This window comes from Pseudomonas sp. E1MeOHC2, assembly GCF_058745025.1.
This window is the reverse complement of sequence record NZ_CP196675.1, coordinates 4,738,390-5,645,298: the sequence shown is the minus strand read 5'-3', so window position 1 is coordinate 5,645,298 and position 906,909 is coordinate 4,738,390. Positions and strand designations below refer to the sequence as shown.

Here is a 906,909-nt window from a genome sequence, read left to right as displayed (position 1 = left end):
CTTCTACGGTTGCCAGTGAAATACGCTCGAAGCGTGGTGACGTAAGCGTGGCAGCTGAAGCCGCTGAGAGCACGAATGTCTTCGGCTTGCTGATTAACGCCAGTACACTGTTTGCGGGTAATCAGTTGCAGTTCAGGGCGGCCATAGACAGTCCGGGGCCGTCTGCTTTGGTTATTTCCGACAGCACCCTTGAAGGGCAGGGCTCGATAAACTTTCGTCCCGGCGGTGTGAGCGACTTAGGTGAATTGACAGACTATGTATCGACGCTGATACAAATCGGCGGTGGCGTTGATGGGGAAGCCCCCCTCAGCAGTTTTCAAATCGGTCAGGATATTCTCGATCAAGTTACAACGCCGTTGTTGATTCTTGGCAGCGATATCCAGACCGGGCAGATTATCGTGACCGGTGATACCTCGGTGGCTAACGGTATTCAGCTCACATTGCAAGCTGAAGGCAGTGGCGGGTCAATTGACGTGCGCGCACCGTTGCGTGTGGGTGATCGGGCGCTTGCCTTGCTGGCAGAGGGTGCAATCCGCCAGAGCCAGACAGGCGTTATCACTGCGCAACAGTTGGTGGCGAGTTCGCGTCGTGATAGCGTTCTGCTCGGTTCCAGCAATGACATTGGCCGCTTCGCGGCGAGTGCTGCCACGGACCTTCGCCTCACCGATCATACTGGCGATTTGTTGCTCAGTAATCTTTCCTTTGGTGCCATGGGCTCGGACACTACGAGCGTGCGTCAACTAGCAGGCACCAGCGCAAGCGCGACGACGGTGCTGACGGTCGATGAAGGCAGCCTGTTGCAGGCGCCCGATGCCAATGTCAAAACGGGCAACTTGCTGGCCGTCAGCGGCAACGCAAGCGTGCAATTGAACAATCCCAGCAACTCGGCCCCCCTGTTGGCGGGGCGGGCCGCACAGGCCTTCAGTTTCACCAACAGCAATGGCCTGGGCTTGGGAACCGTGGAAGGCACGTCAGGTGTTCGTGCAAACCAAGTGACACTGCGTGCAGCCAGCGGTGATGTCACCTAGGTCGCGGGCGCTGATATCGTCTCGGAAAGTGTATTGGTGGAAGCCCTCGCAGGTAGCGTAAGGCTCGATAACGTGGACAACGCGCCACACATTCTGGCTGGGCGCGCCGCTGAGGCATTTTCCTTCACGAACCTGGACAACCTCAGCATAGGCACCGTCAATGGCGTTTCCGGCGTACAGGCCGCAAGCGTGTTCATTCGCAATCTGCAAGGTGATCTCACGCTCGATCAACCGGTTACGGCAACAGCGGGCAGTGCTGTGCTGGTGACGGGGGGACGGCTGCAGAACCCGTCTGGGCAGACGCTTTCGGCGAGCAGTTTCTGGCAAATATGGGCAGACAGCTGGGTAGGCGAGAGCCGCGGCGGCCTGGTTGGCTCGGGCAGTCTCCCGAACCTCTACGGTTGCGCTTTTGGCGGCGCTTGCGTCAGCGCTGCCGGCCTGGCGCAAACGTCCGGCGATAATCACTTCATTTACCGGGCGCAGCCCACCGCTCAGGTGACCATCGGCTCTGGGGGCAGCCCGGCGGGTATTTTGCGCATGGTGCCCATATCCATCAGCGGGTTGATCCTGGGAGACAACGGCAATGGCATCATCGGCACGTCCGACAGCGGTTTCATTGTCGGTGGCCGGCCTGGTACGTACCCGGTCAATGGCACATTCACCTCCGCCGAAGGTTATCTGTTGACCGTTACGCCTGGTGTCTGGACCAACTACCTGACTACCGCAGTTGAGACTCGGCCGGACTGGACCCGCGAACGCCCGGATACATGGCTGTACGACCACAACATGGGGGGCGCGGCGATGTGTGCCGCGCCAGGGGTGACCGTGGCCGACACCGTGCAGGATGGCGATGTACTGGCGCGTGAATGGTCGCTGGTCAAGTCGCGACCTAAACTCAGTTCCTGTGTCGCGAGCGACAAGCAGGGCGGGTGTTCCGATTTCTAGTGGCGCCCCATGCAGCTGTACTGGGCGGTCTGGCAAACAGGTGTAGCCTTGGACCGTTACAAGTGGATTACAGTGGGCGCATCGAGGGGGGGACGAACGCGCAATCCCTCACCTAGTCGCCTCCATTATCAGGTGGCTCAATGCTCGGAACAGCTTGACGTTCATGAGCGTTCTCCCGGATGTGTTGAATGAGTGGTAAGGATTACATCGACTAGAGACTCTCAGGATCCCCAAAAAACATCTGTATCCGCGACCGCAACCACCGCTCTGCCGGATCATTATCCTGCGCCCCCCGCCACGCCATGTGCAGCTCGAAACTGCGCACCTCCATCGGCAGGTCCTCGGCCCGCAGCCCCCCGGCCGCCGTCAGTACATCCGCCGTGTAATCCGGCACCGTGGCAACGATATCGGTACCGGCTAGCAAACTCCCCAGACCATTGAACTGCGGCACCGCGAGCACCACGTGGCGCTTGCGGCCAATTTCTTCGAGCGCTTCGTCGATGAAACCGGACAGATCACCGGCGAACGACACCAGGGCGTGTGGCCGGGCGCAGAAATCGTCCAGGGTGATGCTGCCGGGCACGGTGTCGGCACGCAGCAGTTTCGGCTTGCTGCGGCGCAGCACCTTGCGCTTGGCATTGGCAGGCAGCTCGCTGGTGTAGCTGACCCCCACCGATATTTCGCCAGAGGCCAGCAGCGTCGGCATCAGCAGGTAGTTGACCCGGCGCACCACCAGCACGATACCCGGTGCCTCGGCGCGGATGCGTTTGAGCAGCTGCGGCAGCAAGGCGAATTCGGCATCGTCCGACAGGCCGATGCGAAACACCGCGTTGCTGGTCGCTGGGTCGAATTCGGCGGCGCGGCTGACGGCGGTGGAAATCGAGTCCAGCGCCGGGGAGAGCAGGGCGAAGATCTCGTGCGCTCGCGCCGAAGGCTCCATGCTGCGGCCGGTGCGCACGAACAGCGGGTCGTCGAACAGGTTGCGCAGGCGCGACAGTGCTGCGCTGATGGCCGGCTGGCCGAGGAACAGTTTCTCGGCAGCACGGGTCACGCTGCGTTCGTGCATCAGCGTTTCGAACACGATCAGCAGGTTGAGGTCTACACGACGCAGGTCGTTTCGATTCATCGGTGCGCTTCGCCTAAAGTGGGGCAGGGGTGAATCTTAAGGCCAAAGGCTGTTACCCTGCACCGATTTCCGGGGGCCAATTCATATGAATGTCAGGTGCCCAATCAATGACAAGCATGTCGACTATTAATGACCACTGATGGTCTAACGGCCAAAGCCCGGATAAAGTCCGTGGTAATAGAGGTTCACAAGGCGAGGTATGCGATGTCCCGCATGATCCGTTTCCACAAGTTCGGTGCAGCCGATGTGCTCCGTTGCGAGGAGCAGGCCGAACCGTCGCCCGCCGCCGACGAGGTGCAGATCCGCGTCGAGGCGATCGGCGTCAGCTGGTATGACGTGCTCTGGCGTCAGAACCTGGCACCGTCCCAGGCCCGCCTGCCGGCGGGGATCGGCCACGAAATGGCCGGGGTGGTAATGGCTGTCGGCGAAGGGGTCGAGGACATTGCGGTGGGCGACCGGGTCGCCAGTTTCCCGGCCACCAGTGCCAATGATCACCCGGTGTACGGTGATGTGATCGTGCTGCCACGTACAGCGATCACCCGCTACCCGGATATTCTCACGCCGATCGAGGCCAGCGTGCACTACACGCCGCTGCTGATCGCCTATTTCGCTTATGTCGACCTGGCCCGTGCCAAGGCCGGGCAGACCGCACTGGTTACCGATGCCAGCCATTGCGCGGGGCCTGCGTTCGTGCAACTGGGCAAGGCCTTGGGGCTCAAAGTATTTGCTGCCACCAAGGAGCCTGAGCAACGGGAATACCTGTTGGGCCTGGGGGCGGACAAGGTGATCGTCACCGAGGAACAGGACCTGCTGCTGCAGGTCGGCAAGTACACCGACGGTCGCGGCGTGGACATGGTCCTCGATGGCATGGGGGGGCCGCAGATGTCGCTGCTCGGCGATGTCCTCGCACCCCGTGGCAGCCTGGTGCTGTACGGCCTGCAAGGGGGCAACCAGACGCCATTCCCGGCATGTGCGGCGTTTCAGAAGAACATCCAGTTCTATGTGCACTGCATCGGTAACTTTACCGGCAAGCCGGAACTGGGCATCAGCCAGGACCAGGTCGCGCTGCAGCGCGCCCTGCGGGACATCAACCAGTTCACCGCCGACCAGTTGCTGACCCCGCTGATCATCAAGGTGTATCCGTTCGATCAGGTGGTCGAGGCGCATCGCTACATGGATGGATGCCCCTGTGGCGGGCGGGTGGTGCTGGATATGGCGCAAGCATCTTGATGTAGCCTTTGAAGACAACAGGAACCCGGGCAGTGTCCCGGGTTTTTTGTGTGTGCGATTTAGAAGATTCAGATGCTTCCTACAATGAAAGGATACATGGACTACATATTTTAATAGTTTGCCGATTGTTGCGGTAATATCTCGGAAGATAATTAAAGTTGAATGCTAGGAGCGCTCTGTTAATTGTGTATTCACACAGTGGCTGAATGGTTTTTTTACCCTTATCTGTATCTTCTATTCGATGTTCAACGCTCGATAATGGCCAGGTGATAGTTTGCGCAAGGAGCGTGGAATGAGCATGGCTATGCCCGAGCTAGGGCAGCATATGGCCGCAGCCGATGGTCGGTGTGGGGCGTTCTTTTCGATGGCTTGGCGACAGGGCATGGCACGTCGTTACTTCCCAAGGTTTGTAAGAAAATTCTTCAGGGTCGACGCGTTGCGCAATGTGCAGTTGGCCGTGTAATGAATGCATGAAGTTGATGAGGTGATTACGTGAGTACTATTCACGACCAGGCGATGCACTATATCTACCAACAAGTGCTTGAGCGTTTGTTGAGCCATATGTCCCAGGCGCAGCGCGCTTCGTTGCAGTTGTTGATTCAGCGGTTGCTGGTTGCTGCCGGTGGCCCCGAATACATCGGGACATTCCGTTTGCTGGTAGTGCAAGGCAATGACCGCCGCAGTGCCCACCTGCTGGCCATCCTGCGTGCGGCCCAGTTGAGTATCGCCTTGCGCGCGCCTGTGACCTTTCAGTTGCGGGTACTGGTCGTCAGCCTGCCAGCCGCTGGCGGCACCGCGCTGGACAACCATGAGCGCAGCTTCAATGCCTTGTTCATGCAGGATGACCCGCGGGTGCAACTGCAGATGACCGAAGGTTGCGAGGTCGTGCCTTTCAGCCGGCGGCCTTCGGCTGCCACCGAGCGCTGGGCACTGGCACGCAATGCCATGCTGATGTTCGGGCATGTGGTCGATGCCAGGCCCGAAGCCCTGTTGGGCAGCCGGCTGCACCTGGAACTGGCGGGTGCCGTGGGCCTTGCGCTGCAGGCGCAGTCGCGTGCGGATGTGCTGATTACCGCCGTACCTGCACGCCAGCGTCGGCGTTACCTTGCCTGGGCCCGACGTAGCCTGTGCCAGGCAGGGGAGCGCGGCCCCCATGTCCTGCACCAGTGCCTGGCGACACTGGCCAACGGGCTGGGCAGGTTGCATGGGGTTGCCGGGTCCCCACTGGAGCCTGTGGACGTTACGAGTAACGTGGAGGCCGAGGGGGCTCCGTTGCGGGTCATCGCGATCGATGACTTGCTGCCGCACCTGCTTGAGGAAGAGCAGCTCGATCTCATGCTGGGCTGTCGCTTTGACGCGGCCTTGGACGCCTGGCCATTGGCGGCATTTGTCGACCCGCGGGCGCTGGCACAACTAGACGAATTGCGTAGGCGTTGCAGCCAGCCAATGGTCCATCGACAAGCATTGCGCTTGGCCAGCCCTTGCGATGGAGGCGGGCAGCGCGAACCAGGCTCGGTGCCTCTGGGTAAAGCCTACGGCATGAGCCAGACGCAACTGGTGTGCCTGCTGTTCAGCCCCTTTACCAGGCAGGGCAAAGGCCTTGAGCGCTTTCTGAAGTGCCGCCATTCCGACATGCTGGTGGCGTTGCCTTACCTGCATCGGGCCTTGCAAGGTAAACCTTGCCCCGATGCGGTGCAGGACTGGTTGGTGAATACCAGTGGCTTGCCGCTTGTTCAACTGCGGGCGATTTATGAGGGGCGTCTGCAACCCGCGTCCAGGCGCTTGATGGCCAACCTGGCCCGGCGTGATGTGCACCTGAAACTGTTGCCGCCCGCGTCCGTGACTGGAAAACCTGGCCTAGGGGGCTTGCCCTGATGGGCCGATCGGTACTTGGCGACTACGCCTATCGGAAGGTGTATCACTACCTCGAAGCGCTGATCGACGAGGCGCAAGGGCCAGCGCCATGGCGCTTGCCTTCGTTGCGCATGCTGTCCCGGCGCTTGCGCGTCTCGTTGGCCACGGTACAGAGCGCCTACAGTTTGCTAGAGGACGAGGGGCGTGTGCATTGCGTACCGAGGTCAGGGTACTTCGTGCGCGTTGATATACCTGCCGGGGGTCAGCTTCTGCCGGCGCCGGGGCCAATGAACGTATCGCCTTACCCCATGCTGGAGCGTTCATTGTTCAGCCACGAGCGGCGCCTGGCACGCCAGCGGGCGCGTGGCGCTGCCCCGCTGGAAGAGGTCGCCAGTGCCCGGCTGCGCAATGCGTTGGCCGAACGCTATACCCGCTCATCCAGCCATTACTGGCGTGCCGAAGAGGTTCATCTCGCACCCGACGTGCAGGCGTTGCTGGAAGTGCTGCTGGCGGCCCTGGCCCTGCGCGGGGGTACCGTGCTGGTGCACTCACCGTGCTGCTGGCAGGTGCTGCGCGCCCTGCAGCGTTGCGGCATGCGCGTGCTGGAGGTACCGCTGAACGCGTGTGGCGCGGCGGACCTGCAGGCGCTGGCACGGGTGCTCAGTGCCGAGCCTGTGGGCATGCTGGTCATGCCGTCATGCCTGAGCACGCCCCAGGGCCGTCTGATGTCGCCGCAAGACCAGCAGCAGATTGGCCAACTGCTGGGCGATTACCCGGTGTGGTTGCTGGAAAACGACCTGGATAGCGAGCTGTGTTTCAGCGGGCCGCCGACTGCGCGTTTACGCGATTGCGTCGACCCGCGCTGGCTCTTGGTGATGGGTTCGTTTGATGCAACGGTGGGGGGTGAAGCGCCTTACGCCTATGTGATGGGGCATCATGCCGCGCTGGCCGAAGCCTTCGCCCAGCGCGCGTTTCAGCTTGCACCCTTGCGACTGCAGGCGCTGGCCGTGATGCTCGGCAAAGGTGAAATCGAAAGGCAGTCGGGTAGGCTGCGCGCGGAACTGCAGTGGCGCATGGAGTTCCTCTGCCGACAACTCAAGTTGCAACTGGGCGAACAAGTGGCTTTCGAACTGCCTGATGGTGGCTGGACCCTGTGGCTGCGGCCTCACCGACCAGTAGCCTTGGAGGGCGTGGTGGCAGCGTTGTCAGGCACCGCCTTGCGTGTGGTCCCTGGCGGGCAACACAGCACGCAGGTGCGTCATCAGCAATACCTGGCGCTGACGTGGGTGGGTGAGGAACCCGATGCGCTGCAACAGGCACTGGAGAAGCTTGCCCAGGCGCTGGAGCTGCGCTGCGGTCGGCCGGTGGGGCAGGATGGCTGAGTGGCTGCCCCACAAGCAACGCGTCCAACCTCAAACGCGTGCCCTACTGCTCCTGTCCCTGGCGCAAACGGGTGCTGATCAACGCCGCCACTACCAGCATCGAAGCAATGATCCACAAGCCATTGCGGGTACTGCCGGTGGCCTGTTCGATCACGCCCATCACCGACGGCCCGACAAACCCGCCAAACAGCCCGCAGGTGGTGACGAAGGCCAGGCCGGCGGCCAGTGCGTTACCGCTCAGGCGGCTGGAAGGGAAGACGAAGATGATCGACTGCACCACGAACAGCATCAGCGCGGTCAGCGAAAAACCGATCAGGCCGATGAAGGAGCTGGACAGCGAAGCGAGCAGTAGCCCGGCCGACATGGTCAGCAAACCGAAAAACAGCAGGGTGCGGCAACGGCTGGGCGAGGTCGCCAGGCGTGGGAATGTCGCGGCGCCAATTGCGGCGGCAATCCAGGGCACAGAGGTCAGCAACCCGACCTGGAAGGGCGACAGCGCGGCATAGGTGCCGATGATGCCTGGCAGGAAGAAGATCACCGTGTAGATGGTGATCTGGTGCACGAAGTACACCGCAATCGCCAACCAGATCTGCTTGTCGCGAAACATCTGCCCCAGCTTGCTCTGTTGCGGCGCCGCAGCCCTTTCGGCAGCCAGACGCCGCTCGATGTCCTGGGCATCGGCAGCTGACAACCACGGCGCCGAAGCGGGGCCGTCGGGTAGCTTCTTCCACACCACATAGGCCAGGGCCACGGCGGGCAGGCCTTCGAGCACGAACAGCCATTGCCAGCCGTGCCAGCCCAGCACGCCGTCCATTTCCAGCAGGGCGCCGCCCAACGGCCCGCTGAGAGTGTTGGCCAGGCACACGCCCAGCAGGAAGTAGCCAGTAGCACGGGCGCGCTGTTCGCGGTCGAACCAGTACGTCAGGTACAGCATGACCCCAGGGAACAGGCCGGCCTCGGCCACCCCAAGTAGCAGGCGCATGATGTAGAACGAGGTTTCCCCCTGGACGAACGCCATGCCCGCCGAGAGCAGGCCCCAGGTAATCATGATGCGGGTGATCCAGAAGCGCGCGCCCACCCGGTGCATGATCAGGTTGCTCGGCACTTCGGCCAGGGCATAGGTCAGGAAGAACAGGCCGGCACCCAGACCGTAGGCCGCCGCCGACAGGCCCAGGTCGATACCCATGCTGGCCTTGGCCAGGGCGATGTTGGTGCGGTCGAGAAAGCTCATCACGTAGACGACGATGAGCAGTGGCATCAATTTGCGCAGCAACAGGCCGTTCAGGCGCTGTTCGGTGGCGACGGCAGGCGCGGTGGCCGCTGTCGCGCCGGTGAGGATTGTCATTGTTTTTTCCCCGTGAAAAGTGCTGGCGGTGCGCCGCGCAAGCCGCGGCACACCGAGTTGGTCAGTCAGGAACGGTTGATGTCGAGCCACACTGCGCCGTTGGGGTACTGGTAGCGCTCCAGGGTATCGGCGTGCATTTCGATGCTGTAGCCCGGGCGCTGCGGCGGCATGTAGCGACCGCGACGGATCACCACCGGGTCGAGGAAGTGTTCGTGCAGGTGATCGACGTATTCCAGCACCCGGTTGTGCAGCGATGCCGAGACGGCGATGTAGTCGAACAAGGCGATGTTCTGCACATATTCGCACAGCCCGACCCCGCCGCCATGCGGGCAGACCGGTACATCGTACTTGGCGGCCATCAGCAGCACGATCAGCACCTCGTTCAGGCCACCTAGGCGGGCGGCGTCCAGTTGGCAGAAATCCAGTGCGCCGGCCTGGAACATCTGCTTGAACATCACCCGGTTGTGGCAGTGCTCGCCGGTGGCCACGCCGATGGGGGCGATGCGCTGGCGAATGGCGGCGTGGCCGAGGATGTCGTCGGGGCTGGTGGGCTCTTCGATCCACAGGGGCTCGAAGGCGGCCAGGCGGCGCATGTTGGCCACCGATTCATCGACGCTCCAGACCTGGTTGGCGTCCATCATCAGGGTACGTTCCCAGCCGATCTCGTCACGCAGGATGCTGGCGCGGCGAATGTCTTCTTCAAGGTCAGCGCCGATTTTCTGTTTGATGTGGGTCCAACCGTCCGCGACGGCTTCACGCGCCAACTGGCGCATTTTTTCTTCGCTGTAGCCCAGCCAGCCGGGTGCGGTGGTGTAGCCGGGGTAGCCTTCGCGCAGCATCTGCGCTTCGCGCTGGGCCTTGCCTGGCGCCTGGCGGCGGAGCAGGGCGATGGCTTCTTCGGGGGTGAGCACGTCGGTGACGTAGCTGAAGTCCAGGCAGCGCACCAGTTGCTCTGGGGTCATGTCGGCCAACAGCTTCCACACCGGTTTGCCTTCGTGCTTGGCCCACAGGTCCCACACGGCGTTGATGATGGCGGCGGTGGCCAGGTGGATCACGCCTTTTTCTGGGCCAAGCCAGCGCAGCTGGCTGTCGCCGACCGTGAAGCGGTGCCAGAACGCGCCCATGTCGGCGGTGATTTCTTCCAGGGTCAGGCCAACGATCATCGGTGCCAGCGATTGCACCGCCGCCGCGCAAATCTCGTTGCCACGGCCGATGGTGAAGGTCAGGCCGTGGCCTTCGAGGGCAGCAGCGTCGGTGTGCAACACGACGTAGGCGGCCGAGTAGTCGGGGGCGCTGTTCATGGCGTCGGAGCCGTCCAGCGACAGCGAAGTCGGGAAGCGAATGTCACGAACGCTCAGGTGGGTAATGCGTATGCTCATGGCGGACTCTTGTTCTGGTCAGGCAGTGGGAGAACCGACTGTAGGTTGTCGAGCGATATAGGCATAATCGCCAATTCCTAAGTAGGGATATCGGAATTGATATGTCTAAGATGCCCGCAGACAGCCCAGCACTGGCGCAAAACCTAGGCACCTTGAAAATTTCCAGCCGCCAGATCACCTTGCTCAACGCCTTGGGCGAGTTCGGCAACCTGCGCCGCGCCGCCGCTGCCATGCACACCACGCAACCGGCGGCCAGTTTGCTCTTGCAGCAGCTGGAAGAGCGCCTGGGCGTGCGCCTGTTCGAGCGCCTGCCGCGTGGCATGCAGCCGACGCTGTATGGCGAGGTGATGATCCGCTATGCCCAGAACGCGCTGCATGAATTCGAGCATGCCCAGGCACAGATCGCCGAGCTGGCGCGCGGCGCCATGGGCCTGGTACGGGTGGGCAGTGTCATGGGGCCGGTGCCCGGTTTGCTGACCAAGGCGGTGTTGGCCTACAAGCGCGACCACCCCAAGGTGCGTATCTCGCTTGAAGTCGGCACCAGCGACACCTTGTTGCCCGCCCTGTTGCGCGGTGATTTCGACATGGTGGTTGGGCGTTTGCCGGACCAGAGCGACAGCCAGGACCTGAACATCGAACTGTTCGAAGGCGGTGAGCAGATGCGCGTGATCGCCCGCGCCGGTCACCCCCTGGCCAACGCCAAGGCGTTGCAACTGGCAGACCTGGTGGCCCTGACCTGGATCCTGCACCCCATCGGCAGCCCCATGCGCCGTCGAGTCGAAAGTGCCTTGCAGGCGGGCGGCATGGTGCAATCGCTGGACATCGTCGAAACCGCCTCGATCCTGGCCACCACCGCGATGCTGGAAGCCTCCGAAATGATTGCGGTGGTGCCCAATGATGTGGCCGAGCATTATGCGCGCTACGCCATGGTGGCGATCCTGCCGGTGGAGCTGCCGATCACGATGGCCAACCTGGGCTTGCTGACCCTGCGCTCGCGGCCCCACTCCGTGGCCCTGGACCGGCTGCTGCACTACCTGCGCACACAATAGCCATGCCTTTGGACCTTTTCGAGGTTGCCCTCTGATGCCGTCGGACATTACCCATTCCAGCTTCTGCAACTGGGTCCGTTTCAAGCACCTGGTGCTGATCGACACCCTGGCACGTACCCGCAACATGCACGCCACCGCCACCCGGATGAACCTAAGCCAGCCGGCCCTGAGCAAGATGCTGCGCGACCTCGAAGAGCAGTTCGGCTTCGCCTTGTTCGAGCGCCTGCCTCGCAGCATGCCGCCTACCGAGCTTGGCGAGTATGTGGTGCGCTACGCCCAGGGGGTGTTGGGTGACTCGCAGCAGTTTGTCGACCAGGTCAACCGGCTGCGCAAGGGCGGCCACGGGTTTATCCGGGTGGGCGGTATTTTTGCGGCCACCCCTGTGGTGCTGCCTCAGGCCATTGCCGCCATCAAGGCGCGCAGCCCGCTGCTGTCGATCGAGGTGGTGGAGCACTCCAGTGATCATCTGCTGGCCATGCTGGAGCAGAACAAGCTCGACATCATGATCGGCCGCTTCACCGAAGAGCGCTTCAGCCAGTTGTTCGACTACCAGCCGCTGGAACCCGAACCTTTCAGCCTGGTGGTCAACAGCCGCCACCCGCTCAATGACCTCGCCAGCACTCCACTGGAAGCACTGGGCGATTGGCCGTGGGTGCTGTACCCGGTGGGCACGCCGATCCGCAACCGCCTGGAACAGGCCTTCAGGGTTGCCGGCATTGCCACACCCGCCGACAGCGTCGAGACCATCTCGATGCCGATGTTCCTGCAGTTGCTGCAATCAGGCCCGATGATCGCCATGTTGCCCAGGTCCATGGTTGCCGCCCAACTGAACAGCGGCCAGTTCAAGGAGCTGCAGAGCCCCTTGCACCTGCCTGCGCTGGAGTACGGCATCGTCACCCGCAAGGATGAGCCATTGACCCCTTCGGCGCGTGAGTTCGTCGATATTCTGCTCGACTTCGCGCAGCAACGACGTGCCGCACAGGGCATAACAAGCGATTGATAAATCGTAGCCGATAGGCGGTATTGATAACCCTGGGTTATCGCGTGATCGGATCATCTCATTGGGAATGTTGCGCAAGGCTTCTTACAGTGGTCGCAGATTCGCCCGGCATCGAACGGGCGTCGCCATAACAAGAAGTCAGCCGCACCGCCCTGAGAGGTCCCATGCAACTGATTGCCCGATCCGGTGACCTTGCCGTCATCCGCCTCAACCCGCTGGACAACGTACTTATCGCCCGCCAGGCCCTGCCTGAAGGCCTGCGCCTGGACGCTGAGGCGATCACCGTGCGCCAGGCGATCCCGTCGGGCCATAAAGTCGCCACGCAGCGCGTGGAGCAGGGCCAGCCGCTGCGCCGCTATGGCCAGATCATCGGTTTTGCTTCGCAGGCCATCGACGCTGGCGACCATGTACACGTGCACAACGTGCAGATGGGTGATTTTGCCCGTGACTATGCCTTTGGCGTCGATGTTCGTAGTACGCCGGGCGCCGAGGCGGTGTTCCAAGGTATTGTGCGTGCCGATGGCCGGGTAGCCACCCGCAACTACATTGGCATCCTCACCTCGGTGAACTGCTCGGCGACCGTGGCCCGTGCCGTGGCCGACCATTTTCGCCGCGATATTCACCCCGAAGCGCTGGCTGACTACCCGAACATCGATGGCGTGGTGGCCTTGACCCACGGCGCCGGCTGCGCGGTGGACCCCGCCGGTGAGGCCCTGGGCCTGTTGCGCCGCACCCTGGCGGGGTACGCCGTACACCCCAATTTCGCCGCCGTGCTGATCATCGGCCTGGGCTGCGAAACCAACCAGATCGAAAGCCTGCTGGAGACCCAGGGGCTGACCACCAGCACACAACTGCGCGCCTTCACCATTCAAGGGATTGGCGGTACCTCGAAGACCATCGCCGCCGGCATCGAGCAGGTCAAGGCGCTGCTGGCCCAGGCCAACCAGGTCGAACGCGAGCCGGTCAGTGCGCGCCACCTGATCGTAGGCCTGCAATGTGGCGGCTCCGATGGCTACTCGGGGATCACTGCCAACCCGGCCTTGGGCAATGCCGTCGACCGCCTGGTGGCGGCCGGTGGCACCGCGATTCTTTCCGAAACGCCAGAAATCTATGGCGCCGAGCACCTACTGACCCGCCGCGCCGTGAGCCGCGAAGTCGGCGAGAAGCTGGTGGCGCGCATCCACTGGTGGGAAGACTACTGCCAGCGCATGAACGCTGAACTGAACAACAACCCCTCGGCCGGCAACAAGGCGGGTGGCCTGACCACCATCCTCGAGAAGTCGTTGGGTGCGGTGGCCAAGGCCGGTTCCAGCAACCTGGTCGACGTCTACCAGTACGCCGAAGCGGTACGGGCCCACGGCCTGGTGTTCATGGACACGCCGGGCTACGACCCGGTCTCGGCCACCGGCCAGGTCGCGGGCGGTGCCAACCTGATCGCCTTCACCACTGGCCGCGGCTCGGCCTATGGCTGCGCGCCGGCACCGTCCATCAAATTGGCGACCAACAACCGGGTGTTCGAGCACCAGGAAGAAGACATGGACGTCAACTGCGGTGGCATCGCCGACGGCTCTACCAGCATCGAAGAGCGCGGCGCGTACATCTTCGAACACATGCTGCGCATCGCGTCCGGCGCGCGCAGCAAAAGCGAACAGCACGGCTACGGGCAGAACGAGTTCGTACCCTGGCAGATCGGTGCCGTGACCTGATCGACAGCCCATTCCTGAATGTGAGGCAACCCTTTATGCACGTTAGCGGATACAACTTCATCGCCGGTCAGCGCAGCGCGTTGGGCCAGGCCCTGGTCTACAGCGTTGACGCCCACACCGGCGAGCGCCTGCCAGGCGGCTTCCATCAGGCCACCCTGGCCGAAGTCGACAACGCCGTGGGCGCGGCCACCGCGGCCTTCCCGCTGTTTCGTAACCTGCCAGCGGTGCGCCGCGCCGAGTTCCTGGAGGCCATTGCCGACGAGCTCGACGCCCTCGGCGAAGACTTCATTGCCTTGACCTGCCAGGAAACGGCCCTGCCCACTGCCCGTATTCAGGGTGAGCGCGGGCGCACCAGCGGGCAGATGCGCCTGTTTGCCCAGGTGCTGCGCCGTGGCGACTTCTACGGCGCCCGAATCGACCAGGCGCTGCCTGCCCGTACGCCTTTGCCACGCCCGGACTTGCGCCAGTACCGCATAGGCGTAGGCCCGGTGGCGGTGTTCGGTGCCAGCAACTTCCCGCTGGCGTTCTCCACGGCCGGTGGCGACACCGCAGCGGCCCTGGCGGCCGGTTGCCCGGTGGTCTTCAAGGCCCACAGCGGCCACATGGCCACCGCCGAGCGGGTGGCCGAAGCACTGATCCGTGCCGCTGAGCGCACGGGCATGCCGGCCGGCGTGTTCAACATGATCTTCGGTGGCGGGGTTGGCGAGGCGCTGGTCAAGCACCCCGGCATCCAGGCAGTGGGTTTCACCGGTTCGCTCAAGGGTGGGCGTGCGCTGTGCGACATGGCGGCGGCAAGGCCGCAGCCGATTCCGGTGTTCGCCGAAATGTCGAGCATCAACCCGGTGCTGGTACTGCCACAGGCCTTGGCCTCTCGCGGCGCACAACTGGCCAAGGAACTCACCGCTTCGGTGGTGCAGGGCTGTGGTCAGTTCTGCACCAACCCGGGCTTGGTCCTGGGCATTCGCTCGCCGGCGTTCAGTGCCTTTGTCGAGCAGTTGGCCGGGCACATGGCCGAGCAAGCGCCGCAGACGATGCTCAACGCCGGCACCTTGGGCAGCTATGGCAAGGGCCTTCAGGCCTTGATTGCCCACCCTGGGGTCAAGCTGTTGAGTGGCCAGGCGCAACAGGGTAACCAGGCCCAGCCGCACCTGTTCGAGGCCGATGTCAGCCTGCTGCTGGCGCATGACGAGCTGCTTCAGGAAGAAGTCTTCGGCCCGTGCACGGTGGTGGTCCAGGTGGCCGATGAAGCCGAGCTGTCACGCGCAGTCTCGGCCTTGCGCGGCCAACTGACTGCCACCTTGCTGGCGGACGACGCCGACCTTGCGGCCTACGGCTACTTGCTGGGTGAGTTGGAAGTGAAGGTCGGCCGCGTGCTGCTTAATGGCTACCCCACGGGTGTCGAGGTGTGTGACGCCATGGTCCACGGTGGCCCGTACCCGGCCACCTCGGACGCGCGCGGCACCTCGGTCGGCACCCTGGCCATCGACCGCTTCCTACGCCCGGTGTGCTACCAGAACGTACCGGACGCGTTGCTGCCCGCGGCCTTGCAGAACGCCAACCCGCTGGGCATCCAGCGCCTGGTGGACGGCAAGCCAAGCACCGCTGCCCTGAACTGACCGCGGAGTGACAGGCATGACGCAAACCAGACGCTTTGATGTGCAGGCGCTCACTGCGTTCGTCGAGCAACTGTTTGAAAACGCCGGTGCCGATGCCGAGGTCGCCCAGGTGGTGACCCAGGTGTTGCTCGAAGGTGAACTGTTGGGCCATCGCACCCACGGCCTGAACCTGGTCAGCCGCTATATCGGCGGCATGCTCAGCGGCCAGGTCAAGGCGCAGGCCCAGGCGCTGGAGCACGTGTCGGACAGTGGCGTTTCCAGCCTGTTCGACGGCCACTACGTGCTTGGCCCGTACTGCGTCAGCCGTGCCCTCGACTGCGCGGCCAAAGGCGCCGGTGAACAGGGCATCGGTATCGCGGCAGTACGCCGGGCTGCGCACATCGGCTGCCTGGCGGCTTACCTCAAGCCCTACACCGACCGTGGCCTGGTGGCGATGGTGTACTCCTCCGACCCATCGGTGGGGCTGGTCTGTGCCCATGGCGGCGTGGACCCGGTGTTCACGCCCAATCCGATTGCCGCTGGCATACCGACCCAGGGGGAGCCGATTCTGCTGGATGTGAGCATGTCCACGGTCACCCTCGGCCTGGTGGGGCAGTGCCGTGATGCTGGCAGCCGGCTGCCGCACCCGGTGCTGATGAGCAACGATGGGCACCTGAGCGACGACCCGAGCGACTTCTTCACCAGCCCCCAGGGCAGCATCCTGCCACTGGGCGGCCAGGCCTTTGGCCACAAGGGCTTTGCCTTGGCGATTCTGGTCGAGGCGCTGACTTCGGGCCTGGCCGGGCATGGCCGCAAGGACGCGCCAGAGCAGTGGGGCGCCTCGGCCACTGCTGTGGTCATCGACCCGCGCTTTTTCGGCGGCCTGCAAGCGTTCACGGACGAAACCAGCTTCCTTGGCCGGCTGATCCTCGCCAGCCGCCCGGTAGACCCCGCGCGCCCGGTGCGCCTGCCTGGGCAGGCCGGCCTAGCCTGGCGCCGGCAAGCCTTGGAGGAGGGGGTGAGCTTGTCGGCGCACGTGGTCGCTGACCTTGACCAGCTGGCTGGGCAGTTGCAGCTGACGGCACTTTCGCAAGCGCTTTCCCAATGAATGACAATGACAACAAGGGTGCACACATGACAGACCAATCGAACGCCAACCCACCGCTGCAACTGAGCCACGACCTCGCCGTGTTCGACACCGGCAGTTGGGTCGGGCGGGTCTGGCTGCCGGATCAAGGCCCAGCCGTGGTACTGGTCAAGGCCGGCGCCGTGCACGATATCAGCGCCCATGTGGCGACCGTTTCAGCGTTGCTCGAAGTGGCCGATCCGGTGGCTTACCTGCGCTCGCTGCCGTTGGCCGAGGCGTTGATCGAGTTACCGGCCCTGCTCGGCAACAGCGACCCCAGCCAACGTGACGCACGCTTGCCCTGGCTGCTGGCTCCGATCGACCTGCAAGCAGTCAAGGCCGCCGGCGTCACCTTCGCCGCCAGCCTGCTGGAGCGGGTCGTGGAAGAGCAGGCCAAAGGCGACCCGGCCAAGGCCGATGCCATCCGCGATACCCTGGCCAGCCGCATCGGTGCGGACCTCTCGCAGATCATCCCAGGTTCTGCCCAGGCCGAAGCGCTGCGCAAGGTTTTGGTGGAGCAGGGCTTGTGGTCGCAATACCTGGAAGTGGGCATCGGCCCAGACGCCGAAGTGTTCACCAAGGCGCAGCCACTGTCGGCGGTCGGGCATGGCGCCGACATCGGTATCCACCCCAAGTCGAGCTGGAACAACCCAGAGCCGGAAGTGGTACTGGCGGTATCGAGCGACGGCAGCATCAAGGGCGCCATGCTTGGCAACGATGTCAACCTGCGCGACTTCGAGGGGCGCAGTGCCTTGCTGCTGTCCAAGGCCAAGGACAACAACGCCTCCACCTCGCTGGGGCCATTGCTGCGCCTGTTCGACGAAAGCTTCAGCCTGGACGATGTGCGTAACGCCGAAGTGGACCTGCGTGTCGAAGGGCAGGATGGCTTCATCCTTTCTGGCCGCAGCTCCATGCGCCAGATCAGCCGCGACCCACAGGACCTGGTGCAGCAAACCCTCAACGAAAACCACCAGTACCCCGACGGGCTGGTGCTGTTTCTCGGTACCTTGTTCGCGCCCAAGCAGGACCGCGACCAACCAGGCAATGGCTTTACCCACAAGCAAGGCGACCTGGTCGCCATCAGCAACGCGCAACTGGGCACCCTGTGCAACCGCGTGACCACCAGCGACCAGGCGCCGCAGTGGGGCTTCGGCCTGCGTGCGCTGATTGACAGCCTGAGCCGGCGCGGCCTGCTGGAGGCGGCGGTGACGGCGCGGCAACCTTGAGGGTTGTCGCACTCCAGGGATGAACGCAACAGGATCGACGGATCGCCAAGGCGCTGACCGCGCTGCAACAATAATAATAAAGGCCATCAAATGAACCCTATGAAGAAGTATCAGCGCCTCACCGTTGTCTTCCTGCTGTTGATCGGCATCGTCAACTACCTGGACCGTAGTGCGCTGTCGATTGCCAACACCTCGATCCAGAAAGACATGATGATCAGCCCCTCGCAGATGGGCATTTTGTTGTCGGCCTTCTCCATCGCCTATGCCTTTGCCCAGTTGCCGATGGGCATGATCATCGACCGCCTGGGCAGCAAGATCGCCCTGGGCGCCTCGTTGCTGGCCTGGTCGGTGGCCCAGGCCACCTTCGGCATGGTCAACAGTTTTGCCGGCTTCATGGGATTGCGTGTGTTGCTGGGGATTGGCGAGGCGCCGATGTTCCCTTCGGCGGCCAAGGCCTTGTCCGAATGGTTCGACGCCAACGAGCGGGGTACCCCGACCGGTATCGTCTGGTCCTCGACGTGCCTGGGCCCCTGCCTGGCGCCACCTTTGTTGACCCTGTTCATGGTCAATTTCGGCTGGCGCGGCATGTTCATCATCACCGGCCTGATCGGTGTGGTGCTGGCGGTGTGCTGGCTGACCTTCTACAAGAGCAAGGCGCAGTACCTGGCCGAGCTCGCCGCTGAAGGCAAACCGCTGCCGAACGAGCACCAGCAACCGATACTCGCGGCAAACCCGCAGGCACCCAAGGCCTCGTACTTTGCTGGCTGGCTCGACCTGTTCAAGCATCGCAGCACCTGGGGTGCGGTACTGGGCTTCATGGGCGTGATCTACATGCTCTGGCTGCACCTGACCTGGCTGCCCGGCTACTTCGAGCGTGAACACGGGCTAGACCTGTACAAGACCGCCTGGGTGGTATCGCTGGCCTACGGCTTTGGCGCGGCGGGCACAATCGTCGCCGGACGCTTCTGCGACCTCTTGGTCAAACGCGGCATGAGCATCCTTGGCAGTCGCAAGTTCAGCGTCATCACCGGCCTGGTGCTGGCGGCGTTGTTCACCTTGCCGCTGTCCTACGTCAGCGGCCTGACCGGCTGTGTGATCCTGCTGTGCCTGGCGCTGTTCAGCATCAACATGGCCAGTGCCACCGCATGGATGATCGTCAACACCATCGTCGACAGCCCACGGGTGGCGTCGTTTGGCTCGATCCAGAACTTCGGCGGCTACATCGCAGGCTCCGTGGCACCGATTGTCACCGGCTTCAGCATCCAGTACTCGGGCTCGTTCAACACGGCCTTCATGATCAGTGCGATCGTGGCACTGTGTTCGGCGGTGGCGTACTTCCTGCTGCTGAAGGCGCCAATTGGCAGTACCAAGGCCGAGGCGGGGGCGATGGTCGGAGTTACCGAATAGCCCTGGATTAGCCCTTGTAGGAGCGGCCTGGCAGCGCAACTGGACCTACGGCACTTGTCAGTTGCGGCTGTCTGTATGTATAACCAGTACCCACATTCACTGCCCGACTTCGCCTCGTGATCGCCCATTCCGTCGACGACCCGCTCTACTACCTGCACAACTTCCGCCAGGTGCTGCTCTGGGTCGAGCAGCGCTATGACGACCTGCTCGACGAACAGGAGCTGGCGTTCATCCAGGCGTTTGCGCAATTGGACGCGCGGGCGCAGGCCTTGATGGTGCGCATGGTCATGCGCAAGGGCGAGTTGTTTCGCAGTGACAAGCTTACGTATGCCGAGGTCGGTGATACCGCGCAGGCCTTGCAGCCGTTGCAGGCGCTGGGTTGGGTCCGGGAGCCTGCGCAACTGCAACTGGAGCAGCTGTTCGCCCTGCTGCGCAAGGACGAGCTTGCGCAGTGCTTCGCCGGGCAGTTGAGCCGGCCACGCGCCAGCAAACATGACCTGCTCGCGCAACTTCAACCCTTGGGGCTGACGGCCAGGCCGTTGGCGCAGTGGTTTCCCGGTAGCGACGTGCGCATTCTCCAGTGGTGCCTGCAACCGCTGTGTGACCGCATGCGCCTGTTGTTCTTCGGCAACCTGTACCAGGACTGGTCGGACTTCGTGCTCGCCGACCTTGGCTTGCTGCGCTACGAACACGTGCCTTTCAGCACCGATTCGCGGGCCCTGCGCCAGCGCGCCGAGGTCGACTTGGCCATGGCCTTGCACCAGTGCGCCGAGCGGTTGGAGCAGGGCGATGACCCGCTGTCGATCCTGGATGCCATGGCGGGGCTGCACAGTGACAACCCCTGGCTGGCCCGTCGCCATGCGCGCCTGCTGTTCGCCCTGGGCCAGCAATGCGAGCGCCAGGGCGACTGGGACCAGGCCATGGCCGTTTATAGCCAGTGCAGCCACGCCCAGGCGCGCATCCGCCAGGTGCGTGTACTGGAACGCAGCGAACAGTGGCCTCAGGCCCATGCGCTCGCGCTGCAACTGGCGGCGGCCCCGGCCAACGCGCTGGAGGTGCAGGCGCTCGAACGCATGTTGCCGCGCCTGGCGCGCAAGCTCGGTGGCCCGCCGCAACGGCGCCAGCGTGCCGAGCACGTGCAATTGATCGAGCTTGAACTGCCGCGCGAACAGGCTGCCCTGGGCGTGGAAGAGGCGGTGCGCCAGCACTTGGCCGAGGCCGGAGGGCAGGCCCATTACGTGGAAAACACGCTGTTCAACAGCCTGTTCGGTCTGTTGTGCTGGGAGGCGATTTTCGCACCGGTACCGGGCGCCTTTTTCAACCCGTTCCAGGCTGCGCCCCAGGACCTGCACGACAGCGACTTCCAGCAACGGCGCAGCGCACTGTTCGAGCGCTGCCTGGGGCGGCTCGACGATGGCAGCCACCGCCAGGCCATTCTCGACTGCTATGCCGCCAAGCAAGGCCTGCAGTCGCCGTTCGTGTTCTGGCCCATGCTTAGCGACACCTTGCTCGAACAGGCACTGGCCTGCTTGCCGCCCGCGCATCTGAAACAGTGCTTCCTGCGCCTGTTGCAGGACATCCGCAACAACCGCGCCGGGATGCCCGACCTGATCCAGTTCTGGCCCGAGCAGGGCGGCTACCGCATGGTCGAGGTAAAGGGGCCGGGCGACCGCCTGCAAGACAATCAGCTGCGCTGGCTGGAATTCTGCCGCGCGCAGGGTTTGCCCGTGGCGGTGTGCCATGTGCGTTGGAGCGAGGCGGCGTGAGCTACAGCGTGGCCGTGCGCGCCCTGTGCGAGTTCAGTGCCAAGGTCGGCGACCTGGACCTACGCTTTACCCCGTCGCCCACGGCCCAGGAAGGCATCGAGGGGCATCAGCGGGTGGTGGCCAAGCGCGCGGCTGGCTATGAGTCGGAAATTGCCCTCGAAGGCCAGTTCGAAAGCCTCAGGGTGCGTGGCCGCGCCGACGGCTACGACCCCACTTGCAATCGCCTGGAAGAGATCAAGACCTACCGTGGCGACCTCTCGCGCCAGCCCGCCAACCATCGTCAGTTGCACTGGGCGCAGGCCAAGGTCTACGCCTGGCTGATGTGCCAGACGCGGCAATTGCCCGCCATCGAGGTGGCCCTGGTGTACCTGGACGTGGACAGCGACGGCCAGACGCTGATCAGCGAGCGCCACAGTGCCGCCGAGCTGCAAGCCTTCTTTGCAACCCAGTGCCGCTGCTTTCTGCTCTGGGCCCAGCGTCAGCAAGGGCGTCTGGCCGAGCGTGACCGCACTTTGCAGGCGCTGGGGTTCCCCTATGCACAGTTTCGCCAGGGCCAGCGGCAGTTGGCCGAGACCGTGTACAAGGCCGTGAGCACCGGCCGCTGCCTGATGGCCCAGGCCAGTACCGGTATCGGCAAGACCTTGGGTACCTTGTTCCCGCTGCTCAAGGCGATGGTGCCGCAGCAGCTCGACCAAGTGTTCTTCCTGACGGCCAAGACGCCAGGCCGGGCGCTGGCCCTCGATGCCATGCGCCAGATCACCGATGCCACGCCGCAACCGGCCTTGCGCACCTTGGAGCTGATTGCCCGCGACAAAGCGTGCGAACACCCCGACAAGGCCTGCCATGGTGAGTCCTGCCCCTTGGCGCAAGGCTTCTACGACCGCCTGCCCGCCGCGCGCGAGGCGGCAGCGGGGCTGCCTTTGCTGGACCGCGCCAGCCTGCGCGAGGTGGCCTTGGCGCATCAGGTATGCCCCTATTACCTGGGCCAGGAAATGGCCCGCTGGGTGGACCTGGTGGTGGCCGATTACAACTATTACTTCGACGCCCATGCCTTGCTGTTCAGCCTGGCCCAGGCCAACCAATGGCGGGTGGCGGTACTGGTGGACGAAGCGCACAACCTGGTCGAGCGCGGTCGCGGCATGTACAGCGCCAGCCTCGATCAAGGCCAGTTGCTTGCCTTGCGCCAGCGCAAACCGCAGGGGCTGGTCAGTGCGCTGGACCGCCTCAATCGGCAGTGGAACGCGTTGTACAAAGAGCAGCGCGCGCCGTATCAGGCTAGCGAACAGTTGCCGGATGCCTTCATACGCGCCTTGCAGCAGTGCATCGGGCTGATCCAGGAACGTTTGAACCAGGCACCTGCCGAGGTGGATGCGCACGTGCTGCAGTTCTTCTACCAGGCGCTGCAGTTCAGCCGGGTGGCTGAGCTGTTCGACGAGCATTTCATGTTCGACATCAGCCAGCGCGAAGGCCTGCGCAAGCGGCGGCTGGCGACCCTGTGCCTGCGCAACGTCAACCCGGCGCGGCTGCTGGCGCCGCGCATGCAGGCGGCGCGCAGCGTGACGCTGTTTTCCGCCACGCTGAGCCCTCGGCATTTCTACAGTGACCTGCTCGGCATGCCGGCTGACACGGCCTGGCTGGAAGTGGCGGCGCCGTTTCGCGCCGAACAGCTTGAGGTGCGTATCGCTAGCCAGGTTTCCACCCGTTACCGAGAGCGCCAGGCCTCGCTGGCGCCGATCGTCGAGCTGATCGCCGAGCAGTATCAACGCATGCCCGGTAATTACCTGGCGTTCTTCAGCAGCTTTGAATACCTGCAACAGGTGGCCGGCTTGCTGGCTGAGCGGCATGGCCACATTCCCCTTTGGGCCCAGGCAGCTGGCATGGACGAAGCGGCGCGTCAGGCGTTTCTCGACCGTTTCGTGGCCCACGGCCGCGGGGTTGGCTTCGCGGTGCTGGGTGGCGCCTTCGGAGAAGGCGTGGATTTGCCCGGCACCCGTTTGATCGGAGCGTTTGTCGCTACCCTCGGGTTGCCCCAGGTCAACCCCGTCAACGAGCAGTTCAAGCAGCGCCTGGGGCGTCAGTTTGGCGCAGGTTTTGACTACGCCTACCTCTATCCGGGTGTGCGAAAGGTCATTCAGGCCGCAGGCCGGGTCATTCGTGGTGATCAAGACCAAGGCGTGCTGGTGCTGATCGACGAACGCTTCGCCGAACCGCGAGTGCAGCAGATGTTCCCCGGTTGGTGGCGGACGGCGCTGGATTAACCCGGCATCCCGTCCACCCTTGGCCGAAGCAGGATCGGCAGGTAATGCCAGAGAAACAGCAGCAGTGCCAGGCTCCAGCAGAGGACGGAAAGGCTGACCCCCAGTGGCGTGAACAGCGTCAACACGACGCGCGCCAACGCCGCCAGTTGCAGCAGTACAAAGGCCCCGACAACGCGGTTCGGCACCTTGAGCGGCCGGCCAGTGTGCCCGAGGCTGACCCGCGCCATCATCGCCACGATCAAACCGGTCATGGCGCCGATGGTCAAGGCATGGGTCACCAGGCTCAAATTGACAGCTACCCCGGCATGCCACAGTGCCATGCCCAGGCAAGCCGCTGCCATCCAGGCGTAGGCCAGGTGCAGCGACCACAGCAGTGGTACGCGCCACAGCCCTCGGTCATGCCAGAGCACGAGGCGGGTAGCGTGCAGGGCGAACAGGCCGGCGAACAGCATGCCGAGGCCGGCATGTGGTGTGTCGGCGGCCCCAGTGGCAAAGGCCAGGGGTACCGCCACGCTCAATAGCAGGCAAGCGCGATCCAGCCACGGACGGGCAGGGGTGGGGCTGGTGTGGCCCAGCCCTCGAAGCGTGAAGAAGGGAATGACCCGTCCCCCGAGCATGGTCATCATCGCCGCCACCAGCCATAACCCGGCAAACACCCCTCGGCGTTGCCACAGCTCGTCCTGACGCAGCCAGCCTGCCAGCGTCAGCCATTGGCAGGCGGCAATCAGCAAGACCAGGCCGATGATGGGGTAATTGTTGCGCAAGCGGCGTTGCACGATCGGGCGGGCCAGGGCCAAGCCCACCAGGGGCAGGAAGCTGCCCTGGACCAGCACCAGCACACTGCCTGGCAGTGGCAGGAACCAACTCGCCCGGCCCAGCAGCCAGAGCAGGAACACGCCCTGCAACGCTCGCCCACTCACGCCGGGGATGCCGCTCCAGTTCTGTACGGCGGTCAGCAGAAAGCCTGCGACGATGGCGGCGGCAAAGCCGTACAGCATTTCATGCCGGTGCCAGGCAAGCATGCCGCCGGGCGGGCTTGGGGCCAGCACACCGGCCAGTACGCCGGCCCACAGCAGCAAGGCGACCAGCGCAAACAATGTGCCGCCCAGGAAGAATGGGCGAAAACCCAGGCCCCAGACGGCCTGGCGCGGGCGAGCATCGATCGGTTGCACGAGCATGGGCGGTCCTTCTTTCGTTCAGTGGGCTTCAATTGGGGTAAGATCACGATTCGTGCCATCTTCAAACCCCTTGAATATCAAGGTGATGGCACTGCGCCTAGTCCGAATGACCTCGCTTTGCTGTTGTCATTTGCACTTGTTTGTATGTCGTATTGACTCGCTTTGCGCTTTGCCTGTCCCCGTACCGGTCCAAGCGTCGTTACAGGATTCACGTTGTGACCGATCTCTCAAAAAATCCCCTGCTGCAGTACATGGCCCGTCTGGCCCCCTCCAGCCAGCAAACCATGCGCTACATCCTTCAGGACGCCGCCGACCGGCTGGGCTTTGCCGACTGCAATATCGTCGATGTGCCTTGGCACCGGCTCGACCCCGGCCACGTGATCGCCCTGGTCGCAGCGCTGCGCGAAGACGGCTATGCCCCCAACAGCTCATCGCTGTACGTCAATGCCATCCGTGGGGTGATGAACGAGGCGTGGCGCCAGGGCCTGATCGACCACGAGCAGTTGCTGAGAATTCGCGAGGTCAAGCCGGCCACCGGCAGCCGCCTGCCTCCGGGGCGCAACCTGCGGCGCAGCCTGATCCGCGAGTTGATGGATGTGTGCGCCGCCGACCCCCGGCCGCAAGGCGTTCGCGACGCGGCGATTATTGCCTTGCTGTATGGCACCGGTATGCGCAAGTCGGAGTCGGTCGACATCGACCTGGACCAGGTGGACTTCGAAGCCCGCAGCCTGCAGGTGTTGGGCAAGGGCAACCGGCAACTGATCAAGTACGCGCCGCCGTGGGCGTTCGAGAAGCTGCAGGCGTGGCTGGACCTGCGCCGCGAGGATTTGCCGGAGGGGGCATCCGACGATGCGTTTCTGTTCAACCGTATTCGCCGCGGCAACCACATCACCCGCGCACGCATCACCAAACATGCGATCTACTACATTGCCCGACAGCGCGGTGCTCAGGTGGGCGTGAAGATCATGCCCCATGATTTTCGCCGCGCGTTCATCACCCGGGTTATCGAAGAGCACGACCTGTCGATTGCCCAGAAGCTTGCGCACCACGCCAATATCCAGACCACCGCCAGTTACGACCGCCGGGATGACAACGAGCGGCGGCGGGCGGTAGACCGCTTCGATTATTGAAACTGGCTTTTGACCCGGCACCGAAACAGGGCCTTCGCGCGCCCTCGCTTTGTGCGCCATAGCCCCGTGTGCCTGATGCCAGAGCGGCTGCGCTGACGATTTCATCTTCGTTCACCAGCGTAGTTGGCCCGCAACCTGCTTTGTCCAGCCTGCGAATTTGATCGAGTGGTCAGGCTGGCAGCCCTTGAGCGCCGCCTGCCTGACCCTCTAAACGGCCAGCAGGCCACGGATATCAGGGGCCGCAGGATGTCGCTCGCGGAGCAGATCGAACAACAACAAGACGATGCAGGCTGGAGTGCCCACCTGCAGTTGCGTTTTATCCAACGCGACCGTGTGACCCGCCTTGGTGCGCGGCGGCATTTCGGACCTCTTTTGGTGCAGCGCCCTTTCTATCCTGAGGGCGCGCCGTGCCATGTCTATGTGCTGCATCCGCCCGGTGGCATCGTCGCGGGTGACCGGCTGGAGCTCGACATCCACCTTGAACCTGGCAGCCATGCGTTGCTGACCATGCCCGGCGCCAGCAAGTTCTACCGCAGCATTGGCCCGACCGCGCGGCTGGCCCAACGCTTTCACCTCGCCGCCGACAGCACCCTGGAATGGCTGCCCCAGGACAGCATTTTTTTCGCAGGTGCCCGCGCCAGCCTCGACAGCCGTTTCACCCTGGCGCCGGGCGCCCGCTTGCTGGCCTGGGAAACCCTGTGCCTGGGGCGTCCGGTCATGAACGAGCGTTTCGATCAGGGTGCCCTCGACAGCCGCTTGCACATCGAACTGCCCGACGACCCCGGCCTGTACGAGCGCCTGCGCATCGAAGGCGGGCAATTGGCCAAGCTCGCCGGGCACCCGCTGGTGGCCACCTTCTGCGCCACACCTGCCGACGCGGCGTTGCTGGATGACATCCGGGGGTTGCTCGATGAGCTGGACAACCCCGCCGGCGCGACCCTGATCGGGTCGCTGCTGGTGATCCGTCTGCTCGACCACGACAACCAACACCTGCAACACACCTTGCAACGCCTCTGGCATGTACTGCGCCCGGCCGTCCTCGGCCTGCCTGCATGCCCGCCGCGTATCTGGGCTACCTGAGAGAAGCGCCATGGAGCTGACCCCGAGAGAGAAAGACAAACTGCTGCTGTTCACCACCGCGCTACTGGCGGAGCGGCGACTGGCCCGCGGGCTGCAACTCAACTACCCGGAAGCGGTAGCGTTGATCAGTGCCGCAGTGCTGGAAGGCGCCCGCGATGGCCGCACGGTGGCCGAGCTGATGAGCCTGGGCCGTGAAGTGCTAAGCCGCGAGCAGGTCATGCCGGGCATCGCCGAAATGATCCCCGACGTGCAAGTCGAGGCGACCTTCCCGGATGGCACCAAGCTGGTGACCGTGCATGACCCCATCGTCTGAAACCGGCCAGGAGCCCCGCATGATCCCAGGTGAAATCCAGGTCGCCGCCGGCGACATCGAACTCAACAGCGGCCGCACGACGGTGAGCGTCAGCGTGGCCAACCACGGCGACCGTCCGGTTCAGGTCGGCTCGCACTATCACTTCTACGAAGTCAACGACGCACTGGTGTTCGACCGTGCGCCCACCTTGGGCTATCGGCTGGACATTCCGGCCGGCACCGCCGTGCGCTTCGAACCGGGCCAGGCACGCACCGTGCAACTGGTGGCCTATGCCGGCAAGCGCGAAGTCTATGGCTTCCAGGGCAAGGTGATGGGCGCATTGGAGGGCAGGGCATGAGCCGTATTTCCCGCCAGGCCTATGCCGACATGTTCGGCCCTACCGTTGGTGACCGCGTGCGCCTGGCCGATACCGCGCTGTGGGTGGCGGTCGAGAAGGACTTCACGGTGTATGGCGAAGAGGTCAAGTTCGGCGGCGGCAAGGTCATCCGTGACGGCATGGGGCAGGGCCAGATGCTGGCGGCCGAGGCCATGGACCTGGTACTGACCAATGCGTTGATCATCGATCACTGGGGTATCGTCAAGGCAGACATCGGCGTCAAGCACGGGCGTATTGCCGCGATTGGCAAGGCCGGTAACCCCGACGTGCAGCCTGGCGTCACGGTGCCGGTCGGCCCTGGCACCGAAGTGATCGCCGCAGAAGGCAAGATCGTCACCGCCGGCGGTATCGACTCGCACATCCATTTCATCTGCCCGCAACAGGTGGAAGAAGCGCTCACCAGCGGCGTCACCACGTTCATTGGCGGCGGCACGGGGCCGGCCACCGGCACCAACGCCACCACCTGCACGCCTGGGCCATGGTACCTGGCGCGCATGCTCCAGGCCGCCGACAGCCTGCCGATCAACATCGGCCTGCTGGGCAAGGGTAATGCTTCACGCCCCGAGGCCTTGCGCGAGCAGATCACGGCGGGTGCCGTGGGCCTGAAACTGCACGAGGACTGGGGCTCGACCCCGGCGGCCATCGACTGCTGCCTGGGCGTGGCCGAGGAAATGGACATCCAGGTGGCCATCCACACCGACACCCTCAATGAGTCCGGTTGCATCGAAGACACCCTGGCAGCCATCGGCGACCGCACCATCCATACCTTCCATACCGAGGGGGCGGGCGGTGGCCATGCGCCGGACATCATCCGCGCCGCAGGGCAGGCCAACGTGCTGCCGTCCTCGACCAACCCGACCTTGCCGTACACCGTCAACACGGTCGACGAGCACCTGGACATGCTCATGGTCTGCCACCACCTGGACCCGAGCATCGCCGAGGACGTGGCGTTTGCCGAGTCGCGCATCCGCCGCGAAACCATCGCGGCCGAAGACATCCTCCACGACATGGGCGCCTTCGCCATGACCTCGTCCGACTCGCAGGCCATGGGCCGGGTCGGAGAGGTGGTGCTGCGTACCTGGCAGGTCGCCCACCAGATGAAACTGCGCCGTGGGCCACTGGCGCCGGACAACAGCTACAGCGACAACTTCCGGGTCAAGCGCTACATCGCCAAATACACCCTCAACCCGGCGCTGACCCACGGTATCGCCCACGAAGTGGGCTCGGTCGAGGTGAGTAAGCTGGCCGACCTCGTGCTTTGGGCACCGGCCTTCTTTGCGGTCAAGCCCGCGCTGGTGATCAAGGGCGGGATGATCGTCACCGCACCCATGGGCGATATCAACGGCTCGATCCCCACGCCACAACCGGTGCACTACCGGCCGATGTTCGGCGCCCTGGGTGCAGCGCGGCATGCCACGCGGATGACCTTCCTGCCCCAGGCCGCCATGGACCGCGGCCTGGCCGAGCAACTGAACCTGCGCAGCTTGATCGGCGTGGCCCATGGCTGTCGGCGAGTGCGCAAAGCCGACATGGTCCACAACACCTTGCAGCCTGTCATCGAGGTGGATGCGCAGACCTACCAGGTACGTGCCGATGGCGAGCTGCTGGTGTGCGAACCGGCCCGCGAACTGCCGCTGGCCCAGCGTTACTTCCTGTTCTGAAGGAGCACAGATGATAGTCCTGACTCGCCGGGTTACCGAACCCGGCTCGTGTGCCGAAACCGGCACCGTCACCCTGGCTGTGGACAGCCGCATCAAGAGCCGTTTGCGGGTAACCCTCGACGATGGCCGCGACGCCGGCCTGATGCTCGCACGTGGCCACCTGCTGCGTGGCGGTGAACTGCTGGCCGATGCCGATGGCGGCCAGGTCATCCGTGTAGTGGCCGCGCCCGAGACGGTCTCGACGGTGCGCTGCGCTGACCCGCACTTGCTCGCGCGGGCGGCCTACCACCTGGGCAATCGCCATGTGCCGCTGCAGATCGAGCCCGGCCTGTTGCGCTACCAGCATGACTACGTGCTTGACGACATGCTGCGTGGCCTGGGCCTGACGGTGGACACCGAACAGGCACCGTTCGAGCCCGAGGCGGGCGCCTACCAGAGCGCGCCGCATAGCCACAGCCATGGCCACGACCACCCGTTCGTGCGCCTGCCTGCCCATTCCTGAACTGCCTTGGAGCAACCGATGAAAAAGACTTTCGCCCTGTTTCTGCTGATGCTGGCCCTGCCGGCCTTCGCCCACCCTGGCCACGATAACAACCCCTTGCAGGACGGCCTGTTGCACCCGCTGACCGGCCTTGATCACCTGCTGATGCTGCTGGGTACCGGCGTGCTCGCTGCGCTGACCCGACGTAACCTGACATTGCCCTTGGCGACCCTGGCGGCGATGTTTGCCGGCGCCGTGTGCGGCCATCTGTTTGGCGATGTGCTGGGCATGGAGACGATGATCGCCGTGTCGTTGCTGGTGGCTGCCGCAGGCATATTGCTGCCCAGCCGTCAGTTGATGCTGGCACTGGCGATGCCGGTGTTCGCCCTGTTCCACGGTTGGGCGCATGGCGTAGAGGCCACGCCTAGCGCGTTCTGGCAGTTTAGTGCGGGCTTTGTAACCGTCAGTGGCCTGCTGCTGCTGGCCGGGTTCGCGGTGGGTTGCCTGCTGCGCCGTCACAGCGGCTTGCAAAAGGCCTTTGGTGGTGGCCTGTTGGCCGGCGCCGCACTGGTACTGGCCGGTTGATGGACAGCGACCTGGCGCTGCTGCGCCTGCTGCAATTGGCCAGCCCCGGGTTGCCCGTAGGTGGGTTCACCTACTCGCAAGGCCTCGAGTGGGCGGTCGAAGCGGGCTGGGTACGGGATATCGCTAGCTTTAGCGCCTGGCAGCGCGAGCAGTTGCACGACACCCTGGGCGGGGTCGATTGGCCGGTGCTGGCGCGCCTGTATCGTGCCTGCCAGGCGGCAGATGCTGAAGCCTTCAGCCATTGGAGCCGCTTTCTGCTGGCCAACCGCGAAACCGCCGAGTTGCGCCTGGAAGAACAACAGCGTGGCGCGGCGCTGGCACGTCTGCTCGATGGCTGGCAGCTGGGGCAGGACCCCGCCTGGCGTGCCAGCCTCGAACTTAGCCAGTTGGGCGGCATGGCCTGGCTCGGCACCTACTGGTCGATCCCGTTGCGTCAGCTGGCGCTGGGCCTTGGTTTTGCCTGGCTTGAGGGTGCGGTCATGGCCGGGGTCAAGCTGGTGCCGTTCGGCCAGCAGGCGGCGCAAACCTTGCTGCGTGACCTTGGCCAGGCGCTGCCCGCCGTACTTGACCACGCACTGGCCCTGGGCGACGACCAACTTGGTGGTGGCCTGCCCTTGCTGGCCATCGCGTCATCGCGTCATGAAACCCAATACACCCGTTTGTTCCGATCTTGAGGACTGCCTTCATGCAAAGCTATCAACAACCCCTGCGCGTCGGTGTCGGCGGCCCGGTGGGCTCTGGCAAGACCGCGCTGCTCGAAGCCCTGTGCAAGGCCATGCGCGACCACTACCAGATCGCTGTGGTGACCAACGATATCTACACCAAGGAAGACCAGCGCATCCTCACCGAAGCGGGCGCCCTTGAGCCCGAGCGCATTGTCGGCGTCGAGACCGGTGGCTGCCCGCACACGGCGATCCGCGAAGATGCCTCGATGAACCTGGCGGCGGTAGAAGCCCTGGCGCGTAAGTTTGGCAACCTTGAAGTGATTTTCGTCGAGAGCGGTGGCGACAACCTCAGTGCCACCTTCAGCCCGGAGCTGGCCGACCTGACCATCTACGTTATCGATGTCGCCGAGGGTGAAAAGATCCCGCGCAAGGGCGGGCCCGGCATTACCAAGTCCGACTTCCTGGTGATCAACAAGACCGACCTGGCACCTTATGTCGGCGCGTCGCTGGAGGTGATGGAACGCGATACCCAGCGCATGCGCCCACAGCGGCCCTGGACGTTCAGCAACCTGAAGAAGGGCGAAGGGCTGCAGGCGGTGATCGATTTTATCGTCGAACGCGGGATGCTTGGCGTACGGGGTTAAAAAAAACTGGGGCTGCATAGAGCAGCCCCAAGGCAGGCAAAACCTTCTCAGTCATGGCAGCAATGCGCTTTACCGGGCTGCCCTTCATAACGGTCATGGTGCCGTACCCAGTCCATGGTTCCGGCTTCGTTACGCCCCAAGGGCGCAATGTCGAGGAAGTTGTAGGTATTGACCAGGATGTCCAGCCCCCGGGCATAGGTCGAGTAGGTGTGGAACACGCTGCCGTCTTCGTCCCGATAGAACGCACTCAGCCCAGGCAGCTCGCTTTCGTTGCCCTCATAGGGTTCATAGTTGTACTGCCGAAGGCCCTCGGTGCCCACGCTGACGCCAAAGTCTTCGTTGAACCCACTGCCTGCGGACGAGTACCACGGGAACTGCCAACCCATGCGTTGGCGAAACGCCTGGAACTCGGCGTACGGCGCCCGTGATACCGCCACCAGTGACACGTCGTGGTGTGCCAGGTGCAGGTTCGCGCCGTCAAAATGGTCGGCCAGGAACGAACAGCCCGGGCACCCTTCGCTCCAACCTTCGGCAAACATGAAGTGGTAGAGCAGCAGCTGGCTGCGCCCGGCAAACAGCTGGGCCAGGCTCAGCGTGCCCTCCGGCCCTTGGAAGCGATAAGGGTGTTCAACCTTGACCCAGGGCAGGGCACGACGGGCTGCGGCCAGTTCGTCGCGTTGATGGGTAAAGGCTTTTTCATGCAGCCACAGTTGCCGGCGTGCGGCCAGCCACTGGCTGCGGGGTACCACCTCATGCCTGTTTTCACGCGTGCTCATGGTGCTGACTCCACCTAAGGGATTCAGCACTAGTCGAGCAGGGCTCGGCCGGATCGACAGGCAGCGATGGCCGAGCGATGAACGGTGGGCTTGCCGTCAGCCCGAATGAGCAATATGCCCTTCGGCCAACTCATCCGACGCTTCGTTATCCCCTGGCAACGCGGTAATCACACTGAAGTCACTGACCTCGACCGCACCGCCGCCGTACCCCAGCAAATGGAAGGAAAACGCCTTGCGCTCGGTCGGGTTATCGAAGCCGAACTCCATCTCCAGCGGTTGGTCCGCAGTCACCCGGATCTCTTCAGGCAGCCCCAGCGGTACGTCCTGCTCTAGTTGCTTGGCCTTGAGCTTGATATAGGCCGCGCGCCGGGGATCCAGTGAACGCACCTTGACCCGTACCCGGGTATGCGAACCCTCGGGCATTTCCAGGTACTGTGCGCCGATCAGGTTGTCGGCCCAGTCATCGTGAATGCGCTTGCGCAGTTGTATCGGCGAAGGGCCGCCGAACTGGTAGCGCAGGTTCAGCGGCGTCTGCAACAGCGACTGGTCGAGTACACCGGCGAGGCTGACGATTTGCTGGCCGAGCATGTTTGCACCGGGGCCGAGGTAGCGTGCCTGGTCGGCGATGAACCCCTCGCTGGCATAACGCCGGCAGCGTTGCTGGAAATCGCATTCGGTGAACACCCCCTGGCCGTCGTGGTAGCGCAGCATACCGTTGGTGTACGAGATCATCTCGCGGCCACTGTCGTAATCGCGGTACAGCGAGCGACCGCCGAGCGCGACCGGGATCGGCAAGGCGAAGTAGTCGAGCAGGGAGGTGGTCAGGTCGATATGGCCATAGGTGCCACGCTTGATGTGCGGCAGTTGCGCCTGCTCCGGCGCCAGGGTGAGGTTGAAGCCCCAGGAAGACGCCAGGCGTACACCGTCGATGCCATGGGACTCATCGGAGGTTACCACCACCAGGGTGTCCTTGAGCACACCCTGGCGTTCGAGGTTGTCCAGAAACGCGCCGATGGCGTCGTCCAGGTAGGCTACCGCCGCCTGCTTGGGTGTGTCATAGCGCTCAAGGTACTCCGCCGGTGCCGAATAGGGCTGGTGGGTGCCCACGGTGAGCAGGGTCAGCATCCAGGGTTTGTCCTGTTTGCGAAGCTGCCCGACATAATCCAGGGCACCTTCGAAGAAGGCGCGGTCGTCCTTGCCCCACGGGAAGTCCAGGTAGTTCTTGTTGCGGAACCATTCCAGGCCATGCACCGAGTCGAAACCGATGTGCGGCATGATGCGGTCCTTGGCCATGAAGCGCAGGCCGGCACCTTGCAGGTAGTGGGTGGTGAAACCGGCCTGGCGCAACTGCGCCGGCAGGCAGGCCTGGTTGCGTTCGTTCTGGGTCAGCAGTTCGACGCCCTTGGGGGTGCCGTTGGCCAGCTTGTCGTAGTCGCCGCAGAGCATCGCGTACAGCCCACGGATGGTCTGGTGGGTATGCAGCACGTAGTCCGGGGTGTTCATGCCACGTTCGGCCCAATGGCTGAGCTTTGGCATCAGGTCTTCGTCGAAACGGCTGTGCAGTGCCTGGCGGTTGGGGCGAATGTAGGCGCCTGGGATGCCTTCGACGGTGATGACCAACAGGTTACGGGCGCTGCCCGGTGCCTTGAGCAGCTTCTGGCCGTGCAGGTCGGATTGCGTCAGGCCGCTGCTGGACAGCGGCGGTATCACTTGCTCCTGGCCCGACCAGCCCTGCACCTGGCGTTGCAGGTTGCCGACACCGGCAGACAGCAGCTGATGGGAGAGGTTGTATTGTCGCCACTGGTCGGCGTCGGAGGGCGCCAGGTGCTGGCTGCCCCAGTGCACGCCAAACAGCAGCAGCGGGATCGCCCAGGCCTTGCGCGGCAGGGCAGAGGCAGGTTGGCCGCGGCTGCGCCAGACACTGAGCAACCAGGCCAGCAGGCCAACCGCCAGGGCACCGGGCAACCAGCCGTGGGCCAGGCCGCCGCCGGTCGAATTCTCCATGAATTGTGGGTCGGCGAGGTAGCCGAGGTCGGCACTGGTGGGCAACCTGCCCACCGCGCTCACCAGCTCGGCCGAGGCCACCCAGAGTGCGGCCCAGGCCAGCAAGACCGGTAAAGCCAGCCACCACGGCCGGCGGTGCAGCAGCAAGACCAGCAGGCTGCCGAGGGCGAGGTCGGACAGATAACCGAGCGGGTTGGACCAACCCAGCATGGCGCGCGTACCCAGTGGGATCACCAGCACCAAGCCCGCCAAAGCGGCGAGCCGGGTACGTGGGTGGTCGAACAGGTTCTTCACAGAAAACTTCCCTTTTGCCATTAAATCGTCATGCATCTGTGCGCAATGATAACAGGCTGAGGCGGGGAACGCGGTCGGCTACAAGGCTGGTAACCAAAAGCCGGGCTTGCTTGCGCAAGCCCGGCTGAAGGGTACGGGTCAGAAGTAGTAAGGGAATTTGAGGCTGAAGGAGAAGTCTGGCGCATCGTCGGTGAGACCAATGGCAAGGTTGGGGACAATGGTCAGGTTGTCGCTCGCCGCGAAGGTCATGCCGATGTTGAAGTTGGCTGCGTTGTAGTCGCTGTTGCTGATCGACTGCCAGTCGCCGCCATCGGGCTTGATCTTGCTTTTGCGGGCGAACTGGTCGGAGAAGGAGAACGACATGCTCATCTTCTCGTTCAAGGCAAAGGCGATACCAGCGCCAATTTGCCAGGAATCACCCAGTTTCACGTCACCCGGCACTTTGCTGTTGACCTGGGGGCTGATGTCGCTGAACGAGTCCTCCATGTTGTAGGTGTAGGACAGGCTGCCGAAGAGCACGGCGGGGTCGAAGGTCTTGACCAGCGAGATGCCCGGCGTGATCGCCCACACGCCGTTGCCTGTCGGCAGGCTTTCTGGCACCGACAAGTTGTCGTTGCCCGGTACCTCGCGCAGCTTGATGCCATATGGGTCCTTGCCGGTTGGCGCCTTGATCCGCAGTGTCGCCACCGCATCGGGCCAGTTCTCCGACTCATCCATGAATTTGTAGGCGACGCCCACGTTGATATCGCCGATTTCTGGGTCACGGGTGACGGTTTCGTCAGTGGTAACCGGAGCCGCACCGCCTGCACCGCCCGATGAGTAGGTCGATTCGCGGTAGACCACCGGGACGTTGATATCGAACTGCCAGCGTTGCGCCAGGTTGTAACGGGCGGTCAGGTCCAGGGTCCAGTTGTCCGCCTTGATACGGTCGAGATTGATGTTGCCGAGGAATATCGAGTCCAGCGCAAGGAAGCCATTGAGCACCAGTGCGCGGGTGTCGTAGTGGGTGTAGGTGACGCCGGTTTCGAAACTGAATTTGCCGCCGCCGAAAAAGCCGCTGGCCTCGTCATACAGGTTGGACACGCTTTGCGCGGGCTCTGAGCCGTCCTTGAGCGATTGGCCATAGGAGCTGCCGGTGGTGCCTGGCGCCCCTGCAGCGACGGTCTGGCCGCCCTGGACCGTTTCGGCCGGGGACCTGGTGAGGCGTTTGGGAGCAGGCGCCGCAGGTGTCTCCTCGACCTGGCGAACGCGTTGTTCAAGCACCATCAAGGCTTGTTGCTGTGCCTCATAGCGCTGTTTCAACGCCATCAGTTCTTGTTTGAGTGCTTCGACCTGCGGGTCGACAGCTGCATAGAGGGATGTGGCTGGGGCCAAGGTAGTCAAACAGACAAAAGCTCTGAACGTTAACGATCGGTGCATGGATTTGCCGTCCCTTCCGACTACTTTTGATGAGACTGAGCGTAGATCAGTATCCGAGAGTGCGAAGACCTTTGAGCTGGTCGAGGCTACCGTTCAGCGATGCGGCCGTAGGCACGTTTTCACGCATGACAACATTGAGGGAAGTGAGGTTGCTGACCTGGTTGCCATTGCCGAGCAACGTTGCGTTCTGCATCAGGCCCCCCTGGGCCAGGCGTTGCACGGTACTGCCCTGGTTGTTGGCGGCCGTGATGTTGAGCTGCACACCCACGCCGGTCGACGAAACGCTCAACGCGCCCGCGCCGTTTTCGCCGACCAAGGTCGAGCCTGCGGTCAGGGCCTGGCCCTGCGGCTGCGCTGCTGGCGCCTGGTTGGCCTTGGTGACGTTGATATCGACATTGTTGTAGGCGGTATTGTTGTCACCTGCTGCGCGCACAACCTGGGTCACGCCCTCGGTGCTGCTGAGCCCGCTACCGCCGGTGACCGTCCCGGTGCCGGCCACGCTGCTGGCGCTTTGCGATTGCGCGGCGCCCGTGCCTTTTTCGTCAATCATCGACACATAGAACTGTGGTTTGACGGTGTTCTGCTGCACTTGCAGCGTGGAAGACGCCCCGATCACGTCACCCTTGGCATTTTGCCAGGTGCTGGTCATGACGATGCCAAAGCTCACGATCCGTCCCGGCATCACATAACGACCGCGCAGGTTCGCCAACTCTTGATCCTTCAGCTCGATGGGCTTGAACGTCTCTGCATGGGTTGGCAGGCTGGCGGCCAGGCATGCCACGGCTAGCCAGAATGGAGTCTTCATTGGATGCTCCCGGAGCGTCGTGCTCCCAAATCGTTAGAAGAGTCGTTAGAAAAAGTCACTTTTAATGAAGCCGAAGTCCATCAGCTCTGCATCCTGCACCGGGGCGAAATTGTTGACGCGGCCCTTGGCAGTCAGTGGCAGAGGCGGGTCGAGCAAGGCGTTGTTCTTGTCATAACCCTGGCCGATCACGGCGAAGATGATGCCGTTCCAGCCTTTGAGAAAGTCCTCGACCTTGAAGCGCTTGTGGCCCAGTACCGGGTCACCGATATACACCCAGCCTTTGTCGACCTTTTGCATGACCACGAAATGCTTGTAGCCACGGATGTCCATCAGGACCACGACCGGAATGCGGATGCTGTTCAAGGTATCCGGCGCCACCCGGTAGCCACGGGCGCGCATCCCCAGGCTTTCTACGTAGCGTTTCATGTCGAGCATGGAGAAGCCTTGGGTGCGTACCAGGTCCTGGTCCGCGTGCGCCAGCATGCCTTCGATGATCTGTTGTTCGTCCACGTCCAGCCAGTAGGCTTGACGCAGGATGGTTGCCAGCGAGGCTGCGCCACAGCTGAAGTCGGTTTTCTGTTGCACCAGGTCGGCGAACTTGCGCTCGCGTACGCTCTGGATGGGTTTGAACACCACCGCGCCGCCCGGCAGCACGGACAGTGGCATTTGTGCAGCTTCGCTCACGCTGGCCAGGCACAGCAAAAACGCCAAGGCGAAAATACGCATGATCGGGTGCCTTCTTGTTCTGGTTGAAAAAGGCCCCCCGCAGGGGGCCTCCAGGTTACAGCCGTTAGAACGAGGTGTTGGAGATGGCCAGCGAGTTGCTTTGCTGGTTGCCCACACCGGCAGCCACGTTGACGCCCAGGTTGCCGCTGCCACCGTTCACCGAACCGCTCAGGGTTGCAGTGTTGGTCACAGGGTTGGCCCAGCCGGTTGGGGTCAGCACTTGGAAGGAAACCGTGTTGCTGAGGTCGTAAGAGCTGCTTTCGCTGTAGCTTTTCACGACATCTTTGGACGATTCCTTGGATTTGCTGCCCGATTTTTCGAACGAGGAGTCGAAGGCTTTTTCGAACGAAGAGTCATAGGACTTCTCGAACGAAGAGCTGGACGATTTCTCGTGCGATTTGTCGATGGTTGCGTCGAGCGAAGCGTTGAGCGAAGCATCGACAGTTTCACTGCGAGTGCGCTCACGACGGCCATCATCAGTGGTGACGGTGTGCGAAGCATTAGCCGCAGCGTCCAGGGTTGCGGTCAGAGAAGCGGTGTAGCTCGAGCTCGAATCCTTGCTACGAGATCCGCTGGCGTTGGCGCTTTTTGAGCCGCTGGCATCCCAGCTGTTAGAGCCGCTGACGTTGAAGCTCGAAGAAGAGCTCTTGTCGACGCTCAGGTTCGAATTTTTTTCGCGAGAGGCGTTACCGCTGGCCGTAGTGGTAAACGTCAGCGTATCCACACGGTAGGTGCGGTCGGCGCTGTTGTTCACGATCAGGCCTGGGCCGTTCTGCTCGGCAGAGGCGGTGGCGGTGGCGTTGCCCAATGGCGCATTGGTGTTGGCGATCGCCATGGTGTTTTTCTGTTGGTTGAGGTCGCCGCCCGCAATGTTGACGCCGACGTTGCCGGAGGCGCCATCACCCGAACCGCTCATCACCGCAGAGGATTGGGTAGACCAGTTGTCCACCCGGTTGCCATCGCTGAACTGGCGGACATCGGCAGTTGCTTCGGCAGTCCCGAACACGAAGCTGTTATCCAGGCTCGACTCGGAAGATGCGTTGGCAATGGCTGCAGCGTTGTCCTGTTGGTTGCCATTACCGGCTGCCACGTTGACCCCAACGTTGCCGCTGGCACCGGTCGCCGAGCTGCTCATTTCGGCTTCATTGATGGTGCCTTGGTTGGTGATGGTGTTGTCGGTGCTGCTCTGGCTATCGAGGGCATTGGCCGTTGCATACACAGGGATCTTGGTGGGTGGAGGCGTGTGATGACCGTTGTTATGGTGGCCATTGTGATGGTCATTGCGCCGATCGTTTTGCCCAGCTTGTACAGCAACAGCCATGACCGCAGCAATTGCGAAAACCAGAGGCTTTATTGCCATCGAGGGTTTCATGGTGATTCTCCGTACTTTATTTAGGTTAAGTGTTGTTCTTAACTGTTTGGGTCAATCCGCGACCCGTATGCTCAAGGTGTTGGCCATTCGGTTTCCCACCCCGGCACTCTGATTCAACTGAATCACCCCACGGCTACCGGTGAATGCCTGGTCACTGGTGGTGACCTGGCGATGGCCGGGTGCAGCGTCAGTTGGATCGGAGTTGTTGAGCAGCGCCACGTTCTGTTGCATGAGGACGCTGTCGTCGATGCTTTGCGGTTGAGTACTGAGGCTGATGCGCAGTGCGTTGGCTTGCTGGGTGCCGGCACCCGCGCTCTGGTTGACCCCCAGAGCGCCGCTGCCTTGGCTGAAAGCGTTACCCTGGATGCTGGAGGTGGCATCCATGGCGCGGTCGACAGGGGTGCCGAGCCGTTGGCGTATCTGTGTGGTGGCGCTGGCCTCATGGCCCACGGCGATGGCCCGGGCGTTGGCTTGCTGCTGCAGGTCGCCGGCCGCCTGGTTGACCGTGAGGTTGCCCTGGTAACGGCTGCCCGAGCTGTCGATGTCGGCGTTGTTGATCACGGGGGATTGAGCGAAGGCTGGCGCACTGCAGAGCGTGGCCAAAAGCAGCAGGGTGTGCCTCATCTCACTTGCCTCCGGTCAGGATTTGCAGTGGGGCCAGGCCGCGCTGGACGCTTGAGTTGACCATGTTGGAGATGCCGTTGCCTGAACCTGAACCACGTCCACCGGCGAGGTTGGGCAGCTGCGTCTGATGGGTCAGATTGCCGCCCAGGTTGTTGGTCTGCTGATTGACCAGGGCGCTGATGCCGGCACCGCTGCTGATGCTGGCAAAGTCACCATCGCTCAATTCATGGGTCTGCCTGAGGATCTGCGCGGAGGGGTTGGCATTGACGGTGGTCGGGCTTGGGTCGGGAATCATCGGCGGGATGGTCGCGTTGCGCGTCTGCACATCGCGGGTAATGATGATGATGCCGTTTTCGGCCTGAACAGGCTGGGTCAGCCCTGACCCTAGAACGCAACCGAGTAGCAAGAGGCGATAGACGCGTTTATCAAGTATCCCCACGACGGCAATTCCTTCTTTGGCGTGCTGGTCCGATTCAGCGATGCGAAGAAGAGAGCAGAAGCTGTGCCGTGTTTGGCTTTTGTTTTTAAATCAAATGGTTATGCGAATGCACTGGCCGTGTGCCGCGTTTTCTGTATCAAGGCTGATACAGATCATCGAGCGCTGAGGGGCCGAAGCCTGTGTGGGCCCAGCCTGGAGGGTTTTTTGCAAGGGTGTTTCACTGACTTGACACTGCCCCCGAAATGGGGGGAACCCCCGCATTTGCGGGGGCTATCACCCACCTGAGTGTGTCAGTGAATTAACACTCAGTCGGGCAGGCTGGCGTATCGCTATCAAGCAGCGTAGCGACTGTTTGCAGCGCCTGCAACTGGCGTTGCGGCCAATTGCCATTAATCACCTGAACCCTTTGCTGGTGCCGCTGCAACCAGCGCAGGCTGTCGTCGAAAAAGCGCTGTCTATCGCTGATATCAGGGTGGCAACGCTGGCCATCGGCAACCCAGTCCACGTCTTGCGGGCTCAGTAATAGATGCAGGTCGTAGTGCCGGGCAAGCAAAGCCTGTTCCAGCCAGGCGGGGCAGTCGTCGAACAGGGCGCGACTCCACAGCATGTTGCTGAGCAGGTGAGTGTCGAGGATCAACAGCTCAGGCGCTTGCGCGCGAGCGCGGTCTTCCCACTCAAGCTGGCCGCGGGCGATGGTTGGGATGTCGGCGTAACACGTATCGCGGCCTTCCTGATCAATGAAATGACGCACGTATTCGGCGACCACCACCCCACCGAAGTGCGCCTGCAGCACACCGCTGAGCCAGCTCTTGCCGCTGGATTCCGGCCCGCACAGCACCAGCACCTTCATGCGTGCACCAGCGCGGGGTCACGGCGCCATTCCAACCAGCCGCGCACCGCGATCAGGGTGAGGACTGCAAAGAAGCCGGCGGTGAAATACAGCTGCTGATGCAGGTACTGGCCGACATAGACGATGTCCACCACAAACCACAACGGCCAGCATTGCAGGCGCTTCTGTGCCATCCATAGTTGCGCGACCAGGCTGAAGCCGGTCAGGGTGGCGTCCAGCCAGGGCAGGGCGGCATCGGTCCAGTTGGCCATGGCCGCACCCAGGGTCAGGCTGAGCAGTGCGCCCAGTGCGAGTCCGGTGCACAGCGCGCGTGCTTGCAGGCGTGTCACCTGACGGGCATCGTGCGCACGGCCTGGGCGCTTCCATTGCCACCAGCCATACAACTGCAACAGGGCGTAGGCCACTTGCAGCAACATGCCCGAGTACAGCTTCACCTCGAAGAACAGCCAGCCATAAATCGATACCATGACCAGCCCGATCGGCCAGCACCAGGCGTTCTGCTTGACGGTGAGCCAGACAGCGGTGACGCCGAGTACGGCGGCGATGAGTTCAAGGCCGGACATCGGCGATCCTTGGAGAGGCGAGAAGAGGGGCGCGATTGTAGCTTGTCGATAATCGAAGGAGTAGTACGGGTGTAGGAGCGGCCTTGCGTCGCGAAAGGCCGCTCCTACAGGGGATTACACCCGGAACTGGCGCAACAGTTGCTCCAGCTCTTCGCTCAACCGGCCCAGTGCCACCCCTGCATCACTCGACTGGCGCGCTGCCTCGGCGGTCTGCTGGGACAAGCCTGCGGTGTCCAGCACATTGCGGTTGATCTCTTCGACCACATGCGACTGTTGCAAGGTAGCACTGGCGATGGACGCATTGAGCGCCGTGAGGTTGTGCAGCGCCTGGCTGATGGCATCCAGGCTGGCGCCGGCCTCGCGGGCCTGCTCGACGGTCTGGCGCGAGGCCTCGCTGCTGGTGTCGATCGCCCGCACTGCCGCATCCGACTGGCCTTGCAGGTGCTCGATCATGGTGTGGATCTCGGCCGTGGACTGGGCGGTGCGCTGGGCCAACAGGCGTACCTCGTCGGCGACCACGGCAAAGCCACGGCCTTGCTCGCCGGCGCGGGCTGCTTCGATTGCCGCGTTGAGGGCGAGCAAATTGGTCTGCTCGGCAATGGAGCGGATCACGTCGAGCACGCCACCAATGCGCGTGCTGTGCCCGGCCAGGTCACGAATCACCTGGACTGCCTGGTCGATGGTCAGTGACAGGCGATCGATCTGTTCGAGGCTGCCGTGAATGGCCTGTTGGCCATGCTGCACCTGTTCTTGTGCCGCGCGCATTTCCCCCGCCGCCTGCTCGGCAGTCTTGGCCACGTCCTGTACGGCATAGGTCACTTCGTTGACGGCGGTGGCGACCTGGTCCATCTGCTGCGACTGCTGGGCGCTGTGCTGCTGTGCGGCGCCGGCGTTGTCGCCGACATGCCCGGCGGACCGGGCCAGGTCGTGGGCGGCGCCCTGCAGTTGGCCGACCACCCCTTGGAGCTTGCCGTTGAAGCGGTTGAAGTGCTCGCCCAGGTGGGTGATTTCATCGCGGCCGTGGGTGTCCAGACGCCGGGTCAGGTCGCTTTCGCCGCTGGCGATGTTCCCCATGGCCTGCACGGCCTCCTGCAAGGGGCGGGCGATACTGCGGGCAATCAGCATGACCACCAGGGCCATCAGCAGGGCGATGCCCAGGCCAACCAGCGAGGCGTCGCGCAACTGCCGGGCAAATTCGGCTTGCACATCATCGATGTACACACCTGAGCCGATGACCCAGCCCCACGGCTTGAACAGCTGTATATAAGAGGTCTTGGCCACCGGTTCGCTGGCACCGGGTTTGGGCCAGCGATAGTTGACCGGCCCAGCGCCCTGGCTGCGGGCGAGGCTGACCATTTCGTTGAACACGGCAAAGCCGTCGGGGTCGCGGATGGCTGACAGGTCCTGGCCGTCGAGCTTGGGGTTGGCCGGATGCATGATCATCTTCGGCCCCAGGTCGTTGATCCAGAAGTAGTCGTCGTGGTCGTAACGCAGCGCGCGCACCACCTGCAGCGCCTGTTGCTGGGCGGCATCGCGGCTCAGCGTGCCGGCAGCCTCCAGGCCCTGGTAATAGGCCAGTACTCCGGCGGCGGTCTGCACCACATGGCGGGTTTTTTCCGCCTTGGCCTGGTACAGGTCGCCGTGGATCTGGCGCAGCATCAGCAGGCCCAGAACCACCAGCATCGCGACTGCCACCAGCAGGATCAGCCACAGACGGCGGCTGATCGACATCGATCTCAGGGTTTTCATCCAGGCACTCCCGCCTTGTTCTTGTTATTCAGGTGCATCCAAGCATGCTTTGCGACAGGGCCCCACTCGACTAATGGCTAAGTGCTAGTCTAGTCGTACTCTGCAGCAGCCGGCGCAAGCCATTGCAAAGCGGCTCTGATAGGATTTCGGCCGCGCAAGATGAAACCTTTAGGCGGCGTGAACTTTTCCACTGGCATTGCGCCCAACAGTCGCTGTAAAACAGCCGGGCCGCGTGCGGTAACTTCAAGCAAATCAAGAACAAGGGGCCTGCAAGCAGCAGCGCTCCATCGGGGGAATGATGGATTTTTGGACTGCCTTCCAGGCAATCATCTTAGGCGTGGTCGAAGGGCTGACGGAATTCTTGCCGATCTCCAGTACCGGCCACCAGATCATCGTGGCCGACCTGATCGGCTTTGATGGCGAACGGGCCATCGCGTTCAACATCATCATCCAGCTTGCCGCGATCCTGGCGGTGGTGTGGGAGTTTCGCCGCAAAATTTTCGACGTGGTCTTCGGCCTTACCAGCCAGCCTGCGGCGCGGCGCTTCACCGGCAACCTGCTGTTGGCATTCATGCCGGCGGTGGTGCTGGGCGTGCTGTTCGCCGACTTGATCCACCACTACCTGTTCAACCCGATCACCGTGGCTGCGGCATTGGTAGTGGGGGGGGTGATCATGCTCTGGGCAGAGCGCCGCGAGCACCGCGTGGAAGTCGACCATGTTGACGAGATGCGCTGGAGCCATGCCCTGAAAATCGGCTTTGTCCAATGCCTGGCCATGATCCCGGGCACCTCGCGCTCCGGCTCGACCATCATCGGCGGCCTGCTGTTCGGCCTGTCGCGCAAGGCGGCCACCGAGTTCTCGTTCTTCCTGGCGATGCCGACCATGGTCGGCGCGGCGGTGTACTCGGGCTACAAGTACCGTGACCTGTTCCAGCCAAGCGACTTGCCGGTGTTCGCCGTCGGCTTTGTGACTTCGTTCATCTTCGCCATGATCGCCGTGCGTGCGTTGCTCAAGTTCATTGCCAACCACAGCTACGCGGTGTTCGCCTGGTACCGGATTGCCTTTGGCCTGCTGATTCTGGCGACCTGGCAGTTCGGCTGGGTCGACTGGTCGACGGCGAACGGCTGACATGGCTAAAGCGCAAAGCGAGGAGGGCGTACGCAATGTGCGCCTGAAACTGCTGGTGTTGGGCGTGCTGTGCCTGCTACCGGGCTTGGGCGCCGCGCAGATGGCCTGGAACGACCAGTCCTGGTTGCCGTTGGCGCTCTACCCGGCGGTGAGCCTGATCAGCCTGCTGTTGTACTGGCAGGATAAGCAGCAGGCACGCACCCAGGCCTGGCGCACGCCTGAGAAAGTGCTGCATGCCAGCGAGCTGTGTGGCGGCTGGCCCGGTGCCCTGGTTGCCCAGCAGCTGTTTCGGCACAAGACGCGCAAGGTGTCGTATCAGCTGGTGTTCTGGGGGATTGTGCTGCTGCACCAGGTGTTCTGGGCTGATTACCTGTTTCTGGGACGCCACCTGCTGTCCGTGATCTGACACAACGATCAGGTCAACAAGCCCACCTGCAACCGCTTCGGCAGCTTTCGCACCACCAACTGGTGCGAGCGCTGCAGCAGGTCGCACAGTTCATCGCGACCCATCGGGTAAGGGGGCGCCATGCTGATCCACCGGGCCCGCGCCAGATACGGCGCAGGCCGCACGCCAGGGCGGTCGCAGTAACCCAGAAACAGCTCATCGGCGACCTTGAACGATAACCCTGCACCCGCCAGGTCGAGCACCGCGAACATCTTGTTGCCCGCCACCGAAAACACCCGGATGCCACCCCACTTATAGTCTTCCCGCGCACCTGGCAGGTTCAGGCAGAAGTCCGCCACCTGTGCTTCGGTCATTTTCTGCTTAGACATAGCGCTCCCCACAGGCCTCGAATGACGCCGCCAGATGATCAATCCATACCCGTACTGCCGGCAACACACCGCGCCGGTGGGGGTACACCGCTTGCAGATACCCACCCGGCAATGACCAGTCCGGCAGCAGCCGTACCAGCTCGCCGCGTTCCAGCTCCTCTTCGCAGAACATGCTAGGCAGCGCGGTGAAACCCAGGCCGGCGCGCACTGCGGCATTGCGCACCACGAAATCATCGATGGCCAAGCGCGGCTCCAGGGCGATTTCCTGTTGCCGGCCATCGGGCCCCAGCAGGCGGAAGTGCACCAGGCGGTCAGCCTCCGCGGCGCCCAGCACTGGTAACGAGGCCAGTTCGCCTGGCTCGCGAATGTGGTCGGCAAAGCCCGGCGCGGCAACCAGCTGCATCTGCGCCTGGCGCAGCCGACGTGTGACCAGGGCCGGGTCTTCATCGCCGAGGTCGCGCACGCGCAGGGCAACATCGATGCCCTCGGAAATCAGGTCGACTCGGCGGTTGAGCAGCACCATGTCCAGTTGCACCAGCGGGTACTGTGCGAGAAAACGGGTGATCACGTCTGGCAAGAAGGCATGCGCCAGTGCCACCGGGCAGGATACCCGCAACCGCCCGCGCGGCTCACTGCTCATGCTGGCCACAGCCTCATCGGCGGCTTCCGCCTCCAGCAGCATGGCCTGGCAATGGTGCAGGTAGCGCTCGCCCACGGCGGTCAGCTTCAGTTGCCGCGTGGTGCGTTGCAACAGGCGGGTTCCCAGGCGCTCTTCGAGCTCGGCGATACGCCGTGACAGGCGGGATTTGGGGATGCCCAGTAGGCGCCCGGCAGCGGCGAATCCGCCGGCTTCGACGACGCGGGCAAAATAGAAGAGGTCGTTAAGGTCTTGCATGGGAATGTCTCACTGTTCCATCAGTGGGACAAACTAACGCATTTTTGCCTGCTTATCAGCTATTCGTCATCCCGGTAGGATTCTCCCCATCGTGATCGCCCACCGCTGCGGTCTTCATTACAGGAGAGTCCCATGAAACTGTTGCATATCGATTCGAGCATCCTGGGCGACAATTCCGCCTCCCGCCAACTGAGCCGCGAAGTGGTCGAAGCCTGGAAAGCCACCGAGCCGAGCCTGGAAGTGGTTTACCGTGACCTGGCTGCCGACGCCATCGCGCACTTCTCTGCTGCCACCCTGGTAGCCGCCGGTACCCCCGAAGACATGCGCGACGCGGCCCAGGCCTTCGAAGCCAAGCTGAGCGCCGAAACCTTGGAAGAATTCCTCGCCGCCGACGCCGTGGTGATCGGTGCGCCGATGTACAACTTCACCGTGCCGACCCAGCTCAAGGCCTGGATTGACCGCGTTGCCGTCGCTGGCAAGACCTTCCGCTACACCGAAGCCGGCCCTGAAGGCCTGTGCGGCGACAAGAAGGTGATCCTGGTATCCACCGCCGGTGGCCTGCACGTTGGCCAACCGACCGGTGCCGGCCATGAGGACTTCCTCAAGGTGTTCCTGGGCTTCATCGGTGTCACCGACCTGGAAATCGTTCGCGCTCACGGCCTGGCTTACGGCCCAGAGCACCGCAGCCAGGCCATCGACGCCGCACAGGCACAGATCGCCAACGAGCTGTTTGCCGCTGCCTGATTGCGGTAAGCGGGGCTTGTCTCGTTCAATGTTCTTCTGTGGGAGCGGGCTTGCCCCGCGAACACCGGCGCAGCCGGTGCCATGCACCGCGTCGCATCATTCGCGGGGCAAGCCCACAATTGAGCACTGGCCTCTGCGTATTTGGCCGTATCAGGCTACGGGTATTGTCGGGTCAGCCGCCGCCAGCGCCGCCGAGCGATCGTTCGCGGCAGGCGGATAGATCCACACCGTGTTGATCTGCGATTTGAGCACCTTGGCCTCGGCCTTGTCCTCCGGTGGCGACACCTTGCGCTCCCACCCTTCGGTGTACACCGCGCCCCAGGCGCCCAGGTCGAGGCAGGTCACGTACTTGGGCTGGCTGTAGGTCATCGGCGCCACGCCGATCAACTCGGCAACCGCATTGTTGCCGGCGTAGCGGCCCAACGGAATCGCATGCTGGCAGGACATCACCGCATGGTTGCCCACCTCGTCGCAGGCGGCATAAGCAACGTCGCCTGCCGCGTAGACCGCGTCGTTACCCTTGACCTTGAGGTTGCCGTCCACATGCAGCCGACCTTGGCGGTCACGTTCGCCGCTGATCTGCTCGGTCAATGGGTTAGCCTTGAAGCCCACGGTCCAGATCACAGTGCTGGCATCGATGCGCTGGCCGTTATCCAGCAGTACGCCGTCGGGGTCCACCGAGGCCACCGTCGCGCCGCAGATCCATTCCACCCCCAAGGCCTCGGATGCCTGCTCGATTGCGGGGCGAATGCCCTCTCCCAGGGCCGCACCGATCCGGGCACCACGGTCGATGACCACCACGCGCAGGGCTGCCTGCTCACCGAGGATACTGCGCAAACGCGCTGGCAATTCGGTGGCGGTTTCGATGCCGGTGAAGCCACCGCCGGCTACCACCACGGTGTTACGGGCAGGCGTGTCCGGCAGGCTGGCGAGGGACTTCAGGTGCGCCTCCAGGCGCGCAGCGCTGTCGATCTTGTCGACATCGAAAACATGCTCGATACCAACCATGTCCGGCCGGTTGAGCACACTGCCGCAGGCCATGATCAGCCTGTCATAGCCGAGCTCGCACTCGGTACCACTTTGCGTGCGATAGCGCACGCGCCTGGTGGTTTCGTCGATGTGAAAGGCCGTGCCTTGCACGAAGCGCACGCTCACCGCATCGAACAGCGCCTGTAGCGGCGCGGCCATGGTGTGCACGTCCGGTTCGTAGAAGCGCGGGCGCACATGCAGTTCGGCCTGGGGCGCAAGCAGTGTCACCTCGATCGCATTGTTGCGACCGTTCAGCTCCAGCTGGCGTACGGCGCTCAGCGCACTCCAAAGGCCGGCAAAACCCGCGCCAATGATCAGGATGTTTTTCATCGTTGTGCTCCTGGAAGGTCCGGGTAATCAAGGTAGCCCGTGTTTGCGCACACCGATGCCACGGGCGACGAAGTGCCCGTTTTCTAACCAGACAAGGTATTGCGGACAATCAGCTTCAGAAGGTCGGCGGGGTAATCACCCAGATCACCACCGCATCTACCTCACCCGGGTTGCCATAGCGATGTGGCTCCTGGCTGGAGAAGCTGAAGCTGTCGCCTTCGCCCAGCTGAAAGTACCGTTCGCCAACCCACAGCTCGAAACTGCCGCTGAGCAGGTAGCCTGCCTCTTCACCGTCATGGCTGTAGCTTTGCTGGCTGTAAGTGCCCGGTGGAAAGCGCGAGTGAAGCATCTCCAGCTGGCGGTTGGGCTGGGGCGTGAGCAGTTGGTCGACGATGCCGTCTTCATAGTGCACGCTGAGGCGGCTGTTACGGCGCACCACGTAACCCTGGTCCTCGGGTGCGGTCGTGGCCTCACTGGCAAAGAACCACTGAATGGTGACCCCCAGGCTGCGGGCGATGTTGAACAGTGCCGGGATCGACGGGTAGGACAGGTTGCGCTCCAGCTGGCTGATGTAGCCGGCAGTCAGTTCGCTCTGTGCGGCCAACTCCGCCAAGGTCATGCCGCGGCGCTTGCGCAGGCCGCGGATGCGGGTACCCAGGAACTGCGGCGCGGCGCCACCGTCGTCGGTGGCGGAAGGGGGCTGGAGGGGTTGGCTCATGCGCGTCGGTCCGTCGGGAAAGCGGCAGTATGTACAGCCTCAGAGCGCCCAGGCAACCGTCAGGCCATCGTGAATCGCCTCTTCCGCAGTACGCGGTGCCAGGCAATCGCCGATGCGTCGCACTTGCACCAGGCCGTCCAGTTCCGCCGCCAGCGTGTCGTTGGGCTGGTGGCCCAGGCACAGCACCAGGGTGTCGATGCCTTCGAAGATCATCGGTTCGCCACTGGCCGTGTGCTGCAGGTACACGGTGTTGTCGTCGCAGCCATAGAGGCGGGCATAAGGGGTAATGGGAATGCCCAGGCGATGCAGCTCGCCGGCCAGTTGATCGCGCACGTACAGCGGCAGGTTTTCGCCACAGTGGGTGCCGTTGACCGCCAATTGCACCTGATGCCCCTCGCGCGTCAGGCGCTCGGCGATGCCGGGGCCTATCCAGTCGCAGCGCCAGTCGATGACCAGTACCGAGCGACCGGGTTTTACCTCGTTGCGCAGCACTTGCCAGGCATCCACCACATGCAGGTCACCGGCACGCTCGAAGGCCGGCCAGTAGGGCGTGGCACCGGTGGCGGCAATCACCAGGTCGGGGCGCTCGCGCTCGACCAGTGCGCGATCGACCCGCGTGTTGCGCACCACCTCCACGCCTGCCAGGGCCATTTCCCGCTGCAGGTTGGTGCTGGCGCCGCCGAATTCGCTGCGCCGGGGCAGCAGTTGCGCCAGCAGCACCTGGCCACCCAGTTGTGGGCCAGCTTCATAAAGGGTGACCTGGTGGCCGCGCGCGGCTGCGATGGAGGCCGCCTTCATGCCCGCTGGGCCGCCGCCTGCGACCAGGATGCGTTTGCGGGTGGTGGCTGGCGTCATCTGGCCGTACTGCAATTCGCGGCCGGTTTCTGGCCGCTGTATGCAGGAAATCGCCAGCCCCCGATGGAAATGGCCGATACACGCCTGGTTGCAGGCAATGCAGGCGCGCACGTCTTCGACCTGGCCATGCTCGGTCTTGGTCGGCATCAGGGGGTCGCAGATCAGCGCACGGGTCATGCCACACACGTCGGCCTGGCCGCGTGCAAGGATCAGCTCTGCCTCCTGGGGCTGGTTGATGCGCCCGGTGACGAACAGCGGAATGTTCAGCCGCTGCTTGAACGTGCCAGCCTCCCGCGCCAGGTACGCAGGCTCGATGGCCATGGGAGGGACGATATGCACTGCGCCGCCCAGAGAGGCCGAGGTGCCGGCGACGATGTGCAGGTAGTCGAGCTGGCCTTGCAGCGCTTCGGCGGCGGCCAGCGACTCATCTTCACTCAGCCCTTCGCTGTCACGCTCGTCGGCGCTGATGCGCAGGCCGACGATGAACTGCTCGTCGGTGGCTGCGCGTACTGCTGCCAGCACTTCACGCACAAACCTCAGGCGCTGTTCCAGTGCGCCGTTGTAGCCATCGGTACGCAGGTTGACCCGCGGGTTGAGAAATTGCGCGGGCAGGTAGCCGTGGCTGGCCACCACTTCGACGCCATCGAGCCCCGCCTGGTGCAGGCGCCGGGCCGCGCTGGCATAGCCCTGGATGATTTCATCGATCATCGGCTGGTCCAGCGCACGTGGCATCACCCGGAAGCGTTCATTGGGCACCGCCGACGCCGAATAGGCCACCGCCAGCAAGCCATCGGCAGACTCCATGATCTCCCGCCCAGGGTGGAACAGTTGCGACAAGACCACCGTGCCGTGCTCATGGCAGGCTTGCGCCAGGCGCCGGTAGCCTTCGATGCAGGCATCGTCGGTGGCCATCAGCACGTGGGAGGTGTAGCGGGCGCTGTCGTGTACACCGGCCACCTGCAGCACGATCAGACCGACCCCGCCAGCGGCCCGGGCACGCTGGTAGGCAATGAGCTTGTCATTGACCAGGTTGTCGGTGGGCAGGCAGGTATCGTGGCCCGTGGACATGATGCGGTTCTTCAGGCGTTTGCCGCGAATCTGCAAGGCTTCGAACAGGTGGGGGAAGGCGGTTTGCATACAGGCGGCTCCGGTGTGGTGTTGTTCTTGTTTTGGTTATGAAAGTGTACCCATAGTAAAAAATCAACTTGTTTTTTTACTTTTGCAGGGCTAGGTTTTCCTCACCCTCGCTGACGAGGGCGTGACCTCACAACAACAAGAAATCGGGCCCGACGGGCACCGGCAGGAGGAAACCTCGATGCATGCATTCCCTCGCAGAACCAGCCTTTGCGCAGCGCTTCTGGCGCTCGGGTTAGGCAGTGCGCAAGCCGCCCCGCAGATGGTCGTGGTCGGCTATGGCGGCGCCGGTCAGAAAGCCCAGGATGAGGCGATCTTCAAGCCTTTCAGCGCCCAGGACGGCAGCAGGTTGATCCAGAGCGAGTACAACGGCGAAATGGCCCGTATCCAGGTGATGGCCGATACCGGTAACGTCGATTGGGACGTGGTGCAGATCGAGGGGCCCGACCTGATGCGCGGTTGCGATGAGGGCATCTACGAGCATCTGGACTGGCAACGCCTGGGCCATGCCACCGAACTGATCCCGGATGCCGCCCAGGACTGTGGTTCTGCCGCGCTGGTGTGGAGCGTTGCTATCGCCTATGACCGCAACAAGCTGGCCCAGGCACCGGCTTCGTGGGCCGACTTCTGGGACGTCAGCAAGTACCCGGGCAAGCGCGGCCTGCGCAAACGTGCGGTGTACAACCTGGAGTTCGCCTTGCTGGCCGACGGGGTCAAGGTGGAGGACGTCTACCAGGTGCTGTCAACGCCCGCAGGGGTCGATCGGGCGTTTGCCAAACTCAGCGAACTCAAGCCTTTTATCCAGTGGTGGGACGCGGGCGCCCAGCCGGCCCAGTGGTTGACGGCTGGCGATGTGGTAATGACGTCCACCTACAGCGGGCGTATCGCCGTGGCGGCCCAGCAGGGCAGCCCACTGGCGCTGGTCTGGCCGGGCAGCCTGTATGGCATGGACTATTGGGCGATCATCAAGGGCTCGCGGCACGTCGACCAGGCCAAACGGCTGATCGCTTATGCCAACCAGCCTGATACCCAGGTGCGTTACGTCGAGCAGATTCCCTATGGGCCGACCAATACCCAGGCAGCGGCCAAGCTCGCCCCGTCGCTGGCCAGTTGGGTGCCCACCTCGCCGCAAAACCTGCAGGGGGCGCTGGCGATGAACGTGGAATTCTGGGTTGACCATGGCGAAGAGCTGGAGCAGCGCTTCAATGCCTGGGCCACCAAATAGCCTACGTTCAATGCTGTCTTTCTAACGGGACGAACGATCAATGACCCTTACCGAACAGACTTTGCGTCAGGAACTGGCCGCCTGCTACCGCCTGGTCGCGCACTTTCGCATGAGCGACCTGATCTTCACGCACATATCCCTGCGTGTGCCTGGGCCGGACCACCATTTTCTGATCAACCCCTACGGTTTGCTGTTCGACGAGATCACAGCCTCCAGCCTGGTGAAGATCGACCTGCATGGGCAGCCAGTAGAGGCAACGCCGCACCCGGTCAACCCGGCCGGGTTCGTCATTCACAGCGCTATCCATGCGGCCCGCGAAGACGCCCATTGCGTGCTGCACACCCACACCCGGGCCGGGTGTGCGGTGGCCGCGCTGGCGTGTGGCCTGTTGCCGGTCAACCAGATGTCCATGGAGTTTCATGGCAAGGTTGCCTATCACGATTACGAAGGCATTGCCCTGGACCTGGATGAGCAGCAGCGTTTGGTGGCCGACCTGGGTGACAGGCCGGTGATGATCCTGCGCAATCATGGGCTGCTGACGACCGGGCGTTCCGTCGCCGAAGCATTCCTGCGCATGTACTACTTGGAGAAGGCCTGCGAGGTCCAACTGGCGGCGCAGAGTGCCGGGCCGTTGATACTGCCGCCGGCCGCTGTGTGTGAGCGTACCGAGCGGCAGTTCAACGCGCCAATGAAGGGCTTGAAACAGGGCGAACTGTCGGACCCGGATGCCGTGGCGCTGGCGTGGGCGGCGTTGTTGCGGATGCTGGAACGGGTGGCGCCGGATTACCGGGATTGAAGCCCGCCTGTCACCCGTAGGGAGACTGGAACAGTGGCACTGTTGCGCAACCCTGAGCCGTAACTGTGCTGGTCCGTCGAAAAGGAATAGCCTTATGCTGTAACGAAATATGTCGAAAAGCCTGAAGAAGGATGTCGCAATGCCGCTCAAGGACCTGCTGATCGCCCTGGTGGTGATCGTTGCGTGGGGAGTCAACTTTGTGGTCATCAAGGTCGGCCTCGATGGCCTGCCACCGATGCTGCTGGGGGCGTTGCGTTTCTTGTTGGTGGCCTTCCCGGCGGTGTTGCTGGTTAAACGCCCGAAGCTGCCGTGGCGCTGGCTGATCGCCTATGGCGCGACGATCTCCCTGGGGCAGTTCGCCTTTCTTTTTCAGGCGATGTACAGCGGCATGCCGCCAGGGCTGGCGTCGTTGATCCTGCAATCCCAGGCATTTTTCACCCTGGGTTTCGCCGCGCTGTTCCTGGGCGAACGACTGCGCGTTGCCAGCGTGCTGGGGTTGCTGGTGGCCGCCAGCGGGTTGGCGCTGATCGGCAGTGAGGACGGCGGCCATGTGCCGATGCTGGCGCTGGTGCTGACCCTGTGCGCGGGTGCGATGTGGGGCGTGGGCAACATCATCACGCGTCGTTTCGGCTCGGTCGACCTGGTGGCGCTGGTGATCTGGGGCGGGCTGATTCCACCGTTGCCGTTCCTGGCCTTGTCGTGGTGGCTGGAAGGGCCTGAGCGCATCGGGCACGCCCTGGCCAACATCGGCTGGAGTTCGGTACTGGCCTTGGCGTACCTGGCGTTCGTCGCCACCATGCTCGGCTACAGCCTGTGGAGCACGCTGCTGTCGCGCCACCCGGCGGGCAAGGTCGCGCCATTCTCGCTGCTGGTACCGGTGATTGGGCTAAGTTCCTCGGCCTGGTTGCTCGGCGAGCGCCTGACCGAGTTGCAGGGCTGGGGGGCGTTGCTGGTGATGGTCGGGCTGTTGGTAAATGTGTTTGGCGCTAAGCTCGGACAGCGGTTGCGCACGGCCAGCGTATACTGACGCGGGGTTCCCTGTGCTCTGTTAGAATCGGTGCTTTTCGCCAGGCCAACGGAGCACTTCCATGATCATCTCCACCACCAGCCAGCTCGAAGGCCGTCCTATTGCTGACTACCTGGGCGTCGTCAGCTCTGAATCGGTGCAGGGCATCAACTTTGTGCGCGATTTCTTCGCGCGTTTTCGTGACTTCTTCGGGGGCCGTTCACAGAGCCTGGAGAGCGCGCTGCGCGAGGCCCGCGAACAGGCCACCGAGGAGTTGAAGGCACGGGCACGGCAGTTGCACGCCGATGCCGTGGTCGGTGTGGACTTTGAAATCAGCATGCCCTCGGTACAGGGTGGCATGGTCGTGGTGTTCGCCACGGGCACGGCGGTCAAATTGAAGTAAGGCCATGTGCCACTGGTCAGTTCCGGGTCTTTTGTCCGCTCGGTCCGCAAATGACCAGCTAGTCTCACTTTTACCGGGCGCGTTCACCTAGGCAACCCCCATCTGCTTGCCGGCGCGACCGCCACTGGAGGGAGACAGGGCATGAGCGAATCCTTTTTCGAAGACCTGAACGACGCATTCCCGATCAACAGCCAAGTGCGTTGCGGCCAGTCGGCATTCCGTCTGGGCTTCGCCAACATGACGCTGGATGATTCGGAACAGCTTCAGCCTGCACATTTGCAGCGCACCAAGAAGGGCCGCTTCATGCCGCGGGTTCCGCTGAAGAAGTGATCCCGCTCCAGCAACCCCGCCGAACGGCGGGGTTTTTGTTGCTATTCGTTGACGCTGCTCATGGCATCGCTGGGTTGCGCTCGCCGGACGGCTGCGGATGTGGTTTTCTGGCGCGGCATTTCAGCAAAGGGAGATTGAATGCTCATGCGAGTCAGGGAAGGGACCTATTGGCAGTGGGCCGACGCTCAACTGCACAGCCGCAGCCACGATGAAGCACTCAGTGACGGCACCACGCTCGACGTGCAGGTGCGTCTGTCGCGCCTCGGCGCCACCCAGTTGTTTCTCGGCGTGTACGCAGGCAATGGCCGGGCATTGCTGGAAGAGTACTACCCGACGCGCCCTGGCGAGACCATGACCCGTGCGTTGGTCTGGGGCGTCGAGCGGGCCCGGGCACTGGCCACTGGCGCCTTGCCATTGCCGGCCATGTCGCGGCCCCGTCGGCGGGCATGAAAAAGCCCGGCCTTTGCGGGCCGGGCTCAATGTTAGGTGAGGCCACTCAGTTGAGCGGTTCGATCACCTTGACTGCCTGCCGCTCACGGGCGGCTGGCCATTCTTGTTGCAGGGTCTGCAGCACGCGGCCAACGAACTCGGTGTCGGCGGCGGCCTTCTTGCCGACGTAGCCTTGGCCACGGCGGTAGACCTTGAAGCGGGCACGCATGCTCGGCAGGTGCTCTTCGAATTCAGCTTCGATGGAGTTTGGTGGCAGGCGGTCGAGACGCACTTCACCGGTTTGGCTAACCCACAGCAGATGGTCGTCGAGGCTGTCCTTGCGCACGGCGAACAGCTGGGCCAATTGGTCGATTGTGGGATTGTTGTTCAAGTTCATCATAAAGCCCCCATTACCCATTCGTAGGTGATTTTCACAGTTGGCGCTACCACGGTGTAGCGCACTACCAAGGCTGCTACAGCAGCATCGCAACAGGGGCTTTCACACGCTGCCTTTTGGACAGTTCCCTCTCCACGGACGGCCTGCGTTACCGCGCAGGCCGTCTGGAACACCCTTGCCACCGCTCCCGATCAGGGAGACGGCTTCATCATGCCCAAGGGCGATGAACGGCGTCAACAGTTTTGTAGTGAATATTTTTAGGCACTACATTTTTGTCATTTTGTTCGACAATCCAGCGTGCACGCCGTGCAGAATCTGCCCATGCCTTCACAGGCCATCAAGAATCCGGTAGGCCGCACGCACGCGGTCTTCGTTCGGATAATTACGGTTGGCCAGCAACACGACGGCCATTTTTTCGGCAGGAATAAAAGCGGCATACGCGCCAAAACCATTGGTTGCGCCGGTCTTGTTGTACCAGGCCTCGCGCAGGGCCGGGCGGGCAGGGACCAGGCGAGTGGTTGCCTGGGGCTCACGGATCAGGCGTGGGCTGTTGCCATCGACCAGGGTGTTCAGCTCGACCGGATACGGGTAACGCTCCCAACCTAGGCCCTGGGTCATGGCGCCGACCTGGAAGTAGCCCATTTGGGTAATGTCGATGGCTTGGGTCAGAGCAGGGGGCAGGCCCTCTGGCTGCATGTGCAGACGCACATAGCGCAGCAGGTCGCTGGCGCTGGTCTTGATGCCATAGGCCTCATCGGCGTAGGGCCCAGCGCTTACGCGTACAGGCCGGTCCTCTGCATCGTAGCCCTGGGCATAGAGCCCTTGGGCACTGGCTGGGACATGCAAGTAGGTATGTTTCAGGCCCATTTGCGCCAGCAGGCCCTGGTTCATCAGGGCAGCAAAGGGACGTTGCTGCGCGCGTGCAGCCAAGTCGCCGAACAGGCCCAGGCTCGGGTTGGAATAGCAACGCTGGGTGCCACGCTGGGCGCGAGGCTGCCAGTTGCGGAAGAAATCCACGACCTGTTGCGGCGTCTGTACTTCATCCGGGAACTGCAACGGCAGGCAGTCGGCGCTGTAGGCACCCAACTCCAGCACGCTGGCGTCCCCCAATGGCGCCCCGGCCAGCGCAGGCAGGTAGCGCTTTGCGGGGGCGTTCAGGTCCAGCTTGCCTTCGGCGCTGGCCAGGGCGGCGAGGGTGGCCGTGTAGGTCTTGCTCAGCGAGCCGACCTCGAACAGCGTGTCGCGGGTCACAGGCGTGCCTTCGGCCTTGCTGGCCACGCCATAGTTGAAATAGTGGGCCTGGCCATGGGCATACACGGCCACGGCCATGCCGGCAATGCCTTGCTCGTGCATCAGCGGGCCAATGATTTGATCGACGCGGGCTTGCAGCGTGTCGTCGGCCTGTGCGGCTGTGTGGCCCAGGGCAAGTGTGATGGCCGCAGCGAGCGAAGCCAAGCGGAGGCGGGGCATGGGCAGGTCCTTTGTTGGAAAGTGTCCGTTCAGCGACACCGGTGGGGGTTCCGGCGTTAGCGAAGAAAAGCCGCAGACCTTATCGTCTGCCCTTGCACAATGACAAGACGGAACCTGTGATGAAATATTTGCGCATGCTATTCGACAATTTCACCCTGGCCTTGCTCGGGGTGGTGCTCATCGCCACTGTGCTGCCCTGCTCGGGTGACGGTGCGGTGTATTTCGGCTGGCTGACCAATCTTGCCATCGGCCTGCTGTTCTTCCTGCACGGTGCCAAGTTGTCGCGCGAAGCGATCATCGCCGGGGCCGGGCACTGGCGCCTGCACGCGTTAGTGTTCTCCTGCACGTTTGTACTGTTCCCGTTGCTGGGGTTGGCGTTCAAGCCGCTGTTTGTGCCGCTGGTGGGCACCGAGCTGTACCTGGGCGTGCTGTATCTGTGCGCGTTGCCGGCCACGGTGCAGTCGGCCATTGCGTTCACCTCCCTGGCCCGCGGCAACGTGCCAGCCGCCATTTGCAGTGCTGCGGCCTCCAGCCTGCTGGGTATCTTCCTCACGCCATTGCTGGTGATGATGTTGCTGGGCGCCAGCGGTGACACTGGCTCTGGCCTGGATGCAGTGCTGAAGATCACCCTGCAGCTGCTGGTGCCCTTCGTTGCCGGGCAGATCGCCCGCCGCTGGATTGGCGCATGGGTCAAGCGCAACGCGCGCTGGCTCAAGGTCGTGGACCAGGGATCGATCCTGCTGGTGGTCTACACCGCGTTCAGTGAGGCGGTGGTGACTGGCCTGTGGCACACGGTATCGCCACAACACCTGGCAGGGCTGTTTGTTGTCTGCGGGATCTTGCTGGCGGTGGTGCTGTATGGCACCCGTCTGCTCGGCAAGCTGCTTGGCTTTGACCTGGAAGACCGCATTACCATTCTGTTCGCCGGCTCGAAGAAAAGCCTGGCCACTGGGGTGCCAATGGCCCAGGTGCTGTTCGTGGGCAGTGGTATTGGCGCGATGATCCTGCCGCTGATGCTGTTCCATCAGATCCAGCTGATGGTCTGCGCGGTGCTGGCACAGCGTTACGCCAGCCGCGAGGAGGTGGGCGAGAAGGCCTCGGCGGCGTCCTGAAACGCCACCTCCATTGATTTAGCCGGGGAAGTTCACCTGGCCTGGCCTGAACTCCGCGCTCGCAGCGCCTTGGCAACGTCGGCCTCGATCTTGTAGGCCGGCCCTTCAAGGTCATTGAAATCACGTGTGTAGCGCCGGGCGAATTCCTCGACCCCCAGTGCCTGGTACTGCTGCACATGCTTGAGCTCGTGCGCCCACAGGGCCACGTTGTCTTCGGCATCGCTGGCATGGCGGAAGATGATCGTGTCGATCAGTGTCACGGCGTTTACATCGGGGTTCTGCAGCATGGCATTGGCCGCGCTCATCTGCTGCTCGTTGCCCACCCTGAAGCGTGCGGCATCGAGCACGGCGAAGTCATACCAGGGTTCGAGCTGGGCGCGGATGTGCAGTGGGATCGGTTCACTGCCGCTGGTGCTGGCCTCGTCGCGGGCTTGACGCAATGCGTAGGCCAGGCTGGTCGACGCCATGGTTTCCACGTCCTTTAGAATCTGCCCCGCCTGCCCAGGGTCGACCGGGGCGCAGAAACACCCCATCAGGCAGACCTGGTACTGCCCCGGCGGGCAGGCCTGTTCAGCAACTACCGGCAGGCTCAGGAGCAGCCCAAACAACAGGCTAAGGGCTTTCATTCAAGGCCTTTTCGACGAAGTTGCGGCTGGCATCCAGTACCTGCGACTGCACCGCCTCGCTGGCCAGCATGCGCCCGACCAGCAAGGCGCCGACGCATTGGCTGATCAACACCCAGGCCAGTTCCTCATCCTCAAGGGTTGCCCCCCAGGCCTTGTGCAACTCGACCAGCCAATGCTCGGCCACCTCGCGCACCGGTTGTTCGGCACGTGCGATTTCTACCCCCAGCGGCGGCAATGGGCAGCCACCTTCGGCATTGTGCAGGTGGGCCAGGCTCAGGTACTGCTGCAGGCAACGGCCAAGGCGCTCGCGGCTGGCACCTTGGCTGGCCAGGCGTGCCAGCGGGCTGTTGCACAGTTCTTGGCGAACCACTTCGGTGAACAGATCGTCCTTGGACGGGAAGTGATTGTAAAAAGCGCCGCCGGTCAAGCCGATGGCTTTCATCAGCCCGGCTACGCCGGTGCTGGTGAAACCGCCGCGTTTGGCCAGCGCACCGCTGGTGGCCAACAGCTTCTCGCGGGTTTGTTGTTTGTGTTCGGGGGTATAGCGCATTCATGAACCTCTGCGCGCTGGCTTGACGATAGGGGCGATCATAACATAGCGTTCGTTTACTAAACGATCATTCACCCAAGAGGCGCATATGACTCGACAACAAAAAGTAGTGCTGGTGATCGGCGCAGGGGATGCCACCGGTGGCGAGATCGCCAAGCGATTTGCCCGGGAGGGCTACGTCGCCTGTGTTACCCGCCGACAGGCAGACAAACTGCAACCGTTGCTGGAGGAAATCCGTGTAGCGGGTGGCCAGGCCCATGGTTTTGGCTCCGATGCGCGCAACGAAGAAGAGGTGGCGGCGCTGGTCGAGACCATTGAGCGTGATATTGGCCCGATCGAGGCGTTTGTCTTCAATATTGGCGCTAATGTGCCGTGCAGTATTCTGGATGAAACCCCGCGCAAGTACTTCAAGATCTGGGAAATGGCCTGTTTTGCCGGGTTCTTGACTGCGCAGGCAGTGGCTCGGCGCATGGTGCTGCGTGAGCGCGGCACGATTCTGTTCACAGGCGCTACCGCAGGCACCCGGGGCGCCGCCGGCTTTGCCGCATTTGCCGGCGCCAAGCACGGCTTGCGGGCCTTGGCCCAGAGCATGGCGCGGGAGCTGGGGCCGCGTAATATCCATGTGGCCCACGTGGTGGTGGATGGGGCCATCGATACCGCGTTCATTCGCGACAGCTTCCCCGAGCGCTACGCCCTCAAGGACCAGGATGGCATCCTCGGCCCGGCCCACATCGCCGATAACTACTGGTTCCTTCACGCCCAGCCGCGCGACGCCTGGACATTCGAGCTGGACCTGCGCCCCTGGATGGAACGCTGGTAAACCCTCTCATCGATCAAGGACCGTACCTATGAGCAAGACTGTCGAATTCTTCTTTGACCTGGGCAGCCCGGCCAGTTACCTGGCGTGGACCCAACTGCCTGGCCTGTGTGCTCGCCAAGGCGCAACGCTGCTCTACCGGCCTATGCTCCTGGGCGGGGTGTTTCAGGCCACCGGCAATGCCTCGCCGGCAATGATCCCGGCCAAGGGCCGCTACCTGTTCACCGACCTGGCACGCTTTGCCGAGCGCTACGGCGTACCGTTCGGGCTACCGCCGGGGTTCCCGCTCAATACGTTGATGCTGATGCGGGGTGTCATGGGCACGCAATTACAACACCCGGAGCGCTTCGAGGCGCTGTTGACGGCACTGTTCAACGGGCTGTGGGGGGAGCGGCGTAATCTTGGTGACGCGGCAGTGTTGCAGCAGACATTGGAGCAGGCCGGCTTCGACTTGGCTGCGTTCAGTGCACTGGCAGGTGATGCGCAGGTGAAGGCTGCGCTCAAGCAAGCGACAGAGGACGCGGTGGCACGCGGGGTGTTTGGTGCACCGACCTGCTTCGTCGGTGAGCAGATGTTCTTCGGGCAAGACCGCCTGGACTTTGTCGAGGACGCGCTGCGTCAGCCCGCCAGGCGTGTTTCCAGCTGAGTGCGTTCCCACAGGCTGAGCAGGTCGGCCGGGTTGGTGCCGTAGCGGTGCCAGTCATCAAGCCCGGCCTGGTCGCCGTTGGGCGCCTGGCAGTGGACGCAATGGGCAAGGCCTTCGGCGTCCAGGGCCAGGGTCATCTGCCAGCCTTCGATCACCACATCGACCAGGCCCTCACCGTGCTGGGCCCTGATTTGCAGGGGCTGAACACCGAGGGCCGCGTCGCGCAAGCGCTGATAGGCTTCTCGGGTGCTCACTGCACCGCTCCGATTCACAATCAGAAGTTCGCCGGGGTATTGGCGCTGATGATCTCAGCCTCATCCTGGCCGATGTTCTTGAAACTGTGTGGCAGGGTGGTGGGGATGTAGTAGCCATCGCCCGAGTTGAGCACGCTGACCTGGCCATCGACCCACAGCTCGACAGTGCCCCGGGTGACCAGGCCGCACTCTTCGCCCTCTGCATGCACGATAGGCTCGCCCGAGTCGGCACCCGGTGCGTACAGCTCACGCAGCATGCGCATTTGCCGGGCCTCGACACTGGCGCCGACCAGCAGCATGCGCAGGCCGTTACGGCCCAGGTCTGGCTGCTCGCTGGCGCGGAACACGAAGCGCTCTTCCCGCACCGGCTCGTCGAAGCTGAAGAACTCCGCCAGGCTCATCGGGATCCCTTCGAGCAGTTTTTTCAGGGAGCTGACCGAAGGGCTGACGCGGTTCTGTTCGATCTGCGAGATCGTCGAGTTGGTCAGCCCGCTGCGGCGGGCCAGTTCCCGTTGGGAGAGGTTGTTGCGTTCACGCACCAGTTTGAGTCGCGTCCCCGTGTCCATAGCCGCCTTGTAATTAGAGGTGTCAAAAATAATGAGCGAGGCATTAAAACACACTCTTGAGGCTTGCGCGCTGTGCTTATCAGGCGCGTGGCTCGCGTGGCATTGGCCATAGCCCTACCAGCAGCAACAGCGCCGCCACTGCCAGGAACGGCAAGCGCGGATCAAGGGCATACACCAGGGTGCCGGCCAGTGGCCCGATCACCGCGCCCATGCCCTGAGCGGCGCCGATCGAGCCGGCTGTGGCGCCTTGTTCCGAGGCGTGCATGGCATTGGCCGCCAGCGCCGAAAAGGCCGGGAAGACAAAGCCCATGCCGGCGGCGGCGACGAAAAAACAGCCCCACAGCCAGGGCGCCGTGGTCGCCAGCGCGCCGCAGGCAAAGCCCACTGCCGAAACACTGGCGCCTACCCGGATCATCTTCAACGGCGGCCACTCCAGTTGGCGCAGCAGGACCTGCGCCAGCATCAGTGCCACACCCACCGTGGTCAGGGCGATACCGGCGGCCTGGGCGGCTTCGGTCGGGCCCAGATGCAGGCGGTCAAGGGCGAAGAAGCCGACGATAATCTGTGACACCGTCACACTGAGCATGGCACTGAAGGCCACCAGCAAAGGCCGGCGCAGCCGTGGGTCGTTCAGTCGCACCGGGCTGGGCGCATGGCTGCGGGCCAGTGCCTGCGGCTTAAGTGTGAACAGCAGCACGAAGAACGCGCACACTGGCAGCAGCGACATGATGTGGAACGGCAGGCTCAGGCTATGCCGTGCCAGCAGTGCAGCCAGTGCCGGCCCAAGCACCAGGCCGACCGCATTCGCCGCCCCCAGCGAGGCCATGGCCCGCGCCCGGCGCTGTGGTTCGACATGGTCGGCGATCAGTGCGTTGCAGGCCACCGGGATAGCGGCGTAGAAGGCCCCGATGCAACCGCGCGCGAGCATCAGGCCGATGAAGGCCAGGGTTGCGCCTGGCAGCCAGCGCAGCGCGCCTTCGACGAACAGGCACAACAGCCAGTAGGCGAGGGTGAAACCTGCGCTGCCGAGCAGCAGCACGCGCCGGCGTCCTAACCGGTCGGCCGCGCGGCCCCACGGGCGAGCCAGCAGCACCCAGACCACGCCCGCCACGGTCACGGCGGCGCCGGCCTGCCAGGTGGCCATGCCGAGTTGTCGGGCGATCGGGCCGATCAGCGCGACGAAGGCCATCATCGACATGGTGCAGGCCATGTTGGCCAGCAGCAGTGGGCGTAAGTCCAGGGTGCTTGCAGGAACGAGAGTGGCAGAATCCTTTGCGACGTTCATAGGGCAGTCCAGAGAGGTTCAGCGATAAGTACGCTGATCTTAATAAGAATAATTATTGAATGTCGAACTCCCTGGGCTGCCATGACTCAGTTGCTGCGACGCAGGGGGCCAGGCCACATGCTACGCAAGACGCCGTCGCGGCGCACCAGGGCATGCATCAGCGCTGCGCCCAGGTGCAGCACAATCGTCGCGAAAAGCAGGTAGCCTGCCCAGCCGTGGGCTTGGCGTAGCACGGCATACAGCTGCAGGTCATGCGGGGTGATGGCAGGTAGCTGCAGGGGCCGTGGATAGCCGCCAGCCGACAGCATGGCCCAGCCCAACAGTGGCATGGCCAGCATCAGACCATAGAGCAGCGCATGCGAGGCCCCGGCGGCGAACCGTTGCAGCGGTGGCAGGTCGCGTGGCAAGGGTGGGTGGGGCAGGGCCAGGCGCAGGCCGATACGCACAACCACCAGCACCAGCAAAGCCAGGCCCGTTGCCTTGTGCAGGCTGATCAGCACGGGGTGGCGCAGTGATAAGTCACTGACCATGCTCACACCGATGAACAGCATGGCAAGGATCAACACGGCCATCAGCCAGTGCAATAAGCGGGCGAGGGGGTGGAAGGCTTCGGGTTTCATGGGCGGGCTCCAGTGCCGAGCGATTCACGGCTGCGACGGTTGAACGATTCCGAATACGCGGCCGACCGTGCGGCAAGAATCGGGTCGGCGGACGCTTCGATGCCGTGGGGCAGGATCAGCGGGTCGAAGTTAAGGTCGCGGCAAGCGCCTTGCTCAGGCGCGTCGACCTGTTCGAGCACGAGGGTGCCGGCATCCACGCTGGGCCGTTGCGCAGGCCAGGGGCTGGCCGGGTTGTCCACGGCATCGCCAGGCTCGGCCAGGACCAGGCGCAGGGTCCAGCGCAGCGGCCCTTGGGCAAGGCGCTGTTGCAGGTCATGCTGCAAGAACTGTTTGTCGTCCACTTGCCCAGGCAGCGCGGTAAAAGGGCTTTGCGGCTCCAGTTGCCAGCGTACCGGCTGGGCCGCCCCGGCGGCGTCGATCAGGCGAAAGGCATTGATGCTGTGGTACTGGGTGCTGGCGAAGCTGTTGCTTGGCTTGTAGCTCGCAGCCCACTGGCGGAACGCCGCACTTTCGGGGTGGGCGGCAAAGAAGGCCTGCTGCCTGGCCGGGTCCGGCTTGCCGGTGGCTGGGTCCGGTGTGCTGGCCAGGACTTGTTCGTAGAACGCTTGGGGGGTACTTACCGCCAGCACCGGCGGGTTGTTCATGCCGGTACGCCAGACCTGCCCGTCGTCGGTGGTTAGCTGAAGCGCCAGGCTGCGCACCGGGATTGCCGTGTCGGGTGCGAACGGGTTGGCGCCACCGATGGCGAAACGGCCGATCACGGGCACCCGTGCCTGGCTGAAAACCCGCGCCGTGGACAGGCTGGCGGCCTGCCCGCTGGCCTGGAAGTAGCCGCTGACGCACAGGCCTTTGGCGTGGTTTTTGCGGTAGCCCGGGTAGTGCCCTGCTTGGGCCTCGAAGGTGTCGATGATGCGCTTTGGCGTCAGGGCAGGTGCGCCGATCCAGCCTGCGGCATAGGCAAAACCTGCGCCTGCGGCCAGCATGACAGCGCCGATGGCCGCCAGGCGCAGCGCCTTGGCGGGGCCGTGCAAAGGTGAGTTCATGGTCAGCGTCCAGTTCTGTGAAGGTGCCGGTACGACGGCGCAGGGGAAAACTTATTCCCTCGGCGGGAATAGATTTTGTTGCCGGGCGTCTGCCTCATACACTGACAACCCCAGAGGCCGGGACATTGCCATGCACGATCTGGACGAACACCAGTGGCGCGAGCTGCTAGCGCGTCTGCGCCGCTTTGCCTTGTGGTTGACGCGTGAACCGGGCAGCGCCGACGACCTGGTGCAAGCCACTGTCGAGCGGGCTTTGAGCCGTCATGGCCAGCAACGTGAGGCTGAGGCGCTGCGCGCCTGGTTGTTCACCATCCTTTACCGGTTGTTTCTTGACGGCAAGCGCCGCGACCGCCTGCATGCCCGTTGGCTCTCCTGGTTCGGCCGTGCCGAGGTGGAAAGCGAGCCGGTTGGCGGCAACATTGAGGATATCGTCCTGGCCCAGGCCGACCTGCGTGCCTTCGCCCGGCTGTCGGCGGAGCAGCGTGCCTTGCTGCTGCTGGTGAGCATCGAAGGTTTGAGCTACAAGGAGGCCGCCCAGGCCTTGGGCATCCCCATTGGTACTGTGATGTCGCGCCTGTCGCGCGCCCGCAGTGCCTTGCGCGAACTGACCGAGGGCAACCCCCAACCCCCGGCCTTGCGGAGACTGAAATGACGCGCCTGATCCCCAGTGAAGACGAGCTGCATGCCTATATCGATGAGCGTCTAGCGCCTGCTCGCCGGGCTGAGGTCAAGGCCTGGCTGGCGGCCAACCCGCAGGAAGCGGCAAGGGTCGAGGGCTGGCGCAGCGATGCTCGGCGGCTGCGCGCGGCATTGGCCGGCCTGGGTGAGCAGCCGGGCGCCATGCACCTGGATCTGGGCCAATTAAAGCAGCGGCTGCGCCAGCGCCGTCAACGGCGCTGGGCGTCGGCGGCGGTTTTAGTGCTGGCACTTGGCGTTGGCGGTGTGGGCGGTTGGCAGGCACGCGAGGCCCTGTTGGCCAGCGTGGACCTGCCCATGGCCGACGCCGTCCAGGCTCATCGGTTGTTTGCCGGTAGTGAGGCTTTGGACATCCAGGCCAGCGACCCGACCCAATTGCGTGATTGGCTGGGGCGTCACTTCAACCGGGTGGGACAGTTGCCGGACCTGGCGGGGTATGGCTTCAGGCCGGTGGGCGCGCGGTTGCTCAGCAACGAGCAAGGGCCGGCGGCGCTCTTGGTGTTTCAGGATGGCAAGGGGGAACGTATCAGCCTGTTTTTGCGCTCGCCCGGTGAGCGTTATGAACGCATGCCGGATGGGCAGCGGGTGGATGGCCAACTGGAGGCGCGGTACTGGTCGCATGGGGCGTACAACTTTGCGTTGGTCAGTGCGGCGGACGATGCGCGTGGGGCGGGGGTAGGGGAGGCGTTGCGGTTGGGGTTGTAATGACCCATAACTGTAAGCGTCCGGCGAATTCTAAGGAGGAAGTCATGAAAGCTTTATCAATTGTCCGACCTAATGGTAGTCGGATTGCTTCAGGTGAGAAAACCCTTGAAGTACGTCGCTGGTATGCAAACCTCGACCCTACGGAAGATCTGCTAATTGTTGAGAACGGGCGGTTCCTGCATGTTGATGGTGAAGAAGATGCCGATGGCACCTCTGTGGCGATAGTACGTGTCAAAGCTATTCGGCCATTCGTATTCGCGGACATGCAAGCCGCCTGTGCAAGCCGCTTTGAAGAAGGCTGGTTGGCGTGGGAATTAGACGACGTGCGACCGATCGAAAGCGCTTTACCTACCCGCGCTGCCCGAGGCATTTACGAGGTAGATTTCCCCTGAACGACGGGTGGTGACCATCAACATCGCGCTGGAATGTTCGATCAAACCCTAGACTGTCTCTTGAGTTGATTGATGCGAGCCATATTTATCCGTTCGATGGTATGGCTAGGAGAGTTGAGTTCGAGTAGCTCAACACCAGTCGGCATGCCAACGGTGGTGCTTGGGTTGTTGAACCTGAAAAAAATTTCCTTATCGCTTGGCACGTTGGTATGGCTGGCCATATGGCTTAGTACGTCTCTGCCGATGCGGTCATTGGAATCAAACATAAAGTCGAGCGGAACACCAGCTTCGTTAACAGTCGTGCCTGAGTCTGTGCTTGAACTTGAGTCGCGACGCGACCATGTCTGTAAAGGGGCTGTGGCGGTTGACGCATTCGATCCTACTGAGGAGCGCCGTTGCATTGAGGTTTCATGAGGGTTGCGTTCTCTATTAAGAGGCGACCTGGATCTGGAGCGCGAAGATGCATTTGAGTTTAGGCTTTCGCTTGATGAAACTGTGGAGGACGCAGTCGATCCGCGACGCCGATTAAGAGGTGCGTTACCGATTAATTGAATACCCGCAGGTTGCCGCCCTCGAGCATTGTGGATAATTCCACTTTGCCACCTGTACATGTGCCCAGAGGGGTCGGTTCTATTTATAGGGTCGCCACCGCAATAGGCATAAGCGTTGCACCCACCATTACCAAATGGGCTCCAGCTATCAGGTGAACAGAAACGGTTGAGGTGGGGGGAGTAGAGTCTGTAGCCATTACCGAGAATATAATGGCCTGTCACAATGGATCGGCGTTGCCCATTGAATCCAAGAAGTTGACGAGCTTCAGGTTCAGGGGAATGTCCATACGGCGTATACGTGACAGCGACAGGCTCCTCCTCGAACGTGCGTAGGATGGAATTATACGGGTCGGCAATCAGTGGCATCGCTTGGCTACTTACCTCATTTTTAAGCGCTTGCGCTAAGGGAATGTCTTGGTGCCGTAGGAAGGTGTGAGTGGTAGTGTCGCTTATCTCAAGAACGAGATAGCCGTTTTGATAAAAAAATAGCCCTGGCGGGTTGTTGGAACTCATGATGAATTCAAGGTTGGCCACTGTTGGGGGCATATTGCTAGGGCGGGCCTGAGGGCGCAACTGGTAATTATGATAGGTGATCTATTAAGCGTGAAGTGTACAAGCATCAGGGGCTCCAGAGCATCTAAAGCACCGACAAAGCCAGTGCTCTGGATGCTATAAATCAGCTCAGTTCCAACCAGATCGGCGCATGGTCGGAAGGCTTTTCCATGCCGCGCAATTCATAGTCCACACCCGCCGCCTTGATCCGTGGCACCAAGTGCTGCGAAGCCATGATCAGGTCGATGCGCAGGCCGCGCTTGGGCTCATCCTCAAAACCGCGGCTGCGGTAATCGAACCAGCTGAAGCGGTCGGCCACTTCCGGGTGCAGGTGGCGGAAGCTGTCGACCAAGCCCCAGCCTTTAAGGCGCTCCAGCCACTCACGCTCTTCGGGCAGGAAGCTGCATTTACCGGTCTTGAGCCAGCGCTTGGCGTTGTCCGGGCCGATGCCGATGTCGCAGTCCTGGGGCGAGATATTCATGTCGCCCATCACCAGCACCGGTTGGTCGTTGCGGAACTGGCTTTCGAGCAGGGCCTGCAGGTCGCTGTAGAAGCGCTGCTTGGCTGGGAACTTGGTGGGGTGGTCGCGGCTTTCACCCTGGGGGAAGTAGCCGTTCATGATGGTGATCGGGTTGCCATTGTCATCGGCGAAGGTACCCCAGATGAAGCGGCGCTGAGCGTCTTCCTCATCGGTGGCGAAGCCCTTGTGCAGGCTGAGCGGGGGCTGGCGCGACAGCAGTGCGACGCCGTAGTGACCTTTCTGGCCGTGGTAGTGCACGTGATAACCCAGTGCCTGGACATCGGCCAGTGGGAACTGATCGTCGCTGACCTTGGTTTCCTGCAGGCCGATCACGTCAGGCTGGTGCTTGTCGATCAGTGCCGCCAGCTGATGCGGGCGGGCCCGCAGGCCGTTGATGTTGAAACAGACGATCTTCATGGAAAGACAATCCCGGTAAAAGCCGCGATGCTAGCCGACATCGCGCGTCATCACCAGCGTGGCGGGTTCGGGGGGCTGCTGCTAACGTGCTGTAGGGGTGAACGATGCCCGGTCGAGCCTATCCAAGGCACTGTAAGCCCATTCCAGGAGGACTGCCCGCAATGCCCGACACCACTGCCACCCCGGCCCGTATCTGCCAGCTCGACGATGGTTATAGCCGGGAGGCGCGTTCGCTGCTGTACAACGCCTACCGCCACGAGCCTACCTTCGCTTACATTTTCGAGGCGCAGCGCCCAGGTTACGAGCGCCGCCTGCGCGTCATGGTGCGTGAATGGGTACGCCAGCATTTCTATTTGCAACTGCCGGCCATTGGCCTGCTGGTGGATGACCGCCTGATCGCCCTGGCGCTGATCGTACCGCCGCTGCGCAGGCTGGGGGTGGCCGACAGCTGGGCCTGGCGTTTGCGCATGATGCTGGGTACCGGCCTGCGCTGCACGCGGCGCTACATGGACTATCAGGCGGCATTGGCCAGCTGCCTGCCTACGGACCAGGTGCACGTATTGCCGCTGCTGGGCGTGCATCCGCAATTTCAGGGGCGCCATTACGGCGAGCAATTGTTACAAGCTGTACATGACTGGTGCGCCGAAGACCCCAGTACCCAGGGCGTGGTACTGGACACCGGCAATGAGCACTACCTGGCGTTCTACCAGCGCCAGGGCTATGAAGAAATTGGCGAGGTCGCTGTAGGGCCAGTCCGAGAAAGGGTGTTCTTCCATCCCAACCCGGTCTCTTCAAATTCCGCTTTTGCCTGACAGGCCGCCAGACGGCTCCCTTGAGCGCCCGGCTCTGGTAGCATGCGCCGTATGACGTATTCAGGAAGATTGACCTGGGGCCTGGTTTTCTGGGTCGCCAGTTTTACAGCATGGGGCCAGAGCGAGTTGCTGGTGAAGGTAAAACCGGCCAACAAGGCGCTCAAGGCCAATGTCGAAGGCTATATCGGCAACCTTGGCGACCGTGACGAAGAAGCGCTGCTGCGTTTCAGTCGCGGGGCCGAGGAGCAGGCGCGCAAAGCCGCGCAGGCACTTGGCTATTATCAGGCCCAGATCGACACCGAGGTCAAGCCGCCGACAAAGGCCGACCAAGCCCCGCAATTGATAATCCAGATCGCCCCGGGCGAGCCTGTAAGGCTGCGCAACGTGACGGTACGCATCGAAGGCCCCGCCAGTGAAATGAAGGCGTTTCGAGTGCCTGACAGCAAGGCGTTGCGCGCTGGCGAGCAGCTCAACCACGGGCTTTACGAAGACGCCAAGCGGCTGATCCAGAACCAGGCCTCGCGCTATGGCTTCTTCGCCGGCCGCTTCAGCCGCCAGCGCCTGGCGGTCGACCCCCAGGCCGGTGTGGCCGACATCGAGCTGGTTTACCAGAGCGGCCCTCGCTACCGCCTCGGCGCAGTCAGGTTCGGCGGTGATACCCCACTGGATGAAGACCTGCTGCAGCGCATGGTCTCGTTCAAACCGGGCACACCCTATGACTCCGAACTGATCGCCGAGCTCAACAACGACCTGCAATCGAGTGGCTACTTCGAAGGCGTGCGGGTAGATGCCGCGCCGACCGCCGCTGTGGGCGAGGACATTCCGGTGGATGTCCGCCTGGAAACCCGAAAACCACGCACCATGGGGCTGGGCCTGGGCTTCTCGACCGACGTCGGCCCCCGCGGCAAGGCCAACTGGACGCGGCACTGGGTCAACCCACAAGGCCACAGCTATGGTTGGGAAACCGAGCTGTCGGCACCCCGGCAGAACGTTGGTCTGTGGTATGACGTGCCGCTCGACCCGCCGTTGACCGACAAACTGCGCTTTGCCGGGGGTTATCAGAACGAAGAGCTTGCGGGTACCGACACCCTCAGCAAGCTGCTCACCGTAGGGCCTGAATGGCACAGCAAGTTGCCCAGTGGCTGGCAGCGGGTCATCTCGCTCAAGTACCAGCGTGAAGAGTATCGCCTGGGCGATGACTCGGGGCTGAGCAATCTGCTGTTGCCGGGCGTCAGCTTTTCGTACCTGCGCAGCGACAACCGCATCGATCCGCACAATGGCTACCGCCTGCAGTTCGATACCCAGGTGGCCAAGGAAGGGCTGGTGTCCGACACCAACCTGCTGCATGCCAACGTGCTGCTCAAAGGCCTGACCACGCTCGGCCACAACCATCGCTTCCTCGGCCGGGTGCAGTTTGGCGGCAGTGCCACCAACGGTTACAAGCACAACATTCCGCCTTCGCTGCGCTTTTTCGCCGGTGGTGACCAGAGCGTGCGTGGCTACGACTACCAGACCCTGTCGCCGAAAAACAGCGATGGCGACCGCATCGGTGGGCGCTACCTGGTGGCTGGCAGCGTCGAGTATCAATATTCACTGACTGAAAAGTGGCGAGTGGCAACCTTCGTCGATCAAGGTAATTCGTTCAACACGCTTGAACTGCCCAGCCTCAAAACTGGCGTGGGTATTGGCGTGCGTTGGGTTTCACCGGTCGGGCCGCTGCGCCTGGACCTGGCCAAGGCACTCGATGACGAGGGCGGTATTCGCCTGCACTTCTCCATGGGGCCTGAGCTGTGACACGTGTGTTCAAATTCATACTGCTGGGCGTGCTCGGCGTGGTGGTGGCCGCAGGCCTTGTGCTGGGTGTGCTGGTGGGGACCGAACGCGGTAGCCGCTGGGCGTTGGCAAGGGTGCCGGGGTTGGAGGTCGCCGATTTCCAGGGGCGCCTGGCGGGCAGTTGGCAAGCCAGCCGGCTGAGCTGGGTCGAGGGCGGCAACCGGGTAGAGGTGCAGGCCCCGCTGTTGACGTGGTCCCCCGGCTGCCTGCTGCGCGCCACCTTGTGCATCGAGCAGTTGCATTCGCAACGCATCGACATGGCCTTTGCGCCGAGTGATGCGCCTGCCGACAGCGGCCCGCTGCAACTGCCGGCCCTGCGTTTGCCGGTTGCCATCGAGCTGGGCGAGGTCAAGATCGGCCAGCTGCGCCTGGACGGCAGCGACTTGCTCGGTGACTTGCAACTGGCAGCCCACTGGACCCGAACGGGGATGCGTATCGACCACCTGCAGCTGCAACGCGATGACCTGCGTCTGGACCTGCAAGGTGACCTGCAGCCTGAAGGTGACTGGCCAGTGCAATTGCAGGGGCAGGTTCAACTGCCTTCGGTGGAGGGTAAAAGCTGGCAGCTGGCAGTGACAGTGCAAGGCGAGTTGCAGAAAACCCTAAAGCTCGAAGGCACCACCTCGGGGTATCTCGATGCCAAGCTCAACGGTGAGCTGCAGCCATTGGCCGAGCACTTGCCGGCAACGCTGCAGATCCGTTCCGAGGCGTTCAAGCCGACCGCTTCGCTGCCCGATACCCTGCAGTTCAACCAGCTTGAGCTCAACGCCAAAGGCGATTTGCTCAAAGGCTATAAATTGTCGGGCTCGGCCAGCTTACCCGCTGAACAGTCGCCGATTGCCTTGGCGCTGACCGGGTGGGTCGATAGCAAGGGGGCCAAGGTCGATGCTCTTGACCTTAACGCCAGCGATAGCCAGCGGCTAAAGCTGCAGGCCAGCGCCGATTGGCAACAAGGCCTGAGCGCCGATGCCCAGCTTGAATGGCTGGATTTCCCGTGGCTGTGTCTGTACCCGCTGGAAACCCCGCCTGACGTCACGCTCAAGCGTTTCAATGCCCAGGTTCACTACCGCGATGGTAATTACCAAGGCACCTTCAATGGCGCTCTGGACGGCCCGGCGGGTGCTTTCACGCTGGCCAGCCCATTCGAAGGTGATCTGACCCAGGTGAAGCTGCCGCAGCTGGCGCTCACCGCAGGGCAAGGCAAGGCCGCCGGCAGTGTTGCCGTGCGCTTTGCTGACACGCTGGCGTGGGATGTCGATGTGCAACTCTCGGCGCTCGACCCTGCGTACTGGCTTGCCGAGTTGCCCGGTACACTGGCCGGACCACTGCGCAGCAAAGGTGAAATGAAAGGCGATGAGCTCAAACTCGATGCCCAGCTCGACCTGAAAGGCCGCCTGCGCGGTCAGCCCGCGGTGCTCAAGGTCGAAGCCCAAGGGGCAGGGGAGAGCTGGACCTTGGGTGCCTTGGCGATCCAGTTGGGTGACAACCGCATCAACGGCAGTGGCAGCCTGCAACAGCGGCTGGCCGGACGCGTGGATCTCGATCTGCCGCGCCTTGGGCAGCTTTGGCCCAGGCTACAAGGTCAGGTCAAGGGCCGGCTGGACGTGACCGGGACCTTGAAAGCGCCACAAGGCACGCTGACCCTGCAGGGCCAGCAGCTGGCGCAGGCCGAAAACCGTATTCAGCGGCTGGACCTCGACGCGCGCCTTGATAACGCCCAGCGTGGCGTGATCGACCTCAAGGCCAGTGGCATACACCTCGGTGACACGGCGCTGGGTACCTTGCAGGCCAATGGCAAAGGCGACATTCGCCAGCAGGCCCTGACCCTGGCACTCGACGGCCCGCAGCTCAAGCTGGACCTTGGCCTGGACGGCCAGTTGAACAAGGGCGACTGGCGGGGTCGTCTGGCCAGTGGGCGCATCCAGGCCGGTGGCCAGGACTGGCAGTTGCAGGCACCAGCACGCTTGCAGCGGTTGGCCAGCGGCACGCTGGATTTTGGCGCCCATTGCTGGCGCTCTGGTCAGGCCAGCCTGTGCGGTGAAGACCAGCGCCTGGCACCTGATCCGCGCCTGCGCTACCACCTCAAGCAGTTCCCCCTGGACAGCCTAGCCCAGTGGCTGCCAAAGGACTTTGCCTGGCAAGGCCTGCTGAACGCTGACGTCAACCTGGACATCCCGGCCAGTGGCCCCAAGGGCAGCATCCTCGTAGACGCCAGTGGCGGCACCCTGCGGGTGCGTGACAAGGGGCGCTGGATCGACTTCCCCTATCAGACCTTGCGCCTGGACAGCACGTTGGCGCCACGACGTATCGACGCCCGCCTGGATTTTCGCGGCGAGCGCCTGGGTGAACTGAGTTTGAACACCCACCTCGACCCATTGGGCAAAAACAAGCCGCTGTCGGGGGATTTCCGCCTGGCGGGCCTGGACCTGTCGGTCGCCCGCCCGTTCGTGCCCATGGTCGAGCGCCTGGCCGGGCAGTTGAATGGCAGCGGTCGTTTGTCGGGTACCTTGCTTGCACCACAGGTCAACGGCAACCTGGTGCTGAGCCATGGCGAAGTCAGTGGCGCCGAGTTGCCGGTAAGCCTGGAAGACCTGTCGTTGCAGGCATCGATCGCGGGTGAGCAGGTTCAGCTCAATGGCGGTTGGCGCAGTGGCGAAGCGGGGCGCGGCCAGTTGACCGGCAATCTGACCTGGGGCCAGGCCCTGGGCATGGACCTGCGTTTGCAAGGGCAGCAACTACCGGTGACGGTGGAGCCTTACGCCACGCTGGAGGTTGCCCCCGACCTGACCCTGCGCCTGATTGATGACAAGCTGGCGATAACCGGCAAGGTACAGGTGCCAAAAGGCAAGATCACGGTACGTGAGCTGCCGCCATCGACTGTGAAGGTTTCCGATGACACGGTGATCGTCGGCCATCAGACCGAAGAGGGTAACCCCCCCATGGCAATGGCCATGGACATCGATGTCGAAGTCGGGCGTGACAAGCTGTCATTCAGTGGCTTTGGCCTCACGGCCAACCTGCTCGGTCACGTGCACATCGGCGACAACCTCGATACCCGGGGTGAGCTCAGCCTGGCTGACGGCCGTTACCGCGCTTACGGGCAGCGCCTGACTATTCGCCGGGCGCGGCTGCTGTTCGCCGGCCCGCTCGATCAGCCGTACCTGGACATCGAGGCGATTCGCAAAGTAGATGACGTAATTGCCGGTATTCGCTTGAGCGGCAGTGCTGAGCAGCCCACCACAAAGGTGTTTTCCGAACCTGCCATGAGCCAGGAGCAGGCCCTGTCGTACCTGGTGCTGGGGCGCCCCTTGGGCACGACGGGTGAAGACAACAACATGCTTGCCGAGGCAGCGTTGGGCTTGGGGCTGGCAGGTAGTGCCGGCATCACCGGGAGCCTGGCATCGAGCCTGGGTATCGACGACTTCCAGCTGGATACCGAAGGCTCAGGCAATACCACCAGTGTGGTTGCCAGCGGCAACCTGACCGAGAAGCTGAGCTTGCGTTACGGGGTGGGGGTGTTCGAACCGGCCAACACCATCGCGTTGCGCTACAAGTTGAGCCGCATGGTGTACCTGGAGGCGGCCAGCGGGTTGGCAAGCTCGCTGGATATCTTCTACAAACGGGACTTCTGACCGCCGCGGTCAACGGACCGTGGCAGCCTCGATGAATTCATTGGTATCGGGCGTGGGCGGGGGCGTGAATTTGGGCATGCGCACCGGTGTGATCAGGCTGGTGTATTCCTCGATCAGCCTGTTGAGCGCTTCAGGCGGCTCGCTGGCCTGGAACTGCATGCGGATCTGCACCTCGTCAGGGTCTCGACTATCGCCCTGACGGCCCTGGCCGCCAATGGTCACCTTGAAGCTGGCGGCGTTGTTCTCACTGGCGGTCAGCAACGCCTGTTGCGCCTCGGTCCCTTTGACCCTAACCGACAGGTCCACCTGCATGCGCTCCAGCGCCAGGCCCTTGGGTGACACCAGTGCAAACAAGGGCACGCGCATGATGTGCTGCTCATCCATGGCCACCTCGACCATCTTGGCTTTCATCGGGGCGCCCAGTGCGTCGGTATCACAGTCGAAGAATTGATCGAACAGGTTGATGTACTGTTGCGCAATCAGGCTGTTGGTGGCGCTCGCGGCTTCTTGCAGGCCGCGCGTGATCTCGCGCAAATCGATCGATGTCATGGGGGCGAGGGACTTTTCCAATCATCAGGCTCCTGGGTCCAGGTGGTGCCCCCTGCTGCAAGGGGGCGATTGTTACCGACATCAGTTCGCAGGAGGGGTGGCGGGCTTCGCCTTGCTGCCACCTTCTTTTTGGCTGACAGGTTCCGGGTTGCTGCTTTTGGCCGGGGCGTTCAGGGTATCGGCCTGTGAGATTTTGTCCGTGCTATCGAGCGTCGCGCTCTTGACGATGGTGGGTTTGGTGGCGGCATCGGTGAGGAAATCGATGACCCTCATCATCGCTTCGGGCGGGTCTTGGCGCTTCAGGGTCGTGTTGAATGCGTAGCGGGCGCGGGTATCGGTCTTGCGGGTCTGCGTGGACTTGTGGCTGATGCTGCCCTTGACGTTCAGTTTGAACGGCCCCCACCCAAGAGACCCACCGGCCTCGGCGGCCATGCTCTTGTCGGTTACATCTTCCGACATCTGATTGATGGTCAGTTCGAACTCGACATGGCCTTCCTCGATGGCGATGTTCGGGTGGGTAATCGCCGCCACCAGCGGTACTTTCATCGTCTTGCTGACGACACCTTGGTATTCGCCCTGTTCGTCAACGATGGTTTCGTCATAGTCGAACTGGATGGCGACGGCCTTGCCTTCCTGGACGCAGACTTGCATCAGGAAGTCGGCATAGGACTTGCTGGCGGTGACCTGCGCCTGCACCATGGCTTGCAGGGGGCCTGCGATCATGCGGTCCATCGGCAAGGCATTGACGACGGATCCGATGAGGCTGTTGTCTATGGGCATAGCTGGATTCTCTTTTTAGGGGGCGGTGGGCGTCAGTGGCGACCACAATGCTCATGGCTAGCGAACGCAAGGTTCCTGGCGGCGGATATTGCCGATCTGGCGCAGGCTAAGGCCGTATTTGTCGGCCAACAGGCTGCGCGACAAACCATCGGCGCTTTCTTTTTGGATTTGCAGGTTGCGCAGCTGGCGCGTGAAGTGGTCGGCCTTGGGGATTTCCAGGGCCACGCCGGCGAAGCGCTTGATCAGCGCGTCGAGCGCTTCGGCTGGCAGCACATCGGCAAGCTTGGTGCGCTCGCGGTGCTTGGGGATGTATTTGGGCCTGCCGCCATAGGCGCAGGTCAGTTGAAAAGCATTGTCGATACCGATGCACTCGATCAGCGCTTGCAGTGAGTGCGGCAACTGGCTGACATCTATGCAGGTGAGGTCTGGTAACTCCATGCGACGCTCCTTCGTTCGGGGTTGCGATGCGGGACGCGATCACCAGCGGCGTTATGTCGAAGGTGTGACTGGATTCTCAGGTAGAGCCAAGGCGCGTCGCTAGGCGGCATATAAGCTGGGGGTTGTAGCCTCGGTGAACAGGGTTTGCAGGCAGTGATTTAGCTTGCTGTAGGACATCGCTTCATCTTTTCGCTACAGGTGTTGATTTCCCGTTGGCGTGGTACCTGACATGGCTGCTGGGGGCTATAACCCTCAGTCACACGGGTAGCTGCTCAGCAGGCTGGCGCTTTTCAAGTAGGCCCGGGGGGTTGTGGTCATGCCCTGGGGCAGGGCACGCCAGTCGACCAGCAGGCACAGCGCACTGAACGCGTGCTCGCCGCGCTTTCCTACAATGCGATCAGAAAAGTTTCGGCGATAAAGTGCTCGTGTCTGCTGCACGGAGTACACCTGATCGGCCTGCGCCAACGTCTGGCGGGCCAGGCCCGGCAACTGCGATGCTGGCAAGGTGAAGTGAACCTGGCTGGCATGAGGGTGCAGATAGCCGGCTTCGCGAACGCTGTGCCAGAGTTGTTGCCATTGGCTGGAGCCAGCGCTGGCGGCCAGCTCGCTGCCTAGTTCGAGCAGCTGTTCGGCAGGCGTCTGGCGAGTGTCCAGCGCATAAAGAGGGAAGGAAGTCAGAGCAAAGGATGCGAACAGCATGGATTTGTACATGGTGCCTCCGGCACGGGCGATGAGGGCCCAATGCTTTCAGGCGGACGGCACCACGCTAAGCAGGAAATGCAGCGCCGGTGCGGGTGGGCGTTGTATCATGGCCGCCGCTCGTTGCGAGCCATTTGCCCCTGATGTTGCAAGGAACTATCAATGACACACGTGCAGCGCCTCAAATATTCACTTCTGATCATCCTGGTGGTACTGGGCCTCATGCTGGGCCTGTCCCACCTGCAAAAGCAGGGCACGATCAGTGAGCAGACCTTCCAGTTGGTGGCGATCGCCATTGCCGTGGTCGTGGTTGTGATCAATGGCATTCTGCGGCGCAAGGTCAAACCCTGACCTGTGCGGGCCGGCCAGGTGTGGCCGGCCATACGCTCAGCGTGGCGAGGCTTGGTCCAGCACCGCGCGGGCCTGGGGGTTGAGGCTGTAGCATTTGTCGCTGCCCAGGTTGATGACGCCTTCGGCACACAGCCGCTTGAGTACTTCGCGCACGCTCAGAAATGACAGCGGAATATCCAGTTGCTCCAGCTGTGCATGCACGCCGCGCACGCCAATGCTGCGGCCATTGCGGTCTGCCGCGTGCAAGGCATCGATCACCTTGAGGCGAATGAGGCTGGTGCGCAGGCCAAAGGTGCGCAACAGCTCGCGAATGTGTTCGTTCCCGACACGCTCGTCGGCGAAAGCGTCCTGTCCTTTGGGCGCCTTGCCTGGGATGTGCCCAGCCTGCATTGAGGGTTGCGGGTTGTACATGTGAATGCTCCTTTTCGTGGACTACCCGAAATGTGGTTGCCTCACTTACTAGGACGAATGAGAACGGAAAATCTGCAGCCCGCCCGAAAAAAAATTGCCTGCTCCTGTTTCAAGACGTTCTATCGCCTTGTAATACGTAAAATTTTCACGCAGCCATTCGTCTGATCGGGATGACCCCTGAATCCGAGGTGTGCCCGTGTTTTCGATTTCGCGTCCCATGACCCGTGCCAGCCTGGCCGCTGCCCTGGTCGCCTTCAGCATTGCCGCGCAAGCACAGCCTGCCAGCGCTGATGCCAGCGCACAGATTCGCCGTACCAGCTTTGGGGTGCCGCACATCGTGGCCAAGGATGAGCGCGGCCTGGGGTACGGCATCGGTTATGCCTACGCACAGGACAACGTGTGCCTGTTGGCCAACGAAGTGCTGACGGTGAACGGCGAGCGGTCGCGCTACTTCGGTGCCAAGGGTAAAACCATCGAGCAACGGGACAACCTTGCCAGCGACCTGTTTTTCACCTGGCTCAACACGCCGGCTGCCGTGGGTGCGTTTCTCCAGGCTCAACCGGCGCCAGTGCGTGATCTGCTGGAGGGCTATGCGGGTGGTTTCAACCGTGCCCTGGCCGAGCGCCGTAGCCAAGGTTTGCCTGCAGAGTGCGCAAAGGGGGACTGGGTGCGGCCGATCACTAGCCAGGACCTGGTCAAGCTGACCCGTCGTCTGCTGGCTGAAGGGGGTGTCGGTCAGTTCGTCGAGGCGCTGGCAGGGGCGCAGCCGCCCGCGCTGTCCAGTCAGCACGGGGCACCGGATTTTGCCTCGGCACTGGCCCGCCAGGCGCGCTTTGCATCGGAGCGAGGCAGCAACGCGGTGGCAGTCGGGTCGCAGCGCTCGGCCAACGGCCGTGGCCTGTTGCTGGCCAACCCGCACTTCCCCTGGATGGGCGGCATGCGCTTTTATCAAATGCAGCTGACCATACCGGGCCAATTGGATGTGATGGGGGCTGCATTACCGGGCCTGCCCGTGGTGAACATCGGCTTCAACCGGCATCTGGCCTGGACGCACACGGTTGATACGTCAAACCATTTCACGCTCTATCGCCTTGAGCTTGATCCAAAAGACCCGACCCGCTACTTGCTCGACGGCAAGTCGCTGCCGTTGTCGCGGCAGACTGTCAGCGTCACGGTCAAGGCAGAAGATGGCCCCTTGAGCCAGGTTGAACGCCAGGTCTACAGCTCGAAGTTCGGGCCAGTGGTGCAGTGGCCAGGGCGCCTGGACTGGGACGCACGGGCAGCTTACAGCTTGCGCGACGCCAACCTGGAGAACACGCGGGTGCTGCAGCAGTGGTATCGCATCAACCATGCCGACAGCCTGGACGCGCTGAAGGGCTCGGTGGAGCAGTTGCAAGGCATTCCCTGGGTCAACACGCTTGCTGTGGATGAAGGCGGCCGAGCGCTGTACCTCAATCAGTCGGTGGTCCCGTACGTCGATCAGCAACTGCTCAGTGCATGCAGCAACCCCAAGGCATCGGGGCGCCTGGTGGTATTGGATGGCTCGCGCAGCGCCTGCCAGTGGAAGGTCGATGCGCAAGCTGCGCAGCCCGGCATCTTCCCGGCGCGATTACTGCCGAGCCTGGAACGCAAGGACTTTGTACAGAATTCCAACGACCCCGCCTGGATGGCCAACCCCGCGCAGCCTTTGACCGGCTATTCGCCGCTGGTCAGCCGCAATGACCAGCCGCTGGGCATGCGTGGTCGTTTTGCCCTGCACCGCCTGCAAGGCACAGCCAAGCTGGGTATCGACGACCTGCAGCACATGGTCACGGATGATGAAGTCTACCTCGCCAGCCTGCTGTTGCCGGACCTGTTAGCGTGGTGCAAGGGGGCCGCAGCAGACCTGCAGCCCGTGTGTGCCAGCCTGGTCGCCTGGAACGGCAAAGCTGACCTGGACAGCGGCATCGGGCTGGTGCATTTCCAGAACATGTTCGAGGCCCTGGCGGCTCATCCTGAGAGCTGGCGGGTGGCATTCGACCCGGCTGACCCGCAGCATACGCCGCGCGGCCTGGCAGTTGAGCAGGCTGCGGTGCGCAAGCTGCTGCGCGAGGCGGCCTTGGCGTCGTTGCAGCAGGTGAGTGAAAGCGGGGTAGGGCGCGACAGCCAATGGGGGCAGGTGCAGCAAGCTATCGATGGCACGCCGGTGCCGGGTGGCCCGCAGGGGCTTGGGGTCTACAACGCGATTCACAGCGTGCCGCATGGGCCGGGCAAGCGCCTGGTGCTCAGTGGCACCAGCTACCTGCAACTGGTCAGCTTCACCGATCAGGGGCCTCAGGCCCGGGGGCTGCTGGCGTTTTCCCAGTCGAGCGAGGCGGGTTCGGCCCATGCCCATGACCAGACCAAGGCATTCTCGGCCAAGCAACTGGCAGTGATTCCGTTTACCGAGGCGCAGATAAAGGCGGACCCCGAGTATCGGGAGTATGTGATCAGTGAGCGGGACAAAGGGGCAGTGGCTCAGCATTAAAGGAATCTGGGGCTGCGAAGCGGCCCCAAATTTTCGGCTGTTCAGGAAAACTCGAACGGCGCCAGCTGAAAGCCCTGTTCGTCAACCTGCAAGGTCCAGCCCCGACGGTCCCAGTCCCCCAGCACGATGCGTCGTGCCGGTTGGCCGTCTACCACCAGCTTGTGAATCGCCGGCCGGTGGGTGTGGCCATGGACCAACGTCCTGACCCCGTGCGCCGCCATCACCTTTGGCACTTCCTCCGGTGTGACGTCGACGATCTCCGTGGCCTTCATGCGCGTTTGCGTGCGGCTTTCGCTGCGCAGCTTGCGCGCCAGTTTGTGCCTGGAGGACAGCGGCAGGTGCCGCAAAATCCACAGGCTCAATGGGTTGCGCAGGTAACGACGCAGCTTCATGTAGGCCAGGTCCCGCGTGCACAGTGTGTCACCGTGCATCAGCAGTACCTGCTCACCGCCCAGTTCGATCACGCTCGGGTCGGCCAGCAAGGTACAGCCGGCGGCCTCGCAGAAGTCCTGACCGATCAGGAAATCACGGTTGCCGTGCATCAGGTAGATCGCCGTACCGCTGTCGCTCAACTGGCGCATGGCCTGGCAAATCGATTGCTGGAACGGCGTCATGGCATCGTCGCCGATCCACGCCTCGAAGAAATCGCCAAGGATGTACAGCGCCTTGGCATGCCGCGCACGGCCATCGAGCAGATCAAGAAACGCCCGGGTGATATCCGGGCGTTCTTCTTGCAGGTGCAGATCAGAGATCAGCAATATCACCCAACGATCTCGGCTTTCTCGATGATCACGTCATCTTTCGGCACGTCCTGGTGGCCGGATTTGGAGCCGGTGGCAACGGCTTCGATCTTGTCGACGACGTCCTGGCCTTCGGTCACTTTACCGAATACGGCATAGCCCCAGCCCTGCACGTTCTTGCCGCTGTGGTTGAGGAAGTCGTTGTCGGAGGCGTTGATGAAGAACTGCGCCGAGGCGGAGTGCGGCTCCATGGTGCGGGCCATGGCGATGGTGTACTTGTCGTTTTTCAGGCCGTTGTCGGCTTCGTTCTGGATGCTGGCACGCTTGTCACGCTTTTCGTTCATGCCTGGCTCGAAACCGCCGCCCTGGATCATGAAGCCTTTGATCACACGGTGGAACACGGTGTTCGAGTAGTGGCCGGCTTCAACGTAGGCCAGGAAGTTGGCAACGGTCAGAGGGGCTTTTTCGGCGTCCAGTTGCAGGACGATGTCGCCGTGGTTGGTGCTCAGTTTGACTTTGGACATGCTGAAATTCGCTCTTTCAAGGCAATCAAAAATTAGGGTGCGCAGTGCGCGGGTTATCACCTGACGCAGGATCAGGCGATCGCGACACAATGGCGCGCACGGGCCATTTTGCCAGGCTGCGGCAAAAAAGCCGTGATAAATCGCGCCAGTTTGTCCGAGCCCGGCTGTCAGCAGCTTGACTGCTTCGGCTATGATAGGCCCTTTGATTCAATCGGCCTACCCAGGCCGGACACGTGCATTCAAGGATCCTATGAGCAAGCCCACTGCCGACAACGCGCCCAACGCCGCTGCCAAAGGCGCCCCCGCTGTCCCTGCGAACTTCCTGCGGCCGATCATCCAGGCCGACCTGGACTCGGGCAAGCACAGCAGCATCGTCACCCGTTTCCCGCCGGAGCCCAACGGTTACCTGCACATCGGTCACGCCAAGTCGATCTGCGTGAACTTTGGCCTGGCCAAGGAATTCGGTGGCGTCTGCCACCTGCGTTTCGACGATACCAACCCGGCCAAGGAAGACCAGGAGTACATCGACGCCATCCAGAGCGACGTCAAGTGGCTGGGCTTCGACTGGGCCGGCGACGTGCGCTACGCCTCCAATTACTTCGACCAGTTGCACGACTGGGCCGTCGAGCTGATCAAGCGTGGCAAGGCCTATGTCTGCGACCTGACCCCTGATCAAGCCAAGGAATACCGCGGCAACCTCAAGGAGCCGGGCAAGAACAGCCCGTTCCGCGAGCGCAGCGTCGAAGAAAACCTCGACCTGTTCGCCCGCATGAAGGCCGGCGAGTTCAAGGACGGTGAACGCGTACTGCGAGCCAAGATCGACATGGCGTCGCCGAACATGAACCTGCGCGACCCTATTCTTTACCGCATCCGCCATGCCCACCACCACCAGACCGGTGATAAGTGGTGCATCTACCCCAACTATGACTTTACCCACGGCCAGTCGGACGCCATCGAGGGCATCACCCACTCGATCTGCACCCTGGAGTTCGAAGGGCACCGTCCGCTGTACGACTGGTTCCTCGACAACCTGCCGGTACCGGCGCACCCGCGTCAGTACGAGTTCAGCCGCCTGAACCTGAACTACACCATCACCTCCAAGCGCAAGCTCAAGCAATTGGTCGACGAAAAGCACGTCGATGCCTGGGACGACCCGCGCATGTCGACCCTGTCGGGCTTCCGCCGTCGCGGTTATACGCCAGCGTCGATTCGCAACTTCTGCGAAATGATCGGCACCAACCGTTCTGACGGCGTGGTCGATATGTCGATGCTTGAATTCAGCATCCGTGACGACCTCGACCGCACTGCACCACGCGCCATGTGCGTGCTGCGCCCACTGAAAGTGGTCATCACCAACTACCCGGAAGGCCAGGTCGAGCAGCTCGAACTGCCGCGTCACCCTAAAGAAGACATGGGTGTGCGTGTGCTGCCGTTCGCGCGTGAGCTGTACATCGACCGCGACGACTTCATGGAAGAGCCGCCAAAGGGCTACAAGCGCCTGGAGCCGGCCGGTGAAGTGCGCCTGCGTGGCAGCTATGTCATCCGCGCTGATGAAGCCATCAAGGATGCCGACGGCAACATCGTCGAGCTGCGTTGCTCGTACGACCCGGACACCCTGGGCAAGAACCCGGAAGGCCGCAAGGTCAAGGGCGTGATCCACTGGGTGCCGGCCGCAAGCAGCGTCGAGTGCGAAGTGCGCCTGTACGACCGCCTGTTCCGCTCGGCGAACCCGGAAAAGACCGAAGACGGCGGCACCTTCCTGGACAACATCAACCCGGATTCGCTGCAAGTGCTGACCGGCTGCCGTGCCGAGCCGTCGCTGGGTCAGGCGCAGCCTGAAGACCGCTTCCAGTTCGAGCGCGAAGGTTACTTCTGCGCCGACCTCAAGGACAGCCAGCCGGGTCGCCCGGTGTTCAACCGCACCGTCACCCTGCGTGACTCCTGGGGCAGTTAAGGAACCGTCGTGCTTAACATCTACAACACCCTGAGCAAAACCAAGGAAGCCTTCAAGCCGCTCGATGGCAACAAGGTGCGCATGTACGTCTGCGGCATGACCGTGTACGACTACTGCCACCTTGGCCATGGTCGCAGCATGGTGGCCTTCGACCTGGTCACCCGTTGGCTGCGCAAGAGCGGCTATGAGCTGACCTACGTGCGCAACATCACCGACATCGACGACAAGATCATCAACCGGGCCAACGAGAACGGCGAGACCTTCGACGCGCTGACCGCCCGCATGATCGACGCGATGCACGAGGATGAGCGCCGCCTCAACATCCTGCCGCCGGACCAGGAGCCGCGTGCCACCGACCACATCGCCGGCATGCACGCGATGATCCAGACGCTGATCGACAAGGGCTACGCCTACGCGCCAGGTAACGGCGACGTGTACTACCGGGTAGGCAAGTTCGTCGGTTACGGCAAGCTGTCGCGCAAGAAGATCGAAGACCTGCGCATCGGTGCCCGCATCGAGGTCGACGAGGCCAAACAGGACCCGCTGGACTTCGTGCTGTGGAAAGGCGTCAAGCCGGGCGAGCCGAGCTGGGAGTCACCCTGGGGCCCCGGTCGTCCGGGCTGGCACATCGAGTGCTCGGTGATGTCCACCTGCTGCCTGGGTGAAAGCTTCGACATCCACGGTGGCGGTAGCGACCTGGAGTTCCCGCACCACGAGAACGAGATCGCCCAGAGCGAGGCCGCTACCGGCAAGCAGTACGCCAATGCCTGGATGCACTGCGGCATGATCCGTATCAACGGCGAGAAGATGTCCAAGTCGTTGAACAACTTCTTCACCATCCGCGATGTGCTGGAGAAGTACCACCCGGAGGTGGTGCGTTACCTGCTGGTGGCCAGCCACTACCGTAGCGCCATCAACTACTCCGAAGACAGCCTGCGCGATGCCAAGGGCGCTCTGGAGCGCTTCTACCACGCACTGCGCGGCCTGCCACGGGTGGCGGCCAAGGGTGGCGAAGCGTTTGTCGAGCGTTTCAGCGTGGCGATGAACGACGACTTCGGCACCCCGGAAGCCTGCGCCGTGCTGTTCGACCTGGTGCGCGAGATCAACCGCCTGCGCGACAGCGACCTGGAGGCTGCTGCTGGCCTGGCTGCGCGCCTGCGTGAGCTGGGGGATGTGCTGGGTGTGCTGCAACTGGAGGCCGATGACTTCCTGCGTGCGGGGGCGGAGGGCAAGGTCGATGCTGCTGAAGTCGAAGCCTTGATCCAGGCGCGCCTGCAGGCGCGTGCAGACAAGAACTGGGCGGAATCCGACCGTATCCGTGACCAACTGACCGCCCTGGGCGTGGTGCTGGAAGACAGCAAGGGCGCAACTACCTGGCGCTTGGCTGACTGATCAGTGAAGCGAGGGGGCTGCCAGGCAGCCCTTTCGCGACACACTGCTAAACAGCAGGCAGCGTTTTTCTCCCCAACACCGCTCGCCCTTTCTTCATGCCGACCGCCAGGGCCGACAAGATCAGGGCAATACACAGCCAGTCCCATCCGCTTGGCACCTCTTGGACGATCAACGCTGAGCTGACGATGCCGAATACCGGAATCAGCAGCGACAGCGGCGCCACCGTGGACACCGGATATTCGCGCAACAGGTAGTTCCATCCCCAATAGCAGAAATGCGTCGCGGCATACACCTGGAACGCCAGGGAAAAGACCACGACGGCATGCGTCTGCGATGCCAGTGCCACGAACGGCCTTGCGCCGTGCAGCCACCAGGTCAGCGAAAGCAAGGGTATCGGTGCAAAAAGGCTGGCCCATACGACGAAGGCAAAGATCGCCTTCACCTTTGACAGCTTGATGATGACGTTGCCGATGCTCCAGGCCAGCGCGCTGATCAAGACCAGCGTCAAACCTGTTGTCGTGGTTTTGCCGGGGCTTGCTGCCAGGATGCCAACCAAGCCGGCTGCCGCCAGCACGATGCCGATCAGCTGGGGGCCGGTAAGGGGTTCGCGAAACAGTAAACAGCCCCAGGCCAAGGTAAAGAACGCACTGAACTGAATCAGCAGCGAGGCGCTGCCGGGCGGCACGCCCATGGCAATCCCCAGATTGATCAAGGCCCACATGGCAACGCCAAAAATCAGGCCGTATGCAGCTATCCAGTAGACGGCAACCTTCGGGCGCTTCACGAAGAACACCCACGGCAATGCGCACAGCGCGAAGCGGATGCCGGTGAGCAGCAGGGGATCGACCTGGGCCAAACCCAGTTTGGTGATCGGGAAATTGATACCCCACAGGGCAGTAACCAGGACGGCAAGGATCAGGTGTTTTTTGTGCATGGCATGGCAATCTTCTGAGGTCGCGGCAGTGCGCCTTGACGCGTGAGGAATATGCCGAATCACGATTTGGCCCGCTTTCAATTCAAGGTCAAATCTAATTAAAATCGGGCCATGATATACACCGACGACACGCTATACGACGACACACATTGCGATGTGGTGGTGACGAGGAAGGCATTCGCCGACGGCGAACTGTTCCCGATGCACAGCCACCGTCGGGGTCAGTTTGCCTACGCAGCATGCGGCGTGATCACGGTTGCAACCGAATCAGGTAACTGGGCCGTGCCACCCTTGCGGGCCGTCTGGGTGCCCGCGCAACTGGCCCATGCCATGCAGATGCGTGGCCCCGTTACCATGCTCAATGCCTACATTCGCCCGCAGGCAGCCCAGCAGGTCGGCCTGCCTCGGCATTGCCAGGTATTTGCGGTTTCCCCGTTGGTGCAGCAGCTGCTTGAGAAGGCTGTCGAAGTGCCTGCCCATTACCCCCAGCAGGGGCGGGATGCCTGCTTGATGGGGTTGTTGTTGCATGAGATTGCCGACATGCCGGGGTTGTCGTTGAATGCGCCTATCCCCACAGAGCCGCGCCTTGCGCGTGCGTGCAAAGCGTTTCTGGCTGCGCCCTCACTGCAAACAGGCATCGACGGCATGGCGCGGCTGGCCAGCATGAGCCGGCGCACATTCACACGCCAGTTTCGCCTGCACACCGGGATCAGCTTTATCGAATGGCGCCAGCAGGCCTGCTTGCTGGACGGCGTGGTTCGGCTGGGCAAGGGTGAGCCGGTTACGCGCGTTGCGATGGCGCTTGGGTACAGCAGCCCGAGCGCCTTTGCGACAGTGTTCAAGCGCGTGCTGGGCGAGGCGCCCAGCCGCTACTTCGACACCCCAACCCATGGGCAATGCAGCAGCAGCTTCGCGCCGCCCAGCTCGCTGGCACCCACCTGAAGGCCAAACCCATGCAGATCAACGATCGCGGCAACGATCGACAAACCCAGCCCGAAGCCCGGATGGCGGTGGCCTTCCTCGCTGCGATAGAACCGCTTCAGTACCGCAGTGCGTTCCTCTTCAGGGATCCCCGGGCCGCTGTCCTCGATTGCGATATGCAGGCCCTGGTCGTCCTGCGTCGCCAAAACGCGCACGCGGCCACCTTCTGGGGTGAACTTGATGGCGTTGCCCACCAGGTTGGCCAGCGCCTCGAACAGCAGTTCGCGGTCACCGTGCAGCGCCGGTAGCTGCGCGGGCTGGTCAAGCTCCAGGCGAATACCGCCATCCTCGGCCAGGGGCAGATAGAAGTCGTGCAGCTCCACCAGCAGCTCATGAGGGTCGAGTTGCACGAAGCCTGCACGGCGCTGACGGTCTTCCAGTTCACTGATGCGCAACAGGCCGCGAAAGCGCGCCATCAAGGTGTCGGTTTCGCCAATCGCCTGGTCCAGCGCCTCGGCCTGCGCCGAATCGGCGTCACTCTGCTGGCGAATGCGGTACAGCTGGGCGCGCAGGCGGGTCAGCGGCGTACGCAGGTCGTGGGCAATGTTGTCGCACACCCCTTTGACCTCGTGCATCAACCGCTCGATACGATCCAGCATGGCATTGACGATGGCGGCCAGCATGTCCAGCTCGTCGCGACGGGCCGACAGTGGCAGGCGGTGGGTGAGGTCGCCCGCGACGATCAGCTCGGCCTGGGCCTGAATGGCGTGGATACGCTTGAGTGGCCTGCGCCGTAGCAGGTACCAGCCGGCAAACCCGGGGATCAGGGTCAGGGAAATGCCCCACAGCAACGCATCCAGGATGATGCGGGTAACGACGAACAGTGAGCCATTGTCGCGGAACAGCACCAGCCAGCGGCCGTCCTGCACCTTGATCGCCACCGCATCGCAGCTGTCACGCGGCATGTGCGGGTCGTCCGCATCCAGGCAGCGCTTGAGTTCATGCACCTTTCCGTCCATGCCAAGCTCCGGCGGAATGGCACGGATACGCCCGCCGATCGGGTTGAGCTGAGCGTCGAACAGGCCGTAGGCGTCGAAGGCGCGCTCTTCGAAGGCCTGGCTGGCAATCAGCGCGTCGTCCAGTTGCTTGCCGCTCATGTGCGCGAACAGGTGCTGGCGCTGCAGCATGGAGTGGCGGGTGAGTTTGTTCAGGTAGCTGGAAACCTCGAAGTACAGCACGCCCATGAGGATGCTACTCCAGGCCACGAACAGAAAGCTGTACAGCGCCAACAGGCGGCTGGTCGAGGAACTCCAGCCCTTAGACGGGTTCAGCAATGGCATAGCCGGAGCCCCGTACCGTACGGATCAGCGGCGATTGGCCGGGTGAGTCGATCTTCTTGCGCAGGCGGCCGATGTGGACGTCGATCAGGTTGGTGCCCGGGTCGAAGTGATAGCCCCAGACCTCTTCGAAGATCATCATCCGCGTGATGACCTGGCCGCTGTGGCGCATCAGGTATTCCAGCAGCTTGTATTCGGTGGGCAGCAGGTTGAGCGTGTGCTCGCCGCGCCGCGCCTCGTGGCTGATCAAGTCCAGTTGCAGATCGGCGACTTGCAGGCGGGTCTGGGTCATGGGCACGCTGTTGCGGCGCAACAGCACTTCCACCCGGGCGGCCATCTCGTCCGAGGCGAATGGCTTGGTCAGGTAGTCGTCACCCCCGGCACGCAGGCCGCGCACCCGCTCGTCGACGTCGGACAGGGCGCTGATCATCAGGATTGGCGTGGCGATCTTGAGGCTGCGCAGGGTGGTGACGATAGTCAGGCCATCGACTTCGGGCAGCATACGGTCCAGGGTAATCAGGTCGTAGCCACCGGCAATCGCCTTGGCCAGGCCTTCCCGGCCATTGTCGGCCCAATCCACGTCCAGGCCGTGGCTGGTGAGTTCGGCGACGATTTCCTGGCCGGTGACGGCGTCGTCTTCGATGGTCAGTACGCGTGGCATGCTGGTTCCTGGGCGGCGAGTAGAGACTTGATTGTGCCAAAGAATAGACAAACGGCGATTTAAGAAAAATTCATCTGGCGGGTCGCAGCCGAGCAAACGGCCAAAAAAAGGGGCATGCCATCGTCTGGCATGCCCCTTTTTCAGGCTGTCGCAGTGCCTCAGGCGACTTTGACGATCCAGCCTGCCGGTGCTTCGACGTCGCCGCTCTGGATGCCGGTCAGCTCGTTGTAGAGCTTCTGGGTGACCGGGCCGACTTTTTCCAGGTCATGGAACACGTGCAGCTTGCCGTTGAACTCGATACCACCGATCGGGGTGATCACTGCAGCGGTGCCGCACGCACCGGCTTCGATGAAGCGGTCGAGGTTGTTGATCTCGACATCGCCTTCGATCACTTTCAGGCCCAGGCGCGAGGACGCCAGTTCCATCAGCGACAGGCGGGTGATGCCTGGCAGCACGGAGGCCGATTTCGGCGTGACGAACTCGTTGTTGGCGGTGATGCCGAAGAAGTTGGCCGAACCGACTTCCTCGATCTTGGTGTGGGTCAACGGGTCGAGGTAGATGGCATCGGCGAAGTTCGCCTTCTTGGCTTCGGCGCCCGGCTGCAGGCTGGCGGCATAGTTGCCACCGACCTTGGCCGCGCCGGTGCCTTGCGGGGCGGCACGGTCGAAGCTGGAGATCTGGAAGTTGTGCGGCTTCATGCCGCCCTTGAAGTACGAGCCAACCGGGATGGCGAAGATCGAGAAGATGAACTCGGGGGCGGTGCGCACGCCGATGTTGTCACCGGTGCCGATCACGAACGGGCGCAGGTACAGGGCGCCTTTGCCATGCGGTGGCACGAAGTGCTCGTTGGCCTTGACCACTTGCTTGCAGGCCTCGATGAACACATCGGTCGGCACGTGCGGCATCAGCAGGCGGGCGCAGCTGCGCTGCATGCGTGCGGCGTTCTGGTCCGGGCGGAACAGGTTGATCGAGCCGTCCTTGCAGCGGTAGGCCTTGAGGCCTTCGAAGCACTGCTGGCCGTAGTGCAGGGCAGTGGAGCCTTCACTGATGTGCAGTACGTTGTCGTCGGTCAGGGTGCCTTTGTCCCATTCGCCATTGCGCCATACGGACAGGTAGCGTTTGTCGGTCTTGATGTAGTCGAAACCCAGCTTGTCCCAGTTAATGCTCTCGTTACTCATGACACCCTCGATTGTCTTGCAGATGCCCGATCGCTCGGGCTGCTGTTATATGCGCACGACGCCACGATAATACATCCGTCGCGGATCGGGAACGGCCAGTCACGAATTGCTGGGCGCTGATGCACTCAAAGATGCCAGTAATCATCCAGCGCGAGCCTTTCGAGCAGCACCGCATCATGGGAAACCACCACCAGCGCCCCCCGAAAATGCCCAAGCATGCATTCCAGCGCGGCTAGTGACGGCAAGTCCAGATGGTTACCGGGTTCATCCAGCAGCAACAGGTCCAGCGGCCGTTCGCGGTACAGCACGGCAGCCAGTGCGGCCTTGAGCCGTTCACCGCCACTGAGCAGGGCGCTGGGCAGCTCAACACGCACCGCATCAAGGCCCAACTGCGCCAGCCGGCTGCGCAATTCACTCTGTGCCAAGGTCGGGTTGGCCTGGCGCAGGTGGTCGAGCACGGTGGTTTGCCCCGATAGCACGCTGCAATGCTGATCGAGCAAGGCCACTTCGCCGCTCAGGCGGACGATGTCGGACGGCACGGTCAAATCGCCATTCAGCACGCGCAGCAAGGTGGACTTGCCACTGCCGTTGGCGCCGACCAGGCCCACACGCTGGCCCACGCACAGCCGCAGGTTCAAGGGTTTGCTGTTGCCATGCGGCAGACGCAGTTGTTGCAGAGCCAGTACTTCCCTCCCAGGGTGACGTTGAGGGGTCGGTGCATGCAGGATGATGGTACTGCTCTGTTCAACTTCACGGGCTGCATCACGGACGTGAACTTGCAGGGCCTGTAAGGCTTCGCGATGGTCGCGGCGCTGTTTGCCAGCCGTGGCCTGGCTGCGCTCCTGCTGACGATCCAGCAGAATCTTCGCCTGGTTTGCGTGCTTGGCCTGGCGCCCGGCGCGCGCCTGGTGGCGCTCAAGGTCTTCGCGCTGGCGCTGAAGTTCGTGGGCGTGACGTTGGCGCTCGTGTTTGAGTCGAGCAAGTTGCTGCTGTGCCAATTCCGTTTGTTTGGCTTTTTGCGTGGCATAGAGGCTGAAGTTGCCCCCGAACGCCTGCAAACCGAGGCTGGACAGCTCGACGATACGCGACATGTGTTCAAGCAGGCTGCGGTCGTGGCTGATAACCAGCAAGCCTCGGTCCCAGGCCTGGATCATGGTCAGCAACTGCGCGCGGGCCTCGGCATCCAGATGATTGCTCGGTTCGTCCAGAATCAAATAGTCGGCGTCGCTGAGCCAGGCACCGATCAAGGCCACGCGCATGGCTTGGCCACCGCTGAGGCTGCGGGTCGGCTGGTGCCAGTCGAGCTGGCCGAGGCCCTGTCGGTCAAGTTGCAACTGGAGTTGCTCGCGTATATCCCAGCGCTCACCTACTGTGTCGTAATCGACTGGATCGACGCTGCCCTGTTCAATGCGCTTCAACGCCGCGATCACCGTACCTGCCTGGGCAAGGTCGGCTACCGTGGCGCTTTGCTGGATGACCTGTTGATTCAGGTGATGGATGCGACCATGCCGAAGGCAGCGCCCGCTGCTGGGCTCGCGCTGGCCGGCCAGGATCTGTCCGAGCAGGCTTTTACCCACGCCATTGCGCCCGACCATGCCCGTACGGCGCTGATCGAACGATTCGCTGAGATCGGAAAACAACAGCTTGCCGTCAGGCAAAGCCAAAGAGACGCTGTCCAGCGTCAGGATCGACGTATTCGTCATGCACAACTCCACTCATGCCGCGACATCTCCGGAGCGAACCGGAGGCTGAAGACTGGCCGTCGAAGGGACGGCGGCATCAATGGCGCATTGGACGAATACCTCGTAGGAGTGGAAGCAGGATCGTATCGGACCGGCGAAGGCAGGTAAAGCGCCGCCCGCCGCTAGGCCTCAGCGCCCCCGCAGCCGTTTGCTCCAATCCCCGCCGTGGCTGCGGCTGCACGCCTCTTCACTGTCAAAACGCACGTGCCAGGCCAGGTGGTCCAGGCGAACCCCTACGTCATCAAGCGCCTGGCCGGTCAGCGCCAGCATGCGCGCCTTGGCATCCCCAGCCAGTGCGGTGGATTTATCCGCCTCGCGCTCGAACACCCAGGTGATGCGCAAGCTGGCGGGGAAGCTGTCGGGGTCGAGGTGGTGGGTGAGCCAGCTGAACCCGACGATTTCTGCCTTGGCTGTTTCGCAGGCCTCCGTCAGGCAAAGCACCAGCTCACGTTCCACGCGCGCTATCTCGCGCTTGCCCATGGCCTTCACTGGGTGGCCTCGTCGTCGATCTGCTGACAAAAGCGCAGGCGGTTGCCGAACGGGTCGTAAACCTGCATCTGCAGGCCCCAGTCCAGGCGCTCGGCCTCGGGGCGGGCGTAGCCATAGCGCTTGGCCTGCAGCTCGCGTTCGAGGGCGCGCAGGTCGTCGATGCGGGCGAACACGGTCGAGCCGGGGGTGGCATCGCCATGGTGTTCGCTAAGGTGCAGGATCAGCCCGTCGCGGTGTATTTGCGCGTACAGGGGCAGTTCCGGGCTGAAGCGGTGCTCCCAGTCCAGGCTGAAACCGAGAAAGTCGAGGTAGAACTCTTTGGCCTTGTCGACCGAAAAAATACGCAGTACCGGGATGGCGGGGGCGAGCGGCATAAGGCGTCCTTGGCCGTTGGCGAAGGTGCAACTGTAGCGCAGTTGTGCCGTTGCTTGCGCATCTCTGGCCGCTTGGCGGGCGGCAATGGTTGACCACCTGCCAGCCACTGCGTAGCCTTGCCACTTCGAGGTTCTTCGGCCAGGCCGAAGCTAAGACGGGAACGCGGTACAAGCCGCGGCTGCCCCCGCAACTGTAAGCACCGACAACGGGTCGACACAGCCACTGCGCAATCACGCGGGAAGGCGTCGTGCCCTCCAGCCCTGCTATTTATCGCGCGGCGGGTACGGTGCGAGCCAGGAGACCTGCCTCGAAGCGATTTCGACTTTCAACCGGGCGGGGTGATCCGGTGGCGAACAAGCCCGGCCGACCTGGCCCGTGGCTTTCGTCCTGCATGCCCGCGCCATCTTGCCAAGGGCATCGCGACATGAAAACACTGGCCAAACTCCCCGTCACCATCGTTACCGGCTTCCTCGGTTCGGGCAAGACCACCTTGCTCCGCCACATGCTCGACAACGCCCAGGGCCGCCGTATTGCGGTAATCGTCAACGAATTCGGCGAATTGGGCATCGATGGCGAAATCCTCAAGCAGTGCAGCATCGGCTGCACCGAGGAAGAAGCCAGCGGCCGCGTTTACGAGCTGGCCAATGGCTGCCTGTGCTGCACCGTGCAGGAAGAGTTCTTCCCGGTGATGCGCGAGCTGGTGGCCCGCCGTGGCGACCTCGACCACATCCTCATCGAAACCAGTGGCCTGGCGCTGCCAAAACCGTTGGTACAGGCCTTCCAGTGGCCGGAAATCCGTAACGCCTGCACCGTCGACGCGGTCATCACCGTAGTCGACAGCCCGGCTGTGGCGGCTGGTACCTTTGCCGCCTACCCGGACCAGGTGGACGCACAGCGCAAGCTCGACCCCAACCTGGACCACGAGTCGCCGCTGCATGAACTGTTCGCCGACCAGTTGGCCAGTGCCGACCTGGTGGTCCTGAACAAGGCCGACCTGATTGACGCCGAAGGCCTGGCCAAGGTGCGCGCCGAGGTGGCCGAAGAGCTGCCGCCTGCCGTCAAGGTGGTCGAGGCCAGCAGTGGTCGCCTGCCACTGGAGGTGCTGCTGGGTGTTGGCGCCGAGTCCGAGGCGCATATCGATGGCCGTCGTACCCACCACGACTCGCACCACGATGGCGATGATCATGACGATCATGACCACGACGCCTTCGATTCGATCTCCATCGACCTGCCCGAGGCGGACGAAAGCCTGTTGCTCGATGCCCTGACCCAGTTGGTGGTCGAGTTCGGTATCCTGCGCGCCAAAGGCTTCGCGGCCATTCCGGGCAAGCCGATGCGCCTGCTGGTGCAAGGTGTGGGTACCCGCTTCGACAAGCACTTCGACCGCGCCTGGCGCGCCGACGAGCCGCGTATCACACGCCTGGTGCTGATCGGTCGGGAGCTGGACGCCGTGCAACTCGAAGCGCGCCTGCGCCAAGCCCTGGGCGCCTGACCCATGCACCTGCTGCGGACCCAGCCCGGCGGCTTCGTGCCGGATGACAGCATCGCCGACCTCGGCCAGACCCCCGCCGACCTGGTGATCCTCTGCAGCGGTGATTCACACCTGGCATTGCTCGCCGACACCGCCGAGCAACTGCCTGAGGACTACCCCAGCCTGCGCCTGGCCAACCCGATGCAGGTGCAGAACCATGCCTCGGTCGACCTGTATGTGGACGAGGTACTGCGCCATGCCAAGGTCATCCTGGTGTCGTTGCACGGTGGCGTTGGCTACTGGCGCTATGGCGTCGAGCAGTTGGTTGCCCTGGCGGCCCGTGGCGTGCAGCTTATTCTGGTGCCGGGCGACGACCGCCCGGACCCGGAGCTGACCGGCCTGGGCACGGTGACCGGCGATCAGGCCGAACGCCTCTGGCACTACCTGCGCCAGGGCGGCAAGGCCAATGCCCTCAACCTGTTCAACTGCCTGGCCAGCCAATGGCTGGGCCGTGACTATGGCTGGGACGAACCGCAGCCATTGCCCCGCACCTCGGTGTATCACCCGGCCAAAGGCAGTGCACTGCTTGAGGACTGGTACGCGCAGTGGCACCCGGAGCACCCGGTGGCGCCGCTGCTGTTCTACCGGTCACACCTGCAGGCGGCCAACACCGCGTTCATCGACGTCTTCTGCGAACGCTTGCTGGCGGCGGGGCTCAACCCCTTGCCGATTGCCGTGGCCAGCCTCAAGGAAAGCGCTTGCCTGGAACAGGTCGAGGCCTGGCTGGATGAGGTCGGCGCCGAGATCCTGATCAATACCACAGGGTTTGCCCTGTCCAGCCCCGAACGCCCCAACCTGCGCCCGTTTCGCCGCGACATCCCGGTGTTGCAGGCTATTTGCGCGCAAGACAATCAAACCGGCTGGGAGGCCAGTGAGCAGGGCCTGGGCGCGCGTGACCTGGCCATGCACATTGCCTTGCCGGAGCTGGACGGGCGCATCATCACGCGCCCGGTCAGCTTCAAGGACATGGCCTGGCGCAGCGAGCGCAGTCAGTCCGACGTGGTCTGCTACCGCGCCCACCCCGAACGCATGGATTTCGTTGCTGAACTGGCCCGGCGCTGGGTAGCGCTGGCCCGCCTGCCCAATGGGCAGAAGCGCGTAGCGCTGGTGCTGGCCAACTACCCGACCCGCGACGGCCGGATTGGTAATGGGGTGGGGCTGGACACACCGGCGGCCGCCTTGAACATCCTCCAGGCACTGCAGGCCGAAGGTTATCCGTTGGCTGACCTGCCCGGCACTGGCACGCAGTTGATCCACCAGTTGCTTGGCGGCGTGACCAATGACCTCGACCATCTGGATCAGCGCCCCTGCGCGCAGAGCCTGAGCCTGGATGACTATCAGGCCGCTTTTTCGCGCCTGCCTGAGGCCAATCGCCAGGCGGTGCTGGAGCGTTGGGGGCCACCCGAGCAAGACCCGATGTACCGCAGTGGTCGGTTGATGGTCGCGGGCCTGCGCTTCGGCCTGACCTTCGTCGGCATCCAGCCGGCGCGGGGCTACCAGGTCGATCAGAGCGCGGTGTATCACGACCCTGACCTAGTACCGCCACACGCTTACCTAGCGTTTCATTTCTGGCTGCGTCATGCCTTTGCTGCCGATGCGGTCATCCATGTTGGCAAGCATGGCAATCTGGAATGGCTGCCCGGCAAGGGCGTGGGCCTGTCTGCGCAATGCTGGCCGGACGCATTGCTCGGCCCGCTGCCGAACATCTACCCGTTCATCGTCAACGACCCGGGTGAGGGCGCCCAGGCCAAGCGCCGGACTCAGGCGGTGATCATCGATCACCTGATGCCACCACTGACCCGCGCCGAAACCTACGGCCCGCTGCGTCACCTGGAGCAATTGGCCGACGAATTCTATGAGGCGCAGCTGCTTGACCCGCGGCGAGCCCGCGAGCTGCAGCGCGACATTCTCGAACTGGTCAAGGCCAACCACATCGACCGCGAGTTGCAACTGGAAGGGCAGCTGGACGATGCCGCCGTGTGGCTGCCGCGTCTGGACACCTACCTGTGCGACCTGAAGGAATCGCAGATCCGCGATGGCTTGCATGTGTTTGGCCAGTCGCCCGAGGGGCGGCTGCGGCTGGACACCTTGCTGGCCTTGCTGCGCGTGCCGCGCGGCGACGGCCGGGGCGGCAATGCCAGCCTGTTGCGCGCACTGGCCAAGGCCCTGGTGCCGGGCTTTGACCCGCTCGATTGCGACCTCGGTCAGCCTTGGCAGGGGCAGCGCCCAGAGCCTTTGCAGGCGGTGAACGACGCGCCCTGGCGCACCTGTGGGGATACCCGCGAGCGCCTTGAACTGCTGGCCCTGCAGGTGATCGAGCAGGCGTTGGGCGGCACGTCGGCACTGCCCGCCGTGAGCGAATGGCAAACGGTGCATGAGGTGGTGCAGGCGCTGTGTGAAACGGTGGCGCCGAGCCTGGACGCCTGTGGCGCGGCCGAAATCAACGGCCTGCTGGCGGCCCTGGCTGGCCGCTTCGTCCCGGCGGGCCCCAGTGGCGCACCCAGCCGCGGGCGCCTGGATGTGCTGCCCACCGGTCGCAACTTCTATACCGTGGATGTGCGCAACCTGCCCACCACCACGGCCTGGCGCCTGGGGTTCGCCTCGGCGAACCTGATTCTTGAGCGCCACTTGCAGGACCACGGCGACCACCTGCGCCAGCTCGGCTTGTCGGTCTGGGGGACCGCGACCATGCGCACCGGCGGTGACGATATTGCCCAGGCGATGGCTTTGATGGGCGTGCGCCCGGTGTGGGCTACCGGCAGCCAGCGGGTCGACGATTTCGAAATCCTCCCGCTGAGCCTGCTGGACCGCCCACGGGTCGATGTGACCTTGCGCGTTTCGGGGTTCTTCCGCGATGCCTTCGGCAACCTGATTCGCCTGTTCGATGCCGCAGTGCAGGCCGTGGCGGCGCTGGATGAGCCCGATGACCTCAACCCGCTGGCAGTACGGGTGCGCAACGAGCGCGAAGCGTTGCAGGCGCAGGGCATCGACGCCGAGCAGGCCGCTCGCCAGGCTGGCTGGCGGGTGTTCGGGGCCAAGCCCGGTGCTTATGGCGCGGGCGTACAAAACGCCATCGATGGCCGTTTGTGGCACAGCCGCGACGACCTGGCCGAGGTCTATCTCAACCACGGCGGCTATGCTTACGGCGCCAGTGACGAGGGCACCCCGGCTCGCGCCCAGTTCGCCCACCGCCTTGGGCAAGTCCAGGCCGTGCTGCAGAACCAGGACAACCACGAGCACGACCTGCTCGACTCCAACGACTATTACCAGTTCCAGGGCGGCATGCTGGCCGCTTCGGAAACCTTGTCTGGCACGCCGGTGGCCAGTTATCACGGTGACCACAGCCAGGTCGATCGGCCGCGTATCCGCACCCTCAAGGAAGAGCTGAACCGGGTCATCCGTGCCCGTGCGCTAAACCCCAAGTGGATCGACGGGGTGAAGCGTCACGGCTACAAGGGGGCCTTCGAGATGGCCGCGACGGTCGACAACCTGTTCGCCTTCGACGCCACCACGCACCTGATCGACGACCATCATTACCAGTCCCTGGCCGACGCCTACGTGCTCGACCCGGCGACCCGCGACTTCATGCGCGAGCACAACCCCGAGGCCCTGCGCGACCTTACCGAGCGCCTGCTGGAGGCCCAGCAGCGCGGCCTTTGGGAGGCGCCTGGCGACTACCGCGAAGCCCTTGAGGCACAGTTGCTCGACGGCGAGGAACAGGCTTGAAATGAGTGAACCCGTACAATTTCCGCTGGCCGCCGTGGTCGGTGCCGATGAGCTGAAACTGGCCCTGTGCCTGACTGCTATCGACCCGAAAATCGGCGGCGTGCTGATCGAAGGCCCGCGCGGCATGGCCAAGAGTACCCTGGCTCGTGGCCTCGCCGACGTGCTCGGCGAAGGCCCGTTCGTCACCCTGCCACTGGGCGCGAGCGAGGAGCGCCTGGTCGGCACCCTCGACCTGGACGCTGCGCTGGGGCAGGGCAAGGCACAGTTTTCGCCGGGCGTGTTGGCCCAGGCTGATGGCGGCGTGCTGTACGTGGATGAGGTCAACTTGTTGCCCGACACCCTCGTCGACCTGTTGCTCGACGTGGCTGCCAGCGGCACTAACCGTATCGAGCGCGACGGCATCTCGCACCGGCACAGCGCCCGTTTTGTACTGATTGGCACCATGAACCCGGAAGAAGGCGAATTGCGGCCGCAGTTGCTCGACCGTTTCGGCTTGAACGTGGCCCTGGAAGGTTTGCCAGAGCCGCAGGCGCGCCAGCAGATCATTCGTCGTCGCCTGGCGTTCGACAGCGACCCGCAGGCCTTCTGCGCGCAATGGGCCGCTGCCCAGGCGCAGTTGCGTGAGCGCTGCCAGCAGGCGCGTCACGGCCTTGCCCAGATAGCCCTGGACGACCAGGCCCTAGCCTGGATCACCGAGCGCTGCTATGCCGCAGGGGTCGATGGCTTGCGTGCGGACCTGGTGTGGCTGCGCGCTGCCCGCGCACACTGCGCCTGGCGTGGGGGCGTGGCCATTGAAGAAGCCGATGTCGACGCGGTGGCCGAGTTCGCCCTGCGCCATCGCCGTCGGGTCACGCCTGCGCAGCAGCCGTCTTCGCCGCCCCCGCAGGCAAGCGAGCAGGGCGCAAATAACCAGGGCGGGCAGGGTGACTGGGGTGCGCTGCCACCTCAGCCGGTGGCCACTGGCGCACGCCGCGAGGTGCCGAACTGGGCAAAAAAGCCCTGAGCATCCGCCAGCGACCTGCCCAAGGGACGGATGCCAGACCACGCACGGGGAAGCTGCCAGGCGCCAGCCGTGGCCGCGCGCACAGCGCCGCCACGGGCCGGGTTGCCTGGTTGCCGACTTTGCTCAAGGGGCGGCCACGGCTGCGCGACGACCTCTGCTGGCAACAGCGTAAGGCCCAGGCTAACGAGCTTTGGCTGGTAATCGTCGATGCGTCTGCCTCAACCCGCCGCCACCAGGCGCTGGCCCAGACCAAAGGCTTGCTGGCGGCGTTGTTCGACCAGGCATACCGCCAACGGGCCCGTCTGGCCTTGCTGACTGCCAGCGGGCAGACGCCACAGTGGCAGCGTCACGGCCTGAAGGCCTCGGCAGCCCTGCAGCCATGGTTGCAAGCGCTGGGCGCCGGTGGCGGTACGCCGTTGATCGCTGCACTGGAGCAGGCACGGCAATGGCTGCAGACGCGGCAGCAGGCGCACCCCAACGAGGCGCTGCGCTGCCTGGTGTTCACTGATGGCCGACTGCAGCACTGGGATGCCGTGCAACCCATGCCGTGTGCGACGCTCTTGGTCGACATGGAACTGGCGCCCGTTCGCCTGGGGCGTGCGCAACGATTGGCAGAACAGCTGCAGGCTGATTACCAGCACCTTGAGCATTTCAAGGTCGTGGATTGAATAACGGCGGAGTGTGATACTGCGACACGATGTCGCAATAAAGAGTGTCGCAATAAAAAGTTGCCAGGACAGCAACCGGGAAGTTGTACAAGTGCGTGACAGGGCACGCACTTGGAGGGGCAATCGATATTACTTTGGCATCGACCAGGGTTGCAGGTCATAACCTTTTTCGCACAATTCGGCGCGCACTTCCTCGATCAGGCTGGCCCACTGCGCAGGGTCGGAATAAATGCGCGAGGACACTTGTTTGCTGCCGATGCGGGTGCTGGTCCGGTCGATCACTGCCAGGCTTAGCTCACCAGTACCATTGGGTGCATCCCAGGCTACGCACTGGAAAGGTTCGAAGGCGTGGTCGGCAATCAGCAGTGCTTCGTTGACACGGAGCGGGGCATTCATGGTTCGGTCTCTCTATGGTCCCAAACATCGAAGTGAGTCCGCGTTGCTTTTAAGTCGCCTCAATTATCGCGAAGTGCAGCGCGGGGTTATGTGTACTGATGCTCGTTGTCCGGGGGCAAGTCACACTTTGGATGTAAAAAAATTTGTCAGGGTCGAATCCGTGCTTGCCTGCGCCGCCATGTGATGTCGATAAAGTGCGAAAATTCCCGTCACACATTGTAAAAAAATGAGTCGGCAGACAGACGGTACTGGGCACCGTCAAGTTCGTTGCTACTGTTAATTGGGCGCCACAACTTGCTGTTTTACTTCATAAAACCAAACACTGGCGCCAAGGATCGGTCATGCAGCAACCCGCTTGCCAACGCCGTTTGCTCATCGTCGACCCCTGCGACGACTGCCACCGCCTACTGCCGGGCCTGCGCAGTGCCGGCTGGGATGTGGACAGTTGTGTCCTCGGCGCCGCGCTGGAGCACACCTGCGATGTTGGCCTGCTGCGCTTGCAGGCATCGCACCTGCGCCATCCTGACGCCGTGAAGGACATGATCAAGCGCAGCAATACCGAATGGATAGCCGTGCTCAGCGCCGAGCAATTGCGCATGCAGAACGTGGGTGACTTCGTTTGCGAATGGTTTTTCGACTTCCATACCTTGCCGTTTGATGTTTCCCGCGTGCAGGTTACCCTCGGGCGGGCGTTTGGCATGGCGCGCTTGCGCGGCAAGGGGGCGGCGCGGGTCGATGAGGCCACCCATGAGCTGCTGGGTGAAAGCCGACCGATTCGCGAATTGCGCAAACTGTTGGGTAAGCTGGCGCCCACCGAGTCACCCGTACTGATCCGCGGTGAGAGTGGCACGGGCAAGGAGTTGGTGGCGCGTACCCTGCATCAGCAGTCACAGCGGCGCGATCAACCGTTTATCGCAATCAACTGTGGGGCGATCCCCGAGCACCTGATTCAGTCCGAGCTGTTCGGGCATGAAAAGGGCGCGTTCACCGGCGCTCATCAGCGCAAGGCAGGGCGTATCGAGGCCGCCCATGGCGGTACCCTGTTTCTGGACGAGGTCGGTGATTTGCCGTTGGAGCTACAGGCCAACCTGCTGCGCTTTCTGCAGGAAAAGCACATTGAGCGGGTCGGCGGCAGCCAACCGATCCCGGTGGATGTGAGGGTGCTGGCGGCAACCCACGTGGACCTGGAAAAAGCCATCGAACAGGGGCGCTTTCGCGAAGACCTGTATTACCGGCTCAATGTGTTGCAGGTGGTGACCGCGCCGTTGCGTGACAGGCATGGTGACCTGTCGATGCTGGCCAGCCATTTTGCGCATTTCTATAGCCTGGAGACCGGGCGCAGGCCGCGCTCGTTCAGTGACCATGCCTTGGCGGCCATGGGCCGGCATGACTGGCCCGGCAACGTGCGCGAGTTGGCCAACCGGGTGCGGCGCGGGCTGGTGCTGGCTGAAGGGCGGCAGATCGAAGCGCAGGACCTGGGTTTGCAGACCGAGCAGGAACAGCCGCCGCTGGGGACGCTGGAGGAATACAAGCACCGGGCAGAGCGCCAAGCCCTGTGTGATGTGCTGAACCGCCACAGTGACAACCTGAGCATCGCGGCGAAGGTGCTGGGGATCTCACGGCCAACATTCTATCGGCTGTTGCACAAGCACCAGATTCGCTGAGCTGAGTGACCAGCGATCGCCGCAGGGCAGCCCACCCTGTGGGAGTGGGCTACCTCATGCGCCGCCCGATCAATGCGGTGCGCGCGGGATGGTCTTGAGCAGGTCTTCCGGGCTGATGTGCCCCACCACTTGAGCCACCGCGCTGCCGGGTGTCGGCAGGTCGATGATGTGGCTCTTCATCTTGCCGACCACGTGCATTTCACACGGCTTGCAGTCGAACTTCAGGGTCAGTACTTCATCGCCCTGAATCAACTGCATCGGCGCGACTTTGGTGCGCACGCCGGTGACGCCCTTGGCCTGCTTGGGGCACAGGTTGAACGAGAAGCGCAGGCAGTGCTTGGTGATCATTACCGGCACTTCGCCGTGCTCTTCATGGGCCTCGTAGGCCGCGTCGATCAATTGCACGCCATGACGGTGGTAGAAGTCGCGGGCCTTCTGGTTGTACACGTTGGCCAGGAACGACAGGTGCGACTCTGGGTAGACCGGCGGCGGCGTGGTTTCGGCCTTGCGCCCGCCACGCGGGTGCGCCTTGACCCGTGCAGCGGTCAGCGCTTCGATGGCTTCGCGGCGCAGGGCTTTGAGTTGCGAGTTGGGGATGAAGTACGCCTGCGGTGCATCCAGCTCGATGGCGTTGGCGTGGTACTGGGTGGTGCCCAGCTGGCCTAGCAGGTCGTGCAGTTGCTCCAGTGCCTGTTGCGGCTTGTTGGCTGCGCCGAACGGGCCGTCCAGGGCTACCTGCACACTGACACCTTCCTCACTGCTGACCGTCAGCATCAGGCGCTGCTCGCGCAGTACCGCGTGCCACTCGACACCCACCCGGCGCTCGGCCGAAGTGCGCTGCAAGGCTTGCTGCCAGTTGTGGTCGAGGTTGCGCGACAAAGGATGGTTGGGCCGTAGCTTGTACAGGCCATCGGGCATTTCGTTGGGCTCGACGCGGTAGCGGTAGCGCTTCTGGCCGTCTTCCTCGAACTCGCCACGTGGCTCGGCGATATTGGCGCGGAAACCCACCACTTCACGCTTGACCTGCACGTTGAGGCCATCGCCATTGCTCAGCGGCACCTCGGTGGTAACCAACATGTCACGCTTGTTGACCTTTTCCACCACGCCCACCGGCAAGCCGGTGAAAGTAGGCGAGTCGAAGGCACCGATGTCGATCTTGCGGTCGCTGACGAAGTAGTCAGTGCTGCCGCGGTGGAAGGTTTTGTCCGGGTCGGGGACGAAGAAGTGCTCGGTACGGCCGCTCGACGCGCGGGCCTGGTGCGGGCGGTCTTCGAGAATGGCGTCGAGCTCTTTGCGGTAGTGGGCGGTGATGTTCTTCACATAGCCCATGTCCTTGTAGCGGCCCTCGATCTTGAACGAGCGCACGCCGGCATCGACCAGGTCGCGCAGGTTGGCGGTCTGGTTGTTGTCCTTCATCGACAGCAGGTGCTTCTCGAAGGCAACCACGCGGCCCTGGTCATCCTTGAGGGTGTAGGGCAGGCGGCAGGCTTGCGAGCAGTCGCCACGGTTGGCGCTGCGCCCGGTCTGGGCGTGGGAGATGTTGCACTGGCCGGAGAAAGCCACGCACAGCGCGCCGTGGATGAAGAATTCGATGGCGGCGTCGGTTTCGGCGGCGATGGCGCGAATCTGCTGCAGATTCAGCTCGCGGGCCAGTACCAGCTGCGAGAAGCCGGCCTGGTCGAGGAACTTGGCCCGTTCCAGGGTACGGATGTCGGTCTGGGTGCTGGCGTGCAGCTCGATCGGCGGAATATCCAGCTCCATCACCCCCAGGTCCTGCACGATCAGGGCATCGACGCCGGCGTCGTAGAGCTGATGGATCAGCTTGCGCGCAGGCTCCAGCTCGTTGTCGTGGAGGATGGTGTTGATGGTGGTGAACACGCGTGCATGGTAGCGACGTGCGAACTCGACCAGTTCGGCGATTTCGCTGACTTCGTTGCAGGCGTTATGGCGCGCGCCGAAGCTCGGGCCGCCAATATAGATGGCATCAGCGCCGTGCAGGATCGCTTCGCGAGCGATGGCCACGTCACGGGCAGGGCTGAGCAGTTCCAGGTGATTCTTTGGAAGGGACATGTCGTTATATTTTCGGGCGGTCACGGTTTAGGCGGGCATTGTAGCGGTGAAACGGGTTGGTGGCATCCCTACGCTGCTTAGAGGTGGTATGCCAGGTTGTAGGAGCGGCCTTGCGTGGCGAATGGGACGCAAGGCCGCTCCTACGAGGCTGGGCGCAATCTGCTGGGGTCAGCGCTTGGCAGCCATCGCAGTGACTTCCACGCGCATGCCTTCAACAGCCAGCGAGGCCACGCCAACGGCGGCGCGTACTGGCCACGGCTTGCTGAAGAAACGCTGGTACACCTCGTTGAACGCTGCACGTTCAGCCATGTCGGTGAGGTAGATGGTCAGGTGCAGCACGCGGTCCATGCCGCTGCCGGCTTTTTCCAGGGCCACTTTCAGCGCCTGCAAGGTGCATTCGCTCTGCGCAACGATGTCGCCCAGTTCGAGGCTGCCATCGGCGCGCGTGGGGATTTGGGTGGAAACCAGCACGCCGTTGTATTCGGCGACGTCGGACGAAATGGAGTCGGCGTCCGGGTCGGGGGTGTAGGTGATGTCTGTGTTTGCCATGGGAGCGTTTGCCTTGCTACGGAAGGAAAGCGGCAAGCGTACGCGAGCAGGCGGCAGGGGTCGAGCCGTTCGGGCATTGCCACGTGTACCGCTGGCAGATGCACAAAAAACAGGGCGCCTGATAGGCGCCCTGCGGGGTGTTGCTTAGGCTTCAGCGTCCCACGGACGATCACCTTTTTCATCTTTGACGCGGGTCGGCAGGCCCATCACGTCCAGCGCCTTGAGGAACGGCTCGGCTGGCAGTTCTTCAACGTTGACCATGCGCTTGGCATCCCACTCGCCACGGGCGACCAGCAGGGCGGCAGCCACTGGCGGTACACCGGCAGTGTAGGAAATACCCTGGCTGTCGGTCTCGGCAAAGGCTTCTTCGTGATCCGCTACGTTGTAGATGAACACTTCGCGCGGCTGGCCGTTTTTGGTGCCCTTGACCAGGTCACCGATGCAGGTCTTACCGGTGTAGCCCGGGGCCAGGGAGGACGGGTCAGGCAGCACGGCCTTGACCACTTTCAAAGGCACCACTTCCAGGCCTTCGGCAGTCTTGACCGGCTGCTCGGAAAGCAGGCCCAGGTTTTTCAGCACCGTGAACACGTTGATGTAGTGCTCGCCGAAGCTCATCCAGAAACGCACGTTCGGCACGTTGAGGTTCTTCGAGATCGAGTGGACCTCGTCGTGACCGGTCAGGTACAGGTTTTGCGAGCCTACGACCGGCAGGTCGTCGGTACGCTTGACCTCGAACATGGTGTTGCTGGTCCACTGGCTGTTCTGCCAGCTCCATACTTGCCCGGTGAACTCGCGGAAGTTGATTTCCGGGTCGAAGTTGGTGGCGAAATACTTGCCATGCGAGCCGGCATTGACGTCGAGGATGTCGATCGAATCAATGCGGTCGAAGTATTGCTGCTGCGCAAGTTTTGCGTAGCTGTTCACCACACCCGGGTCGAAACCGACGCCGAGAATGGCTGTAATGTTCTTTTCTTGGCACTCTTCGAGGTGTTTCCACTCGTAGTTGCCGTACCAGGGCGGCGTTTCGCAGATTTTGCCTGGTTCTTCGTGAATCGCGGTGTCCAGGTAGGCAACACCGGTATCGATGCAGGCACGCAGCACCGACATGTTGAGGAAGGCAGAGCCCACGTTGATCACGATCTGCGATTCGGTCTCGCGGATCAGTGCTTTGGTCGCCTCGACATCGAGCGCGTTGAGCGAGAAGGCCTGGATGTCGGCGGGTACCTTGAGGCTACCCTTGGCCTTGACGCTGTCGATGATGGCCTGGCATTTGGAGATGTTCCGCGACGCAATGGCAATACGACCGAGTTCGTCGTTATGCTGCGCGCACTTGTGGGCCACCACCTTGGCGACACCTCCTGCACCAATGATAAGAACGTTCTTCTTCAATTTATCCCTTGCTCCTTACTGAAAGCCGGTCTTACGACAGGCTGGAAACGTAGTCTTCGAAACCGAACTCGCGCACCACCTCGACACTGCCGTCGAGCTGCTTGACCACGATGGATGGCATTTTCAGACCGTTGAACCAGTTTTTCTTGACCATGGTGTAGCCCGCCGTGTCGATGAACGACAGGCGATCGCCGATGGCCAACGGACGATCGAATTGGTACTCGCCGAAGATGTCACCGGCCAGGCACGATTTGCCGCAGACCATGTAGGTGTGCTCGCCATCGTTGGGGGCCATCTTGGCGTTGAGGCGGTAGATCAGCAGGTCGAGCAGGTGTGCTTCGATCGAACTGTCGACCACGGCCAGGTGCTTGCCGTTGTACAGGGTGTCGAGCACGGTCACTTCCAGCGAGGCGCTGTTGGTGATGGCGGCTTCGCCTGGCTCCAGGTAAACCTGTACGCCGTAAGTTTGCGAGAAGGCTTTAAGGCGCGCGCAGAACGCATCGACGGCATAGTCTTCGCCGGTGAAGTGGATGCCGCCACCGAGGCTGACCCACTCGACCTTGTGCAGCAAGTGGCCGAAGCGTTCTTCGATGTGGGTGAGCATCTTGTCGAACAGGCCGAAGTCGCCGTTCTCGCAGTTGTTGTGGAACATGAAGCCCGAGATCTGCTCGATGACCTTCTCGATCTTCTCCGGGTCCCACTCACCCAGGCGGCTGAACGGGCGCGCCGGGTCGGCCAGCAGGTAGTCGGAGCTGCTGACTTGCGGGTTGACGCGCAGGCCGCGGACTTTGCCTTCGGACTGTTCGGCAAAGCGCTGCAGCTGGCCGATCGAGTTGAAGATGATCTTGTCGCAGTTCTCGAGCATTTCCTCGACTTCATCGTCGGCCCAGGCAACGCTGTAGGCGTGGGTCTCGCCGGCAAACTTCTGGCGGCCAAGCTTGAGCTCGAAAAGCGACGAAGAGGTGGTGCCGTCCATGTATTGCTGCATCAGGTCGAACACCGACCAGGTGGCGAAACATTTGAGGGCGAGCAGCGCCTTGGCACCGGAGTGTTCACGCACGTAGGCGATCTTCTCCATGTTGCTCAGCAGCTTGGTTTTATCGATGAGGTAGTACGGCGTCTTGATCATTTAAAGGCCCCCGGCAAGGCCGGCCAAAAAAAGGACACGCATTGTGCCTTCACTCGCTACAGATCGAAAGGGCGAGATGCGCTTTTCGTCAGGCTCGCTGGAAATTTCCCAGGTGCGTGAGGCTCATTAGAACAGGCCTGTGTGACTATCCTGATCTCAGGGGCGTTTTTTTATCCCATCCCATTGGAACAGTTTGTTGCGCCCAGAGGCTTACTCGATTGACTGCGCTGGCCCCTTCGCGGGCAAGCCCGCTCCCACAGGTTCTCCACTAACCTTAAGAGCAGTGGGGTAACGGTGGGAGCAACTGTCTTCTTGTGGAAGCTGGCCTTGCCGGTGATGGGGCGCGTAGCGCCCCAGGCCCGGCTGTGCCGGGCATCGCCAGCAAGGCTTGCTCCTACGAATGAGCTATTTGCTCCTTCCAGGGCGTTCCGGTCTTGAGCATCGCATTTAGCCTCACTATCAATACTCGCATACACGCCACCACCGATACTTTCGCGCACTTCCCCTGGGCTCGCAGTGCTTTGTAGCGCTCGCAGAAGTCCTTGTTGTGCCGTATCACCACCCAGCAGGCCATATAGAGCGCCCGCCTGACTTGTGAGCGTCCCCCCCCAGATTGAACGCTTGCCCGACTGCTTGCCGCTGTCCTGATTGAACGGCGCAACACCGACCAAGGCGGCAATTTCCTTCTTATCCACCTGGCCCAGCTCTGGCAGCAAGGCCATCAGCTTTCCGGCAGTAATCAGACCAATTCCTTTGACTTGAGTGAGCTGTTTAACCCGATCATCAGGCAAAGCTGCTGCCTGCTGTGCGATCTCTTGTTCCAGCGCTTGAATTTCACCCTTCAGATAGGCGATGTGTTGTTCCAACCGCAAACAAACACTGGGAGCCCGCGCCTGCTTCAGGCGCCGCTTGTCATCGTCGCGCTGTTGGACGAAGCGATCCCGCTGCATAAGCAGTTCGCGCAGCAAGGCCCGCTCGGGTGTCATCACCTGGCAAGGCCGTGGGGGCATAACTTCAGCCAGGTGAGCCAAAACCGCTGCGTCAATGGGATCGGTCTTGGCGCGTTTACCCATCGACTTGGCAAAGTCCCGGGCACGACTGGGATTGATCCGGCAAACCGGAAAATCGGCATCCTGCAGCGCTTTGAGGACATTGCACTCGTAGCCACCGGTAGCTTCGAGCAAGACCATTGAAACTGCATACCCGCCAAGCTTTTCGACGAGCAGTTGGAATCCCTTCAAGTCATTGGAAACACTGAAGTTCACCCCCTCAGGGCGGATGTGAACAGCAAGTGTGGCACTGGAAACATCGATGCCGACAGAGGAAGACATGGCCAAACCCTCTTAAACTCAAGGAGTGAGAGCGCTTTGGCTTGGCCCACGCTTGTGATTCGAGATTACGCCCCTCATCCAACTGTTCGGGCTCTCGCCAAAGTGGAACGGTGAATGGCAGCTTTTGCTCCCACACGTGCTCTGGGCACCTCGGGCTATCAGCTTGCCATTCACCGCTCTCACTTCAGATTCTATTCCCTCTCCAAGACACAAGCGGGCTTGCCCGCGAAAAGGCCGGAACAGGCAACCTCAATCGACTTGCTGCAACCAATCCTGAATCTGCGCCAGTGTCGCCGTGGCGCCCCCGCAAACCACTATCAGCACATTGTTGTAATTGGCCAACTTCTCGGCTTCGTAAGCGACCGCCAATGCAGCACCACACGCGGGCTCCACCAATACCCGATGATCGAGCAAGAAGCGCTCGCAGGCTTCCAGTGCGGCACGGTCGCTCACCAGATGGCTGTGCAGCGGATGGTTACGCGCGCATTCCAATGCCTGATCGGCAACCCGCTTCGCGCCCAGGGAGGTCGCCACCGAGGCGATGCGCTCCAGTTCGACCGGGTGGCCCGCCTGCATGGCGGCGTGCAGCGAGGCGGCGCCGGTGGTTTCTACCGCCAGTACGGGGACGTCACCCCAGCCATTGCGCTTGAGGCCCTCGACCACGCCGCTGAGCAAGCCACCGCCGCCGACCGATAGCACCACCGCATCGGGTTTGAGCCCGCTTGCGGCCACTTCGTCGATCAGGCTGGCATGCCCGGTCCACAGCAGTGGGTCGTCGAAGGGATGAATAAAGGCATCGCCACTGCCGAGCAGGGTCTGAGCCAGTTCATTGGCCTCCTGCCAGGAGCTGCCGTGCACCACCACCTTGGCGTCCTCCAGGCGCAACAGTTCCTTGGCCCGTTCGGTAGTGGTTTCAGGTACCACCACGGTCACCGGCACACCTAGTTTGCGCCCGGCATAAGCCACCGCCAGCCCGGCGTTACCCCCGGACGACGAGACAAAATGGCGCGCCCCCCGGGCATGGTGGACTTCACAGGCATGGCCCACCCCGCGCAGTTTGAACGAGCCACAGGGCTGCAGGGCATCGAGTTTGAGCCAGACCGTACGGCCAGCGGCCAGTGACAGGGGGCGGGATTCGATCAGGGGCGTCTGGATATGCAAGGTCATGGCGTGCTCCACAGGTCAGTCTTCACGGGCAACCGAGGGGCTCTCGCCACGCAGTTGCTCCAGGTAGTTGTAAACGGTGTATCGGGTCACGCCGAGGGCGCTGGCGGCCTTTTCCACGCCGCCCTTGACGATGAACAGGCCACGCTCCTGCATGACCCGCACGGCCTCGACCTTGGCTCGCTTGTTCATGCGGCCCTGGCCACTGCGCAGCAGCGAGTCGTGGATGATTTCGCTCATCAACAGTTCCATGTCCGCCGGTTCGCTGGTGGTGGTCGATGCCGGTGAGGCGCCCAGTGGCTGGAGTTGCTGCAAAAAGCTCAAGGCGGCGTCCAGCCCGGTGACGTCGGTGTTGACGCAGAGGCTGGCAAACGGGTGGCCGGTGCTGTCGCGGAAGATGGCCGTGGCGCTGCGCAGGGTGCGGCCCTTGAGCGTGGTGGGGTAGTCGGGCAATACCACAGGGTTGCAGCCGCGCTGTTCGACGGTGGCCTGCATCAGGGCCTTGAAGCCTTGGTCCTGTTCCGGTGCGGCGAGGATCGGGCTGCCGACCACGCGACCGGAGAGGTGGCCGTTGACGACCGCCACAACGGAGTGTTCCGGGTGGTCGAGATCGTGCAGGAGGATTTCCATGTTGCGCGCGGCAACACTGCCCAGCGCCTCGATGGCGGCCTTGAGAACGGTGAGGGTGAGCGTGCGTTCTTCAGGTGGGGAGAGCGGCATGGAAATATCGCCAATTTCAACGGTTTGTGCATTTTTGCACATAAAGTTGAAATTGGCGATGCGGTGGCGCGTTTATGCGCCCAGTGCTGGGGTGCGCGGCGGGATCATGCGGCGCGAACCGGTTGCCTCGAAGGCTGCGCCAAAGCTCAACAGGGCATTGTCGCTATAGGCGCGGCCAGCGAAGGTCAGCCCCACTGGCATGCCGATATCGGCCATCACGCCCATCGGTACAGTGACGGTTGGCACGCCCAGATGACGGATGGCAAGGTTGCCGTTGGCCACCCAGATGCCGTTGCTCCAGGCGATGTCCGCCGAAGCCGGGTTGATGTCGGCATCCGCCGGCCCTACGTCGGCCACGGTCGGGAACAGCACCGCGTCCAGGCCCAGGTTGTCCATCCAGTCTTCCAGGTCCAGTTTGCGGGTATGTTCCAGCCCGCGCAGGCCGTCGGGCACGGTCTCGATCTGGTCCCAGGTCTTCAGGCCGCGCTTGGCCATGTTGACGTACTCGTCCATGCCCGCTGCCAGGTCATCCTCACGGTTGGGCAGGGTGCCGGGGTCGTGCGGGAAGATCTTCGGCCCATCGACATCGGCCAGGCGGTTGAGCTTGGGGTCGTCGTTGGCCCGCAGGAAGTCATCAAAGGCCCAGCCCGACAGCTCCCACAGTTCGTCATGGAGGAATTGCGAGCTGACGATGCCGCGGTTGTACACGGTCGGGGCGCCAGGGCGGTCGCCCTCGCAGTTGGAGACCAGCGGGAAGTCCACTTCGAGCACTTCGGCACCGGCCGCTTCCAGGGCCTGGCGCGCCTGCTGCCACAGGTCGATGACGCTGTCGCGGGTGTTGATGCGCTGGCCGGTCGGGCCGCCAATACCCGGTTTTTCGGAGGTGCCGGCCTCTGGGTCGGCATTGATGTACATGCGCGGCACGCCAAAGCGTTTGCCCTTGAGTGCGCTGGCGTCCACGGCGAGGTCCAGGTACGAAGCCGGGCGCACGGTAGAGGCGGCCGGGATCGGCACCCACGGCTGCAGGCGCCACAGGTCGCCGCGCTTGTCGGCGTCATCGGCAACCACGACGTCGAGAATTTCCAGCAGGTCGGCCATGGTGCGGGCATAAGGCACCACCACGTCCATGGTCGGGGTCAGCGGCCAGTTGCCACGTACCGAGATCACCCCGCGCGAGGGGGTGTAGGCGCACAGGCCGTTGTTCGACGCAGGGCCACGGCCGCTCGACCAGGTTTCCTCGGCCAGGCCGAAGGCGCTGAAGCTGGCGGCCGTCGCGGTACCGGCACCGTTGGACGAGCCGGAGGCGAAGGGCGCAGTCAGGTAGCTGGCGTTATACGGGCTTTCGGCGCGGCCATAGACGCCACGCTGCATGCCCCCGTTGGCCATGGGCGGCATGTTGGTCTTGCCCAGGCACACGGCGCCGGCTGCACGCAGACGCTCGATGGTGAAGGCGTCGCGCTGGGCTACCAGGTCCTTGAAGGCCGGGCTGCCAGAGGCGGCGGTGAGGCCTTTGACCAGGTAGCTGTCCTTGGCCGTATAGGGGATGCCGTCGAGCGGGCTCAGGGGCTGGCCCTTGGCGCGGCGCGCATCGGAAGCTTCGGCCTCCTTGAGTGCGTCTGGGTTGCGGACCACCACGGCGTTCAGTGCGGTAGCGGTGTCGGCTCCATCGTAGGCGTCGATGCGCGCCTGGTAGGCCTTGACCAGCTCGACCGCTGTCGTGCGGCCCGACTCGAGCGCGTCGCGCAGCTCGGCAATGGAAACCTCGGTTACCTCGATCATGCGTTCACCAAAAAAGAGTTTTGCAGGTGGGGGCTAGTGCGAGGAGTGTACAAGAAGGCATTGACGGACGCAGGTTTGCGCAGGGGCAAATGGTTTTATGCAGGCGGGCATTGTCGGGGCCGCCAGGCGGCCCCGAACGGTCAATCCAGGTCTGCCGCGCAGTGTCGCTCCGGCACCTGGCTGGCTTCATCGCCCCACGTTCGGTTGACCCGCGTGCCGCGCTGTACGGCGGGGCGCTGGGCGATTTCTTCGGCCCAACGCTGCACGTGGGTGTATTCGTGCACCGCAAGAAACGCTGCCGCGCTATAAAGGTTGCCGCGCACCAGTTCGCCATACCAGGGCCACACGGCGATATCGGCGATGCTGTACTCACTGCCACCCAGGTAGCGGCTTTCGGCCAGGCGGCGGTCGAGCACATCCAGTTGGCGCTTGGCTTCCATGGTGAAGCGGTTGATCGCGTACTCGAACTTTTCCGGCGCGTACACATAAAAGTGGCCAAAGCCGCCGCCCAAATAAGGCGCCGCACCCATCTGCCAGAACAGCCAGTTCAGGCATTCGATACGCGCAGCCGCTGACTTGGGCAACAATTCGCCGAACTTTTCCGCCAGGTACAGCAGGATCGAACCCGACTCGAAGACCCGCACCGGCGGCTCTACGCTACGGTCAAGCAGGGCGGGGATCTTCGAGTTGGGGTTGACCTGTACGAAGCCGCTGGAGAACTGGTCGCCTTCGCCGATGCGGATTAGCCAGGCGTCGTACTCGGCGCCGCTGTGGCCCAGAGCGAGCAGCTCTTCAAGGGCGATGTTGACCTTGACGCCATTGGGCGTGGCCAGGGAGTATAGCTGCAAGGGGTGCTTGCCTACCGGCAGCGCCTTGTCGTGGGTCGGGCCGGCAACCGGCCGGTTGATGCTGGCAAACTGGCCGCCGGAGGCCGCGTCATTGCGCCAGACATTGGGTGGGGCGTACGGGGGCTTGCTCATGCTGGGTTCTCCTTGAATGCCGCGAAAGCGTCAGCTAAAGACGTTGACCTGCATCTATGCCACGGGTTCTTGGAAAAGCGCAAATGCATTGGGCGCAGGCGTTGGCTGCATGGAGAGTTTCATCCAGTTTTCATCTGCCATTGCCTGCAGCGGTTCTATGCTGGCGCAATCTCTTCGCCCTGCACGGAGCAACCGGCCGATGAACATCCCTCGCTGCTTGCTGGCGCTGGTCCTGCTCGGCGGCCTGTTGGCCCATGCCGACGCCGCGCCTTGGGTCGCCGGCCTGCACCACATGACCATGGCCGACCCTGTCGATGACCGTCCCATGCAGGCCCTGGCGTTCTACCCGGCCGTTGGTACACCCCGCAAGAGCCGTATCGACGGTTACCCGATCGAGGTCGCCGAGGAAGCCCCGGTGGCCCTCGGGCAGTTTCCGTTGCTGGTGCTGTCCCACGGCAACACGGGTAGCCCGCTGGCCTTGCATTACCTGGCGACCTCCCTGGCACGCCAGGGGTTTGTGGTCGTGGCGGTCGTGCACCCGGGTGACAACGCCCGCGATCATAGTCGGCTGGGTACCTTGAGCAACCTGTATGGCCGGCCGCTGCAAGTCAGCGCCGCGATCACGGCTGCCCGGGACGACGCGCTGCTGGGGCCTTACTTGAACGATGGCAAGGTCGGTGTGATCGGCTATTCGGCAGGGGGCGAAACGGCGCTGATCGTGTCCGGGGCGCAGCCCGACCTGGACCGTCTGCGCCAGTACTGCCTTGAGCGCCCTGGTGATGCCGACGCCTGCAAGACCCATGGCGTGCTGATTGCCGACCGCAGCGAGCTGGCGCCCGAGGCCGACGCGCGGGTGGGGGCGGTGATGCTGATGGCACCGCTGAGCCTGCTGTTTGGTCGCCATGCACTGGCCGGGGTACAGATCCCGGCATTGATCTACAGCGGTGACAGTGACCAGCTGGTGGCCGTGGACCGCAACGCCAAAGCCTTGGCCCGCAAGCTACCCATCACACCGGACTACCGCTTGCTGGCTGGCGCGGGGCATTTTGTGTTCATGGCGCGGTGTGACGAAGAACAGCGCACACGCATGCCGGCTCTGTGCAAGGACGCCGAAGGGGTTGACCGCCGCCATATTCACCACTCGCTGCAGCGCGACACCGCAGCTTTTTTCAGCCAGGCCCTCGGCGCGCCGGCGTCGGGCGAGCGCTCAGCCGCGTCGGCCGCGCCGCGCCAGCAGCAGCGTTAAACCGACGCCCGCCAGGGCGAGCAGAGCTGCGACGCAAAAGATCGAGGCATAGCCCAAATGCACCGCCACCGCCCCCATCACCGGGCCGGCGATGGCCAAGGCCATGTCGAAGAACACTGCATAAGCGCCCAACCCGGCGCCGCGGCTGCTGCTGGGCACCTGCTTGATTGCCTCGACGCCTAGCGCCGGGTACACCAGCGATAGCCCGAAGCCGGTAAGCCCGGCACCTGCCAAAGCCCAAGGCGGCGAGGGGGCCAGCCACAGCAGGCCCAGGCCGACCACCTCGGTAGCCATGCAAACCACCGCCACGTTGTAGCCGCCAAACCGGTTGACCGCATTGACGAACAACAGCCGCGAAATGATGAAACACACGCCAAAGGCGCTCAGGCACCAGGCCGCGCCGGCCCAGCCACGCTCCAGGTAATAAAGGGTGACGAACGTAGTCAGGGTGCCATAGCCGATCGATGCCAGGGTCAGCCCCAGGCCACAGGGCGCAACCCGGCCAAATGCCGACCAGAATGCCAGCCGTTCGCCACGTACCACCACGACGTCCGGCCGTTTGCGCAGCACCAGCAGGGCAAACAGCGCCAGTACCAGCAAGGTTGGCCCCAGCACGCTGAAATCCAGGCCATCCACGGCCAGTACGCCTACTGGAGCACCAATGGCAATGGCGCCATAGGACGCGATACCGTTCCAGGAGATCACCCGAGCTGTGTGCTCCGGGCCGACTTGGCTGATGCCCCAGCTCAAAGTAGCCACACCGATCAGGCCCTGGGCGATACCCAGCAGCAAACGCCCACCCAGCAGCAGCGCAAGGCTCAGCAATGGCACGCTCAGTGTCCAGGCAGACAACAGGGTCAACACCCCGCAGCTGGCAATCCCCAGCAAGCCGAAACGGATCGCCTGCTTACCGCCCAGCGTATCCGCCACCCGCCCAGCGAAGGGGCGGCTGAGCATGGTGGCGAGGTATTGCAGGCCAATCGTCACCCCCGCGATCACCGCGCCAAAGCCCAGCTGGTCATGCACATAGCTGGGCAGCACCGCGATCGGCAGGCCGATGCAGAGGAAGGCAATGAACGTGTAGAAGACGATCGACAGGATCTGCAGGGTGATGTTGACGGTGTTGCTGGCGGGGGCGGGTTGTTGCGCGGTCATGGGCTCTTTCGCGGGCAGGCGGTTGGGCGTTGTTTCATCATGGCCGTTGCGCGAAGGAAATGAAAGCAGGCTAACGAATTAATCATTGGCCTCATCGCGGGCTTGCCCCGCGAAGAGGGGTGGCCCAGCCCCCTCAAAGGGGCCAGGCTACATCAGCTACATCAGACCACGACGCCCTGGCTGCGCAGGTAATCGTCATAGGTGCCGCTGAAGTCCACGACACCGTCCGGCGACAGCTCGATGATGCGGGTGGCCAGCGACGACACGAACTCGCGGTCGTGGCTGACGAACAGCAGCGTGCCCGGGTAGTTTTCCAGCGCCAGGTTCAGCGCTTCGATCGATTCCATGTCCAGGTGGTTGGTCGGTTCGTCCATCACCAGCACGTTCGGCTTTTGCAGGATCAGCTTGCCGAACAGCATGCGACCTTGCTCACCGCCGGAAATCACCTTCACCGACTTGAGGATCTCGTCGTTGGAGAACAGCATGCGCCCGAGGGTGCCGCGAATCACCTGTTCACCGGAGGTCCACTGGCCCATCCAGTCGAACAGGCTCAGGTCGTCTTCGAAGTCGTGGGCGTGGTCCTGGGCGTAGTAGCCCACTTCGGCGCTGTCGGTCCATTTCACCGAGCCCGCATCCGGCTTCATCTCGCCTACCAGGGTGCGCAGCAGGGTGGTCTTGCCGATACCGTTGGGGCCGATGATCGCAACGCGCTCGCCGGCTTCGACAGTGATGTCGAAGTTCTTGAACAGCACCTTGTCGTCGAAGGCCTTGGCCATCTTCTCGACCACAACGGCCTGGCGGTGCAGCTTTTTGGTTTGCTCGAAGCGGATGAACGGGCTGACCCGGCTCGACGGCTTGACCTCGGCCAGCTGGATCTTGTCGATCTGCTTGGCGCGCGAGGTGGCCTGCTTGGCCTTCGAGGCGTTGGCCGAGAAGCGGCTGACGAAGGTTTGCAGCTCGGCGATCTGGGCTTTCTTCTTGGCGTTGTCCGACAGCAACTGCTCGCGCGACTGGGTCGCGGCGGTCATGTATTCGTCGTAGTTGCCTGGGAACAGACGCAGCTCACCGTAATCCAGGTCGGCCATGTGGGTGCAGACGCTGTTGAGGAAGTGGCGGTCGTGGGAAATGATGATCATGGTGCTGTTACGCGCCGTGAGGATCGTTTCGAGCCAGCGGATGGTGTTGATGTCCAGGTGGTTGGTCGGTTCGTCGAGCAGCAGCACGTCCGGGTCCGAGAACAGCGCCTGGGCCAACAGTACGCGCAGCTTCCAGCCCGGTGCCACTTCGCTCATCGGGCCGAAGTGCTGTTCCAGTGGGATACCCAGGCCCAGCAGCAGTTCGCCGGCGCGCGATTCTGCGGTGTAGCCGTCCATCTCGGCAAATTCGGTTTCCAGCTCAGCAACGGCCATGCCGTCTTCTTCGGTCATTTCCGGCAGCGAGTAGATGCGATCGCGCTCAGCTTTGACCTTCCACAGCTGGCCGTGGCCCATGATCACGGTGTCGATCACGGTGAAGTTCTCGTAGGCGAACTGGTCCTGGCGCAGCTTACCCAGGCGGGTGTTCGGCTCGAGCATGACCTGGCCACCGGACGGCTCCAGGTCGCCGCCGAGGATCTTCATGAAGGTCGACTTGCCGCAACCGTTGGCGCCGATCAGGCCGTAGCGGTTGCCATTGTTGAATTTGACGGAAACGTTTTCAAACAGCGGCTTGGAGCCGAACTGCATGGTGATGTTAGCGGTGGAGATCAAAGGGCTTACCTATCAGTAACTTACGACGCTGGGCTTTCAGCTGATACCGATTTGATACCAATCTTGAGTTTTTCCAGCTCGCTCCAGTCGGAGCTTGAGTTAAGCCAACGGGCATACGTCGACAGCAGCATCTGCACGCTGTGACCCAGCTGTTGGGCGATAAATGCGGGGTTGAGGCCGGACATTAAGCATATTGTCGCATAGGTGTGACGGCAGTTGTATGGGGGGCGACGCCGGATTCCCAATTCATTCAGCACCGGCACCCACTGTTTGTGCAGATCGGAGCTCTGTTTCACGTACTCGGCGTTCTTCGACGGCGGGAACAGGAACGGAGTTTCGGTCACTGCCCCCTTGCCATCCCTACGACGATCCGCGTACTGCCTGGCAAACTGGATCGCCCGCAAGGCCCGATCGTTCAGCAGAACGAAACGGTCCCGGCCGGTTTTTGTCCTTTCCTCAACCTCGCCCAGGGCGACGGTCCTCTTTACGTGCACGGTCTTCCTTTCCATATCGATCACATCCCACCGCACCGCCAAGGCCTCCGACAGGCGGAGGCCGGTGAAGAACATGAACTCGAACAGTGCTGCGTAGATCAGGCTCGGCCAGTGCTTATGCTGATACAGCTTGTCGATGATGGTGTTGGCTTCTACCAGCGTGAACGGATCGATCTCCTTCCTTGACCGCTTGGGTAGCTCAATGATTTCAGCGGGGTTCTTGGGCAACAGGCCCTCTCGGGTGGCCGCGGCCAGGATCGTTGATAACCTGGTGAGCGCATTGCGCTTCACATTGGCTGAGCTCCACTCAGTTTCTGTAATGACGCGGCGGAGGAGGGAGGTAGTTATCAGGTCCACTCGGACCAAGGCTAGGCGCGGTATCCAGTAAAGGTTCAGCGCGCTTTTGTAGTTGTTGTGCGTGCCCTGGGTGATCTCGCGACTGTCCAGCCAGAGTTGGGCGTACTCGCCGAAGGTTGGCTTACCACCGACCGCAGGTTGGGAGCTGGGGAACAGCTCGGCGTACTTGTCCGCGTCAAGCAGCCCGAGCTTATTGAGACTGCTTACCTGATCACGAAGGTTGGATGCAGCCTTGATCCCTTTTTGTGTCGGGGGATAGGGGAGCGTTTCACATCGACGGATACCGTCCCATGTGAAACGAATGCGGAGGGAGTTGCGGAAGATTTCGACCCCTCGGGGTAAATCCATTGGCTTTCCAGCCATTCGTCATACCTCTTTTTGCTGTAAATGATCCGGCCGCCGTGCTTCATCCAGACGCCCGCAGGAATCTTCCCATCCAGGCGTCGGTGTTCCAGGGAGCGTTTAGTGCAGCCGATCAATTCGGCCAGTCGCTGTTCGGTGACCTTGTCTACGTCACCGGTGCTTTCGTTATCCATGAGATGGTCTCCACGCCGCCGGTGGCGGCAGGTTGGTGGTCAGGCCGGAATCTTTTCGAGCACCGCGTCAGCCACCTTGATAGCGGCTTGGGCGTCGTTGACGTAGGCAGGGTCGAAGCCACCGGCGTAATGAATAACGCGCTGGCAGGCGTCCAGCCCTTTGCGAGCCAGGCGCAGCGCACCTGCCAGTTCCTCCTGCAGGGCGCCTTCGGCCCGGCCGATGTCCCAGAACTCCTGCCCCCAATGGCGTTCCGGGGGAGGGTTGCTGTTCTGCTTACCGCATGCCATGGCGCCAACGACTGCATCGCAAATGAGTCGTTTGTAGGTGTTCTCGCCGTCCAGGCTCAGCCCGCCGCGGCGCCGTAGGGTGCTCACGACCTCGTCGACGTTCAGGCCGCTGTCCTTGAGGACGATATCGAGCTCGGGTTTGTCCGGGGTGTAGATGACCAGGGCCAGCTTGGCGTCTGGCCAGAGTGCATCAGCCAGCCGTTCCAGGCAGTCGTTCGCGGTGTGGTGAAAGCGTTCTGTTGCGGACATAGGGAATCCTCGCCCGCGCATGTCGGCGGGCTTGAAAGGTTGGGGGAGGTGGGTTAACGCTGGCGGTCGAAGAAGTTGCCTGCCCGGCGCTGGAAAGTCAGGTGAGCCCATTGGCGGGCAGCGTTCCCGGCCTGGACGAGTGAGGTAGCGTCAGTTGAGTAGCCGGCATGCAGAACCTCGTCACCGGTTGCGCTGCTAAGCACGATCATGGCTGCCAGCGGCGCACGTTCCACCTCGTTGCCCTCGATGTGCTGCGCAACTTCCCGGAACCAATCGGCCAGCTTCCTGCGCTCGGCTTGATTGGCCACCACCTGGTTGTTGTGCACCCGGTGCTTGGCCGGGAACTGAAAGAGCTCTGCTGTCATCGCTGCCCCCTGTAGATCAGGTAGGCCATGTAGGCGAGGGCGATCATGGCATCAGCTCCGTGGGCACCTGGACGATATGGTCGAGCCGATGACGAACCAGCCCGCGACAGAACGCCGTCAGTGCATTAGGCCCGTACAGCCAAACGACAGCTGCCGCAGGTCCTCCGCTGTAGCAGACGGCTTCCTCCAAGTCGCGGCAGTGCTTGGCGCCGCCCTGGTGCTTGTCGATCAGCGGGCCGCCGACGGCCCAGTCTTCCCAGGGGTTGAAGCGCTTGACGTGCTCGATGGCCTTGCCCTGGTAACGGGCGAACACCCGCCACGGGTTGCCGTACTCTGGCGGCGCCAGGAACACGTCCAGGCCTTCCGCCTTTCCCACAGCCCAGCCCAGCGCCTCACCGGAAAGGTTGGATACCCTCACTTCGATCAGGTCGGTCATGGCATTTGCTCTCCACGCTGGGCCGCGACGCTGACGATTGCGGACCGCGCAGCCTTCCGGCGGTCGCCTTGGGCGTACTCGCTCTTCACCCAGATCATGGTGTCGTCAGCCCAGACGGCCTCACCTTCGCCAGAGCCTTGAACGCTTATCTGCATGCCCAAACCAATCGCAAGCTTGAATGCATCGCCGTCGTTGATGTAGGGGTTCCAATGCGCCCTGGTGCCGGAATTGCCCTTGATGCGCAGCGGCCATTTCGGATCGCGGCAGGTGCACGGTTCAACCTCAATTCCGGCAGCCTTGGCGGCGAGCAGCAGTTCTTCGAGTTCAGTCACAGCTGATACCTCTCATCAATCCAGCGTCCAGGCGCCAGAGCGGGTGTAGGTTCGGGTTGGGTTTCGTGCGGGGAGAGCTGGCGCTCGTTGCCGGCCTGTAGCTGGCTGTCGGGGATGCAGCTGATGCCCACCCCATTGAGCAGGTAGCAGGTGACCCCGCGCTGGCTGTCGTGCTGCACGTCGTTGAAGTTCTCGGTTGCGCTGGCGCCGGTGGCCAGCAGCAGGAGGCAGAGGGCGAGGCGGGTCATGGCTGGACCTCGCCGCTGTAGTGCTCGTAGCCGTCGCCGTACTCGTGGCAGTAGGTTGCCGGCCAGCACCCGCGAGTGCCCTCAGGAACCAGGTTGTACATCTGGTCGTAGGTGCCGTGCCCCGGGGTGGTCTTGACCCAAACGTGGACGGGACCACCCAGGGCCCAACCGGGATACCGCTTGATTGCGGCGGCCATGAACTGATCAAGGTCGTGATGGCCCTTGCACATGACGATGTACGTGTCTTCGCCAACGCTCTGCACGTCGAGCGGGTGGTGTTTTTTCGTCATGGCTGAACCTCGCGGCGTGCCCACCAGCACACCGGGCCGTCGTCAGTGTCGTGGATGGCCAGGCAGAACCAGTAATCGCCCTCAGGCTTGCTTGGCTCCCAGTAGCCGCAATGCGGCTCATCGGATGCGTAGTACCGATCAGCGATCTCGTCAGGCGCATCGGTCTCCAGATGGACCATGACGAGCTTCAGGCCCTGTTGAGCAATCCAGGCCTTGCACTTCTCGCCATCACCCTCGTCGAAGTCAGGTAGGTCAGGGTGCTGGAACATTCCGTACTCGTCGCGCACGACCGGCGCCGCTTGGATCAGCTTGATTTCTTCAGGCATGACGATTCCTTGGCCGCCATATCGCGGCAGTGAATAGAGGGGAGAGGGGTTACAGCTGAGGAGTACGGATGTGCTCCTGTCAGGAATTCAGAACTTTCAGCTCGGTCTTTGCGCCGCAAGCATCGCAAGGTCGATCAGTCGGTTGGCTGGCGCGCTGCGCAATAGCCATAAGCAGCGTCGACAAGGGCGAGCCTTGGCCGATTACGGTGCCCGGCGGCAGCTTCACTTCGCAAGAAAGAGCCTGAGGTACCTCTGCCTGCGCAACTGCGTCGGTTATTGTCTGCCAGGCGGCAGGGCCGAGGCGCATTTCTTCCTTGATGCGGTCGATGGCCCACATCGGCAGGATGACCAGTTTATTAGCAGCGCCAAGTTGGTATTCTAGGGGCATGGTAGCTTCCTCGCATTGGGATAAGCTAAAGCAGCTGAGAAATTTGAGGGGTTTACAAGAAAGTATGGATAGAAATGATGTGACGATTTTGACTGCTATTGTTGTAGGCTCATTTGTCACAGGTCTTGTTTGGGCGCCTGTCATTGGTGATGAAAAAAAGCTCAATGCTGCTTTAGAGGCATCCAGTTATGTGGCGACGATTTTGGCGTGTATTGTTGCAGCCACTGCTCTTACATCTTGGAAGAAACAGTTTCGGTTTTCCGAAAGATTTTCGAGGCTTTCAAACCTGAAAGACGCTGCTACCGATCTTCATGTTTATCGTGGATATCTGCAGTTTGTATTTGTAGATTGTGACGCAAAGCTAGAAGGCGAAAGCGTTTCAGAAGCATTGGTTGAGGAAATTTCGGCCAGGCGAGCGAAGGCATTGCAAGTCTTTACCGACTACAAGAAGGCTTGGACATCTTCGGTTGCTTTTTTGAATCCAGCCGAAGAAGCATCTATTGTCGGTCGTCCGGAGCTATATGTTGATATGTTCACGCATTACTCGAGAGAGTTGTATATTGCGGCCGAAATCGGTTCCTATACCGGCGAAAGTGCCGAGTATTTAGCCCTTAAGGCGGAAGCTATGGAGAAGGCGAAGTTTATTTATGCTGAGACAACTAGTTCTCTTGATTATCTTCTAAGCAAAAAAATATGACAGCAGTGGAGATCCGGTGGCTGGTAGCGCCGGAAGATCAAATTGCGGCGCGAACCTTGAAGCTCAACATGGCGGTGGCGTCGTCATTGAAGCACTCGAACAGCTCTTGGTAGGCCCGGTACTTGGCCTGGCTGCGTGTAGCTGCCCATACGCGTTGTACGTAATGGCGGGCATCGCCAAGCATGTACCTGACGTCATCCCAGTCGTACATGCCGTTGGTGAGGACTTCCCACTGCTTGAGCGGCAGCTTCTCGGCCATCTCGCCGTACTGCATTTCCCAGGTGGGGTGGTAGTTGCGGATGCGTTTCTTCGGGTCGCTGTCGAGGATCACGCCGATGTAGTGTCCACGGTCGGCCATGATCACGCCAGGCTCGCCGTTGGCGATCACGCGGCGCCCGATCTCGGCCGGCACGTCGTAGTGGCGGCGAACGTATTGACAGTTGTAGTTGCTCATGGATTTCTCCAAGCATGCGCCGCCCTCCGTGGCCGGACGGCATGGTGGCAATTTGGATTGGGATGGGGTATTACGGTTGACCGGCATCGAGCCGGGTCAAAAGGAATTTGATATGCATTACACCGCCATAGGGCCGTTCGACATCACGCTCAGTCCGGAAACTTTGAGCAGCGTCGCTGAGCAATCTGGCCTCGGTCGATTGTCTTTGGACAAGCAGTTTCAGGGGGATCTAGAAGCCACCAGCCAAGGTGAGATGTTGTCTTTCCGCAGCAGCGTTCAAGGGTCGGCCGGCTACGTTGCCATGGAAGTTGTGCATGGAGCCTTGCACGGTCGCAGCGGGAGCTTCGTACTTCAACACAGTTCTTCTATGGATCGTGGAACACCCGTTCAGTCCATCACCGTGGTACCTGATTCGGGAACTGACGCGCTTTCGGGGCTGACCGGTAGCATGGTCATCACGATCACCGATGGGCAGCACTCATATAAATTTGAGTATGCGCTACCAGATCAAACCTGATTGTTGGCCGCTGGCTGGGCGAGCAGCGCCTGGGGCTCAGCCCCAGCGAACCATGAAGTCGAACAAGCACCAGATGGGCTCTCCCACTCAGCGTCCACGGGGCAATGGTTTGCCGCCCAACGAACCTGGACGCCTGCGGCGCGCGCTGGTACTCCATCCGCCGAGGCCGGCGAACAGCTCGATTGCTGTGGTCATGTTATCCTCATGCTCTGGCCAGTTGGAGCTGGGCTTCCCCGCCTGTAGCCAGGCCGGGATTCAGTTCAACGCGCTGACCGGCCAGCAGGCCGGCGATTTGTGCATTCAGATCGAGGTCAAGTTCTCTAACCTTTCGGGCTTTTCCGATCTCGCAATCTGCCAAGAACTGCTCGATCAACGCTTTGTCATGCGATTCAACTGCTACCAGATCCCGCCCGTTGGAGTGCTGGCTGATTGCAGGATCCTCTTCACCCCGCGAGACCAGCTCGTGAATCTTGCCGTGCACTGCCGAAACCCAGGCCAGCGCAAAGTGATCACCAGCGGTATCCGGTGAGTAGGAGCTCCGACGCTTGCCGGTGCGAACCTGCGATACATAGGCGCGCCGTGCAATGGTCAACTGGTTCAGCAGTGTTTCGTAGGCGTACATCGCGATCTGTGGTGCCGGGGTTACACCAACGAACATTGCACGTTCGACTACACGGCTAGTGGCGTCGCACCAGTGCCTACGGGACAGCGGCCTTACCCCGAAGGCCTCAGCGATAATGGCGCCGAGGTGACGGTCCCATGTCGGTCTCCGGTTGGCCCTGCTCTTTTCCGACTCCACCTCTCCAACACCACTGAGTCGCACGTCCATTTCAGTGAGGCGATACTCGCGCATCAGCGACTGGGCTTGGCGCATGGCCGTAGCTGCCTCGTTCTCATTCGAGCTTTTGGAGAGGGCCAGGCAGCGCTTGATCTTGCGGATGACCCGCTCGAGCTTGCTTTTGTCGTGCTGTTGTTCGGTCATGTCGTTGTCCTTGCGTGCAGGCCCCGCCCTCGCCGGGGCGCGTGATACGTTGAAGTAGAAATAGTGTATTCGTGGAGTGGGGGCATTAGCCCAAGGGGTGCCAAGCCTCGGTCGATCCTTCAGTGCCGCTGCGGAAGCTTCCACATGGCATGGGCATGTGGTATATCGTCGGGAAAAGTAGAAAGATGAAGATATGAAACTGCCAGAGAATTTCGAACTTGACGTACGTGATATCAAATATGATGGGGACGGCTTGTACAAAAGGGTAGCGACTGAACAGCAGTTAGGGACCAAAATAACTCCGTTGCATGTACATCTTGAGACTGACACTGACTGGGCGACGGTGGTGCCTTCAGCAGCCGGGGTCATAGTGGCGTTGTTAGTCGCTTGGCTTAGCGTCGGCGTGCAGCGAAATCAAATTAAAGGGAATATAAGTAATTTTCGACATCATTGGATGGCAGAACTTAGGGATGCATCAGCGGAGCTGATTTCACTTCTAACTTATTTGGTTAACATGAATTCCAAGGAGAAGGAATTTAAGAACTCTGAAAATTACTATTCGACATGTGCGCGAGTCTCTCAGCTTCGTGCAAAGGTTGAACTCTTGATGAGTAGAGATGATGAAAATTCTCGAGAGCTAATAGTTTGTGGATCTGACGCAACTAAAATTTCTATACAGGTAAAACATCGTGATTCTGTTACTGAGCCTCTGAAGAAAGTCAAGGATTACCGGGATTTACTTCGTAGAGAGCTTGAGCAAGCCTGGATAGATACCAAAAATGATTTAGGCCTTGATCGAAAGTTGATTTTCCCCGATTTCTGGGGGCGTATGAGGTCCAGCAATAATTCCAAACAATGAGCAGCCTTCGACGCATTTGCGGACTGTGAGGCTTAAGATAATCCATGTTCGATTATGTTGATGCTGGCGCCGCCCTCTCCCGGGGAGGCGTTATCGTTGAATAGGGGAAGGCGCTGGCTGATGGCACGGCGCCACGTTTTGCGGGAGGGGTGGATGTTTGATATAACGCCCGGCCATTTCACAGGAAGGAACCTCATGAAACGCACCGTTTTTGGAGCAATTGTTGTTGCTGTTGCCTCGCTATCCCTCAGTGGCTGCTTCGAAGCAGAGGCCGAACAGAAGCCGAAGGAACAGCAAGAAGCCATCAATCACGACCCTGCTGCGTACGAGCCGAACACCTTTCACTGCCAGCCCGAGTATCTGAAAACGCTTCCGGATAACAAGGCTCGCGAAGACCTGGTCGAGAAGTGCATGACCGGTGGGTCGTACAAGAAGTCAGAGCCGAAGACCTGGTAACACATGCTCTTGGTCATACAGCGCCGCCTATCAGGGCGGCGTTTTCGTTTCCGGGGAAGGCGCTGGCGGGCAGCGCCGGAGAGTTAGGCTGCGAGGCGCTTCTTATCGGCGCGGCCCTTGGTCTGGTGCAGCCGAAGCGCTTCTTTGTAGCTGGCCTTGGCCGCTTTCATGGTGTGAGCCCAGTCACCGGCAACCTCAAGAGTCTCGTAGGGCGAGCAGTGCGCGAAACGAGTAGGCCGGCGATGCTCGCAGTAGCCACTTCCGCGCGGGTAGCGGACCATCCGGTATTCGTAGTTCCGCCAGTTGCCGCGCTGCTGGATCTGCGGCTGGTTGATCCCGAGGAAGTGGGCGAAGCCGTCGTAGCACTCGCACTCGTCGAGATAGGCATAGAACCTGGTGTACTTTCGTGGTGGCGGCGGCGGAGGCAGCTTGGACAGCGCAAACTGCTTGCCTTCACGCGTTGCCCGGTACACCACGTCATCAGCATCACAGAAGGCTGGCGCCTTCCGGCGCGTCATCAGGCCCGCCTCTAACAGCACATCCAAGTTGTTGGCGTCGTCATAGCCTGGGCTGGTGAGGAAGTGGTTTCTGTTGCCGGTACGGCATCCCGGGTTCAGGCCCAGGGTGTGCCAGAGCAGGCCGAGCTGCTTCTCGGTGGCTTCGATCATGGCTTTCTCCATGCATGCGCCGCCCTCCGTGGCCGGATGCGGCATGGTAGCAATCTTGGTTGAGGTAATGTTGAATACCCACTCTGTTTCGCTGCGAGGGGTTTATGAACACAGTTTTGGCATCAATTGGGGTGTCGCTGTCTGCGATTTACGCTTACTTTATTTGGGTCTTAGTAGGTGGCAGATTTGCATTGCTCGAAACAATGGATTTAAACAATTTAGGTGATTTTCTTGCTGGAGTATTTGGTCCTATAGCAATTCTTTGGCTTGTGCTAGGCTTTTTTCAGCAAGGGTATGAGCTAAGGCAAAACAATAAAGCACTCAAGCTACAAGCCGACGAGTTGGAGAAGTCGGTCGCGCAGCAAAGCGAGATGGCTCGGCTGCAAGCGCTAGCGCTAGCTAATCAGAGTCGGCTGGTTCAGCCGCTCTTCGAGATGAAGCATGTTGAACAGTATGTTTGGGAGGGCGATAATTTTGACAGCTTTGAGCTGATAAATAGCGGTGGTTATTGTGATTGTGTAGATATCCGGCTGTTGGTTAATGGTGTAGAAGAATTTCAGTATGATTTGGAACCTTTGAGTAATGGCACAAAGCGCCAGTTTTCATTGGCTGACTTTGGAGAGCAATATGAAATTCATGTATCCTACCGCTCTATCGATGATGTGCTTGGTACGCGGATATTTGAAGTGTATAAGTGGTTCGGCGAGGATGGAAAGAAATATCCCATTCCCCGCCAGCGGCCAAATACAGGCTGAAGCAGAAACATTGCAAAAATGAAATTTGCAAAAAAATTTCAGAAATTAGGCCCAATCGGGTGCTTGTATCTCATGCCCCGGATCCTGCTGAAATCAGCATGCTCCTTAGGTTGAAACCCTGCGCCACAGGTGACAGCTTTCAGGCTGTGGCGCTGAATCTAGTCACTTAGCGTCGAAGGTGCCCAAGGATAGCTTCGCGGCGGTACCGACGTTATCGTCGAGAACGGCCTTAAATTCCTGAGCGATGGACTCGCGCTGGGCCTCTTCGCCGATCCAGCGCAGTTTCAGCACCGGTTGAGCGCCGCCGGTGATGACCGATACGCGCAGGCGAATCACTTGCTCGCCCAGCCACTGCAGCATTCGGCTTCTCGATGATTGCACAGGGAGTCATTGGAGCCCTGAGCCCGCAGGCGCAGGGGCTGTCTCAAAGTGCAGCACCAGAAAATAGGCCTTCCTATGCTTTCGGCAGCGCCCGAAACACCACCGCCAGCGGTAACCCTGTCCCGATCTGCATCGGAGAGCGCCGCTGGGGAGGAGCGATCATCTCCTTCGGGATCTATCCGCAGGAAAAGGTATAAAGTGAGCGGGGCCCCTACATACCCAGAATCCCGGGTATGTAGGGGGTCCTCAGTTGTGAGGACACCCCCGAAGGCCGGTGCCCATCGCTGATGCAATCAGGCATCCGGCCTCTGAGCGTTTCAGTTAGTGGCCTATTTCTCGTTCAATCGATTTGCAACACTTGGTTAGTGCAATGGCCGATCAGCTGCCAGAGCCCGCAGCGGGCCTGGCCCTGGCATTCAGTTGCACTAACCACGGTCATTGCACTGTTTTACGGCGGAAAGCGCGTCGGTGGGAGGGGGATAAGTGATTTTCTCGCCAGATTTTTCCCCGATGGCGTTTTCCGCCGGTGTTACGTTCAACGCTGGCGGTGCGATCAAAGTTGCAGCTATGCTGCTCGGAATTCAATCGGCTTGGGCCAGAGGAAAACATGGAGGGGATATGGAAGTGATTACAGTGGAATCAATGTCCGGTTACTTGAATGCCTGCAAAGCTCACTGGAGATTCAACAATCGCAGGAATGTTTTCTTCAGAGGTCAATCCAACGAGCAATGGCCGCTGGTGCCAGGGTGCGCGCGGGAACCTCACAATATTCACAATGACGAAGCCCTGTTCCATGAATGGCTAAGTATGAGTGGGGAAAGGTTGGGGATTAGTGAATATTATGCAAAGCGCCCGCTATTGCTTTTGACCATGGCGCAGCACTATGGACTTCCTACAAGACTTTTGGATTGGAGCTTCAGCCCATTGGTAGCTCTGTACTTTGCGTGTAGGACCGGGCATGACACAGATGCTGCAGTCTATTTATATAAGCGTGATAAGCACATCCCCTTCAACGTCAACGGCATGAAGAGTCACAATGACAGTGTCGAGGTCGACGGGGTGGAGTACGACATGGTCTTTATGTTGTCACCAAGAACAAGTGATCGCATGGAATCACAACTTGGATTATTCAGTCTCCATGCTAAGCCAGGAAAGCCGTTTGAAAAGTGCATGCAGCCGAACGACAAGCTAATCAAAATAGTCATACCTGCAAACCTCAAGACATTCATTTTGATTGAGCTAGATTTTATGGGTATCCGTGCATCTACAATCTTTGCTGGTGATGATGGTGCGGCTCAGGAAATAAAGGAAACCAATGAGCTAATAGGGCGCATCGAGAAAATGGACCATAGTCTCTTTGATTTCTAGATTTAGCTAAAAATCAGGCATGATTAACTTCCAAAATAAAAAGCCCGCAGCTGCGGGCTTTTTTATATTTTCACTGATTAAACAACAATTTTGAATTTTCTAACCATGTAGGCTCGGTGGTCTTCAACCGTCTCGTGAATCTCTTCCTTATCGAGTAAAACACTGTGGCCCTGGAGCACTTCAACGTCGCAGAGGCCAAGCAGGTTGTTGGCCACTGCCAAGCCGGATCTTTCCGGTCGACAGCCGACGCGGGGTAGATGCGTTGGTGGTCTGGACCAGGTTAGAGGTGAAGTCGCGCATGTTGACGCCTGCCGAACTGACCTGCTGGGTTAGGTGATGGGAAGGATTCAGGCCGCGCTATGGTGGATGAGGTTTGCGGCGATACGGTGGCCAACGATGTCGAGGCGTGCGTCAGCCACATGCAGGAGCAAACCTTGAAGCAGCTTCCTTCGAAAATGGTCCGAGCTGCGCAATCAGTTTGATTCTGACGGCAGATGGTGAAGGGTGTCCTCAGATCTGAGGGCACCCTAGCTTCGAGAGTCGCGATTGCTTGAGTGTTTGATTAAGCCCCGAAGGGTTTAAAAGATGGTTTTTATAACTTTGTCAGCACCATCAAGCAAATCCGTTACCTCTCCTGCAGTTGGTTCAGTGCTGTTTTTATGGCCGCACTTATTCCGTATATCACCGAGAAACTGAATATGCCTTGACTGTGCTAGATCAATCACTCCTGCAGCTCTAAGCGATTCATTTAGAACAGAAATAGTACCTGATTTCTTGGGGATGCTATGATTGTCACATACTTGCTTCAAGTGTCCCTCCAGCACCACCCCAGCCATTGCTCCGGCTGCTCGCGAAAAGCCTGAACTCAGAAGGCTTCGAGCTGCGCTTAGTTCGGTATCGTAGAGATCGGCTTGCACTAGTTGCTTTATCTCGAACAATGAGCTTTCGAAGCGGCGTCGTATTGCTTCTACAATGGCAATTTGTTGGTTAAGCAAAACAGTTGCATTCTTTGAGCTTGCCAGTACAACTCCCATGTTCATTCTGCGTAGTCCGTGACATGCATCTTCAAGGCGGTAGTTATCTATCGCGAGCTCTTTTCTGTTTGCTGGTCTTTCGTAAAGTCGTACAAAATCGGATAGCCGATCCGGTAATAACTGCTTCACAAGTGGCAGTGCTTCTGAGTACCAATGCTGGTAGGCAAACTCGAATGGCTGAAGTTTTTTAATGAATTCATCTGCCTTCTCTTTGCTCCCGAATCTATTAAGCATTGCTTCATATAAGGCTTCATCCCCGTAGGCTTGCGAGTGTAAGGAACTTGCTACTAAGTTGGCTTCCTCTAACAGGCGGTCAATGTCGTCCTTATATTTTTTGATGTTTGAAGCAGTCATTCAACTTCCCTCTAGATGTACTCAGGCTTCAAGGTCGGTGATTATTCTAGAGCCTAATAAGCGATTAGGCATCGATATGCGCATTCGCGGTATGATGCAGGGCAACCTTAAGTTAGGTTGCTCTCTGCTTCGCATATGAAGAGAAGGGTGGCGGCCGTCATATTAAGCATATGTGAGACTATATGCTTTGGTACCTCGGTCGGAGCTACGCCTTGACCATGACCAGAATTTTTGTTTCGCCCAGTTGGCACACCGCTTTCTAATAGAGACTTCAGTGACGAGAAGTGTGACTGCCAATAGCTAGGGATGAGCTCTTTGTCTAGACAGACTTGGATAAGATTGCTAGCAGTGGCTCGATCGCTAACTTCCCACCTGTGTTTATGGCAGACGGATTTCATTAGGCTTTCAAAGGATTTTAGGCACTCATTGAGTGCCTCTTTGTAGTGTCCGTGGCGATAGTGCTCATGTGCTTTGTAGAACTCGTCTTCGGCGCCTGCGCACCATTCTTGCCGCAGAAGGACTAAAGCAGACTTGGTCACTTCGCTGTGGAAAAACTCCGAATCAACTCTCAATATTCTATTGTTCTCGAAGCGATAGCCAATGCCGTGCTCAAGAAATCGGTCGTTCGCTTCCTTTATTAGAGGTTCAATAATCGGTGCGGCTTCATACCTACCCATAAACCATTGTTTTTTTGCTGTTGTGTTCATGGTTGTGAGTGTGAGTTCGATTGCGTCGAGCAATCTTTCGATTCGTCTTTCAGTGAACATGAACCAGTAGAATTCATCATACTGGTTTGATCTTCTGTCATACGAAAATCCAGCAAGCGTGAAAGAGCCATACTCTCTGTTAAGTATAGATGTGATCCCTTCCCACGCGTTTCTGGAATCATTGTTGGTATTGCAGTCGCTCTGCGACCCCAAGGCTTCGTCAAATATGTGTATTAGTTGGACTATGAGTTCTTTTGGTATTGACTCATACTCAAAGAACTCAGGTGTCTCTCCATTCTCTCGTTTCAGTCGCTTGGAATACAGATCATAAATTGCCATTTGAGTCGTCCTTAATCAATGTCAGCGTCGGGGGCTTTCCAGTCAGCCATGACGGTCCAATAATGAGTCTTTATGCTCAAGAAACGGACTCACCCTTGAGTAGTCTGTCTCAGTTTATCAGCGCCGACCATTTGGGGGTATGCCTGGGGGTATATGTGCTTCCAAAAAAACGCGACCCATGGCAGTTTGTGGCCTCCCCCAATCTGTTGACATCCCGAAGAAGAACAGTAAATCTACGATCGCTGCAGGGATCATGCTGACAGCGCTGATCCGCAACTGGCGTCTTTCGGCTGAGTTCATCATCTTGGCGCCGACCAAGGAGATTGCCGATAACTCGTTCATCCCGGCCAAGGACATGGTCAACAATGACGATGAGCTGAAAGCGCTGCTGCATGTCCAGCCGCACCTGCGGCTGATCACTCATCGCGAGACCGGCGCCACCTTGAAGGTGGTGGCTGCGGATAGCGACGTGGTGGGCGGCAAGAAGGCGGTCGGCGTCCTGATCGATGAGGCCTGGCTATTCGGCAAGAACCCCAAAGCCGCTGACATGATCCGCGAGGCCACTGGCGGTCTGCTGTCGCGACCTGAAGGCTTCATCATCTGGTTGACGACCCAGTCGAACGAGCCGCCGGCTGGCGTGTTCCGCTCCAAGCTCAACTATGCGCGCGGCGTGCGTGATGGCCGGATCGACGACAACCGGTTCCTGCCGATCATCTATGAGTTCTCTCAAGAGATGATCAAGAGCGGCGAGGCGAGGAAGCCTGAGAACTTCCACCTGGTCAATCCGAACATCGATTACTCAGTCGACCGACCTACGCTTGAGCGCCTGTTTATGCAGGCGGAGCTGGACGGCGAGGCTGAGTTGCGCGGCTTCTTGGCCAAGCACCTCAACATCGAGATCGGCCTTGCGCTGATGTCCGACGCTTGGGTTGGGGCTGAGTTTTGGGAGCCGCAGGCTTCAGCGTGGCTCAGCCTCGACGAAATCCTCACGCGGTGCGAGGTCATTGATGTCGGCGGGGATGGCGGCGGTCTTGATGATCTGCTCGGTCTTGCCGTGATGGGCCGGGAGACGGGAAGCCGCAGGTGGTTCCACTGGGCTCACGCCTGGGCGCACCCTTCGGTTCTGGAGCGCCGCAAGTCAGAGGCGCCACGCTTGAGAGACCTAGAGAAGGCTGGCGACATCACCATTGTGGAGCGCATCGGTGATGACGTTGAGCAATTCGCGGCCATCGTGGCCCGTGTCAATGACACCGGGCTACTCGATAAGGTCGGCCTCGATCCGGCAGGCATCGGCGCAGTACTCGACGCGCTTGCAGATGCTGGCGTTGAGGAAGACAAGATAGTGGGTATCTCTCAAGGCTGGAAACTTACCGGCGCAATCAAAACGACGGAACGCAAGCTTGCCGAGGGCACGCTGCTCCATTGTGGTCAGCCGCTCATGGCTTGGTCCTGCGGAAATGCCAAGGGCGTGCCTTCAGCCAACGCCTTCTTGATCACCAAGCAAGCATCGGGCACCGCAAAGATTGACCCGCTGATGGCTACATTCAACGCCGTTTCGCTGCTGAGCCTGAATCCAGAGGGCAGGGGGGGAATGGACAATTTCATGGCAGGCATTCGGGACCCACTGATCGCATGAACGCATTTCATATTTTCATCGCCTGCGCAGTGGTCGCTTTCTGCTTGGCATGCAGCGGGGTATGGATGCTGGCTGGTACCGGCTGGGCTTTGCTGGCCGGATCGCTGAGCTTCTTCTGCATCGCTGGCTTCATCCGCAGAGGACTTGTCAGTGATTAAAACCCTATCCCAGGCACTGGGCGCTGCTGCCACCAAGCCTTCAGCCAGTATGAGTGAATGGCTGGGTAAGACTATCAAGCTGTCGGATGGAGGTTTCTGGAGTGCTTTTAACGGCGCCCAGTCCAGTAGTGGTAAGTCAGTCAGCGTCGACAAGGCCATGCGCCTGTCCACGGTGTGGGCAGGCGTTTCGCGACCTGTTCGTTGATCTGGAAATCTTCGGGGCCGAGGCAGGGAAGCTCTATCGGGTGTCATATGTGGTGGCCAGTGAGGTGGTGCCGGATGACCCGGGAACTCCAGTAGATCCAAACAAGGCTTCACTGGGATTCCGTATCGAAGAGTTTGAGCGCGCTGCTTATGAGGCTGCCGGAAACGCCACTACCATCCACGAATATGTAATCAACGTAGGCGTAGTAAGCCGAATTGGGGGCTTTCAAACGCTGACCTTTGAGTGCTCCAAGAAGTCTGCGGTGGTAGTCAAGATCACTCTCGACGGCGCGAAAATCCCCGCCAATGGAGCATTTTTCGCTGCGGTCAACCCCAACTTCCCAGCCCGCAACTGGATCATCGACGAAAGCCGGTACAAACGAGCCCCCGCTGCAACGCCTTCGGGCGAAATCGTTAAGACCGGCGTCTATTTCACATGGGATCCCTTTGTTAAGAAATTGACCTACGCCTACAACTCCAGAAACAACGCCTACCGTGTCACGGTGAAGCCCGCTGCGATCAACCAGTTGCCAGATATCAACACTGTGGAAATCGCGGCGAAGGTTGCAGACCTGTCGAAAGCGGTATGGGGGCCGATCACTGGGGCGACCGACATTGCGACGGACTACCTGCCGCCGATGCAGATCGAGGCGGTAAACAACGGCGACGGTCATGCGCAGATGTACACCGGGGGTGCGCACGGCAATGACGGCAACGCAGCGGGCTCGCCAACGGCAAGAAACGCTTCGTTCACTCTGTTCGCTGACGGCCAGATCATTGAATCCCCATCGTCAGGTTTCGCCAACGTTCTGCAAGGCATGATCTGGAACGAGCTCATGGCCTACAACACCACTACCGAAGGAAGGTATGTGGCCGACCAGGTGTTCTCCCTTGATTTTTCCGGCAGCGGGGCGAGGGTCCACGCCGACATCATCGCCAAGGAAGACATCATCGTCCACACAGATAACGGCCCGCAGCACTACTTCGGTGGGTTCGACGTGTCGCAAATGATGCCTGACTCCCAGACGCCAGCGAGGATTGCGAAGGATACAACGGTAAGCAGTGGGGCGAGGACCAGCTACCCGAGAGCGTGGATTCTGCTCACCAAGTCCACATACGGGACAATGGCGAGCTGGATGGATAGATCGTATGGCGTAGGCAATGGCGAATTCGTTCACCCTACCGCGTCCTTCATCCGCGGGCCTGGCCCGGGTCGAGCCAAGTTCTATCACGCTGCAGTGGCTTCGATCGCGGTCCCCCTTGCACCAGGGGTCGGCTACAGGTGGCGCGGCGGGTTCCACTTCTTCTCCGATACGGCTTTCGCGGAGTTCGACTCGCGGCTCTCAATCAAGATGCCGACGGAGAAGGTCGTGGCAGTCAAGACCAGTGGCGCGAGCCTCGTCAGCTAACAGCGCCCTGGCACGGGGCGTCCTTCTGGAGAAAGGAGTGCCAATCACAGAGCAGCAACTGCTGCAGATCCTTCCCAATGCCCGCCCAGTGCGGGCTTTTTTGTGCATGGAGAAAACATGGCCACACCACGCGGAGTTCGCAAGACATTCCTGCCGAGGTCGTAGTGCGCCAGGTCTGCACTATCCGAAACACCTTCACCGGCGAAGTAATGGCCGAGGGTGCTGGGCCGCCAGTCCCGGAGCCAGCCATCGAATGGGTGCGCACCCATGGAATTGAGGAGATTGTGCCCCCAGCACGTCTACGATCGAAGGTCCGCTAGCCATAGGTAGAACCGTGTATTGCTTGATGGTAATATGGAAATTTTAATATTGCCTTGGTATACAATGGAACTGTTTGCTGATTTGGTGTATGGAAATGCCTCAGGCTTAAATCATTTTGTTGTTGATTGGCAGCGCTACCATAAAGGATGCAGCGCTGAGTTCCTGCTTTCTGGAGTAATTACACTTCGGAATAACGTTAAGGTTGAGTGTAAATCTTTACATGACATCGAATGGGGTCTAGAGTTTTCATCAAATAGGAATGCCAATTATTTATGGCTCTATTCTCTTGACTACGTGGGTACGCTTGTAGATGCATATTCTGGAGGTTTTGGCGAAATATATCTTGACTGCGCCATTAGCATAGTTGAGTCATTTTGTCGCTTTTACCATGAGTCAGAAGGCAACAAAACAAAAGTTGCTTACTTGAATAAGTCTGGAGGGAGCTACGATCATGCTACCTCAACGAGGGCAAATGTTCTTGTAAGATACCTATGCGCGATTGTTAAATCTGACCGCAAGGTTGACCTTCATCCGGTAATTTCGTGTATCCATGATGCTGCAATTTTTATGTATGACGATCGCAATCATAGCGAATCAAATCATGGGGTCATGACCGACATCGCATTGTCTCAAATCGGTGTTCTTGCAGGGCTTTCAAACGAGCTGGGTAGAGTATTTTTTGAGAAAGCAAATGATAGGCTGATCGATAGCGTGTTGCGTACTTTCGATTCCGATGGGTATGCCAATGAAAATACGGTTGGGTATCATCGGTTTAACGTGCAATTATTTAAGTCGGTGATGAATAATTTCACCGGCTGGGGGGTCGAAAGCAGGTTTGGTGATATTGCGCCCCCAATTATCGATAAAGCTTTGCGCGCCTTTCAGATATGTGTTTGGCAAGACGGATCTATCCCCCCTATAGGCGACTCCGCCGTATATGAGAAAGCGGCAGAATCTTTAAATGTCAGCAAGGTTTTTTCCGAAAGCGGAATGGCTGTCATTAAAGATGATGATCTGTATGTTTCTTTGATATGTGGCAGGCGAGGTGATGCTCACAAGCAAGTTGATGATACATCAATAACTGTAAGGTACAAAAACACGGATATCGTTATTGATGGTGGGCATTTGAGCTATGACAGGCTGGATCCTCATCGCCTATCTCTCGAGTCTAGTCTTGGGCATTCTGGTATTTTTCCTGAGTTCATTGAGGGTGTGCCGCCTCACTCATACCTAAGACTTAAGCAAGCCGCATCAATAACAAATATATCTAAAAGCGATGCATCAGTCGATTTTTCAGCTCGGCTCAGCTTTCCAGATCACGGCTATGCAGTTAACCGAACAGTTAGTGTAATTTTCCCTAGGCTTATTATCATTAGGGATGAGATCGACTCTGAAGATTGCGAGATGCCAACAACTCAGAGGTTCTTGTTTGGCAAGAGCTTAAATGGAATTGAATTTAATCAGCCTGGCGTGCTGACGCTTCACGATAAAAATTTTAGGGTCATAGTTACCATGAAGGAAGTTAGCTCCGGTCTAGCGCTTTGTAGAGGGTTTGTGGGGGAGCGTCCTCGTGGCTGGTCTTCGCAAAAGTCTGGGATAAAAGATCCCTGTTACGAGTTGACCCAAAAAGCCATTGGCGGGAAATTGTTGTTCGAAACTTGTATAGAAATTATTGACGCGCAGCTTTAAAAGCTTTCGCTGTAAATGTCCGGACCTGGCTTGATTTAAAGCTCTGTATTGCTTCCATTATATCGATATTAAGGCCCGCTCAGCGCGGGCTTTTTTTTGCCTGGAGAAAACCCAATGCGTACATCGCAACGCGGCTTGAGCCTCATCAAGTCGTTCGAGGGCCTGCGCCTGCAGGCTTATCAGGATTCCGTCGGCGTCTGGACCATCGGCTACGGCGCGACTCGAGGTGTGAAAGCCGGCATGAAGATCAGCAAGGAGCAGGCCGAGCGCATGCTGCTGAATGATGTGCAGCGCTTCGAGCCGGAGATCGAGCGCCTGGTCAACGCCAAGCTGAACCAGAACCAGTGGGACGCGCTGATCAGCTTCACCTACAACCTGGGAGCGGCCAACCTTGAGTCGTCCACACTCCGCCGACTGCTCAATGCTGGCAACTACCCAGCCGCTGCCGACCAGTTCCCTCGCTGGAACAAGGCGGGAGGCAAGATGCTGCCTGGGCTGGTCCGTCGACGCGCAGCCGAGCGCGAGCTGTTCTTGGAGACGGCGTGAACTGGCTCGGCGCGGTACCGGCTTGGTGCTGGTGGTTGACCGGGCTGGTGCTGGTGGCGGGAGGCCAGGAGATTCGCGTGGGAGCGGGAAAAGCGGAGGCCTCGGCCGCAAGGCTTGAGTTGTCCGACTACCGGCTGGAGGTGGTTGAGCGCGATCGGCGCGCAGCCGCCCAGGCCCGCACCGAAGAACAGCGCCGCCAAGCCGTGGCGGACGAGGAGGGTGAGAGTGCACGACAACAACTGGAACTGGCCCAAGGCCGCGCCGCTGCTGCTGAGTCTGCTGCTGGCGGGCTGCGCGGGGAAATCGCCCGATTGCGGGCAGGCCGATCAGCAACCTGCGGTGCCATCGCTGCCCAGCAGCGCCAGGCAGGAGCCTCTGCCGTCGTGGTGCTCGGGGGATTGCTTGAAGACGCTGACCGAATGGCGGGAAACCTCGCGACAGCGCTTGAGCGAAGCCGAATAGCTGGACTGTCCTGTGAGGCGGTTGTAGACGGAATGAAGCCCCTGTAATGAGCGCCTATACTGTGCCATCTACCGACACGGAGCATGGCATTGGACAAGCGCACTTTCATCGGAATGGTCGAGGCAGGCGAGCCGCTGATTCAGCAGGCCGTAGATGCATTCCGCTCCTTTCACGAGGCGCAGGATTGTGGCGCACCGCCAGAAGAGGTTGAGCGACTCCGCCTGTTGGCCGAATCTCTGTTCCAGGCGGTCTCCGACTACCAGTTCCGGGTCATAGCCAAGGCTCGTGGAAAGGATCTGCCACCACTGCACTGACCCGCTGATCGGTAATTCCCCGCGATCAGGTCCACCTATACGATGCTGTATTTTTATACAGTATTGGTGCCCCATGTACTTCCTCCTCGTTCGACGCCGCGAGCATGGCGTGGCCTTGCCCTCAGACCGCCTACGGAAAGTCCAGCCCCTCCGCGCGGACGTCCACATCGGTGACCACCACAGCGAGCCTCTGGGTCGAGTGTCGACCCAGGCCTGGGTGTTCAACCCGACACCTGGGCCCGACATCATTCCGCGGCTGCACGATGCCAAGGTCAATGGCATGGCCCAGCTTGGCATCAACATCAATGGCGTGGAGGAGGTCGACGGCGTGCTTTATGCGCAGTCCTGGTGGTGCAGGGCAGAATGATGACGGGGATACCGCAGGCTTGGCTGGATGAACTGAACGACCAATTCGCTCTGGTCACCGATCCCGAGAGGCGTGCTGCCGTGCTCGATGCGGTGGCGTATGCCGCCCATCGGCGGCGAGAGGTCAGCGACGAGAACCTGGTGGACATGCTGGAGCTGTCCGAGGCTGCCAAGGCTTGGGGGTTGGTGGAAATTGATGAGGCGTACCACATCGGCCTGTTCAGTTACGATATTTCGAATAGCTGGGATGGGGACGATCCAGGACGGATCGTCGTCGGCAGAACGCCTGAATGGGGGTGTTGAGGGTGTCTAAATTGCCCGAAATCAGTTCCGCAACTGACGGACACCCCCTTGGTTTTAAAGGGCTGCAAGGCAGGTGGAATCATATCAGTGCGGAATTGATATCGCTGTAAGTCACTGAAAATAAATAAAATGTAGCTCGGATTGCAAATCCGTAGGGCGGACTGAGTAGCTGGGCACACCTGGCTGGGCGGCAGGTCATTAGGAAGGCCATGCCAGCTCGATGCCGGTCTCTTGCGACTGGCTGCTCTCGACCCATGGTGGACATTTGTAGCCGGGGCCGCTTTGCGGCCCATCGCGGGCAAGCCCGGATCCAACAGGTACAGCGCATGCCTGCACTCTGGTGATGATCCTGTATGGGCAGGCACTGACAGCATTGCTTGGACGGTCTCTAGCTGGTCGGGGCAATCGGCGCCAACGATATCCGGACCGCAACTCTCAGTTCAGTGAGGTCTTAGATAGGTCGGCGCCTGAGCACGGACTTACGATCTGGCCGACATTCATGCCCGCCGTTCCGCTTGGCATAGTCGTGTAAAATTTGACGCCCGACGCTACGATCATGGGCGCAACCTCACGTGTCACGTAAGGCTGGCCATTACTCAGCAGCATTTTGATCGCCTCTTCCCGATACTTGGCATTGTTCACCATCGGGGATCCAGGTACGTCGGTCAATGGCATGACCTGCACGGCCACTTGATCGGTGAAGACGTAGAAAATCTCACCGTCTCCCTGATGAATGCACCTCACATTTTCCGGTTTGATAATGTCCTTCTTGACGTATTTCCCCCATTGGTAGTCGACCAGAAGAAGACTATCCGGCGTGAGGACGCTGATACCTGGTGTGGCGTGGCAGCCCGCTGGTCCGCCGATGCGCATCCAGCAAAAACTCGTGAACGACGTGTCGGTGATCTCGGCCAGCTTGAGGTCTTCCTTGATGTGCTGCCTGGCCTCTGTCGTATTGTGCTGGATACTGCCGCAGGCGCTGAGAAGTGTGGCGACGAGAGCAATGGCGGTGCGCAAAAACATGGTCAGTCCTTTGATCGGGCGTAAAAGTTGGTGGCATTTTCATGATCCTGACGACAACTGACAACCACTTGTACTTCCCTCCCGACTCGTAGCTGATCACCACGTTGGGCAGGCGATTGCTGCCGGTCGCGAATGACCGCAATGGGTCGAAAGCGGTCGGTCAGCACTGACCGCTTTCATGCACGTGGGCGAAATGACTCAATATTTGCCGCGAATCGTCAGCATGAAGTTGCGCGGGTCGCCGTAGAAGTTGTTGTACTGCGACGTACCTACCGTCGAGTAGTACTTCTTGTCGAACAGGTTGTTGCCATTCAGGGTGGCCGACCAGTTCTCGTCGATCTTGTAGTCCAGGCTCGCGCTCCAGATCGTGTAGCCGGACTGCATGAATTTGTACGCAACCGAGGGCTCACCCCAGGTGCCGGTGCCAGGATCGAAGGTTGACACCGAGCCCGACTTCGACGTGGCGCTCTGGCTGATAGCCCCCAGCCCGACCTTCCAGTCCTCCAGCCCGCCCGGCAACTGCCAAGTGCCCCAGACCTTGAGCAGGTGCTTGGGCGTAACCCCTTCGAAGGCACTGCGGCCCTCTTCGGCGTCCTTGGCCTCGAGGCTGCTGTAGGTGTATCCGGCCATCAACTGCAGGCCCTTGGCAACCTCACCGCTGACCTCTGCATCGAATCCCTTGCTGACCACCTCACCGGCGTTGAAGTAGCAACAGGTGGCCTCGCTGCCCACCGGCCCAGCCCCTTCCTCGTCATACACCGCCGAGCCCTGCTGCTCGATGCGGTAGACGGCGAACGAGGTATTCACACGTCCGTCGAACAGCTGGCTCTTCAAGCCGATCTCATAGTTCTTCGAGGTGGCCGGGTCAATCTGCGTACCGCTGGTGTCGGTGAAACCCGCTTGCGGCGTGAAGGTTTCGGCGTAGCTGGTATAGGCGGTCCACTGATCATTCAGGTCGTAGGTCAGGCCGGCGTAGGGCGTGGTCACACCGCGTTTGTGCTCGGTCGGTGGCCGCGACTGCGTGTCGTTGCTGTAGAAGTCCTGCTTGTTCTGGTAGCTGTAGTCGGAAAGGCGCCCCCCGAGGATCAGCTTGAGTTCATCGGTCAGCGCCAGCCGGGTCATGCCATAGACAGAGCGGCGGATCTCCGGCAATTCCTGTTTCTTGACCGCTACGCTGCCATGGTCGTCCGGTGGTGTGCGACCGCCCAGGTCCAGTGGTACGCCGAGCAGGCCGCGACGCTGGATCACGCTGCCGATGGTATCGGTGTAGTCCACCCCTACGAGCAGGTCATGGTGCCTGTTGAAGGCGTCGAAACCACCCTTTAGGTAGCTGTTGACCGACTTGCGCACGCTGCCACTCTTGTTCGGAAAGTTGTTCCAGGTAGGCCCGGTTCCACTGATCGGGTCCACGGCGCCGAAAAAGTAGAGGCCTGCTGAGTCGCGATCGATGTCCACGTAGGAAAGGTCGGTGGTCAGTGCCCAGTCATCGTTGAAGGCGTGCTCTGCCTTGGCATAGAGCTGGGTGGTTTTTTCGCGCACGGTGTTCCAGCTGGCGGTGTACGCGGTGTGCCGTGGCAGCCCCAGGTCATCGCCATTGGAGTAGCGCGGCAGCCCGGCGAAATAGGGGACGCCGTCATTGTCCTGGTAGCTGCCGCCAAAGGTCAGCGTGGTGGCGGGGTTGAGGTCGACCTCCAGCGAGCCGTAGGTCAGCGAATTCTGGGTGTCGACATAGTCCAGAAACGACTTGCTGTCCTGGTACGCCATGCCCAGCCTGCCGCGGATGGCGCCGCTCTCCACGAGTGGGCCGGTCACGTCGAACTCGCTGCGGTAGTTGTCCCAGCTGCCGGCCGAGGCGGAGAAGGCCAGCTGGCTGTCGTGCAGGGCGCGCTTGCGCACCATGTTGATGGTACCGCCAGGGTCGCCGGTGCTCGAGTACAGGCCGTCGACCCCGCGCAGAAATTCCACGCGCTCGTACTGGGCCATGTCCAGCTGGCTGAGCGAACCGTAACCGGCGATCGACGTGGTCAAGGGTGCGCCGCCGTCGATGGTGGTATTGGACACCGCGAAACCACGGGAAAAGAAATTGCTTTCATTGCCCATGGCCGCCTGGGAGATGCCACCTTTCTGCAGGCTGACGCCGGTCATTTTGCTCATCACCTCGGTCAGGTTGTTGAGGTTCTGGTCCTCGATACGCTGGCGGGTGATGACCGACACCGAATGCGGCACCTCGCGCAGTGAGGTCGTCACCTTGCTGCCGACGGCCGCGGAACCTGCGCTGTAGCTGTTGGCGTCCGGCTCGAGGCCCTGGCCGATCACGGCGGTCGGCGTCAGCATTACGCCTTGTCCGGCACCGGCTTCGAGCAGGGAATAGCTGCCATCACCGTTCAACACCGCGCTCAGCGGGCTGCCTTGCAATAGCCGGGCGAAGCCTTGCTCGACACTGAAACTGCCCTCCAGGCCCTGGCTCATGCGGCCTGCGGTCAGGCGGGTGTCATACGACAGCGCCACGCCAGCTTCACCGGCAAAGTGGGTGACTGCCGTTTCCATCGGGCCTGCGGCAATGGCATAGCGCTTTTGCACCGTGGCCGCACGCGCCTGGCTGGCATCGCTGAGCAGCGGGTCCAGCACGGTGTATTGCAAAGCAAGTGTCGACGAGAACACCGCAAGGGCCATGGCGGAGGGGCGGGGGTATCGTACGGGTTGAACGGCGCGGCGTTGTTGCTTGGATTGCATGCTGACTCCTGGTCCTTCGCAGAGGTGTTGAAGAGATTCAGGAATAGGTCGAGCGGGAAATCGGAATTCGACAGTGACGGTGAATCTATTTTATTCAGGCCTTGGCAACCACCCGGGTCCAGAAGCGGGTGCGGCGTACGATAAGTACCGGCAGGGCGCGGGCCACCGAGGCCAGGGCCTTGTCGATGTCATCGAGGGGAAAGGCGCCGGAGAGTTGCAATGCCGCCACGTCGTCAGCGCAGCCCAGGAACCCGTTGCGGTAGCGCGACAGTTCCGCCAGCAGGCGTTGCAGCGGCCAGCCACTAACCACCAGGTGCCCGCTTACCCAAGCGTCGGCGGCCGGCGTCACGGCGTATGGCGTATGGAATCGATCACCACTGAAGTCCATGGCCATACCTGTCGGCACCACCTGCTCAGCATCAAGCTGCACAGGGCGCACGGCTACCGCATGTTCCAGCACCTTCACCTGGGTGACCCCGTCAAGCTGTCGGACATTGAAGCGGGTGCCCAGCGCCCGCAGGCGGCCCTGGGCGCTGATGACGCTCAGGGGGCGCGGGTCGTTGCCGGTCTGCAGCAGTATCTCTCCGGCGCGCAGGTGGATCAGCCTTTCACCGGTGGTGAATTCGATGTCCACTGCACTGGCGGTGTTCAGCGCTAGGAGGGTGCCGTCGGCCAGCGTCAGCGAGCGGCGTTCGCCGGTGACCGTGTGGTGCGCCGCCAGCCAGATCGGCGCCTGACGGTAGCCCGACCAGCCCAGAGCGCCGCTGCCCGCGAGCAACAGCAGGCCCTTGAGCACGGCGCGGCGGCTGGGCGAGGTTGAAGGTGTGTCTAGTACCTGGCAAGCGAGGCTGGCCGGTAAACGGCGCAGGCTCGACTGCATCGATTCGACTCGCTGCCAGGCCCACAGATTGGCCGGCCTCTGGCTGTGCCAGTGCTGCCAGGCCTGGTGCACCTGCGGGTCTTGTGGCGCTTCGGCCAGGCGAGCCAGCCAGCCGGCGGCGTCGCGCAGGGCCTGGCGTTGTTCGTCGCGCGTCATAGGTCGTTGTCGAGGGCGAACAGCAGGCAGTGTTCGGTAGCCTTGGCCACGTACTTGGTGACGGCGCTCACCGATACCCCGAGGTCAGTGGCGATTTCCTTGTATCCCAGGTCCTGCAACTGTGACAGCAGGAAGGCCCGTTTCACCTTGCGACCCAGGCCGTCGAGCATGCGGTCGACAGCCTGGAGCAGGTCGATGATCAGCAGCTTGTCTTCCTCCGAAATGGCCAACGTCTGCGCCTGTTCGGCCAGTGCGTCGAGGTAGCGCTGTTCCAGGGCTTTGCGGCGCAAGCTATCGATCAGCACGCGACGCGCGACGGTGGCGAGAAATGGCCGGGGACTATGCAACTGAAGCTTCTTCGGGTGGGTTTTCTCGTTGAGTAACAGTCGGACGAACGTGTCTTGAGCGAGATCCGCGGCCTCATGCGAACATCCCAGCCGACTACGTAGCCAGCATACCAACCAGCTGTGATGAACATCGTAGAGATCGGTTAACGCGCTGGGGGCTGCGGCCGAAGGAGTGCGGCGGGACATGGATGAATATCTTGCGATTGAGAATTACTCGCAATGTAATCAATGCTTGAGTCGATGGCAACCAGTCTAAGTTGCCGGACGCCGCTGAGGTAGCCCGAACCACAGCGACATAAACTACGCGCTTGTGAGTGTGTGCTCAGGGTAGATAGCAGCCGGTCATGGATGACCGCTTTCGACCCGAAGCAGGCACTGAATGGGTACAGGCCGCCAACAAGCCAACCGCTATCTGTAGGCGCGGGTTTGCCCAGCGAACACGGGCGTAGCTCGTGCCAGGCGGGTTTATTTCCAGGGCTGTTCTCTTAGCGGGACAAGCCCGCTCCCACAAAGGCTCAGTTCTATGCGCGACCGCGCAGCCATGAGGTAGAGGGCTGTTGTGGCCTGCCGAAGAGCATTCGAGCGCCGCCAGCAGACAAGCATGCAAGCTGTCCTTGCGCTGCGCTCGATGAAACGCGACCCCGTGCCTAGTTCGCGGGCAAGAGGATCACGAAGTTCTTTTTCATGTCTTCCAGCACCGTCCATTTGCCCTTGGCGCCCGGTTCGATAATGAACGTGTCGCCAGCGGCCAGTGTGATGGGGGCGCAACCCTCAAGCTCGATGACGCAGCATCCACTCAGGACATGGCAAAACTCCCAAACTTTGTAGTCGATGCGCCACGCTCCGGTGCTGGCTTCCCATTCTCCGGAAATGCGACCTTGCTGTTCATCGTGATAGTACTTGGACGTCAGCGTATGAGGGGTGCCTTCCACGACCTCTTCAAAAAAGGGAAGGTCGCGCACCGGTTGGATATCCAGTTCGCGGAACACGGTCAGTTTCTTGTTCATGGTTTTTTCTCGAGCACGTTGTGGGTAGGGCGATACATCAAATAGGCTTCACCGGTTACCGCCAGCAGTTGCCGGAGGTGGTGAGGCGAGAAGCGGGGCGACGTGTACTTCCATGGCGGGATGGCCGGAATCAGGGCAGGGTGCCTCCGATATGGGGTCGTATGTCACGAAAGGCAGCTACCGACCCTTAGCAGCCTACGACTGCAGTCTCACCTGCCCTGTTAGTCCAACGACTGGAGTCCTTTTTACTGAGGTAGCTTTGTGGATTGGTCTCGCGACTAATCACTCAGAGCCCGTTTCAATACTTCGTAGATTTTGGCGTCACCAGATTGAGCAACGTTGAAACGGAGGAAATCTCCCGCAGTCATGGATTGGCTAAAAACATTTCCGGGTGCTAGCACTACACCTTCATTCAAGCAAGCTCTAGCCAGCGTTGCTGCATCCTTACCTTGAGGGAGCTGGCACCAGACGTACATGCCTGCCCGGGGAATCATCCAAGGCTTGATACCAATGGCCTGAAGCCTCGCTACCGTTCTGTCCATTTCCTCGGCTAACCTAAGGCGAACACTTTCCATGTGTTTTCGGTAGCCGCTATCAGTAATGGCTTGATGGATTATGTCGGCGGCCAAGCGTCCACCCCCGAATGTAGTCGCAATTTTGAGGTCTACCAGGCTCTCGATCCATTCACTACGAGCAGCGATGTAGCCGCATCGAATTGAAGCGGAGATGGTCTTGGAAAAGCTGCCTATCTGGATGACACGAGAGAGGCCATCGAAGGCAGACAGTCGTGGCGCGGGAGTATTCTCGAAATCCCCGAAGATGTCGTCCTCTACAATCACTAGGCTCGATATGTCGGCTAGCTTTAGCAGCCTGTGTGCTTTGACCGGAGACAGGGTGGCCCCGGTTGGGTTGTGGATGCCGGAATTTGTTATGTACAACCGGGGAGAGTGCTTGAGTAGGGCAGCGCCGAACGCATCGATGTCTGGGCCCGTCTTCGTGTAGGGCACACCTACAATGCTCACCCTATGTGCTTTCAGTAGTGCATGAAAATTGAAATAGCAGGGGTCGTCGACCAGGACAGTATCGCCCGGTTCCAGAAGAAATCGGCAAATCAGGTCGATGGCGTGAGTGCCGGATTCAGTGAGCATGATCTGTTCCGGAGGGGCTTCGATCCCGACTCCCGCCAGTCGCCGCGATAAGAATTGCCTGAGAGGCGGATGTCCAAGCGGTGAAGCGTACTCAGTCAGTTTCGAAGTGTCTGAGCGGGCAACGATTCGAAGAGCTTTCCGCATGCCAGCTTCGTACATCCAGGATGGAGGTAGCCACCCGCACCCTGGTTTCAATGCATCGCTGGAGTCTTCAAGAGACTGGCGCGAGATCCACAGCGGGTCGACGTCACGATCAAGTTTGGGACCAAGTTCGGTTAGTGCCAGTGGCGCCACCGGCCCGGCCACGTAAAAGCCGGAGCCAGGACGAGAACTAAGTACACCCTCTGCCATTAACCGTTCATATGCCTCAAGGACAGTAGAAACCGATACTTGCATGGTCTGAGCCATTGCGCGGACTGAAGGAATTCTCGCACCTTGTGTGTAGGTTCGAGAGGCTATCCTGGACTGGATATCTCCCATTACAGCTCGAATTCGCGTTCCGTCCCGTTTCATCGCACCCCCAACTGTGCTGGATTCATATGCCTAACAGTTCGGTTAAATTGTACTGTATTGTGCGTGGCCTTGGTGAGCCTGTCAGTGTTGTACTGAACCCAGACTTATCGAGGACTTACCGATGGAAAAATCAACAAGCGGGTGGATCAACGGCTTCATAGGCGTCGCAATCTTTGCGGGCTCGTTGCCGGCAACCCGTGTGGCAGTGGCGGCCTTCGAGCCTACGTTTCTGACATGTGCTAGGGCAACAATTGCCGCCCTATTGGGTGCGCTTTTTTTGATCGTGCTACGGCAGCCGCGACCTAAACGTGGTGATTTGTCGTCATTGGCTGTAACAGCGCTTGGAGTAGTTATTGGCTTCCCTCTGCTGACGGCGCTGGCCCTCCAGCACGTCACCTCTGCTCATTCCATCGTTTTTGTCGGACTGCTGCCACTCTGTACCGCAGGATTTGCCGTTCTGCGGGGCGGTGAGCGACCTCGGCCACTGTTCTGGTTGTTCTCGTTGATTGGTGCTGGGCTAGTCGTTGGCTATGCGTTGATGAATGGAGGAGAGGCGTCGGCGGTGGGAGATGTGCTGATGATGGCTGCGGTAGTTGTTTGTGGGTTGGGTTATGCGGAAGGGGCGCGTCTCTCGCGGACATTGGGTGGTTGGCAGGTGATCAGTTGGTCATTACTTGTAGCGTTGCCGTTAATGCTGTTGCTGACTATTGTTAATCTTCCAGCGCCTGATGCCTTCGCCAAGGTAAGCGCCCCTGCGTGGTTTAGCTTCGGCTACGTTTCACTGTTCAGCATGCTGATTGGGTTTGTGTTTTGGTACCGAGGACTCGTCCAGGGTGGGATTGCGGCAGTGGGCCAACTGCAACTCTTTCAGCCGTTCATGGGGCTTGGACTAGCAGCGTTGCTTCTGAACGAGCAAGTCAGTTGGATGATGCTTGTCGTGACGCTGGGTGCTGTCCTCTGTGTTGCCGGGGCCAAAAAATACGCCCAGTAGATGAAGAGTCAAAACAAAGGTAGTTAATCGTGGCCGGTGACCGTCCGCTTCTGGCCGTCAGTCTCCCTCAGCTAAAGGCAGCTATGGGTCGATAGCGGACAATCAATGTCTGCTAGCAGGCGATACCAATTTTGATACCACTGGTGGGGAAGAGAGGGGTGAGTAGGGGCGTTTCGCCCAGTAAAGTCAGCCCTCCAATACCGCCAAACACCACGAAAAAACTGCATGGTGATGTTAGCGGTAGAAATCAAGTGCTTGTCCTGCGGGGGTTCCAGAGGTGTATTTAGGCCCTCTCGTCAGTCTTGGGCCAATTTTGGGCCAATTCGACTCGGGGCGGCAGCTTCTCCAGCTCCCTCCAGTCCGAGGAGGAGCTGATCCATTTCGCGTAGGTAGAAAGCAACATCTCACGCTGTGGCCGAGCTGGTTCGCAATGAACGCGGGGTTCATACCAGACATCAGGCACATGGTCGCATAGGTGTGGCGGGTGTCGTACTGCCGACGTTCACGGATGTTCAGCGCCTTGAGCGCCGATTTGAAGTGGCGGATTGTAACACTTGGTTCGTTGATCCACAGCCCACCTTTGCTCGGTTGGAACACAAATGGGCTGACTGGGTGCGCGGATTGGGACGCCATACGCCGGAGTGTGGCCATTCACCGGGCCTGGTTGATGGCGTTCAGTGCGCGCTCGTTTAACAGGACCTCCCTATGATGCTTGGTTTTCGTGCGTTCCTGGGGCTCACGGTTGACGATGATCCGGCGAATCGTCGCGCAGCGCTGCTCAAGGTCGACGTCCTCCCACTTCAGACCCATGGCTTCGCCAGGTCTTCACGCCGGTGAAGAAGCAGAACTTGAAGAATGCTGCATATTCATAACGAAGAACACCTCGCTATTAGCCGTTCCGGGCCTTACACCCAAGTCACTTTTTGTCTCCGTTCCGGTCATTCATTCCCTGCATGGGAGCTCCCATAAGCCGCCGCTCGATAATTGAGAGCGGGGACTTGTGGAGGGCACGATGATAGTGTGGCAGCGGGAACAAGCCTGTTCGCAATGGGGGAAAGAATGATTGAAACAGACCGGTTGAAGCTCAGGGATTGGCGAGAGGCGGATAAGCCCCTGCTGAGCGTAATCCATGCTGATCCTGAGGTAATGCAGTTCCTCGGGGGCACGAAGACTGCGTCTGAGACCTGCGATGTAGTTGACCAGCTGACGCGGCTTTCTAAAGGCGGCGAGCCAACTTTCTGGGCTGCCGAACGTATCGATGATGGCTCGTTGATCGGCGCAGTTGGCCTGCATTGGCTCGGAGATGATTTTCCATTCGGTCCGGCGTTAGAGGTGGGCTGGCGGCTTGGTCGCGACTATTGGGGCAAGGGTTATGCGACCGAAGCCGCTCGCGCGGCTCTCGATTATGCGTTTAGCACCTTGGATGTGCCCCGCGTTTACGCTTTTACCTCATTGGCGAACAAGCGTTCTGAAATTGTAATGCAGCGGCTGGGGATGACGAGAGTTGAGGGCGGCGAATTCCTTCATCCCGATTATCCTCCGACCGACGCGAGCGCGATGCACATGCTATATGTTGCCGAAAAGACGTTGTGGATGTCGAATAGCTAGCATCACGGTGAGCGCAATGGAAAGCCTCGCGGACAAGATTCAGCAGGCAGAGGCGTTCATGTGCGAGGTACGAGGTCAGCGCCGAGAACCTGATCGACATGCTGGAGCTGTCCGAGGCTGCCAGGGCCTGGGGCTTGATGGAGATCGATGAGGCATTTCACATCGGCCTGTTCAGTTCCGAGATTGCTGAGAGATGGGATGGTGACGAGCCAGGACGAATCGTCGTCGGCAGAACGCCGGGATGGGGGGTAAGGCTGTCTAAAACTGCCTGAAAGCGTCTCGGTTTTACTGGGCGAAAGTCGCTGAAACAGGCCGAACTGTATTAGACCGGTTCGATGACGCCGATGTCTGTTTGGCGCACAGATTTCGATCTACGGGCGGACCTTTATGACTGGCTGCTATCGACCCATACCGACCGTTGGCCGAGGTTGGCTAAAAGCCAGAAGCCGCCCCTTAGACAGTATCTGCCAAACGGGGGCGACTCAAAGCGCTCATCCGGCTCGCGACTAGTTCTCGTAGCGTAGAGTGACGGCAAAGTTGCGGGGTTCACCGTAATAGTTTCCGGTGTTTTGACTGAAAATCGCGGTGTAGTACTTCTCATCGAAAATGTTATTGAGGTTCAATTGTACGCTCAGGTTCTGATCAATTCGGAAGTTAGCGTTCAGGTCCACAAGGTTGTAGGCACTCTGCGAAATGTCGTTCAGGTACAGCTTGCTCTGATGGTACAAGCTGGTCCCGACTCGCCATTGATCCAACTTCCCTGGCAACTGATAGGTGGTAGCGGCCTTGAATAGTCGCTGTGGCGAATTTTCTGTGCCATAGGTGGCACCCTTGTTGGCGCCCGCGATGTATTTAGGATGGCTGTAGGTGTAGCCCACGGAGGCATTCCACCCGGGCATCAACTCGCCTGAGACCTCTGCATCGAACCCGCGGTTTCGCACTTTGGCACCCTCGGTGTAGCACCGCGCATCGCGCGCCGGTCCACAGACTTGCCCAGCCTCGGGAACGACCTGAGGAAGGCCTGACTGATCGACCTGGAAGAGCGCCAGGGAAGCATTCAACCGGCCATCGAACAGTTCGTTTTTTACTCCGACTTCGTAGTTACTGCCCGTGGTGGGTTCCAGTAATTTGTTGTCGACGCTGTAGTTGCTCTGCATCTTGTAAATCTCGGTATAGCTCGCGTACACCGAGGTACTGTCATTGAGGTCGTAGACAATGCCGCCGTAAGGAATGACCTTGCGGTTTTCCTTGAAGCGGTCGGTCTCCCATGGGCCTTGGGTGTCGTAGTCGACCCAACTCAAACGGCTGCCGAGAATGACGTGCAGGTCATCGAACGGATTGAGGCGAGTGGCGGCGTAGATCCCCTTGTCCTTGCGCACATGTCGACTGGGCGTCAGGTTGCCAACTATCTGCGGTTTAGGGAATTGCGAGGTATCGAAGTCCAGAATGTCGACGGTAGGGTTCACGCTGGCCGAGCCTGTGACGTATTGCAGCCTGTCGCGCCTCATGTTGGTGCCAATCACCACCTCATGCTGGCGCCCCAGCAGGGTGAATGCGCCGTTGAGCGCTGCGTCGAGATTTATTTGCTCGTCATCGTAACGGGCGCTGTTCGGCCAGTACCGCATCATCGAATCGGTATCCTTGGTGTGATACCCAACCTGAGCGAGAAAATCTGAATTGGACCAGATCAAATTGGTGGCGACGGTGAGGTTCCAGTCCTCGTTGAAACTGTGCTTGATATCGGCAAAGACGTTGCGGTTGATCTTGTCCAGGTAGGCCCACTTCCCGGCGAGCGACTTTGAACGTGAGAAGTTGTAAGAACTGCCATCCAGGTGGGTAGGCAAACCGCCCCAATCGTAGCCGCCGTTATTATCCTGCTGGAAGGACGCACCCACCGCGACCGTTGTCGAGTCACTCAGGTCGACTTCGCCGATGGCGTAGAAAAGCTGGTTGTCCTTGTCAGCGTAGTCCTGGTAGCTATTTCGATTGTTGTACATCAGGACAGTACGACCACGCAGGGTGCCCTCTGCGTTCAAGGGGCCGCCAACATCGAGTTGCGTGCGGTAGCTGTCCCACGAACCAGCACCTATCTCCGCCTTGAGTTGGTATTCACGCGTCGGTCGCTTGCGAACCATGTTGATTGCCGCAGAAGGATTGCCTGCACCTTGCATCAGGCCGTTTGCGCCTCGGACAATTTCCACCCGGTCATACATCGCCATGTTGTTCACCGACATGACGTCCATCGAGAAACTTTCCGTGACGCTGCTCGGCAGGCCATCGAATTGCAAGTCGTCGACTTGGAACCCTCGCGAATAGTAAAGCGGACGCTCTGTGCCGAACCCTTTGACTGTGCTGATGCCCGTCGCTGCCCTCGCAACGTCTTCCAAGGACTGCATGTTCTGGTCGTCCATCTGTTGCCGAGTGACCACACTGATGGACTGAGGCGTTTCACGCGGCGAAAGCCCTAACCGTGTTGCTGTGTTGGTAAGGCCAGTGGTGTAGGAGCCGGTCCCTTCAGTAGTTGAGGCCAAGGCGTCAGTGACCTTGGTCTGAGCATTGACCGGTCCCATTAGCCCGAGCAAGGACGCAAGTGCCACTGCTTGGCGCAACGAATGAGCGTGGGTACGTGAGGAGACATGGAACATGAAAGCAACCTTTCCCTAGAGTTGGCTGCGCGATTTTGATGTGAATGATTCGCGCTTCGTATCTACGACGAAGCGACGTAGAGAACCTTGCCAAAGAATTTTCATTTTTTTGCAAGGTGCTCTCAGGAGGAGGATGCCGGCCTTACATCAGCTCTTGGGCCGCACTACGGTGAGTAACGGTAATCGGGTAATACGAAGTGGTTGCGTCTGCTCCAGCGCTTTGAGCGCCGCTTGTGGATCATCCACGTCGAATATCCCGCTGATACGCTTTGCCGCCAGCGTTTCATCGGTCAGGTACAGGACGCCAGGGATGTACCGGTCAAGCTCAGCGAGAACATCGCCCAGCGGCCGCGCATTGAAAATCAATTTGCCTCGCTGCCAGGTGGCGACACTCTGCACATCGACGTTCACCGCCATCTGCGGCGCCAGCCCTTGGCGATAGGCTGAGGATTGCCCTGCGGGCAGACGCAGGGTCTCCCCGCCCGAACTGAGCTGAACTATCCCTTCGCTTACCTGGACGGTGACCTTGTCGCCGCGCTGATCCACATCGAAACGTGTACCAACCGCCTGTACTTCACCTTGAGCGGCGTGAACGATAAAAGGCCGCGATGGATCCTTGGCTACTTCGAACAGCGCTTCCCCTTGATAGAGCGTGATGCCGCGTTGGCCAGGGCTGTAATTCACCGACAGCACGGTGTCACCATTCATCCACAGCAGGCTGCCATCTTGAAGTCGCAACTCCCGCCGCTCCCCAGCGTCAGTCACATGATCGGCAGAAAGCGATGACCAATTGCGTGACAGTGCCCCACTGAACACCACCCATGCAAAACAAGCAGCCATGCCGGCTACCCACAGGGCGCGTACGGGTTTGCGATGCTTCTCGGGGGGCGGATTAACAAACTGTTGGGCTGTTTTTGTGCGTGGGAATGCGCCCCACAATGCCTCGGCGCTTCTTGCGGCGTGAGCATGGATTGCAGAACGCTGGCACCAGTTTTCATAGGCCAGATGATCGGCCGTAGTAGCCCGGCCAGAGTCCAGATGTACCAGCATCTCTAGGGCCTGGTCTTCCAGATCGGAAGGATCAACAGTGTCAGTCATTGGCTCTGCAAGCTGAGAAGTGTGAAGAGGCGTCAGAGTTTGGGGGGACACGTTCGTATGAGGCAAGCGGTTCATCTTCACTCCGACCGCCTCAATGTGTCGCGACAATGCCGTACAGCTTGAACAATGTACTTCCCCACAGTGCTTTCGGAAACGCCGAGTCTTATGGCGATCTGCGCATGTGTCAGCCCCTCTAGGCGGTTGAGCAACAGCGCCAGACGTGCGTTATTCGGCAACTTCTCCATGGCAATATCGAGCTGCGCCAAGGCCTCATCCGTGATCAAAGCAGTCTCTGGTGAAGGGCGTGGATCGCAGATCTCCAAGGCCTGTGACTCATCGGCTTGCAAGGCAGTCAGTCTCCCCTCCCGACGCATGCGATCAATGGCCAGGTTGCCGGCAATGCGGAACAGGAACGCGCGAGGCTCCTGTATCGGTTCGCCCGCTGGCAGGTTGACCAAACGCAAATAGGTATCTTGGGCCACATCGGCAGCTTGATCTACGTTACCCAGCCGCCGAGCCAAGAACGCCATCAGTTCCGCGTAGTGCTCGTGGAAGTTGGTTAGCAAATCAGAGGTGCCAATGCGTGACATGCTCAGCCCTAAGTCAGTGAACCGGCCCCGCCGGAGAGCCGCGGATCTTACACTAACTGAGAAGCATTATTAAATGGACTTTGCACGGTCTTGAGCATTTCGAGCAAATCGCGCGGAAGTGGTGGCAGGCTACCTGATCTGGCATCGTTCGGGCGCACACTTTTGGCCGCCGATAGCCATCCGTGAAGGGCAGCTATGGGTCGAAAGCGGACAGTCAGCGACAGCCACCAGGTGATACCAATTTTGATACCACTGATGAGGAATTGAGGGGGATGGAGGGTGTCTGGCCCAATGAAATCAACCCTTTGCCACCGCTATACACCACTAAGAAACTGCGTCATTGTCAGTAGGTGAAAAGACCAACCCCCAAGCCCAGGCCATCGCAAATACCGTATTGCTAATATGGAATCGTTCGATAATGATGCCGTATTGGCATCTAGGTGAATGAGATATGAGCAGGGTAGTCAGTTTCGCTGCGTTGTCGTTGGTTATGGTCAATCTTTCTGGATGTGTTGACCAAATGGTCCTCAATAGCATGGCGCAAGCGTCTCTAGATAGCGAAACGCCAGAAAGTGTGAGCCTTGCGCCCGCTAACTTTCGCGGTAAAACCTGTCTCGAGCTTGCCGTTGATCGACAAAATGCGGGTATCTTGCTTTCAAACACAGGTGAACACGCTGATTATGTGCAAAAACATGGCCGTTGGACGCACGCCTCGGTAGAACAGGTTGAGCAAGAGCAAGGCTGCATGCCGGGCACGACCGTCAACCAGGCAGGGGCTATCGACTATATCCTCCAACATCCTGAGTCCTTGAAAGAGCTTCAGGCAGACTTGCCGCCTGGCGGTCTTGAGTACATCAAGGCGGGCGGCAAGCTTCCCGCAGGCGCGTACGCTGCGGCGCCAACTGCTACAGCGTCAGTGCCTGCTAGTGCTCCTCAGCCGACTGCACATTTTCAAGGATCAACTTCGGAACGCGGTTCTTCGCAAACTTCGCTGGCTCAATGGGTAGCGAAAGAAACCCCAGAGGCCTATCACGGGAAGTCCTGCGACTACCTGAATGTGGCGCTGATCCGGAGTGCACAGTTGGGGCCTGAATTCAGGGATCTTGCTGATAGCAAAAAGAAGGCTATCGATCATGCTCTTTCAGGTCGCGATTGCCCGGCACCAAGCCCCTTCCTACCGGGGAGGGTTGGCGCGGCAATTTCTTCCATGGACCCTATCAAGGCTGCCCGGCTAGGTATGCCGCTGGAGGGAGCATCCATTGAGAAGATTTCTCCGGGCGGGCCGGCAGAGCGAGCGGGTCTGCAGTTTGCCGATGTCATTGTGAAGGTTGATGGGGTGCCGGTCAGAGATGATATTGATTTTCTGGTCGGCATTAACAAGGTTCCGACAGGGTCGGCCACCTTGCTCCAGATTTTTCGAAAGGGCGCCTATGCCAATGTTTCTCTAGTGCTTGGGCCGCCAGTGGTTGTTCAGCATTGAAGTTGTTGCTGATGACAGAGCCCCGCCAAGAGCGACATGCTGTTCACTTAAGAATGCCGGGGCCGCAAAGCGGCCCCAATGCAGGCGATGCAGAGCTTAAGTGAACAGCATTACCCGCCAGCGAAAATCATCACTGCAGCCAGCGCAACCTCCGGGAGTCCTGGACACTGCTAGCCAATAGTGTGGTGATGTCTTCGACGGACAGGTGGGATCTGCGAGGCTCGGCCACTCACGGTGTGCTCCAGACTGAGCCGGGCGAGATCAGCAAGTCATTCGAGATGTATGAGCTCAAGCGTCGCGGGATGTCATTCAGCGCGCGCCACAAAATCAAAGTGCGCCGTTCCGTGGCGCGACGATGATACGGCGAGGAAATGCAGTAAGTTCTAGTTCGCGTTTGAAAGCTCTACCCGAAACAGCGGGAAGAGTTCGTCGGGGTTACGGCACTCGCTGTTCAGCTTCACACGTGCAGATTCGGCTTGCGTTCTTGTCGCGTAGCTCGGTCGCAGTCGTGCCTTCTCTTGGTTGTCGTAAATGTCAAAACCACCCGAAACGGTAGCGGCATAGTAACGAGATCCAGATCTGAACGACTCTTTTTCCAAGGGTACAGCTGGAACGATAACGAATCGCGGTTGCATTTTTCATACCTCCCCAGGTTGAGACTTAAGTATTAGCCTGAGAGTTGGAAGGCATCAATATGACTCATCGAGACGAAACAGTGACGTGTCGTGTCACTCGAATCCGGCACGAGCTGCCGGTGTGTTCGGCGGCGGAACCCGCGTCGATTTGGAGAGCTTACCTTGCAAGAAAAGAGGGCGAACCTACACGCTATCGAATGACAAAAAGGACCCGGCCATTGCGCCGGGTTTTTGCATTCACAGAGTTGCGCATCCCTGCGCGTGCCCGCTAAGCAGCTGATGTAGACCTTGGCGAATTCATTAGCGTTTTGGCCAAGCGGTTGCTAAGCCTGATCGAGGGTTCATCGATCATGATCGTAAACAGATAGGCTGATGCAATTACGACGGGAAGTAGAATGCCCAAGGTTATGAAAAGTGAGGTGCCATAGCCGAGGCTTGCCATGTTGACGATGAGAGATGACCCAAGGAACCCAATAACGGTGAAATGAATCAGGTACATGGAGTATGAGATTCTTCCCAGGAAGGCACAGGGGCGAGTCGTCAAAAGGCGCTGGAGCGATGGAAGGCCCGCAAGCGCAATGATGCACAGGAAAGCGCCAGCAAGGTGTGAAACTATAAAGATATTTTTAAGTGGAATGGCGGTGATCGGTCGCCATATCAACAGGTCTTGGCCGACATAGGGGAATGCGCCTAAATACAGGCCAAGCACAAAAAGGGTCAGTGACGCGGCTCGATTGATGCTGACGCGAAGCCCGAATGCCAGATCGGCCGCCAGGGCGCCGAGTACAAAGCCCAGCAAGAACGAGTCTTTAAGGATGAGTACAAGGGCGGCATAGGCGATGAACCGCGCTGGGTACCTGCCCAGTAGTGGCAGCATGACAAAGATTCCGAACGAGCCAATTAGCTCGGTGCGGATCGTCCAAAGCACTCGGTTATAGTCCTGTTCGGCGAATAGGAAAGACCCTATCAGGCCTTGCCATACAGCGGTTGTAATACTATCAAACCCGGAGAAGTACTCGGTTTTCGTATAACCCGACAGTGGGGTTGTAGCTGAAAAGTTTGAGCCGAAGGTGAGGTAGATCAGGCAGGGAATTAGCGTGGATGCCAAGGCTGGCAGTGCCAGTCTAGGGTATCTCTTGATGGCTGCTTTGATGTACCACCTTGAAGATTGGCCATTGAAGAAAGGGGCGGCAAGCACAAAGCCGCTTAACACGAAGAAAATCGCCACCGCGAAATTGCCATTGAATACCAAGTTTAGCGGTGATGCCGATATCTTCGACTCACCGAAATGGTCGGGAGCAGTGCGAAGGAATGCAGCGGGTAGGTAAAGCTGTACAAAATGACAGAAAACAACCGCCAGTGCAGCCAGCCCGCGGAGCCCATCGAGGTGTGAATAACGTTCGGTCATTGACATGCCTTCCTGAAGAGGGCGCGATTGTAGTCGTGCCCTCAAGGTTTTCCTACCCACTTCTTGCCCATTCGCCGTGGCTTGGGCGACCAGAAACTGGCGAGTGCTTCGAGGTGCTACGAAGTGAGAAAGGTAGGCAATGCTCCGGCTTCTCGCCGTCCGAGGAGGCCATCTTTGCTCGGTTGGCGCACGAAGGGGCTGGCGGAGTGAGGACCAAGCTTCACCTCCAGGCGCAGCATCAGGCGCTGGAGATGAAGCTGGCTGAACGGGTTGACGAAGGCGGTGTTACCCGCGGATTACCTTAAGGCGTGCCCGCCCAGCGTCCGTGATGGCGTTCTCTCCTTCATCGCTGATGCGGTAGCGACCGGACATGGATTTCGCAATTGAGAACCTCACCAACCCGCTCTTGGACAAGGCTTCCCCTACTTCAAAGCTCATTGCACGCTCCAGGTCGAAAATTTTAGTTTCTCCGATTTTGTAGCGGGCAAACGCAATCAGCGCCGAATCCAGCGCTGCCTGGTCTATTACCTGAACACCTTGCATGTGACCTCCTGGTCAGAATCGCTCAAGTCCGTCGGCCTAGTGACGGACCTGCAAGTTCGTTGAATGCGCAACGCTACTATGGAGGAGGGCGTGTGGGTTACTGGCTTTGCGTCCATGCTGGATGGGTGGCCAGTCACGATCGTTTTCGCCGTGGGGGGGCTAGGACTAAGCTGGAGACGTTTCGGGCTTTCGTTCAGCCGACATGCAGGCAATTGCGGCCCGCTTCCTTCGCGATATAGAGCGCCTGGTCTGCGCGCTCCAGCAGCGCCGGCCAGCTGTCGAGGGTGGGCTCGGTAGCACATGCGATACCGATACTGACGGTCACATGTGCAAAAGGACTGGTCGGGTGAGCGATACGTTCAGACGTCAACCGATCAAGCATCAACTGCGCAACGATGGCCGCACCGGCGCTGCCGGTGTCGGGCAGAATCACAGCCATCTCTTCGCCCCCGTAGCGCGCCAGCAGGTCTGAGGGGCGGCGGATGCAGGCCGAGAGCAGACGGGCAACCTGCTGCAGGCAAGCGTCGCCAGCCGGATGCCCGTAGGTGTCGTTGTAGCGTTTGAAATGATCGATATCAATCATCAGCAACGCCAGCGGTGTGCCATTTCGACGGGCTCTGAGGTGCTCCTCGGCCAGCGTTTGGTCAAAGCAGCGTCGGTTGGCAAGCCCGGTCAGCGCATCGTGCATCGCTAGGCGTTCGAGCTTCTGATTGCTGTCAAGCAACTGCTGTTGGGCCACTCTCAGTTCGCTTTCCACCGTGATACGTCGCCCCATGGCACGAATGAGCAAGCCGCCAATGGCACCGATGAGCGCGAGCAATCCGCAGACCACCAGCAATGACAGCAACGCCTCCAGCTGCCAGGCGGCAAGGGCCTCGCGTTTGCCCAGCGCGACCGTCGTCACTAACGGTAGCTTGTCACTCTTGCGAAACGCATATAGTCGCTCCACGCCGTCCAGGCTCGAGGTGAACGAGGCGGTGCCCACCGACTGGTCGACCAGGTACTTGGCGTAGATTGGCGACTTCGAGAAATTGCGCCCCATGTCCTGTTCCCGAAACGGGTAGCGCACCAGCATGGAGCCGTCGGTGTATGACAGGCCGATGGCGCCGTCATGGCCCACCTCGAGCTTGCCGAAGAGACGCAGGAAGTTCTTCACGCCAAGGGTCACAGCCACGACGCCGGCAAACTCGCCGCGGCTGTCGTTGAAGCGTCGGCTGATGGTGATCACCCATTCGTGGTTGGTGCGGCTGCGAATGGGCAGGCCGATGAAGGGCTCGCGGGAAGGGTCGTCGCGGTGGTGGATGAAGTAGGCCCGGTCGCTGCTGTTGGCGCCGGCGGGGATCGGACGGTTGGACGACATCAGCCAGTGTCCGTCCTTGGCGTAAAGGGTGACGCCGCTCAACTGCGGCATCAGGGGCTGCTGACGGCTGACCAGTTGGCTCAGGCGCTCGATCTGGGCTGGCCCGCTGCCTTCGGTTTCCAGGCGCTCGACCAGGCCGAGCAGTAGCAGTGAGCTTTGCCTTACGATGCCTTCTGAATAGGTGGATAGCGCCTGGGTCAGGTTCAGGCTGTGGATGTTGATGTCTTCCAGGGCTCGTTCGCGGGAGGCCATGACCTTCCACAGCGTCAATGAGGCGAGTGAACAACCAATGACCGACAGCAGAAGAACAACGAGGTGGATGTCACGCTTCACGGCAATACCTGAGGGGAGTCCGAATTCCGGGGCTGGCGATCAATGTTTGAATGCCATAGCAAAAAGCCATGCCTGGCTGGGGGCAATGATATAGAGAGTCGGCGGAGAAGGCATTAACCAGTTGGTACGTGGCTGTCCCGCGCTAACGCTAATGCCATGACCCGGGGCTTTGGTAGGGTAGAATGAGCGCTGCTAACCAGCGCATCCCCATTGAAGAAATTCTCTGGCACGTATTTCGAAGCCACGGGCGGCGCTGCGAACTATCAGAGCAAGACGGAGTGATAATGACCTGCTGCGGATCTGCAAGCCGACACAATGGACATGAGTGCGGAAATAGGGCGTGTGAAAATGGCTTGGCGTAAAAAACTGGAAACCTTTCAAAAGCGTTTTTCCCCTCGACAGCGGCGTGTTGTCGGCGGAGTTCTAATGGCGTTCTGGGCCTTTGGCGTGGTGGTTCACCCCGGCCAGTACCTGCTGGCGCTTTCCATACCTGGGGTCATCATTTTCATGAGCGCATGGCCACCGGAACTAGACGGTAAACACTGAAGCATCATCTCCTGTCACCGAGCAGTTGCCTGCTTGAAGTAGCGGGCAGAGGGGCCAGTAGTTGAGCAATGTGCTGAGCGCGGTCATGCATCATCTTTGATTCTTGCTGCAACGGACCTCAACTCTTCGGCAACCCCATCGATGGACTTGATGTGAGCGCGTACATCGATCTTGGTCTCGGAGGTGGCTCTGGCTTCCATGAACCTGGCATGCCCGGTCATGGCCTTGCTGAGTTCATCGAGGTGATCGGCTGTAGTGACGAGGTCTGATTTGATGGTTTGAAGTGTTTCCATGATCGTGAGTGTGTTCCTTGAAGTCTGCTTCTACACCCCCCATTGGGCGTTACTGCATCGGTTGGGTGTCGTTCAGCGAAGTACCCGCGACATCAGCCATTGCGCCTTGCCCCAGGCTTCGAACTGTTCAATGACCGCCCAGCCACGCTTGGCATAGTAAGCGTGTTTGTCACTGGTGTGCAGGTACAAGGTTTCAAGGCCGGTACTGCGGGCGTGCGAGCATATGCCCTCGATCAGCTGTTCGGCGATTCCGCCCCCTCTGGCTGCCGGGTCAACGAACACGCAGGCAAGCCAAGGGCCGAGGTCCGGGCGTGAGGGCAGGTCTTCAGCTGCCAGGGCTGCACCGCCCAGAAGCTGACCTTGATCCAGGGCAATCAGGCATTTCCATTGACCATTGCCCTGGCCGTCAGCGAAGGCCTGCTGCCAGAGGGCGAGGTCAACGCCCTCGAATTCGTACTTGAATTGCTGATGAATCCATTGAGCGAAGGTGTCGCAATGGTTCATATGATTAGCTAGCCAGTCAAAATGCGGCATGGGCGTCCTGCGCTGCAAAGCCTGTTGGGCGGGCAATGACACCGCATTAAGAGGGGCATGGCAAGTGAAGCCTCAAACGCTAGGCCTGATCAGCGCATGGCTTTTCGACTGCACTACCCTGTACCTGAAGCACCGAGCCTTTATCGTCTGTTGCCAACAAGCCATTGTTTTGCGCGTTGTCAGCCCCTTGTTCCGCAAGTGGCATGTCTGGAGTGCGGAAGATAACGCGGCCCTCATCGCCTGTTTTCAGCGTGTGAAGAAGGCCGTTCTGGTAGAAAAAACGTGTGATCTTGGCGGGCATGCGTAGAGGCTCCTTTCGAAAGACAGCTGATGAACATCCGTATGCCCACTATCGGCGCGCCTGGCTGTTATCGCCACTAGCAGAATTGACAGGTAGGAGGTGGCGTAGGTCGAAGCAGATTCAATCGTTCATTGAGAAGGCGGCCGGCATGGCCACGACCTTGGTTGATTGGAACCGCCGCGCAACCCCCGGTAGAATGCTCCGTACCCCTATTGGCCAATTGCAAATGCCTACATTTCGTATCTTCTGCTGCGCCTTCGTGGCGGCCAGCGTTGCCGGTTGCGCAACGCCTGGTAAACCCACAGCCAGTAAGCTGACCCACAAGACACCCGTGCAATATGCCGCCTGTGTAATGCCTAAGTGGCAAGCACTGGCGCCACTTGCCACGCAAAAGTCCATCGCTCACGGCTATCGATTGACAGCACCCAGCGCAGTGGCATCTGACGATGTCCTGGAGGTGGTCGACGCCCGCGATGGTAGCCGGGCGACGTTCTACAAGGGCAGTTTCCTGTCGGGCGACAAGCTGCGCCAGGCGGCCAGAGAGTGCCTGGACTGAGGTCAGTAACCCGCGCCGCCCATGCCGCCCATGTTGGTCGCCGGCTGCCTGGCCTTGTGCTGGGCATTGCTCCACTCGGCACACGTCATGAAGCCGGTTCTGTCGACCTTGTCTGCGCTGTTGAAGCTGACGCTGTAAGGTTGCCTTTTGCCTGCTTTGACAAGCATGTAGTCAAAGCAGGTACCCGGCACCACGTCTCGTTCGGACTCGGCGTCAGGTTTGCCGCCCACCTGCAGGACGTGCTCTTTGCTCATGCCGGTTTCGACTTTCGCGACCACGGGTTGGTCGTGGTAGAGCGATGAAGGGGTCGAGCAGCCGGCGAGGGCTGCCAGCGCGAACAGCAACGTTGAAGTGGGCGTGTTCATGGCTGTGCTCCTGGTAGAGAAAGCCTTGTGCTCTGCGCAAATCATCTTACCTCGGGCTTCTGTTCATCCGCTGACACTGTACCTCCGCATCGGTCTTGCTTGGGTAGCTGGGTTTGAGCCGCTCCTTCGCCAGGTTGTCATAGATGTCGAACCCACCGCATACGGTAGCGGCGTAGTAACGGCTACCGACACGGAACGACTCCTTTTCGATGGGCACCGCCGGAACGATAACGAATCTTGGTTGCATGTTTCGTGCCTCCCCAGGCAGAGACCTAAGTATTAGTCCGGTTGTGGATTACCATCAAGGAGGCTCATGAAGAAACGACGAATGAACGAGTACTGACTTTGCGGGTCTGTAGATGCACAGCACCTGTCTGGAAAACGGTGTTAGCTCATTTAATTTTTGGACATATCTAGACCCATCAGTCGCTTTGTGTAAGGTTTATGTAAAAGCGCTCGATGTGCGTACAAGGACCGGTATCGTGTTTTGTACTGTCCAGTCCAAAGTGGCAAATGATGAACACACTTCCGTCGCAGCCAAGCGCTGAACGCGGGGCGTTCTCCAGTTTTGAGGCGTGTCGCAATACCCAACAAGGCCCCGTGGTGATTCTGGCCTCGGGCGCATCAGCAAAACATTTCCCACTGGGCGACTTTGCCCATTTGCCAATCATCGCCATGAACGGTTCGGTTTCCATGACTGCCGAGCATGGTGTGAGGCCGTTCTTTTACGTGTGCACCGACAAGAGTTTTGGGCAACAGCAACCTGAGCTGTTTGCTACCGCCCTGCGTGACAGTCAACGCCTGGCGTTGTGGCCAGAGCAGTTTCAGGGCGCCGATATTCCAGCCTCCAGCGAATGTTATGCCTTGCACAAGGCACACACGCCAGGCTTGCTCGACGGCATGCGCGGGCATGGAGACAGTTGCGTCTGCAAGCGTGCGTTGTGGAGCAAACGGTCCCGCTCGATCGCCTTCAGCAAGGACCTGTCGCAGGGCTTCTTCGATGCTCGCACAGTCGCTTATGTGGCCCTGCAACTGGCGTATCACCTGGGTTTCGAAGAGGTGCTGCTGGTGGGGGTGGACCTTGACCAGACGGTGGGGCGCTTCTACGAAACCGCGGACGGTGAACACTCGCCCTGTGGCCTGGACCAGCATTGGGACAGCCGTATCCTGCCGTCACTGACGCTGATGGCGCGGCACGTGGTGAATGAGCATTTTCACGTTTACAACCTGTCGGCGGCTTCGCGTATTCCGGCCGAGTTGATTCCCAAGGTCGATCTCAGCGAGGCGAGGCGCATTGCCGGCTGTGGGATTGGTTGAGCAAGAAAGCGGGTGCGCACAGCCTTGGGCATGCGTAGAGTGCGCTGACTGTCTAGTACCCTGCAGGAGCCCCCCTGATGTCCAGCGCCTTCACCTTCATGCAATCCCCCGTCGGCACGCTGACGCTGGTGGCCCGTGGCGAGCGGCTGGCAGCGGTGTTGTGGGAGGAGGAGCGAGAGAACCGCGTGCGCCTCGGTGAGCTCCACCGCGACGATCACTGCCCGGTTCTGCTGGACACCGCCCGCCAGTTGGGCGAGTACTTTGCCGGCACGCGGCGGCGCTTTGACCTGGCGTTGGACTTTGTCGGGACGCCGTTTCAGCGCCAGGTGTGGGATGCCTTGCTGACCATCCCTTTTGGGGAAACCCGCAGCTACGGCGACATCGCCCGGCAGATCGGCAACCCTAGCGCGGTCCGTGCGGTGGGCGCGGCCAATGGTCGTAACCCGATCTCCATCATTGCGCCTTGCCATCGGGTGATCGGCGCTTCGGGCAGCCTCACCGGTTTTGCCGGAGGGCTTCAGGCGAAGCAGTATCTGCTGGCGCTGGAGGGGCGGGAAAGCCTGGCATTGGCGCTTTGAACAGGGCAATGCGGCGCTTGCTCGCGTCAGTCAGCCGACCCAGCTGGCGATCAGGCAGGCCACCAGCGCCAGCGCTGACCCGGCCATCAAGGTGTACTGCCGGTGGGCCCGTCGCGCATGGGGCCTGACTTCGCGCAGGTACTCGCCAGGCGTCGGGGCATCGGGCCGATGGCGCAGGCCCTCGGCGATATCGGCCAACTGACCCTGGATCAACAGCCCGACCAGATAATGAATGGACGCGTAGCTCGCCAGCGTCAACAACAGATACTTCACGCAGGGAACGTCCCCAACGCTACGGCAGTCGCGCTGTCGTTGGTGGTATCCAGCACAATCAGGCCTTCGCAGCTGTCATCCAGGCTGGCCAACAGCCGCCCCTGGCTATCCCATGCCGCAGACCCGCCTGCGCCAACGAATGTATCGGCTGGCCCGACGCAGTTGGCCAGCAGTACGCTCAAGCCCAGCGTGCGAGCGACCTCGCGGTAGTGTTCGTAGCCTTCACCAATGCCCTTGGCGGTTTTCGCCACACTCACCAGGTACACCTGCGCACCCTGTGCGCGCGCCTCTGCCGCATGGTCGATGAACATCGACTCGTAACAGATGGCAGGCGCCACCCGAAGCTCGTCCAGCTCGAATACCAAGGGTTGATCGCCTGCGACGAAGTAGGGCAGTTCATCGCTGTGCAGGCGCTGTTTGGCATAGGCCTGACGGGGCGCACGCGGGCTCAGGATTGGCATGCCGATGCGAATGCCGTCAGGGGTTGGCAACGGCAGACCCACGGCAACCGAGAGGCCATGTCGATCGCACAGCGCCTGCAGCGGGTCGAGCCGCGACGATGACAGGGGCAAAGCAGCTTGGCGGGCCAGGGTCGGTTCGTAGCCGGTCAATGAAAGTTCAGGAAACACCACCAGCTCGGCACCCAGCGCCGCCGCCTGCTCGATGCAATGGAGGTGGCGTTCGAGGTTGCCCTGGACGTCGCCCTTGAGCGACGCCAGTTGCACGGCGCAGAGTTTCATCAACACATCCTTCCCTGGTACAGGTCCAAAGGCCGAGCTTACTATCGGCGGCAACACCTGTACTAGTGAAGGATTGTTAAGGACGCCGGATGCGGCGCGAAGCGCTGGCGGAACCAGTCGTTGAGCATGGCCTTTTCGGCATACAGGCGGTCGCTGCTGCTGGTCACGCGCCCTGGGCGGCTGAGGTACATCTTGTCGCTGACTCGCTCCTGGGCGTGCTGGGCGGGTTTGCCGGGTTGGTTGAGGGTGTAGCTGAGGTCGATGGTCGGCCAGGTGATTTCGCGCATGAAGCGCACGTCGTAGGCACGACTGTGCCAAGGCTCGAAACGCCCGGCCAGGTCGATGTCGCGGATGTCGATCACCAGTTGCTGGTCGGCTTGCAAGTAGCGCTTGCCCAGTTTCTGCAGGTACTCGGTCAGGGTCTTCATGACATAGGCATCGGCACCGCGCTCATACCCGGCACTGTCGAGGCTGGCATCGCGGAATTTTTCGGGATGGTCGAAACGCACCTCGACCTGCGCGGCCGGGGCGCCTTGTGCCATGCTGTCCAATGACAGCGCCATGAGCACGGCACACACGAGGGCGGTACGCATGATGCACCTCCGGGGCGGTTTGCGTGTACCCCCATTCTACGCCTGCCATGGGCGCCCCAGCAGAGGGAGATTGTAATGAGCCGGTTTCGACGGATAGCCGCCAATACCCAGGGGCGCGATCTGGCAGTAGGGGATATCCACGGGCACTTCGGGCGCCTCGTCCGGTGCCTGGAAGCGGTCGGGTTCAACCCAGCGGTGGACCGGCTGTTCAGCGTCGGCGACCTGGTCGACCGCGGCCCGCTCAGCCAAGCGGCGCTGGCGTGGCTGGACTGCCCTTGGTTCCATGCGGTGCAAGGTAACCATGAGGCGCTGGCGATTACCTACCTGCGTGGCGGCCGGCTCGACCTTCAGATGTACTACGCGGCCGGTGGAGGCTGGTTTCTCGAACTGCCCAGTAGGGAGCAGGCGCGCTTCGTCGAACGCTTCGAGCAGTTGCCGATCGGCATGGAGGTCGAAAGTGCATCGGGCCTGATCGGCCTGTTGCATGCCGACAGCCCGTTTGCCGATTGGTCCGTGTTGCGTACCTGGCTGGAACGGGATGACGACCCCGAGGTGCGTGAGGTCTGCCAATGGTCGCGGCGCCGGCTGAAGGTGGGCGACACCCAGCCCGTGCAAGGCATCCGTGCCTTGCTGGTCGGGCACACGCCCGTGCTTGAGGTCAAGCAGCTGGGCAATGTCTGGCACCTGGACACCGGTGGCTGGGCCAGTGGCCATTTCAGCCTGATCGACCTGGCAACCCTTGAACTGGTCAGCCCCGAGCAAGGTGCACGATCAATGCGCCGGCCAACAGCATCAACATGACGCCCGAGGCCCGTTCCAGCCAGGGCAGGGTCCGGGCGAAACGCTGCAACACGCGCTGATTGCCGATGGCCACGGCTACCAGCAAGTCCCAGAGCAGCACGATGCTGAACATCCAGCTCGCATAGGCCACCTTCCAGCCGACGCTGCTGCTGCTGACCATGCTGGCGAGGCTGGCGTAGAACAGTGCGTTCTTGGGGTTGAGAATGCCCGACACAAAGCCCATCGCACCGCTGTGCCACCAACCCTGCATGGCCCCGTTGCCAGCGACCGCAGCCAGGCTGGAGTGGCCCGCATGCCGCAAGAACTGGCTGCCGATATACAGCAGGTAGGCCGCGCCGGCCAGTTGCAAGGCGATAAACAACGTGCTGCCTTCGCGCAGTATCGACAACCCGGTAAACGCCATGGCAATGAAGGCGCCATTGGCCACAGCGATACCCAGGCACGCGCCGCTGGCGGTGCGCCAACCGCTACTGATCGAGGTGCGTGCAACCAGGAAAAAGTCCGGCCCGGGTGAAAGCAGGGCAAGGAAGTGGGCGAGGGCGATGATCAGGAACTGCTCCATGGGCGCGACGACTCTGGCAGGGGAAAGCCGCAGTCTGGCGTCGGGCATGGGGCGCGTATTGAAGATTATTGCGCAGGGCTTGAACCGCCACGGTACTGCCCGGGCGTTACCCCCACGTGGGCCTTGAACACCCGCTGAAAGTGGCTTTGGTCGGCAAACCCGAGCTGGTAGGCAACCTGGGCCAACGCCTGGCCCTGGTTCAGCAGTTGGCGCCCGCGATTGACCTTGGCATTGATCAGGTAAGCATGGGGTGTCAGCCCGGTCGCGGTGCGAAACGCTCGGATCAACTGATAACGCCCCAGGCCTGTATCACGGGCCAGCAACGCAAGGCTCAATTGTGCAGGGTCCTCTGCCTCGATCTGGTCGACCAGGCCACTGAGCATGGAGGGCCCCAGTGCGGGTTCCGCCTCCAGCATCGGATACATGCAGAAGTCCTGATCCCCCAGGAAGGCAATCAGCGCCGCCTCTTTCTCGCCAGGGCTGGCACTGGAAAACAGCAGCGCGTTCAGCACGCAAAATTGACGGTACAGCTCGGGAGCGCGGCTGATACGGGCCGGCTCGCCAGGTTGTGCACCCCGCAGCCCGGACTCTATGCGCAGCTGCGCCAACCAGTCGGCATCCACATGCAGCATCTGGTAGCTCCAGGCCTGGCCAGGCTCTGGGTTGCAGGCGTGCACACGCCTTGCCGGGACCATCACCAGGGTGCCGGGTGTCAGGCGTTGCGGGCCACTGCTTGCGCCGGTAAACAGGCTGAAGCCAGCATCCACCGCGCCCATGGAAAAGGTCGGATGGCTATGGGCCTTGTAGCAGGCGCGGCTGTGGCACGCGCGGCGGCTTTCGACGAAGGGCAGGGCAGCATCGCGCCAAACAGCGGCTTGTGAGCGGGGCATGAAGGGGTCCTCGGCAAGGGCAAAAGCTTAACAGTTGCAGGTGACCCATACAGTTTTTTCGCCTGGCTGTAGCTTGACCCCGTGTGCGTCTGCAGTCGAAATAGGCGCCTGATGTCAGAGGAAAACAATAATGGATCTTGCCAGCCTGCTGCTGTTCATCCCCGCCTGCTTCGCCCTGAACATGGCGCCCGGGCCCAACAACCTGCTGTCGTTGCACAATGCCAGCCGCTATGGCCTGCGCACGGCCTGCGTGGCCGGTGGCGGGCGCATTGTCGCCTTCAGCGGCATGATCGCCTTGGCGGCCATGGGCCTGGCGGTGGTGCTGCATACCAGTGAATACCTGTTCCTCGCCATCAAGGTGATTGGCGCTGCGTACCTGTTCTACATTGCCTGGCAGCTGTGGCGTGCACCCGTGGGCGAGGCGGTGGTGGCGGATGATCACCCACGCGGCACCTGGCGCCTGGCGCGGCAGGAGTTTTGGGTGGCGGCGGGCAACCCCAAGGCCATCCTGATCTTTACCGCTTTCCTGCCGCAGTTCATCTCAGTCGGCAGCGCCACCCCGGTGAGCGAGCAGTTCCTCTGGTTGGGCGTTTTGTTCCTGCTGCTTGAGTGGGCGGCCATTGCCATTTATTCAGGCTTGGGCGCTTACATGCAGCGCTGGTTCAGCCAACCAGGGCCGCGCCGGATGTTCAACCGGGTCAGCGCCTCCTTGCTTGGCTGCGCTGGCCTTGGCCTGTTGGCGGCCCGCCGCTAGAACTGCCAGCGAACTCCCAGGTTGACGCCGCTGGCTTCCTGCTGGCGGCTGTCCAGGTTGGTGCTGTACTGCACCCCGCCATGCAGGCTCAGCGCTTCACTGACTTGCGCGACCACGCCGCTTTCGAGTTGCACCGAGGTGTAGCGGTAGTCGGTCTTGATTCTGTCTATGCCATCGAAGGTCAAGGTGTCGCGGCCACCGTCGCCATGCCACAGATTGACCTGCGCATACGGCTGCAGCAGACGCCCGCTGGTGCCAGTGAAGGTGCCTGCAAGGCGTGCACCCAGGCGCCCGGTGAGTTCCACCTGGGCGTCGTGGCTGATGCGCGAGACGCTGTCGCTGGCGGTGTCCAGCGAGACTTTCTGGGCGATCAACTGGGCTTGCGGCTCCAAGGTCCAGCGTTGCGACAAGGCGATGGGGTAGCCGGTTTCCAGCGAAGCGGTCCAGGCATGGCCATTGAGGTTCAACTTGTCGCCACGGTTGGAGCGCGCCCGGCCATCGAGGTCGGTGTACTGCAGCACAGCATCCAGGTACCCACGCTGTGGCTCAACCAGCGTCCAGTAAACGCCGACGCTATCGCCATCGAGTTTCAGGTCACCGACACTGCGGTTTTCCACCGCCAGGGCAAAACCTTTGACGTCGGCTTCCAGGCGACTGTGGCTGACGTACAGGCCCACATGCTGGCGATAGTCGTTGTCATTGACCTTTGCATACAGGTCCTGACCTACCTTGAAACCGCCATAGGCCTGGCCCCAACTGGCGGGCAACCCCCTTGGCCGGCCAGCAATTGTAAATCATCGAAACCTTGCCCCTGGTTCAATGACTGGAGCGTGCCGCCGGTCATGGTGAAGGTATCGATTTGCTGGGTTTGTACGACCGCACCCAGGGTTTCGCCGGGCAAGACGGTCAATGAGGCTGGGTAGCCAAGCGAGGGCAGGACAAGCAGTGGCAGCGCGGCAGGTGAAAGCAAACGGTGATAACGCATCGGCAGGTCTCCGGGTCCTCTGGAAGGGGACCACTACCTGGAACGGCACTTGCACGTGCCGCCTCGGTCCTGCCGGAGTTGTAGGGAAATGCCGGGCGTTGAACAACTGGCAATAATGCTAGGTGGCTGGTGGCCACCTGGGGTTTCAGTCGCGGTAGAAGGTCTGCACCAAGTGGTAGCCGAACTTGCTCTTGATCGGCCCATGCACCACGCGCAGCGGTTTTTTGAAAATGACTTGGTCGATGGCGCCGACCATCTGGCCGGGGCGCACCTCACCCAGATCACCACCGCGCTTGCCCGACGGGCAGGTGGAGAACTTCTTCGCCAGCACGTCGAAAGCCTCGCCATTGGCGATGCGCTGCTTGAGCTTTTCGGCTTCGTCAGCGGTCTTGACCAGGATGTGGCGGGCTTGAGCTTTCATGGGGCACCTGTGCTTCGGGGTAAAAAAAGGGCGCTATTATGCCTGATCGCGCAGCTCTTTGCGGTCGCGGAACTGCTCCAGCGCCTCGGGGTTGGCCAGTGCGTCGGTGTTTTTCACCGGTAAACCGTGCACCACATCGCGAATCGCCAGCTCCACCAGCTTGCCGCTGATGGTACGCGGGATGTCGCTCACCTGGGCAATCACCGCAGGTACATGGCGCGGCGTGGTGTACTGGCGTATCACCTGGCGGATGCGTTGGCGCAAGGCGTCGTCTAGCTGCAGGCCATCTTGCAGACGCACGAACAGCACCACGCGCACATCGCCTTTCCAGTCCTGACCGATGGCGACGCTTTCCAGCACCTGCTCGACCTTTTCCACCTGGCGGTAGATCTCTGCGGTACCGATGCGCACCCCGCCAGGGTTGAGCACGGCATCGGAGCGGCCGTGGATGACCATGCCGCCGCTGGCGCGTTGCTCGGCATAGTCGCCCTGGGCCCAGACGCCTGGAAACTGGCTGAAGTAAGCTTCATGGTAACGGCTGCCGTCGGGGTCATGCCAGAAGCCCAGCGGCATGGACGGAAAAGGCTGCAGGCATACCAGTTCGCCTTTTTCGTCGTACACGCTCTGGCGCTGCGCATTCCAGACCTCCACCGCCATGCCCAGCCCTTTGCACTGGATTTCGCCGCGATGCACGGGCAGGGTCGGGTTACCCAGCACGAAGCAGGACACGATATCGGTGCCGCCGGACATGGACGCCAGGCACACATCGGTCTTGACCTTGCGGTAAACGTAGTCGTAGCTGTGCGGCGACAGTGGCGAACCGGTCGAGAGGATCAGCCGCAGGCTGTCCAGCCGATGACTGCTTGCAGGCTCAAGGCCTGCCTGTTCGAGTGCGGCCAGGTACTTGGCGCTGGTACCGAAGGCGTGGATGCCCTCGGCGTCGATCAGGTCCAGCAGCCGCTCTGGCCCAGGGTGGAAAGGCGAGCCGTCATACAGCACCAGTGTGGCGCCTACGGCCAGGCCGCTGGCCAGCCAGTTCCACATCATCCAGCCGCAGGTGGTGTAGTAGAACAGCACATCATCGGCCTTGAGTTCATTGTGTAGGCTATGTTCCTTGAGGTGCTGCAGCAGCACGCCACCGGCGCGGTGGACGATGCACTTGGGCACGCCGGTGGTGCCGCTGGAGTAGAGGATGCACAGTGGGTGATCGAACGGCAGCGCGGTGAACCGGGGCACGCCACCGGGCTGGAAAAAGCCCTCCCACAGGTCGACACGGGCCGCGTGGAATTCGTCGGCGCGTGTCGCGCTGCGGGTATGGGGCACCACGATCAGTTGCTCAAGGCCTGGCAACTGGGCGCACACCTGGTTGACCTTGTCGACCTGATCGATGGCCTTGCCGGCATAGTGGTAACCGGCGCAAACAATCAGCAGCTTGGGGGTGATCTGACCGAAACGGTCGATGATGCCGTGCACACCGAATTCGGGTGAAGCGCTGGACCAGACCGCGCCGAGGCTGGTGCAAGCCAGCATGGCGACCAGGGTTTCCCAGGTATTGGGCATTACGGCGGCGATGCGGTCGCCCGGTTTGACACCGGCGGCCTCGAACGCCCGTTGCAGCCCCGCGACCTGGGCGGCCAATTGCGCATGGGTCAGCACCCGGCGCTGGCCGTCTTCGCGCACGGCGATCACTGCCGGGCGGTCGTCGCGCCGGCGCAGCAGGTGTTCGGCGTAGTTGAGGGTGGCCTCGACGAACCACTGGGCATCGGCCATCTGCGGCCCTTCGCGCAACACGTGGGTCGGCGGGTGTTGCCAGATGACATGAAAGTATTCGGCAAGGCTCTGCCAGAAGCTTGCCCGCTGCTCGATGCTCCAGCGGTGCAGTGCCTGATAGTCGTTCAATTCGAGGTTGTAGCGCAGATTGACCCAGCGGCGGAACGCAACCATCCGGCTGGCTTCGATCTGTGCGGTGGAGGGGCTCCAGAGTACGTCGTTCATGGCGAACCTCCCGTTGTTGGGAGTAAGAGCAGCACAAGGCTGCTCCACCGCCGGTGTTAAGTGGCCTTGTTATTCCACTTTAGCCTTTTGCACCTCTGCCGAGGCCGACCATACGCGGTATCGCACCTCGACATCATTGGGCACATACACCACCACCGGCAACTTGCTGTTGTAGCGCAGCATGAAACCTTCACCCACCACGGGTACAAAGGCGTCGGTCTTCTTGCCATCCGGGCAGGCCATCAGTGTGCTGGCAGGGCCGCCGACCTTGTCCAGGCGGTAGTAGTTGTAGCCCCAGCCTTCGAGGGTACGTTCCTCAAGGCTGCCGGCCAGGCGCTGGCGGTTGCAGTCGACCTTGAGCGTTTTGCCCGCGAGAATTTCCAGTTTGTAGGCCGATTCATCGGCCTGGGCTGGTAGGTGGATGACCTGCCGGGTGTAGCCTTTTTCCGCCTCGGGATAGGGCGCGACGTCCTTCAGGCTGGCGGCCATTGCCGGAGCGGCAGCAGCCAGGGTCAAGGTCAGGATCGCGGACAGTGGGGTTGGGCGCATGAAGGCCTCCTTGCAGTTGAATAGGTGCGAGACTCGTGCCAGATCTACGCCGGCCCTCACTGGGCCAGCCAGCCGCCGTCGACATTCCAGGCGGCACCGCGAACCTGGCTTGCGGCCTCGCTGCACAGAAATAGTACCAGCTCGCCCAAGTGCTCGGGGGTGACGAAGGCCAAGGAAGGCTGCTTCTCGGCCAGCAACGCCTGCTGTGCCTGCAACGGTTCGACACCCTGTGCGGCGCGATCGTCGATCTGCTTTTGCACCAGCGGGGTCAGCACCCAGCCAGGGCAGATGGCATTGCAGGTGACATTGCTGGTGGCGGTTTCCAGGCCCACGACCTTGGTCAGGCCGACCACGCCATGCTTGGCCGCCACGTAGGCGGCCTTGCCGGTCGAGCCCACCAGCCCGTGCACCGACGCGATATTGATGATCCGCCCCCAGTTGCGTGCGCGCATGCCGGGCAGGGCCAGGCGGGTGCCGTGGAACACTGCCGAAAGATTCAGGGCGATGATCTTGTCCCAGCTTTCGACCGGAAACTGCTCCACCGGCGCCACGTGCTGGATACCGGCGTTGTTGACGAGGATGTCGACGCCGCCGAACTCACGTTCGGCCATGGCGAACAGCGCTTCGATCTGTGCCACGTCGGACAGGTCGGCGGGGTGATGGGCGACCTTTACGCCGTGGCGGGCAATTTCGGCCATCGCCGGTGCCGGGTCGCCAAAACCGTTGAGCAGGATGTCGGCTCCGGCACGGGCCAGCACCTGGGCGATGCCCAGGCCGATACCGCTGGTGGAACCGGTGACGAGTGCAGTCTTGCCTTTGAGGGTCATGCGGGTGCTCCTACAGGGATAGTGCATTAACCACGCGGGTCAAACGCCTCGCGCAGCGCATCGCCGATAAACACCAGCAGCGACAGAATCACCGCCAGCGCGAAAAACGCGGTAAATCCAAGCCAGGGGGCCTCCAGGTGCTGCTTGCCCTGGGTCACCAGTTCACCCAGAGAAGCACTCCCCGCCGGCATGCCGAAACCCAGAAAGTCCAGTGCGGTCAAGGTGGTGATTGCCCCGGTCAACATGAACGGCACATAGGTCAGGGTGGCATTCATGGCATTGGGCAGGATGTGCCGCAGCATCACCTGGCTGTCTGGCAACCCCAGCGCCCGCGCAGCTTTCACGTACTCCAGGTTGCGCCCCCGCAAGAACTCGGCACGCACCACGTCTACCAGGGCCAGCCACGAGAACAGCGCCATGATCCCCAGCAACCACCAGAAATCAGGCTCGACAAAGCCGCTGAGGATGATCAACAGGTACAGCACCGGCAACCCCGACCAGACCTCCAGCAAGCGCTGCCCGAGCAGGTCGACCCAACCGCCGTGGTAGCCCTGCAAGGCCCCGGCGGTTACGCCGATCAGCACGCTGACCACGGTCAAGGCAAAGGCGAACAGCAGCGACACCCGGGTGCCGTACAGCACCCGGGCCAGCACATCGCGGCCCTGGTCGTCGGTGCCGAGCCAGTTGCTCGCGCTGGGCGGGCTGGGGGTTGGCACTTGCAGGTCGTAGTTCGGTGTGTCGGCACTGAATGGGATCGGTGCAAACAGCATCCAGCCGCCTTGGCCCTCGATCAACTGGCGCACGTAGGCACTGCGGTAGTCCGGCTGGAACGGCAACTGGCCGCCGAATTGCTGCTCGGTGTAACGCTTGAGGGCCGGGGTGTACAGCTCACCCTTGTAGCCCAGCAGCAAGGGTTTGTCGTTGGCTACCAGCTCCGCGCCCAGGCTCAGCAGCAAAAGCGCGGCGAACAGCCACAGCGAAACCCAGCCGCGGCGGTTGCGACGAAAGCGTTGCAGGCGGCGGCGCGAAACGGGCGAGAGCATCAGTTGGCCCTCGTGTCGAAGTCGATGCGTGGGTCGAGCAGGGTGTAGCACACATCGCCGATCAGGCGGATCAACAAACCCGTCAGGGTGAAGATGAACAGTGTGCCGAACACCACCGGGTAGTCACGCGACACGGCCGCCTCGTAGCTCATCCGCCCAAGCCCATCGAGGGAGAAGATCACTTCGATCAACAGCGACCCCGCGAAGAACACCGTGATCAGCGCCTGAGGCAGCCCGGCCACCACCAACAGCATGGCATTGCGCAGCACGTGGCCGTAGAGCACGCGCCGTTCGCTCAGCCCCTTGGCCCGGGCCGTGACCACGTATTGGCGGGAGATCTCATCGAGAAAAGCATTCTTGGTCAGCAGCGTCAGGGTGGCGAAGCCGCCGATCACCAGTGCGCCGACCGGCAGCACCAAGTGCCAGAAATAGTCGGCGACCTTGCCCAGCAGGCTGAGCTGGTCGAAGTTTTCCGACACCAGGCCACGCACGGGGAACCAGTTGAGCGACGTGCCACCGGCGAACAACACGATCAGCAACAAGGCGAACAGAAACGAGGGCAGGGCATAGCCGATCACGATCAGCGCGCTGCTCCAGGCATCGAAGCGGCTGCCATGGCGCACGGCCTTGCGGATGCCCAGCGGGATCGAGACCAGGTAGGTGATGAGTGTGGCCCAGAAACCCAGCGACAAGGTGACCGGCAGTTTGTCGAGGATCAGGTCAGTGACCTTGGCCCCGCGAAAAAAGCTCTGGCCGAAGTCAAGGCGGGCGTACTGGCTGAGCATCAGCCAGAGGCGCTCGGGGGCTGATTTGTCGAAGCCGTACTGGTGCTTGATCGCTTCGATCAGTTTTGGGTCCAGGCCACGGGTAGCCCGCGACTCGCCATGCGCCACCTCGGCACGGGCGCCGGGTGCGCCGCCGCCGATACCCTGCAAGCGCGCCACCGCTTGCTCCACCGGCCCCCCCGGCGCGGCCTGGACGATTGCGAAATTGACCAGCAAAATCGCCAGCAGCGTGGGGATGATCAGCAACAGGCGACGCACAATGTAGGCCGTCATGGTGAGGCCTTCAGGCGCTCGGCCATCTGCGTGTTGGTCAAGGGGGTAGGGCTGACTTCCCACCAGGTGTCCAGGCCTTCGTCATAGGCGGCCTGCACCTTGGGCAGGCCAAAGCGGTTCCACCAGGCCGTGGAGCTGCCGGGTGGGTAGTAGTTGGGGATCCAGTAGTAGTTCCACTGCAGCACGCGGTCCAGGGCATGGGCGTGGCGCAGCATGTCGGCTTGAGTGCTGGCGCGCACCAGGCCATCGATCAGGCTGTCCACGGCGGGGTCCTGGAGCACCATCAGGTTGTTCGAGCCAGGGTCATGGGCCGCTGCCGAGCCGAAGTAGTTGTACAGCTCGGCACCCGGCGACAGCGTGACCGGGTAGCCGGTCACGATCATGTCGTAGTCACGTGCCATCAGGCGGTTGACGTACTGGGCCGAGTCGACATTGCGGATGTTCAGGGTGACACCGATCTGCGCCAAGTTGCGCTTCCATGGCAGCAGCAGGCGTTCCAGGCCAGCCTGGCCGTTAAGGAAGGTGAATTCCAGCGGCTCACCCTGGGCGTTCACCAGGCGGTCGCCCTCGGGGTGCCAGCCGGCTTGCTGCAACAAGGCCAGCGCTTGCAGCTGTTGCGCGCGGATAATGCCAGTGCCATCGGTGACCGGGGCCGTGAATACTTGATCGAAGACCTCATCCGGCACTTGGCCGCGCAAGGGCTCCAGCAGTTCAAGCTCGCTCGCGTCCGGCCGTTCGCGGGCAGCCAGCGCGGTGTTGGAGAACACGCTCTGTTGACGGATGTAGAGGTTGCGCATCATCTGCCGGTTGCTCCACTCGTAGTCCCAGAGCATGCCCAGCGCCTGGCGCACGCGGCGGTCGTGAAACGGCGGCTTGTCCAGGTTGAACACGTACCCCTGCGCAACTTGCGGCTTGGCCGGGCCCAGGTGAGCGCGCTGCAGGCGGCCGTCGTCCAGCTGCGCGCCGTTGTAGCCGAGGGTGTAGGCCGTGGCGGAAAACTCGCGGTTATAGTCGTAGCCGCCCCCTTTGAGCACTTGCCGCGCCACTTCGGTGTCGCCGAAGTATTCGATACGCAGCGTGTCGAAATTGTAGCGGCCGCGGCTGACTGGGAGGTCTTTGGCCCACCAGGTCGGGTTACGTTCAAAGGTGATGCTGCGGCCATTGTCGATCCGGCCGATGCGATACGGGCCGCTGCCGACCGGTTTGTCGAAGCCGGCCCCGTTGGCGAAATCGCGCTGCTGCCAGTCATGCTCGGGCAGCACCGGCAGGCCTGCCAGGTCCAGCGGCAGGGTGCGGCCGTGGGGCTGCTTGAAGTCGAAGCGCACGCGGTGGGGGCCTTCGACAGTCACCCCAGTGACATCGGCGAACTGGGTGCGGTATTTGAGGCTGCCTTTGCTCATCAGCAGCTCAAAGGTGAAACGCACGTCTTCGGCGCGCACCGGTTTGCCGTCGGCGAAGGTGGCGCGTGGGTCGATTTCGAAACGTAGCCAGGCATCGTCGGGGCCACGCTCCATGCGCCGGGCAATCAGACCGTAGACGGTGTAGGGTTCATCGAACGCGCGCACGGCCAATGGCGCGTAAAGCCAGCCATCGACTTCGTTGACGCCGATGCCTTTGTCGATGTACGGCAGAATATGGTCGAACTGGCCGATCTCGAGGGCCGAGCGGCGCAGCATGCCGCCCTTGGGGGCGTTGGGGTTGGTGTAGTCGAAATGGCGGAAGGTTTCGTTGTAGCGAGGGGCTTCGCCGTAGACGGTCAAGGCGTGGGTAGGTGCGGCGTGGGCGTTAGGGGGAAGGCACAGGATCAATGCCAGCCAGCCCAGGCGATACAAACCCCGGCAGCAGCACCAGGGTGCTGCTGCAGAGGTTGAGTCGTTCCTGAGGAACAACCTGGTATCAGTCCTGACGGCTGGTCACTTCCAGCAGGTGATAACCGAACTGGGTTTTCACCGGGCCCTGGACAACGTTCAGCGGCGCGCTGAAGACCACGGTATCGAACTCACGCACCATCTGGCCCGGGCCGAACGAGCCCAGGTCGCCGCCTTGGCGGCTGGATGGGCAGGTGGAGTTGGCCTTGGCGACTTCAGCGAAATCGGCACCCGCTTCGATCTGGGTTTTGAGTTCGTTGCATTTGTCTTCGCTGCTGACCAGGATGTGGCGGGCGGTGGCACGTGCCATGGGTACTGCTCCTTAGGGTAAAAACGCAAGCCTAGCGCACTTGTTCGGGAAATGTCTCGCAAGGCATGTTGGCGACTGCCTACAGTTTTTGTGCCGCCTCGCGCAACAGTGTTTCAGTCGATGCCCAACCCAGGCAGCCATCGGTGATCGACACGCCGTACTTGAGTGCGCCTTTGCCCAAGGCCTGGCAGCCATCGAACAGGTGCCCTTCGATCATCACGCCAACAATCGAGCGGTCACCGGCCACGCGCTGGGCCAGCACGTCCTCGAACACTGCGGGTTGACGGGCCGGGTCCTTGCCGCTGTTGGCATGGCTGCAATCGACCATGATCCGCGCCTGCAAGCCCACCTTGGCCAAGCCCTGGCGAGCCTGGGCGATGCTTGCCGCATCGTAGTTCGGGCCTTGGTGGCCGCCCCGCAAGACCAGGTGGGTATCGGGGTTGCCCAGGGTCTCGATGATTGCCGGATGGCCCTGCGCATCCATGCCGAAGTGGCGGTGCGGGTGGGCGGCGCTGCGCATGGCGTCGCAGGCGATGCCGATACCGCCGTCTGTGCCGTTTTTGAAGCCCACCGGCAATGCAAGGCCGCTGACCATTTCGCGGTGCACTTGCGACTCGGTGGTGCGTGCGCCGATGGCGGCCCAGCCCAGCAGGTCATCGAAGTAGCCCGCGGCCATCGGTTGCAGCAGTTCGGTGGCTATCGGCAGGCCGCGCTCGATCATGTTCAGCATCAAGCCACGGGACAGGGCGATGCCGGCATGCATGTCGTCGCTGCCATCGAGGTGCGGGTCGTAGGCCAGGCCTTTCCAGCCCACCGTGGTACGGGGCTTTTCGACGTAGGCGCGCATCACCAGCAGCAGCTTGTCATCCACCTCGCGGCTCAGCGCGGCCAGGCGATCGGCGTATTCCAGGGCCGAGCGCGGGTCGTGGATCGAGCAAGGGCCGACCACCACCAGCAGGCGTTCGTCGCGGCCTTCGAGGATGGCGCGGATGGCCTGACGATGGGCATGGACTTGCTGGGTGAGCTCGGTGGACAGCGGCATTTGCTGCTTGAGCAGATGGGGGCTGGGCAGACGCTGGCTGACAGTGGTGTTGGCGGCTTGCGGTTGGGTCAGGGGCAGGGCGAGGTTCGAGGCGTGCATGGCGTTTTTCCCTGGGCGGACGGCGGGTTCTGGCCCGCGCGGTCGGCCCTATCGAGGTGTTCGACAGATCGTTGAATGTGTGTTGTCTGCAGCGTTGCCACCCTTGAAGGACGACCGAACGGAGGCGGCAGGCTGGCCCGAACGGGATTGGCTAAATCGCCAGGCATAGGTGCTTGCGTCGTAATAAGTGGCGTAGTTCATGAATGTGTCCTCAACGTAAATCGGTAATGTTCAAAGGCCTGAAAAGCAAAACCCCCGGTCGGGGAGCCGACCGGGGGTTTGAGTATTCTCATGTTCGGCGGCCCTCGAAAGTGGGCGCCGTGTGGGTATCAGCGGCGCCTAGTGGCTAAACCAATACCCAAAGTAATAGCTGGCAGGGGCCATGCTACCGGCAACAGCCAGCACAGGGCGCAGGGTGCGACCGGTGTGGTTGGCGTGATTGCAGGTGTGTTTCGGCATGTTGCTCTCCAGTGAATGAGCCCGAGCTTACTTCAGATCAGGCGCGGCGTTCAATGGGTAAATGCTATGGGGGCGATCATTGTGGCTAATGTCAGTGGCCATAGCGCCCTACAAGGGTTTGCCCGCCCAAGGCATGGCCTTGCAGCAATTCCAGCAGCCCATTGCGGTCGAGCTCCGCTGGCAGGATGCCGGGTGCCAGGTCGGTGGCGATCAACGTCAGTGTGTAGTGATGTGGGTTGTCCCCAGCGGGCGGGCAGGGGCCTCGGTAGCTGGCGGTCCCACGGGAATTGCGCCCCACCGTGACGGCGGGGGTGGTTTGCCCGGCTACGCCTTCTTTCAAGCCGTCCAGGGCCGGGTCGATGTTGTAGGCGACCCAGTGCACCACCCCAAGGCCCTTGCCGCCGTCGGGGTCGAGCATCACCAGCGCCAATGACTGGGTGCCTGCTGGCAGGTTGTCCCAGCTCAACTGCGGGGTGCGGGCTTCGCCGGCACCACAGGCCGGGTCAGGCCCCACCTGTTGCAGGGCAATCACCCCGCCGTCGGTGAACGAGGATGAACTGATCGACAAGGCGCCAGAGCCCGGCCCTGCGGCCAGTGCGCTGAATGGCAGCAGGGCTGCGAGCAGCCAGGGTTTGACGTTCATGGCAATTCCTTGGCAGGGCGATGGGGCGCAGTGTAGCCCAGGCCGGCCTCAACGGCTGTCCTGGTCCTCGGCGGTGCCGCCGTCGTAGCCAGCACCGGAGCCTGTGGCTTCGCCCGTGCTGTTGCTGCCGCCACTGGCGCCGTCTGCGGCATCGGTATCGCTGCCGGTATTGCTGCTGTCGTTATCCTGGCCGCTGCCGGGGCTGTTGACGCTGCTGCCGTCACCGGCCGTCTTGCCGCCGGATTGGTCGGTTTGTGGGCGGCTGTCGGTGTTGGTGGGTTCGGTGGCAGCGAAGCTGGTGCCGGAGATGGCACCCATGGCCAGGGCCAGGCACAGCGAGAGGGGGCGAATGCGGATCATGGTGAATCTCCAGTGCGGATGATCTGTCATTCGTTTGGCTGGAGTGGGACGGCGCGGTGCCCTCTGGGCGACGGGTGGTCAAGAAAAGGGGCTGCACAGCAGCCCCAGGGGTTCAGCTGTGCTCTGGGCGTGGCACTTTATGCTCCGCAGGCTCCAGCGGCGGGTGTTCTTGCGCTGCATGCATCAGGTCTTCGGTTACCCGCAGCTCGGCGCCGGTGGGCGAGAAGGTGGTCGAGGCGGTGAAGGGGGCCGGGTGCTCCGCCGCCGGGCGCTTGCCACGGCGCCACAGGAAGAAGCTCACCATGCCCAGGTTAACCACTGCGAAGGCCCAGAACAGCCCCGCCTCGCCAAACGAAGTCATCATCGGCGAAATCGCCAGTGGCGCCAGTGCCGAGCCCAGCGAGTTGATCAACAGCAAGCCCTGGATCATGGGTACCAGGGCGTCGGACGGTGCACGGTCGGCAGCGTGGCTGACCGCCACCGGGTACAGGGCGAACACACCGCCCCCCAGCAGGAACAGCATCGCGGGCAGCAATGAAGACTCAGAAGGCAGGAACACGGTGATCAACGACAGCACCACGCACAGCCCGGCCAGGGCAATCAGCACGTCCTGGCGGTCTTTGCGGTCAGACCAACGACCCACCGGGTATTGGAGCAGCATGGCGCCCAGGATCACCCAGGCCATCATGTTGCCGACTTCCCCCACGTCTAGGCCGATGCGCTGCAGATACAGCGGCAGCAGGGCATAAATGCCGGCAATCGCCACGCCCGAACCGAAGCAGCCGACCAGGCCCGACGGTGCCACACCCAGCAGTTGGCGCGGTTTCAGTGGCTCGACCTGATCCAGCAGCGGTGATACCCGTGGCAGGATCACGATCGGCAGCACCGACAGTGCCGCAAGCATGCCGGCGAGCATGAACGGCGCGGTATCGCCCAGGCCGGTGATTTCGCCAAGGCCTGCCTGGGCGATAACGCCAGCACCGTAGAAGCTAATCATGTACAGCGCCAGCAGGCGACCACGGATCTTCGCGTCGCCGGCCAGCAACAGCCAGCTCTCGATCACCAGGAACACGCCGACCGCAGCCCAGCCATTGATCAGGCGCAAGATCGACCACCAGGTTGTGTCGTAAAACAGACCCTGCAGCAAAATGGTCGCAGCGATCAGCGAGGCGAAGCTGGTGTAGGCGCGGATATGGCCGATGCGCAGAATAAGCCGGTCATTGAAGATCGCGCCAAGGGTCAGGCCAATGAAGTAACTCGACGACACGATACCGATGGTGGTTGCCGATTCACCGGCAGCGCCCAGGCGCAGGGTGGTCAGGGAAGACATGAAGCCGTTGCCCAGGGCAATGATGAACAGCCCGAGCAGGGGCGCCAGCGCCATGGCCAGCAAACGCGGAGACATACGTACCTCAAGGTGGATGAGCGGAATGAGCGCCTCTTCGGACGCGCACGCCGAATCGGCCCGACAAGGGGCCAAGAGGCTGCACGGATGTGCCTGGGATGGATGCGACCTGGGCAAGACTCAACCGCTGGGCCGTGAGGGAACTGGGCCGGGCGGGGTGGGTTGAGCCTATTTCACATGTGCGGTCATGTGTTCAGGCACGGACTCTGTCGTTGCTGCCGGTTGCCACCGTTCAAGGCGACGGGCGAAAAGGAAGCGCGATTCTACGTGCTTGCAACGATTTGCCCAAGGGGCATCGCCCTGCGACGAGACGCCGCAGGGCGTGGCTGCCTGCAGCCTCAATGGACCCTGCCAATAATAATTTGTAAGAAAAAATAACTTTAGTCGTATTGATTCATTGTTTTATCGGCATGCAGCGGCCGTTTATTGACCTGGATCAATACAGAAGTGCAATTAATGGCCATAGCAGTTTGTTGATCGATAAAACTGATCAAGCGATCAACCCGGTCAATTGGTCCCTGCGTCATCCTGCCACTACAATGGCGGGCGCGGCCTGCAAGGGCCGCCTTTGATTAACGTGTGATACCACGGTCAATTTAGTGTTTGCCAAGAAGTTGCGTTCTTATTAACGCGCTGCAGATTTCTATTGCCCCTGATTTGTGCCTGTCACCGAATTAGAACGACTTGCCGATAACACCCGTTGATAAGTAACGCCTGTTCGCCTGGTACTGAACCGGGCCTAGATGAGGAGATGCCCATGGCACTTGGCAGACGACAATTTTTTAAACTTTGCACGGCCGGCGCGGCGGCAGCGACCACCGTGTCGCTGGGCTTTGCCCCGGCGGTGGCCAATGCCAGCCAGTCACGCCAATACAAGCTGTTGCGTGCCAAAGAGACACGCAACAACTGCACCTACTGTTCGGTAGGCTGCGGCATCCTCATGTACAGCCTCGGCGACGGCGCGAAAAACGCCAAAGCGCGCATCTTCCATATCGAAGGCGACCCGGACCACCCGGTCAGCCGCGGTTCGCTGTGCCCGAAAGGGGCGGGGCTGGTGGACTACATCCACAGCGAGCAACGCCTGATGTACCCGGAGTATCGGGCGCCAGGCTCGGACACGTGGCAGCGCATCACCTGGGACCACGCCATTGAGCGCATCGCCCGGCTGATGAAGGCCGACCGCGATGCGAACTTCATCGAGAAAAACGCCAAGGGCGTTACCGTCAACCGTTGGCTGTCCACCGGCATGCTCTGCTCGTCTGCGGCCAGCAGCGAAACCGGCTCGCTCGACCAGCGCTTCACGCGCGCCCTGGGCATCCTCGGCACCGACAGCCAGGCCCGGGTCTGCCACGCCCCGACCGTGTCGGCGCTGGCACCGACCTTCGGCCGGGGGGCGATGACCAACAACTGGGTGGACATCAAGAACGCCAACGTCGTGCTGATCATGGGTGGTAACCCCGCCGAGGCGCACCCGGTGGGTTTCAAATGGGTGATCGAGGCGAAGATCCGCAACGGCGCCAAGGTGATCGTGGTCGATCCACGCTTCAACCGCAGCGCCTCGGTGGCCGACCTGTATTCGCCCATCCGCGCAGGTTCCGACATCACCTTTCTCATGGGGGTGGTCAACTACCTGATCAGCCATGACCGTATTCAGCATGAGTACGTGCGCGCCTACACCAATGCCAGCCTGATCGTGCGCAGCGACTACAGCTTCGACGACGGGCTGTTCAGCGGCTACGACAGCGAGACCCGGCGCTACGATCGCAGCTCCTGGGCTTATGAACTCGACGAGCAGGGCTTCGCCAAGCGCGACATGACGCTCAGCCACCCGCGTTGCGTGTACAACCTGCTCAAAGAGCACGTTAGCCGTTACACACCAGAGCGGGTCAGCGAGTTGTGCGGTACGCCAAAGGGCGATTTCCTGCAGATTTGCGAGATCCTTGCCAGCACCAGCGCACCGGACAAGACCGCCACCTTCCTCTATGCCCTGGGCTGGACCCACCACACCACGGGCGCCCAGATGATCCGTGGCTCGGGCATGATCCAGCTGCTGCTGGGCAATATCGGCATGGCCGGTGGCGGCGTCAACGCCCTGCGCGGGCACTCCAACATCCAGGGCTATACCGACCTGGGCCTGCTGTCGCAACGCCTGCCGGGTTACATGAACCTGCCGTCCGACAACCAGACCACGGTCGAAGCCTACCTGAAGGAAACCACGCCCAGCGCCCAGCTGCCCGGGCAGGTCAACTACTACCAGCACACGCCCAAGTTTTTCATCAGCCTGATGAAGAGCCTGTGGGGCGACAAAGCCACCCAGGAAAACAACTGGGGCTTCGACTGGTTGCCCAAATGGGACGACAGCTACGACGTACTCAACTATTCCAACCGCATGTACGAAGGCAAGGTCAACGGCTACATTGCCCAAGGCTTCAACCCGATCGCGGCGTTCCCGGACAAGAACAAGGCCGCCGAGGCCTTGGCCAAGCTCAAGTTCCTGGTGATCATCGACCCGCTGGCGACCGAGACTTCGAGCTTTTGGCAAAACCACGGCGAGTCCAACGACGTTGACCCGGCGGCGATCCAGACCGAAGTCTTCCGCCTGCCGTCAAGCTGCTTCGCCGAAGAGAACGGCTCGATCGTCAACTCCAGCCGCTGGCTGCAATGGCACTGGGCCGGCGCGGCGCCGCCGGGTGAAGCCTGGCACGACGGCAAGATTCTCGGCCACCTGTTCATGAAGCTGCGCGAGCTGTACCGCAACGAGGGTGGCGTATGCCCGGAGCCTGTGTTGAACATGGCCTGGGACTACAAGAACCCCTACGATCCGGAGCCTGAGGAAGTCGCCAAGGAGTCCAACGGCTACGCCCTGGCGGACCTGCACGACGACGCTGGCAACCTGGTGCTGCGCAAGGGCCAGTTGCTGGACAACTTCGCCCAGTTGCGCGACGACGGCAGCACGGCGTGCTTCAACTGGGTATTCGCCGGTTCCTGGACCGAAGCCGGTAACCAGATGGCCCGCCGCGACAACGCCGACAGTGGCCTGGGCTGCACGCCGGGCTGGGCTTGGGCCTGGCCGCAGAATCGGCGGATTCTCTACAACCGCGCCTCGGCCGACCCCCAAGGCAAGGCCTGGGACCCCAAGCGCCAGATCATTGCCTGGGATGGCAGCCGCTGGAGTGGCAGCGATGTACCGGACTTCCCGGTCACCGCCGCGCCGGGCAGCAACGTCAACCCGTTCATCATGCTGCCTGAAGGGGTCGGCCGGCTGTTCTCGGTCGGGGCCATGAACGACGGGCCGTTCCCTGAGCACTACGAACCGATCGAAAGCCCGCTGGCGTCCAACCCGCTGCACCCCAATGTCAGCAAGAGCCCGACCGCACGCTTGTATGAAAGCGACCGCGCGCGCATGGGCAGCCGTGAGGAGTTCCCTTACGTGGCCACCACCTATTCGATCACCGAGCTGTTCCGCCACTGGACCAAGCACTCGCGGCTCAACGCGATCATCCAGCCCGAACAGTTCATCGAGATCGGCGAAGTGCTGGCCAAGGAGAAAGGCATCGCCCAGGGCGACCTGGTGCGGGTGAGTACCAAGCGCGGCTACATCAAAGCCAAGGCGGTGGTCACCAAGCGGGTCCAGCGCCTGGAGGTCGCCGGGCAGATGGTCGATACCATCGGCATCCCGTGCCACTGGGGCTTTGAGGGTGCTACCCGCAAGGGCTTTTTGGCCAACACGCTGACCCCGGGGGTGGGTGATTCCAACACCAACACCCCGGAATACAAGGCGTTCCTGGTGAACGTGGAAAAGGCCTGACGGAGCGACGCACATGTCCCTGCAATCCCAAGACATCATTCGCCGTTCGGCGACTAACGCCTTCACCCCGGCGCCGCGTGCCCGTGACCACCAGGCCGAGGTGGCCAAGCTGATCGACGTCAGCATCTGTATCGGCTGCAAGGCCTGCCAGGTGGCCTGCAACGAATGGAACGACCTGCGTGACGAGGTCGGCCACAACGTCGGTGTGTACGACAACCCGGCCGACCTCACGCCCGACACCTGGACGCTGATGCGTTTCGACGAGCACCAGGACGAGAACGGCAAACTGGAGTGGCTGATCCGCAAGGATGGCTGCATGCACTGTGCCGACCCGGGCTGCCTGAAGGCCTGCCCGCAACCAGGGGCGATCATTCAGTACGCCAACGGTATCGTCGATTTCCAGTCCGAGCACTGCATCGGTTGCGGCTACTGTGTAGCCGGCTGCCCGTTCGATGTGCCGCGCATCAGCAAGAAGGACAACAAGGCCTACAAGTGCACGCTGTGCGTTGACCGAGTCAGTGTCGGCCAGGAGCCGGCCTGCGTGAAAACCTGCCCGACCGGCGCGATCAACTTCGGCAGCAAGGCCGACATGCTGGTGCAGGCCGAGGAGCGCGTGAGCGAGCTGCAAGGCCGAGGCTTTGCCGGTGCCGGCATCTACGACCCGCAGGCCGTGGGCGGCACCCATGTGTTCTATGTGCTGCAGCACGCCGACAAACCTCAGCTGTACCACAAGCTCAACCCGGACCCACGCATCAGCAGCGCGATCGAGGGCTGGAAAGGCTGGCTCAAGCCGGTGGCCGCCGTGGCGTTCTTCGCCACCCTGGCGGGCACGGTGTTCCACTACATCGGCGTTGGCCCCAACGAAGTCGAGGAAGACGAGAAGGAGACCCAGGTATGAACAAGGATCGACTGATTCTGCGTACGCGCTTCATCGACCGGGCCAGCCACTGGTTCATGGTCATCTGTTTCTTCCTGGTGGCGATGTCGGGGTTGTCGTGGTTTTTCCCGTCGCTGAACTGGCTCAACGGCGTGTTCGGCACACCGCAGCTGGCGCGTATCCTTCACCCGTTTTTCGGGGTGGTGGTGTTCGTGGTGCTGATGTTCCTGTTCGTGCGTTTCGTCAAGTACAACCTGCCCGAACGTGAAGACGGCATCTGGTTTCGCAACGTCAAGCGCGTGCTGGCGGGCGATCACAGCCAGCCGCTGCGCATCGGTAAGTACAACGCCGGCCAGAAGATCCTGTTCTGGGGGATCATGGGCCTGATCACCTTGCTCATGCTCAGTGGCGTGATCATCTGGCGGCCGTGGTTTGCCCACTACTTCAGCATCCCGCTGATCCGCATTGCCCTGTTTACCCATGCACTGGCGGGCATTTCGCTGATCTTGCTGATCATCGGCCACGCTTACCTGGCGTTCTGGGTGAAGGGCTCGATCCGCGGCATGATCACCGGCTACGTCTCGCGTACCTGGGCCAAGTCGCACCATGACCGCTGGTACCAGCAGATCAGCAGCAAGAGTGAGAAGAAATGAGCAGCATCAAACTGACGGCGGTCGAGCAGCCAAGCGGTGGCGTGGGCGCCATCAGCGCCTTGTTGCTGCCGCAACCAGGCCAGCACTTTGCCAAGCGCGCTGCGCGTTTGCGCCAGTTGGCCCAGGGGCATGAACAGGCCGACTACCTGGCGTTTGCCGCCACCGTCGCACAGGCCCAGCAGCGGTTGCTGGAGCGCTTCCCAGTGCCTGCTGAAGAGCTGCAGGCGCTGGTCGAGCGGTTAGATGTCGCTGCGCCGTTGTCGGCGCAACAGCTGCCGCGCTCACGTTACTGGCAGCAAGCGCTTGAGCATCTGCTGGAGGATCTGCGCGCAGACGCCAGCGACCCGGTATGTGCTGCCCTGGACAGGCTCGCAGCGCTGAGCGCGGAGCAGCGTGAAGCCTGCGCCGAGGACTTGCTGCAGGGTCGCTATGGCGAGGTGGACAGCGGCGAGGCGGTGTTTTTGTGGGCGGCCCTGGGGCTGTACTTCGTGCAGCTGGCCGCGGCATTGCCTGCCCATGCGCATGCGGCGGTGGGGGAGCATCGCCAGTTCTGCCCAGTGTGCGCCAGCGCGCCGGTGGCCAGCGTCATCCTCACCGGCAAGCGTGCCGGGCTGCGTTACCTGCATTGCGGGCTGTGCGAGAGTCGTTGGCACATGGTGCGGGTCAAGTGCAGCAACTGTGAGCACACCGGCAAACTGGACTACTGGTCGCTGGAGCGTCAGGACAGCGCGGTCAAGGCGGAAAGCTGCGGCGACTGCGAAAGCTACCTGAAGGCTTTCTATTACGAGCACGACCCGGCGCTGGAGCCCATCGCCGACGACCTGGCTTCGTTGCGCCTGGATGCCGAGCTTGAAGGGCAAGGCTTTGCCCGTAGCAGCATCAACCCCTTTCTGTTTCCGGGTTGAGGTGAACTGCGCCGGCGTTGTAGCGAACGCCTTGCCCAGGTCGGTGTGGTGAGCGATTTACTGCGCCTCACGGGTGTCGATACTCACCACAACCGACATGCCTGGCCGTAACCGTTTTGCCGCTGGCTGGTCGGCATCCACGGTGATGCGCACCGGGATCCGTTGGGCAATCTTGACGAAATTGCCGGTGGCGTTGTCTGCCTGCAGCAGCGCGAAGGCGCTTGTGACGCGCCCCGCTTCAAGAAGCCAGGGCGCGGTCACTTGGCGGTTTTGGTGCAACCCCTAGAGGGCTCTGGCCAGAAACGCGGCAGTTCGGCTTTCAGCACACCCAGCCACAGCCTCAGGCGTACCACTCACTACCACCGTCCCCCCCGCATCCCCAGCCCCCGGTCCGATATCGATCACCCAGTCGCTCTGCGCCACCACGCGCATGTCGTGCTCGACCACCACCACGCTATGCCCGGCATCGACCAGGCGGTTGAGTTGCACCAGCAGCCGGTCGATATCCTGCGGGTGCAGCCCGTTGGTGGGCTCGTCCAGCACATACAACGTCGCCCCGCGCGCCGTACGCTGCAACTCGGTGGCCAGCTTGATGCGCTGCGCCTCGCCGCCAGACAGCTCCGTAGCCGGCTGGCCCAGGCGCAGGTAGCCCAGGCCGATATCCTGCAGCACTTGCAGGCTGCGCCGTATTGGCGGTTGTTCTGTGAACACCGCCAGGGCCTGTTCAACGGTCAGTTGCAGCACCTGCGCAATGTTCATGCCCTGCCAGGTGACCGCCAGTGTTTCGAGGTTGTAGCGGGCTCCATGGCAGGTCGGGCAGGGCGCATAGACACTGGGCATGAACAACAGCTCGACGCTGACAAAGCCTTCGCCCTCGCAGGTAACGCAGCGGCCCTTGGTGACGTTGAACGAGAAGCGCCCGGCATCGAAGCCTTGCGCCTTGGCCTGCTCGGTGGCGGCAAACAGTTTGCGCACGGCGTCGAACAGGCCGGTGTAGGTGGCCAGGTTGGAGCGGGGGGTACGGCCGATGGGTTTCTGATCGACCTGGACCAGGCGCTTGATGCCGCCAAGGCCTGCCTTTACCCGGCCACTGCTGGTTTGTTCGGGGGCGTCCTCCAGGCTGTGTTCTTCGGGCTCAGAACGCTGCTCGGCATGGCCCAGGTGCTCGCCCACCAGCTCCAGCAGCGCTTGGCTGACCAGGCTGGATTTGCCCGAGCCGGAAATACCGGTTACGGCAGTGAAGCAACCCAAGGGGAACTGGGCGTTGAGGTTGACGAGGTTGTTGCGGGTGATGCCTTCCAGCTCTAGCCAGCCCTGTGGCTCGCGCGGCGTGCGGGTGGCCTGGATGCGTTCGCCGAACAGGTAGGCGCGTGTGCACGATTGCTCGACTTGGGCGAGCCCATTGGGTGGGCCGCTGTAAAGGATGGTGCCGCCGTGTTCACCGGCGGCCGGCCCAACATCCACCAGCCAGTCGGCGCGGCGCATGGTGTCGAGGTCGTGCTCCACCACATAAACCGAGTTGCCGGCCTGTTTCAGGCGCTGCAAGGCTTCGAACAAGGCTTCGCTGTCGGCCGGATGCAAGCCGGCCGAGGGCTCGTCGAGCACATAGATCACGCCGAACAGTTGTGAGTTGAGCTGGGTGGCCAGGCGCAAGCGTTGCAACTCACCCGAGGAAAGGCTCGGGGTGCTGCGTTCCAGGGCCAGGTAACCCAGCCCCAGGTCGAGCAAGGTGTCGATGCGTTCGAGCAGTTCATGGGCAATCCGCTGCGCCGCCAGGCGTTTTTCCAGGGTCAGGTCGTCTTGGGTCTGTTCCAGGTAAGCCGGCGCCGCCACCGTGCGGAACACCTCGGCCAGTGCCTGCAATGAAAGGTGCGACAGCTCGGCGATGTCCAGGCCCGCGAAGGTCACGCTCAGCGCCTCGCGCTTGAGCCGTTTGCCTGCACACAGTGGGCAAGGGCTTGGGCGCATGAACTGGGCCACGCGCTTGCGCATCTGCGCGCTCTGCGAATGCATGAAGGTGTGCAGTACGTAGCGCCGGGCGCCACTGAAGGTGCCCTGGTAGCTGGGCTCCTGCTTGCGTTCGAGGGCGGCGCGGGTTTGCGCCGGGGTCAGGCCGGCATACACCGGGGCCGTGGGGGTTTCTTCGGTGAACAGAATCCAGTCGCGCTGCGCGTGTGGCAAGTCGCGCCAGGGAACGTCCACGTCATAGCCCAGGGTGACCAGGATGTCGCGCAGGTTCTGGCCCTGCCAGGCCATGGGCCAGGCCGCCACCGCGCGCTCGCGAATGGTCAGCGAAGGGTCGGGGACCAGGGTTGCCTCAGTGACTTCATAGACGCGGCCCAGGCCGTGGCATTCGGGGCAGGCACCCTGTGGGGTGTTGGGCGAGAAGTCTTCGGCGTACAGCATCGCCTGCCCAGCCGGGTAATGGCCGGCGCGCGAGTAGAGCATGCGTATTGAGCTGGACAGCGTGGTGACGCTGCCCACCGAGGACCGCGCGCTGGGGGTGCCACGCTGCTGTTGCAGGGCGACCGCCGGCGGCAGGCCTTCGATGGCGTCCACGTCGGGTACGCCAACCTGGTCGATCAGGCGCCGGGCATAGGGGGCGACTGATTCGAAGTAGCGGCGCTGGGCTTCGGCATACAGGGTGGAGAAGGCCAGCGAAGACTTGCCCGAGCCCGACACACCGGTAAACACCACCAGCGCGTCGCGGGGGATATCGACATCGATGTTCTTGAGGTTGTGCTCACGGGCGCCACGGACGCGGACGAAACCGGCAGGGTTTGGGTGACGGTGTGGCATTAGGCACTCCTTGGCTGGGGAGTGGGGCACGGTAGCAGCATTTGCGGAGCTGTGCGTAGATTGGGGGTGGGTTGGCAGGTGCTTGCCTTGAGGTTTTTAGCGCCTGGGAGATCGAGCGCCGAACCTCTCAACCCCTTCACCTGGCAGCCCCCATCCAATCCCCAAAACCAAGTTCCACCCTGCGGAACCACATTCGATTGTGCTCTCCCGCCACTCGCGTTTATCTGTCAGCCAACACGACCTGCCTTCCCCCGTCGTGATCTCAACGCGAACAACAAGAACGGGAACATACCCGCGCAAGGAGATTCCGCATGTCCCGACATCAGCACATCCTGGCCTGGCTCGACGATGTGGCCAGTGACCTGCACGCGATCCGTCACGATATCCACGCCCACCCGGAACTGGGTTTTGAAGAAAGCCGCACCTCGGCGCTGGTTGCCCGCCTGCTTGAGGAGTGGGGCTATGAAGTGCATACCGGCATCGGCAAGACCGGCGTAGTCGGCGTGTTGCGCAATGGCAGCAGCACACGCCGCCTGGGCCTGCGTGCCGACATGGACGCGCTGCCCATTCATGAAGCGACCGGCGCCGCCTACAGCAGCCAGCACCAGGGCTGCATGCACGCCTGCGGCCATGACGGTCACACCACCATGCTGCTGGGGGCCGCCCGCTACCTGGCGGCAACCCGGCAGTTCGACGGTACGCTGACGCTGATCTTCCAGCCGGCCGAGGAGGGCCAGGGTGGCGCCGAGGCGATGCTGGCCGACGGGCTGCTGGAACGCTTCCCCTGCGATGCACTGTTCGGCATGCACAACATGCCTGGGCTGCCGGCCGGGCACCTGGGCTTTCGCGAGGGGCCGATGATGGCCTCGCAAGACCTGCTGACGGTGACCCTCGACGGGGTTGGCGGGCATGGTTCGATGCCGCACCTGACCGTCGACCCGCTGGTGGCGGCGGCCAGTGTGGTGATGGCGCTGCAAACCGTGGTGGCGCGCAACATCGATGCACAGGAAGCTGCGGTGGTTACCGTCGGCGCCTTGCAGGCCGGTGAAGCGGCCAACGTGATCCCACAACAGGCACTGTTGCGGCTGAGCCTGCGCGCGCTCAACGCCGAGGTACGGGCGCAGACCCTGGAGCGGGTGCGGGCGATCATCGTCAGCCAGGCCGAAAGCTTTGGCTGCCGCGCCAGCATCGAACACCGCCCGGCCTACCCGGTGCTGGTCAACCATGCTGCGGAAAACGCCTTCGCCACACAGGTGGGGGTCGAGTTGGTGGGTGCCGAGGCGGTGGATGGCAATACCCGCAAACTGATGGGCAGCGAAGACTTCGCCTGGATGCTGCAACGCTGCCCGGGCGCCTACCTGTTCATCGGCAATGGTGTATCGCGGCCGATGGTGCACAACCCGGCCTACGACTTCAACGACGACATCCTGCTGACCGGCGCCGCCTACTGGGGCGCGCTGGCAGAGCGCTGGCTCGCGCCCGCCTGACCTTTCCTTTTTGACGACTGCCGCTGGAACCCGGGCGCGACCGCGCCTGGGCGATCACCCAATCATTGTGTGGAGTGTTCCCTATGCAGACTTCGAGCACCGGCGTGTCGCGTACCCGGCAAGTGGTCGCTGCCGTTATCGGCAACGCCCTGGAGTGGTACGACTTTATTGTTTACGGCTTTCTGGCCAGCATCATTGCCCGGCAGTTTTTCCCGTCGGATGACGAGTACGCCTCGCTGTTAATGGCCCTGGCCACCTTTGGTGTCGGCTTTTTCATGCGCCCGGTGGGCGGGGTGCTGCTGGGCATGTATGCCGACCGCAAGGGCCGCAAGGCTGCCATGCAGATGATCATCCGGTTGATGACGGTGTCCATCGCCATGATCGCCTTTGCGCCCAACTACCTCGCCATCGGCATGGGCGCACCCTTGCTGATCGTGGTGGCGCGCATGCTCCAGGGCTTTGCCACGGGTGGCGAATATGCCAGTGCCACGGCGTTTCTGGTGGAAAGTGCACCGGCCCATCGCAAGGGCCTGTACGGCTCATGGCAGTTGGTGGGGCAGTGCCTGGCGGTGTTTTCTGGGGCCGCGATGGTGGCCTTGGTGACGCACCTGTGCACGCCTGAGGCCCTGGACAGCTGGGGTTGGCGGGTCCCGTTCGTGCTCGGCCTGCTGATTGGCCCGGTGGGGCTGTGGATTCGCAAGCACATGGAAGAACCCGAGGAGTTTTTGGCGGCGCGCAAACAGGCCAAGGGCCAGGCGCCGAGCTTGTGGCAGATACTGCGTGAGCACCGCCGCAGCCTGTTGGTGTCGATGGGCCTGGCCTGTGGCGCAACCGTATCGTTCTACGTGGTGCTGGTGAACATGCCGACCTTCGCCCACAAAAACCTCGGGTTGCCGCTGGACCAGGTGTTGCTGGTGCAGATGCTTGCGGTGGGGCTGATGACCGTGGTCATCCCGCTGGCGGGGGCCTTGTCTGACCGGCTTGGCCGGCGCCCGGTGCTGATGGCCTTCACCCTGGCCTTCTTCGTGATGGTCTATCCGCTGTACGTGTGGGTGGCCGCAGCGCCGTCGATCGAGCGCCTGCTGGTCATGCAGATGCTGCTGTGCACCGCCATCGGCGGGTTCTTCGGGCCGGCACCCACGGCCCTGGCCGAGCAGTTCCCGGTCGAGGTGCGTTCGACCGGCGTGTCGGTGGCGTACAACGTTGCAGTGATGGTGTTCGGCGGCTTTGCCCCGCTGATCGTCACCTGGTTGAGCAAGGCCCTGAATACCCCGGTGGCGCCGTCGTTCTACGTACTGTTCGCTTGCCTGCTGACGCTGTTGGGCACCTACTGCCTGAAAGAAGCGCCGCGGGCAGGCAAAGCGGTTGCTTTCAACCTTGGAGTGAAACCGTGAAGCCATTAGCCATCGATCCGATCGTTGCCCTCGATGCCGAGGCCTTGTCCAAGGCTATTCATGCCCGTCAGGTGTCGTGCCACGAAGTGATGCAGGCATACCTCGCCCATATCGAGCGCTTCAACCCACAGGTCAATGCGCTGGTGTCGATGCGTGCGGCCGAGGCGGTGTTGGCCGAAGCCGATGAGCGCGACAGTGAGCTGACGCGGGGGCTCTCAAGGGGGTGGATGCATGGCATGCCTCAGGCGATCAAGGACCTGGCCGCCACCGCCGGGCTGCGCACCACCCTGGGCTCGCCGCTGTTCGCCGAGCATGTGCCCGAGCAGGATGCAGTCAGTGTGGCGCGGGTGCGCGCCAGCGGGGCGATCATCGTCGGCAAGAGCAATGTGCCGGAGTTCGGCCTGGGTTCGCAAAGCTACAACACCCTGTTCGGCACCACCCTCAATGCCTACGACCCCAGCCGGGTGGCCGGTGGCAGCAGTGGCGGGGCGGCTGCGGCGCTGGCGCTGCGGTTGCTGCCGGTGGCCGATGGCAGCGACATGATGGGCTCGTTGCGCAACCCGGCGGCGTTCAACAACGTGTTCGGCCTGCGCCCGTCCCAGGGGCGGGTGCCACACGGGCCGGCGCCGGAGGTGTTCATGCAGCAGTTGGCCACCGAAGGGCCGATGGGGCGCAGCGTGGTCGATGTGGCGCGGCTGTTGTCGACCCAGGCCGGTTTCGATGCACGCGTGCCGTTGTCGCTGAGCGGCGGCCAGGGTGATTTTGCCGAAGGGTTGCAGCGCGACTTCAAGGGCGTGCGGCTGGGCTGGCTGGGTGACTATGACGGCTACTTGCCGATGGAGGATGGCGTGCTGAGCCTGTGTGAGTCGGCCCTGGCGGATTTCGCCGAGCTGGGCTGCCAGGTCGAAGCCTGCCAGCCGGCATTTGACCTGGCGCGCCTCTGGCAATGCTGGCTCACCCACCGCCACTTCCTGGTGCACGGCAACCTCGGCGCGGCCTATGCCGACCCCGGCAAACGTGCGTTGCTCAAGCCTGAGGCGCAGTGGGAAGTCGAGGGTGGCCTGCAGTTGAGTGCGGCGCAGCTGTACCAGGCTTCGGTGGACCGCAGCGCGTGGTACCAGGCCCTCGGCCGTTTGTTCGAACGTTACGATTTCCTGCTGCTGCCTTCGGCCCAAGTGTTCCCTTTCGATGCACGGCAGGCGTGGCCGAAGGGGGTCGCAGGACGGACGATGGACACCTATCACCGCTGGATGGAGGTGGTGATCGGGCCGACCCTGGCAGGGCTGCCGAGCATCAGTGTACCGGTGGGCTTCAGTGCCCTGGGGTTGCCGATGGGCCTGCAGCTCATTGGCCCGGCCCAGGCGGATCATGCCGTGTTGCAACTGGCCTATGCGCATGAGCAGCTGACCCGCTGGGTCGAGCGGCGGCCACCGCAGTGCTTGCAAATACCGTAAAGGCCCTGGGCAGGCGCGGTTTTTGCTGTGCATGATGACCAACCCGCTAGAAGCCAGGGAGGTCGGAGACATGGGCAACATGACAGACAGTGGTGGCGTACGTTCGGTAGAGCGAGCATTGGCCATCGTCGACTTGCTCGGCGAGCATCAGGCGCTGGGGCTTGAAGAGTTGCACTACCTGACGTCGTTGCCCAAGGCCACGGTCTCGCGCATGCTCGCTACCTTGCAGGAGCAAGGGTGGGTCTACCGGGGCTTGAGCGATCGACGCTATCGCCTGTGTGCCCGGCGCCTGTTCGGTGACCGCCAGCTGCGTTTCAAGCGGCGCCTGGTGGAACACGCCGCGCCCTGGCTGTTGGAACTGAGCGAGCGCACCGGGCTGGTGGCGGACCTTTCGTGCTTCGATGGCGAGCAGCTCGAAGTAATGGAAAGCGCCATCCCCCAGGTGTTGCGCAAGCGCTATCCGAACAACTGCCAGATCGTCGGCCACCATGCCAGCCTGTTTCACTCGGCGATGGGGCGCGCGTGCCTGGGGGAATTGCACAGCGACGAAGTGCAGCGCCTGGCCAGCCACCAGCGGTTGCGCGATGAAACGCTGTTGCGCGAAATCGAAGAGGACGCGCACAAGGGCTTTGGTCAGCGCACCGAGGGGCACTGGGAGTATCCGGTGCGGTTGCCGTTTCTGATCCGGGCGATCGCGTTGCCGGTGCGGGTTGAGGGGCAGCTGGCCGGTAGCATTGCCTTGCACTGGCCGGTGGATCAGGCGCCGGTAGAGCGGGTGTTGAGCCTGCACCTGGACCGTTTGGCGGCGACAGTGGGGCAGGTGCAGCATGCGCTGGAGGCTTGAGGGATGCCTGTGCTGGCCTCTTCGCGGGCAAGCCCGCTCCCACAGGTCCCCTGCTAATTCAACAGGCTATGTGTAGGGCTGTGGGAGCGGGTTTGCCCGCGAAGAGGCCAACGCAGTTTCGCGAAACCCGCTCGGGCTCACCCCTGAATGCTTACGGAAAAACCGGCTGAAATACCCCACATCGACAAACCCCAGTTCATGGGCGATCTCTTTTACACTGAGGCTCGAATGCCCCAGCGCCCGTTTGGCTTCCAACACCAACCGGGCATTGATGACATTCATCGGCGTCATGCCCAGGTGCTCCTGGCACAGCCGCCCCAGCGTGGCCAAGGTCAGCCCCATTTCACCGGCGTAGTCACCGAGCGACCAATGCTCGCGAAAGTGCATGTCTACCAGCTCACGGAACCCGGTCAGCTGCTGGCTGCGTCTGGAGGGCAGACGCTGCTCGCTACCGCTGGCCGACGGCTCGTGGCGCACCACTTGGATCAGCAGCGCCAGCAACAGCGACATGCTGCTGGCCACATGCTCGCGGGCGCGGTGGTGGTATTCCTCGCGCAGGGCACGGCACAGCGGTAGCAAGGGGTCTTCATCGGCGTCCCAGGGCGGCAGGGCGATCACCAGGGGCTTGCGGATCTGTGCCAGCAGGTTCGGCGCCAGTACCTGGGCGATGCTTTCCAGCGGATGCTGCGCCGCGGTGATCACCTGGCCCTCCACGGCGCCGGCCCAATGAAAACCATGGACCACCTGCGCCGGCACGTAAACCACGCAGGGTGCCTGAGCCTGCACGCGGTCGCTGTCGAACAGCACTTCACCCGCACCGCTTTGCAGGTACAACAACTGCAGCAGGCCTTCGTGACGGTGCGCCGCGATCTCCCAGTTGTGGGCGCCGGAGCGTTGCGAGATCGACTCCACATGCAGAGACTCGTGCCACACTGGCTGCGCGGTCTCGCCGTACAGGGCGTAGTTGGGGATCTTGTTCATGGTGTTGTAATTGTTGTGATCGATACCCGGCTACTGTGCCACAGCAGCCTGCAGGGTTCAGGGGCCAATGCCGAAATTGTCGGGAATGTGGGGCTGGTTGCAGGTTTTGTCCATTCTGCCAGGGTAGCTGCCGGCCCTAGGCTGTTCGCCAGATGAAGCGACACTCTGGAGAGCAGCATGCATAACAACAAGATTCACGATCACTGGCTGGGCCTGGGTTCAGCCGTTTGCGTGGTGACCGGCGCGGCCGGCGGCATTGGTGCGGCGCTGGCCGCAGCGTTGGTCGAGCAGCAGGCCCATGTGGTGTTGCTGGACCGCGATCTGGACAAGTGCCGTGAGCTGGCAGCCACCTTGGGCGAGCACAGTGTCGGGGAGGTCAGCGCGCTGGGCTGCGACATCGCCGACCCAGGCAGTGTCAACCAGGTTGCCGCTCAGGTGCAGGCGCTGCACGGGCGTTGCGATGTACTGATCAACAACGCCAGCGTATTGCGCCCGGGGTCGCTTGAAACGCTGACCCTGGAGCAATGGAACCAGGTGTTGGCGGTCAACCTCAGCGGCTATCTGCTGTGCTCCCAGGCCTTCGGCCACGCGATGCTTGCCCGTGGTCAGGGGCGTATCGTGCATGTTGCGTCCATCGCCGCCCATTACCCGCAACCCAACAGTGGCGCCTACAGCGCGGCCAAGGCCGGTGTCAGCATGCTGTCCCGGCAGATTGCCGTGGAGTGGGGGCCGCGTGGTGTACGCAGCAACGCGGTGTGCCCTGGGTTGATCCGCACGCCGTTGTCGGCCGCGTTCTACGCGGACCCGCAGATCGAACGCCAGCGCAGCGCCATGACTGCCAACCAGCGAATCGGGGAGCCGCAAGACATCGCCGAAGCGGTGCTGTTTCTCGCCAGCCCGCGCGCCGACTACATCAATGGCGCGGAGCTGACCGTCGATGGTGGGCTGGAGAGCATGCCCATGGCATTGATCCCGCGCCCCGGTTTCGAGGGCGTACGCACATGAAGACGCGCAGCTGCGACGTACTGGTGGTGGGCGCGGGCGCCGGTGGCTTGGCGACGGCGATCACCGCAAAAATGCACGGCCTGGAGGTGATCGTCATCGAAAAGGATGACTGCTTCGGCGGCACAACGGCGTTTTCCGGTGGCGTGTTGTGGGTGCCGGGCAACCGGCATGGGGTAAACGACAGCGAGGCGGCGGCGCTCACCTACCTGCGTAACGAAGCCGGCGACTGTTTCGACGAAGTGGCGGTCAAGGCGTTTCTGCGTCATGGGCCAGACATGGTCGAATTCTTCGAACGCAATACCGCGGTCAAATTCATCCCCACGCTGTACCCCGACTATCACCCGCACGTGGAGGGTGGCGTCGATATCGGGCGTTCGATACTGGCGGCGCCCTACGATATCCGAGGTCTGGGGCCAGACATGGCACGCCTGCGGCCACCGCTCAAGACCATCACTTTCATCGGCATGATGTTCAACTCGTCGAATGCCGACCTCAAGCATTTCTTCAATGTCACGCGCTCGCTGACCTCCTTCGTTTATGTGGCCAAGCGCTTGCTGACCCACCTCAAGGAGCTGGCGTTGTACCGGCGCGGCACCCAGGTCACCAGTGGCAATGCCCTGGCGGCGCGGTTGGTGAGGTCGGCGCTGGACCTGGGTATTCCGATTCTGACCGGGACGCCGGCCAGGCAGCTGTTGCGTGAAGGCCATCGGGTCACTGGGGTGCTGGCCAAGCATGGCGACGGCGAGCTGCGCATCGAGGCACGGCGCGGTGTGGTGCTGGCCTGTGGTGGTTTTTCCCATGACGTGCAACGGTTGAAGCAGGCCTACCCGCATGTGCGTCGAGGCGGCGAACACTTTTCGCCGGTGCCCGCGAGCAACACCGGGGATGGTGCGCGCATGGCCGAGGCGTTGGGCGCCCAGGTCGATATCCGATTGCAGGCTGCGGCGGCGTGGATGCCAGTGTCCAAGGTACCAATGGGGGCAGGGCGCTACGTTGCGTTTCCGCACCTGCTCGACCGTTACAAGCCTGGTGTGATCGGGGTTCTGCGCTCGGGTAAACGCTTTACCAACGAGTCGAATTCTTACCACGACGTGGGGGCGGCCTTGATCGAGGCGTGTGCCGAACAAACGGAAACCGCCATGTGGCTGGTCTGTGACCGTCGCACCCTGGCCAAGTACGGCCTGGGTTTTGCCAAGCCCGCGCCAATGCCGTTGGGGCCGCTGTTGCGCAATGGCTACCTGCTCAAGGGCAACAGCCTCGCCGAGCTGGCCCGCAAGGCCGGGATCGATGCCGCCGGGCTGGAGCAGACCGTGCGCGACTACAACCTGGGCGCCGTTCAGGGGGAGGACCGCCAGTTCGGGCGGGGTACCACGAGCTTCAACCGTTACCTGGCCGACCCGCAACATAAGCCCAACCCGTGCGTGGCACCGCTGGGCGAGGGGCCTTACTTTGCCGTGAAGGTGATCATGGGCGATTTGGGCACCTTCGACGGCATCCGCACCAGCGTGGTCGGCGAAGTGCTGGGCGCCGATCAGCAGGCCATCGACGGCCTGTACGCCGTCGGCAACGACCGCGCCAGCATCATGGGGGGCAATTACCCCGGTGCGGGCATCACCCTGGGGCCGATCATGACTTTTGGCTACATCACCGGTCGCCATCTGGCGGGCGTCGAACAAGGCCTGGCTACAGCGGGCAATGCGCAGGAGGTGGCGTGATGGACAAGCCCGTCGTCGATCACCGGGTCTACACCATTCGTCCACGTGGCATGGCGGCCTTTCTTGAAGCGTTCGACCAGTTGGCGATGCCGATTCTGCTGCGCCATCTCGGTGCACCGCTGGCGTTCTATACCAGCAGCATCGGCCCGCTCAACCAGGTGGTGCATCTGTGGGGCTACGACAGCCTCGATGACTTCGAAAAACGCAGCGCTGCCCGCGATGCCGACCCGGACTTCGCCGCCTACCTGCACGCCACCCGCGACCTGGTGCTGGCCCAGGAAACCCGGATCATCAGGCCTGTGCGGTTGCGTAGCCTCATTAACCGGTAACGCGGCCCAACCCCGATGCACCTTCATAAAAACAACAACAGGTGATACCCATGAACAACGCCATCGATGTGCGCCAACTGATCGACCAGCAACCTATCGGCCGCTACCAGAAATGGGTGGTCTTCCTGGGTTTTCTGATCATTGCCCTGGACGGGCTGGACGTCGCCATCATCGGTTTCATCGCACCCCAATTGAAAAGCGACTGGGGCCTGGACGCGCAAAGCCTGGGCCCGGTGCTGAGCGCCGCCCTTATCGGCCTGGCACTCGGTGCATTGATCGCCGGCCCCCTGGCTGATCGCTACGGGCGCAAGGCGGTCTTGCTGGGGAGTGTCCTGCTGTTTGGTGTCTGGACCCTGGCCTCGGCGTTCTCGCCCAATCTGGAGACCCTGGTTGCCTTGCGTTTTCTCACCGGCCTGGGCTTGGGCGCTGCCATGCCCAATGCCAGCACTCTGGTCAGTGAATACGCGCCGGCGCGCAGCCGCTCGCTGCTGATCACCCTGGCCTTCTGCGGCTTTTCCCTGGGCGCGGCGGCAGGCGGCTTTGTCAGTGCCTGGATGATCCCCAATCTGGGCTGGCGCAGCGTGCTGGTGCTGGGCGGTGTGCTGCCGCTGCTGACATTGCCGTTGCTGTGCTGGCGGTTGCCCGAGTCGGTCACCTTCCTGGTCAGCAAGGGCGCGGATGCACGGCGCATCCACGCTATCGTCAGCCGCCTGGCGCCGGGGCGCGTCAACGCCGACAGCACCTTCGTCGTGCCTGCCCGCGCGCCGGGCAGCGGCGGGGCGATTGGCACCATCCTTTCGCCTCGCTATCGCTTCGGCACCTTGATGCTCTGGACCGGCTACGTGCTGGCGCTGTTTTTGGTCTACCTGTTCAGCGGCTGGTTGCCCACCTTGGTGAAAGAGGGTGGCGGCTTCTCGGTAGCCGAAGCGGCCATCGTCACCGCCTGTTTCCAGATCGGCGGGCCGCTGGGGGCGATCTCCGTGGGCTGGGCCATGGACCGCTGCAACCCGCAACGGGTACTGATGCTGACCTTCCTGTTCAGCGGCGCGGTGATCTTCGCCATTGGCCAGGTCGCTGGGGATTTCACCTGGCTGTGCACGATTGCCTGGGCCGTGGGCTTCGGCCTCAATGGCGCCAGTGTGGGCATGAATGCCTTGGCCGCGGCGTTCTACCCCACTGAGGCGCGGGCGACCGGCGCCAGCTGGATGAGTGGCATCGGGCGCTTTGGGGCGATTCTCAGTGCGTTTGCCGGTGCCCAGATGTTGGCAATGGGCTGGAGTTTTGCGCAGGTGTTCGCCTCGTTGCTGATCCCGGCGTTATTGGCCGCGCTGGCTGTGCTGATGCAAGGGCGCCATGCTGGTTCAGGCCGAGACGCTGCCCGGCAACCGGTCTGAAGACGGCGGGAGTACAAATGTACTCCCGCTACTTTTTTAAATAAATGAGAGGCGTTATCAATAGTATTTAATTTACATTCCCTTTACATCAGACTCCGCCCCGCCAGCGCCAAAGTGCGTGCATGCATACAGAAAAAAAACAGCAATCTGTCGAAGGAGCGGGGCGTGAATTTGATGAAAAGTACTCTGGCGCTGGCGGTGGGCTCAGCCCTGTGCCTGGCGAACAATGCCTGGGCGGCGGCGCAAGAGGGGGCCGTCCAGCTGGATGCGATCACGGTGACCGGGGAGAAGATCAACCGCACCTTGGAGCAGACCCAGTCGAGTGTCGTGGTGATCACCGACAAGCAGCTGCGGGAAAAAGAAGACCACAGCCTGGTCGATGTGCTTGCCCGTACCCCCGGTGTCTACAACCAGTCCGGCAATGAAAACTGGGGTATCCGCGGGGTGCCAGTGTCGGGCTTCGACGATCAGGGCCCGGCCACGCTGAACGGGGCGGTGTCAGTGTTCGTCGACGGTGCCGTGCAGCCGAACCGTTCACTGACCCTCAGCCCCATGCCGCTCTGGGATGTCGAACAGGTCGAAGTGTTCCTTGGCCCGCAGTCCACCACCCAGGGCCGTAACTCCCTGGCCGGTGCGGTGGTCATCCAGACCCGCAACCCGACCTTCGAGCCGAGCCTTTCGGCGCAGACCAACGTAGGGAACTACGGCGAACAGGGTGCGGCGGTAGCCGGTGGTGGCGCACTGGTCGACAACAAGATCGCCGGGCGCATCGCCGTGGACTACCAGGAAGGTGACGGCTACATCGACAACAGCACCCTGCACGACGATGCCAACCCTACCCGCACGGCCAATGCCCGGGGCAAGTTGCTGATCCTGCCCAGTGACGACCTCGACATCCTGTTGACCTATGCTCACGGCGAAAGCCGCAAGGGCGATAACACGGTCATGCGTGAAAACGGCAAGGTCCGTTATTACAAGATGACCTCCAACACCAAGGCCTTCGATAAGCTCGAACAGGACACGGTCAGCGCCAAGGTCGACTACCGCCTCGACGACTACTGGTCGCTGACCAGCCTCACGGCCAACACGCGCTCGGACTACGACGCCCGCCTGGACTTCGACCAATCGGCGGACGCCAACGAGGTAGTGCTGCGGCAACAGGACGGCAACCTGTTCAGCCAGGAGCTGCGCCTGAACTACACCGGCGATACGCTCAAGAGCTTCGTGGGTGCCTACTACGGGCACAACACTAACGATTTCCATGACCGACTGCTGTTCGACGAGCGTTTGTTCGGTACGGCCAAAGGCAATACCACCATCAAGAACACCGCGCTGTTCGGCGAGATCAACTGGACGTTCGTGCCGCGCTGGACGCTGATTACCGGATTGCGTTACGACCATGAGACCAACGACACGGACATCGACCAGGACGATTTCTCCAGCCCTGGCAAGGTCAGCAAATCGTTCAATACGGTGCTGCCCAAGCTTGGCCTGGACTATGAGCTGGCCGAAGGGCAGTACCTGGGCTTCATGGTGCAAAAAGGCTATCGCGGCGGTGGCGTGAACATGCGTGCCGGGGGTGGGCATCAGGCCTACGACCCGGAATACACCACCAACTACGAACTGTCGTACCGTGGCAGCTTCCTCGACGGCTCCCTGCGTACCCGGGCCAACCTGTACTACACCGACTGGAAGGACCAGCAGGTCAGTGTGCTGGACCCGAATACCGAGTTCCTGCATGTATTCAACGCCGGCAGTAGCGACATCAAGGGCCTGGAAGTGTCTGTCGAGAAAGACTTCGGCGCACAGTTGACCCTGAACGCCGCCGCCTCGGTCACCGACGGCACCTACAAAGATTTCGTCACCGGCGATGGCCGCGACATGAGCGGTGAAGACTTCCTCTATTCGCCCAAGTACAAGCTGTCGCTGGGTGCGACCTACCGATGGAACGAGCGCCTGACCCTCAACACCGACCTTGTGTACCAGAGCACATCGCCTTCGGAATACGAATTCGATGACGCAGGCCACGTCACGGGCGAGCGCCGCAGTGACAACTACTGGCTGGTCAATTTCAACACCGAGTACAAGATCACCCGCAATATCGCGTTGTCCGGCTTCGTGAAGAATGCCTTCGACAAGGAGTACATCACCAACAACCGCAGCGGCGACATTCTCGATGTCGGGGCTCCGCGTACCGTGGGCCTGGCGTTGCGTTACGACCTCTAGGTCAGGTAGCTGAGTGCCTGCAGTGGCCTGCCAGCCCTGCAGGCCTAGTTTTCGCGGCTGTACATCCTGCATTCCGCCAGCAACGCCAGCAGGTTCGGTTCCCGTTCCCGGGCCTTCAGAAACACCACGCCGATATGCTGCTGCAGGCGATAGCGCGGCTGCAGGGCAATCAGCTTCACCCGGTTCTCGTAGACCGCCGCGATCCGCCCTGGCAGCAGGGCAAAGCCCACGCCCGAGCTGACCATGCTCAGCAGGGTGAAGATATCGTTCACCTGCATGGCCACCTTCGGCTCGAACCCGGCCTGCTGGAATACCCGCGCCCCATCACGGTGGGTGGCAAAGCCTTGGGTCAGGGTGATGAACGTGGAGTCGGCCAGGTCTGCAAGGTCCACCTCGGCGTGTTCGGCAAAGGGCGAGTCGGTGGGCACGGCGAGGAAGATGTCGTCGGAGAACAGCGGCAATTGCTCGCAGGCGGGGTCACTGACGCTTTCGTCGAGCGATACCAGAACTGCTTCCAGTTCGTGGTTTTTCAGGCGCTGTAGCAGGTCGACGTTCGAGCCCAGGGTCAGGTCGATGTTGAGCTCGCTGCGGCGCAATTTGAGGCCCATGACCAGTTTTGGCACGGTCTTCACCGTCAGCGAATAGAGGGCGCCCAGGCGGAAACGTTCGGCATAGAACCCGGCGGCTTCACGGGTCTGGCGGACCATCTGCTCGGCGTCCTGGATTAGCTGACGGGCTTTTTTCTCCAGTACGTAGGCGCTCTCAAGTGGGATCAGCTGGCGGCCTTCGTGCTTGAACAGGGGGCAGCGCAGGGCGCTTTCCAGCGAGTGGATGGCGCGGTGCACGCTGACGGCGCTGGTGGACAGTTCGGCGGCGGCGCGGCCGAGGTTGCCAGTGCGCATGAAGGCGAGGAAGGTTTGCAGTTTCTTGAGGGTCAGTTCTTCGTCGATGAGCATGGGCGGCCTGGTAGGTGGGGCTGCAGTTGGGGGTTATAGCATCAAGGTGCAGGGGTTGAGTTTTTTGGCGCCTGGGAGATCAAGCGCCGCCCGCGCGGCGCTCGATCTCACAGGCGCCATAGAACTCAATTCATACACCAGCGCTTCCAGCGCCAATCACCCCATCGATTCAATCAACGCCCACAACCGCAGATCATCAAAGTCATTGATCACCAGCCCAGCCCCCGCAGCCATCAGGCGTTCGGCAGTCTGTGTGGTGGCAATCCCAACCGTAAAGATCCCCGCCCCGCTGGCAGCCCTGACCCCAGGCAACGAGTCCTCGAAGGCCAGCGCCTGCCCGGCCTGGGCCCCAAGCCGCTGCAGCCCGGTGAGGTAGGGCAGAGGGTCCGGCTTGGCCCGTTCTAGCTCCTCGGCCACCAACACATGCTCGAAGCGCGCCCCCAGCCCCATGGCCTGCAGCATGTGCTCGGCATTGAGCCGGGGTGCGTTGGTCACCACGCACATCCCCAGGCCACAGGCCTGGCCGTGCTCCAGCAAGCGCAAAAGGCCCGGCATGGGCTCAAGCGACGGCGCCAGAGAGCGGAACAGCGCCTCCTTGCGATCAGCCAGGGCCAGGCATTGCTGCGGGCTGGCATCGGCAAACAGCTCGGCGAACAGTTCGCCATTGGCCCGGCCACTGACCTGCGCATCGAACTGGGCCTGGGTCAGTTCACGGCCATCATGCTCATGCAGCAACTGGCGGAAAGCCTGCAGGTGCAGGGTATCGGTATCGGTGAGGGTTCCGTCGAGGTCGAACAGCAGGGCAGTCAGCATCAGGTATCCAGGTATGAAAAACACAAGCCCGACGATCATAACCAAAGCTGACGACGAAGGGGGCTGGTCAGTGCGTCGCGAAAAGAGTACAAATGTGCTCCATGGACAATCTGACCCCCAAACGCCGCGCCATTCTCGAATTCATTCGTGAGCGCATCGCCGACCACGGCCAGCCCCCGAGCCTCGCCGATATCGCCACGCGCTTCGGCTTTGCCTCGCGCAGCGTCGCGCGCAAACACATCACCGCCCTGTGCCAGGCCGGTTATATCGACGTTACGCCCAACCAGGCGCGGGGCATTCGCCTGGCCCAACCGTTGCGCCGCCCGGAAATCCTCGAAGTGCCGGTGCTGGGCCAGGTCGCCGCGGGTGCCCCGATCGGCCCGGACCTCGGCATCCACGAGCAGTTGCTGCTCGACCCCAGCCTGTTCCGGCGCACGCCTGATTACCTGCTGAAGGTACGCGGCGACTCGATGGTCGACGACGGCATCTTCGACGGCGACCTGGTCGGTATTCGTCAACAGGGCGAGGCCCGTGACGGGCAAGTCGTGGTCGCCCGCCTGGACGGCGAAGTGACCATCAAGCGCTTGCAGCGCCAACCTGGCGGTTACCGGCTGTTGCCGCGCAACCCGGCCTATGCGCCGATCGATGTGGGCCCTGAGCAGGAGTTCTTCATTGAAGGCGTGTTCTGCGGCCTGCTGAGGCGCGACTGATGGGCGCGGTGGTCGATCTCGACAGGCTGCTCGACCAGCGCCAGGTCTGGCGCGGGCGGCAGGTTCAGGCCCGGCCCCAGGGGGTGCAGCCGACCGGCCATGCCGCGCTCGACCAACGCCTGCCCGAGGGGGGATGGCCGGCCGCAGCGCTCAGCGAACTGCTGCTGGCCAGCCCCGGTTGCGGTGAGCTGCAGCTGCTGTGGCCTTCGCTGGCCCGCATTACAGCCGAAGGCGGGCGGGTGGTGCTGGTCGCGCCACCGTTCATTCCCTTCGCCCCGGCCTGGCAAGCAGCGGGGGTGGATTTACGTTGGCTGGTCCAAATTGCCGCCGAGCCGGTCGATGCACTTTGGGCGGCTGAGCAGTGCCTGCGTTCCGGTAGTTGTGCAGCCGTGCTGTGCTGGCCAGAACGCGCCGACGATCGGGCACTGCGGCGTCTGCAAGTGGCCGCTGAAACCGGCCAGGCGCTGGCTTTCGCCTGCCGCCCACAGCAGGCGGCACACAACCCGTCACCGGCTGCCCTGCGCATTGCCATCGATACCCGACCGGCACAGTGGCGTGTGCTCAAGAGCCGGGGTGGCATGCCGCCCGCGCAACCCATCGCGCTACCTGGTTGAGGGTGATGCATCATGCTCTGGGCTTGCATTCTGCTGCCACAGCTGGCGCTGGACACCGTCCTGCGCGAGCGTGACAACCCTGATACGCCACTGGTGCTGATTGGCGGCCCAACGCAGCGCCGTGTCGTGCAGGCGGTCAACCCCGCTGCCGCTGCACTTGGCCTGCGTGCCGGGCAAACCCTGACCACGGCGCGCGCCTTGGCCGATGGTTTCACGTGCACAGAGGCCGATGCTAACCGCATCGAACAGTTGCAACAGCTACTGGCGGCCTGGGCCTACCGCTTCAGCGCGCAGGTGAGCCTGCATTACCCAAGGGCGCTGCTGCTGGAAGTAGGCTCCAGCCTGCAATTGTTTGGCCCCTGGCCGCTGTTCGAGGCACGCTTGCGTCAGGAACTCAGCGAGCTGGGCTTGCGTCAGCGCATCGTGCTGGCCAGTAACCCAGTGGCGGCACGCATGCTCGCCAACGGCCACGATGGCTTGGCAGTGACCTGTGCCGAACAGACGCGCGCGGTGCTGGCGCGCATGCCCATCGACCGTGTCGGGCTGCCTCAGGAGGCCGCCGAGGCCTTTGCCCGGATGGGGTTGCGCCAGCTTGGCCAGGTCATGGCGTTGCCTCGTGATGCCCTGGCCAAACGCTTTTCTGCCCAGGTCCAGCTGCACCTGGACCAATTGCTCGGCCTGCGCAGCCTGGGGCTGGATTTCTACCAGCCACCGGACCGCTTCGAAGCACGCCTGGAGTTGAACTTCGACGTTGAGTCGCACCAGGCCCTGCTGTTTCCGCTGCGCAGAATGCTCAACGACCTGGGCGCGTTCCTGGCCGGGCGCGATTGTGGCGTGCAACGTTTTTGTCTGCACCTGGAGCATGCCGAGGGGGCGGACACGCTGCTCAAGGTTGGCCTGCTGGCGGCAGAGCGTGACCTAGCCATGCTCTTCGAGTTGGCAAAAGGGCGCATGGAACCGCTGCAGATTCGCGCCCCCGTGCGCAATCTGCGGTTGGTCGCCGATGACCTGCCACCCTTCGTGCCCCAGCACCAGGCGCTGTTCGACCCCCGTGCTCAGCAAGCGCAGCCCTGGGAACAGTTGCGTGAACGGTTGCGCGCGCGGTTGGGCGATGAAGCGGTAAAGGGGCTGAGCGCCGAGGGCGACCATCGCCCCGAGTGCGCCTGGCAAACGGCGGAGCAGGGCGCACAAGGCAGCCTGCCGGTGATGCCGGGTAGCCGTCCCGGCTGGCTGCTGCCGGCTCCCCTGGCGCTGGAGGAGGCTGGCCACCGCTTGTTGGGGCAGGCCGAGCGCATCGAGTCCGGGTGGTGGGACGGTGGCGACGTGCGCCGCGACTATTACCGCATCGAAACCCGCGAGGGCCTGCGCGGCTGGGCCTATCGCGACCTCAGCCAGCCAGGCCCCCTGTGGCTGCAAGGCTGGTTCGCATGATTACGCCCGGGTATGCCGAGTTGCATTGCCTGTCGAACTTCAGCTTCCAGCGCGGTGCATCGAGTGCCGATGAGCTGTTCCGGCGTGCCCGCGAGCAGGGTTATCAAGCCTTGGCGATCACCGATGAATGCACCTTGGCCGGTATCGTCCGCGCCTGGCAGGCCGCCAAGGCGCATCAACTGCAACTGATCGTCGGCAGCGAAATACGCTTGCAGGATGGCCCCAGGCTCGTTCTGCTGGTGGAAAACCTCACGGGCTACCAGAGCCTGTGCGCACTGGTTACCCGCGCCCGTCGGCGGGCGGAAAAGGGCGAGTACCACGTGTTCGCCGATGACCTGCATCAGCATCATCAAGGGTTGCTGGCGCTGTGGGTCGCCGAGGACACCGACGACCCTGCGCCAGGCCGGTGGCTGCACTCCGTGTTCGCCGAGCGGTTGTGGCTGGCGGTGCACCTGCACCGTGGCAGTGACGACGACGTGCGCCTTGGCAAGCTTCGCGAGCTGGCGGGCAAGGTGGGTATTCGCGCCGTGGCCTGCGGCGACGTGCACATGCATGTACGCGGTCGTCGCGCCCTGCAGGATTGCATGACCGCGATCCGCCAGCATTGTCAGGTGGCTCAGGCCGGGCGCTACCTGTTCGCCAATGGCGAGCGTCACCTGCGTACCCAGGAGCAGTTGCAGGCGCTCTACCCGGACGACCTGCTGGCCGAGACGTTAATCATCGCCCAGCGCTGCCGTTTCGATTTGAGCGAACTGAAATACCAGTACCCGCGCGAACTGGTGCCTGAAAACCACACGCCCGCGAGCTGGCTGCGTGAGCTGTGCGAGCGCGGCTTGCCGATGCGTTGGCCGGGGGGGCCGAGCGACAAGGTGCGCGAGGTGCTGGCAAGGGAGCTGGCGCTGATCGAGGAGCTGGCCTACGAAAGCTACTTCCTGACCGTACACGATATTGTCGCTTATGCTCGCAGCCAGCAGATTCTCTGCCAGGGGCGGGGCTCGGCAGCCAACTCGGTGGTGTGCTTCGTGCTGGGGATCACCGAACTTGACCCCATGGAGCATCGCTTGCTGTTCGAGCGCTTCCTGTCACGCGAGCGCAACGAGCCGCCCGACATCGATGTGGATTTCGAGCACGACCGCCGCGAGGAGGTCATTCAGTATGTGTTTCGTCGTTACGGTCGGCATCGGGCCGCACTCACTGCCGTGGTCAACACCTACCATGCTGCCGGTGCGGTGCGTGATGTGGCGCGGGTACTGGGGCTGCCGGCCGATCAGGTGGATGCACTGGCCAAGTGCTGTGGCCGCTGGAGTGACCGTATCCCCGATGCGCAACGCCTGGCCGAGGCCGGTTTCGAGGCCAGCAGCCCGTCATTGCGGCGGGTGCTGATTCTGGCCGGTGAGCTGATCGGCTTTCCCCGGCACCTGTCGCAACACCCCGGCGGCTTCGTCATTTCGCAGCAACCGCTGGATCAACTGGTGCCGGTGGAAAACGCCGCGATGCAAGACCGCACCGTGATCCAGTGGGACAAGGACGACCTGGACATGGTCGGGCTGCTCAAGGTCGATGTGCTGGCCCTGGGCATGCTCAGCGCCTTGCGCCGCTGCTTCGACCTGCTGCAGCGCCACCGAGGCAGGCACCTGACGTTGGCGAGCATTCCGGCCGAGGACCCGGCCACCTACGCGATGATCAGCCGTGCCGAGACCATGGGTGTGTTCCAGATCGAATCACGGGCGCAGATGGCCATGTTGCCTCGGCTCAAGCCCAACACGTTCTACGACCTGGTCATCGAGGTGGCCATCGTACGCCCCGGGCCGATCCAGGGCGACATGGTGCACCCGTATTTGCGCCGGCGTCTGAAGCAGGAACCGGTCACGTACCCTTCGCCTAAATTGCAGGACGTATTCGAGCGTACCCTGGGTGTGCCGCTGTTTCAGGAGCAGGTGATGGAACTGGCCATGGTGGCTGCAGACTACAGCCCAGGCGAGGCCGACCAGCTACGCCGCAGCATGGCCGCCTGGAAACGCCATGGTGGGTTGGAGCCGCACCGTGAACGGCTGATACAGGGCATGCTGCGCAATGGTTACGAATTGGCGTTCGCCGAGCGCATCTTCGAACAGATCAAGGGCTTTGGCAGCTATGGCTTCCCGGAATCCCATGCGGCCAGTTTCGCCTTGCTGTGCTATGCGAGCAGTTGGCTCAAATGCCATGAGCCGGCCATTTTTACCTGCGCGTTGGTCAACAGTTGGCCCATGGGCTTCTACAGCCCGGACCAACTGCTGCAAGAGGCCAGGCGCCAGGGTGTCGAGGTACGGCCGGTGGACGTGTTTCACAGTGAATGGGATTGCACACTTGAGCCGGTAGCTGAACGTGACCTGGCCATACGCCTGGGGTTGCGGCAGATCCGTGGCTTTGCCGAAGTCGATGCCCGGCGCCTGGAGCAGGCGAGGGCGCAACGGCCGTGGCGCGATGTCGAGGATTTGTGCCTGCGAGCAGGGCTCGACCACCGCGCCCGAGCACGTCTGGCCGATGCCGGGGCACTGAAGGCCCTGGCGCGTGACCGCCACCAGGCGCGCTGGCAGGTGGCGGCCGTACAACCGCAACTGCCCTTGTTCGCGGAAGTAGAAGCGTTACCGGAGGCGGCGGTGGATCTACCCGCGCCGACCGTGGGTGAAGACCTTGTCACCGATTATCAGACCTTGGGGACCACGCTTGGGCCACACCCGTTGACACTGCTACGCCCACGCTTGCGCGCGTTGGGCTGTCGCAGTTCGCACGAGCTCTCGGCTGTCGAGCATAGCGACAGCATTGCCGTGGCGGGGCTGGTAGTGGGCAGGCAACGCCCGCAGACCGCCAGTGGAGTCACGTTCGTGACCTTGGAGGATGAGTACGGCATGGTCAATGTGGTGGTGTGGCGTGACTTGGCCGAACGGCAGCGGCGGGCGTTGGTGGGGGCGCAATTGCTCAAGGTGAGTGGGCGGCTGGAGCAGGAGAATGGCGTGCGCCACCTGATTGCGCGGCGGTTGGAAGATGTCAGCCCCTTGCTACAGGGGCTGGATGTGCGGAGCCGGGATTTTCACTAACCCCACCGGGGCAGATTCAGACCATCGCCAACCGCTGCTTGCGGGTGGGCGCCGGGAACACCCGGTCGATGGCCCGTAGGTCCTCGCTGCTCAGGGTCAACAAGCCTGACGCCGCATTCAGCCGCACATGCTCCGGCGCTACCGCCTTGGGAATGGCAATCACGCCATCGTCACGGGTTACCCATGCCAGGCTCACCTGGGCCGGTGTGGCGCCATGGCGCTCGGCGATTTCAGCCAGCACCGGATGCTGCAGCAACCGCCCGGCCTGGGCCAATGGGCAATACGCCATGGTCGGCAAGGCGCGCTTCTGGCTCCACGGCAGCAGGTCGAATTCGATGCCGCGTTGCGCCGGGTTGTACAGCACCTGATTGGTGGCGCAATCGGGGTTGTGCAGCTCGCGCAAATCATCGACGTCGAAGTTGGACACTCCCCAGCGCTTGATCTTGCCTTGCTCGCGCAGGCGCTCGAATGCCTCGACCGTTTCCTCCAGTGGGTACTGGCCACGCCAGTGCAGCAGGTACAGGTCGATGCAGTCGGTGTCCAGGCGCTTGAGGCTACGCTCGCAGGCCGCAGGTATGCCTCGCGTGCTGGCATTGTGCGGGTAGACCTTGCTGACCAAAAATACCTGATCGCGGCGCCCGGCGATGGCCTGGCCAACCACTTCCTCCGCGCCGCCCTCGGCATACATTTCAGCGGTATCAATCAGGCTCAAGCCCAGCTCGATACCCTGTTGCAGGGCAGAAACCTCAGCCGCCCGGCGGCCGGGGTCTTCACCCATGTACCAGGTGCCCTGGCCAATGGTCGGAACGCTTGAACCTGCCAGTTTCACGTATCGCATGTCACCTCCGGGATCTGGGTATGGGCAAGCAGTACCTCAAGCAGCGCTTGCGCTGCGGTGGACAGCTTGTGTTCGCTGAGGGCAATCACACCCATGCGCCGCTCGACCGCTGGCTCGACCAGGGGCACGCAGCGGGCGCCGAGCTCCTGCATCTGGTTGATGCACAGTGCCGGTACCGCGCTGACGCCCAGGCCACTGGCGACCATACGGCCGACGGTCGACAATTGATGGCTCTCGAACGCCACCGCAAGCTTGCCATGGCTGGCCGCGACGTTCTGTTCCATCAACAGGCGAACCGCCGACGGGCGCTGCAAGGCGATGAAGTCTTCGGCCAGCAATTGCGCCCAACTGACCTGAGGCAACACGGCCAGTGGCGAGTCGGCGGGTACCACGGCGACGAAGCGGTCCATGTAGAGCGGGTAGAAGTCCAGGCCATCGGTGTTGTCCGGTTCGAAGCCGATGCCCAGTTCGACGCGACGGTGGCGCACCAGTTCCTGTACCTGCTCGTTGATCACGTCGTGCACGGTGACGTTGACCTTCGGGTAGCGTTGGCGAAACACCTTGAGCGAGTGCGGCAGCAGGTTGCCTGCAAAGGCCGGTATGGCCGCCACCGAAACGCGGCCAAGTTGCAGGGTGAAACGCTGGCGCAGCATTTCTTCGGTGTCGTCCCAGTCGGCCAGCAGGCGCCGAGCCAGTGGCAGCAGCACTTCACCTTCGGCAGTCAAGCTGACGCTGCGGGTGGTGCGGCTGAGCAGGGCGCCGCCAAGGTTTTCTTCCAGGGCCTTGATGGTCAGGCTCAACGCCGGTTGTGAGACGTGCAGATGCTCGCCGGCCTGGGCGAAGCTCTGGTACTTGGCCACGGCGACGAAGGCGCGCAGTTGCTTGACGTTCATGACAGGCTCGACAGTTGTTTTAAAAAAGTTATCAATCGATGATGAAAACAAAATTAACAAATCAGTCGTCTAAGGTGAAGATGTGCCCACACGCTCACCGACAGCCTCGTCGGTTCAACAACTACAAAAGGCGGATCAACATGGCCGGACTGGACAAGCGCGTAGCAACGTATGAAGAGGCCCTCGACGGCCTGACCGATGATATGACGGTACTGGCCGGTGGCTTTGGCCTGTGCGGCATTCCAGAGAACCTCATCAGCGAGATCAAGCGTCGTGGCGTCAAAGGCCTGACCGTGGTCTCCAACAACTGCGGTGTCGATGGTTTCGGCCTGGGTGTACTGCTGGAAGACCGGCAGATTCGCAAGATGATCGCCTCCTACGTTGGCGAGAACGCCGAATTCGAACGTCAGTTGCTCAGCGGCGAACTGGAAGTCGAACTCACGCCCCAAGGTACCCTCGCCGAGAAAATGCGCGCTGGCGGCGCCGGCATCCCGGCCTTCTACACAGCTACCGGCTACGGCACCCCGGTCGCCGATGGCAAGGAGGTGCGTGAATTCAAGGGCCGCCACTACATTCTCGAAGAATCCATCACCGGTGACTTCGCCATCGTCAAGGGCTGGAAGGCCGACCACTACGGCAACGTGGTGTACCGCAACACTGCGCAAAACTTCAACCCGCTGGCGGCCACTGCCGGCAAGATCACCGTGGTCGAAGTGGAAGAGATCGTCGAACCGGGCGTGCTGCTGCCCAGCGAGATCCACACCCCCGGTATTTTCGTTGACCGCGTGATTGTCGGTACCTTCGAAAAGCGTATCGAAAAGCGCACCGTCAAGGCCTGAGCGCCATCCTTCAGAACAACAAAGAGATCCTGACCATGGCACTGACCCGCGAACAGATGGCGCAACGCGTCGCCCGTGAACTGAAGGACGGCTACTACGTCAACCTGGGTATTGGTATTCCGACCCTGGTGGCCAACTACGTACCTGCCGACATGGATGTGATGTTGCAGTCGGAGAACGGCTTGCTCGGCATGGGCGAATTCCCTACTGAGAGCACGATCGATGCCGACATGATCAACGCCGGCAAGCAGACTGTCACCGCCCGCCGTGGCGCCTCGATCTTCGATTCGGCGCAGTCGTTCGCCATGATCCGAGGCGGCCACGTCGACCTCACGGTGCTCGGCGCCTTTGAAGTGGATGTGCACGGCAACATCGCCTCGTGGATGATCCCCGGCAAGCTGGTCAAGGGCATGGGCGGCGCCATGGACCTGGTGGCCGGAGCCGACAACATCATTGTCACCATGACCCACGCGTCCAAGGACGGCGAGTCCAAACTGCTGCCGCGCTGCAGCCTGCCGCTGACCGGTGCCGGCTGCATCCGCAAGGTGCTGACTGACCTTGCCTACCTGGAAATCGACGATGGCGCGTTCATCCTGCGCGAGACAGCGCCGGGGGTGAGCGTTGAAGAAATCATCGAGAAGACCGCTGGCAAGCTGATCGTGCCGGATGATGTGAAAGAAATGACCTTCTAACCCCTGCTGTGATCACCGACCCTGTGGAAGCGGGCTTGCCCGCGAATGCCGACGCATTCGCGGGCAAGCCCGCTTCCACAGGGTTTTGCTGTTGCTTCAAGATCCGTCCGATAAAACCAATAAAAGGAAGTTGACTGTGGCCGCTGAAATCCAAGACAGCCGCTCCGCCCGCTTTGCCCTGCGCTGCTCCAACTGGGCCGAACGCTGGTTCCCTGATTCCTGGGTATTCGCCGCCCTTGCTGTGGTGCTGGTGTGCGTGGGTGCGCTGGCCATGGGGGCCAAGCCGACCGACACCGCCAAGGCGTTCGGCGATGGCTTCTGGAGCCTGATCCCGTTCACCATGCAGATGGCGTTTGTGGTCATCGGCGGCTATGTGGTGGCCAGTTCGCCGCCTGCCGCGCGGCTGATCGACCGCTTGGCACGCATCCCCAAAAACGGCCGCTCGGCCGTGTGCTGGGTGGCGCTGATCTCGATGCTGGCTTCGTTGCTCAACTGGGGCCTGTCGCTGGTGTTCGGTGGCCTGCTGGTGCGCGCCCTGGCACGGCGCACGGACCTGAAAATGGACTACCGCGCTGCCGGCGCTGCCGCATACCTGGGCCTTGGCGCGGTATGGGCGCTGGGCCTTTCGTCTTCAGCGGCGCAACTGCAGGCCAACCCGGCCAGCTTGCCACCGTCGATCCTGTCGATCACGGGGGTGATTCCGTTCACCGAGACCATCTTCCTCTGGCAGTCCGGCGTCATGCTGGCGGCGCTGGTGATCGTATCGCTGGTGGTTGCCTATGCCACCGCGCCTGGCCCGAACAGCGCGCGTACCGCGCAACAATGCGGTGTTGACCCAAGCTTTACCGCGCCAACACCTGCCCAGCGCAGCCGGCCCGGCGAGTGGCTGGAGTACAGCCCGATCCTGACCTTGCTGCTGGTGGCCCTGGCCGGTGGCTGGCTGTACCAGGAGTTCGCCACCAAGCCTGCTATCACCGCCATCTCCGGGCTGAACACTTACAACTTCCTGTTCATCATGCTGGGTGCCTTGCTGCACTGGCGCCCGCGCAGCTTCCTGGATGCCGTGACCCGTGCCGTGCCGACCACTACCGGGGTGCTGATCCAGTTCCCTTTGTATGGCTCGATCGCGGCGATCCTTACCCAGGTCAAGGGCGTGGATGAGCAGACATTGGCCCATCACATTTCCACCTTCTTCGTGCAGATTGCCTCCCACGACACCTATGCGGTGCTGATGGGCGTGTATTCGGCAGTACTGGGCTTCTTCATCCCCTCGGGCGGTGGCAAGTGGATCATCGAGGCGCCGTATGTGATGCTGGTGGCCAATGACTTGCAATACCACCTGGGCTGGGCGGTGCAGATCTACAACGCCGCCGAGGCGCTGCCGAACCTGATCAACCCGTTCTACATGTTGCCATTGCTGGGCGTGCTGGGGCTCAAGGCGCGCGACCTGATCGGCTTCTCGTTCGTGCAGTTGCTGGTGCATGCGCCGTTGGTGCTGGTGTTGCTGTGGGCGTTGGGTACCACCTTGCAGTATGTGCCGCCCGTGATGCCTTGAGAATTTGCCAGGTCTCGGCCAGCATTTCGCGTGCAGTCCACGTATCATCGGCGTGCGCGAACCTTGCACCTGCCTTCGCCTGGGAAACCTGCGTCACATGTCTATCCGATTGAAACTGTTAAGAAAGAAACTGGGGCTCACCCTGGAAGTGCTGGCCGAAAAAACCGGTATGACCAAAAGCTACCTGTCCAAGGTCGAGCGCGGCCTGAACACGCCGTCGATCGCTGCGGCGCTGAAGTTGGCGCGCGCGCTGAACGTGAACGTCGAAGAACTGTTCGCAGAGGAGCACACCGCGCAGAGCCGTTACAGCCTGGTGCGTCAGGGTGAGCGCCAGGCCCTGGTGGGCGACGGCCAAGGGCCGGGGTATGCGGCGCTCACCAGCCAGGTGGGGCAGCGCAGCCTGTTGCCGTTCCTGATCCAGCCGCCTACCGAGTTCAGCGACCCGACGTTCAAGGAACACCAGGGCGAGGAGTTTTTGTTCGTTCATGCAGGGCTGGTGGAGGTGGATTTCATGAACGAGCGGGTGCTGCTGGAGCAGGGTGACGCCTTGCACTTCAACGCCCAGACCCCGCACCGGCTACGTTCGGTCGGTCCGCAGCCGGCGCAGTTGCTGGTTGTGGTGCACGACGACGGCGAGTGAGGGCAGGGCGATGATCGAAGTGTCGCGGTTCTGGCGTGATCCGGCATTGCCCTTCGTCGAGGCCCGGCGCGTAGGGGACGGGCGCCAGGTGTGCTACGCCGCCCATTCCCATGAGAGCTTTTCCATCGGCGTCATCACCGGTGGGCGCAGCACCTACCTGAGCGGCGGCAGCCGTGTCGACGTCAGCGCTGGCACCACGGTGCTGATGAACCCTGGGGTGGTGCACACCTGCAACCCCATCGAGGGGCAAGCGTGGTCCTACCTGATGATGTTCGTCGACCTGCCGTGGTTGCAGGCGCTGGGTTTTCAGTTGCCGGCGCAGACATGCAGCACCTCGCCGGTACTCTACAAGCGCTTGCTTCAGGTATTTGCAGACCTGTTCGACGACGACCTGCCTGATCGCGAAGGCAGGCTTGCAGCCTTCTATGCCTCACTGCCCGGTTTGCTGGAGGATGCGCCGAGTGTGGCCGTGCCGGACCACGCGGGGCTGGAGGCTGCCGCAGCCTTCATCCGTGCGCACCGTACCGACCCGTTAAGCCTTGAAGACATCTGCGGCGCCTGCGGTTTATCCCGCTCCTACCTGATTCGCGTGTTTCGCCAGCGTTTTGGTTTGACGCCCCACGACTACTTGCTTGACCAGCGTGTGCAGCATGCCCGTACGCAATTGCGTCAGGGCCGGTCGATTGCCGAGGCGGCGCAGGACGCGGGGTTCGCCGACCAGGCGCACCTGCAACGTGCCTTCAAGCGGCACTTGGCAGCGACGCCGGGGCATTATCGCAACAGATAAACCGCGCTACCCACCAGCAAGACGGCCAGCCCCCGGTTCAACAAGCGCATATGCCCAGGGTTGCCAAGGTACTGACGAATCACGCTGCCTGCCCAGGCCCAGCTGGCCACCGAAACAAAACAGATCGGCCCATAGATCCAGGTGAACAGCCACAGCAGTTGCTGTTCGCCGCCGGTATAGGCACCGACACCCGCCACCGCCGCCAACCACGCCTTGGGGTTGAGCCATTGCATCGCCGCGCCGTGCCAGGCCGAGGGCGCATTCTGTTGATCCTCGCTACTTAGCCGGCCATCGTCGCTGGCCAGTTTCCAGGCCATGTACAGCAAAAAAGCCACCCCACCCCAGTGCAGCAGCACGCCCAGCAGCGGCCAGCGCAACAACAGTTCATGCAGGCCCAGCCCGACCAGTACCAGCAGCAGGCAGAAACCAAGGGTTGCACCGGTTACATGCCACAGGCTGGCGCGCAGGCCATGGCGGGCACCGCTGCCCAGGGCGACGATGTTGACCGGGCCAGGGGAGATCGAGGCCGCCAGGGCGAAAGCGGCCATGGAAAGAGACAGACTCATGAGGGCAATCCAGGTGGTGGAAGTTGACGCTAATCTTCAGGCGCAGGGCGTCAGCCGTATTGAATGAAAGTCCCCTGTTACAGGTTTTGCAATAGTTTCTCGCTGTCCGAAAAACCTGCTGTGATTGTAGGATCTCTTACCCAATTTCTATTCAGGTAACTATGAGCAGCTTCGCGGAGCCCCCCAGTTTCTGGCCTTCCTGGCCATCCTTCACCTGTCCTCGTGACGCTTCCCTTGTGAGTACCCGCTAATGGAATGGCTAGCCGACCCCACGGCCTGGCTAGGCCTGTTGACGCTTATCGTCCTCGAGCTGGTGCTGGGTATCGACAACCTGGTGTTCATCGCCATCCTGGCCGACAAGTTGCCGCCCCATCAGCGCGACCGCGCGCGGATCATCGGCTTGAGCTTGGCGCTGATCATGCGCTTGGGCCTGTTGGCGAGTATCTCGTGGATGGTGACACTCACCGCGCCGCTGATTGAGGTGTTCGGCAAGAGCTTCTCGGGCCGTGACCTGATCATGCTGTTCGGTGGTGTCTTCCTGCTGTTCAAGGCCACCATGGAGCTGCACGAGCGGCTTGAAGGGCATGTCACCCAGGCCAGCGGTGCGGTACGCCACGCGGCGTTCTGGCCAATCGTTGCGCAGATCGTCGTGCTCGATGCGGTGTTCTCGCTGGACGCCGTGATCACGGCGGTGGGCATGGTCGAGCAGCTGTCGATCATGATGATCGCGGTGATCTTCTCGATCGGCATCATGATTGTCGCCAGCAAGCCGCTGACCCGCTTCGTCAACGCCCACCCGACCGTGATCATGCTGTGCCTGGGCTTCTTGATGATGATCGGTTTCAGCTTGACTGCCGAAGGTCTGGGTTTCCATATTCCGAAAGGCTACCTATACGCGGCCATCGGCTTCTCGATTCTGATCGAGGTGTTCAACCAGCTGGCCCGCGCGCGCCGCAAGCGCAGCCTGCAGCAGCACCGGCCACTGCGTGAGCGCACTGCCCATGCGGTGCTACGCCTGCTGGGTGGCCGTCGGGTCGAGGCCGACGAGGTGGGCGAGGAAATCGCCGACCTGGTCGAAGGTGGGGGTGAAGAGGTGCTGTTCGACCGCCGTGAGCGGGTGATGATCAGTGGCGTGCTTAACCTTGCCGAGCGCCCGATCCGTACGGTGATGACCGCGCGTGCCGAAGTCGATGTGATCGACCTTGCGCAACCGGCCGCGGCCATTTCCGAGGCCTTGGCCAACTCGCCTTACTCGCGCCTGCCGCTGATCCGCGATGGCCGCATCGATGAGCCACTGGGTTTCGTGCACAAGAAGGAGCTGCTCAAGGAGTTGCTGTCGGGTAGCCAGCCAGATCTGGAGCGCATGGCGCGGACCCCGTTGAATCTGCTGGAAAGCTTCAGCATCCTCAACGCGCTTGAACAGATGCGCGGTCAATCGACCCATATCGCCTTCGTGGTCAACGAATTCGGTGATTTCACCGGCCTTTTGACCATGACCGATATCCTTGAGTCGATTGCCGGCGAACTGCCGGATGCAAGCGAGGTAGAGGGCCCAGGGATCGTTGAAGAAGGTAATGGTTTTGTCGTCAGCGGCGCCCTGAACCTCAGCCAGCTCCAGGCGCGTACCGGCTTCAGCGCCCGCGCCACCGAGGACTACCAGACCCTCGCGGGCCTGGTGATGAGCTTGCTGGATCGCCTGCCGGTGGTAGGGGATCGCCTGGCCTGGAATGGCTGGATCATGACCGTGGAGGCTGTCGAAGAACGGCGGGTGCGCCAGGTACGGCTTATACCGAACGGCGACGCTGACGCAGCAGGTGCTTGAAACCTTCGACCACCAACACCAGCACTGCGGCCCAGATCGGCAGGTAGGTCAGCCACTGATCCGGGCCGATGCTTTCACCCAGCAACAGGGCCACGCCCACCAGCAATACCGGCTCGACGTAGCTGAGCAGGCCAAACAGGCTGAACGGCAACAGACGGCTGGCCAGCACGTAGGCGATCAGGGCAGAAGCACTGATCGCCCCCAGTACTGGGATCAAGGCGTAAAGGCCAGGGTGGGCCTGCAGGTCAGCAGGTGACAACGGCCCCTGGATCACGAAGTACAGGGCCCACGGCAACAGCAGGCACATGTCGCACCACAGGCCACCCAGATGGTCGGTGCGGCAGCGTCGGCGCAGCACGAAGTAGATTGGGTAACCGATCATCACCACCAGGGTTTCCCAGGCGAAGCTGCCATGCTGGTAGAGCTCGTGCCCGACGCCCAGCGCGGCGCAGCACACGGCCACCTTCTGCAGGTGGGACAGGCGCTCACCGTAGACCAGGCGCCCGGTCAATACCATGGTCAGCGGCAGCAGGAAGTAACCCATCGACACCTCCAGGCTGCGCCCGTGCAGCGGCGCCCACAGGAACAGCCACAGTTGCACCCCCATCAGCCAGGACGTACCGACCATCCCCAGCAGCAGCGCCGGGGTGCGTCGTACCCGCGCCAGCAGCTCGCCGACCCGTTTCCAGTCCTTCGAGGCAAGCATGAACAGGGTGAGGCAGGGCAGCGTCAACAGCGTGCGCCAGCCAAAGATCTCTTCGCCATCGAGCGGCGTGAGCAGGGAGGTATAGAAGTACATCACGGCAAACAAGCAGGACGCCATGACCGATGAAAGGATACCTTTTGACACGAGTGCCTCGATTAGGGGAGTTGAGCGGCTGGATCAGCCGCGCATGATCTCAGGGGGCGCGTCCTGCGGCAACCGCGAGACACCAGGGCGAGCGGCCAACGCTTCGAGAAAGGCGTCCGGCGGCATGGGCTTGGCGAACAGGTAGCCTTGTTGAAAGTCCACACCGTGCCGGGCCAGGTAGTCGCGTTGGGTCTCGGTTTCGACGCCTTCGGCGACGATGCCCAGGCCCAGTTTGCCCGACAGCTCGATGATGGTGTCGAGGATGTGCAGCGACAGTGCGTCGCCGCCGATCATGGCGACGAAACTCTGGTCGATCTTCAGGTAGTCGACCTTGAATTGACGCAAGTAGTTGAGGCTCGACTGGCCAGTGCCGAAATCGTCGAGGGCAATCATCACGCCCATCTCATGCAGTTTTTCAAACAGCTCCAGGGTTACCGGGGTGGCTTCTATCAGCTTGCGCTCGGTCAACTCCAGGGTCAGCGCCACCCGGCCTGGCGGGAAATGCTGAAGAAAGGTCCGGCAGTCGTCGAGCAGGCTCAGGTCGCGGCAATGGTCAGCGGTGATGTTGATGCCAATATGGAAACCGTCCTCGAGCAGCGCGGCATACGGCGCCAGGCTCTGCGCGGTATGCAGCATCAGCGCGCGGGTCATGGCGACGATCTGGCCGCTGTGTTCGGCGTAGGGGATGAACAGGTCGGGGCGCACCAGGCCTTCACGGGGGTGGTTCCAGCGCATCAGCACTTCGGCACCGGCCCAGTGGTAATCACCCTTGCGTACCACGGGCTGGAAGTACGGTAGAAACTCGTCGGCCTCCAGGGCCCGCTGCAGTTCGGCGCGTGGCGAGGTGGCACGGCGGACCTGCCAATGGCACGCAACCCCGGCCACCGCACCGAGTATCAGCAGCAGGCTGAGCAGGGCAGGGTAGTGGTTGAGCAGCAGTTGGCCTTGCTTGTCGGCGCCATAGCCGCCGTACACGCTGAACGGGTAACGCGTCGAGCTCAGCATCACCGCGGCAGTCGCCGCCGTGGGCGGTGAGCCTTCGTGGACGACACCGTCCTTGCCCATCCAGTTGTTGCCAACGCGGATCTGCAGTGTTTCATCCGGGCCGATAAGCCGCAGCGCCGTGAGCAAGTGGTCGCCATCCACGGTGCTGATCGCACCGCGATCGCCGTCGCTGGCCCGATACACCAGCAGGGCATGGCCCGGCGTTACCGAGTTACCATCCATCAACCACAGCGTGCCGCTGGCGTAGTCGCCGGCGTCGACGGCCTCATCGAACTCACCGAACAGCGAGGAACAATACAGCGTGTTGTGCTGGAACAGGTTGGTGGACCGCACGAACGCGTTACGTGTGACCTGGCCGCGCAGGGCCAGTTGCACCTGCTCGCATGGGCTGCCCGCCAACGGCAGCAGTGCTTGTGCGGTATTGGACGCTGTGTCGAGTATGCGTTCGACATGGGCGATCACCTGAGCGGTGGTGGCATGGCTGTCGGCACGCAGCTCACGGTCGATCTGCCAATTCATGACCCCCAGGCCGCAGGCCACCGGGAGTACCCCGATCGCCAAAGGGAGCAGGTTGCGCCAACTCCAGCCGGCGCGGCGTTTACGGGTAAGGGGCATACTGGCCTAATCTGATGAAGATAACGTGCAGAGAATAGCCGCTTGTCGGGGAGGGTGGCGAACTAAAGCGCGACAAAGCAATTTACGCAATGTAGAATCCGGTTACGAATACAACAATAAGGTTCTCCACATCCGGAGAATCAAGCCCGCCGAGAATGGGTCCATATGACAAACCATGGGTTCAAACTGATCATTGGTGACTTCCTCGCTCGTAGCGTGCGCGGCATCCCGTGCTCACCGCCTTTTGTGTTCTGCATCCCCGGAAATCACTAATTTTTCGCTGTAGATGAGGACATGAACATGGCAGATATTTTCGAAAATCCAATGGGCCTGATGGGCTTCGAGTTCATCGAGCTGGCATCGCCGACACCGGGCGTGCTCGAACCGGTCTTCCAGATACTCGGTTTTACCAAGGTCGCCACCCATCGCTCCAAAGACGTGCACTTGTATCGTCAGGGCGGCATCAACCTGATTCTGAACAACGAACCCAAGAGCATTGCCTCGTACTTTGCCGCCGAACACGGCCCGTCGGTGTGTGGCATGGCGTTTCGCGTACGCAATGCCCATGAGGCCTATGCCCGTGCCCTGGAGCTCGGCGCACAGCCGGTAGAGATCGAAACCGGGCCGATGGAGCTGCGCCTGCCAGCGATCAAGGGTATCGGTGGCGCGCCGCTGTACCTGATCGACCGCTTCGAGGAAGGCAGCTCGATCTACGACATCGATTTCAACTTCATCGAAGGCGTGGATCGCAACCCCGTCGGTGCAGGCCTCAAGATCATCGATCACCTGACCCATAACGTTTACCGTGGGCGCATGTCCTACTGGGCTGGTTTCTACGAGAAGCTGTTCAACTTCCGCGAAATCCGCTACTTCGACATCAAGGGGGAATACACCGGCCTGACCTCGCGTGCCATGACCGCACCCGACGGTATGATTCGCATCCCGCTCAACGAAGAGTCGTCCAAGGGCGCCGGGCAGATCGAAGAGTTCCTCATGCAGTTCAACGGCGAGGGCATCCAGCACGTGGCCTTCCTGACCGATGACCTGCTCAAGACCTGGGACGCCCTGAAGGGCATCGGCATGCGCTTCATGACCCCGCCGCCGCAAACCTACTACGAAATGCTCGAAGAGCGCCTGCCCGGTCACGGTGAGCCGGTCGACCAGTTGCAAGCGCGCGGCATCCTGCTCGACGGCGCTTCAGAGCAGGGCGACAAGCGCTTGCTGCTGCAGATCTTCTCGGAGACCTTGCTCGGGCCGGTGTTCTTCGAGTTCATCCAGCGCAAGGGCGATGATGGCTTTGGCGAAGGTAACTTCAAGGCGCTGTTCGAATCCATCGAACGGGACCAGGTTCGTCGGGGCGTGTTGAGCACCGATTGATGTGTTCGGGTACCGCCGTCATGCCTTGTTGGCGGCGGTGCCACGCCTGTTGCCCCGGGCCCGGAACAAGCCCCAGTAGATGATCGAGCCGGTCGCGATCCCTACCAGCACCAGAGAAGGAAGAATCTGCAGCGCCGACTGGCGGATTTCCTGTGCGGTGTAGCCTTGACCGTAGCCGCCCCTGACGACGTACCCATACTTGGCGGAGACCGCCCTTTGCGCATACTCGGACTGTGAAGGCCGCTGTGGGTCGCGACTGTCTCCATGGCTCCAGATGTACTGGTCGCCGAACTCCAGAAGCAGCATCAAGCCATCCTGAAACGCACGCAACTCATTGCGAAGCTCCGTGGCATAGCCCGTCACAATCACTCCTGGATTGCTGTCCGGGTCTTGAAAGTGGGTAACCAGCGCGTTGGGAAGCACGGGCGAGTCGAATGCCAGTTCAACATCCTGCCGGGATTGGGCAAAGGATGACAAGTGCTCCAGCGATTCCGTGTGGGTGCTGCAGTACGCTTCCTGGTCCTGCACCAGGGTCAACGAACGTAGCAAGGGGTCACGGGCCACCTGGTCGTGCAATGCGCTCAGGGCTTCTGCGCACGTCTTCCCTGCAAAAGGCTGGGCAAGCATTGCGGTGCGGTGCATGCGGTCCAGCACCTTGTCGATGGTGAACACGGCTTCCTGAACCGAGACCTGGGCGTTTTCCTCCAGTTTTTTTTCCAGTTGAAACACCATTACCAGCAAACCGGAAACCACCGGTACCAGCCCGATCGCCATGATGAGCAACAACTCCAGCAAACTGCGTCCGGCATGCATGATTTTCGACATAGGGCCATTGCTCTCCAGTCTGAGGCTGCCCGTGGTGGGCAGATGACCTGAGAGCCTATGTATTGAAAGGCATGCAGGATGTAGTCCGAGTACGGCCTGAACTTCGGGAAACAGAGTAATCAGTCGTAAGTTGTCACTTTGCCTTGAGCCTCGTGAGTACCTTATCGGCGAGGGTGCCTGTGGATGCCGGGTTCTGCCCAGTAATCAGGCGATCATCGCCGACGACGAAAGGTTCCCATGGCTCATCGTGCTTGCTGTAAATACCGCCACGGGCAACCAGCTCATTTTCGGTAAGAAAAGGCACGACCTTGTCCAGCTCAACCAGTTGCTCCTCGATAGTGGAAAAACCAGTGACCTGACGGTCTTTCACCAGCAAGCTGTTGTCACTTAGCTTGATGTTCAAAAGGCCGACAACACCGTGGCAGACAGCCGCGACAATGCCTTTGTTCTCATAGATCCTGCGTGCGAGGTCTTGAATCGGCTTGTTATCGACAAAGTCGTACATCACGCCATGCCCGCCGGTGTAATAAATCACGCTGTAGTCGTCGGCCTTGACCTGCCCTGGGCTCAACGTGGCGCCCAGGCGGCTCATGAACCGCTTGTCGTCGTACCACTGCCAGTCAAGGTCGGGGGCCAGCTGCAGGCTGTGCGGGTCGACAGGTACGTACCCGCCCAGGGGGCTGACATAGTCGACTTCGTAACCTGCCTTCTCAACTTTCGCGACAAAATGCACGGCCTCGCCCAACCACAGCCCGGTTGCCCGTTTGAGTTTCGGGTACTTGGCCGTATTGGTCAGCACTACCAGCATCTTCTTGCTCATGACCACACTCCCATCGCCAGCCTAAGGGGACCGTTATTCCATGGCTCAGTGGAAAACCTAATCAGCATAGCTGCAGCATGGCGGTACGCCATAAATGCTGCCCATGCTGTGCTAACGTGAACATCGTCGCCACCCACCCGCTATTGGAGTCACAAGATTGGTCGCACACCGCACCCCACGCGATCCTGCGCCGCAGGTCACCTTGCTGACGTCGAACACGTCTACGGTAGACCCCATGGGCGAGCGCATAGCCCAATTCGATTGGGCGCGCACCTCGCTCGGGCCGTTGCCTCGTTGGCAGGCCTCGCTGCGGATTGCCATCGACATGATGCTGTTGTCGCCCTTTCCGTGTGCGGTGGTGTGGGGGCCGGACCTGAGCGTGGTTCATAACGATGCCTATCGGATGCTGCACCGCGATGGCCAGGATGCACTGGGGCAGGCGTTCGACGCGCGCTGGAGCGATGCCTGGCATGAGATGGGGCCCTGGGTGTTCAAGGCCCTCGAAGGGCGATCGAGCTTTGTCGAGGACCCGCCACTGCGCATTGAATGTGGCAAGAACAGAGAGCCACTGTGGTGTGCCTTTGGCTACTCACCGATTCGCGACGAGCAGGGCTGCGTTGCAGGCTTTCTTCACACGGTCATCGAAACCACGGCCAGCGTCGAGGCGCATCATCATTGGCGCGAACAGGCGGTAATCTTTGAAAAGCAGCTTGAACGCTACTTGGCCGACCGTGAACAGATCTGGCGATTGTCGCGCGATGTCATGATGATCATCACCCGTGACCTGGCGCTGCAGGCTGCTAATCCGGCCTGGCACCGAGCCCTGGGCTGGGCTGAGGATGTGGCGCAGGGCATGCCGATACTGGAGCTGATCCACCCGGCGGATCGAGCTGAAGTGCAGGTGGCGGTTTCAGGTTTTGTGCAGGACAAGGATGCCGAGCAGATCGATATCCGCCTGCGTCACCAGGATGGCCACTATCGCTGGTTTCGCTGGACCGCCAAATTCGATGGCAACTTGCTGACAGCCGTAGGCCGCGACATCACCGCGGATCGCGAAGAAGCCACCCGTCAATCCGAGGCACTGTTGCGCAACAGTGAACGCCTGGAAGTCATTGGCCAATTGGCGGGCGGGATGGCGCATGAAATGAACAACCTGCTGTCAGGTATCGGTGGCAGCCTTGAATTGTTGCAGCGTCGTCTGCTGCAGGGGCGTCTTGAGCGCTTGGAGACCTATGTCGAGCTCGCGCGCGATTCGGTGCAGCGCGCCATGAACCTGACCCACCGGATGTTGGCGTTTTCTAGCCATCAGCCCCTCGATCCAAAGCCACTGAATGTCAATCGGCAACTGTCCTTGATCGAGCCGTTGTTGCTGCAGGCGCTGGGCGCGGAAATGAGCCTGCATTGGCAACTGGATGTTACGCCGTGGGCAGTCAGCGTCGACGTAACCCAGTTTGAAAATGCCTTGATCAACCTTTGCGCGAATGCCCGTGAGGCCTGCCTTGACCGTGGTAGCGTCTCGATCCGTACGGTGAATGAACGGTTGACTGCGCATTTTCCGGATGAGAGCGGGCTACCGCCTGGCGACTACGTGGCATTGCATGTGCAAGATAATGGCCATGGGATGTCGGCTGCAGAGCTCGCCCGGGCCTTCGAACCCTTTTTTACCAGCAAACCCTTGGGGAGGGGCTCGGGGCTCGGCCTGCCGATGGTCTACGGCTTTGTCGGGCAGTCGGGTGGCTATGTCTGGATCGAATCGACCCCAGGCCAAGGAACAAAAGTCTCCATGCTGTTTCCGCGCAGCCACGCACCGATACCGGCAGATCCGCCGGTCTGTGTGCCGAGTACCGGACGGGCGCAAGGTGAGCGCCTGCTGTTGATCGATGATGAGCTCAACCTGCGCTCGTTAATGCGCGAGTTTCTCAGCGAGCGTGGTTTTGCCGTGACTGATGTTTCAGATGCCAATGCCGCACTGGATCGGTTTCGCCATGACGGGCATTTTGACCTTGTGATCACTGATATCGGCTTGCCGGGTGGTTTCAGCGGTCGGCAAGTGGCCAAGGCAATGCGTATGCTCAAGCCCACGCAGAAGATTCTGTTCATCACAGGGTTTACCGATCAGCCCATCGAAGCCCAACTGTTTGATCAGCCCGGCACCGCGTTGATGCTCAAGCCGTTTGCGCTAGAGCAGTTGGCAGGCCAGGCCCTGGACATGCTTGCCAATTGAGGCGGCTCAGGGCTTGCCAAGGATCTGCGTCACTTGCGCCTGCAACTGCCTGAGTTCGAACGGCTTGCAGATCAAGTGCATCCCCGCGCCCAGAAACCCTTCCCGCGCTATGGCCGTTTCCGCGTAGCCGGTGATGAACAGCACCGGCAACTGCGGGTGCAGAGTGCGCGCGATCTCCGCCAGTTGCCGCCCATTCATGCCGGGCAGGCCGACATCGCTGACCAGCAGGTCGATCCTTAGCGCTGAACGTAGCACCTGAAGCGCTTCACTGGCGTTGGCGGCAGTTTGGCAAGGGAAACCGTCTTCGCAAAGCGCCTGACAGAGCAATTGACGAACATCAGGGTCGTCTTCAACCACCAGTACCTGAGGGCCTTTGCTCTCCTGCGCAGGCCCGGCGGGCGGGGGGGCGGGCCTGGCTTGGCCAATATGTCGCGGCAAATACAGATCGACCTGTGTGCCATGGCCGATCGTGCTGTGGAGGGTGACATGCCCATGCGACTGCTTGCTGAAGCCATACACCATGGACAGGCCGAGGCCGATGCCCTGGCCGACGGGTTTGGTGCTGAAAAACGGTTCGAAAGCGTGTTCCAGGGTGCTCTGCGACATGCCCTGGCCGTCATCGATGACGCTCAAGCGCAGGTATTCACCGCTGTTCAGGGCGCCACCGGCGAACTGCTGAGCCTCGATCTGCTGGTTGCTCGCCTCGATGCGTAAAAGGCCGCCGGTGGGCATGGCTTCGCAGGCATTGAGCAGCAGATTGTCGAGGGCTTCCTGCAACTGCCCGTCGTCGGCCTCCACTGGCCAGAGGTCGGCGGGGGCGTGCAGTTGCAACGTCACCGCCTGGCCAAGGTCGACGCTCTTGCGCTTCGCTTCCAGCAGCGCGCGCAAGTCCACGCGCTGGCTGTGCAAGGACTGCCTGCTGGAAAATGCCAGCAGGCGATGGGTTAACCGCCCTGCGCGCGACACCGCCTCCTGGCCCATGCGCAAAATGCCTTCCAGGCTATCGCTGCGGCCCTGCTTCAAGCGCCGTTCGATCAGTTCGAAACTGCCACCGATGCTGGTCAGCAGGTTGTTGAAGTCATGGGCAACGCCACCGGCCAACTGGCCAACAGCTTCCATTTTGCGGATCTGCGTGCGGGCAATCTCGGTGCTGTGTTGTTCCTGGCTACGGGCGTCCATCCGCTGCTGCAGTGCTGACAGTTGATCGCGTGCCAGGTATTGATGGCGACGGTTGCGTTGCGCGATGCGAATCAGTTGCAACACTTGATTGTCATCGAGCGGGCAGAGCAACTGCATCAGGTTGCCTTGGGGAGGGTGGGAGGAACCGGCGGCCGTCGAAGGGGCATCCATGATCAACAAGATGGGCAGGTCCGACCAGCTTGGCTGTTGGTCGATAAAACCTTGTAAAGGCACGCTGGGCCCGTTGCAGAAGGTTTGCTCGGCAATGATCGCCAGGGCCGCGCCTTCGCTCAGGCAGGCCTGCAGGTTGGCGTCGTCAAGGGCGCACAGGCTCTCGATGCCAAGGGTCGCCAACAAACGAGCGGTGTCCGCAGCAAGTTGTGGAGGTGCCAGTATCAAGGCACGTTCGTCCAGCGCTAGCGTACTGGCCAAAGTGACGCTCCTGTGGTGATGGGCAGGACCCGTACCGGGCCTTGCCCCCAGATAATCTCTGGACCACAGGGTATGAACGAGGGTTCAACAATTCACCTCAGCAGGGCTACAGCCCCTGTTGCAGCACCGGATCGTCCGGGTTCTGCCGCTCAAGCTCGGCGAGCAGCACCTGGACGTTCTGCAATTGGCCGGTTTCTTTCCAGTACTGAATCAGCAACAGCCGTGCCCGGCGATCGGCCGGTTGTCGACTGAGCACGGTTTCCAGCTGCCGCTGCGCGGCATCGACCTGTTCGAGTTCATGCAGGGTCATGGCCAGGGTGTAGCGGTAGTCGGCGTTGTCCGGCTCCAGCTCCACGGCGCGTGCCACGGCGAGCAGCGCGTATTCGCGCTGTTCGTGACGATTGAGCCAGAGCCCCAGTTCGTATTGCAAAAAGGCAGAGTCGGGGCTCAGGAGCAAGGCCTTGGCCAGCACCTGCCGAGAGGCGTCAAGATGACCTTGGCGTTCCAGCAGGCGTACCTGGGTTGCCAGGGCGTCCAGATTGCCCGGTGCCACCGTCAGGGCTCGTTGCAAGGCGGTGGCGGCCTGGGTGTAGTCGTTTTCGTGCAGGTACAGGCGCGCCAGGTGCACCTGGGCGTCGGCGTCGTCCGGTTGCTGTTCCAGCGCCTGCTGATACTGCTCAAGGGCTGACTGCAAGGGGCCGAAATACAGGCCGATGGCGTCCGGGTCGAGGCCCAGCAGGGCGTCTACGGCAGCGAAGCGTACACTCTGCTCCGCGTCATCCAGCAGGGGGCCCAGCACCAGGCTGCGTTGTGCGGCAGGGAGCAAGCGACGAATGCCGGCGATGGCGGCACGGCGCACCAGCGGGTCTGCATGCTCCAGGTCCAGGCGCGCGAGCTTCAGCGCCTGAGGGGAGGGGTAATTGGGCAGCTCGGCATAGAGGGCCGCGCGGCGAATGGGCGCCAGGTCGTTACGTTGCAACTGCTGGTACAGCACCCGCGCAGCACCTGGCAAGCCTTCATGGGCCTGGCGCAGGGCCTTGGCGTAACTGTGCGCGGGCAGCGTGGCGGGTGCCGGTTGGTCGTCCCGCTGCAGGTAGCCGATCATGAACACCAGCAGAATCAGCAGCAGCAAGGCGATCAGGTAGCGGTTGCGTCTGGGCATCGGACGGTCCGTGGCGGCAGGAAGGGCAAAGCTTGGGCCAGCCAAGGGGCAAATGCAACCGCCGGTCTACGGCTGTTACCGCTTTGCAAAGCGCCAAAAAAAAGCCCCGCAGGCCGAGGCCAGCGGGGCAAACGGTTGGGGGAGGAACCAACCAAAGGAGTCGTTGCAAGGGGTTGAGTCAGTGCGTGCTGGCCACCGTCTCTGGCTGCCAGCCACCGCCCAGGGCCTTGTAGATCGAGACGATACCGCGGTACAGCTCGACCTCACCCTGGGCCTGGGCATCTTCGGCGCTCAGGCGCTCGCGCTCGGCGTCGAGCAGCACCAGGTAGTCCACCGTGCCTTCTCGATAACGGATCGAGGCCAGCTGTGCCGCCTTGCGGCTGGCATCACTCTGGCGCATCAGCGACAACAGGCGCTGTTGGGTCTTGTCGTAATCGCTGAAGGCGTTGGCCGACTCTTCCAGGGCCAGCAGCACTTGCTGCTCATAGGTGGCCAAGGCGCCTTCGGCGTCCGCCTTGGCGCCGCGCAGGCGGGCGCGCACGCTGCCCAGGTCGAAGGCGGCCCAGGTGATGCTCGGGCCAAGGCCCCAGGCATTGGCCGCCGAAGAACCGATCTGCGAGCCACGCGCCGCAGTAAAACCGAGGAAACCACTGAGGCTGACCCGTGGGAACAGGTCCGCGGTGGCCACACCGACATTGGCCGTCGCGGCGGCCAGCTGGCGTTCGGCACTGCGGATATCCGGGCGGCGACGTAGCAGTTCACCGGGGTCGCCCACCGGCAGCGCTTTGGCGATGGCCGGCAAGGCCTTGGGCGACAGATCGACGCTCAGTGCATCCGGGCGCTGGCCAAGCAGGGTGGCGATGCGGTGACGGGCACGCGCCTGTTCGGCCTGAAGTTGCGGCACGGTGGCTTCGACCCCGGCCAGGCGCGCATCGGCCCGGACCACGTCGAGTTCGTTGCCGACCCCGGCATCACGCAGGGTTTCGGTGATGGTGCGCGATTCCTGCTGGGTCTTGAGGTTGGCCAGGGCGATCTTCTCGCGCAACTGTGCGCCCCGCAGCTGGCCGTAGGCGTCGACCAGTTCGGCGATCAAGCTGACTTGCAGCTGCTGCAAGTCGGCGGCCGCGGCCGCTTCCTGCGCTTGGCTGGCTTCGATCTGGCGCTGGATACGGCCGAACAGGTCGAGCTCCCAGGCCATGTCCAGGCCCAGGTCATAGCGTTCGCTGTTGACCCGTTGCTCGGTCTGGCCGGGGACCTGGCCCTTGCCGATTTCGCTGCTGACACGGCTGGTGACCACCGGCAACTGGTCGTTCGCTGCGTCCTCGCGGATCGCACGGGCCGACTTCAAGCGGGCAAAGGCCACCCGCAGGTCACGGTTACCGTCGAGCGAGGCCTGCACCAGCTGGTTCAGCACCGGGTCGTCGAACTGCTTCCACCAGATGCTTTCGAAGCGGCTGCGGTCGTAGGCCTTGGCCTGCACTTGAGCGTCGAAATGGGCAGGCTCGGTGTCCGGTGTCTTGTAGTCCGGGCCTACCGCACAGGCTGCCAGGGCCAAGGCCAGCAGGCTCGGGGTCAGGGGCTTGAGCAGGTTCATGCGTGGCTCTCCAGCGATTGAACGCGTGCGGCCTTGCGGGCCTGGCGACGTTCGACGAAACGGCGGATCAGGAAGAAGAACACCGGGGTCAGGAACAGCCCGAACACGGTCACGCCGATCATCCCCGAGAACACCGCGACACCCATGGCGTGGCGCATTTCCGAGCCGGCACCGGAGGAGAACACCAGCGGTACCACGCCCATGATGAAGGCGATCGAGGTCATCAGGATCGGCCGCAGACGCAGGCGGCAGGCTTCCAGTACCGCGGCCAGCGGGTCGAGGCCCTTGGCCTGTTCATCCTTGGCGAACTCGACGATCAGGATCGCGTTCTTGCACGCCAGGCCCACCAGTACGATCAAACCGATCTGGGTGAAGATGTTGTTGTCGCCCCCCGAGATGATCACCCCGGTAATGGCCGACAGCAGGGTCATCGGCACGATCAGGATCACCGCCAGCGGCAGGCTCCAGCTTTCGTACTGGGCCGCCAGCACCAGGAACGCCAGCAGCACGCAGAGCGGGAACACCAGCAACGCGGTATTGCCGGAGAGGATCTGCTGGTAGGTCAGATCGGTCCACTCGAAGGTCATGCCGTTGGGCAGTTCCTCTTTGAGCAGTTTCTCGATGGCAGCTTCGGCCTGCCCGGAGCTGTAGCCCGGGGCGGCTGCACCGTTGATTTCTGCGGTGATGAAGCCGTTGTAGTGCATGACGCGGTCAGGCCCGGAGGTGTCGCTGACCTTGAGGAAGGTCGCCAGCGGGATCATCTCGCCCAGGTTGTTGCGCACTTTCAGTTGGCCGATCTGTTCGGCATCGAGGCGGAACTGCTGCTCGGCCTGGACGTTGACCTGGTAGGTACGGCCAAAGCGGTTGAAGTCGTTGGTGTACAGCGAGCCCAGGTACACCTGCAACGTGTCGAAAATGTCGTTGATCGCCACGCCGTGGGTCTTGGCTTTTTCTCGGTCGATGGCGGCATCGACCTGCGGGACATTGACCTGATAGCTGGTGAACAGGCCCGCAAGCTCCGGCACGTTGTGGCTCTTGGTGATGATGTTCTGGGTTTCTTTGTACAGCGCTTCGTAACCCAGGTTGCCGCGGTCCTCGATCTGCAGGCGGAAGCCGCCAATGGTGCCCAGGCCCTGTACCGGCGGCGGTGGGAAGATCGCGATGTAGGCGTCCTGGATGTCGGCGAACTGGGCATTCAGCGCGGCGGCGATGGCGGCTGCCGACTGGCTCGGGTCCTTGCGCTCATCGAACGGCTTGAGCGGGGTGAACACGATGCCGCTGTTCGGGCTGTTGGTGAAACCGTTGATCGACAGGCCCGGGAAGGCCACCGAATCGGCCACGCCAGGTTGCTTCAGGGCAATTTCGCTCATGCGCTTGATCACCGCCTCGGTACGGTCGAGGCTGGCGGCGTCCGGCAGTTGGGCGAAGGCCACCAGGTACTGCTTGTCCTGGGCCGGTACGAAACCGGTTGGGGTGGACGAGAAGCCCAGGTAGGTCAGGCCCATCAGGCCTGCATAGACGAACAGGGCGATGCCGCTGGAGCGGATGACCCGGCGCACGCCACCGACGTAGCTGTGGCTCGCGCGGTCGAAGAAGCGGTTGAACGGCGAGAACAGCCAGCTGCCCAGCAGTTTGTCGAGGAACCGCGAGAAACGGTCCTTGGGTGCGTGATGGTCTTTGAGCAGCACCGCTGCCAAGGCCGGCGACAGGGTCAGCGAGTTGAACGCCGAGATCACGGTCGAGATGGCGATGGTCAGGGCGAACTGCTTGTAGAACTGCCCGGTAAGGCCGGAAATGAACGCAGCAGGTACGAACACCGCGCACAGCACCAGGGCGGTGGCGATAATCGGCCCGGTCACTTCGCTCATGGCCTTTTGCGTGGCTTCCAGCGGTTTCAGGCCAAGCCCGATATTACGTTCGACGTTCTCCACCACGACGATGGCGTCGTCCACCACGATACCGATGGCAAGTACCAGCCCGAACAGCGACAGCGCATTGAGTGAGAAGCCGAACAGGTGCATCACCGCGAAGGTGCCGATCAGCGACACCGGCACAGCCAGCAGCGGGATGATCGAGGCGCGCCAGGTCTGCAGGAACAGGATTACCACCAGGACAACCAATATCAGCGCTTCGAACAGGGTGTGCACCACTGCTTCGATGGAGCCGCGCACGAAGATGGTCGGGTCGTAGACGATGCTGTAGTCCATCCCTTCAGGGAAGTCCTTCTTCAGCTCGGCCATTTTCGCCCGCACTTCGTCGGAGATCTCGATGGCGTTGGAGCCAGGGCGCTGGAAGATCGGGATGGCCACCGCCGGCTGGTTGTTCAGCAGCGAGCGCAGGGCATATTGGCTGGAGCCAAGTTCGACCCGGGCGATGTCCTTCAGACGAGTGATTTCGCCATCAGCACCGGCACGGATGATGATGTTCTCGAACTCTTCCTCATTGACCAGGCGGCCTTGGGTATTGATCGACAGCTGGAAACTGGTGGAGCCGGGGGCGGGCGGGGCGCCCAGCTGGCCAGCAGCGACCTGGCGGTTCTGCTCGCGGATAGCGGCGACCACGTCGCTGGCCGTCAGGTTGCGCGAAGCGGTCTTGTTCGGGTCGAGCCACACGCGCAGCGAGTAGTCGCCCATGCCGAACAGCTGCACATCGCCCACGCCACCCAGGCGCGCCAGCTCATCCTTGATGTTGAGGATGGCGTAGTTGGACAGGTAGAGCATGTCGTAGCGGTTGTCCGGCGAGGTCAGGTGCACGACCATGGTCAGGTCGGGCGAGGCCTTGTCGACGGTGATACCGATACGCGTCACTTCTTCCGGCAGCTTGGGCTGGGTGCGGGTGACGCGGTTCTGTACCTGTACCTGCGCGTTGTCCAGGTCGGTACCCAGGGCGAAGGTGATGGTCAGGGTCAGCTTGCCGTCGGCGGTGGATTGCGAGGACATGTACAGCATGTTCTCGACACCAGTGATGGCCTGCTCCAGCGGCGCGGCGACGGTTTCGCCGATCACCTTGGGGTTGGCACCGGGGAAGTTGGCGCGCACCACCACGGTGGGTGGTACCACTTCCGGGTATTCGCTGATCGGCAGCTGGAACAGCGAGATCGAACCTGCAATCAGCAGCACCAGCGACAGCACCGCGGCGAAGATCGGCCGGGTGATGAAGAATTTCGAAAAGTTCATCGGTGTGATCCCTTAACCGCGTGGCGCTTGAGCGCTGGCGACTTTCTCGGTGGAACCCGCTACTTTCTGCGCCGTGTTGCTGGCTTCGAGGGCCTGGCGCTGCTGGGCGAGGGCGGCGAGGGTCTGCTCGCTGGCCATTGCTGTTTCTTCCGGAGTGACTGGCGAGCCTGGGCGTACGCGCTGCAGGCCTTTGACGACGATGCGGTCATCTTTGGCCAGACCGCTGCGCACGATGCGCAGGCCTTCAAGCTTGGGGCCCAATTCCACGGCGCGGTAAGTGGCCTTGTTGTCCTTGTCCATGACCAGCACGAATTTTTTGCCAAGGTCGGTGCCCACGGCTTCGTCGTTGATCAGCATGGCGTCGTACTGGGCGCTGCCCACCAGCTTCAGGCGTGCATACAGGCCGGGGGTGAACTGGCCGTCGCGGTTGTCGAACACGGCGCGACCGCGGATGGTGCCGGTGCGCGGGTTGACCTGGTTGTCGACAAAGTTCATCTGGCCCAGGTGCGGGTTGCCGGTTTCGTTGGTCAGGCCCAGGTACACCGGGGTGGTCTGGCCGCGCTGGCCTTCACGCGCCAGCTGGGTGTACTTGAGGTACACGCGCTCGTCGGCGTCGAAGTAGGCATAGACCTTGTCGGTGGAGACCACGCTGGTCAGTGGGGTCACATCGGCGGTGACGATGTTGCCGGCAGTGAACTGAGCACGGCTGACACGGCCGCTGATGGGCGCGGTGACACGGGTGAAGCTCAGGTTCAGGCGGGCCAGGTCAAGCTGGGCCTGGATCGCGTCGACCCCGGCGCGGGCTTCGGCGGCCGTGCTGCTGCGCGACTCGGCAAGCTCGGCGGAGATGGCGTTACTGTCACGCAGGCGTTCACCACGGCGGGCTTCGTTGGCGCTGCGGATGGCAGTGGCCTTGGCCTGTTGCAGTTGGGCTTCGAGGCGGCGGACCTCAGCCTGGAACGGGCGCGGATCGATCTGGAACAGCAGGTCGCCTTTCTTGACCTGGGCGCCTTCGGTGAAACCGACCAGGTCGATCTGGCCCGAGACCCGTGGCCGCACTTCGACGGTTTCCGGGGCTTCGAGGCGGCCGGTGAACTCGTCCCACTCGTTGATCGGCTGCTCGATCACCTTGGCAACGGTGACTTTGGGCGCGGCGGGCGCCTGCACGGCGTCGGGGGTTCGACCGCAAGCGCTGAGCACTACGACTGCCAGGGCAGCGAGTGGAAAGCGCAAGGGTTTGAGTGATTGTTCCATGGAGAACTCCGCCAATGTATTAGTAGTGGGCGGAGTGTGAGTGCCTTGCGCGTGAGGCACGAATCGAACGCAGCGAAGGTTATTATCACGCGCAATGATATGTCGGGATATTTCATCAATGATGGGCATGGTAGGGTGCCCGCATCGGCCCTTTCGCGGGGCAAGCCCGCTCCCACAGGTCCCGATTACCCTTTGGCAAGGTGAGGTTCCTGTGAGAGCGGGCTTGCCCCGCGAAAGGGCCGGCACTAATAGCCCGCAATGTGACCTAAGGCCTTACCGTGACCAGCACCCCCAAAATCCCCAGGCCCCTCGGCATCGTCTGCCTGGGCGTCCTGCAAATCCTGGTCTGGGGCGGTTCGTTCTTCCTCATGGCCGTGATGGCCGACCCGATCAGCCGCGACACCGGCTGGCCCAGCCAATGGGTATACGGCGCGCTGTCACTGAGCCTGATGGTCTCGGCCCTGTTCGCCCCGTTGTCCAGCCGCCTGGTCGCCCGCTACGGCGGCCGCCCGCAAATGGCGGCCAGCGGCGCGGTGGTAGCGGTGGGCTTGCTGATCATGGCCGCCAGCCATGGCCTGGCGCTGTTTCTGCTGGCCTGGGCGGTGATCGGCGTGGGCATGGCCATGGGGCTGTACGAGGCCTTGTTCTCTACCCTTGGCGGCTTGTATGGCGAGGGCGCGGGCAAAGCCATCACCGGCATCACCCTGATAGCCGGCTTTGCCTCGACCCTGTCCTGGCCGACGGTGGCACTGGCCATCGAGCACCTGGGCTGGCGCATGACGTGCGTGTGCTATGCGGTGGTGTTGCTGGTGGTGGTAGCGCCTTTGTATTGGCGCGTGTTGCCGCCGGGCGGGCGGGTCGAGGTGCGCAAGGCGCAGGAAAACGACACCGCAGTCGGGGTGGATCGCCAACTCTACCTGCTGCTGACCAGCATGTTCGCCATTGGCGCGATCATCATGACGGCCATTGCCGTGCAACTGGTGGCCGTGCTTCAGGGCCTTGGGCATTCGCTGCCGGTGGCGATCGGCCTGGCGGCCATGCTTGGCCCCAGCCAGGTGGCGTCGCGGGTGCTGCAGATTCTGGCGGGCAAGCGCCACCCGATCTGGACGGCGCTGGCCTGGGTAAGCCTGGTGCTGGTGGGCCTGCTGCTGGTGACGCTGGTGCCGGCGGCCACAGCCGTGGGCCTGTTGGTGTTCGGCTGCGGTAATGGCTTGCGGGCGATCGTGCGCGGGCTTCTGCCGTTGGCGATGATGCCGCCCGCGCAATACGTGTTGCTGATGGGGCGTATGTCGCGGCCTTCGCTGATCGGCCAGGCCTTGACGCCGCTGGTGGGTGGTTATCTGTTTGAGCACTTTGGTTCGATGGGGGTGTTGGTGACCTTGTGCCTGCTGGCGCTGATCAATGTGGTGCTGGTGGGCATGGTGATGCGGCGGGTGCGTGGGGGGGCTTGAAAGGGGCTGGCTGTGCGGTTAGCTGGGAACTTCAATGCCATGTTCAGGTCGATAGCCTCTTCCTTTGAACCCGTCCCATCCTGGACCCGTCGAGTGCTTTCCTCATGCCAAGCAAGCGTCAGCTGTCGGTCCTTATCTTGTTGTTCAGCGTCGCTGCATACGATTTCACCGTCGCCAGCGAACGCACGGCGCCTGCACGCAGTAACACGGCCTCGACCCTGTTGATCGAAACGGCCTCCAAGCAATATGCAGAAGGCAAGCTTGACCAGGCCGCTGCCACGCTGGAACGGGCACTGCAAATCCAGCCGAACAATCCCGCCACGCTGCATTACCTCGGTGTACTGCGTCTGCAGCAGGGGCAATACGATCAGGCTGAAGTGTTGGCGGCGCGTTCCAACCTGCGCGTTGGGCGTAACGTGGCATTGCGCAGTCGCAATCTGCAGTTGATTCAGGCGGCGAACAGCGCCCGGATTTCGGGTACTCCGCCGGGTGCTTTAAAGGCTTCGGCAGTTCAAGAAATACAAGCAGAGGCCACCCCGGAGCCCGTTCCATCAGTCTCCTTTGCTGCTGCCGAGCAACTGCAGGGCGTTGCCGGTCAGCAGCGAGTGGCCATGGCTGAAGACCTCATGGACGATGCTGCTTTCGAGGTGCCGCGAGGCCATAGACCGCCGCCGGGCAAATGCCGAATCTGGTTCCCCGATCGCCCACCTGGACACCAACCCCCGCCGGGCAAATGCAAGAAGCTGCAAAAGCATGTTCCTGCTGGCGCCTACCTTGTGCGTCACTGACGACCGGGAGACACCTTGCGCCATTCATGGCGCAACTGCACTAACTTACAACACGGAACCCATGTGTACCGTCGCGCTCTAGCTGGGCGATCAGGCCGAACTCCCAGTCCAGATACCCTTGCATGGCTTCGCGCGGGTTGTCGGTGCCTTCATAAGGCCGGCAATAGCGGTCACTGCGTACTGCCGCCAAGTGCGTTTCGCCACTTTCCAGCGGTAAGCCCGCAGCAATCCAGCGTGCTGTGCCGCCTTCCAGGACATACACCGGGGTTTGTGTCAGGGCCTGCAAATCGGCCGCTGCAAAGCGCGCCAGCAAGCTGCTGCCGCAGGTGAGCACAAAGCGTTCGGCAACCGGCAGTTGCTCCAGCACCTGCGGCAACTGCGCCCTGATCGCCCAATGGGCGCCTGGGATGTGGCGTTTGACGTAGTTGGCGCTGGTGGTGAAGTCCAGCAGCACGGTGCCCGGCGCTTGCAGCCAGGCGTGCAACTGGTCGACGCCGATCTCGCTCACCTGGGGCTGCTCCGGCAACGGTGCCTGCCAGTCGCCGGGCTCGCTGAAATCCGCTGCCGACAGGCCGTCCAGCACGGCGACCTGCCAACCCATCTGGGCCAGCCACGAAGCGCTCATGTTGGCCCGCACACCGTCGTCATCCACCAGCACGAGACGTGCGCCGCGCACGCTGGCGACATGGTCGGTCTCTTGTACCAGTTGCCCCCCGGGTACCGAGCGGCTGGCCGGCAGGTGACCCTGGGCATACTCCTCGGGCGTGCGCACATCGAACAGGTAGGTGGTGCGGTGGTTATCTGCCTGCCAGGCCGCAAGGCCTTCGCGATCCAGCCGCGCGACCGTGGCACGGTCGGCCACGGCGCGGGCACGTTGGGCGGCGCTGGCGCGGGTGGTATCGCTGACGTGGGTAAAGCTGCGTTGTTGGCCGTGGGCCAGCTGTTGCCCGGCAAGCGTCCAGCCGATGGTGCCGTTGCGCAGCGCTGCCACCGGGTTGGGAATGCCCGCGTTGACCAGCGATTGGGTGCCGATGATGCTGCGCGTGCGCCCCGCACAGTTGACGATCACCTGGGTGGCCGGGTTCGGTGCCAGCTCGGCCACGCGCAATACCAGCTCGGCACCCGGCACGCTGATGCCGCCGGGGATGCTCATGGTCTGGTACTCGTCGAAGCGGCGGGCGTCGAGCACCACCACATCGGCCTTGGCATCGAGCAGTGCCTGTACTTGCTCGGCCGCGAGCGACGGCGTGTGCCGCTCGCTTTCGACCAGCTCGCCGAAGGCCTTGCTGGGCACGTTGACGTCGCGGAACAGCTCGCCGCCGGCTGCGCGCCAGCCGGCGAGGCCGCCCTGAAGCAGTGCCACATCGCTGTACCCCAACGCCGACAGGCGCTCGCCAGCCAGGGCAGCCAGCCCTTCGCCGTCGTCATACAAAGTAATGGCAGTGTCGCGCCGCGGTACCCGGGCGAAGACCTCCAACTCCAGCTTCGACAACGGGATGTTGGCCGCAAACAGCGGGTGCTCCTGGGCGAACGGATCTTCCTCGCGGACATCGATCAGCGCCAGTTCTTCATGGGCCAGCAACGCCCGGCGAATGTCTTGGAAGGAACGGGTGGCGACAGTACTCATGGGGCAGGATTCTCTTTGGACAGGTCCCAGATGTTGGGCAGAAGGGTATTGGAGTAGCCGGATATGAAGGGTTTTTCGGTGCCATCGGCCAGATAGACCGCACGGCTCACCGCGCCGATGTTGGCCCCGTAGACATGGATGCTGATCGACACCTGGTCGTCGAAGGCATTGCTGACCTGATGAATGTCACCGATGCGCGGCGAAACCGCTTCTACATGGCCAGGGTCGATACGCACCGGCGCACCTGCTGGCAGCAACGTACCTTGCTCGGTGCGGGCGAAGCCTTGCGAGTATTCGGCGCCGCGCAGCATGCCGATCAGCCCCCAGACCCGATGATCGTGAATCGGTGTCTGCTGCCCAGGCCCCCAGACAAAGCTGACGATGGAAAAGCGTTGCCGCGAGTCGCAATGCAGCAGGTACTGCTGATAGCGGTGTGGGTCCGGTTGGGCCAGTGCGTCTGGCAACCAGTCATCATGGGCGACCAGACTGCCCAGCAGGCCCTGGCCTTGGTCGAGGAGGGTGGCTTCGTCGGGTGCCCGGTCAAGCAGGTCCGAAAGCGCGCCGATGAAGTGGCGCAGGCGCTCGAGGCGTAAGGGTTGGCTCATGGTTCAGGCTCGGCTGAAGGTTTCGATTAACCCTAGCAAACTCGCTGAATATTCACCAAAGTAAAATTATTCATAAGCTAATATGCAAAATATGCATTTACACGCTATGCCGATCTGTTTTGAAATACGTCGGGTACACGGCATTAGGTTATGCCTAGAACGAATTTCACAGGTGCTTGATACAACGATAATTTATAAGCACCGCATTGCTTAGATTCAAAGCGCATACCTTTTCTGATTTTTCATGACGTCGAGACCGCACGGGCGGATCGCCTACTCGTTGCGCCTTTATGGGCCCTGGAGACGAATGTGCGATACCTCAAACAACTGGCCGCCGGTGTGCTGGCCACCTCGCTAAGCCTGGCCGCCGCCGCGCAGACCCTGGTGGTCGGTGATCAAAGCTTCAACGCTCGTGCCGTGATGGAGGCGGCCGGCGTGCTCGACGATTTGCCCTATACCCTGGAGTGGAAGCAGTTCACCGCAGGCTCCCCGGTGGCCGAAGCTCTGAATGTCGGCAGCCTCGACATCGGCCTGCTTGGCGATGCGCCGCCGCTGTTTCTCGGTGCCTTGGGTGCGCCGATCAAGGTGATCGCAGTCAGCCGGCAGAACCTCGACGGGGTCGCCATTCTGGCGCGCAAGGATTCGAACATTCATAGCCTTGAAGACCTGCGTGGCAAGCGCGCGGCCATCTGGAAAGGCTCCTGGAGCCAGCAACTGCTGTTCAGCGCCCTGGACAAGGCCGCCGTACCCCGCGACGCCCTGGAGCTGCGTTACCTCAGCGCGCTGGATGCCTCGCATGCCCTGGACGGCGGTTCGGTGGACGTGATCGCGACCTGGGAGCCCTATGTCACCCAGCAGGAGCGCCAGGGCGCCAGGGTGTTGGCCACCGCCGAAGGGTTGATTCCCGCCCAGAGCTTCGTGGTGGCCAACGCCAAGGCCGTCGATACCAAGCGTGCGCAGATCACTGATTTTCTGCAGCGTTTGAAGAAGGCCCGCGACTGGACCTTGAGCAACCCTGCCAACACCGAGGCCTATGCCGACGCCTGGGCCAAACGCACCCGCGCCGACCGTGACATTGCCCGAGCCTGGTTCGCCCGCGCACGCACCGACGTGGCGCCGCTCAACCCCCAGGTGATTGTCGATGCGCAGAAAACCGTGGACTTCTTTGCCGGGCTTGGGCTGATCAAGGCGTATCCGGCGGCGAACCTGTTCGATACCTCGTTTGCTGCGGCGTTCGACCACTGAGCTCTCCTGTATTGGCCTTTTCGCGGGCAAGCCCGCCTCCACAGGAAAAGCGCCACGCGGTCCCTGTGGGAGCGGGCTTGCCCGCGAAGAGGCCGGAACAGCCGCCATCATTTTGGAGCAACCCCCATGACCACCCGCAAGATCAAACTCGGCGCCCTGACCATGGGCTGCGGCGGCCCTGGCCGCCATAACCTCTGGCTCGACCCCGAGCTGCCGGCCGATGCCAGCGTCAACATCGACTGGTACATAGACATCGCCCGCCAGGCCGAGGCCGCGCTGTTCGACTTGATCTTCATCGTCGACAGCCAATACATCACCCCCGGCTCACCTTCGCATTACCTCAACCGCCTGGAGCCGCTGACCCTGCTCTCGGCCCTGGCCGTCACCACCCGGCATATCGGGCTGGTCGGTACCCTGACAACATCCTACAACGAGCCCTATAACGTCGCCCGTCGCCTGGCCTCGCTGGACCTGATCAGCAAAGGCCGCGCCGGCTGGAACGTGGTGACCAGCGGCGATGCCGGCACCGCAGGCAACTATGGCCGTGACGAGCATTACGACTACGACACCCGCTACGCCCGTGCCGAGGAGCACGTCCAGGTGGTACAGGGCTTGTGGCACTCCTATGAAAACGGTGCTTTCCCGCGTGACCGCGCCACAGGCCAGTTCCTCGACCCGTCGAAAATGCATGCGCTCAATCACAGGGGCGAGCACTTCTCGGTGGTGGGGCCTTTGAATATCCAGCGCTCGCCCCAGGGCCAGCCGGTAATCTTCCAGGCGGGCGACTCGCAGCAAGGCCGCGACCTGGGTGCCGCCACGGCGGACGTGATCTTCACCCACGCAGCCAGCATCGAGCAGGGCCAGGCCTTCTATCGCGATGTCAAGGGCCGCGCCGCGCGCCTGGGGCGAGATCCCGAGCAACTGCTGGTGCTGCCAGGTGCAGAAATCTACGTGGGCGACACCGATGCGCACGCCCGTGAAATCGAGCGCCACTACCATCAACAGGACCACAATTTTGACCTGGCGTTGAAAGAGTTCGGGCGCAATTTTGGGTGGCACGATTTCACCCAATACGACCTGGATGCGCCGTTCCCCCAGCAGAGCCTGGAGCATGCGCGCAGCAGTTTTTTCACCAATGCCAAACGCATCGCCGACCAGGCATGGGCGCAAGGCTTCAGCTTGCGCCAGGCGGTGGAGTTCGGCCGCCAGCTGCGCCCAGGCGCATTCGTGGGTGCGGCCGAAACGGTGGCGGCAAAAATGACCGAGTGGTTCGAGGCGCGGGCGCTGGATGGCTTCAATATCTACATTGGCCATCCGGGCCAGTTCCGCCGCTTTACCGAAGAAGTGGTGCCGTTGCTGCAGGCACGCGGGGTCTACCGCACCGAATACGAAGGCACGACATTGCGCGAAAGCCTGAGCCTCGCCATTCAGTGAATGCTTGAGGCCAGTTCGAAGATCGGCATGTACATCAAGATCACGATGAAGCCGATCAGCAAGCCGATGAAGGTCATCAGCAGCGGCTCGAACAACTTCACGAACCACTCCACCCAGCGGCCGATCTCCTGGTCGTGAAAGTCGGCGCAACGCTCCAGCATCTCACCGAGGTTGCCCGATTGTTCACCCGCCCGCAGCAGCCGCAGCGACACCGGGGTCACCAACTGCCCCGCCTCCAGGGAATCGGACAGCGGCAGCCCTTCGGCCACTCGCTGGCTGGCCTGCTCAAGGCCTTGCGCCGCAGCGCTGCCCAGCAGCCCGCGGGCCATACCCATCGCCGTAAGGATGGGTATGCCGCCTTGCAGGAGGATGCCCAGCGAACGGTAGAAGCGTGCCAGCTCGTACATCATCAACCGCTGGTGCAGCGCCGGCATACGCCGTAGCTGACGCGATGCCCAGCGCCGCACCAGCGGGTGGCGGCGCAGCAGCACCAGGGCGGTTATCCCGGCCACGCTGCCCAGTGCCAACGGCAGTTGCTGGGCATGCAGGAACAAGCCGATCTGCATCAGCATGCGTGACAGCCACGGCAGCTCGGTGCCCATGCCCTCGAACACCTGGCTGAAGCGCGGCACCACGTAACCGAGCAGAAACAGCACTACACCACCGCCCACCAGCAACAGCAGCAGGGGGTAGACCGAAGCGCCCACCAGCTTCTGCCGGACCAGATCGAGGCGCTGGCGGTAGGCGATATAGCGGCCGAGGGCGTCGCCGAGGGCACCGGTGCGTTCGCTGGACTGCACCAGCGCGACGTACAGGGCCGGGAAGATCCGGGGCTGTCGGCCCAGCGCCTGGGAAAGCGAGTGGCCTTCATAAAGTTGGCGCACCAGTTCGCCCAGCACTTTGCGCGTGGCTGCGGTCGGGGCTTTTTCCGCCAGGCTTTCCAACGCATCGATCAAGGGCAGGCCGGCGTTTAGCAAGGTCGACAGCTCCTGGCTGAACAGCACAAGGTCAAAGCTTGCCTCGCGGCGCCAGGCCATGCCGCGCAAGGCGCCACCCTGGCCCTTCACGCTGACCACACGCAAGCCTTGGTCCTCGACCTGACGGCGCGCCTGCTCGGCGTCCTCAGCGTCGATCTGCAACTGCACCACGCCCTGTCTGCCCAGGGCCTTGAGGCTGTAGCGCATGGCCGATCTCCTTATTGCCAACTGGTGATTTCGGCGTTTTCGCCGTCGCCACCGGGCTGGCCATCCTTGCCCATCGACAGCAGATCGTATTCGCCGCCGTTCTCGCCGGGCTGCCGGTAGATGTAGGCGTGGCCCCAAGGGTCCTGCGGCACTGCCTTTTGCAGGTAGGGGCCGGTCCAGCGGGCCTCGCCGCTGGGGGCGACGACCAGCGCCTGCAAGCCCTGTTCACTGTTGGGGTAATGCCCGACTTCCAGGCGATAGAGGTCCAGGGCCTTGCTCAAACCCTCGATCTGCGCCCGTGCCACCTTGACCTCCGAGCGGCCAAGCTGGCTGAAGTACTTGGGTGCGACGATGCCGGCCAACAGGCCAAGCACCACCAGCACCACGAGGAGTTCGAGCAGGGTGAAGCCACGTTGGGGGTTGGATCTGCGCTGCATGGTGGAGCCCTCCGCTGCATAGGAAGATGCTGTGTCAAGCACCATGCAACAGCCGTGCACGTCTGCCTCGGGCCCTTGCGCCATGCGGTACAGGAAGCGGCACAGTGCTTGCGTCGTGGACATGACCCTCGGGTTTTCCGGGGCATTTCCCCCACATCGGGGGCCACGACGAAGAGGCGGCCGACATGCGTGGACTCATCCTGGGTTTGATCTGGCTGGCGGCGGGAGCCGCCCAGGCCGATGTGTACATCTCCATCGATGCCAAGGGCGGCTACGTACTGACCAACGTTCATCGACCCGGGCGCCACTATCAGCGGGTGATCAGCGAACCGCTGGCCCAGGCTGGCCCGGCAAATGCGCAGTTGATCACCGGGCGCCCCTACGCCGAGCTGGTGGCTGCCGCGGCGCGGGCCCATAACGTGCCGCCTGCGTTGCTGCATGCGCTGATCAAGGCCGAGTCGGGCTACAACCCCAAGGCCCGCTCGCCGGCGGGCGCGGTGGGGCTGATGCAACTGATGCCTGATACGGCCCGTGAGATGGGCGTGGAAAACGCCCTGGACCCTGAGGACAACGTTCAGGGCGGCGCACGCTACCTCAAACGCATGCTGACCCTGTTCGACAACGACATTACCCTGGCTGTGGCCGCCTACAACGCAGGTCCGGATGCGGTGATGCGCCGGGGCGCGGTGCCGCCGTTCGCCGAAACCCGCCGCTACGTGCCCAACGTCCTGCGCGAATACCGCAAGCTGCAAGGGTTGGCGGCCGACTCGCCACTGTAACCTCGACCCGCGTTGAACCTTAAAGCGGTCACCCTTCGGCGGATGCTGTCAATTTAGAACCATGGCTCCCCCAACTCTGGGCTATAACCTTCAGAGGTGCCCAGCCCTGGAGTCCGCCATGGACATCGCCCCCCGTTCCGACGCCCTCGCAGTGCCTGCCGGTGGCGAGGTGGCAACCCCACGCAAGCCCTTTAACTTGCTGCGCTGGTATGCCTGGGTCAGCCTGGCGATCATCGTCTCGGTGGCTGCCGGGCTGGGGTTGATTTCCAGCCGCTTCATCATCGACGAAAGCGTGGAGCGCGATGCGCTGCTCTCCGCTCAGTTCATCACCTCGATCGCCGACGCCGAAGTGCGTCATGTGTCGATCCCTAATGTGCGTACCATGGGCGAGCTGCTTGACCCGCGCACTGATCGCACGGCGCTGCCGGATGTCGACCCCGATGCCCGGCGCAAGGCCCGGGGCGAGTTTCTGGACCATATCGCGCACCTGCCTGACATGCTCCTGGCCAATATCTATGCGCCGGATCGCACGGTGATCTGGTCAAGCAACCCCGCCCTGATCGGCAAACTGATCGAGGGCGACGACGACCTGGAGCGCGCCTTCGAATACAAGATGCGCGTCTCGGCCAGTTATCACGATTTCGAGCAGGTACGCGAAGAGCAGAAGTTCGTGACCCCGCCCGAGCAGCTGTTCATCGAGAACTACATCCCGCTGTTCGACGCCGATGGCGAGCAGGTCACCGCCATGGTGGAGATCTACAAGGAACCCCATGACCTGATCGTGCGTATCGAGCACGGCCTGATCCTCATCTGGGCGGCGATCACCGTCGGCGCCGGGCTGGTCTACATCGGCTTGTACGGCATCATGCGCCGCGCCGCCAAGCTGCTGGCCGTGCAGCAGAAGCGGTTGATCAACAATGAAACCTACGTAGCCCTGGGCGAGGTGTCCTCGGCGGTGGCGCACAGCTTGCGCAACCCGCTGGCGAGCATCCGCTCCAGTGCCGAGCTTGCGCAGGCCTTCGATGAAGGCCCGGCACAGCGCAACATCAATGACATCATCAGCCAGGTCGACCGCATGTCACAGTGGATTCGCCAGCTGTTGCAGTCGCTGCGCCCGCTTAATGACGAAGCGGAGGCGGTGGACCTGCTCCAGGCGCTGCAGGAAAGCCTGCAGACCTTTGCCGTGCCGCTGGCGCGCAGTGGTGTAAGCCTGGACCTGCAACCGTTACCGGCGGTTCAGGTTTTGGGGCATCCGGCGTTACTCAGGCAGATCTTCAGCAGCCTGATCGCCAACGCGCTGGAGTCGATGGAGCAGGGCGGCAAGTTGCGTGTCGAAGTGGTGCGCCAGGACCGGCGCAGCCTTACCCTGCGCTTGTCCGATACCGGCAAGGGCATGACCGAGCAGCAGGTGCGCATGGCATTCAGGCCGTTTTTCACCACCAAGCAGGGCGGGCTGGGCGTAGGCCTGGTGTTGGTCAAACGCATCATGGAGCGCTTTGGCGGGGCGGTGAGGTTGAGTAGCAGCGAAGGGCACGGCACTCGGGTTTCGCTGAATTTTCGCTTAGCTAAGTATTAACAGTTGGCTTCAAGAATATTCTATAAATGACTGATAAATATAGAATTAATGAATATTGGGTAATTAGTACCCAAATCTGGGGCTTTAAGCTTGATCTAGGATTAATTAGTGATCATAACCTACTGAAAAATATCCAATTATTGTTTTATTGATTTAGTGGCTGAGTTTTTGCAGCAAGAGATTGGCAACAAACGGCAGCTTAAGCGACCTGGGTGAAGTGCCATCAAATTGCTACTAACCGTAGCAAGGCTGCGCTTCAGAACGGACTCCCTGCGCGGGAACCACTCAATGCAGATGCTGGAAAACGAAGCGCCCGACAAAGCCTCTGCGGCCACCAGCGGTCTCGCGTCACCGCTGCGCGAGTTCAACCTGCTGCGTTGGTTTTCGATCATCAGCTTGTTGATCATCGCTTCAGTCGCCGGTGGCTTGGGTTACGTGTCTACGCGCTTCGTGGTGCGCGACAGCGTCGAGCGCGATGCCATGCTCACCGCCCAGTTCATTCAGGCCATGGCCCAGGCCGAAGTCCGCCATTCGCAGTTGCCGCCGGGCACTACCATGGGCGAACTGCTCGACCCCCGCCTGGACTTGCAGCACCTGCAATTCACCCCAGCGTTGGCCGAATCGACCCGCGTCGAATTCCTCGACCACGTCGAGCACCTGCCGGACACCCTGCTGGCCAACGTCTACGCCCGCGACCGGACCATCGTCTGGTCCACTAACCCGCAGTTGATCGGCAAACGCATCGAGGAAGATGGCGACCTGGACCACGCGTTCCGCTCGCGCAAGGCGGTTTCTGCCAGCTACCACAAGGCCGAGGAAGACCGTGAGGAGCAAAAATTCCTGCGTGAACCCAAGTACCTGTTCATCGAGAACTACATCCCGCTGTTCGACAGCCAAGGCGAGCAGGTGCTGTCGATGGTGGAAATCTACAAGGAGCCACAAGACCTGGTCCGGCGTATCCAGCGGGGTTACGTGCTGATCTGGGCCTCGACCCTGGTGGGCGGCGCGCTCATCTATTTCGGCTTGTTCTGGATCGTGCGCCGGGCGGCGCTCATGCTCAATCAGCAGCAGGACCGGCTGGTGGCCAGCGAAACCTATGTGGCCCTGGGCGAGATGTCGTCGGCGGTGGCCCATAGCTTGCGCAACCCGTTGGCCAACATCCGCTCCAGCGCCGAACTGGCTCAGGAAATCGCCAACCCCACCGCGCAGAAAAACATCAACGACATCATTGGCCAGGTGGACCGCATGTCACGCTGGGTACGCGACCTGCTGGTGTCGTTGCGTCCCGCCAGCGACGAGCCCGAGGCGGTGGACCTGGTCGCGGCCATCGAGGACACCCACCTGGCGTTCGCCCAACAAATTGCACGCAATGGGGTGCAGTTCTGCTACGAAGGCCCCGAGTTGCAATACGTGACCAGCCAGCCGCTGCAGCTCACGCAGATTCTCAACAGCCTGTTTTCCAATGCCATTGAAGCCATGCCGGCGGGTGGCGTGTTGCGCGCCCAGGTAAGCGTGCAGGATGGCCAACGTACGGTCATGCTGCTCAGCGACACTGGCAAGGGCATGACCCAACAGCAGGAGCGGATGGTGTTCAAGCCGTTCTTCACGACCAAGCAGGGCGGCCTCGGCGTAGGCCTGGCCCTGGTTCAACGCATCATGGAGCGTTTTGGCGGCTCGGTCAGCCTGAGCAGCCGCGAAGAGGAAGGAACCCGCGTTAGCCTTACTTTCAATATCGCAGCGGGAGGGGACCATGGAACACAGCATCCTGGTAGTCGAGGATGATGAAATCCTCGCTGACAACATTCGCACCTACCTGAGTCTCAAGGGCTATGAGGTGACGGTCTGCCACAGTGCGGAACTTGCGCTGGAGCAGATCAAACAGGCCCAGCCCGACGCTGTGCTGACCGACAACTCGTTGCCTGGCATGAGCGGGCACGACCTGTTGCGCACCCTGGTGGCACAGGTACCGGCGCTCAAAGTGATCATGATGACCGGCTACGGTAATGTCGAAGACGCCGTGCAAGCCATGAAGGAGGGTGCCTTCCATTACCTGACCAAGCCGGTGGTGCTGGCCGAGCTCAAGCTGACATTGGACAAGGCCCTGGCGGCCGAGCGAATGGAGCGTACCCTGTCGTTCTACCAGGAACGCGAGGCGCAAAAATCCGGGCTGCAGGCACTGATCGGCGAGTCGTCGGTGATGCTCAGCCTCAAACACACGTTGCACCAGGTGCTTGATGCCGAGCGGCGCATGGCCAGCGACGATCTGCCCCCGGTACTGGTCGAAGGCGAGACCGGCACCGGCAAGGAACTGGTGGCCCGCGCCCTGCATTTCGATGGCTCGCGCAGCAAGGGGCCATTCATCGAGTTCAATTGCGCGTCGATCCCGGCCAATTTGCTCGAAGCTGAGCTGTTCGGCCATGAGAAAGGCGCCTTTACCGATGCCAAGGAGCGCAGGGTGGGCCTGGTCGAGGCTGCTGATGGTGGCACGCTGTTCCTTGATGAAATCGGCGAGATGGACCTGGTGTTGCAGGCCAAACTGTTGAAGTTGCTCGAAGACCGCAGCATCCGCCGCATTGGCGCAGTCAAGGAGCGCAAGGTCGACTTGCGGGTGATCAGCGCCACCAACTGCAACCTTGAGCAGATGGTGCAGCAAGGCAAGTTCCGCCGCGACCTGTTCTTCCGGCTACGCATCATTGCGCTCAAGGTGCCACGGCTGTATGCGCGGGGGCAGGACATTCTGCTGCTGGCCCGGCACTTCCTGGCGCACCATGGCCGGCGTTATGGCAAGCCGAACCTGCGTTTTTCTGCCGAGGCAGAGGCCATGATGCTTGGCTACAGTTGGCCGGGCAACGTGCGGGAGCTGCGCAACATGCTGGAGCAGACGGTGTTGCTCGCGCCCAACGAGGTGATTCAGTCACATCAGTTGAACCTGTGCATGACCTTGATCGACGAGCCGCTGATACAGCAACAGGCGCCTACGGTATTGGAAATGCCACGGCATGAGCCCGAGCCAGGTACCAGCCTGCCCGACATGGAGCGGGACCTGGTATGCAAAACCCTGGACCGGACTGACTGGAACGTGACCAAGTCGGCGCGGATGCTGGGGCTTTCGCGGGATATGCTGCGTTATCGGATCGAAAAACTGGGGTTGACCAGGCCTGACAAGCGCCAGTGGTGAACGTGCGGGGGCGCGTTGCGCCCTTTTCGCGACGCAAGGCTTAACGCATTGATTTAGCTTCGACGCTGTGGGAGCGGGCTTGCCCGCGAACACCGGCGCAGCCGGTGCCATCCACCGCGTGGTCTCATTCGCGGGGCAAGCCCGCTCCCACAATGACCACTGTTCTCTGCGCGACAGCGCAACCCCAAGAGGCTGGGCAATCTCCCATAGAACACAACTTAACCCATTGAGTTAGCAGCGACGCTGTGGGAGCGGGCTTGCCCCGCGAACACCGGCGCAGCCGGTGCCATCCATTTTGTAGTGGCAAGACCAGGGCCTCAAGGGTTGCCAGTGCTCGTGCCTTGCCGCCCGGTACCTTGCGAACCGCTGCCCTCCATCCCGGGCAAATCATGTTCATCCTGCTGCCTTGCCGGTGGGCTCTCGGGGTCATTGCCCTGAGCCCGCGGGTCGGTATCGCGCGGCATCGGTTTCTCAATGGGGTTGAGGGTGCTGTCTACACCGGGTGTTGGCGCCGGGTTGTGCGGGTCGTCGGGGTAGGTCGGCCCAGTACCGACAGCCAGGGCCAGGGGCGAGACAAGCAGGGCGGTGAGCAGGAGGGGGCGGATCATGGTGCAGGCTCCTTTGCATCAGGGTGGGGGCAAGGCTTCTCTCTCGATTGGGCCATCGAGCTGACGCCAGGTGCCCCCATCCCGATCAACGGTCAAACCACCATCGACAACAACATGATGAAGATGATGCCCACCACCGAGAGGATGGTTTCCATCATGCTCCAAGTCTTGAAGGTCTCGGCCACGGTCATGTTGAAGTACTGCTTCACCAGCCAGAAGCCGGCATCGTTGACGTGTGACAGGATCAGCGAGCCCGCGCCAGTGGCTAGCACCAGCAGTTCACGGTTGACCCCCGGCACCAGGTCGATCACCGGCGCGACGATCCCCGCGCCCGTGATGGTGGCGACCGTCGCCGAACCCGTTGCGATGCGGATCACCGCCGCCACCAGCCAGGCCAACATGATGGGGGAGATTTCCGCCTGTACCGCCATCTGCCCGATCACGTTGCCGACACCGGTATCCACCAGCATCTGCTTGAAACCGCCACCAGCGCCGACGATCAGTACGATGGCCGCAGTCGGTGCCAGGCTCTGGTCGAGCATCTTCATGATCTGCTGACGGTTGAAACCACGCGCCGAGCCGAAGGTATAGAAGGCCAGCAGCAGCGCGGCGAGCAGGGCGCTGATGGGGTGGCCGATCAGGTCCATCCATTGGCGCACGATATGTTCGGCGGGCAGCACCACGTCGGCGAAGGTCTTGAGCAGCATCAACGCAACCGGCAGCAATACCGTGACCAGGGTGATGGTGAAACTCGGCAAGTTGCCCTGGTCGGACTCCTTGGCGATCTGATCCATCAGCTCCTGGGACGGGTTGCCTGGGATGTAGCGTGAGATGAAGTTGCCGAACAGCGGGCCGGCGATGATTGCGGTGGGCAGCGCAACGATCAGGCCATAGAAGATGGTCTTGCCGATGTCGGCATGGAAGATGCCGATCGCCAGCAGCGGCCCCGGGTGCGGCGGCACCAAGCCATGAACCACGGAAAGGCCGGCCAGCAACGGGATGCCGATCTTCACCAACGAAACGCCAGAGCGCCGGGCGACGATGAACACCAACGGGATCAACAGCACGAAGCCGATCTCGAAGAACAGCGGAATGCCGACCAGGAAGGCGGCGAACATCATGGCCCAGTGCACGTTCTTCTTGCCGAAGGCGCGGATCAGCGTCTGGGCGATCTGGTCGGCGCCGCCGGAGTCGGCCATCAGCTTGCCGAGCATGGTGCCCAGGGCGAGGACAATGCCGACGAAGCCCAGCACGCCGCCGAAACCGTCCTGGAACGATTTCATCACCTTGGCCACCGGCATGCCGGAGGTAAGGCCGAGGAAGCCGGCCGCGAGGGTCAGGGCGACGAAGGGGTGAACTTTGAAATGGGTGATCAGCAGGATCAGCCCGACGATGGTTACCAGGGCGTCGAGCAGCAGAAAGGTATCAGTAGCCAGTCCGAACATGGTTTTTATGCCTCGGTCTTATCGTTGTTTTGGGCGTAGCTTTATTGAGTTTCAGGCGCTTTCATTGGTCGAGACAGCGCTGTCTTTGGTGAGCCGGACACACCGCCAGGGTCAGGCGGTTTGCGCCAGGTCCCGCTCACCGCAGGGCTTTAGCCAGGTGTCTACCGTGTCGGCCAGCACATCAATGGCCTGGGTGGCATCCAGTGGCAGGGTCCGCGGCTCGCCATGCGGTGCTTCGAGGGCGGCGAACTGGCTGTCGATGAGGCTCGCCGGCATGAAGTGGCCGGGGCGGGCCAATACCCGTTTTTCGGCTTCGGCAGGGGTGAGCTCGAGAAACACGAACGCCAGGCCAGGCATGGACGCGCGCAATGTTTCGCGGTAGCGGCGCTTGAGTGCCGAGCAGGTCAGGATCGGGCGCTCGCCCGACTGCACTGTGGCCTGTAGCTCCTGGCCCAGACGCACCAGCCAGCCGGCACGGTCATCATCGTCCAGGGGGATGCCAGCGCTCATCTTGCGGATGTTTTCGGCAGGGTGGAAAGCGTCGCCTTCGATCAGGCGGCCGCCGCTTCTGGCAGCAATGGCAGCGCCGATGCAGCTTTTGCCGCAACCAGCCACGCCCATCACCACAATGGCGGACAGGGGAGAATTCATCAGTACCTCCTGCGGGTTGAGATAGCGCTGTCTCGTCGCTGACGATCAGGCACCTCCCCCGGTGTTATTGGTCTTGTCCTTACGCAGTATGGACGCTTGGCACAGTGCACGTGGAACCGCTACCAAAGATTACATTGCCTGCGTCCTGAGACAGCGCTACCTTAGTGGCCGTCCCCCTCCCTTGGCAAGTAGTAAAATTACAACATTCATGTCCCGTACAGGCTCCCGCACCACCGGTCGTCCCACCCTGGCTGAAGTCGCCAGGCTTTCCGGGGTTTCCCCGATCACCGCATCCCGCGCTTTGCGTGGCGTCAGCACGGTTGCCCCGGAGCTGGCCGAAAAGGTTGCCGCTGCGGCGGCGAGCCTGGGCTATGTCGCCAATCCGGCAGCCCGCGCATTGGCTTCGGCGCGCAGCCAGTCGGTTGTGGTGCTGATCCCATCGTTGTCCAACCAATTGTTCATCGACACCCTTGAAGCCATTCACGAGGTGATGCGCCCGCGTGGGCTTGAGGTGTTGATCGGCAACTATCACTACGATATTGCCGAAGAAGAGAACCTGATCCGTAATTACCTGGCCTACCAGCCTTGCGGCATGCTGCTGACCGGGTTCGAGCGCAGTGATGCGTCGCGGCAGATGCTGGCGGCCAGTGGCGTGCCCTGCGTGCACATGATGGAGCTGGGCGGCGAGGCGGGTGCGTTGTCGGTGGGTTTCTCGCAGCAACAGGCCGGGCGAGCCGCGGCCAGGCACTTGATCGAGCGTGGGCGGCGGCGGTTGGCGTTCATTGCCGCGCAGCTCGACCCGCGCGTGATGCAGCGTGCCGAAGGCTTCCGCCAGGCACTGGCCGAGGCCGGACTGCACGCGACGGAGCTGGAAATCCTTGCGCCGGAGCCGTCTTCCATCGCGTTGGGCAGCGCGTTGTTCAGCCAGCTGATGCAACAAGCGCCGGATGTCGACGGTATCTTCTTCTGCAACGACGACCTGGCCCAGGGCGCGGTCTTGCAAGCACTGCGCCAAGGGGTAGAGGTGCCGCGCCAGGTGGCAATGGTGGGCTTCAATGATTTGCCCGCTTCGGCGCACATGGTCCCGCGGCTGACCTCCATTCGCACCCCAAGGGCTGCCGTTGGTCGGGGTGCCGCGCTGGCCCTGCTGGCCTTGCTCGACGGCAAGCGGGTCGCCAGCGAGCAGCAGGACCTCGGGTTCGAGCTGATGGTGCGTGAGAGTTCTTGACGCCCCGCGCGCGTATCCAAAGGCCTCGGGTACTCATTACAAGGTGATATCAATATGCTTGCACGGCGCTAAGGCCCATCTATGCTCAGGACACCCCGCGCATTGAGGAGCCCGGCGTCATGTTCGATTTTCATCGCAAGTCTGATTTGATCGAGATTGAACGCAGCCATCACGCACTGGCCAGCGCGCAAGCGAAGCTGGCGGCGATCAGCCGCTCCATGGCGATGATCGAGTTCGCGCCCGACGGCACCATCCTCGACGCCAATGAGCGTTTCTGCCAGGCCATGGGGTACAACGTCGAAGACTTACGCGGCAAGCATCACCGATTGTTTTGCGACCCGGTCTATGCCAAGACGGCCGAATACCAGCAGCTTTGGCGGGAACTGGGGCAGGGCAAGGCCATCAGCGGCACCTTCGAGCGCATCGACAAGGCAGGCCGTGAGGTCTGGCTCGAAGCCAGCTATATGCCGGTACTGGATGCGCAGCGGCAAGTCACCAGCGTGATCAAGGTGGCGTCAGACATCAGCCAACGGGTTGTGCAGGAACACGAAAGCGAAAGCCTGCTCAAGGCCATCGGCCGCTCCATGGCGGTGATCGAGTTCACCCCTGCAGGCCGGGTCATCAAGGCCAACCAAAACTTTCTGGCCACCATGGGCTACCGCTTGGAAGAGGTGGTCGGGCGTCACCACGGGTTGTTTTGCCTGCCCCGCGAGCGGGAGTCATCGGCGTATCGGGAATTCTGGGCTTCTCTCAACCGTGGTGAATACCATTCACACCGTTTCGAGCGGATCACCAAGCAAGGTCAGACGGTCTTTCTCGAAGCCTCCTACAACCCCATCTTCGACAGCAAGGGCCGCCTGCACAAGGTGGTCAAGTTCGCCAGCGATATCACTCGCCAGGTCTGCACCCAGCAGAGCGCCGCCGATGCCGCCCACGCCAGCTCCATGCAGACCGATGCCTGCGCGCGCAAGGGGACCGAGGTGGTGCAGCAGGCGGTGCAGGTGATCGAACAGATTTCCCAGGAGCTCAATGATGCGGCGCGCAGCATCGATGCGGTGAGCAAGCAGTCGGACGTCATCGGGCAGATTGTCCTGACCATTCGCGGTATCGCCGACCAGACCAACCTGCTGGCGTTGAACGCGGCCATCGAGGCGGCGCGAGCCGGCGAGCATGGGCGCGGGTTCGCCGTGGTTGCCGATGAAGTGCGCAACCTCGCCTCGCGCACCAGCAAGGCAACCCTGGAGATCGTCGATGTGGTGCGACAAAACCATGATTTGTCGCTGTTGGCGGTAGCCAGCATGCAGTCGAGCCTGACCCGTACCGGCCATGGTGTTGCCCTGGCCAACGAGGCTGGCACGGTGATCATGGAAATTCAGCAGGGCTCACGCCACGTAGTCGATGCGATCAGCCAGATCAGTTCGACGCTGCAGTTGCACTGAGGGCGTCGCCCAGTTCGTGCAACAGGGTCTGCATGCTGGTCTGCAATTGCTGGCGTAGTTCAGCCGTTGGCAGCCCTTGGGCCTGGGCCTGCTCGATGGCTTCGCAGTCCTTGACCAGCGTGCGCACCTTGAGCATTTTCGCCCCGCCTTTGATGCGGTGGGCCAAGGCGCGCACCGCGTCGCCACCCGCGTCTGACCCAAGTGCGCGCAATGCGGCCAGGTCTTCGCCGGCGCTTTTCGACAGTTGTTCGAGCAGGTGTCGGGTGAGTTGTTCATCGTCCTGAGTCAGGTGGCGCAATTCGCTCAGGTTGAATCCACTGCTACGGGCGGGTGAAGGCGGGGGGGCCGAGCTGGCTTGGGGCAGGTGGGTTTTGAGCGTCTGCAGGCCAATCGGCTTGAACAGGCATTCATCCATGCCACTGGCCAGGCAGCGCGCACGCTCCTCGGCCTGCGCGTTGGCGGTGACGCCGAGAATCTGGCACGCGGCCAGTGCGCCTTCGCGTTCAAGGGTGCGAATTCGGTGAGTCAGTTCGTGGCCGTCCATGATCGGCATGCTGCAGTCGGTGATCACCAGGTCAAACCGGGCTGCCTGCCACCGCGCCAGCGCCGCTTCGCCGTTTTCAGCCAGGGTTACGCGATGCCCCAGTGTGTTCAGTTGCCGCTCCAGCAACAGCAGATTGGCCGGATAGTCGTCGACCACCAGAATGTTCAGCGGGCCGCTGCTGCTCTCCAGCACCGGGGCACGCTGCTCTGCAGGTGCCGGTGCGTGGCTTGCGGGTAGCTGCAGGCTGACTTGCACCTTGGTGCCCACGCCTTCGACACTGTGCAGGCTCAGCGTGCCTTGCATCAGTTCGGCCAACGTGCGGCTGATCACCAGCCCCAGGCCGGCGCCTTGGCGTGCCCGCGGGCCGTGGGCCTGGGCGAAGGCGTTGAACAGCCGGGCCTGGTCTTCGGGGCTGATACCAATGCCGCTGTCGCGCACGCACAGCTCGACCTGCAGGTCGCCGTTGCTGTCGGGCAGCGACAGGGTCAGGCTGGCATGCACTTCACCGCGCTCGGTGAACTTGATGGCGTTGCTGATCAGGTTGGAGAGCACCTGCTTGAGTCGCAGGGGGTCTGCCAAGACCCAGGCAGGCGAGGCTGGCAGCGCGCTGTGCAGGTGCAGGCCTTTGATTCGCGCATTGCCTTCGAATACCCGCAGCGTGTTGCGCACCAGTTCGACCAGGTTGGTCGGTACCGGTTGCAAGGTCATGTGCCCGGACTCGATGCGCGAGATGTCGAGGATGTCGCCGATCAGCTCCAGCAAGCCGATGGCCGAATCGTGGGCAGTCTGCAGTGCCTGGGTATCGCAGCGGCCGGCGCGGCTGTCCTCCAGGGCCAATTCCAGCAGGCCGATCACCGCATTCATCGGGGTACGGATTTCATGGCTCATGGTTGCCAGGAAAGTGCTCTTGGTCTGGCTGGCCTGTTCGGCATCGTCCTTGGCCTGGCGCAACTGTTCGAGCAGGCCGCGGCTCAAGGCCAGTTGGGCTTGCAGGGCGTGCTGGGCTTCGGTGCGCTGGTGGATCAGTTTGCGCAGGTAGCTGTTCCAGAAAACCACCCCGGTCAGCAACAGGGCCGACAGCACCAGTACTTGCAGCGCCAGGGTGCGGTAGTCGCGCCAGGGGCTGTCGCTGACCAGTGTGCTGGTGCGCCAGCGGTTGATCAGTTGGTCCAGTTCTTCTGGAGGGATGCTCAGCAGCGCCTTGTCGAGAATGGCCTGCAGTTGCGGTTGGTCCGGGACTACGGCGAATGCCGCGATGGCCGGGCTGTCGTCCAGCACACTGGCGATACGCAGCCGGTCCTTGAATACATGGTTGATGTAGTAGGTGGCGTTGATGTGGTTGCTCAATGCAACGTCGGCGGCGCCATTGGCCACCGCCTCCATGAGCCCGAGGGGGTTGTCCACTTCCACCATTTTGGCGTGCGGGTAGCGGCGCACGAGTTCTGCCTGCTGCGGCGAGCCGCGAACCAAGGCTACGCGCTGGCCGTCGAGGGCTTTGGCCTGCGCCGATGATGTTGCATCGTTACGGGTGACCAACACCCGTGGGCTGACCAGGTAGGGGCGGGTAAAACGCAATTGCTTGGCGCGTTCTGCGCCGTAGCCCAGAGCGCCGATCATCTGCGCGTCACCACGTGCCAGGCGGTCGACCATCACCTGCGCCGACTGGCTCTCGATGGGCTTGAAATGCAACCCCGTGCGCAGGGATATCTGCTTGAGCAGTTCCAGCGTGATGCCGCTGGTGCGGTGCTGTGTGTCATTGAAGGTCAGCGGCGCGAGTGAGGTGTTGATCAGCACCTTGACGGTGGGGTTGCGGGCTATCCAGTCCTCTTCTTCAGCGGTCAGCGCCGTCAGGTGGCGCTCCAGCAGCAGGCTGGTGTTACCGCTGGTCCAGCGGCGCAGGATGGTCAGGCGCTCGCTTTCGGTGATTCTGGCCAAGGCCTTGTCGACCAGGCCCAGCAAGCGTTGGTTGTCGTTGGCCAGGGCAAACGCAAAGATACCGGGCGCCACCTTGCAGAAATGGTCGATCTTCACCGTGCCCTGGTAGCTCTTGCCGATCAGAAAGTCGGTGCTGATGGCATCGCCTAGGTAGGCGTCGGCCTCGCCCAGCTCGACGGCGGCAAGGCCTGCCAGGGTTGAGCGGTACAGGCTCAATTGCGCCTTGGGGTAGAGCGCGCGCACGGTATTGGCGGGCAGGTAGTGATCGACCATGGCCAGGCGCAGGCCGTTCAGGTCTGGGGTGGCTTTCAACGAGCGGCCTTCGCGGGTGACGATGACCGGCAAGTCGTCGGCGTAGGGCTCGCTGAGGCCTAGCTGGGCATCGGCCGCCTCGAAGCCGTTGGAGCTGCCCAATAGGTCAATGTGGCCGTCCCGCAGTGCGGCAATGGCTTCGTGGCGGTTGTCGAACCGCCGGACTTCGATCGGGATGCCGAGCTGTTCGGCGATGATGCCTGCATAGTCGGCGCTCAGGCCTTCGTAGTCACGTTGGCTGATGTTGATCTCGAAGGGCGGGTAATCAGGCCGCGAGCTGCCCAGCACCAGGTGGCCGCGCCGCTGCAGCCATTGGCGGTCCTGGTCGTCCAGTTGCATGGGCGCTGCGGCGCTGATCGAGCGCGCGAGCAACTGCCGTGGTTCCCTGTCGGCAAACACGCCGGTGGAGCCGGCCAGGCCGATGATCAGCAGGATGCTCGCCAGCAGGCGCTTCATGGCAACCTGGCTCAGTTGACGCTGTTGCGCTTGGCCAGATCGACCATTTCCACCAACGATTCGGTCTTGAGCTTCTCCATGATGCGGCCCCGATAGGTGCTGATGGTTTTGGCGCTGAGGTTCATGCAGGTGCCGATGTTCTTGTTGTTTTCACCGCGAGCAAGGCGTCGCAGCACTTCCATTTCGCGGTTGGACAGGCTGCCCAGGCGTGTTGGTTCGCTTTCCAGCGAATTGCTGTTGACCGACATCTGCGGGAAGGTCGAATAGCCTTTGACCAGGGCTTTGAGTGCAAACAGCAGGGCCTCATGGTCTTCGTCCTTGGTGACGAAGGCACCGATGCCGGCATCCAGGCAGCGTCTTACGTACAGGTCGGTGGCTTGCCCGGTCAGCACCATGATCTTGGGCACTGGCTCCAGACACTGAAGCCGTTTGATGACCTCCATGCCGTCCAGGCCGGGTAGTCCGATGTCCAGCAGAACGACGTCCGGGCGCAGTTCGCGCGCCACCTGGGCCACCTCATTGCCATTGCCGACTTCGCCAACGACGTGAAAACGCTCCCGCTCAAGCAGCAGGCGCAAGGACAGTCGGACAATAGGGTGGTCGTCGACGATCAGGACGGTTGTCATCAAGAAAACTCCTGTAGGGATGTGGTCCGCTTCCTGGAACACTCAGGAATACGTCTGCAAGTGGGTTTATCGGAAGCGCTGCAAGATACGACCATTCCCCAGGTTTGGTAATGCCGAGTATAGAGTTGTTGATTAACCCTGTGCGAGTTGTTGAAAATTCCTACAAAAAACAGGGATAGACACCGCCCGCTCGACGTGGCGATGCCTATTTTCGCAAGGCCGCTACGCGCAGTCGGTGTGGGATTTGAGCACGCGCAGGGTCGAGGCGGGGTTGTTGGCCAGCGCTTGGCCGACCCGTGTCGGGCGTGTCAGCAACTGGCCAGAACAGTTCGGGCAGCGGCCGTGCAGGCGGGTGTCGGCACAGGTACGGCAGAACGTGCATTCGAACGAGCAGATCAACGCGTCCGGGCTATCGCCCGGCAGGTCGGCGTCGCAACACTCACAATTGGGTCGTAGCTCCAGCATTGGCATGGCTCCTGTTTGCACACGGGAGCCTGGAGTCTGCTACGCCAGTGCCAAGGCTGGCAATGCTCAGTCGCCAGGGCGATAGAGGTGCGCGTGCCCGGCTCGGTACAGGGCCGACTCGGCGAACGGCGTGTCCCCCAGCACATGGCCCACGAGTATCAGCGCGGTACGGCGAAAATCCTTCAACGCCACGCGTTCGACGATATCGTCAAGGGTGCCGCGCACCCAATCCTGGTCCGGCCAGGTGGCGCGATGGACGACGGCAACCGGGCATTGCGGGCCATAGTGGGGTAACAGTTCACTGACAATACGCGGCAGGTGCTTCACGCCCAGGTGGATGGCCAAGGTGCTGCCATGGCGCGCCAGATCGCCCAGTTGCTCGCCAGGCGGCATCGGCGAGGTGTCGCCAAAGCGGGTGAGAATCACGGTTTGCGACACTTGCGGCAGGGTCAGCTCGCAGCCCAGCAGGGCCGCACTGGCGGCGGTGGCGGTGACGCCCGGGATGATCTGATAATCGATGCCCAGCTCACGCAGGTGGCGGATCTGCTCGCCGATCGCGCCATATAGGCTGGGGTCGCCGCTGTGGACGCGGGCCACGTCCTGGCCTTGTGCGTGTGCCGTGCGCATGGCGCTGATGATCTGCTCCAGGTGCAGTTCGGCACTGTTGATCACGGTCTCGGCCTGGTGCCCTTCGAGCACGGCAGCGGGTACCAGGGAGCCGGCGTAGATGATTACCGGGCACTGGCGGATCAAGCGCTGGCCCTTGACCGTGATCAGTTCCGGATCGCCGGGGCCGGCGCCGATGAAGTAGACCGTCATGGAAAGTCCTTGCAATAAAAGGGATGCGGCGATTATCGCCCGCAGGCCAGGGCGAGGGTAGCCGGGCCGAGCACCTGGCGTGTAACCCGCAGCTTGGCAGTGCCGAGGTGCTGGCTGGCCATGGCCAACGCCGCGCTTTCTGCCACGCCCCAGCAACCGCTGTGCGCGTGGGCGACGGCCGAGCGATGGCTGAGCAGGGGCTCAAAGGGCAGCAGTTGCCGGGCATCGTACAGCAGCAGCGGCAGGCCAAGGCGTTTGGCAAGTTCCTGCAGGCCGGGTTCGTCGGCCTTCAAGGTGATACTGGCGATACCGCGCAGTGCTGACAGCGCCAGACCATGGTCATTCAAGGCCTGGCGCAGCAGGGTTTCGAGGGTGTCCGCCGGGCAGCCCCGGCGGCAGCCGAAGCCGGCGTACAGCGCCGGCATCGAAGGGTGCAGCGCCATCAAGCCTGGCTGGAGCGGCGGTACAGCCACGCGCTAAGCAGGCCCAGGGCCACCCAGAAGGCCGCGTTGGTCAGCCAGGAGGCGATCTTGAATTGGGCTTCCAGGGCCTCGGGGGCGAGGCTTTGATGAACCTCGGGTTGCGGTGCACCAAACACATGCGGCAGTACCAGCAACACGGCGCCCAGCGCCTTCAGCAGCCAGTGGCGGGCAAACACCAACAGCGCCAGGCCCAGGGCGGTGGCACTTGCGGTGCCGACCCACCAAGCTTGGCGTTGCCCCAGGTCGGCGGCAGCGGTGCCCGGTAGCTCAGGCGGCAGGCCCAGGGTAGGCGCCAGGCAGAACACGGCAAACCCCGCCAGGCCCCACAAGGCGCCGGTGCCCGCGCGCTTCGGCTCACGCAGGCTGTACAAGGCGACGAGTATCAGCGCGAAGCCGACTGCGACCACCAGGTTGCCACCGGTGGTGGACAGGATGCGCTGCCAGCCATCCTCAGGCGACCAGGCTTCTTCGCTGTGTTCATGGGCGCCAGCGCCGTGCTCATGATGCTCGGCGGCCGGTGCGGCGGACTCGTAGGTTTCCGCTTCAAGAATCAATGGAGCAACCCAGAAGCTTTGCAGCAGGGTCAGCAGCAAGGCGGCAAGCAGCCCGCTGAAGCCCGCGGTACGGGCAATGCGCGTGATCATGGGGCGTACTCAGTGGCAGGGGAAGGCGGCGCTGTGACGGGTGTCGTGGGCCGCATTGTGGACGGCCTCGATGTGCGAGAAGCCGGCAAAATAGACCAGGCACAGGCCCAGCAGGCTGGCGCCGACGGCGATGACGACACGCTGACTGAGGGTGACGGGGGTGGCAATGCTGTGTTTGGCGCTGGTGACGGGCATGACGCGTTCCTCTGCTTTTTGTGGGCAACGGGCAAGCGCGGCAGCCCCGAACGTGATCCGCCCAGGGGAATGCGACAGCGCCCGCCCACCGCGGGGTGTTCATGAACGCCAGGCCGGTCTCCGGGCTCACGAGGAGGAGCAGGGCTCCTGAAAAGCGCCCCTTCCCATGCCAGATGACGCGGCACAGTGGTCTAGACGCTTCGCTCGCTTACCGTTGCGGGGGCAGCACCGGCTTTGTCGTGCCCTGGTCGAGGGCTTGCGACGCACCGGTTTCCCGTTTCACCCCCTGAGGGGCACCTGAACGCGAGGCATTAGGAGACCACGAGGCAGGTTTTCCGTCAATTGCACAGCGGTATGCGCGTGAAAAGTATTTCAGAAATTGTAGGCCAGCAATTTTCGGGTTTTGCAGTGTCTGTGAGCTCGAGCGCCGCCCGCGCGGCGCTTGAGCTCACAGGCGGCAAAAGAGTCCCGCCATGCCCTAAGCTGTCCGCGCGCTACGCCCAGCCTCCCGCTGCGCCACCAACCCGCGAATCCGTGGAATCAGTTCCTGCCCATACTCCACCGCATCGCGCAACTGATCGAACCCGCGGAACAGGAAGGTGCTAACCCCCAGCTCGTAGTACGCCAGTGCCGCCTCAGCCACCTGGTCCGCTGTCCCTACCAGCGACGTCGAGTTGCCCGCACCGCCGCCCAAAGCGGCAATCTCGGTCCACAGCCGGGTGTCATGCACCTTGCGCTGGCTGGCCAGTTGCACCAGGCGCTCTGAGCCGGCGTTGCTTTTGCCAAAGTTCTTCTCGCGGCGGTTGCCCTGGCGGATGCCGATGCGCGTCTGGGCATCGGCCAGAATGCGTTCGGCGCGGGCCCAGGCTTCTTCCTCGGTAGCCCCCAGAATTGGCCGCAGCGAAAGGCTGAAGCGAATGTGCTGTTCACGCCCATAACGGGCTGCAGCCTTGCGCACCTTGGCAATACGCTCGCGAACCTGCTCCAGCGGCTCGCCCCACATCATGTAGACGTCGGCATGCTTGGCGGCCACTTCGACTGCGGCGTCTGACGCGCCGGAGAAGTATTTAGGTGCATTTTGATTCTGGGGCTGATCTGAGATTTTTGTATCCCGCGCCCAAGCTATACATGCCTGTCACTGCGTCATGGCGCTCGCCATTAAAGCCCACAGGCATTTCTCCAAGTGATCGGTAAAAACCAAAGGCGGTGTGAGTCAGGACGCATAATTCGTCATTCCCAACAGTCATGAGTGAGGAATTCATGCTGTCTGAGCTAATTAAGTCAGTGCGAGAGTGCGTGCCGTGATAAAAGGCAGAGGCCTGGCCGTCTGCATAAAATAATCCAGTGTTTTTAGATGAAGAGATAAAGGAGGAGGGGCGATCAGATTTGTAAAATATAAACATGATGTGCGCTCCTCATTTTGCTCCAGCCTGAGAGGTTGCCCGGAGCTCCGCAACTAGCAAAAATGCCAGGCAGACGCGGCACCTTGTGCCGCGAATGGGCTGCAAGGCAGCCCCCGAGGGCTTCAAGCTCAAGCCGCAACACTGATCGACCGCCCGGGAGCGGCGGCAATCAGTCCTCGCGTGTACTCACTCGCCGGCCTGTCGAACACCTGCGTCACCGTCCCTCGCTCCACCACCTGCCCCTGGCGCAGTACCAGCACCTGGTCGGCCATGCTCGCCACCATCGCCAGGTCATGCGACACCAGCACATAATTCCTCGCGTTCCTGAGGGAAATCGACGCATCAGTCCCTGCTCAGATGCCGATTCACCTGATTATGGATGAGGCAAGGATGTCCTCCGCCTTTTTCACCGCCCTATGCTTATCTGGGGTTTGGGGAGTATGTTTTCAGTCGGTAAACATCTTCGGGAAGATCGTTAGGTAAGCGCCTGATTCGCATAGCAATTTTAGTATAGTAGTCTTCTTGCTGAGGGATCCATGCGGTCGTATCAATTGTTCCTCCCGCAGCCCTCACAACAACCCCGGTTGTGTTAGCTAGGCGTTGAGGGAAATTGGTTTTCCCCAAATTGCAGGCAAGTAGTGTGATTTTTCTGTAATCTTCAGGATTTATCTTATTTGATAACATCCAGCTTGCAAGCTGCGATTGTGTTTTATTCTGTCCTTCTATGGAAATAGTTTGCCCGTGACCATGTGTGAAAATCACTAGCTTAGGTTTACGTAAAAAATTGTTAGTGGTTCTGTAAAATCCATCACCGTCTTCTCCCCAGCTGTAAATTGCCTTTAATTTTTTATACGAATTATACTTTCGACCAAAAAATCGCGCGACGCTGAATTGGCCGTCCGGGTCAAAGTTATTAACCGGATCATTCAGTGCATAGGCGTATGAGTTGATCCCGCCTTTGCCAAACGGACTCACCCTGTCAGGGCTTGTGAACCGCATCAATGTTGAAAGCCAGCGATAGCCAGCGCCTAATGGGTACTGCTGGCTCAATGGTTCCCAGAGTTCTCCATTGAATCCCACCGGCACGTCCACAATTCCACGAGCAAAGCCATAAACGGAGTACGCAATCAACTGACGGTAATTTGGGCTAATCGCTCCCTGAAGCGAATGCATACTATCAATAGCGGCCAGATCGGAAGGGCGCGATGCGCTATGCTGTATGGCAAGCGCTTGGCGACCCTGTCTCAGTATCCGGGTAGCCTTGGAGGGATGGATTAACGTCGTGGGGAAAGTTTGTTGGTAGAAATACAGCATTTGATAGGCTCCCGGTTTCCCTTCCCTTCACTTCACTCTCATTGTTTCTCCGTAAACTTGCAACTGGTAGAAATATCAGGTCGCGGGAATCGCGTGAAACATATTCATTGCGCGCAACCTGACGTTGATATAGCGACACTTAGCACCCCATCGCGACACAGGGTCGCTCTAAAACGGACCGCGTGGCCCCGCAACCACCGCGACCGTCTCTCTAAAGCAATCTCTCAAGGGTTCCAAGCTCAAGCCGCAACAGTGACCAACTGCCCGGGGACAGCGGCAATCAACTCTCGCGTGTAATCACTCGTCGGCCTCTCGAACACCTGCGCCACTGTCCCTCGCTCCACCACTTGCCCCTGGCGCAGCACCAGCACCTGGTCGGCCATGCTCGCCACCGCCGCCAGGTCATGCGACACCAGCACATAAGCCATGCCCAGCTCTCGTTGCAGCTCATCCAGCAGTGCCAGAATCTGCGCCTGCACCGACACATCCAGCGCGCTGACCGGCTCGTCGAGCAGCAACAGTTCCGGCTCTAGCGCCAGCGCCCGGGCAATCGCCACCCGCTGGCGCTGGCCGCCAGACAATTCGCGGGGCAGGCGGTCAAGGTAATGGAGAGGAAGTTGCACGCGTTCGATCAGTTCGCGAGCGCGCTGCTCCAGTGCTGCGCCTTTGAGCAGGCCAAACGACACCAGCGGCTCGACGATGCTGTCAAACACCGTGAAACGCGGGTCGAGGGCGGCGAAGGGATTCTGCTGTACCAGCTGCATGCGCCGGCGCAAGGGGCGGAACTGGCGCCAGCCGTGGCCCGTGACATCCTGCTGGTCGAACAGCACATGGCCTTGGCTGGGCGCTTCCAGGCCCAGGGCAATGCGCAGGGCGGTGCTCTTGCCCGAACCGGATTCACCGACGATGGCCAGCGTTTGCCCCGGGTGAACCTGCAAGTCGAGGCCCTGCAACGCGACAAAGCGGTTGTCCTGGCTTTTGACCTTGGGCAATTCGAACGTCTTGCCAACACCTTGCAGGCTGAGGATCGGCTTTGCGCCCGGCGCCAGCTGCCGGGGCTGGCGACGAGCGCTGAATGCCGGCGCGGCATTGAGCAGGGCGCGGGTGTACGGGGGCTGTGGTGCCTGCACGATCTGCGCGGGTGGGCCCTGCTCCACCAGCTCGCCCTGCTTCATCACCAGCAGGCGGGCGCGCACGGCCGGGTTGTCCAGGCCAACCTGGGCAAGCAATTCCAGCACATCGGCATCAACGCTGCGCGAGCAGCCGGCGAGGGCCAGCGCCAGGGTGCAGGCGGCTAGCTAAACTGTCCAACTTTCTGAGGGCAGTCCAGATACAGCGGCAACGTGCTTCCTGTGGGAGCGGGCTTGTCCGCGAAGAGGCCGGATCGGCTGTCGAGGTCAGTCCTGGTAATCCAGCCCCTCCCGATCCAATTGGCGGATCAACGCATCCCAATGCCGCTGAATCCCTTCGCCCAGCCCATCGGAAAACCGCTTGGACTGCTCATGCACCTTGGCAATCGCCGCCGGTGCCGCATGCAGCAGCTGATCATGGCCCCCAGCCTGCGCCGCCACCTGGATGTTGCAGGCACGCTCCAGCCCATGCAGCTCGCGGAACGCATGCTCGACACTGACCCCACCGGTGAGCAGGCCGTGGTTGCGCAGGATCAGGATGTTGCTGTCACCCAGGTTGGCAACCAGACGCTGTTGCTCGTCCAGGTCGAGGGCGACGCCTTCGTAGTCGTGGTAGACCACTCGGCTGTAGTAGGCCAAGGCGTGCTGGGAAATGGGCAGCAGCCCATCGCGCTGGGCCGAGACGGCGGCACCATCGCGTGTATGGGTATGCAGCACCGCCTTGAGGTCGGGCCGCGCGCGGTGGATGGCGCTGTGGATGACGTAGCCGGCCTGGTTGATGCCAAGGCCCAGTGGGTCGTCGATGAGGGTGCCGTCGACATCCACCTTGACCAGGTTGGACGCGGTGATTTCATCGAACAGCAAGCCAAAGGCGTTGATCAGGAAGTGTTCGTCAGGCCCTGGCACCCGCGCTGAAAAGTGCGTGTAGATGTGGTCGGTCCAGCGGAACAACGCCGCCAGGCGATAGGCTGCGGCCAGTTTCACCCGTACCTCCCATTCCTCGGCGCTGACCCGCTGGCGAACGGTGTTTGCGTGGGGGGATACGACAGACAATGAGCTCATGATGTTCTCCAGAAAATAGGGTCAGTAGCCGCGCTGGATATCGACCAGGTTGCGCAGCGGCGCCTGCTCGCGGTAACGGGCAAAGTTGTCGAGGAAGGCTTCGAGCAGCGCGGGGTAGCCGTCCTCGGAAATCGCCGAGGTGTGCGGCGACAGAAATACGCGCGGGTGGTGGTACAACGGGTGGCCTGCCGGCAGGGGTTCCGGGTCGGTGACATCGAGGCTGGCGCGGCCGATCAAGCCACTGTCCAGGGCTTCGAGCAGGGCTTGCTGGTCGAGCAGAGCGCCGCGGGCGATGTTGATCAGGTGCAGGCCGGGCTTGGCCTGGGCCAGCACCTGGCGGTTGATCAGCCCTCGCGTGGCCGAGGTGAGCTGTGCGGCGATGACCAGATGATCGCTGCCTGCGAACAGCTGTTGCAGGCACCCGACGCGCTCGACACCGGGCACCTCGGCAATCGGCTGGCCCGGGCGGTTCAGCGCCAGTACCTGCATCCCCAGTGCGCTGGCCTTGCGCGCCAGGCTCTGGCCAATGCTGCCGAAGCCGAAGACACCCAAGGTGCGGCCGCGCAACGGCGCCAAGGGGGTCAGGCGCCAGTCGGCATCGTTCACCCACAACCCCGGCAGTTGCTTGGCGGCGGCAAAGACCAGGGCCAGGGCGAATTCTGCGACCTGCTCGGCATTGGCGCCCTTGCCACTGGTGACCGGTGGCCCCTGGAATACCCAGTCAGGGTAGAAATCGATGCCTGAAGACACCACCTGTACCCAACGCAGCGACCAGGGCCAGCCTGGCGGCGGGGTGTCCACGCGGTTACCGCGGATGTTGATCGGGCGCACGATGAACACATCGGCGGGTACATCCAGCTGCAACTGGCCCGGCGCGATGTCGATGACTTCGTGGTCGGGCAGATGCTCGCGCAGGTATTGGTTGGCCTGGGGGTCAAGCTGGCTGGCAATGATCGAGTGGCTCATGCTGCCACCTGCGCCAGCGCTGTGCGCCCGACCTGGCCCAGCACGGCATCGTCCTGTGGCGTGTGGATGCGGCTGCACAGCACATCACGGTAGTGGCGCTCCAGCGGGTTGCGGCGCGACAAGCCCGGATTGCCAGCGGCCTCGATGGCCAGCTCCACGGCCTGGATGGCGTTGCGGCTGACCAAGTGCTTGATCTGCCCAGCGTGACGCGGGTCGATGTGCCCGGCCACCGCCGAATCCAGCAGGCTGCGGTTGGCGAACAGCAGGGTATCGATGCGCCCGACCACCTCTTGGAAGCGCGGCAGGCTGGCCAACGGCGCACCCAGATTGGACGGCGCTCGGCTATTGAGGAACGCGACCAGCCAGTCTCGGGCCGCCTGGGCGACGCCGTCGTACAGCGCTGGCAGCAACACCGACATCCACAACAGGCCGGTGCCGTCGAGTTCGGGGCGCTGCGCGCTGGCAGGGCTGACGCTGACGGCATGGCCCAGGGGGATCAGCACGTCATCGAACCGCACCTCGTGGCTGCAGGTAGCACGCATGCCCAGGTGGTCCCAGTCTTCGGCGATGCTGATGCCGGGTGTGCTCGGGCTCGACGCGAAAGGCGTTGATCAGCGCACCGTTGGCCACCGCGTCACGGGCCACCTGCAGGCGCAGGTGCTCGGGCCAGCGGGCTTCGTCCTGCAGGCGAAAGTGCTGCAGGTACTGCATGACCAGGATCAGGGCGGTGGACGGGTCGCCCTTGCCGACGGCGGCAACCACTTGGCGTGCGGTGGCCAGGTCGGCGCCGCCGCCACCGAGGGCGCGGGGTACGGTCAGGCTCAGCAGGCCGTGGCGGTGGAGCAGGCTGAAGTTGTCGGCGGGGAACTGACCGCTGCGGTCATAACGCTCGGCGTTGGCAGCAAGTGCCTGGGTCAGCTCGGCGAGCGCAGTGGCGGATGGAGGGTGACTCATGAAGTATTCATCCCTGGAACACGGTGGGTTTCTAAGACCGTATTCGTCTGGATGAACGCTGTAAAAGTCTTTTTAGCTCTATGATGATTATCAGTTAATGGAATTTAATCTATTTAATAATATGCAAATAATTTATTGATTGGGTTCACGCGGACAGCCGGTTACCGGCAATCTCGCCAAACAGCTCCACCGGTTCCTGCAGGTTCCCCAAATAACGCGGATGGAACAGCCACAAGTCCACTTGTGGCTTGAAGTCCGTCACATTGACCACATCCAGTGCATCCCGATGGCGACTACTCTGCAGCAGCGGTTCGGGTACCAGCCCTAGCCCTTGGCCACTGGCGACCAGGCCCAGTTGCAGGTCGGTGCCAAAGGTCTCCAGGTTGATCGACAGGCTCAGCCCTTGCTCGCTCAAGGCGCGCTGCAGCCCCGCGCGAAAACCGCAACCATCGGGGTTGAGCACCCAGCCCCGGGTGTAACAATCCTTGAGCTTGTAACTGCGCTTGCTGGCGCTGCCCTTGGCGGCAACCACGCGCAGCGGCATGCGGGCAATCGAGCGGCTGGCGATGCCTTCGGGGAAGATCTTGCCCGGCGGGAACAGCGCGGCGGCAGCGTCGAGCTCGCCGTTTTCCATGCGTGCGATCAGGCTGCTGCCCCAGCCGCTGGTGACCTGCGTGCGCAGCACCGGGTAGGTGTCGCGAATGTGTGCCAGGGCATCGAGCAGCACCACATCCCCCAGGGTTTGCGGCACGCCCAGGCGTAGCGTGCCTGACGGGGCGCCATCATTGGCGACCAGTTCACGCAGCGAATCGATTTCGCGCAGGATCGCCTTGCATTGCTCATACACCCGCAGGCCCATGGGCGTTGGCTTGAGCGGTTTGGTGTTGCGGTCGAGCAGGGTGGCGCCGAGGTCTTCCTCGAAGTTCTGCACCCGGCGGGTGATCGCCGGCTGGGTCAGTTGCAGGGCCTCGGCGGCAAGGTTGGTCGACTGGCAACGGATGACCGCCACGAAGGCGTCCATGTCATCGATTTTCATATTCGGCGCTCACATATTGGGGCTGTGGGACATACCTCAGAAGAATAATCCTCATTGTGCGGATTGTCACAGCGCCCGACGCATCACTGCTTTGCCGTCAGGCGCTTTCGCGGGCCAGCAATTCGCAGGCAAGCAGGTTCAACCGTTGCACTTCGCCCTCATGCGCGACGGCGCCCAGGTGCTGCAGCACGCGCAAGGCTGCCACCTCGCCAATCTCCCGCGACGGTGGCCTGAGGGTGGTCAGGCTGGGCAGCAGCATGTCGGCGAACGGGTAGTCGCCAAAGCCGACGATCGCCATGTCCTCCGGCAGCCGCAACCCCGCGCGCTGGCCGGCCAGCACGGCACCTGCGGCGAGGTTGTCATTGGCGAAGATGATCGCCTCGGGGCGTGGTGTGCGGCGGATCAGCGCCTCCATCGCCTGCTTGCCCGCCTCGAACGGCGCGCACTCGGCCGAGGGCACGAACACCCAGGGTTCAAGCCCGGCGTCGTGCAACGCTTCAATGTACCCGTCGCGCCGCTCCAGCGCGCTCAGGTCGCCGGCAGCGCTGTTTTGCACGAAGGCGATGCGTCGGTGCCCCTTGTCCAGCAAGTAGCGGCACGCCTGCACGCCCACCTGGTGATGGAGGAAACCGACCTGCAATGGCGCCCGTTCGGGGCGGTAATCCCAGATCTCCACCACGGGCACGTCAGCCTCGGCCAGCATCTTTTCAGTTGCTGGGCTGTGGAAATGGCTGGTGACCACCAGTGCGGCAGGCGACCAGCCAAGAAAGGCACGCACCGCGCTCTCTTCCTGTTCTTCGCTGAAGTAGCTGGACGCCAACAACAACTGATAGCCGTGACGGCTGAGGGTGTCGCTGAAGGCCTGGATGGTCTGGGCAAAGATGGGCCCCGAGATGTTCGGGATCACCATGCCGACAATCCGCCCCCGCGCCGAGGCCAGGCCGCCGGCCACCAGGTTGGGGACATAGCCCAGCGCCTGCACGGCGGCCTCGATGCGCTCGCGCAGAGGCGGCGAGACCTGTTCGGGCTGGTTGAAGTAGCGCGACACGCTGATCGCCGAAACGGCTGCGGCGCGCGCCACGTCGGCCAGGGTGACACGGCCTGCGCCACGACGCTTGCGGGGGGGATCCTTGGCCTGGCTCACACAGGTTGCCTCCTGGGGAAATGGCGCGATGTTAGCGCTAACGAGGTGTCTGCTGGCAAATAGCTTTATTGCATATCAATCTGACTTTTAAGTATTTGACGTGCTAAGCAGAGGGCTCTGATACTTGTTCATGTTAGCGCTAACAAGCGCTGCTGTTGGCAAGCGCCTGCCACTCGCACGAGCGAGACCAGACAACCACAGCACCCCGTGTCGGCCCGTGAATGTGGGCCTGGTCTGGTCCCATAAGGCAGTGAGCAGCATGCAGACAACTCCGTTTCCAAGCACACAACGCCGGCCGCTGGCAGCGGCTATTCTGTTGGCCGCAGTCGGCCAGGCCGCTCAGGCTACCGAACCTGTCGAGGCCGCGCCGCAGGCCACGGCGCTGAGCGCGGTGACCGTCACCGCCACGCGCCGTGAAGCCAGCTTGCAGGAAGTGCCGGTGGCGGTGTCGGTGATCGATGGCGAGCAGCTTGAGCGTGACAACCGCAACAACGTGGCCAGCATCGTTCAGCAGGTGCCGACACTCAATTACCGTGCAGGGGCTTCGAACAAGGACACGTCGCTGTTCATTCGTGGCGTCGGCACCATTTCCACATCACCCGGCGTCGAGCCCACCGTGGCCACCGTGGTCGATGGCGTGGTGTTCGGCCGGCCCGGCCAATCAACCCTCGACCTGCTCGACCTGGAGCGCATCGAAGTGCTGCGCGGCCCGCAGGGTACGCTGTTCGGCAAGAACGCTTCGGCCGGTGTGCTGAACGTCGTCAGCAAAGCCATCCCCGAGCAGACCCGCGGCTATGTGGATTACTCGCACTTTGGCGGGGGCGATGAGAACCGCCTGCGCTTCGGCATCGGCGGGCGCCTCAGCGAACGGTTCAAGGGCTCGCTGAGCACCTTGTGGGGTGACTACGACGGCAATGTCGAGAACGTTGCCAACGGCCATGACGTCAATGGCTACGAGCGCAAGGGCGCCCGTGGCAAGCTGGAGTTCGAACCCAACGAAGCCTTGCGCCTGACCCTGATCGCCGACTACATGAAAGGCGAAGACACGCTCCCCAGCGGTGTAATCACCCGCGCCAGTGCCGCGTTTGCCAGCCAACTGCGCCCCGTCACGCCAAGCGCCCACAACCGCGACATCAACAGCGACTTCAAGACCCACGTCGAAGACGAGAACCAGGGCCTCTCGGCCCAGCTCGACTGGCAGTTGGGTGACTACACCCTGACGTCGATCAGCGCTTGGCGCGGCTGGGACAACACCCAGTACCAGGACGGCGACCGCCGCGCCTTGCTCCCTGTGACCGCATCCCATGACAAGGGTACAGTGGACTACGACCAGTACAGCCAGGAGTTTCGCCTGACCTCGCCCAAAGGGCAGTTCAACGAGTACGTGCTCGGCGCCTTCTACATGCACGGCACCTCCAACGAAACCTACCAGCGCCTGTCGGTCAACGGCGGCGTGGCCAACAATGGCCGGGCGGACTACTCGACGACCAACGACAGCGTCGCACTGTTCGGTGAAAACACTTTCAACTTCACCGACGATTTGCGCGCCATCTTCGGCCTGCGCTGGACCCACGACGACCTGGAATACGACCACCGCCGCATCTCCAGCTCGGCTACCGCAGTCACCGGCATCCAGCCTTCGACCGCAAGCTCGGGTTCGGTGGACGAGGATGGCTGGAGTGGGCGTACCGGCCTGCAATACGACTTCAACGACCACCTCACCGGCTACGTCACCTACTCGCGTGGCTACAAAGGCCCGGCCTACAACGTGTTCTTCAACATGCAGCCGCGCGACACCGACGCCCTCAAGCCTGAAACCTCCGACGCCTACGAGATCGGCCTGAAGAGCACGGCGCTGGACAACCGCCTGACGGCCAACCTGGCGGTGTTCCACACCGACTACGACAACTACCAGGCCAACTTCTTCGACACGGTGGCCAACCAGGTGGTGACCCGCCTGGTCAACGCCGGCAAGGTCAAGACCCAAGGGGTGGAACTGGATGCCAGTTTCCAGGCCACGTCGCAGCTGAAGTTCAGCACCGCCGTGGCGTATACCAAGGCCCGCGTCGATCACTTCAACTGCCCGGCGGGGGCAGCCGCCAACTGCAACATCGACGGCGGTCGCCTGCCGTTTACCCCGGACTGGAAGACCTACGTGCGCGCCGACTACGTGATCCCGCTGGCAAACGGCTTGGATGTCGAGCTTTCCAGCGACTACAGCTGGCAGGACTCGGTGCAGTTCAGCCTGGACCAGAACCCGGACACCGTGCAGGGCGCCTACGGCATCTGGAACGCCAGCATTGCCCTGGCCGATTACAACGACGGCTGGCGCGTGGCGCTGCTGGGCAAGAACCTGGGTGACAAGTCGTATGCGCAGATGCTGGCCAGTGGCGGCGATTACATCTACCGCTCCGTGCCGCGCGATGACGGGCGCTACTTCGGCGTGCAGTTGCGCAAGGATTTTTGAGTCACTGCTGCATTTGCGAGGAGACGATTCCCTGGTGGGAGCGGGCTTGCCCGCGAATAAGGCGCCGCGGTGAATGGCACCGGCTTCGCCGGTGTTCGCGGGCAAGCCCGCTCCCACACAGGGGATGCAGGATCAAAAAATTGGAGCAAGACAGTTGCCAAATCCCATCAAGGAGTTCGACATGAGCCGCCAACTAAGCCTGGGCGCCTTCCTCATGGCCACCGGGCACCATGTGGCCGCCTGGCGCCACCCGGATGTACCGGCCGACCCCATGGATTTCAGCAGCTACCGCCGTGCCGCGCAGATCGCCGAAGCGGCCTGCTTCGACGCGTTGTTCGTCGCGGATAGCGTTGCCGCACCCACCGACGCCCTGGCCAGCCACAGCGCACGCTCGACCTACTTCGAGCCACTGACCTTGCTGTCGGCGCTGAGCGCGGTCACCGAGCGCATCGGCCTGATCGCCACCGCCACCACCAGCTACAACGAGCCTTACCACGTAGCACGCAAGTTCGCCTCGCTGGATCATCTGTCCGGTGGCCGTGCTGGCTGGAACCTGGTTACGTCCGATGCGGCCGCCGAAGCCGGCAACTTTGGTCGGCAGGTGCACATCCCGCATGCCGAGCGCTATGCGCGCGCCCGGGAATTCCAGCAGGTCGTGCAAGGCCTGTGGGACAGCTGGGCAGACGACGCCTTCGTGCGTGACAAGGCCGCTGGGTTGTTCCACAGGCCTGATGGGGTGCGTGCACTGGACCATGCCGGCGAGCACTTTCGCGTCAAAGGCCCGCTGAACGTCGCTCGCTCGCCCCAGGGGCGGCCGGTGCTGGTTCAGGCGGGCTCTTCGGAAACCGGCCGCGAGCTGGCCGCGCAAAGTGCCGAGGTGGTGTTCACCGCGCAACCGAGCCTGGCACGCGCCCAAGCGTTCTACGCCGACCTCAAGGGCCGGTTGGCCGGTTACGGGCGGGGCGAGGACGCGCTGAAAATCATGCCTGGCGTGTTTGTAGTGGTCGGGCACAGCCAAGCTGAAGCCGAGGAAAAATACCAGCAGTTTCAAGCACTGGTCGACCCGCGCGTCGGTGTCGGTTTGCTCGGGCGCATGCTCGGCAATTTCGACCTTTCCGCTTACCCGCTCGACGGCCCGCTGCCCGAACTGCCGCCTACCGAAGATGGCCAGCGCAGCCGTCAGCAACTGCTTACCGAACTGGCCGGCAACGAACAACTGACACTGGCGCAGCTGGGCCAGCGCATTGCCGGTGGGCGAGGGCACTACAGCCTGGTCGGCACCCCGGCGCAGATCGCCGATGAACTGCAGGCCTGGTTCGAGGGCCGCGCCGCCGATGGCTTCAATGTGCTGGTGCCGCACCTGCCCTTGGGGCTGGAGGACTTTGCCAGCCAGGTCGTGCCCGAGCTGCAGCGCCGTGGGCTGTTCCGCCGCCAGTACCAGGGTCGCACCCTGCGTGAGCACTTGGGGCTGCAGCGCCCTGTTAATCCCTTCTTTACCGAACGAGGTCAACCATGAGCTACGCCGCCCACCCCGAGCGCTATGCGCGCATGCCTTATCGCCGTGTCGGCCGCAGTGGCCTGGTGTTGCCGGCCCTGTCCCTGGGCCTGTGGCACAACTTTGGTGACGCGACGCCTATCGATACCCAGCGCGCCTTGCTGCGCACGGCATTCGATGCCGGCATCAACCACTTCGACCTGGCCAACAACTACGGCCCGCCTTATGGCAGCGCCGAGACCAACTTCGGCCGACTGCTGCGTGAAGACCTGCGCAGCTACCGCGACGAGCTGATCATCTCAAGCAAGGCCGGTTGGGACATGTGGCCTGGCCCTTACGGGCAGGGCGGCAGCTCGCGCAAGTACCTGATCAGCAGCCTCGATCAGAGCCTGCAGCGCCTGGGGCTGGATTACGTCGATATCTTCTATTCGCACCGTTTCGATGCCGACACCCCGTTGGAAGAAACTGCCATTGCCCTGGCCGACATCGTGCGCCAAGGCAAGGCACTGTATGTCGGCATCTCCTCCTACTCAGCTGGCAAGACCGCTGAAATCGCCGCACTGCTGGCCGAACTCAAGGTGCCCCTGCTGATTCACCAGCCTTCGTACAACCTGTTCAACCGCTGGATCGAGCGCGACCTGCTGGCCACTACCGATACCCTCGGCGCCGGGGTGATCGTGTTCACCGCTTTGGCTCAAGGCCTGCTCAGTGACAAGTACCTGAACGGCATTCCCGCCGATGCCCGGGTCAACCGTGCCGGCGGTGGCTCGCTGCTGCCCCAGCACTTGTCGCCAGACAATATCGCCCGCGCCCGCGCGCTCAATGAAATTGCCCGTGGGCGGGGCCAAAGCCTGGCTCAGTTGGCCCTGGCCTGGACCCTGCGCGACCCGCGCGTGAGTTCGGCGCTGATTGGCGCAAGTCGCCCCGAGCAGATCATCGAAAACGTGGCCGCGCTCGACCACCTGACGTTCACCCCCGAGGAGTTGGCGGCGATCGACCGGTACGCGGTTGAGGGCGGGATCAACCTCTGGGAAAAACCCTCGACCGACTGGAAGGAGTGACCGATGCGTGTGCTACGCCTTGCCGTCCTGTTACTGCTGAGCTTGACCGGTACTGCCCAGGCGGCGGACCCTGCGACCTTGCGCATTGGCTATCAGAAGGGTTCGATCAGCCTGGTCCTGGCCAAGCAGCATCGCTATCTGGAGCAGCGCTTTGCCAATACCCAGGTCGAGTGGATCGAGTTTCCGGCCGGCCCACAGATGCTCGAAGCCCTGAACATCGGTAGCCTGGACATTGGTTCCACCGGCGACATCCCGCCAATCTTTGCCCAGGCGGCCGGTGCCGACCTGCTGTACATCGGCGCTGAACCACCCAAGCCGCAGGCCGAGGTGATCCTGGTGCACAAAGACAGCCCGGTCGCCAGCGTCGGTGATCTCAAGGGCAAGCGGGTTGCCCTGCAAAAAGGCTCCAGTGCTCATAATTTGCTGCTGCGTGCCCTGGCTCAAGCCGGGTTGAGCATTCGCGATGTACAGCCGGTGTACCTGGCGCCCGCCGATGCACGCGCGGCGTTCGAGCGCGGCAGCGTGGATGCCTGGGCAATCTGGGACCCGTTCTATTCGGCGATCGACCTTGAGGGCAAGGCGCGGCTGTTGGCCGATGGTCAGGGGCTGGGGCTGATTGGGCCGTTCATGCTGGGGGCGCGGGGGTATGTCGAGGCCAATGGTGCATTTGTCGGTCAACTGCTCGATGAAATCAGCCGGGCCGAGGCGCTCACGCGTAGCGATGAAGCCGGGAGCATCCAGTTGCTGGCGCAGTTCATGGGCTTGCCGGAGGAGGTAGTACGGCGCAGCTTCAGCCACCGGCCGGCCTCGCCGGTGATACCGGTGAGCGATGAAATCGTGGCGGCGCAGCAGCGCACGGCGGAGCTGTTTTTCCAGAACAAGGTGTTGCCCAAGCGGGTGGATATTGCTGGGACGGTGTGGCGGAATAAATGATCTAGCCAGTGCCGGCCTCTTCGCGGGGCAAGCCCGCTCCCACACGGCCCTCACAGCCTTTGAGTGCTGTGCTGTACCTGCGGGAATGGGCTTGCCCCACGAAGAAGCCGGTGCGGACTGCCGGTCAACCCTGGGCAAACGCCAACAGCTTCTGGCCATCCAGCCGATGCCGAACCCACTCCCACACGGCCCTCACAGCCATTGAGTACTGTGCTGTACCTGTGGGAGCGGGCTTGCCCCGCGAAGAAGCCGGTGCGGACTGCCGGTCAACCCTGGGCAAACGCCAACAGCTTTTCGCCATCCAGCCGATGCCGAACCCACTCCCACACGGCCCTCACAGCCATTGAGTGCTGTGCTGTACCTGTGGGAGCGGGCTTGCCCCGCGAAGAAGCCGGTGCGGACTGCCGGTCAACCCTGGGCAAACGCCAACAGCTTTTCGCCATCCAGCCGATACCGAACCCACTCATCCTGCGCTTCGGCCCCCAGCGACTGGTAGAACCCAATGGCGGGTTCGTTCCAGTCCAGCACGCTCCACTCCAGGCGGCCGCAGCCGTTCTCTACAGCCTCGCGGGCGATGTGCCGCAGCAGTTTGCGCCCGGCACCATCTCCGCGCTGCTCCGGTGTCACGTACAGGTCTTCGAGGTAGATCCCATTGCGCCCGAGCCAGGTTGAATAGCTGTAGAAGTACACGGCAAAGCCGATCGCCTGGCCATCGCGTTCGCAGACCAGGCTGTGCACGGTGCTGCCTTCGTCGAACAGGCTGTGCTCTATGTCGGCGACAGACGCAATGACCTCGTGGCGGGCACGTTCGTAATCGGCAAGCTCGGTAATGAAGGCGAGAATCTGTGCAGCATCGGTACGCACGGCGGGGCGGATGGTGACGCTCATGGGGCAGGCTTCCTTGTACTGAACGATATCGGTACAGTATTTGTATCTATTTAATTTAGCAAAACTGTACCGGTCGCAAGGCAGGGCGACTCCGTTAGTGTGACAGCACCAATAATGATTGTGGAATGCCTGCCATGCTTGCCTCTGCCGACCTGCTTACAGCCTTTGTGCTGTTTGCCTTCGTATCCTCCATCACCCCAGGGCCGAACAACACCATGCTGCTTGCCTCGGGCGTGAACTTCGGCGTGCGCCGTTCGATCCCCCATGCACTGGGCATCAGTATTGGTTTCATGGTCATGGTACTGGCCGTCGGTTTGGGGCTGGGTGAGGTGTTCAAGGCCTGGCCGGTGCTGTACACCGTCCTGCGCTACACCGGCGCCGCCTACCTGCTGTACCTGGCATGGAAGATCGCAACCTCTGGGCCGATCGGCACGGATTCGGCCAAGTCGCGCAAGCCGCTAGGTTTCTGGGGCGCCGCAGCGTTCCAGTGGGTCAACCCCAAGGCTTGGGTGATGGCGGTGGGGGCAATCACCACCTACACGCCGGCCCAGGGCTATGTGACGAACGTGATCGTTATTGCCGCGTTGTTCGCCCTGGTCAATCTGCCCAGCGTCGGGGTGTGGGTGATGTTCGGCAGCGCATTGCGCAACCTTTTGCAGAACCCGCGCTGGTTGATGCTGTTCAATGTCCTGATGGCCGTGTTGCTGGTGATTTCACTGTACCCGCTGCTGTTTGTAGAATCGGCATTTTCCTAGACCGATGAGTACAGCAAGCCAATGCAGTTGATCCCCTGGTCCCACCACTGCTCCGAAGGCTTCACCCTGCGTGGCTGGCGCACACCGGCCAGTGGCAAGCCTTTGCTGCATTTTCTGCATGGCAACGGTTTCTGCTGCCTGGCCTACCAACCATTGCTGATGCGCCTGGGCGAGCATTTCGACCTGTGGTTGTGCGACGTGCAAGGCCACGGCGACAGCGACCATGGTGGCGTGTTTCGCGGCTGGAACCGCACGGCTGAACTGGCGGTGGAGGCATTCGAGAGTGGGCGTGGCGAGTACGGCGAGGTGCCACGTTTAGCCCTCGGGCACAGTTTTGGCGGGGTGCTCACGGGGCTGATCCTGGCCCGCGCACCGGGGCTGTTCGAGCGGGCCGTGCTGCTCGACCCGGTGCTGTTCAGCCGCGGCATGATCGGCGTGATGGGCGCAGCTGCGCTGGTTGGCCTGCATCAGCGCCATGCGCTGGCGCGCAAGGCTGCCAGCCGCCGCAGCCATTGGCCTGATCGCGATGCGGCGCTGGCCTCGCTGCAGGGGCGCGGCATCTTCAAAGGCTGGAGCGATGCGGCGCTACACGCCTATGTCGAGCATGCCATCGGTGATTGCGGCGAGGCCGTGGTGCTTAAGTGTCGGCCCAGCCGGGAGGTGGAAATCTTCAGTTCGTTTCCCAAGCGCATGTGGGCGAGCCTGGCCGCAATCCAGACGCCGACGCTGGTGCTGTATGGCGAGCAGACCTATCCCTTCGTGCCGCATTCGGTTCAGCGCCTGGTGGCGCTGAACCCAAACGTGACCGCTCACCAGGTTGCCGGCGGGCACTGTTTCATGCAGGAGGACCCGGCGATGGCTGCAGCGTGCGTGCTTGGCTTTCTTGAGTGACGCGATTGTTCCATGAGTAGGACGATGAATGCCGTTTAAGCTGGCTATCGGCTGATTGGCATCATTGGTAAGGTGATCCCAGCCAAGAGAGGAGACTTCTCATGAAAAAGATCCTGGGTATTCACCACCGCCCTCATGCCCACTGGGTAGGCGATGGCTTCCCGGTGCGCAGCCTGTTCACCTACGACAACCTGGCCAGCCAGATCAGCCCGTTCCTGTTGCTCGACTATGCTGGCCCGCACGCCTTTACCCCAACCAATGCCCGGCGCGGGGTCGGGCAGCATCCGCACCGTGGTTTCGAGACCGTGACCATTGTCTACCAGGGCGAGCTGGAGCACCGTGATTCCACAGGAGCGGGTGGCCTGATCGGCCCGGGCGACGTGCAATGGATGACGGCGGCCAATGGCATTATCCATGAAGAGTTCCATTCCCCGGCGTTCGCCCGCAGTGGCGGTATGCTGGAAATGGTGCAGTTGTGGGTCAACCTGCCCGCGTGCGATAAGAATGCCGCGGCGGGGTACCAGACGCTGCTGGCCACGGACATCCCAGTGGTGGCGCTGGACGGCGAAGGTGGCAGCTTGCGGGTGATCGCGGGTGAGTACCTAGGGCATCAGGGCCCGGCGCGCACCTTTACCGCGATGGATGTCTGGGACCTGCGCCTGAACGCCCAATCGACCCTGCAGCTGCCCGTGGCCGCCGGGCGCAATGCCGCCCTGGTGGTTTTGCGCGGCAGTGTACGAATCAACGGCGAACGCGAAGCCGGGCCGTCCAGCCTGGTGTTGTTCGAGCGGGGTGCCGAGGACATCGCCATCGAGGCGCTGGAAGGCGCCAGTGTGCTGTTGCTCAGCGGTGAGCCGATCGATGAACCGATCGTCGGCTATGGGCCCTTCGTGATGAACAGCGAGGCAGAGATTGCCGAAGCGTTCGATGATTTCCACGCTGGACGATTTGGCCAGATGCAGGCCGAGACCGCTCGTCGTTAACTGCCCGCAGCTGATCGAACAACACTGGCCCGCCTGCGTTCTTCCACTAAGGTGCTAGAGGATTCTCCGCTCGATCATTGCTCCGGCACATGGACGGCCGCCCGAGCATGCGCAATATCAATTGGCACCTTGCCTGGCATAGGCGTACTTACACCACAGGCCATCCAAGTACAGAGAGGGTCGTACAATGTCGTTGATAGGCGTTTCAATGCTAGAGATGCGGCAAATGATCGAACAGGCCTGCCTGCCTGATCGCTGCGAAGTCAGTTGCGCGGATGGCGCTCACCTGACCATCCGCCTCGGCCAGGGGCAGCGCCTTGGTGAGGGGGTTACCCTGACCGGTGTTGCCCTGCAGGACCTCAACAGTTGCCGCGACGTGGTAAACCTGGTTGCGCAATTGCACGCTCTGCGTGACAAGCCTGCGATGCCACGCAAGGCGATGGGTTAGGCACTCTGTTTGTGCACCGGTCAGCCCAGGCTGGCCGGGCGCACGTATTCCGGCATCAGGCCGTTGAACCAGAACAGAATCATCGACACCAGAATGGTCACCAGCACCAACAACCCAACCCCCCACACACAGGCGGCGAACAGCATGGCCTGCTCCTTGCGCAACCGCAGGAACGTCTGCAGCCCGCCGAACAGCAGTACAGTGGCATAGGCCGAAGCGGCCACCAGCGCAACCAGCGCCAGCCAGCGAATCGGCAGCAGCCCTACCACCCCTGCGAAAAACCACGGCGTGGCACAGTAAGCGGCGAAGCCGATGCACTGCTGCAGGCTTGGCTGCGCATCGAAGCCGCGTGACATCCAGCGGATCATGCCCCCCATAATCATCACCCCGACCAACGTGGTTGCGTAGAGCAGGCCCGCCAGCTGCGCTGCACTGGCGATGCTCAGGCGCACGCGCTCATCGCCGGCCAAGCTCCAGCCGAACGTGGTGGTGCCGACAAACAGGCAAATGGCCGGGATCAGCGCCAAGGCCAGCAGCCGTGGCAGGTATTGCTGGGGGTGGTCTTCTTCGGCCCGGCGAATATCGATCCAGGCATCGGACGGGTGGGTGAAGAGCTTGAGCAGCGGACTGTTCATGACGATCTCCAGATAGCGTGGGCTCTTTTCTATGGAGATGCGCAGTTACCGGCAGGTTCAGCGTGTTTGGCCGCCGTTGATCGACTTATTGCAGCTCCAGCAACAGGTTCAGCCCGCCATCGCCACATTTGCCCTGGTCACGCACAACACCACGGTAACTGCGGCCATCCCAGACGAACGCCACGCTGTGGGCGCGGTCGACCTTGTCGGGCAGGGGCGGGCAGATGTGCAAGCGCAGGGCAGGGCGGCCCTGCAGGTTGAGGGCGGCGAGTTGGCATTGGCATTCGACGCTCTGGGCCACCGGGCCGAACAACGTATCGCGTACGTAATCAAGCTGCACAGAGGCATTGGGCGCGCGACCGGGCATTTTCATGGGCATGCACCTCCAGGGCAGGGCTGAAAGGTCAGACGGCTCTTGGTAAAAGCTCAAACAGCTCCTGTTTAGAAACCCGGCAGGCCAGGATGTTCAAGTTTTACCCGATTACCCCGCCTTGCGCAGGGTCAGGTTGATCCGCCGTTCCCCCATGCGTGGATGCACGCCAGGTTTGATGGGCAGCACGCCATGAAAGCGCAAGCGGTCTTCACCGCCCCAGATCAGCACATCGCCATGGTTCAACGGTACCCGCTGGGTTTTGTCCGAGCGCTGTAGCCCACCCAGCAGAAACACCGCAGGCAAACCCAGTGAAATCGACACGATCGGCTGGCCGAAGTCCTGTTCGTTGCGGTCCTGGTGCAAGCTCAGGCGGGTGCCGGGCAGGTAATGGTTGACCAGGCAGGCGTCGGGGACGAAATCGTGGAAACCGGCAATGGCTGCGGCGCGATTCGCCAAGCTGAGCAGGACCGGCGGTAGCGCAGGCCAGGGCTTGTTGGTGTGTGGGTCGGTCAGGGTGTAGCGGTAGCCGTGTTCGTCACTGACCCAACCCAGCGCCCCGCAGTTGGTCAGCGCAACGGCCATGTGCAGGCCGCCGGGCGTTTGCATATGCCGGAACGGCGCGGCGCGCAGCACCGGGCGCAGGGCGTCGAGCAGGGCCTCGAGCTCGGCCAGGGCGAAGCCGGGCAGCAGCACGGTGTGGCTGGCCAGGCGTTGCGGCTGGGGGCCGAATAGGTCGAGGTCGGACTGGATCATGGTAGTTGCAGAGGCGGGATGGATTTCCATTGTACTCCTGCTGCTCCTGCACAAGGCGGCAAAGCAGTACGGGGCAACAGAAAAAGGAACCGCAGCACCCGGGAGAGTGGGCACCGCGGTCCAAGGGGGGAACGGGTTATTTTTGGGTCACGGTGGCCATGTTCGCGCTGCCCAGCTGGCTGATGGTGGCGGTTTGCGCGATACCGCTCTGGTCGACGAACGCCTTGTTGCCCTGTCCGCCCTGGGTCACGTAGGCGACGTTGATGCTGTCGGCCTGCTTGATGGTGACCTCGTTGCCGCTACCGTAGAGCTGGTTGGTGTAGCTCTGGTTGCTATACCCGGACTGGTCCAGGGTGATGGAGTTGCCGGTGCCCTGCGTGCTGCCGAAGGCATAGTTATCAGTGCCGCGCTGGTCGGCGATCAGGATGTTGTCGGTGCCGTTCTGCTCGAAGAACAGTTCGTTGTTGCTGTCGGCCTGCTTGGTCTGCATCGAGTTGTTATTGCCAGTCTGGTTCAGCGTGGCCAGGTGGTTGTCGCCGTTCTGCGTCAGGTTGACGCCGTTGCCATTACCGTACTGGTTGACCACAGCGGTCTGGTTGGCACCGAACTGGCCGCCCATCTTGTCGCCTTTCCAGTTGCTGGCGGTGATCTTGTTGCCGTTGCCTTGGGTGGTGACGGTCAAGTTCAGGTTTTCACCGTTCTGGTAGGTGTAGTGCAGGTTGTTGTTGCCGGTCTGCGAAATGGTGGTGGTCGAGTTGTTGCTCTCAAACTGATCCGACCAGCTGGCGTTGGCCTTGCCTTTTTGCGTCAGGCTGGCGTTGTTGGCCTCGCCAAAGCTCTGGTCGATGTAGCCTTCGTTGAGCTGGCCGGTCTGGGTGACGGTGGCCTTGCTGGCGACTTGCGTGTCCTGCCAGACCTCCACCGAGTTGCCAGTGCCGGTCTGGCTAAGGCCGATGCTGCCGCCCTGGCCGTCGCGCTGGTCGCCGTACGCCCAGTTTTCCTTGCCGTCCTGGTAGATCTGGATGTTGCCATCGTTGTGGGTGAGGTGCTCGGCGGCGGCATAGTTGTCGGCACCGGCCTGGATGATCAGGCTCTGGTTGTTGCTGCCACCGAAGGTTTGTTCGGCGAAGGCTTCGTTGCGCTGGCCAGATTGCAAGGTGGTGACCTGGCTGCCCTGTTGACTGTCCTGCCACACGGTCGAGTGGTTCTCGCTGCCTTGCTGGGTCTGCAGGACCTGGTTGTTTTCGCCCAGCGACTGGCTGGCGAAGGCGTCGTTGTAGCTACCACCGGCCTGCTGGGTGATCTGGCTGCCGTTTTCGTACAATTGCTCGGCGTAACCTGCGTTGTACGAGCCGGTGGCACTCTGCTGGATATCACTGGTGCTGTTGGCTTGCACTGCCAGGTGATTGTGGCCCTTGCCGGTCTGCGACTGGGTGGCCGAAGCGAATGGCGCGAGGGTCTGGGTCACTTCGGCAATGTTTTCCTTGCCGTCCTGTGTCTGGTTCGAGGTGCTGTCGGCAGCCATGACCTGACCTGCAAGGGCCAGGACGATAGCGGCACTGAGGGGAGCGAGCTTGAACATGGTGGTGCCTCCAGGTCTATCGGTATTGGGTGATCTGAACATGCTGGCCATTGCCGGCTTGGGTCACGGAGCTGTTGAGGCCCGTGCCGGACTGCACGATGCTGGCGCTGTTGTTGTTGCCGATCTGGTCGATGGCAGCGCTGTTGCTGCTGCCGCTCTGGCGGATCGACGCGCTGTTGCCATTTCCCTGCTGGCTGATGCTGGCCATCAGGTCACTTCCTTCCTGCAGGATGTACGCCTCCTGGGCGCCGCCGGCCTGGACGATACGGCCCAACAGGGCCTGGCCGTTCTGGTCGAGGGCGGCGCGGTTGCCCGTGCCTTGCTGCTCGATCACCGCTGCCTGGCCGGCGCCGACCGGTAACAGGCGGATGATCACGGGGTCGCCGAGGTCGTTGCCGAGCGCAAGGTCGGCGTTGTCCATCAGGTCCTCGGCCCCGCTGGCCTGGCCCACGAGGGCCAGGCAGAGCAGCAATGGATACAGGCATTTCATGGCGTTCTCCCGCCGCTTACTGCACGACTACGTTGACGGTGCGTGTGGTCCCTGGGCTTGTGGTGATGGTCGCCGTCGGCGCGGCGGTCGGGATCAGTGTGGTGCTGTTGCTGACGGCCAGGCGCCAGCGGCCGTTTACCGGTACCGTGGCGGTGCCCAGTGTCTGCACGCCGGTGGTGGTGGTGACCCGCACGGTAACGACGTTGCCGGTGGTCACCGACGAGGTACCGCTGATGTCCCAGTTGTATCGGTTGTTGGAGCGCGCCGTGACCGTGGCCGCAGTGACCGCGAAGGTCTCGGCGGCTGGGCGTGGCGACACGTTGACAGTGACCGTGCCCGAGTTGGACAGCGCCCCCAGTGAGTCACGCACTTGGTAGGTGAAGGTGGTGGTAAAGGCTGCAGTGACCGTGGCCGGTGGGGTGTAGGTTACCGTTGTGCCGTTGGTGCTGACGGTGCCTCGGCCGCCAGTGGGTTGCGTGACGGCGGCAACGGTCAGCGGCAGGTTGCCTTCCGGGTCGGTGTCGTTGGTGAGCACGTTGATGGTCAGCGGCACGCCCAGGGTAGCGACAGTTTCTGGGTTGGCCGTCGGCGCCTGGTTGGGCGCGACGTTGATGGTGACCGTGGCCGGCTCCGACTTGAGGCCTTTGGCGTCCACCGCTCGATAGTTGAAGGTGGCCACCAGCGGTTGCGTGGCACCGGCTGGCGGGGTGTAGGTCACCGAGGTGGTACCGTTGAGCACAACGCCGCCAAGGCCGGTACCCGGTTGAGTCAGGTCGCTGATGCTCAGCGGTACGTTGCCGTCTGGATCGCTGTCATTCAGCAGCAGGTTGAGGGTCAGCGGAATACCAACACTGGTGCTGCCGACATCGGCCTGGGCCAGCGGCGGTTGGTTGGCGGCCTCGACCGGCGCATTGCCGACCACGATCACCGGTTCCACATCGCTGCCGCCATGGGCCGACTTGACCGTGACAGTAGCCGGCGGCTGTGCCAGGTCATTCACGGTCAGGCTTTGCAGCGTGCCCGATTTGGACAGGCGGCCATAGCCCTGGGCGAGCATGTCGGGGATTGCCACTTCGTCGCTGGAGCGGGCCTCGATGAACAGGCGCTTGTTGGCCCAGTCGTAGCGCGCGGTGCTGACCTTCACCACGTCGGTCAGCTTGCTCGACAGTGCGGTCGGCTGGGTACCCGCAGTGCTGTTGCTGGCAGTGACCACGACGACTGCAGGCGGCACGGTCTGGCTGAACTGCTGGCTGAAGAACAGCCCGTTGTTGTCCGCGACCAGGTTGAACTGGCAAGGCGAAGGCGGCGTGCCGATCAGCGCCAGGCCGTTACGCATGCACAGGCTGGCGTCGTGCGGCGCCTTGGCGTACACCTCCACACGGGTGCCGGTGCCGTTGCGCGAGTAAGTGGCGCGTTCCAGCGTCACTGGCGTTTGCGCACGCTGGTCGAGCACCTTGCCGGACACGGTGAACAGCGACGTCTCGATGCGCCCGGGCGGGCCGTCGATGCGGATGAAGTTGGTGTTGAACGGGCTGCCGACCACGGTTTCGGTTCTGTTCGGGTCGCCAATGAAGGTTTCGGTAGCACCGGTGTCTGGGTTGACTTCCAGATACGGCCCGCCAGCGCCTCGCAACCAAGGGCCAAGCGCACCGTTGAGCGCACCTCTGAAGTTGCCGGGTGCACCGATCCCGATGTCACGGGTGATATTGATCGCACGCCGGCCAGGCGTGGTGACGTTGACTGTCTCGACGCCGTAAGGGTGGGTGATGGTGTACACACCGGCCCGTGGTACCGAGACGCGGATGCGGATACGGGCGAAGCTCTGCTGGTCGCCATCGACCGGGTTTTCGGCCGCAAAGGCAGCCTCCAGGCCTGCGACATAGGCATCCAGTTCATAGCCGCTGTTGCCCACTGCCGGGATGGTGGCTTCGGCCAGGAACCAGAACATTTCCGGTGGCCAGTTGTTGGGGAACACCAGGGGCAAGGCATCGTCATAGATGCCCGGTTCCGGCAGCAAAGTGCACATGTAGGACGGTGCACCCGGTGCACCCGCGACCCGCGAACTGGTGGCGCGTGACTGGCACAGCTCCAGGGACAGATCGTTGCCGTCCTTGTACCACATCGGGTAACCGCCGGTGGCGAAGGTGTAGGGCCCGGGGTCGACATCGGACAGCGCAGCAAAGGCGGCGCTGGTGACGGTGAGGGAGAAACCGGCGGCGAACAGCGCACGGCGTGGCCAAGTGTTCATGCTGCCTCCTTGAGGGCTGAGCCTTTGTCTGTTCATGGCACCAGCACCACGTCTTCGCTGTCGCTACCGCCATTGGCGCTGGTGACTTGCACCTTGGCCGGCGGAATGGGCGAAAGTGTTGTGCTCAACGTCTTCACCGCACCATTGCCACTGAGGTTGCCGATCAAGGTGCCGTTGCCGGTGTGGGCGGTCAGCACGGGCGGGCTGGTTTCATCACTGGTGCTGGCGACCAGCGTCAGTTGGCCCGTGGACAGGCGGTATTCGGCCTGGGTGATGGTCACCAGGTCGGTCAGTGGCAGGTTGGCGGTGGTCGGGCTGCTGGTCGGGATGGCTACGCTGTTGTTAGCGGTCAGTACCAGCGTGGTGGGCACATTCGGGTTGAGTACCGATTGGGCATACCAGGCACCGGTGCCATTGGCTTCGGTCAGGTTCAGGTTGGGCGTCTGGCTGGTCAGGGTGACGGTTGCCGGTGGCGGCGGCGCCATGATGAACACATCTTGCTGGGCGTGCAGGTCGCCATTCTCGGTACGCCGTGAGTAGGTCGTGCGCTGCGGCATCAACGGGGTGGGCAGGGCAACGGTGGAGAGCTTGCCGGAAATCGAGAACAGCTCGGTACGCAGGTCGATGCCACCTGGGCCTTCGATGCGCACGAAGTTGGTGTTGAATGGGCTGCCGGTGACGCGCTCATCGAGGTTGGGGTCGCCGATGAAGCGCTCGCTGCCTTCGGTGTAAGGGCCATTGACGCTGCGCAGGAACGGCCCGACATCACCCTTGAGCGCGCCCGAGAAGTCGCCAGCGCCGGCGATGCCGATGTCGCGGGTCATGTTGATCGCCCGCCGTCCGCCGGCCGGTACGTCAAAGACTTCGACGCCGTAGGGGTGGGTCACCACATAGGTGCCTGCAGTGGGCACATCGACCCGGATACGGACCCGGGCGAAGCTGACCTGGTCGCCCTCGACCGGCTCTTCGGCGGCGAACGCTGCCTCGATTGCCGTGCCGTAGCTCAGGTCGATGTCGCGCGCAGCGTCGACGATGGCAGCGTCGGCAGTGAACCAGAAGGCTTCGTCGGGGAAGTTGGTGGGGAAGGCGATGGGTTGGGTGTCATCGAACACGCCGGGGGTCGGGAGCAGTGTGCACATGTACGCCGGTGCGCCGGGGGCGCCGGCGACCCTGGAACTCACCGCTTTGGTCAGGCACAGGTCGAGGGTACGACCGTGACTGTCCTGGTACCAACCTGCAAAGTTGCCGTTGGCAAGGTTGTAGGGACCGGGGTCGACAGCGTTCAACGCAGCCTGCGCCGGGAGCTGGAGCATACCGGCGAAAATCGCCACTGCCAGCGGGTGGGGTATCGGTCGGTGCATGAGTCAATTCCTCCTGCAAACGGGCCCATGGACTTGGGGCGTCTGGGAGGAGATCGGCAATAGGCGTGCCAAACCGTGAAAACTGAGTCGCAGGCCTTGCGCTACGGGAGATGCAGCCGTTTCGTGAGTTTCTTTTCAGGCCCTTGCCAATGGGCCCCGTTCCCCCAGCATTGGGGAATTGGGTCGGTGCTTGCGACCCACTCGCGTGCGACGGTGGGAGGGCTGTGCAGCCCGCTTCTATGTCGGTGTTTTTGGCGATTTGGAGGTGCGCGGTTTGCGTGGCTTTTTCTCGGGGCGCTTGCCGGGCTTTAGCTGCCAACGGTCGGCATTGGCGAGCAGGCGTTCCTGGATTTCGGGCGGGTAGTCACTCAAGGTGGTGGGTGCAGGTACTGGTTTGCCCGGCATACCGGCCTCGCGAATCACCTTCGGCCAGCGCGGTCGCCAGCACAGCAGCAGGCTGACCCAGTGCGCGGTGCCGATGATGACGAAAGCGGGCCAGACCATGAGCATGGCGAGTTTGAACAGCCAGCTGCTTTTGCGGAAGAAACGGCCCAGGCCTTCGAACTGGGCGCTAAATGCCTGGATGGGCGAGGGTAGTTGGGTGCTCAGGCGGGGGCGGGGGACGGCGTGTGGGCCTTCCTCCATGTAGCGGCGGATGAATTCCCATTCGTCACGGAGCTCGCTGCCGCCTTGGCCTTGCTTGCCGAGTAGGGCCATTTCCATGTGGGGGAGGCCGGTATGGCTCGGGTGCCAGACCAGGCCTAGTCTCATTCCTACGCTGAGCGAGTCGTCCTCTGGGTAGATGCCTGTGCTTCCGGTTGTTTTCCAGGGGAAGGTTACGATGCCGCCGCAATAGCTTGGTCGATGGAGGTGGACTTGTTGGGTTTTTCGATTGAAGCGAATAAGCAGATGGCGGCTGGTCAACATTTCCAGTCGAGTTAGACGAACTCCATACCTCGAATATAAGTAAATTATGGTCGTGGAAACGAATGACATTATAAGTGTGGCGAGCATTGTAATTGGGGAGCGGGCTTCATGGTCGATTATGTCCAACCATATGAAGCCAATGGTGAAGATTGCTGAGATGATGACGGTCGGGGCAATCCCTCCGAGGGTTGCGAGCGTAATAAGACCGCGCTTTTCTTCAGATCCTCCACAGCGCATTTCTAGAAATATCTCGTTAAAGGCAAAAACGGGACCTCTAGCGTAAGGCCTTTCGCTGACGGATTGGAAGTGCATCTCTTCCTCCAAGTCACTCTGATAGAAATCTTGATTAGCGCGTTTTTCTGCCGGCGCCATCTCTAGTTCGAGCGATTTGCGTGCCGATTCTGATGCGGTTGCCATCCGCCAGAATCCCCATTCGATCAAATACATTATGAGATCTCGCTGAATGCAGAGTGTAGAGCCTTCAACTCTTCTTGTTCGTCATACGGCTTGGCGCTTCTTCCAAAGCGAGAACTACTACGCTTGCACCACTTCTCCAAGCTGTCGTCTTCAAGTATATAGATTAAGATTGTTAGGGCTAAGCCTATCCAAAAGGCACCTAGAACTAAGCGGGCAAGTATTAGGCGGGCGGCTTGCGTTCCGAGATGTTTGGCGAGCGTTCCTGCGGATCTGGCTAGCATCCTTGAGAGCTTAGTTTTGGCGTTAAGGGATAAATGGTCAAAGAGTGGCTTTGCGATTGCGATTGCCGTTCCCAATTCCGCCAGTGAAAGTGTGATAGTCGCCGCCGCTCGTACAAAGTATGAAGTAGCCAAGAGTTTGGATTTTTTCTGATCTGTCCACTAGGTCCATCCAGGCCACTCTTGAAATGCTCAACCGCATCTGCAAAATCCCACCATGCCAGCATTCCGCCGCCCACACCCGCCAAGCCAGCCCCCCAAAGCTTCAACCTCCCCAAGGCCGCCGCAGCCCCTCTCCCGGTCACACTATTCGCGCCATACCGCGTCACCACCTGATCCACATAACTGGCTCCAATCTCGAAGCCCGCTGCGGCTGTAGTCATTGCCGCAGCCAAGAGTTCGGTTTTCACCCGCACATCACTGTCGGGCAGTTCGCGCGCCTTGAAGGCCATCAGCATGCCTTCGAGCAAACACACCAGGCCTGCAGCACGAACCTTGAAAAAGTCGCTGTTGTTGGCCTGCATCAGGCCTTCGGCCCAGGCCTGGTCCAGATAGCGTGCAACCTGGGCACCACTGCGTTGTGGGTTCAAGGGCTGCCCGCTGCGAGCCGCTTCGCCCAGCCGTATGTCGATAGCCGTTTCATGCACCGAGGCAAACAAAGTCAGGCGCAGGCCTTGGTGCAGCGCGCGGTCCACACTGTTGGGTGTTCCGGTACGCAGTACTTGCCGCTCCAGCGTGACATGCAGTTTGAGCAAGCGTGCGCGTTGGGCTGGGTTGCCACATAACGCGGGGCGGTAGCTGCATGTGGTACGCCTGCACAGGTCGAGCGTGTCGATGATGGATGACATCAATCGAACGCCTTCGGCTTTTTGGGCGTACGCGGTTTGCGTGGTTTCTTCTCCGGACGGTTGCCAGATTTGAGCTGCCAACGGTCGGCATTGGCGAGCAGGCGTTCCTGGATGTCGGGCGGGTAGTCACTCAAGGTGGTTGCTGGGGGCACTGGCTTGCCGGGCAAGCCGGCCTCGCGGATCACCTTCGGCCAGCGTGGTCGCCAGCACAGCAGCAGGCTGACCCAGTGCGCGGTGCCGATAATGACGAAAGCGGGCCAGACCATGAGCATTGCGAGTTTGAACAGCCAGCTGCTTTTGCGGAAGAAACGGCCCAGGCCTTCGAACTGGGCGCTAAATGCCTGGATGGGCGAGGGTAGTTGGGTGCTCAGGCGGGGGCGGGGGACGGCGTGGGGGCCTTCCTCCATGTAGCGGCGGATGAATTCCCATTCATCACGGAGTTCGCTGCCGCCCTGGCCTTGCTTGCCGAGTAGGGCCATTTCCATGTGGGGGAGGCCGGTACGGCTGGGGTGCCAGACCAGGCCTAGTCTCATGCCTACGCTGAGCGAGTCGTCCTCTGGGTAGATGCCTGTGCTTCCGGTTGTTTTCCAGGGGAAGGTTACGATGCCGCCGCAATAGCTTGGTCGATGGAGGTGGACTTGTTGGGTTTTTCGATTGAAGCGAATAAGCAGATGGCGGGTGGTCAGCATTTCTAATCGACTAAGCTTTATGCCGTATTTTGAGAAAAAGTATAGTGCGGTTCCTGAAGCCAAAGCCAAGGTAATCGTGAGCACTACTGCTAAAAAAGAGCTTGAAGCACGGCTTGTGATGTCGAGCCAGATGGAGCCAGCTGCTATATAGAGTCCTAAGGCAATGCCTGGGAGAATTCCGGCTAATGTGATAAGTGTAATTAGCCCCCGCTTTTCTTCCGAACCGCCGCAACGCATTTCCAGAAATATTTCATTAAAGGAAAAAACAGGGCCGCGTGTGTGAGGCTTTTCGCTGACCTGCAAAAAATGTATGTCTTTCTCCACGTCGCCCTCATAAAAATCCTGATTGGTGCGTTTCTCTCTTGGCGTAATCTCTGCCTCGTACGCCTTACGTGCGACCTCTGATTCTGTTGCCATTTGCCAGAAGCCCCATTCGATCAAATACATTATAATACCTCGCTAAAAGCTGAATGTAGAGCATTCAACTCCTCATGCTCTTCATATGGTCTGGAGTTTTTCCCCATTCGAAAGCAGCTGCGTTTGCACCATTTCTCTAAAGAATCATCTTCAAAAATATAGATAATTAGCGTAAGGATGATGCCTGCCCAGAAGAGCCCCAGTATTAAGCGCGAAAGAATGAAGCGAGCAGCTTGTGTTCCTAGTTTTTTTGAAAGTACACCCATGGATTTTGCTAGCATTCTCACGAGTTTGCTTTTGGCGCTGTGGGATAGATAGTCAAAAAAGGGCTTGGCGAATGCAATAGCTGTTCCTGCTTCCGCCAATGAGAGTGCAATAGTCGCTAGAGCTCGCATTGCATAGGCGGGCGCCAAAATGTCGGAGTTTTTTCTACTTTTTCCGTTAGCGCCATCCTGGCGATGTTTAAAATGCTCAGCCGCATCGGCGAAGTCCCACCACGCCAGTACGAGGCCTCCCGTACCTGCCAAGCCAGCCCCCCAAAGCTTCAACCTCCCCAAGGTCGCCGCTGCCCCTCTCCCGGTCACACTATTCGCGCCATACCGCGTCACCACCTGGTCCACATAACTGGCTCCAATCTCGAAGCCCGCTGCGGCTGTAGTCATTGCCGCAGCCAAGAGTTCGGTCTTCACCCGCACATCACTGTCGGGCAGTTCGCGCGCCTTGAAGGCCATCAGCATGCCTTCGAGCAAACACACCAGGCCTGCAGCACGAACCTTGAAAAAGTCGCTGTTGTTGGCCTGCATCAGGCCTTCGGCCCAGGCCTGGTCCAGATAGCGTGCAACCTGGGCACCACTGCGGTGTGGGTTCAAGGGCTGCCCGCTGCGAGCCGCTTCGCCCAGGCGTATGTCGACAGCCGTTTCATGCACCGAGGCAAACAATGTCAGGCGCAGGCCTTGGTGCAGCGCGCGGTCCACACTGTTGGGTGCCCCGGTACGCAGTACTTGCCGCCCCAGCGCGACATACCAGGCATACAAGCCGATGCTGGCGGTACTGTTCCTGCTCTGCAGCTCTTCGTACAGCGTGTTGATGCGCCCGAAGGCATTTGCCGCGATGTGCGCCTGCCGGGCGAGCGACTCACGCAACGTGAACGATGTCGCTGAGGCCGGTTCGGCCTTGGCCGCTTCCAGAAGCGCGGCAAGCTCTTCGCGGATGTCATCCTGGTTGTAGGTGATACCGCGCATCGCCAGGTTGCCCCGGGCCGCCACATCACTGCGCCACCAGTGGTCCAGTACGGTCGTGCCCCATTTGCTTAGCTCCATGCCGATCACGCACTGGCCAGTCTGCTCGGCAAAGGCCAAGCCATTGATCAGGTCGGCGTTGTCGTAGCGGTCCAGGGCCTGCAGCAGGCGTTCACTAAGGAGCCATCGGGTATGGTCCTTGGAGCGTTCTTCTGCAGCCTGCTGAGCCTGTTGCATTGCCTGCTCGAAGCCTTCGAGCTGATCGTGCATGGCTTGGCGATCGACCAGATGGCCGTATTTCTGGTCGAACTTCTTGCTGAATTCGCCAGCATCCTGGCGGGCCTGAACCTTGGCCCGGACTTCGCGTTCGTACTGCGCCAGATGCGGTTTCATCCGTGCGTCATGCGCGTCGGCCTGCTGGCGTGCGTGTTCGGTAAACCCGTAGAAGTCCACAGGCGTCACTGGCTGCTTGCGCACGGCCTCGGCCATGACCTCGCGCTTGACGATCCGCTCGGCCATCATCTGCGGGTAGAGCTTCTCGATCTCCAGAAACGACTGCGCAACAAGCAGTTTGCGTTCATTGTCCACGCCGGGTTCCACGGTGCGCTGCAGCCAGTTCGTCTTCACCTCCTCGACGGCTGCGTTGCGCCAGGCATTGAGTTCCTGGGTAATGCCGATGGCATCCTCGATCACGATGGCGGCGCCGCGCGGCTTGGTTTGATTGATGGGCGGTGCCAGGGCTTGCCGTGACGCGTGCGGGGATACGATTTGAGCGTTGTTGAACGGCTGCAGGTCGAGCAGCGCTTGCAGGTCTGCGTCGTCCTGGGCCTTGAAGTCGGCTACCCAGCTCAACTGGTCGTGCTTGAGCACGTGGGGCTGTGGCGGCGCATCAGAGGGCTGAATGAACCCTGCGATATCAATCGCGGGCAGGCTGCTGCGGTACTCGTCTTCGAGCAGGCGGTAGTTGTCGAGCATGCGCGGCGTGAGCGGGGAGGGGCTGAACAACGGGCGTAGTTCCTGGATGTCGTCCAGGTCGTAAAGGGTGATGGTCCAGCCGAATGCGCGGATGATGTCCTCCAGGTTGCCTGCGCTCGGGGCGGCCTCCCAAGGGGCGTCGGCGCTGATGTACAGCAGTGAGCCGTTTGGCGCCACGCGGTACTGGCTGTGCCATTCGTAGGCCGGTGCGCTGTGGCGTTTGATCAGCAGGTAGAGAAAGCCTTCGCGCAGCGGGCGGATGGCGTAGCTGGAGTGGGTCAGTTCATCTATATCGTGAAAGGGGTTGAGGTAGCCTGGCAGCTTGGGCAAGCGGGCACGTTGTGCTGGGTTGCCACCTACGGCGGCATAGCGCAGGGGCAGCAGTTCGAAGCGGCGGGTGCAGTCGGCGACGGGGCTGTTGCGTAGCGCGGGGCGGTAGCCGGATGTAACGCGTCTGCACAATTCGAGCGTGTCGGTGAGCGAATCCATGGGCGTGTGCCTCAGTCCTTTGTGCGCAGGCTTCGCTGCACGTTGTCGATAAGGGCGGTGTGCTGTTCGCGGGTGGCGACGATTGCGTCCTGCCAGGCCGGTGATTTGTTGAGCTGATCACCGTCGCCAGCCATCATCAGTACATAAGTGATGAGATCCGCCTCACGGACCAGGCCTTGCTCGCGTGCCTGATCGAGGTAATGCTGGATCAGGCCGACCCGCGTGCCGTGGCATGCAGCGGCCAAGGCTGGGCAGGACTGATCGTCCTTCAGCACCTCGGCAAGTTGGTAGCTCAGCGGGTCGCCCGCCAATGCTGCCCAACAGTTTTCGTCCAGTGTGATCGGGGGGGCGTGCGCCGCTTGAGGTTGATCGTCGCCAGCTATTTGCAACCACATCTTCTTGTGCGGATGTGCTGCAGCTGCCCACCAGTGATGGATGGGCGCCCACCATTCGCTCACCCCAGGCAAGTGGCGGTGGCTATCGAGCACTTGCAGGGCTGCAGCGGTGTGGTAGCGCAGAAGGTACGCATGGCCATCTGCGCCGGTGACGATGTTGGCTTGGCTCAAGTGCAGGGCGAGTTCGGCAGGTGGCAATGCGCTGACTATCCAGCCACATACCGCATTCGCTGCACCTTGTTCGAGCTGCCATCTAAAGTCGTACTGGGCTGCAACATCGGAGCCGGGACGCGAACCGAACAGCCACGGGCCCACTGCCCGCAAGTTGCTGAATTGGGCTTGCTGCAACAGTGGCCAGCAGCGCTGCGCGTAGTACTGGATCAGGTTTTCCCGCGCTTCGGCGGAAAGATCGGCCATTTCCACAACCGCGCTCAGGCGGTACCGGTCCGACGCTCGCAGTACCTTGACCAGTGCTCTGACGAATGGGCTGGGCATCAGCTTGCTCCTCCCATCCGGATCATGTTGTGGCCGTTTGCGATTGCTTTCAGCAGGCAACTGAGGCAAATGGGCTCGCCGGGCTCAGGAATGCCCGCAGTCGAGGTTGTGCGTTGGCTGCCTTTTACCTGCTGGTTGATCGGCCCTTTGAAGGCCAGTGCCACGCCGTCCAGCGTGATACCGGCGCCATCGATTCGCAGCAGCCCGCCTGGGCTTCTGATCGTGAGGCTCTCGCTGACTGCTATGTCATAAACCTTGGTGGTGTGCCGGATGGCTTCACCGGTTTGCAATAACTGATGGCCGGCCACCACCTGTTCGAGGTGGCCACCGATTTCTACCGTGTGGTTGGCTTTGGTAATGTCCTGGCGCTGGTTGCCCACCTTCTCGATGCGGTCCTGGCCTGTGACGATCGTGTGCGTCCGGCCAATGGTCAGGCTGTCGTCATTGCCGATTTCGTGCATCCGGTTTTGGCCGATGCTGACGGATTCGTCCCGGCCGACATCTTCCCGGCGGTCCTGGCCAATCGAAACGGTTTCGTCACGTGCGACCTGTTCGGCGCGATCGTTGCCGACCTGCGTCGTTTCGTTATGCTTTACAACGTTGTTCTGGTCCCTTTCTGCGTGGATGAACACTTCCTGGCGACCCAGTTCGTCCTCGAAACGCAGTTCGTTGAAGCCATCGCCCTTGTGGGTCTGGCTCTTGAGGGTCATGCGCGTCTTGTGCTCGGGCAGGTCGTATGGCGGCAGCTGATTGCCGCAGTAGGTGCGGCCGATGATCATCGGCTGGTCGGGGTCGGCATTGACGTACTGGATGATCACGTCCTGGCCAATACGCGGGATGGCCATCGAGCCCCAGCTGCCACCGGCCCAGCCTTGCGACACCCGCACCCAGCAGGAGCTGAATTGATTGTTTTCGCTCTCCCGGTCCCAGGGGAAGCTGACCTTGACCCGGCCCCACTTGTCGCAATAGATCTCCTCGCCAGGTGGGCCGACGACGGTGGCCATGTGCGGGCCGTCGATGCGCGGCTTGGCCAACGGTGCCGGGCGCCATTCGGCTCTGCCTGGCACCAGCACTGCGTCTTGCGTGTAGCGCGTGCCTTGCCTGGCCCCGGCGGCTGCCTCCTGCAGGCTGGTGAACTGGGTACCTTCGTGGTGCACGTTGATCACACGCCAGTGCACGTTCAAATCTGGCCGCGGGTGCTCGATCAGGGTGAAGCTCAGCCCCGGTTGCAGGCGCACGTCATCGCCTTGCACTTCGGCGATGCGGGCATCGTGGCACAACGCGGTGATCCGGGTGGCGGTGAAGGGCACGCCAACCGCATCACGCTTGTAGCGACCGGGGTAGTCAAAGCGCTCGTACGCGGTGGATTGGTGTGTCAGGCCACTCGCTTCTGCGCGGTGTTCCTGGTGGTAGGCCGGGTTGGTGAACGTATAGTCGCGCTGCACCTGACGTGCAGTACGTACCTGCCCGCTGTAGCGCAGGCGGCGTAGACAAGGCCTTGCCTGAACGCCACCACTATTGGCGTGGTACAGCACGGCGTTGGGGTCGATGTCATCGTCATCGACGAACCCTTCATCGTCATCATCGGTCTTGATGACACCGCGGCTGATTTGACCCAGCGAGAGCAACCGGTCGGTGATGACCAGCATGTGGTGTTTTGGTGTGTGCTCGAAGCGGTAGACGAAGCCCTCTTCGGCGGCGAGGCGGGCGATGAAGTCCAGGTCGGTTTCACCCGCCTGCACGCAGAACTCCCGTACCTGATGTTCGCCGCTGCTGTGCAGCTCAGAATGAAGGATGCCCTGGCGCTCAAGCATGATTTCGAGAATTTGCGGCACGCTTTTCTCCTGGAAGATGCGCCAGTTCGAGCGCAGCCGGGCACGTGCCAGCATGGGTTCGACCACGGCGCGGTAACGCGTGCGGTAAAAGCCCGTCTCTCCTTGGCTGAAGGTGCTGACCAGGCCGTGCACGTAGCGCAGCGGTTGGTCTCCCCGCCAGAGGGTGAACAGCACCGGTTGGTCGAGCAACTGGCCGAAATCGACATCGTCTTGGTAACTCATCAGCTCCAGGCTCAAATGGAAGGGTGCGCTGATCGCTTCGTCGAGCTCGAACGAAACCACTTCAAACTCAATCTGGCCAACCAGCGGCTGGAAGGTGAAGCGCAAATCGGATTGGCTAGGCATGCGGATTCCCTCGAAAGTGCCTGAGTACGGTCATGACGAGCACTTGCCCGCTACTGCTGCAAGACGGCGTTGAGCGACTGCAAAACTTCGGCGGTCAGCAGGTTCAGGCGGTAGCCGTAGGCGCAGGCCATGGCGATGACCGAGCGCACCCAGGGCCATTCCCGGCGCATGCGATGGGGGCAATGAGCGACATTGGAATAGGGGGCGCACACCTGCTCCGGCGTGGGGCCGCGGAGTGCGCGCATGAGCGTGTATCCGAGAGATCAGCGCGTTGAGGGTTTCATTGCCCTGGAAGACCGGGTCGGCGGCGTAACCGACAGGTTGCGCGTTTGCGGTGATTTCACGTGTTGCACGGGTATGCGATGGCTGCTCCCCACGCACGTCTTCAAGCAGGATTGGCTTGTTGGTGGGCACTGTTCTGGCAGTGCCATCGGGCTCGCTGGACATTCCTGATCCTCGTGTTCCGGCAGGCAGCGTATGCAATGGGCATGGACCGCCCATGCGGCCCGACGAATGCATTTAGCTGAAGCCGAAACACTAACGAGGAATCAATTCATGGGAGAGTATTGAGCGTCCTAAAACGTTGTAGGAAAGTTCGAATTCTGCTCTGTATAAGAAACAATTAGTTGCAGGTAGAGAAGGCGCGGGGTGTTTTCAAGCATTCCGATGCGGCGCTTTCTCGGCGCAAAGTCGCGCTTGCAAAGGCAGTGGGCTGATCGAAGGGGCTGGGGAACCCTGCCTTGCAGGGCTGTGGCTCGGCGCCTGCAAAGCGCTACGCCCATAGAACAGCAGCGCGGTGGCCCAGGTGGTGAACCAGACAAAGATGCCGGCCCAGAATGTGTGGGACATGTAATGCCAACCCTGCAGCACCCGCGTAGTGCCGTAGACAAAGCCGACTATCAGTATCGCCACCAGCAGCTTGCGCGCATGCGCCCAGCGGTGGCGTAGCGCCACGAAGTACAAGGCCAACAAGGTGAAACCGCTGGAGGCATGACCCCCTGGCCAGCAGCGGCCATCGCCGGCCTTGTTCAGCCAGGAGAAGTGCTCGAACCACTCGACCCTGGCCTGCTGGCCGCCGTACAGCGTCGTTTCCACCGGGCAGTACACGCTGGTATGGCTTTTCAGGTAGTGGATGACCGTGGTGCACAGCGCAAAAGCGACCACCACGAACAACAAATCGCGCCGATGGTGGGTAGTGAAGCGCAACACCGGCGCGATTCGGGTTGCCTCCAGCAACCGGGTCAACCGCCACTGAGGATGGTTGGCCAGGCGGGGCCAGGCAAACGACAGCAGCGAGCCGATCACGGCCAGCTCGCCGGTCCAGTTCGGTAATACCCGTGGCCACTTGTGGGTGACCTTTTCGAACCACTGATCGTGCAACAGCGGAAACTGGCCGGTGGCCGGGTCGATCAGCAGGTTGCTGATCCAGCGGTCGAGCTCGGTCAGGTCGAATGCCACGAACACAATGGCTGCCAGCAACAGTGGCAGCAGCAGGTTGTTGCGGTAGAAGGCGGCGCGTGCGGAGAGGGGCATGGTTAGATTTCCCGAGCATTGGCAAGTTTGCGCCACTGGCTGGCAGCCATCTGGCCTAGCACCCGCGGCTTGCCGTTTTCGCCCAGGGTGATGAACAGCGCACTGGCGTAGCTGTTCGTGTCGGCGTCAGTGGCAACCTGGAGTTGCTGCTCTACCTGTTCCATGCAGCCACTGTGACTGACCAGCACCAGGTTGCGGCCGGGTTGCTTGTGGGCGAAGGCATTACTGGCGAAGGTGTGGTCACATTGATTGAGCCAGCCCTGTGTGGCGATGGCCTTGCCGAACATGAACTGCGCGGTTTGCTGGGTGCGCACCTCGGGGCTGGCCCACACATCGGCGTTACGCAGGCCAAGGCGGTGCAGGCCCTGGCCGACATCGGTGGCTACCCGGCTGCCCGCCAGGGTAATGCCGGTGGGGTCGCCCAGGCAGGCACCACGAGAGCGGTCGCAGCGTTCGGCGTGGCGCAGCACAACCACAACCGAACCTTTGGACCAGGCGCTATAGAGGCCGCTGCCGTGCAGCGCATGCGGGTTGCCAAGGTCGGCCATGGCCGGGCGTGCTGATGCCCAGGCAACGATAGCCGCCAGCGCGACCGAGACGCACAAGGCCGCCAGCAGCGCTCTGGCGCGGGGCAATCGGTAGGGCTGGGCGAGTTTGAGGACCGGGGAGGTGTCGATGACGCCATGCAACATGCTGTCACTCCAGTGAGCGCGGGCAACGGAGGCGAACTGGGGTTCGGCCTGTGCAAAAGTGGACGCACTTTAGGAAGCAGGATGTCGGCAGAGGGTGAGGCTGATGTGAAAAATACCTTATCCGTCGTGCTTGGCGATTGGCGGAGGCCACAAAAGTCAAGGATGAAACCGGTTTCAAAACATTTCTGAACGCGCTAGATTATTCGGCTGTCTGCTACACGCGCCCCCGGCGCACGTACTCCATTGAAAAATCAGATGGCGCAACCCAAGGCCGCCCTAAACGCTGATGAGGATTAGAAATGCCTGAGCATGCCCCAGACAATCCGCGCCGGGAATTCCTGCGCAAGACCTTGACCTTGATACCCGTCGCGACCGTGGCCAGCACCGGGCTGGGCCTGGGTGCCAGCCAACTGCTGGCCGAGCCGGTGCGTGAGCCCAAGGTGCCTGCCGCTGCGCCGGCGGGCAATTATCAGCCGACCTTTTTCACGGCCGAAGAATGGGCCTTCGTGCAAGCGGCGGTGGCCCGTATCATCCCTGCCGATGAACTGGGCCCGGGCGCGCTTGAGGCCGGGGCCGCCGAGTTCATCGACCGCCAGATGAATACCCCCTACGCGACCGGCGCGCAGTGGTACATGCAGGGGCCGTTCAACGCCGACGCCGCGCCAGAGCTGGGCTACCAGTTGCAGCTCAGCCCGCAACAGATCTATCGCCTGGGCATCGCCGCTGTGGATGGCTGGTGCAAAGCCAACTCCGGTCAAGTTTTTGCTGCGCAAGATAGCGCTACCCGAGACCGTATTCTCGGCAAGGTCGAAGCCGGTGAGCTGGTTTTCGACGCACTGCCGGCGAAGCTGTTTTTCAGCCTGCTGGTGCAGAATACCCGCGAAGGGTTCTTCTGCGACCCGATTCACGGCGGCAACAAAGGCATGGTGGGCTGGACCCAGATCGGCTTCCCCGGCGCCCGGGCTGACTTCATGGACTGGGTCGAGCGCAATGAGCCTTACCCGTTCCCGGCAGTGTCCATCCGCGGCGAGAGGGCCTGAGCCATGGCGAATGTGTTGCAGAAAGTAGACGCTGTGATCGTTGGCTTCGGCTGGGCCGGCGCGATCATGGCCAAGGAACTGACCGAAGCCGGGCTGCACGTGGTTGCCCTGGAGCGTGGCCCAATGCAGGACACCTACCCGGAGGGCAGCTACCCGCAGGTGATCGATGAACTGACCTACAGCGTGCGCAAGAAGCTGTTCGTCGATGTGTCGAAAGAGACCGTCACCATCCGCCACAGCATCAACGACGTCGCGCTGCCCAACCGCCAGTTGGGTGCCTTCTTGCCTGGCAAGGGCGTGGGTGGTGCGGGCCTGCACTGGTCTGGCGTGCACTTTCGGGTAGACCCGATCGAGCTGCGCATGCGCAGCCATTACGAAGAGCGCTATGGCAAGGCGTTCATCCCTGAGGACATGACCATCCAGGACTTCGGCGTCACGTACCAGGAGCTTGAACCGTACTTCGACTTTGCCGAGAAGGTCTTCGGCACCTCGGGCCAGGCCTGGACCGTGAACGGCACGCGGGTCGGCGAAGGGAAGGGCGGCAACCCTTATGCCCCTGATCGCTCGAACCCGTTCCCGCTGCCCGCGCAGAAAAACGTGGTGTCGGCAAAGCTGTTCGAAAAGGCCGCGAGCAGCCTTGGCTACAAGCCCTACAACCTGCCGTCGGCCAACACCTCCGGCCCTTACACCAACCCTTATGGCGCACAAATGGGGCCGTGCAACTTCTGCGGTTTTTGCAGCGGCTACGTGTGCTACATGTACTCCAAAGCCTCGCCCAACGTGAACATCCTGCCGGCGCTGCGCCAAGTGCCGAACTTCGAACTGCGCGCCAATGCCCATGTGCTGCGGGTGAACCTGGATGACAGCAAGCGTAAAGCTACGGGCGTGACCTACATCGACGCACAAGGCCGTGAAGTGGAACAACCGGCGGAGCTGGTCATCCTCGCGGCGTTCCAGTTCAACAACGTGCGCCTGATGCTGCTGTCGGGCATCGGCAAGCCGTACGACCCGGTCAACAACGAAGGCGTTGTCGGGCGCAACTTCGCGTACCAGAACATGGGCACAGTCAAAGCGTTCTTCGACAAGGACACCTACACCAACAACTTCATCGGCGCCGGCGGCAACGGTATCGCGATCGATGATTTCAATGCCGACAACTTCGACCACGGGCCACACGGTTTCGTCGGTGGCTCGCCCATGTGGGTCAACCAGGCGGGCAGCCGCCCGATCGCCGGCATCGCCAACCCGCCCGGCACGCCCACCTGGGGCAGCGCCTGGAAAAAGGCCACGGCCGACTACTACACCCACCAGGTTTCGATGGACGCCCATGGCGCGCACCAGTCGTACCGTGGCAACTACCTGGACTTGGACCCGACCTACCGCGACGCCTTCGGCCAACCGCTGCTGCGCATGACCTTCGACTGGCAGGAAAACGACATCAAGATGAACCAGTTCATGGTCGACAAGCTCAGCAAGATCGCCCAGGCGATGAACCCTAAGGCCATTGCCGTGCTGGGCAAGAAGGTCAAAGAGCACTTCAATACCGCCAGCTACCAGACCACTCACCTCAACGGTGGCGCGATCATGGGCACCGACCCTAAGACCAGTGCGCTTAACCGCTATCTGCAGAGCTGGGACGTACACAACGTCTTCGTCCCGGGAGCCTCGGCGTTTCCGCAAGGGTTGGGTTACAACCCGACCGGGTTGGTGGCGGCACTGACGTACTGGTCGGCACGCGCGATCCGCGAGCAGTACCTGAAAAACCCTGGCCCACTGGTTCAGGCTTGAGGAGCGATGAGCATGAAGAGAATGTTGATCGCAACCCTCCTGTGCGGTGCAAGCCTGTCGGCCCAGGCCGACAGTACGCGGGTTAAACAGGGCGAGTACCTGGCGCGCGCGGGCGACTGCGTCGCGTGCCACACGGCTAAGGGCGGCAAGCCTTTCGCAGGTGGGCTGCCCATGGAAACCCCCATCGGCACGGTGTATTCGACCAATATCACCCCCGACGCCAGTGGTATTGGCCAGTACAGCTTCGAAGACTTCGACCAGGCCGTGCGCCATGGCGTCGGCAAGGACGGCAGCACGCTGTACCCCGCCATGCCGTATCCGTCGTACGCGCGCGTCAGCGATGACGACATGCGTGCGTTGTATGCCTACTTCATGCAGGGCGTCGAGCCCGTTGCGCAGCCCAACAAGGCGACGGATATTCCATGGCCGTTGAGCATGCGTTGGCCATTGGCGATCTGGCGCGGCATGTTCGCGCCAGAGGTAAAGGGCTGGCAGGCCTCGGCTGCCGCCGACCCGGTAGTCAATCGCGGCGCGTACCTGGTCGAAGGGCTTGGGCATTGTGGCGCCTGCCATACCCCACGCGCCTTGACCATGCAGGAAAAGGCTCTGAACCCGCAGGAAGGCGAGCAGTTTCTGGCAGGCAGCGCGCCGCTTGAAGGCTGGATCGCCAAAAGCCTTCGCGGTGACCATAAGGATGGCCTGGGCAGCTGGAGCGAAGCGCAGCTGGTGCAGTTTCTCAAGACCGGCCGAAGCGAGCGCAGCGCGGTGTTTGGTGGCATGAGCGATGTGGTCGAGCACAGCATGCAGTACATGAGCGAGGCTGACCTCACTGCCATTGCCCGTTACCTCAAGACCCTGCCCGCGAGCAATCCTGACGACACGCCCCATGTCTATGACAAGCAGGTCGCAGAGGCGCTGTGGAAAGGCGATGACAGCAAACGCGGCGCGTCGGTGTACATCGATAACTGCGCGGCCTGCCACCGTACCGATGGTCACGGTTATACCCGGGTGTTCCCGGCACTGGCCGGCAACCCGGTGGTGCAGACGGCGGATGCAACGTCGCTGATCCATGTGGTGCTGGCCGGCGGCACGGTGCCCGCGACGCACACGGCCCCGTCGAACTTGACCATGCCGGCGTTTGGCTGGCGGTTGAGTGACCAAGAGGTCGCTGATGTGGTGAGCTTCATTCGCACCAGTTGGGGGAACCAGGGCGGGGCGGTGAAGGCGGGCGATGTCGCCAAGCTGCGCACGGATGACTTGAAGCATACCTCTGGGGATGACCTTGGGCAGGTGACAAGTCACTAGCGATTGTGAACTCGGCGGGGTTCATCGCCGACGATCTCGCAACCCTGCCCAGCCTCTCGGGGTTGCGCGATCACGCAGCGAACACTGGTCAGTGTGGGAGCGGGCTTGCCCGCGAAGATGCCAACGCGGTGTATGGCACCGGCTTCGGCGGTGTTCGCGGGCAAGCCCGCTCCTACAGTCTTTGCTGAATCAATAAGTTATGTGTTGTTCCAAGGGAGCAGCTTGAAACCAGTAGAATGAATCCCGACGAACGGTAGGTGACTAAATGCGCCGGTTTTGATGTATTGAAACCGGTTTCATAAGCCCTCACCGACAATAATCACAAGGGACACCGATGACCAACCTACCTGCCAATGCCCGCGAACGGGTGACCATCAGCGAAGTAGCCCGCGTCGCCGGTGTATCCAAGGCCACCGTCTCGCGCTATATCGGGGGTGATCGCCAGTTGCTGGCCGAGGCGACCGCCAAGCGCCTGGAAGAGGTCATCGAACGCCTCGGCTATCGCCCCAACCAGATGGCCAGGGGCCTCAAGCGCGGCCAGACCCGGCTGATCGGCATGTTGGTGGCGGACATCCTCAACCCCTATTCGGTCGCGGTGATGCAGGGCGTCGAAACCGCCTGCCGCCAGCACGGCTACAGCCTGGTGGTGTGCAACACCAACCGCGACGACGAGCAGGAGCGCCATCACCTGGTGGCGCTGCAGTCCTACAATGTCGAGGGGCTGATCGTGAACACCCTCGGCCACCATCCCGGCGAACTGCTCAACCTGCAGCGCGACATACCCATGGTCCTGGTGGATCGCCAATTGCCTGAGCTCAAGGTCGACCTGGTCGGCCTGGACAACGCCGACGCCGTCGAACAGGCCCTGGACCACCTGCAGGCCCAGGGCTACCGCGACATTCTGGCGGTCACTGAACCGCTCGACGGCACCAGCTCGCGTCTGGAACGGGTACAGGCTTTTGGTGCATCCATCAACCGGCGTTCGGGCATGCGCCAACAGCTGCTCGAAGTCAGCCCAGCCCTGGAAGCCGGCCTGGCGTCGTTTCTTTCGGCCAGTGGCCATGGCCCGCAGGCCATCTTCACCTTCAACGGCGTGGCCACACTGGCCGTCACCCGCGCCTTGCACGACTCGGGTTGCAACTTGTTCAAGGACGTAGGCCTGATCGCCCTCGACGAGCTGGACTGGTACCCCCTGGTCGGTAGCGGCATCACCGCCCTGGCCCAGCCCACCGAGCGTATCGGCGTGGCCGCCTTCAACTGCCTGCTGGATCGCCTGCGTGGCGAAAGCGGGGCGCCCCGGCGCATCGATTTCAAGGCCGACCTGATCATCCGAGGTTCAACACACTCACGCGAATGAACGACAGGCACGTGGCGATTTAGCCGTGCCAAAAAATGAAACCGGTTTCATAAGGACAATAACAATGCGCTCGAACCCCGTTTCCATCAGTCTCTCCAGCTACGGTGCCACCTTTGTGCGGCAGCGCGGCCAGGAGCATTTTCTGGACCTGCTGGCCGCCGCCGGCGTGGCCCGCGTCGAATTGCGCGAAGAGCTATTCGACAGCGCGCCAGACACCGCCGTGCTAGCCGCCGCCATTGCCGCGTCGAACCTCGAATGCCTTTACTCCACGCCCCTTGAGCTGTGGACCGAGCAGGGCCTGCCCGATACGCGTCTGTCCCAGAAACTGGCGTTGGCCCGCTCACTGGGTGCAGTGGCACTGAAAGTGTCCCTGGGGCACTACAACGACACCTGCGATGTATCGGCCTTGCGCACGCTGTTACCTGAAGATGGCCCGCTGTTGTTGGTCGAGAACGACCAGACCGAGCAGGGTGGGCGCATCGCACCCATGCTGGGGTTCTTCCAGCGTGTCGACGACCTCGGGCTGCCGGTGGGCATGACCTTCGACATCGGTAACTGGCAGTGGCAGGCGCAATCCGCGCAGCAAGCGGCCCACAAGCTTGGGCGCTGGGTGCGTTACGTGCATTGCAAAGCGGTGGATCGGCTGCCCGATGGGCGACGGGTCGCAGTGCCGCCAGACGCAGACGATCTGCAGGCGTGGGATGCCTTGTTGCGTGCGTTCACGCCCGGCGTGGTACGTGCAGTGGAATACCCATTGGCCGGCGACGATTTGCTGGCACTGACCCGCGCTCACGTCAGCGCGCTGTCCATGCTCGGGCTGGGCCAGGAGGTGAGCCATGCATGAGCATGACGTGCTGTGCTTTGGCGAGACCATGGCCATGTTCGTGGCCGAGCAGGTGGGTGACCTGGCGCAGGTTGGGCAGTTCGGCAAGCGCATTGCCGGTGCCGACAGCAACGTTGCCATCGGTCTTTCCCGACTGGGTTTCAAGGTCCGCTGGCTGAGCCGGGTGGGCGACGACTCCTTGGGCCGTTTCGTCCTCGACAGCCTGCGCCGGGAGGGGCTGGACTGCACTGACGTGGAAATTGACCGCAAACACCCCACCGGTTTTCAGCTCAAAGCCCGCTGCGAAGACGGCAGTGACCCCGCCGTGGAGTACTTCCGTGGCCACTCTGCCGCCAGCCTGCTGTCACCGGCGCTGATCCGCCCGCACTGGCTGCAGGCCCGCCATCTGCACGCCACCGGTATTCCCTTGGCGCTTTCGCCAGGTTGCAGGGCATTGTCCCACGCACTGGTGGATGCCATGCGCGCGGCCGGGCGCAGCATCTCGTTCGACCCCAACCTGCGCCCTTCGCTGTGGCCAGACCGCACGCGCATGGTCCGCGAGATCAACGCCCTGGCCGTCAAGGCCGACTGGGTGCTGCCGGGGCTGGAGGAGGGGCGCCTGCTGACCGGTCAGCAGACCCCAGCGGACATCGCCGCGTTCTACCTCGATAAAGGTGTGGAGTTGGTGGTGATCAAGCTGGGTGACGAGGGCGCCTACTATCGCACCGCTAACTGCGAGGGCCAGGTTGCCGCAGTGCCGGTGGCCAAGGTGGTGGACACCGTCGGCGCCGGTGACGCTTTTGCCGTCGGCGTGCTCAGTGCCTTGCTCGAAGGCCGTGAATTGCCACAGGCGGTGGCACGCGGCAACTGGTGTGGCAGCCGCGCCGTGCAGTCACGCGGTGACATGGAAGGCTTGCCGCTGCGGCACGAACTCGCGGAGCACGACCTGCGCAGACGCGCCTGATTGCCTGGCCCCGAACCCTCTGTACCTGTTGCAACAAAAAAAAAAAGCTCAGGAGCACACATCATGCAAACGACAAGTCTCGCCCGCCGCCGCTGGTGGTACATCATCCCGATCGTGTTCGTCACCTACAGCCTGGCCTACCTAGACCGCGCCAACTATGGGTTCGCCGCAGCGTCCGGCATGGCCGATGACCTGAAGATCACCCCGGTGCTGTCATCGTTGCTGGGGGCGCTGTTTTTCCTGGGTTACTTCTTCTTCCAGGTGCCGGGCGCCATCTACGCCGAAAAACGCAGCGTGAAGAAGCTGATTTTCGTCAGCCTGATCCTCTGGGGCGGCCTGGCCACCCTGACGGGCATGATCAGCAACGTGTACATGCTGATCGGCATCCGCTTTTTGCTCGGGGTGGTGGAGGCGGCGGTGATGCCGGCGATGCTGGTGTACCTCTGCCACTGGTTCACCCGCGCCGAACGCTCCCGGGCCAACACCTTCCTGATGCTGGGCAACCCGGTGACCATCCTGTGGATGTCGGTGGTGTCGGGCTACCTCATCAAGCACTACGACTGGCGCTGGATGTTCATCATCGAAGGCTTGCCGGCGGTGATCTGGGCGTTCTTCTGGTGGCGCCTGGTGGATGACCGACCGGCCCAGGTCAATTGGTTGAGTGCGCAGGAAAAGGCCAGCCTGGAGCAAGCCCTGGCGGCGGAACAGCAGGGCATAAAACCTGTGAAAAACTACCGCGAGGCGTTCCGTTCGCCCCAGGTGATCATCTTGTCGATGCAGTACTTCTGCTGGAGCATCGGTGTTTATGGCTTCGTGCTCTGGTTGCCTTCGATTCTGAAGCAGGCGGCGAACGTCGATATCGTGCAGGCCGGTTGGTTGTCGTCGGTGCCGTACCTGGCGGCGGTGCTGACCATGGTCGGGGTGTCCTGGGCGTCGGACCGCTTGCAGAAGCGCAAGCGATTCGTCTGGCCACCGTTGTTGATTGCGGCGCTGGCGTTTTACGGCTCATACGCCCTGGGCAGCGAGCACTTCTGGTTGTCCTACGCACTGCTGGTGATTGCCGGCGCCTGCATGTACGCGCCCTACGGCCCGTTCTTCGCCATTGTTCCGGAAATCCTCCCCAGTAACGTCGCCGGTGGCGCCATGGCCTTGATCAACAGCATGGGCGCACTGGGTTCGTTTGGCGGCTCGTGGCTGGTGGGTTACCTCAATGGTGCCACCGGCGGGCCCGGCGCTTCGTATCTGTTCATGTGCGGTGCGCTGCTGACAGCGGTCGCGCTCACCGCAGCGCTTAAAACCTCACAAACGCCTGGCCGGGCCAAGCGCGGCGGCTCTCACCTGGCAATGAGCCAATAGGAAACCCTGGTATGAAGAAGCGAATCGTCCTTTACAAGCGCCTGTCCGACGACCTCATGGCGCAGTTGCAACAGCAGGTTGATGTGACCTGGGTAGATACCGCACGCCAGGACGGTCTGGCCCGTTTGCGCGATGCGCTGCCAGGCGCCCATGGGCTGTTGGGCGCGAGCTTGCGCCTGGACAGCGGCCTGCTTGACCTGGCCCCGCAGCTGAAGGTGATATCCAGTGTGTCGGTGGGGGTGGACAACTACGATATTGCCGACCTGACCCGGCGTGGCATCATGCTGACCAACACGCCCGACGTACTTACCGAAACCACCGCTGACACAGGCTTTGCCCTGATCCTGGCCAGTGCGCGTCGGGTCGTGGAGCTGGCGGGGTGGGTGCGTGACGGCCACTGGCAGGCCAACCTTGGGCCAGCGCACTTTGGCAGTGATGTGCATGGCAAGACGCTGGGTATCGTTGGCATGGGCCGCATTGGCGAAGCGCTTGCCCGGCGCGGTGCAGCCGGCTTCGGCATGCGTGTGCTCTACCATAGCCCACGCGCCAAGCCCGAGGTCGAGGCGCGTTATGCTGCTCGCCATTGCAGCCTTGACGAGCTTCTGAAGCACGCGGATTTCGTGTGCTTGACCGTGCCACTGAGTAGCACCACCGAAGGCCTGATCGGTGCACGCGAACTGGCGCTGATGAAGCCTGAGGCGTTTCTGGTGAACATTGCGCGTGGGCGCGTGGTAGACGAAACCGCGCTGATAGCGGCCTTGCGTGAAAAACGCATCCGCGGCGCCGGCCTGGATGTGTTCGTTCAGGAGCCGTTGCCGAGCGACTCGCCACTGCTGCAACTCGATAACGTGGTGGCGACCCCGCATATCGGCTCGGCAACGCACGATACCCGCGAGGCCATGGCGCGCTGTGCAGTCAGCAACCTGCTCAGCGCGCTGGCCGGTGAGCGCCCGGCAAACCTGGTGAACCCAACGCCTGGGCGTTGATGCATCAAGGCGCAGCGGCTAGCGGCAGTTGCCCGCTTTGCGATAGCCCGCCGCTTGCGCCTCACCTTCGGAACCGAACATCACCTGGTTCTTCGAGCCCACCTGGGTGTAACCCGGGCAACCGTTGGCCAGGTGATAGACATGGCTGTTGCGGTTACCGAGCACGGCGCCGGTTGCCGCAGTGCTGGCCAGGCTGGGCTTGACCGCTTGCTGGGTGGGCTTGGCCGGTGTGGCTTGCACAACGCCACTGCCAACCGGCTTGTAGTCGGCGGTCCATTTGCGTTCGCCGGTCACGAACGGGTTGGCGTGGCCCATGATGGCGGCGATGCGCCGGTCACGCTCTTTTTCCCAGGCCGAGACGGGGTGCTGTTTGTCCCACGCCATCAGCAGTTGTTGCTGCTGACGCGACATGCTCAGCTTGTAGCGGTCGAACATGTAGAAGGTGGTACGGGCAACCAGGCCTTTGACTTCGTCACGCGGTTCGGCGGCGCGCTGCACGAAATCGACCTTGGTCGGGCATTGACCATATTGGCCAGCATTGCCCGACACCATGCCGTAGTTGAAGTTGCTGCGATCACCGTTGACCTCGCCCACAGCCGGGTAGAGGTTGAACAGGTCGGCTTCCATGGCCCGGAAGACCGGATCGTCGTCGACACAATGCTCACGACCGCCGTTCTTCCAGCACTGGCGCTGATTGCCGAAGGTATAGGCGGGCACGATGTGTTCCCACTCGGTACGTTCGGCACGGTTTTGCTGCTTTCGGGTTTCGTAACCGCACGAGGCGGCATCGATGCGCCCACCCGACTTGCCCACCCAGGTCCATTTGCAGCCGCAATACAGGTCGCCCATGGCGCTGCTTGCCTGGTCCAGGTAGATCTTCTGTTTAGCGACGACCTTGGCTTCGGTGAAGGTCGAAGGCGGGTTGGCGAAGGCGGGGAGGTTGACGGCGAGGAGCAGGGATACGGCGTAGAGCAGTTTTTTCATGGGGGAAAGCAGATTTCAGAGACGGGCGCGCATTGTAATCAAAAAAAGCCTAAGCATTTGATTTTACTGGGTTGTATGAGGTCGTCTCGACCGGCGACCCCGCCCTGATAGGCTGACGCTGCTGGGCTGGGTGAAAACTACCCATTGCTGTTCATCTTTGGTGCATATTTGCCTTTATTTAAGGCAGCAAGCACACACCGAATCCGTCAATCCTTGCTTAACTGTGCATGTTGCACAGCTAATGTTGTGCCGTTCGCCTCGGGTTTCGGTGGTCACGGCTCACTGTTAAACCGGCCCGCATATTGCTCTATCTGCTCCAACTACCACCCGGAGCCCCGTGCAATGAGCTCACCTACCGAATTCCCGCTTTGCGAAGCCCCGCCATCTTCGCGCAAGGGCCTGCTACCCATTGCGATGGTGCTGTTCAGCTTCACCTTCTTCACCGGCACGATGTTCGCTGGCGGCAAGCTGGGCATGGCCTTCAACTTTGTCGACATGCTGTGGGTTGCCACGCTCGGCAACACGTTGCTGGCCTTGTACGCCGCTACCCTGGCGTTCATCGCTTCACGCAGCGGGCTCAACACCGTACTGATGGGCCGCTTCTGCTTTGGCGAAGCGGGCAGCCGGCTTTCGGATTTTTTGCTGGGTTTCGCCGAGCTCGGCTGGTACGCCTGGGGCACGGCGACCGTGGCGATCGTGCTGGTCAAACTGCTGGGGCTGGCAGGTGGCTTTACGGTGCCGTTGATGGTGCTGTTCGGCCTTGGTTTCAGCATCACGGCCATCATTGGCTTCAAAGGGCTTGACCTGCTGTCACGGGTTTCGGTGCCGTTGATGTTTACGCTGCTGCTGGTGTCGATGTACATCGCCACCCGCGATGCCGGCGGGTTTGCGGGGCTGGCAGCCGTGGTGCCGCACGAGACCATGACCTTTTCAGCCGCAGTGACCATGGTCTTCGGCACCTTCGCCAGTGGCGCTACCCAAGCCACCAACTGGACCCGCCTGGCGCGTAGCGGACGGGTGGCGGTGGTGGCCAGCATCGTCGCCTTTCTGCTTGGCAACGGCCTGATGGTGGTGGCCGGAGCCTGGTGCGCGATGGTGTATCAGCAGGCTGACATCGTCGAGGTGATGATGCTGCAAGGCCTCTCGTTCGCGGCGGTGGTGATGCTGTGCCTGAACCTGTGGACGATCCAGGGCCCGACCATCTACAACGTGTCGGCAGCCGCCTGCCATCTGCTGCGCAGTGAACGCCGGCGTACCGCAACGCTGGTGGCGGCCGGGGTAGGGATTGTGCTGGCCATCGGCGGCATGTACGAAATGCTGATCCCGTTCCTGGTGCTGTTGGGCTCGGTCATACCGCCGGTGGGCGGCGTGATCATGGCCGACTTCTGGTACCGCCATCGCGGCCAGTATCCGGCATTGGCCACGGTGGCCCTGCCGCGCTACAACCTGATTGGGCTTTTCGCTTATGCCGTCGGTGCGGTACTGGCGTATGCCTCGCCCTGGGTCGCGCCGCTGGTGGGCATTGGCGCTTCGGTGCTGTGCTACATCCTCATGCTTGAGCTGAACGGGCGGCGCCGCCTGGCAGGCGAGGCAGGTGTCGAACCGTGAGCCTGGCGCTGGATGAAATCCTCCACCTGCCCGGCCTGCAGGACATGGCCGTTCGTGCTGGCGCGCGCAACCTGCAGCGGCGGGTGCGCTGGCCATACGTAGCGGAGAACGAAGGCATCGCCGAGTGGGTGATGGGCGGCGAGCTGGTGTTCGTCACGGGCATCAATCACCCTCGCGGCGAGGCCAACCTGCTGAGCCTGGTGGAGGACGGCGAGGCCGTGGGCATCGCGGGCATGGTCATTCTCACCGGGGGTACTTTTATCCAGCGCATCCCGCCAGCGGTACTGGCGCGCGCCGAGCAACTGGGCTTGCCGTTGATCGAGCAGCCCTATGCGCTGAAGATGGTTGTGGTCACCCACTTGATCGGCACGGCATTGGTGCAGATGACGCAGGTGCGGCGCTCGCGCAACGATATTCTGGGCCAGTTGCTGACCGGAGACTACCCAAGCCTGGCGATTGCCCGGCAGCGGGCGGCGCACCTGGCGTTGGCGCTGGACGAGCCGCGGCGCCTGCTGGCGCTGCGCTTGTCGGGCGTCGATGGCTTGTTCGAACGCCTCGGCCTGGCTCAAGGCGAGCGCGTATGGCAAGGCGTTCGCCAAGCCCTGGAAGACCAGCTTGAGGCGTGGTGCCGTGGCCGGCCGGGAACCGTGACCGCGCACTTGCCGGGTGACCTGTTCGTGATGCTGCTGCCCGACGTGCCGGAGCTGCCTGCTACCCTGGCCGCGCTGCACCGGCAATTGACCCCCGTGGCGGGGGCGTTGGGCCTGTACATGGGCCTGTCGAGCCTGGCCGAGGATTGCGCCCACTACCGCCAGGCACTGAACGAAGCACGTCAGGCCCTGGAAGTGGCGCAGAATCTGCGCCCGGCCAATGGTTTTTGCGACTTCAGCGAACTGGGCGTACTGCGCCTGCTGCAGGGCATCGTCGATCGCTCGCTGATCGACGATTTCGTGGCCCAGACACTAGGCCCGTTGATCACACCCGGGCGCAAGCACCCCGATACCCTGGTGCATACCCTCGATGCCCTGCTCAAGGAGAACGGCAATGGCCTGAAGGCCGCCCAACGCCTGGGGTTGCACCGCAATACCATCAACCAACGCATTCAACGCATCGAACAACTGAGCGGGCAGTCATTGGACGACCCGCTTTTTCGTATGAACGCTTCGGTGGCCATGCTGGTGTGGCGCATGACCGAAGCCCAAGGCAAGGAGTAACTCCATGAACATCATCAACGCACGCTTGCGTGGCAAGGCTGGCCTGTTTCGTATCGAACTCAACGGCGACCGTATCGCCACTATCCAGTCCCAGGCTGACGCGGTGGCACTGGGTGCCCCCGGTGACCTGGATGCCAAGCAGAATCTGGTGGTGGCCCCCTTTGTCGAACCGCACATTCATCTGGACGCCACCCTTACTGCCGGCGAGCCGAAGTGGAACATGAGCGGCACCTTGTTCGAAGGCATCGAACGCTGGGCCGAGCGCAAGGAAATCACCACCCACGAGGACATCAAGACCCGCGCCACGAAGACCATCGGCATGCTGGTTGACCATGGCATTCAGCACGTACGCACCCATGTGGATGTCACCGACCCCAAGCTCACGGCGCTCAAGGCCATGGTCGAGGTGCGTGAAGAGGTGCGCCACCTGGTCGACCTGCAGATTGTCGCCTTCCCCCAGGAGGGCATCGAGTCGTACGCCAACGGCCGGGCGCTGATGACCGAAGCGGTGGCCATTGGTGCCGATGTGGTCGGCGGCATTCCGCATTTCGAGAACACCCGCGACCAGGGCGTGTCATCGATCAAGTTCCTGATGGACCTGGCCGAGCGTACCGGCTGCCTGGTAGACGTGCACTGCGACGAAACCGACGACCCGCAGTCGCGCTTTCTTGAGGTGCTGGCCGAAGAGGCCCGCGTGCGCGACATGGGCGCCCGGGTCACGGCCAGCCATACCGTAGCGATGGGGTCCTACGACAACGCCTACTGCTACAAGCTGTTCCGTTTGCTCAAGTTGTCGGGCATCAACTTCGTCTCGTGCCCAACCGAAAGCATCCACCTGCAAGGGCGCTTTGACAGCTACCCCAAGCGCCGCGGTGTTACCCGCGTGGCGGAAATCGACCGTGCGGGCATGAACGTATGCTTTGGCCAGGATTCGATCGTCGACCCGTGGTACCCGTTGGGCAACGGCAACATCCTGCGCATTCTTGAAGCTGGGCTGCACATTTGCCACATGCTCGGGTACGAAGACTTGCAGCGCTGCCTGGACCTGATCACCGACAACAGTGCGCGCACGCTGAACCTGGGTGATCGTTACGGCATCGAGGTCGGGCGGCCGGCCAACCTGCTGCTGTTGTCGGCGCCGGATGACTACGAGATGGTGCGCAGCCAAGGGCATGCACTGGTGTCGGTGCGTAATGGCAAGGTGCTGATGCGGCGTACGCCGGCGCAGGTCGAACGCTTGGCCTGACATCGCTGACACTTTATTGAACGCCCTGGACGTATCAGGGCAACCCCAACCCCCCCTCAAACGCTGTTTGCAGATCCCGCTCGGGTATTTCCCATATCAGCAGCTTCGGGGGCGTTTCAAGAAATGCTGGGCTGGCAAAATAGGCCTTGGCAGCGCCGGAAAACTCACCGCCTTCCTTGGCGAAGTTCCCCACCGGTGCACCCAGCGCCAGTTGCAGATAACCGGCAAAACCGGAGTTGTGGGAGAACGATGTGCCGATCAGCGCCACGTTTGGCAGGGCGCTGTCGCCAAACAAGTCATCGAGGTCGTCGTCGCTGGGCTGCAGGTCCAGGGCCTGAACCTGCGACACAACCACCTGCTCGACGGGAGGTTGCAGCGCAAGCGGCAACCAATCGATGCCGGCCAGGCGCACCAGGTCGCCGGGGCGGGGGGCGGCAGGGGCCTGCGCAAGCTCGAAAGCTTGCCGTGGGGAGGGCACTACCTCAAGCGCTGCAATAGCTTGCGCCACAAACGTGGCAGCGGCTTGTGCTCCGGCCTCGCTCCAATGGCTGTCGGTTCGCAAATACGCCCGCTTGCCAAGCACCGTCAAGCGCTCGCTCAGGTCAAGGGCGGGCACGCCGCCGGCCTCCAGTAGCCCCCGCCATTGCGCCACGCGCGATGCAAGGCTGGCAGGGCGGTACAGGTGACACAGGGCGGTGCTGGCGACTCTGCTTTTATCCGGCACGATCGCCACCAGCAACTGGATACCCCGTTGCGCCAACGCCTGGCGCAAGCGGATAACGGCCTGGGCCTTGGCCCGGGCATTGTGCTCAGCCTGGGGCTGCACGTGCAGCTCGTCGGTGAGGAACAGCCAGCCAGGGCAACCCTCGCGCACGCGTGGGCCCAGATCGGCCATCAGTAACCAACGGCTGCCGCGCTCCAGGTCGGCGGCGTGCTGCGGCAGCGGCGCCTCAGGCAACTGCTTGGCCAGGTGGTGAGTGAGTTCGCCATGCAGCAGTGCATCGCGGTCCAGGTCGGGTGCCAGCCAGGCGATGGGTTTGCGCAACAACCAGGCACACGAGAGCAAAGCGCCCACCAGGAACAGGACGAACAAGTAACCCGCGAGGGCGCTGGTGCGTAGGGCCAGAGGGGATGGCGGTGGTGCAGTTTCAGGCGTCTTGTTCATCAGAATTGGAAGTACAGGAAGGGCACGGATTCGCGACTGGCGATCAGGCAGAACGACAAGGCGAAACCCAGCACGGGCCAAAGGGACGCCGACCACAGGAACAGGGGATGGTCGGCGAATTGTTCTTCAACGGTGGGTTGCAGTAGCGGGGCCAGTATCGCCAGTACGCCCAGCACCGCCGCCACCCCATGCACAGGGCGCAGGGTGGTGGCCATGGCGTCGCCAAGGGCGATGCCGTGCAGGCCGAACTGGCCTGCATACATGCCCAGCGCAGTGGCGAAATCAGGTGAACGGAACAACGTCCAGGCCAGGCAGACGAACAGCAACGTGGCGGTGTGTGCCGCCCAGCTCGGCAGGCTGGGCAGGTGCGAACGCGACCAGGCCCGGTCGATGCACAGGGCGATGCCATGGGCCGAGCCCCAGAGCAGGTAGTTCCAGCTGTCGCCGCCGTGCCACAGGCCGGCGATGGCCATGGTCAGGAATAGGTTGCGATACGTGCGCCAGGCACCTCGTCGGTTCCCGCCCATGGCGATATACAAGTAATCGCGCAGCCAGGTGGACAGCGACAAGTGCCAGCGGCGCCAGAAGTCCTGGATGCTGCTGGCCAGGTAGGGGCGGTTGAAGTTCTCGGGGAAGTGAAAGCCCAGCATCAGGCCAAGGCCGATCGCCATGGCGCTGTAGCCGGCGAAGTCGAAAAACAACTGCAGCGAGTAGGCCAGGCAGCCGATCCAGGCATCGACCAGCGACGGCTGCTCAAGCGCGAAGGCGACATTCGCGAGCGGGGCCAGGGTATCTGCCACCAGCACTTTCATGCACATGCCAACCATGAACCGGCGTGCCCCCAGGGCGAAGTTCTGCCAGTTGAACAGGCGTTGTTCGAGTTCTCGACGCACCCAGTCATAGCGAATGATCGGCCCGGCAATCGAATGGCCGAACATCGAGATGTAGGTGGCAAAGCGAACGAAGCTGCGCTCTACCGGCACCACATGGCGATGCACATCCACCAGGTACGAGATGGCCTGCAGCACGATGAATGACAGGCCAGCTGGCAGGGCGACCCTCTGCCATTCCATGGGCAAGGCACCGTAGTGGAGCAGCAGGTCGTTGTACGTAGCAGCCAGGATGTTGGCGTATTTGTACCAACACAGTACGGCCGTGTTGGTGACGATGAGGGTAACCAACAGGTACAGCCGGGGCCTGCGGTGTTCCTCGGTGCGCACCACCAGCAAGGCGCCGGCCCAGGCCAGTACGGTCAGGGCCATGTGCAACATCAGGAACAACGGGCTTAACCAGCTGTAGAACAGCCAACTGCCGATCAACAGGACCAGGTTGCGCCAGGCGGGCCGTACCCACGCATAGACCAATAGGAATAGCGGCAGGAACAGCGTGAGAAACTCAAGCGAAGCGAAGACCATGAGTGCCGTTTATCCAGTCAGTGGGCGACGGTGTCGGTGATGCTGCGAAGCTGCGGGCCAGTCGGCGAGGGCAGCAGGAGCAGGCTGTAGCGTTCACCGGCCAGCAAAGGGCCGAGTGCCAGGGGCTTGTCGACGGCCTTGCCGGCGCAATGCAACTGGACCTTCAGGCCAGGGCGCGGGTTGATTTCCTGACGCCGAGGGTTACCGGCCGGGGCCTTGGCGAACAGGTCTAGATCACGCTCCGCCAGCATCACCCGGGGCTCCGAGCAGCTTGCGTCTGCATTGAACAGGGCCAGTGAGGCCTTGAGCAGGTTGGGCAGTTCGAATGCTTCATGGACGATCAATGGGTCGATGCCGCCCTGTGCATTGGCCAGGGCAAAAACCGTGATGAATTCACCAGGCGCAGCCTGCAGTTGCACGCGGGCCTGGTGGCTGTCACGGGCAAGGTGGCCGGTAATGCGCTGGCCACCGGGTATGGGCATGAAGTCGCTGCTTAGTTGCCCTGCTTTCAAGTGCAGTTGCGACTGCCCGCCGTCAGGCTGCAACACAAGCTCACTTGCGGTTGGATTGAGCAGGCGCATGTACGCCGAATCCTGCGCGGGGCCGGTCGGGTAAAGGGCAATCTGGGCCGCCTGGCTTGCCGTGGACAATGCCACGGCGCCGGCGAAGACAAGCGAAAGGGCAGCGTTCATGGGTTCGCTCCTGTCAATGCGCTGGCGGGCAACTGGCTGAGCGATGCACCAATGGCGCTGGCCCAGGCTTTGTAACCCGCGATGGTGAAGTGCTGGCCATCGGAGGTGACCCATTGCCCGGGTTTGGAGAGCTGAGTCGAGTCGATGTAGGTGCACGGCGCCACCATCTTTGCCAGGGTGCTGGCCACCAGTTGCGTCCTGACCTGGTTTTTGCCGTACTGGTTTTCGTTGATGTTGCTGCCATTGGCCTTGCCCCAGGCAGGGCCGACCCACACGCAGCGGGTACCGGTGGCGGCAATTTGCCGGGTCAGTGCGGTGACACTCTGGTAGGCCCAGACTTTTGGGAACGGCGTGGTTTTGTAGGAGGCCAGAGTGTCGCCGATGATCAGCACTACCGCATCGGGTTTGTCCCGGGCGATGACCTGGACAATCGGTTCGGTGCTCATGGTGCCGCGGCTCATCAGCTTGAGCGTACCGCCAGGTTCGCGTGTGGCCCCGCAATCAAGCTTGAGCTTGGGCGTTACCCAGTCTTCGGCATTGGCGCCACAGGCGCCAATGGCATGGACTTGGGCACCTTGTCGGGTGAGTTCGTCATACAAAGGGTTCATCAGGGAGTCGGGGAAGCTCATGTGGCTTTCGCCGATCACCAGCAGGGTCAGGCCTGCCAGTACGGAAGATGTGGCCATGGGGGTCCTTGGTGGTCAGTGGGTGTAGGGGGAGGTGAAAGGGCGCACGGGCAGGGGCATCGGCCTGCTGACTTCGTCGAAGCCGTACCTCAGGTAGAGGCTGCCGGCGTACTGCTTGTAGTCATTGGCGTTATCCAGGCCCAGGTTGGCACCCAAGTACAGGTTACGGTCGAGCCGGTATTCACCCGTTGCGCTGAAGCTGTAGCCGATGCCGGTCTTGCTCTGGCCTGCGTAGCGGGACAAGCCGACGGCATCGGCATTGCGCTGCAGTGCCGAATGCCCAGGGAAGATCGGCGCGCTGTCCTGGTCGATGTACTGCACCCCCACCGAGCCATGCAGTGCATAGCTCAAACGCGCTCCGCGTTGTGCCCAGTCCACGGGGATGCCCAGGGCGAAGAACTTTTGTGGGCTGAAATAGCCGCCGTGGCCATAGGTGTAGAAGTTCTGGTTGTCCGAATAGCTCATGGCCGTGCCGTTTACGCCCAGGGTCAGGCGGCTGTCGCGGGTGTTGTGCAGGTACCAGTAGATGCCGCTACCCAGCTCGAAGCGATTGTTCGCCTCGACGTGCTCGCCGAGCAGGCGGTGGGCTGAGGCATAACCGTAGGCACCGGTGCGCTGATCGTCATGGCTGAGCTCAGCACGTACGCCATTGGCAGTCACGCCGCCCCATTCGACGCCACTGCGCGGGTCGCGCGAACCGGCGAAGGAGGTGACGCTGTCGGTCACCGATCGCCGTGAGGCACTGAGGGTGTAGCGGTAGTCAGGGGCATCTTGCAGGGCCCGCTCAAGGCTGATGCCACCCACTGGCGTGCTGTAGGTGAAGCCCAGCGGGCTGACGCCCAGGTCACCTTTCAGGCCGCGGTCCTCATCGCGATAGGCCACGGCCAGGCCGACACCGCTGTCTTCCTGGCGGCCCACGCTGGCAAGGCCACTGGTGCCGAATTGCGCCACCGAATAGCCTTTGGGCGTGCCGGCCTGTAGCCAGGTTGGCGTAACACGCAGGGCCATGCTGCGACCCGCCTCGTCCAGGGGGAAGCCGATTTCCAGCGGTGTCTGGATATCGGTGAGCTTGCCCAGACCTTTCTCGGTGTTGTTGTTGCGCACGCTCAGCCCTTGGTTGAGGTACGGGCGCTGGACCTGGCCAAGGGTATCGAGTGTCTCACGGGCAGGGCTAGCCTCGACGAGCGACGTGTCTGCACTGGCGTAGGCGCCCGCCGGAGGCCTATTGGTAGCGCCCGGTTCGTCCGCGACAGGGGCCGGGACCCAATCATTGCTGGCCAGCAGGGTGGCCTGCTGGCGCTGACCTGGGAGGCGCACGAACGGGTTGTCGACGCGTGCGGCGGGGGATGGCGCAACCGCCACAATGCGCGGCGGTTGTTCGCGCTGTTCGATGTCCAGTGCCTTGTTCAGCAGTTGGCGCGCCTTGCTTGTCTGGCCCAGGCTGCGGTAAAGCTGAGCGGCCTGGGTCAGGGTGCGGGGCTCGTTGGGTTGCAGCGCCAGGGCCTGGCCCAGCGCTTGTTCTGCCTGCGCAAATGCACGCCCCTCGACGGCCAGCTGGGCGAACCCCAGGTGCAGCACGGCGTTGTCCGGGTCACCCTCAAGCAATGGCTGGTATACCTGGCGGGCTTTTGCCCAGTTGCCACTGGCGCTGTACATGCGCGCCAGCGACGTCACGGCCTGAGGCGCATGCGGGCGCTGCTCCAGCGCCGGGGCCAGCATGTCGTAAGCAGCCACCAGGTCATTTCTTTCGCGCAGCTTGTCGGCCTGTTTCACGCGGTAGCGGTAGAGCAGGTCGGCGTATTGGCGACGGGTTTTGTCATCCAGGTTCTGGTCTTTGAGCGCGCGCAGAATCTCGCCGGCTTCGGCATCCTGGTCGCCCTTGAGCAGTACGCCGGCCTTGAGCAAGCGGGTCGATGCTGGGTTGCCCTGCAACCCTTGCATCAATCGTTCGGCCTGTTCGGGCTGGCCGGTTTCGGCGTAGGCCGAGGCGACCACAGCAACACGCTCAGGCTTGCCGGCTGCGCTGGGTTCAGCCTGTGCCAGCAGCGCCCAGGCCGCCTGGCGTTGGCCGCGCCGGGCCAACTCCAGTGCCTGTTCGACCTGCAGGTGCAGTTGGCTGTCCTGCTCCAGGCTAGTCATTGCCTGGCTACGGCGTGTGGGAGGAATGCGCTGCAGCGTGCGTTGCACATCAGTCCAGGCTTGGCGCTGCGCTGAAAGCAGTGCACTGCCATACAGCGCATCGGGGTCATCTGGGTGGCGTTTGAGGTGATCGTCCATCAACGTTCGGGCCGCCCGCACTTGGCCGCTTTCCAGCAACACCCGGGCCAAGGCAAAGCGCGCCCACGGGTTCTGCGGGTCGTCAGCCAGCGCTACTTGGTAGGCGGCTTGGGCGGCAGAGAGGTCGCCTTGACGTTCGGCCAGTTTGCCGGCCTGAGTGGCACGTAGCGCCTTGATGCGCAGGGTGGAAGGCAAGCGCGCGCGCTGCTGGGCGGTAAGCCCGTCAATCAGGTTCAGCGCCTGCTCTTCCTTGCCCGCCTGGGTCAACACGTTCAAAAGCCCACTGAGCGCGTCGGCGTAGTCGGGGGTCCGGGCCAACACCTGGCGGTACTGAGCTTCGGCGGTTTCCCATTGGCCACGCCGGGCCTGCAAGGCGGCCAGTGCGGTAGGGCCGGCGGGATCGTTCGGCCGTGCGACGATGGCCTGGTCGAGGGCGCGCCGGGCATCGTCGAAGCGGCCTGCGCGCCCAGCGGTATCGGCCTCTGCCACTAGTTTCCAGTAGCGCACATCCGCCAATGCGGTGCGCCATTGCGCGCCGCCTGGCAGGCGGGTGGCCTGCACCAGGTACCCCTCGGCTTCATCCAGGCGTTTTTGCTGTTGGCGCAGAACACCCATGCCGCCAAGCGCGTCGAAGTCCCGTGGGTGCTCCTTAAGGCGCGCCTGCAAGGCCGCTTCGGCGCTGGCCAGGTCGCCGGTGTCGAGCGCTTTCAAGGCTTGGGTCACACGCAGGTCCCGTTGCCATCCGCCCCGGCCGCCTCGGTTCTGCGCAAGGCCCTTGTTCATCAGTGCACGGATTTGCGTGTCGTCCGGGTGTGCTTGCAGGTATTGCTGGAACAGCACCACCTGATCGCGCTTGGGCGGCCCCAGCCATTCAAGGGCAAAGCGCCACGTTTCGTCGGCATTGCCACCGATATCGGGGTTGTGCGAAAGCGTGGCCAAGGCGCGGATGCCGTCGGCGCGGCTGTCGGGGTTACGCGCCAGGTGCAAGGCCAGGAACAGCGCCAGGATCGAATCGTCCGGCCGCTGTCGGGCCAGTTGCTCCAGCCCCTTACGTGCCTGCGGCCAGCCATCCTGGGTGAACCCCAGGGTGTTGTAGTACTCGCGGGCAATCAGCCCTTGCGGCTCACGCCCCTCAAGCAAGCGGCGATAGACCGCCACCGCTTGCTCGCGTTGATCGGCATCGCTCAGCTCCCGGGCTTGCTCAAGCATGAGCTGCTTCTCAGGCGTTGCCAAACTGATGTCCTGCTGCAGTTGCAAGGCCTGCAGCGATGTAGGCGTCAGTGCCCGCAGGCGCTGCAAGTAACCGTTGGCAACCGCTGGCTGGTCCTTCTGTACCGCGATCAGGCCAAGGCCGTACAGGGCGTCGGGGTGTTCAGGGGCGATGTGCAGCAGCTTTTGCCAGGCCTGCGCAGCCCGGTCTGCCTGCTCTTTGTGTTGCCAGTATTGGCCCTGCTGAACCAACAAGACCTGGGGGCTGACAGGCTCGGCTGCCGTGGCGGAGGTACCGCTCAGCGCCGCCCAGACAGCGATGGCTAGGGTTTGTTTGCGCATTGGTGTTCCCAGGACAGTTGAAGACGCCCTTCGGGGGTGAACTGGTAGCGTTTTTCGCTCCACCCGAGGGAGAAAAGGCTGAGCATCAGGTGGTAGTACTGATGCGTGTTGTAGGCCGGGCTGGCGGGGTTGGCGTAATCGCGCAGTGCCTGCTCGACGATCGCCTGTTGCTGCGTGGCCGCCGCCTGCAAGCCTTTGGCCTTAAGCAGTGGCACCAATGCTGCCGAGAATCCATAGAACCCCGCGCCGTCGAACGTGCGGGTCAGCACATGGACCTTTTCCGGTGGCGCGCCCAGGGTTGCGGTGGCTTGCGCCATGCCATCCAGGCTGGCTAGCAGGCGCTTGGCCAAACGATCGTCACGGGGTGTCATCCCGGCCCAGAGGTAGACGCGGATAGCGTCGTAGCTGCCGATGTCGTTGCTGAAGGGGTCGCTGCCGAAACGGCCTTTTCCCTTGCCGTCGCCCCTGTAGGCTACCCAGTCAGGGGCGAAGCCATAGGGGTTGATATCAGGGTCGGCAAGCATGCTTACCGTGCTCTTGGCGATGTCCTCCCAGGGGCCGTTTGGCCGGGTTTGAGCGAAGTAACGCAGCAAGGGCAATGGCAGGTAGCTGGCATTGAAGCGCCAGAGCTGGTCGGGGTGTTCGTAACCCACCGGGCCGGGCAGCAGCATGCGCCCCAGGCCAGGGACGTCCCGTACCAGCGTCCGTTCAAGGTTGTCCAGCAGCTGCAGGGCTGCGGTTCGGTAGTGGGGTGCCTGCCAGAGGCGATCGGCTTCGAGCAGGGCATAGGCCATCCACAAGTCGGCATCGCTGGCCGAGTTGCGGTCCAGTACCGTCCAGTCCCCTTTTTCGTTGGCGCCCCACAACCAGCCAGGCAGGTTGCGTTGGGTGTCGCCAGCGGCCAGGTTATCCTGGCTCCATTGCCATAACTGCGCGAAGCGTTCTCGGTCGTTGGCCACCAACGCGAAGAACATGCCGTAAGACTGCCCCTCGGAGCTGCTCTGGTCAGGCTTCATGCTCGAGCCGAGCATACGCCCGTCTTGCTGTACAAACCGTTCGGCGTAGCCCTGCCACAGCGGCCAGTCGGCCGCACAGGCGGCCTGTGCGGCAGAGGGCAGCGCCAGGGCTAGTGCCAGCAGGGATGCGCCCAGGGCGTGCCAGGTTCGCTGGATCATCACCAGAGCCCCTTTAGGCAAGACGCTTGCGCGCACGTGCACGCAAGGCGAGGTAGAGCAGCGAGCTGACCACCGCCAGGCCCAGCAACATGACCAGCAGCATCAGCAGGGGATGCCGGGCAAGCTGCCATTGCACATACTTGACCATCCCGAGTTTGCCAACGTAGTACTGCTCCTCAGCCACCAATGAGTCGATCTTCACGCCATTGATAACCGCCAGGCTGCCCTGAATGCTGTCCTGGTACTGGTCGCCACCGAGCATTGCGGCAGTGGCGTCGGCCAGCGATTCGGGCCTGCCTGCCGCGATCACCACAACACTGCGGCCAGCGCTAAGCGGGGATTCGAAGCCACTGAGGAACGTGCTGCGGTTGGCCCCGGAGTAGTTCACTTGCAGTTGCGCCTTGTGTTCTTGCGCATGGGCCGATGGCGTGATCCAGTCGCGTACTTGCAAGCCAAGGTCCGACAAAGAGAAGTACGGACGCGCCCCACTGGTGATCGCCGGCAGGTGCTTGGCCCATTGTTCCAGCAACGGTTGGTTGTTACCGGAGGCAATCACCAGCAGGTCGCGGTCGGCAACCGCTTGCACCGTGCTGGCATCCACTACGCGCACGGCTGTGGCGGGGTATCCGGTAGAGCGGCCAAAGCGCCCGAGCACGGTCAGCAACGTGCTCCACTCTTGCTCAGCGCTGCCCTCGGGCATGACCACGGCAGTCTGCGACAAATCAGCCAGGCGGGTGAAAGGGAAGCCGCTGTCGTTGAACACGCCAAGGTTGGGCAAGGCGATAAAATGGTCATAGCCGCGCAGGTCAACCGTCGATTCCGGGTCGATCAGGCCGCGCATGTTGTCGATGATGATGTCGCGGCATTCCCCTTCTTTGATGTAGTCGTACATGAAGCGCAGTTGCAGCTGTGAGCGCGGCGTGGCGTTGGCCAGCGGCAGCAGCACTGTCGACGTTCGGGGCAGGCTTGCATCCTTTTTCAGCCAGGCAGAAAGGTCGCTTTCGCCCAGGTTGCCGAGTGGGGGCAGGGGCATCGATTTGGCAAAGGCGTCGTTGAAGCTCACCAGCAGCGACGAGTTGGTGGAGCGCTGCTGCGGCGTGTAGCGGTACTTCAGGTTCAGCGGTACGCCGGTTTCCCGCCAGCTGAACAGGTCAGGCGGCAAGTGCAAAGGGATGTTGATGCTGCCTGGGTTGTAGCCCGAGACGCTAAGCCGCTCGGGTGCGATCAGTTCGCCAAGTTTCACCGGGCGATCAGTCGGCAACCAGTTTGGTGCATCGTAGGGGCGACGGGGTGCCAGGGGTTCTATGTGGTTGATGAGCACACTGGCGCCGTCCAGTGCCTTGTTGCCCAGTGCTACCGCATTGGCCGCCAGCTTGAGCTCGGCCTCGTCACGGCCAGTGATTACCAGCAGCTTGCCAAACGGGTCACGGGGGTTGCTAAGCAGGCTCACGGTGGGGCCTTTGGCTTCGGCAAGCTGAAGCTCGCCCAGTTGCACGGGCTTGCTTGCTAGCGCCAGGACAATGCCACTGCCCTGTGCTGGCAATTGCCCGACACTGGCCTGGAACCTGGCGCCACGGTAGGCGGCCAGCGCACCGACCCAGGAAGACAGCGTACCGGCCGCCTCAAGGGCGCCCGCCGAAGGGGGCGCAGCAAAGATGACCGGCAGCTCCACTTGACGGGAATCGCGACGGTCGAAGAAGGGCAGCGGCAGAATCGACAGGTCATCCTGCAAGCGGATGGGCGCGACCTGCACCTGCAGCTCGCTGGCCGTGTTGATCTTGGCCCACAGGCTGCTGTGCAGAGGGTCTTCGCAGCCTGTGGTGTAGTGGCCAATGAACTGCAGGCGCAAGCGGTTGAATTCGGTCATCAGGGGTGCAGGAATATCGACCGTTTGCTGTTGTGGCTTGCCGGCGCCTTCTTTGGGCAGCGCCAGGCTGGCGGCAACCTCGTCGTTGACCAGCACGTTGATCTGCGAAAGGTCTGCCAGCAGTGCGGGTGAGTAGCTGTAGTCGAGCAGCAGCCGGGCATGCGTCACCACCTGGTCGGCACGCACACCGAAGCTCACACCGTCCGAGGACTCGGTGCCTTGCAGGTTGATGGTGTCGAGGCGGCCAAGTTGCTTGAGCGTGAGGTTGTAGCTGGCACTGCCTGGGGACGTTGCAGCGGGCTCCTCGGCCAGCGCTAGCGCCGCGTGAGCGCTCAGGCCGAGCAGGCTTGAGCCGGCCAGCACGGCAAGGCGAAGACAGCTGCGCACGTCAGTCCGGCGCGGGGTATGTAGGGTCATGGTAGTTCCAGATGCTTTTTTTTGACGAGGCTTTGGCGGGTTCGCGATGGCCTGCTAGGTGCGCCGAATGGCGCTATTGCGTAACAGGGCCAGCAGTGCGCCCATGCCAATGCGGCTGACTGTGCGCAGTGCGCTAAGCGGCGAGTCAGGCTCGCCGTTGCCCCAGTTGCCGGCCCAGGTGTCGGCACGGGCGAAGGTCAGGCGCACCAGGTCGCTTTGTTGTTGCAGGGTCAGCGGCGCAAATTCGGTACCGACCGCGCGGTCATTGCTGAACACGACCGTGGTTTCGAAGTCCACGACTTGCTGGTTGCGAATGAGCCCAACCTGAATGCGATCGCCACACGCCAGGTTGATGCGCGGCGGCAGTTCCAGGCCAACGCCTCGCTGGGAGAAGTCCAGGGTGTGGCAAAAGAACTGGCGGCCATCGGGCAAGATGACCCGGGTCTGCAGCCTTGCCTGAACCCGCGGCTCACGGCGCACTTGGCGCGTCTCGCTGGCGACGGCAACCGCAGCACTGGTAATGACCAGGTTGTAGAGGGTCCAGGCCAGGTTGATCAGCACCGTGGTGCGGGTCGAAGGGTCACCCCAGATCAACTGGTGGACGCCAAAGCCCAGGCCGGTCAGGTTACACAGCAGCAACACCAGATAGGGGCGGGCGAGGCGCCAGTCAAAGAAGCCGCGGTCGATGATGCCGCCTTTGTCGGTGACGTTGAAACCACCGAACTTGGGGCTTACCAGGGCCATCAGCACGGGCGGCATGATGTACCAGGCCAGCACCGTCTCATAAACCTCGCTCCAGAACGAATGGCGAAACCGCCCCTGAATGGTCGAGTTGGTCAGGTTGGCGTGAAACAGATGAGGCAGCACATAGGCGGTGATCATCAGCGCTGAGGCATGGAAGATTTCTGCGCCAAACACCAGGTAGGCCAGTGGCGCCGTCAGGAACACCAGGCGAGGTAGGCCATAGAAAAAGTGCAGCATGGCGTTGGCATAACAGATGCGCTGCCCCAGATTCAGCCCTTTGCCCAGCAACGGATTATCGGTGCGGAATATCTGGGCCATGCCGCGCGCCCAGCGAATGCGTTGGCTGATATGCCGTGACAGGCTCTCGGTGGCCAAGCCTGCGGCCTGAGGGATCGCCAGGTAGGCGGTGTTGTAGCCGGCGCGGTTCAGCTTGAGGGCTGTGTGGGCATCTTCGGTGACGGTCTCCACCGCGACCCCTCCCACTTCTTCAAGGCTCGAACGCCGTAGCACAGCGCACGAGCCACAGAAGAACGTGGCATTCCACAGGTCGTTGCCATCCTGCACCAGGCCATAGAACAACTCACCCTCATTGGGCACGTCGCGGAAGGTGTCGAGGTTCTTCTCGAAGGGGTCGGGCGAGAAGAAAAAGTGCGGTGTCTGCAGCATTGCCAACTTTGGATCGCGCAGGAACCAGCCCATGGCGATCTGCAGGAAAGAGCGCGTGGGTACGTGGTCGGCGTCGAAAATAGCGACGTATTCGCCATCGGTGACCTTGAGCGCCGCGTTGAGGTTGCCGGCCTTGGCGTGCTGGTTATCGTTACGGGTCAGATAATTCACCCCGATGTCGGCACAGAACTGGCGAAATTCGTCGCGCCGGCCATCGTCGAGCACGTGTACACGCAACTTGTCAGCAGGCCAGTCCATCGCCTGGGCAGCGAAGATGCTCAGGCGAACGATATCAAGCGACTCATTGTAGGTGGGAATGAACACATCGACCGTTGGCCAGTCCGCCGGTGTGTCGCTCAGGGGGTGTGGCTTGCGGCGCAATGGCCAGGCGGTCTGTACATAGCCGAACAGCAGCACCACCAGCGCATAGAGCTCGGCCAGCACCAGGCCGTAACCGAAACAGGCTGACAGCCAGTCTTCAAAGCCCAGGGTCTCGGTGAGGCGCCAGTACATGTAGCGCAATGAAGCGATCAGTGACAGCACGACCAGTGCCAGTACCGGCAGGCGACCTGGCAGCTTGCGCAGCAGCAGCGCAATACAGAAACACGCAGCGGCAAACAAGCACTGGCTGTAGAGGTCCAGTGGCGCACTGATGATGCTGGTCAGCAGCACCAGGCCGATAGTGCCCAGCAGTATCACCAGGGCTTTGCGGTAAGGCTTGGCGCGGTCACCCAGGTGATCGAGCCAGCGGTCGGGTCGCGCATCACGGGATGGCGTCGGGGCGGGCAGGTTCATGAGGTACTCAGTTGCGAAAGCTGGGGCTGGCTGAGGGCGAGTTGCAGCGTACGCGCCAGGTCCAGCAGGTCCAGACCGCCCTTGGTAGAGGGCAAGCTGCCCAGTGTGGGGCGCTCACTGGGCATCGACTCGGCCAGGAAATGGTCATGCTGGATCACGCCCAGCAGGTCTGGGCCCAAGCGCTTGCGCAAGGCAGCGAGCATGCTCTGGCTGAAGTCACGGGTGGTGTCCAACTGGTTGATGACGTATCGCAGAGGCACGCGAGGTTGCCCGGTTTGCCGCGCCTTGAGGATGTGTTCAAGGCGCGGGAGGGCGTGATAGCTGGCCGCAGCGGGTGTTGTCACCATGAGCACCAGGTCGGCGATGGCCAGTGCCTGGTCGAGGTATACCGAACTGCCAGTCGGGGTATCGATAACCAAGGTATCGCGAGGGCTGGTGTGCAGTTGCGCGAGCTGGCAGGCCAACCAATCGGGGTTGTCGTACAGGGTTCGTTCGAACTCACGCTGCTGCTCGTGGGTACAAGCGCCAAAGGGAAGGCAGAAGCCCCCAAGGGCGTTGTTGTGGACAATCTCCTGCCAGGTGGCGCTGCCTTGCTGGAACTGCACCAGCCCGGGTTTGCTGGTGCGCAATGCAAAATGGCGCGTTAACGCGTTCTGCGGGTCCAGGTCGATGGCGTAGGTGCGGCTGCCCCGGTTGAAGGCCATGGCCAATGCGGCTGCGACGGTGCTTTTACCGACCCCGCCGTTAGCGGACGCAACCACCACAACCTGAGCCTGCACGGCTCGCTTGGCCTGGGGCGCTGCGTTTTGGGGGAGAGCGTTAGCCAAGCCAGGGCGGGAAATGTCTACGGGTAGGCTTTCAAGCGTGCGGGCAGTGCCAAGCAGGCTCGACATTTCCCGGTAGCCGCTTGGGCTGACACCGATGCACTGGAACAGATTGGCAATGTCATCAGCGCGCGGCATAGGGCTGGCCTCGAACAATCGATAACGGCTGGCGGAGTGAGCGTGAGAGACCACAGATGGGCGTATTCATACGTTCCTTCGTCGTGTTGTTGGCCGATGCGCAAGCGGCATGGCACTTTCCCTAAAGGCTATGCGGTTGCCGGCGCAGCACGCCATAGTCCAGATGGACTGCTTGCGCCGTCGGTTGTCCTCAGGTTTCATTGGGTTTATGAAAACCCTTCGCCTGTTACTCGTAGACGATCACGCTCTGTTCCGTTCAGGCATCGCCATGGTGCTGTCGACGGGGCTGGCGAATGTGCAAATCATCGAAGCGGGGGCTTTGGACGAAGCCCTTGCGCTGACCGACGAACCTGACCTGGTGCTGCTGGATTTGCAGCTGCCGGGCCTGAGCGGGCTGGAAGGCATGCCGCTGATGCGTGAGCGCTGGCCTGAGGCGCAGTTGGTCGTGGTGTCTGCCGCTCACCCGGACGACGTGGCTGAGGCCGTGAAAGCCCTGGGTGCCCGAGCGTTCATCTCAAAAACAGAAAAACCGGCTCACATGCTGGAGCTGGTGGGGCAGTTTCTGGGTATCGGGTTGCCCCCGGCTAGCGAGCCTCCGCCCTTGACACCCCGACAGCTCGAAGTGTTGCGCTTGCTCCACCGTGGCTTGCCGAACAAGGCGATTGGCAAGCAGTTGGGGTTGTCCGAGAACACAGTGCGTGGCCATGTCCAGGCGCTGCTGGCGGCGCTGGAGGTCTCCAGCCGTTCGCAAGCCGCTTTCCGTGCCCAGCGCCTGAAACTGGTCGATTGAGGGGCTCAACCCCGTTGTGATCGCGCACTTGCCTTCGTACACGTGACGGAAGTAGATTCCAAAGCACTTCGCGTTTGGCTTCTCACACAAAGAAAGGACTCGACAGATTTTACTCAGGGACGATCACGCAGACGACAATCTTCAGGGCCTCGACCAGGCGACGCGTATTCGCGTGGAGCAGGTGCGCCAGGTGTTTGAAGGCATGAAGAACTCGTTGTTCCTGGGCCTGGCGTTGGCCGTGGTGCTGGTGGGCGCGCTGGACTCGCCGCAGCACAGGTGGCAACTGCTGGGCTGGCTTGGGCTGGTCACGGCCGGGCGTGTACTGTGCGTGGTCTATGCCATCCGCGGGTTAAAGGCCGGCGTCACACCAGACAATGCCCAGCGGCTGATCAGGCACATGTGCCTGATCAAGGTGTTCGAAGGGTTCGCCTGGGGCGCACTCGCCTGGATCGAGATGGGCCATGGCTCGCTGCCGGAGCAACTGCTGGTGATGGCTTCGCTGGCAGGTGTCAGCGGTAACGCGGTGTCGTTGCTGGCACCGGTCTTTCCGTTGTATGCCAGCATGCAGCTGACGCAACTGGTGGTGATCAATGCGTGCTTGCTGATGATTGATGGCAACGCCTACAACGTACTGGCCGTTGGCTGTACGTTGTTCGTGGCCGGTCAGTTCGGCCAGGCCCTGATTGTGCAGAGGACATCCAGGCAGTCGATCGCGTTACGTTTCGAAAACCTGCAGTTGGTAGGGCGCTTGCAGCAAGCCCGGATCAAGGCGGAAGAGGCCAACCAGGCCAAGTCCAAGTTTCTTGCAGCGGCCAGCCACGACCTTCGCCAACCGGTTCATGCCCAGGAACTGTTCCTTGAGGTACTGGCTTCCAGCGATCTGTCCGAGGTCCAGCACAAAGTCCTGGGTAATGCGCGAGCCGCCAGCCAGGCTGCCGCTCAGATGCTGAACATCCTGCTCGACTTTTCGCGTATCGAAGCGGGCGTGATCGAGCCGCAGCACTGTACGTTCCAGCTGCAACCGCTGCTTCACAAACTCGAAATCGAGCTGGGCGGGCAGGCGGATGCCAAGGGGATCGTTTACCGAAGCCGTGAAACCGCACTGGCAGTCGATTCGGACCCTGCGTTGCTGGAACTGATGCTACGTAACCTGATTACTAACGCCATTCGTTACACCGAGCGCGGTGGGGTGCTGATCGGTTGCCGCCAACGTGGTGACCATGTGTCGATTGAGGTTGTGGATACCGGTATCGGTATCGCTGCGGCGCACCAGACAGAAATCTTCCGTGAGTTCCACCAGTTGGGTAACCCGGAACGGGACCGCACCAAAGGCCTGGGGCTTGGCTTGGCGATTACCGATGGCCTGGCGCGTTCGCTCAACCATGCCATGAGCTTGGTTTCAGAGCCTGGCAGAGGCAGCATTTTTCGCATCCGTGTGCCGCTCGCCAAGCGGTGCACGCGCGAATACGCGTTCAACAGCCTGGAGATTCAGCCAAGTTGCGGTACCCGGTTGCAGGGGCTGTGCGTGTTGGTCATTGAAGATGATGCGATCGTTCGCCAGGCCATGGAACACCTGTTGAGTGACTGGGGCTGTGATTGCCGCACCGAGGAAAGCATGGATGACGCCGCTATGCAGCGGCTGGCCGGCTGGCCGGTTCAGGTCGTGATCAGCGATTTTCGACTGCGTGATGAGAAGACCGGCGCTGATGCGATACGCAAGGTGCGCGCTGTTTTCGGGCCCACGCTGCCAGCGCTGCTGATTACCGGAGACACCGCACCTGAACGCCTGAGAGAGGCGCGGGCCAGCGGCATTCCGCTGCTGCATAAGCCCGTTTCGCCTCGGCAGCTCCATCAAGCCTTGGTGAGCAGAAGCGACGAGTACGCCTGCTCGGCGCAGACCTGATCAAAGTCACCAACATCTAGAACAGCCCTCCTGCAGACCCTAGCGGTCGTCATCTGCCCAAGCCACTGCCAATTCTTTCGCGCCTTGCCTTCGCTGTCTCCAGCGCTGGGCGCCCTGACGCGCCCGCAATATCCCTCCAAATCAGTCCAGCGTGCTGCTGTACGCGTTTACTACTCAAAAACCGCCTTTTTAACGGTTCACATGCGATAAGCCGTGATTATTCCATGTCAGATAGCACTTGAAGCATGGTCGCTTTCCAGTCAAAATTGGTACGTAATTACATGTTACGTACCACATTACAAAATCGTAGGAGCAAGCATGGCCCGGGGCGGTATCAACAAGGTTGTAGTGCAGCAGGCGCGTCAGGCGCTGATCGCCCGCGGGGAAAATCCCAGCATCGATGCGGTACGTATCGAGCTGGGTAATACCGGCTCGAAAAGCACGATCCATCGCTACCTGAAGGAGCTCAATGGCCAGCAAACCGTGGCGTCTGCGGGCACCCCAGGGCTGAGCGATGCGATTGGAAGGTTTGTTGGGCAGTTGGCAACTCAGCTGCAGGAAGAGGCGGATATACGCATCGAGGAGGCCGAAAGCGTTTTCACCCAGCAACGTGAACACCTCGAAGCGCAATTGCAGTTGGCTCAAGAGGCCCTGGCCGCTGCGCATCAACAGCAGAAAATCCAGGACGCGGCACTGGTAGCCGAATCGGAGAAACTGCTATCCACGCAAAGCACCCTGCAGGCAGAACAACTGCGCAGCGCCAGCCTCAACCAGTCATTGGGCGAGCTGCAATTGCGCCTGAACGACAAGGAAGAGCAGGTTCGCTCTCTGGAAGACAAACATCGCCATGCCCGCGATGCGCTGGAGCATTACCGCACTGCCAGCCGCGAACAACGTGAGCAGGAGCAACGCCGGCACGAAGCGCAGCTGCAGCAGCTGCAAGTGGAGGTGCGCCAATTGCAGCAGGGTATGATCGTCAAGCAGGATGAACTGACCCGCCTGCACCGTGATAACGAGCGCTTGCTGGGTGAACACCGGCAAGCCACCAGCGAACGCAAGGCACGGGACGAACTCCTTGAGCAGCGCGATGCGCAGATCCAGGGCCTACGTACCATCCTGGCCCAGGCCCAGGGCGCAAGTGAGGAAATGCGCCGTCAACTGGATGTGCAAGCGCAGATCCTCGAAGACAAGCGCGAGCTGTATGCCGAACAGGTCCGTCAGTTGCAGCACCTGGAAGATGAACTGCAACTGCGGGACGACGCATTGAAAGCGCAGCAGGTAAAGGCACCCGGTTGAACGTTGGCCGAGGGCAGGGCTCTCACATTCAACGCGGGTAGCGAGGCGCCACGCACATGAACACTGAACGCAGCAGAAGACGCCGTGCTGGCGACCCTGACGCATGAAAGCGCTGAAGATCGCCACGTTCAATATCAACGGCATTCGCAGTCGATTGCCGGCGTTGATCGCCTGGCTGGAGCGAGAAAAGCCCGACATCGCCTGCTTGCAGGAGCTGAAGGCGCCCGATCAGCAGTTCCCTCGTGAAGCGCTGGAAGCGGTGGGCTACGGCTGCCTGTACCAGGGACAGCCTTCATGGAACGGTGTCGCCATTCTCGCGCGGGGTAGCGCGCCACTGGAAGTACGCCGCGGCTTACCCGGCATGGAGGATGATGACCAGTGCCGCTACCTGGAGGCTGCCGTGCAGGGGCTGGTCATCGGCTGCCTGTACCTGCCCAACGGCAACCCGCAACCTGGGCCGAAGTTCGCTTACAAGCTGCGCTGGTTCGAATGCCTGATCGAACATGCCGCCACCCTGCTCGGTAGCGGTCATCCGGTGGTGTTGGCCGGTGATTTCAACGTCGTGCCGACCGATTTCGACATCTATAACCCACGTTCCTGGCTCAAAGACGCACTGCTGCAACCTGAGTCCCGAGACTGCTACCAGCGCTTGCTGAGCCAGGGCTGGACCGATGCGCTGCGTCATCTGCACCCTGATGAGCGGGTCTACACCTTCTGGGACTATTTTCGCAACCACTGGCCGCGCAATGCCGGGTTGCGTATCGACCACCTGCTGCTCAACCCGCAACTCGCGCCTTACCTCAAGGCCGCTGGGGTGGATGCCTGGGTCCGCAACGGGCCCAAGCCCAGCGACCATGCCCCGGTATGGATCGAGTTGGCTTCGCGAAAACGGCGCTGAACTATAGTCATAAGCGGCGAATGTGGTATGGCAAGGAAACTCAATGTGCGCAGCCAGGAAACAGGATGACGAGGGGCACTTCGCGGTAACCAGCGAGGGCCGCGCCGTGGCGCTGTTCCGCCTGGTCCTGACGTTCATGGTGGTGGTGATGCTGGCCTTCGTGATGGTAGAAGGCTGGCGAATCTGGCGCGATTACCGCCACGCCTTCAGCAACGCCGAGAACATGGTGACCAACCTTGCCCGGGCCACGGCCCAGCATGCTGAGGACGCCATTCGCCAGGTGGATGTCGTCACCGCGTCCCTGGCCGAGCGCCTGGAAGGTGACGGTTTCGCGCATATCGATCGCCCACGGCTACATGCCTTGCTGGCTCAGCAGAAATCGCTCATGCCGCAGTTGCACGGATTGTTCGTGTATGGCCCCGATGGCAGTTGGCTGGTCACCGACCAGGCAGCGATACCACCCAGCGCCAACAATGCCGACCGCGACTATTTCATTTACCACCGCACCCATCGCGACCGCCAGGTACGCATCGGCTCGGTGGTGCGCAGCCGCTCGACCGGCGACCTGATCATTCCCATTTCCCGGCGCCTGGACTATGGCGACGGGCGCTTTGCCGGGGTATTGCTGGGGACCATCAAGGTGGACTGGTTTGTGCGCTACTACGGCGATTTCAAGATCGACGAGCGCGGCGCACTGGTCCTGGCCAAGCGCGACGGCACCATTCTGGTTCGCCGGCCGTTTGTTTCCAGGATGGTGGGGCGGACACTGGCCAACAGCGAGATCTTTCGCAATCACTTGCCGTATGCCAGCGAAGGGGTGACCGAGGCGGTGGCGGTCGTGGATGGCACGCCCCGGTTGTATGCCTACCGGGCGCTGTCGAGTTATCCGCTGGTGGTGGAAGCGGGTCTGTCGCGGGAGTCGATCGTGGCGCCCTGGCGGCAAGATGCGATCAAGTCGGTGGCTGTCCTGTTTATGCTGCTGGTGGGGTTGGCGGCGTTCGGCGGGGTGGTCTTGCGCCAGTTGCGCGAGCGCATTGTCATAGAACGCGCGCTGCACCAGGCGCACCAGACCTTGAAATCCCTGGCGTTGACCGACAGCTTGACCGGGCTTGGCAACCGCCGGCGGCTGGATGCGGTGTTCGACGCGGAAATTCGGCGGGCACGTCGGCAAGGTTATCCAGTGGCGCTGGTCATGCTCGACCTCGACTACTTCAAAGCTTACAACGACCGTTACGGGCACCTTGCCGGCGACCAATGCCTGCGGCGTTTCGCCGAGCTGTTGCAACAGGCATTGAGGCGCCCGGCAGACTTGGCCGTGCGCTACGGTGGCGAGGAATTTACGCTGCTGCTACCCGATACCGATGGGCCTGGCGCCGAGCTTGTCGTTCAGGAAATACAGCTGATGCTGCGCAGGCACATGATCGAGCATGGTGGCAGCCCGCTGGGGCGAGTGTCATTCAGCGCGGGGATTGCGATTGGCGACCTGGCCCGAGAAACGGTCACCCCCGAGCGCCTGATGGCGGCGGCGGATGGCGCCTTGTATCAGGCCAAGCGGCAGGGGCGGGATGGATACTGCGTGGCGAGCAGTGTGGTGGTGGGTGCAGACCCATGAGTCGGGCCAGCGCTGCTCAATCGATGCTCAGGCGCATCGCACAACGCCCCGTGAGCCCGTGGGCATTTTCGCTGGCCAGGATCTTGCGCAGCCGCGGGCACAGCAGGCCCTCAGCAATTGCCTCGAACCCATAGCGCGCATAGAAAGGCGCGTTCCAGGGCACGTCGGCAAAGGTGGTCAAGGTCATTTCGCGAGCGCCTGCTACACGCGCCTCGTCGACCAGCCGGTTCAGCAGCAGGCGCCCGATACCTTGCCCCTGGGCCTCCCGGCGCACGGATATCTCATGAATGTGCAAGGCCTGTTGTTGCCTCTGTGCGCAGGCAAAGCCCAGAATCTGCCCCGCGTCACCCTCCGCCAGCCAGCTTGCGCCTGCGTCGACGAAACCTTGATGCGCTGTGCTGTCCAGCACAGCGCCTTGCGCCAGCCAGGCCAGCGCTGGCAGTTGGGCGAAGGCCTGAGCGGCTGACTGCTCGACTTCGGCGAGCCAGGGGATGTCGCGGGTAAGAGTAGGGCGTATGTTCACAAATCGGTCCTGCAAGCCGTCGTCGGGTGGGTGGCCGTTAGTCTGCTGCCGTCACCTGCGGCTGCAGTTGCCAGCGCACCGAGCTTACACCCTTTTCCAGGCTCACCCGGCTGACCAGCCGCTCCAGTTGGGCGGGCGCCTGTGGGTTGCCCAGCAGTTCGGCGCGGACTTCGAGGCGCGCCGGGTTGGGCAAGTCCTCACTGTGCAACGACTGCAGGCGCAGTTCCGGATCACCCAAGCTGTGCAGCATCAGGCTGCGCACCTGGATTTCATCCTCGGCACGGCAGACCACGCGCACCTCGAAGCGTTGTTCTACTTCAGTCGCCGGCACGATGTCCTGTCGGTCCAGGCGCTGGGCGATATCACGCAGCAGGATGTTGGCGCACAGCACCGCCAGGCTGCCCAGTGTCGCCTCCAGCAACAGGCCAAGGCTGCACAGTACGCCAACCGCGGCCGTGCACCACAGGGTGGCGGCAGTATTCAGGCCGCGCACGTTGAAGCCATCGCGCATGATCACGCCACCCCCGAGAAAACCGATCCCCGACACCACATAAGCGGCAACGCGCGAGGCATCGTTGGGGGCCATGCCCGGCACTGCCTGGGTCATCAGCACGAACAGGCAGGCACCGGTGCTGACCAGCGCATTGGTACGCAAGCCGGTCAGGCGTTGACGCAGTTGACGCTCGGCGCCAATCAACGCGCCCAGCAGCAGGGCAATGCTGACGCGCAGCAGAAAGACTTTCCAATCCATAGCAAACCTCTTCCACGGGCACATGCCCGCATGAACGCCATCACGAGTAGGCGTGGTTGAATAACCAGAAAATGCGCAGGACCACGAAGGGTAGGAAAAGAGGAAGGCTTCAGCCACAAGGGCTGGAGAGATCCACCATCACGCCAATACAGCGAGACAGTGGCAGGACACTGCCGGACTAGCTCGCCGAGTGGGCCTGTCGCAAGCGACTGGGGCTACTGTCCAATGCAGGACTCCTGTTCAGGGATGCGAAATTGCGTCGCGGACCTTACGCCGCGAGCTAGGCGAGGTCAAGGGCAAAAACATGACAACGGCTTCATCAAGAAAGTGCCTACAGCCCGTCACGGCTACATAGAAAAAAAAGCGCGCAGTCGGTACCCTTGCGCCTTCCCTAGCCACCACCCGGACCGTTACATGCTGTTCAATCTTGCCATGTTGGTCGGCACACTGGTGGCCATGGAGGGCGTCGGCACGCTGGCTCACAAGTACATCATGCATGGTTGGGGCTGGTGGCTACATCGTTCGCACCACGAACCACACCTGGGCATGCTTGAGACCAACGACCTGTACCTGCTGGCGCTCGGGCTGATCGCTGCCGGGCTGGTTGCGCTGGGCAAAGCGGGGTACGCCCCGCTGCAATGGGTGGGCGGGGGCGTGGCAGGGTATGGCGTGCTGTACGTGCTGGCCCACGACGGCTTCTTTCATCGCCACTGGCCGCAGAAACCGCAGCCAGTCAGCCGCTACCTCAAGCGGCTGCATCGCGCCCATCGGCTTCACCATGCAGTCAAAGGCCGGCAAGGCAGTGTGTCGTTCGGCTTTTTCTACGCACCGCCCCTTGAAGTGCTCAAGCGCCAGCTGCGGGACCGCCGCAACCGCCGCTGACCGGCACAGCAGTCAGTTGACTGCATCACCCTGAGCCTCGGGGGCTTCTGCCACGTGCCCGCGGCTCACCCACCAGCCAAACCCTGCCGCCGTGAAGAACATGATCAGGCTGTAGAGCGCCGCCGGCACTGCCATGGTTGCGTTATTCAACAACGACGGGCTCAAGGCCAGAGCGATTGCCAGGGTCCCGTTGTGGATGCCGATCTCCATGCCGATGGCAATGGCCTGGCGCTTGGGAATCCGCAACAGCCGGGGTACCCAGTAGCCCACGGCCAGGCTCAGCAGGTTGAACACCAGTGCCGCCAGGCCTACTACCGGGGCGTATTCGACCACGGTCTGCCAATCCTTGGCCAACGCCAGGATGATGGTGAAGGCCAGGAACAGCGCCGCCACCAACTTCATCGGCTTTTCCATGCGCCCAGCGAAACGAGGTGCAAAGTGGCGGATCAGCATGCCGAGCGCCACCGGTAGCAGGACAATGGCGAACACCTGCAAGACCTTGGCGAACTGCAAGGGGATGGCCTGGTCCGACGCCATGAACCAGCTCAACGACAGGTTCACCAGCAGCGGCATGGTGAGGATCGCGATCAGCGAGTTGACCGCCGTCAGGGTGATGTTCAGCGCCACATCGCCGTGGGCCAGGTGGCTGAACAGGTTGGCCGTGGTACCGCCAGGGGAGGCCGCCAGCAACATCAGCCCTACCGCCAGGGCAGACTCCAGGCCAAAACCGTTGGCGATCAGGAAGCACACCAGCGGCAGCAACAGAATCTGGCAAGCCAGGCCAATCACCACGGGCTTGGGGTACTTCACCACTCGGGCAAAATCGGCCAGGGTCAACGACAGCCCGAGGCCGAGCATGATGATGCCCAAAGCCAGGGGCAGGAACGCGGTGAGCAGGGGCGAGGCAGTCATGAAGAGGCTCTCGGATCAGGGGGGCGCACGAAGTAGTCCGAGGAGTGTAGGTGGCGCTGTATCGATAGCTAATTGCAAAGCGCCACCTCTTGGTAACTTTTTGTTAACGGGCTGACCACCCTCAGCGGCTGCATGCCGCGTTGCGATGGGCGTCCCGGCGCAGTAGCATGCGCGCTTTTACCAAGGATTAGCCTGTCATGTCGTTTCAGCAAGGTCTGCTTGCCACGCCGGTGCCGGCCCACGCCCGCCACCTGTTCTTCACGCTGCACACGCCCGAAGCGCTGCCCGCTGCACTCGACGCCTTGCTGCCACAGGTCGATGGGCAACAGCTGATCCTGGGCGTCGGTGCGACCCTGGCCAAGGCCCTGGGCCGTGAAGTGCCGGGCTTGCGTGCCTTCCCGTTGCTGGATGCCGCCGTGGAGAACCCGAGCACCCAACACGCCCTGTGGCTGTGGCTGCGGGGTAACGAGCGCGGTGACCTGCTGCTGCGCGCCCAGGCCCTGGAACAGGCAGTGGCACCCGCGCTGCGCCTGGCAGACAGCGTCGATGGCTTTTTGCACCGGGGCGGCCACGACCTGACCGGCTACGAAGACGGCACCGAGAACCCGGTGGACGAAGACGCCGTGCAAGCCGCCATCGCTGACGACGAACAACCCGGCCTCAAGGGCTCCAGCTTTGCCGCGTTCCAGCTGTGGAAGCATGACCTGGCGTACTTCAAGTCACTGCCCCAGCCAGACCAGGACAACATCATCGGTCGTCGTTTGAGCGATAACGAAGAGCTCGACGATGCCCCAGCGTCCGCGCACGTCAAGCGCACCGCCCAGGAAAGCTTCGAACCTGAGGCGTTCATGGTCCGTCGTTCGGTCGCCTGGGCCGACGCCCGTGGCGCAGGCCTTGCCTTCGTTGCCCTGGGCCACAGCTTCGATGCTTTCGAAGTGCAACTGCGGCGCATGAGCGGCCTGGAAGACGGCATTATCGACGGCCTCTACCGCTTCAGCCGACCACTGACCGGCGGCTATTACTGGTGTCCGCCCATGGGTGAGGGGGGCCTGGGCCTGGGCCTGGACCTGCGCTTGCTGTTGCCGGCCTGATCGCTAAATATCCAGATACAGAATCACTCGCCGGCGCGGGGTAGGGCGGCTAGCCTTGAAAGTTTCCGATTCATGACGGGAGCTTTCTATGTACGCACGTCGTGATGTCCTACGCGCCGGTGCAGCTTTGGGACTGCTGGCCGCCAACCCCTGGTTGCACGCCAGCGCAGCAAGCGGGCTGCTGACCCGCAAGATCCCCTCCACGGGTGAAGCCTTGCCGGTGATCGGTGCCGGGACCTCTGGCAGCTTCGAGGTTGAAGCCGGTACAGCCGGGTATCAGCAGCTCAGTACTGTGCTCAAAGCCTTCTTCGAAGGGGGCGGCAAGGTCATCGACACCTCGCCCAACTATGGCGGCGCCGACAGCATCCTGGGCCAGTTGCTGGAAGAGGGTGGTTGGCACCCGCAGTGCTTCCTTGCCACCAAGATCGCCGCCGACAGCCGCGCCGACGCGCAAGCGCAGTGGGCGGGTAGCCTGCGCAGCCTGCGGACCGACAAGGTCGACCTGCTGCAAATCCACAACCTGCGTGACTGGCAGACTCAACTGCCCTATGCCCGCGAGCTCAAGCAGCAGGGCAAGACCCGCTATGTCGGCATCACCCATTACCTGAACAGCGGCCAGGATGAAGTGGCCAGGATCGTGCGCAGCGAGCCATTGGATTTCATTCAGATCAACTATTCGGTCAACGCGCCTCACGCCGCGCGTGAACTGCTGCCACTGTGCCAGGACAAGGGCGTCGCCGTGCTGATCAATCGAGCGTTCGATGATGGCCGGCTGTTTGCCAGGGTCAAGGACCAGCCCTTGCCCGCTTGGGCCGCCGAAGCAGGCATCGGCAGTTGGGCGCAGCTGTTTCTCAAGTTCGCCATCAGCCACCCGGCGGTGACCACGGTGATTCCCGCCACCAGCCGCCCTGATCGCCAGCTCGACCAGCTCAAGGCCGGGCACATGCCGCTGCTCAGCCAGGCGCAGCAACAGGCGCTGATCAAGCAGTTTGCCTGACGCCATGGCAGGCTGGCGGCGGCGACTGGACACGGGGCTGAACATCCAGCCGGGCGAAGGGCCGGCGGTGGTGGCCGGCTTGTCGCTGTTCTACTTGCTGTTCACCGGCTACTTCATGCTGCGCCCGGTGCGCGAGACCATGGGCGTGGCTGGCGGCGTAGACAACCTGCAATGGCTGTTTACCGGCACTTTCGTCGCCACCCTGGCCTGCCTGCCGTTGTTCGGGTGGCTGGCATCGAACGTGCGGCGGCGGCATATCCTGCCGTGGACCTATGGGTTCTTCACCAGCAACCTGCTGCTGTTCGCCGCGCTATTTGCCCAGGCCCCTGACCACGTGTGGAATGCGCGAGCTTTCTACATCTGGTTGTCAGTATTCAACCTGCTGACCATTTCGCTGGCCTGGAGCGTGCTCGCCGACCTGTTTTCCACCGCACAAGGCAAACGGCTGTTTGGCCTGCTGGCGGCAGGTGCCAGCCTGGGCGGGCTCAGCGGGCCGATCCTGGGCACCGTGCTGGTGGGGCCGCTGGGGCACGCCGGCCTGCTTGTACTGGCTGGGCTGTTCTTGTTAGGCAGTGCGGGCGCAGCGCTTTTCTTGCAGCGCTGGCGGGGTCGCCATCCGCTGCCGGCGCATCTGCAGCGCTCGACGTCCAAGCCCCTGGGTGGCAACCCCTTCGCGGGGGCTACTGCGGTGCTGCGCTCGCCCTACCTGCTGGGCATCGCGCTGTTCGTGGTCTTGCTGGCCAGCGTCAGCACGTTCTTGTACTTCGAACAGGCGCGCATCGTCAGCGAGACCTTTACCGACCGCACCCGGCAGACCCAGGTGTTCGGCCTGATCGACACCGTGGTCCAGGCCCTGGCGATTCTCACCCAGGTGTTTCTGACCGGGCGCCTGGCGCGGCGGATGGGCGTAGGCGTGTTGCTGGTGGCGGTCCCGCTGGTGATGGCCGCAGGGTTTGTCTGGCTGGCACTGGCGCCGGTGTTCGCCGCCTTCGTGGTGGTGATGGTGGTGCGCAGGGCGGGTGAGTATGCGCTGGTCCGGCCAGGGCGCGAGATGCTCTTCACCGTGCTGCCGGCAGAGGACAAGTACAAGGCCAAGAGCTTCATCGACACCGTGGTGTACCGCGGCGGGGACGCGATGAGCGGCTGGGTCAAGCGGGCATTGGATGTCATGGCCGAACACCCGCAACTGGCGATGTTGATGGGGGCAGCGATCGCCATGGGCTGGGCGGCCACGGGCAGTTGGCTGGGCCGGCGACAAGTGCGGCTCGATACGCCTGATAGCGAGTAGCCTGGGCGTCGCCTGGCGCGCCAAATACACAGCCGCCGCTTATTTAACGCCACCGGTCCGAACCTGTGGCAATAAAACGAATCCCTCGATATCGCTGAACTCCGAACCTATGTACGGCCCAGTGCCGTGCATCCTGAAGTCATACGAGGTTTGAAGACCATGGCTAACAAAGAGAACAGCCGCACCGGCACCCAGGGTAAAGAGGGCAGCCAAGGCGGCAGCAAAAACCCAGGCAACTTCGCCAACGACCGTGAAAAAGCGTCTGAAGCCGGACGTAAAGGCGGCCAGTCTTCCGGGGGCAACATGCCCCACGACACCAGCCGCAAAGGCGGCCGTTCGTAACAGTCGTTGGTAACCGAGGGATCCGCAGTGCCGGGGCAACCTGGCACTGCATTCAGAGGGGCACGGCATGACAGTGATGACCTGCAAGAGCACTGCCCAACAACGGTCCAAGACCGCAAGCCATAGCCTGCAACAACGCTACCAGAACCTGCTGCAAGGTCACGATGCCACAAGCGCTGCGTGGCTGGATGAGCAAATAGCCCGCGTCGAGCATTGTCCGGACGACCTCCCGGCACACCCCTCAGAGCTCCCCGCGTGGAGCGCACAGCATGCCGCTGAGGTAGCACAGGCCTATGCCCAATACCTGCAGCAGCGCCGCCAAGGTGGGCCACGTCGGTTTTTCAGCAACCGCGCCCATGCGTTGTGGTTCCTGCAACAAATTGCGCCGACCAAAGCGGTGGATGGCGCCTGGCTGCACGGCACCCTGAAGCACTGGCGCGACCCGCGCTACCATGGGCTGATCCGTACGTACCTGGAAGAGCTGGGTAATGGTGATCCACGTTGCAATCACGTGTTGATCTACCAACGGCTACTGAGCCGGCTTGGCTGCCTGGATCTGCCACAGCTGGATGACAGCCGCTATTTGCAAGGCGCCCTGCAATTGGCTCTGGGGCAGCACTGTGATGCGTTTTTGCCCGAAGTACTGGGTTACAACCTGGGCTATGAGCAGCCACCCCTGCATCTGCTGATCACCACGTATGAACTGGCTGAGCTGGGCATTGACGGCCACTATTTCCAACTGCATGTGACCATCGATAACGCCGCCAGTGGCCATGCACACCTGTCCATCCAGGCGTTGCGGCAACTCTGCCCGGCAGAGCATCAGCAGCGCTTTTATCAGCGTGTGCGGCACGGTTACCGGTTGAACGACTTAGGCATCGCGGCTACCACCCTGGTCGCCGAATTCGACCTCCAGGCCCAGTTGTTCGCCGCCTTGGAGCGCAAGCGCCAGTATGGGCAATTCATGCACTCCGACCATTGCCGCCTGCAACAACGCACCGTCAATCAATGGCTGGCCGAACCGGGTGGCATTGCGGCCTTCGTCGATGCGCTGCAGACCCAAGGCTGGATCCGGCGTGCAGAGAACCCTGTGAACAGCCGCTGGTGGAAACTCATCGACGGGCCTGCAGCGGTCATGTTCGGCGTATTTACAGCCTACGAAAAGCAGTTGTGGCACGACTGGATCGCTGACGACTGGCAGGCCAACCATCGGCGCGTGATGCCGGGTAGCTGGGACATCAACCTGCCACCGGACGACAGCCCTATTGCCAGCCAGGGGGCAGAGCCCCTGGATGCCCTGGTGCAGCGCATGGCCGGCAACCGTCACGCGTCGCCGGAGGGGTTGTTGGCCACCCAGGCGTTCGTGAACGCCACCGGCCTGGTTCAAGAAGGGTGTCATTGATGATGCTCGCCCCAGATCAGGCCCAGGCCGACCAGGCGTTGCTGCAGTTAGGCAAGCGCTTGCGTGCGGACGGCTATCACTTCACCTGCGTAACGCCGGCAACTCATGCCCGCAACAACGCCCGCGAGGGTGCCAGGCAGGCCAGGAACCTGCGCGACGTGTTCGGCTGGAGCCGACCGTTTACGCCTTCGCTACTCTCGGCCGACGAACTGCACCAGCTGCAGCGTGCGCAGGCACTGGGTCAACGCGGCGAACTGATGATCAGCAAGGTGCGTTGGTCAAGCCTGGATGACCTGCTGCTGCTTCACTCGGCCTACCCGACACATGCCAGTGACGCGGTCTTTTTCGGCCCTGACAGCTACCGCTTTGCCCGCGTCATTCACGACCAGCTGCAGCGCTGCCCGACGCGCATAGAACATGCGATCGATATCGGCTGCGGCAGTGGTGTGGGGGCATTGCTCATCGCCCGCGCTGCGCAGCATGCACAGGTCAACGCGGTGGACATCAATCCGCTGGCGCTACGCTATACCGCTATCAACGCGGCCTTGGCGGGTATCAGCAATGTGTCTGTGGAGCCCAGTGACTTGCTAGGCGGTGTTACCGGCACCTTTGACCTGATCGTGGCAAATCCACCCTACATGCTCGACCTCAGTGCGCGCACTTACCGGCACGGCGGGGGGGCGCTCGGCGCCGAGCTGTCATTGCGTATCGTCGAGCAGGCCCGCGAGCGCCTGAGCGCTGGGGGCACCTTGCTGCTCTATACCGGGGTTGCGATTGTTGAAGGCCGTGATGCGTTGCTTGAGGCCGTTCGCCTGCGCCTGGCAGGCCCGCAATGGTCCTGGGTCTACCGGGAAATCGACCCCGACGTGTTCGGCGAGCAGCTTGCCGAGCACGGCTATGAGCACGTGGAGCGCATTAGCGCTGTTGCACTTACTGTCACCCGTAACGGCTGAAACAGCATGCACCGTCCTTGCACGTTTGGCATTGAAGAGGAATACCTGCTGGTGGAACTGGCCACGGGCAAGGTGCCCACGATGCCTGCGCCGAGCCTGGCCAGGCACTGTCGCGAGGTGTTGGGGCCGTACTTTGCCCAAGAGATGTTCCGTAGCCAGGTAGAGGTAGCTTCGCCCGTATTCGCCAACTTGTTCGAGGCGCGTGAATTTTTCTTGCATGCCCGGCAACGGCTGAGCGAAGTGCTGTCGATGCAAGGGGTGGGCCTGTATAGCGCCGCCAGCCACCCTAATGCGCCCTGGTTGCGGCAAAAACCTGCCCCCTCGGTACACTACCGTCAGCTGTTCGACGACTACCAGCATGTGGCACGGCGCAGCCTGCTCAATGGCCTGCATGTGCACGTGGGGGTGCCGTTGGACTGTGATCGCATGCAACTGATCAATCGGTTGGTGGGCTGGCTGCCGCTGTTGCTGGTCCTGAGCACATCCTCCCCGCTGTGGCTGGGCCAGGCTACCGGCTACATGAGCTACCGCCGGGTGATCTGTGGCGAGTGGCCGCATATGGGGCTGCCAGAACCGTTGCCCGACTGGTCGGCCTTCGAACGCTACCGGGCGTTGCTGCAGCGCACCGGGTCGCTGGCTGCCGACGGCGATTTCTGGTGGGCGATAAGGCCTTCGCGGCGCTTTCCAACGGTGGAGCTGCGTATCTGTGATGGCTGCCCTTGCCTGGAAGACGCCTTGAGCATCGCTGGGTTGTTTCGCCATCTGGTGGAACACAGCCTGCAGCCAAGGCATGAGCGCACACCTTTCAATCGAGCGCTGCGTTGGGTTGCGCAGGAAAATTACTGGCGAGCCATGCGCTACGGGCGCCAGGGCCAATTCATTGGTGCTCACGAGCAACAGCCCGTTACCGCCGAAGGTTGGCTGGCGCAGTTGCAGGGCCAGTTGCCGGTCGACACTGCAGACGCCGAGCGTTCCTTCCAGCATGCCCGGCGCATTCTGCGCGAAGGCACTAGCGCGGACCGACAACTGCACTGCATGGCGCAGGCACACGCAGATGGCAAAAGCGCTGCACAAGCGTTACAGGCCGTGGTCGAGCAGGTGATGGCGCAAGGAAGTGCTGCGTTGTCAGTTGCTGGGGTTGCAATAAGATAGGGTTGGCCGAAAATGGCCAGGCCCTTTGCAGCCACTCGGAACGTCCTGCGCAATGATGCTGATCAAGCAATTTCCCGAAATCACCCCGACCGACACCCTTTTCGTCTTCGCCCTCGAGGCAGAGGCCGGCAATGTGTTTGCCGAGGTGAACACTGTGTTTACCGGCATCGGTAAGGTCAATGCCGCCATTGCCCTGACCAAGGCGATTGCCCAGCGCAAGCCCAAGCTGATCGTCAACCTCGGGTCTGCCGGCAGCCAGCGCTACAAAAAAGGCGAAGTGGTGTGCTGCACCCGTTTCGTGCAACGCGACATGGATGTGACACCCTTGGGCTTCGCCCGCTACGAGACGCCGCTGTCAGACATTCCGGTGCTGCTCGAACACGGTGAGGAAATCCCTGGGCTCGCCCTGGGCACCTGTGGCAGTGGTGACAGTTTCGAAGTCAGCCACGGCGAGGCACCCTACGATATCGTCGATATGGAAGCCTACGTGCTGGCCCTCATCGCACGTGACGAAGGCATTCCCTTCGTCTGCCTCAAGTACATTTCCGACGACGCGGGCAGCGAAGCGGCAGGGGACTGGTCGGTACAGGTGCACTTGGCGGCCGAGGCCTTCAAGCGTGTGCTGTTCAGCTAAGCACCAGGTCGCTGCCCGCCGCAGGGCAGCCTGACTAAACCTTCCCAGCGCGTCGCAGTCACTTCAAGTAGAGGCCCCGAAAGACGCGGGGCCTGTCCGGAGGTGCTTAACGATGGCCAGGGCAATCTGGAAAGGCGCGATCAGTTTCGGGTTGGTGCACATCCCTGTCTCGCTCAATACCGCGGTGCGCACCGAGCGGGTCGATTTCGACTGGCTGGACAAGCGCAGCATGGAGCCGGTCGGGTACAAGCGGGTCAACAAGGTTACAGGCAAGGAAATCGACAAAGAGAACATCGTCAAAGGGGTGGAGTATGAAAAAGGCCGCTATGTGGTGATCAGCGAGGAAGAGATCCGCACGGCCCGGCCAGAAGCAACCCAGACCATCGATATTTTCTCGTTCGTCGATGCCGGTGAAATTCCCCTTCAACATTTCGATACGCCGTATTACCTGGCCCCCGACCGCCGCGGCGGCAAGGTGTACGCGTTACTGCGCGAAACGCTGGCCAGTACTGGCAAGGTGGCGCTGGCCACAGTGGTGTTGCATACCCGTCAGCACCTGACGCTGCTGCGCCCCCTGGACGATGCACTGGTGATGATCACTCTGCGCTGGCCTGAGGAAGTGCGTGGGCTGGAGACCTTGGAGCTGGACAAGAGCGTGACCGAGACCAAGGTGGACAAACGTGAACTGGACATGGCCAAGCGGTTGGTCGAAGACATGAGCGGCGCGTGGAAGCCTGATGAATATCAGGATGCGTTTCGCCAGACCATCATGGACCTGGTCGAAGAGAAAGCCAGCAAAGGCAAGATCAGCGTGGTGGAGAAGGGCGAGGGCGGCAGCGCCGAGAAAGGTGCCGATATCATCGACCTTACCGAGTTGCTCAAACGCAGCCTGGGTGGCAAGAAAAAGCCTGTGGCAGACAAGAAGCCTGCAAAGCGGACCCGAAAGGCCTCTTGATCAAACCTTTGTAGGAGCGGCCTTGCCGGGGCGCTCCTACAAAGGCCGCTCTCAGGACGCTGACCCCTCAAGGCTTGCCAGCAAATCCCCGAACCCTTCCCGAGCCCGGCTGTCTCGTCGGCTGCTGGTTGCCACACTGTGCCGCGCCGTCCACGAGATCTGCGCGCCCTGCGCTTCAAGGTCGCGCACCAACTGAACATCTTCATGCGCCGGCAGCGGCTGGAACCCGCCGCTACGCAAGTACGCCTGCGCGCTGACCCCAAGGTTGGCGCCGTGGACATGCCGGTGCCCTTCGCGCGCCTGGTATCGGCTTAAGTACAACCGCCTTAGCGCGGCTTTCTGCCAGGGTTGCCAGCGCTCTATATGCACGGTGCCACAGACCACGTCAGCGCCAAACGCCAGTTGTGACAGCAGCCAATGGGGCGGCACTTGGCTGTCGGCATCGGTACAGGCCAGCCAGATCGCACCCTGTTCGATCATCTGCGCCGCGCCGGCACTGCGCGCCATGCCGACGTTGCCGGCGTGTACATCCAATGTCTGCACACCATGGCGCCCGGCCACCGCCGCACTGCCATCACTGCAGCGGTCCAGCACCACCAGTATTTCGACCTGATAACCCGCCAGCTCGGCCTGAGCGGCGGCGGCCCGCACGGACTTGAGGCAGCGACCCAGGCGGCGCGCTTCGTTGTGGGCCGGAATGACCACCGCAATCATAAGCACGTCTCGTCAAGGTCGGCCACGCTGGGCTGGCAGGACCAGTATTCAAGCAGGAAATCCGCCTCCTCATGGCGATAGACCGGGTACAGCGGCAGGTACTTGGCCAGCATGCGATGTACTTCACGCCCCTCCTGCGGGCAACCCGCAATCGGGTGTTTCCAGTGGCAGGCCAGCAGGCCGCCGTCGTCGCTCAGGCTCGCGGCCGATTGCTCAATCACCTGCAGCCAGTCTGTGGGGTCTAGGTAGTAACCCAGTTCACTCAGTACGATAAGGTCGAACTGCCCCCCCGGCCAATCACCCGGTAGCCTGCCGAGCTCAACCGAGGCGTGGCTCACGTTCGCCAGGCGTTGCTGTGCCAGGCCCACAGCGGTTGGGTTCAGGTCGTGGCACAAGAGGTCGGCACAACGCTCGGCCAGCAAGGCGCTGAGCTCGCCATTGGCGCAGGCGGGCTCGAACACGCGCTGATAGCACTGGCGGGGCAGGCTGGCCATGATCAGCTCCCGCTTGCGCTTTTCGTACCAACGGGTGCGAAAGGCCCAGGGGTCTTCGCTGCTGGCATAAAGGTCGGCGAAGTAGTGTGCGTCGAGGCTCATCACGGCTCCTTACAAAAACACCAGTTCGAAAGGCTGCAGCAAACAATCCTGCAAATGGGCTGGCAGCACGGGCGGTTGGCCGTCATCCGGCTCCAGTTGGCTGGTGTGTGCGGCCAGGGCCTTGCGCTTGCGGGCCAGGCGGCTTTCATCCAGCTGCACGCGGTGAGCCCGTGGCCAAGGCAGGCGCGGGTCGTCGGGTTGCGCCCAGTGCCAGGCCCAGACCGGCACCTCCACCAATTGCACCTTGCGCGCCATCGAGGCTTGCGCGGCAGCCCTGCCGACCGCTTCGTGATCGCAATGGCCGTCGTTGCGCCAGGTCGCCATGAGCAGGTCGTCAGGCTTGAGCAACTGGCTCAGGTGGTTGACTAGAAAGGCTTCGTCGCGGGGTAGCGCGCCGTCTTTGAGGTGCAGCTTGCGCCAGTCCAGCCGGTTGAGGTCCAGGTCGAGCTGTTGCAGTGCGTGACGGCTTTCCAGCGGTCGCTGTCGGCGCAAGCGATGTTCTGTCCAGTGCCTGGAACCTGGGTGGCTGCCCTCGCCATCGGTGGCCGAAATCAGCACCAGGTCGTCTTCACGTCCGTGAAAGCCGGCCAGCAAACCACCCGCCATGAGAATTTCGTCATCCGGGTGGGGGGCGATCAGTACCAGGCGACGGCCCGGCGGGCACAGTTGCTTGGGGTCGATCCAGGTGGCCCTGGCCAGGTGCGCTGCATGTTGCCAGGCCGACCAGGGTGTACCGCTACTTGACTGGATCAGATTCATAGCTGCCAGGCTCCTGCTGGCAGGTTCGCCAACTGCTGTCCGAGGGCCGCCAGGTCACGCTCGGCGTGGCTTTGACGCAGGAACACCGGCAAGTCGGCGCTTAAGCGGGCAAAGTGGCTGCTGCGGCAGAACGGCGAGGCGCCCAAGGCCCGGCCCACGTGATGGATCACCTGCTCGACGGCCTGCTCGACGTGCGCGCGGGTTCGCCGTACTTCGAAACTGGCATCTGCGCCCGGCTGGCGGTCGATCCAGGCCGCGCATTCGCGCAGCGCCGCCCTGGCGCCGGACAAGGCGGCGTCTACAGCCCCCAGGTGCGCGTCGGCATGGGGGTCTGGACGCGGGTTGCGACTGTGTTCACGCAAGTAGTCCGCAAGTGCCTCGGCGGCGCCGTACCAGCACGCCGCTATGCCCGCACCGCCGTGCCAAAAGCCGGGGCGCGACACATACTGCCCCGGCCTTCCGATGGCGATGCCGGGTGTATGGTTGAACTCGACCTCGACGCTCGCGGTGGTAGCCATGCCCACAGCCTGCCAGTGCTCGATGTTCAAGCCTTGGCTTGGGTGCGACAGCTCTATCGCCACCAGTTGGGGTTGTTCGTCATCGCCCCACGCGGTGATAAGCGCACGGTCGATCTGCAAGGCCCCTGAACACCAGGCTTTGCGACCAGAGAGACGCACATGCTCGCCTTGGCGTTCGATGATACGCGCGCGGGCATCCGGCGGTTCGGCTGCCCAGACACCCCAGATACCTGCTTGCGCAAGGTGCGCGGCGTCGCATTCGGCAAGAATCGCCAAGGCATCGGTATGGCCCTCGTAGAGCTTGGCCAAGGCCATGTCACAGCCTGCGATACGTGCCAGGCTCTGCCACCGGCGTAGCGTGTTGCCTTGGCCGGGCAGGGGCAGCAGGTCAAGGTGATCGGCCTGCAGCGCCTGCATCAGCGCGGGGAGCTGGGTATCGAGGTTCAGCGCCTGCGGCCTTTCGGTGAAGGCGCGCAACAGGCGGTCGAGGGTGTTCAGTTCAAAGCCCTGAATAATGCTCATCAGCCCAGCCCTATCTGCTTGCGCATGCGCGCGGTGATCGATTGACGGGTCTTGCCCATATCGGCCCAGGGGTCGTCCACTTCGCTCAGGCGTTCGTGGAGGTTGCCGATGTGCCATTGGTTGGCACCTTTGAGCTGCGTCAGCTCTTCGCGCCAGATCGGCACGGACACCGGCAGGCCCTCCCGCGCGCGCAAGGAATAGGCACAAGCGGTGGTAGCGCCTTTGCCATTGCGCAGATAGTCGATGAAAATTCGCCCGACCCGGTTTTTCGGGCCCGACACGGCGCTGAGCCGATCGGGAAACAGATTGGCCAGGTAATTGACGATCGCATGGCTGAAGTCCTTCACCTCGTCCCAGCCGGCCCTTCGGGTCAGCGGCACGACAATGTGGATACCCTTGCCGCCACTGGTCTTGAGAAACACCTTGAGGCCAAGCGCGTCGAGCAGGGTCAGGGTCAGTTGCGTGGCCTCCAGCATGGCCTTCCACGGCAGCGCCGGGTCGGGGTCCAGGTCGAGCACGAAGCGGTCGGGTTTGTCGAAGTCTTTGTCGGTGGCGTTCCAGGTATGCAGTTCGAGCATGTTCATCTGTACCGCGCCCAGCAGGGTATCGGCGCGGTTGATGACCATGGCGGCTTGACCTGCCTGTTTCTTGTCGTAGCTGACCATAGTGGGGATGTGCAACTGGCCGGCGTTTTTCTGGAAGAACAGCTCACCTTCGAGGCCATCGGGGGCGCGTACCAGCGCCACGGGGCGGTTTTTCAGGTGGGGCAGAATCCATGGGCTGACCTGCGCATAGTATTCGGCGACTTGCCGCTTGGTGGTTGCGCGGGTGGCATCGATGACGCGGTCAGGATGGCTCAGGCGCAGTTCGCCCGGCGCCTCGGGCGTGTGCTGAGCCTTGCTTTTGGTCACGGACTTGCCAGGCATGGCCTGCTCCAGGTCGATAGCAGCCGCGGGTTTGTCATCGCGCAGGCCGTGGAACACCGCATGACGCACCACACCGTCGCGGGTCATCTGTGCGTAGGCAACCTCGGCCAGCAGCGTCGGCTTGAGCCAGTGCACGCCCCGGGCTTCGGCGCCGGTTGGCGGGTTGCTCAGCATCGGCTTGGCGGTTTCCAATGGCTTGAGCCGCGCATGAAGAGTGCCCAGGGTGGCAGCGCTGAAGCCTGTGCCGACCTTGCCGGCATAACGCAGCTCGCCGCTGTCGTCGTGCACGGCCAGCAGCAAGGCACCAAACGCGCTGCGGCTGCCTTTGGGGTCGGTGTAGCCGACAATCACGAATTCCTGGCGTTGCTGGCACTTGAGCTTGATCCAGTCGGCGCTGCGGCGGCCCGTGTAAGGGCTGTCGGCGCGCTTGCCGATCAGGCCTTCGAGCTTCATGCGGCAGGCACTGTCAAGCAGTGAGTCAACCGGTTGATCGAATCCTTCAGAGAACCTCAGCCATGGTGAGTCGTCACGCTCAAGCAACTGCTGCAGGGTTTTGCGCCGCGCTTGCAGTGGCAACTGGCGAAGGTCCTGACCCCCCAGAAAGGGCAGGTCGAACAGGTAATAAAGGATGTGCTGATCGTCCTCGACGTCAAACGCGTTCTGCAGGGCCTGGAAGTCGGCCACGCCGTGCTCGTCGTTGACCACCATCTCGCCGTCCAGCCATGCCGAGTCGAGGCCAAGCTTGCGCAGCGCCGCGTGCTGATGGGGTAGCTTGGCGGTCCAGTCATGGCCGTTGCGGGTGTACAAGCGCACGTCATCGCCGTCGATGCGTGCGAGGATCCGGTAACCGTCGAACTTGACCTCGTACAGCCAGTCACCTGCAGGTGGCGAGTCGACCAGGGTGGCCAACTGCGGTTGCAGTGTGTCGGGCAACGGAGCCTTTTGTGCGCTTGCCTTGCGCTTGCGTGTACGCGGTGCCGCTTTTTCGGCAGGTTTGCTGCGCCTGGGGAGCAGGGTGCGCTCGCTGAGCACGCTGTCAGGCTGGGCCTCGACGATGCTGTAATCAGCCTCGCTACGGGCTTGTTCATCGTGCGACTTGACCAGCATCCATTGCTCTTTCTTGCCGGCCAGGTGAGTGCGAAACAAGTTCCAGACACCACTGAGTTTCTCGCCCTGCAGGCGAAAACGCAGCTTGCCCTTGGCGTAGGCCTGCTGCGCGTCACCTTCAGGCTCCCAGATGCCACGGTCCCAGACGATCACATCACCCGCGCCATAGTGGCCTTCCGGGATAGTGCCCTCGAAATCGGCGTAGTCCAGCGGGTGATCCTCGACGTGCACGGCCAAGCGCCGCACCTTCGGGTCCAGTGACGGGCCCTTGGGGATGGCCCAGCTCTTGAGGGTGCCATCGAGCTCGAGGCGAAAGTCGTAGTGCAGGTGGCTGGCGTCGTGTTTCTGGATACAAAACTGCAGGGCATGCGGCTGCCGGCCACAGCCACGTTTACCACTGGGCTCGGGCGTGGCGTTGAAATCGCGCTTGCGCTGATACTCCTGCAGGGGCTTGGCCATGGCGGGGTCCTGAATCGCGGGGGCTCTTCAGGTGGGAGAGGGAGGTGAGAAGGGAGTTCAAAATTTCCGTAATACTCGACTGAAACGTCCTCTGCGCTGATGCGGGTGAATATTCTGATGGCTTGAGGCCGTTTCTGGCATGAAAACTCTGAATTTCCCCCGGTGGGTGCAGTCGACCGTGTGTAGCCCACTGATGGAGAACGCACATGTCTCGCCCCGATCAACCCAAGCCTTACACACCTACCGAAATCGACGACACCGAAGACCGCATGGGCAGTGTCCATGAGCTGGACTTCAGTGACCGGAATGACGAACGCGAAGGGTGGGTGGGCAATGAGCGACCTGCCCGTGAAGATGCGCAGGCGTTTACGCCACAGCGCGTCGTCGAAAGCGGCATGACGGGCGGCGAAGCACTGAGCGACAGCCTCCACGAAGACAATGTCACCTATGACGACATGAGCCCGGATACCTTGCTGGATGAGACGGGTGCCCGGGACCCGTATGAAGACGGCGACGGCGAAGGGCCGGCTGACCAGTTGTTGCGGCAGGTCAATGCGAACGAAATTGGCGGGGGTTTCGGCCTGGATGAAGCGGAGCTGGCCCGGTCTGCACCACTCGACGGCCAGCCGTGGAATGATGACGTGGTAGACGAGGAGGACAAGTCCTGAGCGCTCGTTATGCACCGCTGCCAGTCGGTTAGGGCCAAGGGGGCAAGCCAGCTCCTACACAGAATCCTGTAGGAGCTGGCTTGCCTGCGATGGGCTGCACAGCAGCCCCAATTTCCCGGCCCGAGGCCATTTTAGAGCGCTAGGCTGGATTATCACGCTGGCGCATGGCCTTGGCGCGCTTTTCCAGAATCAGGTACGTCACGACGGCCAGCAGCAACGGAAGCAGGTAATAAAGCGTTCGATAGCCAAGCAACGCCGCTACCAGAGTGCCCTGGGGGATCTGGCCATGCAGCAACGCCAGGAACACGGTTTCAAGCACGCCAAGCCCGGCCGGGATATGCGCAACCACACCTGCAACGCAACTGATCAGCAGAATCCCGAGAATCGACGGGTAGAAGGCTTCCCCAGGCAGCAGCCAGAAGATCAGCAAGGCCATCAACGCCCAGTTGCTGGCGCCAAGGGCGACCTGGCACAGCGCCAGCCGCCAGCCAGGCAGGGTGACTTCATGCTCACGCCATTGCCAGGTGCGTTTTTTCGCGAAGCCGCAGGCCAACAAGTAACCAAGGGCGATGGCTAGCAAGGCAAAGCCGATCAGTTGCAAGCCCGTGGCACCGACTGCCCAGTTGCTTGGCAGTTCGACCAGGCGCAGGGCAAATACCGTACCGGCCAGCAGCATATAGCCCATCCAGTTGGTCAGCAGGCCAAGGGTCAGGATGCGGGTGATCGTCGCCGTGTCCAGGCCCAGCCGGCCATACAGCCGATAGCGCAAGGCGACGCCGCCCACCCAGGTGGTGAAATTGAGGTTGAAGGCATAGCACACGAATGCCACGGGCAGCACCTGCCTGGCGGGCAGCGTGTGGCCGGTGTAGGCACGCGCCAGTAAGTCGTAACTGGCAAACGTCAGATAGCTGCACAAGGCAATGGCCAATCCGATGGCCAAAGTACCGGGTTTGTAGGCCAGCAGCGACTGACGTACCTCGTTCCAATCCAGGTTGCGCGCCAGCATGTACAGCAGGGCAGGGATCAGTATCAGCAACAATACGGTAAACAGCCGCTTGCCCCAGGTTTGCCATTGTTTTCGTGCCATCACGTCTGGCCCTCGTGAAAATCGCCGTGGGCCTGGTCTTCTGGCTGCAGTGAGCGCAAGCGCTGGCGATGCGCTGGAAACCAGCCGGCGATGCGCGGAAAGTGACGTATGGCGTGGAAGCACAGAAAGATCAGCGGTGCCCGCCACCAGTAGCCGCGGATCATGCGTTCCAGCGTCACCGCTTTACACTGTTCGCGGGCCAGTGACTGCAAGTGCTGGTGCAATTGCTGGTTAAACCCGTGATCGCGGATAAACAAATTGGCCTCAAGGTTGAGCGACAAACTCAACGGGTCCAGGTTACTTGAGCCCACGGTCGCCCACTGATCGTCGACCAACGCGACCTTGCCGTGCAAAGGCCGGCTGCAATACTCGTGGATATGCACGCCGTCACGCAGCAGGTAGTTGTACAGCAACCGCGACAGGGCGCGTACCCAGCGCATGTCGGGCTGGCCCTGCAGAATCAAGGTCACGTCCACACCGCGCCGCGCCGCATTACGCAATTCGCGCAGCAAGCGGTAGCCGGGAAAGAAATAGGCGTTGGCCACTACGATACGTTGCCGGGCGGCACGAAAGGCTTGCAGGTACTGCGCTTCGATCGCAGTACGGCGTTGGCCATTGTCGCGTTCGACCAATACGGCCGTGGTTGCCCCGGTAGGTTCGGTGACCGGCCGCACCTCGCTAGGGGGCTGCAGCACGGGGGACATCAGGCGCCGGCTGGTGGCGTGCACTTGCGCGACCACCGGGCCTGTTACCTCCACGGCATAGTCCTGCTTGGCCATGGGGCCGAAGTCGCCCAGGTGATCGGCACTGTAGTTGATGCCGCCGATGAACGCTCGCTGCCCATCGATCACCACGATCTTGCGGTGCAGGCGGCGGAACAGGTTGGTCCGCATGCCAACCAGCTTCGGCTGGGGGTCGAAGGCATGGAAGCTGACACCGGCTTCGGTCATCGCCAAGATGAACGCATCCGGCAGGTCGGCAGTGCCATAACCATCGACGGCCACTTCGACGCGCACCCCCCGCTGTGCGGCTTCTATCAATACTTGCTGCAACTGCTGGCCGACCTTGTCATCGAAAATGATGAACGTCTCAAGCAGAATTTCTTCCCGCGCCTGGGCCATCGCCTCGAATACGCGCGGGTAATACGCTTCGCCATTGATCAACAGCTGCACACTGTTGCCGTCTAGCCAGGGTCGGTTCACAGGCTTATCTCCGCGGCAAGGGGTGCATGATCGGAGAGGTGCGACCATGGGTATTTCGACAACACCTGCGCCTTGGCCGGCATGGCATTGCGCAGGTAGATTCGGTCAAGCCGCAGTAGCGGCAAACGCGCCGGGAAGCTGCGTGCCGGCGTGCCGAAATGCTCGCCAAAGGCTTCGACCAAGTGTTCGGACAACAGCGCATCGGCCTTCAGACGCCAGTCATTGAAGTCGCCGGCAATGATCACCGGTGCCTCGCGCGGCAGGCTGTCGAGTAAGTCCAGCAGCAAGCGCACCTGGCGCTGGCGGTGCGCTTCGCGCAGGCCCAGATGCACGCACACCGCATGCACCTGGGCGTGCCCGGGCACCTCCAGGCGGCAATGGAGCAAGCCGCGCTGTTCATTGCCGTCGATGGAGACATCCAGGTTGTCGAACTGGCTGATAGGGAATTTCGACAACAAGGCATTGCCGTGATCGCCATGGGGGTACACGGCATTGCGCCCATAAGCGAATTGCGGCCACATGCTGTCGGCGAGAAACTCGTACTGCGGGGTTTCTGGCCAGGCCGCGTGACGCACTGCGTGCTGCTGGTGGCTGCCGTGTACCTCCTGCAAAAACACCAGGTCGGCGCCGGTGGCGCGTACAGCCTCACGTAGCTCAGGCAGGATGAAGCGCCGGTTAAATGCCGTGAAGCCCTTGTGCACGTTGATGGTCAGCACATTCAGGCTATGCACCGTGGTGACGTTGTCGATGATGCGGCGGGGGGCTGGCAGGGTTCTGTTCAACGCTCGACCTCCGGCTCGACGCCAGGTTCGGTGAGCTGGTCGTAGTCCAGCTTCAACTTCTCCAGAAGGCGGCGGGCGTCGTAGGGCGCGTGGACCTTGTCCGGGCGCAGCCCTTTGGGGTAGAAATCCTTGCGCCAAGGCCTGTAGCGCCACCCTGAAATACCGATGCGGATCTCGCTCACGCTGCCTTCCTCATTGCCAGCTCTTTGGGAGGTCACTCTGAAAGTGCGACTGGCACGGCGCGCTGAGGTTCAGCACGGTTGACCAACGGGAGCATGAGTGCAGTTGAACTTTGCCGCCCATGGCGTTTCCACCGCATACCGGTTGGCAAAAATGCTCCAGGCGTGATCAACGGAGGGCCGCAGGCATGAAATTCGATCGTTTTTCCCAGTGGCTGGCCAACTGGTCTGGACGGCCGTTGACGTTCGGGATTGCCTGCCTGCTCATCTTGAGTTGGGCCGTCACTGGGCCGCTGTTCGCCTTCAACGACACCTGGCAACTGGTGATCAACACCTCGACCACCATCATCACCTTCCTGATGGTGTTCCTGATCCAGAACACCCAGAACCGCGACAACGACGAACTGCACATCAAGATCGACGAACTGCTGCGCACTACCCAGCGGGCGCACAAGGCATTGCTGGACCTGGAAGACATGGACCCGGCCCAGTTGCACGCGCTGCGCAAGCAGTACCGGCAGATGGCCGGGCAAGGCGACGATGGCCAAGAGGCGAAAGACGATGTAGCCCAATGAAGGTTTGCCTGTTCACTGGAATGCCCCGCCACCCCTGGAGGCTAGTATGGCCAGACATATCATCCATTTTACCGGACCCATCAACTCATCCACCTGCGGCAACCTGATCAATACCTGCTCGCGCGCCATGCAACAAGGTGCAGAGCTGCTGCAATTGAACATCGCGACCATGGGCGGTGAATGCAGCTACGGGTTTACCCTGTACAACTTCCTGCGGGCGTTGCCGATTCCGTTGCACACCCACAACCTGGGGACAGTGGAATCCATGGGCAATATCCTGTTTCTCGCAGGCGAGCACCGAACGGCCTGCGCCTTCAGCAAGTTCTTGTTTCACCCCTTCCATTGGACGCTGCATGGGTCGGTCGACCATGCCAGGATGGCCGAATATGCAATGAGCCTGGACTACGACCTGCGGCTCTACGCGCAGATTGTGGCAGAACGTACCGAGGGCAGTGCCGAGGTGCTGGACGTGCCGCGTTACCTGATGGCTTATCCGCGGATACTGGGGCCCAAAGAGGCGCTGGAGAGCGGGCTGATCCATGCCATCGACGAACTGCCCATCGAGTCGCAATCCACCCAGTGGAGCGTGCATGCGTGAGGTCGGTGGTTCCCCTGGAAAAGAGGATCAAAGGGCGTTTTTCGCCGCTTGTGCCTAAGGTTGCCAAGTTTTTTGAATTTTCTGGGCCTGCCCAGATCAATCAAAAGGTCATCCATGGAGAAGAGGAGGCCCCTGCGATGCCTGGTCCACAGCTGTACATCATCGATTACCAACTGCATGGTCAGCCACGCAGTTTCATCATTCGTCTGGAACGGTTGGACAATGCCGAGGCCTGGCATTGGGCAAGTTGTGATGCGGGCATCGGCATCATTCCCAAGTTCGGGCGGGAGAAGATCAAGAAAGTGAGCAGGCCGATGGCTGAACGATATGGGATTACGGCTGTGAGCTGGCGTATTTCGGGGAGCAAACCCAACCAGCCAGTGGGTGACCCTGCAGTGGCCGGCTGACAACCGATTTGGCAATGGGCTGCGATGCAGCCCATTGCTGACCAACGGCGCCTGTCAGACAGGCTTCTTCAACACCAAAGTCAGAATGTCGTAGCTGGCCACCAGCTCACCCAACTGGTTGGTGACCTCCACGTCCCACGCCACCACCCCTTGCGGCTGCCCCAGCGGGCTGGTCTTGCCCTGGTCGATCTTGCGCTTGCAGGTCAGGCGTGCCTGGATGGTGTCGCCGATGCCCACCGGGTTGATGAAGCGCAGGGTATCCAGGCCGTAGTTGGCCAGTACTGGGCCTGCACCAGGGGAAACGAACAGGCCCGCCGCCGCCGACAGTACAAAATAGCCATGGGCAATGCGCTTGCCAAACTGCGACTCCTTGGCGGCGATCTCGTCGAAGTGCATGTAGAAGTGGTCACCCGACAAGCAGCCGAAGTTGACCAGGTCCGCCTCGGTCACGGTGCGCCGGTGGGTCAACAGCGACTCGCCGATTCGCAAGTCCTGGAAGTAGCGGCGGAACGGGTGCACCTCGCTCTCGATCACGTCGGCGCCGCGCACGTACTCGCCCGTTACCGCCGTGAGCATGCTCGGTGAGCCTTGTACGGCGGCACGCTGCAGGTAGTGCTTGACTGCGCGCAGGCCGCCGAGCTCTTCACCGCCGCCAGCGCGGCCAGGGCCGCCGTGCTTGAGCTGGGGCAGCGGCGAGCCGTGCCCGGTAGATTCGAGCGCGGCCTCGCGGTCCAGTACCAGCAGGCGACCGTGCCAGGCGGCGGCAGCGGGGATGGCCTTGGCGGCAACCGCACGGTCGGCGGTAACCAGGGTCGCCACCAGGCTGCCCTTGCCACGGGCGGCCAGGGCCAGGGCTTCGTCAAGGTCGTGGTAAGCCATCAACGTGCTGACCGGGCCGAACGCTTCGATATCGTGAGCACCGCCTTCGGCATGCGGGTCGCGGGCCTGGAGCAAGGTTGGCGCAAAGAATGCTCCCTCGGCAACACCCTCGCCACGCGGCGCGAAACCGTCGCTGGCGCCGAACAGCTGATCGCAACTTTGCAGCAGGCTGCGAACCCGCTCGCCCACGTCACGCTGCTGGTCATGAGAGGCCAGGGCGCCCATGCGCACGCCTTCCAGCGACGGGTCGCCAACCACTACTTTGCTCAGGCGCTCGCGCAAGCGGGTGGCGACGGCGTCGATGTGCTTGGCGGGCACGATGGCGCGGCGGATGGCAGTGCATTTCTGCCCGGCTTTGGTGGTCATTTCGCGCACCACCTCTTTGATGTACAGGTCAAACTCTTCGCTGTCCGGGGTCACATCCGGGCCGAGGATCGCGCAGTTCAGCGAATCGGCTTCGGCGGTGAACGGTACCGAGTTGCGGATCAGGTTCGGCGTAACCCGCAATTTGGCGGCAGTATCGGCGGAACCGGTGAAGGTCACCACATCCTGGCCTTGCAGGCGGTCGAGCAGGTCACCGGTGCTGCCAATTACCAACTGCAGGCTGCCGGCCGGCAACAGGCCAGACTCCTGCATCAGGCGTACCACGGCTTCGGTCAGGTAGCTGGTCGAGGTTGCGGGTTTGACGATGCACGGCATGCCAGCGAGGAAGGTCGGCGCGAACTTCTCCAGCATGCCCCAGATCGGGAAGTTGAACGCGTTGATGTGCACGGCGACACCGGCGCGCGGCACCAGAATATGGCTGCCGGCGAAGTGGCCTTGCTTGCCCAGCGCAATGGCCGGGCCTTCATGCACCAGGTTGCCCGACGGCAGTTCGCGGCTACCGATGCCAGCATAGGCGAACAGCGTGGCATTCCCGCCTTCGATATCGATCCAGCTGTCGGCGCGTGTGGCGCCACTGTGGTGGGACAAGGCGTAAAGCTGCTCTTTGCGCTCGGCCAGGTACAGCGCCAGGGCCTTGAGGCGGGCTGAGCGTTGCTGGAAGTCCATGGCCATGAGTTCGGCCAGACCACGGGCGCGGGCAAAGTCCACGGCTTCGGCGAAGTCTGGGCGTTCTTCATGGCTGTAGGCCAGAACGTGACCGTTCAGGGCGCTGCGCAGGGCCTGGGCGCCGTGCTGGCCGATCCAGCGGCCAGCGATGAAGCTCTGCAGGGTTGGGGCGTCAGACATGCTGTTCTCCTCGTGTGGGCGCTGTTACCACAGCGCCAGGGTGTAGCCGATGATCAGGCGGTTCTCGTCCACGGCATTGGTCAGGCCATTGCCGGAACGGAAAGTGACGTTGCGCCAGCGCAGGCTGACGTCCTTGAACGGGCCGCTCTGGATGACGTAGGTAAGGTCGGTGTCACGCTCGCGCTCACGGCCGTTGCTGACGGTCGCAGTCTCGGCGTGACGGCCGTCGGTGTAGCGGGTCATGAAACTCAGGCCTGGGATGCCCATGGCGACGAAGTCGTAGTCATAGCGCACCTGCCAGGAATCGAGCCCGGCGCGGGTAAAGGTGTTGTAGGTGACCAGGTTGACGGTGAACGGGTCGCCGCCGTTGACGAAGGGGAAGGCGCTGTCGCCGGACATCTGTTGCCAGGTGGCGGTGAACTTGTGCGCCCTGACGCCGAGGGTGAACATGGCGTTGAAGTTGCGGTTGTCGATGTTGCCGGCGCGTTCTGCGCCGTCGTTGCGGCTGTCGAAGTAGCGCAGGTCGCTGCGCAGGCTCAGGCCTTCGCCCAGCGGGCGGGTATCGACCAGGCCGACGAACTGCTGGCGGTAGATGTCTTCGAGCTTGGCGTAGTAGTAGCTGACGCTGGTCTGCGGGGTAATGGCATAGCTGCCGCCGCCGAAATCCAGGTGGTCGCTGCTGGCGGCGCCGTAGCCTATGTCGTCTCGGCCGGAAGAGTCGCGCAGGTTGGCCTTGCTCAGGCGCCCGGCGTTGACGGTGAGGCCGTTGAGCTCCTGGCTGGTCAGCAGGCCGCCCTGGAACGTGGAAGACAACAGGCGGGTGTCGTTGTACACCACCACCGGCAGGATCGGTTGCAAGGTGCCTAGGCGCAGCGTGCTCTTGGACACCCGCACCTTTGCGGTCAGGCCCAGTTCACTGTAGTCATCGACAGGCTCGTGGCTGTTCGGGCCAAACGGCAGCAAGCCGGTGTTGCGGCGGTCGCGGCTGGAGTCGAGCTTGATGCCCAACTGGCCCATGGCATCCACACCAAAGCCTACCGGGCCTTCGGTAAAGCCCGACTCCAAACGGGCGGTAAAGCCTTGGCCCCATTCCTCGGCCTTGGCCTGGGGCGCATTGCTCTGGCGGAAGTCGCGGTTGATGTAGTGGTTGCGCAGTTCCAGGCGTGCATGGCTGTCGTTGATCAAGTCCGCCATGGCCGGCAAGGGCAGGGCGAGCGTGGCGAGCCAAGCGGCAGAAGAGAAGCGAGTGCGGTTCATTGTTGTTGTACCCGACATGGTTGTTCTCGAAGTCAGTGCTTGCTGGCGCCGGCGGCGCCAATACCGGTCATGGAGCGGATGAACTGCGCCAAGTAGCGGCCACGTTCCTCGTGGGCTCTGGCGGAGCTGTCGGTGACCGAGAACACCCAGGCACCGAGGAACGCCAGGCTCATCGAGAACAGCGCCGGGTTGCTGTACGGGAACAGTGCCTGTTCGTTGTGCAACACGTTGACCCACACCGCAGGGCCGAGTACCACCAGCACGACGGCCGAGAACAGCCCGGCCATGCTGCCGCACACCGCACCGCGGGTGGTCAGGCCTTTCCAGAACATCGAGAGCAGTAGCACCGGGAAGTTGACCGAGGCGGCCACGGCCAGCACCAGGCCGGAAAGGAAGGCAATGTTCTGCGACTCGAACACCAACCCAAGCACGACCGCCAGCAGGCCGATCACCAAGGTGGCGATACGTGACACGCGCATTTCTTCCTGTTCGGTGGCCTGGCCTTTGCGTACCACGCAGGCATAGAGGTCGTGGGATACCGCCGACGCGCCGGACAGGGCCAAGCCCGCCACTACCGCAAGAATGGTGGCGAAGGCCACGGCGGAGATGAAGCCCAGGAACAGGTTGCCACCGACCGCCTGGGCCAGGTGCACCGCGACCATGTTGCCGCCGCCGATGATCGCACCCGCCGCATCACGGTAGGACGGTTCGGTGCCGACCATGACGATGGCGCCGAAGCCGATGACGATCAGCAGCAAGTAGAAGTAGCCGATAAAGCCGGTGGCGTAGAACACGCTCTTGCGCGCTTCCTTGGCATCGCTGACGGTAAAGAACCGCATCAGGATATGCGGCAGGCCCGCAGTGCCGAACATCATGCCCAGGCCCAGCGAAATGGCATCCACCGGGTTCGACAGCAAGCCTCCCGGTGCCATGATCGCCTGGCCCTTGGCGTGCACGGCCACGGCGCTGGCAAACATCGCCTCGGTGCTGAAGCCAAAGTGCTTGAGCACCATGAAGGCCATGAAGCTGGTGCCGGAGAGCAGCATCACCGCCTTGATGATCTGCACCCAGGTGGTTGCCAGCATGCCGCCGAAGGTCACGTAGGCGACCATCAACACCCCAACCAGCATCACCGCGTACAGGTAGCTGATACCGAACAGCAGTTCGATCAGCTTGCCGGCCCCGACCATCTGTGCCACCAGGTACATCAGTGCCACGACCAGGGTGCCGAATGCCGAGGTCAGGCGTACTGGGGTTTGGGCCAGGCGGTAGGACACCACGTCGGCGAAGGTGTACTTGCCGAGGTTGCGCAGGCGTTCAGCGATCAGGAACAGGATGATCGGCCAGCCGGCCAGTACACCCAAGGCATAGAGCAGGCCGTCGTAGCCGTTCATGAACATCATGGCGGAGATGCCCAGGAAGGAGGCGGCGCTGATCATGTCACCGGCGATCGCCAGGCCATTCTGCATGCCGGTCAGGCCGCCGCCAGCGGTGTAGAAATCACTCGCCGAGCGGGTACGCAGGGCGGCCCAGCGGGTCACCAGCAAGGTGAAGCAGACGAACACCATGAACATCGAGATGGCAGTCCAGTTCATTGCGCGCACTCCTGCTTGACCTTGTCGTTCAGCGGGTCAAGCACGTTGTTGGCGCGGTGCACGTAGATGCCGGTGAGGGCGAACGACAACAGCACCATGATCACGCCCACCAGCATGCCGACGGTGGTCACGCCGCCGTTGAGCGACTGGCCTAGGGTGCTGGGCGAGAACGCCACCAGCAGGACGAAGCCGTAGTAGATCACCAGCATGGCCAGGGTCAGGGTGCCATTGAGGCGACGTTTGCGCCGGACCAGGTGCTGGAAATCGGGGTGGTTGGCGATGCTCTCTATGCGTTCGGGGGTCATGGCAAGCGATCTCTTGGTGTTGTAGTTGTTTTGAGGTCACACAGGTGTTGCGGTGGTGCTCAGGGCCTCTTCGCGGGGCAAGCCCGCTCCCACAGGTACCGGATCGGCAGCGGAGGGATCGGTGCCTGTGGGAGCGGGCTTGCCCCGCGAAGAAGGCACCTGTGTTTCAGAGCTGGTCGAAGTCGAGCACCACTTTGTCGCTCACCGGGTAGGTCTGGCACGACAGCACATAGCCGGCGGCCACTTCGTAGTCTTCCAGCGCATGGTTGCTGTCCATCTCCACTTCGCCCTCGATCACCCGGCACTTGCAGGTCGAGCACACGCCGGCCTTGCACGAATAGGGCAGCTCGGCACCGATGGCGTTGCCGGCGTCCAGCACGTTCTGGCTGTTGCGCGGCAGGTCGAAAGACAGGGCGCGGCCATCGCTGATCACGGTGATGTGGCTGAGTGCCGAATCGACCTGGCGCGCTGCCTCACGGGCTTCGCGGCGCGCTTCGCTGCCAGCGGCGGCAAACAGTTCGAAATGGATGCGTTCCTTGCCCATGCCGTTGGCCTGCAGGCTGTCACGCACGGTTTCGGTCATCGCCTGGGGGCCACAGATGAACGCAGCGTCCAGCGTGGCGACATCCAGCCAGCGGGAGAACAGCTGGCCGCATTTGTCGGCATCGATCCGGCCGTTGTAGAGGTCGACATCCTGCTGTTCGCGGCTGAACACGAAAATCAGGTTCAGGCGATCCAGGTAACGGTTTTTCAGGTCTTCGAGCTTGTCGCGAAACAGCGCGCCGGAGCTTGAGCGGTTGCCGTAAAGCAGGGTGAAACGGCTGTGCGGCTCACTTGCCAGGGTGGTGGCAATGATCGACAGGATCGGCGTGATGCCGCTGCCTGCGGCAACGCCCAGGTAATGGCCTTCGCGGGCAGGGTCGAGCGGCACGAAGAAACTGCCGGACGGTGGCATCACTTCCAGTTGCTGGCCGGCCTTGAGCACTTCATTGGCAAAGGCGGAAAAACGCCCGCCTGGCACGCGCTTGACCGCCACACGCAGCTCGCCGTCCTGAACGGCGCTGCAGATGGAGTAGGAACGACGCACTTCTTCGTCATCCAGCTGGGTACGCATGACCAGGTACTGGCCCTGGGTGAAGCGGAATTGCGTCTGCAGGTGCTCGGGTACGTCAAAGACGATGGACACCGCGTCGCGGGTCTCGTTGCGCACTTGCTTGATGGTCAGGCTGTGAAACTGGCTCATGGTGTTCTCCACGGCTCAAATGCATTTGAAATAATCGAACGGCTCCAGGCACTCGCGACAGCGGTACAGCGCCTTGCAGGCCGTGGAGCCGAACTGGCTGAGCAACTCGGTGTGTGCACTGCCGCACTGCGGGCAGCACACCTGGGGCGCCTCGCCGAGCAGGCTGCGCTTGCTGGTGCTGCCCTCGGGTGGCGCGATACCGTAAGCCCGCAAACGCTGGCGACCCAGGTCGCTGATCCAGTCGGTGCTCCAGGCCGGGGTCAAGCGCCGCTCCACAGCAGGGGCAGCAAAACCGGCCTGTTGCAGCGCGTCACGGATGTCGGCCTCGATCACCTCGGTCGCCGGGCAACCGGAGTAGGTCGGCGTGACCACCAGGTGCAGGTGGCCGGCGCGCCAGTCCAGGTCGCGGACGATGCCGAGGTCGACCACGCTGACCACCGGCACTTCCGGGTCCATGACCTGCTCCAGCACCGCCCACGCCCGGGCCAGGTCGTCGCCACGGGCCGCGCGGGCGCCGAGGTCGCTGGCGATCAGCTCACCAGGTTGCATCGGGGTAGGCCCGTGGCAGGAACTGCATTTCGGCCAGCAACAGCCCCAGGTGCTCGGTGTGCAGGCCTTTGCGACTGTCCAGGTAGAAATGGCTGGCCGCTTTGGGGAGCGGCAGTTCGACCGAATCGAAAATTGCTGACACCTGCTTGAGCCAGGCTGCGCCGACGCTGTGCGGGTCGGCAGCGATGCCGGCCTCGGCCAGACGAACTTCGTTGTCACTGCCCGCTGTCAATTCGACAGTGAAGCGCCACAGCGCCGGGATCGCGTCGAGCATGCGGCGACGACTTTCGTCGGTACCGCCGCCCAGGCGCTGCACCCACTCGCCGGAGCGACGCAGGTGATAAGTGACCTCTTTGAGCGCCTTGGCGGCAATGCCGGCGATACGCTCATCGCTGGACGCGGCCAGGCCCTGCAGCACCGCGAAATGCCAGGCGTCGTAAAAAAATTGCTTGGTCATGGTCACGGCGAAGTCGCCATTGGGTTGCTCGACCAGCAGCAGGTTGCGGTAGGCACGTTCGTCACGGCGAAATGCCAGGGCATCGGCATCACGGCCGTCGTCGAGCAGCTCGGCGGCGTACTCCAGCCAGTTGCGGGCTTGGCCGACCAGGTCGAGACCGACATTCATCAAGGCCAGTTCTTCTTCGATGGCCGGCGCATGGCCGCACCATTCACAGAGCCGCTGGCCCTGCACCAGGGCACTGTCGCCCAGGAGCAGCAAGTAGGGGATAAGCGCTTCGTTATGCATGGCCAACCTCACATGTGTCCGACTTCGTCGGGCAGTTCGTAGAAGCTGGCGTGGCGGTAGACCTTGTCGTCCGAGGGGGCAAACAGCGGGTCTTTCTCGTCAGGGGAGGAGGCGGTGATCAGCGCCGAAGGCACCACCCACAGGCTCACGCCTTCGCTGCGGCGGGTGTACAGCTCACGGGCATTCTCGATGGCCATGGCGGCATCGGCGGCATGTACGCTGCCGACATGCTTGTGGTTCAGGCCGTGCTTGCTGCGCACGAACACTTCGTAGAGGGTCCAGACAGACATTTTCGATCTCCGCATCAATCGCCGCTTAGGCGGCGTTCTTGTTCTGTTGCTTGCGCGCATAGGCCACGGCGGCCTCGCGTACCCAGGCACCGTCCTCGATGGCCTTGCGCCGGGTGGCGACACGTTCCAGGTTGCACGGGCCGTTGCCCTTGATGACTTCGTAGAACTCGTCCCACTGGATTTCGCCGAAATCGTAGTGGCCGCGGGCTTCGTTCCACTTCAGGTGCGGGTCGGGCGCGGTGCAGCCGAGCAGTTCGAGCTGTGGCACGGTCTGGTCGATGAAGCGCTGGCGCAGTTCATCGTTGGTCTGGCGCTTGATCTTCCAGGCCATCGACTGGGCGCTGTTGGGGGAGTGCTCGTCACTGGGGCCAAACATCATCAACGACGGCCACCACAGGCGGTTGATGGCGTCCTGGACCATGTCCTTCTGTGCCTGGGTACCCTGGCGCATCATGGTCAGCAGCAGCTCGTAGCCCTGGCGCTGGTGGAAGCTCTCTTCCTTGCAGATGCGGATCATGGCGCGGGAGTAGGGGCCGTAGGAGGTGCGCTGCAGCACCACCTGGTTGACGATCGCGGCGCCATCGACCAGCCAGCCCACTGCGCCCATGTCGGCCCAGCTCAGGGTCGGGTAGTTGAAGATGCTTGAGTACTTGGCCTTGCCGCTGTGCAGCTTGGCGATTTCTTCGTCGCGGTCGGCGCCGAGGGTTTCCATGGCGCTGTACAGGTACAGGCCGTGGCCGGCTTCGTCCTGAATCTTGGCCATCAGCTGCAGTTTGCGCTTCAGGCTCGGGGCGCGGGTGACCCAGTTGCCCTCGGGCAGCATGCCGACGATTTCCGAGTGGGCGTGCTGGGAGATCTGCCGGATCAGGGTCTGGCGGTAGGCCTCGGGCATCCAGTTCTTGGCTTCGATCTTGATCTCGGCGTCGATCTTTTCCTGGAAGTTGCGTTCTTCGGGCGACATCTCGTCCAGCGACTTGACGCGTTTGACTCCGGTTTCCACTAGCTGTGCGTACATGTTCCGACTCCTGCTAAGGCATGAGTCATTTGTAAGCGATACAAAACATAACGTCAAACTGTTTTATGTGTATCGAATGAGTTTTGTGTATCACATGCTGGCCTTTTCGCGGGACAAGCCCGCTCCCACAGGATTCATGTGATCTCAGGCTTGCCGAGAGATCTGTGGGAGCGGGCTTGTCCCGCGAAGAGGCCTTCAGATTCAACGCAAAAAAAAGCCCCGGGCTGAGCCGGGGCTGCAAAAGGCAGCTGAAAAATCAGCTGGCCAACCGTTTGTCGTACACATGGCAAGCCTTGCCTTCAGAACGCTTGAGCGTACCGCAAGGCTGCAGCCGCACCTGGGTGCTGATGCCGATGTAGGTCTTGATCTGCTTGGTCAATTCACCGATGAGCAGCTTGCGCTGGCCCTCATCCATCGCCTGGCATTCGCCACGCAACTCCACATGCACCTCAACGCTGTCCAGGTTGCCATTGCGATACAGATGAATCTCATACAGCTCTGAAAGCTGTTTTATTTTTAGCACCTGCTCTTCGATCTGAGTCGGGAACACATTGACCCCACGAATGATCAGCATGTCGTCACTGCGCCCGGTGATCTTGCCGATCCGCCGCATCGGCCGCGCGGTGCCCGGCAGCAGGCGGGTCAGGTCGCGGGTTCGGTAGCGCACCATTGGCAGGGCTTCCTTGCTCAGCGAGGTGAACACCAGCTCGCCCAGTTGCCCGTCCGGCAGCACCTCGCCGGTGACTGGGTCGATGATCTCGGGGTAGAAGTGGTCTTCCCAGATGGTCGGGCCGTCCTTGGTTTCGATGCACTCCATCGCCACGCCCGGCCCCATGATTTCCGACAGGCCATAGATGTCGAGGGCCTGGATGCCCAGGCGCTGCTCGATGGAGCGCCGTAGCTCGTCGGTCCAGGGCTCGGCGCCGAAGATGCCCAGGCGCAGCTTGAGGTCGTGCGGGTCGATGCCCTGGCGCTCGATCTCGTCGGCCAGGTTGAGCATGTAGGAGGGCGTGACCATGATGATGTCGGGCTGGAAGTCGCGGATCAGCTGCACCTGCTTCTCGGTTTGGCCACCGGACATGGGTATGACCGTGCAACCCAGCCGCTCGGCGCCATAATGCGCGCCGAGGCCGCCGGTAAACAGGCCATAACCGTACGAAACATGCACCTTGTCGCCTTTGCGCCCACCGCCCGCGCGGATCGAACGGGCGACCACGTTGGCCCAGGTGTCGATATCGTTCTGGGTATAGCCGACCACGGTTGGCTTGCCCGTAGTGCCGCTGGAGGCATGCAGGCGCACGACTTCTTCCTGGGGCACGGCAAACATGCCGTACGGGTAGTTGTCACGCAGGTCGTTCTTGCCGGTGAAGGGGAACTTGGCCAGGTCTTCGAGCGACTTGAGGTCATCGGGGTGGGCGCCGCATTCGTCGAAACGCTTGCGGTACAGCGGCACGTTGTCGTAGGCGTGCTTCAGGCTCCAGCGCAGGCGCTCCAACTGGTGCTGGCGCAAGGCATCGACACTGGCGGTTTCCATAGGGTCAAGCAGGGCACGATCGGCATCATGGTACATGTTCATGGCTTCACTCGAATTGTTCTTGTACGCCGGCCGGCGCTGGTTCGCAGCCGGACCGTGAGTGTCATGGGCGCAGCATAACCGGCTGCGTTGTGTTCGGTAACAAGCCGTTGGTCAGAGGCGCTCGATGACCATGGCGATGCCTTGGCCAACCCCGATGCACATGGTGCACAGGGCGTAGCGGCCGGCGGTTTCTTCCAGTTCGTGCAGTGCGGTGGTGACCAGGCGCGCGCCACTCATGCCCAGCGGATGCCCCAAGGCAATGGCGCCGCCGTTCGGGTTGACCCGTTTGTCGTCGTCGGCCAGGCCCAGCTCGCGCAATACCGCCAGGCCTTGGGCGGCGAAGGCTTCGTTGAGCTCGATGACGTCCATGTCGGCCAGTGACAACCCGGTGAGTTCGAGGACCTTGCGGGTTGCCGGTACCGGGCCGATGCCCATGATGCGCGGCTCGACCCCGGCCACAGCCATGCCGACAATCCGGCCTCGGGCCTTGAGGCCATGCCGACGGGCCGCTGCCGGGCTGGCCAGCAGCAGCGCACACGCGCCATCGTTGACACCGGATGCATTGCCAGCCGTAACGCTGCCACCCTCACGGAACGGCGTGCCCAGCTTGGCCAGTTGCTCCAGCGTGGTGTCGCCGCGCGGGTGTTCGTCATGCTCGACCCGCTTGGCCGGGCCTTTGCGCTGCGGGATCTCGACCGGCACGATTTCCCGTGCCAGGCGGCCTCGGGCCTGGGCGGCGGCGGCCTTGTGCTGGCTGCGCAGGGCGAAGGTGTCCTGGTCTTCGCGGGAGATACCGAACCTGGCGGCGACGTTTTCCGCCGTCTCGGGCATCGAATCGGTGCCATGTTCGGCCTTCATCAACGGGTTGACGAAGCGCCAGCCAATGGTGGTGTCGAACAGTTCGGCCGCGCGGCCAAAGGCGTGTTCCGACTTGCCCATGACGAACGGCGCCCGCGACATCGACTCCACGCCACCGGCCAGCATCAGCCCGGCTTCACCGCAGCGCAGGGCGCGCGCAGCGTTGCCGATGGCGTCCATGCCAGAGCCGCAAAGGCGGTTGATGGTGGTGCCCGGCACCTCGATCGGCAGGCCCGCTAGCAGGCTGGCCATGTGGGCGACGTTGCGGTTGTCTTCACCGGCCTGGTTGGCGCAACCGAGGATCACATCGTCCACTGCGGCCCAGTCCAACTCCGGGTGACGCGCGATCAGGGCCTTGAGCGGGATAGCGGCCAGGTCGTCGGGCCGTACGCTGCTCAAGGCGCCGGCGTAGCGACCGATCGGCGTGCGCACGGCGTCGATGATCAGCGCATCGGCCAGGGTGTGTTCATTCATCTTGTGTCTCCTGCGCGAGCACCGTGCCGCGTACTTTGTAGGATTTGCCATGGAACACCGCCACCAGCTCACCGTGCTGGTTCTCGATGCGTACGTCATACAGGCCGGTACGCCCTTTGCGGCTGACTTCGCTGGCCGTGGCGGTCAGCACATCGTCGCGCAGCGCCGGCGCCAGGTAATCGATGCTGCAGCCCAGGGCCACGGTGGCCTGGTCGTAACTGTTGCAGGCAAAGGCAAAGGCCGAATCGGCCAGGGCAAAGAGGAAGCCGCCGTGGCAGGTGCCGTGGCCTTGGATCATGTCGGCGCGTACCGGCATGCGCAGGCAAGCCCGGCCAGGGCCAGCCTCAAGCAGGCTGATGCCCAGCCCCTGGGTAGCCTGATCGCGGGAAAACATCGCATCGGCACAGGCGTGTGCCAGCTCGACCTCATTCATGCAGATTGCCTCCTTGGGCTTCGCAGCGGCGCAACAGCAGGGAAGGGCGATAGCGGCTCTCGCCGTAGCTGCTTTGTAGGTTGTCGAGTACACGCAAGGTCTGGGAAATGCCGATGCGTGTGGCCCAGGCCAATGGGCCGCAGGGGTAGTTCACGCCTGCACGCATGGCCAGGTCGATATCGGTGGCGCAAGCAACGCCTTGCAAGACGGCATCGGCTGCTTCGTTAGCCAGCATCGCGACAGTACGCAGGACTACCAGCCCGGGCAGGTCGGCAACTGCGGTCACTTTCAGCCCGGCGCGCTGTAACAAGCCGACAGCGTGATCCCGGGCGTCGCTTGTGGTATCGGCAGACCAGCTGATGGCAATTCGCGATGCCTTGCTGTAGTCCAGGGCCAGGTCAACCAGCACCAGGTTGCGCAGACCCTCCTCGCGCGCACGCTGGGTAGCCAGGCGGCCATCGGAAAGTGCCAGGGTGGCATCGCCCACCTGGATCACGCCGCTGCCGGCACGCTCGGTCACGGTGATGCCACTGTGGCGCAAGCGCTCGACCAAGGGCTGCATGACGCCCAGGTGCCCCTCGGCCACACAGCCTTCAGGCTGCGCCGTGCTGTGCAGTTCTGCCGGCAGCGGGCGCTCGGCGCCCTCGGCGTAGCTATAGAAGCCTTGGCCGGTTTTTCGGCCGAGACGCCCGGCATCCACCAGCTCCTTCTGCACCAGCGAGGGCTGGAAGCGAAAATCGCCATAGAACGCCTCGAATACCGAACAGGTAACGGCATAGTTGACGTCATGGCCGATCAGGTCGGTGAGCTCGAACGCCCCCATGCGAAAGCCACCGGCGTCGCGCAACAGTGCATCCAGGGTGGCGCAATCGGCCGCACCTTCCTGCAACAGGCGCAGGCTTTCGGCATAGAACGGCCGGGCGACACGGTTGACGATAAAGCCCGGCGTTGAACGGGCGTGCACGGGTTGTTTGCCCCAGGCACTGGCGGTGTCGTAAAGGCAGGTGGCGACGGCGGGGGCGGTAGCCAGGCCCGAAACCACCTCGACCAGGGCCATCAGCGGTGCCGGGTTGAAAAAATGCATGCCAACCACTTGCTGTGGCCGCTTCAAGCCAGCGGCCAGGCTGGTGATCGACAGCGACGAGGTGTTGCTGGCCAGGATGCAGTCGTCCGCGCACAGCGCTTCAAGCTCGTGAAACAGGGCCTGCTTCACTGGCAGGTTTTCAATAATGGCCTCGATGACCAAGCGGGCATCGGCCAGCGTGTCGAGGGTGTCCACTGGGCACAGGCGCGCGATGATCGCTTCACGCTCCCCCGCTGGCAGCTTGCCTTTTTCTACCAGGCGGGCGAGCTGACGGTCGATGCCCGCGACGGCCTGGGCAGCGGCACCTGGGCGGTTGTCGTAGAGTTTCACCGGGTGGCCGGCCTGCGCGGCCACCTGAGCGATACCAGCACCCATGGCGCCCGCACCGATCACGGCCACCTGGGTGTTGCGGTCAAGTGCGCTCATGATCAACGCCCCTTGAACGCAGGTGTGCGCTTGCTCATGAAGGCGCTCACGCCTTCGCGGTAGTCCTCGCTGCGGCCGGCCAGGCGCTGCAGGTCACGTTCCAGCTCCAGTTGTTGGTCGAAACCGTTGTCAAAACTGGCGTTGAGGCTGCGTTTGATCAGGGCCAGGCCATAGGTTGGCTGGCTGGCAAGATGGCGGGCGAGGGTGAGGGCTTCGTCGCGTAGCGCGGCATCGTCGACCACGCGGTGGATCAGCCCCCATTGCTGAGCCTGTTCGGCCGTGAGGCGTTCACCCAGCATGGCCAGCGCCTTGGCCCGCGCCATGCCGACCAGTCGTGGCAGCAGCCAGGTGCCGCCTGAATCCGGGACCAGGCCGATCTTGCAGAAGGCCTGGATGAAGCTGGCCGAACGGGCGGCCAGCACCAGGTCGCAGGCCAGCGGTATGTTCGCACCGGCGCCCGCAGCCACGCCGTTGACCGCACAGACCACCGGCAGCGGCAAATCGCGCAAGGTGCGCACCAGCGGGTTGTAGAACTTTTCGATGGATTCGCCCAAGTCAGGCAGCTGCGCCCCTGGGGCGACATTGCGATCGGACAGGTCCTGGCCCGCGCAGAAGCCGCGGCCTTCACCGGTCAGCAGCAACACCCGCGCTTGGTTGCTCTGGCGTACTTGCTTCAATGCTTCGCGCACTTCCAGGTGCATGGCCGTATTGAAGCTGTTCAGCTGCTCCGGGCGGTTCAGTGACAGGAGGGCAACGCCGTCCTCGATGGAAAACAGGATGTGTTCGAAGGTCATGGCAGACTCGCTTGGTCAGTCGATGGGAAGGTGATCAGCGGCCTTTGAACCGGGCCTGGCGCTTTTCCTGAAAGGCGCGGATACCCTCGTCGCGGTCAGCGGTACCGGCGAGCAGGGTGAACGCGTGGCGCTCGAAACGCAGGCCACTGGCAAGGTCGATATCACCGGCCTTGAGCAGCGCCTCTTTGGCCAGGCGTACCGCCAGCGGCGCTTTGGCAGCGACACTGCGGGCCACTTGCAAGGCGCGCTCGACAGTCAGTTCCGGCTGGGTGACTTCACTGATCAGGCCGGCTTGCAAGGCGTGCTGGGCAGTGATGGCTTCACCGGTGAGCACCATCTGCATCGCCAGCGGCTTGCCCACGGCGCGGATCAGACGCTGGGTACCGCCAGCCCCGGGGATGATGCCAAGGTTGATCTCCGGCTGACCGAAACGGGCATCGGTAGCGGCGATGACAATGTCGGCGCACATCATCAGCTCGCAACCGCCACCCAGGGCGTAGCCGTTCACGGCGGCGATCAGGGGCTTGGAGAAGGCTGCGATTGTTTGCCAACAGGCGACACGAGGGTCATTGAGGATGCCGACCAGATCGCGTTCGGCCATCTCGCGAATGTCGGCACCGGCAGCGAATGCCTTGCGGTTGCCGGTGATCACCACGGCGAAGGTCTGATCATCGCGCTCGGCGGCGTCCAGTTCGGTGGCTAGCTCCACCAGCAGTTCGGTGCACAGGGCGTTAAGCGCTTCTGGCCGTTGCAGGGTAATGAGCCGTACGCCGTGTTCCGGCGCCTGCGCATCGAGATAACGAGGCATAACGGGTTCCTCTGGCTGCACGCACGGCACATCGATTGGCCGGCATTTCTTGGAATTGTTTGCAGGGGCGACGGCTGCCCCACGCCCAGGTGCCAACAGTATATGCCTTACGTGATACACAAAATCAACATACAAAAATGTTTGACGTATCCCTTTTGTCGGGGAGCCGCAAAACTCATTGCTGATTCAGATTCGTGATTTAACGATTAATCTTCACGATTTACGCTGTTTTCTAGCAGATTTACACGCAGATATGCACAACGCTAAAGCGATACAGTTGAACTCAAGATTGACGATCATAATTTTTATGATACAAGTTGACTTCACATTTCAAATCATTTCAGGAGCTTTGCCATGCCTTGCTACCGGCTAGACGGCCTGACGCCCGTGGTTCATCCCTCCGCCTATGTACACCCGAGCGCGGTGCTGATCGGCGATGTCATCGTTGGCCCTCGCTGTTACGTCGGCCCGCTGGCTTCACTAAGGGGCGACTTTGGCCGCATCGTGCTGGAGGAAGGCGCCAACCTGCAGGACACCTGCGTGATGCATGGTTTTCCGGGAGGCGACACGGTCATCGAGCGCAACGGGCATGTTGGCCACGGTGCGGTGCTGCATGGATGCCGGGTGGGGGAAGATGCCCTGATTGGCATGAACGCAGTGGTCATGGACGGTGCCCACGTTGCGCCGCGCTGCATCGTTGCCGCCACGGCATTCGTCAAGGCGGGGTTCGAATGCGCCGAACAAAGCCTGGTGGTGGGCTCCCCGGCGCAGGTCAAGCGCCCACTCACAGACCAAGAACTGGCCTGGAAGCAGCGCGGCACTGCCGAGTACCAGCACCTGACCCAGCGCTGCATGACTGCACTGGTCGAGTGCCCGCCGCTGGCCGAGGCCGAGCCTGGCCGCCCGCGCATGGGTGACTCTGGCATCAGGCCCAAAGGCAAGGCCCCGGCATGAGCCTGTCAGCGTCACGCAATGGCCAGGTGACCCGCCGCGCGGGTATAGTCGGGGCTTTCCCCGCGCACAGTTCCTCCATGAGCAATCTTGCCCCACTGAACAACCTGATCACTCGTTTTCAGGAACAGACGCCGATCCGCGCCAGCTCGCTGATCATCACCCTGTACGGCGATGCCATCGAACCGCATGGTGGCACGGTGTGGTTGGGCAGCCTGATCAACCTGCTGGAGCCGATTGGCATCAACGAACGGCTGATCCGCACCTCGATCTTCCGCTTGACCAAAGAAGGCTGGCTGACCGCCGAAAAGGTCGGCCGACGCAGCTATTACAGCCTTACCGGGACTGGCCGTCGGCGCTTCGAAAAAGCCTTCAAACGTGTCTACAGCCCCAGCCAACCCGCATGGGATGGTACCTGGACCCTGGTGCTGCTGTCGCAACTGGAGGCTGGCAAGCGTAAAGCCCTGCGTGAAGAGCTGGAGTGGCAGGGCTTCGGCGTGATGGCGCCCAACGTGATGGGGTGCCCACGCGCTGACCGCGCCGATTTGGCTGCGACTTTGCGCGAGCTGGAAGCCAGTGACGACAGTATCGTGTTTGAAACGCACACCCAGGAAGTGCTCGCCTCCAAGGCCATGCGCGCGCAAGTGCGCGAGAGCTGGCGTATCGATGAGTTGGGGCAGCAGTACAGTGAATTCATCCAGCTGTTCAGGCCGTTATGGCAGGGTCTTAAAGAGCAGCCGCAACTCGATGCCCAGGATTGCTTCCTGGCGCGCACGCTCTTGATTCATGAGTACCGCCGGCTGCTGTTGCGTGACCCGCAGTTGCCCGATGAGTTGCTGCCTGGGGATTGGGAGGGCAGGGCAGCACGCCAGCTGTGTCGCAACCTCTATCGCCTGGTGTTTGCCAAGGCCGAAGAGTGGTTGAACAGTGCACTCGAAACGGCTGACGGCCCATTGCCTGATGTGAATGAAAGCTTCTACAAGCGATTTGGTGGTCTTGCCTAGGTATTTTAAGGTTCACCCAGGTGAGCCTTATCCTGTCTAATGCTCACCTGGGTGAGTATTATGACGACCTATTTCTCAGTCGCTTGCGCCGATACGCTCCGTAAAATCGGCCTTTTGGTCAAGGACGCCATGCCTGATGGCTGGGGCGAAAGATTGCTGCACCGGGCTTACGGCAAGGAGCTTGGCACCCTCGACTTCCTGCTCAAGTCACCGAACAACGCCTGCTCCCGGCCTTGGCGATGGCGCGGTGCCAACCTTGAAAGGCCTGGCGAAATTCGTTGCCGCATGTGAGGCGGTGTATGACGGCCAGCTCGACGCCGAGTCGGTGGCAACCCTCAACGTGCGCCAACAGCGTTCCGCCCTGGGCGGCGCACGGCCAAAACGTACGTTGCAGGATAACGGCATGCTGATTCTGGCCAAGCCGCGTGATCGCTTCGACCATTAGGACCTGCCTTCGATTGAATACGCCTGCATGACCTTTGCGGCGGGGAAGGGCTTGAACGTGGCAAAAACCGCGCTGCATGCCGAAACCCCCTCGACCTTGCTGATCGAACGTTTCGACCGCACGCCCATCGCGCAGGGCGCCCGGCGCATCCCTATGCTCAGTGCGCTGACCTTGCTGGATTCGGAGTGGAACGGGGCGCATCATCGAGATTGGCGCTATGCCGCCGTGGCCGATGAAATGCGCCGTCGGGGTGTGCCCGATGCCGATCTGCAGGAGCTGTTCAAACGCATGTGCTACAACGCCCTGGTCGGCAACTCCGGCGATCATCCGCGCAACCATGCGGTGATCTGGCTTGACGGCGGGTGGCGCCTGTCGCCCATGTACGATGTGCTGCCCATGCTTGAAGAAGGGCCCGCACAGACGTTGGCCATGGCGGTTGGCCGAGAGGGCAGCCAGATCAGCCGCGCAAATCTGCTCAGCCATCACGCCCACTTTGCCCTGACGCGCGAGCATGCCGAGCATCTGCTGGCGGAAGTGGCGGGGTGGGAGCACGAACTGAAGGCGCATTACGCGCAGCTGCTGGCGGGGAGCGATCTGGAGATGGCGGTTGCTGCGGTGAGCTCGGTGCGTATGCTCAGCTAAGGGTAGGGAGACGGCAGGTAACACCGCTTTCTAATGACATGCATTCCCATTTATACTTGCATCTCATTCCCTCTCTGTTATCGCTATCGTGCAGGCAGACCCTCCAAAACCCTCTTTGCTCGCCACCTTGATCCGTCATTACGACGACCTGGTCGATCATGTACGCCGACGCTTCGGTGAACGGGTTTTCGCGCGCGAAGTCGTTCACGACCTTTGCGTTCAGTTGCTGGAGAATGACGAGCGAGAAGGGGTGCGTCAGCCCTTGGCGCTATTGCGCAAGATCGCTCACGATAATGCCATCTCGTATTGCCGTCGCGAGCGTCGGCGGAGCAGTTTGATCGTCACGCTGGCGGAGCTGCCCGAAGTCGCCTGCAACACCGCATCCCAGGAGCGCCAGGTCGACGCCGCGAAGACGCTGGACAGGCTGGCTGCTGCCATTTCCCACTTGCCACCTCGCTGCCAGGCAGTATTCATCATGCACAAGCTGCACGAGATACCGCAGGCCGAAGTCGCCGAGCGGCTGGGCATCTCCCTGAAAACGGTAGAAAAGCATTTGCGTGTAGGTATGATCGCTTGCCGTGAATACCTGCAAACCGAGGTGGCGCCGTGAGCCGTCCACGCACTGAAGACAATGCCGAAGTCGATGAAGCGCTGGCCACATGTCGCGAGGACCTGAAGCGGCGCTTCCCTTTACCCGAGCCAGCACCTGCCAGAAAACCCCGAACTCGCGGCAAGGCAGTCTCGCTTGTATTGTTGGCTCTGGTCGCGGGTGTGGCGTGGAAGAACCCTGCGTACCGTAACGAGCACTTTGTCACGCTGATTGGGCAGCGGCAGTCAGTGCAGTTGGCCGATGGCAGCCGGATCAAGCTGGACGGGGGCAGTGAGGTGCGCGTGAGCTGGCATTTGCTCAGCCGGCAAGTGGTGTTGGTGCGCGGTCAGGCACTATTCGACGTTTCGCCCATGCTCTATCGACCGTTTTTGGTCGATGCAGGCAACGCGAATATACGTGTGGTCGGCACGCGATTCAACGTCAACAAGTACGCTGACGACGTCCGCGTGAGCGTTGCGCAAGGCAAGGTGGAAGTCAAAGGGCGGGCCTTGGACCGAACCTCGCAGCTTCAGGCAGGGCAGCAGTTGCTCGTCCATCACGGCATCCCGGATGAAGTCGTCGCGGGCATTGCCGAAGATGCAACCGCATGGCAAAAAAGCCGGTGGGTGTTCGCCGGCACGCCGCTGGAAGAAGTCGTTGCGGCACTTCAACGCTATTACGCCCAACCGATCGAGCTGATCGGCCCGGAAGTAGGGCGCTTACCGGTTTCAGGGGTTTTCAGTACCGATCAGGCCGAAACCCTGCTGGCACTGCTGCCCGACATTCTTCCGGTGACGCTGACCACGGAAGGCTCAACCGTACGCATTCACTCCCGCGGCGCAAAAAATAATTCTCCAACGAGGTAGGGTTGCGTGCGCTGAGAAGCGGCTATCACTCAGTACCCCCTCTTCTGGAGAATAAAAGTGAGTCAGCTCTTCCTGCGTGCACCTTGGCACGTGTCGATTTTGACCAGCACCCTGATGGCCAGCCAAGGGGCTTTCGCGCAAGCGTCGATGGTTGTCGAATTCAATGTTCCCGCGTTAACGCTGGAAAGCTCGCTGAATGCAGTGGCTCGCCAGGCAGGCTCTCAAGTGCTGTTTTCCAGTGACTTGACGGCGGGCAAGCAGGCGCCGGCACTGCACGGGCGTTACACGCTGCAGCAGGCTCTGGGGCATGTGCTTGAACACAGCGGGCTGGTCGTCAAGGCACGTGATGCGCGGACATTCATCGTCCTGCCGTCTGGCGATGCGGTGGCAGGCAACGGGCCGGCTGCGACAAGCAGCGCCATAGAACTGGCAGGTACTGAAATCACGTCCTCTCGGCTTTCCAGCAATGTGGTACCACAGGCACGACAAGTGAATGTGATCGAACGAGAGCAACTGCAGCAACTGCGTCAGGGCTCTGATGGTTTGGCAACGCTGCTGGCCAAGAGTATCCCGGGGATGGCCGATTCAAGTCGAACCATCACCGACTATGGGCAAACCCTGCGTGGCCGCACGATGCTGGTGTTGGTCGATGGCGTGCCACTGAACACCAACCGTGACTCTTCGCGAAACCTGGCCAATATCGACCCGGCATTGATCGAGCGCATCGAGGTGATTCGTGGCAGCAGCGCTATCTATGGCGCCGGCGCAACGGGCGGGATCATCTCCATCACCACACGGCCTGCTGGCGGCGAAGCCATGGCCGAGACCACATTGACGGGTGTTTCACCCTTGAGCCAACTGGACAGCGACGGCCTGGGAGGGCAGTTGCAGCATCATGTTGCCGGCTCGCAAGGCGCCCTGGATTACGCATTCGATTTCGGCGCACGTCATATCGGCGCCTCTTACGATGCCAGGGGGCATCGTATTGCGCCCGAGCCCAGCCAAGGAGACCTGTTCGACGCCAACACCTACAACGTTGGCGGGAAGTTTGGGTGGCGCATCGATGAGCTGCAACGTATTCAGCTTTCGCTAAGCCACTACAACGCCGAGCAGGACAGCGACTATACCGCCGACCCATCGGTCAGCCGACTGCCGCCGGGTTCCGTACCCGCGCAACCGTTGTCCGGGTTGTCACTCGACGAGCAGAACCAGATCAAGAACACCTTGGTGAATCTTGAATACGGCCACACAGAAGTGTTCGGGGGCACCCTCAACGCCCAGCTCTACTATCGCGACTATTTCACCCGGTTCACGCCATTCGACGCGCGTGGCGTGGCCACACGTGGGCGCAATGTCGATCAAGTCATGCAGAACAGTGAAGTCCTGGGTAGCCGGATTACCCTGCGAACCCCGATAGGCGCCGCAGATACCGAACTGTTATGGGGTGGCGACTTCAACCAGGAGCGCAGCGACATGCCCATCGACATCTTCGATCCGCGGGCATTCGACGCCAGTGGCGGAACCGTTTTCAACAAGATCGGCAAGTTGACCTACATGCCTGACCTGACGTCCCGCAGCGTAGGCGCATTTGCACAATTGCAGCACCGCTTCACAGAGCAGTGGTCCATGGAAGGCGGCGTGCGTTATGAATACGCCACCGCCGAATACGGGGACTTTGTTCCTCTGTCCGAATCGACTGCCACGACCCCAGCCACCGTGGAAGGCGGCAAGGTGCATTACGATGCGGTGCTTTCCAACATCAGCCTGACGTATTCACCCGTCAGCGGGCAGGCGGTATATGCCGCCTTCAGCCAAGGCTTCCAGTTGCCGGACATTGGCGTGCAACTGCGCAACGCGCGCCGCGGCTTCGATGTGGGGGCTTCCAATCTCGAGCCGGTCAAAACCAATAACTACGAACTCGGTTGGCGCGGTGATCTGGGTGAGCAAACCCTGGCATCGCTGGCCATCTTCTATACCACGTCCAAGTTGGGTGATGTGCAAAGCTTCAATAATGGCCTGATTCTGACGCGCACCCAGGAACGTATCTACGGCGTGGAGGGGAGTGCCGACTGGTTGACCCGTGACGAGCGTTGGGGGGTAGGGGGGAGCTTTACCTGGATGAAAGGCCGCGAGCAACCGGACGGCGGCGATTGGCAAGATATGACGGGCTACCGTGTTCCGCCGCTGAAACTGACGGCTTATCTGCAGTACAAACCTGACGAAGACTGGAGCCATCGCGTGCAGGCGACTTACTTCGGCGCAGAGGACTACCGCCTCAATGGCACGGAAAGTTTTGGCAGGCGCAAGGTGGATGGCTACACCACGGTGGATGTCATCAGCCAGTACCAGCTGAGTGGAGGCGATCAGATCAGCGTAGGCGTACAGAACCTGTTCAATCGGTACTATTATCCGCTGTACAGTCAACTCATGCGTAACAGCAACAATACCAGCCACTTGCCCGCGCCAGGGGCCGTGATTACAGCAAGTTATACTCATCAATGGTGAGCCCGCAGGGCTATCTTTAATACCGCCGAAACATAACTAAACTAAATATTCAGAGACAGGATCTGCTCACTATACTAAGAAGGGCAAGAGCAGGTAATTTGTGGGCTACAGCTGATAAGGCCGCCAAGTACATATACTAAGCCTCTGTACTATACGCTGAACAGCACGCTGGTAGACGAACGACGCTACACGCGCCATGACACTGATCTGGTGAACATCATGACGGACGACAGCGGCAAGTGCTGGGAGAATGGCCCCCTCCAATGCGTCCTGGAGGGTTTAAGACCGCTGCACGTGAGCTGTTCGCACTCGCCTTCATAGGTGTGTTCGAGAAGACTTCGCAACCGCTATTTCAGCGCATCTACGACTTGGAAGTGCCTCATATGAACGCCGGCCGGATTGCATTGCTGGGTGATGCTGCGTTCGTCGCTCGACCCCATTGACGGTGAGAATATGTACTGTGTCGCTGTACTACAAGCCATCCCTACACTGCGTCAGATCATTCGATTTCCTTCAGAATTTTCCTAATTGCAGGCACGTAACCATGCTTGTAGATCTCACCCAAATCCCCTTTCACCTGGCCTGCCGCGGTCACTACCCAGCCTTGTCTATCGAATAAGTCGTTTGACACTGCTGCCCTGAGTGCGGTGATTTCCATGTCACTCAGAACCCCTTTCAAGGAGGGAAGCAACTGAACTGAGCCGCTCTCTTGAGGTATCTCCACCACGTTCGGGCGGCGGTCGACAACGATGTCCGTTTGGGACTTCAGAAGGTTGAGTTCAGCCAAGTAGCGACGGCGCTCGGCCAGGACCTGAGTAAAGACCGCACGTAAAGCTGGATCGTCAATTCGTCTAAGCAGTTCGTTGTCCCTTGGTACTCCCTGACTCTTGGACTTTACAGGCGCTTTCCTATCCGTCCCCACACTCGCCGCCCAAGCCTCAATCAGCTGGCGGAAGCGAAACCCTCCGCTATTTCGGATTGTTGAGGCAGATGGCCCTCCAGCCTCAACGGAGAGCCTGGCAATCGTGGCAATTGAGAAGTTGCGACTCCCCGTTTTCTCATGAGCCTTCAGGACTTCATGCAGCACTGCTAGGGACTTGGCCTGCTGTTTGGTGGCCTGACCTACAAGTTCTTCAAAGATGAGATGTGGGTCGATCACGTATGGCCTCCCGGAGTTGTTTTGAGGTGGTTGTGATCAACTCGGATAGCTTCGCTACTGGTTGCTTCGTCAAGCGCTCCAGCGGCTCCATGGCGGCTGGTAAAAGCATTAGGCCTTCTCCGGCCTCAAGCAGGCTAGAAACTTCGCGGAATCCTTCCAGTTGGTCATTAGGAGATAGCGTCAAAGCCATGGACCTCATCATCGCATTCCCAACGATGAGCTGGAGGCGATCATCCATTCCCATCAAAATGGGTGCGTAGCCACCACGCATCAGGAGATGATTCAACGCGCGGGAGCGCTTCTCGATGACTGGTGTGGCCCTCAGCTCATCCGTCAAATCAGCATAGATTTCAGCGTTCTCGCACAGTTGAGAGATCTGCCATAGCTCACTACTAGTTTCGATGAATGAGATGGGCTGATGGATATCCTCCAGGGAACCCACAGCTACCAGCTTCGTGGCAGAATCATCTGTAGCGCGACCCTCTTCGATTGCGACAATCTTGCTGATGAGCTGGAAGCAGGAGACCAAGTCTTTCGAATACTCATCAGCCTCCTTGATCTGCTTCTCATAGCGCCTGTCAGCTTGTTGCAGTTCCGCTTGCAGAAGGAAGGGGCGATTTTCCTGCTCAGCGAAGTACCTTCGGTTCAGCAGTTCATCGCGTTCTTGCTCGATCTCAACTGCAATGGATGAGACCAGAGAGGCTCGATAGCTCAGCACGTTGAGATGGGCCACAAGCGCTGGTAGATAGCGTGCATCCGTGATGAACCAGCGGCAGCGGGAACAGTTCTCTAAGCCGTGTGGAACTGGACCATAGACGGGGGTATTATTGCTCCGAGCGATGATCTCACCACCGTTCCAGCATCCGCCTACGCTGCTCATTTCATCAGATCGAGCGCTGTTGCCGCCTACGAGACACAAGCCTATGTGACGTTGCTCCCAGCCAATGGTGTTACGATTCGCCAAGGCAATTTCGACTGCGCTGCCATCAAGGTACGCCGTTTTGGAGTGGATCTGACGCATGTCAGCATCTCGAAGAAAGATCTTCAGATTCTCATCCTGGGCAGCACTGATGCGTCCGCTTGCAACGTCCATTACCTGGGATACCATCGCCGGGGTCGGCCTGATGTAATGTAACGTCATGATGATCCTGGAGTGACCTGCAATCAGCTTGGATAGCACTTGAATCGGGACACGACCCTCCATGGCATAGCACGTCAGAAGCGAAACACGGAGGCTATGGAGCGGAAAATCCGTTTTGAATGGCAGGACGTTCGATTTGGAGTCGGGAGGTTTTACAAATCGCAACCTTGATCCGTCCGAGAGAGTGTGGCCACGGTCGGCAACCCGATCCTCTAACGTGGAGAGTAATCGATACCACAGGTTGGGCAGTGTATAGCCTCCTATAGGCTTGTCGCGCTCCCCAGCAGGCAGCGTGGGATCGCGAAAAAGAAAACAGATCGAGCCCATGTCTTTCTTCTGCTCGGCAGTTTTGACACTACCGAAGTGCTTCTCGGACAACTGGGCACAAGGCGTAGGGCCGTTTATAGGATTGTATTTCTCTTGCCAGTTCCTTAGGCGTTCCAGCCAGTACAGGACATCTTCGTTCTGCCATGGGATCGTGTAGCCTCTCTCACGAGACTCCTTGTTCTTATCTGCCGTTTTGTTTGTGCTGACATAGAGGCCAGTCATGATTTCACCGATATCTTGAGAGTGGATACGGCAGAACACCCCGCGTTTCCAAGGATTACCCTCACGACCTAGGGAGAACTCATGAAGAATGTTTAAAACCCAGTTACCACCTTCGTACCGCCACGTATCTGCCTCACCAGAGTCCAGGAAACGTACTTGATAGGTGCGAAGAGGCAAATGAAGCTTGACATGAAGCGCAACTGACCTCACAGGCGACCAGAGTTCGTAGCGATCATTTCTGTAGCGCCAGACGCAATCCGGGTCATCTTCGTCGATGGTTGACTGCTCGACCGGGAACCAATCTCCAAAATCAGAACGCACTTGTCCTGACTGTGATTGGGCCCATTCCCAGTGGCGGAATGTCCCCCTGGGCTGGGGACAAAGAATATCACGCAACTCACGAATGTATGCGTAGGGCAAGGGGTTGTGCACGGTTTCGGTAATTACCGTCTTTTCCTTGCCCTTGGCAAACGGATTCTTGACTAGAGCCATAGGTACGCCATGGTCATTCGGCTCGCTGTAGCTCTGGGTGATGATCCAGTTAAGCAGGTCCACAATCCAGTTCTGGTTTTTTACGGCAGTCGTGGCGCTCATGGACGCTTCCAGAAGTGGCCGCAACTCCGGCAACAGCCCCTTCTCTGCGACCTGGAAGAATACGTCTGGACTGGCCCCACCTGGTACCGTCGGTAAGTAATTGGCCATGAACCAATTCATCGCGTTCAACTTCACTCCAATAGAACCGGTCTGCGCTGCTATCCAGCCGGATAAGTGCTGACGCCAGCGCTCCCAGGCTTCGCCGCGCTCTCGCACTAGCCAGTTAAAATCCATGTCCGAAGAGCGACCGTCTCGCGAGCTGCGGCGTGTTGTCTTAGTCATGATTTCTTAGCTCTATAATGAGTTTCTGGGAAGTCAAATGCTTCCAGCGGTTCTCGCAGCACATCGACCCAATGGTTGAATGGCGAAATGATCTTGCCACTTACGGCCAGTTCATCGAGCCTCTCCCAGCGGTAGTAAGCGCGGTGGAAACCTCTGCAACACCAGGTGCGGTATATCTCTTCTGCGACTCCAGAGATGAGTGATGCATAGCCTTGCGGATAATCTGTGGGGAAACTTCGGCCTTCCTCAACCGCCGACCAAAAGCGTGCCGGTGGCCATGGGTGGATCGACCCTGCGACTTTGAAACGGTTTGGCCAATGCGCGCCAGGGCTCGCTTGTAATTGCCGTTGAAGGCTTGAAGGGTATATGGCTGGCCAGCGACGGAATCTTCGTAGGAAACGAAGGCGTATGGATGGTGCCGCTCTACAGTGGTCAAGTATCGTATGTGCACCCTCCAAAGCTTCATAAAAAGCACGCCAAATTGTGGAGGGAACCAGTGAAGCTGAATGTAGTTATCCGCATGGTCAACCAGCCTGGTCTTCCACCCAACACGTTTTGTGCCTTGGCGAAGACTCCTGGGCATTAGGGCGTGATTCTCCCTTAAGTAGGCTGCGCGTGTTGTGGTGCCTTTGCGACTTCTCCAGTTATGTGGCGCCTTACCTTCTTCCGGATGGTAGACACGAACCATAGCACCGCCCTCGATCAGAGGGTGATCTTCAACATCCACTACCCAAAGGTGCTGTGCGTCGCTCTCGCGCAAGCCCGCCCCATGCATCATTATCAGTATCAATTGATCTCGAACTGCACACCTAGGATCAGTAGCTCCACCAAAACCGTAAATATACAAAGCTTGGAAAAGCATCTCGGGGAACGCTACGGCATCATCATCAGCTTTGCTGAGCATACGCCGCCCTCGAATATTTCGTGCCTGATCGACGCTCTCCGAGAGCGTCTTGTTTTTGATATGTCCTAAGAAATCATGACTGTTGCGGCGATGCCAGGCAGCATAGTTAAGGCGCTGATCATAGGTACTGGCGGTCATCAGAGGGTTCATGGTAGGAGCGTCGTATAGATCAGCTAAGTAGTCCGTGAAACCTCTAAGTATCGAGACGTGACGGTTCGATGTCTGGCGACTGGCTGGAATCCAGCCTAAGCCTGATGGATCTAGCCCGTCAGCTCCAATCGTTCCGGTATAGAGGCGTGACGCAAAGGCCTGGAAGAGGTCACGTGGGGCGGAGAAATGGTGCTGGTTTGCTTCCATGTACTCGAGCAGCAGTTTAGTGGCTTGAATTACCGAACGCTGCCAGCTGGGACTGAGGTGGTGGTTGTCCAAGAGGTAATCAACCAGCGAGGAGACCACACCATGCTCAGTAATCAAGACTGGGATCTCACTTTGGAGCCCCGTGTCGTCGACTATTACCTTCGCTACGACCTGAACCACCGTCATCCAGTCCACCATCTACAAATAGAAAGATGGTAACGATAGTACGCTCTGAATGAGGACGCCCGCTCAGAGGGATTTTTCGCCAAAAACTCGATACAAAGCCGTTCGTTCAGTTCAGATCGTACTACGCTGCCTCGATCCCATAGGTGGGCGAATAGATGCAAAGAATGGTATAAGGCATGGTTCTTGCCGACTTGCCATGCTCCGTGAAGCCCTTGCCACCACTATAGATCCTTATGTACGACAAACCTCCACCGCTTCGACCCGATGACTCATTGTATTCCGGCGGAGTGGTTGCAATGAAGCGGTATTATGAGGCTAACGCGGCAAGCCAACTTGCCGAACAGCCAAGCAGTGGCTGACTGTGTGAGCAACGGCGGCCACTGTTTGCCCTTGACCTTGGCCACCATCAGCACGGCGACCTTCAGTCGCAGCGAGCGCTCACCAAATGACTGACAAGGGTCGTTAGCAGGCTTTCGCGAATGACTGTTAACGACCCATAGCTGCCCTCCAAAAAGGACAGCTAACGGCCAAAAGCGGACCGCCTCGAGTGAGCGGACGATCCTTGAGGCTTGAAGGCGTATATGAAACTAGGGGCGATTCAGAAATTGCGACTGGCTTCCCGGGTTCTCTCGGGTTTCATCCCGCAGTCGGCGTAGTTCCGCCTCCGCATTGTTGGCGGCCTCCGTGGTGTACGACAGCAACAGACTGCTTGTCAGCAGGCTGTGTGATAGAAATCGGTGCATAAGCTCACTCCAGATGGCTTTCAACGCGCTGTGCAGCGCATTTCTGGACCCTGATAGCCCCACACTACGAGGGCCTCGCCATGGTGCTCCCATAAACTCTCATTTTGTCCCTGGTAGCGCGCGCCGCTTGCCGTCTGTTCTAGGTACATCAGCGAACTGCGGTCACCGAACTCGACGATGGCCGTGGGCGGCTCGGTGCGGAAGAAGCTGGCAACCACTTCCTTGGCCGGGTTGCCGTCACACTGGTAGAACACCGGGCCGTTGGCCTCGACCAGCCGGTAGCGCGCCTGCAGTTCGGCGATGCGCAGGCGATAGCTGTCGGCGATGCAGGTGGGCTGGTCCGCGCTTTTCCAGCAATCGTTGCGGCCCTTGATCCAGCCCCGTTGCTCGGCCTTGAGCACCGGCGGATGTTCATTGCCGGCCTTCTGCTGCGCGGCCGTATAGACCTCGGCCATTTGCCGGTCTAGTGCCGAGAGCGGCTCGCTCTTGCAGATTTGTTGTTCGATGCTGCCGGCCACGACCTGAGTGCAGTTGAAGGCAGGTCCCGCAGCTTGGGTTTGCGATAGAGGCAGGGTGAGCAGTAGGGGAAGCCAGTGCTTCATGGGAATCACCATTAACGATTAAAAATACTGGGCTCAGTCTAGCTCTTCTGGATAACGTGGAGGTGGGCTAGCTTTTGTCGGCGGCTCGTTACTGCTATTGACCGATTGCGGTACTTTGCGAAGGGCCACTTCACGCCCTGAGGAAGTCAGTCAACCAAATCGGGCTCCCATAATCCTGACTTAATCGCCAACCGTGATGATTTCTACCTAGACAAAAATGAAACCTAGCAAAAGTCATTAGATTGCTCACATCATAGGCAGACTGACCTAACTTTTTTGTAATGGAGATACAGCATGACCTCTACCCGGACCCTGCAAGGGAAAGTGGCTTTCGTACAAGGCGGCTCTCGCGGTATCGGTGCGGCCATCGTAAAACGCCTGGCCCGCGAAGGCGCAGCAGTGGCTTTCACCTATGCATCGTCAGCCGAGCGAGCCAATGCTTTGGCCAGTGAAGTAATTGCAGCGAGTGGTAAGGCTTTTGCTATCAAGGCCGACAGCACTGATGCTGCAGCCGTGCAGCAAGCTATTCGCACGGCAGTTGAGCACTTCGGCGGCCTGGATATTTTAGTCAACAACGCCGGAGTACTGGCTTGGGGGAGCACCGAAGAGCTCACCCTGGAGCAACTTGACCATACCCTAGCGGTGAATGTACGCAGTGTATTCGTCGCCAGCCAGGAAGCTGCCAAGCACATGGTCGACGGCGGGCGCATAATCAACATCGGCAGCACCAACGCTGAGCGTATCCCGGTTGCCGGCGGTGCAGTGTACGCTATGAGCAAATCGGCGCTGGTTGGCTTGGCCAAAGGCATGGCTCGCGATCTAGGTCCGCGCCGCATCACTGTAAATAATGTGCAACCCGGTCCGGTGGACACAGAGATGAACCCGGCCGATGGAGATGGCGCCGAGTACCTGAAAAGTCTGATGGCATTGGATCGCTACGGCAAGGCTGAGGAAATTGCCGGCTTTGTTGTTTACCTGGCCGGTCCGGAAGCCGGCTACATCACCGGCGCCAGTTTGACCATTGATGGTGGTTTCTCCGCTTAATTCTTTGCGAATCGGGGACAGCTATTAAATCGCCTCGAGTCGCCTTTGTTACCCCTACATATCTGATGGCCGAATTGGCCGGAAGCGACCCATAGTGGGTGGCTTCTGAATCGCCACAGCTTTCTTAGACACCTCGAACGGCTGCAAAGGGTCGTTAACTGTCCTTCACGACCGGCAGCTTTCGACCCTTTGAGCCGTTCGAAGTGTCTACGAAACTAGGAGCGATTTAGTATTTATCTAATGCGCGGTCATATAAGATTTTATCGCTTGATGCAGAAAATCGAGCGTCCAGGGTTTACGCAGGAAAATTACGTGGGAAGGGAGCAATCCATCGGGCAGGGATCGGTTACCTGAAGTAACGATAATCGGCAAGCCCGGCGAACGTGCCACTATCACTTGTGCCAATTCCAGTCCATCTAGGGTGCCAGGCATGCAAATGTCCGTCATGACCAGATCAATCGAGGATGGGCCATCGAGGATGTCGAGGGCGTCATCTGCGGATGCACAGCCTATAACCCGTAGACCCAGCAGTGAAATCGCTTCCATCGTCAGTGAACGAAGCGTTTCATCATCTTCTACGACGAGCACCGTTGAAATCATGGTCAATGTTCCTGAAGCCTGAACATTAGGGTTGTCACAAAAAATAATCGTTTCGGTGAGCTGACAAACGGTATTTCGCGCAGGATTGCTGTTTTTGATCACTCCGCTAGTCTTATTGTACCGAACAAATGTGTCTGGCTTCTGCCTTCAGCATCCATCGAACGCTTGATAGGATCGCCATGCGACTTGCAGACTTCATCCTCAGAAATCAGGAGCCTATCCTGCAAGCTTGGGAGGAGTTCGCTAGGACGGTGGACACGCCGATGCCCGCGATGGGGTCGCTGGGTCTTAGGGACCATGCCGAGAGCATTCTGAGGAGTGTGGCGCTCGATATGCGAACTGCTCAAACTCCGCAGGAACAGATAGACAAATCCCACGGGCTGGGTGCTGTAACGGATGATGAATCAGCTGCGCAGAGCCATGCCATTACCCGCCTTATGGCGGGTTTTACCTTAGACCAAATGGTTTCAGAATATCGCGCCCTCAGGTCCAGCGTACTCAGGCTCTGGCTCACCAACGGATACTCAGGGGAAGGCCATCAAATTGAGGACATGATCCGATTCAACGAGGCGGTCGATCAGGCGCTTGTTGAGTCGATAGCAGCGTATGGACAAGCGGTGGAGACGACTCGAAAAACAGTATTGGGCGTATTGGGACACGACCTTCGCACTCCATTGGGTGCTGTGACGCTAGGTGCGGATCTGTTGAGGCAGACGGAAGAGTTGGGCGTTCGCGGACAAAGAATAATTACCCAAATCAGCATAAGTGCTCAAAGCGCCAACTTGATGGTGAACGACCTGCTTGATCTCGCACGGTGCAATCTTGGCAACGGTATTCCGATACGACTTGAAAGAACTGACTTATCATCTGTCTGCCAGGCAGTCGTTAATGAACTCACCACCGCGCACCCAAATGCGCAGATCATTTTCACCGACTCCGGAAGGCTAGCCGGCCAGTACGATCCATCACGGATAGCCCAGGTTTTCTCGAACCTCATTGGCAACGCCGTGCGGCACGGTAAATCGCGCAGCCCCATTAAAATATCCCTTAGTGGGGATGGGACCACCGCTTGCTTTTACGTGCAAAATTTCGGAGAGCCTATTCCTCCTAACGCTTTAGCCTCTCTCTTCGATCCAAACAGGCGGTTCTCCAAGTACTCCCAAGCAGAGCAAGGTCCATCATCTGGTCTCGGGTTAGGATTATTCATAGCGGCTCAGATCGTCGAGGGCCATGGAGGAAAAATCGAGGTCGAATCTTCAAGGGAAGAGGGCACAATTTTCCGTGTGTATTTGCCTATCCTGCAATAGCCAAGGTCCGGATATTCAGTAACGCTCAGCTCCTAGCCATGGCGTGATGGTTTGATCGAAGGGAAAACGACCACATTCGCTCAACTGCCCCTTACGGAGCACGGCTTGTGCTGTACTGCCATCAGCGTTAATAGCGTCCAGGTGAAGCGCAACGATGCTCTGTACGGGTAAACTTAATAACCACGAGTTCTAGTGATTGATCCATAGCCGTCACGCAAGCTAACTGTCTAGCCAGCCAGCGAAACGACTAAGTCAAAGGCTGTAATAGGAATGTATACCAAGGCGATACTCGCATAGTGCCTGCGTGATTTGGCGGCAAATGCGCAGAGCGGCAGTGCAATCATGATCACGCCCAATACGCCCCACAGTGCTATCGGAGATGCTTTGAAAAAGCTTACGTTTACGACAAGCCCGAGGAATAAATAAGCAGAAAGGAATAGCAGCGCATAACGGCCATCTTGTTCGAAGTAAACCTGAAGACCACTCTGCTCATCCTCACTGCGGCTGGGGAGCAACAGCGCAGAGGCTACAAAAAGCGACAGTGCTAACAAAACGAGCAGGAGAAATTCCATAAATGTGAACGTCACTTTTATCGCCGGCAGAGCGTTTACAGCCCACCAGAAGTCCAATTGAGTTGTAAACAGCATCGCGGCCCAGGAGAGCGATACCCAATCAGGCTTCGCCACGCGGCGAATGCGGAATACCGTCAATACTCCCAGAAGAAGCCGAGTGATGGAGGGCCCTAGTATCATCGAGAGTATCGTGGCAACGATCGGAAAATTGCTCATGGAACACCCAGGCTTTGGATATTCTGGTTTTAGCACACCTTCCAACAGTAGGCCGATTATCAGCCTGTGACCAGGTTGATTCTTGGTGACGCATCCTGACATCACCAATTACCTGCTGCGCTTCACCAGATAGTCAGTGGTTGGGCGAGCGTCCGCTATGGGTCGATAGCAGTCATCCACACTGACCGCTTCTGGTCTACAAAGACTTATCACAGAGGGTTACATTTGGCATGAAATGACTCGGGTATATCAAATATCTTCGATTAATACCGAAAAATCCATTTTAGCTAGCCGAGGGTATGAGCTTTTGCCATCGTTTCGCTAAAACACTGCCCCAATAGGATCGGATAACCTGTGGCTTATCAGACCTAATATAGCGAAGAGGATGGCATGACGATAAATAATCTTGAAGGGCAGCTATCGACCCAGGCTGTGTGAAAACGCAAGTAAGTAGGTCGACGAGCGAAAGAAGCTAGCTCAGCCTGTAAATTCAGCAAATGTAAGTGCAGTTCAAATTCAGTCGGGCACCAGGTGCTGCCATGCTATCTGGCGCGTGAAGGCTCATCTCGGTTCCAGTATATGAGCGTTCCGAAGGGATGCTCCACTGTCTGCCGGTGGACCTTCATCTTACCTGAATCATGCTCCAATCGGATCTGCCCCCCTTCGACAACCGCTTCATGCTCCTACCGCTTTAACCGGCGTTCCTCACCCGTCGTACACTGCTTCTGCATGGAGCAACTTTGGCAGCCAGAGAATCAGTAGGAGTGAAGCAACATGCCGTCTTCCACCGACGCATGCCTGCGGTTCAGTAGCGCTCAAGAGCGGACACTCGAGAGCAACTGCTTTCGGTGCAAGCCGCAGATCCTGGGGTGTTGCAAACGACCAAAGTCGGCCACTCGATCAATGGCTAAGACTTTCAACTTGATTAATCAGAGCAAAGTATCATGATCAATGGCTGTGCCAGCTCTCCAGCGCATTGAACAAGAGCATGCCGACCAGCATGGCCATCATGAAAACGATCACTTGCCAGTGTCCTGTAAGCAAAATCGCCACTGCGGGGCCCGGACAGATACCTGCTATTCCCCAGCCGATGCCAAACAACAGACTCCCGCTAATCAAGCGTGTGTCTAACTCACGTTTGATCGGTAGCTGCATTGGCCTTCCCAGCAAAGAACCGGATTGTTGGCGGGCCCAGGTCAGCGGGCCGACCGCTATGCCGATTGCCCCGACCATGACCAGTGCCAACGAAGGGTCCCAGGCACCGGCCAGGTCCAGGAACGCAAGTACTTTGCCGGGGTTGGCCATGCCCGCCAGAAGCAGGCCCAGGCCGAACAGCAAGCCAGATATGAACGCCGTCAGCTTGGTCATGTTCAACCCTCCAGCAGATGGCGCAAGACAAACACTGTGACGAAACCACTGAACATAAAACACACAGTAGCAATCATCGAACGCGGCGAAAGGCGCGATATCCCGCATACCCCATGACCACTGGTGCAACCTGATCCGTATCGTGTGCCGATGCCCACCAATACACCGGCGACGATCAGTGCGAACCAGCCACTTTTGAACTCAATCTGTGGCAGCGTGGCGAACGCGCCCCATAGCAGCGGCGCGATAAGCAGCCCCAAGAGGAAAAGTGCCGTCTCGCTTACCCCTTCGCTCCCCCGCTGCAAAAGGCTGCCGAGCAGACCGCTGATGCCTGCGATTCGCCCGTTGGCGGCGACGAATAGACTAGCCGCCAGGCCAATCAATGCGCCACCGGCAAGGGATGACCAAGGAGTGAAGTTGAGCCAGTCGACATGCATGTAGCTTCTCCGCAGCAAAAATGTAACTAAATAGTGTTCACCAGCAAAACCACCGCGCCACTATAGAAACAGCGGCGAAACTTTATTGGAGGCCCTTGCTAGACCACCGCGCCAAACAAGTGCCCCACCAGTGCCGTAACGCCCATGGCCAAAGCCCCCCAGAAGGTCACCCGCCAGGCGCCCGTCATGATGCTGGCCCCGCCAGCCTTGGCGGCAATAGCCCCCAATGACCCGAGAAATACCAATGACATGCCCGATATCCAGGGGCCCACGCTGTGCTCCGGTGCGACAAACGTCACCGCCAGCGGCAAGGCGGCGCCCACCACGAAGCTCGCGGCGGACGCCAGGGCGGCCTGCAACGGTTTGGCGGTGAGCGTGGCGCTGATGCCCAGTTCGTCGCGGGCGTGGGAGCCCAATGCGTCATGGGCCATCAATTGATCGGCCACTTGATGTGCCAGCTCGGGTGCTACCCCACGCTGCATGTAGATGTTGGCGAGTTCAGCGTGCTCAGCTTTCGGGTCGCTGGCCAGTTCTGCCCGTTCGCGGGACAGGTCCGCCCGCTCGGTATCGGCCTGGGAGTGCACCGAAATGTACTCGCCAGCAGCCATGGACATGGCACCGGCCATCAGCCCCGCCATTCCGGTGACCAGCAACGTGGCGTGGCTGGCGTTGGCGGCCGCGACCCCAATCAGCAGGCTCGCGGTAGAGACAATGCCGTCGTTGGCACCCAGGACAGCGGCGCGTAGCCAGCCGATACGATCACTTCTGTGTGCCTCGGTGTGTCTGTGCATGAATTTCATTGTTTGACGCGGCTCCCTGTCATCAGGCGGTTCACGTTGCACGGGTGCCGAGCGGGCCGGCAGACGGCGTCAGCGGGCTTCAATTTGCACCTGCAGCTGTCCGCCGACAATGGATATTTCCCTGAACTGCTCACCGTCGCGCAGCACGAACAGTGCGTCCATCCCGCGTTCCTGAGCCAGACGAGGGCCCTCGGTTTCGCCCAGGACCATCAGCGCCGTGGCCCAGGCATCGGCGAGCATGCACGAGGTCGCCACCACGGTGACGGCGGCGAGCGAGTTGCGCAGTGGCGCGCCGGTGGCCGGGTTCATGGTGTGAGCATAGGAATGACCGGCTATGTCGACCCACTGCCGGTAGTCCCCGGAGGTCGCGATTGACATATCGCTAAGCTCCATGACGCCCATGACTTCCCGCACGCCCCTTTTGGGCTTTTCCAGCGCCACGACCCAGCATTGTCCGTCAGGTTTGACGCCCCGGGCGCGCATCTCGCCATCGATACCGACCAAGTACCGCGTGATACCTGAACCTTCCAGGCAACGGGCCAGTTCATCCACGCCAAACCCTTTGGCAATCCCACTCAAGTCAAGGCTCAGCGGCACGCGCTTGCGCACCTGGTTGCGTTGTGGCTCAACCTCCAATGCGCCGCTGGCTAACAGCCGGGTGCGCGGCGCAGGGGAATCGATCACCTGCGTTGTGACCTGCCGCGCCGCTGGGCCGAAGCCCCACGCGTTCACCAGGTCACCAACAGCGATGTCGAAGGCGCCGCCGGATTGTCGACTGACGTGCAATGCAGCAGACAGCACCATGGTCAGTTCCTTGGGTACCGATACCCATTGCTGCTCGGGGGCGGCATTGAGGCGGTTGAGGTCCGACTCGGGTTTCCAGGTGGACATTTGCTGGTCCACCCGGGCCACGGCGCGGGCCAGCTGCTGGCCAAGTTCGTCGGTATCCATCCCGGCCCCGGCATAAAACAGGGCGGTGTAGCGGGTACCCATGGTTTCGCCGTTCAGGCTATAACGCTGCAAATCAGTAGACATCTTCACGGTAGCGTCCTTGTGCCTTGAGGATCAGCACGCTGAGGTGGAGGGGTGCCAAGACTTCATCCAGGGCCTGCATCACGCCTTTGGCCATTTCGCGACTGCCACACACCAGCACTTGGGCACCTTTTTCGATCAGCCGGCGCAAGGCGAGGGCATCACTGATCAGCCGGTCTTGTACGTAGCTGCGCTCCTGGACTTGAGAAAAGGCGGCGTGCAATTGCGTCAGGCGGCGGTCCGACAAGTATTGGTTGAGCTCCGGTTCGTAGAGAAAGTCCGAGGCCGGGTTGCGCCCGCCCCAATACAGGTGCATCGGGTGTCGGGCCTTGTTGTTGCGGATAAAACCGGCCAAAGGACCAATACCGGTACCGGCGCCGATCAGGATTACAGGGTGCGTGCCCGATGCCGGACGAAATTGCGGGTTGGGCTGAATGAAGGCGTCAATCTGCGCGCCAATGTCCAGGCCGTGAAGAAATTCCGAGCACATGCCCCCGTTGTGTTTACGCACACAGATCTCCAGCACGCCGTCCTGGGCGCCACTGGCCAGCGAGTAGAAGCGCGGGATTGGGCTGCCCGGGGGCAGAATCCCGACCAGGTCGCCGGCCAAAAAATTCGGCAGTCCGCCGCGAGCTTTGAAGCGCAGGACATGGGTCGGTGCATTTACCTGTTCGCCATAGGCAATCCGCTCTGTCAGCTCCAATGAATGGTTGCGCGGCTGCTGCGGGGTGTGAACCAGCGCCAGCGCCTGCCCCAACACGTCGCCCAGCGCGTGGCCCCAACGCGCAAACGCCTGAGGGCACTGGCGGTTGACGGTCTCCAGCCCCAGCAATGGCGAGCCACCGGCCTGCAACATCGCATGCTGCACTTGATGGGCGTACCGACAGAATCGCGCAAATTGGCGGTCGCCCAGGCCCAGTACCGCAAAGGGTAGGCCGGGCTTGACGCCGGTTTTGGCCAGCCGCGTCAGGAACTGCGAAGCCGAGGCCGGCGCATCGCCGTCACCGTGGGTCGCGGTGAGGATGAACACTCGTTTGGCATTAGGGTAATTGCCCAACCAGTCATTCATCGCCGCGCTATGCACCTGATGGCCGCTCTGGTGCAAGGCGTCATGCAAGGTTTTGGCAAAACCCCAGGTGCTGTTGTTTTCACTGCCCACCAGAATCACGCTGTCGGCGGCATGAGCAGGGCTGTTGTGGCGGAGGCGCGGGCCAGCCTTGCGGCGGCGCCACCATAACAGAATGCCGGTCACGCTCATCAACGGCACGCAGAGGGCGCAGAGCCCGAGCAGCAGGCCCAGCCACCAGAGGCCTTCGCCAGTGTGGAACTGGTAGATCAATTCATAGAGGTTGAGCATTGGGTCGTGGGCTTGATAGGACAGCAAGGCGCCGCTGGCCTGGTCCACGTAGCCATCGCCCTGTGCTGTGCGCAGGGAAAAGACATCGCGAGGGTTGCCGGGGCTCGGGTAGACCAGCTCGCGCAGGTCGTTCAGGTCGGTGGCCTGCAAGGCCTGCAGTTTTGCCACCGGCAAGGCCGGGCCGGCGCTGACGTGGGCAGGGAAGGCGGGCTCACCTTGACTGCCGTCGGCGATAAAACCAAACGTGGTGGCGGACAGGTAGGCCCCGCTCAGTGCCGACAACAACAGCCCGAGCAAGGCCAGTCGCCCGACTTCAGCATGCCAGCGCTGGCTGAAATTGCCCCGCAGCGGCCGTAGCAGGTTGCGCCAGCCCCCCAGGTGTCGGGCCAGCAATAGCGCGCCGGACACTGACAGCGCCAGCATGAGTAGGGCACCAACACCCGACACCCCATGGCCCGGCGTGCCAAGGAACAGTGAGCGGTGCAGGTCTTTCACCCAGCGGGTGAACGCGGATGGCTCGTAAGGGCCGAGCCCTTGGCCGGTAAGTGGGTCGACCTTCTCCGCCCCGGCCTTGCCCTTCTGGTTGTAGTAGACGATCACCGTGCCGGACGCTGAGCGCTGGATCTGCTCCACCCCCGTAAAGTGGTTGGCCACGCGCCCGGCAAGTTGGCCGACGTTGAGTTGCCCGGCAGAAGTGGACGTGCTGCGCAGACGCTCCAGCGCCGGCTCGACAGACAGAATCGCGCCGCTGATGGCCAACACCATGACTAACAGGGCGGCGATCAGGCCAGGAAGGGAATGGAACTGACGAAGCATGTTCAGCCTCCGGAGGTGGCGGGTGCTACAGGTCGTAAGTAAAGGCGTCGACGTAGGCATTGCCGGTCGCGGGCTTGCCTGCGCCCTTGGAGGTCAGCGGCACGCTGACATCGCCGCGGGCGTCGCGTTTGTCCTCGACGGCGCTGTCGATGCGGATCTGATACCCGGCATCAATGAGCGTGTCCGCCAGTTCTACGCTTACTTTCAGCGTGCCCCCACTGCCGACGCTGGCGCCGCTGACCCCGTCGAACTCGCTCGGGTTCATCCCGCTGCCACGGGCCCAGTCGGCCAGGTGCTTGTAATATTTGGCCTTCTTGCCGGCCACCCAGAGGGTTTTCTGGTACTGGCCATTGGCGTCGGTGACGTAGATCGCCAGGTAGGCATCATTGCCGCTGTAGTCCTTGAGCTGCGTGGTCAGGGTCACTTCACGGGCCTGGGCCAGCGCCGGTAGGGTAATGGCGCCGATGAGGCAGGTTGCTGCGATGATCTTTTTCACGAGCGTGTCCTCTTGATCGTTAGGTCGAGAGCCTGGACCTGCCGGCTGACAGCAACCTGAACGGCAGGAAAATTCATAGACAGGTGAGTTGTCATTCGGCGAGCGGGCTGCCGAGATAGTCCCTGGCATCGCCGTCATTGCGCAAATGGACCTCGAGTGTCTTCAGGTGCAGCGATGCCGGGGAGTAGCTGGCTTCGATGTCATTGCCTTTGCGGTCCTGGCCCTTGAGTTCGTAACAGCCATCGTCGACCTTGATGCGCTGCACGCGCCAGCCGTATTGCCGCTCTACCTGCTGACGCAAGGTTTCGCGAGGCTGCTAGTCGCTTACCGGGTCGCTGCAGTCGTCACCGGCCAGGGCGTAACCGCTGACCAGCAAGCCCAACAGCGTGGCATTGGCAATAAAACCGGATTTCATGACTTGTCTCCTGTCGAGGGCGGCGTCTGTGGCATAACCTAAAGTGGCTACCTGACAGCCAGCTGAATCTTCAGATTCACATCAGGCAAGGCGATTAAGGTGCTACAAGGCAACCATCTCAGGAGATGTCAGATGCGGGTTCTATTGGTTGAGGACGCTCCAGGCCTGGGTGAAGCGGTGCGCGAGCAGATTGCCGATGACGGCCACGCCGTCGATTGGGTACAGCGCCTGGACTACGCGCGCAACAGCGTCCGCACGACGCCTTACGACCTGATCTTGCTGGACCTGATGCTTCCGGACGGGCGCGGGTTGGACTTTCTGCGTCAACAACGCGCGGCAGGAGACGTGACCCCCGTGATTATCCTGACCGCCCAGGATCAGATTTCCGATCGTATCGCCGGCCTGAACGCTGGCGCCGATGACTACCTGGTCAAACCGTTCGACCTGTTTGAACTCTCGGCCCGCGTGGCAGCGGTGGGCCGCCGTTATAGCGGCAACCCCAATCCACAGATCAAACTCGGTGATTTGCAGGTCGACATGAGTGCCCGCACGGTGCAGCGGGGCAGTGCGACGGTGGACCTCACGGCGCGGGAATGGGCGCTGTTCGAGGCGTTTGTGCAGCGCCCCAGCGCACTGCTGTCAAAGTCGCAGCTCGAAGAGCGGCTGTATGCGTTCGGCGCTGAAATCGAGAGCAATACCATCGAGGTATATATCAGCCGTCTACGTAAAAAACTCGGACGCGAACTGATCGAAACCGTGCGAGGCATGGGCTACCGGTTAATGTCCGCATGAAGCCGTCTTCGAGCCTGCAGATACGTCTCGGCCTGGGGCTGACGCTTGGTATGACTTTACTCTGGCTGGTAGCGACAGTGGGGGCCTGGCTCGTGGTGCGGCATGAGTTGAACGAAGCGTTCGATAGCGCCTTGGAAGAGACAGCACAACGCATCCTGCCCTTGGCTGTGCTGGAAATCAGCAATCGGGAAGAATCCCGGACTGCACAACACGTCGCGACGCTGAAGATGCACAAGGAGTACCTGACTTACCTGGTGCGCGACGCCAAGGGCAAGATCCTGATGCAATCTCACGACGCCAACCCGGAGATTTTCAACCGACAACCGTCTGAAGGTTTTTCCACTTCTGAAAAATACCGATTGTATGGCGCTAGCGCATTGCGTCAGACACTGTTCATCGAGATGGCCGAACCGCTTGGTCATCGTCGTGAAGCCGCGCGGGAGGCCTTGTTTGCGTTGTTGTTGCCTCTAATGGTGTTGATTCCTGTCAGCCTGGCGGGCACTTGGTTGTTTGTACGTTTCAGCCTGCGCAGCGTGCGGGCTTATCGTCGTGCCATTGAAGCGCGCGGTGTGGGTGACTTGTCGCCGATCAAGGTGGCGCACCTGCCAGCAGAAATCGATCCGATGGCGGAGGCGGTCAATCACCTGCTGGAGCGCTTACGCAACGCCCTTGAGGCCGAGCGCAGCTTTACCGCCAACAGCGCTCACGAGCTGCGCACGCCATTGGCCTCGACCCTGGCGCAGATCCAGCGGTTACACCACGAAGCGCCGGAAGGTCCGCTGCGACTGCGTGCGCAGAAGATCGAGCAGGCGTTGCGCGAGCTTTCAAGACTTTCAGAAAAGCTCATGCAGTTGGCCAAAGCGGAGGGCGGTGGGCTGTTGTCCGAAACGCCACAAGACCTGATTCCGTTGCTTGCCCACGGGGTCGACGAGTGGAACCAACGCAGCGGGCAGCGCATCGAGTTGCAGTTGCCAAGTCAGGCCGGCGTGTACTCGATCATTGACCCGGACGCGTTTGGCATCCTGCTGCGCAACCTGATTGAGAATGCGCTGAAGTATGGTGCAACGGACCAACCGGTCGAAGTCAGTCTCACCGATCAGGCACAGCTGCGGGTAGTCAACAGCGGCCCGGCAGTGCCGCAGTCTGTATTAGAGCACCTGACCGAGCGTTTTGTGCGCGGTCACAGTGAGATCAGTGGTTCAGGGCTGGGCTTGGCGATTGCCAAAACCATAGTACAGGGGGTAAATGCCAGAATGAAATTGATCTCGCCGGTAGCAGGTCGACAAGATGGGTTCGAAGTCTGCATATGGTTACCGCTTGCCCCAACATAAAAGCCCAGGGGGTTCAGCTCGCAGAGTTCTGACGGCTATGGCGTACCACCCTAAACGTGATTTTCGTGAACCAGAGCACACCAGAATGGGGTGCACTGGCCAGATTAGCTGGCATCGCTTCGATGTACTTTCAGCAAACCATTGCCGGTCAGCGGGTAGCCCGCCAACCGGTTGTTTTGCCTGAGGTTAAAAGTCCAGCGTCAATCCTGCGTACACAGCTCGTCCGTCACCCGGCGAATGCAACGAGGCATCGGCGCCATCGGGGTCGTACCAGACGTACTCGTAATAGCGGTTGGTCAGATTCTTCAGTTGCAGGTCTACGCTCATGGTTTCGCTGAGTTTGTAGATGGCACCCAGGTTCATCAGTACGTAGCCGCCGTAGGTGCCCTGAGTGTTCTCACGCTCCAAGTAGTAATTGGTCTGGCCGTTCGCCCAGGCGCTCAGTTGCAGCGCAGGCGTGGCTTGGTAACTGATGCCGGTGTTCCACAGATGGTGCGGCACATGGTCGATTTCCTTGCCCTTGCTGGCTGGTAACGCGCTGCTGGGCTCAAGGATCTTGGAGTACTGCCAGGAGTACGACATCCACACTTCGGTACGCTCGTCCGGGTGCAAGTTGACCTGCAAATCGTAACCCCAGCGACGGGTTTCGCCGACGTTGTCCGACTCGCCGCTCGGATCGTTCAGGCGACGGCTCACTTCGCCAGTCGCGTCCTGACGCCAATAAGCCAAGCGGCCATCGACCCAGCTGGCCGGGGTGAACTTGACGCCGGTTTCCCAGCCTTCGTTGATTGACGGATCCAGGTCTTCGTTGCGCGGCGGCACCTTGTAGGCTGCGGCGCCGGTCCCGACCTGGAAGGTCCGGCCCCAGTTGGCGTAAACGCTGGCAAACTTCCATGGCGAATAGACAATGCTGAGCTTGGGCTGCTTGATCAGCCCGTAGTCGTTGATGTCGTAGTCCTGCCCGGTCATCTTGTTGGTGAAGTCACCACTGATCTTGTCCACCCGGTACGCCGGTACGATCTTCAACGATTCGAACGGCTCGATCTCCGCCTGTACGTAGGCACCGACCGTGTTGAAGTCGAAGTCCTGGTCGCGTGTCTGCGCCTGTCGTACACGCTCCACCGTGCGGTAGCGTTCGCTGCGGTTCTGTTGCTTTTGCACATCGCTGCCACCTTCCAGGGCGAAGGCGTGCAACCAGTCCACCTCTGGCCGCCAGGTCAGCGAGGTGATGGCACCGTACTGATCCTCGTAAGTGTCGCGCTCCTGCTGTGAGCTGGTGCGCCAGTACTGGGTCCAGCGGCGGTCGTCATAGGTGTTGAGGTAGGTCTTGGCCGACCAGGACAGGGTCTCGGCCAAGTCGGTGTCGAAGTGCACGCTGACCTGGTTCATGCGTCGCGTGCCTTTGTCCGTGGCGTTGTAGGCGTTGCTCATGCGCGGATGATGGCGGGCGTCGTCTTCGTTCAAATACCCGGCTTCCTGGGCTTCGGACTCGTAGTGTCGCGCGATCAGGCCAAGGCGATAGCTGCCATCGTCAGGGGTATAGAACCACTTGCCGCCGAAGCTGTAGCGTTCGGTGTCGGCATGGTCACGATAGCCGTCGACCTGCTGGCGGGCGAAGAAATAGTTCTGTGTCCAGTTGCTGGTCTCGATGCCTTTGGCCAGTTGCACCTCGCGGCTGTTGAAGCTGCCGTAGCGCACGCGCGCCTTGTTGTAGTTGCCGCCGGTGCGGGTGTTGATATTGACGTTACCGGCGATGTTGTTCAGGCCATAGCGTGGGTCGCTGGTGCCACGCACCACCTCGATGCTGTCGATGTCCATGGGGAACACCGAGTCGATGAAGGGCATGTTGCCGTCGTTGGTGTTGCTGGGGATGCCATCGATCAGCAACTTGACCGCGTTAACTTCGCCTTCGCCATTGAAGCCGCGAAACGACAGTTTGCCCGAGGTGGTGCCCTGGTTGAACTCGGTCAGCATCACCCCGGGTGCACGGCTGAACAGTTCCCAACTGTAGGTCACCGGCATTTTTTCGAGGATATCGCCGCCCAAGATGTCCACCGAACTGAGTACGCTGCTGGTGGCCAACGGACCGCTTTCGGTCCCGGTGACGGTGACCGCGCCAAGGGTGAGGGTGGAGTTTTCAGCGGGCAGTGTTTCGGCAACGGCCAATGACAACGGGCTGAGGCTATAGAAAGCGAGCACGGGCAGGACGGCGCGAGCAGTGCAACGGAATGCAGGCATGGAAGGTTTCCTGGCTAGACAGTCGGGCAGGGCTACGCACCGCAGGTCACGGGGTAGCCGTGGGTAATCAGCGACGGGTCAGGCCAGGGGAGAGGCGCGGGGGTTGAGCTTTGGCCACTGTTCACGTGGCAGTGGCAACCTGTGGCTGTCACCAAGCAGGAGTGCATCGGGCCAGAAGCGGGGGAACAGGTGGCGATGGTAGTCGCTGACCAGCAAGGCATGCCCGGCATGGCCACAGCAGCAGTCGCCAGCCTGGTGTTTCATTTCTGGCTGATCGTCGAGTTGCGGCAGCTCGGCCTTGAGCTGGGCCAGCAGTGACTTGGGCAGGCTCTGCGCGCCGTGCAAGCTGCAGAAGCTGCCGAGAATCAGCGATTGGCTGTCGATACGGGGTGTTTGCAAGGCACGGTCGAGCGGCATCGCCAGCAGGTTGAACAGCACGGCGAAGCAGGCGAACAGACTAAGATGTGCACGTGCACGTGAAAGCATGAGTCACCCGAACGAATGTGGCGCGCATTAAGCCGCATCCGTTGCGGGCTGTACAAGTTCCGTGGTGCGCCTTTTTGTCGCAGGCGCACCACGAAGAGGGCTCAATGGCTGCGCATGCCGGCCGCCATCATGAACAGTCGGATCAGCCAAGCGAACAGACCCAGCGCCGTGACGCTGCCTGCCCAGATCAGCACCAGCCAGGCCAGGCGGCGCCACATCGGTTGCTTCACACTGGGTGTCATCACGTCGGGCTCCTAGTGATAGCCGTCTTCATGGGTCACCTTGCCGCGGAACACGTAATAGCTCCAGAACGTGTAGCCCAGGATGATAGGCAGAATGAACAGTGTGCCCACCAACATGAAGCCTTGGCTTTGCGGCGGCGCTGCGGCCTCCCAGATGCTGATCGACGGTGGGATGATGTTTGGCCACAGGCTGATGCCCAGCCCGCTGTAGCCCAGGAAGATCAGTGCCAGGGTCAGCAAGAACGGCGTGTAGTGCGCGTTGCGTACCACGGCACGTAGCAGCCCGTAGCACGTCACCAGTACCAGGATCGGCACTGGCATGAACCAGAACAGGTTGGGCATGCTGAACCAGCGTGCGGCGATTTGCGGGTAGGCCAGCGGTGTCCACAGGCTGACCACGGCGATCACCACCAGCAGCACCAGTGCCAGGGGCCTGGCAACATCGTGCATGCGCTGCTGCAGCGGCCCTTCGGTCTTCATCACCAGCCAGGTGCAACCGAGCAAGGTGTAGGCAACCACCAGGCCCAGCCCGCAGAACAGGCTGAACGGCGTGAGCCAGTCCAGCGGGCCTCCGGCATACCTGCGCTCGACCACTTTGATGCCTTCGATGAAGGCACCCAGCGCAACGCCCTGGGAAAAGGTCGCCACCAGTGAGCCCCAGATGAAGGCCTTGTCCCAGAGATGGCGCTTGGCGGGTTTGGCCTTGAAGCGGAACTCGAAGGCGACGCCGCGAAAGATCAGACCGATTAGCATCAGGATCAGAGGCAGGTAGAGTGCTTCGAGTACTACCGCGTAGGCCAGCGGAAAGGCGCCGAACAGTGCTGCCCCGCCGAGGATCAGCCAGGTTTCGTTGCCGTCCCACACTGGCGCGACCGTGTTCATCATCACATCGCGGTCACGCTCGTTCTTGACGAAGGGGAAGAGCATGCCGATCCCCAGGTCAAAGCCATCCATCACCACATACATCATCACGCCGAAGATGATGATCACCGCCCAGATCAGTGGAAGGTCGATGCCCATGTCAATTCACCTCTGCCTGGTAATCGTCGGCGGCGGACAGCGGCCGCGCCGGGGTATGTTGCTGGCCTGGACCGCCTGGCGTGTGCTGGTCGCCTTCGCCAGGTTTTGGCCCTTTGCGCACCAGGCGCATCATGTAGCCAAGGCCGGTGCCGAACAGGGCGAAATACACCACTACGAACGCTACCAAGGTAATGCTCAGTTGGGTGGCGTCGTGGTTCGATACCCCATCGGCAGTGCGCAGCAGGCCATACACCACCCACGGCTGGCGGCCGATCTCGGTGGTGAACCAGCCGGCGAGGATCGCCACCAGCCCGGACGGGCCCATCCACAGGGTGAGGTAAAGGAACGGGCGCGAGGTGTAGAGCGTGCCGCGCATGCGCAGCCACAGGCTCCACAAACCGACGAAGATCATCAGCAAACCAAGCCCGACCATGATCCGGAACGACCAGAAGACAATGGTCGAGTTGGGCCGGTCCTCGGGCGCAAACTCCTTCATCGCCGGCACCTGCTGGTTCAGGCTGTGGGTCAGGATCAGGCTGCCGAGCGCCGGGATTTCGAGCTTGAAGTGGGTGGTTTCGGCTTTCATGTCAGGGATGCCGAACAAGATCAGCGGGGTCGGCTCACCGGGCACGTTCTCCCAGTGGCCTTCGATCGCGGCGATCTTCAGCGGCTGGTGCTTGAGCGTGTTGAGGCCGTGGAAGTCGCCGATCACCGCCTGAATCGGGGCAACGATCAGGGCCATCCACATGGCCATCGACAGCATCTTGCGCAGCGCCGGGTTGTCCCGACCGCGCAGCAGGTGCCAGGCCGCCGAAGCGCCGACGAAGAAGGCCGTGGCAACGAACGCCGCGGTGGCCATGTGCATCAGGCGGTAGGGGAACGAGGGGTTGAACACCACGGCCAGCCAGTCAGCCGGAATCACCCGACCATCGACGATTTCGTAACCCTGAGGCGTCTGCATCCAGCTGTTGGACGCCAGGATCCAGAAGGTCGAGACCAGCGTGCCGAGCGCCACCATGCAGGTGGAAAAGAAATGCAGGCCCCGGCCGACACGGTTCCAGCCGAATAGCATGACGCCAAGGAAACCCGCTTCGAGGAAGAAGGCGGTCAGCACCTCATATGTGAGCAATGGGCCGGTCACGGCGCCGGCAAAGTCGGAGAAGCGGCTCCAGTTGGTGCCGAACTGATAAGCCATGACCAGACCGGACACCACGCCCATGCCGAAATTGACGGCGAAGATCTTCGACCAGAAGTGATAGAGGTCGCGGTAGACCTGCTGATTCGTTCGCAGCCACAGGCCTTCAAGCACGGCCAGGTAACTGGCAAGGCCGATGGTGATGGCGGGGAACAGGATATGGAAGGAAACGGTGAAGGCGAACTGGATTCGAGCCAGGTCTAGCGCCTCGAGCACGCTCATGATGATGGGGCCTCAAAGGGTGGCGCACCTTGGCGCCGTTTTCGGGAAGCAGAGCCCGGGTCCTGGCCGGGTCAGCGTTGCTGTCTGGGGAAATTACAAGGGCCATTGCGATGGCGGCGCCACTGTAAGGACGGTGGCGGGTGTGACCAACTGCGACAATCTGTCCCTGAGGGGCACCCGCGCGGGTGAATCGAGGCCTGTTACGTGGGGTGTGACGGCTTGTCGCAGAGAGGGCAGGCCGAGGTTGGTGCTTCTGCGGGGCCGTTTTCGATGCTAAAGTTGCCGCCCATGAACCGCCTGCCTTCAAACCGTCCCCTCATTGCCTGGGCACTGTACTTCTGTGTCCTGTTCAATGTACTTGGCTGTGGCCTTGCCCACGGGCAGGCATTGGGATTGGCGCTGAATGGATTCGGCGGTGCGTTCTGCAGCCTCGGGGGCGATACTGGCCTGCTGAAAGCCAAGCAGGACAACGCCTTGGCGGGCGACCTGAGCATCCCCTTCAGTTGCCCGATGGGGGCGGCGGCCTTTCTAACGCTGGTTTTCCTGATTGCCGTCGCCTGGCTGCTGGCCAGCCGTGAGCGCCGGCCATTGCCGCGCGAAATCCGCAGCCAGGCGCCGCCGCGTTATTGCTGGCCCTCGTCCAACCCTCGCGCTTCACCTCTCTGACGCTACCGGCGCCTTGGCGCCCTGGCGGGCCTGTGCCTGCCCTTAGCACACCAGACCGGCAGTGCATGCCTTGCATGTAACTGCTGGCTGGTTTGACCGTCGTTGGAGAGAGGCCCTCATGACCTGTCGAATCTCTACGCCCGCGCTACCTGGCGAGGCGTGAACATGCGCCGTTGCGGCCTGTGCGCACGTACCTGGGACAACCTCTGGGTCGCCGCGCTGCTAGCGATGCTGCTCAAGGTGCTGGCATTGCCGATGGCCAGTACCCTGGGCGACCTTAGCCTGCAGCAATTGCTGGCGGGCAGCTACTGCTCGTCGGGCGGCGTACAGCCGGCGATTCCGGACAAGGATGGCAACCTAAGCCCGAAAACGGCCGACCCCGGACATTGCTGCTGCGCCCAGGGCGGCCCGGCACCCATGCCTGCTGCATTGGTCCTGGCAGGCTTTGCCTTGCCTGCGCTGCCTGTCGACCGGCAACCGGCTGTTGGGCTGCGTTCGCCCCGGCACCGCTGGCCATCGATCAACCCCCGTGCCTCCCCGACGGCGATCGCCTGACCTGCAAGGACCCAGGCCGCACCCGCGAAAGGCGGGGCGTCGGCCTGCCGATGGCTAGCCGTACCCAGGAGCACACGATGTCTCGTACCCTGACCGCTTCAGCGTTGCTGGAGCCTTCCGCTCGTCCGTCGCGCAGCGGCGAATTTCTGTTGCCGTTTCCCGACTACCCCTGCAATGCCCGCAGCTTCGTCAACCTCGATGCACGCCTGCTGCCTTACTGGCACACGCTGTTCGATGTCTGCCCAGGGCTGCTCAAGCTTGATCCGCCAGAAGGCCTGGAGTTGTTCCGACGATTCATGACCTGGGCATACCGGCACCATCCGGCGCTGGACTGGACCTACTACATCAGCGTTTGCCGTTGGTTACTGAACTCTCCTTACCAGGCACGGGTGACGGAGGAGCATATCGAAGCCTTCATGGTGGCTGCAGCGGCGCTGTGGGTGGCAACTGACGTGTCTCAGGCCCGTGGCCTGGTGCTGGCCTGGCAACCGATGGGCGAACGGGTGGTGGAGTGGAAAACCGGCGTGCGCCCGGCGCTGCCAGCGCCCCAGGCCGATGAAGACTTGCCGCCACCCCCGTGGGAATTTTCCTGGAGCCCGTTGAGCGCCAAGGGCGCGAGCAGCTTCCGGCGTTGGTTGCCGGTGCCCGGCTAAGCCAGGCCAGGACCTGGGCGGCAATACGCCGCCCGTTTCCCACTTCACTGAATACCTAGCGAGATACTGACGATGGACGTACTCCAAGCCATGCGCGCGTTCAGTTGCGTGGTTCAGGCCGGCAGCCTGACCGGCGCGGCCGAAAGCCTGGACACCACGACTGCCAGCGTTTCCCGGATGCTCTCCAACCTGGAAGCGCACTTGCATATTCGTTTGCTCAACCGCACCACCCGCCGCATCGCCCTGACCGAAGCCGGCAACCGTTACCTGAAACGCTGCCGTGTGATCCTCGAACTGGTGGATACGGCGGAGCGCGAGATACACCGCACGCTGGATTTGCCCGCCAACGGGCTGCCTCACACGCGAGCAGGCTCAGCACTGCAACTGGGTGCTTGCTAGTCCGGCAAGTCGTCGCCGCTGGCCAGCGGACGTACCGGTGCATCGACCTTGACCGAGGTTTCGTTGCCGTCTTCATCGACAACGGTCAGGGTCAGCGGCACCGTTGCGCCTTCCTTGATCTGCTCTTTGGGGTTGATCAGCATGATGTGGTAGCCGTGGGTGTCGAGTATCACTGGCTGGCCGGCGGGCAACTCAAGGCTCGCCAATGGCTTCATGGTCATGACACCGTCCTTCATGGTCATCTCGTGCAGTTCCGTCTTGGCGGCCACGGGAGAGTTGACCCGAACGAGTTTGACGTTCTCGTTGGCGGTAAGGCGCATGAAAGCACCCGTAGCAGGCTGGTTGGGTACCGTGGCCCTGACCCAGGGGTCTTCCACCTTGACTTCGACCTGGGCCAGGGCGGTGCTGGCGAAGCTCGCTAACAACACTCCGAACAGCAAACCATTGGCTTTGCGCAAGCCTTCGAGCATGAAGGGTTTCATTGGCAACTCCTTGTTTGATTGGTCGTGGCAGCCTTCCTTGTTGAGGCTGTCTGGCCATTCAGCATAGTCGTTGCTGTATCGGGCAGCGGCCGGGGCAATGCCGGTACGCTGCGGTGCGACAGGCTGCCGCAGTTTTCCCTGCGCCACTGCTGGGCGCCCGTGGAGCCAATGCTTACCACTCACTGCGACGGGCTGTCGCAGTGGGGAGCGCCGCAGGCAACGCCTAGCATGGGCAGAGCCTGCTTTGCCGTTGTCCCATCCACGCTGCACGGCAGGCAACCCACAGCGGCCCTTCTTCGGATGAGCCGCTTTTTTCAGGCTGGGAGAGCCGTCATGGACCACGAACTGCTGAAAATCGTATGGTGGTTATTGATTGGCGTGATGCTGATCGGTTTTGTGCTGGGCGAAAGTCTGGACATGGGCGCGCGGGTGCTGGTGCCGTGGCTATCGGGGCAAGGTGCCGAACCGCTGCAGCCGTCTGCGGCCGCGCCTCGGCCTATCAACCTGCTGTGGTTGCTGGCCCTGGGATGCACGCTTGCGCTGGTCTGGCCATCGCTCGGTGGCCTGGCCTGCCTGATGACAGGCTTGGTGAGCCTGCTGATACTGCTGCGCCGATCTGCCTGGCAAGCCGCCCGACCGCGCCAAACCTGCAGAGTGCTGGCAATCGGCCTGCTGCCGGCAGCTCTGTTGGGGGGCATGCTGGGCAACCTGCTCCTTGGGTTGCCATTCAGTCGCTGTGGTCAGGCGGGTATACAGTTTCACGGCTCTTTGGCCGGTCTCTTCAGTCCGTTCGCCTTGCTTTCAGGTGTCGTAAGCCTGGCGATGGTCTGCCAGTGTGGCGCTACCTGGGTGATGCAGCGTGGTGGCCACTCCCTGTATCAGCCAGCAAGCCGGGTTGCAGGCGTTGCGGGCGTGATGTTCCTGGCCAGTTTCATCGTGGCTGCGATAGGGCTGGCAGCGAACGCACGCGGTTACAGCTTGTGGGCCGTGGAGCGTCCGGCCACCTTGTGCGGGCCTGGCGCGTTCGTGGTGCTGGCCAACAATCCAGGTTGGCTGGCCAATTTTCAGGCCTGGCCTGCAGCCGGCCTGGTACCAGTGCTGGCCTTGTCTGGCACGCTCATGAGCCTGTTCGCCTGCACCCATGCCCGGCCTCGCATGGCGCTATTGGGCAGTGGCCTGACGGTAGGTGCAACGCTGTGCAGCGTAGGGCTGGCGTTGTTCCCCTTCATCTTGCCTTCCAGCGTGCAACCGTCTGCCAGCATGACCCTATGGAGCGCGGCCAGTGACGAAAGAACCTTGGGTACCCTGCTGATTCTCGCCAGTGTACTGCTCCCGATGTTGCTGGCGTATACCCTGGCTGCCAGCCTCAAGGGCTCGCACCTGCTGATCGAGTCCCGGCCGCTTGGTCTTGGTTTCAAAGCGAGTTGAGAAACGCCAGCAGCGCCATGCGCCTGCCTCGATCCATGGCAATCACGGCATCGCGTGAGTCACGTGCTTCACCGTCATGCCACAAAATGGCCTCCAGCACATCCCGAGCCCGGCCATCGTGCAGGAACTGGGTATGCCCGCTGACCCTTGCTGTCAGCCCCAGCCCCCAAAGTGGCGGCGTACGCCATTGGCGGCCGTTGGCGCGAAATTCCTCACGGTGATCGGCTAGCCCTTCGCCCATGTCGTGCAGCAACAGGTCGGTGTACGGAAAAATGTGTTGCTGACTCAACTCTGGCAGTGCGTGTTCTCCTGTGACGTAGGAGGGCCGATGGCAGGCGGCACAGCCTGCCGCATGGAACACAGCTTTGCCCTCCAGCACCCGCGGTGTGTCGCTATCACGGCGGGCCGGTACACCCAAGGTACGGGTATAGAACAGTACCTGTTCACGAATCCTGTCGTTGACCTCAGGCGCGCCGCCCTGTGGTGCCTTGCGGCAGGCTGACTGCCGTTCGGTGCAGTCATCGCTCGGCAGCAGGCTGCTGGTCAGGCCCATATCACCGGCGAAGGCGTGGGCGTTTTGCTGATCGAGCGCAGGCTGACCGGCTTTCCAGCCGAAGCGCCCTATGCGGGTCTGCTGGCGCAGTTCGTCCCACACCTGGTTGAGCTGCCCATGCACCAGGCCACCTTCGCGAGCCTGGCGGGCGGCGTTCTGCTCCAGGTCGCTGTCGCGTATCGCTTCGAGCAAGCCCAGGCCGATCATGGGTGGCGCCACCCGCAACGACATCTGCGTCTGTGGGTGCAATGGGCCGTAACCCAACTGGCCAATGGTGAACTCTGGCTGGCGCAAGGTGATTTGTTCACCGTCGGCAAGGGTGACGACCCGAGCCTGGTAATGCAGTTGCACCCGGCCCTCGGGAACATGGCCGTCGATGGCAGCATCCTGCAACTGGCCACCGTAGGTCGGCTCGGGAATGATGCCAAGGCGCTCGATCAGCGCTGCCTGATCGGGAGGCGCCGGTATGGACAGGCGCACCAGCGAAGACAGGGCTGGCGCATCGCTGCCTTCGGCCGGCGGGAAACCACGGCCATCCTTGATATGGCAGCTTTGGCAGGAGTCGGTGTTGAACAAAGGCCCCAATCCGATCCGGCCACCTTGCTTGCCGTCGGCGCGGGCTGCATGCCAGTTGCCACGGAAGAAAGCATTACCGACAAAGAAGTCCATGCGCCTGGACGGACTGAGGTTCGCCGCGGGCATCGAGAAGGCATCCTTGTCGAACCGTTGGACGGTGGTGGCGCCTCCGGCGAGGTGCTCGCCAGGTTCCGGTCGGGCGTTCGGATCGCCACAGCCAGCCAGCAAGCCGGCCAGTGTTGCCGTGAGCAGGTAGAGGTTGCGCATGTGTCTACTCGCGATGATGCAGGATTGAGTGCGATGGCTGCGCACTGGAAGACGGTGCGGCAGACTAGCAAGAGGGGCTTGGTTTGCCTGGTGCGACAACCTGCCGCGGGCCTGCGCGACCTTGTCGAATGAGCCTGGTTGCCTGTAGGGTGTGGCACAGTGCCGCAGTGAGGGTACGGTGCATGTCCAACAAGGAGTGAGCAATGCAGCGACGTGAAATACTCAAGACCGTTGCCGGCGCGGTGGCGGTGGCCATGGTGGCGCCGGCGTTGGCCGCGACTGAAGGCCACGAACACCACCATGATCATGGCGGCGGCAAACCGTTCGCAGGTGTGATCGACACCAGCAGTGATTGCCTGAAAACCGGGGAGGCCTGTCTGGCGCATTGCCTGGTGCTGTTGGGGCAGGGTGACAAGGAAATGGCGGGCTGTGCCCAGTCAGTCAATGAGCTGCTGGCGACCTGTACAGCCTTGATGAAGCTGGCCGTGCAAGGTTCCAGCTTCACACCCGCCATGGCCAGGATGGCGGCCGATGTGTGTGCCAGTTGTGAAAACGAATGCCGCAAGCACGCAGACCAGCACGCTGAATGCAAGGCATGCGCAGATGCCTGTGCCGATTGCTTGAAGGCCTGCAAGGCAATCACTGCCTGACCATTGCCTGGAGCATTTCCTCGAAAGGGGGCCGCTGTGACACACAAGCCGGGCTTGAAAAGCCCCGGCCTGTTCATTAGTGATTCCCGTGGGCAGCGTCCTTGTCGACCTTGACCACGCCCTGGAACAGCGCGAACTGCTTGACCCGCTCGGTTGGCTGTTCACTTTCGGCCTGGCGCACGGCCTGGCTCAGCCGGGCCGCGTCCTGTTCGCCGAGCCCCGCGCTGCGCAGGGTAGCCGGGTCGAGCAACGAATCGCCGGCGCACAACACCACCCGCCAGCCATGAGGCCCCTTGCGCAGCAGCGCGCGGCCGCCGCGCTGGCCCTGCAGCCAGCCGGCCACCGCATGGTCGCCTTCGACAGTCACCGGGCCGACGTCCAGCGGTGCGTCGGGGCGTTCGAAGTTGTGCCGCATCAGTTGCTGGATGCTCTGTTGCTCGCTGGCGGTGTCGGCCATGGCCAGCAGCGGGCTGCAGGCCAGCAGCAAGGCAAGGATCGGTGCTTTCATCTGCGTTTTCCTTTATGAGACTGCCGACGACTGTCGGCAGCGACCGGTGAGGGCTCAGAAGCCCATCTTCACACCCAACTGCGCCGAAGTGCCGGGCATCGGGTAGTTGGTACGGTAGGCGTAGTCGCGGTCGAACAGGTTCTCCACGGCGACGAACACTTCGCCGACCTTACCCAGCGCCGGCACGGCATAGCCCACGCGCATGTTGACCACGGTGAAGCTGTCGACCTTGGAGAAGTTGCTGGCGCCGGCGGTGCGCTCTTCGGCCAGTACGTACATGTCCTTCTGATACTGCGCGTCTGCCGACAGGCGCCAGCGGCCGATCTCGTAGGTGGTGCCCAACGACAGCGACCTCTGCGGCGCATAGGGCAGGGTCTTGAGCGACGGGTCGAGCCAGGTGAAACCGACGAAGCTGCTCCAGTTGCTGGTCCAGCGCTGCTGCCAGGTGGCTTCGGCGCCCTTGATGTCGTAGTCGCCCAGGTTGATGTAGGACGGGCTCGACACGGTCGGCGGGAAGGCGAACAGGTAGCGGTCCTGCAGCTTGTCCTTGAACACCGCCAGGTCGAGGGTGGCGCTGTCGATCGGGTTGAAGCGCACGCCCAGTTCCTGATGGTCGAGCTTTTCGGGCTTGAGGTCTTTCCAGGTTTCGCCCAGCGCCGGGATCAGGCTCGACATCACCGAGGCCTCCAGGCCCGGATAGTTGATGCCGCGCGAGGCATTGGCGCGGAATTCGACATTGTCCGACGACAGCAGCAGCCCGGCGTGGGGCGCGGTGGCGCTGTCGAAGACATTGTGGTCGTAGGTGCGCACGCCCGCCGATGGCGTCAGGGTCCAGCGGTCGTTGAGGGCGAAGGCATGGCTGACGGCGATATGCGGCGAGGTCACGCGCAGGGTGGGGGCGTCGAACTTCGCCTGCGGTGCAGGGGCGATGCGCTTGAAGTGCACTTCGCCCTTGCTTTCGTCGACGTCCAGGCCCAACGCCACTTCGCCGCCTTGCCAAGGGCGCAGTTGCTCTTCCCAGCGAATGCCCTGCAGGGTGAAGTCGCTGATGGTGTCGCCGTCCAGGCCGGTCTGGTCAAGGGCGGAACCACGGCCCTCGTTATGGTAGAGCTTGAGGCTGCCATTACCCCAATCATGCTCGTGGGCCACAGACAGCGAGGTCAGGGTGCCACGGGTGTTGAATTCGCCGTTCTTGGTCTCTGGCAGGCCTTTCTGGCCGGGATCGGATACCTGGTTGTTGGCGTGCAGCACCAGCAAGCCGGTGCTCCAGTTGTCGTTCAGGCGGTAGCCCAGGCGTGCCATACCGTTGTTCAGGCGGCCATCGCCGTCGCTGCGGTCACCGTCCGAGTGGGCGGCGCCCTGTGCCAGCAGGTAGTCGAAGTCGCCTTCGCGGCCAATCAGGCTGGCCTGTTCGGTGGCGGTACGGAAGCTGCCACCGGTCAGTTGCAGTTCGCCGTGGTGGTTATCGCCCAGTTCGGCCACCTTGGGCGTAAGGTCGATGGCGGCGAAGGTATTGCCGAACTTCTGCGGCTGCGGGCCCTTGTACACGCTGATGCTCTGCATGGCATTGATCGGCAGCAGGTCCAGCAGCGGGTGGCCCCACACCCCCATGTAGAACGGCACGCCGTCGATGTAGGTCTTGATCTCGCTGCCGGGGCGGCTGGCACCCATACCGCGGATGTACACGGCGCCACCCTCGGCGCCGCCGAACGAACCGACCGGGTTGAAGCGCGATACGACCACGCCAGGGGTGCGGCGCAGGGCGGAGGACAGGTCAAGGGCGTTGAGGTCGCGAATCTGCTCCTGGCCGACCACGGTGGTCAGGCTGCCGAAGCTGTCAACGTTGTTCTGGTCGATGACCGAAGTGCCGACCACCGTGGTTTCGGGCAGCTCCACGCTGTCGGTCTGGGCCAGTGCGGTACCACTGGAAAGGGCAAGTGCGGCGGCGCAGCAAAGCGTCTTGTTCTTCATGCTCTGGGTGTTCCTGTTGCGATAAGTCGAGGCGGGCCAGCCCCGCGCGCATGGCGGCATCCCCAGGTGCATAGAGCCAGGGGCGTGGGGCGGGTCAGGGGCAACGGATCAGGCCAGGGCAGGCGAGGCGCGGGGGTTGGCTGCGGGCCACAGGCGACGGGGCCAGGCTGCCGGGGCAGCGGGCAGGCGGTCATCGAGCGCAGCGTGTGCGAACGGCAGGTCTGGCAGCAGGGGCGTGAACGCCAGGCCCGCGTGGCTGCACAGTGGACAATCGAGCGTGGTATTGGCGGCCAGGTTCTCGCCTAGCCATTGTTCGAAACCGATGGGGCCAGGCGGCGCACCAGCGTGGCCGCAGAACGCGCTGCCGGCGCCATTGAGCGCCAAGCCGGTGGCCTGACCGTGGCCGATGCCACAGTGCAGCACGGCGCACAGCACGCTGGCATAGAGTATCCAGGCGAAGGCGTGGCGACGTCCTGCTGCTCGGTGCATATCCTTTGCTCGATGGCCGCTACGGTTGAATGGGGCGAGGCGCGAGTCTAGCAACGCTGCTCGATTGCGCAGGGTGCGACAGTCTGCCACACCCTGCCGAGGCGACTATTGTTTCGCCACCGCTCGGCAAGGGGTGTGGCGGATTGTCGCAGAAGAGTCTAGAAAGCCTTGTGCGGATTGCCAGGCGAGAATCGCAGTCGGCATCCGCCCACCTCCAACGCCACGGATCCGGTGCATGAACCACCCCCCGACACGACGCGCCTTCATTGCCTGGGCCTTGTACTTCAGTGTGCTGTTCAACGTGTTCTCCTGTGGCTTGGGCCATGGGCAGATGCTGGGGTTGGCGCTCAACGGCATCGGCGGGCAGTTCTGCTCGCTCGGCAGCGACACCTCGGCGCTGGCCGCCAAGGACCTTTCGGCCTTGCCCGACAGTGGGTTGGCAACGCCGTTCAGCTGCCCGCTCTGCGCGGCGGGCTTCATGCACCTGGTGTTCCTGGCTGCACTGGCCTGGCTGCTGTCGAACATCGACCGGCGCGCTTTCGCCCGCGCGCCCCTCGGGCATGCGCCGCCTCGCTATTGCTGGCCGTCCTCCAATCCTCGCGCCTCTCCCCGCTGAACCTCACTGCGCCACACGGACCTGTGGCCGTGTGCGCGTCTGCGGCCCATGGCAAAGGGTACAGGGCCGAAGAGGTGGCTTGCGGGCTTAACGCGCAAGCCGTTAGCCAGCGGAGCGGGTGGCGGGCCAGCAAGGTCGCACGTCGTTTCATGGAGGAGTGCCGGCGATGGACGCTACCTTGCAAGTGGCGAATGAAACGCGTGGCATACGCTAGCGTCGACCTGCGCCGCGTTGCCCCGGATGCCCCGTTGCAGCGCCTGCGCGCCGTGCCGGCGAGCGCGCCACAAACACTGGCCATCGAGGACGACCTGCTGCTGTTGCGCCTCGATGCCAGCCACTCGGGCACCGGCGTGCAGCGCACCTGCGAACTGCTCGGCGGGCCGCTGCTGTGCCTGACGTTCCTGGAGCAGGGCCATGTGCAGTACGCCGACCGCAAAGGCCGCTGTTGGCGTTTCGAGGCGGGGCAGAGCATCGCCCAGTTGCTGCACGCGCCACAGCAGGCCAGTCGCTTTCAGTTCGGCAGGGGCGCTTGTGGTCTGCACCTGCTCGTCGGTGAGCGCACCTTGCGCCGTTACCTGGGTGATCAGCAGGCTTGGCGCCTGCTGAATTGCCAGGGCGAGGCGCCGCTGCTGCAGCATGCTACCAGCCGTGATGCGTGTAGCCACGTCCAGGCTCTGGCCACGCGCCTGGCGCAAGGGCAATGCGCGCCACTGGACATCCACATGCATGTGCTGAACCTGTTGAGCCACCCCCTGCGCCAGCTGGCCGTGTCGTCCCAGGCCACGCCGCTGTTGCCTGCTGCTCAGGTCAAGCGACTGGAGCAAGCCCGGCAACTGTTGCACGACGAACTCGACCAGCCCATGACCGTTGCGTTGCTGTGTCGCCGTGTCGGCCTCAGTGCGGCGAAGCTCAAGCAGGGCTTTCATGAGCTGTTCGACACCACGCCTTATCGCATGCTGCTGGAGCTGCGCATGCGGCGCGCGCATGTCTTGCTTCAAGAGGGCTGCCAGGTCGCCCAGGTGGCTTACCGGGTTGGCTACAGCCACCCCAGCAATTTCAGCGCGGCCTTCAGTGGCTATTTCGGCTTTGCGCCCAAGGAGGTCGGCAAGCGCGGCGCCGTGCCGACGTAATCCATACGTATCAGAACGCAATTCATATGAATCCAAGCCGTCAACGGATGGGCGCCCCCGTTGGGCTGGCGAACAATAGGCAGGCCCTAAGCCAAGGAGCTTCACGATGAAACTTCCCGCACTGGTTGATGCCTGCGCCCAACTGAGCAGCGAAGAGATTTCCCGCTACAGCCGCCACCTGTTGATTCCCGACGTCGGGCTCGACGGCCAGCGCCGGCTCAAGAGCAGCAAGGTGCTGGTCATCGGCGCCGGCGGGCTTGGCTCGCCGACTTTGCTGTACCTGGCGGCAGCTGGCGTCGGCACGCTCGGTATCGTTGATTTCGACGTGGTCGAGGCGTCCAACCTGCAACGCCAGGTGATCCACCGCCAGTCCACCCTGGGCCAGGCCAAGAGCGACAGCGCCGCCCAGGCCATCGCCGAACTCAACCCTTTCGTCAATGTGCGCCGACACACCCTGCGCCTGGAACCGGAGAATGCCTTGGCGTTGTTCGCCGAATACGACCTGATCCTCGACGGCACCGATAACTTCGCCACTCGCTACCTGGTCAATGACGCCTGCGTGCTGGCCGGCAAACCTTATGTCTGGGGTTCGATCTTCCGTTTCGAGGGCCAGGTCTCGGTGTTCTGGGAACAGGCTCCGGGCGGCGCGGGCCTCAACTACCGCGACCTTTACCCCGAACCGCCGCCTCCGGAGTTGGCGCCGTCCTGCTCGGAAGGTGGGGTGCTGGGCATCCTCTGCGCGTCGATCGGCTCGATCATGGCCACCGAGGCGATCAAGCTGATCACCGGCATCGGCGACACATTGCTGGGCCGCCTGATGGTCTATGACGCTCTGGACATGAATTACCGCCAGATCCGCCTGCGCCGCGCGCCGGACCGGCGGCCCATTACCCGATTGGAGGACTACCAGGCCTTCTGCAGCGGTGTATCGCAAGCCCCGGTGACGGTGCCGCAGGTCAGTGCCATGGAACTGAGCCGGCTGATGCGCGAAGACCCGGCCGTGGTCCTGATCGATGTGCGTGAACAGACCGAATGGGACATCGCGCACATCCAGGGCGCACGCCTGATGCCCAAGACCGACCAGTTGGCCGGGCAGCTCAAGGCCCTTTACGCCAGCGATACGCCCGTGGTCGTGCATTGCAAGTCCGGCGCCCGTTCCCGGGCGGTAGTGCTGCAATTGCAGGCACTGGGCTTCACCCAGGTGCAGAACCTGCAAGGCGGCATCCTGGCCTGGATCGATGACGTCGAACCCGATCTGCCACGCTACTGAAAGGAAGGAGCCTCCCATGCTGATCATTTCCAGGGCGTTGCTCGATGCCGCCATTGCCCATGCACAACAGCAACATCCCCTCGAAGCCTGTGGCGTGATGCCCGGCCGGCAAGGCACTGACCGGCCTTCGCGCTGGGTGCCCATGGTCAACCATGCCGGGTCGCAGACCTTCTTCCAGTTCGAGCCTCGCGAGCAGTTGCGGGTGTGGCGCGAAATGGACGCGCAGCAAGAAGAACCGGTGGTGATCTATCACTCACACACGTCCAGCGATGCCTACCCGAGCCGGGCCGACATCCACTTCGCCAACGAGCCGCACACGCACTACCTGATCCTGTCCACCGCCAGCGGTTGCGAATACCCGGTGCGCAGTTACCGCATCGCCAATGGCCAGGTGATCGAAGAGAGCCTGCGCATCGTCGACGTCGATACCCGCGCGGCCTGAGCCGCGCCGCCTCCTTCCTTATTTGATCGGCCATTGGCCGAGGAGTACGCCATGCCGGTTTTTGTCAGTGTTCCGACCCTGTTGCGCAGCTACACCCAGGACAGCAAACGCGTGCAAGCGCAAGGCACGACGGTGCGCGAGGTCGTCGACGACCTCGAACGGCGCTACCCGGGCATTCGCTCACGGCTGATGGATGCGCAGCAATTGCACCGCTTCGTCAACCTGTACCTCAACGACGAGGACATCCGCTTCCTCGACAATCTGGACACCGTCGTGGCCGACCGCGATGAGCTCACCATCCTGCCCGCCGTCGCTGGCGGTGCACGATGAATCAAGCGGCGGCGCTGCACGGCTGTCGCCTGCTCGGTGCGTTCGCCGATGAGCATGATCCCTTGCAGCGAGGCCTGGCGATGCAGGCGAGGACGCTGGGGATTGCCGTCGAGTCTGTATCCGACGCAGGACGCGAACAGATCTATTGCCTGCAAGGCCAGGGGCTGGCCCCCACGCATTGCCGACTCACCGGCTGGGACGACGAAGCGCCTCGGGCCATCAGCGAATTCACCCTCCAGGCTACCTGCGGACTGATGGCGGTGCACGGCCGGGCCAGTGGGCAGGCCCAGGCCATCGACCTCGACTATCTCGCTCATGTGGTCGCGAGCCTGGCATTGACCGGGTTGATGGCGACGGCGTTGGCGCGTCTGCGCGGTGGCCAGGTGACGGACTGCAGCGTGTCGCTGCCAGGCGCCGGTCTGCAGTGCATCAGCCAGTACCTGGCTGGAGCAACGGCCGAGGAGGGTGCCGAGCGATTGCCAGCGGGGTGCTCGTCTGCCCGCTTGCGGCCACCCTTCGTCAGTGCCGATGGCGTGGTTTTCGAGTTGGAAACCCTGGACGCCGGTCCGTGGCTCGCATTCTGGGACGGCCTGGGCGTTGCCCGGGCCGACAGCAGTAAAGGCTGGCAGGGCTTCCTGCTGCGCTATGCCCGCGCCATTGCACCGATGCCAGAGACTTTGTGTAGGACGCTGGCGAACCTGCAGTACGCGCAGGTCGTCGAGCACTGCTCGGCGGTGGGAATGGCGGTCACGCCGGTCCATCAACCTTGCCAGCGCGATACCCTGATACCAGTCGGTGATACGCCCTGGTCGTTCAGTCTGCATCCGGTGACGGTGCCGTCACGCCCATGCAATCAGGTATTGCCATTAAGCGGCTTGCGCGTCATCGAGTCGTGCCGGCGTATTCAGGGGCCGTTGGCTGGCCACTTGCTGGCGATGCTCGGGGCACAGGTAACCCGCCTGGAAATGCCCGGCGGCGATCCGCTGCGTGGCATGGCGCCGCTGGCGCAGGGCTGTTCGGTACGTTTCGATGCGCTCAACGGCCTGAAGGCAGTGGTCGAACTGGACCTGAAGTCGGCCAGCGAGCGTGAGCAACTGCGTCGGAACATCGCCGAGGTGGATGTGTTCCTGCACAACTGGGGCCCTGGCAAGGCCGAGGAGCTGGCGCTCGATCAAGCGGACCTGGCCCAGGTCAATCCCGCGTTGATCTATGCCTACGCCGGTGGTTGGGGCAATGCCCAGGTGCCCGTCGGGCTACCGGGCACCGACTTCACCGTGCAGGCCTGGTCGGGGATCGCCCACCTGATCGGCCAGGGCGAGGGCAACCCTGGCGGCTCGCTGTTCACCGTACTGGATGTATTCGGCGGGGTGATCGCCGCCCAGGGCATCGTCGCCGCGCTGCTGGCCCGCCATCTGCACGGCCATGCCGGGCGCGTGGACAGCTCTTTGCTCGGAGCCGCCGATCTGCTGTGCCGCTCGCGGATGACGCGTACACGCCCACTGAGCGCGGGCGTATTCCGCTGCCAGGACGCCAGCCTGGCGATTGACTGCTGCGCTCCTGAGCACCTTGAAACCCTCGCACGCTTGTTCGACTTCCCCATGCCGTGCGCGTGGCAGACCCTGCGCGAGCCGTTGGCGCTGCAACTGGCCCGGCAGCCGGCCGCCCACTGGCAGGCGCGGTTGCTGGCCGCAGGTGTGCCCGTGGCGATCGTCCGCCAGGACCTTGCCGAACTGCAACAAGACCCACGCCTGGCGCCTTGGCTCGCGCCTGGCCGTTATACCCGCGTGCTTTCCCCATGGAGGTTCACATGAACGAATCCGGCATCATCGATCTGGTCCCCGTCACCGCCAGGCAGGCCTGGCGCGAGGCCGGCTGGTACGCCGACTGGCCATTGTTCGAGTTGTTCGAGGCGCACGTGATGGCCGAGCCCGAGAAACCGGCAGTACTGACCCTGGACGGGCAGGTGAGTTACCGACAGCTCCACGACCAGGCCCTGCGCCTGGCCCGTGGTCTGCGTGAGCGTGGCGTGGTGGCGGGTGATGTGGTCGCCTATCAACTCGGCAACGGCTGGCAGTGCTGCGCCATAGACCTGGCCGCTGCCGTGCTGGGCGCGGTGGTCGCGCCGTTCCCACCAGGGCGCGGGCGGCTGGATATCGAAGCCTTGCTCAAGCGCTGCTGTGCACGGGCGGTGATCGTCGCGCCTTGCCAGGGCGAGGTCGACCTGTGTGCAGTGGTGGAATCGCTGCGCCCTACCTTGCTGGGCTTGCGCGTGCTGGTGGTCGACGGCGACCAGCGTCAGGGCTGGTCGACCTTGAGCGGGTTGCTGGCGTCGGAACCACTGACGGAGGCCGAGCGCCCCCAGGTATGCCCCGACAGCCCAGCGCGCTTGCTGGTGTCTTCCGGCACTGAGTCCGAGCCCAAGCTGGTGGCCTATTCACACAATGCGCTGGTCGGCGGACGCGGGCGCTTCCTGCAACGCCTGCATCCAGAGGGGCAGGCTTTACGCGGGCTGTATCTGGTGCCACTGGGCTCGGCGTTCGGCTCCACCGCCACGGCCGGGTGCCTGGCTTGGCTGGGTGGCTCGTTGGCGGTGCTGGCGCACTTTGAAGTGGCAGATGCCATCAGCGCCATCGAGCAGCTGCGCCCGACTCACGTCTTCGCAGTGCCGACCATGTTGCAGCGGATCGCCGCCGAGCCGGCACTGGCCCAGGCCGACCGCCGTAGCCTGGTGGCGCTGGTCAGTGGCGGAGCACTGATCGACGGGCAGAGCATCCGCCGCTGTGTCGAGGCGTTCGGCTGCCCCGTGGTGAGCCTGTACGGCTCGGCCGACGGAGTCAATTGCCACAACCTACCGGATGACCCGCTGGAGGTGGTGTTGAACAGCGTCGGCACACCCAACCCTAGTGTGTGCCAGATCAAGATCGTCGATGACGAGGGCCACGAACTGCCTGCAGGCGAAGTCGGCGAGATCAAGGCCCGCGGCCCCTTGAGCCCGATGCAGTATGTCAACGCGCCCGAGCTCGATCAGCGCTATCGCGATGCACAGGGTTGGGTGTGTACCGGCGACCTGGGGCTGATCGATGGGGAAGGACACCTGGTGCTGGCCGGGCGCAAAAAGGACGTGATCATTCGCGGCGGCGCCAATATCAGCCCGGCACAGATCGAGCGGCTGGCCACCGCGCACCCGGACGTGATCAGCGCTGCCTGCGTGGCGGTGGCCGATGCCGAACTGGGCCAGCGCGTGTGCATTTGCCTGACCCTGCGCCAGGGCGCCCGGCGTTTTGCCCTGAAGCACCTCACCGACTACCTGGGCGATCTGGGCCTGGAGAAGAACAAATGGCCGGAGTACCTGCGCTTCTACCGCGAATTGCCCCTGAGCCCCGCCGGCAAGGTGGACAAGAAAGCATTGGCCGCCGACCTGGCGTTCCTGCAACGCACCCTGAACATTGCCTGCTGAGGAGCGCGCATGCTTGAGCATGATCAACTTCATCCCGTGGCCCGGCGCATTCGCCGGTTCGTGGACCAGCGGCTGTTACCGCTGGAGCCATGCCTGGACGCAGGCGATGCCAAGGCCGAGGACTGTCTGGCGCAACTGCAGCAGGCGGCTCGCGATGCCGGCTTGTGGGGGCAGGCCAACGGCCTGGCGCCAGGCCGGCTGCTCGACTACCTGCCCTTAGCCGAGCAGGAAGGCAGGTCTGAATACGGGCCGGCCGTGTTCGGCGCCGAAGCTGTGCTGGACGGCTACATGTTACGTAACGCCAACCCACGTCTGCAGCGCGAGGTGCTGGCGCCCGTGCTGGCAGGGGAGGCGCTTGCCAGCTATGGCATGTCCGAGCCGAACAGCATCGGCTCGATACCCGCGACGCTGACCACGCGCGCCCGTTGGTGCGGTGACCACTGGCAACTGGACGGCGAGAAGTGGTTCATCTGCCGCGCCGAGCAGGCGGCTTTCATCACCGTGGTGGCGCGTACCGCCGAAGGGCCGGTGGAGCGAGCCCTGAGCCTGTTCGTGGTGCCTGCCAGTACACCGGGGGTGGAGGTTGGTGAGCGGATGAAGGTGCTGGGGCGCTATCAAGGGCAAGCGCCGGTACGCCTGAACGCGGTCCGGCTTGCAGAGGATCAGGTGCTCGGCCAGGTGGGCCAGGGATTCGCGCTGATCCAGGAGCGCCTTGCCCTGGGCCGGCTGCTGCGTGCGGCGCACTGGCTGGGCATGGCCCAGCGCTGCTTCGACCTGATGGGCGCGCGCATCGTCTCGCCCCGTGGCGCCTTGGCGCGGCTGGCGGACAAGCAACTGGTGCGCCTGCGCATGGTCGAGACGTACCAAGCCATCCATGCCGCGCGGTCGTTGCTGCACGATGCCGCGACCCGGTTCGACCAGGGCCGGAGCAATGACGTGGAGGCCAACCTGGCCAAGCTGGCCGCTTCCCAGGCCCTGAGCCTGAACGTCGATTCGGCGATCCAGATTTACGGTGCCGAAGGCTTGACCGACGGTACGCCGCTCTCTGGGATCTACCGGCATGCCCGCGCCACCCACTTCATGGATGGCACCGACGATGCGCTGGTCAGTGCCCTGGGCCGACAGTTGATTGGCGCGTATCAAGATGGAGGCGGGGTGAATTTTGCCGCGCCTTCTTCGTCACCCGTGGATTGGACAGGTTCATCGGACGAGGAGGGGCCGTGCAGACTGATAACGTGCTGAGCAGCCAGCCTTCCACCTGGCTGTTGCGCAGCTTGCTGGGCGCGGCCATGGCGCTGCCCATGCTGGTGTTCTATGCCATCGGCGCGCTGGGGCCTTTCCTGGTTGCTGACTTGCAGGTACCCGAACACTGGCTGGGTTACCTGACCATGAGCGCTTTTGGCCTGGCTGCGTTGCTGTCGTTGGGCGCCGGGGCCATCGTCGAACGGCTGGGCGGGCGGCGGGCGCTGGGGCTGTTGTTCGGTTGCTGCGCCGCGGCCTACACCTTGGCTGGCATATTGCCGGGGTTTCTCGGGCTGGTGCTGGCGCTGGCCGTGTGTGGCGTGGCCCAGGCCTTGGCCAACCCTGCCACCAACCTGCTGATCGCTGAACAGTTTCCCGTGGCCGAGCGGGCCGCGACCGTGGGTTTCAAACAGGCCGGCGTGCAAGTGTCGGCGCTGTTCGCGGGGCTACTCTTGCCGCTGTTGGCCCAGTACCTGGGCTGGCGGGTAGCGCTGGTGCTGTTCGCGCCGTTGGCGTTGCTGCTGGGCTGGACGGTCTTGCGTCATCTACCGGGCTTACCGGCCAGTGCTCGCGGTGCCTCGACCACCCTGCGCCGGCCCTCGACCGGGCTGGCGCTGTTGATGGCCGTGCAGTGCAGCGTTGCCATCGCCCTGTCATCGTTCGTGACCTACCTGGGCGTGTTCGCCCGTGCCCAGGAGGTGCCGGCGGTGCTGGCGGGTTCGTTGGTGGCGGTGTTCGGCGTGATGGGCATCGTCGCGCGGGTGTTGCTGACACCCCTGGCAGCGCGGCTGCGCGACGAGAGCCTGATGCTGGGTGCGCTGTGCGCGTTGGCGGCGCTGGCGGTGTTCAGCCTGAGCCGGGCCACGCCGCAAGCCTGGATCTGGCTCTGGGTCGGCAGCATCGGCATGGGGTTGACGGCGGTGGCGACCAACGCGGTGGCCATGAGCATGGTCCTGCGCGATCGCGCATTCGGCGCGCCGGCGGCTTCGGCGAGCCTGCTGTCGGTGGGGTTCTTTGCGGGCTTCGCGCTGGGGCCGCCGCTGTTCGGCGCACTGCTGCGGGCTCGGGGCTACGGCCTGGTCCTGGACACGATGATCGTGGCGTTGTTGTTGGGGATGCTGCTGTGCCTGTGGCTAAGGGCCTGGCGCCGGGCGGAGCGCCGTTAGGGGTGTCACCCGTGCGGTGCCGGGCACGGCACGGGTGGCCGCATCACTTGGACATGTAGTCGATCACTGCCTGGTAATCCTCGGCGGTGCAGTCCATGCACAGGCCTCGCGGTGGCATGGCGTTGAAGCCTTCGGTGACATGCTTGACCAGTACGTCGTTGCCCTTGGCCAGGCGAGGCTTCCAGGCTTCCTGGTCGCCCTTTTTCGGGGCCATGGGCAGTTGGCCGTTGTGGCACATCTGGCAGGCGCGGTTGAACACCGCCTCTGGCTCCTGGGCCGCCTGGGCCACGCTGGCGAGTGCCAGGCAGGCAAGCACCGCAAATGTTTTTTTCATGACCGACCTCTCAGGTTTTTTATTCGAAGCCGGAGTCTATGTAAGTGTCGGTAGCTGTCAGGTGCGACAGTTTGACTCAGGCCTGGCGCATCGACTGTGCCGGCGGCATCGCTATCAAGGGTGCGGCAGGATGTCGCAGGTCGAGGGTGGTCGAGTGCCGTGCTAATTTGAAATTGGCCCGGTGTTTTGCTCTTGGCAGGGTTTTCACCGGGCCGAAAAAAAGCCGGGGCTGGTCACCAGCCCCGGCTTGGTTCATGGTCTTCAGAGCAGGATGTAGTCGCTGAACTGGCGAATACCCGTGTGCTCGCCTTTGACCAGATGTACATAGCGTCCCGCCACCAGGTCGACTGGAAGGCAATCGTCGACGTCGAGCACAGCGTCGGTATGCGGCTTGAGCCAGCCAGATGCCATGCGTTGCTTGCCCAAGCGCTTGGCCTCGGCCTTGTCGGTAGCCGCTACCAGCAGGTAGCGATGCGCTTCACCGAATACCTGCCGTTCATAGCCGCCCAGGTTCAGGAAGAACAGGCGCATGGCGTCATGGCCCGGAGCCATCTGGCTCAGTTCGACGCGATAGCCATCGACCCCGGCGACTTCCAGCCAGGAGTCGATGTGCAGGCCTTCGGCGCTGCCGAACCAGGCTTCGCGCAACTGGGGATGGAGCTGTTCCAGCGTGTCCGCTTGGGCGAAGACCACATCGTGGACTTCGATACGGGCTCGAGGGTGGCGACCGCCGAGCATGACGATGTAGAGCATGATCAATCCTTCAGGGCAGCAAAAAGCGCTGCAGTGTGAACACTGCAGCGCTGTTCGCCAAGCACGCAATCAGCGTAACGGTTGCTTGAAAACCCTGCGCAGGCGTCGCCATCCCAGCACGACACCACTGAGCGCGATTACCAGGCCCCCGATGCTCATGGCGATGAGCAGGCTTTCGCGCAGCAGCGGCCTGGCCAGCAGGGGTTGCCAATCCCAGCTGTGCAGCAGGTTGAACAACCAGCGGCCGACCCGTTGCGTGCGGTCGGAGGTGGCCACCATCTTGCCGCTGGCGTGGCCCAGTTAGCCCCTCGTGCTCGCCGGTTCGGCGAAGCACAAGCCAAGCACTGGCAAAGGGCGCGCCTCAAAATGCCGATGTGCACCATTACTTGCCGGAGCTGGTGGCGCTGCATGACAGCCGCAGGCGCCTGGTCGCGGCGGCCGTTGAGCGCCTGGCGAGCGAGGAGGCCGCTGTGTCTCAAGTGTAATCTGGACTAACCGCTTGAATCGGAAGTGTCCCGGATAGCCTGCACTCCCCAGAGGGACTTGGGCACCCTATAGAGTTGAATCTGTATATTTTAATACGTTGAATGTATTATAAATTGATTTTTCGATTGATAAGGTCGGATAAGATTTAATTATCGGGGCTTGAAGAGTGCAGGGTAGAATGCAACAGATAAGTCTACCGAAAGCTGAATAATTTTGAGGGGGCTAATTACCGGGCGTCTGAGATTGGGTCTGGCTAGATAATTAGCGCACTCTCGCAATGCGGCTCCGAAGTTTTCGCTGTGCTTCTCAATATGAGAAATAATTTGATCTAAGCGCTCGCTGGATAGGGTGCACGATCATAATGGGGCGTAAGAATGTCTGCTACGGGTCGTTAGCGGTCAGTCGCGAATGGCTGCTAACGACCCATTGCGGCCGTTCACAGATGCCTGCTATCGCTAGGAGCGGGGACTAATGACAATTTGGCTGATGAGCAAAGTCAATTTCGAGCCAATCAGTAGATTAACCTACGCCTATGCCATCGCGCAGCTCAGGTTATGGAGGGCTGGCACAGTCAAATGCGAACGCGGCTAGCCTCGTTCCGCTTCAGTTGGGTCTCCCTCACCGTATCCGGCTCTAATCCTAGCGCTTCCACTGTTTTCCAAGCCCGGCACACCCCTATCGCATCCAGACTTTCAAATTCTGAGCGGAGGTCGTGGATGAGGTCGGCCGCAGGTTTCCCGGTGCACCTGCATGGGCTTAGCTAGCTTCGTCATCCCAAGGGTTGAGAGGTATGCTGCGAGTCTGTTGAGTTAATTATGCTCAACGCTGTTTGATCAAGAGGTTTGGACAACCTGGGGGATTATCAGACCATAACATAATGGAGAAAAGTGCATGATGGTAGCTGTACTGATTGATGTATCAGATCAACAATGCAAGCCATAGAGTAGCAAGAATGATGAGCTGAGCCGGAATGAGGTGGCGAGCGAACAAAGATCCGCCGCTGCTCCAAGCCAGTGCGCATTTGGTCACGGTATTCCCTGTGAGCGCCATCATTGCCGGAAACGTCAGGTCGGCACTGTTCAACTGGCCTGCAGCAACGAGCGAAGCGATCGAAGCAGTTGCGGCATGCGCATCGCCCAAGCCACTGATAAAGGCAGCAATGCTGACCCCCTTGTGTCCAAGTTGCTCGAGCAGAAACGCCGAAAACAATGCAATCCAGGTAATCGCTAGCGTGATGAGCAGTGCTGTGAACAGGCTGAATGCACCGCTGCCAGGCTTGGTCGTGGGGCAGACTGGCACAGGGCGCCAAGGCGCCAGCAACAGCACGCCGTAAATGAGCGTGACCAGCATACCGAGACCTATAGATGGCCAGAACGGGCGCAGCAAGCGCAAGTCGACGACGCCAAGCACTAATCCAAACTGGACAAGGGTGGCGAGGTTGGACAGCACCGCCGCAGCGGCGAACGCGCGCATGAACGTGTCCTGCTTTCGTGCTTGATGGCCAAGCACGGCAATGGTCGCCGAGCCAGAGGCAAACCCGGATGCGATCGCACTCAGAGCCAAGCCATAGCGTGGCCCCATTAGGCGCATGGCGATATGCCCTAGCGCACCGACTGCCATCAGTAATACGACCAGCGTGCAGATTACCCGCGGGTTCAGTACCCCGTTGGGGCCAATGAACCGGTCCGGCGTCAACGGCAGCACAACCAGCGCTACTGTGAGGAGCCACAAGCCATCGCGCAGTTCGGCCTCGCTTAGTTGCTGCAGCACGAAACGATGAAGCTCACGCCTCAGGGCCAGCAGTATGGTGAGTACGATACCGATGGCGGTTGCCAGCTCGGGGTGTTCGACAGTCAGGCCTCCCAACACCAAAACCAGCAGCAAGGCGATTGCGCTGGTAATGTCCGAATCTTCGTCGGGTTTTGTGCGGTGGTAAATGGCCAACAGCAGCGCTATGCCCACCAATGCAACGCCGACCAGAATCGGGCCAGCCATTACATGGCAGACATACCCCATCAGGGCGGTGATTGCGAAAGTTCTCAAACCCGCTGCGGCGGGAGCTTCACTGTTGACCTTCTTGCGCTCCCGCTCAAGGCCAACCAGCATGCCGATGCCCAATGCCACGGCCCCGTGAGCCAAGTTCACCAGGTCGAGCATCAGGTCTGCACCGGGGCGATGGCAAAGCTGCCTTGGGAACCCAGTTCGAGCGCGATCAGCGCTGGCATGTCGAGAATCTCCACCAGCCGGCCGTGCAGGTTGACGATACCCAAACCGCGTAAGTGAGCGACCGAGCGGCATATGGTTTCCAGGCGCAGCCCAAGGTAGGAGGCGATGTCTTCGCGAGACATGCGCAACATGAAACCGTGGGATGAATAGCCGCGACTGACGAAGCGGCGGGAAAGGCTCAGCAGGAAACTGGCAAGCCGCTGCTCGGCAGAGAGGTTGCAGAGCATCAGCACGCGCTCATGCTCGCGGATAATCTCCCTGCTCATCAGGCGGTTCAAGCTCTGTTGCAGCGTGGGTAAATCACGCGCTAGGGCTTGCAGGCGATGATAGGGCACCGGGCACACTTCGCTGTCTTCCAGGGCGATGGCATCACAGACATGAAGCTCGGTCGCTATGGCATCGAGCCCCAGTACGTCCCCTGGCATCCAGAAATTGATGATCACACCCTGGCCTTCGGCGTTGTTCAGGTTCGTCTTGAAGCTGCCAGAGTGCACCGCATACAGGCTACTCAAGGGCACATTTGCGTTGAACAGCGCAGCCCCCTTCCTGACCCGGATACGAGGGCCGATCAGTGTGCCGAAATAACTGTTGCAGTGCATGGCCAAACCCCTGGGCAAACACAAGCCGTTGACCCGGCACTCACTGCACCGGCATGTCAGTGGTTTGAAATGAATGGGCGGTGGTTTGCACTTTGGCGCAGGCTGCCCGAGCAGCTGAAAGTCGGTCAGGCCCGACATTTCATTCCTCCTTCGCAGGTCTGAGAGCGACGGTGGCGATCTTGTTCCGTGAATGAGGCGCGTTGAGGCGGGCGGTCAGCACACCCACGAACTGTTCGGCTTCTATGGGGGTTCTGAAACTCACCCGCCACTCGTCCATGTGTACCCACCAGCGATTGTCGTTGGCGCTTTTCTCGACGTAGACGTACATCGGAACCTCCAGTGCATGCATCAGCAAGGGACTGCCTATCGATAGGGGGCAATGGCGTCCTTGCCGACGGCGTGGCGAGGTTCAGGGCGTGATCGCCACCTTCATTACGCCGTCGCGCTGGTTGGCGAACAATTCGTATGCGGCTTCGATATCATCGAGCCTGAAACGGTGGGTGACCAAGGGGGAAACGTCTACGCGGCCACTGGCAACCACCGCCATCAACCGGCGCATCCGCTCTTTGCCGCCGGGGCACAGTGTGGTCACGATGCGGTAATCGCCAAGGCCGGCAGCGTATGCATCCACGGGGATGCGCAGGTCGGCGCTGTACACGCCCAGGCTGGACAATGTGCCGCCGGGGCGCAGCACCCGTAGTGCCCATTCGAAGGTGGCCTGGGTGCCCAGCGCTTCGATGGCTACATCTACGCCACGGCCATCGGTCAGCGCCATGATCTGCGCCACCACGTTGCCTTGCTTGAAGTCGACCACGTGTGAAGCACCCATTTCGCGTGCCACACTGATGCGCGCCGCCACGGTGTCCACGCCGATGATGGTGGTGGCGCCCAGCATTTTGGCGCCGGCGACCGCGCACAGGCCGATTGGGCCCAGAGCGAACACGGCGACGGTATCGCCGATTGTCACGCCCCCGCGTTCTGCACCGGAAAAACCGGTGGACATGATATCGGGGCACATCAGCACGTGTTCATCGTTGAGGCTGTCAGGAATGGGGGAGAGGTTGGCCATCGCGTCCGGCACCCGCACGTATTCAGCTTGGCAACCGTCGATGACATTGCCGAACTTCCAGCCACCCATGGCCTTGAAACCATGCGCCGTACCGGCGCCGTCTTGCGCGCCACAGCCGCACAAGCAGGCATTGCTGTGGCCGCTTGGGGTGATGGCGCCAGCGATGACGCGTTGCCCTTCGTGGAAGCCGCGAACCTCTGAGCCCAGTTTTTCGATGACACCCACTGGCTCGTGGCCGACGGTCAGCCCTTTGGCCACTGGATACTCGCCACGCAGGATATGCACATCGGTGCCACAGATCGTCGTTGTGCTGATGCGCATCAGCGCATCTAGCGGGCCGATCGCAGGGATGGGCTTGTCTTCCAGCACGATGCGGTTCTTTTCGACATAAATGGCCGCTTTCATGAGTGCCATGGCATGCCTCCGGGGCATCGCTGATTTTTTTTGGCAACTACAGCGTGCGCTAAAAAAGCCGGTAAGTCTTGATCCGAGTCAATTTTGCGTCGAACGGCGGCAGCCGTTGATCAGTGCCCTCTGACTTTTGATAAACATCAAATCGCACAGGTGCAGCTGTCAGATCATCAAGGTACTCATCGAGCCCGCAGAGGTGTGCCATGACCAACCTGCAACAACGACTTCTTCTGATCGCATCGCCCTTGATGCGCCGCACGCCGGTCTATGACCGTGCGGCGGCGCTAGCAAAAGCCAAGGGCATGCCACTGCACATCGTCGCTTTTGACTACCTTGAGGGCCTGGCCACTGCCGGCCTGGTCAACGACCAGGCGTTGGCGGTCATGCGCGAGGGCTATGTACAGCAACACCGTGAATGGCTGGAAACCCAGGCACTGTCGATGCGCCGTAACGGCGTTACGGTAACCACGGAGGTTTTGTGGGTGCAGCATCCGCTGGACGAGATCCAAGTGCATTTGCGTGAGCAGCCTTTCGCCCTGCTGATCAAGGGGCTCGAGCGTGAGCCCTGGTGGATGCGGGCCATGTTCACCTCGCTCGACGAGCAGTTGCTACGCGAGACCCGGATTGCGCTACACCTTGTCCACAATGCCAGCAATGCCCTGCCGCGGCGGATACTCGCAGCAGTTGACCTGTCGCGTCCGGAGGATCAGTTCAAAGGGTTCAACGACCAGATCATCAGCGAAGCGCTCAAGCTGGCCTTGCAATGCAACGCCCAGATCGAACTGCTGTACGCCTACGATATGGGCTCCATGTACTTGGACGCCGACGACGGCCGGGCACATTCGTTCCTGTTCGATTCGAACCTGTCACGGACACTTCACGAGGCCCAGGCCGATGCCTTCCAGGCATTGGCCGAACGCAACGGGATCCCCGCCGAGCACTGCCACCTGCGGGTGGGGGATCCGACCAAGGTGCTGGCGCTGTTCATGGACAACAATGACATCGATGTGCTGGTGATGGGGAGCTACCACCATCATGGTATCGGCTGGTTTATCGGCAGTACGGCCGAGCGGATCCTGCACCGGCTCAGCAGCAGTGTGCTGGTGATCTCGCCCGAGGATTTGCAAGGTTGAAGTGCAAGGCCCGCAAGGGCCTTGTTTCACGCGCGCAGGTCAAGTTCATGGAGGATTTCGCTGACATCGCCGCCCAGGTAGCGCGAACTGAAGCCCAGCGCCTTGGTCAGCCGGTGCATGGCGTAGTTGCTCGACAGGTCCCTGGACACCATGCACTGGTAGCCATTGCGCCGAGCGGCTTCGATCAGGTGCTGCAGCAACAGCTTGCCCAGCCCTTTGCGTTGCCATTGTTCACCGACAGCGACGGCACATTCGCAATTGTGGCTACCCGGGGTCGCGGCATAGCGGCTTACGCCAAGCTGATGCAGCTGGCCATTCTCATGGGCCAGCGCTACGTAGGCCGTGCGCTGGCGACCGTCGACCGGCATCAACTGCGCGTCCAGGCCGGGCAGGCCACCGCAGAGTCCGGCAAGAAAACGAAAGCGCCGGGCCTCATGGCTGATCGTGCTCACAAAGCGTCTGTCCCGTTCGTGATCATCATCGCGCAGCGGGCGAATCAACACGGCTGTGCCGTCAGCAAGGGTGTCTACCCAGTGCTCCCTCATGTCTTCGGTTTCCAGCAACTGATTGTTCATAGGGCCTCCGAGGGCCTGATCAACGTGGGCTGTACTGGTTGTACCGTGAGGCGTCGGTACGGTTCTGACATTGATCAAGTTGGTGCGCAGGTGATGACTTTCTGATTTGCATCAAGCGCTGAAGGGTAGGGCGCTCGAAGATCAATGCTACTTGTCATCGCCGCGCGCGGCCGGAGGTTTCCCATGGGTCAGTATCGACAACTGCTGGTGCTGCTTACAGACATAGACCGGCACTCGGCGGCTCTGTACCGGGCACTTGCCCTGGCGCATGTCAGCGGCGCAGCGGTGCATATCGTTGGGCTGTTCGAGCCAAAAGAGGCGCATCCGTTGCGTCAGGAACGGCTGAACGAAGCCGAGATGCAGCGCCAATACGGGCTCTATCGCAAGCAGCTTGAGGAACTGGTCGAACGTCACCGGTCCAGTAATGCCTATCTGACGCTCGATACCGTCAAGGCAGAAGACCTGCGCGACCAGGCAGCCGACTACATCCGCGAGCTCAAGCCCGATATGGTCATCAAGGACACCGAAACAACACCGGCACTGGCCCGGTTTTTCGGCACGCCGCTGGACTGCGCGCTGATGCGGTCGTGCCAAGGCTTGATGCATTTCGTGCCCCGGGCAACCGCGTCCTTGCCCAAACGCATACTGGTAGCCGTGGACACCGCCTTGCACGATGAACCCGATGCCCAGATGCTATTCAACCGCGCCCTCATCCGGGCAGCCGATGCCCTGGCGCTGCAATGCGATGCGCAGTTGCACCTGCTCTCGGCATATGACCTGGTTGGTGTGTTTGCCCCGGACATGCTGGTTGCGCAGACCTGGGTCGAGGAGATGCGTGATGCCTTGCAGGAGTCCTTCGATGCATTGGCCGATGCCGAAGGTGTGCCCCTCGATTGCCGGCATTTCAAGGAAGGCGGGGCAGTGCACGTGATCCGGGAGCAGGTGGCGGCCCTGGATATCGACGTGGTGGTGCTGGGGGTAGTACAGCCCAAGGGTTTGAGCAAGCTTCTGGGCGACACCACCGAACGTCTGGTGAGCGATCCACCGTGCAGCGTACTGTCCGTTCATCCCTGCGTGATCGACACCTGGGAGCCAACGCCATGCAACTGACCTTTTTCGGCGGTACGGGCACGGTGACGGGCAGCAAGTTCCTGCTGACGCGTGATTCGACACGGGTGCTGATCGACTGCGGGCTTTTCCAGGGCTACAAGCAACTGCGCTTGCGTAACTGGGAGCCACTGCCAGCGGCACTGCGTGCGGTCGATGCGGTGGTGCTCACGCATGCCCACTTGGACCATAGCGGATACCTGCCGGTGTTGGCGCGCGAGGGCTTTAGCGGGCCAGTATATGCCACCCCTGCGACCTGTGCCCTGGCTGAAATCCTGTTGCTCGACAGTGCCCGGCTGCAGGAGGAGCAGGCCGAACATGCCAATCGTCATGGTTATTCCAAGCATTCGCCGGCCCGCCCCTTGTACACCGAGCAGGATGCCAAGCGGGTACTTCAGCTGTTCAGGCCCGTCGCGTTGCACCATCGCACCCAGATCGCGCCCGGTATCGAACTGTTGCTGCGCACGGCCGGGCACATTTTGGGCGCGGCGACCGTACAACTGACGGTGGATGGCCAGACGCTGGTGTCATCAGGTGATCTGGGGCGGCCCCACGACCCCGTGATGCGTGCGCCCGAGCTGATCGGTGCGGCCGATGCGCTGCTGGTGGAATCGACCTATGGTGACCGTTCGCACCCTGCTCAGGCTCCGGAGCGTTACCTGGCGGATGTGATCAACCAGACCCTGCTGCGCCATGGCATCACGCTGGTACCGTCATTTGCCATTGGCCGTGCGCAACTGCTGATGTACTACCTGTACACGCTCAAGCGCGACGGGCTGATACCCGACATACCCGTGTATCTCAACAGCCCGATGGCGATGGATGCCACGGCCCTTTACCAGCAGTTCAGGCGTGAGCACCGCCTGACGGCGCTGGAGTGCGCGCAGATGTGCAAAGGCACACAGATCATCCGTACGGTCGATGAATCCAGGCACCTGGATCAGCTGCGCGAACCTGCGGTGATCATTGCCGCCAGCGGCATGGCCACGGGGGGGCGGGTGTTGCACCACCTCAAGGCGCTGGCGCCCAATCCTCATAACAGCATCCTGTTCTCCGGCTTTCAGGCAGGCGGTACTCGGGGTGCCGATATTGTTGCCGGAGCGCGCAGCGTGCGCCTGCATGGCGAAGACGTGCCGATTAGGGCGCAGGTCTTTGCCATGGATAACCTGTCGGCGCATGCCGATGCGGACGAAATCATGGAGTGGTTACGCGGTTTCACCCGGCCACCGCGGCAAACCTACGTCATTCATGGCGAACCGCATGCTGCGGACACCTTGCGTCGACGGATAAGCCTTGAGCTCGGCTGGCAGGTGTGCGTGCCCGAGCACCTGGAAACGGTTGCCATAGACCCTGTGCGCTAGCACGGTGCTGGAGGTTCTCATGAATATGCAAGCAAGGGCAAAGCTCAGGGCCTGGGTAACACGGCCCAGGGGCAGCCTTGGATGGATCGCGGCAATTGCCACGCTGGTGGTTGCCGCCTCGGTGTATCAGGTGCTGGGCCCGGCCTGGCGGCTGCCCATGCGTGCCCCGGTCATTGTGCTGGCAGTGCTGGCGCTCAGCGCAGCGGTCGGGTTGGCCGTGCACCGCTGTTTCAAGGGCGCTGTGGGCGAGACCATTTTTTCCGGGCAGGGGACAGGTTGGCAAGCGAGGCTTGCCTTGGTCCGGGGTGTGGCCAGAGAGTCGAACATTATGCTGGGCATGCTGCTACTGTTGGTCGTGCTGGGCATAAGCACACTCGTGCTCGCCAGCCGTTCCGTACAAGGCATTGTGAGCGGGTGCGAGACCAACTTGCAGGCACAGATTGATCTGCCAGAGGATCGAGCGTTCGCCGCACTGGTGGCCAAATCGGTCTGCCAGTGCCTGGCGCAAACGTTTCTGGATCGCAACGGCGTCATCCGGCTGGCCCTGTTCAATACGCCGTTGCTTGAAGTCAGGGCGTTCGAGGGGGTGACCGCGGCCGATGAGCGGCAGTGCCTGGAGCAACTGGACCTGCTGCCGGAGGCCACCGCTGCGGCATCGCCTCAGGCCAGCAAAAGCCGGTGAATCAACTGGCTTGGGTCATCCGGGTCTCTGACGCTGGTAAACCCTGCTGCCTGAGCCAGGTCGCGCATCGCCACATTGGCCGCAGCGTCCATGGAATACATGTGCCGCAGGCCCTGGGCGCGTGCGTGGTCGATCAGGTGCTGGAGCAGCAATGTGCCTAAACCGTGACGCTGCCAGCTATCGAGGACGGTGACGGCGCACTCGCATTCTTCACTACCCGATTGGGTCGCGTAACGGGAAATACCGACCTCCTGCAGTTCACCGTCGACATGGGCGAGGGCCACATAGGCCATGTGCTGGTCGTGGTCAACGACCATCAGTTGATCCAGCATGGCTTCGCCAGGCTCCTTGAGCTGGCACAGGAAGCGGAAGTGGCGCGACTGTGGCGACAGGCGTTCGATAAAGGTCTTCTCGCGCTGACGGTCTTCGGGCTGTAAAGGCCTGATCAGCACATGGGTGCCGTTGTCGAGCGGTTCGATCCAGTGTTCGCCGGCCATGGCAGGAAATGACGCGGCGGCCTGGGGGCGGGGTGTTTCGGCGAATGCCATGGCAAGGCTCCTGACAGTTTGCGGTGGACAAAGAAGGCTCAGTTTCAGCGCGTCGCCTTTTGCGCGCTTGATAGTTGTCAATTACCGGGCTGATAGGCCCGCGCCTCGCTACTTTGGCTTCCAGTACTTCTGCATTTCCAGAAACAGAAAGGAAGCCGTCCAGGTGATCATTACCAGGCCAGTCAGTGCCTGCAGGCCTGTGAGGTATTTGAGGTCGCCGCTGGGTGTGATATCGCCGAAACCGATGGTGGTATAGGTGGTGAACGAGAAGTACACGCAGTCCATGAACGTGCCGTCGAAGTTGCCGCTCAGCGTGCCCCAGCCTTTGGCATTGGCCATCAGGTAATAGGCCAGGGCAAAGCACCAGACTTCCAGTGCGTGGGCCGCCAACGCACCGAACACCCCGATGACGATGCGAAACCGGCTCCAAAGCTTGAGCCGCGGTAGCCAGTCGTTCAGGCGTAGCAGGCATTCGTAATGAATCACCACCACCAGCATCACGACCAGCGCGTTGATCAGTGTGACGGTTAACATCGACGGCTCCCCTGTGGCCCTGACAGAAGTTTGGCCGATAAAGGCCATCGTGTCGGTTCTACGCTTGAACATCACGGGGTGATTGATAAAGGTCAGTCAGTGGCCGCTCTTATCGCGCTGGCTGCTGTCTCCAACGATCAACTCGCGCCCTGCGACCAAGGTCGAATCCGTGACTTCAGATTCCCTTCAGATTGACCACTGATACTCACCCCATCAAGCCAACGGGGGGAGTTTCATGACCCAGTCTCAGTGGAGCAGCCTGCTCCCATTGCCTATCGGCAGCCATGTCGACCATCACGCCCAAATGTCGCTTCATCTGCACAAGGACCCTGGCCGCGATGAGCTGGAGCACTTCATTCATCAGTGCTTTGCCAGCGTGCACCACGCTGATGTGCACCATTACCTGCCAGAACTGCTGGCACTGCATGACAGCCAGGGTCGGCTGATTGCTGCCGCAGGCTTGCGCCCGGCCAGCAGCGGGCCGCTGTTTCTCGAGCACTACCTGGATGAGCCGCTGGAAGCTGCAGTTTCACGCTTAGCGGGCTGCCCCCTTGAGCGTGAGTGCATGGTCGAAGTCGGCAACCTGGCCTCGCTCAGTGCCGGTAGCGCGCGAATCATGATCATAGCGGTGACCTGGCTACTGGCTACACGGGGCCTGAAGTGGGTGGCATTCACCGGCGCGACGACACTGATCAACAGCTTCCAGCACCTGGGGTTGGTGCCATCGGTACTGGCGGCGGCCGACCCGGCTCGGCTGAATGGGCAGGTGGACCAATGGGGTACCTACTACGCTCAGCATCCGCAAGTCTTTGCCGGCAGCATTGGTCATGGCTTCGATGCCTTGAGCAAGGCTGGGGTGTTCCAGCGCCTAGGGTTGCCAACCGCCTTCCAGGAGACTGGTCATGCCGCATGAACTGGAGCGCTTCCATCAACTGCTGGTCACGTTTTCCCGCGATCACGGTGACGCCATTGCCGTGCAAGGGGCGACTGAGCGCTTCACCTACAGGCAGCTACTGGCAGAGGTGGGGTTGCGCACCCACGGCTTGCGTACGTGTTCGCCAGGCCCTCTGGTACTGGCGCTGGATAGCAGCCCGCAGTTGGTGTTCTGGGATTTGGCGGCGCTGTTTGCCGAGCGTCCTTGTGTAATCGTGCCGTCGTTCTTCAGTGTTGCCCAGTTCAGCCATTGCATCGAGCAGAGTGGCGCCAGCCATGTGCTGTGCGACCCGCAATGGCACGGTACGCTCGCCGAACTGGGGTTCGTTCAGCAGGACGTGTTCTGGGTTCGCGAGGCAGAGCCCGCTGCAGCGCTGCCTGCAGGTACCGCCAAGATCACCTACACCTCCGGCAGCACGGGCAAGCCCAAAGGCGTGTGCCTTTCTGCAGCGGCCCTGTTGCGTGTCGCCCGGGAACTGGAGGTGGCCAGCCGGCCCAGTGAACCTCAGCGTTACTTGGCGGTGCTGCCGCTGGGCGTGCTGCTGGAAAACCTTGGTGTCTACGCCGCATTGATGGCCGGGGCGAGTGTGCTGCTTTACCCCCAGGCGCAACTGGGCATGGGCGGTGCAAGCCAGGTCGATTTCAAGCGCTTGCTGGGGGCCATCGCCCTGAGCGGCGCGCAGAGCCTGATTCTGGTGCCGCAGCTGTTGATGGGGCTGATCACTGCTATCGAGCGTGGGCTGATGCGGGTGGGGGCGCTACGGTTCGTTGCGGTCGGCGGTGCCCGTGTGGCACCCAGCTTGCTGGCCCGCGCCGAAGCGATCGGCCTGCCGGTGTTCGAGGGCTATGGCTTGTCTGAGTGCGCTTCAGTGGTGGCCTTGAACCGGCCGGGCGCAACCCGCCGAGGCAGTGTCGGCAAGCCGCTGCCCCATGTGCAGGTGCGGATCGCCGAGGACGGGGAGGTATTGGTGGCGGGCTCGGTGCTGCTCGGCTATCTGGAGGAACCACCCGTCTGCGATAGCTGGTGGGCCACCGGCGACCTAGGCCATTTCGACGAGGAGGGCTACCTGTACCTCGATGGTCGCAAGAAACACCAGTTCATCACCAGCTTCGGGCGCAACGTCAACCCGGAATGGGTGGAGGTCGAACTGACCCAGAGCGGCGTGATCGCCCAGGCGTTCGTACATGGCGAGGCCCTGCCAAAGAACCTGGCATTGCTCTGGCCGCTGGACCCCGCTACCCCCGACACCCTCATCGACCAGGCTGTGCAGCAGTGCAATGCCTTGCTGCCGGACTACGCCAGGGTCCATGCCTGGCGTCGCCTGCCGTGCCCCCTGTCCAGTACCGACGACACACTGACCGCCAATGGCCGCCCGCGCCGCGAGGCCATCCTGCGGCGTTACCACTCCCTGTTATCCGACATCCCTTTGTGAGGTCTGCCATGTCCTTTTTCGATACCCTGCAAATGCAAACCACCCAGGAGCGTCAGGCCCTATTTGCCGTGCCGGTTATACGCGATGCGCTGGCGGGGCACGTCAGCATCGACAGCTATGTGGCCTTCCTGACTCAGGCATACCACCATGTACGCCATACCGTGCCGCTGATGATGGCGTGCGGGGCGCGCCTGCCTTCGCGCCTGGAATGGCTGCGCGGCGCCGTGTGTGAATACATCGAGGAGGAGTACGGCCACGAGCAGTGGATCCTCAATGACATCAATGCCTGTGGTGCCGATTGGGAGGCGGTGCGTGACGGTCGCCCGGCGCTGCCGATCGAGCTGATGGTCGCTTACCTTTACGACTTGATTGCCCGTGGCAACCCGGTCGGGCTGTTTGGCATGGTCAATGTGCTCGAAGGCACCAGCATTGCCCTGGCCACCCAGGCCGCCGGCACAATCCAGCGCACGCTGGCGTTGCCCGACAGGGCCTTCAGCTACCTCAGCTCCCATGGCGCGCTGGACCAAGACCACATGGTCACCTACCGGCAGTTGATGGACCGCCTTGATGATGCTGACGACCAGCGGGCTGTGATCCATGCGGCCAAAGTGGTTTACCGGCTGTATACCGACATGTTCCAGGGGCTGCCGCGTGCGGGCCTGCAAGAGGTGCGTCATGCGCTTGTCTGAGTGTGTAGTCATACTCACCGGCGCCAGCGGAGGCATCGGCCTGGAGCTGGCCGAACAGTTGTGTGCAGCCGGTGCCCGGGTACTGGCGGTGAGCCGGCAGATGGGCAAGCTCGCCGGATTGATGAACCGTTATCACGACAGGCTGCTCTGGCAGTCGGTGGATCTGCGCAGCCATGAGGGGCGTGAGCAGGTGCTTGCCCGTGCCCGGGAGATGGGCGGGGTCAACGTCCTGATCAATGCCGCGGGCGTGAACCGTTTTGCCCTGTTCGACCAGATCGACGAGCAGGCGCTGGACGAGTTGCTGGACATCAACCTCAAAGCCGCCCTGCAACTGACGCGTGTGTGCCTGCCGCTGCTGCGCGCACAACCCAGGGCGCTGGTGGTCAACGTCGGTTCCACCTACGGCTCGATCGGCTACCCCGGCTATGCCACCTACTGCGCCAGCAAGTTTGCCCTGCGCGGCTTCTCGGAGGCGCTGCGCCGCGAGCTGGCCGATACCTCGGTGAATGTCATGTACGCCGCACCCCGGGCGACCCGCACCGCAATGAACAGCAGCGCTGCCACGGCGCTCAACCAGGCGCTGAAGGTCGGCATGGACGACCCGGCAGATGTGGCCCGCGCTGTGCTCAAGGCCGTGCAGTCAGAACGCAGCGAGCTTTATCTGGGCTGGCCGGAAAAGCTCTTCGTGCGCATCAACGGCATGTTGCCCGGCGTGGTCGACCGTGCGCTGCGCAAGCAACTGCCGGTGATCCGTCGTTACCTCGTTAGCCATTCGAAGGAGTCGATCAAATGAAACGTCTGTTCATCGCAGGCCTGCTGGCGTTCGCACCGCTCACCTGGGCGTTGGACCAGGCCGGCAGCCAACAATTGGCTAACTTGCAGCAGCGCTGGGCGCAGATCCAGTACCAGACGCCTAAAGACAAACGCGCCGATGCGTTCGAGAAGCTGGCAGCCGACGCTTCCACCCTGGTTCACCAGCACCCGGGCTCGGCCGAGCCCTTGATCTGGGAGGGGATCATCAACAGCAGTTGGGCGGGTGCCACCGGCGGCCTGGGGGCGCTGGGCAAGGTCAAGTCGGCCAAGGCCAGCCTCGAAGAGGCGATGAAACTCGACCCCAATGCCCTGCAGGGCTCGGCTTATACCAGCCTGGGCACCTTGTACGACCAGGTGCCGGGCTGGCCTATCGGTTTCGGTGACAGCGACAAGGCAGATACCTTGTTGCGCAAGGCGCTGCACATAAACCCCAACGGTATCGACAGCAATTACTTCTGGGCCGATCATCTGTTCCGGCAAAAACGCTACGCTGAAGCCACCGCCGCCCTGGAAAAAGCACGCCAGGCGCCGCCACGGCCAGGCCGCGAACTGGCCGATCAGGGCCGGCGTGGCGATATCGATGCTTTACTCAAGGCCATCAAGGACAAACAGGACTGAACATGCGGTTGCTGCTGGTTGAGGATGATACCGCCCTGGGCGAGGGGATCTGCGACGGGTTGCGCCAAGAGGGCTACACCCTCGACTGGTTGCGCGATGGCCTGAGCGGGCTGCATGCCCTGCAACACGAAGTGTTCGACCTGGTGATCCTCGACCTCGGGCTGCCGCGGTTGGGCGGCATTGAGCTGCTGCGAAGGTTGAGGGCAGGGGGCAACAGCCTGCCGGTACTGATCCTCACCGCGCGCGATGCGACCGAGGACCGTATCTCTGGCCTGGATGCCGGTGCCGACGACTACCTGGTCAAACCTTTCGACCTCAACGAGCTCAAGGCCCGCCTGCGCGCCTTGCTCAGGCGCAGCGCCGGGCGGGCCAAGGTGCTCATCGAGCACGCAGGTGTAAGCCTGGACCCTGCCACCCAGCAGGTGCACTACAACGGTGTGCCCGTGATACTGACGCCCAAGGAGTATCGCCTGCTGCACGAGTTGCTCGCGCAACCGGGCAAGGTGTTCACGCGTGAGCGGCTGACCCAGCTGCTGTATGGCTGGGACGAGGAGCCTGAGAGCAACACGCTGGAGGTGAACATCTATCACTTGCGCAAGAAACTGTTCAACGGCCTGATCCGCACGGTGCGCGGTATCGGTTATCTGGTCGAGGCCAAGCTGTGAGCTCGTTGCGCCAGCGCACATTGTGGCGGGTGATGGTGCTGATGCTGCTCGGCACCGGTTTGTTGGCGTTGTACAACTATCACGACAGCCGACGCGAGATCAACGAAGTCTACGATGCCCACATGGCTCAGAATGCCCGGCTGTTGCAGGGAGTGATGAACCTGCCGGTGCAGGATGGCAACCGCGAAAAGCTGTATCAGGCATTCAACGAGGCGCTGGGCAAGGCCGGGCGCCACCGTGTGGGCCACCCCTATGAGAGCAAGCTGGCGTTCCAGGTGTGGGGTGAGGGAGCACGGTTGCTGGTGCACACCCCCAGTGCACCGACGCTCGACGCACCGCCTACGGCGGCGGGCTTCTACGATTTTGCCAGCGGTGGTGAACAGTGGCGCGGCTTTGTATTACCGGTGCCCGAAAAACAGTGGGTAATCTGGGTGGGTGAGCGCGACGATGTGCGTTACGACCTGATCGATCGCATCGTACGCCATACCCTGTTCCCATTCCTGCTCGGCAGCCTGGGCCTGGCGCTGTTGGTCTGGGCGGCCATCGGCTGGGGGTTGCGCCCGTTGCAGAACATGGCCGATGTGATTCGTGCGCGCCATGCCGACTCCCTCGAACCGCTGCAACTGGTGCCGTTGCCGACCGAGCTTGAGCCCATGCAGGCCGCCATCAACCGCCTGCTGGCGCAGATCGATGACCTGCTGCGGCGCGAGCATCGGTTCATTGCCGACGCCGCCCATGAGATGCGCACGCCGCTGGCGATCCTGCGCCTGCATGCGCAAAACGCTCAGGCCGCCATTACCGATGCCGAGCGCCAGAAAGCCCTCGGCTTTCTGATTGGCGGCGTGGACCGGCTGACCCGGGTGGTCAACCAGTTGCTGACCCTCGCCCGCGTCGAGCCGCGCCTTGGTCAGCGCGCCACCACCCGTGTCGACCTGGGCGAAGTGCTCACCGATGTGCTGGCGGATCTCACCCCCTGGATACTGGATCGCGGTCTGGAGCCCTCGCTGGATCTCAGCGAAGGTGACCATGGCCTGATGATCGATGCCGGAGCGCTGGGCATCGCCTTGCAGAACCTGGTTTCCAATGCGGTAGAGCATTCACCGCCTGGCGGGCGTATCACGGTATCACTGAGGCGCCTGGCAAATCGCTTCGAACTGGTTGTCGAAGATGAAGGCCCTGGTATAGACGAGGCGAATCTTGTGCGGGTATTCGAGCGCTTCTATAGCCGCAATAGCCCCAATGGCGCAGGGCTGGGGTTATCCATCGTGGCCACTATTGTCGAGCGGCTGGGTGGGGAGGTGCGCCTGGAAAACAGGGCCACTGGTGGGCTGGCTGCCATCGTGTCGCTTCCCTTGCAGTGAGCTGCCCGATACTGTCTCAAAGGCCTCTAGAAGGTGCTGCTCAGCAGCCAACCGAGCACGCCGCAGCTCAGGACAACCAACCAAGCAGGCCACTTCCAGAACATCTGGGCCATCAAGGCGATCAGCGCCCATGCCAAGTCTGCTGGCTTGGTTATGGCGCTCGTCCACACCGGTTGGTACAAGGTAGCCAGCAGAAGCCCGACCACGCCGGCGTTTACCCCGGCAAGCGCTGACTGGCTGCTGGCGCTGCGCCGCAGTGCTTCCCAGAAGGGAACTACACCGATCACCAACAGGAAGGAGGGGGTGAAAATGGCGAGAATGCCAACGGTCGCGCCCACCCAGCCGGACGGCTGCACGCTCATGGATGCACCCAGGAAGCCTGCAAACGTGAAGAGTGGGCCCGGTATGGCCTGCGCCAGGCCATAACCTACGAGAAAGGTGTCATTTGTGACCCAGCCATTGGCCACTGTGGCCGACTCAAGCAACGGTAGAACGACATGCCCGCCGCCGAATACCAGCGAGCCTGCGCTATAAAAGGCGTTGACCATTGCCAGTGCTTGCGAGGGCCAGATGCGGGTCAATAGCGGCAAACCCACCAACAAGGCAAAGAACAGTACCAGCGCAGCCAGCCCGACCTTTCGGCTGACTGAAAACGGCAGCTCTTCCCCTGCCGGGGAGCCCGGAGGCTTTAGCAGGATCAAGCCTGTGATGGCCGAGCCTGAGATCACGGCTATCTGCCCGATCGCGTTGGGCCACAGCAGAGCGGTACAGGCAGCGAACAGGGCGATGGTTACGCGCGCAACATCGGTGCAAAGGCTACGTGCCATGCCCCACACCGCCTGGGCCACCACGGCGACTGCGACGATTTTCAGGCCGTGCAACAGGCCACTTGGGGCGCCACCTCCCCATGCCCCCAGGCCCTGAGCACACAGCGTCAGCAGGAGGGCCGATGGCAATGTGAACCCTGCCCACGCAGCGACAGCGCCCGCGAACCCCGCCCGTGACAGGCCCAGAGCGATGCCGACCTGGCTGCTGGCGGGGCCGGGAAGCAGTTGGCACACGGCGACCAGCTCGGCATAACTGCGCTCACTGAGCCATTGGCGGCGCGCTACAAATGCTTCACGGAAGTAACCCAGGTGCGCAATGGGGCCACCGAAAGACGTCAGCCCCAGGCGCAAGAACACCAGAAACACCGACCAGGCAGAGTCGCTGGGCTTCACGCCGCAGTGAGTGCGTTCTGACAAGGCAGGCTCCTTGGGTGAGTGACGCTGCAGTTTTTGGTGGGGAACAGCCTGCCTTGAGGCTTGTTGTGGCGCTCGGTTTCACAGGCATTGAAAATCCAGCGACAAACCCTCAGAACCCGCACTCATTTGTGCAAAGTTTGCTGTTCGCCGCCTACGCTGTCCAGAGTCTTGGTCAGCAGGAGGCACCATGAGCAATTTCCCTATCGTTGCTACCGTCCTGTCTATGGTATTGGGCCTTTCTGTCACACGCCTGCTTCTGGGGGCGGTGACCGTCTTCCGTATCCGTCGCAACGCTGCTCCAGACTGGGTGGCTCTGGTCTGGGCGGTCATGCTCTTCACCACCCAGATGGATTTCTGGTGGGCGGTCAATTCGCTGCCGCAAGTAAGGGCGACCTTCTCGTTCCAGGAATTTTTGCTGTTGGTGCTGCTGGCACTTGCGCTGTTCGTTTCCTCGGCGCTGATGTTGCCCAGCCGGAGCGAGGACGAGCTCGAAGGGCTTCGCGTGTATTTCGAGCAGGATGGCCGCTACGCCCTGCTGTTCCTGTCGGGCTATTACCTGCTTGGGTTCATCGTCAACATTCTGTTGTTCGGCGTTTCGCCTCTGGCGCTTTGGGGCGCCCTTGACGTGATCATGATCACGATCCCGCTGTGTGTGTTTGCAGCCGGCTCGCGCAAGGCCTATGCGCTGCTGACCGTGGCATTCGTACCTATCATTGTTGTGGACCTGGTGATATCGCTAGTGGCGTGACCGAGGGCAGGCGTTGCCTATTAAAATCTATGCGAGGCAATAAAATATCTGTACAGAGTGCTATTGTTGTACAGTATTTAGGTGTGCTCGAGGTCAGTATGGTGCACCGTGCTCGTTGGACCTGCCTTTGTCTGCTACTGGCTGCCTTTTCGGCGATGGCGGGCTGGCGAGCGGAGGTGCCTGGGGCGCAACGGCTGGGGGGCGGTGAGTTCACCTGGTTTGGCCTGCGTCTTTACACAGCCCAATTATGGACAGCAGGGCCAGTTCATGACTGGAACCAGCCTTTCGCCCTTGAGCTCCTCTACCACCGATCGCTGTCCAGGGACACCTTGGTACAGGCCAGCCTCAAGGAAATGCGCCGCCTCAACGCCGGCAGCATAACGCCGCAACAACGCACGGCGTGGGCCCATGCGATTGAACATGCATTCGTGGACGTGCGCCCCGGCATGCGCATTACTGGCTTGTACCTGCCGGGGCAGGGCTGCCGCTTTTACGTCGACGGTAAACTCAGCCGCGAAATCGCCGACCCGGTCTTTGCAAGGGCATTCTTTGCCATCTGGCTCGACCACGGAGCCCGGGATACACAACTGCGTCAGCGCCTGCTTGGGCTGGCTGGCAACGACCGAGGAACATGAACATGTACAAAGTGCTGTTGCTGGTTTCCTGCCTGCTTCTGGGCAGCTGTGGCAATGTCGGTGTCGAGCACTATGCCCAAGAGCAACCGAAACTGGACCTGGCTGCATTTTTCTCGCGACCGGTGCAGGCCTGGGGGATGTTCCAGAAGCGTTCAGGGGAAGTGGTCAAGCGCTTCCACGTGCGTATCGACAGCCGCCGCGAAGGTGAGCGGCTGATCCTTGACGAACATTTTCTCTACAGCGATGGCACTCGCCAGCAGCGTACCTGGACACTGGTGCCGGACGGCCCTGGCCGCTGGCGCGGAACCGCGGGGGACGTGATCGGCGAGGCGCGCGGCGAAGTCGCGGGTAACGCGCTGCGATGGCGTTACCAGCTGGACCTGCCGGTTGACGGGCGGCACTGGCAGGTAGACCTGGACGACTGGATGTACCTCATGGATGACGACACCCTGATCAACCGTTCGAGCATGAGCAAGCTGGGCGTTGAGATTGGCCAGATCACCCTGTTCTTCCGCCGCCTGCCAGAGGGCACACCATGAACCTGATCGCGCTTACCCAGCTGGTCTCGACCGGCGAAGCAAAGGAACTTGAACTGCTGTCGCTGGAGGGTGGCTTCTACCTCCTGCGCGCTTTGACCGACGCCGGCCCCGTGACATTGAGCGATGCGCATGGGCAGCCCGTTCGCGTGCGCTCCACTACCGAGCTGCGGCAGCTGTTGGCCGACCTGCCACCTGTGCCCTGCATGCTGGTACAGCAGGTGGTGCATGATGAGATGTGCGGACAACGTGACGGCCCCATTGCGCCGCTGCGCGTACCGGTAACGCTCACCAGCCAGTGGTAGCCTGAACGATGCGCCTGGGCCTTGTGCTGGGTGACCAGCTGTCGTTCGACCTGGCGAGCCTGGCTGCCCTTGACCCCGCCCGCGATGCTGTTCTGATGGCGGAAGTGGAGGGTGAGGCTCGCTACGTGCCGCATCATCCGCTCAAGATCGTGCTCATCTTCAGCGCCATGCGGCACTTTGCCCAGGCCCTGCGTGAGCGGGGTTGGCAGGTGCATTATGTCGAGCTCGATGCTGACGGCAACAGCGGCAACAGCGGCAACAGCGGCAACAGCGGCAGCATCGTTGGCGAGTTGCATCGCTGGCAACACGCCCTGGGCGCCACGCACATTCACTTGACCGAGTGCGGGGAGTGGCGCCTGGAGCAGGCTTTGCGTGATGCCGCATTGCCCCTCGTGTGGCATCGCGACACGCGTTTTCTGTGCTCCCGCGAAGCCTTCGCGCGCTGGGGCCATGAGCGACGCCAGCTGGGTATGGAGCACTTCTACCGTGGCATGCGCAAGCGAACCGGCCTGCTTATGGAGCCCGACGGCAGTCCGGCAGGTGGGGCCTGGAATTTTGATGGTGACAACCGCAAGTCATTACCTCGCCAGTTGCGTGGGCCATTCGCTGCGCATTTCCCACAGGACGGAATCACGGCAGCGGTGGTCGCCCTAGTACGTCGGCGCTTCAGCGACCACTACGGGGACATCGACGGCTTCGACTACCCGGTGACCCATGCCGAGGCACAGCAGCTATGGCAGCACTTTCTGGATTTTAGCCTGGCGGCTTTCGGCGACTACCAGGACGCGATGGCCGAGGGCGAGCCGTACCTGTTCCATGCCCGCATCAGTGCGGCGCTCAACATCGGGCTTCTGGATGTGCGATGTCTGTGTGAGGAGGTCGACAAGGCCTGGCGCGAGGGGCGGGTGCCGCTTAATGCAGCTGAAGGCTTCATTCGCCAGTTAATCGGTTGGCGCGAGTATGTACGTGGCATTTACTGGCTGCGCATGCCGGAGTATGCCGGGCTCAATCACCTGGGCAACGACCGAGCGTTGCCTGAATTCTATTGGACCGGGCACACCCGCATGCGTTGCATGGAACAAGCCATCGGGCAGACCCTGCGGTTGGGCTACGCGCACCATATCCAGCGGCTGATGGTTACCGGCAACTTTGCCTTGCTGGCCGGTATCGTGCCCACCGCGATTTGTGAGTGGTACCTGGCGGTCTACATTGACGCTTTCGACTGGGTCGAACTGCCCAACACGCTTGGCATGGTGATGCACGCCGACGGCGGCTACCTGGGTTCCAAGCCCTACTGCGCCAGTGGCCGTTACATCCAGCGCATGTCCGATCATTGCAAGGCTTGCAGTTACAAGGTCGATCATGTGATCGAGGACGATGGCTGCCCGTTCAATGCCCTGTACTGGCATTTTCTCATCCGCCATCGCCCCCTGCTGTCGACGAACCCGCGTTTGGCTCTGGTCTATCGCAGCCTCGATGGCATGACGGCTAGCCGGCGCGACGCCGTGTGGCAGCGTGGCCAGGCACTGTTGGCGCAGCTCGATGCGCAGCAGGCGTTATGAAAAAGAGCCTTTTGCCCAGCAAGGTCTGCGTGGTGTGTGGTCGGCCGTTCAACTGGCGTAAGCGCTGGGCTCGCTGTTGGGAGCAGGTGCGCTACTGCTCCGAGCGATGCCGCAGGTCAGCGCCGCGCTGCGAGGCGCGCGAGCAGTGGCAGGGCCAAGGCCCAAGTCGGCATCAGTAGCAGGCCGGTTTGCAGCGCGCCAAGCGGCAGGGCGACATCCGCAAACCTTGCGCCGCCTACGTAGGCCAAGGGGCCACCCAGTGCGCCCAGCAGCGCACCGAGCTGCCAGTGCCTGCCGGCCCATGCCAGGCTGTGTCGCATGCCGCTGGCCAGCACCAGCCACAGCAGCGCCAGCCACAGTGGCAGCGGCCAGGCGTCGAAACCGAACATCCCCAGTGCCCCCAGCGCGCTATCGAGCACACAACCGGCCAAGGTGACGCGCAACAGCGCCTTGACCTCGGCGTTAGCATCCGGGCACAGGCGCAAGTGCACCACCACACCTGCAATCACCAGCAGCAATAGCCAGGGGCGTTCGGCGCCCAGCACGCAGATCCACCAGCCAGCCTGTAACCAGACGGCATTGGCGACCAGCCAGCGCCCGGGCATCAGGCACCGTAAGGCAATGGGGCGCGCCGTGCCAGTGGGGCTGCCCACAGCAGGTGCGCAACGCCGATGGTGCGCTCCTCGAAACCGCCCTGGCAGTAACACAGGTAGAACTCCCACAGGCGCTGGAACATGTCGTCGTAGCCCAGGTCCGTCAGTGCTGTGCGCGCCTGGCGCAGGTTTGCACGCCAGTGCTGCAGGGTGTGGGCATAGTCCCGGCCGAAGTCTTCCATGTGCACGAGGTTGAGTGCGGTATGCCGGGTGGCGGTGTCGAGCAATACGCTCAGCGAAGTCAGGGCGCCACCGGGGAAAATGTAGCGCTGGATGAAGTCGACCGAGCGCCGCGCTTGGGCGTAGCGCTGGTCGCGGATGGTGATCGCCTGCAGCAGCATCAGGCCGTCGGGCTTGAGTAGCGAGGCACACTGGCGGAAATACACGGGCAGGTAACGATGGCCGACTGCCTCGATCATTTCGATCGAAACCAGTTTGTCGAAGGTGCCTTGAAGGTCGCGGTAGTCTTCGCGAAGTACCTTGACGCGCTGCTCCAGCCCGAGGGCCTGAACGCGCGCCAGGGTATGGCTGTACTGCGCCTCGGAGAGCGTCGTGGTGGTGACCCTGCAGCCGTATCGGGTGGCTGCGTGGATCGCCAGGCTGCCCCAGCCGCTGCCAATTTCAAGCAGGTGATCGTCAGGCTGCAGTTCAAGCTTCTGGCAGATGCGCTCCAGCTTGTGCAACTGGGCTTGCTCCAGTGTTTGCCCGGGATGTTCGAATTGGGCCGCCGAATACATCATGGTGGGGTCCAGCAGCCGCTCGAACAGGGAATTGCCCAGGTCGTAATGGGCCAGAATATTGCGCCGGGCACCGCGTTTGTTGTTGCGGTTTAGCCGGTGCAGAAGCCTCAGGGCAGGGCGGCCGAAACGGGCCAGGCCACCCTCGAGCGCGTCGAGCACTTCAAGGTTGGCGACGAACAGGCGGGTCACCAGCGCCAGGTCGGGGCTTCGCCAATAGCCGTGGATGTAGGCTTCGCCAGCACCGATCGAGCCATTGCCGGCGACCAGGCTCCAGGAGGCGTCATCGAGGATCTCCACCTCGGCTTGCAACGGGCTGTCGACATCACCGAAACTCCACTCCTGCCCGTGGCAGAGCAGGCGCAGATGGCCGTGGCGCAGCTTGCCCAGCTGGGCGAGCACGGCGCTTCGTGCCAGCCCGCCGAGCAAGGGCGCAAGGCCCGCGAACTTGCTAACGCTCAGTGTGGGATTTGACATCATCAGGGTCCTCGCAAGGTTGGCCCAGCGCCAGGTCATTCTGGCTGGTGGTGTGGTCATGCACGGGGGTGCGTTTGAGTAGCAGGCGTAGCGCTTGCCAGTAGATGGCCGAGACAGTGCGCAGGCTCATCCATGGGAATGTCATGACATATCGACGCAGCGCGGTTCCATCCAGTGGTTGACGGTGCAGGGCGAGGTCGGCCTCGAACACCTTGCGGCCGTTTTGCCAGTTCTGCATGTGGATGCGTACATGGTCCGCGCTCAGGGAAAAGCGCAGGTGATAGTCCATGTTCAGTGGCATGAACGGCGAAACATGGAAGGCCTTGGCCACGGTGAAGGGCATGGCAAGGTTGTCTTGAACTGGTAGCACGTAATGAAAGCGCTCACGCCACGGGGTGTTGCTCACTTCCATCAGGATCGCCGTCAGGCAACCGTCGCGGTCATGGCAGAAATAGAAACTCACCGGGTTGAACGACAGCCCCCAGCAACGCAGTTGCGTGAGCAGCCGCACCGGGCCTTCGGGCATATGCCCCGTGGCCTGCCCGACCAGCAACCGTGCGGCCTGTGCCAGGGCTTCGCCGTTACGGGTCTGCGCTGGCAGGTAGTCGGTCTCGCGCCAGCACAGCGGTGCGAGGCGCCAGCGCCCCAGCCAGCGTGACAGGCCCATCAGCCAGGCTTGTTCGTCCAGGTCCAGGTAGAACATGCCAATCCGGTAGCGGAAAGCATGGCGCCGCGGGGTCAGCCGACGGTGACTGATCCAGCCCAGACAAAGGCTGCTGTTCACAATTGCTCTCCGAAGTGCGCAGCCACCTTCAGCGCGCTGACCACCCCGTCCTCATGAAAGCCGTTGCCCCAGTAGGCGCCACAGAAGTAACTGTGCTGCTGACCCTGCAGTTGTGCCTGGCAAGCCTGTGCGTCGGACGCGGCAATGCTATACTGCGGATGGGCATACTGGAAGCGCGCGATCACCTGCGCCGGGTCTATCAGTGCGGTCTGGTTGAGGCTCACGCAGAAGGTTGTCGGTGCCTGGATTCCTTGCAGAATGTTCATGTTGTAGGTCAGCGCGGCGGGAGCCTTTTCTGGGCCGCCCAGGCGGTAGTTCCAGCTGGCCCAGGCGTTCCTGCGGCGTGGCAGCAGGCGGGTATCGGTGTGCAGCACCACGTCGTTGCTGGCGTAGCCGATGGCGCCGAGCACGGTGCGCTCCTGCATGCTTGGGGTTTCCAACAGCGCCAAAGCTTGGTCGCTGTGGCAGGCGAACACTACATTGTCGAAGCGTTCGGTGCCGGCCGTGCTCACCAGGGTCACGCCACCCTCATCGCGGCTTACCCGGGATACCTTACAGTTGAGGCGGATGCGTTCGGCAAACGGTCGGCACAGCGGCGCGACATAGCTGCGTGAACCGCCTTCAACCACCCGCCACTGGGGACGTTGGTTGACCGACAACAAGCCGTGGTTGCGACAGAAGCGCACGAAGAACTCAAGGGGGAAATGGAGCATGTCGGCGCGGGACATCGACCAGATCGCCGACCCCATCGGCACGATGTAGTGATTGATGAACCGCTGCCCGTAGCGCCGTGTCCTAAGGTAGGTGCCCAGGGTGGTGTGGGCATCGATACGCTGGTTGTCCAGGTCGGCCAGTGCCTGACGGTTGAAACGCAGAATATCCCGTATCATGCCCCAGAAACCTGGGGACACCAGGTTGCGGCGTTGGGCAAACAGCGTGTTCAGATCGTGACCGTTGTATTCCAGGCCAGTGATCGGATCATGCACGGAAAAACTCATTTCGGTCGACTGCGAGGCGACCTTGAGCTGGTCGAGCAAGCGAATGAAGTTGGGGTAGGTCCAGTCGTTGAAAACGATAAAGCCGGTATCTATTGCATGGCGCTGGCCCTTCCAGATCACATCGAGGGTGTGCGTGTGGCCTCCGATCCATTGCTCGGCCTCGAAAACCGTTACTTCATGCTTGCGTGATAGCAGATAGGCGCAGGTCAGCCCCGCGATGCCACTGCCGATGATTGCGATACGCATGGATCATCATTCCTGTTCATGACGGGCGAGGCGTTGGCCGAGTGCCAAACGCAGGCGCGCGGGTAGAGCCCCTAACAGGCGCAACACCAAGGTGAAAAGGCCGGGAAAGTTGATTTCCAGGGGGCGCCGGGGCAGGCGCCTGGCGATATGCCGCGCTGCGCGCTGCGCAGTCCACAGCTGCGGCATGGGGAAATCGTTGCGACGGGTCAGTGGCGTGTCGACGAAGCCAGGGCTGACCAGGGTGACCGCGATACCCTCGCGAGCCAGGTCTATTCGCTGTGACTCCACCAGATAGCGCACCGCGGCTTTGGACGCGCCATAGGCGCCGGCGCGGGGCAGGGCCAGCCAGGTCACAGAACTGCCCATTACCACCAGGTGAGGGCGCTGGCCGGCGCGAAGCAAGGGCAGTGCCGCCGCCAGGCAGTAGCTGACACCCAGCAGGTTTGTGCGCATTACACGCTCGACCAACGCTGGATTGAAATGCCCCGGCTCCAGGTATTCGCAGGTGCCGGCATTGAGAATGGCCATGTCCAGCCCTCCCCAGGTCTGCTCGATACGTGCGGCGATCCCGGCGACCTGCTCCGGGTTGTCAAGATCACCAATGGCCAGTAATACCTGCCCGGGAAACTTTTCGGCCAGAGGGGCAAGGCGATCGGCATGGCGCGCGCCCAAGGCAACCTGGTGGCCTTGCTCCAGAAGGAGGTGTGCGAGTGCGGCACCGATACCGCTGCTTGCGCCGGTCAACCAGCATCGGCTCATGCCAGCCTGCCTTTGAGCCAGCGGATTGCACCGCCCATCAGGGGGAGGTGTTCATAAAGCATGGCACCGGCGTCGAAATAGTCCTGGTGAAAATGCACGCGGTCGCGCCAATGCAAGCAGCTACACCCTTGCAACGTGATCGGCTGACCGCGGGCCAGGCGTGGGTGGCAAAACTGCAGCGTCCAGCGCAGGTAGCCTTGCCCGGGCCTTATCTCGTCGGCGCTGGTGATGGAATAGCGGATATCCCTAGCGTTGGCATACAACTGCGCGAAATAGGCGCGCAGGGCCTGCAGCCCCTGTATGTGATGCAGAGGGTCGCGAAAGGTGACATCTTCGCTGTACAGTTTTTCCAGCGTGTCGAGGTTGGCCCCATCGAGGTTGGCGAAGCGCTCGACGAATTGCTGTAGGTACGCTGACATGCTGGGCTCCAGTCGATCCTGTACAAAATTTGTTTGTTGTACAGGTATAGCTGAAGCCCAAGCATTAATCTATACAGGATGGCGATTTTGTATAGGTTTTGTCATTGCTCGGTCTGTCCCAGTTGCCAGCGCAATTCAGCCACTTCAGCCTCCAGCTCGCGTACCTTCTCCTCGGCGCATATCTGCGCTGTGACGTCGCGCTGAATGCCGATGTAGTACGTCAGCTGGTCCGCTTCGTTGTACACGGGCGTGATGGACAACTCATTCCAGAAAAGGCTCCCGTCCTTGCGGTAGTTGCGCAGCACCTGGCAGCAGGGGCGGCCTTCGCGGATCGCATCGCGGATGGTTGCCAGGCCCTCTTGGTCATGAGCCTCGCCCTGAAGAAAACGGCAGTCCTGATAGAGGATATCGTCGGCGCTATAGCCGGTCAGGCGCTCGAAGGCGGGGTTGACGTAGATAAGGATACTGTCATTACCTTCCTGCTCGGCGACGACGATACCATCGTTCGAATGCTCGACCATCAGTTGCAGGAGTTTCGCGTTGATCATAGGGCCCACCTACAGCGTTTCGTATGCGATATGCGCAGCGTAGCTTCTGTGCAGAAGGTTTCGGCGCCGTTTGTTGCATGATGAACCAAGGAGGCTCGCCGCAGAAGGTGCATATGGGTTTAGAATGGTTTACCACTCGGATATTCCCTCGTTATGACTGACGCCACCCCACCCAATTTGCTACCTATGCGCGATGTCGTCAGCATGACCGGCATCAACCCGGTGACCCTACGTGCCTGGGAGCGGCGCCATGGGTTGCTACGTCCGCAGCGCACCGAGGGCGGCCATCGCCTGTACACGGTGGGTGATGTCCAGCGCATACGCGACATCTTGCGCTGGACGGCAAACGGCCTGTCCGTCAGTAAGGTCGGCGATCTGCTCGCGGCGCAGCCTGAGGCGTCTGCGCAGCAGCATTCGGCCTTTGACGATTGGCGCGCGGCCGTGGTGCGCGCAACCAAGGCATTCGATGGGCCGGCACTGGAGGGGATCCATGGTCAGTTGTTCACTCTCTTGCCGAAGGCCACCGTGCTGCGTGAAGTGCTGATGCCGGTTTGGCATGATCTGGCTTCAGGCACAGCGCCAGGCCAGCGTAGCCAGTGGTTGTTTCTCGACACGTTCCTGCGCGCCCGCTTGCTGTTGCGTCTGCAGGTGAACCAGGTCGATGCGCCGCAGGTTTTGCTAGCCGGTAGCGAGGGGCAAGCCGAACTCAGTGTGTTGTGCGCCGGGCTACTCTTGAGCAGCGAGTTACACCGTATCGACGTGCTCGGTTGCGGGCAGCCACTTGAAGAGCTCCCCATCGTGTGTGCGGCCATGCAGCCTGCGGCACTGGTGATAAAAGTCAAGGCGCCGGTGAGCCCCACCTTGGCTAAGCGCTTGCGGTCGTTGCAGATGGAAATTGCGTGCCCGCTGGCCTTGATAGGCGAGGGGCTGGCCGATTCGCAACCCACCTTGAACGGAATTCCGCTATGCCTGCTGGACGAGGGAGGCGCTGACGCCGCGCGCATGCTGAACGCCTTGCACAGCGGTGCTCTTGACGTTTGACCGAAGGGCTCGCCCCTTTGCCGTCATGTCTGAACCTCGCCACTGTCGACAATCAGCCCGAGCGCTTCGACGGCCAAATGCTCTGCCGATTGACGCGACGCCATGTACCTAAGTCGCACGGAACACTGTATAGAAGCCCCAGTGCTCTGCTCGTCGCGAGCGCTTGTAGAGCCTTTGAGCATCCGATAGCGTTGTTGATTACTGGACACTAGTTTTCTCAGAGATCCCGCCATGACTCTTTCGGCTGTTCTTTCCGATGTGCTCTCGGAGCGACTAACTCGCACGGCAGACAATGCCGCGCTTTATACCGCTCTTACGGGAGCCGACAGGATGCGTGTGATTGGTGAGCAGCTGGAGTATAGCGCTGAGACTGGATACCGATTGATCCGTGTTGACCGTCATTTGAATTCGATTGACGGCGATGAGTTCGAGATCGCACTGGTCGACGATGCCCAATCATCAGTCGCGTACTACATCAAGGTCACGCTAGCGCTCAGTCCGCAACCCACTAATAGAAACACAGCGTACTATCGGGTTTGGCGATCGGCAAGCCATCGTCACTCCTTGGCGCTTCGCGATATCTCGCAGAAGGTGCTCTTTGGATACATTGCGCAGCACTACGACATTTTTCTTACGGAAGGAGACGTATCTGGAGGTGGTAGATTCTATTGGCACCGCCAGATTTCTCGTGCGATTGAGGGGGGGTTCTACGTGTCAATCTATGACCAAACAGCACAAGCCTTTCGACCGGTTTTAACGCAGCGCGCGCTGAGTGATATACAAGACCAAACATGGTCGACTGCCGACTACGAGCCACTGATTGCGCTCGTTTCGACCGTTCCTCTGAGCAGTCAGTAGTCCAAAAAGCTCATATGAAGGTCTAGTCCGGTCTGCTTCCTGGCTACCGTAGCAGGCAACGCCTCTAAGCTGTAGGCGGGCCGAACCGGTGATTAGGTTGCCATGATACTTGCCACTACCGTTCGAGCAGCTAACAATTTCAGTGAGGTAAGCGCCCAAAAGAGATGTCAATTAATGCTGTTTAGAGATCGTGGCGGCCGGTCTCTCTTAGATCGGAAGCTGAAACATCACTACAGATGTGCCTTGAGAGAACAATCGGAAGGTGGAGCCAATGCAAATACCAACACAACCAGCGCTTTCGTCTATCAAGACAGCAGTGGGCTTGAAGGTGGCCTTGCACATTTTGCATGGTTGGCAGGCGACGACTACTCAAATCTGCTCAATTCTGCGGATCTCTTCCGCAACTTACCGGCGAGCAGTGCGAGCGCCGGCATCTCCGCGAAAGCTGGATCAAGATCAACAACAGCGGATCAGCCTCGTACTTAATATCCATGCCTCACTGCGCAGCGTATTCGACAATCCCGCTAACGTTTGCGGATTTCCAGGATCGCGTAACAATAATGCTTTTTTTGATGGTCGGTCTCCATTGGAGGTCATGGCGCAGGGCACCATGATTTCGCTTTATGAAACGTACAAACGTATCCACCAACTGGAATTACGTATAGAAGCTCAGAGCTCATGAGTGCGTGATTTGCGTCAAGATCGAACTCTATTTATTTTGAACAAAAGCCATAAGCCCGGAAAACGGAACATTCGCACGCGAGTTTTATTGGCAATGAGTAGTCATTTACGCACCTTGAGGCGTTTAGCTGAAAAAGCTCGCTGCTCATCTAAACTATTGTAGTAGATATTCTGTGTAGTACTTAAGCTATTATGTCTTAGGTCGGCCTGCAGATCTTTCATGTCTCTGTATGGCGCATCGAAAGTAGCTGATGTGTGTCGAAGCCAATGGAGTGAGGCCGAACGAAGAGCATCGATTTCATCATCAGTCCACGCCTCGTTCTGCATCCGCTGCAAAGCTCGGTCAAATACATCCTGAATTAATTTTCGGATGTGCCGATCTGACAAGCCGCCTCGACCTTTGAGGGTGCTAATCACCGGTGTCTTTTCCTGAGCAGAGGGCAGGGGAGGCAGTCCTAAATATTTGCGGTAGCGAATCAAGTAGTCGCTTATATAGTCATCGCGGACACTAATTTTTGCAGCCTTATTGCCTTTCCCTACGACATGAAACCACCAATTACCTGAAGAATCTCTGCGAAAGTCACCCATTGTAGGACGCCAATTTTCGCGACCGACTAAGTCAGACACGCGCAAGTACATCGAAAAGACTGTCGCAACTATGAAAAGGGTGCGTTCATGAGCTAAATCTTCAGCGGCCATCTGCTCGGCACAATCTATAACAAAGCTCCACTGTAGCTCCGAAAGCGAACGAGCACTAGCATCCAGAGTATTACGCTGCTTATATACCGACTTCTGCTTGATGGCTCGAAATGGGTTGGACTCCGTAAATCCTTCATCCATAGCGTGCTGAAAAAAACTGCCACATACGGCGAATACTTGGGCTACAGAACCTTGCGCCATTTGGTAGGGGCGGTCGCGTAGATCTGCGGAATTTTCGGAAGAAATTTTCCGCTCGCGTTTGGGAATAGTGTTACTAAACGGACGCCATTTATCATTTATCACATACTCATCCGAATCAAGACGTTTCCTTCCCCCAAGCCTTACAAACCTCGACTTCACGACTGGGCCGACCCAAGAAGCAGGGGGTTGTAAGCAAAATTCCATAAATTTCTCAGCGTCCGAGCGCCTGAGATCTATTATTGGTTTTTGGGCTAAAAGTAGAGACCATAATAAAAGGCGCTCCGCATGAGTGCGAAACGAAATAAAAGTGGATTCGTTGCCAGCGTAAGATTTCAAGAAGCTTCGAACAATGAGGTAGCTGTCTATAGCACCGCGCTCCGGCGCGAATTGTCTTAGATAGTCAAGGACTACAGGACGTTCCGCGCTAATCCCTAAGAAATTGAGTTCAGTGAACCGGGAGAAGGTGTCGAACAAGGGGATGGGAGCCAATCTCATATTTTCACGGTACCGATCGTAGGAGACCGGTGAGGATGCCTCGAAATGGCTTGTAGTGCAATATCCAGGTCTAGCCGTTATCGGATATTACATGGGCGCGGAGCCCTATCCAGGATCAATCTTCAAGACTGTCCCAGGTCTTTGCGCACCCGGGCGAAGAGCACCTCAATATCTGTTTCCTTTCCTGTTAGCAGAAAGACCTCAGTGAGTAGGCTGAGAGGGTGAACGTCCATGCGAACTGAGAGCTCCACCAGTTTCTCAAGGGTAGGGCTTTTAAGGCCTCGCTCAAGGGTGCTTACGTAGGTACGGCTACTGACTTCTCCCAGATCTTCTTGGGTGAACCCGCGGCTGGTTCGGATGCTACGCAGCGCTTGGGCGAGGGCTTGCTTGAGTTCCATTTGCGTTTCTTATCCACAAAAGGAAGGATGAAGCCTTGTTGAGCCCTATAGGCCACAATCTATAGTGTTCATTTCTCAAGGAGGCATACTATGGCCGGGCTACGTGTAACCCTCGACACATTCTCCGAGGTTCTGGATGCTGACCCATGCACACCTTTTTTTGTCGCGTGCGTGCTGAATCTATACGCGCACGACGAGGTGCTCGGCGTTCAAATATTAAAAAATGGACAGAACGTCCTCGGCTTCCTCCATGAGCTAGATGACCCTTCGGCAACGCTTGCTGTTGTTGGTCTGCAAATGGCGGTTCCTCCGTGTATGACAAAGACTAACCGTTGGGAACTCGAAGCTATACTAGATTTTCAAACAGCCACGATTATCCGTCAGGATGACGAGCTGAGTGGTTATGCATACCGAACTCTTTCCGGACGACTATTTTCGGATGAGTATGAGCTGAACGTCACGCAACTAGCAAATGCAAGGACCATCTATGCAGCGTCCAATGCGAATGGGCATGACGTAGAACTTAGCAAGTTTCAGATGTGGCTGTCAGCTGTTTTGGAAGGCTTAATTAACGAGGCCTATACTATGAAAACTGATTGAAATGTCACCAATGAAAACTAATTTTAACGCTGCTTTTGCCGCTCTTAGTGCATGAGCTTTAGTAAGCGCCTAGCCTGGCCATCGGGTCCAAAGGCAGAGGCGTGGGGCTACGGATGGAGCCACGCTGATAGCCTTATCAGCAGGTCCCTAGGCGCTTTCCGTCCACCAGAACGCTCACCTCCACCCACTTAGTACATTTTCACATGGTACCAATATTATTCATTTAGTACAGTTAACATCAGGACCGATTGAAAAGCAAGTGGACGAAGAGTAGCGGAAGAGGAAACCATTGCAAGGAATAGCGGCTAATCACTGAGCACCGGCACTAATTAATATCAGTAAAAGCATGAGAACTCCCCACGTGAAAATGGTCTCCTTGAGAGACAATCCACGAGATATGCTGACACAATACCAACGATCTTAGTGGTGAGTTAGGTGCAGGATTAGCGTGCTGTGAGGGGGCGGCGAGAACTTTTGAACCTGAAGATAAAATTTCAGGACGAGCAACTCCAATAGAGAAAGGAACAACGTCGAATTTTAGTCCAAGCACAGCAGTCCCAATTCCGCTCATCACATCATGATGACCAGTCCCAGGGTTTAAAGAAATTCTCACTTTGTCCCACGTTATCGAGAAAACACCCAGTGCTTGAGTTACACACTGCGCAGCCTTATGGCCACGAAAAATGAAGCGTACTATTTCCGATAACTCACTCTCGGGCAAAACTTTGTCCCGCAATTTAAAACGCGAAATTTACCTGCCACTCACACGATGCACCAGATTATTCGCCGAGTACGCGTCGGCAGACGCTCGCCTGGCTATGGCTTTCGGTGACCGATGACCAATCAGACGCTCAATTCTCGACGCTGAGCAGTTAAAACGACATTGATGTGATCACTAGAATCCCAGCGGTGTACGTTCAAAATTACCGAAGTCCCATAGTTACAGATTTTTTTCCGAGGAAGACGTCAGATTTCCCTCGTAGAAGCTAGAGGTGTCTCGCGTAACCCTCTGAGCAGCTTGCATTCCCAGGGTTAAAAATTTTCCGTCCCGCAGTTAAGCAATAGTCACAGCTGGGCTGCTTTCAAATCTGGCCACACTCGGGCGCTAGCCTGAATACGAATGTGCGCATAATGCATATTATGTTAAATCAGATGCTATGTCACAAACGTACATGAGGCTCATAAGGTACTGATTCGACAAATCCGCTTTTGCCGTCCACGCTCGCAACGGGCCATGTCCTTCGTGTTCATGGCGAGTTGTTGAGACTGTAGGCTGGTTGAGCCACGATATGTGTGACTCGACCCCGTGCATCAGAACGTTACTCGATATCGATAATAACCTTACCAACGGCCTTACCAGAACCCTGCAAAACCTGTGCAGCTTGGGCTTGCGCTAGCCCAAAACGGTGGGGATCCATCAGCGGTTTGAGTTTGCCTTCTTCTGCGAGCCGCGTCGCATGACGCAAGAGTTGACCGTGATGTGCACGCCCTTCCCCGCTAAGCATTGGCAAAAGGACGAATATGCCTGACAGCGTCACGCAGCGCAGTGAGCCAGGGGCCAGATTGTGGGAGGCGAAAGCAAAACAACTGGCGACATGGCCATAGGGTTTGGCAGCAACAAGGGAGTCGTCCAGGCTCTGTCCGCCAACGGAGTCATAAACGATGTCGAACCCTTTGCCTTCAGTGAAATCCGCAACGTATTCGTCGACGCTTTTGACGCGGCAATCTGGATTGCTATATGGCCGACTCCGCCAGCGCCGCCTTGCACCAAGACACGCTGGCCGGCTTGGACAGCGGCTCTATCTACCATGCCTTCCCAGGCGGTCAAAAATACCAGAGGAATTGCCGCGGCTTCGCGCATGGTGAGGTTCTTCGGTTTCAACGCAAGCAGTGCAATACAGAAACACCTCGCTGTACTGATTGACGCTGACAATGCTCCGGCCGCAATCGTCGAAGGACTTTTCGAAGAGATCGCCAAGTACGGAGTCGCCAGCGTGAAACGTATTTACGGTGATTGGACCGGCCCGCAACTGGGTGGCTGGAAAAAAGTCCTGCTCGACCATTCGATCCAGCCCATCCAGCCCATCCAGCCCATCCAGCAATTTGCCTATACCAAAGGCAAGAACGCCACCGACAGCTCGCTCATCATCGACGCCATGGATTTGCTCTACACCCGGCGTTTCAATGGCTTTTGCCTGGTCTCCAGCGACAGCGACTTCACGCGCTTGGCATCACAGCTGCGTGAGGAAGGATTGACTGTTTACGGCTTTGGCGAGGAAAAAACGCCAAAGCCCTTTGTGGCGGCTTGCGACAAGTTCATTTACATCGAATTGCTTCGCGACGAAGCCGCTCTAGCGCCCACTACTGAGACGTCTGCTGAATCATCCGTAACGCCTGATACAACCAAACCGGTTTCGGTAGAACAACCCAAGAAGCCCAAGGCGCCAATCGGGTTCATTACCAAGATCCTGGACGATATCGCTGATGAGGAAGGATGGGCACATTTAAGTGTGCTGGGCACAAACATCTCAAAGCTTCGCCCAGAGTTTGACCCTCGTACGCATGGTTTCAAGAAACTGAGCGACTTGATCAAGGCGTACCCGCAAACCTTCGAACTGCAAGCCCGGGGAGCATCTGCTGGCGGTACGGCGATGTACGCGCGGCACAGGCCACCCAGCAAATGATCGCAGTTCAATCAAAAGACCTTGGGAGGAGCAAAACCCAACCGCCCTCCTCTATAGGCCCGTAATCGCTTATTTGCAGCGGGCCTCATACATTAGCCATTGTGCGTAACGCACGAGCGGTTCGACGCACATCTTCGCTAGCGCGACGAAATTCCCACCCCACTTGATAACCATGGAATTGCCAGTGGACAAGAAATGTCAATGAAGAAGGTCAGGTTAGTACGTCATGGAGAGAGTGCGGCAAATGCGGGCGCCGCGACGCTCGATCACGCAAGTATTCCGCTTACCGAGAAAGGTCTTCGGCAGGCCGAGCGGGTAGCGCAGTCCATTACCCAGCTTCCCGAGCTGGTCATCACCTCGCCCTTTACACGGGCCCAGGCGACAGCGGCTGTAACGGTTTGTGTGCACCCGACTGTTCCACTCGAAGTCTGGCCTATCGAGGAGTTCACTTACCTCGACCCTGCCATCTGCGTGAACACCACCGTCGAGCAACGCAAGTCTTGGGTCGACCACTACTGGGCAAGATCAGATCCCTCCTACAGGGATGGCGGAGGTGCTGAGTCGTTCCTCGATTTCGTTGGCCGCGCGCGAGCATTTCTAGATCGCCTTGCAGCGTATCCCGCACAAGACATTCTGGTGTTTTCTCATGGCCAATTCCTCAACGTAGTAGTCTGGCTGATCGAAAGCAGACCCCATCAGATTGATGACCTGGCGATGCTCGACTGGCGCAGATTCGAGATAGAAAACCACATACCGAATGGATGCGGTTACATCGTGTCATGCTCCCCAAACGCGTCGATTTCGTGGTCACGCAGCCACTCACTCAACCTTGATGGTGCGCGACGGCCGTCTGCTTCCCGTCGACTACCTTTCTGACTCTAGCCACAGCGAAAGGCCTAGCCACCCTGGCGGCGTTGCACCCTGTAAATCTCCGAAACCACCTGCATCGTCGCCTCTTCCACCGTCCCTTCATTACGGCACAAAACCCACCCCTGCTCCGCAACCGCCCGCTCAAACGCCTCGGTACTGGCCACCTGTTCCCCCAGGTTGAACATCACCGTACTCCCCAACCCACGTGACCGCGCCGCTGCCCTCGCCCACGAAACCTCAGGGTCAGTGACAACCCCGACATGCACGTCAGGCACGCGCACGTTTCGATCCATGTTCAACCGCAGAATCTGCGCAAACGGTACTGTCCGCCGAAACGCTGCGTCGGAGGGGTACCAGCGATCGATCAAGATGATGCTGCCCAATGGCTGCTTAGGCAGCACATGCTGAGTAATCCAGCTACGGCTATCGGCCAGGCGCTCACAAACCCCCAGCTCCAGGTCCTGGCAGGGGTTTCTGGCGAGTTTGTTGACCAAGGCCATGGTTTCCCCCCTGTTGGGGTCGTTATTTCGCTCGCACAGCCGGATCACCTTGTGGTTGTCGGCCCTCAGTACTTTCGTAATGGCCTCCAACAAGGTGGTCTTGCCGGTGCCTTTGGGGCCATCCAGAGAAACAAACAGCGGACGATTCATACGTCAGGTATCACTCACATAAGACAATAGAACTCGCTAACCTCTGCAACCATCTTGCCCTGGGCATCGTACAGCCGCGCCTCAGGCGTCAAGGCCATGGAGCGCGCCTCCAGCACATAGCGCTGGCCCGCTTTGAAATCCGGGTAATTGAGCGTCAGGTAGCATTCGCGCACGGTGCTGCCACCCATCATGCTCATGCCTGAGCCACCGCTTGCTTCGAAGTCGAACCTGACAATCAGTTCATGGCTGCCGGGGCTAACCTGAAAGAAGCGGCCATCGCGCAGGCGTTGCTTGTCCAGCCGTTCGGCCATCAGCACCCTGTCGTTTGGAAACGGCACCGAGAAATCGACCCAGGCCATCTGGGGATTGGCGGCCGGCATTGGCGCCTGGCAACCCGCAATCACTGTGATGGCGAGCAACAGCATCAATCTGCACATGGTAGAGGCCTCATGGGATATCGATCCAGACGGTTCAAGCCCACTGAGCTTGCGTGGCCAACCCGAACAGCTCGCGCAAACCATTGATACCCAGTTTACGGTATAGACGCGTCACATAGGTGGCCGCGCTGACAGGCCGCCCCCCCAGTTACTCGGCACTGTCCTCTACTGCATGTCCCCTTGAGGAGACAACAACACGGCCTTGAGCAATGCATCGTTCAAATAGGCCACGTTCAAGCGCGTCCAGGGGTTAACCCGTGCCTGCTCCGGCGAAAAAATGTGCCCTGGAGCAATCATGAAACCCTTGGGCAGCAACTGCCGGGTCAGCTCCCTGGCGTCGTCGACATGGGCAAAACGGGCCCACAGATACAGACTCTGCTCGGGCCGCGCGAACACCTCGGCGCCGATCTCGTCGAGCATCTGCAAGCCCGCCGAGGTCGCGGCTTTCAAGCGTTCCTGCAGGCGGATCACGTGCCGCAGGAAGTGCCCTTCGGTAAGGATGACGTCGACGGTGCGTTCGCACAGCTCCGAGGTGCTGGTGTGCAGGAGCATCTTGAGGTCACCCAGTTCATCGATGACCTCTTTGCTGCCCGCGATAAAGCCCACTCTCAACGCCGCTGAAACCGACTTGGAGAAGCTGCCGACATACAGCGAGCGCTGCAGTTGATCCAGTGCCGACACCTTGATCGCCGAGGCCGGTTTAAAATCGGCCAAGGCATCATCGTCCACCAAAATGAAGTTGTGTTCTTCGGCCAACTGCACCAACCGATGCGCTTTGCTGGGGGAAATATCGGAGCCGGTCGGGTTATGGCCGACGGACTGAATGAAAAACAGCTTGGGCTTATGCAGGCGCAGGTGCTGCTCCAGCCCCTCGATGTCCGGCCCATCCGCCAGCCGTGGCACCGAAAGCATCCGTGCCCCTTGCAACTGCAATTTGCCGAACAGCGGGTAGTAACCGGGGTCCTCCACCAGCACGCTGTCGCCTGGGGCGATGAAGCGGCGGATGATCAGGTCCAGCGCATGGTTGGCGCCGTGGGTGGTGACAATTTGCCTGGGGCTGGCAGTGATTGCATAGCTGGCCAGCTTCTGCACCAGGTGTTGGCGCAAGCTGGCGTTGCCCAGGCGGTTGCCATAGCGAAACAGCGTGGTGACGCCGGTGCGCATGATTTGCCGGGTGAACTTGTCCAGGCGCATGTCCATCAACCATTCCACCGGCGGGAAGCCCTCCCCCAACGGCGAATGCCCAGGCTCACGGACAAACTGCTGGCGCATCAGCCAGATGGTGTCCATCGCCCGTGTATAAGGCAGAGGCTCTTCAGGCTCGTTGCTACGTGGCGCGCCTTGTTTGACGAAGAAACCCTGCCCATGCCGCGCCTCCACCAGGCCTTGGGAGGCCAGCGATTCGTAGGCGTTGATCACGGTGTTTTTCGAATGGCCAAACAAACGCATGCACTCACGCAGGGACGGCAGACGCTCGCCAATGCGGTAGGTGCCATTGCCGATTTGCTCGGCCAAGGATGCTGCCAGTTGCTCTGCGAGTGTCTGCCGCGCCATTGTCAGGTGTCCTGAATACCTTTTATACCGGGAGGGTACAGCTTAGGTACTGTCCGGCCAAACTGTACCTTCTTTAGCCAGACAGATCGGACTAGGGTGACGCCAACTCAAAACAATAACTGCAAGAGAACCCCTCTCATGAGCATCGACTCCCGCCTGCCCATGTTCCGCGCCATGTCGCCCGCCGAACGCCTCAGCCACTTGCAAGAAGCGCTCGAACTGCCCCAGGCAGACATCGCCCTGCTTCGCGACGCCGGCGCGCTACCGTTGGCAATCGCCGACGGCATGATCGAGAACGTGATCGGCACCTTTGAATTGCCCTACGCCGTGGCCAGCAACTTCCAGATCAACGGCCGCGACGTGATCGTGCCCTTGGTGGTGGAAGAACCTTCGGTGGTCGCCGCTGCCTCATTCATGGCCAAGCTGGCACGCGAGGCCGGCGGCTTCAAGACGTCGAGCTCGCTGCCGTTGATGCGCGCCCAGGTACAGATCGTCGAGGTCACCGACCCCTTCAATGCGCGCCTGAGCCTGCTGCGCCACAAAGACCAGATCATCGAGCTTGCCAACCGCAAGGACCAACTGCTCAACAGCCTCGGCGGCGGTTGCCGTGACCTCGAGGTACATACCTTCGCCCAGAGCCCGCGTGGGCCGATGCTGGTTGCCCACCTGATCGTCGACGTGCGCGATGCCATGGGTGCCAATACCGTCAATACCATGGCGGAAGCGGTAGCGCCGCTGCTCGAAGAAATTACCGGAGGCAAAGTGCGCCTGCGCATCCTCTCCAACCTGGCCGACCTGCGCCTGGCCCGGGCGCAGGTGCGCATTGCCCCTGAACTGCTGACCACCGGCGCCTACAAGGGCGAGGAGGTCATCGAGGGTATCCTTGATGCCTACAACTTCGCCGTGGTCGACCCCTACCGTGCAGCCACCCACAACAAGGGCATCATGAATGGTATCGACCCGTTGATCGTCGCCACCGGTAACGACTGGCGCGCGGTCGAGGCCGGGGCCCATGCATACGCCTGCCGCAATGGTCACTACGGTTCGCTGACCACCTGGGAAAAGGACAGCCAAGGCCATCTGGTCGGCACCCTGGAGATGCCCATGCCCGTCGGCCTGGTCGGTGGCGCCACCAAGACTCACCCGCTGGCGCAGCTGTCACTGCGCATTCTTGGGGTCAAAACCGCGCAGGAGCTTGCTGAAATCGCAGTCGCGGTAGGCCTTGCACAAAACCTCGGCGCCCTGCGTGCGCTGTCGACCGAAGGCATCCAGCGTGGTCACATGGCCTTGCACGCACGTAACATTGCGCTGTCTGCAGGTGCCAGGGGCGATGAGCTTGACTGGCTGGTCAAGCAGATGATCGAGGCCCGCGATGTGCGCGCCGACAAAGCCTCAGAACTGCTCAAGCACAAGCGGGCGCAGTAATGGAGGCGGTACGGCTGGTCGAGGTGGGGGCCAGGGACGGCCTGCAGAATGAACGGCGCACGCTCTCACCGCAGATTCGCGTGCAACTGCTGCAACGCCTGGCCGGCGCCGGGTTGCAAACCCTGGAGGCCGGCGCTTTTGTGTCGCCGCGCTGGGTACCGCAGATGGCCGGCTCCGATGAGGTGTTCAAGGCATTGCCAAAGCGCCCAGGTGTGACCTGGACGGCGCTGGTGCCCAACCTTAAAGGGCTGGAAGCTGCAATAGCGGCGGGTTGCCGTGAGGTCGCAGTGTTTGCGGCGGCCTCCGAGGCGTTCTCGCAAAGTAACCTCAACTGCTCGATAGAGCAGAGTTTGCGCCAATACCAGCAAGTGATGGTGCGCGCTCGCGAAGCCGGGGTCAGCGTGCGGGGTTATGTCTCGTGCGTCATGGGCTGCCCGTTCAGCGGCCCGGTCAAGCCGCAAGCCGTGGCGGCAGTCAGCGCCTCACTGTTTGGCATGGGCTGTTACGAAATCAGCCTGGGCGACACCATTGGCACCGGTACGCCAGCGGCGACCCGGGCGCTGATCCAGGCGTGCCGCCAGGTAGTGCCAGTAAGCGCCCTGGCTGGGCACTTCCATGACACCTACGGCATGGCCATCGCCAATATCCATGCCGCGCTGGAGGCGGATGTGCGGGTGTTCGACAGCTCAGTGGCAGGCCTGGGTGGTTGCCCGTATTCGCCGGGCGCCACGGGCAATGTAGCCACCGAAGAGCTGCTGTACCTGCTCGACGGCCTGGGTATCGGCCACGGCGTCGATCTTGACGCGGTCATCGAGGCAGGTCAGTTCATCGGTGCCCAGCTTGGCCGGCCAACGGCCTCCAAGGTGGCCCGCGCCCTGCTCGCTCAGCGCACAATGGGTTAAGCGTCATCTCTTCACGTTCATAACAATAAAAGCCCGCAAGGGCAGTGGGAGACTCTTCATGAAGTCCGAACTGTACGAAGTCTGGGGCGACACCGTAGACGGCCGTCACCTGATCTACGCCATCGCCATTGGCGCCCTGGTCAGCCTCGGCGCGTTCTTTACCGCGCAACATCTGCTGGTGGGCTGGGTTGAGTCGCTGCAAATGGCCCGTGCCTACGCAATGCTGGTAGGTATTGTCGGCTGCCTGGTCGGCGGCGGCATCAGTGCGGCGCTGTTCAAGCCCAAGCGCAATGTCGTCGAGCACCTGGCAGACCCTGCCTGGCGGGCAAAGATCCTGGTCGAGTTGCAGAACGAATTTGGCCCCCTTGGCCGCTTGGCAGACTTGCCTGCAGCAACCATTGCAGAGCTCAAAGAAATGGATCTCTATGACCTGTTCGCCGAATACGAAAAAGGCCAGCCCTCGCCCCCGAGCAACCTGCATGCCTCATCTGCCGCGCCTGTGCCCGCGGTCAGTGCACACGGAGGCCGGCCATGATCGCGCTGATGATGGACCAGTTTCTAATAGCTCTGGGCATGGGCATTCTCGGTGCGGTCATCTTTGCCGGCATCGGCCTGATTTCAGGCAGCGATGAAACCACCACCCTCGCCCCCCTCACCCTGCTGGTGGTACTGCTGGGCGTGCCGGCAGCCGGCGTGCTGACGTTCTTCCTGGCGGGCGCCGTGGCCAAGCACATGACCCACGCGGTACCGACCGCGCTACTGGGTATTCCCGGCGACACCATGGCGACACCCCTGATGCGCGAAGCCAACTTCCTGCGCAACCTGGGCGTGCCACACATTGCCCTGCGCAAGATGATCTCCGGCGCTGTCATCGCAGCATTGATCGCCGTGCCGATGGCCGTGCTATTCGCCGTGATGCTCGCGCCATTCGGGGACATGATCAAGCACGCCGCACCTTGGGTCTTCCTGCTGGCGGCAGTGGCCATCGCCTGGTTCTCCAAAGGCCGACTGGCAGCCGTGCTGACCTTGATCCCATTCGTGATGGTGATTGTCGGCCTGCAAAGCCTGACCGCGCAGTACGGGGTCAAGCTCAGCGTCAGCTACTTCCTCGGCATCGCCATCGGCCCGTTGATTGCCGCGCTGTTCTGCCTGCTCGCGCCAGCCGAGCGCGCCAGCATGCGCCGTCAGCAGGTGCGCACGTTCTCCTTGTCGCCTGATGTAAAAAGCTGGGGCGGGTTCTTTCCCAACCCACTGCGGGTACTGGACCGCAAGCAAACCCTGTGGACCGCCATCACCGCGGTGGTCTCCAGCGCCACCTTCGTGTTCAGCCCGGTGGCGATGACGGTGATCATGGGCGAGGCCGTCGGTTCTCGGGTCAAGCACGTCTACCACCGCCTGACCACGGTCATTACCGCCCGCAACGGCGTCACCGAATCGACCTACCTGGCCGAAGCCTTGATCCCGCTGATCGCCTTCGGCCTGCCGCTGAGCCCGGTCGCCGCCGGCCCCGCCGCGCCTTTGTTCAATGCCCCGCCACGCTTCAGCGTCGATACCGCCAGCGGCCAGGTGAACAACCTGCATTCGCTGCTCAGTACCTGGGAGTTTCTGGGCTACGGCATGTTGGCGGTGCTGGTCGCGATCCTGATCGCCTACCCCTTCACCATGAATTACGCGCACCGAGCGGCCGCTTATGTGTCGCGCAAGATCAGCCACGAAGCAGTGATCGCGACCTTTGTCGGCCTGATTCTGGTGATCGGCATCTGGGAAGGCGGCCTGCTGGGCTTGCTGGTGATCGTCACCATTGGCCTGTTGGGCGGGTTTCTCTCGCGTTTTCTCGGCTTCAACATCGGCGTGCAGTTCATGGGTTACTACACCGCCGTGCTAACCGTGCCAGCGTTGATTGCCCTGATGGGCGCATAACCCCTCTCCCCCCGTAACCGCAGACACCCTCATTTCGCAGCCTCGCGCTGCGGGGGTGCCCTGCGCTCAAAATAAAGGAAATAACAATAATGAAGATCCTTGCACGCGTCACCTCACCACGCCTTGCGCCCCTCTGCCGGCCGCTGGTGGTTGGTTTGCTCAGCTCGACAACTGCACTTGGGGTGTCGGCAGGCAGCTTGATCGACGACACCACGGCAACCCTGAACCTGCGCAACTTCTACCACAACCGCAACTTTGTAGACCCCGCCTACCCCCAAGGCAAAGCCGAGGAATGGACGCAGAGCTTTATCTTCGATCTGCGTTCAGGCTTCACTCAGGGCACCGTAGGTGTGGGCGTCGATGTGCTAGGGCTCTACGCCCTCAAGCTCGATGGCGGGCGCGGCACCGCAGGCACGCAACTGCTGCCGGTACACGAGGGTGGCAAGCCGGCAGACGACTTCGGCCGCCTGGGGGTCGCGCTCAAAGCCCGTTATTCGGCGACTGAACTGAAAGTCGGTGAATGGGTATCGCTGCTGCCCATCCTGCGCTCCGATGACGGCCGTTCATTGCCGCAGACCTTTCGCGGGGCGCAACTGACCTCCCGGGAGATTGAAAACCTGGCCCTCTACACCGGCCAGATGCGCGGCAACAGCCCGCGCAACGACGCCAGCATGGAACGCCTGTTCATGGCTGGGCGCCCGGACGCAGCCTCCGACCGCTTCAACTTCGCCGGGGGCGAGTATCAATTCAATGACAAGGCCACTCAGGTGGGCCTTTGGTACGCCCAGCTTGAAGATATCTACCAACAGCAGTACCTCAACATCATCCACAGCCAACCTGTCGGCAACTGGACGCTGGGTGCCAACCTTGGCCTGTTTCTCGGTGACGAGCACGGTGCTGCCAAAGCGGGCCAGCTGGATAACAAGACTGCCTCTTTGCTGCTGTCGGCCAAGACCGGTGGGCACACCTTCTACCTGGGCTTGCAGCGGGTATCGGGTGATACGGGCTGGATGCGGGTCAACGGCACGGCCGGTTACCCGCTGGCAAACGATACCTACAACTCAAGCTACGACAGCGCTGACGAGCGTTCATGGCAGCTTCGTCACGACTTCAACTTCGCAGCCCTGGGGGTACCGGGCCTGACGATGATGAACCGCTATTTGTCCGGTGATCACGTGCGCACCAGTGCAGGCGGCCAGGGCAAGGAATGGGGGCGTGAGTCGGAACTCGCCTACGTCTTCCAGAGCGGCCCGCTCAAGGATCTGTCGGTACGCTGGCGCAATTCGACCCTGCGCCGGGACTTCAGCACCTACGACATTGATGAGAATCGCCTGATCATCAACTACCCGATCACGTTCCTTTAACCCTTGCCCGCCCCGTCTCACAGGTCGCCGCCCCCGTCTACCACAGCACCCTCAGGAAAAAATCGCAGGATGTTGTGCGCAGAATTCGCTTGAGATGCACGGCCGCTTTGCCCAAGGTGGCCAGCCTGATAGCTATTGCCTGAAAAAAGGCTACAGGGCGTGGACGCAGGCGCACGACGATGCCTGTGTGTGGGGGGCGACAGTTTCAGCAGCGGCAAGCCTTGCGCTGCAGCAGCGTCGCCGATTCCTCCAGATAATAAGAGAGGACAAGAACATGCAATCCAACAGTCTGAAGCAAAGCCTGAAACAACGGCACATCACCATGATCGCGCTAGGCGGGGTGATCGGCGCGGGGCTGTTCATGGGGTCGGGCAAGTTGATTGCCTCGGCAGGGCCTGCCGCGATCCTGTCGTACTTCATCGGCGGCATTGTAGTCACCCTGGTGATGTTCATGCTCGGCGAGATGGCCTGTCGCAACCCGGACGCGGGTTCGTTTTCGACCTATGCCAATACGTATCTGGGCGAATGGGCGGGGTTTACCGTGGGCTGGCTGTACTGGCTCAAGTCGATGCTCACCATCACCCTGGAGGCGGTGCTGCTAGGCGCCATCCTCAACGATTTTCTGCCGTGGCTACCCATCTGGGCCGGCGCGTTCATCATGCTGGTGACGTTGATGGCCAGCAACGCCTACTCGGTCAAATCCTTCGCTGAAGTGGAGTACTGGCTGGCCGCGATGAAGGTCGCCACCATCATCATCTTCATGGTGCTGGGGCTCTCGATTCTGCTCGGCCTGCACAGCAACATCCCCTCCCCTGGCTGGGTCAACCTGACCGCTCACGACGGGTTCATGCCCAATGGCCTGTCGCCGGTGATGGCCGGCGTGGTGGTGGTGATCTTCTCGCTGGGTGGGAGTGAAATCGCCGCCGTTGCGGCTGGCGAATCGGAAAACCCGCGCAAGAACGTCATTCGCGCCATCAAGAGTGTCATTCTGCGGGTGATGCTGTTCTATGTCGGTTCGGTGTCGATCCTGATTCTGTGCCTGCCCTGGACAGACACGGAAAACCTGGCTTCCCCGTATGTTTCGCTGTTCAGCCTGGCCGGGTTCAGTGGCGCCGCAGTGGCCATGAAGATCGTGTTGTTCATCTCGTTCATGTCCGTGATGAACTCCTTCATGTTCTCCAACTCGCGCATGCTGTTCTCGCTGAGCCAACGTGGGCACGCGCCCAAGCTGTTTTCACGCACCACGTCCAAAGGGGTGCCGCTTAACGCCCTGCTGCTGAGCCTGAGCATCTGCCTGTTGATTCTGACCGTGCACTTTGTCAGCGGCGGCGACCTGTTCATGACCCTGGCCAAAAGCAGCGGCACGTTCGTGATGATCGTGTGGATCTTCATCATCATCGCCCACTTTGCCATGCGCTGGAAAACCCGGCATGACGCGGTTGATCCCACAGCTTTCCGGGCGTGGTTCTTCCCTTACGCCAATATCGTTGCGCTGTTCGCACTGCTGGCGGTGATTGTCACCCAGGCGTTCGACCCGGCGTCGCGGTTCCAGTTCTGGTTCACCACCGTGACGTCACTGGTGGTACTGGGGGCGTATCTGCTGATGCGTAATCGGCTGGCGGGGAAGTCGGTTGGCTATGTCGGTAGCTGACTGCGGCTAAGCCGTCATGACGAGGCCATCGCAAGATGGCCTCTCAGGCAATGAGCAGGTGAACTCTGATATCCTCCCGCGTCGATAACAGGAGGTCACCAGGTGCGTAAAGCTGATCGCTTGTTTCAACTGGTCAATCTGATTCGTGTCCATCAGCCCATCACTGCCGAACGCCTGGCTAGCCGAATCGGCGTTTCCATTCGCTCAATCTATCGATACATCGACGACCTCTCCTTCAGCGGGATCCCGATTTATGGCACCGCTGGCGTGGGGTATGCCCTCGATGACGATTTTGAGCTGCCGCCGTTGGCATTGAACAGGCTCGAACTCAACGCCTTGATGCTCGGGATGGACATGCTTTCTGCCAGCGCCGATAACGATCTAAGCGCTGCTGCAAGGACGTTATTGAGCAAGATCTCGGCGTCCATGGCCCAGCACAAGGTCGACCCCAGCACCGCAACCATCAGAGCGCTTGGCTCGACCGGTGCCTCCACACGCCTGCATTTGGCAGCCCTGCGAAAGGCTATCGAGAATGCCCAGACCCTGAAAATCACTTACACCCGTTTGGACGGTGCGGTATCGCAACGCCTCATTTACCCGTTGGGTCTTTTTTACTGGGGTGGGAAGTGGACAGTCGGAACCTGGTGCGGTACGCGTGCGGCGTACCGTGACTTTCGGGTTGATCGCATCGCGTCGATCACCATTGCCCACCAACCCCTACCCGACAATCCTGCCTTCGATCTTCAGGCGTACATGAAGTACCAGGCAAGCCAGTGGCAAGCGATCACCCCTACTGACACTACGCTGTCAGTAGGGGGCACTGACAATGGAACCTTCTCAACACACTGAAGGTATCCCCATGCAGCACTCATCTCATGTACTTGAATTGGCCATCTTCAAGGTCAAACAGGAATGCGTTGCACAAATACCCGCTCTTCGCGTCGGGCTTCGTGAAACGTTAAAGAGCTTTCCTGGGCTGCTCGAATACCATGCCTACTGCCCTATGAGCGACGACCGAGTCTTTGCGGACTTGGCCATGTGGGACAGCCTTGAGAATGCTCAGCACGTGGCAAAGGCCTTCAACGATGGAGACCCCAGATTCTCCGAGTACATGCACGCCATTGAACAGCTGACGTTCATGAGCCACCTCGCGCCAGAGATGAACTGAGCGTCAACACTAGCCTCTGTACGAAAAGCTTTTGTGGGAGCGGGCTTGCCCCGCGATGGAGTGCGAAGCGCTCCTGTACCCGATATCACCATCAGCGCGGAAAACCTCAAACGCGCCCATGCCCTGTTAGAGCGTGGCCAGGCCCGCGGCAAAATTGTGCTGGAAGGTTTCTGATCGCGGTATACAGCTCAAGCCGCATGTCATGCCAGCACGGCCAGCCTTGCGCTGGCCGTCTTTCGCCCCTGATGACGAAGCGTAACGTGCAGTCTAGACTCAAGGCCTGAAATCGACTGTAAACACTTCGTTTGCCTGAAAATGTTCGGCAGTCATGCAGGCAGCCGGTCTCTGGTAAACCGCAGGGGCCGCCTATGACTTTGCAACCTACCGTCAACTTGACCAACTGCGATCGCGAACCCATCCAGATCCCAGGTAGCATCCAGCCGCACGGCTGCCTGCTGGCCTGCAACGCATCGGCAAGCGTCGTCCTGCGTCACTCCGCCAATACCCTGGGCATGCTGGGCGTGACGGGCGAGATCAACGGGCAACGGCTCGAAACCATCATCGGCACGGAGGCCGCTCATACGCTGCGCAACTCGCTCGCGCGGGTAAAAGAAGCGTCCCGACCGGCACTGTCGTTCGCCGTGAGCCTGCCGTCCGGGCAAGCGTTTGACGTAGCCGCGCATCTATTCAAAGGCACCGCCATTCTCGAGTTCGAGCGCTGCGGCGCGAGCATCGCCGAACCGATCGAACTGGTACGCACCGTCATCGCCCAGTTGCGAGAGATCGACCGCTCCGACAAGCTGTTCCCCGATACCGCCCGCCGCGTGCGAGCGCTGCTGGGTTACGATCGGGTGATGATCTATCAGCTTGGCCCTGACGGCGCCGGAAAGGTCATTGCCGAGGCCAAGCGCAGCGGCCTCGAAAGCTTCCTGGGGCAGTACTTTCCCGCATCGGACATCCCCCAGCAGGCACGTGCCCTGTACCTGCGCAATCCGGTGCGCATCATTTCGAATGCCACGTTCACAACCGTCCCCATCGAGCCTGTGCTGGACCTGTCTGGCGAGCCACTGGACCTGTCCTACGCACACCTGCGCAGCGTGTCGCCCATTCACTGCGAGTACCTGAGCAATATGGGCGTGGGCGCTTCCATGTCCATTTCGGTCATCGTCGATGGCGCGCTCTGGGGGCTGATTGCCTGCCACCATTACGCACCACGCACGTTGAGCATGGGCCAGCGGGTCGCGGCGGAAATGTTCGGCGAATTCTTCTCGCTGCATATCCAGAGCCTTCGTGCCAGACAAACCCTGGAAGCCGCCGCTTACGCACGCCAGGTGCTGGACAACCTGCTGCGTGATGCGCATCGCACCACGGATATCGAAGAGCTGCTGCGTGCACGCATGGCAGACTTCAAGTCACTCATCCCCTGCGATGGCATCGCCATGTCGCTGCAGGGGCGCTGGTCCGCAGAGGCGCTGACCCCGCCCAAGGCGGCGGTACCCAACCTGCTGCGCTTTGCCGAAGGAGTTGCCGAAGGTCGTACTTGGGCGTCGAACTGCCTTTCGATGGCGCACCCGCCCGCCCACGACTATGCCGTCGACGTATCGGGTGTATTGATGATTCCGATGTCTCAGCACCCCAGGGACTACCTCATGCTGTTTCGCAAGGAAGTGCTCGAGACCCTGGATTGGGCCGGTGACCCCAACAAGACCTACGATAGCGGGCCACTGGGTGAGCGCCTGACACCACGCAAAAGCTTCGCCGTGTGGAAGCAGACGGTTCATCAACACTCACAGCCCTGGTCCGAGCAGGACCGCCAGTTTGGCGAGGCCATCCGCGCCGCGATCGTCGAAGTAGCCCTGCACAACAGTGAACTCATGGCCGACGAGCGCTCCAAGGCAGACGTCCGCCAGCGGATGCTCAATGAAGAGCTCAACCACCGGGTGAAGAACATTCTCTCGCTCATCGGTGCGCTCGTGGCCCACCCCACCTCGGAAAACCAGACCCTCAACAGCTATGTCGCAACGCTGAAGGGCCGCATTCAGGCGTTGTCCCTGGCACACGACCAGGTCGTGCGCGGTGATGGCGGCGGGCGTTTCTCCACGCTACTGGAAGCCGAGCTGTCACCGTACCGCACGTCGACCGATGCCATCGAACTGAACGGCCCTAACCTTCTGCTTGATGCCCGCGCCTTCTCGGTGCTGGCCCTGGTGCTTCACGAGCTGGCGACCAACGCCGCGAAGTACGGCGCGCTGTCTCGGGCGGGCGGCAAACTGGCGGTCAGCTGGACGATCGATTCGGGCGGGGGCTGCGATATCGCGTGGTGCGAGAGCGGTGGGCCTACGGTTCGCCCGCCAAGCCGAAGCGGTTTTGGCTCGGTGCTGATTGAACGCAGTATCCCCTTCGACCTCGGCGGGACCAGCACCCTGGAGTACAGGCCAGAAGGCTTGCACGGGTATTTCAAAATTCCTGGCAAGCACCTCACCCAACTTGAAACAGCCGACACCGCGGCCCCGTTGATGGCGCCAGCAATGCCGCCCATGACCAGCACAAGCCTGGTCAATTCATGCGTGCTGATTCTCGAAGACCAACTGGTGATTGCCGTGGGCCTTGAACAAATTCTGGCCGATGCGTTGGTCGAGGATGTGATCACCGCAAGCTCTGAAGCAGAGGCGTTGAAACTGCTGGCTAACCACAGGCCAGATGTGGCGGTGCTGGATATCAACCTGGGGACGGGTACCTCCATTGCCGTTGCCGAAGAACTTACGCGCAAGAACATCCCCTTCCTGTTCGCCACCGGCTACGGCGACGGCATCAGCATTCCCGTGCATTTGAAGCACGTCCCCGTGGTGCGCAAGCCCTACGATGCCCTGTCGATACTGTCTAACCTGGAAAACCTGATCGACAACCGACTGGCTGCGGGCTGAGCGTGCGAAGCAGAATCAATTATCCAGCTCATCCTTGGTGATGTTGCCAGTGTGCGGATCAACGTGAAATTCGTAATGCTTGCCATCGGCCTTGAAGCCCGCGCCTTCTCAATGGCCGTCATCAGCCTCGCTCATGCAGTAAAAGCCGAGGCCTGCAACATGACAGTTGCAGGCCTGCCAATGTAAAGGCGCAAACCCATCAATCGATTGAAAAAAACCTCAAAGTCCAGCATTTCGACAGGTAGTTGCCTGCGCTTCGCCTCCCTACAATGGCCTCACAACAACAAAGGAGCCCAGCTCCGTGAGGCACGCACCCCATGTATAGAGATCACATCGTCAAACCTCGTGCGACCGACAGCCTGGCGTTCATGAGCATGGTCGCTGCGGTCATTTTCACGGTCGCGCTGTGCTACGGCGTGGGCGAAGGGGGCCTGGCCAGGTTGATGGGCCCGATTGTCCTCGACCTTGAGGCACCGCTACTGCGCAACCTTGCCGTTGCCGGCACCCTGACCATCACCCTGGTCCTGAACCTGTTCATCCTTGGCCGCTTCCCGCTGCGGGCCCAGGTGATCACGGTGTGGGGCGAACTGCTGATCCTGTTCCTGTTGTTCTTCGACACCTTCGATCTGTCGTACAGCTTCATCTCCAGCAAGGTCGGTTTCATGATCACCCAGGGGGTGTTCACCACCGTCTACGTTTCTACCCTGTCGATCGCCATCGCCTTCGTCCTGGCGTTGCTCGGTGCCACGGCGCGGTTGTCCTCCAACGGCTTCGCCATCGCCATCGCAAGCTTCTACACCTCGTTCTTTCGCGGCGTACCGCTGCTGATCCAGATCTACCTCATCTACCTGGGCATCCCCCAGCTTGGGTACGTGGTCGGTGCAGTGCCGGCCGGCATCCTGGCCCTTTCGCTGTGCTATGGCGCCTACATGACCGAAATCTTCCGAGCCGGTATCAGCAGCATCCCGCGCGGGCAATGGGAAGCATCGCGGGCCATTGGCCTGACGCCGTTCCAGGCCATGACCCGAGTGATCCTGCCGCAGTCGATGCGCCTGATCATTCCCCCCACCGGCAACCAGTTCATCTCGATGCTCAAGGACAGCTCGCTGGTGTCGGTCATCGGCGTCTGGGAACTGATGTTCCTCGCCCGCACCCAGGGCCGCGCCGAGTTCCGTCACCTGGAAATGCTGATCACCGCCGCCGTCCTGTACTGGGTGCTGTCGATCCTGCTGGAAACCGTGCAATCGCGCCTGGAAAAACGCTTCAATCGCGCCCATCGCTGATCGAGGAGCTTCTAGATGAACCAAGCATTCACCCCCGCAGCGGCACCGGCTGGCGTAGCGATCCGCGGCCTGCAGAAATGGTACGGCGAGTTCCATGTGCTCAAGGGCATCGACCTGGAGATCGCCAGCGGCGAGATCGTGGTGATCTGTGGCCCGTCCGGCTCCGGCAAATCCACCCTGATCCGCTGCCTGAACCTGCTTGAGGACTTCCAGAAAGGCGAGGTGTTGATCGCCGGCGACCAGCTGACCCGCGAAGCCGCCAGCGTGGCCAGGATCCGCCGCCAGGTCGGCATGGTGTTCCAGCAGTTCAACCTGTTCCCGCACCTGACCGTGCTGGAAAACCTGATGCTCGGCCCGCGCCTGGTCAGCAAGCTCAGCGAGCCCCAGGCCCGTGCGCTGGCCCTGGAATACCTCGACCGGGTGCGTATCGCCAGCCAGGCCGACAAGTTCCCCGGGCAGCTTTCCGGCGGCCAGCAGCAGCGGGTCGCAATTGCCCGTGCGCTGTGCATGAAGCCGCGCATCATGCTGTTCGACGAGCCGACCTCGGCGCTGGACCCTGAAATGGTCAAGGAAGTGCTCGACGTGATGGGCGAACTGGCCCAGGACGGCATCACCATGCTCTGCGTGACCCACGAAATGGGCTTCGCGCGCAAGGTCGCCGACCGCATCATCTTCATGGACCAAGGCTGCATCATCGAACAGGCGCGGCCCAACGAGTTCTTCGACAACCCACGCCATGAGCGCGCCCGCGCGTTCCTCTCGCAGATCCTCAGCCACTGAGGCTGTACCTGACGCTGTGCAATACAACAACAATCGTGTATCCGGAGACTTATCGATGAACCCAGTCACTCGCTTGCTTGCTGTAACCGCCATTGCCAGTACCTTGTCGCTCGCCGCAGGCGCCGCGTGGGCCGGCGCCACGCTGGACCGCATTCACGACAGCAAGGTCATGAAAGTGGCCACCGCCGCCAACTGGCCACCGCAGTCGTTTCTGGGTGACGACAACACCCTCGAGGGCTTCGATATCGATGTGGCCAACGAAATCGGCCGTCGCCTGGGCACCAAGGTGGCCTTCGTCACGCCCGAGTACGGCATCATCACCGCTGGGCGCTGGGCCGGGCGTTGGGACCTGTCGGTAGGTTCGATGACACCCACCACCGAGCGCGGCCGGGTACTCGACTTCCCGGCCATCTACTACTACACCCCGTATGTGTTCGCGGTGCACAAGGACGCCGCCGGCACCAGTGCCGAGGACCTCAATGGCAAGAAAATCGGCGTCGAGGCGGGCACCACCTCCGAGGATTACATCAATCGCCGGCTGAAGATCGACGCCGCCGATGTGCCGCCGTTCACCTATGCGGTGCAACCGGGCGATGTACAGACCTACGGCGACAGCATGGGCCCGCTGGACGACCTGCGCATGGGCAATGGTACTCGGTTGGACGCCACCCTCTCCGCCCTGCCGACCATCATGGGGGCTATCAAGGCCGGTTACCCAATCGCTGCCGTTCAGGGCAAGCCCGCCTATTACGAGCCCCTCGCCATCGCCGTGGACAAAGGCGACGACGCCTTCAATGCCGAGCTGGCCAAGGCAGTCGATGGCATGAAGGCCGACGGCACGCTGAAGCAGCTTTCCGAGAAGTGGTACGGCGCCGACCTCACCCACGTGCAGTAACCCCCACCAGCCCGCAAACCAGCGCCCTTCATTCGGAGGGCGTAGGGCGCCCTCATGCCCGGAAAAAGCGCCCAGAGCACAGGATGACCAGATCGATGTCCACTTACAGCAACAACTACTACACCGGCACCATGCGCCCTGCGCCGCAACGCCGGCCGCTGACCGGGGAAGTGCGCGCCGATGTCTGCATCATCGGCGGCGGCCTTGCCGGCCTGAGCACGGCCAGGGAACTGCTGGCACGAGGGCGCTCCGTGGTCCTGCTGGAAGCTGCGCGGGTGGCCTGGGGCGCCTCCGGACGCAACGGTGGCTTCGTCCTGCAGGGCTGGTCCGAAGGTTTGTCGGCCATCGAGCGACGCTGTGGCAAGCAGACGGCGGCATCGTTGTTCAAATTGTCACTGGAAGGCGTCGACATCGTACGCCAGACCATCGCCGAGCATGAGCTACCGGGCTGCGCCCCCACCACTGGCAAGCTCAGCGTGGTGCGCTACGAGGACAGCGACAACCTGCAGCGCACACGCGACCGCATGGCGCGGGACTTTGGTTTTGAAATGGAGTACCTGGATACCGCAGCGATCCGCAGCCGGTTGAACACCGAGCGGTACTTCCAGGGGCTGCGCGACAACCACGGGTTTCACTTCCATCCGCTGAACTATTGCCTGGGCCTGGCCGAGCTGGTGGAGATACAGGGCGGCACGATCCACGAGCAGTCGCCCATGCTGCGGGTCGAACACAAGACCGCGGGGCATCGTGTCAGCACGGCCCACGGCGCAGTTACCTGTGCTGACGTGGTGTACTGCTGCGGCGGCTACGGCGGCCCCGAGTTCGGCCCCTTGCGCCGGGCATTCTTACCGATCGCCACCTACGTCGTGCTGACCGAGCGCCTCGGTGAACGGCTGCGCGACATCGTGCGCACCCCCGATGCCGTCGGCGACAACCGCCGCGCCTCCGACTACTACCGCATCGTCGAGGGTGACCGATTGCTCTGGGGTGGCCATATCACCACACGCAACCTGCAGGATGAACAGCGTCTGGGCCAGCTGCTGACCCGCGACATCCTCAACGTGTACCCACAGCTACACGGGTTGAAGATCGCCAAGGCCTGGTCCGGCCTGATGGGTTACGCCCGCCACAAGATGCCGCACATCGGCCCGCTGGGCCGGGGGCAGTGGGCTTGTACTTCATTTGGGGGCCATGGTATGAACACCGCACCCGTGGGTGCCCGGGTGGTTGCCGAGGCCATCTGCGGCGAGACCGATCGCTACCGTCTGTTCGATGCCTATGGCCTGGAATGGAACGGCGGGCCATTCGGGCCGGCTGCGGCGCAAACGGTGTATGCGGGCTTGAAACTCATGGACCGGTTCCAGGAAGCGCGCTCGCACTCCAACAACTGACACCGACCAGGAATCGCCATGGATGCCCACAACCCCGGCGCGCTGTTCAAACTGACCGAAAAAGACCGGCAACTGCTCGCGCTGCTGCAAGCCAACGCCCGCGAGCCCACGGCTTCGCTGGCACGCAAGCTGGGGGTGTCGCGCTCTGCGGTCCAGGAGCGCATCAACCGGCTGGAGAATGCCGGTGTCATCACCGGCTACAGCGTACGCATCGACCAGGACAAGCTGCAGCAGGTGATCAACTGCTTCACCATGACCTCGTGCAGCAACAAGAGCTACACCGATGTAATGACCACCCTGCGCAAGATGGAATCGGTGCAAGCCGTGTATGCGGTGTCCGGCGAGTCGGACTTCATCATCCATCTGACCACCCACACGCTGGGTGAACTCAATGCCGAGCTGATCCGTATCAACATGATCAAAGGGGTCGCGCACACGGCGTCGCACATCGTCATGGAGACCAAATTCAGTCGCAAGCTGACGGTGTAAAGCCGGTTTCACCGCCTGCCTCCCAGTGGAGCACATTTGTACTCCTTGCCAGAAAACCCCGTCGAGGGGGCGCCCTGCATCCTCGACGTTGCGCGCCCAGATTGACTATGATCCCACGTTGAACGTTTCAGCATGTTTCAAAAGGGATTCAAATGTCTGTCCATGAAGCACCTCCGTTAACCCTCCCGAAAAGTACTGTCGCCAAGATGGAAGCCGCCATGGCGCTGGGCAGCTTTGCCATCGGCACCGGCGAATTCGCCATCATGGGGTTGATGCCGGACATCGCCGGCAACCTGCAACTGAGCGAGCCCCAGGTGGGCCATGCCATCAGTGCCTATGCGCTGGGCGTGATGGTCGGCGCCCCGACACTGGCGATCCTGGGTGCCAAACTGCTGCGCAAGCACATGCTGCTGCTGTTGATGGCGCTGTACGCCCTCGGCAACCTGGCCACGGCCTTTGCCCCCTCGTTTGGCGGCTTGGTGACTTTTCGCTTTATCAGCGGCCTGCCCCACGGCGCCTACTTCGGCATCGCTGCAGTGGTGGCATCGAGCATGGTGGCGAACAACCAGCGGGCGGGCGCGGTGGCACGGGTGATGATGGGCCTGACGCTGGCCATGTTGCTGGGCAACCCGGTTGCCACCTTCCTGGGGCAGTACTTCGGCTGGCGCTCTGCGTTTGTGCTGGTCGGGCTGATCGCCCTGTGCACCATCGCCATGGTTTGGCGCTTCGTGCCGCAACCGCACGATGAGGTGCGCAGCGACCCGCGCAAGGAGCTGCAGGCGTTCGCCCTGCCCCAGGTGTGGATGGCGCTGGCCATCGCATCGATCGGCTTTGCCGGCATGTTCTGCGTGTTCAGCTACCTGGCACCGACCATGCTGCACGTAACCCAAACGTCGCCGCAGTGGATCCCCTTTGGCCTGGCCGCCTTTGGTGTCGGCGGCATCGTCGGCAACATCGCCGGTGGCAAGCTGTTCGACCGCCTGCAGTTTCGCGCCGTGGGGCTGGTGCTGATCTGGTCGATTGCCGTGCTGCTGTTTTTCACCTTCGCAGCGCATTCGCTGTGGACCCTGTTGCTGGGCGTCGGCCTGGTCGGCACCATGATTGCCCTGGCCGCGCCCTTGCAAATCCGCCTGATGGATATTGCCCATGAAGCCCCAAGCCTTGCGGCAGCCTCGAACCACGCCGCGTTCAACCTGGCCAATGCACTTGGGCCGTGGTTGGGTGGCATGGCCATCACCGCCGGCATGGGCTGGACCAGTACTGGCTATATCGGCGCCGCAACGGCGTTGGTCGGTTTTGCCATTTACTGCGTGGCCCGCCGCATGAAGGGTGGGCACTGATCAAGTTGCCAGGGGGGCGTTGTGCGCCCCCCAACTTCTACATAAAACAGGCGCACGTAAGTTAATTAACGCAGTAAACGCCTATTATTTGTCCCGCCTGTAATATCCCTGCAAACCCCCGCCCTGCCGCCCCGCTCTCGCATAACTTCAAGTAATACCACGTAGAAAATTAAGCGCATTGACGCCTTTTCAGGGCCACTTCAATAATCCGCGCCAGACGGCTTGATCAATTAAAAATAAAAGTGCCTGAGGACAACAATGCGCCCTTCATCGAGCAAAACTCATCGCGAACTTATCGACTCACGCCAACCTGGTTTTGGCATGAACGGCGAGTTGTACAGCCGCCAGGATGTTTTCGAAACGGATATGGAAATCTTCTTCAATCAACATTGGATACAAGTTGCCGTTACCGCCGATGTCGATGAGCCCGGTGACGTCTACACCGTGGACATCGGCAAATCGTCGGTGCTGATCCTGCGCGACGATGATGAACAGATCCGCGCGTACCGCAATGTGTGCCGCCACCGTGGCACGCGCCTGAAGGAAGCGGGCAAATCCACCGTGGGCATGCTGGTGTGCCCCTACCACCAATGGACCTACGACCTGGACGGCAGCCTCAAGCATGCCAGCCACATGGGCAAGGGCTTCGACCCCAAGTGCCGCAGCCTGATCCCGGTGCATTGCAAGGTCATCGGTACTCATGTGCTGGTGTGCCTGGGCGATAACCCGCCCGAAGACATCAACGACCTCGAAGCGGTGATGGGGCCACGCTTCGAGCCGTTCGACCTGACCAATACCCGCATTGCCTACGAACTCGACTACATCGAGAACGGCAACTGGAAGCTGGTGATGGAAAACAACCGTGAGTGCTACCACTGCGCCGGCACCCACCCGGAACTGATCGTGTCTTACCAGTCCGAAGACCTTGGCGTCAGCCTGGAAGAAATGAGCGACGAGGCCCGCGCCTCGTACGATGCCTATCAAATTCGCAAAGCCGGTATCGAGGGCGACTGGGCCGAATCGGGCCTCCTGTACGAGACTGTGGAGCACTTGCAGGATAACGCGCCCACGCAGTTCCGTACCCAGCGCATGATCATTGCTGGCGCTGGCGAATCACAGACGCTCGACACCAAGGTTGCCTGCCGCAAGCTGTTGGGCAACTTGACCCGACGCGATTTGGGCGACACTCACCTGTGGGGCAACAACGCCTGGGCTCATGTGATGAGCGACCACGCCATGATCAGCTGGATCATCCCGCTGTCGCCGGATCGCACACTGGTGCGTACCAAATGGCTGGTGCACCGCGACGCCGTCGAAGGTGTCGATTACGACCTGCAGCGCTTGACCGAAGTCTGGGTCGCCACCACCCAGCAGGACGCCGCCCTGGTCGCCATCACCCACAGCGGCACCCAGGACCCGGCTTTCGTCCCAGGCCCCTACTCCACCTACACCGAGCCGTACGTCGACCAGTTCGCCCGCTGGTATACCTCGCGCCTCGCGGCACATGGGGTGTGAAGGAGATGACCGTGCTCGAAAACATTACCCAGAACACTGCCGGCCTGCGCGCCGACCAGCGCTTCACCGACACCGACCACTGGGCCGCCCATGGCGCCCAGTGGGCCAGCGGTGAAAGCAAACGCATCGAGTGCCTGAGCGTCGTGGACGAAACCCACGACGTGAAGACCTTCACCTTCCATAGCCCGGATTATTCCGCCCTCGCCTACGAGCCGGGGCAGTTTCTGACCGTGTCGCCGGTAATCGCCGGGGCTAGCGTGTCGCGCTGCTACACCCTGTCCTCGACACCGACCCGCCCGTTCACCTTTTCCATTACGGTCAAACGGGTGCTGGGCGGTACGGTGTCCAATTGGTTGCACGACAACCTGCGCCCAGGGCACGCGCTGGCCGCTTCTGGCCCGGCGGGGGTCTTTACCCCGGTGGCGGGCCCGGCGCGCAAGTTGCTGTACCTGTCGGCCGGCTCTGGCGTCACCCCGCTGATGGCGATGACCCGCGCCGCCGCCGACCTGCACGCCGACCTGGACATCGTTTTCGTGCACAGTGCGCGCACGCCCAAAGACATCATCTTCCGCGATGAACTGGCGCGCCTGGAGCGCACCATGCCACGGCTGCGCACCTTGTTCTTCTGTGAAAGCACCGGTGACGAGCCGGACTGGCGCGGCCCGACCGGGCGCTTGTCGCTGGACGAACTGCAGCGCCAGATCCCCGACTTCAAGGAGCGGGCCGTGTTTACCTGTGGGCCCAAGGGCTACATGGAGGCCACCAAGGCATTACTGGCCAACGCAGGTTTCGACCTGGCCCGTTACCACCAGGAAAGCTTCGACATCAGTGCCGAGGCCGAGCCTGCAGCCCCCTCCGTCGCGCCCGGCCAGGCCCTGGACAGCTTCACCGTGCGCCTGGCCCGCTCAGGCAAGGAATTCACCATGAGCGCCGACCAGACCGTACTGGCCGCCGCCAAGAAAGCCGGTGCCGTAGTCCCCTCCTCCTGCAGCCAAGGTGTATGCGGCACCTGCAAGACCGCGGTACTGCAAGGCAGCGTGGAGATGAAGCACAACGGCGGTATTCGCCAGCGTGAAATCGACAAGGGCCTGCGGCTGCTGTGTTGCAGCCGCCCGACTTCGGACCTGGTGATCGACCTCTGACTTTCGACAAGGACGCCCGGGTTTCGGGCGTCCTTTTTTGCCGTCTAGCGAAAATAAAAAGGATATGGACGATGCGTGCAAAACAAGGCCTTTTCAAAGGCCTGAACCCTATCGTGACGGTAGGGTCCCTCTCCATTGTGGTGGCTTTCGTGGTGCTCTGCGCCTCACATGGCGACCAGGCGGCCGGTGTGTTCAAAGGGGCCTCGGACGCCATTCTCGACCACCTCAAATGGTTCTACCTGGCCCTGGTCAGCGGCATCCTCGGGGTGTTGGTGTTCATCGCCTTCAGCCGCTTCGGCACCCTCAAGCTGGGCCGCCCCGACGAAAAACCCGAGTTCAGCTTCGCCGCCTGGATCGCCATGCTGTTCAGTGCGGGCATGGGCGTGGGGCTGATCTTCTGGTCGGTTGCCGAACCTGTGCTGCACTACGCCAGCAACCCCTTCACGCCGGGGCTCACCGACCAGGCCGCGTCCATGGCCATGCGCATCACCCTGTTGCACTGGGGCCTGCACCCTTGGGCGATCTTCACCGTGATTGGCCTGGGCCTGGCCTACTTCGCCTACCGTGAAGGGCTGCCGCTGGCCCTGCGCTCGATTCTCTACCCGATCATCGGTAACCGCATCTACGGGCCGATCGGCCACACGGTCGACATCATTGGGGGCGCCGTCACCGCGTTCGGGGTCTCGCAATCGCTGGGGCTGGGCGTTGAGCAGATCAACATGGGCATGCACCAGGTGTTCGGCACCCCTGTCACCCTGTCGTTCAAGCTGAGCATCATCGCCGTCGTCACCGTGATCGCCTCGATCTCGCTGGTGGCCGGTGTATCGCGTGGCATGAAGCGCCTTTCAACGCTGAACATGTGGATTTCCCTGGGGCTGATGCTGGTGGTGCTGGCACTGGGCCCCACCCACTACATCCTCAACCTGCTGTTCGAGTCTGCAGGTGACTACGCGCAGAACATCATCGGCATGAGTTTGTGGACCGACGCCCAGGCCGACAGCAGCTGGCAGAAGAGCTGGACCGCCTTCTACTGGCCATGGTGGATGACCTGGGGGCCCTTCGTTGGCCTGTTCATCGCCCGTATTTCTCGCGGGCGGACCATCCGCGAACTGGTGTTCGGCGCGTTGCTGGTGCCAACCTTGGTGACGATCCTGTGGATGGCGGTGTTCGGCGGTGCCGCGCTCAAGGACGAGCAGCAAGTGCGCCACGCCTATCAGCAACTGCCGGTCGCCGAACAGACCGCTGCCGGCCCGTTCCAGGGCGGCCCGATTCTGGAGGCCACGCGCAAGGAAACCACCACGGCGATGTTCACCTTGCTCGACCGCCTCGACGGCCCGACGCTGGGTGCATTTCTCAGTGTGATCATCTGCCTGCTGTTGGCCGTGCATTTCGTCACTGCCGCCGATGCCGGAACCCAGGTACTGTGCATGCTCAACTCGCTGGGCAGCATCAATTCGCCCAACTGGATACGTGTGTTGTGGTGTGTGCTGGAAGGCGCCATTGCGGCCAGCCTGGTGATTGCCGGTGGCCTGTTGGCAATCCAGATGGCGAGCATCGTGGTGGGCCTGCCGATTGCGTTGTACATGCTGCTGACGGGCTACAGCCTGATGCGCAGCCTGTTGGCCAGTGACCCGGTGATTGCCCGGCAGGCGCCTGTGCAGGTGACTGCAGAGGCCAAACGGCCTGCCAGCGAACTGGCGTAGCGCCCCCAACTGCGCAACCTGTCGTCGGCAAGCGGTAACAGGTTGCGCAGGTCAACGCCCTACCGGTTAGGCAGCGCCATCGAGGCCCATCTGCCAAAAGTCGGCTTCAAGGCTCGACGCCTGGCCAAAGGTCCCCGCCAACACCACGAAACGCTGCTCGGTCATGCTGCGCGCCGCCAGTTCATCCAGGTGCGCGCGCGCATTGGCCGCCACACGCTGATACCCCTCACCGGCGTACTCGCCGATCCACTCACGGTAAGGGTGATCGCTCAGGTCGCCAATACGCTCAGCCAACGTCCGCCCGATTTCTGCATAGCCGATCACGCAAGGGGCCAACGCCACGTGCAGTTCGAGCAGATCGCCTGCAGCGCCACAGTCGAGTACATAACGGGTATACGCCACCGTGGCCTGGTGCTCGGGTGCGGCCTGAATATCGGCCTGGGTCAGCCCCCAGCGCGCGCACAGGCGCAGGTGCAGTTCGGTTTCGTCAAGGATCGCCGCAAGGCCCGCCTGGGCTGCACGGATGTCGGCCGGCAGGCGGCTCTTGTAGGCGGCCAGCGCCCAGGCGCGGGCGAACTGGATCAAGAACAGGTAGTCCTGCACCAGGTAAGTCCTGAACGCAGCCTCGCTCAGCGTGCCTTCGCCCATCTGGCGCACGAAGTCATGCTCGACATAACGCTGCCACTGGCCGCTGGTGGCCGTCTTGAGGCGATCGAAAACATCCATGCTCACACCTCCCCCTCATAAACGGCATCGAAGAAGGCCAGCTCAAGGGCCACGGTACGCAGGTAGAAGTCGGTGCTCAGCTCGGCTTCCTGCGGCCCCACGCGGTCCAGTTCAGCGTGCAGGAAGGCGACGAATGCCTGGAACGCCGGGTTGTCGTGCAGGGTGATCCATTCGGCGTGAACGAAGTGCTCGGGCAAGGGCTTGGGCGCCTTGATCGCCCAGTCCAGGTACAAGCCCTCGGCGACATTCAGCACCGCCAGCGCGGCGGCATAGGAGCGGGTGGCCGCCGCTTCGCGCATGATGGCCTTGAAACCTGCGGTGGGTGCGGTGTCCTCGGCTTCGACGCGCTGCGCCGGGCTTACGTCCAGCGCCTCGAAGGCGCGCAGGAAATAGGTGTTTTCATCACTGGAGATCATCCCGGCGAACTGGCCGAAGCGCAGGCGTGCCTCGAAGGTGTCAGCGGTCGCGATCGCAGCGCCAAGCAGGGTCAGGAAGCTGTCAAGAAAACGGTGGTCCTGCACCAGGTAGCGGACCATGATCGGGTCCGGCAGGCTGCCGTCGCACAATTGGGTAACAAAGCGGTGCCCAACGGCCGCCGACCAGGTCGGCTCGCTCTGACGGCGCAGGGTTTGCGTGAAGCGTTCGGTCATGATGCTGTCCTCTGCAGGGGGTGACAGCGAGACCGTTGAAACTGGCATGGACTGGCCTCGCAGTGAGGCCGGCAAAAAGGCAGGTCGCAAGTCCCATCCCTTCGCCGGCATGATCCGGATCAGGTTCGAAGGGTCACCGCGCTGCTGCGTTCAGCGGTTTCTCAGCCCGATGCCGGGCTCCCCTTGGTGGCGCACAGGTATACAGCAGGTGCGAAGGTACTGTCACTACCCAAACAATGGGGCACCCATTACCCGGTTGTGGGTGCCTGCCCCCGTTTTTTGACACTTCCTTGGCGCACTGGCCCCAGGCCGTGCAAGGATTTGTTTAACAAAGCATTACTGAAACACCAGTTGGCATAGCCGTTGCTCAGGCCCTTAAACCAGGCAAAACGCCATTGATGGCCCCAAGCCATACAGCCGCGAGCGAGGCATAAGGCAATGAAAACACCTGCCGTGATCCACCCCACCAGGCACGCATTCAAGCTGTCTTCCGTCACCGTGCTGATGCTCAGCCTTGGGCTGATCCCGGCCATGGCCTCCTCCCTCGATGACGTCAGCCAGCCCCCGCCGACCGATCCTTCGGCCTACACCGATCAGCCGGCCGACCCAACCCCCGCGTTGCTCAACCTGTATACCTTGCCGGAAGCCAACGAAGGCTCTCTTGAGCTGACCGACGGCGTATTCGGCGACCGTTCGACCGTGCGCAAGGACAACGTACTGCCGCCGGCCCTGCAAACGTCTGAAAAGTACCCCACCAACGGCAAGCCCAGCCCGCTGTTTGGCGCGCAACCGTTCACCCAGCAACTGCTGCTGTTCGAGGAATTCGGCCCGGAGAAACTCGACCCGAGCATTCCTGCACCAAGCCTGACCTTCCCGCCACCCACCCTCGGCGCGGCACCCGCGCAAGACCCCAACGTGGTCGCGCGCAGTGGCCCCAGTGGCACGGCCCTGGAAGCTTTCCTCAAACAACCGGGCCTGTACCCGTTCCCGACCCAGTACTCCAACGTGCTCGACCGCAACCCCTGGAAGGCGCAGATCGAGATGTTCCTCAACCGCCAACCGGTCGGCTCGCCCGCTGAAGGCCGGCCACCAGGAAAGGGCTGGTCCCACCAGCGCTGGAACGAGTTCTACCCCCAGGCTGCGTTCAAGACCGCCCAAGCCGGTGCACGCATCAACCTCGGGCTGCGTGACCGTAAGCAATTGCACAACTATGCGGTCGGCGAGTTCGCGCCGGGCGGGCTGTACTACCAGACCTCGGACATCCCCACGACTCTGGGTACCACCAAGGGCATCGACACCCGCTTCCACCCGAACATGCCCCTGCAAAACCACAAATCGTTGTGGACGTTCGATGGCACCTTCCCGGTCAAGCTGCTGATGGTGCGCTATGGCCAACCGATCCTCATGCGCCACTACAATGCGCTGCCGATCGACCCTTCGGCCAACGGTGGCTTTGGCCTGCACACCCTCTCGACCCACGAGCACAACGGCCACTCCCCGGCCGAAAGCGATGGCTACGCCAACGCCTACTTCTTCCCCGGCCAGTACTACGACTACCGCTGGCCGGTGCAGTTGGCCGGCTACGACACCATCAACACCCGTGCCCAGGACCCACGTGCAGCCTTCCCCTGCTCACCGGGCGAAACCCTGTTCGTCAATGATGCGACGCCAGGCCTCAAGACCTGCGATAACGGCAGCATCAAGATCCGCGGCGACTGGCGCGAAACCATGAGCACCCACTGGTTCCACGACCACATGCTGGATTTCACGGCGCAGAACGTCTACAAAGGCAACGCCGTGATGATGAACTACTACAGCGCCCTGGACCGTGGCAACGAGGCCCTGCAGGATGGCGTCAACCTGCGCTTTCCCAGCGGCTCGGGCATGCCGTGGGGCAACCGCGACTATGACGTCAACCTGGTGATCGCCGACAAGGCCTGGGATGCCAACGGCCAGTTGTGGTTCAACCCGTTCAACACCGACGGCTTCCTCGGCGACCAGATCCTGGTCAACTGGCAGTACCAGCCAAAACTCAAGGTACGCGCGCGCAGCTATCGCTTTCGCATCCTTAACGGTTCGGTGTCGCGTTACTTCAAATTCGCCGTGGTACGTGAAATCGCCGGCACCAGCGGCGAGTTCAAAGGCCCCACCGGCTCCAACCTGTCTTACGCCCGCGTGCCGTTCCACATGATCGCCAACGACGGCAACATCATGGAACATGCCGTGCCGTTCGACGGCACCCTGGACCTAAACGGCGACGGTGACCTCAAGGACAACAACGGCATCATGCCGCTGCAAGGCATCGCCGAGCGTTACGACATCATCATCAACTTCGCCAAGAACGGCATCAAGGCGGGTGACAAGCTGTACTTCGTCAACCTGATGGAGCACCAGAGCGGCAAGGGCCCGAACCAGGCCATTGCGCTGGCGGATGTGCTGTCGGAGAAATACAAGGCAGTCATCAAGCAGACCAGCAAGGGCCCGCAATGGGATAAAGGCGACCCGGTGGTGGGCAAGTTCATGCAACTGCTGGTGCAGCCCTACAGCGGCCAGGACCTGAGCATGGACCCAGTCGCCTATGAGCCGGCCAAGCCCGGCAAAGCCGCAGGCCTGAAAATGATCCCGCTGACCCTCGACCGTAACGCCGTGGCCGACCAGGCCAAGCTCAAGGCTGCCCGCCACCGCGAGTTCATCTTTGGCCGCTCCGACGGTACCGACACCACCCCTTGGACCATCAAGACCGATGGCGGCTTCGGCTACAGCATGGACCCACGGCGTATCAGCGCGGCGCCGCAACTGGCGAACGAGGCCACAGCAGGCGGCTTCAGCGGCGATGGCACCCTGGAAGTGTGGAAAATCAAGAACGGCGGTAATGGCTGGAGCCACCCAGTGCACGTGCACTTCGAAGAAGGCATCGTGCTCAGCCGTGACGGCAAGGCACCGCCAGAATGGGAAAAATGGGCACGCAAGGACGTCTATCGCATCGGGCCGGACACCGACTCGTCGGAAGAGCTGGATATCGCTATACGATTCCGCGAATTTGCCGGGACCTACATGGAACACTGCCACAACACCCAGCATGAAGACACCTCGATGCTGCTGCGCTGGGACCTGGAGCACCCTGGCCAGTTCCAGGTGATGCCAACGCCGCTGCCGGGTTGGGACGGTGTGGAATACGTAGCCTCCGTCGGCCTGCCGACCTTCCGCACCGCCGACCACGACGATGAAGACGATGCCAACAAGCCGCCGGTTGCCGTCAACGACAGCGCTGCGACCACCGCCGACAAGGCGATCACGCTCAATGTGCTGGCCAACGACACCGACCCCGAGCGCAACGTGCCCTTGACCGTCATTGGCCTGAGCCAGCCGGACTCTGGGCAAGGCACCACCAGCACCAATGGCACTACCGTGACCTTCACCCCGCCCGCCACCGTGGCCACGCCTTTCACGGCCAGCTTCAACTACTCGGCGCGTGACGCCAAGGGTGCCGAGTCGGTGGCTCCGGCCACGGTCAGCGTCGCGGTGAGCCCGGCGGCACTGATCGACGACATCCAGGTCAGCAGTGCCACGGTGCAAATACGCAGCGGTAACCGATTCACCTGGGACCTGTCCGGTACGACCTCGATCGCCACCGGCAACAGCATCAACGTGTCGGTGGCCACCACCAACGGCCTGCTGAACCTGGGTACTGCGACGCTGACTGCGGCGACCACCGGTGCCCGTTGGCGGATATCGGTCACCACCACCGGCTACGGTCCGGCAACGCCCGCAACGGCGACCGTGAAGTCGAAGCTGGGGCAAAGCGTGACGGTACCGATCAGTTACCAGTAGCGGGTAACCTGTGCAGGCGCAGCCTTTGGCCGCCCCTGCACAGGTTTTTCATCGGATCTGTTACAGAGGCGTGCATCATGACCGGCTCATGGCGTGTTCTGCTCGTGCTGTCGCTGTTCGCTGCCAGTATCCCGTTCTGGCCAGTGCAACCCCAGCAAGCCCCAACCACCGAAACGGCCACGCCCTGGGGCGCCGATTACTTTCCCAATATCCCCCTGCTCACCCAAGAGGGCGAAAAGGTCCACTTCTTCGACGACCTGATCAAGGACAAGGTCGTTGCCATCAACTTCATCTTCACCGGCTGCACCGACTCCTGCCCAGTGGAAACCGCCCGCCTGCGCCAGGTGCAAAAGATTCTTGGCGACCGGGTAGGCAAAGACATCTTCCTCTACTCCATCAGCATCGACCCCTACAACGACACCCCAGCCACCCTCAAACGCTACGCCGAAAAATTCGGCATCGGCCCTGGCTGGACCTTGCTTACCGGCGAGCCCGACGACATCGAGCAATTGCGCAGAAGCCTGGGCCTGTACATAGAGGGCCTGGAAAACGGCCGCTCCAAGGACCACAACCTGAGCCTGATCATCGGTAACCAGGCCACCGGCCGCTGGATGAAAGCCTCCCCCTTCGAAAGCCCCTACATTCTCGCCGACCGCCTGGGCAACAGCCTGCACAACTGGAAACAGGCCAGCGCCATGGCCAACGACTACACCCAGGCACCTGAAATCCGCTCGCCCAGCAGTGGCGAGCAGATCTTCCGCACCCGCTGCTCCTCCTGCCACACCCTGGGCAACGCCGAGCCCGGTGTGCAACGGGGCATCGGCCCCGACTTGCTTGGCGTGACCCGCCAACGCGATGCCAACTGGTTGAGCCGCTGGCTGAAAGAGCCCGACCAGATGCTTGCGCAAAAAGACCCACTGGCCATGCTGCTGTACGAGCAGTACAACCGCCTGGCGATGCCGAACATGCGCCTGGGCGATGCCGAAGTCAGCGCGTTGATGGCCTACATGGAAGAAGAAACCACACGCCTGCAGACGCCCCTGGCGGATACGGCAAAACCTTAGAGGCCATTAGCCACCAGTCATTAGCCTGTCATCTTACTGTCGTATTTTGCCCACTTCACCCAGGGTCGGGACCATCAGCTGTGATTCGCCGTTCGCTCTCTTCCGCCGGCCTTCTGCGCCTGTTGATCCTGATGCTTTGTGCAGCCACCCTGGCCTTTCTCTGGGGGCTGCACTTCTCGCAGAAGGCCGCCGCGCGCCAGGATGCGCTGTCCGCCAAGGCCGCCGAACACCTGAACCTGGCCAGCATCGTCGCGCAGAGCCTGCGCCAGTTGGTCGACCGCGCCCAGGTCGTGGGGCGCGTCACCCAGGGCGACCTGAAAGCGCTGCACCAGGGCAACACCAGCCTGGCCCGGCTGCTTGCCGAAGACCCGCTGTTCAAACGCATGAGCCTGTATGACCGGCACGGTCGGCGGGTGTCGGCCAGCCATGCCGATGACGCCGCGACACTGCCTGAAGACTGGCTGCGCCAGTTGCAGTTGCACGTTGCCCGATACGGCTTCAAACCCTTCCTGCCCAGTGTCGAGGCGCCTGGCCCATTCAGCGCCATGCCCAGTTGGCGACTGCCCTTCGTGTTGCCGCTGACCGACTTGCCGGGCCGTGAAATCGACAGCATCCTCGTGGTGCAACTGGACATCGGTTACCTGGCGGTACTGTTCCAGCACATCGACCTGGGCAGCACCGGCGTGATGCGCCTGCTTCAAGACGATGGCCAGGAACGCCTGCGCATCGATAGCAGTGGCCTGGTGGTGGCCGCCGATACCCTGGAACCCGAGCTGCCGCAAGCGGGGCCAGACGCGGGGGCACTGACACAGTACGCACCCGGCGGCCCCTACCAGAGCCTGTTCCGGCGGGTTGCCGAACGCGGCTTCAGCGTGGTGGTCAGCCAACGCTACGAAGAGATTCTCGCGCCATCGACCTTGGCATACGCCCGGCAGTTCTGGCTAAACCTGAGCATGACTCTGATGATTCTCGCCAGCCTGCTCTGGACCCTGCGCCTGCTGCGCAAGCGCCAGGAGGCGTTCAGTGCCCTGGTACAGGCGCAGCAGGTCAACCAGCAACTGATCGGGCGGCTTGAAGACGAACACCGACGCAGCAGCCATGCCGCGGCCACCGATCACCTCAGCGGCCTGCACAACCGCCGCCAGTTCGTCGAAGTCGCAGGGCTTGCGCTCACCCGACAACGGGGCCAGCGCCGACTGATGGCGATCCTGTTCATCGACATGGACCGCTTCAAGTCGATCAACGATTCGCTCGGGCACAAGATTGGCGACCTGCTGCTGCAAGCCGTGGCCGGGCGTATCCAGCGCCTGCTGGAGCCAGGCGACGAAGCGTCGCGCTTTGGCGGTGACGAGTTCGTGGTCTTGCTGGCCGGCCAGCGCACTGAAGAGCAGATCAACGCCTGGGTACGTGAACTGGTGCACAAGCTCTCGGCCACCTATGCCCTGGATGGCCAGGAGGTCAACACCAGCCCCAGTGTCGGTGTCAGCATTTGCCCACGCGATGGCCAGGAGATCGACAGCCTGATCCGCTGCGCCGATGCCGCGATGTATTCGGCCAAGCAGGCGGGACGCGCCCAGTACCGCTTCTTCGACCCCTCGCTGAACCTCACCGACATCCACGCCTTCACCCTCGAACAGGCCTTCGGCGCAGCCCTGGCAGAGCGTCAGTTCGTACTGCACTACCAACCGCAGATCCGCCTTGATACCCACCAGGTACTGGGCTACGAGGCACTGGTGCGCTGGGACCACCCAGAATTCGGCCTGCTCTACCCAGACCGCTTCATCGACCTGGCCGAGCGCAGCGGCTTCATCATCGAGCTCGGCTGGGAAGTGCTGCGCCTGGCCTGTGAGGAACTGGCCCGTTGGCACGTTCAGGGCCGTGACGCTCGCCTGGCGGTCAATGTCTCGGCGCTGCAGTTGCGCCAGGCAGACTTCAGCACCCGGCTACTCAGCAAACTGCAGAGGCACGCCATTGCCCCGCAACGGCTGGAACTGGAGATCACCGAAACCACCATCCTCGACCCCGAGGGCACGGCGGTCGGCCACCTGCACCGCCTGCGCGACGCTGGCCTGGGCATCAGCCTGGACGATTTCGGGCGTGGCTATGCGGGGTTTGCGCACTTGCATTCACTGCCGTTGAGCAAGCTGAAAATCGACCGGTCGCTGATTGCGCCGCTGTCCAACAGCCATGACGACAGCCCGATCGTCTCTTCCACCATCATCCTGGCCAAGCGCCTGGGCCTGGAGGTGGTGGCCGAAGGCGTGGAAACCCGCGAACAAGTGGTGTGCCTGAAGCTCGCGGGTTGCGACATTGCCCAGGGGTATCACTTCAGCCGGCCGCTGTCGCCGGCGCAATTGCTCGACTACCCACCCTTCAACGGCAGCGAGGAACTGGTGGGCGCGGGTTCACCCGCGAACACCGGCAAAGTCGCTGCCATAGGCCATGGCGCATAAGTGTGCCGGGACAGGCAAGCCGATTCGGTTTATCGTGTCTGCACTGAATACCGGCTACCGCACCATGACCGACATCGAGCGCTATGTCCGCGCCGCCACCCGCGATAACACGCGGCGCAGCTACCAGGCTGCCATTGACCATTTCGAAACCCAATGGGGCGGTTTCTTGCCGGCCACCCCCGAGCGTATCGCCCGCTACCTGGCCGACCACGCCGAACAGCATGCCGTGAGCACGTTGCGCCAACGCCTTGCGGCGCTGAGCCAATGGCATGTCAGCCAGGGCTTCCCCGACCCGACCAAGGCACCGCTGGTGCGCCAGGTGCTGCGCGGCATCCGCACCCTGCACCCGACACCGCCAAAGCAGGCCGCACCGCTGTTGCTGCAGCATCTGCAAACCGCCGTGCAGTGCTTCGAGGACGAAGCCCGCCAGGCGCGTGAATGTCACGACCTGACCGCCCTGCGCCGGGCACGCCGCGACACTGCACTGCTGTTGCTGGGGTTCTGGCGAGGGTTTCGGGGTGATGAACTGGCACGCCTGCGCGTCGAGCATATCCAGGCTGAAGCCGGTGTCGGCATCACCTTGTTCCTGCCGCGCAGCAAGGGCGATCGCGAAGCGCTTGGCGTGCAGCACCGTACACCGGCACTCAAGGCGTTGTGCCCCGTCACCGCGTACCTGCAATGGATCGAAGTGGCCGGCATCGCCCATGGCCCGGTGTTTCGCAAGCTCGACCGCTGGGGCAACCTCAGCGACGCGCCGCTCAACAGCAACAGCCTGGTCGGCCTGCTCAGGCGCATGCTGGAGCGCGCCGGGGTACCGGCGGCGTTATACACCGGCCACTCCCTGCGCCGCGGTTTCGCCACCTGGGCCACGGCCAACGGTTGGGAGCTGAAATCGTTGATGAGCTATGTGGGCTGGAAAGACGCCAAGTCGGCGCTGCGCTATATCGACTCGGCGCAGCGCTTTGGCGAACTGGCGGTGTTACCGGCCAGCCAGGTGCATAACCTCATTCCTTGAAGGCGTGGCGGTGGACGCCAGCGATTTCCGGGCGAATGGCATACAGGTCCCCGGCATCCGGGTAATGCCGCAGTTCAACAGGGTTCATGCCGAAACGCGCGGTGGTGATGTACAGGGTCGTCATGCCCTCGCCACCAAAGCAGCAGCTGGTCGGGCGTGGCACCGGCATCACCACCTGGTCGGTCAGGTGGCCATTGCGGTCGAACCGCAGCAGGCAACTGCCATTGAACTGGCACACCCACAACCCGCCCTCACGATCCAGCGCAATGCCATCCGGGCGCCCCAGCTCGGCGGGGGTTTCGGCAAACAGCACGACTTCGGCCAAGCGGCCTTCCGCCAGGTAGTCGGCGCGGTAGATCGAGCGGGCGACAGAATCGACGAAATACACGGTGTGCCCATCTTCAGACCAGGCCAGGCCATTGGGCAGTGCCATGCCATCGTGGATCACCTCGTCGCTTAACGCTGCATCGAAACGGAACAAGGCACCGGTCTTGCCGCTTGGGGCTTCGTCCATCAGGCCGCTGACAAAACGCCCTTGAGGGTCGCAGGCGCCATCGTTGAAACGGTAGGTGGCGCGCGGGTGAACCGGCACGGAATACTGGCGCACCTTGCGCGCATTCACGTCAAGAATGGCAACGCTGGCATCTTCGGTGAAAATCAGGTTGCCCTTGTCGGTCAATGCCAGGGCGCCAATGCGGGCAGCCGATTCATAGAGGCTCTCGACTTCGCCGTCCGGGTTCAGCCGGTTGATGCGCCCATCGGAGATGTCGACGAAGTACAGTGCGCCGCTGCGCGCGTCCCAGACCGGGCTCTCGCCCAGATCGGCCTGGGTGTTGGCGACCTTGGCTGGCACATAGTGGCATTCCTTGATGCGGCTCCAGCGTTCGGCCACCTCCTTGAGGTTGCCCGCTTGTACCCGCGCCAGGTCGCGCGGGTAACTGACGCCGCTGTTCTCGGTGAAACGGGTGGCGGTGAACTGCCCGTTGCTGGCGCGCAGGATGTAGCCGGTGTCGCGGCACAGCGAACTGGCCAGGTACAACACCCCTGGGGTGACCCACTCGGGCTTGAGCTCTTCCGGTGCCTGGGTCACGCCCCACATGCGGGTCTTGGCCACGGGCGAAATCGCATTGACCAGAATGCCGTGCTCCAGCCCTTCCATGCTCAACGCGTTCATGATGCCGACCTGGGCCATCTTGCCGGCCGAATACGCCACCAGGCCGGGCTGCGAATAGCGCTGGTACATGGCACGGTCCGAGGTGGTCAGCACCACGCGTGGCGCGGCGGACTGCTTGAGGTGCTTCCAGGCATGCTTGGCCAGCCACACCGGGGCGTGCACGCTGATACCCAGCGCCCGCTGGAGAAACGCCTCTTCCTGCGCTTCGATCCCCTGGTAATCGACCCAGCCTGCGTTGTGAATGAGGATGTCCAGCGCGCCAAAATGCTCGATGGCAAGCTCGATCAACCGCTGGCATTCGCGTTCGTGTTCCAGTTGCCCGGCATGGGCGATCACCTTGTAACCCTTGGCTTGCATGATCGCGAGCGCCTGGGCCAGCGCCGACGGGTCTTGCCCCTGGCCAGCCCGGTCAGTACCCAGGTCGCTGATCACCACCCGCGCGCCACGCTCGGCCAATGCCATGGCGTAAGCCAAGCCTAGCCCTTGGGCCGCACCGGTAATGATGGCGACTTTTTCGTTGAATGGGTCTGGTATGGGCATTACAGGGCACCTTTGATTCTCCTTTTTTACGATAACAATAAAAAAATCAATGACTTAATATTAAAAGCATGCAACTTTGATATCTCAGAGATATCACCGAGGCTTTATCAGTCGGGTGTCACGCACCCTGATGGCCGCCTTGCGGGCACCCCTGCAAGTCGATGAAGGGACGTAGAATGATCGAGACACGTTTGCTCAGGCAGTTCATTGCCGTGGCTGAGGAACTGCACTTCCACAAGGCCGCCATTCGCCTGCACATGGCGCAACCGCCCCTGAGCCAAGCGATCAACCGCCTTGAAGAAAAACTCGGTTTCAGCCTGTTCCTGCGCAACAAGCGCGCGGTCAAGCTGACCGCCGCCGGCATGGCCTTCCTGGACACCGCCTATCGCACGCTCAAGGAACTGGAACAAGGCATCGAATACGCGCGCAATGTGTCGCAAGGCATCTGCGGCAAGCTGACCATCACAGCCATCTCCATCGCGTACTACGAGTCGCTGCTCACCACCTTGCGCAGGTTCCGCGAGGTCTACCCGAATGTGCGCCTGACCATTCGTGAGATGCCCTCAGCCTCCCAGGCCAAGGCCTTGTTGGCCGGCGAAGCCGACATCGGTTTCATGCGCAAGCTGGCGATGCCACCCGACACCATCGAGTCGCGCTTGTTGCTCAACGAGCAGATCATCATGGCCCTGCCCGCCAGCCACGCCAGGGCACATCAGCCGCTGGTCGACCTGCGCGACTTCGCCGAAGAGGACTTTGTCTTCACCCCACAAGCCCTGGGCAGTGGCTACCACAGCCAGCTGATCGCCCTGTGCGAATCGGCCGGTTTCTACCCCAAGGTGGTCCAGGAAGCGGCGCAGATCCACACCCTGATCGGTCTGGTGGCCTGTGGCTTTGGCGTGGCCCTGGTGCCCGAGTCGATCGCCTATTCCACGCTGCGTGAGCGTGTGCAGTTCCGCCCGATCCGCCCAATCAAGGGCCAGCCCACCCCGACCATGGGCCTGTACATGAACTGGAACACCCAGAACGCCTCGCCAGCCCTGGGCAGTTTCATCACCATGCTCGAGCAGGGCGCGCCGAAGCGCTTCAGCGACACCCTGCAGAACCCGTTGATCCTGTAGCCCGCGCCTCCAACGCGCAGCGCCACAGCCTGCCGATATCACCGGCGCGCGCCTGCAGCAACTCAGCGGCGTTGGCACACGCCTGCTCCAGGCTCATCGGCCCGTTGACCAAGGCAAAGGCCGCATCGACACCGTGGGCATACAGCTGCTGATACCCCTCCCCCAGCGTGCCGGCAAGCACCACCACCGGTACACCATGGCGCTTGGCGACCCGCGCCACCCCCATCGGCGTCTTGCCGCGCAAGGTCTGGGCGTCAAAGCGCCCCTCGCCGGTCACCACCAGGTCGGCGCCCTGCACCAGCGCGTCAAGGCCTGCCAGCTCTGCCACCACCTCCACACCTGGGCGGAACTGCGCCCCCATGAACGCCTTGGCCGCGAACCCCATGCCGCCTGCGGCGCCACAGCCGGGGAAGTTCCGTACATCCTCACCCAGCAACCGCGCACAGTGATCGGCAAAATGCCCCAGCGCCTGGTCCAGCGCCTGTACCTGTTGCGGACTTGCCCCTTTTTGCGGGCCGAAGATCGCCGAGGCGCCATTGGCGCCACACAGCGGGTTGTCGACGTCGGCAGCCACTTCGACCTGGACTTCGGCCAGCCGAGGGTCCAGGTCGCTGGCATCGATGCGCGCCAGCCTTGCCAGGGCCAGGCCACCCTCCTCCAACGCTTGCCCCTCAGCATCCAGCAGACGCAAACCCAAAGCGCGCAGCATGCCGCTGCCACCGTCATTGGTCGCGCTGCCGCCAATAGCCAGAACGATACGCCGGGCACCTGCGGCCAATGCGGCGGCGATCAGCTCGCCAGTCCCCCAGGTGCTGCTGAGGCAGGCATCGCGCTGCCGGGTCGGCACCAATTGCAGCCCACTGGCCTGGGCCATCTCAATGATTGCGGTGCGGCTCTGCGCCAGCCACCCCCAGCCGGCTTCGACAGTTTGCCCCAACGGCCCACGCACGGTCTGGCGCCGCCATTCGCCCTGGCTGGCAGCCAGAATGGCGTCCATGGTGCCTTCACCGCCATCGGCCATGGGGCATTGGACAAGCTCGGCATCCGGCCACACGTCGGCCAGGCCCGTGGCAATGGCGCGGGCGACACCGGCAGCATCGAGGCTGTCCTTGAACGAGTCGGGGGCGATGACGATCTTCATGGGGATTCTCCTGTCCTGATGAGCGGCATGCTGACAGTTGCCCGGCCAGGTGGCCTCGGTCAAATGCACAAGACAGCGAATGCGTTGTTTGGGCAAATGCCTTCGGGCGTGGCCTTACGCGGCCGGCAGCAGTTGCAACGCCAGGTACAGGCTGAGCATGCCTTCCATCCGCAGCGGGTCGACTTCGCCAAGTTCGGCAATCCGTTCCAGCCGATAGCGCAGGCTGTTACGGTGAATGCCCAGGGCATCGGCACAGGCCTGGCTCTGACCATCATGGGCGCACCAGGCACGCAAGGTGGCAATCAGCTGACCGCTGGAATCCTTGGCACGGATACGTTGCAGCGGTTCGAGCAGCTCATCCAGCGCATCGTCGTTGCGATGGCGCCACAGCAAGGCAGGTAGCCGGTAGCGGTCGAGGCTGAGCAGGCGTTCGCCTGGCAGCACCGCTCGCCCATAGGCCAGCAGATCGCGCACTCTGCGATACCCTCGGCGCAACTGTTCCAGGCTTTGCGCCACGCCACCAAGGGCCAAGCGCTCAACCTGCCAGCCGTGACGCTGCAGGCGCTCCAGCAGCCGCGCTTCGTCCAGCACCAGGCCCGCCGGGCGGCACCACAGCAACGACTGGCGTGCGGGGCTTACGCACCAGCTGTCCGGGTAGCGGCTCATCAGCCAGGACGACAAGGTTTCGGCAGGTGGCCCCGACGCCAGTTCGAACAGGCAGGGTACCCTCGCCAACTGCGGTTTCAGGCCCAACTGTCGGGCTTCGTCCAGCAGCCGGGGCGAATCGCCGCTGCCGCCCAGCAGCAAGGCCAGCAAGTCGTCACAACGTTGTCGCCGCCATTGCTGTTCTACCTGCAGGTGGCGCTGGGCCAGGAGCATTTCAGCGGTCATGCGCACCAGTTCGCCATAGGTACGCAACTGCTGAGGGTCGCCGGTAAGGCCCAGCACCCCCATCAGCCGTCCATCGAGCATCAGCGGCAGGTTTACCCCCGGCTGCACGCCTTTGAGGCACTTCGCCGCGTCCACGTCGAGCTCGACGATCCGGCCGTTGGCCAACACCAGCTGCGCGCCCTCGTGACGGGTATTGATGCGCTCGGGCTCGCCACTGCCAAGGATCAACCCCTGGCTGTCCATGACATTGACGTTGCAGGGCAGGATGGCCATGGCCCGATCAACGATATCCTGAGCCAGGTCATGGTCGAGTTCGAACATTCAACGGTCCTTAGGGTGGTAGGCTTTGGGCCCGGGCACAGCGACCCCGGTCAACAGCTGTGCAAAAGCACAAAGACAGGCACGCCGCAGTCCCCGAGACTCGTCAGGGCGCGCCGGAACAGGCGACGCGGTGACAACCATAACAACAGAGAACCCGATCATGGCACACAGCCCCGCCCCTGACCAAGGCACGGACACCACCCGCAACGCGCTGTACCGGCGCATCACCTTGCGGCTGATTCCGTTCATTTTCATCTGCTACCTGTTCAACTATCTGGACCGCGTCAACGTCGGCTTTGCCAAGCTGCAGATGCTCGACGCCCTGAAGTTCAGCGAAACGGTATACGGCCTAGGCGCCGGTATCTTCTTCATCGGCTACGTACTCTGCGGCCTGCCGAGCAACCTGGCCCTCAACCGCTTCGGCCCAAGGCGCTGGATCGCGCTGATGATGATCGCCTGGGGCAGCCTCTCGACCTGCCTGCTGTTCGTCACCACGCCTACCGAGTTCTACGCGTTGCGCCTGCTGACCGGCGCCGCCGAAGCCGGCTTCTTCCCAGGCGTGGTGCTGTACCTCTCGCGCTGGTTCCCGGCCGACCGCCGTGGCCGCATCATGGCCCTGTTCATGTCGGCAATCCCGGTGTCGGGGCTGTTGGGTGGGCCGTTCTCCGGCTGGATCCTGCAACACTTCGCTGCAGGCCAGCATGGCCTTGCCGGCTGGCAATGGATGTTCCTGATTCAGGGGCTGCCCACCGTCGCCCTTGGTTTCCTGGCCATCCGCCTGCTCAGTGACGGCTATCAGAAAGCCACCTGGCTGAGCCCGGCCGAGCGCCAGCTGATCGAAGCCGACCTCAAGGCCGATGCCGCCAGCAAACCCGCGACCACCGGTGACAGTGTGCTCGCAGTGCTGACCAACCCGCTGATCTGGACGTTCGGCTTCGTCTACTTCTGTATCCAGAGTGGTGTGTACGCGATCAACTTCTGGCTGCCGTCGATCATCAAGAGCATGGGCTTTGACAACCCCTTGCTGATTGGCTGGCTGAGCGCCATTCCTTACCTGCTGGCCGGTGTGTTCATGATCGTCTGCGGGCGCTCGGCGGACCTGCGCAACGAGCGTCGCTGGCACCTTGTAGTGCCGATGCTGATGGGTGCCATAGGCCTGCTGATCGCGGTCAACTTTGCCGGTAACCCGGCCATCGCCATCCTTGGCCTGTCGATCGCGACCATGGGCGCCCTTACCGGCCTGCCTATGTTCTGGCCAATGCCCACCGCCCTGCTCAGCGCCGGTGCGGCCGTGGCTGGCCTTGCGCTGATCAACTCGGTGGGCCAGATGGCCGGCTTCCTCAGCCCATACCTGGTCGGCTTCATCAAGGACCAGACCGGGTCGACCGATGCTGCGCTGTATTCGCTGGCGGCATTGATCGTGGTCGGCAGCCTGGTGGCTTTGCGGGTAACGCGCGCTGGAGCGCTGGCCACGGCCAAAGTTAACTAAGACGTCCAGGAGCAATCCTCCTGCGGGGCAATGGACTGCCCCGGCCGTCGGCTCAAGCCATCACCTCGTCACCACAGGCGTCAAATGGTTGCAAAGGCCCCTTTGGAGAAGCCCCATGACCCAGCACGCCGTGGCCCGCCTCGATCAGCTCGACCCAAACCGCCCCCTGCGCGTCCAAGCCGGTAACGAAGAGCTCATCCTGATCCGCCAGGGCGACCTGGTGCATGCCTACCAGGCCAACTGCCCCCACGCGGGTGCCCCGCTCGAAGAGGGGGTGATTTGCTCGGGGCTGTTGGTCTGCCCTTGGCACAAGGCGGCGTTTGCCGTGGACGAAGGGGCGGTGTGCGAACCACCGGCGCTGGCCGACCTGCGCCGCTACCGTGCTTGGGTCAAAGGTGACGAGGTCTGGGTGGACGACCAACCCCTGGCCAAAACCGAACCACCTCGGCACAGCGATGCCCGTTGTTTCGTGGTGGTGGGTGCCGGCGCGGCCGGCAGCGCAGCCGTTGCCACCCTGCTGGCGCACGGCTTCGCCGGCCGTCTGGTCTGGCTCGACCAGGAACAGCAGCCGGCCTACGACCGAACCGCGCTCAGCAAATTCGTCATCGCTGGGCAGATGCCAGCCGATGAAGTCCCTGCCCTGCTCGAAGCGGATGACCTGCGCAAAGGCCATCTGATCCGTCAGCACGGCAAGGTCCGCACGCTGAACAGCCAGAAACGCCACATCATCCTTGCCGACGGCCAACAGATCGACTACGACGCCTGCTTGCTGGCCACGGGCGGCAAAGCGCTACGCCCACCCCTTCCTGGGGCAGACCTGCCGGGTGTATTCACCCTGCGCTCACGTGAGGACGCCGCGCAATTGCTCGACGCCGCAGAGCCCGGGCAGCCGGTAGTGATCGTCGGCGACGGTTTCATCGGCCTGGAGGCCGCCGCCGCTCTGCGCAAATACGGCTTGCAGGTGCACCTGGTTACCCGCCATGAAGTGCCACTGGCCAAGCAACTGGGTGAACGCATCGGGCGCAGCATCCGCGAACTGCACGAACGCAAAGGCGTGGTGTTCCACGGGCCCACCGAAGTCGAGCGTTTCGAAGGCCAGGGCAAGGTCGACGCCGTACTGCTGGCCAACGGTGAACGGCTGCAGACGCAACTGGTGCTGCTGGGGACCGGGGTCAAACCGGCCACGGCCTACGTCCAAGGGGTGCCGCTGGCCGAGGACAAATCGCTGCCCGTCAATGCCGAACTGCGGGCGGCACAAGGGCTCTGGGCCGCCGGTGACATCGCCACCTTCCCCCTGGCAGGCCGGCCCGTGCGCATCGAACACTGGCGCCTGGCCCAGCAACACGGTGTGATCGCCGCAGCCAACATGCTCGGCGAGCAGCGCCGCTATGAAGATGTGCCGTTCTTCTGGACTTACCAGCACGGGCGCACCTACGAGGTGCTGGGGCATGCACGGGACTGGAACCGCATCGAATACGTCGGTGAGCCGGAACACGGCGACTTCGTGGCGCTGCAATGTGTAAATGAGCACGTCGAGGCCGTCATCGCCAAGGGCTATTCAGATGCCATGGCGCAGCTGTCGCAACGGATGAAGCGGCCGCTGAGCCTAGAAGAGGCGCTCAAGCTGATTGGCTGACTTCACCGACACAAAAATCAGCTGTGGTTTCCCCCACCTCCGAACGCGGCCCGATCGGCTTTTCCAGTGTCATTCAGCACCCTCTAAACAGCCATGGCAGAGCGGCTCACAGCCAAACGGCCTGGCATTCCCGGCAGGCGGCGCATGCAGCAGCCATGGCAAAACCGATGCTGACCTGGCACAGGTGTGGCAGCCGCTGCGGCGGGCTTTCAATGGCGTCCGGTTGTGTGTAAAACAGGCAGACAAGCCCACTGCAAAGGACTCACCGCATGATCTACCGTCCCCTCGGCCAGAGTGGCCTGCAGGTTTCCGCCCTTACCCTGGGCAGCATGATGTTCGGCGAGCAGACCAGCACCGAGGACTCACTGCGGATCATCGAAAAAGCCTGGGACCAGGGCATCAACTTCATCGACACCGCCGATGTCTACAACACCGGGCGTTCAGAGGAAATCGTTGGCGAAGCCGTGGCACGCCATCGCCAGGACTGGATCGTGGCGTCCAAGGTCGGCTTTGGCCCGGCTGACGGCCTGCCCAACCGCAGCGGCCTCTCGCGCAAGCACATCTTCAATGCCATCGACGCGACGCTCACGCGCATGGACTTGGACTACCTGGACGTTTACTACCTGCACCGCGAGGACCACAAGGTACCGCTGGAAGAAACCGTGCGGGCCATCGGCGACTTGCTGCGCCAGGGCAAGATCCGTTACTGGGGGGTGTCCAACTTCCGCGGCTGGCGTATTGCCGAGCTTTGCAGCCTGGCCGAGCGCCTGGGCGTGGCCAAACCGGTGGTGAGCCAGCCGTTGTACAACATCGTCAACCGCCAGGCAGAACCCGAGCAACTGACCGCTGCGGCCCACCACGGCCTTGGGGTGGTGCCATTCAGCCCGTTGGCCCGCGGTGTGCTCAGCGGCAAGTACGCACCCGGCGCGGTGCCGGATGCCGGCAGCCGTGCCGGGCGCCAGGACAAGCGCATCATGGAGGTTGAGTGGCGCCAGGAATCATTGGCCATCGCCCGCCAGATCCAGGCCTATGTCGAGGCCAAGGGCGTGGGCATCGTAGCGTTTGCGATTGCCTGGGTGCTCAACAACCAACACGTCAGTTCGGCGATTGTCGGCCCCCGCACCGAAGCCCAATGGGACGCCTATGCCAGTGCGCTTGAGGTGAAGATCACGGCAGAGGATGAGGCGTTCATCGATTCGTTGGTGACGCCAGGGCACGCCTCTACCCCAGGTTTCAATGATGTGGCGCACTTTGTCAGCGGGCGACTGGCGCGTAGCTGAAGGCATAACGTCAAGGGCCATAAAGGCCCTTGGCCACCCATTGAGCAGTTGAACCAGTTCAAGGCCAGAATGAAAAAAGCTCCGCATCTTCCGATGCGGAGCTTTTTTTACACGTCACACAATTGCCAGGTTTTACGCCGTTCGATCAAGCACCTAGGTCAACCCGCAAGGTTGCAAGCACCTGTTCGAACGCCGAGCTGGCGGCGTGCGTGTCTTACTCAGGACGCACTTGGGCGGCCTGCATGCCTTTTTGCCCTTTTTCGGCAACAAAGCTGACAGTCTGGCCTTCTTTCAGCGACTTGAAGCCGTCCGATTCAATGGCTTTGAAATGAACGAAGAGATCGTCACCACCACCCGCTGGGGTAATGAAGCCGAAGCCTTTTTCATCGTTGAACCATTTAACTGTACCGGTTTGTCTGTTGGACATGCTCTGAGCCCTCGATGGCTGTTTTGATGCGTTTTACGTGAAATTTACAACGAGGGCCATGTCAAACAACAAGCCCCTGCAGACGACATATTGAGCGCTTTGTTGGCGAGAAGCTACTAACAATTCTATCAGACCCGAAAATAGATGAATCTTGTACCCGAATTCGCCGGCAAAAAGCCCCCTCTGCTACGTCAAATAAGCGCTTTGATCACCAGCAAATGCACCGGGTAGAACAGGTATCCCCAGCGCCCCACCGCTGGCACACGCCAATCATCTCGGCGTAACAGCAAACAGCCGAACGGCACCGCCATGGCGGCAGCGGCCAAGGTCAGCAAGGTGAACGGCGCCAGCGGATGTTGGCGCAACCAGTTGTTGGTCAGGTTGCCCGCCATCGCCAGCAGGCACGGCAGCAGCCACGCCAGCGCGCCCAGGCGGCGAGCCATGAGGCAGGCGACCGGCAACAGCACGCCGGCCAGGCCGTACATCAGTCGGTCACTGAACAGGGCCGCAGCCACCAGGGCTACCAGGCCAAGTACGCGTACTGCCACTTGATGCTGCTGCACGCCCCAGGCTACCAGCAACCCAAGGGCCAGCGTCGGCATCACATTGAACGTCTGCGAACCGCTGTCCAGCCAACGGTAGGGCCATTCGGACATAACAGAAAACGCCAGCATCGCCCCCAGATAGCGCAGGTTACCCCCGGTTGACAGCGCCCCCCCGTGGCGACGCCCGACATTGACGGCGATAGCCAGGCAAAACAGCGGGAAGGCCAGCCTGCCAAGGATGAACAAACCTTCGGCACGCGGCCAAAGAAAGCGCAGGTGGTCGGCGACCATGGTGACGATCGCCACCCACTTGACCAGGTCCAGCCCTGCCGAGCGCATACCCTAGTGCCCGCGCTGTGCCGCCGTCGGCGCCAGGTAGCGGGAGTTCCAGGCAGCCAGCGGCAAGGGCGGCTGCTGGTTGACGATGCGCCGCCAGATCAAGGCCATGTCATGGCTGTCGAACACCGACGCAACCCCTGCCCCGCGCCACGCCGAGGGGGTATCGGCAATCCAGTGCCCCTGGCTGTCGCGATGGGCCATGTTGAAGCGGAAGGTGTAGTTGCCTGGTATGCCCATGCGCAAATCGCTCACCACCAGCACGCCATCAACCTCGTCGTAACGCAGCCAGTCATCGGTAAACCAGCGCAAGCGTTGGTGCAGTGGGGCTTCGGCAAGCGCGCTGGCCAGTTCGAGGTGGCGCGGCAGGCGCAGCATTTCTGGCGGTTGCTGGTCGAACCCACTGCTGACGCCTTCGTAATAAGCCCCGTCCGGGGTTTTGGCCAGCACACGCCAGATCAGGCTATTGAAGGCAATCGGCACCGCACGTACGTCGCTGACCGTGATGCCTTGTTGGTCCAGGGCAGCCTGAAAACGCTGCTCCGCCTGCATGCGCCCGACCAGGCCAAAGCCCAGGTAGGCCGTACTGAAAACCAGCGCCAGGGCCATCAGCCTTACGGCCTGGCCCGTCACACCCTTGGCCAGGGTGTAGATCACCGCCGCCAGCAGCGGCACGGTATAGACCGGGTCGATGATGAACACCGCAGCCCAGCTTTGCGGGGTCAGCGCCAGCGGCCAGAACAATTGTGTGCCATACACGGTAAAGGCATCCAGAACCGGGTGGGTGACCAGCACCAACCAGAACGCCAGGAACAATCGCGGCAAGGTGTAGCCCTTGCCTGGCCAGCACCTGTTGACCCACCAGGCCAGTAACAGGGCCAGACCGGTGAGGACGAAGATGGAATGGGAGAACCCCCGGTGGTAAGTCATCTGCGACACCGGGTCGGCGTAGCGGATGACCACGTCCAGGTCAGGCAGCGTGGCCAGCGCGGCGCCGTACAACAGAGCACGGCGGCCCTGGATGCGTCCGAGCACAGTGCCCTGCAAGGCGGCGCCGAGTACGGCTTGGGTCAATGAGTCCAAGGCGGGGTTTCCTGAGTGGATGACTCAGGAAAACTAACCCTCTCTGCCCTTGTGGTGCAAATGCGGCTCAGTGACAAAAAGATGCCAGCAAGCGGGCGTTGCGCCATCCGCTGAGTACTCACAGCAGCTGCCAGGTGTATACCAGGGTCAAGCGGTTCTCATCGATATCACTGCGGTAGTTGGACCGCGCCATGGCATTCCTCACTCGAATCCCCAGGCCTTTCAACGCCCCGCTCTGCACGGCATAGCCGATATCCAGGTCACGCTCTCGATCACGGCCCTCGTAGCCCAACCCGGTATCGACATTGTTGCCGGTGATGTAGCGCACCGTTGCCGTCAACCCTGGCACGCCCATGGCCGCAAAGTTGTAGTCATAGCGCAGCTGATAGGAACGCTCGTCGGTGTAGGCAAACTCGTAGGTCGGCACCTCGTTGCCCAAGGGTGAAACGTTGGCGAATACCCGTGGAAACGGGCTGTCACCGTAAATGCCCTGATACCCCGCGTGGAAGCTGTGACCGCCATGACGGGCGGTGAACAGCGAAAAGAAGGCCTGGTTATCAATACTGCCCAGCAGGGCGTCGCCGTCTTCGCGGGCGGTGAAGTACCCCAGGTTGGCGCTCAGCACCCAGTCCCCCAGAGGCTTGCTGTGTTTTAGGCCCACGAAACCCTGCTCATAGATATCTTCCAGCTGCCCATACCAGAGGCTGACACTGCTCTGGTTCGCATTGAACGCGTAGTCACCCCCGACATAGTTGAACGCATCACTTTCAGCCTGACGCATGGGCACGTGGCCGAGCATGGCATTCATCTTGCCGTCGCCGCCCTCATTGCGCAGGTGGGTAGCGCTCAGGTGGCCGGCCTGCAGAGTCAGCCCCTGCAGCTCGGTCGAAAGCAGGCTGACACCCTGGTAGGTCGGTGGCAGCAGGCGGATATCACTGAACGTCAGCACCGGCAGGTTAGGCTGCAGTTCGCCTGCGCGCAGCTCGGTCTTCGACAGCCTGGCCTTGAACGTTGGCGCCAGGCGGCTGTACTCGTCCGCAGCACGGCCATCGCCATGCACCGGCAACAGCCCGGTATTGACCCGGTCCGGGCTGCTGTCGAGCTTGATGCCCAACAGGCCCAGAGCATCCACCCCAAACCCGACCGTCCCAGGCGTGTAACCCGACTTGAAGTCAAGAATGAAGCCCTGGGCCCACTCCTCGGCCTTGGATTGTTGGTTGGCACCGACAATGTCCGAGAAGTCACGGCTGAAATAGTAATTACGGGCACTGAGGCTGGCTTTCGAATCCTCGAAGAAGCCGCCTTCAGCGGCCAGCAGCGGTTGGCTGAGCAACGTCAGGCCGATAGCGACGCAAGGGGTGTGGTTCATTCCGAACCTCTCTTGATCTTGTTTTTATGGAATAAAGCGCTGGGAACACAGGATTCACGGGGTGCGGGGCAAGGCCTCCCGCGCCTGCGGCCGACGCAGGACAAGCAGCGCATGCGCCAGCAGGCCAAACAGCAGCCCCCAGAACGCTGCCGACAGGCCAAGGAAGGACACCCCCGAAGCGGTGACCAGGAAGGTGAACAGCCCGGCATCGCGCTCCGTAGGCTCGGCCAGGCTGCGGGCCAGGGCTTCGCTGATCGCCCCGTACAGGGCAAGCCCGGCGAGGGCTGCGATCAGTGCCGCCGGAAAGGCCGCGAACAGCGACATCAGCGTGGCCCCGGCAATCCCCAGCAGCAGGTACAACACACTGCCGGCAACGGCCGCGACATAGCGCCTACCTGGGTTTTCGTGCGCCTCACGGCCCGTGCACAGGCTGGCGGTAACGGCCGCCAGGTTCAGGCCGTGGCAACCGAAAGGCGCCAGCAAGGCACCGCCGATGGCACTGGCACTGATCAAAGGGCTGGCGGGTGTGGCGTAGCCGGCATTGCGCAGCACGGCCATCCCTGGCATGAACTGCCCGGTCAGGGCCACCAGCACCATCGGCAGCGCCAGGCTGAACACCGCCGCCAGGCTGAACTGCGGGGCAATCCATTGCGGCGAGGCCAGTTGCAGCACCAAGGCCTCGCTGCGAAACCCGCCGCTGGCCACGGTCACGACGGCGCCCACGCACAGTACGGCGGCCACCGCATAGCGCGGCTGAACCCTGCGCATCAGCACATAAGTGACGAACATCGCCACCACCAACAGCGGCTGCACGGGCAAGGCGCGGAACACCTCGATACCGAAACTGAACAGGATGCCGGCTTGCATGCCAGCAGCGATGGAGCCCGGCAGGCGCGTGATGATGCGGTCGAAGGCCCCGCTGATGCCGATCAGCAGCAGGGTCAGGTTTGCCACCAGGTAGGCCCCCACGGCCTGCTCCAGCCCAAGTTGCGGCAAGGCGGTGACCAACAGCGCCGACCCTGGGATCGACCAGGCGATCACCACCGGCACCCGATAGCGCAGGCTGAGCAATGCGCCGAGCACACCACTGCCCATGGAGACCGCCCAGACCCAGGACGACAGCTGGCCATGGGACAGGCTCGCAGCCTCGGCGGCGTGGAAGATGATCACCAGTGGGCCGGCGTAGGAGATCATCGTTGCCAGGCAACCGGCGACGATGGCGGACAGCGAGCTGTCCTTGAGCAGGGTTTTCATTAGGCTTGCGCCGCCGTGGCCAGGCCATGGCGCCGGCCGCTGACCAGGTGCACGGCCATGGCCAGCGCGGCAACCGCACCAGGGATGGCGAAGGCAATGAAATTGAGTTGCAGCGGCAGGTTGATGCCCATCAGCGCGCCGCCCAGCAGCGGGCCGACGATGGCGCCGTTTCGGCCGATCCCCGAGGCCCAGCCGAGGCCGGTGGAGCGCACTGCCAGGCCATACATCTGCGCAGCGCCGGCATACAGCAGGATCTGCGTGCCGATGGTGGTGGCGCCAGCAATGAAAATCAGCAGGTACAGCACCGGCATCGGGCTGTTCACGCCGAGCAGGCTGATCGACAGCGCGGCGGCGATGAAGAAGCCGACCTTGACCTTGACCAGGTTGTAGCGGTCGCCCAACCAGCCCCCCAGGATCGCCCCGGCCATGCCGCCAAAGTTCAACGCCAACAGAAACGACAGGCTCGAACCCAGGCTGTAACCTGCGTTGGCCATCAGTTTCGGCAGCCACGAGCTGAGTGCGTAAACCATCAGCAGGCAGCAGAAAAATGCCAGCCACAGGGCCAGGGTGCGCACGGCCAGGCCGTTGCGGAACAGTTCCACGACAGCGCTGCCGCCACCCTTGCGGTCGGTTGCCTGGAGCACGTCGCCAGGCTGGATGTCGCAATGGGGGTCGAGCTGCTTGAGCAGCTTGCGGGCTTCTTCGGTACGCCCTTTGCGTACCAGAAAACCAATGGATTCCGGCAGGTAGTAGAGAATCACCGGCAGCAACAGCAAGGGTACTGCGGCCGCGAAAAACATCGATTCCCAGCCAAAACGCGGCAGCATGAAGATACCGACGCCCGCCGACAGCATGCCCCCCAGCGAATAACCACTGAACATGATCGCCACCAACGTACTGCGCAGGCGTTTGGGGGCGTATTCGTTCATCAACGCCACGGCATTGGGCATCAACCCGCCGCAACCGAGGCCGGCGATGAAACGGTAGATGCCGAATTCGCTGGGGGTGGTGGCAAAGCCGTTGAGGATGGTCGCCGTGGAGAACAACGCGAAGCAGATGGCGATCCCCTTCTTGCGCCCGATCCGGTCGGCCAGGCTGCCGAATACCAGGGCGCCGAACATCATGCCGAACAGCGCATAACTGCCCAGGGCTCCGGCCTGCAGCGGCGTCAGCGCCCACTCTTTCATGATCACCGGCAGCACCACGCCGTAGATGAACAGGTCGTAACCGTCGAAGACCAGCAGCAGGCCACACCAGGCCATGACCATCCAATGGAAGGGTGTGAAGCGCGCGTTATCGATGATCGGGTGCACGTCAAGGGTTCGCATGGCATCTGTCTCTATTGTTTTTGTTGTGGAAGAAAACCGTTGCCTGGGGTGTGGCTCAGCCGAGGTCACCGCCCCCTACCGGCAGGGTCACGCCGGTGATGTAGGAGGCTTCGTCGGAGGCCAGGAAGAGAATCGCGCCGACCTGCTCGTCGATGCTGCCGTAGCGGTGCATCAGGCTGCTGTCGAGGGTCTGGTCGACGATTTGCTGGTACCAGGCCTTTTCCTGCTCGCTCTGCTCGGCGCTGTTGCGCGGCACGCGCCGTGGCGGCGCCTCGGTGCCACCAGGGGCGGTGGCATTGACGCGGATACCACGGCCAGCGGTTTCGAAGGCCAGGCAGGCCGTGAGCGCGTTCACGCCGCCTTTGGCCGCGCCGTAGGGCACGCGGTTGACACCACGGGTGGCGATGGACGAAACGTTGACGATGGCGCCTGCCCCACGTTCGAGCATGTAGGGTAATGCGGCGTGGCAACACCACAGGGTCGGGAACAATGAGCGGCGCACTTCGGCCTCGATCTGTTCCACTTCGTAATGTTCGAAGGGCTTGGCCCAAATGGTCCCGCCAACATTGTTGACGAGGATGTCGAGGCGGCCGAAGGCCTCGACCGCAGTGGCCATGACCCGGGCACAATCGCTGTGCTGCTCCAGGTCGGCGGTGAGGGTCAGCATGCCCTCCCCGGCCAGTTCGTGGACCAGCTCGGAGCGGTCCACCGCCACCACCTGCGCGCCTTCGGCCTTGAGCCGCCAGCACACGCCCCGGCCAATACCTTGGGCAGCGCCGGTGACCAGGGCGACTTTGCCTTGAAATCTTGTGTTCATCAGTATTTCTCCATGCTGACGCGGACGCTGTGGGAGCGGGCTTGCCCCGCGAAGCAGACCCCACGGTGGATGGCACGGGCTTCGCCCGTGTTCGCGGGGCAAGCCCGCTCCCACAAGGGCGGCCCCAAGGAAGCTCAGGCCGCGGCGGCGAACTTCTCGAAGTAGAAGTTGGCCGGTGTGATGCCCTGCTCACGCACGTACTGGCTCACCGCCTCGACCATCGGTGGCGGCCCGCACAGGTACACGTCCACGTCACCGTCATTGAGGTGGCGCGGCTCGATGTGCTGGGTGACGTAGCCTTTTTGCGGGTACTGGCTGTCCGGGTTGGCCACGCAGGCGCTGAAGGTGAAGTTGGCAATGCGTGCCGCCAAGGCCTGCAGGCGGTCCAGTTCGACCAGGTCGAAGTCGTTGGTCACCCCGTAGATCAGGTGCAACGGGTGTTCGCTGCCCTGCTCGGCGATTTTCTCCAGCATCGCGGTGAACGGCGCCAGTCCGGTGCCGCCGGCCAGCAACAGCAGAGGGCGCTGGATCGGGCGCAGGTAGAAGCTGCCCAGGGGCCCTGCAAGGCTCATGCTGTCACCGGCCTTGGCCAGGCTGGTCAGGAAGCTGCTCATCAACCCGCCCGGTACATTGCGGATCAGGAAGCTGACTTCACCGTCTTTTTGCAGCGAGCTGAATGAATAGGCGCGGCTTTGCTCGCTGCCGGGTACCTTGAGGTTGACGTATTGCCCCGGCAAGAACGCCAGCCGGCTCAACGCCTCGCCTTTGATCGACAAGGCAATGGTGCTCGCCGACAACTGGCGCACGTCGCTGATGGCAGCCTCGAAACTGGCCTGCTCGGTCTTGCACAGTTGCGAAGAGGCTGGGATACGTACCACGCAATCGGATTCAGCACGCATCTGGCAGGTCAGCACGTAACCTTCGGCGATTTCGTCCTCGCTGAGGGCATCTTCGATGAAGTTGTCGCCCAGGTCGTAACGCCCGGACTCGGCCTTGCACTTGCAGGTACCGCAGGCGCCGTCGCGGCAGTCCAGCGGGATGTTGATGCCCTGGCGGTAGGCGGCGTCGGCCACGGTCTCATGGCCAGTGGCCTCGATGAAGCGGGTTACCCCGTCCTCGAAATTCAGTGCGATCTGGAAGCTCATGTTGCACCTCGCGGGCGAGCGTTGCCGCAGCGCGCCATGGGGCGTGCCGAGCGGCTCGCGTTAACTCGGATCAGATGTGGTAGATGTCGATGACCTGACGCACGTAGTCATTCTTCAGCACCACCTTCTTGGCCTTGATCAACGGCTGCTCGCCGCGCAGGTCAAGGGTGTAGAAGCTGCTGCCGAAGTAGCTGTCGGTGGTCTTGTAGCGAAAGCTCAAGGTGTGCCAGTTGAAGCGCACCTGGCAGTAGCCTTCGCCCTGCTCGACGATCTCGATGTTGCTGATGTTGTGCGAGGTGCGGGTATCCGGCACGGTCGCACTGGAGCGCTCGGTCTTGATGCGGAACACTCGGTCCTCAAGGCCGCCACGGTTGCCGTACCAGATCAGCGAGATTTCGCTTTGTGGGTCTTCGGTGAGGCGGTCGTCATCGTCCCAGGACGGCATCCAGAAGCTCGCGTCGGCCGCGTACAGCTCCAGCCACTGGTCCCATTGGGCGTCGTCCAAGTAACGCGCTTCGCGGTAGAGGAAGTCGCGCACGGTTTGGTAAAGGCTCATTGCACGGCCTCCACGGGGATCAGCTGCTGTTCATCCTTGAGCGCCTGGATCATGGTGTCCTGCCAGTACTTGTGTTGCAGCACGAACAGGCCTTCGTCCTCGGTGCGCACGCCTGACAGCAGTGGCTTGAGCTCGATTTCCTGGGCTGCCTCGTCGGCGCCTTCGACCCAGTGGGCAGCGCCTCGGGACATGTCGTTCCAGCCGGTGCCGCCGCCGTAGCCCGTCTGGCACGAGCGGAACTCTTCCAGGTCGTCCGGGGTAGCCATGCCGCTGACGTTGAAGAAGTCCTCGTACTGGCGAATGCGCTTGGCGCGGGCGTCGGCGCTCTCACCTTTTGGGGCGATGCAGTAGATGGTGATTTCGGTCTTGTTCACCGAAATCGGCCGGGCAATGCGGATTTGCGAACTGAACTGGTCCATCAGGTACACGTTCGGGTACAGGCACAGGTTGCGCGAGTTCTCGATCATCCAGTCGGCGCGTGCCTGGCCAAAGTCGGCGGCCAGCTGGTCACGTCGCTCGAATGCCGGACGGTCTTCGGGGTTGGCCCAGCGCGTCCAGAGCAGCAGGTGGCCATGGTCGAAGGAATAGAAGCCCCCGCCCTGCTTGGCCCAGGCGCCTGCGCTCATTGTCTTGATCTCGTCACCTGAGTCGCGCTGTTTGCGCTGGTTCTGGGTAGCGGCGTAGTTCCAGTGCACCGAGCTTACGTGATAGCCGTCGGCGCCGTTCTCGGCGGTGAGCTTCCAGTTGCCTTCGTAGATGTACGAACTGGCGCCGCGCAGCACTTCCAGGCCTTCAGGCGACTGATCGACGATCATGTCGATGATCTTGGCCGATTCGCCCAGGTGTTCCACCAGCGGTTTGACATCGGCATTCAGGCTGCCAAATAGAAAGCCCCGGTACGACTCGAAGCGTGCGACCTTGGTCAGGTCGTGGGAGCCGTCGCAGTTGAAGCTGTCAGGGTAGCCGGCGTTGCTCGGGTCTTTGACCTTGAGCAGTTTGCCGCTGTTGTTGAAGGTCCAGCCATGGAACGGGCAGGTGTAGCTGGCACGGTTACCGCGCTTGTGCCGGCACAGCATGGCGCCGCGGTGACTGCAGGCGTTGAGGAAGGCATTGAGCACCCCATCCTTGTTGCGCGCGATGAAGATCGGCTGGCGCCCCATGGTCAGGGAGAGGAAGTCGTTTTTCTCGGGGATCTGGCTTTCGTGGGCCAGGTAGATCCAGTTGCCCTCGAAGATGTGTTTCATCTCCAGGTCGAACAGCCGTGGGTCGGTGAACATCTCGCGCTTGCAGCGGTAGATGCCCTGTTCACGGTCGTCCTCGAGCATGGCATTGAGGTAGTCGAATCCCAGGGACATGGCCAGGGTCTCCATTGTTATTGTTCAGACCATGTCAGGTTAGGGATTCGACGGGTGGGGGACTATCCGGATTGTGCAGAGTGCTATCCAGTTTTTATGCGGACGTGCTTTCCGTCCTCGGCAAGCTTCCAGTGCACTTTTGTCGCTTTTTCTGCCTCTGCGGGCAAGTTGGCGGAAATTTTATTCATGAGTGCAGTGGTATTTTTCAGAACTGCCCTATCAGTTGAATCTAAAGCTTGGAAGTTTCTATGCAGGTTCAAATTGAACACTTCCACCAGGTTGTATTCCTGCTGAGACCAGTTGTCAGCCTGGGATATCCGCTCCATTTCGTCCCCCATACCGTTCGCCGTAAAGCGACCTGAGTGCTCAAAGTCGTTCACGCGACGTTGCTGAACGAGCTTTCCGTGTTCTTGCAGCCTGGAATTCATGAGTTCATTGAAATGACGTTGAGCAGTAGATGCAGGGACATTGAAAGGTTTTGGTGCCTGTCTGCGTTGTGTTGGCCGATTAAATATTGATTTAAGCATGTGCCCACTGGGGTCTACGTTGTTAACGGGATCCCCAGCACAGTAGGCGTAACAATTTAATCCTCCTGCACCCATCGGGCTCAAGCTGTCAGGGCTGAGGAACCTCATCAGCACGGGATTGAACGCACGGTATCCATTCCCCAGCAAGTAATGCCCTGTGGCAGGCTCTTTTCTCTGCCCGCTGAAGCGCAGCACTGATGAGCTTTGCTCGCATCCATCATGCCCATAAACGGTGTACTGCAGTGAACAACAGGAAATTTGCGACGTCGACATGGTTCCCGCCTCTTACCCGAATATAGAGCAAATGGTGGGCGGTGCATGAAATGCAAACAACTGGCAAAATTATCAGGTGGCCATGCGAGCGCGCCTCATCCCCGACGTTTGAACGTCTGCGAAGGCAGCTCGCCAAACTGCTGCCGGTATACCTCGGAAAAGCGCCCCAGATGCAGAAAGCCATAATCCAGGGCCAGCTCCGTCACGCTACGCACGCCACATGTAGGATCACTCAAACACGCCTGCACCCGCTCCAGCTTGCGTTGCCGCACATAATGCTTAGGCGTTGTCCCCAGGTGCCGATCAAACAACGCGTACAGCGACCGCAAGCTCATGCAGGCCTGCTCCGCCAGCACCTCGGCTGAAAGCTCAAGCTTCAAGTTGCGCTCGATGTAATCCAGAATCCGCTCCAGGCTCGCCGCCGGCGCACTCAGACTTTCGCGCCGAATGTTGGTGCTCATCAACGTCAGCAGCTTGCTCGCGACAATCTGGCTGTAATGCCCCTGCACCCGTGGCAACGACTCATTCACCTCGGCCTCATGGCACACCATGGCCAACAGGTTCACAAACCCGTCCAGCTCCTCTAATCGGTAGTGATTACGCAAGAACCGCACGCCGCCGTCAGGTCGATGCCAGCGTTGCTCGTCACAGATCGAATCGAGCAGCCGCGTCGGCACCTTGAGAATGAATTTCTCGCAGTCTTCCGAGTAGGTCAGGTCAACCGGGTCGTCCGGGTTGATCAACAGCAGCTCGCCCGGCACCAGGTGATGCTCGCGCTGGGGCCCGCGCCACAGGCAATTGCCATTAAGCAATACTTGCAGGTGATAGATGGTTTCTAGCGCTGGCGAGGTGACGCGCACGCTGCCGCCGTAGCTGATGCGGCATAGGTCAAGTTCGGCGAACTTGCGGTGGCTGAGGCTGGCCTGGGGGTGGGTGGTGCGCGACAAACCGATGCAATGCTGGCCCACGTGCTGGTTCACATAGTCGGACACAGCATAAGGGTCGGCATGATGAAACACGCTACTGCGCTCGCTCAGCAGGCGGCTTTCCATAGGCAAGGCACTCGGTTTCGTTATTGTTCTGGGCGCCGCTTCCTACGGGCCATATGGCCTGTGGTTGCGGTCGATCACGGTCATTCTATCGGGCTGAACACTGGGAACTTGGGGCAGGCGACAGCCGGTGCAGAGGCACACACTAAGCAAAAAGGCGGGGGTTGGGCAATGCGACGATTGGAATGGCTGGGCGGACAGCGGACAAGTCTTGGATACTGACCGTTCGTTTATCGAACACAATTATCTGTTTCGCGGTATTGGCCTCTTCGCGGGCAAGCCCGCCCCAGGTAAAACACAGGCCTTGAGCGCTGTGCCGTACCTGTGGGAGCGGGCTTGCCCGCGAAGAGGCCGGCCCAGCTACAGTCAATTTCAATGCACCGCCACCTCCTGCCACCCTGCCCACCCCTGGCTCCTCGCACGAAACTGGCGCGGCGCAATGGCGAACAGCTCACGAAAACGCCGGTAGAAATGCGGAAAACTCACGAACCCACTGGCCACCGCCACTTCGGTCAGCGACTTGCTGGTGTGTTGCAGTAGCTGACGGGCATGGGTCAAGCGCAATTCCAGGTAGTAGCGCGGCGGTGTCGCCTGCACATGGCGGCGGAACAACCGCTCCAGGTGTCGACGCGACAACCCCGCATGATCAGCGATTTCGTCGATGCCAATCGGGTCTTCGATGTTCGCATGCATCAGCTCAAGGGCCAAAAGCACCCCCTTGGGCAGGCTTGGGTCGATTTGCGTGGCACTGGCCGGGGCATCACTCATCAGCCGCGCGCGGTCGCACGCCAGCATCTGCTCCACCGCCCGGCGTAACGCTGGGCCGCCGCTGTGTTCGAGCAACGCCAGCATCATGTCCAAGGCACTACTGGCCCCTGCGCAACTCAGGCGTCGACCATCCAGCACATGGGCTTGGCGGCTGACACGTACCTTGGGGAACAGCTCGCTCATCATCGCCCGGCCATCGGGGTGGAAGGCGCAGTCGTGATCATTGAGCAGGCCCGCCTCGGCCAGGAAATAGGCGCCGTTCCATAAACCACCGAGTTGGCAGCCATGCTGGTCGGCCTGACGCAGCTTGGCGCGCAGCAGCGGTGCGTTTTCCAGGCGCACCCTGAACCCACCGCATACCAACAGGGTGTCCAGCACCTGCACATCGAGCTCGGCCAGTGGCGTGTTGACCGGCAAGGCGATGCCCAAGTCGCTCATGACCTGTGTTCCATCACCCACCACCTGTATATGGAACAGCGGCGTGGCGCTCATCAGGTTGGCGGTGACCAGGGTGTCCATGGCAGCAGTGAAGGCCATCATGGAGAAGTGCTCGCGCAGCACGAAGGCAACGCGTTGGCACGGGATCGACGGCGCGGTACGGCCTGCGGGTTCCAAGTGGGCTAGGTTGGCGTTCTTGAGAGTGCTTTCGAAGTGGCTCATGGCTTTAACTCACTGCGGGAATCGCGTTGGCTTCTTCGCGAGCAAGCTCGCTCCTACAGGGGGAAGCGCCCAAGCCAGAGCTGCACGATCCCTGTGGGAGTGGGCTTGCCCGCGAAGAAGCCCCCATCGATAGACCAAGTTACTTGCTGGCCTGGGTCGCCGCGGCGCGGGACGCCTGCAGCCACTCATCGAACTGCTGGCGGTGCGCCGCGACCCACTCCTTGGCGTGGCGGGTGATGTCGGCAGGCTTTTTCTCACCCTGCTGCATCTTGAGGTTCTGCGCGCTCTCGTCCGCCGTGGTGATCTGCATCAGCGACAAGAACTTGGTGGCCGCCGGGTTTTCCTGGGCAAACTCCTTGTTCAGCACCGCCTCGACCTTGTCGACTGCAAAGCCCAGGTTCTTGCCCTGGTACATCGTGTCGACGTTGTTGTTGCCATCCGGCAAGTCGGTCTTCGGCACTTCCAGCCAGACCACGTCCTTGTCCTCGACCAGCACAGTGGCGATCCACTGTGGAACCCAGGTGAAGTACAGGATCGGCTTGCCTTCCTTGTAGCGGGTGATGGTGTCGGCCATCAGCGCGAAGTACGAGCCCTGGTCGACGTGCACGCTGTCGTCCAGGTCATAGGCTTTAATGTGGTGCGAGATGATCAGCTCGCAGCCCCAGCCGGGGTTGCAGCCAGTGAGGTTGGCTTTGCCGTCGCCGTCGGTGTCGAACAGCTTGGCGATCTCGGGTTTTTTCAGGTCGGTGATGTACTTGATGTGGTACTGCTCGGCGGTCTTCTTGTCGATCAGGTAGCCCTGCAACACACCGGGCATGATGTCGCCGGCCTTGACCATCACGTCATTGCCACCGGCCTGCTGGTAGAACTTGTCGTGCAGCTTGTCCCACAGGTGCACGGTGAAGTCGGCATCACCGTTGGCCAGGGCCACCATCATCACGCCGTACTCGGTTTCCTTTGGCTCCTGGACCTTGTAGCCCAGCTCGCGCAGGCCTTCCATGGCGACTTCGCCACGGAAACGCTCTTCGGCGATGGAGGGGAAGATCGGCGTCACCTTCACGCCCTCGCCCGGCTTGTCGGCCGAGGCGTTGGCGCACAGCGAGGCGATCACCAGGGCCAGGGCGCTGGCGCCTTGCAGGATGCTGCGGGAGAACTTGGATTCCAACATCGTCGCGTACCTTTTTCTGGTTTTTATGTCATGTGCGGCAGTACGAATGTGTTTGTGTCAGGCGGTCTTGCGCCGCCCTTGTGGCTGCGCCGCGCCAAACAGGCGCAGTACAACGCCCACGGGCCCGGTGTGGTACCAGCGCAGGCTCGGGTCGGCGCTGGTGCGCGCGCCCATGGCCTGGGTCAGGCGGTCGAGGAAGATCGCCAGCAGCACCAGCCCCACCCCGCCGACCGTGGCCAGGCCCATGTCCAGCCGGCCGATGCCGCGCAGCACCATCTGGCCCAGGCCACCCACCGAGATCATCGAGGCGATCACCACCATCGACAGCGACAGCATCAGGGTCTGGTTGAGCCCGGCCATGATGGTCGAGGTGGCCAGCGGCAGTTGCACACGGGTCAGCATCTGCCGCGGCGTGCAGCCAAAGGCGCGCGCCGCTTCGATCTTGTCTTCCGGCACCTGGCGGATCCCCAGGTTGGTCAGGCGCACCAGCGGCGGCAGGGCAAACACGATGGTCACCAGCACGCCCGGCACGTTGCCGATGCCGAACAGCATCACCACCGGCACCAGGTAGACAAACGCCGGCAGCGTCTGCATCGCGTCGAGCACCGGGCGGATGATGCTTTCCAGGCGGTTGCTGCGGGCGCAGACGATGCCCAGCGGGATGCCGATCACCGCGCAGAAGAACACCGAGGTGAGCACCAGCGCCAGGGTGGTCATCGACTCCGACCACACGCCGATCAAGCCCAGCAGGGTCAGGGTGACGAAGCACAGCAGCGCCATGCGCTTGCCCGCCAGCTGCCAGCCGAGCAACGAAGACAGCAGGATGCCGATGGTCGGTGGAATGCTCTGCAGGGTGAACTCGATGCCGTTGAGCACCTGGTCGATCGGCCAGCGGATGGCGCGAAACACCTCGCGGAAGTTATGCACGAGGAAGTTGAGCGTCGCGGTGACCCAGTCGCCCAGGGGGATGGTGGCCGCCTGGAACGGGTCAAGCAGACTGAATTCGGACATGGGGCAAACCTCGCGTGGGTTCAGTGGCGGCTCAGGGACTGCAAGGGCGCGCTGGTGGCCAGGCTGGAACACTGGCAGCGGCTGTTGAAGGTCTTGAAGAACGCGCGCACGTAATCGTTGGCCGGCTGGTTGATCAGCTCTTGCGGGGTGCCGATCTGCACCACCCGGCCGCCCTCCATGATCGCGATGCGATGGCCGATGCGGATGGCTTCCTCGATGTCGTGGGAAATGAAAATGATGGTGCGCTGCTGTTCGGCCTGCAGGCGCATCAGTTCGCCCTGCATTTCGTTGCGGATCAGCGGGTCGAGGGCCGAGAAGGCTTCGTCCATCAACAGGATGGTCGGGTCGTTGGCCAGCGCCCGGGCCAGGCCCACGCGCTGCTGCATGCCACCGGACAGCTGGTGCGGGTAGCTGTGCTCGTGGCCGGCCAGGCCAACCTGGCTCAGCGCCTCGCGGGCACGGCTATGGCGCTCGGCCTCGGCGACACCGGCGATTTCCAGGCCGAAGGCGGTGTTCTGCAGCACGCTCATGTGCGGCATCAGGGCAAAGGACTGGAACACCATGCCCATTTCCTTGCGGCGCACATCGAGCAGGGCTTTATCGGACAGGCCGGTGATTTCGCGGCCGTTGAGGTGGATGCTGCCGGAGGTGGGCTCGATCAGGCGGTTGAACAGCCGCACCATGGTCGACTTGCCCGAGCCCGACAGGCCCATGATGACGAAAATCTCGCCACGTTTGACGGAAAAGCTTGCATCGAACACGCCGACGACGTGGCCGGTCTTGCTGAAGATTTCGTTCTTGTCGGCGCCCTTGCGGAGCATCTCCATGGCCATGTTCGGGTTGGGGCCGAACACTTTGAAGATGTTGTTTACCGAAAGAATCTCATCGGCCTGGCTCATACGACCTCTTTATTATGCTTATTAACCAACCTATCAACTTCGCACTTTGAGTAAGGCGGGTAGATCAGTGCGAGTACGCTTGGCAGTCCGTTCAAAATCGAACGTGAGTCAACACCGGCACGCAGAAAGTCCTGCTTCAAAAAATTATTCGACATCGATGTCTCAATGTCGCGCCGTGGGTTTACGTTAGGCCTTGGCCCTAGGTGGGTCCAACGACATTTGCAGAGCGCTAATCATTACCTGAAGTTATCAATCACGGCCTGAGGCCTGCCGCAGAGCCTGCCAATACCGCATGCCCGCGCAGGCGTAGCCTTGTGCTGCGAAGAGAGCGACTCATACACTAGCGATGGGGTACCTGTACGGGCCCTTTCGCAGCACAAGGCTGCTTCTACAAAGGATCTGAACCCTACCGACATGGTCAGACACTCCGAACCCGATCAGACCCTGATCAAGATGCCCTCGCTGCGCGCGGTCAAGGTCTTCGTCGCGGCCGCCAAATACCAGAATTTCACCCGGGCAGCCGAAGCGCTGTGCGTGACCCAGGCAGCGGTAAGCCGCCAGATCCGTGAGCTGGAAACCTACCTGGGTGCCGAACTGTTTACCCGGGTGGGCCGTGCGGTAGAGCTGACCGTGGCCGGTTCGATCTTCTTCGATGCGGTGCAGTTATCATTCGTCAACATCTCCCAGGCGGCCGAGCGAATCCGCAGCAACATCAACCCCAAACACGTGGTTACCCTGTGCTGCTCACCGGCGTTTGCCGCGTTGTGGTTGGGGCCACGGATGCCGAAGTTCTTCGACGAAAACCCGGACATCGACATCAACCTGGTCACCACCCAGAACTTTTTGTCGATGGAGCCTGGGGTACGGCCGGACATCTACATCACCAAGCTGGGCAAGATCCAGGCCGGCTACAGCTGCCACCCGCTCAACCATGATGTGGTCTACCCGGTATGCAGCCCGCACTACCTGGCGCAGCACCCAGAGCTGGCCACCCTGGCAGGGATTCGCGATGGCTCGTTGCTCAACCTCAGCCCGTATGGCCGCTCTCAGGTGGCCGAGCACGTGGACTGGAACGTCTGGCTGGCGTTCCATGATATCGACCTCAAGAGCCGCTCCAGCACCGCACCGCATTTCTTCAATGCCAATGACTACAACCTGCTGGTGCAGCTGGCCCTGAGCAGCCAGGGCGTGGCGTTGGGCTGGCACCACCTGGTGGGCCCGCTCGTTGCCCAAGGGTTGCTGGTGCGGCCAGTCGAGGCGCAATTGGTGCTCAAGGACACCTTCCACTTCCTGGCGTTCAACGAAGACAAGGAACATGACGCCAGCTGCCGGCGCTTGCGTGACTGGCTACTGGCGGAATTTCAACCGTTGCTGGAGGCTGCCACCTAACGCCGGGTCACTGCACTGGCAAGAAATTCATCAGCAACAGGCTCTGCGCATAGTTGAGCCCGATCCGCCGATAGCGCTCATCCAGCAACTCTGCCAACAAATCCAGCCGCGCCACGATCTTGCCGAACTCCACCGCGAAGCTCAGGTTGCTGCCCTCCTCGGAAATCTCGTTGGAGAACAGCAACAACACGCCGTTGGCGTCCTGCCGCTGGCTGAGCATCCAGGTGGCCTTTTCGATATTGCGCGCGGCGTTGTTGACGAACAGCGGGTCGATGGTGTCCGTCATGTAGAAGTCAGTGCGCCCGCCATGGGCAGTGATCAGCATGCTGCCGATGGCGTAGATGAACGCGCCGACCCGGTCCCCGCGAAACTCGGGGCTCAGGGCATAACTCAAGGCAGCAAGGTCGCGCCGATTGCCCAACTGCGCCAAGGGTTGACGCTGTTCGATGGCAATCCGGATCTGCCGCTCGGCCGTGGCGGCATCGACGTAGCCCGAAGCCTTCCACTGGTTCGGGTTGCGCAGGTACAGCTTGTTCATCAGCAGGTACAGGCTTTGCAGGTTGTCGCGCATCGACAGCGTCGCCAGGCGGTCGACACTGGTCTGGAACAACTCGCTGGGCTTGCCGTTGCCGAACTGGCTGACAATGTCACGGCCCTGCTCCTGGGTGCAGGCGCACAGGCACGTCAAAGCGCCTGCCAGCAGCAGGCCGGGGAGGATTCTGGAAGAACTTGCAACCATCGGCACCGGGTCGATATTCGGCGGCCGCACCGGGGATCAGTGCGACCTGGCCAAGCATAGAGCCCGGAAAACCGAAAAAGTGCGATGGTCACATGGCGTGGCGCAACATCTCCACCACCTGCGCATGCAACACCGGGTCACCACAGGCCACCACACACCCGCCATGTTGCGCCGAGCTGCCATCCCAGGCCGTGATCACACCACCCGCGCCTTCGATGATCGGCATCAATGCCTGCACGTCATAAGGCTGCAGGCTCGCCTCCACGATCACATCGACAAAGCCCGAGGCCAACATGCAGTACGCATAACAGTCACCGCCATACCGCATCAGCCGCGCCTGGCCGGCAACCGCCTCGAATGCTGCCTTGCGCTCAGCGGTGTCGAACATGTCCGGCGTGGTGCACATCAGCGTGGCCGAGGCCAGGTCGGCGCAGGCGCGGGTCTTCAGTGGCGTGCCACTGCGCCATGCGCCTTCTGGGGTGCCGACAAAGCGTTCGCCGGTAAAGGGCTGGTTCATCACCCCCACAACCGGACGTGCGCCATCGTTCAGGGCAATCAGCGTGCCCCACAGCGGCAGGCCGGTGATGAAGGCGCGGGTGCCGTCGATCGGGTCCAGCACCCACGTCAGCGGGCTGGTGCCCACCGCCACGCCCTGCTCTTCACCGAGAATACCGTGCTCGGGATAGCGCGCCTGGATCAGCTCGCGCATGGCATCTTCGGCCGCCTTGTCGGCCACCGTCACCGGGTCGTACAAGCGCCCGCCCTTGTCCTCGACATCCAGGCTGGCGCGAAAATACGGCTTGATCGCCACCGCAGCGGCATCGGCCAGCCGCTCGGCAAAGGCGCGAAATTCGCCGATCTGTTCAGCACTCAGGGACATGGAGCAGGCCTCTTGAAAATGGTCGGGCCAGCATCATACCCGACAACCCGAAGCCGCGCCCAAGGGGGCGTACGTGGGTCTAAACTGAACAGGGCCAGATCACCAGGCATGCACCGGGGGGCTTCCACACGCGGAGGTGTGAGATGAGCCAGTTCAAACGATTGTTCGTCATGCTCGGCCCGCAGATGCGCCACACGCCCGCGTTGCAACGCGCGGCGGCATTGGCAGAATCCAGCGGTGCACTACTCGATATCAATGTGTTCGTCGACGATGTCGACACTTTCGGCTTGATGAGCGATGGCCGTGAGCGTGAACGGCTGCTCAGCGACAATCGCCAATGGCTGGCCGATGAAGCCGAGCAAATGGCCGACGCCGGTCTGGATGTGTCCACCGAACTGCTGCTGACTCGCGACCCGTTGGCCAGCGTGATCGAGCGCATCGAACGGCTGGGCTGCGACCTGCTGGTCAAGGACGTGCAGCACGAACCGGTGCTCAAACGCTTGCTGGTAACCCCCCTGGACTGGCAGTTGCTCAAGGACAGCCCGGTCGCCGTGCACCTGGTCAGCGACATCCGCCTGCCCCTGCCCCGGCAAGTCGCCGCGGCGGTAGACCTTAACTGCCATGGCGCGGGCGAGCACCTCGACGAACAGGTGATCCACAGCGCCCATGCCCTGGCCCTGCAGTGCAACGCCGAGCTGCACCTACTGCATGTGTGTGATGCGGCCAAGACGCACATCGCCGACTTTGGCGCCGGCACCGTCACCATGCCCGGTTTCGATGGCAGTGTGCGGACCGCGCAACGTGCGTCGTTCAACCGCCTTGGCGACCATCACCAGGTGCCGTTGGAGCGCAGGCATTTCGTGGAAGGGCCGGCGATTCGTGCGATTGCCCAGTTCGTCAGCCATACACGGGTCGATGTGATCGTCATGGGCAGCCACCGCCACGACGCCATGCAGACCTTCCTGGGCGGCACCACGGCGCATGTGCTGGAGCATCCGCTGTGCAATGTGTTGGCGATCAAGGCGAGGCAGTGAGGCCGTTGGGAGCGGGTTAGCCCGCTCCCAACGGTTGGCCTGCAAGGGTGATAACTGGCACGGGCGCTCCATTTAAAAACAATGCATTTGATAATGATTCGTAGTAGTTTCTCGGCGTTTTCCACCCCTTCTCCTAGCGCCCTACTCCAGGATCGTACCGTCGATGCGTCGCACGTTCGTTTCGCTTTGTGTGCTTCATGCTGTCTCCCCGCTGGCCTGGGCTGAGCCCGACCCGATCAGCGACCCCGCCCGGATCGAACTCCAGGCCTTGAACATTACCGGTAGCGCCGACAGCGAACGTGCCGATGGCCCGGTGGTCGGCTACAAGGCTACCCGTTCAGCCAGTGCCACGCGCACCGACACCGCCCTGCACGAAACCCCGCAATCAGTCAGCGTGGTCCCCAAGGACGTGCTTGAAGACACCGGCGCCACGCGGCTGCAGGATGGCCTGGACTACGCCGGCGGTGTAGGCCGCGCCAACAACTTCGGTGGCCAGGGCCTGACCACCTTCACGGTGCGTGGCTTCACCACGGGCGAGTTCTACCGCAATGGCTTCCCGATCAACCGTGGCTACCCCAATGCCCCCGACGCCAACACCGTCGAGCGCCTGGAAGTGATCCGCGGCCCGGCCACCAGCTTGTATGGCCGGGGCGACCCCGGCGGCACCTTCAACGTGGTCAGCAAGCAACCGCTGGCTGAACGCAACGTTACCCTTGGCAGCCAGATCGATGATCAGGGCATGCACCGCGCCACCCTCGATGCCACTGGCCCGCTGAACGAAGATGGCACGCTCGCCTACCGGCTGAACGTGCTCGGTGAAGGCGGCGAGAGCTTTCGCGATGATGTCGAGAGCGAGCGCTACGACGTCGCGCCCGTGGTCAGTTGGCAGGTCAACGACAGCACCAAAATCGTCTTCGAAGGCGACTTCATGCGCAACAACCACCCGCTGGACCGTGGCCTGACCCGCTATGCCACCCAGGCCGGCAGCGCATCACGCGACACCTACATCTGGGAGAAAGGCAGCGACAATTTGCTGCACAACGACAACAACATGGCCCAGGTGCGCTTCGAGCACCTGCTCAATGACAACTGGACGTTGGCTGGCGGGTTCCAGTTTCTCGATGGCTCGCTCAAGGGCAACGCGGTGGAAGGCAACGGCGCGCCCGTCGATGGCCGTACCCTGCAGCGCAACTTCAACTACCGCAAGCTGGAATGGACCGACCGTGACTGGCAACTGAACCTTACCGGGCATTTCGACACCGGTGGTTTCAGCCACACGCTGCTGACCGGCATCGAGTACGAAAACTACGATTACAACTCGATCATCCAGCGCTCCTCGGCGGCCTACCCAATCGATATCTACGAACCGGTGCTCGGCCAGCCAAGGCCCGCGCTGGCGCGCACCACCACGTGGGACAAAGAGAACCTGCAGACCTGGGCCTTCTTCATCCAGGACCAAGTAGCGTTGACCGAGCGTCTCAAGGCCTTGGCCGGCATACGCTTCGAACGCTTCGAGCACGCGTATGACGACAAGTTGGTCGATACCCGCGATTTCAGCAAAGGCGAGAACGGCGTTACCCCGCGCTTTGGCCTGATCTACGACCTGACCGACACGGTGGCGGTTTATGCCAACACGGCGCGGTCATTCAAGCCCAACAGCGGCACCCCTGCCGGCAGCGGCGGCTTCGACCCCGAGAAGGGTAAATCCTACGAACTGGGCGTGAAGTGGGAAGCGCTCGATCGCCAGCTGAGCGTGGATGCGGCGGTGTACCACATCGTCAAGGAAAACGTGCTGGCACGCGATCCCAACGACCCCTTTGGCATCCTCAACATCGCCGCAGGCGAGGTGCGCAGCCGCGGCCTGGACATCAACATTGCCGGCAACCTCACCCCCGAGTGGCGCGTGATCGGCGGCTACGCCTATGTCGATGCCGAAGTGACCAAGGACACCACCTTGCCGACCGGTACCCGCCTGGCCAACATCCCGCGCAACACTTTCAGCCTGCTGAATACCTACGAATTCCAGGATGGCCTGGCCAAAGGCCTGGGGCTGGGGGTTGGCCTGAAGTACGTGGATGATCGCGCCGGCCAGACAGCCGCGACGACCTATACGATGGAACGCTACAGCGTGGTCGACCTGCTCAGCTTCTACAAGGTCAATGAACACGTGCGGCTGAACCTGGATGTGAAGAACGTCTTCAACAAGGGGTATGACGAAGGGGCGTTCAATAGCTATGTCTACCCGGGGGCACCGCGCACGGTGCAGGCCGGGGTTTCGTACACGTTCTGACTCACCGCGGGCTTTGTGGGATGGCACGGGCTTCGCCCGTGTTCGCGGGGCAAGCCCGCTCCCACAAGGATCGTGCCGTCTTTAGAGATTCGAACAAGACAGTTGCTCACACAGGTTGTGAGCTGCCGCCAGAACGTTGGACCGTTTCAACTAGCCGCTGCAGGTGTTCAGAGCGCCTTGCTGTAGAACAACGCGTACGACTCGATCCCGTCGTTTGGCTGCTTGATGCCCGCGTTGGAGTAATGCATGGCGCGGATGCCCACCTTCTGCGCCCCCGGCAGCTTCAGGCCAAAGCCGATGCGGTCCTCGAAGTTGACCGCAGACCCCAGGCGCTGGTCGCCTACTTCAGTCTTGGAAAACGCCGCCAGGCCAATGCCGGCCTCGATGTAGGGGGTGTAGGTGAAGCCGCTGAATTCGTAGGTGAACACCGGGCTGAATGACAGCGCATGCGCGCCGCTGGCATCGCCGCCTTCCCAATAGGTGTAAGCCGCATCCCAGTAACCGGTCACATATCCGGTACTGCTTTGCAGCCATTTCGTGTCCCAGTCGAACGACAGGCCGATGCGGTAGGTCATGTCGCCTTGGCCGGTGGCGCCCACGGCACCGGATATCTGCGAGGCCTGAGCCAGATTGGCCCCGGCAAAGGCCAGCACTGCAGCGGCCAGCGAAGCAGCGAGACGGGTTTTCATCAATGACATCTCCTGATGGTCTACACGGCAAGTGGGGGCTTGAGCCCCTCGATCTTGTGCGGTGACCGGCGCATCCAGACCGGTCACACGAGGTAATACTTTTCTGATTATTGTCCAGATAATCAGAAAGTTGAAAGCTATTTGCCACTATCAGTCGTACGCCGCCTCTTCGTGTTCGCCCAACAGTCGCCGCTGCCTGGGTGTGGCCTCTTGCAGTACGTGCGGGTTGAATTGCCAATGCAGGTACGGTGAGAACTTCTGCGCCACCATGCGCCGGCCGTAATGCACTTGCAGCATGTCGCGCTCACGGGACTGCGTGCAATTGGCGCCGCCGCTATGCCAGACATCACTGCGAAACACCAGGGCATCGCCCGCCTTGCACAACACCGGATGCGCTTCACGCCCTTGCCATTGCGCTTCGCCCGCCTGCGGTGGGCGAGCGGCACGATGGCTGCCCGGTACGATCCAGGTCGGGCCGATGCTGTGATCGATATCACTGAGGTACAGCTGCACGGTCAGTATCTGCATGGGCTGGGTAAAGGCCCCTCGCTCACTGATCCAGGCAGGCAACTGCATGGGCAGGTGGTCCAGGTGCAGCCCCATGCCGGGATAGCCGGGGTGGCTACGCCAGGCCGTTTGGCCGATCACGTGGCAGTCCTCGCCCAGCGCCGCCTCAGCCAGGTTTATCAGGGGTGGAAGATCAAGAAACGGCAGCCACAAAGGGTTGCGGTTGAACACGCATTTGTAGTGTTCGAGCAGCCCTTGGTAGTCCCAATGAATCGGCTGCAGGTCATCGATGGCGCAGCGCAGCAGCGCGATGCGCAGAGGTTCGAGCACACCGGGGATCAATACGAAACCCCGCTCGTCCAACATCTCCAGTTGCAGATCCAGGCTCATGGCGATGCGCTCCTGTGCGGCAGGAGTACAAATGTACTCCCACCCGGATTGTGCCCTTCAACGCCAATGCAGGTTGACCGTGGCGGGCGCTTTGCCGTCTACGGCCACCTGCTGCTGTACCGTCTCACCTTGGGCGTTGCCGGTGACTTTGTAATGGCCCGGCGGCAACTGCACATACAGCAGCGGGCCTACATCTGTAACACTGAGCACGGGTTGGCCCTGTGCGCTCTGGATGTCGACAGTGGCACCGCTCTGAAACTCGTTGCCGGGGCCTGCCGAGAGTTCGACGTGCAAGTCATAGCCTTTGGTCTTGCGCAGGGCATTGGCTTCATCCTGGCCGATACCGCCTTGCAGGTAACGGACGCCGTTCTGCTCTTGCTCTTGCAACTGGACGGCCTGCATGTTGATAGGCGCATTGAGGTCGGCAGCCGCCGCCAGCGTCCAGGGCAAGGCCAGGGTGAACAGCAGCGCCGCGCCAAGGGCGTAGTGATGATTACGCATGGTAGAACCCTCCTTCTGAGGATGGTTTACCTATTATCCGATCCTCTGGGGGCGCTAGCGTTTGTGCTGATGCGTGGTCGTCAGCTGAGTTGCCGCCCCACCCGGTTCAACTGCCGCGCTGCTCTTCCAACAACTTCACAAACATGCTCAAACTGCGCGAAACAGTTCCTCTTCGCCACACCAGCCAGGTCTTCAAATAACGAAAATCCTCCGTCATCGGCCAGGCACTGACCGTGCTGCACCCCGGCATGTTGTCGAGCATGCTCCGCGGCATCATGGCCAGCCCGGCGCCGGCGCTCACACACGCCAGCATCCCGTGATAAGACTCCATCTCATGGATCTTGCCTGGCACCGCCTGGTCCTGCACAAACCAGTTCTCGAAATGATGGCGGTACGAGCAGTTGGCGCGAAACGCGTAGATGCTCTCCCCGTTGACATCCTGGGCCCGGCTCACCGGCGCATGGTTTAGCGGCGCGATGACCATCATCTCTTCCTCGAACACTGGCATGCCCTCAAGCGTCGGATGCAGCAGCGGCCCATCAACGAACGCCGCAACCAGGCGCCCGGACAACACCCCTTCGAGCATGGTCCCTGAAGGCCCGGTCGAGAGGTCCAGGTCGACCTTGGGATAGCGCTGGTTGTATGCCGCCAACAACGCCGGGATACGCACCGCCGCCGTGCTTTCCAGCGAGCCCAGGGCAAAGGTGCCCTGTGGGTCTTCGCCCGCCACGGTCAACCGCGCCTCGTGCACCAGGTCGAGAATACGCCGGGTGTACTCAAGAAAATTCCAGCCCGCTGGCGACAGGCGCAAGCGGCTTTTTTCGCGGATGAACAGCTCTACCCCCAAGTCTTCCTCCAACTGCTTGATACGCGTGGTCAGGTTCGAGGGCACCCGATGGATATGCTGCGCGGCGGCACTGATGCTGCCCTGCTCGGCCACTGCCTTGAAGATTTCCAGTTGCACCAGGTCCACAGTCATTCTCCAAACGTGAATGTTTCGCTCATTATTATTCAGTTTTCATTAAATCCCTACCCCACTAGTCTGGCGTCACTGATTAACAACAACGAGAGTGTCCGCCATGAGCGCGATCAGCAGCCTGACCCATGCCATCTCCCTCGACCCGCACAGCGGCGAGCAGATTGGCGCCTACCCCTTCGATACCGACGCCGCACTGGAAGCGGCGCTGCAACGTGCCAAGGTAGGCTATGGCCAATGGCGTCTGGTGTCGCTGGGTCAGCGCAGCGAATACCTGCTTGCCCTGGCCAGCACCCTCGAAAGCAAAGCCGAAGCGTTTGCACAAATGATCAGCCGGGAAATCGGCAAGCCGATCACCCAGGCCCGTGGCGAAGTGAGCAAGTGTGTCGGGCTGTGCCGCTGGTACGCCGAGCACGGCCCGGCCATGCTGGCAGCGGAGCCGACGCAGATCGAAAAAGCGCGCATCGAGTACCGCCCGCTGGGCCCGATCTTGGCCGTGATGCCGTGGAACTTCCCGATCTGGCAGGTACTGCGTGGCGCCGTGCCGGCGATCCTCGCCGGTAACACCTACGTGCTCAAGCACGCCCCGAACGTCATGGGCAGTGCCTATTTGCTGGGCGAACTGTTCAAGGATGCCGGCCTGCCTGAAGGCGTTTTCGAAGTACTGAACGTGACCCCGGACGGTGTCACTCGCGCCATCAACGACCCGCGCATTGCCGCCGTGACGCTGACCGGCAGCGTGCGCGCTGGCATGGCGATCGGTGCCCAAGCCGGCGCCGCCCTGAAGAAGTGCGTGCTGGAGCTGGGTGGGTCCGACCCATTCATCGTCCTGGCCGACGCCGACCTGGATGCCGCGGTCAAGGCCGCTGTCATCGGCCGCTACCAGAACACCGGCCAGGTCTGCGCCGCAGCCAAGCGCCTGATCGTCGAAGAGAGCATCGCTGATGCGTTCACCCTCAAGTTCGTCGAGGCAACGCGCCAGTTGAAAGTCGGGAACCCGCTGGAAGACGACACCTACATCGGCCCGATGGCCCGTTACGACCTGCGCGACGAACTCGATGGCCAGGTTCAGGCGACCCTCGCCGAAGGCGCCACCCTGCTGCTGGGTGGCAACAAGGTCGAAGGCGTGGGCAACTTCTACGCACCGACCGTGTTCGCCAACGTCACCCCGGAAATGACGGCGTTCAAACAGGAGCTGTTCGGGCCGGTGGCGGCGATCATCACCGCGCGGGATGCCGACCATGCGGTGGCGCTGGCCAACGACAGCGAGTTCGGCTTGGCGGCGACCATTTACACGGCCGACTACGCCCTGGCCGAGCGCATGACTGCGGCGCTGGATACCGGTGGCGTGTTCATCAACGGTTACTGCGCATCCGACCCCCGCGTCGCCTTCGGTGGCGTGAAGAAGAGCGGTTTTGGCCGTGAGCTGTCGCACTTTGGTGTGCGGGAATTCACCAACGCACAGACGGTGTGGCTGGACCGTAACTGAGGCCCTAAGCTGCGTTTCGCGGTCTTTTGTAGGAGCGGCCTTGCCGGGGCGCTCCTACAGGGTCCGCGTGCGAGCTAGGGCCTTCAGTCCCTGACCTGGTCCTTGACCCAGTCGAGCATCCCCCCCGGCACGATCAACTCATGCCGTGCCCGCGAACAAGCGGTATACAGGCCCGCCAGCATCCGCGCCCGTTCGTTGCGATTGCCCGCCGTCACCGGCGTGACCATCAGCTCCGGTGACACCATCACCCGGGCGAACTCCATGTTCTTCACGTCCCGCACCCGCCCCAAAAACAGCTTGGGCGCCTTGTCCCAGCGATAACGGCTCTTGGCCTTGGCAAAATGCTCTGGCGTGTAGCCCTTGCGCAGCATGTTCGCCACCGCCACGAAGGCCTTGTCATCGCCCTTGTCCTGCTCCAGCGCCTGCCAGCTGGCATAGCGGAACAACATGGGGTGACGCGGCCGGGTGCCGTAGCGGTACAGCTCGATGCAGTCCTCGACGAACAGCTCGAAATCCTTGCGCGCACTTTTGAGCAGCACAAACGGCACACCTTGGTGAGTGAGACGCTGGAACCAGCCGAACAGGCCCCATTCGTCATCGACGATCAGCGCCGTGGGCTGTTCGGGTACTGTGACGGTGTCGAAGAAGCTGACCCGGGTGTAGTGCTCTGCACTGCCACTGAACGCCGCCTGGATCTTGGCCGGGTGCGCCTGAATCAATGGGTTGAGGACGTTGTCCATCGCAGGCCCGGCGCGCAGCGAATGGTCGATATAGCGCTGACGGATGAAGCCACCGTGGTGTGGGCTCAGGCCATTGAGGTTCTGCAACTCGTCACCCAAGGCGATGATCGACTGCGGGCTGCGGTCCAGCACGGCGAGCATCGGTGCCGACAGTTCATGGGCCTCATCGACGATGACGTGGGTGTACCGGCTGTCGATCACCTCCAGTGTCAACGACAGCAGTTTGACCCGGTGGTAGTCACGCACCGGCAGTTGAATATCGCGCGCTGAAGGGCGAATCAGCTCTTGCCAGTACAACCGGGCCTTTTCCAGCAGCACTTCCTGATCCAGCGGTGACGTGCCAGGGCCCGCCCAGGGCAGGTGGTGCAGCTCGATCTGGGTATCGCCGGTTCGGCAGAAGCTGCGCACGGCCTTGATACACAAGGCAACGACATCGCGGGCGGCCAGCGGGCCGATATCGGGGATATTCAACCACTTCACCACCTGCGCTTCCTGCGGGCGCCAGGACAGCTTGGTGCGATACGGGTCGCGCAAGCGCCAACCGTTACTGGTGAGGTCACGGTTCAGAATCTCGTCTGCCAGTTGGCCGAAGGTCAGCGCGGTGTAAGCCTGAGCATCCTTGACGCGTGCCTGCAAGGCGCGCAACTGGCCCTCGGTCAACGCCAGCAACAGCGTGCGCTGGGGATCGAGCAAGCGGGCGAACTGGTGGATCAAGAAAGTCTTGCCGGTTCCAGCGAAACCTTGCACCGCAACAGACTCGTCGACACCTGACAGAAACTCGCGCAGCAGGCGGTTTTGTTGATCGCTCAGCAATAGATCGCTGGCCAACGATGGCAGGTAGACCGGGTGTAGCGGCGTGACCTGTTGCCGGTAGCTATCGGCAAACTGGAAATTCCACTGGCCTTCGGCATCGTGCAAGTCCTCGACGTCGTACTCGACCTCGGCAGACAACAGACCGATGCCATTCTCACCCAGCATGCCAAGGCCCATGGCGAACGCCTCGCGGTCGAAGTGCTGCGCCACCTGGCCCTGAAAGCGGCCCGGTGCGGCGATTTCGACTTCGTTGGCGATACGCACGATTTCAGCGAAACGCCGCTCCTGCGCGTCTGCCGTTGCGGTGGCGGGCTGGCGCGGCAGGTTCTGCACGAACAGCACCGCCGCGGCCTCCATTAAGCTGGCAGTCGGGAAAAAATCGCGGGCGGTGGGCTCGCTGGCAAGGCGGTCGGCTTGGTCGCTGGGCAATGGCAGGTAGAACATCGGGACCTCGGGTGGAAACAGGTCGGCACGATAGCAACTTTCCGTGGGGGGTGCTGGACTGCGTGTTGCTGCCCTCAGCCCCTGCCCCGCTTCAGGGTCTCGCTCGGCAACTCCTTGAACAGCTGCCGGTAACTCTCGGAAAACCGCCCCAGATGCCAGAACGACCAGCGCATGGCCACCTCCGCCACCGTCACATCCCCCTGGCGCAACAAGTCTCGGCGCGTGCCATTGAGCCGCCGCAGCCGCAGCCAGTGCGCCGGCGGCATACCGGTGAAGGCCTTGAACGCCTGCTGCAACTGGCGCAGAGAAACACCGGCCACATCGGCCAACGCCATCAGATTGAGCGTTTCTTCGGGGCAATCCGCCGCCCACTCACTGACCCGGCGCATGATCTCGCGTGCTTCACTTCGCCTCCCCAGCGCACCGCCGTCCAGCCGCTGGCAGGCGCTGTCGAGGATGAACAGGCAATCTTCAAGCAGTTGCTCTGCCAGCGCCTCGCCCTGCAGCGGGCAATCGGCTTTGCCCAGGCGGGTCAAGGTGGCGCTCAGCCAACTGCCGAACAACGCGTTCTGGCCACTGCCCAACGGCACCATGAACAACCCTTCAAGGCGCTGTGGATCGAGGCCATGGCGAGCCAGGAACGCCTGGTCGAACACCACCGCCACTTCTTCGTAGTTTTCCGGGGTGATCCAGATATTGCGGCTCTGCTCGTTGAGCAGGTAAAGGCTGTTTTCACTGCGGTCGAAGCAGAACGCCAGCGACCCGCTTGGGGGGCGGAAGAACTGCTCGACACGGGTATTCAGACGTTCTTCATACACCTCCACGCCATCGAGCCCCAGGCAACGCAGTTCACCGCTGAAATGCCCCGGCGACATTTGCCGGTACTGCTGTTGCCAGCCGGGGGTGGCACGCACCTGTTCAGTGACATCGGTGGTGTGGAAAGCCTGGACCTGCAAGGCATTGAGCGTTGTCACGCATTGTCCTGTATGCACTCTTTTGGTGCATTGATTGCCGAATAAAGTGGATAGATTGCCCCTGGGGGCTGCGACCAAGATAGTCTCCAGCGCGTCACCTGGGAAGCCACCCGCTCCTGCCGCGCACACAAAAACCCAACCAAGAGGTCTGTATGAACGCCCCCTTCGATCAGCTGTCCACGTGGCTGAAAGAACACCGGATCACCGAAGTCGAATGCGTGATCAGCGACCTGACCGGCATCGCCCGCGGCAAGATCGCACCGACCGCCAAGTTTCTTCACGAGCGCGGCATGCGCCTGCCTGAAAGCGTGCTGCTGCAGACGGTCACCGGCGACTACGTTGACGACGACATCTACTACAGCCTGCTCGATGCCGCCGACATCGACATGGTGTGCCGCCCGGACCCATCCGCGGTGTACCAGATCCCCTGGGCAATCGAGCCGACCGCAATCGTTATTCACGACACCTTCGACAAGCAAGGCAACCCCATCGAGCTGTCGCCGCGCAACGTCTTGAAAAAGGTGCTCAAGCTGTACGCCGATCAAGGCTGGCAGCCGATCGTCGCACCAGAGATGGAGTTCTACCTGACCAAGCGCTGCGAAGACCCAGACCTGCCGCTGCAGGTACCGCTGGGCCGTTCGGGCCGCGCCGAGAGCGGTCGCCAATCGTTCTCGATCGATGCCGCCAACGAATTCGACCCGCTGTTCGAAGACGTCTATGACTGGTGCGAACTGCAGGGCCTGGACCTGGACACGCTGATCCATGAAGACGGCCCGGCGCAGATGGAGATCAACTTCCGCCACGGCGACGCCCTGGACCTTGCCGACCAGATCACCGTGTTCAAGCGCACCATGCGCGAAGCGGCGCTCAAGCACAACGTGGCGGCCACCTTCATGGCCAAGCCGATCACTGACGAACCCGGCAGTGCCATGCACCTGCACCAGAGCGTGGTGGACATCGCAACCGGCAAGCCTGTGTTCGCCAATGAAGATGGCAGCATGAGCGAGCTGTTCCTGCACCACATCGGCGGTTTGCAGAAGTACATCCCCAAGCTGCTGCCGATGTTCGCGCCGAACGTCAACTCGTTCCGCCGCTTCCTGCCGGACACCTCAGCACCGGTCAACGTCGAATGGGGCGAAGAAAACCGCACCGCCGGCTTGCGCGTGCCGACCTCGAGCCCCGACGCGATGCGCGTGGAAAACCGCCTGCCGGGCGCCGATGCCAACCCTTACCTGGCCATCGCCGCCAGCCTGCTGTGTGGCTACCTGGGTATGGTCGAGAAGATCGACCCGAGCGCGCCGGTGCAGGGCCGGGCTTACGAGCGACGCAACCTGCGCCTGCCGATCACCATCGAAGATGCCCTGCAGCACATGGAAGACTGCGAGACCGTGCAGCGTTACCTGGGCAAGCAGTTCGTCCAGGGCTATGTAGCGGTCAAGCGTGCCGAGCACGAGAACTACAAACGGGTGATCAGCTCCTGGGAGCGTGAATTCCTGATGCTCAGCGTTTGATTGCCCGGGGCGCGTTGCGCCCCACTTGCACCGAACCCAAGAACAAGACCAACGAGGTGTCGACATGCGTCATCTGCAATCCCTGGTTCCCGCTGCATTCACATTACTGTTCGGCGCTGCCGCCCAAGCCGCACCGACCGTCAGCGTGTACAACTGGACCGACTACATCGGTGACACGACCCTGGCCGACTTCCAGGCCAGCAGTGGGATCAAGGTGGTCTATGACGTGTTCGATTCCAACGAAACCCTGGAGGGAAAACTGCTGGCCGGACGCACCGGCTACGACGTGGTGGTGCCTTCGAACCACTTCCTCGCCCGGCAAGCCCAGGCTGGCGCCTTCTTGCCGCTGGACCGCAGCAAACTGCCCAACTGGAAGCACCTGGACCCAAAACTGCTCAAACAGCTTGAGCAGAATGACCCCGGCAACCAGTACGCCGTGCCCTACCTGTGGGGCACCAACGGCATCGGCTACAACGTCGACAAGGTCAAGGCCGCACTGGGTATCGACCACATCGACTCTTGGGCGGTGCTGTTCGAGCCCGAAAACTTGAAAAAACTCAAGCAGTGCGGCGTGGCCTTCATGGACTCGCCCGACGAGCTGTTCCCGGCGATCCTCAACTACCTGGGCATGGACCCGCGCAGCGAAAAGCCCGCGGACTACGCCAAGGCTGAAGCCCGCCTGCTCGAACTGCGGCCCTACATCACCTACTTCCACTCCTCCAAGTATGTCTCGGACCTGGCCAACGGCGATGTCTGCGTGGCCTTCGGCTACTCCGGCGACGTGTTTCAGGCCGCCAACCGCGCAGTGGAAGCGAACAACGGCGTCAAGGTTGCGTACAGCATTCCCAAGGAAGGCAGCAACCTGTGGTTCGACCTGCTGGCCATCCCCAAGGACGCCAGCAACCCGGACCAGGCCCTGGCGTTCATCAACTACCTGCTTGAGCCCCCGGTAATCGCCAAGGTCAGTGCCACGGTTGGCTATGCCAACGCCAACCCCGACGCCCAGGCCTACATGGATGCATCCCTGGTGAACAACCCTGAGGTCTATCCACCCCAGCAAGTGCTGGACAAGCTGTACATCTCCAGCACGCCAAGCCCCCAGATCATGCGCGTGATGACCCGCTCCTGGAGCAAGATCAAGTCCAACCGCTGAGCCGAGAACGCACCATGCCTTTCGATACCCTGCACACCGCTTCGTACTACGCCGCCACGGCACGCGACACGGCGCCCTACCCCAGCCTGGACGGCGAACTGACGGCCGATGTCTGCGTGGTTGGCGGCGGCCTGACCGGGGTCAATACCGCACTGGAGCTTGCCGAACGCGGTCTTTCGGTGATCCTGCTCGAAGCCCGGCGCATCGGCTGGGGTGCCAGCGGGCGCAATGGCGGCCAGCTGATTCGTGGCATCGGCCATGACGTCAGTGGTTTTACCCGCTATGTCGGCCAGGACGGCGTCCGTTACCTGCAACAGGCCGGCATCGATTCGGTCGCGTTGGTGGCCAGGCGCATCGAGCAGTACGGCATTGCCTGCGACCTGCGTTGGGGCTTCTGCGAACTGGCCAACACCCCCGCCCAATTTGCCGCCTTCAAAGCTGAACAGGAGGACCTGGCCGCGCTGGGTTACCGCCCCGAAACACGCCTGGTCAGCCCCGAGCACCTGCACCAGATCGTCGCCAGCGACCAGTACGCCGGTGGCCTGGTAGACATGGGCTCAGGCCATCTGCACCCACTGGACCTGGTGCAGGGCGAGGCACGCGCGGCCGTAGGCCTGGGCGTACGCATCTTCGAGCAGAGCCCGGTGCTACGCATCGAGCATGGCCCCACCGTGACCTTGCATACCGCCCGAGGCAAGGTCAGGGCACACAGCCTGGTGCTTGGCTGCAACGCGCACCTCGATGAACTGGAACCGCGCCTGAGCGGCAAGGTGCTGCCAGCCGGCAGCTACGTGGTGGCCACCGAGCCGCTGCCTGAAGCGCTCGCCAGCACCCTGATCCCGCAGAACATGGCGCTGTGCGACCAGAAGGTCGGCCTGGACTACTACCGCCTCACCGCCGACCGCCGTTTGTTGTTCGGTGGCGCCTGCCATTATTCCGGTCGCGACCCCAAGGACATCGCCGCCTACATGCGACCGAAAGTGCTCAAGGTGTTCCCGCAACTGGCCGAAGTGCGCATCGATTACCAATGGGGCGGCATGATCGGCATCACGGCCAACCGTTTCCCCCAGGTTGGGCGGCTGAGCCAGCACCCGAACGTCTACTACGCCCAAGGCTACTCGGGGCACGGGCTGAACGTGACCCACTGGACAGCCAAGCTGCTGGCCGAGGGCATTGCGGTTGGCCACAGCCACGGGCTGGACGTGTTCAGTGCGGTACCGCACCTGACCTTCCCGGGCGGCAAGGCGCTGCGCTCACCGCTGCTGGCGTTGGGGATGTTGTGGTATCGGTTGCGCGAGGTGTTGGGGTAGTGCTTGCCTTGAGGGGTGTTGCGCCTGTGAAATCCACCATCAACCACCTCTCAACCAGCCCCCCCTCTCCAAGAAATCCCCTGACCACTGGCCAACTGCTCCGCACCTGCTAGCGTTGTTCTGGCCGACCTCTCATGGATGCGCCTTCATCATGAAATCACTGTCTCGCATTACCCTGTTGTGCGCCGCACTGCTTGCCGTGGCCGCCTGCTCCAGCAATCGCGTGGACCCCAAGGATTATTCCGGCTTCCTCAAGGACTACAGCCGGTTGCAAGAAGCCAAGAGCCCATCGGGTGACCCGGTGATGCGCTGGATCGACCCCAAGGTCAATATCAACCAGTACAGCCAGGTGTTCATCGAGCCCAGCCAGTTCTACCCCAAGCCACAGCCGACAGCGGTGATCTCGCAGCAGACGCTGCAGGAAATCACCCGCTACTTCAATGAAGCCCTGCGCCGTGAAATTGGCAGCGTGATGCCCTTGGCCAAGGGGCCTGGCCCAGGTGTGATCGTGGTGCGCCCGGCGATCACGGCGGTATCTACCAGCAATGAAGGCCTCAAGCCCTATGAAGTGATCCCCATCGCGCTTATTTCGGCAGGTGTGAACACCGCCATGGGCGGACGTGATCAGGACGTGGATGTCGGCGTGGAGGCGGCGTTTCTGGACGGTAGCAGCCAGAAAGTGCTGGCCCAGGTGGTACGCAAAGGCGCGGGCCAAGAACTGGAGAACGATACCCAGAAGCTGACCCTGAATGACGTCAAGCCGGTGCTGGATGGCTGGGCCAAGGACATGCGTGCCAGCTTCATTGAAGCCAAGCAGAAAGCCCGCTAATCCGGCCCTGACTTCATTGGTTAACGCAATCTGTTGTAGGAGCGGCCTTGTGTCGCGAGGGGGCGCTCCTACAGTTGACCGCGTTAAAACTCAGCACTCAACAAAAGCTACTGCCAGACCGCCGCGCGAGGTTTCCTTGTAGTTCGAATGCATGTCCGCACCGGTGTCACGCAGGGTGCGGATAACCTGATCGAGCGAGATAAAGTGCTCGCCGTCACCGCGCAAGGCCATTTGCACCGCGTTGATCGCCTTGACCGCGGCAATCGCGTTGCGCTCGATGCACGGTACCTGCACCAGCCCCCCGACCGGGTCGCAGGTCAGGCCCAGGTTGTGCTCCAGGGCAATCTCGGCGGCGTTTTCCAGTTGTGGTGGCGTAGCCCCCAGCACCTCGGCCAGGCCGGCCGCCGCCATTGAGCACGCCGACCCGACTTCGCCCTGGCAACCGACTTCGGCACCGGAAATGGAAGCGTTGGTCTTGCACAGGATGCCGACCGCAGCCGCAGCGAGCAGGAACCTCACGACATCGTCGTCGCAGGCATCCGGGTTGAACTTCATGTAGTAGTGCAGCACGGCGGGGATAATACCTGCCGCACCGTTGGTGGGCGCCGTCACCATGCGCCCGCCGGCGGCGTTTTCTTCGTTCACCGCCAGGGCAAAAAGGTTGACCCATTCCATGGCGCTCAGGGTCGAGCCGATGACGTTCGGTTTGCCCAGCTCCTGCAGGCTGCGGTGCAAACGCGCGGCGCGGCGCTTGACCTTCAGCCCGCCCGGCAGAATGCCCTCGTTGCGCAGGCCATTGTCGACGCACTCACGCATCGCCGCCCAGATGCGCAACAGGCCTTCGCGCACCTCGGCTTCCGGGCGCCAGGCGCATTCGTTGGCCAGCATCAGCTGGGCGACACTCAACCCGTGAGCCTTGCACAGCGCCAACAGCTCAGCCGCACTGGCAAACGGATACGGCTGGTAGACTGCATCCGCTTCGCTCTGGGGGGCATCGACCTCACCCTGCTCGACGATGAAACCACCGCCCACCGAATAGTAAGTCTGGCTGAACAGGCTGCCCTGCCCGTCCAGCGCTTCAAGGGTCATCGCGTTCGGGTGATACGGCAGGCTCTGGTCTAGCAACAGCATGTCGCGGGTGTAGTTGAACGCCAGCGGGTGGCTGCCATCGAGCATCAGGCATTGCTCCTGCATCAACTGGTCGATACGCGGCTCGATGGTGGCAGGGTCGATCCGGTCCGGCCACTGCCCCATCAGCCCGAGCAGGCATGCGCGGTCGGTAGCATGGCCGACGCCAGTAGCCGACAACGAGCCATACAGCCGCACCTCGACGCGGCTTACCTGGGCCAGCAGGCCACGTTCGCGCAGGGCCTGGGCAAAGGTCGCCGCTGCCCGCATCGGGCCCACGGTGTGGGAGCTTGAGGGGCCGATGCCAATTTTGAAGAGGTCGAAAACACTGATAGCCATACTAATGCCTGACCGTATTGGGCAGAATCGCCAATGCACGGTTCTTTAGGAAAATTGAACGCTACTGCGAAGTTGAGCGATACTGACCTGCTCCCGCAAGGATGACCAACGAAACTTCCTAAGCAAGGCTTTAGTGGTACTAAACGATGCGACGACAACTCAATGGCCAGATGTTCGTCTGGCTGCATGTGTTCTCCTGTGCGGCCCGGCATTTATCGTTCACCCGCTGCGCCGAAGAGCTGCACATCACCCCTGGGGCAGTCAGCCAGCAGATGCGCCAGCTGGAGGAACGGCTGGGCTATCGCTTGTTCCTGCGCCGCGCACGCGGCGTCGAACTCAGCGCCGAAGGCCAACGCCTGGCGCAAACAGTGGCAGAAGCCTATGGCAGCATCGAGGCCGAGCTGCTGCGCCTGGACGCCGGTGAGATCCGCGGCACCCTGCGCCTGCGCTCTATTCCATCATTCCTGGCCAAATGGCTGACCCCGCGCTTGCCGCGCTTTCAGCAGCGGTATCCGGACATCGAGCTGCGGCTGGTGGCCGAAGACAGCGCCCAGGCACTGCACCCGGGCGACTTCGACCTGGCCATCGACCTGAACGATGGCAGCTACCCCGGCATGCTGTCGACGCCGCTGCTGGACGAGCAGATCTTTCCCGTCTGCTCCCCCACGTTGCTGCGCGGCCGGCCACCGCTGCACGGGCCGGCAGACCTGACGCATTACCCCCTGCTGCACGACATCACCGCCTGGCGGGGCGCCTCGGAGTACGCCGAGTGGGAGTTCTATCTGGAGGGTATCGGTGCGGGCGGCCTGGACGTGCGGCGGGGGCATACCTTCAACCGCAACCACCTGACCATCGAAGCGGCGATTGCCGGCGTTGGCGTGGCGATCGCGCGGCGCACCCTGCTCAACGATGAACTGGAACGGGGCGCGCTGATCGTGCCGTTCGGGGTGGCGATCGCCAACCACAAGCGCTACGTGGTGCATTACCCGCCGGGCGGGCTGACCCAGCCGGGCGCCCGTGCGGTGCATGACTGGCTGGTGGAAGAAGCTCGCGGGTTCAGGGAGTTGCACCCGCTAAGTTGAGGGCCTGCCCTGGGGCTGCTCTATACAGCCCCAGCTAATAGGCCTGCTTGCCGGTAAACGCATTGAGCGTGCGCACCAAAATGACAAAGTCGAGCCACAGCGACCAGTTGTTGATGTACTCGATATCCGAGTCGACCCGTTGGATCATCTGCTCAATGTCTTTGGTTTCACCCCGGAACCCCCGCACCTGCGCCAGGCCTGTCATGCCGGGCTTGATATTATGCCGCGCAAAGTAATCGACAATATCCTGCGAATACAGCGTGTCGTGCTGAAGTGCATGCGGGCGCGGCCCCACCAGCGACATCTCGCCAGTCAACACATTAAACAATTGCGGCAACTCATCCAGGCTGGTCTTGCGAATAAAGGCGCCCACCCGCGTGAGGCGCGGGTCATTCTTCTGAGCCTGTTTGACCACATCATTTTCCGGTTGATGAACATGCATGCTGCGGAACTTCCAGATGCGGAAGGATTCCCCGGTCCAGCCCATCCGTACCTGCCTGAAAAACACCGGGCCGCGGCTGTCGATCTTGATGGCAATGGCCACCGCCAACAACACGGGCGATGCACACAGCAAAATCAGTGCTGCCAGCACCCTGTCTTCGAGGTTTTTCAGAAATAGACTCATGCCGGTCAACGGCGTTTCCGACAGGGTCAACACCGGAATCCCTGCGATTTCCCGCACGCTGTGATTGATCAGCCGCAACGAAAAAATATCCGGCACCCAATTAACCGCGATGCACTTGTCGAGCAACTTCAAGTACACGTCATTAATCACTTCGGAGCCACCCAGCGGGGTCACCAGGTACACGGTGCGAATGGCGTGCTTGGCAACAATCTCGTCCAGGTCGGTGACATGCCCCAGTACCGGCAGGCGCTGCTTTGCGTCGGCCCCGCCCTGCTCTGCCACATCGTTTATCAGCACACACCCCAGCACGCGCTCACCGAACCAGGGGTTGTTGCTTATCTTCTGATGAAGGAAATTGGCAAGGTCGCCGGCCCCGATAATCAGTGCGTTATCCAGCCGGGCGTGTGCGGTAAACCGTTTTTGCAGTTCACGCACGGCAACGTGCAAGAACAACTGAACGAAATAACCAATGATAAATAACTGCACCACCAACAACCGCGAATAGGTTTCGCTCTGTTTGGTAAGAAACGCCATGACGACCAGAAAACAAAAAGTTGCAGACCAGGCCTTGAACAACCTGAACGCCTTGATCGACAAGCCGACGTTCGTTCGATAAATTGCATAGTGGTCGTAAATAACGGCCAATGCACCAATCAACAAAAGCAGCATGATCACATAATCTGAAGTAATGTGACCGAATTGATCATAGATCAAGTACCACGCGACCCCGGTTACTGCAATCCCATCAAGACCTGCCTGAATGGCGTTACTCACGTTACTTCTGCGCTGAAGCAACGAACGACTGCTTCTGGGTTCGAGAACCATTTCAGACCTCATTAATTTGAGCGTAGCAAGTGCCTTGCAAACTTACTCCAACAATCAATAACCGTCTTTGAATGTGACCGTGTACAGTGAATAACCCCCGCCGCCTCCCCACGGCTGCTTGCTATCACTGTAGCAGTCGCTCACCCGCGCGGCGGTCGGAATCGCCCTCGCCATGGGTTTTGGCCATTTCATACGGCTCGCCTGGCAGAATCGTCAGGTACGCCTTGGCGTGTTCCGGGCATCGAGCGTCATCGCCTTGGTGCACAACAGGGTCCGTAGCAGGAAGAGCGGGTTACCCACCACATAGCGCATGAACAGCCGTTTCGGCTCTCTCATCAAACGGAAGATCCACTCCCCGCCCAACCGACGAAGCCATAGCGGCGCCCGGCTGACCTTGCCGCCAAGAAAATCCAGAATCGCCCCGCCACAGACGATCAGGCATGGCCCGCCACGGGCCATGAGCCTGGCGGCAACCGCTTCTTGCTTCGGCATGCCCATGCCCAGCACGATCAGCTCTGGCTGCGTCGCCCGAGCCAGTTCCAGGTAGGTGTCGACATCGGCAAAGCCATCGTGAACCGACACAGGCAGCACGCCGAAACGGGCCTCGCTGCACTGTACCGCTTGGCTCAAGAACGGCTCCTGGGTGCCCCAGAACGCCACGCGTCGCCCCTTGAACGCCGCCAGCAGCTTGGGGATGAAGTCTGTGCCGTTCATGTTCAGCCCAGGGTCCAGGCCCAGGCGGCGAAACAGGATGGCCATGCCGGCACCGTCACGCAGCAGCACATCGGCAGAGGACAGCGCCTTGCAGTAATCGGCATGACCCGCCACCAGGTTCATGGCATGGGCGTTGACAAAACCCAGTACCGTCGGCGCCTCGGGTTGGCACAAGGCCTCCAGCAGCCGCTGCTCTTGCGTAAGGTCACCTACTACCTGAAGCTTGCCGATAACCGTTTTCCAACTGTTCTGCCATTTACCCATTAGCTGTCATCCCGTTTCGAGCGTACCCAGTCAACCTGGCGCTTGATCAAGAACCCCAGGTACAGAGGGATCTTCCTCGCGGCGTAGAAAGGGGCGTAGAGCAAGACCGAAAACGGGATCAGCTCCCGAGAAAAACGCCCCCACGCCAGCAGTACCGCAACACCCAGCATGACTAGGGCACCCGTGGCGATCCACGCAGGCGCGCTGATGCCGAACAGCAAAGCCGCCAGCCAGCACACACATACCACCACCATCAGCGCCAGCACCAACAACGCCAACGGCGGTACCAGCAGGTCCAGGGCCATGGCCAGCAGAGGCCAATTGCGCCCAGCGAGCGCGCTTGATAGCAGCTTGGGTACCTCGGCCACGATCACCCCCAGGTGGCCATGCTCCCAGCGCGTACGCTGGCTGCTCAAGCCTTCCTGGCTGACGGGGAACTGGCTGGTAACCTGCGCGGCAGGGCAAAAAACCGGCGGTTTGCCGGCCCGGCAGAGGTCCAGCCCCAGCTTCAAGTCTTCAACCAGGTGCCCATTGGCCAGATCGGCCGCCGCCAGGTCCCGCCAGGGGAATGCCATGCCCGAACCCATCAACTGGCAAGGCCAGCCCAGGCGCACCCAGCCTCGCGGGCGCACCAGGTTTTTTACCCGCCAGGCAAACTCGGCAATCTGCACTTTCAGGCCAGCGCCGACGGGTGCACGCATCAGGTAAAGTGCCTGCGCGGGCCGTGCAGCTTCAAGGCAACGGCGTGCCAGCAGGTCAATGGCGCCCTCGCCAACCTGGCAATCAGCGTCAACGATAATGACCACCTCTGGCGCATCCTGGGCCAGGTGCCGCACGCCAAAGTCCAGCGCATACCCCTTGCCGCGCAGCGCGTCATTGTGGCGTTCCACCACTTCAGCGCCCGCCATGCGTGCCAGCTGCGCGGTGTCATCGGTGCAATTGTCCGCCACCACCAGCAAACGGTCATGCGCCAGCAATTGCGGGCCGACGCTCGCCAGCGTCGAATGGATGATCGAGCCTTCGTTGTGCGCAGGCACCAGCACCGCCACGCGCGGGCGCTTGGTATCGAGCGCAGGGTGTGCTCGCACAGGCAGGCAGGCCAGCAGCACCTGCGCGAACAGCACCAACGAGGGCAGTAAAATGGCAACCGCCACCAGGCCCAATAGCCACGCCAACAGGCTGATCATACGGATGCCTTGAAATAGCTGACCAACTTGGCGGCCTCGGTGTCGATATCATGGCGTTGCAGCACCCGCTCATACGCTGCCTCCCCCATGCGTTGCAACGCCTCGGCGGGTTGCGCCAGGCAATCGGCCATGGCTGCGGCCAGCTCCTCCACCGTGCCGGCAGGGAACAACCAGCCATTTTCGCCCTGGCGAACCAACTCTGGTATACCCGCCACATAGGTGGTCAACACAGGCCGGCGCAACGCCATGGCCTCCATGATGACGACCGGCAAGCCTTCGGCGAAGCTCGGCAGCACCAAGGCACGGGCAGCCAGGATTTCGTCCCGCACCTGCGTGCTGCTGATCCAGCCGGTTATCCGCACCTGTGCCTGCAATCCATGGCGGGCGACCAGCGCTTCAATCTGCCCGCGCATCTCGCCATCACCGGCCAACACCAGCTCAAATGCGACGCCTTGTGCAGCCAACAAGCGGGCCGCCTCGATCAGCAAGAGCTGGCCCTTCTGTTCGCAGAGACGCCCGACGCACACCAGGCGTGGCGCCGACGGCGCGGTAACTGCGGCCACGGCGTGGAAGCCGCGCTCCAGGCCGCAATGCACCACCTTCACCTTCCCCCAGTGCTCGTGCGCCACCCAGCGGAACAACTGGCTGCGCCCGTATGAGCTGACCGCCGCGACAAACGCTGCGCGCCGGACCTTTTCGCCCACATGCAGAAATTGCGGCTTATCGAATTCTTCCGGCCCGTGCACGGTAAAGCTGTAGCCAGGCCCGCCGAGTGCATGGGCCAGCATCACCACCTCGGTGGAGTTGGTGCCAAAGTGCGCGTGCACATGCTTTGCGCCAAAGGCCTGCAACCAGAGCACAACCTGGCACGCCTCGGCCAGGTAGACCAGGTGATACGGCCAGCCCCGGTCCGCCCGCCGGCCCATGCGCAGGGCCAGCCACAGGGTGGTGAAGAAGCGCCGTGGCTCGGCGCGCAGCACCTGCAGCATCGGCGCCAACACGCCTTTCAGGCCGTCTTGCAACACATAGCGCGTCTTTTGCTGCTCGGCGATGTCTTCAGCGTCCTGCAACTCGGCGTCCCAGCCGCGCAAGGCAATGCGCTGGATTTCCATGCCCTGGCGCTCCAATGCCAGTATTTCGCGTCGAATGAAACTATGGCTGACCTTCGGGTACTGATTGATGAAGTAAGCAATGCGCATAGGAATCCAATTCAATGCCTGCGTAATGCCCCTACCCGCGGCAACCCCTTACTTCAGGCTGTCGATCGCGGGCGGCGGGCCCCCTGCCGATGCACGCTCACGCACATCTCCCTTCATCCCTTGTAGCCCATGGATCCGCTCATTGCCTGATAATGCCGCCTCAATGCGAGCGAATACCTCATCCAGCAAGGCATGACGCCGGCGGTACATCGCGCGTTTCTTGGGTGCAATGTCGTCTGCCGCGCGCTTGGCCGCAGCCAAGGGCAAGCTGAAGAAGTCCTCACGCTCTGACGGGGTGGCGCCGTTTTCCTGCCAGATGACGTCGTAATGGGCGGCCAGGTCTTGCGCCTTGTCGGCGCCAAAGTACGGATGGCGATGGTGCCGGTGCGCATCGCCCACGGCGTAGATGCGCACCACCCCCAGCGTTCTGGCCATGCACTTGAAGGCTTCCAGCAGAAAACTCCTGGGGCGCAGGCCTTCGAAGTCCTTGGTCAGGTCCCGGTAGATGTTCAGCGATGTTTCGCTGTCGATCCCTTTGTGAATGCCCTGCACGGCGCCAATGAACAGGCACGGCTCACCGTGCTGGCGGCACAGGGTGAAAGCCAGGGACGCCACGCGCAAATCGCCTTGGAACAGGTTGAGCACCAGCTCGCCTTCACGTTTGAACCAGATAGGCCGGTCCAGCACCAGGGAACACCCTTTCGAGTAGGCCGACAGGTCGCATAGGGTCAGGCTGTCGTCCCGACTAAGCAGCAGCAACCTCGGGAACTGCCTGGCAACCATTTCAAAGTGCGAAGCCACCACACTCAGGCGCTCCTGTGCCTCCCAGTTTTTGCTGATGTAGGGCCACTGCACGACGCCGATGCAATCAACCCCAAGCCGTGCGAAGCGGTCATCGCCCAACGCAGCCGACATGCGTTGCACGAACGCCTTCAGCGCGGGCCACTCCCGGGTGATCTGCAGCGTCAGCTTGACCTTGTTGTTCAAGGCCCGCAGCGAGTAGCCGGGTTGCAGGGTGAGCACACTTTTCACTATCGATCTGGCAATCATAGGAATCTCATTTGTACTCGATCAATGCGGCCTTGCCGGCAGCGAGCCTGTTGCGCAGGAACTTTACCTGCCCAAGCATTTCAGGGAATTTGCCAAGCACCAGGAACACCGCCTGCAACCAGTTCTCGCGCCTCGACTTGCTACCGCGACGTGCCAGACGCACGGCCTGCAACGGGTAGATCAGCAACAGCAACAATGCCCACCCGCCCACCAGGCCGCTGGCAAGCACTGTACACAGCGGGATACCCAAACCCCAGAGCCAGGCGCGGCGAGACTCGCGCAACCAATGGTGCTCCGGCGCCCGCCCATGCAGAAAGGCACCTTCGGCATAGGCATGCCCTGCGCGCAAGCTACGACGCCACCACTGGCTGAATCGGGTCATGGCCGCATCGTGCAACGTCATTTCATCGGCCAACCGCCAAACTTTCCAACCTTTGGCGCGCAAGCGCACGCACAACTCCGGCTCTTCGCCGGCGATCAGGTCCGGGCGAAACCCGCCCACTTGCGCGAAGGCGTCGGCGCGCATCAACGCATCGCCACCACAGGCCTTGGCTTCACCGATGGGCGTGTCCCATTCCAGGTCGCACAGCAAGTTGTAAACCGAGCGCTGCGGAAACCGTTCGCGGCGCCGCCCGCACACCACCGCCACATCCGGGCGCGCCTGCAAAAACGCCTGGGCACTGGCCAGCCAGCCGGGGTCCACCTCGCAATCGCCGTCGACAAACTGCACGTGGCGCAGTGTCGGCAGCAGCTGTTGCAGGCAGGCAAAGCCCTCGTTGCGCGCGCGGGCTGCCGTAAACGGGCGGGCCATGTCGAGCGCCAGTACCTCCACCCCTAGGGCCTGGGCCATTTGTACGGAGCCGTCAGTGGAGCCTGAGTCCACATACACCACCTGGTCGGCACCATGCGCCAAGGAGCGCAGGCAGCGCTCCAGACGTGCCCCTTCATTACGGCCGATCACCACCACGCCGATAGCTGTTTCCATGCGCCTCACTCGACCGTGTATTCCACGGCTTGCGTGGGTTTTCGGCTCTTGATGGTCGCGGGCACACCGACCGCCAGTGAGTTGTCTGGCACATCGATCAACACCACGGCGTTGGAGCCAATGGCAACGTTGTTGCCGATGCGGATATTGCCCAGCACCTTGGCCCCTGCACCGATATCGACGTTATTGCCGAACACTGGTGCAATCGGTTCGTCGACATTTTTAAGGCCCACCACCACGCCGTTGCGGATCCGGCAGTCATCGCCGAAGCGGGCGTAACCACTGATCACGATGCCGCCGAAATGGTCGATGACGAAGTTGCGGCCAATCACCACCTCGCAGGGCAATTCCACCCCTGTGATGATCTGCACGAACTTGAACAAGATCTTGTAAAGGATGGAAAACAGTTTTCGCAGCAACGCCGGGCGTACGCCATAGCGCCAGCGCCCAAAGCGATACACCAGCAGCACCCAGAACCCCTGGGCGCCCCAATCACCACCGTGTGCACGCAGGTCCGCGCGTATATTCTCGAACATGAATTCACCTACCGTGTGGGTTGGCTTGCGAACCGGGTCTTGAACAGCAGCGACCAGGTGGTCTGGCAATGTCGCCAGCAGGCGCGGATCGCAGCGCGGCCTCGTCCCTTCAACAGTGCTTTGAGTGCCAGTACCAGGTCCCCCACACACACCAATAGCATGTGCAGCGCCAGCCCGGCGACCCCGTGGTGCTTGCGAAAGTACAGCAGCTCGCTTTCGATCTGGTAACTGGAAATCTGCCGGCTGGCCGCTTCCAGTTCGCTGACCGACTTGGAGCTTTCGCCGCCGATATGCACCACCGTGGTGTGTGGATAGAAGACCACCTTCCAGCCCGCCTCTTTGACACGCTTGCAGTGGTCAACTTCTTCGTAATAGAGAAAATAGCGCGGGTCGAACAAGCCCACCTGGTCCAGCACCTCGCGCCGGACCAGATAGAAACAACCAGGCAACCAGTCGCATTCGCGTACCGAGCCATGGTCCCAGGTCATCTCGTCGACCATTTTCAAGCCTGGGAAAAAACGACCGAGCCCGGTACGCCCGACAAACACGTTCAGGGGGGTCGGGAAGTAGCGGCAACTGGGTTGCAGGTCGCCGTCGCGGCCTTCCAGGCGCACGCCCAGTACACCGCACTCAGGGTGGGTGTCCATGTACTCGATGGTCTTGGCCAAAGAATCGGCAGCCACGAAGGCATCGGTGTTGAGCAGCAGTGCGTACTTGCCCTTCAAGTGCGCCAGCAGCTGGTTATTGGCGCGACCGAAACCGACGTTCTTCTTGTTGCTCAGCAACAGCGCCTCTGGGCACACCTTGGCCATGCGTTCTACAGAATCATCGACCGAGGCGTTGTCGACCACGAGGTAACTGGCGAACTTTTCGCTATCGGCCTGACGCAGCGCATCGAACATGGGCTGTAGCAAGGACGCGGTATTGAAATTGACCACCATCACATCGACGGGTTTTCTATCCATTACTACCGTCCCCGAAGAAGTACTGGCGCCGTTGCGCGGCAAGCACCGGCTCTACCGCAGGGTCATAGGCCCCTTTGCGTTGTTTGACCAGGTCTATCCACGGGTAACTTTCGCAGCGTTCCTCTACCCTTTTGATCAGGGCCTCGGTGGTACAGATGAACTTGGCCGGGTTGCCGCCCACCACGGTGCCAGGCAACACATCCTTGGTGACCACCGCACCGGCGGCAACGATCGCATCGGGCCCGATGGTCACGCGGGGCATGACAATCGCCCCATGGCCGATGAAGCAATTGTCTTTGATGTCGATATAGCCGACCGAATCGAGGTGTTTGCCGTAGCAAAGTTCAATCAACGCCACCACACCGTCATGGCCGATCAGTGTGCAATCCGAAAGGCCGACATTGTTACCAATGCGCACCAGCGCGGGGTCGGTGACATTGCACCCCGGGTTGATATGAAAATTGTCCCCTACCGAATGAAACTTGCCCCAGCGGGCCTGATAGATCCCCCACTCTCGCCCCGTCGGATTGCACAACTTCTTGTAAGTCGAGCTTCCCCGCCCAGTCGAGTTGACATAACGCGTCAGTGCACTCCGTATCCATCCATTCATTCTGCGAGCCTCGCAATCAAAGCGATTCTGGACTGTCCCTGAGGCGACTTCGGTCTCGTTATTCAAGGTGCTGACCGCATCGCACTCAACCCATTTACAGCGTGCGTTACACAGCGGCACCCGTAGCCGATTTCAACTTTTCATTGAGGTGGTCTGCCAGCCGCACGGCAAACTGCAACAGCGGCATGGTCGGGTTGGAAGCGCCTCCCTTGGCGAAGATACTGCTTCCCGCGACATAGAGGTTTTGGGTGCCGAAGACTTTGCAGTTGGCGTCGACCACACCGAACTCCGCTGAGGCGGCCATGCGCGTGGTGCCCATGTGATGGGCATGGGGCGCCATCTTCAGCGGCACCGACGTGTCATAGACAAAGTCGTTGAGTTTGACGAAGCCAAGGTCCATGTCGGCAAATTGCTTGGCCAGTTCAGTGCCGATGCACTTGATGGTGTGCCGGTCACTCTCGTTCAGCGCCCAGTGGACGTTGACCTTGGCCACCCCCAGCTGGTCTTTTTCATCCAGCAGTGAAATACGGCTTTGCCGGTTGGGGAACTGCTCGATCATCGTGCCGATCACCCCATCGCCAGGGCAACTGAACTTGGCGAAGAACTCGATCTTGCTGGCAACGCCCATGTCACAGGCGAGGTTTTCCAGAAAATGTTTGACCTCGGCCGTGCGGCCGTACGTTTGTACGTCCGACAGCAGCGCGGCGGTGATATTACCTTTACCGGCCTGGTACTCCGCCACAAAGGCATCGGTGGTGTAGTACTGGCGCATCTGAGTATCCTGGTCCGACTTCAGGATGAAAGTGCCCATGTCAATATTCAGGTGTTCCATGAAGCAACACCCGGTCAGCCCTTCCTTGTTGATGACACCCGCGGCCAACAGCGTTTCACTGTTCAATAACTGCCGGGCATTCTCGATAGCGCCTGTGGCCAGGATGAAGTTCCTGGCCACCACGCGCTGACGATGACGGTCGTAGTCGGAAACCACCGCAGCCACCACGTGGCCCGACGCTTTGTCGAACTCCAGGTCGACGCAGTTGCAATTGATGAATACATCGAGCCCGTTGGTCTCGTTCAGTGCTGTTGCGTACTTCTGCGCAAAGCGCGTCGGTGGGCTCAGCAGAAAGCGGTCAGGCTCGAAGTCGTCACCGCCGAGCCCAGTGTTCATTGCATGAAACTCCGAGCCTGGCGGCAAATCGACGATATCCATGGCCGCAGCCAGGTAGCCCTCGATCTCCGAGTACGGGATCGGCCAGCCGGGCAAGTCGCCGGGCGGCGCCACGGCAAAGTCTGAAGGGGTAAAGGGCCGGCAGCGACCCGCCCAGTGGTTGGACGTGCCGCCCAGGTAGCGCAGGCGCGTTTCCTCGGCGTACAACTCGAGCCCCGTCGAGTCGCACTTGTACAGTTCTTGCGAGTGCGGCGAATACTCGCGCCCACCGCCCTCGGCCAACAAGACGTGCCAGCCGGCAGCCGCCAGCCGCAAGCCCAGGGTAATGCCAGCGGGGCCGGCCCCGATGATGCAGAAGTCATAGCCGTCACGCAGCGTTTTCTGCTGCTGATAGTCCTTGATCATGCTGGCTCGTTCCGAAAGTACTGAGAAGGCAAAACCCAGCCGTTGATCACCACGAACCCGGTTTTTTCGACGGGTTTGCGTGCAACGCCCGCGGACACTCCAAACACCGCGCCCCCAACACCCAGCAAGACACAGCTCTGGAGAAAACCCCTACGACCAAAATGCGGAGTACACAACGTAAACTTCCCCATGATCCCCAGACCTATCTTGATGAAGTGTTAACAATCAGTCACTCGACCGCCCCACAGTGCAACATCGCCCGCCTGTGGCCTTATCAAAGCCACTCGAAGAAACGGGTCGCCAGCAGGCCACAGAGCGCGCCCACCGCCACCATCGGCAATACCATGAGCTCGCGCTTGACGCTGAAGATATCGAGCTTGCAGTTAACGTAGACAACCAACAGCAGCGTCGGGAAGGTATGCAAGGCAACTCCCCAGATCGCATAGTCCACACCGCCAATGGCCAACAGCAGTGGTAGCAACCCCCATAACGAGACTAGCCGGATGATGTTGTCCATGGCCTGGTATTTGGTCAGGCCCAGGGCAATCCATATCTGGTGTGCCAAGGTATAGCGCAGCGTGAAGAACGACAGCGAAAGAATCGCAAGAATCGAACCTGCCTCGGTGTAGCGCGCGTCGTACATCCAGCCGATCAGCAGCGGGCTGGCGGTCAGGAACACCCCGCAGGCAAACAGCATGGCAAGATCCACCAGCAGCCTGAAACGGTAGTACAGCGCCTTCAGACGCGCCTTGTCACCTTCCCGGGCGGCCTCGCTGAAGGCGGGCAGCGCCACCGAGCCGACCAGTTTCAGCAACCCGGTCTGCACCGACCCGAGGATCAGCACGGCAATGGAATACACACCGAGTTGGCCCGCCGTCATGCTGGCGCCAAACCAGATCCGGTCGCCGTACATGGCCAGCACGCCGACCATCGACGACAGCAGGATCCAGCGGCCAAAGACAATCAACTCCGTCAAAGCGCTACGGTCCCAGCGCAGTCGGTTGTTCGGGCCCTGCAGGGCCATGTGCCCCAACAGGGTGCCCACCAGGGCACTGACCAGGCCGGCAACCACCAGCGACCAGATCGAACGGGTGAAGTAGCCGATCACCAGCATCGCAATCAATCCGACCACTTGCGAGGCCAGGTCCACCAATACCACGCGCTTCTGTTGGAACGTTCGCACGGCGACGTCTATCTTGGTGGATTGGAACCCCCAGATGATGGCCGAAAGGCCGGTCACCGCCAGCACCATCGGCAGCTCTGGCGCGGCATAAGTGGAATCTGCCGGCCACAGGTTGGCAAGCTGCGCGAACCAGGAGGCAGCGGCCAGCAGCAAGGTCAGGGCAAACAGCACGAAGCCGCGGATGATCTGGACGGTCCAGGCGGTATTGAGAAACGCCGGGTCGTCCCCCCGGTGGCTCTGGATGATGTTCTGGCGCAGGCCTACATCGGAAAGCAAGTGCAGGAGTACCGAAACGGTGGTGGCGATGACCATCACACCAAACATTTCCGGCAGCAGCAAACGGGCCATGATCAGGTTGCCGCCCAGGCGCATGACCTGTGACGCCACCAGCGATACCAGGTTCCATGACCCGGCCTTCAGTGCGCGCTTGCGCAGACTCGCGGAGGCTGACACATCAATCGACGGCATGACTTCAATCTCTGACTGATTGGCTAAAAGTCACTATAGTTTCAATTAGCCATGATGCTAGCCGTTGCCCACCAAGGGAAAGGTGTCCATAGCCAATGCCTGAACATTTTCGTGCACTGATCGTCATTCTGTTTCTGGCAGGCGTCGTTTTCGTCATAGCGCGCCGTCCGGCGACAGACCTCATCCCCTACAGCGATTTCAAGCGCCGGCGAAACCTGTGGTTCGTCCTGACGCTGGTGGCCTTTGCCTCCCATAGCTTCTGGGTATACATGGCCGCTGCCGGCATCATCATGTTTATCGCCGGGCGCCGCGAACGCAACGCCATGGCGCTGTTTTTCATGCTGCTGTTCCTGATTCCACCGGCGTCGGTGCAGATACCCGGGTTTGGCGTGGTCAACTACCTGGTCGAGCTCAACCATGTGCGCCTGCTGACGCTATGCGTCCTGCTGCCGGCGGCACTGGCCCTCAGCCGACAAAGCGACACCCTTCGCTTCGGCCGCACCTGGCCCGACAAGCTGCTGGCGGCAAGCCTGGTGCTGATGAGTGTGCTGTACCTGCGTGAAACCACCCTGACCGACACCTTGCGCCAGGCGCTCTACCTGTATGTCGATGTGTTCTTGCCCTATTACGTCGCCAGCCGGGGGCTCAAGGAGATCAGTGATTTCAAGGACGCCATGCTGGCGTTCGTGCTGGCCTCTTTCGTCCTGGCCCTGATCGGCGTCGCCGAGTACGTCCGCCACTGGTTACTGTACAACGCCCTGACCGATGCCATGGGCGTCCAGTGGAGCATGACCGGCTACCTGAGCCGCGGTGGCTCGCTGCGCGCCAGCGCCACCACCGGCCAGGCGATTGCGCTGGGTTACGTGATGAGTGTAGCCATCGGCTTGTTCCTGTTCGTCCAGGGCTATGTCCGCAGCCAGCTGCAGCGGGTGCTCGGCGCACTGCTGCTGGCGGCCGGGCTTTTCGCGCCCTTGTCCCGAGGCCCCTGGATCGGCGCCGTGATCATCGGCGTCGTGTTCATTGCCATGGGCAAAGGCGCCGTCAAGCGCCTGACCGTGCTGGCGCTCGCCGGCGTGCTGGCGCTGCCGCTGCTGACGGTGCTGCCAGGGGGCGACAAGGTGCTGGACCTGTTGCCCTTCATCGGCAACATCGAGAAAGAAAACATTACCTACCGGGAACGGTTAATCGACAACTCCTGGATCGTGATCCAGCGCAACCCGCTGTTCGGCTCCTTCGATTTCCGTAACACCCCTGAAATGCAATCGATGATTCAGGGGGAAGGCATCATCGACATCGTCAACACCTACGTCAGCCTGGCACTGCGGGTCGGGTTGGTTGGGCTCGCACTTTTCGTGGCGTTCTTCATCACCGTGTTGCTGGGCATCCGCAAGGCCATGCGCGCGTTCCCCGACCAAAATGACGAGCAACGGCAACTGGGCCGTGCGTTGTTGGCGACGCTGGTCGGGATCCTGGTGATCATCTTCACCGTTAGCAGCATCACCGTCATCCCCACAGTGTATTGGTCGGTCGCAGGGCTTGGGGTGGCCTACATACAGAGGGTGCGCAGGCTGCGTTCCAGCCAGGCCAGCGACCTTGCCGATGCCCGTCTTCAACCCAGGTGATGCCAATGACCTCTTTTTCTCTGCGCCCCTTCGTGCGGGCTTCGCTGCTCGCTGGCCTTGCACTGGTGTCACAGGCCGGCTGGGCATCGGGCTGGATTGTCAGCGTCGACGAACAAAATGGCCTGCCCACCGTGACACGCGGTGGTGGGCCGGTGATGAAAGCAAAGTTCGACTTCTGGGCGGCCAACTGGAGCTGGACCGGCTTCTACACCGCCCTCAAGGTCAATGCGCCCTACCGCTACACCCTGCAAGGCAAGAACAAGGAGCTGGACTTTGACCTGGCGGCGGATATCCGCAAGGAACAGGCACAAACCCTGACCTGGGCATTCGACCTGACCGCGCACAGCAGGCAAACGAACGTGATGGGCGGTGGCATCGTGTTCCAGTTTGACCCCGCCATGTTCAGCGCAGACATGGGCGCTCCCGTGCTGTTGCCCGACAACCGCGGCTGGTCCTGGGGCAAGGATGCGCAAGGCAGGCGCATCGAGATGCGCTTCGAGCCCGCACTGGCTAAGGTGTACTTCGAACCGGGCAACACCGCAGAGATTCGCGCGTTCTTCTACAAAAACCCCATCAGCGCCGGCCAGCAGCAGATCAAGGCGACGTTGAACGTAACGGGCGATATCGAGCTTGGCCCAACCCCCACCGAGCGCTTTGGCCTGACAGACCCCGCTCAGTGGCCTGACGACCAGCTCGATTGGCAAACGTCGCCGGTCGATCTGTCATTTCTCAATACGCCAGAGATACCGGCAGGCAAGCGCGGGTTTGTAAAGGCCGCCGGCGAGCAACTGGTATTCGAAGACAACACCCCCGTGCGTTTCTGGGGCACCAACCTGTCTGCGTACTCGCTGTTCAAGACGCCAGACGAAGAAATTGCCAAGCAGGCCAAACGGCTGTCGGCACTGGGCTTCAACCTCGTCCGGCTGCACCACCATGACTCCCCCTGGGTCAGCCCGAACGTGTTTGGCGACGGCACCCTGATTCGCGATACCCAGCAGCTCAATGCCGAGTCGCTGCGCAAGATCGACCTGTGGGTCAAGCGCCTGAAGGACGAAGGCATTTACGTGTGGCTCGACATGCACGTACAGCGCGCCCTTACCGCCCATGACAACATCGAAGACTTCGATGAGCTGGCCAAGGGCGAGCCCAGGGTTGACCTCAAAGGCTACGCCTACGTGAACCAGAGCATTCAGAAGGCAATGAAGCGCTTTGCCGAACAGTACCTGACCCATGTGAACCCCTACACCGGCCTTGCCTACAAAGACGACCCAGCCATTGCTGCGATTCTGATCACCAACGAGAACGACATCACCCAGCACTACGGCAACGCCCTGATGCCGGACAAAAAGGTCCCCGAACACACCGAGCGTTACCGGGAGCAGTCAGATGCCTTCGCCAAGCGCAATGATCTGCCTGCAGACCGCACCTGGCGTGCCTGGGAGCATGGCCCATCGAAGCTGTTTCTGAATGATCTGGAGCGCCAATTCAATGTCGACATGATCGCGCACCTGCGCAGCCTGGGCGTCAAGGTGCCCATCGCCACCACCAGCACCTGGGGCGGCAATGGCTTGAGCGCGTTGCCTGCGCTCACCTCGGGCGATGTGATCGACGCACACAGCTACGGCGCCATCGGGCAGCTCGAAAAGAACCCGCTGAGCAGCGACGGGATGATCAATTGGATTGCTGCTGCCCAGGTAGTCGGGCTACCCCTGACGGTCACCGAATGGAACGCAGAGCCCTTCCCCCTGCCCGACCGCCACTCGCTGCCGCTGTATGTGGCGGGCACGGCCAGCCACCAAGGCTGGGACGCCATGATGCAATATGCCTACAGCCAGCAGGCCTTCAACAGCGGCTGGCGCACGGCAGACAACTGGCACGCGTACAACGACCCGGCCATGCTCGCCACCCTCCCCGCCGCCGCCCTGCTCTATCGCCGCGCAGATGTACAGCAGGCCACCACCCGCTACGTCTTTGCCCCAACACCCGCCACCTTGTTCGACCAGGACATCACACCGCGCAACTCCGTGCTGCTGCGCACCGCCATGGAAAAAGGTAGGCTGCAGGTCGCCATGCCCCAGACGCCGGAGTTGCCGTGGCTCAAACCCAGCGTCATCCCGGCCGATGCGCAGGTGCTGCATGACCCAGCTCAGTCACTGCTGGAGGCTGATGCCGTCGAGTCGGTGACCGATACCGGGGAGCTCAAGCGCAACTGGCAACAGGGCCTCTACACCATCGACACGCCCCTGACTCAAGCCGCAACCGGCTGGCTGGGTGGCCAAACGATCAACCTCAAGCAAGTCGCCGTACAGGCAAAAACGCCCTACGCCAGCGTCGTCGTGCAAAGCCTGGATGCAAAACCACTCGGCCAGTCACAGAACCTGCTGATCTCGCTTGGCACCCGGGCCGTGCCCAAAGCCGACGACAAGACGCCCTTCAATGTCGAACCCTTCGAGGGCACGTTGTCCATCAAGGCCGTTGCCGGCCTGAAACTGTTCGCACGCGACGCGCAAGCACAGTTGAAGGAACTGCCAGCGGTGTACCGGAACGGGCGATATGTCATCGCCTTCGACGGCACGTACATGTCCAACTGGCTGTTCTTGAAATAGGGCATTTGGCCATCTACAGTCTCAGAAGACCTGTAGCTGATAATCCCACCTGTTCGATTCAGGGACGAGTCACTGCGTCTGTACAACAGCAGCGTCCAGGAGGCACGGATGAAGTTTCTGGTTGTCGGTGGCGCAGGGTATATCGGCTCGCACATGGTCAAGCATTTGCTGGCCGCGGGTCATGATGTGGTGGTAGCGGACCTCGTGTCGCCTGGCCCTGCTGTGCAATGGGCCGAGCTGGACATTGCCAACGAGCGTGCGCTGGATGTGCTGTTCGCCGAATGCCACTTCGATGCGGTCTTCCACTTCGCGTCGTTCATTCAGGTGGGCGAGTCTGTGTGCGCCCCTGGCAAGTACTATCAGAACAACGTAGCGGCCACCCTGACATTGCTGCAGGCCATGGTGAATGCGGGCATCAAGAGGCTGGTGTTCTCTTCCAGCGCTGCGGTGTACGGCAACCCGCTGTATGTACCCATCGACGAAGCGCACGGCAAGGCACCGATCAACCCTTATGGGCTGAGCAAGTGGATGGTCGAGCAGATCCTTGAGGATTTCGATCGTGCCTACGGGCTGAAGTCGGTTTGCCTGCGTTATTTCAATGCTGCGGGGGCCGACCCTGACGGGCAGTTGGGCGAGCGCCATGAGCCGGAAACCCACCTGATACCGTTGATTCTCCAGGCCGCCTCCGGCCGACGCGATGCGGTGACCGTGTTTGGTGGTGATTACGACACCGCGGATGGCACCTGCATTCGTGACTACGTTCATGTCGCCGACCTGGCTTCGGCACATGCCTTGGCGGTGGACTACCTGGTGGCAGGTGGGCCCAGCACGGCATTCAACCTGGGCAATGGCCTGGGCTTTTCAGTGCAGCAAGTCATCGATACCGCCCGCGCGGTGACGGGGCGGCAGATTCACACAGTCGATGCACCACGCCGCGCTGGCGACCCGCCCAGGTTGGTGGCGGATGCTGGCAAGGCCATGAGTGTGTTGGGTTGGCGGCCGGCGTATGCATCGCTGGAGCAGATCGTGGCGCATGCCTGGGGGTGGGAGCTGCAGTACCCGTGGCGTCAGCCGTAAGCGTGCGGCCATGCGCTATCCGGGTAGGAGCAGCCTTGTGCTGCTCCTACCGTGAGCCAGCACCTCAATAATAGGTGCGCGGCTTCTCATCCGCCTTGTTCAACACCGTGCCGATCAGGTTGACCGTCGCCAAGTGGTGCAGGCAATCCTCGATCTCCTGCTTGCTGTTCATCCCGTTGGCCACAACCAGCAGCACACAGTCGAACTTGGGCATCACCGTGATTGCATCGTCAGAGCTCAACAATGGCGGTAGGTCGAAGATGCAGATCCGCGACTCATAGCGGTTGCGCAAGTCACCGATCAGGTTGCTTACCCGGGGTGAAGACAGCATCTCGGTAGACAGCGGAATAGGCACCCGTGTCGGCAGCACGACAAAACGGGGCAACGTCGGGTTGACCAGCACCTCTTCCAGCCCGGCTTGATCAGCCAACAGCTCGTTGAGGGCCTTATCCATCGGCAAGCCCAAGGTGCTGCCTACTTTGGGACGACGCAAGTCGAAGTCCACCAGCAGAGCCGTCTTGGTCGTATGGTGGGCGATGCTCATGGCCAGGTTGATGGCCAGGACCGTCTTGCCCGCTTCGGGCGTTGGCGAGGTGATGGCCAAGGTGCGCCAACCGTTCTCTTCCATCGCCTTCAGCACCTGCGTGCGCAGCAGGTCGATCGGCCCGCTCATGTTCGAATTCTTGTTGAACGCGACAATCCGATTACGCTCAAGGTGCTCCGCACGCAACGGCACCACCTTGGTGTGCACATAATCGAACTGCCCTGGCACCTCAGGTTGCTCCACCCCCGGGGTGGTTTGCGGTACCTGGGCGGCACCTGGAGAAACTTGATGAATACTATTGCCAACTACCGGCTTGATCCTGTCCATCACTGCTTTCCCTATTCAAACCGCGCCATAGCCTTGAACAGCAACACATCCAACGGCATGTAGAACACGTGCACCAGCCCTACCATGATAGCAATCAGCACGAGCGCCGCGATGATCAGCAGGTTGCGCCAGCGCTTGCGCTTGGCCAACTCCGCCTGGGTGGTGATGAAGGGCACTGTCACCAGCACGCGCTTGCCCAGCACACTCTCCAGGGCCCCTACGCCACGTACCCGCTGGTTAAGCATTTCAAGCAGCATCACCAAGGCGCCGCCACCTGCCGGTGCCAGCACCAGGCCCAGGGCGGCAATCTTCTTGCGGTTTGGCTTGATTGGTTTCTCGGGCAGCAGCGGCGGCTCCAGCAGTACAAAGCGCTCTGCCTTGTTTTCCTGCTCCAGGCTCTCGGTGATTTTCGCACCCATTTCCTTGGCGCGGATCTCCTCGTACTTCTTGCGTGCGTTGTCATGGTCACGCATCAAGGTCACCAGGCCACGCTCGACTTGCGGGGCTTCAAGAATTTCCGCCTCGTAGCCTTCCATCTTCTTCACCAGCTCACGTTTCTGCTCCGCCAGTGATGCGATGCGTTCCTGGGCTGCGCCGATGCGCGCGCGCACCCGCGCCACATCGAGGCTGACCGAGGACGCAGCTTTGCTACCACCACCACTGGCCTGCAGTGCCTCGATCTTGCGTTTGACCGCAACCACATCCGGGTGCGCGTCTTTGTACCTGGTCAGCAGCCTGGTGTATTCGGCCTTGAGGCTAGGCAGGTCTTGTGGCTGGTCGGCACTGGACGGCCTGGTCCCATCGGCCTTGGTGGTCAACCCGGCGTTGGCCGCCGACAACTCAAGTTCAAGGTAACGCAGCTCTTCTTGCGCAGTCTTGTAGTCGCGGTCCACCTCCCTGAATTCCAGTTCCGAGCGCGACAGCATGCTCATGCGCAGCGACTGGTGCTCGGGCAAGGCATTGGCATGGGCTTGCTTGAAGTCCGCCAGCTGGTTTTCCAGGCTGGCAAGTTCGGCGCCAAGCTTGTTGGCTTCCTGGGTCAGGAACTCGGTGGTTTCGTTGGCCCGCTCAGTGCGTTGCTTGAGGTTTTCATTGAGGAACAGCGTGACCAGTTCGTTGGCGACATCCTTAGCCACCTGGGCCTGCTTGTGCTCGAACGACACATTGAATGCGACTGTGGCCTCGCCCCGCCCTCTGACGAACGTGCTGAGCGTGGCGACCACGATGGCATTGCGCATCTGCTCGATCTTGTCGCTCTCGCTGAGCCGCTTGTCAGCGAACAGGTTGTACTTGTCGATGATGCGCAGCAGGTTCTCGCGGGTCATGACCCGCTGGCGAATGACCTCGATGCGCTCATCGGCAAAGCTGTTGTTGTTTGCCGACACCAGCTCGGGGGAAATTTGCTGCGACTCCACCAAAATGGTGCCGGTGGACTGGTAGATAGGCGGCACGCTCACCGCGACCACCACGGTCGCGGCAAGAATGACTACGATACTGATCCCCAATAACAGGGCCCTATCCTTGATGATGGCGATGTAATCTTTGAGGGAAAGCTCGTAGTCAGACTTCATAAAGGCCACCAGGCTGAAGTTCAGAGGTCGGGGTACCTATACGTCAACGTCAAACCAACAATCGTAGCGTCTGCAGTGGGTGCATCATCCTGCCGCCGTTCCTTGTACATCAACGATAGGCGCAGATCCCAAAAAGGTGAAAATTCCCGGCTGGCCCACACGCTGTAAACTTGCAGTGTGTTGGGCGTCTGCCCTTTGCTGTCTTGCCAGGAGGCATCGGCGCCGACACGCGTCAGCTCGTTGACCGCATAACTGTAGATACCGCGCACCATGTCGAGCTGGGCAAAACCACCCTCGGCGCTGGCGACCGTGCTGCGTTCGGCGCTCAAGCTGAGGTCGGAACGCACCCCGGTATACAGCAGCGAAGCCCCCCCCTCGCCGCGCCGACCGCCTTCGGAGCCGGAAACCTTGTTCACACCCAAGTGGGCATCCGCACTCAGCCGCTCGGTAAACTGATACTTGACCCCAACTGCGGGGGTGTAGCTGTTGGACGCCGTCGCGGTGAGGTCCTGCTCGGGCTCGTAGCGCCTTGCGCCAAAGCGGGTATACAGGTCGGCCCGCTCATTCCAGGCGTAGGTCCAGGTCAGCACGTTGCCCAGTTCGTTGTAGCCGGTCAGCGTGTTGATGTCATAACGGGCTCGGCTGTACTTGATCTCGTTGGACAAAGTGCTGCGCTCAGTGATGGCGCTGCTCCAGTTGCCTGCCAGCGAATACAGCTTTTGCGTGCCATCGGTGGTCACCACACCGGTGTCCTGAACCGTGCCAGACAACGTAGAGCTTTCGTTGTACTGCGCCACCAGGCCAAAGCGCCCTTTCTCGGTGTCGCGTTGCCAGCCCAGGCTCACATTGGGGTCTTCGCGGTCGTCGACGATATCCGTGTCGGACGAGCGCAACACATGCATGCCAAGCCCCAACCGCAATTCGTCGCGGTCGAAGGTACCGACAAGGGTGTAGTCGGGCGCTATGAGTGTGCGCGTTACACCCTTTTCTTCAGACGACAGCAACAACGGGTTGCTGTCGTATTCGACCGAGGTCGGTACCACCACCGATGACTGCCAATTTGCTGCCTGGACCGCGTCCGTAAACGGCAAGACCAAGATTGCCGTTGCAATGCTAGTTGTTCTAAGAAGAGGCATTAAGTGTTCTTATTAAGGCAAGATCAAGGAACGACCAGCGTATCGCCAGCCTGGAGTTGAATGTTGGTGGACATGTCGCGCCCGGAAACCAAGTCCTTATATCTCACGGGCAGAATCCGTTGGGAAGCCCCTTGGCCACGGACCACCTTGATATCGCTTTCGTCCGCGAATTTGTCCAACCCACCCGACATGCTCAAGGCCTGCAATACCGCCGTGGGGCCCGCCATTTGTACGGGCCCTGGCTTGATCACCTTGCCCTGCACGTACACAAGGTTGCCAGCGATGCTCTTGACGACAACGCTGACGTTCGGGTCGGGGAGGAATTTTTCGAGTTTGGCAGCGACTTGTTTCTCTACCGCCGTGACATCGAGGCCGGCTACATTGATTCGCCCTGCCAAGGGGAAGGTGATACTGCCATCGGGAAGCACGGTGGCTTCCTGGCGCAGGCTATCCTCTTGCCAGACCGACACCATCACTACGTCGCCAGGGCTGAGCAGGTAAGCTGCGTTATTTTCGACCGCGTTGCCGGTACCGGACCACAGCATCAGCACGCAAAAAGCGGAACACATTGAACGTACCATGAGGGTCCCTCCGGCCTTTTTGGCCCGACAAAGAGCACTGAATGAGAACGGCACACAAACTCTCGCTCCACTTCGCAACCGCACCACCTGCTGCGATGGCCTCAACCTTCCTGGAGGCCCTGTACCTTGACACCTCGACATCCTGAACCACCAGCAAGCCGCGATACCCTACGGTCTTTGGTAATTACTGGCTACTGGAATATAGCAACAGTTGGAAAATTGACAAGCTGCCAGCGGCTGCGAAGACACGAGAAACAAACCACAGACGTCAAATTACCGACGGCGCTGCAGGCGTACGCAATTTACCCCCGGATAAAAGACACACTTCACCCTGCCGACCGTGTGAAAGTTTAAATCTTTCTTCTATTGGCTACTGCAACAAAACCAATAACGGCAAACGCGAAGAACCACCCTGCCGTTGCGACAGGAATGACACTGTTTTGATTGACATAGGAATCAGCAGCGCGTGCTGCGCCACTTAAAAGCACCAACAAGAATATTGATTTAATGAACAGTGTCGAGCGCATAACCCCCTCCTATAAAGAGGATAATAAAATAGTTATTGGCGGGTTTAGCGGGAGACTTCCTCGCTGTTGATTTGAGCTTATGGGCACAATGACACTACGTCAATGATCCGACACCATAATAAATCTCAATGAGCGATGGGTGACTTCGTCAAAATGTCGTCACCTGAAATATGCAGGCCCTTTACGGGTTTGCGTCGCAGTAACGGCCCCGCTATAAGGCTCTGAAATAACACATTTTTCTACAATATCAGCCGCTCAGGAGGCCCCGGACGGCTCGCGATATCGTTTTTGCCGTGAGGTTATCGGCGTAGAGAATGGAAGGTATTCCGTTTCATCGGTGAGAAGCCAAATGCTAATCGTTGAGCTTGCGAACCGAAATCTGGCGCTTTTGAACCAGGCACTACTGTGCGCTATACCGGCATCAGATCCAGGGTGCGTTCAACTTCCTCGATATCGATCCTGAAACCATCGCCTTCCGGCATTCCCACCACAAAGCCAAAATGCTGCTGGTCGCGATCCGTCAGGTACTTGTAATAGCTGACAAAACGGTTCGGTGGCTGCAACGTCAACAACGAGCAGCCGCTTTGCAACACGTTGACACCGTGAACCAGCTGACTGCCTTCGACCCCGACCACCACCCTCGCGCCGGCACAGGCGGCAATAATACTCGGCACATCGGTCTTCAGCGGATCGACCACGCGAAAGCCCCTGCGCTGGCGCAAGTGCTCTGCAACAACCATTTCATTACGCAAGAAGCGCAAGTCACCGTCCCCCCCGCGCAAAATGAACACGCCGGGGTGCGACTCATGGCTCACATGCGACAGCAGTTTTTCGCCCATGGCGCGGTAGCGTAAATGCCGGCTGTGGTTATTGCTCTGGTCGTCAAAGAGCACCAGTTCACGGAAAAACGCACTGCGCAAACGCTGCGGCTTCATATCCAGCCAGTCTTCATAGGCAGGCGCCTGTGAAAACAGAGGGTAGCGGGCCGATGGCGCAGTAGTCACCGGTATACCTTCGTTACAGGCCAGGGCGTAGGTGACGCAGTCTTCCATCAACCAGGTGCCAAACCATGAGTTGCCATTTTGCGTGCAGTAGATGGCCGCACGTTCGATTTCGTTCTCGACGACAACGCGCGGAAAGGTGCTAGGTTTCAACGACAACCAATGGCTGGCCTTACCTTTGTAGAGCGCCCCGTCCACGAGCCAGACGTCCTTGATCAGATAACCACGCGTAGGGCCCTGCACAACGCTGAGCCCCCCTTCCATCGTGCGCGCGGGATGCACATAGGGATAAAAGCGCTTTGCCTCCCACCCCGTCACCCGCTCAAGCTGATTGGGCAAATAGAAGGCCGGCGGGGAAAGGGTTGTTTCCCCTGGTGCTATATCCCAGCTTTTTGACGCGATGCTTTTCAGGTCCACAGCCGAATTGCGCGCGAGCCGCTTACGTGCCATGTACGTGTACGCAGCAAGGGTCCACTTATGCCGTTTGCCGGCGGACGGTGCGCTGAATCTCGACATATCGCTTCCCATGAAGCTTCTCCCCGGGTGGCGTGGCCACGAGCCTTTGAAACGACTCAGTTGGATGTGATCCTTTCCATCGTCGGCGGCGACTGTAAATTGGCGTAACGACTGCGCAGGGTTTCGATAAAGGACTCTCCCGACCCCGTGCCGCCGTAGAGGTAGATCTTGTGCAGCCCACCAAAGACCATTTCGTGATAACGCCTAGCGACTTCCTCGTCGCTCGGCCCGTCCGGCAAGCCCAGGTGCAGTGTCAGTTTGTCGCCTTCGACCGCGAACATCGGGGTTTCCCAAAGAAACTTCGCGGTGCCTGTCTTGGGTAGCCGCACGAACAGGTACGCATGATTGCCCAGCGAGTCGATATCGCCACCGCGCCGTCTCTTCCATTTCAACAAGCCGTCATCCGGCCGCGCCAGGCACAAGCCGATATCGTAATAATCGAAGCCATGTTCCAGCGCCCACTCCAGCGCCATGTATGTGGTGATAGAGTTCACCTCGCGCAGTTTTTTCGCATCTGAAAACACGGCTTCGCTATAACCAAACCGCAGGGTGCTCCAGTAGCGCTTTCCACCCCGCGTCACTTCACAGCCGAGGTGACAGCCGATCACTTCGTCGCCCAGGGTGATGAGGTCGAGGCGCCCTACACTCTTTGCGATTCGAAACACATCGTCCGTTGGAAATTGCGCGGCATGGATACCCTGCCTTGCAGTGGCATAGGGGCGCAGCAACTGGCTGTCGGCCATTGCGATTTCTTCATCCGACAGCGTCTGCCGCATTTGATAAAGCGGCCGGTTCTTGCGGATACTGCGGCGCAGCTCACTGTCATAGCGTGCCGTGATGTCTTCCAGGGGGCGCCCCAGCGGGACCACCGCGCTCAAGTAGTGCGGCACGGACAAGGCCCCGGTGGTGGGCATTTCACTTACCAGCACCACATGGTTTGACGGGTCGGGGCTTGCACCACTGGCTGTGGCCGGGGCATTGCCCTGCACTTTGCCACCAATCAGCAGCTTGGCCATCTCGCGCTGCTGCTTGCGGCCGATGTAGAGGATTTCGTAGGGGCTTTCTTGCTGCAGCCGGAACCTGGCGACCTCCCACCGCCAAAAACAGGCTCGCCCAAGCACTTCTCGTATTTGGCTGGCGAGCAGCCTGATCTCGTAGCGCGTGGAGGGAGAGATGAGTTTTCGTGCAACAGCCGCCAAGTTCTCTTTCATTCTGCTTCGACGTCCTTTGATGTTGTCTATGGGCAAATTTGAATGAAGACCACAATTGACCGTAACAAACACACCCAACGCACTGATATATAAAAGATTGATAACGAATCATCACTCTCACATTCAGTAACAATTTAAGATGCAAGGCAACGCTTTGGCAAGCGGCACTTTGACAGCATGCCACCCTATTTTATGACGTCAAATTTCCTGTTTAAATGTGAGGACTTCATGACGCAATGCATGAAGTATGTTCAGTTGCAGGTACTATTCGGCTACCACTTGGTTATTAGTAAATGCCTTTTGATGCTGTCTCCTCATAAAGGAACATCATCATGCCCGCATTATCTAAATTCGATCCGCAACACGACCTGCTCAAGCACCGGTTACCCACTTGGACGCACCGACTAGCGGCCTCGGATTGGCACAGTTTGAAGCAAAGCCAACTACCGAGCTTTTACACCCAGGACTGGTACGCCAATGCCGCGCCTGACCTTCGCCAGGCAGTGCAACGTAGCCAGTCGCGCCTACTGCGTTCCCAGGCCATGCTGGCCCGTTCGCTCAAGGGCCTTGAGCAAGTCACTGCGTTCGCTGAACCGCTATTGCTCGCAGCCCTTGCCGAACAGGGCTGCACCGCGCCACTTCGTGGCACCGAGCTGCTGCGGGTAGAAAGCACGTGGCATTGGGCAGGCCTGCGCAACCTGTTTAGCCATCGTCGCGATAATCTGTTGCAGGCTGCACTGCAGAACTTTGCCGACGACGAAAGCTTCACCCCTCAGAGCGCCATCGCCCTGAGCGCCACGATTCAGGTCACAACCATTCAAGTTCAGGGCACCGCGATTCTTGGCCCGCAAACCGCTCCGGCGCACTTCCCTCTGTCATCGGAACGCTACCAAGTGCAACGACTGCCGCTTGCACCCGCCACGTTCGCCACACTGTGCCGGACGCTGGATTTGGGGGGGCAGTACCAGGCCCATCTTGAGCAGCATTACGCTAAGCCTCAGGTGCGCGAGCAGGCAATTGCCGTATACAAGGATCGCTTGCGCCTGGCCGCCGACCTGGCCTACCTGCGCCATGTGCTTGGCGGCGCCGCGCGCGACCGGGTCGACCTGTTGCTGCAGGGCAGCAGCGTGGCGTGCTGGCAGCTGGCGCTGTTTGGTATCACGCTGCACGAGGTCATGCTGATTGACGCCGGCAGCGCCGGCCTATTGCTCTACCTGCCAGGCCACGACCAGGCCTTGCGGCAATGTACCGACCTTGACGCCGTACACGAGGCCTTGGTGGCCCTGCTGCTCGACCCCCTTGCCCGTCAGGCGTTCATGGCGTACCTGGAACAGGATCAGCACCCACACTTTCTCGACCTGCTGCACCAAAACATCGACGCTTCGGGCACTTCTGCCGACGACCAGGCATGGTTGCGGGCACCCCGGGCCGACTTGCGCCCGACGCGGCAGGTGATCACCGAGGAGCCGTTCGGCCTCTATCAGGCGCTGCACGTTGCCCGCCTCAAGCGCGAAGCCCGCCAACTGGCCGTGCCCACCGCCGAAGCCGATGCCAAGGCGCGGGCGAGCCGCCTGCAAGCGTGGGAAGACCGCGGCCTGGACGCGCTCAATATTGCAGGCTTTTTCATCCCAGCCGTGGGCACGTTGATGCTGGCTGTCACTGCCTGCCAACTGCTTGGCGAGGTATACGAAGGCTATGAGGCCTGGCATCAAGGCGATCGCCACCTGGCACTGCGTCACCTGGAGGCCGTGGGCCTGAACCTGGCACTGATCGCAGGCTTGGCGGCAGCAGGCCATGTGGTGCCGAAACTGTTCAAAAGCCCGCTGATGGAGAGCTTGCAGGAGGTGCGTAGCAACGATGGGCACTACAGGCTCTGGCAAGCAGACCTCACCCCCTACCGCAGCCACGCTGCGTTGCCGGAACACCTGCAACCCAATGCACAGGGCCAATACCTGCACGATGGCCGCTGTTTCATTCATATGGATGGCCACCTCTACGAGCAACGTCTGGACAGCGAACTGCAACAGTGGCGTATCGTCCACCCGCAGCTGCAAGACGCTTGGCAACCACCGCTGGAGCACAATGAGCAAGGTGCTTGGCGCGCCAGCCACGAACAGCCATCGCTGTGGTCGTTCGCGCAGCTTGCCCGGCGCCTGGGCCACGCTTACACGGCGTTCACGGCAGAGCAATTGGCGTTGGCAGGGCGTATTTGTGGCGTCGATGCCGCGGGCTTGCGCCGTGTGCACCTCGAAGGGCAATCGCCACCTGCGCTGCTGCTCGACACCTTGCAGCGCATGGCCGCACAAGCCAAGGCAGAGGCACTGGGCGGCGACTCGCCACAAGGCCTGTTCGAACGCCTTTATAACGGCGCCGCACCTGTCGAACCCGCAGCACGTCGGTTACTGCAAGCCTACCCCCGCCTGTCGGCCACGCTTGCCAGGCGCCTGTTGGCGCCCCTGAGCGCCGTTGAAGCACTTGCCTGGGAAAACGAAGCGGCGTTACCTGCGTGGCTGCGCCAGCAGATTGAACACACGCACAGCGAACTGCCTCTGGTCCGAGCCCTGGAAGGCGTGCTGGTACCCGCCCGGGCCAATGCCGATAGCGAGCGCCTGCTGTTCAGCGCCCTCGATGGCCTGCCTGACTGGCCGCGCGAATTACGCCTGGAACTACGTGCCGGTAGCCCCGAAGGCCCGTTGCTTGGCAGTGTTGGTAGCCACCAGGCAGGAAGTGTCAGCCGGGTCATCAAGTCTGCTCAAGGCTATGAGGCGGACCTGGGGCAGCGCCCTGCTCCCGCCGCGCAAGACCTGGACCTGTGCCGCGCAGTGGAACAGGTGCTAGCGCAGGCCCACCGGGACGCGCTGACGATCTCCGAGGCAAACGGCGATTCATTGCGCCAGCGCATCCAGGCCTGGGCCAACGCAGACAGAGACGCCCTTGCACAAAGACTGTGGGGGCATCGCGCCATCCGGCGCGCGCACCCTGGTCAACTGCGCGGCGGTCGGCCACTGGACCCCGCACCACCGCACCCACGGCAGACGGGTTCACTGGCCGGTGCCTATCGCCGACTGTACCCCGACGCCACCGACTCAGAGATCGAGGATGCACTCGGAAACGAGCTGGAAGAAGATCAGCTGAACAACAACGATCTTCGCTCACCAACGCAGAGGCTTCGGGATCTACAGCAACGCCTGGAGACCCTGCGCCGCGACCTTCAGGCGTGGGCCCGCCCCGACCCTCGACGCCCACACCATCGGCAGCGGGCAATCCGCCCTATCATCAACGCCTGGCGGCGCCTCTCCACCGTTCCGCTGGCAGGCGGTGGTCGGATCTACAGCCTGGACCTGTCCGGCCTGGAACTCGAAACCGAGGATTTGGCCAGCCTGGTGCTGCCGGACGATTTCACCCATGTGGAACACTTGTCGCTGAGCAACAACGCCGCGCTCAGCCAGCTGCCCGAGACCTTTCATCAGCGTTTTCCCAGGCTGAAGCGCCTGCTGCTGTCCAATTGCCGTTTCAGTACCCTGCCGCGTCTGCGCAACCCTCTACGGTTGACATGGCTTGACCTGGACAACAACCGCATCACGTGGGACAACCACACCCAGATAACTCTGAACCAGTGCGCCGGGCTGGTCGTGCTAGACCTGTCCAGCAACCCGCTGCTGGAGGCCCCAGACTTGAGTGGGCTCCCCTACCTGAAAACCTTGTTTCTGAGTGACTGTGGCCTGACCGAGCTACCCCAAGGCCTGGAACTGGTGGCTGAACCGCTGGTGTTGGACCTGACGGGCAACCAGTTCGTGCAACTGCCTGCAGGCTTCAACGCCCCCGAACCCGTTGCTGAAGCCCTGTGCCTGGAAAGTGACTGGCTCAGCGAAGGCATGCTTGCCCAGGTCGATGCTTACAATGCAGCCCATCAGGTCGATTTGCTGGTGTGTGAAGGTGACTATGCTGAATTCTTCGAAGGAATGGGCCCCGAACAGGCCGCACTCTGGCAGCGATTGCCACTTCAGTACCGCCGCGACCTCAGGCCCTTGCTTGAAGGCGACTTCTTTCTTGCGAGCCCCCGGCAAGCCCGCGCGGAATTCTGGCGGCGCCTGGCAGCCATTGATGCCGATCAGGTGCTACGCGAAGAGTGGTTGACGCACCCGCCCTACAACCTGTTCAACCTGCCGCTGTGAACTCATCGCCAGCGCGCAATGTTGAGCCAGACTGGTGTTTTTCCTGCGGCCGGTGCATGCTCGAAGCTGAAGCGTTTCACCCGGCACGAAATCCGCTCAAATATGTGAGGTGCAGTACCCATGGACCGTCTGCTCGATTCACTCTTCCCCACCGCCGAGAACATCCCCGACACCTGGCGTCTGGAAGCCCCCCTGGAACAACGCGACTACCTGGTGAATGGCCAGCTCAGGCGCTGGGACGGCCCGCTGGCCACCGTGCGCAGCCCGGTCTGGCTCAAGCAAGCCGACGGCGAGCACCAGGTCATTCTCGGCAGCGCCCCGCTGCTTGATGCCGACACCGCCCTCACCGCGCTCGATGCCGCCGTGCAGGCCTACGACAAAGGCCGCGGCGTTTGGCCCACGATGCGTGTTGCTGAACGTATTCAGCATGTCGAAACCTTCCTGGCGCGCATGCGCGAACAGCGCCAGGCCGTGGTCAAGCTGCTGATGTGGGAAATCGGCAAGAACCTCAAGGACTCAGAAAAAGAGTTCGACCGCACCTGCGACTACATCGTCGATACCATCAACGCGCTCAAGGACCTCGACCGCCGCTCCAGCCGCTTCGAGCTCGAACAAGGCACCCTCGGCCAGATCCGGCGGGCGCCACTGGGTGTGGCATTGTGCATGGGGCCGTACAACTATCCCCTCAACGAAACCTTCACCACGCTGATCCCGGCGCTGATCATGGGTAACACCGTGGTGTTCAAGCCGGCCAAGTTTGGCGTACTGCTGATTCGCCCGTTGCTCGAAGCCTTCCGCGACAGCTTCCCGCCGGGGGTGATCAACGTCATCTATGGCCGCGGCCGCGAGACCGTCAGCGCGCTCATGGCCAGCGGCCTGGTCGATGTGTTTGCCTTCATCGGTACTCACAAGGCCGCCAGTGACCTGAAAAAACTGCACCCACGCCCGCACCGCCTGCGCGCAGCGCTAGGCCTGGATGCCAAGAACCCCGGCATCGTGCTGCCACAGGTCGACCTGGACAACGCTGTCGAAGAGGCCGTTACCGGCGCCTTGTCATTCAACGGGCAGCGCTGCACCGCGCTAAAAGTGCTGTTCGTCCATGAGGATGTGGTCGATGCCTTCCTGGAGAAATTCCAGCGCAAGTTGGCCGCGCTCAAACCCGGCATGCCATGGGAGCCTGGGGTGGCGCTGACGCCACTGCCGGAACCGGGCAAGGTCGATTATCTCGACGGCCTGGTGGCCGATGCCATCGACAAGGGTGCACGGGTCATCAACGAAGGCGGTGGGCAAAGCCGTGGTTCGTTCTTCTACCCCGCCCTGCTCTACCCGGTGAACCACGACATGCGGGTGTACCACGAGGAGCAGTTCGGGCCGTTGGTGCCGGTAGTGCCCTATCGCGACCTGGAAACCGTGATCGACTACGTGCTCGACTCCGACTACGGCCAGCAGCTGAGCCTGTTCGGCAACGACCCGGCGACCATCGGTAGCCTGGTCGATACCTTTGCCAACCAGGTCGGTCGCATCAATATCAACGCGCAGTGCCAGCGCGGGCCAGACACCTACCCGTTCAATGGCCGCAAGAACAGCGCCGAAGGCACGTTGTCGGTGCACGACGCCTTGCGCGTATTCTCGATCCGCACGCTGGTGGCAACCAAGTTCCAGGAAGCCAACAAAACGTTGATCAGCGAGATCATCCGCAATCGACAGTCGAGCTTCCTGACCACCGATTACATCTTCTGACTGCCGCCGTTATAGAGAATCGATCTAGCGCCACTGTCGATTTTCCATCCGTGCAAACGACTCTAAGCAAGAGGGCGCCACCCGGCGCCCACTTCAAAGGAGAGTCGAACATGGCAGCCAAACCCATCCCCGAAGGCCAGCACAGCATCACCCCCTACTTGGCCATCAGCGACGCCGCCAAAGCCATCGAGTTCTACGCAAAAGCCTTTGGCGCGGTTGAGATGTTTCGCCTTGACGCCCCCGGCGGTCGCGTGGGTCATGCAGAATTGAAGATCGGTGATTCGTCGCTGATGCTCGGCGACCCCTGCGACATGGAAGGTGGCCTGACGGCCAGCCAGAAACTCGCTGGCGCGGCAGTGGGCCTGCACCTGTATGTCGACGACTGCGACAAGGTCTATGCCCAGGCCCTCGCATGCGGCGCCACCCAGCTGCGCGAAGTGACGGATCAGTTTTATGGCGACCGCAGCGGCACCCTCAAAGACCCGTTCGGCAATATCTGGTTCGTCTCGACCCACAAGGAGGACCTTAGCCCTGATGAGATTCGCGACCGCGCCGCGAAGATGTTCAGCGGCAGTTGAGCGGCCAACTGCAAGCCTCAAGTTGAAACTGAAACCGCTTTGCTTGAAGCTTGAGGCTTGTAGCTTGGAGCTGCCCATCAATGCGTATCATCGATAAAACCGCCGCGCAGGTGCGCAGCCTGACACCCGCCGAAGAAGAGCTGCTGGTCGGCTTCACCACAGGTGCGCTGGTCGGCCCCCGCCTGCTGCAGGCCAACCAGTTGCTGATGAAGGTGCGCAACGCCAACCAGTGGCTGGCCTGCGACTGCCGCAAGGATGCCCTGCCGGTGCTGAACGTGACCCTCAACGGCAACACCGGCACTTTGTTCCTGAAAAATAACCCAGGCACTGCCGAGCATGCGCCTGGCTGCCCGTTCACCAAGGACGAGCGTGAAGCCGCAGAGCGCGAAGACGACCCTGCCCCACCCGCCGCGTGGTTGCCACCCGACACGCCGTTGCGCCTGATCGGGGACTTTCGCCCGGCCCAAGACAGCGGCGGCGGTGAGGGCCATGACCGGCGCGAACAGCAACGGCTGCTGTCGCTGCTGCTGACCTGGATCGAGATCAGCGGCTTGAACCTCTACGCTACCCACCTGAAAAAAGACCTCACCGGGCAGTTTGCCGAACTGCGCAGCGTTGCCAGCCGCTACCCGCTGCTAGAGCGGGTGCCGGCCGGCAATTACCTGGAAACCCGGCTGGACATGAAGCACATGATGATGCTCAAGGCCCGCCTGCGCGAGGCCACGGTGTTCGGCAATCACCGTCGGCATGGGTTGATGCTCGACTGCGTCGACCAGATCAAAGGGCGAAAGCTGTTCAACAACCGCAGCGACGAGGGTTTCGATTTCCAAGGCCACCACCTCTATTGGGGCGGAAGCCGCACGGCTGGACCGCTATTGGCGCTCGCGCTGTACTCACCCACCACCGCTGGCAGCCATTTCTATGAACTGATCCATGTGGCCAGCGTGCCTGTGCTGTCGCGCGCCCACCTGTTCCCGGTGTACCGCGATGAAGAGCGCGAGCCGCTCAAGGCGCTGGTGTCGCTGATCGACTGGATGGCGAGCAAAGGCGTGAAGGTGCAGATGCGCCGCCCAGTGATCGGCGGGCAAGTGATGGATGAGCTGGTACTGACCTCGGATCAAGACCGGGTGCTGTCCGTGTCGTTGCTGGAGCAACCGATCGGGCCGGAACCGGATGCCGAGAACTTCAAGCGCTACGCCGACTTCAAGAGCCTGGAAACCTTCCGCAAGTTTGTCGCGGGTTTCTTCATGCGTGAGCGCTAAGCACCCTAGGGCTACGCACGCGTTGTTGTAGGAGCGGCCTTGCGCGGCGCAAGGCCGCTCCTACAGATCAACCCAGAAACAGCGTGTACGCCGGGTTCTCGGTTTCATCCCAGTACCGATAGCCCATCTCATCCAGCGCCTGTGGCAACCCTGGCTGCTCGTCCGCCGGCACCTCCAGGGCGGCAAATACCCGCGCCTCTGCTGCACCATGGTTACGGTAGTGGAACAGGCTGATGTTCCAACGTTTGCCCAACCGCTCCAGGAAGCCCAGCAACGCCCCAGGCCGCTCCGGGAACTCGAAGCGCAGCACGCGCTCATCCGCCCCCGACGCGGCATGGCCGCCCACGGTGTGACGCACGTGCAGCTTGGCCAGTTCGTTGTCGGTCAGGTCGAGCACGCTGTAGCCTTGCTCGGCAAGGCTGGTCAACAGCATTTCCCGCGGGTCGTGCAGCGGATGGGTCTGTACGCCGACAAACAGACGCGCCTCCTTGCCCGGGTAATAGCGGTAGTTGAACTCAGTGATCTGGCGTTTGCCCAGCGCCTGGCAGAATGCTCGGAAGCTCCCCGGTTGTTCGGGAATGGTCACGGCGATGATCGCCTCGCGCTGCTCGCCCAATTCAGCCCGCTCGGCCACATGGCGCAGGCGGTCGAAGTTGACGTTGGCACCCGAGTCGATGGCCACCAGGGTCTGCCCCTGGACACCCTCACGGGCCACGTATTTCTTGATGCCGGCCACGGCCAGGGCACCGGAAGGCTCGGTGATCGAGCGGGTGTCGTCGTAGATGTCCTTGATCGCCGCGCACAGTTCATCGCTGTTGACGGTAACCACCTCATCGACGAAGTGCCGGCACAGCTCGAAGCAGTGGGCGCCGACCTGGGCCACCGCCACGCCATCCGCAAACGTGCCGACCTGCGGCAGGATCACCCGCTCGCCTGCGGCCAAGGCAGCCTGCAGGCAGTTGGAGTCTTCCGGCTCGACGCCGATCACCTTGACCTCGGGCCGCAGGTATTTGACGTAGGCGGCGATGCCCGCCACCAGCCCGCCACCCCCCACCGGGACGAAGATCGCATCCAGCGCACCCGGGCGCTGGCGCAGGATTTCCATGGCCACTGTACCCTGGCCGGCGATTACGTCCGGGTCGTCGAACGGTGGCACGAAAGTGGCGCCTTCGCTGTCCGCCAGTTTCAAGGCGTGGGCCAACGCATGGGGGAAGCTCTCACCGTGCAGCACCACGTGGCCACCCCGCGAACGCACCCCTTCGACCTTCAGCGACGGCGTGGTGGTTGGCATGACAATGGTGGCTTTCAGGCCCAGGTGCGAGGCCGCCAGGGCGACGCCCTGGGCATGGTTGCCCGCCGACGCGGTGATCACCCCGCGTTCGCGCTGGGCGGGTGTCAGCCGCGACAGCCGCGTGTAGGCACCGCGGATCTTGAACGAGAAGGTGGGTTGCAGGTCTTCACGCTTGAGCAGCACCTGGTTGCCCAGGCTGGCAGACAGCGCAGGCGCTACCTGCAGCGGCGTTTCGATGGCCAGGTCGTAAACCGGAGCGGCGAGAATGCGCCGCACCTGCTCCGACAGCAGTTGCTGGGGAGTGGCAGGTGTACGCAGGTTGGCGCTGAAGCTGGTCATCGATGACTCCTTGGCTTGTTTCACGTTGCCCAGGAGTCAGAGAGTGAAAACCCGCCTCCAGGGCAGGTTAGGTGCACGTACGCGCTAGCCCGCCAAACTGATAATGGCGGTAATAATAATGGCGTTCACGTGCGCGAATGTGTTCATGGGGTGGGAACTTATCCCGCCGCACGGCAGCAAGTCAACACTTTGCCTGCTGCGCCGAGAGCGGCACATCGAACACCTTGTCGAACCCCCACTGGAAAACGAACGCATACACGAAGAAGAACACGAACAGTGCCAGGTTGGTCAGGAAGGCCGCCCACAGGCTGACATCCAGCCACCACGCCACCAGCGGCAGCAGAATCACCACCAGCCCGCCTTCGAAACCCAGGGCATGCAATACCCGGCGTCTGAAGGTGCGTTCGCGCTGGCGCTGGCGCGCCTCCCAGCGCTCGAACGCCCAGTTGAAGCCCATGTTCCAGCTCATGGCGATGCCCGACATAAGCACTGACAGCACGGTCGATTGCGCCATGCCTGCAGCAAAGGCCAGTTCCAGGGCAGGTGCCACACAGGCAACGGCGATGGCTTCGTAGAGGAGGGCCTGGACGATCTTGCGTGCCTTGCCTTGCATGTTCAACTCCCTGAAAAACGACCTACCAAACTACAAGATGTGGCCCACAAGCAAAAGCCTGAAGTGCACCTTTAACTGAACGGCCAGTCAACACCACCCTTCTCATCCCCCTGGTGGTCAGGCACCTGAGGTCCGATACAACCCTGCGCACGCCCTGTCAATCTGCTCCCACCACAGGCTCTTCACAGTGTTTGATGGCCGTGGGTGAATCGGTGGGAGCGGGCTTGCCCGCGAAGAGGCCAGTGTTGACAATGCATGCCTCAAAGGAGCTCAGCCGATGTTCAAGACCATTGAGGAACATGTCCGCCAGCAGGTCGCTCCCGCCGCCCTGCGTGCCGAGTTCCGCCAGCACGAGTTCGATGCTTCGCGCCGCTTCTGCCAACTGATTTTCGGCGTCAGCATCGCCGTCTGGCTGGTCTTCGACGTCATCGTCAGCTACCTGGGTGGCCAACGTTTCACCTGGCTCTCTGGCCTGTTCATCACACTCATGTGCAGCCTCACCGTGGTGCTCGGCTTCACCCGCAAAAGCCAGCACTTCGACGTCCTCAACCTCGTGTTCATCACCGTCATCACGCTGGGCATGCGCCTGCTCATCGATGGCATTCCAATCGCCCTGCGCCCGGTTTGGCTGGTATTGGGCACGTCCACCGTGCTGTACAGCGTCTCGGTGCTGCCGGTGCGGCGCTGGTCATTCTTCTGTGCCATGGCCATCACGTGGGTCATGCTCAACCCCTTCTACGGCACCAACATCAACCCGGACGACCTGGAAGCCGCCATGCTGATCAGCTACGCGGTGTTCCTCAGTGGCCTGGTGATCTACAGCTACCTGCGTATCCGGCAGGCCAAGCTGCACAATTTCTACATGTCCAAGCTGTTGCTCGACCAGGCATACGTTGACGTACTGACCGAGATCCCCAACCGCCGCTCGTTCATGGCCAAGGCCGAGCGCCAGCTGCAGCAGAAAACACCTGGGCAGTACCTGGCAATGATCGACATCGACAACTTCAAGAAGGTCAACGACCGTTTCGGGCATGACATTGGCGATGAAGTGCTCAAGCGTGTGGCGGTGCACATCAAGGCGTCGATGGCAGGCTATGAATTTGCAAGGCTCGGCGGCGAGGAGTTTGCGATCTTCTTCCAGGGGCTGGATCAGGCGGCTGCCGAGCAACAGGTTGCGGCGTTATGCAGGCGGGTGCGGGAAGACCTGGGTGCGCATCCGGTGACGATCAGCATCGGGCTCGCCCAGGTGGACAGTGCCGATACCCTGACCATGGCGCTGGTCAGGGCAGACCAGGCGCTGTATGAGGCCAAGCACACTGGCAAGGATCGGGTTGTGCTGTGGACGAGTCGTCTGGCCGAAAGCAGCAACTAGCAGGCTAGGCCCTTTCACGGGCAAGCCAGCTAAAGGGCCGGTACAGCCAACCTACCCACCCGCCGGCAAACGAATCATGAACTGCGCCCCACCCAGCGCCGACTGTGCCACCGTCAACGTACCGCCCTGCCCTTCGATCGCCCGCCGGCTGATCGCCAGCCCCAAGCCGAACCCGCCGGTATTGCGATCACGGCTACGGTCCAAGCGGTAGAACGGCTGGAAGATCCGCTCACGCTCCTCGACCGGAATACCAATCCCGTCGTCCTCGACCGTCAGCAGGCAGGCGCCGTCATCCTCAAGCCGCAACCTCAACAGCAGGCTTTGGTCGCAATAACGCATCGCGTTGCGCACCAGGTTCTGCACCGCCCGCGCCGTCAACCGGGGGTCGAGCACGAAACGTGGCAGTTCGCGCTCGGCACGCACTTCCCACTCAATGCCACGGCTGTCCAACTCTTCGGCAAAACTGCCGAGCACGCTGTCCACCAGCTCCAGCAGCGACACCTCGACCCGCTCACGCGCCTGATCGGCGTTGTACAGGCGGCTGTAGGACAACAGCTCCAGCACCAGTTCATCCAGTTCGCGCACATGGCCGACCAGCTCCAGCAGCCGTTTACGGCTGGTAGGCGGCACTTCGTCAAACAGCAGCACCAGGCCGAAGTCCAGACGGGTCAGCGGGGTGCGCAGTTCGTGGGACACCGCATTGAGCAGCTCGCGCTGCTGGTTGACGTGGCGCTCAAGGTCGGTGGCCATGGTGTCGAACACCCCGGCCAGTTCACCGATGTTCGAGTGCGCCGAGATGTGCGTTCGCTCTGCCATCTGCCCCTGGCCCAGGCGCCGGGCGGTTTCCTTGAGCCGCTCCAAGTCACGCCAGTGCGGCCACACCCAGAGCAGCAGGCAACCGAGCATGGCTGCACCGATCAGCACCGTCACGCCCCACGACAGCACGTTGATGTCCAGCGGGTCCTCGGGCGCATGCAGGCGCACCAGCCAGTCTTTGTCGAGGGGGGCCAGCACCGTCTCGTAATAACCCCAGTCAGCGATGCGCACCACATGCATGCCATGTTCCAGGCGCGCCCGTTCATCCGTGCTCAGGTCGGCCTGGTCCCTGCGCAGCAGCTTGACCTCGAGGGGTGCGAAGGCGTCGGCCAGGTCTTGCTCTACCGCTGGCCACTGCTCACGCGGGGCCTGGTGAAACTGGCGCACGATCAGCGATTGCACACCTTTGGCCTGGTCGAGGTTGTAGGCCATGAACCGCTCGTGGAACAGGCCGACGATGGTGTTGGGGATGAGCAGCAGCGCACCGGCGTAGGCGACGATAATCACCAGGTACAGGCGCACCAGGATCTTCAACATGCTCGGTCAGCACTCCCACTCGACACGGCTGAACAGGTAGCCTTTGCCCCATACGGTCTTGATCTTGCGCGCCTCGCCAGCGCTGTCGTCAAACTTGCGGCGCAGCTTGGAGATGGCGACATCCACCGAACGGTCGGTGCCGTTGAACTCGATGCCGCGCAGTTGCTGGAGAATGCGGTCGCGGTTAAGCACTTCGCCAGCATTGCGCGCCAGCACCACCAGCAGGTTGTACTCACCGCTGGACAGCTCCACCTCTTCGCCGCGCCAGCTGACGGTGCGCTCGGCCAAGTTGATGCACAAGCCACCGATCTGGATCAGGTCGCTGTCCAGGCGTGGCTCGTTGACACTGCTGCGGCGCAGCAACGTCCGCACGCGGGCCAGCAGCACGCGCGGCTCACAGGGTTTGGTCACGTAATCGTCCGCACCCATCTCCAGGCCCAGTACCTGGTCATGGCTGTCGTCACGGGCGGTCAGCATGAGAATCGGCAAACTCTGCGATTCCTGGCGCAGCAAGCGGCACAGTTGCAGGCCGTCGATGCCGGGCAACATCAGGTCGAGGATAACCAAGTCAGGTTTCTGCCGGCGAAATTCGTCCAGCACGTGGTCGCCACGGGCGATCACCTGAACATGGAAATCGTTGCGTTGCAGGTAGCTGGCGATCAGTTCGGACAGGGCGCTGTCGTCTTCGACCAGTAGGAGGTTTGGCATAAGCGCTTTGACACATGAGAAAGTCCAGGCAGGATATAGAATCCTACGCCCTGGCAGGACGCTTCTTCACACTTTTTCACACTCGCCCTACAGGTATTAACAGCCACCGAGGGAACGCCTGCCGTAGCATACACCGCGTCATCATCGGAAGATCCGTATGCCTACTAGCCTCCCCCCTCGCCTGCGCCCCGTGGCGCTTCTGGCGTTTCTGAGCTTGTCCCTGGCCGGCTGTGGCGACAGCGCCGAGCAGGAAGAAGAAATGCCCACGCCGCAAGTGCGCGTGGAAACCCTGCAGCTGCAGCCGTTGGCCATCAGCAGCGAACTCAGCGGCCGTATCCTCGCCCCGCGTACTGCCGAAGTGCGCGCACGGGTGGCGGGTGTGGTACTCAAGCGGGTGTACCGTGAGGGCAGTGACGTCAAGCAAGGCGACGTGCTGTTCCTCATCGACCCGGCGCCCTTCAAGGCCGACCACGACAGTGCCCGCGCCACCCTGGCCAAGGCCCAGGCCACCCTGTATCAAGCCCGCCTGCAGGAGCAACGCTACCGCGAGCTGGTCGACGACAAGGCCGTGAGCCGCCAGGAATACGACAATGCCCGAGCCAGCTTCCTGCAGGCCGACGCCGAAGTCGCCGAAGCCAAGGCCGCGCTGGAGCGTGCCCGCCTGAACCTGGGTTATGCCACGGTGACCGCGCCCATTTCCGGGCGCATCGGCCGCGCGCTGGTGACCGAAGGTGCACTGGTCGGCCAGAACGAGAGCACGCCCCTGGCCACCATCCAGCAACTGGACCCGATCCACGCCGACGTCACCCAGTCGACCCGCGAGCTCAATGCCCTGCGCCGTGCCCTGCGTGCCGGCGAGTTGCAGCAGGTTGGCGACGGCCAGGCCCGCGCCACGCTGATCCAGGACGATGGCAGCGCCTACCCGCTGCCCGGCAAATTGCTGTTCTCCGACATCAGCGTCGACCCGAGCACCAACCAGATCACCCTGCGCAGCGAGTTCCCCAACCCGGACCTCGACCTGCTGCCTGGCAGCTACGTGCGCGTGCGCCTGGAGCAGGCGGTGCAGCCCAAAGGCCTCAGCGTGCCGCAACGCGCCATCCTGCGTGACAGCGCCGGTGTGCCAAAAGTGCTGGTGGTCGACCCGCAGGCCCGCATCAGCGACCGCCAGGTGGTGCTGGGCAGCGCCCAGGGCGACCGCTGGGTCGTCAGCGAAGGCCTTGCGCCCGGTGAACAAGTGGTTATCGAAGGCCTGCAGCACGTCAAGGCCGGCGACCAGGTGCAGGTCGAAACGAGCCAGGGCACAGCGCCCGGCGCGCCGCCCATCGCACAGCACAACAGCCAGTGAGGGGCTGATCCATGCCGCAATTCTTCATTGACCGCCCGGTGTTCGCCTGGGTGGTCGCATTGTTCATCCTGCTTGCCGGTGCCCTGGCCATCCCGCAGTTGCCGGTGGCCCAGTACCCCAACGTGGCCCCGCCACAAGTGGAAATCTACGCCGTGTACCCAGGCGCCTCGGCGGCGACCATGGACGAAAGCGTGGTCAGCCTGATCGAGCAGGAGCTCAATGGCGCCGACAACCTGCTGTACTTCGAGTCGCAAAGCAGCCTGGGCAGCGCCACCATCACCGCCACCTTCGAGCCTGGCACCCACCCCGACCTGGCCCAGGTCGATGTGCAAAACCGTCTGAAGGTGGTCGAGTCACGCCTGCCTCGCCCTGTGACCCAACAGGGCCTGCAGGTGGAAAAGGTGTCCACCGGCTTCCTGCTGCTGGCCACCCTGACCTCGGAAGACGGCAAACTCGACGAAACCGCCCTGTCGGATATTCTCGCGCGTAATGTGATGAACGAAGTCCGTCGCCTGAAAGGCGTGGGCAAGGCCCAGTTGTATGGCTCCGAGCGCGCCATGCGCATCTGGATCGACCCGAGCAAGCTGATCGGGTTCAACCTCACGCCCAACGATGTGACCGATGCCATCAATGCGCAAAACGCCCAGGTCGCCCCTGGCAGCATTGGTGACCTGCCCGCCCGTGGCACCCAGGAAATCACCGCCAACGTGCTGGTCAAGGGCCAGCTGAGCACCCCGGAAGAGTTCGCGGCCATTGTTCTGCGCGCCAACGCGGACGGTTCCACCGTGACCATCGGCGATGTCGCCCGGGTCGAGATCGGCGCCCAGGAGTACCAGTACGGCACACGCCTGAACGGCAAACCAGCCACCGCATTCAGCGTACAGCTGGCGCCCGGCGCCAATGCCATGGAAACCGCCGACCTGGTGCGGGCCAAAATGAAGGAACTGTCGCGCTACTTCCCGGATGGGGTCAAATACGACATTCCGTATGACACCTCGCCGTTCGTGAAGGTGTCCATCAAGCAGGTCATCACTACCCTGTTCGAGGCCATGTTGCTGGTGTTCGCGGTCATGTTCCTGTTCCTGCAGAACCTGCGTTATACGTTGATCCCGACGCTGGTGGTGCCGGTGGCGCTGATGGGCACCTTCGCCGTGATGCTGGCGTTGGGTTTCTCGGTCAACGTGCTGACCCTGTTCGGCATGGTCCTGGCCATCGGCATCCTGGTTGACGATGCCATCGTGGTGGTAGAAAACGTCGAGCGGATCATGGCCGAAGAAGGCCTGCCGCCCAAGGAAGCCACGCGCAAAGCCATGGGCCAGATCAGCGGGGCGATCGTCGGCATTACCCTGGTGCTGGTGGCGGTGTTCTTGCCGATGGCCTTCATGAAAGGTTCGGTGGGGGTGATCTACCAGCAGTTCTCGGTGTCGATGGCGGTGTCGATCCTGTTCTCGGCGTTCCTCGCCCTGAGCCTGACCCCGGCCCTGTGCGCGACCTTGCTCAAACCACTGGCCAAGGGCGAGCACCACGAACGCAAGGGCTTCTTCGGCTGGTTCAACCGACGCTTCGACAGCATGAGCAACGGCTACCAGCGCTGGGTGGTGCAGGCGCTCAAGCGCAGTGGCCGCTACCTGCTGGTGTATGGCGTGCTGCTGGCCGTGCTGGGCTATGGCTTCAGCCAATTGCCCACGGCGTTCCTGCCCACCGAAGACCAGGGCTACACCATCACCGACATCCAGCTGCCGCCAGGCGCGAGCCGCATGCGCACCGAACAGGTGGCCGCACAGATCGAGGCGCATAACGCCGAAGAGCCCAGTGTCGGCAATACCACGCTGATCCTCGGCTTCAGCTTCTCCGGCAGCGGGCAGAACGCAGCACTGGCCTTCACCACACTCAAGGACTGGTCCGAGCGCGGTGACGATGACAGCGCGCAATCGATCGCCGACCGCGCGACCATGGCCTTCACCCAGCTCAAGGATGCCGTGGCCTACGCCGTGCTGCCGCCGCCCATCGACGGGCTCGGCGAATCGACGGGTTTCCAATTCCGCCTGCAGGACCGTGGCGGCATGGGCCACACCGCGCTGATGGCAGCCCGCGACACGTTGCTGGCCAGTGCTGGCGAAAGCAAGGTGCTGGTCAACGTGCGCGAGGGTTCGCTGGCCGAAAGCCCACAGGTGCAACTGGAGATCGACCGCCGTCAGGCCAACGCCTTGGGTGTGTCGTTCACCGACATCGGCGCGGTGCTGGATACCGCCGTAGGCTCCAACTACGTCAACGACTTCCCCAACCAGGGCCGTATGCAACGGGTAGTGGTGCAGGCCGAAGGCGATCAGCGTAGCCAGGTCGAAGATTTGCTGAAAATCCACGTGCGCAACAGCAGTGGCAAGATGGTGCCGTTGGGTGCATTCGTCCAGGCGAAGTGGGTCAGCGGTCCCGTTCAACTGACCCGCTACAACGGTTATCCGGCGGTTTCGATCTCCGGTGAACCGGCCGCAGGCTACAGCTCGGGCGAGGCCATGGCCGAAGTCGAGCGCCTGGTCGCGCAGTTGCCTGCCGGCACGGGCCTGGAATGGACCGGCCTGTCCCTGCAGGAGCGGCTGTCCGGCAGCCAGGCACCGATGCTGATGGCGCTGTCGCTGCTGGTGGTGTTCCTGTGCCTGGCAGCGCTGTACGAGAGCTGGTCGATCCCGACCGCCGTGCTGCTGGTTGTCCCGCTCGGCGTGCTCGGCGCAGTGTTGGCAGTGACCCTGTGCGGCATGCCCAACGACGTGTTCTTCAAGGTCGGCCTGATCACCTTGATCGGCCTGTCGGCAAAGAACGCGATCCTGATCATCGAGTTCGCCAAGAGCCTGGTGGACCAAGGTGTCGATGCCGTCGACGCCGCCGTGCAGGCCGCCCGTCTGCGCCTGCGGCCGATCGTCATGACCTCGCTGGCCTTCATCCTCGGGGTGGTCCCCTTGGCCATCGCCACCGGTGCCAGCTCAGCGAGCCAACAGGCGATCGGTATCGGGGTGATCGGCGGGATGCTCAGCGCAACCCTGGCAGTGGTGTTCGTGCCGGTGTTCTTCGTAGTAGTGATGCGGTTGGCTGGGCGCAAAAAAGCCCACGCCGATCAGGCGCAGACCCGCGACGCTTGACTGGACAAGCATCGCATTGAATGAGAGGGTTCCGGGCATCGATTTGCCGGAACCCTTTTTCATGACTGCCCACCTCCCCCCCTGCTCAATTCTCATCCTCGCTGGCGGGCGCGGTCAGCGCATGGGCGGCCGTGACAAAGGTTTGGTGGAGTGGCGAGGAGAGCCATTGGTTGCACACGTGCAACGTACTGTGCGACCAATCAGCACTGATTTGGTGATTTCCTGCAACCGTAACCAGAAGACCTACGCCACCTACGCCGACCAGATAGTGGGCGACGCGGAGCTGGATTTCCCCGGGCCGTTGGCCGGGGTGATCGCCGGGCTGACGGCGGCGCGGCGTGACTGGGTCGTGGTGCTGGCCTGCGATGCACCGCTGATTGACCAAGGGTTGATCGAGGATTTGCTGCAATTGGCGGTGGCTGGCGACAGTGCTGCGATGGTGCGTCAGGGGGGGTACTGGCAGCCGATGTTCAGTGTGTTGCCGCGCAGGCTGCTGCCGGTGTTGCAGCAGGCCTGGGCAGCCGGTGAGCGGAGTTTGCAGAAGGCCCTGCTGCTTGAGCCGGTGCAGGGGTTGGAGTGTGCCGAGGATGACCCGCGGTTAAGCAATTTCAACAGCCCAGATTTGCTCCAAGGGTGAATTATCGGTTGTCTGCAGACAATTCCTCGACACTGATCTCCCGCATTCTGAACTTCTGCACCTTGCCGGTCACCGTCATGGGGAACTCATCGACAAAGCGGAAGTAGCGCGGCACCTTGAAGTGGGCAATCCGCGCCCTTGCCCATTCGCGCAATTCGTTTTCAGTGGCCGCATGCCCCGGATGCAACCGCACCCAAGCCACGATTTCCTCGCCATACTTGCTGCACGGCACGCCAATCACCTGCACGTCGGCGACTGCCGGGTGGGTGAAAAAAAACTCTTCCAGCTCGCGTGGGTAGATGTTCTCGCCGCCACGAATGATCATGTCCTTGCTACGCCCGACGATGCGCACATAGCCCTGCTCGTCCATCACCGCCAAGTCACCGGTCTGCATCCAGCCGTCGGCGTCGATGCTATCGGCCGTGGCCTTGGGGTTGTTCCAGTAACCCAGCATCACGCTGTAGCCACGGGTGCACAGCTCGCCGATCTCGCCACGCGGCACGGTGGCGCCGTCGGCATCGATCACCTTGTGTTCCAGCCGTGGCTGGGTGCGACCGACGCTGGTCACGCGGCGCTCCAGGTCGTCGTCTGCGCCGGTTTGCAGTGACACCGGGCTGGTTTCGGTCATGCCGTAGGCAATTTGCACTTCGGCCATGTGCAGCTCGTCGATCACCCGGCGCATGACCTCGATCGGGCAGGTGGCGCCGGCCATGATGCCGGTGCGCAGGCTCGACAGGTCAAACTCGCGGCGTTGCGGATGATCCAGTTCGGCGATGAACATGGTCGGTACGCCATACAGCGCAGTGGCCTGCTCTTCGGCGACTGCCCGCAACGTGGCCAACGGGTCGAAAGCGTCGTTGGGGTAGATCAGGGTGCTGCCATGGGTCATGCAGCCGAGGTTGGCCATGACCATGCCAAAGCAGTGGTACAGCGGCACCGGCACGACCAGGCGATCGTGCTCGGTCAAGCCGAGGCTTTCGCCGACCATATAGCCGTTGTTGAGGATATTGCTGTGGCTCAGCGTGGCACCCTTGGGGAAGCCAGTGGTGCCGGAGGTGTACTGGATGTTGATTGCGTCGTCGCAGTGCAATTGCGCCTGTCGCGCCGCAAGGGCCTCGCCGCTGACAGCGTCGGCACGGGCCTGCAGGGCGTGCCAGGCGAGAAAACCCGGCGGCGGCGCAACGGCCAGGCTCACCACTCCGCGCAGCTCGGGGAAGCGCTCACAGGCCAGTGCGCCCGGCGTGCCATTGGCAAGGCCGGGGACCAGGCTCAGCAGCATGGCGTGGTAATCGGAGGTCTTGAACGCGTCGGCGCAGATCACCCAGCGGCAGCCCGACTGGCCCAGGGCATAGTCCAGTTCGCTGGTGCGGTACGCGGGGTTGATGTTGACCAGGATGGCGCCAACCTTGGCGCTGGCGAACTGGGTGATGCACCACTCGGCACAGTTGGGCGCCCAGATACCCAGGCGGTCTCCGGCTTGCACGCCCAGGGCCATGAGGGCGCGGGCGTGTTGATCAACCGCCTCGGCCAGTTGGCGCCAGGTGTAGCGCAAGGCCTGGTGGCGGACGACCAGGGCTTCGCGGTCGGGGAAGCGGGCCACGGTCGTGTCGAAGGCATCGCCGATGCATTGGCTGAGCAAGGCCTTGATTGTATTACCTTGGGTATAACTGGGTTGGGTCATCAACGTGTGCACCCTTTTAGATTGTTGGGGGCGCTGCGCGCCCCTTTCGCGACGCAAGGCCGCTCCTACACAGGTAGGCCGCTGCCATTGCGGGAGCGGCCTTGTGGCGCGAGAGGGCCGCGCAGCAGCCCCCGGCGACTTACCTGATGAACACCTGCGGCGTAGTGGTCGACATATCCCCACCCGGCAGCTTGATGTTCTTCACCTTCTGCAGCGTTTCGGGGTCGAACACCGCCAGGTCATTGAAGGTGCCGCCCAGGTACAGCTTGTCGCCCTTCTTGTCGAAGGTCACACAGTAGTAGGTGTGCTCAAGGTTAGCCGCCTTGATCAGTTTGCGTTCCTTGATGTCATACCGCGCCAGGCGGTTGAGCACGCCATACATCTGGTTCGGGTCTTTTGGCGAACGCAGCCCGGTGAAGTACAGCTCGGTCAGGTCGGCAAACTCCTGGGTGTGGGTCTTGCCGGTCTTGAGGTCGACACTCAAGTACCCATAGAGCAGCTCGGCGGTATTCGGGTCGTGCTTTTCATCCTTGAACTTGGCGATGGTATAGAGCATCGAGAACTCGTGCCGCGGGCTCTGGTGCGGCCAGAAATACAGCACGTCCGGGGCGCTGTAGCCTGGCCGGTTCCAGGTGCGTAACGGCAACGCCACTTCGTACTTGCCGGTTTGCACGTCCATCTTGTAGATGTCCGGGCCGGCCACGAACAGGCTGCCATCGTCGGCGGCGCGCATCAGGTACACCTGGCGCGGCATCGGGAAGGTACGCACAGGCTTGGCAGCCAGGCCGTCGGCGGTGCGGAATACCTCCAGGCGCGGCGGTTTGACCACATAGTGGTCATTCAGGCGCTGGGTTGGGTTGACCGTGGCATACACCTCTTTGCCGTCCGGGCTGATGGCAAAGGAATACATCGCCTTGCCGACCTCCCCTGGCACACTGGACAAGTTGGCGTGGAAGGTGGTCTTGCAGGTGTCCAGGTCGATGCCGTAGATGTCGGCGTAATGGTTGTTGAGGATGTAGGCGGTGCGGTTGTCCGGCGCCATCATGGCGGTGCCAGGGCCGAACGCATCGGGCATGCGGCAGCTTTTGTACAGCGCATCACTGGCCACATCGACCACATGCAGGTTGTTTGGGTAGTTGGTCACGATCAGGTATTCATGGCCAGCCTTCAAGGCCGGCCCGGTGTCCTCAGCCTGTACCGCCCAGGCGCTGGCCGTGGCGGCGACGGTGAGCGCGAGTTGCGCGCAGAGTCCAGGTTTCATGCGGTTTCCCCTTGTCATTCTTGTTGGGCCGGTCACTTGTCTTTCGGGAACACGGTGCCGAGGTTGCGCCAGTCGTCCTGGGAGTTGCTCGCCTGGGCGTTCCAGTCCTGGTAGGTGCTCATCATGTCCGGCACCTGGGCCGGCCACCAGCAGGGGTCGGAGCAGCCGTAGAGGTCAGCCTCCATGGGCTGGCACAGCGAACTCACGCCACCAAAGGCGTCCACTTCCCAACCCGGGTCGGTGGTGGCGGTACAGCCCGCCACCGCGCTCATCGCCATGACTTCTTCGACACGGTCTTCGGCAGCGGCCTGTTCGAGGATGCGCGCCTTGTTGTTCAGGGGCTTCAAGTGCTTCATGTCAGTGCGCCTTCCGCGGGGTGATATAGCGGTCGATGAAGGCCGGGTTGGCGGCCATGATGCGGCTGTAGACCTCGATGCCGAAGTCGACCCAGTCGCGCATCAGCTCGCAGTAGTGATAGGTCGGGTGCTGCGGGTCGCCGTAGCGGGCATAACTCTCGTGGTAGCAGCCACCGGAGCACAGGTTGCGGATACGGCAGCTCTCGCAACCCGTATTGCTGCGGTCCAGGCGTTGCGACAAGAAGTCATTGAGCTGGGCCTGCTTCACGCCTTGATGCACATTGCCGAAGGTCGGCAGGCTGGAGCCGGTGAAGCGGTGGCACAGGTTCAGCTCGCCTTCGTGGTCTACCGCCAGCATCTTCAACCCCGCGCCACACGGCAGGGCCTTCTTGTGGCCCTCGTGGATGTCGGTGATCAGTTGGTGCAGGTTGGAAAAACCGATGTTGCGGTGCTCCAGCGCCGCTTCCAGGTAGCGTCGGCCCAGGGCCTTCATGTTGGCGAACACCTGCACCAGCTCATCGCTTGTGAGGTTGAACGCCGACAGGTCGCCCGAGGTCACCGGGGCAAAGCCGACTTCGGCAAAGCCCAGCTCGTTGAACAAGTGATTCCAGATGGTCTCGACATCGGTGATGCCACGGGTCAGGGTAACCCGCGCCCCCACTGGGCGGCTGTTGTAGCGCGACAGCAGCATCTCGGCCTTGCGCCGTACCACGTCGTAGGTACCCTGCCCGCCCACGGTGATGCGGTTGCGGTCATGCACGGTCTTCGGCCCGTCGATACTGATCGACAAACCGAAGCGATGGGCGTTGAGCCAGTCGATGATCTCTTCGGTGAGCAAGGTGGCGTTGGTGGTCATGATGAACTCCACCTGCTTGCCGGCTTCGGCGAAGCGCCGTTCGCAGTAGGCCACCATGTGCTCGATCAAGGGCCGGTTGGACAACGGCTCACCGCCGAAGAACACCACGCTGTAGCGTTGCTCGTCGGGGGACTCCTTGAGCAGCATCTCCACCGATGCCTCGGCGGTGGCGGTGCTCATCTTCTTGCCCGCCGAAGGTTTGTCCAGGTCTTCCTTGTAGCAATAGGTGCAACTGAGGTTGCAGCCAGTGTTGACGTTGAGTACCACGGTGTTCAATGCCGTGCGTTCGACCTGCTTGAGGGCGATTTCAGGCGTCAGTGGCGAGCCGTCGCTGACCACTTCCAGGGCGATCAGCTCGCGCAGGGTCTCCTGGATGTCGGCACCGGCAAACTGCTGGCCGAGGCGCTGCATCAGCTCCTCGGCGGAGCAGCCTTGCTGGCGCAGGGTGTCGATGATGCCGCCGGTCACCGCGTCAGTGGCGAACAGCGAGCTGCTGGGGATATGGAACAGCATGCGGTCGGCATCGACCTGCACTTCGTGCAGGTTGCGTTCGACCAGGTTCAATAGTGCGCCCATGGCGACCTCCGATAATCGATCCGTTGAAAAACGCGTTCACACCTGCCTCATGGCAAGGGCGGGTTGTTCCAGCGTTGGACGGTGACGATCATGTGGCCCTCGCCGGTCTGGCCGCCGTCAGCCAGGGTGGCGATGACTTTCAGGTTGCCGGCGTTGTTGGTCATCATCTTGCGTGCCGGGTTAGGCCCTGCGCCGCCGGGGACGAAGACGCCGTCGGCCTGCATCTGCCCGGCGAATTTGACATCCTCATCCTCGGCTGCACGTTCGTTGAACGGCTCGACCTTCCATTTGGCGGGCAGATAACCGATGCGCAGCGGCTGGCCGCTGGCGTCCTTGCCCCAGGCTTCGGCTTCGAAACGCCCCTGAACCTTCGGTACCGACGCGCCGTTCTCGCCGATGCGGGCAATCGAGAACGCCGGCACCACCTTGACCTCGTCGACCTTGTCGTAAACCGCCAGGTTGACGCCCTTGAGTGCGCCCACTGCCACGTCTCGCTGGCCCGCTTTGGCGTCAGCCGCAGCACGCGCCTTGACCCGTATCAGGGTCGGGGTGGCCTCCAACACTTCGGTCACTTCAACGCCTGCGCCCAGCTCCGGCTTGCCCGACAGGCCACTGCCGACCAGGGTGATCTCACTTTCAGTACCCACCTTGATGAACGCCGGCTGCACCGCCAGCAGGCGCGCCTTGCCCTCTTTCACCGCGCTGAAATCCAGGCCACGCTCGTCGTGATCGGCCTCGAACATGCGGCCTTTCATTTCGCCATCCAGCGCCGCGAATACCTGGCGCAAGTTGTTGTCGCCGACCTTCACGTTGCCGCGCCATTCATAGCCGTTGTAGAGGATCGCCGAGCCGCTGCCATTGAACGGCGTACCGTCGGCGTAGCTGCCTTTGACCTCGACCTTGAAGGTGTCACCCTCGCCCGCGCTGACACTCATCACCCCACGGACATCGCCTTTGGCCAGCATATGGCCGCTGAACGCCCACTGCCCCGGCAGTGCGTCGGCTTTAGGCCGGGCTTGCTGCCATTCGGCCCAGGCCGGGTTGTCGAGCGGGAAGCGCTTGGCCAGGTCCGGCACCATTTGTTTGAGGGCGATTTCAAGCCAGTCGCGGTCACGCGCCTGGGCCTGGTATTCGAGAGACGGCCATTGGCCGAGGTGGAAGTTGACCAAGTGCTCCCATTCCTGGGCGGGGCGGCGCTGCAAGGCGACGCGGGCACCGGAATGGCAACGGCCGCAGGTTTCGCTGAGCAGCGGGTCGAAGTGCTCGACGGTGTTCAGCCGCCGCTCCATGGCGTAGCGCACGCCATCGGTCTCACTGGGCGCCAGGCCCTGTTTGTCGGCCAGGTACTTGACCAGGGTGCGCCGGTCATCGTCGCTGATCTGCAGGCCGTGCATGACCTGCATGCGGGCGATGCTCATCAGCCAGCCTTCAGGCGTTTTGCGCTGATGGCTGATGCGGCTGTAGGTATCGTTGCCCTCGGGGATATGGCACCCCATGCACTTGGATTGCAACAGGTTAGGGCCCTGCTCGGCCGCCATGGCCTGGGTGCCCAGCAGTGCGGCGGCGACCAGCGCCAGTTTGCCCGCATGCCGCCGGAGTCGAGTCGTGTTCAAGGTCAGACCTCCACGGTTGTTGTTCTTATCGTTCTCGCACGTTTTGGTACAGCAGGTGTGCATGTGACAGTTGCGATACAGAAACTGTGCCACATGTTGGAAAAACGTTGTGTTTCAGCCTGTTAGCAGCTTTCGCATGGGTGCGCAGGCACACCAGGGTGCAGCTGGACCGTGCCATTTCGCGACTGGGTGTTTCATGTTGAGACAGGGGCCTGCTGTGCAGGCCATTCGCGGGGCAAGCCCGCTCCCACAGGTACTCCACTGCCCTTGAGGCCGGTCAAGTCCTGTGAAGCTCCCACAGGTACTCCACTGTCCTTGAGGCCGGTCAAGTACTGTGGGAGCGGGCTTGCCCCGCGAAGAGGCCGGTGCAGGCACTGTTTCACCACCGTCTCACACCGTCTCAATGTGCAACAGCGCAACCCTGCAATCACACCCTTGCACTGCAGCAAACCCCAGGCACTTCAAGCCCTTGCAGCCAATCGACAACCTTGGCACGGCCATTGCGCCAGTGCCCGTCACATTCCAATGACAAGAGGCACCGTCCCATGCTTTCCGAACTGCCCATCCTGCCCGCCACCCGCGCCTTCCTCGAACGCAAGCTGAAGATGCGCATTGGCGCCGACTGGCAGGACGCCGCCAGCGGTCGCACCCTGTCGTTCCGCAACCCGGCCACTGGCGAGGTGCTCGGCGAAGTACCCGCCGCCGACGCCGACGATGTCGACCGCGCCGTGCGTGCCGCGCGCCAAGCCTTCGACGATTCGCCCTGGAGCCGCCTGCGCCCGCGTGAGCGCCAGAACATGCTGTGGCGCCTGGCCGACCTGATGGAGCGCGATGCGCAACAGCTGGCCGAGCTTGAGTGCCTGAACAACGGTAAAAGTGCCGCCGTGGCCAAGGTCATGGACGTGCAACTGGCCATCGACTTCCTGCGTTACATGGCAGGCTGGGCCACCAAGATCGAGGGTAGCACCGTCGAAGCCTCGATGCCTTTGATGCCCAACGACCAGTTCCATGGCTTCGTTCGCCGCGAGGCGGTGGGTGTGGTGGGCGCCATCGTCGCCTGGAACTTCCCGCTGTTGCTGGCCTGCTGGAAGCTGGGCCCAGCCCTGGCCACCGGCTGCACGGTAGTGCTCAAGCCAGCCGACGAAACCCCACTGACCGCGCTCAAACTGGCCGAACTGGTAGATGAAGCCGGCTACCCCGCCGGTGTGCTCAACGTGATCACCGGCACCGGCCTGAATGCCGGCGCGGCGCTGAGCCGTCATCCAGGCGTCGACAAGCTGACCTTCACCGGCTCCACCGAGGTCGGCAAGCTGATCGGCAAGGCGGCCATGGACAACATGACCCGCGTCACCCTGGAGCTGGGCGGCAAGTCGCCGACCATCGTCATGCCCGATGCCAACCTGCAGGAAGCCGCTGCCGGCGCCGCCACGGCCATCTTCTTCAACCAGGGCCAGGTGTGCTGCGCAGGCTCCCGGCTGTACGTGCACCGCAAGCACTTCGACAACGTGGTGGCGGACATCGCCGGTATTGCCAACGGCATGAAGCTGGGCAGCGGGCTGGACCCCGCAGTACAGATGGGCCCGTTGATCTCGGCCAAGCAGCAGGACCGGGTCACCGGCTACATCGAGCTCGGCCGCGAGCTGGGCGCGACCATCGCCTGCGGTGGCGAAGGCTTTGGGCCAGGGTACTTCGTCAAGCCGACGGTGATCGTCGATGTCGATCAGCGCCATCGCCTGGTGCAGGAAGAAATCTTCGGGCCGGTGCTGGTGGCGATGCCGTTCGATGACCTTGACGAGGTAATCGGCATGGCCAACGACAACCCTTATGGGCTGGGGACCAGCATCTGGTCGAACGACCTGGGCGCGGTGCACCGGATGATTCCGCGTATCAAGTCGGGTTCGGTGTGGGTCAACTGCCACAGCGCGCTCGACCCGGCCCTGCCGTTCGGTGGCTACAAGATGTCCGGCGTCGGCCGCGAGATGGGCGCGGCGGCGATCGAGCATTACACCGAGCTCAAGTCGGTGCTGATCAAGCTCTGACGTCTGCCTGTTTCGGCCCTTTCGCGGGGCAAGCACGCTCCCACAGGATCACCACAAGGCTGAAAACGGTGGGGGTCCCTGTGGGAGCGGGCTTGCCCCGCGAAGAGGCCAGCACAGGCAATCCAACACCCAAAATAAAAACATGGAGCACACCATGAAGCACACGCTCGCCTGCACGTTGGCCCTGCTGTTCACCGCATCCCTCACCCAAGCCCACGAGCTCTACAACCAAAACGGCACCACCCTCAACGCCGACCTCGAAGCCCTGTTCGGCGTCTTCCACAGCGACGAAAGCTTCAACCAGGCCAGCAACCGCCAGCCCGGCAGCAGTAACTGGCGTGAGGGCTACGTCAAATACGGCCTGAGCGGCAGCCAGGCGCTGGCCGAGCGTGGCGCCCTGTACGGCGCCGTCAACCTGCTCAGCTCGGCCACCTGGGGTGATGGCGACGCCGCTGGCCTGACCCTCGGCGACGAACGCCGCACGGCCATCGAAGACCTGTACCTGGGCTGGCGTTCGGCCAACCTGTTCCCCGCTCTGGGCGAAGATGGCATCGACCTCTCCGGCGGCCGTCAGGTAGTGACCCTGGGCGATGGCTTCCTGATCCAGGGCGACCCGGTCAACCTGGGCAAGGTCGACCTAGGCGCCAACTTCGACCGCGGCGGCGCCTATTACCTGGCCGCGCGCAAGGCGTTTGACCGCACCGCCGTGCTGCGCCTGGGCGGCAAGCAAGGCTGGCGCGGCGACCTGATGTGGCTCAAGTCCGACAACCATTACCAGGCCGACACGTCGATGGCGGTGACCAACATCGAGCATGTCGCTGACGCTGGCACGCTCGGGCTCAGCTGGATCCGTGGCCTGGACGTGGATCAGCGTTATGCACAGATCATGGGCCTGGAGCACCGCGACGGCATGGACACGGTCAGCGTGCGCGGGCGTGGCAACCTGGGCGTCAAAGACCTGGAACTGGCCGGCGAATACGTCACCCAGGACCGCACGGGCGGGCGCGAGAACGCCTGGTACCTGGAAGGCAACTGGACCTTTTCCGAACTGCCCTGGACGCCCACCGCCACCTACCGCTACAGCCGCTTCTCGAAAGACTTCGACCCCTTGTTCTATGGCCTGAGCCGTGGCTACGGCACCTGGTTCCAAGGCGAGGTGGCAGCCAACTATGCCGGCCCGTTCAACAGCAACAGCCAAGTGCACCACGTGGCGCTCAAGGGCAAGCCGCGCGACAACCTGACCGTCGGGGCGCTGTATTTCGACTTCGACACGCTCGACACCGACCAGGGCAACCTGGGTGGGCGGGAGCTGGACCTGTATGTGGAATGGATGGCCAATGACCACCTGTTGATCAGCCCGCTGGTAGGGTTCTACACGCCTGAACGCAGTGCGGCCAATGGCGGCACGCAGATGGGCAGCCGCGATACCGGCACCTATATGCAGTTGGTGGTCGGGACGTTTTTCTGATTTGACATTTCTGGGGGTGCTTTGCGCCCCTGGTTCTCAGGCGTAGCCCTGCTCTGTAAGCCAACGCCGCACCCTCATCTGCTGCTCCACGGGCTGATGTGCAATCAGAACACTTAACGCCTGACCAGCCTGCAGCCCGCGTACTATCGGCGCCAGTTCCACCCCCTGCACATGCCAGACCCCCAGCGGCTGGTCCGCCGTCACCACGACCTCGGTTTCATCCACCAGCCCGTCACGCAACACCGGCTGGCGCGCCACCCGTACCGTCTGCCAGTCCGCCGCCAGGTGCAGCGGCTGCGCATCTGGCCAGCCCTGGCGCCGGGCCCAGAACGGTTGCCCCACCCGGGTTTGCTCCTGGGCATAAAAGTCCCGGCCAATACGGGCAAAGCGCAGGAACAACTGCTCGATGCGCTGCTGATGAAATTGGCGCGCCAACCCTGCCCGCTCGGGCCTGCGCAGCAGTGTGTTGATGACCACGGGCGCCTGCAGCGCCGAAGACAGTGACTGGAAAATGCCGTTGCCCGACAAGGGGTCAACCGCCATGGCGGCATCCCCTACCCTTAGCCAATTCTCCCCAACGCAGTCGCCCGCAAGGATTGCCGTGCTGCTGCGGGCATGGACCTGCGCCGGCTCCAGGGCCTGGCTATCGAACAGCTCGGCCACCAGCGCGCTTTGCCGCCGACGGTTGGCGCAATACTCGGCCAGAGCGGCCTTGCCCGGCAGCCCTTCGGCGTCCAGGGTGACCTGCCAGTAACAGCGGCCATCTTCGAGGCGAGCCATCCATGCCCAGCCATCCTCCAGGCTCTCCACCGCCGATGCCGGTGTGCCTGGGCGAGCTTGCCAGGTGTTGAGCAGGCTGACCGTCTCTGGCCCGCGCAGGCGGTCGGCTGCCAGCGGTGCCTGGCGGCCGCGGGCTTCGACCAGGAACTGCGCCGCCAGTAACTGGCCATCCTCCAGGCGCACACGGTGCCCATCGGCTTGCGACACCTCGCGTACCCGGCCTTCGATCACCGTCACGCCAGCACGTGAAAGGTCGTCACGCAGCGCCCGGTCAAAGCGTTGTCGGTCGAGCAGAAACTCCTGGTTCAGGTGCAGGTGCTGGCCGTTCCAGCGCACCTGCCGGGTCGCGGGCATCGCTGCCAGCCCCAGTGCGCCGCCAAGGCCCGCGTGGCGCAAGCCTTCCAGCACTCGCTGCGAAACGCCTTCAACGGCGGCAAAGCGGCGCCATTCGGACACCACCGTGACGGGGTAGCCCAGGCGTCGCAAACCGATGGCCGTGGCCGCCCCCGCAGGGCCCGCGCCAAGCACCACGATGGGCGGTTCAGACACCTTCGCCACCTCGCCGCTCAGGGCCATAGAACGCCGCATGGGTGCGCAACCAGTCGAACACCTGCTGCCGGCCCATGCCGGGCCGCTCGCGCAGCAACGCTGCCACCCGCCCGCTCAAGGCGGCGCAGCCCAGGCTTGCGCCGGCCAGGCCACCTGCGCCCACATGGCCACCGAAGTCCGCCTGAGGGCTGCCGAGCCACGACCACTGCCCGGGTGCACAACGGGCATCGCCCGTCATGCGAATCACCCCCGGATAGCTGGCTGGATACACCGCACCACCCTGCGCCGGGCTGGATGCGCACAGCAGCACGCCCGCGGCCTGGGCCTCGGCACAGGCCTGGTGCAGCACAGGCCGGTCCTGAAGCAGGCCAAGGCTGAGGTTGATCAGCGTCGCACCCTCTTCCACCAGCCACAACAACGCGGCGGCCACCTGCAACGCGCTGGTGCTCGCCTGCGCGCTGAACACCTGGGCCAACAGCAGTGGCACGGCGCCCGACTCACGCAGCAAGCCCGCGATAACCGCACTGCCATGCCCCAACTGGTCAGGCAGCGCTTCGCCTTCGCGCAGCACGCCTTGCTCAAGCCAGAACCGGCGCGCCCCCAGCAGCTGCGCTGCCTGGGCCGACGAACAGCCACTGTCGATAACCCCAACGCGCAACTCAGTGCCCATGCTTGACGGCCTCCTGGGGCAAGACCTGCAACTGTCCATCGCGCAGCTGCAAGTGCAAATCGGCATCGGCCAGGGTCGAGGCGCGGTGGCTGATGAGGATGCGCGTGCGCCCGGCGAACAACTGGTCGATAGCCGCGATCACCTCCCGCTCGGTCGCTTCGTCCACCGCCGAGGTGGCCTCGTCCAGCACCAAGATCGCGGGGGCCTGCAACACGGCGCGGGCAATGGCGATGCGTTGTTTCTGCCCGCCAGACAACTGCTGGCCGCGTTCACCCAGCATGCCGTCAAGGCCCAGCGGTAAGCTTTCGACCAGGCTGTCCAGCCGCGCCAGCTGCACCACTCGCTCAAGCTCCGCACGGCTGGCCTCCGGCACCCCGTAGGCGAGGTTCTGCGCCAGGGTGCCGCGAAACAGCACGATGTCCTGGCTGACCACGGCGATGCGCCGACGCAGTGCGGCCAAATCCAGCTCGCGCAGGTCGGTACCGTCCAGCAGAATGCGCCCGGCGTCGGGGTCGTAGAACCGTTGCAGCAAATCGATCAGGGTCGATTTGCCAACCCCGGATGCACCGCTGATGGCGACCTTCAGGCCACCCGGCACGCACACCTCCACGTTGTTCAGTACCGCCCCTTGGCGCCCGTCGTGGGCAAAGTGCAGTGCTTCCAGGCGCAGTTCGCCTGGCCCCTCCGGTATCGGCCGTGGTGTGGCCGCCGGGCGCACGGCCACGGCTTCCTGCTTGAGCTCCATCACCCGCCCCAGGCTCACGGCCATGCGCTGTACCGCCACATACAAGCCCAACAAGCTTTGCACCGGCCCGACCGCCATGCCCATGTAGGTGGAAAATGCGATCAGCGCGCCCAGTTGCCAGGTGCCCTGGATCACCCACCAGCCGCCCACCAGAAAGGCGCAGGCACGGCACCAGGAGGTCAACGTGCCGGGTATCGCCTGGGTAAAGAACTCGGTCACCTGGACCTTGAGCAACTGGCTCATGTAGCCCTGGCCCAACTGGTCGAGGCGCCCGGCTTCCCGCCCCTGCTGGCCGGCCGCCTGGATGAACTTCATGGCGGGCAGCGTCTCGACCAGAAACGACGACACATCCGCCGAACGCTCGCGCAGGCTACGCACCTCGCGCTCGACCTTGCGCCGCATCCAGCGCAGCCATAGCACCTCGATCGGGATCAGCAGCGCCAGTAACAGCGACAACTGCCAGGACAACATGAGCATCAAGGCCACCGCGCCGATCAGCCCGATCACGGCAGACACCGCCGAAAACAGCGAGTCCACGGCAAAGCGTTGGATTTCAGCAACATCGCCGTCCAGCCGCGAAAGAATGTCGCCGATGCGCCGCCGTCCGTAAAAGGTCGGCGATAACTGTTGCAGGTGCCGGTAAAGGTCATCACGCAGGGCAAACAGGATGCGCCCGGACAGCCGCGTGTGCAGGTAGCGGTTGACCCCGGCCAGCACGGTGCCGAGCAGGCCGGCGACGATCATGATCGCTGCCATGTGCCACAGGGTCTGGTAATCCTTGGCGAGCAGGCCTTCGTCGATCAGCGTCTTGACCAGCCAGGGTTGCGCCAGGGCCAGCAGCGAGGCGCCCAGGGACAGGCCCAGCAACACGCCGATGGCGCGCCGGTGGGGGCGGACGAAACCATACAGCCAGGCCAGGGCCTGACGCATGAGCACAGGGTCGCTGGACTCCACCAGCCTTGCGAACAGACTGCCCATGTCAGCTACGCAACTGTTTGAGCTTGCGGTACAGCGTTGCCCGGCTGATACCCAGGGCCTCGGCGGCGGCCGAGACATTGCCCTGGTGGCGGCCAAGGGCGCTGCGAATCAGCTCCAGTTCGTTGTCCTTGAGGCTGCCGGACGGCGTCGTGCCGCTGGCCAGTTCATCGAGCAGGCAATCGGTGAGGTGATCGAGGGTCAGCACCTGTTCACCGTCCTCGCGCATGGCCAGCGCGGTGCGCACGACCATCTCCAGCTGGCGGATGTTGCCCGGCCAGTCAAAGCCATCGAGCAAGGCGCTGAGCGCCGGGTCCAGGGTCACCCCTTTGGCGCCGGACTTGTCCAGCAGGCCCTGGATGATCCCGGCCAAGTCCTCTCGCTCGCGCAGGGCCGGCAGGCGCAGCGATACGCCATTGACGCGGTAGTAGAGGTCTTCGCGAAAATGCTGTTCGAGCACCAGGCGCTTGAGGTCGCGGTGGGTGGCGCAGATCAGCGCCACGTCGATGTCCTGCTCGTCGCCCGCGCCCAGCGGCGCCACCCGGCGCTCCTGCAATACCCGCAACAGCCTGGCCTGCAGGGCCAGCGGCATGTCACCAATCTCGTCGAGGAACAGCGTGCCGCCATGGGCCTGCATCAGCCGCCCGACCATGCCGCCACGGCGCGAGCCGGTGAACGCACCCTCGCGGTAGCCGAACAGTTCGGACTCGATCAGCCCTTCGGGAATGGCCGCGCAGTTGACCGCAACGAACGGCTTGTCGGCCCGCGGGCTGGCCTGGTGCAGGGCCCGGGCGACGACCTCCTTGCCGGTGCCGGTCTCACCCAGTAGCAGTACCGGCAGGCCGTTGCCCAGGCCCTGCCGGGCCATGCGCAGGTTGCGCGCCAGGCGTGGGTCGCCGCCGGCCAGTGCATCGAGCGCAGGTGACTTGTTGGCCTGCGCCGGTTTGCTTACCGCCACGCTGCCATTCAATTGGCCATGGCGTGGCAGTTGCAACGCACGGAAAAAGAATTCGCCCTTGGCGGTCTGCACACTGCTGACACCGCCCTGCCACAGCCTGGCAATGAAGGCAGGCGAACGCTCGCCGAGCAGGTCGCTGCTGCGGCGGCCGATCAGCTCCTGGCGCGGCACCTGCAACAATTGGCAGGCACTGTCGTTGGCTGCCAGCACTTCGCCGTCCATGCTCAACGCCAACAGGCCGTGCCAGGCACTGTTGAGGTACTGCGGGCGGCTGTGGAAGGCCAGCACCAGCTGCTCCGGGTGGCACAGGCCGAACAGCCGGCCTTCGATGTTGCCGGCTGCCAGCATCAGCGTCGACAGGCTGTCCTGCGGCTGGGCCATCACGCCTTCGCGGGTGATGTCGAGCACGCCGATCACCTCACCGCGCGGGTCACGCAGCGGCACCGAGGTGCAGGAGAATGGGCTGAGGCGGTCGAGGTAGTGTTCGCCACAGTTGATCAGGGTCGGTCGCCCTTCCACCACGGCCGTGCCGATGGCATTGGTGCCGCGCAAGGATTCGCTCCAGCAACTGCCGGGGTGCAGGTCACGCAGGCCTTCGCGGCTGAGCACGTGGGTCTGGCCTTCGATAGCCAGCACGTTGGCCTGAGCATCGCCAAGGATGATGATGCCCGCCTTGCCCTGGCGCGAGACCAGGTAGTCCAGCTCGGGGGTGACGGCGTCGACCAGCAGGCGGTTGCGCTCCAGCAGCATGCGCAGGTCGTTACCCTGCCCCAGGCCCAGGCCAACCTGCTCGCCTTGCAGGCAGTCCAGGCCATGGCCCAGGCTGCGGCGCCAGGACGCGTCGATTTCGTCGCGCAGCATGCCCAGTGGTAGCTCGCCTTCGCTGGCCAGCTTGAGGCGGGCTTGGCGGGATTCGTTTAACGGGTCTTGGGCGTTTGTTATTAATTGTCGCGCCATTTTCTACTCCGGCTGCGCCCCGCAAGGTGGCGGGGTACGGGCTTGGGAATTTTGCGCAGTGTGCGGGAGAAAAGGCTGGGCGTCATCTGGTTGATGGGTTGGGATATGGCTGGGCGTGCATGGCTTGGGTTTTGAGTGCGCGCGGAAATCGAGCGCCGCCCGCGCGGCGCTTCGCGGGGCAAGCCCGCTTGTGTCTTGGAGAGGGAATAGAATCTGAAGTGAGAGCGGTGAATGGCAAGCTGATAGCCCGAGGTGCCCAGAGCACGTGTGGGAGCAAAAGCTGCCATTCACCGTTCCACTTTGGCGAGAGCCCGAACAGTTGGATGAGGGGCGTAATCTCGAATCACAAGCGTGGGCCAAGCCAAAGCGCTCTCACTCCTTGAGTTTAAGAGGGTTTGGCCATGTCTTCCTCTGTCGGCATCGATGTTTCCAGTGCCACACTTGCTGTTCACATCCGCCCTGAGGGGGTGAACTTCAGTGTTTCCAATGACTTGAAGGGATTCCAACTGCTCGTCGAAAAGCTTGGCGGGTATGCAGTTTCAATGGTCTTGCTCGAAGCTACCGGTGGCTACGAGTGCAATGTCCTCAAAGCGCTGCAGGATGCCGATTTTCCGGTTTGCCGGATCAATCCCAGTCGTGCCCGGGACTTTGCCAAGTCGATGGGTAAACGCGCCAAGACCGATCCCATTGACGCAGCTGTTTTGGCTCACCTGGCTGAAGTTATGCCCCCACGGCCTTGCCAGGTGATGACACCCGAGCGGGCCTTGCTGCGCGAACTGCTTATGCAGCGGGATCGCTTCGTCCAACAGCGCGACGATGACAAGCGGCGCCTGAAGCAGGCGCGGGCTCCCAGTGTTTGTTTGCGGTTGGAACAACACATCGCCTATCTGAAGGGTGAAATTCGAGCGCTGGAACAAGAGATCGCACAGCAGGCAGCAGCTTTGCCTGATGATCGGGTTAAACAGCTCACTCAAGTCAAAGGAATTGGTCTGATTACTGCCGGAAAGCTGATGGCCTTGCTGCCAGAGCTGGGCCAGGTGGATAAGAAGGAAATTGCCGCCTTGGTCGGTGTTGCGCCGTTCAATCAGGACAGCGGCAAGCAGTCGGGCAAGCGTTCAATCTGGGGGGGACGCTCACAAGTCAGGCGGGCGCTCTATATGGCCTGCTGGGTGGTGATACGGCACAACAAGGACTTCTGCGAGCGCTACAAAGCACTGCGAGCCCAGGGGAAGTGCGCGAAAGTATCGGTGGTGGCGTGTATGCGAGTATTGATAGTGAGGCTAAATGCGATGCTCAAGACCGGAACGCCCTGGAAGGAGCAAATAGCTCATTCGTAGGAGCAAGCCTTGCTGGCGATGCCCGGCACAGCCGGGCCTGGGGCGCTACGCGCCCCATCGCCGGCAAGGCCAGCTTCCACAAGAAGACAGTTGCTCCCACCTCTGTTTCGGGCCAGTTACTCCTGCGCCTATGGCGCGCGGCGCCCTGGGTGCATGGCTGGAGATAGATGAAGGACCGCGGCGCTCCCCTCTATATTGGGTCGGCAAACAAAGCGGACAGAGGTGAACTTACAGGAGTGACTGACCACGAAACAGATGTGGGAGCGGGCTTGCCCCGCGAAGCGCCGCGCGGGCGGCGCTCTATCTGGGGGTGCCAGAAACAGCGTACAACTTGCTTTCAACTACACGCCCGCTAAAGGAGCCTAAACGTCAATCCAAGAACTAAAAAGTACACACTAACTTACAATCTTCAGAAAGTTCCTAACTTATAGCCAAAACGACCACACCCTGTTCATTTAAATCCCTCCACAGCCCTCCTACCCTTCAAGCTTGCCCTCGCCATCAACTTTAACCCACGCAGCAGCGATCACTGGACTTCCCCCCTCTGCATCCAAGCAAATCGACGTGGTCAATCACCCAGGCTCCTGGCCTTACCCAGGATGAGCGGCTCGACATGCTGACCGTGCACGCGGTAGCTCACCGTTCGCAGTGGGAAGGTCAACTTACCCTTATGCATGACGTCACACGGCAGATGTTGCGCTTGCCCGACGACGATTGCGACCACGACCGACAGTGGCGATCACTGGAGCAACTGATGACCCTGCGCGGCATACCAGCTGACGCGCAGCAGGCCTGCTATTGCTGCTATGAGTCGGATGCCAGCAGCCGCTATGCACTGCCCGCCATCAACCACATGGCACTCAACGAGAACGAGATCCGCGCCTATCGCTATTACGGCAAACGGCTACCGCAGCCGTCCGATGACCTGTACAAGCTGCCCCCGCTATCCCGCAGCCAAGTGCTGCTGCATGTGCTCCTGGCGATCGCGTTCGGTCGACACTTTTACCTCAACCCATTGTTCACCCCTTGGGTGAAGTTGCTGGAAGCCACCGACTCTCCCCGAGAGCGCTGTCGGGTGTTGGCAAGCCAACTTGCAGCTCACCAACACGTACTCAAGGGGCCTAGTCCGCATGGTTGAAGCATCTGTTTTACAAACGCTGGGGCAAGCAGCACTCAACAGTGCGCTGCCTGTTCCACCCGACACTTGCGTACCCTGCTCCCTGCCCGGCGCGCTGTTCTCCCTCGACGGCCGGGACGGCTGCGACCAATTGCTGGGCATCCCCTCCCAGAGCGGCGTTGGCCCCACGTGGTTTCGCAACAACCCCTGGATCCGTGATCAGGCACGTAACCACCGCGATACCTTCCTCCAGCAGGTGCTGGAGCATGCCGGCAATACGCTGGGCAATGCCTGGTTAGCAGAGTTCTATGCCTTTGCCGCCAGCGAAAAGCTGCAACTGGTGTGCATCGATGACGAGATCCGCCTCGACGAACTGCCCCCGCCCGTACTCGACCACATGGGCGAGCGCAGCCAGCACGGCTATGGCTTTTCCCTGCACAGCAATTTCTTCTTCACCGACCACAAGATCTATTTCGCCACTTTCACCCATGTGCAGTGGGCCGAAGCGCCACGGGAAGAGTACGTCGACGAATACGGCACGCACCGCATCAGCCCGCCGTACACCTGGCACACGCCCAGTGGCCTGTACCCGGTCAGGCAAGCCTGTGAACAGATGGCCCGGCACTACTCCGAAGCCAAGGCCCGGGCTCGTTTCTGGCAAGGCGTTATCGGTGCGGGCGAATTCGCTATCGGGGTGTTGGCGATGGTGCCAGTGGTCCGTGGCGTCAAAGGCGCCGTAACGCTCGGCCGCTATGCCTTCGTTGCCCTGGAGGCCGCGCTGGCCGCCGACGCCATGGTCGACGGCAGCAGCCGCATGATCACCGGCGAAGGCCTGAGTATCGGCGAGCAGTTCTTCACCGACCTGGCGCGCCTGGCCAATCCCGACACTGCCGAGGCACGTGGCAAGCAGGTGTTCATGGCCATCAACCTGGCACTGCTGCTGCCAGCCGCCCTGGGCGGCGCCCGTTGGCTGATGCACAAGCTGCGGCCCGACAGCATGACCACCGTACGCCTCGACAATGCCGCACTGTCGCAAGAGGAAGTCCGCCGCCTCGGCAACCGCAGCGCCGGCGAAGTCACCGTACTGGAGACCCGCATCCAGCGACGCACCCGCGATGGTGAACTGCCGGTAACAGCGCATGAACTGCATTCGGTGGAGCGCAATGCCAGCCTGGTCGCCCTCAATGTGGTCGGCGGCAAGGCCGACTACGCCTACATGGCAACCACCCTGCGCGACCGGCTGGTGGCCATGATTCAGCACAGCATCGGGCCGGTGCGCATGGGTGGCAGTCTGACCCGGGTCGTCGCCGATGCCGGCGAAGAAGCCCTGGCGGCAGCCCTGGTCAGCCACTGGAAGGTCAAGCCGGAGAACATCCTCGGCCTGAGCACCCACCCTTCCCGGCCCAGCCAGTTCGGTTTGAAGAACAAAAGCGACCAAGGGATCGACATGCTGGTGTACGTACCACCACCGCCCTCGATGACGGTGCGTAATCCGACGACGCAGGAAATGCGGCACCACATCGATGGGCTGAAGGGGACGGCGCCGCTGGAGGAGTTGAAGTTCGAGTCTGGGACGTTGTTGGTGATCGAGGTGAAGACGACGTTGGGGAAAAGTAAGACACCTGGGTTCATCAGCACTCAAAAGTCAGGAGGTGAGACCAGCCTTGTACGTATACGAAGATTAATTGAAAACAAGCGACAAGGATGGAATGAAAAACTTTTATCAACAGCAGATGAAAATTTTTCAAATAAATTACAAGCAATCAAAGAAAGTACAAGCTCAGGAAAAACAGCCTACCTGCACGCTCAAGTATTTTTTGACTCCAACGGTGTCCCAAACGTTCTTACAGGCAATAGCGCCGGCATACAAATAAATCTCTGGAATTAGCAATGAGCAAAAAAAACCAAAACAGGCTTCCAATCAGTCTTAATCAAATCCAAACCTGGGCCTCTGATGACTTGATCGTAAGGACCGAAACCCTAACCTCCTACATCGGAAACGGCGGTTCACTTGACCTTGCTTGCGGCGAACTACACCGAACTGGAATGAACAGTATTGGCAATGGACTGCAATATGCGGCCAAGCATTCTTACAACTGCGTATCATTGGGGTTCATTTCTGGAGTTGCCAGGAGACTCGTCGCCGACCTAATACTCATCAAGAATCTTGAAAAATCTCGACAGATGGCCATTGAGGACCTAGATGGCTTAACGTTTGTAATATTATGTACAATTGCAACAGGGCAACTCCGACTCGTAGCACCCTTTAATCAAACCGTACTCTCAGCTTTGGAGGGTGGATACGGCGTCGAGGATGGAAATAACCTACCGATTGGCACCACCCTTCGCTACGCCGCCTTCGGCCTGACCATTATCGGCGATTGGCTGGGCAAACCGCTCGACCTCGACAAGCACGCCCTGCCCCGCGACCCTGCCTGGGGTCAATTGGTCGCCCATTGGCGCGAAACTGATCCCGAGAAACTGGCACCAATTCTGGTGGCGGCCTGCGATACCCATGTCCAACGCATCGCCCTGACATCCCGCGAACTCGACTCCGGCAATTTCGAGTTCGGCTCCCCCTTCGAAGCTGTCTACCCCGCCGAGATCCTGGCCATTCTCAACCTGCGCCGTTCGTTGGGCCTGCAGAATCCTTCCATCGACCACCCATTGATGAAAACGCCCTACGCCCAGCTGACCTGCCCGCCAGGCATGCGCTTCGAGGCCGATGACGTGCTGATGCGTTTCATGGCTGCCGCCTGCAAATATGATCCCGATGCCGTACCGGCGGGCCTATACGAAGCAATTCTGCAAGCGGCGCAGAGGGTTGAGCGATGACAAGACAAGGTGCGATTCGAAAAGGCGACCCCCACAGCGGGGGTGGTCGGATGGGTGAAGGGAGTGGAGTGCTTGTCAGTGGGCGCCAACACTGCATTCTCGGTGATCGTGCGCCGTGCCCGCTCCATGGCGGGACATTTGCACTGATCTCTGGCGGTGACGGGAGTGTCTTGTTCAACGGTATTTCGTTGGTGTTCGAGCCGGCAGAGCTTGCTTGTGGCTGCAGGGTCTCATCTACCTGTTCGGGACCTTATGCCAAAATGGGGTGAACGATCTGAAGATTATTGGTTTCGTGCACAGGCCTCTTCGCGGGTAAAGCCGCCACTGGGACCAGGGGTCCCTGACCCTGCGGATTTACCCGCGAAGAGGCCATCAAAGCCAATCACGGCTGCTGATTCTGGCTCAGGTACTTGTCCACCGTCGCCTTGCCATCCCCCGCATCCCCCTGCACCTGCCACAACCGCCGCTCAATCCCCTGCGCCAGCAAGTGCCCCACCGCCGCCTCGATCGCCGACAGCACGCACAGCTGCGCCGGTTCATTGGTGGTGTACCCCACCTCGGCCTCCAGCAACTTCTTGAATTCGATGAACTTGAACACCCCGGCACTGCGCCCGACCGAATAGATGGTCTTGCTGGTCATCACGTTGGCCAGCACCTGCCCGGTGCGCACATCCACCGCGCGCAGGTTCACGGTCACCTGGTCCACCCGGTACTCGCGGGAGATGTCGATACCCAGGTAGCGGGCGCCCTCGCCGCCACTGCGCACGTTGGTGTCGTAGGCGATGATGCCGCCTTCGAGCATCAGGTTTGCGGCCTGCAGCGGCGGCAGCTCGCCCATGATGTTCTCGGCCACGTCCGGCTTTTTCTGCGAGGCGCGGATGATCTTGCGTTCGGTCAGCAGGTTCTGCAGGCCTTCACGCTCCAGCACCACGAACCAGCCACTGGCGCTCAACGCATCCATCAGCATGCTTGCCGCGCCCTGGGTGACGCTGGTCGAGAACGAACTGGCCGGGGTCGGCTTGTACTGCCCGGTCTGGTCGCGGAAGCCGTACACCACCGCCATCAGCCGGCCCTTGGGGCGTGGCATGTTGATCAGGTCGTAGTAGGTCGAGGCGCGCGGGGTCAGGGTCGGGGTTTCCGAGTCCTGTTCGGCCGACATGGGTTCGCGCAGGCTGCAACCACTTTGCAGGCCCAGGGCGGTGAGGATCAGCAGCGTGCTCAGCAGACGTTTCATGGTGTTCTCTCCCCAACATAAAAGCCCTTCCCTCTCAGGGGTTCAGGCCGCTGACCTCAATGATCGAAATTTCTCCAGTGACGCGGTCGGTGACCTTGATGCTCAACGCCCCTGAATCGTCGATGACGTCGATCAGGAAGGCATCGGTGGCCATGCTTCCGGTGCTGCCATTGCTGATGTTGTCCAACAGCTGCGACAACATCCGCGACTCCAGTTGGTTGCTGAAGCGCTCCAGGGCCGTGGTGCCGGAGAAGGCTGAAGCGCGGTCCTTGAGGTCGGGGTCGTCGTAGTCGTTCTGCGCCTGGGCGTTGTTGAGCAGCCAGGTGCCGTTGAGCGGGTTGCCACCGAAGGCCGGGTTGACCGGGGTGTACACCAGCTCGGTGGCCTGGGCAGCACAGGCGCTGGCCAACAGGCAGGCGGCGATGCAACGGGGAATGCGGGTGTTCATAGCTCGTCCCTCTCCAGATCGGTGGTGTCCTGCAGCAAGCGTTGCAGCTTGCGTTGAATGATCTGCTGCTTGACCAGGTCGGCGGCCGCGATGGCCTCGTCTTTGAGTTCCGTGGTGTTGGGTGGCAGGAAACGGCGGTACATCACTTCGCGTTCGAACTCCACGGTAACCAGGCTGCCCCAGCGGGCATCCGGGCGTTCGCGCACCACCAGGTTGAAATCCAGGCGGCTGGTGGCGCGCAGGCGGTCGGCGAAGTAGTAGTAGAAGTCGTGGCCGATGTGCGAGATGGTGTTGTCGACGATAAACCCCATCATCTCGTCCTCTTCAGCCGCCTTCAGCAGGCTGCTCGACGACGCCGCCAGCAGCAGGCTCAGGCACAGTGCAGCCAGGCGCTTCATGGTGTGTCTCCCGCGCCAGCCTGGGGCTGGAGGCCATTGGGGCTGTCGGCGAACGCCTGCTCGGCGACGAACTGCCAGTCGCTGTAGTGCTCCAACCCTTCAAAACCCGACCACTCGGCGGCAAAGCCACTGTGTTTGAACGGCGTGGCATCCGAGCGGCTATGCACGCCGGTGATGCGGCCGTCGATCGAGCGCAGCAGGCCCCAGTCGTCGCTGTTGGTGATCGGGTCCGGGTAGAGCCTGCGGATGTGCCGTTTGGCCTCGGGGAAACGGTTGTCCTGCAACAGGTCGGCCAGCTCCTGTGGGTACTGGGCCAGCCCCGGCGACGCGCGGTAATAGCTGCGCAGCGCCTGGGCGTACTGGCTGCCGACCCACAGCAACTGGCGCTCGTGATCGCGCTGAGCGGCGCTCGACCAGATCGTCCCGGTGGCGGCCAGGGCCACGCTGCTGACTGCAATCAGCAGCAACACGCCCAGGTAGGTGAAGCCGGCACAGGCCTTACCACTCGGCATAGAGGCTGCCATCACGCGCCCTCCCTGTTGCACCGCTCTTGATGTCGGCCACACCACCGGCCACGCCTTCTGGCGGCGGCACCAGCTGCCAGGCATCGCTGCGCTCGGTGATGGGGTCGACCGGGGTGTTGCGCAGGTAGCGCAGTTCGACCAATTGCTCCAGCGAATCGGGGTACTTCCCGGTGTCGCCATAGAAGTGATCCAGCGATTCGCGCAACACCGCCAGGCTCTGGCGCAGGGTGGCCTCGCGGGAGCTCTCCAGGCTGTTGAAGTAGCGCGGCATGGCAATGGTCATCAGCGTGGCGATGATCGCCATCACCACCAGCAGTTCGATCAGGGTGAAGCCTTGGCTGCGTTTCATGGCCGTCACCATTGCCCGTAGGGGATGTTGTTGAGGCCTTTGCCACGGGCCTTGGAGTACACGTCGAAGACGTCTTCGCCTTCACGCGGGCTGTCGGGGCTGCTGTCGTAGGCACGCAGGCCCCAGGCGCCCTCATCGTCATCCTTGGCCGCCAGCAGCGGGTCGTGGGGGATGCGCCGCAGGAAGTAGAACTTGGCCCCTTTGGCACTGCGTACATCGCGCACGCCCTCGACCAGGACCTGCAGGTTAGGTGGGTAGCCGCTGGCATCCAGGCGTTTCTCGATGTACCCGGCGTCGAAGGCGCGCTTGTAGGCATCGATGGCATCGCGGATCTGGTACAGCGCCTCGCGCAGTTGCTGCTCCTTGCCGCGACGGACCACGGTTTCGGTTAGCGGCGCGGCCATGCTGGCGAGCAGCCCGAGCAGTGCCAGGGTCAGCACCACCTCGATCAGGCTGAAGCCTTGCATGCGGCGTTTCATGGCCGCGGGCTCCCGGTGGCGGGCACTACGGCCATCTGGCTTTGCACGGTCGGCGTGTCACTGGACGGCGCATTGCCCGGTACATCGGTCGGTGGCAATGGCGCCATCTGGCGCACCTGCAGGCTCGATTCGGTGCCGGTGGCGAACTCCATGTCCGAAGGGCTTTGGTACGGCAGGTTGCGCACGATGCGTGGGGTAATCGCCAGCACCAGTTCCGACTTGCTCATGTCGTCCTTGTTGCTGCCAAACAGCCGGCCCAGGCCGGGAATGTCACCCAGGCCCGGGATTTTGTTGCCGCTGGCGTTGTGGTCGTTACGCACCAGCCCGGCCAGCACCTGGGTTTCGCCGTCGTGCAGGCGCAGGCTGGTCTGGGCGTTGCGGGTATCGACCTGGACCGGGATGGTGCCCTGGCGCGTGGCTTCCAGCGGGGTGGCGTTGCTCACCTCCAGCGCGATCTTGATCGCCACTTCGTTGTTCAGGTGCACGGTGGGCTGCACTTCGAGTTTCAGACCCACATCCAGGTAGGTGACGCTCTCAGTGATCACCGGGCCCTGGGTCGAAGGCACCGAGGTGGCGCTGATGATCGGCACCCGCTGGCCGATGTGGATGCGCGCCTGCTCGCGGTTGCTGACGCGGATCACCGGGCTTGCCAGGGTATTGATGTCCTTGTCCTGGGCGTTGATCTTGGCCTGCGGCGCCGGCGAGATGCCGATGCGGCTGGAGTCGATGCCGCGCAACTGGTCTAGCACGCTGACCGGCTTGCCGTCGGAGGTCAGCACGCCGAAGGTATTGGGCCATTGCAGGCCGAGGTCGAGGATGCGCGAGGTGGCCACTTCCATCACCTCCACTTCCAGCACCACCTCAGGGTTGGACTGGTCCTGGGATTGCAGCAGTTTCTCGGCCATGCGCACCGCATCCGGGCTGTCGCGCATGGTCAAGGTGTTGAGGCGCTCGTCGACGAAAACGTCACGGGTCTTGAGCATGGTCTTGACCATGTTCAGCGCCGTGTTGGCGTCGATGCTGGTCAGGTAGAAGGTGCGCATGACCAGTTCCTGATAGTCCTTGGTCTTCTGCGGCGAGTCGGGGTAGATCATCAGGGTGTTGTCGTTGACGATCTTCTGGCGCAGCTGGTTCTGCTCCAGCAGCAGGGCCACGGCGTCCTCGATGCGCACCTCGCGAACGAAGATGGTGGCCTTCATGTCCGGGCGCAGGTCTTTGTCGAAGATGAAGTTGATACCGGCAACCTGGGACAGCACTTCGAAGATGGTCTTCAGGTTGGCATCGCGAAACTCCAGGGTCACCGGCCGCTCCAGCTTGCTGCGCAGCTGCGGGAATGGCTGTGCGGTGCGCGCCTGGACGTTCTCGATGTCGCTGCGCAGGGTCATGCCCTTCTGGTTCTGCGGGTCCAGGCGCAGCACTTCGCGCATGTAGCGCTCGGCGCCAAACAAGTCACCCTGGCGCAGGGCCGCCTGGCCGAGAGCGACACGTTCGTCAAGGGTGCGGATCAGCTCCAGCTGGCGGTTGCCCTCCTGGGCGCGGCGGTTGTTCGGTTCGATGCTCAGCACCCGCCCATAGCCCATGCGCGCACCGGCAAAGTCGTGACGGATACGGTCGCTGTCGGCCTGGCTCAACAGTGCCTCGACCGCTGCCTGGCGGCCATGGGCCAGGGCGATGTTCAGTTCGGTGTCGCGCGGGTCGTCACGCAGGGCCTCTTCCAGGCGCGCGATCCCGGCTTCGTACTGCCCCTCCTTCATCAGTTCTGCGCTGTCTTCGCGTACCGCACTGGAGCCGCAGCCCGCGATGGCCACGCACAGCGCCAACAGCAGGAACGGAGCAGGCTTGCACAGCTTCGATGACTTCATGGTGCGCTCCCGACAGACAAGGTCTGCGACTGATGTAAAGGCAGGTAGACCAGGCTCAGCTCGTTGGCCGAGACCCGGTCGAGGCGGTAGGTGTCTTCGATGACGTCGCCTTGGCGCACGACGTAGAGCTTTTCGCCACTCTGCAGAAACACCTGCAGGTCATCGCGGTCGCCCAGGCGTCCGACGAACTGGAAGGGCAGCTCCGGGGCGGTGGGTGCGGCGACCACCACGGGTGCGGCGATGACCGGTTGTTCGGTGACGGTGGCCAGGGTTTGAGGTTTGCTCCAGCGCTGGCTCGGGAACAGATCGGTGGAGGCCTGTTCCGGCCTGTTCGCAGGCAAGCCCGCTCCCACAGGTTCCATGGGCACCCCCGATCCTGTGGGAGCGGGCTTGCCCGCGAAGGCGGCAACGCCGTCCTCCTGGCCAAACCAGTGCCCAGGCGCCCACGCCAACACGGCAGAAAGCCCCAAAAACCCAACCCAGATCAGCGCACGTTGAGTATTCATCACGACCTCGACAAGTAGAGGGTCATGCGCAGGCGGGCGTTGAGCTCGCTGTCGCCGATGCGTTTGCGTTGCAGCTCAAGGTCTTCCAGCACCAAGGTTGGCAGCTGGCCAAGCAGCCCCTTGAGGAAGCCGCGAATCTGCGGGTAACTGCCGCGTACCGGCAACACGATCTGGTAGCGCGCCAACTGGGTTTTCGGGTCGATGCCCAAGGCGTATTCGCCGCGTGCCAGGCTGATGTGCTCGGCACTGGCCAGGTGATACAGGCGCTCGATCAGTTCGCTGGCCTGCGGCTGACCGGGCAGTTGCTGACGCAGGGTGTCGAGGGCCTGCTGCTCGGGTTTGACGGCGATTTTCAGCTCGCCGCGCTGCACCCGCCCTACTTGCACACTGGCGTCCGCCTCGCTGGCGCGCAGTTCGCGCACGGTATGCCAGTGCGGCAACACACCGGCCAATGCCACACCGACGGCCAGCAAACCAACGGCGACGGCAGCCAGGCCCACCGGGCCTACGCGGCGCAGGTGCTCCTGAATGATCAGGCTGCTGAGCGGATCAGGGGCGCGCATGGCCGGTCTCCCAGGTAGCGGTAAGGGTGAAGCGCACCGGGTGCTCCGGCTGGCCCATCATCACCTCGTGGTTGAGCAACGAAACATCGCTGAGCTCGGCACTGGCCTCCAGCCGTTGGTGGTACTGCAGCATCGCTTCCAGGTTGCGCGCTTCGGCGGCGATACGGACCTGGCCCTTGCGGGCGTCCGGGGTCAGGCCAAGCAGCGCCACATCGTCCTGCGGCTGCGCTTCGAGCATGGCGAACAGTTGCTGCCAGGGCCGTTGCAGTTGCTGCGAGACACTGCGCATCTGCGCCAGGCGCTCGGCCTGCTCGCGGCTGGCAGCGCTGCTTTGCGGGGCTGCGGTGGCCGGGCGCCGGCCCAGTTGCAGTTCCAGGCTGTGCAGGCGGTCTTCCAGGTCTACCTGCTCGACCTGCAAGCGTTGTTGCAGCAGCACCAGTGCGGCCACCACTGCACAGCCCAGGGCCAGCAGCGACCACGCCAAGGCGCCGTTGCGGCGGGGCTGGAATTCCAGGTCGAGGCGGCGCATGTCAGGCCACCGCCCGCCACATGGCGCACAGCGGGTCGGCTTCGCTGGCCGGTTGGCACAGCTGCACCGCCGCCAGTTGCGGCACGTCGCCCCGGCCAGGCGCATGCAGGTAGACCTGCGGCATATGCTCGCCGTACAACTCGCAGGTGCGTTCGATCAACGCCTGCAGGGCCTGGTCGCTGTCGGCACAGCCTTGCGCCAGCACCTGTTGCCAGGCACCGCCGGCGGCCAGCAGCAGCACGCTGCGGCGCGGCTCGGCGAGCACGAAGAGGAAGTCGCCCGGTGCCAGTTGCGACGAGCAACGGTTGTAGGCGGCCATCAGGTACGGCTGCACCGAACGCAGGTTCAGGCGGCTTTCCCGGCCAAGTGCCTGCAACCGCTGCAGCAACGCCTCGGGCAACGCCGTGGCAATGCGTGCGGCGCCTGCCGGCTCCGGGGAGAGGACGATGCGCCAGTCGCCCAACGACTGCCCATAGAGGTTCTCGAAGCAGGCCCGCGCATAGGCCTCCAGCTCGCGTGGATGGCCAATGGCGTCGCTCCAGGGCACCAGACAGAAGCGGCTGTAGCGGGCTGACAGCAGCACCCGCAACTGGGCACCGCGCACGGCGTGCTCGGTCAGCAGTGCGGCCAGCGCCTCGACGGCGGCCTCCCAGGCCGGTTGGGCAGCGTCGCAGCTGAACTCGCGGCTGCCCAGCCACTGGTGTTGATTGCCATGCCAGCAACCCAGGCCTACACCCTCGGCGCCGAGCACGGCACAGTATTTATGAGCACCACGATCACGCAATGAATGTGACACGGTTGATCTCCTCAAGGGTGGTGCGGCCGTCACGGACCAGGTCCAGGGCCGAGGCCCGCAGCAAGCGCAGGCCGCGCTGGCAGGCGAGTGTCTTGATCTGCGACAGGGGGCGGCGTTCGACGATCATCTGCCGCAGGTCGTCGTCCAGGTGCAGCAGCTCGGCAATGGCACTGCGCCCGCGATAGCCACTGCCACGGCACTGGCCGCAGCCCTGGGCGCGAACGAACGTCCAGCCGACCACGGCGGCGCGGGTCAGGCCCGAGGCCTGCAGGGTTTCATCGTCAACCTCGCACGCCGTGGCGCAATGCGGGCAGGCCAGGCGAATCAGGCGCTGGGCGAGGATGGCGTTGAGCGCCGAGACGAAGCTGTAGGGGTCGACCTGCATCTGGCTGAAGCGGCCGATCACATCGAAGACGTTGTTGGCGTGGATGGTGGTGAACACCAGGTGCCCGGTCAGGGCCGACTGCACGGCGATCTGTGCGGTGTCCGGGTCGCGGATTTCGCCAACCAGGATCTTGTCCGGGTCATGGCGCAGGATCGAGCGCAGGCCGCGGGCGAAGGTCAGGCCTTTCTTTTCGTTGACTGGGATCTGCAACACCCCTGGCAGTTGATACTCGACCGGGTCTTCAATGGTGATGATCTTGTCCACGCCATGGTTGATCTCGCTGATCATGGCGTACAGGGTGGTGGTCTTGCCGCTGCCGGTGGGGCCGGTGACCAGGATCATGCCGTAGGGTTCGGCGGCCAGTCGGCGCAGGGCGCGCAGGGTCTCGTCGGCAAACCCCAGTGCCTGCAACTGCACACCACTGACCTTGTCGGACAGGTCCTGTTTGTCGAGCACCCGCAGCACCGCGTCCTCGCCAAAGATGCTGGGCATGATCGAGACACGGAAGTCGATCTGCCGCTCGCCCACGGCAACCTTGAAACGGCCGTCCTGGGGCACGCGCTTCTCACCGATGTCGAGCTCGGCCATGACTTTGATGCGCGAGATCACCTGGTCGGCGAAGGCGCTGCCGCTGGCCTTGCCCGCGCCATTAAGCACGCCGTCGATACGGTACTTGATGGTCAGGCCCTGGCCGGTCATGCCCAGGTGGATATCGCTGGCATGCAGCTTGAGGGCGTCGTAGAGGGTCGAGTTGACCAGTTTGACCACCCGGCTCTGATCTTCACTGATGCTGGTCAGTGACAGGCGTTGCAGTGGGTCGCTTTCGCTGCTGGCTTCGCTGTCATGGCCAAGGGCATCGACTGCATGGAAGCTTTCTTCATGGCGGGCCAGAAACGTCGCAAGCTCCGCGGCGTGGGCCAGGTACAGCGGCGCGCCTTGCAGCACATCGTCAATCCAGGCCAGGCGGGCAGCGTCGAAGGGGTCGGCGAACACACCCAGCAGCTCACCGCTCTGCTCGATCAGCACGAACTCGCGTTTCAGGCATTGGGCCAGGCTGACCTTGTCGAAGCGCGGGGTGCTGGCCAGCAGGGCCTGGCTGTGCAGCACCGGGTAATGCAGGGTGATGCCCAGGCGGCGGGTGAAGGTGTCGGGGGTGTCGTTGGCCAGGCGTTCCAGGCAATTGAGCAGGCGTTCGTCATCGGCTTGCAGACGGGCCTGGGCCAGCAGCTCGCGTGAAAAACCGACAATCTCGAGTACTTCGGGCATGGCCTGCGACTCCGCTCAGGGGGCGCGTCGCAGGCTGGCTCAGCCAGGGCAGCGGGCGCCGCTATTCCCCTGTGAGCAGTTGTTCGTCGTCGGGACCTGGGGGCTTGGCGCCATTACGGCGGCGGTCGGCCAGTACCCAGCTACCATCGTACAACTGCAGGGGGAACGATTGGTTCCTGTTCTGGCGTCGTTCGACGAACCCTTCTGCCGGGTTGTCCGTGGCCCTGCGCCGGCGCTCGATGCCCATCAGGTCGAAGATCGCGCGGGCCAGTTCCGCCAACGGGAACGGCTTGAACAGGACATGGGTCACGCCAATTTCGGCAGCTCGCTCACGGACCTCGACGGTCGGGTGGGCGGTGATCAGCACGAAGTGGCACTGCCTGTTCTTGCGCACGGTCTCCAGGACCTGAAAACCCTCCATATCGGGCAAGCGGTAATCCAGCACAATCACTTTCGGTGCCAGGCACTCAGCCTGCTCGATACCACTGGCACCGTCGTGGGCAACATGAACTTCCAGGCCTTGCGCCTGCAGATACGCTTGCAGGTTCTGCGCAAGAGTCTGTTCGTCATCGACTACCAATACTCTGTTCACCAAGGTCGACTCCCAAATACTGCCCGGTTTCCCGGTCTGCGAAGTGCGGCCTCGATAAGGCTTGAGCAGGCTTCGTGCCAGGCGTGAATAGTCATGATGCACCACTGTAAGTCGTTGATCTTGCAAGGGTGCCCGAGAGCACCCGGCGCGCTGCGAGCAGGCAGGCTCGCCCGGTTCCCCATATCCGGGGAACTTGATGGCACTTTGCCAAGCCGTTATTCCCCAGCTTTGGGGAAGCACCATCAGGGGCCTCAGTCGGCGATTTCCACTTTAGCGGATTCGCGCAAACGTTGGCGCACGGCTTGCCGGGCCTGCGCCTGCAATTGCCCCGTGAGCGTGGCCCTGGCCAATACCAGGCCCTGTTCCCGTATGACAGAAGTGTTATCACTTTGGTTCTGCGCTCCTTGCAGTGTTTGCCGATTGGCCTCATAGAAGGCCTCCACGTGTGCCTGGCTGGGCGCGTCGACCGCGCTGAGCTGGGCATACACCTGCTGGGCCGCCATCTCGCGACGGGTGTATTCAGCGTACTCTGCCCTATCAAAGCCCGCCTCCGCCAGCCGCCGCTCGAACACCGTCGGGCTGCCAAACGCCGCTTCCACTTCGCCGAGATGGCCTGATACTTGTTCATCAGTGATGGCGATGCCCTGACGCTGGGCCTCCTGCCAGAGCAGCTCCTTATCGATCAGATCGTCCAAGGCCTGGTCGCGCAGGCGCTTGTACAGGGTCGGGTTGCGGATGCTGGCCACCGCTCGCCCCTGGGCTTCAAGGTATTCGGTGAAGTAGCGCTCCAAGCGCGTGGCATTGATCTCTACACCGTTCACCCGCGCGACCGGCACATCGGCCCAGCTCGCCTTGGCGACCATCAGCAACAGGCACAGCAACAGGATACGCATGGCGACCTCCGCTCAAGGAGTGTCCGGCACAGGCCGGTACGGGGTGACCGAAGTAAAACGCGGCCCAGGCAAGGCCACCGCAACCACGTGGGCACCGGCCATGCCCTGCCGGCGACCGGGGCCGAAACCCAAGGCCGGGGTCAGACCGGTACTGACATCGTGCAGGCCTTCCAGGGCGCTGATCAACTGCTCGCGGCTGGCATCCCGGCCAATCTGCTTCAACGCTTCGGTGAGCAGGCGCAAAGCGCACAGGGTATTGACCTGCAAGGACGCCTGACGCGGGTCGAGGCCCCGGCGTTGCTGCAGGCCAGCCAGGGTCGCCAGGCCCTGTTCGGTCCAGTCTTCGGGCACGAATGGATAGGCGAGGAAAACCCGCTGCGACCACTGCTCAGGCAAGCTCGCCACCGCCCCGACAACCTGGCTGGACGCCGCGAACAGATAAGGCTGACGGCCTGCCGCCTGGAGCGTCGCAGCCAGCTCGGCAAAGGCTTGGGCGCGGCCAAGAAAGACGATGCCCTGGCCATCCACGGCCTGGCCATCGAAAGCCAGCAGTGGGCCTGGGGTCCAGCCTTGCTGCACTAGGCGTTCGCGCACCTGCTCGGCCAGCGGCGCTTGCTCGTCACCGGCATAGATTACGCGCAGGCCCTCTGGAGCCAGGCCCAAGGCTGTACGGGCATGGCCGGCAAGGCTCAGTAGCTGCGCGGGTAAGCCCGGCAGGGGGTCGAAGATCTGGGCACTGCCGCCACTGCGCGGGGTACTGCCGATCAGCGGCACGTTCTGTTGCGCCAGCACCGCCGCCAGTCGTTGGTCGAGCATCGGCGCCAGTGGCGAGATCAGGCTGAACACCTGCTCCTGGTCCAACAGCTGATGCAGGGCCTGCTCGGCGCTTTGCGGGTCGCTGCCGGGGTCGAGCACCACCAGTTCCAGGCGCCGCCCATGCACACCGCCTTGCTGATTGAGTTGCGCCAGGCCGTCTTCGAGCACCGCCCGCACCACATGGCCTGCTTCGGCCAGCGGCCCGCTTGCGGGGAGCAACGTCCCCAGCCGCAGCACACCCTCCTCCACGCCTGGGTCGCGGTCCTCGGCCAAGCGTTTGAGGTAGGCCGTGAGGTTGCGCTGGTCGGCCAAGGTCAGCTCGAAACGCGGCATGGCTGCGTCGAGGTGATTACCGGCAGGGTCCACCCCCTGCTGGATCGCCCTGGCCAGGCTGGCGTCGGTGTAACCGGGGTAACTGCGGCCGTTGGCCTGTCGCTCGCCCTGGCCCAGCGCCAGGCGTTGCCAGTCAAGGCTCGGTGGGCGCACCCCGCCTTCGGCACGGCCGCGGCCGTCGCTGCCGTGGCAGCTGGCACAGGGCAACACGCTGGCCGGCACGCTCATGTCGCTGGCCCCCACCCGCGCCAGTAACTGCGCGTCACTGCTCGACAGGCCTTCGCGGTACAGGCGTTTTCCCGCTTGTTCGTGCTCGGTGAGGTCGAGGGCGAAGGCAGTGCTACATAGGCTGACACCTAGCACGCACACCAGGCTTTTGTAGGCGCGACGCAAGGCCGCGCCTACAAGGGCTTTGGCGCGCGCAAGGTTCATGATGTTCACCGCCCTGCCAGAGGTTGGGTCAGCAGTTGCATGCGCTGCGCGATCGCCACCGGTGGCGCATCCGGGCGGATCTTGCTCCAGCGCTTGCCCGCCACGTCACCGGCAATCAGTTGCGTGGAATGCTGCTCGGGGCTGGGCAGGAACTGGCCGATACGGCCCAGTACCAGATCGACACTGGCCTTGTCGCCGGTCAGGAACAACCAGTTGGGGCCATCTACGCCCTGCTTCTCGGCAAAGGCCTTGAGCGCCGCCGGGGTGTCGTTCTGCGGGTCGCTGCTGATCGAGACGAAGGTCACCCGCCCGGCCAGCTCCGGCCCCATGGCTTCGCGCACCTCCCGCAGCTTGCGGGTGATCAGCGGGCAGGCGTCAGTGCAGTGGGTGAAGATCACGTTGAGCATCACCACCTTGTCCTTAAGCACGTCGCTGTAAAAGCGCAGCTCGCGGCCGTTCTGGTCCTTGAGCACGGTGTCGGTGAACCAGGTCTGGGCATCGCGGGTGCCGCCGCCACTGGTCATGGTCTGGGGCGCAGGCTGTGGCTGGGGTGCTTGCTGCGCATGGCCTTCATGGGCGAAGGCCACCGAGGCAAGAATCCACAGGCAGCCGCCCAGTACCAGCCAGTCGAACGTGCGCATGCCGACGCGGCGAGAGGTCAGATGGCTCATGGTTGCACCTCGCTGTCGTCGGCAATGTGTTCGGCGCTATGCTCGGCAATGGCCGTGCTCTTGGCATGCACCCGGCGGGCGCTGAGGCGGTTGATTTCCTCGACCAGTACCGCCGGGTCGGTGAAGCCGTAGTAGCGGGTCCAGTGCCCGCTGCGGCCGTCACCGACCAGGATCAGCGGCGGGTGCTGACTCAGGTCGGCGCTGAAGCTGCCCAGGCCTTTGAGGGTTTCGGTGATGGCGTACGGCGTACCGGTTAGCCAGCTCCAGCCCGGCCCTTTCTGGAAGGACTTGGCGTAGTTCTGCAGGCGCTTGGCGTCATCGCGCTGGGGGTCGACGCTGATCGATACCAGGTGGATTTCCTCGCCCACACGGCCGCCCAACTGTTGCTGGACCTTGCCCATGATCGACGACACCACCGGGCACACCGTGGTGCAGCTGGTGTAGATGAAGCCCATCACCACCAGGTGATCACCGACCAGATCCCGCTCCAGGCGCACCGGCATGCCGTCCTGGTCCAGCAGCGAGACATCGGCAAAGCGCACGCTGGCCTTCTCCTGTCGCGCTGCAGGCGGTTGCTCGGTATGGCCGCTGTGGTCATGCCCAGCGTGGGCCAGGGCCAGGTTGCTGGACAACAACAGGGGCAGCGCCAGGCTCAGGCCTAGGCGTGTAAAAGCATGCTTGGCGTTCATCGCACACTCCTGATTTGCAGCTGGGAAGCGTCCCCTTGCGCGGCCGTGGAGACCGCAGCCGGCAGGACGCGCAGGCTGGTGTAGTTTTCTTCGGCAAACTTGCGCCCTAGCGACGGCGACTGCACATGCAGGTACCAGGCGCCGGCTTCTGGCAGGGTCAAGGCCGCCTGATAGACGCCCTCGCCCACCTCTTCCAGGCGCAGGTTGCGCGGCATCGACGACGGCGCCAGGAAATAGCGCAGGCTCAGGTCGTTCAGGCCCAGGCGCGGCTCACCGTCGTCGCCGACGATGCGCACCCGTGCGGTGAAGGCGCTGTGCTGCGGCATCGGCTGCTCAAGGCCGAGGAACTCGGCATGCGCGCCCTTGTGCTTGCGGGCATTCGGCGCCTCGGCCACATCGGTGCTGAAGCAGTGAATGATCTGCGGCTGGTTGAGCAGGAAGGCCACGTCGAATTTGCCGGCCGCCGGCATTTTCACCGTCGAGCCGTACACCCCTGGGGCCACCTCGCGCAGGCTGCGGTCGACGACGATGGCGGCCCGGGCCTGATGGCCGCGGTTGTTGTAGCCAGACATCGGCGCGTTCATGCCCTCGGCATAGAAGTAGGTGGTGTTGTCCACCGGGTTGACCACGAACACCGAGTTGTCGTCACGCGACACCGACAACCCCTGGGCCAGTGGCAGGTCGCCGGCCTGGCGTGGCGCGGCGGGGCCTGCATCAAAGCCCTGGACGATCGGCGCGCGCCCTTCGCCAAGGCTGCCCAGGTTGATCATGCTGACCTTGGGCGATGCCAGCCCACGAACGTAGGCATAGCCCTTGGTGAAGGTCAGCTGATACGGTTCGGCCGCCACCGGGATGCGGTGGATGAGCTTGTCGGTACTGGCGTCGATCACCAGGGCCTGGTTCTCCAGGGTGTTGAGCACAATGCCGTAGCGGCCATCACTGCTGAAGCGCATCGGGCCCAGGCCCTGCTCGGCCGTGACGGTGTGGCGCATTTGATGGCTGCGGGCATCGAACACCCGCACCGTGCCCTCTTCGCCATCGACCACGTAAACCGCCTGGGACAGCGCCGAGTAGCTCACCGACAGCGGGTGCGGGCCCACCTTCAGGGTCTTGGCCAGGCGCATTTCGGGGATGTCGATGATGCTCAAGGTGCCGCTGTCGCGGTTGCTGACGTAGGCATAATGCGAGTCACTGCTGAAGGCGATCTCGTGGTGCCCGGAGCCTGTGGCGAAGGACTTGAGCGTAGTGCGCCCGGGCACGTCGATCACTGTGACCCCACCCTTGGCCGGGTCGCTGCTGTTGTTACCGACCCAAAGCCGATGCTGGTCCGGTTGCAGCGCCACCCGTGTCGGTTGCTCGCCAGCCTCCAGGTCCGCCACGCGGGTGAAGGTTTCGGTATCAATCACCGCCACCTTGCCGCGCTCGGGGATCGACACGAACACCTGTTTGTCGTCACCGGTGGCCGCCCAATCCATGGGCCGACCCGGCAATTCGATGCGGGCCATGGTGCTGGTGACGCCACCCACCGACACCGTCGGGTCGATGACCGTCAGGCTGGCATCCTTGTTCAGCATCAACAGGAAGTAGCTGTTGAGGTCGAGCAACGGCCGGGCGCCAATACTGCTTTTGAGAAACAGCGCGACACGGGCCTTGCAGCTTTGGTCGCGGTCGCCGACCGGCGCTGACTGCGCCGGGTCGATCCAGGCGCCCGGCGCCATGCCCGACAGCGGCTGGCCGCTGGTCTGGTCGCTGACCTTGAAGCGGATGCTGGCGAAGGCGCCTTCACGCAGCTCGCCCCCGGCCAGCGGCCGGGCCTCGAACTCCACGGTCACGCCGTCCCGGCTCAGCCGATGCAGGGCCTGCGGGTCGGCAGACTCCTGCAACAGCTCGCGGGGATCGCACCAGAGCTTTTCGTACGCCACGCCCAGGCCGATCAGCGCTACCCCCAGCATTACCCCCATGTAAGCAGGGCGAGTCTTCTTGTTCATGCTCGCGCTCCTTTATCGTTATTGTTCGGCAGCCGTTGCTGGCAGCGCTTCGTTGGTCACCCGCAAGATCCCCCACAGCCCCGAGAGGTTGCCGTAGGCGGCATAGTCGCGGAACAGGTAGTCCCCAGGCACCGCGTTGGCTCCCCCTGCGCTGGGCAGCATGAAGCTGAAGTGCGCCGCCGGCAGTACGCTTTCCTGGGCACCGATGTAGATCGACATCGGGTTGTAGCCGAAGCGCACCGAGCCGATGCCAGGCAGGTTCATCGGGTAGCCATTGGCGTCGTTCTTCTCCGCCTGGTAGGCATGCAGCGGCCACAGGTGCCCGTCCAGCTGGTAGGTGATACCGCGGCTGCCACCGCTTGGCATCAGCACATGGCTGCGTGCTGGCTGGCCAGGCTTGGCCCAGAGCACGGGCGTTTGTGGATCGCCACCGACCAGGGCGTTGCTGTAGGCCATGTGGGCGTTTGGCACATCGGCGAAGCCATTGCCGTCGGCATGGCCGAAGGGTGCGTCCGGCGCCATGCCAAAGCGCAGCCACAACGGTTCGGTCTTGTAGTTCATGGCCATGTTGCCGTTGTCTTTAGGGTCGCCCGGCACGCCGTTGCCTTCCGTGGCGATACCTTCCACAGGGCGACCATCAGCCCAGCGCATGTTCATCGAGCGCTGCCACACCGTGACGAAGTCGCGGTAGTCCGGTTGGCCGGTGACTTTCACCGTGGCCTGGGCACGACTGGCGGTGTCTTCGGTGAAGGTGGCGGTCTGCGGCAGGATGCTCATGGCACCCACCAGGCCTTTTTGCGGTTGTTTGATGAAGTCCGACGGGGTCAGGTTCAGGCCGCCGAACTCGATCGCCGTGGTGTTGATGTTGTCCACCGTGCGGCCCAGTTGCAGCACCGGCTTGCCTTCACGCTCCAGGTGGCCGGCGTAGTACTGGTACACCTTGGACGGGTAGGCGCCGCTGGTGCCGGCACGCGGTGGCACGGTTTGCACCGGGTTGAGGCCGACGTTGGCACCATCGGACTTGGTGATGTCGTAGGCCAGCAACTGGGCATGCAGGCCGACATGGCTGGAAGGCCGCATCAGGTTGTTGTTGAAGGCCGTGGAGCCTTCACTGCCGTTGCGGTCACGCTTGACCACGTTCTGCATTACTGCGGTGCTCGGCAGGTCAGGCATCACTAACGGCAAGCGGTTTTCCAGGGTGATGCTGATGCAGTCGCCGGCATTGGCGCGCAGCACCAGGGGCTCTACCGGTACGCCGGGTTTGAGCTTGCCGGTGGTTGCATCCAGATCGGCCTTGCGCACATACAGCACGGCAGTCGGGTCATGCAGCGGTGCGCTGTGGCCACCGACGGTGAAGGTGGTGCCGTCCTCCTCATCAATCACCGTGATCTGCGGGATGCTGGTCTTGCGGCTGTTGAACACCAGCGTGCCGCCAGCGGTCTTGAGCGGGCCACCGACATGCTGGCCGGCACCCGCCGGGTCGGCGATGCTGACCCCGTGGCGGTTCTCGAGGATATCGTTGGCCAATGCGGCGACGACTTCGTAGCTGCGTTTGACCGTCGCCCGGGTGCCAATGCCATTGGCGTTGGTGGTGGTTTTCGGGCAGATACCGTCGAAGTTCACGGTATTGCGCATGGCCACTGGCTGCGGGTTGTTCGACAGCGGGAACAGGTCAGGGCGCAAGGTGGTGTAGTTGCGCATGATGCCCCAGATGCCATTCCAGTAACCTTCCAGTGCCGCGTCCAGCGAGTACAGGTAGTCGCCGTTGGTGGCGGCGGAGCTGGAGATCATCGACACCGGCGCCATGAAGCCCAGTTGCTCGGAGATACCGATCATCTGCGAGGCTTTCCACCCCGAGTTGGAGCTGCTGCCGAAGCCCGAGCCATTCTGCAGCCACTTGACCCCGTGCAAGGTGACGTTGTGCTCCTCTTCATGGCCACCGGCGTGCATGCGCAGCCGCACGTTGTCGCCCGAGTAGGTGCGCAGCATCGGTGTGAACGGGTCACCGGGCTCACTGCCAGCAGTGTTGATGTGCGGTGGGAATACCGTGGTGCCACCGGTCGGGCCTACCGCCGAGGTGATCGCCGAAGGCGCCATGTTCATCGCCGGGATGGCGCGGTCGGTGCGGCTCTGCAAGGCATAGCTCAGGTCGCCGCCAAGGCCGTCGGCCTGCATGCCACGCTTGCCGTCCGGGGCCACCTTGTTGGGGTCGAACACCCGCAGGGCCAGCGGTTCGTTGCGGTAGTTGACGACGAACATGCCCGGGTCATCCACCGAAATGGCCTGTGGGCACGGCCGGCTCGGGCATCCTGGGCTCAGCCCGCCGCGAGACTCGACCACCGATTCGAGCAGCGACGAGGCTTTTTGCCGTACCGGTGGGTTGATGGCGTAGCGGAAGCTGTCGGCAGTGGCCGGATACGACTGGCCATTGGGAATACCGTCCGGCCCCGCGCCAACGTACACACCGGCTTCATAGGCATGCTGGAAGTCGCTGTACTCAAGGAAGAACTCACGGTAGCTATCGTTCTTGCCATCGCCGTCGTGGTCGCCGGTCTTGATTACCGCCTGCCACGAGGTCGGCCCGCCGTCCTGGCGGGCAGACGGGTTGTACAGTTGCTCGCCGGTTTCGGCGTGGTACCAGGTGGAGCCGGCAGGCTCGGCCAGCACGGTGGCGTACAGGCCCAACTGCTGGTGAGTCGATGGGCCGAGATGGTCGTGGGTAAAGATGGTGCCCAGCCCGCGGTCTACGTTATGCACGTTGACCACCGGGTCGGCAAACCAACGCTGCATGGCCGTCCGCGCACCGAGCCAGTCGGCCCGGCCGAAGCGTCCGAAGAAAGGATGCTGCTTGGCTTTCGGGCAGGCGGCGGTACCGTCGCGGCTATCGCCTTCGGTGCAACCGTTGTAGGCGCGAATGGCATGCACACGTTCGACCACACTGCCGGGCGAGAGAATGCCGTCCTCGTAGTTCCAGCCATTGGCCGAACCGTCGGCTGCGGTGAGGTCCCACTTGGGCAGGTGGATATGCTGGCCGATCACGTCGGTCGGGGTGCGCACCTGGTAGTCGTCCATCTCATAAATCGACGGGATCAGGTTGGTGTGCTGGTACATGGTGCAGTCGAAGGTGTTCATGCGCATCACCAGCGGCTCTGGCGGCCGCTGCTTGGTGATTACCGGCCAGGCGTCTTCCCAGAGGGCGATGATGCGCGCCTGCGGGAAGTGGTAGCCGACCTTGTTGTAGACCGCGTCGAACTGGATATTGGCGCCCTTGTAGATACGCGGGCGGTCTGCGGTGAAGGTTGAGGCGCCACGGAAGTTCATGCCCGTCAGGCTCTCGCCGCTGGCGTACTCGCCGACACCCGAGGACTGGGTAAGGCGCTTGCCACGGTCGTCCATGCACGGTTCGAAGAACGGCGCACCGGCAGTCGGCAGGGCGCCGTTGGTGCGGAAGTTACGCGCCACGGGCTGGCTGCCCGGCATCAGCGCATAGCTGGGGTGCTCGGCCTTGGCGTGGAATTTCATGGCCGCCTGCTCGACTTCGGTGCCCTCTTCTGGCAGGTAGATCGGCTTGGCCTTATGCACCACCTTGGAGAAATCCAGCTTGGTGGTGGTGGTCTGTGCTTCACCACCTGCCGAGACTCCGTCCAGCGCATGCCGGCCGAGGCCGCCATCCCAGCCATCGACCTGGTTGGGGTCCAGGTTCGCCCACAGGGCATTGCCGCTGTTCTTCAGTTGTTGAGCAAGCGCAGGGTCGAGCATGTCCAGCGGCGGGGTCGGTGGTCGCTGGCCTACGCTGCTTTCCATGCCACCGATCCAGAACGGATAACCCGGGTTTTTCAAGGTGCCGTCGGCGTTACGGTTGGTCTCGCTACGGTCGACCAGCGCCAGGGAGCCGACTGCCTTGGGCCCCGCGTTGGCATGGCCATTGTCATCATCGCCCTCCTCGTCGTCATCGCCCTGATCATTCGCAGCCACCAATTGCTCTGCCAGCTTAGGCACCACGACGACCTTGCCCGGCATGGGTGCCATGGCTTTGCCAGGCAGCGGGACGATTGCGGGGATTGGCGTACCGGCAACGATTTCACCGTCAGGCAAAGCCCGCGCGCCAATTGCCGGTTTGCCGCTGCGAAGGGCAAACGGCGTGCTGTGGAAGCCGTTTGCGTCCTGGCCACTGACCTCCAGCCGGGTGCCTTCCTCGAACACATCGTGCACCCGCCACATGGCCCACATGCCTTGGGCAAAGTGCGGGTAGAAGTGGCAGTGGTAGATGGCATCGCCGGCGACGCGGTTACGGTTGCCGGAGCCGCCGTTGGCGATCTCGTAGGTATAACCGATGCCCGGGCCGATGCCCTGGGCGTCCACGTAGTCGGAGTTGTCGTCGTTGGGGTTGAACAGCCACTGGTGGCCATGCAAGTGGAAGATGTGCTGTTCATGACCGTTGTGGGTGTTGCGGAACTTGGTGAAGTCCCCAATGTAGCTGTGGTGGACGTTGGCCGGTTCCGACGGGTACAGGGCCATGCTGGCCTTGACGCCCACGGCATTGGCCGGCGGGGTCTCGCCTGGGCGGATGTTCTCCAGGCCGACGTTGGCCGGCACGTCCACCAGTGTGCCGATATCGCCCACGGTGTGGGCACTGAGGAAGAACTCCTCGTAGGCACACGACAGGCAGTCGTGCATCGGGCCCACGCCCAGGCGGTTGGCCACGACTTCCGCGCCCATGCCACCCGAACCGTAGTTGATCATGAACGAGTCGCGGGTCGGCTCCAGCACATGGCCCATGATCGGGTCGGCCCAGTAGCCGGGGAAAGCCTGAGTCGCGGCCACTTCGTCGGCGAACTGCGAGGCGAAATCACGGAACGCGTCCAGCCGGTTGGGCAACGCCGGGTTGCGTTTGCTGACGCTCTCCAGCGGGTAGGTCGAACGGGGGAAGCTACCGTCCGGGTTGGGGCCCATGACGATGGCATCGGTTTCGCTGTTGAGGATCTCGTTGCCATCGACCATGGCGATGATCGGTTTACCGGCCTTGCCTTCGGTGATCCACGGCTCGGCCTGCGGATAGCGAGCCTGGTAATCGATTACCGGTTGGCCCGTGGTGGTACGACCGGTGGTGGCCAGGCGCATTTCTTCTTCAGTCAGGGTATTGCGGTAGGTACGCCCACCTTTGGGCACCACCACCACCTGGCCGAACAAGCCATTGGCAACGTTGCCGGCGCCGCCCTGGCCGCCGAAGGTCGCACCTTGGCTGGTGGCGGCGAACGCCCCTTCGCGTTCGGCATACAGGGTGTAGCTGCGGGTGTTGCCCGGTGACACCAGGAAGTTGCCGTTGCGGCCGGTGTTGGCGGCGATATCGCCAATGCTGTTGACCGCTTGCATGCCGTTGACCTGGAAGCCTACGTGGCGGTCGTTGACTTGCTCATCAGCGACGAAGTGCTCGCCGCCTTGGTTCTCGAACTCGGTTTCCGGCCCTTCCCCCTCCTCACCTTCGGCCTCGTTCTCTTCGTGGTCGATACCGTGCTTGTTGGGGTTGGCCTGGTAGGCCAGCAGGTTGGTCAGGTTGACGGTCAGGCAGTCGCCTGCGGCCACACGCAACACGATGGGCCGTGGGCGTTTGTCCGGGCGCAGGGTGACTTTGCCTGGCACGGCAGCCCCGCCTTTACCGAGCGGAACCTGGTGCTCGTCCACCACATCCTCGCGCAGGGCGAACATCATGCCATTGGCGTTTTGCGCGCCGAGGCGGTTGAACATCAGTGGCTGGTCCAGTGCCACCACATTGGCGACCAAGGTGCGTTGGCACTGCACAGCTGCCTCGCTGGTCGCTACCCAGCCGAGCAGGGCCAGTACGAGTGATGACAGGACGGGGCCTTTGAGCGGGGTCGACATGCTGCACCTCCGGGACACAGGAACTCTGCGAGGAGGCTGAGCAAGGTACATGCCAGATGAGAATTGTTATATTTTTCGGTGAGTTACAGGGTCAACCGAAACAGATTGGGGAGGATTCCCCAACGGCATTCCCCGATTCGGGGGACGGGGCTGCCAGGCAGCCCATCACCCGGTGGATCAACCCACCAACCCGCGCACGCAGAAATACAGTATCGAAGGCCCCATCAAGCACCCCAAGCCGGTATGGAACGTCGCCGTCAACGCGCCATACGGCACCAGCCGCCGGTCCGTTGCCGCCAACCCTGCGGTCACCCCCGATACCGTTCCTGCCAGGCCACCGAACACCATGGCCGAACGCGGATTGTCCAAGGCCAGCAGGCGCGCCGACACAGGTGTGAACACCATGACCAGGATCGCCTTGATCAACCCGGTGGCAATCGACAATGCCATCACCTCGGAGCTCGCGCCCAAAGCCGCTCCAGTCACCGGCCCGACGATGTAGGTCACCGCGCCCGCGCCAATGGTGGTCATGCTCACGGCATCGCGATAGCCGAACGCATAGGCCACCACCACGCCGACAATAAACGGCAGCACCGTGCCCAGCAGCAACGCCACGGCGCCAATCATGCCGGCCTTGCGCGCCTCGGTGGCTTGCACCTCGAATGCGGTGGCGACGATGGCGAAATCACGCAGCATCGCCCCACCCATCAGGCCGATGCCAGAGAACAGCGCCATGTCTGCCAGGCCTTTTTGCCCACCGGTGACGGTGCCACCGACCCAGGCCAACACCAGGCCGATGACAATGGCGATCGCCGAGCCGTGCACCCGGCCAAAGGTCAGGTATTTCGACAACAGTACCGACAACCACATGATCGCCCCCACCACCGCAAACGCCGTGATCAGGCCGTTGTGTTCCAGGGCATTTTCAATGATTGGCCACATGTTCAACGACCTCCAGCAGGGGCAACCTGCTCGTGAGTTTCGGGGGCAGGTTCAAGTGCGGGCAACGGTTCACCGCGGTGGCTGCGGCTGATCAGCGCGATGGTCGCACCGCACACCAGTACCGCGCCCACCGCCGCCAACACGGCTACGGGCCCACCGTGCAATGCGGTGACTACGTTCTGCTGGGCGGCCATGGCCACCACCACTGGAATGTACATGGCGCCCCAGAAGCCGACACCGAACTCGCACTCCTTGCTCATGCCGCCATGGCGGTGCATGTACAGCCGCGCACAGATCAGCAGGATCATGGCGATGCCGACCCCGCCCACATTGGATTTGACGCCCAACAGCACGCCCAGGAAGTCGCCGACGATAACGCCGGCAAGCGTGCACACCGCCAGCAGAGCCACACCGTAAATAATCATTGTTGTTGTCCTCAGGTGTTGTCGAAGTTGCTTGTTGTTGTCCTTCGCGTTGCACAGCGTCTTCAGCGGTTGCAGGCCACCTCCTGACGCAACAGTGCGTCGATACTGTCCAGCCGGGTGGACTCGATGGCCAGCACCCTGCCGTCGGCGAATACCGGGCGCGCCAGGCCGCTCAGCACGCTGCCCGGCGGCACTTCCAGGTGCAGGCGTACCCCGCGTTCATAGGCGGTGCGCAACGTCGCGCGCCAGTCCACCACCCGTGCCATGTTGCCGGCCAGATCATCGCGCAAGCGCTGCGGGTCGAAAATCGGCCGAGCACTGCTGCCACTCAGGTAGGTAATCGATGGCCGTCGCAGCTCGACCGCCGCAAAGGCCTCGGCAAGTTCCGCAGCCGGGCCTGCGAGCAGCGGGCAATGGGACGGCACGCTGACCGCCAGGCGCCGTGCAACCCCTTGGCCCAGGCTGCGTGCACGGCGTACCACCGCTGCCATGGCCGCCTCGCTGCCGGCAATGACGATCTGGTTTTCACTGTTGAGATTGGCAACGTACACCTCGCCGCCAGCATCACGCAGCAAGCGCTCGACACTGGCCAGGTCCAGGCCGCTCAGGGCGGTCATGCCGTACCCCTGCGGATAGGCGCCCTGCATCAACTCGCCCCTCAGCGCGACCAGGCGCACCGCATCGGCGAACGCCAAGGCCCCGGCCGTGACCGCAGCGGGATAGGCGCCAATAGACAGGCCTGCCACGTAGTCCGGGGCGGGGCTGTGCTGCATCAACCAGCGGGCCCAGGCCACCCCGGTCAGCAGCAGGCAAAGCTGCACCGCACGGGTGCCTTGCAACGCCTGCTGGCTGTCCAGGCCCAGAGCGTTCTGCCCCAAGGTGTCACTGGCTTCTTCCAGCCATTGGGCAGCCCCTTCAGGCAAGCGATGCAACATGCCCACCTGCTGGGCGCCCTGGCCGGGGAACGCGAACAGGCTGCTCATGCCGTGCACTCCAGGGCAGCCCAGGGGTCGGCCACCAGGCGCGCGCCGAGGGGTGACTTGAGCAGTACGCGCCGAGCACTGCCTGCCCACTCGCGCAGGGCGACAGCGCCTGCCGGTGTTTCCAGTTGCACGTCGATACGGCACGGCGCGCAGTTCAGAACGTCCAGCAGTTCTCGGGCCTTGGCGCGTGCCAGGGGGTGCGGCGTGCGCACGACCAGGTCCAGGTCACTGGCCAGGTGCAGCACGCCAATGCCCGTGGCCAGTTGATACCCCACCCCGCCCGTAGGCCCCCAGGCCAGCCCGGTGGTTTCCAAAAGCGGGGCCACCGCGACCAAGGCCTGTAGCGCAGGCCACGGGCTCGCGGCTTGCCAACGCAAGGCCTCGGGGCTTTGCAGGCGCTGGATATCGGCCAGGCGCATCTGCGTGCCCAGCCGCTGGTCCCGGCGCAGACCGCGCACGCCCACCGCCACCCAGCCGTCAGCGCAGGCTGCGCGGCGCACCACCACAGGTTGACCGCTTGCCACCCCCTGCAACGCCCAGTGCGGGGCACCGCCAGGCAGTGCAGTCAGGGGCATGCCCCAGAGCAGGTCGTGGGCGCGTGGCAGGCTCATCTCAGGCCCCCTGCCACTGACGGCGCAGGTGTTCGCGCACCTCGCGGGAGGCACGCCGGTTTTCACCCGCCAGCCGCGATGCCAGGTCGGTCGAATTGCCGATGTCGCGCACCGCTTCGGCCAGGCAGGCACGCACCTTGGCCAGGTCGGCCGCACTCGGTGTCTGCGCGTTGTCTACGCCGAGGCGTCGCCATAGCAAACCCAGCGAGGCGTAGCTGTCGAGGTCGTAAGCCATCGGCGGCACTTCGGCGGCCAGGGCCTCCAGCGCTTCGACGCTGCGCAGGGTAATGCGCGCAGCGGCGGCCTTGCCCATGGCATGCACCATCACCCCGGCGTCGTCCAATGCGATCAGGCGCTGGGCCTGATAACCGTGCGCGAGGAACGCGCCGGACATCGCCTTGCCGACCAGCAGACCAATCACCGGGTGCCCGGCCAGGCGCGCCTCGGCATACGCCTGCACCGCGCCAGCAAGGGCCTGGTGAATCCCCAGCACTTCTTCGCGGCGGCCATAGGCCTGGCTCGGCACATCGATGACGGCGACGATGGCTCGCTTTTCGCCGTGGCGGTCCGCCTCGACTGCCTCGCTCACCGCCTTGGCCAGCCCCCAGCCCTCCAGCAGCCCAACTTCGCCCGCGCGCGCCCGGGGGAACGGGTTGTGCGCATCCGGCACCACGGCGATGAAGCGTGCCAGCCGGTTGCCCAGTTCGCCATCGATCACCTGCAGCGAGGCGGGGTAGCCCGGCAACGCTTGCCCGCCGGCCAGGCCCGGCAACCAGTTCATGGCACGGTTCATTTGGCTTCTCCTTGATAGAGGGTGCGCACGGCGGCGGCATCCAGTTGCGGGCAGTCATCGCCCAGGCGCGATAGCCGTTCGAGGAACCAGGCGTGGCGCCGGGCTCGGTCTGCGCCGGGGGTGTCGAGCAGTTGCACAAGCTGCTGGCGTATCGCATCCACCTCATCGGCCACGTAGCCGTCCACCAGCCCACTGGCATGGCGCTGCTCGCCGCCGGTCAGGCTCCAGATGAAGGGCCGGTCCTTGGCGTCGTATTCGGCGATGCCGGCTTCTTGCTCGATCACCTGCGGGCCGTTGAGGCCCAGCCGCGCCTCGCGGGTGGCCAGCAAGTGGCTGCACAGCCCGGCCGCGATGGACATGCCACCGAAGCAGCCGACTGAGCCGGCGATCAGGCCAATCACCGGCTGGTAGCTACGCAACTCGACGATCGCGGCCTGGATCTCGGCAATCGCTGCCAGGCCCAGGTTGGCTTCCTGCAGGCGTACGCCCCCAGTTTCCAGCAGCAACACGGCGCAGGTGGGGATGCCGTTACGGTTGTCTTCGATGGCCAGCTCCAGCGCCCCGGCGATCTTGGCCCCACCCACCTCGCCCAGGCTGCCGCCCTGGAACCCACCTTCGATGGCGGCGACTACCGTAGTGCGGCCATTGAGACGGCCTTTGGCGATGACCACGCCATCATCGGCCTGGGGCACGATGCCCTGGCGCGGGAGCCAAGGTGACATGAGCCGGTCGAACGGGCCCAGCAGTTCGCGGAAGCTGCCTGGGTCGAGCACGGCGCGTGCTCGCTGGCGCGCGCCCAGTTCGACAAAGCTGCGGCTTTGCAGCAAGCGTTCGATGTCAGTCATGGGGCGATCTCCTCGAAGCCTTGCTCCAGCCGCAAGCGCACGACGCCGGGGGTGGCGCCAAAATCGTGGATGTCGATGTTCACAGCCGGCCATTGGCGGCCTTCGAACAAGCGCTGGAACAGCTGTGCCCAGCGAGCGCCACTGCCGTTGACCGAGGTCACGACCTGAATCTGCAGGCTACCGGCGATGCCAGGCTCGATCAGCACTTCAAGGTCGCCGGAGCTGACGCAGCCGACCACGGTGCGGCCACGGCCCGGCGCGGCGGCGGGGAATTGAAAGGTCAGGGTTTCCATGTCACAGGCTCCCGGCATTGTCGAGGAACAGGCAGGCCGCCAACAGGTCGGCGGCGCCACCCGGAGAGGCATTGAGTTGCAGCAATTGCTGGTCCAACAGGCGCAGTTGCCGGCGCCCGTCCAGCGTGGCGCTGCCGCCGGCATCCAGTACGCCACGGGCGCCCTGCTGGACGCTGGCCAGCCCTTGAGGCCCTGCGCGCCAAAGGACGCAGGTATCAGCCAGCGCCGCCATGATCGCCAGCAAGGCGTCGAGCCGCGCGTGGGTTTCGCTGGCACCGAGGGCACGACTGCGCTGCAGCTGTGGCAGGCCGTGCGCGATGACGGCGGGGAAGCCCAGCTGCGCCTGCTCGCGGGCACCGCCGCTGCCATAACGGCGCTTGATCTGGGCACCATGGCTGTCGCCAAGGGGAGCACCCGGGTCGTCGATCAGCGCGATGCGCCCGGCGCGAGCAGCCAGGGCGCAGGGGTGTACCTGGCCATCCAGGGCGCGGGCTGCCACCAGCAGGCCCAAGGCCCAGATTGCGCCTCGGTGGGTGTTTACCCCTCCCGTGGTCGCCAGCATCGCGGCCTCGCCTTCGCGGCCAATGCGCCCTAGTGCGGTGCGCAAGGGCTGGCCGACTTCGCCGATGGCCTCGGCCGTTTCGGCCATTTGCCGCAGGCACGGCCACAGGGCCAGCGCCGATGCATGCATCAATGCCAGCGTCATGTCCGTGTGGGCGCCGTTGCTGCGACGGTCTACCAGGCCCGGTTTGGGCGACAGGTCGGCTTCGTCGATGAGGGCTTCTACTGCCAAATCCGCCAGGTGATCGGCCAGAGGGATCTCGGTTGTCTGTGCAGCCCTCTTCGCGGGCAAGCCCGCTCCCACAGAGGCCCCACTGACTTCAAGGCCTGCAATGTACCTGTGGGAGCGAGCTTGCTCGCGAAGAAGCCCATGAGATTGCAAGTCGAGTGCTTTCATTACCAGCTCCTGAACCGTGCGGGCGGGTTGTACAGGCCGCCGGACCATTCGACCAGGTCGGCGATACTGCGCGCGGCCAGCAGTTCACGGCTGGCATCGGTGCGGCGGATACCCAGGTCTTCGGGCAATGCCACCAGGCCCTGCTGGCGCAGGCGCTGGGTGTCTTTGGGGTCATGCCGCAGGCCAATCGCGGTGACACCGGCCACGGCCGCGATCATCTGCTGACGCTCTTCGAGGGACCTGGCTTTGTACAGGTAGGCGATGCCCTCCTCGGTGAGCAAGTGGGTGACGTCGTCGCCGTAAATCATCACCGGTGCCAGCGGCATGCCCGCTTTTTTGGCCACTTCGACCGCATCGAGGGTTTCGACGAAGGTGGGCTTGCCGCCTTCCTGATAGGTTTCGACCATCTGCACCACCAGCTTGCGGCCGCGCTCGAGCATCGTTTCGGGCACGGTCATGTCGAGCCACGCCGGTGTTGCATGGCGGCGGCCACGGGGGTCGTGACCCATGTTCGGCGCACCGCCGAAGCCCGCCAGGCGGCCGCGGGTCACGGTCGAGGAATGGCCATCGCCATCCACCTGCAAGGTGGCACCGATGAACAGGTCGACGGCGTACTGCCCGGCCAGCTGGCACATCATGCGGTTGGAACGCAACGAGCCATCGCGGCCGGTGAAGAACACGTCCGGGCGCTGGGCAATGTAGTCCTCCATGCCCAGTTCGGTACCAAAGCAATGCACGCTTTCGACCCAGCCCGTCTCGATGGCGGGAATCAGGGTGGGGTGAGGGTTAAGTGTCCAGTTACGGCAGATCTTGCCTTTCAGGCCCAGGGACTGGCCATAGGTCGGCAAAATCAGCTCGATGGCCGCCGTATTGAACCCGATGCCGTGGTTAAGCGACTGCACCTGATGTTTTTCATAGATACCGCGGATTGCCATCATCGCCATCAGCACATGCACCGGCTTGATGTGGCGCGGGTCGCGGGTGAACAACGGCTCGATGTAGAACGGCTGATCGGCGACCACCACGAAATCGACCCAGGACGCGGGGATATCGACGCGCGGCAGGTCATCGACCCGATCCACCAACTGGTTGACCTGGGCGATGACGATGCCATCGCTGAACGCGGCGGGTTCCACCAGGGCCGGGGTGTCTTCGGTGCTGGGGCCGGTAAAGAGGTTGCCATCCCGGTCGGCCATGAAGCCTGCGACCAGCGTCACGTTGGGGATGAGGTCGACCAGCAGCCGCGAGTACAGCTCGATGTAGGTGTGGATGGCGCCGACTTCGAGCAGGCCGTCTTCCAGCAACTGCCCGATACGCAGGCTCTGTGGCCCGGCGAAAGAGAAATCGAGCCTGCGCGCGATGCCGCGTTCGAACAGGTCCAGATGCTCGGCACGGCTGACGCTGGGCATGATCATGTGCAGGTCGTGCAGCCGCGTGGGGTCGACCTTGGCGAGTGAGCGCGAGAGAAAATCGGCCTGCTTCTGGTTGTTGCCTTCAAGCACCACCCGGTCTCCGGGGGCGAGCAACAGCTCCAGGGCCTCGACGATACGCGCGGTGGGCAGCACCACGCCGTCGGCGAGGTGCCGGACCCGGTCAAGGCGGCGCTGTTTCTCGGCGCGCCGGCGCGACCATTGCGGCGGTGGATTCTTCGTTGTTGTCATGGTGACTCCACGGGTTCGCTGTCGTGGGGCCACCTTAGGGCGAGGCGGGTTTGCGCATCAATCAAGCTGGGTGCGTGATCGTTACGCTCAGGTTAATGAATTGCGGGAGTGGGCTTGGCGCTGTAGGGCGTGATATTAGTGGCGCTCGATCTCATAGGCGCTGCAAGGCTCAGCCTATGCACAAGGCAAAAATGCAGAACACCCCTGCAGATTTACCGATTGTGCACGACAAATTCGCATGCCAGGATCCAGCGATCCTCCAGCGAACTCCAGACTTCACTTGTAAAATCAATAACAAAGCAGGGAGAACGCGATGACCGCGCACGCTCACACTTCGGCAACGGATCATGTCTTGGCCGAGGTCCGTAACCAGATTGGCCACCTCACCCTCAACCGCCCCGCCGGCCTCAATGCCCTCACCCTGGACATGGTGCGCAGCCTGCGCCAGCATTTCGACCAGTGGGCCGAAGACCCTCACGTGCACGCGGTGGTATTACGTGGCGAAGGGCCTAAAGGGTTCTGCGCCGGTGGCGATATCCGCTCGCTGCATGACAGCTATAAAAACGGTGACCACCTGCACGAAGACTTCTTCGTCGAGGAATACGCGCTCGACCTGTGCATCCATCACTACCGTAAACCGGTACTGGTGCTGATGGACGGTTTCACCCTCGGCGGTGGCATGGGCCTGGCCCAGGGCTGTGACCTGCGTGTGGTCACCGAGCGCAGCCGGCTGGGTATGCCGGAGGTCGGTATCGGCTATTTCCCGGACGTGGGCGGCAGCTATTTCCTCCCACGCATCCCAGGTGAACTGGGCATCTACCTCGGCGTTACCGGCCACCAGGTGCAGGCTGCCGATGCCCTCTACTGCGGGCTGGCCGACTGGTACGTGAGCAGCGACACATTGCCCGCCCTTGACCAGGGCCTGGATCAACTAGCCTTCGGCGACAACCCGCTCAAGGACCTGCAAAGCCTGCTGGCCACGTTGGGCACCCAGGTGCTGGACGACGCGCCACTGCAGAAGCTGCGCCCGGTCATTGACCATTTCTTCGCCCTCCCCGACCTGCCGGCGATCATCGAGCAACTGCGCGCCGTAAGCCTCGGCGACAGCCACCAATGGGCCCTGGCCACCGCCGACCAGCTGGAAAGCCGCTCGCCACTGGCCATGGCGGTTACCCTGGAGATGCTGCGCCGCGGCCGCCACCTGGCGCTTGAGGCGTGCTTTGCCATGGAACTGCACCTGGACCGCCAGTGGTTCCAGCACGGCGACATCATCGAGGGTGTACGCGCCCTGATCATCGACAAGGACAAACAGCCTCGCTGGAACCCGCCGACCCTGGCCGGGCTCGAGCGTCAGCGGGTCGACCAATTCTTCGAAGGCCTGTGAGCCCGGGAGTACACAGATGCAAGACCTCGAACTGAGCGAAGAGCAGATCATGATCCGCGACATGGCCCGGGATTTTTCCCGTGGCGAAATCGCGCCCCATGCCCAGGCCTGGGAAAAGGCCGGCTGGATCGATGATGGCGTGGTACGCAAGATGGGCGAGCTGGGCCTGCTCGGCATGGTGGTGCCGGAAGACTTTGGCGGCAGCTACACCGATTACGTCGCCTATGCCCTGGCGGTGGAAGAAATCGCTGCTGGCTGCGGCGCCACCGGGGCGATGATGAGCATCCACAACTCGGTCGGCTGCGGCCCGTTGCTGGCCTATGGCACTGCCGAACAACAGCAGGCCTGGTTGCCGCGCCTGGCCACGGGCGAGGTGATTGGCTGCTTCTGCCTGACCGAGCCGCAAGCCGGCTCTGAGGCGCACAACCTGCGCACCCGTGCCGAGCTGGTGGATGGCGAATGGGTGATCAATGGCGCCAAGCAATTTGTCAGCAACGCCCGTCGGGCGGGCCTGGCGATCGTCTTTGCGGTGACCGACCCGGAATTGGGCAAGAAAGGCCTGTCGGCCTTCCTGGTACCTACCGACAACCCAGGGTTCAAGGTTGATCGCAGTGAGCACAAGATGGGTATCAAGGCTTCCGACACCTGCGCGGTGACCCTCGACAACTGCCGCATCCCTGCCGCCAACCTACTCGGTGAACGCGGCAAGGGGCTGGCCATCGCCCTGTCCAACCTCGAAGGCGGGCGTATCGGCATTGCCGCGCAAGCGTTGGGCATCGCGCGCGCCGCGTTCGAAGCCGCGCTGGCCTACTCCCGCGACCGGGTGCAGTTCGGCAAGCCGATCAACGAACACCAGAGCATTGCCAACCTGCTGGCCGACATGCAGGTCCAGGTCAATGCCGCACGCCTGCTGATCCTGCATGCGGCGCGCTTGCGCAGTGCTGGCAAGCCGTGCCTGTCGGAGGCGTCCCAGGCCAAGCTGTTCGCTTCGGAAATGGCCGAGCGGGTGTGTTCCATGGCCATCCAGGTGCATGGTGGCTATGGCTACCTGGAGGATTACCCGGTGGAACGCCACTACCGCGACGCACGGATCACGCAGATCTATGAGGGTTCGAGCGAGATCCAGCGGATGTTGATTGCGCGGGAGCTCAAGCACTATCCGCTGTAGTTGCTGGGTAACACGGCCCCGCGAAGGGCGCGCGCGGTGTATGGCACCGGCTTCGCCGGTGTTCGCCGGGCAAGCCCGCTCCCACAGGTTTAAGCCGGCTTTAGAAACACACCTCAACGCCAATAACGCGCATCATCCACTGTCCGCGCATGCCCCTCGAACAGCGCGGGCAGTTGTTCCTTGAGGTAGTCGATCCAGGTTCGCACTTTGGCATCCAGGTAGTGCCGTGACGGATAGATCGCATACAGCGCGCACTCGCGCAAGCGATACGGGGCCAACAGCCGGCGCAGACGCCCCTGCTCGATCGCCTGGCTGGCGGTGTAGAACGGCAGCAGGCCAATGCCCATGCCCAGCTCGCTGGCCACCAGCATGGCGTCGGCCACATTGGTGAGGAAGCTGTCGCGCGGTGCGATCACGCAATGATCGACACCTTGGGGGAATACCCAGTCCCCCTCATACATCGGATACGCCATGCGCAGGCAACGATGTTCATGCAGGTCTTCCGGCCGCTCGGGGACACCAAAGGTCTCCAGGTAACTAGGCGCCGCACAGGGGATGCTGAAGATGTTGCCCAACGGCACGGCGATCAATTGCGAATCCGGCAAAGCCCCGTCCACGGTGATCACCACGTCATGCCCTTCGGCCAAGGGGTCGGGGTTGCGCTGGGACAGGGTCAACTCGACCACCACGTCCGGGCACAGCGCGTTGTAGCCAGCCACCAGCGGCATCAGCAGCAGGCCCAGGCCATGCGGGCAATGCAGGCGCAAGCGGCCACGGGGCGTGAGGTGCGCGCCTCGCGCTTCGCCTACGGCTTCTTCGGTCAGCAGCATGATTTGTCGCGCGCGCTCAAGAAAGCGTTCGCCCGCCTCGCTCATGCGCAAGCGGCGCGTGGTGCGGTGCAGCAGGCGGGTCTGTAGCTGGTTCTCAAGCTCGGCAACGATGCGCGACACCTGCGCCGCAGAAATGTCCAAGGCATTGGCGGCCGCAGCGAAGCTGCCGCACTCCACCACACGGGCGAAGGTACGCATGGCATGCAGCATGTCCATGAAGGGTGTGCTCCTTGATCGGTCTTATTCTTACGTTCCAGGCAGGAATCTATCACGGCTTAGCCCATTTATTGTGGATCACCAATGAATACATCATTGGTAAAACATTGAAGAAGGCGCCTGCCATGAAACGTTCGATCGCTGTCCTTGCCGTTGCCGCTACCCTCGCCTCGTTCGGCGCCGTTGCCGACGCGGGCACAAACCAGCCGGTCGCCAGCAGTGGTAACTACGAGTACGGCATGCCGCTGGATGTCGCCAAAGTCATCTCCATCACCCCTGCCAGCAACGCAGCCGATTGCCAGGTAGGCACCGCACACATGGTGTATGTCGACCATCAGGGCCGTACCCGAGAGGTCAACTACCGGGAGATGGGTAACTGCTCGCAGCAATGAGTCAGGCCAGTACCTGGGTGATCCAGGTAATCTGCCGGTCGAAATCGCGGCGCTTTTCCTCGGGGATCGCATCCCGGGCGCGCTCGAAGTTGGCCAAGGTCTGCTGCTTCTGGCGCAGCATGCGCTGCCATTTGGTCACGAACGCCGGCACTTTGTCGCGCATCAAAAGCGGGCCGAAGTACAGCTCTTCGGCGGTATAGGCCACTGCCTCACTGGGTTCGGCGACGATGATTTCGTAGTCGAAACGGTTCTCCCGCAACAATTCTTCGCTGACGATCCGATAGCCATTGTCCATCAGCCAGCCGCGCAGCGCGCACTCGCCGCCGTTGGGTTGCAGGATCAGGCGCTCACTGCCGCTCAAGCGATGCTTGCCACGTTCGAGAATCTCGCACATGGTGTCGCCGCCCATGCCGCAGAGGCTGACGACCGAAATCCGGTCGCCCATTTCGATCGCTTCCAGCCCATCGGCCAGGCGAATGGTGATATGTGCCTCCAGGCCGTTGCGGCGCACGTTGCGCTGGGCCGAGGCAAAGGGCGTGTGCGCCACCTCGCCGGCCACACCGGCTTCGATGGCGCCACGCAGCATCAATGCCACCGGCAGATAACCGTGGTCCGAGCCGATATCGGCCAGGCGCGCGCCCTGTGGCACATGCGCCGCCACGCGCTCCAGGCGCATGGAAAGTGTCTGTTCGTTCAACGTAAGCCCCTTCTCGACAACCGGGCGCGATTCTGACGATCAGGGCGCGGCATTACAATGCGTAAAAGCCCAACGGCTCAGGTTGCGGCAAGGGCGGCCGCTATTTACGTGCTTCCAGTATCAGGTTGAACGGCGTTTGCGTGGCACGCCGAAACCGCGTGAACCCCGCCTCCTCGAACACTGCCCGCAAGCGCGCTTCCCCGGCTTGGGCGCCGAGCCCCAGCCCCACCTCCTGAGACAGTGAGTTTGGCGTGCAGATAAACGTCGACGCCGCGTAGAACAAGCGCCCGACCGGCGTCAGGTTGCCCTCCAGCGAGTCCTCGGCAAACGGTTCCACCAGCATTACCGTCCCGTCGCTCTTCAGGGCGCGGTAAGCATGCCGTGCAGCACCCACCGGGTCGCCCATGTCGTGCAAGCAATCGAAGAAACACACCAGGTCATGGTCGTGGCCCGGATAGTCCTTGGCGGTAGCCTGCTGGAAACTCACCCTGGCACCCAAGCCCGCCTCATCAGCACGCTGGTTGGCAGTCGCGATGGATGGCCCGTGATAGTCGTAGCCGAAGAAGGTCGAGGCCTCAAAGGCCTGTGCCATGACCAACGTCGAGGCGCCATGGCCACAGCCCACATCGGCCACCTTGGCACCGGCTTGCAGCTTGGCCACCACGCCATCCAACGCCGGCAGCCACTCAGGCACCAAAAACGTTCGATAACCCGGCCGGAAGAACCGTTCGGTGCCGCTGAACATGCATGGATGATGGTCCCCCCAGGCCAGCCCACCGTCGCCACGCATGGCTGCGACCAGCTTGTCCTTGTCGTGAAACAGCGCCGCCACCACCGCTGCGCCACCGGCCATGTAGGCCGGAGAATCTTCCAGCGCCAGGGCCATGGCCTGCTCTTCGGGCAGCACGAAACTACCCTTGTCGTGGACCATGTAGCCTGACGCTGCTTGGGCATTGAGCCATTCCCGTACCAGCCGTGGGTGGCAGCCGGTCTTTGTCGCGAGCGCCTCGGCGGTCGTCGGCTGGCTGTCAGCCATCGCCCGGTACAACCCGAGTTCGTCGCCCAGGATGACATTGGCCAGGGTCGCTGCAGCGCCCATGTCACCCACCAGTTTGCCCATGAATTCGTGAAGCCTTGCCTCGTCCATGACCTGCCCTCCTCTGCAAGAAGGCCACCGTCGACGGGGGAAGTCCGGGTCCGAGGGGGCGGTGGTCGTTGGAATGGAAAGCGCGCCGCGCCACCAACGCGACGGGCTGTTTGTAAGTTTAGATGACCCTATTTCGGCAGAGAAGGATTTGGACTACGTCAATCGTCGAGAACCCAAAACAGGTTCTCGGCCCCTTCTGATGAGCTTCAGCAATAGCATCAAATGCTTGATAACGTGTGGTGAAGCGATTGCACATGGACGATGAAAAACAGGCCGCCCTCATTGGTTTCAAACAAGCCGCTCGTGGGCAGATAGGCCTTGAAAACAATCACAAGAACATCAAGCTGAATAAACGGTTAACAGTCGAGGAAATAGATGATAGAGCAATTGAAGCCCATGAGTGTTGGCATCCCAATCCTCACGACTTTGGCTGGAGTCGTGTTCTGCAATGGAAACGCCGGCGTGCTCATGCACACGCGCTGGACATTGCCATATGGCATGACAATTCCCTCGCGGGCCTTTGCTGGGCCTCGCCACTAGGTAGCAAGGAAAAGATCATGGTGCTCTACCTTCAGCGAAACCCGGACGATCGCCTGGCAACAAGAGGATACATAGCGCCCTTGTGCATGAGCGGCGTCCGTTTCTACGCCCTTCTACTTGGGTTGAAATGGGTTGTGGTGAAAGACCCACTTCCTGAAGCTCGTGTTGCCTACCAAAAGGAGGGTTTCCGGCAGGTAAAAGGTATCGGGCTTGCCTACGACCTGCGTGGTGACTATGCTGCGCTCAACCATGAGGAAATCCGTGATGTCGACTAAAAGCAGCGACTTCAGCGAATCTATAGCTCATTTCAGGGCAATTGCTGACGCAAAGCTCGCACGTCTGCGTGAGTCGGCGCAATACGACAGCTTCCTGACTGAAGAGGCAATCGAAGCGTTCGCCAAGGTCGAGGGGTCTGTCTACGCGGGCACTTCAGGAAAGCGTCGCAAGTACTCGCCTACCTGATCCACGCTCCAGCGCCTTTTCGCCAAGGTCTGCCGAGCTTATTTAAGGTCGTACGCAGCCCTGTAAAAGCGGCCGCATACGCCTGCGACAGCAACGGTCCCGAGCGCTTGAATCAAGGCGTCACTGCCTGGGTTTCACCACCCGACGGCGGATTCAGCTGCAGCACTTCATTGGTATACGTCCACTCCTGCTGCACCCTGTCCGGATGCTCGTTCAGGCGAATGCCATAAGACGGCACGATTTGCTTGATCTTCGCCTGCCAGGCCGCCGACGCCACTTTGTCCTTGAACACCTTGTTCAACACATCCAGCATGATCGGAGGCGCGGTCGAAGCACCCGGTGAAGCCCCAAGCAGCCCCGCGATGCTGCCGTCCTTGGACGTGACCACTTCGGTACCCAGTTTGAGCACACCGCCCTGGGCCTCGTCCTTCTTGATGATCTGCACCCGCTGGCCGGCTTGCCACAGCCGCCAGTCTTCTTTCTTGGCCTCGGGGAAGTAGGTGCGCAACGCTTCGAAGCGGTCATCGTCCGACTGCAAAACCTGACCGACCAGGTACTGCACCAGATCGAACTCGCGTACCCCTACCCTGACCATCGGCCAGGCGTTGTGAACACTGGCGCTGGCGAACAGGTCGAGCAAGGAGCCCTGCTTGAGGAACTTGGTCGAGAAGGTTGCGAACGGCCCGAACAGGATCATGCGTTTGCCATCCAGGACACGGGTATCCAGGTGGGGTACCGACATCGGCGGTGCGCCGGTCGCAGCAATACCGTAGGCCTTGGCCATATGGCGCTGGGCAATGGCCGGGTTATCGGTTACCAGGAACGACCCTCCGACCGGGAAGCCGGCATAGTCTTTGGCTTCATCGATGCCGGACTTCTGCAACAGGGGCAGCGCCGCGCCACCGGCACCGATGAACAGGAACTTGGCATCAGTGGCAGCCTGGCTGCCATCCTTCAAGTTCTTGTACTCGACATGCCAGGAGCCGTCGTCGTTGCGGGTGATGTCCTGGACCTCGGTCGACAGCTTGAGGTCGAAGTTCGGCCGGGTCTGCAGGTAGCCCACGTACTGCCGGGTGATCTCACCAAAGTTGACGTCGGTGCCGATTGGCGTCCAGGTCACGGCCAGTTTCTGGTTGGGGTCGCGCCCTTCCATCATCAGCGGCACCCATTTGCGGATCTGTTCGTGGTCTTCGGAATACTGCATGGGCTTGAACAGCGGGCTGGCTTGCAACGCCTCATAGCGCTTTTTCAGGAAGCGGATGTTGTCGTCGCCCCAGACAAAGCTCATGTGCGGCGTGGTGTTGATAAACGAATGGGGGTTCTTCAATACCCCCTGCTTGACCTGCCAGGCGAGAAATTGACGGGTAACCTGGAACGACTCGTTGATCTCCACTGCCTTGCTGATGTCGATCTTGCCATCTTTCTCTGGCGTGTAGTTCAACTCTGCCAACGCCGAATGGCCGGTACCGGCGTTGTTCCAGCCGTTGGAGCTTTCTTCGGCGACCTTGTCCAGGCGTTCAACCATCTCCATCGACCAGCCTGGCTCCAATTCGTTGAGCCAGACGGCCAGGGTCGAACTCATGATGCCACCGCCCACCAGCAGTACATCGACCTTTTTGGTTTCAGCCGCCTGGGCATTGAGCATGCCCATAGCCAGCGCCAGCCCCGCCAGCACTCGCTTCGCATCGATCGTGATTTTCATGTCCTCTCCCGCGCGCCTCGTTACTGTCCGTAAAGCCCAGCACAAGCTTAGCTGAGGGATTTACTGGGATACTGATTCCCCAGTCACCCATCGATGGGGCTTGCAATCAAGGCACTCTCAAAATACTGTATGAATATTCAGTATTCCGAGTCAGTCTCCATGCAGCTCATCGCCAAACTCGGCATTCTTGCCGACGCAGCCAAGTACGATGCTTCCTGTGCCAGCAGCGGCGCCCCCAAGCGCAGCTCGCGGGGCGGCGACGGCCTGGGCGCCACCGACGGCATGGGGATCTGCCACAGCTACACCCCCGACGGGCGCTGTGTGTCGCTGCTCAAGGTGTTGCTGACCAACTTCTGCCTTTACGATTGCCAGTACTGCGTCAACCGCCGCTCCAGCAACGTGCCACGGGCGCGCTTTACCCCAGAGGAAGTCGTGCGCCTGACCCTCGACTTCTACCGGCGCAACTGCATCAGCGGCCTGTTTCTCAGTTCTGGCATCATCCGCTCGGCCGACTACACCATGGAACAACTGATCCGTGTGGCACGGCTGCTGCGCGACGAGCACAACTTCCGCGGCTACATCCACCTCAAGACCATACCGGATGCCGACCCGCTGCTGATCGAGGAAGCCGGGCGCCTGGCCGACCGCCTGAGCGTCAACATCGAGCTGCCGACTGATGCCAGCCTCAAGCGCCTGGCACCTGAGAAACACGCGCACACCATCCGTCAGGCCATGGCGGTCATCCACCATGGCCAGCAGGCCGTGGCCAACGAACCCAAGGCGCCGCGCTTTACCCCGGCCGGGCAAAGCACCCAGGTCATCGTCGGCGCTGACGCCACCGACGACAGCACCCTGCTGCGCAATGCCGAGTCGTTGTACCAAGGCTACGGTCTCAAGCGCGTGTACTACTCGGCCTTCAGCCCGATCCCCGACAGCCCAGGCAGCGTGCCCCTAGCGGCGCCACCGCTGCTACGCGAACACCGCCTGTACCAGGCGGACTTCCTGTTGCGTGGCTATGGCTACAAGGCCGGCGAACTGCTGGGCCACAGCGGTAACCTGGCACTGGACATCGACCCTAAGCTTGCGTGGGCACTGGCCAATCGTGAAGTCTTCCCGCTGGATGTGAACCGCGCTGAACCGGCCTTGCTGGCACGTATCCCAGGCATCGGCCTGCGCAGCGTGCAGCGCCTGGTGGCGCTGCGGCGGGAACGGCGCATCCGCTACGACGACCTGATCCAGCTACGCTGCGTGCTGGACAAGGCCCGCCCGTTCATCGTCACCAGTGATTACCGCCCGGCCCAGGCCGAGCTGCGCACCGGCCTGCTGCGCGAACGCCTACGCGAACCGCAGGCGCCGGTGTAAATGGGGTTGTGGGGATGATCGCACTCGATTGCGATGATTGCTTCACGACCTGGCGTGACCAAGCCCGCGTGCTGCTCGGCCATGGCATCGACCCGGCCGAGGTGACATGGTCGCAAGGCCCGATCGCTGATCTGCTGGCCGTGCCGGCACCGCTGCCCGAGGGCCCCGGCCCATTTCGCGGCAAAGTGCCGGCGGCGTTACTGAACCATCTGGAACAGGCCGCTCGCTATCGCGGCGAGCAACGCTGGAACCTGCTCTACGAAGTGCTTTGGCGTGTGGCCCATGGGGACCGCACCGCCATGCTTGCCGGCGATCGTCTGGGCAGCGAATTGCACCGGCGCATCAAACAGGTCAGCCGTGAAGCGCATCATCTGCATGCCTTCGTGCGCTTCGTGCCATTACCCGAAACGTTGGCCGAACGACTGCAGTTGGACCTGGTCGCCTATCACGAACCCGCGCACGACATCCTGCACAGTGCCAGTGCGCATTTCGCCGACCGCCTGGGCCGCCAACGCTGGTTGATCGCCACCCCCAATGATGGCATCCGCTTCGACGGCCAGGCCTTCGACTATCGGCGCCACTGCCCCGAGGACTGGCGGCAATGGGCACGTAACGCAGACGACCCCGGCGCCGAACTGTGGCGCACCTACTATCGCCACACCTTCAACCCCGCCCGCCTCAACCCGGACGCGCTGCGCCTGCACATGCCAGGGCGGTTCTGGCGGCATTTGCCGGAGGGGATGCTGATACCGCAGCTTGAAGGCTTGGCACGGCAGGGTAAACAGCGGGATGGGCAGGCGGTGGAAGTGGCCGCACAGCGCGGTAAGCGGATCAACGAGAACGGCCAGAGAACACTTGGGCCCTCTGACCGATAATGGCCATGTAGTCTTTTCGGCCTGGAAGCTCAAGCAAACAGCCGAGCCAGCCACCCCAGCTTCTTCTTGTACGACCGCCGCGCCTCCAACGCCTGCTCCAGGCTCACCGCCAAAAACCGTGCCTGTTGGTTGGGCTGCATCTGCCCGATCAGGTCCAGGTCGGCACTGATCACCGTGCCGATCATGGCGTACCCGCCTCCGGACACCGCATCGCGGTGCAGAATGATCGGCTCCAGCCCTGCCGGTACCTGGATCGAACCGATCGGGTAACAGCTGTCGACGATGTTCGACGGGTCCGAGCCTGCGCCAAACGGCTGCTCACGCGGCTGGAAACTCAATGCGCTGCCGCCTTTGTAGCGGTAGCCGATACGGTCCGCCTCGGAGCCGACCGTCCATGCCTCGGTAAAGAAGCTTTGCGCCGCCGCAGCGGTCAGGCGATGAAAATACAACCCTGGGACCACCCGCAATACCACCTCGCCACCCAGTGACTGTCGCAAGGCCATCGGCAGGCTCGCACCGGCTCGTGTCTTGCCGCTGGGCACACCGACCGGCAGCACATCGCCCGCCAGCAACTTGCGCCCCTGGTGCCCACCCAAGGCCCCCAATGCGTAAGTAGATCGGCTGCCAAGCACCTCGGGTACGTCGATACCCCCGGCGACGGCCAGGTATGCCCGGGCGCCTGCCGTTGGGAAGCCGAAACGCAGTACCTGCCCTGCCCTGACCGCGAACGCGGTGTCGGGGCGCTGCTCACGGCCGTCGAGCAATGCCGGCATCTGCGCGCCGCATACCGCCACCAGTGCATCGTGCTGGAACTCAAGTTCCGGGCCCACCAGCGCGCATTCAAGCCCTGCGGCGCCTGCCGGGTTGCCGACCAGGTGGTTGGCTGCGCTCAACGCGTACTGGTCGAGCGCCCCGGACGGCGGGATGCCCAGGTGGTAGTAACCCTCGCGGCCCAGGTCCTGTACCGAGGTGGCCAGGCCGGGTTTGAGTACCTTGATCATGCCAGCACCTCCTGCAGCGTCTTGGGGTATCCGACCGGGTCGGCGAGGAAGGCATCCAGGGAAAACGCCACCGGACGAATGCGCAGGTTGAAGCAGCCGTCTTCGACATCCGCCACGGCCTGGTCATAGGCTCGGCGGTCGATTGGCTTGAACTGCACGATGTCTCCGGGGCGGAAGAACACCATGTGCTCCGTGAGGTAGGCCAGGGTCTGCTGGGGGTCGTAGATCGGCGCCGGGGTGACACCGAACATTTGGTAGCCGCCAGCCCCACGCACCGAGTAGATGCAACCGAAGCAGCCGCCATGGCCAAGGGTCAGCTTGGGTGTGTCGGTACGCGGGCGCAGGTATTTGGGCACCTGCAACTGCCGCTCGCGCTCGACCATCTGGAACATGAACGGCAGGCCGGCGACAAAACCCACCATCGACACGAACCAGGGCGCGCCACTGTGGGCGGCGATGAACGCCTCGACATCGGCAAGGCCGTTGACCCGCGCCGCATACTCAAGGTCGGTGCTGCTCGGGTCCTGGTGGCGATCACGAAAGCGCATCAGGGTTTCGTGGGTCCAGGGGTCGTTGTACAGCACCGGGATTTCGATGATGCGGGTGTGCAGCGAGCGCTCGGCCACCGCGTCTGCCTCGGCGCCGCGTACTGCTTCGAGCAGCGTCTCGGGGGCAATGCGGTCAGGGTCGAAGCGGATCTGGAACGACGCGTTGGCCAGGCATACATCGAGTACGCCATCCAGGCCGAGCCGCTCCACCGCGCGGGTGACGGCCATGCCCTTGAAAAAGGCCTCCAGCGACATGCTGTCACTGACTTCGGCAAACAGGTGCTCGTCGGCACCGAAGCTGTAGCGGATCGGGGTAGAAGCAACCGGCTCGGCCATGACTGTTCCTTTTCTTGGAATCTTTATAGAAAGGCAGGCGAAAACAACTCCATGCAGCGGCCCCGGCTTAGCTGCGCCGGGTGCCGGTAACACTCATCGTGGCGTGCGTACCTCGATACCAGCCTGATCCAGCGCCTGGCGCGTGGCCTCGACCAAGTCGAGCGCGCCCGGGGTATCGCTGTGCAGGCAGATGGAATCGAACGCGATGGCCAGGTCCTGCCCTTCGACCGTGCGCACCAGGCCTTGCTGGCAAGCCCGCAGCACGCGCTCGGCGACGGCCTTGGGGTCATGGCCGCGCACGTTGCGGGTAAACACGATGGAGCCGCTCATATCGTACTCGCGGTCGGCATAGAACTCGCGGATCACCGGCTGCCCGAGTTCCTGGGCAATGCGGCAGATCACCGAACCCGGCATGCAATACAACAGCAACTGCGGTTCGATCACGCGCAGGTTCTGCACCAGCAGCCGGGCAGCATCCTCGTCGCGCGCCAGGTGCATGTACAACGCGCCGTGGGGCTTGATGTGCTGCAACGTCACCCCTTGGGCACGGGCGATTTCACGCAGTGCACCCAGCTGGTAGAGCATGTCGTCGACCAGTTCCTGGGCCGGCGCATTGATGTGTCGGCGGCCGAAACCGACCAGGTCACGAAAGCCTGGGTGTGCGCCGACCGCTACGCCTAGTGCCTTGGCCCGCTCGACGGTGCGGCGCATGGTGCCGGGATCGCCGGCATGGAAGCCGGTGGCGATGTTGGCCGAGCTAATAAAGGCCATCAGCTCGTTGTCGACGCCATCACCGATGGTCCACGGGCCGAAGCCCTCACCCATGTCCGAATTGAAATCCACCACCTGCATGAACGTATCTCCTGGTGCTTGTGACTGCATGCAAGCCACGTTAGATTCTCTGTACCCCCTTGGGTAGATCTATAAACAGATAGGGTGTCTTCTGAAAATCAGATACACCAGGAGCCTACCGTGTCTCTGACCCTGCGCCAGGTCCGCTACTTCGTTGCCACCGCCGAGATCGGCCAGATCTCCCAGGCGGCAATCCACCTGAACATTTCCCAATCGGCGGTGACCACGGCGATCAAGGAGCTGGAGGCGATGCTTGGCGTGCTGCTGTTCCAGCGCTCGGCCCAGGGCATGAGCCTGACCGAGGCCGGTCGGCATTTTCTCAACCGCGCCTATGTGGTGTTGCGCAGTGTCGACGACGCGCTGAACAGCCCGCTGCCGGACGGGCGCGCCAGCGGCCTGCTGCGCCTGGCTGCAAGCTATACCGTGATTGGCTACTTCTTGCCGCACCACCTGCAACGCCTCGAACACTGGCACCCTGACGTAACCCTGGAAGTGCATGAGCAGGAGCGCAGCGCCATTGAGCAAGGCCTGTTGGAGGGCCGCTTCGACATGGCCGTGGTGCTCACCGCCAACCTCACCCACCCGGATATCGTTTCGGAAACGCTGTTCAACTCCGAGCGCCGACTGTGGCTGCCCGGCCATCATCCGCTGTGCGAGCGTTCTGCGGTGAGCCTGGCCGATGTGGCCAGCGAACCGTTCATTCTGCTGACCGTGGATGAGGCCGAGCAAAGCGCCATGCGTTATTGGGAGCTGGCCGGGCAGCGGCCCAGCGTACGCGTGCGGACCAGTTCGGTAGAGGCCGTGCGCAGCATGGTTGCCAATGGCAGCGGTGTGGCGATCCTCTCCGACCTGGTGCACAGGCCTTGGTCGCTGGAAGGCAAGCGCATCGAGACGGTGACCATCAGCGACCCAGTGACGCCAATGAGCGTGGGCCTGGCCTGGCATCGGGAACGGGCCTTCAGCCCGGCCATGCAGGCGTTGCGCAACTACTTCCACAGTGCGTTTCTGGCACCGCAGCAGCTGTCGGCGCGGCGTTGAGCCGTGGGGCTGATGTGCGGCCCAATCGCTGGCAAGGCGAACGTTCCGCCTGCAACGCCGTCATAACTGTGGCCGGTGCCGACACGCAGAGAGGACGCGAGATGACCCAACCAGACCCGTCATACATCCAGTGGCTCGAAGACCGTTCCATGCTCAAGGCCTCCCAGGAGCGGGCCCGCCTGTATTCGGGGCAATCGCGCCTGTGGCAAAACCCCTACGCCGAAGCCCAGCCCCGCCGCGCGACCGAAATCGCCTCGGTGTGGCTCACCGTCTATCCCGACGCCATCATTGCCCCCGATGATTGCTCGGTGCTCGCCGCCCTGGCCCACGAGGCGCTGTGGCGGCGCTTGTCGGAGATCGGCATACAAGGCGTGCACACCGGCCCCATCAAGCAGTCCGGCGGGGTGCGCGGGCACGCATTCACCCCCAGCGTGGACGGCAATTTCGACCGCATCAGCTTCGACATCGACCCGCTCTACGGCAGCGAACAGGAGCTGATCCAGATGAGCCGCATGGCCGCTGCGCACAACGCCGTGACCATCGATGACCTGATCCCCTCGCACACCGGCAAAGGTGCTGACTTTCGCCTGGCTGAGCTGGCCCACGGCGCCTACCCTGGGCTCTACCACATGGTCGAAGTGCGCGAAGAAGACTGGCTGCTGCTGCCCGAGGTGCCAGCAGGCCGCGATGCGGTCAACTTGCTGCCGGCGGTGTGCGACGAACTCAAGGCCCGCCATTACATCGTCGGCCAGTTGCAGCGGGTGATCTTCTTCGAGCCTGGGGTCAAGGAGACCGACTGGAGCGTCACCCCGCCCATTACCGGCGTCGATGGCAAGACAAGGCGGTGGGTGTACCTGCACTACTTCAAGGAAGGCCAGCCGTCACTCAACTGGCTCGACCCGACCTTCGCCGCCCAACAAATGATCATCGGTGATGCCCTGCATGCGCTGGACTGCCTTGGCGCACGGGGCCTGCGCCTGGACGCCAACGGTTTTCTCGGGGTAGAAACCTGCCTCAATGCCACCGCCTGGTCCGAAAGCCACCCCCTGTCGATCGTCGGCAACCAGCTGATGGGCGGCATGATTCGCAAGGCGGGTGGCTTCAGCTTTCAGGAGCTCAACCTTACGATCGACGACATTGCCCAAATGTCCAAGGGTGGCGCCGATCTGTCCTACGACTTCATCACCCGCCCGGCCTACCAGCACGCGCTGCTGACCGGCGACACCGAGTTCCTGCGCCTGATGCTCAAGGAAATGCACGCGTTCGGCATCGACCCGGCCTCCTTGATCCATGCCCTGCAGAACCATGATGAGCTGACCGTCGAGCTGGTGCATTTCTGGACCCTGCATGCCCACGACATGTACCTGTACAAAGGCCAGACCCTGCCCGGCAACATCCTGCGCGAGCACATTCGCGAAGAAATTTATGAACGCCTGTCTGGCGAACATGCCCCCTACAACCTGCGGTTCGTCACCAATGGCATCAGTTGCACCACCGCCAGCCTGATCACCGCAGCCCTCGGGATTCGCGACCTTGAGCAGATCGACACAGCGGATATCGAGCGCATCCAGAAAATTCACCTCCTGCTGGTGATGTACAACGCCATGCAGCCCGGCGTGGTGGCGCTGTCTGGCTGGGACCTGGTCGGCGCCCTGCCCTTGCCTGCCGAGGCGGTGGCAGAGCGGATGCTCGATGGCGACACCCGTTGGATCCACCGTGGCGGCTACGACCTGGCCGGGCTCGCCCCCGACGCCGAGGCGTCAGTACGCGGCATGCCCCGGGCGCGGGCGCTCTATGGCAGCCTCGACAGCCAGCTGGAAAACAGCGACTCGTTTGCCAGCAAGGTGAAGAAGCTGTTGGCCGTGCGCCAGGCCTACGGCATCGCCACCAGCCGCCAGGTGCTGGTGCCCGAGGTCAGTAGCCCTGGGTTGCTGGTGATGGTGCATGAGCTGCCGGCGGGGCGCGGCATCCAGATCAGCGCGCTGAATTTTGGCCAGGAAGCGATCGCCGAGGAGCTGCACTTGACCGGCTTCACACCGGGACCGGTGGTGGACATGATCAACGAGACGGTCGAGGGAGACTTGACCGAGGATGGGCGGCTGATGGTGAGCCTGGAGCCGTACGAGGCGCTGTGCCTGCGCATTGTGAACAGCAGCGGGCATGTCTGAGGGGTAGCGCCCGCCTTGCTTTTACCGCTTCAGAGGCATAGTTTCCGGGGGACTTCATTTTCCCGTGCCCAGGAGCAATTTCCATGTACACCGGCATCGTCCAGGCCGTTCGCCCGTTGCTTGATGTGACCACTTACCCCGGCCACAGGCAGTTCACCCTCGACCTCACCCCTGAATTGCTCGACGATCTCAAGATCGGCGCCAGCGTCAGCGTCGAGGGTACCTGCCTGTCAGTCACCGAGATCGACGGCACCCAAGTAAAGTTCGACGCCATGAACGCCACGCTGGAACGCACCAACCTGCGCAGCTTCAAGGCCGGTCAAGGGGTGAACGTCGAACGCTCGGCCAAGATGAACGCCGAGGTCGGCGGCCACCTGATGGCAGGCCACATCGCCACCACCGCCGAGGTCGTCGAACTGTCCATCGAAGAGACCGGCGCCTTCATCAAGTTCCGCATGCCTGCGGCGTGGGCCAAGTACGTGTTCCCCCGCGGTTTCCTTGGGGTAAACGGCTGCAGCCTGACGGTCGCCGATGTCGATGACAGCGTCATCACCATCAACCTGATCCCAGAGACCTTGCGCCAGACCACGTTCGCCCACTACAAGGTCGGCGAGCTGCTCAACATCGAAGTGGACCACCAGACCATGGTCTTGGTCGATGTGGTCGAGCGCACGCTCAAGGGCACCCTGGCCCGCGAAGCACTGCTGCGCTGAGCATGCTGCCCAACGTACTGCCCGCACGCAACGCACGACGGCTCAGGCTCCGGGCCGTGCGGGGTCGGGTCGGCTTGGGGCTGGTCGCCGCGCTGTCGGTGCTGGCCGGCATGACCGATGCCATCGGCCTGCTGGCCCTGGGTGATTTCGTTTCGTTCATGAGCGGCAACACCACCCGCCTGGCGGTGGCCATCAGCGAGGCGGACCTGGCCATGGTGCTGCGCCTGAGTGGTGCGGTGTTCGGCTTTGTCGCGGGCAATGCCCTGGGCGTGATGCTGGCTCGGGCCTGCCGTCGCCGCGCCTGGCCGGTGCTGCTGGTGGTCGCCGTGCTGCTGGGTGTCGCGGCGGCATGGCCCCTGCCCGCGACCTTTGGGGCGCTGCTGGCGGCGACACTGGCCATGGGCATGATCAATGCCGTGGTCGAACAAGTGAATGGCCTGCCAATCGGCCTGACCTATGTCACCGGCGCCCTATCCCGCTTCGGTCGCGGCCTGGGGCGCTGGTTGCTGGGCGAGCGGCGCAATGGCTGGCGCGTACAACTGGTGCCTTGGGCTGGCATGTTGATGGGCGCGGCACTGGGCGCCTGGCTTGAGCACCAGCTGGGCCTGCAGGCGCTGGCAGGCAGTTGCGCGCTCGCATGCCTGCTGGCCCTGGTGACACGGTTCATTCCGCGCTCATGGCAACGGGGCTACATGCCGCGTTGATCAAATGCTCCGCGTAATCCCGCCATCGACCTTGATGTTCTGGCCGGTGATGTAGGCTGCCCCGTCGCTGGCCAGGAAGGCGATGGTGGCGGCGATTTCTTCGCTGGTGCCGTAACGCTTGAGCGGCACGCTGTCGCGGCGCGCTTCGGTGGCCGGCAAGCTGTCGATCCAGCCTGGCAGCACATTGTTCATGCGGATGTTATCGGCGGCGAACTGGTCTGCAAAGATCTTGCTGAACGACGCCAGCCCGGCACGGAAAACCGCCGAGGTGGGGAACAGTTCGCTTGGCTCGAAAGCCCAGGTGGTAGAAATGTTGATGATCACGCCGCCCTTCTGGCGCTGCATGATCGGCGTCACCAGGCGCGTCGGGCGGATGACATTGAGCAGGTAGGTTTCCATGCCCTGGTGCCAATCTTCGTCGCTGATTTCCAGAATCGGCGCACGAGGGCCGTGCCCGGCGCTGTTGACCAGCACATCAATGCGCCCCCACTTGGCGATGACCGCATCGACCAACCGTTGCAGGTCTGCGTTGGACTGGTTACTGCCAGTCACGCCAATGCCACTCAGTTCTTCGGCCAATGCTTCACCCTTGCCGGACGAAGACAGGATGCCGACTTTGAACCCATCGGCGGCCAGACGCTTGGCGGCCGCCGCGCCAATACCGCTGCCACCGGCGATGACAACTGCTACTTTTTCTACTGACATGAAGCCCCCTTGTCGAGCATTCAGCCCGGGTGAGTGATGGGTTCCAGACTAGCACCGTCCCCCACCCGCCAGAGAGCCAGTAAAGCTTCTGATAGACGATAGAAAAACTACTACCAGGATGCCTTCGCCTGCTCCAGCAACCAGCTGCGCACCTTCTCCAATGCCGGCGGCTGGTAGGCATTGCGCGGCCAGACCAGGTAAAACGCCTGTTCCAGCACCCAGTGCTGCTCGAACACCAAGGCCAGCCTGCCTGCTGCAATATCGTTCTGCACGAAGAAGTCGCTGGCCAAGGCGAGCCCCTGCCCTGCAACCGCAGCATCAATCGCCAATGACGTCTGGTTGAAACGTACATTCTTGGCGCCCGCCAACAGCGGCTGTTGGAAGACCTCAGCGATGAAGTCCGGCCAGAAGTTGTGCGCATCATGCAGCAGTGGGAAACGTTGCAAATCGTCAAGGGAAGCCGGCGTGCCCAGCTGTTCGAGCAACCCAGGGCTCGCCACGGCAACGATGCGCTGCTTCAGGAAAGGTTCGACATGTAACGCCGGGCCGAACGGAGGGCGACCGTAGCGCACCGCGATGTCCACACCTTCGGGGCGGAACTGCGACAAGCGGTCGGTAGCCAGCACCTGAAGGTCGATATCGGGGTGATCGTGGGCAAATGACAACAATCGAGGGATCAGCCACTTCGCCGCGAACGTGGGTGTGACACTGACTGTCAGCTGGGATGCATCGGGGCGCAGCGCCTGGGTAGCCGAGGCGATCAAGGCAAACGCGCTGCGAATATCGGTGCTGTAGCGCTGTCCGGCGCCGGTGAGGCTGAGGCCCCTGGGCAAGCGTTCGAACAGTTTGAGCCCAAGGTTCGCCTCAAGCCCGCGAACCTGCTGCGCCACCGCCGCCTGGGTAACCCCCAGCTCATCCGCCGCCAGGCGGAAGTTGAGGTGGCGTGCCACCACCTCGAAAACACGCAACCCGTTGAGTGGCGGTAGCGCCGAAAAGCCCTCGGCCATAAAGATAATCTACTGAGTACAGGGCCCTGTACCTTACTCGATACGCGGGTGTTGCTGCACCAGCAATTGGCGCTTGGCCTCCAGTTCGGCGATCTGCGTGTCGATGTCTTCGATTTTCTGCTCGATATTGTCGTGGTGCTCCTGCAGCAGTTCGCGCGCTTCCTCGATGTCCGAGGCGGCAGGTGCTGCACCGCGCAGCGGTTTGTTGGCGGTCTCCTTCATGGTCAGCCCCGTGACCAGGCCGACGGCTGCAATCACCATCAGGTAGTAGGCCGGCATGTACAGATTACCCGTGCTTTCCACCAGCCAGGCGGCAAGGGTCGGGGTGAGGCCGGCGATCAGTACCGAGATGTTGAAGGCACTGGCCAGGGCGCTGTAGCGAATGTGCGTGGGGAACATCGCCGGCAACGTCGAGGCCATCACGCCAATGAAGAAGTTCAGCAGCACGGCGATGATCAACAGCCCGGCGAAGATCAGCCCGAGCACCCCGCTGTTGATCAGCATGAAGGCCGGGATGGCCAGCGCAAACAGGCCGACACTGCCGACCACGATGAACGGCCGGCGGCCGAACTTGTCGCTGAGCAACCCGATGATCGGCTGGACGAACAGCATGCCGACCATGATCGCGATGATGATCAGCACCCCGTGGTCTTCGCTGTAGTGCAGGTTGTGCGACAGGTAGCTGGGCATGTAGGTGAGCAGCATGTAGTAGGTGACGTTGGTGGCGATCACCACGCCAATGCAGGTCACCAGGCTGCGCCAGTGCTGGGTAGCCACTTCCTTGAACGACACCTTGGGGCCGGAGGCCAGGCCTTCGCGGTCACCCTGTTCGAGCTTCTCGACGTGTTGCTGGAACGCCGGTGTTTCCTCCAGCGCATGGCGCAGGTAGAGGCCGATGATGCCCAGCGGCAAGGCCAGGAAGAACGGCAGGCGCCAGCCCCACTCAAGGAACTGCTCCTCGCCCAGCACGGTGGAAATCAACACCACCACGCCTGCGCCGAGCACAAAACCTGCAATCGAGCCAAAATCCAGCCAACTGCCGAGGAAGCCGCGCTTGCGGTCGGGTGCGTACTCGGCGACGAAGATCGACGCCCCGGTGTATTCGCCGCCCACCGAAAAGCCCTGGGCCATCTTGGCCAGCAGCAGCAGGATCGGCGCCCAGATGCCGATGGTGGCATAGGACGGAATCAGGCCGATGGCAAAGGTACTCAACGACATGATCACGATGGTCGCGGCGAGGATCTTCTGCCGGCCGAACTTATCGCCCAGGGCCCCGAAGAACAACCCACCCAGCGGGCGGATCAGGAACGGCACCGAAAACGTGGCCAAGGCGGCAATCATCTGCACGCTGGGGTCGGCGTTGGGGAAGAACACTTTGCCAAGCGCGTAGGCGACAAAGCCATAAACGCCGAAGTCGAACCATTCCATGGCGTTGCCCAGTGCGGCAGCGGTGATCGCTTTGCGCATCTTGGCGTCGTCGACGATGGTGATATCTTTCAAGCCGATCGGATTGACGCTTTTCTTGCGAGATTTCATGCCCATTTCCTTGTCACTGAATGCTCTAAGGCATGAGAGGCAAAGGGACACTAAATAATTCAGCGCTTGATAAATTTTTTGTCAGCCTGAGCAGCAACGCTAAGCCACTGTGGGAGGTTGCCCAGCTTCTTTGGGTTGCGCTGCCACGCAGAGAACAGGGGACATGGTGGGAGCGGGCTTGCCCCGCGAATAAGGCCACGCGGAGCATGGCACCGGCTTCGCCGGTGTTCGCGGGCAAGCCCGCTCCCACAGAGTTGCTGCTAACTCAATGAGTTAGGTTTTGTTCTATGAGAGATTGCCCAGCCTCTTAGGGTTGCGCTGCCACGCAGAGAACAGGGGTCATTGTGGGAGCGGGCTTGCCCCGCGAATAAGGCCACGCGGAGCATGGCACCGGCTTCGCCGGTGTTCGCGGGCAAGCCCGCTCCCACAGAGTTGCTGCTAACTCAATGAGTTAGGTTTTGTTCTATGAGAGATTGCCCAGCCTCTTGGGGTTGCGCTGTCACGCAGAGAACAGGGGTCATTGTGGGAGCGGGCTTGCCCCGCGAATAAGGCCACGCGGAGCATGGCACCGGCTTCGCCGGTGTTCGCGGGCAAGCCCGCTCCCACAGAGTTGCTGCTAACTCAATGAGTTAGGTTTTGTTCTATGAGAGATTGCCCAGCCTCTTAGGGTTGCGCTGTCATGCAGAGAACAGGGGTCATGGTGGGAGCGGGCTTGACCCGCGAATAAGGCCACGCGGTGGATGGCACCGGCTTCGCCGGTGTTCGCGGGACAAGCCCGCTCCCACAGAGTTGCTGCTTACTCAATGAGTTAGGTTTTGTTCTATGAGAGATTGTCCAGCCTCTTGGGGTTACGCTGCCACGCAGAGAACAGGGGTCATTGTGGGAGCGGGCTTGACCCGCGAATAAGGCCACGCGGAGCATGGCACCGGCTTCGCCGGTGTTCGCGGGCAAGCCCGCTTGTGTCTTGGAGAGGGAATAGAATCTGAAGTGAGAGCGGTGAATGGCAAGCTGATAGCCCGAGGTGCCCAGAGCACGTGTGGGAGCAAAAGCTGCCATTCACCGTTCCACTTTGGCGAGAGCCCGAACAGTTGGATGAGGGGCGTAATCTCGAATCACAAGCGTGGGCCAAGCCAAAGCGCTCTCACTCCTTGAGTTTAAGAGGGTTTGGCCATGTCTTCCTCTGTCGGCATCGATGTTTCCAGTGCCACACTTGCTGTTCACATCCGCCCTGAGGGGGTGAACTTCAGTGTTTCCAATGACTTGAAGGGATTCCAACTGCTCGTCGAAAAGCTTGGCGGGTATGCAGTTTCAATGGTCTTGCTCGAAGCTACCGGTGGCTACGAGTGCAATGTCCTCAAAGCGCTGCAGGATGCCGATTTTCCGGTTTGCCGGATCAATCCCAGTCGTGCCCGGGACTTTGCCAAGTCGATGGGTAAACGCGCCAAGACCGATCCCATTGACGCAGCTGTTTTGGCTCACCTGGCTGAAGTTATGCCCCCACGGCCTTGCCAGGTGATGACACCCGAGCGGGCCTTGCTGCGCGAACTGCTTATGCAGCGGGATCGCTTCGTCCAACAGCGCGACGATGACAAGCGGCGCCTGAAGCAGGCGCGGGCTCCCAGTGTTTGTTTGCGGTTGGAACAACACATCGCCTATCTGAAGGGTGAAATTCGAGCGCTGGAACAAGAGATCGCACAGCAGGCAGCAGCTTTGCCTGATGACCGGGTTAAACAGCTCACTCAAGTCAAAGGAATTGGTCTGATTACTGCCGGAAAGCTGATGGCCTTGCTGCCAGAGCTGGGCCAGGTGGATAAGAAGGAAATTGCCGCCTTGGTCGGTGTTGCGCCGTTCAACCAGGACAGCGGCAAGCAGTCGGGCAAGCGTTCAATCTGGGGGGGGCGCTCACAAGTCAGGCGGGCGCTCTATATGGCCTGCTGGGTGGTGATACGGCACAACAAGGACTTCTGCGAGCGCTACAAAGCACTGCGAGCCCAAGGGAAGTGCGCGAAAGTATCGGTGGTGGCGTGTATGCGAGTATTGATAGTGAGGCTAAATGCGATGCTCAAGACCGGAACGCCCTGGAAGGAGCAAATAGCTCATTCGTAGGAGCAAGCCTTGCTGGCGATGCCCGGCACAGCCGGGCCTGGGGCGCTACGCGCCCCATCGCCGGCAAGGCCAGCTTCCACAAGAAGACAGTTGCTCCCACACAGCCGCGCTTACTTCAATGATCAGATCCCTTCGCGGGCCAGGTCCATGGCGAAGTAGGTCAGGATCAGGTCGGCACCAGCGCGCTTGATGGCACCGATGCTCTCACGCACCACGCGCCCTTCGTCGATGGCGCCAGCCAGGCCGCCGAACTTGATCATCGCGTACTCACCACTGACCTGATACGCCGCCAGCGGCAGGCGCGAGGCCGCGCGGATGTCGGCGATCACGTCAAGGTAGGCACCGGCCGGCTTGACCATCAGCACATCGGCCCCTTCCTGCTCGTCGAGCAACGATTCGCGCACGGCTTCGCGGCGGTTCATCGGGTTCATCTGATAGCTCTTGCGGTCGCCTTTGAGGGCGGTACCGCCGGCCTCGCGGAACGGGCCATAGAGCGACGAGGCGAATTTGGTCGAGTAGGCCATGATGGCCGTGTCATGGAAGCCTGCGGCATCCAGTGCACCGCGAATCGCCTGGACCTGGCCGTCCATCGCCGCCGACGGCGCGATGAAGTCGGCACCGGCCGCTGCCGCGACTACCGCCTGCTTGCCCAGGTTGGCCAGGGTGGCGTCGTTGTCCACGCTGTGGTCGTGTACCACGCCGCAATGGCCGTGGCTGGTGTACTCGCAGAAACAGGTGTCGGACATCACCACCATTTCTGGCACGGTGTCCTTGCAGATCCGCGCCATGCGCGCCACCAGGCCGTTTTCGTTCCAGGTGTCACTGCCCACTTCGTCCAGATGGTGCGAGACACCAAAGGTCATCACCGACTTGATGCCGGCGCGGGCGTAGCGCTCGATTTCTTGCGCCAGCAGCTTTTCGGGGATGCGATTGACACCCGGCATGCTGGTGATCGGCACGAAATCATCGATGCCTTCTTCGACGAAGATCGGCAGGATCAGGTCTTCAAGGCGGAACTCGGTTTCCTGGAAGATCGAACGCAGGGATTCGTTCTGGCGCAAGCGACGAGGACGAACGGAGGGGAAACGGTTGGACATGACAGCTCCAGGGAATATGGACGGCGTACACCATATGCCTGTTGAGCGTCAGTGAAAAGGCTGAATGACGAGATTGTGTCTTGCACCGGGAGCAATAGCGTGGATTTGCAATGTCTTCACCGGCCTCTTCGCCGGTAAACCCGCTGCCACAGGACTGGGCAAGCGCAGGAGGATCTCCCACCCGGTACAGCGCTTTGCTTAAGAGAGGCGCTGTACCTGTGGGCTACGGCTTACTGCAACCAGGGCGGCGGCGGTTCCTCACCCTTGACCGGACCACGCTCGGCATCGGCCAGCGCCGCTCGGCGGCGGGCGTCATCGAAGCGGGCGGCTTCGATTTCACGCAGCACGCCGTCCACGTCGGCCGCCTCGTCGTCGTCATCGAACACGCCGGTCAGCGGGCTGTCCGCTTTCAGCTCGCCCGCTTCGAACAACGCCCACATTTCCTGCGCGTAGCGGGTGCTCTTGAGCTCGGGGGCGAAGCGGCCGAAGTAATGGGCCATGTTCGCCACATCGCGTTGCAACATGCTGAACGCGTGGTTGTTACCGGCCGCATCCACTGCCTGCGGCAAGTCGATGATCACCGGGCCGTCAGGCCCCAGCAGCACGTTGAATTCGGACAGGTCGCCGTGTACCAGCCCCGCGCAAAGCATCAATACGATCTGGCGAATGACGAATGTGTGGAAATCACGGGCCTCTTCGGCCTCCAGGTGCACATCGTTCAGGCGTGGGGCGGCATCGCCATCGGCGTCCGTCACCAGCTCCATCAACAGCACGCCATCCTGGAAATCGTAAGGTTTGGGTACCCGGACACCGGCACTGGCCAGGCGGAACAGCGCCGCCACTTCGGCGTTCTGCCAGGCATCCTCGGCCTCTTTACGGCCATACTTGGAGCCTTTGGCCATGGCCCGGGCCTGGCGGCTGTTGCGGACCTTGCGGCCTTCCTGGTACTCGGCGGCCTGGCGGAAGCTACGCTTGTTGGCTTCTTTATAGACCTTGGCGCAGCGTACCTGGGTGCCACAGCGCACCACGTAGACGGCAGCTTCCTTGCCGCTCATCAGAGGTCGCAGTACTTCGTCGACCAGGCCATCTTCGATCAGGGGTTCGATTCTTTTTGGAGTCTTCATCAGGCTTGAGTTCTGGGGTCCTGTGGCCGAGCCGTGGAGGTGGCGGCCATCCTCTCACAGCCTGATGGATCTTGCTCGTCTGTGATGCAACGTTCGTCTGTTCGGGATGTGTCGGGCGCCTAGGCGCCCTGCCCCACAGTACTGCCTTGCACCACCCGCGCCCGTCGGCGGGTGATCAACAACCCCGAGCAGACCACGAAGATCGCCAGCACCATGGTCGAAACCACCTCAAGCCGATGATCCGGACGGAACAACATCAGTACGAGCACACTGCTGATGAACAGAATCACCGCCCAGGTCAGCCACGGGAACAGCCACATGCGGTAGCTCAGGGTCTTGCCCTGGGCGGTCAGGCGCTTGCGCAGGCGCAGCTGGGAAATGGCGATAACCAGGTAAACCAGCAAGGCAATGGCACCGGAGCTGGCCATGAGGAAGCCGAACACCTGGGCCGGCACCAGGTAATTGGCGATCACCGCCAAAAACGCCGCGCCGGTGGACAGCAGAACCGCGACAATCGGCGTACCGCTGCGGCTGGTCACTTGGGCACAGGCCGGTGCGTCACCGCGACGGCTGAGCGAATAGACCATGCGCGAGGCGGTGTACAGCGACGAGTTGAGGCAACTGGTGACCGAGGTCAGCACGACGAAGTCGATGATGGCCTTGGCATGCGGCACACCGAGCGTATCCAGCACCGTCACGTAGGAACCTTCGGTGGCCAGCCGTGGGTCGGTCCAGGGCACCAGCGCGATGACGATGAATATCGACAAGATGTAGAACAGCGTGATCCGCCAGATCACCGAGTTGGTGGCCTTGGAGATGTGCTTGCCAGCTTCGTCCGACTCGGCGGCGGCAATGGTCACCACTTCGGCCCCGAGGAACGAGAACATGGTGATCAGCATGGCGCTGAGGACCGCGCCGAAGCCGTTGGGCATGAACCCACCGTTATCCCACAGGCGCGAAACACCGCTGACACCGGAGCTTGGCAGCAGGCCGAAAATGGCGCAGGCGCCCAGAACGATGAAGGCAACGATGGCAATGACCTTGACCAGCGCCAGCCAGAACTCGAATTCACCGTAGTTCTTCACGCTGAACAGGTTGGTGGCGGTCAGCAGCAGCGTGATCACCAACGACAGCACCCAGATCTCCATCTGTGGGACGTAGGTGTTGATGATGGTCGCGGCAATGTTGGCTTCGATGGGGATGATCAGCACCCAGAACCACCAGTACAGCCAACCGATGGTGTAGCCGGCCCACTTGCCGATGGCGAGGTCCGCATAGGTGGAGAACGAGCCGGTATCCGGTGAAGCGACCGCCATTTCTGCCAGCATGCGCATCACCAGCACCACCAGCCCGCCGGCCAGGATGTAGGCCAGGATGGTAGCGGGCCCGGCCTCGGCGATGGCGCGACCGGAGCCGACGAACAGGCCAGCCCCGATCACCCCGGCGATGGACAGCATGGTGACATGCCGCGATTTCAATCCATGACTCAAATTGTTTTTGTCTGTTTGCATGGTCTTACCTTCTTATTCTTGTCATGCCCGCGCTGGGCCGTCAGCACGCATGGCTAGCGAACGCGGGCGCGAAAAAGCCCGCCCTGCCCTAAATGGTGAGTAGGGCAAGGACGGGTTGAGTAAAACGAAACGCAGATCCGCCGTGGTTACCCGCCTGCTCAGCCAGCAGCGCGCTGCTGGCCAGCCAGATCAGGCTTGGGCAAACCGCCCCCCTGGCGGGTGACTTGTTCGCAGACCTTCTCGACGATGTAGGCGCCGATAGGAATCGCAGAGGTCGCGGCAGGCGATGGCGCGTTGCACACGTTCACGCTGCGCGGGGAGTTGACGAAGAGGAAATCGTCGATGAGCTTGCCATCGCGGGACACCGCCTGTGCCCGGACACCCGCCGGATAAGGCGTGAGGTCGTCCTTGGTGATGCTCGGGCAGTACTTCTGCACCTGCTTGAGGTAACCGCCCTTGAACAGCGAGTTTTTCATCTCGATCAGGCCCGGACGCAGGTTCTTGGCCAGCACCTTGAGGATGCCGGGTGTGGTCAGGGTCTGGAACATGTCGCCAAGGCTGACGTCGGACTTGCGATAGCCCTCACGCTTCATCGCCAGTACCGCGTTTGGCCCGACGGTCACGGTGCCGTCGATCATCCGCGTCAGGTGCACGCCCAAAAACGGCATGGACGGGTCCGGAATCGGGTAGATCAGGTGGTTGACGATCTGGTTGTGCTGTTTGGGCAGCAAGTAGTACTCGCCGCGGAACGGGCAAATCACAAAGTCGGTCTTGATGCCGAGCATGCTCACCACGCGGTCGGCCATCAGGCCCGAGCAGGTGACCAGGAAGCGGCTGTGGAACTCATCGCTGCGGGTACGCACGATCACTTCGTTGGCACGCTCCTCCAGGCCGATCACCTCGGCGCTGTAGCGGATCTCGCCACCGGCACGCTGGAACTGACGGCCCATGGCCGCAGTCACTTCGGCGTAATTGACGATGCCACTGGAGGGCACGAAGATCCCGCCCAGGCCGACGATATTGGGCTCGCGTTCATGCAGTTGCGCGGCCGATAACCATTCGCGCTCCAGGCCATTGGCGGCGGTACGTTCCCACAACGCTTTCATGCGTTGCATTTCCAGGTCGTTGGTTGCCACCAACAGCTTGCCGCACTCATCGAAGGCAATGCCGTGCTCGGTGCAGAAGGCCTTGGTCGCCTTGTTGCCTTCCAGACAGAAGCGCGCCTTGAGGCTGCCGGGGGTGTAGTACACCCCAGCATGGATCACGCCGCTGTTGTGCCCGGTCTGGTGGCGCGCCGGGCCGGACTCCTTCTCCAGCAGGAGAATCTTGGCGTCCGGGTACACCTTGATCAGGTGCATGGCTGTGGACATGCCCACAATGCCACCGCCGATGATGATGAAATCGTACACAGTGTTACCTCCCGCGCCGTGTTTACTGGCCGCGCTGGTACAGCGGCTTGGGGAAGGCGACATAGCCGCGTTGGCGCATCAGCTCGCGGCGCAGACCGTCGTGCGGGGTGAAGCGGTCGCGGCCGTGGAGCCAGAACAGATTATTGATCAGGACGAAGCTGCCCACCGCTACCGGTACGGAAAGTTTCTGCTCGCTGCCTTCCAGCGATTCGGACAAGGCGTTCAACCAGATGCCTTCCTCGAAGTTTTCCGGCTGTACGAACTGGTCGATGTAGCGCAGGGTCGGTCGGCCTTCGGCGTCGGTATCGAACACCGAATGGAACACATCCTCGGCCACTTTCTTGCTCGGTGGTGCGGTCCAGCGCATCTCGCGGCGCGCCAGCGGGTGGCGGAAGAACGCCTCGCAGTCTTCCCAGTCGTCCAGGTGCAGCAGCAGCGAGTTGCCGCCTTCCATGTTCCTTTCGTCGATCTTCAGCATCAGCACGTAGTCGGTGATCTGGTTCACGAAGGTGCCGTCGTTGTGCAGCTCCATCACACGGTGTGGCTGGCGCAGGTAGCTGTCGGAGTTGTCGCTGTTCACCACCACGAAGCGGGCGTAGTACTGGCCGCTCATGGCGTCGTAGTTGGAGCGACCGATCAGGTGGGCACAGGCAGTGGTGAACTTGACCATGTCTTCGGCCTGGCTCACGTCATCCAGCCCGACCGGGGTAATCAGCATGCCGCCGGTGGCGCGGTCGAGGATGGTGTTGAGCAGCACCGGGCGCAGCGTGCCTTCGCACAGCTGGTCGAGGACCTCGCCAACCCGAAAACGCAGGAACGACTTGTATTCCAGCGCCTGCACCGGCCACTCGGCCACCGCCTTGACGAACGCCTCCACGGTCTCGCGGGCAAAGGTCAGTTCAAGCAGACGCGGCGACTGCTTCGAAGGGGCGATGGTGTAACCCCGGGGTTCGAGTGGCAATGGCATGACAAGTTCGTCGATCTGCGTAAAAGCGTTCATGGCTAAGTCCTGGCAGAAAAAGGGGGTGGCGCTGTCCAGTCATGATCTGGATCAGTGCGGGCGAAGCAAAAATATCGCCACTCAACCAAAATGTCTACATTTTTATAAAACGAAGATAAATGACACGTATGTCCATTGTTTTTCGTCCGCCAGCGGTTTCGGTATGATCGGCAAAACGTTTTGAGGAACAGGACCTTGGAAGCGCTCGCTCCCCGACAAAATTCAGCATTCAGCGGGTATGAGAGGCTCAAGAAGGACATCATCCGTGGCGTGTTCAAGCCTGGGGAAAAGCTCTTGATGAGCACCCTCAAGGATCGCTACGAGCTCGGCGTGGGGCCCCTGCGCGAGGCACTCTCGCAGTTGGTGGCCGAGCACCTGGTGAATGCCATCAGCCAGAAAGGCTACCGTGTCGCGCCCATGTCACTGGCGGAGATGAACGACATCTACGATGCCCGCGCCAACCTGGAAGCCATGATCATTAGCCTGGCCATCGAACGCGGCGACGACGCCTGGGAGGCCTCGGTGCTGGCCTGTTCGCATACCTTGGCCAAAGTGGTGGAAGTGAAAACCCGCGAGCAGCGCCTGGACGTCTGGGATGAGCGGCACAAGGCGTTCCACACCGCCATCGCCTCCGGTTGCGGCTCCAAGCACTTGCTGCAGGCCCGCACCTACCTGTTTGACCAGGCCGAGCGGTATCGTCATCTGTGGCTGGCGCAGACGGTGTTTTCAGAGCAGGCCCTTGAACTCAAGCGCCAGGAGCACGCGGCGCTGGTCGATGCGATCCTGGCCCGTGACGCCAAGCGCGCCAGCGCCATGATGCACTCGCACCTGATGACCCCCGTGCCGATCATTGCGCAGATCATGCATGCCGAGGGCATCGGGCGCGGGTAGCGCCCCTCAAGCTGCAGCTTGGCGCTGGGCCATAGAGTGCCGGACCTTGTCGAACACCCAGTTGTACACCACGGTGTAGGGCAGGATGATCACGAAGAAGCCAAGCTCGACCATGAAGGCCTGGAGCAGTGAAATATCCAGCATCCAGGCCGCCACGGGCAGGCACCACACCACCAGCCCTGCCTCGAAGCCCAGGCCATGAACGACGCGCGCCCAGGCTTTCCAATACACCCGAGCGGTCTGCACGAACCGGTCGATCAGTGCGTTGTAGACCACGTTCCAGACCATGGCGATCACCGACAGGGTCACCGCCAGCCCACCCGCCGTTGCCAACGACTTGCCCAGTACCCAGGACAACAGCGGTGCGCACAACAGCACAGCGAACAGTTCATAACCCACGGCATGGACCATACGTTCGGTGAAAGAGACCTTTTTCATCACAAATTCCATCGTTTGCTTAAGACGTGCTTCCTATTTTCTTTGATGGAACAGATACTCGCGATATAGCACCCATCGATTTTATCAATACCTATGCGCTACTCACCCGAAGCCTTACTTGCCTTTGTCGAAGCCGCCTCGTTGGGCTCGTTCTCGGCGGCGGCCCGCAAACTCAAGAAAAGCCAGTCCACCGTCAGCATTGCCATTGCCAATTTCGAGGCTGATATCGGCTGCCCCCTGTTCGACCGGGGCGGGCGCCACCCCACGCTCAATGCCGCCGGGCGCCAGGTATTGCCCCATGTCGAAGCGATCCTTGACGCCAGTGCCGGGCTCGACGCGCTGTCGCTCAGGCTGGCTGAGCACGTTGAAGCGTTGGTCTCGGTGGTGATGTCCGACAGCTACAGCGTCACCTTCCAAAGCGCGGTCATGGCCGGCTTCGCACACAGCTACCCGCATACCGAGCTGCGTTGCGGGCCTTCGGAAGACGCTGATGTGATCGAGCTGGTACAGCAGGACCTGGCCCAGATCGGCATTCTCGCCGCGCAGCGCCACTACCCCGCCGACGTCGCCGTGGCGCGCCTGCCTGAACAGGCGGAGTTTTGTGTGTATGTCAGCGCCGACCACCCGCTGGCGGCGCTGCGCACGGCGCAACGCCAGCACCTGGAGACCGTGCGCCAGCTGTACATCAAGACCTACGCACCCAGCTTGCACCACGACCGCGGCCAGGCCTGGTCGGCGCCGGATTACCTCACTTTGCTGGAGTTCGCCGCCCGAGGTTTTGGCTGGGCAGAATTGCCCAAGGCGCTGGTCACGCGCTTTGGCAGCGGCCTGGTGGAGCTGCAGGTGGCCGGTTATCCGCGGCGCGTCGACATGGACATCGCCTGGTCCCGCCGCCGCGCCCTCGGCCCAGCCGGGCAGTGGCTGGTGCAGCGGTTGCTGGGCGTGTAGTCAATCGCCCAGACAATACTGAACAATGTGGGAGCTGAAACCGCCCAAACAACAGTGCACCCAAGCGCAACAAGCAGTACACCCACCGACAAGTCAGCCACCCCGCTCCCCCCGTAGCCTGTCACCACGCGCCGATCACTGCGGCACGCACCCAAAAGCACAAGAAGAAACGTTGGTGACCTATGAAAACAGTAGATCCGATCACCCTTGCGGTTGTCCGGGGTGCGCTGGAGACAGCGCAGCGCGAAATGACTCTGACCCTGGAAAAGACCGGCCGCTCCAGTGTGTTCAACCTGGCCCATGACTACTCGAACTCGCTGTTCGACCATCTCCCCGAAATGATCCTGCAAGGCCAGGACATCCCTATCCACCTGGGCTCGCTGATTCCCGCCATGAAATGCGTGGCCGCGTTTTTTGGTGACGACATCGCCGAGGGCGACGTGATCTACCACAACGACCCAGCGTACAAGGGCAGCCACATCCTCGACTGCTGCATGTACAAGCCGGTGTACTACCAGGGCGAGCTGGTGTTCTGGACCGTGTGCAAGGGCCACCTGACCGACATCGGCGGCCCGGTACCGGCCGGCTACAACCCGGACGCCAAGGAGATCTACGCCGAGGGTTTGCGCATCCCCCCCGTCAAGCTGTGGGAAAAGGGCAAGCGCCGGGAGGACGTGATCAACTTCATGCTCACCAACATGCGCGCCCGCCCGTATCAAGAGGGCGACCTCAACGCCCAGTACGGTGCCTGCAAGGTCGGTGAACGGCACCTGCTCGACTTGCTCGACAAGTATGGCGTGCAGCAGGTACGTGCTTGTATCGCCGAGCTGAAGAACATGGCCGACCGCCATATGCGCGCCCTGCTGCGCGACGTACCGGACGGCCACTACAGCGGCACCGCCGTGCTCGAAGACTCAGGCCATGGCCTGGGCGAGCTGGCCATCACCGCCCATGTCGAAGTCCGTGGCGAGCAAGCCCACGTGCGCATCGAAAGCCCCCCGCAGGTGCCCTACTTCATCAACTCTTACGAGGGCAACTCGGTTTCCGGTGTGTACCTTGGCTTGATGATGTTCGCCCAGGTCGCGCCGCCCTACAACGAAGGCCTGTATCGCTGCGTCACGGTCGACGTCGGCGCCAAGGGCACCCTGTGCAATGCGCAGGAGCCGGCGCCCCACGTCAACTGCACCACCACCCCGATGGAAACCTTGGCCGATGCCGTGCGCACGGCGTTGGAGCAGGCATCGCCGCAGCGGGTCACCGCCTCCTGGGGCCATACCAGCGGCATCAACATCGCCGGCCACGACCCACGCAATGGCAACAGCGAGTACGTCACCATGGTGCTGGCCTCGATCATTGCCGGTGCTGGCGCCAACAAGGTCATGGATGGCTGGCATGCGTGCGGGCCACTGTGTTGCTTCGGCGCGCTGATGAGCGGTGACATCGAGCTGCTCGAACATGCCTATCCGATACTCATCCACCGCTACAGCCTGATGGCCGACAGTGGCGGCGCGGGTGAGTTTCGCGGCGGCTCAGGCACCCGCCTGGAAATCGAGCCGCTGCAGCACGCGATGACCGTGGTCGGCTTCGGCGAAGGCCGCCAATTGCCCACCGCCGGCGCCGCCGGAGCACGCAATGCCCTGCTGCAGCCCAAGCTCGGCCGCTTGATCCACCGCCACGCCGATGGCACCGAAGACCACTACACCCAGAACCCCATGCTCACCCTCCAGCCCGGCGAGCGGATCATCAACATCAACCCAGGCGGCGGCGGTTATGGTGACCCGCTGCGCCGCCCGGTGGCCGCCGTGCTGCAAGACCTGCGCAACGGCCTGGTCTCGCCCCAGGGCGCAGCCCTGGAATACGGTGTGATCGTCGATGCCGACGGCCACCTCGACGAAACCGCCACTCACCTTGCCCGCGACCTGCACTGACCGGAGACCCATCATGCGCAATCAATATCGCCTGGGCATCGACGCCGGCGGCACCTTCACCGACTTCATCCTGGCTGACCGCGATGGCGGTGTGCAGCTGTTCAAAGCCCCTTCCACGCCGCAGGATGGCACCCTGGCCATTCGCGCTGGCCTTGCGCAGATCGCCGACGCCACCGGCCGCACGCCGGCCGAAATCATCGCCAACTGCGACCTGTGCATCAACGGCACCACCGTCGCTCTCAACGCCTTGATCGAACGCACCGGCGTCAAGGTCGGCCTGCTGTGCACCGAGGGCCACGAAGACAGCCTGGAAATCCGCCTGGGCCACAAGGAAGAGGGCCACCGCTATGACGCCCACTACCCGCCGGCGCACATGCTCGCCCCGCGCCACTTGCGTCGCCCGATCGGTGGCCGCATCCTTGGCGATGGCCGCGAACACAGCCCGCTGGACGAACGCGCCGTGCACGAGGCCATCGACTACTTCCGTGCCGAGGGCGTGGAGGCGGTGGCCATTTCCTTCCTCTGGTCGGTACGCAACCCCCGCCATGAACAGCGTGCCGCCGAGCTGGTACGGGCCGCGCTGCCTGGGGTGTTCGTCTGCACAGGTGTAGAGGTCTTCCCGCAAATCCGCGAATACACCCGCACCTCCACCACCGTGGTCAACGCCTACCTGAGCCCGGTGATGGCGCGCTACGTGGAACGCATCGACAGCCTGTTCGAAGAACTCGGCGCCCAGCAACCGGTGCGCTACTTCCAATCCAACGGTGGCCTGGCACCCGGCCACTTGATGCGCGAGCGTGCGGTCAACGCCATCAACTCCGGCCCGGCCTCGGCGCCCCAGGCCGGGCTCTCGGTGGCCCGCCCGTTTGGCATCGACAACGTCATCACCGTGGACATGGGCGGCACCTCGTTCGACATCACCCTGACCAACGCTGGGCGCACCAACTTCAGCAAGGACGTGGACTTTCTGCGCCAGCGTATCGGCGTGCCGATGATCCAAGTGGAAACCCTTGGCGCCGGTGGCGGCTCCATCGCTCACCTCGACGAGTTCGGCATGCTACAGGTCGGCCCCCGCAGTGCTGGCGCCAAGCCTGGGCCAGTGTGCTACGGCAAAGGTGGCAGTGAGCCCACCGTGACCGACGCCAACCTGGCCCTGGGTTACCTGCCGGACGGCGCGCTGCTGGGCGGCAGCATTCGGCTGAACCGCCAGGCTGCGCTGGACGCCATCCGCAGCAAGATCGCCGAGCCGTTGGGCATCAGCGTGGAGCGCGCCGCGTTTGGCATCACCACCCTGGTCAACTTGAACATGGTCAACGGCATCCGCCGTGTCTCCATCGAACGCGGCCATGACCCGCGCGACTTCGCCCTGATCGGTGCTGGCGGCGCTGCAGGGATGCACGTGGTGCGCCTGGCCGAAGAAATTGGCATGCACACTGTGCTGATCCCCAAAGTGGCGTCAGGGCTGTGCGCGTTCGGCCAGATCCTTTCGGATGTGCGTTACGACCAACTGACCAGCTTGGCGATGCGCCTGGACGCCGAACACGCGGACCTCGCACAGCTGAACCAGGCCCTTGCCGAGTTACGCCAGCAAGGCCTGGCGAACCTGCGCGAAGACGGTTTCGGCGACCAGGCCAGCAGTTGCCACTACACCCTGGAGATGCGCTACGGGGGGCAGATCCATGAGTGCAGCGTGGAGCTGGAACGCCACTCATTGGACCGCGACGGGCTGGCGGCGCTGATCGAGGCCTTCCATGTGCGCCACCAGACGCTCTACTCGTACAGCGAGCCCGCGAGCCCGGTAGAGCTGGTCAACCTGGAGTGCTCGGTGATCGGCCATCTGCCCCGCCCGCCCCAGCCAACGCTGCAAGGGCCGGCCCAGCCATCGGCGGCCGTCCCGGAGGGCGAGCGCCCGATGCTGTTCAGTGCCGATAGCGAGTGGCAGCAGACCCCGGTGTTCAACGGTAACCACCTGCTGCCCGGGCAGACGGTGCAAGGCCCCTGTGTGATCGAGGAGGACACCACCAACATCGTCGTGCCACCAGGCTGGCAGGCATGCCTGGAGCCTTCGGCCACTTACCGGGTGACACGCGGGGCTTGATCAAAGAGTCGGCTCGCGCCGATCATGGGCCTGCCCGGCAGCATTGCGCTGCCGGGCTTTTTTGCACAATAACAAGAGCTGCTTGAGTAGCTTGCCTGCAGTTCCTTTTTTCAATGCTGCCCTCTTTGAAAAAGGACAACCCATGCCCACAGAACTTTCGACCCACGGTTGGCCGCAGCCGGAACGCCAGGCACGCTGGGCCGAAGCGATCAGCGACACTTACTTCCCATTGAGCCTGGAGTTTGCCGCCGAACAGCCATTCGATGGCCACCTGCAGCGCTGGAGCACACCCAGTACGCCGCTGAGCCTGTCGCGCCTGCGCTCCAGCCAGCTCGGCTATTCACGTAGCAAGGCACACATTGGCCAGGACCATGACGCGTTCTACCTGGTTACGGTGCCCAGCCGCAGCGAGGTGCACTTCGAACAGGACGGCCACCAGTTGAGCTGCCGCCCAGGCGGCTTTATCGTCGAGCGCGGCGACGCGCCTTACCGCTTCCATTACCGGGCCGAGAATGACCTGTGGGTGCTGAAACTGCCTGAACGCGCGCTCAAGGCCAACTTGCTCGGGCACAAGCGCTACACCCGCCACTGCTTCGATGCCAGCCAAGGCCTTGGGCGCATTTTCGTCGAACAACTGGACCTCTGCGCACGCCACTTCGACGCAAGCCCCGCGGCCGCCCGCCATCTGCTGCTGGAGCAGGCCAGTGCGACGCTGCTGCTGGCCTTGCAACAGGACGAGCGGGTGCTTGGCAGTGAGGGCTCCAACCTCAGTACACTGCACCTGACCCGCGTCGAGCACTACGTGCTGCAAAACCTCGGCGACCCCGACCTGTCACCGCAAGCCATCGCCACCGCCTGCGGCCTGTCATTGCGCTATTTGCACAAACTGTTTGCGATCACGCCCTACACCTTGGGCGAATGGGTGCGCCAACAGCGCCTGGAGGCGGTGCACCGCCAACTGCGCGACCCACACTGCCATGTGTCTATCGGCGAACTGGCGTTCCGCTGGGGCTTTACCGACCAGGCCCAGTTCACCCGCGCCTTCCGCCAACGCTATGGCTGCACCGCACGCGAGGTTCGCGCGGCGCGCGCCCACTGAATGCGGCGGCGCAAGGATGCGCCGTGCTCAGTCGTTCGCAGCGGTATCGACCTCTTTCCAGCTGTCATCCGGGTCGAAGCGTTTCATCGCCTTGGCCAGCCTGTCGCCGTGCGCCCCGAGGTCTTTCTCGAACACCTGGCCATCATGGCTGATCATGAAGCTCATCACCCCCGTGTCGTCATACTTCGCCGGCCAGGCGACCAAGGCAAAGCCACGGCTCATCTGGTTGCCGATCAAGTAGCTGTAGGCACCGCCCGGGGCGGATGGGCCTTGCGCGTCGAGGATGCGAAAGTGATAGCCATACCAGTCGTCACCGACCACATCCTGGCCAAACAGCGGGCCCAGCGGGCTGACCTGCCCATCACCGTCATCATCCCAGTACAACCCGTCATGCTTGCCCGGTTCGCTGAAAATCTTCTGCGCGTATTCCAGCGCACCATTGCCGTTGCGGTCCTGTGCGGCGTAGTCCATCTGCGCATCGTGGTAAGCCAGCATCGACTGCAGGGCGCCCAGCTCGTTGCGGCCGATGCGCCTGGCGCGGATTTCGGCGCTGCCGGCCTTGAGGTCGAAGCGCCAGCCCTGGCTGCTTTTGCTCAGCGGTATGGGCAACGTCCAGTGCTCACTGCCCACCGCCAGTATGGCCTTGCCCTGCGCTGTCATGTCGATGCTGTGCTGTGCACGGTACTGTTCGAGGAAGGTGTCCACGTCGCTGCGTTGCACACCGCCGCGCGGGATGTAGGTGCGCCAGTCATCGCCCAGCAACTGGGCCAGGCGGGCTTCATCCGCTTTCTCCTGGCCCAACGCCGCGACGAAGGACTCCACGGCCTTCTCCGGCGTCGGGAAGGCTTCTTGCGCAGCGGCCAGGGATGACCAGGCCAGGCCCGCAGTGAGCAGCAATGCTCCGAGTCGTGAACGGTTCATCGACGGCCACCTCCCCCACGGCGTGCAGGCGCACTGGGCCGGGAGATCTGGTGCCCGGCGGCACGCGATGCGTTTGGCCGCTGGGCGAACGATTGGCTGGTGCGGCCGCGGCTAGCCTGCGCGCTGGTGCGTGACGGCGAGCGTACGCCGTCGAAGGCGTTGTTACGCGCCCGACCTGCCGTATTGGTGGGCCGGTTCTGCGCCACCTGCCGTGCCTGGCCTTCGCCCTGCCTGCGCTGGCTCACTGGGTTGTTCTGCTGGCGGCCTTGGGTATTACGTGTTTCCTGACGGCGATCGGCTGGCCGTGCAGTGTCGTTACGCGTTTGCATGCGATTGCCGACCGAGTTGCCCGCCTGCGCCTCGCGCGCTTGCTGGCGGGCCTGGCGGTTGCTGGTGGCCGGGCGTTCGATGCCGGCCCGATCCATCGAAGCCCTGGCCTTGTCCCGTGCCTGGGCACGCTGGGTGTCGTCACCACGGAAGGCCGTACGCTGGGTGGCGCCGTCCAGCTGGCGGCCATACTGCTGGCGGCTGCGGGCATCGCGGTAAGGCACGCCCTCGCGGTTCGCGGCGTTGTGCCGCCATGTGTTCTGGTTGTTGGTGATGCGGTTGTTGCCGTTGATGTTGTTGTAGCGGTTGACGTCGATGTCGATGTCATTGTTACCCCAGTCACAGTCGCCCCACAGCGAACTGATGATCGCAACACCAGTACCAAAGGCCAGGCCCGCCACCAGCGCGGAACCGGCGTAGTACATTGGCGGTGGCGGGTAGTACACCGGCGGCGAGGCCGGGTAGGCCCAGGTGCCGTAGGTGGTGGTCGGGTTGTAGCTGGGCACGTACACCACTTGCGGGTCGGCCGGTTCGATGATGATGGTGGTAGGCGAACTGCTGGCCGGGGCCGCCTGGTTTTTGCTCGCACTGCTGGAGGCTGGCGCCGCCGCCGGAGCCGCCTGCACGGTCACGTTCTGGTACTGGTTGCTTTGCAGGTTGCCGGCGGTTTGCGCCTGGTGGCGCAAGCGCTGCACGCCGCCCATGACATCGTCGGGTTGCGCGAGGAAGGCGTCACCCAGGCGCTGCACCCACACCGGGTCCTGGCCCAGGGTCGCCAGCACCTGCGGGAAGGCCACCAGTGCCTGCACGCTCGGGTCCCAGGGCTGCTTCGCTACTTGCTTGACGGCATCGTCACCGGAGGCCTTGGGGTTGGCCTTGGACCAGGTCACGGCTTCGCTCACCTGTCCCGGGTAGGTCGCGGCCATCAGTACTTGGGCCAGCAACGCATCGGGGTACAAGGCAATAGGTGCGAGCATCTGGTCCAGTTGTTCCTGGGTGAACACCGGGTCCTTGGCCGCCAGCTTGTCGGTTTGTGGGGCCGGGTCCGGGGCGGGAACGTCCTCTGCCAGCACCAGGCCGGGCGCAACGCTCAGGCACAGCAGCGCCGAAAGGGCGGCAATCAATGGCATGCGCATCGCTTATCCCCATGAGGTCAGACCGCGTGGATTAAGGGTAGCAATGGCGGTGCGTTTGACCAGCTGCGAGCGCGCAAACTTTTCGCACTGAGGGTTGTGTCGATAGTGGCCATCGATAGTGACTATCGAACCAGGCAATTTCTACTAACCGGTCCGGCCCAATAACCTAGCTCCATTGATTCGAACCTGGCGAATCACTCGCATTCCGGAGCTACTCGATGAACACCCTGGCCCGCCTCTCGCTCGCTGCCTTGACCACAAGCGCCATCGCCCTGTTGACCGGCTGCGCCAGCCACCCCGAACTGCGCCCCTACACCGCAGAAGAAACCCGCCAGCTGCAACTGGAAGCGTTGCAGCGCCGTGGCCTGTCCCTGGACGACTACGAGCTGCAACGCCGGGTGATCCAGCGTGCCGACAACCTGCCTGTGGTAACCGACTTCGACTTCACGCTAGGCACCCCACGCAGCATGGCCCAGCGCAGCTTCTTTTAACTAACGCCGCGATACCAGCGCCAATGCGATGCCGCCGAGTACCACGACACACGCCACCAGCAAGCGCAACGACAGCGGCTCACCAATCAGGCAGACCCCGCCCAGTGCGGCAAGCACAGGCACGCTGAGCTGCATCGTCGCCGCCTGTTGTGCGCTGACCTGCCTGACCACGCCGTACCACACGGCATAACCCGCCCCCGAGGCCAGCACGCCAGAGCCCAGTGCATACAGCAAACCCGGCGCGGTCACATGCGCGCCACCCCCCACCCACAGTACGGGCACCAGCAGCACCAGGCACGGCAGGCTGCGGGCAAAATTGCCGGCGGTATCCGCCAGCGGCCTGGGTGAGCCTTTACCCAGCAGCGAGTACACGCCCCACGCCAGGCCCGAGGCGGCCATCAACAAGGCGCTGGTCAAGGGTGGCGCCTCGGCACCGGGCAACAACAGCACCAACAGGCCGGCGAAGGCGATCAGCATGCCCAGCAACATCCGTGTGGTGATGCGCTCGCCTTTGTATCCGGCAAAACCGAACATGGTGATCTGCACGGCGCCAAACAACAGCAACGCACCCGCGCCAGCCCCCAACTGCAGGTACGCCGCAGAAAACAGGAACGCGTACAGGAACAGCGCCAAGCCGCCTCTCCAGCTGCCCCCCATGGCAAGCGCAGGCTTGCGCAGGTGTAACAGCAGCAACAGGAAGACGGCGCCACTGGCCAGGCGCACCACCGTGAACGATGCCGGGTCGATGGCCCCGTCCATCAGTGCCAGCCGGCAGAACACCGAATTGGCGGCAAAGGCCACCAGGCTGAAAAGAGCGGGCCAGCGCCAAGCGCTGGCCTTGCGGTCGGAAAGCGTGGTGGTACCGGTGCTCATGGTGTGGTCACCTCTGAGAAGGTCATTGTTGTTATAGCGGCCATGCGGATACCGATATACAACAGAGTGTTTCGTCGGCGCCACCACCGAGTCACCGCCGCTACAGCGCGGCCACTGCCTCAACCTCCACCAGCATGCCGTCCAGTGCCAGCCGGGGTACCGGTATCAGTGTGCAGGTCGGTTTCATGTGTGGGCCCCAAGCCCTGTCGGCCTCGGCCACCCATTGCTGCAGGCGCGTTTCGCAGTGATCGACGATCAGCAAGGTCAGCTTGAACACCTGGCCCAGGTGTGCGCCTTTGGACGCCAGGGCCGTATCAAGATTGGCCAGGGCCTGACGGGCCTGCTCGGCGAAGACGGGTGACAACTGCCCGCTGGCGTCCTCACCGCCTTGGCCGGCGATGTACAGTAGCCGGCTGCCGGCGTGCACTTCGGCGACGTGGGAATAGGCATTGCCACTGGGGTCATACAAGCCCGCAGGGTTGGACAGCTGAAAGGGTGCTGGACGGGTCACGGTGAATACTCGCGTAGAGAATAGAGCGGCCGAGTATCAGACCTTTAGTTAACCTGAGGTCAAGCATGCCGTAGGACTTTTCACATGATGCTGCCGGCGTGTTGAACCACGCGTATGTGTTCAGCGGCGTGTGCCTGCCGCTAGAGTGCAAAACCCGGCAAGGAGGCCTGCCCGCAACAAGGAAAGCAACAATGACCAAGCATCACTTTCAACTTGCCTACACCATCAACCCTCGGCATGACGACGATGAGGACGAGGCCGCTCGCGCTCGGCTCCACCTGCGCAAAATCGGCTGGGACACCGTTGACCATATCGAAACCACCCTGCTAGGCGTGCTCCACCTGTATCACGGCACCACGGCAGCCCGTGTCGATGAAGCCGAAAAGCAGATTCGCGACCGCATACACGAAGAGCTCAAGAGCCTGCGTGTGGTGTCGAGGGTGAAGTTTCACGGTAGCCTGATGGTCGATGGCCTGGGCCAGGCCATCCACTTCAGCATTGTGCCTTAAGCGTTGACGGTGACCGCATCAGGCGCCCCCGCGCCTGATGCGCTGGCCATCACTTTTCTTGCAATACCGCCCTGCCTTTCACTGCTCGCGGCCCGCGCCAGGCCCAGAACAGCAAGCCCGGAAACGGCGCGTAGACCACGAATACGATCCACAGCATCTTGCGCTCGGCGCGCCGGTCACTGCCGATGATGTGCCAGATGGCCCAGATTTCCAGCAGGATCACAAAGGCCGCGATGATGATCCAGATCGTTCCGATTTCCATGAGCGCTCTCCCATTTGGCATGTAATGGGTTTGGTCATGCCTGGTGGCGAGGGTTCACATTGATTTGGCAAGAAGGCATGCCACCCCTTGGGCCAATTGCCTGAACACGACCTGCAATACGACACAGCCACCCCGGAGATTGTCTTTCCCCCTGCCACCCGCCACACTCCCCTGGCCAGCCAGGAAGCGGAGTCCAGAGTGCCCACCCCACGTCAGTTCAGCAAGAAGACCAGCACCAGCAACATGCTGCGGCTCAAGTCCACCACCGGAAATGCCCAGGCGCCCTATCGGGTCGACTTCGTTTTGCTCGAACACTTCTCCATGGCCAGCTTCACCGTGGCCATGGATGTGTTGGTCACGGCCAACCTGCTGCGCGCCGACAGCTTCCAGTTCACCCCACTGTCGCTGGACGGTGACCGGGTGCTGAGCGACCTGGGCCTGGAGTTGGTGGCCACCGAACTTGCCGCCAGCGAACTGAAGGACCTTGACCTGCTGATTGTCTGTGGCGGCCTGCGCACCCCGCTCAAATATCCTGAGCTCGACCGGTTGCTGGGCGACTGCGCCGCCCACGGCATGGCCCTGGGCGGGTTGTGGAACGGCGCCTGGTTCTTAGGCCGCGCCGGGGTGCTCGATGACTACGGCTGCAGCATCCACCCTGAGCAACGCGCCAGCCTGTCAGAGCGCAGCCCGCAAACGCGCATCACCCCCGCCAGCTTCACCCTCGACCGCGACCGCCTCAGCGCCGCCAGCCCCAATGGCGCCATGGAGCTGATGCTCGGCCTGGTTCGCAGGCTCTACGGTGATGGCCTGGCCGAAGGCGTCGAAGAAATCCTGTCGTTCTCGGGCGCGCGATATCGCCAGGTCGGGCCGGGGGCGAAAAAGTCCATGAGCCTGCATATGCGCACCATCGTCGAGCTGATGGAGAACAACCTTGAGGAAACCCTCAGCCTCGACCAACTGGCCGCCTACAGCGGGCGCTCGCGCCGGCAGATCGACCGCCTGTTCCAGGCCCAGCTGGGCACCTCGCCACGGCGCTACTACATGGAGTTGCGCATCACCAAAAGCCGCCGGCTGCTGCAGTACTCCGACCTGTCGGTGATGGAAGTGGCAGTGGCCTGCGGATTCGTTTCGGTGTCGCACTTCAGCAAATGCTATGCGGCGTACTTCGGCTACCCGCCGTCGCGCGAACAACGGCTGGGCGAATAACGCCGATCAGGCGCGGATGTAGCGGATGACAGCGTCACAGATCATGCTCTTGTGGCGCTGCTTGATCGTCTCGTCGGCAAGGTCGATCTGGAAGATCTCGCCAAAGGTGTGCCGGTTCGAAACCCGGTAGAAGCAGAACGAGCTCATCAGCATGTGCAGGTCGATAACCTCGATACCCGAACGGAACACGCCTTCCTGCTCGCCCCGACGCAGGGTGCTGCCAAGGGCTTCGAGCACCAGGCTGCTCATCTCGCGAATCACCGGCGACTGCTTGACGTACTCGCCATAGTGGATGTTCTCGGTGCAAATGATGCGCACGAAATCGACATTGCAGTCGTGGTGATCGAAGGTGAACTCCACCAGGCGGCGGATCGCCTGCTCAGCCGGCAGCGACTCCAGGTCCAGGCTCTGCTCGGTCTTGCGGATATCACCGTAGAGCTTGACCAGGCACTCGACGTACAGCTGCTCCTTGCTGCCGAAGTAGTAGTAGATCATGCGCTTGGAGGTGGCGGTGCGCTCGGCGATGGCATCGACGCGCGCGCCGGCCAGGCCTTGCTGGACGAACTCGTTGATGGCGGCCTGAAGGATGTCCTCGCGCGTTTTCTCGGGGTTGTTCTTGCGCGACTTGCGCACCCCTTCGATCTCAGGCTGACCGAGGCTGACTACGGAATCACTCATACCCACTCACAGGCTGTTTATTGGAATAAGGGGATTATCCGTGAGCGCGGCCATGCAGGGAAGCGCGCTGTTGGTCGGGTAGCCTCCAAGGGCTATTACAGGCAAACGGCAGACTGCACTTGAAGCCACGCCCCTCAACCCGCTAGCCTGCGTCCCTCTGCCTTGGACGGACCCTGCCCCATGCAACCGCGTGACCTTGCCGCCTATATGTTTCTGGCCATTGCCTGGGGGTTTTCCTTTCTGGTCCTGCTCAAGGTGGTGCACGCCTTCGGCTGGGTCGGTGCGGTCAGCCTGCGGTCGCTGATTGCCGGCGGTACCCTGGCGATTCTGGCGGCCTTGTGCGGCCGCACCCTGCGCCTGCGCCCGCTGTTGAAACCGCTGCTGGTGATCGGCGCTACCACCGTGGCCGGGCAGTTGATCGGCATGACCTACGCCACCCCACGGATCGGTACGGCGATGGCGGCGATCTTCGTGGCCACCATCCCGCTGTTCTCGATGATCATCGGCCGTCTCTGGGGGCTTGAGAAGATCACCCTGCAAGGCCTCATCGGCCTGCTCCTGGGCTTCGTCGGCATCGCCATGCTGGTGGGGTTTCCGGCCCAACCGGTCAACGACGTCTTCATCCACGGCTGTATCGCGTCGCTGTTCGGTGCCTTGAGCGCCGCGTTCGGCAGCAACTACGCCAGCCTGCACCTGCGTGGCCAGGACCCGTGGACGGTGACCGGGGGCGCGTTCCTGGCCGGGGGCCTGATGACCCTGCCACTGTTACTAGTAGTACCCGTGCCCAGTGTGCCCCAGGCCAGCGACTGGCTTTATCTGCTGATCAGCGGCGCGGTCATGAGCGCCACCACGTACGTGCTGTACTTCGGCCTGGTGGCACGCATCGGCGCGACCCGCGCGATCAGTGTGGAGTTCGTCGTGACGCTGGTCGCGGTGCTGGTCGGCGCGCTGTTCCTCGGCGAAGCCCTGAGCTTGCTACAGCTTGCCGGTGGCGTGGTGGTGCTGGTCGGCTGCCTGCTGGTACTGGGCCTGCTGCCTGGCCGCAAAGCGCGCCTGCCGAGCTGAGCCCTCAGTCGCGCTGAGCCGTGCTGCGTTCGACCGGTGGCGTCAGGTGCAGCACGCGGTTACGCCCGCCTTCGGCCAGCAAGTAACCGCCTTTGCCATCCGCGACGATTGCCTGGGGCGCCTTGAGAAACGACAGCACGGTGTGGCGCGAGCCGTCGGCGTCAATGCGCAGCAGGCGGGCGCGGTACGTGTTGTCTTCGCTGATCCACAAGCCGCGCTGGTCACAGAACAGGAAGGTTGGGTTGCGCAGGCCATCGACCACCACCGGGTCCTGGCCGTCTTCGGACAACGCGCGGACCTTGCCGTTGGCTTTCTCGGTATACAGCAGGCGCCCATCCGTGCAGCGGGTCAGGCCCTCGGTTTCGGTGAGCCCAGAGCGCAGCACGTCGAGCTGGCCGCTGTGCCAGTCATAGCGCATCAAACGGCCATTGCCCTTGCGGTCTTCGATGGCATAGAGGTAATCGTCATCGTTCCACAGCCCTTGCACGCTCTCGCCGTCGAACAGCCGGGTCACCTGCCCATTGCGAGACAGGCTGACCGGCGCAAGGCCACCTTCCTGGCTGAATACCCAGCCGCCTTGGGCTGCGACCATGCCGTCTGGCTTGGACAGGTTGTCGATCACGACGACCCGGTCGCCCTGGGCGGTAATCTTGAGGATGCTGCCCTTGCCGTCGTCCAGTTCGCGGCTGACCAGCAGGCTGCCGTCGGCTTGCGGCAACAACGAAGCAGCCTTGGTCACGTCGCGGTGCAACACGTTGACGTCCCAGCCGCTGGCAGCCTGGACAGGGTAAAAACTCTGCCAGGCGAAGAAACCAAGCGTGGCAGCCAGCAGGCTGGCAGTGGCGGTCAGGGCGATGCGGGTGCTGCGCTTGCGCAGGATGTGCGGCATGAAAAAGGGCTCCTCGAGAATGCCAGCGATCCTAACAAAGAGATGTGAAAAAAAGGTCATGGCAAAGTGCCTTGTTGTACAGCGGCAGGCTCACGCAAAATTACAAAAAGGATATAAAAATAACTAAACATTCTAACTAAATGGAATTAAAAAATTGAAAGCCAAACGCCACCTCCTTAGTCTGGGCGCACTGATTGTCAGCCCATTCAAGGAGCACTCCTCATGCCCGCCCGTGCCTTCTCTCCCCTGCGTCGCCTGCTGATCGGCGGCCTGTTGGCCAGTGTCGCCAGCGCCCTGTTGCCGTGGTCCAATGCCCTGGCCGAAGACGCCAAGACCTTGCGTATCGGCTACCAGAAGTTCAACAGCATCAATATCCTCAAAGGCAGCGGTGCCCTGGAAAAGGCCCTTGCCTCACAAGGGGTGACCGTCAGCTGGCACGAGTTCGCCGCAGGCCCGCAATTGCTCGAAGCGCTGAGCACCGGCGCCATCGACCTTGGCCACGCCGCCGACGCCCCCTCGGTATTTGCCCAGGCCGCCGGCAAACCGGTGGTCTATCTGGCCGCCGAGCAGCCCTACCCCCGTGGTATCGGCCTCGTGGTACGTGAGCAGGACCACCTCACAGGCGTGCAAGACCTCAAAGGCAAGCGGGTAGCGACAGGCCGTGGCTGGAACGCCCAGTACCTGTTGGCCGTCGCGCTGGAACAAGCCGGCCTGAGCTACCAGGACATCACCCCGGCCTACGTCAATAACGCCGCCGACGCCGTCGCAGCCCTGCAATCGGGCAGCGTCCAAGCCTCGACCCTGTGGGACCCCTTCCTCGCCGCGGCAGAAAGCCAGCCAGGGCTGAAGAACCTGCGCGACGGCAGCGGCCTGTCCAACAACCGCACGTTCTACCTGTCCACCGCGCCATTTGCCGACCAGCACCGCGCGCTGCTCAAGACCTTCTTCGCCGAATTGGGCAAGGTCAGCCAATGGGCCAACGCCAAGCCTGCCGAAGTCGCCGCGCTGCTGGCGCCACAGCTGGGGATCAAAGCCGACGTGCTGGAAGTGGCCAGCGAGCGACGCAACTACAACGCCGTGGCCATCACCCCGCAGATCGTCGCCGAACAGCAGAAGCTGGCCGACACCTTCCAGGGCCTGGGCCTGATTCCGCACAAGTTGCAGGTAGCCGATGCGGTCTACCCGGCTTCCGTGCTGCCGTGACCGGAGACTGACCGCCATGCCCCGCCCCATCCGCTTCAACGCCTTCAGCATGAACGCTGCCAGCCACCAGTCCCCCGGGCTGTGGCGCCACCCGCGTAACACCAGCGTGGCCTTCAACCGCCTGGACTACTGGACCGACCTGGCCCGCCTGCTTGAGCGCGGCCTGTTCGACGCACTGTTCATCGCCGATGTGCTGGGCATCTATGACGTCTATCAAGGCGGCCCCGAAGCGGCGCTGCGCGGGGGCGTGCAAGTGCCAGTCAACGACCCTCTGCTGCTGGTCCCGGCCATGGCCGGGGTCACCGAGCACCTGGGCTTTGGCGTGACCTTCTCACTGACCTACGAGCACCCCTACCCCTTTGCCCGGCGCATGTCCACGCTCGACCACCTGAGCAATGGCCGGGTGGGCTGGAACATTGTCACCGGTTACCTGGACAGCGCCGCACGCAACCTGGGCCTGGCTCGCCAATTGGGCCATGACCAGCGCTACGACCTGGCCGAGGAATACCTCGAAGTGCTGTACAAACTGTGGGAAAAAAGCTGGGACGATGACGCAGTGGTGCTGGAGCGTGACAGCGGCCGTTACATCGAACCGTCCCGGGTCCACCCGATCGGCCACGTCGGCGAGCACTTCCAGGTGCCCGGCACGCACCTGTGCCAGCCCTCGCCACAACGCACACCGGTGCTGTTCCAGGCGGGTGCTTCGGCACGCGGCCAACAGTTTGCCGCGCGGCATGCCGAGTGCGTGTTCATCAGCGGGCCGACGACCACGGTGCTGCGCCGTTATGCCGACGGCATTCGCCAGGCCAGCGAGGTTGCCGGGCGTGGCCGCGACGACGTGCTGATCTACGCCCAGGCACTGTTGATCGTCGCCCCCACGCGTGAAGAGGCCGAAGCCCGCTTCGCCGAGTACCGTGGCTATGTTGACCTGGACGCTGCCCTGGCCCTGCTGTCGGGCTGGACCGGCATCGACTTCGCTGGCCTCGACCCCGATGCACTGATCGAGTATGTCGAAAACGATGCCGGCCGCACGGCCCTCGCCGCCTTCACCGCCGCCGACCCCAACCGCCGCTGGACGGTGCGCGAAGCGGCTGAATTCGTCGGCCTGGGCGGGCGCGGCCCGGTCCTGGTGGGCGCTGCCAGTGACATCGCCGATCAGTTGGAAGCGTGGCTGGATGAGACCGGCATCGACGGTTTCAACCTCACCTACGCGGTACAACCCGATGACCTGGCCAATGTGGTCGAGCTGCTGGTGCCTGAGCTGCAACGGCGCGGCCGCTACCCCCTGCACTACCAGGACGGCACCCTGCGCCACAAGCTGTTCGGCCAGGGCGACCGCCTGCCCGAGCAGCATGCAGGGCGCCAGGTTCGCATTCAGCAAGCAAATACCGGGTATTCCAACATTTAATTTGTAGATGGCACGCGCTCGACCCTATTCTGTCGGCACATCCCCTGCGCCGCACCGGCCGGTGCGGTTCACGGCACGGGGAGAGAACAACAAGTCGAGATCGTCCATGTCGAATCATTCCTACTTCGCCCCCCACGGTGGGCACCCGGCTCAAACCGAGCTGCTGACTGACCGTGCCATGTTCACCGAAGCCTATGCCGTCATCCCCAAGGGCGTGATGCGTGACATCGTCACCAGCCACCTGCCGTTCTGGGACAAGATGCGCATGTGGGTCATCGCCCGCCCACTGACCGGCTTTGCCGAGACCTTCTCGCAATACATCGTCGAAGTGGCTCCGGAAGGCGGCAGCGAGCGCCCAGAACTGGACGTCAACGCCGAAGCCGTGGTGTTCGTGGTCGAGGGTGAGCTCGACATCACCTTGGAAGGCAAGCAGCACACCCTGGCCCAGGGCGGCTACGCCTTCATTGCCCCGGGCGCCGAGTGGAGCCTGCGCAACCGCAGCCAGTCGAATGTCACCTTCCATTGGCTGCGCAAGCACTACCAGAAGGTTGAAGGCCTGGACCTGCCAGAGTCCTTCGTCACCCACCGTGACAACGCCACGGTCATCGAAATGCCCGGCACCGAAGGCCGCTGGAAAACCACCCGCTTCGTCGACATGGCCGACATGCGCCACGACATGCACGTCAACATCGTGACCTTCCAGCCGGGCGGCGTGATTCCGTTCGCTGAAACCCACGTCATGGAACACGGCCTGTATGTGCTGGAAGGCAAGGCGGTGTACCGCCTGAACCAGGACTGGGTCGAGGTCGAAGCCGGTGACTTCATGTGGCTGCGCGCCTTCTGCCCGCAAGCCTGCTACGCCGGTGGCCCAGGCAACTTCAGCTACCTGCTGTACAAAGACGTCAACCGCCACGTGCACCTGACGCTCAACCCACAGCGCTAAGCGTTCACCCAAGCTCAGGCTGTTGGACCGAAGCCCGCCACCCTGGCGGGCTTTCTATTTGCCGCTCATACTGAACACCCCTGCCCTGTGCGGTATTCATCATGAACCGCTACCGCCTGCTTGCCGCTTTGTTGCTGGCGTTGTCCGGCTCCGTTCAGGCTGCCGACGACTGGAGCCTGGCCTACGACAGGGAAGGCATCCGTGTCTACCTGAGCGGCGCTGGCGATTCGCCTTACCAGCAGTTTCGCGGTGTCAGCACCATCAAGGCCAGCGTACGCACGCTGACAGACCTGCAGGAAAACCTGCGGGTGGCCTGCAAATGGCTGTATGCCTGCGCTGAGATGCGCCTGCTGGAGGTCGACGGCGACAGCACCTGGGTCTACCTGACCACCAACCTGCCGTGGCCGACAATGCCGCGCGATATCGTGGTCAAGGTCACCACGGAGCTGCGCGACGATGGCACCCTGTTGCGCCACCTGAGCGCCGACCCCGGCAAAATCCCTGAGGTGGCTGGGCTGATCCGCGTGCGGCACCTCACCGGCGAGTGGGCGATGAAACCGCTGGGTGAGCGCAAGACCGAGGTCACTTACCAACTCAAGGCAGACCCTGCCGGGGATGTACCGGGGTGGCTGGCCAACCGGTTCGTGGTCGATGCCCCGGTGGTGACGTTACGCACGCTGCGGGCAGTGGCCGAGCGTCAGCGCTGAGGCCAGCCTCGCCGATGGGAGCACAGGCGACTACCGCCTTGGCGGTTTTTCTGCCACTGTCTGCGCGCGGTGCGGACCAGCGCGTCGCGCCTTGCCAGGACGTCGCATGAAAACACAAGAAAACGGCAACACGCACAAAGGCTACCGGCGCATCATCCCGTCGATGACGGCATTGCTCGAATTCGAGGCAGTCGCCCGGCATAACAGCTTCACCCAGGCCGCCCAGGAACTGGGCGTGACCCAGGCGGCGGTGAGCAAGCAGGTCAAACAGCTTGAAGAAACCCTCGGCAGCCAGCTGTTTCAGCGCCTGCACCGGGGCGTGCGCCTGACCAGCGAGGGTCAGGCACTGTACGCGGTGATTTCCGACTCGCTGCAAAAGATCGCCTCGGTCTTTGACCGCCTCAGCGAGGGTGGCAACGAACAGGAGTTGGTGCTGAGCACCACTGCGACTTTTTCCCAGCTGCGGGTCATGCCCCGCTTGAGCACCTTGCGCACCGCCCTGCCCCAGGTGCGCCTGCGTCTGGCCACGCAGATGTTCATGGGCGACCTGCGCAATCACGATGTCGATCTGCTGGTGCGCTATGGCAATGGCCGCTGGGAAGACGGCAGTGCCGTGCAACTGTTCGAAGAAGAGATATTCCCAGTGTGTTCACCGGACTGGCTTACCCGCAACAGCCCGCCAGAATCGCTGGAAGCGTTGTATGGCGCCGAGCTGCTTGACGCCGATGCCACTACCGAAGGCTGGATGACCTGGCCTACCTGGTTCCGCGAGGTCGGCGGGCACCCGCCCAAGCTTCGCTACAGCCTGCGCTGCCACCTGTACACCGACACCGTGCAGGCAGCACTGCATGGGCACGGCATTGCACTGGGGTGGGGGCGGATGATCGACCACCTGCTGGCGTCCGGCGAGCTGGTGCGCCTGACCGATCTGGTGGTCAGGCCACGGGAGGCCTACTACCTGGTCGTGCCCCATGGCCGCAGTACTACCCCGACAATACTGGGCTTGGTGGACTGGTTGCGAGCCAGCTGAAAACAGCAAAGGCCGTGGCGTACTTCCCCACGGCCAGGCTGCGTCGAGGGCTCAACGTATTCAGGAAACCGTGGCTGCCAGCGGCCGTGCGCGCACCTTCACCCGGCGCCGGTAGGCAAGCAACAAGCCGATGTACCACAGCGGCATCACATACAGCGCGGTCCGTGTGTCAGGCTCCAAGGTCAGCAGGCACAGCACGAAAATCAGGAACAACTGCGCCAGCGCCGCCGTCACCCTGCCCCCCGGGAGCTTGAACCTGGATTGCTCATGCGCCTTGGGGTTCTGGCGGCGGTAGGCGAAGTAGGACATCAGGATCAGCGACCAGGTGACAATGATCATCACCGCAGAAATGGTCGACACCAGCGTAAAGACCGTCATGACCTCCGGGATCACGAACAGCAGCGTCAACGCAATTGCCATGCACACCCCCGAAAACATCAGCGCCCTGACCGGCGTACCCGACCCGGACAGGCGCCCGAACGCTGTCGGTGCCTGCTGCTGGTGAGACAGCCCATAGAGCATCCGCGACCCGGAATACACGCCGCTATTCGCGGACGAGGCTGCAGAAGTGAGCACGACAAAATTGATGATACCGGCAGCAGCCGGCAGGCCGCCCAGCAAGAACAGCTCGACGAACGGGCTGCGATTGGCAGGCACGTTAGCCCACGAGACCACGCTGATGATGCACACCAGCGAACAGATGTAGAACAGCAGGATGCGTACCGGGATGGTGTTGATCGCCTTGGGCAGGGTCTTTTCAGGGTCCTTTGCCTCGGCTGCCGCGGTACCAATCAGTTCGGTGCCCACGAACGAGAAAATCGCGATCTGGAACCCGGCCAGGAAGCCGAGAATGCCGTGGGGCATGACCACTCCGGGGGCCACCAGGTGACTGAAGGACGCCGTGACACCGGCTGGCGACGTGTAGGACGTGGCAACCATCACCAGCCCCGTCACCACCAGCAACACGATCGCAACGATCTTGATCAGCCCGAACCAGAACTCGACTTCACCGAACGCCTTCACGGCCAGCATGTTCAGCCCCAGCAGCAGGAACATCGTTGCGAATGCCGGTAGCCAGGTGGGCACATCGGGGTACCAGTACTGGAAGAAACCTGCCACCACCACCACATCGCCCACCGCCGCCACCACCCAACTGAGCCAGTATGACCAGCTGAGGATGAAGCCGGCACGCGGCCCCAGGTAGTTGTGCACCAGGTCGGCGAACGATTCCATGTTCAGGTTGGCGAGCAGCATCTCACCCATTGCACGCATGATGCAGAACACGAAAAAGCCGATGATGGCGTACACCAGGATGATCGAGGTGCCGGAAAGCGCAATGATCTTGCCCGACCCCATGAACAGCCCTGTGCCGATCGCGCCACTGATCGAGATGAGCTGAATGTGCCTGTTCTCTAGCCGTCGCTTCAGGGTACGGCTAGCCTCTGGAGCCGCGTCTTGCGAGTTGCACGTTTGATGCATAGTTGACCTCTTATTCTTTTTCTGTGAAACCACAGCCCCTTCACTTCGCCCTTTAATTGGCACGCAAGTGCACACTTTATGTAATGACAAGTGCGGGAGGCATGGGTATTAACGCAGACGGGAAAGCACGCCCCGATGAAACTTCTCATCAGGCTTAATTAATCATTGAAAGCCACTACGCGCGCACGCCGACTGAACGGGGCATGCCCGGCAAAACAGTGTTTAAACGTGATAAAACCGGGCGCTAACGCTGTTTCATTTTGCCAGTCGGTGTGGTCAATCGGAACGCTACAGAGTGCGCACACGCATTGGGATTTGTTGCACACTGGAAGACCCCGGTGACAGTTTGCGCTACGGCCATGAGCAATTGGCCTATCGCGGCGATCACATCTTGTAGGTGGAGAGCAAAATGCTGGTCTCGGTGTTTTCGATGTGCGGTATCGAGCGAATGGTGTTCAACGCCCGGTCGAAAGCCTCGAGGGTGTCGGCACGCAGCTCGGCCATCAAGTCCCAGCGGCCATTGGTGGTGTGGATGGCCACTACGTTGGGATGCCCGCGCAGCGCGTGCTTGACCTCCGCAGCATGATGGCCGCTGATGCCGATGCTGGTGATCGCCCGTACGCCCTGCTCCAGGGCATCTGACCTGAGGCGAATCGTGTAGCCGATGATCACCCCTTGTTCTTCAAGTTTGGTGATGCGGTTCTGCACCGTTGCCCTGGCGACCTTCAGCTTCTTCGCGAGGGTAAGGATGGGGGTGCGCGCATTGTCACGCAGCAGCGCGATCAGTTCCCGATCTACAGTGTCCATGGTGCCTGCCAAATTATCAGATTGTTATTCTGGGGTGGCAGATTGTCTAGAAAGTTGACGAAACTGGCAACCTGCTCTCTTCAATTTGACTCAACCTTTCATCACACTCTTCGTGCTGGCAACCCCTCAACAATCTTAAGCGTTCACCCTGCACGGACTGAGGTGAGAACGCACACATAAGGTGCAAGAACATGACGTATTTCATTGATGTTCCAACGATGTCCGATTTGGTGCAGGACATTGGCGTAGCCCCCTTCATTGGCGAACTGGCCGCGGCCCTACGTGAAGACTTTAAACGCTGGCAGGACTTTGATAAGTCGGCACGTGTTGCCAGCCATTCGGAAGTGGGTGTCATCGAATTGATGCCCGTCGCGGACACGCATCGCTATGCGTTCAAATACGTCAACGGGCACCCGGCCAATACCGCGAAAGACCTGCATACGGTCATGGCCTTTGGCGTGTTGGCCGATGTGGCAACGGGCTACCCGGTGCTGTTGTCGGAACTGACCATCGCCACCGCCCTGCGCACTGCCGCAACGTCATTGATGGCTGCACAGGCACTGGCTCGGCCGAACGCGAAAAAAATGGCGCTGATCGGCAATGGCGCGCAAAGCGAATTCCAGGCGCTGGCCTTCCACAAGCACCTGGGCATCGAAGAAATCGTCGCCTTCGACACCGACCCGCTGGCCACCGCCAAACTGATCGCCAACCTCAAGGAATACAGCGGCCTTACCATTCGCAAAGCCAACTCCGTGGCAGAGGCAGTCAAAGGTGTCGACATCATCACCACCGTGACCGCTGACAAAGCCTACGCAACCATCATCACCCCCGACATGCTCGAACCTGGTATGCACTTGAACGCCGTGGGTGGCGACTGCCCAGGCAAGACCGAACTGCATGCCGACGTACTGCGCAAAGCGCGCGTGTTTGTCGAGTACGAACCGCAAACCCGTATCGAAGGTGACATCCAGCAGTTGCCCGCCGACTTCCCGGTCGTCGACCTCTGGCGTGTACTGCGTGGCGAAATCGAAGGCCGTCAAAGCGACAGCCAGGTAACGGTGTTCGACTCGGTGGGCTTCGCGCTCGAAGACTATACCGTACTACGGTACGTACTACAGGAAGCCGAAAAGCGCGGCATGGGTTCGAAGATCGACCTGGTGCCTTGGGTTGACGAAGACCCGAAGGACCTGTTCAGCCATACCCGCGGCCGCGCTGCAAAAAGCCGTATCCGACGCGTTGCATAACCTTCTCACTCTCGGTATTTCAGATGGCATTTCCAACGCGTTCGATTCAGGCACCTGCGGCAGTGGTAATGGTCAGGCCGCATGCCTTCACCCCCAACCCGGAAACAGCGGCAGATAACTCGTTCCAGAGCACCCACCCCGACATCGGCGCACAGCACCTGGCCGAAGTCGCCCGCGACGAGGTCACGCAGGCGGCAGGAAGGCTCGAAGCGGAAGGTGTACGGGTTCACCTGTTCGATGACTTCGGCGAGCAGAACACACCGGATTCGGTGTTCCCGAACAACTGGTTCTCCACTCACCCCGGGGGCCACATCGCGATCTACTCGATGTACTCGCGCAATCGCCGGCGCGAGCGGCGTGCGGATGTCATCGAGATGCTCAAACACGAGTACCGCGTGCAGGATGTGATAGACTATTCCGGCCTGGAACAGGACGAGCTGTTTCTTGAGGGTACTGGCGCGATGGTATTCGACCACCTGTCCAGGGTCGCCTATACCGCGCGTTCCAACCGCGCCGACCCAATCGCCCTCGAGCGTTTCAGCACGCACTTCAATTTCGAGCCCATGGTGTTCGACACGGCAGACGAGCAAGGCACGCCGATCTATCACACCAACGTGCTGATGTGCGTGGCAACCGAGTTTGCGCTGGTGGGGTTCGACACGTTCACCAACCCCGCCCGCGCGCAGGAGGTGCGTATGCGGCTGATCGAATCGGGCCGTGACGTCATCGACCTGAGCAACCAGCAGATCAGCCAGTTTGCCGGCAACGCCATCGAGCTTTCTGGCCTGGACGGCCGAATCCTCGCGCTCTCGCGAAAAGCGTTCGACAGCCTTACAGGTGAACAGCGTCAACGCATCGAGCGTTCGGCGCGGCTGGTACCGCTGGATGTGCCGACCATTGAAATGGCAGGTGGCTCGGTGCGCTGCATGATCGCGGGGATTCACCTGTCACCACGAAGCCCGAGGGCGCTTTCGGTCAATTGATTCAACGTAACTTGCAGAAGATCAACCGAACCTGTGGGAGCGGGCTTGCCCCGCGAACACCGGCGAAGCCGGTGCCATGCTCCGCGTGGCTTCATTCGCGGGGCAAGCCCGCTCCCACAATGACCATTGTTCTCTGTGTGGCAGCGCAACCCCAAGAAGCTGGACAACCTCCCGCAAGACCCCGCCAAATCAGTAAGTGATGTGTGGTCTACGTGTTACTGCACGACCCCACATGCCACACGGGCACCACCACCGCCCAGTTTTGCGGGATGGTCGCTGTGATTGTCACCACCGGCATGCACCATCAGCGCATGGTCTTTGAAGTCCGAGGCCTTGAGGCGTGGCGCGAGTACCGGGTAGGTGGCCTTGCCATCGGCACCGACGTACAAGGCTGGCAAGTCGCCACGGTGGCCGCTGTCATCAAAGGGGCCTTTGTGCGCCTGGGTCGCGTCCGGGTCCCAGTGGCCACCCGCCGCACCGGCAGGCACAGCTTTGCCGTTTTCCTCGGTGGGTGCGCAAGACGCATTCTGGTGCAGGTGGAAACCGTGCACGCCAGGCGGCAGGTCCTTCAGATCAGGGGTCAGCAAGGCGCCGTATTTGCTCTGCTCGATGCTGATGGTCCCTATCGACTTGCCTGCGCCGTCGGGGCCTGCCAGCTTGAGTTCCACCGTCTGGGCGGCCTGGGCAAGGCCGGCGCTGGCCAGTATTGCGACGAATAGCGCTGCTTTCATGTGTTTCTCCATAGCGTGGGGAAGAGGGATGTCATACCCAGATAACAGGTAGGACTGCACAGCCTGTCAGGTATTCCATTCGGCCACAGACTGAAACACTTCCCTGGCACCACGGGTGTCAGATCCCACCCCCCGCCAGCAACTGCGTCATGACCTCGGCCAATGCCTTGACCATCACATCCGCCGTGGGCCGATGCACGATGACGATCTCGTAGCTGTCGACCTCGGGCAGCCCTTGTTCACCCCCCAGTACCCGGTGTTCGCGCGTTGCCGCCCGAGGCGGCAGCAGGCTGATGCCCATGCCATCGGCTACCGCAGCCTGGATGCCGCTGAGGCTGGAGCTGGTGAAGCTGATACGCCAACGCCGGCCCATGCCTTCAATGGCGGTGATCATGTCGTCTCGGTACAACCCGCGTGGCGGGAAAGTCACCAACGGAATCGGGTCAAGTTCGAAGGACGGCATGCGCGCACTGTCTATCCATTGCAGACGCTCTGGCCAGCAGGCCACCCCCTCGCGGCTGTTGCGCCGCTGTTTCAGCAGCACCAGGTCAAGTTCACCATTGTCATAGGCCTGGCTGAGGTCGCGGCACAGCCCGCTGGTCACCTCCAGTTTGACCTGCGGGTGCAGCCGGCTGAACGCCGACAGGGCATTGGTAGTGCGCCCGCCGACGAAGTCTTCGGGCACGCCCAGGCGCACGGTGACACCGACCATCGCCCCTGCCAGCGCTTCGAGCATCTGGTCGTTCAAGGCCAGCATATGGCGGGCATAACCGAGCAAGGTCTGCCCGGCGTCGGTCGGCAGCACATCACGGTTGCCGCGCACCAGTAAACGGTGGCCGACCATTTCTTCGAGCCGGCGCACCTTTTGGCTGATGGTGGACTGGGTCGAGTGCAGGCGTGCGGCCGCAGTGGTGAAACTGCCGCAATCGGCCACCACGACAATAGCGCGCAGCAGGTCGAGGTCGAACAGGGCTCTATTCGATTTCACGCTGATAGACATCTTGGTATTCAACTTCTGAATGGCAAGATAGCGTTCTATCACGCCACCTCACGCCCCGCAACGCGCGCACTCAATCGCCGAGCGCCTCGCCTTCACGCCGTGGATCGGCGCCGCCTGACCAGCCGACGGCAGTGCGCTGGATGATCTGCATGCCGCTGGTCATGGTCATGGGCGTCACCTCATGGCCCCACGCCGCCAGTTGCCGGATCAGCGCCGGGCTGGTCAGTTGCGCTTCCACTTCGGTACCGGCATTGCGGCTGCCAAAATTGGGCAGGTTGCTGGCTTGTTGCGGGTCGAGTTGCCAGTCCAGCAAGCCGACCAGGGCTTTATTCACGTAGCCGATGATTTGCGAGCCTCCGGGGGAGCCGAGGCTGGCCACCAGCTCCCCCGAGGCGCGAGAAAACACCAAGGTCGGCGCCATGGCCGACAATGGCCGCTTGCCCGGCTCGACCCGATTCGCCACAGGCTTACCCTGCTCCTGCGGCAGAAACGAGAAATCGGTCAGGTGGTTGTTCAGCAGAAAGCCCTTGACCATCAGGTGCGCGCCGAACGCCGCTTCGACCGACGTGGTCATTGCCAAGGCCTGGCCGCTGTCGTCCACGGCAGAAAGATGCGAAGTGGAGATACGCAGCGGCGAACGGTCGGGGGCCATGGCCAGGTCGGCGCCCTGCGGGGTGCCTGGGCGGGCGCGCTTCATGCTGTAAATACCGATCAGCGCGGCGCGATCGGCGAGGTAAGCAGGGTTGGTCAGGGCCTTGACGGGCACCGGTACATAGTCGCTGTCGGCGAGGTACTGGGCACGGTCGGCGTAGGCCAGGCGTTCGGCTTCTGCGATCAGGTGGACCGCCAGCGGCGCAGGTTCCAGGCCGGCGAGCGTTGACGTCACCTTTGGTGGCAATGCGGCGAGGTCATACTGCGGCGAAGCGCCTTGCAGCGCGTCGAGGATGCCCAAGGTCTGCAGTATGGCCACCCCGCCCGAAGAAGGCGGCGGCATGCCACAGATCCGCCAGGCTTTGTACGGGCCGCACACGGGTTCGCGCACCTGCGCCTGGTACTGGCGCAGGTCCTGCAGCGATAGTTGCCCGGCATTGGCATGCGCCCGCACCTGGGCGACGATCGCCTCGGCCACCTCACCGGTATAGAACGCGTCCGGCCCCTGCGCCGCGATGCGCTCCAGCGTCTGTGCAAGCTCGGGGTTACGCAGCATCGTGCCGACCGGCAGCGGCTTGCCGTTAGCACCCAGGAAGTACCGGGCCATGGCGGGGGAGCTTGCGACATAAGGGTCAGCTGCCAGCAAGGTGTGCAGCCGCTCGGAGACCGGAAAGCCCTTTTGCGCCAGCGTGATCGCGGGCGCGAACAGGGCCCGCCACGGCAGCTTGCCATGCTGCTCATGCGCCAGTTTCAGCGCCCGCAGCACGCCGGGAACGCCTACCGCGCGCCCACCGATCTGTGCCTCCCTGAAAGGCATCGGGGTGCCGTCGGCTTGTAGGAACAGCGATTCCGTGACCGTTGCAGGCGCTGCCTCACGGCCGTCGAATGCCTGCACCCGGTTGCCGTCCCAATACAGTATGAAGGCCCCGCCACCAATGCCGCTGGACTGCGGTTCAACCAGGGTAAGCACCATCTGCATGGCGATCGCCGCATCGATGGCACTGCCCCCGGCACGCAGCATCGCACGCCCCGCTTCGCTGGCCAGCGGGTTGGCCGCCGCCGCCATGTGCCGACTGGCGTGCACGGGTTGCAGGCCGCTGCGGTAGCCGGACTGCAGTTCGGGGGGTGCGGGCAGCACCTGGTCGGCCCAGGCCCAGCCAGTGGTAGTGGCTAGGCACAGGGCGGTTATCAGTTGCCCGGAAAATCTCATCAGCTTGCTTCCTGCCTTTCCTGTTCAGCAGGCCACAGTCTGTCATGCCCCAAGTCGAGTGCAAGCCTTGGGGCAGGTTTCCCTACGCCACCTCCTCAAACGGCAGCCCCACATAGTTCTCGGCAATATTCACCAACCCCGCCTGCGACGACAGGAAGTACTCGCGGTCTGCCTCCTGCATCTTCTGGTCCCAGGCATCCTTGTGCGCACCAAAGTCATGCAGCAACTGGGTCATGAACCAGCTGAAGCGCTCGCCTTTCCAGACCCGGCGCAGGGCCAGCGGCGAGTATTGCTGCAGCAGGTCGGTACGGCCTTCGTGGTAGACCTTGACCAGGATCCGGTACAAGTAATTGACATCCGAGGCCGCCAGGTTGAGGCCCTTGGCACCGGTGGGCGGAACGATATGGGCGGCATCACCGACCAAAAACAGATTCCCGTACTGCATCGGTTCGACTACCAGGCTGCGCAGCGGGGCAATGCTTTTTTCCAGCGCCGGGCCAGTTACCAGGCTCGCCGCCACATCCTCGGGCAGGCGGGCCTTGAGCTCGCCCCAGAAACGCTCGTCGGACCACGCTTCGACCTGATCGTCCAGCGGCACTTGCAGGTAGTAGCGGCTGCGCGTCTGCGAGCGTTGGCTGCACAGCGCGAAACCTCGCGTGTGGTGGGCGTAGATCAGTTCGTGATTGACCGGCGGGGTATCTGACAACAAGCCCAGCCAGCCAAACGGATAGACCCGCTCGTATTGCTTGAGCACGCCCTCGGGGATGCTCTGCCGAGAGACGCCGTGAAAACCGTCGCACCCGGCAATGTAGTCACACTCCAGGCGGTGAACCTGCCCGTCCTTCTCGAACGTCAGGTACGGTCGCTCGCCTTTGAGCGCGTGCGGTTTGACATTGCTCGCCGCGTAAATGATCGGTGCACCACTGGCTTCACGCGCTTGCATCAAGTCACGGGTCACCTCGGTCTGGCCATAGACCATCACCGTCTTGCCACCGGTCAGGGCCTTGAGGTCCAGACGCTGGCGGCGCCCGCCGACGAGCAGTTCGACGCCTTCGTGCACCAGGCCTTCACGGTCCATCCGCGCTGCCACACCGGCTTCACGCAGCAGGTCGACAGTGCCTTGCTCAAGTACACCGGCACGGATGCGCCCGAGCACGTATTCGGGGGTCTGGCGCTCGACAATGACGGTCTCGATACCCGCCTTGTGCAGCAACTGGCCGAGCAGCAGGCCGGACGGACCTGCACCGATGATTGCAACCTGAGTTTTCATTGTTGTTGTCTCTAGTCGGGCGATACCGGCCTGGACTGGCAGTGGCCTGGCATCTGCTGTTAGGGTTTGCACTTGCATTTTTACGGGCATTGGCAGCCGTTTAAGTGTGCTATTCCGTGCAAAACCTGCACTTTTACAAAAAACGTTCGATTAACGGACAGGCATAGCCCGCATGAAATCCACCCTCCCCGGCATTCCGTTGTTCCAGCTGTATGGCGAAAACCAGGCATGGCCCGGCACCGACCTGCTGCACTGCGAGTCGATCCCGGCACGCAGCCGTCTGCATCACTGGGAAATCAAGCCGCACCAGCACGCGGAGCTGTTCCAGCTGTTGTATGTGCAGCGTGGCCAGGCCGAAGTGGAAATCGAAGGGGTACGCAGCGCGATCAGCCAGGCCGCCATCCAGGTGGTACCGCCATTGACCGTGCACGGCTTTCGCTTCAGTGCCGACATCCAGGGGCATGTACTGACCTTCGGCACGGCGCTGGTGGCCGGCCTGGAGCAGCAACTGGGCGCGCCGCTGGGTATGCTTGCCGCGCCGGCGTGCTATGCGCTGGGCAAGGACCGCCAGCGCTTGCGCAGTCTGATCGACACGTTGCAGCAGGAGTACCAGGGTAACGCCCCGGCCCGGGCGACGATGCTGCAGGCGTTGGTCACAGCGCTGATGGTCTGGATCAGCCGCCAGCAGCAACTGGGGCAGGCACCACGCAACCGTGACGAACGTGACCGGCAGCTCCTCGGGCAATACCTGCGCCTGGTCGAGGGGCACTACCGCGAGCACCTGTCGGTGGAGGATTTTGCTGCACGCCTGAATGTTTCGAGCCTGCAGCTCAACCAGCTGTGCAGGGCGTTGAGTGGGCAGACTGCTTTGCAGGTGGTGCACCAGCGGCTGCTGCTGGAGGCGCGGCGCAACTTGCTCTATACGCGCATGAGCATCGGGCAGTTGTCGGATAGCCTGGGGTTCACCGACCCGACCTACTTTGCGCGGTTCTTCAAGCGCCTGACGGGGCAGACGCCCAATGGTTATCGCCGCTTGGCCGTGCCTGAATAACGCCCCTGCTTGACGTATACGTCAACCTGCATTCAGGATAGCCCCATACCCTACGCCGAGCCCCAGCATGAGCCTGCAGACCTACAGCATCTCCGACCTGTCCCGCGAGTTGGACATCACCACCCGCGCCATCCGCTTTTACGAGGAACAGGGCTTGCTGAGCCCCGAGCGGCGCGGCCTGGAACGCATCTATTCAGCCCGTGACAAGGTCAGCCTCAAGCTCATCCTGCGCGGCAAGCGCATTGGTTTCTCCCTCGCCGAATGCCGTGAACTGATCGAGCTGTACGACCCCACCAGCGGCAATCTCAAGCAGCTCAACAGCATGCTGGTGAAAATCGCCGAGCGCCGGGCACAGCTGGAGCAGCAGATGCTCGACATCCACCAGATGCAGCTCGAGCTCGACACCGCCCAGGAACGCTGTGAACAGGCCCTGGCCGCGACCTTGAACAATAAAGACAACCGTTGATCCGCCACAGGAAACCCGCCATGCCCTTGCCCAAAGAAGTCCGCCTGGTCGAAGTAGGCCCACGCGACGGCCTGCAGAACGAAGCCCAACCCATCAGCGTCGCCGACAAGGTACGCCTGGTGAACGACCTCACCGAGGCGGGCCTGGCCTATATCGAAGTCGGCAGTTTCGTCTCGCCCAAGTGGGTACCGCAGATGGCCGGTTCCGCCGACGTGTTCGCGGGCATTGTGCAGCGCCCAGGGGTGACCTATGCCGCCCTGGCGCCGAACCTGCGCGGCTTCGAAGATGCGCTGGCTGCAGGGGTGAAGGAGGTGGCGGTGTTTGCCGCAGCGTCCGAGGCGTTCTCGCAACGCAACATCAACTGCTCGATCAGCGACAGCCTCAAACGCTTCGAGCCGATTATGGAAGCAGCGCGCAGCAACGCCGTGCGCGTGCGTGGCTATGTCTCGTGCGTGCTGGGCTGCCCCTATGAAGGTAAGGTCAGCGCCGAACAGGTCGCGCCTGTTGCCCGCGCCCTGCATGACATGGGCTGCTACGAGGTATCGCTGGGTGACACCATCGGTACCGGCACTGCGGGGGATACCCGTCGGCTGTTCGACGTGGTCTCGGGCCAGGTGCCCCGCGAGCAGTTGGCCGGGCACTTCCACGACACCTATGGCCAAGCCCTGGCCAATGTCTACGCCAGCCTGCTTGAGGGCATCAGCGTGTTTGACAGCTCGGTGGCCGGGCTGGGGGGCTGCCCTTATGCCAAAGGCGCCACCGGCAATATCGCCACCGAGGACGTGCTGTACCTGCTGCAGGGGCTGGGCATCAACACGGGCATCGACCTGGACCGCCTGATCGCTGCCGGGCAGCGCATCAGCGGCGTGCTTGGCCGCGCCAACGGCTCGCGGGTGGCGCGGGCACGCAGCGCACAATAGTCACACGGGTGTCACATGAGTGTGGGTGGAGTGTTACCTCCCCCACGTTTTGCAGCAAAAAATCGGGTAACAGGGAAACAAATCGACAAAATTTCAGGTCAGGCGATTCGCACCAAAATAGCTAAGTGCTTGATTTTAAAGACTTTTAAAAAGTTGGCACGGCCCATGCTATATCTCTGGTACAAGAACAATAAAAATGTGACACCCAATAAAAACAACAGGTAACGGCTCTGACATAACAAGAACAACACGGCAGAGGCGTAGCAAGCAGATTTTTTTGGAGTAGACACGCTTTTCAGGGGTACGCCCCGCGGTCTGACACAGAACAATAAAACTACCTTCAGGTAGCGGCAGTCAGCACCGGATCAGTCATGATGAAGGCAGGTCAGCGCTCAAAAAAATACGTTTGCTCTTGACCCCGCATGGGGGTCGCTCGCAACACAAAGACAGGCTGACAAAAACAACAAAAGGCCAGTCTCAATAATAAAAAAAGAGCAGGCAACAACGCTTTGAGGGGAGCTTCGGCTCCCCTCAGTGCTTCCTGCCCTCCTCCTCGCTCTGCTTCTCTTCATCCTGCTTTTCAACCTTTTCCACCAGCAAAGGCATCATGCCCAGCACCAACAGTGCCAGCACTGTGCTGATCAATGCGGTGGCTTCACGCCCCATGCCAGCGGCCGTGCCAATCGCGGCGGTCATCCACAGCCCAGCGGCGGTGGTCAGCCCTTTCACATGGCTGGTGTCCTGGCCGTTCCCTTTAAGAATGGTGCCTGCGCCCAGAAAGCCGATACCGGCAACAATCCCCTGGATCACCCGGCTCAACGCCTGCTCGTCGGCGCCGGCCATGCTCGGGGCCAGTACGAACAGTGCAGCGCCCAGCGATACCAGCATGTGGGTACGCACGCCGGCAGACTTGCCTTTGCTCTCGCGCTCGAAACCCAGCACCGCGCCGAGCAATGCCGCCATCAGCAGGCGGACCAGTACCTGGGTGACCTCACGCTCGTCGCCGAGGTCGGCGAACTCGGCCTGGATGGTTTGCCAAATGGGGTGCCACCAAGGGTTCATCGTGCTGCTCCTGTTCAGGGTGCTCTGTCAGGGTTGACTCGTGGCGCGCTGGCAAGTGCGATACAGCCCGCCCAGCGGAACGATGAAGCAACCTGCCCGGTGCCGAGGTCACACCTGTAACCACCACCAGGAGGACGTTCCCATGCCAGTTGAAATCGACGAAAGCACCCGCCGTTGCACGCTCATCGGTGACAACGTGCACCTCGAAGGCGATGGCCCCACCATTGAAATCATCACCGACGAACAGCTGCGCATGTCGGTGGCATTGCTCGCCGGGCAACGGGTGCCCATCACCGAAGCAGAGGCTGATGCCTTGACCGTGGCGGGTGCGGTGGATAGCCGCAGGCATCTGAAGAGCAGTGTGCCAGGCTCGGTAATCTAAGGCTTCGAGCGGTTTAGCCGGCCATCTGATACGGTTTTTATCGCCAAACCTGAGCCTGTGCTGATATCAGCTCGGGGGCCATAGTGCTCATGCCTGATCGAGGCCTGATGAGCACCGAGCCATGAACGATAGAATCCCCTTTACCGAGATCGCCGCGCCCTCCCTCACAGCCGCCAAACGCCACGTTGACAGCGGCATCCACACCCGCAGCTTCACGGGGCTGTACCGCAACTTGCGTATCGGTTTTGCGGGGGTTTTGTTCGCCCTGTTTTTCGGCACCGCCTGGCTTGACTGGAACGGTCGACAGGCCGTGCTGTGGGATTTGAGCAGCAGCAAGTTCCACATCTTCGGCGCGACCTTCTGGCCGCAGGACTTCATCCTGCTGTCAGCGCTGTTGATCATCTGCGCCTTCGGCCTGTTTGCCATTACCGTGTACGCCGGCCGCGTGTGGTGCGGTTACAGTTGCCCGCAAAGCACCTGGACCTGGCTGTTCATGTGGTGCGAAAAAATCAGTGAAGGCGACCGCAATCAACGTATCAAGCTTGCTGCGGCCCCCTGGAGCCTGGAAAAGCTGGCCCGCCGTGCACTCAAGCACAGCCTGTGGCTGGCCATCGGCGTGCTCACCGGGCTGACCTTCGTCGGCTACTTCACCCCGATACGGCCCCTGGCCGCAGAGCTGTTCACCTTGCAGCTGGGTGGGGTCGCGTTGTTCTGGGTATTGTTTTTCACCGCCGCCACCTACATCAATGCCGGCTTGCTGCGTGACGCCGTTTGCCTGCACATGTGCCCTTACGCTCGCTTTCAGAGCGTGATGTTCGACAAAGACACCCTGGCGGTCGCCTACGACCCGCGCCGTGGCGAAACCCGTGGCCCGCGTAAAAAAGGCAGTGACGCCCACGCTCAAGGCCTGGGCGACTGCATCGACTGCACGATGTGTGTGCAGGTCTGCCCCACCGGCATCGACATCCGCGATGGCCTGCAGATGGCCTGTATCGGCTGCGCGGCCTGCATCGATGCCTGCGACGGGGTCATGGACAAAATGGGTTACGCCCGTGGGCTGATCGGTTACAAGTCCGAACACAGCCTGCAAGGCGGCAGCACCCATTGGTTGCGCCCGCGCCTGTTGGGCTATGCCGCCGCGCTGGTAGTGATGATCGGCGCGTTGGTGGTTGCCTTGCATTTGCGCCCGATGGTGTCGCTGGACGTGATCAAGGACCGTGGCCTGTTCCGCGAGAACGCCCAGGGCCAGATCGAGAACATTTACCTGCTCAAGGTCATCAACAAGACCGAAAGCACCCAACGCTATCACCTGCGCCTGCTGGACGCTGACGGGTTCACCCTGCAGGGCAAGACCGAGTTCATCATCCCGGCCGGCGAGATGAGCGAATTGCCTGTGTCGGTGGCGATGCTCGCAGAACGCCCGAGCAGCAGCTCGCAAACCTTAAGTTTCGAGGTGCAGGACAGTGACGATCCTGCCGTGCGCAGCGTTGCCCAAAGCCGCTTCGTCGCACCGATGAACCGCTGATCCCTTACACTGTTTTCCACCTTGCCTGCCAGGCTTCGACAGAAGGCCAGAATGAAACGCTACGAACGATTCGCCGACGACATTGCCGAACTGATCCGCTCCGGTGTGCTGGGCCCTGGGCAGCGGGTGCCGTCGGTGCGCTATGCCAGCCAGACCCACGGGGTCAGCCCATCCACGGTGTTTCAGGCCTATTACCTGCTTGAGCGCCGTGGGCTGATCCGCGCGCGGCCGCGCTCGGGGTATTTCGTCAACGCCCATGCGCCGCGCCAGTTCAGTGAACCACAGGCCTTGCAGCCGGTCAGCGAATCCACCGATGTCGACGTCAGCGCCCTGGTCTTTTCCATCCTCGACTCGATCAAGGACCCCAACACCGTACCGTTCGGCTCGGCGTTCCCAAGCCCCGAGCTGTTCCCGCTGCAGCGTTTGGCTCGCTCGCTGGCCAGCGCCAGCCGCGCGATGGACCCACGCATGGTGGTCACCGACCTGTCACCCGGCAACCCACAACTGCGCCGGCAGATTGCCCTGCGCTACATGGTCGGCGGGCTGATGCTGCCGATGGAAGAGCTGTTGATCACCAATGGCGCGCTCGAAGCGCTGAACCTGTGCCTGCAGGCCGTCACCGAGCCCGGCGACCTGGTGGCGATCGAGGCACCGGCCTTCTATGCCTGCCTGCAAGTACTGGAGCGGCTCAAACTCAAAGCCGTGGAAATCCCCGTTCACCCGCGTGAGGGCATGGACCTGAACGTGCTGGCGCAAACCCTGGAAAAGCACCCGATCAAGGCTGTGTGGTGCATGACCAACTTCCAGAACCCGGTGGGCGCCAGCATGCCAGAAGCCAAGAAGCAGGCGCTGGTCGAACTGCTGGCACGCCATGAGGTGCCGCTGATCGAAGACGACGTCTACGCCGAACTGTATTACGCGCAACAAGCGCCCAAGCCAGCCAAGGCCTTCGACACGCAAGGCCTGGTGATGCACTGCGGTTCGTTCGCCAAGAGCCTGGCGCCCGGTTACCGGATTGGTTGGGTGGCCGCCGGGCGTTTCGCGCAGAAGATCGAACGCCTCAAGCTGATGACCTCGCTGTGCGCATCGATGCCCGCCCAGGCAGCTATCGCCGACTACCTGCAGCACGGGGGATATGACCGCCACCTGCGCAAGCTACGCTATGCCCTGGAAGGTCAGCAAGCCAACATGCTCGCCGCTATTTCCCGGTACTTCCCGGTACAGACGCGGGTCAGCCAACCCTCCGGCGGCTATTTCCTGTGGCTCGAACTGCCAGAGCAGATGGATGCACTCAAACTGTTCCACATGGCCTTGGCCCAAGGCATCAGTATCGCGCCGGGGCCGATCTTCTCGCCGACCCGACGCTTCGGCAATTGTATCCGCCTGAACTACGGCAGCCCCTGGCACGACGGTGCCGAACGCGCCATGGAAACCCTGGGGCGGATCATTCGCTCGTTCTGATAGCGCTTGCCCTGCGGCGCGACTATAGTTGCTCGGTCCTTTAACTGGATCGACACCATGCAGCCAGCCACTGAACTTTCCTACGAACAGTTGCTGGCACGCGTCGCGGAGCTGGAAGCCTTGCTGACCCAGCGCGAGGACATCGCGCAGGCCAACAACAAACTGCTCGGTGAACTGGTCGATAACAGCCTGGCCAACGTGTTTGCTGCCGACCGAAAAATGCGCTTGTTGGCAATCAATCGCACGGCCCGCGAAACTTTTCGGCGTTTGCGCGGTTTTGTGCCGCAGATCGGCGATTACATCCCACAGTTTCTTGCCAATCAACCGGACATCATGAGCCGGTTGGCCCCGGTATGGCCGCGCCTGCTGGCCGGCGAAGCATTCATCGATACCATCGCCCTGGGGCCACCTGAGGCCCTGCGTCATTACGAGATCCGCTACCACCCACTGCTTGATGCGCGGCAGCGCATCCAGGGCGGCTACCTGTTTGCCTATGACATTACCGAACGCATTGCCGAGCAGGAACGTCTGCACCAAGCCGAAGAGGCACTGCGCCAATCGCAGAAAATGGAAGCGGTCGGCCAATTGACCGGCGGCATTGCCCATGATTTCAACAACCTGCTGGGCAGCATCCTTGGCGCACTGGAGCTGGCCGAACAACGCCTGGGCCAGCAACGCTATCGCGACACGGCAAGGATGCTCGAAGTCGGCAAGCTCAACGCTTTGCGGGCGGCCTCACTGGTACAGCGCCTGCTGGCTTTTTCGCGCCAGCAGACACTGCTTCCGCAACCGGTCGATGTGCAACTGCTGGTGGCCGAAATGAACGACCTGATCCGCAGCTCGATCGATTCGCACATCGACTTCCACGACCTGACATCGGCAGGTCAATGGTCGATCCGCATCGATCCACAACAGCTGGAAAATGCCCTGCTGAACCTGTGCATCAATGCCCGTGACGCCATGCCCCTGGGTGGCGCCCTGCGCATTGGCTGTGAAAATGCCGAGCTCGACGAGGACCAGGCCAGCCGCCTGGACCTGCCGCCGGGGCAATTTCTGCACATTCGTGTGGACGATACCGGCATGGGCATGTGCAAGGACGTGCTGCAGCGAGCAGTTGATCCGTTCTTCACAACCAAGCCGATGGGCCAAGGCACTGGCCTTGGGCTGTCCATGGTCTATGGCTTTGTGTGCCAGTCCGGCGGGCAGTTGCGCATCGACAGCGTACTGGGCCAAGGCACCACCGTTCACCTGTATTTGCCTCGGGACGAGAACAGCCCGCCCCCTGGCCTGTGCGCTGCGCCCGAAGAGGCTGTCGGAAGGCCGCAACACAGGCCTTATCGGATCATGCTGGTAGAGGATCAAGCGACCATGCGCCTGGTGCTCGGCGACGTGCTGACGGAACTGGGCCACGATGTACAGGCTTTCGAGGATGGCCGTAGCGCACTCAAGACGTTGCGTGAGGGCCCATTGCCTGACTTGCTGATCACTGACGTCGGGCTGCCCGGAGGCATCGATGGGCACCAACTCGCAGACGCCTACCGAAGCCTTACCAATGAAGCGCCCGTGATACTGATCACCGGCTACGACATCACCAGCAACATGGCCAGAAGCTGGCTAGCGAGCCACACTGAGGTGCTGTCCAAGCCGTTCGAGCTGAAGGCACTGAGTGAGCGCATCGACCGCCTGCTGGGCGTGACTGCGCATTTGCGTTAAGCGGGTTTTCGCCTTCGGGGTGAACACGTTAAAGTCTGGCCATTCCATTTCGTCGGACGTCTGCATGCCTTCCAGCGACCTGCTTTCCCTGCGCCAACAAGTAAAAGAACTGCAGCAACGCAATGCTCTGCTGGAGTCGCGGCTGGCCAACGACCAGGCATACGATCAGGACCTCTACCGGTCGCTGTTCGATACCATGGACGAAGGTTTCTGCATCATCGAATTTTTCGATGGCCCGCACGGCCCGCTGAGTGACTATGTGCATGTCGTGGCCAACGCAGCTTATGCCAAACACGCCGGCATCCCCAACGTGGTCGGGCAAAAGCTGCGCGAGATGGTCCCCGACGAAGCGGACGGCTGGGTCGCCCGCTACGGTGAGGTACTGCGCACGGGCGAGCCTCTGCAGTTCGAACAGGAGCTGGTTGCCACCGGACACATCCTTTCCGTCACCACCTTTCGCGTCGAGCCGGCCGAAAGACGCCAGGTCGCGGTCCTGTTCAAGGATGTCACCGAGCGCCGTCGGGCAGAAGTTGCCCTGCAACGCCTGAATGAAGAGCTCGAACAGCGGGTCGCTGCCGCGCTGTCGGAGCGCCGGCTGTTTGCCGAGCTGGTCGATCACAGTGTGGTCAACGTGCATGTGATCGACAAAGACTTGCGCTGGTTGGCTGTTAATCGCCAGGCCAAGCACGACTTCAACCGGCTGTATGGCAATACGCCAGAGATCGGCTACCTTATGCCGGCGTTGATGGGAGACAGTGTCCAGGACCAGGCACTGATCCTGCCCATGTGGCACCGGGCGCTGGCAGGTGAGCAATTTATCGAGGTTGCCGCCTTTGGCCGGGCCTGCGATTTGCGCCATTACGAGCTGCGCTTCAATGCTTTGCGCGACCATGACGGTGAACTGCAAGGTGCCTATCTGTTCGCCTACGACATCAGTGAACGGGTTCAAGAGCAACAACGCCTGGCCAAGGCAGAAGACGCATTGCGCCAGGCCCAGAAAATGGAAGCCGTGGGCCAGTTGAGTGGCGGTATCGCTCACGATTTCAATAATTTGCTGGGTGGCATCCTAGGTGCCCAGGAGCTGATGCAGCAACACCTGGAGCAGTCGCGTTTCGACGCCCTGGCGCCTTTGCTTGAGCTTTCCAGCAGCTCGGCGCAGCGGGCCTCTTCGTTGGTGCATCGGCTGTTGGCCTTCTCGCGCCAGCAAACCTTGCAACCACGCGCCACACAGGTATCCACCCTGGTGGCCGGCATGGAAGAGCTCGTGCGTCGCAGCATCGGCCCGTCAATCGCGTTGAACAGTCACTTCGATGCGCAGCTGTGGCCAACGTTCATCGACCCTCCGCAACTGGAAAGCGCCCTGCTCAACGTCTGCATCAATGCCCGCGATGCCCTGCCAGCAGGCGGGACAATCGATATCTACGGCGAAAACATAGTGCTGGACAGCGATCTGGCCCGGCCTTTTGAGCTGCCGTCGGGCGAATATGTGCGGCTCAGCATCGTCGATAACGGCCATGGCATGTCATCGGAAGTGGCGGAGCGCGTGCTCGACCCGTTCTTCACCACCAAGCCTTTGGGCCAGGGTACCGGCCTGGGGTTGTCGATGACCTATGGCTTCGTGCGCCAGTCGGGTGGGCAACTGCGTGTGCTCTCGGTACTCGGCACAGGTACGCGCATCGAGTTGTATCTCCCCCGGCACCACGAACACCCCGTCGAGGTTGCGCCCAGGCCCAAGAGCAGGCTACCCGAAAAAGCCAACACGGCTGCACGCATTTTGCTGGTCGAGGACCAGACGGCCCTGCGTCTGGTGGTGTGCGAAGTGCTGGAAGAGTTGGGTTATCAGGTTGAGGCGTTCGAGGACGGTCCGGCTGCCCTTGCCCATCTACAGGGCAGCGAGCGACCGGACTTGCTGCTCAGCGATATCGGCCTGCCGGGTGGTCTTAACGGCCGCCAGGTGGCCGAACGCTGCCGCGAGCTGTACCCCGAGCTTAAGGTGTTGTTTATCACCGGCTACGACGAGAGCGCGGTACTCAGTGATGGCCAGTTGTTGCAAGGCACTGCGGTATTGACCAAGCCGTTCGAACTCGATGCATTGGCCGAGCGGGTACGCGAAATGCTGGATGAACAAAGGGCCTGATCAGCGCCCGCCGCCCAGATCGACGAAGCTGCCGGTGGAATAGGACGCCTTGTCCGAGAGCAGCCAAAGAATGGCCTCGGCGACTTCTTCCGGCCGGCCACCGCGGCCCATTGGCAGCCCGGGTTCGAGCTTGGCGACGCGGTCGGGGTCACCGGAAAGCGCGTGGAAGCCGGTGTGTATATAGCCGGGGCGCACGCCATTGACCCGCACGCCCTCACCCGCCACTTCCTTGGCCAAGCCAAGGGTGAAGGTGTCTAGCGCGCCCTTTGAGGCGGCGTAGTCGACATACTCGTTAGGTGAGCCCAGGCGGGCGGCCACTGATGAGACGTTGACGATGGCCCCACCCTGCCCGCCATGCCGACGTGCCATGCGCCGCAGGGCATGTTTGGCGCAGAGCATGGGGCCGACGACGTTGGTCTTCATCACCTTGAGCAGGCGAAACTCGGACATGTCCTCGACGCGGCTCTGCTGGCCGATGGTGCCGGCGTTGTTGACCAGTGCAGTGACGGGGCCGAGTTCTTGATCGACGCGATGGAACAGTTGGATGATTTCATCCTCGACACTGGCGTCGGCGCGCACGGCGATGGCTTCGGCGCCCAGCGCGCGGACTTGGCTGAGGATGCCTTCGGCGGCCTGGTCGTCAGCGTGGTAATTGATGCAGATGCGATAACCTTGCTGGGCTGCCAGCAGGGCTGTCGCGGCGCCGATACCTCGGCTGGCGCCGGTAATGACGATGACTTTCTCCATGGGTCTGCCAATGCTGTTGAAAATGGAGTTTCGACAATAGGGGAAATGCCACCGGATGGGAATGCCACCCAATACTTCGAAGCGTGCTATCCCCCGTGTTCTTGATCTGGCTCTTGATCTGGCTTTTGATCTTGATCTTGATCTTGATCTGGTTTTTGATCTTGATCTGGCTTTTGATCTTCAGCGACTCAGGAGGCCGAGCGTAGGCGTCTGTAGGGCCAGGTGCGCAGCACCCTTCGGCGTAGCCGAAGGCGCGAGATGTAGGTTTGCGGAGCAAACCGTAGGCCGCGCGGGCCCGGAAGACGCCGGAGCGAGGGGACCCCGAAGCGTAGCGTAGGGGCCGTATGATGGAGCGCAGACCTTTTTGGTTACTTTTTGGGGCGTTTGCCAAAAAGTGACCCGCTGTAAGAGCGGAAAGGTGATTAAGCGTCGCCATAGCAAATGGACTTTGCCAGATCTCAATACCAACGGTTGGAGCACAAAGCACAAAGCACAGCTATGGGCGGACACACCGCGTAGGCATTCATTTACGATAGCGGCGCACACTCACCTTTCCGCCCTTACGGCGGGTCACTTTTTTTCTTGGAAAAAAGTAACCAAAAACCGCTTGCTCCATCATACGGCCCCTACGCTACGCTTCGGGGTCCCCTCGCTCCGGCGCCTTCCGGGCCCGCGCGGCCTACGGTTTGCTCCGCAAACCTACATCTCGCGCCTTCGGCTGCGCCGAAGGGTGCTGCGCACCTGGCCCTCCAGTCACCTCCACTCGGCCTCCTGAAGTCGCAGAAGATCAAAAGCAAGATCAAAAGCAAAAGCAAAAGCAAGATCAAAAGCAGATCAATGCCCCGCTGACGCCGGCCCGGCCTTGGCCGTAAACGGCGGCCGCGCAAACCACACCAACAGAATCAACCCCGCAAACACCCAAGTCATCATCATGAAATAGTCCACCGTCGACATCATGTAAGCCTGCGCATTCAGAATCTGCTCCAGCTGCGCATAACTCTGCGAACTCGCCCCCCCAAGCTGCTCCAGCGTATGCCGAGTAGCCGGATCAAACTGGCTGATATTCTCACTAAGGTACGCATGATGCTGATCAGCCCGCCGAATCCAGATCCAGGTCGTCAACGAAGCCGCAAAACTCCCCCCCAACGTACGCAAGAACGTCGCCAGCCCCGAGCCATCGGCAATCTGATGCGGCGGCAAGTCCGAAAGCAGGATGCTCAACGTCGGCATGAAGAACAGCGCCACACCAATCCCCATGAACAACTGCACCAACGCCACATGCTGGAAGTCCACCTCACTGGTAAACCCAGCCCGCATGAAACAACTGGCCCCGATCGCCAAAAACGCCAACCCCGCCAACACCCGCAAATCGAAGCGGTGCGCGTACTTGCCAACGAAGGGCGACATGATCACCGGCAACAAGCCAATTGGCGCCACCGCCAACCCAGCCCAGGTCGCCGTATAGCCCATCTGCGTCTGCAACCATTGCGGCAGGATCAGGTTGATACCAAAGAACCCCGCATAGCCACCGACCAACACAATGGTGCCAACCCGGAAATTGCGGTGCACGAACAACCGCAGATTGACCACCGGATGCCGGTCGGTCAGCTCCCAGATCACGAAAACCGCCAGGAACACCACCGAGATCAGGCTGCCCATGATAATGAACGACGACTCGAACCAGTCCAGGTCATTGCCCTTGTCGAGCACCACCTGCAATGCCCCAACACCGACAATCAGCGTCAACAGGCCGATGTAGTCCATCGGCTGACGGCTGGTCACCACCGGTCGCGTGCGCATCTGTTGGCGTACAACAGCCGCGGCGAACAGGCCGATGGGTATGTTGATGAAAAAAATCCACGGCCAGCTGTAACTGTCGGTAATCCAGCCCCCCAGTATCGGCCCGGCAATCGGCGCCACCACCGTGACCATCGCCAAAAGCGCCAGGGCCATCCCCCGCTTGGCCGGTGGATACACAGCAATCAGCAGGGTCTGGGTCATCGGGTACAACGGCCCGGCCACCACACCCTGCAACACACGAAAGCCGACCAGCTCCGGCATCGACTGGGCGATACCGCACAGGAACGACGCCAGCACGAACAGCAAGGTGGCCCAGATGAACAACTTCACCTCACCGAAACGCCGACTCAGCCAGCCCGTCAACGGCAAGGCAATGGCGTTACTCACCGCAAACGACGTGATCACCCAGGTGCCCTGCTCGTAGCTCACCCCAAGGTTGCCGGAGATGGTCGGCAACGCCACGTTGGCGATGGTGGTATCGAGCACCTGCATGAACGTCGCCAACGACAGGCCAATGGTGGTCAGCAGCAGGCTCGGCGGTGTGAATTGGGCGGCGGCCTGGTTGCTCATCGCTGCGCCGTCTTGCCAGCTGCGCTGTTGTCGTGAATCAGCCGAGCAATCAGGTTATCGGCTTCGACCAGTTGGCGGTCATACACCTGAGTGGTGTAGCTGGCCTTTTGCGCAGGTTGCTGGGCCAGGGTCGGGCCGCTCTGGTCGTGCAGGTCGACCTCGACCAGCGTGGACAGGCCGATACGCAGCGGATGGTCCTTGAGCTGGTCAGGGCTCAGGTGAATACGCACCGGCACCCGCTGCACGATCTTGATCCAGTTGCCGGTGGCATTCTGCGCCGGCAACAGGGCGAAGGCACTGCCAGTACCCGCTCCGAGGCTGTCTACCGTGCCGCTGTACTTGACCTCGCTGCCGTACAGGTCGGCACTGATCTCCACCGGCTGGCCAATGCGCATGTCGCGCAGCTGGGTTTCCTTGAAGTTGGCATCGATCCACACCTGGTCCAGGGGGATCACCGCCATGGTCGCGGTGCCTGGCTGCAGGCGCTGGCCCAGTTGTACGGTGCGTTTGGCGACATAGCCGGTAACCGGCGCCACCAGGGTGGTGCGGGCGTTGTCGAGGTAGGCCTGACGCAGGTCGGCGGCGGCGGCCATGACTTCAGGGTGCGAAGAGACCACGGTGTCGTCGATCAGTGCGTTGCTGGTGTTGAGTTGCTGGCGGGCGTTGGTGAGGGCGCTCTGGGCGACGCTCAGGTCGTCGCGGGCATGGGAGATTTCTTCCGCTGCAATCGCCCCGCTGTCAGCCAGCACCTTGCGCCGGCTGTAGTTGTCCTGGGCTTTCTGCAACTCGGCCTGGCGCGTCTGCAACTGGGCCTTGAGCGCATCGACGTTACTGTACAGGCCACGCACCTGGCGCACCGTGCGCGCCAGCTTGGCTTCGGCGGACTGCAGTGCCACCTCGCTGTCGGACGGGTCGAACTGCAGCAGCACCTGGCCGGCATGGACCAGGTCGCCATCATCGGCACCAATGCTGGTGACCGTGCCGGTCACCAGCGGTGTGATCTCCACCACGTTGCCATTGACGTAGGCGTCATCAGTGCTCTCGTGCCAACGCCCGACCAGGGAATACCACGCCCAGGCGCCAACGCCGCCCAGTATCAGCAGCAGGAGCAAGCCGAGTAGCCAGGCCTTGCGTTTGCGCGATGGCTCGGGCGCGTCGGTGGTGGTTGTGGTGTCTGTGGGAGTGGCCATGACAATACCTTGGATAATGCGTAACAGGAATCAACGATCGCCGAAGCGGCGGATCGTCAAGGGGTCGCCAGCGCTGAGCAGCACCTTGGCCAACAAACTTTCAAGCGTCTTGAGCTCTTCAGGTTGCAGCGCGCCGCACAATTCGTTCATCGCCGCCGCGCCGATCTCAGGCAGCCGGTCCGCCAGACGCTGGCCATCGGTGGTCAGGGCCAGGCGCACCTGGCGGCGATCATCGGCACAGCGGTTGCGCAGGATCAGGCCCTTCTGTTCGAGGCGGTCGAGCATGCGGGTCATCGAACCGCTGTCCAGGCCCAGGTAGCGGCACAGCTCGGCCGGGGTGTCCACCTGGTACTGGGTGACGATGATCAACACCTTGAACTGCGCGGCGGTGACACCCTCAGATTCAAGGTGCCAGTCAAGAATGCGGTCCTTGAGGATCGCCGCGCGGCCCAGCAGCATGCCGATGGCACAGGTCTGAAAGTTCTCTGGAGAAAAATGCGCCATGGAGTCTGCCCGGGTAATTGTTTAAAAATATTACTGCCTAGGCAGTGAATGTCAAAGCTTTGATTAGGGTGCTATGCAAAATTTCATGATTCTGCATTGCCCGGATCCTTGTAGGAGCGGCCTTGTGTCGCGCCTACATCAACGCCTGCACCGCACCGCAGGCGATCGCCATACCCACCAGTTCCGCAAGGCTTCCAGCTTGCAGGCGTTTCATCACCCGTCCCCGGTACAGGTCCACGGTCTTCACGCTCACCCCGAGCCGCTCGGCGATCTCGCGGTTGCTCAGGCCTTGGGCCAACGGCACGAACACATCGCGCTCCCGCGGCGTCAAGCCATCGATGCGCGCCTGTACTTGGGCCAATGCCTGGTTGCCCTGACGCGCGCGGCCGGCGCGCTCCAGGGCCGCCTGAACACTGTCGAGCAGCAGCTGATCGCTGTAGGGTTTTTCGATAAAGTCACTGGCGCCGGCCTTGAATGCCCGCACCACGATAGGCACATCGGCATGGCCACTGACAAAGATCACCGGCAGTTCCAGGCCCCGCTCCCTCATCAACTGCTGCACTGCCAGCCCACCCAGCCCCGGCATGCGTACATCCAGCAGCACACAGGCCGGCCCGTCATCCATGCAGGCGTCCAAAAACGCCTGCCCACTGGCGAACGACAGCGCTTCCAGCCCCACCGACTGCAATAGCCAGACGGTGGAATCACGCATGCCCTGGTCGTCGTCAACCACATACACTTTCGCTTGCACCCCGACCTCCCCTTATCCCCTGCTCACCGCCAGGCGGCAGCACAGTACCAAACCGCCATGCTCGCCCGCACGCGCCCACAAACTGCCACCAAAACCTTCGATAAGGCTGCGGCTCATGCTCAAGCCCAGCCCCAGGCCGTCGGCCTTGCTGGTGGTGAACGGGGTGAAAATTTCATCCAGACGCTCGGCCGCCACGCCCGGCCCTTGGTCGGTGACCTCGACCAGCACCCCATCACCCTCGCGCACCGCGCTCAGCAGGATACGTGACGGGCCTTCGCCATGTTGCTCGCGATTGGCATCGATGGCGTTGCGCAGCAGGTTCAGCAGCACCTGCTCCAGCAACACCCGGTCGGCATACACCGCCGGCAATTGCGCACTCATGCGCAACTCGATGCTGACCTGGTCGCGCGCCGCCTCCCAGGCACACAAGCGTGTGGCTTCATTGGCCACGTCAAGCATGTCCAACGCCTGTAAGCGGCGCGGCCCTTTACGCAGGAACACACGCAGCCGACGGATCACCTGCGCGGCGTGCGTTGCCTGTTCGGTGATGCGTTGCAACCCTTGCCCGACCCGTTCGCGTGCCTGCGGGTCGCGCTCCAGGGCCTGCAGGTAACGTTGGCTGGCATTGGCATAGTTGACCACCGCCGCCAATGGCTGGTTGATCTCGTGGGCGATGCCTGATGCCAGCTCGCCCAGGGTGACAAGCCGGGCACTGTGGGCCAGGCTCTCCTGGGCCTCGATGCGCAAGGTGATATCCCGGGAAACACTGACGATCTCCACCACCGCCCCCGTGTAGGTTTCGCGGATGGCGCGGCTGGCAATCTCGAACCAGCGGTAGCCACCCGCTGCCTGGCGCACCCGGCAGGTCATGGTGTGGTAGCCGTCCTGGTCCAGCGCGGCGGCAGCCTGGGCCAGCACCTGGCGGCGCTCGCGCGGGTGCAGCAGGGTTCGTACGGCCATGCCCCGCAGCTGCTCGGGCCACAGGCCCAACAGGCGGAACGCCGCCGGTGAGGCGTCGAGAAAGCGGCCATCGGGGCTGTGCCGGGAGATCAGGTCGGTGGTGTTCTCGATGATCAGCCGGTAAAGGCGCCGGGCGCGGCTGGCTTCACGCGCACCCTGGCGCTCGGCGCTGGCGTCACGGCAGCGACCAAGCACCTGCTGGCCCTGGTCGTCGGGGATGAACGTCCACAGCACGATGCGCTCGCCAACCTGCACTTCCACATCGGCAATTGCCCGGTGCTGTCGCAAACAGGCGCGCACCAGTGCCGCGCAGTTGGCCGGTAGCCAGCACGCCAGCGCCGGGCCTTCCTGCATCAAGGCCTGCAAGGCCGGATTGGTGGCCAGCGGCTTGGCATCGGCGGCCAACAGCAGGCTGGGCTGCGGGTCTTTGGCGAGCAAGGGAGACACTGTCTTGTCCACGTTATGTGACTCGTTGTTATAGTAGTTTTACTATATTGCTATAGTCGATATTCCATCTACCATAGCGACTCGCGTAAAACTGCGACAGGGGAAAAGCGGCCAACCGTACGCCTTCCCACACCCTGAACAGAGCTAACAATCAGCCATCGGGGGCCAAGCGCACAGGCTGCGCCTGCCTCCCCTACAGGATTACCGCATGTCGATCTATGCCCAGGGCCTGATGCCCGCTGCCGTCAACCATGTCGCCCTCACCCCGCTGAGTTTCATCGAACGCACCGCTGCCGTGTACGGCAACTATCCGGCTGTTATCCACGGTGCCATCCGCCGCAACTGGCAAGAAACCTACCAGCGCTGCCGGCGCCTGGCCAGCGCCTTGGTGGGGCGCGGTATTGGCCGTGGCGACACGGTAGCGGTCATGCTGCCCAACACCCCGGCCATGCTCGAAGCGCACTTCGGCGTGCCCATGACCGGCGCGGTGCTCAACACCCTCAACGTTCGCCTGGACGCCGAGGCCATTGCCTTCATGCTGCAACACGGCGAGGCCAAGGTGCTGATCACCGACCGCGAGTTCCACCCGGTGATCGAAGCCGCCCTGGGCTTGCTCGAACACCCGCCACTGGTAGTCGATGTCGATGACCCGGAATACGGCGAAGGCCGTGCGGTCAGCGAGCTTGACTATGAAGCCTTGCTGGCCGAGGGCGACCCGGAATATGCCTGGGAGTGGCCCGATGACGAATGGCAGGCCATCTCGCTCAATTACACCTCCGGCACCACCGGCAACCCCAAGGGCGTGGTCTATCACCATCGCGGCGCCTACCTCAACGCACTGGGCAACCAGATGACCTGGGCCATGGGCCACCGCCCGGTGTACCTGTGGACCTTGCCGATGTTCCACTGCAACGGCTGGTGCTACCCCTGGACCATCACCGCCCTGGCGGGCACCCACGTGTTCCTGCGCCGGGTCGATCCGCAGAAGATCCTCACCCTGATCCGCGAACACCGGGTCACCCACCTGTGCGGCGCGCCCATCGTGCTCAACGCTTTGGTCAACATGCCTGAAGCCGCCAAGGCCGCCATCGAGCACCCGGTGCAGGCGATGGTCGCAGGCGCCGCGCCACCGGCCAAGGTGATCGGCGCGGTGGAAGAAATGGGCATTCAGGTGACCCACACCTACGGCCTGACCGAGGTTTACGGCCCGGTGACGGTATGCGCCTGGCATGAGGAATGGGACGCGCTGCCGCTTGAAGAGCGCGCACGCATCAAGTCCCGCCAAGGCGTACGTTACCCGACCCTCGACGGCCTGATGGTCGCCGACCCGCAAACCCTCGCCCCGGTGCCGCGCGACGGCAACACCCTGGGCGAGATCTTCATGCGCGGCAACACGGTGATGAAGGGCTACCTGAAAAACCCTGAAGCCACGGCCGAAGCCTTCCGCGGTGGCTGGTTCCACACCGGCGACCTGGCGGTATGGCATGCCGATGGCTATGTCGAAATCAAGGACCGGCTCAAGGACATCATCATCTCCGGTGGCGAGAACATTTCCACCATCGAAGTCGAGGACGCCCTCTACAAGCACCCCGCCGTTCTGGAGGCGGCCGTGGTGGCACGCCCCGACGAAAAATGGGGCGAAACGCCCTGCGCCTTCGTTGCTCTCAAGCCAGGCCGGGAAGACACCCGCGAGGCCGACATCACCAGCTGGTGCCGTGATCACCTGGCTGGTTTCAAAGTGCCCAAGACCGTGATTTTCGGCGAGCTGCCGAAAACCTCCACCGGCAAGATCCAGAAATACCTGCTGCGTGACCGGGCAAAAGCCCTCTGATGATTCAGTGGCCTCATCGCCGGCAGACCGGTGCTGAGGCCAGCACAGCCTTCTATTTGCACCCTTACCGAGCCCCTGATGACCGACTACATCGCCCCCCTGCGCGACATGCGCTTCGTCCTGCATGACGTTTTCAATGCCCCTGCCCTGTGGGCACGCCTTCCGGCCCTGACCGAGCGCATCGACGCCGACACCGCCGACGCCATTCTCGAAGAAGCGGCCAAAGTCACCGCCCACCTGATCGCCCCGCTCAGCCGCAACGGTGACGAGCAAGGTGTGCACTTCGAGGCCGGCCAGGTCACCACCCCGGATGGTTTCCGCGACGCCTGGCGCACCTACCGGGAAGGCGGTTGGGTCGGTTTGGGGGGCAATCCAGAACATGGCGGCATGGGCATGCCGAAAATGCTGGGTGTGCTGTTCGAAGAAATGCTCTATGCCGCCGACTGCAGTTTCAGCCTGTATTCGGCCTTGAGTGCCGGCAGTTGTCTGGCCATCGACGCCCACGCCAGCGAACCCCTCAAGGCCACCTACCTGCCACCGCTCTATGAAGGCCGCTGGGCCGGCACCATGTGCCTGACCGAACCCCACGCCGGCACTGACCTGGGGTTGATCCGCACCCGTGCAGAACCCCAGGCCGACGGCAGTTACCGCATCAGTGGCAGCAAGATCTTCATCACCGGCGGCGAGCAGGACCTGACCGAGAACATTGTCCACCTGGTACTGGCCAAATTGCCGGATGCACCAGCGGGCGCCAAAGGTATCTCGCTGTTCCTGGTGCCCAAGTACCGGGTCAATGCCGATGGCAGCCTGGGTGAGCGCAACGCTGCGCAATGCGGGTCGATCGAGCACAAGATGGGCATCAAGGCGTCGGCCACCTGCGTGATGAACTTCGATGGCGCCATCGGCCACCTGGTGGGCGACGCGAACAAGGGCCTGGCGGCCATGTTCACCATGATGAACTACGAGCGGTTGTCCATCGGCATCCAGGGCATTGGCTGCGCCGAAGCGTCGTACCAGAGCGCCGCACGCTACGCCAACGAACGCCTGCAGAGCCGCGCCGCTACTGGCCCACAGGCGAAGGACAAGATGGCCGACCCGATCATCGAGCATGGCGATGTGCGGCGCATGCTGCTGACCATGCGCACACTCACCGAGGGTGGCCGGGCATTCGCCGCCTACGTGGGGCAACAACTGGACCTGGCCCGCTATGCCGAGGATATTGGCGAGCGTGAACATGCCCAGCGCCTGGTGGCGCTGCTCACGCCCGTGGCCAAGGCCTTTTTCACCGACAACGGCCTGGAAAGCTGTGTACTTGGCCAGCAGGTATATGGCGGCCATGGTTACATCCGCGAATGGGGCCAGGAGCAGCGTGTGCGCGACGTACGCATCGCGCAGATCTACGAAGGCACCAACGGTATCCAGGCCCTCGACCTGCTCGGGCGCAAGGTACTGGCCGACGGTGGGCAGGCCTTGGCCAGCTTCACCGCCGAGGTGCGGACCTTCAGCGTTGCCGCGCCACTGCATCGCGAAGCGCTGCAAGCCAGCGTTGCACGCCTGGAGGCGACCAGCGCGTGGTTGCGGGCACGGGCACGTGAAGACGCCAACCTGGTCAGCAGCGTGGCGGTGGAATACCTGCACCTGTTTGGCCTTACCGCCTATGCCTACATGTGGGCGCGCATGGCAGGCGTGGCGCAGGCCAAGCATGAAGAGGACCCCACCTTCCATGGCGCGAAGCTGGCCTGTGCCGAGTTCTTCTTCCAACGTGTGCTGCCACGCAGCCTGGGCCTGGAGGCCAGCATCCGTGCAGGCAGCGCGAGCCTCTATGGGATGACCACGGAACAATTCTGAACGGCCCTGGGGGTGCACAGCGCCCCCAGACATTGCCCGCGAGGGGTTCTCAAACGCTGAAATTCCATTGCAAATCCGACGAAAAACCGGCACAACTGATAGTCATTCGCCATTACCTCGGTTCTCGGGAACCCTCTTGCAAGGGTAGAATGCGCAAAACCCGGAGCCGCAATGAACCACGACCGCCTCAATCCCAGCCCAGACGATGCCATTACCGACGCCGCCGCGCATTGGTGCATGCGCCTGCACGCCGAAGATTGCACGGCGGCAGAACGCGAGGCATTTGCCCGCTGGCTGGCGGCTGACCCACGGCACGCCGAGGAATACCACGCGATGCTGGAGATCTGGCAGACCGCCGACCTGCTGCCGCGCAACGCGACCGTGATCGATTTCAACCCGCCCGCGCAACAAACCACGCGCGTACGCCATTGGCGCCCATTGGCCTCCGCTGCAGCCATCGCCCTGGCTGTATTGCCTTTGGCAGGCTGGGTGGGCTGGGAACAAGGTTGGCTGCCCAACCATTATCAACACTTCGAAGCCAGCGACCGGATGCAAACGGTGGAGCTGAGCGACGGCAGCACGGTGCAGCTCAACCTCAACACCGAGCTGACCTATCTGAATTACAAAGACCAACGCCAGGTCACCCTCAAGCGCGGCGAGGCGTTTTTCAAGGTACGGCACGACAGCGCCCACCCATTTATCGTCCACGCAGGCCGCGGCCAGACCCGGGTAACCGGCACCCAGTTCAACGTCTGGAAGTATCAGGATCAGGTCAAGGTCACGCTGGTGGAAGGTTCGGTGCTGGTCACCAGCGACGGCAGCGCTGGCGGCTATCGCCTCGGCCCAGGGATGCAGGCCAGCTATCACAAGGGTGATTTCGAGCCGCAACTGGCGCAGAGCGACGATTACAGCAACACCCTGGCCTGGCGCAGTGGCAAGCTGGTGCTCGACAACCTGAGCCTGGAGCAGGCCCTGCCGGTGATCAACCGCTACCTCGACGCCCCGCTGCTGCTGGCCGATGCCAGCACCGGCCGGATCCGCATCAGCGGCATCTACAACACCCGTGAAGTCGGGCGCCTGGTCAACAACCTGCCCAAGGTGCTGCCGGTCTACCTGACCCGCAGCAAGGACGGCAGCACCGTCCTCAACAGGATCTCGCCGCCACCCGACAAGGGCTGACGCCTTACAGCGTCATCGCCGCCAACCAGCCGAACGCCAGCAGCGGCAGGTTGTAGTGGATGAAGGTCGGGACCACGGTGTCCCAGATATGGTGGTGCTGGCCATCCACGTTCAGGCCTGAGGTTGGCCCCAAGGTCGAGTCCGATGCTGGCGAACCCGCATCCCCCAGCGCCCCTGCAGTGCCGACGATGCACACCGTGGCCAGGGGATCGAAGCCCAGCTGCACGCACAGCGGCACGAAGATCGCGGCCAGGATCGGTACGGTGGAGAACGACGAACCGATCCCCATGGTCACCAGCAAGCCGACCAGCAGCATCAGCAAAGCGCCGACACCCTTGCTGTGGTCGATCCACTGCGCCGAAGCCTCGACCAGGCTCTTGACCTCGCCCGTGGCCTTCATCACATCGGCAAAACCGGACGCGGCAATCATGATGAAGCCGATCATGGCCATCATCTTCATGCCTTCGGTGAACAGGTCGTCGGTGTCTTTCCAGCGCACGATGCCCGACAACGAGAAGATCAGGAACCCGACCATGGCGCCGATGATCATCGAGTCCAGCAACAGCTGGACGATGAATGCCGCAGCAATCGCAAGGCCCGCGACCATCAGGGTCAACGGGTTGTATTGCACGCTGACCTGCTCGACCTGCTCGATCCGCGCCAGGTCGTAGTCGCGCTTCTTGCGGTAGCTGAAGAACACCGCCAACAACAGGCCGGCAAGCATGCCTGCGGCCGGAATGGCCATGGCATGGGTGACATTGACGCCGCTCACATCGACCCCGGCACGGGCGACGTTGGCCAGCAGGATCTCGTTGAGGAAGATGTTGCCAAAACCCACCGGCAGGAACATGTACGGCGTGATCAGGCCAAAGGTGATCACGCAGGCGATCAGCCGACGGTCGATGCGCAAACGCGTGAGCACATACAACAGCGGCGGCACCAGCAACGGAATGAACGCGATGTGAATGGGCAGGATGTTCTGCGACGACACCGCCACCACCAGCATCAGGCCGATCATCATCCATTTGACCTTGCCACCATTGGCATGGCCCTGGCGATCGATCATGGCCAAGGCGCGATCGGCCAAGGCGTGCGCCAGCCCAGACTTGGCGATGGCCACGGCAAACGCCCCCAGCAACGCATACGACAACGCCACCGTGGCCCCGCCGCCCAGCCCGCCATTGAAGGCCTTGAGCGTACCTTCGATGCCCAGCCCACCGACCAGGCCGCCGACCAGGGCGCCAATGATCAGGGCGATGACCACGTGTACCCGCGACAGGCTGAGTATCAGCATGATGCCGACCGCGGCGATCACTGCATTCATGGTTGGCTTACCTCATTAGGACAGAAAAAAGCGCGAACTCTGCAGCAGTGGGCGGCAGATGTCAAAAGCGCCATGTCGCGGCGCATTACCCAGCACGCCCAGAATTTAAATTGAACGTTTGAATAAAGAAAAATACGTGATGGCCGACACAGTCGACAGCCAGAACTATTACAAGGGATTCGCCCCATGCCTTTGCGACAACTTTCCATCCAGTGGAAGATCACCCTGCTCGCCGGTCTCTGCCTGGCCGGCATCGTCACCCTGCTCGTCGGCCTTTCGCTGTACCGCATGGAGCACAGTTCGGACCTGGTCAAGGCAAGCAGCATGCAGATGCTCACCGACGCGGCCCAGGGGCGCGTCGAGTCGCAAGGTGAAGTACAGGCGTTGAACATTCGCCGTCAGTTCATGGATGCCTACCAATACGGCGCCGGCTTCGCCCGCCAGGTGCTGTTCCTGCGCGAGCAGGCAGAAAAGCGCTTTCTCGACGCCTACGACCTGCGCGAGGACATGACCCGCCAGGTGCGTGCCGCGCTGCAGGCCAACCCTGACCTGCTCGGCTTGTCGCTGGTGTTCGAACCCAATGCCCTGGACAACAAGGACAGCCTGTTCACCGCCAAGCCGGAGCTGGGCAGCAACGAAACCGGGCGTTTCGCGCTGTACTGGTCGCAACCCCGCGCCGGCGAACTAACCGCCATGGCCCTGCCCGAACATGACATGGCCAACACCGAAATCGGCCCCAGCGGCCAGCCGGCCAATACCTGGTGGGTATGCCCACGCAGCACGGGCAAGGTCTGCGTGGTGGAGCCCTACTTCTATGACATCGATGGCCAGCGCGTGCTGATGACCAGCATCGTTTTCCCCTTGGCCGTCAACGGCAAGGTGATCGCTACGCTGTCCATCGACATCAACCTCAACAGCCTGCAGGCCTTGACCCAGAACGCCAGCCGCAGCCTCTACGAAGGCCGTACCACTGTCGGCATTCTCAGCCCTGTGGGGCTGCTGGCCGGTTACAGCGCCGATGCCGGCAAGCTGGCCCAGCGCTTTGACCAGGTGGACACCGCCAAGGGCGCCGAACTGGTACGCAAACTGGCCGAGGGCAAGCTGAGCATCCTCCACGACCAGCAGCGCCTCAAGGTGCTTGCCGCCTTCGAACCGATCCCCGGCGCCCAACCCTGGGGCGTGTTGCTGGATGTGCCGGAAAACGCCCTGACCGGGCCTGCCGAAACGCTGAAACAGGAACTCGATGCCCTGAACACCAGCGGCACCTTGCTGGAACTGGGCCTGGGCCTGGCCGCCGCTATCGCTGGCCTGCTGCTGGTGTGGCTGATGGCGCGTGGTGTCACCCGGCCGATACTGGGCGTGGCGGCGATGCTCAAGGACATCGCCAGTGGCGAGGGTGACCTGACCCGCCGTCTGACCTACCAGAAGCAGGACGAGTTGGGCGAACTGGCCGGCTGGTTCAACCGTTTCCTCGACAAGCTGCAACCCACCATTGCCGAGGTCAAACGTTCGGTGCAGGCCGCCCGTGGCACCGCCGACCAGTCCTCGGCGATCGCGAGCGAAACCAGCGCCGGCATGGAGCAGCAGTACCGTCAGGTCGACCAGGTTGCCACCGCCTCCCACGAGATGAGCGCCACCGCCCAGGACGTTGCCCGCAGCGCCGCCCAGGCCGCGCAGGCGGCCCGAGAGGCCGACCAGGCCACCCGTGAAGGCTTGGCCGTGATCGACCGCACCACCCACAGCATCGACGCCCTGGCCGCCGACATGAACAACGCCATGGCCGAAGTCGAAGGCCTGGCGCAGAACAGCGAGAAGATCGGCTCGGTGCTGGAAGTGATCCGCTCGATCGCCGAACAGACCAACCTCTTGGCACTCAACGCCGCGATCGAAGCCGCCCGCGCCGGTGAAGCCGGGCGTGGCTTTGCCGTGGTCGCCGACGAAGTGCGCAACCTCGCCCGGCGCACCCAGGAGTCGGTGGAAGAGACCCGCCAGGTGATCGAAGCGTTGCAGGCCGGTACCCGCGAAGTGGTCGGCGCCATGGACAACAGCCACCGCCAGGCCCAGGGCGGCGTGGAGCAGGTCGGCCAGGCCGTCACTGCGCTGCAGCGCATCGGCCAGGCGGTGACGGTGATTACCGACATGAACCTGCAGATCGCCTCGGCCGCCGAGGAGCAAAGCGCGGTGGCCGAGGAAATCAACAGCAACGTCGCGACGATCCGCGATGTCACCGAATCGCTGTCGGGGCAAGCCAACGAATCGGCACGGGTCAGCCAGTCGCTCAACAGCCTGGCCAATCAGCAACAGGCGCTGATGGATCAGTTCCGCGTCTAAGGCTATTGAGGCCGGTGCTTGCCGGCCTCTGCTCAGGCTTCGAACCTGCCACCACCGAGGATCCGGTCAAGCAGCCTCAAGGCAGCCTCCACGTTGGGCCTGCCCCCCATCGGCAGTACCTCGGAGCCTGGCAACGTAGCATCGCGATAGCCAGACGCCATGACCAGCAGGTGCATCTGATTACCGTTGAGGTAAATGTGATGCTGCTCCATGGCATAGGACTGGATCAGGCTCAATGCCCCCGTCACCATAGGGGTCGCGCTTGAGGTACCGGCGTAGTTCTGCGAGTAATCCCTGTTGTCACCGGGCAGGTCTTGCAGGTCGCCTCTGGACAGGGTCACCACACTGTCGCCCCAGGCATTGAGCATGCGATAACGGTACTTGGCATTGGAGTAAACGTGCGGTTTGCCATCGAACGACTGGCATGCACCAATCAGAATGACGCCAGCGTCACCATGGTCGTCGAAGTACGGCCAGTGGCCCAGGTCAACACCCTGGTTCGCCTGGGTCCCCTGTTGCTCAGACGTCTTGCTGCTGCCATTGGCAGCTGCGTTGACCACCACCGCGCCACGCTGGGTCAGTTCCTGCATGACGATCCACCAGGCCTTGTCGTGCAAGGATGGCAGCATCGTACTCAGCACCTCCAGGTGCGCAGTCTGGCGATTGACGCCGACGATGTCCCCAGGCTCTACCGTGAGCAGGAGGTCTTTGAGCACTTGATAGTTGCCTTGGGCATCCATCGAGCGGTTGTTGTACAGGTACAACTCGCTGTCGTGACTGATGCCGGTGGCCCCGATGCCATTGCGCGTCGCCAGCATGACCCCCACCGACGCGGTGCCATGTTTGGGGTCGTGGTTTGGCTTGAGCGAGACGATCTTCAGGCGGGGGTTGTCACGCAGGTCTTCATGCTCTGGGAATAATCCGCCGTCAGTGAAGTGGATGCGTGCACCCTTGCCGGTCACCTGCCCCGCCCAGGCCTTGCGAATGTTCAGGCCTTGCCACCTGGGGCCGGGTTCGTCGAGGTAGGTTTGTCTGGGCTCGAAGTCGGGCGTCGGCTGAGCATTTTCAAAAGCCTTGCTGCCGGCCACCGCTGCACCGGTCAACAAGGCCGCCAACACCGCCGCCACACCTAGCAGCACGGGATTGGGTGGGGAGCATGTCTGCTGGAAGTGCATGGATTCCACATACTCCAGCGCTGCCAGGGTCTTGAGCAATGCAACGTACGTGTCATTAAGCATGCTCGCGGGTTGCTCCAGATAGCCGTAATCGCGCAAGGCCCCGAGCCTGTCGTCCGCCTGTTCCTGGGGGTTGAGCACTGGGTGAGGTGCAATCACTGCCTTGAGGTTCGGCCAATAGCGAACCAGCACCGACCCCGAGTCAGGCTCCAGATCCGCAAGCAAGCGCTCGAAGCCACCGGCACTGAACGCAATAAGCAATGTTGGGTATGAGGTACCTGGGGCTAATGTCGGAAATAATCGCGACACCGGATCATGTGGCGTGGGTGCGCTTCCCCTTTGCTCCACGTCCCGCTTGCGGCGCCCAGCTGCTGACGGCAACGGTACCTTGTCGAGCAGGCTTCTGTTTAGCTCCTCTGCCTTGATATCCAGCAACAAAGGGGGCATGTCGATGAACCCGGCAGCGCCAACAGGCCGGTTCATGGCCCGCGCATGTTTATCCAGCAGCACGACTCTGGGCCGAATGGCGTAAACCCCCGCAGCCTCTTCGGCTACTAGCAAGGCCGGGCATCCGTGATCCCTTACGCGGCCACTGCGCACTTGTGACTGAACTGAAACGCCTTGGAACGATACCGGGCCGCCTGGCCCGTCGCGCTCGAGTTCGTAACGAATGTGATCGACCTTGTGCAGGTCTGCACCGATGCAACGAACGTGAAGTTTTCCATCGAAACGGAAGTTGCGGTAATAGACGAAATCCAGATCCAGGCTCATCAGGGATGCCTCGCGTAGTGGGCAGAATGCGCTTGCCGAAATGGCAAGGCGCACTCTTGCAAGCGCAAACCTCAAGACGCAGAGAGAGCACCTTCCCTGGCTGGCCCAGCAGGGGCTGCAGAGCGGTCGTCTACACTTGCCGGCACTCACACAGCGGCTACCGAGAAGGCCCCGATGAAGAAAATCTCAACCTTGCTGGCCGGCCTGGTGCTCGCAGTTGGCTTGACCAGCACCGACAGCGCCGCCTCGGCAGAGCAGCGCGCGCCCATTCACTTTGGCGCAATTGGCTGGGAAAGCGGTGCGCTGACCACCGAAATACTGCGGCTGATCGTCGAGCGCGGTTACGGCTACCCCACCGACACCTTGCCTGGCAGCACCGTGAGCATGGAAGTGGCGTTGGCACGCAACGACCTGCAGGTGATCGCCGAGGAATGGGCCGGGCGCAGCCCCGCGTGGATCAAGGCCGAACAGGCCGGGCAGGTGTTCGCCCTTGGCGATACGGTCAAGCACGCCGAAGAAGGCTGGTGGGTGCCGGCTTACGTGATCCAGGGCGACCCTTCGCGTAACCTCAAGGCCCTGGCACCGGACCTGCGCAGTGTCGAAGACCTCAAGCGCTATCCGCAGGTGTTCCGCGACCCTGAATCTCCTGACAAAGGGCGCTTTCTCAACAGCCCCAGTGGCTGGACCTCCGAGACGGTCAACAGCCAGAAACTCAAGGCCTACGGACTGAGCGATAGCTACACCAACTTTCGCAGTGGTTCTGGCGCGGCATTGGACGCCGAGATCAGTTCTGCCATCCGCCGCGGCCAACCGGTGTTGTTCTATTACTGGAACCCGACCCCGCTGATGGGGCGCTACAAACTCATACGCCTAGAAGAGCCGCCCTTCAATGCCCAGGCCTGGGCCTCCCTGACCGATGCCAGCAACCCCAACCCGCAAGGTAGCCAGTCACTGCCAGCCAAATTGTCGATTGGTGTCTCCAAGGCGTTCCGCGAGGGCTACCCGGACGTGGTGGCGGTGTTCGAGAAAGTCGACCTGCCGATTGATCGCCTCAACCGCGCCCTCGCCGAAATGAGCGAACAGCGCACACCCCCCAGCGAGGCTGCCCTCACCTTCCTGCGTGACAACCCTGATGTGTGGAAGGCCTGGTTGCCCGCAGAGGTAGCGGCTAAGGTCGAGAGCAGCCTATGAGCGGCGGCTTTCCCGAAGCCCTGCAATTTTCCTTCGCTGAGCGCGTCAACCAGTTGGTCGACTGGCTGGTGCTGAACTACGGCGACCACCTGCGCAACGTCTCGGACCAGTTGCTGCAACTGCTGGTAGGCCTGGAAAACCTGCTGCGCCTGCTGCCTTGGTGGGCGCTGTTGCTGCTGGTCGGGCTGCTCGCCTGGCATGCCAGCCGCAGCGTGCTGCGCAGCGTGACGATGGTTGCACTGCTGGCCTTGATCGGCATGCTCGGGCTGTGGGACAAGCTGCTGCAAACCCTGGCCCTGGTACTGGTCAGCACCGGCCTGTGCGTGCTGGTCGGGGTGCCGCTGGGCATCTTGCTGGCCTCGCGCCCGCTGGCCAGGCGGTTGTTGATGCCGGTGCTGGACGTGATGCAGACACTCCCAGCATTCGTCTACCTGATCCCGGTGCTCATGCTGTTCGGCCTGGGCAAGGTACCGGCGGTGTTCGCCACCCTGATCTACGCCTTGCCGCCGCTGGTGCGGCTGACCGAGCTGGGCTTGCGGCAGATCGACCCATCGTTGCTGCAGGCAGCCCATGGCCTGGGCGCCAGCCGCTGGCAACGGCTGCGGCGCATCGCCTTGCCACTGGCCCTGCCAAGCATCATGGCCGGCCTTAACCAGTCTGTGATGATGGCGTTGTCGATGGTGGTGGTGGCCTCGATGATCGGCGCGCGAGGGCTGGGAGAGGATGTCTTGGCGGGCATCCAGACCTTGAATGTGGGCCAGGGCGTTGAAGCGGGGTTGGCGATCGTGGCGCTGGCCATGGTGATTGATCGCATCAGCCAGGCCTATGGGCGCACGGGGCGCTGAGTGCGCTACATGCGCGCTTGCCGGCAACAGGGCCGGCGCTGACAATGCGCTACTGCCCGCTCAGCCTTGGAGCCTTTTCGCGTGTCCCTCAAAGCCCTGCGCACCTTGGTCACCATCGCCCGCCACGGCACCTTCGCCCGTGCCGCCGACCTGCTCAGCCTCACCCCTTCGGCGGTGAGCCTGCACATCAAGACCCTCGAAGACGAGCTGCAGGTCACCCTGTTCGATCGCAGCCGGCGGCAAGTCGTGCTGACCGAGGCCGGGCAATTGGCAGTCGCCCGCGCCGAAAGCATCCTGGGGGCCTATGACGAACTGGCCGATGCCTTGGCCAGTGGCCCGAGCCTGCGTGGCCGATTGCGCCTGGGTGCGATCCATACCGTGCTGGCCCGGCGCTTGCCCAAGGCCCTGTTGTGGATCAAGACCCACCATCCGCAGCTACACATCAGCGTCGCTTCGGGCATGTCGGCGGAATTGGCACGGCGTGTCGAAGACGGCGAACTCGACGCGGCGATCACCACCGAACCGGTCAGCCCCTACCCGCAAAACCTGGTCTTCACGCCCCTGTTCGCTGACCGCTTCTGGGCGATCGCCAGCCCGGAGCTAGCGGGCCAGAGCGTGGCAGAGCTGCTGGCCAGCCAACCCTTCCTGCGCTTCGACAAACGCGCCTGGGCCGGGCGGCAGATCGAACAGGAGCTGCGCCGCCAACACTTGCAAGTGAGCGAGCAGATGGAGCTGGACAGCCAGGAAGCCCTGGCAAGCATGGCGGTCATGGGCCTGGGGGTGGCGATCATCCCCATGGCAGACGCGGACTTGCAGCGTTTGCCAGCAGCAACCTGCCTGCCGTTTGGCGAGCCGCAGCTGACGCGCCGGGTGGTGTTGCTTGAACATGAGAAAAGTCAGCGGCGCCACCTGAGCGCGGTGCTGAAAACGGCACTGGAAGCCTGAGCCCGAGCAGACCATGCATTTATTCTCAACGGTCGGTAAAGAAAACAACGTTTTTCCAAATCTAAGTGCCCCCGTAGGCTGTAGCGGTACCCGACTACGGAAGGCCGACCATGCTCCACCTGCTGCTGACCACACTGTTACCGATCATCCTGCTGATCGCCCTGGGCACCTTTCTGCGCGTGCGCGGCTTTCTTGCCGAAACCTTCTGGCCCGGGGCCGAGCGCCTGAGCTATTACGTGCTGCTGCCGTCGCTGTTTCTGCACGGCCTGGCCACCGCCAACCTCGACGGCGTACCGGTGCTGGGCATGGTTGGTGTGCTGATGCTCTCGACCCTGCTCGGCGCGCTGCTGCTGGTGCTCTACCAGGGCGCGGTCAACCATGACGGCGCCGATTTCACGTCGGTCTTCCAAGGTGGCGTACGCTTCAACAACTACATCGGCGCCACGCTGGCCGCAGGTATCTATGGCAGTGCCGGCATCGCGCTGGCGGCCGTTGCCAATGCCGCCATCGTGCCTTTGGTCAACCTGCTTTGCGTACTGGTGTTCGCCCGTTTCAGTGCACGCCACAGCTCACCGGCCACGGTACTGCGAGCGATCTTCGCCAACCCGCTGATTGTAGGCTGTGCCGGCGGCCTGTTGCTGCGGGCCACAGGGCTTGGCTTACCCGCAGGGCTTGAACCTACCGTCAAAGCCCTGGGCCAGGCGGCCCTGCCCCTGGGCCTGCTGTGCGTGGGCGCGGCCCTGGGTGGCGCCAGGCTCGGCCAACAGGTGCGTCCGTTGATGGCGGCCTCTGCCTTCAAGTTCCTGGTCATGCCACTGACTACCTGGGGGCTATGCCGTGTACTCGGCCTGGGTGGCCAGGCAGCGGTAGTAGCCGTGCTGTTTCAGGCGCTGCCCACCGCTTCTTCGTCCTATGTGATGGCCAGGCAAATGGGCGGCAACGCACCGCTGATGGCCACCATCATCGCCCTGCAGACCGTGGCCGCCGCCGCGACCCTTCCTTTGGTGCTAATGCTTACGCTTGGCTAGACTGTGATTCAACTCACAGTGCGGAAGCCCGGCCATGCGCCTCTCGTGGATGGTGATCGGTTTGACCACAGCCCTGCTTGCAGGCCCATTGCACGCAGCTGACCCGGCCAAGGCCGCCGTCGCCGAGGACAAGGCCGAAGTCCTTGAAGAAAAAGTGGTCGAGGACGCCCCACCACCGAAGAAGGCCGAGACCATCACCCCAGGCGAGGTAAAAGCGGTTGACCCGGCAGGCACGTCGCCGCTGGACGACAGCATCACCTGCCTGGCCCGCACCATCTACTGGGAAGCCAAGGGCGCCGACGCCAAGGACATGACCGCAGTGGCCAGCGTCGTGCTCAACCGCCTGGGCCACGACGGTTTCCCGGACACCATCTGTGGCGTCGTCAAGCAGGGCGTGGAAACCAAGGCGTGCCAGTTTTCCTGGTGGTGTGACGGGCGCTCCGACCAGGTCGAGGAAGCGCAGCGTTACGACATCGCCAAGGAGATCGCGCGCAAGGCGCTCAACCAGCAGCTCAAGGACCCCACCGGTGGGGCGCTGTATTTCCACGACCGCCATGTGCGCCCGGATTGGGCCAAGGCCTACCGCAAGACGGCAGAGACCACGCATTTTCTGTTCTACAAGCCTAATCAGGCACTGGCCCGCTGACACTCGCGGCCAAAAGCGTGCGTGCATCACTCGCCGAAGTTACGAATGATTACCAAGTAGTCGCACTTTTTGCACGCCCAGTGGTCTACTCCCTCTTTTGCCGCCTGCAACGATTGCCGGCGTTTTCATTGCTTTGCACGATACCGGGCCAAAAACCCTGGGCTTGTGTAGGATGAGCAGCGCTTACCACGACGCTGCCAGTCATAGGGAGATTCACATGCGCGTCCTGTCATCCGTTGCCGCCTTGTCGCTGGGCCTGGTCGTCTCGACCGGGGCCTGGGCCGTCACCGGCGAAGAGTCGCAGCTGATCGATTCGATCAATGTCTACCGCAGCAAGGCCCAGCCCTGTGGTGGCGAGGCGTCGCTGGAGCTGCCGCCGCTGAACAGCGACACACGCCTGGCGCTGTCGCCCGAGGGCACTCGCGACTTGCAACAGGCCATGACCCGCGCGGCCTACCCGATGGTCAACGTGCAGGCGATCAGCCTGTCGGGCCCGCGTGATGCGCGCGCAGCCATGCATGCCATCGAGGAGAGCTTCTGCCAGGTGGTGCTCGACCCGCAGTTCGTCGATATCGGCGTCAGCCAGGAAGGTCGCGATTGGCGCATCGTCCTCGCCCGCCCGCTGATCAGTGGCCGCCTGGGTGACTGGCAGGCCGAGGGGCAGAAGGTGCTGCAGGAGGTCAATGCCGCGCGTACGGTGCCGCGCCAATGCGGTGGCCAGCCATTCGCTGCCGCGCCGGCGCTGAGCTGGAATACCACGCTGGCAGGCGTGGCCGCCGGCCACACACGGGCCATGGCCAACCAGAACTTTTTCGACCACATCGACCGAGACAGCCGTACCCCCGGGGATCGCGCCGAGCTGGCCGGCTATATGTATCAGCAGATCGGCGAGAACATTGCTGCCGGCCGCGACACCGCGCACAAGGTGGTCGACGGCTGGCTGGCCAGCCCAGGGCATTGCGCCACGCTGATGAACCCTGATTTTCGCGAGCTGGGGGCGGCCTATGCCGTAGACCCCAAGAGTGATGCTGGGATCTACTGGACGGCGTTGTTCGGCACACCGCAGTGAGTGCCTGAACAGCCTGAGCGGGTAATGTCGCCGGCTCAGGCGACAACCGCCCCACTGCGCAGTTGCAGTGCCGTACAGCCGAACCGCCGCCGCACGCACTTGCCCAGGTGGCTGGCATCGCCCAACCCCACTTCATCGGCAATCTGCGCCAGGCTGTGGCTGGAATTGAGCAATCGCCAGCGCGCCTGCTGCAACCGCATCTCCAGCCACCAGGCCTTGGCGCTCATACCCTGGCTGGCCTGGAACTGACGATCGAGCTGCCGTCGGCTGATGCAAAGCTCTGCCGCCAGGTGTTCAACCGACAACGGTGAGCCCAGGTGATGGCGCATCAGCGCGAGCGCGCGCTGAACCTGCCGCCCCTGCCCTGCCCCCGGCTCCAGCGAGCGCAAGGCATGGCGGCTGTCGCGTGTTTCATCCACCAGCATGTCGGCCAGGCCCTTGAGTGCCCGGGCTCGCCCACAGGCGCGCGACAACAGCTCTACCGCCAGGTCGATGGCCGCCGTCCCGCCAGCGCAGGTTATGCGACCGCCCTGAATGCAGTAGAGCTGATCGCGCAGCACCTTCAGATGAGGAAAAGACGCACGGAACTCGGCTTCATGCCGCCAGTGAACCACCACGTCGTGCCCGTCCAACAGGCCACAGGCCGCCAGCAGAAACGCAGCATTATCGACACCCACCAGCTTGACGCCAGCCTTGGCAGCCCGTTTCAGCACCCCCTTGTAGCGCGGTGCCAGTTCAGCGGTTGCCATGGCATTGCGACCACCGAACAGCACCAGGTAGTCGTACTGGGACATATCGAGCTGTTCGGCGATGGCCTCAACCTGCACCACGGCGCCACTGCTGGCGGGCACCGGGTCGAGGGTCAGTCCTGCCAAGGTCCAGCTGCAATAGCGCTGTCGGCTGTAGTCTTCGTCATCGGCGCTGAAACGCAGCTTGTCGAGAAACGCCCCAAACGGCAGCAAGGCGAATTCCGGCAGCGGCAGGATCAGCAGGCGGATATCAGGGGGCATCTCAGGGCGTCCAGTTCAAACCATCAAATGTCCAGATACTACCCTTTAAAAACAGCGTCGTGGCCTAGACTGGCGCACTGCGAATCAACAAGGTATATCCCATGGCACTCGACACCTGGCTCATCTATCTGCTGGCCAGCATCGGCCTGTCGCTCACCCCAGGCCCCAACAGCTTGCTGGCGCTGACCCACGGCGCGCTGTATGGCGCGCGCCGCACCCTGTTCACCATCGTTGGCGGAGTCGTTGGCTTCAGTGCGTTGATTGCCCTGGCGATGTTCGGCCTCAGTGCCCTGCTGCAAACCTCTGCGTCGGTGCTTGGCGTACTCAAATGGGTGGGCGGCGCTTACCTGGTCTGGCTGGGTATCCAGCTGTGGCGCAGCCCGGCACTGCATCTGGAAGTAACGGAGCGGACCCTGCGCCTGACCAATGCGAGCCTGTTCCGCCAGGGCCTGCTGTCGGCGATGGCCAACCCCAAGGTGCTGTTGTTCTATGGTGCGTTCCTGCCGCAGTTCCTCGACCCTCAGCGTGGGCTGCCGATGCAGTTCGTGGTGATGGCGGCCACCTTTGCCAGCGTAGAGTTCCTGGTCGAATACCTGCTGGCACGGCTGGCGTTTCGCATCCGACCATGGCTGGCCAAGGGTGGCAAAGGCTTCAATCGTTGTTGCGGGAGCCTGTTTGCAGTGATTGGCGTGGCATTGCCGCTGGGGCGCTGACTCAGGTCAGCTGCGCCGCCCCTGCATGACGAACACCAAAAGCGCCAGCCCAGGCAACCCGGCGCCTACCAACGCCACACCGTGCCAGCCAAACTGGGCAAACAGCGCACTGGCCACCGCCGAACCCAACGCCCCTCCCAGGAAGATGCTGGTCATGTACACCGCGTTCAGCCGCCCGCGGCTGGCCGGGTCCAGCGCATAGACTTCACGCTGGCCGATCACCATGTTCATCTGCACCGCGAAGTCCAGCAGCACCCCCGTCAACCCAAGGCCGATCACACTGAAGCCTGGCGTCGTCAGCCCGAACAGCAGCGCTACGGGCGCCAGCAGCAAGGCCACCTGAGACCCTGCACGGGCATGCCCGGCATCAGCCAGGCGACCGGCGATGGGCGCGGCCACGGCCCCCACTGCACCGACCAGGGCAAACAGCGCAATCTGGCTCTGCGACAGGCCGTGCGCCCCTGCCAGGGCCAGTGGCACCGCAGTCCAGTACAGGCTGAACGCTGCGAACATCAATGCCTGGTACAGCGAGCGCTGACGCAGCAGCGGATACCGGCGCAGCAGCGCGATCAACGACATCATCAGCGCGCCATAGCTGGCCTTGTGCTCTGGCACCCGGCGCGGCAGGGTCAGGGCCAGTAACAGAATGATCGCCAGCATCACGCCCGCCGCACCGATGAACACGGTTCGCCAACCAAAGTGATCAGCCACCAGGCTCGATAACGGTCGCGCCAGCAGAATGCCCAGTAGCAGGCCGCCCATGATGTTGCCGACCACACGGCCACGCTGCTGCTCGGGCGCCAAGTGCGCCGCCAGCGGGATAAGCATCTGCACCGCGACCGAACTGAACCCGATCAGCAGCGCATAGCCCAGAAACAGCTGGCCCTGGCCACTGCCACTGGTGCCTGCCAACAACAGGCTGACGCAGGCCAGTACTGCGGTGGCGATCATCAGCCGGCGGTTCTCCAGCAGGTCGGCCAGCGGCACCAGCAACAGCAGCCCCAAGGCATAACCAAGCTGGGTCAGCGAGACGATCAGGCTGGCACGCTCGGTGGAAAGCCCCAGGTCCGGGGCAATGAGCCCGACGATAGGCTGGGCATAGTAGATATTGGCGACGATGGCGCCGCAGCAAAACGCCAGCAGGGTCACCAGGGCCCGGCTCAGGCCGATGGCCGAGGGCTGGTCTGCGGCTAGGGAGGGGTTCATGCGATGTTCCTCGACAAGGGACGGAATATGCCGCACACCTTACCCAGGCATACCGCAGGCGAGAATCCGGCCGGCGCGCAACGGCGCTTTGCACCCAGCGCAACGCTGGCTTTAAATGGCCAACAAGCCTTCACAGAATGCGATGAACGCCGTCACCCGACGCGAGCCGCGATGATTGGGCAGGTACAGCGCATTGATCCGGTCATTGGCGGTGCCGGGGCTGATCTGCCAGTCACCGAACACGCGCTGCAGCGTGCCGTCGGCCACATCCTCGCGCACCAACCAGTCGGCCAGCAGGGCAATACCGCTACCCGCCAGCGCGGCTTCACGCAACAGGTCGGCATTAGCGCTGCGAAGCGGCCCGCTCACGTCCAGCTCCAGCACCTGTTGCGCCCGCGATAGGCGCCAGGGGCGCGCTTTTTGCCCGTAACGAAAACGCAGGCACGCGTGTTCGAGCAACTGTTGCGGGTGCTCCAACGTTTCGCGCCCGGTCAGGTAACCGGGGCTGGCCACCAACCAACGTTCGAAACGGCCCAGTTGGCGGCACACCAGTTCGTCGTTTGGCGCCGGGTCGCCCAGCCGGATCGACAGGTCGTAACGGCCATCGAGCAAGTCATCCAGGCGGTCGCTCAGGTCGATGTCCAGCTCCAGCGCCGGGTGCTTCGCCAAAAACGCCCCCAGGTGAGGCGCGATCACCCGCCGACCGAACTCCACCGGCAGGCACAGGCGCAGCACACCGACAGGCTCCTCGCCCCGGTCCGCGACACTGGCGTCGGCTTCATCCAACGCTTCGAAGATGCTCCGGGCACGCGTGTAGTAGCGGGCGCCCGCTTCGGTCAGGCTGACCTGGCGGGTCGAACGGTTCAGCAAGGTGGCGCCAAGCTCGGTCTCCAGGGCATCAACCAGGCGTGTCACTGACGACGTCGCCACCCCCAGCTTGCGCGCCGCCGCGGAAAACCCCTGAGCATCGACGGTCGCTGCGAACATCTTCATGGCCAGGAGTTTGTCCATTTTTCTTCCGTCTTTGAAAACTCGGAACGGTCCTACAATCTGCAGGGATGGTCAAGAAGCGCGCAGCCCCGCATTCACGTCCATAGTGGAAGCTCGTCCCTTTGAACGAGATTGCCCATGGCTCCCTTCAACGTGCTGAACCCTCTCCCGCCCTGCGACCCGACCGCTGCCGAGCGCGTCGACGAGCTGCTCAGCCGCCCCGGCGTGCGGATAGAGCGCATTGTTTCGAGCGGCCAGTCGAGCCCGCCAGGATACTGGTACGACCAGGCCGAAGGGGAATGGATCGTGCTGTTAAGCGGGGCAGCAGGCCTGCGCTTCGAGCATGAAAACCATACCCGGCTGCTGGAGCCTGGCGATTGCCTCGACATCCCGGCGCATTACCGCCATCGGGTGGAATGGACCGCCCCCGGGACAGCGACGGTCTGGCTCGCGGTGTTCTACAGCAGCGCCAGCCCGTGGCCTGAGTGAGGCTGGCTCTACTCAACCAGCAACTGAGTCGCTGCAGACGCCCCGACCAAAGTATGAGCACTGATTGCATATCCGGCATGAACACCTTGTTTACTGCAATTTTCAGCGCTCGATCTAGACTTTTCGCTACACCTTGGCAAGTTCAGCCCTGCGACAATCAGCCCCACAACACTTTGTACTAACTTGTTAATTAGCTTGCTAAGGGCTTAAACTGCGCACATTCCACCTGCTGAGATCCCTGGCATGAAAGAAACACCACGCGCCTCTGGCGCCACAACCCTCATTCTGGTCGGCCTGGGCGTTATCGTCGCCCTGCTCGGCCTGCTCCTGGCCGCTGGCGGTATCAAGTTGGCCGGCCTCGGCGGTTCCTGGTACTTCCTGATCGGCGGCCTGGCCATGGCCATCGCCGGTATCCTCATTGCTCGTCGCAAGGTCGTCGGTGCCTGGTTGTATGCCGTGTTCCTGATCGGTACCGCGATCTGGGCATTGATCGACACGGGCCTGGTGTTCTGGCCGCTGTTCTCCCGCGTGTTCATGTTCGGCGCGATCGGCATGGTGGTGGCGCTGGTCTACCCCATGCTGGTACGTGCCAACGGCGGCACTGCCGGGCGCGGCGCCTACGGCATCGCGGGTGTGATGGCGGTGGCACTGGTGATTGCCGCAGGCAACATGTTCGTCGCTCACCCCAGTGTCGCGCCCACGGGCAAAGGCCCAGGTATGACCCCGGTCGAAGCGGGCAAAGCGCAGAAGGACTGGGCCCACTACGGCAACACCGAAGGTGGCAGCCGCTTCGCCGCGCTCGACCAGATCAACCGTGACAACGTCAACAAGCTCAAGGTGGCCTGGACCTACCACACCGGTGACGTCGCCATCAGCGACGGCAACGGCGCCGAGGACCAACTGACCCCGCTGCAGGTTGGCAACAAGGTGTTCATCTGCACCCCGCACAACAACCTGATCGCACTCGACGCCGACACCGGCAAAGAGCTGTGGAAGAACCAGATCAACGCCCAGTCCAAGGTCTGGCAGCGCTGCCGCGGCATGGCCTACTTCGACGCCACCGCGCCGCTGGCCCAACCCACCCAGCCGAACAGTTCGCCCATCTCCGTGGCCACTGTCGCGGCCGGTGCCAACTGCCAACGCCGCTTGCTGACCAACACCATCGACGGCCGCCTGATCGCGGTTGACGCCGACACCGGTGAGTTCTGCCAGGGCTTTGGCAACAACGGCCAGGTCAACCTCATGGCCGGCCTGGGTGACGTACCGGACTCCTTCTACCAACTGTCGTCCGCGCCGCTGATGGCCGGTACCACCGTGGTGGTTGGCGGTCGCGTTGCCGATAACGTCCAGACCGACATGCCTGGCGGCGTGATTCGTGGCTTCGACGTCATCACCGGGGCCATGCGCTGGGCCTTCGACCCAGGCAACCCAGAAGACCGCAACGCCCCGGCCGACGGCAGCAGCTATGTACGCAGCACGCCGAACAGCTGGGCACCGATGTCCTACGACCCGGCAATGAACACCGTGTTCCTGCCGATGGGCTCGTCGTCCACCGACATCTATGGCGTAGAGCGCAACAAGCTGGACCACACCTACGGCGCTTCGGTATTGGCCCTGGACGCCACCACCGGCAACCAGAAATGGGTCTACCAGACGGTCCACAACGACCTCTGGGACTTCGACCTGCCGATGCAGCCGAGCCTGATCGACTTCACCAAGGACGACGGCAAGACCATACCTGCGGTGGTGATCGGCACCAAGGCCGGGCAGATCTACGTGCTTGACCGAGCAACCGGCAAACCGCTGACCCAGGTCGATGAAGTACCGGTAAAACCGAGCAACATCCCCAATGAGCCGTACTCCCCGACCCAGCCAAAATCGGTCGGCATGCCGCAGATTGGCGCGCAGACCCTGACCGAATCGGACATGTGGGGCGCGACCCCGTATGACCAGCTGCTGTGCCGCATCGACTTCAAGAAAATGCGCTACGACGGCCTGTACACCGCGCCAGGCACCGACCTGTCGCTGAGCTTCCCGGGCTCGCTGGGTGGCATGAACTGGGGCAGCATTTCCACCGATCCGGTGCACGGCTTCATCTTCGTCAACGACATGCGTCTGGGCCTGTGGATCCAGATGATCCCGTCGCAGAACAAAGGCCAGACCGCTGCCGGTGGCGAAGCGTTGAACACCGGCATGGGTGCCGTGCCCCTCAAGGGCACGCCGTATGCGGTGAACAAGAACCGCTTCCTGTCGGTCGCCGGCATTCCCTGCCAGGCACCGCCGTTCGGCACCCTGACCGCCGTCGACATGAAAACCCGCCAGATCGCCTGGCAGGTACCGGTCGGCACCGTCGAGGACACCGGCCCACTGGGTATCCGCATGCACCTGCCGATCAAGATCGGCCTGCCAACCCTGGGCGGCACGCTGTCCACCCAAGGCGGCCTGGTGTTCATCGCCGGCACCCAGGACTTCTACCTGCGCGCCTACGACAGCAGCAACGGTAATGAAGTCTGGAAGGCCCGTCTGCCAGTAGGCAGCCAAGGTGGCCCGATGACCTACGTTTCGCCGAAAACCGGCAAGCAGTATGTGGTCATTACCGCCGGTGGCGCCCGTCAGTCGACTGACCGTGGCGACTACGTGATTTCTTACGCCCTGCCTTAAATCGAGTCGTTCCTTTCGCGGGCAAGCCCGCTCCCACAGGTTCCGCTTGCAGCCCAAGATGCTGCAACGCCTGTGGGAGCGGGCTTGCCCGCGAAGAGGCCCTCAACAACACCCAGATTTCCCAGGAAAGCCCTCGCAATGCGCTACACACCCACTGCCCTGCTATTGGCCCTGGCCAGCACCACCGCCCTCGCCGACGGCGACCTCATGACCCGCAACACCATGACCGGTGACTGGGGCGGCCTGCGCCAGCAACTGGAGGAAGACGGCGTCAAGTTCACCGGTGACTACAGCGGTGAAACGGCCTACAACGCCCACGGTGGCCTGCACCGTTCGGCCCGCTACTCGCAGAACCTCAAGCTTGGCGTGCAGTTCGACCTTTCGAAACTGTACGGCCTGGAAAACGGCGGCAAGGTTCAGCTGACCATCAACGACCGTCGCGGCAACAGCGCGTCGGAAGACCTGGTCGGCAACCGTCTGCCGATTCAGGAAAACTTCGGTGGCCTGTACACCCGCCTGACCGAACTGAGCTACGAACGCACCCTGTTCACCCCGGCCCTCAACGTCAAGCTCGGCTACATGGCCATGGGCAACGACCTCGGCGGCCTCGACAGTGGCATTCTGTGCAACTTCATGAACGCCGGTTTTTGCGGCCACCCGCTGAACATGTCCGGCGGCAGCGGCTGGACCAACTACCCCAACGCCCACCTGGGCGTGCGGGTGAAATACGACCTGTCGCCGTCCTGGCAACTGCGTGTGGCGGCGTTCAACGTCGACCCGCAAAGCAACGGCAACTCCAGCCGCGCCTGGCACCTGGGGCCCAAGCACACCACGGGCACCGTGGTCCCGGTTGAGCTGGTTTACAAACTGCAGGGTGAGCTGCCAGGCGAGTACAAGCTGGGCTACTACTACGACAGCTCTGATGTGAAGCGCATCGGTAGCGACGAGGAAGTGTCCGGTCGCGGCGGCCATTACCTGCTGATCGACCAGGCCGTGTGGAACGACCCGAGCTCGCCAGGGCGCAGTCTGCATGCCTTTGGCCAGTATTCGGCATCGAGCAAGGCCGCTTCACCGTTCACCAAGTGGTATGGCACCGGGGTGGTGCTGTACAAGCCGTTCGAAGGCCGCCCACGCGATACCGTGGCCCTGGGCTATGGCCGCGCCGTGCCTAATCCGCGCAGCCGCGATGTACTGGAAGACGCCGCGTTCAATGCAGGGCAGCAGTTCCCGGACATCGACAGCGGCGAACAGTTGATCGAGCTGAGCTACGGCTACCAGGCCACGCCATGGCTGAACCTGCGCCCGGATGTGCAGTACATCATCGAGCCAGGGGCGTTTTCGGGTAAAGCTATCGACAATGCGTTGGTCGTCGGTTTGCAGGTCAAGGCGACGTTCTGATTCATTGCGGCATTGCCCGCTCCTTGTAGGAGCGGGCACGGCGTGAGCCTGCGGTTCAGCCCTGCTGCAGGTAAGCCACCAACCGCATCAGCATCGCATCACACCCCTGCAACTGCTCGACACTGACAAACTCGTCCGGCTTGTGCCCCTGCTCCATGCTCCCCGGCCCACAGACCACCGTCGGGATACCGGCCTGGTCGAACAGGCCGCCTTCGGTGCCGAAGGCGACCGTGCCGAACGCCTCTGATCCACTGAGCAACGCGACCAACCGCGCCGCCTCGCTGTCAGCCGGCGTGGCCAGCCCCGGATACGCACTCAGCGGCTGAAGGCGAATATCGGCATCCTGGTCGACGGCACGCATGCGCGGCAGCAACTCGGCCTCGGCGTAACCCTGCAATTGGTCAGCCACCCCCTGAGCGTCGAACCCTGGCAAGGCGCGCACCTCGAAGTCGAACTCGCATTCCTCGGGCACGATGTTCAGCGCCCTGCCACCTTTGATTACGCCGGTCTGTACCGTGGAAAACGGCGGATCGAAACGCTCGTCATGGTGCTCAGGCCGCGCTAGCCCATCACCGATCTCGCCCAACTTGCCGATCAATCGCGCCGCGTATTCGATGGCATTCACCCCATAAGGCGCATAGGCCGAGTGACACGCCGCGCCATGCACCTGGCAACGCATCGCCAGTTTGCCCTTGTGCCCCAATACCGGTTTGAGCTCGGTCGGCTCGCCGATCAGGCACAGCCGTGGTTTGTGCGGGCGCTGTTCAAGCGCCGCGAGCATCGAACGCACCCCCAGGCAGCCGACTTCTTCGTCATAGGAGAACGCCAGGTGCAGTGGGATACGAAGCGGGCGAGCAAGAAACGCCGGGACCGCCGCCAGTACCGAAGCGATAAAGCCCTTCATGTCCGCAGTACCACGCCCATACAGGCGCCCATCTCGCTCGCTCAAGGCAAACGGCTCGACCGTCCACGCCTGGCCGTCCACCGGCACCACGTCGGTGTGCCCCGACAGCACCACACCGCCAACGTCCTGCGGGCCGAGGGTGGCAAACAGGTTGGCCTTGGTGCCCTCGGCATTGTGGAACAACTCGCAGTCCACCCCAAGGTCCGCCAGGTAGTCACGGATGAAGCTGATCAGCGCCAGGTTGGAATCGCGGCTGACCGTGGCAAAGCCGATCAGCCGAGCAAGCAGCGCGCGGCTGGTGAGCTCACTCATTACCCGGCACTCCGTAGCTCGGTGCAGCCGTGGGGTCAAGGGCGCGGGTCACGTAGTCCTGCATCTGCGGGCGATAGGCTTGCCACAGGCTGTCCAGCTGACCGATCGGGTCCTCATCGGCCCAGTCAACGCGCAGGTCCACCAGCGGCCAGGTCAGTTCGCCGGCAATCTTCAACGCGGCGGAATGCACCGGGCCTGCCTCACCGCCTGCCGTCATGGCCGCGTGCATGGCCGCCAGCAGGCGGTCGGCCAAATGCCCCCCGGCCTGTTCAAAGGCGTGCACCATGGCCTCGATCACCTGCTTGGACGACAGCAAATTACCCGCGGCAGCGCACTGCTCGCCGGCCACGGCATCATGTACCCCAAGCGCCTGCTTGCCGGTGAACAACGCAACCTGGCCATGGCTGTCGATCACGGTGACCTGGCGGTACTCGCTCCAGCCGTTGGCGTTGAGCACCCGGTCCAGCGCGGCAGCCGGTGGCAACTGCCCCTGCTCCAGAGCATCGAGCAACTGCGGCCCCAGCGCCGGCAAGGTGATGTTCTGGGTAGCGACCGCCCCCACTCCCGCCCGTACCCAGGGGCAGCGTGCCCCAACTGCAATGCTCGACGAACTGATGGCGATACCGACCTGGCCGGTTTCCTGGCAACGACCGATGATGGAAAACGTCATGTGATGGCTCCTGTTGTTCTGTCCAATGCACGGCATTCTGGGGGGAAGGGTCCAGCCCGCGAAACGACCTTTTTCCGAGGGTTTGAACAGGAAAAAACTAAGGCCTCTCACACCGCCGCGATCGACCTGAAAAAACCGCCTAAACACCGCTGCAGGCCTTGCGAATCAGGGCCTTCGCCGTTTTATCGGCAAGCCCCAGCTAAATACTATTTTCGCCATTTGCGCCGCATCCCTAGTCTGGCCCCAGGCAACGGCGGTCCTCCAAACCGACCTCACAAAAACCGCCTGAAAAAGGGCTCGGACATGACTTTGAACAACCTCGAAATCGACACCCTCGTCGTCGGCGCCGGCCAAGCCGGCGTGGCCATGAGCGAACACCTGAACAAGCTCGGCGTACCCCACCTGGTACTGGAGCGCAACCGCATCGCCGAAGCCTGGCGCACAGGCCGCTGGGACTCGCTGGTTGCCAACGGCCCAGTCTGGCACGACCGCTTCCCCGGCCTCGAATTCAACCTCGACGCCGATGCCTTCGCGGGTAAGGACCAGGTTGCCGACTACTTCGAACAGTACGTACGCAAGTACAACCTGCCGGTGCGCACCGGCATCGAAGTGAAGAAAGTGGTGCGCAACAGCGACCGCCCCGGCTTCACCATCGAAACCAACGAGGGCGTGATCCGCGCCAACCGCGTAGTCGCTGCCACCGGCCCGTTCCAGCGCCCGGTGATCCCGGCCATTGCGCCAAAAGACGCGCGCCTGCACCAGATCCACTCCGCCGCCTACTACAACCCCGAGCAGTTGCCCGAAGGGGCAGTGCTGGTGGTGGGTGCAGGCTCCTCGGGCGTGCAGATCGCCGAAGAGCTGATGCGCGCCGGGCGCCAGGTGTACCTCTCGGTCGGTGCCCATGACCGCCCCCCACGGGCCTACCGCAACCGCGACTTCTGCTGGTGGCTGGGGGTATTGGGCGAGTGGGACGCCGAAATCGCCAAGCCGGGCCGCGAGCACGTGACCATCGCCGTCAGCGGCGCACGCGGCGGCCACACCGTGGACTTCCGCGCCCTCGCCCAGCAAGGCATGACCCTGGTCGGCCTGACCCAGTCATTCGCCGATGGCATTGCCCGCTTCCAGGACAACCTGGCGGACAACATCCGCCGTGGCGACGAAAACTACCTGGCCCTGCTCGATGCCGCCGACGCCTACATCGAACGTAACGGCCTGGACCTGCCTGAGGAACCCGAGGCGCGCCAGCAACTGCCCGACCCTGAGTGCCTGAGTAACCCGCTGCATGAACTCGACCTGGCCAAGGCCGGCGTCAGCACCATCATCTGGGCCACCGGCTATGGCGTGGACTTCAGCTGGTTGCAGGTCGACACCTTCGACGCCAACGGCAAGCCACAACACCAGCGCGGCGTTGCCCGCGAGCCGGGCGTGTACTTCCTCGGCCTGCCCTGGCTGTCGCGCCGTGGCTCGTCGTTCATCTGGGGCGTGTGGCACGACGCCAAGCACGTCGCCGGCCACATCGCCACGCAACGGACCTACCTGGCCTACCGCGACAGCGAACAACGCGCAGCGGATGAGCAACAACAACCCTTGATCAGCAACGTCAGCACCCTCGGAGCCCACTGATGCCTACCCATACCCGTATCCGCATGTTCAACACCAAGGTCACCTACCCCAACCAGACCCTGGACAACGACCTGTGCCAGGCGGTGCGTGCCGGCAACACCATCTACGTACGCGGCCAGGTAGGTACCGACTTCGAGGGGCGCCTGGTGGGCCTGGGTGACCCACAGGCACAGGCCGAACAAGCGATGAAAAACGTCAAGCAACTGCTTGAGGAGGCCGGCTCGGACCTGTCGCACATCGTCAAGACCACCACCTACATCACCGACCCACGCTTCCGCGAGCCGGTGTACAAGGAAGTCGGCAAGTGGCTCAAAGGCGTGTTCCCGATTTCCACCGGGCTGGTGGTGGCGGGGCTTGCCCAGGCCGAGTGGTTGATGGAGATCGATGTGATCGCCGTGGTGCCGGATCAGGCCTGACCCACCGGCATCCCGCTCAGCCAGGCGTGGGTTGCGCGGGAAGCCGGCGTCAGGTGAGCGGCGCCCAGGCCTCTCAATAGGTCGCCCTCCCGCCGCTGAGGTCAAACACAAAGCCCGTGGTAAAACTGCACTCGGGCCCGGCGATCCAGCTCACCATGTTGGCGATTTCTTCCACCTTCAAGAACCGCCCCATGGGGATCTTGGCTTTGCTCGCGGCGATATGCTCCGCGGTCATCTCGGCCATCAGCGGCGTTTCGACCATGGCCGGCGCCACGCAGTTGAGCAGCACGCCATCCTGCGCCAGTTCCTTGGCCGCAGCCTTGGTGAACGCAATCACACCCGCCTTGGCCGCCGAGTACGCCGAGATGTACTGCACGCCATCCTTGCCCGCCATCGAGGCGACATTGACGATGCGCCCATAGCCGCGTTCACGCATGTGCGGGATGGCGGTACGGCAGCAATAGAACACGCCGTTCAGGTCAATGGCGATGACCTTGTCCCAGGCCTCAGGCGGGTATTCCCATGCGGGCACCACTGGGCCATTGATACCGGCGTTGTTGACCAGTATCTCGACCTGCCCGACGTGCGCCAGCACTTCAGCGAACGCCCCTTCTACCGAGGCCAGTGACGCGACATCGACAGACTGACGCAGCACAGGCTCAAAGCCGTTTTCAGCTGCGTCCCAGCCATCGACCGCGAGGTCCCAGATCACCACCTGGGCGCCTGCGGCGTGCAGACGTTGCGCAATCCCCAGGCCGATGCCACGCATGCCACCGGTGACGATTGCGGTCTGCCCTTGCAGGTATTGGCTCATTACTTTGCTCCATTTTCGAGAGAGGGAACGTCTGGCAGGCGACGCAGGTCGCTCACCATGAACACGTAACACAGGGCACCAAGGACGGTGATCGACGACACGAAGGCCAGGGCCCAGACAAACGAGCCGGTCATCGAAACGATGATGCCGATGGTCAGCGGGGTGACGATGCCCGCCGCGTTGGCGAACAGGTTGAACAGGCCGCCACTCAAGCCCAGCAGCCCCTTCGGCGCGATATCGGAGACAATCATCCAGGCCAGCGCCGACATGCCTTGGGCGAAGTAGGCGATGCAGAGAATGGTGATCACCAGCGCGTCGGATTCGACGTAGTTGGCCAGCACAATGACCGAGGCCGTGAGCAGGCCGGCAATGACTGGCAGCTTGCGCGCCACGTTCAGCGAGTAGCCTCGGCGCAGCAAGGCATCGGACAGCCAGCCACCGACCAGGGTCCCCAGTGAGGCGGCGATGAAGGGCAGCACCGCGACCCAGCCAACCTTCAACCACGGCATGTGCCGCTCGGTCACCAGGTATGTCGGGAACCAGGTCAGGAAGAACACGTTGGTCGAGTTGCAGGCAAACTGGCCCAGGCAGATACCCAGCATGTTGCGGTGCTTGAGCAATGCCGGAATCTGCGACCAGCGAAACACCGTGGCTTTCTGGCCACCATCGACCACCCCACCGCCCGCTGCGATGTAGTCGAGCTCGGCCTGGTTCGCCGTGGTGGACTGGTGCGGCTCATGGTACTTGCGCCACCAGACCAGACCATAAAGGATACCCATCAGCCCAACCGCCATCAGCAGAAAACGCCAGCCGTACGCATGCAGCACCCAGAACAGCAGTGGCGTGAGAAACGCCAGCCCTGTGTACTCGGCGAAGGTGTAGATGCCGGTTGCTCTGGCCCGCTCGCTCTGCGGGAACCAGGTCGCCACCACGCGGCTGTTGGTGGGGAAGCACGGTGCCTCGGTCACCCCCACCAGAAAACGCATGCCCAACAGCGACAGAAAGCCCTGGGCCAGCCCTTGCAAGCCTGTGAACAGCGACCACAGCGTCAAGGCCAGCCAATAGGTGAACTTGGTGCCCAGCCGGTCTATGAGGATGCCACCGGGGATCTGCGCGGCCGCGTAGGTCCAGGAAAACGCCGAGAAAATCACCCCCATCATCGCCGCATTCAGGCCCAGGTCAGCGCTGATGCTGGGCGCCGCGATGCCCATCACACTGCGGTCGAGGTAGTTGATCATCGTGCCGCCGGATATCAGCGCCAGGATCATGAAACGTGTACGGGTACGTTGTTGCAGACGTGCGGGCGTGTCGAACACCCCCAAGCCGATGTTCTGCTCAGTGTTCATGACGGTTGCGCTCTTGTTATTGGAATGGCAAAGGGGTGCGCTAGGCGAACCCAAACAGACGTCGTGGCGTGTCCCACATGACCTGGCGGCGCAGTTGCGCATCGGGCATCAGGCGCTCGGCCAGTTTCAGCAGTGGCCCGTAGTCCACCCGCGAGCGCTGGCGAATGAACGGCCAATCGGAGCCCCACACACAGGCATCCGGGCCAAAGGCCTCAATCAGGGCATGGACGTAGGCACTGCTTTGCGCCTGCAGCGCATCGGCCGAAGCAAACTTCTGCATGCCAGAAAGCTTGACGCTCGCCCGGCCACTCCCCGCTAACCGCAGCAAGGCCTGGAAACCCGGTTGTTGAATACCGGCGCTCACCTCCGGCCGGCCGCAGTGGTCAATCAACAAGCGTGCCGAGGTGCGTTCGAGCAGCCCTCGCAGCGCCAGCAACTGGTCTTCGCACACTTGAATCTGGGCAAACAGGCCAAGCTCGGCGAGCTTGCCGAACACCCCATCGACCGCTTCAAGGCTCGCCACCCCGTACAGCGCCGGGTTGAACGCAACGCCTACCACCCCTTGCGCCTGCAGTGCGGCCAGCGCATCGAGGGTGATGTCACGCTCGACCACCGCCACCCCCTTGAAACGCCCCTGCCCCGCAGCAAGGGCGTGCAACAGGCAGCGATTGTCGGTGTGGTAGCCGCTGTTGGGCCCCACCAGCAAGGCATGCTGCACGCCGTAAGCGTCCATTACCCGGTTGAACTGCTCCAGCGTCGCGACCTCTTGCCCGCAGGGTGCGTAAGGCGCATCGGGGTGATAGGGAAAGTGTGCAGGGTCAAACAGATGGTTATGGCAATCGATCTTGGGTTCGTCAAAGATGTTCACGCAACACTCCCGTCAAGCGCCGCTGCGCTTGCCTGCAGATCTTGTTATTGTGCGCCGCAGAGGCGACTTGGCTGGTTTCAAGATACTGCGTGCCCGGCTTTTGCGCTCATACCCAGATGGCGAAGACCATAACCAAAGGTAATGCCCATGCCCCTCGACGATGAAGGCCCAGAATCCCGCGCGCTGGTGTTCAAACTGCGCCATATGGAAGTGTTCAGGGCGGTGATGCTGACAGGCTCGATCAGCGCGGCGGCCAAGATGCTCTACGTGTCGCAGCCGGCGGTGAGCAAGTTGATCCAGTACATCGAGGGGCGGCTGGCGTACCGCTTGTTCGAGCGCATCAACAACCGCCTGGTGCCGACCCTGGAGGCGCAGATTCTGTTTCGCGAAGTCGAGCGGGTGTACCAGGCGGCGTTGGAGGTCAATGAATGTGCGCTGTCACTGGGCAGTGGCGGCCATCGCAACTTGCGCATCTCATGCAGTGCTTCGCTGTCGACCGTGGTCATCCCGATTGCGCTGGCCCAGCTCAAGCGCGAATCGCCCTCGCTGAACATCGAGTGGCAGACCTCGCTGATGGGTGAAATGCCGAACCAGATCCTGTCGAAGAAGGTCGACCTGTCGATTGCCGCCTTGCCGGTGATCCACGATCACCTGCATTCGCAGGCGTTCATGCGGGGGCGCATGGTGGTGGTGATGCCACCGGAGCATGCCCTGGCGCAACGGCCATCACTGGCGCTTGAACAACTGCAAGGCCATGACTTGCTGCTGTTCAGGCCCGACATGCCGTTCGGCAAACTGCTGGCCGACCACATCCACCGGCGCGGCCTGCACCTGCAATCGCTGTTGTCGTTCACCAATGCCAACGAAGCCGTGGCCCTGGTCAAACAAGGCATGGGCATTACCCTGATCGACGAGTTCGTGGCGCAAGACAGCGGTTTGGCGGTGGTGCCACTGGCCGAAGAAATCCACTTTGATATCAGCTTCGTCTATTCGCGCTTCGAGCCACCGTCGCACTCGGCATTGCACCTGATGCAGGTGCTGCATGCGCAGGCACTGAAGCTTGGGCGGGGGATCGCGGGGTTTGCGTTGCCAGCAGCTTGAGGCAACGCGCACTGTTGTAGGCGCGGCCTTGCGTCGCGAAAGGGGCGCAAGGCCGCTCCTACAACAGTGCGCGTCACCGGGGCTCGGCGCACTGCATGTGGAATCAGGCGATCGCCGCGTCCACCAACACCTGTGCTTCCTGCACCAGGCGCTGCAGGTGCGCCTCGTCGATGAAGCTTTCGGCGTAGATCTTGTAGATGTCCTCGGTGCCCGACGGCCGTGCGGCAAACCAGCCGTTGGCGGTCATCACTTTCAACCCGCCAATCGCCTGGCCGTTGCCTGGTGCATGGCTGAGGATCTGCACGATCGGCTCGCCGGCAAGCTCAGTCGATTTGACCTGCTCAGGTGCCAGCTTGCTCAACAACGCCTTCTGCCGGGCATCGGCCTTGGCCTCGACACGGGTGGCGAACGGCTTGCCCAGTACTGCGGTCAGGTCAGCGTAGGCCTGGCTCGGGTTACGGCCCGTGCGCGCAGTCATCTCGGCGGCCAGCAAGGCAGGGATCAGCCCGTCTTTGTCAGTCGCCCAGACCGAGCCGTCGCGCCGCAGGAACGAAGCCCCCGCGCTCTCCTCGCCACCAAAGCCTAGCGAGCCGTCGAACAGGCCCTGGGCGAAGAACTTGAAGCCCACCGGTACCTCGAACAGTTCACGGCCCAGGCGCTCGGTGACACGGTCGATCAAGCCGCTGGAGACAACGGTCTTGCCCACCGCCGCGTCGCTGCGCCATTGCGGACGATGGCGGTACAGGTAGTCGATGGCCACGGCCAGGTAGTTGTTCGGCTGCAGCAAGCCATCCGGGGTGACGATGCCGTGGCGGTCGTGGTCCGGGTCGCAGGCAAATGCCACGTCAAAGCGCTCGCGCAGGCCAATGAGGCCCTGCATGGCATAGGGCGAGGACGGGTCCATGCGGATCTGGCCGTCCCAGTCGACGGTCATGAAGCGGAAGGTCGGGTCAACCTCGGTGTTGACCACTTCCAGGTTGATCTTGTAATGCTCGGCAATCGCCGACCAGTAGTGCACCCCAGCCCCACCCAGCGGGTCGACGCCCAGGCGCAGGTTGGCGCTGCGAATCACATCGAAGTCGATGACATTGCCGAGGTCTGCCACGTAATGGCTCACGTAGTCGTGGCGGTGGGTGGTGGCAGCCTGCAAGGCCTGGGCATGGTCCATGCGTTTGACGCCGGCCAGGTTCGCGGCCAGCAGTTCGTTGGCCTTGGCTTCGACCCACTTGGTCACGTCGCTGTCGGCCGGGCCGCCATTGGGCGGGTTGTACTTGAAGCCACCGCTTTGCGGCGGGTTGTGCGACGGCGTGATGACGATACCGTCGGCCAGGCCCTGCTCACGGCCACGGTTGTAGCAGAGGATGGCGTGGGACACCGCCGGGGTCGGCGTGTACTCGTCGTCTTTGGACAGCATCACCTGCACACCATTGGCCGCCAGCACTTCCAGGGCGCTGGCCGTGGCCGGTGCCGATAGCGCATGGGTGTCAGCACCGATGAACAGTGGGCCATCGATGCCCTTCTCCTGGCGGTACAGGCAGATGGCTTGGGTAATGGCCAGTACGTGGTACTCGTTGAAACTCAACTCAAGCGAGGTGCCTCGGTGCCCCGAGGTGCCGAAAGCCACCCGCTGGGCCACCACGCCCGCATCGGGGCGGCCGGTGTAGTAGGCGGTGAGCAGTCGGGGAATATCGACCAGCACGCTGGCCGGAGCCGGCTTGCCTGCCAAAGGACTGAGCGTCATGCAGAAACCTCGAGTTCAACGGATGTTGGTGTTGGAGCACGCAGTGTACTGAGAGTTGCAATGCCGCGCGATGGGCGACATCAAAGAACAGGAGAGCATCGCCAATGAGCGCACCGCGCACTCTGTGGGAGCGGGTATGTGGTGCATGACCGTCTAGAGTAAAGGGCACCCCCTTCAGCTAGCGAGGACCCATGGCTTTCCACCGACTGACACGCACCCACCCTCGCCTCACGTTCGCCACCCTGGTCGGTATCATCGGCGCCTGGCTAATCCCTGCCGGTGACACGGTCCAGCACATTCTGGTCGGGTGGAACCTCGGCGTCTGGCTCTACCTGCTGCTGGTCCTGTGGCTGACCTGGCACGCCAAGCCGGACAAAGTCCGCAAGGTTGCCCAGGTCGAGGATGAGAACGCCGGCCTGGTCTTGCTTACCGTGTGCATCGCTGCCATCGCCAGCCTGGCCGCAGTCACCCTGCAACTGGTCTCCAGCCGTGGCCTGCAAGGCGGCGCCCTGGCCCTGCACTACCTGTACACCGGGTTGACCGTGGCCGGCTCCTGGCTGTTGATCGGCTGTATCTTCAGCCTGCACTACGCGCGCCTGTTCTATACCGGCCAGAACCATGAACCCCCACTGCGCTTTGCCGATGGCGAGCGCAACCCGGATTACTGGGACTTCCACTACTTCTCGTTCACCCTCAGCGTGGCGGTGCAGACGTCCGATGTAGGTGTTGCAGGGCGCGGGTTGCGCCGGGTGGTGCTGGCGCATTCGTTGGTAGGTTTCGTGTTCAACACCGCAATCTTGGGGTTCACCATCAACATCGCCGCAGGGCTGCTGGGGTAATACGCACCGCTCGTCCGAAAACCCATTGCATCGAATGTCGTGGAAACCAGCAGAATTTCCGGGTTTGCCGCCGACATCGCGCAACGAAAACGTTTGCCTGGCGAGCCGCCCCCAGATCGCGGTAATGACCACCGTGTGACCTGAGTCAAACACCCACGAATCAGTCGTATTCCCACCCTGGGCAGTGGCGTGGCAGGTGCTATGGTTACATTCCCGGCGGCCGTGCAGGCGGCCACCCGCTCACCGCGTCCAGGTACGGACAAGGAGGCTGGCATGAACAAAATGACGTTCCCGAACGCCTGCCAGGTGATGCGCTGGCATTTCCACCCGCTGGGCTTCGAGGCCAGCATGGATGCGCCGCGCAGCATGATCGCGCGGCTGTTCGACCGCGCCACCGGGGAAACCCTGCTGGCCATTGCCGGTATCCCCTGCGCTGCCATCATGGCCGCGGCGGATGTCGAGCGCATCATTGAAGCGGTCGAGGCCGAGATGGACGCCTTGGTACCCTTCTTCGCTCTGCGTGACGCGGGCTAGACCGCCACGTCCGGCGCCTGCCGCAACGCCTGCAACTTGCCCATGAACTGCTCGGCCGGCACCGGCTGCCCCAGCAGATAACCTTGCAGCGAATCGCACCCCAGGCGGGTCAAGAAGTCCTGCTGCTTATCCGTCTCCACGCCTTCGGCAACGATTCGCAACCCCAATGCCTGGCCCAGTGCAACAATCGCCGAGACAATCGCGGCATCGTCACTGTCCTGCTCCAGATCACGCACAAAACCCCGGTCGATCTTCAGCTCGTTGGCCGGCAGCCGCTTGAGGTACATGAGGCTGGAGTAACCAGTGCCGAAATCATCGATGGACAAGTCCACACCCATGTCGGACAAGCGTTGCAGCACCGTCAGGCTGGCATCGGCATCATGCATGGCGGTGGTTTCGGTGATCTCCAGGGTCAGGCAGTTGGCCGGCAGGCCGTTCTCGCGAAGGGCCCGGGCCACGCTCTCGACCAAACCTGCATGGCAGAACTGGATGGCCGAAAGGTTGACCGCCATGCGCCAACCCTGGTGCCCCTGGTCCAGCCACTGGCGCATCTGCCGGCAAGCTTCGTCCATTACCCATTCGCCGATGGGAATGATCAGGCCGGTTTTTTCCGCCAGGCCAATGAATCGGTCAGGCAGCAGCAGGCCTTGCTGCGGGTGCTCCCAGCGCAGCAGCGCTTCGGCGCCAATCGGCTGGCAGGCCTGGGCATCGAACTTGGGTTGGTAATGCAGGCGGAACTGACGCTGCTCCAGGGCCTGGCGCAGGTCCTGCAGCAACTGCAGCTGCTGCCGGGCGTTGCTGTTCATCGACACGTCGAAGAAGCTGTAGCCGTTTTTACCGGCGCTCTTGGCGTGGTACATCGCGGCGTCGGCATTGCGCAGCAACTCGTGCTGATCCTGGCCGTTGCCGGGGTACAAGACGATGCCCAGGCTGGCCGTAAGCTGCAGGTCATGCTCGGCAACGCGGAACGGCCGCGACACCAGGTTGACCTGTTTGACCGCCACGTCCATGGCATCGTTCGGCTCTTGCAGCTCCACCAGCAATACGAACTCGTCGCCACCAATGCGCGCTAGCGTGTCCTGGCTGTGCAAGTGACCGCGCAGGCGCGCCGCCACGGCTTTAAGCAGCAAATCGCCAACATGATGCCCAAAGGCATCGTTGACCGGTTTGAAGCCATCCAGGTCGATGAACATCAGCGCAAAGCAACCACCCTGCTCCGCCACCTTGGCGATGGCTTGCTCGATGCGGTCGGCCAGCAGGGTGCGGTTGGGCAGGTCAGTGAGTGTGTCGTGCAGGGCCAGTTGGGTGAGTTCCTGGTTGGCCAGGGTCAGCGACCGGGCAAGCTCTGCCGTGCGCGCTTCGAGGCGGGCGTCCAGCACCGAGGTCAGCAGGGCCACCGCCAGTACGGCCAAGGTGGTAATCAGCACCAGGTAGACCAGCCCGTCGCCTCGCAGCCCACCGGCCAGCGCCCCGCAGAAGCTGCCCTCGGGGAAATTGGCAGCCGCCATGCCGGTGTAGTGCATGCCGACGATGGCAACCCCCATCACCACTGCGGCCAGGCCGCGGATCTGCCGCACATAAGGGGTGTGCTTGCGCAAGCGGAACGCGATCCACAGCGCCGCCGCCGAGGCGCCCACGGCGATCATCAGCGAAGCGCCGAACAGCGTAGGGTCATAGTCGATGCCTGGCAGCATGCGCAGCGCGGCCATGCCGGTGTAGTGCATGCAACTGATGCCCGCGCCCATGATCAATGCACCAAAGCCCAGTTGCAGCCAAGGCAGGCTCGGCTGGCTCACCAGCCACAAGGCAAAGCCTGACGACAGCACGGCGATCAACAGCGAAAAAGCGGTCAGCCCAAGGTCGTAGCCCAGGTCGATGGGCAGGCTGAACGCGAGCATGCCGATGAAATGCATCGACCACACGCCGATCCCCATGGCCAGCGCGCCGCCCCCCATCCACAGGTTCACAGCCCTGCCTTTGGCCGTTGCGATACGGCCGGTCAGGTCCAGGGCGGTATAGGACGCCAGGATCGCCACGCACAGCGAAATCAACACCAGCGAAGAGGAGTAGCTACCGGTCAGCATTGGGAGTTCCAGCGACGGGCCAGGGGGCCCGGAAAAAGTTGACGATTGTACTCAAGCTTTGGCGAAACGCACGGGGTTTTTGCGAATGGGAATGGATCCAAGAATGGGTAGAACGGCGCTTACTGTGAGGGCCTTTTCGCGGGGCAAGCCCGCTCCCACAGGTATTGCGCAAACCGGAAGGTCAGCGCGGTACCTGTAGGAGCTGGCTTGCCTGCGATGGGCCGCACAGCGGCCCCCTAGGCCATCACTCCTGTTCGGCAAACGCCTGCTCGGCATCCCAACCACCGCCCAGCGCAGCGATCAGTTGCACACTGGCCACCAAACGCCCCTGCAACAGGTTCAGCACGCTGCGCTCGTTACTCAGCGCGGTGGTCTGCACGTTCACCACATCCAGGTAACCGATCAACCCCGCGCGGTATTGGTTTTCTGTCAGTCGCAGCGACTCACGCGCCGCGTCCAGCGCCTCCTGGCGCACCACCGCTTCATCGCCATAAACCTTCAACTGCACCAGGAAGTTTTCCACCTCCTTGAAGCCATCGAGCACCGTCTGGCGGTACTGCGCCACGGTCTGGTCATAGACGGCCACGGTACGGTCCACCTCGGCGCTGCGCTTGCCCGCATCGAACAAGGTCATGGCCAGCGAAGGCCCTACCGACCAGTAACGGTTCGGCAGTTCGATCCAGTTGCTGAAGCTGCTGCTGGAATAGCCCCCACTCAGGCTCAGGCTCAGGTCGGGGAAGTAGGCCGCGCGCGATACGCCGATATTGGCGTTGGCAGCCATCACGTTGCGCTCGGCCGAAGCGATGTCCGGGCGGCGTTCGAGCAGTTGCGAGGGCAGCGTCAGTGGAATTTGCGGCAGTGCTGGAATGGTCTTGCTGTCGGCAAGGGCAAAGTCCGCCGGGGCCTTGCCGAGCAACACGGCAATGGCATTCTCGAACTGCGCGCGCTGCCAGATCAGGTCAATCAGGTCCGCCTGGGTGCTTTTAAGCTGGGTCCGCGCCTGGGCCACCGCATCCGGGCCGGAAACACCGGCCCGGTACTGGTTTTCGGTCATGCGCAGCGAGCGTTCGTAGGTGGCCACGGTCGCCTCCAGCAGGCGCTTCTGCTCATCGATCACACGCAGTTGCAGGTAGTTCTGCACCAGCTCCGACTGCTGGCTCAGGCGGATCGAGGCAAGGTCGGCAAAACTGGCTTGTGCACTGGCTTCGTTGGCGTTCATGGTTTCACGCAACTTGCCCCACAGGTCGATCTCCCAACTGACGCCGAGCTGGGTGTTGTAGGTGTTGCGAATGCCGCTGCTGTTGTTCGACAGGCTGGAGCTTGAGCTGCCGGTGCCCTGCGCCGAGCGGTTCTTGCTGGCGCTCAGGTCCAGGCTTGGAAACAGCGCGGCGCGGCTGCTGCGCACCAGCGCCTGGGCCTGGCGGTACTGGGCTTCAGACTGCGCAACAGTCTGGTTGCTGCGGTTAAGCTCTTCGACCAGCGCATTGAGCCCGGCATCGCCATAGACTTCCCACCAGGCGCCTCGGGCGATGGCGTCCGACGGTTTGGCCTGGGTCCAGCCCTCGGCCTGCTTGTACTGCGCCGGGGTACTCAGCTCGGGGCGATGGTAGTCCGGGCTCAGGCTACAGGCGCTGAGCAGCGCCACGCACAGACTGGCGCCGAGCAGACGCGAGCCACGCCCCAGGGTCAATGACTGCAGGGCACGGTGAAGGGGTGTCTGGGCAAAGTTCATAGCGGGGTTTCCAGAGCGGCGTCGGTGCGCACGCCGCGCCAACGGTTGAAACGGTGACGCAAGCGGTCGAGGTACAGGTAGACCACCGGCGTCGTATAAAGGGTGAGGATCTGGCTGAAGACCAGGCCGCCAATGATGGTCAAGCCCAAGGGCTGGCGCATTTCCGCGCCCTCGGCGCGGCTCACCAGCAGCGGCAAGGCGCCGAGGATGGCCGCCAGGGTGGTCATCAGGATCGGCCGCAGGCGCAGCAGGCAGGCGCGGCGGATCGACTCCTCCGGCGAAAGGCCCTGGTGGCGCTCCAGCTGCAGCGCCAGGTCGATCATCAGGATCGCGTTCTTCTTCACCACGCCAATCAGCAGGAACAGGCCTAGCAGCGAGATCAGGCTGAACTCGCCACCGGTGACGTAAAGCGCCAGCAAGGCACCGACGCCAGCCGAGGGCAGTGTCGAAAGAATGGTCAGCGGGTGAATGTAGCTTTCATAAAGAATGCCCAACACCAGGTACACCAGCACCAGTGCGCCGAGAATCATCAAGGGCTGGCCTTCCTGGGTCTTGGCGAAGGCGTCGGCGGTGCCGCCAAGCCGGGCGATGACTTCCTCGGGCAGGCCAAGCTTGGCCACCGCCCGCTCCACCGCGGCCATGGCCTGGTCGGGGCTGTAGCCTTCGGCAACGTCGAAAGCAATGTCTTCGGAGGCGAACTGGCCCTCGTGGCTGACCCGGTCATTGGCCAGGCTGTTCTCGTAATGGGCGATGGTCGACAACGGCACCCGGGCGCCATCCGCGGTGATCACCTGCACCTGTTCCAGGGTACTGGGGTCCCAGGCGTATTTCGGGTTGATCTCCAGCACCACCTGGTATTGGTTGAGGCTGTCGTAGATGGTCGATATCTGCCGCTGGCTGTAGGCGTTGTTGAGCACCGTGGTGACCATGTCCATGTCGATGCCCAGGCGCTTGGCCTGATCACGGTCGACCACCAGGGTCACCTGCGGGGTCCCAGCGCCGTCACGGGCGTCGATGGCGGTCAGTTCGGGCAATGCGCGCACCGCCGCGACCACTTTCGGGAACCACTCGCGAAGGGCCGCCAGGTCGCCGCTCTGCAAGGTATAGAGGTACTGCGACGACGTCTGATCACGCCCGCCGCCCCCCAGTTGCAGGTCTTGGTCGGCCATCAGGAACAGCCGCCCGCCGGGCACCTTGGGCATCTCTTTGCGCATGCGCTCGATCACCTTCTGGGCATCCATCTTGCGCTCGCTGATCGGCTTCAGGCGCACAATCACCATCGCATTGTTGGTGCCACTGTTGCCACCGATGAAGCCAGCAACACTCTGTACCGCAGGGTCGGCCAGCAAGGCGCGGCGATAGGTTTCCATCTTCGGCTGCATCACGCTGAACGACAGGCCATCATCGCCACGGATAAAGCCCAGCAACTGGCCGGTGTCCTGCTGCGGCATCAGCGTCTTGGGCACCACCACATACAACGCGATGTTGATACCGATGGTAGCCAGCAGGCTCAGCAAGGTCAGGCGTTTGTGGCGTAGCACCCAGCCGAGGCTACGGTCATAGCCGTTGACCATGCGCTGATGAACCTTGTCGCTCCAGCGCTGCAGGCGGTTCTGTTCGGCCTGGTGCGGTTTCAGCCAACGGGCACAGAGCATCGGCGTGAGGGTCAGCGAGACCACCAGCGAGACGATGATTGCAGCCGCCAGGGTGATGGAAAACTCCTGGAACAGGCTACGTACGATGCCCCCCATGAACAGGATGGAGACGAACACCGCCACCAACGAAACGTTCATCGACAACAGCGTGAAGCCCACCTCCTTGGCACCAAGGAACGCCGCACGCATCGGCGGCTGGCCGTCCTCGATGTGCCGGGAGATGTTCTCCAGCACCACGATGGCGTCGTCCACCACCAGGCCCGTGGCCAGGATCAGCGCCATCAGCGACAGGTTGTTAAGGGAGAAACCGCACAAATACATGACCGCGAACGTGCCCACCAGCGATACCGGCACTGCCAGGCTCGGGATCAACGAGGCACGCAGGCTACCGAGGAACAGGTAGACCACCAGAATCACCAGCCCTACCGCGATCAGCAGCGTGTGCTCGGCCTCCTTGAGGGTGGCCTTGATCACCAGCGAGCGGTCCATGGCCACGTTCAATTGCACGCTGGCAGGCAACAACGACTGCAACGCCGGCAACTGCGATTTGATCTGGTCGACCGTCTCGATGATGTTGGCGCCGGTCTGGCGGTTGACCACCAGCAACACCGCGCTCTGGTCGTTGAAGAAGCCACTGTTGTAGCGGTTCTCGACGCTGTCGGTGATGGTCGCGACGTCAGACAGGCGCAGGATGGTGCCGTTCTGCTGGCGGATCACCACCGGCTCGTAGTCTTTTGCCGATTCCAGCTGGTCGTTGGCCCTCACCTCCCAGTTACGCTCGGCATCCTCGACAAACCCCATGGGCCGGCGTTGGTTGGCGTTGGACACGGCGGTACGCACCTCGTCCAAGGACAGGCCATACTGGTTGAGCAACTGCGGCTCCACCGAGATACGTACCGCCGGCAGCGAACTGCCGCCGATCTGCACCTCCCCTACCCCGGACACCTGAGCCAGGCTCTGGGACAGGATGGTGTCGGCCAAATCGTACAGCTGGCCCTTCTGCAGCACATCCGAGGTCAGCGACAGCACCATGATCGGTGCCTGCGACGGGTTGATCTTCTTGTACGTCGGCATGCTGCGCATGCCGCTGGGCAGCAGGTTACGGGTGGCGTTGATCGCCGCCTGCACCTCACGCGCCGCACCGTCAATGTCACGCCCCATCTCAAAGCCGATGATCACCCGTGTAGAGCCCTGGTTGGAGCTGCTGGTCAGCGTGGTGACCCCCGCGATGCTGCCCAGCTTGCGTTCCAAAGGCGTGGCCACCGTGGCCGCCATCACCTCAGGGCTGGCGCCAGACAGGTTGGCCTGTACGACGATGACCGGGAAGTCCATCTGCGGCAGCGGCGCAACCGGCAACAGGCCGAAGCTGACCCCGCCAAGCAGCATGATCGCCAGGCTCAGCAGCATCGTCGCCACCGGGCGACGAATAAACGGTCCGGACAGGTTCATGCCTCGGCCTGCTTGGCGTCAGTGGCCGGGCGCCAGCGGCGTGCCAGGCGGTCGAAGTACAAGTAGATGACCGGCGTGGTGAACAGCGTCAGCACCTGGCTGACCAGTAGCCCGCCCACCATCACCAGGCCCAGCGGCTGGCGCAGCTCGGCGCCGGAACCGGTAGCGAGCATCAATGGCACGGCGCCGAACAGCGCGGCCAACGTCGTCATCAAAATCGGCCGGAAACGCAGCAATGCGGCCTGGTAGATGGCGTCCTGCGGGCTCATGCCCTGATTGCGCTCGGCCTCCAAGGCGAAGTCGATCATCATGATCGCGTTCTTCTTGACGATGCCGATCAGCAGAATGATGCCGATGATGGCGATCATCCCCAGGTCGTTGCCACTGATAAGCAACGCCAGCAACGCACCGACCGCCGCCGAGGGCAGGGTCGAGAGAATGGTCACCGGGTGGATGTAGCTCTCGTAGAGCACGCCGAGCACGATGTACATGGTCACCACGGCGGCGAGAATCAGCAGCAAGGTGCTCGACAGCGAGGCCTGGAAGGCTTCTGCCGCGCCCTGGAAGCGGGTTTGCACGCCAATCGGCATGCCGATTTCCTGCTGCACCTGCTCGATCACCTGGACCGCCTCGCCCAGCGATGCGCCATGGGCCAGGTTGAACGACATCATCACCGCCGGGAACTGGCCGATGTGCGAGATCGCCAACTGCGTCTGGCGCTGCTCGATACGCGCCAGCGCCGACAGCCGCACCTGGCCACCATCGGTGGCCTTGACGTGGATCGACTCCAAGGCCTGCGGGCCGATGCTGGAGGCGGCTTGTGACTGCAGGACCACGCGGTACTGGCTGGCCTGGGTGTAAATGGTCGAGATCTGCCGCTGGCCGAAGGCGTCGTACAAGGCGTTGGTGATCTGCGAAACCGTGATGCCCAGGCGGCTGGCCATGTCTCGGTCAATCACCAGGTACACCTGCAGGCCCTTGTCCTGCAGGTCGCTGGCCACATCGGCAAGCTCCGCGCGCTGCTGCAGCGCCTGCACCAGCTTGCCGCTCCACTGCGCCAGCAGGTCGGCGTCAGGCGACGACAGGCTGAACTGGTACTGGGTGCGGCTGACCCGGTCCTCGATACTCAGGTCCTGGACCGGCTGCATGAACAGGCGGATGCCCACCAGCTTGTCGAGCTGCGGCTGCAGGCGGCTGATGACCTCGCCGGCCGTCACATCCCGCTCGCCGTGCGGCTTGAGGTTGATCAGCAGGCGCCCGCTGTTGAGCGTGGCGTTGTCGCCATCCACGCCGATGTAGGACGACAGGCTCTGCACCGCCGGGTCTTGCAGAATCACTTTACTCAGGGACTGCTGGCGTTCGCTCATGGCGGCGAACGAGGTGGACTGGGGAGCCTCGGAAATACCCTGGATGACGCCGGTGTCCTGCACCGGGAAGAAGCCCTTGGGCACGGCCATGTACAGGACCACGGTCAGCGCGAGGCTTGCTACCGCCACCAGCAGGGTCAGCGGCTGGTGCTTGAGCACCCACTGCAGGCCACGGCCGTAGTGCGCGATGAGCCAGTCGATCCAGGCGCCACTGGCTCGGTAGAAACGGCTCTGCTCTTCTTCCTTTGGCTCACGCTTGAGCAGCCGTGCGCACATCATGGGCGTGAGGGTCAGCGACACGACCAGGGAAATCAGGATCGCCACCGCCAGCGTGATGGCGAACTCCCGGAACAGGCGGCCGACCACATCAGCCATGAACAGCAGTGGGATCAGTACCGCGATCAGCGAGAAGGTCAGCGAAATGAGGGTGAAGCCGATCTGCCGGGCGCCCTTGAGCGCGGCCTGCATGGGCGTTTCGCCTTCTTCGATGTGCCGCGAGATGTTCTCCAGCATGACGATGGCGTCGTCCACCACAAAACCGGTGGCAATGGTCAAGGCCATCAGGGTCAGGTTGTTGACCGAGAAACCGGCCAGGTACATCACGCCAAAGGTACCGATCAACGACAGCGGTACGGCAATCGACGGGATGAGCGTGGCGCTGAAGCGGCGCAGGAACACGAAGGTGACCATGACCACCAGAACGATGGCGATCAGCAGCTCGTGCTGCACGTCCTTGACCGCCGCACGGATGGTCTGGGTACGGTCGGTCAGCACCGACACGTCAAGGCCGGCCGGCAGGTTGTCGGTGATCGAGGGCAGCAGCTCCTTGATCCGGTCGACCACTTCGATGACGTTGGCACCGGGCTGGCGCTGAATATTCAGCAACACGGCCTGGTTTTCGTTGGCCCAGGCGGCAAGGCGCTCGTTTTCGGCGCCATCGACGATCTCGGCCACATCTTTCAGGCGCAGCGGTGCACCGTTGTTGTAAGCGAGGATCAGGTTGGCGTATTCCGCGGGGGAACGCAGTTGGTCATTGGCATCGAGCATCGACACCCGGGTCGGGCCATCGAAGTTGCCCTTGGGCTGGTTGACGTTGGACGCACCAATCAGCGTGCGCACGTCATCGAGGTTGAGGCCATTGGCCGCCAAGGCATCGACGTTGACCTTGATGCGTACCGCCTGGCGCTGGCCGCCGGCGATGCTGACCATGCCCACGCCACTGATCTGGGCGAGTTTTTGTGCCACACGGGTGTCGACCAGGTCGTTGAGCTTGGGCAGCGGCATGGTCTTGGAGGAGATGGCCAGGGTCAGCACCGGCGTGTCGGCCGGGTTGACCTTGTTGTAGACCGGTGGCGCCGGCAAGTCGCTGGGCAGCAGGTTGCTGGCCGCGTTGATCGCCGCCTGCACCTGTTGCTCGGCAACATCCATGTTCATGTCGAGGCTGAAGCGCAAGGTCAGCACCGACGCACCGCCGGAGCTGGTCGAGGCCATCTGGGTCAGCCCCGGCATCTGCCCGAACTGGCGTTCCAGCGGGGCGGTGACCGCACTGGTCATGACTTGCGGGCTGGCACCGGGGTACAAGGTCATGACCCGGATGGTCGGGTAATCGACCTGAGGCAGGGCCGACACCGGCAGCAGCTTATAGGCAATCAGGCCGGCCAGTACGATGGCCAGCATGCTCAGCGTGGTAGCGACCGGGCGCAGGATAAACAGGCGCGAGAGGTTCATGCGCCCGCCTTGCCTGCTTCACCGGCTTGGGCGGAGCCCTTGGCGTCCTGGCCCTGCAGGTGCTGGCCCGGGGTGGTTGGCACCTGCGAGCTGTCTTCGACCACGTCCACCTTGGTACCTTCGCGCAGACGGTCGGTGCCTTCCAGCACCAGGCGTTCGCCGGCGGCCAGGCCTTCGAGGATCACGCTGTTCTCGCCATCGCTGGCGCCAACCTTGAGCTTGCGCACATTGACGGTGTTCTGGGCGTTGATCACATAGGCAAACGTGCCGTCGTTGCCAAACTGGATGGCCGCTGCGGGGGCCATTACCACCTGTTTGAGGGTATCGGCCAGCAGGCGCACATTGACGAACTGGTTGGGGAACAGGGCCAGGTCCTTGTTCTCGAAACGGCCCTTGAACTTGAGGGTGCCGGTGGTGGTGTCGATCTGGTTGTCGATACTGCCCAGTACCCCGCTGGACTGCAGCTTGCTGTCGCTGCGATCCCAGGCCTCGACCGGCAGGCTGGCGCCGCTGCGGTAACGTTCCAGCACCGTGCTCAGTTCGGTTTCCGGCAGAGTGAACGCCACGTTGATCGGCTCAGTCTGGGTGATGACCACCAGCGCGGTGGTGTCGTTGGCGGCCACCAGGTTGCCCAGGTCGAGCTGACGCAGGCCAAGCCGGCCATTGATCGGCGCACGGATCTGGGTGAAATCGAGGTTCAGGCGCGCATCGTTGACCTGCGCCTGGTTGGTCTTGACCAAGCCCTGGAACTGCGCGACCTGGGCTTCGGCGGTGTCGAGGGTCTGTTTGGCGATGCTGTCTTCGGCGTACAGGCCTCTATAGCGCGCCACGTCTACCTGGGCGTTCTTCAGCTGTGCCTGGTTCTGCGCCAGGGTCCCTTCGGCTTGCTGCAGGGCAATGCGGTAGCTGCGCGGGTCGATCTCGGCGAGCAGGTCGCCGGCCTTGACCTGCTGGCCTTCCTTGAAGTGGATCTTGACCAGCTCACCGGCCACCCGGCTGCGCACATTGACGGTGTTGGTTGCGGTGACCGTGCCCAGGGCTTTGTAATACAGCGGGAAATCGCCAACCCGTACCGGCTCGACACGCACCGGCACCGGGTCGCTGGAGGCGCCGAACCCTGGGCGCCCGCCCTTGCCCATGCGCCCGTTGCTGGCCTCTTTGTGAGCAGGCGATGCGGGCCACAGCCACCAGGCCAGCAAGGCCACCAGCAGCAGGATCAGCAGGCCGACGAGCCAGCGACGAGGGGAACGGGAATTGGACGCTTGCATGGGTTGAACGAACCTTGTTCGGAATAACGACGTGGGAAGGGTTGAACGATAAGCACTGGCATCGTTTTAGCAAAGGCCCTTTACCAGAGGTTTACCTTTGGCTGACGTTGCCAAAATGCTGAACTTTAAACGAAAACGGCCCGGAAATCGTTCCGGGCCGTTACAGGGTGTTGCTTGGAGCGGTTGAGGGCAGAAGAGTTCCTTGACCAGTGCCGACCCTTTCGCGGGGCCCGCCCCCACAGGTTTCGCCACAATGCTTCAGGCGGGTAGTGAACCTGTGGGAGCGGGCTTGCCCCACGAAAGGGTCGGCACAGGTGAACTCACCTGCCCGACCAGCCGTTACTTCAGAACAGCCAGCGCTGCCTCGTAGTTCGGCTCTTCAGCGATCTCACCGACCAGCTCGCTGTGCAGTACCTTGTCATTTTCGTCCAGCACCACCACTGCACGGGCTGCCAGGCCAGCCAGCGGGCCGTCGGCGATGGCAACACCGTAGTTCTCGAGGAACTCGGCACCACGCAGGGTCGACAGGTTCTTCACGTTCTCCAGGCCTTCGGCACCGCAGAAGCGCGCCTGGGCGAACGGCAGGTCGGCGGAAATGCACAGCACCACGGTGTTGGCCACATCGTTGGCCTGGGCATTGAACTTGCGCACCGAGGTGGCGCAGGTTGGGGTGTCGACGCTCGGGAAGATGTTCAGCACCTTGCGCTTGCCGGCGTAGTCCTGCAGCGACTTGTCGGCCAGGCCTTCACCCACCAGCGAGAAGGCTGGGGCCTGAGCACCGGCCTGCGGCAGGTTGCCCTTGACCTGAACCGGGTTGCCTTTGAGAGTCACTTGAGCCATGGACGAATTCCTTATGCGGGGTTTGAAAAGGACACTGAGTTAAGCATGAAGGCGGCCGGGTGCCTATGGGTGAAGCTAAAATTGTTCTATTGCCAGACAATTTTTGTGGACAAAAAAATGCCCAGATCGCAACACGCGACCTGGGCATTGCTTGTTACCGGGCTTTGATTAGCTCAGCAAGCCGTAAACCACCGACGTCAGCGCAACCACGCCAACCGCGACCACGAACACGTTGGACATCGCCCCGCTGTACTTGCGCATCGAAGGTACGCGGCGAATGGCATACATCGGCATCAGGAACAGCAGCACGGCGATGATCGGGCCGCCCAGCGATTCGATCATGCCCAGAATGCTCGGGTTGAGGGTGGCGACGATCCAGCAGACCACCAGCATCAGTGCAGCGACCACCCGGTCCAGAGCCTTGGCACCCGGACGCGCGCCAGTCTTGGCAATGATGCCTTTCAAGCCTTCGCTGGCACCAATGTAGTGGCCCAGGAACGACTTGGCGATGGCGATGAAGGCAATCAGCGGCGCAGCAAACTCGATGGTCGGGTTGCTGAAGTGGTTGGCCAGGTACGACAGGATCGACAGGTTCTGCGCCTTGGCTTCAGCCAGCTGAGCGCTGCTGAGGGTCAGCACGCAGCTGAAGACGAAGAACAGCACCATAGCCACCATCAGCAGGTGGGCGCGGGCGAGGATCTGGCCGCTGCGCTCATCAGCATGCTCGCCGTAACGGCGCTTCTGGTCGACGGCGAACGCCGAGATGATCGGCGAGTGGTTGAACGAGAACACCATCACCGGAATCGCCAGCCACACGGTGTGCAGGAAGGCCGAGCCCGACGGCAGTTGCGTGGCGCTGTCAAGAATACCGCCAGTCCAGTGCGGCACCAGGTACAGGCCCAGCAGCGCCAGGGCAACGATGAACGGGTAGACCAGCAGGCTCATGACCTTGACCGTGGCCTGTTCACCGCACCGCACGATGGCCAGCAGGCCCAGGATCAGCACGAACGACAGGAGCGCCCGTGGTGGCGGCGTCATGTGCAGCTGGTGCTCCATGAAGCTGGTGACGGTGTTGGTCAGCGCCACGCTATAGATAAGCAGGATCGGAAAAATGGCGAAGAAGTACAGCACGGTGATCAGTGCACCGGCGGTGATGCCGAAATGCTCCTCGACCACTTCGGTGATGTCCCCGCCCTTGCGCCCGGAGAGGACGAAACGGGTCAGGCCGCGGTGGGCGAAGTAGGTCATCGGGAAGGCCAGCACGGCCAGGATGATCAGCGGCCAGAAGCCACCGAGGCCAGCATTGATGGGCAGGAATAAAGTACCTGCGCCGATGGCGGTGCCGAACAGGCCCAGCATCCAGGTGGTGTCTTGACGTGCCCAGCTGCCCAAGGCTGCCGGGGTCGATTCTTCATAGCGCCGTTCGACGCTTGGGGCCTGCTCATTCATTCCGGGTGTAGCTCCACTCGCAAGACTGCAACAGGGCTGGGAATGGCGAAACAGACGCTTCGCGCTCCCCAACCAAAAAGAGGGGCGCGATTGTGCACTGAAATTGGGCGGTTGCGAAGCCCCGTCCGAGGGACGGTTGCACTTGTCATGACAACTTGGTGAAACCAAGGGGCCGCGTCACCCCCATTCGCGGGCCAAGCCCGCCCCCACAGGCCCTGTGCTGCGCCTGTGGGAGCGGGCTTGCCCCGCGAATGGGGCGCGAAGCGGCCCCCTTGTCACATCACTTCTGAACGGCGGCGAACGCCTCGGCAACCTGTTGCAGGTTGGCCGGACGCAGGCCGGACATGCACACCCGACCACTGTCGATCAGGTACACACCGAACTCGTCGCGCAGGCGACGCACCTGCTCGACGCTGAAACCGGTGTAGCTGAACATGCCGCGCTGACGCAGGAAGAACTGGAAGTCCTGACCAGGTAGCAGCACGGCCAAGGCATCGACCAACGCCTGACGCATGTCCAGGATACGTTTACGCATCACTTCGACTTCTGCCGCCCACTGGGCATTGAGCGCCGCATCGCCCAGCACGCCAGCGACCAGCTGGGCACCGAAGTTGGGTGGGCTGGAGTAGTTGCGGCGTACGGTAGCCTTGAGCTGGCCGAGCACGCTCTGCGCGGTGGCGTCATCGTCGCAGACCACCGACAGGCCCCCTACCCGCTCGCCGTACAGCGAGAAGATTTTCGAGAACGAGTTGCTGACCAGGCACGGTACGCCGGCACGGGCCATTTCGCGGATGGCGTAGGCATCTTCCACCAAGCCCTCACCAAAGCCCTGGTAGGCGATGTCGAGGAACGGGATCAGCTGACGCGACTTGACCACTTCCACCACCTGCTGCCACTGGTTCTGGTCCAGGTCGGCGCCGGTCGGGTTGTGGCAGCACGGGTGCAGCAGCACGACGCTGTTGGCCGGCAGGGTCTGCAGGGTTGCCAACATGCCATCGAAGTCGACGCCACGGCTGACCGGGTCGAAGTACGGGTAGGTGTTCACCTTGAACCCGGCACCTTCGAAGATGGCACGGTGGTTGTCCCAGGTCGGGTTGCTGACCCAGACTTCAGACTGCGGGAAATAACGCTTGAGGAAGTCGGCACCGACTTTCAGTGCGCCAGAACCCCCTACGGTCTGCACGGTGGCCACGCGCCCGCCGGTCACGGCCGGGTGATCGGCACCGAACAGCAGCGCCTGGATGGCCTGGCGGTAGCTGGCCAGGCCTTCCATCGGCAGGTACAGCGACGCTTCGTGAGCAACGCCTGCGATGCGTTTCTCGACGGCATCCACCGCCGCCAGTTGTGGCACCACGCCGGCTTCATCGTAGTACAGACCGATACTCAAGTTGACCTTGTCGGCACGGGGATCGGCCTTGAAGGTTTCCATCAGCGAGAGAATCGGGTCGCCGGCATAGGCATCGACATGTTTGAACACAGCGTGCAGCTCCTTGGATCAGGACAGTTCGGAATGGCTGCCCTGAGGATACCCGGAGTCGCGGTGGAGGAACATCACCTATTGTGCAGGTTGTCTATGCAAGCGTGCACAGCTGCCGATCTGCAGCAGCGGGCGGGTTCAGCCCAGCAGTGCTTTCAGGCCCTGCAACTCCTGCTCGGTCAGTGCCACGCCCTCCTCCTCGGCCACCTCACGCTCGCGGTAACGCCGCTCCCCTGGCATCCGCGTCAAGCCCACTGCCTGCATTTGCTCTACCAGCTCGCGGCTGCGCTGGGCAAACCGCTCGCCTTCGGCCTTGCTCGGGTCGATTACGATGATCAATTGCCCCGTCCAGGGGGTCTTGGCCCCAGGATGCCCGGACCAATCGAACTCCCAAGAGAAATGCCCACCCGTCAGGGCCGCCGCTAGCAGCTCCACCATCATCGACAACGCCGAGCCCTTGTGCCCGCCAAACGGCAGCAAGGCGCCGCCTTCCAGGATCGCCTTGGGGTCGGTGGTGGGCTGGCCTGCGGTATCCACGCCCATACCCTCAGGTAACTGTTGGCCGGCCCGTGCGGCGATCTGCACGTCACCATGGGCCATGGCGCTGGTAGCCATGTCGAAGACGATCGGGTCGTGTTCGGCGCAGGGCGCTGCAAAGGCAATGGGGTTGGTGCCGAACAAGGGTTTGCGTGCACCGTGCGGCACCACGCAGGTCATGCTGTTGACCACGCTCAGGGCCACCAGGCCCTCTTCGGCGAACGGCTCTACATCCGGCCACAGTGCCGCGAAGTGGTGCGAGTTGTGAATCGCCAGCACAGCAATGCCAGCGTTGCGTGCCTTGGCCACCAACAGCTCACGGGCCGCTGCCAGCGCCGGCTGAGCAAAACCGCCCGCTGCATCGACGCCTACATAGCCAGCCGCCACATCGCTGACCTTCGGCCTGGCTTGGCCATCGACCCAGCCACTGGCCAGGGTCGAGACATAGCCCGGCATACGGAACACGCCATGGCTGTGAGCGCCATCGCGCTGGGCACTGGCACAGTTGTGGGCCAGTACCTGGGCCACGGTTGCACTGCAGCCATGACGCTGGAAGATCGCCTGCAACAGGTTCTGCAGCTCGGTAAAAGGCACGCGCACGACGGTGCCGGTGGAAGGTGCGGACATCTGAAGCTCCTTGTTGGAATTGGAATGGCTACAGCGTTGCAACGACAAAAACTTTCCTGCATGTGACAGCTATCTGTCAAATATTGACTTGATGACAGAAAACATTCATTTTCTATCGCAAGCCTCACCCCCGGAGAGACAGCATGAGCCAACTGATCAAGCAACGCCTGGAAAACAGCCTGCAAGGGGCTGCCGCCTCAGGCCGCACGATCGCCAGCTACATGCTCGCCAACCTGCATGAACTGCCCTTCCAGACCTCGGCCAGCATTGCCGCCAAGCTCGGCGTCAGCGAATCCAGTGTCGGCCGTTTCTGCCGCTCGTTAGGTTATGCCCACCTCAAGGCGCTCAAGCAAGACCTGCAGAGCGACCTGGGCGATGGCCCATGGCTGGTGGGTGACCGCTTGCAAGACTACCGCCAGAACCATGATGCCCGCGACAACGCCGGCAGCCTGGAGCTGGAAATCGCCGCCCTGGTACGTGTGCACGAGTACCGCCAGAGCGAGCCATGGCACCGCGCGGCGCAACGCCTGGCGAGCAAACCGCGGGTATTTGTCGCCGGCTTTCAGACCGAACGCGGCGTCGCCATGTGCATGAGCCACCTGCTGCAATACCTGCGCGATGGCGTACAGCTGGTCGACATCAGCGCCGGGCATTTCGGTGACGTGCTGCTAGGCCGCGCCGCAGACAGCGCGCTGGTGGTGTTCGAAGCCCGCCGCTATTCACGCCACGCCCTGCAGCTGTGCCAGAAGGCGCGCGAGGCTGGCATTGCGGTCACCCTGGTGACCGACACCTTCTGTGACTGGGCCGATGCCAACGCCGACGAGGTGTTCCGCATCCCCACCGAGTTCAATCTGTTCTGGGAATCCACCGCGACCATGCTGTCGTGGGTGCACCTGATGGTCAACGAGGTCTGCAAGAAGCTCGGGCCGGATGTTGAAAAACGCTTGGAAGCGACTGCCGCTCTACATAACGAATTCGTCGGCTACACCTCGTGGCCGTCGGCAAAACAACAATAGCAAGAGTGCAAGAGGTGCGAGATGAACAAGACCATGGCTATGGTGGGTGCGTGTGCCCTGCTGCTGACGGGCGCCGCCAGTGCCGAAACCCTGCGCTTCGCCACCGAGGGCGCCTACCCGCCCTTCAACTATGTCGACGCCAATAACCAGCTGCACGGCTTCGACATCGACATTACCCACGCCTTGTGCGAACAGATGAAAGTCGAGTGCACGCTGGTGGCCCAGGATTGGGAGGGCATCATCCCGGCCCTGATGGCACGCAAGTATGACGCGGTGGTCGCATCAATGATCGACACCGAGGAACGACGCAAGAAAATCGCCTTCACCGACCATTACTACCGCACCCCACTGACCGTGGCCGTGGCCAAGGACAGCAAGATCAGCGACGCCCAGAACAACTTCGTCGGGTACACCGTTGGCGCCCAGTCCTCGTCGACCCAGGCCATCTATGCCGAAGACGTTTACGGCAAGGCGGGTGCCGACGTGAAACTGTACCCGACCATGGACGAAGCCAACGCCGACCTGGCTGCGGGCCGCCTGGACGGTGTGATCGCCGACAAGTTCCCCCTGCACGAGTGGATGAGCAAGAACGGCCAGGACTGCTGCAAGATCCTCGGCGACGTCGCCGACACCAAGGCCGACGCGGCCATTGCCGTGCGCAAGGACGACGAAGCGCTGCGCCAGCGCCTGAATACCGCGCTGCAACAGATCGTTGCCAACGGTACCTACCAGAAGATCGCCAGCAAGTACTTCGCTTTCGATATCTACAACTGATCTGTAGGAGCGGCCTTGCGTCGCGAAAGGGCCGCAAAGCGGCCCCCTGCAATCTGTGCCGCGGCATACACCCTGGGGCTGCTCCGCAGCCCTTTCGCGACACAAGGCCGCTCCTACAAAGAGAACCCGTTGCCCACCTTAGGGGTTTGTCATGCTCGATCAATTGTCCTTGCTGTCCTTCGCCAGCGGAGGCTGGGGCCAAGCGTTGCTGGCCGGCGCCCTGGTCACCGTTTCGCTGGCCCTCGCCTGCCTACCCATCGGCCTGCCGCTGGGCTTGGTCGTGGCACTTGCGGCGCGTTCGCGCAAACGCCTGCCACGGGCCTGGGCCACGACCTTTTCTACCGTGTTCCGCGGCCTGCCCGAACTGCTGACCTTGCTGATCATCTATTACGGCTGCCAGATCGCGGCGCAGAAAGTGCTGGCCGCCATGGGTTACCAAGGCGAGTTCCTGATCAACACGTTCCTCGCCGCCATGATCGCGTTCAGCCTGGTGTTTGCCGCGTTCTCCAGCGAAATCTGGCTGGCGGCCTTCAAGACCCTGCCCAAAGGGCAGCTTGAAGCGTGCACGGCGCTGGGCCTGAGCAAACGCACAGGCTTCTTCAAGGTGGTGCTGCCACAACTGACACGCATCGCGCTGCCTGGCCTGTCCAACAACTGGCTGTCGTTGCTCAAGGACACCTCGCTGGTGTCGACCATCTCGCTGGTCGATCTGATGCGCCAAACCAATCTGGCAGTCAGCGTGACCAAGGAACCGATGTTCTTCTATGGCGTTGCCTGCCTGGGCTACCTGCTGTTCTCGGCGGTCTCGGGCCGGGTCTTTGCCTTCATCGAGCGGCGTAGCAGCCGTCACCTGCAAGGAGCCCGGGCATGAACTTCGAACAATGGCTGGCGGTAGTCCTTGACCCCGACCTGCTGGAACGCTACGGCCCACGCTTCGTCGATGGCCTGCTGGTGACGGCCAAACTGGTGGCAATCTCCTTTACCCTCGGTGCCGTGCTCGGCCTGTTGCTGGCGCTGGCACGCTTGTCGCGCAGCCAAGTGCTGCAGCGCATTTCAGCCGGGTATGTGTACTTCTTCCGCGGCTCGCCGCTGCTGGCCCAGTTGTTCCTGCTTTATTACGGCCTCGGTTCGTTGAAAGGTTTTTGGCAGGACGTCGGCCTGTGGTGGTTCTTCCGCGAAGCGTGGTTCTGCACGTTGCTGGCATTCACCCTGAACACCGCCGCCTATCAGGCCGAGATTTTCCGCGGCAGCCTGATGGCGGTCGCGCCTGGGCAGTACGAGGCAGCGCGGGCGCTGAACCTGAGCCGTACGACCACCTTCTTCAAGGTGATCCTGCCGCAGTCATTGCTGGTGGCCATCGGCCCACTGGGCAATGAACTGATCCTGATGATCAAGGCCAGCGCCATTGCTTCGCTGGTGACCATCTACGACCTGATGGGCGTGACCAAACTGGCGTTCTCGCGCAGTTTCGACTTCCAGATCTACCTGTGGGCCGCCGTGCTTTACCTGGTGATCGTCGAGCTGGTGCGGCGCCTCCTGAAACACCTGGAAGCCCGCCTGGGCCGCCACCTGAACTGACCGAAGGATACGTTCCATGCATTGCCAGACTCTCGTCCTCGGCGCCGGCATTGTCGGCGTCAGCACCGCGCTGCACCTGCAGGCGCGTGGGCGCCAGGTGATTCTGATCGACCGCGATGAACCCGGCAGCGGTACCAGCCATGGCAACGCCGGGCTGATCGAGCGCTCCAGCGTCATCCCGTATGCCTTCCCACGGCAAGCGGGTGCGCTGCTGCGTTACGGCCTGAACCGCCAGCCAGATGTGCGCTACAGCCTGTTGCACTTGCCCAAGGCCGCACCCTGGCTGTGGCGCTACTGGCGCCAGTCGGCGCCGGGGCGCCTGGCGGGTGCCGCCGCCGACATGCTGCCGCTGGTACAGCGCTGCGTCGAGGAACATGACGCCCTGATCGAGGCCGCCGGCCTTGAAGGGCTGGTACAGGCCAAGGGCTGGATCGAGGTGTTCCGCGACCCGGCCCTGTTCAAACAGGCCAAGGACGAGGTCAAAGGCCTGAGCCGCTACGGGCTGCAATACGAGATTCTCGAATGCGGGCAATTGCAGGCCCGCGAGCATCAGTTGGACAGCACCGTGGTCGGCGGCATTCATTGGCTCGACCCGAAGACCGTGAACAACCCCGGCGGCCTCACCCGCGGCTATGCCGCGCTGTTCGTCCAGCGTGGCGGGCAGTTCCTGCATGGCGATGCGCGCAGCCTGCGCCAGGTCCAAGGGCAATGGCAGGTCGACAGCCAGCGCGGCGCCATCACCGCAGACGAAGTGGTCGCTTGCCTCGGCCCACAGTCGGCGGACCTCTACGAAGGCCTTGGCTACCAGATCCCGCTGGCAATCAAGCGCGGCTACCACATGCACTACACCACCCGTGACGGTGCGCAACTTGAGCACTCGGTCTGCGATACCCAAGGCGGCTACGTGCTGGCGCCCATGGCCCGAGGCGTGCGCCTGACCACCGGCATCGAGTTTGCTGCCAGCGACGCGCCAGGCAACGAAATCCAGCTGCGCCGCTGCGAGGCCTTGGCCCGGCGCTTGTTCCCGGCGCTCGGCGAACGCCTCGACGACACCCCTTGGCTTGGCCGTCGCCCGTGCCTGCCGGACATGCGCCCGGTGATTGGCCCTGCCCCTCGGCACCCAGGCCTGTGGTTCAACTTCGGGCACGCCCACCATGGCCTCACCCTTGGCCCGGTCAGTGGCCGGCTGCTGGCAGAGCTGCTGACCGGCGAGCACCCCTTTACCGATCCTGCGCCCTACAGCGCGACCCGTTTCGACTGAACCCTGCGGAGAACAACAATATGACCGCCCCTTTGAGCCTTGCCAGCCTTGCACCAGAACCCGACCCACGCCCCGTGCTGATCCGCATCGAGGGCCTGAACAAGCACTATGGTGCGTACCATGTGTTGCGCGACATCAACCTGCAGGTGCGCGAAGGCGAGCGCATCGTGCTGTGCGGCCCCTCCGGTTCGGGCAAGTCGACCCTGATCCGCTGCATCAACCGCCTGGAAGTGGCCGAACAAGGCAGCGTCAAGGTGGATGGCACCGACCTGGCCGCCACCACGCGTCAGGCCAGCCAGATCCGCAGCGAGATCGGTATGGTGTTCCAACACTTCAACCTGTTCCCGCACATGAGCGTGCTCGACAACTGCCTGCTGGCGCCCACCAGCGTGCGCGGCCTGTCGCGCAAGGACGCCGAAGAGCGGGCGCGGATGTACCTGTGCAAGGTCGGTATCGAATGCCAGGCGCACAAATACCCCAGCCAGCTTTCCGGCGGCCAGCAACAGCGCGTGGCCATTGCCCGCGCCCTGTGCATGAAGCCGCGCATCATGCTGTTCGATGAGCCGACCTCGGCACTGGACCCGGAGATGGTTGCCGAGGTGCTGGATGTGCTGGTGCAACTGGCCGGTACGGGCATGACGATGCTGTGTGTCACCCATGAAATGGGCTTTGCCCGGCAGGTAGCCGAGCGGGTGCTGTTCCTTGAGGGCGGGCAGATCATCGAGGACAGCCCGCCGCAGGTGTTCTTCAATCAGCCCAAGACAGAGCGGGCCAAAGGGTTCCTGGCGCAGATTCTGCACTGAAGCACTTGCTGGCCTGTACTGCTTCTTCGCGGGTTTGCCCGCGAAGAGGCCAGTCCAGGCCCTTTCATTGCACCGCTGCAATGAACCAACTGCGTCGTTAAATATAATTGACCTCACCCCCTGCCAAACCCTTGCCGCTACAGGCCTGCACCGGTTTAACCCCCCTGAATTCGGCGCATTCCCCGCTCCAAAGCCTCTACCAGTCGTTTGACATATCGAACGGCTCTGGCAAGCTATCAACAAGTCCCGACCGGAATCGTCGCCTCTGACGAGCCGGCAGTGCTCGGGGCTTCAGGTCGTACTCAAGGCCCCGGCCGTGCGCCTGCACAACAACGACAGGTCGAACCTGTCCCAAGGTGACATATGTCCAACAGCAACATTGGCAACAAGAAACCCTCCCTGCGCAAACCCGTCGTCCTGATGACCATGGGCAGCCAAGAGCGCAAAGGCCATGACTATCAGGTCATGACCCACAAATACATCACTCCGCTGGTCGAATTCGCCGATTGCGTCCCGGTCCTGGTACCCACCTGCTGTGGCACCGAAGACCTCGAGACCTATCTGGACATGGCCGACGGCGTCTACCTGACCGGTGCCGGCAGCAACATCGATCCGGCCCTGTATGGCCAGGAAAACGAAACCCCAGGCAAAGGCCAGGACAAGGCACGCGACCTGTTCGACATCCCGCTGGTCAAGGCGGCCATCAAGCGTGGCCTGCCGATCTTCGGCATCTGCCGTGGCATGCAGGAAATCAACGTAGCCCTGGGTGGCGACATCTACCAGAAGGTGTACGCCGAGCCCGGCTTCAACGACCACCGGGAAAACCCCGAAGACCCGGTCGAGGTGCAGTACGCTCAGGTGCATGGCGTGAAGATCAAGCCGGGCAGCTGGCTGCGCGACACCCTGGGCTGCGACGAGATCCGTGTGAACTCGCTGCATGGCCAAGGCCTGCGCAACCTGGGTAAAGGCCTCGAGCCAATCGCCCTCGCCGAAGACGGCCTGGTCGAGGCAATCCATGCCCCGAGCATTTCGCCCTTCCTGTTCGCGGTGCAGTGGCACCCGGAGTGGCAAGCCGCGAAAAACCCTGATTCGATCAAGATCTTCCAGGCCTTCGGCGACGCTTGCCGCGCCCAGGTTCGCAAGGCCCAAGTCAAGCACCATCAAGCTGCCTGACACAAAGCTTCGTTAGCTTTGATCGCGGGGCGGCGCAAGGCCGCCCCCGCTTCCCCGGTCACCCTCTGCTGGTCCCAGAACTCTTCCCGTGGATGCGGGCGGCGGGCTTGTGCCTGTCTCCGCGATCGTTTTTTCCCTTCCCCTTTAGAGATACGATGACTGATTGCTAGGAACCTGGCTGTCAGGGTTCATGCGTGATCGGCCGTAGCCTCATCCGGCCTCTTCGCGGGGCAAGCCCGCTCCCACAGGGTTCCAAGGCCCAGCAAATCCTGTGGGAGCGGGCTTGCCCGCGAAGAGGCCGGCGCACCGCCCATCCACCGCCAGGGAAAAAAATGCAAAGAGGGACTAGTCATCGTACATGTTGTACGATAACTTACCTCTATCGCTTCTACACACCCTCACCCAAGCGCCACAGGATGCCCATAACAATGAATCCACAAGAACTGAAATCCATCCTCTCCCACGGCCTGCTGTCTTTCCCAGTCACCGACTTCAACGCCCAGGGTGATTTCAACCAGGCGGGCTACATCAAGCGTCTGGAATGGCTCGCCCCCTACGGCGCCAGCGCCCTGTTCGCCGCCGGGGGGACCGGTGAGTTCTTCTCCCTGGCTGCCAGCGAGTACAGCCAGGTGATCAAGACCGCTGTCGATACCTGCGCCACCTCGGTGCCGATCCTCGCCGGTGTCGGTGGCTCGACCCGCCAGGCCATCGAATACGCGCAAGAAGCCGAGCGCCTGGGTGCCAAGGGCCTGCTGCTGCTGCCCCACTACCTGACCGAAGCCAGCCAGGAAGGCGTCGCCGCCCACGTCGAGGCCGTGTGCAAATCGGTGAAGATTGGTGTGGTGGTCTACAACCGTAACGTCTGCCGGTTGAATGCCGACCTGCTGGAAAAGCTCGCCGAGCGCTGCCCGAACCTGATCGGCTACAAGGACGGCCTGGGTGACATCGAGCTGATGGTGTCGATCCGTCGCCGTCTGGGCGATCATTTCAGCTACCTGGGTGGTCTGCCGACCGCTGAGGTGTATGCTGCGGCCTACAAGGCCCTGGGCGTGCCGGTCTACTCCTCCGCCGTGTTCAACTTTGTGCCGAAGACCGCGATGGACTTCTACCACGCGATTGCCCGCGAGGACCACGCCACCGTGGGCAAGCTGATCGACGATTTCTTCCTGCCGTACCTGGACATCCGTAACCGCAAGGCCGGTTACGCGGTCAGCATCGTCAAGGCCGGCGCCAAGCTCGCCGGGTACGACGCCGGCCCAGTGCGCACGCCGCTGACCGACCTGACCGCTGAAGAATACGAAATGCTCGCAGCCCTGATGGACAAGATGGGTCCGCAATAAGCGAGCCCCTGCGGCCTGCCCCTGCCGCACCCGGAGTGGGAAGCCCCCACTCCGGCTACAACGCGTGAGCCCGTACAAAAATAACTAGTGGGAGTATTACCAGCATGCAAGCGACTAAAAAGACGCATGTGCGCTACCTGATCCTGTTCATGCTGTTTCTGGTGACCACGATCAACTATGCCGACCGCGCCACCATTGCAATCGCAGGCTCCAGCCTGCAGAAAGACCTCGGCATTGACGCCGTCACCCTCGGTTATATCTTCTCCGCCTTTGGATGGGCTTACGTGGCTGGCCAGATACCTGGTGGCTGGCTGCTCGACCGTTTCGGCTCCAAGAATGTCTACGCCTTCAGCATCTTTACCTGGTCGCTGTTCACCCTGCTGCAAGGGTTTGTCGGTGGCCTTCCGGTGGCGTGGGCAGTGGTCACGTTGTTCACCCTGCGTTTTCTGGTCGGTTTCGCCGAAGCCCCGTCGTTCCCGGGCAACGCCCGTATCGTCGCGGCCTGGTTCCCCACCGCAGAACGCGGCACGGCGTCGGCCATCTTCAACTCGGCACAGTACTTCGCCACCGCACTGTTCGCCCCGATCATGGGCTGGATTGTGTTCAGCTTCGGCTGGGAACACGTATTCGTGGTGATGGGCGGCCTCGGCATCCTGTTCTCCTACGTGTGGATGAAGACCATTCACAACCCCAAGCAGCACCCGCGCATCAGCCAAAGCGAGCTTGAACACATCGAGCAAAACGGCGGCCTGGTGGACATGGACCAGAAACGCGGCAGCGACGGCCCGAAATGGGGCTACATCAAGCAGTTGCTGACCAGCCGCATGCTGCTGGGCGTTTACCTGGGCCAGTACTGCATCAACGCCATCACCTACTTCTTCCTGACCTGGTTCCCGGTGTACCTGGTGCAGGAGCGTGGGATGACCATCCTCAAGGCCGGCATCATCGCCTCGCTGCCGGCCATTTGCGGCTTCATCGGCGGCGTGCTGGGCGGGGTGCTGTCGGATTGGCTGCTGCGCCGTGGCAACTCGCTGACCTTCTCGCGCAAGCTGCCGATTGTCTGCGGCCTGTTGCTGTCGACCACCATGGTCTTCTGCAACTACGTCGATGCGGAGTGGATGGTGGTCGGCTTCATGACCCTGGCCTTCTTCGGCAAGGGCATTGGCGCCCTGGGCTGGGCCGTGGTCGCCGACACCTCGCCCAAGCAGATCGCCGGCCTCTCGGGCGGCCTGTTCAACACCTTCGGCAACATCGCGTCGATCACCACGCCCATCGTCATCGGCTACATCATCAGCGCCACTGGCTCGTTCAAATGGGCCCTGGTGTATGTGGGTGCCAACGCCCTGGTCGCGGTGTTCAGCTACCTGGTGATCGTCGGCCCGATCAAGCGCATCGAGCTGCATGAAGCCCCAAAGGCTGAAGCCGACGTCGCCGCCAATGGCGACCTGGCCAGCGCCCGACACTGAGTGAACACGCCCGCGCCGGCACCTGCCGAGCGCGGGCGGATGTAAAAAGCCTGAGCAATCACAAGAAGGGCCCCGAACATGCAGTTGATCGAACACTCCGACTCGCCCCGCTACGTCCGCCTGCACGACGACGACAATGTCGTGGTGGTGGTCAACGACGGCGGCCTGGGCGAAGGCGCCCGCTTCGCCGATGGCCTGACCCTGGTCGAAGGCGTGCCGCAGAGCCACAAGGTCGCCACCGTGCTGATCGCCAAAGGCGAGCCCGTGCGCCGCTATGGGCAGATCATCGGTTACGCCCTGGAAGACTTGCGCCAGGGCAGCTGGGTCCAGGAAAGCCAGCTGGCCATGCCTGAAGCCCCGGCGCTGGACAGCCTGCCGCGCTGCGATGCCATCCCCGACGCCCTGCCGCCGCTCGACGGCTTTACCTTCGAGGGCTACCGCAATGCCGACGGCACCGTCGGCACCCGCAACATCCTTGGCATCACCACCACCGTGCAATGCGTGACCGGCGTGCTGGAGCATGCGGTCAAGCGCATTCGCCAAGAGCTGCTGCCCCATTACCCCAACGTCGATGACGTGGTCGCCATCACCCACAGTTACGGCTGCGGCGTGGCGATCAACGCCCGCGATGCGTACATCCCGATCCGCACCGTGCGCAACCTGGCGCGCAACCCTAACCTTGGGGGCGAAGCGCTGGTCATCAGCCTGGGCTGCGAAAAACTGCAGGCCGGCCAGGTGATGCATGACAACGACCCGTCGGTGGACCTCAGCGACCCGTGGCTGTACCGCCTGCAGGATACCAGCCTGGGCTTCGGCGAAATGATCGAGCAGATCATGGCCCTGGCTGAGACCCGCTTGAAGAAGCTCGACCAGCGCCGTCGCGAAACGGTGCCCGCCAGCGAGCTGATCCTGGGTATGCAGTGTGGCGGCAGCGATGCGTTCTCCGGCATCACCGCCAACCCGGCGCTGGGCTATGCCTCTGACCTGCTGGTGCGCGCCGGCGCAACCGTGCTGTTCTCGGAAGTGACCGAGGTGCGTGACGCCATCTACATGCTGACCTCCCGCGCCGAGAACCAGGACGTGGCCGAGGCGCTGGTGCGTGAGATGGACTGGTACGACCGCTACCTGCAACAAGGTGCGGCCGACCGCAGCGCCAACACCACGCCGGGCAACAAGAAAGGCGGCCTGTCCAACATCGTCGAAAAGTCCTTGGGCTCGATCGTGAAGTCCGGCAGCGGCGCTATTCAGGGCGTGCTCGGCCCAGGCGAGCGGGTTGCACGTAAAGGCCTGATCTTCTGCGCCACCCCGGCCAGCGACTTTGTCTGCGGCACCTTGCAACTGGCCGCCGGCATGAACCTGCATGTCTTCACCACCGGCCGCGGCACACCCTACGGCCTGGCCATGGCGCCGGTGGTCAAGGTGTGCACCCGCACCGAGCTGGCCCAGCGCTGGCCTGACCTTATCGACATCGATGCAGGGCGCATCGCCACAGGCCGCGCAAGCATCGAGGAACTGGGTTGGGAGCTGTTCCACTACTACCTGGACGTGGCCAGCGGCCGCAAACAGACCTGGGCCGAACAGCACAGGCTGCACAACGACATCACCCTGTTCAACCCGGCGCCAATCACCTGATGTAGCGGTTTGGCGTGGACGCTGTGGGAGCAGGCTCGCCCGCGAAGCAGCCAACGCAAAGCATGGCACCGGCTTTGCCGGTGTTCGCGGGCAAGCCCGCTCCCACACGTACCGTGCCGTCCTTCAGCCTTTCATTTCATCAAAGGAGCACCCCATGCCTGAGATCCTCGGCCACAACTTCATCGCCGGCCAGCGCAGCGCCGCTGGCTCGCGACGCTTGCAGAGCCTGGACGCCACCACTGGCGAGGCCCTGCCCTACAGCTTTGCCCAAGCCACCGAGACCGAGGTGGACCAGGCGGCCCAGGCAGCCGCTGCGGCCTTCGCCGAGTTCCGCCAACTGGCCCCGGCGCGCCGCGCCGAGTTCCTTGATGCCATCGCCGCCGAGCTGGATGAACTGGACGACGCCTTCGTCGCCATCGTCTGCCGCGAAACCGCACTGCCTATGGCGCGTATCCAAGGCGAGCGCGGGCGTACCAGTGGCCAGATGCGCCTGTTCGCGCACGTCCTGCGCCGCGGTGACTACCTCGGTGCACGCATCGACCTGGCCCTGCCGGATCGCCAACCGCTGCCTCGCGTCGACCTGCGCCAGATGCGCATTGGCGTAGGCCCGGTCGCCGTGTTCGGTGCCAGCAACTTCCCACTGGCCTTCTCGACTGCCGGTGGCGACACCGCCGCCGCCCTGGCCGCAGGTTGCCCCGTGGTGTTCAAGGCGCACAGCGGCCACATGGCCACTGCCGACCTGGTCGGGTGTGCCATCCAGCGCGCCGCCGAGCGCACCGGCATGCCCAAGGGCGTGTTCAACATGGTCTTTGGTGGCGGTGTCGGCGAATGGCTGGTCAAGCACCCGGCGATCCAGGCGGTCGGCTTTACCGGCTCGCTCAAGGGTGGCGACGCCCTATGCCGCATGGCCGCCGAGCGCCCACAGCCAATTCCGGTGTTCGCCGAGATGTCCAGCATCAACCCCGTGATCATCTTGCCAGGCGCCCTGGCCAAGCGTGGCGACGCCATCGCCCGCGAACTGGCGGGCTCGGTGTGCCTGGGTGCCGGCCAGTTCTGCACCAACCCTGGCCTGGTCATCGGCCTGCAATCAGCGCACTTCAACCAGCTGCTCGCCGACCTCGGCCAGCACCTCGACCAACAGGCCGGTCAAACCCTGCTCAACGCCGGCGGCCTGCGCAGCTACGTCGCGGGGTTGGAACACTTGCACGCCCATGCCGGCATCGAGCACCTGGCCGGCCAGGTACAGGAAGGCAACCAGGCCCGCGCCCAGCTGTTCAAGGCTGACGCCCGCCTGCTGGTTGACGCCGACCCGCTGCTGCAAGAAGAAGTATTTGGCCCGACCACTGTGGCCGTCGAAGCTCAGGACAACGAACAACTGCGCGCCGCACTGCTCGGCCTGCGCGGCCAACTGACCGCAACCCTGATCGGCGAGCCGGAGGATTTCGAAGCGTTCGCCTGGCTGGTGCCGCTGCTGGAAGAAAAGGTCGGCCGGATTCTGGTCAACGGCTACCCGACTGGCGTCGAGGTGTGCGATGCGATGGTTCACGGCGGGCCGTACCCGGCAACCTCGGATGCGCGCGGCACGTCGGTCGGCACCTTGGCCATCGACCGCTTCCTGCGCCCGGTGTGCTACCAGAACTACCCGCAGGCGTTGCTGCCCGAGGCGCTGCGCGATGGCAACCCGCTGGGGCTGCGGCGCCTGGTGAATGGGCAGTGGAGTGAAGGGGCGATCTGATCGTCTTTAGAATGGAAAAAGCCCCGCACATGGCGGGGCTTTCTCGTTTGTCTGTACCCGCGAAGAGGCCAGCCCAGGCGCCAGAGGCCTCAGCCCCCCTGCGCCTCGGCTTCTTCATGCGCCTGGCGCAGCCGCTCGCGGCTGTTGCTCAGGTGCATGCGCATGGCCATCTTCGCCCCTTCGCTGTCACGACGGGCAATCGCTTCGTAAATGGCCTCGTGCTCATGCATCAACCGGCTCATGTAGTGCGCCTGGTCATCATGGGCCAGGCGCGCCGAATTGAGCCGGGTACGCGGGATGATGCTGGTCCCCAGGTGGTTGATGATGTCGGCAAAGTAGTGGTTGCCGCTGGCCTGGGCGATGCGCAGGTGGAACTGGAAATCCGCCGACACGGCATCGGTCGCATGGGCCGCGCCTTCGTTGAGCTCGTCCAGCGCTGCACGCATGCCGACCAGCTGTTCGTCACTGCGCCGTTGCGCCGCCAGCCCCGCCGACTCGATTTCCAGGGCAATACGCAACTCCAGTACCGCCAGCACTTCGCGCAGGGTCACCACGGTCGCCGGGTCGATACGGAAACCGCCCGTGGCCGGCGCATCCAGCACGAACGTGCCGATGCCATGCCGGGTCTCGACCTGGCCTGCAGCCTGCAGCCGCGAGATGGCCTCACGCACCACCGTGCGGCTGACGCCCTCTTCGGCCATGATCTGTGATTCGGTCGGCAGCTTGTCGCCGCGCTTGAGCTGGCCGCTGCGAATGCGCTCGGTCAGCACCGTGACCAACTCTTGGGCCAGACTGCGCGGCTTGCGCCGGGTCCTTGCCTGTACCTGCTGCTCTGTCATGCCCTGTATTTCACCTTGAAAGACAGCGCCCATGATAGCGCAAGCAGTTGTACGATCACATACACCCAATGCGGTATTTCACGTTGTGTCTGCGCCACTCACTCCGCAAAAAACGTCGCTCACGCGCTGGCCTACGCCCTGTGCAAGGCTGTACTGTGCGCCTTTGCGCTTACTTATCCATGGAAGGAAACGGCAGCATGAAACCCCTCGACCGTCTTCTGCTGGCCTGTGGCCTGCTGATCCCCGTCTGGCTGTTGGCCGGCGTCTGGCTGACTGGCCAGGCCTACCCAGGCTTTAACCACCTGCAACAGGCCATGAGCCAACTCGGCGCCGTGGGTGCACCGACCGGGCGCTGGTCGCCATGGGTCAACAACTTCCCCTTGGCCGCGCTGTTCGCCCTGTTTGCCTGGGGCTTGGCCCGTCGCTGGCAGGGGTCTGCCCTGGCACGGGCCAGCGCCGCGCTGGTGCTGCTGCATGGCCTGGGCAGCCTGGGCACTGGCTGGTTCCCCTGCGACCAGGGCTGTGCACCTGTAGAACCCTCGTTTTCCCAGCAGTTGCACAACCTCTCGGGCCTGCTGATGTTTCTTTCGTTGACCCTGGCCACTGCCTTGTGGGCGTGGCTGGGCAACCGGGTTGCCGACTCGCGGACGTTGGCGCTGTTCTCCCTGGTGTGTGTGGTGCTGGCGATCGTGACGGTCGCGTTGATGGGGCAGGCCGCTCAAAGTGGCCATCTGTTCGGCCTGTACCAGCGCCTGAACTACGGCGTGTCGGTGATCTGGGTGGCGGCCCTGGCCTGGGCCAGCTTGCGCGCTCCCGCCACAAGGCCGCTGCGCATGGCCACGGTCTGACGGCAAATTGCTGGCCCCCAGCGGCTTGAAGCGAAGGCAAACTCCCTTCTCCTTCAGATGCTTAGGACAGCAACATGCGAGTACTTCTAGCAACGATGGCCGGCTGCCTGCTGGCCACGGCCGCCTTCAGCGCCCAAGCCAAGGCGCTGAGCCAGAACGATCGCCATACCTGCGGCTGGGGCGCGCAAATCGCTGCAGAGGCTCAGCAGGCCAAGCTATCCGGTGTGACCCTGTATGCCACGCGCAACAAGCTACAGACGCGCAGGTTCGCCAAACCGTGGATGCGCATGACCGCTTTTGGCATTACCGAGCAGACCTACAACAGCCGTTCGCGATTGAAGCCAGCCGCGATCAAGCAGACCTACTATGAGCAATGCGTGCAGCATGCCGTTGCCAGACGATAAATCTATATTTATCAAAATGTTAAACGACATATCTATCACTAAACATTAGCAGTAAATCAATGAACTAAAATTAATTTTTATCGTTGTTTTTCAATAATTTGCAGGTAGATATTAAAGCCAATCCTAAATACGCTCGCCCTGGTGCCGCCAGGGCGCTCCCGTACTGAATCGCTCATCCACCCACGCCCTGAAAACCCCCATTGCAGCCGTGTTCAGCCGTGCTGTCGGGCGTACCAGGTAGATCCCCGCCGCCACATCGAGCTGCCATTGCGGCAGCACGCGCACCAGGCGTCCACTGGCCAGGTCGTCGCCCATCAGCCAGTCGCCCCCCGCAAGGATGCCAACGCCCCGACGGGCAGCTTCGAGCAAGGCTTCATTGTCATTACTACGCAACGAACCACCGACCTTGACGCTGACTTGCTGCGCTTGCCGGGTCAGGCGCCATTCGGGAAACGATCGCAAACCACTGAAACCCAGGCAGTTGTGCCCGGCCAGCTGCTCGGGCTGTAGCGGCGTGCCGTGCCGGGCGAGGTAGTCGGGCGATGCACAAAGAATACGCAGGTGGTCGCACAGCCTTTTGGCCACCAGGCGGTTGTCGGCCAGCTCGCCGATGCGGATGGCCGCATCGAAGCCTTCGCCGATCAGGTCAACGAAGCGGTCGGCATACTCGGCCTCTACCGTCACCTGCGGATAAGCCAGCACGAAATCCGCCAGCATGCCACTCAACCAACGCCGCCCCATGGCGGCCGGCAAGGCCAGGCGCAGGCGCCCTCTTACGGTTACCGCACCTTCAGTGGCCTCCTGTTCGGCTTCGGCAATCAGCCGGCTGGCCTCGCGAACACGCGCCACCAGGCGCTCGCCCTCATCAGTGAAGCGCAGCTGCCGCGTGCTGCGCTCCACCAGACGGATGCCAAGGCGTGCCTCCAATGCACTCAGGCGCTTGGACAGCACCGTGGGATGGCGCTCCAACTGCCGTCCGGCAGCCGCGAACGACCCCTGTTCGTGCAAGGCCAGCAACGTGGCAAGTTCATCGGCGCGGCGGCTGTCGAAGGCATCCATGGCAAGGCTCGGCAGAAAGTAGGGAAGTCAGGCGGTCAGGATCAACGCCCCTTCCGACAACCCCTGCTCCAGGTCTGTGTGAGCCCTGGCCGCTTCGGCCAACGGGTAGCGGCGCCAGACCCGAGGCTGGATGATACCCTCGGCGACCGCCGCCAGCACGTCGCCAGCGCGCTGCTGGTACTCCGCGACGGTACGCGTGTGTGCTGCCAGCGACGGCCGTGTCAGGTACAGCGAGCCCTTGGCATTGAGCGTTGCCACTTCAATGGCCGCCGGCGCGCCGGAGGTTCCACCGAACGACACCAGCAAGCCGCGCGGGCGCAGGCTGTCCAACGACGCCTCCAGAGACACCTTGCCGACACAGTCGTACACCACGTCCACGCCCTCGCCCTGAGCCAGCTCGCGCACCTGGCGGGCCAAGGTGGCGGCGTCAAAGACCAGCACGTGATGGCAGCCCGCCGCCCGCGCCCGTTCCACGCTCTGCGGTCGCGAAACCACGCCGATCACCGTCGCCCCCAGGTGCCTGGCCCAGGACGCCATGAGCTGCCCCAGTGCCCCGCCCGCGCCGTACAGCAACACCTGGGTGCCCGGCCCCACGGCGTAGGTGCTCTTTAGCAGGTACTGCGCGGTGATGCCCTTGAACAACACGGCTGCTGCGGCTTCCTCACCCAGCAAGCCCGGCAGTTTGACCAGGCGCTCGGCAGGGAACAACCGCCCGCTGGCATAACCGCCTACCGGGCCCATCGCATACGCCACCCGATCTCCCACGCGGACATTGTCCACCCCTTCACCCACCGCGCTCACCCGCCCGGCGCCTTCAAGCCCCAGGCCAGAGGGCAATGCCAGGGGCGCCCCGCCCTTGCGCTGCAGCACATCCAGTGGGTTGACGCCCATGGCGGTCTGCTCCAGCCAGACCTGGCCGGGCCCTGGAGCTTGTGGTTGTGTGTGTTGCACGTGCATGACGTCGGCAGTGCCGGTGGCGTTGAGTATGATGCGGCTGGCCATGATCGATTCCTGCAAGGTTGAGGGGTTCGATACAGGCTAATTAGGCAGGATAAGTTGAACAATAAGGGGCATTGCAGATGATTTCTGTAAGGTGTGCAGCAATGCCTGCCTATCGCATCGCGCCCGCAGCAGGGCCGGGAGATCTGTTAGGCTGATCAATGCCCTCCCAGTCAGCCTCGACTATTCGCCCCATGGATGAACTGCGCAAGATCGACCTCAACCTGCTCCTGGCCCTGCACGCGCTGTTGAGCGAGAAGCACGTCACTCGCGCCGCCCTTCGCCTGCATCGCAGCCAGCCGGCAGTGAGCCACGCACTGGCGCAGTTGCGCAGGCACTTCGACGACCCCTTGCTGATCCGCCAGAACGGCCGCATGGCCCTGACCGCGCGGGCGCAGTCACTGGCCAAGCCGCTGCAAGATGCCTTGGGCAGCCTCAATGCCCTGCTGGCCGCGCCGCTGTTCGATCCTGCCAAGGCGCAGCGCCGTTTTCGCTTGTCGTTGTCCGACTATTCCTCGCGCATCATCCTTCCACCCTTGGTCCGCCACGTGCGCCAGGTGGCCCCGGGCGTGGATCTGGCGATCAGCCAGGCCAGCCGCGAAACCATGCTGGCTCAACTGCTCGACGGCGAGCTCGACCTGGCCCTGGGCATATTCCCCGAACTGCCGCAGGACATCACCGCCCAAGCACTGTTCCAGGAAAGCTTCATCAGCGTCGCCGACCGCCAGGTACTGCCCACCTCCGGGGGCCTGGCATTGGCCGACTGGCTGGCTCGCCCCCATGTATTGATGGCCATGCGCCCGGATGCCCACGATGAAATCGAGCGCGTACTGGCTGCCCACGGCCTGCACCGGCGAATTGCCCTGGCATTGCCGCACTGGAGCGCGGCGGTCGAGGTGCTTGCCGGCACCGACCTGATTCTCACCGTGGCCAGCCGCGCGGTAGGCTCATTGCAGCAGCACAAGGCGTTGCGACAGTTTGAACCGCCACTGGCCATTCCCTCCTTTGCCTATCAACAAGCCTGGCATAGCCGCAAGGACAGCGACCCTGGGCACCGCTGGCTGCGCGAAGCCGTGTGGGCATGCAGCCAGCCACTTGGTCAGCCTTCTGACTGATTGAGCACAGTCGGCTTGGCCGCAGCGCTCGTCGCCCAGTTGCCCTGCACCAAAAACACCCCGCACAGAATCAGCACCACCCCAGCCAGCTTGGCCAGGCTGATCGGCTTGCCTGCCAACCCCATCAATCCGAAATGATCAGCGGCTACCGCCGTCACGATCTGCCCTGCCACCACCAATGCAAGAAAACCCGCAGCGCCCAGTTTCGGCGTAAGCGCCGCCGCGCCAGCAACATACAAGGCGCCCAGTACGCCGCCAGCCCACAGCCACCAAGGCCCTTGAAGCGCCTTGCCCATGTCTGGCGCGGGTACCCTGAGGATCAACAGCGCAGCAATCACCACCACCGAGCTCACTGCCAGCGAAGTGAATGCCCCCCACAACCAATGCCCCATGGCCCGGCCGACAGCGGCGTTGCCTGCGGCCTGAAAAGGCAGCAACGCACCGGCGAGCAGGGCCATGGCAACGGGGAGAACAACGAAAAACAGGGCTTTGCTGAACATGGCCGGCCTCAACTGAATAGTGACGTTGGCCATGATCGGTACATTTGCCTACACGATGGAAATCGAAAATATGCACGCGGACTATTCGCGCGATGCATGGCTGGACACTGGCCGCTGACACTGGGCAACCCCAGACCCCATCCGTTGAGCTAGGATGCTCGCCTTGCGCGTCCACAGGCTGTCGGACGCAGCACGCCTTTCCCCTTTGTGATGGAACACATTCGATGAGCGAAGAACGCAAGACCCAGCTGGACCACGGCCTGTTGCCGACCCGCAACCTTGCTGAATGCCTGGCGGTCAACTCACTCACCCTCGCAACGGCCGTCGCCCAACAACTGCCGACCGCACTGGGCGCATGCCTGATGCAAACAGCCGCAGAAACACAAGCCCTGGGGCTTTCGAAAAAAGTCGCCGGCATCGGCCTGGCGCTTGGCCAATGGCTGGATCAGGCCCCCCTGCAAACGCGACAGCAGGCCTTCGAATGCTGCTATACCCACCCTTCAGATACGGTGCGTAGCTGGGCGGCCTTCGCACAGGCTCACCTCACGCGTGGCCTTGACCTGCAGTCTGCCCTGTTGGCCCAATTGCGCTTCGCCAAGGACACCCACTTTGGTGTCCGCGAGTGGGCATGGATCGCCTTGCGCCCACGGCTGAGCGTGGACCTCCCTTCGGCCCTTGAGCTGCTGGGTGTACATGCCAGCAGCGACGATCCGCTGGTTCGCCGATTTTGCATCGAAGTCCTTCGCCCACGCGGCGTCTGGTGCGAACACATAGCGGCCCTCAAGCAGGCGCCGGAGGCCGCCGAAGCGTTGCTGGTGCCCCACCTGGCCGAAGCCGAAAAGTACGCCCAGGACTCGGTCGCCAACTGGCTCAATGACGCCAGCAAAACCCGCCCGGACTGGGTGCTCGACCTGTTCGAGCGCTACCCACCGGCGTGCAAGGCCTCACGCCGCATCCAGCAACGGGCCACACGCAGCCTGGCCCGCTGAATCAGGGGTGAGCCGCCGCCGTCAGCGTGACGTCTCGACCCTCAGCACTTCGGTATAGATGGCATCGACCGTCTGGCCAACCTTGAGGTTTTTCATCCGCGCCTGCAGGTCGGGGTTCTCGACCTTGACCACCTGCAGCTTGCCCTCCGGTGGCAGCAGGCTCACTTCATGCTGCTTCAGGTCGATCTTCTTGATCTGCGACGTGACCCTGACCTGGCGGAACGCTTCGCCGCCCGGGTTGGGGTTGTCTTTGGTGGCGCGGATGGTGCCGGACTCATCACTCACCTTGGGCGCACCGCCCACATCGGTATTGAGCACATAGGCCACGGCGCGGGTCACGTAGATGTCGACCGTGTCGCCGACCTTGAGGTTGGGCAGGGCCTTGGCCTTTTCCGTCAACTGGAAGGTCACAGGCTTGTCGTTGGCGCCCTGCACCGTGACCTGGCGGCTGGCCAGATCGATGGCCAGCACCTGGGTGGTGACATGGCTTTCCAGCGCTTCACTGCCAATCGGCACATCAGCGGCCTGGGCCGTGAAGCTGCCAGCGAAGACCAGCGAGGCGAGTGCGACAGCGCGAGCGAGAGAACTAATGGGTTTCATAGGCCTGCTTCCCTGTGATCGTTTCCGGGTGGGCGCGTGAAATGTTCACGCGCCCACAAGCATAGCCATTGTCGGGTGCCCTGCTCCCCCGCCCAGGCCTGCGTCACATTTCGTCCGCCTTGTGGCTTGCATTAGCAAATGAGATTTCTTTACACTTGCTTTACATTTACAAATCATTACTATTCGCGCACCCAAAACAACAAAGAGTCACCTGTAATGGCAAAAAAGTCTGTTGCCCCGGCATCGCTATCCATGCTGGGCCTTCTGGTGGTCCCTGCTGTTCATGCTGAAACCCAAAACACCCTCGCCCTGCCCGCCACTGCCGTTACCAGCGCTTACGAGCAGCAAAGCTACAAGGCCAGTGACAGCCGTAGCGCACTGAAAATCGATGCGCCCCTTCGCGATATTCCGCAGACAGTCAACGTCGTGCCGGAGAGCGTGATCAAGGACCAGGGCGCCCAGTCCATGGAAGACGTGCTGAAAAACGTCCCTGGCATCGGCCTTTCCAACGGCGACGGCCAGCGCGACCAAGTGACCATCCGCGGCTTCAGTGCCATTGGCGACATGTACATCGACGGCGTGCGTGACGACGCCCTGTACTTTCGCGACCTGTCCAACATCGAGCGCGTCGAGGTCATCAAAGGCCCCGCTGCCGTGCTCTATGGCCGCGGATCGTCGGGTGGCCTGATCAACAGCATCAGCAAGAAGCCCGGTTTCGCACCCAAGCGCGAGGTGGGCGTGAACTTCGACAGCGAAGGCAAGCGCCGCACCCAGTTCGACACCGGCTGGGCAGACCCGCAGGGCAACCAGGCCTACCGTGTGACCGGGGCCTTCGAAGACAGCGACACCTTCCGCGACGATGGCTACATCGACCGCAAGGCCATTGCACCGTCGGCCTACTTCAGGCTGTCCGATGACCTGGAGCTGAACCTGGGCGCCACCTACCTGTACGACAAGCGCCTGATCGACTTCGGCATCCCCGCCCTGGGCAACCGGCCCGTGAATGTGGACCGCGACAAGCGCTTTGGCTCCGGCGATGCCGACCAGGACTACGCCCGCAGCGAAGTATTCTCGCTGACCGCGAGCCTCGACTACCGCATCAACGACGACTTCACCCTGACTAATACCAGCCGTTACTACCGCTACGACCTGGACCGCAACAACACCCTGGCCGACAGCAGCCCGACACGTTTCGTCACCGCGCCCAACGGCGAGTTGCTGGTCAAGCTCAACCGCGGCAACGTGGCGCGCGACGAGTACGGCCTGTTCAACCAGACCGAACTCAAGCAGCAGGCGCAACTGGCCGGCATGCAGCACAACCTGCTGTATGGCGTCGAAGTCGGCTTCCAGGACAAGTACCAACGGGTGCTGAGCCAGAACAACGTGGCGCAGGTGCCGGTGTACCGCGACGCGCTGGTACCGGTGCCGGACCACGCCGCCAATCTCTCGTCAAAGGGCACCAACGCCCAGCAGACCACAGGCCTGTACGTGCAAGACCTGATCGAGCTGAATGCCCAGTGGAAGGCGCTTGTGGGTGTGCGCTACGACATCTTCGGCCAGGAATATGACGACGACCGCGTGCAAAACGTCGACCTCGACCGCACCGACAAGACCTGGAGCCCGCGCGCCGGCCTGGTGTTCCAGCCGGACGCCATGCAGTCCTACTACGTCTCGGTCAGCCGCAGCTACCAGCCCTCGGGCGAAGTGTTCGCGGTCAGCCCGAGCAACCAGCACCTGGAGCCCGAAGAAACCACCAACTACGAGTTGGGCGCCAAGTGGGACCTGCTCGACAACCGCCTGTCGGTCACCGCAGCGGTGTTCCGCCTCGAACGCACCAACATGAAAACCGCCGACCCGGCCAACCCGAACCTGACCGTGCTGGCCGGCGAGCAGCGCACCGATGGCTTCGAAGCCACCCTCAGCGGGCAGCTCACGGACAAATGGCAGATCTACGCGGGCTACGCCTACCTGGACGCCGAGATCACCAAGTCCAACAGCAAGACCAATGGCGTGGCCAACGAAGGCCAGACCCCAACGCTCACGCCGCGTAACAGCGCCAACGTCTGGCTGGTCCGCACCCTCACCCCGCAATGGCGCGTGGCTGCCGGCGCCAACTATGTCGACGACCGCTACACCGCGCTCGACAACGTGGTGGTGATGCCGGGCTACACCACCTTCGACGCTGCGCTGCTCTACAGCGTGCCGCAGTGGGATGCGGCCTTGCGCCTGAAGAACGTCTTCGACCGCGACTACTATGCCTCGGCACACGGCTCGGTGGACCTGATCACCCCAGGCGCACCGCGCACCCTGGAAGCCAGCCTCAACTACCGCTTCTGATCGCCCCGTCTTGCGGTTGCCCTTGCGCTGATGCATGGGCAACCGCTGCGTGTACCCGTAATCCGGTGACGGATGGTTCTCCGTTTCGCTTGAATGAAATATCCTGACAACATGCAGCGCAGCGCTTGATGCACCCGCCTTGAGCGCTTCGGCATTATTCGGACAATTCGGACAAGGAAATCGGCATGAGCAAAATCGGGGAGCGTCCATGGGCGCTCTGGGCAATGAACACGCTGCTCATTCTCGGCCTGGGGCTGAGCGCCGGCTGCTCCAGCAAAACCAGCAAGGCCCGCCATGCGGCCTCGACCGTTGGGTCCAACTGCTTCGCCAAAGCCTTGCCCAGCACCGGCGAAGGCGGCCTGGCCTGGGGCAATACGTTGAGCATTGCCCGGCAGAAGTCGCTGAACAACTGCGTTCGCTATGCGGGCCGATCGGGGGGGACGCCCAAGACTTGCCAGGTGGTGATGGCCAAGTGCAAGAACTAGGCGGCAGCCTCTGACCACGATGGGTAGCCCATTCAACGCCGCATGATCACCACCTCAAGGTACTCGCTGGGCACCACCAGCGAGGCCCCGCCGCCTATGTTGCTTTCATTCAACAGCGCGGTGAGGTCGCTCTCCAGCGCATTGGCGGCTTCAGGCTGCAAAGACGCAAACGCCTTGTGCACCGGCCCGTACCAGGTGCGGAACACATCGATGAAATGCGCCGCCGAGCGATAGCGGAAGTTGAAGTGTTGGCGGGTGACCTGCATCTGCCCGATCGCACTGCCAAACAGTTCCCGCAGTTGTTCCTCGTCTCCCCAGCGTGAGGGCGGCAATGCCCCGGCAGGTGGTGGAACGTGCCGCCCGAGGGTCTTGAACATCTGACCGACGAAACCCTGCGGCGTCCAGTTCGCCAGGCCGATCCGACCACCGGAACGGCAAACGCGGCCCAATTCTCGCGCAGCCTGCGCCTGGTCCGGCGCGAACATCACACCAAAGGTCGAGAGAACGGCATCGAATGCGCCATCGGCAAACGGCAGCGCTTCGGCATCGGCCACCTGAAACACCACGTTCAGGTGCTCGGCCTGCGCGCGCGCTTCGCCGCGCTTGAGCAGCTCGGCCACATAATCGGTGGAGGTGACACGGCTGCCGCGCCGCGCTGCGGCCAGGGTGGCATTGCCATTGCCGGCGGCAACATCCAGCACCTGCTCGTCCCAACGCAGGTCACAGGCTTCGGCCAGGCGTTCGCCGACCAGCTGCAAGGTGGTGCCGATAACGGCGTAGTCACCGCTGGCCCACGCCGCTTGCTGGCGGGCTTTCAAGGCATTGGTATCCAAAGGGGTGCTCATGGTCTGCGCCTTCTTGTTGTGCGCGGCCGAGGTCCTTCTGGCGGTCATCGCGCCATGGAGAGGTTGAGGTTCGAGCCCCAACGGGGCAGCAAAAAATTATGCGCCTGCCGGGGGATGCGGCAAGCGGTGGGGGGGTGAGAGGCAGGACGGATTTGAAATAGCAGAAAGAATTAACCGTTATATAAACTGCGAGGTGCACGTCTTGGGGCTTTTGGCGCCTATCAGACCGAGCGCCGCGCGGGCGGCGCTCGGCCTCAGCGGCGCCGCAAACCTCAAGACATGAAATCGCAGTCAGGCAAACTTGGCCCGAGCCGCATGCAGCTTCTTGTAGCTCTCGATCAAGCGCAAATGACGATCCAGCCCTTCCAGCTTCATGCTGGTCGGCGTCAAACCATGGAACCGCACGCTGCCATCCACCGAACCCAGCACCGCGTCCATCCGCGGGTTGCCGAACATGCGGCGGAAGTTGGTCTCGTAGTCTTCCATCTCCAGCTCATCATCCAGCACCACTTCCAGCACCACGTTCAGCGCCTGGTAGAACAGGCCACGCTCGACAGTGTTGTCGTTGAACTGGAGGAACGCCTCGACCAGCTCCTTGGCATCCTCGAAGCGCTGTACCGCCAGGCAGATCAGCAGCTTGAGCTCAAGAATGGTCAACTGGCCCCACACGGTGTTGTCGTCGAACTCGACCCCGATCAGCGTGGTGATGGTGGTGTAATCATCCACATCGCAGTTGTCCAGGCGCTTGAGCAGCAACTTCAGCGAGCGGTTGTCCAGGCTGTGCAGGTTGAGGATGTCGGCGCGGAACGACAAGGCCCGGTTGGTGTTGTCCCAGATCAGGTCCTCGACCGGGTAGATCTCCGAGTAGCCCGGCACCAGGATGCGGCACGCGGTGGCGCCCAGGTTGTCGTACACCGCCATGTACGCCTCTTTGCCCAGGTCTTCGAGGATGCCGAACAGGGTCGCGGCTTCCTGGGCGTTGGAGTCTTCGCCGTGGCCGGAGAAGTCCCACTCGACGAATTCGAAATCGGCCTTGGCACTGAAGAAGCGCCACGACACCACGCCGCTGGAGTCGATGAAGTGTTCGACGAAGTTGTTCGGCTCGGTCAGCGCGTGGCTTTCGAAAGTGGGTTGCGGCAGGTCATTCAGGCCTTCAAAGCTGCGGCCCTGCAGCAACTCGGTGAGGCTGCGCTCCAGCGCCACTTCAAGGCTCGGGTGCGCGCCGAACGAGGCGAACACACCACCGGTGCGCGGGTTCATCAAGGTGACGCACATCACCGGGAACTCACCGCCCAGCGACGCATCCTTGACCAGCACCGGGAAGCCCTGCTCTTCGAGGCCCTGGATGCCGGCGACGATACCTGGGTACTTGGCCAATACCGCCTGCGGTACGTCCGGCAGGCACAGCTCGCCTTCGAGGATCTCGCGCTTCACCGCCCGCTCGAAGATTTCCGACAGGCACTGCACCTGCGCTTCGGCCAGGGTGTTGCCAGCGCTCATGCCATTGCTGAGGAACAGGTTCTCGATCAGGTTGGACGGGAAGTACACCACCTCCTGGTCCGACTGGCGCACGAACGGCAACGAGCAGATGCCCCGCGCGGTATTGCCCGAATTGGTGTCGTACAGGTGCGAGCCGCGTAGTTCGCCGTCGGGGTTGTAGATCTCCAGGCAATTCTCGTCGAGGATCTCGCTGGGCAGCGCGTCCTTGGGCCCTGGCTTGAACCACTGCTCGTTCGGGTAATGCACGAACGCCGCGTTGGCGATGTCCTCGCCCCAGAACTGGTCGTTATAGAAGAAGTTGCAGTTCAGGCGCTCGATGAATTCACCCAGTGCCGAGGCCAGTGCGGCCTCCTTGGTCGAGCCCTTGCCGTTGGTGAAGCACATCGGCGACTGCGCGTCACGCACATGCAGCGACCACACGTTGGGCACGATATTGCGCCACGAGGCGATCTCGATCTTCATCCCGAGCCCGGCGAGGATCGCCGACATGTTGGCGATGGTCTGCTCCAGCGGCAGGTCCTTGCCGGGGATGTAGGTGGTGGTGTCCGACACCGGCATCAGCAAGCCTTGGGCATCGTCATCGAGGTTGTCCACCACCTCGATGACGAACTCAGGCCCGGTCTGAACGACCTTCTTCACCGTGCAGCGGTCGATGGAGCGCAGGATGCCCTGGCGGTCCTTCTCGGAGATGTCTTCGGGCAGCTCGACCTGGATCTTGAAAATCTGGTTGTAGCGGTTTTCCGGGTCGACGATGTTGTTTTGCGACAGGCGAATGTTTTCGGTGGGGATGTCGCGGGTCTGGCAGTACAGCTTCACGAAGTAAGCCGCGCACAACGCCGAAGACGCCAGGAAATAGTCGAACGGCCCTGGGGCCGAACCGTCGCCTTTGTAACGGATCGGTTGGTCGGCGATCACCGTGAAGTCGTCGAACTTGGCTTCGAGACGGAGATTGTCGAGAAAATTGACCTTGATTTCCATGCGGGATTACCGTGATTTAAGCGTGCAAAACGAAATTGGCCGGCATTATCCGGGTTTTTCACCTGGAAGTCCTGTTTGCCTGCCACAGCGCCTGCCTTGCGCATTCCACCGGATTACTTGCCTGATCCTCCTGACCTGCCGGCGGCGCCAGCTCACCGGTCAAAGTGCTGTGCTAGCGTTTCTGGACTGGGGGGCAACGTATCCCCCACTCAAGACAACGACGCGACAGCAACCGATGATGGGCAGGTGAACCATGGAACTACGCATCAACCAGAAGACCTATCAGGTCGAGGCCGACGCCGACACGCCCCTGCTGTGGGTGATCCGTGACGACCTCGGGCTGACCGGCACCAAGTACGGCTGCGGTCTGGCGCAATGCGGCGCCTGCTCGGTGCTGGTGGACGGCAGTGTGGTGCGCGCCTGCGTGACCCCAGTGGCGGGCGTGGTCGGGCGAGAGGTGACCACCATCGAGGCGATCGAGGATGACGCCGTCGGCAAGCGCGTGGTCGCGGCCTGGGTCGAACACCAGGTGGCCCAGTGCGGCTACTGCCAGTCAGGCCAGGTGATGGCCGCCACGGCGCTGCTCAAGCACACACCACAGCCCAGCGCTGAACAGATCGACGCGGCCATGGTCAACCTGTGCCGCTGCGGCACCTACAACGCTATCCATGCTGCCGTGCACGACCTTGCGGCCCAGCGGAAGGAGGCATGATGAGCACGCGCATCGATACCCCCACAGCGCATTTGGCGCTGCCATTGGGCGAGCCGGTGAACCTGTCGCGCCGTCGCTTCCTGTTAGCCTCGGCGGGCGCCGCCGCAGGCGCACTGGTACTCGGCTTTGGGCTGCCGCTGGGCTCAGCACGGGTCCAGGCCGCTACTGCTGCGGCCCAGGAACGCGGGACACACGTGCCGGCATTCCTCGAAATTCGCCCGGACAGCACCGTGCGCCTGCTCTGCCCGTTCATGGAGGGCGGCCAGGGCACCTACACCGCCATGGCGCAGATCGTCGGCGAAGAGCTGGACGCCGACCCGGCCACCTTCCTGGTCGACAGCGCGCCACCTGGCGAGGCTTACGTGGTGATGGAAAACGGCATGCGTATCACCGGCGGCAGCATGTCGGTGCGCATGAGCTACCCGACCATGCGCCGCCTCGGCGCCCTGGCCCGGGCCATGTTGCTGCAGGCAGGTGCCGAACAGTTGGGCGTGCCGGTTGGCGAACTCTCCACCGAACCTGGCAAGGTCGTCCACGCCGCATCCGGCCGCTCGGTGCCCTACGGTGAACTGGCCGAGCGCGCCCTCGACCTGCCCGTGCCAGACCCGGCCAGCGTGAAACTGCGCGACCCCAGCCAGTTCCGCTGGATCGGCAAACCGGTGCGCCGGGTCGACGCCTATGACAAATCCACCGGCAAAGCGCTGTACACCATCGACATCAAAGTTGACGGCATGCTGCACGCCGCCGTGCAGCATGCTCCGCGCCTGGGCATGACAGTGGGCAGCCTGCGCAACGAAGCACAGGTAAAAGCCATGAAAGGCGTGCACTCGGTGCATCAATTGCCCGGCGCGGTGGCGGTGGTCGCCGAACGTTGGTGGCATGCCAAGCGTGCGGTCGAGGCCATCCAGGTGGATTGGCAAGAAGCAGGCGCGGACAGCCCGGTGCGCACGATGCCGGCGGACTTTTCCAGTGACGCCCACCGTGACCGTCTGGCGGCCGAGCAAGGCCCAGCGCGCGATGAAGAACAGGAAGGCGATGTGGCCGGTGCGCTGGCCAGTGCCAAGACCAAGGTCGAGGCGACCTACCACAACCAGTACCTCAACCACGCCCAGCTTGAACCGCCCTCGGCCCTGGCCCGTTTCAACCCCGACGGCTCACTGGAGGTGTGGCTGCCCAACCAGGCCCCGGACATGTTCCGCGACGACATCGCCAAACGCACCGGCCTCGACCCCGCCCGCATCACCCTGCACTCGCCCCTGCTGGGCGGCTTCTTTGGCCGGCACTTTCTGTACGACTCGGCCAACCCCTACCCGCAGGCCATCGCCCTGGCCAAGGCTGTCGGCCGCCCGGTCAAACTGATCTGGAGCCGCGAGGAAGAGTTCCTGCGTGACGTGTTGCGCCCACTGGCCGTGGTCAAGTTCCGCGCCGCGCTGGATGCCGATGGCCTGCCCGTGGCCATTGAAGCCGTGAGCGCCACCGAAGGCCCGACCGAGGCACTGGCCGGCAAGCAAGGTGACAAGATCGACCCCACCGCCCTTGAGGGGCTGTCGGGCAAAGCGTACGCCATCGCCAATAAACGCATCGCCCAGATCTATGTCAAAGGCCCGCCCATGCTTGGCTACTGGCGTTCGGTGGGCAATTCGCTGAACGACTTCTTCTACGAAGCATTCCTCGACGAACTGGCGGACAAGGGCGGCAAGGACCCCTATGAATTGCGCCTGCATCTGTTGCGCGACAACCCGCGCCTGACGCACCTGCTGCAGGCGGTGGGCGAACTGTCCGGTGGCTGGAAGCGCGGGCCGTTCACGGCCGAGGACGGCAGCAAACGGGCGCGCGGCGTGGCCATGGCCTCGCCGTTCGGCTCGGAGGCGGCGGTGATCGCCGAGGTGTCGATCGACAACGGTCAGGTCAAGGTGCACGACATCTGGCAAGCGATCGACCCAGGCAGCATCGTCAACCCGGCGATCATTGAAGCCCAGGTCAACGGCGCCGTGGCCCTGGGCCTGTCGCAGACGCTGCTCGAAGAGGCGGTGTACATCGACGGCAAGCCCCGCGCGCGCAACTACGACCTGTACCCGATCCTGCCGCCTTCGCGCATGGCAAGGGTGCATGTGCGCATCGTCGAAAGCGGCGCGAAAATGGGCGGCATCGGTGAACCACCGCTACCTGCGGTCGCGCCAGCGGTGGCCAATGCGGTAGCACGGCTGACCGGCCAACGCATCCGCAGCATCCCCTTGAGCCGATACACCTTTACCTGAGCGGACCAGGAGCGCCCATGACCCACAGCCGATTCGCAAGAACCGCCGGCTGGCTGGCCTTGCCGTGCCTGGTCGCGGCAGGCCTGCTGGCCTGGTATGTCAGCCGAGAGCCCACCTCGCCGTTCATGGCAGAGCAGAACGCCAGCGCCGACCCCGCGCTGGTCAGCCGCGGCGAGTACGTGGCCCGGCTCAGCGACTGCGTGGCTTGCCACAGTCTGCCCGACGGCAAACCCTTCGCCGGAGGCCTGGAAATGGCCACGCCGCTGGGCGCCATTCATGCCACCAACATCACGCCCGACCAGGACAGCGGCATCGGCCGCTACAGCCTCGCCGACTTCGACCGCGCCGTGCGCCACGGCGTCGCCCCCGGTGGCCGGCGGCTGTACCCTGCGATGCCCTACCCCTCCTACGCCAAGCTCAGCGATGACGATGTGCGCGCCTTGTATGCGTTTTTCATGCAGGGCGTACAACCTGCCCAACAGCCGAACATCCCAGGCGAGATCCCCTGGCCGTTGAACATGCGCTGGCCCATCGCGTTATGGAACGGGCTGTTTGCCCCCACCACGCCCTATGCGACCAAGGCCGGCCAGGACGCCCTGTGGAATCGTGGCGCCTATATCGTCCAGGGCCCTGGGCACTGCGGCAGCTGCCATACCCCGCGTGGCCTGGCCTTCAACGAGAAGGCCCTGGATGAAGACGGCAAACCTTTCCTGGCCGGTGCGTTGCTCGATGGCTGGTACGCACCGAGCCTGCGCGCCGATCACAACACCGGCCTTGGGCGCTGGAGCGAAGCCGAGATCGCCCAGTTCCTCAAGACCGGGCGCAACCGGCATGCTGTGGTCTATGGCTCGATGACCGAGGCTTTCAACAACTCCACGCAGTTCATGAGCGACAATGACCTGGCGGCGATTGCCCGCTATCTGAAATCGCTGCCTGGCGATCCGCAGCGTGACGGCACGCCCTGGCAGTACCAGGCGGTATCGGCGGAGACGACGCTGGACCGCCCAGGCGCCCACACCTACGTCACGCGCTGCGCGTCTTGCCATGGGCTGGACGGCAAGGGCCAGGCCGAATGGATGCCGCCGCTGGCGGGTGCAACGTCGGCATTGGCCAACGAGAACGCCTCGGCGATCAACATCACCCTCAATGGCTCGCAACGGATCGTTGCGGCGGGCCTGCCCGATGCCTACCGCATGCCGGCCTTCCGCGAGCAGCTGTCGGACCAAGAGGTTGCCGAGGTGCTGAGCTTCGTGCGCAGTGCCTGGGGCAACCACGGCAGCGCGGTGGATGCGCAGGCAGTAGGCGCGTTGCGCGGGCACACCGACCCGGCCAGCAGCAGCCCGATTGTGTTGCACATGCGATGAAGTGCCGACCTTGTGGGAGCGGGCTTGCCCCGCGAAGAAGGCGACTCGGTGCATGGCACCGGCTTCGCCGGTGTTCGCGGGCAAGCCCGCTCCCACACGGCCCTGCTAAAGGCTAGAAGGGCGGCACAGGTATAACCCTTTGAAGAACAGGTATGGAAAGGCGGCAAGGACAAAGATCGCAAGCGAGTTGCCAACCCTGTGGGAGCGGGCTTGCCCCGCGAAGAAGGCGACTCGGTGTATGGCACCGGCTTCGCCGGTGTTCGCGGGCAAGCCCGCTCCCACACGCCCCTGCTAAAGGCTAGAAGGGCGGCACAGGTATAACCCTTTGAAGAACAGGTATGGAAAGGCGGCAAGGACAAAGATCGCAAGCGAGTTGCCAACCCTGTGGGAGCGGGCTTGCCCCGCGAAGAAGGCGACTCGGTGTATGGCACCGGCTTCGCCGGTGTTCGCGGGCAAGCCCGCTCCCACACGCCCCTGCTAAAGGCTAGAAGGGCGGCACAGGTATAACCCTTTGAAGAACAGGTATGGAAAGGCGGCAAGGACAAAGATCGCAAGCGAGTTGCCAACCCTGTGGGAGCGGGCTTGCCCCGCGAAGAAGGCGACTCGGTGTATGGCACCGGCTTCGCCGGTGTTCGCGGGCAAGCCCGCTCCCACACGCCCCTGCTAAAGGCTAGAAGGGTGGCACAGGTATAACCCTTTGAAGAACAGGTATGGAAAGGCGGCAAGGACAAAGATCGCAAGCGAGTTGCCAACCCTGTGGGAGCGGGCTTGCCCCGCGAAGAAGGCGACTCGGTGTATGGCACCGGCTTCGCCGGTGTTCGCGGGCAAGCCCGCTCCCACGCCCCTGCTAAAGACTAGAAGGGCGGCACAGGTATAACCCTTTGAAGAACAGGTATGGAAAGGCGTCAAGGACAAAGATCGCAAGCGAGTTGCCAACCCTGTGGGAGCGGGCTTGCCCCGCGAAGAAGGCGACTCGGTGTATGGCACCGGCTTCGCCGGTGTTCGCGGGCAAGCCCGCTCCCACACGCCCCTGCTAAAGGCTAGAAGGGTGGCAGAGGTATAACCCTTTGGAGAACAGGTATGGAAAGGCGGCAAGGACAAAGATCGCAAGCGAGTTGCCGACCCTGTGGGAGCGGGCTTGCCCCGCGAAGAAGGCGACTCGGTGTATGGCACCGGCTTCGCCGGTGTTCGCGGGCAAGCCCGCTCCCACGCCTGCTAAAGACTAGAAGGGCGGCACAGGTATAACCCTTTGAAGAACAGGTATGGAAAGGCGGCAAGGACAAAGATCGCAAGCGAGTTGCCAACCCTGTGGGAGCGGGCTTGCCCCGCGAAGAAGGCGACTCGGTGTATGGCACCGGCTTCGCCGGTGTTCGCGGGCAAGCCCGCTCCCACGCCCCTGCTAAAGACTAGAAGGGCGGCACAGGTTTAACCCTTTGGAGAACAGGTATGGAAAGGCGGCAAGGACAAAGATCGCAAGCGAGTTGCCGACCCTGTGGGAGCGGGCTTGCCCCGCGAAGAAGGCGACTCGGTGTATGGCACCGGCTTCGCCGGTGTTCGCGGGCAAGCCCGCTCCCACGCCCCTGCTAAAGACTAGAAGGGCGGCACAGGTTTAACCCTTTGGAGAACAGGTATGGAAAGCATCGACCTGCTGGTGCTGCGCACCGCCCGAGACTGGCTTGCAGCCGGCGAACGCGTCCTGCTCGCCACCGTAGCCCGCACCTGGGGCTCGTCCCCTCGCCCGGTCGGCTCGATGATGGCCTTGCGCAGCGACGGGCGCGTGGTTGGCAGCGTGTCCGGTGGCTGCATCGAGGATGACCTGATCCACCGCTACACCACCGCCTACGGTGGCCCCGGCATGCAGACCGGGCGACCCGAGGTGGTCCGCTACGGCGTCAGCGCCGAGGACGCCCACCGGTTTGGCTTGCCCTGTGGCGGGACCTTGCAACTGATCCTTGAATTCGAGCCGTCGGCAGAGCATCTGGAGCAACTGCTGGCAGGCCTGGACAACGGCCACCTGGTGCGCCGCGAGCTGGATGTACACAGCGGCGAAGTCACGCTTGCGCCCAGCACCACGCCCGATCAGTTCAGCTTCGATGGCCAGCGCATGCTCAGCACCCTCGGCCCTGGCTACCGCGTGCTGCTGATCGGCGCTGGCGCGCTGGCCGAATACCTGGCAACCATGGCCCTGTTCAATGGCTTCAACGTGTCGGTCTGTGACCCTCGGCCTGAGTACATGGGCGGCTGGAGCGTCGCGGGCGTGGTGAAAATGGCCGGCATGCCGGACGACGTGGTCCGCGCCTTCGCCCCCGATCTGCGCAGCGCTGTCGTCGCCCTCAGCCACGACCCCAAGCTCGACGACCTGGCGTTGCTCGAAGCCCTGCACAGCCCGGCGTTCTACATCGGCGCGATCGGCTCCAGGCGCAACAGCCAGCTACGCCGCGAGCGCCTGATCGAACACTTCGGTGAAAGCGAAACCACCCTCAAGCGCCTGCACGGCCCTATTGGCATCTACATCGGCAGCAAGACCCCGGCCGAAATCGCCGTCAGCGTCATGGCCGAGATCCTCGCGGCGAAGAACGACGTGAACCTGCCTGGCGCGGTCAACGTGACCAAGGCCAAGCTTGCCCGGGAGGCCGAGGCGTGCCTGCAAACCCCATGACCTGCGCCGCGCTGGTGCTGGCGGCTGGCCGCGCGCAGCGTTTTGGCAGCGACAAACGCCTGGCACGGCTGCCCTCTGGGCAATCGCTCCTGGCAACAACCTTGGCCCGCGCACTCGACCATTTCGCAGACGTGAGCGTCGTGCTGCGGCCCGGCGACGATGCCCAGCTACTGGGCATCGACACCCGTGCCCATCTGGTCTGGGCCGAACAGGCAGAACGGGGCATGGGCGCCAGCCTCGCGGCCGGGGTCACGGCCCTGCTGCACACGCAGGCCCAGGCGGTGGCGGTGCTGTTGGCGGATATGCCATGGGTCGCGCCCGGCACCCTGCAAGCGCTGTGCAGGCAGGCCAGCGCAGCGCGCATCGTGTTGCCGCTGTACCAAGGGCAGCGCGGGCATCCGGTGATTTTCGGCCGCGCCTTCTGGCCGGCACTGGTGCAGTTGCAAGGCGATCAGGGCGGCAGGCAGATCATTCAGGACAACCCACAGGCATGCGTCACGGTCGCGGTGGACGATGCCGGCGTGGTGCTGGACGTGGATGTGCCTCAGGCCCTGGGTTTACCCAAGGGTCATTGAACGAGCACTGCCGCGTGCTGTTGATGCCAGCGTTCCAGGTTCTGCCGCAGTAATTGCGCCGGCAATGCGCCGGATACGATCTGGTTCATCTCCCGCGCAAAGTCTTCGCGCAACTTAGGCTGGTTGCAGGGCGAGTGATGCGACAGCGCCAGGTACAACCCTTCGCTGGAGACCGGAGGGTCCAGCACCTGCAAGCGGTCCTGCATGCCCAGCGTCTGCGCTAACGCCATGCCTGGGAACTGCTCAAAGATCACGTAGTCGCTACGCCCCCGTAACAGCTTCTCGAAGGCCTGCTTGGCACTGGGCACCGCTTCGAGGGTAAGGTTGGCTTTGGCATAGTCGTCAAACTGCTGACCGTGGCTGTTGTTGACCAAGGTCCCGCCTTTGCGACCTTGCAGGTCCGCCCATTGATGGTAGGCAAAAGCCCCTTGCTGGCGCACCCAGACCACGCTCGGGGTGTGCAGAAAGGCCGGGCTTATGAAGTCCATCAGTTGCTGCCGCGCCTCGGTCAGAAAGTACCCGGCAAGCAGGTCGATACGGCCAGTGCGCACTTGCTCCTGGGCACGTGACCAGGGCCCACCGTAGACCACCTCGATCTCCAGCCCCAGTTGCTTGCCCAGGTACTTGAGCAGGTCGGCATTGGCACCGATCAACTGCTGAGGGTTTTGCGGGTCGCGCCACAGGTAAGGGGGATATTCGGGGTTACCGGTAGCCGTAAAGCGCTGGCATGCCTCCTGCGCAAGCACGACCGCAGGCAGCAGGAACACACACAGCAACAACAAGGCGTGGCGAAAGCAACGCTCGATCATCAACAACCCTCGGCACATGTGGCCTGGCGACCTGGTGTGGTCGCCGAAGGCTGCCACATCCCCTGGAACACTGCAGCCTATGGCTGCGCACGGTGTAGACAGTCTGGACCATGAATGGCCAGCCGCCAGGGGTTTCATCGTTCGAGGGGGCTTGCTGGGGCCACGGCCGCGCCGTCAGCAAGCCCCGAACGCATTAAGCCGTTTGCCGACGTATCGTCAGAATGGCCGCACCAAAGCCGATGAAGGTCGTCCCCACCACCCGGCTTACCCAGCGCGAAAGCCCGGGCCGGGTCAACACGCCCTTGGCCCGCGAGGCCAGCGCGGCATACAGGCTCAGTGAAACGAGCGACAAGGCGACGAAGATCCCGGTAAGGATCAGGAACTGCGGCAGCAACGCCGCCCCCTGGTCGATGAACTGCGGGAACAGCGCCGTGAAGAACATGGTCGCCTTGGGGTTGGTCACCGCGGTCAGGAATGCCGATTTGTAAAGCTTGAGCGGTGTTGGGCGTTCCTTGGCAACACCTGTGTCAGCCCCCTCTTCCAGCATCGGGCTTTTTTTCAGCAACTGCCGTGCGCCAAGGTAGAACAGGTAACCGGCACCAATGATCTTGACTGCGTTGAAGAGTACTTCCGAGCTTGCCAGCAAGGCGCCCAGCCCGAGCATGGCCGCCGCCGACAGGCAGAACAGCCCCGAGCCGTTGCCCAGGGAAGACCAGACGGCGCTGCGTTGCCCATGGGCCAGGCTGTTGTTGATTGCCATCAGCGTTGCAGGGCCGGGGCTGGCGATGGCTATCGCGGCGACCAGGGTAAAGGCAAGAAGCGAGTTAGCATCCATTTTTCAGACTCGATAAAGGTTCGCAGAACGCAGGTTAAAACAACAGGCAAAGGTCAGCCGGTATTCTGCCGCTTCGCGCTCTTCTTGACGATGGCCTTCATCCGCGTGGCCGCGCGCTGCACGGTGGCCATCTTCTCCGGGCGCTTCATGCCACGCCATTTGCGGATTTCTTCACGGGTCCGGCCACAGCTCACGCACAGCTCGCTGTTGAGCTGGCAGAGCGAAACGCAGGGGTTATCTATGTCCTTGGCCATTGCACCTTCAGGCCGGCATTTCAGCGCGCACACGTTCGGCGGCGTTTTCAAAGACTTTGCACAGCTCTTCGGACTTCACCTTGGTGATCGACTTGGCTGCCAGCAGGTCATGCACAACGCGGATGCCCTGCTCCATGGCCGTGGCCAGTTGCTGGCGGTCGGAGGCGTCGGCGATATCACCCAGATAAGGAGCAACGAGGTACACGTACCGGTCCTGCAGCTTGAGTGTTTCCAGCGCATCGAGGGCAGTCTGGAACCGATCGGCAGCAGCAGGGCTCATGCTCAATTTATCGAAATGAATCAGGCTCACACGGTCAGTGGCCATTGACGAATCTCCGTTTCCTGGTAAGGCCAGGCCCGCAGGCAACGCCGCTTCTACGGTGCTCGGGAATGCAGGCCAGGTTAATGCTCATCAGGTTACCAGAACGCGCGACAAATAGGGCCATCGCCCCCGGAACTAAAAGTATTAAACAGGTCGTTCAAGGGATGCCCCACGGCGCAATCGGGACAGGAGGCAGTGTTACCCACGCAGGATAATCGCCCGGCAAGACTCCCCGCCGAGACCCTCATCGACCCGGCAGCCCACAACAACAAGCCTGCGCGAGCAGGTAAGCCACAAAGGGGCATCACCATTCATGGCAAAGGAACACATCACCGAAACGCTCGACCTTGGCGTGACGGACCCCTCCAAAACCGCCGAAGCCCGTCAGGATCGGCATTTGGAGGGCAAGATCGACTGGATCGTCTTCGGCATCACCAGCATCCTGGCCATTGCCTTCGTCATCTGGGGCTTCATCAGCCAGGCCAGCCTTGCCGCCAGCGCTTCCTCGGCACAGTCCTGGGTCATTCTCAACTTTGGCTGGTTCTTCGTACTCACCTCCACCGTATTCGTCATCTTCGTGCTCTGGCTAGCGGCCAGCCGCTACGGCAGGATCCCACTGGGGCGTGATGGCGAAGCGCCAGAATTTCGCACGGTTTCCTGGGTGGCCATGATGTTCAGCGCCGGCATGGGCATCGGCCTGATGTTCTTCGGTGTAGCCGAACCTTTGTCGCACTACGTGTCGCCGCCTCCCGGGACAACGACCGGGCAATCGAGCGAGGCGATGCAGGTGGCCATGGCCACTACGCTGTTCCACTGGACCCTGCACCCCTGGGCGATGTACGCCATCGTCGGCCTGGTGATTGCATACGGCACGTTCCGTCGCGGCCGTTCTCAGCTGATTTCTGCGGCCTTCCGGCCCCTGATCGGCAAGCACGCCAACGGCCCCGTTGGCCGCGTGATCGACATGATGGCGATTTTCGCCACCTTGTTTGGCTCTGCCGCCTCGCTCGGCCTGGGCGCCCTGCAGATCGCAGGTGGCCTGGAATACAACGGCTGGATCGAGAGCCCCGGCAAACTGTTCTACATCTCGATCATCACCCTGCTGACCATCGCCTTCGTCACCTCTGCGGTCTCCGGGATCGGCAAGGGCATTCAGTGGCTGTCCAACACCAACATGGTGCTGGCGCTGGTGCTGGCGATTTTCGTCTTCCTGGTCGGCCCGACGCTGCTGATGCTCAACCTGCTGCCCACGTCGATCGGTATCTATATCAAGCTGCTGCCAGAGATGATGGCACGCACCAACGCCAGCGGCGGTGAGCAGATGAACAGCTGGCTGGCCGGCTGGACGGTGTTCTACTGGGCCTGGTGGATTTCCTGGACGCCCTTCGTCGGCATGTTCATTGCCCGCATCAGCCGCGGCCGCACCATTCGCCAGTTCGTCACCGGTGTGCTGCTGGTACCGAGCCTGGTCAGCCTGGTGTGGTTCACTGTCTTCGGCGGTGCCGCGATTGATGCCCTGCGCGAGGGCAGCTTTGCGTTGGTCGATGGTGCCGTCAACAGCAACCACGCGCTTTATCAGTTGCTGGACAGTTACCCGCTGGCCTCGTTGACCTCGGTACTGGTGATGATTCTGGTGGGCATCTTCTTCGTCTCCGGCGCCGATGCTGCCTCGCTGGTCATGGGCACCCTGTCGGAACACGGCACCACGACACCCTCACGGCGTACCGTGATTTTCTGGGGGGCGCTGACTGGCACGGTGGCAGCGATCATGTTGGCCATCGGCGACCCACGCAACCCCGGCGAGGCGCTTACGGGGCTGCAGAACCTGACGATCGTGGTGGCGTTGCCCTTTGTCGTGGTGATGGTGCTGCTGTGCCTGGCGCTGTACCGCGACCTGCGCAAGGACCCGATGATGCTGCGCCATTTGCGTGGCACCGAGCTGATCGAGAAGGCCGTGCTGTATGGCGCGGTGAAGCACGGCGAAGAGTTCTACATCGTGGTGCAGGAAAAGAAATCTGCAACCAAGCAAACTCAACCCCAGGCCGACGCAGAGTTGAACGGATAAGCCCCACTGCGCAAAGGAAAGGGACCGCCAAGCGGTCCCTTTTCTCTTCAGCTACCTGCCCAGAAAACTGTCCTCGAACGGGTAATGGGTCAGCAGTTCGTAACCCGTCTCTGTCACCAGCAACTGGTTCTCCAGTTTTATCCCGTCGCGCCCCCCCACCTCCCCCACATAGGCCTCCACACACAGCGCCATGCCCGGCTGCAGTTCGCCTTCATAGCCGTAGGCTTCGAAGTCCTCTGGGTAACGAATGCAGGGGTACTCGTCGCACAGCCCCACCCCATGGAACATCACCCCATAACGCTGGGCACGGCAGCTTTCCGGCAGGCGATGGCCATTACGGGTGAGCGCGGAGAAGTGCACGCCAGGCTTGACCATGTCGGCGTTGACATGGATGTGTTCGTGGGCGATGCGGTACAGCCGCTTCTGCTCGGCGGTGGGCTCCAAGCCGCCGCAGATCCAGCTGCGCGACATGTCGACGCAAAAGCCGTACACGCCGATGAGGTCGGTATCGAACGACAGCAGGTCGCCGTCGCTCAGCACCCGTGGGCCGGACTCCTGGTACCACGGGTTGGTGCGCGGGCCGGAGCTTAAGATGCGGGTTTCGATCCACTCGCCACCACGGCGGATATTGCCGCTGTGCAACGCGGCCCAGACATCGTTCTCAGTTGCGCCAGCGCGCATGGCCTGGCGCATTTCGGCGATAGCCGCTTCACAGGAGGCGACGGCGCAGCGCATGGCCAGGATCTCGTCGGGGCCCTTGATTAGCCGGGCGAACTCGGTCACCTCCTGACCGTTGTGCACCTGCACGCCCAGGGCATCCAGGGCTCGCAGGCCAGCCACCTCGATACGGTCCACGGCCAGGCGGCGGTTGCTGCCGGCGTGGGTGCGCAGCAGTTCATCGACCTGGGCACAGAACCGCCGGGCGTGTTCGTCGGTACGCTCGCCCGTTTCAAAATAGAAGAACGAGGCGCCACTGCGCAGCTCGCTCACCAGCGGCAGGTGTGCCGAGAGGTGGTCGCAGCCGTGAAAATCCCACAGCACCACATGGCCGCTGGCGGCGACGAAGCAGGCACGGGCGGGGTTGTGGGTGGTCCACAGCTGCATGTTGGTGCTGTCGGTGGCGTAGCGGATGTTCAACGGGTCGAACAGCAGAATGCCGCCGAGGTCACGGGCCACGAGCTGCTCACGGATGCGTTGCAAGCGGTACTCACGCAGCGTCGCCAACTGCGGCACCTGAAGGCCAAGCGCGGCCCACTCGGCGAAGGCCAGCGGGGTCGGGCCGATTTCGCTGCGGTCGTTGTCATCGACCGAGCCGTCGGCCTTCAGTAAAGCGGCGCGCTGGCGGGAAGGGTCGATACGACGGGACTGGGCGGGGATCGAGAACGGCGAAGTCATCATGGTTGGAGGGCTTCCTTGGTTTTGTTGTTGGAAGAATCACCCATCAGCAAGGGGCCGCCGCTAGTTGCTGGCTTGCACCGCTGTTGCCCGCGCCGCCTGCAACCACTGATCGAACTGCTGGCGGTGCGCCGCAATCCATTGCTGGGCGTGGCGCTGGATGTCGCTCAGGTTCTTCTCGCCGTTTTGCATCTTGAGGTTCTGCGCACTCTCGTCCGCCGCGCTGATCTGCACCTGCGACAAGAACTTCAGCGCCGCCGGGTTCTTCTCGGCAAACTCACGGTTGAGCACCGCCTCCACCTTGTCCACCGCAAAGCCCAGGTTCTTGCCGTCGAACGTGGTATCGACGCTGTTGTTACCGCCCGGCAGGTCCGTCTGGGGCACCTGCAGCCACACCACGTCGCGCTCCTCCACCATCACCCCGGCCACCCACTGGGGTACCCAGGTGTAATAGAGCACGGGTTTACCTTCCTTGAAGCGGGTGATGGTGTCGGCCATCAAGGCGAAGTAAGACCCTTGGTTGACGTGCACGCTGTCGTCCAGGTCGTAGGCCTTCATGTGGTGGGCAATGACCAGTTCGCAGCCCCAGCCGGGGTTGCAACCGGTGAGGTCGGCCTTGCCATCGCCATCGGTGTCGAACAGCTTGGCAAGCTCGGGCTTTTTCAGGTCGGTGATGTATTTGATGTGGTATTGATCGGCGGTCTTCTTGTCGATCAAGTAGCCTTGCAGCACGCCGGGCATGATGTCGCCAGCCTTGACCATGTTCTGGTCGCCACCGGCCTTCTCGTAGAAGCTGGCGTGCAGTTTGTCCCACAGGTTGACGCTGAAGTCGGCATCGCCGTAGCCGACCGCCAGTATCATCGTGGCGTATTCGGTCTCCTTGGGCTTTTGCACGTTGTAGCCCAACTCTCGCAGGCCCTGCATAGCGATTTCGCCACGGAAACGCTCTTCATCGACCGATGGGAACGACGGGGTTATCTTCACCCCCTCCCCCGGCTTGTCGGTGGATGCACTGGCACCCAGGCACGTTACGCTAAGCGCCAGGGCGCAGGTGGACTGAAGCAAACGACGGGCGAACGGGGACTTGCACATCTTCGCGTACCTTTTCGGGTTGTTGTCTAGGGTTGCGGCAGATAGAACGCAGCGGCTCAGGCAGCCTTGCGCCGCCCTTGTGGCTGCGCCGCGCCAAACAGGCGCAGTACCACGCCCACGGGCCCAGTGTGGTACCAGCGCAGGCTCGGGTCGGCGCTGGTGCGCGCGCCCATGGCCTGGGTCAGGCGGTCGAGGAAGATCGCCAGCAGCACCAGCCCCACCCCGCCGACCGTGGCCAGGCCCATGTCCAGCCGGCCGATGCCGCGCAGCACCATCTGGCCCAGGCCACCCACCGAGATCATCGAGGCGATCACCACCATCGACAGCGACAGCATCAGCGTCTGGTTGAGCCCGGCCATGATGGTCGAGGTGGCCAGCGGCAGTTGCACACGGGTCAGCATCTGCCGCGGCGTGCAGCCAAAGGCGCGCGCCGCTTCGATCTTGTCTTCCGGCACCTGGCGGATCCCCAGGTTGGTCAGGCGCACCAGCGGCGGCAGGGCAAACACGATGGTCACCAGCACGCCCGGCACGTTGCCGATGCCGAACAGCATCACCACCGGCACCAGGTAGACGAACGCTGGCAGCGTCTGCATCGCGTCGAGCACCGGGCGGATGATGCTTTCCAGGCGGTTGCTGCGGGCGCAGACGATGCCCAGCGGGATGCCGATCACCGCGCAGAAGAACACCGAGGTGAGCACCAGCGCCAGGGTGGTCATCGACTCCGACCACACGCCGATCAAGCCCAGCAGGGTCAGGGTGACGAAGCACAGCACTGCCATGCGCTTGCCCGCCAGCTGCCAGCCGAGCAACGAAGACAGCAGGATGCCGATGGTCGGTGGAATGCTCTGCAGGGTGAACTCGATGCCGTTGAGCACCTGGTCGATCGGCCAGCGGATGGCGCGAAACACCTCGCGGAAGTTATGCACGAGGAAGTTGAGCGTCGCGGTGACCCAGTCGCCCAGGGGGATGGTGGCCGCCTGGAACGGGTCAAGCAGACTGAATTCGGACATGGGGCAAACCTCGCGTGGGTTCAGTGGCGGCTCAGGGACTGCAAGGGCGCGCTGGTGGCCAGGCTGGAACACTGGCAGCGGCTGTTGAAGGTCTTGAAGAACGCGCGCACGTAATCGTTGGCCGGCTGGTTGATCAGCTCTTGCGGGGTGCCGATCTGCACCACCCGGCCGCCCTCCATGATCGCGATGCGATGGCCGATGCGGATGGCTTCCTCGATGTCGTGGGAAATGAAAATGATGGTGCGCTGCTGTTCGGCCTGCAGGCGCATCAGTTCGCCCTGCATTTCGTTGCGGATCAGCGGGTCGAGGGCCGAGAAGGCTTCGTCCATCAACAGGATGGTCGGGTCGTTGGCCAGCGCCCGGGCCAGGCCCACGCGCTGCTGCATGCCACCGGACAGCTGGTGCGGGTAGCTGTGCTCGTGGCCGGCCAGGCCAACCTGGCTCAGCGCCTCGCGGGCACGGCTATGGCGCTCGGCCTCGGCGACACCGGCGATTTCCAGGCCGAAGGCGGTGTTCTGCAGCACGCTCATGTGCGGCATCAGGGCAAAGGACTGGAACACCATGCCCATTTCCTTGCGGCGCACATCGAGCAGGGCTTTATCGGACAGGCCGGTGATTTCGCGGCCGTTGAGGTGGATGCTGCCGGAGGTGGGCTCGATCAGGCGGTTGAACAGCCGCACCATGGTCGATTTGCCCGAGCCCGACAGGCCCATGATGACGAAAATCTCGCCACGTTTGACGGAAAAGCTTGCATCGAACACGCCGACGACGTGGCCGGTCTTGCTGAAGATTTCGTTCTTATCGGCGCCCTTGCGGAGCATCTCCATGGCCATGTTCGGGTTGGGGCCGAACACTTTGAAGATGTTGTTTACCGAAAGAATCTCATCGGCATGGCTCATACGACCCTCTTTCTTTTTGTTATGACCAATAAATGATCGGCATCCTTTCCATGGGCGGAAACAGCTGCAGACCTGCGATTGGCAGGGTGCTCAAATAGCAATGAGCGAATCAGGACTGTGATGATCTTATGGTTGAGCCCACGGTGCCGGGCACGCGGGTAAAGCCTCGGGGCATCGGGCTTTTGTGAAGGACTGGCTGAACTGTAGCCCTGGCGAACGGCATGGAATAGAACGCAAGCGTCAATTTATGGTATGCCGAAGCCCTGAGCTTGCCAGGGTACATGGACGCTAGGAGCAGCCTTGTGCTGCTCCTAGCGGGTAAGCGGGTCACCCCTTCAATGCCGCCTCGATCTTGGCGACATCGATCTTGCCCATTTCCATCATGGCCTCGAACGCCCGCTTGGCGGCAGCCCGGTCGGGATTGGCGATGGCTTCGATCAGAATACGTGGGCAGATTTGCCACGACAGCCCCCATTTGTCCTTGCACCAGCCACAGACGCTAGCCTCGCCGCCATGGCTGACGATGGCATCCCATAGCCGGTCAGTCTCGGCCTGGTCCTCGGTACTGACCTGAAACGAGAAGGCTTCGCTATGAGTGAACGCCTTACCCCCGTTGAGCCCAACACAGGGGATGCCCATGACCGTGAATTCGACGGTAATCACATCGCCTTCCTTGCCCGACGGATAGTCGCTGGGGGCGTTGTGCACCGCCACTACCTTGCTGTCGGGGAAGATGCTGGCGTAGAAGTTGGCCGCCTCCTCGGCGTCATTGTCGTACCAGAGGCAGATCGTGTTCTTGGCAGTCATGGCATTGCTCCATGAATGAGTGAGGACCTTTTAGTCTAGTTCACGGCCCCGCCACCGGGAGCCCTGTGCACACCTTCAAGGCGCTCTGTCTTTGCAACATCCTGCAGACATTTCCGACGTCAGGTAGTGAACCTGCTGACATAAAAACGGTCTTTCGCTGACGGTCAACTCACCGACCGGTTCACCGGCCCAGTCAGCGGGCCTACTTTTGTCCTGTTTCAGCGAAGACTCAACATGCCCGATTCCCGCCCCACATTCTCCGTCCTCCCAGCCCTGCGCGGCGGCCTGATCGCAGCCTTGGTGGCCCTCGCCGCCCCTGTGCATGCCGAAGAGCCCGCCAGCGATGCGCGCTGGGTCAGCGACAGCCTGAGCACCTACGTGCGCAGCGGCCCGACCGATGGCCATCGAATCGTCGGCACCCTCAAGTCCGGGCAGAAACTGACCCTGGTCACCAGCCAGGGCAACTACAGCCAGGTGCGTGGGCAGAATGGCGACCTGGTGTGGATCCTGAGCAGCGACTTGCAGGCAGTGCCGGGCCAGGGCGAACGCCTGCCGCAGCTCGATGCCCAGGTAGCGGACCTGTCCGGGCAGCTCAAGAGCATCGATGACAGCTGGAAAAGCCGTGTGCAGGGCATGCAGGAAACACTGGATTCGCGCAAGCAACTGATCGACGAACTGCAAGCACGCAACCAGGCGCTGAACGAACAGCTCGACCAGAGCCAGTCGACCCTGCGCGATACCCAGGCCCGCCTTGGGGATGAGAACAAACAGGTGATGATGCGCTACATGGTGTACGGCGGCAGTATTGCTGGCGCGGGTCTGCTGGTGGGGTTGATATTGCCGGCGCTGACGCGTGGGCGGAAGAAGAACGACCGCTGGTTCTGATCGGGGATGCATGTGCGGTGCATGCCTTTGGTTTTTTAGCGCCTGTGAGACCGAGCGCCGCTCGGTCTCACAGGCGCTAAAAAAACACAGGCATGCGCCCGGTAGCCATCACACCCCCAGCCTATTTACCACGCGCCTTGTTGTAGATGGTCTTGGCACGGTCAGCCGAAGCCTGGCACGTTGTCATGTCACCGTCTTGCTGAGCTTTCTTGGCCTGTTCCAGCAACACCTTGTAGTCATGCGCCATGCCGCCATGCAGCGCCTGGCCATCGGTCTTGTGGATGTCTTCCAACTCGCTGATCTTGGCAGCACAGTTACTGGCAGGGTCTGCATGGACAACAAAGCTCAGCACAGAGGCGATTATCAGCAGTGTCATTGATCTCATGGAGCAGTCTCCTGGGAAATCGGAATGGGCATCGAGAAAACACCGGCTCGATGCAGCAAAAAGAATAGATCCTGATAGCCCCGCAACGACCTGCTTCAGCCCAGCGGTAAGCTGGCTTCAAACAGATAGTCAATGAACACCCGTACCCGCAACGGCATGTGCCGTGCCTGGGGGTAGATCAGCATGAACGGCCGCGAAGTACCGCCGAACGCGCCCAGCACTTCTACCAATTCGCCACTGGCCAATGCGTCCTGCACGGTAAAGCGATAGGCCTGCATCAACCCGCCACCGTGGCGCACCAGCGTGGTAGTGGCAAGAAAGTCGCCCAGGCAGGTGAGCCCGCCCAGCGTTTCGATTTCCACCAGGCGGCCTTCCTGATGAAAACTCCATGGTGGGCGGCGGCCACTGCTGGGGAGTTCGAACTGGATGCACTCGTGGTACTGCAAGTCTTCCGGGGCTTGCGGCGTGCCGGCCTGGGCCAGGTACGCCGGCGTAGCCACCACCACCAGCTCGGCATCCTCCAGGCGGCGAGCCACCAGGCGCGAATCGGCTGGTTCACGGCCGCGGATGGCAAGGTCGTAGTGCTCGTCGGCAAAATCGACGTTGCGGTTGCTGACATGCACATCCACCTGCACCTTCGGGTAGCGCTCGCGAAAACGCGGCAGCAACGGCAACAACCGATGATGGGCATACGGCGTGGGTGCGCTGATGCGCAGGCGCCCGCTCGGCTCGACCTGCCCACCCGCCACCTGGCGCTCGGCTTCGACCAGTTGCCCCAGCGCTTGCCGGCATTGCTGGTAATAGGCCTGACCGGCCTCGGACAGGCGCATCTGCCGGGTGGTACGCACAAACAATCGCACACCCAACCGCTCTTCAAGACGCGCCACGCTGCGGCTCACAGCCGCCGGTGTGACCCCCGCCTCGGTAGCGGCCGCGGTAAAACTGCCGCTGTCGGCGGCTAGGCAGAACAGTTCCAGACTGCCCAATTGCAGATCATCGAAATGGCGGGTCATGGCAGCTCGATTAATTACATGATGTATCGATTGAAATGCCTTATGCCTCATTTTTCAAGTGCTGAGTGCGGCCTACAGTGGCTGCACACCGAGCCACCGGCTCGCTTACTGGAGATCACGTACATGAGCAGCCCAAGAACCGTCATTATTACCGGGGCTTCCAGCGGCCTGGGCTTCGCCCTCGCCGAGGCCTTTCTCGAGCGTGGCGACAACGTAGTCGGCAACGCCCGAAGTGAGCCTCGCCTGGCACAAGCGGCCGCCCGCCTCGGCAACCCACAGCGCTTCATCGGCGTGGTGGGCGACATTGCCGAAGCCGACACCGCGAAACGGCTGTTTGCCGCCGCCTTGCAGGCATTTGGTGGGGTGGACATTCTGATCAACAACGCTGGGGTCTTCATTCCCAAGCCGTTTACCGAGTACACCGAAGCAGACGTAGAGACACTGGTCGGCACCAACCTCAAAGGCTTCTTCTACCCCGCTCAAGCGGCGGCGCGGATCATGGCCGAACAAGGGCACGGGCATATCATCGCCATCACAGCCTCCATCGCGCTGCAGCCAGACACCCGCGTGCCGGCGTTGCTGCCGGTGCTGGTCAAAGGCGGCCTGAACCAGGCGGTCAAAGGCCTGGCGCTGGAGTTGGCAGCCAGCGGCGTACAGGTCAACGCAGTGGCCCCCGGGATCATCGACACCCCCTTGCACGGCGGCAATGCCCAGGGGTTGGGCGCGCTGTCCCCAAGCGGCCGAACCGGTACCCCCCAGGATGTAGTGGACGCGGTGCTCTACCTGACCGACGCGCGCTTCGTCAGCGGTGTGATTCTGCCCGTGGATGGCGGTAGCACCGCTGGCACCTGGCACTGAAAAGAGGAGCAAGACACCATGCCTTACGTACATATCCGCGTGACCGACGAAGGGGTGACCGCCGAACACAAACGCCAGCTGATCGAGGGCACTACCCGGATGCTGGAGCAGGTACTGGGCAAGCCGCCGGCCAGTACCTTCGTGGTGATCGAGGAGGTGCCGACCGATAACTGGGGGGTCGGGGGCGAGACGGTGACTGCGCGGCGCAGGCGCGAGCACAGATAGCCTGCACGCCTCTACAACAACCGTTCCAGAGCCGCCAGCACATACGCCGTGGCACGCTCGGCCTGCCCTTCGCGGCAGGCGACCCCCAGTTGCCGCCACAACCCCGGACGCAACGGCCGGCGGGCCATGCGTGGGTCCAGCTCGGGCGCGTCGCCCTCCTGCGGCAGCAACGTCGCGCCGTAGCCGGCCCCAACCAGGCTCTTGATCGCATCGTTGTAGTTCAGCTCGATGCGTGGTTCGGGGAACAACCCCGCTGCGGCGAACCATTCCCCCGTCACCCGCGACAACTGCGTGCTGCTGTCATTGAGAATCAGCGCCCGCTGCGCCAGCCATGCCGGCGTGACCTTGGCCGGTGGCTGCCAGTCGGCCGGCACGTAGGCCAATATTGGGTCCCGTCGCCACGGTGTGATCTTGAGCCCTTTGCCCGCGACTTGCGGCAAGGCCACCAGGCCAATGTCCAGCGCCCCCTCGCGCAACCGCGCCAGCGAAGCCTGGGAGGTCAGCACCTGCACCTGCACGTCGATCCCCGGATGCGCCACACGCAAGTGCTCCAGTGCCTTGGGCAGCAAATGGGCGATGGCGCCGGTCGAGGCGCCCAGGCGTACGCGGCCGGTCAGGCCCTCGACCTGACGGCGCACCTCATCCAGGGCCAGATCGGCGTCGGCCAGCAGGCGCCGGGCTCGGGCCAACAGGGTTTCACCGATGGCCGTGGGGCGAACCTGCCCACGGTTGCGGGTGAGCAAGGGCGCGCCAACCCGCGCCTCCAGTTCGGCCACATGCAGGCTGATGGTGGGCGGGGCCAGGTTCAGACGGCGGGCGGCCTCGGCAAAGGAGCCCAGGTCGGTGATTTCGACCAGCGTGCGGAGGCGATCGAGGCTGATTTCGCGCATGACAAGCTTCAGAAATAATGAATATCAGCATCATGATATTCAAATTTCCTTTAGTCCAGCCGCAGGCGAGCATAGGCCACCCTCCCCTGACCGGACCCTGACCATGCACACCCCTGTTGTCTTCATCGACGGTGACCAAGGCACCACTGGCCTGCAGATTCACGCCCGCCTGCACGGGCGTAACGACTTGCGCCTGCTGACCCTGCCCGAGGCCGAGCGGAAAAACCCGCAACGCCGCGCCGAAGCGATCAACAGCGCCGACATCGCCGTGCTCTGCCTGCCCGATGACGCCGCACGCGAGGCCGTAGCAGCGATCCACAACCCGCAGGTACGGGTCATCGATGCCAGCTCCGCCCACCGCACCAGCCCAGGCTGGGTCTATGGCCTGCCGGAGCTGGACGAGCAGCAAGCCGCGCGTATCGCCCACAGCAAACGCGTCAGCAACCCCGGCTGCTACCCAACCGGCGCGATTGCCCTGCTGCGCCCGCTGATCAGCGCCGGGCTGCTGCCGGCGGATTACCCACTGAGCATTCATGCCATCTCGGGGTACTCCGGCGGCGGCCGCGCTGCAGTCGAACGCCATGAGCAGCCGACTGCCGAGAAAACCCCGACCCTGCAGTTGTATGGCCTGGAGCTGGCACACAAGCATGTACCGGAGATTCAGCAGCACGCCGGGCTGTCGGCACGGCCGGTGTTCATGCCCGGTTACGGCGCCTATCGCCAGGGCATCGTCCTCAGCATCCCGCTGCAGTTGCGCCTGCTGCCCGGCCAGGTCAGCGCCGAGCAACTGCACGCCTGCCTGCAACAGCACTACCAAGGGGCACGCCACGTGCAACTGATGCCCTTGCACCAGCACGGCCCGGCCGCTGCGCTCGACCCCGAGGCCTTGAACGACAGCAACGACCTGCGCCTGGCGCTGTACGCCAACCCGGAGCATGGCCAGGTGCTGCTGACCGCCGTCTTCGACAACCTTGGCAAAGGCGCCTCCGGGGCGGCGGTGCAAAACCTCGACCTGATGCTTGCTGCGCTACAGGCGCAAGGCTGATTCGGCAAAACCGGTTAGACTGTACGTCCCGCGTCAGCAAGGTGCGGGTTGTATCCCTACCCGCCGGAGCCCACCCCCCGATGTTCATCCTGAGCCGCCTCGACAGCGTGCCGCCCGAGTCTTTCCAAAACCAGATCCGTGAGCTGGTGATCAACCACGTCGGCGAGTTGAGCAGCGTCGCCATTCTGGCCGACAACCCGCTGTATCCGCTGTACCAGTACGGCGTCGGCATGGAGGTGCATCAGTACCTGCAGGCCATGGACGGTACGCGCGGCCTGTCGGTGACGCTGACCTTGGCGCTGGATGCCGATGCCCCTGACCAGTTGCTCGGCTTCGCCCTGGCGTTGCCGGCCGATGACGATCAGCACACCTGCGCGCTGGCCTTTCTCGCGGTGCGCGCCAGCCACCGCCGCCAAGGGATCGCCCGCGCCTTGTTAGGCGACCTGCAGGCGCGCCATGCCTGCGTCGAATTGAACACCTTTGCCGGCCAGGTGCCGTGGTTTGAAGCGATGGGCATGCAGGTGGTGGCGGCCAATGGGCCACAGGTGCTGATGAGCAGCACCGGGCAGGCCAGCGGCGCGTTGATTGGCCGGCTGGATATCGGGCCGATCTACCAGACCACCGAAGTGCACCAGATCCATACCTACCTGCTCAACCAGCAGGGCGAGGACGCGATGATCGAGGCCGAGCAGATGCGCGACGAGCGGCTGGACGAACTGGCGATACAGGCGCAGGAATGTGTACGGCAGCGCAAGACCGTGCACTGATCCAGCAGCCTCTTCGCGGGCAAGCCCGCTCCCACCGGTACTGCCTCAGGTCTTGTGCAGTACCGGTGGTGCTAGCCCGTGAAACAGCAGCACTGGCCGCTCAGCCATGCACCCAACGCCGATGCAAACCGCGCGCCAGGGCATCGAGCATGAACCCCAACACCCCGATCAGCAGCACCATCGCCATCAGTTCCGAATACGCCAGCCGGTCACGGGTGTCGAGGATGAAATACCCCAACCCCGCACTCACCCCCAGCATCTCGCACGGCACCAGCACGATCCAGAGGATGCCGATGGCCAGGCGCACGCCCGTCAGCACATGGCCAATCACCCCCGGCACGATCACCTTGCACAAGGTCTCCCTGCGGGTGGCACTCAAGCTGCGGCTCAGTTGCAACCAACGCGGGTCGAGCTGGCGCACGCCTGCCGCAGTGTTGAGTAGAATCGGCCACAGCGCGGCAAACGCCAGGAGGAAATAGATCGGCTGGTCGCCCACGCCCATCAGCATCACCACGACCGGCATCCATGACAGCGGCGAGATCATCCGCAAAAACTGGAATGCCGGCGTGGTCGCCGCCTCCAGGTGCCGGTAGCTGCCCACCAGCAAGCCGAGGGGTACGCCGATCAACAGCGCCAGCAACAGCCCGATCAGGATACGTTTGAGGCTGACCCATACGTGGCCGTACACCTCGCCCTGCCCCAGCAACTCGACCAGGCTGGCCAGGGTGGCCTCGGGCGAGAAACGTGCCGACAGGCCATCGGCCTCGCCAAACAGCGCCACGCCTGCCCACCACACCAGCAGCAACCCCAACAGCCCGAGCAAGCCCAGGCCGGTATGAATGACATGCTTGCGCATCAGACCGCGAACTCCTCGCTACGCTCGAAGCTGTCGGCAATGCCGAACACTGACGGCCCGCCAACGGCGGCGATGGCGTTGCGCACAAAGCGGTCGTCGACCAGGTCGCGGGCGGTGTGCGCCGGGTCCAGGCCAGCCAGAAAACCACTGTCGCCCTCGATCAGGGTGCGCTGCAGGCGCTTGATCAGTTCCTCGGTATAACTGGGGAACGGGTATGGCTGGAAATCGATACGCTTTTCGTCCCACTGCTGATGCTGGATCGCGCCACTGGCGATATAGCCGGCGCGGTCCTCGGCAGCCGGGGCCAGGACTTTGCTCAGCACCGCAGGTTCGTGCGGGGTGTACTTGTTGGGGCCGGCCTTGGACAGCAGCGCGGCGGCTTCGGCGCGGTGGTCGCGCGTCCACTGCTGAGCCTTGACGATGGCGTTGACCACCTTCTGCGACCACTCGGGGCGGTTGTTGAGGTCGTGCTCGTGCATGAACACCACGCAGCAGGCGTGGTTGCGCCACACATCGCCCGTAAACCGCTGCACGCGACCAACCTTGAGGTTCTCGGCCAAGGCGTTGAAAGGCTCGGCGACGATATAGCCGGCGATACGCTTGCTGGCCAACGCCGGCGGCATGTCGGACGGTGGCAGCACCAGCAGGTTGACCTCGTTGGCCGCAAGCTGCCCATTGGCAGGCTTCGACACCGGGGTAAGGCCGTTGTCGTTGAGCATCTGTTGAAGCACCACGTTGTGGATCGAATACCAGAACGGGATGGCCACTGTCTTGCCGCCCAATTGCTTCATGTCGGTGATGTCCGGCGCCACGGTCAAGCCCGAACCGCCGACATGGTTCCAGGCCACGACCTTGGCCGGCACCTTGCTGGCGTAGCGTGCCCACACGGTCATTGGCGAGAGCAAGTGGATGACGTTGACCTGGCCCGAAATGAACGCCTCGATCACCTGCGCCCAACTGCGCAGCAGCACCGGGCGCTCGGCCTTGATACCTTCGGCCTCGAACAGGCCATTGTTGTGCGCCACCAGCAACGGCGTGGCGTCGGTGATCGGCAGATAGCCGATGCGCACCGGCGCGTCCGGCTCGGACGCCGCGCGGGCCTGCAGGCTCGACAGCAGCGGCAACGCACCGGCCGCAGTGAGCATGGCGCCAAGCTTGAGGAAGTCACGGCGCGAAGAAGCGGAACAGCAGTCATCCATGCACATGGACAGCCTCCGAGGGCAAGGGGGTTGGGGAAGGTTCGACTGTGCGGCTTGCCCGCCGAAGGGTTTTGACAATCTCGATGCGCAACGCGCCCAGCTCCTCGACCCGTTGCGTGCGCGGTTGCGGCAGGTCGATACGCCACTGGCCGAGGATGTGCGCTGGGTGGTTGCCCAGTAGCAGGACCCGGTCGGACAGCAGCAGGGCTTCGTCGATATCGTGGGTGATCAGCACCGCTGCGGTATTGTGGGCGGCGATCAGTTGCAGCAGCAGTTGCTGCATGTCGGCCCGGGTCACCTCGTCGAGGGCGCCAAACGGCTCGTCGAGCAACAGCACTTCAGGCTGGCGCGCCAGGCAGCGCGCCAGCGCGGTGCGTTGGGCCATGCCGCCGGACAGTTGCGCCGGGTAGTGATTGCGCGCATGGGCCAGGCCCACCGCAGTAATGGCATGGTCGATGCGCGCGCGTCGCTCGCTGGCGGCCAATTTGGGCTGCCGGGCGAAGTCCAGGCCGAAGGCGACGTTCTTTTCCAGGCTCAACCAAGGCAACAGGCTGGGGTCCTGAAAGGCCACCGCCAGGCGCGGATGCGGCCCTTGCAGCGGCTCACCGCGCAGCGTCACGCTACCGCCACGCGGCGCCTGCAAACCCGCCAGCACCCGCAACAGGCTGGACTTGCCGACACCGCTGGGGCCAAGGATGGTCACCACCTCGCCCGGTGCCAACTGCAGGTCGAACTGCGCCAGTACCTCTTGCCAGCCGCCCTCACGGGGGTAGCCCAGGCTGATGGCGCGCGCTTCGAGCAAGACCTCACTCATGCGGCGCCCGCCTGGCGTTGCAGCTCGGCACGCAATTGCACCAGGCTTGGCGTGACGATCGGCACAAACGCCGACTCGCGCCAACGGCGGGCGAAACCTTGGCCATACTCGCTCAGATAGGCCTTGCCGCCACTGGCCTGCAGCTCCAACTGCACGGCGTCGGCAGCACTTTCGGCAAGGGTGATACGCAGTTTGAACAGCGCTGCCGGTTGCTGCTGGAAGCGCTCGTCGAGCAAGCCCTGCTTGAGTTCACTCACGGTGTTTTCCAGGCGCGCTTTGAGCACCTGGCGAGCCTCTTCGAGGAACGCGCCACGGCCTTGCAGGTGCTCCGCCACTTCGTCCAACGCGCGACGGGCCAAACCAATGGCCATGCCGCATTGCAGCGCCAGGAAGGCCGGACGCACCTTGGGCAGGAACTCACGGGCATTCTCATGCAACAACCACTCGCGGCCCAGCTCGACCTGGTGAAACGCCAGCGCGGCGGTATTGCTCGATTGCAGCCCCATCAACTGCAGATCGTCCGAGCGCTCCAGCCCTTGCGCATCAGACGGAATGGCCAACACGAACGGCGCGCCCTCGGCATCGCACTCGATGGCCGCGGCCACCACGAAACCGCTCTTGCGCAGATTGGTCACCCAATGCAAGCGGCCCTCCAGGCTCCACCCCGCGCGGCTCTCGCGCCCACGCACCTGCAGGCTCTCGATGCCCGAGAGAAACTTCATGGCGTTGGATAGCCCGGTCGCGCCTGCCAGCTCGCCTGTCAGCAGGCTCGGCAACAAGCGCTCGCGCAGCGTCTGGTTGGGGCTTTGCAGCAGGTATTCGATGAAGGCGCGCTGGCCCCAGCAGACGAACGCCGCGGCCAACGAACGGCTGGCAATGGCGGCGATGGCTTCGACCGCATCGGTCACCTGCCCGCCCGTGCCACCCTGGGCCGGATCGACGCCGATGCGCAGCACCTGCGCCTCGGCGATCTGCGCCAGGACCAGGTGCGGTTCGCACAGGCCCTGGTCAATGGCCTCGGCGTTGGCGTCCAGCCATTGCCGAAATGCACAATCATGCATGTCTGTACTCCTTTGAAAACGCCGGCGGGGCCGGCACCACACGCGGATTACGCAGAAGGCTGCCAGCGGTACTTGCTCAGTTCGTCGTTGAGCGGCGTCTGGGCGAAAACATTAGCAAAGTTGCACAGGGTTGCGAGGCTCACGCCAAGAATCACTTCCAGGGCGTTGCCCTCGCTGAAGCCGGCCTCACGAAATGCCTGGTAGGTGGCCTCGCTGACGTTGCCACGGGTGGCAATCACTTCGCGGGCGAACGCGGCCAGGGTCTCGTAACGGGCATCGGGCAGTTCACCGCGGGCCCGCAGCGCATCGACCACTGTCTGCGGTAGCTTGGCCTTGTTCAGGGCAACAGCGGTGTGGCCGGCGACGCAGAAGTCGCAGCCATGCTGGGTCGCGGCAATCAGTTGCACCACTTCTCGCTCGGCCAGGGTCAGCTCGGACTTGCCGTTGAGCGCCGACACGGTCACGTAGGTTTCCAGGGCGGCTGGAGCATTGGCCAGTACGCCGAGCAGGTTGGGGATGAAGCCGGAGTTCTTCTGGGCATTCTCAAGGAATGGACGGGCCGCTTCCGGGGCGCTCTGCAGAGTGTGTAAAGTAATGCGCGAGGACATGGAGGGGTCTCCTGTGGTGGGTGTCCTTACAGTCTGTTGGTTATAAGAAATACCCTCCATATTCATCAGTCGCCTTTCCTTGCTCCTGAGTCTTTGCATTAGATGATTTCGTCCAGCCACCTTGTCGATTGGTTATTAGAAGGCCTGGAGCTCGATGCCAGCCTGTTTCATGTCGGCCGTTATTGCGGCGGCTGGCATGCCAGCACCCAAGGCATGGGCCGGGCCAGTTTCCACCTGGTGGTGCAGGGCCATTGCTGGCTACACATCGATGGCAATGCCGAGCCGGTGCGGCTGGAGGCCGGTGACGCGGTGTTCCTGCTGCGCGATTTGGCTTACCGGTTGTCCAGTGGCGAGAACCCCGTGAGCGCCTGCGCCCAACCGCGCCAGGCCATGCAGCCACTGGATGGCAATGCCGGCGATGGCGTGGGGCTGGTGTGCGGGTTCTTTCACTTTCGCCCGGGGCTTTCGTCACTGATCGTGGAGGGCCTGGCCGACTGGATTCTGCTGCGCGCCGACGAGCCCGCCGGGCAGGCGGCGCGGGCGCTGTTCGGGCTGATCCTGGAAGAATGCGAGCGCCTGCCGGCACCGTCGCAGCCCTTGCTGGAGCGGCTCACGCACTTGCTCTTCCTGTACGTTTTGCGCCAGCAGGTGCATGCCGGGCAGGCCCTCGGCGGGCTGGTGGCCCTGGCCCGGCAGCCGGCGTTTGCCGAATTGCTGGTGCAACTGATCGAACAGCCAGGGCTGGCCTGGACACTGGAAAGCATGGCAGCGTGCACGGGGTTGTCGCGGTCGGCGTTTTTCAAGCGTTTCAACGAACTGGCCGGGCAGTCACCGGGGCAGGTGCTGCTGGCGTTGCGCATGCGCCATGCGTCCCAGCTGCTGCAAGCGGGGAACACCGTGGAACAAGTGGGCGCGCAGGTGGGGTATCAGTCGGTGGCCGCGTTTACCCGGGCGTTTGCCAAAGCTGTGGGGGTGCAACCGGGGGCGTATCGCAGGCAGCATGAGGGGCGCTGATTTGCGTTTGCCTGGTCGGGCCTCTTCGCGGGCAAGCCCGCTCCCACAGGGACGGCACTGTCCTCAGGTTCTGTGCAATTCTTGTGGGAGCGGGCTTGCCCGCGAAGAGGCCTGAGCAGGTAGACCTAGACCTGACTCACCGGGATATCACCGCCACCCTTGCCATCCCGCCGCTCGCCCATCCAGTCATTGACCTGCTGACCGAACTCGGCAGGCGCCTTGCGCCCGAAGCGCCGCGCCAGGTCGAGGATGGTCTGCTGCGCCAGTGCGTCCTCCATACGCTTCTGCGCACTCAACATCACCGCATGAATCGCACAGGTGCCTTCTGTCGCCCAACCGGGAGGTGAGCCGTCGAACAACGTGCAACGCTCACGAATCTCACGGCAATCGAAGATCTTCTTCGGCCCGTCGATGGCAGTGACAATATCCAGCACGGTGATCTCATCCGACGGCCGCGCCAGGCGGAAACCACCGCGCACACCTTCGGTGGCAGCCACCAGGCCCGCGCGGGCCAGCTTGGTGAACACCTTGGCCAGGTATTCCTGAGGTACGCCTTGCAGCGCCGCGAGGTCGCGCACGCTGGACTCACGCGTGTCACCGCGCTCATCCACCAGGTACAGCAGGCAATGGATGCCGTATTCGACGCCTGCACTGTAAAGCGACATATCAATCTCCGACCAACTTTGTCGCAAATAATACCCGCGTGGTGCCCGCAGCGCAAAGCAATCAGCGTGGGGGCCCTACACGCGCAGCACCTTCACCACACCTTTGTTGCCGTCCGTTTCGCGCAAGTACTCCTGCAGCGAGTCGTCCATCGCCTTCATCCAGCGGGTATGGTGGGGCACCGCTTTCGTGCCCGTAATCACCGAGCGGTACGATTTGTCACGGTACCCCATGATGTCGTGCTTCTTGTCACACTTCCATTGCAGGAAGATGCGGTTCACCGCATCGATATCGAAGCGCGGGTAATCGGTCTGCTCGATCAGGTGCTTGATGTAGCGGCCTTGGAATTCATACATCGAGGCCGTGGTTTGCAGGCGCTCCTCCTCCTCGCGCCAGCGCTCGCTGTCGGCTTGCATGCCCGCCTTGGGCGGCAGCTTGATGCGCCCCAGCATGTAGTCGCGTGCAAACCATGCCTGTGCGTCGAACAGGTTGAAGCTGTACCAAAGGTCCTGCATGCCCAGGTACATCAACTGCGGGTTTTGCTCCCACACCACGCCTTGGTAGAGCCCCGCAGGCCACAGGCGGTTGTTGGTCTTGAGGGTTAGCTCATCCGGCAGGAACGGGAAGTGATGCTGATAGCCCGTGCACAGGATGATCGCATCCACGCGCTTGCTCGAGCCATCGGCGAAGAACGCCAGGTCGTTTTCGACCCGCACCAGTTGCGGACGCTCTTCCCACCCCTTGGGCCATGTGTAGCCCATCGGTTGCGTGCGGTAGGCCGTGGTGATCGAGCGCGCGCCGTACTTGTAGCACTGCGAGCCGATGTCTTCGGCGGAGTAGCTGCTGCCGACAATGAGCAGGTCCTGGCCATTGAACTCCATCGCTTCGCGAAAATCGTGGGCGTGCAGGATACGCCCGGTGAAACGTTCGAAACCTTCGAACTCCGGCACGTGCGGGGTGGAGAAGTGCCCGCTGGCCACCACCACATAGTCGAATACCTGCTCGATACCAAGCCCCGCGCTGTAGTCGTGGGCGCTGACGGTGAACTCGCGGGTGTTGTCATCGAAGCTGACGTGCTTGACCGCGGTATTGAAGCGGATGTAGTCGCGCACCCCGGCCTTTTTCACGCGGCCCTGAATGTAGTCCCACAGCACCTCGCGCGGCGGGTACGAGGAGATCGGCCGGCCAAAGTGTTCATCGAAACTGTAGTCGGCGAATTCCAGGCATTCCTTGGGGCCGTTGGACCACAGGTAGCGGTACATGCTGCCGTGCACGGGCTCGCCATGTTGGTCGAGGCCAGTGCGCCAGGTGTAGTTCCACATACCGCCCCAGTCGGCCTGCTTTTCGAAGCAGACGATTTCGGGCATGGGAGCGCCCTGGGCATGGGCGGACTGGAACGCACGCAGTTGCGCAAGGCCGGACGGGCCGGCGCCGATGATAGCTACACGAAGAGTCATAGTGATTCCTGAACAGTTGAACGCTGAAAAAAATGCAAAGGCTTCCCAACCCCGAACGGCAGAAAGCCGGGGGTGGTGGAATTCAGGCGTTACGGTGCAGGTGGAGGGACGGGGCGTTTGCGCATCTGTCGGAGCAGGATGTTGACGGGCGGAATCGACAACACGTGGAACAGGCTCGAAAGCGCAGAGGGCGTCGTGGGGGTGGGCCCGTATCCATCGGCACAGGGTGCGAGATGGGGGCCTGAAGGGCGCAAGATACGTGTGATCTCGTACATGGGGGCTGCAATGGCCTCTTTTCTTTATGGTTTCTTTTTTATCTATAACGGATGGGGGTGGGGATATCAAGGTTTGCGGCCCTACCGCCCACGAGCCACCGCAGAAGAGACCTTTCTACGCGCCCACCGGGGAGCTGCCCCATGGCCGCGAAGAAAAAACTTGCAAACACAAACTCCGATCAATACAGTCGTAGTTATTCGAGAGACACCTATCGTGTGATCGAAGCCACCTTTTTCCCTCTACGACCTTTGCGGAGCACCTGCATGAAATCCAACATTCTGATCATCGGTGCCGGCTTTGCCGGTGTCTGGAGCGCCCTGAGCGCTGCTCGCCTGCTGGACCAGGCTCAACGTGAAGACGTCCGTATCAGCGTGCTCGCCCCGCAGCCCGAGCTACGCATTCGCCCACGCTTCTACGAAGCCGATGTGCATGGCATGAAGGCGCCGTTGGGCGAGCTGTTCGAGGCCGTGGGGGTGCATTTCATCTCTGGCAACGCCGACAGCATCGACGCCGACGGGCGCCGCGTGAGCTACACCGATGCCCAAGGGCAGCCCCAGCAGATCGGCTACGACCGCCTCATCCTTGCCGCCGGCAGCCACGTGGCACGCCCGGCCGTACCAGGCCTTGCCGAGCACAGCTTCGATGTCGACCAGATGGAGTCGGCCATACGGCTTGAACAGCACCTGCTGGGGCTGGCCGCCCTGCCCGCCTCCCCGGCGCGCAACACGGTCGTGGTCTGTGGTGGCGGGTTCACCGGGATCGAGACGGCAACCGAAATGCCAGCACGCTTGCGTGCCCTGCTCGGTGACGACAGCGCGGTGCGTGTGCTGGTGGTCGACCGTGGCGCCAGCGTCGGTGCCGCACTGGGCGCCGGCATCACGCCCTCGATTCAGGCCGCCTCTGCACAGGCCGGTGTCGAGTGGCTGACCGGCACGTCAGTGGTGGCGGTCGATGCCGGCGGCGTGACCCTGGGCAATGGCGAGTACATCGCCAGCAACACAGTGATCTGGACCGCAGGCGTCAAGGCCAGCCCCTTGACCGCACAGGTTGCTGGCGAACGAGACGGTGCCGGCCGTCTGCGAGTCGACGACCACCTGAAAGTGATCGGCCAGGCGCACATCTATGCCACCGGCGACACCGCATGGGCCGCCGTCGACGAGCTGGGCAACCACGCCCTGATGACCTGCCAGCACGCCATCCCTATGGGCCGCCACTCCGGCAACAATGCCGCCGCCGATTTGCTGGGTGTGGACCCGGTCATCTACCGCCAGCCCAAGTACGTCACCTGCCTTGACCTGGGTGATTGGGGTGCGGCCTACAGCGAGGGCTGGGAGCGTGAGCTGAAGCTGCACGGCCAAGAAGGCAAGGCCCTCAAACGCCAGATCAACTCGGTGTGGATCTACCCACCTGCCGCAGACCGTGCGCAGGCACTGGCCGCTGCCGACCCAATGATCGCGATCGTTTGATACTGAAAGCGGACAAACCCGTCAAAAAACGACGGTTTTGTCCGCACATGTCGTTACATTGAATGACTGGTCAATAATGATGTCGATATGCCATCATTTAAATAAAACAATTCCGAGGGTTAAGCACACACACTAAATCCGCAGCGCATCGAGAGCTGGCACCCCCCCGGTGACCCGGCCTTGCGTCCATGCTCTTGACGCCTGCACGCCACCGTCAAGGAGCATTCCATGCAGTTACGGAATATGAAGATCGGCATTCGCGCAGCCAGCGTATTCGCCCTGTTGGGCGCACTGGTGCTGGGCATGGGCCTGATCGCCCTCTACGAGACCCGGCAAATGGACAAGGCCACAGACGAAATCCGGGTCACCTGGATGCCCGCCGTGGTCGCACTCAGTGAAATCAGCAGTAACCTTGGCCGGGCCCGCGCAGTAACGCTGCGAGCGGCGCTGGACGACAATGACAGCGAACGCGAACGCAACCTCGACCTGCTCAAAGGCATCAACGCGCAGCTCACCGATGGCCTCAAGGACTACCACGACACCATCATTGCCGCCGACGACCGCGCCCTTTTCAACACCTTCAACGACGCCCACCAGCAATACCTCGATCTGCAGACACAGGTAGTCGATGCCATTTCCGCCGGGCACATCGACCAGGCCAGGCAGCAGATCAACGGCCCACTGACCCTGCACGCCGACACCATGATGAAGGCCATGGCGGCGCTGATCGCCTACAACGGCAAAGGTGCTGAAACGGCTTCGCTGCGCAGCAGCGATGTGGCTGACGAGGCATTCACCGCCATCATTGGTGCCCTGCTGGTAATCATGCTGGCATTGGCTGGCATCGCCACTGCGCTCACCCGCAGCATCGTCGTGCCCCTGGCCGATGCCCTGGCCGTGGCCGAGCGCGTGGCCACCGGCGACCTGACCCAGGACATCAAAGTCACCGGCCGCGACGAGCCGGCCCTGCTGCTGCGCGCCTTGGGCCGCATGCAAGAGAGCCTGCGCGACACCCTGCGCAAGATCGCTGCATCGTCCGATCAACTGGCCTCAGCGTCGGAAGAGCTGCACACCGTCACCGAAGACACCAGCCGTGGCCTGCACCAACAAAGTGCGGAGATCGACCAGGCCGCCACCGCCGTCAACCAGATGACCGCCGCCGTGGAAGAAGTGGCGAACAACGCGGTGAGTACCGCAGACGCCTCCAAAGGCGCCGACCGCACCACCCGCGACGGTCGCGACCAGGTCAACCAGGCGCTGGCGTCCATCCAGCACCTGGTCGAAGACGTCACCGGCACTTCGGCCGAGATCGAACAACTGGCCAACAACGCCAACGAAATCAGCCGCGTACTCGATGTGATCGGCGCGATCGCCGGCCAGACCAACCTGTTGGCGCTCAACGCCGCCATCGAGGCAGCCCGCGCCGGCGAGGCAGGCCGTGGCTTTGCGGTGGTGGCCGACGAGGTGCGCGCCCTGGCTCACCGTACTCAGCAGTCCACGGCGGAGATCGAGCAAATGATCGTGGGCATTCAGACCGGTACCGAGCGTGCAGTGACGGCCATGCACAGCAGCCAAGGGCGCGCCACGGGTACGTTGGAAGTGGCCCAGGCCGCGGGCCAGGCGCTTGAGGTGATTGCTGAAGCAATCGCTTCCATCAACCAGCGCAACCTGGTGATCGCCAGCGCCTCTGAGGAACAGGCGCAGGTGGCGCGGGAGGTGGACCGCAACCTGGTGAATATCCGCGACCTGGCAATGCAGACGTCGGCGGGAGCGAACCAGACCAGTGCGGCGGCGCAGGACCTGTCGCGGTTGGCGGTGGACCTGAATGGCATGGTTGCCCAGTTCAAGGTTTGACTCAAGATAGCTGGGGCTGCTTTGCAGCCCATCGCGGGCAAGCCCGCTCCTACAGGTTCGCGTAGTCCCTGTGGGAGCGGGCTTGCCCGCGATGGGCCGCAAAGCGGCCCCAATTGCAACTGTCAGTCGTTCACGCTGACAGCCCGCGCATTCGTAACACTCTGCCCCCGCGTCGCCAGGCAGTAATACAGCGGCACCGTCACCAGCAACCCGATCAACCAGGACAAATCAGCCCCTTCGACGATGTTCGAATACGGCCCCACATACAGCGCCGTATTGGCAAACGGCAGCTGCACCGCAATCCCACAGGCATAGGCAATAATCGCGTGGTGGTTGAAGCGGCCATAAATGCCGCCATCGGCACTGAAGATCGACGCAATGTCGTACTGGCCTTTCTTGATCAAGTAGAAGTCGATCAGGTTGATTGAAGCCCACGGCACCAACACCAGCAGCAGCGCCAGGATCAAACCAATGAACTGGCCGATGAAATCCGCCGAGGCATTCAGCGCCACCAGCCCACAGCCCAGCAAAATCACCGAAGCCAGGATCACCCGCACCTTGATGCTCGGCGTCCATTTGGCGAAGAAGGTCTGGATCGCCGTGACGATCGACAGCACCGCGCCATACAGGTTGAGCGCGTTGTGGCTGATGATGTTGAGCAGGAACAACACCATCAGGATCGGGCCCAACCAGCCAGTGGCTTGCTTGACCGCGTCCATCGCGTCGGTGCCTTCCGGCACGCACAACACCGCGACCGCACCAAAGCTGAAGCACAGGATGGTGCCCAGGGTAGCGCCGAAATAGGTGGCCCAGAACGGCTTGGCAATGCCGACCTCTTTAGGCAGATAACGTGAGTAGTCGGAGGTGTACGGCGAAAAGCTGATCTGCCAGATGGTGCCCAGCGACACGGTGGCGATGAAGCCCGACAGGTTGAACGCGCCACGGCTGAAGAAGTCAGCCGGCAACTCCTGGACGAACATCATGATGAAGCCGGCCAGCAGCGCCGAGCCCATGACCCAGGTGCCGATGCGGTTGAGGATATGGATAAAGCGATAGCCAATCACGCCAATAGCCGTCGCGCTGAGGGCGCCGATGACGATGGCCCCGGGCATCGGCACACTCGGGGCAATGCCATGAATGGTCTTGCCCGCCAGCACGATGTTGGAAATGAAGAAGCCGACATAGATCAGCGCCGTGAAGAACACGATCAACAAGGCGCCATAGCGGCCAAACTGGCCACGGCTCTGGACCATCTGCGGAATGCCCAACTGCGGTCCCTGCGCAGAAGCCAGGGCAATGACCACGCCCCCGGCAAGATGGCCCAACACAATGGCGATCAGCCCCCACAGCAGGTTGAGGTGAAACACCTGGACCACCATGGCGCCGGTAACGATGGGCAGTGGCGCAATGTTGGTGCTGAACCAGAGGGTGAACAGGTCGCGCGCCTTCCCATGGCGCTCGGCAGGTGGAACGTAATCGACCGTGTGATTCTCGACAAACTGGTGTTGCGATGACGGTTGGGACATGGTTTTCAGCTCGAAAGGTCGTTTTTATCTTTGTAAGGAAACCGCATCTAGGCGGCCTCTAAGCTGCGGACCATATTATGGTATTCCAAACTTTTGACAACACTGATTCGGCTTAAAAAACTGTAACTGATCCGGTTCAGCAGCCGACTGCGGGGCGCTGATGTTTCTTCAAGCCCCCTATTCATGCGGCTTTGCGCCATTCATCGTGATTTTGCTACCGGGGAAAATTCCGCTTGCAAATCGAGTATTACGGTATACCATCAGACACATCAACGATAAAAAACGCGGACCACCGCAGCCCTTCTGAGGTACACGAGATGATCGACGCAACCGTCTACAAGAACGTCCTGGGCTCCTTCCCGTCCGGCGTTACCGTCATCACCACCCTGGACGACGACGGCTCGGTCGTCGGCCTCACCGCCAGCGCCTTCTCTTCCTTGTCGATGGACCCGCCGCTGGTGTTGTTCTGCCCCAACTACAGCTCCGATTCCTACCCTGTGCTGATCAAGCAAAAGCGCTTCGCGATTCACCTGCTTTCCGGTGAACAGCAAGCCGAAGCCTATGCCTTCGCGAAAAAGGGCAAGGACAAGGCCACCGGCATCGAGTGGACCCTGAGCGCGCTGGGCAACCCCTTGCTGGCCAATGCCACCGCTATCATCGAATGCGAACTGTGGCGCGAATATGAAGGTGGCGACCACGCCATCATGGTCGGCAAGGTGCACAACGTGATCGTCCCCGAGCAGGCCCCGCAGCCGATGATCTATTGCCGCGGCAAGATGGCCAGCCTGCCCGCCTTCGCCTGAAGCACCTAGCCTTATTACTGACGCCTGGCGCGCCAGGCGAGACTTTCAAGCTCCGAGGAAAGCCCCATGAAATTTTCGTTGTTCGTACACATGGAACGTTGGGATGAACAGGTCAGCCACCGCCAGCTGTTCGAAGACCTGACCGAACTGACCCTGATGGCCGAGCACGGCGGTTTCAGCACCGTGTGGATCGGCGAACACCACGCCATGGAATACACCATCTCGCCAAGCCCGATGCCGCTGCTGGCCTACCTCGCCGCACGCACCGAGAAAATCCGCCTGGGCGCCGGCACCATCATCGCGCCGTTCTGGAACCCGATCCGCGTGGCCGGCGAATGCGCCCTGCTCGACGTGATCAGCAACGGCCGCATGGAAGTGGGCCTGGCCCGCGGCGCCTACCAGTTCGAGTTCGACCGCATGGCCAATGGCATGCCCGCCACCGACGGTGGCAAGGCCCTGCGCGAGATGGTGCCGGTGGTGCGCAAGCTGTGGGAAGGCGACTACGCCCACGACGGTGAGGTGTACAAGTTCCCCACCTCCACCAGCGTGCCGAAACCCTTCAACGCCGTACCGCCGATGTGGATCGCCGCGCGCGACCCGGACTCGCACAACTTCGCCGTGGCCAACGGCTGCAACGTCATGGTCACCCCACTGATGAAGGGTGACGAAGAAGTGCTGGACCTGAAAAACAAGTTCCAGGCTGCGCTGGACAACAACCCGGGTGTGCCGCGCCCGCAATTGATGGTGCTGCGCCACACCCACGTGCACAGCCCGTTCGAGCCTGAAGGCTGGAAGGTCGGCGCCCAGGCCATTTCGCGTTTCTACCGCACCTTCGATGCCTGGTTCGGCAACAAGACCGTGCCGGTCAATGGTTTCCTGGAGCCTAGCCCCGAGTCGAAGTTTGCCGAAGTACCGGCGTTCCAGCTGGAGAACATCCGCAAGAACACCATGATCGGCACGCCCGAAGAAATCATCGCGCGCATCAAGTACTACCAGGAGCTCGGTGTCGACGAGTTCAGCTTCTGGTGCGACAACAGCCTGCCCCACGCCGAGAAGAAGAAGTCGCTCGAGCTGTTCATCAACGAAGTGGTGCCGGCGTTCGCCTGAATTCCCTTTACCTGAAGTAGTTGCGGGGTCAGCCCGCTCCCGGAGGCCCATGTGGCCCCCGCGAGCGGGCATTTTTTTGAGTTTTACGGCGGCCTCTTCGCGGGGCAAGCCCGCTCCCACAAGTACCCCACAGCCATTAATACCTGTGGGAGCGGGCTTGCCCCGCGAAGAGGCCAGTACAGAAGCCGCGCAAATCAAGGGATCAAGCAACCTTTCGTCCCTCAGGATGAGATTTTTCAAGCCCCCTCTTGCGCAACAAATATTATGGTATACCATCAGACAACAAGAGCTGATAACCCTCACCAGGAGCCACCCATGAGTTTCGAAATCCGCAAGATCGTCACCTACTCCGAAGAGACCCGCATCGAAGGCGGCAAGGCCACCGACAAGCCGGTGACCATGGTCGGCCTGGCCGTGGTGATCAAGAACCCATGGGCCGGTCGCGGTTTTGTAGAAGATCTGAAGCCGGAAATCCGCGCCAACTGCTCCGAGCTGGGCGCACTGATGGTCGAGCGCCTGACCGCCGCCATCGGCGGTGCCGACAAGATCGAAGCCTACGGTAAAGCCGCCGTCGTCGGCGCCGACGGCGAAATCGAACACGCCTCTGCCGTGATCCACACCCTGCGCTTCGGCAACCACTACCGCGAAGCGGTACAGGCCAAGAGCTACCTGAGCTTCACCAACAAACGCGGCGGCCCAGGCACCTCGATCCAGATCCCGATGATGCAGAAGGACGACGAAGGCCTGCGTTCGCACTACATCACCCTGGAAATGCAGATCGAAGACGCCCCGCGTGCCGACGAAATCGTCGTGGTCCTGGGCGCTGCCGACGGCGGCCGTCTGCACCCGCGCATCGGTAACCGCTACATCGATCTGGAAGAACTGGCTGCCGAAAAAGCCAACGCTCAATAACAACAACCAAGACGGGCCGGGGCGTGGCGTGCTTACCCGCCGCGCCCGACCTTCAAGGAGCGCCCTCCATGATTCAGCCTGTCGCTGAACGTACACCGGCCGGGACCAGTTACCTGGTTCAAGGCCAGGGCCAACCCGTGGTGCTGATCCACGGCGTGGGCCTGAACAAGGAAATGTGGGGCGGGCAGTTCGTTGGCCTGGCCAACGACTATCGCGTCATCGCCTATGACATGCTCGGCCACGGCCAAAGCGCGCTGCCGGCCGCCGACACCCGTCTGGAAGGCTACGCTGCCCAGCTCGCCGAGCTGCTCGACCACCTGCAGATTGCCCAGGCAACCGTGATCGGCTTCTCCATGGGCGGCTTGGTGGCACGCGCATTTGCTCTCAACTACCCGCAGCGGCTGTCTGCGCTGGTGGTGCTCAACAGCGTGTTCAACCGCACCCCCGAGCAGAGTGCCGGGGTGATCGCCCGCGCCGCGCAGGCTGCAGAACTGGGCCCTGACGCCAACGTCGACGCCGCCCTCGACCGCTGGTTCAGCCGCGAATACAAGGCCGCCAACCCGGCCCAGGTCGCCGCCATTCGCCAGGTACTGGCAAGCAACGACCCGCACGGCTACCACACCACTTATTCGCTGTTCGCCACCCAGGACATGTACCGCGCCAGCGACCTGGGCAGCATCCAGGTGCCGACGCTGATCGCCACCGGCGAACTCGATTCGGGCTCCACCCCGGCCATGACCCGCCAGCTCGCCGCCAGTATTCCTGGCGCCCACTGCGTGGTCCTCGCCGAGCAACGGCATATGATGCCGGTGGAAGCACCGCGTGAAGTCAACAAGATGCTGCTGGACTTCCTCAAGCAAGCCCGCACCCTCACCGAATCCGCCAAGGGGATTGTTGCATGACCCTCGTACGTTTCCAGATGTGCATCGACGGCCAGTGGCTCGATGCCCAGAGCGGCAAGACCTTCGACAGCCTCAACCCGGCCACCGCCCAGGCCTGGGCGCAACTGCCCGACGCCGACGAAGCCGATGTGGAGCTGGCCGTGCAGGCCGCCCAGCGTGCTTTCGAAAGCAAAGCCTGGCGCAGCATCACCGCCACCGCGCGCGGCAAGCTGCTGCGCCGGCTGGGTGACCTGATCGCCGAGAACAAGGAGCACCTGGCCCAGCTGGAGAGCCGTGACAACGGCAAGCTGATCCGCGAAACCCGCGGCCAGGTCGGCTACCTGCCGGAGTTCTTCCACTACACCGCAGGCCTGGCCGACAAGCTCGAAGGTGGCACCCTACCCCTGGACAAGCCGGACCTGTTCGCCTACACCGTGCACGAACCGATCGGTGTGGTCGCCGGGATCATCCCGTGGAACAGCCCGCTGTACCTGACCGCGATCAAGCTGGCCCCGGCCCTGGCCGCCGGCAACACCATCGTGCTCAAGCCCTCCGAACATGCCTCGGCGACCATCCTCGAACTGGCCCGCCTGGCCCATGAGGCCGGCTTCCCGCCTGGCGTGGTCAACGTGGTCACCGGCTACGGCCCAAGCACGGGTGCAGCGCTGACCCGCCACCCGCTGGTACGCAAGATCGCCTTCACCGGCGGCGCCGCCACCGCCCGCCATGTGGTGCGCAGCAGCGCCGAGAACTTCGCCAAGCTGTCGCTGGAGCTGGGCGGCAAGTCGCCGAACATCATCTTTGCCGACGCCGACCTGGACAGCGCCATTAACGGCGCCGTGGCCGGTATCTATGCCGCCTCCGGGCAAAGCTGCGTGGCGGGTTCGCGCCTGCTGGTGCAGGACGAGATCTTCGACGAATTCGTCAGCCGCCTGGTCGAGCGTGCCAAGCGTATCCGCATCGGCAACCCGCAGGACGACGCCAGTGAAATGGGGCCGATGGCCACCGCCCAGCAACTGGCCGTGGTCGAAGGCCTGGTCGCTGCGGCCAAGGCCGAAGGCGCCAAGCTGCACCTGGGGGGCAAGCGTGCCGAGGTCGAGGGTGACGGCTGGTTCTACGAGCCCACCCTGTTCGAGTGCGACAGCAACTCGATGACCATCATGCAGGAAGAGGTATTCGGCCCTGTGGCTGCGGTCATTCGCTTCAAGACCGAGGAAGAAGCCCTGGAAATCGCCAACGACTCGCAGTTCGGCCTGGCCGCCGGCATCTGGACCCGCGACCTGGGCCGCGCCCACCGCCTGGCCCGCGACGTGCGCTCGGGGATCATCTGGGTCAATACCTATCGCGCGGTCTCGGCCATGGCGCCGATCGGCGGCTTCAAGAACAGCGGCTACGGCCGTGAAAGCGGCATCGATTCGGTGCTGGCCTATACCGAGCTGAAGACCGTGTGGATCAACCTGTCCACCGCGCCCATGCCCGACCCGTTTGTGATGCGTTAAGAGGTAGCACGAGATGATCGAACCAGGCATCTACAAAGACGTGATGGGCTCCTTCCCGTCCGGCGTCACGGTGGTTACCACCCTGGACGCCGACGGCGGCATCGTCGGTATCACCGCCAGCGCGTTCAGCGCGCTGTCGATCGAGCCGGCGCTGGTGTTGTTCTGCCCCAACTACGCCTCCGACACCTACCCGATCCTGCGCGACAGCAAGCAGTTCGCCATTCACCTGCTGTCCGCCGACCAAACTGCCGAGGCTTATGCCTTCGCCGGCAAGGGCAAGGAAAAGGCCAAAGGTATCGATTGGCACCTGAGCGAGCTGGGCAACCCACTGCTGGCCAAGGCCACGGCGATCATCGAGTGCGAACTGTGGCGCGAGTACGACGGCGGTGACCACGCGATCATCGTCGGCGCGGTGAAGAACCTGGTGTTGCCGGCCAATCCGGTCACCCCGATGGTCTATCACAAAGGCAAGCTGGGCGCCCTGCCACCGCTAGGCTGAATTTGAAATGGCTGGGGCCGCAAAGCGGCCCCAATACCCCTTTTTAGGGGCCGCGCTACCCACTCACCCTCGGTTGCGGCCCCTGTTTTGATTCGGAGCAAGGCAATGAGCAACGAAAAGTACGATAAAGGCCTGCAGATACGCACCCAAGTGCTGGGCGAGGACTACGTCAACCGTTCCATCCAAAACGCCGACGAGTTCACCAAACCGCTGCAAGAACTGGTCACGGAGTACTGCTGGGGCCATGTCTGGGGCCGCGATGGCTTGTCGCTCAAAGAGCGCAGCATGATAAACTTGGCCATGATTTCCGCGCTCAACCGGCCCCACGAACTCAAGCTGCATATCCGCGGCGCATTGCGTAATGGCCTGAGCCGAGAACAGATTCGCGAGATCCTGCTCCAGGTCGGCATTTATTGCGGCGTACCCGCGGCGGTGGACAGTTTCCGCCTGGCCCGCGAAGCGTTCGCCGAAGCCGATGCGGAGTCAACCCGTTAACAACGGGCTGTTCGAACCACCGCAAGGAGCAGCACCCGGTTCGGGGTGCTCCGCGGGTTGGCGCAACAGCCTCATAAAGAGCGCACCTGATGAAACGCCAGCCACTCGACGACAGCTTCAAGGTCAACCGCAACCCCGTTACCCTGCGCGAAATCGTGCTCGACAAGCTGCGCGCCGCGATCATGAACTTCCACCTGCTGCCAGGTGACCGCCTGGTAGAGCGCGATCTCTGCGATCGCCTCGGGGTCAGCCGCACCTCGGTGCGTGAAGCCCTGCGCCACCTGGAGTCCGAAGGCCTGGTCGAGTTCGCCGACGCCAAAGGGCCGCGCGTGGCCATCATCACCCTGGAAGACGCCCGCGATATCTACGAGCTGCGCTGCGTGCTCGAAGGCCTGATCGTGCAGCTGTTCACCCTCAACGCAAAGGCCAAGGACATTCGTGCCCTGGAACGCGCGCTGGAAGTCAACCGCGAAGCCCTTGAAGAAGGCGAACTGCAACAGGTGCTCGACTCGGTGCAAGGCTTCTACGATGTGCTTCTGGAAGGCTCCGGCAACCAGGTTGCCGCCCAGCAGCTGCGCCAGTTGCAGGCCCGCATCAGCTACCTGCGCGCCACCTCGGTGTCGCAGGAGAACCGCCGCGGCGCCAGCAACCGAGAAATGGAAAAGATCGTCGAAGCGATCAAGGGCGGCGATCCGCTGGTCGCTCACCAGGCCTCGGTCGATCACGTCCGCGCCGCCGCCAAGGTAGCCCTGGACTACCTGCGTCAGAAGCAAGATGACAACCCCAAGGTGCGCGACATGGTCGAGCCCCTGGCCCTCAAAGAGCCACGTATAGAACCCCGCATAGGCCGCTGACCATGCCCAACGCCCCGCGCTATTGCCCGCACTGCACCACAGAACTGGCCCGGGGCGTTCCCACAGGCGACACCCACGAACGCCTGCACTGCACCGGCTGCGGCTACATCCACTACATCAACCCGAAGATCATCGCCGGCTGCATCATCGAGCGTGATGGCAAGTACCTGCTGTGCCAGCGCGCCATCCCGCCGCGCCCCGGCACCTGGACCTTGCCCGCAGGCTTCATGGAAGCGGGCGAAACCACCGAACAGGCGGCGTTGCGCGAGGTCTGGGAAGAAAGCGGCGTGCATGCCGAAATCGTCTCGCCCTACTCGATCTTCAGCGTGGCCAAGATCAGCGAGGTGTACATCATCTTCCGCGCCATCGCCACGCAAGAGACCGGGCAGTTCGGGCCGGAGACCTTGGCCTACAAGTTCTTCGAGCCAAATGAAATCCCTTGGGAAGAGATCTACTACCCGGCGATACGGCAGATTCTCGAACGTTACATCCTCGAGCGCCAAGCCGGGGTGTACGGGATCTACATGGGCAATGACGACACCGGCAAGGTGCATTTCATACGCTGAATAACGGCTGCCGTTAAAAACGGCTGCCGTTCAAGGATCCGGACCAGCGCCTTATCCGCAGTTTTTACGCCTTTTTCAACGGCGCCCTTCGGCCAGCATCCGCACGGCCAGGCCGGCCAGCACGGTGCCCATCAACCAGCGCTGAACGTGCTGCCACAGCGGCCGCCCACCGAGGAACACGGCGATGGACCCGGCCATCACGGCGATCACCGCATTGACCGATACACTGATGGCAATTTGAGTACAGCCCAGCACCAACGACTGCACCAGCACACTGCCGTGACCGGGCTCGATGAACTGCGGCATCAGCGACAGGTACATGACGGCGATCTTGGGGTTCAGCAAGCTGGTGGCAAAACCCATGGTGAACAGCCGCCGCGGGCTGTCCGCGGGCAGATCGCGGACCTGGAATGGCGAGTTACCGCCGGGCCGCACGGCCTGCCACGCCAGGTACAGCAGGTACAAGGCGCCACCGATGCGCAGCACGTCGTAGGCAAACGGCACGGCCATTACCAGCGCGCTGATGCCCAGTGCAGCGCAGAGCATATAGATGACGAAGCCCAGGGCCACGCCGCCGAGGGATATCAACCCGGCATTGCGACCCTGGCAAATCGAACGGGAAATCAGGTAGATCATGTTCGGGCCTGGCGTCAGCACCATGCCCAGGCAGATCAGCGCGAACGTTAGCAGTTGGGTGATTTCGGGCATGGGGCACGTCCTGGTTGTGCGAAAAGTAGCGAGGAGTGTATCCGAGCGGCGCCAGCGCCGGTAGCTTCAGCGCAACTGCCCGGCAATCAACCCCAGGGCCACTGCGATCATCGCCATGCCTGATACCCGCCCGACCATCTTCGCCGCCCCAGGTCGAGTACTCAGTACGGCCTTGGCGCCATAGCCCACCAGCGAATAGATCACCAGCGAGCTGCACAGGTGGACCAACCCCAGCAGCAGGATCTGCAACGGCACGGGCCAGCTCGATTGCGGGTCGGTAAATTGCGGCAGCAAGGCAAGAAACAACAGGAACACCTTGGGGTTCAGCCCACTCACGCAAAAGCCCTTCAATGCCCAGCGCGAACCCGACTCCCCCACGCCATCCTGCCCCGCTTGCGGCACGCCGGGGCTCAACAGCAGGTTACCGCCCAGCCACAGCAGGTAGGTACAGCCCGCCAGGGTCAGCAACATCAACGCCAGCGGGTGCCCTGCCAGCAGGCTGCCCACGCCTGCCGCCACCACCAGGGTCGCGAGAAAATGCCCGGACAACATGCCGGCCACCGCCGGCATCACCCAGCGGCCGCGCATACCCGCCGAGATGGCGTAGGCCCAGTCGGCACCCGGGGTAATCACGAACAGCAACGACACGGCCCAGAACGCCGTCAGCACACTGATTGCCACTTGAATCTTCCTTTTATCTTGGCTTGGGATGCAGAAAGATTACGGATTCCTTCGGGGCATTTTCTTTCGTATATTCCCTGCTATCGCACAAATACTGGAAGATTCTTCTCAGTGGACAGAACTGATCGCAAAATGCTTGCCGAGCTGCAAAAAGATGGGCGCCTTTCGGTGACCGAGTTGGCGGATCGCGTGGGGTTGAGTTTGTCGCCCTGCCATCGCCGGCTAAAGGCGCTGGAAGAGTCCGGCGCCATTCTCGGCTACCACGCACGCTTGGCGCCGGCCGCACTGGGGCTGAACTTCGCCGCCCTGGTGTTCGTCACCCTGCGCGAGGTAACGCGCCAGCCGGTGGCGGACTTCGAAGCGGCGCTGGCCGAGATCCCCCAGATCGTCGAAGCGCAGCGGCTGTTCGGCGACCCGGACTACCTGCTGCACGTGGTGGCGAAGGACCTACCGGCGTTTCAGAAACTGTATGACGAACACCTGACCAGCGTTCCCAATGTGAAGCGGTTGAGTTCGACTTTGGTGATGAAAGAGGTGATTCAAGACCGGCTGTTGCCGATGTAGCTGCTCGCCTGTACTGGCCCTTTCGCGGCGGTCCGGCGCGAAAGGGCCGGCACAGGTGAACTATTTATCTGCACTGAAAACGCACACTCCGCACCATCCCGGCTCCCCCCGCCAGTACCCCGGATGACGCCAACCCCCGAGGCCCAGGCCTTCCAGCCTGGTGGCCCGGTCCTTGCTACCACTCGTCCCTTAAGCTTTTGTCAGCCTTAGGTTTTTTAAGGTTTATGGGCACATATTTACTAATTTCTCGTTATCCCCACACCCCGCATCATCCCTCCAACAAGAACGCGTCGCCCTTCGCCGGCACGCACCCGGGCAGTACCCGATGCCCTACCTTGCCTTGGAGTCAGTCATGACCAGTGCAGCCAACTCGGCACCCCTCATAGAAAAACACACGATCGGCTACGTGCCCCCGCAAGACCGCCATGGAAAGGTAAGGGATCTGTTCACACTGTGGTTCGGCGGCAACATCGCGCCGCTGCCCATCGTCACCGGCGCGCTCGGCGTGCAGTTGTTTCACCTGAACCTGGTGTGGGGCATCGTCGCCATCCTGGTCGGCCACTTGGTCGGCGGGGTGCTGATGGCGCTGCACTCGGCCCAGGGCCCACAGATGGGCATCCCACAGATGATCCAAAGCCGCGCCCAGTTCGGCTCGCTCGGCGCACTGCTGGTAGTGGTGATCGCCGGGGTCATGTACATCGGCTTCTTCGCCTCCAACATCGTCCTGGCCGGTAAGTCGCTGCATGGCGTGGTCGAGGCCGTGCCCATTCCGGTGGGTATCGTCATCGGGGCGCTGGGGTCGGGCATCATCGGCATCATCGGCTACCGCTTCATCCACGTGCTCAACCGCATCGGCACCTGGGTGCTGGGCATTGGCATCGTGGTCGGCTTCGGCTATATCTTCACCCACGTGCAGAGCGACGACTTCCTCACCCGCGGCGGCTTCAACCTGGCCGGCTGGCTGGCTACGGTGTCGCTGGCGGCGCTGTGGCAGATCGCCTTTGCCCCATATGTGTCGGACTATTCGCGCTACCTGCCGGCCGACGTCAAGGTCAGTTCGACCTTCTGGACCACCTACCTGGGTTCGGCCCTGGGTTCGAGCCTGTCGTTCATCTTCGGCGCCGTGGCGGTGCTGGCGATCCCGGCCGGCATGGACACCATGGACGCGGTCAAACTGGCCACCGGCACCCTCGGCCCGATCATGCTGGTGCTGTTCTTGCTCAGCGTGATCAGCCACAACGCCCTCAACCTGTACGGCGCGGTGCTGTCGATCATCACCCTGATCCAGACGTTCGCCTACCGCTGGATCCCCACCGCCAAAAGCCGCGCGGTGCTGTCGTTGATCGTGCTGGCAGCCTGCAGCGTGGTGGCCGTGTTCGCCTCGAAGGACTTCATCGGCCACTTCGTCGACATGGTGCTGGTACTGCTGGTGGTATTGGTGCCCTGGACCGCGATCAACCTGATCGACTTCTATGTGATCCACAAGGGTGACTACGACATCCAGTCGATCTTCAAGGTCGATGGTGGCATCTACGGGCGTTACAACCCGCAGGCACTGATTGCCTACGCAGTGGGTATCGTGGTGCAGATCCCGTTCATGAATACGCCGCTGTACGTCGGGCCGATTTCCGAGCACATCAACGGCGCAGACCTGTCGTGGCTGGTGGGGCTGGTAATTACCTCGCCGTTGTACTGGTGGCTGGCTAGCCGCGACAGTGCGTATCGTCGTCGGCAGACCAGTGCCAAACTGGCGGCGGCATAAACTACTGAGCCAGGCATCGCCCTGAGCTCGTCGCCGGGCTCAAGGGCACCCGCCTGCTCGATGCGCTGCGATGCGGCTAGTTTCGCTGCCGCGATGAGAACCTCGCGGCCTCTCAAGCATGTGTTTAACGTCAGCCCATTTCCTGGGGCCCCACACACAACGCCATGAACCGCGCCGCCGCCCGCGAGGGCGTGGCCGCATGGGGCATCAAGATAGAAAAGCGCCTCACCAACGGCTGCGGTGCAATCCGCAACCGCCGCAACACGCCATCCTCATGCCGAATCGACATGGCCGACACAAAGCCAATACCCATCCCTGCCCGCACCGCCTCCTTTACCCCCTCTACCCCGGCAATCTCCAGCGCGACGCGCATTGCCACGCCATTGCGGGCAAACGCCCGCTCGACAATCTGCCTCACCCCCGAGCCACTCTCGCGCAGCACCAGTGGGTAGGCACCTAGCGCCTCCAGGGTCTGCTGTTCTTCACCTGCCAGCGGATGACCACTGGGCACGATTGCGACGATCTCGTCCTCACGCCACGGCGTTACCCCGGTGCCCAGGGGCAGCTCCTGCCCGGGAGGCCCCTCGATCAAGGCGATATCGACACTGCCCAGCGCGGCGACAATTTCAGCTGTGTTGCCATTAGAGGTGCTCACCGACACGTCGGGGTAGCGGGCATGGAAGTCGGCGATCAGATAAGGCAGCAGATAGCTGGCCGGCGTGGTACTGGCGCCGATCCGCAAGCTGCCGCGCTCCAGGCCGCGCATCGCCTCGCGCAGGGCCTGAGCCTGGCGAAAGGTATCGCGCAGGCGCTCGGCATGGGCCAGCAACTGCTCCCCCGCAGCCGTGAGCCGCACGCCGCGGCCGGCGCGTTGGTAGAGAGGTTCGCCGAACGCCTCCTGCAGCAACTTGAGCTGCCCGGACACCGCAGGCTGCGACAGGTGCAAAGCCTGGGCCGCATGGCTGATGTTGCCATGCTCGGCGACGGTGGCGAATGTTATCAGCTGTTCTGGGGTCATGAATTCAAAATATCAGCTAAACGGATACTTCACATCCTAAATTACGATTTTTTATAAGCTTATAACCAGATTAACGTAGGCCTTGTCGAAATACTTTTCCCGGAGGACTCACATGGCCACGGTTCCGTCCCACCCCGCCTACACGCCTACCCTCTCTACCCGAGGGCGGCTCAATGGCATTCTGTTCGTCGCCCTGTTCGCGCTTGCCGTCACTCAGCTTGCGGCGTTGCCTGCCATCGCCAATCTGGGTATCAGCCCATTGATTGTCGGTATCGTCGCTGGTGCCTTGTACGGCAACGCGCTGCGCGATGGTGTGCCGGCCAGTTGGGCCGCTGGTATCAACTTCTCGGCCCGCGGGCTGTTGCGCATCGCGGTGGCATTTTTCGGCCTGCGGGTTAGCCTGCAGGAAATCGCCGAAGTCGGCTGGTCGGGGCTGACGGTTTCGTTGCTGGTGGTGGTCAGCACCCTGTTGATCGGCCTGTGGTGTGGCATGAAGCTGCTCAAGCTGGACCGCGACACCGCGCTGCTCACCGCTGCCGGCAGTGCCATCTGCGGCGCCGCTGCGGTGCTGGCCTTCGAATCGGCGCTGCGCAGCGCCCCGCATAAAAGTGCCATGGCAGTCGGCAGCGTGGTGCTGTTCGGGACCCTGTCGATGTTCCTTTACCCGCTGGCCATCAATGCCGGCTGGCTGCACTTGGATACCCTGGGCGCCGGCCTGTTCCTGGGCGGCACACTCCACGAAGTGGCCCAGGTGGTAGGCGCAGCGAGCAACGTCAGCCCCGAGGTAACGCATATCGCCACCATCGTGAAGATGACCCGGGTGATGTTGCTGGTACCGGTGCTGCTGGTGGTGGGGCTGTGGATCAGCCGTTCGCGCAAAGCAGGTCAAGGGCAAGGCAACGGGCGCATCGCCATGCCCTGGTTCGCGTTCGGCTTCCTGGCCCTGGTGCTGGTGAACTCGCTGCAGGTGCTGCCCGGCAATGTGACCCAGGCAATCAACAGCCTCGACACCTTTGCCTTGACCATGGCCATGACGGCACTGGGGATGGAAACGCGCTTCAGCCAGATCCGCCAGGCAGGGCCACGGGCGCTGCTTACCGGGGCAATCCTGAACCTGTGGCTGGTGGGGGGTGGGCTGGCGATTACCCTCGGGGTGCAGAAGCTGCTCGGGTGATCTGAGACCGCGTTGCCTGCTTCCAGAGCCTGCGCCAAACCTGTGGGAGCGGGCTTGCCCGCGAATAAAGCGACGCGGTCTCAAGGTTTTTCAGCGCCCCCCTCGTTGCCGCCCACATTTCTCGGTATGGTGGTGTCAAAGAAGGATGTTTTACCCGCACAGGAAAGACTTAGATGCCTCAACGCCATGTCATAAATGCATCCGTCAGCCCCAAAGGCAGCCTGGAGACGCTGTCGCAACGTGAAGTGCAGCAACTGAGTGAAGTCGGTACCGGTAGCCTTTACACCCTGTTCCGCCAGTGCGCCCTGGCCATTCTCAATACCGGCGCGCATGTCGACAATGCCAAGACCATCCTCGAGGCCTACAAGGACTTCGAGGTGCGTATCCACCAGCAGGACCGCGGCGTACGCCTTGAGCTGTTGAACGCCCCGGCCGATGCCTTCGTCGATGGCGAGATGATCGCCAGCACCCGTGAAATGCTGTTCAGCGCCCTGCGCGACATCGTCTACACCGAAAGTGAGCTGGCCAGCCAGCGCATCGACCTGGAAAGCTCCCAGGGCATCACCGATTACGTGTTCCACCTGCTGCGCAACGCCCGCACCCTGCGCCCCGGCGTGGAACCGAAGATGGTGGTGTGCTGGGGCGGCCACTCGATCAGCAGCGAGGAATATCAGTACACCAAAAAGGTCGGCCACGAGCTGGGCCTGCGCAAGCTGGACGTCTGCACCGGTTGCGGCCCTGGCGTGATGAAGGGCCCGATGAAGGGCGCCACCATCGCCCACGCCAAGCAACGCATGCACGGCAGCCGCTACCTGGGGTTGACCGAGCCGGGCATCATCGCCGCCGAGGCGCCCAACCCGATCGTCAACGAGCTGGTGATCCTGCCAGACATCGAGAAGCGCCTTGAAGCCTTCGTGCGTGTCGGTCACGGGATCATCATCTTCCCGGGCGGCGCCGGTACTGCCGAGGAGTTCCTCTACCTGCTCGGCATTCTCATGCACCCGGACAACCAAGGCCTGCCCTTCCCGGTCGTCATCACCGGCCCGCGCAGTGCCGAGCCGTTCCTGCTGCAACTGCACGCCTTCGTCGGCGCCACCCTCGGTAAAGCCGCCCAAGGCCACTACCAGATCATCATCGATGACCCGGCCGAAGTGGCGCGGCACATGGTCGAGGGGCTCAAGGAGGTCAAGCAGTTCCGTCGCGAGCGCAATGACGCCTTCCACTTCAACTGGCTGCTGAAGATCGATGAAGGCTTCCAGCACCCGTTCGACCCGACCCACGCCAACATGGCCGAGCTGGCCCTGCGCCACGAGCTGCCGCCGCATGAACTGGCCGCCAACCTGCGCCGAGCGTTTTCCGGCATCGTTGCAGGTAACGTCAAGGACAAAGGCATCCGCCTGATCGAAGAACACGGGCCGTACCAGATCCGTGGCGACAGTGCGGTACTGGAGCCACTGGGCCGGTTGTTACAAGCGTTCGTCGACCAGCACCGGATGAAGTTGCCGGGCGGTGCCGCGTATGTGCCGTGCTACCAGGTAGTGACCTGAAAACAATGGCCTAGCGCTTGATCTTGATCTTGATCTTGATCTGCTTTTGATCTTGATCTGGCTTTTGACCTTCAGCGACTCAGGAGGCCGAGCGCAGGACTTGCGAAGGGAGGTGACGGGCAAGGATGCCCGTCAAGCGCTGGGGCCCAGGATGGGCCCTACAGCGCGGTCCTCCCGGGAGCAAGGCCGAGGTGACTAAGCGTCAGCGCCGCCACTGGATCAACCCCAGCCATCAAAACCAACACCAAAAAAACAATCAAGAAGCCAGCCCCGCTCGCTCACCGTCAAAGCACCCGTTTGATCAACGGTTCCAGCCGGCTGTAGCGCAACCGCCGGAGCAACTTGCGTACCTCCTTGGGGTGCTCGGCCTTGACCCCCAGCTCGGCCGCTGAGTCGATTTTCCTTGCATGCCGGCGTATCCCCGCCAACTCCGCCTCCCGCGGCACCAGCCACTGCCCTTCGGGGTCATCGATCAGCAGGCCATTCTCAAGGTCCAGGTTGAACCCACGCGGATTGAGGTTGTTACCGGTCAGCAGCGAAAAACGCTGGTCGATCCACAGCCCCTTGGCATGAAAGGTGTGCCCGGGATCGTTCCAGATCCGCACTTCGAGCTGGCCACTGGCAAGCGCGGCCTGGCGACGACGGGTAAAGGCGCGCAGGTTATCCTCATAAAGGTAAGGCAATGCGCCGCTGGCACTGAACGGCTCGCCAGGGGCGATATAGAAGTCATTGGCAGTGCGATCGCCGACGATCAGCTCCAGCCGCACGCCACGGTCTAGCGCGTGGTCGATTTCGCGCATCAATACCCGAGGCGGATTGAAATAGGGTGTGCTGATGATGATCTGCGCGCGCGCACCGGCCAGCAGTGCGCAAAGTGCTTTGTTGAGCGGATTGCCCCGCCCGACGCCAAGCAGAGGGATGACCCGCAAGCCCTGCCCCGCTTCGCCAGTCGGCACGTCATAGACCATGCGCCGCAGCCGCGCACGCAGCCGCCGGATGTCACCGCGCAAGCTGCGGGTGGCGGGCGGCGCCGGCAGGTCGAGGCGCGGCGTAGCCGTGTGGTGCAGTAGACGACGCACCAGATCGACCATGGCATCGGCCAGCGCGGGCGACTCGAACACGTGATAGCGGTCCAACCGGTAGCGGTCAAAACGGTGCAGGTACACGTTGTTGAGGCTGGCACCGGTGTAGATCACACAGTCGTCAATGATGCTGCCTTTGAGGTGCAATACGCCAAACAGCTCACGGGTCTGCACCGGCACGCCATGGATCACCACGTCCAGCCCACGCAGCTGGCGCTGGGCCTGGTACCAGGCGGCATTGCCAGGCTGGCGCCCGCCCCCCAGCAAGCCACGACGGGCACGGAACCAATCAACCACAATGACGATTTCCAGGCCTGGCCGCGCGGCCTTGGCCTGGTACAGGGCATCCAGCACTTCCTGCCCGGCCTCGTCTTCCTGCAAGTACAAGGCGACGATGACGATGCGCCGGGTCGCCGCCGCGATGCGCTCAAGCAGGCACCTGCGGTAGGCCGCTGCATCGGGCACTACCTGGATCGCCTCAGGCGCGATGGCGAAACCTGGCAGCGCCGCCAGCATGGATTCGGGGTTCACGTTGGTTCACCTTCTGTTTGCAATCAGGTCCATTCCTGGCCGCCAGCCCGGGGTGTAGATCGACCGGGTAACGACCTATAACAACAAGAATCATGCGAGGCCTGTGTTTCTCAATGCCCCCGACGAATCACGCCTCAGCTTGCACAGGAAGATCGCAATGGTCCACCCCGTTTCTGAATTGGTGGGATGGCTACCGGCCCATTCGCGGGCAAGCCCGCTCCCACAGGTCCAACACCAGGCTTGAGACGGTGCTGATCCTGTGGGAGCGGGCTTGCCCGCGAATGGGCTGCAAAGCAGCTCCGGTCATGCACTCAACTCAAATCAAAGCGGTCCAGCTCCATCACCTTGACCCACGCTGCGATGAAGGCCTTCACGAACTTGTCCTGGCCATCGCTGCTGCCATACACCTCGCTCAGAGCGCGCAACTGGGCATGGGAGCCGAACACCTGGTCAACGCGGCTACCCGTCCATTTCACCTGCCCGGTATTTCGGTCACGGCCCTCAAACCGCTCGTTGTCAGCCGACGTCGGCTTCCACTCCACGCCCATGTCCAGCAGGTTGCGGAAGAAGTCGTTGCTCAAGGTACCGGGTTTGTCAGTAAACACCCCATCCTTGCTGCCACCGTGGTTGGCGCCCAGCACGCGCAGGCCACCGATCAGCGCGGTCAGCTCGGGCGCAGTCAGCGTCAGCAGTTGGGCCTTGTCCAGCAGCAGTTTCTCGGCCTTGACGCTGTAACGGTCCTTGGTGAAATTGCGGAAGCCATCTGCCAACGGTTCCAGCACCGCGAACGACTCGACATCGGTCTGTTCCTGCGAAGCATCGACGCGACCGGGGCGGAACGCGACGCTGGCGCTGTAACCCGCATCCTTGGCTGCCTTTTCCACCGCTGCGGTACCCGCCAGCACAATCAGGTCGGCCAGGGAGACCTTCTTGCCGCCGTTGTTGAACTCGCTCTGGATCCTCTCCAGTGCCGCCAGCACCTTGCCCACGCCCTGGTTTGCGGCCCAGTCTTTCTGCGGCGCCAGGCGCAAGCGTGCACCATTGGCGCCACCGCGCTTGTCGGACCCACGGAAGGTCGAAGCGGATGCCCAGGCAGCAGAAACCAGCTCGCCCACGCTCAAGCCCGAAGCCAGGACCTTGGTTTTGAGCCCAGCGATATCCTGCTCACTCAGCGACGACGGGTCGGCTTTGGGCAGCGGGTCTTGCCACAGCAGCTCTTCGTTGGGCATTTCCGGCCCGAGGTAGCGCGCAAGCGGGCCCATGTCGCGGTGGATCAGTTTGTACCAAGCACGGGCGAACGCATCCGCCAACTGCTCGGGGTTGTCCTTGAAGCGCCGGGCGATCGGCTCGTAGATCGGGTCGAAACGCAGCGCCAGGTCGGAGGTGAGCATGGATGGCGCATGTTTTTTGCTCGGGTCATGGGCATCCGGCACGGTGCCTGCGCCCTTGCCTTCCTTAGGCCGCCACTGGTGCGCGCCGGCCGGGCTCTTGGTCAGCTCCCAGTCGAAGTTGAACAGGTTGTTGAGGTACTCGTTGCTCCATTGGGTTGGAGTAGACGTCCAGGTCACCTCCAGGCCGCTGGTGATGGTGTCGCCTCCCTTGCCGGTGCCGAACGTGTTGGCCCAGCCCAGGCCTTGCTGCTCCAGGCCTGCGGCTTCCGGTTCGGGGCCGACGTTATCGGCCGGGCCGGCGCCATGAGTCTTGCCGAACGCATGGCCACCCGCGATCAGGGCTACGGTTTCCTCATCGTTCATGGCCATGCGGCCGAACGTCTCACGGATGTCCTTGCCCGACGCGACCGGGTCGGGGTTGCCTTCAGGGCCTTCCGGGTTGACGTAGATCAGGCCCATCTGCACGGCGGCCAGCGGGTTTTCCAGGTTGCGCTCGGCGGACAGGTCGCGGTTCTGTTCTTCGCCGTGCTTGGCAGGTTCGGCCACCAAGTCACCTTCACCGGGTGGCTGGGCCTTGACCTGCTCCTTGCCGTAGCGGGTATCGCCGCCCAGCCAGACCTTTTCCGAACCCCAGTACACGTCCTCATCCGGCTCCCACACATCGGCGCGCCCGCCAGAGAAACCAAAGGTCTTGAAGCCCATGGACTCCAGCGCAACGTTACCGGTGAGGACGATCAGGTCGGCCCAGGAAATCTTGTTGCCGTACTTCTGCTTGATCGGCCACAGGAGGCGCCGGGCCTTGTCCAGGCTAACGTTGTCCGGCCAGCTGTTGAGCGGCGCGAAGCGTTGCTGACCCGAGCCTGCGCCACCTCGGCCATCACCAATACGGTAAGTCCCAGCGCTGTGCCAGGCCATGCGGATGAACAGCGGGCCATAGTGGCCGAAGTCGGCGGGCCACCACGCCTGGGAGTCGGTCATCAGGGCCTTCAGGTCTTGCTTGAGGGCCTGGAAATCGAGGCTTTTGAAGGCTTTGGCGTAGTCGAAATCCGGGTCCATCGGATCGGACTTGGAAGAATGTTGGTGGAGGATCCTCAGGTTGAGCTGGTCAGGCCACCAGTCACGGTTGGTGGTGCCGCCACCTGCGGTTTGATGGAACGGGCATTTCGATTCGTTCGACATCTGTGGGTACCTCTGGGTCGGTTATCCAGATTTCCGGTCTATGCCAGGTGTTCTATCAGCCGAGCACTTGGGCTCATGCCTACCCCTCATCAGGTCGGGTCGGTCTTTTGCCGACGCGGGGCGCGCGATGCTGTCATGGCGGGGTGGCACGGTCTTGAACACAGGTGCTCAGACGCGACCCGCAGGCGGAATTCGCAAGGCCAGGGGAAAGACTAGTCGAGCTTGGGCAGACTTCTAATAGAGCGCGTATTCCGGGGTAATAGGCTGGCTCTGTCAGCGCTTTTCCGTGCCGGCCTCTTCGCGGGGCAAGCCCGCTCCCACAGGTTTCGCACGGGCCTCGAATCTTGTGCAGTACTTGTGCAATGGTGCCCAGGACAACGAACCGGCGGTTTCACTTGCGCCGCTGCATCCACGCCGCGCCCAGCCCACTGAGGCAGATGATCGAGATGCCCACCAGGCTCAGGCTGTCCGGCACCTGGCCAAAGATCAACAGCCCGAGCAGCCCGGCAAACACGATCTGGCAGTAACTGAACGGTGCCAGCAACGCAGGGGCTGCATGGCGAAACGCCTGGGTCAGCAGCAAGTGGGCAGTCATGCCGAAACCACCCAGCGCCAGCATCAACAGCGCGTGGTCCCAGCGCGGCACTTCCCAGAAGAACGGCACCAATGCACTCATTGCCAGGGTGTTGCACAGCCCTGCATAGAAGTTACTGGTGGTCGGGCTGTCATGGGCAGCCAGAATTCGTGTCAGCAACTGATAGAAGCAGAAGCCCAGCGCCGAGCCGAAGGGGTACAGGATCGCCGGCGTAAACATCGCGCCACCGGGGTGCACCACCACCACCACCCCGATAAAGCCCATCACTACCGCCACCCACTGCCCCACCGTCACCCGCTCTTTGAGCAGCGGCGCCGACAAGGCGGTGACCAGCACAGGCGCAAGGAAGTTGACCGCCGTGGCCTCGGCCAGCGGCAGGTACTGCAGGCCGGTGGTAAACAGCAGGCTGGTGCTGAGCAGGCTCAAGGCACGCAGGGTCTGCAACAGCGGGCGACGGGTGCGCAGTACGTTGAGGCCAGACTTTGGCAGGAAAATCCCGGCCATCAGCAGGGTGTGCACCACATAGCGGGCCCACACCACCATGATGATCGGGTACAGGCCACCGAGGAACTTGGACAGGGCATCGTGACTGGCAAACAGGAACGTCGCCATCACCACCAGGGCGATGCCACGCAGTGGTTGGTTGACTCCGGACAGCGGTGTGCTGGAACTCATGGCGTTCTCGACGGCGGCGCGGCTGGATGCTGTGCCCAGGGAAAGCCGCGCAGGGCAGGCCTGGCGGATGCAACAGCTCGAATTCTAGAAGAGATGCAAGAGAATAAGGAAGTTCAAATGCCGCCTGTCCAGGCCTGAAGCAGTTTCTGTTCGCTGATCGACCACTTTCGGCCTGCCGCGCATGGTCCGCACCGCGCTGATCGAAGACCATCTGCTACGGACTCTGCAACCACTACAAGGAATTGTCATGCGAAGGCTCACCACCCACAACGGCCTGGACCTGCCCTGCATTGGCCTGGGCACCTGGCCGATGACCGGCACCGAGTGCACCCAGGCCGTGCGCCAGGCCCTGGACCTGGGCTACCGACACATCGACACCGCCACCGCCTACAACAATGAAGCGGCTGTGGGCCAAGCCCTGCGCGAAAGCGACGTGCCACGCGAGCAGATCCACCTGACCACCAAGGTCTGGTGGGATCGCCTGGAACCCAACGCCATGCGTCAGTCGCTGGAAGCCAGCCTGCGCGCGCTGGGCACCGAGCAGGTAGACCTGTTCCACATCCACTGGCCCGGCAAGGACTGGGACCTGGCCCGCAGCATCGAAACCCTGGTGGCCCTGCGTGACGAGGGCAAGGCGCGCAGCATTGGCGTGGCCAATTTCCCACTGGGCCTGCTGCGCCAAGTGGTCGAGACCCTGGGCGCACCGTTGTCAGCCATCCAGGTGGAGTACCACGTGCTGCTCGATCAACAACCGCTGCTCGACTATGCGCGCCGCCACGACCTTTTGCTCACGGCTTATACCCCGCTGGCACGCGGGCAGGCCGCGCAGCAACCGGTGATCCAGTCGATTGCCCGCAAGCATGGCGTACTGCCGAGCCAGGTGGCGCTGAAGTGGTTGCTCGACCAGGATGGCGTGGCGGTGATCCCAAAGGCCAGCAGCCGCGAAAACCAGCTGGCGAACCTGGCGGCTCAGGATGTGCGGCTGGATGATGAAGACCGGGCGTTGATTGCAGGTTTGCCGAAGGATCGGCGCGTGGTCAGCCCTGAGTTCGCGCCTGACTGGAATAGCTGAGCGTGAGCGGGGCCGCTACGCGCCCCATCGCCGGCAAGCCAGCCTCCAATCCTGTGGGAGCGGGCTTGCCCGCGAATGGGCACACGCGACGCCTGGCACCGGCTTCGCCGGTGTTCGCGGGGCAAGCCCGCTCCCACGGGCCTGGCTATCACCTAATCCGCCAACAAAACCACCTGCTTCAAACGCTCACTCGCCGGCGCCGGCCGGCCATACAGATAACCCTGGAAGTGCGAGCACCCTTCCGCCGCCAGCCGCCGCATCTGCTCTTCTGATTCCACGCCCTCGGCGGTGGTCTTGATCATCAGGCTGTTGGACAGCTCGGTAATGGCACGAATGATCGACATCGCTTCGCGGCTGTCGCACATGTCATGCACGAACGACTTGTCGATCTTGATGCGGTCGAACGGGAACGAGCGCAGATACCCCAGCGACGAATACCCGGTGCCGAAATCGTCCAGTGAAATGGACACCCCAAGGTCCTTCAGCGCTCTCAGGGTGCGCACGTTCTCTTCACTGTTGCCCAGCAACACCGACTCGGTGATCTCCAGCTCAAGGCGTCGCGCCGGCAGGCCCGAGTCAGCCAAGGCCAGGGCCACGATGTGGACCAGGTTGGCATGCTTGAACTGCACCGGGGACAGGTTGACCGACACCATCTGCTCGCTGTCCCAGCTGGCCGCTTCTTGGCAGGCCAGGTTCAATGCGCGGATGCCGAGTTCATGGATCAACCCGGTCTCTTCAGCGATGGGGATGAAGTCCATGGGCATGACCATGCCGCGGCTCGGGTGCTCCCAGCGCATCAACGCTTCGTAACCCGTCACGCTGCTGGTCTGCTGGTCGACCACCGGCTGATAGTGCAACTGCAGCTGGCCCAGGTGCAACGCCGTGCGCAGGTCGGTTTCGACCAGGCGGCGCTGGCGGGCGGCCACATCCAGTTCGACGTTGAAGCACTCGTAACGGTTGCGCCCATTGCGCTTGGCTTCGTACAGGGCCATGTCGGCGTAGCCCAGCAGTTGCTCGGCTTGGTCGTTGTCGTCCGGGGCAATGGCCACGCCGATACTCACACCCACGCTGAACTGGTGCCCCTCGATCTGAAACGGCGGGCAGATCGCATTGATCAGACGCTGGGCGGTGTTGCACGCGGCATCACGGCCATCCAGGCCAGTGAGCACCACGGCAAACTCGTCACCGCCCAGGCGGGCCAGGGTGTCGTGCTCGCGCAGTTCGCGGCGCAGGCGCTTGCCCAGGGCACGCAGCAGTTTGTCGCCGAAGGCATGGCCGAGCGAATCGTTGATGTTCTTGAAATTGTCCAGGTCCAGGCACAGGGCAGCAGTCAGCTTGGCGTGCTCATCACCGCGCACCAGGGCTTGGCGCAGGCGCTCATGGAACAGCGTGCGGTTGGGCAGCCCGGTCAGGGCATCGTGGTGCGCCATATGGTGGATCTGCGCATGGGCGGCCAACTCTTCGGTGGCATCTTCGGCCACGAACAACACGTAGTCGGCCTGGCCCTTGCGGTTCTGGCTGAGCAGCGTACGGCTACGCAAGGTGCGTGGGCCACACACGGTGTCGACTCGGGTCTCGTCGGCGTAGCCTTTGGTGCTGCGCGCGCCACGGGCGAGCTGTTGCTCCAGGTACTGGGCAGCGGGCGGCGCCAGGCTGTCGGCGGGCAGTTGCCCGATCATGCTCGTGCCTGGCCCACCGAACAGGCGCTCTGCCTGTTGGTTGGCCAGCAGGATGCGCTGGCTCTCCAGGTCCTGGACGATGACACTGGCGGGGATGTTGGCAATTACCGAGTCGAGAAACTGCGACAGCTTGGCCATCTCCTGGCTGTACTGTTCGGCCAATTCCTTGGCCTTGAGCAGCTCAAGCTCCTGATGATGGCGTTCGGAGATGTCGCGGGTGACCTTGGCGAACCCTACGAGGCGGCCGGAATCGTCGCGCACTGCGTCGATCACCACATGCGCATGGAAGGCCGAGCCATCCTTGCGCAGGCGCGAGCCCACCTCTTCGAAGCGCCCCGTGCTACGCGCCTGTTCAAGGTTGTAGTCGGGCAGCCCGGCCGCACGTTCGGCATCGCTGTAGAACACCGAGTAATGCTGGCCGACGATCTCGTCGGCATGGTACCCCTTGGCCCGCTGGGCGCCGGGGTTCCAGTTGGCGACGACGCCTTCGGGGGTAAGCAGGTAGATGGCATAGTCCACCACACTCTGGATCAACAGCCGGTACATGATGTCGGGGCTTGCGACTAGCGACATGAAATTAACCTGAACCTTCGACGGGCACGAAAAGGAACCCCGACACTGCGCGGCCGGGTCTTGTACAGAGGTAGTGGCATTATGCCGCTCACCTGATTTTTGTGAAGTGGTTCACAAAAATTTGCTGCACTGTTCTTTGCCGTACCAAGGGGTGAAGGCGGGGATGTGCCTGACTTGGGTTTGATGGTGGGGCGAAGATCGAGCGCCCCCTCAAACCACGCCAGGCACTTCAACGCAGGCCCCTCACCCTTCATCAATACCTGATCATCACCGACTTGAGCTCGGTGTAATCCTCGATGAACGCACTGCCAAACTCACGCCCTACCCCCGATGCCTTGGACCCACCAAACGGCACCGCCGGGTCGAGGAAGGTGTGCATGTTGACCCACACCGTGCCCGCCTCGATCTGCGGGATCAGCCGCAGCGCCTTGGACAGGTCATTGGTCCACAGGCTAGCAGTCAGGCCATAAGGGCTGTCGTTCATCAGCGCCAGCAGCTGCGCTTCGTCATCGAACGGCAGCACGCAGACGATCGGGCCAAAGGTTTCCTCGTGCAGCAACGGGTCGCTGGCGTCATTGGCCAGCACCACCGTAGGTTCGACGAAATACCCCGGCCGATCGAGCGCCCTGGCCCCACAGATCACCGTGTTGCTGGCACGGGCCCGCTCGAAGAAGCCGAGAATCTTCTGCAGGTGCGCGGCATTGGCCAACGGGCCGAACTGGGCCTCGGGGTCCAGTGCCGAGCCGATCTTCAACTGCCCCAGCGCTTCACCCAGTTTGCGCGTGAATGCCTCGACCTTGCTGCGGTGCACATACACCCGCTCCGGTGACGCGCACACCTGCCCCTGGTGCACGAAGGCGGTCTGCAGGATGCCCGCCACCGCGCTGTCCACGTCCACATCGGCCAGCAAGGCCGCCGGGTTCTTGCCACCCAACTCCAACGTGGCGCGGGTCAGGTTGGCCGCCATCGCGGCCTTGCCGACGGCGATACCGGTCGGCACAGACCCGGTGAACGCCACCTTGGCCACCTGCGGGTGCTCGATCAACCGCTGGCCCGCCTGCCCTCGCCCGTTGACCACGTTGAAGGCACCCGCCGGCACCCCTGCCTCGACCGCAAGTTCGGCGATGCGCAACAGCGTCAGCGGCGTGAACTCGCTGGGTTTGACCACAATGGTGCAACCGGTCACCAACGCCGAGGCGATTTTCCAAATACCGATCATCACCGAGAAATTCCACGGCACGATCCCCGCCACCACGCCCACCGGCTCGCGCAGGGTAAAGGCGGTGTAGCGCTCGCCAGCGAATGAAGGCAGTGACGGGGTCATGGTTTGCCCAGTGATCTTGGTCGCCCAACCCGCGAAGTAACGCAGGAAGACTACACTTTGGGCGATCTCCAGCCCACGCGAGAGGTTGATCGACTTGCCCGAGCACAGGGTCTCGAGCTGTGCCAACTCCTCGGCATTGGCCTCGATCAGGTCCGCCAGGCGGTTGAGCACCACGCCTTTCTGATAAGGCGAAACCTCGGCCCAACTGCCTTTGAACGCCTGCCGTGCACTGACCACTGCGCGCACCACTTCCGCCTCACTGGCCTCGGCGACACGGCTGATGACTGCGCCACTCGACGGGTCGTGGATGTCGATCGACGGCCCCGCCTCAGCCGCCAGGTACTGGCCATCGATGAAATGGCCATGGGGCCTGGCGAGGAACTCGACCACGGCAGGTAACAGCTGGATATCGCTCATGACATGACTCCTGGAAGGCAGCGCAAAAGGGTGTGCGGGCCGATCTTCAGGCCCGCGCCCACCCGCCTGCCAGCCCCGACGGGCGTTTTGTCAGGGAGCCTCAAGAGAATGTCACGCTGGCCAAATCACCACGCTGGCCCAGGCGGCACACTGCGATCACTGCGATTTCTGCATAACCCATAACAACATCGGAGATAGCCAATGCGTCGCGTAGACAGGCTTAGCATCTCGGCAGCCCTGGCCTTGGCCTTGGCCGCGAGCACAAGCGCGGTGCGGGCCGACCTGCCCGCCGAAGAGATCGGCCAGAACAGCCTGCCGTTCCCGCCGGACCCACACCGTGTCTACATCCTCGATGTGGACTTCAAAAACCCCATCGCCGGCAAGGTGGTGGTGGTCGACCCCAAGGCCAAACGCATGCTCGGCATGACCACCAACGCCTTCGTCGCCCCAACGGCGCTGAGCCCGGACAACCGCACCTTGTATTCGGCCAACCTGTTCTACTCGCGTGGCACCTATGGCGAACGCAGCGACGTGCTGGTGGCCTGGGACACCCAGACCCTGCGCCCGCAATGGGAAGTGGTATTGCCTGCCAAACGCGCATCCACGCTTACCGAAAAGTACGCCATGGGTGTCAGTGCCGACAGCAAGCTGGCGTATGTCTTCAACCTCACGCCGTCGACGTCGGTGACCGTGGTCAATACCCAGACGCACAAGGTCGCCAGCGAAGTCGCCATCAGCGGCTGCGTGCTCAACTACCCGGTCGGCAAGCGCAGCTTCGCATCACTGTGCGGTGACGGTCAGTTGCTGGTAGTGACCCTGGATGATGAAGGCAAGGAGGTCTCGCGCACCCAGACGCCCTTCTTCGACCCGAACAAGGTCCGCCTCAACGAGCGCGCCATCGCCAACGGCGACACCTACTATTTCACTACCACCCATGGCGAGGTGTACCCGGTGAGTTTCGAGGGTGGCAAGGCCAAGCCGCAGCCTACCTGGTCACTGGTCAGCGACGAAGAGCGTAAGCAAGGCTGGGCGCCGGGTGGCTGGCAGGCCCTGGCCCTGGCGCCCGGCCTGAACCGGCTGTATGCGCTGATGCATGACCAGCACACCGATGGCAAATGGGAAGACCCGAGCACCACCATCTGGGCGTTCGACCTGAAGACCGGCAAGAAGCTCGGCACCCTCGACTCGCCCAAGCCGGTCTGGAGCCTGCAGGCCAGCCATGACAAGGCGCCCATCCTGGTGGCCACCGACCTGGAAGGCGGCGTGCAGTTCTTCGACCTGGCCACTGGCAAGCACAGCGGTGCCATGGACCAGATCGCCGACACGCCCGTGCTCACCTTGGCCCCTTGGTAAGTGGGAGACCTCATCATGCTCGATCCTGTCCTTGTGATTGCCAGCAGCACCGCCCTGGCGACGCTGCTGGCCAGTGCCGCCAGCCACAAGCTGCGCGACCTGCGCGCCTTCAGCAGCATCGTGCGCGCCTACCAGCTGCTGCCGGCGCCCCTGGCCCCCGCCGCCACGGCAAGCCTTGCGCTGGCCGAACTGGCCCTCGCGCTGGCCCTGCTGCTGCCCAGCGGGCGCGCCAGCGCAGCGTTGGGGGTGGCCCTGTTGATGGCGCTGTATGCCAGCGCCATCGGCATCAACCTCTGGCGCGGCCGCCGCGACATCGATTGCGGCTGTTCAGGCCCTGGCGCTGCCCAGCCACTGCGCCCGGTGCTGCTGTTGCGCAACCTGGTGATCGCCCTGCTGGCCGGCCTGGCGGCGCTGCCGATGGCCGAGCGTGCACTCGGTGCCCTGGATATTTTCGTGGTGATCGCGGCCAGTGCCGTGGCGCTGTTGATTCATGTGGCGGTGGATGGCCTGCTGGCCAACCAGCCGCGTCTTGCCAAATTGACTGGGAGATAACCCATGCAACTGCTTATCGCATCGAACATTCTGCTCTGGCTGCTGCTGATTGCGGTGGCGTTCACGGTCATGGCTCTGGTACGCCAGATCGGCGTGCTGCATGGCCGCATCGCCCCTGCCGGGGCGCTGATGGTGGACAAAGGCGTGACGGTCAACGACCCCGCCCCGCAAGTCACCGCCGCCGACCGCCACGGCCGCCCGGTGAACATCGGCTACCAGGGCGAACGCTCGCAGTTGCTGTTCTTCCTTGCCCCCGGCTGCCCGGTGTGCAAATCGCTGCTGCCGGCAGTCAAGTCGATCGCCAAGGACAACAGCGGCGCGCTGGACGTGATCTATGTCAGTGACGGTGATTTTGCCGAACAGCAGGCCCTGATCGAAGCCAACGACCTGCAGCAGGCCACCTACGTGGTCGGCCCCGAGATCGGCATGACCTACCAGATCGGCAAGCTGCCCTACGCCGTATTGATCGACCAGGCCGGCACCCTGCGCGCCAAGGGCCTGGTCAACTCCCGCGAGCACCTGGACAGCCTGTTCGAGACCGTGCACCTGGGCAGCGCCAGCTTGCAGCAGTACCTGCACGGCAACCCCGCGCAGGGCCATGCCCATAGCCATGACCACGCCCACCCACACAGCGCGCAGCACTGATCGCGGAGCACACCATGAGTTTTCTCGACAAACTGTTTGAACGCTCCAGCCGTCATGTCGCCGACACCACCTCGCGGCGCAAAGTGCTGGCGCGCCTGGGCTCGCTGATCGTCGCGGGCGCTGCCCTGCCGGTGCTGCTGCCGATCGACCGCACCGCCAAGGCGCTGGCCGCCGAGCAACCGAAGATGGGAGACCCTGGCGACCCGACCAGCTGCGACTACTGGCGCAACTGCTCGATCGACGGTTTTTTATGCTCCTGCTGCGGCGGGTCGATCACCTCCTGCCCGCCCGGCACCGATGCCTCGCTGGTGACCTGGATCGGCACCTGCCGCAACCCGGCCGACGGCAAGAACTACATCATCTCGTACAACGACTGCTGCGGTAAGCACGCCTGCGGGCAGTGCGCCTGCTCGCGCAACGACGATGAACAGCCGTTGTATCGCCCGTTCAACAACAACGACATCAACTGGTGCCTGGGGGCGGAGTCGAAAATCTACAACTGCACCGTCACCATCATCCGCGGCGTGGCGGTATAGCGCCGTGAAGGGTCTGACGGCGCTGTTGATCCTGTGCCTGCTGGTGCCTGTCGCCCAGGCCAGGACCTTGCCCAACCCCAACCAGCGCCCGGCGCCTGGCAACGAGGTGCCACCGGTGCCGATTGCCCAGGCCGGGTACTCGGTACCGGTGAATTACCAGCTGCAGTGCGCCGGCTGCCACCGGGACCACGGCGAAGGCTCGGCGGCCAACGACACACCGCGCATGCAGGGGTTTGTCGGTAACTTTCTGCGGGTGCCGGGCGGGCGCGAGTTTCTGGTGCGGGTGCCGGGGATTTCCCAGTCGGCGCTCAACGATCAGCAGATTGCCGATTTGCTGAACTGGCTGCTGGCGCGGGATGGGATGGCCGGTAACAGCGCACCCGAGCAATGGCCGCCGTACAGCGGCGAGGAGGTGCACCGGGTGCGCCAGAGCAGCATGCTCAACCTGCCGCATGTGCGGGCCGGGTTGATCGAAGCGATGCAGGCCGAAGGCATTGCCATCAGCGATGGGCTTGGCCACTGAATCACGCAAGCGTTGTGCCTTCAGCCCGCTCTGTCAGCGGGCTTTTTTTTGTTTGTTGTGTGGAGGTTGGGGGTGTTCGTCGCAGGATTTTCGCTGCCTGTGAGATCGAGCGCCACCTCAAAGCCCAAGACAGGTACTTCGTCGCCCTAACCCGACCTACCTAAGTGCAACATCTGGAAACAACCCTGTGTCAATTGGCTACATCATGGCGCACTTCCGCGCGCTCATTCCACCACTGCCACTGCCAATACACTCATCGACTACAAAAATTAATTCTATTTAAAACAACGAACTAGCAAACACCCCCTGCCACACCCCCACCTCTCAGGCTCGCTTTTTGCTTGAATATTCAAGTGAATTTTAATGCTTTAAAGCACCCATCCAAGAGTTTGCCCAAGCGAACCGTTCCACGTCTTACCGTGCGAGGCCCCCCATGACACCCGCGACCCGTGTTAGCGACGATCACTTCCAGGCCTGGCTGAGCCAGGTCAACGATGCCTGCGGCCACTTCAACGCCCGCAAGCTCGACGCAGCCTTCGTCGGCCAGCTCGAAAAGTGCCAGGTAGGCCAGATTTCCATGAGCATCGTCGACATGACCCACGTCAACCTGTTCCGCAGCGCGCGGGAGATTCGCGCCAGTGGCGCCGACAACTACTACGCCGTATTGCAGATGGCCGGCACCTCGCATATCGAACACCAGGACGCCCGCATCGAACTGCGGCCCGGCGACCTGACCCTGATCGACGCCAGTGCCCCGCTGGACATGCACTTCCACCAGCGTTCGCGCCAGTTGTCGCTGATTTTGCCGCGCACTCAGGTCGAGAGCGGCACCCGTGGCGTCAGCGTGGCGTGTGCCAAACGCATCGAAGCGCAGACCCCCTTGGCCAGCATGGCCCGGCAAATGATGCTCGAAGCCGGCCGCACCCGGCACATGGCCAACAACGAAAGCCAGGCCGTGCTGGAGGCGCTGATCGCCCTGCTGCGCCCAGCCATCACCCACGATTCGGTGCCCGGCAGCCACGAACGGATGTTCCGCAAGGCCCTGGCGGTGATCGATCAGCGCATCACCTGCGAGCGCCTGACGCCTGAGTTCATTGCCCGCGAAGTAGGCATCTCTATGCGCAGCCTGTACCGCATCTTCGCCAAACACGACCTGGTCATCGCCCAGTACATCCGCAACCGCCGCCTGGACTTCTGCGCCGAAAGCCTGCGCAATCCGTCGATGGATCAAAAGGTGTCGTCGCTCGGGTATGCCTGGGGGTTTTCCGACTCCAGTTACTTCAGCACCGCGTTCAAAGGCCGCTTCGGCATGACCCCAGGCGAGTACCGCAAGCGTCACGCCAACTGACAAGCCCAGCAAACAGCCTGGCAGGCACAACAAAACCTGCCCGCCCGCACTCGCACACAATCGAGGCGAACACCAACAAGAAGCAGCCCGGCGCTGCCCTACCCAGGAACCGTGCGTGATGTCGACCGTCGTATCCAGCAAGTTCGTAATGCCCTTTCTGCTCGCCGTGCTGGCCAGCCCGCTGGCCCAGGCCGAAGATTGTGCAGCCCCGCAACGCCAGCAGGGCGAACAGGTCTTCGCGCGCGACTGCGCGGCGTGCCACTCGGCGCAAAAGGATGGCCCGGTGATGATGGGCCCCAACCTGCACGATGTGCTGGGCCGTACCCCCGGCACCGTACCAGGGGCCAATTACTCTCAGGCCATGAAAACCCGCCAGGCGGCCTGGACGGCGCAAACCATCGGCGCCTTCATCGCGCAGCCACAAGCCGAGGTACCCGGCACCTACATGCCTTATGCAGGGTTGCCGGACGCTGGTGAGCGCCAGTCGGTGACGTGTTTCCTCGCCGGTCTCAAGTAACGACCCTCCCCCAAGAAGGCCCCGCAATGGGGCCTTCTGCGTTTCTATCGCCCGCCCAATCAGCTTGGCACAACGCCAAAGTCAACTGGCAGCCAGGGCAAAAGCCCGGGTCTGGGCTTGCTTCATGATCACTGGCACGTCTTCGGAACTTCTGCCAAAACCATGACAAAGGAAGCCAGACCATGCTCCACCGCCCATTCCGTCTAACCTTGGCCGCACTCCTGGCCGGGGCTTCGCTGGGTGCGTCCGCGCACGAACTGTACAGCGATGCCGAACGCCATCTGAACGCCAATGTGGAAGCCGTGTTCGGTGCATTCCACAGCGAGCGCAGCTACGCCATCGCCCGCGACCAACCCAGCTCCACCTCGTGGCGGGAGGGCTACATCAAATACGGTCTGAGCGCCGACCAGGCCCTGGGCAGTGTCGGTTCGTTGTATGGCGCCTTTGCCATGCTCAGCTCGGCGACCTGGGGCGACGGTGACGCTGCCGGCTTCAGCGACGGCAGTGAGCGCACCAGCAAGATCGAGGATGCCTACCTGGGCTGGAAGTCCGGCAACCTGGTTCCGATGCTGGGCGAGGACGGTATCGACCTGTCGTTCGGCAAACAGATGATCGCCGTGGGCGATGGTTTTTTGCTTCAGGGTGACTCGCTGAACGTTGGCCATGGCCTTGCCGATGGGCAGTTCAACCGGGGCGGCGCCTACTACCTGGCGGCGCGCAAGAGCTTCGACAAGACCGCCGTACTGCGCCTGGGCGGCAGCAGCGGCTGGCGCGGCGACCTGATGTGGCTGCAGTCGGACAACCGCGCCCAAGCCAACACCGAACTGCACGTGGCCACCCTTGAGCACGTGGCGGACGCCGGCACCGTCGGCCTGACCTATATCGGCACCACCCATGTCGACGAGCAGTACGCCTCACCGCTGCAACTGGAACGCGATGGCATGAAGACCTACAGCCTTCGCGGCCAGGGCAATGCCGGGGTAGACAACCTGTTCCTGTCCGGGGAATACGCCAAGCAGGACAAGCCCCATACCGCCACCGAAGACGCCTGGTACCTGGAAGCCGGCTGGACCTTCGCCGACCTGCCTTGGCAGCCGAACCTGAGCTACCGCTACAGCCGCTTTTCAGAGCAGTACGACACGCTGTTCTATGGCCTCGGCCGTGGCTTGGGTACGTGGTTCCAGGGTGAAGTGGCAGGCAACTACGCCGGGCCGTTCAACAGCAATGCGCGGGTGCAGAAGGTCGGCCTGGTGGTCAGCCCGACGCCGACGCTGAACCTTGGGGTGATGGGGTTTCATTTCGACACTATCGACCGCAGCCTGGGCAATGTGGATGGGCGTGAGGTGGATCTCTATGCCGAGTGGACGATCAATGAGCATCTGATGATCGTGCCGTTGGTGGGGTTGTACCAGCCGGATCGCAGCGTGGCGCAAGGGGGGACGCAGTTGGGCAATAACCACGACAACCTGTATGGCCAGGTGGTGTTCGTCAGTACCTTTTGAGCTGAAGGCACTGGGGCTGCTTTGCAGCCCCAGCAACAGTGACTACCGCTCAGGCACCGGCAACGGCGCCTCACTGTTCCACGCCGATACCGGCCGGCTGAACAGGTTCTCGGTCTGGAAATGCGCCATGCGCCACTGGCCCTCTTCCAACGCAAAGCGCACGGTCAGCCGGGCTGCATTGAGGTGCGAAGCGCCGTCGGCAAAGGTGCTGGTCTGCAACATCACCCAGCGCCCGAGCCCTTCCTCACCCACCACCTCGATGACCTCACTGGTCAAAAAGTGCACATTCAAGGCAAAGTGCGCCGGGGTTTTCATGTAGGTGGCGAACATCGCCCGGATCGCTTCGCGCCCCCGGTAGCCGCCAAAGCTTTCGGCGTACTTGGCGCCCTTGCCCTCCCACATCGCGTCACGGCAAAACAACTGCGCCAGTTCATCGAGCGGGGAACTGGCATCGAGTTGGTCGCACAGCTCCATGTAGCGGTTGATGCAGACGCGGATGGCCTGCTGGTGTTCAAAGCTGAGCAGGCGGGCCTGGAGTTCGAGGATATCGGTCATCGCAATCGTGGCCTCAGTGATCGTTGCCGGCGTACAGGTTCAGCAGCAGGCGTTCGGCCACCGCCAACAGTTTTTCGTCGGCGCCTTTGGCCGCCACCAGTTGCAGGCCAACCGGCAAACCCGCCTCGCTGCCCAGCGGAATGCTCAACGCCGGGTGCCCCGACAGGTTGAACGGCCGCACCAGCGAGGTCATGCCCAGCACGGCGCGGGTATCAGCGGCATCTTCCAGGCGCAGCGGAAAGTCCGGCATGGTCGGCAGGGCCAAAACATCGAAGTTGGCCAGGGCCTGGTCGACTTCCTCGGTAAACCGCTGACGCACCTGCTCAGCCTCAGCCAACGCCGTATCCGTGGTCTCCCCGGCTGCCGCCAGGCGCCCGGCGATATCGCTGCCGACCTTGCCGGTTTGCAGCAGATGGCCACAGCCTTCGAATGTCTCGCGGTTGATCACCACCATGCCGGCGTCGTAGGCGGCGCCAAAGTGCTTGAGTTCGACATTGCCCAAAGGCAGGCCGCTGGCGCCCAGCGCCCCGTGCACCACCTTGTGGATGGCGGCCTCGGCGGTTACCCGCAACACCCCAATGCGCGCTTTGGCCGGTACCTGGGCGGGGACGAAGCTGGGGTCGATCATGCTCATGGCGCGTACCAGCATCGGCAGGCTCGCCGCGAACGGGCCGACGCAATCGAGGCTGGTGCGGGCCGGCATCACGCCGTTACGGCTTACCCGGCCAAACGTTGGCTTAAGCCCGAACACACCACAGCAACAGGCCGGGACACGCACCGAGCCGCCGGTGTCCGTGCCCAAGCTGAAATCCGCCAGGCCTGCGGCCACCGCAGCGGCCGAGCCGCTGGACGAGCCACCGGGTATGCGCCCCGGAAAGCGCGGGTTGGCTGCGGTGCCGGTATAGCGGTTGATCCCGGTGGTGCCGAAAGCCAGTTCGTGCAGGCTGACCTTGCCGGTCAGCCGGGCCCCGGCGGCCAGCAACTGGCTGACGACGTCGGCATGGCGCTCGGCCAGCGGCGCGTCCTCCAACGCCTGGCTGCTGGCGCGGGTCGCGGTCCCGGCGACATCGATGGTGTCCTTGACCACGACCCGGGGGCCGGTGCCGCCCAGATCAAGGGGTTCTACTATGATTGTCATTGTTGTGCAGCCCTCTTCAAGAATGGATGCCGGGCCTTGGCCCAGCCGACAAAATGCGGGCCGATTACTTGAAATGTCAACTGAATATTCCAGTATTATGCGCCCGCTTTACGGTAGCCAAATGCGCGGAAACGTCTATGATGTCGCGACTATTTCCGCACAAGTAGTGAATCGATGAGCAACTCGAAAAACAAAGGCCACAGCCATCACGACCCGGCCAGCGATGAATTTCGCAAGGAAGATTTCCCCTTCTACTGGCTGGCGCGCGTGCATGGCCGCTACACCCAGAACATGGAACGTCTACTCAAGAAGATCGACCTCGACGTGCCGCGCTGGCGCGTGCTGTGGATCCTCAATGAGAACGGTGAGTCGAGCATTTCCGAGATTTCGACCCATGCCATCGCCAAGCTGTCGACCATCACCAAGATCGTCTACCGCATGAAGGACGACGGGCTGGTCGATACCGCGCCAAGCCCGGAGGACGGGCGCGTGACCCAGGTGCGGATCACCGAGGTCGGCCTGCAGAACATCGAGCGCATGCAGGACGTGACACGGGATTTGTTCCAGCGCAGTTTCAAAGGGCTGACCGAGGCGCAGGTGCAGCGGCTGAACCGGATGCTGGAAGTGGTGTTTCATAACCTCGAAACGCCGTGAAACCTGGGGCCGCTTTACGGCCCCGTGTTCAGCAAGCCTTCGAAGCCTCGCACACCCGGTGATAGGCCCGGTTGAAATACACCAGCCCATCGTCCGCGCCGCCATGGCGGATATCCTGGATCTCGCAGTAGAAAATGCTGTGCGAGCCCACCTCATGCACCTGGGCAATGCGGCAGTCGAAGTTCACCAACGCCTCCTGCATCACCGGCGCACCGCTTTCCAGCACGGTCCAGTGGGTGGTCGCAAAGCGCTCTTCGGTGCTCAAGTTGCGGTTGGCAAACGCCCCCGACAGCTCCTGGTGAGTGCCGGCCAGCACGTTCACGCACAGCGCGCCGTTGGCCTTGAATTGCTCGTTGGAATACGAAGCGCGGTTCATGCACACCAGCAAGGTGGGCGGCGCGTCGGTCACGCTGCACACCGCCGAGGCGGTAAAGCCGAAACGCCCTGCGGGGCCGTCGGTAGTGATGACCGATACGGCGCCACCGAGCAGTGCCATTGCATTGCGAAACTGGTTTACGTCTACCATGGTCATGCTCCTCAGATATCCAGCACCAGCTTGTTGGACTTGGCCCGCGAGCAGCACACCAGAATCTGGTCGTTCGCGGCTTTCTCTTCATCGGTCAGGTACACATCGCGGTGGTCGGGTTCGCCTTCGAGCACCTCGCACATGCACGTCCCGCAAACACCCTGCTCGCAGGAAATATCGATCTTGATGCCGACCTGGGCGAGGGCTTCGAGGATGGTCTGCCCCTCGGCCACCTGCACGGTCTTGTTACTGCGCGCCGCCACCACTTCGAAACCTTGGCCGCTGCCATCGACCTCGACCTGGAAGTACTCCTTGTGGATCTGCTCTTCGGCATAACCCTGCCGACGCGCCCCTTCGATCACCCAGTCCATGAAACCGGACGGGCCACAGGTATACAGGTGGGTGCCTTGGCTGGGAGCGCCCAGCACAGCCTCCAGGTTCAGGCGCTGTGCCGGCGCTTCATCATCGAAGTGGGTCACCACCCGCGCGGCGAACGGCGCCGCCGCCAACGCATCGAGAAACGCACTGCGGCTACGCGAGCGCCCGCAATAATGCAGTTCGAAATCCGCGCCCTTTTGGTACAGGGCGTGGGCCATGGCGATCATCGGCGTAATGCCGATACCGCCCCCCAGCAGGATCGAGCGGCTGGCCTGCGGCGCCAGCGGGAACAGGTTGCGTGGCGCGCTGATCTGCAGCTCGCGCCCTTCCAGCAACGTCTCGTGCACGCCCACCGAGCCGCCGCGTGACGCAGGGTCTTTCAGCACGCCCAGGCGATACACCGTGGCATCGGCCGGGTCACTGCACAGCGAGTACTGGCGCACCACGCCGGGCGCGACATGGATATCGACATGCGCGCCCGCCTCGAAGGCCGGCAACGCTGCGCCGTCGGCACGCCCCAGGTCGAGGACGACCACGTCGGCCCCTTGGATCTCGCGCTTGCGCACGACTACGTTCAACAATTGTTCATTCATGGCCGGTGTCCCGTGTGACGACAGGAGGCGCGCTGCGCCCCCGAAAAATTCAACGCATGAACAGGCCGCCGTTCACATCCCAGGTCGCCCCGGTGGTGAAGTAGGCCTCGGGCCGCGCCAACTGCACGATCAGGTCGCCCAGGAAACCGGCGTCCCCCAGGCGCTGGACCGGGATGTTCGCCAGCAACCCTGGCAGGCGTTCGGCAGGCACCGCGGCATGCACCGCCGGCGAATCGATCGGGCCGGGGGCGATGGCGTTGACCGTGACGCCACGGGCCGCGAATTCCTTGGCGAAGATCTTGGTCAGGGTGACGATCGCGCCCTTGCTCGCCGCGTAGTGGGCGCCGGTCGCGGTGCCACCGTTCTGCCCGGCCAGCGAAGCCATGTTGATGATCCGCCCGTAGCCGGCCTCGGCCAGGTGCGCGCCGAACACCTGGCAACCGAGGAACACACTGCGCAGGTTCAGCCCGACTACCGCGTCGAACTCTTCCGGGCTGATCTGCATCAGCGGCGTGGTCTTGGTCACGGCGGCGTTGTTGACCACCACGTGCAGGGCACCGAAATGCTCCAGCACCTGGGCCAGGGCCTGCTCGAAATCGGCCTTGCTGGCGACATCGAGCTTGACCGCCAGGGTGCGGCCGCCCTGCCCTGGTTGCCCGTGCAGCAGGTGTTCGGCGCTGGCCTGGGCAAGTGCCAGGTCTCGGTCCGAGACCACCACGTCAAAGCCTGCGGCAAGCAGTTGCGCGCAGAAGCGCTGGCCCAGGCCCTGGCCGGCGCCGGTTACCAATGCAACTTGGTTCATGGCCGGTTCCTCACAGGATGTAACCGATACCGGCGAGGGTATCGTCACTGTTGATCAGGCTGATCACCTTGCGGTGGATCTTGAAACCGCCATCGGCCCGCACCAGGGTGTAGGTCAGGTCGGCGCTGTAGTGCTTGAGGCTTTCCTTGCGGAACTCGCGCACGTTTTGCGCACAGCGGACGGTGACGTTGACGCCGTCGTCGCCCAGCACCCGAAAGCGCGAAATCGTGCGCACGGTGCGCGGTTGTGGGCTGGTGGAAATCGACTCGCCGCCGATCAGCCGCTGTACCCGCAGGCCACGCATGTGGTGGTCGTCGTAGGCGTAGTTGAGGGTGTTCTCGTGGTCGCTCTCCTTCGGGTCGATGGGGATGATGTACGTGCCTTTTTCGGTCCACTGGCCCAGCCAGGTGTCGTACTCGCCGTGGTCGAGCATGTCGCCTTCCTGCCAGATGAAGGCGGTGACTTCGTTCAGTAGGTTCAGATCCATCACTTGCGCTCCGCCGTCATCATCTTCTTCCACTGCTGGTACGCCGCGCGCATGCCGGTTTCGGCGCTCACGTCAGAGACCAGGCCGTCTGCGCTGGGCTTCTCACCGGGCAGGCCACGGTTGAGCATGATCCACAGGTCTTCACCGGCACGGGCGCCTTTCTGCACCCGCTCCCAGGCTTCGGAATCGTCCGGGGTGCCGAAGCCCATCGGGCCCTGGAAGTGCTCGTGCAAGCGCAGGCGGTAGCGGTTGGCCGCAGCCGGGCCGCCGTCCATGGTGATCACCGAGTGGTGGATTTCGGTCTCGGTCACCGAGATCGGCTGCAGCACGCGGAAAAACGCCATCGAGCAAGCGACGTTGGGGAACAGGTTGAGGTTGAAGCCCGAGCCACCGACGGCGCGGACGATACGGCGCACTTGCTGCTCGTCGATGCCTTCGTCGCGCAGCTCGGCGGCGAGGGATTCGAAGCGCTCGGGGATCGGTTTGTCGAGGTCGGCTTCCAGGTCCACCAGCTCCGGGATCATCACCATCACGCTGTGGCCGTTGCCCAGATCCTCGACGTAGCCGGGGCCTTTGACGAAGTCGAACAGCTCCAGGGTCTGCTCATCGACCGAGGACAGGAAGCTTTTGTGCACCAACGGGAAGTGGTAGGCGTCGGTGGTGTTTTCCAGCTGGATCTTCCAGTTGCCGGGGAAGCGGAAGCGGTGCTCGCCAGGCACCTTGATGCCGTAGCCGGCGCCTTGCTTCATGAACAGGTCAATCCACTTCTTGGCCGCACCGAGGAAGTCTTCGAGCGGTTCGATGTCGTCCTTGAAGGTGGCGAAGACCATGCCGGCGTAGCTTTCGGTGCGCAGGCTTACCAATGGCAGCTCGGCTTTGTCCAGGCAGTCGCCGTAGCTTTCCGGGTGGGGGATGCCGCGCAGTGAGCCGTCCAGGGCGTAGCCCCAGCCGTGGTAGGGGCAGACGAAGCTGTTGGTCTTGCCCTTCTTGTGCTCGCAGACCGTGGCACCGCGATGGCGGCAGCGGTTGAGCAGCACGTTGATGGCCTTTTTGCGGTCACGCACGACGATCACCGGCTGCTTACCGATGAAGGTGGTCTTGTAGCTGCCGGGCTCTGGCACTTCGCTCTCGTGGGCGACCCAGACCCAGGTGCTGTGGAAGATATTCTGCAGTTCGGCGTCGAACAGGACCGGGTCGGTGTAGAGGGAGGTGTGGACGCGGTCGGGCTGGACCAGCTCGGCCGGGTCGACCGTCAGGTTGACGGCGGGGATCAAGTTGCTCACGGTAGGCTCCTCTACTCAGGCGCGCTGGATGATCAGTTCACGGCCGACACGGGCCTCGACCTTGGCGTAGCGCCACAGCTTGTACGGCCCCTCGCCCACGGCCGTGGTGCGGAACAGGTTGCAGGCGGCGTGCACGGTCTCGATGTCCGGTACGTCGGCCAGCAGGTAGGTGGTCCAGGGGAAGCCGTCGGACGGGCCGACCATGCCTTGGTCATCGTCCATGTTGCCCAGCACGTTCACCCCGGCCAGGTCGTGGATGCCATTCCACATCGCGCTGAAGGCGGCCCATACCTGGAGCTGCTCCTCGCGGGGGGCATCGAAGAAGTTCTGGTTGATGCCCATGCAGAACAGCACACGCAACGCTTTCTTATCGTTCATGACAAATTTCCCGAAAGTTACAGGTAGCCCGGAAGGGGCTGTTTACCGAAGAACATCGCACCGGCGTTCTGGTAGGTGACGTCGCCCATGAAGGCGTGCTGGGTCACCACCTGCGCATCGTTGACGCAGCGGGCCAGCGGGCTTTCGTTGTAGATGCCGGTCATGCCCGAGAGCATCTGCGCGCTGCGCGCCACTTCGGCCGCCACACGGGCGGCATGGGTGGAGGACAGGCGCAACAGGTTGGTGACCTCGACCGGTACCGGGTCGCCCGCCAGCACGTGCTCCCAGGCACGTTCGATGGATTCGTAGAAGAACGCGCGCGCCGAGCGCAGTGCCGCTTCGGCCTTGGCCACATCGACCTGGGCCAGCGGCCGGTCGGCCAGGGCTGGGGCGCCGGTGACCGAGATGCGCCCACTGGCCATGCCCGACAGTTCGTCGAGCGCGGCGCGGGCGATGCCTAAGCCGACCACCGAGAGCACCTGGGTGGCGAACGACAGCGACGGATAGCGGAAGAACGGCTCGTCCAGGTTGGGCTTGCCGCCCCGCACGAAGGTCCACTGCTCGCCCACCACCACGTCCTCGACCACCAGGTCGTGGCTGCCGGTGCCGAGCAGGCCAACGGTGTCCCAGGTTTCTTCGATGCGCGCCTGCTGGCGCGGCATCACGGCCAGGCGCGGCAGGTCGAGCTTGTCGCCATTGCGCGGGGCAATACCGACACCCACGATGTCCGCGCCCATGGACCCGCTGGAGTACTTCCAGCGGCCGTTGACCTTGAAGCCGCCAGGCACGATCTCGGCCGGTTGCGGCGGGAAGATCCCACCGGCGAACACCGTGTCGGGGCTGTTGCCGTAGATCTCGGCGATGGTCTCCAGCGGCAGCGCCGCCAGGTACACGGGGCTCATGCCGAAGCTGGCCACCCAGCCGGCAGAGCCGTCTGCATGGGAGATACGTTCGATCATTTCACAGAAGGCGCCCGGCGAGCACTCAAGCCCACCGAAGCGCTTTGGCACCAGGGCGCGGTACACGCCATGGGCCTTGAACGCGTCGATCACATCGCGGGATATGTAGCGCTGGCGATCGAACTCACCGAGGCGAGCACGATCACGAACACCGTCAAGCAAGGCCTCGAAGGCAGGGCCAGAGGCGAGCGCCGACACAGGCGCGGCACGCAGGCAAAGCGAATCCATGGACATTCTCCGTCTCAGGCGCGGTTTTTGTACTGATGCTTGTAGGAGGCGTTGGCTGGGCTTGGGGAAGGCAAGCACTGGCCATACAGAGGGGCGAAGGCAGGTTCGGGCGGCATGGTCTGTCTCTCTTGTTTTAGGTGCCGGTGACAAATATTTGCGGCGATTTACGTGAATTGTCAATTGAATTTTCACGCTAAAACAGGAGAAAAAATTGCACGAGGCGAACAGATAAGCCGCAAATTAATTGCCTATCTTCATGATTTAAATGAATTTAAAGGCCTTCAAAAGCAGGTTTCGACGCCGCTAAAAAAACTAAAGACTCGCGCTGATATCACGAAAAATTTTTAGCGCCTTTTTCACATGATTTCGGACAGAAAAAAACGCGTGTAGGATGGCCTGGCATGGAGCGCGACAACGCCGGCCACCCGCGCCGAACACACAAAAAAAACACCAAGCCAGCGCCCCACCAGGATCGATGGGGACACGCCAATGCCTGCCGTGATTACCCCCGAGGTCGAGGTTATGCCTACCCGCCATATCGATCTGCAGGACCATCGCCTGCGTTACCTGCACCTGAGCCATGACAAGGGCTCCATGCGCGCCGCTGCCGAAGTGCTCGGCGTCGCCACCTCATCGGTCAGCCGGCAAATTGCCCGGCTGGAAGAAGAACTGGGCATCGAACTGGTACGCCCCGGCACCCACCGCATCAGCCTGACCACCGCTGGCGAGGCCGCCGTGGACTACTACATCGAGCGCATTCGCCAGCACGCGCTGCTGGTCGACCGCCTGGACGCATTGCGCGCCCGCCAGCAAGCCTCGACGGTAATCGCCATCGGCGAAGGCCTGCTGGGTGCCAGGGCGATCAATTCGCTGCAGGGCTTTTTGCACGCACACAATGCGCACAAGGCCGAAATCATCAGCGCCCCGTCATTGGAGGTGCAGCGCATGGTGATGAACGACGAGGCGCACCTCGGCGTGGTCTTTGCGCCTAACGCTTCAGCCCGCTTGACGCGCCTGTTCAGCCTGGCGCAGCCATTGCGGATGATTGTTCACCGTGACAGCCGAATGGCCGAGCGCTCCACGGTCAGTTTGGCCGAGGTGGCCCGCGAATCACTGGTGCTGCCCGGCGCCAACTTCCGCGTGCGGGAGCTGGCAGATGCCGCCTGCAAGGACCAGCCGTTCGACATCGTGCCTACCCTCACCTCCAACTCCCTGGCGGTGATTCTCGACTTCGTCCGCTCGGGTTTGGGCGCGACCTTGCTGGCCGAACTGCCGATCATCGACGAGCTCAAGAGCGGTACTTTCAAGGCCCTGGCCATTGATTGCGAGGCAATGAATGCGACCGATATCCAGATCGTCACGCGCCGTGGGCGAACCCTAGATGGGATGAGCCGGGAGTTGGCGACCGAGATGGCCAAGGCGGTGCGGATGGCGTTGTGAGGGTTGCCTTGGGGGTTGCCTTGGTTTTTGTGGTGCGGCGGATATCGAGCGCCGCGCGGGCGGCGCTCGATTTCCGCCCCCACAAAAAAACAACGCCGAACGCATCGCCCCCCGTTGCAAAAAACGCAACAACATTGATCCCCCCTGTCATTGAGCCCTACCCCCCTGCCCTTTAGCGTTGCTCCCATAAGAAAACGCCCCATAGGTGACCCCCGTGAGCAACCTGATCCCCGCCGTCAACCTGACGGTCGACCCGGCCGAGCTCGTCCAGCCCGACCGCGTCCACACCTCCCTCTACACCGACCCGGCCCTGTTCGACGCCGAACTGCAGAAGATCTTTCACAGCACCTGGGTCTGGGTCGCCCACGAGAGCGAAGTGCCCGAGCCCGGCAGCTACAAGACCACCTTCATCGGCAAGCAGCCGGTGATCGTCGTGCGTGACCGCAAAAAGGCCATCAACGTGCTGCTCAACCGCTGCCGCCATCGCGGTGCCACGGTCTGCGAGCACAAGAAGGGCAAGACCAACAGCTTCGTCTGCCCCTACCACGGCTGGGGCTACGCCCTGGACGGCTCACTGCGCGGCATCCCCCACCCGGAAAGCTACGGCGACTGCCTGGACAAAGCCGAGCTGCCATTGGTAAGCCTGCGCACCGAAAGCTACGCCGGCATGGTCTTCGCCACCTTCAAGGACGACATCGAACCGCTCGAAGACTTCCTCGGTGCGGCCAAGAAGTGGATTGACCTGTTCATGAAGCAAGGCGCCGGCTACGGCATCAAGGTGCCTGGCGAGCACCGCTTCCGCTTCCCCGGCAACTGGAAGATCCAGCTGGAAAACACCACCGACGCCTACCACTTCCCGTTGGTGCACAAAAGCTTCCTGTCCTCGGTCGATGAGCAGACCCTGGAGCTGTTCGACTTCGTCAAAGGCCCCGGCTACGTCGAGGATCTGGGCAACGGCCACAGCGTGATGGTGATGATCCCGGAGCTGGTGGACCTGGAAGCCGACCTCGACAAACCGATCCCCGAGCGCTTCGAATCCCTCGCCGCCGAGCTGCGCGACGAAGGCATCGACGAGCAGCAAGTGCGCCGTATCGTCCGCGCCGTCGGTGGCTCGGGCTTCAACCTCAACCTGTTCCCCAACGTCGCTTGCTCGATGGCGTTTTTCCGCGTGCTGCAGCCGATCTCGGTGACCGAGACCGAAATCCACCACTCGGTGATCACCATGGACGGCGGCCCGGCTGCGGCCAACCGCTACCGCCTGCGCCTGCACGAGCACTTCCAGGGCCCGATGGGCTTCGGCACCCCGGACGATTCCGAAGCCTGGGAGCGGGTGCAGAAAGGCGCCCGTGCCGGTGAAGACCTGTGGATCATGCTCAACCGTGGCCTGCCCGGCGAGAAGCCCAGCGCAGACGGCCTGGTCTCTGACGTGAGCGCCGAAACCGGCATGCGCGCGGCGTACCAGCAGTGGAAGAAGATGATGACGGCGGAGCGCAAGTGATGGATCTGAACCTACTGAACGAAGTTACCGCCTTCATCTGGCAGGAAGGCGACATGCTCGACCACGGCGAGTACGACACCTGGCTGGGCCAGTGGACCGAAAAAGGCACGTACATCATCCCCATCGACCCGAAGGAAAGCGACCACGAGAACACCCTCAACTACGCCTACGACGACCACCACATGCGTGGCCTGCGGGTGCAGCGGCTGATCGGCGGCGAGTCGATTTCCACCAGCCCGCAACCGCGCACCGTGCGCACGATTTCGCGCTTCAGGGTGCTGGGCGACGACGGCGTCAACGTCACCGTGCGCTGCGCGCAGAACGTGCGCGAGTTCCGCAAGGAAAGCCTCAAGCACTACAGCGCCGACCTGACCTACACCCTGGTGCGGGCCGATGGCGGTTTCAAGATCCACCGCAAGGTGATCAGCCTGATCAACAGTGACGATACCCTCGCCGGTATCGGCTACATCCTCTAGGGCCTCGACCATGAGCGAACAACTGCTCGATGTGATCGTGCAAGCCCGCGAGGTGCAAGGCGGCGACGTGGTGGTGCTGGAGCTCGCCGCAGTCGATGGCCAGGTCCTGCCGCGTTTTGCGGCAGGTGCCCACGTGGACCTGCACCTAGCGCCCGACCTGGTGCGGCAGTATTCGCTGTGCGGCGACCCCGCGCAGGCCAATGTCTACCGCCTTGGCGTGCTCAAGGACACGCAGTCCCGCGGCGGCTCGGTGGCCGTGCACCAGCAGTTGCAGCCCGGCACACCGATGCGCATCAGCGCGCCGCGCAACCTGTTCCCGCTGGCTGGCGATGCCACACGATCGATCCTGCTGGGCGGTGGCATCGGGATCACCCCGATGATCGCCATGGCCCACGCCCTGCATGCCCAAGGCCAGCCGTTCGAACTGCATTACCGTGGCCGCTCGCGCAGCCGCTGCGCCTTCGTCGACGAATTGCTAGCCGCGCCGTTTGCAGCCAGCGTCTTCACCCATTTCAGCGATGAAAGCCCTGAGCAGCAGCTGGACCTGACCCAGGTGCTGGGCCCCGCCACGCCTGGCGTGCACCTGTATACCTGCGGCCCGACGGGCTTCATGGACTGGGTGATCGAAGGCGCACGCCAGCAAGGCTACGACGACACGCACATCCACCACGAGTACTTCCAGGCCGAGGTCGACACCTCGGGCGGCAGCTTCGAGGTGGTCGCCGCACGCAGCGGCAAGACCGTGCAGGTGCAGGAAGGCCAGCCGCTGACCGCTGCCCTGCGCAGCGTCGGGATCAAGGTCGAGGTGTCGTGCGAGCAAGGCGTGTGCGGCACCTGCCTGTGCGACGTGCTCGAAGGCGAACCCGACCACCGTGACCACTACCTGACCGAAGAGGAAAAACTCACCAACGAACAGATCGTACTGTGCTGTTCCCGGGCGCGCGGCAAGCGCCTGGTGCTGGATATCTGAAAAACAAAAACAAAAACAATACGTGACAGACAAGCGGGCGCAAGACCTGCAGCCCTTCTGCCCAGTTGCACGACTGCCCAGGACTTGTACTGATCACACCTCCAGGATTACCCCATGGAACTCAAATGGCCGTTGCGTGCGAAACCGTTTTGCTTGTGTGTGGGCGCCGTATTACCCCTGACGTGCCTGGCCGATGTGGTGGATGACAGCCACCTCTCGCTCAATTTCAGAAACCTCTACCTGAACCGTAATTTCACCAACCCCAGTGCCCCGGTGTCCAAGGTCGGCAACTGGTCGCAGGGCTTCGACCTGCAATTCGAGTCCGGCTACACCGACACCCCGCTGGCAGTGGGCCTCGACCTCAATGGCCAGTACGCCGTGCGCCTGGACTCTACCGGCAACGATGGCTCGTTGCCCTTCAGCAAACACCGCCAACAGGCCGCCGACGACTATAGCCGCGGCGGTGCGACCCTGAAGCTCAAGTACGCCAAGACCAAGGTGTTGATCGGCGACCAGAAGCCCTTCTACCCGGTCGCCTCCAACGACCCCAGCCGCCAGCTCGACACCATCTACCAAGGTGCTGTGATCGAATCACGCGACATCGACAACCTGACCCTGGTCGGCGGGCGCTTCTGGTCCATCGTCACCCGCGAGTCATCCAACCACGAGCGCCTGTACCGCTTTGGCACGCGCGACGACCTGGACAGCGATGGCCTGGACTTCGCCGGCGCCACCTACGCCCTGACCCCAGACCTGCAAGCCAGCTACTTCCATGGCGTGCTCAACGACATCTACAAGCAGGACTACGGCGGCATCAAGCATGCCCTGAAGTTCGCCGACGGCTACCAGTTGAAAACCGACGTGGGTTACTTCAACAACCGTGAAGACGGTGCCGCACGCAGTGGCGCCGTGGACAACCGCGCCTACTTCGGCCTGATCACCCTGGAAAAAAGCGGGCACATGCTGGGGGTGAGCTACCAGCGCATGACCGGCGACACCGTGTTCCCGACATTGAACGGCTACGTGCCACAGCTGTGGCTGCCGAACTGGGCGGGCCTGCCCTTCATTCGCCCGGACGAACGCAGCTGGTCGGTGCGCTATGGCTACAACTTCGCCGCCATGGGCCTGCCCGGGCTCAAGCTGTTCACCCGCTACATCAAAGGCACCGACATCGACCGCGGCCCGGGCCTTGCACGGGATAAGGAGAGCGAGCGCGACATCATGCTCAGCTACGTGGTCCAGAGCGGCCCGCTCAAGGACCTGGCCTTCGACCTGAAAAACATGCGTACCCAGCAAACCTACGGCAACGACTACAACGAGTATCGCCTGATCACTTCCTACACCTGGAAGTTCTGGTGACCGGCCCGCATGGAGATGGCTCATGAGTAACCTGAACACCAGCATCACCCGCGATACCGACCCGCGCACCATGCGCCGCATCGTCATCGCTTCGGTCCTGGGCAATGCCCTGGAATGGTATGACTTCTTCCTTTATGGCACGGCGGCGGCGCTGATTTTCGCCCCGCTGTTCTTCCCCGCCGGCACCGACCCGGTGCTCGGCACCATGGCCTCGTTCGCAGGCTTTGCCGTGGGCTTTTTAGCACGCCCGCTGGGTGGCCTGATCTTCGGCCACATCGGCGACAAGGCCGGGCGCAAGAAGGCCCTGGTGATGACCCTGGCGATCATGGGCGCGGCAACCTTTGCCATGGGCCTGCTGCCAACTTTCGAACAGGTCGGCTACCTCGCCCCCGCCTGCCTGGTGATCCTGCGCGTGCTGCAAGGCGTTGCCTCAGGCGGCGAATGGGGTGGCGGCGTGCTGCTGCTGAGCGAGAACGCGCCCAAGGACCGCGTCGGGTTCTATGCGGCCTGGAGCCAGCTGGGGGTTTCCGGCGGGTTCGTGTTGTCTGCTGCAGCGTTCTACCTGGTGCAGATGCTGCCCGTCGAAGACATGATGAGCTGGGGTTGGCGAGTGCCGTTTCTGGCCAGCATCCTGATTTTTGGCGTGGGGGTGTACATCCGCCGTCGCCTGCCAGAGAGCAAAGCCTTCGTCGAGGAGCAGGCCCAGCCGGACAAGCCCGAGCACATGCCGGCCATGGAAGTGCTGCGCAACCACCCCAAGGCGGTGCTGCAGGCCATGGGTATCCGCATCGCCGAAAACGGCAGTGCCTACCTGTTCCTGGCCTTCACCATCGCCTACGCCAAGTTTACCGGGCTGGATACGCAGCTGGTGCTGGCCAGCGTGATGGTAGCGATGATCGTCGAGGCCGGCACCATCGTGTTCTGGGGTTGGCTGTCGGACATCATTGGCCGGCGGGTGGTGTATGCCATCGGCTCGGTCGGTTTGATGGTGCTGGCGTTCCCGTTCTTCTGGATGCTCGATACCCATTCGCCGGTGTGGGTGTACCTGGCGGCGTTGCTGGGCATGGCCTTCTGTCACGGGGCAATGATCGGCACCCAGCCAGCGCTGATGGGTGAGCTGTTCCCGGCCAAGGTGCGCTATTCGGGGCTGGCCATGGGGCACGAGATTGCCTCGATCTTCTCGGGCGGCCTGGCGCCACTGGCGGCAACGGCACTGTTCAGTATTTACAAGGATGCCTGGCCAGTGTCGGTGATGCTCATGGTGATGGGCGCGATCACCACCCTGGCGGTGATTTCCATCAAGCCACAGGCCGCTGCAGAAAATAACTGACCCAGTGGGTAGCCCCTTCGCAGGAGCGGCCTTGGGCTGCGAAGGGGCCATCAGGCTGTCCACATCAGGGCTGTCCAATCAGGAAGTCACGAACATGAATACCCTGACCGAAGCGCAACACCTCAAGCACACCCAAAAACGTTACGTCTACGAATGGTATGTGGTCATCTTGTGCATGGTGGCCTATATCTTCTCGTTCGTTGACCGGCAGATCCTGGCGCTGATGATCGAGCCGATCAAAGCCGACCTGCAACTGAGCGACACCCAGTTCAGCCTGCTGCACGGCCTGGCGTTCTCGCTGTTCTACGCCTTCATGGGCATGCCCATCGCCTACCTGGCCGACCGCTTCTCGCGGCCACGCATCATCGCAGTCGGGGTGATTTTCTGGAGCTTTGCCACCGCCGCCTGCGGCCTGAGCAAGAACTTCACGCAGATGTTCCTCGCCCGTATCGGCGTGGGGGTCGGCGAAGCGGCCTTGTCGCCTTCAGCCTACTCGATGTTCAGCGACCTGTTCCCCAAGGAGAAGCTCGGCCGCGCAGTGGGCATCTACTCCATCGGCTCGTTCGTCGGTGGCGGCATCGCCTTTCTGGTCGGTGGCTACGTGATCACCTTGCTCAAGGACGCGCAAACCATCGAGGTGGCCTTCCTTGGCGCCATGAAGGCCTGGCAGCTGGCATTCTTCATCGTCGGCCTGCCTGGTGTGATCGTTGGCCTGCTGATCTGGCTGACCGTGCGCAACCCGCAGCGCAAGGGCGCGCAGCTGGATGCCGACGGTAACGTGCGCAAGGTGAAGCTCACCGATGGCCTGCGCTTCATCGGCCGTCACCGGGCGACCTTCAGCTGCCACTACCTGGGCTTTTCGTTCTACGCCATGGCGCTGTTCTGCATGATGAGCTGGACACCGGCGCTGTACATCCGCAAGTTCGGCATGAGCCCGGAACAGGCCGGCTTCATGCTCGGCACCATCCTGCTGCTGGCCAACACCACCGGCGTGGTATTCGGCGGCTGGCTGACCGACCACCTGGCCAAGCGTGGGCGCAGCGATGCGGCCATGCGCACCGGGGTGATCGGCGCGCTGGGCATGATCGTGCCCGCCGTGCTGTATTCGCAGGTGGATCAGTTGTGGCTGTCGGTGACCTTGCTGGTGCCGGCCATGTTCTTCGCCTCGTTCCCCATGCCAGCGTCCACTGCGGCCATGCAGATCCTCTCACCGAACCAGGTGCGTGCGCAGGTATCGGCGGTGTTCCTGCTGATCAGCAACCTGCTAGGGCTGGGGTTGGGGACTACGCTGGTGGCGCTGATCACCGACCGCTACTTTGGCGTACCGGCAGCGGTTGGTTCTTCGATGTCGATCGTCAGCTTCGTCGCGTCGTTGCTGGCCATCGTGTTGCTGGCCAAAGGCTGCAAGTGCTTCCGGCACAGCATGCAACGTGAGCACCCCGTCGGGGCCTGAGGCTTGGGCCTCAAGCCTTGAAGCGTTGAATACTGCCAGGCGCCTGGCTTGAGTTTTTCAGGGGGGCGAAGATCGAGCGCCGCCCGCGCGGCGCTTCGCGGGGCAAGCCCGCTCCCACATTTGTGGACTGCCCCCAAGAAGTTGGACATCAATCCAACCCTTGGGGGATCTATGGGCAAGTACACCGAGCAGTTCAAGCTCACCGCGATTGCAGCCTACCTTGATGGCAGCAATGGCTTCCGAAAAGTGGCTCGCCACTTTGGCCTTGATTTCAGCCTGCTGCGACGGTGGGTTGCCAGTCATCAGGCCGGCTCCAGCGTCGGTCTACGTTCGCACAGACAGCGCTACAGCGAAGAGTTCAAGCGCCAGGTGCTGAAGTACATGCATGAACACCGGCTCTCTTTGCGCCAAACTGCGGCACACTTTGATCTCGGACAGTCTTCTCAGATAGGCATTTGGCAGCGGCAGTACTACAGTGGTAGGCCCGCAGCGCCTACTGCCGCCAAACTAAGAAAGCCTAGACCCGTGCCAAAGAAGATTAAGCCAGCCAAGCCCACCGATACCGACGACGCGCAAAAGCCCCGAGAGCAGCTGATGGCTGAGCTCGAGTTTCTGCGTATGGAGAACGCTGTCCTAAAGGAGTTAAAGGCTATGCGGGAGGAGAAGGAGCGAATACAGACGAAAAAGTCCTGATCGTCTGCAAACTCAAGCACAGATTCCCTTTACCTGACCTTTTGCGGTTGGTCAGATTGGCGCGCAGCACCTTCTACTACCAGGTCAAAAGCCAGCAGCAGCCGGACAAGCATGCTGCGCTCAAAGAGCAGATACAGCGTATCTATTACGAGCAGAAAAAGCTCTACGGCTATCGACGCGTGGCGCTCGCGATCAGAAATAGCGGGACCTTGGTCAACAAGAAGGTCGTTGAGCGACTGATGGCTGAACTCGGTCTGAAATCGGTCGTGCGCCCCAAGAAATACCGCTCCTACCGGGGCGTTGTCGGCAAACTGGCAGCGAACCTCTTGGAGCGCAACTTCGTCGCCCAACGGCCCAACCAAAAATGGGTGACCGACGTAACCGAGTTCAAGGTCGCCGAGCAGAAGCTCTATCTCTCACCCGTGATGGACCTGTACAACGCTGAGATCGTGGCTTACGAAACGGCCAGCCGGCCATGCTACAGCCTGGTTGGGAACATGCTGGACAAGGCGCTTGATGGCCTGGGCGAGAAGCCAAAACTGGTGATCCACTCAGACCAAGGGTGGCACTACCAACCAGCCTCAATATCGCCACAAGCTCTACCAGCGCGGCGTAAAGCAGAGCATGTCGCGCAAAGGTAATTGCCTGGACAATGCAGCTATGGAAAGCTTCTTCGGCACACTCAAGTCTGAGTTTTTCCACCTGAAGCGATTTGAAACCGTCGAAGAACTGAAAGCAGGTCTGGATGAGTACATTCACTACTACAACCATGACCGCATCAAGCTAAGGCTCAATGGCCTGAGCCCTGTCGATTACAGGGCCCAGGCGGCTAGCTAAACTGTCCAACTTTCTGGGGGCAGTCCATTTGTTCCGGGCCAGTTATTCCTGAAGCATTGGCGCGCGCCCCTTTTCGCGCCCACCTCAATATCGCGTAGTACCAACAAGGGGTCGCGCGCCTCTATTACAGGCGAGACTGGCCCGAAACAAATGTGGGAGCGGGCTTGCCCCGCGAAGCGCCGCGCGGGCGGCGCTCGATATCCGCCCCACCTCCAAGCCCAAGACAAGCACCTAGCCGCCTTCACCCCATCTGCCGACAAGCTAATCGCAGCCCTTCTTCTCCAACATTCCGAAAAACGAAAAAAAGCCCAGGCCCTCCCCGCACGGAAAGGCCCAGGCACAAACAGTAAATCCTGTGAAAACGCGCTTGCTGTGATCACGCAAGCGCACGCATCGCCCTAAGCTCAGCCGTCTTGCAACGCACGCGGGCGATGGCTGCGGGTTTCAGCCTCAGGCGCCTTGGCAGTCTGCAGCTGGAAGTCAAAGGCCAGTTCGGCAAAGCGGTCCCCTTGCACACCGCGATCCCGCGCCGCCGCCGCATCCTCGACAAAGCGCAGATCACCGATCAGCCCGTCACGGGTGGCATAGGCAAAGTCATCCCACAGGTACTGGTCGCCTGCGAAGTTGATCTGCGTGGTCAGGTGACGATGCCCCGGCGCCGAGATGAAGAAGTGCACGTGCGCTGGGCGCTGGCCGTGGCGGCCGAGCAGGTTCAGGCACTCCTGGGTCGGCCCCTGCGGGTCGCAGCCATAGCCGGACGGCACGATGGAACGGGCGCGGTAGCGGCCTTCGGCGTCGGTGATGATGCGCCGGCGCAGGTTGTACTCGGACTGGCTCGAGTCGAAGTACGAATAGGTACCCTGGGTGTTGGCGTGCCACAGGTCAACGGTAGCGCCAGCCAACGGCTTGCCCTCGGTGTCGAAGACTTGGCCCTGGAGGAACATCACCACGCCAGGGTCGGTGCCATCGTCCATGCGTGCTTCGCCTTGGCTAAGCGGTGCACCGGCGACATACAGCGGGCCTTCAATGGTACGCGGGGTGCCACCGGTCAGGCCTGCCTCGGCATCTTTGGCATCTTGCAGCAGGTCGATGAAGTGCTCGATACCCAGGCCCGCCGCCAGCAGGCCTGCCTCATTACGCCCGCCAAGGCGGTTGAGGTAGTCGACGGCATGCCAGAACTCATCCTCGTTGACGTCCAGGTCTTCGATCAGACGGGCAGTGTCCTGCAGCACGCGCAGGATGATCTGCTTGAAGCGCGGGTTGCCCTCGGCGTGCCCGAGGCCTGCAGCTCTCTCGAAGAACGACTGGACTTCGGCAGTGTGGGAAATTTTCACGGTCATGTTGCTTACCTCGTATTGTTCTTGTCAGGTAGTCAGGGCGACTCAGCGGTCGTCGCTGTGGATCGACGAAGGGTGGCGGCACAGGCCGTCCACTTCGATCTCCATGTACGGGAACAGCGGCAGTTGCATCAGGGTGTCGTGCAGGGCCTCGACGCTTTCCACATCGAACACGCTGTAGTTGGCGTAGTGCCCGGCAATGCGCCACAGGTGGCGCCAGGTGCCTTCGCGCTGCAGGCGCTGGGCCAGTTCCTTTTCATCGGCCTTGAGCTTGGTGGCCTTGGCCGGGTCCATGTCGACCGGCAGTTTCACGGTCATCTTCACGTGGAACAGCATGCGGATTCTCCTTAAGACGTTGAATGTACAGTTCAGCGGCGGGCGAAGCGCGCCAGGCGCTGCTCGTCCAAAGTCAGGCCAAGGCCTGGTGTGCGTGGAATGTGCAGTTGGAAGTCGTGGTACTGCGGCGGCTCGTTGACGATCTCTTCGGTCAGCAGCAGCGGCCCGAACAGCTCGGTGCCCCAGGTCAGCTGGCGCAAGGTCAGGAACGCGTGGGCCGAGGCCAGGGTACCGATCGAGCCTTCGAGCATGGTCCCGCCGTACAGGGCGATACCGGCCGCTTCGGCGATCTGCGCCGTGCGCAGTACCGCACGCGGGCCGCCGTTCTTGGCGATTTTCAGGGCGAAGATGCTGGCCGCGCCGTCGGCGGCCAGGCTGAAGGCGTCCTCGACGCTTTCGATCGATTCGTCAGCCATGATCGGCGCCGGGCTGCGCTGGTTGAGGCGCACCTGGCCGCCACGGTTGATCCGCGAAATCGGCTGTTCGATCAGGTCGATACCGTTGTCGCCGAGCACCTGGCAGGCGCGCAGCGCCTGGGACTCGTCCCAGTACTGGTTGACGTCGACCCGCACGCTGGCGCTGTCGCCCAGTTCGCGCTTGATCGCCACCACGTGCTTGAGGTCCTGGTCCACCGGGTTGGCGCCGATCTTCAGTTTGAACACGCGGTGGCGACGGATCTCAAGCATGTGCTGAGCTTCGGCGATATCGCGGGCGGTATCGCCGCTGGCCAGGGTCCAGGCCACTTCCAGGCTGTCGCGTACTCGGCCGCCCAGCAGCTCGCTGACCGGCAGGCTCAGGCGCTTGCCCTGGGCATCGAGCAAGGCGCTTTCGAGACCCGACTTGGCAAACGTGTTGCCCTTGGCCAGCTTGTCCAGCTTGAGCATGGCGGCGTTGATGTTGTCTGCCGGCAGGCCGATCAGCGCCGGCGCCAGGTGCGCGTCGATGTTGGCCTTGATGCCCTCGGGGCTTTCGTAACCGTAGGCCAGGCCACCGATGGTGGTGGCCTCGCCGATACCTTCGACGCCGTCGCTGCAGCGCACGCGCAATACCACCAGGGTTTGCTGCTGCATGGTGTGCATGGCCAGCTTGTGCGGGCGAATGGTCGGCAGGTCGACGATAATGGCGTCTATACGTTCAATCAGGGTGTTTGTCATTGTTGCCAGGTCCCGTCAGATCGGACCGCAGATGGCAGACCCGATAGTTGCACTTACTTGATTGTTCAAGCATTGCGCGAGACCCTGATACCCGTCCAATATCAAATGAATCTCCCACCATACCCTGGAGGTCTGATGGAACTGCGCCACCTTCGTTACTTCAAGGTGCTGGCCGAAACGCTGAACTTCACCCGTGCCGCCGAGCTGCTGCATATCGCCCAGCCGCCGCTGAGCCGGCAGATCAGCCAGCTTGAGGAGCAGCTCGGCACGCTGCTGGTGCTGCGTGAGCGCCCGCTGCGCCTGACCGAAGCCGGGCGGTTCTTTTATGAACAGACCTGCACCCTGCTCCAGCAACTGGAGAACATCAGCGACAACACCCGCCGCATCGGCCAGGGGCAACGCCAGTGGCTGGGCATCGGCTTTGCCCCCTCGACCTTGTACACCGTGCTGCCAGAGCTGATCCGCGAGCTGCGCCAGGACAGCGAGCTGGAACTGGGGTTGAGCGAGATGACCACGCTGCAGCAGGTCGAGGCACTCAAGAGCGGCCGCATCGACATCGCCTTCGGCCGTATTCGTATCGATGACCCGGCCATCCTCCAGCAGGTACTGTGCGAAGACCCGCTGGTCGCAGTATTACCCAAAGGCCATCCGCTGGCGGGCACCCCGCTGACCCTCGCCCAGTTGGCCAAGGAGCCGTTCATCCTCTACCCGGCCAACCCCAGGCCCAGCTATGCCGACCATGTGCTGGCCCTGTTTGCCCACCACGGCATGACCCTGAAGATCAGCCAGTGGGCCAACGAGCTGCAAACGGCCATCGGCCTGGTGGCGGTCGGGCTCGGCGTAACGCTGGTACCGGCTTCGGTGCAACAGCAGCACCGCACCGATATCGCGTATGTCGGCTTGCTGGACACCAGTGCCGTCAGCCCGATCATTCTCAGCCGCCGCAAGGGCGATGTGAGCCCCATCGTGCAGCGGTGCCTGGCGTTGATCGCTCAACAAGCGACCTGACCTGCCCTCCCCCGTATACCCATCGGTATATGGATGTTCCCGTTGAACTGTTTCATGCTCCGACACGCGATCGCAAAACGCCGAGGCATCACACACATTCAATAAAAACCAATGCTGCGCCGGCAACCGGCGCGGCGCGGAGTCGAACATGACGGGACGTCTCAAGGGCAAGGTCGCGCTGATTACAGGCGGCGCGGGTGGGTGCGGCTTGGCCGCATCGCAACTGTTCGCGGCAGAGGGGGCGCGGGTCGGTATCGTCGACTTGCCGGGCAGCAAAGGCGCCGAGGTGGCACGGCAGTTGCGCGAAGCCGGCCATGACGTGCTGTTCGCCCCCGCCGATGTGTCCGACGCGCAACAGGTCAAGTCTGCCGTCGCGGCCGTGGAACAGGCGTTCGGGCCCATCACCGTATTGATGAACCACGCCGGCATTCTGGCCGCTGTGCCCTTCCTGGAAACCAGCGAAGAAGAGTGGGACCGGATCATGGCCGTGAACGTGAAAAGCATGTTCCTGGTCACCAAGGCGGTGTTGCCGGGCATGCTCTCGGCGGGCGGCGGCAGCATCGTCTGCACCTCGTCGATCTCGGCGGTGGTGGGCACGCCGATGGAGGTGTTGTATTGCACCAGCAAAGGCGCCACGCACATGTTCGCCAGGGCCATCGCCGTGGAATTCCGCGACCGCGGCATCCGCGCCAACGCGATCTGCCCGGGCTTTATCGCCACCGCCCATGGCCTGCGCGAAATCGACATGCTGCGCAAGCACGGCGTGGATGTCAGCGAACACGCCATCGCCGCCGCCCAGGGTCGCTTGTGCCAACCTTCGGAAGTGGCCACTGCGGCCTTGTTCCTGGCCAGCGACGACGCCAGTTTCGTCAACGGCGCCCACTTGTTTGCCGACAACGGCTACACCGCCATCTGATCACAACAATAATTGGCAGGAGACCAACGTGACCACCTCATCGAACAACATGCACATCAACGAGTTCGGGCTTGATCAGGCGCACTGGCGCAACTGGGCGGGCAACCAGTCGTGTATCCGCGCGGCACGTGGCGCCCCCGCCAGCGAAGACGAACTGTGCTCGATGGTCAGCCAGGCAAGCGCCAATGGCATGAACGTGCGCGTGGCGGGTTCCGGGCATTCGTTCACCCCGGTGGCGCTAACCAACGGCCTGCACCTGTCGCTGGGCAACATGAGCGGTGTGCGCCACATTGACCACGAGAAAAAACGCGTCACCGCGGCGGCCGGGACAACCATCAACGCCTTCGGCAAGGCGCTGCGGGCTGCGGGTCTGTCCATGGTCAACCAAGGCGACATCGACAGCCAGTCGATCGCCGGCGCCCTGACCACAGGCACCCACGGCACCGGCCTGACCCTGGGCAACCTGGCATCCTCCATCGTCGGCTTGAAGCTGGTTCAACCCAACGGCGAGATCATCGTGGTGGACGAAAGCACCCCCGACCTGCTCCAGGCTGGCCGGGTTTCGCTGGGGGTGCTGGGTATCGTTTCAGAGCTGACCTTGCAGGTGACCGACAGCTTCAACCTGCACGAGCGTATCTGGCGAGAAGATTTCGAAAGCGTGATGGACAAGCACGACGAATTGGCGCGCACGCACCGCCACTTCAGCTTCTTCTGGTGCCCCTACGAACAGAGCCGGCACTGCTACTGCCTGCCCGACACGGCGGCGACCTCCACCAGCGGGCGTACCACCGACGTCTGTGAGGTGAAAGTCATGGACATCACCGACCGCCCGGCCTGGGAAAGTGAATTCGAGAAAGTGGCCTACAGTTCGGACGTCTACCCGATCGAGTACCTGCCCAACTTCCATGAACTGGAATATGCCGTGCCCCTCAGGCACAGCAAGGAAGCCTTGCGGGCGGTACGCACGCTGATGCTCAAGGACTTCCCCGAGGCGATCTACCCCATCGAGTACCGTTTCACTGCAGGCGACGGTGCCTGGATGAGTCCGTTCTTCGAGCAGGACAGTGTGACCATTTCGGTGTCCGGCCAGCCAGGCACCGACTACTGGGACTACTTGCGTGCGGTCGACCGGATCCTGCGTTCATACGGCGCCCGCCCACACTGGGGCAAGCTGCACTTCCTGACCGGCGACGACGTCAGCGCGATCTACCCCCGTGCCCAGGATTTTCGCAACCTGCGCCGCCAGCTCGACCCCCAGGGCGTGTACCTGAGCGAGCACCTGAGCCCGCTGTTCAAGTAGGCCGCAATGGCTTGGCACAACGCCCGGGGCTGCACCTCGGGCGTTGTGCTTTTCAGGCGTTCAGGCTTTGGCCAGGTAGTCGATGAACAGGCGAAACAGTTCGGCGTTGGTAGAAATTTCAAGCCGCTGGTAGATGTTGTGCTTGTGCACCTTCACGGTGCCATCGGAGATGTTCAGTTGCCTGGCAATCGACGCATTGCTGTGGCCCTGCAACAGCAACTTGGCGATATAGCGCTGGGTTTCGGTCAACTGGCCCTGCAAAATCTCGACGAACGCATCCTCCAGCACCACGCGCTCGGCAGGCGCATCGCGCAGGTAATCGGCATACCTGCGCCGACAATGCTGGCCGAGTACCGAGGCCAGCACAGGCGCCATGGCCGCCAGCATCTGCATGTCTTCTTCGCTGAAGCTGCCACTGCTGAGGTTGCGCATCAGCGAGTAGACAATGGCCACCTGGGGGCGCAGTGCAATAATGAACCCCACCTCCTCCACCGAGGTGCCGTAGTCGGACGATACACAAGGGTGGATGTCCTTGGAGATGGAGAAGCCCGATGAGAAGAAGCTGTCGGGTGCCAGTTCGCTCATGCGCCAGAGCCCGGCCGGGTGCTCGTTGACGCAGGCGACATAGAACGGGTCGAGCAGGTAACCGCCCCGCACGTAAGCGTTCAGGGTGCGCTCGGACACCGATTCGTTGTAGCCGTTATGCACCAGGATCGCTTTGTGGTTGAACTGGAACAGGTAACCACAGCTCATCTCGAACGCCAGTTTCTCTCGCAACAGCGCATCGATGGCAGTGCCCAAATGGTCCGTGCCGATTGCATCGATAACCGCCGCCAGCCTGTTCGCTTCTTCCAATGTCATTGTTCACCCCGCTCTTGTGCACAGAAGCCCCCGGGCAACTTACCGCCCTGAACCGCAAAAAGCACAAAATCCGGGGCGCGTTGGGCGCTCCGGATCATGTCGATGACGTTTTTTGCTCAGGACGGCTCGGCTGCCACCTTGAAGGCGCTGGCGGCCTCGTCCTGGCGCCCCATCTCCACGGCCTTGGGCACGGCCAGCCAACTGGCGAGCAACATGGCCATCAGGCCACCGCTGAGCTTGCCGATGATCAGCGGCAAGATCAGCGAAGGCTGGAAGTTGGCGGAGAACGCCATGTGGTCGCCGAACGTGAAGGCGGCGCACACCGAGAAGGCGATCACCAACACTTTGTCTTTGGGCGGCATCTCGCTGACCAGCCTGAACATGGCCAGGATGTTGGCCGAGGCGGCCAGCACCCCGGCCGCACCGACACCGGACATGCCAAAGCGCGAGGCGACCCGTTCGATGGGCTTGGCCAGAAAGCGCTTGAGCAAGTGCACCATCGGGAACGCCCCACACAGCATCAGGCCTATGTACCCGGCAATTTCCAGGGCACGGAACTGGTCGTCGGCATCGGCAATGATGGGGGCGAAGCCCCAGCTCCCGAACACAGCGCTGAAGAAGCCGGTGAAGTACTGCACGATGGAGGCCACCAGCACCAGCACCACCGCGATGTACATGAACTGGCCGAGCTTGAGGAACAGGTACACCATCAGCGTCGGGAAGTAGCGCAGCGCCGCCGCCAGCGCGATGCAGAACAGAATCAACGGCATCAGGTTGCGCACCAGCATTGGCCAGGTGAAGTGCAGCGCCTGGGTGGCCGCGCCGGTGGTGGCGATGTCCGGGCGAACCTCCAGGCCGAGCAGTTGCATGGTCATGGCGATCACCATGATGCTGACGGGAATGGTCAACAGGCCGGCCATGATCCCTAAGGCCATGTACTTGTGGTCGACCTTGCGCAGCATGGCCAGCCCCACCGGGATCACGAAAATGATCGTTGCGCCGCACTGAAAGCCGGTAATCAGCCCCAGTATCCAGCCCTCGGGGCTTTGCGCCAGGGCCTTGGCCAACTGATAGCCGCCCATGTCCGAGGCGATGAAGATCGGCCCGGCAATCCCGGGGTCGGCGCCGATGGCCTGGAACAGCGGTGCGATGAACTGGCCGATGCCCGCGGAAATGTACGGGATCGCCGCCATGATGCCGGCCACGGGGATGAAGATGGGGCCGATGCTGTGCAGGCCGGCGATGAACTCCTGGCCCAGCTCACCTTCCGGGTTGTAGATGGATGCCACGGCACCCAGTACCGCGCACACCATGATGACGTAGATGACATAGGTGCCGATGCTTTCCATTTGCCGCCTCATTCTTGTAAGAGTTGTTGGATTGGCAGGACTGAATGTCACGGGGGGGCGTAGTTGTTTTTATCGCGCATGCAAGGTGCGCCCCGTCGAGGGTTAAGCTATTCGGCAGGCAGCGGGCTGTCCATATACCGGGAGGTATAGGCAGTGCTCAGACCCGGATACTGCGATCACCTTGGACAGCGGTTAAGAAGTACCACTGACAATCATTTGCCCATCGCTCGTGCTGCACGAGCGCCTGAGGCGAAATCTGCTTTCGATAGCTGGGATGCGATGACGCGTACGCCAATTTTTCAGGGGTACATCTGAAGCACCACACTAGGCTCTGTACGAAAAGTTTTGTGGGAGCGGGCTTGCCCCGCGATGGAGTGCGAAGCGCTCCTGTACCTGATATCAAATAGTGTCAAAGACGCCGCGAATTCAGGCTTTGCTGCCGCGTTGCGGCAGATCGCGGGGCAAGCCCGCTCCCACCGCGATGGATGACCATACTTTTCGTACAAAATCTAGGCATGTTGTTGTCGACTGATGTCCTCCCAGATGGCATCGAACATGACACATCGCTTGGTAATTGCCTCATACCCCGTTTGAACTGCAAGGGCCTTTGCTTCAGGACTTTGTCGCGTCAAACGCTCTAGAATCCCCAGCAGGGTAATGGCATGTCCCTCGTCCTCTTCGATGTGCAAGCGAAAAAACTCCAGACCGTCTTCATGCACCTCCAATTTTTTCAGCGCCGTGAGGATCGGTTTATAAATCAGCGGCACGATAGCTTCAGCGCCAAGACAAAGCGCCGCGATGCCCAAAACCGGATTTTCGTTGCGGCAAAACGTCATGATGGATTGGGTAAAATCCAGCGTCTGGGGCAAAGGTGGTGCCGCCATGGCATAAGTGCCCAGTCGCTGGAGCGAGCGTTGAAACAAGTCTGCATGCGTCACCTTGTCGTCATCATCAACACCCATTTCCTCCTGCATATTCTCCATTAACAGCTGGATGTCGCCGAGGGACTCAAGGTGGCTGATGATCGAGCAGATGAAGCGGGTAAAATTTCGAGCGTAGTAGTGGTGCTGCACCAAAAAGAAACGCATGGCACTCAAGGAAACACGGCCATCGGCCATTGCGATCAATAGCTCATGGCTCACCAACCTGTTCAATGCTTCGGCGCTCAGCCATTTGCCCCATACCGAGCCGCCGGTGATCGCCTGAATGATCTCGACTCTATTTCCGCTCTGCGGTTCAATGCCATTCTTCAATTTTGAGTTCCCTTCATCTTGCTTAAGAATTAAACGAGCAAAACCATCCATCCCAAAGGATGCGCTGCAAGCCGCTCACTATTTAGCGTTTACCACGACGAAGAACATAACGATCCGATTGGGTTAGCCAGTAAGCGCACAAAGAGGCGAAGACAATGCACATCCCCCCTGATGTGAGAATCAGACCACTGCTGGAAAAATGGAGTAGTAACCATCCACTGAGCAAGCTTGCGGGTGGAATTGCGAGATAGGCAATAAGCCGTGTAACACCGACCGTTCGCCCCAGAATCGCTTGCGGCACCAACTGCTGGCGATACGTGAAAAACGCAATGACCACAACCGATTGACAGCAGGTAGACAGCGCCCAGAGTGCCGACAGTGTCCAAGGTTCGCTGGCCAGTGCTGCGCTCAACGTGAAAAGCCCTGCCAGCAAGCAACAGCGTCGGATGAGAACGCCAGTCGCATAGCGTTTTACCAAACTTGCGCCTGCCACTGATCCGGCGACCGCACCTGCGCCAACAAGCCCGTAGTAATAGCCCACGTCACTCAACGGTACCGCGAGGAGCGAGGTGTAAACGTAGATAAGGCTGGCACCGACCAGGGCAAAACCGAAGTTACAGAAAAAGAACAGCAAAACGAACGAACACAATTCTCGATGGCGAATGACATAAAGCAGACCTGCTTTGATTTCAGTGAAGACATGCGTCGTGGCGGGATGAGGTTTATCCTGCTCTTTCAGCCAATAACAAAGTGGCAAGGAAAGCGCAAACCCCACGATACCGCCTAGTAGAATCTGCTCTTTAGAGCTGAAGACCAACAGGACTGAAACACCCATCGGCGCAATGATGCGAATTGTGTTGTCACTGGCATTGACGATCGCATTAAAGCGATAGAGTTTCTCTTTCTCGATCAGCGCAGGTGCGATGCTCTGAAATACCGGATGATGGGTTGCGCCGACGCTCGCCAACATAAAACTCAGCAACAACAACAGGGGACTCAACGTGGCGCCGTCCCCTGTGCCTACGACGGCATAAATCAGGCAACCGATGACGATATTGGTCAGATCACCGCCAATCAAGAGTCTTCGCTTGCTATAGCGATCGCTCCATACACCGGCAAACGGCGTAACCAGTATGTAGGGTGCCATTGCTGCGAAAAATGCTAGCGAGGTCCAGACTGGGGAGCCTGTCTGCTCATAGATGTAAAGCGGAATGAGAAATGCAATAGCCCATGAGCAGACGGACGTGATGGCATAGGACGCCAACAGCTTGAACATCTAGACTGTCTCCGCCTGCACGGTCGACTGCTGCGACCTGGCAAGATGGCCACACACCGTACAGGTCGGGTTCAACTGCCAGACTTCGGCAATGCCCACATCCAGATCATCGAACGTGAATTCCTTGAGCTTGTTGGTTAACTGGGGTGGCTGGCAACCGGTGAGGATTTTGACCGTTTCGCTCACCATCATGCCCGCGGTGACAGCCACGAGGGTGACCAAGGCCGGGCCGGGATGCTGGTAGGTTATGTCGTGCTGCTTGGCCATGTTCGAGATGCTGTTCACCAGACTGCTTTTATTGCGTGCCGAAGTAAGCCAACAAGCACCGCAGCCAGAAATGCCGGGCACCACAGAGTAAAAAACCGAACGCCGGACATCCAGCCCGCCTGAGATAAAGGGCACGCCTTGTTCAACGCACGCTTCATTCAGCCAGTCGGCCATGTAGTTCGCGGGTTTATCGGCGACGCAAATAACAATATCGTGGCCCCTCACGACGTTGGCCACATCACCTGTAGATTCGAGCCGACGTTCGTGGGTGGTGATATCGAGATGGCTATTGAATTCGAGCAGCCGACGCCTGGCAGTGACGACCTTTGACATCCCTATGTCAGTCTCCTTATAGAGAATTTGCCGATTGAGATTGCTCAACTCAATCGTGTCAAAATCAAGGATGGTCAGTTGATGCACGCCCAGCGCCACCAGGTCGAACAGGATATGGGTACCAAGACCACCACAGCCGAGTACGCAAACCTTGGCCGCGCGCAATTTTTCCTGAGGCATAAACTTGTTCTCAGTCACAGCCGACATCGACCCGAAAAAGTCGATATTGCGGGAGAACCGCATTCGATCATGATCTGAGAGTGAAGTAATTTCAAACGCATCCGGGCTCTCGACCAGTCGATACCTGATCAAGTCTTGCACCACCGCTCGAATATCGTCCTGACTGACTGCGGGAAAACGATCAGCCACTTGGGTAATCAAGGCCTCAACGGATACACTGCCATTCAATGCAGTGGCCAATTCCCAGATAGCACCATGGGGGTCGGGAATTTTCGCGTATTGCCCATTGAACCTCAGAACAACCTGACCTTCGAGCTTGAACGGAATAATTGTCGGCTTCAGGCAAAGTTTCATGTTCCTGCCTCACACTCATCAAATAAACATTGTGGGCGCCAGGGCCCGAAGGCCCTGGCTTTCGTTGGTCAACTCAGCCGATCTGAGAGTCGCCAGCAGAAGAGGCTTTCTCGAAAGTCATAATGATTCTCCTCGAACAGTTAATAGGCCAGTGATCAAAGTCCTTTCGCTCACCGGGTGAGAGTGCACACACAAAAAAACTAGAGTGAATCTCCAGACTCTGCGCGCTCATCTTGTTTCTGCATGTTACTCAAGACAATCACCCGTAACTTTGCCACCACCAACATGCAAAACTGCCTACAAAATTCAAGGAAAGATACGTAGGAAAACTCCTACTTATACAGCAGTAACAACAAAGCCATTAATCGCTTTAACACTACAGAACTGCACACTTTTCTTTGCAGAAGAGGATCGATTATTCGATTGAGCATTATTGCGATACCCACAAAGAGAGCCCTGAGCTTCGCACTAGGCCTGACGACGGCGATAGGCCACAAGCAGAAAGACAAACCACAACGGCATCACGCACAACGCCATCCGCGTGTCCGGCTCAAGGGCCAGCAGCACCAGCACGAAGCCGAGGAACCCCAGCGTCGTGATGGCCATGGGCACCCCGCCCGGCACCTTGAACACCGACGCCTGGTGCGCGGCGGGGTTGTGCTTGCGGTAGGCAAGGTACGCGGCAAGGATCATCGACCAGGTAAAGATCACCAGGATCGCCGAGATGGTCGAGATCAGCGTGAACACCGTCATCACCTCAGGGATGATGAACAGCAGGGCCAACCCGGTCAGCATGCACACCCCGGAGAACAGCAGGCTGTGCACCGGCACGCTGAGTACCGAGAGCTTGGCAAAGATGGCGGGTGCGTTACGCCGCTCGGCGAGGCCGAAGAGCATCCGGCACCCCGAGTAAACACCACTGTTGGCAGAGGACGCCGCCGATGTCAGCACCACGAAATTGAGCATGCCGGCAGCGGCGGGAAAGCCGGCAAGCAGGAACAGTTCGACGAAGGGGCTGCGGTTGGCCGGCACTTGTGCCCACGAAACCACGCTGATGATGCACACCAGCGCCAGGATGTAGAACAGCAGGATGCGCAAAGGAATGGTATTGATGGCTTTGGGCAGCGAGCGGTGCGGGTTTTTCGCCTCGGCTGCCGTGGTACCGATCAGCTCGGTGCCAGCGAAGGAAAACACGGCGATCTGGAACCCGGCAAAAAAGCCGCTGATGCCATGGGGCAGTACCGCGCCTGGCGCCACCACGTTGGAGAGCGAGGCGACCACACCATTGGGCGACACATAGGACGTGGCGATCATCACTGCCGCAGTGATGATCAGCATGACGATGGCCACGATCTTGATGATCCCGAACCAGAACTCCACTTCGCCGAAAATCCGCACCGCCAGCATGTTCAGCCCGAGCAGCACGAACAACGTGAAGAACGCCGGTATCCAGGCGGGCACATCGGCATACCAGTACTGGAAGAACCCCGCCACGACCACCACGTCACCGACCACCGCCACGCTCCAGCTCAGCCAATAGGACCAGCTCAGCACGAAGCCGGCGCGCGGGCCCAGGTAATGGGCGACGATGTCGGCGAAGGATTTGAAGCGCAGGTCAGACAGCAGCAACTCCCCCATGGCACGCATGACGAAAAACACGAAGAAACCGAGGATCGCGTAGACCAGCAAAATGGAGGTGCCGGACAACGCAATGACCTTGCCCGAGCCCATGAACAGGCCGGTGCCGATGGCGCCACCGATTGAGATCAGCTGTATATGCCGGTTTTCCAGCGTGCGTTTCAGGTGCCCGTCTTGGGCTAAATCTGTGGGATTGCTTTGATCAAGGCTTGCGGGCATGTCTTGCATGAGCGACCTCTTTTTATTGTTGGAATCATGGCCATCGAACAAGGCCCGCACAGGGCCTTGTCACGGTGCGTTCAAGGCGTGCGATCAAGCCGCGCCTTCGAAGCCTTGCAAGGTGTTGACGGCATTGATGCCGATTTCGTCGACCATGTAGCCGCCCTCCATCACGAACAGCGTCGGGATGCCTGCGCGGGCAATCTCGGCGCCCAAGCGCAGGAAGTCTTCGCTGGTGAGCTTGAAGTGACTGATCGGGTCGTCCTCGAAGGTATCGACGCCGAGCGACACGATGAGAAAGTCCGGCGTGTGCGCGACAACGCGCTTGAGCGCGTCCTGCAAGGCCTGTTGGTACTGCGCCCAGACGGTGCCCTTGCCCAGCGGGTAGTTGGCCGTGAAGCCCTCGCCCGCCCCCGCCCCCTGCTCGTGGGCATAGCCGGAGAAGTACGGGTAGGACACATGCGGATCACCGTGGATCGAGGCGAAAAACACGTCGGGGCGGTCGTAGAAGATGTTCTGCGTGCCGTTGCCGTGGTGAAAATCCACGTCCAGCACGGCAACGCGCCGTGCGCCCTGGCTCAGGCAGCGTTCGGCGGCAATCGCGGCATTGTTGAGGTAACAGTAGCCGCCCATGTACTCGCGGGCCGCATGGTGCCCAGGTGGGCGGCACAAGGCGAAGGCGCTGGATGCACCGTCGATGACGCGCTGCATGCCGGTCAAGGCCACGTTGGCGCTGCTGCGCACGGCTTCCCAGGTGCCGCCGGTGATCGGCGCGCCGGCGTCCATGGCGTAGAAGCCCAGCTTGCCATCGATGAAGCCCGGCTCACGGTCAATGGCCAGGTCGCGCACCGGCCAAACCAGCGGCAGCGCATCATGGGTCTTGCCGGTGGCGGTCCATTCTGCCCAGGCATTTTCCAGAAAGCTTACATAGCGCTCGCTGTGCGCCGCGACATAGCAGGCACGCTCGAACGTCTGCTCGGCGATGACATCGCCCAGGCCCGTGGATTGCACCCGCGCCAGCACGGTGTCGGCACGCTGGGGGTTCTCGAAGGACGGCGTGATGGCCCCGTCCTTGAGCTCGGAGCCATGGTGCAAGCGGTGTTTGTTGCTAAAGACTGTCAGCACGCGAATGTCCTTTTTCAAGGTGTTATCGGATAACCAATTTTCGCGACAGACCGGTGAAAATGCTTTGCTTTATGCTCAGCCAAACCGGATGCTTCAGCAAAACATCCACCCGGTAGCGCCCTAATGAGCAAAGCTTTTGCTTACGAAGAACTCGACGAAGTAGACCGCGAACTGCTGCGCCTGCTGCAGGAGGACGGCACCTTGTCCAGCGCCGCCCTGGGCGAGCGCCTGTCGATGACCGTGACGCCCTGCTGGCGCAGGCGCAAACGCCTGGAGGAGCTGGGCCTGATCAAGGACTACCAGGCCAACCTGGACCGCAAGAAACTGGGTTACGACGTCATGGCCTTTGCCCAGGTGCGCTTCGGCAACCATTCGGCCGAAGCACCTGACGACTTCGAGCAAGTCATTCTGAAGCTGCCGCAGGTCTTGTCCTGCCACAAGGTCACGGGTGAGGCGGATTATGTGCTGACAGTGCTGGCGACAGACCTGGAGAGCTATGGCCGTTTCGTCGAAGACGTGTTGCGTCGGCAACCTGGTATTGCTTCGATCCAGTCGAGCCTGGCCTTGCGCGAAATCAAGGCGGTTAGCCGGATACCGGTGAGGTAGCCGCATAGAAACAACCACCCGCTCCCACAGAAATGTCGCTACCTTTAAAGCCAAACTCAATCCGGCAAGCTGTACCGCTCGGCAAAATACTGCCGAAAGAAATCCACCGCCACCCGCACCTTGGCCGAGCTTGCCAGCGGCGAGGTGTAAACGGCCCAGATATCCGCAGGCTGGTGATAGTCACTCAGTACCTGAACCAGGCGCCCATCCTGCAGGCTGTCGTGCACATCCCACCAGGAGCGCAGCAATATCCCACGCCCGTCCAGGCACCACTGGTGGGCCACCTCGCCGTGGTTGCTCGATAAACCCCCGGTCACCCGCACGCTCTCTTCGCCATCAGGGCCTTCGAGCTGCCAGACCCCAAACGGGTGGTCGCGCTCCTTGATTACCAAACAGTCATGGCTGCCCAGGTCGGCTAGCACTTTCGGCATGCCATGCCGCGCCACATAGCTGGGCGCGGCACAGAGCACCCGGCGGTTTTTGGCTAGAAGCTTGGCGATCAGGTTGGGCGCGATGGTATTGCCCACGCGAATGTCCAAATCGACCCCCTCCTCGATCAGGTCCACCAGGCGGTCGTGCACATCCAGCCGGATATCCAGGCGCGGGTAACGCTCAGCCAGCTCCGACAAGGCCGGGGCTACGAACCGCCGCCCCAGGCCCAGGCTGCTGGCGATGCGCAGCTGGCCTGCCGGCTCGCGGTGCTGGGCACTGATGTCATCGCCCATGCGCTGCACCGCGTCGAAGATTTGCAGCGCCCATTGGTACACCCGCTCGCCCTCCTCGCTGACCGTCACCCGCCGAGTGGTGCGGTGCAACAAGCGCACTTCAAGGGTTTGCTCAAGCATACGAATGCGTTTGCTGATGTACGCCGCCGACATGCCCAGCTCGTCGGCCACGGCGGCAAAGCTGGCGCGCTTGGCCACCTGAAGAAAGATATTGAGGTCGTCGAGGTTGGGCAGATTATTCACGCTTCGTGTTCCAAGAATCCATGAAAGGCTGGATTATCTCCGATTGAAGGCCTTATAGCATGGCTCGCACCTGTTCCCTAGACAACGAGTGCGCCCCATGACCAAAACATTCAGAATCGCAGCCATCCCCGGTGACGGCATCGGCATCGAAGTACTCCCCGAAGGTATCCGCGTAGTCGAGGCTGCCGCTCGCAAGCACGGCCTGGACATCAGCTTCGAATTCTTCGAGTGGGCCAGCTGCGATTACTACCTGGCCCACGGCAAGATGATGCCGGACGACTGGTTCGAGCAGCTCAAAGACTTCGACGCCCTGTACTTCGGCGCGGTCGGCTGGCCCGACAAGGTCCCGGACCACATCTCGCTGTGGGGTTCGCTGCTCAAGTTCCGCCGCGATTTCGACCAGTACGTGAACATTCGCCCGGTGCGCCTGTTCCCAGGCGTGCCCTGCCCGCTGGCCGGCCGCGAGCCAGGCGACATCGACTTTGTGGTGATCCGCGAGAATACCGAAGGCGAATACTCGTCCCTAGGCGGGCGCATGTTCGAAGGCACCGAGAACGAGTTCGTGCTGCAGGAGTCGGTGTTCACCCGTCGTGGCGTTGACCGCATTCTCAAATACGCCTTCGACGTGGCGCAAACCCGCGAGCGCAAGCACGTTACCTCGGCCACCAAGTCCAACGGCATGGCCGTGAGCATGCCGTACTGGGACGAACGCACGGCGGCCATGGCTGCCAATTATCCGGAAATCAGCTGGGACAAGCAGCACATTGATATCCTCTGCGCCCGCTTCGTGCTGCAACCGGACCGCTTCGACGTGGTTGTGGCCTCGAACCTGTTCGGCGACATCCTCTCCGACCTTGGCCCGGCCTGCGCGGGCACCATCGGCATCGCCCCTTCGGCCAACCTCAACCCCGAGCGCAAGTTCCCGTCCTTGTTCGAACCGGTACACGGCTCGGCGCCGGACATCTTTGGCAAGAACATCGCCAACCCGATCGCGATGATCTGGTCCGGTGCGCTGATGCTTGAGTTCCTCGGCAACGACGGTGCCGACCCGCGCTACCGCGCCGCCCACGATGACATCCTCAAGGCCATCGAGCAGGTGATTGCCGCGGGCGACACCACCCGCGACATGGGCGGGCAAAAGTCCACCCAGGACGTAGGCCGGGCTATCACAGCGCTGATCGAAGCCTGACGACGCAGGGCCGATTATCAGAAGTGTCTGACAACCGGCCCTCTCCCTCTTGCGAGCGGCGTGGATTAGATGCAAAATCTGTTAACCATTAGATGTACGTTAACTTTTAGTTAACAGCCAAGGAAGGAGTGGTACGCAACACCCCGGATGCCTGCCGGGTATAAAAAGTACGCCAACGTCCAGGAGACGATGATGTCGCACAAGAATAAAAAGATTGATGTGTTCCTGATAACCATGAGCCTGATCGCCGTGCTGCTTACGGTGATTGGCCTGGCCATGTTCCCCGCCGAAGCCGAGCACGCTGCCAACCAGTTGTTCGAACTGTCCACCCGTACCTTTGGCACCAGTGTCCAGGTGCTGGTGTTCGGCAGCACCCTGGCCGTGCTGTACCTGGCCTTCAGCAAGTACGGCAATATCCGCCTGGGCAGTGGTAAACCCGAGTACGCCACCGCGACCTGGGTGTTCATGTTCATCTGCGCTGGCATGGGGTCTTCGACCCTTTACTGGGGTGTGATGGAATGGGCCTACTACTACCAGACCCCTGGCCTGAACATCGCTGCAGCCACCCCCAAGGCGCTCGAATACAGCATTGGGTATTCGTTCTTCCATTGGGGCGTCAGCGCCTGGTCGATCTACGCCTTGGCTTCCCTGGCCATGGCCTACCACTTCCACGTGCGCAAGAAGAGCGGCCTGAACCTGGCCTCGATCGTCGAAGCAGTGACCGGCTTCAAGGCCACCGGGCCCGTTGGCCGCAGCGTCGACCTGATCTTCCTGCTGACCATGATGGGCGCCCTGACGGTGTCGCTGGCACTCACCGCCTCGACCCTGACCCGCGGCCTGCATGACCTCACCGGCACCCCGGACACCTTCACCGTGCAATTGATGGTGATCGGCGCCGTCGCCGTGATGTTCTCGCTCAGTTCCTACATCGGCATCGATGGCGGCCTGCAGCGCCTGAGCAAGATGGTATGTATCGGCGCGCTGGTATTTGCCGCCGTGATCCTGCTGGTCGGCCCCACCCAGTTCACCATCAACAACACCGCCAACTCGATTGGCCTGATGATCCAGAACTACGTGCACATGAGCCTGTTCACCGACCCGGCCGGCGACGGCGCCTTCACCCGTAACTGGACGGTGTTCTACTGGCTCTGGTGGGTGTCCTACGCACCGGGCGTGGCCATGTTCGTGACCCGCGTATCGCGCGGCCGGCAAATCAAGGAAGTGGTCATGGCCCTGCTGCTGGGTGGCAGCTTCGGGTGCTGGTTCTTCTTCGGCGCGCTGGAAAGCTACAGCATGCACCAGTTCATCACCGGTGCCGTGGACGTGCCGAAAATGCTTGCTGAGCAAGGCGGCGAATCGGCCGTGACGCACCTGTTGCTGGCGTTGCCGTGGGGCCAGGTGTTCCTTGGCGTATACCTGTTCATCATGGCGATCTTCTGTGCCTCGCACATGGACGCCGCCGCCTATGCGGTAGCAGCCACCAGTACCCGCAACCTGCGCGAAGGCGACGACCCGACACCGACCCATCGCCTGTTCTGGTGCGTGGTACTGACCCTGGTGCCGCTGGCCATGCTGTTCGCCAAGGCCTCGCTGTCGACCATGAAAACCGCCGTGGTGCTGACCGCGATCCCGTTCATGGTGATTCTGCTGGTGAAGATCTACGGCTTCTTCAAGTGGATGTTCGAAGACTATGGCCAGGTCTCGGCCTACCGCATCGAGGAAGAAGCGGCGCGCATGGCCGGTGAAGAACCGGGCGAGCAAGCGCCACGCAGCGCAGCCGCCGTGCATTGAGATGACGTAAACCGAGCGACGCCAGCGTGGGGCGGCCCGCCCCACCACGGCAAATTTTTTTGCCTGGCTTGTTAACCAATAGATACGCGTTAACCAACAACTATAAACCGAGCTTGTGAGACCCTGTCATGAATGACTTCAAACGCCTGCCCGCCGATTTCTGCGCGAACGCCGAAGAGGCGTTCACTATCCCCGCCAGTTTCTACACCCAGGCTGCGGTGTTCGAACACGAGAAAGAAAGCATTTTCGCACGCAGCTGGATCTGTGTCGGCCACCGCAGCGAAGTGGCAGACAACAACGCCTACATCACCCGCGAAGTGATTGGCGAGAGCATCATCGTGGTACGCGGCCGCGACAGCGTGCTGCGCGCGTTCTACAACGTCTGCCCGCACCGTGGCCACCAGTTGCTCAGCGGCAGCGGCAAGGCCAAGAACGTCATCACCTGCCCGTACCACGCCTGGACCTTCAAGCTCGACGGCGAGCTTGCCCACGCCCGTAACTGTGACAACGTGGTGAACTTCGACAAAGAAAACTCCACGCTGGTGCAACTGCGCGTCGAAGAATACGCAGGCTTCATCTTCATCAACATGGACATGGACGCCGGCTCCGTCGAAGACCAACTGCCTGGCATGCAAGCGCGCATGCGCCAAGCCTGCGCCGTGATCGACGACCTGCACCTGGCCGCACGCTTTGTCAGTGACACCCCAGCCAACTGGAAGTCGATCGTCGACAACTACCTGGAGTGCTACCACTGCGCCCCGGCCCACCCCGGCTTCTCCGACTCGGTGGACGTCGGCCAGTACAGCCACACCCTGCATGGCAACTGGACCCTGCAATACGGCCTGGCAAAACCGTCGGAGCAGTCGTTCACGTTCGATGAAAGCGTTAAAGACCCCTCCTTTGCTGGCTTCTGGGCATGGCCGTGCACCATGTTCAACGTACCGCCAGGGGCTAACTTCATGACCGTGATCTACGAGTTCCCGGTTGATGCAGAAACCACCCTGCAGCACTACGACATCTACTTCCTCAACAAGGACATCACCGAGGAGCAGCAGAAGCTCATCGACTGGTACCGCGAAGTGTTCCGCCCAGAAGACCTGCGCCTGGTGGAAAGCGTGCAAAAAGGCCTGAAATCCCGCGGCTACCGTGGCCAGGGCCGGATCATGGCCGACCGCGAGCGCAGCGGCATGAGCGAGCATGGCATTGCCCACTTCCATAACCTGATCGCCGTGGCCCACCTCGACGATTGATCGCTAGCGCTTTTAGTTTTTTGCACGTTCCGGTGCGCGGCAAGGCCTGCCGCGCGCCCTGGCAGTCGAGGTGAACCATGGCCAACAAATACGAAATGTTCAGCGTGTGCGTGACCGAAGTGGAACACGCCACGCCGCTGATCAAGCGCTTTACCCTGGCCCGCGAAGACGGCGCGCCAATGCCTGATTTCACCGGTGGCAGCCATGTCATCGTGCAGATGCAGGGTGCCGATGGCAGCCAGTTCAGCAATGCCTACTCGTTGATGAGCGACCCGCGCGATACCCGCAGCTACCAGATTGGCGTGCGCCTTGAAGAGCAGTCCAAAGGCGGCTCGGCCTTCATGCACCAGCAGGTGCAGGTCGGCACCCGCCTGACCATCTCTTCGCCCAACAACCTGTTCGCCTTGGACCCTGCCGCTGGCCGCCATGTGCTGATCGCCGGCGGTATCGGCATTACTCCCTTCCTGGCGCAACTGCATGAACTCGAAGGCGGCGCCACCGACTACGAACTGCATTACGCCTTCCGCGCCCCGGAACATGGCGCGTTCCAAGATCAGCTGGCCAGCGGCCCGCATGCCGGCAACAGCCACTTCTATATCGACAGCCTCGATCGCAAGCTCGACCTGGCCGCCCTGTGCGCGGGCCTGGACGCGTCCGCGCACCTGTACGTGTGCGGCCCCAAGCCGCTGATCGACGCGGTCATCGCCTGTGCGGCCAAGGCAGGCATTGCCGAACACCGCGTGCATTGGGAGCAGTTTGCCGCAGCACCGGTGACCGGCTCGGCGTTCACCGTGGTGCTGGCACAGTCGGGTATCGAACTGCAGGTAGAAGAAGGCATGACCATCCTTCAGGCCATCGAAAAGTCCAAAGCTGCCAAGGTCGAGTGCCTATGCCGCGAAGGCGTTTGCGGCACCTGCGAAACCGCCATTCTTGAAGGCGAAGCCGAACACTTCGACCAATACCTGAGCGATGACGAAAAAGCCGCTCAGCAGAGCATCATGCTGTGCGTCTCGCGGGCACGCTCGGCGCGGTTGGTGCTGGACTTGTAACACCGGCCGGGGCTGCGGCGCGGCCCCAAGGGTTTCACCGTCAACCAAAAGTTGACAGCTTGAGTATACTGGCAGGCTCTTGGCCCAGATCAGGACACCCTGCCGATGTTGGAAAACAGCTTTGCCTTCCGCCTCAAGGAACTGCTCGAGCATCACAAGCTGACCCTGCAAGCTGTGGGCACGGCCCTGGGTATTTCACGGACAGCGGTGCACAAATGGACCCGCGGCGGTGAGATCGACTACGACAACCTGCGCAAGCTGGCCGACTTTCTCAAGGTCAACTGGATCTGGCTGCGCTACGGCGACGAAGCCCTGCAGAACATCCAACAGCCGCAGGTGGTCGAGTTGCCGATGACCGACCTGCGCAGGCGCTACACCGCCGAGATCATGGAAAGCGAGACGCGCATGAAACTGGCCCAGGAAGGCGCGCGCATCGTGACCTGGGAATGGAACCTGATCAGCGACGAGGTCACCTACTCGCCCAACGTCGAGCAGGTCTACGGCTGGCCGGTGCATCGCAACGAAGACTTCTGGCGCCACTTGCCGGATGAGGACGTGGCGCACATGCAGGCGATGTACGCCCAGGCCGTTGCTGACGGCAGCGGCTGCGAGTGTGATTTCCGTATCACCCGCCCCGATGGCGAAGTGCGCTGGATTTCTTCGCGCGCCACCGTGGTACGTGACAGCGCCGGGCGCTCGGTGAAGATGGTCGGCATCAGCATGGACAACACCGAACGCCAGGTTGCCCAGCAGGCGCTGCGCAACAGCGAAGAACGTTTTCGCGCGATCTTCGAGCTGGCCTGGGGCGCCCTCGCCTACATCGACCCGGACGGCACCTGGCAGCGGGTCAACAACAGCCTCTGCGAGATGCTTGGCTATTGTGCCGAAGAGCTCTACGGCATGACCTTCCAGCAGATTACCCATGCCGATGACCTGGCGCTGAACCTGGAGCTGCTGGCGCGCATGCTGGCGGGTGAGACCGAGCGCTACGAGGTGGAAAAACGGGTACGGCGCAAGGACGGCGAGTACATCTGGGTGCGGGCACGTACGTCGCTGCAGCGCCGTGACAACGGTGAGCCGGAGCACTTGATCAGCGTGTTCGAAGACATCACTGCAGAGCGCTTGGAGCATGAACGGTTGCAGGCACACATTTGCGCCCTAGAGGCGAGGCTGGCTGCATCTTGAAATGACACGCGTCCCTTTGTAGGAGCGGCCTTGCCGGGGTTTACTCGACGGCCCCCTGCCGCAACCAGTCGATAAACCGCGCAAACAACTCCGACTGTGAATTGATCTCAAGCTTCAGGTACAGATTCTTGCGGTGCATGCGCACGGTCTCCGGTGAGATCCCCAGCTCCACCGCCGTGGACTTCACCGAGTGCCCACGCAAGATCATGTGCGCCACTTCACGCTCGCGGTCAGTGAGCACCTGGCAGCCAAAACTCTCGAACGCGGCCTGTACGCTGCCGCGTTCGGCCGAGGCCGTGGCAGGCTCAAGGTTGTAGCGGGCATAGCGCCCCAGCAGTTCACGGACCATCGGCTCGACCGCCCGCAACAGGTCGATCTGCCCACTGCTCAAGCGCGTGCCACTGCACCCCTGGAACAGGCTGAACGAAAGCTTGCGGCCCTCGCTGAGGTCGGTAATGTAGTAGCTGTCCTCACTGCAGCCAGTACCCAGGTAGTAGGCCTTGTAGTAGTCGCTGTCGAAGAAATTGTCCGGGGCGATTTCCTGCAAGTGGTAGAACCCCTGCGCCAAGCCACTCTGCACGGCCAGGCAAAAAGGATCGAGCAAGTAACCGACCGCAAAATAGCGTTCGAGCACCGCTTTACGATGCGTTTCTGGAATGCCTTGCTGGTACAGCAGCTGTGGTGCCCGTCCCTGGCATTCGAGGCTGATCATCATCGACTCGACCTCGACCAGCGCCCCGATAGCAGCGGCCACGTAGCTCAGGGCATCGGCTGACTCACTGTGGGCAAGCGCACGCTGCAACGCCGCATGCCATTGCTGCAGCGCCCCCAGCGTTAGGGTGAGCGGAGTGTCGGAAGTGGCCTGGGTCATGCCCGGCAGTCTAGCCTGCCAGGCACGCCCACGCACAGCCCTTTGCGCCAGGCTCATCGCCCTTGGTACAGCCCTTGCGCGGTCAGTTCGCGCGCCGTTTCGATAATGCACTGGCGCAGGGTTTCGACGATTTCGTCGACTTGCGCATGCGTGACGATCAACGGCGGCGACATCACGTTCAGGTGCATGATCGGCCGCACCAGCAGCCCTCTGGCCTGAGCTTTGCTGTGGATGCGCTCACCGATGTTGACCGCGTCTGGGAACAACGCCTTGCTGGCTTTGTCGGCGACGAACTCGACACAGGCCATCAGTTTCAGGCAGCGCACATCCCCCACCAAAGGCAGCTCGCGCAGGGTTTGCAGCCGTTGCTCCAGGTAGCTGCCCACGTCCTTGACGTGCGCCAGCAGCTGCTCGCGCTCGATGATCTCGATGTTCTTCAATGCCGCCGTGCAGCACACCGGGTGCCCACTGTAGGTGAAGCCATGGGTGAAGCAGCGGCCCTTGCCCGGCTCGGCGATCACCTGCCAGATCCGCTCGGAGAAGATGCAGGCACCCAATGGCAGGTAGGCCGAGGTCAGGCCTTTGGCGGTGGTGATGATGTCCGGCGTCACGCCGAACAGCTCCTCGCTGGCGAAGAAGGTGCCCAGGCGCCCGAACGAGGTCACCACCTCATCAGCAACGAACAGGATGTCGTAGGTCTGGCACACCTGCCACATGCGCTCGAAGTAGCCCTTGGGCGGAATGATCACCCCGCCCGAGCCCATGATCGGTTCGGCGAAGAACGCCGCCACGTTGTCGGCACCCAGGGAAAGGATCTTGTCCTCGAATTCGGCCACCAGGAAGTCGAGGAACTCGGCCTCGTCCATGTCGTCCGGGGCACGGTACGGGTTGGGGTTGGAAACATGGTGGATCAACTCATGGGCGTAGTCGAACTCCGGCACTCGGTCGGCGGCCTTGTTGCCAATCGCCATGGTCAGGGTGGTGGAGCCGTGGTAGGCGTTGTAGCGCGCAATCACGTGCTTCTTGTCCGGCTTGCCCCGGCAGTTCTGGTAGTACTGGATCAGCCGGTAGGCGGTATCGACGGCGGTAGAGCCACCGGTGGTGAGAAACACGTGGTTCAGGTCACCCGGCGCCAGTTGCGCAAGCTTCTGGCACAGCTCGATGGCGACGTCATTGGCCATGTCGGAAAACGGGTTGGAGTAGGCCAGTTTGCGCACCTGGTCGGCGATGGCCAGGGCCATCTCTTCACGGCCCAGGCCGATATTGGTGCACCACATGCCGCCGACGGCATCGAGAAAGCGGTTGCCGTGGGTGTCGCGGATGTAGGCACCCTCGCCTTCGACGATGTTCAGCGCGCCCTGCTCGCGGTGCTCGTCGAACACATGGTAGCCATGCATGTAGTGGGCCTTGTCGGCTTCCACCAGTGGGTCGTGGGCGATGGCGAATGCTTTGCTGGGTGTGGCCATGGGCAGCTCCTTGGCGGGAATCGGTTGGCAGTGTTCAGAAACCGGTCTTGACCGTGCTCCAGACCCGGGTGATGGCGCGCATGTCTTTGGGGCTCTGGGTCTTCTGGGCGAACAGGCGTTCGCGGGTCTGGGCATCGGGGTAGATCGCCGGGTCCTGGCGAATGTCGGCGTGCACCAGCGCCGTGGCAGCCGCATTGCTGTTGGCGTAGTGGATGTAGTCGGTGACCTTGGCCATGGTCTGCGGCTGCAGCAGGAATTCGATGAACCGGTGGGCGTTGGCCGCGTGCGGGGCGTCCTTGGGGATGTAGAGGTTGTCGAACCAGATCAACGAGCCTTCCTGGGGGATGAAGAACGCCAGCTTGATGGCTTTTTTCGCCTCTATCGCACGGGCCTGGGCGGTGGCGTAGTCACCTGACCAGGTCAGGGCCAGGCAGACATCGCCGTTGGGCAGGCTGGTGAGGTAGTTGACCGAATCGAACTTGCGAATGTACGGGCGAATGCCCATCAGCAGCTGCTCGGCAGCCTTGAGGTCGGCGGGCGCTGCGCTGCGGGGGTCCTTGCCCAGGTACTGCAGGGCCAGCGGGATCACTTCGGTCGGCGCGTCCATCAGGGTGACGCCGCAGTCGGCGAAGCGTGAGACGATCTTGGGGTCGAACAGCATGGCCAGTGAACCAATCGGCGCATCGGGCATGCGTGCGGTGATCTTGTCGACGTTGTAGGTGACCCCGGAACTGCCCCAGGTGTAGGGCGCCGAGTATTTCAGCCCTGGGTCGTAGCCTTGCAGGTTGCTCACCACCTGCTCATCCAGGTTGTGCCAACTGGGCAGCTGCTGCTTGTCCAGCGCCTGGAACACGCCGGCCTGGATCAAAGGTGGTACCAGAGAGGCGTTGAGCATGACCAGGTCGTAGCCGGAGCGGCCGGTGAGCAATTTGGTCTGGACGGTTTCGTAGCCATCGAAGGTGTCGTAGATGACCTTGATGCCGGTGGCCTTCTCGAAGTCGGCCAAGGTGGTTTCGCCGATGTAGTCGGTCCAGTTGTACAGCCGCAACGTGTTACCGCTGTCCCCCTCTACCGCCAGTGCCTGCGTGGCGGCCGACGCCAGCAGCAGACCGCCAATCACCTTCAGTGCCTTGCGCATAGCAACTCCATCGTGTGACTGCTCCGGATCGAGCCGATGGGTTCACTATCGGGGGATTTGCCTGAGGGCAACATACCCCGAATGTGTGGGTGGTCGTTTTTGGGCAGGTGGGCCAGTGTCATCCTGCAGGTTCGGGATCATCTGGCCATTGCTTGGGCCGCAAAGCGGCCCCCGTTTTTTCAACAGGCCCATCAACCTAACGGATACAACGCCTCATCGAACTGCGCCAACCGCGGGAACACCAGCGGCTGATCGTCCGCCAACTGCTCCAGGCGCTGCTGGTACTGCTGCAGAAAGCCCTGGCGCGCTTCGTCGCTAATGTAGGGCACATGCCAGGCCACGAACGGTGGCAGCACGTCGAAACCGACGTACGCCAGCGTCCCCCGCAGAATCGGCCGCAGCATGTCCTCAAGCGGCCCGTGAATAGCCCCCTCGCCAAACATGTGCTCCCGCCCGCCGAGGGTCACCGTCACCAGCGCCTGCTTGCCGGCCAACCCGCCTTGGTCGTAGAAGCGCTTGCCGCCGTAGCAGACGCCCGACACCAGCACGCGGTCGATCCAGCCCTTGAGCATGGCCGGCGCCGAGAACCAGAAAACCGGGAAGTTCAGCACCAGCAAGTCGGCCCATAACAGCTTGTCCAGCTCTTGCTGGATATCGGCGGCGATGGCGCCGCTCTTGACCCCCAGGCGCTGCTCCAGCGCATACACCAGGTATTCGGGGTTCTCCCGCGTGGCGAAGTCATCCGCACTGGCCACCGGGTTCCAGCCCATGGCATACAGGTCGCTGACCTTGACCTCGTGGCCCTGGGCGCGAAAGGTGGCCACTGCCTGGTCACGCAGGGCGGCAGTGAAGGATTGCGGCTCGGGGTGAGCATGGACGATCAGCACATTCACGACAGTTCTCCTCGCATCAATTCACCCGCACAACGGGCAATGCGCTGGCAGGCCTCGGCCAAGGCCTCGGGGCCTACCACCAACCCCAGGCGAATATGCCCGGCGGCGCTCGGGCCAAACGCTTCACCCGCCAGTACCGACACGCCTTCACGGTCCAGCAGGCGGTCGGCGAACGCCTGC

The 906,909-nt window shown here is 62.3% G+C and carries 813 protein-coding genes, 28 pseudogenes and 3 riboswitches (2 of these 844 cut by a window edge); of the genes and pseudogenes, 382 read left to right on the top strand and 459 right to left on the bottom strand.

Annotation, left to right across the window (positions count from 1 at the left end; all coding sequences use genetic code 11):
* Together ACSSU5_RS25690 and ACSSU5_RS25685 are read left to right on the top strand one after the other, a co-directional pair.
* Positions 1-1,028: the end of a beta strand repeat-containing protein gene (locus tag ACSSU5_RS25690; RefSeq protein WP_492560206.1), read on the top strand. Its footprint begins 1,693 nt before the window's first position; the window shows 1,028 of its 2,721 coding nt (coding positions 1,694-2,721); its start codon lies beyond the left edge, outside the window; it ends in the stop codon at positions 1,026-1,028.
* Positions 1,029-1,064: 36 nt separating this feature from the next.
* Positions 1,065-1,973, top strand: coding sequence for a hypothetical protein (locus tag ACSSU5_RS25685; RefSeq protein WP_492560205.1), 909 nt, complete (start codon positions 1,065-1,067; stop codon positions 1,971-1,973).
* A 211-nt stretch (positions 1,974-2,184) separates the two neighbouring features.
* Here the strand turns inward: ACSSU5_RS25685 and ACSSU5_RS25680 are convergent, their stop codons facing one another.
* Positions 2,185-3,099, bottom strand: coding sequence for a LysR family transcriptional regulator (locus ACSSU5_RS25680; protein WP_492560204.1), 915 nt, complete (start codon positions 3,097-3,099; stop codon positions 2,185-2,187).
* A 204-nt stretch (positions 3,100-3,303) separates the two neighbouring features.
* Between ACSSU5_RS25680 and ACSSU5_RS25675 the strand changes: the two genes are divergently transcribed.
* The 3 genes from ACSSU5_RS25675 (at position 3,304) to ACSSU5_RS25665 (ending at position 7,565) form a co-directional block, all read left to right on the top strand.
* Positions 3,304-4,329, top strand: coding sequence for a zinc-dependent alcohol dehydrogenase family protein (locus ACSSU5_RS25675; RefSeq protein ID WP_264313032.1), 1,026 nt, complete (start codon positions 3,304-3,306; stop codon positions 4,327-4,329).
* 492 nt (positions 4,330-4,821) lie between these two features.
* Positions 4,822-6,204 carry a hypothetical protein gene (locus tag ACSSU5_RS25670; protein ID WP_492560203.1) on the top strand — a complete coding sequence of 461 codons (1,383 nt, stop codon included), beginning with the start codon at positions 4,822-4,824 and terminating at the stop codon, positions 6,202-6,204.
* A complete protein-coding gene (locus ACSSU5_RS25665) occupies positions 6,204-7,565 on the top strand; it encodes a GntR family transcriptional regulator (protein ID WP_492560202.1) in 1,362 nt (453 codons plus the stop codon). Before ACSSU5_RS25670 ends, ACSSU5_RS25665 begins: the two co-directional genes overlap by 1 nt.
* Positions 7,566-7,608: 43 nt before the next feature.
* Here ACSSU5_RS25665 and ACSSU5_RS25660 read toward each other — a convergent pair whose 3' ends face one another.
* Both ACSSU5_RS25660 and ACSSU5_RS25655 read right to left on the bottom strand, forming a co-directional pair.
* The gene (locus ACSSU5_RS25660) at positions 7,609-8,910 is read right to left on the bottom strand and encodes an MFS transporter (RefSeq protein ID WP_492560201.1); all 1,302 of its coding nucleotides are present in this window, start codon (positions 8,908-8,910) and stop codon (positions 7,609-7,611) included.
* Between the two features lie 65 nt (positions 8,911-8,975).
* Positions 8,976-10,289 (bottom strand): L-fuconate dehydratase, encoded by a 1,314-nt coding sequence (locus ACSSU5_RS25655; RefSeq protein ID WP_264313036.1) that lies wholly within the window; start codon positions 10,287-10,289, stop codon positions 8,976-8,978.
* Between the two features lie 101 nt (positions 10,290-10,390).
* On the opposite strand from ACSSU5_RS25655, the gene ACSSU5_RS25650 reads away from it, so the two are divergent.
* The 9 genes from ACSSU5_RS25650 to ACSSU5_RS25610 all read left to right on the top strand — a co-directional run bounded on the left by ACSSU5_RS25650 (position 10,391) and on the right by ACSSU5_RS25610 (position 23,422).
* Positions 10,391-11,338, top strand: a complete 948-nt coding sequence (locus ACSSU5_RS25650) for a LysR family transcriptional regulator (RefSeq protein WP_264313037.1) — start codon at positions 10,391-10,393, stop codon at positions 11,336-11,338.
* Between the two features lie 34 nt (positions 11,339-11,372).
* Complete coding sequence (locus tag ACSSU5_RS25645) at positions 11,373-12,338, top strand: LysR family transcriptional regulator (RefSeq protein ID WP_264313038.1); 966 nt, start codon at positions 11,373-11,375, stop codon at positions 12,336-12,338.
* Between the two features lie 164 nt (positions 12,339-12,502).
* Positions 12,503-14,044 (top strand): UxaA family hydrolase, encoded by a 1,542-nt coding sequence (locus ACSSU5_RS25640; protein WP_492560200.1) that lies wholly within the window; start codon positions 12,503-12,505, stop codon positions 14,042-14,044.
* 35 nt (positions 14,045-14,079) lie between these two features.
* Complete coding sequence (locus tag ACSSU5_RS25635; RefSeq protein ID WP_492560199.1) at positions 14,080-15,660, top strand: aldehyde dehydrogenase (NADP(+)); 1,581 nt, start codon at positions 14,080-14,082, stop codon at positions 15,658-15,660.
* Positions 15,661-15,676: 16 nt separating this feature from the next.
* Complete coding sequence (locus ACSSU5_RS25630) at positions 15,677-16,747, top strand: Ldh family oxidoreductase (RefSeq protein WP_492560198.1); 1,071 nt, start codon at positions 15,677-15,679, stop codon at positions 16,745-16,747.
* A 26-nt stretch (positions 16,748-16,773) separates the two neighbouring features.
* Positions 16,774-17,991, top strand: a complete 1,218-nt coding sequence (locus ACSSU5_RS25625; protein WP_492560197.1) for a fumarylacetoacetate hydrolase family protein — start codon at positions 16,774-16,776, stop codon at positions 17,989-17,991.
* Between the two features lie 99 nt (positions 17,992-18,090).
* Positions 18,091-19,398 carry an MFS transporter gene (locus ACSSU5_RS25620; protein ID WP_264313917.1) on the top strand — a complete coding sequence of 436 codons (1,308 nt, stop codon included), beginning with the start codon at positions 18,091-18,093 and terminating at the stop codon, positions 19,396-19,398.
* A 116-nt stretch (positions 19,399-19,514) separates the two neighbouring features.
* The gene (locus ACSSU5_RS25615; RefSeq protein ID WP_264313043.1) at positions 19,515-21,164 is read left to right on the top strand and encodes a VRR-NUC domain-containing protein; all 1,650 of its coding nucleotides are present in this window, start codon (positions 19,515-19,517) and stop codon (positions 21,162-21,164) included.
* A complete protein-coding gene (locus ACSSU5_RS25610; protein WP_492560196.1) occupies positions 21,161-23,422 on the top strand; it encodes an ATP-dependent DNA helicase in 2,262 nt (753 codons plus the stop codon). Before ACSSU5_RS25615 ends, ACSSU5_RS25610 begins: the two co-directional genes overlap by 4 nt.
* Here the strand turns inward: ACSSU5_RS25610 and ACSSU5_RS25605 are convergent.
* A complete protein-coding gene (locus ACSSU5_RS25605; protein ID WP_492560195.1) occupies positions 23,419-24,600 on the bottom strand; it encodes an NnrS family protein in 1,182 nt (393 codons plus the stop codon). The two genes, ACSSU5_RS25610 and ACSSU5_RS25605, sit on opposite strands and share 4 nt — an antisense overlap.
* Before the next feature lie 215 nt (positions 24,601-24,815).
* On the opposite strand from ACSSU5_RS25605, the gene ACSSU5_RS25600 reads away from it, so the two are divergent.
* The 9 genes from ACSSU5_RS25600 to ureG all read left to right on the top strand — a co-directional run bounded on the left by ACSSU5_RS25600 (position 24,816) and on the right by ureG (position 31,535).
* The gene (locus tag ACSSU5_RS25600; protein ID WP_264313046.1) at positions 24,816-25,730 is read left to right on the top strand and encodes a site-specific integrase; all 915 of its coding nucleotides are present in this window, start codon (positions 24,816-24,818) and stop codon (positions 25,728-25,730) included.
* Between the two features lie 246 nt (positions 25,731-25,976).
* Positions 25,977-26,810, top strand: coding sequence for an urease accessory protein UreD (locus tag ACSSU5_RS25595; protein WP_264313047.1), 834 nt, complete (start codon positions 25,977-25,979; stop codon positions 26,808-26,810).
* 10 nt (positions 26,811-26,820) lie between these two features.
* A complete protein-coding gene (locus tag ACSSU5_RS25590; protein WP_492560194.1) occupies positions 26,821-27,123 on the top strand; it encodes an urease subunit gamma in 303 nt (100 codons plus the stop codon).
* A 19-nt stretch (positions 27,124-27,142) separates the two neighbouring features.
* Positions 27,143-27,460, top strand: a complete 318-nt coding sequence (locus ACSSU5_RS25585) for an urease subunit beta (RefSeq protein WP_264313918.1) — start codon at positions 27,143-27,145, stop codon at positions 27,458-27,460.
* The gene (ureC, locus tag ACSSU5_RS25580) at positions 27,457-29,160 is read left to right on the top strand and encodes an urease subunit alpha (protein ID WP_492560193.1); all 1,704 of its coding nucleotides are present in this window, start codon (positions 27,457-27,459) and stop codon (positions 29,158-29,160) included. Before ACSSU5_RS25585 ends, ureC begins: the two co-directional genes overlap by 4 nt.
* 10 nt (positions 29,161-29,170) lie before the next feature.
* Positions 29,171-29,662, top strand: a complete 492-nt coding sequence (gene ureE, locus ACSSU5_RS25575; RefSeq protein ID WP_492560192.1) for an urease accessory protein UreE — start codon at positions 29,171-29,173, stop codon at positions 29,660-29,662.
* 18 nt (positions 29,663-29,680) lie between these two features.
* A complete protein-coding gene (locus ACSSU5_RS25570) occupies positions 29,681-30,226 on the top strand; it encodes a HupE/UreJ family protein (RefSeq protein ID WP_492560191.1) in 546 nt (181 codons plus the stop codon).
* Complete coding sequence (locus ACSSU5_RS25565) at positions 30,226-30,900, top strand: urease accessory protein UreF (RefSeq protein ID WP_264313052.1); 675 nt, start codon at positions 30,226-30,228, stop codon at positions 30,898-30,900. Before ACSSU5_RS25570 ends, ACSSU5_RS25565 begins: the two co-directional genes overlap by 1 nt.
* A gap of 11 nt (positions 30,901-30,911) precedes the next feature.
* Complete coding sequence (gene ureG / locus ACSSU5_RS25560) at positions 30,912-31,535, top strand: urease accessory protein UreG (protein WP_010953755.1); 624 nt, start codon at positions 30,912-30,914, stop codon at positions 31,533-31,535.
* Positions 31,536-31,582: 47 nt separating this feature from the next.
* On the opposite strand, the gene ACSSU5_RS25555 is transcribed toward ureG, so the two are convergent.
* The 11 genes from ACSSU5_RS25555 to mcpP all read right to left on the bottom strand — a co-directional run bounded on the left by ACSSU5_RS25555 (position 31,583) and on the right by mcpP (position 43,156).
* Positions 31,583-32,311, bottom strand: a complete 729-nt coding sequence (locus ACSSU5_RS25555; RefSeq protein ID WP_492560190.1) for a DUF899 domain-containing protein — start codon at positions 32,309-32,311, stop codon at positions 31,583-31,585.
* A 96-nt stretch (positions 32,312-32,407) separates the two neighbouring features.
* Positions 32,408-34,609, bottom strand: a complete 2,202-nt coding sequence (locus ACSSU5_RS25550) for an LTA synthase family protein (protein WP_492560189.1) — start codon at positions 34,607-34,609, stop codon at positions 32,408-32,410.
* Between the two features lie 138 nt (positions 34,610-34,747).
* On the bottom strand, positions 34,748-36,028 hold the full coding sequence (fapF, locus tag ACSSU5_RS25545) for a fibril amyloid transporter FapF (protein ID WP_264313055.1): 1,281 nt from the start codon (positions 36,026-36,028) through the stop codon (positions 34,748-34,750).
* Positions 36,029-36,074: 46 nt separating this feature from the next.
* A complete protein-coding gene (fapE, locus tag ACSSU5_RS25540) occupies positions 36,075-36,833 on the bottom strand; it encodes a fibril amyloid subunit FapE (RefSeq protein WP_264313056.1) in 759 nt (252 codons plus the stop codon).
* A gap of 45 nt (positions 36,834-36,878) precedes the next feature.
* A complete protein-coding gene (gene fapD, locus ACSSU5_RS25535) occupies positions 36,879-37,559 on the bottom strand; it encodes a fibril amyloid maturation endopeptidase FapD (protein WP_264313057.1) in 681 nt (226 codons plus the stop codon).
* A 64-nt stretch (positions 37,560-37,623) separates the two neighbouring features.
* Positions 37,624-38,931 carry an amyloid-like fimbrin subunit FapC gene (gene fapC, locus ACSSU5_RS25530; protein ID WP_264313058.1) on the bottom strand — a complete coding sequence of 436 codons (1,308 nt, stop codon included), beginning with the start codon at positions 38,929-38,931 and terminating at the stop codon, positions 37,624-37,626.
* A gap of 51 nt (positions 38,932-38,982) precedes the next feature.
* A complete protein-coding gene (gene fapB, locus ACSSU5_RS25525) occupies positions 38,983-39,555 on the bottom strand; it encodes a fibril amyloid subunit FapB (protein WP_492560188.1) in 573 nt (190 codons plus the stop codon).
* Position 39,556: 1 nt separating this feature from the next.
* The gene (gene fapA / locus ACSSU5_RS25520) at positions 39,557-39,994 is read right to left on the bottom strand and encodes a functional amyloid chaperone FapA (protein ID WP_264313060.1); all 438 of its coding nucleotides are present in this window, start codon (positions 39,992-39,994) and stop codon (positions 39,557-39,559) included.
* Between the two features lie 298 nt (positions 39,995-40,292).
* Positions 40,293-40,844, bottom strand: a complete 552-nt coding sequence (locus ACSSU5_RS25515) for an AAA family ATPase (protein ID WP_264313061.1) — start codon at positions 40,842-40,844, stop codon at positions 40,293-40,295.
* Positions 40,841-41,407 (bottom strand): nicotinamide riboside transporter PnuC, encoded by a 567-nt coding sequence (gene pnuC / locus ACSSU5_RS25510; RefSeq protein WP_264313062.1) that lies wholly within the window; start codon positions 41,405-41,407, stop codon positions 40,841-40,843. Before pnuC ends, ACSSU5_RS25515 begins: the two co-directional genes overlap by 4 nt.
* Positions 41,408-41,521: 114 nt before the next feature.
* Complete coding sequence (mcpP, locus tag ACSSU5_RS25505) at positions 41,522-43,156, bottom strand: methyl-accepting chemotaxis protein McpP (RefSeq protein ID WP_492560187.1); 1,635 nt, start codon at positions 43,154-43,156, stop codon at positions 41,522-41,524.
* A gap of 298 nt (positions 43,157-43,454) precedes the next feature.
* Here mcpP and ACSSU5_RS25500 point away from each other — a divergent pair, with 298 nt between their 5' ends.
* Together ACSSU5_RS25500 and ACSSU5_RS25495 are read left to right on the top strand one after the other, a co-directional pair.
* Positions 43,455-44,285: an undecaprenyl-diphosphate phosphatase gene (locus tag ACSSU5_RS25500; RefSeq protein ID WP_492560186.1), complete on the top strand. Its 831-nt coding sequence runs from the start codon at positions 43,455-43,457 to the stop codon at positions 44,283-44,285.
* Between the two features lies 1 nt (position 44,286).
* Positions 44,287-44,691: a DUF1294 domain-containing protein gene (locus tag ACSSU5_RS25495; protein ID WP_264313065.1), complete on the top strand. Its 405-nt coding sequence runs from the start codon at positions 44,287-44,289 to the stop codon at positions 44,689-44,691.
* A gap of 8 nt (positions 44,692-44,699) precedes the next feature.
* Here the strand turns inward: ACSSU5_RS25495 and ACSSU5_RS25490 are convergent, their stop codons facing one another.
* Both ACSSU5_RS25490 and ACSSU5_RS25485 read right to left on the bottom strand, forming a co-directional pair.
* Complete coding sequence (locus ACSSU5_RS25490) at positions 44,700-45,059, bottom strand: MmcQ/YjbR family DNA-binding protein (RefSeq protein ID WP_264313066.1); 360 nt, start codon at positions 45,057-45,059, stop codon at positions 44,700-44,702.
* Entirely contained in the window at positions 45,052-45,954 is a 903-nt protein-coding gene (locus ACSSU5_RS25485) for a LysR substrate-binding domain-containing protein (protein ID WP_492560185.1), read from the bottom strand. Before ACSSU5_RS25485 ends, ACSSU5_RS25490 begins: the two co-directional genes overlap by 8 nt.
* Before the next feature lie 132 nt (positions 45,955-46,086).
* Here ACSSU5_RS25485 and ACSSU5_RS25480 point away from each other — a divergent pair, with 132 nt between their 5' ends.
* Positions 46,087-46,698, top strand: a complete 612-nt coding sequence (locus ACSSU5_RS25480) for an FMN-dependent NADH-azoreductase (RefSeq protein ID WP_264313068.1) — start codon at positions 46,087-46,089, stop codon at positions 46,696-46,698.
* Positions 46,699-46,848: 150 nt separating this feature from the next.
* Here the strand turns inward: ACSSU5_RS25480 and ACSSU5_RS25475 are convergent, their stop codons facing one another.
* The 3 genes from ACSSU5_RS25475 to ACSSU5_RS25465 form a co-directional block, all read right to left on the bottom strand.
* On the bottom strand, positions 46,849-48,057 hold the full coding sequence (locus tag ACSSU5_RS25475) for an NAD(P)/FAD-dependent oxidoreductase (protein WP_264313069.1): 1,209 nt from the start codon (positions 48,055-48,057) through the stop codon (positions 46,849-46,851).
* 115 nt (positions 48,058-48,172) lie between these two features.
* Positions 48,173-48,775: a helix-turn-helix domain-containing protein gene (locus ACSSU5_RS25470; protein ID WP_492560184.1), complete on the bottom strand. Its 603-nt coding sequence runs from the start codon at positions 48,773-48,775 to the stop codon at positions 48,173-48,175.
* A gap of 39 nt (positions 48,776-48,814) precedes the next feature.
* A complete protein-coding gene (locus tag ACSSU5_RS25465; protein WP_492560183.1) occupies positions 48,815-50,767 on the bottom strand; it encodes an oxidoreductase in 1,953 nt (650 codons plus the stop codon).
* Between the two features lie 178 nt (positions 50,768-50,945).
* On the opposite strand from ACSSU5_RS25465, the gene ACSSU5_RS25460 reads away from it, so the two are divergent.
* From ACSSU5_RS25460 to ACSSU5_RS25435, 6 genes are all read left to right on the top strand, one after another.
* The gene (locus tag ACSSU5_RS25460) at positions 50,946-51,989 is read left to right on the top strand and encodes an ABC transporter substrate-binding protein (protein ID WP_492560182.1); all 1,044 of its coding nucleotides are present in this window, start codon (positions 50,946-50,948) and stop codon (positions 51,987-51,989) included.
* Positions 51,990-52,029: 40 nt separating this feature from the next.
* Positions 52,030-52,785 (top strand): class II aldolase/adducin family protein, encoded by a 756-nt coding sequence (locus tag ACSSU5_RS25455; protein WP_492560181.1) that lies wholly within the window; start codon positions 52,030-52,032, stop codon positions 52,783-52,785.
* A 139-nt stretch (positions 52,786-52,924) separates the two neighbouring features.
* Entirely contained in the window at positions 52,925-53,812 is an 888-nt protein-coding gene (locus ACSSU5_RS25450) for an EamA family transporter (RefSeq protein WP_492560180.1), read from the top strand.
* 61 nt (positions 53,813-53,873) lie between these two features.
* Positions 53,874-54,194: a YbjQ family protein gene (locus ACSSU5_RS25445; RefSeq protein ID WP_264313075.1), complete on the top strand. Its 321-nt coding sequence runs from the start codon at positions 53,874-53,876 to the stop codon at positions 54,192-54,194.
* Between the two features lie 141 nt (positions 54,195-54,335).
* Positions 54,336-54,524, top strand: coding sequence for a hypothetical protein (locus ACSSU5_RS25440; RefSeq protein ID WP_027594789.1), 189 nt, complete (start codon positions 54,336-54,338; stop codon positions 54,522-54,524).
* A 138-nt stretch (positions 54,525-54,662) separates the two neighbouring features.
* Positions 54,663-54,974 (top strand): hypothetical protein, encoded by a 312-nt coding sequence (locus tag ACSSU5_RS25435; RefSeq protein WP_264313076.1) that lies wholly within the window; start codon positions 54,663-54,665, stop codon positions 54,972-54,974.
* A gap of 46 nt (positions 54,975-55,020) precedes the next feature.
* Here the strand turns inward: ACSSU5_RS25435 and ACSSU5_RS25430 are convergent, their stop codons facing one another.
* Positions 55,021-55,353: a hypothetical protein gene (locus ACSSU5_RS25430; protein ID WP_264313077.1), complete on the bottom strand. Its 333-nt coding sequence runs from the start codon at positions 55,351-55,353 to the stop codon at positions 55,021-55,023.
* Positions 55,354-55,677: 324 nt separating this feature from the next.
* Positions 55,678-56,820, bottom strand: coding sequence for a class C beta-lactamase (gene ampC, locus ACSSU5_RS25425; RefSeq protein WP_492560179.1), 1,143 nt, complete (start codon positions 56,818-56,820; stop codon positions 55,678-55,680).
* Between the two features lie 119 nt (positions 56,821-56,939).
* On the opposite strand from ampC, the gene ACSSU5_RS25420 reads away from it, so the two are divergent.
* The gene (locus ACSSU5_RS25420) at positions 56,940-57,932 is read left to right on the top strand and encodes a bile acid:sodium symporter family protein (RefSeq protein ID WP_264313079.1); all 993 of its coding nucleotides are present in this window, start codon (positions 56,940-56,942) and stop codon (positions 57,930-57,932) included.
* A gap of 32 nt (positions 57,933-57,964) precedes the next feature.
* Here ACSSU5_RS25420 and ACSSU5_RS25415 read toward each other — a convergent pair whose 3' ends face one another.
* A complete protein-coding gene (locus tag ACSSU5_RS25415; protein WP_264313080.1) occupies positions 57,965-58,558 on the bottom strand; it encodes an eCIS core domain-containing protein in 594 nt (197 codons plus the stop codon).
* Positions 58,545-59,108, bottom strand: a complete 564-nt coding sequence (locus ACSSU5_RS25410) for a TetR/AcrR family transcriptional regulator (protein WP_264313081.1) — start codon at positions 59,106-59,108, stop codon at positions 58,545-58,547. Before ACSSU5_RS25410 ends, ACSSU5_RS25415 begins: the two co-directional genes overlap by 14 nt.
* Before the next feature lie 88 nt (positions 59,109-59,196).
* Here ACSSU5_RS25410 and ACSSU5_RS25405 point away from each other — a divergent pair, with 88 nt between their 5' ends.
* Positions 59,197-59,928, top strand: coding sequence for an SDR family oxidoreductase (locus tag ACSSU5_RS25405; protein ID WP_492560178.1), 732 nt, complete (start codon positions 59,197-59,199; stop codon positions 59,926-59,928).
* Positions 59,929-59,956: 28 nt separating this feature from the next.
* Positions 59,957-60,571 carry a 2-hydroxychromene-2-carboxylate isomerase gene (locus ACSSU5_RS25400; protein ID WP_492560177.1) on the top strand — a complete coding sequence of 205 codons (615 nt, stop codon included), beginning with the start codon at positions 59,957-59,959 and terminating at the stop codon, positions 60,569-60,571.
* Here the strand turns inward: ACSSU5_RS25400 and ACSSU5_RS25395 are convergent.
* The 5 genes from ACSSU5_RS25395 to ACSSU5_RS25375 all read right to left on the bottom strand — a co-directional run bounded on the left by ACSSU5_RS25395 (position 60,544) and on the right by ACSSU5_RS25375 (position 64,345).
* Positions 60,544-60,843: a DUF7693 family protein gene (locus tag ACSSU5_RS25395; RefSeq protein WP_264313084.1), complete on the bottom strand. Its 300-nt coding sequence runs from the start codon at positions 60,841-60,843 to the stop codon at positions 60,544-60,546. The genes ACSSU5_RS25400 and ACSSU5_RS25395 overlap by 28 nt on opposite strands.
* A gap of 2 nt (positions 60,844-60,845) precedes the next feature.
* On the bottom strand, positions 60,846-61,391 hold the full coding sequence (locus tag ACSSU5_RS25390) for a cupin domain-containing protein (RefSeq protein WP_027594799.1): 546 nt from the start codon (positions 61,389-61,391) through the stop codon (positions 60,846-60,848).
* Positions 61,392-61,470: 79 nt separating this feature from the next.
* The gene (locus tag ACSSU5_RS25385; protein ID WP_264313085.1) at positions 61,471-62,676 is read right to left on the bottom strand and encodes an MFS transporter; all 1,206 of its coding nucleotides are present in this window, start codon (positions 62,674-62,676) and stop codon (positions 61,471-61,473) included.
* A gap of 86 nt (positions 62,677-62,762) precedes the next feature.
* Positions 62,763-63,296: a cytochrome b gene (locus ACSSU5_RS25380; RefSeq protein ID WP_264313086.1), complete on the bottom strand. Its 534-nt coding sequence runs from the start codon at positions 63,294-63,296 to the stop codon at positions 62,763-62,765.
* Positions 63,293-64,345, bottom strand: coding sequence for a catalase family peroxidase (locus tag ACSSU5_RS25375; RefSeq protein WP_492561367.1), 1,053 nt, complete (start codon positions 64,343-64,345; stop codon positions 63,293-63,295). The genes ACSSU5_RS25380 and ACSSU5_RS25375 overlap by 4 nt, the downstream gene beginning before the upstream one ends.
* A 124-nt stretch (positions 64,346-64,469) precedes the next feature.
* On the opposite strand from ACSSU5_RS25375, the gene ACSSU5_RS25370 reads away from it, so the two are divergent.
* The 3 genes from ACSSU5_RS25370 to ACSSU5_RS25360 are packed head-to-tail and all read left to right on the top strand — an operon-like array spanning position 64,470 to position 66,132.
* Complete coding sequence (locus ACSSU5_RS25370) at positions 64,470-64,991, top strand: sigma-70 family RNA polymerase sigma factor (RefSeq protein ID WP_492560176.1); 522 nt, start codon at positions 64,470-64,472, stop codon at positions 64,989-64,991.
* Positions 64,988-65,740, top strand: a complete 753-nt coding sequence (locus tag ACSSU5_RS25365; RefSeq protein WP_264313088.1) for an anti-sigma factor family protein — start codon at positions 64,988-64,990, stop codon at positions 65,738-65,740. The genes ACSSU5_RS25370 and ACSSU5_RS25365 overlap by 4 nt, the downstream gene beginning before the upstream one ends.
* A 44-nt stretch (positions 65,741-65,784) precedes the next feature.
* On the top strand, positions 65,785-66,132 hold the full coding sequence (locus tag ACSSU5_RS25360; RefSeq protein ID WP_492560175.1) for an ASCH domain-containing protein: 348 nt from the start codon (positions 65,785-65,787) through the stop codon (positions 66,130-66,132).
* 41 nt (positions 66,133-66,173) lie between these two features.
* Here ACSSU5_RS25360 and ACSSU5_RS25355 read toward each other — a convergent pair whose 3' ends face one another.
* Both ACSSU5_RS25355 and xthA read right to left on the bottom strand, forming a co-directional pair.
* On the bottom strand, positions 66,174-67,049 hold the full coding sequence (locus ACSSU5_RS25355) for an RHS repeat-associated core domain-containing protein (protein ID WP_492561366.1): 876 nt from the start codon (positions 67,047-67,049) through the stop codon (positions 66,174-66,176).
* Positions 67,050-67,359: 310 nt separating this feature from the next.
* Positions 67,360-68,172, bottom strand: a complete 813-nt coding sequence (gene xthA / locus ACSSU5_RS25350; protein ID WP_492560174.1) for an exodeoxyribonuclease III — start codon at positions 68,170-68,172, stop codon at positions 67,360-67,362.
* Positions 68,173-68,333: 161 nt separating this feature from the next.
* Between xthA and ACSSU5_RS25345 the strand changes: the two genes are divergently transcribed.
* From ACSSU5_RS25345 to ACSSU5_RS25335, 3 genes are read left to right on the top strand one after another with little or no spacing between them, the layout of a single operon-like run.
* The gene (locus ACSSU5_RS25345; RefSeq protein ID WP_264313091.1) at positions 68,334-68,984 is read left to right on the top strand and encodes a GNAT family N-acetyltransferase; all 651 of its coding nucleotides are present in this window, start codon (positions 68,334-68,336) and stop codon (positions 68,982-68,984) included.
* A gap of 51 nt (positions 68,985-69,035) precedes the next feature.
* Positions 69,036-70,778 carry an autotransporter assembly complex protein TamA gene (locus ACSSU5_RS25340; RefSeq protein WP_264313920.1) on the top strand — a complete coding sequence of 581 codons (1,743 nt, stop codon included), beginning with the start codon at positions 69,036-69,038 and terminating at the stop codon, positions 70,776-70,778.
* Complete coding sequence (locus ACSSU5_RS25335) at positions 70,775-74,449, top strand: translocation/assembly module TamB domain-containing protein (RefSeq protein WP_492560173.1); 3,675 nt, start codon at positions 70,775-70,777, stop codon at positions 74,447-74,449. Before ACSSU5_RS25340 ends, ACSSU5_RS25335 begins: the two co-directional genes overlap by 4 nt.
* A 9-nt stretch (positions 74,450-74,458) precedes the next feature.
* On the opposite strand, the gene ACSSU5_RS25330 is transcribed toward ACSSU5_RS25335, so the two are convergent.
* The 4 genes from ACSSU5_RS25330 to ACSSU5_RS25315 all read right to left on the bottom strand — a co-directional run bounded on the left by ACSSU5_RS25330 (position 74,459) and on the right by ACSSU5_RS25315 (position 76,927).
* The gene (locus ACSSU5_RS25330; protein WP_264313093.1) at positions 74,459-75,019 is read right to left on the bottom strand and encodes a DUF2589 domain-containing protein; all 561 of its coding nucleotides are present in this window, start codon (positions 75,017-75,019) and stop codon (positions 74,459-74,461) included.
* 60 nt (positions 75,020-75,079) lie between these two features.
* Positions 75,080-75,778, bottom strand: a complete 699-nt coding sequence (locus ACSSU5_RS25325; RefSeq protein ID WP_492560172.1) for a DUF2589 domain-containing protein — start codon at positions 75,776-75,778, stop codon at positions 75,080-75,082.
* Between the two features lie 57 nt (positions 75,779-75,835).
* Complete coding sequence (locus ACSSU5_RS25320; RefSeq protein WP_264313095.1) at positions 75,836-76,216, bottom strand: Mor transcription activator family protein; 381 nt, start codon at positions 76,214-76,216, stop codon at positions 75,836-75,838.
* 252 nt (positions 76,217-76,468) lie between these two features.
* A complete protein-coding gene (locus ACSSU5_RS25315) occupies positions 76,469-76,927 on the bottom strand; it encodes a hypothetical protein (protein ID WP_492560171.1) in 459 nt (152 codons plus the stop codon).
* Between the two features lie 150 nt (positions 76,928-77,077).
* On the opposite strand from ACSSU5_RS25315, the gene ACSSU5_RS25310 reads away from it, so the two are divergent.
* Positions 77,078-77,266 (top strand): hypothetical protein, encoded by a 189-nt coding sequence (locus ACSSU5_RS25310; RefSeq protein WP_264313097.1) that lies wholly within the window; start codon positions 77,078-77,080, stop codon positions 77,264-77,266.
* A gap of 36 nt (positions 77,267-77,302) precedes the next feature.
* On the opposite strand, the gene ACSSU5_RS25305 is transcribed toward ACSSU5_RS25310, so the two are convergent.
* Complete coding sequence (locus ACSSU5_RS25305; protein ID WP_264313098.1) at positions 77,303-77,677, bottom strand: fe2+ zn2+ uptake regulation protein; 375 nt, start codon at positions 77,675-77,677, stop codon at positions 77,303-77,305.
* A gap of 196 nt (positions 77,678-77,873) precedes the next feature.
* Here ACSSU5_RS25305 and pvdQ point away from each other — a divergent pair, with 196 nt between their 5' ends.
* Positions 77,874-80,183 (top strand): bifunctional acylase PvdQ, encoded by a 2,310-nt coding sequence (pvdQ, locus tag ACSSU5_RS25300; protein ID WP_492560170.1) that lies wholly within the window; start codon positions 77,874-77,876, stop codon positions 80,181-80,183.
* 41 nt (positions 80,184-80,224) lie between these two features.
* Here pvdQ and lpxH read toward each other — a convergent pair whose 3' ends face one another.
* Positions 80,225-80,947, bottom strand: a complete 723-nt coding sequence (gene lpxH / locus ACSSU5_RS25295; protein WP_264313100.1) for a UDP-2,3-diacylglucosamine diphosphatase — start codon at positions 80,945-80,947, stop codon at positions 80,225-80,227.
* Positions 80,944-81,447, bottom strand: coding sequence for a peptidylprolyl isomerase (locus tag ACSSU5_RS25290; protein WP_264313101.1), 504 nt, complete (start codon positions 81,445-81,447; stop codon positions 80,944-80,946). Before ACSSU5_RS25290 ends, lpxH begins: the two co-directional genes overlap by 4 nt.
* Before the next feature lie 250 nt (positions 81,448-81,697).
* Between ACSSU5_RS25290 and ACSSU5_RS25285 the strand changes: the two genes are divergently transcribed.
* Together ACSSU5_RS25285 and cysS are read left to right on the top strand one after the other, a co-directional pair.
* Complete coding sequence (locus ACSSU5_RS25285) at positions 81,698-83,401, top strand: glutamine--tRNA ligase/YqeY domain fusion protein (protein ID WP_492560169.1); 1,704 nt, start codon at positions 81,698-81,700, stop codon at positions 83,399-83,401.
* Positions 83,402-83,410: 9 nt separating this feature from the next.
* A complete protein-coding gene (gene cysS, locus ACSSU5_RS25280) occupies positions 83,411-84,793 on the top strand; it encodes a cysteine--tRNA ligase (protein ID WP_264313103.1) in 1,383 nt (460 codons plus the stop codon).
* A gap of 46 nt (positions 84,794-84,839) precedes the next feature.
* On the opposite strand, the gene ACSSU5_RS25275 is transcribed toward cysS, so the two are convergent.
* Positions 84,840-85,727 (bottom strand): EamA family transporter, encoded by an 888-nt coding sequence (locus ACSSU5_RS25275; RefSeq protein WP_492560168.1) that lies wholly within the window; start codon positions 85,725-85,727, stop codon positions 84,840-84,842.
* 111 nt (positions 85,728-85,838) lie between these two features.
* Between ACSSU5_RS25275 and ACSSU5_RS25270 the strand changes: the two genes are divergently transcribed.
* On the top strand, positions 85,839-86,669 hold the full coding sequence (locus ACSSU5_RS25270) for an AraC family transcriptional regulator (RefSeq protein ID WP_492560167.1): 831 nt from the start codon (positions 85,839-85,841) through the stop codon (positions 86,667-86,669).
* Here the strand turns inward: ACSSU5_RS25270 and ACSSU5_RS25265 are convergent.
* The 6 genes from ACSSU5_RS25265 to ACSSU5_RS25240 form a co-directional block, all read right to left on the bottom strand.
* The gene (locus ACSSU5_RS25265; RefSeq protein ID WP_492560166.1) at positions 86,597-87,988 is read right to left on the bottom strand and encodes a sensor histidine kinase; all 1,392 of its coding nucleotides are present in this window, start codon (positions 87,986-87,988) and stop codon (positions 86,597-86,599) included. The two genes, ACSSU5_RS25270 and ACSSU5_RS25265, sit on opposite strands and share 73 nt — an antisense overlap.
* Positions 87,966-88,646, bottom strand: a complete 681-nt coding sequence (locus ACSSU5_RS25260) for a response regulator transcription factor (protein WP_264313107.1) — start codon at positions 88,644-88,646, stop codon at positions 87,966-87,968. The genes ACSSU5_RS25265 and ACSSU5_RS25260 overlap by 23 nt, the downstream gene beginning before the upstream one ends.
* Positions 88,647-88,804: 158 nt before the next feature.
* Positions 88,805-89,824: a branched-chain amino acid aminotransferase gene (locus ACSSU5_RS25255; protein WP_264313108.1), complete on the bottom strand. Its 1,020-nt coding sequence runs from the start codon at positions 89,822-89,824 to the stop codon at positions 88,805-88,807.
* 125 nt (positions 89,825-89,949) lie between these two features.
* Positions 89,950-91,527 (bottom strand): ATP-binding cassette domain-containing protein, encoded by a 1,578-nt coding sequence (locus tag ACSSU5_RS25250; RefSeq protein ID WP_492560165.1) that lies wholly within the window; start codon positions 91,525-91,527, stop codon positions 89,950-89,952.
* A 168-nt stretch (positions 91,528-91,695) separates the two neighbouring features.
* A complete protein-coding gene (locus tag ACSSU5_RS25245) occupies positions 91,696-92,055 on the bottom strand; it encodes a hypothetical protein (protein ID WP_492560164.1) in 360 nt (119 codons plus the stop codon).
* Complete coding sequence (locus ACSSU5_RS25240) at positions 92,052-92,429, bottom strand: VOC family protein (RefSeq protein ID WP_264313111.1); 378 nt, start codon at positions 92,427-92,429, stop codon at positions 92,052-92,054. Before ACSSU5_RS25240 ends, ACSSU5_RS25245 begins: the two co-directional genes overlap by 4 nt.
* A gap of 111 nt (positions 92,430-92,540) precedes the next feature.
* A riboswitch (cobalamin riboswitch) is annotated at positions 92,541-92,754 on the top strand.
* 100 nt (positions 92,755-92,854) lie between these two features.
* Between ACSSU5_RS25240 and cobW the strand changes: the two genes are divergently transcribed.
* Genes cobW through ACSSU5_RS25220 form a run of 4 tightly spaced genes read left to right on the top strand, consistent with a single transcriptional unit; the run spans position 92,855 to position 99,358 of the window.
* Positions 92,855-93,922, top strand: a complete 1,068-nt coding sequence (gene cobW, locus ACSSU5_RS25235) for a cobalamin biosynthesis protein CobW (protein ID WP_492560163.1) — start codon at positions 92,855-92,857, stop codon at positions 93,920-93,922.
* A 3-nt stretch (positions 93,923-93,925) separates the two neighbouring features.
* Positions 93,926-97,687, top strand: a complete 3,762-nt coding sequence (gene cobN / locus ACSSU5_RS25230) for a cobaltochelatase subunit CobN (RefSeq protein WP_492560162.1) — start codon at positions 93,926-93,928, stop codon at positions 97,685-97,687.
* A 1-nt stretch (position 97,688) separates the two neighbouring features.
* Positions 97,689-98,690, top strand: coding sequence for a magnesium chelatase ATPase subunit I (locus ACSSU5_RS25225; protein WP_492560161.1), 1,002 nt, complete (start codon positions 97,689-97,691; stop codon positions 98,688-98,690).
* 53 nt (positions 98,691-98,743) lie between these two features.
* Complete coding sequence (locus ACSSU5_RS25220; protein WP_264313922.1) at positions 98,744-99,358, top strand: VWA domain-containing protein; 615 nt, start codon at positions 98,744-98,746, stop codon at positions 99,356-99,358.
* 129 nt (positions 99,359-99,487) lie between these two features.
* On the opposite strand, the gene ACSSU5_RS25215 is transcribed toward ACSSU5_RS25220, so the two are convergent.
* Entirely contained in the window at positions 99,488-99,754 is a 267-nt protein-coding gene (locus ACSSU5_RS25215) for a hypothetical protein (RefSeq protein WP_013972506.1), read from the bottom strand.
* A gap of 341 nt (positions 99,755-100,095) precedes the next feature.
* Here ACSSU5_RS25215 and ACSSU5_RS25210 point away from each other — a divergent pair, with 341 nt between their 5' ends.
* Positions 100,096-101,418: a sigma-54 dependent transcriptional regulator gene (locus ACSSU5_RS25210; protein WP_492560160.1), complete on the top strand. Its 1,323-nt coding sequence runs from the start codon at positions 100,096-100,098 to the stop codon at positions 101,416-101,418.
* 69 nt (positions 101,419-101,487) lie between these two features.
* On the opposite strand, the gene ACSSU5_RS25205 is transcribed toward ACSSU5_RS25210, so the two are convergent.
* From ACSSU5_RS25205 to yghU, 9 genes and pseudogenes are all read right to left on the bottom strand, one after another.
* Positions 101,488-103,488, bottom strand: a complete 2,001-nt coding sequence (locus ACSSU5_RS25205) for a peptidase U32 family protein (protein WP_492560159.1) — start codon at positions 103,486-103,488, stop codon at positions 101,488-101,490.
* Positions 103,489-103,656: 168 nt separating this feature from the next.
* On the bottom strand, positions 103,657-104,037 hold the full coding sequence (locus ACSSU5_RS25200) for a RidA family protein (RefSeq protein ID WP_264313116.1): 381 nt from the start codon (positions 104,035-104,037) through the stop codon (positions 103,657-103,659).
* 144 nt (positions 104,038-104,181) lie between these two features.
* Entirely contained in the window at positions 104,182-105,426 is a 1,245-nt protein-coding gene (locus ACSSU5_RS25195) for a saccharopine dehydrogenase family protein (protein WP_264313117.1), read from the bottom strand.
* A 31-nt stretch (positions 105,427-105,457) separates the two neighbouring features.
* Positions 105,458-106,555: a carboxynorspermidine decarboxylase gene (locus ACSSU5_RS25190; protein ID WP_264313118.1), complete on the bottom strand. Its 1,098-nt coding sequence runs from the start codon at positions 106,553-106,555 to the stop codon at positions 105,458-105,460.
* A 394-nt stretch (positions 106,556-106,949) separates the two neighbouring features.
* Positions 106,950-107,886: pseudogene (locus tag ACSSU5_RS25185) on the bottom strand (IS110 family transposase).
* 249 nt (positions 107,887-108,135) lie between these two features.
* Complete coding sequence (locus ACSSU5_RS25180) at positions 108,136-109,053, bottom strand: pyridoxal-phosphate dependent enzyme (RefSeq protein WP_264313119.1); 918 nt, start codon at positions 109,051-109,053, stop codon at positions 108,136-108,138.
* Between the two features lie 15 nt (positions 109,054-109,068).
* Positions 109,069-109,770, bottom strand: coding sequence for a helix-turn-helix transcriptional regulator (locus ACSSU5_RS25175; RefSeq protein WP_492560158.1), 702 nt, complete (start codon positions 109,768-109,770; stop codon positions 109,069-109,071).
* 72 nt (positions 109,771-109,842) lie between these two features.
* Entirely contained in the window at positions 109,843-111,549 is a 1,707-nt protein-coding gene (locus ACSSU5_RS25170) for an amidase (RefSeq protein ID WP_264313121.1), read from the bottom strand.
* A 140-nt stretch (positions 111,550-111,689) separates the two neighbouring features.
* A complete protein-coding gene (gene yghU, locus ACSSU5_RS25165; RefSeq protein ID WP_264313122.1) occupies positions 111,690-112,529 on the bottom strand; it encodes a glutathione-dependent disulfide-bond oxidoreductase in 840 nt (279 codons plus the stop codon).
* A 199-nt stretch (positions 112,530-112,728) separates the two neighbouring features.
* Between yghU and ACSSU5_RS25160 the strand changes: the two genes are divergently transcribed.
* Positions 112,729-113,775, top strand: a complete 1,047-nt coding sequence (locus ACSSU5_RS25160) for an alpha/beta hydrolase family protein (protein ID WP_492560157.1) — start codon at positions 112,729-112,731, stop codon at positions 113,773-113,775.
* On the opposite strand, the gene ACSSU5_RS25155 is transcribed toward ACSSU5_RS25160, so the two are convergent.
* The 11 genes from ACSSU5_RS25155 to ACSSU5_RS25105 form a co-directional block, all read right to left on the bottom strand.
* Positions 113,737-114,930, bottom strand: a complete 1,194-nt coding sequence (locus ACSSU5_RS25155) for an MFS transporter (protein WP_492560156.1) — start codon at positions 114,928-114,930, stop codon at positions 113,737-113,739. The genes ACSSU5_RS25160 and ACSSU5_RS25155 overlap by 39 nt on opposite strands.
* 161 nt (positions 114,931-115,091) lie before the next feature.
* Entirely contained in the window at positions 115,092-116,678 is a 1,587-nt protein-coding gene (locus ACSSU5_RS25150; protein ID WP_264313125.1) for an ABC-F family ATPase, read from the bottom strand.
* A gap of 20 nt (positions 116,679-116,698) precedes the next feature.
* On the bottom strand, positions 116,699-117,892 hold the full coding sequence (locus ACSSU5_RS25145) for a tyrosine-type recombinase/integrase (protein WP_492560155.1): 1,194 nt from the start codon (positions 117,890-117,892) through the stop codon (positions 116,699-116,701).
* Positions 117,893-118,104: 212 nt separating this feature from the next.
* A complete protein-coding gene (locus ACSSU5_RS25140; RefSeq protein WP_492560154.1) occupies positions 118,105-118,602 on the bottom strand; it encodes a hypothetical protein in 498 nt (165 codons plus the stop codon).
* A 53-nt stretch (positions 118,603-118,655) separates the two neighbouring features.
* Positions 118,656-118,967 (bottom strand): hypothetical protein, encoded by a 312-nt coding sequence (locus ACSSU5_RS25135; protein WP_492560153.1) that lies wholly within the window; start codon positions 118,965-118,967, stop codon positions 118,656-118,658.
* A gap of 43 nt (positions 118,968-119,010) precedes the next feature.
* A complete protein-coding gene (locus ACSSU5_RS25130; protein ID WP_492560152.1) occupies positions 119,011-119,403 on the bottom strand; it encodes a DUF2591 domain-containing protein in 393 nt (130 codons plus the stop codon).
* The gene (locus ACSSU5_RS25125; RefSeq protein WP_492560151.1) at positions 119,400-119,735 is read right to left on the bottom strand and encodes a hypothetical protein; all 336 of its coding nucleotides are present in this window, start codon (positions 119,733-119,735) and stop codon (positions 119,400-119,402) included. The genes ACSSU5_RS25130 and ACSSU5_RS25125 overlap by 4 nt, the downstream gene beginning before the upstream one ends.
* Entirely contained in the window at positions 119,732-119,983 is a 252-nt protein-coding gene (locus ACSSU5_RS25120; RefSeq protein ID WP_492560150.1) for a hypothetical protein, read from the bottom strand. The genes ACSSU5_RS25125 and ACSSU5_RS25120 overlap by 4 nt, the downstream gene beginning before the upstream one ends.
* Positions 119,980-120,273, bottom strand: coding sequence for a hypothetical protein (locus ACSSU5_RS25115; RefSeq protein ID WP_492560149.1), 294 nt, complete (start codon positions 120,271-120,273; stop codon positions 119,980-119,982). The genes ACSSU5_RS25120 and ACSSU5_RS25115 overlap by 4 nt, the downstream gene beginning before the upstream one ends.
* The gene (locus tag ACSSU5_RS25110) at positions 120,270-120,599 is read right to left on the bottom strand and encodes a hypothetical protein (protein ID WP_492560148.1); all 330 of its coding nucleotides are present in this window, start codon (positions 120,597-120,599) and stop codon (positions 120,270-120,272) included. Before ACSSU5_RS25110 ends, ACSSU5_RS25115 begins: the two co-directional genes overlap by 4 nt.
* A gap of 79 nt (positions 120,600-120,678) precedes the next feature.
* A complete protein-coding gene (locus tag ACSSU5_RS25105; RefSeq protein WP_492560147.1) occupies positions 120,679-120,987 on the bottom strand; it encodes a hypothetical protein in 309 nt (102 codons plus the stop codon).
* 79 nt (positions 120,988-121,066) lie between these two features.
* Between ACSSU5_RS25105 and ACSSU5_RS25100 the strand changes: the two genes are divergently transcribed.
* Complete coding sequence (locus ACSSU5_RS25100; protein WP_492560146.1) at positions 121,067-121,684, top strand: hypothetical protein; 618 nt, start codon at positions 121,067-121,069, stop codon at positions 121,682-121,684.
* Between the two features lie 37 nt (positions 121,685-121,721).
* Here the strand turns inward: ACSSU5_RS25100 and ACSSU5_RS25095 are convergent, their stop codons facing one another.
* Positions 121,722-122,138 carry a hypothetical protein gene (locus ACSSU5_RS25095; protein WP_492560145.1) on the bottom strand — a complete coding sequence of 139 codons (417 nt, stop codon included), beginning with the start codon at positions 122,136-122,138 and terminating at the stop codon, positions 121,722-121,724.
* Between ACSSU5_RS25095 and ACSSU5_RS25090 the strand changes: the two genes are divergently transcribed.
* Entirely contained in the window at positions 122,137-122,655 is a 519-nt protein-coding gene (locus tag ACSSU5_RS25090) for a DUF3224 domain-containing protein (protein WP_492560144.1), read from the top strand. The genes ACSSU5_RS25095 and ACSSU5_RS25090 overlap by 2 nt on opposite strands.
* A gap of 202 nt (positions 122,656-122,857) precedes the next feature.
* Here the strand turns inward: ACSSU5_RS25090 and ACSSU5_RS25085 are convergent, their stop codons facing one another.
* Complete coding sequence (locus ACSSU5_RS25085; protein ID WP_492560143.1) at positions 122,858-123,637, bottom strand: DUF2786 domain-containing protein; 780 nt, start codon at positions 123,635-123,637, stop codon at positions 122,858-122,860.
* 193 nt (positions 123,638-123,830) lie between these two features.
* On the opposite strand from ACSSU5_RS25085, the gene ACSSU5_RS25080 reads away from it, so the two are divergent.
* Together ACSSU5_RS25080 and trbK are read left to right on the top strand one after the other, a co-directional pair.
* Entirely contained in the window at positions 123,831-124,496 is a 666-nt protein-coding gene (locus ACSSU5_RS25080; RefSeq protein ID WP_492560142.1) for a hypothetical protein, read from the top strand.
* 195 nt (positions 124,497-124,691) lie between these two features.
* A complete protein-coding gene (trbK, locus tag ACSSU5_RS25075; protein WP_492560141.1) occupies positions 124,692-124,952 on the top strand; it encodes an entry exclusion lipoprotein TrbK in 261 nt (86 codons plus the stop codon).
* 83 nt (positions 124,953-125,035) lie between these two features.
* On the opposite strand, the gene ACSSU5_RS25070 is transcribed toward trbK, so the two are convergent.
* Positions 125,036-125,620, bottom strand: a complete 585-nt coding sequence (locus ACSSU5_RS25070; RefSeq protein WP_492560140.1) for a hypothetical protein — start codon at positions 125,618-125,620, stop codon at positions 125,036-125,038.
* 104 nt (positions 125,621-125,724) lie between these two features.
* On the opposite strand from ACSSU5_RS25070, the gene ACSSU5_RS25065 reads away from it, so the two are divergent.
* The gene (locus ACSSU5_RS25065) at positions 125,725-126,375 is read left to right on the top strand and encodes a hypothetical protein (protein ID WP_492560139.1); all 651 of its coding nucleotides are present in this window, start codon (positions 125,725-125,727) and stop codon (positions 126,373-126,375) included.
* Positions 126,376-126,537: 162 nt separating this feature from the next.
* On the opposite strand, the pseudogene ACSSU5_RS25060 reads toward ACSSU5_RS25065, so the two are convergent.
* Positions 126,538-126,723, bottom strand: a pseudogene (locus ACSSU5_RS25060) (DUF2303 family protein); the annotation flags it as partial.
* Between ACSSU5_RS25060 and ACSSU5_RS25055 the strand changes: the two are divergent.
* Together ACSSU5_RS25055 and ACSSU5_RS25050 are read left to right on the top strand one after the other, a co-directional pair.
* Positions 126,723-126,953, top strand: a pseudogene (locus tag ACSSU5_RS25055) (tail assembly protein); the annotation flags it as partial. The pseudogenes ACSSU5_RS25060 and ACSSU5_RS25055 overlap by 1 nt on opposite strands.
* A 286-nt stretch (positions 126,954-127,239) precedes the next feature.
* The gene (locus tag ACSSU5_RS25050; RefSeq protein ID WP_492560138.1) at positions 127,240-128,124 is read left to right on the top strand and encodes an FRG domain-containing protein; all 885 of its coding nucleotides are present in this window, start codon (positions 127,240-127,242) and stop codon (positions 128,122-128,124) included.
* Between the two features lie 578 nt (positions 128,125-128,702).
* Here ACSSU5_RS25050 and ACSSU5_RS25045 read toward each other — a convergent pair.
* On the bottom strand, positions 128,703-129,512 hold the full coding sequence (locus ACSSU5_RS25045) for a hypothetical protein (protein WP_492560137.1): 810 nt from the start codon (positions 129,510-129,512) through the stop codon (positions 128,703-128,705).
* 107 nt (positions 129,513-129,619) lie between these two features.
* Complete coding sequence (locus tag ACSSU5_RS25040; RefSeq protein ID WP_492560136.1) at positions 129,620-130,558, bottom strand: abortive infection family protein; 939 nt, start codon at positions 130,556-130,558, stop codon at positions 129,620-129,622.
* Between the two features lie 211 nt (positions 130,559-130,769).
* Between ACSSU5_RS25040 and ACSSU5_RS25035 the strand changes: the two are divergent.
* From ACSSU5_RS25035 to ACSSU5_RS24995, 9 genes and pseudogenes are all read left to right on the top strand, one after another.
* A pseudogene (locus ACSSU5_RS25035) lies at positions 130,770-132,194 on the top strand (terminase large subunit); the annotation flags it as partial.
* 150 nt (positions 132,195-132,344) lie between these two features.
* Positions 132,345-132,539: pseudogene (locus tag ACSSU5_RS25030) on the top strand (phage portal protein); the annotation flags it as partial.
* Positions 132,540-132,609: 70 nt separating this feature from the next.
* Entirely contained in the window at positions 132,610-133,965 is a 1,356-nt protein-coding gene (locus tag ACSSU5_RS25025; protein WP_492560135.1) for a hypothetical protein, read from the top strand.
* Positions 133,966-134,304: 339 nt separating this feature from the next.
* A complete protein-coding gene (locus tag ACSSU5_RS25020; protein WP_492560134.1) occupies positions 134,305-135,975 on the top strand; it encodes a hypothetical protein in 1,671 nt (556 codons plus the stop codon).
* Between the two features lie 114 nt (positions 135,976-136,089).
* Positions 136,090-136,521: a lysozyme gene (locus ACSSU5_RS25015; protein ID WP_492560133.1), complete on the top strand. Its 432-nt coding sequence runs from the start codon at positions 136,090-136,092 to the stop codon at positions 136,519-136,521.
* Complete coding sequence (locus tag ACSSU5_RS25010) at positions 136,518-137,030, top strand: DUF2514 family protein (RefSeq protein ID WP_492560132.1); 513 nt, start codon at positions 136,518-136,520, stop codon at positions 137,028-137,030. Before ACSSU5_RS25015 ends, ACSSU5_RS25010 begins: the two co-directional genes overlap by 4 nt.
* A 42-nt stretch (positions 137,031-137,072) precedes the next feature.
* Complete coding sequence (locus tag ACSSU5_RS25005; RefSeq protein ID WP_033699963.1) at positions 137,073-137,297, top strand: hypothetical protein; 225 nt, start codon at positions 137,073-137,075, stop codon at positions 137,295-137,297.
* Positions 137,298-137,370: 73 nt separating this feature from the next.
* Complete coding sequence (locus ACSSU5_RS25000; protein ID WP_492560131.1) at positions 137,371-137,664, top strand: hypothetical protein; 294 nt, start codon at positions 137,371-137,373, stop codon at positions 137,662-137,664.
* Positions 137,661-137,966, top strand: a complete 306-nt coding sequence (locus ACSSU5_RS24995) for a hypothetical protein (RefSeq protein ID WP_492560130.1) — start codon at positions 137,661-137,663, stop codon at positions 137,964-137,966. The genes ACSSU5_RS25000 and ACSSU5_RS24995 overlap by 4 nt, the downstream gene beginning before the upstream one ends.
* Positions 137,967-138,401: 435 nt before the next feature.
* Here the strand turns inward: ACSSU5_RS24995 and ACSSU5_RS24990 are convergent, their stop codons facing one another.
* The 7 genes and pseudogenes from ACSSU5_RS24990 to ACSSU5_RS24960 all read right to left on the bottom strand — a co-directional run bounded on the left by ACSSU5_RS24990 (position 138,402) and on the right by ACSSU5_RS24960 (position 145,773).
* Positions 138,402-138,989 carry a hypothetical protein gene (locus ACSSU5_RS24990; protein ID WP_492560129.1) on the bottom strand — a complete coding sequence of 196 codons (588 nt, stop codon included), beginning with the start codon at positions 138,987-138,989 and terminating at the stop codon, positions 138,402-138,404.
* 198 nt (positions 138,990-139,187) lie between these two features.
* Complete coding sequence (locus tag ACSSU5_RS24985) at positions 139,188-141,722, bottom strand: TonB-dependent siderophore receptor (RefSeq protein ID WP_492560128.1); 2,535 nt, start codon at positions 141,720-141,722, stop codon at positions 139,188-139,190.
* A gap of 94 nt (positions 141,723-141,816) precedes the next feature.
* On the bottom strand, positions 141,817-142,758 hold the full coding sequence (locus tag ACSSU5_RS24980; protein ID WP_492560127.1) for a FecR domain-containing protein: 942 nt from the start codon (positions 142,756-142,758) through the stop codon (positions 141,817-141,819).
* On the bottom strand, positions 142,755-143,291 hold the full coding sequence (locus tag ACSSU5_RS24975) for a sigma-70 family RNA polymerase sigma factor (protein ID WP_492560126.1): 537 nt from the start codon (positions 143,289-143,291) through the stop codon (positions 142,755-142,757). Before ACSSU5_RS24975 ends, ACSSU5_RS24980 begins: the two co-directional genes overlap by 4 nt.
* A gap of 461 nt (positions 143,292-143,752) precedes the next feature.
* A complete protein-coding gene (locus ACSSU5_RS24970; RefSeq protein WP_019472176.1) occupies positions 143,753-144,112 on the bottom strand; it encodes a cupin domain-containing protein in 360 nt (119 codons plus the stop codon).
* Positions 144,109-144,180: pseudogene (locus tag ACSSU5_RS24965) on the bottom strand (GNAT family N-acetyltransferase); the annotation flags it as partial. The pseudogene ACSSU5_RS24965 and the gene ACSSU5_RS24970, both read right to left, overlap by 4 nt.
* A 210-nt stretch (positions 144,181-144,390) precedes the next feature.
* A complete protein-coding gene (locus ACSSU5_RS24960; protein WP_492560125.1) occupies positions 144,391-145,773 on the bottom strand; it encodes an aminotransferase-like domain-containing protein in 1,383 nt (460 codons plus the stop codon).
* Between the two features lie 121 nt (positions 145,774-145,894).
* Here ACSSU5_RS24960 and ACSSU5_RS24955 point away from each other — a divergent pair, with 121 nt between their 5' ends.
* On the top strand, positions 145,895-146,764 hold the full coding sequence (locus ACSSU5_RS24955; RefSeq protein WP_264313148.1) for a DMT family transporter: 870 nt from the start codon (positions 145,895-145,897) through the stop codon (positions 146,762-146,764).
* A 651-nt stretch (positions 146,765-147,415) separates the two neighbouring features.
* Here the strand turns inward: ACSSU5_RS24955 and ACSSU5_RS24950 are convergent.
* On the bottom strand, positions 147,416-147,574 hold the full coding sequence (locus ACSSU5_RS24950; RefSeq protein ID WP_492560124.1) for a site-specific integrase: 159 nt from the start codon (positions 147,572-147,574) through the stop codon (positions 147,416-147,418).
* A 249-nt stretch (positions 147,575-147,823) separates the two neighbouring features.
* Here ACSSU5_RS24950 and ACSSU5_RS24945 point away from each other — a divergent pair, with 249 nt between their 5' ends.
* Both ACSSU5_RS24945 and ACSSU5_RS24940 read left to right on the top strand, forming a co-directional pair.
* A complete protein-coding gene (locus tag ACSSU5_RS24945) occupies positions 147,824-148,372 on the top strand; it encodes a GNAT family N-acetyltransferase (RefSeq protein WP_492560123.1) in 549 nt (182 codons plus the stop codon).
* A 65-nt stretch (positions 148,373-148,437) separates the two neighbouring features.
* Positions 148,438-148,644: pseudogene (locus tag ACSSU5_RS24940) on the top strand (hypothetical protein); the annotation flags it as partial.
* 234 nt (positions 148,645-148,878) lie between these two features.
* Here the strand turns inward: ACSSU5_RS24940 and ACSSU5_RS24935 are convergent.
* The 3 genes from ACSSU5_RS24935 to ACSSU5_RS24925 all read right to left on the bottom strand — a co-directional run bounded on the left by ACSSU5_RS24935 (position 148,879) and on the right by ACSSU5_RS24925 (position 152,705).
* Positions 148,879-151,017 carry a TonB-dependent siderophore receptor gene (locus ACSSU5_RS24935; RefSeq protein ID WP_492560122.1) on the bottom strand — a complete coding sequence of 713 codons (2,139 nt, stop codon included), beginning with the start codon at positions 151,015-151,017 and terminating at the stop codon, positions 148,879-148,881.
* A gap of 147 nt (positions 151,018-151,164) precedes the next feature.
* Positions 151,165-152,115, bottom strand: a complete 951-nt coding sequence (locus tag ACSSU5_RS24930) for a FecR family protein (RefSeq protein WP_492560121.1) — start codon at positions 152,113-152,115, stop codon at positions 151,165-151,167.
* 77 nt (positions 152,116-152,192) lie between these two features.
* On the bottom strand, positions 152,193-152,705 hold the full coding sequence (locus tag ACSSU5_RS24925) for a sigma-70 family RNA polymerase sigma factor (RefSeq protein ID WP_492560120.1): 513 nt from the start codon (positions 152,703-152,705) through the stop codon (positions 152,193-152,195).
* 451 nt (positions 152,706-153,156) lie between these two features.
* On the opposite strand from ACSSU5_RS24925, the gene ACSSU5_RS24920 reads away from it, so the two are divergent.
* On the top strand, positions 153,157-154,185 hold the full coding sequence (locus tag ACSSU5_RS24920; protein WP_492560119.1) for a PDZ domain-containing protein: 1,029 nt from the start codon (positions 153,157-153,159) through the stop codon (positions 154,183-154,185).
* A gap of 383 nt (positions 154,186-154,568) precedes the next feature.
* Here the strand turns inward: ACSSU5_RS24920 and ACSSU5_RS24915 are convergent, their stop codons facing one another.
* From ACSSU5_RS24915 to ACSSU5_RS24900, 4 genes are all read right to left on the bottom strand, one after another.
* Entirely contained in the window at positions 154,569-154,820 is a 252-nt protein-coding gene (locus ACSSU5_RS24915) for a hypothetical protein (protein ID WP_264313154.1), read from the bottom strand.
* Positions 154,821-155,088: 268 nt separating this feature from the next.
* On the bottom strand, positions 155,089-156,228 hold the full coding sequence (locus ACSSU5_RS24910; protein ID WP_492560118.1) for an acyltransferase family protein: 1,140 nt from the start codon (positions 156,226-156,228) through the stop codon (positions 155,089-155,091).
* Positions 156,229-156,513: 285 nt separating this feature from the next.
* Positions 156,514-156,771, bottom strand: a complete 258-nt coding sequence (locus ACSSU5_RS24905) for a hypothetical protein (RefSeq protein ID WP_264313158.1) — start codon at positions 156,769-156,771, stop codon at positions 156,514-156,516.
* A 193-nt stretch (positions 156,772-156,964) separates the two neighbouring features.
* Entirely contained in the window at positions 156,965-158,464 is a 1,500-nt protein-coding gene (locus ACSSU5_RS24900) for a sensor domain-containing diguanylate cyclase (protein ID WP_492560117.1), read from the bottom strand.
* 348 nt (positions 158,465-158,812) lie between these two features.
* Between ACSSU5_RS24900 and ACSSU5_RS24895 the strand changes: the two genes are divergently transcribed.
* Positions 158,813-159,010, top strand: coding sequence for a hypothetical protein (locus ACSSU5_RS24895; RefSeq protein ID WP_264313160.1), 198 nt, complete (start codon positions 158,813-158,815; stop codon positions 159,008-159,010).
* A gap of 83 nt (positions 159,011-159,093) precedes the next feature.
* Here ACSSU5_RS24895 and ACSSU5_RS24890 read toward each other — a convergent pair whose 3' ends face one another.
* The 3 genes from ACSSU5_RS24890 to ACSSU5_RS24880 all read right to left on the bottom strand — a co-directional run bounded on the left by ACSSU5_RS24890 (position 159,094) and on the right by ACSSU5_RS24880 (position 160,138).
* Entirely contained in the window at positions 159,094-159,303 is a 210-nt protein-coding gene (locus ACSSU5_RS24890) for a hypothetical protein (protein ID WP_492560116.1), read from the bottom strand.
* 72 nt (positions 159,304-159,375) lie between these two features.
* Positions 159,376-159,837, bottom strand: a complete 462-nt coding sequence (locus tag ACSSU5_RS24885; RefSeq protein WP_264313162.1) for a GNAT family N-acetyltransferase — start codon at positions 159,835-159,837, stop codon at positions 159,376-159,378.
* Between the two features lie 79 nt (positions 159,838-159,916).
* Positions 159,917-160,138, bottom strand: coding sequence for a hypothetical protein (locus tag ACSSU5_RS24880; RefSeq protein ID WP_492560115.1), 222 nt, complete (start codon positions 160,136-160,138; stop codon positions 159,917-159,919).
* 196 nt (positions 160,139-160,334) lie between these two features.
* Here ACSSU5_RS24880 and ACSSU5_RS24875 point away from each other — a divergent pair, with 196 nt between their 5' ends.
* Positions 160,335-160,694, top strand: a complete 360-nt coding sequence (locus tag ACSSU5_RS24875; RefSeq protein WP_492561365.1) for a hypothetical protein — start codon at positions 160,335-160,337, stop codon at positions 160,692-160,694.
* 2 nt (positions 160,695-160,696) lie between these two features.
* Here the strand turns inward: ACSSU5_RS24875 and osmE are convergent, their stop codons facing one another.
* Together osmE and ACSSU5_RS24865 are read right to left on the bottom strand one after the other, a co-directional pair.
* Complete coding sequence (osmE, locus tag ACSSU5_RS24870) at positions 160,697-161,059, bottom strand: osmotically-inducible lipoprotein OsmE (RefSeq protein WP_264313165.1); 363 nt, start codon at positions 161,057-161,059, stop codon at positions 160,697-160,699.
* Positions 161,060-161,105: 46 nt separating this feature from the next.
* Entirely contained in the window at positions 161,106-161,306 is a 201-nt protein-coding gene (locus ACSSU5_RS24865; RefSeq protein ID WP_264313166.1) for a hypothetical protein, read from the bottom strand.
* 269 nt (positions 161,307-161,575) lie between these two features.
* Between ACSSU5_RS24865 and ACSSU5_RS24860 the strand changes: the two genes are divergently transcribed.
* Positions 161,576-162,376: a WaaZ-like lipopolysaccharide core biosynthesis protein gene (locus tag ACSSU5_RS24860; RefSeq protein ID WP_492560114.1), complete on the top strand. Its 801-nt coding sequence runs from the start codon at positions 161,576-161,578 to the stop codon at positions 162,374-162,376.
* A gap of 77 nt (positions 162,377-162,453) precedes the next feature.
* Positions 162,454-162,954, top strand: a complete 501-nt coding sequence (locus ACSSU5_RS24855) for a methylated-DNA--[protein]-cysteine S-methyltransferase (RefSeq protein WP_264313168.1) — start codon at positions 162,454-162,456, stop codon at positions 162,952-162,954.
* Between the two features lie 30 nt (positions 162,955-162,984).
* Here the strand turns inward: ACSSU5_RS24855 and ACSSU5_RS24850 are convergent, their stop codons facing one another.
* The 3 genes from ACSSU5_RS24850 to ACSSU5_RS24840 form a co-directional block, all read right to left on the bottom strand.
* The gene (locus ACSSU5_RS24850) at positions 162,985-163,227 is read right to left on the bottom strand and encodes a hypothetical protein (protein ID WP_264313169.1); all 243 of its coding nucleotides are present in this window, start codon (positions 163,225-163,227) and stop codon (positions 162,985-162,987) included.
* A complete protein-coding gene (locus tag ACSSU5_RS24845) occupies positions 163,224-163,967 on the bottom strand; it encodes a carbon-nitrogen hydrolase family protein (protein ID WP_492560113.1) in 744 nt (247 codons plus the stop codon). Before ACSSU5_RS24845 ends, ACSSU5_RS24850 begins: the two co-directional genes overlap by 4 nt.
* Positions 163,968-164,029: 62 nt before the next feature.
* Positions 164,030-164,560, bottom strand: coding sequence for a DUF3016 domain-containing protein (locus ACSSU5_RS24840; RefSeq protein ID WP_264313171.1), 531 nt, complete (start codon positions 164,558-164,560; stop codon positions 164,030-164,032).
* Positions 164,561-164,635: 75 nt separating this feature from the next.
* On the opposite strand from ACSSU5_RS24840, the gene ACSSU5_RS24835 reads away from it, so the two are divergent.
* Positions 164,636-165,361, top strand: a complete 726-nt coding sequence (locus ACSSU5_RS24835; protein ID WP_492560112.1) for a metallophosphoesterase — start codon at positions 164,636-164,638, stop codon at positions 165,359-165,361.
* Here ACSSU5_RS24835 and ACSSU5_RS24830 read toward each other — a convergent pair.
* Entirely contained in the window at positions 165,309-165,923 is a 615-nt protein-coding gene (locus tag ACSSU5_RS24830; RefSeq protein WP_492561364.1) for a LysE family translocator, read from the bottom strand. The genes ACSSU5_RS24835 and ACSSU5_RS24830 overlap by 53 nt on opposite strands.
* A 65-nt stretch (positions 165,924-165,988) precedes the next feature.
* Positions 165,989-166,813 (bottom strand): helix-turn-helix domain-containing protein, encoded by an 825-nt coding sequence (locus ACSSU5_RS24825; RefSeq protein ID WP_492560111.1) that lies wholly within the window; start codon positions 166,811-166,813, stop codon positions 165,989-165,991.
* A gap of 130 nt (positions 166,814-166,943) precedes the next feature.
* Here ACSSU5_RS24825 and ACSSU5_RS24820 point away from each other — a divergent pair, with 130 nt between their 5' ends.
* A complete protein-coding gene (locus ACSSU5_RS24820) occupies positions 166,944-167,567 on the top strand; it encodes a LysE family translocator (protein ID WP_264313175.1) in 624 nt (207 codons plus the stop codon).
* Here ACSSU5_RS24820 and ACSSU5_RS24815 read toward each other — a convergent pair.
* The 13 genes and pseudogenes from ACSSU5_RS24815 to ACSSU5_RS24755 form a co-directional block, all read right to left on the bottom strand.
* Positions 167,564-168,381: pseudogene (locus ACSSU5_RS24815) on the bottom strand (autotransporter outer membrane beta-barrel domain-containing protein); the annotation flags it as partial. The gene ACSSU5_RS24820 and the pseudogene ACSSU5_RS24815 overlap by 4 nt on opposite strands.
* 316 nt (positions 168,382-168,697) lie before the next feature.
* Positions 168,698-168,973 (bottom strand): peptidylprolyl isomerase, encoded by a 276-nt coding sequence (locus ACSSU5_RS24810; protein ID WP_009686637.1) that lies wholly within the window; start codon positions 168,971-168,973, stop codon positions 168,698-168,700.
* A 36-nt stretch (positions 168,974-169,009) separates the two neighbouring features.
* Entirely contained in the window at positions 169,010-170,968 is a 1,959-nt protein-coding gene (locus ACSSU5_RS24805) for an acetoacetate--CoA ligase (protein WP_492560110.1), read from the bottom strand.
* Between the two features lie 69 nt (positions 170,969-171,037).
* On the bottom strand, positions 171,038-171,517 hold the full coding sequence (eco, locus tag ACSSU5_RS24800) for a serine protease inhibitor ecotin (protein WP_492560109.1): 480 nt from the start codon (positions 171,515-171,517) through the stop codon (positions 171,038-171,040).
* A gap of 56 nt (positions 171,518-171,573) precedes the next feature.
* Positions 171,574-172,344 (bottom strand): 3-hydroxybutyrate dehydrogenase, encoded by a 771-nt coding sequence (hbdH, locus tag ACSSU5_RS24795; protein WP_492560108.1) that lies wholly within the window; start codon positions 172,342-172,344, stop codon positions 171,574-171,576.
* 26 nt (positions 172,345-172,370) lie between these two features.
* Positions 172,371-173,387: an ABC transporter permease gene (locus ACSSU5_RS24790; RefSeq protein ID WP_264313179.1), complete on the bottom strand. Its 1,017-nt coding sequence runs from the start codon at positions 173,385-173,387 to the stop codon at positions 172,371-172,373.
* The gene (locus tag ACSSU5_RS24785) at positions 173,387-174,445 is read right to left on the bottom strand and encodes a microcin C ABC transporter permease YejB (RefSeq protein ID WP_492560107.1); all 1,059 of its coding nucleotides are present in this window, start codon (positions 174,443-174,445) and stop codon (positions 173,387-173,389) included. The genes ACSSU5_RS24790 and ACSSU5_RS24785 overlap by 1 nt, the downstream gene beginning before the upstream one ends.
* The gene (locus ACSSU5_RS24780; protein WP_492560106.1) at positions 174,442-176,277 is read right to left on the bottom strand and encodes an extracellular solute-binding protein; all 1,836 of its coding nucleotides are present in this window, start codon (positions 176,275-176,277) and stop codon (positions 174,442-174,444) included. The genes ACSSU5_RS24785 and ACSSU5_RS24780 overlap by 4 nt, the downstream gene beginning before the upstream one ends.
* Before the next feature lie 64 nt (positions 176,278-176,341).
* The gene (locus ACSSU5_RS24775) at positions 176,342-176,623 is read right to left on the bottom strand and encodes a peptidylprolyl isomerase (protein ID WP_264313181.1); all 282 of its coding nucleotides are present in this window, start codon (positions 176,621-176,623) and stop codon (positions 176,342-176,344) included.
* 79 nt (positions 176,624-176,702) lie between these two features.
* Positions 176,703-177,764 carry a 3-deoxy-7-phosphoheptulonate synthase gene (locus tag ACSSU5_RS24770; protein ID WP_264313182.1) on the bottom strand — a complete coding sequence of 354 codons (1,062 nt, stop codon included), beginning with the start codon at positions 177,762-177,764 and terminating at the stop codon, positions 176,703-176,705.
* 550 nt (positions 177,765-178,314) lie between these two features.
* Positions 178,315-178,866, bottom strand: coding sequence for a YbhB/YbcL family Raf kinase inhibitor-like protein (locus tag ACSSU5_RS24765; RefSeq protein ID WP_492560105.1), 552 nt, complete (start codon positions 178,864-178,866; stop codon positions 178,315-178,317).
* A 48-nt stretch (positions 178,867-178,914) separates the two neighbouring features.
* Positions 178,915-179,226 carry a hypothetical protein gene (locus ACSSU5_RS24760; RefSeq protein WP_492560104.1) on the bottom strand — a complete coding sequence of 104 codons (312 nt, stop codon included), beginning with the start codon at positions 179,224-179,226 and terminating at the stop codon, positions 178,915-178,917.
* A gap of 112 nt (positions 179,227-179,338) precedes the next feature.
* A complete protein-coding gene (locus ACSSU5_RS24755) occupies positions 179,339-180,631 on the bottom strand; it encodes an MFS transporter (protein ID WP_264313185.1) in 1,293 nt (430 codons plus the stop codon).
* A gap of 757 nt (positions 180,632-181,388) precedes the next feature.
* Between ACSSU5_RS24755 and fdnG the strand changes: the two genes are divergently transcribed.
* Genes fdnG through fdhE form a run of 4 tightly spaced genes read left to right on the top strand, consistent with a single transcriptional unit; the run spans position 181,389 to position 186,874 of the window.
* Complete coding sequence (fdnG, locus tag ACSSU5_RS24750) at positions 181,389-184,439, top strand: formate dehydrogenase-N subunit alpha (RefSeq protein WP_492560103.1); 3,051 nt, start codon at positions 181,389-181,391, stop codon at positions 184,437-184,439.
* Positions 184,440-184,452: 13 nt separating this feature from the next.
* On the top strand, positions 184,453-185,337 hold the full coding sequence (gene fdxH / locus ACSSU5_RS24745; protein ID WP_264313187.1) for a formate dehydrogenase subunit beta: 885 nt from the start codon (positions 184,453-184,455) through the stop codon (positions 185,335-185,337).
* Positions 185,334-185,969 (top strand): formate dehydrogenase subunit gamma, encoded by a 636-nt coding sequence (locus ACSSU5_RS24740; RefSeq protein ID WP_264313188.1) that lies wholly within the window; start codon positions 185,334-185,336, stop codon positions 185,967-185,969. The genes fdxH and ACSSU5_RS24740 overlap by 4 nt, the downstream gene beginning before the upstream one ends.
* Complete coding sequence (gene fdhE, locus ACSSU5_RS24735) at positions 185,966-186,874, top strand: formate dehydrogenase accessory protein FdhE (RefSeq protein ID WP_264313189.1); 909 nt, start codon at positions 185,966-185,968, stop codon at positions 186,872-186,874. Before ACSSU5_RS24740 ends, fdhE begins: the two co-directional genes overlap by 4 nt.
* A gap of 57 nt (positions 186,875-186,931) precedes the next feature.
* Here fdhE and ACSSU5_RS24730 read toward each other — a convergent pair.
* Positions 186,932-187,096 (bottom strand): annotated as a pseudogene (locus ACSSU5_RS24730) (HlyD family secretion protein); the annotation flags it as partial.
* A 60-nt stretch (positions 187,097-187,156) separates the two neighbouring features.
* On the bottom strand, positions 187,157-189,673 hold the full coding sequence (gene uvrA / locus ACSSU5_RS24725; protein WP_492560102.1) for an excinuclease ABC subunit UvrA: 2,517 nt from the start codon (positions 189,671-189,673) through the stop codon (positions 187,157-187,159).
* Between the two features lie 311 nt (positions 189,674-189,984).
* Here uvrA and ACSSU5_RS24720 point away from each other — a divergent pair, with 311 nt between their 5' ends.
* From ACSSU5_RS24720 to ACSSU5_RS24705, 4 genes are all read left to right on the top strand, one after another.
* Entirely contained in the window at positions 189,985-191,160 is a 1,176-nt protein-coding gene (locus ACSSU5_RS24720) for a M20 aminoacylase family protein (RefSeq protein ID WP_264313191.1), read from the top strand.
* Positions 191,161-191,243: 83 nt separating this feature from the next.
* On the top strand, positions 191,244-192,554 hold the full coding sequence (locus ACSSU5_RS24715) for a citrate-proton symporter (RefSeq protein ID WP_264313192.1): 1,311 nt from the start codon (positions 191,244-191,246) through the stop codon (positions 192,552-192,554).
* Complete coding sequence (locus ACSSU5_RS24710; RefSeq protein ID WP_492560101.1) at positions 192,551-194,008, top strand: amidase; 1,458 nt, start codon at positions 192,551-192,553, stop codon at positions 194,006-194,008. Before ACSSU5_RS24715 ends, ACSSU5_RS24710 begins: the two co-directional genes overlap by 4 nt.
* A gap of 70 nt (positions 194,009-194,078) precedes the next feature.
* Positions 194,079-194,852 (top strand): IclR family transcriptional regulator, encoded by a 774-nt coding sequence (locus ACSSU5_RS24705; RefSeq protein WP_492560100.1) that lies wholly within the window; start codon positions 194,079-194,081, stop codon positions 194,850-194,852.
* 66 nt (positions 194,853-194,918) lie between these two features.
* On the opposite strand, the gene ACSSU5_RS24700 is transcribed toward ACSSU5_RS24705, so the two are convergent.
* Positions 194,919-195,833, bottom strand: coding sequence for a helix-turn-helix domain-containing protein (locus ACSSU5_RS24700; protein WP_492560099.1), 915 nt, complete (start codon positions 195,831-195,833; stop codon positions 194,919-194,921).
* A gap of 177 nt (positions 195,834-196,010) precedes the next feature.
* Here ACSSU5_RS24700 and ACSSU5_RS24695 point away from each other — a divergent pair, with 177 nt between their 5' ends.
* The 5 genes from ACSSU5_RS24695 to ACSSU5_RS24675 all read left to right on the top strand — a co-directional run bounded on the left by ACSSU5_RS24695 (position 196,011) and on the right by ACSSU5_RS24675 (position 202,502).
* Positions 196,011-196,838: an SDR family NAD(P)-dependent oxidoreductase gene (locus tag ACSSU5_RS24695; protein ID WP_492560098.1), complete on the top strand. Its 828-nt coding sequence runs from the start codon at positions 196,011-196,013 to the stop codon at positions 196,836-196,838.
* Positions 196,835-198,553 carry an FAD-dependent oxidoreductase gene (locus ACSSU5_RS24690; RefSeq protein WP_492560097.1) on the top strand — a complete coding sequence of 573 codons (1,719 nt, stop codon included), beginning with the start codon at positions 196,835-196,837 and terminating at the stop codon, positions 198,551-198,553. Before ACSSU5_RS24695 ends, ACSSU5_RS24690 begins: the two co-directional genes overlap by 4 nt.
* Positions 198,553-198,882 carry an NIPSNAP family protein gene (locus tag ACSSU5_RS24685; RefSeq protein WP_264313198.1) on the top strand — a complete coding sequence of 110 codons (330 nt, stop codon included), beginning with the start codon at positions 198,553-198,555 and terminating at the stop codon, positions 198,880-198,882. Before ACSSU5_RS24690 ends, ACSSU5_RS24685 begins: the two co-directional genes overlap by 1 nt.
* A 50-nt stretch (positions 198,883-198,932) precedes the next feature.
* Positions 198,933-200,276, top strand: coding sequence for an MFS transporter (locus tag ACSSU5_RS24680; RefSeq protein WP_492560096.1), 1,344 nt, complete (start codon positions 198,933-198,935; stop codon positions 200,274-200,276).
* Between the two features lie 165 nt (positions 200,277-200,441).
* A complete protein-coding gene (locus tag ACSSU5_RS24675; RefSeq protein ID WP_492560095.1) occupies positions 200,442-202,502 on the top strand; it encodes a TonB-dependent receptor in 2,061 nt (686 codons plus the stop codon).
* Between the two features lie 44 nt (positions 202,503-202,546).
* Here the strand turns inward: ACSSU5_RS24675 and ACSSU5_RS24670 are convergent, their stop codons facing one another.
* Both ACSSU5_RS24670 and ACSSU5_RS24665 read right to left on the bottom strand, forming a co-directional pair.
* On the bottom strand, positions 202,547-203,458 hold the full coding sequence (locus ACSSU5_RS24670) for a LysR family transcriptional regulator (protein ID WP_492560094.1): 912 nt from the start codon (positions 203,456-203,458) through the stop codon (positions 202,547-202,549).
* Positions 203,459-203,614: 156 nt separating this feature from the next.
* A complete protein-coding gene (locus tag ACSSU5_RS24665) occupies positions 203,615-204,271 on the bottom strand; it encodes an HAD family hydrolase (protein WP_492560093.1) in 657 nt (218 codons plus the stop codon).
* 92 nt (positions 204,272-204,363) lie between these two features.
* On the opposite strand from ACSSU5_RS24665, the gene lexA reads away from it, so the two are divergent.
* From lexA to ACSSU5_RS24645, 4 genes are read left to right on the top strand one after another with little or no spacing between them, the layout of a single operon-like run.
* Entirely contained in the window at positions 204,364-204,981 is a 618-nt protein-coding gene (gene lexA, locus ACSSU5_RS24660; RefSeq protein ID WP_492560092.1) for a transcriptional repressor LexA, read from the top strand.
* On the top strand, positions 204,981-205,595 hold the full coding sequence (gene imuA, locus ACSSU5_RS24655) for a translesion DNA synthesis-associated protein ImuA (protein ID WP_492560091.1): 615 nt from the start codon (positions 204,981-204,983) through the stop codon (positions 205,593-205,595). Before lexA ends, imuA begins: the two co-directional genes overlap by 1 nt.
* 12 nt (positions 205,596-205,607) lie before the next feature.
* Complete coding sequence (locus tag ACSSU5_RS24650) at positions 205,608-207,026, top strand: Y-family DNA polymerase (protein WP_492560090.1); 1,419 nt, start codon at positions 205,608-205,610, stop codon at positions 207,024-207,026.
* A complete protein-coding gene (locus ACSSU5_RS24645) occupies positions 207,023-210,103 on the top strand; it encodes an error-prone DNA polymerase (RefSeq protein ID WP_492560089.1) in 3,081 nt (1,026 codons plus the stop codon). The genes ACSSU5_RS24650 and ACSSU5_RS24645 overlap by 4 nt, the downstream gene beginning before the upstream one ends.
* A gap of 16 nt (positions 210,104-210,119) precedes the next feature.
* Here the strand turns inward: ACSSU5_RS24645 and ACSSU5_RS24640 are convergent, their stop codons facing one another.
* Together ACSSU5_RS24640 and ACSSU5_RS24635 are read right to left on the bottom strand one after the other, a co-directional pair.
* Positions 210,120-210,941: an aldo/keto reductase gene (locus ACSSU5_RS24640; RefSeq protein ID WP_264313207.1), complete on the bottom strand. Its 822-nt coding sequence runs from the start codon at positions 210,939-210,941 to the stop codon at positions 210,120-210,122.
* Positions 210,929-211,834 carry a LysR family transcriptional regulator gene (locus ACSSU5_RS24635; protein ID WP_492560088.1) on the bottom strand — a complete coding sequence of 302 codons (906 nt, stop codon included), beginning with the start codon at positions 211,832-211,834 and terminating at the stop codon, positions 210,929-210,931. Before ACSSU5_RS24635 ends, ACSSU5_RS24640 begins: the two co-directional genes overlap by 13 nt.
* A gap of 140 nt (positions 211,835-211,974) precedes the next feature.
* On the opposite strand from ACSSU5_RS24635, the gene ACSSU5_RS24630 reads away from it, so the two are divergent.
* The 5 genes from ACSSU5_RS24630 (at position 211,975) to ACSSU5_RS24610 (ending at position 216,347) form a co-directional block, all read left to right on the top strand.
* On the top strand, positions 211,975-212,673 hold the full coding sequence (locus tag ACSSU5_RS24630) for a CoA transferase subunit A (RefSeq protein ID WP_264313209.1): 699 nt from the start codon (positions 211,975-211,977) through the stop codon (positions 212,671-212,673).
* Between the two features lie 35 nt (positions 212,674-212,708).
* Positions 212,709-213,365, top strand: coding sequence for a CoA transferase subunit B (locus ACSSU5_RS24625; protein WP_264313210.1), 657 nt, complete (start codon positions 212,709-212,711; stop codon positions 213,363-213,365).
* 136 nt (positions 213,366-213,501) lie between these two features.
* Positions 213,502-214,920: a short-chain fatty acid transporter gene (locus ACSSU5_RS24620; protein ID WP_264313211.1), complete on the top strand. Its 1,419-nt coding sequence runs from the start codon at positions 213,502-213,504 to the stop codon at positions 214,918-214,920.
* Between the two features lie 97 nt (positions 214,921-215,017).
* Complete coding sequence (locus ACSSU5_RS24615) at positions 215,018-215,560, top strand: helix-turn-helix domain-containing protein (RefSeq protein ID WP_264313212.1); 543 nt, start codon at positions 215,018-215,020, stop codon at positions 215,558-215,560.
* A gap of 10 nt (positions 215,561-215,570) precedes the next feature.
* Complete coding sequence (locus ACSSU5_RS24610; protein ID WP_492560087.1) at positions 215,571-216,347, top strand: AraC family transcriptional regulator; 777 nt, start codon at positions 215,571-215,573, stop codon at positions 216,345-216,347.
* On the opposite strand, the gene ACSSU5_RS24605 is transcribed toward ACSSU5_RS24610, so the two are convergent.
* Positions 216,332-216,913, bottom strand: coding sequence for a LysE family translocator (locus ACSSU5_RS24605; RefSeq protein WP_264313214.1), 582 nt, complete (start codon positions 216,911-216,913; stop codon positions 216,332-216,334). The genes ACSSU5_RS24610 and ACSSU5_RS24605 overlap by 16 nt on opposite strands.
* Positions 216,914-217,163: 250 nt before the next feature.
* Between ACSSU5_RS24605 and ACSSU5_RS24600 the strand changes: the two genes are divergently transcribed.
* Complete coding sequence (locus ACSSU5_RS24600; protein ID WP_492560086.1) at positions 217,164-218,735, top strand: TerC family protein; 1,572 nt, start codon at positions 217,164-217,166, stop codon at positions 218,733-218,735.
* Here the strand turns inward: ACSSU5_RS24600 and rarD are convergent.
* The gene (rarD, locus tag ACSSU5_RS24595) at positions 218,698-219,585 is read right to left on the bottom strand and encodes an EamA family transporter RarD (protein ID WP_492560085.1); all 888 of its coding nucleotides are present in this window, start codon (positions 219,583-219,585) and stop codon (positions 218,698-218,700) included. The two genes, ACSSU5_RS24600 and rarD, sit on opposite strands and share 38 nt — an antisense overlap.
* 33 nt (positions 219,586-219,618) lie before the next feature.
* Positions 219,619-221,205: an EAL domain-containing protein gene (locus ACSSU5_RS24590; RefSeq protein WP_264313217.1), complete on the bottom strand. Its 1,587-nt coding sequence runs from the start codon at positions 221,203-221,205 to the stop codon at positions 219,619-219,621.
* A gap of 300 nt (positions 221,206-221,505) precedes the next feature.
* On the opposite strand from ACSSU5_RS24590, the gene hppD reads away from it, so the two are divergent.
* Positions 221,506-222,582 (top strand): 4-hydroxyphenylpyruvate dioxygenase, encoded by a 1,077-nt coding sequence (gene hppD / locus ACSSU5_RS24585; protein WP_264313218.1) that lies wholly within the window; start codon positions 221,506-221,508, stop codon positions 222,580-222,582.
* Positions 222,583-222,600: 18 nt separating this feature from the next.
* Here the strand turns inward: hppD and ACSSU5_RS24580 are convergent, their stop codons facing one another.
* Both ACSSU5_RS24580 and ACSSU5_RS24575 read right to left on the bottom strand, forming a co-directional pair.
* On the bottom strand, positions 222,601-223,407 hold the full coding sequence (locus tag ACSSU5_RS24580; protein WP_492560084.1) for a CSS-motif domain-containing protein: 807 nt from the start codon (positions 223,405-223,407) through the stop codon (positions 222,601-222,603).
* A gap of 133 nt (positions 223,408-223,540) precedes the next feature.
* Complete coding sequence (locus ACSSU5_RS24575; protein ID WP_492560083.1) at positions 223,541-224,227, bottom strand: type 1 glutamine amidotransferase domain-containing protein; 687 nt, start codon at positions 224,225-224,227, stop codon at positions 223,541-223,543.
* Between the two features lie 157 nt (positions 224,228-224,384).
* On the opposite strand from ACSSU5_RS24575, the gene ACSSU5_RS24570 reads away from it, so the two are divergent.
* Positions 224,385-226,451 (top strand): ATP-binding protein, encoded by a 2,067-nt coding sequence (locus ACSSU5_RS24570; protein ID WP_492560082.1) that lies wholly within the window; start codon positions 224,385-224,387, stop codon positions 226,449-226,451.
* Between the two features lie 6 nt (positions 226,452-226,457).
* Here the strand turns inward: ACSSU5_RS24570 and ACSSU5_RS24565 are convergent, their stop codons facing one another.
* From ACSSU5_RS24565 to mexE, 5 genes are all read right to left on the bottom strand, one after another.
* Positions 226,458-228,062, bottom strand: coding sequence for a response regulator (locus ACSSU5_RS24565; protein WP_492560081.1), 1,605 nt, complete (start codon positions 228,060-228,062; stop codon positions 226,458-226,460).
* A 106-nt stretch (positions 228,063-228,168) separates the two neighbouring features.
* Positions 228,169-229,224 carry a tetratricopeptide repeat protein gene (locus ACSSU5_RS24560; RefSeq protein WP_264313223.1) on the bottom strand — a complete coding sequence of 352 codons (1,056 nt, stop codon included), beginning with the start codon at positions 229,222-229,224 and terminating at the stop codon, positions 228,169-228,171.
* Positions 229,225-229,402: 178 nt separating this feature from the next.
* Entirely contained in the window at positions 229,403-230,818 is a 1,416-nt protein-coding gene (locus ACSSU5_RS24555) for an efflux transporter outer membrane subunit (RefSeq protein WP_264313224.1), read from the bottom strand.
* Positions 230,815-233,994, bottom strand: a complete 3,180-nt coding sequence (locus ACSSU5_RS24550) for an efflux RND transporter permease subunit (protein WP_264313225.1) — start codon at positions 233,992-233,994, stop codon at positions 230,815-230,817. The genes ACSSU5_RS24555 and ACSSU5_RS24550 overlap by 4 nt, the downstream gene beginning before the upstream one ends.
* 12 nt (positions 233,995-234,006) lie before the next feature.
* Positions 234,007-235,248: a multidrug efflux RND transporter periplasmic adaptor subunit MexE gene (gene mexE / locus ACSSU5_RS24545; RefSeq protein WP_264313226.1), complete on the bottom strand. Its 1,242-nt coding sequence runs from the start codon at positions 235,246-235,248 to the stop codon at positions 234,007-234,009.
* A 278-nt stretch (positions 235,249-235,526) separates the two neighbouring features.
* Between mexE and ACSSU5_RS24540 the strand changes: the two genes are divergently transcribed.
* Together ACSSU5_RS24540 and ACSSU5_RS24535 are read left to right on the top strand one after the other, a co-directional pair.
* Positions 235,527-236,699, top strand: a complete 1,173-nt coding sequence (locus tag ACSSU5_RS24540) for an MFS transporter (RefSeq protein ID WP_492560080.1) — start codon at positions 235,527-235,529, stop codon at positions 236,697-236,699.
* Positions 236,700-236,803: 104 nt separating this feature from the next.
* Positions 236,804-237,487 (top strand): tetratricopeptide repeat protein, encoded by a 684-nt coding sequence (locus tag ACSSU5_RS24535; RefSeq protein WP_492560079.1) that lies wholly within the window; start codon positions 236,804-236,806, stop codon positions 237,485-237,487.
* Positions 237,488-237,527: 40 nt separating this feature from the next.
* On the opposite strand, the gene ACSSU5_RS24530 is transcribed toward ACSSU5_RS24535, so the two are convergent.
* Together ACSSU5_RS24530 and ACSSU5_RS24525 are read right to left on the bottom strand one after the other, a co-directional pair.
* Entirely contained in the window at positions 237,528-239,114 is a 1,587-nt protein-coding gene (locus ACSSU5_RS24530; RefSeq protein WP_492560078.1) for a rhodanese-related sulfurtransferase, read from the bottom strand.
* Positions 239,111-239,719 carry a cysteine dioxygenase family protein gene (locus ACSSU5_RS24525; RefSeq protein WP_264313230.1) on the bottom strand — a complete coding sequence of 203 codons (609 nt, stop codon included), beginning with the start codon at positions 239,717-239,719 and terminating at the stop codon, positions 239,111-239,113. The genes ACSSU5_RS24530 and ACSSU5_RS24525 overlap by 4 nt, the downstream gene beginning before the upstream one ends.
* Positions 239,720-240,028: 309 nt before the next feature.
* Here ACSSU5_RS24525 and ACSSU5_RS24520 point away from each other — a divergent pair, with 309 nt between their 5' ends.
* Both ACSSU5_RS24520 and ACSSU5_RS24515 read left to right on the top strand, forming a co-directional pair.
* Complete coding sequence (locus tag ACSSU5_RS24520; RefSeq protein WP_492560077.1) at positions 240,029-240,964, top strand: ABC transporter substrate-binding protein; 936 nt, start codon at positions 240,029-240,031, stop codon at positions 240,962-240,964.
* Positions 240,965-241,090: 126 nt separating this feature from the next.
* Positions 241,091-242,398 (top strand): LLM class flavin-dependent oxidoreductase, encoded by a 1,308-nt coding sequence (locus ACSSU5_RS24515; protein WP_492560076.1) that lies wholly within the window; start codon positions 241,091-241,093, stop codon positions 242,396-242,398.
* Here the strand turns inward: ACSSU5_RS24515 and ACSSU5_RS24510 are convergent.
* On the bottom strand, positions 242,392-243,582 hold the full coding sequence (locus ACSSU5_RS24510; RefSeq protein ID WP_264313233.1) for a type II secretion system F family protein: 1,191 nt from the start codon (positions 243,580-243,582) through the stop codon (positions 242,392-242,394). The genes ACSSU5_RS24515 and ACSSU5_RS24510 overlap by 7 nt on opposite strands.
* 11 nt (positions 243,583-243,593) lie before the next feature.
* Complete coding sequence (gene gspG / locus ACSSU5_RS24505; RefSeq protein ID WP_264313234.1) at positions 243,594-244,019, bottom strand: type II secretion system major pseudopilin GspG; 426 nt, start codon at positions 244,017-244,019, stop codon at positions 243,594-243,596.
* Between the two features lie 185 nt (positions 244,020-244,204).
* On the opposite strand from gspG, the gene ACSSU5_RS24500 reads away from it, so the two are divergent.
* The 4 genes from ACSSU5_RS24500 (at position 244,205) to ACSSU5_RS24485 (ending at position 249,552) form a co-directional block, all read left to right on the top strand.
* A complete protein-coding gene (locus ACSSU5_RS24500) occupies positions 244,205-244,798 on the top strand; it encodes a lytic transglycosylase domain-containing protein (RefSeq protein ID WP_264313235.1) in 594 nt (197 codons plus the stop codon).
* A 118-nt stretch (positions 244,799-244,916) separates the two neighbouring features.
* Positions 244,917-246,374, top strand: coding sequence for a sensor histidine kinase (locus tag ACSSU5_RS24495; RefSeq protein WP_492560075.1), 1,458 nt, complete (start codon positions 244,917-244,919; stop codon positions 246,372-246,374).
* 288 nt (positions 246,375-246,662) lie between these two features.
* Positions 246,663-248,156 (top strand): sensor histidine kinase, encoded by a 1,494-nt coding sequence (locus ACSSU5_RS24490; RefSeq protein WP_264313237.1) that lies wholly within the window; start codon positions 246,663-246,665, stop codon positions 248,154-248,156.
* Entirely contained in the window at positions 248,125-249,552 is a 1,428-nt protein-coding gene (locus ACSSU5_RS24485; RefSeq protein ID WP_264313238.1) for a sigma-54-dependent transcriptional regulator, read from the top strand. The genes ACSSU5_RS24490 and ACSSU5_RS24485 overlap by 32 nt, the downstream gene beginning before the upstream one ends.
* A gap of 317 nt (positions 249,553-249,869) precedes the next feature.
* On the opposite strand, the gene ACSSU5_RS24480 is transcribed toward ACSSU5_RS24485, so the two are convergent.
* The 3 genes from ACSSU5_RS24480 to ACSSU5_RS24470 all read right to left on the bottom strand — a co-directional run bounded on the left by ACSSU5_RS24480 (position 249,870) and on the right by ACSSU5_RS24470 (position 252,256).
* A complete protein-coding gene (locus tag ACSSU5_RS24480; RefSeq protein ID WP_264313239.1) occupies positions 249,870-250,160 on the bottom strand; it encodes a hypothetical protein in 291 nt (96 codons plus the stop codon).
* A 92-nt stretch (positions 250,161-250,252) separates the two neighbouring features.
* Positions 250,253-251,605 (bottom strand): GntP family permease, encoded by a 1,353-nt coding sequence (locus ACSSU5_RS24475; protein ID WP_264313240.1) that lies wholly within the window; start codon positions 251,603-251,605, stop codon positions 250,253-250,255.
* Between the two features lie 111 nt (positions 251,606-251,716).
* A complete protein-coding gene (locus ACSSU5_RS24470) occupies positions 251,717-252,256 on the bottom strand; it encodes a gluconokinase (RefSeq protein WP_264313241.1) in 540 nt (179 codons plus the stop codon).
* A 208-nt stretch (positions 252,257-252,464) separates the two neighbouring features.
* Between ACSSU5_RS24470 and gnuR the strand changes: the two genes are divergently transcribed.
* From gnuR to ACSSU5_RS24455, 3 genes and pseudogenes are all read left to right on the top strand, one after another.
* Positions 252,465-253,484, top strand: coding sequence for a transcriptional regulator GnuR (gene gnuR / locus ACSSU5_RS24465; RefSeq protein ID WP_264313242.1), 1,020 nt, complete (start codon positions 252,465-252,467; stop codon positions 253,482-253,484).
* A 119-nt stretch (positions 253,485-253,603) separates the two neighbouring features.
* Positions 253,604-254,386: pseudogene (locus ACSSU5_RS24460) on the top strand (PAS domain-containing protein); the annotation flags it as partial.
* A 42-nt stretch (positions 254,387-254,428) separates the two neighbouring features.
* Positions 254,429-254,923 (top strand): methyl-accepting chemotaxis protein, encoded by a 495-nt coding sequence (locus ACSSU5_RS24455; protein WP_492561363.1) that lies wholly within the window; start codon positions 254,429-254,431, stop codon positions 254,921-254,923.
* Here ACSSU5_RS24455 and ACSSU5_RS24450 read toward each other — a convergent pair.
* From ACSSU5_RS24450 to ACSSU5_RS24370, 17 genes and pseudogenes are all read right to left on the bottom strand, one after another.
* Positions 254,898-258,170, bottom strand: coding sequence for a transporter substrate-binding domain-containing protein (locus ACSSU5_RS24450; RefSeq protein WP_492560074.1), 3,273 nt, complete (start codon positions 258,168-258,170; stop codon positions 254,898-254,900). The genes ACSSU5_RS24455 and ACSSU5_RS24450 overlap by 26 nt on opposite strands.
* A gap of 11 nt (positions 258,171-258,181) precedes the next feature.
* Positions 258,182-258,796 (bottom strand): response regulator transcription factor, encoded by a 615-nt coding sequence (locus ACSSU5_RS24445; protein WP_264313243.1) that lies wholly within the window; start codon positions 258,794-258,796, stop codon positions 258,182-258,184.
* Between the two features lie 222 nt (positions 258,797-259,018).
* Positions 259,019-259,261, bottom strand: a complete 243-nt coding sequence (locus tag ACSSU5_RS24440) for a DUF1272 domain-containing protein (RefSeq protein WP_264313244.1) — start codon at positions 259,259-259,261, stop codon at positions 259,019-259,021.
* Between the two features lie 66 nt (positions 259,262-259,327).
* On the bottom strand, positions 259,328-260,080 hold the full coding sequence (gene cobM / locus ACSSU5_RS24435; protein WP_264313245.1) for a precorrin-4 C(11)-methyltransferase: 753 nt from the start codon (positions 260,078-260,080) through the stop codon (positions 259,328-259,330).
* Positions 260,081-260,112: 32 nt separating this feature from the next.
* Complete coding sequence (locus tag ACSSU5_RS24430) at positions 260,113-260,505, bottom strand: cobalamin biosynthesis protein (RefSeq protein ID WP_492561362.1); 393 nt, start codon at positions 260,503-260,505, stop codon at positions 260,113-260,115.
* A 17-nt stretch (positions 260,506-260,522) separates the two neighbouring features.
* The gene (locus ACSSU5_RS24425; RefSeq protein WP_492560073.1) at positions 260,523-261,206 is read right to left on the bottom strand and encodes a CbtA family protein; all 684 of its coding nucleotides are present in this window, start codon (positions 261,204-261,206) and stop codon (positions 260,523-260,525) included.
* A 9-nt stretch (positions 261,207-261,215) separates the two neighbouring features.
* Entirely contained in the window at positions 261,216-261,401 is a 186-nt protein-coding gene (locus ACSSU5_RS24420) for a CbtB domain-containing protein (protein WP_027593390.1), read from the bottom strand.
* A 94-nt stretch (positions 261,402-261,495) separates the two neighbouring features.
* Positions 261,496-261,717: riboswitch (cobalamin riboswitch) on the bottom strand.
* Positions 261,718-261,879: 162 nt separating this feature from the next.
* Positions 261,880-262,473, bottom strand: a pseudogene (locus ACSSU5_RS24415) (LLM class flavin-dependent oxidoreductase); the annotation flags it as partial.
* Positions 262,469-262,804 (bottom strand): hypothetical protein, encoded by a 336-nt coding sequence (locus tag ACSSU5_RS24410; protein WP_492560072.1) that lies wholly within the window; start codon positions 262,802-262,804, stop codon positions 262,469-262,471. The gene ACSSU5_RS24410 and the pseudogene ACSSU5_RS24415, both read right to left, overlap by 5 nt.
* Before the next feature lie 128 nt (positions 262,805-262,932).
* Positions 262,933-263,115: pseudogene (locus ACSSU5_RS24405) on the bottom strand (ABC transporter ATP-binding protein); the annotation flags it as partial.
* 109 nt (positions 263,116-263,224) lie between these two features.
* Entirely contained in the window at positions 263,225-264,118 is an 894-nt protein-coding gene (locus ACSSU5_RS24400; protein WP_492560071.1) for an RHS repeat-associated core domain-containing protein, read from the bottom strand.
* A 239-nt stretch (positions 264,119-264,357) separates the two neighbouring features.
* A pseudogene (locus ACSSU5_RS24395) lies at positions 264,358-265,305 on the bottom strand (ATP-binding cassette domain-containing protein); the annotation flags it as partial.
* Positions 265,306-265,515: 210 nt separating this feature from the next.
* Positions 265,516-266,310: a class II aldolase/adducin family protein gene (locus ACSSU5_RS24390; protein ID WP_492560070.1), complete on the bottom strand. Its 795-nt coding sequence runs from the start codon at positions 266,308-266,310 to the stop codon at positions 265,516-265,518.
* 21 nt (positions 266,311-266,331) lie between these two features.
* Positions 266,332-267,276 carry a D-isomer specific 2-hydroxyacid dehydrogenase family protein gene (locus tag ACSSU5_RS24385; RefSeq protein ID WP_492560069.1) on the bottom strand — a complete coding sequence of 315 codons (945 nt, stop codon included), beginning with the start codon at positions 267,274-267,276 and terminating at the stop codon, positions 266,332-266,334.
* Positions 267,273-268,230, bottom strand: a pseudogene (locus tag ACSSU5_RS24380) (acyl-CoA dehydrogenase family protein). The gene ACSSU5_RS24385 and the pseudogene ACSSU5_RS24380 overlap by 4 nt, the downstream one beginning before the upstream one ends.
* A 145-nt stretch (positions 268,231-268,375) precedes the next feature.
* Entirely contained in the window at positions 268,376-269,266 is an 891-nt protein-coding gene (locus ACSSU5_RS24375) for a LysR family transcriptional regulator (protein ID WP_492560068.1), read from the bottom strand.
* A gap of 97 nt (positions 269,267-269,363) precedes the next feature.
* Positions 269,364-270,410 carry a LacI family DNA-binding transcriptional regulator gene (locus tag ACSSU5_RS24370; RefSeq protein WP_264313253.1) on the bottom strand — a complete coding sequence of 349 codons (1,047 nt, stop codon included), beginning with the start codon at positions 270,408-270,410 and terminating at the stop codon, positions 269,364-269,366.
* A gap of 259 nt (positions 270,411-270,669) precedes the next feature.
* Here ACSSU5_RS24370 and ACSSU5_RS24365 point away from each other — a divergent pair, with 259 nt between their 5' ends.
* The 4 genes from ACSSU5_RS24365 (at position 270,670) to ACSSU5_RS24350 (ending at position 276,366) form a co-directional block, all read left to right on the top strand.
* Entirely contained in the window at positions 270,670-272,877 is a 2,208-nt protein-coding gene (locus ACSSU5_RS24365; protein ID WP_492560067.1) for a TonB-dependent receptor, read from the top strand.
* 181 nt (positions 272,878-273,058) lie between these two features.
* A complete protein-coding gene (locus ACSSU5_RS24360) occupies positions 273,059-274,393 on the top strand; it encodes an LLM class flavin-dependent oxidoreductase (protein WP_492560066.1) in 1,335 nt (444 codons plus the stop codon).
* A complete protein-coding gene (mgrA, locus tag ACSSU5_RS24355; protein WP_492560065.1) occupies positions 274,390-275,433 on the top strand; it encodes an L-glyceraldehyde 3-phosphate reductase in 1,044 nt (347 codons plus the stop codon). The genes ACSSU5_RS24360 and mgrA overlap by 4 nt, the downstream gene beginning before the upstream one ends.
* Before the next feature lie 3 nt (positions 275,434-275,436).
* Positions 275,437-276,366: an aliphatic sulfonate ABC transporter substrate-binding protein gene (locus tag ACSSU5_RS24350; RefSeq protein ID WP_492560064.1), complete on the top strand. Its 930-nt coding sequence runs from the start codon at positions 275,437-275,439 to the stop codon at positions 276,364-276,366.
* 408 nt (positions 276,367-276,774) lie between these two features.
* Here the strand turns inward: ACSSU5_RS24350 and ACSSU5_RS24345 are convergent, their stop codons facing one another.
* Positions 276,775-277,254 (bottom strand): GNAT family N-acetyltransferase, encoded by a 480-nt coding sequence (locus tag ACSSU5_RS24345; protein WP_264313258.1) that lies wholly within the window; start codon positions 277,252-277,254, stop codon positions 276,775-276,777.
* A gap of 125 nt (positions 277,255-277,379) precedes the next feature.
* Here ACSSU5_RS24345 and ACSSU5_RS24340 point away from each other — a divergent pair, with 125 nt between their 5' ends.
* The 4 genes from ACSSU5_RS24340 to ACSSU5_RS24325 all read left to right on the top strand — a co-directional run bounded on the left by ACSSU5_RS24340 (position 277,380) and on the right by ACSSU5_RS24325 (position 280,331).
* Positions 277,380-278,009 carry a LysE family translocator gene (locus ACSSU5_RS24340; RefSeq protein ID WP_264313259.1) on the top strand — a complete coding sequence of 210 codons (630 nt, stop codon included), beginning with the start codon at positions 277,380-277,382 and terminating at the stop codon, positions 278,007-278,009.
* Positions 278,010-278,030: 21 nt separating this feature from the next.
* Positions 278,031-278,900: an alpha/beta fold hydrolase gene (locus ACSSU5_RS24335; RefSeq protein ID WP_492560063.1), complete on the top strand. Its 870-nt coding sequence runs from the start codon at positions 278,031-278,033 to the stop codon at positions 278,898-278,900.
* Between the two features lie 101 nt (positions 278,901-279,001).
* The gene (locus tag ACSSU5_RS24330) at positions 279,002-279,883 is read left to right on the top strand and encodes a pirin family protein (protein ID WP_492560062.1); all 882 of its coding nucleotides are present in this window, start codon (positions 279,002-279,004) and stop codon (positions 279,881-279,883) included.
* Between the two features lie 187 nt (positions 279,884-280,070).
* On the top strand, positions 280,071-280,331 hold the full coding sequence (locus ACSSU5_RS24325; RefSeq protein WP_492560061.1) for a DUF1652 domain-containing protein: 261 nt from the start codon (positions 280,071-280,073) through the stop codon (positions 280,329-280,331).
* 20 nt (positions 280,332-280,351) lie between these two features.
* Here the strand turns inward: ACSSU5_RS24325 and ACSSU5_RS24320 are convergent, their stop codons facing one another.
* The 16 genes and pseudogenes from ACSSU5_RS24320 to pmrG form a co-directional block, all read right to left on the bottom strand.
* Positions 280,352-280,966: a Yip1 family protein gene (locus tag ACSSU5_RS24320; protein WP_492560060.1), complete on the bottom strand. Its 615-nt coding sequence runs from the start codon at positions 280,964-280,966 to the stop codon at positions 280,352-280,354.
* A gap of 85 nt (positions 280,967-281,051) precedes the next feature.
* Entirely contained in the window at positions 281,052-281,339 is a 288-nt protein-coding gene (locus tag ACSSU5_RS24315; protein WP_264313264.1) for a hypothetical protein, read from the bottom strand.
* A 108-nt stretch (positions 281,340-281,447) separates the two neighbouring features.
* Positions 281,448-282,092: a DNA oxidative demethylase AlkB gene (gene alkB / locus ACSSU5_RS24310; protein WP_492561361.1), complete on the bottom strand. Its 645-nt coding sequence runs from the start codon at positions 282,090-282,092 to the stop codon at positions 281,448-281,450.
* Between the two features lie 136 nt (positions 282,093-282,228).
* The gene (locus tag ACSSU5_RS24305; RefSeq protein ID WP_264313265.1) at positions 282,229-283,674 is read right to left on the bottom strand and encodes a curlin; all 1,446 of its coding nucleotides are present in this window, start codon (positions 283,672-283,674) and stop codon (positions 282,229-282,231) included.
* Positions 283,675-283,690: 16 nt separating this feature from the next.
* Positions 283,691-284,164: a curlin gene (locus tag ACSSU5_RS24300; RefSeq protein WP_492560059.1), complete on the bottom strand. Its 474-nt coding sequence runs from the start codon at positions 284,162-284,164 to the stop codon at positions 283,691-283,693.
* A 16-nt stretch (positions 284,165-284,180) separates the two neighbouring features.
* Positions 284,181-286,412 carry a cadherin-like domain-containing protein gene (locus ACSSU5_RS24295; RefSeq protein ID WP_492560058.1) on the bottom strand — a complete coding sequence of 744 codons (2,232 nt, stop codon included), beginning with the start codon at positions 286,410-286,412 and terminating at the stop codon, positions 284,181-284,183.
* Between the two features lie 32 nt (positions 286,413-286,444).
* Entirely contained in the window at positions 286,445-287,773 is a 1,329-nt protein-coding gene (locus ACSSU5_RS24290) for a hypothetical protein (RefSeq protein ID WP_492560057.1), read from the bottom strand.
* Positions 287,774-288,010: 237 nt separating this feature from the next.
* Positions 288,011-289,147, bottom strand: a complete 1,137-nt coding sequence (locus ACSSU5_RS24285) for a DUF6708 domain-containing protein (protein WP_492560056.1) — start codon at positions 289,145-289,147, stop codon at positions 288,011-288,013.
* Positions 289,147-290,138: pseudogene (locus ACSSU5_RS24280) on the bottom strand (T6SS effector BTH_I2691 family protein); the annotation flags it as partial. The gene ACSSU5_RS24285 and the pseudogene ACSSU5_RS24280, both read right to left, overlap by 1 nt.
* A 104-nt stretch (positions 290,139-290,242) precedes the next feature.
* Positions 290,243-291,379, bottom strand: coding sequence for a DUF6708 domain-containing protein (locus tag ACSSU5_RS24275; RefSeq protein ID WP_492560055.1), 1,137 nt, complete (start codon positions 291,377-291,379; stop codon positions 290,243-290,245).
* Positions 291,379-294,051: a T6SS effector BTH_I2691 family protein gene (locus tag ACSSU5_RS24270; RefSeq protein ID WP_492560054.1), complete on the bottom strand. Its 2,673-nt coding sequence runs from the start codon at positions 294,049-294,051 to the stop codon at positions 291,379-291,381. The genes ACSSU5_RS24275 and ACSSU5_RS24270 overlap by 1 nt, the downstream gene beginning before the upstream one ends.
* Positions 294,052-294,062: 11 nt before the next feature.
* Positions 294,063-294,941 (bottom strand): DUF4123 domain-containing protein, encoded by an 879-nt coding sequence (locus ACSSU5_RS24265; RefSeq protein WP_492560053.1) that lies wholly within the window; start codon positions 294,939-294,941, stop codon positions 294,063-294,065.
* Entirely contained in the window at positions 294,941-297,121 is a 2,181-nt protein-coding gene (locus ACSSU5_RS24260) for a type VI secretion system Vgr family protein (protein ID WP_492560052.1), read from the bottom strand. Before ACSSU5_RS24260 ends, ACSSU5_RS24265 begins: the two co-directional genes overlap by 1 nt.
* A 50-nt stretch (positions 297,122-297,171) precedes the next feature.
* Positions 297,172-297,433, bottom strand: a pseudogene (locus ACSSU5_RS24255) (type IVB secretion system protein IcmH/DotU); the annotation flags it as partial.
* Between the two features lie 342 nt (positions 297,434-297,775).
* Positions 297,776-298,654: a phosphatase PAP2 family protein gene (locus tag ACSSU5_RS24250; RefSeq protein ID WP_492560051.1), complete on the bottom strand. Its 879-nt coding sequence runs from the start codon at positions 298,652-298,654 to the stop codon at positions 297,776-297,778.
* Between the two features lie 2 nt (positions 298,655-298,656).
* A complete protein-coding gene (gene pmrG / locus ACSSU5_RS24245) occupies positions 298,657-299,346 on the bottom strand; it encodes a lipopolysaccharide core heptose(II)-phosphate phosphatase PmrG (protein ID WP_264313276.1) in 690 nt (229 codons plus the stop codon).
* A gap of 299 nt (positions 299,347-299,645) precedes the next feature.
* Between pmrG and ACSSU5_RS24240 the strand changes: the two genes are divergently transcribed.
* The 8 genes from ACSSU5_RS24240 to ACSSU5_RS24205 all read left to right on the top strand — a co-directional run bounded on the left by ACSSU5_RS24240 (position 299,646) and on the right by ACSSU5_RS24205 (position 308,965).
* Positions 299,646-300,386, top strand: a complete 741-nt coding sequence (locus tag ACSSU5_RS24240; RefSeq protein ID WP_492560050.1) for a gluconate 2-dehydrogenase subunit 3 family protein — start codon at positions 299,646-299,648, stop codon at positions 300,384-300,386.
* A 3-nt stretch (positions 300,387-300,389) separates the two neighbouring features.
* The gene (locus ACSSU5_RS24235; RefSeq protein ID WP_264313278.1) at positions 300,390-302,174 is read left to right on the top strand and encodes a GMC family oxidoreductase; all 1,785 of its coding nucleotides are present in this window, start codon (positions 300,390-300,392) and stop codon (positions 302,172-302,174) included.
* A 12-nt stretch (positions 302,175-302,186) separates the two neighbouring features.
* Positions 302,187-303,479, top strand: a complete 1,293-nt coding sequence (locus ACSSU5_RS24230) for a c-type cytochrome (RefSeq protein WP_492560049.1) — start codon at positions 302,187-302,189, stop codon at positions 303,477-303,479.
* A gap of 334 nt (positions 303,480-303,813) precedes the next feature.
* Positions 303,814-304,836 (top strand): LacI family DNA-binding transcriptional regulator, encoded by a 1,023-nt coding sequence (locus ACSSU5_RS24225; RefSeq protein ID WP_492560048.1) that lies wholly within the window; start codon positions 303,814-303,816, stop codon positions 304,834-304,836.
* A 64-nt stretch (positions 304,837-304,900) separates the two neighbouring features.
* Complete coding sequence (locus tag ACSSU5_RS24220; RefSeq protein WP_492560047.1) at positions 304,901-305,680, top strand: AP endonuclease; 780 nt, start codon at positions 304,901-304,903, stop codon at positions 305,678-305,680.
* A complete protein-coding gene (locus ACSSU5_RS24215) occupies positions 305,673-306,623 on the top strand; it encodes a sugar kinase (RefSeq protein WP_264313282.1) in 951 nt (316 codons plus the stop codon). Before ACSSU5_RS24220 ends, ACSSU5_RS24215 begins: the two co-directional genes overlap by 8 nt.
* Positions 306,624-306,686: 63 nt before the next feature.
* Complete coding sequence (locus tag ACSSU5_RS24210) at positions 306,687-307,979, top strand: MFS transporter (protein WP_264313283.1); 1,293 nt, start codon at positions 306,687-306,689, stop codon at positions 307,977-307,979.
* Between the two features lie 11 nt (positions 307,980-307,990).
* Entirely contained in the window at positions 307,991-308,965 is a 975-nt protein-coding gene (locus ACSSU5_RS24205; RefSeq protein ID WP_492560046.1) for a 2-hydroxyacid dehydrogenase, read from the top strand.
* Positions 308,966-308,983: 18 nt separating this feature from the next.
* Here the strand turns inward: ACSSU5_RS24205 and ACSSU5_RS24200 are convergent, their stop codons facing one another.
* Entirely contained in the window at positions 308,984-309,949 is a 966-nt protein-coding gene (locus tag ACSSU5_RS24200; RefSeq protein ID WP_492560045.1) for an endonuclease, read from the bottom strand.
* 342 nt (positions 309,950-310,291) lie between these two features.
* Here ACSSU5_RS24200 and codB point away from each other — a divergent pair, with 342 nt between their 5' ends.
* Genes codB through codA form a run of 3 tightly spaced genes read left to right on the top strand, consistent with a single transcriptional unit; the run spans position 310,292 to position 314,017 of the window.
* On the top strand, positions 310,292-311,557 hold the full coding sequence (gene codB / locus ACSSU5_RS24195) for a cytosine permease (protein WP_492560044.1): 1,266 nt from the start codon (positions 310,292-310,294) through the stop codon (positions 311,555-311,557).
* Positions 311,554-312,771 (top strand): PucR family transcriptional regulator, encoded by a 1,218-nt coding sequence (locus ACSSU5_RS24190; protein WP_492560043.1) that lies wholly within the window; start codon positions 311,554-311,556, stop codon positions 312,769-312,771. Before codB ends, ACSSU5_RS24190 begins: the two co-directional genes overlap by 4 nt.
* A 4-nt stretch (positions 312,772-312,775) precedes the next feature.
* Positions 312,776-314,017, top strand: a complete 1,242-nt coding sequence (gene codA, locus ACSSU5_RS24185; protein WP_492560042.1) for a cytosine deaminase — start codon at positions 312,776-312,778, stop codon at positions 314,015-314,017.
* A 34-nt stretch (positions 314,018-314,051) separates the two neighbouring features.
* On the opposite strand, the gene ACSSU5_RS24180 is transcribed toward codA, so the two are convergent.
* From ACSSU5_RS24180 to bcsQ, 9 genes are read right to left on the bottom strand one after another with little or no spacing between them, the layout of a single operon-like run.
* Positions 314,052-315,182 carry an alginate O-acetyltransferase AlgX-related protein gene (locus ACSSU5_RS24180; RefSeq protein WP_492560041.1) on the bottom strand — a complete coding sequence of 377 codons (1,131 nt, stop codon included), beginning with the start codon at positions 315,180-315,182 and terminating at the stop codon, positions 314,052-314,054.
* On the bottom strand, positions 315,182-316,597 hold the full coding sequence (locus ACSSU5_RS24175; protein WP_492560040.1) for an MBOAT family O-acyltransferase: 1,416 nt from the start codon (positions 316,595-316,597) through the stop codon (positions 315,182-315,184). The genes ACSSU5_RS24180 and ACSSU5_RS24175 overlap by 1 nt, the downstream gene beginning before the upstream one ends.
* A gap of 17 nt (positions 316,598-316,614) precedes the next feature.
* Positions 316,615-317,289, bottom strand: coding sequence for a cell division protein FtsQ (locus ACSSU5_RS24170; protein ID WP_492560039.1), 675 nt, complete (start codon positions 317,287-317,289; stop codon positions 316,615-316,617).
* Positions 317,286-317,975: an SGNH/GDSL hydrolase family protein gene (locus tag ACSSU5_RS24165; RefSeq protein WP_492560038.1), complete on the bottom strand. Its 690-nt coding sequence runs from the start codon at positions 317,973-317,975 to the stop codon at positions 317,286-317,288. Before ACSSU5_RS24165 ends, ACSSU5_RS24170 begins: the two co-directional genes overlap by 4 nt.
* A 15-nt stretch (positions 317,976-317,990) precedes the next feature.
* Entirely contained in the window at positions 317,991-321,803 is a 3,813-nt protein-coding gene (locus ACSSU5_RS24160; protein ID WP_492560037.1) for a cellulose synthase subunit BcsC-related outer membrane protein, read from the bottom strand.
* Positions 321,785-322,978 carry a cellulose synthase complex periplasmic endoglucanase BcsZ gene (bcsZ, locus tag ACSSU5_RS24155; protein ID WP_492560036.1) on the bottom strand — a complete coding sequence of 398 codons (1,194 nt, stop codon included), beginning with the start codon at positions 322,976-322,978 and terminating at the stop codon, positions 321,785-321,787. The genes ACSSU5_RS24160 and bcsZ overlap by 19 nt, the downstream gene beginning before the upstream one ends.
* Before the next feature lie 13 nt (positions 322,979-322,991).
* Entirely contained in the window at positions 322,992-325,262 is a 2,271-nt protein-coding gene (gene bcsB / locus ACSSU5_RS24150; protein ID WP_492560035.1) for a cellulose biosynthesis cyclic di-GMP-binding regulatory protein BcsB, read from the bottom strand.
* A 54-nt stretch (positions 325,263-325,316) separates the two neighbouring features.
* Positions 325,317-327,467: a UDP-forming cellulose synthase catalytic subunit gene (bcsA, locus tag ACSSU5_RS24145; protein WP_492560034.1), complete on the bottom strand. Its 2,151-nt coding sequence runs from the start codon at positions 327,465-327,467 to the stop codon at positions 325,317-325,319.
* Positions 327,464-328,429, bottom strand: a complete 966-nt coding sequence (bcsQ, locus tag ACSSU5_RS24140; RefSeq protein WP_492560033.1) for a cellulose biosynthesis protein BcsQ — start codon at positions 328,427-328,429, stop codon at positions 327,464-327,466. Before bcsQ ends, bcsA begins: the two co-directional genes overlap by 4 nt.
* 208 nt (positions 328,430-328,637) lie before the next feature.
* Here bcsQ and ACSSU5_RS24135 point away from each other — a divergent pair, with 208 nt between their 5' ends.
* From ACSSU5_RS24135 to ACSSU5_RS24115, 5 genes are all read left to right on the top strand, one after another.
* Positions 328,638-329,219: a response regulator gene (locus ACSSU5_RS24135; RefSeq protein ID WP_264313298.1), complete on the top strand. Its 582-nt coding sequence runs from the start codon at positions 328,638-328,640 to the stop codon at positions 329,217-329,219.
* A 202-nt stretch (positions 329,220-329,421) separates the two neighbouring features.
* A complete protein-coding gene (locus ACSSU5_RS24130) occupies positions 329,422-331,122 on the top strand; it encodes an ATP-binding response regulator (protein ID WP_492560032.1) in 1,701 nt (566 codons plus the stop codon).
* A gap of 318 nt (positions 331,123-331,440) precedes the next feature.
* Complete coding sequence (locus ACSSU5_RS24125; RefSeq protein WP_492560031.1) at positions 331,441-332,418, top strand: DNA-binding protein; 978 nt, start codon at positions 331,441-331,443, stop codon at positions 332,416-332,418.
* Positions 332,419-332,521: 103 nt separating this feature from the next.
* Positions 332,522-333,316 (top strand): exodeoxyribonuclease III, encoded by a 795-nt coding sequence (gene xth, locus ACSSU5_RS24120; protein WP_492560030.1) that lies wholly within the window; start codon positions 332,522-332,524, stop codon positions 333,314-333,316.
* 43 nt (positions 333,317-333,359) lie between these two features.
* Positions 333,360-334,928, top strand: coding sequence for a sensor domain-containing diguanylate cyclase (locus ACSSU5_RS24115; protein ID WP_492560029.1), 1,569 nt, complete (start codon positions 333,360-333,362; stop codon positions 334,926-334,928).
* Between the two features lie 16 nt (positions 334,929-334,944).
* Here the strand turns inward: ACSSU5_RS24115 and ACSSU5_RS24110 are convergent, their stop codons facing one another.
* Both ACSSU5_RS24110 and ACSSU5_RS24105 read right to left on the bottom strand, forming a co-directional pair.
* A complete protein-coding gene (locus ACSSU5_RS24110) occupies positions 334,945-335,451 on the bottom strand; it encodes a GNAT family N-acetyltransferase (RefSeq protein WP_492560028.1) in 507 nt (168 codons plus the stop codon).
* Between the two features lie 37 nt (positions 335,452-335,488).
* The gene (locus tag ACSSU5_RS24105) at positions 335,489-336,202 is read right to left on the bottom strand and encodes an MgtC/SapB family protein (RefSeq protein ID WP_264313304.1); all 714 of its coding nucleotides are present in this window, start codon (positions 336,200-336,202) and stop codon (positions 335,489-335,491) included.
* A gap of 414 nt (positions 336,203-336,616) precedes the next feature.
* Between ACSSU5_RS24105 and ACSSU5_RS24100 the strand changes: the two genes are divergently transcribed.
* Positions 336,617-337,084, top strand: coding sequence for a sterol desaturase family protein (locus tag ACSSU5_RS24100; RefSeq protein WP_264313305.1), 468 nt, complete (start codon positions 336,617-336,619; stop codon positions 337,082-337,084).
* 12 nt (positions 337,085-337,096) lie between these two features.
* Here the strand turns inward: ACSSU5_RS24100 and ACSSU5_RS24095 are convergent, their stop codons facing one another.
* Positions 337,097-337,996 (bottom strand): bile acid:sodium symporter family protein, encoded by a 900-nt coding sequence (locus ACSSU5_RS24095; protein WP_264313306.1) that lies wholly within the window; start codon positions 337,994-337,996, stop codon positions 337,097-337,099.
* Positions 337,997-338,193: 197 nt separating this feature from the next.
* On the opposite strand from ACSSU5_RS24095, the gene ACSSU5_RS24090 reads away from it, so the two are divergent.
* The 9 genes and pseudogenes from ACSSU5_RS24090 (at position 338,194) to ku (ending at position 346,810) form a co-directional block, all read left to right on the top strand.
* Complete coding sequence (locus tag ACSSU5_RS24090) at positions 338,194-339,087, top strand: Dyp-type peroxidase (protein WP_492560027.1); 894 nt, start codon at positions 338,194-338,196, stop codon at positions 339,085-339,087.
* A gap of 88 nt (positions 339,088-339,175) precedes the next feature.
* On the top strand, positions 339,176-340,084 hold the full coding sequence (locus ACSSU5_RS24085; protein WP_492560026.1) for an aldo/keto reductase: 909 nt from the start codon (positions 339,176-339,178) through the stop codon (positions 340,082-340,084).
* A 4-nt stretch (positions 340,085-340,088) separates the two neighbouring features.
* Entirely contained in the window at positions 340,089-341,372 is a 1,284-nt protein-coding gene (locus ACSSU5_RS24080; RefSeq protein ID WP_492561360.1) for an NTP/NDP exchange transporter, read from the top strand.
* A gap of 222 nt (positions 341,373-341,594) precedes the next feature.
* Positions 341,595-341,714: pseudogene (locus ACSSU5_RS24075) on the top strand (con-10 family general stress protein); the annotation flags it as partial.
* Between the two features lie 67 nt (positions 341,715-341,781).
* Positions 341,782-343,116 carry an iron-containing redox enzyme family protein gene (locus ACSSU5_RS24070; protein ID WP_492560025.1) on the top strand — a complete coding sequence of 445 codons (1,335 nt, stop codon included), beginning with the start codon at positions 341,782-341,784 and terminating at the stop codon, positions 343,114-343,116.
* On the top strand, positions 343,116-344,069 hold the full coding sequence (locus ACSSU5_RS24065) for a methyltransferase (protein WP_492560024.1): 954 nt from the start codon (positions 343,116-343,118) through the stop codon (positions 344,067-344,069). Before ACSSU5_RS24070 ends, ACSSU5_RS24065 begins: the two co-directional genes overlap by 1 nt.
* 6 nt (positions 344,070-344,075) lie before the next feature.
* Positions 344,076-345,221, top strand: a complete 1,146-nt coding sequence (locus tag ACSSU5_RS24060; RefSeq protein ID WP_492560023.1) for a carboxylate-amine ligase — start codon at positions 344,076-344,078, stop codon at positions 345,219-345,221.
* 52 nt (positions 345,222-345,273) lie between these two features.
* A complete protein-coding gene (locus tag ACSSU5_RS24055) occupies positions 345,274-345,855 on the top strand; it encodes a 5'-methylthioadenosine/S-adenosylhomocysteine nucleosidase family protein (RefSeq protein ID WP_264313312.1) in 582 nt (193 codons plus the stop codon).
* Between the two features lie 112 nt (positions 345,856-345,967).
* The gene (gene ku / locus ACSSU5_RS24050) at positions 345,968-346,810 is read left to right on the top strand and encodes a non-homologous end joining protein Ku (RefSeq protein ID WP_264313313.1); all 843 of its coding nucleotides are present in this window, start codon (positions 345,968-345,970) and stop codon (positions 346,808-346,810) included.
* Positions 346,811-346,861: 51 nt separating this feature from the next.
* Here ku and ACSSU5_RS24045 read toward each other — a convergent pair whose 3' ends face one another.
* From ACSSU5_RS24045 to ligD, 5 genes are read right to left on the bottom strand one after another with little or no spacing between them, the layout of a single operon-like run.
* Entirely contained in the window at positions 346,862-347,524 is a 663-nt protein-coding gene (locus ACSSU5_RS24045; protein WP_264313314.1) for a glycosyltransferase family 2 protein, read from the bottom strand.
* Entirely contained in the window at positions 347,521-348,120 is a 600-nt protein-coding gene (locus ACSSU5_RS24040; RefSeq protein WP_492560022.1) for a class I SAM-dependent methyltransferase, read from the bottom strand. The genes ACSSU5_RS24045 and ACSSU5_RS24040 overlap by 4 nt, the downstream gene beginning before the upstream one ends.
* Positions 348,121-348,129: 9 nt before the next feature.
* Entirely contained in the window at positions 348,130-348,879 is a 750-nt protein-coding gene (locus tag ACSSU5_RS24035; RefSeq protein ID WP_492560021.1) for a PIG-L deacetylase family protein, read from the bottom strand.
* Positions 348,876-349,919 (bottom strand): acyl-CoA dehydrogenase family protein, encoded by a 1,044-nt coding sequence (locus ACSSU5_RS24030; RefSeq protein WP_492560020.1) that lies wholly within the window; start codon positions 349,917-349,919, stop codon positions 348,876-348,878. Before ACSSU5_RS24030 ends, ACSSU5_RS24035 begins: the two co-directional genes overlap by 4 nt.
* Positions 349,919-352,411, bottom strand: a complete 2,493-nt coding sequence (ligD, locus tag ACSSU5_RS24025; RefSeq protein ID WP_492560019.1) for a DNA ligase D — start codon at positions 352,409-352,411, stop codon at positions 349,919-349,921. Before ligD ends, ACSSU5_RS24030 begins: the two co-directional genes overlap by 1 nt.
* Before the next feature lie 206 nt (positions 352,412-352,617).
* On the opposite strand from ligD, the gene ACSSU5_RS24020 reads away from it, so the two are divergent.
* Positions 352,618-353,079, top strand: coding sequence for a phosphotransferase system, HPr-related protein (locus ACSSU5_RS24020; RefSeq protein ID WP_492560018.1), 462 nt, complete (start codon positions 352,618-352,620; stop codon positions 353,077-353,079).
* Between the two features lie 139 nt (positions 353,080-353,218).
* Here the strand turns inward: ACSSU5_RS24020 and ACSSU5_RS24015 are convergent, their stop codons facing one another.
* The 4 genes and pseudogenes from ACSSU5_RS24015 to ACSSU5_RS24000 all read right to left on the bottom strand — a co-directional run.
* Positions 353,219-354,166, bottom strand: coding sequence for a lysylphosphatidylglycerol synthase domain-containing protein (locus tag ACSSU5_RS24015; RefSeq protein ID WP_264313320.1), 948 nt, complete (start codon positions 354,164-354,166; stop codon positions 353,219-353,221).
* Complete coding sequence (gene clsB, locus ACSSU5_RS24010; protein ID WP_492560017.1) at positions 354,166-355,368, bottom strand: cardiolipin synthase ClsB; 1,203 nt, start codon at positions 355,366-355,368, stop codon at positions 354,166-354,168. The genes ACSSU5_RS24015 and clsB overlap by 1 nt, the downstream gene beginning before the upstream one ends.
* Entirely contained in the window at positions 355,365-356,150 is a 786-nt protein-coding gene (locus ACSSU5_RS24005; RefSeq protein WP_264313322.1) for an endonuclease/exonuclease/phosphatase family protein, read from the bottom strand. Before ACSSU5_RS24005 ends, clsB begins: the two co-directional genes overlap by 4 nt.
* A 98-nt stretch (positions 356,151-356,248) precedes the next feature.
* A pseudogene (locus ACSSU5_RS24000) lies at positions 356,249-356,332 on the bottom strand (DUF72 domain-containing protein); the annotation flags it as partial.
* Between the two features lie 185 nt (positions 356,333-356,517).
* Here ACSSU5_RS24000 and ACSSU5_RS23995 point away from each other — a divergent pair.
* The 3 genes from ACSSU5_RS23995 (at position 356,518) to ACSSU5_RS23985 (ending at position 357,909) form a co-directional block, all read left to right on the top strand.
* Positions 356,518-356,904 (top strand): low affinity iron permease family protein, encoded by a 387-nt coding sequence (locus tag ACSSU5_RS23995; protein WP_492560016.1) that lies wholly within the window; start codon positions 356,518-356,520, stop codon positions 356,902-356,904.
* 46 nt (positions 356,905-356,950) lie between these two features.
* On the top strand, positions 356,951-357,502 hold the full coding sequence (locus ACSSU5_RS23990) for an ATP-dependent Clp protease proteolytic subunit (protein ID WP_264313323.1): 552 nt from the start codon (positions 356,951-356,953) through the stop codon (positions 357,500-357,502).
* Between the two features lie 137 nt (positions 357,503-357,639).
* Entirely contained in the window at positions 357,640-357,909 is a 270-nt protein-coding gene (locus ACSSU5_RS23985) for a DUF6555 family protein (RefSeq protein ID WP_492561359.1), read from the top strand.
* Between the two features lie 54 nt (positions 357,910-357,963).
* On the opposite strand, the gene paaZ is transcribed toward ACSSU5_RS23985, so the two are convergent.
* The 15 genes and pseudogenes from paaZ to paaF form a co-directional block, all read right to left on the bottom strand.
* A complete protein-coding gene (paaZ, locus tag ACSSU5_RS23980; RefSeq protein WP_492560015.1) occupies positions 357,964-360,018 on the bottom strand; it encodes a phenylacetic acid degradation bifunctional protein PaaZ in 2,055 nt (684 codons plus the stop codon).
* A gap of 24 nt (positions 360,019-360,042) precedes the next feature.
* On the bottom strand, positions 360,043-361,275 hold the full coding sequence (locus tag ACSSU5_RS23975; RefSeq protein ID WP_492560014.1) for an OprD family porin: 1,233 nt from the start codon (positions 361,273-361,275) through the stop codon (positions 360,043-360,045).
* A gap of 32 nt (positions 361,276-361,307) precedes the next feature.
* A pseudogene (locus ACSSU5_RS23970) lies at positions 361,308-362,876 on the bottom strand (cation acetate symporter); the annotation flags it as partial.
* Positions 362,867-363,175 carry a DUF485 domain-containing protein gene (locus ACSSU5_RS23965; RefSeq protein ID WP_264313326.1) on the bottom strand — a complete coding sequence of 103 codons (309 nt, stop codon included), beginning with the start codon at positions 363,173-363,175 and terminating at the stop codon, positions 362,867-362,869. The gene ACSSU5_RS23965 and the pseudogene ACSSU5_RS23970, both read right to left, overlap by 10 nt.
* Positions 363,176-363,341: 166 nt before the next feature.
* A complete protein-coding gene (paaE, locus tag ACSSU5_RS23960) occupies positions 363,342-364,418 on the bottom strand; it encodes a 1,2-phenylacetyl-CoA epoxidase subunit PaaE (RefSeq protein ID WP_492560013.1) in 1,077 nt (358 codons plus the stop codon).
* A 15-nt stretch (positions 364,419-364,433) separates the two neighbouring features.
* Positions 364,434-364,967, bottom strand: coding sequence for a 1,2-phenylacetyl-CoA epoxidase subunit PaaD (paaD, locus tag ACSSU5_RS23955; protein ID WP_264313328.1), 534 nt, complete (start codon positions 364,965-364,967; stop codon positions 364,434-364,436).
* Positions 364,954-365,712: a 1,2-phenylacetyl-CoA epoxidase subunit PaaC gene (paaC, locus tag ACSSU5_RS23950; protein ID WP_264313329.1), complete on the bottom strand. Its 759-nt coding sequence runs from the start codon at positions 365,710-365,712 to the stop codon at positions 364,954-364,956. The genes paaD and paaC overlap by 14 nt, the downstream gene beginning before the upstream one ends.
* Before the next feature lie 8 nt (positions 365,713-365,720).
* Entirely contained in the window at positions 365,721-366,002 is a 282-nt protein-coding gene (gene paaB / locus ACSSU5_RS23945; RefSeq protein WP_004374528.1) for a 1,2-phenylacetyl-CoA epoxidase subunit PaaB, read from the bottom strand.
* Between the two features lie 25 nt (positions 366,003-366,027).
* Positions 366,028-367,017 (bottom strand): 1,2-phenylacetyl-CoA epoxidase subunit PaaA, encoded by a 990-nt coding sequence (gene paaA, locus ACSSU5_RS23940; RefSeq protein ID WP_264313330.1) that lies wholly within the window; start codon positions 367,015-367,017, stop codon positions 366,028-366,030.
* A 256-nt stretch (positions 367,018-367,273) separates the two neighbouring features.
* Complete coding sequence (gene paaK, locus ACSSU5_RS23935) at positions 367,274-368,593, bottom strand: phenylacetate--CoA ligase PaaK (protein WP_264313331.1); 1,320 nt, start codon at positions 368,591-368,593, stop codon at positions 367,274-367,276.
* Positions 368,594-368,704: 111 nt separating this feature from the next.
* Positions 368,705-369,925: a 3-oxoadipyl-CoA thiolase gene (gene pcaF / locus ACSSU5_RS23930; protein ID WP_264313332.1), complete on the bottom strand. Its 1,221-nt coding sequence runs from the start codon at positions 369,923-369,925 to the stop codon at positions 368,705-368,707.
* Positions 369,918-370,358, bottom strand: coding sequence for a hydroxyphenylacetyl-CoA thioesterase PaaI (paaI, locus tag ACSSU5_RS23925; RefSeq protein ID WP_492560012.1), 441 nt, complete (start codon positions 370,356-370,358; stop codon positions 369,918-369,920). Before paaI ends, pcaF begins: the two co-directional genes overlap by 8 nt.
* Positions 370,351-371,868, bottom strand: a complete 1,518-nt coding sequence (paaH, locus tag ACSSU5_RS23920; protein WP_492560011.1) for a 3-hydroxyacyl-CoA dehydrogenase PaaH — start codon at positions 371,866-371,868, stop codon at positions 370,351-370,353. The genes paaI and paaH overlap by 8 nt, the downstream gene beginning before the upstream one ends.
* Before the next feature lie 2 nt (positions 371,869-371,870).
* Positions 371,871-372,662, bottom strand: coding sequence for a 2-(1,2-epoxy-1,2-dihydrophenyl)acetyl-CoA isomerase PaaG (gene paaG / locus ACSSU5_RS23915; RefSeq protein ID WP_264313335.1), 792 nt, complete (start codon positions 372,660-372,662; stop codon positions 371,871-371,873).
* A gap of 34 nt (positions 372,663-372,696) precedes the next feature.
* Entirely contained in the window at positions 372,697-373,470 is a 774-nt protein-coding gene (gene paaF / locus ACSSU5_RS23910) for a 2,3-dehydroadipyl-CoA hydratase PaaF (protein WP_492560010.1), read from the bottom strand.
* A 354-nt stretch (positions 373,471-373,824) separates the two neighbouring features.
* On the opposite strand from paaF, the gene paaY reads away from it, so the two are divergent.
* The 7 genes from paaY to ACSSU5_RS23875 all read left to right on the top strand — a co-directional run bounded on the left by paaY (position 373,825) and on the right by ACSSU5_RS23875 (position 380,472).
* Positions 373,825-374,424, top strand: coding sequence for a phenylacetic acid degradation protein PaaY (paaY, locus tag ACSSU5_RS23905; RefSeq protein WP_492560009.1), 600 nt, complete (start codon positions 373,825-373,827; stop codon positions 374,422-374,424).
* A gap of 77 nt (positions 374,425-374,501) precedes the next feature.
* Positions 374,502-375,425, top strand: a complete 924-nt coding sequence (gene paaX / locus ACSSU5_RS23900; RefSeq protein ID WP_492560008.1) for a phenylacetic acid degradation operon negative regulatory protein PaaX — start codon at positions 374,502-374,504, stop codon at positions 375,423-375,425.
* 247 nt (positions 375,426-375,672) lie between these two features.
* Positions 375,673-375,870 carry a hypothetical protein gene (locus ACSSU5_RS23895; RefSeq protein WP_492560007.1) on the top strand — a complete coding sequence of 66 codons (198 nt, stop codon included), beginning with the start codon at positions 375,673-375,675 and terminating at the stop codon, positions 375,868-375,870.
* Positions 375,871-375,927: 57 nt separating this feature from the next.
* Complete coding sequence (locus ACSSU5_RS23890; RefSeq protein WP_492560006.1) at positions 375,928-376,512, top strand: type II toxin-antitoxin system HipA family toxin; 585 nt, start codon at positions 375,928-375,930, stop codon at positions 376,510-376,512.
* An 88-nt stretch (positions 376,513-376,600) separates the two neighbouring features.
* Positions 376,601-377,122, top strand: coding sequence for an RNA polymerase sigma factor (locus ACSSU5_RS23885; protein ID WP_264313341.1), 522 nt, complete (start codon positions 376,601-376,603; stop codon positions 377,120-377,122).
* Positions 377,119-377,967, top strand: a complete 849-nt coding sequence (locus ACSSU5_RS23880) for a FecR family protein (protein WP_492560005.1) — start codon at positions 377,119-377,121, stop codon at positions 377,965-377,967. Before ACSSU5_RS23885 ends, ACSSU5_RS23880 begins: the two co-directional genes overlap by 4 nt.
* 114 nt (positions 377,968-378,081) lie before the next feature.
* Positions 378,082-380,472, top strand: a complete 2,391-nt coding sequence (locus ACSSU5_RS23875; RefSeq protein ID WP_492561358.1) for a TonB-dependent receptor — start codon at positions 378,082-378,084, stop codon at positions 380,470-380,472.
* 499 nt (positions 380,473-380,971) lie between these two features.
* On the opposite strand, the gene gmtX is transcribed toward ACSSU5_RS23875, so the two are convergent.
* The 4 genes from gmtX to ACSSU5_RS23855 all read right to left on the bottom strand — a co-directional run bounded on the left by gmtX (position 380,972) and on the right by ACSSU5_RS23855 (position 386,989).
* Positions 380,972-381,631 carry a gamma-mobile-trio protein GmtX gene (gene gmtX, locus ACSSU5_RS23870; protein ID WP_492560004.1) on the bottom strand — a complete coding sequence of 220 codons (660 nt, stop codon included), beginning with the start codon at positions 381,629-381,631 and terminating at the stop codon, positions 380,972-380,974.
* Entirely contained in the window at positions 381,606-384,197 is a 2,592-nt protein-coding gene (gene gmtZ / locus ACSSU5_RS23865; protein WP_492560003.1) for a gamma-mobile-trio integrase GmtZ, read from the bottom strand. Before gmtZ ends, gmtX begins: the two co-directional genes overlap by 26 nt.
* Positions 384,198-384,297: 100 nt before the next feature.
* Positions 384,298-385,644, bottom strand: coding sequence for a gamma-mobile-trio recombinase GmtY (gmtY, locus tag ACSSU5_RS23860; RefSeq protein WP_492560002.1), 1,347 nt, complete (start codon positions 385,642-385,644; stop codon positions 384,298-384,300).
* Positions 385,645-386,407: 763 nt separating this feature from the next.
* On the bottom strand, positions 386,408-386,989 hold the full coding sequence (locus tag ACSSU5_RS23855) for an MliC family protein (RefSeq protein WP_492560001.1): 582 nt from the start codon (positions 386,987-386,989) through the stop codon (positions 386,408-386,410).
* 294 nt (positions 386,990-387,283) lie between these two features.
* Here ACSSU5_RS23855 and ACSSU5_RS23850 point away from each other — a divergent pair, with 294 nt between their 5' ends.
* A complete protein-coding gene (locus tag ACSSU5_RS23850) occupies positions 387,284-388,033 on the top strand; it encodes a 3-oxoacyl-ACP reductase family protein (protein ID WP_492560000.1) in 750 nt (249 codons plus the stop codon).
* Between the two features lie 237 nt (positions 388,034-388,270).
* Here ACSSU5_RS23850 and ACSSU5_RS23845 read toward each other — a convergent pair whose 3' ends face one another.
* A complete protein-coding gene (locus ACSSU5_RS23845) occupies positions 388,271-388,735 on the bottom strand; it encodes a response regulator (RefSeq protein WP_492559999.1) in 465 nt (154 codons plus the stop codon).
* 77 nt (positions 388,736-388,812) lie between these two features.
* Between ACSSU5_RS23845 and ACSSU5_RS23840 the strand changes: the two genes are divergently transcribed.
* Positions 388,813-389,940, top strand: a complete 1,128-nt coding sequence (locus tag ACSSU5_RS23840) for an ATP-binding protein (RefSeq protein WP_492559998.1) — start codon at positions 388,813-388,815, stop codon at positions 389,938-389,940.
* 227 nt (positions 389,941-390,167) lie between these two features.
* Here the strand turns inward: ACSSU5_RS23840 and ACSSU5_RS23835 are convergent, their stop codons facing one another.
* From ACSSU5_RS23835 to ACSSU5_RS23795, 9 genes and pseudogenes are all read right to left on the bottom strand, one after another.
* Positions 390,168-390,728: a hypothetical protein gene (locus ACSSU5_RS23835; RefSeq protein ID WP_492559997.1), complete on the bottom strand. Its 561-nt coding sequence runs from the start codon at positions 390,726-390,728 to the stop codon at positions 390,168-390,170.
* 572 nt (positions 390,729-391,300) lie between these two features.
* Positions 391,301-391,519 (bottom strand): annotated as a pseudogene (locus ACSSU5_RS23830) (IS5/IS1182 family transposase); the annotation flags it as partial.
* A gap of 157 nt (positions 391,520-391,676) precedes the next feature.
* On the bottom strand, positions 391,677-392,096 hold the full coding sequence (locus ACSSU5_RS23825) for a DUF6691 family protein (protein WP_492559996.1): 420 nt from the start codon (positions 392,094-392,096) through the stop codon (positions 391,677-391,679).
* Positions 392,097-392,098: 2 nt separating this feature from the next.
* Positions 392,099-392,533, bottom strand: a complete 435-nt coding sequence (locus ACSSU5_RS23820; protein ID WP_492559995.1) for a YeeE/YedE family protein — start codon at positions 392,531-392,533, stop codon at positions 392,099-392,101.
* A gap of 98 nt (positions 392,534-392,631) precedes the next feature.
* Entirely contained in the window at positions 392,632-393,333 is a 702-nt protein-coding gene (locus ACSSU5_RS23815; protein ID WP_003248160.1) for a VIT1/CCC1 transporter family protein, read from the bottom strand.
* A gap of 69 nt (positions 393,334-393,402) precedes the next feature.
* Entirely contained in the window at positions 393,403-394,368 is a 966-nt protein-coding gene (locus tag ACSSU5_RS23810) for an FAD:protein FMN transferase (protein WP_492561357.1), read from the bottom strand.
* A complete protein-coding gene (locus tag ACSSU5_RS23805) occupies positions 394,358-396,538 on the bottom strand; it encodes a PepSY domain-containing protein (RefSeq protein ID WP_492559994.1) in 2,181 nt (726 codons plus the stop codon). The genes ACSSU5_RS23810 and ACSSU5_RS23805 overlap by 11 nt, the downstream gene beginning before the upstream one ends.
* Positions 396,539-396,563: 25 nt before the next feature.
* The gene (locus ACSSU5_RS23800; protein ID WP_003248166.1) at positions 396,564-397,034 is read right to left on the bottom strand and encodes a DUF2271 domain-containing protein; all 471 of its coding nucleotides are present in this window, start codon (positions 397,032-397,034) and stop codon (positions 396,564-396,566) included.
* A gap of 91 nt (positions 397,035-397,125) precedes the next feature.
* Positions 397,126-397,449: pseudogene (locus tag ACSSU5_RS23795) on the bottom strand (PepSY domain-containing protein).
* Between the two features lie 132 nt (positions 397,450-397,581).
* Between ACSSU5_RS23795 and ACSSU5_RS23790 the strand changes: the two are divergent.
* Together ACSSU5_RS23790 and ACSSU5_RS23785 are read left to right on the top strand one after the other, a co-directional pair.
* Positions 397,582-398,241 (top strand): response regulator transcription factor, encoded by a 660-nt coding sequence (locus tag ACSSU5_RS23790; protein WP_492559993.1) that lies wholly within the window; start codon positions 397,582-397,584, stop codon positions 398,239-398,241.
* Positions 398,238-399,572 (top strand): sensor histidine kinase, encoded by a 1,335-nt coding sequence (locus ACSSU5_RS23785; RefSeq protein WP_492559992.1) that lies wholly within the window; start codon positions 398,238-398,240, stop codon positions 399,570-399,572. Before ACSSU5_RS23790 ends, ACSSU5_RS23785 begins: the two co-directional genes overlap by 4 nt.
* A gap of 186 nt (positions 399,573-399,758) precedes the next feature.
* Here ACSSU5_RS23785 and ACSSU5_RS23780 read toward each other — a convergent pair whose 3' ends face one another.
* The 5 genes from ACSSU5_RS23780 to ACSSU5_RS23760 form a co-directional block, all read right to left on the bottom strand.
* Positions 399,759-401,810: a TonB-dependent receptor gene (locus tag ACSSU5_RS23780; RefSeq protein ID WP_315405153.1), complete on the bottom strand. Its 2,052-nt coding sequence runs from the start codon at positions 401,808-401,810 to the stop codon at positions 399,759-399,761.
* 78 nt (positions 401,811-401,888) lie between these two features.
* Complete coding sequence (locus tag ACSSU5_RS23775; RefSeq protein WP_492559991.1) at positions 401,889-402,296, bottom strand: DUF2946 family protein; 408 nt, start codon at positions 402,294-402,296, stop codon at positions 401,889-401,891.
* 101 nt (positions 402,297-402,397) lie between these two features.
* Positions 402,398-402,538: a DUF2474 domain-containing protein gene (locus ACSSU5_RS23770; RefSeq protein WP_315405198.1), complete on the bottom strand. Its 141-nt coding sequence runs from the start codon at positions 402,536-402,538 to the stop codon at positions 402,398-402,400.
* A gap of 12 nt (positions 402,539-402,550) precedes the next feature.
* Entirely contained in the window at positions 402,551-403,558 is a 1,008-nt protein-coding gene (cydB, locus tag ACSSU5_RS23765) for a cytochrome d ubiquinol oxidase subunit II (RefSeq protein ID WP_315405150.1), read from the bottom strand.
* A gap of 1 nt (position 403,559) precedes the next feature.
* Complete coding sequence (locus tag ACSSU5_RS23760) at positions 403,560-404,975, bottom strand: cytochrome ubiquinol oxidase subunit I (RefSeq protein WP_315405149.1); 1,416 nt, start codon at positions 404,973-404,975, stop codon at positions 403,560-403,562.
* Between the two features lie 288 nt (positions 404,976-405,263).
* On the opposite strand from ACSSU5_RS23760, the gene ACSSU5_RS23755 reads away from it, so the two are divergent.
* The 4 genes and pseudogenes from ACSSU5_RS23755 to ACSSU5_RS23740 all read left to right on the top strand — a co-directional run.
* Complete coding sequence (locus ACSSU5_RS23755; protein ID WP_492559990.1) at positions 405,264-405,641, top strand: DUF2946 domain-containing protein; 378 nt, start codon at positions 405,264-405,266, stop codon at positions 405,639-405,641.
* A gap of 165 nt (positions 405,642-405,806) precedes the next feature.
* Positions 405,807-406,196: a DUF2946 family protein gene (locus ACSSU5_RS23750; protein WP_060497285.1), complete on the top strand. Its 390-nt coding sequence runs from the start codon at positions 405,807-405,809 to the stop codon at positions 406,194-406,196.
* A 77-nt stretch (positions 406,197-406,273) separates the two neighbouring features.
* Positions 406,274-406,849 carry a putative natural product biosynthesis protein gene (locus tag ACSSU5_RS23745; RefSeq protein ID WP_315405144.1) on the top strand — a complete coding sequence of 192 codons (576 nt, stop codon included), beginning with the start codon at positions 406,274-406,276 and terminating at the stop codon, positions 406,847-406,849.
* Positions 406,850-406,921: 72 nt separating this feature from the next.
* Positions 406,922-407,221, top strand: a pseudogene (locus ACSSU5_RS23740) (LysR family transcriptional regulator); the annotation flags it as partial.
* A gap of 23 nt (positions 407,222-407,244) precedes the next feature.
* Here ACSSU5_RS23740 and ACSSU5_RS23735 read toward each other — a convergent pair.
* Positions 407,245-407,730 carry a copper chaperone PCu(A)C gene (locus ACSSU5_RS23735; protein ID WP_315405143.1) on the bottom strand — a complete coding sequence of 162 codons (486 nt, stop codon included), beginning with the start codon at positions 407,728-407,730 and terminating at the stop codon, positions 407,245-407,247.
* A 333-nt stretch (positions 407,731-408,063) separates the two neighbouring features.
* Here ACSSU5_RS23735 and cydB (ACSSU5_RS23730) point away from each other — a divergent pair, with 333 nt between their 5' ends.
* On the top strand, positions 408,064-409,158 hold the full coding sequence (cydB, locus tag ACSSU5_RS23730) for a cytochrome d ubiquinol oxidase subunit II (RefSeq protein WP_492559989.1): 1,095 nt from the start codon (positions 408,064-408,066) through the stop codon (positions 409,156-409,158).
* Here cydB (ACSSU5_RS23730) and ACSSU5_RS23725 read toward each other — a convergent pair.
* Positions 409,145-410,554 carry a di-heme oxidoreductase family protein gene (locus tag ACSSU5_RS23725; protein ID WP_492559988.1) on the bottom strand — a complete coding sequence of 470 codons (1,410 nt, stop codon included), beginning with the start codon at positions 410,552-410,554 and terminating at the stop codon, positions 409,145-409,147. The two genes, cydB (ACSSU5_RS23730) and ACSSU5_RS23725, sit on opposite strands and share 14 nt — an antisense overlap.
* Before the next feature lie 203 nt (positions 410,555-410,757).
* Here ACSSU5_RS23725 and ACSSU5_RS23720 point away from each other — a divergent pair, with 203 nt between their 5' ends.
* On the top strand, positions 410,758-411,204 hold the full coding sequence (locus ACSSU5_RS23720; RefSeq protein WP_009686850.1) for a four-helix bundle copper-binding protein: 447 nt from the start codon (positions 410,758-410,760) through the stop codon (positions 411,202-411,204).
* A gap of 76 nt (positions 411,205-411,280) precedes the next feature.
* Here the strand turns inward: ACSSU5_RS23720 and ACSSU5_RS23715 are convergent, their stop codons facing one another.
* The 3 genes from ACSSU5_RS23715 to ACSSU5_RS23705 form a co-directional block, all read right to left on the bottom strand.
* Positions 411,281-411,712 carry a copper uptake system-associated protein gene (locus tag ACSSU5_RS23715; protein ID WP_315405140.1) on the bottom strand — a complete coding sequence of 144 codons (432 nt, stop codon included), beginning with the start codon at positions 411,710-411,712 and terminating at the stop codon, positions 411,281-411,283.
* Positions 411,713-411,766: 54 nt separating this feature from the next.
* A complete protein-coding gene (locus tag ACSSU5_RS23710) occupies positions 411,767-413,683 on the bottom strand; it encodes a TonB-dependent receptor (protein ID WP_492559987.1) in 1,917 nt (638 codons plus the stop codon).
* Positions 413,684-413,791: 108 nt separating this feature from the next.
* Positions 413,792-414,172 carry a DUF2946 family protein gene (locus ACSSU5_RS23705; RefSeq protein WP_492559986.1) on the bottom strand — a complete coding sequence of 127 codons (381 nt, stop codon included), beginning with the start codon at positions 414,170-414,172 and terminating at the stop codon, positions 413,792-413,794.
* A gap of 235 nt (positions 414,173-414,407) precedes the next feature.
* Between ACSSU5_RS23705 and ACSSU5_RS23700 the strand changes: the two genes are divergently transcribed.
* The 9 genes from ACSSU5_RS23700 (at position 414,408) to ACSSU5_RS23660 (ending at position 423,825) form a co-directional block, all read left to right on the top strand.
* Complete coding sequence (locus ACSSU5_RS23700; protein ID WP_186664752.1) at positions 414,408-414,788, top strand: DUF2946 domain-containing protein; 381 nt, start codon at positions 414,408-414,410, stop codon at positions 414,786-414,788.
* A gap of 191 nt (positions 414,789-414,979) precedes the next feature.
* On the top strand, positions 414,980-415,918 hold the full coding sequence (locus ACSSU5_RS23695; RefSeq protein ID WP_492559985.1) for a helix-turn-helix transcriptional regulator: 939 nt from the start codon (positions 414,980-414,982) through the stop codon (positions 415,916-415,918).
* Positions 415,919-416,024: 106 nt separating this feature from the next.
* Complete coding sequence (moeB, locus tag ACSSU5_RS23690; RefSeq protein WP_315405134.1) at positions 416,025-417,188, top strand: molybdopterin-synthase adenylyltransferase MoeB; 1,164 nt, start codon at positions 416,025-416,027, stop codon at positions 417,186-417,188.
* A gap of 16 nt (positions 417,189-417,204) precedes the next feature.
* On the top strand, positions 417,205-417,630 hold the full coding sequence (locus ACSSU5_RS23685; protein WP_315405133.1) for a M67 family metallopeptidase: 426 nt from the start codon (positions 417,205-417,207) through the stop codon (positions 417,628-417,630).
* Positions 417,631-417,681: 51 nt separating this feature from the next.
* Positions 417,682-417,960 (top strand): MoaD/ThiS family protein, encoded by a 279-nt coding sequence (locus ACSSU5_RS23680; RefSeq protein ID WP_207852950.1) that lies wholly within the window; start codon positions 417,682-417,684, stop codon positions 417,958-417,960.
* Complete coding sequence (locus ACSSU5_RS23675) at positions 417,957-419,771, top strand: CoA transferase (RefSeq protein ID WP_492559984.1); 1,815 nt, start codon at positions 417,957-417,959, stop codon at positions 419,769-419,771. The genes ACSSU5_RS23680 and ACSSU5_RS23675 overlap by 4 nt, the downstream gene beginning before the upstream one ends.
* Complete coding sequence (locus ACSSU5_RS23670; RefSeq protein WP_492559983.1) at positions 419,768-421,417, top strand: class I adenylate-forming enzyme family protein; 1,650 nt, start codon at positions 419,768-419,770, stop codon at positions 421,415-421,417. The genes ACSSU5_RS23675 and ACSSU5_RS23670 overlap by 4 nt, the downstream gene beginning before the upstream one ends.
* A 9-nt stretch (positions 421,418-421,426) precedes the next feature.
* Positions 421,427-422,659: an acyl-CoA dehydrogenase family protein gene (locus ACSSU5_RS23665; RefSeq protein ID WP_492559982.1), complete on the top strand. Its 1,233-nt coding sequence runs from the start codon at positions 421,427-421,429 to the stop codon at positions 422,657-422,659.
* Complete coding sequence (locus tag ACSSU5_RS23660) at positions 422,638-423,825, top strand: MFS transporter (RefSeq protein WP_315405128.1); 1,188 nt, start codon at positions 422,638-422,640, stop codon at positions 423,823-423,825. Before ACSSU5_RS23665 ends, ACSSU5_RS23660 begins: the two co-directional genes overlap by 22 nt.
* A 43-nt stretch (positions 423,826-423,868) precedes the next feature.
* Here ACSSU5_RS23660 and ACSSU5_RS23655 read toward each other — a convergent pair whose 3' ends face one another.
* The 7 genes from ACSSU5_RS23655 to ACSSU5_RS23625 form a co-directional block, all read right to left on the bottom strand.
* Positions 423,869-424,159 (bottom strand): c-type cytochrome, encoded by a 291-nt coding sequence (locus ACSSU5_RS23655; protein WP_492559981.1) that lies wholly within the window; start codon positions 424,157-424,159, stop codon positions 423,869-423,871.
* A gap of 261 nt (positions 424,160-424,420) precedes the next feature.
* Positions 424,421-424,912: a DUF1543 domain-containing protein gene (locus ACSSU5_RS23650; RefSeq protein WP_492559980.1), complete on the bottom strand. Its 492-nt coding sequence runs from the start codon at positions 424,910-424,912 to the stop codon at positions 424,421-424,423.
* Between the two features lie 69 nt (positions 424,913-424,981).
* Positions 424,982-425,188: a hypothetical protein gene (locus tag ACSSU5_RS23645; RefSeq protein WP_492559979.1), complete on the bottom strand. Its 207-nt coding sequence runs from the start codon at positions 425,186-425,188 to the stop codon at positions 424,982-424,984.
* A gap of 1,128 nt (positions 425,189-426,316) precedes the next feature.
* Positions 426,317-427,555 (bottom strand): MgtC/SapB family protein, encoded by a 1,239-nt coding sequence (locus tag ACSSU5_RS23640; protein WP_492559978.1) that lies wholly within the window; start codon positions 427,553-427,555, stop codon positions 426,317-426,319.
* The gene (locus ACSSU5_RS23635; protein ID WP_492559977.1) at positions 427,555-428,361 is read right to left on the bottom strand and encodes a helix-turn-helix domain-containing protein; all 807 of its coding nucleotides are present in this window, start codon (positions 428,359-428,361) and stop codon (positions 427,555-427,557) included. The genes ACSSU5_RS23640 and ACSSU5_RS23635 overlap by 1 nt, the downstream gene beginning before the upstream one ends.
* A 1-nt stretch (position 428,362) precedes the next feature.
* Complete coding sequence (locus tag ACSSU5_RS23630; protein WP_492559976.1) at positions 428,363-428,551, bottom strand: hypothetical protein; 189 nt, start codon at positions 428,549-428,551, stop codon at positions 428,363-428,365.
* A gap of 81 nt (positions 428,552-428,632) precedes the next feature.
* A complete protein-coding gene (locus ACSSU5_RS23625) occupies positions 428,633-429,706 on the bottom strand; it encodes an NAD(P)-dependent alcohol dehydrogenase (RefSeq protein WP_492559975.1) in 1,074 nt (357 codons plus the stop codon).
* 200 nt (positions 429,707-429,906) lie between these two features.
* Between ACSSU5_RS23625 and ACSSU5_RS23620 the strand changes: the two genes are divergently transcribed.
* Positions 429,907-430,836, top strand: coding sequence for a universal stress protein (locus tag ACSSU5_RS23620; protein ID WP_492559974.1), 930 nt, complete (start codon positions 429,907-429,909; stop codon positions 430,834-430,836).
* Between the two features lie 26 nt (positions 430,837-430,862).
* On the opposite strand, the gene ACSSU5_RS23615 is transcribed toward ACSSU5_RS23620, so the two are convergent.
* Positions 430,863-431,411, bottom strand: coding sequence for a GNAT family N-acetyltransferase (locus ACSSU5_RS23615; RefSeq protein ID WP_492559973.1), 549 nt, complete (start codon positions 431,409-431,411; stop codon positions 430,863-430,865).
* A gap of 183 nt (positions 431,412-431,594) precedes the next feature.
* Between ACSSU5_RS23615 and ACSSU5_RS23610 the strand changes: the two genes are divergently transcribed.
* The 3 genes from ACSSU5_RS23610 to ACSSU5_RS23600 are packed head-to-tail and all read left to right on the top strand — an operon-like array spanning position 431,595 to position 434,561.
* The gene (locus ACSSU5_RS23610) at positions 431,595-432,521 is read left to right on the top strand and encodes a universal stress protein (protein ID WP_492559972.1); all 927 of its coding nucleotides are present in this window, start codon (positions 431,595-431,597) and stop codon (positions 432,519-432,521) included.
* Positions 432,512-433,879, top strand: coding sequence for an MBL fold metallo-hydrolase RNA specificity domain-containing protein (locus ACSSU5_RS23605; RefSeq protein WP_492559971.1), 1,368 nt, complete (start codon positions 432,512-432,514; stop codon positions 433,877-433,879). Before ACSSU5_RS23610 ends, ACSSU5_RS23605 begins: the two co-directional genes overlap by 10 nt.
* 19 nt (positions 433,880-433,898) lie before the next feature.
* Positions 433,899-434,561 carry a hypothetical protein gene (locus tag ACSSU5_RS23600; RefSeq protein WP_492559970.1) on the top strand — a complete coding sequence of 221 codons (663 nt, stop codon included), beginning with the start codon at positions 433,899-433,901 and terminating at the stop codon, positions 434,559-434,561.
* Here ACSSU5_RS23600 and ACSSU5_RS23595 read toward each other — a convergent pair.
* Positions 434,540-435,109, bottom strand: a complete 570-nt coding sequence (locus ACSSU5_RS23595; protein WP_492559969.1) for a GNAT family N-acetyltransferase — start codon at positions 435,107-435,109, stop codon at positions 434,540-434,542. The two genes, ACSSU5_RS23600 and ACSSU5_RS23595, sit on opposite strands and share 22 nt — an antisense overlap.
* A 108-nt stretch (positions 435,110-435,217) precedes the next feature.
* Positions 435,218-435,643: a potassium channel family protein gene (locus ACSSU5_RS23590; protein ID WP_492559968.1), complete on the bottom strand. Its 426-nt coding sequence runs from the start codon at positions 435,641-435,643 to the stop codon at positions 435,218-435,220.
* A 235-nt stretch (positions 435,644-435,878) separates the two neighbouring features.
* On the opposite strand from ACSSU5_RS23590, the gene ACSSU5_RS23585 reads away from it, so the two are divergent.
* Genes ACSSU5_RS23585 through ACSSU5_RS23555 form a run of 7 tightly spaced genes read left to right on the top strand, consistent with a single transcriptional unit; the run spans position 435,879 to position 442,155 of the window.
* A complete protein-coding gene (locus ACSSU5_RS23585) occupies positions 435,879-436,556 on the top strand; it encodes a thermostable hemolysin (protein WP_492559967.1) in 678 nt (225 codons plus the stop codon).
* A complete protein-coding gene (locus tag ACSSU5_RS23580; protein WP_492559966.1) occupies positions 436,546-438,009 on the top strand; it encodes an AMP-binding protein in 1,464 nt (487 codons plus the stop codon). The genes ACSSU5_RS23585 and ACSSU5_RS23580 overlap by 11 nt, the downstream gene beginning before the upstream one ends.
* Before the next feature lie 8 nt (positions 438,010-438,017).
* The gene (locus ACSSU5_RS23575; RefSeq protein ID WP_019097387.1) at positions 438,018-438,698 is read left to right on the top strand and encodes an iron-containing redox enzyme family protein; all 681 of its coding nucleotides are present in this window, start codon (positions 438,018-438,020) and stop codon (positions 438,696-438,698) included.
* Positions 438,685-439,491 carry an SDR family oxidoreductase gene (locus ACSSU5_RS23570; protein ID WP_492559965.1) on the top strand — a complete coding sequence of 269 codons (807 nt, stop codon included), beginning with the start codon at positions 438,685-438,687 and terminating at the stop codon, positions 439,489-439,491. The genes ACSSU5_RS23575 and ACSSU5_RS23570 overlap by 14 nt, the downstream gene beginning before the upstream one ends.
* Positions 439,488-440,129, top strand: coding sequence for a tetratricopeptide repeat protein (locus ACSSU5_RS23565; protein WP_492559964.1), 642 nt, complete (start codon positions 439,488-439,490; stop codon positions 440,127-440,129). Before ACSSU5_RS23570 ends, ACSSU5_RS23565 begins: the two co-directional genes overlap by 4 nt.
* A gap of 2 nt (positions 440,130-440,131) precedes the next feature.
* Positions 440,132-440,794, top strand: coding sequence for a response regulator (locus ACSSU5_RS23560; protein WP_492559963.1), 663 nt, complete (start codon positions 440,132-440,134; stop codon positions 440,792-440,794).
* Positions 440,791-442,155 carry a sensor histidine kinase gene (locus ACSSU5_RS23555; protein WP_492559962.1) on the top strand — a complete coding sequence of 455 codons (1,365 nt, stop codon included), beginning with the start codon at positions 440,791-440,793 and terminating at the stop codon, positions 442,153-442,155. The genes ACSSU5_RS23560 and ACSSU5_RS23555 overlap by 4 nt, the downstream gene beginning before the upstream one ends.
* Before the next feature lie 26 nt (positions 442,156-442,181).
* On the opposite strand, the gene chrA is transcribed toward ACSSU5_RS23555, so the two are convergent.
* Positions 442,182-443,399, bottom strand: a complete 1,218-nt coding sequence (gene chrA / locus ACSSU5_RS23550) for a chromate efflux transporter (protein ID WP_492559961.1) — start codon at positions 443,397-443,399, stop codon at positions 442,182-442,184.
* 187 nt (positions 443,400-443,586) lie between these two features.
* Here chrA and ACSSU5_RS23545 point away from each other — a divergent pair, with 187 nt between their 5' ends.
* The 6 genes from ACSSU5_RS23545 to ACSSU5_RS23520 all read left to right on the top strand — a co-directional run bounded on the left by ACSSU5_RS23545 (position 443,587) and on the right by ACSSU5_RS23520 (position 447,364).
* Positions 443,587-444,147, top strand: a complete 561-nt coding sequence (locus ACSSU5_RS23545) for a hypothetical protein (RefSeq protein WP_045199016.1) — start codon at positions 443,587-443,589, stop codon at positions 444,145-444,147.
* Between the two features lie 98 nt (positions 444,148-444,245).
* Complete coding sequence (locus ACSSU5_RS23540; RefSeq protein ID WP_492561356.1) at positions 444,246-444,782, top strand: chalcone isomerase family protein; 537 nt, start codon at positions 444,246-444,248, stop codon at positions 444,780-444,782.
* A gap of 2 nt (positions 444,783-444,784) precedes the next feature.
* Entirely contained in the window at positions 444,785-445,321 is a 537-nt protein-coding gene (locus ACSSU5_RS23535; RefSeq protein ID WP_024717789.1) for a DUF3833 domain-containing protein, read from the top strand.
* Positions 445,318-445,623 carry a DUF6482 family protein gene (locus tag ACSSU5_RS23530; protein WP_016486281.1) on the top strand — a complete coding sequence of 102 codons (306 nt, stop codon included), beginning with the start codon at positions 445,318-445,320 and terminating at the stop codon, positions 445,621-445,623. The genes ACSSU5_RS23535 and ACSSU5_RS23530 overlap by 4 nt, the downstream gene beginning before the upstream one ends.
* A gap of 8 nt (positions 445,624-445,631) precedes the next feature.
* Positions 445,632-447,185 (top strand): cryptochrome/photolyase family protein, encoded by a 1,554-nt coding sequence (locus ACSSU5_RS23525; protein WP_492559960.1) that lies wholly within the window; start codon positions 445,632-445,634, stop codon positions 447,183-447,185.
* Complete coding sequence (locus ACSSU5_RS23520) at positions 447,182-447,364, top strand: DUF2256 domain-containing protein (RefSeq protein WP_492559959.1); 183 nt, start codon at positions 447,182-447,184, stop codon at positions 447,362-447,364. The genes ACSSU5_RS23525 and ACSSU5_RS23520 overlap by 4 nt, the downstream gene beginning before the upstream one ends.
* On the opposite strand, the gene ACSSU5_RS23515 is transcribed toward ACSSU5_RS23520, so the two are convergent.
* The 7 genes from ACSSU5_RS23515 to ACSSU5_RS23485 form a co-directional block, all read right to left on the bottom strand.
* Positions 447,302-447,790, bottom strand: a complete 489-nt coding sequence (locus tag ACSSU5_RS23515) for a DUF2878 domain-containing protein (RefSeq protein ID WP_492559958.1) — start codon at positions 447,788-447,790, stop codon at positions 447,302-447,304. The two genes, ACSSU5_RS23520 and ACSSU5_RS23515, sit on opposite strands and share 63 nt — an antisense overlap.
* Positions 447,790-449,052: a class I SAM-dependent methyltransferase gene (locus ACSSU5_RS23510; protein WP_492559957.1), complete on the bottom strand. Its 1,263-nt coding sequence runs from the start codon at positions 449,050-449,052 to the stop codon at positions 447,790-447,792. Before ACSSU5_RS23510 ends, ACSSU5_RS23515 begins: the two co-directional genes overlap by 1 nt.
* A complete protein-coding gene (locus ACSSU5_RS23505; protein WP_492559956.1) occupies positions 449,027-449,836 on the bottom strand; it encodes a DUF1365 domain-containing protein in 810 nt (269 codons plus the stop codon). The genes ACSSU5_RS23510 and ACSSU5_RS23505 overlap by 26 nt, the downstream gene beginning before the upstream one ends.
* Complete coding sequence (locus ACSSU5_RS23500) at positions 449,833-451,080, bottom strand: NAD(P)/FAD-dependent oxidoreductase (protein ID WP_492559955.1); 1,248 nt, start codon at positions 451,078-451,080, stop codon at positions 449,833-449,835. Before ACSSU5_RS23500 ends, ACSSU5_RS23505 begins: the two co-directional genes overlap by 4 nt.
* 6 nt (positions 451,081-451,086) lie before the next feature.
* Positions 451,087-451,839, bottom strand: coding sequence for an SDR family NAD(P)-dependent oxidoreductase (locus ACSSU5_RS23495; protein ID WP_492559954.1), 753 nt, complete (start codon positions 451,837-451,839; stop codon positions 451,087-451,089).
* Positions 451,836-452,258 (bottom strand): nuclear transport factor 2 family protein, encoded by a 423-nt coding sequence (locus ACSSU5_RS23490; protein WP_492559953.1) that lies wholly within the window; start codon positions 452,256-452,258, stop codon positions 451,836-451,838. Before ACSSU5_RS23490 ends, ACSSU5_RS23495 begins: the two co-directional genes overlap by 4 nt.
* 101 nt (positions 452,259-452,359) lie before the next feature.
* Positions 452,360-452,806 (bottom strand): PAS domain-containing protein, encoded by a 447-nt coding sequence (locus ACSSU5_RS23485; RefSeq protein WP_492559952.1) that lies wholly within the window; start codon positions 452,804-452,806, stop codon positions 452,360-452,362.
* A 153-nt stretch (positions 452,807-452,959) separates the two neighbouring features.
* Between ACSSU5_RS23485 and ACSSU5_RS23480 the strand changes: the two genes are divergently transcribed.
* From ACSSU5_RS23480 to ACSSU5_RS23470, 3 genes are all read left to right on the top strand, one after another.
* A complete protein-coding gene (locus tag ACSSU5_RS23480) occupies positions 452,960-453,847 on the top strand; it encodes a MerR family transcriptional regulator (RefSeq protein ID WP_492559951.1) in 888 nt (295 codons plus the stop codon).
* 231 nt (positions 453,848-454,078) lie between these two features.
* The gene (locus ACSSU5_RS23475) at positions 454,079-454,705 is read left to right on the top strand and encodes a hypothetical protein (RefSeq protein ID WP_492559950.1); all 627 of its coding nucleotides are present in this window, start codon (positions 454,079-454,081) and stop codon (positions 454,703-454,705) included.
* 271 nt (positions 454,706-454,976) lie between these two features.
* Positions 454,977-455,387, top strand: a complete 411-nt coding sequence (locus tag ACSSU5_RS23470) for an antitoxin Xre-like helix-turn-helix domain-containing protein (protein ID WP_492559949.1) — start codon at positions 454,977-454,979, stop codon at positions 455,385-455,387.
* Positions 455,388-455,488: 101 nt separating this feature from the next.
* Here the strand turns inward: ACSSU5_RS23470 and ACSSU5_RS23465 are convergent, their stop codons facing one another.
* On the bottom strand, positions 455,489-456,781 hold the full coding sequence (locus ACSSU5_RS23465; RefSeq protein WP_492559948.1) for a tyrosine-type recombinase/integrase: 1,293 nt from the start codon (positions 456,779-456,781) through the stop codon (positions 455,489-455,491).
* A 122-nt stretch (positions 456,782-456,903) separates the two neighbouring features.
* Entirely contained in the window at positions 456,904-457,179 is a 276-nt protein-coding gene (locus ACSSU5_RS23460; RefSeq protein ID WP_492559947.1) for a helix-turn-helix domain-containing protein, read from the bottom strand.
* 90 nt (positions 457,180-457,269) lie between these two features.
* Here ACSSU5_RS23460 and ACSSU5_RS23455 point away from each other — a divergent pair, with 90 nt between their 5' ends.
* Entirely contained in the window at positions 457,270-457,779 is a 510-nt protein-coding gene (locus tag ACSSU5_RS23455) for a hypothetical protein (RefSeq protein WP_492559946.1), read from the top strand.
* Between the two features lie 1,319 nt (positions 457,780-459,098).
* Here the strand turns inward: ACSSU5_RS23455 and ACSSU5_RS23450 are convergent.
* Positions 459,099-459,443, bottom strand: coding sequence for a zinc-binding dehydrogenase (locus ACSSU5_RS23450; RefSeq protein WP_492561355.1), 345 nt, complete (start codon positions 459,441-459,443; stop codon positions 459,099-459,101).
* 195 nt (positions 459,444-459,638) lie between these two features.
* Between ACSSU5_RS23450 and ACSSU5_RS23445 the strand changes: the two genes are divergently transcribed.
* Positions 459,639-460,463 carry an NYN domain-containing protein gene (locus tag ACSSU5_RS23445; protein WP_492561354.1) on the top strand — a complete coding sequence of 275 codons (825 nt, stop codon included), beginning with the start codon at positions 459,639-459,641 and terminating at the stop codon, positions 460,461-460,463.
* 201 nt (positions 460,464-460,664) lie between these two features.
* Complete coding sequence (locus tag ACSSU5_RS23440; protein WP_492559945.1) at positions 460,665-461,339, top strand: histidine phosphatase family protein; 675 nt, start codon at positions 460,665-460,667, stop codon at positions 461,337-461,339.
* Positions 461,340-461,359: 20 nt separating this feature from the next.
* On the opposite strand, the gene ACSSU5_RS23435 is transcribed toward ACSSU5_RS23440, so the two are convergent.
* The 3 genes from ACSSU5_RS23435 to ACSSU5_RS23425 form a co-directional block, all read right to left on the bottom strand.
* On the bottom strand, positions 461,360-461,983 hold the full coding sequence (locus ACSSU5_RS23435; protein WP_492559944.1) for a dTMP kinase: 624 nt from the start codon (positions 461,981-461,983) through the stop codon (positions 461,360-461,362).
* Positions 461,984-461,997: 14 nt separating this feature from the next.
* Positions 461,998-462,420: a PA0061/PA0062 family lipoprotein gene (locus tag ACSSU5_RS23430; protein WP_492559943.1), complete on the bottom strand. Its 423-nt coding sequence runs from the start codon at positions 462,418-462,420 to the stop codon at positions 461,998-462,000.
* A 165-nt stretch (positions 462,421-462,585) separates the two neighbouring features.
* Positions 462,586-463,974 (bottom strand): aminotransferase-like domain-containing protein, encoded by a 1,389-nt coding sequence (locus ACSSU5_RS23425; RefSeq protein ID WP_492559942.1) that lies wholly within the window; start codon positions 463,972-463,974, stop codon positions 462,586-462,588.
* A gap of 138 nt (positions 463,975-464,112) precedes the next feature.
* Between ACSSU5_RS23425 and ACSSU5_RS23420 the strand changes: the two genes are divergently transcribed.
* The 19 genes and pseudogenes from ACSSU5_RS23420 (at position 464,113) to ACSSU5_RS23330 (ending at position 485,866) form a co-directional block, all read left to right on the top strand.
* On the top strand, positions 464,113-465,399 hold the full coding sequence (locus ACSSU5_RS23420; RefSeq protein ID WP_492559941.1) for a hydroxymethylglutaryl-CoA reductase, degradative: 1,287 nt from the start codon (positions 464,113-464,115) through the stop codon (positions 465,397-465,399).
* A complete protein-coding gene (locus tag ACSSU5_RS23415) occupies positions 465,399-466,301 on the top strand; it encodes a hydroxymethylglutaryl-CoA lyase (protein WP_492559940.1) in 903 nt (300 codons plus the stop codon). The genes ACSSU5_RS23420 and ACSSU5_RS23415 overlap by 1 nt, the downstream gene beginning before the upstream one ends.
* 58 nt (positions 466,302-466,359) lie before the next feature.
* Positions 466,360-466,836: a hypothetical protein gene (locus ACSSU5_RS23410; RefSeq protein ID WP_264313373.1), complete on the top strand. Its 477-nt coding sequence runs from the start codon at positions 466,360-466,362 to the stop codon at positions 466,834-466,836.
* The gene (locus ACSSU5_RS23405; protein WP_492559939.1) at positions 466,833-468,221 is read left to right on the top strand and encodes a tripartite tricarboxylate transporter permease; all 1,389 of its coding nucleotides are present in this window, start codon (positions 466,833-466,835) and stop codon (positions 468,219-468,221) included. The genes ACSSU5_RS23410 and ACSSU5_RS23405 overlap by 4 nt, the downstream gene beginning before the upstream one ends.
* An 89-nt stretch (positions 468,222-468,310) precedes the next feature.
* Complete coding sequence (locus tag ACSSU5_RS23400) at positions 468,311-469,585, top strand: OprD family porin (RefSeq protein ID WP_492559938.1); 1,275 nt, start codon at positions 468,311-468,313, stop codon at positions 469,583-469,585.
* A gap of 274 nt (positions 469,586-469,859) precedes the next feature.
* Complete coding sequence (locus ACSSU5_RS23395) at positions 469,860-471,236, top strand: amino acid permease (protein WP_264313375.1); 1,377 nt, start codon at positions 469,860-469,862, stop codon at positions 471,234-471,236.
* Between the two features lie 102 nt (positions 471,237-471,338).
* The gene (locus tag ACSSU5_RS23390; RefSeq protein ID WP_492559937.1) at positions 471,339-472,085 is read left to right on the top strand and encodes a helix-turn-helix transcriptional regulator; all 747 of its coding nucleotides are present in this window, start codon (positions 471,339-471,341) and stop codon (positions 472,083-472,085) included.
* Positions 472,086-472,095: 10 nt separating this feature from the next.
* Positions 472,096-472,404, top strand: coding sequence for a hypothetical protein (locus ACSSU5_RS23385; protein WP_492559936.1), 309 nt, complete (start codon positions 472,096-472,098; stop codon positions 472,402-472,404).
* An 87-nt stretch (positions 472,405-472,491) separates the two neighbouring features.
* A pseudogene (locus ACSSU5_RS23380) lies at positions 472,492-472,578 on the top strand (hypothetical protein); the annotation flags it as partial.
* 194 nt (positions 472,579-472,772) lie between these two features.
* Entirely contained in the window at positions 472,773-475,328 is a 2,556-nt protein-coding gene (locus ACSSU5_RS23375) for an HWE histidine kinase domain-containing protein (RefSeq protein ID WP_492559935.1), read from the top strand.
* A gap of 317 nt (positions 475,329-475,645) precedes the next feature.
* The gene (locus tag ACSSU5_RS23370; protein ID WP_492559934.1) at positions 475,646-476,611 is read left to right on the top strand and encodes an amino acid ABC transporter permease; all 966 of its coding nucleotides are present in this window, start codon (positions 475,646-475,648) and stop codon (positions 476,609-476,611) included.
* Positions 476,612-476,626: 15 nt separating this feature from the next.
* A complete protein-coding gene (locus tag ACSSU5_RS23365) occupies positions 476,627-477,391 on the top strand; it encodes an amino acid ABC transporter ATP-binding protein (RefSeq protein ID WP_492559933.1) in 765 nt (254 codons plus the stop codon).
* Positions 477,392-477,446: 55 nt separating this feature from the next.
* Positions 477,447-478,286, top strand: a complete 840-nt coding sequence (locus ACSSU5_RS23360) for an ABC transporter substrate-binding protein (protein ID WP_264313381.1) — start codon at positions 477,447-477,449, stop codon at positions 478,284-478,286.
* A 95-nt stretch (positions 478,287-478,381) separates the two neighbouring features.
* The gene (locus ACSSU5_RS23355; protein WP_264313382.1) at positions 478,382-479,677 is read left to right on the top strand and encodes an NAD(P)/FAD-dependent oxidoreductase; all 1,296 of its coding nucleotides are present in this window, start codon (positions 478,382-478,384) and stop codon (positions 479,675-479,677) included.
* Between the two features lie 18 nt (positions 479,678-479,695).
* The gene (locus tag ACSSU5_RS23350; RefSeq protein WP_264313383.1) at positions 479,696-480,166 is read left to right on the top strand and encodes an Lrp/AsnC family transcriptional regulator; all 471 of its coding nucleotides are present in this window, start codon (positions 479,696-479,698) and stop codon (positions 480,164-480,166) included.
* Between the two features lie 152 nt (positions 480,167-480,318).
* Positions 480,319-481,506 carry an MFS transporter gene (locus ACSSU5_RS23345; protein WP_492559932.1) on the top strand — a complete coding sequence of 396 codons (1,188 nt, stop codon included), beginning with the start codon at positions 480,319-480,321 and terminating at the stop codon, positions 481,504-481,506.
* 321 nt (positions 481,507-481,827) lie between these two features.
* On the top strand, positions 481,828-483,021 hold the full coding sequence (locus ACSSU5_RS23340) for an aromatic ring-hydroxylating oxygenase subunit alpha (protein ID WP_492559931.1): 1,194 nt from the start codon (positions 481,828-481,830) through the stop codon (positions 483,019-483,021).
* A 5-nt stretch (positions 483,022-483,026) separates the two neighbouring features.
* Positions 483,027-484,163 (top strand): FAD-binding oxidoreductase, encoded by a 1,137-nt coding sequence (locus ACSSU5_RS23335; protein ID WP_492559930.1) that lies wholly within the window; start codon positions 483,027-483,029, stop codon positions 484,161-484,163.
* 71 nt (positions 484,164-484,234) lie between these two features.
* Positions 484,235-485,866 carry a BCCT family transporter gene (locus ACSSU5_RS23330; protein WP_264313385.1) on the top strand — a complete coding sequence of 544 codons (1,632 nt, stop codon included), beginning with the start codon at positions 484,235-484,237 and terminating at the stop codon, positions 485,864-485,866.
* A gap of 66 nt (positions 485,867-485,932) precedes the next feature.
* Here ACSSU5_RS23330 and ACSSU5_RS23325 read toward each other — a convergent pair whose 3' ends face one another.
* Positions 485,933-486,592: a TenA family protein gene (locus ACSSU5_RS23325; protein ID WP_492559929.1), complete on the bottom strand. Its 660-nt coding sequence runs from the start codon at positions 486,590-486,592 to the stop codon at positions 485,933-485,935.
* A 2-nt stretch (positions 486,593-486,594) separates the two neighbouring features.
* Entirely contained in the window at positions 486,595-487,242 is a 648-nt protein-coding gene (locus ACSSU5_RS23320) for a TenA family protein (RefSeq protein ID WP_264313387.1), read from the bottom strand.
* 79 nt (positions 487,243-487,321) lie between these two features.
* Positions 487,322-487,436: riboswitch (TPP riboswitch) on the bottom strand.
* A 244-nt stretch (positions 487,437-487,680) separates the two neighbouring features.
* Between ACSSU5_RS23320 and ACSSU5_RS23315 the strand changes: the two genes are divergently transcribed.
* From ACSSU5_RS23315 to ACSSU5_RS23300, 4 genes are all read left to right on the top strand, one after another.
* Complete coding sequence (locus tag ACSSU5_RS23315) at positions 487,681-491,073, top strand: Ig-like domain-containing protein (RefSeq protein WP_492559928.1); 3,393 nt, start codon at positions 487,681-487,683, stop codon at positions 491,071-491,073.
* 77 nt (positions 491,074-491,150) lie between these two features.
* Complete coding sequence (locus ACSSU5_RS23310; RefSeq protein ID WP_492559927.1) at positions 491,151-492,137, top strand: SCO family protein; 987 nt, start codon at positions 491,151-491,153, stop codon at positions 492,135-492,137.
* Positions 492,138-492,217: 80 nt separating this feature from the next.
* Entirely contained in the window at positions 492,218-494,590 is a 2,373-nt protein-coding gene (locus ACSSU5_RS23305) for a putative bifunctional diguanylate cyclase/phosphodiesterase (protein WP_492559926.1), read from the top strand.
* Positions 494,591-494,624: 34 nt separating this feature from the next.
* Positions 494,625-495,605 (top strand): site-specific integrase, encoded by a 981-nt coding sequence (locus ACSSU5_RS23300; RefSeq protein WP_492559925.1) that lies wholly within the window; start codon positions 494,625-494,627, stop codon positions 495,603-495,605.
* Here the strand turns inward: ACSSU5_RS23300 and ACSSU5_RS23295 are convergent.
* Together ACSSU5_RS23295 and ACSSU5_RS23290 are read right to left on the bottom strand one after the other, a co-directional pair.
* On the bottom strand, positions 495,595-496,458 hold the full coding sequence (locus ACSSU5_RS23295) for an SMP-30/gluconolactonase/LRE family protein (protein WP_492561353.1): 864 nt from the start codon (positions 496,456-496,458) through the stop codon (positions 495,595-495,597). The two genes, ACSSU5_RS23300 and ACSSU5_RS23295, sit on opposite strands and share 11 nt — an antisense overlap.
* Before the next feature lie 213 nt (positions 496,459-496,671).
* Positions 496,672-497,319 (bottom strand): annotated as a pseudogene (locus ACSSU5_RS23290) (SDR family NAD(P)-dependent oxidoreductase); the annotation flags it as partial.
* 176 nt (positions 497,320-497,495) lie between these two features.
* Here ACSSU5_RS23290 and ACSSU5_RS23285 point away from each other — a divergent pair.
* Complete coding sequence (locus ACSSU5_RS23285; RefSeq protein WP_264313393.1) at positions 497,496-498,437, top strand: LysR family transcriptional regulator; 942 nt, start codon at positions 497,496-497,498, stop codon at positions 498,435-498,437.
* On the opposite strand, the gene ACSSU5_RS23280 is transcribed toward ACSSU5_RS23285, so the two are convergent.
* Together ACSSU5_RS23280 and ACSSU5_RS23275 are read right to left on the bottom strand one after the other, a co-directional pair.
* Positions 498,403-499,578, bottom strand: a complete 1,176-nt coding sequence (locus ACSSU5_RS23280) for a glycerate kinase (RefSeq protein ID WP_492559924.1) — start codon at positions 499,576-499,578, stop codon at positions 498,403-498,405. The genes ACSSU5_RS23285 and ACSSU5_RS23280 overlap by 35 nt on opposite strands.
* 114 nt (positions 499,579-499,692) lie before the next feature.
* Positions 499,693-500,790, bottom strand: coding sequence for a sugar diacid recognition domain-containing protein (locus ACSSU5_RS23275; RefSeq protein WP_492559923.1), 1,098 nt, complete (start codon positions 500,788-500,790; stop codon positions 499,693-499,695).
* A gap of 160 nt (positions 500,791-500,950) precedes the next feature.
* On the opposite strand from ACSSU5_RS23275, the gene ACSSU5_RS23270 reads away from it, so the two are divergent.
* The 3 genes from ACSSU5_RS23270 (at position 500,951) to ACSSU5_RS23260 (ending at position 505,195) form a co-directional block, all read left to right on the top strand.
* Positions 500,951-502,279 carry an MFS transporter gene (locus ACSSU5_RS23270; RefSeq protein ID WP_492559922.1) on the top strand — a complete coding sequence of 443 codons (1,329 nt, stop codon included), beginning with the start codon at positions 500,951-500,953 and terminating at the stop codon, positions 502,277-502,279.
* A gap of 115 nt (positions 502,280-502,394) precedes the next feature.
* A complete protein-coding gene (locus ACSSU5_RS23265) occupies positions 502,395-503,915 on the top strand; it encodes an FAD-dependent oxidoreductase (RefSeq protein WP_492559921.1) in 1,521 nt (506 codons plus the stop codon).
* A 269-nt stretch (positions 503,916-504,184) separates the two neighbouring features.
* Positions 504,185-505,195, top strand: a complete 1,011-nt coding sequence (locus ACSSU5_RS23260; RefSeq protein ID WP_264313398.1) for an aldo/keto reductase — start codon at positions 504,185-504,187, stop codon at positions 505,193-505,195.
* A 214-nt stretch (positions 505,196-505,409) separates the two neighbouring features.
* On the opposite strand, the gene ACSSU5_RS23255 is transcribed toward ACSSU5_RS23260, so the two are convergent.
* From ACSSU5_RS23255 to ACSSU5_RS23180, 16 genes and pseudogenes are all read right to left on the bottom strand, one after another.
* Positions 505,410-505,622: a cold-shock protein gene (locus tag ACSSU5_RS23255; protein WP_027595420.1), complete on the bottom strand. Its 213-nt coding sequence runs from the start codon at positions 505,620-505,622 to the stop codon at positions 505,410-505,412.
* A 191-nt stretch (positions 505,623-505,813) separates the two neighbouring features.
* Positions 505,814-506,506 (bottom strand): TraX family protein, encoded by a 693-nt coding sequence (locus ACSSU5_RS23250; RefSeq protein ID WP_492559920.1) that lies wholly within the window; start codon positions 506,504-506,506, stop codon positions 505,814-505,816.
* 3 nt (positions 506,507-506,509) lie between these two features.
* Positions 506,510-507,586 carry a metal-dependent hydrolase gene (locus ACSSU5_RS23245; protein ID WP_264313400.1) on the bottom strand — a complete coding sequence of 359 codons (1,077 nt, stop codon included), beginning with the start codon at positions 507,584-507,586 and terminating at the stop codon, positions 506,510-506,512.
* A 118-nt stretch (positions 507,587-507,704) separates the two neighbouring features.
* A complete protein-coding gene (locus ACSSU5_RS23240; RefSeq protein WP_492559919.1) occupies positions 507,705-508,955 on the bottom strand; it encodes an OprD family porin in 1,251 nt (416 codons plus the stop codon).
* A 54-nt stretch (positions 508,956-509,009) separates the two neighbouring features.
* A complete protein-coding gene (locus ACSSU5_RS23235) occupies positions 509,010-510,209 on the bottom strand; it encodes a benzoate/H(+) symporter BenE family transporter (protein WP_492559918.1) in 1,200 nt (399 codons plus the stop codon).
* Positions 510,209-511,537: an MFS transporter gene (locus ACSSU5_RS23230; RefSeq protein ID WP_492559917.1), complete on the bottom strand. Its 1,329-nt coding sequence runs from the start codon at positions 511,535-511,537 to the stop codon at positions 510,209-510,211. The genes ACSSU5_RS23235 and ACSSU5_RS23230 overlap by 1 nt, the downstream gene beginning before the upstream one ends.
* A 55-nt stretch (positions 511,538-511,592) precedes the next feature.
* Entirely contained in the window at positions 511,593-512,354 is a 762-nt protein-coding gene (locus ACSSU5_RS23225; protein WP_264313404.1) for a 1,6-dihydroxycyclohexa-2,4-diene-1-carboxylate dehydrogenase, read from the bottom strand.
* Between the two features lie 134 nt (positions 512,355-512,488).
* Positions 512,489-513,499, bottom strand: a complete 1,011-nt coding sequence (benC, locus tag ACSSU5_RS23220) for a benzoate 1,2-dioxygenase electron transfer component BenC (RefSeq protein WP_264313405.1) — start codon at positions 513,497-513,499, stop codon at positions 512,489-512,491.
* Between the two features lie 70 nt (positions 513,500-513,569).
* Complete coding sequence (benB, locus tag ACSSU5_RS23215; RefSeq protein WP_492559916.1) at positions 513,570-514,055, bottom strand: benzoate 1,2-dioxygenase small subunit; 486 nt, start codon at positions 514,053-514,055, stop codon at positions 513,570-513,572.
* On the bottom strand, positions 514,052-515,410 hold the full coding sequence (gene benA / locus ACSSU5_RS23210; RefSeq protein WP_264313407.1) for a benzoate 1,2-dioxygenase large subunit: 1,359 nt from the start codon (positions 515,408-515,410) through the stop codon (positions 514,052-514,054). The genes benB and benA overlap by 4 nt, the downstream gene beginning before the upstream one ends.
* Before the next feature lie 479 nt (positions 515,411-515,889).
* Positions 515,890-516,174, bottom strand: a pseudogene (locus ACSSU5_RS23205) (RHS repeat-associated core domain-containing protein); the annotation flags it as partial.
* A 131-nt stretch (positions 516,175-516,305) separates the two neighbouring features.
* Positions 516,306-517,262, bottom strand: a complete 957-nt coding sequence (gene benR, locus ACSSU5_RS23200; RefSeq protein ID WP_492559915.1) for a benABC operon transcriptional activator BenR — start codon at positions 517,260-517,262, stop codon at positions 516,306-516,308.
* Between the two features lie 369 nt (positions 517,263-517,631).
* Complete coding sequence (locus ACSSU5_RS23195) at positions 517,632-518,687, bottom strand: GlxA family transcriptional regulator (RefSeq protein WP_264313409.1); 1,056 nt, start codon at positions 518,685-518,687, stop codon at positions 517,632-517,634.
* Positions 518,688-518,826: 139 nt separating this feature from the next.
* Positions 518,827-519,855 carry a glycine betaine/L-proline ABC transporter substrate-binding protein ProX gene (gene proX, locus ACSSU5_RS23190; protein ID WP_492559914.1) on the bottom strand — a complete coding sequence of 343 codons (1,029 nt, stop codon included), beginning with the start codon at positions 519,853-519,855 and terminating at the stop codon, positions 518,827-518,829.
* 57 nt (positions 519,856-519,912) lie between these two features.
* Entirely contained in the window at positions 519,913-520,866 is a 954-nt protein-coding gene (proW, locus tag ACSSU5_RS23185) for a glycine betaine/L-proline ABC transporter permease ProW (protein ID WP_264313411.1), read from the bottom strand.
* Positions 520,867-520,886: 20 nt separating this feature from the next.
* Positions 520,887-521,765, bottom strand: coding sequence for a quaternary amine ABC transporter ATP-binding protein (locus tag ACSSU5_RS23180; protein WP_319026060.1), 879 nt, complete (start codon positions 521,763-521,765; stop codon positions 520,887-520,889).
* 414 nt (positions 521,766-522,179) lie between these two features.
* On the opposite strand from ACSSU5_RS23180, the gene ACSSU5_RS23175 reads away from it, so the two are divergent.
* Positions 522,180-523,154 (top strand): LysR family transcriptional regulator, encoded by a 975-nt coding sequence (locus ACSSU5_RS23175; protein WP_264313412.1) that lies wholly within the window; start codon positions 522,180-522,182, stop codon positions 523,152-523,154.
* A 7-nt stretch (positions 523,155-523,161) separates the two neighbouring features.
* On the opposite strand, the gene ACSSU5_RS23170 is transcribed toward ACSSU5_RS23175, so the two are convergent.
* Positions 523,162-523,893 carry a hypothetical protein gene (locus ACSSU5_RS23170; protein ID WP_264313413.1) on the bottom strand — a complete coding sequence of 244 codons (732 nt, stop codon included), beginning with the start codon at positions 523,891-523,893 and terminating at the stop codon, positions 523,162-523,164.
* 88 nt (positions 523,894-523,981) lie between these two features.
* Positions 523,982-524,773 (bottom strand): histidinol-phosphatase, encoded by a 792-nt coding sequence (hisN, locus tag ACSSU5_RS23165; protein WP_264313414.1) that lies wholly within the window; start codon positions 524,771-524,773, stop codon positions 523,982-523,984.
* A gap of 143 nt (positions 524,774-524,916) precedes the next feature.
* Here hisN and ACSSU5_RS23160 point away from each other — a divergent pair, with 143 nt between their 5' ends.
* Positions 524,917-525,807 carry a universal stress protein gene (locus ACSSU5_RS23160; RefSeq protein WP_492559913.1) on the top strand — a complete coding sequence of 297 codons (891 nt, stop codon included), beginning with the start codon at positions 524,917-524,919 and terminating at the stop codon, positions 525,805-525,807.
* Between the two features lie 163 nt (positions 525,808-525,970).
* On the top strand, positions 525,971-528,097 hold the full coding sequence (locus tag ACSSU5_RS23155; protein WP_492559912.1) for a TonB-dependent siderophore receptor: 2,127 nt from the start codon (positions 525,971-525,973) through the stop codon (positions 528,095-528,097).
* A gap of 167 nt (positions 528,098-528,264) precedes the next feature.
* On the opposite strand, the gene ACSSU5_RS23150 is transcribed toward ACSSU5_RS23155, so the two are convergent.
* The 4 genes from ACSSU5_RS23150 to ptrR all read right to left on the bottom strand — a co-directional run bounded on the left by ACSSU5_RS23150 (position 528,265) and on the right by ptrR (position 531,157).
* Complete coding sequence (locus ACSSU5_RS23150; protein ID WP_264313417.1) at positions 528,265-528,786, bottom strand: acyloxyacyl hydrolase; 522 nt, start codon at positions 528,784-528,786, stop codon at positions 528,265-528,267.
* Positions 528,787-528,936: 150 nt separating this feature from the next.
* Positions 528,937-529,683 carry a phytanoyl-CoA dioxygenase family protein gene (locus ACSSU5_RS23145; RefSeq protein ID WP_264313418.1) on the bottom strand — a complete coding sequence of 249 codons (747 nt, stop codon included), beginning with the start codon at positions 529,681-529,683 and terminating at the stop codon, positions 528,937-528,939.
* 57 nt (positions 529,684-529,740) lie between these two features.
* Positions 529,741-530,184 carry a carboxypeptidase regulatory-like domain-containing protein gene (locus tag ACSSU5_RS23140; protein WP_264313419.1) on the bottom strand — a complete coding sequence of 148 codons (444 nt, stop codon included), beginning with the start codon at positions 530,182-530,184 and terminating at the stop codon, positions 529,741-529,743.
* 106 nt (positions 530,185-530,290) lie between these two features.
* Positions 530,291-531,157, bottom strand: a complete 867-nt coding sequence (gene ptrR / locus ACSSU5_RS23135; RefSeq protein ID WP_492561352.1) for a putrescine utilization regulator PtrR — start codon at positions 531,155-531,157, stop codon at positions 530,291-530,293.
* Between the two features lie 106 nt (positions 531,158-531,263).
* Here ptrR and ACSSU5_RS23130 point away from each other — a divergent pair, with 106 nt between their 5' ends.
* Positions 531,264-532,649, top strand: a complete 1,386-nt coding sequence (locus ACSSU5_RS23130; protein WP_264313420.1) for an aldehyde dehydrogenase family protein — start codon at positions 531,264-531,266, stop codon at positions 532,647-532,649.
* Positions 532,650-532,732: 83 nt separating this feature from the next.
* Here the strand turns inward: ACSSU5_RS23130 and ACSSU5_RS23125 are convergent, their stop codons facing one another.
* Together ACSSU5_RS23125 and ACSSU5_RS23120 are read right to left on the bottom strand one after the other, a co-directional pair.
* Positions 532,733-534,646, bottom strand: coding sequence for a DEAD/DEAH box helicase (locus ACSSU5_RS23125; RefSeq protein ID WP_492559911.1), 1,914 nt, complete (start codon positions 534,644-534,646; stop codon positions 532,733-532,735).
* A gap of 74 nt (positions 534,647-534,720) precedes the next feature.
* Complete coding sequence (locus ACSSU5_RS23120) at positions 534,721-535,620, bottom strand: helix-turn-helix domain-containing protein (protein ID WP_264313422.1); 900 nt, start codon at positions 535,618-535,620, stop codon at positions 534,721-534,723.
* Between the two features lie 152 nt (positions 535,621-535,772).
* Between ACSSU5_RS23120 and ACSSU5_RS23115 the strand changes: the two genes are divergently transcribed.
* The 4 genes from ACSSU5_RS23115 (at position 535,773) to ACSSU5_RS23100 (ending at position 540,423) form a co-directional block, all read left to right on the top strand.
* Entirely contained in the window at positions 535,773-537,131 is a 1,359-nt protein-coding gene (locus ACSSU5_RS23115; RefSeq protein WP_264313423.1) for a glutamine synthetase family protein, read from the top strand.
* A gap of 64 nt (positions 537,132-537,195) precedes the next feature.
* Positions 537,196-538,284 (top strand): polyamine ABC transporter substrate-binding protein, encoded by a 1,089-nt coding sequence (locus tag ACSSU5_RS23110; RefSeq protein ID WP_492559910.1) that lies wholly within the window; start codon positions 537,196-537,198, stop codon positions 538,282-538,284.
* A 14-nt stretch (positions 538,285-538,298) separates the two neighbouring features.
* The gene (locus tag ACSSU5_RS23105) at positions 538,299-539,594 is read left to right on the top strand and encodes an NAD(P)/FAD-dependent oxidoreductase (RefSeq protein ID WP_492559909.1); all 1,296 of its coding nucleotides are present in this window, start codon (positions 538,299-538,301) and stop codon (positions 539,592-539,594) included.
* A gap of 151 nt (positions 539,595-539,745) precedes the next feature.
* Positions 539,746-540,423 carry a DUF3313 domain-containing protein gene (locus ACSSU5_RS23100; protein WP_264313426.1) on the top strand — a complete coding sequence of 226 codons (678 nt, stop codon included), beginning with the start codon at positions 539,746-539,748 and terminating at the stop codon, positions 540,421-540,423.
* A 90-nt stretch (positions 540,424-540,513) separates the two neighbouring features.
* Here the strand turns inward: ACSSU5_RS23100 and ACSSU5_RS23095 are convergent, their stop codons facing one another.
* The gene (locus ACSSU5_RS23095) at positions 540,514-541,890 is read right to left on the bottom strand and encodes an L-serine ammonia-lyase (protein WP_492559908.1); all 1,377 of its coding nucleotides are present in this window, start codon (positions 541,888-541,890) and stop codon (positions 540,514-540,516) included.
* Between the two features lie 146 nt (positions 541,891-542,036).
* Here ACSSU5_RS23095 and ACSSU5_RS23090 point away from each other — a divergent pair, with 146 nt between their 5' ends.
* The gene (locus tag ACSSU5_RS23090) at positions 542,037-542,972 is read left to right on the top strand and encodes a LysR substrate-binding domain-containing protein (RefSeq protein ID WP_264313428.1); all 936 of its coding nucleotides are present in this window, start codon (positions 542,037-542,039) and stop codon (positions 542,970-542,972) included.
* A gap of 34 nt (positions 542,973-543,006) precedes the next feature.
* Here the strand turns inward: ACSSU5_RS23090 and ACSSU5_RS23085 are convergent, their stop codons facing one another.
* From ACSSU5_RS23085 to ACSSU5_RS23035, 11 genes are all read right to left on the bottom strand, one after another.
* On the bottom strand, positions 543,007-544,422 hold the full coding sequence (locus tag ACSSU5_RS23085) for an undecaprenyl-phosphate glucose phosphotransferase (protein ID WP_264313429.1): 1,416 nt from the start codon (positions 544,420-544,422) through the stop codon (positions 543,007-543,009).
* A 213-nt stretch (positions 544,423-544,635) separates the two neighbouring features.
* Entirely contained in the window at positions 544,636-545,400 is a 765-nt protein-coding gene (locus tag ACSSU5_RS23080) for a WecB/TagA/CpsF family glycosyltransferase (RefSeq protein WP_492559907.1), read from the bottom strand.
* Complete coding sequence (locus ACSSU5_RS23075; RefSeq protein WP_492559906.1) at positions 545,400-546,587, bottom strand: glycosyltransferase family 2 protein; 1,188 nt, start codon at positions 546,585-546,587, stop codon at positions 545,400-545,402. Before ACSSU5_RS23075 ends, ACSSU5_RS23080 begins: the two co-directional genes overlap by 1 nt.
* Complete coding sequence (locus ACSSU5_RS23070; RefSeq protein ID WP_264313432.1) at positions 546,584-547,786, bottom strand: glycosyltransferase; 1,203 nt, start codon at positions 547,784-547,786, stop codon at positions 546,584-546,586. Before ACSSU5_RS23070 ends, ACSSU5_RS23075 begins: the two co-directional genes overlap by 4 nt.
* Positions 547,787-547,834: 48 nt before the next feature.
* The gene (locus tag ACSSU5_RS23065) at positions 547,835-548,836 is read right to left on the bottom strand and encodes a VirK/YbjX family protein (protein WP_492559905.1); all 1,002 of its coding nucleotides are present in this window, start codon (positions 548,834-548,836) and stop codon (positions 547,835-547,837) included.
* A 7-nt stretch (positions 548,837-548,843) separates the two neighbouring features.
* Positions 548,844-549,821, bottom strand: a complete 978-nt coding sequence (locus ACSSU5_RS23060; RefSeq protein WP_264313434.1) for a glycosyltransferase family 2 protein — start codon at positions 549,819-549,821, stop codon at positions 548,844-548,846.
* Between the two features lie 5 nt (positions 549,822-549,826).
* Positions 549,827-550,357 (bottom strand): serine O-acetyltransferase, encoded by a 531-nt coding sequence (locus tag ACSSU5_RS23055; protein ID WP_264313435.1) that lies wholly within the window; start codon positions 550,355-550,357, stop codon positions 549,827-549,829.
* 8 nt (positions 550,358-550,365) lie between these two features.
* A complete protein-coding gene (locus tag ACSSU5_RS23050) occupies positions 550,366-551,322 on the bottom strand; it encodes a glycosyltransferase family 2 protein (protein WP_492559904.1) in 957 nt (318 codons plus the stop codon).
* Complete coding sequence (locus tag ACSSU5_RS23045; RefSeq protein ID WP_264313437.1) at positions 551,315-551,932, bottom strand: acyltransferase; 618 nt, start codon at positions 551,930-551,932, stop codon at positions 551,315-551,317. Before ACSSU5_RS23045 ends, ACSSU5_RS23050 begins: the two co-directional genes overlap by 8 nt.
* Before the next feature lie 106 nt (positions 551,933-552,038).
* Positions 552,039-553,505: a GMC oxidoreductase gene (locus ACSSU5_RS23040; protein WP_492559903.1), complete on the bottom strand. Its 1,467-nt coding sequence runs from the start codon at positions 553,503-553,505 to the stop codon at positions 552,039-552,041.
* 274 nt (positions 553,506-553,779) lie between these two features.
* Positions 553,780-555,156 carry an oligosaccharide flippase family protein gene (locus ACSSU5_RS23035; RefSeq protein ID WP_264313439.1) on the bottom strand — a complete coding sequence of 459 codons (1,377 nt, stop codon included), beginning with the start codon at positions 555,154-555,156 and terminating at the stop codon, positions 553,780-553,782.
* 95 nt (positions 555,157-555,251) lie between these two features.
* Here ACSSU5_RS23035 and ACSSU5_RS23030 point away from each other — a divergent pair, with 95 nt between their 5' ends.
* The 3 genes from ACSSU5_RS23030 to galE all read left to right on the top strand — a co-directional run bounded on the left by ACSSU5_RS23030 (position 555,252) and on the right by galE (position 560,461).
* Complete coding sequence (locus tag ACSSU5_RS23030) at positions 555,252-556,778, top strand: O-antigen ligase family protein (protein ID WP_492559902.1); 1,527 nt, start codon at positions 555,252-555,254, stop codon at positions 556,776-556,778.
* A 5-nt stretch (positions 556,779-556,783) separates the two neighbouring features.
* Complete coding sequence (locus ACSSU5_RS23025; RefSeq protein WP_492559901.1) at positions 556,784-559,384, top strand: cellulase family glycosylhydrolase; 2,601 nt, start codon at positions 556,784-556,786, stop codon at positions 559,382-559,384.
* A 108-nt stretch (positions 559,385-559,492) separates the two neighbouring features.
* A complete protein-coding gene (gene galE, locus ACSSU5_RS23020) occupies positions 559,493-560,461 on the top strand; it encodes a UDP-glucose 4-epimerase GalE (protein WP_492559900.1) in 969 nt (322 codons plus the stop codon).
* Positions 560,462-560,525: 64 nt separating this feature from the next.
* Here the strand turns inward: galE and ACSSU5_RS23015 are convergent, their stop codons facing one another.
* The 7 genes from ACSSU5_RS23015 to ACSSU5_RS22985 form a co-directional block, all read right to left on the bottom strand.
* On the bottom strand, positions 560,526-561,332 hold the full coding sequence (locus tag ACSSU5_RS23015; RefSeq protein WP_492559899.1) for a CpsD/CapB family tyrosine-protein kinase: 807 nt from the start codon (positions 561,330-561,332) through the stop codon (positions 560,526-560,528).
* A gap of 11 nt (positions 561,333-561,343) precedes the next feature.
* The gene (locus ACSSU5_RS23010) at positions 561,344-562,903 is read right to left on the bottom strand and encodes a GumC family protein (protein WP_264313444.1); all 1,560 of its coding nucleotides are present in this window, start codon (positions 562,901-562,903) and stop codon (positions 561,344-561,346) included.
* Between the two features lie 20 nt (positions 562,904-562,923).
* The gene (locus ACSSU5_RS23005; protein WP_264313445.1) at positions 562,924-564,039 is read right to left on the bottom strand and encodes a hypothetical protein; all 1,116 of its coding nucleotides are present in this window, start codon (positions 564,037-564,039) and stop codon (positions 562,924-562,926) included.
* 23 nt (positions 564,040-564,062) lie between these two features.
* Positions 564,063-564,620 (bottom strand): polysaccharide biosynthesis/export family protein, encoded by a 558-nt coding sequence (locus ACSSU5_RS23000; protein ID WP_492561351.1) that lies wholly within the window; start codon positions 564,618-564,620, stop codon positions 564,063-564,065.
* Between the two features lie 350 nt (positions 564,621-564,970).
* Entirely contained in the window at positions 564,971-565,147 is a 177-nt protein-coding gene (gene eppA, locus ACSSU5_RS22995) for an EPS-associated small membrane protein EppA (protein WP_077068395.1), read from the bottom strand.
* Positions 565,148-565,557: 410 nt separating this feature from the next.
* On the bottom strand, positions 565,558-566,676 hold the full coding sequence (locus ACSSU5_RS22990; protein WP_492559898.1) for a glycosyltransferase 61 family protein: 1,119 nt from the start codon (positions 566,674-566,676) through the stop codon (positions 565,558-565,560).
* Positions 566,677-566,720: 44 nt separating this feature from the next.
* Positions 566,721-567,875, bottom strand: coding sequence for a GNAT family N-acetyltransferase (locus ACSSU5_RS22985; RefSeq protein ID WP_492559897.1), 1,155 nt, complete (start codon positions 567,873-567,875; stop codon positions 566,721-566,723).
* 332 nt (positions 567,876-568,207) lie between these two features.
* Between ACSSU5_RS22985 and ACSSU5_RS22980 the strand changes: the two genes are divergently transcribed.
* The 4 genes from ACSSU5_RS22980 to ACSSU5_RS22965 all read left to right on the top strand — a co-directional run bounded on the left by ACSSU5_RS22980 (position 568,208) and on the right by ACSSU5_RS22965 (position 575,630).
* Positions 568,208-572,050: a dermonecrotic toxin domain-containing protein gene (locus ACSSU5_RS22980; protein ID WP_492559896.1), complete on the top strand. Its 3,843-nt coding sequence runs from the start codon at positions 568,208-568,210 to the stop codon at positions 572,048-572,050.
* Positions 572,051-572,170: 120 nt separating this feature from the next.
* Positions 572,171-573,790, top strand: a complete 1,620-nt coding sequence (locus ACSSU5_RS22975) for an NADP-dependent glyceraldehyde-3-phosphate dehydrogenase (RefSeq protein WP_264313450.1) — start codon at positions 572,171-572,173, stop codon at positions 573,788-573,790.
* Between the two features lie 110 nt (positions 573,791-573,900).
* Entirely contained in the window at positions 573,901-574,368 is a 468-nt protein-coding gene (locus ACSSU5_RS22970; RefSeq protein WP_264313451.1) for a VOC family protein, read from the top strand.
* An 80-nt stretch (positions 574,369-574,448) separates the two neighbouring features.
* Positions 574,449-575,630 (top strand): DUF8534 domain-containing protein, encoded by a 1,182-nt coding sequence (locus tag ACSSU5_RS22965; protein WP_492559895.1) that lies wholly within the window; start codon positions 574,449-574,451, stop codon positions 575,628-575,630.
* A gap of 67 nt (positions 575,631-575,697) precedes the next feature.
* Here the strand turns inward: ACSSU5_RS22965 and ilvA are convergent, their stop codons facing one another.
* Both ilvA and ACSSU5_RS22955 read right to left on the bottom strand, forming a co-directional pair.
* Positions 575,698-577,260: a threonine ammonia-lyase, biosynthetic gene (gene ilvA, locus ACSSU5_RS22960; protein WP_492559894.1), complete on the bottom strand. Its 1,563-nt coding sequence runs from the start codon at positions 577,258-577,260 to the stop codon at positions 575,698-575,700.
* Positions 577,261-577,441: 181 nt separating this feature from the next.
* Positions 577,442-577,873 (bottom strand): PACE efflux transporter, encoded by a 432-nt coding sequence (locus ACSSU5_RS22955; protein ID WP_264313454.1) that lies wholly within the window; start codon positions 577,871-577,873, stop codon positions 577,442-577,444.
* A gap of 277 nt (positions 577,874-578,150) precedes the next feature.
* Between ACSSU5_RS22955 and ACSSU5_RS22950 the strand changes: the two genes are divergently transcribed.
* Positions 578,151-579,245 (top strand): GGDEF domain-containing protein, encoded by a 1,095-nt coding sequence (locus ACSSU5_RS22950; protein WP_492559893.1) that lies wholly within the window; start codon positions 578,151-578,153, stop codon positions 579,243-579,245.
* Positions 579,246-579,296: 51 nt separating this feature from the next.
* Here ACSSU5_RS22950 and ACSSU5_RS22945 read toward each other — a convergent pair whose 3' ends face one another.
* Entirely contained in the window at positions 579,297-580,598 is a 1,302-nt protein-coding gene (locus ACSSU5_RS22945; RefSeq protein ID WP_264313456.1) for an ATP-binding protein, read from the bottom strand.
* A 6-nt stretch (positions 580,599-580,604) separates the two neighbouring features.
* Positions 580,605-581,306 carry a response regulator gene (locus ACSSU5_RS22940; protein ID WP_264313457.1) on the bottom strand — a complete coding sequence of 234 codons (702 nt, stop codon included), beginning with the start codon at positions 581,304-581,306 and terminating at the stop codon, positions 580,605-580,607.
* Between the two features lie 157 nt (positions 581,307-581,463).
* Between ACSSU5_RS22940 and ACSSU5_RS22935 the strand changes: the two genes are divergently transcribed.
* From ACSSU5_RS22935 to mobA, 3 genes are all read left to right on the top strand, one after another.
* Entirely contained in the window at positions 581,464-582,651 is a 1,188-nt protein-coding gene (locus ACSSU5_RS22935; RefSeq protein WP_492559892.1) for an efflux RND transporter periplasmic adaptor subunit, read from the top strand.
* 11 nt (positions 582,652-582,662) lie between these two features.
* On the top strand, positions 582,663-585,785 hold the full coding sequence (locus ACSSU5_RS22930; protein WP_492559891.1) for a multidrug efflux RND transporter permease subunit: 3,123 nt from the start codon (positions 582,663-582,665) through the stop codon (positions 585,783-585,785).
* 61 nt (positions 585,786-585,846) lie between these two features.
* Positions 585,847-586,422, top strand: a complete 576-nt coding sequence (gene mobA / locus ACSSU5_RS22925) for a molybdenum cofactor guanylyltransferase MobA (protein WP_492559890.1) — start codon at positions 585,847-585,849, stop codon at positions 586,420-586,422.
* Between the two features lies 1 nt (position 586,423).
* Here the strand turns inward: mobA and ACSSU5_RS22920 are convergent, their stop codons facing one another.
* From ACSSU5_RS22920 to peaA, 5 genes are all read right to left on the bottom strand, one after another.
* Positions 586,424-588,103: a fatty acid CoA ligase family protein gene (locus ACSSU5_RS22920; RefSeq protein ID WP_264313461.1), complete on the bottom strand. Its 1,680-nt coding sequence runs from the start codon at positions 588,101-588,103 to the stop codon at positions 586,424-586,426.
* 139 nt (positions 588,104-588,242) lie between these two features.
* A complete protein-coding gene (gene peaD / locus ACSSU5_RS22915; RefSeq protein ID WP_492559889.1) occupies positions 588,243-589,364 on the bottom strand; it encodes a quinohemoprotein amine dehydrogenase subunit beta in 1,122 nt (373 codons plus the stop codon).
* A gap of 32 nt (positions 589,365-589,396) precedes the next feature.
* The gene (qhpC, locus tag ACSSU5_RS22910; RefSeq protein ID WP_054891339.1) at positions 589,397-589,720 is read right to left on the bottom strand and encodes a quinohemoprotein amine dehydrogenase subunit gamma; all 324 of its coding nucleotides are present in this window, start codon (positions 589,718-589,720) and stop codon (positions 589,397-589,399) included.
* 1 nt (position 589,721) lies between these two features.
* Positions 589,722-591,152, bottom strand: coding sequence for a quinohemoprotein amine dehydrogenase maturation protein (gene peaB, locus ACSSU5_RS22905; protein WP_264313463.1), 1,431 nt, complete (start codon positions 591,150-591,152; stop codon positions 589,722-589,724).
* A gap of 47 nt (positions 591,153-591,199) precedes the next feature.
* Positions 591,200-592,765 (bottom strand): quinohemoprotein amine dehydrogenase subunit alpha, encoded by a 1,566-nt coding sequence (gene peaA, locus ACSSU5_RS22900; protein ID WP_492559888.1) that lies wholly within the window; start codon positions 592,763-592,765, stop codon positions 591,200-591,202.
* A gap of 545 nt (positions 592,766-593,310) precedes the next feature.
* Here peaA and ACSSU5_RS22895 point away from each other — a divergent pair.
* Together ACSSU5_RS22895 and ACSSU5_RS22890 are read left to right on the top strand one after the other, a co-directional pair.
* On the top strand, positions 593,311-594,804 hold the full coding sequence (locus tag ACSSU5_RS22895; RefSeq protein WP_492559887.1) for an aldehyde dehydrogenase family protein: 1,494 nt from the start codon (positions 593,311-593,313) through the stop codon (positions 594,802-594,804).
* A 154-nt stretch (positions 594,805-594,958) separates the two neighbouring features.
* Positions 594,959-596,272, top strand: a complete 1,314-nt coding sequence (locus ACSSU5_RS22890) for an alginate export family protein (protein WP_492559886.1) — start codon at positions 594,959-594,961, stop codon at positions 596,270-596,272.
* Between the two features lie 36 nt (positions 596,273-596,308).
* Here ACSSU5_RS22890 and qhpG read toward each other — a convergent pair whose 3' ends face one another.
* The 4 genes from qhpG to ACSSU5_RS22870 are packed head-to-tail and all read right to left on the bottom strand — an operon-like array spanning position 596,309 to position 601,906.
* Positions 596,309-597,601, bottom strand: a complete 1,293-nt coding sequence (qhpG, locus tag ACSSU5_RS22885) for a flavin-dependent monooxygenase QhpG (protein ID WP_492559885.1) — start codon at positions 597,599-597,601, stop codon at positions 596,309-596,311.
* Entirely contained in the window at positions 597,594-598,271 is a 678-nt protein-coding gene (qhpE, locus tag ACSSU5_RS22880; protein WP_492559884.1) for a subtilisin-like serine protease QhpE, read from the bottom strand. Before qhpE ends, qhpG begins: the two co-directional genes overlap by 8 nt.
* Positions 598,261-599,994, bottom strand: a complete 1,734-nt coding sequence (locus ACSSU5_RS22875) for an ABC transporter ATP-binding protein (RefSeq protein ID WP_492559883.1) — start codon at positions 599,992-599,994, stop codon at positions 598,261-598,263. The genes qhpE and ACSSU5_RS22875 overlap by 11 nt, the downstream gene beginning before the upstream one ends.
* Position 599,995: 1 nt before the next feature.
* On the bottom strand, positions 599,996-601,906 hold the full coding sequence (locus tag ACSSU5_RS22870; protein ID WP_492559882.1) for a sigma-54-dependent Fis family transcriptional regulator: 1,911 nt from the start codon (positions 601,904-601,906) through the stop codon (positions 599,996-599,998).
* Between the two features lie 401 nt (positions 601,907-602,307).
* Here ACSSU5_RS22870 and ACSSU5_RS22865 point away from each other — a divergent pair, with 401 nt between their 5' ends.
* The 5 genes from ACSSU5_RS22865 (at position 602,308) to ACSSU5_RS22845 (ending at position 607,464) form a co-directional block, all read left to right on the top strand.
* Complete coding sequence (locus ACSSU5_RS22865; protein WP_264309399.1) at positions 602,308-603,243, top strand: IS110 family transposase; 936 nt, start codon at positions 602,308-602,310, stop codon at positions 603,241-603,243.
* A 613-nt stretch (positions 603,244-603,856) separates the two neighbouring features.
* Entirely contained in the window at positions 603,857-604,381 is a 525-nt protein-coding gene (locus ACSSU5_RS22860; protein ID WP_492559881.1) for a hypothetical protein, read from the top strand.
* Positions 604,374-606,248 carry a hypothetical protein gene (locus ACSSU5_RS22855; protein ID WP_492559880.1) on the top strand — a complete coding sequence of 625 codons (1,875 nt, stop codon included), beginning with the start codon at positions 604,374-604,376 and terminating at the stop codon, positions 606,246-606,248. The genes ACSSU5_RS22860 and ACSSU5_RS22855 overlap by 8 nt, the downstream gene beginning before the upstream one ends.
* Before the next feature lie 2 nt (positions 606,249-606,250).
* Positions 606,251-607,195: a hypothetical protein gene (locus ACSSU5_RS22850; protein ID WP_492559879.1), complete on the top strand. Its 945-nt coding sequence runs from the start codon at positions 606,251-606,253 to the stop codon at positions 607,193-607,195.
* On the top strand, positions 607,192-607,464 hold the full coding sequence (locus tag ACSSU5_RS22845; RefSeq protein ID WP_492559878.1) for a PAAR domain-containing protein: 273 nt from the start codon (positions 607,192-607,194) through the stop codon (positions 607,462-607,464). The genes ACSSU5_RS22850 and ACSSU5_RS22845 overlap by 4 nt, the downstream gene beginning before the upstream one ends.
* A gap of 113 nt (positions 607,465-607,577) precedes the next feature.
* Here the strand turns inward: ACSSU5_RS22845 and ACSSU5_RS22840 are convergent, their stop codons facing one another.
* The 28 genes from ACSSU5_RS22840 to mdcA all read right to left on the bottom strand — a co-directional run bounded on the left by ACSSU5_RS22840 (position 607,578) and on the right by mdcA (position 636,339).
* Entirely contained in the window at positions 607,578-608,429 is an 852-nt protein-coding gene (locus ACSSU5_RS22840; RefSeq protein ID WP_264313472.1) for a CsgG/HfaB family protein, read from the bottom strand.
* Between the two features lie 34 nt (positions 608,430-608,463).
* Positions 608,464-608,877: a curli assembly protein CsgF gene (locus ACSSU5_RS22835; RefSeq protein ID WP_264313473.1), complete on the bottom strand. Its 414-nt coding sequence runs from the start codon at positions 608,875-608,877 to the stop codon at positions 608,464-608,466.
* The gene (gene csgE / locus ACSSU5_RS22830) at positions 608,874-609,275 is read right to left on the bottom strand and encodes a curli production assembly/transport protein CsgE (protein ID WP_264313474.1); all 402 of its coding nucleotides are present in this window, start codon (positions 609,273-609,275) and stop codon (positions 608,874-608,876) included. The genes ACSSU5_RS22835 and csgE overlap by 4 nt, the downstream gene beginning before the upstream one ends.
* Positions 609,272-609,799 carry a type II secretion system protein gene (locus ACSSU5_RS22825; RefSeq protein WP_264313475.1) on the bottom strand — a complete coding sequence of 176 codons (528 nt, stop codon included), beginning with the start codon at positions 609,797-609,799 and terminating at the stop codon, positions 609,272-609,274. Before ACSSU5_RS22825 ends, csgE begins: the two co-directional genes overlap by 4 nt.
* Complete coding sequence (locus ACSSU5_RS22820) at positions 609,774-610,148, bottom strand: type II secretion system protein (RefSeq protein WP_264313476.1); 375 nt, start codon at positions 610,146-610,148, stop codon at positions 609,774-609,776. Before ACSSU5_RS22820 ends, ACSSU5_RS22825 begins: the two co-directional genes overlap by 26 nt.
* Before the next feature lie 5 nt (positions 610,149-610,153).
* Positions 610,154-610,627: a type II secretion system protein gene (locus ACSSU5_RS22815; protein WP_047583339.1), complete on the bottom strand. Its 474-nt coding sequence runs from the start codon at positions 610,625-610,627 to the stop codon at positions 610,154-610,156.
* A complete protein-coding gene (locus tag ACSSU5_RS22810) occupies positions 610,624-612,489 on the bottom strand; it encodes a secretin GspD/PilQ domain-containing protein (RefSeq protein WP_492559877.1) in 1,866 nt (621 codons plus the stop codon). The genes ACSSU5_RS22815 and ACSSU5_RS22810 overlap by 4 nt, the downstream gene beginning before the upstream one ends.
* Complete coding sequence (locus ACSSU5_RS22805) at positions 612,486-612,995, bottom strand: hypothetical protein (RefSeq protein WP_264313478.1); 510 nt, start codon at positions 612,993-612,995, stop codon at positions 612,486-612,488. Before ACSSU5_RS22805 ends, ACSSU5_RS22810 begins: the two co-directional genes overlap by 4 nt.
* Positions 612,995-613,558, bottom strand: a complete 564-nt coding sequence (locus tag ACSSU5_RS22800; RefSeq protein ID WP_264313479.1) for a type II secretion system protein M — start codon at positions 613,556-613,558, stop codon at positions 612,995-612,997. The genes ACSSU5_RS22805 and ACSSU5_RS22800 overlap by 1 nt, the downstream gene beginning before the upstream one ends.
* Complete coding sequence (locus ACSSU5_RS22795; protein WP_264313480.1) at positions 613,545-614,087, bottom strand: pilus assembly protein; 543 nt, start codon at positions 614,085-614,087, stop codon at positions 613,545-613,547. Before ACSSU5_RS22795 ends, ACSSU5_RS22800 begins: the two co-directional genes overlap by 14 nt.
* A gap of 1 nt (position 614,088) precedes the next feature.
* The gene (locus tag ACSSU5_RS22790; protein ID WP_492559876.1) at positions 614,089-614,883 is read right to left on the bottom strand and encodes a hypothetical protein; all 795 of its coding nucleotides are present in this window, start codon (positions 614,881-614,883) and stop codon (positions 614,089-614,091) included.
* Positions 614,864-616,534 carry a GspE/PulE family protein gene (locus ACSSU5_RS22785; RefSeq protein ID WP_492559875.1) on the bottom strand — a complete coding sequence of 557 codons (1,671 nt, stop codon included), beginning with the start codon at positions 616,532-616,534 and terminating at the stop codon, positions 614,864-614,866. The genes ACSSU5_RS22790 and ACSSU5_RS22785 overlap by 20 nt, the downstream gene beginning before the upstream one ends.
* 61 nt (positions 616,535-616,595) lie before the next feature.
* On the bottom strand, positions 616,596-617,129 hold the full coding sequence (locus tag ACSSU5_RS22780) for a response regulator (RefSeq protein ID WP_264313930.1): 534 nt from the start codon (positions 617,127-617,129) through the stop codon (positions 616,596-616,598).
* A gap of 248 nt (positions 617,130-617,377) precedes the next feature.
* Positions 617,378-618,019 (bottom strand): SurA N-terminal domain-containing protein, encoded by a 642-nt coding sequence (locus ACSSU5_RS22775; RefSeq protein ID WP_492559874.1) that lies wholly within the window; start codon positions 618,017-618,019, stop codon positions 617,378-617,380.
* A gap of 12 nt (positions 618,020-618,031) precedes the next feature.
* Positions 618,032-619,600: a cytochrome c/ABC transporter substrate-binding protein gene (locus ACSSU5_RS22770; RefSeq protein WP_492559873.1), complete on the bottom strand. Its 1,569-nt coding sequence runs from the start codon at positions 619,598-619,600 to the stop codon at positions 618,032-618,034.
* Positions 619,601-619,605: 5 nt separating this feature from the next.
* On the bottom strand, positions 619,606-620,271 hold the full coding sequence (locus ACSSU5_RS22765; RefSeq protein WP_264313485.1) for an SCO family protein: 666 nt from the start codon (positions 620,269-620,271) through the stop codon (positions 619,606-619,608).
* Positions 620,268-620,960 (bottom strand): SCO family protein, encoded by a 693-nt coding sequence (locus ACSSU5_RS22760; protein ID WP_492559872.1) that lies wholly within the window; start codon positions 620,958-620,960, stop codon positions 620,268-620,270. Before ACSSU5_RS22760 ends, ACSSU5_RS22765 begins: the two co-directional genes overlap by 4 nt.
* Positions 620,957-622,948 (bottom strand): cytochrome D1 domain-containing protein, encoded by a 1,992-nt coding sequence (locus ACSSU5_RS22755; RefSeq protein WP_492559871.1) that lies wholly within the window; start codon positions 622,946-622,948, stop codon positions 620,957-620,959. The genes ACSSU5_RS22760 and ACSSU5_RS22755 overlap by 4 nt, the downstream gene beginning before the upstream one ends.
* Positions 622,949-622,966: 18 nt before the next feature.
* Positions 622,967-628,828 carry a manganese-oxidizing multicopper oxidase MnxG gene (gene mnxG, locus ACSSU5_RS22750; protein WP_492559870.1) on the bottom strand — a complete coding sequence of 1,954 codons (5,862 nt, stop codon included), beginning with the start codon at positions 628,826-628,828 and terminating at the stop codon, positions 622,967-622,969.
* Positions 628,829-629,005: 177 nt separating this feature from the next.
* Entirely contained in the window at positions 629,006-629,770 is a 765-nt protein-coding gene (madM, locus tag ACSSU5_RS22745) for a malonate transporter subunit MadM (RefSeq protein WP_492559869.1), read from the bottom strand.
* Positions 629,771-629,772: 2 nt separating this feature from the next.
* The gene (madL, locus tag ACSSU5_RS22740; RefSeq protein ID WP_264313490.1) at positions 629,773-630,195 is read right to left on the bottom strand and encodes a malonate transporter subunit MadL; all 423 of its coding nucleotides are present in this window, start codon (positions 630,193-630,195) and stop codon (positions 629,773-629,775) included.
* 62 nt (positions 630,196-630,257) lie between these two features.
* On the bottom strand, positions 630,258-631,178 hold the full coding sequence (mdcH, locus tag ACSSU5_RS22735) for a malonate decarboxylase subunit epsilon (RefSeq protein WP_492559868.1): 921 nt from the start codon (positions 631,176-631,178) through the stop codon (positions 630,258-630,260).
* Positions 631,175-631,789 carry a malonate decarboxylase holo-ACP synthase gene (locus ACSSU5_RS22730; RefSeq protein WP_492559867.1) on the bottom strand — a complete coding sequence of 205 codons (615 nt, stop codon included), beginning with the start codon at positions 631,787-631,789 and terminating at the stop codon, positions 631,175-631,177. The genes mdcH and ACSSU5_RS22730 overlap by 4 nt, the downstream gene beginning before the upstream one ends.
* Before the next feature lies 1 nt (position 631,790).
* A complete protein-coding gene (gene mdcE / locus ACSSU5_RS22725) occupies positions 631,791-632,582 on the bottom strand; it encodes a biotin-independent malonate decarboxylase subunit gamma (protein ID WP_492559866.1) in 792 nt (263 codons plus the stop codon).
* A complete protein-coding gene (locus ACSSU5_RS22720) occupies positions 632,579-633,427 on the bottom strand; it encodes a biotin-independent malonate decarboxylase subunit beta (protein WP_264313494.1) in 849 nt (282 codons plus the stop codon). Before ACSSU5_RS22720 ends, mdcE begins: the two co-directional genes overlap by 4 nt.
* A complete protein-coding gene (locus ACSSU5_RS22715; RefSeq protein ID WP_264313495.1) occupies positions 633,424-633,720 on the bottom strand; it encodes a malonate decarboxylase subunit delta in 297 nt (98 codons plus the stop codon). Before ACSSU5_RS22715 ends, ACSSU5_RS22720 begins: the two co-directional genes overlap by 4 nt.
* Before the next feature lies 1 nt (position 633,721).
* A complete protein-coding gene (locus tag ACSSU5_RS22710) occupies positions 633,722-634,678 on the bottom strand; it encodes a triphosphoribosyl-dephospho-CoA synthase (RefSeq protein ID WP_492559865.1) in 957 nt (318 codons plus the stop codon).
* Entirely contained in the window at positions 634,678-636,339 is a 1,662-nt protein-coding gene (gene mdcA / locus ACSSU5_RS22705) for a malonate decarboxylase subunit alpha (protein WP_264313497.1), read from the bottom strand. Before mdcA ends, ACSSU5_RS22710 begins: the two co-directional genes overlap by 1 nt.
* A gap of 313 nt (positions 636,340-636,652) precedes the next feature.
* Here mdcA and ACSSU5_RS22700 point away from each other — a divergent pair, with 313 nt between their 5' ends.
* Together ACSSU5_RS22700 and ACSSU5_RS22695 are read left to right on the top strand one after the other, a co-directional pair.
* Complete coding sequence (locus ACSSU5_RS22700; protein ID WP_264313498.1) at positions 636,653-637,723, top strand: enoyl-CoA hydratase/isomerase family protein; 1,071 nt, start codon at positions 636,653-636,655, stop codon at positions 637,721-637,723.
* A gap of 16 nt (positions 637,724-637,739) precedes the next feature.
* Entirely contained in the window at positions 637,740-638,891 is a 1,152-nt protein-coding gene (locus ACSSU5_RS22695; RefSeq protein WP_264313499.1) for an acyl-CoA dehydrogenase family protein, read from the top strand.
* Between the two features lie 113 nt (positions 638,892-639,004).
* On the opposite strand, the gene ACSSU5_RS22690 is transcribed toward ACSSU5_RS22695, so the two are convergent.
* Positions 639,005-639,937 carry a LysR family transcriptional regulator gene (locus tag ACSSU5_RS22690; RefSeq protein ID WP_264313500.1) on the bottom strand — a complete coding sequence of 311 codons (933 nt, stop codon included), beginning with the start codon at positions 639,935-639,937 and terminating at the stop codon, positions 639,005-639,007.
* Positions 639,938-640,062: 125 nt separating this feature from the next.
* Here ACSSU5_RS22690 and ACSSU5_RS22685 point away from each other — a divergent pair, with 125 nt between their 5' ends.
* On the top strand, positions 640,063-640,329 hold the full coding sequence (locus ACSSU5_RS22685; RefSeq protein ID WP_264313501.1) for a DUF2790 domain-containing protein: 267 nt from the start codon (positions 640,063-640,065) through the stop codon (positions 640,327-640,329).
* Position 640,330: 1 nt separating this feature from the next.
* Here ACSSU5_RS22685 and ACSSU5_RS22680 read toward each other — a convergent pair whose 3' ends face one another.
* Both ACSSU5_RS22680 and ACSSU5_RS22675 read right to left on the bottom strand, forming a co-directional pair.
* Positions 640,331-641,026, bottom strand: a complete 696-nt coding sequence (locus tag ACSSU5_RS22680) for a tRNA (adenine(22)-N(1))-methyltransferase (protein ID WP_264313502.1) — start codon at positions 641,024-641,026, stop codon at positions 640,331-640,333.
* A 100-nt stretch (positions 641,027-641,126) separates the two neighbouring features.
* Complete coding sequence (locus tag ACSSU5_RS22675; RefSeq protein ID WP_264313503.1) at positions 641,127-642,173, bottom strand: class I SAM-dependent methyltransferase; 1,047 nt, start codon at positions 642,171-642,173, stop codon at positions 641,127-641,129.
* A gap of 254 nt (positions 642,174-642,427) precedes the next feature.
* On the opposite strand from ACSSU5_RS22675, the gene ACSSU5_RS22670 reads away from it, so the two are divergent.
* Both ACSSU5_RS22670 and ACSSU5_RS22665 read left to right on the top strand, forming a co-directional pair.
* Complete coding sequence (locus ACSSU5_RS22670) at positions 642,428-642,988, top strand: hypothetical protein (RefSeq protein WP_264313504.1); 561 nt, start codon at positions 642,428-642,430, stop codon at positions 642,986-642,988.
* Positions 642,978-643,175, top strand: coding sequence for a hypothetical protein (locus ACSSU5_RS22665; protein WP_492559864.1), 198 nt, complete (start codon positions 642,978-642,980; stop codon positions 643,173-643,175). Before ACSSU5_RS22670 ends, ACSSU5_RS22665 begins: the two co-directional genes overlap by 11 nt.
* 112 nt (positions 643,176-643,287) lie before the next feature.
* Here the strand turns inward: ACSSU5_RS22665 and mqo are convergent, their stop codons facing one another.
* On the bottom strand, positions 643,288-644,877 hold the full coding sequence (gene mqo / locus ACSSU5_RS22660) for a malate dehydrogenase (quinone) (protein WP_264313506.1): 1,590 nt from the start codon (positions 644,875-644,877) through the stop codon (positions 643,288-643,290).
* Between the two features lie 159 nt (positions 644,878-645,036).
* Here mqo and ACSSU5_RS22655 point away from each other — a divergent pair, with 159 nt between their 5' ends.
* Positions 645,037-646,239 carry a putative DNA modification/repair radical SAM protein gene (locus ACSSU5_RS22655; RefSeq protein WP_492559863.1) on the top strand — a complete coding sequence of 401 codons (1,203 nt, stop codon included), beginning with the start codon at positions 645,037-645,039 and terminating at the stop codon, positions 646,237-646,239.
* 8 nt (positions 646,240-646,247) lie between these two features.
* Entirely contained in the window at positions 646,248-647,114 is an 867-nt protein-coding gene (locus tag ACSSU5_RS22650; RefSeq protein WP_492559862.1) for a TIGR03915 family putative DNA repair protein, read from the top strand.
* Positions 647,115-647,143: 29 nt separating this feature from the next.
* Here ACSSU5_RS22650 and ACSSU5_RS22645 read toward each other — a convergent pair whose 3' ends face one another.
* The 3 genes from ACSSU5_RS22645 to ACSSU5_RS22635 all read right to left on the bottom strand — a co-directional run bounded on the left by ACSSU5_RS22645 (position 647,144) and on the right by ACSSU5_RS22635 (position 649,851).
* Entirely contained in the window at positions 647,144-648,115 is a 972-nt protein-coding gene (locus tag ACSSU5_RS22645) for a 5-oxoprolinase subunit C family protein (protein WP_264313511.1), read from the bottom strand.
* The gene (locus ACSSU5_RS22640) at positions 648,112-648,999 is read right to left on the bottom strand and encodes a 5-oxoprolinase subunit B family protein (RefSeq protein WP_492559861.1); all 888 of its coding nucleotides are present in this window, start codon (positions 648,997-648,999) and stop codon (positions 648,112-648,114) included. The genes ACSSU5_RS22645 and ACSSU5_RS22640 overlap by 4 nt, the downstream gene beginning before the upstream one ends.
* 93 nt (positions 649,000-649,092) lie before the next feature.
* Positions 649,093-649,851 (bottom strand): 5-oxoprolinase subunit PxpA, encoded by a 759-nt coding sequence (locus ACSSU5_RS22635; protein ID WP_492561350.1) that lies wholly within the window; start codon positions 649,849-649,851, stop codon positions 649,093-649,095.
* A 120-nt stretch (positions 649,852-649,971) separates the two neighbouring features.
* Between ACSSU5_RS22635 and ACSSU5_RS22630 the strand changes: the two genes are divergently transcribed.
* The 4 genes from ACSSU5_RS22630 (at position 649,972) to ACSSU5_RS22615 (ending at position 654,474) form a co-directional block, all read left to right on the top strand.
* A complete protein-coding gene (locus ACSSU5_RS22630; RefSeq protein ID WP_264313513.1) occupies positions 649,972-650,889 on the top strand; it encodes a LysR family transcriptional regulator in 918 nt (305 codons plus the stop codon).
* A gap of 101 nt (positions 650,890-650,990) precedes the next feature.
* Positions 650,991-653,057 (top strand): maltose alpha-D-glucosyltransferase, encoded by a 2,067-nt coding sequence (treS, locus tag ACSSU5_RS22625; RefSeq protein WP_492559860.1) that lies wholly within the window; start codon positions 650,991-650,993, stop codon positions 653,055-653,057.
* An 83-nt stretch (positions 653,058-653,140) separates the two neighbouring features.
* The gene (locus ACSSU5_RS22620) at positions 653,141-653,770 is read left to right on the top strand and encodes a riboflavin synthase subunit alpha (protein ID WP_492559859.1); all 630 of its coding nucleotides are present in this window, start codon (positions 653,141-653,143) and stop codon (positions 653,768-653,770) included.
* A 2-nt stretch (positions 653,771-653,772) separates the two neighbouring features.
* The gene (locus ACSSU5_RS22615) at positions 653,773-654,474 is read left to right on the top strand and encodes a YoaK family protein (protein ID WP_492559858.1); all 702 of its coding nucleotides are present in this window, start codon (positions 653,773-653,775) and stop codon (positions 654,472-654,474) included.
* On the opposite strand, the gene ACSSU5_RS22610 is transcribed toward ACSSU5_RS22615, so the two are convergent.
* The 3 genes from ACSSU5_RS22610 to proP form a co-directional block, all read right to left on the bottom strand.
* On the bottom strand, positions 654,475-655,179 hold the full coding sequence (locus ACSSU5_RS22610; protein ID WP_264313517.1) for an SDR family oxidoreductase: 705 nt from the start codon (positions 655,177-655,179) through the stop codon (positions 654,475-654,477).
* Between the two features lie 110 nt (positions 655,180-655,289).
* A complete protein-coding gene (gene gcvA / locus ACSSU5_RS22605) occupies positions 655,290-656,186 on the bottom strand; it encodes a transcriptional regulator GcvA (RefSeq protein ID WP_264313518.1) in 897 nt (298 codons plus the stop codon).
* Positions 656,187-656,219: 33 nt separating this feature from the next.
* Positions 656,220-657,722 (bottom strand): glycine betaine/L-proline transporter ProP, encoded by a 1,503-nt coding sequence (gene proP / locus ACSSU5_RS22600; RefSeq protein ID WP_492559857.1) that lies wholly within the window; start codon positions 657,720-657,722, stop codon positions 656,220-656,222.
* 1,170 nt (positions 657,723-658,892) lie between these two features.
* Between proP and ACSSU5_RS22595 the strand changes: the two genes are divergently transcribed.
* Positions 658,893-659,828 carry an IS110 family transposase gene (locus ACSSU5_RS22595; protein ID WP_264309399.1) on the top strand — a complete coding sequence of 312 codons (936 nt, stop codon included), beginning with the start codon at positions 658,893-658,895 and terminating at the stop codon, positions 659,826-659,828.
* Positions 659,829-659,950: 122 nt separating this feature from the next.
* Here ACSSU5_RS22595 and hemB read toward each other — a convergent pair whose 3' ends face one another.
* From hemB to glaH, 5 genes are all read right to left on the bottom strand, one after another.
* Entirely contained in the window at positions 659,951-660,925 is a 975-nt protein-coding gene (gene hemB, locus ACSSU5_RS22590; protein ID WP_264313520.1) for a porphobilinogen synthase, read from the bottom strand.
* A 230-nt stretch (positions 660,926-661,155) separates the two neighbouring features.
* Complete coding sequence (locus ACSSU5_RS22585) at positions 661,156-662,049, bottom strand: PA4780 family RIO1-like protein kinase (RefSeq protein WP_264313521.1); 894 nt, start codon at positions 662,047-662,049, stop codon at positions 661,156-661,158.
* A 119-nt stretch (positions 662,050-662,168) separates the two neighbouring features.
* A complete protein-coding gene (gabP, locus tag ACSSU5_RS22580; protein ID WP_264313522.1) occupies positions 662,169-663,560 on the bottom strand; it encodes a GABA permease in 1,392 nt (463 codons plus the stop codon).
* Positions 663,561-663,718: 158 nt separating this feature from the next.
* Positions 663,719-664,969, bottom strand: a complete 1,251-nt coding sequence (lhgO, locus tag ACSSU5_RS22575; protein WP_264313523.1) for an L-2-hydroxyglutarate oxidase — start codon at positions 664,967-664,969, stop codon at positions 663,719-663,721.
* A 22-nt stretch (positions 664,970-664,991) separates the two neighbouring features.
* Positions 664,992-665,969, bottom strand: coding sequence for a glutarate dioxygenase GlaH (gene glaH, locus ACSSU5_RS22570; RefSeq protein WP_264313524.1), 978 nt, complete (start codon positions 665,967-665,969; stop codon positions 664,992-664,994).
* 195 nt (positions 665,970-666,164) lie between these two features.
* Between glaH and csiR the strand changes: the two genes are divergently transcribed.
* On the top strand, positions 666,165-666,860 hold the full coding sequence (gene csiR, locus ACSSU5_RS22565) for a DNA-binding transcriptional regulator CsiR (RefSeq protein ID WP_492559856.1): 696 nt from the start codon (positions 666,165-666,167) through the stop codon (positions 666,858-666,860).
* Positions 666,861-666,866: 6 nt separating this feature from the next.
* Here the strand turns inward: csiR and ACSSU5_RS22560 are convergent, their stop codons facing one another.
* Entirely contained in the window at positions 666,867-667,298 is a 432-nt protein-coding gene (locus tag ACSSU5_RS22560; RefSeq protein WP_264313526.1) for a multidrug/biocide efflux PACE transporter, read from the bottom strand.
* 93 nt (positions 667,299-667,391) lie between these two features.
* Here ACSSU5_RS22560 and ACSSU5_RS22555 point away from each other — a divergent pair, with 93 nt between their 5' ends.
* From ACSSU5_RS22555 to ACSSU5_RS22540, 4 genes are all read left to right on the top strand, one after another.
* Entirely contained in the window at positions 667,392-668,246 is an 855-nt protein-coding gene (locus tag ACSSU5_RS22555) for a LysR family transcriptional regulator (protein WP_492559855.1), read from the top strand.
* 182 nt (positions 668,247-668,428) lie between these two features.
* Positions 668,429-670,174, top strand: coding sequence for a caprolactamase subunit beta (gene capB / locus ACSSU5_RS22550; RefSeq protein ID WP_492559854.1), 1,746 nt, complete (start codon positions 668,429-668,431; stop codon positions 670,172-670,174).
* A 13-nt stretch (positions 670,175-670,187) separates the two neighbouring features.
* Positions 670,188-672,272, top strand: a complete 2,085-nt coding sequence (gene capA, locus ACSSU5_RS22545) for a caprolactamase subunit alpha (protein ID WP_264313529.1) — start codon at positions 670,188-670,190, stop codon at positions 672,270-672,272.
* Positions 672,273-672,414: 142 nt separating this feature from the next.
* On the top strand, positions 672,415-673,371 hold the full coding sequence (locus tag ACSSU5_RS22540) for an AraC-like ligand-binding domain-containing protein (protein ID WP_264313530.1): 957 nt from the start codon (positions 672,415-672,417) through the stop codon (positions 673,369-673,371).
* A 27-nt stretch (positions 673,372-673,398) separates the two neighbouring features.
* On the opposite strand, the gene ACSSU5_RS22535 is transcribed toward ACSSU5_RS22540, so the two are convergent.
* Together ACSSU5_RS22535 and ACSSU5_RS22530 are read right to left on the bottom strand one after the other, a co-directional pair.
* Positions 673,399-674,292 (bottom strand): DUF2950 domain-containing protein, encoded by an 894-nt coding sequence (locus ACSSU5_RS22535; protein WP_264313531.1) that lies wholly within the window; start codon positions 674,290-674,292, stop codon positions 673,399-673,401.
* On the bottom strand, positions 674,289-675,755 hold the full coding sequence (locus ACSSU5_RS22530) for a DUF3300 domain-containing protein (protein WP_492559853.1): 1,467 nt from the start codon (positions 675,753-675,755) through the stop codon (positions 674,289-674,291). The genes ACSSU5_RS22535 and ACSSU5_RS22530 overlap by 4 nt, the downstream gene beginning before the upstream one ends.
* Positions 675,756-675,973: 218 nt before the next feature.
* Between ACSSU5_RS22530 and ACSSU5_RS22525 the strand changes: the two genes are divergently transcribed.
* On the top strand, positions 675,974-676,246 hold the full coding sequence (locus ACSSU5_RS22525; RefSeq protein ID WP_264313533.1) for a hypothetical protein: 273 nt from the start codon (positions 675,974-675,976) through the stop codon (positions 676,244-676,246).
* Here ACSSU5_RS22525 and ACSSU5_RS22520 read toward each other — a convergent pair whose 3' ends face one another.
* On the bottom strand, positions 676,247-677,119 hold the full coding sequence (locus ACSSU5_RS22520) for a DMT family transporter (RefSeq protein WP_492559852.1): 873 nt from the start codon (positions 677,117-677,119) through the stop codon (positions 676,247-676,249). It abuts the gene before it with no gap.
* Positions 677,120-677,219: 100 nt separating this feature from the next.
* Positions 677,220-677,630: a RidA family protein gene (locus tag ACSSU5_RS22515; protein ID WP_264313535.1), complete on the bottom strand. Its 411-nt coding sequence runs from the start codon at positions 677,628-677,630 to the stop codon at positions 677,220-677,222.
* Between the two features lie 191 nt (positions 677,631-677,821).
* Here ACSSU5_RS22515 and ACSSU5_RS22510 point away from each other — a divergent pair, with 191 nt between their 5' ends.
* Complete coding sequence (locus ACSSU5_RS22510; protein ID WP_264313536.1) at positions 677,822-678,139, top strand: hypothetical protein; 318 nt, start codon at positions 677,822-677,824, stop codon at positions 678,137-678,139.
* A 49-nt stretch (positions 678,140-678,188) separates the two neighbouring features.
* Here ACSSU5_RS22510 and ACSSU5_RS22505 read toward each other — a convergent pair whose 3' ends face one another.
* On the bottom strand, positions 678,189-678,401 hold the full coding sequence (locus ACSSU5_RS22505) for a PLDc N-terminal domain-containing protein (RefSeq protein WP_196179610.1): 213 nt from the start codon (positions 678,399-678,401) through the stop codon (positions 678,189-678,191).
* A 198-nt stretch (positions 678,402-678,599) separates the two neighbouring features.
* Here ACSSU5_RS22505 and ACSSU5_RS22500 point away from each other — a divergent pair, with 198 nt between their 5' ends.
* Entirely contained in the window at positions 678,600-679,607 is a 1,008-nt protein-coding gene (locus tag ACSSU5_RS22500) for a GlxA family transcriptional regulator (protein WP_264313537.1), read from the top strand.
* A 6-nt stretch (positions 679,608-679,613) separates the two neighbouring features.
* Here the strand turns inward: ACSSU5_RS22500 and ACSSU5_RS22495 are convergent, their stop codons facing one another.
* Entirely contained in the window at positions 679,614-680,285 is a 672-nt protein-coding gene (locus ACSSU5_RS22495; protein WP_492559851.1) for a TetR/AcrR family transcriptional regulator, read from the bottom strand.
* Between the two features lie 180 nt (positions 680,286-680,465).
* Between ACSSU5_RS22495 and ACSSU5_RS22490 the strand changes: the two genes are divergently transcribed.
* Positions 680,466-681,350 (top strand): DMT family transporter, encoded by an 885-nt coding sequence (locus ACSSU5_RS22490; protein ID WP_264313539.1) that lies wholly within the window; start codon positions 680,466-680,468, stop codon positions 681,348-681,350.
* A 4-nt stretch (positions 681,351-681,354) separates the two neighbouring features.
* Here the strand turns inward: ACSSU5_RS22490 and ACSSU5_RS22485 are convergent, their stop codons facing one another.
* On the bottom strand, positions 681,355-682,239 hold the full coding sequence (locus tag ACSSU5_RS22485; RefSeq protein ID WP_492559850.1) for an NHL repeat-containing protein: 885 nt from the start codon (positions 682,237-682,239) through the stop codon (positions 681,355-681,357).
* Between the two features lie 222 nt (positions 682,240-682,461).
* On the opposite strand from ACSSU5_RS22485, the gene ACSSU5_RS22480 reads away from it, so the two are divergent.
* The 5 genes from ACSSU5_RS22480 (at position 682,462) to ACSSU5_RS22460 (ending at position 687,530) form a co-directional block, all read left to right on the top strand.
* Positions 682,462-683,442, top strand: a complete 981-nt coding sequence (locus ACSSU5_RS22480; RefSeq protein WP_264313541.1) for an aliphatic sulfonate ABC transporter substrate-binding protein — start codon at positions 682,462-682,464, stop codon at positions 683,440-683,442.
* A gap of 16 nt (positions 683,443-683,458) precedes the next feature.
* Positions 683,459-684,850 (top strand): LLM class flavin-dependent oxidoreductase, encoded by a 1,392-nt coding sequence (locus ACSSU5_RS22475; protein WP_264313542.1) that lies wholly within the window; start codon positions 683,459-683,461, stop codon positions 684,848-684,850.
* Positions 684,851-684,956: 106 nt separating this feature from the next.
* Positions 684,957-685,793: a bifunctional allantoicase/(S)-ureidoglycine aminohydrolase gene (locus ACSSU5_RS22470; protein ID WP_264313543.1), complete on the top strand. Its 837-nt coding sequence runs from the start codon at positions 684,957-684,959 to the stop codon at positions 685,791-685,793.
* Positions 685,794-685,894: 101 nt separating this feature from the next.
* Entirely contained in the window at positions 685,895-686,500 is a 606-nt protein-coding gene (locus tag ACSSU5_RS22465; protein ID WP_492559849.1) for an START domain-containing protein, read from the top strand.
* A 106-nt stretch (positions 686,501-686,606) separates the two neighbouring features.
* Positions 686,607-687,530: a LysR substrate-binding domain-containing protein gene (locus ACSSU5_RS22460; protein WP_264313545.1), complete on the top strand. Its 924-nt coding sequence runs from the start codon at positions 686,607-686,609 to the stop codon at positions 687,528-687,530.
* Between the two features lie 60 nt (positions 687,531-687,590).
* Here the strand turns inward: ACSSU5_RS22460 and ACSSU5_RS22455 are convergent, their stop codons facing one another.
* On the bottom strand, positions 687,591-689,009 hold the full coding sequence (locus tag ACSSU5_RS22455) for an amino acid permease (protein WP_492559848.1): 1,419 nt from the start codon (positions 689,007-689,009) through the stop codon (positions 687,591-687,593).
* 384 nt (positions 689,010-689,393) lie between these two features.
* The gene (locus tag ACSSU5_RS22450) at positions 689,394-689,816 is read right to left on the bottom strand and encodes an Lrp/AsnC family transcriptional regulator (RefSeq protein WP_264313547.1); all 423 of its coding nucleotides are present in this window, start codon (positions 689,814-689,816) and stop codon (positions 689,394-689,396) included.
* Between the two features lie 191 nt (positions 689,817-690,007).
* On the opposite strand from ACSSU5_RS22450, the gene ocd reads away from it, so the two are divergent.
* The gene (ocd, locus tag ACSSU5_RS22445) at positions 690,008-691,060 is read left to right on the top strand and encodes an ornithine cyclodeaminase (protein WP_264313548.1); all 1,053 of its coding nucleotides are present in this window, start codon (positions 690,008-690,010) and stop codon (positions 691,058-691,060) included.
* A 23-nt stretch (positions 691,061-691,083) separates the two neighbouring features.
* The gene (gene ctlX, locus ACSSU5_RS22440) at positions 691,084-692,043 is read left to right on the top strand and encodes a citrulline utilization hydrolase CtlX (protein WP_413470121.1); all 960 of its coding nucleotides are present in this window, start codon (positions 691,084-691,086) and stop codon (positions 692,041-692,043) included.
* A 215-nt stretch (positions 692,044-692,258) separates the two neighbouring features.
* Here the strand turns inward: ctlX and sodC are convergent, their stop codons facing one another.
* The 4 genes from sodC to pobA form a co-directional block, all read right to left on the bottom strand.
* Positions 692,259-692,774, bottom strand: coding sequence for a superoxide dismutase [Cu-Zn] SodC (gene sodC / locus ACSSU5_RS22435; protein ID WP_492559847.1), 516 nt, complete (start codon positions 692,772-692,774; stop codon positions 692,259-692,261).
* Between the two features lie 118 nt (positions 692,775-692,892).
* Positions 692,893-693,774, bottom strand: a complete 882-nt coding sequence (locus ACSSU5_RS22430; RefSeq protein ID WP_264313550.1) for a LysR substrate-binding domain-containing protein — start codon at positions 693,772-693,774, stop codon at positions 692,893-692,895.
* 70 nt (positions 693,775-693,844) lie between these two features.
* A complete protein-coding gene (gene ggt, locus ACSSU5_RS22425; protein ID WP_492559846.1) occupies positions 693,845-695,635 on the bottom strand; it encodes a gamma-glutamyltransferase in 1,791 nt (596 codons plus the stop codon).
* Positions 695,636-695,717: 82 nt separating this feature from the next.
* Positions 695,718-696,905, bottom strand: a complete 1,188-nt coding sequence (gene pobA / locus ACSSU5_RS22420; protein WP_264313552.1) for a 4-hydroxybenzoate 3-monooxygenase — start codon at positions 696,903-696,905, stop codon at positions 695,718-695,720.
* A 172-nt stretch (positions 696,906-697,077) separates the two neighbouring features.
* On the opposite strand from pobA, the gene ACSSU5_RS22415 reads away from it, so the two are divergent.
* The 3 genes from ACSSU5_RS22415 (at position 697,078) to ACSSU5_RS22405 (ending at position 699,342) form a co-directional block, all read left to right on the top strand.
* The gene (locus tag ACSSU5_RS22415) at positions 697,078-697,956 is read left to right on the top strand and encodes a helix-turn-helix domain-containing protein (protein ID WP_492559845.1); all 879 of its coding nucleotides are present in this window, start codon (positions 697,078-697,080) and stop codon (positions 697,954-697,956) included.
* 67 nt (positions 697,957-698,023) lie between these two features.
* Complete coding sequence (locus ACSSU5_RS22410) at positions 698,024-698,422, top strand: MerR family transcriptional regulator (RefSeq protein WP_027593543.1); 399 nt, start codon at positions 698,024-698,026, stop codon at positions 698,420-698,422.
* Between the two features lie 20 nt (positions 698,423-698,442).
* Positions 698,443-699,342 (top strand): hydroxymethylglutaryl-CoA lyase, encoded by a 900-nt coding sequence (locus tag ACSSU5_RS22405; protein ID WP_492559844.1) that lies wholly within the window; start codon positions 698,443-698,445, stop codon positions 699,340-699,342.
* Positions 699,343-699,873: 531 nt separating this feature from the next.
* On the opposite strand, the gene ACSSU5_RS22400 is transcribed toward ACSSU5_RS22405, so the two are convergent.
* Positions 699,874-700,404 carry an MgtC/SapB family protein gene (locus tag ACSSU5_RS22400; RefSeq protein ID WP_264313555.1) on the bottom strand — a complete coding sequence of 177 codons (531 nt, stop codon included), beginning with the start codon at positions 700,402-700,404 and terminating at the stop codon, positions 699,874-699,876.
* Between the two features lie 142 nt (positions 700,405-700,546).
* Between ACSSU5_RS22400 and ACSSU5_RS22395 the strand changes: the two genes are divergently transcribed.
* The 5 genes from ACSSU5_RS22395 (at position 700,547) to ACSSU5_RS22375 (ending at position 707,622) form a co-directional block, all read left to right on the top strand.
* Positions 700,547-700,786 (top strand): DUF3203 family protein, encoded by a 240-nt coding sequence (locus tag ACSSU5_RS22395; RefSeq protein ID WP_492559843.1) that lies wholly within the window; start codon positions 700,547-700,549, stop codon positions 700,784-700,786.
* Positions 700,787-700,907: 121 nt separating this feature from the next.
* A complete protein-coding gene (gene ccoG, locus ACSSU5_RS22390; protein WP_492559842.1) occupies positions 700,908-702,311 on the top strand; it encodes a cytochrome c oxidase accessory protein CcoG in 1,404 nt (467 codons plus the stop codon).
* Positions 702,312-702,362: 51 nt separating this feature from the next.
* Entirely contained in the window at positions 702,363-703,772 is a 1,410-nt protein-coding gene (mapR, locus tag ACSSU5_RS22385) for a GntR family transcriptional regulator MpaR (RefSeq protein WP_264313558.1), read from the top strand.
* Positions 703,773-703,829: 57 nt separating this feature from the next.
* Positions 703,830-705,485 carry a PAS domain-containing sensor histidine kinase gene (locus ACSSU5_RS22380; protein WP_492559841.1) on the top strand — a complete coding sequence of 552 codons (1,656 nt, stop codon included), beginning with the start codon at positions 703,830-703,832 and terminating at the stop codon, positions 705,483-705,485.
* A 64-nt stretch (positions 705,486-705,549) separates the two neighbouring features.
* A complete protein-coding gene (locus ACSSU5_RS22375) occupies positions 705,550-707,622 on the top strand; it encodes a hybrid sensor histidine kinase/response regulator (RefSeq protein WP_492559840.1) in 2,073 nt (690 codons plus the stop codon).
* Here the strand turns inward: ACSSU5_RS22375 and ACSSU5_RS22370 are convergent, their stop codons facing one another.
* The 6 genes from ACSSU5_RS22370 to ACSSU5_RS22345 all read right to left on the bottom strand — a co-directional run bounded on the left by ACSSU5_RS22370 (position 707,623) and on the right by ACSSU5_RS22345 (position 714,603).
* Complete coding sequence (locus tag ACSSU5_RS22370; RefSeq protein ID WP_492559839.1) at positions 707,623-708,369, bottom strand: SDR family oxidoreductase; 747 nt, start codon at positions 708,367-708,369, stop codon at positions 707,623-707,625.
* Positions 708,370-709,203: 834 nt separating this feature from the next.
* Positions 709,204-710,739 (bottom strand): DHA2 family efflux MFS transporter permease subunit, encoded by a 1,536-nt coding sequence (locus ACSSU5_RS22365; RefSeq protein WP_492559838.1) that lies wholly within the window; start codon positions 710,737-710,739, stop codon positions 709,204-709,206.
* The gene (locus tag ACSSU5_RS22360; RefSeq protein ID WP_264313562.1) at positions 710,736-711,929 is read right to left on the bottom strand and encodes an HlyD family secretion protein; all 1,194 of its coding nucleotides are present in this window, start codon (positions 711,927-711,929) and stop codon (positions 710,736-710,738) included. Before ACSSU5_RS22360 ends, ACSSU5_RS22365 begins: the two co-directional genes overlap by 4 nt.
* Positions 711,930-711,959: 30 nt before the next feature.
* Positions 711,960-712,433, bottom strand: a complete 474-nt coding sequence (locus ACSSU5_RS22355) for a MarR family winged helix-turn-helix transcriptional regulator (RefSeq protein WP_264313563.1) — start codon at positions 712,431-712,433, stop codon at positions 711,960-711,962.
* A 133-nt stretch (positions 712,434-712,566) separates the two neighbouring features.
* Positions 712,567-713,184, bottom strand: coding sequence for a response regulator transcription factor (locus ACSSU5_RS22350; RefSeq protein WP_264313564.1), 618 nt, complete (start codon positions 713,182-713,184; stop codon positions 712,567-712,569).
* Between the two features lie 12 nt (positions 713,185-713,196).
* A complete protein-coding gene (locus ACSSU5_RS22345) occupies positions 713,197-714,603 on the bottom strand; it encodes a sensor histidine kinase (protein WP_264313565.1) in 1,407 nt (468 codons plus the stop codon).
* 196 nt (positions 714,604-714,799) lie between these two features.
* Between ACSSU5_RS22345 and ACSSU5_RS22340 the strand changes: the two genes are divergently transcribed.
* The 3 genes from ACSSU5_RS22340 (at position 714,800) to ACSSU5_RS22330 (ending at position 719,449) form a co-directional block, all read left to right on the top strand.
* A complete protein-coding gene (locus ACSSU5_RS22340; RefSeq protein WP_264313566.1) occupies positions 714,800-716,422 on the top strand; it encodes an acyl-CoA synthetase in 1,623 nt (540 codons plus the stop codon).
* Positions 716,423-716,500: 78 nt separating this feature from the next.
* The gene (locus ACSSU5_RS22335) at positions 716,501-718,270 is read left to right on the top strand and encodes an acyl-CoA dehydrogenase C-terminal domain-containing protein (protein ID WP_492559837.1); all 1,770 of its coding nucleotides are present in this window, start codon (positions 716,501-716,503) and stop codon (positions 718,268-718,270) included.
* A 171-nt stretch (positions 718,271-718,441) separates the two neighbouring features.
* A complete protein-coding gene (locus ACSSU5_RS22330; RefSeq protein WP_264313568.1) occupies positions 718,442-719,449 on the top strand; it encodes a FecR family protein in 1,008 nt (335 codons plus the stop codon).
* Positions 719,450-719,453: 4 nt separating this feature from the next.
* Here the strand turns inward: ACSSU5_RS22330 and ACSSU5_RS22325 are convergent, their stop codons facing one another.
* A complete protein-coding gene (locus ACSSU5_RS22325; RefSeq protein ID WP_264313569.1) occupies positions 719,454-720,773 on the bottom strand; it encodes a Na+/H+ antiporter family protein in 1,320 nt (439 codons plus the stop codon).
* Positions 720,774-720,959: 186 nt separating this feature from the next.
* Between ACSSU5_RS22325 and ACSSU5_RS22320 the strand changes: the two are divergent.
* Together ACSSU5_RS22320 and ACSSU5_RS22315 are read left to right on the top strand one after the other, a co-directional pair.
* A pseudogene (locus ACSSU5_RS22320) lies at positions 720,960-722,246 on the top strand (methyl-accepting chemotaxis protein); the annotation flags it as partial.
* A 102-nt stretch (positions 722,247-722,348) separates the two neighbouring features.
* Positions 722,349-723,104, top strand: coding sequence for a methyl-accepting chemotaxis protein (locus ACSSU5_RS22315; protein WP_371097434.1), 756 nt, complete (start codon positions 722,349-722,351; stop codon positions 723,102-723,104).
* Between the two features lie 32 nt (positions 723,105-723,136).
* On the opposite strand, the gene ACSSU5_RS22310 is transcribed toward ACSSU5_RS22315, so the two are convergent.
* Positions 723,137-725,050 (bottom strand): S8 family serine peptidase, encoded by a 1,914-nt coding sequence (locus ACSSU5_RS22310; RefSeq protein WP_264313571.1) that lies wholly within the window; start codon positions 725,048-725,050, stop codon positions 723,137-723,139.
* Between the two features lie 174 nt (positions 725,051-725,224).
* Between ACSSU5_RS22310 and ACSSU5_RS22305 the strand changes: the two genes are divergently transcribed.
* The 6 genes from ACSSU5_RS22305 (at position 725,225) to ACSSU5_RS22280 (ending at position 730,774) form a co-directional block, all read left to right on the top strand.
* Positions 725,225-726,241: an ABC transporter substrate-binding protein gene (locus ACSSU5_RS22305; RefSeq protein ID WP_264313572.1), complete on the top strand. Its 1,017-nt coding sequence runs from the start codon at positions 725,225-725,227 to the stop codon at positions 726,239-726,241.
* Positions 726,238-727,086, top strand: a complete 849-nt coding sequence (locus tag ACSSU5_RS22300) for an ABC transporter permease (RefSeq protein WP_264313573.1) — start codon at positions 726,238-726,240, stop codon at positions 727,084-727,086. Before ACSSU5_RS22305 ends, ACSSU5_RS22300 begins: the two co-directional genes overlap by 4 nt.
* An 81-nt stretch (positions 727,087-727,167) precedes the next feature.
* Positions 727,168-728,031 (top strand): LysR family transcriptional regulator, encoded by an 864-nt coding sequence (locus tag ACSSU5_RS22295; RefSeq protein ID WP_264313574.1) that lies wholly within the window; start codon positions 727,168-727,170, stop codon positions 728,029-728,031.
* A gap of 110 nt (positions 728,032-728,141) precedes the next feature.
* A complete protein-coding gene (locus ACSSU5_RS22290; protein ID WP_492559836.1) occupies positions 728,142-729,059 on the top strand; it encodes an AEC family transporter in 918 nt (305 codons plus the stop codon).
* Positions 729,060-729,093: 34 nt separating this feature from the next.
* A complete protein-coding gene (locus ACSSU5_RS22285; RefSeq protein ID WP_264313576.1) occupies positions 729,094-729,705 on the top strand; it encodes a cell wall hydrolase in 612 nt (203 codons plus the stop codon).
* 217 nt (positions 729,706-729,922) lie between these two features.
* Positions 729,923-730,774, top strand: a complete 852-nt coding sequence (locus ACSSU5_RS22280; RefSeq protein WP_492559835.1) for a CAP domain-containing protein — start codon at positions 729,923-729,925, stop codon at positions 730,772-730,774.
* A 35-nt stretch (positions 730,775-730,809) separates the two neighbouring features.
* Here the strand turns inward: ACSSU5_RS22280 and ACSSU5_RS22275 are convergent, their stop codons facing one another.
* On the bottom strand, positions 730,810-731,784 hold the full coding sequence (locus tag ACSSU5_RS22275; protein WP_264313578.1) for a GlxA family transcriptional regulator: 975 nt from the start codon (positions 731,782-731,784) through the stop codon (positions 730,810-730,812).
* A gap of 101 nt (positions 731,785-731,885) precedes the next feature.
* On the opposite strand from ACSSU5_RS22275, the gene ACSSU5_RS22270 reads away from it, so the two are divergent.
* The gene (locus ACSSU5_RS22270; protein WP_264313579.1) at positions 731,886-732,497 is read left to right on the top strand and encodes a LysE family translocator; all 612 of its coding nucleotides are present in this window, start codon (positions 731,886-731,888) and stop codon (positions 732,495-732,497) included.
* 6 nt (positions 732,498-732,503) lie between these two features.
* On the opposite strand, the gene ACSSU5_RS22265 is transcribed toward ACSSU5_RS22270, so the two are convergent.
* Positions 732,504-733,703 carry an MFS transporter gene (locus ACSSU5_RS22265; protein WP_492559834.1) on the bottom strand — a complete coding sequence of 400 codons (1,200 nt, stop codon included), beginning with the start codon at positions 733,701-733,703 and terminating at the stop codon, positions 732,504-732,506.
* A 111-nt stretch (positions 733,704-733,814) separates the two neighbouring features.
* Entirely contained in the window at positions 733,815-734,714 is a 900-nt protein-coding gene (locus ACSSU5_RS22260; RefSeq protein ID WP_492559833.1) for a LysR family transcriptional regulator, read from the bottom strand.
* A 117-nt stretch (positions 734,715-734,831) separates the two neighbouring features.
* Here ACSSU5_RS22260 and ACSSU5_RS22255 point away from each other — a divergent pair, with 117 nt between their 5' ends.
* From ACSSU5_RS22255 to ACSSU5_RS22245, 3 genes are all read left to right on the top strand, one after another.
* Positions 734,832-735,182, top strand: coding sequence for a cupin domain-containing protein (locus tag ACSSU5_RS22255; protein ID WP_492559832.1), 351 nt, complete (start codon positions 734,832-734,834; stop codon positions 735,180-735,182).
* Between the two features lie 243 nt (positions 735,183-735,425).
* Positions 735,426-737,843 carry a glucose/quinate/shikimate family membrane-bound PQQ-dependent dehydrogenase gene (locus ACSSU5_RS22250; protein ID WP_492559831.1) on the top strand — a complete coding sequence of 806 codons (2,418 nt, stop codon included), beginning with the start codon at positions 735,426-735,428 and terminating at the stop codon, positions 737,841-737,843.
* 138 nt (positions 737,844-737,981) lie between these two features.
* A complete protein-coding gene (locus ACSSU5_RS22245) occupies positions 737,982-739,241 on the top strand; it encodes a carbohydrate porin (RefSeq protein ID WP_492559830.1) in 1,260 nt (419 codons plus the stop codon).
* Positions 739,242-739,296: 55 nt separating this feature from the next.
* Here ACSSU5_RS22245 and argE read toward each other — a convergent pair whose 3' ends face one another.
* Both argE and ACSSU5_RS22235 read right to left on the bottom strand, forming a co-directional pair.
* Positions 739,297-740,457: an acetylornithine deacetylase gene (argE, locus tag ACSSU5_RS22240; RefSeq protein ID WP_264313585.1), complete on the bottom strand. Its 1,161-nt coding sequence runs from the start codon at positions 740,455-740,457 to the stop codon at positions 739,297-739,299.
* On the bottom strand, positions 740,450-741,127 hold the full coding sequence (locus ACSSU5_RS22235; RefSeq protein ID WP_264313586.1) for a DUF1028 domain-containing protein: 678 nt from the start codon (positions 741,125-741,127) through the stop codon (positions 740,450-740,452). Before ACSSU5_RS22235 ends, argE begins: the two co-directional genes overlap by 8 nt.
* Before the next feature lie 217 nt (positions 741,128-741,344).
* Here ACSSU5_RS22235 and ACSSU5_RS22230 point away from each other — a divergent pair.
* Together ACSSU5_RS22230 and ACSSU5_RS22225 are read left to right on the top strand one after the other, a co-directional pair.
* Positions 741,345-742,750 (top strand): annotated as a pseudogene (locus ACSSU5_RS22230) (flavin-containing monooxygenase).
* Positions 742,750-743,166: a RidA family protein gene (locus ACSSU5_RS22225; protein WP_264313588.1), complete on the top strand. Its 417-nt coding sequence runs from the start codon at positions 742,750-742,752 to the stop codon at positions 743,164-743,166. Before ACSSU5_RS22230 ends, ACSSU5_RS22225 begins: the two are co-directional and overlap by 1 nt.
* 73 nt (positions 743,167-743,239) lie before the next feature.
* Here the strand turns inward: ACSSU5_RS22225 and ACSSU5_RS22220 are convergent, their stop codons facing one another.
* From ACSSU5_RS22220 to ACSSU5_RS22210, 3 genes are read right to left on the bottom strand one after another with little or no spacing between them, the layout of a single operon-like run.
* Positions 743,240-743,980, bottom strand: coding sequence for an SDR family NAD(P)-dependent oxidoreductase (locus ACSSU5_RS22220; RefSeq protein WP_264313589.1), 741 nt, complete (start codon positions 743,978-743,980; stop codon positions 743,240-743,242).
* A complete protein-coding gene (locus ACSSU5_RS22215) occupies positions 743,980-745,326 on the bottom strand; it encodes an MFS transporter (protein WP_492559829.1) in 1,347 nt (448 codons plus the stop codon). The genes ACSSU5_RS22220 and ACSSU5_RS22215 overlap by 1 nt, the downstream gene beginning before the upstream one ends.
* Positions 745,327-745,366: 40 nt before the next feature.
* Positions 745,367-746,194 carry an amidohydrolase family protein gene (locus ACSSU5_RS22210; protein ID WP_492559828.1) on the bottom strand — a complete coding sequence of 276 codons (828 nt, stop codon included), beginning with the start codon at positions 746,192-746,194 and terminating at the stop codon, positions 745,367-745,369.
* Positions 746,195-746,341: 147 nt separating this feature from the next.
* Here ACSSU5_RS22210 and ACSSU5_RS22205 point away from each other — a divergent pair, with 147 nt between their 5' ends.
* On the top strand, positions 746,342-747,295 hold the full coding sequence (locus tag ACSSU5_RS22205) for a LysR family transcriptional regulator (protein WP_492559827.1): 954 nt from the start codon (positions 746,342-746,344) through the stop codon (positions 747,293-747,295).
* A gap of 103 nt (positions 747,296-747,398) precedes the next feature.
* Here ACSSU5_RS22205 and pgm read toward each other — a convergent pair whose 3' ends face one another.
* Positions 747,399-749,036, bottom strand: a complete 1,638-nt coding sequence (pgm, locus tag ACSSU5_RS22200) for a phosphoglucomutase (alpha-D-glucose-1,6-bisphosphate-dependent) (protein ID WP_492559826.1) — start codon at positions 749,034-749,036, stop codon at positions 747,399-747,401.
* 191 nt (positions 749,037-749,227) lie between these two features.
* Between pgm and ACSSU5_RS22195 the strand changes: the two genes are divergently transcribed.
* The gene (locus ACSSU5_RS22195) at positions 749,228-749,875 is read left to right on the top strand and encodes a DUF1345 domain-containing protein (protein WP_492559825.1); all 648 of its coding nucleotides are present in this window, start codon (positions 749,228-749,230) and stop codon (positions 749,873-749,875) included.
* A 273-nt stretch (positions 749,876-750,148) separates the two neighbouring features.
* The gene (locus tag ACSSU5_RS22190; protein ID WP_492559824.1) at positions 750,149-750,409 is read left to right on the top strand and encodes a DUF1652 domain-containing protein; all 261 of its coding nucleotides are present in this window, start codon (positions 750,149-750,151) and stop codon (positions 750,407-750,409) included.
* Here the strand turns inward: ACSSU5_RS22190 and ACSSU5_RS22185 are convergent.
* From ACSSU5_RS22185 to ACSSU5_RS22145, 9 genes are all read right to left on the bottom strand, one after another.
* Positions 750,406-752,493, bottom strand: coding sequence for a putative bifunctional diguanylate cyclase/phosphodiesterase (locus ACSSU5_RS22185; RefSeq protein ID WP_492559823.1), 2,088 nt, complete (start codon positions 752,491-752,493; stop codon positions 750,406-750,408). The genes ACSSU5_RS22190 and ACSSU5_RS22185 overlap by 4 nt on opposite strands.
* Positions 752,494-752,737: 244 nt before the next feature.
* Positions 752,738-754,225, bottom strand: coding sequence for an efflux transporter outer membrane subunit (locus ACSSU5_RS22180; protein WP_264313597.1), 1,488 nt, complete (start codon positions 754,223-754,225; stop codon positions 752,738-752,740).
* Positions 754,222-757,329, bottom strand: coding sequence for an efflux RND transporter permease subunit (locus ACSSU5_RS22175; protein ID WP_264313598.1), 3,108 nt, complete (start codon positions 757,327-757,329; stop codon positions 754,222-754,224). Before ACSSU5_RS22175 ends, ACSSU5_RS22180 begins: the two co-directional genes overlap by 4 nt.
* The gene (locus tag ACSSU5_RS22170; RefSeq protein WP_264313599.1) at positions 757,326-760,424 is read right to left on the bottom strand and encodes an MdtB/MuxB family multidrug efflux RND transporter permease subunit; all 3,099 of its coding nucleotides are present in this window, start codon (positions 760,422-760,424) and stop codon (positions 757,326-757,328) included. Before ACSSU5_RS22170 ends, ACSSU5_RS22175 begins: the two co-directional genes overlap by 4 nt.
* Positions 760,421-761,692 carry an MdtA/MuxA family multidrug efflux RND transporter periplasmic adaptor subunit gene (locus ACSSU5_RS22165; RefSeq protein WP_264313600.1) on the bottom strand — a complete coding sequence of 424 codons (1,272 nt, stop codon included), beginning with the start codon at positions 761,690-761,692 and terminating at the stop codon, positions 760,421-760,423. The genes ACSSU5_RS22170 and ACSSU5_RS22165 overlap by 4 nt, the downstream gene beginning before the upstream one ends.
* Before the next feature lie 339 nt (positions 761,693-762,031).
* Entirely contained in the window at positions 762,032-762,532 is a 501-nt protein-coding gene (gene tpx / locus ACSSU5_RS22160) for a thiol peroxidase (RefSeq protein ID WP_264313601.1), read from the bottom strand.
* 168 nt (positions 762,533-762,700) lie between these two features.
* Positions 762,701-763,981, bottom strand: coding sequence for a serine/threonine transporter (locus ACSSU5_RS22155; protein WP_264313602.1), 1,281 nt, complete (start codon positions 763,979-763,981; stop codon positions 762,701-762,703).
* Positions 763,982-764,261: 280 nt separating this feature from the next.
* On the bottom strand, positions 764,262-765,458 hold the full coding sequence (locus ACSSU5_RS22150) for an amino acid aminotransferase (protein WP_492559822.1): 1,197 nt from the start codon (positions 765,456-765,458) through the stop codon (positions 764,262-764,264).
* Between the two features lie 138 nt (positions 765,459-765,596).
* Complete coding sequence (locus ACSSU5_RS22145; RefSeq protein WP_492559821.1) at positions 765,597-766,622, bottom strand: Ldh family oxidoreductase; 1,026 nt, start codon at positions 766,620-766,622, stop codon at positions 765,597-765,599.
* Positions 766,623-766,765: 143 nt separating this feature from the next.
* On the opposite strand from ACSSU5_RS22145, the gene ACSSU5_RS22140 reads away from it, so the two are divergent.
* The 11 genes from ACSSU5_RS22140 (at position 766,766) to ACSSU5_RS22090 (ending at position 779,400) form a co-directional block, all read left to right on the top strand.
* On the top strand, positions 766,766-767,638 hold the full coding sequence (locus tag ACSSU5_RS22140; RefSeq protein ID WP_264313605.1) for a MurR/RpiR family transcriptional regulator: 873 nt from the start codon (positions 766,766-766,768) through the stop codon (positions 767,636-767,638).
* A gap of 21 nt (positions 767,639-767,659) precedes the next feature.
* The gene (locus ACSSU5_RS22135; protein ID WP_492559820.1) at positions 767,660-768,412 is read left to right on the top strand and encodes a transporter substrate-binding domain-containing protein; all 753 of its coding nucleotides are present in this window, start codon (positions 767,660-767,662) and stop codon (positions 768,410-768,412) included.
* Between the two features lie 151 nt (positions 768,413-768,563).
* Complete coding sequence (locus tag ACSSU5_RS22130) at positions 768,564-769,283, top strand: ABC transporter permease (protein WP_264313607.1); 720 nt, start codon at positions 768,564-768,566, stop codon at positions 769,281-769,283.
* Positions 769,280-769,990 carry an ABC transporter permease gene (locus tag ACSSU5_RS22125; RefSeq protein WP_264313608.1) on the top strand — a complete coding sequence of 237 codons (711 nt, stop codon included), beginning with the start codon at positions 769,280-769,282 and terminating at the stop codon, positions 769,988-769,990. The genes ACSSU5_RS22130 and ACSSU5_RS22125 overlap by 4 nt, the downstream gene beginning before the upstream one ends.
* 16 nt (positions 769,991-770,006) lie before the next feature.
* Positions 770,007-771,251: an NAD(P)/FAD-dependent oxidoreductase gene (locus ACSSU5_RS22120; protein WP_264313609.1), complete on the top strand. Its 1,245-nt coding sequence runs from the start codon at positions 770,007-770,009 to the stop codon at positions 771,249-771,251.
* Positions 771,252-771,271: 20 nt separating this feature from the next.
* A complete protein-coding gene (locus tag ACSSU5_RS22115) occupies positions 771,272-772,054 on the top strand; it encodes an amino acid ABC transporter ATP-binding protein (protein ID WP_319026067.1) in 783 nt (260 codons plus the stop codon).
* A gap of 363 nt (positions 772,055-772,417) precedes the next feature.
* A complete protein-coding gene (locus ACSSU5_RS22110; protein ID WP_264313610.1) occupies positions 772,418-773,227 on the top strand; it encodes a gamma-glutamyl-gamma-aminobutyrate hydrolase family protein in 810 nt (269 codons plus the stop codon).
* A 428-nt stretch (positions 773,228-773,655) separates the two neighbouring features.
* Positions 773,656-774,567: a 5-dehydro-4-deoxyglucarate dehydratase gene (gene kdgD, locus ACSSU5_RS22105; RefSeq protein ID WP_492559819.1), complete on the top strand. Its 912-nt coding sequence runs from the start codon at positions 773,656-773,658 to the stop codon at positions 774,565-774,567.
* Positions 774,568-774,671: 104 nt separating this feature from the next.
* Entirely contained in the window at positions 774,672-776,033 is a 1,362-nt protein-coding gene (locus tag ACSSU5_RS22100; RefSeq protein ID WP_492559818.1) for an MFS transporter, read from the top strand.
* Positions 776,034-776,111: 78 nt separating this feature from the next.
* Positions 776,112-777,665, top strand: a complete 1,554-nt coding sequence (garD, locus tag ACSSU5_RS22095; protein ID WP_492559817.1) for a galactarate dehydratase — start codon at positions 776,112-776,114, stop codon at positions 777,663-777,665.
* A 154-nt stretch (positions 777,666-777,819) separates the two neighbouring features.
* On the top strand, positions 777,820-779,400 hold the full coding sequence (locus tag ACSSU5_RS22090; RefSeq protein ID WP_492559816.1) for an aldehyde dehydrogenase (NADP(+)): 1,581 nt from the start codon (positions 777,820-777,822) through the stop codon (positions 779,398-779,400).
* A gap of 89 nt (positions 779,401-779,489) precedes the next feature.
* Here the strand turns inward: ACSSU5_RS22090 and ACSSU5_RS22085 are convergent, their stop codons facing one another.
* Positions 779,490-780,239, bottom strand: coding sequence for a FadR/GntR family transcriptional regulator (locus tag ACSSU5_RS22085; protein WP_264313615.1), 750 nt, complete (start codon positions 780,237-780,239; stop codon positions 779,490-779,492).
* 197 nt (positions 780,240-780,436) lie between these two features.
* On the opposite strand from ACSSU5_RS22085, the gene ACSSU5_RS22080 reads away from it, so the two are divergent.
* Positions 780,437-781,087, top strand: coding sequence for a DUF998 domain-containing protein (locus ACSSU5_RS22080; RefSeq protein ID WP_492559815.1), 651 nt, complete (start codon positions 780,437-780,439; stop codon positions 781,085-781,087).
* Between the two features lie 74 nt (positions 781,088-781,161).
* On the top strand, positions 781,162-781,491 hold the full coding sequence (locus ACSSU5_RS22075; protein ID WP_264313616.1) for a hypothetical protein: 330 nt from the start codon (positions 781,162-781,164) through the stop codon (positions 781,489-781,491).
* 123 nt (positions 781,492-781,614) lie between these two features.
* On the opposite strand, the gene ACSSU5_RS22070 is transcribed toward ACSSU5_RS22075, so the two are convergent.
* Both ACSSU5_RS22070 and ACSSU5_RS22065 read right to left on the bottom strand, forming a co-directional pair.
* On the bottom strand, positions 781,615-782,550 hold the full coding sequence (locus tag ACSSU5_RS22070; RefSeq protein WP_264313617.1) for a LysR family transcriptional regulator: 936 nt from the start codon (positions 782,548-782,550) through the stop codon (positions 781,615-781,617).
* A gap of 27 nt (positions 782,551-782,577) precedes the next feature.
* Entirely contained in the window at positions 782,578-783,552 is a 975-nt protein-coding gene (locus tag ACSSU5_RS22065; protein WP_492559814.1) for a quinone oxidoreductase family protein, read from the bottom strand.
* 191 nt (positions 783,553-783,743) lie between these two features.
* Here ACSSU5_RS22065 and ACSSU5_RS22060 point away from each other — a divergent pair, with 191 nt between their 5' ends.
* On the top strand, positions 783,744-784,664 hold the full coding sequence (locus ACSSU5_RS22060; RefSeq protein ID WP_264313934.1) for a LysR family transcriptional regulator: 921 nt from the start codon (positions 783,744-783,746) through the stop codon (positions 784,662-784,664).
* Here ACSSU5_RS22060 and ACSSU5_RS22055 read toward each other — a convergent pair.
* A complete protein-coding gene (locus ACSSU5_RS22055; protein WP_264313619.1) occupies positions 784,649-785,164 on the bottom strand; it encodes a DMT family transporter in 516 nt (171 codons plus the stop codon). The two genes, ACSSU5_RS22060 and ACSSU5_RS22055, sit on opposite strands and share 16 nt — an antisense overlap.
* A gap of 224 nt (positions 785,165-785,388) precedes the next feature.
* Between ACSSU5_RS22055 and ACSSU5_RS22050 the strand changes: the two genes are divergently transcribed.
* Complete coding sequence (locus tag ACSSU5_RS22050; protein WP_264313620.1) at positions 785,389-786,153, top strand: hypothetical protein; 765 nt, start codon at positions 785,389-785,391, stop codon at positions 786,151-786,153.
* A 21-nt stretch (positions 786,154-786,174) separates the two neighbouring features.
* On the opposite strand, the gene ACSSU5_RS22045 is transcribed toward ACSSU5_RS22050, so the two are convergent.
* The gene (locus ACSSU5_RS22045; protein ID WP_264313621.1) at positions 786,175-786,753 is read right to left on the bottom strand and encodes a hypothetical protein; all 579 of its coding nucleotides are present in this window, start codon (positions 786,751-786,753) and stop codon (positions 786,175-786,177) included.
* A gap of 216 nt (positions 786,754-786,969) precedes the next feature.
* On the opposite strand from ACSSU5_RS22045, the gene ACSSU5_RS22040 reads away from it, so the two are divergent.
* Both ACSSU5_RS22040 and ACSSU5_RS22035 read left to right on the top strand, forming a co-directional pair.
* Positions 786,970-789,090, top strand: coding sequence for a TonB-dependent receptor (locus ACSSU5_RS22040; protein WP_264313622.1), 2,121 nt, complete (start codon positions 786,970-786,972; stop codon positions 789,088-789,090).
* Positions 789,091-789,275: 185 nt separating this feature from the next.
* On the top strand, positions 789,276-789,575 hold the full coding sequence (locus ACSSU5_RS22035) for a hypothetical protein (RefSeq protein ID WP_492559813.1): 300 nt from the start codon (positions 789,276-789,278) through the stop codon (positions 789,573-789,575).
* A 32-nt stretch (positions 789,576-789,607) separates the two neighbouring features.
* On the opposite strand, the gene ACSSU5_RS22030 is transcribed toward ACSSU5_RS22035, so the two are convergent.
* The gene (locus tag ACSSU5_RS22030; protein WP_264313624.1) at positions 789,608-790,420 is read right to left on the bottom strand and encodes a class I SAM-dependent methyltransferase; all 813 of its coding nucleotides are present in this window, start codon (positions 790,418-790,420) and stop codon (positions 789,608-789,610) included.
* A 291-nt stretch (positions 790,421-790,711) separates the two neighbouring features.
* A complete protein-coding gene (locus ACSSU5_RS22025; protein ID WP_492559812.1) occupies positions 790,712-792,898 on the bottom strand; it encodes an OsmC domain/YcaO domain-containing protein in 2,187 nt (728 codons plus the stop codon).
* A 253-nt stretch (positions 792,899-793,151) separates the two neighbouring features.
* On the opposite strand from ACSSU5_RS22025, the gene ACSSU5_RS22020 reads away from it, so the two are divergent.
* The 5 genes from ACSSU5_RS22020 to ACSSU5_RS22000 all read left to right on the top strand — a co-directional run bounded on the left by ACSSU5_RS22020 (position 793,152) and on the right by ACSSU5_RS22000 (position 800,466).
* A complete protein-coding gene (locus ACSSU5_RS22020; RefSeq protein ID WP_264313626.1) occupies positions 793,152-793,610 on the top strand; it encodes a (2Fe-2S)-binding protein in 459 nt (152 codons plus the stop codon).
* A complete protein-coding gene (locus ACSSU5_RS22015) occupies positions 793,610-795,868 on the top strand; it encodes a xanthine dehydrogenase family protein molybdopterin-binding subunit (protein ID WP_492559811.1) in 2,259 nt (752 codons plus the stop codon). The genes ACSSU5_RS22020 and ACSSU5_RS22015 overlap by 1 nt, the downstream gene beginning before the upstream one ends.
* Positions 795,869-795,885: 17 nt before the next feature.
* Positions 795,886-797,232 carry a c-type cytochrome gene (locus ACSSU5_RS22010; RefSeq protein WP_492559810.1) on the top strand — a complete coding sequence of 449 codons (1,347 nt, stop codon included), beginning with the start codon at positions 795,886-795,888 and terminating at the stop codon, positions 797,230-797,232.
* Positions 797,233-798,862: 1,630 nt separating this feature from the next.
* A complete protein-coding gene (locus ACSSU5_RS22005) occupies positions 798,863-799,891 on the top strand; it encodes an XdhC family protein (protein ID WP_264313629.1) in 1,029 nt (342 codons plus the stop codon).
* Positions 799,888-800,466, top strand: coding sequence for a nucleotidyltransferase family protein (locus ACSSU5_RS22000; RefSeq protein ID WP_264313935.1), 579 nt, complete (start codon positions 799,888-799,890; stop codon positions 800,464-800,466). The genes ACSSU5_RS22005 and ACSSU5_RS22000 overlap by 4 nt, the downstream gene beginning before the upstream one ends.
* On the opposite strand, the gene ACSSU5_RS21995 is transcribed toward ACSSU5_RS22000, so the two are convergent.
* From ACSSU5_RS21995 to ACSSU5_RS21980, 4 genes are all read right to left on the bottom strand, one after another.
* Entirely contained in the window at positions 800,460-801,275 is an 816-nt protein-coding gene (locus tag ACSSU5_RS21995) for a substrate-binding periplasmic protein (protein ID WP_264313630.1), read from the bottom strand. The two genes, ACSSU5_RS22000 and ACSSU5_RS21995, sit on opposite strands and share 7 nt — an antisense overlap.
* A gap of 193 nt (positions 801,276-801,468) precedes the next feature.
* Positions 801,469-802,110 carry a LysE family translocator gene (locus tag ACSSU5_RS21990; protein WP_264313631.1) on the bottom strand — a complete coding sequence of 214 codons (642 nt, stop codon included), beginning with the start codon at positions 802,108-802,110 and terminating at the stop codon, positions 801,469-801,471.
* Between the two features lie 53 nt (positions 802,111-802,163).
* Positions 802,164-802,364 carry a DUF1289 domain-containing protein gene (locus ACSSU5_RS21985; RefSeq protein ID WP_264313632.1) on the bottom strand — a complete coding sequence of 67 codons (201 nt, stop codon included), beginning with the start codon at positions 802,362-802,364 and terminating at the stop codon, positions 802,164-802,166.
* Positions 802,365-802,371: 7 nt separating this feature from the next.
* On the bottom strand, positions 802,372-802,689 hold the full coding sequence (locus ACSSU5_RS21980) for a hypothetical protein (RefSeq protein ID WP_264313633.1): 318 nt from the start codon (positions 802,687-802,689) through the stop codon (positions 802,372-802,374).
* 310 nt (positions 802,690-802,999) lie between these two features.
* On the opposite strand from ACSSU5_RS21980, the gene ACSSU5_RS21975 reads away from it, so the two are divergent.
* Positions 803,000-804,751: a BCCT family transporter gene (locus tag ACSSU5_RS21975; RefSeq protein ID WP_264313634.1), complete on the top strand. Its 1,752-nt coding sequence runs from the start codon at positions 803,000-803,002 to the stop codon at positions 804,749-804,751.
* 51 nt (positions 804,752-804,802) lie between these two features.
* Here ACSSU5_RS21975 and dddP read toward each other — a convergent pair whose 3' ends face one another.
* From dddP to ACSSU5_RS21950, 5 genes are all read right to left on the bottom strand, one after another.
* Positions 804,803-806,149 (bottom strand): dimethylsulfonioproprionate lyase DddP, encoded by a 1,347-nt coding sequence (gene dddP / locus ACSSU5_RS21970; protein WP_492559809.1) that lies wholly within the window; start codon positions 806,147-806,149, stop codon positions 804,803-804,805.
* Between the two features lie 60 nt (positions 806,150-806,209).
* A complete protein-coding gene (gene proX / locus ACSSU5_RS21965; protein WP_492559808.1) occupies positions 806,210-807,238 on the bottom strand; it encodes a glycine betaine/L-proline ABC transporter substrate-binding protein ProX in 1,029 nt (342 codons plus the stop codon).
* A 56-nt stretch (positions 807,239-807,294) separates the two neighbouring features.
* A complete protein-coding gene (proW, locus tag ACSSU5_RS21960) occupies positions 807,295-808,248 on the bottom strand; it encodes a glycine betaine/L-proline ABC transporter permease ProW (RefSeq protein WP_492559807.1) in 954 nt (317 codons plus the stop codon).
* Positions 808,249-808,268: 20 nt separating this feature from the next.
* The gene (locus ACSSU5_RS21955) at positions 808,269-809,147 is read right to left on the bottom strand and encodes a quaternary amine ABC transporter ATP-binding protein (RefSeq protein WP_492559806.1); all 879 of its coding nucleotides are present in this window, start codon (positions 809,145-809,147) and stop codon (positions 808,269-808,271) included.
* A gap of 327 nt (positions 809,148-809,474) precedes the next feature.
* Entirely contained in the window at positions 809,475-809,954 is a 480-nt protein-coding gene (locus ACSSU5_RS21950) for a VOC family protein (protein ID WP_264313638.1), read from the bottom strand.
* Positions 809,955-810,188: 234 nt separating this feature from the next.
* Here ACSSU5_RS21950 and ACSSU5_RS21945 point away from each other — a divergent pair, with 234 nt between their 5' ends.
* On the top strand, positions 810,189-810,839 hold the full coding sequence (locus ACSSU5_RS21945; RefSeq protein WP_492559805.1) for a TIGR04211 family SH3 domain-containing protein: 651 nt from the start codon (positions 810,189-810,191) through the stop codon (positions 810,837-810,839).
* A 121-nt stretch (positions 810,840-810,960) separates the two neighbouring features.
* Here ACSSU5_RS21945 and ACSSU5_RS21940 read toward each other — a convergent pair whose 3' ends face one another.
* Both ACSSU5_RS21940 and ACSSU5_RS21935 read right to left on the bottom strand, forming a co-directional pair.
* On the bottom strand, positions 810,961-811,224 hold the full coding sequence (locus ACSSU5_RS21940; RefSeq protein WP_264313640.1) for a PA2433 domain-containing protein: 264 nt from the start codon (positions 811,222-811,224) through the stop codon (positions 810,961-810,963).
* Between the two features lie 95 nt (positions 811,225-811,319).
* Complete coding sequence (locus tag ACSSU5_RS21935) at positions 811,320-812,237, bottom strand: LysR family transcriptional regulator (protein WP_492559804.1); 918 nt, start codon at positions 812,235-812,237, stop codon at positions 811,320-811,322.
* A 123-nt stretch (positions 812,238-812,360) separates the two neighbouring features.
* Between ACSSU5_RS21935 and ACSSU5_RS21930 the strand changes: the two genes are divergently transcribed.
* Together ACSSU5_RS21930 and ACSSU5_RS21925 are read left to right on the top strand one after the other, a co-directional pair.
* Complete coding sequence (locus ACSSU5_RS21930; protein ID WP_492559803.1) at positions 812,361-813,095, top strand: SDR family NAD(P)-dependent oxidoreductase; 735 nt, start codon at positions 812,361-812,363, stop codon at positions 813,093-813,095.
* An 18-nt stretch (positions 813,096-813,113) separates the two neighbouring features.
* Positions 813,114-813,320, top strand: a complete 207-nt coding sequence (locus tag ACSSU5_RS21925; RefSeq protein WP_264313643.1) for a tautomerase family protein — start codon at positions 813,114-813,116, stop codon at positions 813,318-813,320.
* Positions 813,321-813,331: 11 nt separating this feature from the next.
* Here the strand turns inward: ACSSU5_RS21925 and ACSSU5_RS21920 are convergent, their stop codons facing one another.
* Positions 813,332-814,210, bottom strand: coding sequence for a LysR family transcriptional regulator (locus tag ACSSU5_RS21920; RefSeq protein WP_492559802.1), 879 nt, complete (start codon positions 814,208-814,210; stop codon positions 813,332-813,334).
* Between the two features lie 103 nt (positions 814,211-814,313).
* Between ACSSU5_RS21920 and argC the strand changes: the two genes are divergently transcribed.
* Together argC and ACSSU5_RS21910 are read left to right on the top strand one after the other, a co-directional pair.
* Positions 814,314-815,255 (top strand): N-acetyl-gamma-glutamyl-phosphate reductase, encoded by a 942-nt coding sequence (gene argC, locus ACSSU5_RS21915; RefSeq protein WP_264313645.1) that lies wholly within the window; start codon positions 814,314-814,316, stop codon positions 815,253-815,255.
* 80 nt (positions 815,256-815,335) lie between these two features.
* Positions 815,336-816,022 (top strand): GNAT family N-acetyltransferase, encoded by a 687-nt coding sequence (locus ACSSU5_RS21910; protein WP_264313646.1) that lies wholly within the window; start codon positions 815,336-815,338, stop codon positions 816,020-816,022.
* 100 nt (positions 816,023-816,122) lie between these two features.
* Here ACSSU5_RS21910 and ACSSU5_RS21905 read toward each other — a convergent pair whose 3' ends face one another.
* Genes ACSSU5_RS21905 through ACSSU5_RS21885 form a run of 5 tightly spaced genes read right to left on the bottom strand, consistent with a single transcriptional unit; the run spans position 816,123 to position 820,560 of the window.
* Positions 816,123-816,878, bottom strand: a complete 756-nt coding sequence (locus ACSSU5_RS21905; RefSeq protein WP_492559801.1) for an ABC transporter permease — start codon at positions 816,876-816,878, stop codon at positions 816,123-816,125.
* Complete coding sequence (locus ACSSU5_RS21900) at positions 816,878-818,083, bottom strand: ABC transporter substrate-binding protein (protein WP_492559800.1); 1,206 nt, start codon at positions 818,081-818,083, stop codon at positions 816,878-816,880. Before ACSSU5_RS21900 ends, ACSSU5_RS21905 begins: the two co-directional genes overlap by 1 nt.
* Entirely contained in the window at positions 818,070-818,891 is an 822-nt protein-coding gene (locus ACSSU5_RS21895; protein WP_264313649.1) for an ABC transporter ATP-binding protein, read from the bottom strand. The genes ACSSU5_RS21900 and ACSSU5_RS21895 overlap by 14 nt, the downstream gene beginning before the upstream one ends.
* Positions 818,888-819,952, bottom strand: a complete 1,065-nt coding sequence (locus tag ACSSU5_RS21890) for an acyl-CoA dehydrogenase family protein (protein WP_264313650.1) — start codon at positions 819,950-819,952, stop codon at positions 818,888-818,890. Before ACSSU5_RS21890 ends, ACSSU5_RS21895 begins: the two co-directional genes overlap by 4 nt.
* Before the next feature lie 47 nt (positions 819,953-819,999).
* Positions 820,000-820,560, bottom strand: coding sequence for a carboxymuconolactone decarboxylase family protein (locus ACSSU5_RS21885; protein ID WP_492559799.1), 561 nt, complete (start codon positions 820,558-820,560; stop codon positions 820,000-820,002).
* A gap of 102 nt (positions 820,561-820,662) precedes the next feature.
* Here ACSSU5_RS21885 and ACSSU5_RS21880 point away from each other — a divergent pair, with 102 nt between their 5' ends.
* A complete protein-coding gene (locus ACSSU5_RS21880) occupies positions 820,663-821,574 on the top strand; it encodes an AraC family transcriptional regulator (protein ID WP_492559798.1) in 912 nt (303 codons plus the stop codon).
* Positions 821,575-821,699: 125 nt separating this feature from the next.
* Here the strand turns inward: ACSSU5_RS21880 and ACSSU5_RS21875 are convergent, their stop codons facing one another.
* On the bottom strand, positions 821,700-822,239 hold the full coding sequence (locus ACSSU5_RS21875; protein ID WP_264313652.1) for an RrF2 family transcriptional regulator: 540 nt from the start codon (positions 822,237-822,239) through the stop codon (positions 821,700-821,702).
* A 75-nt stretch (positions 822,240-822,314) separates the two neighbouring features.
* Complete coding sequence (locus ACSSU5_RS21870) at positions 822,315-823,694, bottom strand: trimethylamine monooxygenase (RefSeq protein ID WP_492559797.1); 1,380 nt, start codon at positions 823,692-823,694, stop codon at positions 822,315-822,317.
* Positions 823,695-824,233: 539 nt separating this feature from the next.
* On the opposite strand from ACSSU5_RS21870, the gene ACSSU5_RS21865 reads away from it, so the two are divergent.
* Both ACSSU5_RS21865 and ACSSU5_RS21860 read left to right on the top strand, forming a co-directional pair.
* Positions 824,234-825,436, top strand: a complete 1,203-nt coding sequence (locus ACSSU5_RS21865) for an NAD(P)/FAD-dependent oxidoreductase (RefSeq protein WP_264313654.1) — start codon at positions 824,234-824,236, stop codon at positions 825,434-825,436.
* Between the two features lie 228 nt (positions 825,437-825,664).
* Positions 825,665-827,290, top strand: a complete 1,626-nt coding sequence (locus ACSSU5_RS21860) for a methyl-accepting chemotaxis protein (protein ID WP_264313655.1) — start codon at positions 825,665-825,667, stop codon at positions 827,288-827,290.
* Positions 827,291-827,412: 122 nt separating this feature from the next.
* On the opposite strand, the gene ACSSU5_RS21855 is transcribed toward ACSSU5_RS21860, so the two are convergent.
* A complete protein-coding gene (locus ACSSU5_RS21855) occupies positions 827,413-828,816 on the bottom strand; it encodes a purine-cytosine permease family protein (protein WP_492559796.1) in 1,404 nt (467 codons plus the stop codon).
* Positions 828,817-829,133: 317 nt separating this feature from the next.
* On the opposite strand from ACSSU5_RS21855, the gene ACSSU5_RS21850 reads away from it, so the two are divergent.
* The 9 genes from ACSSU5_RS21850 (at position 829,134) to ACSSU5_RS21810 (ending at position 836,432) form a co-directional block, all read left to right on the top strand.
* A complete protein-coding gene (locus ACSSU5_RS21850; protein ID WP_492559795.1) occupies positions 829,134-829,619 on the top strand; it encodes a flavin reductase family protein in 486 nt (161 codons plus the stop codon).
* Between the two features lie 66 nt (positions 829,620-829,685).
* Positions 829,686-830,726: an LLM class flavin-dependent oxidoreductase gene (locus tag ACSSU5_RS21845; protein ID WP_492559794.1), complete on the top strand. Its 1,041-nt coding sequence runs from the start codon at positions 829,686-829,688 to the stop codon at positions 830,724-830,726.
* A 315-nt stretch (positions 830,727-831,041) separates the two neighbouring features.
* Positions 831,042-831,638, top strand: coding sequence for an amino acid synthesis family protein (locus ACSSU5_RS21840; RefSeq protein ID WP_003256068.1), 597 nt, complete (start codon positions 831,042-831,044; stop codon positions 831,636-831,638).
* 68 nt (positions 831,639-831,706) lie between these two features.
* On the top strand, positions 831,707-832,540 hold the full coding sequence (locus ACSSU5_RS21835) for an alpha/beta fold hydrolase (RefSeq protein WP_264313659.1): 834 nt from the start codon (positions 831,707-831,709) through the stop codon (positions 832,538-832,540).
* Positions 832,537-834,018, top strand: coding sequence for an aldehyde dehydrogenase (locus ACSSU5_RS21830; protein WP_264313660.1), 1,482 nt, complete (start codon positions 832,537-832,539; stop codon positions 834,016-834,018). Before ACSSU5_RS21835 ends, ACSSU5_RS21830 begins: the two co-directional genes overlap by 4 nt.
* Before the next feature lie 13 nt (positions 834,019-834,031).
* A complete protein-coding gene (locus ACSSU5_RS21825; RefSeq protein ID WP_264313661.1) occupies positions 834,032-834,517 on the top strand; it encodes a flavin reductase family protein in 486 nt (161 codons plus the stop codon).
* Positions 834,518-834,622: 105 nt separating this feature from the next.
* Positions 834,623-835,012, top strand: a complete 390-nt coding sequence (locus tag ACSSU5_RS21820; RefSeq protein ID WP_232884454.1) for a carboxymuconolactone decarboxylase family protein — start codon at positions 834,623-834,625, stop codon at positions 835,010-835,012.
* Positions 835,013-835,101: 89 nt separating this feature from the next.
* Entirely contained in the window at positions 835,102-835,866 is a 765-nt protein-coding gene (locus ACSSU5_RS21815; RefSeq protein ID WP_264313662.1) for a GntR family transcriptional regulator, read from the top strand.
* 2 nt (positions 835,867-835,868) lie between these two features.
* Positions 835,869-836,432 (top strand): NUDIX hydrolase, encoded by a 564-nt coding sequence (locus tag ACSSU5_RS21810; protein ID WP_264313663.1) that lies wholly within the window; start codon positions 835,869-835,871, stop codon positions 836,430-836,432.
* 75 nt (positions 836,433-836,507) lie between these two features.
* Here ACSSU5_RS21810 and ACSSU5_RS21805 read toward each other — a convergent pair whose 3' ends face one another.
* Both ACSSU5_RS21805 and ACSSU5_RS21800 read right to left on the bottom strand, forming a co-directional pair.
* On the bottom strand, positions 836,508-837,140 hold the full coding sequence (locus ACSSU5_RS21805) for a LysE family translocator (protein WP_264313664.1): 633 nt from the start codon (positions 837,138-837,140) through the stop codon (positions 836,508-836,510).
* A 66-nt stretch (positions 837,141-837,206) separates the two neighbouring features.
* Complete coding sequence (locus ACSSU5_RS21800; protein WP_264313665.1) at positions 837,207-837,821, bottom strand: LysE family translocator; 615 nt, start codon at positions 837,819-837,821, stop codon at positions 837,207-837,209.
* A gap of 111 nt (positions 837,822-837,932) precedes the next feature.
* Between ACSSU5_RS21800 and ACSSU5_RS21795 the strand changes: the two genes are divergently transcribed.
* Both ACSSU5_RS21795 and ACSSU5_RS21790 read left to right on the top strand, forming a co-directional pair.
* Positions 837,933-838,385 (top strand): Lrp/AsnC family transcriptional regulator, encoded by a 453-nt coding sequence (locus ACSSU5_RS21795; protein WP_264313666.1) that lies wholly within the window; start codon positions 837,933-837,935, stop codon positions 838,383-838,385.
* Positions 838,386-838,737: 352 nt separating this feature from the next.
* Entirely contained in the window at positions 838,738-840,147 is a 1,410-nt protein-coding gene (locus ACSSU5_RS21790) for a purine-cytosine permease family protein (protein ID WP_492559793.1), read from the top strand.
* 130 nt (positions 840,148-840,277) lie between these two features.
* Here the strand turns inward: ACSSU5_RS21790 and ACSSU5_RS21785 are convergent, their stop codons facing one another.
* Positions 840,278-841,165, bottom strand: coding sequence for a LysR family transcriptional regulator (locus tag ACSSU5_RS21785; RefSeq protein ID WP_264313668.1), 888 nt, complete (start codon positions 841,163-841,165; stop codon positions 840,278-840,280).
* A 112-nt stretch (positions 841,166-841,277) separates the two neighbouring features.
* Between ACSSU5_RS21785 and ACSSU5_RS21780 the strand changes: the two genes are divergently transcribed.
* Positions 841,278-842,339 carry a YeiH family protein gene (locus tag ACSSU5_RS21780; protein ID WP_492559792.1) on the top strand — a complete coding sequence of 354 codons (1,062 nt, stop codon included), beginning with the start codon at positions 841,278-841,280 and terminating at the stop codon, positions 842,337-842,339.
* 173 nt (positions 842,340-842,512) lie between these two features.
* A complete protein-coding gene (gene ppnN / locus ACSSU5_RS21775) occupies positions 842,513-843,886 on the top strand; it encodes a nucleotide 5'-monophosphate nucleosidase PpnN (protein ID WP_264313670.1) in 1,374 nt (457 codons plus the stop codon).
* Between the two features lie 284 nt (positions 843,887-844,170).
* Here the strand turns inward: ppnN and pssA are convergent, their stop codons facing one another.
* The 3 genes from pssA to ACSSU5_RS21760 form a co-directional block, all read right to left on the bottom strand.
* Complete coding sequence (gene pssA / locus ACSSU5_RS21770; protein WP_492559791.1) at positions 844,171-845,499, bottom strand: CDP-diacylglycerol--serine O-phosphatidyltransferase; 1,329 nt, start codon at positions 845,497-845,499, stop codon at positions 844,171-844,173.
* Between the two features lie 311 nt (positions 845,500-845,810).
* The gene (gene katG, locus ACSSU5_RS21765; RefSeq protein WP_492559790.1) at positions 845,811-848,069 is read right to left on the bottom strand and encodes a catalase/peroxidase HPI; all 2,259 of its coding nucleotides are present in this window, start codon (positions 848,067-848,069) and stop codon (positions 845,811-845,813) included.
* 391 nt (positions 848,070-848,460) lie between these two features.
* A complete protein-coding gene (locus tag ACSSU5_RS21760) occupies positions 848,461-849,339 on the bottom strand; it encodes a DMT family transporter (protein ID WP_492559789.1) in 879 nt (292 codons plus the stop codon).
* Between the two features lie 247 nt (positions 849,340-849,586).
* Here ACSSU5_RS21760 and ACSSU5_RS21755 point away from each other — a divergent pair, with 247 nt between their 5' ends.
* Positions 849,587-850,411 carry an aldo/keto reductase gene (locus tag ACSSU5_RS21755; protein WP_492559788.1) on the top strand — a complete coding sequence of 275 codons (825 nt, stop codon included), beginning with the start codon at positions 849,587-849,589 and terminating at the stop codon, positions 850,409-850,411.
* Positions 850,412-850,563: 152 nt separating this feature from the next.
* Here ACSSU5_RS21755 and ACSSU5_RS21750 read toward each other — a convergent pair whose 3' ends face one another.
* Positions 850,564-852,663 (bottom strand): putative bifunctional diguanylate cyclase/phosphodiesterase, encoded by a 2,100-nt coding sequence (locus tag ACSSU5_RS21750; protein WP_492559787.1) that lies wholly within the window; start codon positions 852,661-852,663, stop codon positions 850,564-850,566.
* Between the two features lie 253 nt (positions 852,664-852,916).
* The gene (locus ACSSU5_RS21745) at positions 852,917-854,404 is read right to left on the bottom strand and encodes an aldehyde dehydrogenase family protein (RefSeq protein WP_492559786.1); all 1,488 of its coding nucleotides are present in this window, start codon (positions 854,402-854,404) and stop codon (positions 852,917-852,919) included.
* A 201-nt stretch (positions 854,405-854,605) separates the two neighbouring features.
* Between ACSSU5_RS21745 and ACSSU5_RS21740 the strand changes: the two genes are divergently transcribed.
* From ACSSU5_RS21740 to ACSSU5_RS21705, 8 genes are all read left to right on the top strand, one after another.
* A complete protein-coding gene (locus ACSSU5_RS21740; RefSeq protein ID WP_264313677.1) occupies positions 854,606-855,757 on the top strand; it encodes an amine dehydrogenase large subunit in 1,152 nt (383 codons plus the stop codon).
* Positions 855,758-855,772: 15 nt separating this feature from the next.
* A complete protein-coding gene (locus ACSSU5_RS21735) occupies positions 855,773-856,309 on the top strand; it encodes a MauE/DoxX family redox-associated membrane protein (RefSeq protein WP_492559785.1) in 537 nt (178 codons plus the stop codon).
* Positions 856,310-856,312: 3 nt separating this feature from the next.
* On the top strand, positions 856,313-856,954 hold the full coding sequence (gene mauD / locus ACSSU5_RS21730) for a methylamine dehydrogenase accessory protein MauD (protein ID WP_492559784.1): 642 nt from the start codon (positions 856,313-856,315) through the stop codon (positions 856,952-856,954).
* 14 nt (positions 856,955-856,968) lie between these two features.
* Complete coding sequence (locus ACSSU5_RS21725; RefSeq protein WP_027595339.1) at positions 856,969-857,490, top strand: methylamine dehydrogenase light chain; 522 nt, start codon at positions 856,969-856,971, stop codon at positions 857,488-857,490.
* Positions 857,491-857,494: 4 nt separating this feature from the next.
* Positions 857,495-858,013: a cytochrome c gene (locus ACSSU5_RS21720; RefSeq protein ID WP_264313680.1), complete on the top strand. Its 519-nt coding sequence runs from the start codon at positions 857,495-857,497 to the stop codon at positions 858,011-858,013.
* A gap of 433 nt (positions 858,014-858,446) precedes the next feature.
* Positions 858,447-859,361 carry a transcriptional regulator FeaR gene (gene feaR / locus ACSSU5_RS21715; protein ID WP_264313681.1) on the top strand — a complete coding sequence of 305 codons (915 nt, stop codon included), beginning with the start codon at positions 858,447-858,449 and terminating at the stop codon, positions 859,359-859,361.
* 118 nt (positions 859,362-859,479) lie between these two features.
* Entirely contained in the window at positions 859,480-859,878 is a 399-nt protein-coding gene (locus ACSSU5_RS21710) for a c-type cytochrome (protein WP_264313682.1), read from the top strand.
* Positions 859,879-860,060: 182 nt separating this feature from the next.
* Entirely contained in the window at positions 860,061-861,380 is a 1,320-nt protein-coding gene (locus tag ACSSU5_RS21705) for an alginate export family protein (protein WP_492559783.1), read from the top strand.
* A gap of 42 nt (positions 861,381-861,422) precedes the next feature.
* Here ACSSU5_RS21705 and ACSSU5_RS21700 read toward each other — a convergent pair whose 3' ends face one another.
* Together ACSSU5_RS21700 and ACSSU5_RS21695 are read right to left on the bottom strand one after the other, a co-directional pair.
* Positions 861,423-861,935: a nuclear transport factor 2 family protein gene (locus tag ACSSU5_RS21700; protein WP_492559782.1), complete on the bottom strand. Its 513-nt coding sequence runs from the start codon at positions 861,933-861,935 to the stop codon at positions 861,423-861,425.
* A 13-nt stretch (positions 861,936-861,948) separates the two neighbouring features.
* On the bottom strand, positions 861,949-863,073 hold the full coding sequence (locus tag ACSSU5_RS21695) for an amidase (protein WP_492559781.1): 1,125 nt from the start codon (positions 863,071-863,073) through the stop codon (positions 861,949-861,951).
* Positions 863,074-863,247: 174 nt separating this feature from the next.
* Here ACSSU5_RS21695 and ACSSU5_RS21690 point away from each other — a divergent pair, with 174 nt between their 5' ends.
* Positions 863,248-863,727 (top strand): MarR family winged helix-turn-helix transcriptional regulator, encoded by a 480-nt coding sequence (locus tag ACSSU5_RS21690; protein ID WP_264313686.1) that lies wholly within the window; start codon positions 863,248-863,250, stop codon positions 863,725-863,727.
* A gap of 28 nt (positions 863,728-863,755) precedes the next feature.
* Here the strand turns inward: ACSSU5_RS21690 and ACSSU5_RS21685 are convergent, their stop codons facing one another.
* Genes ACSSU5_RS21685 through iacA form a run of 7 tightly spaced genes read right to left on the bottom strand, consistent with a single transcriptional unit; the run spans position 863,756 to position 869,361 of the window.
* Positions 863,756-864,253 (bottom strand): flavin reductase, encoded by a 498-nt coding sequence (locus tag ACSSU5_RS21685; RefSeq protein WP_264313687.1) that lies wholly within the window; start codon positions 864,251-864,253, stop codon positions 863,756-863,758.
* A gap of 11 nt (positions 864,254-864,264) precedes the next feature.
* Complete coding sequence (locus ACSSU5_RS21680; RefSeq protein WP_492559780.1) at positions 864,265-865,224, bottom strand: PDR/VanB family oxidoreductase; 960 nt, start codon at positions 865,222-865,224, stop codon at positions 864,265-864,267.
* A 49-nt stretch (positions 865,225-865,273) separates the two neighbouring features.
* On the bottom strand, positions 865,274-866,026 hold the full coding sequence (locus ACSSU5_RS21675) for an SDR family NAD(P)-dependent oxidoreductase (RefSeq protein ID WP_264313689.1): 753 nt from the start codon (positions 866,024-866,026) through the stop codon (positions 865,274-865,276).
* A gap of 10 nt (positions 866,027-866,036) precedes the next feature.
* Positions 866,037-866,513, bottom strand: coding sequence for an aromatic-ring-hydroxylating dioxygenase subunit beta (locus ACSSU5_RS21670; protein WP_492559777.1), 477 nt, complete (start codon positions 866,511-866,513; stop codon positions 866,037-866,039).
* Positions 866,513-867,796 carry an aromatic ring-hydroxylating oxygenase subunit alpha gene (locus ACSSU5_RS21665; protein WP_492559779.1) on the bottom strand — a complete coding sequence of 428 codons (1,284 nt, stop codon included), beginning with the start codon at positions 867,794-867,796 and terminating at the stop codon, positions 866,513-866,515. The genes ACSSU5_RS21670 and ACSSU5_RS21665 overlap by 1 nt, the downstream gene beginning before the upstream one ends.
* Positions 867,797-867,811: 15 nt before the next feature.
* A complete protein-coding gene (locus ACSSU5_RS21660; RefSeq protein ID WP_060393216.1) occupies positions 867,812-868,174 on the bottom strand; it encodes a hypothetical protein in 363 nt (120 codons plus the stop codon).
* 17 nt (positions 868,175-868,191) lie between these two features.
* Complete coding sequence (iacA, locus tag ACSSU5_RS21655; RefSeq protein WP_264313692.1) at positions 868,192-869,361, bottom strand: indole-3-acetate monooxygenase; 1,170 nt, start codon at positions 869,359-869,361, stop codon at positions 868,192-868,194.
* Positions 869,362-869,850: 489 nt separating this feature from the next.
* Between iacA and ACSSU5_RS21650 the strand changes: the two genes are divergently transcribed.
* The 8 genes and pseudogenes from ACSSU5_RS21650 to ACSSU5_RS21615 all read left to right on the top strand — a co-directional run bounded on the left by ACSSU5_RS21650 (position 869,851) and on the right by ACSSU5_RS21615 (position 879,417).
* Entirely contained in the window at positions 869,851-870,801 is a 951-nt protein-coding gene (locus ACSSU5_RS21650) for a LysR family transcriptional regulator (protein ID WP_264313693.1), read from the top strand.
* A gap of 214 nt (positions 870,802-871,015) precedes the next feature.
* Positions 871,016-872,299 (top strand): aromatic ring-hydroxylating oxygenase subunit alpha, encoded by a 1,284-nt coding sequence (locus ACSSU5_RS21645; RefSeq protein ID WP_492559778.1) that lies wholly within the window; start codon positions 871,016-871,018, stop codon positions 872,297-872,299.
* Positions 872,299-872,775: an aromatic-ring-hydroxylating dioxygenase subunit beta gene (locus ACSSU5_RS21640; protein ID WP_492559777.1), complete on the top strand. Its 477-nt coding sequence runs from the start codon at positions 872,299-872,301 to the stop codon at positions 872,773-872,775. Before ACSSU5_RS21645 ends, ACSSU5_RS21640 begins: the two co-directional genes overlap by 1 nt.
* A gap of 10 nt (positions 872,776-872,785) precedes the next feature.
* The gene (locus tag ACSSU5_RS21635) at positions 872,786-873,745 is read left to right on the top strand and encodes a PDR/VanB family oxidoreductase (protein ID WP_264313696.1); all 960 of its coding nucleotides are present in this window, start codon (positions 872,786-872,788) and stop codon (positions 873,743-873,745) included.
* A 114-nt stretch (positions 873,746-873,859) separates the two neighbouring features.
* Positions 873,860-875,104 (top strand): OprD family outer membrane porin, encoded by a 1,245-nt coding sequence (locus ACSSU5_RS21630; protein WP_492559776.1) that lies wholly within the window; start codon positions 873,860-873,862, stop codon positions 875,102-875,104.
* A 22-nt stretch (positions 875,105-875,126) separates the two neighbouring features.
* On the top strand, positions 875,127-876,434 hold the full coding sequence (locus tag ACSSU5_RS21625; protein ID WP_264313698.1) for an MFS transporter: 1,308 nt from the start codon (positions 875,127-875,129) through the stop codon (positions 876,432-876,434).
* 94 nt (positions 876,435-876,528) lie between these two features.
* Positions 876,529-877,887, top strand: a complete 1,359-nt coding sequence (locus tag ACSSU5_RS21620; protein ID WP_264313699.1) for a spinster family MFS transporter — start codon at positions 876,529-876,531, stop codon at positions 877,885-877,887.
* A gap of 171 nt (positions 877,888-878,058) precedes the next feature.
* A pseudogene (locus tag ACSSU5_RS21615) lies at positions 878,059-879,417 on the top strand (IS3 family transposase).
* Positions 879,418-879,821: 404 nt separating this feature from the next.
* Here ACSSU5_RS21615 and catA read toward each other — a convergent pair.
* Genes catA through ACSSU5_RS21600 form a run of 3 tightly spaced genes read right to left on the bottom strand, consistent with a single transcriptional unit; the run spans position 879,822 to position 882,244 of the window.
* Positions 879,822-880,757, bottom strand: coding sequence for a catechol 1,2-dioxygenase (gene catA, locus ACSSU5_RS21610; RefSeq protein ID WP_264313700.1), 936 nt, complete (start codon positions 880,755-880,757; stop codon positions 879,822-879,824).
* 42 nt (positions 880,758-880,799) lie between these two features.
* On the bottom strand, positions 880,800-881,090 hold the full coding sequence (gene catC, locus ACSSU5_RS21605; RefSeq protein WP_264313701.1) for a muconolactone Delta-isomerase: 291 nt from the start codon (positions 881,088-881,090) through the stop codon (positions 880,800-880,802).
* 32 nt (positions 881,091-881,122) lie between these two features.
* Complete coding sequence (locus ACSSU5_RS21600) at positions 881,123-882,244, bottom strand: muconate cycloisomerase family protein (protein ID WP_492559775.1); 1,122 nt, start codon at positions 882,242-882,244, stop codon at positions 881,123-881,125.
* Positions 882,245-882,379: 135 nt separating this feature from the next.
* Between ACSSU5_RS21600 and ACSSU5_RS21595 the strand changes: the two genes are divergently transcribed.
* From ACSSU5_RS21595 to ACSSU5_RS21585, 3 genes are all read left to right on the top strand, one after another.
* Positions 882,380-883,252 (top strand): LysR family transcriptional regulator, encoded by an 873-nt coding sequence (locus ACSSU5_RS21595; RefSeq protein ID WP_264313703.1) that lies wholly within the window; start codon positions 882,380-882,382, stop codon positions 883,250-883,252.
* A gap of 148 nt (positions 883,253-883,400) precedes the next feature.
* Positions 883,401-884,168, top strand: coding sequence for an SDR family NAD(P)-dependent oxidoreductase (locus ACSSU5_RS21590; RefSeq protein WP_492559774.1), 768 nt, complete (start codon positions 883,401-883,403; stop codon positions 884,166-884,168).
* 28 nt (positions 884,169-884,196) lie between these two features.
* A complete protein-coding gene (locus ACSSU5_RS21585; protein ID WP_264313705.1) occupies positions 884,197-885,468 on the top strand; it encodes a D-arabinono-1,4-lactone oxidase in 1,272 nt (423 codons plus the stop codon).
* A 60-nt stretch (positions 885,469-885,528) separates the two neighbouring features.
* Here ACSSU5_RS21585 and ACSSU5_RS21580 read toward each other — a convergent pair whose 3' ends face one another.
* The 7 genes from ACSSU5_RS21580 to ACSSU5_RS21550 all read right to left on the bottom strand — a co-directional run bounded on the left by ACSSU5_RS21580 (position 885,529) and on the right by ACSSU5_RS21550 (position 894,323).
* Positions 885,529-886,329: a helix-turn-helix domain-containing protein gene (locus ACSSU5_RS21580; protein ID WP_264313706.1), complete on the bottom strand. Its 801-nt coding sequence runs from the start codon at positions 886,327-886,329 to the stop codon at positions 885,529-885,531.
* Positions 886,330-886,445: 116 nt separating this feature from the next.
* Positions 886,446-887,678 carry an ethanolamine utilization protein EutH gene (gene eutH / locus ACSSU5_RS21575; RefSeq protein ID WP_264313707.1) on the bottom strand — a complete coding sequence of 411 codons (1,233 nt, stop codon included), beginning with the start codon at positions 887,676-887,678 and terminating at the stop codon, positions 886,446-886,448.
* Between the two features lie 509 nt (positions 887,679-888,187).
* On the bottom strand, positions 888,188-888,982 hold the full coding sequence (locus tag ACSSU5_RS21570) for an iron-containing redox enzyme family protein (RefSeq protein ID WP_492559773.1): 795 nt from the start codon (positions 888,980-888,982) through the stop codon (positions 888,188-888,190).
* A gap of 31 nt (positions 888,983-889,013) precedes the next feature.
* Entirely contained in the window at positions 889,014-890,207 is a 1,194-nt protein-coding gene (locus ACSSU5_RS21565) for an MFS transporter (RefSeq protein ID WP_492559772.1), read from the bottom strand.
* On the bottom strand, positions 890,208-891,341 hold the full coding sequence (locus ACSSU5_RS21560; RefSeq protein WP_492559771.1) for a ThiF family adenylyltransferase: 1,134 nt from the start codon (positions 891,339-891,341) through the stop codon (positions 890,208-890,210).
* A gap of 468 nt (positions 891,342-891,809) precedes the next feature.
* The gene (locus tag ACSSU5_RS21555) at positions 891,810-893,207 is read right to left on the bottom strand and encodes an amino acid permease (RefSeq protein ID WP_264313711.1); all 1,398 of its coding nucleotides are present in this window, start codon (positions 893,205-893,207) and stop codon (positions 891,810-891,812) included.
* 84 nt (positions 893,208-893,291) lie between these two features.
* Positions 893,292-894,323, bottom strand: coding sequence for a histone deacetylase family protein (locus ACSSU5_RS21550; protein WP_492559770.1), 1,032 nt, complete (start codon positions 894,321-894,323; stop codon positions 893,292-893,294).
* A gap of 123 nt (positions 894,324-894,446) precedes the next feature.
* Here ACSSU5_RS21550 and ACSSU5_RS21545 point away from each other — a divergent pair, with 123 nt between their 5' ends.
* Positions 894,447-894,929, top strand: a complete 483-nt coding sequence (locus ACSSU5_RS21545) for an Lrp/AsnC family transcriptional regulator (protein WP_027593659.1) — start codon at positions 894,447-894,449, stop codon at positions 894,927-894,929.
* A 56-nt stretch (positions 894,930-894,985) separates the two neighbouring features.
* Here ACSSU5_RS21545 and ACSSU5_RS21540 read toward each other — a convergent pair whose 3' ends face one another.
* Positions 894,986-895,897 carry a LysR substrate-binding domain-containing protein gene (locus ACSSU5_RS21540; protein ID WP_264313713.1) on the bottom strand — a complete coding sequence of 304 codons (912 nt, stop codon included), beginning with the start codon at positions 895,895-895,897 and terminating at the stop codon, positions 894,986-894,988.
* Between the two features lie 97 nt (positions 895,898-895,994).
* On the opposite strand from ACSSU5_RS21540, the gene ACSSU5_RS21535 reads away from it, so the two are divergent.
* From ACSSU5_RS21535 to ACSSU5_RS21515, 5 genes are all read left to right on the top strand, one after another.
* On the top strand, positions 895,995-897,086 hold the full coding sequence (locus ACSSU5_RS21535) for a tartrate dehydrogenase (protein WP_264313714.1): 1,092 nt from the start codon (positions 895,995-895,997) through the stop codon (positions 897,084-897,086).
* 192 nt (positions 897,087-897,278) lie between these two features.
* Positions 897,279-898,877: a BCCT family transporter gene (locus tag ACSSU5_RS21530; RefSeq protein WP_319026072.1), complete on the top strand. Its 1,599-nt coding sequence runs from the start codon at positions 897,279-897,281 to the stop codon at positions 898,875-898,877.
* 128 nt (positions 898,878-899,005) lie between these two features.
* On the top strand, positions 899,006-900,127 hold the full coding sequence (locus tag ACSSU5_RS21525; RefSeq protein WP_492559769.1) for an aromatic ring-hydroxylating oxygenase subunit alpha: 1,122 nt from the start codon (positions 899,006-899,008) through the stop codon (positions 900,125-900,127).
* 77 nt (positions 900,128-900,204) lie between these two features.
* Positions 900,205-901,176 (top strand): PDR/VanB family oxidoreductase, encoded by a 972-nt coding sequence (locus tag ACSSU5_RS21520; protein ID WP_264313717.1) that lies wholly within the window; start codon positions 900,205-900,207, stop codon positions 901,174-901,176.
* Between the two features lie 105 nt (positions 901,177-901,281).
* Entirely contained in the window at positions 901,282-902,361 is a 1,080-nt protein-coding gene (locus ACSSU5_RS21515; RefSeq protein WP_492559768.1) for a PAS domain S-box protein, read from the top strand.
* A 40-nt stretch (positions 902,362-902,401) separates the two neighbouring features.
* Here the strand turns inward: ACSSU5_RS21515 and ACSSU5_RS21510 are convergent, their stop codons facing one another.
* The 5 genes from ACSSU5_RS21510 to ACSSU5_RS21490 all read right to left on the bottom strand — a co-directional run.
* Positions 902,402-903,289, bottom strand: coding sequence for a helix-turn-helix domain-containing protein (locus ACSSU5_RS21510; RefSeq protein ID WP_492559767.1), 888 nt, complete (start codon positions 903,287-903,289; stop codon positions 902,402-902,404).
* On the bottom strand, positions 903,286-904,698 hold the full coding sequence (locus ACSSU5_RS21505) for an aminotransferase (protein ID WP_264313720.1): 1,413 nt from the start codon (positions 904,696-904,698) through the stop codon (positions 903,286-903,288). Before ACSSU5_RS21505 ends, ACSSU5_RS21510 begins: the two co-directional genes overlap by 4 nt.
* 34 nt (positions 904,699-904,732) lie before the next feature.
* Complete coding sequence (locus ACSSU5_RS21500) at positions 904,733-905,836, bottom strand: polyamine ABC transporter substrate-binding protein (protein WP_264313721.1); 1,104 nt, start codon at positions 905,834-905,836, stop codon at positions 904,733-904,735.
* 191 nt (positions 905,837-906,027) lie between these two features.
* Complete coding sequence (locus ACSSU5_RS21495; RefSeq protein ID WP_264313722.1) at positions 906,028-906,729, bottom strand: NAD(P)H-dependent oxidoreductase; 702 nt, start codon at positions 906,727-906,729, stop codon at positions 906,028-906,030.
* Positions 906,726-906,909 carry the end of a pyridoxal phosphate-dependent aminotransferase gene (locus ACSSU5_RS21490; RefSeq protein WP_492559766.1) on the bottom strand. It continues 1,004 nt past the right edge of the window, so only the last 184 of its 1,188 coding nucleotides appear in the window; its start codon lies off the right edge, out of view — the gene reads right to left on this strand; the stop codon is at positions 906,726-906,728. The genes ACSSU5_RS21495 and ACSSU5_RS21490 overlap by 4 nt, the downstream gene beginning before the upstream one ends.

What these genes read in the sequence shown, in the direction of transcription:
- ACSSU5_RS22485 (WP_492559850.1), bottom strand. Translation starts at nt 682,239, where the DNA reads ATGCCGCACATCCTGCGCAAGCGCAGCACCCGCATCGCCCTGACCGCC.
- ACSSU5_RS24555 (WP_264313224.1), bottom strand. Translation starts at nt 230,818, where the DNA reads ATGAACCTGCTCAAGCCCCTGACCCCGAGCCTGCTGGCCTTGGCCCTG.
- ACSSU5_RS22115 (WP_319026067.1), top strand. Translation starts at nt 771,272, where the DNA reads ATGACCGCCCCTTTGAGCCTTGCCAGCCTTGCACCAGAACCCGACCCA.
- ACSSU5_RS24400 (WP_492560071.1), bottom strand. Translation starts at nt 264,118, where the DNA reads ATGCTGTATTTCTACCAACAAACTTTCCCCACGACGTTAATCCATCCC.
- ACSSU5_RS24130 (WP_492560032.1), top strand. Translation starts at nt 329,422, where the DNA reads ATGAAGAACTCGTTGTTCCTGGGCCTGGCGTTGGCCGTGGTGCTGGTG.
- ACSSU5_RS22700 (WP_264313498.1), top strand. Translation starts at nt 636,653, where the DNA reads ATGACCGCGCACGCTCACACTTCGGCAACGGATCATGTCTTGGCCGAG.
- ACSSU5_RS22080 (WP_492559815.1), top strand. Translation starts at nt 780,437, where the DNA reads ATGAAACCCCTCGACCGTCTTCTGCTGGCCTGTGGCCTGCTGATCCCC.
- ilvA (WP_492559894.1), bottom strand. Translation starts at nt 577,260, where the DNA reads ATGACCAGCTTCAGCGCCAACCTGCGTACACCTGCCACTCCCCAGCAA.
- ACSSU5_RS23085 (WP_264313429.1), bottom strand. Translation starts at nt 544,422, where the DNA reads ATGGTTCTCGAACCCAGAAGCAGTCGTTCGTTGCTTCAGCGCAGAAGT.
- ACSSU5_RS22290 (WP_492559836.1), top strand. Translation starts at nt 728,142, where the DNA reads ATGCTCCACCTGCTGCTGACCACACTGTTACCGATCATCCTGCTGATC.
- ACSSU5_RS24160 (WP_492560037.1), bottom strand. Translation starts at nt 321,803, where the DNA reads ATGCGCAAACAAACCCTAGCCATCGCTGTCTGGGCGGCGCTGAGCGGT.
- ACSSU5_RS24690 (WP_492560097.1), top strand. Translation starts at nt 196,835, where the DNA reads ATGAAGACGCGCAGCTGCGACGTACTGGTGGTGGGCGCGGGCGCCGGT.
- ACSSU5_RS22085 (WP_264313615.1), bottom strand. Translation starts at nt 780,239, where the DNA reads ATGACAGAGCAGCAGGTACAGGCAAGGACCCGGCGCAAGCCGCGCAGT.
- ACSSU5_RS25420 (WP_264313079.1), top strand. Translation starts at nt 56,940, where the DNA reads ATGAAATATTTGCGCATGCTATTCGACAATTTCACCCTGGCCTTGCTC.
- ACSSU5_RS22120 (WP_264313609.1), top strand. Translation starts at nt 770,007, where the DNA reads ATGCATTGCCAGACTCTCGTCCTCGGCGCCGGCATTGTCGGCGTCAGC.
- pcaF (WP_264313332.1), bottom strand. Translation starts at nt 369,925, where the DNA reads ATGAATGAACACACCCTGGCCGATGCGCTGATCATCGACGCCGTGCGC.
- ACSSU5_RS24990 (WP_492560129.1), bottom strand. Translation starts at nt 138,989, where the DNA reads ATGTTTTTGCGCACCGCCATTGCTCTCGTCGCCACACTTCTCAGCGCC.
- ACSSU5_RS22270 (WP_264313579.1), top strand. Translation starts at nt 731,886, where the DNA reads ATGGCACTCGACACCTGGCTCATCTATCTGCTGGCCAGCATCGGCCTG.
- ACSSU5_RS22510 (WP_264313536.1), top strand. Translation starts at nt 677,822, where the DNA reads ATGACCAAGCATCACTTTCAACTTGCCTACACCATCAACCCTCGGCAT.
- ACSSU5_RS23480 (WP_492559951.1), top strand. Translation starts at nt 452,960, where the DNA reads ATGACTGACGCCACCCCACCCAATTTGCTACCTATGCGCGATGTCGTC.
- ACSSU5_RS22310 (WP_264313571.1), bottom strand. Translation starts at nt 725,050, where the DNA reads ATGAGCCTGGATCTGGATTTCGTCTATTACCGCAACTTCCGTTTCGAT.
- mdcH (WP_492559868.1), bottom strand. Translation starts at nt 631,178, where the DNA reads ATGAGCAGCCTGTTCGCGTTCCCCGGCCAGGGCGCCCAGCAGGTGGGC.
- ACSSU5_RS24685 (WP_264313198.1), top strand. Translation starts at nt 198,553, where the DNA reads ATGGACAAGCCCGTCGTCGATCACCGGGTCTACACCATTCGTCCACGT.
- csgE (WP_264313474.1), bottom strand. Translation starts at nt 609,275, where the DNA reads ATGAAGCGCCTGGCTGCACTGTGCCTGAGCCTGCTGCTGGCGGCGTCG.
- ACSSU5_RS23685 (WP_315405133.1), top strand. Translation starts at nt 417,205, where the DNA reads ATGCTGATCATTTCCAGGGCGTTGCTCGATGCCGCCATTGCCCATGCA.
- paaD (WP_264313328.1), bottom strand. Translation starts at nt 364,967, where the DNA reads ATGCAACCTGGTGAGCTGATCGCCAGCGACCTCGGCGCCCGCGCGGCC.
- ACSSU5_RS22475 (WP_264313542.1), top strand. Translation starts at nt 683,459, where the DNA reads ATGCCCCGCCCCATCCGCTTCAACGCCTTCAGCATGAACGCTGCCAGC.
- paaF (WP_492560010.1), bottom strand. Translation starts at nt 373,470, where the DNA reads ATGCCTCGTTATCTCGATGCGCAGGCGCCGGAACACGGCGTACGGCTC.
- ACSSU5_RS21545 (WP_027593659.1), top strand. Translation starts at nt 894,447, where the DNA reads ATGAGCAAAGCTTTTGCTTACGAAGAACTCGACGAAGTAGACCGCGAA.
- ACSSU5_RS22030 (WP_264313624.1), bottom strand. Translation starts at nt 790,420, where the DNA reads ATGAGCACCCCTTTGGATACCAATGCCTTGAAAGCCCGCCAGCAAGCG.
- ACSSU5_RS24055 (WP_264313312.1), top strand. Translation starts at nt 345,274, where the DNA reads ATGATGCTGATCAAGCAATTTCCCGAAATCACCCCGACCGACACCCTT.
- ACSSU5_RS24430 (WP_492561362.1), bottom strand. Translation starts at nt 260,505, where the DNA reads ATGCCGGCGCTGTACGCCGGCTTCGGCTGCCGCCGGGGCTGCCCGGCG.
- ACSSU5_RS24320 (WP_492560060.1), bottom strand. Translation starts at nt 280,966, where the DNA reads ATGAACAGTCCGCTGCTCAAGCTCTTCACCCACCCGTCCGATGCCTGG.
- ACSSU5_RS22235 (WP_264313586.1), bottom strand. Translation starts at nt 741,127, where the DNA reads ATGACGTTTTCCATCATCGGTCGTTGCCAGGAAACCGGCCAGGTCGGT.
- ACSSU5_RS22380 (WP_492559841.1), top strand. Translation starts at nt 703,830, where the DNA reads ATGCAGCCAGCCACTGAACTTTCCTACGAACAGTTGCTGGCACGCGTC.
- ACSSU5_RS23540 (WP_492561356.1), top strand. Translation starts at nt 444,246, where the DNA reads ATGGTGCACCGTGCTCGTTGGACCTGCCTTTGTCTGCTACTGGCTGCC.
- ACSSU5_RS25270 (WP_492560167.1), top strand. Translation starts at nt 85,839, where the DNA reads ATGATATACACCGACGACACGCTATACGACGACACACATTGCGATGTG.
- ACSSU5_RS23825 (WP_492559996.1), bottom strand. Translation starts at nt 392,096, where the DNA reads ATGACCAAGCTGACGGCGTTCATATCTGGCTTGCTGTTCGGCCTGGGC.
- ACSSU5_RS22765 (WP_264313485.1), bottom strand. Translation starts at nt 620,271, where the DNA reads ATGAGCCATCTGACCTCTCGCCGCGTCGGCATGCGCACGTTCGACTGG.
- ACSSU5_RS22685 (WP_264313501.1), top strand. Translation starts at nt 640,063, where the DNA reads ATGAAACGTTCGATCGCTGTCCTTGCCGTTGCCGCTACCCTCGCCTCG.
- ACSSU5_RS24645 (WP_492560089.1), top strand. Translation starts at nt 207,023, where the DNA reads ATGATTACGCCCGGGTATGCCGAGTTGCATTGCCTGTCGAACTTCAGC.
- ACSSU5_RS25455 (WP_492560181.1), top strand. Translation starts at nt 52,030, where the DNA reads ATGACCCTTACCGAACAGACTTTGCGTCAGGAACTGGCCGCCTGCTAC.
- ACSSU5_RS22185 (WP_492559823.1), bottom strand. Translation starts at nt 752,493, where the DNA reads ATGCTGACCGGTAGCTACTCCTCTTCGCTGGTGTTGATTTCGCTGTGC.
- ACSSU5_RS21810 (WP_264313663.1), top strand. Translation starts at nt 835,869, where the DNA reads ATGCCCAACGCCCCGCGCTATTGCCCGCACTGCACCACAGAACTGGCC.
- ACSSU5_RS21740 (WP_264313677.1), top strand. Translation starts at nt 854,606, where the DNA reads ATGCGTCGCGTAGACAGGCTTAGCATCTCGGCAGCCCTGGCCTTGGCC.
- ACSSU5_RS25675 (WP_264313032.1), top strand. Translation starts at nt 3,304, where the DNA reads ATGTCCCGCATGATCCGTTTCCACAAGTTCGGTGCAGCCGATGTGCTC.
- paaZ (WP_492560015.1), bottom strand. Translation starts at nt 360,018, where the DNA reads ATGTCTGACGCCCCAACCCTGCAGAGCTTCATCGCTGGCCGCTGGATC.
- ACSSU5_RS22110 (WP_264313610.1), top strand. Translation starts at nt 772,418, where the DNA reads ATGTCCAACAGCAACATTGGCAACAAGAAACCCTCCCTGCGCAAACCC.
- ACSSU5_RS24340 (WP_264313259.1), top strand. Translation starts at nt 277,380, where the DNA reads ATGCCTGCCATGCTTGCCTCTGCCGACCTGCTTACAGCCTTTGTGCTG.
- ACSSU5_RS23670 (WP_492559983.1), top strand. Translation starts at nt 419,768, where the DNA reads ATGAACGAATCCGGCATCATCGATCTGGTCCCCGTCACCGCCAGGCAG.
- ACSSU5_RS21710 (WP_264313682.1), top strand. Translation starts at nt 859,480, where the DNA reads ATGTCGACCGTCGTATCCAGCAAGTTCGTAATGCCCTTTCTGCTCGCC.
- ACSSU5_RS24910 (WP_492560118.1), bottom strand. Translation starts at nt 156,228, where the DNA reads ATGACCGAACGTTATTCACACCTCGATGGGCTCCGCGGGCTGGCTGCA.
- ACSSU5_RS21735 (WP_492559785.1), top strand. Translation starts at nt 855,773, where the DNA reads ATGCTCGATCCTGTCCTTGTGATTGCCAGCAGCACCGCCCTGGCGACG.
- ACSSU5_RS22360 (WP_264313562.1), bottom strand. Translation starts at nt 711,929, where the DNA reads ATGGCCACTCCCACAGACACCACAACCACCACCGACGCGCCCGAGCCA.
- ACSSU5_RS22050 (WP_264313620.1), top strand. Translation starts at nt 785,389, where the DNA reads ATGAGCGAAGAACGCAAGACCCAGCTGGACCACGGCCTGTTGCCGACC.
- ACSSU5_RS22845 (WP_492559878.1), top strand. Translation starts at nt 607,192, where the DNA reads ATGACAAGACAAGGTGCGATTCGAAAAGGCGACCCCCACAGCGGGGGT.
- ACSSU5_RS23475 (WP_492559950.1), top strand. Translation starts at nt 454,079, where the DNA reads ATGACTCTTTCGGCTGTTCTTTCCGATGTGCTCTCGGAGCGACTAACT.
- ACSSU5_RS22025 (WP_492559812.1), bottom strand. Translation starts at nt 792,898, where the DNA reads ATGGAAATCAAGGTCAATTTTCTCGACAATCTCCGTCTCGAAGCCAAG.
- ACSSU5_RS24830 (WP_492561364.1), bottom strand. Translation starts at nt 165,923, where the DNA reads ATGGAGCAGTTCCTGATCATCGCCCTCGCCCACTTCCTTGCCCTGCTT.
- benB (WP_492559916.1), bottom strand. Translation starts at nt 514,055, where the DNA reads ATGAGCCTTTACCAAACCGTGCGCGACTTCCTCTACCGCGAAGCGCGT.
- ACSSU5_RS22540 (WP_264313530.1), top strand. Translation starts at nt 672,415, where the DNA reads ATGCCCACAGAACTTTCGACCCACGGTTGGCCGCAGCCGGAACGCCAG.
- ACSSU5_RS21880 (WP_492559798.1), top strand. Translation starts at nt 820,663, where the DNA reads ATGATTTCGTCCAGCCACCTTGTCGATTGGTTATTAGAAGGCCTGGAG.
- paaY (WP_492560009.1), top strand. Translation starts at nt 373,825, where the DNA reads ATGCCTTGCTACCGGCTAGACGGCCTGACGCCCGTGGTTCATCCCTCC.
- ACSSU5_RS23995 (WP_492560016.1), top strand. Translation starts at nt 356,518, where the DNA reads ATGAAATTCGATCGTTTTTCCCAGTGGCTGGCCAACTGGTCTGGACGG.
- ACSSU5_RS25115 (WP_492560149.1), bottom strand. Translation starts at nt 120,273, where the DNA reads ATGACGAAAAAACACCACCCGCTCGACGTGCAGAGCGTTGGCGAAGAC.
- ACSSU5_RS22100 (WP_492559818.1), top strand. Translation starts at nt 774,672, where the DNA reads ATGCAAGCGACTAAAAAGACGCATGTGCGCTACCTGATCCTGTTCATG.
- ACSSU5_RS23625 (WP_492559975.1), bottom strand. Translation starts at nt 429,706, where the DNA reads ATGGCACTCATGAAAGCGGCCATTTATGTCGAAAAGAACCGCATCGTG.
- trbK (WP_492560141.1), top strand. Translation starts at nt 124,692, where the DNA reads ATGAAACGCACCGTTTTTGGAGCAATTGTTGTTGCTGTTGCCTCGCTA.
- proW (WP_264313411.1), bottom strand. Translation starts at nt 520,866, where the DNA reads ATGTCCGAATTCAGTCTGCTTGACCCGTTCCAGGCGGCCACCATCCCC.
- ACSSU5_RS21905 (WP_492559801.1), bottom strand. Translation starts at nt 816,878, where the DNA reads ATGCGCAAGCATGTCATTCATACCGGCCTGGGCTTGCTCGGGCTGTTG.
- hisN (WP_264313414.1), bottom strand. Translation starts at nt 524,773, where the DNA reads ATGTCCCTGAGTGCTGAACAGATCGGCGAATTTCGCGCCTTTGCCGAG.
- ACSSU5_RS24300 (WP_492560059.1), bottom strand. Translation starts at nt 284,164, where the DNA reads ATGAAATGCCTGTATCCATTGCTGCTCTGCCTGGCCCTCGTGGGCCAG.
- ACSSU5_RS22835 (WP_264313473.1), bottom strand. Translation starts at nt 608,877, where the DNA reads ATGAACACCCGCATTCCCCGTTGCATCGCCGCCTGCCTGTTGGCCAGC.
- ACSSU5_RS25260 (WP_264313107.1), bottom strand. Translation starts at nt 88,646, where the DNA reads ATGCCACGCGTACTGACCATCGAAGACGACGCCGTCACCGGCCAGGAA.
- gnuR (WP_264313242.1), top strand. Translation starts at nt 252,465, where the DNA reads ATGTCCCGTACAGGCTCCCGCACCACCGGTCGTCCCACCCTGGCTGAA.
- ACSSU5_RS22300 (WP_264313573.1), top strand. Translation starts at nt 726,238, where the DNA reads ATGAGCGGCGGCTTTCCCGAAGCCCTGCAATTTTCCTTCGCTGAGCGC.
- ACSSU5_RS22975 (WP_264313450.1), top strand. Translation starts at nt 572,171, where the DNA reads ATGGACCGTCTGCTCGATTCACTCTTCCCCACCGCCGAGAACATCCCC.
- ACSSU5_RS23515 (WP_492559958.1), bottom strand. Translation starts at nt 447,790, where the DNA reads ATGCCCGGGCGCTGGCTGGTCGCCAATGCCGTCTGGTTACAGGCTGGC.
- ACSSU5_RS23140 (WP_264313419.1), bottom strand. Translation starts at nt 530,184, where the DNA reads ATGCGTAATCATCACTACGCCCTTGGCGCGGCGCTGCTGTTCACCCTG.
- ACSSU5_RS21995 (WP_264313630.1), bottom strand. Translation starts at nt 801,275, where the DNA reads ATGATCGAGCGTTGCTTTCGCCACGCCTTGTTGTTGCTGTGTGTGTTC.
- ACSSU5_RS22010 (WP_492559810.1), top strand. Translation starts at nt 795,886, where the DNA reads ATGACCCACAGCCGATTCGCAAGAACCGCCGGCTGGCTGGCCTTGCCG.
- ACSSU5_RS21570 (WP_492559773.1), bottom strand. Translation starts at nt 888,982, where the DNA reads ATGGATGGTTTTGCTCGTTTAATTCTTAAGCAAGATGAAGGGAACTCA.
- ACSSU5_RS24650 (WP_492560090.1), top strand. Translation starts at nt 205,608, where the DNA reads ATGCTCTGGGCTTGCATTCTGCTGCCACAGCTGGCGCTGGACACCGTC.
- pmrG (WP_264313276.1), bottom strand. Translation starts at nt 299,346, where the DNA reads ATGTTGCATGGCGTCATCGACACCTCCCCGGTCCTCAAACTCGCCCAG.
- fapB (WP_492560188.1), bottom strand. Translation starts at nt 39,555, where the DNA reads ATGAGGCACACCCTGCTGCTTTTGGCCACGCTCTGCAGTGCGCCAGCC.
- ACSSU5_RS23065 (WP_492559905.1), bottom strand. Translation starts at nt 548,836, where the DNA reads ATGATTGCCAGATCGATAGTGAAAAGTGTGCTCACCCTGCAACCCGGC.
- ACSSU5_RS24480 (WP_264313239.1), bottom strand. Translation starts at nt 250,160, where the DNA reads ATGATCCGCCCCCTCCTGCTCACCGCCCTGCTTGTCTCGCCCCTGGCC.
- ACSSU5_RS22985 (WP_492559897.1), bottom strand. Translation starts at nt 567,875, where the DNA reads ATGAAAGAGAACTTGGCGGCTGTTGCACGAAAACTCATCTCTCCCTCC.
- ACSSU5_RS23745 (WP_315405144.1), top strand. Translation starts at nt 406,274, where the DNA reads ATGTCTCGTACCCTGACCGCTTCAGCGTTGCTGGAGCCTTCCGCTCGT.
- ACSSU5_RS22655 (WP_492559863.1), top strand. Translation starts at nt 645,037, where the DNA reads ATGCAGCTCATCGCCAAACTCGGCATTCTTGCCGACGCAGCCAAGTAC.
- ACSSU5_RS23975 (WP_492560014.1), bottom strand. Translation starts at nt 361,275, where the DNA reads ATGAACCGCACTCGCTTCTCTTCTGCCGCTTGGCTCGCCACGCTCGCC.
- ACSSU5_RS23585 (WP_492559967.1), top strand. Translation starts at nt 435,879, where the DNA reads ATGACCCAGTCTCAGTGGAGCAGCCTGCTCCCATTGCCTATCGGCAGC.
- ACSSU5_RS25130 (WP_492560152.1), bottom strand. Translation starts at nt 119,403, where the DNA reads ATGACCGACCTGATCGAAGTGAGGGTATCCAACCTTTCCGGTGAGGCG.
- ACSSU5_RS22610 (WP_264313517.1), bottom strand. Translation starts at nt 655,179, where the DNA reads ATGTCAGTAGAAAAAGTAGCAGTTGTCATCGCCGGTGGCAGCGGTATT.
- ACSSU5_RS23990 (WP_264313323.1), top strand. Translation starts at nt 356,951, where the DNA reads ATGGCCAGACATATCATCCATTTTACCGGACCCATCAACTCATCCACC.
- mobA (WP_492559890.1), top strand. Translation starts at nt 585,847, where the DNA reads ATGACTGCCCACCTCCCCCCCTGCTCAATTCTCATCCTCGCTGGCGGG.
- ACSSU5_RS25355 (WP_492561366.1), bottom strand. Translation starts at nt 67,049, where the DNA reads ATGCCACTGATTGCCGACCCGTATAATTCCATCCTACGCACGTTCGAG.
- ACSSU5_RS24045 (WP_264313314.1), bottom strand. Translation starts at nt 347,524, where the DNA reads ATGATTGCGGTGGTCATTCCGGCCCACAACGAAGCGCGCCGCCTGGGT.
- ACSSU5_RS23715 (WP_315405140.1), bottom strand. Translation starts at nt 411,712, where the DNA reads ATGAAAGCACCGATCCTTGCCTTGCTGCTGGCCTGCAGCCCGCTGCTG.
- mauD (WP_492559784.1), top strand. Translation starts at nt 856,313, where the DNA reads ATGCAACTGCTTATCGCATCGAACATTCTGCTCTGGCTGCTGCTGATT.
- moeB (WP_315405134.1), top strand. Translation starts at nt 416,025, where the DNA reads ATGAAACTTCCCGCACTGGTTGATGCCTGCGCCCAACTGAGCAGCGAA.
- gspG (WP_264313234.1), bottom strand. Translation starts at nt 244,019, where the DNA reads ATGCAGCGCAGATCCAACCCCCAACGTGGCTTCACCCTGCTCGAACTC.
- ACSSU5_RS24205 (WP_492560046.1), top strand. Translation starts at nt 307,991, where the DNA reads ATGAAGAAGCGAATCGTCCTTTACAAGCGCCTGTCCGACGACCTCATG.
- ACSSU5_RS25450 (WP_492560180.1), top strand. Translation starts at nt 52,925, where the DNA reads ATGCCGCTCAAGGACCTGCTGATCGCCCTGGTGGTGATCGTTGCGTGG.
- ACSSU5_RS22670 (WP_264313504.1), top strand. Translation starts at nt 642,428, where the DNA reads ATGGACGATGAAAAACAGGCCGCCCTCATTGGTTTCAAACAAGCCGCT.
- ACSSU5_RS25460 (WP_492560182.1), top strand. Translation starts at nt 50,946, where the DNA reads ATGCATGCATTCCCTCGCAGAACCAGCCTTTGCGCAGCGCTTCTGGCG.
- ACSSU5_RS21670 (WP_492559777.1), bottom strand. Translation starts at nt 866,513, where the DNA reads ATGGATCTGAACCTACTGAACGAAGTCACCGCCTTCATCTGGCAGGAA.
- ACSSU5_RS23780 (WP_315405153.1), bottom strand. Translation starts at nt 401,810, where the DNA reads ATGCCTGCATTCCGTTGCACTGCTCGCGCCGTCCTGCCCGTGCTCGCT.
- pobA (WP_264313552.1), bottom strand. Translation starts at nt 696,905, where the DNA reads ATGAAAACTCAGGTTGCAATCATCGGTGCAGGTCCGTCCGGCCTGCTG.
- ACSSU5_RS21925 (WP_264313643.1), top strand. Translation starts at nt 813,114, where the DNA reads ATGCCTTACGTACATATCCGCGTGACCGACGAAGGGGTGACCGCCGAA.
- ACSSU5_RS22875 (WP_492559883.1), bottom strand. Translation starts at nt 599,994, where the DNA reads ATGGGCAGTCTGTTCGCAAGGCTGGTGGAGTCCAGCGACCCTGTGCTC.
- ACSSU5_RS22180 (WP_264313597.1), bottom strand. Translation starts at nt 754,225, where the DNA reads ATGAACTTTGCCCAGACACCCCTTCACCGTGCCCTGCAGTCATTGACC.
- ACSSU5_RS23070 (WP_264313432.1), bottom strand. Translation starts at nt 547,786, where the DNA reads ATGCGCATTGCTTACTTCATCAATCAGTACCCGAAGGTCAGCCATAGT.
- ACSSU5_RS24080 (WP_492561360.1), top strand. Translation starts at nt 340,089, where the DNA reads ATGGCAGGCTGGCGGCGGCGACTGGACACGGGGCTGAACATCCAGCCG.
- ACSSU5_RS24820 (WP_264313175.1), top strand. Translation starts at nt 166,944, where the DNA reads ATGGATCTTGCCAGCCTGCTGCTGTTCATCCCCGCCTGCTTCGCCCTG.
- ACSSU5_RS23315 (WP_492559928.1), top strand. Translation starts at nt 487,681, where the DNA reads ATGAAAACACCTGCCGTGATCCACCCCACCAGGCACGCATTCAAGCTG.
- ACSSU5_RS22520 (WP_492559852.1), bottom strand. Translation starts at nt 677,119, where the DNA reads ATGAGCACCGGTACCACCACGCTTTCCGACCGCAAGGCCAGCGCTTGG.
- ACSSU5_RS25665 (WP_492560202.1), top strand. Translation starts at nt 6,204, where the DNA reads ATGGGCCGATCGGTACTTGGCGACTACGCCTATCGGAAGGTGTATCAC.
- ACSSU5_RS24625 (WP_264313210.1), top strand. Translation starts at nt 212,709, where the DNA reads ATGGCACTGACCCGCGAACAGATGGCGCAACGCGTCGCCCGTGAACTG.
- ACSSU5_RS24135 (WP_264313298.1), top strand. Translation starts at nt 328,638, where the DNA reads ATGAAAACCCTTCGCCTGTTACTCGTAGACGATCACGCTCTGTTCCGT.
- ACSSU5_RS22865 (WP_264309399.1), top strand. Translation starts at nt 602,308, where the DNA reads ATGTCTTCCTCTGTCGGCATCGATGTTTCCAGTGCCACACTTGCTGTT.
- ACSSU5_RS23755 (WP_492559990.1), top strand. Translation starts at nt 405,264, where the DNA reads ATGAACCGCCTGCCTTCAAACCGTCCCCTCATTGCCTGGGCACTGTAC.
- ACSSU5_RS25160 (WP_492560157.1), top strand. Translation starts at nt 112,729, where the DNA reads ATGAACATCCCTCGCTGCTTGCTGGCGCTGGTCCTGCTCGGCGGCCTG.
- mdcA (WP_264313497.1), bottom strand. Translation starts at nt 636,339, where the DNA reads ATGACAACAACGAAGAATCCACCGCCGCAATGGTCGCGCCGGCGCGCC.
- ACSSU5_RS22460 (WP_264313545.1), top strand. Translation starts at nt 686,607, where the DNA reads ATGAAAACACAAGAAAACGGCAACACGCACAAAGGCTACCGGCGCATC.
- ACSSU5_RS25140 (WP_492560154.1), bottom strand. Translation starts at nt 118,602, where the DNA reads ATGTCCGCAACAGAACGCTTTCACCACACCGCGAACGACTGCCTGGAA.
- ACSSU5_RS24345 (WP_264313258.1), bottom strand. Translation starts at nt 277,254, where the DNA reads ATGAGCGTCACCATCCGCCCCGCCGTGCGTACCGATGCTGCACAGATT.
- ACSSU5_RS25630 (WP_492560198.1), top strand. Translation starts at nt 15,677, where the DNA reads ATGACGCAAACCAGACGCTTTGATGTGCAGGCGCTCACTGCGTTCGTC.
- ACSSU5_RS23415 (WP_492559940.1), top strand. Translation starts at nt 465,399, where the DNA reads ATGGAGGCGGTACGGCTGGTCGAGGTGGGGGCCAGGGACGGCCTGCAG.
- ACSSU5_RS23470 (WP_492559949.1), top strand. Translation starts at nt 454,977, where the DNA reads ATGCAAATACCAACACAACCAGCGCTTTCGTCTATCAAGACAGCAGTG.
- gabP (WP_264313522.1), bottom strand. Translation starts at nt 663,560, where the DNA reads ATGCAAACAGACAAAAACAATTTGAGTCATGGATTGAAATCGCGGCAT.
- ACSSU5_RS23030 (WP_492559902.1), top strand. Translation starts at nt 555,252, where the DNA reads ATGCCTGAACATTTTCGTGCACTGATCGTCATTCTGTTTCTGGCAGGC.
- ACSSU5_RS25170 (WP_264313121.1), bottom strand. Translation starts at nt 111,549, where the DNA reads ATGATCGAGGTAACCGAGGTTTCCATTGCCGAGCTGCGCGACGCGCTC.
- ACSSU5_RS24705 (WP_492560100.1), top strand. Translation starts at nt 194,079, where the DNA reads ATGGGCAACATGACAGACAGTGGTGGCGTACGTTCGGTAGAGCGAGCA.
- ACSSU5_RS23365 (WP_492559933.1), top strand. Translation starts at nt 476,627, where the DNA reads ATGAACCAAGCATTCACCCCCGCAGCGGCACCGGCTGGCGTAGCGATC.
- ACSSU5_RS22365 (WP_492559838.1), bottom strand. Translation starts at nt 710,739, where the DNA reads ATGAGCAACCAGGCCGCCGCCCAATTCACACCGCCGAGCCTGCTGCTG.
- ACSSU5_RS25320 (WP_264313095.1), bottom strand. Translation starts at nt 76,216, where the DNA reads ATGGAGTTACCAGACCTCACCTGCATAGATGTCAGCCAGTTGCCGCAC.
- ACSSU5_RS23835 (WP_492559997.1), bottom strand. Translation starts at nt 390,728, where the DNA reads ATGAGCAATTTTCCGATCGTTGCCACGATACTCTCGATGATACTAGGG.
- ACSSU5_RS23605 (WP_492559971.1), top strand. Translation starts at nt 432,512, where the DNA reads ATGCAACTGACCTTTTTCGGCGGTACGGGCACGGTGACGGGCAGCAAG.
- ACSSU5_RS23735 (WP_315405143.1), bottom strand. Translation starts at nt 407,730, where the DNA reads ATGAAACCCTTCATGCTCGAAGGCTTGCGCAAAGCCAATGGTTTGCTG.
- ACSSU5_RS24425 (WP_492560073.1), bottom strand. Translation starts at nt 261,206, where the DNA reads ATGATCACGCGCATTGCCCGTACCGCGGGCTTCAGCGGGCTGCTTGCC.
- ACSSU5_RS24170 (WP_492560039.1), bottom strand. Translation starts at nt 317,289, where the DNA reads ATGAACGCTGCCCTTTCGCTTGTCTTCGCCGGCGCCGTGGCATTGTCC.
- argC (WP_264313645.1), top strand. Translation starts at nt 814,314, where the DNA reads ATGCACACCCCTGTTGTCTTCATCGACGGTGACCAAGGCACCACTGGC.
- ACSSU5_RS22205 (WP_492559827.1), top strand. Translation starts at nt 746,342, where the DNA reads ATGCCCCTCGACGATGAAGGCCCAGAATCCCGCGCGCTGGTGTTCAAA.
- ACSSU5_RS22620 (WP_492559859.1), top strand. Translation starts at nt 653,141, where the DNA reads ATGTACACCGGCATCGTCCAGGCCGTTCGCCCGTTGCTTGATGTGACC.
- ACSSU5_RS22930 (WP_492559891.1), top strand. Translation starts at nt 582,663, where the DNA reads ATGCCGCAATTCTTCATTGACCGCCCGGTGTTCGCCTGGGTGGTCGCA.
- ACSSU5_RS21785 (WP_264313668.1), bottom strand. Translation starts at nt 841,165, where the DNA reads ATGACCCCAGAACAGCTGATAACATTCGCCACCGTCGCCGAGCATGGC.
- ACSSU5_RS25570 (WP_492560191.1), top strand. Translation starts at nt 29,681, where the DNA reads ATGAAAAAGACTTTCGCCCTGTTTCTGCTGATGCTGGCCCTGCCGGCC.
- catC (WP_264313701.1), bottom strand. Translation starts at nt 881,090, where the DNA reads ATGCTGTTCCACGTGAAGATGACCGTGAAACTGCCGGTCGACATGGAC.
- ACSSU5_RS25645 (WP_264313038.1), top strand. Translation starts at nt 11,373, where the DNA reads ATGCCGTCGGACATTACCCATTCCAGCTTCTGCAACTGGGTCCGTTTC.
- ACSSU5_RS25265 (WP_492560166.1), bottom strand. Translation starts at nt 87,988, where the DNA reads ATGCCATTGCTGAACCCGTCTAAGGGCTGGAGTTCCTCGACCAGCCGC.
- ACSSU5_RS25625 (WP_492560197.1), top strand. Translation starts at nt 16,774, where the DNA reads ATGACAGACCAATCGAACGCCAACCCACCGCTGCAACTGAGCCACGAC.
- ACSSU5_RS24210 (WP_264313283.1), top strand. Translation starts at nt 306,687, where the DNA reads ATGCAAACGACAAGTCTCGCCCGCCGCCGCTGGTGGTACATCATCCCG.
- ACSSU5_RS21555 (WP_264313711.1), bottom strand. Translation starts at nt 893,207, where the DNA reads ATGCAAGACATGCCCGCAAGCCTTGATCAAAGCAATCCCACAGATTTA.
- fdhE (WP_264313189.1), top strand. Translation starts at nt 185,966, where the DNA reads ATGAGCAGCATCAAACTGACGGCGGTCGAGCAGCCAAGCGGTGGCGTG.
- ACSSU5_RS21980 (WP_264313633.1), bottom strand. Translation starts at nt 802,689, where the DNA reads ATGGCCACTGACCGTGTGAGCCTGATTCATTTCGATAAATTGAGCATG.
- ACSSU5_RS24885 (WP_264313162.1), bottom strand. Translation starts at nt 159,837, where the DNA reads ATGCCGCATTTTGACTGGCTAGCTAATCATATGAACCATTGCGACACC.
- ACSSU5_RS21895 (WP_264313649.1), bottom strand. Translation starts at nt 818,891, where the DNA reads ATGAGTGAGGTCTTGCTCGAAGCGCGCGCCATCAGCCTGGGCTACCCC.
- paaB (WP_004374528.1), bottom strand. Translation starts at nt 366,002, where the DNA reads ATGTCTGTCTGGACCCTCTACGAAGTGTTCGTGCGCAGCAAGCACGGC.
- ACSSU5_RS25340 (WP_264313920.1), top strand. Translation starts at nt 69,036, where the DNA reads ATGACGTATTCAGGAAGATTGACCTGGGGCCTGGTTTTCTGGGTCGCC.
- ACSSU5_RS24385 (WP_492560069.1), bottom strand. Translation starts at nt 267,276, where the DNA reads ATGAGCCACTCGATCATTGCCAGCCAGCTTGACCCCCAGGCCAACCAA.
- hemB (WP_264313520.1), bottom strand. Translation starts at nt 660,925, where the DNA reads ATGTCCAACCGTTTCCCCTCCGTTCGTCCTCGTCGCTTGCGCCAGAAC.
- ACSSU5_RS22125 (WP_264313608.1), top strand. Translation starts at nt 769,280, where the DNA reads ATGAACTTCGAACAATGGCTGGCGGTAGTCCTTGACCCCGACCTGCTG.
- codA (WP_492560042.1), top strand. Translation starts at nt 312,776, where the DNA reads ATGAACATCATCAACGCACGCTTGCGTGGCAAGGCTGGCCTGTTTCGT.
- ACSSU5_RS21695 (WP_492559781.1), bottom strand. Translation starts at nt 863,073, where the DNA reads ATGACAATCATAGTAGAACCCCTTGATCTGGGCGGCACCGGCCCCCGG.
- ACSSU5_RS23320 (WP_264313387.1), bottom strand. Translation starts at nt 487,242, where the DNA reads ATGACCGAACGCTTCACGCAAACCCTGCGCCGTCAGAGCGAGCCGACC.
- ACSSU5_RS24950 (WP_492560124.1), bottom strand. Translation starts at nt 147,574, where the DNA reads ATGGGTCTGAAGTGGGAGGACGTCGACCTTGAGCAGCGCTGCGCGACG.
- ACSSU5_RS24200 (WP_492560045.1), bottom strand. Translation starts at nt 309,949, where the DNA reads ATGAAAAAACTGCTCTACGCCGTATCCCTGCTCCTCGCCGTCAACCTC.
- mgrA (WP_492560065.1), top strand. Translation starts at nt 274,390, where the DNA reads ATGAGCTACGCCGCCCACCCCGAGCGCTATGCGCGCATGCCTTATCGC.
- ACSSU5_RS23260 (WP_264313398.1), top strand. Translation starts at nt 504,185, where the DNA reads ATGATCTACCGTCCCCTCGGCCAGAGTGGCCTGCAGGTTTCCGCCCTT.
- ACSSU5_RS23595 (WP_492559969.1), bottom strand. Translation starts at nt 435,109, where the DNA reads ATGGCATTCGCCGAAACACCCCGCCCCCAGGCCGCCGCGTCATTTCCT.
- ACSSU5_RS22970 (WP_264313451.1), top strand. Translation starts at nt 573,901, where the DNA reads ATGGCAGCCAAACCCATCCCCGAAGGCCAGCACAGCATCACCCCCTAC.
- ACSSU5_RS24335 (WP_492560063.1), top strand. Translation starts at nt 278,031, where the DNA reads ATGCAGTTGATCCCCTGGTCCCACCACTGCTCCGAAGGCTTCACCCTG.
- imuA (WP_492560091.1), top strand. Translation starts at nt 204,981, where the DNA reads ATGGGCGCGGTGGTCGATCTCGACAGGCTGCTCGACCAGCGCCAGGTC.
- ACSSU5_RS25135 (WP_492560153.1), bottom strand. Translation starts at nt 118,967, where the DNA reads ATGACAGCAGAGCTCTTTCAGTTCCCGGCCAAGCACCGGGTGCACAAC.
- ACSSU5_RS21625 (WP_264313698.1), top strand. Translation starts at nt 875,127, where the DNA reads ATGAGTAACCTGAACACCAGCATCACCCGCGATACCGACCCGCGCACC.
- ACSSU5_RS22255 (WP_492559832.1), top strand. Translation starts at nt 734,832, where the DNA reads ATGGCTCCCTTCAACGTGCTGAACCCTCTCCCGCCCTGCGACCCGACC.
- ACSSU5_RS24030 (WP_492560020.1), bottom strand. Translation starts at nt 349,919, where the DNA reads ATGAGCATTATTCAGGGCTTTGAACTGAACACCCTCGACCGCCTGTTG.
- ACSSU5_RS24925 (WP_492560120.1), bottom strand. Translation starts at nt 152,705, where the DNA reads ATGTCACGCATTGGCACCTCTGATTTGCTAACCAACTTCCACGAGCAC.
- ACSSU5_RS24330 (WP_492560062.1), top strand. Translation starts at nt 279,002, where the DNA reads ATGAAAAAGATCCTGGGTATTCACCACCGCCCTCATGCCCACTGGGTA.
- ACSSU5_RS25155 (WP_492560156.1), bottom strand. Translation starts at nt 114,930, where the DNA reads ATGACCGCGCAACAACCCGCCCCCGCCAGCAACACCGTCAACATCACC.
- ACSSU5_RS24115 (WP_492560029.1), top strand. Translation starts at nt 333,360, where the DNA reads ATGTGCGCAGCCAGGAAACAGGATGACGAGGGGCACTTCGCGGTAACC.
- ACSSU5_RS23785 (WP_492559992.1), top strand. Translation starts at nt 398,238, where the DNA reads ATGAAGCCGTCTTCGAGCCTGCAGATACGTCTCGGCCTGGGGCTGACG.
- ACSSU5_RS25240 (WP_264313111.1), bottom strand. Translation starts at nt 92,429, where the DNA reads ATGCCGCTCGCCCCCGCCATCCCGGTACTGCGTATTTTTTCGGTCGAC.
- ACSSU5_RS24250 (WP_492560051.1), bottom strand. Translation starts at nt 298,654, where the DNA reads ATGCCCCTCTCCGCACGCGCCGCCTTCTACCGCAACAACCTGCTGCTG.
- ACSSU5_RS21565 (WP_492559772.1), bottom strand. Translation starts at nt 890,207, where the DNA reads ATGTTCAAGCTGTTGGCGTCCTATGCCATCACGTCCGTCTGCTCATGG.
- ACSSU5_RS23310 (WP_492559927.1), top strand. Translation starts at nt 491,151, where the DNA reads ATGACCGGCTCATGGCGTGTTCTGCTCGTGCTGTCGCTGTTCGCTGCC.
- hbdH (WP_492560108.1), bottom strand. Translation starts at nt 172,344, where the DNA reads ATGACCCTCAAAGGCAAGACTGCACTCGTCACCGGTTCCACCAGCGGT.
- ACSSU5_RS24440 (WP_264313244.1), bottom strand. Translation starts at nt 259,261, where the DNA reads ATGCTGGAGCTACGACCCAATTGTGAGTGTTGCGACGCCGACCTGCCG.
- ACSSU5_RS23145 (WP_264313418.1), bottom strand. Translation starts at nt 529,683, where the DNA reads ATGAGCCTGGATCTGCAACTGGAGATGTTGGACGAGCGGGGTTTCGTA.
- mnxG (WP_492559870.1), bottom strand. Translation starts at nt 628,828, where the DNA reads ATGTCGACCCCGCTCAAAGGCCCCGTCCTGTCATCACTCGTACTGGCC.
- ACSSU5_RS23395 (WP_264313375.1), top strand. Translation starts at nt 469,860, where the DNA reads ATGCAATCCAACAGTCTGAAGCAAAGCCTGAAACAACGGCACATCACC.
- iacA (WP_264313692.1), bottom strand. Translation starts at nt 869,361, where the DNA reads ATGGATTCGCTTTGCCTGCGTGCCGCGCCTGTGTCGGCGCTCGCCTCT.
- ACSSU5_RS25400 (WP_492560177.1), top strand. Translation starts at nt 59,957, where the DNA reads ATGAGCAAGACTGTCGAATTCTTCTTTGACCTGGGCAGCCCGGCCAGT.
- ACSSU5_RS21510 (WP_492559767.1), bottom strand. Translation starts at nt 903,289, where the DNA reads ATGAGCCTGGCGCAAAGGGCTGTGCGTGGGCGTGCCTGGCAGGCTAGA.
- ACSSU5_RS24945 (WP_492560123.1), top strand. Translation starts at nt 147,824, where the DNA reads ATGATTGAAACAGACCGGTTGAAGCTCAGGGATTGGCGAGAGGCGGAT.
- ACSSU5_RS24605 (WP_264313214.1), bottom strand. Translation starts at nt 216,913, where the DNA reads ATGAGTCTGTCTCTTTCCATGGCCGCTTTCGCCCTGGCGGCCTCGATC.
- proW (WP_492559807.1), bottom strand. Translation starts at nt 808,248, where the DNA reads ATGTCCGAATTCAGTCTGCTTGACCCGTTCCAGGCGGCCACCATCCCC.
- ACSSU5_RS21885 (WP_492559799.1), bottom strand. Translation starts at nt 820,560, where the DNA reads ATGTCCTCGCGCATTACTTTACACACTCTGCAGAGCGCCCCGGAAGCG.
- ACSSU5_RS24015 (WP_264313320.1), bottom strand. Translation starts at nt 354,166, where the DNA reads ATGGCACGAAAACAATGGCAAACCTGGGGCAAGCGGCTGTTTACCGTA.
- ACSSU5_RS22140 (WP_264313605.1), top strand. Translation starts at nt 766,766, where the DNA reads ATGAGCCAACTGATCAAGCAACGCCTGGAAAACAGCCTGCAAGGGGCT.
- paaH (WP_492560011.1), bottom strand. Translation starts at nt 371,868, where the DNA reads ATGAGCGCACTTGACCGCAACACCCAGGTGGCCGTGATCGGTGCGGGC.
- ACSSU5_RS25070 (WP_492560140.1), bottom strand. Translation starts at nt 125,620, where the DNA reads ATGATCGAAGCCACCGAGAAGCAGCTCGGCCTGCTCTGGCACACCCTG.
- ocd (WP_264313548.1), top strand. Translation starts at nt 690,008, where the DNA reads ATGACGTATTTCATTGATGTTCCAACGATGTCCGATTTGGTGCAGGAC.
- ACSSU5_RS22375 (WP_492559840.1), top strand. Translation starts at nt 705,550, where the DNA reads ATGCCTTCCAGCGACCTGCTTTCCCTGCGCCAACAAGTAAAAGAACTG.
- ACSSU5_RS21635 (WP_264313696.1), top strand. Translation starts at nt 872,786, where the DNA reads ATGAGCGAACAACTGCTCGATGTGATCGTGCAAGCCCGCGAGGTGCAA.
- ACSSU5_RS25215 (WP_013972506.1), bottom strand. Translation starts at nt 99,754, where the DNA reads ATGAATGCCCCGCTCCGTGTCAACGAAGCACTGCTGATTGCCGACCAC.
- ACSSU5_RS24930 (WP_492560121.1), bottom strand. Translation starts at nt 152,115, where the DNA reads ATGACTGACACTGTTGATCCTTCCGATCTGGAAGACCAGGCCCTAGAG.
- ACSSU5_RS23095 (WP_492559908.1), bottom strand. Translation starts at nt 541,890, where the DNA reads ATGGCTATCAGTGTTTTCGACCTCTTCAAAATTGGCATCGGCCCCTCA.
- ACSSU5_RS24810 (WP_009686637.1), bottom strand. Translation starts at nt 168,973, where the DNA reads ATGAAAGCTCAAGCCCGCCACATCCTGGTCAAGACCGCTGACGAAGCC.
- ACSSU5_RS25565 (WP_264313052.1), top strand. Translation starts at nt 30,226, where the DNA reads ATGGACAGCGACCTGGCGCTGCTGCGCCTGCTGCAATTGGCCAGCCCC.
- ACSSU5_RS21535 (WP_264313714.1), top strand. Translation starts at nt 895,995, where the DNA reads ATGACCAAAACATTCAGAATCGCAGCCATCCCCGGTGACGGCATCGGC.
- ACSSU5_RS24265 (WP_492560053.1), bottom strand. Translation starts at nt 294,941, where the DNA reads ATGCCCAGCCCATTCGTCAGAGCACTGGTCAAGGTACTGCGAGCGTCG.
- ACSSU5_RS25515 (WP_264313061.1), bottom strand. Translation starts at nt 40,844, where the DNA reads ATGAAGGTGCTGGTGCTGTGCGGGCCGGAATCCAGCGGCAAGAGCTGG.
- ACSSU5_RS24640 (WP_264313207.1), bottom strand. Translation starts at nt 210,941, where the DNA reads ATGCGATACGTGAAACTGGCAGGTTCAAGCGTTCCGACCATTGGCCAG.
- ACSSU5_RS22325 (WP_264313569.1), bottom strand. Translation starts at nt 720,773, where the DNA reads ATGAATGCAGTGATCGCCGCGGTCGGCATCATGCTGATACTCAGCCTG.
- ACSSU5_RS23150 (WP_264313417.1), bottom strand. Translation starts at nt 528,786, where the DNA reads ATGAAAACCCGTCTCGCTGCTTCGCTGGCCGCTGCAGTGCTGGCCTTT.
- eutH (WP_264313707.1), bottom strand. Translation starts at nt 887,678, where the DNA reads ATGGAAAGCATCGGCACCTATGTCATCTACGTCATCATGGTGTGCGCG.
- ACSSU5_RS25105 (WP_492560147.1), bottom strand. Translation starts at nt 120,987, where the DNA reads ATGCCCCTAGAATACCAACTTGGCGCTGCTAATAAACTGGTCATCCTG.
- ACSSU5_RS23250 (WP_492559920.1), bottom strand. Translation starts at nt 506,506, where the DNA reads ATGCGCTCGGCAGGGCTGGACCTGGTCAAGTGGGTGGCGATCGTCACC.
- ACSSU5_RS23195 (WP_264313409.1), bottom strand. Translation starts at nt 518,687, where the DNA reads ATGAGCCACTTCGAAAGCACTCTCAAGAACGCCAACCTAGCCCACTTG.
- ACSSU5_RS22635 (WP_492561350.1), bottom strand. Translation starts at nt 649,851, where the DNA reads ATGCAGGTGGTGGATTTCAATTCGGACATGGGTGAGGGCTTCGGCCCG.
- ACSSU5_RS23045 (WP_264313437.1), bottom strand. Translation starts at nt 551,932, where the DNA reads ATGAATGGATGGATACGGAGTGCACTGACGCGTTATGTCAACTCGACT.
- ACSSU5_RS21640 (WP_492559777.1), top strand. Translation starts at nt 872,299, where the DNA reads ATGGATCTGAACCTACTGAACGAAGTTACCGCCTTCATCTGGCAGGAA.
- ACSSU5_RS21520 (WP_264313717.1), top strand. Translation starts at nt 900,205, where the DNA reads ATGGCCAACAAATACGAAATGTTCAGCGTGTGCGTGACCGAAGTGGAA.
- ACSSU5_RS22005 (WP_264313629.1), top strand. Translation starts at nt 798,863, where the DNA reads ATGGAAAGCATCGACCTGCTGGTGCTGCGCACCGCCCGAGACTGGCTT.
- paaC (WP_264313329.1), bottom strand. Translation starts at nt 365,712, where the DNA reads ATGCATAACGAAGCGCTTATCCCCTACTTGCTGCTCCTGGGCGACAGT.
- ACSSU5_RS24215 (WP_264313282.1), top strand. Translation starts at nt 305,673, where the DNA reads ATGCATGAGCATGACGTGCTGTGCTTTGGCGAGACCATGGCCATGTTC.
- ggt (WP_492559846.1), bottom strand. Translation starts at nt 695,635, where the DNA reads ATGAGATTTTCCGGGCAACTGATAACCGCCCTGTGCCTAGCCACTACC.
- ACSSU5_RS22980 (WP_492559896.1), top strand. Translation starts at nt 568,208, where the DNA reads ATGCCCGCATTATCTAAATTCGATCCGCAACACGACCTGCTCAAGCAC.
- ACSSU5_RS23750 (WP_060497285.1), top strand. Translation starts at nt 405,807, where the DNA reads ATGCGCCGTTGCGGCCTGTGCGCACGTACCTGGGACAACCTCTGGGTC.
- ACSSU5_RS22945 (WP_264313456.1), bottom strand. Translation starts at nt 580,598, where the DNA reads ATGTTGAAGATCCTGGTGCGCCTGTACCTGGTGATTATCGTCGCCTAC.
- ACSSU5_RS25275 (WP_492560168.1), bottom strand. Translation starts at nt 85,727, where the DNA reads ATGCACAAAAAACACCTGATCCTTGCCGTCCTGGTTACTGCCCTGTGG.
- ACSSU5_RS23810 (WP_492561357.1), bottom strand. Translation starts at nt 394,368, where the DNA reads ATGTCTACTGATTTGCAGCGTTATAGCCTGAACGGCGAAACCATGGGT.
- ACSSU5_RS23360 (WP_264313381.1), top strand. Translation starts at nt 477,447, where the DNA reads ATGAACCCAGTCACTCGCTTGCTTGCTGTAACCGCCATTGCCAGTACC.
- ACSSU5_RS23500 (WP_492559955.1), bottom strand. Translation starts at nt 451,080, where the DNA reads ATGCGTATCGCAATCATCGGCAGTGGCATCGCGGGGCTGACCTGCGCC.
- ACSSU5_RS22950 (WP_492559893.1), top strand. Translation starts at nt 578,151, where the DNA reads ATGTTCAAGACCATTGAGGAACATGTCCGCCAGCAGGTCGCTCCCGCC.
- ACSSU5_RS22490 (WP_264313539.1), top strand. Translation starts at nt 680,466, where the DNA reads ATGCAACCGCGTGACCTTGCCGCCTATATGTTTCTGGCCATTGCCTGG.
- capA (WP_264313529.1), top strand. Translation starts at nt 670,188, where the DNA reads ATGCGCAATCAATATCGCCTGGGCATCGACGCCGGCGGCACCTTCACC.
- ACSSU5_RS25385 (WP_264313085.1), bottom strand. Translation starts at nt 62,676, where the DNA reads ATGAACGTCGCAAAGGATTCTGCCACTCTCGTTCCTGCAAGCACCCTG.
- ACSSU5_RS23075 (WP_492559906.1), bottom strand. Translation starts at nt 546,587, where the DNA reads ATGATCAGCCTGTTGGCGTGGCTATTGGGCCTGGTGGCGGTTGCCATT.
- ACSSU5_RS25120 (WP_492560150.1), bottom strand. Translation starts at nt 119,983, where the DNA reads ATGACCCGCCTCGCCCTCTGCCTCCTGCTGCTGGCCACCGGCGCCAGC.
- cydB (WP_315405150.1), bottom strand. Translation starts at nt 403,558, where the DNA reads ATGGGCATCGACCTTCCACTGATCTGGGCGGTGATCATCATCTTCGGC.
- ACSSU5_RS24105 (WP_264313304.1), bottom strand. Translation starts at nt 336,202, where the DNA reads ATGGATTGGAAAGTCTTTCTGCTGCGCGTCAGCATTGCCCTGCTGCTG.
- ACSSU5_RS23600 (WP_492559970.1), top strand. Translation starts at nt 433,899, where the DNA reads ATGAATATGCAAGCAAGGGCAAAGCTCAGGGCCTGGGTAACACGGCCC.
- galE (WP_492559900.1), top strand. Translation starts at nt 559,493, where the DNA reads ATGAAGTTTCTGGTTGTCGGTGGCGCAGGGTATATCGGCTCGCACATG.
- paaI (WP_492560012.1), bottom strand. Translation starts at nt 370,358, where the DNA reads ATGAATGAGGTCGAGCTGGCACACGCCTGTGCCGATGCGATGTTTTCC.
- ACSSU5_RS24995 (WP_492560130.1), top strand. Translation starts at nt 137,661, where the DNA reads ATGATGACGGGGATACCGCAGGCTTGGCTGGATGAACTGAACGACCAA.
- mqo (WP_264313506.1), bottom strand. Translation starts at nt 644,877, where the DNA reads ATGAAAATCACGATCGATGCGAAGCGAGTGCTGGCGGGGCTGGCGCTG.
- ACSSU5_RS22800 (WP_264313479.1), bottom strand. Translation starts at nt 613,558, where the DNA reads ATGCGCGCCCCTGATCCGCTCAGCAGCCTGATCATTCAGGAGCACCTG.
- ACSSU5_RS25210 (WP_492560160.1), top strand. Translation starts at nt 100,096, where the DNA reads ATGCAGCAACCCGCTTGCCAACGCCGTTTGCTCATCGTCGACCCCTGC.
- ACSSU5_RS23050 (WP_492559904.1), bottom strand. Translation starts at nt 551,322, where the DNA reads ATGGATAGAAAACCCGTCGATGTGATGGTGGTCAATTTCAATACCGCG.
- ampC (WP_492560179.1), bottom strand. Translation starts at nt 56,820, where the DNA reads ATGCCCCGCCTCCGCTTGGCTTCGCTCGCTGCGGCCATCACACTTGCC.
- ACSSU5_RS24065 (WP_492560024.1), top strand. Translation starts at nt 343,116, where the DNA reads ATGATGCTCGCCCCAGATCAGGCCCAGGCCGACCAGGCGTTGCTGCAG.
- ACSSU5_RS23575 (WP_019097387.1), top strand. Translation starts at nt 438,018, where the DNA reads ATGTCCTTTTTCGATACCCTGCAAATGCAAACCACCCAGGAGCGTCAG.
- ACSSU5_RS23520 (WP_492559959.1), top strand. Translation starts at nt 447,182, where the DNA reads ATGAAAAAGAGCCTTTTGCCCAGCAAGGTCTGCGTGGTGTGTGGTCGG.
- ACSSU5_RS25225 (WP_492560161.1), top strand. Translation starts at nt 97,689, where the DNA reads ATGAGTGAACCCGTACAATTTCCGCTGGCCGCCGTGGTCGGTGCCGAT.
- ACSSU5_RS25500 (WP_492560186.1), top strand. Translation starts at nt 43,455, where the DNA reads ATGGATTTTTGGACTGCCTTCCAGGCAATCATCTTAGGCGTGGTCGAA.
- ACSSU5_RS25090 (WP_492560144.1), top strand. Translation starts at nt 122,137, where the DNA reads ATGGATTTCTCCAAGCATGCGCCGCCCTCCGTGGCCGGACGGCATGGT.
- bcsZ (WP_492560036.1), bottom strand. Translation starts at nt 322,978, where the DNA reads ATGATCCAGCGAACCTGGCACGCCCTGGGCGCATCCCTGCTGGCACTA.
- ACSSU5_RS23010 (WP_264313444.1), bottom strand. Translation starts at nt 562,903, where the DNA reads ATGAAGTCTGACTACGAGCTTTCCCTCAAAGATTACATCGCCATCATC.
- ACSSU5_RS22850 (WP_492559879.1), top strand. Translation starts at nt 606,251, where the DNA reads ATGAGCAAAAAAAACCAAAACAGGCTTCCAATCAGTCTTAATCAAATC.
- ACSSU5_RS22710 (WP_492559865.1), bottom strand. Translation starts at nt 634,678, where the DNA reads ATGAAAGCACTCGACTTGCAATCTCATGGGCTTCTTCGCGAGCAAGCT.
- ACSSU5_RS21805 (WP_264313664.1), bottom strand. Translation starts at nt 837,140, where the DNA reads ATGCCCGAAATCACCCAACTGCTAACGTTCGCGCTGATCTGCCTGGGC.
- ACSSU5_RS25080 (WP_492560142.1), top strand. Translation starts at nt 123,831, where the DNA reads ATGAAACTGCCAGAGAATTTCGAACTTGACGTACGTGATATCAAATAT.
- ACSSU5_RS24500 (WP_264313235.1), top strand. Translation starts at nt 244,205, where the DNA reads ATGCGTGGACTCATCCTGGGTTTGATCTGGCTGGCGGCGGGAGCCGCC.
- ACSSU5_RS25145 (WP_492560155.1), bottom strand. Translation starts at nt 117,892, where the DNA reads ATGGCTGGAAAGCCAATGGATTTACCCCGAGGGGTCGAAATCTTCCGC.
- ACSSU5_RS23090 (WP_264313428.1), top strand. Translation starts at nt 542,037, where the DNA reads ATGCGACGACAACTCAATGGCCAGATGTTCGTCTGGCTGCATGTGTTC.
- ACSSU5_RS23705 (WP_492559986.1), bottom strand. Translation starts at nt 414,172, where the DNA reads ATGCACCGAGCAGCAGGACGTCGCCACGCCTTCGCCTGGATACTCTAT.
- ACSSU5_RS25405 (WP_492560178.1), top strand. Translation starts at nt 59,197, where the DNA reads ATGACTCGACAACAAAAAGTAGTGCTGGTGATCGGCGCAGGGGATGCC.
- ACSSU5_RS21790 (WP_492559793.1), top strand. Translation starts at nt 838,738, where the DNA reads ATGACCAGTGCAGCCAACTCGGCACCCCTCATAGAAAAACACACGATC.
- peaD (WP_492559889.1), bottom strand. Translation starts at nt 589,364, where the DNA reads ATGAAACCTGGACTCTGCGCGCAACTCGCGCTCACCGTCGCCGCCACG.
- ACSSU5_RS21650 (WP_264313693.1), top strand. Translation starts at nt 869,851, where the DNA reads ATGCCTGCCGTGATTACCCCCGAGGTCGAGGTTATGCCTACCCGCCAT.
- ACSSU5_RS25680 (WP_492560204.1), bottom strand. Translation starts at nt 3,099, where the DNA reads ATGAATCGAAACGACCTGCGTCGTGTAGACCTCAACCTGCTGATCGTG.
- ACSSU5_RS24060 (WP_492560023.1), top strand. Translation starts at nt 344,076, where the DNA reads ATGCACCGTCCTTGCACGTTTGGCATTGAAGAGGAATACCTGCTGGTG.
- ACSSU5_RS23965 (WP_264313326.1), bottom strand. Translation starts at nt 363,175, where the DNA reads ATGACCCCCGAACGCATAGAGAGCATCGCCAACCACCCCGATTTCCAG.
- ACSSU5_RS22040 (WP_264313622.1), top strand. Translation starts at nt 786,970, where the DNA reads ATGGCAAAAAAGTCTGTTGCCCCGGCATCGCTATCCATGCTGGGCCTT.
- cydB (WP_492559989.1), top strand. Translation starts at nt 408,064, where the DNA reads ATGGACCACGAACTGCTGAAAATCGTATGGTGGTTATTGATTGGCGTG.
- ACSSU5_RS24740 (WP_264313188.1), top strand. Translation starts at nt 185,334, where the DNA reads ATGAACAAGGATCGACTGATTCTGCGTACGCGCTTCATCGACCGGGCC.
- ACSSU5_RS23460 (WP_492559947.1), bottom strand. Translation starts at nt 457,179, where the DNA reads ATGGAACTCAAGCAAGCCCTCGCCCAAGCGCTGCGTAGCATCCGAACC.
- ACSSU5_RS21985 (WP_264313632.1), bottom strand. Translation starts at nt 802,364, where the DNA reads ATGGCCAAGGACATAGATAACCCCTGCGTTTCGCTCTGCCAGCTCAAC.
- fapC (WP_264313058.1), bottom strand. Translation starts at nt 38,931, where the DNA reads ATGAAACCCTCGATGGCAATAAAGCCTCTGGTTTTCGCAATTGCTGCG.
- ACSSU5_RS21675 (WP_264313689.1), bottom strand. Translation starts at nt 866,026, where the DNA reads ATGAACCAAGTTGCATTGGTAACCGGCGCCGGCCAGGGCCTGGGCCAG.
- ACSSU5_RS22770 (WP_492559873.1), bottom strand. Translation starts at nt 619,600, where the DNA reads ATGAACCTTGCGCGCGCCAAAGCCCTTGTAGGCGCGGCCTTGCGTCGC.
- ACSSU5_RS21590 (WP_492559774.1), top strand. Translation starts at nt 883,401, where the DNA reads ATGACGGGACGTCTCAAGGGCAAGGTCGCGCTGATTACAGGCGGCGCG.
- ACSSU5_RS21660 (WP_060393216.1), bottom strand. Translation starts at nt 868,174, where the DNA reads ATGAACGATAAGAAAGCGTTGCGTGTGCTGTTCTGCATGGGCATCAAC.
- ACSSU5_RS22480 (WP_264313541.1), top strand. Translation starts at nt 682,462, where the DNA reads ATGCCCGCCCGTGCCTTCTCTCCCCTGCGTCGCCTGCTGATCGGCGGC.
- ACSSU5_RS24410 (WP_492560072.1), bottom strand. Translation starts at nt 262,804, where the DNA reads ATGTTTATATTTTACAAATCTGATCGCCCCTCCTCCTTTATCTCTTCA.
- ACSSU5_RS21500 (WP_264313721.1), bottom strand. Translation starts at nt 905,836, where the DNA reads ATGCGCAAGGCACTGAAGGTGATTGGCGGTCTGCTGCTGGCGTCGGCC.
- ACSSU5_RS24485 (WP_264313238.1), top strand. Translation starts at nt 248,125, where the DNA reads ATGGAACACAGCATCCTGGTAGTCGAGGATGATGAAATCCTCGCTGAC.
- ACSSU5_RS21580 (WP_264313706.1), bottom strand. Translation starts at nt 886,329, where the DNA reads ATGACATTGGAAGAAGCGAACAGGCTGGCGGCGGTTATCGATGCAATC.
- ACSSU5_RS24175 (WP_492560040.1), bottom strand. Translation starts at nt 316,597, where the DNA reads ATGGTCTTCGCTTCGCTTGAGTTTCTCACGCTGTTCCTGCCGCTATTC.
- ACSSU5_RS23340 (WP_492559931.1), top strand. Translation starts at nt 481,828, where the DNA reads ATGAACGGCGAGTTGTACAGCCGCCAGGATGTTTTCGAAACGGATATG.
- ACSSU5_RS22585 (WP_264313521.1), bottom strand. Translation starts at nt 662,049, where the DNA reads ATGAAGACTCCAAAAAGAATCGAACCCCTGATCGAAGATGGCCTGGTC.
- ACSSU5_RS23350 (WP_264313383.1), top strand. Translation starts at nt 479,696, where the DNA reads ATGGATGCCCACAACCCCGGCGCGCTGTTCAAACTGACCGAAAAAGAC.
- ACSSU5_RS23790 (WP_492559993.1), top strand. Translation starts at nt 397,582, where the DNA reads ATGCGGGTTCTATTGGTTGAGGACGCTCCAGGCCTGGGTGAAGCGGTG.
- ACSSU5_RS21990 (WP_264313631.1), bottom strand. Translation starts at nt 802,110, where the DNA reads ATGGATGCTAACTCGCTTCTTGCCTTTACCCTGGTCGCCGCGATAGCC.
- ACSSU5_RS23420 (WP_492559941.1), top strand. Translation starts at nt 464,113, where the DNA reads ATGAGCATCGACTCCCGCCTGCCCATGTTCCGCGCCATGTCGCCCGCC.
- ACSSU5_RS21620 (WP_264313699.1), top strand. Translation starts at nt 876,529, where the DNA reads ATGAATACCCTGACCGAAGCGCAACACCTCAAGCACACCCAAAAACGT.
- alkB (WP_492561361.1), bottom strand. Translation starts at nt 282,092, where the DNA reads ATGATCCAGTCCGACCTCGACCTATTCGGCCCCCAGCCGCAACGCCTG.
- ACSSU5_RS24290 (WP_492560057.1), bottom strand. Translation starts at nt 287,773, where the DNA reads ATGCACCGACCGATACCCCACCCGCTGGCAGTGGCGATTTTCGCCGGT.
- ACSSU5_RS22260 (WP_492559833.1), bottom strand. Translation starts at nt 734,714, where the DNA reads ATGGACAAACTCCTGGCCATGAAGATGTTCGCAGCGACCGTCGATGCT.
- ACSSU5_RS24390 (WP_492560070.1), bottom strand. Translation starts at nt 266,310, where the DNA reads ATGAGCTCATTGTCTGTCGTATCCCCCCACGCAAACACCGTTCGCCAG.
- ACSSU5_RS21760 (WP_492559789.1), bottom strand. Translation starts at nt 849,339, where the DNA reads ATGAGTTCCAGCACACCGCTGTCCGGAGTCAACCAACCACTGCGTGGC.
- ACSSU5_RS24260 (WP_492560052.1), bottom strand. Translation starts at nt 297,121, where the DNA reads ATGCCTAGCCAATCCGATTTGCGCTTCACCTTCCAGCCGCTGGTTGGC.
- ACSSU5_RS25470 (WP_492560184.1), bottom strand. Translation starts at nt 48,775, where the DNA reads ATGAGCCAACCCCTCCAGCCCCCTTCCGCCACCGACGACGGTGGCGCC.
- tpx (WP_264313601.1), bottom strand. Translation starts at nt 762,532, where the DNA reads ATGGCTCAAGTGACTCTCAAAGGCAACCCGGTTCAGGTCAAGGGCAAC.
- ACSSU5_RS21930 (WP_492559803.1), top strand. Translation starts at nt 812,361, where the DNA reads ATGAGCAGCCCAAGAACCGTCATTATTACCGGGGCTTCCAGCGGCCTG.
- ACSSU5_RS24835 (WP_492560112.1), top strand. Translation starts at nt 164,636, where the DNA reads ATGAGCCGGTTTCGACGGATAGCCGCCAATACCCAGGGGCGCGATCTG.
- ACSSU5_RS22405 (WP_492559844.1), top strand. Translation starts at nt 698,443, where the DNA reads ATGCCCTTGCCCAAAGAAGTCCGCCTGGTCGAAGTAGGCCCACGCGAC.
- ACSSU5_RS22280 (WP_492559835.1), top strand. Translation starts at nt 729,923, where the DNA reads ATGCGCGTCCTGTCATCCGTTGCCGCCTTGTCGCTGGGCCTGGTCGTC.
- ACSSU5_RS22015 (WP_492559811.1), top strand. Translation starts at nt 793,610, where the DNA reads ATGAGCACGCGCATCGATACCCCCACAGCGCATTTGGCGCTGCCATTG.
- ACSSU5_RS23345 (WP_492559932.1), top strand. Translation starts at nt 480,319, where the DNA reads ATGTCTGTCCATGAAGCACCTCCGTTAACCCTCCCGAAAAGTACTGTC.
- ACSSU5_RS24775 (WP_264313181.1), bottom strand. Translation starts at nt 176,623, where the DNA reads ATGGCACGTGCCACCGCCCGCCACATCCTGGTCAGCAGCGAAGACAAA.
- ACSSU5_RS23770 (WP_315405198.1), bottom strand. Translation starts at nt 402,538, where the DNA reads ATGACACCCAGTGTGAAGCAACCGATGTGGCGCCGCCTGGCCTGGCTG.
- ACSSU5_RS25370 (WP_492560176.1), top strand. Translation starts at nt 64,470, where the DNA reads ATGCACGATCTGGACGAACACCAGTGGCGCGAGCTGCTAGCGCGTCTG.
- ACSSU5_RS24880 (WP_492560115.1), bottom strand. Translation starts at nt 160,138, where the DNA reads ATGCCCGCCAAGATCACACGTTTTTTCTACCAGAACGGCCTTCTTCAC.
- ACSSU5_RS22400 (WP_264313555.1), bottom strand. Translation starts at nt 700,404, where the DNA reads ATGAACCCTTGGTGGCACCCCATTTGGCAAACCATCCAGGCCGAGTTC.
- ACSSU5_RS23545 (WP_045199016.1), top strand. Translation starts at nt 443,587, where the DNA reads ATGAGCAATTTCCCTATCGTTGCTACCGTCCTGTCTATGGTATTGGGC.
- glaH (WP_264313524.1), bottom strand. Translation starts at nt 665,969, where the DNA reads ATGAACGCTTTTACGCAGATCGACGAACTTGTCATGCCATTGCCACTC.
- gcvA (WP_264313518.1), bottom strand. Translation starts at nt 656,186, where the DNA reads ATGGCCGAGGGCTTTTCGGCGCTACCGCCACTCAACGGGTTGCGTGTT.
- ACSSU5_RS21690 (WP_264313686.1), top strand. Translation starts at nt 863,248, where the DNA reads ATGAGCAACTCGAAAAACAAAGGCCACAGCCATCACGACCCGGCCAGC.
- argE (WP_264313585.1), bottom strand. Translation starts at nt 740,457, where the DNA reads ATGAGTGAGCTCACCAGCCGCGCGCTGCTTGCTCGGCTGATCGGCTTT.
- ACSSU5_RS22940 (WP_264313457.1), bottom strand. Translation starts at nt 581,306, where the DNA reads ATGCCAAACCTCCTACTGGTCGAAGACGACAGCGCCCTGTCCGAACTG.
- ACSSU5_RS21835 (WP_264313659.1), top strand. Translation starts at nt 831,707, where the DNA reads ATGATTCAGCCTGTCGCTGAACGTACACCGGCCGGGACCAGTTACCTG.
- garD (WP_492559817.1), top strand. Translation starts at nt 776,112, where the DNA reads ATGCAGTTGATCGAACACTCCGACTCGCCCCGCTACGTCCGCCTGCAC.
- cobM (WP_264313245.1), bottom strand. Translation starts at nt 260,080, where the DNA reads ATGACGGTCTACTTCATCGGCGCCGGCCCCGGCGATCCGGAACTGATC.
- ACSSU5_RS21860 (WP_264313655.1), top strand. Translation starts at nt 825,665, where the DNA reads ATGCAGTTACGGAATATGAAGATCGGCATTCGCGCAGCCAGCGTATTC.
- ACSSU5_RS22055 (WP_264313619.1), bottom strand. Translation starts at nt 785,164, where the DNA reads ATGTTCAGCAAAGCCCTGTTTTTCGTTGTTCTCCCCGTTGCCATGGCC.
- ACSSU5_RS24840 (WP_264313171.1), bottom strand. Translation starts at nt 164,560, where the DNA reads ATGCGTACCGCCCTCGTGTGTGCCGTGCTCATGGCGCTGTCATTGGAC.
- ACSSU5_RS23680 (WP_207852950.1), top strand. Translation starts at nt 417,682, where the DNA reads ATGCCGGTTTTTGTCAGTGTTCCGACCCTGTTGCGCAGCTACACCCAG.
- ACSSU5_RS23560 (WP_492559963.1), top strand. Translation starts at nt 440,132, where the DNA reads ATGCGGTTGCTGCTGGTTGAGGATGATACCGCCCTGGGCGAGGGGATC.
- ACSSU5_RS21750 (WP_492559787.1), bottom strand. Translation starts at nt 852,663, where the DNA reads ATGTCGCTAGTCGCAAGCCCCGACATCATGTACCGGCTGTTGATCCAG.
- ACSSU5_RS22895 (WP_492559887.1), top strand. Translation starts at nt 593,311, where the DNA reads ATGCTTTCCGAACTGCCCATCCTGCCCGCCACCCGCGCCTTCCTCGAA.
- ACSSU5_RS24635 (WP_492560088.1), bottom strand. Translation starts at nt 211,834, where the DNA reads ATGAACGTCAAGCAACTGCGCGCCTTCGTCGCCGTGGCCAAGTACCAG.
- ACSSU5_RS23815 (WP_003248160.1), bottom strand. Translation starts at nt 393,333, where the DNA reads ATGAAATTCATGCACAGACACACCGAGGCACACAGAAGTGATCGTATC.
- ACSSU5_RS21870 (WP_492559797.1), bottom strand. Translation starts at nt 823,694, where the DNA reads ATGACTCTTCGTGTAGCTATCATCGGCGCCGGCCCGTCCGGCCTTGCG.
- ACSSU5_RS24090 (WP_492560027.1), top strand. Translation starts at nt 338,194, where the DNA reads ATGTCGTTTCAGCAAGGTCTGCTTGCCACGCCGGTGCCGGCCCACGCC.
- ACSSU5_RS23630 (WP_492559976.1), bottom strand. Translation starts at nt 428,551, where the DNA reads ATGTACGTCTACGTCGAGAAAAGCGCCAACGACAATCGCTGGTGGGTA.
- ACSSU5_RS25345 (WP_264313091.1), top strand. Translation starts at nt 68,334, where the DNA reads ATGCCCGACACCACTGCCACCCCGGCCCGTATCTGCCAGCTCGACGAT.
- ACSSU5_RS22145 (WP_492559821.1), bottom strand. Translation starts at nt 766,622, where the DNA reads ATGTCCGCACCTTCCACCGGCACCGTCGTGCGCGTGCCTTTTACCGAG.
- ACSSU5_RS21820 (WP_232884454.1), top strand. Translation starts at nt 834,623, where the DNA reads ATGAGCAACGAAAAGTACGATAAAGGCCTGCAGATACGCACCCAAGTG.
- ACSSU5_RS24125 (WP_492560031.1), top strand. Translation starts at nt 331,441, where the DNA reads ATGGCCCGGGGCGGTATCAACAAGGTTGTAGTGCAGCAGGCGCGTCAG.
- ACSSU5_RS25065 (WP_492560139.1), top strand. Translation starts at nt 125,725, where the DNA reads ATGAACACAGTTTTGGCATCAATTGGGGTGTCGCTGTCTGCGATTTAC.
- ACSSU5_RS23615 (WP_492559973.1), bottom strand. Translation starts at nt 431,411, where the DNA reads ATGAACAATCAGTTGCTGGAAACCGAAGACATGAGGGAGCACTGGGTA.
- ACSSU5_RS23265 (WP_492559921.1), top strand. Translation starts at nt 502,395, where the DNA reads ATGACCCAGCACGCCGTGGCCCGCCTCGATCAGCTCGACCCAAACCGC.
- ACSSU5_RS21830 (WP_264313660.1), top strand. Translation starts at nt 832,537, where the DNA reads ATGACCCTCGTACGTTTCCAGATGTGCATCGACGGCCAGTGGCTCGAT.
- ACSSU5_RS24375 (WP_492560068.1), bottom strand. Translation starts at nt 269,266, where the DNA reads ATGAAAATCGATGACATGGACGCCTTCGTGGCGGTCATCCGTTGCCAG.
- ACSSU5_RS24590 (WP_264313217.1), bottom strand. Translation starts at nt 221,205, where the DNA reads ATGCCCCTTACCCGTAAACGCCGCGCCGGCTGGAGTTGGCGCAACCTG.
- ACSSU5_RS22165 (WP_264313600.1), bottom strand. Translation starts at nt 761,692, where the DNA reads ATGCAAGCGTCCAATTCCCGTTCCCCTCGTCGCTGGCTCGTCGGCCTG.
- ureG (WP_010953755.1), top strand. Translation starts at nt 30,912, where the DNA reads ATGCAAAGCTATCAACAACCCCTGCGCGTCGGTGTCGGCGGCCCGGTG.
- ACSSU5_RS24095 (WP_264313306.1), bottom strand. Translation starts at nt 337,996, where the DNA reads ATGACTGCCTCGCCCCTGCTCACCGCGTTCCTGCCCCTGGCTTTGGGC.
- ACSSU5_RS22340 (WP_264313566.1), top strand. Translation starts at nt 714,800, where the DNA reads ATGTCGATCTATGCCCAGGGCCTGATGCCCGCTGCCGTCAACCATGTC.
- ACSSU5_RS24270 (WP_492560054.1), bottom strand. Translation starts at nt 294,051, where the DNA reads ATGGATTCGCTCACCGACACGCTCGAATTGTGCAGACGCGTTACATCC.
- pgm (WP_492559826.1), bottom strand. Translation starts at nt 749,036, where the DNA reads ATGACGCTCAGTCCTTTGGCAGGCAAGCCGGCTCCGGCCAGCGTGCTG.
- ACSSU5_RS22810 (WP_492559877.1), bottom strand. Translation starts at nt 612,489, where the DNA reads ATGAAGTCATCGAAGCTGTGCAAGCCTGCTCCGTTCCTGCTGTTGGCG.
- ACSSU5_RS24785 (WP_492560107.1), bottom strand. Translation starts at nt 174,445, where the DNA reads ATGACGGCCTACATTGTGCGTCGCCTGTTGCTGATCATCCCCACGCTG.
- ACSSU5_RS24525 (WP_264313230.1), bottom strand. Translation starts at nt 239,719, where the DNA reads ATGAGCCAACCCTTACGCCTCGAGCGCCTGCGCCACTTCATCGGCGCG.
- ACSSU5_RS25200 (WP_264313116.1), bottom strand. Translation starts at nt 104,037, where the DNA reads ATGGCAAACACAGACATCACCTACACCCCCGACCCGGACGCCGACTCC.
- ACSSU5_RS21755 (WP_492559788.1), top strand. Translation starts at nt 849,587, where the DNA reads ATGCGAAGGCTCACCACCCACAACGGCCTGGACCTGCCCTGCATTGGC.
- ACSSU5_RS23355 (WP_264313382.1), top strand. Translation starts at nt 478,382, where the DNA reads ATGTCCACTTACAGCAACAACTACTACACCGGCACCATGCGCCCTGCG.
- ACSSU5_RS23440 (WP_492559945.1), top strand. Translation starts at nt 460,665, where the DNA reads ATGAAGAAGGTCAGGTTAGTACGTCATGGAGAGAGTGCGGCAAATGCG.
- ACSSU5_RS22820 (WP_264313476.1), bottom strand. Translation starts at nt 610,148, where the DNA reads ATGAAACGCAGCCAAGGCTTCACCCTGATCGAACTGCTGGTGGTGATG.
- ACSSU5_RS23610 (WP_492559972.1), top strand. Translation starts at nt 431,595, where the DNA reads ATGGGTCAGTATCGACAACTGCTGGTGCTGCTTACAGACATAGACCGG.
- ACSSU5_RS24665 (WP_492560093.1), bottom strand. Translation starts at nt 204,271, where the DNA reads ATGCTGACTGCCCTGCTGTTCGACCTCGACGGAACCCTCACCGATACC.
- ACSSU5_RS23335 (WP_492559930.1), top strand. Translation starts at nt 483,027, where the DNA reads ATGACCGTGCTCGAAAACATTACCCAGAACACTGCCGGCCTGCGCGCC.
- ACSSU5_RS23725 (WP_492559988.1), bottom strand. Translation starts at nt 410,554, where the DNA reads ATGCGCAACCTCTACCTGCTCACGGCAACACTGGCCGGCTTGCTGGCT.
- ACSSU5_RS21560 (WP_492559771.1), bottom strand. Translation starts at nt 891,341, where the DNA reads ATGAAACTTTGCCTGAAGCCGACAATTATTCCGTTCAAGCTCGAAGGT.
- ACSSU5_RS23675 (WP_492559984.1), top strand. Translation starts at nt 417,957, where the DNA reads ATGAATCAAGCGGCGGCGCTGCACGGCTGTCGCCTGCTCGGTGCGTTC.
- ACSSU5_RS24350 (WP_492560064.1), top strand. Translation starts at nt 275,437, where the DNA reads ATGCGTGTGCTACGCCTTGCCGTCCTGTTACTGCTGAGCTTGACCGGT.
- ACSSU5_RS22265 (WP_492559834.1), bottom strand. Translation starts at nt 733,703, where the DNA reads ATGAACCCCTCCCTAGCCGCAGACCAGCCCTCGGCCATCGGCCTGAGC.
- ACSSU5_RS25085 (WP_492560143.1), bottom strand. Translation starts at nt 123,637, where the DNA reads ATGACCGAACAACAGCACGACAAAAGCAAGCTCGAGCGGGTCATCCGC.
- hppD (WP_264313218.1), top strand. Translation starts at nt 221,506, where the DNA reads ATGGCAGATATTTTCGAAAATCCAATGGGCCTGATGGGCTTCGAGTTC.
- ACSSU5_RS23285 (WP_264313393.1), top strand. Translation starts at nt 497,496, where the DNA reads ATGATCGAGACACGTTTGCTCAGGCAGTTCATTGCCGTGGCTGAGGAA.
- cobW (WP_492560163.1), top strand. Translation starts at nt 92,855, where the DNA reads ATGAAAACACTGGCCAAACTCCCCGTCACCATCGTTACCGGCTTCCTC.
- ACSSU5_RS22370 (WP_492559839.1), bottom strand. Translation starts at nt 708,369, where the DNA reads ATGGAGAAAGTCATCGTCATTACCGGCGCCAGCCGAGGTATCGGCGCC.
- ACSSU5_RS25110 (WP_492560148.1), bottom strand. Translation starts at nt 120,599, where the DNA reads ATGCCTGAAGAAATCAAGCTGATCCAAGCGGCGCCGGTCGTGCGCGAC.
- ACSSU5_RS23170 (WP_264313413.1), bottom strand. Translation starts at nt 523,893, where the DNA reads ATGGTTGCAAGTTCTTCCAGAATCCTCCCCGGCCTGCTGCTGGCAGGC.
- ACSSU5_RS24070 (WP_492560025.1), top strand. Translation starts at nt 341,782, where the DNA reads ATGACAGTGATGACCTGCAAGAGCACTGCCCAACAACGGTCCAAGACC.
- ACSSU5_RS21825 (WP_264313661.1), top strand. Translation starts at nt 834,032, where the DNA reads ATGATCGAACCAGGCATCTACAAAGACGTGATGGGCTCCTTCCCGTCC.
- ACSSU5_RS24455 (WP_492561363.1), top strand. Translation starts at nt 254,429, where the DNA reads ATGCAGACCGATGCCTGCGCGCGCAAGGGGACCGAGGTGGTGCAGCAG.
- bcsB (WP_492560035.1), bottom strand. Translation starts at nt 325,262, where the DNA reads ATGACCCTACATACCCCGCGCCGGACTGACGTGCGCAGCTGTCTTCGC.
- ACSSU5_RS23700 (WP_186664752.1), top strand. Translation starts at nt 414,408, where the DNA reads ATGAACCACCCCCCGACACGACGCGCCTTCATTGCCTGGGCCTTGTAC.
- ACSSU5_RS25365 (WP_264313088.1), top strand. Translation starts at nt 64,988, where the DNA reads ATGACGCGCCTGATCCCCAGTGAAGACGAGCTGCATGCCTATATCGAT.
- ACSSU5_RS24610 (WP_492560087.1), top strand. Translation starts at nt 215,571, where the DNA reads ATGATCGAAGTGTCGCGGTTCTGGCGTGATCCGGCATTGCCCTTCGTC.
- ACSSU5_RS24715 (WP_264313192.1), top strand. Translation starts at nt 191,244, where the DNA reads ATGCAGACTTCGAGCACCGGCGTGTCGCGTACCCGGCAAGTGGTCGCT.
- ACSSU5_RS22175 (WP_264313598.1), bottom strand. Translation starts at nt 757,329, where the DNA reads ATGAACCTGTCCGGACCGTTTATTCGTCGCCCGGTGGCGACGATGCTG.
- ACSSU5_RS22065 (WP_492559814.1), bottom strand. Translation starts at nt 783,552, where the DNA reads ATGGCCAGCCGCATCATACTCAACGCCACCGGCACTGCCGACGTCATG.
- ACSSU5_RS25255 (WP_264313108.1), bottom strand. Translation starts at nt 89,824, where the DNA reads ATGAGTAACGAGAGCATTAACTGGGACAAGCTGGGTTTCGACTACATC.
- paaA (WP_264313330.1), bottom strand. Translation starts at nt 367,017, where the DNA reads ATGTACGCACAGCTAGTGGAAACCGGAGTCAAACGCGTCAAGTCGCTG.
- ACSSU5_RS21630 (WP_492559776.1), top strand. Translation starts at nt 873,860, where the DNA reads ATGGAACTCAAATGGCCGTTGCGTGCGAAACCGTTTTGCTTGTGTGTG.
- ureE (WP_492560192.1), top strand. Translation starts at nt 29,171, where the DNA reads ATGATAGTCCTGACTCGCCGGGTTACCGAACCCGGCTCGTGTGCCGAA.
- feaR (WP_264313681.1), top strand. Translation starts at nt 858,447, where the DNA reads ATGACACCCGCGACCCGTGTTAGCGACGATCACTTCCAGGCCTGGCTG.
- ACSSU5_RS24895 (WP_264313160.1), top strand. Translation starts at nt 158,813, where the DNA reads ATGGCTTGGCGTAAAAAACTGGAAACCTTTCAAAAGCGTTTTTCCCCT.
- ACSSU5_RS23235 (WP_492559918.1), bottom strand. Translation starts at nt 510,209, where the DNA reads ATGAAAACCCTGCTCAAGGACAGCTCGCTGTCCGCCATCGTCGCCGGT.
- ACSSU5_RS22285 (WP_264313576.1), top strand. Translation starts at nt 729,094, where the DNA reads ATGCGCCTCTCGTGGATGGTGATCGGTTTGACCACAGCCCTGCTTGCA.
- ACSSU5_RS24845 (WP_492560113.1), bottom strand. Translation starts at nt 163,967, where the DNA reads ATGAAACTCTGCGCCGTGCAACTGGCGTCGCTCAAGGGCGACGTCCAG.
- ACSSU5_RS25360 (WP_492560175.1), top strand. Translation starts at nt 65,785, where the DNA reads ATGAAAGCTTTATCAATTGTCCGACCTAATGGTAGTCGGATTGCTTCA.
- ACSSU5_RS22715 (WP_264313495.1), bottom strand. Translation starts at nt 633,720, where the DNA reads ATGGAAACCCTGACCTTTCAATTCCCCGCCGCCGCGCCGGGCCGTGGC.
- ACSSU5_RS23535 (WP_024717789.1), top strand. Translation starts at nt 444,785, where the DNA reads ATGTACAAAGTGCTGTTGCTGGTTTCCTGCCTGCTTCTGGGCAGCTGT.
- ACSSU5_RS25605 (WP_492560195.1), bottom strand. Translation starts at nt 24,600, where the DNA reads ATGCTCGTGCAACCGATCGATGCTCGCCCGCGCCAGGCCGTCTGGGGC.
- ACSSU5_RS22430 (WP_264313550.1), bottom strand. Translation starts at nt 693,774, where the DNA reads ATGTCTATCAGCGTGAAATCGAATAGAGCCCTGTTCGACCTCGACCTG.
- benR (WP_492559915.1), bottom strand. Translation starts at nt 517,262, where the DNA reads ATGGAAAGCCGCCTGCTGAGCGAGCGCAGTAGCGTGTTTCATCATGCC.
- fdnG (WP_492560103.1), top strand. Translation starts at nt 181,389, where the DNA reads ATGGCACTTGGCAGACGACAATTTTTTAAACTTTGCACGGCCGGCGCG.
- ACSSU5_RS23760 (WP_315405149.1), bottom strand. Translation starts at nt 404,975, where the DNA reads ATGAGCGTGCTCGAGGCGCTAGACCTGGCTCGAATCCAGTTCGCCTTC.
- ACSSU5_RS24935 (WP_492560122.1), bottom strand. Translation starts at nt 151,017, where the DNA reads ATGTTCCATGTCTCCTCACGTACCCACGCTCATTCGTTGCGCCAAGCA.
- ACSSU5_RS25595 (WP_264313047.1), top strand. Translation starts at nt 25,977, where the DNA reads ATGTCGCTCGCGGAGCAGATCGAACAACAACAAGACGATGCAGGCTGG.
- ACSSU5_RS23530 (WP_016486281.1), top strand. Translation starts at nt 445,318, where the DNA reads ATGAACCTGATCGCGCTTACCCAGCTGGTCTCGACCGGCGAAGCAAAG.
- ACSSU5_RS25015 (WP_492560133.1), top strand. Translation starts at nt 136,090, where the DNA reads ATGCGTACATCGCAACGCGGCTTGAGCCTCATCAAGTCGTTCGAGGGC.
- ACSSU5_RS24770 (WP_264313182.1), bottom strand. Translation starts at nt 177,764, where the DNA reads ATGCACGCCTCGAACCTCGCCCTGCCCCTGACCCAACCGCAAGCCGCC.
- ACSSU5_RS24695 (WP_492560098.1), top strand. Translation starts at nt 196,011, where the DNA reads ATGCATAACAACAAGATTCACGATCACTGGCTGGGCCTGGGTTCAGCC.
- lexA (WP_492560092.1), top strand. Translation starts at nt 204,364, where the DNA reads ATGTGCTCCATGGACAATCTGACCCCCAAACGCCGCGCCATTCTCGAA.
- ACSSU5_RS25620 (WP_264313917.1), top strand. Translation starts at nt 18,091, where the DNA reads ATGAAGAAGTATCAGCGCCTCACCGTTGTCTTCCTGCTGTTGATCGGC.
- ACSSU5_RS21680 (WP_492559780.1), bottom strand. Translation starts at nt 865,224, where the DNA reads ATGAATGAACAATTGTTGAACGTAGTCGTGCGCAAGCGCGAGATCCAA.
- ACSSU5_RS22555 (WP_492559855.1), top strand. Translation starts at nt 667,392, where the DNA reads ATGCGCTACTCACCCGAAGCCTTACTTGCCTTTGTCGAAGCCGCCTCG.
- eppA (WP_077068395.1), bottom strand. Translation starts at nt 565,147, where the DNA reads ATGCGCTCGACACTGTTCATTAAATCAATATTCTTGTTGGTGCTTTTA.
- catA (WP_264313700.1), bottom strand. Translation starts at nt 880,757, where the DNA reads ATGACCGTGAAAATTTCCCACACTGCCGAAGTCCAGTCGTTCTTCGAG.
- ACSSU5_RS24365 (WP_492560067.1), top strand. Translation starts at nt 270,670, where the DNA reads ATGCAGACAACTCCGTTTCCAAGCACACAACGCCGGCCGCTGGCAGCG.
- ACSSU5_RS24905 (WP_264313158.1), bottom strand. Translation starts at nt 156,771, where the DNA reads ATGCAAGGTGTTCAGGTAATAGACCAGGCAGCGCTGGATTCGGCGCTG.
- ACSSU5_RS22415 (WP_492559845.1), top strand. Translation starts at nt 697,078, where the DNA reads ATGAAATCCACCCTCCCCGGCATTCCGTTGTTCCAGCTGTATGGCGAA.
- ACSSU5_RS21955 (WP_492559806.1), bottom strand. Translation starts at nt 809,147, where the DNA reads ATGAGCCATGCCGATGAGATTCTTTCGGTAAACAACATCTTCAAAGTG.
- ACSSU5_RS24720 (WP_264313191.1), top strand. Translation starts at nt 189,985, where the DNA reads ATGTCCCGACATCAGCACATCCTGGCCTGGCTCGACGATGTGGCCAGT.
- ACSSU5_RS23280 (WP_492559924.1), bottom strand. Translation starts at nt 499,578, where the DNA reads ATGAAGATCGTCATCGCCCCCGACTCGTTCAAGGACAGCCTCGATGCT.
- ACSSU5_RS24700 (WP_492560099.1), bottom strand. Translation starts at nt 195,833, where the DNA reads ATGAACAAGATCCCCAACTACGCCCTGTACGGCGAGACCGCGCAGCCA.
- ACSSU5_RS24630 (WP_264313209.1), top strand. Translation starts at nt 211,975, where the DNA reads ATGGCCGGACTGGACAAGCGCGTAGCAACGTATGAAGAGGCCCTCGAC.
- ACSSU5_RS22465 (WP_492559849.1), top strand. Translation starts at nt 685,895, where the DNA reads ATGAACCGCTACCGCCTGCTTGCCGCTTTGTTGCTGGCGTTGTCCGGC.
- ACSSU5_RS23060 (WP_264313434.1), bottom strand. Translation starts at nt 549,821, where the DNA reads ATGGAAACAGCTATCGGCGTGGTGGTGATCGGCCGTAATGAAGGGGCA.
- ACSSU5_RS22060 (WP_264313934.1), top strand. Translation starts at nt 783,744, where the DNA reads ATGGATGAACTGCGCAAGATCGACCTCAACCTGCTCCTGGCCCTGCAC.
- ACSSU5_RS23635 (WP_492559977.1), bottom strand. Translation starts at nt 428,361, where the DNA reads ATGTCGGGCCTGACCGACTTTCAGCTGCTCGGGCAGCCTGCGCCAAAG.
- cobN (WP_492560162.1), top strand. Translation starts at nt 93,926, where the DNA reads ATGCACCTGCTGCGGACCCAGCCCGGCGGCTTCGTGCCGGATGACAGC.
- ACSSU5_RS21515 (WP_492559768.1), top strand. Translation starts at nt 901,282, where the DNA reads ATGTTGGAAAACAGCTTTGCCTTCCGCCTCAAGGAACTGCTCGAGCAT.
- ACSSU5_RS22170 (WP_264313599.1), bottom strand. Translation starts at nt 760,424, where the DNA reads ATGAACCTCTCGCGCCTGTTTATCCTGCGCCCGGTCGCTACCACGCTG.
- ACSSU5_RS21745 (WP_492559786.1), bottom strand. Translation starts at nt 854,404, where the DNA reads ATGAGCGATATCCAGCTGTTACCTGCCGTGGTCGAGTTCCTCGCCAGG.
- ACSSU5_RS21700 (WP_492559782.1), bottom strand. Translation starts at nt 861,935, where the DNA reads ATGACCGATATCCTCGAACTCCAGGCCCGCCTGCTCAGCTTTGAACAC.
- ACSSU5_RS24220 (WP_492560047.1), top strand. Translation starts at nt 304,901, where the DNA reads ATGCGCTCGAACCCCGTTTCCATCAGTCTCTCCAGCTACGGTGCCACC.
- ACSSU5_RS24860 (WP_492560114.1), top strand. Translation starts at nt 161,576, where the DNA reads ATGAACACACTTCCGTCGCAGCCAAGCGCTGAACGCGGGGCGTTCTCC.
- ACSSU5_RS21780 (WP_492559792.1), top strand. Translation starts at nt 841,278, where the DNA reads ATGGCCACGGTTCCGTCCCACCCCGCCTACACGCCTACCCTCTCTACC.
- ACSSU5_RS24615 (WP_264313212.1), top strand. Translation starts at nt 215,018, where the DNA reads ATGTCTATCCGATTGAAACTGTTAAGAAAGAAACTGGGGCTCACCCTG.
- ACSSU5_RS25380 (WP_264313086.1), bottom strand. Translation starts at nt 63,296, where the DNA reads ATGAAACCCGAAGCCTTCCACCCCCTCGCCCGCTTATTGCACTGGCTG.
- ACSSU5_RS22665 (WP_492559864.1), top strand. Translation starts at nt 642,978, where the DNA reads ATGTCGACTAAAAGCAGCGACTTCAGCGAATCTATAGCTCATTTCAGG.
- ACSSU5_RS21875 (WP_264313652.1), bottom strand. Translation starts at nt 822,239, where the DNA reads ATGTCGCTTTACAGTGCAGGCGTCGAATACGGCATCCATTGCCTGCTG.
- ACSSU5_RS22305 (WP_264313572.1), top strand. Translation starts at nt 725,225, where the DNA reads ATGAAGAAAATCTCAACCTTGCTGGCCGGCCTGGTGCTCGCAGTTGGC.
- ACSSU5_RS23255 (WP_027595420.1), bottom strand. Translation starts at nt 505,622, where the DNA reads ATGTCCAACAGACAAACCGGTACAGTTAAATGGTTCAACGATGAAAAA.
- ACSSU5_RS22785 (WP_492559875.1), bottom strand. Translation starts at nt 616,534, where the DNA reads ATGCCCGAAGTACTCGAGATTGTCGGTTTTTCACGCGAGCTGCTGGCC.
- ACSSU5_RS23035 (WP_264313439.1), bottom strand. Translation starts at nt 555,156, where the DNA reads ATGCCGTCGATTGATGTGTCAGCCTCCGCGAGTCTGCGCAAGCGCGCA.
- ACSSU5_RS23720 (WP_009686850.1), top strand. Translation starts at nt 410,758, where the DNA reads ATGCAGCGACGTGAAATACTCAAGACCGTTGCCGGCGCGGTGGCGGTG.
- ACSSU5_RS22315 (WP_371097434.1), top strand. Translation starts at nt 722,349, where the DNA reads ATGGAGCAGCAGTACCGTCAGGTCGACCAGGTTGCCACCGCCTCCCAC.
- ACSSU5_RS24035 (WP_492560021.1), bottom strand. Translation starts at nt 348,879, where the DNA reads ATGAATCTGATCCAGTCAAGTAGCGGTACACCCTGGTCGGCCTGGCAA.
- ACSSU5_RS22070 (WP_264313617.1), bottom strand. Translation starts at nt 782,550, where the DNA reads ATGGATGCCTTCGACAGCCGCCGCGCCGATGAACTTGCCACGTTGCTG.
- ACSSU5_RS25480 (WP_264313068.1), top strand. Translation starts at nt 46,087, where the DNA reads ATGAAACTGTTGCATATCGATTCGAGCATCCTGGGCGACAATTCCGCC.
- ACSSU5_RS23175 (WP_264313412.1), top strand. Translation starts at nt 522,180, where the DNA reads ATGGTCAGACACTCCGAACCCGATCAGACCCTGATCAAGATGCCCTCG.
- ACSSU5_RS25555 (WP_492560190.1), bottom strand. Translation starts at nt 32,311, where the DNA reads ATGAGCACGCGTGAAAACAGGCATGAGGTGGTACCCCGCAGCCAGTGG.
- ACSSU5_RS23445 (WP_492561354.1), top strand. Translation starts at nt 459,639, where the DNA reads ATGGTGAGGTTCTTCGGTTTCAACGCAAGCAGTGCAATACAGAAACAC.
- paaK (WP_264313331.1), bottom strand. Translation starts at nt 368,593, where the DNA reads ATGAACATGTACCATGATGCCGATCGTGCCCTGCTTGACCCTATGGAA.
- ACSSU5_RS21855 (WP_492559796.1), bottom strand. Translation starts at nt 828,816, where the DNA reads ATGTCCCAACCGTCATCGCAACACCAGTTTGTCGAGAATCACACGGTC.
- treS (WP_492559860.1), top strand. Translation starts at nt 650,991, where the DNA reads ATGACCCAACCAGACCCGTCATACATCCAGTGGCTCGAAGACCGTTCC.
- ACSSU5_RS23875 (WP_492561358.1), top strand. Translation starts at nt 378,082, where the DNA reads ATGGCCAGCCAAGGGGCTTTCGCGCAAGCGTCGATGGTTGTCGAATTC.
- benA (WP_264313407.1), bottom strand. Translation starts at nt 515,410, where the DNA reads ATGTCCCTGGGATTCGACTACCTCAATGCCATGCTCGAGGACGACCGT.
- ACSSU5_RS22505 (WP_196179610.1), bottom strand. Translation starts at nt 678,401, where the DNA reads ATGGAAATCGGAACGATCTGGATCATCATCGCGGCCTTTGTGATCCTG.
- ACSSU5_RS22000 (WP_264313935.1), top strand. Translation starts at nt 799,888, where the DNA reads ATGACCTGCGCCGCGCTGGTGCTGGCGGCTGGCCGCGCGCAGCGTTTT.
- ACSSU5_RS23640 (WP_492559978.1), bottom strand. Translation starts at nt 427,555, where the DNA reads ATGCTCGACCTGGTGAACTTGGCTCACGGGGCCGTGGCATTGGGCATC.
- ACSSU5_RS24305 (WP_264313265.1), bottom strand. Translation starts at nt 283,674, where the DNA reads ATGTTCAAGCTCGCTCCCCTCAGTGCCGCTATCGTCCTGGCCCTTGCA.
- ACSSU5_RS24020 (WP_492560018.1), top strand. Translation starts at nt 352,618, where the DNA reads ATGTCTCGCCCCGATCAACCCAAGCCTTACACACCTACCGAAATCGAC.
- ACSSU5_RS23105 (WP_492559909.1), top strand. Translation starts at nt 538,299, where the DNA reads ATGCCTTTCGATACCCTGCACACCGCTTCGTACTACGCCGCCACGGCA.
- ACSSU5_RS22690 (WP_264313500.1), bottom strand. Translation starts at nt 639,937, where the DNA reads ATGGACATGCTGCATGCCATGCGTACCTTCGCCCGTGTGGTGGAGTGC.
- ACSSU5_RS23040 (WP_492559903.1), bottom strand. Translation starts at nt 553,505, where the DNA reads ATGATCAAGGACTATCAGCAGCAGAAAACGCTGCGTGACGGCTATGAC.
- ACSSU5_RS23000 (WP_492561351.1), bottom strand. Translation starts at nt 564,620, where the DNA reads ATGGTACGTTCAATGTGTTCCGCTTTTTGCGTGCTGATGCTGTGGTCC.
- ACSSU5_RS22190 (WP_492559824.1), top strand. Translation starts at nt 750,149, where the DNA reads ATGAACAAAATGACGTTCCCGAACGCCTGCCAGGTGATGCGCTGGCAT.
- ACSSU5_RS22920 (WP_264313461.1), bottom strand. Translation starts at nt 588,103, where the DNA reads ATGACCCAACCCAGTTATACCCAAGGTAATACAATCAAGGCCTTGCTC.
- mexE (WP_264313226.1), bottom strand. Translation starts at nt 235,248, where the DNA reads ATGGAACAATCACTCAAACCCTTGCGCTTTCCACTCGCTGCCCTGGCA.
- ACSSU5_RS23510 (WP_492559957.1), bottom strand. Translation starts at nt 449,052, where the DNA reads ATGTCAAATCCCACACTGAGCGTTAGCAAGTTCGCGGGCCTTGCGCCC.
- ACSSU5_RS23180 (WP_319026060.1), bottom strand. Translation starts at nt 521,765, where the DNA reads ATGAGCCAGGCCGATGAGATTCTTTCGGTAAACAACATCTTCAAAGTG.
- ACSSU5_RS22155 (WP_264313602.1), bottom strand. Translation starts at nt 763,981, where the DNA reads ATGAATGAGCAGGCCCCAAGCGTCGAACGGCGCTATGAAGAATCGACC.
- kdgD (WP_492559819.1), top strand. Translation starts at nt 773,656, where the DNA reads ATGAATCCACAAGAACTGAAATCCATCCTCTCCCACGGCCTGCTGTCT.
- ACSSU5_RS25305 (WP_264313098.1), bottom strand. Translation starts at nt 77,677, where the DNA reads ATGTACAACCCGCAACCCTCAATGCAGGCTGGGCACATCCCAGGCAAG.
- ACSSU5_RS25465 (WP_492560183.1), bottom strand. Translation starts at nt 50,767, where the DNA reads ATGCAAACCGCCTTCCCCCACCTGTTCGAAGCCTTGCAGATTCGCGGC.
- ACSSU5_RS23620 (WP_492559974.1), top strand. Translation starts at nt 429,907, where the DNA reads ATGACCAACCTGCAACAACGACTTCTTCTGATCGCATCGCCCTTGATG.
- ACSSU5_RS23115 (WP_264313423.1), top strand. Translation starts at nt 535,773, where the DNA reads ATGAACGCCCCCTTCGATCAGCTGTCCACGTGGCTGAAAGAACACCGG.
- ACSSU5_RS24825 (WP_492560111.1), bottom strand. Translation starts at nt 166,813, where the DNA reads ATGCCCCGCTCACAAGCCGCTGTTTGGCGCGATGCTGCCCTGCCCTTC.
- ACSSU5_RS25285 (WP_492560169.1), top strand. Translation starts at nt 81,698, where the DNA reads ATGAGCAAGCCCACTGCCGACAACGCGCCCAACGCCGCTGCCAAAGGC.
- ACSSU5_RS24755 (WP_264313185.1), bottom strand. Translation starts at nt 180,631, where the DNA reads ATGTCTCCGCGTTTGCTGGCCATGGCGCTGGCGCCCCTGCTCGGGCTG.
- ACSSU5_RS23435 (WP_492559944.1), bottom strand. Translation starts at nt 461,983, where the DNA reads ATGAATCGTCCGCTGTTTGTTTCTCTGGATGGCCCCAAAGGCACCGGC.
- ACSSU5_RS24790 (WP_264313179.1), bottom strand. Translation starts at nt 173,387, where the DNA reads ATGCTCTCGCCCGTTTCGCGCCGCCGCCTGCAACGCTTTCGTCGCAAC.
- ACSSU5_RS21530 (WP_319026072.1), top strand. Translation starts at nt 897,279, where the DNA reads ATGTCGCACAAGAATAAAAAGATTGATGTGTTCCTGATAACCATGAGC.
- ccoG (WP_492559842.1), top strand. Translation starts at nt 700,908, where the DNA reads ATGAACGATAGAATCCCCTTTACCGAGATCGCCGCGCCCTCCCTCACA.
- ACSSU5_RS25415 (WP_264313080.1), bottom strand. Translation starts at nt 58,558, where the DNA reads ATGAAAGCCCTTAGCCTGTTGTTTGGGCTGCTCCTGAGCCTGCCGGTA.
- ACSSU5_RS24985 (WP_492560128.1), bottom strand. Translation starts at nt 141,722, where the DNA reads ATGCAATCCAAGCAACAACGCCGCGCCGTTCAACCCGTACGATACCCC.
- ACSSU5_RS23125 (WP_492559911.1), bottom strand. Translation starts at nt 534,646, where the DNA reads ATGTTCTACCTGCCATTGCCCAGCGACCAAGCCGACCGCCTTGCCAGC.
- ACSSU5_RS22335 (WP_492559837.1), top strand. Translation starts at nt 716,501, where the DNA reads ATGACCGACTACATCGCCCCCCTGCGCGACATGCGCTTCGTCCTGCAT.
- ACSSU5_RS23455 (WP_492559946.1), top strand. Translation starts at nt 457,270, where the DNA reads ATGGCCGGGCTACGTGTAACCCTCGACACATTCTCCGAGGTTCTGGAT.
- ACSSU5_RS24915 (WP_264313154.1), bottom strand. Translation starts at nt 154,820, where the DNA reads ATGCAACCGCGATTCGTTATCGTTCCAGCTGTACCCTTGGAAAAAGAG.
- katG (WP_492559790.1), bottom strand. Translation starts at nt 848,069, where the DNA reads ATGTCGAACGAATCGAAATGCCCGTTCCATCAAACCGCAGGTGGCGGC.
- paaG (WP_264313335.1), bottom strand. Translation starts at nt 372,662, where the DNA reads ATGACCTTCGAACACATCCTGTTTTCCATCGAGGACGGCGTTGCCCTC.
- mdcE (WP_492559866.1), bottom strand. Translation starts at nt 632,582, where the DNA reads ATGAACCGTGCCATGAACTGGTTGCCGGGCCTGGCCGGCGGGCAAGCG.
- ACSSU5_RS25485 (WP_492560185.1), bottom strand. Translation starts at nt 45,954, where the DNA reads ATGCAAGACCTTAACGACCTCTTCTATTTTGCCCGCGTCGTCGAAGCC.
- ACSSU5_RS22530 (WP_492559853.1), bottom strand. Translation starts at nt 675,755, where the DNA reads ATGCGCATGCCATTGATTGCCGCCCTTTCGGCGCTGCTGTGCCTGAGC.
- ACSSU5_RS25095 (WP_492560145.1), bottom strand. Translation starts at nt 122,138, where the DNA reads ATGAGCAACTACAACTGTCAATACGTTCGCCGCCACTACGACGTGCCG.
- ACSSU5_RS21910 (WP_264313646.1), top strand. Translation starts at nt 815,336, where the DNA reads ATGTTCATCCTGAGCCGCCTCGACAGCGTGCCGCCCGAGTCTTTCCAA.
- osmE (WP_264313165.1), bottom strand. Translation starts at nt 161,059, where the DNA reads ATGAACACGCCCACTTCAACGTTGCTGTTCGCGCTGGCAGCCCTCGCC.
- ACSSU5_RS23840 (WP_492559998.1), top strand. Translation starts at nt 388,813, where the DNA reads ATGCGACTTGCAGACTTCATCCTCAGAAATCAGGAGCCTATCCTGCAA.
- ACSSU5_RS23015 (WP_492559899.1), bottom strand. Translation starts at nt 561,332, where the DNA reads ATGGACAGGATCAAGCCGGTAGTTGGCAATAGTATTCATCAAGTTTCT.
- ACSSU5_RS23695 (WP_492559985.1), top strand. Translation starts at nt 414,980, where the DNA reads ATGAAACGCGTGGCATACGCTAGCGTCGACCTGCGCCGCGTTGCCCCG.
- ACSSU5_RS22615 (WP_492559858.1), top strand. Translation starts at nt 653,773, where the DNA reads ATGCTGCCCAACGTACTGCCCGCACGCAACGCACGACGGCTCAGGCTC.
- fdxH (WP_264313187.1), top strand. Translation starts at nt 184,453, where the DNA reads ATGTCCCTGCAATCCCAAGACATCATTCGCCGTTCGGCGACTAACGCC.
- proP (WP_492559857.1), bottom strand. Translation starts at nt 657,722, where the DNA reads ATGAAATCTCGCAAGAAAAGCGTCAATCCGATCGGCTTGAAAGATATC.
- ACSSU5_RS24470 (WP_264313241.1), bottom strand. Translation starts at nt 252,256, where the DNA reads ATGAATTCTCCCCTGTCCGCCATTGTGGTGATGGGCGTGGCTGGTTGC.
- ACSSU5_RS24865 (WP_264313166.1), bottom strand. Translation starts at nt 161,306, where the DNA reads ATGCAACCAAGATTCGTTATCGTTCCGGCGGTGCCCATCGAAAAGGAG.
- ACSSU5_RS21865 (WP_264313654.1), top strand. Translation starts at nt 824,234, where the DNA reads ATGAAATCCAACATTCTGATCATCGGTGCCGGCTTTGCCGGTGTCTGG.
- ACSSU5_RS24535 (WP_492560079.1), top strand. Translation starts at nt 236,804, where the DNA reads ATGCCAAGCAAGCGTCAGCTGTCGGTCCTTATCTTGTTGTTCAGCGTC.
- ACSSU5_RS23160 (WP_492559913.1), top strand. Translation starts at nt 524,917, where the DNA reads ATGAGCCAGTTCAAACGATTGTTCGTCATGCTCGGCCCGCAGATGCGC.
- ACSSU5_RS22395 (WP_492559843.1), top strand. Translation starts at nt 700,547, where the DNA reads ATGCCAGTTGAAATCGACGAAAGCACCCGCCGTTGCACGCTCATCGGT.
- ACSSU5_RS24165 (WP_492560038.1), bottom strand. Translation starts at nt 317,975, where the DNA reads ATGGCCACATCTTCCGTACTGGCAGGCCTGACCCTGCTGGTGATCGGC.
- pnuC (WP_264313062.1), bottom strand. Translation starts at nt 41,407, where the DNA reads ATGTCCGGCCTTGAACTCATCGCCGCCGTACTCGGCGTCACCGCTGTC.
- ACSSU5_RS23495 (WP_492559954.1), bottom strand. Translation starts at nt 451,839, where the DNA reads ATGAGCCGATGCTGGTTGACCGGCGCAAGCAGCGGTATCGGTGCCGCA.
- ACSSU5_RS24760 (WP_492560104.1), bottom strand. Translation starts at nt 179,226, where the DNA reads ATGATCCGCATTCGCCCCCTCTCGCTGTGCCTGGCCCTGGCCATGGGT.
- proX (WP_492559808.1), bottom strand. Translation starts at nt 807,238, where the DNA reads ATGTGCAAGTCCCCGTTCGCCCGTCGTTTGCTTCAGTCCACCTGCGCC.
- proX (WP_492559914.1), bottom strand. Translation starts at nt 519,855, where the DNA reads ATGTTGGAATCCAAGTTCTCCCGCAGCATCCTGCAAGGCGCCAGCGCC.
- ACSSU5_RS23005 (WP_264313445.1), bottom strand. Translation starts at nt 564,039, where the DNA reads ATGCCTCTTCTTAGAACAACTAGCATTGCAACGGCAATCTTGGTCTTG.
- ACSSU5_RS23275 (WP_492559923.1), bottom strand. Translation starts at nt 500,790, where the DNA reads ATGTTCGAACTCGACCATGACCTGGCTCAGGATATCGTTGATCGGGCC.
- ACSSU5_RS21950 (WP_264313638.1), bottom strand. Translation starts at nt 809,954, where the DNA reads ATGACTGCCAAGAACACGATCTGCCTCTGGTACGACAATGACGCCGAG.
- ACSSU5_RS21840 (WP_003256068.1), top strand. Translation starts at nt 831,042, where the DNA reads ATGAGTTTCGAAATCCGCAAGATCGTCACCTACTCCGAAGAGACCCGC.
- ACSSU5_RS22090 (WP_492559816.1), top strand. Translation starts at nt 777,820, where the DNA reads ATGCCTGAGATCCTCGGCCACAACTTCATCGCCGGCCAGCGCAGCGCC.
- ACSSU5_RS24805 (WP_492560110.1), bottom strand. Translation starts at nt 170,968, where the DNA reads ATGAACGACGTACTCTGGAGCCCCTCCACCGCACAGATCGAAGCCAGC.
- ACSSU5_RS21815 (WP_264313662.1), top strand. Translation starts at nt 835,102, where the DNA reads ATGAAACGCCAGCCACTCGACGACAGCTTCAAGGTCAACCGCAACCCC.
- capB (WP_492559854.1), top strand. Translation starts at nt 668,429, where the DNA reads ATGAAAACAGTAGATCCGATCACCCTTGCGGTTGTCCGGGGTGCGCTG.
- ACSSU5_RS23805 (WP_492559994.1), bottom strand. Translation starts at nt 396,538, where the DNA reads ATGCTTCGTCAGTTCCATTCCCTTCCTGGCCTGATCGCCGCCCTGTTA.
- ACSSU5_RS25190 (WP_264313118.1), bottom strand. Translation starts at nt 106,555, where the DNA reads ATGATCAAGACGCCGTACTACCTCATCGATAAAACCAAGCTGCTGAGC.
- ACSSU5_RS25250 (WP_492560165.1), bottom strand. Translation starts at nt 91,527, where the DNA reads ATGACGAATACGTCGATCCTGACGCTGGACAGCGTCTCTTTGGCTTTG.
- ACSSU5_RS24515 (WP_492560076.1), top strand. Translation starts at nt 241,091, where the DNA reads ATGACCACCCGCAAGATCAAACTCGGCGCCCTGACCATGGGCTGCGGC.
- ACSSU5_RS22275 (WP_264313578.1), bottom strand. Translation starts at nt 731,784, where the DNA reads ATGCCCCCTGATATCCGCCTGCTGATCCTGCCGCTGCCGGAATTCGCC.
- ACSSU5_RS24295 (WP_492560058.1), bottom strand. Translation starts at nt 286,412, where the DNA reads ATGAACACTTGGCCACGCCGTGCGCTGTTCGCCGCCGGTTTCTCCCTC.
- ACSSU5_RS22495 (WP_492559851.1), bottom strand. Translation starts at nt 680,285, where the DNA reads ATGAGTGATTCCGTAGTCAGCCTCGGTCAGCCTGAGATCGAAGGGGTG.
- ACSSU5_RS24765 (WP_492560105.1), bottom strand. Translation starts at nt 178,866, where the DNA reads ATGAACGTCAAACCCTGGCTGCTCGCAGCCCTGCTGCCATTCAGCGCA.
- ACSSU5_RS22860 (WP_492559881.1), top strand. Translation starts at nt 603,857, where the DNA reads ATGCTGACCGTGCACGCGGTAGCTCACCGTTCGCAGTGGGAAGGTCAA.
- ACSSU5_RS22215 (WP_492559829.1), bottom strand. Translation starts at nt 745,326, where the DNA reads ATGAACACTGAGCAGAACATCGGCTTGGGGGTGTTCGACACGCCCGCA.
- ACSSU5_RS25410 (WP_264313081.1), bottom strand. Translation starts at nt 59,108, where the DNA reads ATGCGCTATACCCCCGAACACAAACAACAAACCCGCGAGAAGCTGTTG.
- ACSSU5_RS22130 (WP_264313607.1), top strand. Translation starts at nt 768,564, where the DNA reads ATGCTCGATCAATTGTCCTTGCTGTCCTTCGCCAGCGGAGGCTGGGGC.
- ACSSU5_RS24040 (WP_492560022.1), bottom strand. Translation starts at nt 348,120, where the DNA reads ATGAGCCTCGACGCACACTACTTCGCCGACCTTTATGCCAGCAGCGAA.
- ACSSU5_RS22355 (WP_264313563.1), bottom strand. Translation starts at nt 712,433, where the DNA reads ATGGCGCATTTTTCTCCAGAGAACTTTCAGACCTGTGCCATCGGCATG.
- ACSSU5_RS25640 (WP_492560200.1), top strand. Translation starts at nt 12,503, where the DNA reads ATGCAACTGATTGCCCGATCCGGTGACCTTGCCGTCATCCGCCTCAAC.
- ACSSU5_RS25000 (WP_492560131.1), top strand. Translation starts at nt 137,371, where the DNA reads ATGTACTTCCTCCTCGTTCGACGCCGCGAGCATGGCGTGGCCTTGCCC.
- ACSSU5_RS22720 (WP_264313494.1), bottom strand. Translation starts at nt 633,427, where the DNA reads ATGACTGACATCGAACGCTTGCTGCAAAGCCGCAGCTTTGTCGAACTG.
- paaE (WP_492560013.1), bottom strand. Translation starts at nt 364,418, where the DNA reads ATGAGCCAGTTTCACAGCCTGACCATCAAGCAAGTGCGCAACGAGACC.
- ligD (WP_492560019.1), bottom strand. Translation starts at nt 352,411, where the DNA reads ATGGCCAAGCCCCTGCAGGAGTATCAGCGCAAGCGCGATTTCAACGCC.
- ACSSU5_RS22035 (WP_492559813.1), top strand. Translation starts at nt 789,276, where the DNA reads ATGAGCAAAATCGGGGAGCGTCCATGGGCGCTCTGGGCAATGAACACG.
- ACSSU5_RS24450 (WP_492560074.1), bottom strand. Translation starts at nt 258,170, where the DNA reads ATGAAGCGCCTGCTGGCGAGCATCCTGCTGATCATCGGCCTGGCCGGC.
- mapR (WP_264313558.1), top strand. Translation starts at nt 702,363, where the DNA reads ATGAAACGCTACGAACGATTCGCCGACGACATTGCCGAACTGATCCGC.
- uvrA (WP_492560102.1), bottom strand. Translation starts at nt 189,673, where the DNA reads ATGCCACACCGTCACCCAAACCCTGCCGGTTTCGTCCGCGTCCGTGGC.
- ACSSU5_RS22965 (WP_492559895.1), top strand. Translation starts at nt 574,449, where the DNA reads ATGCGTATCATCGATAAAACCGCCGCGCAGGTGCGCAGCCTGACACCC.
- ACSSU5_RS22730 (WP_492559867.1), bottom strand. Translation starts at nt 631,789, where the DNA reads ATGAGCCTGCCACGCGCCCACGACCTGCTCTGGGGCATGCCCCTGACT.
- bcsA (WP_492560034.1), bottom strand. Translation starts at nt 327,467, where the DNA reads ATGAACCTGCCCGCCCCGACGCCATCCCGTGATGCGCGACCCGACCGC.
- ACSSU5_RS24920 (WP_492560119.1), top strand. Translation starts at nt 153,157, where the DNA reads ATGAGCAGGGTAGTCAGTTTCGCTGCGTTGTCGTTGGTTATGGTCAAT.
- ppnN (WP_264313670.1), top strand. Translation starts at nt 842,513, where the DNA reads ATGCCTCAACGCCATGTCATAAATGCATCCGTCAGCCCCAAAGGCAGC.
- ACSSU5_RS24510 (WP_264313233.1), bottom strand. Translation starts at nt 243,582, where the DNA reads ATGCGCTACAGCCTCAAGGCCCTGGGCAGACAGGGCGTGGTGCAGTTG.
- ACSSU5_RS24100 (WP_264313305.1), top strand. Translation starts at nt 336,617, where the DNA reads ATGCTGTTCAATCTTGCCATGTTGGTCGGCACACTGGTGGCCATGGAG.
- xth (WP_492560030.1), top strand. Translation starts at nt 332,522, where the DNA reads ATGAAAGCGCTGAAGATCGCCACGTTCAATATCAACGGCATTCGCAGT.
- ACSSU5_RS21725 (WP_027595339.1), top strand. Translation starts at nt 856,969, where the DNA reads ATGAGTTTTCTCGACAAACTGTTTGAACGCTCCAGCCGTCATGTCGCC.
- ACSSU5_RS22595 (WP_264309399.1), top strand. Translation starts at nt 658,893, where the DNA reads ATGTCTTCCTCTGTCGGCATCGATGTTTCCAGTGCCACACTTGCTGTT.
- ACSSU5_RS23710 (WP_492559987.1), bottom strand. Translation starts at nt 413,683, where the DNA reads ATGAAGAACAAGACGCTTTGCTGCGCCGCCGCACTTGCCCTTTCCAGT.
- ACSSU5_RS25660 (WP_492560201.1), bottom strand. Translation starts at nt 8,910, where the DNA reads ATGACAATCCTCACCGGCGCGACAGCGGCCACCGCGCCTGCCGTCGCC.
- ACSSU5_RS23410 (WP_264313373.1), top strand. Translation starts at nt 466,360, where the DNA reads ATGAAGTCCGAACTGTACGAAGTCTGGGGCGACACCGTAGACGGCCGT.
- ACSSU5_RS25175 (WP_492560158.1), bottom strand. Translation starts at nt 109,770, where the DNA reads ATGCCGCTCTCCCCACCTGAAGAACGCACGCTCACCCTCACCGTTCTC.
- ACSSU5_RS23325 (WP_492559929.1), bottom strand. Translation starts at nt 486,592, where the DNA reads ATGGATGTTTTCGATCGCCTCAAGACGGCCACCAGCGGCCAGTGGCAG.
- ACSSU5_RS22225 (WP_264313588.1), top strand. Translation starts at nt 742,750, where the DNA reads ATGCCTACCCATACCCGTATCCGCATGTTCAACACCAAGGTCACCTAC.
- ACSSU5_RS21850 (WP_492559795.1), top strand. Translation starts at nt 829,134, where the DNA reads ATGATCGACGCAACCGTCTACAAGAACGTCCTGGGCTCCTTCCCGTCC.
- fapE (WP_264313056.1), bottom strand. Translation starts at nt 36,833, where the DNA reads ATGAAGACTCCATTCTGGCTAGCCGTGGCATGCCTGGCCGCCAGCCTG.
- ACSSU5_RS24855 (WP_264313168.1), top strand. Translation starts at nt 162,454, where the DNA reads ATGTCCAGCGCCTTCACCTTCATGCAATCCCCCGTCGGCACGCTGACG.
- ACSSU5_RS21900 (WP_492559800.1), bottom strand. Translation starts at nt 818,083, where the DNA reads ATGTGCATGGATGACTGCTGTTCCGCTTCTTCGCGCCGTGACTTCCTC.
- ACSSU5_RS24285 (WP_492560056.1), bottom strand. Translation starts at nt 289,147, where the DNA reads ATGTATTTGATCGAATGGGGATTCTGGCGGATGGCAACCGCATCAGAA.
- ACSSU5_RS24975 (WP_492560126.1), bottom strand. Translation starts at nt 143,291, where the DNA reads ATGTCCCGCCGCACTCCTTCGGCCGCAGCCCCCAGCGCGTTAACCGAT.
- ACSSU5_RS23230 (WP_492559917.1), bottom strand. Translation starts at nt 511,537, where the DNA reads ATGCGAACCCTTGACGTGCACCCGATCATCGATAACGCGCGCTTCACA.
- ACSSU5_RS22990 (WP_492559898.1), bottom strand. Translation starts at nt 566,676, where the DNA reads ATGGGAAGCGATATGTCGAGATTCAGCGCACCGTCCGCCGGCAAACGG.
- ACSSU5_RS23055 (WP_264313435.1), bottom strand. Translation starts at nt 550,357, where the DNA reads ATGTTCGAGAATATACGCGCGGACCTGCGTGCACACGGTGGTGATTGG.
- bcsQ (WP_492560033.1), bottom strand. Translation starts at nt 328,429, where the DNA reads ATGCCGCGCGCTGATGACATTGCCAATCTGTTCCAGTGCATCGGTGTC.
- ACSSU5_RS24495 (WP_492560075.1), top strand. Translation starts at nt 244,917, where the DNA reads ATGGACATCGCCCCCCGTTCCGACGCCCTCGCAGTGCCTGCCGGTGGC.
- ACSSU5_RS24085 (WP_492560026.1), top strand. Translation starts at nt 339,176, where the DNA reads ATGTACGCACGTCGTGATGTCCTACGCGCCGGTGCAGCTTTGGGACTG.
- ACSSU5_RS24240 (WP_492560050.1), top strand. Translation starts at nt 299,646, where the DNA reads ATGCCTGAGCATGCCCCAGACAATCCGCGCCGGGAATTCCTGCGCAAG.
- ACSSU5_RS23370 (WP_492559934.1), top strand. Translation starts at nt 475,646, where the DNA reads ATGTATAGAGATCACATCGTCAAACCTCGTGCGACCGACAGCCTGGCG.
- dddP (WP_492559809.1), bottom strand. Translation starts at nt 806,149, where the DNA reads ATGATGACTTCGCCGTTCTCGATCCCCGCCCAGTCCCGTCGTATCGAC.
- ACSSU5_RS21600 (WP_492559775.1), bottom strand. Translation starts at nt 882,244, where the DNA reads ATGACAAACACCCTGATTGAACGTATAGACGCCATTATCGTCGACCTG.
- ACSSU5_RS22825 (WP_264313475.1), bottom strand. Translation starts at nt 609,799, where the DNA reads ATGGCAGCCTCTATGCCGAGTGGTAAGGCCTGTGCCGGCTTCACCTAC.
- ACSSU5_RS23425 (WP_492559942.1), bottom strand. Translation starts at nt 463,974, where the DNA reads ATGGCGCGGCAGACACTCGCAGAGCAACTGGCAGCATCCTTGGCCGAG.
- ACSSU5_RS25650 (WP_264313037.1), top strand. Translation starts at nt 10,391, where the DNA reads ATGTCTAAGATGCCCGCAGACAGCCCAGCACTGGCGCAAAACCTAGGC.
- ACSSU5_RS21975 (WP_264313634.1), top strand. Translation starts at nt 803,000, where the DNA reads ATGGCAAAGGAACACATCACCGAAACGCTCGACCTTGGCGTGACGGAC.
- ACSSU5_RS24955 (WP_264313148.1), top strand. Translation starts at nt 145,895, where the DNA reads ATGGAAAAATCAACAAGCGGGTGGATCAACGGCTTCATAGGCGTCGCA.
- ACSSU5_RS22760 (WP_492559872.1), bottom strand. Translation starts at nt 620,960, where the DNA reads ATGAACGCCAAGCATGCTTTTACACGCCTAGGCCTGAGCCTGGCGCTG.
- ACSSU5_RS22795 (WP_264313480.1), bottom strand. Translation starts at nt 614,087, where the DNA reads ATGCGCCGCCTCGACCTGGAATTCCAGCCCCGCCGCAACGGCGCCTTG.
- ACSSU5_RS25445 (WP_264313075.1), top strand. Translation starts at nt 53,874, where the DNA reads ATGATCATCTCCACCACCAGCCAGCTCGAAGGCCGTCCTATTGCTGAC.
- ACSSU5_RS22525 (WP_264313533.1), top strand. Translation starts at nt 675,974, where the DNA reads ATGAACACCCTGGCCCGCCTCTCGCTCGCTGCCTTGACCACAAGCGCC.
- ACSSU5_RS24980 (WP_492560127.1), bottom strand. Translation starts at nt 142,758, where the DNA reads ATGACGCGCGACGAACAACGCCAGGCCCTGCGCGACGCCGCCGGCTGG.
- ACSSU5_RS22955 (WP_264313454.1), bottom strand. Translation starts at nt 577,873, where the DNA reads ATGCAAGGCAAGGCACGCAAGATCGTCCAGGCCCTCCTCTACGAAGCC.
- ACSSU5_RS23330 (WP_264313385.1), top strand. Translation starts at nt 484,235, where the DNA reads ATGCGTGCAAAACAAGGCCTTTTCAAAGGCCTGAACCCTATCGTGACG.
- ACSSU5_RS25310 (WP_264313097.1), top strand. Translation starts at nt 77,078, where the DNA reads ATGACACACGTGCAGCGCCTCAAATATTCACTTCTGATCATCCTGGTG.
- ACSSU5_RS24575 (WP_492560083.1), bottom strand. Translation starts at nt 224,227, where the DNA reads ATGAGCAAGAAGATGCTGGTAGTGCTGACCAATACGGCCAAGTACCCG.
- fapD (WP_264313057.1), bottom strand. Translation starts at nt 37,559, where the DNA reads ATGCGTATTTTCGCCTTGGCGTTTTTGCTGTGCCTGGCCAGCGTGAGC.
- ACSSU5_RS23225 (WP_264313404.1), bottom strand. Translation starts at nt 512,354, where the DNA reads ATGAACACAAGATTTCAAGGCAAAGTCGCCCTGGTCACCGGCGCTGCC.
- ACSSU5_RS22815 (WP_047583339.1), bottom strand. Translation starts at nt 610,627, where the DNA reads ATGAAACGCCGCATGCAAGGCTTCAGCCTGATCGAGGTGGTGCTGACC.
- ACSSU5_RS25590 (WP_492560194.1), top strand. Translation starts at nt 26,821, where the DNA reads ATGGAGCTGACCCCGAGAGAGAAAGACAAACTGCTGCTGTTCACCACC.
- ACSSU5_RS23580 (WP_492559966.1), top strand. Translation starts at nt 436,546, where the DNA reads ATGCCGCATGAACTGGAGCGCTTCCATCAACTGCTGGTCACGTTTTCC.
- ku (WP_264313313.1), top strand. Translation starts at nt 345,968, where the DNA reads ATGGCCAGGGCAATCTGGAAAGGCGCGATCAGTTTCGGGTTGGTGCAC.
- ACSSU5_RS25205 (WP_492560159.1), bottom strand. Translation starts at nt 103,488, where the DNA reads ATGTCCCTTCCAAAGAATCACCTGGAACTGCTCAGCCCTGCCCGTGAC.
- ACSSU5_RS23850 (WP_492560000.1), top strand. Translation starts at nt 387,284, where the DNA reads ATGACCTCTACCCGGACCCTGCAAGGGAAAGTGGCTTTCGTACAAGGC.
- ACSSU5_RS24235 (WP_264313278.1), top strand. Translation starts at nt 300,390, where the DNA reads ATGGCGAATGTGTTGCAGAAAGTAGACGCTGTGATCGTTGGCTTCGGC.
- ACSSU5_RS23240 (WP_492559919.1), bottom strand. Translation starts at nt 508,955, where the DNA reads ATGAACCACACCCCTTGCGTCGCTATCGGCCTGACGTTGCTCAGCCAA.
- ctlX (WP_413470121.1), top strand. Translation starts at nt 691,084, where the DNA reads ATGGCATTTCCAACGCGTTCGATTCAGGCACCTGCGGCAGTGGTAATG.
- ACSSU5_RS24550 (WP_264313225.1), bottom strand. Translation starts at nt 233,994, where the DNA reads ATGAACTTTTCGAAATTCTTCATCACCCGGCCGATCTTCGCCGCGGTG.
- ACSSU5_RS21705 (WP_492559783.1), top strand. Translation starts at nt 860,061, where the DNA reads ATGCTCCACCGCCCATTCCGTCTAACCTTGGCCGCACTCCTGGCCGGG.
- gmtZ (WP_492560003.1), bottom strand. Translation starts at nt 384,197, where the DNA reads ATGACTAAGACAACACGCCGCAGCTCGCGAGACGGTCGCTCTTCGGAC.
- ACSSU5_RS24325 (WP_492560061.1), top strand. Translation starts at nt 280,071, where the DNA reads ATGTCGTTGATAGGCGTTTCAATGCTAGAGATGCGGCAAATGATCGAA.
- ACSSU5_RS22855 (WP_492559880.1), top strand. Translation starts at nt 604,374, where the DNA reads ATGGTTGAAGCATCTGTTTTACAAACGCTGGGGCAAGCAGCACTCAAC.
- sodC (WP_492559847.1), bottom strand. Translation starts at nt 692,774, where the DNA reads ATGAAAGCAGCGCTATTCGTCGCAATACTGGCCAGCGCCGGCCTTGCC.
- ACSSU5_RS22450 (WP_264313547.1), bottom strand. Translation starts at nt 689,816, where the DNA reads ATGGACACTGTAGATCGGGAACTGATCGCGCTGCTGCGTGACAATGCG.
- ACSSU5_RS22755 (WP_492559871.1), bottom strand. Translation starts at nt 622,948, where the DNA reads ATGAACAAGAAGACTCGCCCTGCTTACATGGGGGTAATGCTGGGGGTA.
- ACSSU5_RS25430 (WP_264313077.1), bottom strand. Translation starts at nt 55,353, where the DNA reads ATGATGAACTTGAACAACAATCCCACAATCGACCAATTGGCCCAGCTG.
- ACSSU5_RS23655 (WP_492559981.1), bottom strand. Translation starts at nt 424,159, where the DNA reads ATGAAAAAAACATTTGCGGTGCTTGCCTGCCTGGCACTCGCCAGCGTG.
- ACSSU5_RS21945 (WP_492559805.1), top strand. Translation starts at nt 810,189, where the DNA reads ATGCCCGATTCCCGCCCCACATTCTCCGTCCTCCCAGCCCTGCGCGGC.
- ACSSU5_RS23985 (WP_492561359.1), top strand. Translation starts at nt 357,640, where the DNA reads ATGCCTGGTCCACAGCTGTACATCATCGATTACCAACTGCATGGTCAG.
- ACSSU5_RS22870 (WP_492559882.1), bottom strand. Translation starts at nt 601,906, where the DNA reads ATGGCGCGACAATTAATAACAAACGCCCAAGACCCGTTAAACGAATCC.
- ACSSU5_RS24580 (WP_492560084.1), bottom strand. Translation starts at nt 223,407, where the DNA reads ATGTCGAAAATCATGCATGCCGGACGCAGTTTGCTGGAGTTGTTGCTC.
- ACSSU5_RS25475 (WP_264313069.1), bottom strand. Translation starts at nt 48,057, where the DNA reads ATGAAAAACATCCTGATCATTGGCGCGGGTTTTGCCGGCCTTTGGAGT.
- mcpP (WP_492560187.1), bottom strand. Translation starts at nt 43,156, where the DNA reads ATGAAAACCCTGAGATCGATGTCGATCAGCCGCCGTCTGTGGCTGATC.
- ACSSU5_RS22045 (WP_264313621.1), bottom strand. Translation starts at nt 786,753, where the DNA reads ATGAAACCCATTAGTTCTCTCGCTCGCGCTGTCGCACTCGCCTCGCTG.
- ACSSU5_RS25040 (WP_492560136.1), bottom strand. Translation starts at nt 130,558, where the DNA reads ATGGCAATTTATGATCTGTATTCCAAGCGACTGAAACGAGAGAATGGA.
- ACSSU5_RS24475 (WP_264313240.1), bottom strand. Translation starts at nt 251,605, where the DNA reads ATGTTCGGACTGGCTACTGATACCTTTCTGCTGCTCGACGCCCTGGTA.
- ACSSU5_RS21890 (WP_264313650.1), bottom strand. Translation starts at nt 819,952, where the DNA reads ATGCATGATTGTGCATTTCGGCAATGGCTGGACGCCAACGCCGAGGCC.
- ACSSU5_RS22645 (WP_264313511.1), bottom strand. Translation starts at nt 648,115, where the DNA reads ATGATCAAGGTACTCAAACCCGGCCTGGCCACCTCGGTACAGGACCTG.
- ACSSU5_RS23570 (WP_492559965.1), top strand. Translation starts at nt 438,685, where the DNA reads ATGCGCTTGTCTGAGTGTGTAGTCATACTCACCGGCGCCAGCGGAGGC.
- ACSSU5_RS25440 (WP_027594789.1), top strand. Translation starts at nt 54,336, where the DNA reads ATGAGCGAATCCTTTTTCGAAGACCTGAACGACGCATTCCCGATCAAC.
- ACSSU5_RS21940 (WP_264313640.1), bottom strand. Translation starts at nt 811,224, where the DNA reads ATGAGATCAATGACACTGCTGATAATCGCCTCTGTGCTGAGCTTTGTT.
- ACSSU5_RS22840 (WP_264313472.1), bottom strand. Translation starts at nt 608,429, where the DNA reads ATGAAACGTCTGCTGAGCACGCTGCTGATCCTCACCGCCCTGGGCCTG.
- ACSSU5_RS21525 (WP_492559769.1), top strand. Translation starts at nt 899,006, where the DNA reads ATGAATGACTTCAAACGCCTGCCCGCCGATTTCTGCGCGAACGCCGAA.
- ACSSU5_RS21685 (WP_264313687.1), bottom strand. Translation starts at nt 864,253, where the DNA reads ATGGTAGACGTAAACCAGTTTCGCAATGCAATGGCACTGCTCGGTGGC.
- ACSSU5_RS22935 (WP_492559892.1), top strand. Translation starts at nt 581,464, where the DNA reads ATGCCTACTAGCCTCCCCCCTCGCCTGCGCCCCGTGGCGCTTCTGGCG.
- ACSSU5_RS24600 (WP_492560086.1), top strand. Translation starts at nt 217,164, where the DNA reads ATGGAATGGCTAGCCGACCCCACGGCCTGGCTAGGCCTGTTGACGCTT.
- ACSSU5_RS25180 (WP_264313119.1), bottom strand. Translation starts at nt 109,053, where the DNA reads ATGACCTTGCATATCCAGACGCCCCTGATCGAATCCCGCCCCCTGTCA.
- ACSSU5_RS23110 (WP_492559910.1), top strand. Translation starts at nt 537,196, where the DNA reads ATGCGTCATCTGCAATCCCTGGTTCCCGCTGCATTCACATTACTGTTC.
- xthA (WP_492560174.1), bottom strand. Translation starts at nt 68,172, where the DNA reads ATGAAGATCGTCTGTTTCAACATCAACGGCCTGCGGGCCCGCCCGCAT.
- ACSSU5_RS24890 (WP_492560116.1), bottom strand. Translation starts at nt 159,303, where the DNA reads ATGGAAACACTTCAAACCATCAAATCAGACCTCGTCACTACAGCCGAT.
- madM (WP_492559869.1), bottom strand. Translation starts at nt 629,770, where the DNA reads ATGTGGCCAATCATTGAAAATGCCCTGGAACACAACGGCCTGATCACG.
- ACSSU5_RS23565 (WP_492559964.1), top strand. Translation starts at nt 439,488, where the DNA reads ATGAAACGTCTGTTCATCGCAGGCCTGCTGGCGTTCGCACCGCTCACC.
- ACSSU5_RS25045 (WP_492560137.1), bottom strand. Translation starts at nt 129,512, where the DNA reads ATGACTGCTTCAAACATCAAAAAATATAAGGACGACATTGACCGCCTG.
- ACSSU5_RS21845 (WP_492559794.1), top strand. Translation starts at nt 829,686, where the DNA reads ATGAAATTTTCGTTGTTCGTACACATGGAACGTTGGGATGAACAGGTC.
- ACSSU5_RS23430 (WP_492559943.1), bottom strand. Translation starts at nt 462,420, where the DNA reads ATGTGCAGATTGATGCTGTTGCTCGCCATCACAGTGATTGCGGGTTGC.
- ACSSU5_RS22890 (WP_492559886.1), top strand. Translation starts at nt 594,959, where the DNA reads ATGAAGCACACGCTCGCCTGCACGTTGGCCCTGCTGTTCACCGCATCC.
- benC (WP_264313405.1), bottom strand. Translation starts at nt 513,499, where the DNA reads ATGAGCTTCCAGATCGCACTGAATTTCGAGGACGGGGTAACCCGCTTC.
- eco (WP_492560109.1), bottom strand. Translation starts at nt 171,517, where the DNA reads ATGCGCCCAACCCCACTGTCCGCGATCCTGACCTTGACCCTGGCTGCT.
- ACSSU5_RS22195 (WP_492559825.1), top strand. Translation starts at nt 749,228, where the DNA reads ATGGCTTTCCACCGACTGACACGCACCCACCCTCGCCTCACGTTCGCC.
- ACSSU5_RS24560 (WP_264313223.1), bottom strand. Translation starts at nt 229,224, where the DNA reads ATGCCCAGACGCAACCGCTACCTGATCGCCTTGCTGCTGCTGATTCTG.
- paaX (WP_492560008.1), top strand. Translation starts at nt 374,502, where the DNA reads ATGAGCAATCTTGCCCCACTGAACAACCTGATCACTCGTTTTCAGGAA.
- qhpC (WP_054891339.1), bottom strand. Translation starts at nt 589,720, where the DNA reads ATGAAGCACTTGAAGCCCCTGAACAACAAGGCGCGCATCCTCGAACAG.
- ACSSU5_RS25495 (WP_264313065.1), top strand. Translation starts at nt 44,287, where the DNA reads ATGGCTAAAGCGCAAAGCGAGGAGGGCGTACGCAATGTGCGCCTGAAA.
- gmtY (WP_492560002.1), bottom strand. Translation starts at nt 385,644, where the DNA reads ATGACGGTGGTTCAGGTCGTAGCGAAGGTAATAGTCGACGACACGGGG.
- madL (WP_264313490.1), bottom strand. Translation starts at nt 630,195, where the DNA reads ATGATTATTTACGGTGTGGCTCTGCTGGCGGTGTGCACGCTTGCCGGC.
- yghU (WP_264313122.1), bottom strand. Translation starts at nt 112,529, where the DNA reads ATGAGCAAGCCCCCGTACGCCCCACCCAATGTCTGGCGCAATGACGCG.
- fapF (WP_264313055.1), bottom strand. Translation starts at nt 36,028, where the DNA reads ATGCACCGATCGTTAACGTTCAGAGCTTTTGTCTGTTTGACTACCTTG.
- ACSSU5_RS23155 (WP_492559912.1), top strand. Translation starts at nt 525,971, where the DNA reads ATGCGTCGCACGTTCGTTTCGCTTTGTGTGCTTCATGCTGTCTCCCCG.
- ACSSU5_RS24875 (WP_492561365.1), top strand. Translation starts at nt 160,335, where the DNA reads ATGCTCCGTACCCCTATTGGCCAATTGCAAATGCCTACATTTCGTATC.
- ACSSU5_RS22535 (WP_264313531.1), bottom strand. Translation starts at nt 674,292, where the DNA reads ATGAACCGTTCACGACTCGGAGCATTGCTGCTCACTGCGGGCCTGGCC.
- ACSSU5_RS24680 (WP_492560096.1), top strand. Translation starts at nt 198,933, where the DNA reads ATGAACAACGCCATCGATGTGCGCCAACTGATCGACCAGCAACCTATC.
- ACSSU5_RS22220 (WP_264313589.1), bottom strand. Translation starts at nt 743,980, where the DNA reads ATGAGCCAATACCTGCAAGGGCAGACCGCAATCGTCACCGGTGGCATG.
- ACSSU5_RS23820 (WP_492559995.1), bottom strand. Translation starts at nt 392,533, where the DNA reads ATGCATGTCGACTGGCTCAACTTCACTCCTTGGTCATCCCTTGCCGGT.
- ACSSU5_RS22455 (WP_492559848.1), bottom strand. Translation starts at nt 689,009, where the DNA reads ATGCATCAAACGTGCAACTCGCAAGACGCGGCTCCAGAGGCTAGCCGT.
- ACSSU5_RS24670 (WP_492560094.1), bottom strand. Translation starts at nt 203,458, where the DNA reads ATGCTCATCGACGAAGAACTGACCCTCAAGAAACTGCAAACCTTCCTC.
- ACSSU5_RS25490 (WP_264313066.1), bottom strand. Translation starts at nt 45,059, where the DNA reads ATGTCTAAGCAGAAAATGACCGAAGCACAGGTGGCGGACTTCTGCCTG.
- ACSSU5_RS25585 (WP_264313918.1), top strand. Translation starts at nt 27,143, where the DNA reads ATGATCCCAGGTGAAATCCAGGTCGCCGCCGGCGACATCGAACTCAAC.
- ACSSU5_RS23385 (WP_492559936.1), top strand. Translation starts at nt 472,096, where the DNA reads ATGCAGCACTCATCTCATGTACTTGAATTGGCCATCTTCAAGGTCAAA.
- ACSSU5_RS23400 (WP_492559938.1), top strand. Translation starts at nt 468,311, where the DNA reads ATGAAGATCCTTGCACGCGTCACCTCACCACGCCTTGCGCCCCTCTGC.
- ACSSU5_RS22675 (WP_264313503.1), bottom strand. Translation starts at nt 642,173, where the DNA reads ATGGACGAGGCAAGGCTTCACGAATTCATGGGCAAACTGGTGGGTGAC.
- ACSSU5_RS23100 (WP_264313426.1), top strand. Translation starts at nt 539,746, where the DNA reads ATGAAATCACTGTCTCGCATTACCCTGTTGTGCGCCGCACTGCTTGCC.
- ACSSU5_RS23025 (WP_492559901.1), top strand. Translation starts at nt 556,784, where the DNA reads ATGACCTCTTTTTCTCTGCGCCCCTTCGTGCGGGCTTCGCTGCTCGCT.
- ACSSU5_RS24275 (WP_492560055.1), bottom strand. Translation starts at nt 291,379, where the DNA reads ATGTATTTGATCGAATGGGGCTTCTGGCAAATGGCAACAGAATCAGAG.
- ACSSU5_RS23485 (WP_492559952.1), bottom strand. Translation starts at nt 452,806, where the DNA reads ATGATCAACGCGAAACTCCTGCAACTGATGGTCGAGCATTCGAACGAT.
- ACSSU5_RS22250 (WP_492559831.1), top strand. Translation starts at nt 735,426, where the DNA reads ATGAAAGAAACACCACGCGCCTCTGGCGCCACAACCCTCATTCTGGTC.
- ACSSU5_RS24225 (WP_492560048.1), top strand. Translation starts at nt 303,814, where the DNA reads ATGACCAACCTACCTGCCAATGCCCGCGAACGGGTGACCATCAGCGAA.
- ACSSU5_RS23270 (WP_492559922.1), top strand. Translation starts at nt 500,951, where the DNA reads ATGGCACACAGCCCCGCCCCTGACCAAGGCACGGACACCACCCGCAAC.
- ACSSU5_RS23590 (WP_492559968.1), bottom strand. Translation starts at nt 435,643, where the DNA reads ATGTTAACCGTCACACTGATCAACGCGCTGGTCGTGATGCTGGTGGTG.
- ACSSU5_RS24490 (WP_264313237.1), top strand. Translation starts at nt 246,663, where the DNA reads ATGCAGATGCTGGAAAACGAAGCGCCCGACAAAGCCTCTGCGGCCACC.
- ACSSU5_RS21935 (WP_492559804.1), bottom strand. Translation starts at nt 812,237, where the DNA reads ATGACCCGCCATTTCGATGATCTGCAATTGGGCAGTCTGGAACTGTTC.
- ACSSU5_RS22245 (WP_492559830.1), top strand. Translation starts at nt 737,982, where the DNA reads ATGCGCTACACACCCACTGCCCTGCTATTGGCCCTGGCCAGCACCACC.
- ACSSU5_RS23490 (WP_492559953.1), bottom strand. Translation starts at nt 452,258, where the DNA reads ATGTCAGCGTACCTACAGCAATTCGTCGAGCGCTTCGCCAACCTCGAT.
- ACSSU5_RS25325 (WP_492560172.1), bottom strand. Translation starts at nt 75,778, where the DNA reads ATGCCCATAGACAACAGCCTCATCGGATCCGTCGTCAATGCCTTGCCG.
- ACSSU5_RS21595 (WP_264313703.1), top strand. Translation starts at nt 882,380, where the DNA reads ATGGAACTGCGCCACCTTCGTTACTTCAAGGTGCTGGCCGAAACGCTG.
- ACSSU5_RS23855 (WP_492560001.1), bottom strand. Translation starts at nt 386,989, where the DNA reads ATGAAGCACTGGCTTCCCCTACTGCTCACCCTGCCTCTATCGCAAACC.
- qhpE (WP_492559884.1), bottom strand. Translation starts at nt 598,271, where the DNA reads ATGGGCACTGAGTTGCGCGTTGGGGTTATCGACAGTGGCTGTTCGTCG.
- ACSSU5_RS25315 (WP_492560171.1), bottom strand. Translation starts at nt 76,927, where the DNA reads ATGTACAAATCCATGCTGTTCGCATCCTTTGCTCTGACTTCCTTCCCT.
- ACSSU5_RS24420 (WP_027593390.1), bottom strand. Translation starts at nt 261,401, where the DNA reads ATGCCCGTCACCAGCGCCAAACACAGCATTGCCACCCCCGTCACCCTC.
- ACSSU5_RS22075 (WP_264313616.1), top strand. Translation starts at nt 781,162, where the DNA reads ATGCGAGTACTTCTAGCAACGATGGCCGGCTGCCTGCTGGCCACGGCC.
- ACSSU5_RS23080 (WP_492559907.1), bottom strand. Translation starts at nt 545,400, where the DNA reads ATGGGTAAATGGCAGAACAGTTGGAAAACGGTTATCGGCAAGCTTCAG.
- ACSSU5_RS24445 (WP_264313243.1), bottom strand. Translation starts at nt 258,796, where the DNA reads ATGACAACCGTCCTGATCGTCGACGACCACCCTATTGTCCGACTGTCC.
- ACSSU5_RS22470 (WP_264313543.1), top strand. Translation starts at nt 684,957, where the DNA reads ATGTCGAATCATTCCTACTTCGCCCCCCACGGTGGGCACCCGGCTCAA.
- ACSSU5_RS22695 (WP_264313499.1), top strand. Translation starts at nt 637,740, where the DNA reads ATGCAAGACCTCGAACTGAGCGAAGAGCAGATCATGATCCGCGACATG.
- ACSSU5_RS23650 (WP_492559980.1), bottom strand. Translation starts at nt 424,912, where the DNA reads ATGCTCTACATCGTCATGCTCGGCGGTCGCCACCCTCGAGCCCGTATC.
- ACSSU5_RS25390 (WP_027594799.1), bottom strand. Translation starts at nt 61,391, where the DNA reads ATGGACACGGGGACGCGACTCAAACTGGTGCGTGAACGCAACAACCTC.
- peaB (WP_264313463.1), bottom strand. Translation starts at nt 591,152, where the DNA reads ATGGGCGCACTATTGAACCTGGTCGAACGCAACCTGCACGAAGTGCAG.
- ACSSU5_RS22135 (WP_492559820.1), top strand. Translation starts at nt 767,660, where the DNA reads ATGAACAAGACCATGGCTATGGTGGGTGCGTGTGCCCTGCTGCTGACG.
- ACSSU5_RS25635 (WP_492560199.1), top strand. Translation starts at nt 14,080, where the DNA reads ATGCACGTTAGCGGATACAACTTCATCGCCGGTCAGCGCAGCGCGTTG.
- ACSSU5_RS24315 (WP_264313264.1), bottom strand. Translation starts at nt 281,339, where the DNA reads ATGAAAATGCCCGGTCGCGCGCCCAATGCCTCTGTGCAGCTTGATTAC.
- ACSSU5_RS23525 (WP_492559960.1), top strand. Translation starts at nt 445,632, where the DNA reads ATGCGCCTGGGCCTTGTGCTGGGTGACCAGCTGTCGTTCGACCTGGCG.
- ACSSU5_RS23465 (WP_492559948.1), bottom strand. Translation starts at nt 456,781, where the DNA reads ATGAGATTGGCTCCCATCCCCTTGTTCGACACCTTCTCCCGGTTCACT.
- ACSSU5_RS21920 (WP_492559802.1), bottom strand. Translation starts at nt 814,210, where the DNA reads ATGCGCGAAATCAGCCTCGATCGCCTCCGCACGCTGGTCGAAATCACC.
- ACSSU5_RS22410 (WP_027593543.1), top strand. Translation starts at nt 698,024, where the DNA reads ATGAGCCTGCAGACCTACAGCATCTCCGACCTGTCCCGCGAGTTGGAC.
- ACSSU5_RS22330 (WP_264313568.1), top strand. Translation starts at nt 718,442, where the DNA reads ATGAACCACGACCGCCTCAATCCCAGCCCAGACGATGCCATTACCGAC.
- ACSSU5_RS24230 (WP_492560049.1), top strand. Translation starts at nt 302,187, where the DNA reads ATGAAGAGAATGTTGATCGCAACCCTCCTGTGCGGTGCAAGCCTGTCG.
- ACSSU5_RS24360 (WP_492560066.1), top strand. Translation starts at nt 273,059, where the DNA reads ATGAGCCGCCAACTAAGCCTGGGCGCCTTCCTCATGGCCACCGGGCAC.
- ACSSU5_RS22775 (WP_492559874.1), bottom strand. Translation starts at nt 618,019, where the DNA reads ATGCGTATCCTGTTGCTGTGCCTGTTGCTGATGGTCGCCAAGGCGAGC.
- ACSSU5_RS24970 (WP_019472176.1), bottom strand. Translation starts at nt 144,112, where the DNA reads ATGAACAAGAAACTGACCGTGTTCCGCGAACTGGATATCCAACCGGTG.
- ACSSU5_RS22805 (WP_264313478.1), bottom strand. Translation starts at nt 612,995, where the DNA reads ATGAATACTCAACGTGCGCTGATCTGGGTTGGGTTTTTGGGGCTTTCT.
- ACSSU5_RS21505 (WP_264313720.1), bottom strand. Translation starts at nt 904,698, where the DNA reads ATGGCCACACCCAGCAAAGCATTCGCCATCGCCCACGACCCACTGGTG.
- ACSSU5_RS24180 (WP_492560041.1), bottom strand. Translation starts at nt 315,182, where the DNA reads ATGAACAAGACGCCTGAAACTGCACCACCGCCATCCCCTCTGGCCCTA.
- ACSSU5_RS23405 (WP_492559939.1), top strand. Translation starts at nt 466,833, where the DNA reads ATGATCGCGCTGATGATGGACCAGTTTCTAATAGCTCTGGGCATGGGC.
- ACSSU5_RS25435 (WP_264313076.1), top strand. Translation starts at nt 54,663, where the DNA reads ATGCTCATGCGAGTCAGGGAAGGGACCTATTGGCAGTGGGCCGACGCT.
- ACSSU5_RS23130 (WP_264313420.1), top strand. Translation starts at nt 531,264, where the DNA reads ATGAGCGCGATCAGCAGCCTGACCCATGCCATCTCCCTCGACCCGCAC.
- ACSSU5_RS25290 (WP_264313101.1), bottom strand. Translation starts at nt 81,447, where the DNA reads ATGTCCAAAGTCAAACTGAGCACCAACCACGGCGACATCGTCCTGCAA.
- ureC (WP_492560193.1), top strand. Translation starts at nt 27,457, where the DNA reads ATGAGCCGTATTTCCCGCCAGGCCTATGCCGACATGTTCGGCCCTACC.
- ACSSU5_RS22640 (WP_492559861.1), bottom strand. Translation starts at nt 648,999, where the DNA reads ATGGCCGAGCCGGTTGCTTCTACCCCGATCCGCTACAGCTTCGGTGCC.
- ACSSU5_RS25655 (WP_264313036.1), bottom strand. Translation starts at nt 10,289, where the DNA reads ATGAGCATACGCATTACCCACCTGAGCGTTCGTGACATTCGCTTCCCG.
- ACSSU5_RS23375 (WP_492559935.1), top strand. Translation starts at nt 472,773, where the DNA reads ATGACTTTGCAACCTACCGTCAACTTGACCAACTGCGATCGCGAACCC.
- ACSSU5_RS22560 (WP_264313526.1), bottom strand. Translation starts at nt 667,298, where the DNA reads ATGAAAAAGGTCTCTTTCACCGAACGTATGGTCCATGCCGTGGGTTAT.
- ACSSU5_RS22020 (WP_264313626.1), top strand. Translation starts at nt 793,152, where the DNA reads ATGGAACTACGCATCAACCAGAAGACCTATCAGGTCGAGGCCGACGCC.
- codB (WP_492560044.1), top strand. Translation starts at nt 310,292, where the DNA reads ATGAGCTCACCTACCGAATTCCCGCTTTGCGAAGCCCCGCCATCTTCG.
- ACSSU5_RS23775 (WP_492559991.1), bottom strand. Translation starts at nt 402,296, where the DNA reads ATGCTTTCACGTGCACGTGCACATCTTAGTCTGTTCGCCTGCTTCGCC.
- ACSSU5_RS23665 (WP_492559982.1), top strand. Translation starts at nt 421,427, where the DNA reads ATGCTTGAGCATGATCAACTTCATCCCGTGGCCCGGCGCATTCGCCGG.
- ACSSU5_RS24960 (WP_492560125.1), bottom strand. Translation starts at nt 145,773, where the DNA reads ATGAAACGGGACGGAACGCGAATTCGAGCTGTAATGGGAGATATCCAG.
- ACSSU5_RS24530 (WP_492560078.1), bottom strand. Translation starts at nt 239,114, where the DNA reads ATGAGTACTGTCGCCACCCGTTCCTTCCAAGACATTCGCCGGGCGTTG.